The organism is Niabella soli DSM 19437 (genome assembly GCF_000243115.2).
GTDB lineage: Bacteria > Bacteroidota > Bacteroidia > Chitinophagales > Chitinophagaceae > Niabella > Niabella soli.
Map to the genome: position 1 here is coordinate 1,729,472 of NZ_CP007035.1, position 922,746 is coordinate 2,652,217.

The following is a 922,746-nucleotide window of genomic DNA, read 5'->3' on the forward strand; positions in this document are numbered from 1 at the left end:
AATTTGTACCGGAGCGTGCGCTTTCTAACGGCGTACGCCATCATTTCATCCCTGGGTTTTGCCTTTGCACTCCTCTCCTTTACTAATGACCGTCGCCTGTATGCCGATGAAATTACAGCAAAAAAAATCAACATAACCGGCGAGGACGGCAGTTTAAGATTAGTATTGAGCAATGAACACCGGCAACACCCGGGGCGCATGGATGGAAAAGATATTCCTGCAAGGCAACGACCTGCGGGAATCATTTTTTTTAACACCCAGGGAGATGAATGCGGCGGCCTGGTTTTTGGCGTAGACAAAGAAAAAGGGAGGATACAAAATGAAATGGTTTTTACTATGGACAATTATCGTGACGATCAGGTAGTAATGTTACTCAATAGTGAAACGTATAAAGAGGGCAGGCCTGTTATTACCCGCGGGCTGGCTTTTAACGAGTACCCGGAGGGAACTTCGCTGATGACCCGGCATGATAAATTCCAGCAGTTGGAACATATAAAAGACACCGCCGAGAAAAACCGGAAAATAAAAAGCCTGATTGAAAAAGAAGGAGGCAAAAGACGGGTGTTTATCGGCCGCAATGCGGATCAGGCAACAGGCCTTTTTTTATTCGACAAACAAGGGAAGCCAAAAATGAAAATTTATATCGATGATTCAGGAGCCCCCAAAATGGAAATATTGGATGAGAACGGAAAAACAAAAGAAATGCTGGGGCAATTCCCATAATACACAATCATCCTGATATTCATCACTGAAAGGGGATCGTTGACACAACTAGTTCCCATCGGGCTTTGTAGCATCTTTGCCGGGGCTTTGCGGCCAGTAAAAGCTGGAATAAGCATCGGGCCTTGCCGGATCAAAAACAGGCTCTCCCGGCTTTATAAACTGCGCCAAACCAGGCACGGATTTTCTGACCCCGCTCAGGATCAGCTTTGCAACTTCATAAGCGCCAAACGGGCGAAAATGGGTATTGTCGGCAATCGCTTCTTTTCTATTGGGAAATGCACCGGCAGGGAAATGCGCAAAAGCCAGCAGTGATCCCTGCTCCCCCATTGCCTCAAACATCGTTTTGCTTAGCGCATTCAGATCAATCAATGCCACTCCTTTTTCTTTAGCCGTTAAGCGCCCCGCTGCAGGATAATCACCCAGGGTTTCCACGATCCGGCCGCTACTGTCGAAACGCCGCCGTTGTACGGATGTAACCACCACCGGGATACCGCCTTTCTTTTTTACCGCATCAATAAAATATTCAAGATCTTTTTTATAGCTGGTAAAAGCACCAATGCCTTGTCCCTTCTGTTTTTGATCGTTATGACCAAATTCCACAAAAGCATAATCGCCCGGCTTCATCAGGCTCAGCAATTTTTCAAAGCGCCGTGCTCCAATAAAGCTGCTCAGGGTTTCACCCGACTCCGCTAGGTTTACGATAGCCACTTTGCCCGGCTGGAAAAAATAAGGGAACATCTGCCCCCAGGCAGAATAAGGCTCACTGGCGCCATCCACCACCGTTGAGTTCCCCGCCAGGAAAACAGACACTGCTTTTTTATTGGGCGTAATTTCAATGGCGTTCACTTTAGGGCTGGTGCTGTTAAACTCCAGTGTCAGTTTATCATCCCAGTGCAGATAGGCATATTCCCGCGGCTTAAGGCGTATTTTTTTGTTAGTCCCTGCAATCAGGCTGTCGCGGATATTTACGGTAAATTCAATAAGCTTGTGTTGTCCCTTTTTGGTTTGCAGCCGGTTCACAAACATCCGCCGGTTTTCCGCACGAACCGCTATATCTGCAGTACCCCGGTCATCTCCTGTCCAGACCTTTACATCATAGTTCCCTTCCGGTAGTTTTACTGAAAAATAAAAGGGTTGATCGCTGGTAAGGAAGCCGTCTGTTGGTGCAGCTTTCCCTACTGATGTATTACTCATTACTGTAGTGCCCAGGTCAATGCCATAGCCCGTTTGCGGGTTATAAACGGTTTCCGGCAACACTTTATTATATCCTTTTCCGGTTTTGCCTTTGCCAAAATCAAACTTATAGGTTTGTGCATATAATTGTGGTACCAGCAAATTGCCGTTAACACCAAACAGCAAAAAGAAATAGAATAATTTTTTCATTTTTATTGGTTTCCGTTTTATAAAAATATCTTTATTAATCAAGCGTTGAGCACCGGGCGTCCCTGCAGGCCGCAACTGCGTTCGTCACCTATTCATCAAAACATAGTTCTATTGCTCCGTCAGGAGCACCGTTTTTATAGCAGGTTGGATATAGAAGATCAGGGCTCCATCGGAGCCTCGTGTTTACGCGGCGCCTAACGGAGCCGCCGCCCTAAACGATACACATTCTACAAACACTGTGTTCCTGACGGAGCCAAATTGAAACAGAATGACAGAGCTCTTTAATAACATCACCCGATTGAACCCTATGCTATTTTCGCTACTATTCCTCATCTACCAAACCTTTACCTGATCTACTATAACCCCCTCATCCAACGCTTTAATGAGTACTGTATGTTTGCCCGCTTTTGTTAGCCTGTGGCGGGTGGTGCGCCGGGCCTGATTATTCAACACGTTCTCCTTCCATTCTTCACTGCGGCCCTGTGTGGCATAATCCACTGCCTGCGCCGGGCCATCGTCAACGCGGATCGAATAACGGATCGTTTTGCCCGCAACCGGATGATTGGGCGCCAGATCCGTTTCTATTCGAATTGAATCTGTAGCAGCCGCGGTAAAACTGTAAACTACAGCGCTTCCTTTTGACAGGTTTATGGCGCCGCGCTGATAGCCCAGGCCATAAGCTATGGGCTTCCCGCCCGTAAAACTTTCATACGTCTTTCCGTTAAATAAAAAACGGGGCGCTTTATTTTCGATCAGGGCGGTTTCGGATCTTATATGCGGCAACTTTTCATACTCAACTAATTTCCTGGGGTCAAAGCTCATAACCCCCTTCCACTTGCCATCTTCCAATGCATTGTATTGCTGTGTCAGCGCAATGATCGTTTCAAAGGCCTTGTCGCTCATAGCCCAGTCCACCACCGCATGTCGCGCGAGTTGGCCGTATAACAATTTTTTATTCATTTCCGCTGCACTGCGCACGGGGTATTCAATCAACTCAAACCAGCTATTCCTTTTTTCACGCGGTATCTTTTTAGCAAGCCGCATCACTTTGTCTTCAATAGCATCATACTCTTTTATCCGCAGATTAATTTCCGTTTCGCTCCATGGAAGATCAGCGATCAACTTATAGCCCGGGTTCGTTTCTTCGGTTCGGGTGCCGCCCATAAACTCAGGTTTATGAATATAGGCCAGGCGATAATATTCATTCATCACCGGCACTAATTCCTTCGCTGTGGCTTCGCCAAATCCGCGGTTCAGCCAGGTAGACAAATGCTGCTCCAGACCGGCTTCATTGTTTTCTATCGAACCGATATTCCAAGCCATGTCCATGTACAACTCAATCAGGTACTCACCAGGTTTAATATCACCCACATTCAGCATCCACAACCGCTTTGCGCCTTTATCATACGCCTGTTTCATTTGCGTATACAATTGTGCGGGGTGATTCGTAGCCAGCCAGAGGTAATCATGCGGGCGTCCCCAATAGGAAATATGATAATACACGCCGCTGCCTCCTTTTCTTGCGCGTTCCTGTTCATTGGGAAAGTGCGTCATATAACCATAATTATCATCGCACCAGATAAGTGTTACATCATCCGGCAGCTCTAAGCCATCGTTATACACCTCTAATACTTCTTTATAGGGAACAAACACCTGCGGTACTTTTGTTATGTCGGGATTTACATATTGCCTCAATAGTTCGCGTTCATCCTTCAGCACTTCGGTTAATACTTTTTTGTGCTCCGCCAGTGTTTTTACGCCCTGCATCATGCCATCGTGCTTACCGCGCAAACCTACGGTATAAATATTATCAGCGCCCTTCAACGCCTGCAGCCGCTCCGTCCAGTAGGTTAGCATGGCGTCTTTGTTGGTAACATAATTATAATCGCCTTTTCCATAAATATCCCATTCGGTAACGCTGTTACGCATCAGCGGCTCGCAGTGCGAAGTACCAACGATAATGCCATATTTATCTGCTGCTTCCTTGTTGCCCTTTGTTAAATAAAAAGGGACCGTTACCTCGTGCATCGCCGGCCAGATCAGGTTCGCTCTTAAGCGCAGCAATAATTCAAAAATCTTCGAATAGGTTTTGGGACCAATAGCGCCTTTTGTTTTTCCAACGGCAGGCAGGCCCGGTTCAAAATGCTGACTGGCCCAGGGCAACAAACCAAAATCTTCGTCGTTAAGAAATATGCCCCGGTAGGTAACGGAAGGGTATTCCATCCGGCTATACCCGTTTTTTAAACTAAAGGAAGTTTTCTTTTCAGGGTGCGCATCGGCCCACCATTCCCAGGGCGATACACCAATTAACCTGGACAGTTCCAGTATACCATAGGCCGTACCCCGTTTATCACTACCAAGAATATATAGCTTGCCGTTTTGCACTACCAGCACGAACCCTTCACTGTGCAGGCGTAATAACTCCAACTGCTTTTTTGCAATACCCCTTTCCGCTTCGCTATTATTTCCAATTGTTCCGATAAATACCTGCGCATTACCTCCTTTTACCATACGCCCGTCAAACACCTTCTTATAATCGCTTCCAAACAATTCAAGTGCTGTATATACTACTGCCGCCTCGTTCCGGTTGATGGATACGGTCAGATTTGTATGATTGTGAAAAACAATATCAGCACAAGCGACGAGCGGAAAGGCAAGCGCGGCCAGCATAACCGCGATTCGTTTTTTATACATGATTTATGCTCCCGGTTTTATTTTGTAATAAATTTCTTTTCTGCAGGCTTCAATCCATCTGCGGACACCTTGATGCTGACCTGCCCTGGCCGCTGACCAGACCGCAGGATCGCTAAGGCAAAACCGTTATACAATTGTCTGTGACCTCCATCAAACAATTCATTGCTGAACTGATCGCCATTATCCACAGCGATCAGCTTTGCAGCGCCCGCTACTTTGAAATGCACTTCCGCCGGGCTGGCGGTATACACACGGCGGCCTTTACTATCCACCGCATATACTTTTACATATTGCAGATCCATACCATCAGCCTTCCAATTCGTATGTTCCGCTTCAATTTTCAGCCCCACGGCCTTGCCGGCAGTTTCCAGTTCGTGGCGCGCCACTTCTCTCCCGTTTTTTCGGGCAACCGCTGTTATTTTCCCCGGGGAATAGGGTATATTCTGCCAGAGGATCATATTGTGCTTATCAACTGTGGTGTTATTTTTTTGCACGCCGAAAGACTTTCCATTTACGAATAACTCCACTTCGTCTGCATTGGTATAGGTAAAGACGTTATACTTTTTCCCGGCCTCCCAATTCCAATGGGAGAACGACGCTTTTTTACCTACTACAATCTCATTCCATGTTACGGTATCCGCATCGTTACTCATTACAGCGATACGGACCAGGGGGTTGTCGGAAAAAATACTTTTAATCAGGTAGGCTTGCGGGTTGGGTTGCAGCGTATGATCAAAATAGGAATAGTTCCATCCTTTCTTTGGCCACTTGTTCGATTCTCCCCAATATTCGATTGCGCCCCAATAAGCCAGTCCTACCATCCGTTCCCGGTCCATACCATAAAACGGGGCAACCAGTTCATTGGTGGTGGCTTCACTCTGGTAGATGATCATATTGGGTGCGTGTTTCAGGTAATCGGGGTAATTCAGCCACCGGTAATTAAAGCTCGAAACATCCGTAACGGTGGCCAGTTCCGGAGGAACAATTTTTGTATTAAAATCCGGGTCGTTCTTACCCACGCCGCCCGCCCGTGCGGGAAACATTGCGACTGTAGTTTTACGGGTGGAATCATAACGTTTGGCCAGCACATTCATTAGACGATAAGTAGTAACGCCCCAATCGCCTGTCGGGAGCCCGGCAAGGTCTTCGCGCATCTGCAGCTCGTTTCCAAAGGACCACAGGATCACCGACGGGTGGTTCCTGTCCCGCCTGATCCACTCCATTTCATTTTCAAACCATAATGCAGTCCAGGGCTTTCGTCCGGCCCAGTAATCTTTATTGCTCCATTTATCATAAAGCTCATCCACAATTAAAATACCTTTTTCATCAGCCAGCCGCAGGAAAGCTTCAGAATAAGGGTTGTGCGAGGTACGGATACTATTAAAGCCAAAGGCTTTCAGTTGATCCATCTGCCGGGCAATAGCCGTTTCATAGGCCGCAACGCCCACCGCACCCAGGTCGTGATGATTCGCGATCCCTTTAAGAAAAACTTTTTTACCATTTAACCTGAACCCAAATTCTTTAGAGAATTCGATGGTGCGGATGCCAAATTTTTGCTCAGCGGCATCGATGGGTTTTCCATCCAGCGTTAACGTCACAACCGCGGTATAGAGATCAGGCGTTTCGCAGGACCACAATTGCGGTGCAGGAATAGCGACGGCCGGCAACGGCACTTCAACTGTTTTAAGTTTATTGCGCTGCGGTGCTATGGCAGTAGTAACCGCCACCTGTTTCCCGTCGGGTGCCAGGATGGCCGCCCGGATAGCAAGGTTATAATTTTTATTCGTAATGCCATCCAATGCTACCTGTACGTTAACGGTTGCCTTTTGTGACGTGATGGCGGGCGTAGTAATGTAAACTCCATGACGGGCAACGGCTATTTCATTTTTAACAATAAGATGCACATCCCTGAAAAGCCCGCCGCCCGTGTACCAGCGGGAAGCGCCTTTATCGCCGGTGGACGCGCGCACTGCTACCACATTATCGCCGTCGTACCTAAGCAGCTTTGAAATATCCGTCTCAAAACCAAGGTACCCATAATCGGTACCGCCTATTTTTTCACCGTTCAGCCAGGCGTCGCCTGTAAGCATGATGCCTTCAAAATCGAGCAATACTTTTTTGCCTTTCCAGGCAGGATCGGCTTTAAATGTTTTGCGGTACCAGCCGGTGCTCATTTCTTTAAACCCACGGGCTCCACCGGCGGCCTCCACCCAGGGCTGGTTGATCTGGAAATCATGCGGCAGATCCAATGCTTTCCAGCCGGCATCATCATAGCCCGGTTTTTCGGCATCCTTAGCGTCACCAAAATGAAACCTCCATCCAAAATTGAACAACTGGTTGATACGCGTCTCCTGCTGGGCCGGAAGGTTTACCGCGGCCAGCAAAGCAATGATAAAAAATGCAACTGATCTTCTGAACATGCTATTCGTTGTTTATATTATTGCTAAAACGTTACAATTATCTTTTTCCCATGCGGATCAAAATCAAACAGTATTTTATTGGCCAAAACCCGGGGAATCAATTTCTCGTCTCCCTGGTAAATGATGGGGCTCTTTATATTTCTTTTTTCAATTACAGCGGTCAGGGGTTCGGTATAAAGGGATTGATCCAGCTTTAGTTCGGGCAGGATCGTAAGTCCGTTGGGTATTTTCCTAACCTCATAGGTTATGGCTTTTTGCTCCTGGCTATAGGCCGCCACCTCCCTAAACGTGCCTACCCATATTTTATCTTCCAACGCTTTTACTTTTTTTAAATGATCCCAAAAGATGGCCGTATCGCTGAAATGATCGTAGCCATAGGTCAGCCCATGCGTCATCGTTACGCCCCAGGCGCCGTTGGCAAGCAGTTCATTAATCTTTTTTTCAAGATTTTCCTTTGTACTTTTTCCGCCGACCGAAAATTGCAAAAGACGGGTAGCGATCCGGCCCCGGCCGGCCAGCGCAACACCTTCCGAAGTTTTTGTATTATTCGGATAAGCAAAAGTCCGCGGAGTGGCCCCAGTATTCAGGCCTATGACACTATCATTTTTAGCAATATCTGTCGCAATTTCTTTTAATAAAAATTTACCAAAATTACGATGCTCCCACCCATGATTGGATATTTCGTGGCCGTGCACCGACATTTGTTTAAGCTGCTCCCAGGATACGCGCGGCTTTCCGCCTGCCGCCGTCGTATCTTCAATGGATCTGCCATTTACAAAAAAAGTAGCTTTAAAACCCAGCCTGTCGAAAGCCGGAGCCGCAAGCGTAGCCTGCTCCAGCAACCCATCATCAAAAGTATAGCTGATTGCACAGGTTTTGTCATTGCGATATTTTGCAATATGAAAACCAGTCCCATCTAACCAGAGTATTTTAGCCAATAGTTTGTACATTTCTTCCCCCAGGTATTCGGCCGATTTTTCGGTAAAATGCGTGCGATCCTGCTGCAGGGCGCCTTCAGACATGTCCACAAAATAGGCGTTGGGATCTTCTTCAGCAATCCGTCTCATCGCCTCATCCACAAGGGGCTTAAAATGACGGTTAGCATAGGGTATAGAACCGAAAACAAAGGGCAGGTGCGAATAATCCTTACCCGTCCTTTCAGTCAGATGCTTTCTTACATATGCAATGATAGCACCCAGGTTCTCATAATATTTTCGATCGTAACGATCATCACTTTCGCCCTGGTGCCAAAGAAAAGCATCTACCTGGTAACCTCTTTTAAGTTTCGACAAAGTGCTGTCAATCGCTGCATCAATAGCCTCTGTAAACGAGAGCAGTAGCGACTTTCCTCCTTTTTCGCACGAAGTGGTCTTTGCAAGCCAGTCTGCATTAGCCGACCAGTATCTGCCTTTTGCCGTATCACTGGGGTATTGAATAGACGTACCGCCCACGGCATATTTCACAACATAAAAATCATGCTGTAAAGCCTGTTCGAGCCGGTAGTAGGTTACCGCATCATAGGTCCAGTACCCTTCAGAGATTCTTCCTTTGGGAAAATAAGGAATGAACCTGCCATCGTTCCGGTTCCGTGCAATTTTGCAATAGCGATAAGCTCCTCTGGCGAAGCTTATGGTATCGGTGGCTAAGGTTTTGATATAGGCGGGCAACAATTTATTAGGCACACGCCCGTCGGTGTTCGATTGACCGGCTGTGATGATAACATGCACCTGAGCGCCGGCAATAGAGCGCCAGCAATAGAATAATAACAGCCCTGCAAGAATCAAGTATCTGCGCATCTTCATGTATTACAGCATTGCTTTTGTCATGTGTTATTTCGCCAGTTGTTTATCATTCACCCTGATATTTTTCAAACTGAAATTTTTAATAAAATCCAATGCGATATTGGTTCCGCCAGAAGCCATAATATTCAGGTTTTCCAGACTAAAATCAGAAAGGGAATATTGTTTTGACGGTTTAATATTGAGAAAATCATTGCATTGCACCGTACAATTCCGAAAGGTAATATGCCTTGCTGAGGAGTGCGGCTCCGGCTGCCCTTTCAGATCAAAAAACTGTGTCCAGGGGCCTATCGAAAAAAAGCTGCGGGCAGTTCCTGTTATATTTTCCACCCACACATCTTCATGCTGCTGCGGCGTGTCGGGGCGCATCTTCAGCAACAGTACATGGGAAGTATTCTTTACAGTGCAATGCCGCATAATCACATTACGGGTAAAAACCGATTCGCTGCCCAATGTAAGGGAGGGACAATTCTCAATGGTATTATCTTCGATAATAATATTGCGGTTGGCCCCGTTATTGGGATCTTTATCTGCGGTAGGCCCTTTGCCTCCCTTCAGGCAAATTCCATCATCGTTTACGGATATGTAACAATCTTTTATTAACACGTTCTGACACACATCCAGATCAATCCCATCAGAACTGGGCGCGCGCACATCGCTTCCATTATTAGTGCCGGCGCGGATCTGCACGCCGATAATTTTCAGGTTTTCACATTTATAATAATGAGAGGTCCAGAAAGGCGAATTCAGCAACTGCACACCCGACACCTGTACGTTTTTACTATTAGAAACAAATAAGAGCCGCGGGCGCTGCTCATCCATATTGGTACATTTGGGATTCCATTGGCGGCGCAGCCAAAAAGCTTTCCAATAATTGAGCCCGTTACCATTGATGATGCCGCCACCTGAAATTGAAAATCCATCCAGCCCATCGGCATTCACCAGGGCAGCAAAATATTTCAAAGATTGCCCTTCTATCCGGGTGGTAACAATTTTAAAATCGGAGATACGATCGCTGCATTTCAGCGTTGCTCCTGTTTCCAGGTACAAATGCGTCCTGGGTTTAAAAAACAGCGAACCGCTGAGAAACACTCCTTTGGGAATGACAATCACTCCACCGCCGCTCCCGGCGGCTTTGTCGATCACGGCCTGGATCGTTTCGGTTTGAACGATGGTGCTGTCATTCCTTACACCATAATCAGTAATGTTATATTTTTTACCCAATGCATTAAACGATACAATCTTCGTATCTGAAAACCAGGCCGGAATGGCCGTTCCGTCGGGAAAGGTTTGTGCTGCAGTTTTGAGCGCGGTAAAAACGAACAACACCACTAAAACGAAAATGAACTTTTTTATATATTGCATATCTTCTTATTTTAAACTTTCAAAAAGTAGTAGGCTGAGATTCCTCCTCACCCTCCTTCGTCGTGTTCATCGGAATGACGAGTTTCACTGCCTGTTACTTGACCAATTCATAGAACTCCGCTTCAATAATGCTTAATACATCCCGGCCCTTTACATCAACCCGCGCCACCCCATCATTCAGTTTTTTTCCACCCACTTCAACATCTTTACTGGCTTTGCCGGAGGTGTCGCCTGCTAGTTGTATTCTTATTTTTTTGCCTTTTACCGGCTTGCATTGTATCGTGTAATAGCCTAGTGTTGGCTGTGTTCTTCCGTTAAAAACTTCCTGGCCATCCACCATAATAATAAGCGGGTAGGTTTTTGTGCGGAATTTGTTCAGTTTTAAAGAAATTTCATCAACAGTCGCGGCCTGCGCCAGCTCATATTCGATCCAGGCCGTAGTGCTATTTCCATCGTTCACCCAATCGGTTGTTTCATTATCATCATAGCTATAAAAAGCGCTGTCTGAGTTAACGCCCGCTGTTGCCGCTTTCACCCGCAGCGATCGTCGCACCACCTGGTAAGAAGGGGTTGCAGGCGTAGGCCCTCTGCCCAGCAGGGAGGGCAGCCCCGCGGCCGGCAACAGCTTCGACAGCCCCTGGTCTGTTTGCACCGGATGGGTAACCAAAGTAATCCTGGCGCTTTGCAGCCCGTCTGCACTGGCCGTAATCGTAATGGATCCCGGGTTTGTTGCAGAGCGGACCAGGAAGCGATTCACACCACCTTCCACGGGAAAGTCTTTTTTAAGAATATAATTACCCGGCCCCATCGCCATTCCTCCGCGCCATTCGCCCGGTCCATCTATTTTATAATGGACCATATTTAATGCTGTTGGGCAACGGTTGCCGCCGGCATCCACTACTTCCACTTCTATCAATGCCATATCATGCCCGTCTGCAAGAAACGGTGTTGGTCTTTTAATTTCCGTAAGACGTAATGCCATAGGCTCGCCAGCCGTTTTAATCACATCCGTGCAAACCACCTTATTCCGTTCATCATAACCAACCGCCGAAATAGTTCCCGGCTGCCATTCAATATTCTTAAACGTAAAAATAAAGCCATCGCTTCGTTCCCCATACCCCATAGATCTGCCATTGATCTTTAGCGCTACCCTGGGTGCGGACGCAATCACATAAATATCTTTTTTAACCCCGGGCTTATAATTCCAATGTCCAACAATGTGCATGCTATACTTTTCCGGCACTACCCAGCCATCCCACATAACCTGATTGGCATAGAAGTTTTGTTTTTTGATCCGCAGCGCATCCACTTCCCCGCTCCTGCGGTAGTTCTCTTCTCCACGGTGATGCGTATTTGTTTCGGACCAAACGATATTTACGCCGCCGCTGCTAACTCTTTTACCGGTTCCCGGCCGCTCCCGCCAAAATTCATACCAGCGCTTTACGTTCTCCAGCGCATGGCTTTCCATATTGCGGTTATAAATAGCAGCGCTCTGCCCGTTATATAACGGGCCATCGCCATCTTTATGATAGGGAGGCGTCCATTCATCCCAATATTTTCTTGAGCCCTCATCTCTTGAGTATTCCATTGCCCACAGCGGAATACGTGCACTTTTATTTGTATAGAGCATCTCCCCGCCATATTCGGCTATCTTACTATTCAGCATTTCCCGGCTGCCAATTGCCCGGCCTCCGTGCGGATCGTACTGATCACGGATGGCCTTCATTTCGCTCATATGCGCCTTACTGATTCCATGATTACCGCACTCATAAAAAATAATACTCGGGTTGTTCTTATTATAAACAATGGCGTCGCGCATGACCGCTTTACGCTGTTCCCAGCGCGTGCCCTGCACATCAGCCTCTGCGTCACCTGCCGGCATGGCTTGCATCAGCCCCACCCTGTCGCAGCTTTCCACATCCTGCTTTGCCGGTGTAATATGCATCCAGCGCACCAGGTTCCCGTTCCCTTCTACCATCAGCCCATTGCTGTAATCGCTCATCCATGCAGGCACAGACAACCCCGTGGCCGGCCATTCGTTGGAAGTGCGCTGTGCATAGCCATGCACCATTATTACCCGGTCGTTCAGATAGATCATCCCCTCTTTAAATTCCGTTTTCCGGAACCCTGTTTTGGTGACCACTTCATCTGCCGGCTGCTTATTCACCAGAAGCCGGGTATGCACTTCATATAAATATCCATAGCCCCAACTCCAGAAATTGAGGTTTTTCACCAATGAGGAAGCACGCATTATCTTTGTCTCCCCCGGTGCCACCGAAAGCATCTCGCTCCTGAATGTAGCCACAGGCTTGCCTTCCAGATCAATAAGCGCTACTTCATATTGTACTTGCTGCGATTGCTGTTTTTCATTTTTCACTTCAGATTCGGCATGAATAGTTGCCGTGCGCCCTTTAATATCATAGTTATCCGCATAAACATACACGCCCGTTGTTTTCAGGCTTGAATACAGAGGAAGCGTTTGGTATAACTTTGGCACCACCTGCAGGTAGGTGTTTTTAATAATCCCTCCATAGTTGGCATTGAAATTCCTATCCTCCCACTGAAACTTCGTATTGGTGGCCTTTTCCCGGTAGTCCCATGAGTTATCAATCCGTGCGGCGATACAATTCTCCTTTCCGTCGAATGTTACGAGATCAGTAATATCAAAACCAAAAGCAGTAATACCGTTCTCATGTGAGCCGATAGGTTTACCGTTAACATAAAAATCACCCGCCTGCCGGATCCCTTCAAATTCGATAAAGATCTTTTGGCCTTTAGCCGACGCCGGAAGTTTAAAATACTTGCGGTACCAGGCGATGCCGGTTGACAGATCCTTAATATCCTTTTTAAAAGCTTCGTCCTCATTCCAGGCCTGGGGTAGCGTTAAAGGCTTCCAATCCTTGTCATCAAAAGCGGGCGCCTCTGCACCTGAAACATCGCCCACATGCAGTTTCCAGCCGGAATTAAAATTATACTTTATTCTTGAAGAGGGCTGCGCTGCACCCGCAAAAGCGATCAGCAAAAAAATAAGCGTAAGGATTCTTTTGTTCACGTAAGTTTTTTTAAAATATTTCTTTGGGCCGGAAAGGCGGTAAAGCGGTAATTTAACAACCACTAAAAAAATAAACCTTTCCGTTTGTTCGTCTACCCGGCTGCATATGTTTATTAACGAGCAGCCTTTACGGCTTTAATAATTTTAATACCCGGTTTTGGTGGCGGCTTCATGCCCTCACCAAAAAAGAAACTGGTATGTGGCGGCTGGTTGTATGCTACATTTTGCCAGGCGATACTTAACCGGTATTGCGGGTCCTGCATTAGCGTACAAAAACGGTAATTTGTTGGAATAGCTGTTGAAAAGATCCGCAACTCTTTATTATCCGTAGTGCTGTAAATAACTTCTTCGCGCCAGTCGCCCAGGATATCGCCTACCAATACCGGTGTGGCTTTGGTGCCATTATTGCTTTTGCATTGATAGTTTGCGGTATTCAGCAAACGATTGGTCCCCTGCTTTAAATAATCCCATTTATCAATGGTGGTGCTATTTAGGATTTCCGTCAGCAAATCGCCGTCCCAAAGTATTCCCATGTTACAAGCCGGCGTTTTATCAGCAATTTTATTTCCTTTAGTATCAAACATGCCCGTTATACCTGCACCGGCCACCCAGCATTCGGCTCCGGCGTAACGCGGATCCACGTCCAGTGCCAGTCCGCGTCCCGGCCCTTCCCCATCTTCCCCCGCTTTCACTGAAGCTTTTTTCCAATAAACCTGTCCGGTAGCCGCGGAGCGAAAACTACAACCCGCATCATCAAACCGTTCCTGTATATCAAATACTTCAAGACCCGGTATGGAAGGATCCAGATCTGAGACGTGCAACGCATCCCCATGGCCCAGCCCAGTGGAATAAAGGCCTTTGCCATTATCATCCAAACACATAGCGCCGTAAATAATTTCGTCCCTGCCATCGCCGTCAACATCCGCAATGGTAAGATTATGGTTTCCCTGCCCCGCATATTTTTCATTCCCCCGCACATTGGTATCAAAGACCCAGCGTTTCTGCAATTGTTTTTTGTGCAGATCCCAGGCTGCGATCACCGTTCTTGTATAATACCCCCTTGTCATGATGAGGCTTGGATGCACCCCATCCAGGTAAGCGATAGCCGCCAGGAAACGGTCCATCCGGTTGCCATAGCCATCACCCCAGATCTTTTTTAATTCTTCAGAAGAAGGCATTAAAGATAAAGCGCGCGGCGGAATAAAATCAGTAATGCTAATGGCCGCACCGGTGGCGCCATCAAATACGGTAAGATATTCAGGCCCCGCCAGAATATACCCTTTATCATTGCGCCAGTCTTTAGTACTGTCGCCAATTACATTACCCTTACCATCAATACTGCCATCCGCCGTCTTCATGGCCACTTCCGCGTTGCCGTCGCCATCGAGGTCGTACACCATAAATTGCGTATAATGCGCTCCTTCCCTGATATTCTTTCCCAGGTTAATCGTCCATAATAAAGTACCATCCAGCTTATACGCCTGTATCAATGGCGGATCCGTAAATCCCGCATGACTGTTGTCATGTCCCTTGCCTGCCACATGTAATATGATCTCATAGGTTCCATCGCCATCCAGATCGCCGACAGAGCCATCGTTGGCTGCATACCCCTCCGGTAGCTGCAACGGCACCGACCAGTAAGGGTGGTCCTTCGATTGTATTGTAAAGGGTTGGGACCGCCCGGTTTCTTTGCCGTTAATAACAGCGGCAACGGAATAAGCGGCTGGCGCCGAAGTATTTTTTACCGCATCGCTGAACCAGGTAACTTTGGTAAGGGGTGATTGATTTAATCTTTCTGCAGCACCATTAATGGTACGATACACATTGAAGGCTACGGCATCCGGATCCGTAGCCAATAAGCGCCAACTGATAAAAACGTTGCCATTACCATCCGGGAGCGCAACAAGGCCGCGATCCAATGATTCCATCAGGCGCTGGGAAAACGCGGGCACCACTGCAACACATAACAAAAAGAAAAGGCAAATGCGATACATGAAAATCGTTTTATAAAATGAGCTCCGGGCGACGCTGCTTAAATTTCATTAAAAATAGCGGAACCCGGCAGTATAACCATCATGCTCCGTCCTGATATCCGTACTATGCAGCATTGACACAAAGCATTTATTTTCTGCAAAAGAAGCGCCACGAATCCTCCAGAGGCGGACACAGTTCCATCGTTCTGCGTTGTAGCATGATTTAACGATACAACGAAAATGATCCGCACAGATCAGCGGTCAAAAAGGTCTCCCGCATTCCGATTTATCGGAAGCAGACTTTCACAGAAGAAGGAAGTGTAATCCGCGCCGCGCCATCGGCTCCCGATTTATCGGGATGCGAGATCTGCGGGCTAAAAAAAAATTTTTACTCATCCCTAATCATGCGATTTTAAACGCTTTAATTCCTGCTAAATCTATGTGCGTATAACTAGTTTAAACGACTTTGTTGTACAGAATACACCAATGGAGTTTGAACATTCGTCCGCAGCACGCGTTCAGAACGCCTGTTACAGATCCAATCCGGAACAAAAAGTTTAACGGCATCTTGTTTTTTTGTCACTGATTTTCTCATCGTTTTATTTCCATTTAAAGGGCAAATAAAATTCACCGGCGGTAAGCTTTGCTTCTGCCGCGGCTGCGTTGCCAGCACCATCTTTTCTTAGCTTGGCGCCTACGCGGGCAGCGATATAAGTGGGATCGTGCCGGCGGATGGACACCCGTAATAGATCGGACCAGCGCTGCCCTTCATAGGCCAGCTCCAGCGCGCTTTCATCCGTAAGCATATCTTCCACGGCAATGGTGCTATCGCCCACTAATGGTCTTGATGGTAAACTGGCCCTGCCCCGCAAGCCCGCCATATCCCTGTAAATAGCCCTGAACTGCGGATTATCGCCACTCCGTGCATCAAAATCATAAGGCGCAGGCAAGAAGGTTTGCTGAATATTAGTCACGTTTGAAGAAGCATTAGGAGGGGTATAAGTTGTTTTTATTCCCTGGTTTACTATGGCGTATCCCAATTTAGGATAACCATCCCGGTTGGCGGCTTCTCCAAAATGCTGCCATACCGATGCAGCCCGGTATAACCACCATTCACCGGTACGCGTATTGGTATTTATGGTAGGAACAAAGGTTTTCCCATCCATATAATAATAGAGATATTTCATAATAACCGGCTGCCCGGCAATCGTCCGGTAGGTAAAATTACCGCGGGCGTCAAACGGAAATCCGTTGTATTGGGTTTGGCTGTTCCAGTTATCCATTGCCTGCTGCGATGGCTTTACCAGGTAGCTTCCATTGATATTGGAGAACAGGTCAATAAAAGGATTCTTTGGCTCAAAGCTGCTGCTGAACGACATGTGCCAGATCCATTCCCAATCGAATTGCTGATCGTAACTGATCTTACCCCGTGAGAACATGGAGCGCCAGCCTTCGGTGTTGCTATCGTACAGTGCATTGATATCACTTTCCCGGTACCGCACATATTGCACGGCAAGCTGGTTCCCGCTGGCCGGATCCGGGGCACCGATTAGCTTATAATAGTTCTTCTTGGTATTATCATTGCCCTTATCATCATAATAAGAAATGATCTGCCGGTAAGCCGTTGCGGCTTTGTTATAGGAAGACGGATCGTAAGCGGCGTTCCATAAATACAGATCGCCCAGCAGCACTTTTTTCATGATAAAGAATTTTTCCGTCCGGTACTGATCCACCGTAGTCATTAAAGAAGCCGCACTGTTGTACATTTCAAGGGTGGGCAGGCTTTCCATTGTTTTGATCAGCTCTGCTAATAATTGCTGAAAGGGTAACCATCGGTATTTTGTTTCATCTTTTACATCCTGTATGGTTGCCAGGGGGTCCGTTACATAAGGAATGCCGATGATTCCTTTAGTATCCTTGCTAAAATGGATACCCAGTTGTAAATACACCCATGTGCGCACCGAAGCCACATCAGCATAACGCTCATTATACTCATCCTGTTTCATTTTCTTTTCCGCCAGCATGATGTCAAAATTTTTCATCACGTCATTGCAGTTCAGAATCACCTCGTAAAAAGGCGCGGGGTCGATGTAAGGATTATCCACTGTAACATTCTGGTTGCTCAATTGCTGCAGGTAAAGATCCGCGTTTGCCGTGGGCGACATCAGGTCGGCCCGCAGCTCATTCAGCAACACGTACGGCCTGGCCAGTTTCAGTAATTTACCATACACCCCTAACACCGCGGCATCTGCATCGTATACATTGCGATAGGTTTGCTCCCCGGCGAGCGTGGACTCCGTTGTTACATCAAAAACTTTTTTGCAGGAGGGCAATAACAATGCACCCATCAATACCGGCACTAAGAAACTAAGTTTTATTATAATTGATTTCATGACTGACTCTTCGTTTTTAAAGATTATAAACCAAATCTTACACCTACCTGAACCGACCGGTACTGTGGCTCCAGCACCACATCCACGCCCTGTCCCAGCGGGCTAATAGTAGCGCTGGTTTCAGGATCATAGCCCAGGTATTTGGTCAACGTAAATAAATTATTTCCTGTCAGGTACAATATGGAATACCTTAAAAAATTAGTTTTTACCGGCAGGTTGTACGAAAGTGTTGCCGACCGCAACCTCAGATAAGAACCGTCTTCAATCCAGCGATCAGAAAAGCTGCTGTTCCCTACAGGATCCCCGTATAAAGCACGGGGCATAGTGGTTACCTGCCCGTCGGCCCGCCAGCGGTTCAGCACTGCTGTCGTTTGGTTGTTGAAATTTGATTCGGACTCCAACTGTCTCCGGGTATAGTTATAGATATCGTTTCCCCTGGTGAAAGTGAAGAAGGCATCCAGCGTTAAGCGCTGCCAGGTAACACTGGTGGAGATCGAACCGAAGAAATCGGGGTTGGGATCACCGATCACCTGCCGGTCTTTTTCATCAATGACCTTATCGCCATTTACATCAACAAAACGCACATCTCCCCCTTTAAAAGGAACAGCGGCCCCGGAGAATTGGATCACTTTTAACCCATCTGCCGCCGCTGCTGCATCAGAGCTGTACACGCCGTTTGTCTTATAACCGTAGAACAGGTTCGGTGTATTATTTACGCTGCTTAAAATATATCCGTCTGCATAAGGAGTCACAATATTCCAGGGATCCGGCAGCCGGGTTATGGTCGATTTGTAACGCGCAATGGTAAATCCCAAATCCCATTTTAAAGAGGATCGGTTTATAATTCTTCCGTTCACGGATGCTTCTGCGCCCAGGGTCTGCATCGATCCGCTGTTGGTATACGCATGGGTGATACCCGCTACGGTGGGAAGGGTTTCGTTCACGATCATTTTGTAGGTCCGGTTGCGATAGGCGTCCAAACTAATATTCAGGCGCTCCTTAAACAAAGCCGCATCGATGCCCAGGTTTGCTTTATATACGTTTTCCCATTGCAGGCCACTATTCTCGAAATTGCCGCGTACCAACCCTTCTGTGCCCAGAAAGTTTTGCGAAGAATAATATTGCCCTGAAGTATAGTTGGCCGCATAGTCACCGGTCAGTCCATATGAAATATAATATTGCCGTGCCCGATAATTCATAATATCATCATTGCCGGATAAGCTATAAGAACCTCTCAGCTTCAACAGATCAAACACCCGGTCGTTGGCCATAAAGGGTTCCGATGAAAGCAGCCAGGCGCCGGCGAGTGAAGGCATCACTGCAAAGCTATTCCCATTAATATGCAAGGCCCCGGGAACATTTTTACCAAAGCGGGAAGACCCGTCCACTGCCATATTGAAGGATGCAAAATATTTATCGCGTAACGAATAATCTGCGCCCAGGTAGGTGTTCAGCCACCGGTAGCGGGTAATATCACCCCCTACTCTTCTGAGGGCCGCAACGCCGTTGCCCACGCTCTTCAACTGGTCCGTAGCGGAGTTGGCGCCGAGGTCCCAATCCAGCTCTGTGCGGGGCGCCATAAAACGCATGCCCGCCCGTGCTGTTAGATGATGAATATTGTCGAACACCTTGTCATACGTAACGCGGGTATCATTGTACACGCTCAGTAAACGTTTGGTTTGCGCTCCCAGACGACTGTCGATGATCACATCGTTCCCGGTGGTATCATCCACAACTCCTTTGCGCGGAATGAATAAATTCTCCCGGATCTTATCCAACGTAACGGCCACGATGGTATTTACATTAATTGTTTTGGAAACAAGATAATTAAACCCAACCGACCCCAGGAAACGATAATTATTATTGCTGCCCGATGCTGAATGGATCAGGGCTGCCGGGCTGCTTACATTGAAAATATCTGTATCGGTAATATCCGGAGACTGTACTCCCGCTGCAGACATTTCATTAACCCCGATCAGCGGTGCTTTTATGAGCGCCGAAAAGATGGGGTTGGTCTTATAGGCAAGCCCCTGGTCCTTCAAATCCTGCTGGTTATAAGTAAAGCTAAGATTAGCAGTGGCGGTTAGTCGTTTGCTCAGATTCAAATCTGCATTAAAACGCGTATGATAGCGGGTAAGGCCGGTGCCTTTAAGGACACCCGCGTTAGACATATAGCCTAGCGAGAGCGCGTACTTTGCAATATTATCGCCGCCGGTCACCTTGATGGAATAGTTTTTAAATGCACTGTTCCTGAACACCTGTTTTTGCCAGTCGGTCTGGTGATGATAGCGGTAATAATCCGGGTTCGACGGATCATCATTCATATAAGGATAGCTGCCTGCCTGCGCTGCAGTGGCCCCTGATGATTGCAACAGATCGCCCAGGTAGGTCCGGTACTGACCGGCATCCATTACCGGGAGATTCCGTGGCGCAAAATTAACGCCACCATAAGCACCCACATCAATGCGGGTACCCAGTTCTTTGGCTCTTGCGGTTGTGATCAAAATAACCCCATTGGCGCCCTTGGTTCCATAGGTGGAAGCCCCGTCCTTGATCACTGTAATATTATCAATGTCCTTGATGTCGATATAAGCAAGTGGGTTGGTGTAACTATTGGAGTTCAGCGAGCCGCCGTAATCGGAATTATCATAGATCACACCGTCTACAAGGATCAATGGTTGATTCGTTGTGTACAAAGATGTAATGCCCCGCAGAAAAAGATTAGCGCCCACATTGGGCGTGCCGGAACGGCGGATGGCGTTCAGTCCGGCTACTTTACCCTGCAGGAAAGCATCCGGGGTTTCCGAGGTATGCGCCCAGTTGCCCTGGCTTTGCACGGAGGTAACAGCAAAAGGGATCCGGTTGGTAGCTTGCGTTCCGAAAGGGAGGTTTGCCCCATCATAAAAGGAAGCAAAAGCCTCTTCGTATAAAACCGTTGCAACTTTGTTGCGACCCTTCAACGCTACTTCTTTCGACTGGTAGCCATCCCCTTGCAGCACAACGGTAACCGTATAGTCCGGTACGCTCAGGATAAAATTTCCGGTACTATCGGTAATGGCGGCAGCATAATCCTGGTACATGACCCGGATGGCCGGTAAAGGCCGGTGGGTGGCGGCATCAGTTACCGTTCCTTTCAGCTCCACCCCTTTAGTTTTATCTGCCCTACCGGTCTGCGCGTAGGACGACACCATCGCGCACAGCAAAAATGCCCCCGTTAATCCCTGCTGAAACACCTTCATTGCTATTGATAATAATCGCATGTTAATATTGTATATAAGTTAATTTATCTTTTTACAGGTCCGGTACCAGTTTGATGTAATCCAGATTCAGACTATTGGTTCCGTTGCCTGTAGAAGCATTGGCGGTTAAAAACATTCTTAAGGTTCCGTAGGCCGGCATTATATAATCGCCCAGGTATACCTCTTTATAATTCAACGGCGTCATGTTATTGGTGAGGGGGGCTATTGTGGGCAACAGATTGGTGCCCCTTGCTCCCATGGCTAATTTTTGTGTAAACGTTACCGGTATGATATTCCCGTTCAGCCGGAGCGTATCGTTTACCGCCATCCAGTACACTTTATATTTTACCGAAGGCAGTCTGGAGGCGACATACAGGGCATTGAGGCTGCTGATACCATGCCCGTAGGCAAACATATCTGTAAACGCCTGCCCGGTAGTGGGATTGATCCTGTAGCGGGTAAACACCGCCGATACATTGTTCTGCCGTGGGGTAACCGCCAGCCCGTTGGCATCATAAAAACCAAGATAATTTTCACCCTGAACCGTTACCACCGGGATCTTTTCCTTTATATCAAAACTGATCGTATTGATGACATAGGCAATCCCGTTGCTCATGCGGATGGTCTTAACAATGGTGGATTTGTCGATGGGAATTTTCACGCCGAATTTTGAAGTCAGCACGGGCGGCAACTGATCGATCGTATAATACCCGTCAACGATCAGGTCTTTTACCACGTTGTAAGAAGCCAGGCTGGCCGTACTGTCGGTTGTGGAGGTCTGATAAAAAGGCGCCAGTTGCTGCGTGGCTGCAGCAAAACCGGCATCGTTCAAAATAAAGTAAGTGTATTGCTTGGTTTCATCCTGCAGATCGCTGACAGTGGTATTAAAAGTATTCTTCAACACGCTATCCGTTCCCGGATGATAAATGGGAAGCCCGGTAAGCGAGCTGATGCTGTCAACCACCGCACGGGTAGCATCAAAAACATTGCGCGTAAGCGAAAGAATAAAGGCACTTTGCTGATAATCGGTCTTGGTATGCTGCAGCAGTTCCCACCCGTTGGGGTAAGCGGCAACCGCTTTATTGATAATATGCAGTACGCCATTGCCCGCGAGCCCGTCCTTTGCCGTAAGAGCGGCATCGTCAAAATTGCTTCCGGAAAAGGTTACAAATTTGCCGTTGAGCATTTGTATGCGGACAGCCGGATTTGCGTTACTTGTAAAATAAGACTGCAGGGCGATGTGGTTGCCGATAAAAGCCCGCAACTGTGCGCTATCCGCCACCACAGCGGGATCCAGGCTTTGCAGGGCGCTGTTCACCGGTGCAAATACCGTATAGGTTTTTGAAGCAGCCAGTTCCTTGCTGAACCCTGTTTTCTGCAGGTACTCATAGAATTTACTAAGGTCCGGATTGGCGCTGATCTCCTCGAGTAAATTTTTCCCCAGGGCCAGATCAACGGGTTTGGTGCGGTCGTCCCATTTTTTGCATCCTGCCAAACAGGATACAAAAAGGAACGCATATACTATTGTGCTTTTGAAATTCATTTTTCTTTATTTATTAAACAAGCTATTCGTATCGGCTACTATTGACTATTCATTATTTACGGAATAATAGTTCCATCCCTTCCAAAGACCGGGCGTGTCTGATCATCATTCACCGGGATAAACTGTATGATATCCAGGTAATTCAATTCCTGCCCCGTGGAGCTTGCATGCAAAAACGTTAATGTGATCGTGTGACGGTCGGTAGTAGCCACATTAATGGTACCCACCAAACGGCCTACATTATTGCGGTCGGCGCTGCTGTTATTCGTAGGAGCTTCCGTATATTGTTTATAGCCCAGGGCCTCCAGCTCACTTGGTGTGCCCACCGGTTTTTGCTCGGAGAAATCGAAGGTCCGCTGCATCGGCTCTCCATCAAAGTCAACGCGATTAGGAAATGCGGGGTTATTGGTAGATGCCCGGCCCCTGTAGTAACAGACCCAAACCTTGTACCGGCCTTTTACCAGTAAGGGTGTCCGGAATTCGATCGTTTTATTTCTTGAGGTATTGCCTTCAGGTATTCTTAAGTAATCGCCGTGCCATCCGTAATAAGTAGTGCTGGTGGGCGGCATACAGTTGTAGGACACGGTACTGGTGGTGCTGGTAATAGCGTTCCAGGTTACGTCAGCAAAAAAGTCCTTATTAATCGTATAACCACCTCCTTTGCTGGTAATAGCGGTTTCCGTGGTTGCTTTGCGAAAAATAGTGGTCAGCCTTCTTAGTTCCGGCTGATCGCAGGGCTCAAAATCCACCCGTACCGGTACGCGTATCTTCACGGCAAAATGCGCTTCTGCCTCATGCACCACTCCGTTGATGGAAGTAAGATCACTTTTGGCACGATTCAATTCAATACCGCGTTCGTGGTTGCCGTTAAAGACCACATCATTTAACAATACGTCCTGTCCGTCCAGCGAGGGCGTGATCACTTCCAGCGGCGCCAGGGTTGGGATCGATGTGCTGGATATGATATCGGCAATATACCGGGCTTCTGTGGTGATGTGATAGGCCACAAACATATGCAGACTGTCGCTTACATTTTTGGGATCACCCGTATTACAATATTTCGCCTTCAGGGCTGCGTAACTGCTGAAACCAGAATCGGCGAGGGCCTTATTGGTTTCTGCTATAGCCGTAAGAAAGCGATAGGTGGTATCGGGATTATTAACAATATTCAGCGAGTCATAAAAGCCGGTTTCCTTTAATGCCTGGGTAAAGATGGAATAATCGGTATTGGCTTCGATGGTTTGCGCAACGGTTTTGGTGGCCGCTTTTAATACATGATCGATACCATGTATGATCCCGTTCGATAAGGCAATATTGGGCTGTACCACCTGCGCCTGTTTGTTGATGGTGTAAGCAGAGGTTCCGTTCTGGTTGGCAACACCGGTAACCAGGTATTGTCCCAGCATGGTTACCTGCGTCAACTTACCGTCGGTAAAGGAGCCGGTTTGAACGGTATCCTGCAACAGGTGCAGTTTTACAATATCCTGCAGCTCCTGTTCAGAGAACGCATCAATTGAAGCCTTGCCCTTTTCCTGTAAAAAGGCTTTTACCCCATCATTGGTAGGCGCAAAAACAGTGTAAGCGCCATAGGCATTTAAAAAATTGCTGTAGCCGGCTTTTTGCAGCATTTTGGCAAACTCCGAGTATTGATCACCGTTCTTCACCAGGTAATCATAGATATTTACATCGGTAGTGGTTGCCGTTACAATATCGATCTTCTTACAACTAACCATATAGCTGAGTGCGAAGACCCCTGCCACTAATACCCCTGTTAAAAAGTTCTTTGTTCTCATTGCTGCTTATTTATAAAAAGGATTCTGTACAAGATTTTTATCGGTTTGCAGTTCATATTGATAAATCGGAAAATAATGACTGTTGGGGTCTTTGAATTTGGCTATTGCCGATTGCTGCAAATTGCCGGGAACCGTTGACGAAACCATATTCAGTAAAATATCGAGCCGCTTGTAATTATTTCTTTTAGCATGGCGCAGCAGGTCGTACCAACGCTTTCCTTCAAAGGCAAACTCCCGCGCCCGCTCGGCCAGGATGTAATCGCACAGCCCCTCCGTATCTCCGGGATCAACGCTTTGCTCCGTTGAAGGCAGCGCATTGGCCCGCTGGCGTATTCTGTTGATCAGATCGAGCGCATCCTGTCCTTTTCCCGTTAATGCCAATGCTTCCGCCTTCATCAATAGAATGTCAGCATAGCGGTAAACGATCCAGTGCGCAAAGGAGGCTTCTGCTGTTCTTAAATTATCATTATCCACCCCAATGTATTTCCAGATCAGCCCATCGGCGAAGCGGGCTGCAGCGCCATCGCCCCGGATATCCTTATGGGTGGGGTCGATAATATCAGCCTGATAAATACCTACATCCGGATCGGTTACCAGGCCGGACGCCACAAAGCGCGGCCGGGAGCGAAACATCGTATAAAAGCTGTTCAGTTTCTGATCATCAAATTGCACTTCAAAAATCCCTTCATTGGAGTTACCGTTAACAAACAACCGGGCAAACCAGGAGGAGTTGCCTGCCAGCAGCCCATATTTTCCGGAATTAATCACCTTGTCACAAGCCGCAATCGCTTCAGGATATTTTTCCATCCACAAATAAACATCGGCTTGTATAGCATTCACCGTGTACCGCGTAATTCTTCCTTTATCGAAGTCGTTGTTATTAAAAGTGAGAGGTGTTGTAACTTCTGCTTCGGATAAATCCTTTACAATCTGGTTCAATACATCGGCGCCTGTGCTCTTGCTCAATTGTTGCAACTGATCGTCACTGGAAGTAGATTTTAGCACCAGCGGCACATCTCTGAAACTTCTTACCAGATAAAAATACAGGAGCGCCCGCAGTGCTTTTACTTCACCCAGGTAAGCATCTAAGGCCTGCCGGGTAAAGGTCTGGTCGTTCTTTAATACATCCGGCGCAAAGTCTAATACTGTGTTACAATAATTGATCGTGCGGTAGATCGACCGCCAGTTCGTAATACTATTGGTTTCTAGAATATTCGTATTAATAATGTCCAGCTCGTTACTCGCCACGCCAACGGACGGCGTAAGCATGTCGGCCCTTAGCTCGCCCCATAAAAAAAGATATTCGGGTATGGGCGCATCGGAGCCGCCGCCCAGCAGGGAGGCATAGCAACCATTGACAGCGGCCGCCACCTGCTCTTTTGTTTTCCAGAAATTCTGCCGGATGATGCCATCCTCCGGCTTCAGATCCAAAAACTTATTGCAGGATACTGCGGATACCAGCATCAACAGCAGCGATAAAAATTTTATTCGACTATTTTTAAAGAGTTGCATATTCTTTAATTTTTCATTTAGAAAGAACCGGTTAAACCGATGGTAAAGGTTTTTGAAGGCGGTGTTACGGATTGGTCGGTTGCCACACGGAAGGGATCGGAGCCGCGCAGTGAAACTTCCGGATCCTGGCCGGTATAGTTTGTCCAGGTGTACAGATTTTCCACGGTCAGATACGCGCTGAGGTTCCTGATCCGTAACCGTTGTATCAATGAAGGAGCAAAAGTGTACCGCAGGGTCATGGTTCTGAACCGGATGAACGATGCATCTTCCACATAGCGGTCGGAACCCAGCCAGTTGTAACCCGAGCCAAACAATGCCCTTGGAATATCCGTTTCATCTCCTTCCTTGCGCCATCTTCTCAATACCGCAGTGCTTTGATTATCGTAACCGTACATATTTGTGGTCAGCATTTTGGTCTGGTTGATCACATCATATCCATACCGGTAGTTAAAGAAGGCGGTAAGTTTTAACCGGCCTTTAAAGGTAGCGCTAGCGCCAAATCCGCCCGTGAATTTAGGGTTGCTGTTGCCCAGGTACACCGCATCCATATAGTTAATATTCCCATCGTGGTTCATATCTTCATACCGGGCATCGCCGGGTTGAAAAACATAGGCCGTTGCGGGATAATTGAACCGCATATAAACCGGCTGCCCTTTGGCATCCAGGATGGGCTTGCCATCTGCACCGGTGGCAATAGTGGCTGCAGCATCCTTATACACCCCCAGATACCTGAACCCATAAAACGAACCGAAAGGGTTATTGACCTGCATAAAGGTTTTATATTGCCCGTTGCCGGTGATATTCCCTTTTTCTGTTGGGTAAAAAGGCGATATCTCGCGGATAATATTCTGGTTCTTCGCAATATTAAAATTGAGGTCGATCTGAAGCTTTGATGAACGGTATGGTGTGGTGTTCAACCCTATCTCCATTCCCTGGTTATCCATGGTACCTACATTCATGCTCACACTATTGAAACCCGTGAATGAGGAGATCTGGAGACCGTCAAAGAACAGTTGTTTGGTACGGTTTTTATAAATCTCCACATCCAGGCTAACCCTGCCTTTGAACAGCATCAAATCGAAGCCCAGGTTCTGACCGGTAATAGTCTCCCAGCGCAGGTTCTTCAACTCCATATTAGAAGGATAGACGGCCGCCTGACCCAGATAGCCCCAGTCAAAGTCGGAATAAATATTATAAAAGGTATAATCCCTGCGGGGCGCGTTCCCGCTGATACCATAGCTTGCCCGGATGCTCAGGTCATCCAGCCAGTTTTGATATTTTTTCATAAAGGGCTCACCGGAAAGCCGGTAGCGCGCAGACACTGATGGAAAGTATCCATAGCGATAGGCGGGACCAAATCTTGAATTACCATCCATCCTGGCTCCCACATTTATGATGTACCGGTCGAGGTAACTGTATTGGTGACTAAACGTAGCACCGATGCTTCTTGTTTGTGCCGTTCCTGAAGCAATGGCCAGGTCCGCATTTTGTGTACGCGAGGGATCGGACGGATCGGTCAGCAGGGAGGAGGCCGTATTGGAAGTGCGCGCCTCCTGTTTCACACTCTTATTGTCATACGTAAATAAAATAAGCGATGACATATAATTGTGCTTCGGATTTTTAAAATGCGGCGTATAGATCAAACTGGTTTTGGTCTGTACATTAAACACATCCACATCCCCGTCATAAGCGCGATTAACGGAGGTCTCCGTCCACGGCCGTCCGGTGGCGGTTTGCGGAAGAAAGGATTTGGTTTTGGTGTTGTTGATATCGAATTGCACATCAAAAACTGCATTCAATACGTTTCTTAATATGGTATACTGAAGATTAAAGTGCGGCGTTACCCTTTCCGTAGTTACATTATATTTTGCATCGGTAGCCATCGCTACCGGGTTCACCGTTCCCTGGATATTATTCCTGGTATCGATGCCTAAAAATTGCCCCTGGATATTTGATGCCGGCGAAAAGAAGTTGGGCGTAAGGTTACCAAATTCATCATACTCGTAAATGCTCATATTGGGCATTTTTTTATACGCAATATCCCGGAGGTTATTGGCGTAGTTTTTATCATTATCCGTATGAGAAAAGGAAACATCACTCCGGAATTTAATCCGGGTTGAAACGTCGTAATTGAGGTTGATACGGGTGCTGATGCGTTTTAAACCGGTGCCGATGGTGGTACCTGTTTGGTCCAGATAGCCTACGGAAGCGTAATAGCGCGCCTTCTCTCCCCCGCCAGACATCGATAAATTGTGATCCTGGATCCACCCCGGCCGCGTAATAGCATCTACCCAGTTGGTATTGTTACTGTAGTTATGATACCAATACGGGTCGTTGGGATCATACTGAAACTCTTTAATCGTTTGTGTATTTAAAGGCGTACCGTTCCGGTTCATGTATTCTTCGGGAATTAAAGTAGAATACTGATCGCCAGATAACATGGGTATGGCATTGGGCTGCCGGGTAACAGAACCCTTGAACGTATAGGTGAGCACAGGCTTCCCAACGGTGCCGCGCTTGGTATTGATCACCAGAACGCCGTTGGCGCCCCGGGATCCCCAAACCGCTGTGGCTGCCGCGTCTTTCAAAATGGTAATATCTTTAATATCTGAAGGCGCTATATTTAACAGCGAGGCATAGCCCAGCTCATCCGCAGCGCCAAAGTTAAAATCAGCAGGGATCTGCGTTTCATACGGCATACCATCCACAACAATCAACGGGTCTGTAGAAGAGTTGATAGACGAAGTACCCCGGATACGGATCTGCATACCGGCTCCCGGATCACCGGAGGAAGCCGCGATATCCACTCCAGGCAAACGGCCCTGTAAGGCCTGGTCAATAGAAGCCGCCTGCATCTCTTCCATTTCTTTGGCATTGATCCGGGAAGCAGCGGTGGTGCGGTCCCGGTCGCTTATCGGCATCAGGCCATTGTCTGTTTTGGCCTGCGAAACCACCACTACTTCGTCCATTCCTTTTGCTTTGGTGTTCAGGGTAACATTAACCGTTGTGCGGTTACCGATGCCCTGGGTAATCGTTTCCGCACCGATATATGAAAACATCAGTGAGTCTGCCGTGTTTTCCACGCGTACCACATAATTACCATCGACGTCGGTTCTTGCCGCTTTTATGGTACGCTGGTCTGCATCTACTTCAGCCACTGTTACCCCGCGAACCGGTTTACGGTCCTCATCAAGCACCCGTCCCTGCACGGTCACCGTTTTCGGATTATTCTGTGCCGTTGCCATCCTGCCTGCAAGAAGAAGGATAACAAACAAGACCACTAATCGCAGTATACTTTTTTTCATATTGCAGTTTATATGCTTCACTATTTGGAATACTTTAAATAATTATCAATAAGGTGAATGATCGTTCTGTTGGAAAGATTATTGCTTTGCGGAACCACGACATTGGCTGCCCGGCCCGTAACATCATTCACAAGCATGCTCCCCGGCTGGCTGATCACCGTAACAGGTATTACTTCCCCCAAACCGTTCTTGAGCAGGGTTTCAAAAGAGCCGGATTCTTTTCCGTTAGGGATCAATGAGTATTTTGCAAGGATGTGGTACAATATAAAATTGGCAACCCGGTCTTTTTCTGCCGCCGTCCATGTGGATGCCGTCAGGTTGGGCACCCCGGTAGTAACATTACCCGGCAGTACGCCATCCATTACCGCTTTTTTTATAGCAGCATTAGAGGGAACAAACACCGTGTAAAGCGTGCCGGAAGTAGTGCCGGTAATTTCGCCGGTAGTGGCATTGTACAGGCCGGAGTTATTCAAAAACTGCGAAAAATAATAAAAATCAGACGCAACCGAAGTGCCGCCCAGGTTCATAATATGCTTTCCAAAAAGCCAGGAGCTATACGTGAGCAATCCATTAAGATAATACACTGTACCATTCTTCGTTGTTCTTGTGCTGTCTACATTTACAGCGACACTGGCATCCTGCGTACCTGCAGACATTACCTGCATATTATTCCACTTAATAAATTCGCCATTGTAGGTTTCAGTAATCCCCGCTCCCGCTAAGGATGTTAAATTTTCAGAAACAACACTGCTGTTTAAAATACGTAAAAGCGTTTGGCGCACCGATTCTCCTGAAACCGTTGTGGAGCCTGAAGTGTAGGTAAAAAGATTGCTGTTCACATCATAATTATACCCCGCGGCCCGCAGCACGGCATCCGGCATCATGAACAAGGTAAATTTTGCCTTGGGGTTGGTAATAATGTACCGCAGATCCGTATTCAGCAACCGGATCATGATGGAAAACTTGGGGTCGAGGTAGGCCCTGGAATATACTGTTGAAAAAACATTGGCATCCTGCACTTTGCTGGTTCCGTAAAACATGCCATTGCTCAGGATCCGGCGGTCAATAATATCCGCCCGGGGATCGAACCGTGCCTCTTCCCCCACAAAGTTTATGGCAGCTTTAAACTGGCTGGGCCACACCGGTGTTTGCCACATATGTGCGTTCAGGAAGTCCAGTATAATAGAAGTTGGCGTATTGTCGAAGGATTGATAATATTCCAGCAGTACATTTTTCTCATAGTCCAGGAGCACCTCGTTCTTGGGTACAAACATGGTCCAGGAGCTTTGCTGGGCGTCATTATCCTGAAGCTTAAGAAAATTTTCACTGTTGGGCGAAAAAGCAAGCGAAGTGTTGTATACTTTAACATATACCTGTTTGCTATCGCCCGTCAACAGTTTATACCGGTTCGTGGCCTCACTATTCAAAACGAAGCTTACCATGTATTTATCAAATAGTTTTCTAAACTCGCTGTATTCCGGTTTGCTTCTTAAATATTCCTCAATAGAAGGCAGCGGTGTCAACACCCGGTCAATCTCGTGTATCACCCCATTTTGGGCATTCAGGTCCTGGTTGATGACTTTCGCCTCTGCGATATTAAAGCCTGCATATGATGTATTGGGATAAAAATAATTATAGTCAGCAGCCGTAAGTCCCTTGCCTCCAAAATAAATGTCGGTGAAACAAGGAATATACTTATTATTATTATCGCCGGTTATATAGCCCGTGTTCCTGTTAGACTGAATCGTTTTCACCACAGTGCCGTTTTGCATCGTATCATCATAAAAGCCCGTGTAATAAGCCGTGCGGCGCCTGAAGGCCTGGTCGGGCACCCATCCCGTGCTCGACTGATAATCGTCGATCGTGTTTTTATTAAAAGCATTATACACCAACATGAATTGTATCAATGCGCGGGCTTTGCTGGAATCCATTTTTTCAACTGAAGTATTGTTGGCGGCGAAATAGGCTTTAAATGCTGAATCATTGGGCGCAAAAAAGGTCCAGTAACCGGCGCTGCTTAATGTATTTTTATACCCCGCTTTGTCTATGACACTCAATAGCTGGGTAAACGTTCCCTTTGCCTGCAGTTCTGCATAGATCGGTTTACTTAGATTATCGGGAACATTATAAAACTCATCCCATGTTTTTTTGCTACAGGCCGTTACCAGAAAAACAAGCAGCCCAGCAGCCACGCATTTAATAGTCCAGGTTTTCATCATTCGTTTATTTTTGCTTTTAGCGCTATATATAAGCTTTAAAGGTTCTCATTACATAGGATCCCTTTCATTTCCTGCTCCCGGAACGGCATCCTTTAGGTTGTTATTCCGGCGCAAACCTCCCACAGCTCCTTTTTAGCTGCTGCAAAAAGGAGTCGTGTTGTGCCGACACAACAACGCACGAACCCATGTGAGGGATATTCTATGTTGTTAATAATTTATTTGGAAAAGAAGCAACAAACAATCAGGTGGTTTAATAGAGTGTATTTTTTTCATGCAAACAGGTACGTTAAAAACCTTCCTCTCAACAAGTTGCTTTCCTGGCTTCCAAACTTTACATTTAGCTTAAACAGTTTTTAATAATCATTATCAAATGGCAAACGTTAAATCTTTCCAAAAGTAATATCCGCGCGGCGGCTAACTGTCCTGTGGCATCCTGCAAAAGCACCAAAATCTACGCAATCGATTGCGTAACATTTTGAATCAAACAGGTAGCAGGAAGATCCGGACGCTTAAACGTTAAAAAACTATACTCTTATATCATTTTCCTGTTTTCAAGTGTTGCAAGTCTATTGTGCTACTCTGCATCGTAGTCTAAAAAAAATGTCAAAATCAGGAAATCGGTTTGTAAGTGACCGGAAACAGCATTGCTCTACCTTATAAAAGATAAGGAGCCGGCCCCTGCGGACCAACTCCTTATTACACAACTAATTTTTATAAGTCAGGCGCTCATTAATACCCCGGGTTTTGCTGCGCCTGCTTTTGATCATTTGTTAAACTCTTACCGTTTTGCTGAATGCCGTCCAGGTAAGTTTGCGGAATGGCGCGTAGCAAATGATAGTCCTGTATAAAGGACGTTGCCTGAAAATTAAATGCCCGCACCCGCGGTACCAGGGTTTTTGTCCTGGAAAGATCTTCCCAACGTTTAAACTCGCCGGCAAGTTCCCGGGAACGCTCGTCTAATACAAGGGCCAGCATCCGGTTATAATCGCCGGTGAGCCCTAATTTAGAGATCACATACTCATCCCCCGCAGGCAGCGCGTTAATATTCGTGATGGCCAGGCTACCGGAGGCGGTCGTAGTAACAGCCATATTATTGGACTCATAGTAAGAGTTTTCCGGCATAAACGACCTGATGTTTTCGATGGCAGTCGGATCTGCTGCATAGGGAGTAGATACTTTGTATGCACCGCCTCCATCATAATAAGCCGCCCGGTCTTCGCCGGCTGTATATTGGGCGCGCATACGAACCGCATTGATATACGGCAACGCATCTGTATAAGCGCCTGTACCCAGTTTCGCCAGTCTTATTTTAGCTTCGGCCGCTATAAGATAGGTTTCCGCAGAACGGGCCAGGATGATGTCACGCAACCCCCTGGTATCATTTAATCCGGCTGCTCTTGAGCCATCCAGGTACTTGCTCAAAGAAGGGAACCGCACATCCCCATTTAATGCTCCGTCTGTTGTAGTGCCCGAAGGATAGGCGATATACGCGCTGGGGATCGTTTTACCGGTTTTGCTATACACCACGACATCATTCAGTTTGTATCCGGAAAAACGGGTATCGCCTGGCTGGTCGATAATATAGATGATCCCCAGATCGCCGTTTACATACTTGGTGCCGGAAAATTTGTTCAGACGGTGTTTGGTGCGGAAGGTTTTCCAAAAGCGGGAATCGTTCACCATATCGTAGATCCGGTACATATAATAATTGGGGCGCAACCGGCTGTAAGGGCGGTCTCCCGTAAGATCGCGCTGCATATAAGGAAGGTCGTCATACCGGGCGTCGAAATACAAATGCTGTGCATTGGAACCATTGGTGGAAACGTCTGCCGTGAACTGAGCAGAGAGGATGAGCTCGGACAATTGCTCGTTAGCCCCGTCCCAGCCGGTATAATTCCAGAGGCTGGCAAAATTAGCAGCCAGCGGCCGGGCGGCGATCACTTCATCGCACAGCGGAATAATTGCTGCCAGATCTGCAGCCTTCGTGGAAGTATTCCAGGAATCATTGATTTCACTGGCGCGGAATAAGTAAGCTTTTGCCAGGTAATGACCTGCTGCATATTTAGTGATCTTTGCAGGGGCGCCGGTCGTAGGCAAAAGGCTGTAGGCCTGTGTAAAATCAGCAATAATCTGTTTGCACACTTCTTCCGGTGTGGCCCTTGTAAATTCCAGTTCAACCGTGTTGCTTGAGTTTAACTTCAGGGGCACGCCGCCATATTGGGAAACAAGGCGCAGGTAACAATAGGCTCTGAAAAAATAACCTTCGCCCAGCGCCACTTTTTTGATCGCATCAGAAGTAGCAGTACTGGCGGTTGCATTCTCAATAATCAGGTTGGCATCTCCTATACCAATATACAAATTATCCCACTGGGCATTGGCGCTGGTGGTATTGGAGTTTACAACAGTAACAATGGATTTCAGGCTTCCGTCATAATTATTCCAGGCGCTATTGGAAGCATCCCCTCCAATCCCAAACTCATCGATACCATAGCTGGTAGTACAAAAAGGCTGCTCACCGCTAAACGGGGCATCGAACACCTGGTAATAGGTGCCGGTTGACAGCGACTGGATGCCGGCATCGGTTTTATAAAAGTCCATTCCCCTGTCGGTCTCCAGCGTTTCTTTAAGAAATGTTTTTTTACAGGAGGATGTAAGAACCAGGCCCGAAAAAAGAAAGATAACGGCAATATATTTTATCGTATTCATTTTACTTTAATTTTTGTGGTTACGCGTATGAGATCAGAATGTTGCATTGAGGCCAATGGTGATGCCTTTGTTATAGGGGGCGCTCAACAAATCCATATCGATCCACTTTATTTTTGAGAACAGCATACCGGGGTTAACCATTTGTGCGTATATTTTTAATCCCTTAACGGCATTTGTTTTCAGTATCCTGCTGTCCAGGTTATACGCCAGGGAAATATTCCGGATCTTAATAAAGGAGCCGCTTTTATAGCCCAGGGCCTGGTAAAATGGGTCCCCGGTTCCTTCGGTGTAGATCGGCTTCTGGTACTCCGCATTGGTATTCGTTTCTGTATAATAATTAATAACGCGCTGTGTACCCCGGGCCGTTTCTGATTCGCCACCGGTATCATACAGGTATTTCAAACGGCCATACAGGAAAATCGAAAGTTCAATACCCTTGTAGGCAAAGGTGTTGGTCATCCCCACGATCCACTGGGGACGGGTGCTGCCAATAACCACCCTGTCGTGCGTTGCATCAATTGCTGTATCGCCGTTCATATCAACGGGGCGTACATTTCCCGGAGAAAACGTATTTCCTTTAGCGTTATACAGTTTATAAGTGGCCGAATCTGCCGCCTGCCATAACCCTGAATTTTGATACCCGTAGATAACACTGGCGGGCTGACCTATAAACCAACCATTATTGATATCGTTACTTCCGGTGGCCAGTTTTACAATACGATCTTTTTGCCAGGAAACGCTGGCCGTTGTGGTCCAGTTAAAATCTTTCGTGGTAATGTTTACTGTGGTCAAACTCAGATCCACGCCTTTGTTGGCTGTTTCTCCCACATTGGCATAGGTGTCTGTATAGCCGGTAACGGTGGGGATAGACATTTTCAATAACAGGTCGGTTGTCCGGGAAGTATATACATCCACGCTTCCATTAACCCTTCTATTCAGCATAGAAAAATCGATCCCCCCATTGTATTGAGTGGTCTTTTCCCATCCAAGGTTTTGATTTGCCATAGTAGTGGATGGAACGGAGCCCGCGCCCAAAGTGCTTATATAGGGATAGAAGATAGAGGTAACCGCACCCTGGGTTGCATAGGCACTAATAGCGGAATTGCCTGTAACACCCACGCCCAGTCTTAGTTTCAGGTCATCGAGCCAGGAAACATTATTCATAAAATGTTCCTGTTTTATTCTCCAGGCAAGCGCGGCGGAAGGGAACCAGGAATATTTATGGCCTTCGGCAAGCTGGGAAGCGCCATCCCTACGTATAGATGCGGTAAGTAAATACCTGTCATTAAAACTATAGTTGATCCGGCCCATATAGGATTGCAACTCATTTTTTGTCCAACCCGAAGAATAGTCGGCCAACTGCGCCGCCGAGATATATTTTTTAGATAATGCATTCCATTTCTGACTGGCAAAAGCCACCCCGTTTGCAGCGATGTTGCTGGTTTCGTTTGTGTACTGCGTTTGGCTCCCCAACAGGGTCAGTCCAAAATCATGCCGGCCAATACTTTTGTTATAATAGATCAGGTGATCGAGCGTATACGAGATCGCCTGGTTTTTAGCAAGTGCGGCGTAGTTGGTACCTGCGCTCCGGACAGACAGGGCGTCAATATAGGTTCCGTCGCGGTAGTTAGAAAAATCAGGTCCGAAGTTCACCCGGTATTTCAGGTCTTTTAACACGGGGATGATCGCTCCAAAATCTACCTGCCCGTAAAGGCTTCCAAAAGCCCTGAGGGTGGTACGCTGGTCCTGGTTATACAACCATTCATTGGCAATATTCTTTATACCGATATCCCCACCGGGAGTCAGTATCCGGTTACCCGCGGAATCATAAGGTTGTGCATAAGGGAACTCCGTCCGGGCCTGCTCATAAAGCGAGCCCTGGCCGGAAAGCGGGTTGCCCCCGGCGGTAGACTGCCCGTACTCCTGTACGCTGTAAGAAACCTGCAGGTTACTTCCCATCGAAAACCACCGGGTTGCTTTTATATCCACATTTACATTAGCCGCGTATCTTTTGAACCCCTGTCCTTTCTGGGTTCCCTTGTTATCCAGGTATCCGAATGAAGCATAGGCTTTTACTTTGTCGCTACCTCCGCTGACGCTCAGGTTCAGGTTCTTTGTAAGACCCGGTTGGGTTACCATTCCATACCAATCGGTTGTTGCAACTTTGGAGCCATCCCAGGTTCCGGAGGCCCAGCCCTTTGCTATATTGGCCCAGGCGGTAGGATCGCCGGTGGCAAGAAAAATTGTTTTATCATTGGCGATCGTGGGCTTATCTCCCCGGGGATATTTTGTAGGATCTTTATAATAATAGGCCCAGCGACGGAAAGTAATATATTCAGATGCATTCATCATTTCCCGGTTATCTTTCAGGGTTTCAAAGGTAGTAGACAGATCCAGGTTAAGGCTGGTTCTGCCTGCCTTACCCTGCTTAGTGGTAACAATCACTACACCGTTGGCACCCCGCGAACCATAAATAGCCGTTGCAGACGCGTCTTTCAGTACATCTATTGCTTCTATATCACTGGGGTTGATGTATTCTATACCTCCACTCATCAACGGAATACCGTCCACCACAAACAGCGGGGAGTTCGACGCTGTTAAAGAACGTACCCCACGAATGTTGATGCTGGCTACGGTACCGGGTCGCTGTGTAGTGGAAATATCCACACCTGCCACTTTTCCCTGCATCGCATCCAGCGCGTTGGCTACGGGCCGGGATTTGATATCTTTTTCACTGATACCCGTCACCGCACCGGTGAGGTCTTTTTTCTTAACGGTACCATAACCTACTACCACTACCTGGTCCAGATCAGATGCTGTTTGCTTTAAGGTGATCTTCATACGCTCCTGCGTTACCGGTACTTCCTGTGAAGCATATCCCACATTTGATATAACAAGCACTGCGTTTGCAGGAACCCTGAAGCTAAAAGCCCCTGTTGCACTAGTCGCAACAGCATTGTTCGTTCCCTTCACCTGGACCGAGGCGCCCACGACGGGTTTGGAAGCTTCATCCACTACAGTACCGGCCACTTCGATGAGTTTGCTTTCCTGGGCCATTGCGTTGTCCGGCAGCCCTATAAAAACAGCCGAATAAACCAATAGCATCCAAAAAGCTAAAGTGCATTTTTTTTTCATACGACATTATAATTTAATTGAACTATTACTATTTTAATTTCTTATCCTTCTGCTATTGTCCCATTTGCACCGAACTATCATTTAATTTAAAGGGATGTAATTGCAACAACCGGTACATTTCGGCCCCTGCAAGCAGAACGGGCCCGTAACCATGCGCTGCATAATTATTTACCGGGCGGTAATAATAGAATGCGGGATCAAAACCCATCCCAGTGCCTACGCAAACGCCTTCCACCTGCCCGCGGGCTGTAACCTTTGTGGATACTGCATTCCAGGCCAGGAGGGTCATCGGCCCATAGGCTTTGGCATCGAGCCAGCCTTTGTTAATTGCCCGTGCAATACAATAGGCGTAGATGGCGGTAGCCGAGGTTTCCAGATAGGAATCATTTCGATCGATCAACTGATGCCAGAAACCCGTTTTATCCTGGTATTTTGCCAGGCCGGCCACATGTTTTTTCAATTGTTCTATAATAAAAGCCCTGCCGGGGTAATCTTCAGGCAATGCATCCAACAGTTCTATTTTGGTGAGTAAGGCCCATCCGTTGGCCCTTGCCCAATGAAATTGCGGATGCGGGTCCATACCCTGCACCCATCCATGCATGTACAGATTATTTTCAGGGTTAAACATTCTCTCCGCAAACTGCCGGTATTGTTTCAACGCTTCAACAAAATATCTTTTGTCGTGAGTCAGCTTGCCCATTTGCACCAGGGCGGGAAGGCTCATATAAAGATCATCCAGCCAAAGCGTGTTGGGCTGCGGCCGGTTGCGGGCGAAGGTTCCGTCCTTCAACCGGAATTCCTTGGTCATGATGTAGCGGATATAATTATCCACCATCGGACGCACTACCGCTGTATTAGCGCCGGCAGCCATCGCTTTTATCATTGCAGCAGCCATAGCCCCCGCATCGTCCAGGGCGTGTGGCTCCAACACGGAACGTACGGGCACCGTTGCATCAACGTTAGCTTTTTGAATCGCTTTATAGCCGCTAACAACATCGCCTATAAAATTGACCCGGTTCACCGTATATTGTTTGTAGCGCCTGTCCCCGGTAGCCGCTGCCACTTCCAGCATTCCCGTATAGGTAACGCCCCACTCGTAACTGATCAGCCTGAAATCTCCCGGCTTAAAAATGCAGACAGTGTTTATCTTAGAAAGATCAGCCACCGGCGCTTTGGTCTCCTTATTGATCAACTGCATGGGCGTAACGCTGTCCAGATAAGTGAACACCCGGTCCAGCACTGCTTTTACGCTTTTTCCCGTGGTTTCCCCATAGGGGGTAACATAATCAGGTTTCATCAGGTGCAGCGGGGTCGATGCATCATTGCCTCCTCCCTGCACATATTGCGCCTGTACACCCATTGGAAACATACAGAGCAGGATAAAAAAGTAATTGCCGCACTTTTTAATTTCTGGTTTATAATTCATTCTATGCTTTGTTGTTTGGTTTAAAAGAACAAAAAACGAAATGAGGTAAAAGAGCTGTACTAACGCCGCCCCGGGCTGCTACCTGTAATACCTGCCAGGCAAAATAAAGCAATGCCGCAAGCCAATCATTGACGGTAACTTGCCGCTAATGTAGAACGAACTTTTTTATCAGCCATCCTGACCCATCCTGCATCAGTAGTTATTAAACGAATATTTCTCCCGGCTTTCGCCCCGATGAAAATCGCATGCGCCTCAAGCTAAGCACAACATTCAATCTGCCAGAACTGCAACTACACCGATATTTGAGCCATTTCCGCTCCGTTCAGGAGCGTTGTGTTTATAGTAATCGCAATGGTATTTGTTCGGGCTGTTTACGCGGTCCCGCTGAGGCCTATCGTGTGGACACAAATCTTGAAGATGATTAAAATATCCTGCTACTTCCTCATTACCAGATATGCAACTACTTAATAGAGAATACTTATTGAAATTAGGCAGGCATAGCCCGGAGGGCGTAATGTGAATAACTCCGGGCTTTAGCCCGGGGTGTGAGACGTGTAGAACAGGCGGCCCCAAAGGGGTCGAATGTAATGAACGCGGGCTAAAATTTCTAAAATTAAATGTACCTTACAGCTGATAGAACAGTATTCTATAACCTATGGAATAACTATCATGAGCTACCATCAGATTTTCTACCAGATTATATTTGCTACTAAAAATCGCTGTAAAACCATTACTGAAGCGCATTGTGAGGAACTTTACAAATACATCTGGGGTATTATAAAGAATAAAAAATGTAAGCTCTATCGCATCAACGGCACAGAAGATCATATACATATTTTTTCAGACCTTCATCCCTCAATATCGCTTGCTGATTATATTTATTGTGAACCACTATTCGACCCTTTCGGGGCCGCGTCTTCTACGTATTTCTATTCCCACAGCTAACGCTGCGGGCTATGTACATTATGCCCTCCGGGCACTTTAGCACCAACTACGGAAAGATCAGTTGTGTCCACACGATAGGATGAGGCGGGAGAGCCGATGCGTTGCGTAGAGGATCATGAATACTATAAACACGCGGCGCTTACAGCGCCTGAATCGTGTTCCTTATCTTGACGCATATGCGACGAAAATCGGGATTCGTTCCGTCGAAACGACGACAACATTAATGATTGGTTTTCATAACTTAAAAACATATGTCATTGGCAGGGCTATCGGAACAGGGCAACAGAGGCCCTTTAGTGTCGGATTAGCATTACTTGCAATAAGCAAGTATAAACAGAGCGCTCCGTTCTTTGCCACCGAAACACAAAAAGCACTGAGGCCGTTCATCGGCTAATGATTCTTTTTTGCTTTTTCCAGCAGCGGGAAGTCTGGCGTCTCTACATGATCCTGCTTCATGAAGCGATCTATTTCCTTCACGATATCGGGATGCTGCGCCGCAACATTCACTGTTTCTGCGGGATCCTTTTCCAGATCATATAATTCAATAGGTGCGCTGCTGTTTGTGGAAACATTCAGCCGTATCCCTTTCCAGTTCTTGAAAAGAACTGCCTGTTTCCCGTTCTGTTCATGAAATTCCCAGTATAAATGATCGTGTTGCTGCTGTTTTCCCCTGGCTAGCAAGGTAGGCAGCATTGAAATACCATCGTTGTTTGCAGGCATGCCAATGCCCGCCAGCGCTGCGAAAGTTGGTAGTAAATCCCAGAAGGCCCCTACCTGGTTGGATTGGGTGCCGGCTTGAATCGTGCCCGGCCACCAGGCGATAAACGGTGAACGGATCCCGCCCTCATACAAATCTCTTTTTATTCCCCGCAGACCTCCGTTGCTGTTGAAAAAAGCCGGGTCGTTACCGCCTTCGCGGTGCGGACCGTTATCACTCGCAAACAAGATCATTGTATTCTTATCAAGTCCTAAAACTTTCAATTGCTGTTGAACCTCCCCCACATAAGCATCCAGTTTCCCCACCATTGCGGCATAGGCGGCATGCGGATAGGCCTGTGGTTCGTAGCCTTTACCATTCCAGTGCTCAGCAACGGGCACCGGTTTTTCATTAAATAGTTTCTTATAGTAATTATACAGTGTATCGTCTTTAGGCAATTGCAGCGCCGCATGGGGCAGTGTATACGCCAACAGTAAGAAAAAAGGCTGCCGTTGGTGCTGCCGGATAAATTGCATCGCCTGCTCATGAATAAGTTGTGCAGAATAGATTGTTTGCTTTTCATGGGTATTAGACAACTCCACCCGCTGTTCATTATTCCATAAATGATCCGGGAAATAATCATGAGCCAAGGTTTGACAATTGTATCCATAAAAACGGTCGAAGCCCTGCTTCAGCGGGTCTCCGCTGGTACCAATAAAACCAAGCCCCCATTTACCAAAACAACCGGTACTGTATCCTGCCGATTTTAAAAGCGTTGCTATCGTAACCGTGTTACCGGGCAGCGGCCACTGCCCTTCCGGTTTTACGCCAATATTGCCGCGTATGGGCGTATGCCCGGTATGCTGGCCCGTAAGCAATGACGATCGCGACGGCGCGCAAACTGCCGTACCACAATAAAACCGGGTAAACCGTAATCCTTCTTTTGCCAGCGCATCGATATGGGGTGTTTTAATTTTCTGCTGGCCGTATACCCCTACATCGCCATAACCCAGATCGTCGGCGAGAATCAAAACAATATTAGGTTTTGTTTGTGCGGCCAACCGGGTAGGGAGCCTAATGAGCAGGGTTAAAAACGAAGCGAAAAAAATAGCAAAAAATTTCATACGAATATGTTTGCAATGTATTAAGAACGATTACTGCGCTTTCAAAAGATACTTCTTCAGACCGCACCCGGAAAGATCCTTCACCCCTGCAGCGACTAAACGCGCATTGACCACCGCGCCTTCTTTATTCGTATGCGTATGGTCTTTGGGAAAGAATTTATTTACCTCTTCGTTTCCCATCTGGTCGTACACATCTGCTATCCGGTTGTTCAGGTCAATAAAAAAAGCGCCTGTTTGTTCGGCCACCTGCTTTGCCCACAAGCCGTAATCCTTATTGCCCCTTGCTACTTTACCCTCCTTAAAATTATCCCGGGGAACGGGAGAACAAATAACGGGGATCGCGCCTTTGGCTTTGGCATCATTCACGAACTGACGCATATAGTGTCCGTAGGTATACACGGTTTCATTTACCTTCCTGATCGGGTTATAAATATCCTTATGCTCATCACCAATGCCTTTGATCGTGCCCCTGGCCCGGGCGGTATCATCCAGCGGGCTGCTGTCGTTATGCCCAAATTGCATCAACACATAATCGCCTTTTTTCAGGTTTTTTAAAATTTCCTCCCAGCGGCCTTCCGTTATAAAAGTACGGCTGCTACGGCCACCAATAGCTTTATTTACAACGCTGATCCGGGAGGTGTCGAAAAAGGCATTGATCACACTCCCCCAGCCCCATAGCTGATCCGCCCCTTTGCCACTCCCATTCTTAACTGTTGAATCGCCGATAATATACAAGACCGGCTTTTGCGCTTTATAAACAGCAAAAGACGACAATACAACAATTACTATAAAGGCTGCCAGGCGTGCATTTGCTCTTTTCATTTTTTTGAACATATATTTTGTATTTTAAATTCAGATCATGATTCATAACAGAAAGATTTCTCCCTGCGGTCGAAATGACGTTTTTGTTTTAATAATTTATCGTTTGCCGTTTCTCGTTCTGCATCCATTAACCTGTTTCTATTGACACGCTTCAATCATTTAGGCATTAAGGCCATTAAGAGCTCAACTATTCTTGACTCCTTAATGGTTTATCGTTTGTCGTCCCTCGTTTATTGTTCCCCAAACCAGGCATCAAACTCTTTTTGGCTGATCGTAAACACCGTACCGTGCCGTATCCCGGCGGGCATTTCAAGTTGATCTGACACATCCTTCCAGTTTTTCAGATCCTCCGATACAACCGCTCCGTATTTGTGCGCTGTATACTTATCAAAATAAACGATCCATTGCTTCCCTTTTTTTAAAACGGTCGGCCCTTCTGCCCAATAATCGCCGGTAATGCGCGCAGAAGGAGCGCCGTAGCCTTTGTTGATAGATTTGCTTGTGGCTATTTTAATATTTTTTTCCGGCACTGGTAGCTTTGTTTCATCTTTCAGAAACAGAATATACTTTTTCCCATCCTGTTTGATCGTAGCGTCAATTACCGTAAATCCTTTATCATACAACAGCTCCGGCTTAGAAATATTTTTAAAGTCTTTTGTGAACGCATAATAGATACGATGATTATACTTCCCGTCTCCTGAAGAATCTGTTGCAGGAAATTTCCCCGGGATGGTCGTCGCCCAGTAGATCATGTATTGCCCGCTCTTTTCATCATAGGTAATTTCCGGAGCCCAGCAGTTGAGGGCATCTTCATTTTCCATAAGCGGAATATATTGCTGGGCGCTCCAATGTACCAGGTCTTTTGATGATGCATAACCGATCCCTTTTTCATTCCAGCTCACCGTCCACACCATATGAAACAAACCATCCGGGCCTTTGATCACACAGGGGTCGCGCATCAGTTTATCCTTTCCTGCGGCGGGTTTCAAAAAAGACTGATCATTGTTCAGCGCTTTCCAATGCCAAGCATCTTTACTATAGGCCAGGTGTAGCCCATCCTGACCATTGTTTTTAAAATAGCAAAACATATAGACCGGGTCGTTTTCCTGAGCGGCTACGTTAATTGTTAACAAGCTCAGCAACAAGAAAAGGCATCCCTGAACAAAACGGCAACAACGCTGCCTGCAGCCCCTAACATTTCTATAATCGTAAGATATATTCATAGCCTTAAAAAACATTATCGATCTTGGGCCGGCTGTATTGCTCCTTTGTATCTGAAATCTTCGGCAACCCGAAATAAAAATACAAGGATCGCTTGACCGGTTTGTCAATTTTTGTTAATTCACTTCCCGGGCCTAACACAGCGGTATTCGTACTTTGATTCAACGCCAGTTTAGTGCCCATCGGCGGAATGCAATCCAGGAACGAAATATCGCCCACAGGTAGTTCCGGAAAAGGCTTTACGCCCGTAAGCCCATAAAAATTAAACAGCCGCACGTACAGCCCGTCATCTTTACTTGCCACGTAAAATTTACCCTGAACGGTGTTCAACTCCATCCACGTAACCGCACCATAATATCCTTTAAACTCCGGGTACACTAATGGAGCATAACTTGTTTGTGTATTATTATAAAAATTCTTCCAGACATTTACCGGTATGCCCCAGGAGCGGTTCTTCCATTGGCGGTAGGGCCCTTTTCCCAACCATTTAGCACCTAAAACATAATTTTCCGGAAAGTTAAAACTAATGCCTGCAAAAGGATAGGAGCCATTCAGCGCGTATTCATAATCCAGGCGCACCCAGCCATTGGATTGCATCGTCCAGGTAAATGCTTTCATATTCCCGTCGCAGGAAAACACCACGGATGGGTCATCCCTTTCATTTTTAATGGCATAGCCTTTCACCCGGGAAGTACCCTGCACAAGGATGGGACCATTATTGAACAACAATTGATCCATTCCCAGTTCTTTATTCTGGATGGATTTTATTCTGCCGTTTGATTTATTTAAGGTCAACTCCAGCCCGTCTGATTTCAGTGTAATTAAAGAATCATTCTCAGCAACGCTGTTCTTTCTTTTCTCATGGCCCCAAACCGTATCCAGGAGCTGCGCATTTGTTTTTATCTTCCAGGTCCATTTATAAATTTCATCGCCATTCCCGTCTGTGGCCGTCAGCACCAGCGCATCATAGTTTTTAAAATCAGCCGGCAACCCCAACTGCAGCATTCCCTTCTGCAAAGGCTTGATCGGCGGGCATTGCGCGGTTCCCGAGTTTTCAACCGTATAGCCCGTAAACGCCGGATCAAAGGGGCCTTTAAAACGCACCAGCTCCCATTTATAGGTATTCGCATTCAGATCCGTAAAATGATAACGGTTTTCCATTTCGATGGCCCCTTTAAAGTTTTCGGGCAATTCGGTTAGCTCAATCCGGACGGGTGCGAACACCGCACGTAAGGCATAGAAACTACCTTCCTTCTGCCGGTGGGGCCCCAAAACACCGTCATTCGCATTCAGTCCATCCGCATCCACAATATTATTCATGTCCGTGCGTACCACGCCTTCATCCAGCATTGCCCATATAAAACCGCCGCCGCTTCTTTTTGCCTTCCAATGCAGGTTCCAGAAATCATACATGGCCGAACCTCCGCCGCCATCATCCTGCGAGTGCAGGTATTCGGTAGGCATATAGATCAAACTGTCCTCTAAATTTTTTTTAGTACTGTAATAATCCTCGTAGTGATTACAATCTATACCGTTAAAAGCGTTACCTGGCCTATGATGCGGATGAATCACCGGTCGGTTGGAAAAATCCCACCGGGAAAATTCTGCATCCAGATTCTTATTGGTTCCACCTTCATTACCATTATCCCAGAAAATAATCGACGGATGATTGAGATCTTTTACTACCATTTCCCTCACCAGTGGTTTGCCGGCCTCCGTTCCATAGGCTTTTTGCCAGCCGGCCAATTCATCCAGCACATACAAACCCATGGAATCACATAATTCCAGGAAGCGTTGATCCGGCGGGTAATGCGAGCAACGAACGGCATTCATGTTCATTTGTTTTATCAGCCGTGCGTCCAGTAACTGAACGCTATCATTCAGCGTTCTTCCCGTTTCCGGCCAAAAGCAATGCCGGTTGATCCCTTTCATTTTCACCTGCACGCCATTAATATAAATACCATCGCCATGCCGCACTTCAATAGTGCGAAAACCAAACCGTTCCTTCATTGTATAAACGGTTCTATTCTTCTCTTTCAAGGAAACGAGCACCCGGTACAAATTAGGCGTTTCGCTCGTCCATTGCAAAGGTTGCTTCACCTGGGTTTGCAGAGTGGTTACGGTATCACCAGCCGCAATCGCCTGGGATATTGTTTTAATAACAGCGCCTTTTGCATCAATAATCGATGCCGTTACTGTTTTAGGTTTACTAATATTTTTAGGGAACACCTGCATCCGGAATAGCCCGTCAGCCTTGGCGTCTACAGCCACATAATCAATAAACTCTTTGTTCACCACTTCCAGGTATACCGGCCGGAAAATACCGCCAAAGATCCAATAGTCGGCCAGGCGCTCCGCATTGTTTACAGATACATCGGATGACATCTTGCTCACTTCAGCCTCCAGCTTATTACTGACTCCATATTTTAATTTGCCGGTAATATTATATTTAAACCTGTAGAAAGCGCCGCGGTGTGTGGCTCCCGCGGGTTGGCCGTTAATCCTGACTTCCGTATCCGTCATGCTCCCTTCAAAAACAATATACACTTCTTTGCCCTTCCAGGAAGCGGGTACACTAAAAGCGTGCCGGTAGATCCCTTTTTCATCCGCAAAGCGAAAGTTTTTCCCATAGGTTTTATAATCACGCCCGTAATTATAACTTCCAAAGCCCTGTTGCTCCCAACAGGAAGGCACCGCAATCTGCGTCCAGTGGCCACTGTTACGCCCGCCGGTACAATAAAAATCCCATTGCACCGTATGGTCGCTGCCCGTGCCGGACAGGTATACGATCTCCTTTTGTTGCGCCGCCAGCGCGTTACAAATAAATCCAGCTAAGACAAGTAAATAAACTCTCATGAACTATTATTATTTTTTTTGGTCGGCTTCAGCACTACTATCAGCTTCCTTGTGTCACTCACTGCAGTGGTTGTGCAGATAGCAGCGGTTGAATCATTATCGTTTCCATTTTACCGCCAGCTCTTCATCTCTGTCGCAGGTAATCGTTCCATTTTCATAATGCAATTCAGCTAATTGCAGCACGCTTCGTTTGTCGTCAAACGATCCTTTCGCAGCCGGATGGTCTTTACTCCTGCCTGGATGTGTAAAATAAATAATATAAGCCTTACCATCATTCACTACCACATCACAGTGACCGCCGATCGCCTGATCATCCCGGCCTTTTCCCGGCAACTCCAGTATCCGCCCGGTCTGCCGTTCCCAATTTTTTAAATCATTGCTGGAAAAGACTTCCATTCCCTTCCACACATCCACGATCATAAAGTATTTGTTTTTCCAGTAAAACACTTTGGGCCCTTCTCCCCTTGTGGCAATAGCCTTTCCTTTATCCGTCCAGTGATACAGGTCGTTACTTTCAGCATAATAAATACTCTTGCCATCCTTTTCATTATTATACCACAGATACCAATGCCCATCGCCCGACTTAAAAACAGCGGGATCAATCACCTTTTCACTTGAGAGATCCAATGTAGTCTCATAATGCCAGTTCAGCAGGTCTTTACTGGTAAGATGGATGATCCGGCGGGGATGATTCCAGTCGGCAAAAGTGCCGGGAACATAGGTAACATACATATGATAGATACCGTTATATTCCGTAATATCCGGGGCCCAGAATGTATAGCCGGCATCCGGACGATAATTAATATTGGCCGTATCCAGATAGCGCCAGGTGGTTCCATCTGCGCTTTCGGCAATACCAATCCGGGTACCGTGCACCCACCGAACGGTTGAATCAGTGTCGGTTGCACGCCGGTTGGTATAAAACAGCCACCACTTTTTCTTTGCTTTATTATAAATAACCACCGGGTCTGCCGCTCCGTGATAAATGGGGTCATCATACAGGGGTTTCGGAACAGTGCCGGCCTGGGCATTTGCTGCAATACCGAAGTGCAAAACGAACAAAAGCAATAGCAGCCTTATGTTTGCCTTTAGTATTATATCTATCGTGTTATAATATTTAAAATCGGTAGCCACCAGCTTTAATTATTACTCTTTTGTAAGCGACACATCATCTACATAACAAAAAGCATCCGCCGCGCCATCTGCCTCAAAACCTATTTCAACCTGTCCCCCGGTAACAGCAATATGCCTGATATCAATCCGCTTCCACGTATCATTTTCGTTCTGAATATCCGACCGGCGGGCTTTCTTGCCTGTATCAGCATACATATTGAGCCGGGCAAATCCATTACTTCCCTTTGTCATGGCACTAAGCGTATAAAGCCCATCCGGTAATTTTGACCTGGAGCCAACGAGCTGGTATACTTTTCTTTTGAAGGGAATCTTGTCCGTTATATTCAGACTTTTTTCCCCCGTCACTATTTTTCGGTCAGCGGTCGTATTGAAATAGTTCAATACCGGAGAGGTGCTGCTATCAAGAGATACGATATTCCCCTCAGTGACTACTGTATGCCAGCCCAGCAATCCGGTCTGCACAGGCTTAACATGACTTGGAATATGATTGCGATCTGCTTCAAAACTGCCGTTCAGCACATAGTTATTATTGCTGCCGATGGTCCACTCGCCGGTTTTTGCATCCAGGTTCCAGGAGCTTAAAGAGTTAAAAACAGGGGTTTCCTTATTAAAAGAGAGAGGGAACCATTGATTATAACCCAAACCGTTACCGGCAAATTCAGCCCAACGATCGCCACAGTATACTACCGTTTCCTTTTTGCTCCCCTTAACAGTTACAAAGAAACCGGTCTGTGTAACATGGGCATAATCCTGTTCACAGCCCTCCATTACTGCCATATCATCAACCGGCTTATAGGGGCCGCGGATATTATCAGCAACCATATAGTAAGCATCCGAAGCATCCCAGCCATAAATATTAGAAGCGCACATATAATACTTACCGCTATACTTAAACATGCAGTTGCCTTCCCTGCTTGCACCCTTGAACACTTGTGTGCAGTCCAGCAGATCAATCAGGCCGTTCTTCACCCCTATTTCTGAAACATATATTTTGTTTCTTCCCCTGCCGTAAGAATATATAAGATAGGACTTACCAGTGTCTTCGTCTGTGAATACCGTCTGATCACCAGTATTAGTGGTCCCGATCATGGCCTGCATGTTGATCCGCCGGTACCAGGAAAAGGGGCCGTTTGGTGCATCAGCAACCGTGATCAATACCTGGTTGCCGTGCTGTACAAACAACGCATATTCCTTTAGTGCAGGAATATAAGCAACTCCCAGGCGCCCCACCCAGGTAGTGCGCATATTGCTGTCGAGCGTCGCTCTGGTAAGCACATCGCCTTCAAATGTCCAATTGACCAGATCTACAGAACTATAACAGGTCACCGAAAGAAATGTAGGCCCAGGCAGCGTTACAGAAGGATCCTGCCTGTATATTGCTGCCTCTTTATAATGCGCTCCGTACCAGTAATACTTTTTTTTACCTGTTACCGGATCAATAAATTTAAATATCCCTCCGCCCTGGCTATAAACGGGACGCCCGTCTGCCGTATTCCAAAATACATCATTCTTAATATTCAACGGCTGCGCTTTAGCGGCATTACACATATATATAACCAGGAAGCCCAACGACAGCATCTTGTAACTGATCACATAATAATTACGCGCTTTTTGCATAGTTCACCGGGTTTATTTCAAAGGCGTCAGGGTCACCGGCCCTAAAAGGCCCGATGGAAGCGGGCTCCAGCCCGATGCATCAAAAATGCCGTTCTTTACATTTTCCTTTTTCCGGGCCGCTATATTCACATTGTAAAATATTTTCCAGGGCATATTGTTTTTATCCATATAGGAAATGCGGTTGGCCATCAGGTTGGCTACCTTTATTTCCAGTGCATTCTCCGTTTTTAATAAGGCAGCGGGGAGCACGGTTGTAAACGAAGGACCGATCAGCGTGGCAATAGATTTGCCGTTGAGGACCACTTCCGCTGTAGCCGCTACTTTTCCCAGATCCAACAGGTAATTTCGGGCATTCTTCCCCGGCTTTTTAAATCGCGTGGTATAAGAGGCAATCCCTGAAAACGCCTGTACACCAGCTTCCTTCAGCTCCGTCCAGGGTTGTAGTGTTTTTAAATTAACGGCGCCGGGAAGAGACGGCCCCCCTTCAATAAAAGAAAGCTTCCAATCTTTGTTTAATGCTATTGCCGGCCCGCCGGCATTTTTGTAAGGGAATGCTGCTCCCGTTTTTAAAGCTGCAGCGGTCTGCACAATAACAGAGGCATAGGGTTGCAATTGCACCCGCAGCTCAAATCCGTTTGCGGCAGCTCTGATCATTCCCAATCCTTTTTCGCCGGTCATTGCATCAAACAGCACCGCAGCTTTTGGATGCCCATCGAAATGGATCCATTCTTCAACGGGGTGATCAGAACGGTTATTAATAAAATAGGTCTTACCGTCCGCCTGTTTCCTTCGTAATACAAAAATATCTTTGTCGCTACCGCTGGCTTCTCTGATATGCCCGGCTTTCATCAACGCATCCAGGTCATCACTTATATAAAATGCACCGGCTCCTATAACTGCTTTTTGCAAGGAGCCTTCTTTTATAAATTTCAGTTGCGCCGCGGCAGCCTGCAACCTTTTTCGCCGGGCGTCCAGTTGTGCCATCCCCGGAACGTCGGCAGGCAGTGCTTTATACGCCAGGATGGTTGCCCCGCTTTTTGCGAGGTTGATGAGCTTTGAAAAAGAGAGATCATCAATTAGCTTATTAGCGGGTAAAAGGATGGCCTTATACTGATTACCACCTGTGATGATGGCGCCGTTTTTATAATCAAACTGTGCCAACTGCCGGTCAGAAAAGAAATCAAACCCAACACCGCGCTCCGTCATTTTATTGGCGGCATATTCGAAACCGGTATGTTCAAAATTCCGCTCCATGCCATCAAAGTGTTGCAACAACGGACCGCCCGTTTCCGAATACCGATCAATGATCGGGTAGTACAAGAGCACATCGTTATCCGGTTGCCCTTTTTGTAAAAAAGATTGTACCCGTGTAATATATTCGTTAAGCGCATGAAAATGCTGCCACTGCGGGTTCACCGGCTGAAAATGCACCGCTGCATAAAACAACCATCCAGGCCAGGCTGCGTCTTTTGGCGAATAGGCCGTGCCATGATAAAAGATATGATTGACTCCGCCCAGGAAGTAAAGATCGATCGCCTTTTTCACATCTCCCAGGGAAGATAGGAAATGCTCATTCAGCCAGGTGGCCGATTCGGAAGAGACCAGCTTTTTACCGCTAACATGCGCTGCAGATGTGGCAAATTTGAACCGCAACAATTCGGTTCCTTCCGTTTCGGGAATATCTACCACACTATACAGGTCAAGCGTATTAGCGGGTGATCCGTGGCTCTGGTTGCGCAATAGTTTGCCGCGGCCATTGCCCCATTGTTTCCACACTTTTGTAAAATTATCCAGCAATAACTGATCAATTACCGAACGATAATCATACAACACCCTTTTGTTTTTATCCTCGCTGTCTTTACCAAACAGGGCCGGCAGTTGTGTACGCAGGTCGTACCCTTTTTTATTTTTGAATTCAGCAAAAAAATCATCTGTCCAGTTGGCTTGCCCGCGCGCATCATCTACTTCGTAAGAATCATTAAAGAATCCCCGCAGGTAACTGATATCGGCTCCTTTGAACGCCTTATCAAATTTTTTGAAATAGTCAGTAGCTGCTTTTTTTGAAAAATGATCGATCGCATAGCCTTCACCACCCGGCGCCGCCCGCTCTACCATTTTCCCATGCAATCCTTCAAACAACGCGTATAAGGTCCAGCTTTCGCCTTCCGCCGGCGCCACCCAGTTCAGCTTTCCGCCGGCAGATACTTTATCAGTAATATCAACAATGCGACCGTTATTGCTATAGGCCATCAAAGAGATCAAAGGGATCGGACCAGGGTACTGGATCTGATCCAAAGCCAGTTCCTGTAAATTGGTATTGGCCGAAACCGGTTTTTTAATAAGCGCCAGGTCTGCTTCTTTATTATTAGCGGTACGTACCAGCCCTTTCCGTATAAATTGTACCGGCTCCTTCAACTGCGCGCCCGCTTTTAAAGAATACGTTTTGTATTCCATTGTTTTGCTGGCATCGGCATCTATAACCCACGGACCGCCAAAGGGCCAGCCGGTTGCGTTGGCCAGGTCAACCCCCAGCCCGAGCCGTTTGCTTTCTTTTAATGTATACCGGAAAAGTTCCATCCACCGGGGAGACAAGAAACTTACAAAGTTTTTCTCCTGGCCTTCCACTCCGTAGATAGGCGTAAGTTCCACGCCGCCCAGGCCGGCTTGCTGGTATTGCTCCAGGTTCCAGGTAAGGTCCTTTTCATTAACGGCGCTTCCCTCCCACCACCAGCGCGTCCAGGGCTTATTTTCCCTGGTAGTTTTAGGCCACGCTATCTGCGCCTGCGCCGCATTGATCATCACAGCGCCGCCCGCTACTAAAAACGCGCCTTTCAAATATTTCAAACCGTTGTTCATTTAAAAAAATTTATTCCGGTACTTCCACAAGCTGTTGAACCGGCAACTGACAATCGTTTATATCAACCTGCTGCAATATAAAGTGCAAAAACAGATATACCGTCCTGCTCCGTCCTGAATGAGGAACGGGAAATTAAAAAGGTGTGTAGAAAATCACCGGAAGAAATCCGGGCTGAGGAGCTGCCCGCATTTAGAAGATCTTTCGATCTGCCACGACAGCAATAATTCTGAATAGTGCATTCGTTAAAGAATAAAAAGCGACTTTTAGTCGCTTTTTATTTACAAACCCGCTATAAAGATGCACTCCAAAATATTTTGTCTGTTGTGATGATATATTGCAAATACGCCGGTTAATACAAAGGAACGCCATATAAGTTATAAATCTCTCTCGTCCAGTTAGATTGAACTTCTGCCGCCTTTTGTTCCACCGGCTGAACCACATAATCATTAACCGTATTTACAACCGGGTCAACAACATATTCTCCCACAGTATGACCAATTGCTTTTCCTACGGAGCTGCCCGCAATACCAAATAATAATCCGCCAACAAAACCTCCTACCACACAAACTGCGTCGATAGGCCCCGTTGGCGAGCAAAACACGGCACCCGCCGCGGCGCCACCGAGCGCTGAACCCAGTATACCGCCCGTCCATGAGCCAGTTTCTTCTGATAGTACCACAGGTAAATCTTTAGCATCCGTATTTGCAATCCTGCTTCCGGTTTGATAGATGCCATATACCAGCATTATATAACCGCCGCCTCTGATGATAAACATACCGGCAGAAGCGCCAGGTGTTACGGTCAAATTTATTCGCGTGGCTCCAGCCGGCAGCGGGCCCTCTGCCATTGCATCTGTCATTAATCTTCCGCGTCCGGCATAATGCGGATCTATTACACCATCCGGTCCTGTGCCCGTCATTACATCCACACCAGTTTTTGTTACCGGGCGTCCGCCCATGGCCGCTTCAATTTCTGCCTGTGGTACGGTGATACAATTATTGGTGCACATAGGTGCTTTTCCTCTTGCCAGTAACTCAGTATTCAACCCCGCTTCTGTTGGTTTAACATCTCCTAAGATCGGGTCACCCACCGAACGCGGGGGACTGTAAGTATAATCGCCGCCATACTGTGTTTCGTTTAGCCGCTCTGCAAAATCAAATGACTGCTCTGCCGAACGCGGCACAAAAACAAAGTTCTTTTCGCCGGGAAATAATGGAAACCATGCGTCATTTGTAAAACTTCCGGGAACCCCTTCATGTAACTGTATGGTACATTGGCGGCCAATCCAGGGAAGCGATTCTCCAGCATAATAGCCCAAATTTCCCCGATACCCTTTTATAGTTGGAGCAAAAGCGCCCTCAGGATTTGCAAAAACGGAGGTGTGACCCTGCGTCCATAAAACTCCGGTAACATTTTTTGGAATAACGGACCAGGGTGTTGGAGAAAAATAACTGGCTCCAGCAGCAGCGGGGCCTGCGGCCGGTAATGATCTTCCTAAAAAGTTTGACAACGGGATCATTATCCCTTCGGGAATTGTATCTGCGGTATTTCCGGTTAATGCCAGGAAATCTGCGTCTGTTAATTTTTTTGCACTGAATCTTATATCATTTACACCACCTAAACCTGAGGTATTCGTGCAAGTAATATTTACGCTGTTTTGGCCTTTGAAAAAAGTGTTTGGGCTTGGTTGTCCGGGCGCTATTGAATAACTAAAATCGAATTGCGTGCCGGGCGGTACCGTACCAAGGTCGAAATCTACCTTTGCCGGCGATAGTTTAACGGTGGCATTATAAGTTCCATCTGTTATTTTACAATGATCCAGGGCATAAGAAGTAATGGTTCCATCATGCTGAAAACGAATCTGATTATCCGCACAATTAATCTCAACATTATCAACTTTACGCTGAAGCTGCGGTTGCGCTCCGGCCCCCTGTTGCAACGTATGCGTTAACTCATGCGCCAGCAACTGCTTGCCTTCGGAAGATTCCGGACGATATTTCCCTTCATTAAAATAAATATTATTACCTACGGTAAACGCTTGTGCATTCAGCTCTTTTGACAGAGCTGCGGCGTCGCCCCCTGTATGGATCCGCACACCGGAAAAGTTAGTACCAAAACGACTTTCCATGAAAGTTTTTGTATCGCCGGAGAGCCCGCTTCCGCCACCTTTTGTTGAAGCTATATTTGCACTAACGGCATTATTTGCCGTCCCGGCGCTGGATGCGGTTTTTCTTTGAATAAACGATACCAGTGGTTTTCGGCTGATCTTTTCTTCTTCCTCGCAATGGGCGCATTTTTTTTGAATAAATGATGCCGGTGGTTTTTTTCGTATTTTCTCTTCCGCTTCACAGTGTGCACATTTTCGCTGAATAAAATCGTGTTCCGGCATGCGCATGACCCTATCCGCCATGGCGTCCGCTTCGGCTTCCAGCGGATCATCCACGGCGCCAATGGTCAGTTTACATTGCACCGGCATGCAACCTGGTTGCTGCATTTTTTGCATTACCTGAAAGCCCGGATGCTCCGTTGCAGGACGCACCTGGCTTGTATTTATTGTGTTTGTATTTTCATGCATACCAGTTGTTAAAATTTATTTTATCGGAATAGTGAGTTGCCCGCCAACAAACCAGGCAGGCCTATCTGCCCTGTCTGAGCTTATCATAGCATTATCAATATTTAAAGGTGTCATCAGCCCGCCGCCCACCTGTATAAAACCGGTCGCGCCAAAAACCTTAACCGGCAGGGCCGCACCAAGAATGATCTTCATATTCGAATCCTTCGACGCCTCCAGGTTCCGGAGCGGACTAAACATGCATTGATTCACCGTTGCCGGAGTTTCATCCTGAGCTTTTTCCAACAACCGGTCTATAGCGCCATTATCCGCTGCGGTTAATTTTGTCCACCAGGGATCATGTACTGCGTCAGGGTATTTCAGGTACCGATCAATTTTTGAGAATACAATGGATTCCAGGAGCCGTCCCCGGTCTGCCTGCGGCGCCTGTACAATGTGCAGCAGCTCACTGCTCAGTTCCTGTACCACCAGGGCTGCCAGCCTTCTTGCCTGAATATGGTTGCGATCGCCCAAATGATCTTTGGCAATATTCGCATGGGATAAATTATCGGTTTTGTCTTTTGCTGCTTCACCCGCTGCTTTATAATAGGCGGCCGATTCCTTTGTACTCACATCTTCTGCCGTGTGCAACAGCGATACGGATGCAGTTCCGGGTACGCTCCCGGTGAGTAATTCTTTTCCAAAACGAAAATCGTTATTGATCAGGTCAATAAAATTAGAATGTGCAAAAAAGTCTTCCACAGCATGAAAGGCGATCCCCAGATCGTTCAACCCTTGCTTCACAAGCCCCAATCTTATAAAGGATCCAAGTTTATTTTTGATATGTGCAACGGGATCACTGCCTCTTACGGCAGCATCCACCAGGCCTGCTTTCTGATTAGCCAAAAGCGACCGGTCCCGCCACTCATTTTTTTCTTTATCCCATATATAGTTATCGAAATGTTCGGCCTGGCTGTACCCGCCGAATTTACCGGGGTTACATAATAAAATGGCATTACCTATTGCCGGCAACTGGCTATAATCCCGCAGTTTATTCCCTTCTTCAATATCTTTTATCTGCTCTTCTGTAAAGCCACCGCCGGTCAATCCTGCCTCATCAATAATATGGTGCGCATCATCCGTAAACCGCGCGATATGACCCAATTGTTGCACTACATGCGTCAGTTCATGCGCCAGTAACCGTTTTCCTCTCCCGGAGCCGAGTTGATATTCTCCTTCATTAAAATAGATATCGCTTCCAACGGTGAACGCCCGGGCATTTAACTGCGCCGACAATTGCGCAGCATCATTACCATTGTGTATTTTAACTGCAGAAAAATCTGCACCAAACCGGCTTTCCATAAATTTTTTTGTATCGCCTGAAAGCGGCAACCCGGCACCTCTTGTTGCGGCTATGCCGGCGTTAACGGTGTCGCCGGCGGTGTGCGCATCCCCCTGCGCTTTTCGCTGTATGAAAGAGGCAAGCGGTTTCCGGTTTACTTTTTCTTCCGCGGCACAGTGCACGCATTTTTTTTGAATGAATGTTTCTGCTGGTTTCTTCCGCAACTGCTCTTCTTCGCAGTGTGCACATTTCTTTCGCTGTACAAAATTTTGTCCGGGCATGCACATCACTTTATCGGCCATTGCATCTGCCTCCTGTTCTAAGGGGTCATCAACGGCCCCTACTGACAACTTGCACTGCACCGGCAATTGCTGCCAACTATTCTTATCCTTTGAAGCAGGTACGTTTATTTGTTTCAATGAACTGACAGGCATAAAAGCGGCGGTCACAGCATTGGGCGATATGGATTTACTTTGTTTCATTGCGAACAGCTATTGCAGGCAGCGCCCCTTTTCAAAATAGGGCTTCAACCCGGTTACCGTTGACAATTTTAGTTTATCTTTTAATGTATTAATGAGTTTCATATCATTCTTAAAGTAGGCATCTGCCACCATCTCCTCGCTGGTATCGGAAACTATTTTCTTTGCACAAGCCAGATTATCGCCATAATTATGATCCTTAAGCACATCATATTTACCCTCAGTCAAAAACCGATCGGTGAAATATTGTGTAATACCTTCGTTTATAAAAGTGCCCAGCATGTTTTTTACGGTAACTCCTGATAACTTGTGCATAAATTCATGAATCACATAACCCAGTTTAAGATATTGCACCACAAAAATATCTCCCGCTAAACCTTTGTCTTTTGCACTTGCAACTGTCCTGCAAAAGAAGCCACCGGCTATATCGGCGATATTTCCCTGATTACATTTGTCGCCATATTCTTTCAACTCGTAGTTCTGTATAACATGAAAATTTTCAGCATTAAGAAGGGCAGCCTTTATTTTGTCGCCCCCCACATATTTCGACAACAAGCTGCTTTTTATCACCGTTTCATTAATAAGTGCAGGGGTTTCTTCATTTGCCCTGCCGGTAGATTTAAATTCTTTTTTTTGAATAAAGGGTATTAAAGCGCTGTGTTGTATTCTTTCTTCTCTTTCATCCTGCGCGCATTTTCTCTGAACAAAGTTTTGTTCCGGCAAACGCATTACTTTATCAGCCATTTCGTCTGCCTCCTGTTCAAAGGGGTCATCAACCGCACCTATTGAAAGTTTACATTGAAGAAGTATTTTATGTGCCGGTTGTATGCCTGGGTCACTTCGCCTTTGCGCCGGTACGGGCATTATATCTTTAACCGCTGCCGGCTTATTGGCGGTTATTTGCGGCAATATGGAAGTATGATCTGACAAATAATTTTCAACTGTTTAATGATATAAAAGATTTATACGCATCCTCTTGTCTTACTTTCTTTTCTCCACATCCGCAAGCAGCGGTTTGCTTTTTCCAAGCTTGCGGTATCATGCGCCTGCTATTAGCCGCATATTTTTGCAATACTCGTCACTAACCGTATCAGAACTACACTCAGCGATCCCTCCATGCACTTTATCATGCCCTACGATGCCGCTGCTCACATGCCATAACTCGTGCGCAAGTGAATTGCAACTCGAATTGGTTTCATTTACAGCAATAGCTGCATAGGTTTTTCCGCTATATTTTTTGTCAAACCGTTTGTCTACCGTAATTCCACCTCCTGAATCCGGAACTTCATCTGCTATTATAATCGGGATGCCCTTTGCATCTTTAAATGTATTGCCAGTCCCCAGGTCCGAAGTTGACTTATTGTAATGCCATTCACCTGGCTTTGAGCTGTCTTGCCAATCAAACTTTCCTCCTCCGGCAATTAAAGAGGTATCCGATTTTGTTTTTAAATTAAGACAGCAATTTGCCAGTATTTTCGCAGCCGTCTTAGTTTGGTCCTCAACATATTTAAGGACCTTCTCACTGGCCTTGGTTCTGAAATAATACGTTACCCAAAAATCTTTTTTACCCCCATTACAGCTATCGCATTTTCCATCGCTGCAACTCCGTTGTATTGTATGTTTTTCTCCCTGCTGTAACGTGTGCGTCAACTCGTGGGCCAGCAAATGCTTTCCTTGATTTGATCCAGGTGCAAATTTGCCTTCATTAAAATAAATATCATTACCAACAGTAAATGCCTGAGCATTCAATTGACCTGACAGTTGCGCAGCATTGCTGCCTGTATGTATCTTGACGTTTGAGAAATCTGTCCCAAACCTGTTTTCCATAAAAGTCTTTGCATCTCCGGAAAGCGGGCTGCCGCCGCCTTTTGTTGCCGCAATAGTTGCACTAACTGCACTACTTGCCACACCACTACCGGATACGGTCTTTCTTTGGATAAAAGAGGGAAGCGGCTTCCGGTTTATTTTCTTCTCTTCTTCTTCGCAATGGGCGCATTTTCGCTGAATAAAATGTTGCCCTGGTAGGCGCATTGATCCCCCCGTACCACTATTTCTCCTTCCTGCGTTTGTTGATGCAGCTTGTTTATCTGAATTGGATACAGAAACAAAAGTCCTCATACGTTTTTTGTTTACAATGTTTTCCCATCCTTCTTTAATTCTTTCCTGATCCCTGTTAAGATGTCTTCTGTTGTAACCGTTTTATCATTGCGATTTAATGCCATTAACGATGCATACTGTACCACATTCATAATTGATCCGCCGGACAACTCATATTGCCGGGCAATGCGCTCCAGTTCTTCATTTCCCGGAGGCATACATTGGGAACTGAATGCATTCGTCCATATCCGCAGGCGTTCCCCTGCCTGTGGCTTTTGAAAGTGAATGATGGATTGCAACCTCCTTGTAAAAGCTTCGTCAACATTCTGTCGCATATTGGACGCCAGAATCACCAGTCCCGGGTAATCTTCCAGCCGGGTGAGCAAATAAGCTATTTCCTGGTTGGCATACCGATCATGCGCATCCGAGACATTGGTGCGTTTACCAAACAGTGCATCTGCTTCATCGAAAAACAAGATCCAGTTTTTATTTTCTGCTTTTTTAAAAATTTTCTCGAGGTTCTTTTCCGTTTCACCAATATATTTCGACACCACCATAGAAAGATCTATACGATACACATCCAGGTTAAACAGCTTGCCCAATAAGGAAGCTGTAAGGGTTTTCCCGGTACCGGGCGCTCCGTGAAAGAGCGCCTTGTAACCGGGCTTTAGTTTTTTTGCCATTCCCCAATCCTCAAAAAGTGTCTGGCCATGTTGCAGCCAGATGCGAAGCTCATCCAATTGGCGGGAAGTATAGTCATCTACAACCAGATCCTTCCACTCCAGGGCCGTCACTAATCGTTTGGCCGGGAAATCCGTTCCGAACTGGGGTTTGCGCAAGGTGCCGGTGGTAAAGAAATCGATGTATTCATCACTAATGGTCAGTTGACTATCATTAAACGACTCGGACTGACCGGAACCATCAATATGTAAAATATTATGTGCCGAGAAAAAATGATCCGGACCAAACAGCGTGTTGAGGCGGAAACGCCGGTCCAGATCGGATCCGGCCAAAAGGAACAAAGCCGTTTCTACCGTTGGCAGGAACCCGCTGTGGCGGTTCGCTTTTAATCCGCCAAATTCTGTATAACCCCTGGATGTATTTTTATTGACCGATAAAAATACATCCAGCACTGCAGGCTGTACATGGGGAATCAGCGCCAACATAAGTACCATGCGTTCATCGGGCGACAAACTGTAATACTTTACAAATTCACCATATACCGAATTATCATTGGTAAGATCTGGTGGCGTACCCTCCACAATAGCGGCTGCAGCCGTTTGTTCCGGCAGCAATAAGGGCGCATCCGGTTTGGAATGGAGCAGCCGGTTCCACCAGCCGGGAGTTTTTTCTTCCACCGGCAGTGTTGGTTTTTCTGTCACTGTCTCGTTTGGAAAATATTGCGTTAGCCGGTTATTTGCGCATTGCACAAACCAGTTAATTTCCCGGACCAGGCTTTCCGCATTCCGATTCAGCAGCGCTGCGGTTTCATCCGGCCGGGGTGTTATCGTTTGTTCAAACTCCATAACATTTGTTTACCATTCTACATAAATAATATATTCATTCCAGGGAAGCGCCACTATTGAATACCCCCACGGGATGCTGTCGGTTAACACATCTACCGTTTTACGTTCTACCTGCAGTAACCAACCCATTTCCTTTGGCTTTACGATGCCCTCCCGTTTTAAAAAGGACTCCTGCAATCCCTGCACTGAAGTATTTTTTAAAGCAGACCAATGACTGATCACCGACAAAAGCAGGTCTTCCGCCTCGCTGCATTCCGCAGCAGTCAAGGTTATCTCAAGCGGTACCGGTGCTTCAACCGCCAGTCCGCAGATAATTTTCTCCAAGACCAATTCATATTCAGGAGCCTGCTGCAGTCCTGTAGCCAGGTATCGCAATAAATGAACGGCATGATATTGCGCCTCTTTGTTTTTCCATTGACCCGCTTCGAGCAACTGCAGGTTATTAAAAAAAGTAGTCAGAAAAGGCGCCAGTAAAACGGTCCCCGCAGCATAAACCATATACTGCGGCACCACATCAACGGGAACTGCTATTGAAGGGAACGGGACATTTTCCAGGGTCGCAGACTGCCCGTCTTTCAGGATCCCGGCCGCCGGTATCCCTTCGTCGTATATTTTCAGATAAGCAGAACGATGGACAACTGTTGCATCTAACACCTGAACCGCTCTGGGGGAAAGCGTTTCAGCCAATGCGATTTCAAAACTATCCAGTAATGCCGCTCCATTGTTTTCCCGAAAAAAATTACCCGCGCATTTCAAAACCAGCAAATCGGTTGCAGCACCCAGATCACCTGGCAACATCACTGCGGGCAGCTTTAACAACAGCATCCATTTACTAAAAACCAGTCTGAGTTGTTGCAACGCTTCCACCAACTCCACTACCGTTGCTTTCGCTTCTGCATTTAACTGGAAAATAATCCGTTGCCAAAACTGTTGGTTACCGGCGCGACTATAAATCACCTGTCGCAGTTGATCCGGCCGCTGCAAGGCCAGCTCCTTTGTAATGCTGTTGATATCAGTACCGTTATTTTGTGCCCACCAGGGCAAGCTTCCTTTATTAAAAAAATAAGCCCACAGCTCCAACTGCGCCAGCAGTTCTGAATCCTTTTTTTGCTCAGCAGGAATAAGATCTATTTTTTCGCGCAGCTCTTTTTCAAATGCAGGCGTTAACACCGTTTCAAAATCTCTTTTAAAACTATCCCGGAAAAACGCGCCCAGGTTTAGTTCCAGCCGGTCTATGCGCAACCATTCATCGCCACCCGCCAGCCCGGTGCAGGCAGCTTCTAACGCATCCGCAACCAACTGCTGGTAAACAGCGCCGAAATGCTGCCGGAAGTCAAACGCCAACGCCTCATCGGCGCAGGTCAGTTCTAATTGAAGGCGGTTGATCAGGTGCATGTTTGATGAGCGTTTTTAGTGATACTGATATAAGAAACGTCAAACGTGAAAGGTCAAACGTGAGCAGCGCGTTTATGAAGCGCCGGTGCAATCTTCATCGCAGGTGCAGGGTTGTATCGCATTCAGTTTATCAACCAGGGGATTCACCATTTCGTAACGGGGCATTTCGTTTTGTGCCATTTCATCGAGCCAATTGCTATACAACGTTTCGAAAGCCCGCATTTCCTGCAACCCTACCCATTTTATACGTACCTGGATATGAGCCGGGAACTCTGTCTGTATCGTTTTTTCCACCAGGTTCCGGAAGGTCTGATTCCTTAAACGCCTGGGCCAGCAAGGCAATACCGCCGTAACCCTGAAGGAATAGGGATCCTCGTTATTATCACAGGGATCGGGCTCACAATACAGATCCAGTTCAAACCCAAACCAGGTCATTAATGCCTCAATAGCGATATCAATATCATCCGCAGCCGGAGGCACACCTTCTTCTACCTGTTTTTGAGTTCGTTTACTGTATATAAAATCGCTTTGCGCCAGCACTACGTTCTTATCTCCGTGAATGATAAAGCTGTATTTGGTTTTGGAAGGATCTTCCTGCTCCTCAAAATTGGAAACAATCTCATAATTGATCCGTTCCGATCCAAACTCCTGCAGGGCGCGGACCCGCTGCGCCAATAGTTCATACTTCCGGAATTTTAAAGGCAACGGCTCCGACCCGTCGGCAAAAGCCTGCTGGTAAAGGATTGATTTATCGCCGGGCTTTACAGGCAGTTTGAAATATTCCAGTATCCAGGGCATCTGATCATAACAAAGCGCTGCAGGAACACGGCTCACTTTTTTCTTAAACAAAGGCAACTGCACCCCTTCATTTAACCCGATGCCCACATCACAGCCATCCAGGCACACATTTAAAAAGCTAACCGGCTCGGGAATATTCTTTTCATCCAGCACTTCGTTCAGCTTAGGCCGTAGCAAAATATGTTCTACCAGGTGCATGCCCTCATTATCATTAATGCGTTGCAGCAACACTTGCAAGCGGTCGAATGCATGCTGCCGGTCGGCATCGGTCTGAAACTCGCCGCTCGTTGCCAATAAAACTGCAACGGTATCATCTGTACTATCATACAACTCAAACCAGAAAGGCACCATAGAATCTTCATACTTCCAGCGCCGTTGTTTAGCCCCGTTCAGCAATTTAAAATAGATTAGCTCTTCAGCGTGTTCCAGGATCTGGCTGATCAGCAATTCGGTGCAGCAGCCATCACTCACGGGTACGCTTGTGAGCAAGACCACCTCTTTATTATCCGGGTCAATAAATTTGATCGTGTTTTTTCCAGGAGTGTTGGGAATGGCTTCGGTAACAATAAAATCTGTTGCCAACTGCCGGCAGGTAATATCTTTAAACCCCAACAGTCGCGCCGTTCTCCGCTCTGCTCCCGAAACATTGGCAGTGCCCCAGGTATCATACCGGGTATAATCATACCCTGTTGCGCGCCTGCTGCTGATGTTGGTGTACTCACCGTCCTTCAGCATTCTTATTTTATCACCGATCAACCGCTCTTCCAGGTGAACCGGGGTCAGCCATTTGCTGATGGATGCATAGGCGCTCAAATCTTCACTAAACCGGGCCAGCAAATGATCTAAAAAGGTGTTTCGCCGCTGATTAAAGCGGGGCAACGGTTCTACAAGCTCTTGTATCACCGAAGCAAAATCATTTATGATCTGATCCCAATGGTCTGCGCCCCGGTTCTGATAATCGATCACCAGTTGTTTCAGGTCTCTTATTTCACTGATCTGGGTTTCTGTAAATTCCGTTGCCGTAAAAAACGACCGGACAAAAGCCGTGTGTTGTATGGTATCATCAAAAGAAAACAGCTCTTTCAGGTGATTCAACCGCACCAGGTAGTCAGAGAGCAACTGTTCAAAAAACAACATATATCCTTTCAATTGCAGCGCCTGCACTTTTCTTTTTTCATCGGCATTGGCGGGCAAGCTGTCCTGCTCGCCCACACCATAGCACATCGGCAACGAATAGGTCACCGGGAAATAATCTTCAAGGTCCATATATTCACCCACCGGCACGGGGAAGTCATCGGGAGCGCCGATAAGTTTGTACTTAGCTTCAAGCGTTTTCTGATCCCTGAAGAGTTTCAGCATCCTGTCCGGTCTGCGGTCTTCCTTTCGTCCCATATAATAGCTGATGGTTTCGCGTTCTTTGCAAAACAGTGCCTGCGATAGTGCCGGTTGGATGCGCGCCACTTTCCGTTCTTCCTTTAAATGATCCATCCACTGATTAAAAAAATTATTTAAAGCGGTAGCATCGCTGATCCCGGAGAACGGAAGGTGCAGATAAGTAATGGCCTTAATACCGCTGATATCTGCAATTTCATTGATCAGATCCGACAAACGAATATCCCGGAACAGATCGGTGTTTTCGAGGGCTATATCTTCTATAAAGCCGTGCTGTAAAGCGGGGCCTTCAAAGATCTCATCCACTTCATATCCCTTGTCCAGCAACTGTTGTATCGTATTGAAGGGAACAGATGGCGTAAAATATTTATAGATAGTGAAAAAAACCGTTGCCAATACTGTATCGGGGTCGGCGTCTTCTTCCAGCGCCGCAAACAAACCGATGCCAAAATTTTCATATTCCACTGCGTCCACCGTAATAAAATCTTCACAAAGATTCCGGTTGGCCGCCAGCGTTTCCACTACTTGCTGCCGGATGGTTTCCCGCTGGTCATTGTCTATAACCGCCTCTTCATATTCGATCATCACATTATATAATCCTTCCAGCTCCACTATTTTAGACGCAACCAACTGCGATGGGTCATCCGGTAGCTGCGTTAGCTGCCAGGTAATTTTATCGATGAGGGCCTGCGCCGCTTTTTTTTGTTGACCCGTGGCATTGGCGGGCAGGTTGTTATAGGCTGTTTGTGCATCCGCAAGCTTTGACTGAAAGCCGCTTTTGTAAGTAGCCGCGTCGATAGCGCTTAGGCCCAATGCCCCCAAACAGGTATGTTCCGCCGCATCGCCGCAACCGCAATCGTCGGCCCTCCTGTCAGGATAATTATAATCAATCCATACCGGCACTTCATAATCCTTGCTGGTTTCAATCCAGGCATTGCGCACTCCTTTGATATCAATCAGCAGCTTCCGGTAATCGTTAATAGTAAGCGCACTGTTATGTAAAATTTGTCGCGCCGTATAAAAGATCTGTTTCCAGGTATCCTCTGCTAATTGCGCCGGGGCCAGCAGGTCTTTTACTTCGAATCCGGTGCGGTAGGCCAGGTCCGTAATGGCGTAACAGACCGCATCCAGGATGGTAATGCCCGGATCTGAATTATTATAGTTGGTCCAGTGATCGCTACCCTCCTCTTCGATATTTTTAAAGCCCAGTTTCCGTAACGCTGTAAAATCTTCGGCAGGGAGCAGGGAATTGGCTTTATTCAAAAAAACAGATGCTGACATAATTAAATTATTTATTTGACTTTTTTGCTTTAGACGCAGCAGACTTCTTTACCGGAGCGCGTTTTGCTGTTGGAGTTTTGGTTGCTTTGGCAATGGGAGCTGCGATCGCTTTATCAACAGCCACAACAGCAACCGGCAATACCGTATTGGCAGCATTCGCGGCTATTTTTCTTTTTTCGCAAGGCGAAGGGCCCTCATCCTCTTCGTAGGGAATGATGATATGTTGTGGTACAGAAACCAAAATGGACCGGGCTGTACAGGGCTTTGCAACAATATCACCCTTAAAATTCGGGTCATTTTCCAGGAGCTGTTCAATATCGCTGCAACTGCAGAGCTTGCTAAAAAATAATGAGATCGCTTCCTGGCTGTAACCCGCCTGCGGACCACCTCTTATGATATCCGGCAGGGTAACCGCAACCGGTGGGTCTGCAACAGTGAATGATTGTGTTACCATATTAAACAGGGAGAAATAGATAACCAGTGTGTAACTCCCCGGGGGAATTCCACCAAATGAATACTGCCCGTTTGCATTGGTAACAACGGAAACACCCAATTCTTTTATTTTTACTGCGATGGCCTGTAGTGGTCTTTGCTTATTATCGTCATCAAAAAGCATCCCCAGAACAGATGCCCCACTTGCTGACCGGGTGTCCGGCGGGCAACATTCATTACAGCACACGCCCATTGCAAAATCTGTTATGAAATCCACATAGCTGCGCTCTTCAATAAAATTAATGATCGACGAGGCATAGACCTTCTGACCAAACTGCACATCGGCCGTTTCATCAAAAGCCCAGGGTGTAAGAAAATGGACCAGCTCGTCATTTAATTGTTTCATATAATAGCCTTTGTCCACACCGGAATAGAACTGTACTTTAAACGAAACAATGATCTGTTCGTATACCGGGTTCTTTGCATGTACCTGGACAAAGGGCGCCGTTTTGGTTTTTAAAAATTCCTGAATAGCGATCAAGACCCTGCGGCTGGTTTTGGGCTGCAGCGGGTTGACTGCATTCCGGTTCTTCAGATTCGCAATGGGAACCAGCAACACATGCCCCGGCGCCACCTGTGGACCGCAACATTCTTTTTTATCATCGGAAGGATAATCGCCCAGCCGTATGTCCATTGTCCAGTTCGTTCCGCTGCTGGCGACAGCAATGGTGATCCGGCTGGCAGCAACAGTACCATTGGCAGTGAGCTGGGCAATGATCTTTTCTTTTATGGCATCGTCAGAAGTGCCGTTATTATTCTCCGGATCAAAGATGGTAATCGTAGCCGTCAACTGCTGGTATTGCGTAAGATCATTGATGATGGCGTCGATCGCTTTTTGAGAGGGTTCATCAAAATTCTGATCGCTGTTAAAAGTCAACAGAAAATGTTTTTGAACCGGTGCGTTCACCGCAGTCCTGCACAAACAGTTCGGATCTGTATGAGTAATGCATTTCACTTTATAAACGGAAGGAAAACGATCCAGTACCAGGTGCTCATAATCCCAGGCAGTAACCGCCCGGCCCTTATGCCGCAGCCGCTCGCTTACCCGGGTATAAAATTCTTTTCCCACTTCCCGGTGCTTCCCATCAAAAGAGGCGAAGGGCTGTTGCACTTTGGCGATGGCTGCTACCGGCGCCGATAACTTTGCAATACTACCGGCGGGTAAGGCGTTATCAAAATGCGAAGGATCATTATCCCCGTCAACAAATGAAGCTTCCACCACCTGTGTTACAATATCTATCAACTGGGGAATGCGATCAGCGTGTTGGTCTACGCTTGCGCACAACCATATCAATCCGCCGGAAGCAAGGGTATTGTTCAGGGAAGCATCAGCGGGAATAGCTATTTTTATGATGCCCGTAGTCTGAAAGCCGTAGGTACCGTCCGATACAATACTTTCGGCCTTCATGGGGCGCCAGTTGTTATTAGAAAGATAGCTCCAGTTGATTGCAGGCGGGTCATTATCTTCGTCAGCCGCGCTTCCTTCTGCAAATTGAAAAAGCAAAGAAATATTTTGGAGTGGTTGCAGTTGCTCCAGCCCGATGTACAGCATTCCCTGCTGCATAGCTCCCGTGTACTGGTTGGTGCGTCTGTCACTATTATCCCGGGCATCCAGCATCAGGCGCACCGCATTGCCGCTTGCGCCAACAGCCCCCGGCAAACGATTCCCCGTATCGAAAATAGCGGCAAATTCTTTATGCCCCACTTCATTTACTGTTTGTGGCTTGTAATATTTTTCATAGGGACTCAGATAGCCAAACTGCGGAAAAAGCCGGTCGTCCGCTTGCACAAGAAGGTTATTCGTTGACGCGGCCCGCCCCGGAATATCCGTTTCCACGGCGCCAAACGGATATATATGAAAGAATTGATCGATACCGCTTTGTAAAACAACGGTGGAATCATAACTAACTGAGATCTCGCTAATTTCCAGGTGGGGCGCCAGGTTGCGGCTTCGCTGCATTATATCCGTATTCTCATTGTTTGTGAGTAGCGGATCATAAACAAGATCCAGTTTAACAAAATCCTTTTCAGTGTCTGGTTTCCATTCTTCAACAGTATCTATCGGGGTACGTTCGAATGAGAAGGCATCGGTGCCGATCAGCACATTGGTCGAAAGACGTTTGATCGTAAAATTGCGGCCCGCAAGTTGTTGCCATTGTCTGCGCTGTAAAATACTTACGTTGTAAGTATCCTCGTTATTTATAATAACACTCCGGAGCGTTACCGTTCCGGAATCATCAGCGGCGGCAGTCATTGTCTTTTGAATATTTACAGCCAACTTGTCGCCGCTAGTGAGTACAAAGGGTTTATCGAACACCTCGGCACTGCCGATATAAAGGGACCTTCCGGGCAACGGGTAGGCGGTAAATGGATCAAAAGGTTTGCCCGGCTGAATAACCCCATCTTTGTTTTGCAGCACCAGTTTCTTTAAGCCGTCCATATGAGGATCCGGGCTATTGCTTGTTTCAGTAGCGTCCCGCTTATTAATAGAACCCACTTTAGTGCGTATACTAAGACCGCCGGCCATCAGGTCCTGGTATTCGTTTTCATCCAACGGAGCATCAACATTAATAAGGATGCGCACTACCGGGAAACTGGTCTGAAAACCGGCACCCGTGTGCACCCCAGGATCAAATCCAATTACCGCCTGCGCTGAAACCGGCAAAAAGACAGTAATGGTTTTCCGCTCGTAATTACAATAATAAGCCGCCCCGGCAAACGTATAATCCTGCTCAAAAATATCTGTATCCCCATCCTGGAAGAGGGCGGTCTGTTCCTGAGCGCTGAGCACTTTACCCGCATTGATCCAGCCTTTGGCGCCCGAAAGCGACACATTAAAAAAGGCCTTCCCGGCGTATTTTGTTTCAAATTGTTTCGCTGCTGCAAATAAATTATCGTCTTTGGAAACGCTATTTATTTGTATTTCCACAAGACGGTTCCCACCGTTCAATACCAACTGGGGAGAGGCAAGGGCAAAGCCTACCTGGGTTGCTGCATTGCCGTTTTTATCCAGGGCGGCCGCAACACGATCACAGGGGTTACCAAACAAACTGCCGATCGTTCCATCCGTTCCCAATGCAGGCCATTTAGCATCCGCTACGGTAAACGCCTGCCCAAAGCCATCGGCAGATTTCGCAACCGGCCGCGCAAAAAAACCGGTGATCGTATTTTTTGAAGGGTCATTTGCCGAGGGCGTTTTCCCAATAAATACCGTTTTAATTTCTTTCACCTTCGCGGGGTTTACTACCAGGTCGGATTCGGTTTTATAAACCTGGTCTTTGCCCGATGCATCTTTGCCCGCCTTCAATGCCGTACCCGCCGCTACATCATAGGCCGCAATATCTTTCGCCAATTCAAATACAATATGCACTTTGTCTGGTATAGCGGGCTTGGTGGTGAGCTGCAATACCTCTTTATAATAAAAATCGAGCATCCGCCCGGTAAGGCCATTCATTTGCTGCTGTGCCAGTTGAAAAAGCTTCAGAAAGGAAATAAAAAGCGCCATATGCGGCTGGTGTGCCGGGTATTGCTCCAACGCCACCTCCATGTACCCTGTGGAATTGTATTGAAGCTGTTTCAAAAAATTATAAAAATTATTAAACACATCGTCTATGTACAATGCTGCGTTTCGTATTTTGTCTTCCGCTGTGGTGCCCTGGTAAATAGAAATATCGGCATTGACCACATCGTTCAATCCCCAGACCTCTTTATTTTTTATTAAGGAAAAATCCGGCACAAATGGATTTTGCGCATCCACATAGCTGAATCCTTTGGCGTATGCCAACAACTGCTGTGCCTGTAGTTTCAGATTGGATTGGATCGCAAGCCGGAGATCATTGTATAACGGATTTTCAGGAATCGCCAAACTATACCATCCGTCGATTTTAATAACAAGGGTGCAGATCGGATCGAAAAGCGCTTTATACTTATCAGCAACCGGCTGTGCATCGAGGTCTGCGCGCAAGCCATCGTATTGGTCCTTAACCGATGCATTATCGGTAAGCGCTACGGAAGCCGCAACAACGGCCATATCGCCCTGGAAGAATGCTTCCCAACTTATTTTAGACGGATCGGATGTATTGTCCGGATTACTTCCGGGAACATCATAAAAGCGTATTTGTTTTGCATAGCCTCTTATAAAGACCAGCAACTCTTCGATACTTCTGTCATCGACCGGTGCGTAGGACGGATCGAGCGCTTTTAAATACCGGCTTAACTGGCCCGAGCCATCCCGGATTATCTCGCTATTACAACTGCAGCAGCCTCCCATGAGAACTATTTTTTAATATTAGGTTAAAATGTCAGATACTTGATACTCGATACCCGATACCCGATGCTTGATACTCAATGCCCGGTATCCTAACGTGCCTTTAACTATTCACCATTCACTATTCTTCTTCATCATTTCGTTTCAATATTCGTCGCCTCTGCCATATAAAAAGGAAACACATAATTGTAGCGCGTATTAGTCGTTATAATTGTGTATTCGATATTGATCTGAAGCAGCCCCTGTTCCACATCAGGTGTCGAGGATACATTTTCAACAATGATACGCGGCTCATGATACACCAACGCATCGTGCGCGATTTTCTCGATCATTGTGATGGACGGAACATTCATCGGTTCAAAAATATAGGCCTGCAGGTTGCAGCCAAACGAGGGAAGCATTACCCGTTCTCCGGTTATTGTTTCCAGGATGATCTGCATACTGCTTTCCACATCTTCTTTGCCGGTCAGCATTTCAAGGCCATACCATTCCCTGCGGAAGGTTGGCGGGAAGCTCCATCCCGTTCCCAAAAACGATTGATCCATATTTTCTGTAGCCATTGTTGTTATAGTTTATATTATTAATCGCCGATCATAACGGTCGCACATCCTGAAGTTATCGCACCGCCATGCGCCGTTTGATCCCCTACCCGCGCCGCCGGTTTGCCGTCGATGAACACTGATGCCGAGCCCTTGCTGATCGTATCCGGTGGGCCGGCGCAGACGCATGAATCTCCTTGCTTCGCCGCTGCCATTCCTCCAATAAACACCGTCGCTTTCCCCGAGGGCAATATGGGCCCTCCGGTGTGCGGGCTGCCATTCGGGTTGGTCATCGGGCAGGTATGATTATCGGTTATCCTTGCTGCAAGTGCCATCTTATGAATATTTAAATGTTAAGGTCTTCGTGTTACCCTATTTGCAAAGTGGCCGTTGTACCGGTATCGGAAAACGCGAGACGATAAACGCAAACCCTTCACGTTTCACCTTTGACATTTCACGATTAACATAAACCAGTTAAGGAGTAGTAACAACATCAACTGTTAATAAGCACCTGCGCCCCTTTTATTACCACCCTGCCTCCGGATTGGATGGTAATACCCGTAGTATCCATCTTAATATGATTGTCGTACTCATCTTTTAATTCAAAGGAGCCGTTATCATTCATTATTATTGATTTTTCACCTGAGTTGGTTGTTGCCACGATCGTTATTTTCTTGTCGCTGTCGTCAAAAATCAATTTCATCTTTTCTTTGGTAATAATGCCGTACTGTTCTTTACCTGGGTCTGCCGGAAGCGGGGATTTTTTCTGATCATTACTATGCAGGCACCCCAGGAGGATCGCTTCGTTGGGGTCATCATTCAGAAACCCCACTACTACTTCATCGCCCACCTGAGGTCTGAAATAGATGCCTCTGTCGGCTCCGGCATCCAATGTTGCCACGCGGGCCCATATCCCTTCGTCGCCGGAAGTAATGACCGGCACATGCACTTTAACCCGGTACTGGTAGTCACTGCTTTGGTCGTCCTCTATCTCTTTTACCAGGCCGATCTGCAACCCGTTGATGCCCGGCAAGAGGCCGGATGCCGGCTTATTCATTACATCTTCTTTTTTGTAAAACCAATCTTCGCGCCAGCCAAATTGAATATCGGTTTGCCAGGCGCCCTCATAATATTGCAATACTCCGGTTACAAAAACATCGCCGTTGAAGCGGTCACCTACGCCCGCCAGCGTTATAAGATCTCCTGGTTTTACGGAAGCCTGGCCCTGTACCCGCACCCGGCCGGCAATTTTCAGCAGATGATTGCGTAAGGCATAAGCATCGGACCAGGCCTGCAACGCTGTTTCAGGAAGATTTCCTGTATGGCTCAACTCAACCGCAGCGTCCAATACCATTCCAAGGTCATCCGAAGAAATATTCCCGTTTTCTGAAAAAGCGGCACTTCCCGGATCGGAGGTTATCACTTCCTGTTTGGCAAAATCCCATGAATGGCTGGTAACCTGCTGCAACTGTTTACGCACATCCATTTCTGCATCAAAATCCCAGATATTATCGCCGTAAGTGGCCTTTAACACCGGCATTCCGATTGTGGTGGGCTTCTTAACCACCAGCTTGCCATTGTCAGTAAACACAAACATACCGTTGGCTTCGGCTCTTGTGAGCATAAAATCCCAGTCGGTGGCATCAAACTGCACCAGTTGATCATAGGAAACGGTCGTCGCATCCACTTCATTTTCATAATCCGCCGCCAGGTCGCTAATGATATCGCTATCTGTTTTATTAAGGTGGTAAGCGCTCTTCCGCGCCATTGTTAATTTTACGGCTTTATCTTTTGCCTCGATCAGCAGTGCCGAGGAAGCATGCTGCCGCACCCGGACTCCCTGTTTTATTATAATGCCTTCAAAAACGGTATCTGCTTCTCCATGATATCCTAGTTGGATCTTAATTGTATTACCCGGCTTAAACTGATCATCATCGCTGAGCGAAAAATCCCGCTCCGATGCAGCACCGTCCAGGAAAACCATTTTTGCGGTGCTGATCTTATTGAATGTTTTTGTAACGGTTATCTGCGTCAGCAATACTTCATTGCTCAACGGTATGCCATTGATAAAAACCTTACGGGTCACCACATCAGTGGAAGGCTGCGTTCCGGGCGGTATGGAAGCTAATACATCAGGCATATGCTGTTTTTAATGATCCGCAATCCTGGGGAACACCAGGGATGTTCCGGGTTGCAGTTTTCTGAAATTTTTTAACCGGTTCACTTTTGCCACCTGCAAATAATATTGTTGGTTCTGGTACACTTTATAGGTGAGTAAGGGCAGGATATCTCCCTTTTGCACTTCAACAATATGTGTCAGATCGGGAGAGGAAAGCATGCTCAGTAGCGCTCCCAGAGCGCCCGGGGTGCGTTCGTCAAAACTCGCCGTTACCTTGGCTCTTATAGGCAGACCCGTCATGTCGAACATCGTATAGCTAACATCCGATGAACTGAGATTGCAGGAACTGACGAACGAACCATATTGTACAATAAGATAGGGTGGCCGGTGCAGGGTGCCAACTGTTTTAGTGGTAGCCTCCCTGAAAAGCAATACCTGTGCGGTTACCGGGATCTTGACCCCATTGGTGTTAACACCCGTTCCATCTAAAATAAATTCCAGTGTAAAGGAACGCGCCCGGGTGGCCTTATAAACGGGGTTGGCGCCTGCTGTACCGGGTACACTGCGGTTCTCCCAGTCGACATACTCCTTTACGGAAAACGACTCAGGATTAAACTGGGCAAGAAAAGGAACCCCTGCCGGTATTCCCTGTTCCGTTACCGGGATAATTTTCAGATTGAAGGGCAACTTGGCCGCGCTGGTAGCATCCATTATCTTTCTTGTTTTTCTTTTAAAACGGTCATTATTTTTTCCATCAGTTCCCCGGGGATGTCGCCTTCCTGCTGCGGAGGGTGACCGGAGGCATCCGATACATTTCCCGGCCGGGGATTCGGATCCACAACCGCCCTGATAATAACTTCATTAATTTGTACCGGCATTGCTTATAATTTTCTTTCAAAATACTGATAGCCTAATTCAATGGTTTCCACCATTACCGCATTATCAGCAGCTCTCAAATCCGACACCGACCATTTTAACGGGTAGGCCTGAAACACATTCCACACGGCTACGGGCTGATCACTTTCATCCAGAAGGGTAATTAAAATATCCGAGGGCTTAAAATCGAAAGAAGGGTCAACAGCCAGGAAATACGCGCTGGTGGCGGCTTTGAACCATTTAAGCAAAACGGTATTGGTAAGCATCCCTCTTTTTAATACCAGGTTAGGATATTTTGCACGCTTGGGAAGTTTATACTCAAACCGGTTCTCCCCTCCTTCCCGGATCACTTCTGTTTCAATCTCAACCGACAACCCGCTTACTTCCTGGAAGCGCTGCTCTGCATCCGCGCTGCTTCCATCCACACCGGTAAATTCTACTTTAAAGTGAAAGGCAGCAGGCGGGTAATACGTAGGCATACTTATGCGGTTTTTGTTGAGATCCCTTCATGAACCAATTCAATAGATTCAATGGCGATGTCGTTCCCGCTCGCTTTCAGCCCCGGGCCTTCACATTTTACGGGAAATGCCTGCAACACGGACCAGATCATAACCGGCTCGCCTTCGTCGTTCAAAAGTGTAATGGTAATATCACGCCGTTCTACATTAGGCGCGCCATTATTATTAAACCAGTTGAACAAGTCGTTATTCTTTTCAACAATGCCTCTTTTCAAACTGATATTGGTAACCTTGCGCAATCCCGGGCGTTTCAATGACGGAGTGGATCCCGGCATTAGCCCGTCGCGGTATTCAATTGCCTGGATCTCCTGCGTTAGTCCTGAAACATCTGAAAAACCGATGTCCTGATTATTCCATGAAACTTTGTAGTGAAAGACGGTTAAGGGATAGTTTGCCATTTTATTTGATTTAAGTTTTTCAATTTAATAGATCAGGATTGCTGCACCATTTGAGTAAATTGTAATACAATGAACTCTGCAGGCCGCACAACCGCCATTCCGATCTCAACATTCATACGCCCTTCCAGCACATCAGTAGCGTTCATAGTGGAACCTAATCCTACGTGTACATAATAGGCCTGGTCGGGCTTGGCGCCTGCCAGTGCCCCCTCCCGCCATTTTGTGTACAAATAGTTTTCAATCATGGCGCTCACTTTCACCCAGGTACTGATGGCATTTGGCTCAAACACGGCCCACTGGATCGACTTTTTGATAGATTCTTCCACCATGATAAAAAACCGGCGCACACTGATATACCGCCATTCATTGTCGTTTCCGTTTAGTGTTCTGGCGCCCCATACCAGGGTACCAAAACCAGGAAACGAGCGAATGACATTGACCGATTTCCCACTCACAGGATCTACGTTTAAATCTTCCTGTTGCCGGCTGGATAAATTAATAACGGGGCTCACTACCGACAGCACGGCTTCATTCGCCGGGGCCTTCCACACGCCTTTTGTAGTATCCACTCTTGTATATACGCCCGCTACCGCGCCGGAAGGAGGCAGCACCACCCATTCGTTATTTAGCGCGTCCTTTACTTTGTTGTAAAAAACAGAACCCGAAAACTTGCTCATCTTATCTCCCGCTGCAATTGTCAGCGAAGCGGTAGCCCCGGTGGCAAGACTATACGAATCGATCGTTAAATTATCAAAGTCATACCTATGTGCATAAGCGCTCACAACAGAGGGATAATAGGCCGCAGCATAGCGATCAGATTCGGGACCCACCGTTGCATCCCTTATAAACTGGATATCGGTATCGAGGTCTCCATCGGTATACGTTTTGCTCAATGGGGTTACCTGGTAGGGGTCAATGATCGCAAAACGGTCCCGCAGGTCCGGGTCAGCCGCCTGGCTGATCATCGCCTGCACCACCTTTTTGTAATTGGCCGCCGATCCGGTTGCCGCCATTTCCGGAATAACCAGCAGTGTTATTTCGTCAACATCTTTTGCTTTTGTCAGCCCCGCGGTCAGATCATCTGAGCTGATGGTAACAGGTCCATCGGTAGTAGCGTAATTACCCGCCGCAACAATAAAACAGGTACCGCCCCCATTATCAAAAAAGCTTTGTAAGGAATAATACAACCTGAACGGGGAACGCTTGGTATCATCGTAATCAAACTTTATACTATACTGGCTGCCCCCTGCATCGGTAACGCCAATTTTAATACTATCGGCCGTTTCAGTGGGAGGTCCCCCGTATAATGTAATAAATTCCGCCATGCCACTGATCTTTGTGGGCACCAGGAGCAGATCTCCGGAAGCAATTTTATCTGCCTTTTCTGTATAGCCCACAAACGCGGGTATCGCGGTTGCCACTTCAGCAACAGAAGGCGGAAGGGAAGGTATTTCCTGTACATAAACGCCAGGTGTGGAAAGTTTTACTACTGCCATTTTATATGTTTTAAAGTATCATAAATACATCAGAATAAATTTTTGGAGGAGCTGTAGCATCCAGGTTACCGGTGGAAGGAAAAGGTAAATTGTCTTTTACCACTTTTGCAGGTGTGGATACATCGTTTACATTCTTTTTTAAAGAAAGTTGCAAAGGCACATTGGAAGCACCTGTATATTTTTCCTGTAGCGCCAGTTTATTTACCGATTCAAACACCCACTCGGTATCGGATGCCGTCGTCATATTGAACGTTATCATTGATGTGTCATTACTGACAATATTTACCTTGCTTATAAAGTCCGAGCGTTGAGCGGAAGTCATTGCCGCCATTTCCAGGTATACCGGGCTTGTTTGCTGTAGCAGGATCGTATAGCGCCAGAAGGTCTCCCTGTTTTTAAAGCGAAGCTGATAAAAAGGCCGGTCTGCAGTAAGGGAACGATCGGCTTCCACCGCGCGGTAATTGGTTGCCAGAGCGGAGTCCAGGGAAATTTCAACGATACCGAACACCCGCTGTCCGGCGGCAGCACCCAGGTAATAAAAGGTATCGACCGGGGTACCGCTTATCAGCAATGTATAGGTCCCCATTGGTGAACCACTCAGATCAAATACCAGGTCGCACTGACCACCGGCATTTATTACCGCCGATGGCTGGATCACTTGCCCGGTACGGCTTTCCTTTACCACTGCCGCTCCTGCCGTAACCGTTGTACTATGATGAAAACGATAATTGACATCCGATACTTTTATCGTATCATTTAACCCATCAACCCCTTCTGGCGCCTTTGAAAGATGAAGATCATCTCTTGGCGCAGCCGGGTCGCTCACATTATTCGTAAAATAAAGTGTGTTCTCCTGCTGCGTTTGCAGAGGCAGCTCATCAAAATTAGCCAGCTCCGGGTTGTTCAACAGCATCAGGAAGGTGAGCACCGTACCCGGTGTGGGCAGGAAACGTAAAAGCGCATCACCCGCAGCATTTGTTCCGGCAGCTCGCGCCAGCACTATTATTCCGCTATTTGCAGGATCATTCCTTACGAGAAGGTTTAGCCGGCGCAGCAGATCGACGGTATCCGGTGCCGTAAGCAGTTGTACATCCGGTTCCGTTCCGTTGCTCCGGTAAAACCCGTTGCGGTAAAACGGTTGTGCTATCGCCAATCGGAACAACTCTTTATATGTAATCTGAATGCGATTCATATTTTACTCATTTATCCAACACCCCCAGTTCAACAATTGCCGGCGTTGCCTCCCTGCTCCTGGTATCTAATACAGTAAGCAGCGACATTTTATAAATAACACTGGGAACATACTTGCTGCCAAACATTCCCCATAAATTATTCTGCTGTTCAAATGAAAGATTGTGCAGCCGGAAGCTTAACCGTTCGATCAGTTGCCAGGGCTTTTCATCAGGCGATAAAACGGTCGCATTCAGGTTCGGGAAATGTTGTTCATCAAAAACAGTATTTGCCTGAAAAAAGGCAGCTACATCCGAAAGATCGCGCAGTGCGGTACTGTAATCTGCACTATGCGCTATGAAAAGCAATAGCAGATTCAACTCAACAGGTGGGTTCAGTTTTAGCAATTTACGATCATTGGTGGCCACCATATACGGTCGCTTCCCTTCCCGCCGTTCTTCTTCCACACCAATAAGGGTTATGGTTATATGTTTCGTACTGTCGAAGCTGGTGTTGTTATTAAAAGGAGAAACCACGGAACCCACCTCTACAATACTTCCGGGCGAATAGTTTGCAGGATCATTTTCCCTATCCGAGATGTAAGCGTCCAGTTCCCCTTTTATAAATTCAAATGCGGTCCGAATCATCTTGATCGAGTTAGTCGTAAAAAAATTTCGTTTATCTATGCGATGCATTGCAGAATCATAAGCACAACTGTTTTTGCCCGGTCAACGGGTTGATGGAAATTTTCCATAACTCAAAATGTTCAATACGTCAGCAGATCGGGTTTGCGGTTATTTTTTATTCAATGCATCAAACTTTTTTTTGCAGAATGATTTAAAGGTATCTTTTTGCAAGCTCAAGATAAGTTCACAATGCAGGGTGTTCCAAATTATTCAACGCCCTTTTTCCAAAAGTAGCCTATATTGGTGATGGAGGGGTACAAGCCACGGGACCCGGAAGAGCGCAGTAAAAACAACGACACCGGCAGCAGGAAGTTAAGACATCAATAAGAAATGGAACGTCGGCTCCCCGGCGTATTTTTATAAAAAAAACCGCTTACATATGTAAGCGGTTTACATTATATATTCAGCATTCTATATCCCTTGTTGCTATATTATTCAACAACCAGCCGAACGCCTTTACCCGCATCCAGCCCCTCAGGTAGTGCAATCAAAAAAGAAGTTTCATTTTTATTGGGATCAAAAACGCCTTTTTGCGTATTGCTTTTCCGGTTACCGGGTAATATTACACGTGCCGTTTTTTGCTGATGAGTGGGGTCAGCTATTGACAGATCAATTTGACTGCCTTTTTTTGAGAGCAGTAATACCGCGGGAATATCGACACTCAGTTTGCCAAAAGTTTCAGAGGTAACGGCACCTTCTTTTACAAAAACAAATCCGCTGATCAAATGCTCCACATCTTCTGCCACCTGAATATTTTGATTATTCTGGATCTTAATGACGCGGGCACGGGAATCAATATGTTGCGGATCAGCCGCGGGAAACACATAATAGGCATAAGTAGCGTCCTGCGGGTTTTTCCCGTGATCAATCCACAAAGTGAAAACATCCTTTTTCACTTCCTTTGACCGCTGGCTGCGCATTAGCCGGTTCCAGTCGCCTGTTTGTGTTTGCGCGCTGAGCATAACATTATTCTGATCTGGGAAATAATAGCCCCAGTTGTCATGAACCACCCAGGAAACATGCTGTAAATTTTGCTTTCCTTTTCCTGCCTCGCTTATTTTATCGCCTTCCCTCACCATCACCTTTCCGTTGAGCAAAGACTGGTTAACAGCGGTGGTTACCGTACGCTCCGCTGAAGCATGAATACCGGCACCTAAACATACAATCGTGTTATTCAAAAAGAACCAGGATTTTTGAGCGAATACCCCGTCCCTGATATAATCCATTGTTGCCACGCCGTTCGTATTATCATCAACGCCACCCACAAAATTGCTTTTTATCGTATAACCGCTACAGGGCAAAACAGGCAGCGGCGCCTCATCATGATAGGTGGTGGTGCCGGGTATCAGCTTCCAGTCCCAGAGAGGAAAAATGTTGGTATACTCTTTCCCCGACTGGTAAAAATAAGTGGCCCCATCGCCCAGGTGGTAGCCCAATACATTTTCTTCATTACAGGATTCGCCGCCGCCCACACGTGCCGAGCACATTTTTACGGAAACATAAAAATCCTTCCGGTGGTGGATTGTCATATCCGACTTCCAGAAATGTTTATTTCCGTTAAAATCATTCATCGCAGCTAAGTATTCCTCTTTATATGCCGGGTCGATCTCCGGCATCCGGTCGAGGATACCCTTCACCATTGTGGCTTTTCTTACGGGAGCATTTTCTGTTATTTGTCGGCCGCAGGCGCTGATGTCCATACTTCCTTTCCATAATACCCAACGCATTCCCTTCAGCAGGTAATTGCGAAGTATCGCTATTTTTTTATCATCCATTTTAAAGGGCGTCCCCTGGAAGATGCCGGCCCACATTTCCATATCGTTCGCAAAGGACAAGCCATAATTCCCAAATTGCTGCTGCGGCCCATGCTGGTGAAAAGAATAATCCGGTTGCACGCCCTCATTTTCAGAAACAACGATCTCGCTTTCAATGGCCGACACCGCTGTCCTGATCGGTGCAATGTCACCTGTAAGCAAACTCTTATAAATAACATTTCCGGAAAGCCATACTTTGTTTTGTCCGGTCATCCCGATTTTTGCGCGGTCCAGTATCCGAACACCCTTTTCCTTCTGGGTTTTAGTCAGCTCCGGTTCCAGTAAAAGCATTAACTGTCCCAACAAACGGGGAACTCCTATCTGTGGATACCACCAGTTGGGGCATATAAAATCATGGTCCAGCCAAAAATCAAGTCCCTTTGAAAGCCCGGCTTTCAACGCCGTTCTTTCCTTCAATCCGGGGTTGGCTACATAAATCATCGCCATATTCAATAAACGCCCCAAGTGATCGGTCACCGGCCACCCACCTCTTATTTTACTGGAATAATCGATATCGGCCCAGGAACCATCTTTTTGCTGGTCCGATGCAAAAGAAAGCGCAGTTGCGGCATCCGGCTTGCCCGAAAGTATATTTTGAAGCACATGCTTCTTTAACACGCGCAATGAATCCGTTCCAGTGCGGGCGGAAGCCGTGAAACCTGCAAGCAAACAAAAAGGGAGCAGTAATACTGTAATGATAAAGCCAATTTTTTTTCTCATGAACTTGTTTATATTTTTTAAAATTAGTCATAACCCAGCCGTCTCCGGCGCAACAGGCAAAAAGTTTTATTGATCAGTTATATGAACCAAACAGCTTTCATGCACCTGCGGGCGGTAGCCTGCTTTAAATGCCTTGACGATCGAGCGGGGTGTCAACACGGTAACACGTTCCTGGCCGGGTATAAAGTCCGACTCTTTATATCCATAAGGCGACCATTCGAAGACGCTTCCGTCAGTTACCAAAAAGGGTTGTTCCCGAACTAAGATAAATGCCCCGTCTGGCAAATTTTTAAATTGTTCCTTATAAGTTTGTTTGACCCCATCCTTTGTGATGCGTTCTTCGTGCAGCACCTTATCGATCTCTTTTATCGAGGTTCTTTCATCAAACCCCTTGTCCGTATTGCCTTTCAGCCAAAACAGTTTAAACCGTTCGTAATCGTTCCTCCGGCATTCAAAACAGGGACGATGGCCCGCTGCAAAGGCCGTTGCCTCGTCAAGAAAAAACAATTCCGTGTACCGGTTGGGTGCCATCACTGCTCTCCGCCGTCCTTTGAATGCAAGCAAACAGGTGATCCAGGCCTTCAACCTGAAGGAACGAACGATCTCTTTTTTCTCATCATGGATCCGGCCGCGGTTGCCCATCCAGTGCCCTCTGGCGGGTGTAACGATCAATGTGCCACGGGGATCAACGCGATTCTGAAGCATTTTTTCTTCTAAATTAGTCATTAGACTGCATTTTGCCAGCTAAGTTGTCCGGACTTTTAAAATAAACTATTAGTTCCCTCCCGGGGGTGATAACAGGATAGTTTTTTGCATCGATCGAAAAATAAAAAGTTTTTTTAGAGTAAAACAGACCGCACCCCGTCTTCATTAGTAAGAACCTTTTTAAACATATAAAACAAAAAAAATGAAACAGAAATTTTTATTTATGCTCCCGCGGCTGGCGGTACTGGCGGCGTTGGTCGGATTAGCGTCCTTTGTACTTTTCCTTGTTTTCCGGCTATTGATACTCGTAATAGCGATAGGTGTTATCGTTTTTATCGCCGGTAAAATCATCTCAAAAGCCCGGACAAAATGGATGATGAATAATGGAATGCCATTAGACCAGCCGGCTTATTATCACTCATTGGATGGTGCTACAGCCCTGCAACCCGTGTTCGGCAAAGAGCAGCGCTCCGGCATAGCCATCATCCCAATCAATTAATACTATTTATTTCACACTAAAAACAAAGAATCATGTATACAAATCAACCGATCAACGAGTCAGCACAATCTCCATTCGGCAAACACTTCAAACAATGCGGCGGATTCTGGGGAAGAAAATTCAGCGAAGGCAATCCCTGGGGGCATAAACTGCATCAATTCATGAACAACCGGAAAGCGGTTAATATTGAAGAAACGGATGCTGCCTACATCGTAGCGTTATATGCCGCGGGATTGAAAAAAGAGCATTTTAAAATTTCAATCCATGACGAAGTACTTACCATCAGGTACGCGCTCAATGAGCCGGGTAATGATGCAAGGTATATTTACCAGGAACATCAGGCCGGTCCTTTTGAACGATCTTTTAAACTGAACAACAAAGTGCTTACCGATAATGTGAACGCCGTTTATGAAGAGGGCGTGCTAAAAGTAACACTTACTAAAAATCCGGAAACAACAAAGCCGGCACAGGAAGTAAACATTCTATAAAACACATCTGATCGATGAACGCCCGGGATTCCTCATTCCGGGTGTTTTTATTGCACATAAAAAAACCGCCCCGTACTGGAGCGGCATAGGTTAGCAACGACCTTTCCGGTTTAATCCATAGCATTCTTTTGCCCGCCCGAAAGCAATAGCAGTTCCTGAACCTGAACTTCGGTAATGTACTGTTTCTGACCATTCTTGTCTTCGTACTGGCGGTGGATCAATTTTCCTTCAATAGCCACTTCACGGCCTTTTTCAAGATATTTACCAACAATATCCGCAACCTTTCCCCAGGCAACCAGGTTATGCCATTGTGTTTCTGTTACCCGCTCCCCATTGGCGTTCTTATAGGTTTCACTGGTAGCGATAGAAAAACGGGCCATTTTTTTACCATTTACGGTGGCTTTAACTTCCGGGTTGTTTCCCAGGTTCCCGATCAACTGAACTTTGTTTTTTAATGCGTACATAACTTAGGTTTTGTGCCCACCCCGCCAAATCCGGTCATTCGGCAGGAATCTTTCAGACTGACGTGGCGGACGGCTAAAAAATTTGTTTATCCCAACTGAATCGTCCCTCCGATTCAACAATTCAAAATTGGGGTCGCAAAAAGGCCTTAGTCGGTTTTTAAACGTTTACTTACGGATGTAAGCGTTTGTAAACGTTTGTTGTCGGATAATTCGTATCTTGTATGCAGAAAACCAATTGAATATGCCAACACCTCCCTCATCCCCCAAAAAATGTCTTTTTTGTCATAAGCCGGTTAAGGGCCGGTCTGATAAGAAATTCTGTGATGATTATTGCCGCAACAATTATAACAATGCGCAGAAAGGAAATGCAACAAACCTCATCCGCAACGTCAACAATGCCCTGCGTAAAAACAGGCAGCTCCTTTCGGGGCATTTAAAGGAGGGCGATAAGAATATCAAAATACAGCGCAGTAAATTACAATCGGCAGGGTTCCAGTTTAAGTACAGCACCAATCAATACCGGACTAAGGACGGCCGGACCTATTTTTTTTGTTATGATTTTGGTTACCTGCTTTTAGAAAACGAGTGGGTATTGGTGGTAAGGAAATAACCACCGTAAGAAACCAAAAGTATTTTCGGACCGGAAAAGCGGGAAGACGGAAAATCAGTAGGAAGAAAAACGAGACTATCTTCTCATTCAGTTCTTCCCGGTATCATGAAAGTTGGGGAATTTAATTTCACCTTTGCCTGAATCATTTGAAATAATATTTATTTCTTGTTTTTCATCGTAATGCTTAATCATTTCAACAGGGATCTTTAATATTTCGGCAATCCGTTTCAATAAAGGCTCTTCAATAATTTCCTTTTGTTCAAGCAAAGATATTTCCGTGGGGGCCCATCCCGTACCGAGTTGATAAGCAAACGCTTCGGCCTTGAGGTTCAGCATTTCTCTGAACCTCGCTACGTTTTTCCCCTGGTGAATGGGCTTCTTCATATAATTTGATTGTTTACAAATGTATGCATGACACCCGATCTCAAAACTAACTTTTTCGCCTTTCTTTCGCCTTTGCCAATGTTGAGCGTAGCAGTGCGCACGGGAGAAACACCGACAGCACCATTTGTCGGTGTTTTTGCCGGGCTTCTAACCTACACGCAACACCAACAAGGGCTAAACCGTTTGTGCTGCCACCTACTTTACCTTAAACAACTCATCCTTTGGCACCACCCTCACCTTTGCATCATCTTTTAAGGTTTGGCTCACGGCGCTGTAGGGTCCGGTAACCACTTCATCTCCGGCTTTCAGCCCATCGGTAATTTCAATATAGTTAATATCCTGTATCCCGGTTTTTACAATCCGTTTCTTTACCACGCCATCTTTCATTACCAGGTACACCACTTCCTCCATATCCCCGGTTTTATTGTTTTCATCTGGTGCATTGGTATTTTTTCCTTGCTGCTCCTGCGCTTCTTTTTTTGAATCCGTTAAACTTTTATCGCTGCCTTTTACGCGGGCATTTACCGCAGCAATAGGCACGCTTACTACATTATCTTTTCGCTTGGTTTTTATATCTGCGCTGGCATTCATTCCCGGGCGAAACGGGAAGCGCCGCGGGTGAGCCGGATCAAGCAGATCCTGGTACGATTCTTTATCAATCCGGATACGCACTTCATAATTCGTTACATCATTGGTAGTACTGGTCGATGCCCCGGTGCCGCTGGCGGACTTCACACTGCTGGCGATCTTGGTGACCACTCCGGCAAATTTCCTTCCGGTATAAGCATCAACCTCTATATCGGCGTTATCGCCAATGCTCACTTTAACAATATCATTTTCGCCAACATTTACCCGAACCTCCATGGTGTTCATATCCGCCACCGTCATCATCTCCGTTCCGGCCATCTGCGCCGTGCCCACCACCCGTTCGCCTTTCTCTACTTTTAAGGAAGATATGGTGCCACTGATGGGCGAAACAATGGTAGCTCTTCCCAATACTTTATTGGCAGCAACCAAACCCGTTTGGGACGACCGCATCCCAGCCTGCAGGCTGCGTATGTTTTGCAGGCTCGCATTGTAATTCGCTTTGGCGGCTATATAATCAGATTCATATTGTTCAAATTCCGCTTTTGATATCACTCTGTCATCAAATAGTCTTTTATTGCGATCGAAGGCCTGCTGGGCTTTATCCAGCGCCGCTTTTTGCACCCCCAACGCCGCCTTACTGTTCTCCACATTTGCCTGCGACTGGCCCAAACGGGCAGACGCTTCATCGCGGTCCAGCGCGTAATTGTCTGCATACACCCTTGCCAACACCTGCCCTTTACGCACGCTATCGCCTTCCTGTACATTCAGATCGGTGATCTCACCGCTTACATCCGGACTAATCTTCACTGCATACTCAGGGTATACCTGTCCGCTGGCAGTAACGGTTTCCGTAATAGAACGCACGGCCGCTTTTTCTGCAGATACCTTTATAACACCGGCGTCTTTATTAGACAGCAAGGAAAACGCGATCAGCAGGCCTGCAACGCATCCCGCTATGATCAGTATCCTTTTCCATTTCTTACTCATAATGCAAATTTAAAGCTCCGGGCGGTTAATTATGGAGCTGAATGCCCATTCCTTTATAAAACTCCAGCAGCTTCATTTTAAAAACATAATCATATTGCGCAGCAAGGAGATTGATCTTGGTTTTAAACAGGTTGTTCTGATTGGTGATTAAATCAATAGGTTTCAACAAGCCCACCTCAAAACGCTTGCGGGCAAAATCATAAGCTTGCTGCGCGGACGCCAACGCAATTTTAGATGCGTTAAATTTTTCAATGGCCGCAACAGCATTGGTATGCGCCTGGTAAATATCCTGTTTCAGCGATTGAGCATCCTGCTCTTTTTGCAGCTCCTGCAAGGTTACATTCAGTTTTGATTTTTTCCAGTTGATCCGCGCCTGCCCCCCGTTAAAAATGGGAATATTTAATGCCAGTCCCAGGTTTTGACTAAAATTATTACTTAACTGGCGGAAATAGGTGTTTTTATTAAAGCCGGTGGGAATGTTTTCCTGGGTATTTACAACATAGTTCGTTCCATTAACGTTCACAAACCCTATGGGCACTGCGGCCGGCTGGAAGTTCGCCGGCAACAACTTTTGAGCATTCGAATACCTTGTATCCAGGCCGCCGAAAAAGCTCAGCGATGGGTATAAGACCGCTTTAGCCGCCAGCACATTTCGCTGCGCGGCTTTTACATTCAGCTCATTGATCCGTTGCTGGGGAAGATTCTGTAATGCTGAATTATAAACGACATCGGGTTCCAGCTCACTCAAAGGCAATACCGGAACGCTCTCCACCGGAGGCGCCGCAATAGTAAAGGGCACGGCCGCGTCCAGGTTTAACAGGGCCTGCAGTTGTAATAATTTTAGTTTAAAATCAGCCTTTGCGCCAATCAGCGTGGAACTGTCGTTTGCCAGTTGAGTTTCCATCTCGGCCAGGTTTAACTCGGGCAAAGCCCCGGCATCTACCTGCTTTTTGACATTGTCCCGCTGCTCGCGGGATTGCTGTACCTGCACCTCCGCCACATGAATTTGTTCGCCGGACAGCAGTGCCGCCAGGTAGCCATTGGCCACATTGAGGGAAATATCATTGCGGGCCTTTTCAAAGCGCGCCGCACTGGCCTGGTAGGTATAATCATTAGCGGCAACCGTGTTTTTTTTGCGGAACCAGTTGAACAGGTCGGCATTCAGGTTTAACGAATGATTCGCAAACAGGATCTCATTGGTGGTAAACTGGTTAGAAGTAGGATCGATGGAACGTCCGAACTGGTAGCCTCCGCTGTGCTGGGAATTGGCAGTGGGATATAACGCCAGCTTGCTTTGCTCCAGGGTTAGCCGGTCTATACGGGCCTGTATATCAGCCTGTTTTACAGATACATTATTTTTAATAGCATAGGTAACGCATTGTTCCAGGCTCCATTTTTCCTGGGCGAGACCTTGTATCGCCATCATAAACAGCAGCATGCCGGATGTTATCCATTTTTTCATATTTGCAAATGTACGGGTGATTGGAAATAAAAGCGATTAGTTAAAACGAAGCTGATCTTTTTCAAATTCCCCGGAGGTCGTATACAACAACCAATAGCAGTTTATTTTAAAACTATTGACAATAATACAGCCAAAACATTCCACCCTGCATGTAAGAGACAAGTTCCTGTAAACGGGTGATTGTTCTTCTTAGATAAGATTGTATAAAAAAAGCCTAATACAAGCCCAACAAAAAAAGCTCTAAACATACGGGTAAAGGAGTCATAATGCAGTAAGCCAAAGAAAACAGAGGAAATGAAGATGGCGTTTATATTATTTTTTTTAAAGTAGCTTTTTATTGAATGAATAATTAACTTTTGAAAAAGAAACGTTTCAATAATTGGAGCAAGAATTACAGCTAATACCCCCTGGAAAATGAGCGACTCATTTCGTTTGTTACCGGACGGCTGTACATAGCCGTTTTGTATCGCCCCTGCCTCGATAATTGCAAAAATTATATTAATAAAAAGGATTCCAATTAACAACAAAACACCCAGGTATAGCGGATTGATCTTAAGAGCAAATCTGTATACTTTTCTTATCATCAAAATTTTTTAGCTTCTTATTTAAAGTAAAAGGCAATAACAAAACAATTCTATTATCTCCGGGCTACCGGTTATTCATCTTCCTCAAACCCATCCAAAAAATCACGTGGATCAAAATCCTCCTCATCTTCTTTTAAAAAATCGTTTTCCATAATATTTTTCATCCATTATTACCGGGTGCTAACAATGCCTAAAAGATACATTCATTAATCCAGAAAACACCTTCATAACTAAAATATTCATGCTTGAGTCCATCACCTTCCCTACATTTGCAGCGAATTTGGTTTCCCGCCACTGGCGGGATGAAAAGGGAAGCCGGTGCAAGTCCGGCGCTATCCCCGTAGCTGTAACGTCCATAGAAATGTTTTGTTAGTGCACCACTCCGGCGCTTTTGTTGGGGGAAGGTAAACAAAACGGACGAAGCCAGAAGACCTGCCGGTTCAGTTAAAACAATATTCAGCTTTCGGGAGAAAAAGCAGTGTTCTTTAGGCGGCGCAATCCTTGCAGCGTTTAAAAAATCTTCTAGTATTCCACCGGAGGCAGTCACTTAAAATCATTTAAAATGAAAAAGATTTTGATCGTGGCTGCTGTTTTGTACAGTAGCCTGTTGCACGCCCAGGACGATTCCACTTTATTAAACAACGTAACGGTAACGGCCACCCGGTTTCCCAAAAAAATAAGCGAAACCGGAAAGGTCGTCACTATCATTTCAAAGGAAGACTTAGAAAAACAAGGCAGCAAAGATCTGGCGCAGATCTTAAATGAGCAGGCGGCTATTGTTGTTAACGGGGCCGGCAGCAATATGGGAAAAGATAAAAGCATTTATATACGCGGCGCTGCAAACGGGTATACGGTTATCCTGCTGAATGGTATCCCGGTAAATGATCCCACCGGCGTTTCCGGAGCCTTCGACCTTCGCATGCTGCCGGTTGAAAACATCGAGCGTATTGAAATTTTAAAAGGTGCTCAAAGTACGTTGTACGGATCCGACGCCATTGCCGGAGTGATCAACATCATCACCAAAAAAGGAAACGGCAAACCCGCAAATTTGTATGGCGGCCTGTCCTACGGTTCGCGGCATACGCTAAAAACCAATGCAGGACTGTATGGGAGCTTCGGCGCTTCTTCTTACAATGTTTCTTTTGTGCACAATGAAACCCGCGGAATAGCTGAAGCAAAAGACACTTTAGGTACCAAAAATTTCCCCAACAATGGGATGCTTTTAAATGCCATTAGTATGGATGTTGATGGGGCGGTTACCGATCAATTGCACATAAAACCCTTTTTCCGTTATTCCTACTTTAGTGGCAGCTTTGCCGGCGGCGCTTTTGTTCCGGCCACAAATAACTTCACCTCGGGACTGCTATCTGCCGGAACCCAGGGGGTGTATAACCTTACGCATGGAAGCATCACCGGCTTATTTTCTTATGATGAAGTAAACAGGAATTATGCGGGAAGTTTCGCTTCCGGTTACAAGGGCACTAAAAAAACAGCGGAATTGTTTGCACACCTGGACCTGCAACAATATGTTCAAACCTTGTTTGGCGTACGTTATGACGAATTTGAAATGAAAAACCCCAATCCTAACACTGCAGATACCTCCATCAGGGTGATCAGCCCCTATGTGATGGTTTTTCTGCGCAACCTGGGCGGTTTTAATTTTGAAGCCGGAGGCCGCTTGAACCATCACTCAAAGTACGGGAATACGGTTACCTATACATTAAACCCTTCCTACCTGATCAATAACCAGTTCAAAATATTCGCAAACTGGGGTACGGCATTCAGAGCGCCCTACCTTTCTGAATTGTATGGCGCTTATGGCGCGAATCCCGGGCTGAAACCCGAACAATCACAAACACTGGAAGGAGGCCTCCAATATACCAGCGCTGATAAAAAAGCCGATGCCCGGATCGTTGGCTTTTTAAGGAATACTAAAAACATTATTACCTATGATCAAAACTATGTGTATACGAATTATAACCGGCAAAAAGACCATGGCATTGAAGTAGAAGCAACCTTAAAACCCGTCGACCCCCTTACATTGAAATTATTCTACGCCTTTGTAGAAGGTAAAGTAACCACTGATAACGGCCAGGGAAAGGATACTACCTTTAATAATTTATTCAAACGCGCAAAAAACAGCTTTGGCGCTAATATAGGCTATCAGGTCACTCCACGCTTCAGCGTCAACACCAATCTGAATTTTTATGGTAAACGTAAAGACCTGTATTATAATTCAGCAACATTCGCCTCCGAAAACGTGGACCTTAAATCCTATGTTTTGTGGGACCTGTATGCAGAATACAAGTTGGCAAAGGATCATATAAAAGTATTTGCGCAAACAACTAATCTTTTAAATGCCCGATATTATGAAACCTACGGCTACGCTGTTTGGGGACGCGCATTTAATGCGGGCTTCCGGTTTCAGTTATAATTAAAGCTATCAGGACTTTTAGTTGTAAAATAGCATATGGTATCGGCAGAAGAGAAACGACAGACGTGAGATGCTCACGTCTGTCGTTTGACATTTCACGATTAGGACAGCACCAGTCATTTCTTAACTTCTAATGATTAAAACAATGGTCCTGCAAAAGGAAAAGATCCCCATACTGTTAAGCTGGAGCGGCGGCAAAGATGCTGCCTGCACCCTGCACCGGCTACGGCAGGGCGATATATATGAAGTACGCTACCTGCTGACCACTTTCAACAAAGACCACCGGTCGGCGATGCACGAAACGCCGGAGCACCTGATCGAAGCTCAATCTGAGGCAACGGGTATCCCGCTGTTGAAAATTTTTGTTCCCGAAAATGATACAAACGGTTACGAAAAAGAATTGTCAAAAGTATTGCTCCAGATGCGTCAGAAAGGAATTGAAACGGTAGCTTTTGGCGATATTCATCTCCAGGATTTAAGGGCATACCGGGAACAACAATTGGCGCAGATCGGATTTAAAGCATTGTTCCCTATTTGGGATATTGACAGCTATACCTATCTGATCGATTTTTTCAGAAGCGGTTTCCGGTCGGTCATCTGCTGCGTCAATGAATCCATGCTGCCTGCGGGTTTTTGCGGCCAGCAGCTTACCCCCGCCCTTATTGCTTCCTTTCCTGCTACTGCAGACCCCTGCGGCGAAAACGGCGAGTACCACAGTTTTTGCTTTGAAGGGCCTGTTTTCCGGCACCCCATTCCTTATAAAGCAACCGGTTTTTTTGAAAAATTCTTTCCTTCACCGGTAGCCCGCCGTACACAGGTTCGCTTTCATCATTTAGATTTGGACCGTTGTTAGCTGTTTTCTACGGCAACAATTAACTTTGCTCCAAAAAAAAATGGAACCACTCAATTACAAAGCGATCGTAACGGTGTCCTTCACCCTGTTTGCTATTATTGATGTTGTGGGCTCTATTCCTATTTTAATATCGATCAAAGACAAAGTGGGCGGCATCCGCGAAGGGAGGGTCACCCTGATTGCCGGCGCTTTGATGATCCTGTTTCTTTTTCTGGGGGAGCCCATTTTAAATATTTTGGGACTGGACGTAAAATCATTCGCCGTTGCGGGCTCCATCGTGATCTTTATTCTGGGACTGGAAATGGTGCTGGGCGTGGAATTTTTTAAATCGGACGATGATGTAAAAGCCGCCACCCTGGTGCCGCTGGCATTCCCCCTGATCGCCGGGTCCGGAACCCTCACCACTATTATGTCCTTAAAAGCGAATTATAAAGAAGCCACGATCCTGATCGCCATCCTCCTCAACCTCCTGGTGATCTACCTTGTATTAAAATCGCTTGCACAATTATCAAAAATGTTGGGCAAAAGCGGCCTGATCGCCATACGGAAATTTTTTGGCGTCATATTGTTGGCCATCGCCATAAAAATATTTGCTTCCAATGCTGCCGGGCTTTTCCAGCATATACAATAGTTTGTGTTTTATGATTGAAAACAGTTATCTTCGCGCTCCGGTTTTTTTGAGATAATTTGAAAATCAGGATGCATTAGCACATTTTCAAATTTCCACATTATCACATTAAATTGGCCTCGTAGTACAATGGATAGTATAAGAGTTTCCGAAGCTCCAGATACAGGTTCGATTCCTGTCGAGGCTACTAACTTCCCGATAAGCATACCACAAGCGTTCTTACTGCCTTCAAAAAGAGCTATTGCTTTTAGCCCGTGATTGACATTATTTTAAAACTTATCATTTTTTCCTCCCGCTTTTGTATCTTCGCCGCTATGCCCGTCCGCAGGACTGTTAATCACCTGCAGGGCACTGAAGCTTAATGAATTGTAGAATCTTTTCTGAAAAGAAAGCAAAAAAAATTAAATGGATCCATTAATAATTGTTTACATCGTGGTGGCCCTGGTTGCGGGCCTTATAGCGGGCAAACTGGTTTTTGCCAAAAATACACAACAAAAGATCGATGAGGCGGAAGGGAACGCAAAAAATATCCTTAAAGAGGCTGAACTGAAGGCGGAAACGATCCGCAAAGAGAAAGAGCTGGAAGCAAAAGAACGCTTTGTTTCTTTAAAAGCGGCGCATGAAAAAGAAGTGAACGAGCGCAATCGCAAAATATCAGATTCCGAAAACCGTATCAAGCAAAAGGAACAATCGCTAAGCCAGAAAGAGGCAAACGCCGATAAGCAGGTTAAAGAAAATGATGCCATTAAAGAGAACCTGAACCGGCAGATCGAGTTGGTAAATAAAAAGCGTACTGAGCTGGAAAAGCACCAGGAAGAGCATATCCGCCGGCTGGAAAAAATAGCGGGACTATCCGCTGAGGAAGCGAAGACACAACTGGTGGAAAGCCTGAAAAATGAGGCACAAACCCAGGCCATCGGGATCCAGCAGGAAATTATTGACGAAGCGAAGCAAAAAGCCAATAAAGAAGCGCGTAAAATCATCATTCAAACCATCCAGCGGACCGCCGCGGAACAAGCTATTGAAAACTCCATCACCGTTTTCAACCTGGAAAGCGATGAAGTAAAAGGCCAGATCATTGGTCGCGAGGGCCGTAATATCCGTGCTTTGGAAGCCGCAACCGGTGTGGATCTGATCGTTGATGATACGCCTGAGGCCATCCTCCTCTCCTGCTTTGACCCGCTGCGCCGGGAAATTGCCCGGTTAAGTTTGCAGCGACTGGTTACCGATGGCCGTATTCACCCTGCGCGTATTGAAGAAGTGGTGGAAAAAACCCGTAAGCAGATTGAAGAGCAGGTAATGGAAATTGGCGAGCGTACCGTTATTGACCTGGGTATTCACGGGCTGCATAAAGAACTGGTAAGAATGGTGGGCCGTATGCGCTACCGTTCTTCTTACGGACAGAACCTGCTGATGCACAGCCGGGAAACGGCAAACCTTTGTGCCATCATGGCGGCTGAATTGGGGCTGAATCCCAAACTGGCGAAACGTGCCGGCCTGCTGCACGATATTGGTAAAGTGCCCGATGAAGAATCAGAATTAAGCCACGCCTTACTGGGAGCTAAGCTGGCGGAAAAATATGGTGAAAATCCTGCCGTGGTTAACGCAATAGCAGCGCACCATGATGAGACAGAAATGCAGTACGTTATTTCCCCGATCGTTCAGGCCTGCGATGCCATCAGTGGTGCCAGGCCGGGTGCCCGCAGGGAGATCATGCAACAATATCTCCAGCGTATTAAGGACCTGGAAAACCTTGCTACCAGCTACCCCGGAGTGGAGAAGGCTTATGCCATCCAGGCGGGGCGCGAGTTGCGCGTAATTGTAGAATCTGATAAAGTGAGCGACCAGGATAGCGATAAACTGTCGTTTGAGATCGCCCAGAAAATACAAACAGAAATGACCTTCCCCGGCCAGATCAAAGTGACCGTGATCCGTGAAAAACGAGCGGTGAACGTAGCGAGATAGTTTATAGTTCGTAGTTCATGGTTCATAGATTTCCTGGCTATGAACCACGAACCATAAACTATGAACCAATTGCCTTCTGAACTCCGTACCTTTGCGCCTTCTTTATGAGAAAACAAAGGTTTATTCATTTATTGATATTGGGACTGCTTTCAGCAATTGGCCCTTTTTCTATTGATATGTATCTGCCGGGGTTCCCGGATATTGCAAAAGACCTCCACACCAATGTAAGCCGGGTTGCCTTAACCTTATCCGGGTTTTTTATAGGCATTGCCATCGGGCAACTCTTATACGGTCCGCTTTTAGATAAATACGGAAGAAAAAAACCGATGTACATAGGCATGGTGCTATATGTCCTCGCCTCTTTTAGCGCTCCTTTTGTTAAAACGGTGGAAATGCTGATCGCCCTGCGCTTTCTTCAGGCCATCGGAGGCTGCGTCGGAATGGTGGCTTCCAGGGCCATGGTCCGCGACCTGTTTGATGTAACCGAAAGCGCCAAGGTTTTTTCATTATTAATGCTGGTGGTAGGCGTTTCTCCGATTATTGCCCCTACGGTAGGCGGCTATCTTGCGGCTGCTTTTGGCTGGCCTTCCATTTTTATGGTATTGGGAAGCATCGGAGCAGTGATCCTCGTAATGGTGATCATATGGTTGCCCGAATCAAAAAAGCCAGACCCGCATTATTCCCTTTACCCCAAAGCGATCCTGGGCAAGTTCGGTGCTGTAATGAAGAACAGCACTTTTTTGGTGTACACTTTCACCGGCGCGTTTACCGCCGCCGGTTTGTATGCATATATTTCAGGATCTCCCCATGTGTTTATGGAAATATTTGGCGTAAGCGAAAGGGTATACGGCTGGATCTTTGCCATCATTGCCGCAGGCCTTATTATTGCCACCCAGATCAATGCACAGATCCTGAAAAGGGTTTCCAGTAACGATATCATCCCCAGGGCCGTGAGCTTTCAGGTACTGACCGGCATATTATTATTTGCCGGATTCGCCTTAAACTGGCTGGGTCTTTATGGCGGTATCGTTCTTTGCTGCTTATTCCTGGCCTGCCAGGGCTTTACCTTTCCTAATGCCTCGGCGCTGGCCATTGCACCCTTTAGAAATGATGCCGGCAGCGCTTCTGCCTTGCTGGGCTTTATTCAAATGGCGGTAGGTGCATCTGTAACGGCGGTGATGAGCCTGTTTCATTCTACCAGCGCTGTTCCCATGGCCGGCGTAATGGCCCTCTGTGCCATTACCGCTATAATTATTTTGCTGTTCGGTGGCAAGACCCTGAAGAAGCAATCTTTAGCAATTAATAATCAGCAGGTTGGCGACCCGGGCATTTAACAATCACCGGCCGGAAAGATAATAGCTCTTTTTTTTGGAAAATAGTTGGTTCCGCATTACCTTTGCATTCCTAAAATTTTGAGTTATGAGCAGCGCTATAGATTTTGTACATGAACAACTGACTCCGAAAAAGTCGTTCCCTGCCTTTAAAGCTGGCGATAATATTACCGTTAATTATAAAATTATCGAAGGTAATAAAGAAAGGATCCAGTCTTTTAAAGGAGATGTAATTAAAAAACAAGGAAACGGCAGCACTGCTACTTTCACTGTTCGTAAAATTTCTGACGGTATTGGTGTGGAAAGATTATTCCCCTTTACTTCTCCCAATATCGATTCTATTGTATTAAATAAAGTGGGACAAGTACGCCGCGCGAAACTGTTCTATCAGAGAGAGCGTTTTGGCAAAAGCGCCCGCATCCGTGAAAAACGCATGGCGGTTGCTACAGCAGCTTCTGCAAAAGAAAAAGCATAATTTTTATTAGAAGATTTTTATACCTGGTCCCGCCCCGCAATTACGGAGCGGGATTTTTTATTGCTATTGTCTTTCAATTGCTTTTGCCTTACCGCCCTACCGGCTTCCCGGCCGGGTAGTATTCCGGGAAAACCGCTGCATTTCAGACGCCTTAGGAAAAATGAAAAAAACCTGAAAAAAACAACACGTTTTAAAACAAAAACTCTTTTTAGCTGTATTATTTTTAGGAATTCTTTAATCTTTTATTTAACTGTTGTGATTGCTATACAATCACTATATTTGAACATTAATTTTTAATTATCATGGCAAATTTTCAACTGTTGGGTGCTTTGGGTACTAATGAGATCATTATCATTATGGTTATCGTGTTGTTGTTATTCGGAGGTAAAAAAATTCCTGAGCTGATGAAAGGTTTAGGAAAGGGAGTGCGCGAATTCAACGATGCAAAGGATAATGTAAAAAGAGAGATCGAAGAGAGCGCCAATCAGGTTACTTCTGAACCTAAAAGCGCGGCAACTTCTTCTTCTCACGAATAAGACCCATTGTTAAATATCACTATCTGACTACAAAAGCTTTTTTCTTTTGCAGGATTTCATTTCTATTTCCGAGTATCACGAACGGTTAAAAAAGGGCACGACCACCTGTAAGGCAACGGTGGAAGCCTGTTTGAAAAAAATTGAGGCCACCAAACACCTCAATGCTTTTATAGAAATTTACGAAGAAGAAGCTTTAAAAAGGGCGGAGGAATTAGATCTTCTTTCTGCTCCTGCTGGCAAATTGCACGGCGTGATACTTTCCGTAAAAGACGTCATCAGCCACAAAGGGCACGGGTTAACAGCCGCTTCAAAAATACTTTCCGGTTTCACGGCTATTTTTTCTGCAACGGTTGTGGAGCGGTTGCTCGCTGAAGGCGCAATTATCATTGGCCGCGTCAATTGCGATGAATTTGCCATGGGATCTTCCAACGAAAATTCCGTTTATGGTGCAGTACTGAATGCTGCAGATCCTTCCCGTATTCCGGGCGGATCATCCGGCGGATCGGCCGTTTCGGTACAGGCAGGCTTATGCATGGCTTCCCTGGGCAGTGATACCGGCGGCTCTGTACGGCAACCGGCAGATTTTTGTGGTATAGTGGGCCTGAAGCCTACTTATGGCAGGGTGTCCCGCTACGGATTGATCGCCTATGCTTCTTCTTTCGACCAGATCGGCATTTTTGCCACTACTATTCCTGACACAGCGTTAATCCTGGAAGTTATCTCCGGGGCCGATGCATTTGACAGCACCGTTTCGCAAGAACCGGTGCCCGCTTATGCCACACAACTAATATCCGGGAAAAAATATAAAATAGCTTATTTCCCGGAAGCCCTGGAACATGAAAGTCTGGACCCCGAAATAAGCGCCGCTATCCAACAGCAACTGGCTGACTGGACTGCCGAAGGGCACCAGGTTCAGCCGGTACAGTTTGATCTGTTGGATTATATTGTACCTACCTATTATGTTTTGACCACGGCTGAAGCCTCGTCGAATCTTTCCCGCTACGATGGCGTTAAATTCGGCTACCGATCCCCGGCTACCGGCCTGGAACTGGATGATTTTTATAAAAAGAACCGTTCCGAAGGCTTTGGAAAAGAGGTAAAACGCCGTATTCTCCTGGGAAACTTTGTGCTCAGTTCGGGTTATTATGACGCATATTTTACCCAGGCACAAAAGGTCCGGATGATTTTAACAAATCGTTTACACTTGATTTTCAAGGACTTTGATTTTATCTGCCTACCTACTGCCCCCTCCGTTGCCTTCAAAATAGGGGAAAAAACTACCGATCCTATAGCCATGTATATAGCTGATATATATACAGTTATGGCAAATCTGGCCGGCATTCCCGCTATTTCAATCCCTAAATTTGTCCACTCTGTTCAAAAGATGCCCTTTGGCGTTCAGCTAATGGCGGCTCCTTTTAATGAATTATCTTTGCTGTCTTTCTGTAACAATAATCTGGATAAATAATCGTTTTATTTAATCCATTGATCAGACTGCGTTTTTTACTGGAACCAGGTTTTGTTATCTAAAACACAACGGGAATAATGACAAAAAACAAGTTGACGTTATTTTTAAAAGGAGCGCTGGTTCTTGTGGTAACTCATGCGTGTGCAGGAGCGCAGGCGCAACTGAGCCCGATTACGGAAACCGCCGCCGCACCTGCTGCCACCGCTACCCCGGAATTGGTAAAAGCCGATCCTAAGGCAGGATTCAAAGACCTTTTTGACAATACCGATGCAAAGAGCGCTACTTTTAAAGGCATCAAAACAGAACATTTAAATCCCAGGGCCGTAAGCTTTGTGAAGGAATATGTTGAAAAAAATGCACGGGAGCTCAATAACCTGAAATCCTGGGGGCGGCCTTATTTTGATATGATGGACGATGTCCTTTCGCAGAATGGCATCCCCAAAGAACTGAAATACCTGGCGGTGATAGAATCGCATTTAAGAGCCAACCTGGTTTCCTGGGCAGGTGCCGTAGGCCCCTGGCAATTTATGCCCGAAACTGCCCGCACACTGGGCTTAACCGTTACCCGCGGACGCGACGAAAGAACCGATTACCTGAAAAGCACAAAAGCTGCAAGTAAATATCTCAACTACCTGTATAATATCTATAAGGATTGGCTACTGGTGGTAGCTGCTTATAACTGCGGACCCGGACGCGTTAATTCAGCAATTAACAAAGCAGGCAGCAATGATTTCTGGAACCTTCAGTATTATTTACCCGCAGAAAGCAGGAACCATGTAAAAAAATTCATTGCCACTCATTATATAATGGAGGGCCAGGGTGGCGTAACTACGGTTTCGCGGGATCAGGCCCTGGCAATGATGAAAACCGTTAAAGACGATGCTACACAACTCAATGTAAAAGTACAAACGATCAGCGGTCGTTATAATTCAAGAGCTATTGCCAAATACCTTGCAATGGACATTGAGGCGTTTAGCAAGCTCAATCCCAGTCTGGATAAGGTTCTGGCCTCCAACAGCACCTACCAGTTAAAATTGCCCGAAGATAAAATGCAGGAGTTCCTTTCCAAAAAGAATGAGATGCTGAATGAGTCCATTCAAATGCTCATCAACCCCGAATACCGGTAATTAAGAAAAACGATTCATATACACCCCGCTGCAAAGTGGGGTTTTTGTTTTATTACCCTCCCAAAACATTAACAAAATATAGCAGCAGAATTTTATATTTTACAGCCCCTTAATAACACTGCATGATTGCAATTTCGGGTCTGATAAAGAAGTATAACCAGCAGTTGATACTGGATATTCCTTCCTGCAATTTAGAAAAAGGCATCTATTGGATAAAAGGCGCAAATGGCTCTGGCAAAACTACTTTTTTAAAAATACTTGCTGGCATGATCCCTTTTGAGGGCGCCATTACGATAAATGCTATCCCTCAAAAACAAGACCCGGTCACCTATCGAAAACAATTAAGCTGGGCAGCCGCAGAGCCTCTATATCCTGATTTTTTAACAGGTACTGATCTCATCCGGTTATATCAACGGATCAAAGAGGTTGGCAATGACGCAACAGCTTCGTTGGTGCACCTTTTTAACAGCGCCGCATATATAAGCAATAAGACCGCAACCTATTCCGCCGGGATGCTGAAAAAACTATCACTTATATTAGCTTTTTCCGGCGCAACAAAAGTAATTTTACTGGATGAGCCTTTTATTACCCTGGACGCCGCAACCTGCAAGTTATTAGGGGCTTATATCAATGACCGCCACAGGAGCGCCGGAACCTCTTTTCTCCTGAGCTCCCACCAGGACCCGCACGAATTCCTGACGGGCTGTACAGAACTTTTAATTCAAGACCAAACTATACAGTGAACATGATTGCCCGGGTCCTTTATAAATCCTTTATCAAACCTTTTTATAAAGAAAATGCCGGCACCTTTGTATTTGTATTTACTATGTTCTTCTTTATTGTGGGCACTGTTGACGGCGCCGATCTTTTCCGGTATCATTATGGCTTAATTAAAGCAATATTGAGCATTCATCCATTTCTGTATGCGGCTCTTTTATTGTGGATCTTCTATTCAAGAAAATGCGCCGTATTTATCGTACAGCTATTGCGCCAACCCTCCTATGAATTTATTGCGATATTGAAAAGCCTTCCATCCCGCAAACAATACCGGCTTTTCTTTATCGTTGATTTTATACTATTGCTACCTATAACATTTTATATTACGCTCGTTATTGCAGAAGGTATTTACCTGCATGCCATCCTTTCTACAAGCATCGTCTTTATTTTTCAACTAGCCGCGCTCTTAATACTTCCCGCCCGGCATGTGTGGCTTTTAAATCACCCCGGACGGCAACAAGCCTGGCTGACAAATGGCTTTTTCCGGAAAGTGCGGCCTGCCTCGTTTTATCCATTTATGCTCGCAAGGGCCGTTTTCACAACACAGAAAATTGCCTGGGCAGGTATTAAAGTATATACCTGTGTTTTTTTATATTTCATAACGGTAAACAATAGTCTAACCCCCGACAGCCTGCACCTCACCTTTTTATTTTTCAGTTTTGGAGTACTGGCAAATGGGGTGTTCATAAACCGCATACGCAGTTATGAAGAACAGTATCTTTCTTTCTACAGAACATTACCTGTATCAATTGCCAGGCGGCTCATCCAGTATGCCTGTTTCAGCCTGGTTCTCATAGTTCCTGAAGTACTGCTACTCTGTATCCTGGCGCTTAAAGGGTTGGGGTATTTTAATGCGTTATCACTGGGGCTTTATGCCTTTACAACATTAGTATTGCTGACCTCGCTCAGCTTTTTAAAATTGATGCCGCTGAAACATTTTGTAAAAACGTTGCTGGTCCTTTTTTTCGCCGGGTACTTTATCATGATGCTCAGCAATATTATTTTTATCAGTCTCCTATTTCTGCTGGCGAGCTGCACTTTGTTCAAACTTGTCTATTATAAGTTTGAGGCAAACAATGCGTAACCGATTTTTATATTCCTTATTTCCTATTCATCTACCGCTATTTCACTCTATCCTGATAGCCATCGACGCGTTTCACGCAACGACGCAAAGAAGCAGCGGCGCGGCCAAAGATTCTTTAGCATCACGGGGTTTATTATCTGTGAAAATCTGCGGGATCTGTGAGAACAAAACTCCCGCAAAGTTTCACGCAACGACGCAAAGGAGCAGTGGCGCAAGGAATGTCATTGCTTCAAAGAGCCTGTGGGCATACATTTGCCCTCTCATTAAAAAACTGCTAGTAGTGCTGAAGCCGAAGGGAGTCCCGACAGCTATCGGAGCAAGGAAGCCGATAGAAGTACTGAAGCTGACAACATAACAGAAAAACTATCGACTTTTACATTTAATATTTCACATTCCTTATTTTCACCCCTTCAGCACTTCTTCAATCGCTTTAGCTTTTAACAGGCATTCTTCCCATTCTTTTGCCGCTTCGCTGTAAATCGTAATACCAGACCCTACCTTACAGGATAGATACTTTGTGGAGTGATTATACATCAGGCTCCGGATCACCACATTCAGGTCAAAATCCCCGTCAGGGCTTATATACCCGATCGACCCGGAAAAGATGCCGCGTTTGGCTTGTTCATGCTGATCGATCAGTTTCATTACGCTAACCTTAGGCGCTCCGGTCATCGAACCCATTGGGAAGGTTGCTTTCAACATATCCGGAAAAGCATAATTATCAGGAAGCACACCCGAAACAGTGGAGACCATCTGGTGCACCTGCGCAAAACTATAAATTCCAAAAAGTTCGTCAACACGCACCGATCCCTCCCGGCAGATCCTTGAAAGATCATTACGCACCAGGTCCACTACCATCACATTTTCTGCCCGGTCCTTTTGGCTGTTCAATAAATTCTCCCGCTCTCCGGCCAAAAGCACTCCATCCTGCGCATGGCGCGGCAGCGTTCCTTTAATGGGTTGACTAATAATATTGCTCCCCGTTTTTTTCAGAAACCGTTCAGGGCTGGCACAGACCAGCCATTTATCCTGTAACCGGTACAGGCCGGCAAACGGCGCCGGGGTTTTTTTTGTAAGTTGGCGGTAAATTGTAAACGGATCAATCACCGTGTCTTCGGCAAAAAACTCGATGCAATAGTTAATCTCATAACAGTCGCCGCGGTGAATATGCTTTTGCAGTGCTTCAATTGCCTGCAGATAGGCCGCTTTCTTTACCCTCGGTTGCAACACCACCGGGCTGCCAACTGCAGTTGTATCTGCTGGTATATTCAGGATGGCATCATATACCGCAGCAGGATCCGCTGCATCAATTTCCAATATACCCTCCTTTAACTGCAGCACTATTTCAGGTTCAAAAAAGCATATATCAGGGAATAAAAGCTGGTCTGTTTTATTAGAAAGGGCCTCCGGTCCGCTGGTATTTAGCTCATACCCTAAATGACCCAGCAGCCATTTCCCCTGTCTTTTTTTCTGGTATTCACCAAAAGCTTCTAATGCATCATTTTGCGAAGCCTCAAAAGCAGACACTGCGCCCGCCCCGGCAATGAAATCAAGGCTTTGCCCCGGAAGCGCGCAGGAGTCCAAAAAGCAAAAGGTGCTAAACCGATGTAACCAGTTTAGCACCTTCTCTTTAATTAAAGCAGGATCAGAAATCGTCCTCGTCATCAAAATCATCCTTTTCGTTGCCAAACAGGTCATCAAACTCTTCATCAGGCTTAAAATCATCCTCATCTTCATAAGAAGATTTCTTTCCTTTTCCGCCCGACTTCGATTTTGATTTGGGGATATCAAATTCATCAAAATCTTTATCCCAGTCTTCTCCTTCCTCTACCTTGTCCCAATCGTCTACGTCATCGTCAAGATCCTCCTCCTCCTCATCGTCATCTGTTATCGTTTTGCCTTTTTTGCCTGGCTTGGGGGCATCCGCATCTTCATAAAGATCGTCATCTTCCTCATCCATTTCTTCGTCATGTTTTTTCGACTTCGGCGACGCCTTTTCTGCGTTTGTCTTCTTATCTGTTCCGGTTGATTTATTTGATTTTGCCATACCTAATAAAATCTAATAATTGAAAGTGTAAATTTTAATCGAAGTTTTTAATTCTCCAAATTTTTAAACTGATTTTTTGTGAATCAAATTTTAATTAGCTGGTCTCTCTCGGGCCCGTTGGATATATACCTCACTCCTACCCCCAGATATTCGTTAATAAAATCAATATAGATCTTCATCTTTTCCGGCAGTTCCGCATAGGATTTTGTTTGAGTGATATCGGCGTGCCAGCCATCAAACGCTTTAAACTCAGGCTTGTAATCAGCCAGGTCCAAACGCAGCGGGATTTCGGTAATTGATTTTCCGTCCAGGGAATAAGCGGTGCACACTTCCAGTTTTTCAAAATGATCCAACACATCTGCCTTGGTCATAACCAGTTGGGTAACCCCGTTGATCATGCAGGCAAAGTTCAACGCCACCAGGTCGATCCATCCGCAACGTCGCGGGCGACCGGTAACGGCTCCGTATTCCCGCCCAATATCGCGCAAACGCTGACCATCTTCATTCTCCAGTTCTGACGGAAAGGGACCGCTGCCCACACGGGTGCAATAAGCTTTTGTAATACCAATAACTTCTTTAATGTATTGTGGCGCCACACCCAATCCGTTACATACACCTGCCGAAATGGTGTTGGAGGATGTTACAAACGGGAAGGTGCCAAAATCAACGTCCAGCATACTTCCCTGGGCGCCTTCTGCCAATACTTTTTTGCCTTCCTTCAACAATTTATTAATAAAGTATTCGCCGTTAACAATATTCAATGTTTTAAGGAATTCGATGGATTTAAAGAACTCCTGTTCGTCCTGGCTGATATCTTCATCAAAACCATAAGTATTCAGGATTACATAATGTTTTTCTTTTAATGCCTCGTACATGTTTTTGAAATCAGGATTCAGGATATCGCCCACCCGCAAAGCATTGCGGCCGGTTTTGTCCATATACGCAGGGCTGATCCCTTTTAGCGTTGAGCCTATTTTCCCTTTCCCCTTAGCTTGTTCAGAAGCTTTGTCCAGCGCCCGGTGCGTGGGGATGATCAGGTTGGTCCGTTCAGATACATACAGGTTCTTTTTCAGATCCCCCTCAAATTTGGTCAACTGCTGGCATTCCTGTTCTAAAGACACAGGGTCCAGCACGACGCCGTTCCCGATAAGATTAATTTTTCCTTGGTTGAAAATACCGGAAGGTATCTGGCGCAGCACCAGTTTTTCCCCGTTGCGGTACAGGGTGTGCCCGGCATTTGGTCCGCCCTGGAAACGGGCTACCACATCATAATCTTTTGCAAAGAAGTCCACAATTTTTCCTTTTCCTTCATCACCCCATTGCAGACCCAGAATTACATCTATCATTATTAAATTTTTATTACCTGATATGAATTAAGGGTACAAAAATAGAGGTTTGGCGGGAAAAGATTACAAGTTGCAGGTTTCTGGATGCTGGTTTCTGGTTTCTGGTTGCGGGATGCCCAATGCGGAATGCCGAACGCTAAATGCTGAACGCTGAATGCTGCATAAGAAACGCTGATCCGTAGCTAACAACGATACAAGCGTTAAGCGTTATGCCTTACGCGTTAAGCAGCAGTACTGACCGCAAAACGCTCAATGCTTTACGGATCTCCGATTGACCATTCACTATTCACTTCTATCTATTGCCTACTTCCCCGGAATATCTTCCGTATCATAGCGTTCCACGGATTCGATCCCATCCAGGTTTTTCAGGCGGTTGGCCAGTTCGTCCAGTTCTTCTTTATCGTGTACAAATACCTTTATATTTCCTTCAAAAAGCCCGTCAGAGGCTTCAATAGTCAGTGCGGCAATATTTATTTTTAGTTCTGCCGAGATCAGATTGGTAATTTTACTTACAACGCCCACATCATCCATCCCAATGATCTTAACCCCCGTAAGGAAAGAAATCTCCTTATTCTTCGCCCATTTCGTTTTTACGATGCGGTGCCCGTAATTGGCCAGCAGCTTGGGTGCGTTGGGGCAATTGGTGCGATGGATGGCCAGCCCCTTGCCGGTAGTAATAAACCCAAATACATCATCCCCCGGGATAGGCTTACAACAGTTAGCCAGGTGGTACATAATTTTGTCGCTGCTTTCCCCGAAAATGATCAGCTCCGTATCGGCCTTATTGCCTGACGAGGGCGAGGGCGTATGACTTTCGATCCGGTTTTCCTGAACGATCTTAACGGGTTTGGGATATTCAATACGATCACCGATCACTTTAAATTCTTTCAGCTCTTTCAGATCGATATTCTTTATCGCTACCTGGTAAAATAATTCAAGATTTGAATTCAATTTATAAAAATGGACCAGTTCATCGATATTTCCCTGGTGCATGGTTACACCCATCCCCTCCAGCTTCCGCTGAACGGTATACCGCCCCTCGTCCGCCACTTTCTTTTTTTCTTCCTTAAGCGCTTCCTTTACCTTGTTTTTGGCTTTAGCTGTAACAACAAATGAAAGCCAGTCTTCAGAGGGCGTTTGCTTATTACTGGTGATGATCTCGATCTGATCCCCGCTTTTTAATTTATAGCTGATGGGCACCAGCTTATGATTCACTTTTGCGCCGATGGTTTTTGACCCGATGGCCGTGTGAATAGAAAAAGCAAAGTCCAGCGCCGTACTGCCTACCGGCAGCATTTTTATATCACCTTTAGGCGTATAGATATAAATTTCTTCCGTGAGGAAGCTCATTTTGAAATCCTGCAGGAAATCCACACTATCCGCATCCGGGTTGGTCAGCGCTTCGCGGATCTGCTGAAACCATTTATCAAAGCGGTTTTCATCCCGGTGGCTATCGGGAGCGCCTTCCTTATATTTCCAATGCGCGGCCAATCCTTTTTCAGCGATCTCGTTCATGCGCCTGGTGCGGATCTGCACTTCCACCCATTTGCCCCGGGGGCCCATCACTGTTGTGTGCAACGCTTCATACCCGTTGGATTTAGGGTTGCTTACCCAATCCCGCAAGCGCTCGATGGAAGGTGTATATTCGTCAGTGATCAATGAATACACTTTCCAGCAATCTTCTTTTTCCCGATCGGGCGGCGAGTTTAAAATGATCCGGATGGCAAAAAGATCATACACTTCTTCAAACGTCACCCCCTTCTTTTTCATTTTATTCCAGATGGAATGGATGTTCTTAGGGCGACCATATATTTCGAAATCAAATTTATTTTTCTCCAGGTTCTCCTTAATGGGTTTGATAAATTCATTGATGTACCGGGTACGATCGCGCCTGGTTTCTGATAATTTTCTAGCGATCTCTTTGTAAGTATCCGGCTCCAGGTACTTCATCGCCAGGTCTTCCAGTTCCGTTTTTATGCTGTACAGCCCCATGCGGTGGGCCAGGGGCGCAAAAACATAAACGGTTTCAGAAGCGATCTTCAATTGCTTTTCCCGCTTCATGCTGTCCAGTGTACGCATGTTATTCAGCCGGTCTGCCAGTTTGATCAGGATCACCCTTGGGTCATCGGTAAGCGTAAGCAGGATCTTTTTAAAATTCTCTGCCTGTTGTGAAGCGGTGGCATCTATTACATTGGATATTTTGGTAAGCCCGTCTACAATGCGTGCGATCTCGGAACCAAACTCGCGTTCGATATCCTGCAATGTAATATCAGTATCTTCCACAGTATCATGTAACAGGGCACAAACAGTAGAGCGAACGCCCAGGCCGATCTCTTCCACGCAGATCCTGGCAACGGCTATCGGGTGCAGGATATAAGGTTCCCCGCTTTTACGCCGCATGCTGCTATGCGCCTCCGCCGCCATTTCAAAAGCATGCCGGATAATATCTTTGTCGCCCGGCTTTATTTTATCCTTTAAGGCCCGCAACAGCGACCGGTATTCTCTTAAAATGAGTTTTTTCTCCTGCTCTTCGTTAAGACTGTATTTAGGTTTTTGTTCTACCGTTTTCATGAAATTATGCTCCTGCGCTCTTTTTCTGTTTATACCCCAATGCCTGCCGGCATTCGTGTTAAAATTACACAATTTATGACTGCTACCAGCATCTGCTTTAGAATCAATGATTAAGAACTAACCCCTTAATAAAATGGGATTCAGCCGGCTCATTATACAGACGCTAAAAAATATTCGAATGTTGTCAAAAAACCCATTTTTTACTCAAAATATCCTACATTTGCAGCCCTCCCGAAAGCATATCGGGGTTATGTTCTTTTCCGGATGTGGTGGAATTGGTAGACACGTCAGACTTAGGATCTGATGCCGCAAGGTGTGGGGGTTCGAGTCCCTTCATCCGGACGATTTTCAATTTATGGTTTGTGGTTTATGGTTTATAAACAATAAACTATAAATTAATAAACTATAAATTTATTATGGCTACAGTAACACAAGAAAAAATTGGCCCGCTCCACGAAAAGATCAGTGTAACGCTTGATAAAGCAGACTACTTACCTGGTTTTGAAAAATCATTAAAAGAATATAGTAAAAAAGCCAATATTCCCGGCTTCCGCCCCGGGAAAGTTCCTTCCGGATTAATAAAGAAAATGTACGGTCCTTCTCTTTTTGTGGATGAAGTGCTCCGCTCTATTGATAAGGAAGTGGTACAGTACCTGGATACCAACAAGATCAACATTTTCGCCCAGCCCCTGCCGCTGGAGAATGATCTGACCAAACTGGATGTAAGCAATCCGCAGGCTTATGATTTTCATTTTGAAATTGGTCTGAAACCCGATTTTAAATTGCCTGACCTTGCCAAGGCCGCCCTTACCGGTTACAATATTGATATTACTGATGAGATGGTAAACGAAGAGCTCGAAAGGCTGCAGAACCGTTATGGCAACATGACCGATAAAGAAGCAGTGGAAGGCGATGATAACGTTTTAAACGTAACGTTTGAAGAAACAGGAGCCGACGGCGCTGTGATTGAAGACGGTATAAAAAAAGAAAATTCACTGCTGGCAAAATACTTCGCTCCTAAAACCCGGAAAGAATTAATGGGTAAAAAAGCCGGCGACACCATCACAATAAAACTGGGTGACGCTTTTGAAGAAAAGGAGCTTGATTTTATTGCACCGGACCTTGGCCTGAACAAAGACGAAGCGGCAACAAAAGATAAGACATTTAACCTGGTGATCACTAAAGTGGGGCTTTTGGAAAAGCGGGAATTGAATGAAGAATTCTTTACCCAGTTGTACCCTGGTAGCGATGTAAAAACAGCAGACGATCTGAAAGCAAAAATAAAAGAAGAAATTTTCAACTACTGGGCGGCTCAAAGCCGTAACCAGGTGCAGGATCAAATCTTCCATTACCTGGTGGACGACACAAAAATTGAGTTTCCTGAAGCTTTTTTGAAAAACTGGCTTATTACACAGAACAGCCAGCAGCAGGAGGGTGAAAATCCGCAGCCTGCAAAAACCGCCGAGCAGATCGAAGCGGAAATTCCTACCTTCCTTAACCAACTGAAGTGGACGCTTATCACCGAAAAAATTGTGGCTGAAAACGAGATCCAGGTGACTCCGGATGAGATCAGGGATTTTGCAAAACAGCAACTGTTTCAATATATGGGCAACAACATGGGCCCTGTTGAAGACCAGCCCTGGATTGTGGACTATATCAATAAAATGATGAAGGACCGCAAGTATGTTGAAGATGCTTATGGCCGCTTACAATCGCAAAAAATATTTGAATGGGCTGAAACAAAAGTACGCCCCAAGGGAAAATCGATCAATGCCGATGATTTTGCCAAATTAGTGAGTGAGCACCAGCATCACCACCATTAATTCAGTATAAACGAATTAAAACCGTCTCCAATTGAGGCGGTTTTTTTATTTTTAACATAAGATGATTGCTTTAACCAGTAAAGTGCAATATAAAAATTACGAACCGGGAGAGTTTGCCGAAATCCAACAACGCACTTATGAAGCAACCCTTCAGCTAATTAAAAATTATCCGTGGGAAAAGGAGCACGATCATCTTGTAGTAGATATGACTACCCCTTCGGTTACCCTGCAGGACGATAACGGAAGTTATTTAAAGCTGGGACTCTATTATAACCATAAGTTTGTGCTATACTATTATGACGCGGGCAATGATGATTTATACCTGAAAAGTGTTGTAACCCTGGAAGAAAGTTTTCCGTATGTAAGAGAATATTTTAATAACCCGGAACAGGTCCCGGACGGATTTAAATTTGAAAACACCTGGTTTAAGGAAAAGGCGCGGCATTTTGCCACCAATGATTTCTGCTATACCGTTGATGAAAGGAGGTTGCGGGCATTTTGCTTTTCCTTTTCTAATATCGTATACTTTGGATTTGGGTTGGTCCTGCTATTTTCTTTGGCAACGCATCCAATAAAAGGCCTGCATCCGCTTTTGGCAGTATTGCTATTGATCCTTCTCCTATCAGTGATGGGAGGCGGCATCCAGATTTTGCTGCTGATCAAATATTACGCTATCGACAAAAACAAAGTACTTATCTTTTCCAAAGGCAAAAAAACGTTTTACTACGGAACGGAAAACGAGCAAAAAGAATATCTGAAACAAGACATTGATGCCATCGAAATAAAGCAATCATCAAACAGTGGCAAAAATCCTATTTATGACTTTGCTGCTTATAAGATTTATATGAAAGATGGAACCCTTTTGACGTTTACAAGTCTTCTAATGCCTTATCTGGACTTTGAGCAGAAAGTTTCGGGCCTGCCGGTCAAAGAAAAAAAGCGTTTTCCCTGGCCGGCAGCCGGTACTATACCTGCAACGTAGCACTATTTATTTTTACATCCGGGTTCATAATATAGGTAAGCACATCGTTATTATCCAGCAATTCCACTATACGGAATCCTTTATAATCCGTTCCCCAGTTGCCGCCTACATGCGCATCAAAAATAAAGGGAATTCCATCACGCTTTAAAATACCGTCCTGATCATGATCGTGACCATTAAGGATAGCGCGTACATTCTTATGCTGTTTTACCAGCTCCAGGAACTCGGGGCAATCAACAGCATTAGCAGTGAGTTTGGCTGGGTTTATATGAATGATTATAAAGATGTTTTTCGCGTGCTGATGCTGCTCCAGTTGCTGCCGCATCCAGCCCAGGTTCGGGCAGATATATTTTCCTTTCTCGTCGGAAGTGGTTGCGGCCAGGAAAACCGTTTCCCTTGCCGTAAAGGTATAATTCACCGGGCTGTTCCATATCTGCATCCATTGTTCCGCCGTTACCTGATCATGATTCCCGGGCGTTACATACCATTTCATTTTCAATTGTTCGATCAGTGCTTTTGCAGCCGGGTAGTGTTTGGGATCATTATGCACAATATCACCGTTTAACATACAAAAATCAAAAGGTTGTACGACATGGGCTGCATTGATCTTGGTTATGACCGTTTTCAAAAAATTGTCATAGTCTGTTTTTTCCTGCCCGTAATGCAGGTCGGAAGCAATGGCAAACCGAAGGCGCTTCTTTTTCCCCAGGAAGGACTGTAGCTCGTTACCGGCTTTAACAATGTTTCCATTGGCCAGCAACAGGAATAAAGGGGAAGCCGCCTTTAAAAAATCTTTGCGTTTCATAACAATTCGTTTAGCTAAAGATATTCAATCCGGAGCAATTGGCGAGGGTATCAATGTAAAGAAATGATGAATACTTTATCGGAGATTCTTTGGGCCGGTAAAACGGGAAGGCCGATAAGTTATGCGCGGTACGCCACACGCCCTCAGCGGATCTGTGCTTCAATGGCTTTTTAATAACCATTAAGAAATTAAGGCCATTAAGAAAACGACTTAATGATTCTTAACTTCTAAATGCCCGACCGACCGGAACGGGCAGGGTTTATATTAATTGCGTAGCGTTCAGGATGCCAGCTCGCAAACAAATAATTCCGGGTTGTTTTTTTCAGCTTCTTCAATCGTTGCATAATTGGAAAGCACATCTGCTTTTCCCGGGCGCACGCAAACGTCATGTTCAAAATGAACAGAGGGCTTGCCGTCTTTGGTGCGTACCGTCCAGCCATCGCTTTCCGTGTACACATCTTTGGTACCCAGATTGATCATGGGCTCAATAGCCAATACCATTCCGCTGGCAAGCTTCATACCATTACCCCTTCTGCCATAATTGGGCACCTGTGGATCTTCGTGCATTTTTTGTCCGAGACCATGCCCCACCAATTCGCGTACCACGCCATAGCCCCGTTGTTTTTCAGTATAGTCCTGGATAGCAAAGCCTATATCCCCGATGCGATTGTTTGCTGTTGCTTTTTCAATGCCCTTGAACAGGGAGGCCTTGGTTACGGCAACCAATTGAGCCGCTTCCGGCGTTGGTTCGCCAATAACAAAAGTATAAGCATGATCGCCATGCCATTTCTCCAAAATAACGCCTACATCAATGGAGACAATATCCCCATTTTTCAGTTCTCTTTTATTAGGGAACCCGTGCACCACAACATCGTTTACCGATATACAGGAGTTAAACGGATAGCCGTTATAGTTTAAAAACGAAGGCACTGCATTATGATCTTTTATGAACTCGCCTATTTTTTTATCCAGACTTATCGAAGTAACTCCGGGTTTCAAAATTTTAGCGATCTCTGTTAGTGTTTTACTTACCAGCAATGCACTTTTACGCATGAGCTCCACCTGCTCTTCTGTTTTTATTTTAACCATACCATTTATTAAAAAAGTCCCGCAACGGCTGCTGCGGGACTGCAAATTTATTGAAAATTCTTAAGATTACTTAAATCTGAATTGCAGAGGAACTCTGACGTCCCTGTATGCGACCACTTTTCATTAAGCCATCATACTGGCGCATCATCAATTGTGTTTCTACCTGCTGTAAGGTATCCAGGATAACCCCTACCATGATCAGCAGTGAAGTACCTCCAAAGAACATTGCAAATCCCTGCGTCATACCGAATAACTTTTGAATAATACCGGGAAGAATACCCACCAGCGCCAGCAATACAGCGCCCGGGAAGGTGATCCGGTCCATGATCGTTCCGATATAATCAGTAGTAGGCTGTCCTGGTTTTACACCGGGGATAAACCCATTATTCTGCTTCAGGTTATCTGATATTTGTTTGGGGTTAAAAATCAACGCTGTATAGAGGAAGGTAAATCCGATAACTACTGCAGCATATACCAGCATGTACCAGCCATTTGTATGATCGGTAAACATCCGGCCCAGTGTGGCGTTTTTGCTACCCATGGTAAACAAGGTGGGTACAAAGATGATCGCCTGCGCAAAGATGATCGGCATTACACCAGCTGCGTTTACTTTCAATGGCAGAAACTGGCGGGCTCCGCCAAACTGCCGGTTGCCCACGATTTGCTTCGCATAATTTACCGGTACTTTCCGGGTTCCCTGTACCAGGATAATACAACCCATATTAATGGCAATGTATAACGCTATTTCGATAATGAAGATCAGGATATCACCGGTACGCACCGAACGAACGGCAAGTTCCTGTGTGAATGCCTGCGGCAGACGCGCCAGGATTCCCACCATGATGATCAATGAAGTACCATTTCCCAATCCTTTATCTGTGATCTTCTCACCCAGCCACATTACAAAAAGCGTTCCTGCGGTAAGCACCACTACGGTCGTTAATGTAAAGTTGAATGAGCCATATCCGGGCATAATAGCCGGGCCGGCTGTTTGGTGCAGGTAAGCGATATAGGCAAAAGCCTGTACCAGCGTTACCGCTACGGTAAGGTAACGGGTGATCTGGTTGATCTTATTGCGGCCGCTTTCTCCTTCCTTTTGCATTTTCTGGAAAGAAGGCACCAATACCGTCATCAACTGTATAAAGATGGACGCTGTAATATAAGGCATGATCCCCAATGCAAAGATGGAAGCCTGGTTAAAGGCCCCTCCCGCAAAAGTATTGATCAAATCCAGGATACCGCTTTGGTTGGCTTTGCTATACTGTTCCAGCGCAACAGGATTAATTCCCGGAAGCACTATATGCGCTCCTACACGATAAACAGCGGTAAGCACTAACGTAAAAAGGATCTTACTCCTAAGCTCATCAATGCTCCAAATATTTTTTAATGTTTTGATTAAATTTTTCACCTGATTCTTCTTAGTTTGTCAATGCTCCAAAATTAAAAGACGCACTGAGTGCGTCCAAATTTATTTCCGGAAAATTTTACTTCAAAATTTCAACCGTTCCGCCAGCAGCTTCAATAGCCGTTTTAGCTTTTTCGCTTATTGCGTGAACTTTGAAATTGAATTTTCCTTTAATCTCTCCATTGCCCAGGATCTTCACTTTATCTGTTTTCCCAATAAAGCCCATGGTATACAAATTCTCGGCGGAAAAATCAGTAATATTATGTGTTTCAGCCCATTGATCTACCTGGCCGATATTAATCACCTTGTAAACGATTTTATCGGGGTTCTTGAAGCCTCTTTTAGGGGTACGACGCTGAATAGGCATCTGACCACCTTCATGGCCCATTTTCCTTTTGTAGCCCGCACGGCTTTGTCCACCTTTATTACCTTTTGTAGAAGTACCACCGAAGCCGCTACCTTCACCGCGACCAATTCTTTTCTCTTTGTGTACCGCGCCTTTTGCAGGCTTTAATTCATGTAATTTCATTGTTTTTAAATTTTTACTTCCGGGGTTTATTCCCCTCGCTTGTTTAATTAATTGGTTATTCAGAAACTGTTAATCGCTAATAACTAAGCGTTAACTTCCTCCACGGTAACCATGTGCTCTACTTTGCGGATCATTCCAAGGATCTGTGGAGTAGCTTCTACTTCTTTGCTGCTGTTGGTTTTATTTAAACCCAGCGCCTTCAATGTAAGCTTTTGACGCTCCGGACGATCGATAGGACTTTTTACTAAAGTAACTTTTAATTTTTTCATTGCCTTAATTATGTTTAAGGTTCAAGGTTTAAGGTTCAAGGTTCAAGGTCTTTATCAACTTTAAACTTTAAACTTTAAACCTTAAACTTTTTTATCCGTTAAATACTTTCTTTAAACCTACGGTTCTTGTTTTAGCTACATGTACCGGCTCTCTCATCATTGCTAAAGCTTTAAAAGTAGCCTTAACCACGTTATGAGGATTTGCTGAACCTAAGTTTTTTGCCAATACATCGGTGATACCAGCAGCTTCCAGCACGGCGCGCATAGAGCCTCCGGCGATTACACCGGTACCGGCAGATGCAGGCTTTACCATTACTTTCGCCGCCCCTTCTTTAGCCCATTGATCATGAGGGATAGTGCCCTTCATGATGGGAACTTTAATAAGGTTTTTCTTTGCGTCTTCTATTCCTTTGGTAATAGCTTCCTGAACCTCTTTCGCCTTTCCCAAACCATGTCCTACAACACCGTTACCATCACCTACCACAACTAATGCAGAAAAGCTGAATGCACGACCACCTTTAGTTGTTTTTACCACACGATTGATCGCTACAACCTTATCTTTTAATTCAAGGTCGCCGGCTTTAACATTGTTCAAATTAACTGTTGACATTATTTCGTTTTAGAATTGAATAACTTTTTAAAATTGCAAACCACCTTCTCTTGCGCCTTCCGCCACTGCTTTCACCCGACCGTGGTACAGGTAACCTCCTCTGTCGAAAACTACATTTTTCACATTCAGATCAACAGCTTTGCGTGCAATAGCAGCACCTACTAATTTGCTCTTATCAGATTTAGTACCCGCCTGAGCTGCGATTTCTTTATCTTTTGTAGACGCCGCTGCAATAGTAACACCAGTAGTGTCATCAATCAACTGTGCGTAAATATCAGTGTTGCTGCGGAACACCGCCAATCTTGGTTTTTGTCCGGTTCCGCTGATCTTTACACGGATGCTGCGGCGAATGCTGGTTCTTCTTTTGACTTTTGCGTTTGACATTGTCTTTTCTATTTATTTTCCTGATACTGCCAGGAAGAATTTGAAAATTTGATGATTTGAGAATTTGAAAATGTTTAATGAATCAATTTTCAAATTAATCCATTTTCAAATCTTCAAATTAATTACTTACCTGCAGACTTACCTGCTTTTTTACGTACGATCTCACCAACGAAGCGAACCCCTTTTCCTTTATAAGGCTCAGGCTTACGCAGGCTGCGGATCTTAGCGCATACGGCGCCCACCAGTTGTTTGTCGCTTCCGCTGATGGTAATGGTAGGGTTCTGTCCTTTTACTGTTTCAGTAGCTACAGTAAGTTCTTTCGGAATATCAAAAACAATATTGTGAGAATATCCTAAAGCAAGATCCAGTACATTACCCTGGTTCGTAGCCTTAAAACCTACCCCAACCAATTCCATTTTCTTTTCGAATCCGTTAGTTACCCCTTCAACCAGGTTGGCAACCAATGCACGGGTTAAGCCATGCAGCGCGCGGTGGTGAATTTGATCAGAAGGACGGGTGATCGCGACCTCACCATCTTTTACTTCTACTTTAATATCCGCGTTAACGGGTTGTTTCAATTCGCCTTTTTTACCTTTAACGGTTACCACGTTGCTATTATCGACGGTAACAGTTACGCCGGCGGGAATTGTAATGAGTTGTTTACCTATACGAGACATAATTTTAATTTGAAAATTTGAGAATTTATATAATTTGAAAATGTAGGTCCAAATGGTTTCAGTTACCGTATAAAAAACTTAAATTCACATTGAGCCCTATTATTATTTGAAAACCATTTTCAAATTTTCAAATTTCCTAATTATCACATTCTAGTAGATGTGACAAAGAACTTCTCCACCAACGTTCTGAGCTTTTGCATCTTTATCGGTCATTACTCCTTTTGAAGTAGACAGGATAGCAATACCCAAACCGTTTTTAACCCGACGGATCTCAGCAGGTTTTGCATACTGACGCAAACCCGGGCGGCTAACTCTTTCCAGGCTTTGAATAGCCGGCTGTTTAGAGTTTGCATCGTATTTCAAAGCTATTTTAATAAGTCCTTGCTTATTATCTTCTTCAAATTTATACTTCAGGATATATCCCTGGTTGTATAAAATTTCAGTCAGGCGCTTTTTAAGGTTTGATGCAGGGATCTCCACGATACGGTGTCCCGCCATTTGAGCGTTACGTATTCTAGTTAAAAAATCTGCAATTGGATCTGTTACCATTGTTATATGAATTATTTCAGTTCTAAATTGAGTGGGTGGTTTATTTTAAAAGCCCATACCCTGTCTTACGGCTTTGTTAGGCTCCTCATCAGAGCTATGAAAAGATTTACCAGCTTGCTTTTTTCAATCCGGGAATTTTTCCGTTCAGGGCCATATCTCTTAAAGCAACCCTGGAAATTCCGAAATAGCGAACATATCCTTTTGGACGGCCAGAAAGCTGACAACGGTTTTTCAAACGCACTTTAGAAGAGTTTTTAGGCAGCTTGTCCAAAGCGGCGTAATCACCGGCTTTCTTCAGCTCTTCTCTTTTTGCGGCGTATTGCTCCACCATTTTCTCTCTTTTTTTCTGACGGGCTATAATTGAAGTTTTTGCCATTTTATATCAATTTCAATTTAATATTATTATTCAGCAGATTTCTTTGCGTTCTTAAAAGGCATTCCCAGTTCTTTCAACAGTTCATATGCTTCTGCATCTGTTGCTGCTGTAGTAACGAAGGTGATATCCATACCGGTAATTTTATTTACTTTATCGATATCAATTTCAGGGAAAATGATCTGCTCGGTAACACCCATGGTGTAGTTACCGCGACCATCGAAAGATTTTTCATTGATCCCTTTAAAGTCACGTACGCGGGGCAATGCCACTGCGATCAAACGATCCAGGAATTCGTACATTTTCTCACCACGCAGGGTAACACGCGCACCGATAGGCATGCTTTTACGCAGTTTGAAGTTTGAAATATCTTTCTTCGAGTTGGTAACCACTGCTTTCTGACCTGTAATGGTTGTCAGTTCCTCCACGGCAACGTCTACCAGCTTTTTATCGGTCACAGCGCCGTTTACACCGCGATTGATACAAATCTTTTCAAGCTTTGGAGCCTGCATTACTGATTTGTAAGAAAATTTCTTAACCAATGCAGGAACCACTTCATTTTTATATTTTGTGGCCAGCCTGGGGATATATGTTTTAGTACTCATGGTCTATTACTTTATTATGCGATACACAAAAGATTAGATTTTTTCTCCGGATTTTTTGAAGATGCGCAGCGTTTTACCTTCTTCGCGTACCCGCTTAATTTTAGAAGGAGCTTTAGCCTTTGCATCCCACAGCATAACGTTGCTGATATGGATCGGTGCTTCTGTTTTAACGATACCCCCCTTCGTATTCTGAGCCGAAGGTTTGGTATGTTTGGTTTTGATATTGATCCCTTCCACCAGCACTTTTCCATCTTCCACCAATACCTCTTTCACCAACCGGGGTTTGTATTCGTATTTACCGCTATCATCTTTCCGGGGTTTGCCGGCGCCGCTGATAACAATAACCAGATCACCTTTTTTAATATTGTACTTGGGTTTAAATCTTTTGCTCATTTTTTTATGCTTTCTTTATGCTTAATGCGCGAGGCGCGAGGCTTAACGCTATTTTTTATGGATAGAATGCCTGCCGCATTTTGCATTAGGCATTTAGCTTCTTACAGAACTTCAGGGGCCAATGAAACAATCCTCATATACCCTTTATCACGCAGCTCACGGGCCACGGGTCCGAAGATACGGGTACCTCTGGGCTCATCTGCTGCGTTTAAGATCACCACCGCGTTATCGTCAAAACGGATATAAGAACCATCTTTACGACGTAATTTGTTGGTGGTGCGAACAATAACGGCTTTAGCCACCGTACCCTTTTTAATACCACCTGCCGGTGTAGCGTCTTTAACCGTAACAACGATCTTATCACCGATTCTTGCATAACGCTGCCCACTGTTACCCAGCACACGGATGCAAAGAACTTCTTTAGCGCCACTGTTATCGGCAACGTTTAATCGGCTTTCTTGCTGTATCATTTTAATTTGTTTTTTAGTATTTAGTATTTAGTACTTAGTACTTAGATACAAAAATTATTGCTACATACTGAATACTCAGTACTAATATCTATTTAACTTTCTCAATTACCTCAACCAGTCTCCAGCGTTTCAGCTTGCTCAAAGGACGGGTTTCCATAATTTTAACGGTGTCCCCAATGCTGCACTCATTCTTTTCATCATGAGCGTGAAAGCTGGTAGTTTTTTTAAGGAACTTACCGTAAATAGGGTGTTTTACTTTTCTTTCAACCGCAACAGTAATGGTCTTTGTCATTTTGTTGCTGGTAACCACTCCTATTCTTGTTTTTCTTAAATTTCTTTCAGACATTTTATTTACCTTTTAGCTTGTACTAAATTGCTGTTAAGCTTTTACAGCTGCGCTGTTCTGTTTTAAAAACGTTTCAATTCTGGCGATATCTTTACGAAGCGCCCGGATAGACATCGGGTTTTCAAGCGGAGAAATAGCGTGAGCAAATTCCAGCTTTTTTAACCGCTGTTTGGATTGCTCCAGCTGTATCTTCAGGTCTTCAACGCTTACCCCTTTAATGCTGTCTACAAATTCTTTTTTCTTTGACATCTTTATTAATTTGAAAATGTGAGAATGTGTTAAATGTGAAAATTACTTGTTGCTATGCGACCGGACAATGTTTTAGGTTACTTCCCCCTACATTATCACATTTCCACATTACCACATTATTAATTCGTAACTAAATCCCTCCGCATGGTGAACTTTGTCTTGATCGGCAGTTTACCGGATGCCAGGGACAATGCCTGACGGGCCACTTCTTCACTAACGCCATCCACTTCAAATATGATACGGCCCGGCTGTACTACTGCTGCCCAGTATTCCAGGTTACCTTTACCTTTACCCATACGTACCTCTGCAGGCTTTTTGGTAATCGGCTTATCAGGGAAAATCCGGATCCAAACATTACCTTCCCGTTTCATGCTGCGGGTCAGCGCCTGACGGGCTGCTTCAATCTGACGGTCAGTAATCCAGTGAGAATCCAGGGCCTTTAAGGCGTAAGAACCAAAAGAAATGGTCGTTCCTCTTTTAGCATCGCCTTTCATGCGACCCTTCTGCATTTTCCTGTGCTTTGTTCTCTTCGGTTGTAACATCTTACTTAATTTGAAAATTTGAGAATGTGAGAATGTGAAAATGAACCCTCACAACCAAATAACTATTTTATTCGATGGATACCAGGAAACACAAATTTTCACATTCCCTGATTTCCACATCTCCACATTAATTAGTTTCTTTTATCTCTTCCTCCACCGCGACGATCCCGATCGCCTCTGCGGTCATCCCGGCGATGCTCTCTTCTTTCTCCGCCGCCTACATTTTTATCATTGCCGGAAATAAAGTTGGGGTTCAGATCGCGCTTAGCTAATACTTCACCTTTACAGATCCATACCTTGATACCGATCTTTCCGTAAACAGTCTGGGCAAATACGTTTGCATAATCAATATCCATACGGAACGTATGCAACGGTACCCGGCCTTGTTTGAACTCTTCGCTACGGGCAATTTCAGCACCACCCAAACGACCGCTCAGTTTTACTTTGATCCCTTCCGCACCCATACGCAGGGCAGAAGCAATCGCCATTTTAGTAGCCCGTTTAAAGTTGATGCGGTTCTCGATCTGACGGGCAATAGTGTCGCCTACGATCATCGCATCTGTTTCAGGACGACGGATCTCCAGGATATTGATCTGTACATCGTCGTTCTGCGTTAATTTTTTCAGCTCTTCTTTAATACGGTCTACTTCACCACCGCCTTTACCGATAATGATACCAGGCTTGGATGTATGAATCGTAATAATTAATTTACCTAAAGTTCTTTCGATAACAATTTTAGAGATCCCTCCTTTGTTGATACGCGCATTCAGGTAGGTTCTGATCTTATTGTCTTCGATTAACTTAGAAGCAAAGTCTTTTTTGCTTCCATACCAGTTAGATTCCCATCCGCGGATGATACCTAAACGGTTACCAATTGGATTTGCTTTTTGACCCATATTTATTGGTTATGCTTTTTTAGATTCTTTAGTTGACTTTTTCGCAGCAGCTTTCTTAGCCGGGGCTTCCTTCACTTCTTCTGCAGGAACCGCTTTAGCTTTCTTAGTTGCTTTTTTGCTTTCGCCGGCAACGTCCACAATAAGTGTAACGTGGTTGCTGCGTTTGCGAACACGGTACCCACGACCTTGGGGTGCGGGGCGCATACGCTTTAAGGTTCTGCCGCCATCTACAAAAATGGTCTTCACCACTAATCCGGCCTCATCGGCCCCTTCATTAGCCTGCTTCCAGTTTGTAATAGCGCTCAACACCAGCTTACGCAAAGGTACTGCAGGGTGTTTGGGATTGTGCTCTAATTCGGCCAATACCAAATCCACTCGCTGGCCGCGGATTAAATCAGCCAACAACCTCATTTTACGAGGGGATGTTGGATAATTTCTAAGTTTTGCTACTGCTTCCATTATTTTAGTTTCAAGTTTCCGGTTTCCGGTTCAATGTTTAGTACATTCCCCCTTCGCCATCAAACGATCTTTTTTTATAAAAAATTCTTTTTACTAATACGATTACTTCTTATCGCCCGCATGTCCTTTGAAGTTGCGGGTCGGTGCAAATTCACCCAGTTTATGTCCAACCATAAACTCTGTAACATATACAGGAATGAACTTATTTCCGTTATGTACTGCAAAAGTGTGGCCTACAAAATCAGGTGTAATTGTAGAGCGGCGGCTCCAGGTTTTAATTACAGCCTTTTTCCCTTTTCCTTCATTAATAGCCAGCACTTTGTTCTCTAAGTGAGTTGCTACATAAGGACCTTTTTTTATCGAACGAGCCATATTTGTTTATTTCTGATTTCTGAATTCTGATTAGTGATTACTATTTAGCCAGTTTACTTCCGTTTTTACGCTGGATAATTAACTTATCGCTTGACTTACCCACTGTTCTTGTTTTCTCTCCTTTAGCGTATTTACCAGTACGGCTGCGTGGATGACCACCGGAAGCTCTACCTTCACCACCACCCATCGGGTGATCTACAGGGTTCATCGCCACACCACGGTTTCTGGGGCGGATACCTTTCCAGCGGTTTCTACCGGCTTTACCCATGCTTTGCAGGCTGTGGTCGCTATTGCTTACCACCCCTACTGTAGCAAAACAGTTGATCAGTACTTTTCTCAACTCACCAGAAGGCATTTTCAATACAGCGTATTTTTCTTCCTTGTTGGTTAACTGAGCAGAAGCACCGGCGCTTCTGGAAATTTTACCACCCTGACCCGGATTCAGTTCAATATTGTGAACGTTAGTACCCAGTGGCATATTCTTCAATTGCAACGCATTACCAATTTCAGGAGCTACGGCATTACCGCTGATCACTTCAGTGCCGATCTTCAGCCCCTGAGGCGCCAGGATATAACGCTTTTCACCATCTGCATATTCCAACAATGCTATAAATGCAGTACGGTTCGGATCGTATTCGATGCTTACCACTTTCGCAATTACATCATGCTTATCTCTTTTGAAATCTACGATACGGTATTTCTTCTTATGTCCACCACCTCTGTAACGCATGGTTAAGTGACCAGAAGAGTTACGCCCACCTGTGCTTTTCTTAGTTTCAACTAAGCTTTTTTCAGGTTGGTTGGTAGTGATTTCGGAAAACGAATTTCCGATTCTCCAACGGGTTCCGGCTGTTACCGGTTTAAATTTCTTTACTGACATTGTATTTATTTCAGATTCTTATCTATTCAACACTTCGCGGCGGTTGATTGCCTTTCTGTTTTTGTTAATGGTTCATAGATCATAGTTCATGGTCTCTTTCTATGAACTATATGCCATATGCTATGAACTTAAATATTTGCGTACAGATCGATCTCCTCTCCGGCCGCTACAGTAACATAAGCTTTTTTATACCCTGCTTTACGTCCCTGGATAAAACCGGCCTTTGTATAACGGGTTTTATTTTTTGCAGGGGCTACAACTGTATTTACGCTGGTTACGGTAACACCATAAAAAGTTTCAATAGCTTTTTTGATTTCCAGCTTGTTCGATTTTTTTGCCACTTTGAAAGCATAGCGATGCAGCTTTTCCTGCTGAGCGTTTGCTTTTTCGGTTAAAATCGGCTTTATTAATATTTCAGAAGGTTTCATCTTTTACTAATTTGAAAGTTTGAAAATGTGGTAATGTGAAAATTTTAATCTCTATATTTTGTGCTGATCGCATTTCCACATTTCCACATCAGCACATTTACACATTTGTTTAAGCTTCTGCAGTTTCTAAATCTTCAGAAAATATTTTAGCAGCGCCTTCAGAAAGTACCAGTACTTCAGAGTTTACGATATCATAAGTATTAATATCGCTCAAGGGCAGTGCCAGTACGCTGGGTACATTGCGCAATGACAATTCAACATTATCATTCGGTTCTGCAGTGATGAACATTAACTTCTTATCGCCTACATTCCATTTGCTTAAAGCAGTGGTTAAAGTTTTTGTTTTAGGAACTTCCAGGTTGATGTCCTCAACAACAACGATAGCATTTGCTTTTGCTTTATAAGACAGCGCTGAAATCTTAGCCAGGTCTTTTACTTTCTTGTTCAGCTTAAAGCTGTAATCGCGGGGCTTGGGTCCGAAGATGGTACCACCACCTTTGTACAGCGGATTCCGGATATTACCTTTACGGCTGCCACCGGTTCCTTTTTGTTTGTGCAGCTTGCGGCTGGCACCCTGTACTTCCGCACGGGTCTTTACTTTATGGGTTCCCTGGCGCTGTGCAGCTAAATATTGCTTAACAGCCAGGTAGATCACGTGGTCATTGGGTTCTGCACCAAAGATATCATCAGGCAACTCTACGGAGCGGCCAGTGCTTTTACCTTCTATATTTAAAACTTCAATTTGCATTTTCAAAAATTTTATGTGTTACAGGATACCGGATCTTACTTTTGGATATAAACGATAGAACCGATATGGCCCGGTACGGAACCACTAACCAGAATGTAATTTTTTTCAGCGAAGATCTTCACCACTTTCAAACCTTTCAGTTTTACGCGGTCGCCACCCATACGGCCGGCCATACGCATACCTTTCATTACACGGCTGGCGTCGGAAGAGTTACCTAATGAACCCGGAGCACGCTGACGATCATGCTGACCGTGCGACTGCTCACCTACCCCGTGGAAACCATGACGTTTTACAACACCCTGGAAACCTTTACCTTTTGTAGTACCTACAACATCAACTTTATCACCTTCTTCGAAGATGTCTACAGTAATGGTATCACCAATATTTTTTTCGAGGGAATAATCTCTGAATTCTTTTGAGAATTTTTTAGCGGAGGTGTTAGCTTTAGCGAAGTGGTTTTTCTCTGGTTGTGTGATGCGACTTTCTTTTTTATCGCCGAAAGAGATCTGCAGTGCGTTGTAACCGTCTGAATCTGTTGTTTTTACCTGCGTTACGACACAAGGACCGGCTTCAATGATCGTACAGGCTGTTTGTTTACCTGAAGGATCATAGATACTGGTCATTCCCAATTTTTTCCCAATAATACCTTTCATTGTTATGTTGTTTTATGCCGAACAGGTTTATTGGGACTTTCACGCTGGTGGCGCGACTCGATCCCCGTTTGCTAGCGACCTTTTCCGTTGTTTCCTGCCTGATGCAGAATTAGGAAGTACCGATAGTAAACAAACCCTGAATGGCTTGTTTTTATGTTTTTACTTCGTTTGCTTAAGAAGCTGATTTTCAGAGCTCTTTTCTTCCCGCAGGGCGGAACTTGAGAGATGAAAGTATTTTAAAAAGAACTAGTTGCCACAGGCAGCGCCTCCCGATAGCTATCGGGATTAGGCTTTGATCTCCACTTCCACACCGCTGGGCAAATCCAGCTTAGACAAAGCGTCTACTGTGCGGGAAGAAGAAGTATAGATATCCAATAATCTTTTGTGTGTAGCCAGTTGAAACTGCTCGCGGCTCTTTTTGTTTACGTGCGGAGAACGCAAAACGGTAAAAATTTTACGATGCGTGGGCAAAGGAATAGGCCCTGTAACAACTGCACCAGTGCTGCGCACTGTTTTTACGATTTTTTCTGCTGATTTATCAACCAGGTTGTGATCGTAAGACTGTAATTTAATTCTGATTCTCTGTGACATTGGATAAACCCAATTTTATTTGGGAGTGCAAATGTACAGTCTCCTTTTGAAATAAACTAATTTTTATCCATTAATTTTAAAACATTGCACTTTATGTAACGCAGGAACCGCTTTGCAGATATCAATTTTTATCAATAAATTAGATGCGACGACCCTTGCAGTAAAAAAATAACCAATCAGTGGGCAACAACTGCTTTATGAAAAAAGACATCCTTTTATTATTAATTATTTGTTTTTCAATTAATTGCGAAGCTCAAAATTTAATTCCGGCAAAACGCAATACTATAGTTTACACCAGTATAGATTCCGCCGTCAAATACAAGGACTCGGTTCTCTATCTTGAATTAAAACATGATGCCATCCTCAAAACAGATCTGAGCCTTATAGCACAACTGCCCAACCTGACCCAACTTTCGCTTTATGGCGGAGGGCTCACGCAGATACCCGAAAGCATTTACAAACTCGGCAACCTGCGCCAGCTTACCATCAGTTATAACAAAATAAGCAGTATCCCGAAAAGCATATTAAAGCTGAAAAAGCTGGAATATCTGGCGTTAAATAATACCAGGGTAACAGAAATCCCCGGCTGGATAAAAAACATGTCGTCTCTAAAATCACTTGTTCTTGAACGCAATAATATTACCACCCTTAAAAACAGCCCCGGGCTTAATAGAACACTTAACTATTTGAGTATCAGCAATAATCAGCTAAAAGAACTACCTGCTTCGTTTAAAGCCTTCTCTAATTTAAAGAAGATATCTCCCATAATAAGTTTACCCATTTACCCGGCATTCTGTTATCGCTAACATCGCTTGAAGCACTAGATGTATCCGGTAATAATCTGCAAATGCTTCCCAGGGAAATTGCTGCCTTACAGGAACTGAAACAACTTAAATTGGATAGCAATCCCTTTACACAACTGCCTCCATTAGACAGTTTAAAAGCATTGGAAATGCTTTCTATAAGTAATGATACGGTACTGTCTGAAATACCGTCATTGCCCCCATCACTTAAACATTTGTATGCCTATAACGCCAATAATCTCAGGAGCATTCCTAAAGCGCTCCGGAACTGCGAACAGTTGAAAACATTGATTGTCACCAATGCACACATTGACTTTGCGCCGTCCTGGATATTTGAGTTAAAAAAATTGAATTGGCTGACACTCGATGGAAATCGCATCACTAGTATTCCCCCGGTTATAAATATACCGGAATTAGAGTATCTGAATTTAGATAATAATAAAATAGATTCAATCCCCTTTTCCCTTTTTACACTCCCTAAATTAAAGACCCTGTCTATAAACAATAACCCGGTAAAACATATCCCAAAAGCGATTTTACAAGCAGGGGCGCTAAAATATTTTAATATTGAAAAAACACGGATAGCCAGTGAAGAATACACCGGGATCAGGATAGAAACGGCAAACAAGTCCATTATAATAACTGCGGACGATAAACTAAAATTATTAGCCTACGACAGAAACAGGCCCTGCTATTCAGACGATGACAGCCTTTTGTTCAATTACGAAATATTTACAAAAACGGAAGTGCCCCCAAGATTTAACGAAAACACAAATGATAAAATTGATTTTTTTAACCGATCACTCCTTTTCCCGTACATTGATTCAACAGGATACAAAGACCAACCGTTCTCAGATACGGTAATTGTAAAGTTTGTTGTGCTACCCTACGGCGGCATCACCAAAGTAACTACTTTGGTTGCCAAACTGAAGCAAACCAAACAGGAGGCGCTGCGATTGTTAAAGCTCTCCTGCACCGGCTGGAAACCGGCTGTTACAGGCAGCAGAAGCGTGAAAGCATGGTGTTATACACGGTTTATATTTACCCAATTTTACAGTGGTGGTATTATTCAAAAGAAATTATCCGTGCAGGTTATTCCGCAGTACCCATAGGAGGTATTTATTGGTGCACGAATTCCGTCAGCTCCGCGATCTTATCAGTATTAATATACCCAACCCCTAATGCTTCAAAGGTTTTCCAGGCATTGGGCGTGTCCGGAGCCCCCCAGAAACGGACTGTTTTGCCGGCCCGGCGCGCTTTGGCGATCTCCCGCTCCAACACCAGTTTGGAAGCCGCATCTAAAGTACCGGTACCATCCCATTTGGAATAGTCCCTGAAATTAGCACTGAAAAGCGCAACCCTGGCAAGATTCTTCTTGGTATAGTTATAGGTAAGATCCCCATCAAACCAGATAAAAGAGGGATACGTAAACAAAGAGTCCTTGGAGGGCTGATTACCGGTTATTACGATCCGCACCCGCTTATTATTAATGATATCCGGGTACGCTTTCAGCTCCCTGATAATTTCAGCTACGGTGGCAACGCCGTCAATTTTGCAATCGATCAGGAGCACCAACTGTCTTTTGGGGTCGGGATATACGGCTCCTTTATTCTTAAGGATCATTGATTTCAAAGGATCCAGGTAAAGACTCCTCAGCGTCCGGTCTGGCCGGATCTCTTTTTCGTTATGCGCCACCAACAGCTCGTTGGGTCGCAAAAACACATCCGCTTCTATTGAACCGAACCGATGTTCATAAGCCAGCCAGAAAGGCCTTTTCTGTTCATAGTCATTGTGGGAATGTGCATTTTGAACGGTGTAGATCTTTGGTTGCGCAAAAGCATTAGCAGCAATACAAAGACAAAAAGCAAGCAACAGTTTTCTCATGTTAAAAGAATTTGTCGTTTTAGAAAATTATAATAATTCCCGCAGAATGCGCAGATTATCGCAGGCTAAATAATCATATATCAGCGTAAATCTGCGAAGTCAGCGGGAAATACTATTACATACAATAATGTCCCCGGACACGTCCTTAACTGAAAGACATTTTATAATCCACCCGTATCTTCCCGTTGGCAATATCGTTCAGCTTACTTTTTATCAGTTTCTTTTTTAAAGGCGGCAGGTAATCAATAAATAATTTCCCTTCGATATGATCATATTCATGGAGAATGACCCGCGCCGTAATACCACTAAAGGTTTGGGTATACTCCTGAAAATCTTCATCCTGGTAGGTTATTGTTACGGTTTCATTGCGGCGTACATCTTCCCGTATTTTAGGAATGCTCAGGCATCCCTCATTGTAACTCCAGAGCGCCCCCTCCATTTCTTCTACATAAGCATTAATAAACACCTGGCGGATACCTTCATCACCAGGATAGAGGTCCTTTTCATCATCCTCAAGATTTTCGATGATCTGCCGGCTATCCACTACAAAAAGACGGATGGACCGGTTAATTTGCGGGGCAGCAAGGCCTACGCCGTTGCTGGCGTACATGGTTTCCCACATCGATTCAATAAGTGATTGCAACTCAGGATAGCCAGCGTCAATATCTTCCGCCACTTTTCTTAAAACAGGATTGCCGTAGGCAACAATGGGTAAAATCATAGATGCAAAGGTAGTAAGAATTGGCATATCGGTTGCAGGTTGCAGGTTTCTGGTTTGTCGTTTGACGTCTGACGTTTTTGCATTTGCATTGCGCGTTTAGCATTCCGCATTAAGCGTTCAACTACTCCCCAGAAAATGTACACAAATCTTGTATTTTCGTAAAAAAACTGCTATGAGAAAAAACTTGCTTGCATTGTCCGTTCTGCTTTCGGTTATTTGTCTGTCCTGCCAAAAGGGAAACGACACCTTTGACACTTCAGGTTGGTATTTCAAAGTTAAAATAGATAATCAGTGGGAAACCCTTCCAGACGACCTGGGAGCCTATTTGCAAACGGAATGGTCGGGCAGTAATATGCCCTTTTTAGCGCTTAGCGCCAAAAACAACGCAACCGGGGAGTACCTGCTTTTAAATTTCAATGTGACCGTCGTCAAGTATAATGCAGACAGCACTGTTAAGAACCCGCCCAGCATGAAATATGACTTTCGCTATCTTGGCTACTCGGTAAATGATGAATGGGTTATGGAAACCAGGCAATCTATGGGCAGTCCTAACCCTGATTTGGGAAAGATCAACTTACAGGAGTTTAAAGTGATTGATACTGCCGGGAAAATGGCAGGGCTCTTTACAGGAAACTTATCCTATGTGAATAAGGCGGGCAAAACGGTAACCATTACAGAGGGCCGGTTTAATTTGCCCAGGAATGATCAGAAAAGGTTGAATTAAGGGTTTGCAGATTACTGGATACTTGATACTCGATGCTTGATACTCAATACTGGAATCGAGCATTAAGGATCCGGTATCAAGCATTGGCATTCCGCATTAAGCATCCTGCATTGAGCGTTCCGCATCAAGCATTCCGCCCCAGGTATTCCTGCAATATAATCGTAGCCGCAATTTCATCCACCAGCGCCTTATTCCTTCGCTGCATTTTCTTCAATCCCATTTCCAGCATGGCGTCCTTAGCCATTTTGGAGGTATAACGTTCATCCACCAATTCCAGGGGCATTGCAGGAAAATGTTTTTTTATCTCTTTAACTGCTTTTCTTACCAAAGGAGTGCCATGCGTATCAGAATCATCCCAGTTCTTGGGCTCGCCCATGATAATTTTTTCAACGGGCTCCTCCCCGGTATATTTTTTCAGAAAAGGGATCAGCTCTTTAGAATCGATCGTTGTGAGCCCTGTTGCTATAATTTGCAACGGATCGGTAACTGCGATGCCGGTGCGTTTTAAACCATAGTCGATTGCGAGAATTCTAGCCAAGATGAAATAATAAATAAGAAATGTAAAACTATGGGCCATGAACTATAAACCATGAACCAGAAACATGTCCGCGATGACCAATACCGCAAAAACTACCGAAGCAATGCCATTGGCCGTCATAAACGCCAGGTTCACCTTCCGGAGGTCGTTGGGTTTTACAATACTGTGCTGATAAATAAGCATGCCGATAAATACAGCCACCCCGCACCAATAGACCCAGCCAAAATGCCCGCTGATACCGGCAAAAACTACTGCAGCGGCACTAAGCAAATGCAAAACGGTTGAAACCTGCAGGGCTTTTTTACCGCCCAGTTTTGAGGGAATGGAATATAACTCATTTGTACGGTCAAAGGCTTCGTCCTGCAGGGCGTAAATAATATCAAAACCACTCACCCAAAACAACACAGCAAAAGAAAACAAGACCGGTAGCAGGGCAAATGTTCCGGTAACAGCCAAATAAGCGCCAATAGGCGCTAATGACAACCCCAGCCCCAGCACCAGGTGACATAAAGCGGTAAAACGCTTGGTGTAGCTATACCCCAGCACCACCAATAATGCTACAGGTGATAAAAAGAAACAAATAGTATTAATAAAATAGGTGGCCATAATAAACAATAAACTGTTTACAACCGTAAATCCCAATACTCTTTTGGCGGGCAAAACACCTGCGGGAATCTCGCGCACCGCGGTACGGGGATTTAAGGCATCAAACCGGCGATCCAGGTAACGGTTAAACGACATGGCCGCGTTTCGCGCCAGCACCATACATAATAGAACCAGCAAAAACAACCAGCCTTTTTCCCTGAAAAAATAAATGGATTTATTCCACATGGTGGGCATGATCCCCGTGGCATTGGGCGACTCATCACTTATATCCAGACTGCGAACCCCCAGGAAAAAACCTATAAACGCAAAAGGCATCGCAAAAATAGTATGCGAGAATTTTACCAGGCTCAGATAATTTTTTGCAACTGACATTGGGCAAAATTAACAGAGTTCATTCAATCGGCAAGCGGAAGGCGGAAGGCGGAAGGCGGAACGCGACGGCAGTTGACTATTGACTATTGGCCCCGATATACCCCCGCACCAATTCCCACAGCACCACTCCCGCTGCCGTGGCAATGTTCAAAGAATGTTTCATTCCCAATTGCGGAATTTCAATGCAATTATCGCATAAAGCGATAGTAGATTGCTCTACCCCGGTAACTTCATTGCCGAATACCAGGGCAATTTTGGATCGGCCATCCCAGTTCAGTTCGTTTAGTTTTTTGCTGTTGGCAACCTGTTCAATAGCGAATACTGCATATTCCAACTGGCGTAATTCATCAATGGCTTCTTTTGCACTGGGAAAGTGTTTCCAGGTTACGGACTCTTCCGCTCCCAGCGCTGTTTTTTTTATTTCCTTATGCGGCGGCTTTGCCGAATACCCGGTAACATAGATTCCTTCCACCAGGAACGCATCACTGGTACGAAAAACACTGCCCACATTATAAGCGCTGCGAATATTTTCCAGCACCACCACGATCGGCATTTTCTCTGACTCCCTGAATTCCGCTACCGATTTGCGCCCCAGCTCTTCCATACTTAATTTTCGCATGGCGCAAAAATAACATTTTTTGGTTCCCAATATATTTAACCGCGATAACACAAAGAACAACCTATAAGGCATTGCTCACGGATTCCGTAGATTATCACAGAAGGATTTCAAAATCTGTGTACATCTGTGCCATCTGTGAGAAAAAAAGGAGATAAAAACCTGGCGTCCTTGCGCCCTGGCGGTTAAAAAAACTGTATCATTGTGCATAAATGTAAATACGTAGTATTTCACTAATACCCTTATATGAATTTTACCGCGCATAATATCAAACTCAAAGACGGCTCCACCACTATGAACAACGGCACTCCCATTTTAGCCGAAAGCGCTATGTGGACCTCAATTGCCCAAACCGTTGATTTATTCTTTCCTCAAACCCATGCAGAGCGGGCCACCGTTAAAGTAGCCGACCTCGGATGCCTGGAAGGTGGCTATACTGCTGCATTTGCCCGGATGGGATTTGATGCGCTGGGTATTGAAGCCCGCGAAGACAATGTGAAGAACTGTAACCTGGTTAAAGAAAACCTGGGACTGCCCCACCTGAATTTTGTTAAGGATGATGTGCGCAATATGGCAAAATACGGTCCTTTTGATATTTCTCTTTGCTACGGTTTGCTGTATCATTTAAATGACCCCGTTAGTTTTTTACAAACACTTTCCGACAGTACAAAAAAACTATTGCTGCTGAATACCCATTTCGCACCGGAACACGACTTCCGGTATAGCCTCGGGCCTATAAACAATTACCTGCTGGCGCCCATTCAAAAAAGAACTCATTTTTTAGAACGGCAAAAAAACTACCGCCTTTCCCCCATCACCACTAACGAAGGATATAGAGGCCGGTGGTATAAAGAATGGAACCAGCGCACTGCAAAATCAGGCATTGAAAAAATGCTATGGGCTTCTTATAACAACGACCGGTCTTTTTGGCTGTGTAAGAAAGAACTGACACAGGTATTGCACAGCGTAGGGTTTACCCACGTATTTGAACAGTTTAACTTTACGGGCGACCTGGTGCCGGATCACTACACCAGTTCTTTTAACCGTACCATGTTTGTGGCGTTAAAAAGTTAAAGCCGCCCTTACGGAGCGGCTTAACCTTTTTGCTATAATCAAAATTACTTTTTCATATCGTCACGAATCGCTTTTAACTTAGACGATGGCAGGAAAATTTGAAATCCCAAACTCAATTCGGGAGCAAATGCCACACCATTATTACCGGCGCCTGTAATAATATTCGCCTTAGCAAGCGCTTCTAATGCAATATTCTGATTCACGAAAAATGCAACCCCCGGCCCAATTCCGGCACCAAATCCGTTTGTGGATTTACCGCCACCATTAGCACCACTAACCCCCGCATTAGCTTCTGCAAAAGCACGGGTCTGTTTAGGGGTATTAACTTCGTCATGCCCGAAATAATAACGCGCCAGCGGGCCTACAAAATAATTAAAACTGGGGCTCTGGGCTCTCCCGGCTTTTAAGCCCAAACTTACTTCACCACCTAGGGCCAGGTTATCCTGTATAAACCAGGCGGCTTTCGGAGTAATATTCATGCTAAAACTCCTTTCATTTGTATTTCCGCCAATGGTTGCCAAACTACCTCCTATTAAGTAATAGCCTTTCTGAGTTTGTGCCTGCGCACCTAACGCCATCGTAGTAAGCACTACGGCAAAGATCAATAGCTTTTTCATAAATTGAATATTTTATATAGGTACAAACCAACAATTATGCCATTCGAGCCAAAATAGTTAAAAATCAAGCCTTTTATTGACAAAAAAGCAACCGGCGTGTGTAAAATGATATGCTCTTCCCGCCTGCAAAAATGCGCTTTTGCCCTATTTTTGCCCTCCATGGCCAAAGTAAAAAATAACCCCCAGGATACCCCGCTGATGCAGCAGCATAAGGCGATTAAGCAGAAATACCCGGATGCAATACTCCTGTTTCGTGTGGGTGACTTCTATGAAACCTTTGGCCAGGACGCCGTCATAGCGTCCCAGGTGCTGGGCATTACGCTAACCAAACGCAATAACGGGGCCGCCGCCTCGCTGGACCTTGCCGGTTTTCCGCACCATTCGCTGGATACTTATTTACACAAACTGGTGAAAGCGGGCTACCGGGTGGCGATCTGCGATCAGTTGGAAGATCCTAAACAAGCCAAGGGCATCGTAAAACGGGGTGTTACCGAAATGCTTACACCGGGCACGGCAGTGAACGACAAACTGCTGGAGCATAAAAACAATAATTTTCTTGCAGGGATTCATTTTACCGATAACGATCAGTTCGGTCTTGCCTTTTTAGATCTTTCTACCGGCGCGTTTTTTATCGCCGAAGGCGACAAAGAATACGCGGATAAATTGCTGCAAAGCTTTAACCCGTCAGAAACAATCTTTCAACGGCATCAACAAAAAAGATATAAAGAATACTTTGGCGGTAAAACTTATATTTATACGTTAGACGAATGGATCTTTGACGTAACGTATGCACAGGATACCTTGCTAAAACATTTCCAGACACATTCATTAAAAGGCTTTGGGATTGAAGGGCTGGAACTGGGCATTACTGCCGCAGGCGCATTGATCCACTACCTGAGAGATACCGAGCATCCGAATCTTCAGCACATAACCGCCATTGAAAGCATCCGCAAAAATGATTTTCTGTGGATGGATAAGTTCACCATCCGTAATCTCGAACTGATGGGCGGCGGCCCTGATCAGCATACCCTCATCAGTGTTTTGGATAACACCACCTCCCCCATGGGAGCGCGCTTATTAAAACGATGGATGATCTTTCCACTGATCGACATTCAAAAAATAAACGAGCGGCTGGATGTTGTGGAACTGCTGATCAAAGAAACAGATCTTCGTCAATCTTTAATACAGGCGATCAAACAATGTGGAGATATAGAACGACTGGTAGCAAAGATCCCCACAAAAAAGATCAATCCCAGGGAAATATTACAACTCGCCAGGGGACTGCAACAGGTGGCTATTATCAAACAACTTTGCGAAGCCGAACAACAAGGCTATTTGCAACAGGTGGGTGCTGCATTGGATCCCTGTCCTATAATTGCGGCGAAAATAAGTGCACAGATTATTGAAAACCCTCCGGCCTCAATAGCCAAAGGAGGAATGATCCAAACCGGCGTGCTGCCCGGGCTGGATGAATTAAGAACGATCTCTCAAAACGGGAAAGCCTACCTGGCCCAATTGCAGACCAAAGAGGCAGAACAGACGGGCATCAGCTCGCTTAAGATCGGGTTCAACAATGTATTTGGTTATTATCTTGAAGTAACCAATATTCATAAGGCAAAGGTTCCCGACAGTTGGATTCGCAAGCAGACCCTTACCAATGCGGAGCGCTACATCACCCCTGAATTAAAAGAATACGAAGAGAAAATTACCGGCGCCGAAGAAAAAATACTGACGCTGGAACAACAGCTTTACGAGCAGTTGCTAAATGAATTGTTTACCTGGCTGGTCCCCATTCAAACGAACGGCAATCTTATCGCCGTGCTGGATTGCCTTTGCTGCTTCGCACATAATGCGCTGCAGTATCAATATAAACGGCCCGTTGTTCATGAAGGCGCAGATTGGAGTGTAAAAGAAGCAAGACATCCCGTGATTGAGCGCAATCTGCCGGTGGGTGAGGCCTACATCAGCAATGACCTGGAACTGAATAAAACCGATCAGCAGATCATCATTCTTACCGGTCCGAACATGAGCGGTAAATCAGCACTGTTAAGACAAACAGCGCTGATCACCCTGATGGCGCATATGGGAAGTTTTGTTCCGGCAACTGAAGCCCATATTGCATTGACCGATAAAATATTTACCCGTGTGGGCGCTTCCGACAATCTAAGTGGCGGCGAAAGTACCTTCATGGTGGAGATGAATGAAACAGCCTCCATTATTAATAGTATTACCGACAGAAGCCTGGTGTTACTTGATGAAATAGGTCGTGGTACTTCTACCTATGATGGCATTTCCATAGCCTGGAGCATTGCCGAATACCTGCATCAATCGCCGCACAAACCCAAAACACTATTTGCCACCCATTACCACGAGCTTAATGAACTGGAAGAAAAGTTCACGGGCATCAAAAACTATCATGTCACCAATAAAGAAATAGGCAATAAGATCATCTTCCTGCGCAAACTGGCGCGTGGTGGCAGTACCCATAGCTTTGGTATTCATGTAGCCAAGATGGCCGGTATGCCGCCAGCCCTGATCAACCGGGCTAACCAGATACTGGAACAACTGGAACATAAACATGTTGATGAAAAAAACGCCGGCACTTCCATCACAGAAAAAATAAAAGACATCACTAACCCGAAATTCCAGCTCTCGATATTTGACGTGCACAGCCAAACTTTTGATGAGATCCGGCAATTGCTCACGGATATCGACATTAACCGGCTCACTCCGGTAGAAGCGCTGCTGAAATTACAGGAGATAAAGGGAAAATTACAGTAGAAAGCATATCCATCGGTTAGGTGTAACTTAAAAAACTATAATGACAGAAAAAGAAAAGTGCAAACAGGGACTGCTCTATGCAGCGAATGATGAACAATTAACAGCGGAGCGGCGTATTTGCAAAAGTATATGCCAGCAATATAATCAAACGGAATATTCAAACATCGAAAAAAGAAATGAGCTCCTTGAAAAAATAATCAAAAAAACCAAACAGCATTTTGTAATTGAACAACCGTTTTGGTGCGACTATGGCTATAATATTGAGCTGGGTGAAAACTTCTATTCGAATCACAATCTTATCATATTAGATGGCGCCAAAGTAACGTTTGGAGATAACGTATTTATAGGGCCTAATTGCGGTTTCTATACGGCGGGGCATCCGGTAAATATTGAACAAAGAAATGAAGGGCTCGAATATGCCCAACCTATTACCATCGGCAATAACGTTTGGCTGGGTGGAAATGCAGTAGTTATGCCTGGTGTAACCATTGGTGATAATACAATTATAGGAGCCGGAAGCGTGGTAACTAAACCGATTCCGGGGAATGTGGTTGCAGTGGGCAATCCCTGCCGTATTTTAAAAGAATTAAAATAACAACGCCGCAAAGTAACATTTGGCCAGGGAGCCGGTGAAACGATAGGTCAAAGACAATTGACAACAATATCTTCCCGCATTTCCGTCTTCCCGGCACTGATTTGCGTCTGGCTTTTTACACGGCCACAAAGGGCTTCTCCGCTTTTCACATTTCTTTCGTTTCTTTGCACCTGCTGAACAATACAAACAAATGAAATTAGATATATTAGCTATCGGTGTGCACCCGGACGACGTAGAGTTATGCTGCGCGGGCACGCTGTTAAAAGAAATCCAATCCGGAAAAAAGGCCGGAATCATTGACCTTACCCAGGGGGAATTAGGTACCAGGGGCACAAAGGAAACCCGTTATAAGGAAGCTGCCGATGCGGCACGGATCATGGGCGTCTCCGTAAGAGAGAATTTAAAAATGCGGGACGGCTTTTTTAAAAATGATGAGGAGCACCAGCTACAATTGATAAAAGTGATCCGCAAATACCAGCCCGATATTATTTTGGGCAATGTATTGAACGACCGGCATCCCGACCATGGCCGCGCAGGGCATTTGATCAACGACGCCTGCTTCCTCTCGGGATTGGCTAAGATCGAAACGTTTGACGATGCCGGCGCCCCCCAGCAAAAGTGGCGCCCTGCCTATTTCTTTCAATACATGCAAGATTGGTTTCATGATCCCAACCTGGTTATTGACATTTCCGATGTTATTGACCTCAAAATGAAAGCAATAGAAGCATACGCCACCCAATTTTATACAGGTGCTGCCCCCTCGGGGGATGCGGAGCCCCAAACCTACATCTCTACGCCGGACTTCCGGGAAAGCATTTTAGCCAGAAGCCGCATGCTGGGCAAGCGGATCGGCGTAAAATATGCAGAAGGCTTATTGAGTACCAAGGTAATAGGAATGTCCAACCTATCAGGCGTTATCCTGAATGAGACCTGATAAACGTTAAAAAGCCGCCCTTTATTTTGTGAAATTTAATGCGGAAAGCTTATGGGTTTTGGTTACCTTTGCACACCGAAATATAAATATAAAAGTATTCTAACAATGGCTTTTCCAAAATTTGCAACTCCCCCGCCCCCTTCATTTCACACGGTTTTAAAAAACCGGGTTCATGATTATTTTGAAGAGAAAGGTGTGCAAAGTACCGGAAATTTTCGCCTGTACTCAAAAGCTCTGTTCCTGGTTGCGGGTTTTTTGGCGGTTTATATTCACCTCGTATTCTTTACGCCCGCCACTGCCTGGGCTATCATCGAATGTTTATTGCTGGGGCTGTTCACATCGGCCATCGGCTTCAACATTATGCATGATGGTGCGCACGGGAGTTTCAGCAGCAAGCCCTGGGTAAATACCCTGGCCGCATCTTCTTTAAATTTTCTTGGAGCCAATACTTTTATGTGGAAGATGAAGCATAATGTGATCCATCACGCTTATACCAATATTGACGGGATTGATGACGACCTTGATGCCAAGCCCTTTTTGAGACTCTGCGAATCGCAGAAGTTTTACAAAATGCACCGGTACCAGCATCTTTATTTCTGGTTCGCGTATTCATTGCTGTATCTTTTCTGGATCTTCTTTTCCGACTACAAAAAATATTTTACGGGCAAAGTGGGTGATATCCCTTTAAAGAAAATGAAGCCCAAAGACCATTTCGTATTTTGGGGATTTAAGTTATTGCATATTTTCCTTTTTGTGGCGTTCCCCATTTATATGCTGGGTTTTGAGGACTGGGCCATCGGCTTCCTGGTATACACGCTTTTTTCCGGTTTTGTACTTAGTATTGTTTTTCAGTTAGCGCATACGGTTGAAGACACTCATTTCCCTGTTGTGAACGAGCAAAACAATAAAGTAGACGATGAGTGGGCCATTCACCAGTTGAAGACCACAGCCAATTTTGCCACAAAAAACAGGTTAGCCTGTTGGTTTATGGGCGGATTAAATTTCCAGGTGGAGCATCATCTTTTCCCCAAGATATCGCATATACACTATCCAAGGATCAATAAGATCATCAAAAACACCTGTAAGGAGTTCAATGTAAGTTATATTGAATTCCCGAAAGTGTTCTCCGCTTTTGTTTCGCATGTTGCGTACCTGAAGGAACTCAGCAACCCGGGGCTGGCACATTAGCATTAACAATAAACCTGAAAGGTTAAACGATAAACGCGAGTGGGCCGCATTTATCGTTTCGCGTCTCACCATGCAATAAGCATAACACTGGTTAAATTTTTCTTAGCCGGTAGAATCATACAATTTTATCGATACATTTGATGTAATAAACGATGCCAGTAATGAAAAAAATTCATTTATTACTTCTTTTGATTTTATTGTCCGCCATGAAGCTGAACGCCCAGGAAAAAAATAATGCCGCGGTGCTTGCCAATCATCAGGCCATTTACGTTGTAGACCTGAAGAAGGCTGCCAACTTTTACGCCTCCATCATCGGTTTGCAGCAGGTAGAGGAGCCTTTCAAGATAGGAAAGCACGCCTGGTTCAAGACCGGTCCGCATACAACCCTCCATATCATTCTTGGTGCTGATAAACCGAAGGAATATTTTAAGAACAATCACATGTGCTTTAGCGTTCGCTCATTAGATGACTTTATTGCCAAGCTGGATAAGAATCACGTTAGCTATGAAGATGTAAAAGGACAAAAAAGCGCCGTTACTACCCGTGTGGATGGCGTAAAACAAATATGGCTGCAAGACCCCGATAATTACTGGATAGAGATCAATAACGATCCGTCGGTGTTTCAATAGAGCGCACGCTCTTTTCGCACAGGTGGCACCGATTCGGGTACATGACAGATTTATCTTTTCAGCTCCGGCAGGAGCGGCTGTGTTTATAGAAAATATACGAACGGGGATTATGCTCCCCTGGAGCCATAGCCACTCCGTTTGAATTCAACATTTTTTATCAAAAGCGAAGGTTCATTATCAAATGCAATACTAACAGGAGCTCGCCTTTATCGCCCTAACGAAACGATCAGCTCTCACCTTTCGCGATAATGCCCTTTTACATTCCTTATTCATATATTCCTTATTCTACATTCTCTGGAAGGCGCCGCTTAAGAAAATGGCATTGCTTTATAGGCTCTTTAGCGCTTTTTTAATGAGCTGCTCCAGCCCGATCCCCGGCTCCTGGGCCATCGTTTTCCGGATAGCGCCTTCTCCCATCGCGCGGTTGATCCCCAGCGCCATGAGGGCTCCCAGTGCATCCTGCATCAGGGAAGAGCCGGCGCTTTGTAAAGGTTCAATAGTAAGGTCGGTACCAGCCTTCCCCAGTTTATCTTTTAATTCCAACACCGCCCGCTCGGCCGTTTTTTTCCCGATCCCTTTAATGCGCTCCAAGGCTTTTGCATCTCCGTGGGTAATGGCTGTTATGATCTCCTCGGGCTTCATGTAGGAAAGCATCAGGCGGGCCGTCCCGGCGCCAATGCCGGAGACGCTGATCAGTCCCAAAAAAATTTCCTTTTCCTTTGCTTCAGCAAAACCATAAAGCAGTTGGGCATCTTCGCGCACCAAAAGGTGCACAAACAGCAAGCCGGCATCCGCATGTTCTATTTTTGAAAACGTATTCAAACTGATGTTCACTTCATACCCTACTCCATTAACATCAACAACTACCGTCGATGGTGTTTTATAAACAAAGTTCCCTTTTAAATAAGCATACATAGCGCGAAAGTAATACATTCTGACATCAGCCGAATACTATAAAACGGGGAATTAATATCCGTTTGATTTAACGAACCTGCTCATTTTGATGCAAACTATTCTTTTTTATCCCCTAACTTTGGCTCCAAAAAATTATTTATAATAATACGATGAGCAATAAAATTACCGCAGCCATCACAGCCGTTGGCGGATATGTTCCCGAAGATAAGTTAACAAACCAGGACCTGGAGAAAATGGTAGATACTACTGACGAGTGGATCCGTACAAGAACAGGAATTGAGGAGCGCAGAATATTACGTGGCGAAGGAAAGGGCATATCTGAAATGATTGTACCGGCGGTAAAACAGTTGCTCGAAAAACGCGGTATTGATGCATCTGAAATTGACTGTTTGATTGTGGGCACCGTTACCCCCGATATGGTGTTCCCTGCCACCGCAAATATTGTTTGCGATAAGATAGGGGCAAAAAATGCCTGGGGTTTTGACGTATCAGCAGCATGCTCGGGGTTTCTTTATACGCTGACCTTAGGTTCAAGTTTAATTGAAAGCGGCCGTTATAAAAAAGTAGTGGTGGTGGGAGCGGATAAGATGAGCGCCATTATTGATTATACAGACCGTGCCACCTGCATTATTTTTGGCGATGGGGCCGGCGCAGTCTTGCTGGAACCCGCTGAAAACGGCTTTGGCATAAAAGATAGTCTTCTGAGAAGTGATGGCAGCGGTGCACAATATCTGAAAATGAAAGCAGGCGGTTCTATGTATCCCGCCTCTGCGGAAACCGTTGCAGCAAAAGAACATTTTGCTTTCCAGGAAGGCAAAACCGTTTTTAAATTTGCAGTTACCGGCATGGCGAATATAAGCGCTGAATTATTGGAAAAAAATAATCTGACCGGCAACGATATCGCCTGGCTGGTTCCCCATCAGGCCAACCTGCGGATCATTGACGCAACAGCAGAACGCATGGGATTACCCAAGGAAAAGGTTATGATCAATATTCAACGGTTTGGGAACACTACCGCAGCAACGATCCCTTTATGCTTATGGGAGTGGGAGCCTCAATTAAAAAAAGGAGACAAATTGGTACTGGCTGCTTTTGGCGGAGGGTTTACCTGGGGCGCCACATTAGTAGAATGGGCCTACGATCCTAAATAGCAGCATATTTTTTCCCGTTGATTTATACAGATCTTTTTCGCTGATCTATGCAGATCGTTTCGTTTTCTCGTTAAGGCTGCAGGAAATTTGATGCTCCTTTCTCATATGGAGCTGGTTTTTGTCTTATATAAAGATGCCCATACACCAGCAACAGACCTAACAACAGCGGCATTATTTCTGAGAAAGGCATTTTCTGAATGCCGCAACTATGAACAATAATGGCTGCCATCAGCAATAGTATTCCAAAAAGAGCATACCCCCTTAAAAACCGGTATTGTTTTTTTATGAAAAAGGGCACGGCTATATTGAATGGTATTGCCCACAATACGTTCCAGTTATTTTTACAAGACTGATGATCGGTTACCAGCCACATAAACAACAACTGTAAGCCAAGCAAGCCGGTTGCGATCAGTACCAGGGAACAAAACAGCTTTTTTACTGTTTTTAAGCGGGGCGATAAAAAGCTTAAGCCCAATAAAAGAAAAAAAACAGAAAACACTATGAACGGTACATTGATCGCAGCCGCAACCTTCCTCGTTTTTCCGGGCAAAAGCTGCTGCGTGGTTGCGAAGGGTGCTCCCTTGTAACTGGCCCCCTGAAAGGCTTTACATAAATAATCCGGTAAAAAAAGCGCCGTGCGTTCTGTCATCTGTTTATCCACAGGACTTCCCAAAACAAGATCGATACCCAACCGCTCCCAATGTTTATTTTCAAGGTATTGATCAATAACGCTTCGGTACGAAACAGTTGTATTTCCTAATACCGGGCCGAACGAAAATGCAGGCCCCAGCACCTTTGGGAAAATATCGCGTACCCGCGTAGCACAATTATCAAAAAGAAAATCATACCGGTAAGATCTGTTTTCAGGCAAAAGGTTCGTTTCTAAAAACTGCCGGACCTTTTCTTTTTCGGTAAGCGTCAATTGCAACACCTGTTCTGCAACCCCACGCGATTCATAGCGGTAGCTTTGGATAAAGTCCTGAAAATCCTCTTTGTCCAGGAAATACAACAGTTTCCCTAACGTAAACCTGGTGTAAAAATCTGGATCATTAAAATCAAAAGTTCCGTAATTATAAACGATGTCGGTTCCGGCAGTTGAATCAATAATGCGCACGGCTGTGTGCCCAAACGAGGCATACAGTTCCTCCCCAACAGCACAGGTAAGAATACTGATACGCAGCCGGTTATTGGCAACGTTCCTTTGCTCCGGCTGCGGTTGAGCATGCGCCCGGAATAAAATACCAATCAGGAAAAGCAGAAATCCATGTCGTAACGCACTCACCATGAATTGAAGTTACCCGTTATTTTGCCACCACCGTCAACACAATATTCACTTTATCACTCAAGGTCATGCTGCTGCCCCCGATCTTATAATCCTGGCGGATCAGCGGGAAGCCCCCGGTCAGCCGGTATCCCCCGCTAACGGGCTTTGCAATAAAATCAAATTTTATTTCTTTTGAAATTCCATGCATGGTTAAAATAGCTTCCGCATAGTAAGTGTCGCCTGATTTAGGAAGGATCCGTTTGGATTGCAGCCGGATCTGCGGGTATTTTGCTGCATCAAAAAAATCGGAGGTTTTCAAATGCGCGTCCCGCTTATCGATCCCGGTTTTAATGGTGGCTACCTCCACCGTAACATCAAAATTACTTTTATCCGGAGTTGTTTTGTTTATTGTAATGGTTCCTTTCAACCCCGAAAAAGTACCATTCACATCCATTCCCATATTGCGCGCTATAAAAGCCACTTTGCTTTCGGCATCGGATGGTTTCAATACCTGCGCTTGTAAGGAAACGGTTGCCGTCAAGAATAGCACAGCCAACGCAAAACTCGTTTTCTTCATAATATAATTAAAATTGGTTTGTAGATAATAACACTAAAGTGCAGGCCTCCAAAGGTTGAATGCCCTGTTCCCGGGCCTTTGCAGCCAGTTGTTCGTTTTCTGCGCCAGGGTTGAAAATAATCCGCTTAGGATGCAGGTTCAGTATATAAGATTCATATTCTTTTTGGTTTTCACGATTAAGATAAACGGATATGGTGTCTACCTCTTTCTCATCCGTTTTTTTATTTTGAATGAACACATCGCCGACCTTCCCTTCTTTTTTTCCAATAGCGACTACTGCATGGTCGTGCGCCCGCAGCCGTTTCACCGCCATATTGCTATACCGTTCGGGATTCTCTGAAGCGCCTAATACGATCGTTTTTTTATTCATAACTATTTTTTTGACAGGAAAGCAGTGCGTCCAAAGCAACTGAAAAACAAACCTTCCCCCTTTTCCGCCTTCCCGGCTGACCAAACTACAGTATAATAGAACAGGCTGCCCCATGTAAAGGTTGCAGCCTGTAATTTTATTTGTGCTTTTTTTGTAGTTACACCAACATCCGCAGCGGTTCTTCCAACAATTCTTTCAACGTTTGCAGGAAGGCAGCTCCTTTAGCGCCGTCCACCACGCGGTGATCGCAGCTTAAAGTAACCTTCATAATATTTCCCGGAACAACTGCGCCATTTTTAACAACAGGCACTTGTGAGATGCCTCCTATTGCCAGGATACAGGCATCAGGAGGGTTAATAATGGCGGTAAATTCATCTACCCCAAACATTCCCAGGTTGGAGATCGTAAAAGTGCTTCCTTCCCAATCTGAAGGTTGCAGTTTCTTATCTTTTGCCTTTTTGGCGTAGTCTTTTACCTCTGTTGCAATCTGAGACAATGATTTTGCATCAGCGAAACGCACTACCGGCACCAGCAGGCCATCTTCTATTGCTACAGCCACACCGATATTCACATGGTGATTAACACGGATCTTATCTCCCAGCCAACTACTGTTAATAGCCGGATGTTTTCTCAATGCCACCGCACATGCCTTTAGAACAAAGTCATTAAAGGAAATTTTTACAGGGCTGGTTTCGTTGATCTTAGCGCGACTCGTCACGGCATTATCCATGTCGATCTGCATCGTTACATAAAAATGCGGCGCCGAATATTTACTTTCCGCCAGTCGTTTGGCGATCACCTTACGCATCTGGGAAACCGGAACTTCTTCAAAACTCACCTGTCCGGCAGGTGCTGCAACTACGGGCTGCGCAGCGCTTTGAGCGGCCGCCGGTGCTGGAGCGGTGCCCGGCTTATAGTTATCGATATCTGATTTTATGATGCGCCCGTTGTCGCCTGTTCCCTGCACCAGGCTCAGATCAATCCCTTTATCCGCCGCCATTTTTTTGGCCAGCGGAGAGGCTTTCACGCGGCCATCCCCCGACGTATCTGTCTGTACTGCCGCGGGCTCCGCCGCTACCGCAGGAGCTGCCTGTTGTGCAGCAGGCTGTTCTGCCGCCGCAGGTGCCGCTACAGCCCCGCCACCTTTTACAGCCGCAACAATGGCATTCACATCAACGTTGGCAGCATCGCCAATAATACAAAGCAGGTCGTTCACCTGGATCTTTTCGCCTTTTTGCGCCCCCTGGTACAATAAGGTACCATTCTTATAGCTTTCCAGCTCCATAGTGGCCTTATCGGTTTCGATCTCCGCCAACAGGTCGCCTTTTTTAACCGGATCACCAATATTTTTGGCCCAGCTTGCAATAACACCTTCTGTCATGGTATCGCTCAAACGGGGCATTAAAACCACTTCTTCCATCTTGGACACATCCACAGTTGGCGCTGCTTCTGTTTTTGAAGGAGCTACAGTTTGGGAAGCAGTAGCTTCCGGAGCCGCTTCGGTTTTTGTTTCAGTTTTGGCAGCGCCCCCGTTTCCGCCTACTAACCCGGAAACATCTTCCCCCGCTTCACCTACGATCGCCAAAAGGTCATCCACCTGGAGTTTGGAGCCTTTGGGGCCGCCCAGGTACAGGATAACGCCATCCTTATAGCTTTCCAGCTCCATGGTGGCTTTATCGGTTTCAATTTCCGCCAATAAATCGCCCTTTTTAACGGGATCACCCACTTTCTTATGCCAGTCTGCAATTACACCTTCTGTCATTGTATCGCTCAAACGGGGCATTAATATCTTCTCTGCCATTACCAGTATTATTTTCGCCGAAATTAAGGTAAAATGATGAAATATACTTTAAAAGATCGTCAGGATTTCATGAATAAAATGAGTTGAACCTATACGAATAATTGTATTTTTGGCTTTTATGATAAACCGGCGCGGATGATGGAGTTATGCCTTCATTTTGTGCTGTAACGCAACTATTCGCAGGGGGTGTTGCGTCTAAGCTCTGTAATTGACTGAAATGAAAAAGATAGGATTATCTATATTGATGGGGGTATTACTGCATACGCTGGTATGGGGTCAGAAGAAATTGACCGAGGGAACTGTTTATTATGATATTGTGATCAACACCAATAACAGTAAACCTTCAGTGCCTGCAATGATGGATGGTGCTACTACGGTTGTTTACCTGAAGGGAAGTTCCAGCCGCTCCGATTTTGTTTCCTCGCTGGGATCGCAGTCTACGATCATCGATGGCAAAACCGGCAATGTGACCATTTTAAAGGATTATGGCACGCAGAAATTCATGTCGAGCCTTTCCCAGACAGAATGGAAAAACATCAACAAGCGCTACGACAATCCAACCTATACTATTGAGAATGAATTTAAAACAATAGCTACCTATAATTGCCAGAAGGCGATCGGTAAGCTGAGCGACGGCACTACGTTCACCGTTTATTTTACCAAAGACCTGGTTCCGGTGAATACTGAATTCCAGAATATTGCCCGCAACCTTCCGGGCCTGGCGATGGAGTACGAAGCTGTACAGGGGAAAACAAAAATTACTTACACCGTATCCAATGTCGATTTCGGAGCAGTGCCGTTATCGAAATTTGATCTGCCCCAGTCTGGGTACCGGGTTATTCCTTACACCGAATTAATGAAAAGTAAAAAGTAGGTACGCTACTTTTGAAAGAAAGGGTTCCCGCAGATTTCTGCGGATAAATCAACATAACTTCCCGTCTTTGCAGCTTCCCGGCAACTATTGAGCTTCTCAGATCCCGCGAACTTTGCAGCAGCCGACTTAATTACCAAATGCTTCCAGCCAGGCCAGCACGCCTCCTTCTACGTTTACGGTATTTTTAAAACCCATTGATTCCAGCAACTGGCAGGCCATAGCGCTTCTTTTGCCGCTACGGCAATGAATAATGAGCTCTTCGTCTTTCAGCGGCTCCAGCTCCTCTACTTCCATATGCTGGATCTGCCCGAGCGGGATCAGTTTTGCGCCGATATTATATTCTTCATATTCAGCAGGTTCCCGTACGTCGATCAGGTTTATTTTTTCCCCACTGTCTATTCTTTTTTTAAGTTCTTCTACTGTGATTGTATTCATGGCTTTGGAATATTAGAAGTTTTTTTAGTTGAATCCTTATGTACCGTATGAGACGAATCGATCTTATTCCCATTTCCTGCACTGGTGGAATCTACCACCGGCCGTTCCAGGCTTAGCCAGATGTCAACGATTTGCCCGGGCCGGATTGTTCGGGGCGTACCATCAATATCAAACCGGTCGGGACTTTGCCGGTACACAAAAGCATTTAAAGTATCCGTAACACCACCGGAGGTTATAACAGATCCCAGGCCAAGCCCTTTACCTTCCAGCACGGCCTTTGCATCACCAAAGGTTAGCCCGATCAGATTGGGCACCGATACGGAAGTTCCCAAACCATTGCCTACAACCAGGTCTATTTTTGAGCCTTCACGGATTTTTGCACCCGGCTGAATATCCACTCCATTGTACAATTGCTGCAATACCGAATTTTTTGCAAAATCGGGTTTAAAGGTAGTATCACCCAGTTTTAGCCTCAGATTTTGCAAGGTAAGCTCCGCGCTTCTTAAACTATAGCCAATGATATTGGGCATCTCAACCAGCGGCGGCACCGCCCGGTTGATTGTTAAATAAACGGTCCGGGTAGATTTAACCACATCCAGCTCATCCGGTATTTGCCGTACCACCTGCAGCGGTTTCAGGCTGTCGATATAAACACTGTCCTGTACTTCGATAGAAAAGCCGGCATCGCTCAATATTTTTTCCGCCTGCGGCAATGTTTTTCCCAGCACGGACGGCACTGTTTTAGCGTCATTGTGATGCGTTAACCATCCTAAAGAAAGGATCACGGCCGAAAACAATGCCAATGCTAAAGTAACCCCGGCCACAATATTTACCCACAGCGGTCTGCTTGTAATAAATTTAAACATTCATCAAAAATATATGTGGTAAATATAGGACTTAAGCAAAACATTCATCCACTAATAAAGAATAAAAATCTGTGAGATTTCCCCCTGCGGCTGCTACCTGCTGAGGCACAATACTTGCGGCACTTTGCCCCGGGATCGTATTTACTTCCAACATAAAAGGCCTGCCGGCAACTTCATTATAAATAAAATCAATCCGGATCACCCCGCGGCAATTAAATACCTCGTACACTTTCTTTGCAGCAGCGCGTACTTTTTCTGCTATAGCTTCCTCCACCACTGCAGGCGTAATTTCGGATGACTTCCCTTCATACTTAGCTTCAAAGTCAAAAAAGGCTTTATCAGCATGGGCCTTTACCTCCGTCAGCGGCAAAACGGTTATCCGGCCCTTCGATTGGTACACCCCCACGGTAAATTCACGGCCGGTGATCATTTCTTCTACCAACACCTGCGCATCTTCTTTAAATGCTTTCGCTATGGCCGCTTCCAGTTCTTCTGCTTTTGCTACCTTGCTCATGCCAATGCTGGAACCGCCGTTATTGGGCTTCACAAATAAGGGAAGCTTTAATTGTTCCAGTACTGTTGCTGCCGTCACGGGCGTATGGGCAAACAAATGCAGGGAGTTGGCCACATCGATCCCCGCCATTTTTGCCACCGCAACCGTATAACGTTTATTAAAGGTAATTGCAGAAGTGGTGGCATCGCAACCCGTGTAGGGAATCTTCAGCATATCAAAATATCCCTGCAGTTTTCCATCCTCACCCGGGGTGCCATGCATCCCCAGGAGCACTGCATCAAATTGCACTTTCTGATCACTTTCCCAAATAGTAAAATCATCTTTACTTACCCTGGTTTTATTGCCCAGACTGTCGGTATAAAACCATCCGTCCGGGTTAATATCAATAATAAACACATTATACCGCTGCCGGTCCAGGTGCTTATCTATCGTGGCCGCACTCTTATACGAAATAACAGATTCTCCCGATAAGCCACCTGTTACCAATGCAATGTTCTTTTTTCGCTCCATAGTTTTACTTTTTGATGCTTGCTTCGCAGCTATAAAAAAAGGCTCGCTGCCGTTGGCAGAAAGCCTGAATGAAAAAATTTATTACCGGTTATAAATGTAATTTTTCTTTTTTTGCCAGTAATTCTTCAACGGTTTCCTGGTATTGCTCATCCGGAACGCAGCAATCCACGGGGCAAACGGAAGCACATTGCGGCTCCTCATGAAATCCCTGGCATTCGGTACATTTATCGGGAACAATATAATAAGTATCATCACTGATCGGCGGGTTCTTAAAATGCGCATCCACCACACTGCCGTTAAATAATTTATATTCGCCGGTTACCGCATTGCCATCTGAAATGGTCCACTCCACCCCGCCTTCGTAAATTGCATTATTCGGACACTCAGGTTCACAAGCCCCGCAGTTAATACATTCTTCTGTTATTTTTATTGCCATCTCTTCAAAATTATTATTTGGTTAAAAGTTGTGTTTTATCGTTTTATTTTGCACAAAATTAATCATTGAAGATGAGATTAGCGCAACGTATTGAATTATTAGTAAAATTGGGGCAGTATATGCTGGGAGCGGATGAAGATTGGCAGGAAGCGAAAACACTGGCCTTTAGAAAGAATGGATGGTTCCTTCCTGAATTTATCGATCTGGCGGTTAAAAATATCGCCACCAGTTTTTTGCAGGAAGCAACTTTGAAAAAATGGACCGCGGCCTACCCTGCCCTTGCTGCTGACACCAACCCATCGCAACTGGTTGGCCTGGTAATGGCGGGTAATATTCCGATGGTAGGATTTCATGATATGTTGTGCATTTTTATAAGCGGCAATAAAGCGCTGGTCAAAGCCTCCTCAAAAGATGAAACGCTGATACCCCACCTTGTAAAAAAAATGATCGGATGGGAACCGGAAGTGGAGCAACTCATCTCCTTTGCCGCTTTACTAAAAGGATGCGATGCCTATATTGCCACCGGAAGCGATAATACCGCGGGATATTTCGATTATTATTTTTCAAAATACCCAAGCCTCATCCGGCGCAACCGCACTTCGGCGGCCATATTAACGGGGAGGGAAACAACAGAAGAACTGGAAGGGCTGGCAGATGATGTACAATTGTATTTTGGACGGGGCTGCAGGAATGTAACCAAACTATTTGTGCCGGAACAATACGGGTTTGAGCCCCTGCTGCGGATATTTCAAAAATACGATTACCTTTCAGAGGTGCATAAGTACAAAAACAATTATGATTATAACCTGGCGCTCTACCTGCTGAACCACCGGTTTTACATGAGCACGCCGGCGTTGCTCCTGGTAGAGGACCCTTCTTTTTTCGCGCCTGTAAGTCAGCTTAATTACGGATACTATAGCAACAGATCAGATCTTGCCGGCGAATTGATCAATAATTCATCGGTGCAGTGCATTGTGGGGCACGGATATATCCCCTTCGGAATTGCACAAAAACCGGCCATTGATCAGTATGCCGACGGGGCGGATACCCTGCAGTTTTTATTGGACTTAAACGCCTAGTATAAAGCCCCTTCAAAGTACGAAGACTTTAGTAAAACTTTGTTAAACTGGCTTGCGGTTTTATCAAATATCCTTTGCAATTTGTTATTTTGTAGCGCGTAATTAATGAAAAATGAATATTAAATAAACAGAACAATGAAATTGAAACAACTTCTTTTAGTGATTGCAGTAAGTGTGGTATCTGCATTTGCAGGTGTTTTCCTTTACGGAAAATTTGCGCGGGGGGGAACGAGCGGCATCGGTGCGCCAACCGATGGAAAATTACCCGCGAACTATGCGGCTTTTTTCGACAGCAATGGCACAGCCGCAGAACCAACCGATTTTACCAAAGCGTCGCAATCGGCCATTCCGGCGGTAGTGCATATCAAAACAAAAATTCCGGCAAAAAAGCTTAGTAATAACCTGCCTAACCGCGGCAGAAGCGGTGATCCGTTTGACGATTTTTTTGGCGATATGTTTGGTGTAGGACCCCAGATACAGCCTGAGCAAAAAGCATCGGGCAGCGGTGTGATCATTAGTCAGGATGGCTATATTGTAACCAATAACCATGTGGTTTCAGACGGGGCAGACGGTGTGGCTCCTGAAATTAAAGTAACCCTGAATGAAGGCAGAAAAGTATATACCGCCAAAGTAGTGGGGCGTGATCCGAGCACGGACCTTGCCGTATTAAAGGTAGACGCTACCAACCTGCCTTATATGATCTATGGCAACTCAGACGATGCAAAGATCGGGCAATGGGTGCTGGCTGTAGGTTATCCTTTTAACCTGGAAGCAACGGTTACCGCCGGTATTATCAGCGCCAAAGGAAGAAATATCGGTATCAACGCGCAGCAAAGCGTGTCGCCGGTTGAATCCTTCCTGCAAACAGATGCTGCGGTAAACCCCGGCAACAGCGGCGGTCCGTTAATCAATACCAACGGACAATTGCTAGGCATCAACTCTGCTATCCTGGCGCCTACCGGAACGTATGCCGGTTATTCTTTTGCGATCCCGGTAAACATTGTAAAAAAAGTGGTAAATGACATTATCAAATATGGTGATGTAAAACGGGGCTATATCGGCATTACCTATTCGCCTACCGACCAGCAGAACGCGCAAAGTTTAAGAGCTAAAGGAATACAGACCGATGCGGGTGTATATGTTTCAGGCGTTTCCGACAACGGTGGGGCGGCAAAAGCAGGCATTAAGGCCGGCGATGTGATCACAAAAATAAACGGCACAGATATTACCTCTGTAAACCAGATGGGCGGTACTATTGCAAGCGCCCAGCCCGGCGATAAAGTAAAACTAAGCTACCTGAGGGGCGGCAAGGAATACACTTCGGATATTACCCTTACTGCAAAACCGAACGAGGTTAAGATCACCGCCAGCGGTGTTTTAAGTGATCAGTTGGGAGTGGACCTTGCAAACGTGGACAGTAAACGGGCAGCCCAGTTACATATACAGGGAGGCGTTGAGATCAAAAACATCCGGGCAAACGGATTATTGAGCAAGAGCCGTATCGACAAAGGATTTGTAATTACCTCTGTAAACGGGCAACCGGTTAAATCGGTTGACGACCTGGCGAAGGTATTGGCTGCCAGCAGAAGCGGTGCCGTACAATTTAATGGTATTTACCCCGGGTACAGCGGACAGTACTCTTACCAGATCAACCTGAACGGTGATGGCAATGATGATGATTCCAGTTATTAGTAATAGCTGACATTTTATAAGAAAAAAAACCGTCTCAAAAGAATTGAGGCGGTTTTTTTGTTGGAACCCCGTTGCAGGTCACCGGTTTCCGGATTCTTGTTTCCCTTTTCTCATTATAAAAAAAAGCGATACCTTGTATAGGGAAACGAGTGGCTTTTCAAAACGGTTTCCGTAGAAAACGCAGATCAAATGCAAAAAAGAGCCATCAGCGAAGTTCAGCAGGGTATTAATGATCAAGCTCTTTAAACGCTAAATAAACTTTATCATGAAAAAAATTCTAGCCCTGACCGATTTTTCCAGCAATGCCGACCAGGCGGCACGGTATGCATTAACCCTGGTGCAAAAATGGCAAAGCGGCGAACTCACATTGCTGCATACTTTTGAACCGCCGGTATTCATTAATGACGCCGCCGGCAACTTAACACCCGATGGCATCCCCAACCCGGTTAATTACTCACTGGTGATGGAGCAGGCCGACCTGATGCGCCAATCCGGCGAAGAGCGGATTACGGTTCTTAAAGAGGAGCTGGAAGCAACAACGACCCATAACCTTACTATAAAAACTATTGTTGAAGAGGGTTTCCTGGGCGACTCAGCCAATGAAATTATCCAAAAAGAATTGACAGACCTCGTAGTTATGGGAATAAAAGGCAAAACGGGGCTGGAAAAGATCATTATGGGGAGCAACGCTGTAAAAGCCATCGGTGCCATTGACGCTCCCCTGTTAATTGTTCCCGATAAGGTGTCTATAACTACCCCCACAAAAATTGGACTGGCTTCAGACCTTAGTTTGCTTTCTGCTGAGAACCTGCGCCAGTTGCACAATTTTTTAAATGCATTTAACGGCGCATCCCTGTCTGTAATAAATATAAATATGGACAAAACCAGCGCTACCAATGAAGAAAGAATCAGTGCGCTAAAAGCGCAGCTATCCGACCTGGACCCCGCATTTTATTTTATCGAAGCACCGCATATTGAAACCGGTCTGGAAACCTTTGTCCGGGAAAACGCCATTTCAATACTGATCTTCATTCATCATGAAAAGGGCTTCTTTGCCAGCCTGTTTCACAAAAGCATCAGCAAACAAATTGCCTGGCATACAACAGTGCCGGTATTGCGGTTGAAGAATTAAGCGCGACAGTTTAGACTTTTTAACCACATAGATACAATAGAAATCATAGCGTTTAAGGCGGCATAGATTTCCCCGCCGTGGCGGGAAACATAGCTACTATGTTTTCTGCTATCATATCTACGTGCCTGTCCAGCAGGGCAGGACAAGTTATAGTTAAAATAATTTAGTTATACAGAATGCACGAATAACTTGTTTACCGCAAATTGTGGTTATTGCTTCTCATACACCAGGAAACCATAAGGCGCAATTTCAAAATGTTTGCCGGTTGTAAAATCACTGGCAACGCCTGTAAAAACATTTTTGAACGAGCCGGCAAGATTGGAATCACTGATATCAAATTGCAGCCCTTTTGCATCAGAAAAATTCAACACCACCAGCACTTCTCTATTCCCGTTCTTTCTGAGGTAAGCAAGGATCTTATCGTCGGCAGTGGTAGCCAATTTATAAGTAATAACAGCAGGATCGCCTCCACGCAACGCAGGGTTATTGGTATGAAGATCCAATAGTGTCCTGTAAAAATCCATCAGCGTCAGGCCTTCTTTTGCACCCGCACTCTTTGACGGCCAAGGGATCGGGTCCTTATCAAAAAACTTAAGCCGCTTGTCTTTTAAAGGGAGCTCCTGCCCACTGTACAGCAGTGGAATACCGTTCCAGGTACAACTGAAAACCGCCAGCGGTTGTGCCAGGTTACCATATTTTTCATATTCGGTACCATTCCAACTGTTTTCATCATGATTGCTGGTAAACCAGGCCCGCATGCTGGAATCGCCGAGAGCGCTGTATTGCTTCAGCAGCTCAAACAAACCGGACAGCGGCTGCTGTTGCTTAAAAAAATCTTCTGTCTGGTGCATCCATTTCCAGGAATAGCTTGCATCAAATACTTTTCCGTACTCCGGGTTTTCCAGTTCGTCAAATTCGCCCAGCCAGAACAGGGGTTTCAGGGCATCCAACTGCGGGCGCGCTTCCTGCCAGAAATCCACTTCCACCCAGGAAGCCAGATCACAACGGAAACCATCGATGCCAGTGTGCTGCACCCAGAACTTCATGGCGTCGATCATTGCTTTTCTCAGTTCCGGATTTTTATAGTTCAATTCAATAATATCGTCCATACCACTGGCAGCATGAAAACTACCATCGCTGTCATGCAAATAATAATCAGGATGCGTCTTCGTCCATACATGATCCCATCCGGTATGATTCGCCACCCAATCGATGATCACTTTAAATCCCATTGTATGCGCCTGTTGTACCAACCGCTGAAAATCTTCCAGTGTACCAAATTCGGGGTTAACCGCCGTATAGTCGGAACAGGCATAATAACTGCCCAATGTGCCCTTGCGTTTTTCTTTTGCAATGGGCGTAACCGGCATAAACCAAAGCGTTTGCACGCCCATGTCTTTTAAACGCGGTAACGCAGCCGCAAAAGCGTTAAAAGTGCCTTCAGGTGTATATTGGCGAATATTTACTTCGTAGATATTGGTGGAATGGGCCCATTCCGGAGTTCTTTTTCCCACTGTTGTCATAACCGTTTGTTTTTCCTTTGAGTCCTTTTTCCCGCGTTCCTTTGGCATCAGTTTGCAGGATAATGCGCCAAAAGCCATCCCGATAGCTACCGGGACCAGCACTAGATACAGGACTCTCATGTCATTTGTTTTGCTGAAGATAGTTATTAAAGATTAATTTTGCGCCATGAAGCAGTTTGAGGTACCGTTTTTTTACAGAAGTCCGCTAATATCCAATATTAAAAGAAAAAGAAGAAGTACGGATAAGTTAAAGAAAGACTTTTCGCCCACCCTTTTGGATTTTGGAGCAGTACAAATTTACCTGGCCCGGCATTTTGGCTTTTGTTATGGTGTAGAGAATGCAATTGAAATTGCTTTTAAAACGGTGGATGAAAATCCCGGGAAGCGGATCTTTTTGCTAAGTGAAATGATCCATAACCCGCAGGTAAATGAAGACCTTTTAAGCCGCGGAGTACGGTTTTTACAGGACACGCACGGTAAACAGATCATCCCTTTTGAAGACCTTACCCGTGAAGATATTGTGCTGATCCCGGCGTTTGGCACCACCCTGGAGATCGAAAAAAAATTAAAGGAGATCGGCATTCGTACAGAGCAATATAATACCACCTGCCCTTTTGTTGAAAAGGTATGGAACCGCAGTGAAAGCATTGCAAAAAAAGCCTACGCTATTATCATTCATGGCAAGCCCAGCCATGAAGAAACCAGGGCCACTTTTTCGCATGCGGCTTCCAATGCTCCCTCTGTGGTGGTGCGGGATATGCAGCAAACCATTGAACTGGCAAAATACATTACCGGTGAAAAACCTGCAGCGGATTTTTACACCGAGTTTAAGGGACAATTCAGCGAGGGCTTTGACCTTGAAAAAGATTTGTCGCGCATCGGGGTGGTAAACCAAACAACCATGCTGGCGAGCGATACTCAGGCCATTGCTGATTATTTAAAACAGGTAATGATTGAAAAATATTCATTGACCAAAGAAACGCTTGCCGAGCGCTTTGCAGACACAAGAGATACCCTTTGCTACGCCACTAACGACAACCAGACCTCGGTAATGGAAATGCTGACGACCGCCGCTGATTTCGCGATTGTGGTGGGCGGGTACAATTCTTCCAATACCTCCCACCTGGTAGAACTTTGTGAAGAAAAGCTGCCTACTTATTTCATTAATAACGCCGGCAAGATCCTTAACCGTAATGAAATATTACATTACGATTTCCATAAAAAACAGGAACTGCTTACCAACGGTTTTCTTCCGGATCACGCACCGGTAAAGATACTGATGACCAGTGGCGCTTCCTGTCCGGATGCCCTGGTGGAAAAGGTGATTGAAAAAATAGCGGGCTTTTTTACGAGTGAGGAACAATTGAGTAAAATGACGGCGCAGTTTTCTGCATAGTTTAAAAAATGTGTGATGGAAAAGCCGCGTGCTAATTATTAGCCGGAAATGCGGAAAGACGGGAAAGTCATGCCGGCCGATAAATACTTTTTTGCTAGTGCTATGTCAAGCACATTTTATTAGGCCACAAAAGCACTAAGCCACTAAGTTATTATTCTTGGAGCCTTCGCGTCGTCGTGGCATCAGACATTATATACTTGACTTAACACTAGTTTTTGGCGCGCTGTAGCAAAACAAAAAATGTGCGACTGTGAAGCCGCACATTACTATTAAGTTTATCGGTGATCTATTGAACCGGCGCGTTATACATCAGTTCATAATATTCGTGCGCCATGCGGTTACTTTCAAACTGCCACCGTACGTCCTGCATACCATTCTTCATGATCTGGCGCCAGGTATTGTAGTCGTTGTAATACAATGGAATGATCTGGGAAGTAAGAATTTCATATAATTTATTCAAATCGTATTCGTCCTGCTCCTGCACGTGCATATTGGCATAATCTGCTTTAGGGATCACGAAACCGTTATGCCCGTTATTGATAAATTCAGGGATCCAGCCATCATCGGTAGAGAAATTAACCGCACCGTTCATAGCGGCGGTCATGCCACTGGTACCCGATGCTTCGCGCGGAACACGGGGGTTATTCAGCCATACGTCGGCAGCCTGTTTCAGGCGTTTGGACAGTCCCAACTCATAACCGATCATTACAGACACATTTTTATAGCTCTTACTTAAATGCACCAGTTCGTTAAATTCTCCTATTGCCGGAAAGTCCATCGGATAAGGTTTTCCGGCCCAAATGATCTGGATCGGATATTGGGTATTGGTCATCAGTTCATGAAACCGCTCTCTGTCCGAAGCAATCAGTCCCGCTCTTTTGTAGCCCGCAAACCTCCTGGCCCATACGATGGTGAGCACATCCGGGCTAAACAATTTGCCGGTTTGATCTGCCACTATCTCAAAAGCCCTTTTCTTCAGGAATTTCTTACGATCATCAAAACCGTAGTCGTCGCCCACATCTTTGAACTTATACATTTGCTTATCGGCCCAGTAGGTCCAGTTCTGTGCATTCGTAATGGATATGATGGGGCAGATACCATCATATTTGCCCCACATTTCACGCGACACTTCCCCATGCAACCGCGAAACCCCATTGGCAATATGCGCAAAACGCAGGGCCACCAGTGAATGATTAAACTGATCTTCCGGGTCATGCGTCAGCGCCTTTACTTCATCCACGCTCAAGCCACAGAAATAACTCATTTTATGGCAGAGGTAGATATCATGTTTTTCATTGCCGGCTTCTTCCGGAGTATGCGTGGTAAATACCAGGCGCTTTTTTACTTCGTTAAGATCACGATGATACTTCTGGTATAAATAAAAAGCAGCCGAAAGGCCATGCGCTTCGTTTAAATGATAAATTTCAGGGTTGAATCCCAGCAGGTCGATCAGCTTGGCGCCACCCACCCCCAGCAAAATGAACTGCGCTACTTTGGTTGCCACGTTGGCATCATACAGCTTATGCGAAATAGTTTGCGATACATAATCGTTTTCCGGCAGGTCGGTGCTCAGCAGGAACAGTGGCGCGGTTTTGAACGTTTCGGGGGCCAGGTAGTAGGCCTTTACCCAAACCGGGGCGTCATGTACCAGTATTTGAAATTTGATGCCGGTGTCTTCCAGAAAGCTGTACAATTTTTCATTCCAGGCCACATCCAGCGTCTGGTCCTGGTTGCGCTCCTGGTCGTAATACCCGTATTTCCATAAAATACCAATTCCGATCATATTTTGCTTCAACTCATAAGCACTCCGGAAATGCGAGCCGGATAAAAATCCCAATCCACCACTATAAATCTTCAACGGCTGATGAATGGCAAATTCCATCGAAAAATAAGCTGCTTTTTTCTCATAATTCTTATCTACTTCATAAGGCACTTTGAAATTCTCAAAACTCATATATACTGATTAAGGTTTGCAAAATAAGCGAAATATAGCGATAAACATGTATAAAATACACAGCCGTTAATAACAGTGTGGATAAAACACATTGAATCGTTGCACCGGTATATACCGACGACTTTTTTTATATAGTGATAAGGCGCTCGTTTATTTCAGTATCACTCCGGCCAGTGGCGGCAGGTTGAGGGTGATCTTATAGCGCTGGTTTTCTTTATCAATACATTCTGACCGGATGGTTTGGTTGAATACATCTCCGGTGCCATCATACTCTTTACTATCAGAATTAAACAATTCCTGCGTATACTTTTTTCCCGACACTTCAATCACCCAGTCATGCTGCACTTCCGGCGTCATGTTCAGCACCACCAACAACTCCTGTTCCGGTGCGTTGCCTTTTCGTTTGTATACGATCACACCTTGTTCCCGGTGGTTCAGGTCCACCCATTCAAATCCATCGGTATTAAACTGGTTCAGGTGCATGGCCGGTTCAGCCACCAGGACCTTGTTCAATGTGCGTAAACATTCCTGCGCGCCCTTATGACTGTTGTGCTGCAGTAAAGACCAATCCAGTTCCGATTTATAATTCCACTCTGAGGTTTGCCCAAACTCAGATCCCATAAATAATAATTTCGCTCCCGGGTGCGTCCACATATAAGTGAAGAATAACCGGAGGTTCGCAAATTTCTGCCAAAGGTCGCCGGGCATCTTAAAGATCAGCGGGCTCTTGCCGTGCACTACCTCGTCATGACTGATGGGCAGCATAAAATTCTCATCATAATAATACATCAGGCTAAAAGTGAAATCGTTCTGATGGTATTGCCGGTAAACCGGATCCAGTTTAAAATAATCCAGTGAATCGTGCATCCAGCCCATCATCCATTTCATGCCAAAGCCCAGTCCGCCTTCAAACGTAGGCTTCGAGACCCCCGGCCAGTCAGTAGCTTCTTCCGCAATCGTCTGTGTATCCGGAAAATCGCGGTACACTGTTTCATTCAGGTGCTTTATAAAACGGATCGCTTCCAGGTTGCCGTCGCCGCCGAACTCATTGGGCTCCCACTCTCCTTCCTTCCTGGAATAATTTAGTTTCAGCATGGAACTTACGGCATCCACCCGCAAACCGTCAATATGAAATACTTCCAGCCAGAAGCGGGCGCTGCTGATCAAAAACGATTTCACCTCTCCCCTTTTATAATTAAACACATAAGAGTTCCAGTCCGGGTGATAGCCTTTCCGCATATCAGCGTATTCATAAGTATGCTCTCCGTCAAACATAAAGAGGCCATGCGCATCATAGGGAAAATGAGACGGCACCCAATCAAGGATCACGCCGATGCCAGCTTTATGAAAAGCATCTACCAGGCGCATAAAGCCTTGTGGATCGCCAAAGCGGGAGGTAGGTGCGAAATACCCCGTTGTCTGGTAGCCCCAGCTCCCGTCGAAGGGATGTTCGGTTACCGGCATCAGCTCCACATGTGTAAAGCCCATTCCCTTTACATAGGGCACCAGGCGTTCCACCAACTGATCATAAGAATTATAAGAATGTTCGTCCGACGGATCCGGCCGCTGCCAGCTTGCGAGGTGCACTTCATAAACGCTCCAGGGAGCCTCTAATGCATTATGCTCTTTTCGCTGCGTTTCCATCCAGGATTGATCCTTCCATTCATAATGCAGGTCCCAGGTGATGGAAGCCGTCATGGGCCGCAGTTCCCAGTAATGTGCAAAGGGATCGCCTTTATCCACCGCATTATTGGCTCCCACAATATGATATTTATAAACCTCTCCCTGCTTAAATCCCGGAATAAAACCTTCCCAGATACCGCTGTTATCCCAGCGTGCCGTAAGCGGATGGGTAATTTTGTCCCAGTCGTTAAAATTCCCCGTAACAAAAACAAAACGGGCGTTAGGGGCCCACACACAAAAATACATCCCCCATTGGCCGTTGACCTGGATGGAATGTGATCCAAATTTCTCATACAGGGAATAATGCGTTCCGTTCTGAAAATTCTGAACATCTGTTGGCGTCAGTAATGAGTAAGTCCAGACAGGCTTAGAGGTATCGATAAAGTTCTCGGCTTCAAAAGCTTCCTGTAGTTTGTTGATATCGGTAGGCATATGATCAGTTGTTAAGCAATGTACGATATTTTTCAACGCAATGTTAGGGGAGACGAATTCTGGTTACAGGGTACAGGTTTCAGGTTACTGGTTTCAGGTTTCAGGAGGTTACTGGTTTCTGGATGCTGGTTTCTGGATATGCGTTCAGCATTGCGCATTCCGCGTTTAGCGTTCATTATCGTTACAGGATTCTCAATACCGGATGCTAGATACTCGGTTCTGGTTGCTGGAATCGATCGAGCATCATGTATTAAAATATCCCGCGTTCCGCATTGCGCATTAAGCGTTCTGCATTCAGCGTCATTCGCCCCTCAAAAACCGCTATTCACCCCATTTTTTGTATTCTTTAACGTATTTCGAACTTATTTACGCATTAAGTGTTATGGAAAACAGTCATTTTTGTGTCACCAACTTAATGCCATAAAGAAAAATAACCCAACCATTAAAACCGATGAGATTAAAAAAAGTAACCTTCCTGCTGCTCTTTGCCGTGCTGCACCAATTCGTCTACGCACAAAACGCTACCATAAAAGGACAATTAACCGATTCTTCCGAGCATAAAAGTTTAAAAAGTACCGTTGTTGCTTTTTTAAGATCGAAGGATTCCGTTTTGGCAGCCTATACCCGGGCTAACGAGGAGGGCAGGTTTTCGGTTTCGGGCTTAGATAGTGGAAAGTATATTGCCATGATCACCCACCCCTATTTTGCAGAGTATTTTGGCAACATTACTTTATCGCCGGGTCAGCACCTTGACATGGGTCTGGTAAACATGCTCTCCAAAATGAAATTGATGGAAGAAGTGATCGTAAAAGGCAACCGTGCCATGTTTATATCAGGCGATACCACGGTATTTACGGCAGACAGTTTTAAGGTGGCTGAAGGAGCTAATGTAGAAGAGCTTTTCAGAAAGTTGCCGGGGTTCCAGGTAGATGGGAAAGGGAACATCACGGCATTGGGTAAAAAAGTTGAGCGCCTGCTGGTGGACGGCGAAGAATTTTTTGGGGATGATCCCGGCATCGCCAGTAAAAACCTGCGGGCAGATAATGTAAAGGAAGTGCAGGTGTACGAGGGCAAAAGCGACCAGGCAGCCTTTACGGGTATCGATGACGGAAAATCGAAACAAACCATTAACCTGAAACTGAAGGATGATAAAAAGAAAGGCTATTTCGGAAAACTGGAAGCCGGCGGCGGGCTGAACGACAAAAAACTGGGGACCCAAAACACTTTTAGCAATGCCGCAATGATCAACGCCTTTAAAGGGAAACGAAAACTGGCTGCCTATGCAATCATGAGCAATACGGGCAAATTGAACCTGGATTGGCAGGACCAGCAGAAATACAGCCAGAGCGCGGTAGATGTAAGCATCAATGACGATGGAACCACTGATTACAACTGGAATGGCGATAATTACAATTTTTCCAATGGCGGAACGCCTACCAACTGGAACCTGGGATTGCAATATAACAATAAATTCAACCAGGATAAGCAGGGCGTAAACCTGGGCTACCGGTTGGTTAAAATGAACACCCCTTTTAGCCAGCAAACCTATGCCGCTAATTACCTGCCGGATTCCAGTTGGAAAACCAATGAGCAGCGCAACAATTACAGCACGGTCTTAAAGCAGTCGCTTAACGGAACGTTTGATTATAAAATTGATTCGATGAATTCATTGAAATTGCGCATCAATGGTAATACGAATCACACCAATTCCGATTTTGCCTCTTACAATGAATCGGTAACGATGGCAGACCGTATGATCAACTCCAATGCTTCCCATGGCAGCAGCAAAAGCGATAACCAGGCTTTAAACACCAATTTGCTTTGGATGCATAAGTTTAAAAAACTATACCGGACCTTATCATTGAATCTGGGCTATTCCTTCTACCAAACCAATACCGACGCACTCTGGTACTCCAACCTTACTTTTTACAGGAACGGCGATTCGTCTTCTTCCAGAATAACAGATCAGAACACTTTAATAAAAAACCATTCTAATACCGTCTCGGCCCGCGTGGCTTATACCGAACCATTGGCCAAAGATGTATATATGGAGTTCAGTTATAACTTTAGCAATGCCAACAATACCAATAACAGGGATGTTTATTCAAAAAACGACCAGTCGCAGGCCTATGACACATTCATCGACAGCCTCAGCAATAATTACAAATACAATATTATGAGTAATATGCCGGGGCTGAACTTCAGGATGGTCAAGAAAAAGATGAACCTGAGCATCGGAAGCACGGTTGGCATGAATCATTGGGAACAACTGGACCTTACCCAAAACAACACCCGGTTGTACAATTTTGTAAACTACAACCCCAATGCGCAATTCTCCTATAAGCTTACGCAATCATCGAGAATCAATTTCTATTACAATGGCCGCTCCACCGCACCTTCGCTGGATGACCTGCAGCCCATCATCAACAATACCGATCCTTTAAATATCAAAACGGGCAATCCCAATTTAAAACCATCCTTCTCACACAACTTTAATTTGTATTATAATTCGTTTAAGATGACTACCGAAAGAGGCCTGTTTGCCAGTGTCAACTACGGTATCACGCAAAACGCATTTACGCAGTTCAGCCAGTTTGTCGATTCCGTGCGACGTTACTACACGGTAAACACCAATGGCGTCTACTATTTCAATGGCAACTTTGACTATCGCTTTAAATTAAAAAAACCGGGGATCATATTGGGTGCAGGCCCCAACATCAACCTAAACAACCGGGTTGATTTTGTGATGGACGCTTCCAATAACGCGGTTAAAAATATAACCCGCTCCCGGAACTATGGCACCCGCCTGACCATCGGGAAAGAAAAGGCAGATAAATACTATATCTATATTAACCCGAACATCAATTACAACACCAGTGTGGGAACCGTAAGTACCAATGCCAACGCCAAATACTGGGCTTACGGGTATAACATCTGGGGGAACTTAAAACTTCCAAAGGATTTTGAATTGTCTACAGAAGTAGATGCCAACTTCCGCCAGAAAGATCCCCGCTTCCCCTCCAACAATAACTACACGATCTGGAATGGATTTTTCAGCAAAAAGTTTCATAAAAAGGAGTTTGAATTAAAGGGCAGTGTTTATGATATCCTGAACCAGAACCGTGGTTACAACCGCAATTTCAACAGCTATTCCTTCACCGAAACCTACAACAATACGTTCCGGCGCATGTGGCTGGTGTCGTTTATATGGAATTTCACAAAAAATCCCGGAGCGCCTGCGGCTCCGGCCAAATAATGAAGCTCATGATACTACGCAACACTCTTCTGATAACACTCCTGCTCCTTTCATTGGGCAGCAGTGCACAAAAATTCATCACCAGCGGTTCCATTACTTACGAAGCACGCACGAACGTCATTAAATCGATTCCCTGGCTGGATGAGAATGATGATTTTTTCCGGCAGATCAAGGACCAGGTTCCCCAGTTTTCGATGAACTACTATACCTTAAACTTCTCGGATAATAAAACCATTTATTCCTTTCTGAAAAATACGGATACAAAGAAAGTGCCCGAATGGTATAAATTCAGCGATGAGGACAATATCTGGTATAATGACTTCGGCACAGGAAAATCTGTAGATAAAAAAGCGGTCCGGTGGGACGATACCTACCTGATTGCCGGCGATATTCACCCTCAGCAATGGCGGGTATATCCCACCGACAACACCGTCATTGCAGGTTTCAACTGCAGAAAGGCAAGTACGGTTATTTTCGACAGCGTATATGTATTCGCTTATTATACCGATGAGATCGCCGTAAGCGGCGGGCCAATGGGGTTAAACGGGCTTCCGGGAATGATCCTGGGTGTAACCATTCCCCGGCTGGCCACCAGTTGGATTGCTACTTCTCTTTCGCTGGATGTGGCGGCCGCATCTATCACCCCGCCGGTAAAAGGAGGGAAAAAGAAAACGGTGGAGGAACTAAAAACAACTTTTAACGATTTCAAAAAAAACTGGGGCAAGGAAGAACTAAAGTATTTCAACCCCATTTACTGGAGAACATTTTTATAAAATTTTGCTTTTATTACTAACTTTACGTAGTTTTACGTAAAGTTAGTAAATGTAACATTCTAACAATTTGCCCGACTTAATAATAAGCACATCATCAAAACCTATCATGAGAATAAAAAAATACGTTCTGCTTGCCGCACTCCTGGGCTTTATTGCCGTATCAAAAGCACAAAACGGCGGCTCCATAAAGGGCCACCTGGCTGACACCGTGGAGCATAAGGACCTAACCAATACTTTAATAACCGTAATGAACGCCGGCGATTCATCACTGGCCGGATTCACCAGAACCGCAAAAGACGGGGCTTTTCAGGTTGCGAACCTGGATACCGGAAGGTACATTATTATGATCACGCATCCTTATTTTGCCGACATCTTCGAGAATGCTACGCTCGCCGCAGGCGCAACGTCTGATCTAAAAACGATCCATATGCTTTCCAAAATAAAACTGATGGAGGAAGTGGTCGTAAAGGGAAACCGTTCTATTTTCATGTCGGGCGATACAACAGTTTTCACAGCAGACAGTTTTAAAGTAGCCGAGGGCGCCAATGTAGAAGAACTATTAAAAAGATTGCCGGGCTTCCAGGTAGATAAAGACGGTAAGATCACTGCCCTGGGTAAAAAAGTGGAACGTGTATTGGTGGATGGGGAAGAATTTTTTGGCAGCGATCCGGGAATAGCCACCAAAAATCTTCGTGCTGACAATATCAAAGAAGTGCAGGTATATGACGGCAAAAGCGATCAGGCCGCTTTCACGGGCATTGATGACGGCAAGAGCAAGCAAACACTGAATCTTAAGTTGAAGGAGGATAAGAAAAAAGGATATTTCGGGAAAATTGAAGTAGGAGGAGGACTAAAAGACAAATCGGAAATTGGCGGAGATAATAAGTTCAACAATTCCATTATGCTAAATGCCTTTAAAGCAAAACGCAAAATTGCGGCCTACGGCATCATGAGCAACACCGGCATGCTAAACCTGAACTGGGAAGACCAGGAGAAATACGGTGGCGAAAATGAGAATATGCAGGTATCGGACGATGGAAGCGCTATAATGTATTTTGGTGGCGGCGGCAACCGAAGCGATGGCATCCCCACGAACTGGAATGCCGGCTTCCATTACAGTAATAAATTCGACGCAGACCAGTACAGTCTTAACGCCGGGTACAAATTTGTAAAGATCAATGCCCCGGCTTATATACGCACCAATTCGATCCAGTTTACCCCCGACTCCACCTGGAAAAACAACTCCGTCAACAATAATTTCAGTTCCGATATCCGTCACCGCATGAACCTGATGATAGAAGACAAGATCGACTCAATGAATACCGTCAGGATAAGAGCAACCGGAAACAAAGGATTATTAAAAACCGAAGGGGATTTGTATACGGAAAACCTGACGCAGGATGGACGATTTATTACCCGGAGCGACGCGCGCAATTCGAATGAAACCAACAATGGTGGCGTAGATGCAAATGTATTGTGGATGCATAAATTCAAAAAGCAATACCGTACATTTTCAGCCACGGCCGGCATTAATTACAGCAATTCAGATAATAAAGGGCACCAGTATTCCAAGGCGGAATTCTATAAAACACTTGGAGCAATACCGGATTCAATAGCTGTTATTGACCAGCAACGCACTAATAACAATGAATCAAAATCAGTGAATGCGCGGGTGGCTTACACGGAACCTATTGTAAAAGATTTTTATCTTGAGTTTAGTTACGCATTTTATAAGAATAACTCCATCCGAAAACGCTTCAGCTATGATAAGGGAGGCTCAGGGGATTACGATCAACTCAATCCGCTGTTCAGCAATGACTTTGAGTTTAACAATACCAGCAACGCGCCGGGGCTCAACTTCAGGGTCAATAAAAAGAAATACAACTATTCATTTGGTACAACCGTTAATTTTAACCAATACCAACGTATCAATCATACGGATGCCAGCAACAGTCTTTATAACTTCACTAACTACAACCCCCGGGCCAATTTCAATTATAAACTAAAGCCCTCAGAGAGCATCTATGGCGGCTATTCTGGCTATGCCAACGCGCCTTCCCTGGATATGCTGCAGCCCATTATTGACAATACGCAGCAACTCAACCAGCGCGTAGGAAACCCGGATTTAAAACCTTCATTCCAGCACTCTTTCAACCTGGGGTACAACTCCTGGAAAATGCTTACGGAACGAAATATGTATTTCTACTCTAACTATTCAATAACCCAGAATGCGTTTGTAAATTTCAATGATTATACCAACCTGGTACAGAAATATAAAACCGTAAATGCAAACGGCGTTTCTAATTTTTATCTCTACATGGGCTATGGTTTCAAACTAAAGAAACCCGGTATCCGTATCGATATCAACCCCGGCTATAATAGCGGCCACAGTATTGAGTTCATCAAAAACGCCGCCAACCCGGACGGTGTTAAAAATAGCACCAGCAGAAGCTCTTACAACTTTGGCCTCGGCATTCAAAAATCATTTTCAGATCAGAAATACAATATCTGGGTGCGGCCCAATACTTCTTATAACAACACCAAAGCCACTGTAAATACCAGTGTAAATCAAAAATACTGGTCTTACGGGCTCAATAGCGAACTCCGGGGAAAGATCACCAAAAACTTCGAATTAAGAACCGATGTAAATGGCACGTACCGGCAAAAGACCCCCGACTTTACGAACAATGTGAACTTCACCATCTGGAACGCCACAGCCATTCAGCGTTTCCATAAAAATGAATTTGAGTTTTGGTTTAGGGTAAACGATATCCTCAATCAGAATACGGGTTACAACCGGTACGGCTTTACCGAAACCTACCGCACCGTATTAAAAAGATTTTACCTGTTGTCCTTTATATGGAACATAAACAGTAATAAAAGCGCAGCCCCTGCAAAATAAAATACCAGTACCATGAAGCATTCTATTATTTTCCTTTTGTTCTTCTTCGTAATCGTTGCAACCAATCACGCACAAAAATTTATTACCAGCGGTACTGTTGAATATGAAGTAAAAACTAATATTAAAAAAGGCCTCGAAGGCGAGGATGATATGTGGAGCAGGGCCCTCATCGATAAGATACCGGCTTTCACCGTCAACTACTATTCCTATTCCTTTACCGATAACAAAGGGCTCTATAAATTCGACCGCACAGGCGATAAACAAAAAATCAGCAGTTGGCTTACCGGAGTGGAAGAGGATAACATCTGGTACAATGATTACCAGGCGCATAAATATTCCAACCTCATTACTATCGACAACTATAACATCGTTGAAGGCGACGAGAAAAAAATAAAATGGAAGCTAAGCCCTTCCGAAACCACCGTTATAGCCGGTTTCAACTGCCGCAAAGCCAGTGCTATTCTTTTTGATAGCGTATACGTATTCGCTTATTATACTGAAGAAATACCCATTAGTGGTGGCCCGATGAATATGCATGGGCTTCCGGGATTAATACTGGGATTAACCATTCCCCGCCTGTACTCCAGTTGGATTGCAACTTCATTGAAACTGGACGTTACAACGCCTGTTGCACCACCGGTAAAGGGTAAAAAGGTTACCGAAACCTTTGTTATCAATGCACTAAAAGAATACGGAAAAAGATGGACGGGTGGCGACAAGTTTACCAACAAGCTTATTTGGAGAACGTTTTTATAGTTGTCAGTAGTCAGTTGTTAGTTATCAGCTATTAGTTGGTTTTTGATAATGCAGCGGAAATTGATATCCTATTTCGTCAATTCCAATACCCGGTCCGACATCGGAGCCAATGTAAGAGAGTCTTTAAGTGGGGTAACCTGTCCGGTGACAACATCCCGGGCACTTTGAAATCCGTTCAGCCGTTCTGCAAAACGGTTTAAGGCAATAGCAGCGGGCATTTTGTTCGTATTCATTGCGCATAGAATCGTTTGCTGTCTGTCGTAACGAAAATAAATATACACCCCATCATACGGCGCAAACTGCATCAACTTTCCAGTTGTAAGGGCCGAAGACCTTTTCCTGAAATTAGCTAAGGTTCTGATATAATTAAACAGGATATTCTCTTTTCCCGTTCTTCCTGCAGCCGTAAATTTATTGACTTTATCTCCTGCCCAGCCGCCGGGAAAATCTTTACGTACCTGCCCGTCATTGGGACTGGTAGTACCTTCCATCAGCACCTCACTTCCATAATAAAGTTGTGGAATGCCCCGGCAGGTCAGCAGCCAGGCCAGGGCCAGTTTATATTTGGCCGTATCTTCATTAACAACAGAATAAAAGCGCGGGAGATCATGATTATCCAGGAAAATAACTTCACGCGTGGGGTCCTTATAAACAAAATCCTGGGCAAGCGTGGTGTAGACTTTATTTACACCCTCCGTCCAGCCAAAAGGTTCATTAACCGCAGGAATGATCCCGTAGAACAACAATTGAAAATCTGTTGTGGCCTGCAGGTTGCTTTTAAAAGGAATGGAATAATTGTTCTGACAGAAATAACTTTGGTTCGGCACGCCGTGCACCCAGGTTTCGCCAAAAATGCTGATCCGGGGGTATTCATCATATAAGGCCTGGTTACAGCGGTTCATAAAGTTGAGGTCGTTATAAGCGTACGTATCAATGCGCCATCCGTCGATACCAAATTCCTCCACACACCAGAGCGCATGCTGGATCAAAAAATTTTGTACAAAAGGGTTACTTTGATCCCAATCCGGCATTGAAGGCACGAACCAACCATCCTGCATTATTTTTTTATCGATCTGCGCGCCATGCGGATCAAAGATCGCCTGGTCTTTATAATTGGTTTGTGTAAATTTTGGCCAGCGGTGAAACCAGGTACTGTCCGGCTGATCCCGGAATAAAACATGTTCCAGGCCGGTATGATTATATACCGCGTCCTGTATTATTTTCATTCCTTTTAAATGAGCTGCATCAATCAAATCTTTATAGGCCGCGGCTCCGCCGATGCGCGGATCAATTTTATAATGATTGGTGAACGCATAGCCATGTTCGGTTCTATCGGGCATATCATTTTCTATAACCGGATTTAACCAGATAGCCGTAACACCCAAATCCTTTAAATAATCCAAATGATTTTGCACGCCTTTCAGGTCGCCCCCGTGGCGTTCAAAAACAGAGTCGCGGTTAAGCGACTGGTCCCGCATGCCCGGTACGCGATCATTGGAAGGATCGCCATTACTAAACCGGTCCGGCATGATCAGATATACCAGATCTGCCGAAGTAACACCGTTGGCAAACGTCCTCCCATTACCCGTTCTGCGGCTTTTCAATGGCCAGTCTGCTGTCGTTTCTCCTATTTTTATTTTAACCGTTCCGGGTTTTGCAACAGGGCTGATCATAAGTTCCAGCACCAGGTAATGCGGGTTCTTAAATTTTGATATTTTATTAAGCGTTACGCCGGGATATGCAAGGGTTACGTTTTGGGTTTTTATATCCTGCGCTGCCGCACGCACCAATACTTCCACCTTGTTCCACTTCATGTTTATCCACCAGTTGGTTGGGTATAGTTCAAATTGCGCGTTGGCCGTTGTTGCCAAAAACAGCAGTATTAAAAAATAACAGGCTCTTTTCATGATAAAAAAATTGAAGGATACTAGATACCAGTTTCTGGATACTGGATATTAGTTTCTGGATCGTATCAATCGAGCACCCAGAATCGAGGATCGAGCATCAAGCATCGCGTTTTTCCTTAACCAACACCAAACAGATCACCGCCGCCAGGATCATCAGCCCCCCGCCTACCTGTACGGCCAGCAGCCGGTCGTTATGCAGCACGTTCCGCATCAGCCATCCAAATCCCAGCGAAGCAATGATCTCGGGCAGTACAATAAAGAAATTAAAAATACCCATATACACGCCTACTTTATTCCGGGGCAGCACACCGCTCAGCATCGCATAAGGCATGCTCAGGATACTGGCCCATGCAATCCCAACGCCGGTCATACACCCGTACAGCATATATTTATTTTTCACCCAGGCTACGCTGATCAGGCCAATGGCACCAGCTATCAAACAGAGCGCATGGGTTGCCTTTCTTCCTAATTTATCGGCAATTGAAGGCAACACCAACGCAAACAAAAAAGTAACCACGCTGTAATAAGCAAGGGTCAGGCTTCCAAAATCAGCACCCGCGGCATACACGGGATCATTCCCGTCTTTCCCACCGAATACATTTATCGCCACCGCCGTAGTATAATAAAACCACATCAGGAACAAACCGGGCCAGGTAAAAAACTGAACAATTGATATAGCGCGCATTTTTGGCGGCATCTTCCGCAGGGCATCAATAATTTCAGCAAAACCATTCTCCTTTTCATTTTGTTTACCTGGCGCATCACCACCGGCCAATACTTCGGGGGGATATTCTTTTGATGTAAAAACAGTGTACAAAACCGCTCCTATAAAAAAGAAGGCTCCCAAGTAAAAAGACCATTTTACATTTTCGGGGATCGTTCCCTGTGCTGCCGTATTACTAAAATGAAAAACATTCCGCATCAGCCACGGCAACGCCGATGCGATACTGCCGCCCAGCCCGATCATAAAACTTTGCATGATAAACCCGCGGTTCACCTGGCTGTCCGGCAATTTATCCGTAACAAAAGCCCGGAAGGGCTCCATCGATACATTTCCAAAAACATCCAGCACCCATAACAATCCGGCGGCCATCCACAACGCGCTGCTATGCGGCATTACTATCAAAGCAATGGAGCTTATTATTGCCCCGATCATAAAATAAGGCCGGCGCCGGCCCCAGCGCGGGTGCCAGGTCCTGTCGCTCAGGTACCCGATAATGGGCTGTACCAGCAAGCCGGTGAGGGGCGCCGCAAGGAACAACAGTGGCACCTGGTCCGGATTGGCCCCCAGGTTTTCATAAATACGTCCCATGTTGGCCCGCTGCAGGTCCCACCCAAACTGGATCCCAAAGAACCCCACGCTCATGTTCACTATTGCTGCAAAAGATAACCGGGGCTTCGAATCGTTTCTTGTTACTGACATTGGCAATCGGTTTAAAATGTAAAATTAATATGTATTAAATACACATTAAAAAATATTTTGAAAAAAACTGGTCGCGAAAACCAGTTTCCCCATTTTAAGAACTTTAAATAACGAAACCGTCAGGTATAATGGCGCCCTTCTTAACTACGATGATCCCATCCTTTACCGTGTACAATTCATGATCAGCATTCTCCAGATGCGCCCCGCCATTCAGCCGTACATCATCCCCAATACGGCAATTTTTATCAATAATGCAATTGCGCAGGTAACAGCGCCGGCCGATGCCAATAGGCGGTACGCCTTTGTTCTGATCGCGACTGATATCTTCGATGGTCTCATAATAATCACTCCCCATCAGGTAACAGCTTACCACTGTAGACCCATACCCGATCCGCGAGCGGATCCCGATAACGCTATGCTCGATCCGGGAGGCGTTAATAATACATCCCTCGGCAATAACTGTTTTTTCCAAAGTAGTACCGCTGATCTTCGCCGGTGGCAACATCCGGGGACGGGTATAGATGGATTTGGTATTATCAAATAAATTAAATTCGGGTATATCGGAGGTCAGTTCCAGGTTGGCTTCAAAAAAAGAATAAATATTTCCGATATCCGTCCAGTAGCCTTCATACTGGAAGCTGGCCACCTGGTATTCATTTATGGAAGAAGGAATGATCTCTTTTCCAAAGTCAGTAGCATCGGGATGTTTTTTCAACAACAGGTCCAGGAGCAGTTTACGGTTAAATATATAAATCCCCATGGAAGCCAGGTAGTTTCTTCCCTTCTGTTGCATGGCGGGGCCGGTGTCACTTGTCCACTCACCCAATATATCCTTTGATGGTTTCTCAATGAAAGAACTGATCATGTTGTGCTCATCGGTTTTCAGAATACCGAACTCTGGAGCCTCCCGGTCGCCTACGGGTATCGTGGCAATGGATATCTGAGCGCCGCTTTCTTTATGATTTTTCAGCATTTCTGTAAAGTCCATCTGGTAGAGCTGGTCACCCGAAAGGATCAACACATATTCACTGGGGAAAGGGGCCAGGTGGCGTAAACTCTGTCGCACCGCATCTGCCGTTCCCTGGAACCAGGTCGGGTTATCCGGCGTTTGCTCCGCGGCAAGGATATCTACAAACGCATCGCTGAACGCGCTAAAGCGATATGTGTTTTTTATATGCCGGTTCAGGGAGGCGGAGTTAAACTGCGTCAGCACGAACATCCGGTGAATATCAGAGTTAATGCAGTTCGAAATAGGTATGTCTACCAGGCGGTATTTTCCGGCTATGGGTACAGCAGGCTTTGAGCGATTACTGGTTAAAGGGGCCAGCCGCGTACCGGCACCACCGCCCAGAATCATGGCAACGATTTCATTTGAAAAAGACATAGTTTATAGTATTATTTTTATCTATATATTAAATATAAGCTGGAAACGGTTAATCCTCTGATATTTTATTGGTTGGCAACAAAGATTCATAAAGTCCGAGATACTGTTTGGCCGACATATCCCATCCATGATCGATGGTCATCATTTTTTCGCGCATAGCGTTATACAGATCGTGTTTGTTATTATACAGATCAATAGCGCGGCCAACAGAATAAGCGATATCACCCACACTGGACTGTTCCATCTTTATTCCAAAGCCATCCTTATCGCCATAGTCCACTACGGTATCTTTCAACCCGCCTATATTACGCACCATAGGTACCGTTCCATAGCGCAACGCGTAAAGCTGGTTCAATCCACAGGGCTCCACGCGGCTGGGCATCAGCAAAAAATCGGAGCCTGCGTACATCAGATGGCTCAATCCTTCATTGTATCCGATATAACTATTAAAATACCCTTTAAACCGCTGATTCATGTGGCTCAGCTGTTCTTCGATCCAGGGGTCACCCGAGCCCAATATTAAAAAGTTGGCTTTACCCTGGTATTGGTAAACCGACTGACTAATGGCATCCGGTAAAAGATCTGCCGCCTTCTCCCCCACCAGCCGGCCAATAAAAGTGATCAGGGGCTTTTCAGGATCTAACCCGAACTGACCGGCAAGCTCCAGCTTGTTTTTATCTTTTCCTTTTTCAACCAGCTCCTTATTATAATTCTTAACAATGAACGAATCGGTCTCAGGATCCCACACCTCGTTATCGATACCATTTATAATACCAATACTTTTTCCTTTTTCATATTCAAAAAGATTGTGCAGCCCGTTAGCGGAATGTTTCAGCTCATCCATATAACTCGGGCTTACCGTTGTTACCTTCCAGGCGCATTTAACCGCCGACGCCATAGGGTTAATGGCATTATCCCAATCCAGCAAACCCCGGTTCCAGGAATCATATGCCGGTATATAATAATATTTATCCCATCCGAATTGCCCCTGGTATTCTCCGTTATGCACGGTAAAAACAGTAGGCACATTACCCAACTGGTAGCGAAATGCATAAGCATGCCGCATCATAAAAGGCACCAGCCCGGTTTGGTGGTCATGACAATGAACAATATCCGGTTTGTGCTGCCAGCGGCTCAGCCAATCGCAAACGGCCAGCTGAAATGCTACGAACCGCTCGGTATCATCATCATACCCGTAAATGCGTTCCCGGTCCAGCTTGCCATTAATATCAACGAGGTATAGATCAAACCCCAACTTGTTTGTTTTTTCCTTGATCACACTATACTTAAACCACTCGTTTCCCAAAGCCTGACCTCCCTCGTGCACCAGCTCCCATTCGTTCTGGTATAAGAATTTGGTACGATACATAGGCATCACTACTTTGGCTACATGGCCCAGTTCGTTTTGGTACTTAGGCAACGCACCCACAACATCACCCAGCCCGCCGGCCTTGGCCATCGGGTAACACTCCGCAGAAACATGAATTATTTCCATAAACATTTTTTCTTCCGTTACTAATGTAAGCATATTTTATGAATGCGCAGGGTTTGACCAAAAACAATTAAAAATTTTTATTTACCCGATTACTATTTACATTTACCCCTTGATAAAACATTAAACGATTGATATGAGTAATCAAACAACTAAGTGGTCCCAATTTGGTACGCTCATTACAGTTTTCTTTTTTTGGGGGTTTGTTGCTGCCAGTAATGACATTCTGATTCCCGTATTTAAACATGCTTTTAAATTGACGCAGGTAGAAAGCCAATGGGTAACCCTTGCTTTCTATTTACCCTATACCATTGGATCTATTATTTATTTTGCCGTTTCAAAATCAATAGGTGGCGACCTTTTAAATAAGATCGGTTATAAAAATGGCATCACTTACGGGCTGATCATTTCTACATTGGGTGCACTCATTTTTTATCCGGCGGCCAACAGCGCTTCTTACGCGTTAATGTTAACGGCATTATTTGTGGTAGGGCTTGGATTTTCATTACAACAGATCGCCGCCAATCCGCTGGCGATCGTAATGGGCGACCCCAAGTCTGGTTCCCAGCGATTGAGCATGGCCGGCGGTATCAATAATTTCGGAACAACGATCGGCCCGCTGCTGGTAAGCTTTGCTATTTTTGGGAGCGTTACGGGTGGCTCCGACAATGCCAATATCGACAGTGTAAAGATCCCCTATCTTATACTGGGCGCGGCATTCCTTTTAGTGGCCATTCTTTTTAAATTTTCGTCCGTCCCGAATAAGATCGACCTGGGAAAAACCGCCGGTGCTGAAAATGAATTTGAGTCCGAACAAGCCGGTGATCCTGCGAACGAAAGCGCCAAAGTTACCGCCGACAGGCCTTCTGTATTTAATTATCCTCAATTGGTATTGGGCATGATCGCCATATTCGTTTATGTAGGAGTGGAAGTAGCTACTGCCAGTAACCTGCCCAACTACCTGGAAAAAGATATGGGCATACTTACCAAGGACGTAGCCCCCTACGTGTCGCTTTACTGGGCAAGCCTTATGATGGGGCGCTGGACGGCTTCCATAGGTGCATTCAATGTAAAGGCCGGTGCTAAAAAAATATTAAGTTTCTTTATGCCTTATCTTGCCTTTGCGGTTTACATTATTGTAAATAAAATAGCGGGGCACGATGTAACGCCCTTTTATTATTATGCAATTGTAATTGTGGCGCTCATCCTGGGGAATATAGTAAGCGCCGATAGTCCTGCCCGCATGCTTTTGATCTACTCCTTAATGGGCATTACTGCACTCTGCATTGGAATGCTCACAACAGGAATGGTAAGTGTTTTTGCTTTTATAAGTGTGGGACTATTCTGCAGCACCCTGTGGCCCTGTATTTTCACCCTGAGCATTGCAGGCCTGGGCAAGCATACCAATGAAGGAAGCAGCCTGTTGGTGATGATGATCCTGGGCGGGGCGTTGCTGCCGGTAGTACAGGGAAAACTGGCAGATGGTGCCATTGGAATAAAATACAGCTACCTATTAGGCGCCCTTTGTTTTGCCTACCTGGCCTTTTACGCCATAAAAGCCAAAGCAACATTGAGAAACCAGGGGATTGACTATGACGTAAAAACAGCCGGAAGCGGACATTAATTTTTTTTGAAAATGGAAAATGATATGGGTGTAATAGATTTGTCAATGGAATTGGCAATTGGTATAGACATTGGTGGCACCAACACCAAATACGGAATAGTGAACCACCGCGGGGAGATCCTGGACAAAGGCGATATTAAAACAGATGCCTTTCCAACGATTGAAGAATTCATCAACGGGCTTCATGAGGCAGTATCCCCGATCATAGAAAAATATGCGTCTGTCGGAATAAAAGGAATTGGCCTCGGTGCACCTAATGGCAATTATTATACGGGCACCATTGAATATGCCCCTAACCTTCCCTGGCGCGGGGTTATTCCCATCGCAAAAATGATAACCGAAAGATTTAGCGTTCCCTGCACGCTTACCAATGATGCCAACGCGGCGGCAATGGGCGAAATGCTGTACGGCGCGGCGCGGGGCATGAAGGATTTTATAATGATCACCCTGGGCACCGGCGTGGGAAGTGGTATTGTATCCAACGGATTGATGATCTATGGGCACGATGGATTTGCCGGCGAGCTGGGACACATCATAGTACGCCCCGGCGGCCGTAAGCACTGGAGCACCGGAGCGCACGGTTCGCTGGAAGCCTATTGTTCCGCCACCGGGATTTCTATAACGGCCAAAAAACTAAGGGCCGAGAATATTCATTCTGCTTTAAATGAGATACCGGAAGACAAGATCGATTCCCGGGCCGTATTTGAAATGGCGGAGAAAGGCGATGAAACTGCTAAAGAAGTATTCCGGTATACCGGCCAAATATTAGGGGAAGCGTTGGCTAACTTTATCATGTTCTCTTCCCCCGAAGCCATCATACTTTTTGGCGGCGTTATAAAAGCAGGCGATTATATTATGAAGCCCACAAGAGAGCATATGGAAAAAAACCTGCTCCCCATTTTCCAGAATAAAGTAAAACTGGTGTTTAGCGAGCTGAAAGAAGCAGATGCTGCTATTTTGGGCGCCAGCGCACTGGCCTGGGAATCATAAACACATTTATTATTTTTGGTTTGAGGTTTATTGTTTGACGTCTAAAGTTTACGTCCTGAAACGAGCAACCGGCATCAAACTTGGCTGCCGCAATCGTCAAACGATAAACGTGAAATCGCGTCGATCAGCGGACCAGAAACCAGTAACCTGAAACTTGTAACTAAAAGGATCTCTGTTAAAAATAGTTAGACCTCCGTTGTAGCTACCAAATGGAATTATAAAACGGATCTATTGTTCCTGGTTTGACGTCTGACGTTTATCGTTTCACCTCCAGAAACCAGCAACCTGAAACTTGTAACTAAAAAAAGGGTCTCCGCTAAAAATAACGGGGACCCTGTTGTAACTACCAAACCAAACTACTATCTTCAGCACCTTTATCAGTGCATATTACCATAACGGTCATATCCTTTTCTGCTGCCACGATACGTGTTGTTATACCGGCTGGTTGATTCCCATTTCCGGAAAATGGCATCCACGATCCGGTCAATCTCCCTTCCGGAAATCCTCCGGCTGTCCACCTCGTCTGTCGCCCACCCCTGCATGACCGTTTCGTCTGTATAAGAATCCACCATGGTGATGGTAATGGTACCTTCTTTTGTTGGTACCGCATAATTATCATATCCCATAAACATGGAAGGATAATATACATTGTAGAAGCGGCCGCGATACGGGTTATAAAAAGTTCTGAAGCCGCCCCATCCGTACATCGGGTCCGAGACCACCCGGCTTCCTCTTTGCACCAGCACATCATAACTTAAGATCACATCCGGGTTACTGGTCACCTGCCGCAGACCTTTGGTTTGTTCCAAACGGGCGGTAACAGCCGATTTGATCTGATCTTCCATCATAGAGCTTCGTGCCCTGCGGTCCTTGGGTTGCGCCCAGGCAAAAGTTCTGTACTTACCAAAATTGGCATTCTGAGAAGTTTCAATATGGGCTGTTGGCCCGCAACTCGCCAACAACACCAATGCCAGAACAGGTAATGCAAAAGTTTTTAGAACATAGTTTTTCATTTTTACTGAATTTTCTACTTTTTAGACGCATAAACCCCTCAATAGATAACAGCAGGATTGTAAATTATTTGTGAAAAAATCACCCTTTACCTGGCTGATCCGGAAAAAGGAAAGCGCTGTATCAATCAGATAGAAAACTTAGCTACCTTTGGAAAAACTTTCGCTTTAACAGTCAACCAAATTTGTTACAATGAAAAACCTTTTATTGCTTGTTGCCCTGGCCTTTTCCGCCAATATTTTTGCGCAATCTAACCTGACCCTCAAACCTGAACGTCCAAAAGCCGGTGAAACAGTCCATTTTTCTTATCTGCCCGGTGGCGACCTGGAAGGAACAGATAAAACGCCAACCGCCTATGTTTTAAAAATAGGCTCCGGCGGCCCACAGATGGAAGACATTCCATTAAAAAAAGAAAAAGATCAGTTTGTAGGGTCCGTCAGTACCGACACATCGTTAAACCTGCTGGTTTTTGGATTTAACATTGATGATAAAATAGATAACAACGCCGATAGCGGTTACCTGGTGCCGGTATACCATGCTGATAGCTTACGGCCGGAAGCTTATTCGAATCTTGCATACTTTTATGATAACATCGGTGAACGGAAATTTGGTGTAAAGCGAAACGCCCAAAAAGTAATGTATTACTATAAAAAGGAAATGGAGCTTTATCCGGATAAAAGGAACGATGTAATCAGAAGCTACCTTTTTGCTTTGATGCGCAGCGATAAAGAAAAGGGAAACACAGCGATACAGTCAGAAATTGAAAAAGCACTATCATCAGGTTTAAAAACCGCGTCCGACTATTCGAAAGTAAGCTCGCTTTACTCAATGCTGCGCCTGCCCCAGCAAATGGCATTTTTCACAAATCTCAAAAAAGAAAAATTTCCTGATGAAAAATTAACTTCCCAGGATTATTATGAAAAATTCAACGCAGCCGCCAATTTAACAGATAGGGAAACAATTGTAAAGGATGTAATTAAAGCCACCAACCCACCTTCTTTCGACGGATTTTTAGCAATGATGCAAGGGCAGATACTTATAGGTTATGCGTATAAGAAAGACTGGGACAATTTTAAAAGATATGCTTCAGAGACAAAGGCTCCATCAGCAAAAATGAATGCTTACAACGAAGCTGCCTGGAAACTGCAGGGAGACAGTGCTGATTTGCCCTTTGCAGCGGAATTATCAAAACAAGCAGTCGCCTATGCAAAAGCTGAACTAAAAAATCCGAAAGAACCCAAGCCTAAAATGTCATTGAACAAAGAATGGCTGGAGCAGCGCCAGAACCGTTACTCTCAATTTGCAGATACCTATGCTATGGTGCTTTACAAATCAGGAAAGTATAAAGAAGGGTATTCGTATGCAAAAGACGCAGCGTTAACCAATGCAAAAGGTCAAAATAAAAACTACAACAACACCTATGCCCTCCTGGCTGAAAAAGCCCTTCCGGTAAAAAAATACCAGCCGGAGCTGGAACAGTTTGTAAAAGAAGGCAAAGCCAGCGATGCAATTAAAAAGATACTTAAACGGGCATATACAACGCAACATGCCTCAGCCGATGGCTACGATCAATACCTGGCCACCCTGGAACAGGGTGCCAAACTTAAAATGATTGAAAAACTAAAGAAAGAAAAACTAAATGACCCCGCACCAAAGTTTGCGCTCAACGACCTATCCGGCAACAAGGTGAATATAGAGGACCTCAAAGGGAAAACCGTGATCGTTGATTTTTGGGCTACCTGGTGCGGCCCCTGCAAGGCATCCTTTCCATCTATGAATAAAATGGTGGGCAAATATAAAGACAACCCCGACGTTAAATTTTTATTTGTAGATACCTGGGAAAATGTAGACGATAAACAAAAAAATGCTGCGGATTTTATTACAAAAATGAAATACGATTTTCATGTGCTGCTGGATAATGACAGCAAAGTCGTCACCCAGTTTAACGTACCAGGCATCCCCACAAAATTTGTCATTGGCAAGGACGGCAATATAAAATTTAAAGCAGTGGGGTTTGAAGGCGATCAGTTATTGGAGCAGGAACTGGAAGCAATGATTGGACTTGCCAATTAAAATGGATTTCCTATTTTTACAATAAATAAAACACTATGAACACAGAGAACACCAACCGCAATTTTTTAGGATTGATCATCCTTGGTATTTGCATTATTATCACAGGGTTGCTGGTAGCAGGCGCTTATAAATATAAGTTCAAATCAAGACAGGTGATCCGCGTTACCGGAAGCGCAGAAAAAGATTTTGGCAGCGACCTGATCGCCTGGAATGGCAGTTACAACAGGTCCAATTTTGATTTAAAAGCCGCTTATGCCCAGTTAAAACAAGATGAAATGAACGTGCGGAATTACCTTACCCGAAAAGGTATCACTCCCAACCAGATGATCTTTTCTTCTATAAAAATCGATAAGATCTTCAAATCAAATTATAACGAAGAAACAAAATCAACTTCCTCTGAGTTCCAGGGATACAATCTCACACAAAATGTAAAAGTGGAATCCAACGATATCGCGAAGGTGGAATCCTTGTCCCGGGAGATCACTGAACTTATAGAAACCGGCATTGAGCTAAATTCACCCGAGCCATTATATTTCTATACAAAGCTGGCAGATCTTAAACTGGACCTGTTGGCAAAGGCCGCAGCCGACGCAAGAAAGCGGGCGGAAACGATTGCAAAAAATACCGGCGGTTCTTTGGGGAGTGTAACCAAAGCCAATATGGGCATTTTCCAGATAACCGGGAAAAATAGCGATGAGGATTATAGCTACGGCGGTACATTTAATACTTCTGCAAAAAATAAGACGGCCAGCATTACCGTTAACCTGGAATGCGAGGTAAAATAGGTGATGATCCCTACCGGTCGTTTGCTCCTGCAGATAGTGTGAAGGATCTTCTTAGAAGGTCATCGGAAAACCAACTGAATAGTTCTGCTGACATTCCGTTGCACTTCATTTGGCGGGATCCGGTAGGAGTTATCGGATAAGGTCCCGTTTGTGAAAAACGCCCCATTCACTATTCACCTTTCACTTCTCACGTTTCACTACGTCCTACTCGCTATTCGCCCCATTTTACCTCCAAAAGCGCTCCCAAACAAGCCGGTCCGGCTCCCGTTAATTACATTTAAATCCCAAAAATGCAGTAATTTTGCACCCCTATGGAATTGACGAAAAATTTTGAACCCGCAGCAATTGAGATCCGGTGGACGGACCATTGGAAGGAAAAAGGTTATTTTAACAGTACCCCGGATGAACGCCCGGCTTTTACGGTGGTCATCCCGCCCCCCAATGTTACCGGTGTATTGCATATGGGTCATACGCTGAACGAAACCGTACAGGACATCCTGGTACGCCGGGCACGCATGAGCGGGTACAACGCCTGTTGGGTTCCGGGCAGCGACCATGCGTCAATTGCCACCGAAGCAAAAGTGGTGCAGATGCTGAAGGAGAAGGGCATCGATAAAAATACCCTGACCCGCGAAGAATTTTTGAAATACGCTTTTGAATGGAAGGAAAAATATGGCGGCATCATTTATAACCAGATCGAACGGCTGGGCTGTAGTGTAGACTGGAACCGGGTGAACTTCACCATGGACGATCATTATTACAAGGCTGTTATAAAGGTTTTTGTTGACCTATATAATAAAGGATTGATCTATCGCGGGGCGCGGATGATCAACTGGGACCCTGCTGCTAAAACGGCATTAAGCGATGAAGAAGTAGAATACCGCGAAGTACAGAGTAAGTTATATTATATACAATACAAGCTGGACAGCGAGAGCGTTGCAGAGAAAATGAAAGGGAAGACTGGTTTAGAATCTTCCCTTACAAACAGGCGAGCTGTGCCTTCCAACGAATTGGAATCCTTCTCTCACACGTCCGAAACGACTCCTGCGGATACAAAGGTACCAAAAATTATTGATTTTGATATTTTAGCTAATAATGTAACCGATAGTACTTCAGATCAATTCATTACCATTGCCACTACCCGCCCGGAAACAATTTTGGGTGATACCGCCATCTGCGTAAATCCTAATGATGAGCGCTACCAGCATTTAAAAGATGCTTACGCTTTTGTGCCTTTGATCAACCGTCGCATTCCTATCATTTTTGATGAATACGTGGATATGGAGTTTGGTACCGGTGCTTTAAAGATCACGCCGGCACATGACATCAACGACTATAACCTGGGGTTGAAACACAACCTGGAAGTAATTGATACCTTAAACGAGGACGGTACACTGAGCGAAGCCGCGCAGTTGTATGTTGGGGAAGATCGCTTTGAAGTGCGGAAGAAGATCGTGATTGACCTGGAGAAATCAGGCAATCTGGTTAAAACAGAGGACATCATTAACAAGAACGGTTTCTCCCAACGCAGCAATGCGGTAGTGGAACCCCGTATTTCCACGCAATGGTTTGTCAAAATGAAACCATTGGCCGAGCCTGCTTTGAAGGCCGTGGTTGATGGCGATATAAAAATCCATCCCGGCGACCGTTTCCTGGCTACTTATAAATATTGGCTGGAGAATGTAAAAGATTGGTGCATCAGCCGCCAGTTGTGGTGGGGCCAGCAAATACCGGCTTGGTATGCTCCCGATGGAACCTTTGTGGTGGCAGAGAACAAAGAGGAAGCTTTTAGTCAATGGTCAAAGGTGAATAGTGAATCGGCAAACAGCATTGGCCATTCACCATTCATTATTGACGACTTTAAGCAAGACAGCGACGTGTTGGATACTTGGTTCTCCTCCTGGCTCTGGCCCAGCGAAGTGTTTCATGGCATCACCAATCCCGGCAATCCCGACATCAACTACTACTACCCTACTTCCGTTTTAGTAACCGGTCAGGATATTATTTTCTTCTGGGTGGCACGCATGGTAATGGCCGGACTGGAATATGAAAAAGAGATTCCATTTAAGGATGTGTATTTTACCGGCATGGTACGCGATAAGCTGGGTCGCAAGATGAGCAAGTCGCTCGGCAACTCTCCTGATCTGCTGAACCTGATCGATACCTATGGCGCCGATGCGGTACGCTTTGGAATTATGATTGCCGCACCGGCTGGTAACGACCTGCTTTTTGATGAAAGCTCATTGGAACAGGGACGCAACTTCAACAACAAAATGTGGAACGCGTTAAAGCTGATCCGCATGTGGCAAAACAATCCGAATGGTATCAGCGCAGCAACAGGCAATGAACCGGATGCTGCAGCTGCATGGATGAAACATCGGATTGCAGCCGCTAAAGCAGAAATGGAAAGCCTGTTTAAAGAATTCCGTCTCAGCGAAGGATTAAAAACATTATACTCCCTGATATGGGACGACTTCTGTTCCTGGTATCTCGAATGGCAGAAACCCGCCTTTGGCGCACCTACCAGCCAGGCAAAGTTGCAGGCAACGATCGGTTTCTTTGAAGAACTGCTGCAACTGCTCCACCCCTACATGCCGTTTATTACGGAAGAAATTTATCATTTGCTGCGTGAACAAAAAGATGATTTGTCTGTAAAACAATACGCCACTACAGCACCCGCAGATGATGCGATCTTGGCGCAAGGCGAATTGTTGAAACAAACGATCACAGCCATCCGCGATGCGCGGGTGAAAAACAATATTAAACCGAAAGAAGCCGTTACACTATTTGTACAAACTGCACAACCGCAGATCTATAGTAACCTGGCCTCCATTTTACAACGGCAGGCAAATGTAGATGCGGTAAGCATTACAGAAGCAGCGGTTGATAAATGTATTAATGTAATGGTGGGTAAAGACAAACTGTTTATTCAGCCAGCTACCGAACTGGACACCAGTATCCAGAAAGAACAACTGGAAAAAGATCTGCAATACTTACAGGGCTTCCTGGTTTCCGTTGACAAGAAATTGAGCAATGAGCGCTTTGTGCAAAATGCAAAGCCGGAGGTAGTAGAGATCGAACGCCGGAAGAAAGCCGATGCGGAGGAAAAGATAAAAGCCATCGAAGAAAGTCTGAAAAATCTTTAACTATAAAAGCGATACAGCTTCATAGAAAGTTTTAACCGGCTTAAACAATTACCGCCAATGTATTTTAAAATACATTGGCGGTTTTATTTATGAGATACCTGGTTGCTGCTGCGCACGAAATTATTGAGGGATACTCAACGTATTACACAAGGCACCATAACTGAGGACATTAAGGTTTGTATTAGCCAGCGCTACTTTCACCGCTCCGGGAATGATCACATAACGAAACGTATGGGCAGGACTGATTGACCCCGAGGAAGTATAGGCATTCATGCTGCTAACAAGGTTGATCCGCAAATTTCCAACCGTCGCGTCCGCGGACCAGGTATCAATATTAGTGGCAGTGCCGATCTGGTAGTATATATGTATCGGCAGTACTGAAGTTTGGTCGGTAGGCCACAAGGTAGTATTATAGCCATTCAGCTTTCCATACACCAGCACTGTTCCGGTATTCAATATATCCTGGGTAATTCCCGGCGCTGCTTTATTATAATCTAAATTAATGATACCAAATCGGGTAGTTACCGTATAAGCAGCAGGAGTAAACCAATCCGAATATTGTACGTTGGCTGTTCCGGCAGGGCCTTGTGCGCCGGTGGGACCTTGAGCTCCTGCCGGTCCCTGCGAGCCGGCTGGCCCCTGCGTTCCGGCCGGACCCTGAGCGCCTCCGGGACCCTGCGTTCCCGCCGGTCCCTGTGCTCCGGTAGCTCCCTGAGGACCGGGGTCTCCTTTTTTACAGCTAAATAATAAAAGGGTCCCGGCAAATAACAATACACTTAATTGACAAAGTTTCATATGGGTTGTTTTGAGGTTAAAATAATTTTTCAAAAATAACCCGGGGCAAATCATCTGAAAATACCTGAATTAAGCTATCAGGCCTGATAATTGCTATCAGAAGAACATATTCAATTTTAAAACCCTCAGGCTATGAATAAATTTTTTCTATTAATTGTCGTTTTATTTTGCTTAAGTATCGCACAACGCGCCTCCGCACAATTGAAAGGCTTTAGCATCGGGCCCTATGGAGAACTTGCTTTTCCCACAGGCGATTTTCAGAAAGATTTTAAAACAGGCGTCGGTGTTGGCGCCCAGGCGGATATTCGGCTTATAAAAAGCTGGGCAGCCACCGGCTCTATCGGATATATGTATTTTAGAGGTAAGGATGTAATGGACCCAACAACCGGGAACGAATACAAAGTGCCCGACCTTAAAGCTGTGCCTATAAGGGTAGGTGTAAAATACCGCCCCATTCCGTTGCTTTATCTGAAACTGGAATCAGGAACGGCCGCCTTAAGCGGAAAAAATTACAGCGGTTCAGCTTTTATTTTATCACCGGGTGTGGGATTAAAAATCCTTGGGTTCGACTTTCAGGCCAAATATGAAGCCTGGATGAAAGACGGCACCAAAGGCTTCTGGGGATTAAAGGCAGGATGGAATTTTTAGATACTTACAGCAAATTTGTGCCAATCTGCGCACGATTTTTCCCGCTGATCTCCGCTGATCCTTTTCGCTGATATATCTCTTTGGCATTTGATCTGCGCTAATCTGCGGGCTTTTTCTCTTCAGATTTGATTGCCTATAAAAACAGTACCTTGCTTGTCGTTGCGCATTTCAAAAATAGCAGCGCTATATAAATGAAGTACCTGTTCTGTCTTTTTATTTTTGCCGGGCTGTATGGCTATGGACAAAATAATCTGCAAGTTGTAGATACATTACCGCTCAAACAATCTTTAACGGGTAAACATTCCCATCCGCGGTTGCTTCGTTATTTGAACGCAGCTCAATGGAATGATCTTTTCCCCAACCGGTACGGGCTAAAATTAAAAGATTCCTTAAACCATAACCCGGATTTTTATTCCTTCAAAGCTTTTGCGACCGCAGCAACCGCATTTCCCCGGTTTCTTTCCGAAGGTGATATAACGACGCAAAAAAGGGAGCTGGCGGCCTTCCTGGCCAACATGGCACAGGAAACAAGTGGCGGATGGACTGAGGCGCCGGGCGGTTATTTTAAGTGGGGGTTGTATTTTCTGCAGGAGCAATCGCAGCAGGGCATCCTGAATAATTATGCAGACACTTCCAAAAAGAATTATATGCCGGTACCGGGTAAGGCCTATTATGGCCGGGGGCCCAAACAACTAAGCTGGAATTATAACTATGGGCAATTTAGCGAAGCCTGGTTTGGCAACAAAGACACCTTACTGCAACACCCCGAATTATTAGCACAAGACCCAGTATTATCTTTTGCTTCTGCCCTTTGGTTCTGGATGACCCCACAACGGCCCAAACCTTCCTGCCACGACATCATAGTGGGCAAATGGCAACCTAATGCCATGGACAGCGCAAAAAATATACAGCCCGGCTTTGGCGCTACGGTTAATATTATTAACGGTGGGGTCGAGTGCGGCAAGGGAACAGCCTTGCAAAAGACCACCTACCGTTATGAATATTACAAATACTTCTGTAACTATTTTAAAGTATCACCTGGTGAAAATATCAGTTGCAGTGATCAAAAACCATTTGGGCAGTAGTACGAACAACTGTAATCCTTTCATTAGTAGCGTTTCTTTATTTTTGGCGGATGCGAAAGATCTTCTACCTAACCCTGTTGCTGTTATGGAATACACTATCCCAGGCTCAAATCTCCATTCACGGACAAGTGCAGGATGATGCCGGGGCACCTGTTCCCGCTGCCACCATAACCTGGTTGAGGTCCCGGGCGGATTCAAAATCGGTGACCACAGATTCATCCGGAAAATTCCTAATTCCATCGCTTCAGGTAGGAACAAAATATCACCTCGAAGTATCGGCCGTGAATCATGAGGAAGCCAAACTTACTCTTGAACTTAAGAACGACACCACGATCCGCATAGTATTACCACGTAATAACACAATGCTGAACAATGTTACGGTGAGCGGTCGCGCTAAATTGATACAAATGAAGCCCAACAAAACGATTGTGAATATTGCAGATAATCTCACCATCGTAGGTAGTAATATCGCAGAAGCATTGCAAAAAATTCCCGGCATTCGTATCAGTAACGATGAGGTTTCTATTCCAGGCAAAGGTGCTGTCCAGATAATGCAGGACGGACGACTGCTGCAGCTCTCACAAAAGGAGCTTTTAAGCTATTTAAAATCGATCCCGGCCGGAACCGTATCAAAAATCGAAATTATCACCAATCCTTCGGCAGCGTATGATGCCTCGGGAAATGCGGGTCTGATCAACATTATCACCAAACGTACTACCCAACAGGGGTACAGCGGCAGTATACAGGCGGGGTACAAACAATACCAACACTATCCGGGTATGGATGCAACCGGAAATATCAACTATAATTCGGGCAAATGGCAGCTTTACGCCAATGCAAATATTTTCCGCATCCGGCACAAATATGGTTTTCGCTGGGAAGAATATTACCCGGACCGTACCTGGATCATGAGCGATACCGGCGATTACAAACAGCAAAACCTGGCGATCAATGCCGGGGCCGATTACCAGCTTTCTTCCAAATCAACCATAGGATTTAACGTGGGCTTTTCGAGATATTTTGAGGGTGGCGCCGACTATGTGCGCAATTCTAATTATAATGGCAGCGGCCAGACAGACTCTGTGCTCACCACCTATGCCGATTATTTTCCTGTGGCCAGAACACAGTCTTATAATTTATATTACAAAACCAAACTGGATACCAGCGGTAAAACCTTTTCACTGGACGGGAGCTATCTTACATTCTATCGTACCGATACCTCCAACGTTACCGCCAGAAGCTTTTTACCGGATGGGCAGCCCATCCCTTCCTCAACCGCGCGTTATACCAACGCCACTACGCAAAACATAAATATCTATGCGGTAAAAGCAGATATGGAATTGCCGCTTTCCTTTGCCCGCCTGCAGTTTGGCGGCAAGATAAATTTTATAGATATGTATGATGATCTCCGGTATTATCGTGTCAGTAATCCAGGGTACACCTATGACAGAGACCTTAGCAATGAATATAAGTACACCGAAAATAGTCAGGCCCTCTATGTAAACGTTAACCGGGAATTGGGCAACTGGTCATGGGAAGCCGGGCTGCGCGGGGAACTGACGCAAACCAATGGCTATTCCTTTCTTTCAGGGCAACGGAACAACAACAATTATCTGAAGCTTTTTCCCAATGCGCTGATTAGTTATAAAATGAATGGAGCCAATTTGTTTTCTCTCACTTATAATAAAAGAGTGCGCCGCCCTACATTCTGGAACCTCAATCCCTATAAGTCGATATTAACAGCTTATAGTTACTATGAGGGTAATCCCTTCCTGCAACCGGAATACAACAGCAATTTCCAATTGCTGCATATTTATAAAAACAAGCTCACCAGCGCCCTGTTTGCAACGATCACCAATAATGGATTTGATGACATCACCATTGCGCATGCAGATACAAATTTTGTACTGCGTACCCCCAAAAACTTTGTGAACAGTCTTCGCATAGGTTTATCCGAAGCCTATACTTTTTCAACCTTCCGCTGGTGGGAAAGCACTACCCTGCTGAATATTTATTATACAGATGGACGATCCAAACTTTCCTATGTCGCAGACCGCAAGGGTTGGGGTGCTTATGTTTCCAACAGCAATACACTGTATTTTAATACTGCCAAAACGTTGGCGGCAGCAATAAATTTCTGGTACCAGTTCCCGGAAGTCAGTTTAGTGAACCGATCAGACCCCTACTGGAACCTGGACCTGGGTTTTAACGCCGTACTGGTCAAGGACAAACTAACCCTTAACGCCAACGTGCAGGATGTATTTGGAACCAGTGCCGCTTCCTACACCAATGTGGTGAACAATGTGCAACAGCGATACGCTACGCTGCAGCTCAACCGCAACTATTCCCTCACCCTTATCTTCAAATTTGGTAAAAAAGACCTGAAAGCCATCGAACATACCAATAGCGACCAGGAAGAACGGAAACGGATCTGATACGGGAGCTGAGAATCTCCTGGTTTCAGTATCATTGCTTGTCGTTTGTCAGAAGTGAATGGTCAATAGTCAATGGTGAATAGGAGAAGTTATATTAAAGAATAAAGTCTGCGCATCTGGCGTTTCACATTTAGCATTTAGCATTTTGCATTCAGCATTATGCATTCAGCGTTTAGCGTCAGCATTTAGCTATTCAATCTGTAGAAAAATAAAGGGCGCGTATACTGTTACGCCCCCTTTACGTGCTGAGTTGAATGTGCTGAACCTTATTGCGGCTGTTCTCCGCGATTCGCGAATTTTTGCAATAACCCGGGTAAGGCCGCTGAAATAGCGCCGGTAACGGCTGGTGGCAGACCAAATTTAGTGGTCAGGGAACCGATCAGGCCGCCTTCAATAGCGTTGGTAAGGGTGCCTCCGCCCCCAATCGCGTTTTTAAGGGTATCTAAGATACCACCACCGGACGACTGATCAGCAGTTGCGGTACCGCTGCTGATATGATTCGCAATTTCATTGTGAAGTGCATCTGCCTGTTCGGGAGTAAGGTTGGCTGCGATGTCGGGATGATCTGCAAGCTGGCTTTTTACAGCATTTAAGATTTCGTCAAACATAGTTAGGATTTTAAAAATTAGACATTTAAGGTACAGCTATTTCTTTATACCCAAAATTAAATTATCATAATATTAATAGTCCGGTGACGGCAGAAAATCAATTGCCGTGTTTTGGGTTCCCGCAGATCTCGGCAGAAAAATCGCACCTCCAACTAAAAGCTGTGCAAATCTGTGGAATCCGTGAGAAAAAAAGTCGTGCAATGCAGCTTCCCGTTGATCTTCGCGGAATAAACGAATCAGCGATTATCTGCGAATAAGATCCGCGGCATCTGCGGGCCAATAATAAGCCGGAAATGCGGTAAGCCCTTCCAACTAAACTTCTGTGCCAATCTGTGGCATCTGTGAGAAAAAAATCTGCAGGCAATGGCCGGGAAGCCGGAAATGCGGAAAGGTTTTATTCTTCAACTTCCAACTTACCGTCTCACCGGCCCTATTAACAAAAAAACCCCCGCTTCGCGGAGGTTTCTATAATTAAAAGGTAAAGATTAATTATTCTCAGGAGCGCCGCCTTCTTTCCTTTCCGGGCGGGGAATTAACGCCTTGCGGGACAATTTGAACTTGCCTGATTTAGGATCAGTGCCGATCAGTTTTACCTTCATAGCATCGCCTTCTTTCACCACACCTTCCAAAGTCTCCAGGCGCTTCCAGCTGATCTCGCTGATGTGCACCAGGCCTTGTTTACCCGGCAGGAATTCTACAAAAGCGCCAAACTCTTTGATCCCTTTTACTACGGCATCATAAACATCACCCACTACCGGAACGGCTACAATGCCTTTGATCCAGTTCTCAGCTTTTTCAACCGCAGCTTTTTCCACACCAAAAATGCTGATCTCGCCGCGATTGTTTACTTCCTCGATATTGATGGTCGTACCGGTTTCACGCTGCATTTCCTGGATCACTTTACCCCCTGGCCCGATCACAGCTCCGATAAATTCTTTTTCAATAAACATTTTCACTACCCGTGGTGCATGGGCTTTCACCTCAACACGCGCTTCCGGCATCGCCTGGTACATATGGTCCAGAATGTGCATCCGGCCGGCTTTCGCCTGCTCCAATGCCTGCTGCATCACTTCCATTGGCAACCCGTCTACTTTAATATCCATTTGTACGCCGCAAATACCATCGCGGGTACCGGTAACTTTAAAGTCCATATCACCCAGGTGATCTTCATCGCCTAATATATCGCTTAAGATAGCAAACTTATCTTCTTTGGTAATCAACCCCATAGCAATACCGGACACATGTTTTGGAACAGGTACACCTGCATCCATCAACGCCAGTGAACCGGCACAAACGGTTGCCATGGAAGAGGATCCGTTCGATTCCAGGATATCGCTCACTACGCGTACGGTGTAACCAAAATCATCATTACCCGTTGGCATCATTTGCTTCAGGGAACGCATCGCCAGGTTACCATGACCAACTTCTCTCCGGCCGGGACCACGCATGGGCTTCACCTCGCCGGTAGAAAAAGGAGGGAAATTATAATGTAAAATAAACTTGGTATAATCAGATTTTGCCGCAGATTCAATCAGCAACTCATCTAAAGCCGTACCCAATGTAACTGTTGTAAGTGATTGTGTTTCACCTCTGGTAAATAATGCAGATCCGTGGGGAGAAGGCAGTACATCAACTTCCATATCCAGCGGACGGATCTCCGTAAGCGCCCGGCCATCCAGTCGCACCCGCTCATCCAGGATCATATCCCGCACCACATCATATTGCAGATCGTGGTAATAGCCTTTGGCCATTTTCTTTTGGGCGTCGGTAAATGGCGCTTCTTCTGTTGCGGCCTCTTCCAGGCTCTTCAGCAGCTCGTCCTGGATCGCATCAAAGCGGTCGCTGCGCTCATGTTTGGCCAGCTTTCCTTTTGATACTTCATATACTTTATCTTTTGCAAAACTGTATACTTTCTCTCGAAGTGTTTCATCCTGAGCGGGCTTTGTGTAATCACGTTTTCCGGTTACGCCTTTCAGATCGCGCAGGGCTTCCTGTGCTTTGATCTGGATGCGGATGGCATCATGTGCTACGCTCAGGGCCTTCACCAGGTCGTCCTCGCTGCACTCCTGTGCTTCACCTTCCACCATCATCAGGTTTTTCTCGGTAGCGGCAATGATAAAGTCGATGTCGGACTCTTCCATTTCCGAACGGGTCGGGTTGATCTTGAACTGTCCGTTCACGCGTCCAACCCGTACTTCGCTGATAATTTCTTTAATAGGCACATCCGATACCGCCAGCGCCGCCGAAGCAGCCAGGCAGGCCATTGCATCGGGCAGGATCTCAGGATCACTGCTGATCAGGGTTACCAATACCTGCACTTCGCACAAATAATCGTCGGGGAACAGGGGGCGCAACGCACGGTCGATCAAGCGGGAGATCAGCACTTCTGAATCACTCAGGCGGCCTTCACGCTTGAAGAAGGAACCCGGGATACGACCGGCAGAAGCAAATTTTTCCTGGTAGTCTACCGTGAGCGGAAAAAAGCTCTGTCCTTCTTTGGGTTCTTTGTTAGCTACCACGGTAGCCAGTAAAATACTTTTTCCCATGGTTACGGTTACCGAACCATCGGCCTGGCGCGCCAGGCGGCCGGTTTCAATGGTCACTTCGCGACCATCGCCTATATCAAATACCTTTCTAAGAGGTTGTTGTAACATAAAATAAGATTGAAATTTTTTATTAATGGACCCGGCAGCAGTGCTTCTATGCCCGTGACGGGGTCCGGTTGCGTCGCACATTGGAGCGCCGGGAATTCTGTTCAGCAAAAAAACGGCAAGTATAAAAACAGCTATTCCCAATATCCGCCGGACATTGGGAATAGATTATTGTAGAAGTATTGATTGCGGCAATCAAAAACCGGATAAACATTCACCAACACCCATCGGGATAGGAGAACCTTATTTTCTAAGACCCAGTTTTTCAATTAAGGCACGGTAGCCCTGCAGGTTGTGCTTTTGCAGGTACGTCAGCAGGCTTTTACGCTTACCAACCATTTGCATCAGGCCACGGTGGGTGGAAAAATCTTTTTTATTGCTTTTTAAGTGCGTGCTGATCTGTGCAATACGCTCAGTCAGTTGCGCTACCTGTCCTTCAATAGAACCGGTATTAGTGGCGCTGCCACCATATTCTGCAAAAATTGCTTCGTTTCTTTCTTTTGTAATTGGCATCTTTGTTTTTTTAAATGGTCATCCGATTGTTTCTATTCAATAATTTCGGCTGCAAAGGTAACGCAATAGCAGGAATTTACAAATTAAATGTTTCACAGCGTTTTTACATTTCCTATACCATTATAACACATTAAATATCAACGAAATAATTCTATTTTTACAGGAAATTCAAAACTTTAAACGCAGAATGCAAATTGCTGAACGCTCAGCGCCAGCCAAACCGTGAACTATTGATTATTTACCTTCCGACAAACGTCAAACAATAAACGCAAAACGTCAGACATTAAACTTTGAACCTGGCCCCAGGGACCTGAAACCTGGAACCTGCAACTTGTAACCTTTCCATAAACTACCTTTATACCAAAAATGAACGGTTACACCACCAATTACATAAATACCTTCATACAAACCGCCGATGATAGTCCTGCGGTTTCCGGTGAAGTTCCCCCGTTAAAAGGCGATAAAAAAACAGCGGCAAACATCCAGTTTGAGCTGATCAGTAAACATCCCTATAAATACACATCAGACGACGTATTGTTTCAGGTGTACGCCAATAAGAATGATCTTACAAAAGCCGAATATAAATCAGAACGGGAGAAATTCTTTTCAAAAGGCCAGCCCTGTCTCAGGGCCTCCCCACTCACCAAGCGTTATGGCTGGGGCATACATAGCAATGCCGAAGGCAGGATCGCCCTTTATGGAGTTGAGACGGAAACGTACAAAAAATTATCCCGGGACGGCACTCTGAAAATCGTGAAAGCAATGAAGTCAGGCAGGTAAGCATCACGCGCAACGCTGAATGCTGAACGCCCAACCAAACCGTGAGCTGTTGACCATTCACTATTGTCTATTACTCCATCCACCTTCCGGCAAACGTCAAACGATAAACGCAAAACGTCAGACATAAATTACGAACCCCGAACCTGGAACTTGTAACCTGAAACCTGAAACTCCTGTCGTTGGCATAAAGTTTGCCCCCGTTTATTGATCCAAAATCCGTTTCATGACCCGTATCCCAGGTTTTCTCTTTACTATCGCATTTATACTTTTAATCAGTTCCTGCGCCGCCCCTTCCCGCGCCCAGGACAACGACAACGAACCCGGCTTTAGCAGCAACGCCTTGCTAGGGCAGATCAATGCTATTCGCGCAAAAGGATGCAATTGCGGGGGCGTGCGCTACCGCGCGGTTCCTCCGGTACGGTGGAATACGAAACTGGAAAATGCTGCGGTTGCGCAAAGTAATTATATGCAGCGAACCAATCAGCTAACCCATACGGGGCGCAACGGCACTACCCCCGGGAAAAGAATTACAGCCGCGGGCTACCGGTGGAGTTATATGGCCGAGAACGTTGCCATGGGACAGCAAAACACCACCCAGGTCATGCAAAGCTGGCTGCAAAGCCCGGCTCATTGCAAAAACATTATGAGCCCTTACGTTTCCGAAATTGGCGCAGCCCGTTCCGGGCGTTACTGGACGCTCGATCTGGCCAATCCCCAATAATATTCTTGGCCGGGGAGATGGCAAGGCGGTAAGTTACTAGCGCTCTTCGGAACTTGCAGTTCCGAAGTTCCCTTTTGTCGCTTCAAGCGACAAAATAAGGTTGCGAAACTACAAGTTTCGCAGAGTGTGGAAGCAATGGCTCACAGAACTGCACAGAAAAAAATATCAACCGAAAAAATCTGTGCAAATCCGGGTAATCTGTGAGCAAAAAAATACATTCGGCGGTGCAAGGCTGCAAGCCTAGCACCATTATGCTATCGCCTCCGGCGATCAGTTAATTTATATTAATTTCGCACCCTATGGACCTTTCTCAAGACACGAAAAATATCCTGGGACTGAAGCTGCCCACAGATCCCCGGTGGGTGAACCTGGCTGAAATCTCGCTGGAAGCGATCCTTACAGATCATGCCTATTGCGAACAAAAAGCAGCCACCACCTGCATCTCCATTATACAACGCTATAGCGATAAAGACAAGCTGGTAAAAGCATTGGCACCCATCGTTACGGAAGAATGGGGCCATTTTCGCCTGGTATTACAGGAGCTGGAAAAAAGAGGCTTAAAACTGGGGCGTCAAAGAAAGGACGAGTATGTAAACGCCTTATTACAATTCCAGGAAAAGGGCGGTCACCCGGATGACGTCTTCCTGGACAGGCTGCTTACCATGGCAATGATCGAAGCCCGGAGCTGCGAACGTTTTAAACGGCTGAGTGAAGGATTAAACGATCCTTACATGAGTAAATTCTACCGCCGCTTTATGGAAAGCGAGGCCGGGCATTACACCTTATTTATTGAATTAGCGGAAACCTACCTGCCGAAAGAAAAAGTGCGGGCGCGCTGGGAGACATGGCTGCAACATGAAAAAGCGTTGATGAAAGAGATGGAAGTGCGGGGCGACCGTATCCATTAAAGACCTGTGAGGTTTCCGCCACGGCGGACAGGTTTGAAACCTCACAGGTCTATTTTGCAAACCCTGCTATCAACCCCTGTTGCAGTGCCGTTTGCAGAAAATTCAGTACGGCTTCTTTGTCGGTTTCCGACAATTGCAAAGCATTTTCCCTTTCGAACAATGAAAATAATTCCGTGCCTGTATAAGGCGCTTCTTCCAGGTATTCAATCATACGTACCAGGGCCGCGGCCACATCTGTAAAGATCACTTCGCCATCGGAATTGCGATGGCCTACTACAAAGTAGTGTCCTTTGTCAGACGCCCTGATCGTTCCCGGATTTTTCTGATGAACCGGGTATTCAAAGGTCAGTAATAAATGTTCGGGGTTTATCATCAGCTTATCTGTTCGAAGATCGCCGCTTGCTGCTGCGGAAATAAGCTGATCTTCCATCATGAACAGTTCTACCTCTACCCACTCAAACCACAGTAATTCCTTTAAAAACGAATAAGTGTCTAAAATTGAATGTGTCGTTTCTGTAAGATATTGATAAAACTCTTTCGGCATGTACCATACCTGCGGCGACTGGCAGGGATGGTTGGTGAAAAAATCGTGAACAATTGCGTTCCATTCTGCCTCTTCCAAAAGGTCGTATGTAAGGGGGTATGCGTTTTGCAGCATGTCATCGATCACATTCAATACCAATCTTCGATACTGCGGCACATTTTCTTTTACTACTCCTGGAATATTTTCAAGCATACCGGTGCGGCAATAGTTGGCCAGCGCCGATTGGTATTGTTGTGTGGTGTTACGCAATTGCATAATTTTTGGTCTGCAAAGCAGCCTGTTTAATCCTGTTTAACCGCTCCATTTCCGCCTGCAGTTCGTTCAACTGCGGAAAATTAAAATCCCGTTCCAGCAGCACCGGAACATCCCGTTGCAATAATTGCATGGCAAAAGCATACAGATCGTATACCGGGTCAACAATAGCTTCCCCGTGTGTATCGATGATCAGGGTGTCGGATACCTGCTCATGACCGGCCATGTGGATATAGGCCACGCGATCCATCGGCAACTCTTTTAAAAAGGCTTTGGGATCATACTGATGATTAAATCCGTTTACATAAACATTATTCACGTCCAGCAGCAGATCACAATCTGCTTCTTCAAGAATAGCGTTTATAAAATCGATCTCTTTCATTTCCGGGGCTACCGGTGTGTAGTAGCTCACAATTTCAATAGCGATCCTTCGTTCCAGCAGCTCCTGGATGGTCCGGATCCTGGCAGCAACATGTTTCACTGCATCATTTGTAAAGGGTATGGGCAGCAGATCGTATAAATGCGCATTATCGCATTTCGCGTAACTCAGGTGTTCGGAATAGATCCGGGCATTGGTTTCTTTCAGAAATATTTTTACTTTCTTCAAAAATTCAAAATCCAGCTCGTCGGGGCTGCCAATAGACAACGACAGCCCATGGGTAAAAAGCGGGTAGCGCTCCAATACTTTATTGAATTGTTTTCGCCAGTAGCCCCCTACCCCGACCCAGTTCTCCGGAGCCACCTCCACAAATGCCGGTTTTAAGACATCACTGGTTAAGAATGCTTCGCCAAAATCTTTCCGATACCCTATCCCTACCATTAATGACAAATTTTAAAATAACGGCAGGTGCCTAAAAATCGACCGTTAAACACCCGCCGGTTAAAAATCTATTGCCCGTCTTTGGGTTTTGTTGTCGTATCTTTCTTCTTCATTGATTTCTTTCCTGTTTTTGAACCACATTTACCATCCCCGCACTTACCATCACCACACTTTCCTTCTTTTCCTTTTTTCATAGTGCTATCGCTCTTGGCTTTATCTCCGCCGCACTTCAGTTCAAAATTTTTTGCAGCTCCCTTTTTTTCCAGGAGGTTGGTACGCATCTCTGCCCCCGTACCCAGCGAACTGTAATTAAATAATCCATTAGCATTTGCAGAAAATCCGGCCGCAGCAATAATCGCTCCGGTAAGTAAGGAACCTTTTACGATACTTTTTTTCTTTTCCATTTTTTAAGTTTTATTGTGTTAGAAATGTTTACAGGTGAATAAACAAAGGGCCATAGGCATAACAATGCATTTCTATAAAATTAGAGAAATATCAGGCAAAAAATAAAAATCCTGTTTGTTAAATTATTTTTTCACAGGCATGGAGTTATCCCATTACACAATCAGCACATCGGAATATCAAAAGTAGCGCCAGGCCCCGGGGAGGGTGAGAAGATAACAAACCGCGCCCGAAAAACTAGACATCCCCGAATTTCCGGTTTCCCGGCTATCGATCCGGTCCGCTTTAATACGGCCGTCCGGTTATTTTTCCACTTCCCCCGCATGGATCGCGTCCATAGACCAGGCGCCATTACCGGCGATCAAAAAATAGATCAGCAGCAACAGTACCACAATTGCCAGTAAAAGATTGGAAAAGGGTTCCATTACGTTGCCGAAAAAAGGTGCGAAGAAGACCGCGCCGAGCAGCACCGGGAGTTGCATTATGCAGGCAGCCCGGGTCAACCACCCGAAAGTAAGCAAGATACCGCCCAGGATATGCGCTCCCACTACATAATGGCCCACCAGCAGCTCTGAAAAGGAGCCGAACGACATCCACCCTGGCATCAGGCTCATAAGGCTGGTATAATTCTGCGCAAACTGGACACCTTTGTAAATCAGGAATAATCCCAGACTGATCCGCACAAGATCCATCCATTTTGGATGGTGTGTTTCACCCCAGTACTCAATACGTTGTAGTGTTGTCATACTAAAATAATTTAGGTGAAAAAACGCAGTAAAGAACTGATATAAAGGTACATTCCAATTGATGTCGTCCCAAAATAATTGATAACAACAGGATGTTAAAATCTGCTTATTTCACACTTGTTTTCAACTGGAATTCCCAAAGGCATAGATAATATGCTTTAAATCAGCGTTATATACCTGTTTTGAAGCGATAATCACCTTTTAAGGCTGACGCTGGCGCTGAATGGATCGTGAAGCGCAAGCGATAAATGTCAGAGTTCACGTTTATCCTTTCCTGTCTTACAATATTACAAGCAGCCATACCGCCAAATAACGCTAATTTGCTATGCGATACACCGAAGACACCGGGTAATGATCCGAAGCACTATTAGAGGTATAATCAGGAACTACAGCCGTCACATCTGTGCGTATTTTAGCAGAATGGGGCATGTACCATCGTTTTAATGCTCCGGACACGATCTGCTGATCGATCACCGAGTTTGCATAATTAATTGTAGACTGGTTACCGGCGGTGTTTAAAGGTAATGTTACCGCTAAATAATGCCCGTTGTCGTCCAGGAAGTTTTGATAAGGCGAACGCTGCCGGGTGCTGATGCTGGTATCCAGGTTGTCGTTATAATCGCCCAGGATCATACAATTTTCGTTGTTAAAATAAGTATCCATACTATCTTTTAATTCAATGGCACCATTTAGCCGCTTGGCATACGCATTCAGATCTTTGTCTGCTTTTGCATGGACCAAAATAAAGAATATATTTTTCCGCGCATCATTAACCGTTGCTTCTGCCTTAAGCAGCAACGGAAATCTACCTGATGCAAAATTGGAGTAAGCGGTAGCGCTCAGCGCCATAAATGGCCTTACCTGTACCTTTCTGAAAATATTCCTATTATAAACAAAAGCAAGCTGCTGATCAATTGCCGGGTAAGCGCTGATCACATATTTAAAATCGGTTCCCAGATTTTGCCGGATCATTCTGCCAAACCGGGCCGTATCCACTACTTCGCAGATCCCGAAGAGGTCTGCATTCAGATACTTTAGGATCTTTCCGACATTCGTTTCCTGCTGATCAGGATTTCCTTTAAATTCAACAGCGCCGAACCATTCGATATTCCAGTTTACAATCGTAAGGTCTTTATGATAATGGATCAGTTGCGTGGTATCTTCTTCAGGAACCGGCGCGCCGGTTTTTTGCGGTATTTGTTTTTTGCAGGACCAGCAAATAAATAATACCAGGGCAGGTATCAGGTGTTTCATAGTGTTGTTTTTCAAGTCCCAATTTAATTCTTTTTTTCAAAAAAGGGAAACATTTTATTTGCTCGCAGGTACCACAAATTTGCACAAATTTATCATTGACTATGCGTAAAAGCTGCAGCGCAGCGCTATCCTATATAGTATCGGGAGTAAGAAAAGTTGAAGGTGCAGCGCACCGGAAATATAAAATATTACTGCCACGGCAAACCTCAGATTCGTGCACCAAACAGCAAGCTCCCCACCCGGATCATAGTGCTGCCATATTCCAGCGCCAGTTCATAATCGCTGCTCATGCCCATGGATAAGGTTTCAAGTTTCAAGTTTGAGGTTTCAGGTTTTGCTTGCTGTTGAAAAAGCGCTTTCATGACAGCAAATTCCTGTTTTAATTTTTCCATATCATCCGTAAAACTGGCCATAGCCATCAGTCCCTTTATCCATACATTTTTTAATTTTTCCAAAGCCTGATATTTTGGGAATGTCTCCAGGAATAATTTCAGTTCATTTTCGTCAAACCCAAATTTGGTTTCCTCCTGCGCAATATGCACCTGCAGCAGACAATCGATCGTACGGTTATTTTTTGCGCCCTGTTTGTCTATTTCAAAAAGCAGTTTTTCGCTATCCACACCATGAATAAGGTGCACAAAGGGCGCGATATATTTTACTTTGTTCGATTGTAAATGCCCGATAAAATGCCAGCGGATATCTTTAGGCAATACCGCTTCTTTTTCCACCAGCTCCTGCACATAATTTTCACCAAAATCGCGCTGTCCCAACTCATATAATGCCTGTATATCGCTGACAGGTTTTGTTTTGGAAACCGCTACCAGCGTGGCATGGGCCGCATTTGTTTTTTCCAGTACCTCTTTGTAGTTTTCTTCATTTACCGCCATGAGGTAAAAATACAGGAAAAAGACTCACAGAAAGCGCAGATTACCATAGAACCTTTATTGGATCGATGGCTCTTTCTGTAAAGTGCAATCCGAATCCCTGCTACCAACATTTAAAGAGAGCAGACTAGCGAACCGATAAAAAATTCAAAAAACTTCTGTACAAATCTGCCGAATCCCCGCTTGAATGACGCCGTCGGGCAGATGTGAGCAATAAAAATTTAAATTGCGCTCGTATTCGAAACCAACTACTATTTATATTGAAAAACATTATAAGGTAATGCCCTGCCTTTTATTTTTAACACCACCACCCCGTGACCGGGCACTTCAAACGACTGTGCGGATTTATCGGACCTTGAAAAATCTTTTTTATTCCACACATCATGCATCAGGTACCCCTTTTTTGAATCGATGCTCACCGAATCCAGATCAAAATGAATGGTTGTTTTATTTTTCGACCGGTTTAATAAGGCAACGGCTACCTCACCGCTCATCGTGTGATGCAGCGGCCGGGCCCATACTTCCTGGTCGCCATAATCCTTCAGCCTCCTGGCCTGGTACACGAGGGGGTCCTGGTTAATGGAGATCATTTCAGGGTTGGTCAGGATAGACAATGTTTCTTTGCTCATTTTGGTAAGGTCATTGCCTGCCAGCAGTGGCGAATTAAGCATACACCACATAGAAAAATGTGCTTTGTCCTCTTCATAACTCATCCCCCGCCCTACCTGCAGCATATCCATATCATTTACATGCCCCGGACCCGCATAAGGCCACAGGTCCGCATCTAGGTCAACTATTTTCATGATCGATTCAAAACTGGCCCTGATATCGCCGGAAATGCGCCAGGAATCCGCCACATTTACCACCCATTTGCCCGGAAATTTCCAGCGACACACGTTATAAAGGGCTGCCGGTTTTATTGAATGGATCAATCTTCCAATTTCGGTGTACCGTGTTTGTTCATCCAGTCCCAGCCATTCACCACCGCACCAGTCTACTTTTATAAAATCAAATCCCCAATCTATCAGCATTCTTTGGAGATCAGTTTGTTCATGGCCATACAAGCCCATGCCAATGCCAATGCTGTCTTTATCCCAGTAAGACCCGCAGGTATTAATTCCTGCATCGCTGTACGTGCCGGCCTTTAATCCTTTGGAGTGAATATAAGTCACCAGCGATCGCATGCCATTAGGAAACCGGGCGGGATGCGTCTTTATAGTACCATTAATATCCCTTCCACCGAAAAAACCGTCATCTATATTAATAAACTGATACCTGGCAGCTTTCATTCCGGTAGCAACCAGAGCATCTGCCTGGGCTTTTATTATTTTTTCATTGATATGTACATGATAATTGTTCCAGCTTGCCCAGCCCATCATGGGGGTTTGCTTTCCCTGAACAGGGGATGCTGTAATATTCTGGGCATGGATACTGTTTACCAAAAGCAACAAAATTGCAGGCAATAGCTTTTTCATAAAAACAATTGTAGGCTGCTAAGATAGACAGGAATGTTTTATGAAAATCAGAAACCAGGTTAGAAACCATTAAGGAGTTAAGATGCATTAAGTCCATAAGCTTCTTAATATCTAAATGGTTTTAAAAAATTAACAGCAGGTGCTTCAGGAGCGTCTGTATATCCAATAAACTACTCATTTCAACACCCCCCGGCTGATCACGATCCGTTGTACCTCACTGGTACCCTCATAGATCTGGGTGATCTTCGCATCGCGCATCAGGCGCTCCACATGATACTCCTTTACAAATCCATACCCCCCGTGTACCTGTACGGCTTCAACGGAGACCCACATGGCCGTTTCAGAGGCATATAATTTGGCCATAGAAGAACTGATGTCATAGTTCAGGTGCTGATCCTTTTCCCAGGCCGCTTTTAAACATAAAAGTCGTGCCACTTCTATCTTCAGCGCCATATCCGCCAGCTTAAAGGCAATAACCTGGTGATTCATAATTTCAGTGCCAAACGACTTCCTTGTTTTGGCGTAATCCCGCGCCCGCTCAAAAGCGCCGCCGGCAATGCCCAGCGCCTGTGATGCAATGCCTATGCGGCCTCCGGCCAATGTTTTCATCGCAAATTTAAATCCGAAGCCCTCTTCGCCGATCCGGTTTTCTTTAGGCACTTTTACATCTGTTAACAGGATCGTATGGGTATCGCTGCCACGGATGCCCAGTTTATTTTCCTTGGCAGCCACGGTTACGCCCGGCCAGTTTTTCTCCACTATAAATGCATTGATGCCTTTGGATCCCTTTAACCGGTCGGTTTGCGCAATCACCAAATACACAGAGGCGCTGCTGCCGTTAGTGATCCAGTTCTTGGTACCATTGATCAGGTAATGATCACCTTTATCTTCGGCGGTGGTATGTTGGGAAGTGGCGTCACTGCCGGCTTCCGGCTCACTCAATAAAAAGGCTCCAATGTATAACTCCCCGTTTTTTTTACCCTGCGCCAGGGGCACCAGGTATTGTTGTTTTTGCTCTTCGGAACCAAATTCCTGCAGCCCATAACATACCAGGCTATTGTTAACACTCATGCAAACGCTTACGCTGGCGTCCACTTTCGATATTTCTTCCATTGCCAGCACATAACTGATCGTATCCAGCCCGGCCCCTCCATATTCAGGTTTTACCATCATGCCCATAAATCCAAGATCCGCCAATTTTTCAATCTGTTCCTTCGGAAATTTTTGCTTTTCATCCCGTTCAATAACCCCCGGCAGGCATTCCTGAATGGCAAAATCCCGCGCCGCCTGCTGAATCATTTTTTGTTCATCGGACAATTGGAAATCCATAGTGAATCGTTTTATTTTTGCAAATATATAAGATACGAACAACTGTTCATATATTTGCCATCCGCCGGGAAAGAAATTGACGGGAAACAATTTTGACAAACAGCCTGTAGTTCATAGTCAATGGTTCATAGTCCGTTCAGGAAAAACTATGAACTATAAACTATGAGCCATGAACTAAGAAAAAATGAACGAAAAACAAATAGTCACCGACAGCGATATCACCGTTAAAAAATTATATACGCCCGAAGATGTTCCGGTACCGGATAACGAACAACCCGGCCAATTCCCCTACACGCGCGGTATACAGCCGGATATGTACCGCGGACGCTTATGGACCATGCGGCAATACGCGGGCTTTAGCACGGCAGAAGAAAGTAATAAGCGGTATCATTATTTGTTATCGCAGGGGGTAATGGGCTTAAGTGTGGCCTTTGATTTGCCCACACAGATTGGGTACGATAGTGATCATCCCCTGGCGCAGGGCGAAGTAGGAAAAGTGGGCGTGGCAATCGACAGCATTGAAGATATGACGGACCTGTTTAAAGGTATTCAGTTAGAAAACGTATCCACCAGTATGACCATCAACGCTACTGCTTTTATATTGCTGGCTTTATACGTGGCACAGGCCAAAACACAGGGCGCCGATCTTTCAAAAATTTCCGGCACCATCCAGAATGATATCTTAAAAGAATATGCCGCCCGGGGCACCTATCGCTATCCGCCCAAACCCAGTATGCGGATCATCACCGATATTTTTGAATGGTGCTCGAATGAATTGCCCAAGTGGAATACCATTTCCATTAGCGGTTATCATATCCGCGAAGCGGGCAGCACGGCTGCACAAGAAATTGCTTTCACTTTAAGTAATGGCAAAGCCTATGTGAAAGCCGCTCTGGAAAAGGGTTTGGACATAAATGTATTCGGCAGGCGCCTGTCTTTTTTCTTCAACGCCCATAATAATCTTTTTGAGGAAGTGGCCAAGTTCCGCGCCGCAAGAAAAATGTGGGCCTACATTATGAAAGATTTAGGTGCCACAGACCCGAAGGCCCTGATGCTGCGTTTTCATACACAAACCGGCGGCAGCACCTTAACCGCGCAACAACCACAGAACAATATTTCAAGAGTTACCGTTCAAACGCTGGCTGCGGTACTGGGGGGCACCCAATCCCTGCATACCAATGGTTTTGACGAAGCGCTGAGTTTGCCTACCGAAGAAGCGGCGCGCATCGCCCTGCGCACCCAACAGATCGTTGCCTTTGAAAGCGGTGTTCCGGACACGGTTGATCCCCTGGCGGGCTCTTATTTTGTAGAAGCACTGACCTATGAAATGCAACAAAAAGCACAGGATCTCATCAACCGGATCGATGCCATGGGCGGCAGCATCCCGGCTATTGAAGAAGGCTTTATCCAGGACGAGATTGCGCGGAGCGCCTACGACTATCAACGCAGGATAGAAACCCAGGAAAAGATAATTGTCGGTGTCAACAAATTCCAGGTCAACGAAACAGGCACTATTCCGATCCTTAAAGTAGATGACGTCATCGGCGAATTGCAAAAACAAAAATTGCAGGCATTGCGTAATAACCGCAACCAGAGCAATTGTGACCGCATCCTTTCAGACTTAAGATCCAGGGCTACCGGTACGGAGAATCTTATGCCCGTTGTAATTGAGGCGGTAGAAGCCAAATGTACCCTGGGTGAAATTGCCGGCACCCTTGCAGACGTGTTTGGAGAATACTAAAAATACCCATAAATAGCGATGGTTTTTTACTGTTGATCGTAATAGCTTTATTGGCAAATGAAGGAGATTAATCGCTGGCACAATATTGTCTTTGATTAATTACAAAGCAACGCGTTGTTGGTGAAGACGTGAAACGCCAGACGTATGTTTTCTCCACTTCACTCCCGATAGTTATCGGGATGACATTTCACTATTGACTTTATAATAGTATCTCTAAACAGATTTATTCAATAAGAATAATGAAAAACCGGTGGGCCATAGCATCGTTGCTTTTTATCTTCGCAATTCTAACTTCCTGCGGAAATAATCCTCATGACGCTAATCAAACCGGCACGGATTCAGCGGCGGCTGTAGTTCCCCAAACAGGAGCTACTGATAGCGCCAACAGCAAGACTGACACAGAGCACATCCGCGAAAAATATAAAGACCTTACACGGCCGCATCGACCGGGATTTGCACTGGATAGTGCCAAAATAGCCCCCGTACCATCTTCTAAAAATGATACAGTCGCCACAGGCCATGCCCTCGTGTATTGCCCATCCAAAATGATCAAGAGCACCGAAAACATCGTTACAGCAACCATCACAAGAGACGATATTCAAAAGGCCCTTGCCGATTTTACGGCAGACATCAGCAAACAAGAAAATAAAAAAAGCAGCGCTGTTCAGAGCGATATTTACCAAAAAGCTTTGCCGGTTTATAACAAAATGGAAGTGGTATTAAACTGCGATTCCGATATCTTTAAGGTCGCCTCCATCGACAACCAACCTATTAAAACCTTCGCCCCGGGCGAAAAACAACTGGAGTGGAACTGGGAGCTGAAACCTGGCACTACAACGAACCGCACGGTCATCACCTTTTTATTCAACGGCATTGATGCGCAAAACCAGCCTATCCGCCTGGGTGAAAAAATGATGTACATCACTGTAAAAGTAGATGCGCGCTCTTTTTTCGACAAATGGCTTGAATTTCTTTCCGATGATCCGAAGTACACGATAACGGCCATTGTAGTGCCGTTCCTTACTTTTTTGGGCGGGTATTTCCTAAAACGTAAACCCGCTAAATCCTGAATTTACCCTGGTTTCCGTACCGCCTGCACTTCAATTAAGAAAAACAATGTGGGAGCGTAGGGCTTTTAAGAAAAGAAAAAAATAAATTTGTTTTCTCCGTTGTTGGTGTTGTGCCTTGGCGCCGGCGTTTTTGCACCCCTCAAACCCCAGCGCAACACCGGCACCGGCGCAACGTTACCCAAAAAAAACTTCGCCACCGGTCCTAAAAAGGATGCTGATGAGCAATCATTGCAAGCTAAACAAGCTATCCACAAACTCATGTTTATCAAAAACCAGCAGGTCTTCCATTTTCTCCCCCACGCCAATAAATTTAACCGGGATCTTAAACTGATCAGCTATCGCCAACACTACGCCGCCCTTTGCCGTGCCGTCCAGCTTGGTGATAGCCAAAGCCGTTACGTCCGTTGCGGCGGTAAAATGTTTGGCCTGTTCCAGTGCATTTTGCCCGGTAGAGCCATCCAGCACCAGCAGCACTTCCTGCGGAGCAGAGGGAATAAATTTCTGGATCACCCGCTTGATCTTATTGAGCTCATCCATTAAATGCGCCTTATTGTGCAAACGTCCGGCTGTATCAATAATGACCACATCGCTTTGGCGGCTTACGGCGCTTTGTGCCGTATCAAAGGCCACGGCAGCCGGGTCGCTCCCCATTTCCTGTTTTACAATGGGCACCCCCACCCGGTCGCTCCAGATGGTAAGTTGGTCCACTGCCGCTGCGCGAAAGGTATCGGCAGCGCCCAACAATACGCTCTTACCGGCTTTTTTAAAATTATACGCCAGTTTACCGATGGTGGTGGTTTTACCCACGCCATTTACGCCCACCACTAAAATAATATAGGGTTTGGCGGGCATCGGGCTATCGAAAGTATAGCTGCCTACGGAGGGAGCGTCCACCAAAACATTTTCAATCTCTTCCTGCAGGATCCGGTTCAGCTCCCCGGTGCCCACATATTTATCTTTGGCTACTCTTTGTTCAATACGGTCAATGATGCGCACCGTTGTATCCACCCCAACGTCTGCACTTACCAGGGCCTCTTCCAGGTTGTCCAGCACTTCTTCATCCACGGTGCTTTTCCCTGCAATGGCCTTGCTTATTTTTGAGAGAAACCCTTCCTTTGTTTTCTGCAATCCCTCATCCAGGGATTCCTTTTCTTTCTTACCAAATAATTTTCCAAAAAAACTCATGGTCTGTGTTTATGGTTTGAAGCCCGCCCGGATAACCACCGGTCGGTCGGGTTTATTGTTTGAGGTTATTTTTCCGGCAAAGATGCAACATCAGGAAAGAAACATCAAACAAAAAAAGCCATCCGTTTAAAACGAACAGCTTACAATATTTTTAAATAAAGGCAGGATTATTTCTGGGCTAAAAAGTCCTTTACTTTCTCCTTGTGCACAATTTGCTCTTTGAAAGCATATGCACCTGTTTTAGGGCTACGTACCGCACGGATCACTTTCGTCCAGTTTTTAGATTCTGCCGCTGCCTTGGCATCTTTTACTTTCGCGTTCTTTGAAGCTGCTTTTGCCATCTTATATTAATTTGAAAATGTGGGAAATGTGAAAAATGTGAAAAATGTAGGAAATGCGAAAATCTAAAACATCAATTATTTACACATTTTCACATCTACACATTTGCACATTTAAATTATTTAATTTCTTTGTGAACGGTTACTTTCTTCAGAATAGGGTTGTATTTCTTCAACTCTAAACGTTCCGGGTTGTTCTTTTTGTTCTTGATGGTAATATACCGGCTGGTACCTGGCTGACCGCTGGTCTTATGCTCGGTGCACTCTAATATTACCTGAACCCTGTTTCCTTTTGCTTTCTTAGCCATTTTATAATGCTTTTAACTGCTTTAGTTATAATTTTTCGCCCTTAGCACGCAATTCCTTAACTACAGAATACAAGCCATTTTTATTGATGGTACGGATCGCATCAGTAGATAGCTTTAAGGTAATCCATTTATCTTCCTCGGCCAGGTAAAATCTCTTTTTTTGCAGATTCGGCAAAAAACGGCGCTTTGTCTTAATATTGGAGTGAGAAACCTTGTGGCCTCCAATGGGGGTTTTACCTGTAACCTGACATACTCTTGCCATAGTGAATAAAAATTTAGGAGTGCAAAGGTAGGGATTTAATACGGCATTTAGCAAAAAAGACTAAATATTTTTTCAAAAATCAAATCAACCCTAGCTAAAATTGTTTCCAACACAAAAATACAGCTCCGCAAAATTACGCTTTTGATCTTTGGTAACGGGAGCATCGGAATCATTTTTTTCTTACATACTAATTATCAACCATTTAAAATATAGCGTCGCTGCCTTTTTTCAAAACAAGCAGCACTATTCCCTCCGGGTGTTTCAAAAGTAATCCGGGCATCCGTCCAAACGGGGAAGGTTGCGGGAGCGTCTTAACCATTTGTATTTGTGCCGGTTGATGGCGCAAACCGCATTTTGCCTGTTGCCCTATTTCAACTAAATTCGCACAAATCTTTTAATTTTTAAATCGTACATTTTATGGCATATGACGTAATAGTTGTAGGAAGTGGCCCGGGCGGATATGTAGCCGCGATACGCGCATCACAATTGGGGTTAAAAACTGCAATTATTGAAAAAGAGAGCCTGGGAGGTATTTGCTTAAACTGGGGATGCATCCCCACAAAAGCTTTATTAAAAAGCGCACAGGTGTTTAATGACATCCAGCATTCGCAGGAATATGGTATTGAGGCCTCCGGCAAGCCCAACTTTGATGCCATCGTAAAGCGCAGCCGCGGGGCAGCCGACAAAATGAGCAAGGGCGTTCAGTTCCTGATGAAGAAAAACAAGATCGACGTGATCATGGGCTTCGGAACGTTGAAAGCCAAAGGCCAGGTAGAAGTAAAAGGTGCCGACGGAAAAACAACACTGGTAGAAGGAAAGCATATTATACTTGCCACCGGGGGAAGAAGCCGTGAGTTGCCGGCCCTGAAGCAGGATGGCAAAAAGATCATCGGCTATCGTGAAGCGATGGTACTGCCCCAACAGCCCAAAAGCATGATCATTGTGGGCAGTGGTGCCATAGGGGTGGAGTTCGGCTATTTTTATAATAGCCTCGGCACAAAAGTTACTATTGTGGAATTTTTACCCCGGATCGTACCGGTGGAAGACGAAGATATTTCGAAAGAACTGGAGAAAAACCTGAAGAAGCAAGGCATCGGGATAATGACCGGCAGCGAGGTTACAGCGGTTGACACCTCCGGAAGTGGCGTTAAAGCGAAAGTAAAAACCCAAAGCGGAGAAGCCGTGCTGGAAGCAGATATTTTGTTAAGTGCCGTAGGCGTTGCTGCAAATATTGAAGGCATCGGATTGGAAACAGTGGGCGTAAAGACCGAAAAAGGAAAAATTGCAGTAGATAAATTCTACAAAACCAATGTTGATGGTATTTATGCGATCGGCGATTGCGTTCCGGGCCAGGCTTTAGCGCATGTGGCATCCAAAGAAGCGATTACCTGTGTGGAACAAATCGCGTTTGGAGAAAAGAAATACAATCACCAACCGCAGCCATTAGACTACAATAATGTGCCGGGTTGTACCTATTGCTTCCCTGAAATTGCGAGCGTTGGCTTTACCGAAAAGCAAGCCAAAGACGCCGGCTATGAAGTAAAAGTTGGGAAGTTTCCATTAACTGCCAGCGGTAAGGCAACAGCCGTAGGACATACCGAAGGTTTTGTAAAAGTGATCTTTGATGCCAAATACGGTGAATGGCTGGGTACGCATATGATCGGTTATAACGTAACCGAAATGATCGCGGAAACCGTGGTGGGGCGTACTCTGGAGACCACTTATCATGAAGTGCTCAACAGTATTCACCCGCATCCCACCATCAGCGAAAGCGTGAAAGACGCGATAGAAGCCGCCTACGGCGAAGCGATTCATTTATAATATATTTAAGATGGGTTTTGCAATCCCGCCCGAAGGCGGGATTTTTTTATAGGCCCGGCGGCAGCATTGCTATCGGCGGGCTTGCCCCTGTCCGCTGTGGTGGATCGCGCTCTTGTGCTGTAGTGTAATACCCGGCAAACGCAATCAGCCGCTTCGCAGCTTCGGGGGGCAGGGAGGCTTGGGCGACTCTTTCCCAAAAGCACCTGTCCCTCAAGTCCCCATGTCCCACCAACGCCTCCAATAAAACAATAAAAAAGCAGGCGGAATAATCGCCTGCTTTTTCAAAATGAGTAGCAAATCAATTTATCTTCCCAAACCAATATTATAGGCTACTCCAATGCCTACGGAGCCCACATTATATTTCTGGGTAGCGGTGCCAACAGGAATAGCGCCTTCATCGCCCGAAGTAAATACTTTGGTATAATTCGCAAAGATGTTCCAGTTGCGGTTATGCCAGCCCAGCTCCGGTTTCAGATAAAAGCCGCCGTTTGGGCGATTTACATCAGTATTAGCAGCCACTTTCTGATCACCGGTTAAGAAACCGTATCCCAGATCAGTACCAACATAAATTCCCTTCGCCTGTGGATAATAATGGATAAGGGCAGCCACGGGTACCAGCCCTACATTATTATTTTCAAGGGTGGTGCCCTCAAGTGTATTCTTCTTGCCAAAGAATTGATTATATCCTGTGGCAATACCAATTCCCACATGCGGCGTTACCAGATTTTGATACGCTACATCTATGCCTGCATTTGCTGCAGTATTTTCACTGGGAACTGCCACACCGCCTAATACACCTACTTTCAGTGTATTCTTCATGCTTTGCGCCTGGATACAACCAACAGATAAAATACCTGCTGCCATTGCTAAAACTAACTTTTTCATAATTAAGAGGTTTAATATACTTTCAAATAACACCCACCGCATTAAAGGCGGTATTCCTTTTAACAGGGTTACGGATTTCCCTAGCAAATAAGAAAAAACAATACCAAACTTATCGTTCCCTGCATCGTATTTGTTAAAATGACAATATCTTATCCGGTTGCGCACCTTATCATGCCCGAACTTTATTTATAAAATCGTTTGTTTTTTTTAACTTGTATTTTTAAAATTATCAGAATGATTGTTGCCCATCCTTCCGGATCAGCGCCTGTGAAAAAGAAAAAGCTGTACCGGGTATTATACTTCCAGGTCATTATTGCAATAATCGTGGGCATCCTGCTGGGTCATTTTTTTCCTGAAATGGGAAAAAAAATGAAGCCCCTGGGCGATGCTTTTATCCTGCTTATAAAAATGATCATTGCCCCGGTTATCTTTCTTACGGTAAGCACCGGTATCGCCGCAATGAATGATCTCAAAAAAGTGGGGAAAGTTGCGGGGAAAGCATTTGTTTACTTTATCACCTTTTCCACGCTGGCGCTGATCATCGGCCTGATCGTTAGCAACACCGTAAGGCCCGGCGCCGGCATGAATATAAACCCCGATACGCTGGATACCGGAGCCATATCAAAATATGTTTCCCAGGCAAAAGAAAATACACTGGAACATTTTCTCTTTGATATACTCCCGCAAACGCTGGTAAGCCCGCTTTCAGGAAATAATATTTTGCAGGTACTGTTTACGGCCATTTTATTTGGCATCGGCCTCGCTTTAACATCCGAAAAAAGTAAAATAGTTATTGATTTTTTACAGGCACTCACCTACCCCGTTTTTAAAATAGTGGCCATCTTAATGAAAGCCGCTCCTATTGGCGCTTTTGGAGCAATGGCATTTACCATTGGGGCCTATGGAATTCAATCGGTGGTCAACCTGGGGATGCTGGTAGTCACTTTTTATGCCACTTCCTTTTTATTTATTGTGCTGGTGCTGGGAGCTGTTGCCCGCTATAATGGTTTCTCTATTTTCAAGTTCATCGCCTATATCAAAGACGAGCTGTTGCTGGTGCTGGGAACCAGCTCCTCGGAGGCAGCACTCCCCAGCCTGATGCAGAAAATGGAGCAGGCTGGCTGCGCGAAATCGGTTGTCGGACTTGTGGTGCCTACGGGCTACTCTTTTAATCTTGACGGAACCAATATTTATATGACACTGGCAGCTTTGTTTATTGCCCAGGCCTGTAATATTCATTTAACGTTCGAGCACCAGGTATTACTGCTGCTGGTTGCCATGCTTAGTTCAAAAGGAGCCGCGGGCGTATCCGGAGCCGGATTTATAACCCTTGCCGCCACACTTGCCATTGTACCGGAAGTGCCTATAGCCGGGATGACGCTGATATTGGGTGTTGACCGTTTTATGTCGGAGTGCAGGGCGCTGACCAACCTGGTAGGCAACGGCGTGGCCACCATAGTGGTTGCCAAATGGGAAAAACAACTGGATGGCGGGCAATTGCGCGCAGCGTTGAACGGTCCGGACCGGGAGCTGTAACTTCATCAAATTTTCATAATCTGTTATGATGTTTGCTACGGAAGCAACGCTGTTAGCATTTGAGAGAATAGTGTACAGCCGATCATAACAGCAAACAGTCCTTTTTTATTTTTAATCTGTACCTTTATCACGGAAGCCTTGATGAGGCATCCGGTTTTTTTGTATCATGAAAACCTTTTTTGTTTTGTTGTTGCTAAGCGCGCTGCCTACCGTTAACGTGGAGGCTAAAGGGTTTGGCACCTATAACAGGACAGAAGAAGTTCCTATAACAGATACTATTCCGCAGCAACAAAAAGTGGTTCAGGATGTGCGGGACAAAGTACAGGAGCAAACTGGTCAAAAGGTAAAAGCAATTAAAGAGGTGCCCAGGGCCAAGAACCTCGAAAAGCCAAAAGCCATTAAAATGCCTTCTGTTAAAATAAAGCCCGTAAAACTCATTAAACCAAAAATCAAAGGGATAGGATTGGGCAAGTAAACTAATAAGGGTATTGTGAAAAAAATAGTATTTATTTTTCTGCTTAGCATGAGCACAGGTTATGCATTTGCCCAAAACGAAACTGTTTCAAAAGACTCTGTAACTATTTCAGAAGACTCTGTAAAAGAAAAAACGACACTAACGCTTGCCACACTTTATGGATCAAATGTTGATTATTATGGGCAGATAAGCGAACAAAGACTACCCTATCTGGCATTAAACGCAACGGTTCGCACGCGGCCGGGTATTTATTTCTCTGCCACCGGTTTTCATTTATTCTCGGATAGCCTGTTTGTTTCCGCCACCTCGCTGGGAGTGGGCTACGAGTTTAAGATCACCCCTAAATTTACAGGCGATCTTAGTTTTAATCATACCTTTTTCCCATCCGGCTCTCCCTTCTTACAAGCCGGCCGGCCTAACCAGGCAGGTCTCGATCTTGCATACCAGCACCTGTTCAAGACAGAACTGGGCGGCGACCTTTCTTTTGGGACCGACCTGGATTATTTTACCACCCTTACCAACTCAAAAGCCTTCAATTTTTCCGTATCCAAAAACAAGGCCATCTTAAGCTTTACGCCCGAACTGGCCGTTATAGCGGGCACACAACAGTTTTACCAGGAATACCTGATCCGGGAAGAAAAAAATAACAAAGGGAAAGGGAAAGGAAGCACTGGAATACTTCCCGTTGAAATCCTGACTACCGTTAACTACAAACAATTCGGGCTGTTGTCCTACAACCTAAAATTGCCACTTGCTTACAACCGGGCCTCTTACCTGGTTGAAGCCGCGGTTAAGTTTGCATTGCTGGGCAACAATGCCGTTAACAAAGGAGATTTAAATACTTTCTTTACCTTGGGATTTTATTACCAGTTTTAACAGGAGTCTATGCGCGTATTGATCGTAGAAGATGAAAGTTCCCTGGCGGGCGAAATAGTTACTGCGCTGAATAAAAATTATTTTTATTCCGAGATAGCCGGATCGGCAAAGGAGGCATTAGAAAAAACGGATACCGGCAGTTTTGATTTTATTTTGCTGGACATCGGCCTGCCGGATAAGGACGGGTTTTGGCTGCTGCAGGAAATAAGAAAAGACCATCCGGATGTAGCCGTGATCATACTTACAGCCCGCGGACAGGTGGAAGACCGGATCAAAGGCTTGGATATGGGCGCAGACGATTACCTTGCAAAACCTTTTTCATTGTTAGAGCTGCAATCAAGAATGCAGGCGATCATCCGCAGAAAATTTAAACTGAACGACCCGATAGTGGAACTAGGCGGTTTTACCATCAATATTAAAAACAGGACCATATTGTATGACAACAGGGAAGTAGGCCTTTCCCGCAAGGAATTTGACCTGCTTAATTATTTGTTGCTCCATAAAAACCGTCCCTTATCAAGAATGCAGTTAAGCGACCACCTTTGGGGAGACAATGCCGATGACGAATACGATTCAAATTATATCGACGTTCATATTAAGAATATCCGGAAAAAGATGAATGCATTTGCTGCTACCGATTGGTTGGAAACCGTCCGGGGAATCGGATACAAGATAAAAATGAGCTAATGAGGCTGCAGACTAAATTGGGTTTATTTGCTGCCGCGGTTACCGTAGGAATATTAGCGCTATTCGTATGGCTGCTCCCCTACCTGATGCAGCAGATCGCTTTCAAAAACACCAATAAAACCTTGTTACAACAAAGAGGCAAAGTGCTGTCTGCCATAAAAAAAAACGGGATCGACTTTTATTTGGACGGGGATTCGGTATATGGCAGTTACTCTATGCTGAAGGACGAATATATATCGTTGGAACCCTACCGCCAGGAAGCTATTTCAGCCCGGTTGCAGACAGACCGGCGCGTCATTGAGAAAGACACCATCAGCTATAGGATCCTTTCAGACACTTTTACTGTTGGCCGGCAACCGTACCTGCTGGAAATTGGCAAGAAAGTAACCAGCATTACCGAAGAAGATATTGCACTTCAAAAAGCCACTTCCTATATATTAATCCTCCTGGCCATATTAATAATCTTTATTCAGCTTTTTTATACCCGTTATTTATTAAGCCCCCTGGATTATATAGTACGAACAAGGCTTACAAAAAATACGTTTCCCTTCAAAGCCCCTGAACATCCGCTGCAAACCTCCACCAATGACTTTAAATTTTTGGATGCCTCTATCAGCGCTTTAATGGAACAGGTGAATCATGCGTTTGAAAAAGAGAAAGAGTTTACATCGAATGCCTCGCACGAGTTGATGACACCCATCAGCATCATGCAAAGCAAGGTTGAAAATATGCTGACAACCGATGATCTGCCGGACCATGTAGTAACAAAACTGGAAGACACGATGCGGATCATGAAGCGGCTGAAAAAGATCGTCAATTCGCTTTTGTTGATCTCCCGTATTGAAAATGAGCAATATGAATTTAATGACAACATTCCCGTTAAAAGAATGGTGCGGGAAGTAATTGAAGAATTGCAGCACCGGGTGAATGAAAAAGAACTGATCATCAACGAAGGCCTGTCTAACACCCGTATATTGCAATATGTGAACAAGGATCTGCTCTTTCAGCTTTTTTACAATCTCATCCACAATGCGATAAAATTCAGTAAGCCGCGGGGCTCCATCACCATAAAGGACTACGTCGATGACGAAACCTATTATATCGCCATCACCGACACCGGTGTAGGCATGAATCCCGATCAGATAGAAAAGATCTTTGATCGTTTTAAAAAAGGCTTGTACCAGCGGGAAGGGTTTGGCCTCGGCCTTTCTATTGTAAAATCAATTGCGGGTTATCTTGGCATTACCATAACGGTTGTTTCATCGCCAAACAAGGGTGCCGTTTTTACCCTGCAATTTTCGCAAAAACACGTAAAAGAGTAAAATTTCATCCTTTCTTCATTTTCGGATGCTAGATTCGTCCTAACCTGACCATTACGCAGGCAAAAGCCCGATTTTTCATTCGTATCAAACCCCTGCCATCTCGTTTCCGCGGGATGGCTTTTTGTTTTTCTTTTGTATATTTACCGCCAACGATTGTTAAATCTTAATTTATCTGGTTTTAAAATGAATGTAAAAAGGCTGCTCCTCGGCGCAACGCTTGCGATCGCAACGGTTGCAAATGCTCAAACTCAAAGTATTTTAAAAGAAACGGCCGATCAAAAGGCAAAACGTATGGAGTGGTGGACTGATGCGCGTTTTGGCATGTTCATTCATTGGGGGCTATATGCAGAAGCTGCCCGGCACGAGTGGGTAAAACAGCGCGAGCGTATGACCACGGCGCAGTATCAGAAATATTTCGATCATTTTAATCCGGACGAGTTTGATCCAAAAAAATGGGCAAAAGAGGCTAAAGCTGCCGGTATGAAGTATGCGGTGCTCACCACCAAACACCATGAAGGCTTTTGCCTGTTCGATTCTAAATACACCGATTACAAAGCCACCAATACCCCCGCAAAACGGGACCTGGTAAAAGAATTTGTGGAAGCCTTTCGTGCAGAAGGAATAAAAATCGGTTTCTATTATTCGCTTATCGACTGGCATCATCCTGATTTTACTATTGACCGGGTGCACCCGCAACGCCTGGGGGAAAACGCCACCGAGGCCGATTATGCAGCCCTTAATAAAGGGAAGGATATGCGCCGCTACCGGGAATATTTGCACAACCAGGTAAAAGAATTGTTGACCAACTACGGAAAAATAGATATCCTTTGGCTCGACTTTTCTTATCCGGGTAAAAACGGTAAGGGGCATGAAGACTGGGGCGGCGTTGATCTTTTAAAGATGATCCGGAAATTACAACCCGGCATTATCATCGACAACCGGTTGGACCTGAACAATTATACAGACGGATATGATTTTGAAACGCCCGAACAGGTAAAGCCTTCAGCGCTCCAGAAATACAAAGGAAAATACTGGGAAACCTGTCAGACCTTTTCGGGAAGCTGGGGATATTACCGCGACGAGAATACCTGGAAAACCCACCGCCAGCTACTGGACCTGCTGATCACATCCGTGGCAAATGGTGGCAACCTGATTTTAAATGTAGGACCAACGGCACGGGGTGAATTTGACTATCGCGCCAACCATGCGCTGGACAGCCTCTCCTATTGGATGCACGCTAACAACAAATCCATTTATAATTGTACTTACCCGCCAGACAACTATAAACTGCCTGAAAGCGCGGATATCAGACAAACCTATAATCCGCATACGAAAAGGCTTTACCTGCACCTGTTTGCTTACCCGGCCGATGGGAAACTGGTATTGCCCGGCTTCGCCAATAAGATCAGCTATGCGCAATTTCTGAATGATGCGTCGGAGCTACTTTATAAAACGGAAGGCGGCAATATAATACTTCAATTACCTAAGCAGCAACCGCCCTATGCAGTCCCCGTTATAGAGCTGTTCCTACAATAAACAGCACCCTGGCCCCCGGACTATTTTTTTTTAGCCATTGAATAGCCTGCCAATACCAATATAACGATGACAATTAATAAAAACTCGAACATTTTATAAAAATAGGGCAAAAGCAGGAACCGGTAAAACAGGATTTCCAGCTCCGGCTCAACAATAAAAAAACTCTAACAATAACAGATGTACGAAGCTGTTATAAAAAACATACGCCGGCACATTGAACCAACCAGGGAGGAAGCAGAAATCTTTTTATCCCTTGCCGTTGCTAAAACCGTTAAAAGGAAAGCGTTTTTGCTGACGGAGGGCGAGCGGGCGAGGTATCAGTTTTTTGTGCTCGATGGCTGCCTGCGCACCTATACTATTGACTCAGATGGAAAAGAGCACGTTTTGATGTTTGCACCGGAAGATTGGTGGTGCAGCGGCGATTTGTACAGCTTTTTGTCAGGGCAAAAGAGTGTCAATATGCTGGAAGCATTAATGCCCTCCACCCTGTTACAAATCAACAAAGACAATCTGGATATTTTGTTCCGGCAAGCGCCAAAATTTGAACGATTTTTCAGGATATTATTTCAAAACGCTTTTGTTTTTCATCAAAACAGAATAAACGCTAATCTTTCGCAACCCGCGGAAGGAAGATATGAGCTGTTCATGAAAACATACCCGGGTCTTGACAACCGGATCCCGCAAAAATATATAGCCTCTTATATCGGCGTTACGCCAGAGTTTTTTAGCCAGGTGAAAACAAATATGTTCCGCAAAAAATCTTAAAGTACTTTATTTTCCGGAACACGATGCGGTCGTTGCTTTGTTGCATTAAATCATTAAAAATATGGAACGCAAAGCAAACACACAGACTCTTTTCAGCGAAAAACCTTTCGCCGAAAAAAAATTTATCGAAATAAAAGGCCACCGTATGGCTTATATTGATGAAGGGGAAGGTGACCCCATTGTATTTCAGCACGGTAATCCTACCTCCTCCTATCTCTGGAGAAATATAATGCCCTGCTGCCGTGGTCTTGGACGCCTTATTGCCTGCGATCTGATTGGTATGGGCGACTCGGAAAAACTATCCGGCTCCGGGCCGGAACGATATTCTTATTCGGAGCAGCGTAGTTTTCTTTTTGCGCTTTGGGAAGAATTGAAACTGGAGAGAAACGTAACACTTGTGCTTCATGACTGGGGTTCTGTATTGGGTTTTGATTGGGCCAATCAAAACCGTTCCCGCGTCCGGGGCATCGTTTACATGGAAGCATTGGCGATCCCTTTTAAATGGGATGAATTCGAACCTAAAGTACGCGACTTATTCAAGGCATTGCGCTCGCCCGCCGGCGAGGAGTTGATTTTAAAAAACAATGTATTTATTGAAAAAGTATTGCCAGGAGGAATTTTCAGGGAGCTCAGCGATGTGGAAATGGCGGAGTACCGGAGGCCCTATCTTAACGAAGGGGAGAGCCGCCGGCCAACATTATCCTTTTCACGTCAGATTGCTTTGGATGGAGCGCCAAAAGAAGTAGCTGAAATTGTGACCGGATATGGAAATTGGCTTCAACAAAGTCCGGTTCCTAAGCTTTGGATTCACGGTATTCCCGGCGCGGTGGAAAATGACAACATGCGGGAATTTTGCAGTACATGGCCCAATCAAACAGAACTATCCGTAAAAGGAAAACATTTTTTACAGGAAGACAGCCCGGGGGAAATAGGCACAGCCATTGCTGAATTTGTACAAAAATTGAGCGAACAGGACGCTTAAAATGCTGACTTTGCAATCAGGGTCGGGGTTGAATAATAAATACCATAAATAAAAAGCCTCTGAAAAACTCAGAGGCCTGTTTGTAGGTCGGGACGACTAGATTCGAACTAGCGACCCCTTGCACCCCATGCAAGTGCGCTACCGGGCTGCGCTACGTCCCGAACTGGAAATTGTTCTGATTACTCAAAACGGGGTAAAATATTTATTTCTAAAGAACTGTTTGCTTCACTAGCTTGGCGACCCTCCCGCCTTAACGGGATGCGCTACTCCCGCTCTGACGGGACGCTACGTCCCGAACGGGGAATTGTTCTGATTACTCAAAACGGAGTAAGAAATCTATTGTTGATAAGAACTTTAAATTTCGGGGGGCAAATATAGGATAATTCGCCCGCTTTTTCACTGTTTTGAAATTTTAAGTTCAGATTTTCCGAATACCATTATTATAATCCGGGCGCTTATCATTTGCAGCAAGCAATTCCCTCCAGGTTAAAAACGCCCCTTCATGAATGCCCGGGCCTTTCGCCAGTATGGCAGGAACCTTGCCCGCTGCGGCATTTATATTAATGAATGAGGTACCCGCCACGGAGTCCTTGTCCGCAATTACATCAATATTCATATCCGGCAGGTACACATGCACCCCGCTGATAGCCGCCGGGCTTTTACTGCGGAGAAATTTGATATACCCCGCTCCGCCATACCCCTCGATACTAAAACTATCAACCTTTTCCCGCACCAATGGCGCCGTTCCTTTGTCGCCACTGATGGTCAGTTTTCCTGACTCAATATAGACGGAGATCTTGCTGCCATCTTTCACCGTATATTTTCCGGTATAGATCGCATCGGAAGTATCTTTTTGGGCACAAACAGCAAGCGACAGAAAGGCAAAGCAAGCCAAACAGAAAATTTTCATTGACAGTAATTTATACGTTAGAAAAAAGGTTTCTTAAAGATACATAACCTCTTTGACACTATAGCATTACGATAGTATTAAAATTGCCATTATCTTTGCGCCTTAATGAATATCCTCATTAAGCAATCCAAGATCATCGACCCCAACTCGCCATTCAACGGGCGTACGGCAGACATCCTTATTGTAAACGGAGTTATTCAATCCATCAGCAAGCACATTACGTACAAAAATGCCAAAGTAGTGAGCGGTCGGGGATTGCACGTGAGCCCGGGCTGGGTGGATCTTTTCGCTGATTTTGCCGATCCGGGCTATGAATACAGGGAGACATTGGCCTCCGGCGCCAAAGCCGCCGCAGCCGGCGGTTTCACCGATGTTTGTATTGTGCCGAATACGAAACCGGCGCTCGATCAAAAATCCGTAGTAGAATATATCCTGGCAAAAGCTGCCGGTTTGCCGGTAACGATCCATCCCCTGGGCGCGGTTACTAAAAATACCGACGGGAAGGAACTGGCGGAGATCTACGACATGCGGCAGTCTGGCGCGGCCGCGTTTACGGATGGAAAAAATGCCATCCAGTCCGCTGATATTATGGTAAAGGCCCTGCTGTACATCAAACCCTTTAACGGGGTTTTGATCCAGGTGCCGGACAATAAGGATATGCAGCCCCATGGTTTGGCCAACGAAGGCATTACGGCCACCCGGCTGGGATTACAGGCCAAACCCGCTATTGCCGAGGAATTATTGGTGGCGCGCGATATAAAACTGGCCGAATATGCGGTATCCCGCCTGCATCTTACGGGCATCACCACGGCCGCCGCTTTAAAACTGGTGACAGCAGCCAAACAAAAGAAAACAGCAGTTACCGTTTCGGTAACGCCTGCGCATTTATTTTTTACGGAAGAGGATCTGGTAAGCTATGATACCAATTTAAAATTAAACCCGCCCCTGCGCACGGTTGCCGATCAAAAAGCGCTTCGCAAGGGCGTTACAGACGGTTCGGTGGATTGCATCGCCACCCATCACATTCCCTATGACGCCGATCATAAAGTAGTGGAATTTGAATATGCCAGGAACGGGATGATCGGTTTACAAACCGCCTATGCCATTTTAAATACGGTATTGCCCGAAGTGCCGCAGGAACGCTGGGTGGAGGTGTTGTCCGTTAATCCCCGGAAAATATTAGGACTGCCGGCGGCTGCAATAGTAGAAGGAGCTCCGGCATCCCTGACAGTGTTTAATCCGGGCGAAAAATGGCAATTGAATGCGGACGCGATCCTTTCGCAAAGCAAAAATTCTGCATTCATTGGAAAACCGTTAACCGGGAAGCCGTTGGGAATTATTCACAAGAACCAGACGAATCTTACATTTCAGCAATAACACATGATACTGAACGCAACAAGAAAAGGATTGATCACCGGGGTACTGATGGTAGCATTGGGATTATTATTGCTCCAATTGAAAGTATCGAATAACTCAGGATTACAATACCTGGTATTTCTCCTGTACGGCGCAGGCATTGTATGGGCAATCACTGGTGCGCGCAAAAATACACTGGTATTTAAAGAGCTGTTCGGACAAGGGTTTCGTTGCTTCGTCATTGTGACCCTGATCATGGCTGTTTATACTTTTGCTTTTTTTCAGTTTAATAAAGCAACGATCGATAAAGACATCGAAATAGCGAAACAGGAACGGCTAAAGACCGCCAAAGACCGCACGCCGACTGAAATTGAACAGGAAGCACAAACCACGCGGAAGTTTTACGTACCTATTATGATATCTCAAACCGTCTTCCAATATTTATTAATTGGAGTGGTGGTTACCACTGTCGCGGCCGGAACCTTATCTTTGTCGCGGAAAAATTAAAAATGGATATTTCTGTAGTCATACCCCTGTTGAACGAAGAAGAGTCGTTACCCGAGTTGACCGAATGGATCGAAAAGGTAATGCAGGAACACCAGTACAGTTATGAGATCATTTTTGTAGACGATGGAAGCACCGATAGTTCCTGGCAGGTGATCTGCGATTTGCGTGAAAAAAATGACAGCATCAAAGGCATTAAATTTCAGCGCAATTATGGAAAATCGGCTGCGCTCTACGAAGCCTTCCGGGCGGCACAGGGCAACGTGGTGATCACGATGGATGCCGATCTGCAGGACAGTCCGGATGAAATTCCCGAGCTGTACCGTATGATCATTGAAGATAAATACGACCTGGTAAGTGGCTGGAAAAAGAAACGTTACGATAATACGCTTACCAAAAATATCCCTTCCAAGATCTATAACGCGGCTACCCGCCGCATGAGTGGCATTCAACTGCACGATATGAACTGCGGGTTAAAATCGTACAACAGGAAAGTGATCAAAAGCATTGAAGTATATGGCGAAATGCACCGCTATATACCGGTACTGGCCAAATGGGCCGGGTTTAAAAAAGTGGGCGAAAAAGTAGTAGAGCACCGCAAACGCAAATACGGGGTAAGTAAATTTGGCTGGGATCGCTTTATCAAAGGCTTCCTGGATCTTTTATCCATCACTTTTGTGGGAAAGTTCTCCAAACGCCCGATGCACTTTTTTGGCGTATGGGGTATGATCTTTTTTTTGATCGGATTTATAACGTCGTTATACCTGGTGGTTTCAAAGATCATCCATCCGGATTTCTCCCTCACCAACCGTCCGGGTTTTTACATCGCATTAACGGCTGTGATCATTGGGGTACAGCTTTTTATGGCGGGTTTTGTAGGGGAACTCATTTCGCGTAATGCCCCCGGACGCAATGCGTATCTGGTTGAAGAAAAAAGGGGGATAAACTAACGCCGCGCTTATCTTTGCGGCTAAGCATGGCAAAAATCAGTATTATAGGACCGGCACACCCCCTTCGCGGAGGACTGGCAACATTTGATCACCGGCTGGCGAAAGCCTTCCAGGAAATGGGGCATACCTGTGCTATCTGGTCGTTTGCCCTGCAATACCCTTCGTTCCTCTTTCCTGGCAAATCGCAGTTCACGGATGAACCGGCGCCAGAAAATATTCTCATTCACACAAAGATCAATTCGGTTAACCCACTTAACTGGATCAGAACCGGCAATACCCTTGCAAAAGAAGCTCCGGATATTGTAGTAGTTCGTTACTGGTTGCCTTTTATGGGACCCGCATTGGGCACCATTCTCCGTCTTGTCCGCAAAAACAAAAAAACAAAGATCATTTGCATTGCAGACAATATACTCCCGCACGAAAAAAGACCCGGCGACAAGCCTTTTACCCGCTATTTCATAAAAGCCTGTGATGCTTTTATTACAATGAGCGAAAAGGTACTGACCGATCTGCGGATTTTCACGAGCAAGCCCGCGGTGCTGGTGCACCATCCGCTTTATGATACTTTTGGAACGCCGGTATCAAAAGAAGTGGCACGTGAGCATTTGAACCTGCCAACGGAGGAAAAGATCATTTTATTTTTTGGTTTCATCCGAAAATATAAAGGACTGGACCTATTACTAAAAGCATTTTCTGACCTAATGCAGGATGCACAACGCATAACGCATAACGCGGAACGCATAGAGCGTGAAACGGCAGACGGCAGCGATCAGAAATTAGAAATTAAATTGTTGATCGCCGGTGAATTTTATGAAGATGCTACAGCGTACCAGGAATTGATCGGCCAACTGAACATCCGCGACCAGGTGATCTTAAAAACGGATTTTATTCCGGACAGTGAAGTGCGTTATTATTTATGCGCGGCCGATCTGCTGGTGCAACCCTATAAAAATGCCACCCAGAGCGGCGTTACACCGCTGGCGTATTATTTTGAAAAGCCGATGGTGGTTACGAATGTGGGGGGCCTCCCCTCTTTAGTACCCCATGGCAAAAGCGGCCTGGTGGCGGAACCGGAGCCGGCGGCCATTGCAACCGCAATTAAAGAATTTTTCCAATTGGGGGCTGATCATTTCATTCCCCATCTTCGAACAGAAAAACAAAAATACAGTTGGGACCGCCTGGTAACTGCCATTACGGACCTGGCCGATAAAATACACAATAATGATCCACAGAAGTAAAGCGCCCTTGCGCATCGGTTTGGCGGGCGGCGGCACGGATGTTAGCCCTTATTGCGATGAATTTGGCGGCGCTATTTTAAACGCCACTATTTCTTTAAATGCAAGCGCTACTATTGAACAAACCAATGATGGTAAAATAACGCTGGAAGCGATGGACCGGAGCGAAGCTGAAACGCACGACTGGAGCGAATCCCTGCCGCTGAACCATCACCTGGACTTGCTAAAAGGCGTTTATAACCGGATACAAAAAGATTATCCCTTCAAAAACGAAGGCTTCAAACTGACCACTTATGTAGATGCGCCGGCAGGCTCCGGCCTGGGCACCTCTTCCACGCTGGTGGTGGCCATTGTTGGCGCTTTTGTAGAAATGCTGCAATTGCCTTTAGGCGAATATGATATTGCGCATTATGCATATGGCATCGAGCGCAGCGACCTGCAACTGGCGGGTGGCCGGCAGGATCAGTATGCTGCTACTTTTGGGGGGGTCAATTACATGGAGTTTTATGCAAATGACAAGGTGATCGTAAATCCATTGCGCATCCGTCAGCGTTACCTCGATGAGCTGGAGAATGACCTCCTGCTCTATTACACTTCTACCAGCAGGGAATCTGCAAAGATCATTGTGGAGCAGAGTAAGAATGTAACAGAAAAGAAAAGCCAGTCGATTGAAGCCATGCACCAGTTAAAACAGCAGGCGCTCCTGATGAAGGAAGCCCTGTTAAAAGGCCAACTGGATGAAATCGGCAGGATATTGGATATAGGTTTTGAACAGAAACGCCGTATGGCATCGGGCATCAATAACGAATTGATAGACGCGATCTATGACACGGCAAAAAAAAATGGAGCTTCGGGTGGAAAAATAAGCGGGGCCGGCGGCGGCGGTTTTATGATCTTTTATTGCCCCGGCACTACAAAATATAAAGTCCGGGAAAGCCTGGAACAATTTGGCGGCACCCACCGCAATTATCAGTTTGTAAAACACGGGTTAAAAACCTGGAGCGTATAAATTATAAAAGTGTTCAGATGACGGATCAGATAAAATCTTTAGTACAAGCATCCATTGACGTAAAAAAACAAGTATTCAATAATGACGCCTTGCTGCAAACGGTTGAACAGGTAGTAGCTGTTATTGTTGACGCTTTCAGAAACGGCAACAGCGTTTACTTCTGTGGCAACGGCGGCAGCGCTGCTGATGCGCAACACCTGGCAGCAGAATTCAGCGGCCGGTTTTATAAAGACCGTAAAGCCCTGCCCGCAGAAGCATTGCATTGCAACACTTCTTACCTCACGGCAGTAGCAAATGATTACAGTTTTGACGTTATTTATTCCCGCATCATCGAGGGCATTGGTAAAAAGGGGGATGTATTGATGGGACTGAGCACTTCCGGCAATTCCGCCAATATTGTAAAAGCCTTTGAAATGGCTCAGTCCAAAGGCCTGGTTACCGTTGGTTTTACCGGAGCAACGGGCGGCATTTTAAAAACAACCAGCGACTATCTGGTCAATATTCCCTCAGGGGATACGCCCCGCATACAGGAATGTCATATGTTGCTGGGCCATAGCATCTGCCAGTTGGTAGAAGAACAATATTTCGGTTAATTAAGCTTGACGTCAAACGTCAAACGATAAACGTCAAACGCGCTCATGCTTCAAAAACGTCTGGAAGGGAATTGGGAAAATGCACAGGAAGTGATCGTATTGGCAGGTGGGTTGGGTACGCGCCTGCGTGAGGCAGTTCCCGATCTGCCCAAATGTATGGCTCCTGTGGCAGGAAAGCCCTTTTTATATTACGTGATCAACCACCTGCGGAAGAACGGCATACAGCGTTTTGTTTTCAGTCTGGGCTACAAACACGAGTATATCGAATCCTGGCTTGAAAAAGAATTTGCTGCCTTGCAATACGAATGTTGTATCGAAGAAGAACCGCTGGGCACCGGGGGGGCGATCCGGCTGGCACTTGAAAAAGCAACCGGTTCAACCATTTTTGTGGTAAACGGCGATAGCTTTTTCTCATTCGACGTACCGCAACTCCTGTCGGTGCATAACCAACTCGATGCTGCTTGCACGCTTGCTTTAAAGCCGATGGAGCAATTCGACCGGTATGGAGTGGTCACTATTAATGAGGCGCACCAGGTGGAAAGCTTCAGGGAAAAACAGTTTTATGAAACCGGGCTCATCAATGCAGGTGTTTACCTGATCAATAAAACAAAGTTTTATCAGAAACAATTTCCGTTGAAATTTTCATTTGAAAAAGATTTCCTGGAGCGGTACGTTGGGGAAGGTACATTTGCAGGCATTCCCATGAATGGCTATTTTATTGATATCGGCATCCCCGAAGATTATGCACGGGCTCAAACTGATTTTTCCTCATCCCCATTTGATCTTGCCGGCCTGAATAAAGAATGGACGCTTTTCCTTGACCGGGACGGTGTGATCAATGAAGAACGCCCCGGCAACTATGTGCTGCATACCGGTGAATTTGAATTTTATGATGGGGTACCTGAAGCCATCAATAAATTTGCACGCTATTTCAAACATGTAATTATTGTAACCAACCAGCGCGGCATCGGCCGGGGGCTGATGGATGAAAAAGCGCTCCACAGCATTCATGACCTTTTAAGCAGTACGGTTAAAAATGCCGGCGGCCATATCCCGGCGATCTATTACGCTACTGCTGTTGATGCAAAAGATTTTTTCCGCAAGCCCAATCCGGGCATGGCTTTGCAGGCCATAAAAGATTTCCCGGATATTGATCTCCGCCGGTCCATTATGGTGGGTAATAATCTGTCGGATATGCGGTTTGGTAAAAACGCCGGCATGCGCACTATTTATCTTACTACTACCAATCAGCCGGAAACATTACCGCATACACTTATCGATTTGCAGTTGCCCGGCCTGAAAGCGTTGGCGGACAAGCTTCCGGAAGTTCGCCAATAAATCTAAAAGTTGCCACTAATTCACGAATGAATCATCTGGTGCTTTTTTAAAATAAAACACGAATGCAAATGTGCCGTTGGCGCACATTCGTGTATTCTGTACAACATAACCGTTCAAACTAATTTTATTGGCCCGCAGATTACGCATCCCGATAAATCGGGAGCCATCGGCGCGGCGCGGATTACACTTCATTTTTCTGCGAAAGTCTGCTTCCGATAAATCGGAATGCGGGAGATCTTTGGTCGCTGATCTGTGGGAATCATTTTCGTTGTATCCTTAAATCATGCTGCAACGCAGAACGACGGAACGGTGTCCGCCTCTGGAGGATTTGTAGCATTGAGCAATAGCCTTATATTAATTTAAAGATGCAGATAATACGGTCGCAGCAATTCAATGAATGCACCGGAATAGTTACCCCTTTCGCGAATGATAATTTCTTGTTTTTGTACTTCTTTTTTCGAGGCCCCCGCTTCTATCATAATGCGAAACGGGTGATGCTTTTCCGTTTGTTTTACATAACAAAGCGAATGGATGCAGTAGCCCGTTTGCGCTATTTCCTGCAACAATGCTGCTGCGCGCTTTGCGGGAAATAAAAGATAAAAACTACCCGCCAGGCTGAGTTGTTTTTTTATAAGGCCGAGCAAATCGGGCAATAACAGCCCTTCATCATGATGTGCAATATTTTTGCCACTGACGTTCCCCTTCAGGTCCGATTCATAAAAGGGAGGGTTGCTTACAATAACATTATACATCAGGTTAAAAGGATGCACGCGCACATCAGCATTGATCAGCCGGATCTGATGTTCCCATTTGCTACCCTTCACATTTTCGACCGCCTGACGATAGTCGGGCTCCTGTATTTCAATAGCGTCAATTGCGTCACACCCAGCCTGCGCCAGCATCAGGCTTAGCAAACCCGTACCCGCGCCAATATCCAGCACCGTTCCCTTTTTCATCCGCGCAGCCACCCAGGCGCCAAAAAGACAGGCATCGGTTGTCACCTTCATGGCACAATGCTCCTGGTGAACTACAAACTCTTTAAACCGGAAATAGGAATTAGACATAGACAAGAATCACAAATGTAAAATAAGAAATAATAAATAAGGAATCTAAAAGTGTCACTTAAACTATATTTGCGTTAGTATTGAAGCTTTCAATCCAAACAAAATGAATAAATCAGCAATCAATCCCATGCCGGCTTATTTTGACCGGTATATCAACCAGGTACCGGATGACCTGGACATTGTTCCCGCTATTCAGAAAAGCATACTGGACGTATACCAACTGGATAAAGACAAAATCAATGCGCTGGGCGACAGGGTTTATGAACCTGGGAAATGGACGATTAAAGAAATATTGCTGCACATTGCCGATTGCGAGCGCGTGTTTCTTTACCGGGCCCTTCGGTTTGCAAGAAAAGATGCCACCGTACTGCCGGGCTTTGACGAAAACCTCTTTACAGAAAACTCCGGCGCCAACGACCGGTCCCTGGAATCACTGCTGGAAGAGCTTGTTGCTGTGCGGCAGGGCACGCTGGCTTTTTACAAGAATCTCACAGACGGTCAATTATTATCAACAGGACATACGTTCAATACAGAACTATCCGTATTATCTGTTGGCTTTACAATAGTTGGACATCAGATCCATCACTTCAGGATTATTGAAGAACGTTATTTCCCTTTGCTGAGCGCATAATGATCTATGCTTCTTTCCGGCCCGGCTTCGATTGATGAACCGGCACATCAAAGATTTAAGACTATCACCGTTATGGGGCTGGATAACAGGTACCGCCGCTTTCATCCCCGGATCGACATCCTATGGGTAAAACGCTGTTGATCTCCCCGCATAGCTTTCAACCTTTCGGGATACCTGTGACGCAATTTATTTACTACAGCAGGGCAGCTCACTAAAAAAAGTATTGAAACAGGATTTTAAACTGCTGGAGCAGGAAAAGAAACAGGTATCGATCGGCAATAAAATAGAACAATTGGGATTTAAGTAGGATTTCTCTTTTTTGCCCGGCCCATTCTCTAACCCATGTTAATTTTTTCAATCGTTTTTTTTTGCAATCTTCGCATCATAATTTATAGCCTATCAAAAACAACCCGGGAGTGTTTCTACAAACACTCTTTTTGTTTTTATCAATTCCGGCGCACCCCAATCTCCATTAACCGGCTCTTAGTATTTATTTTTATAGATTCGTTTTTGTTGACAGGTTTACAGGGGCTTTCCCTTATCAACTTGTAAACTTTTAAACTTGTCAGCCTTTAGCAAGATTCGTATTGTATCCGCCACAAATTGTCTCCATCTTTGTGTTATAAAACGTAAGACAATGAACACACAGGCACAGATCAATTTTAATAAAATAGCTGCAGCAATCGAATACATTCACCGGAATTTTAAAGAACAGCCCGGTTTGGAGGAAATAGCAAAGGCCGTGCATACCAGTTCCTTTCATTTTCAACGCCTCTTTTCTGAGTGGGCCGGCACCAGTCCTAAAAAATTTTTACAATACATAAGCGTGGAACACGCAAAGGGGCTGCTTAAAAACAATAACGCGTCTGTTGCAGATGCAGCTTATGATACAGGACTTTCGGGCACCAGCCGCCTTCATGATCTTTTTACCACTATAGAAGGGATGACACCCGCCGAATACAAGAACGGGGGGAAAAACCTGCATATCAATTTCAGTTTTGCAGAAAGCCCTTTTGGCAACCTGATCGTAGCGGCTACAACAAAAGGCATTTGTTATATGGCTTTCTATGACGAGGAGAAAAAGGCGTTCGAAAACCTCCGGCAAAAATTTCCGGAAGCGCAGTTTCAGCAAAAACTGGATCTGCTGCAACAGAATGCTTTGTTCCTTTTTCAAAACCAATGGAAAGAACCTAAGGAAATAAAATTACATCTGAAGGGAACCGACTTCCAGCTAAAAGTATGGGAAGCCCTGTTAAAGATCCCCATGGGCCGGGTAACTTCCTACGGATCATTAGCGGCACAAATCGGGCAGCCCACGGCTTCGCGTGCAGTAGGAACAGCCATCGGCAGTAACCCCGTTGCGTATCTGATCCCGTGCCACCGGGTAATACAGGCCACCGGTGAAACCGGCGGTTATATGTGGGGACCTTCCCGCAAAAGGGCCATATTCGGCTGGGAACAGTCAAGGGCAGAAATGATGAGTAATAAATTAAAAATGTAAAATATAAAACTCTTTAATGCCTCATTTTTCATTTATTATTTAATATTCTACATTTTACATTACCTCATGCTTAATCTTTTACCTTACGACGGCACCGTAAATTATTACGGTAAACTGCTTGATCCCAGGGAGGCAGACCACTATTTTCAAAGGCTGTTGACAACTATCGATTGGCGCAACGACGAAGCGGTCATCTTTGGCAAACGGATCATTACCAAAAGAAAAGCGGCCTGGTATGGAGATATCCCCTTTGAATATACTTACTCCAATGCAACTAAAACCGCCCTACCCTGGACCCGTGAATTACTGGCATTAAAAAAAATATGCGAAGCACAAACGGGTGAAACATTCAACTCCTGCCTGCTCAATCTTTACCACGACGGAAATGAAGGGATGGCCTGGCATTGCGACGAAGAGCGGGAACTAAAAAAGAACGGCGCTATCGCCTCTTTAAGCTTCGGAGCGGAACGCCGGTTTTTATTTAAACATAAAACATCAGAGGAAAAAATTGAATGCCTGTTAGAAAACGGAAGCTTGCTGGTAATGAAGGGAACCACGCAAACCCACTGGCTGCACCGGCTGCCGCCATCCAAAAAAATTCATACCGCAAGAATTAATCTTACTTTTCGTACGATTAATAATTCAAATCAAGCATTGAATCCAACACCATTGAGGCATTAAGAAACATTATAATAAACCGTTATCAAAATTATTTTTCTTCTCGGTCAGTGATGACACTGACCGAGGCGCTGGCCATGGTTTGTGTCATCACAAACCACTTGAGATGCGACATTTTAATAAAAGTGCTGCCCGCTCATTATTAAGCTTATTCCTCAATGAACCTTAACTCTTAATGGTCGAAAACAAAAAAGGTTGCCCGGGTTTACTGCGGCAACCTTTTTAATAAATCACCTAGAAATTACCAGATCTTAGCCCTTTCATTTTCAGGCTTATACATTTTATCACCCGGCTGCACATTAAAAGCTTTGTACCAGGGTTCAAAGTTGGTTAACGGTCCGTTAGCTCTCCATTCATCCGGGGAGTGCGGGTCTATTTTTATCAGTTGCTTGGCGCGTTCCGGCGTGCGCTTGCCCCGCCATACCTGTGCCCAGCTCATGAAAAACCGCTGATCAGGCGTAAATCCATCAATTAATTCATGGCTTTGACCTTCTTTTGTTTTCTTAAAGGCATCATAGGCAATGGTCAAACCACCCAGGTCTGCTATATTCTCACCCAGCGTCAGCGATCCGTTCACATGAACAGAATCCAGGATGGTGTATTTATTAAACTGATCTTCTACCATTTTAGTTTTTGCTTTAAATTTTTTCTCATCTTCCGGGGTCCACCAGTTTTTCAAATTGCCGTCGGCTGCGTACTGCGAACCCTGATCATCGAAACCATGGGTCATTTCATGACCAATCACCGCGCCAATGCCGCCATAGTTCACCGCATCATCCGCCCCAAAGGCGAAGAAAGGGAACTGCAGGATCGCGGCGGGGAAAACGATCTCGTTAAAAGCAGGGTTATAATAGGCGTTTACCGTATTGGGGGTCATTCCCCATTCGGTACGGTCCACCGGTTTCCCTAATTTATTCAGATCATATTTGTAATTGAACGCCCCCGCATTCAATACATTTTGTGCATAATTATCGGATGTCAGCGTCAGGCCCGTATAATCTTTCCATTTATCAGGATAGGCTATTTTCTTCATAAAGGCACTGAGTTTCGCCTGTGCTTTTTCCTTGGTAGCCGCACTCATCCAATCCAGGTTTTTGATCCGGTTGCTAAAGGCATCCTGCAGGTTTTGCACCAGCTCTACCATCTTGGCCTTGGCTTCCGGTTTAAAGTATTTATCCACGTAAAGCTTACCCAGTTGTTGGCCGATCGCGCCATTAATAACCTGCATTACCCGCTCCCAACGGGGTTTTTGAATTTTCTGACCGGTTAAGGTTTTACTGTAAAATTCAAACCGGGCTTCTTCAAAATCTTTCCCCAGGTATGGCGCCATATCTGATAACGTATTATACGTAAGGTATTCTTTCCACACCTCAACAGGAACGGAAGTCAGCAGTCCTGATACTGCTTTATAATATTGCGGAACGGATACCAGCATACTGTCCTGCCCTGTTATGCCCATTTTGGCAAACACCTCCTTCCAGTTAATATTGGGAGTTTGTTTGGAGAAAGCTTCCAGGCTGAACTTATTGTACATCTTTTGCGGATCGCGCATTTCTTTAGGGTACAGTGAGGCTGCCGCCATCTTATTTTCCAGATCGAAAATGGCAAGTGCGTTTTTATGCGCATTGGCGGTATCTTCCCCACCCAATGTTAAAATTTTGGCAACGTAGGCTTTGTAAGCTTCCCTGTTTTTTTCAGCAGAAGAATCTTTATCGGTATAATAATCTTTTGAAGGAAGCCCCAGCCCGCCCTGTGAAAACTGAACAATATTCTGGGTTACATGCCGGTCATCAGGGCCTACATAGTTGGGCAGGATCGTTTGCAGCCCTTTTTTGCCGTTCTCGATAACTACGTCCAGCAATTGCTGGGGAGTGGTGATCGCTTTTATGGCGTCCAGTTCACTTTTGATAGCGTTGGTACCCGCCTTATCAATAGCCACAGTATCCATTCCGCTTTTATAAAAAGAAGCCACATTATACTGCGGGGTACCCGTTGCCGCATTTTCCCTGGCTACATCTTCCAGGAGCGTATGAACGGATTTATTGGTATTGTCGGCCAGTTCATAAAAACTGCCCCAGCCGGTTTTATCTCCCGGGATCGGCGTCTTTTTCAGCCAGGCCCCGTTCGCATAGAGAAAAAAATTATCTCCGGGCTTAACGGTAGTGTCCATATTGGCCCGGTCCAGGTAAGCGGTGCTGTCTTTCGGCGTTTCCCCGGGATGGTTCGTGGCCACACCGCAACCGGCTACTGCCGCGGTTGCTACAGCAGCTATACATAGCATGTTTTTGTTAATCATGTAATTAAATTTAAGGATCAAATATAATTTGCGCACGCCGTATTTATTACAAAATTCTATAAATGGTAACTATATAAAACAAGTAGGCCTTGCTCAAACGGCACAGATATTGCATCTTTTAAATACCTAAAAAATAAACTATGAACACAAACCGTCTTTCAAAAGCGCTGTTTTCCGCGCTAAATACGCAAATGACCCGGGAGGGCAATGCCGCCCAAATATATCTGGCGCTGGGTGTGTGGGCCGATGATCAGGGATACGGCGGCATCGCCAATTTCCTCTATCGCCACTCTAACGAAGAGCGCAATCATATGATCAAGTTTATGGAGTACATCCAGGAACGTGGCGCCAAACCAAAGATTGAGGCCCTGGCGGCCCCGCCTGCCGACCCAAAATCGTTGACGGATTGTTTTGACAGGGTATATAAACATGAAATTGACAATACCAACGGCATTTACGCTATTGCAGAACTTTCTATGAAGGAAAAGGACTGGGCTACCTGGAATTTTATGCAATGGTTTGTGCGGGAACAAAGAGAGGAAGAAAAACTGGCTACCGATTTAATTGATCAGTTAAAAATTGCCGGCGGCGACAGGGCCACGGATGAATCCCTATTTGAACTGGACAAATCGCTTCGTAAGGCACCCGATGATGCGAAACTGGCTACAGAAGCTACCGCAGCACGCCCCTGACTTTCCCATAAATGGTTAAAGCTATTGATTGATGGTTGAACATTAATTAATCCAAATTAACATTTGATGAAACTGTGGATTAAAATCTTCAGTTAATTCAGTATGGTATAAACTTTGCGACAAATGAAATGATTTCTATTATTTCCAAAAAATTGCTCTTTTTTGAAATAATAAGACAATAACCGGATGATTTTCAGAACAGCCTCTATAATTCAATAACAGTTAGACACTTTCCATAATCGACAAACACTTTTTATGGCACAACTCACGCAACCTGTATTTAGTATCAATGGCAAATCTTTAGCCCAATTTACCTCCTTCTCCTTACATCAAAGCATTTTCGATCATCATCAGTTCACCCTTGTTTGCCCCGCACAATCAGTGGATGGCAACAGCGGTATTTTCACTTCCTCAAAAGAGATGATCGGAGCAACTTTTGGCGCGCGGATCTCCGGTGTGGGCGCCGGGGGAACCGTTTTATTTAATGGGGTAGTCACCGGCGTTGAAACGGCCCGTTTTACCGGGCATCACGGAGATGTAATTATTACCGGTTACAGTCCTACTATTGTTTTGGACAGCGGGCCGCACTGCAAAAGCTGGGAAAAAAAAGCCGTGAAGAATATTGCGCAGGATGTGCTGAAATTCTTTCCCCAGAACCTGCTGGAGCCCAAAGTGCAGCCCCAATACGGCGAAACACTGGCTTACACCGTTCAGTATAAAGAAACGGCCTGGCAATTTTTACAGCGACTGACCTCCACTTACGGCGAGTGGTTGTTTTGGGACGGCAGGAACCTTATTGTGGGGCAGCCCGGCAATGGGAAAAGCACCCCGCTTGCGTATGGCAGCAATCTCAGCAAGTTCAATATTTCCTTGCAGGCGCGGCCTACGCAAATGCAGATGATGGCCTGGGATTATATGAACAGCCAACTGTACACGAGCCAGCCCAGCAACGTGGCCCAAAAAGCCGGCTTAAACCCCTGGGGAGAGCAGGTCTACAAAGCAGGTCAGGCCGTTTATGGAACACAACCCAAGATCTGGAACAACCAGTTCCTGACCAATAAAAAACAGCAGGATGACATTATCAATATGCGCAGCGCGATGGAAAGCAGCCGCATGGTAAATTTCAGTGGGCAAAGCGGGCACCCGGGTGTTGCTGTAGGCAGTAAAATAGAAGTAAAAGGAAATAATGTTTTCAGCAGCCAGAACGAGGGTTATGGCGATTATTTGGTTATAGCTGTCCATCATTTTGTTGATGCACAGGGGCAGTATGAAAATGAATTTTCGGCCGTCCCTGCCAGCATCAAAGTGCCACCGATTGCCCAATACAGAGAACCCAATTGCGAAACACAAAGCGCTATTGTTACGGACAATAACGATTTTAACGGCCTGGGCCGCGTCCGCGTTAAGTTCCATTGGATGAACGGAGCCGAAAAAAGCCCCTGGATCCGCGTTACCACTCCACATGCCGGCGGCGGCAAGGGTATGTTCCTGATACCCGAAGTAGGGGAAGAAGTGATCGTAGGTTTTGAGGGCGATAGCGCTACCAAGCCCTATGTAGTGGGTGCCGTATACCACAGCCAGGCAAAGAACAGTTTTGGGAATGCAGGTAACGATGTAAAAGCCTTGCAAAGCCGGAGCGGTAACAAAATGATCCTGAACGACCAGGACGGCAGTGTGTTGATGCAGGATAAAAACGGTACCAGCATGACGATGGACGGGGCCGGTAAAATGGCGCACCAAAGCAGCCAGGAAATTTCCCTTACCTGCGGGCAAAGTTCTATTGTATTAAAACAGGATGGCACGATACTTATTAATGGAAAAGACATTACTACTACTGCCACGAACAATATCGCCAGCACCGCCACAAATAATATCTCCCATGACGCCATCAATATCGGGCTCACCGCTACCAGCAATTTCAGCGGAACGGCGCAAACGGTTAATATGACCGGGGTGCAGATGATGCAGTTGCTGGCCGCAGCGCTTACAGCACATGGCGCCAGTGAAAGCAATTTTACCGGTGGAAAAGTAAATATGTCATCGGAAGCCGGGGATGTTAACGTTTCCAGCTCCAGCCTTCTTAAATTGAATGCCTAACGCTTTTATGAATATAGTTACGACCTCCATTGCGCAGGAGTTTTACAAACTGAGGGAAGAATGGGCCCGTGTTGACCGGCTGAAAAGCTGGAAGCTGGCCATTTGGGTAGCCCAATATGCCGACATTGAGATCATCAACCATTTCATGGAAACGGAGCGCCTGGCCGTCGGCGTTTTTGAAGACATTTTCTTTCGCTTTGATACGCCTTATACCGAAGACCGGGAATTATATGAGCGGGAATTATGGCTGGAATACCAGGAATGGTTCGCGCCCTGCCCCGACCCCACTTTTGATATCTACAACGCACTAAAGCAGGACGGCATCCTGCCCAAAGATTTTAAGCCGCAGATTCAGCCACTTTCAGGGTTTGAAAATCTTTTGAAAGAAATGCTGCGCTTCCGCTCCAGTTTAAAAGGGCACTCCACTAAAAACTTCCTGCTCTATTTCCCGTCGGCCGGCCCGGAAGCGCCTGGCAGAAAAAACTGGCTGATCGAAAAAATAAAAAAAGGAGTGCCCGAGGGCATTCGTCTGGCTACGATGGATTACGGGCCGGCACGAAAAATTCACATCCCCGATCCAGCCCTGCGTCCTTTTATTGTGGAATTGATCCCACAACTGGACATGCGCGCCGCCATCAATAACGATATGGATAAAGCGGATGGCTCCAGCGATACCGTTGGCATTGAAAACCGGCTGCGCAAGCAAATACGCAGGGTAATGGAAACCACCGCCGGGCATTCCGTTTCAGCAACCGGCCGGGAGGTAAAAAAAATGATCGCGCTGGCAAAAGAGTCAAACAACAACACCGCTTATATAACCTCCCTGCTTATTGCGGCACAGGCCCACTACGCTATAAAAGATACAGAAGTAAGCGAAGCCTATTCTGATGAAGCGATAACCAGGGCCCGCACTGCGATGGATGAAGAGGATCCGGCCGGCTATCCTGTATGGCGTTCCTGTATGATGTTAAAGGGGGGGCTGCTGGCCTCCAAAAGAAAATGGGAAGCCGCCATTGTTATTTATGATGAACTAGCCGAAGAAGCCACCAAACGGGGCGACGCCTTTTTTATAATGGAAGGCCACCGGATCAGCGGGCACCTGTACTTTATACGCGGGCGGCACCAGCAGGCTTTTGAAAAATCATTATTGGCATTGGTGGGCGGCAGTTACCTTGATAAAGCGGCCCTACGGCAATCCACTTTTGTGCACGCCGCATTCCTGGCGGTGCACCTCGGGAAAAAAATGAAAGCGCCCGACGAAATGGAAGTCCTGTATGCCTCTCTGAGCGAATGGCTGGGGGAAGATTGGCCGGAGCTGCTGGAAGGCATGAGCATTGATGATATCCTGGTAAAACCCAAAGGAAGGTTTTCCATTCCCATTGGCTAATCTAAAATAAATAATATGAGCAATGCAGTAAACAGTCTTGAAAAAGGTTTTGGAGAAGTCTCCAACGGCATTCAGCATATCCAGGGAGCCATGGCCAGCATCCTGCCCTCTTTCCCGGGAGTCTCTGCCGGAAAGATCCTGGACCTGGCCATCGGGCTGGATTTTGAGCCAACCATTATGCCCCCCTGCCCCGTATTCCCGGTACCGCATTGCGGATTGGTATTTGATCCCTTTGCCCTTATCATGGGGGCCATTGCATCCGCTATGCCAGCCAACCCTGATTCGCCTTTAGGAAAGGTAGCCGCCGCGATTGTTAATTTTTTGAAACCGTCCGTACAGGCAAATAGTTTCTGGATCTGCAATGCCGGCACTTCTGTTTATCATCTTCCCGCATTTTTAATTCACCTGATTCCATTAGCCAAACCCTTCTCCTCCTCAGAATTATGGATGGGGAGCAGTACCGTGCTGGCCAACGGGGGACCTTTTTCCACCCAGTTTCACCCTACCCTGTCCTGTAACCTGGTGGGCTTCCCCTCGCTGCCGCGGAAAAATAAAACACCCCGGCTGAAATACCCGTTAATGCTGCCCACCTCCATTCTGATCTGTATCTTTTCCGGGAATGGCAAAATATTAGCCGGCGGCCCGCCTACCATCGATCTGTTTGCCCTGGCTCTGAAGATGGGATTAAAAGGTGTGGGCAAACTCAGCCAAAAAGGCATTGATAAGATCCCCACAAAATATTCCAAACTGGCAGATAAATTACAGGCCGTTCAATGTAAAGTTTTTGGAGAGCCGGTAGATACCGTTACAGGGAGTGTGGTTGCAACCAACACCGATTTTGAACTACCCGGCCCCCTGCCCTTTCAATGGACCCGGCACTACTACAGCGATGCCGAAGTAGAAGGCCCGCTGGGTTGTAACTGGCATCATAGTTATAACATGGGGCTTTATGATATGAACAACGGCTATGTGACGTTGCGGATGGCCGATGGACGCGAAACGGCATTCCCTAAAGTGCATATGGGTGAAGTATTTTACAACCGCGAGGAGCAACTCTTTTTTGAGCAGGATGAAAAAGGGTTTTTTGTTACAGACGCCGCAAAGCGGGTCTTTCGTTTTGAAGGGCACAGGAATAAAGAAGGTTATGAAATGCTTTCTTCTATTACCAATACTTCGGGCTTTCAAATCCGGTTCCATTATAACCTGAAGGGGCAATTGCAACAGATCATCGACAGCCGCGGTCGGGTATTGCAGGTATCAACTGATCAGTTAGGGCGCATTATAAGGATCTTTACCTCGCTGGAAGACCGGGAGGTCACCTTCATCCAATACGATTATGATGCCGCGGGCAATATGGTAAAGACATTGGATGTTATGGGTGCGGAAAAACAGTTCCGCTACCAGGGGCATTTACTGGTACAACTGACCAACCAAAGCGGGATGAATTTTTACTGGGAGTATGAGGGCAAAGGCGATGATGCCCGCTGCATCCATACCTGGGGGGATGAAGGCATACTGGAATATTGGGCAGAATACAAAGAAGGGGTAACCGTAACAAGAAATAGTTTGGGCTACACCGCCGAATATCATTACGACGGCCGCCGCCTTATTTATAAAATAGTTGATGAGAACGGCGGCATTACCCGGCAGATCTGGAATAAATTTAAAGAACTGGAATTAAGCATAAATCCGGAAGGCGGCGTTGCCAAATATGATTATAACGCTTATGGGAAACTAACAGCCATTACCAATGAAAACCGGCAAAACAATAATTACCAGTACGACGACCAGCAGAACCTGAAATATGCAAGCAGTTTTGGCAATGATTCCGAACTTTATTTTTACGACCGGCAAAACCGGCTGACCAGCCGCAGAAAAACAGATGGCCGTGCGGTTCATTATGTTTACGAAGGAGCGTTGTTGAAACAGATAAAAGATCATCGCGGGCGCACCGTAGCGCTTACTTATAACGAACAGAACGACATCATTAAAACGGCTTATTTCAACGGGCTGGAAGAACATTGGAGTTATGATGCGCTGGGCTATGTAGCCCGCTATACCGATGTGCGGGGAAATACTATCGAATACAGGAATGACGATGCCGGCAATATCATTTACCTGAAAGAAGCTGACGGCAACGAGCATCATTTTAACTATGACACCAGCTACAACCTGCTGACTGCAAAGGACCGCCGGCATCGCGTGCAATTCGAATATGGTCCGCTGGGCATCTTAAGAAAACGAACGCAAAACAACCACAGCGTACAATTCAATTACGATACGGAACTGCAATTAAAAAGCATTGCTAACGAAGGCGGTGAATTATACAAATTTGGGTTAGACGGAACGGGCAACGTGGTGAACGAATGGGGCTTTGACGGACTGCACCGCCGTTATATGCGGGATGGCAATGGCCGGGTAACCAAAGTGCTGCGCCCCGGTGAACGGTGGACCCAGTACAGTTATGACGGTGTGGGCAATATTGTACAGGAAGCGCACAGCGATGGCACCATGGCTGCCTATAAATACAATGCAGACAGTTTGCTGGTTGAGGCTTTTAACAACGACAGTCATATTGAACTAACCAGAACCCGCGACGGGCGTATCATAAAAGAAACGCAGGGCGCTTATACGGTTACCCGGAAATATGATATTGATGGCAACTGTTTGCAGATAGAAAGTAATCTGGGGGCGGACATTCATCTGGAATACGACAAGAATGATCTTGTAAAAAAGATGGAGGCAACATCAAACGTTAAACGTCAAACCTCAAACGACAAATGGAATGCCGTTTTTCAACGCGATAATACCGGTCTGGAACTGCACCGGGAACTAACCGGCAATGTATCCGTAAAAACAGAGCTTGATCGCTTAGGCCGTGTAACCCGCCGCAGTATTGGCGCGCAGAACGCAGAGCAGAGCCGTACCCGGTACGATTGGGGCATGGGCCACAAGCTCAATCGTATGGTAAATGAACTCAGCAAGACCAGTACTTTATTTGACTACGATGCGTTTGACAACCTGATCAGCGCCACTTATGAAAGCAAAAGCGGTACTGCCGAAACCCTTTACCGGGTGCCGGACAAGATAGGCAACCTGTTTAAGACCCGCGACCGCAGCGACCGCAACTACAGCAAGGGCGGCCGTTTACAGGAAGATGATAAATACTGTTATCATTACGACGGCGAAGGCAATATCATTTTTAAGGAGTTTAAAAGAAATGAAAATGCCGCTGCAATCGTGCATACGGCCGCCGCCAAAGAATGGGGCATTGAGTTTAAACGCAGCGGTACCGGCTGGATCTATGAATGGTCCGGCAACGGCATGCTCAAAAAAGTGATCAATCCCGGCGGCCGGGAAATTGAATTTTATTACGACCCCCTGGGCCGGAGGATCGCAAAAATTGTAAGGGAACGCATCTCCTCCCCCTCTCCAGGAGGGGGCCGGGGGGAGGCCGTTACCCGATGGGTATGGGATGGGAATGTTCCATTGCATGAGTGGAAATATGAAGGCGCCTATCCACCCAAAAAATCAGTTGATGAAGAAGGGATAAAAGAAGAAAAAGAGCCGGTTGAAAATTTGATCACCTGGTTGTATGAATCCGATAGTTTTGTACCTTGCGCCAAGCTCATTGATAGTGAACAATACAGTATTATAACCGATTATCTCGGCACCCCCACACATGCTTATAACAATACAGGCGAAAAAGTATGGGAACGGGAACTGGATATTTATGGGGCTGTTAAAAAAGAAACAGGAATAAAAGGATTGATCCCTCAATTATACCAGGGGCAATATGTAGATGAGGATACGGGATTGGCCTATAACCGGTTCCGGTATTATGATAGTGAGAGCGGGAGATTTTTGAGCCAGGACCCTCTGACGTTATCTGGAGGGATACGCCTATATGGATATGTATTTGACCTAAACATTGCAACCGATCCTTTTGGGCTGCATACTGTAATAGGATCTCTTAATGGAACCCCAGTAAAAACCAATAGTGGAAGCCCCTATTGGAATAATGTCGAAGGTTCTGGATCTAACTCAATGGCGCAAAGCGGATTTGGCCGCCAGGGAGATAGTGAAAATTTACTAATGGAAGAGTTACAAGGAAGACACAATAGAGGAGAAATTGATTTAACCGGCGGGTTCCTTGAAATTGAATCAATTCCCTCAGCTAAAGGATCTTCTCTCCCCCCTTGCCCACATTGCCATGAAGGAATGCAAGCATTTGCAAACGAACATAAAATGACAATAGTTTATACCAGATCAAAAGGAAAGGGGGGGCGTCCTATTGTTGGAGATAGCAAAAGAAGTCCAGTTGGAGACCCGGAAGTTTTCAATGGTCATCACTAAATATTAGAAAATGGATTGGAGTACACAAACACATGCATATGGCGTTGCACAGGATGTGCCAATTTTACTTGATGAGATCAAGATCAGTCAAACAACTGCTTCTGAAAATGCAGCAAGAGAGCTTTTCGAGAAAATTAGTCATCAAGATAAAATTGAGCCCATTTCAATCTACCTAATTGACCCGTTATTAAATATATTAATTCAGCGAAAAGATGATAAATCAAAATGGGTTATTGTCAACGGGCTAATAAATTTGATCCGACTTACTTCAAGTTTCAAACTCAACACATTAGGGTTTTCACCAACAAGAAAACCTGCTAAGGATATATTTAACTTAAAGGAAAGTTCTTTAATAGATGCATATGCCAGGGATTTGTCTGAACTTCAATCAGGAATAATTCAAAAATCTAAAAAATGGGGAAAACAATTGCTACAGCAGTTAGAATGCACTAAGGATCTAAAATACCAGGCACAACTTACACAGTTTTTATGCATAATTGGTGCAGATATTGAATTAACTTTCCCTTCTCTGATTTCAGCGCCAAATTTAGATACCGAATGGTCGATTGCAAATAAAATGGTATCATGTTTATTCTTTAATTCTAATAAAGTAGTTCCCAAACCAATTGACTCAAATTCTTCTTTGCTGAATATTTTAATGCTATTAACTGAAAATAATGCGATCATCCCTGAACAAATAGAATTATTGTTTTCAAGTGCGACAATTCGCCGATTTGAGTTTGGCGTATTTCCATGGTGCGACGGGTCACTCGCTCAACTTGTGGCACAAGCTATCAGCTATAAATATCAAAATCGCTCCTTACCCCTTTTAAAAGGAATGCTTTCGAAGAGTCTTGAAAAATTCCCGCCAAACTCTAATTTATTTCTTACTGAATATGAAAAATATGAATCTGACAATGATGAATATATGGACTGGGGTTGGCTTGCACCAATGTTAATCGCTAATGAAATAATAAAACTCATTTCATCAAATATTCGGGCGCAAATTCATCAACAACATCAGAATATTGAAGGGGTCCTTACGACAGATGAACGACAGGCTCTTGACTATATCAAGGAAAATAAAATAGAAACACCAAATGCCATATATTACGGACTAGGCAGCTTTTTTTCTAACTGAAACCGGGACCATAAATATAGCTCAGGCATTTTGAAAAAATGACCGTTCCGAATGTTGTATTGGTGTTACAAAACCAATATAAAAGAAAAACATGGCAATGGTTTAGGAGGAAAAACGCGGGAGATAAAACCAGAAAGAACCAGTAATCGGAGAAGGCATTTCTGCTACTCTGGTAGCAGGGCATTCAATAAAGAATGCGAAAAGGCAAAGCCAGCACACATAATACACATCACTAAATTTTTTAAAATAAAAAAGTAAGGAATGAAAAGGTTGGTTGAATTGAAAGAGGGTGACATTTTGGCTATTCCTCTTTTTACATCGGATGCGCCGAGTAATACGTCTTTTAAAAAAAATGATTTAGAAAACAAGGGAAAAGAATTTGCATTTTGCCGGGTAGTTTCGGACGAACAAGGGGCGGGATACATTATTGAGATATTTGACCTGATTGGGTCAATCAATGAGCCCTTACCAAACATTATTGCAGCCCATCGCCTTTTTGAGCCAGTAGCAATTTCCGGACTTGGCGTTTATAAAAAGCGCTGGAGGAAAATACACCATCAGGAATCATACGATAAATCTAAAGACTCCGGCTTCGATGATGTAAAATTAGTTTTGGGAACGGAAGACGACTTAAGATTATGGCAAAATGGAAAGGAAACTCCAATAACGATGATCAAAGCACAGCAATTTGAATTCTGGTCTATTTGGCAACCTGCCAAATTAGAAAAACGAATCATTAAGGCTCTTTTTTGGATAGGTTCAAAAATATAATGGGAAGGCGCCAAAAATCTTATCCCCTATTTTTACCCAGGGCAGTATGTGGATGAGGATACCGCGTTAGCTTATAACCGCTTCAGGTATTATGATAATGAGAGCGGGAGTTATATAAACCAGGACCCGATTGGATTGTGGGGTGGGCGCCAGCTTTATAACTATGTATGGAACCCCAATAATTACATTGATGAATGGGGACTTGAAGGCCAGAGATGGCCGGGACAAGTGAATAGAGACGGATCACCCCGGCAAAAACCTGGCCCAAAAACAGATCCAAATGCCGGACAGAATCCGACAATAAGAGAATGGGGCGATGACGTCGAAAAAAACGGAGGGACCGTAATTGCAGGGGAGGTCGCGAGCCCGAAAGGGAGTTTATGACACCCGGAGGTGATAAATCAAGCCGAAGACCCGATATTATTTGGAGAGATGCTGATGGAAAGACTCATTGGGGCAACGTAGGCCAAAGTGGCGTAAAAGGAAAACCCGTCCCCAGGGAAATAAAAGCCATGCAAGACCTGAATAAAATAAGGAGCCAATATGGCGTTTCCGGAAGGGTTCAATTTAGATCTTATAATCATCCCGAACAAAACGCAAAATCGGGAGGAACACATCATTAAAAGCATATGCAGTTAAATATTGTTTTTGACAAAACATCCCTTATAAAATATCTAAATAAATTTTTAGAAGAAGAGACCCTAATATTTTTCTACGAGCTTAAAAGTAGAGAGCAAAGGGTTTTATGCCATAGAATGGAAAGCAAAATCATTGATATGGGGCGCGATACAATTATCCATATCGGCGATGAAGCCATCTTTAATGCTCATATACAAAATATAAATGGCAGATTAACAAAAGAAGATAAGGTCGATTTCATTTACATGCACCATGAAGCATATCCGAATGAAGAAAAAATAACCGATACTACTTTTATCTGGAACACTTCCAATCCTGTGGCAAAAAAAAACGGCGATAAATTAAAAAAATTCATCGCTAAACATTTCAAAAAGGGAATGAAAGTAATAGATGATAATTATATTTCTTTAAATAAATCCTTAGCAAACTTTTACTGGCCCGAAGAAATTTTGCATAACAAAAATAAGTTATTCAACACGGGCGGCGTTGTGCAGATAACAACACTTATCTCATAGTTGCCGATAGGAGTGCCAGCGCTGAAGAGTGCGACGCAACCAAAGCTGATAGCAGTGCAAAAGCCGGATTACAAAATATACTCACTTTAAGCGCTCCCCGCATATTCTTTCAGATAACTATAGAAAGGCGTCAATACACCCTTTTCCACAATGGTGGCGCGTTTCAGCGTGGCGCTTCCTTCCCCCAGCAAATCATCCAGCACGTATTTGATCAACTGTTCTCCAAAATAGCGGCTGGCATCCCGGGGCAATTCATTGGGAAGATTACCAACCGCCATTATATCAACGGAACCTTTTAAATACGGCGCTGTAATGGCAAGCGTATTCCGGTCTATACCGTACACGGGATCTTCGATGGTTTGTGTTCTTTGATTGATAGGCACCGAACCCATCTCATCATCCGACACATCGGCAATCGTTTCAATAATAAATTGTTCATCGCGTATTGCCTCCGGTTCAAACAGACGGGGCACACCGGGGTACCAGTACACGCCATTAAGTAAAATGTCCGTTTGACTGGTGTACAAAGGAAATTTATTTTGATACCGCTCCGGGTGGTGATGAAAATCGAGCCGTTCGTATCCGCCATTATCTTTACGTGCATACAACTGCGCGCTTTTTAACTGCGTGTAAACGGGATAATTGAACCGGCGCCCAAGGTATTCCTCCGGTTCTACTTCATGCACGCCCACCAGGTTCATCACTTCCGATAGCCCCTGCGCCACGCGGCCACTTCCAGTGACGGCAATTTTCAGATTGGGGAGCCTGAGCCCAAAATAAGTATGGATCAGCTCTTTAAAACTGCGCTGTTTATAAACCCGGTCCAGTGTAAATAGCCCGGTCCGGTTGCCATAAGCCATCAGGCCATTATGCGCCCCTACGATCCCGGCAAAAAAGCCAAAGCCTATGATCCGCTGTCCGTCTTCATGCTCCAGGCATTCGTAATCGATGAGCGTAATATTCTTTTGCAGGATTGCCCGGAGCAATTGCCGGTTATGCGGTTGTTGCTTTTTTGTATGCGAGAAGAATAAATAGGTTTTACCGTCCAAAAGATCGGCAACGGGAACTTCCTTTATGCCCAGCAGTATGGTGCAGCCCGTAAGATCTTCAGAGAGTGTTATTCCTGCCCGCTCATATTCCTCATCCTTATAGCAGCGCGTTGCAGATGGTTGCACTATAAACTGCACGCCGGGACGCCGCGCCTGGATCCATTTGCATTGATCCGGCGTAAGGGCCACCCTGCTATCCTGCGGAATTTTCCTTTCCCGGATCAATCCGATGTTAGTTACCCTCATACAAAGGCATTTTCAACAAAATAGCTATTTAATTGTAATTTTGTATATATAAGCAGTGAAAATATTACGTAAAATAGCCGCAATTCTTAAAGCGATTTTTATTCCCAAAAAAAATTGCTGTAAATAATTACGTAAATCCCATTTACCCTGTAGCTGGAAATCAGGACAAAAAAGCTGTGCGGAGCAGTAAGGCCTTCCCGTTTATTTAATCAGTTTTATTCTAAAGTAATAGCGCTGGCATTTGCCTTAGATATATCGATCAGTGCTGCAGGCGATAATTCAATTTCAACGGCAGCCTCTCCGGAGCCCACCAAAACAGTGGGAAATGCGGCCAGTGGCTTATCAATAAAAACCTGGATATCAGGAGATAATCCAATTGAGCACACCCCGTTAACGGGATACCCGATTTTATCTGCAAGCTCTTGTTTTTCCGCTACTTCTAATTTAGCCACGCCTGCCAGTGCGGCCAAACCTCCAAAATCCAGCTTTTTGCCCATTGAGCAAACCGCCATAACATATTTATCTTTTTGTTTGGAGCGCAAAAAAACCGACTTGGTAATTCTGCCCAGTTCGTAGTTTAAGGCTTTAGCGAAATCAACCGGGGAATGGATCGGGAAACTAAAAGAATCATGTCTTATCTCCTGATAGGGAATATTGTTGTCGTGTAAAACTTTATAAACGTTCGGATGCATAATTTTAATCCAGGGCTTCTTTTTTCTTGCCAAAATTAATGGATCCGAAGTTTTTGTAGTAGGCTTTCTCCAATACCGGGTCACCGGCAAGGAAGAGCCAGTCTGTTTCAACCATAAACCGGATGGCCAGCAGCGGCACGGGCGCCTGTAAGGGTCTGAAATGAACATTCCGGAGCCCGGGTTGCGCACAATTTTCGTGGAATTGCCCGATCATTAATCCAAGGTCTACAAACTCGGGTTTCAATTTTAGCTGAACCTCATCAATAATGTGCCTGATCTCTTCTCCCTGCAGGTTCGGAAAAAGGACGGTTATGGCCTTAAAACGCTTATCCTTATTATTGGTAGGGTGCATTTCATTAAACAACTCCTTCATTTCCCTCATAAGACCAATAATGTGTTCTTGTGAAGGATTCAGTTCTGTATAGATCCCTACTTTAAAGAATTTCTGCTCTTTTGAGTACTGGATATAGGGACAAACCGCGCCCGTCCGCCCTAAACCGGGATTAGGCTTAATTAAAAAATTGTTCACCCAACCCGAAAATCCCTCGAGTTGTTTCCCGTAGGGAGCATATACGGTGGGGATATTATTAAACATAATATCACCAATATCAAACAATGAAATCCCAGCAGTAGCGTTTTTGGCCAAAGTCAAAATGTTTTAAATACTTGTTAGTATAATCTGCAACAAATATAAAAAAATATTCCTGTATCAGTTAAACCGCTCGATAAGTTAAAAAAAATTATACATTTGAATGGTCTTAACCAACAAATTGCAACGTGTACAGTCCTGAATTTTATAACAGTATTCATGAGCTAATTACCAAACAATCACAAACCTTACCAAATGCTATTGCGATAAAGCACAAAAAAGAAAGCATCACTTATCAGGATCTTGAAATAAGCACCAATCAAATAAATGCCTTTCTGCACAACAAGCATATTACTAAAGGGGATGTTATTGCGGTTGTTATGGACCGGTCCATACCGATGGCGGTATGCCTGTTGGCCATACTAAAGGCCGGAGCCACCTATTTAGCTATTGATCCCAGTTTGCCGATCGATCGTATAAGGTATCTATTGGCAGATTCCTCTGCGAAATACGTGATCTCCTCAAAAAAATATGAAGCACTTTCTACCGGTTATACGGATAAGATCCTGTTTGAGGATGCATGGCTAAACAGGGGCAACTACCCGGAAGACTTCTTACCCGTGGCCAGGGGTTGCGACGACCTGATCTATATTATTTACACTTCCGGGTCAACCGGGCAGCCTAAAGGTGTTGGGGTATCCCATAAAGGATTGATCAATTTATTGTTGTACAGACTTAAAGCACCTGGCGTGTGTAAGGATGATAATATGCTGGGCCTTAGTTCTATGTCTTTCGACATTGCCCAGGAAGAGCTCTACCTTCCCCTTATCAGTGGCGCTTTATTAACCATAGTCGACCGCGAAATAACAAGAGACGGCAGTGCCTTACTGGAAATTGTCCGGGCAGAAGGCATTACCCTAATGCAGGCAACTCCATATATCTGGCAGATGATGCTTGAAGCTGGTTGGGATACTCCCCTACCCCTCACGATATTTTGCGGTGGCGAAGCGATGACTAATGAGCTGGCCGGAAAATTATCAGATCGTTGCAAAGAGGTTTGGAATATGTATGGCCCAACAGAAGCCACCATCTGTACTACTGTTAAAAAGATTACGGACAAAAATGAACCCATAACGATAGGCAAACCTATTGAAAATGCGCGGGTATATATTTTAGATGAGCATTTAACTGAAGTAGTACCAGGGGCAGAGGGTGAACTTTATATAGGTGGTGCAGGCGTAACAAAGGGTTATATTAATCGGCCGGAGTTAACTGCTGAGAAGTTTATTGATGATCAATTTTCAACTATTCCTGGCGAAAAGATGTACAGGACCGGAGATCTTGGCCGGAGGCTTAAAAATGGGGATATCCAGTTTTTAGGCCGGAAAGACAACCAGATAAAGCTTAGAGGGAATCGCATTGAAAAGGAGGAAATAGAGTACCAGCTAAAATTGCAGAAAAACATTAAGGATGCAATCGTTACGGTATACGAAGATGGGGTGAAAAATGCACGCCTTATGGCCTATCTCACGCTGAAAGAACCATTAAAGCATGATGGCATTGCAGCATTGACGAGCTATTGTAAAGGGGAATTAAAAAAGATCCTCCCGGAACATATGGTTCCGTCAAACTATGAGGTTATAGATGCAATACCGTTGCTTCCGAGTGGGAAGATTAATTTAAAAGCATTGCCCAGGCCTAATATACAAGATGCTGTAGCGGAATACGCGGCCCCTGATACTGAACTTGAAAAAATGCTTATAGCAATATGGATCAAACATATCGGCATCCATAACATTGGGATTCATGATAATTTTTTCGATTTGGGTGGCACTTCATTAATTGCGCTTAAAACCAAAATCCAGATAGAAAAACTTACGAACAGGAGATTATCTCCATCTGTTTTGTTTAAGTATCCAACCATTCAACAACTGGCGGCGGCCATTAATAGCGTTACGGAAGAGCCCTACAAATCTTTGGTACCTATTCAACCTGACGGAACAAGAATACCCCTGTATATTGTGCACGGTATTGGTTTGAATGTACTTAGATTCAGGAACCTTGCGCTGGACCTGGGAGCCGATCAGCCCATGTATGGGCTACAGGCGGTTACAGACCAAACGGAATCGCTGGATACCATTGAAGCAATAGCGTCGTTTTACGTTGAGGAGATAGTGCGTCAAAATCCAACGGGTCCCTATATTATCGGAGGGTATTCTATTGGCGGGGTAATTGCCTATGAAATGACCAGGCAATTAAAAAAGGCCGGCAAAGCGGTAAAAGGATTGGTAATTTTCGATGCGGCGATACAGATTCCTACGCATCAATATCCGCTGCTCAAAAAAATCCTTGTAAAAACATACAGACAGTTCCCAAAATTAAAATTCAGGGTAACCTCTTTCATTAATAAACCAAAAGAAAATATAGCCTATATCAAAGCGCTCTATAGTAAGAAATTCACAAAAGGTTTTTACGGTATACATGATACATATGGTTTGCCTGATTATATGCAGCACGTTATCATTAAATTTAAAAATGCCTTTAATAAATATGTGATAGTGCCTTATGATGTTACAATCGATCTGTTTTCCAGTGAAAAAGTATATTACCTGGATGATCCCAAATTTTTGGGCTGGAAAAAATATGCGCGGCATGGCGTAAACGTTTATCCCGTTTCCAGTAGTCATGATACTATGTTCGATACTCCTCATCACCTGGAAATAGCCAGGGTATTACAGCAGCGGCTTGATGAGCTCAATAATCAATAAATTTAAAAAGGCTATTTAATGAGTAACATTAATGTTTATTTTTTTAAATATCCTGTTGGTTACAAATGGATACCCGGCGACCGGCATATTATTCGTTTTTTTAAGCGGCTTTTAAATATAAAAAATGTAACGGGCGCCGAAAAAGTATTTCTAAATCTGTGTAAAGGGTTCGATCTGCTAAAGGTCAAATACACAAAGAACCCCTCCTTTAAAAGTATAAAGCCCAATGAACCCGTTATTATACTGGGCGATGAACTGTATAATAGTAAGTCTTTTTTGGCAGGTTACGATCAGCCCAACCCTATTATTGCGGGAATTGGTTTAATGACCCATCCTGCTGAATGGCCCAATTTGCTGCAGCAATATCCTGTTGTAAAATACCTCCAGCACTGCGCCTGGGCCAACGATCTTTTTTTACCCTACTATGGAAAAGCAGTGTGCGAAGAATGGCCGGCCGGAGTTGATACGCAAAAATGGTCCCCTAACAACAGAATCGAGAAGAAATTTGACATCCTGCTTTATAATAAAATCAGATGGCACAAAACTGAGCGATACCAGTCTTTAAGAGCTCCGGTCATTCAGAAATTAAATGAATTTGGCCTCTCCTACATCGAAATTGTTTATGGGAATTATCAGGAGAAAGATTATTTTAAACTGGTGCAGCAAAGCCGTGCCATGCTGTTTATGTGCGAGCATGAAACACAGGGCTTCGCCTTATGCGAGGCCTTATCTGCAGATGTTCCGGTTCTGGCATGGGATCCGGGCTACTGCCAGGATCCTGCCCGGTTTAAATGGAACGCCCCGGTTATTAAAACCACGACAATCCCTTTTTTTGATGAACGCTGCGGTATGTCATTTACCGACACTAATGCCTTTTTAAATACCATTGAGCATTTTTGGGAAAAAGTACAAAAGAGAAATTTTAATCCCAGGGAATATGTAGCAGAGAACCTGTCTTTAAAAGTAAGTGCCCAAAAAATGTTGGCGATAATAAACAAAGTGTACACAAGCAGTTGACAGATGAGGCGCTACCAGCCTGTTACTGCCGATATTGAATACAAACCGGTCATTCTCCGCAGCATCCGCGCGGTTTTTATATCTACCCCAAATGATTGCAAATAAGAAGGAGGAAAATCTTTTATATTATTTGTAACTATAACATTGGTATCCAAAACCGCAGTAAATCGCACACTATGAATCATACAATCCTGTTCCCTCGTCGAAGTTCATGATGTCTATAATATGTTTTTTCTGCGCTTCTTTTATTTGCTTTTTATAGTTTAAGACATCTTCATATCTAAGCCTTCTGTGCTTGCCAACTTTGGTGTAACTTATTTTACCTTCCTCTAGTAATTTTACCAGGTGAGGCCTGGAGCAGCCTAACAATTCGGCGGCGCTTTTGGTGGTTACTTCTGTTGCAACGGGGTACAAGAGAAATAAATTTTCCCTTACTCATCGCTTTTAGCATTTCTCCCAAAAACTTTAGGGCTTTGATAGGTATTTTTATTTTCTCTCCGGTTTCTTCTATTTCGATTTCAGAGTCGTTCGATTTTAATTGCTCAATCACTGAAGCTAAAGCATCATAGGATTCAATAGCTATTTTCTGTTCAGCCTTGCTGATTTTTTCTACTGCCTCCATGTGTATAATATATTTAAGTTTAATGCAAAAAAACGAAATAAACGAAACGAAGAAACTGCCCTCTCTTTAATTTTCTATCAAAATACGATTGCTGATAATCAAAGACTTAGAGTAATTCACCGGTCTGTATACTTAAAGTTGGCCTCCGCTTCGGCGAGGTTTTTTGTTTAAGGTTTCAATTCTTAAGGGCCCCCAAATTAAAGAGACAAATAATTACTAAAGCGGGATTTCCAGAGCCTAATTTTCTATCCGAAAAAGCGCTATTAGTCCCCATCTATAATGAAACAAAGGCGCTATTCTCACATTTGGTAGCAACAAAACTGGCGACGACCTGATTTTCTTTTCAAAACCGCTTTCTTTGTCGAGACAGATAATCTCTGCTAAATTTATCAAAAGCTATTTTTTCTTGTCGTTGTTTTACTATTTCTGCTGCTTATCTTTTTCTTTCTGTTCCTTAACAAATGCTGAAAAAACGTCTAAATCACCGCCATACTTTTTTATAAAATCTTCTTTTTTTATTTGTCGGCCTTTTCCGAACCCCGTTCCCATTCCGTCTTTCACCCAAAATAAATTTCCATCACCAAAATCAATAAAAACGTTTCGTTGAACATCATTCCATGAACTTCGTGGATATTCCCAAAAGAATCTATCATCTTTTTTTGGAAGGGACTTTTGATCTATTACTTCGCCAGTTGTTTTATCAACAAATCCATATTCAGTAGGGCTATAATTTTCGCCCGGAAAAGGCTCTGGATGAATTCTAAAGTTGTCTTTGAACCCCATTCCGTTAATAATCCAAATCATTTTTTCACCATAAAAATTTTCCCGCCTGCGAATGATTGGTTTTTGAAGAGGTGAGTTTTGAAGCTCAATAATAACATTATCTTTTGTCTGAATGTCTGCTCTGTGTTTAATTCCATCTTTGGTAATAGTAATTTCAGAATATTCTTTGCCGAAAATATATTTCCAGTTTTTATGCCACTCTGTTTCCGGTTCATACCAATTATCGCAATTTTCGCCTTTTTTATGCGCCCAATGCCAAAGCTTAATCTCACCACATTTTGAAAACACCTCCTTTTGACATAAAGGGCATTTGCCTTTTGTATTAGGTAGTGCCCCCATTTTCTCACTATTAATTATTGCGTATAACATTGTCTGGATATCCTCACTAAGTTAATTTATCCCCTTCATCCAAAGAAAAAATAAACCCACCGTCATTCAATATCTGCTCAGAGGCTGCCCCATCCTTCCAAGACAACTTTTTTAGAACCGAACTTTCGCCATTAGCGGGATCCGACCCCGATTATCATTCGTGCCTGTGCCGCAACCAATCGGTCATTCCAATGAAAGTTCCAATAAATGAATCTTTAATAACTTATTGATAATCAAGCACATAAAACATGGGTTTTATTCTATCTCAGTATCAATTTATCGTAAATAATGCGTATCGTTTGTGTATCAACAAACTACTTGGTGAACAAATTTTGTTCATTTCCCCTACTTCTTTTCACTATCAACATACAGGTACAAAATAGTTGAACCATTATTCCCAAAAACAAGCTGGCATTAAGCAATTGGTGTTATTCATCCTGCAATTTGTGCAACTCTTTAACATCGGAGAATTTTAATTTTGCGTATTAAAGTTCGGTTATGAAGGATCAAATTATCAATATAAATTCTGTTAGTGAGCTATGCCGGGTCTTTGGGTTCGACAAACCCAAGCATCCCCTGATTACATTAATAGATACTGAAAAAATAAATGTTCCCGCATCTTACATCGGTTCTAAAGTTGTGTTGAATCTTTATATGATTGCCTTAAAAGACAGAGACTGCGGGATCGAATACGGCAGGAATCATTTTGATTTTGCCGAAGGTGTAATGGCATTTGCCGCACCCAAACAAGTGAGCACTATTGAAAAGGAAATGAAGCCAGGCGAGATAAAAGGATGGATGCTTTATTTTCACCCGGACCTGCTACGGGGAACGCATTTAGGCAATATTATTTCGGAATATTCATTTTTTGATTACAAAGTTGTTGAAGCGCTGCACCTGTCGGAAGATGAAGAAACTCTTATTACAACTACAATTACAAATATTACCAACGAATTTTCTCAGCGAATAGACAGTCATAGCCAAAGGGTAATAGTCTCCAATATTGAACTACTGCTAAACTATTGTTTACGTTTTTATGACCGGCAGTTCTATACACGAACAACCCAAAACAAAGACATTCTTTCCCGGTTTGAAAAAGAATTAAAAGCGTATTTTGAAAGAGAAGAACAACTGGAAAATAATTTGCCTACGATTAATTACTTCGCAGAAAAATTTCACTTATCACCTCATTATTTTAGCGACTTATTGAAAAAGGAAACAGGGCGTGCCGCCAAAGACCATATCAATGACCATGTGATAGAGTTGGCTAAAAACTATCTGCTGGGGACAAACCAGTCAGTTAATGAAATTGCCTATTCATTGGGCTTTAATTATCCGCATTATTTTACAAGGCTGTTTAAATCTAAAACCGGCCTTACCCCTTTAGCGTATAAACAATTGAATTAGCCCGTCTCCGTAGCAGCCATAATAAAAAAGCGATCCGTATTATCTTGGATCGCTTTTTTATTTTCTCAGGCATCTGCAAAAAGTGTTTTACAATCATTGAAAAGTGTTAATCTGCCCAAAGCCGGCAGTTTAGCTTTGTGTTGTTAATGAAACAATCAATCAACATTAAAAACATAAAGTCATGACAGCACAAGAAGCCTTTAACTATTTAGACCCGCAAGCCTGGGCAGCTACCTCAGCAGTTGAAAAATTAACCTTGTTAGAGGAAGTTCAAAGAAATTTAGGTAAGTATGCCGACCAGCTTGCACTGGCAGATCTGAAAATGAAAAACGATTTTATTGGTGCAGACATCTACACCAAAGGTTTTGGCCTGGCAGGAACAGCAGGGCCTGTTGCAGGAATGCTGATGGGTAGCCATCATTTATATGAAAAATTGGTGAACGGAGAGCTGCTGGAACCCGTTAGCGTAGAAAAGCTTGATAACGGAAATACAGCCATTCAGACCTGGCCCATTTTTCCAAAAGACAAAATGGTGGCAGGAAAACAAAAAGGTTACCTGCACGTAAAGGGTGAACCGAAACAAATAAACCCATTAGACAAACCTGCCGGTATTATTGCTATTTCGGGAGCCGGGAACTATAGTTCTTCGGTAGAAATGGTGAAAGCGCTATTTTATGAAAACAAGGCCGTCATTCATAAACCACATCAAAACAATGTGGAAACGGATAAGATATGGGCAAAAATATTCCAACCACTTATAGATCGTAGGGCCCTGGCCTTTATTGAGCCGGAAGAATCGAGAGCCATGACTGGTTTAGATGGGTTATATGCCATTTATTTCACCGGCTCAACAAGCGTAGCCCATGCCATTCAAAAAAATGCCAAAGCGCCATTGATTTCAGAATGTGGCGGGAATAATCCGTTATTGATTGTGCCAGGCGACAGGCCCTGGACAGATAAGGAAATAAAGCACCAGGCCCTGCAGGTGGTTTCTGTTGGGAAAATGAACGGTGGCGCTGTTTGTGGCAGGGTCCAGACCATTGTTACTTCAAAAAACTGGCCCCAAAGAACGCAGTTTTTAGATGCGGTTCGTAAAGCCATTGCTGAAGACACTTATGCCGTTGGCACCTATTATCCGGGCGTTGAGGAGACTAAAAAAGCATTCCTGGAAAATCAACCTACAGCCGAGGCTTTGAAAGTAGAAAATGGGAAGCATCCCACCACCGATTTCGTTTTTATTCCGGGTATACAAGAAGACGATTTTGCTGTAAAGAACGAAGCTTTTTGCCAGATCCTTTCAGAAATAGCACTGGACACCGAGAACAATGTAGATGACTTCCTGACAAAAGCTACAGCATTTTGCAATGACAAGCTGTTGGGCACGTTAGGGTGCATGATATTAGTAGATAACGATACGATGAAAAATCATGAAACGCGCATCCACAAAGCCATAAATGAATTAAACTATGGAGGCATCGCAGTGAACACCATTCCGCCCAATGTTTTTATGAGCGCTTATCTAACCTGGGGTGGTTGTAATGAAAGCAAAGAAGATTTTGTTTCAGGTGTTGGGAATTTTGGCAATGCCCATAACTATAAAAATGTGATAAAATCAGTTTTAATTGATGATTTCAATGCCCAGGGAATGTTAATGACCAATAAAACGTTGATGGAGCATTTGTTTACTAACGCAACCTACTTCGCCATTGATAACAGTTGGACACATTTTGCTAAAATGGCGAGTCAAATGGTGGTCGACGGTTTTAAGAACAAAGATTTTTAATCATTTCAAACACAATATTCATTAATTAATTCTCTTAAAAACAAGTACAATGAATAAGACAATTTTAATCACAGGATGCAGCAGTGGTATTGGCCGTATGACCGCCAAATATTTTCAGGAAAAAGGATGGAATGTAGTGGCAACCGTTCGTAAATTTTCTGATAGCGATGCAGAACTAACCAACCTTGGTAATGTATTGGTTACTGAGTTGGATGTAACCAAAGAAGATACTATAAAAAGTACAGTAGAACAAGCCGTAACTAAATTTGGCAAAATAGATGTGCTGCTGAACAATGCAGGATATGGATCTTATGGAATTCTGGAAGCTACCCCGGAGCAAAAGATCCGCATGCAGTTTGAGGTAAATGTAATCGGGCTGTTATTGGTGACTAAAAACGTGATCCCCATCATGCGCAAACAAGGAAGCGGTATTATTATAAATATATCTTCAATGGGAGGTAAAATAACGTTCCCGATGGGGACATTATATCATGGTTCTAAATTTGCCGTGGAAGGAATGAGCGAAGCATTATCCTATGAACTTTCAGCAATCGGCATCCAGGTAAAGATGATAGAGCCCGGTGTTATCAATACCAATTTTGCCACCAGTTCCTTCGACCTGAATATTGACCCCGCATTAACCGAATACCAGGATTTCACGGACAGGGTGCTTAAAGCCTTTGAAGCAGGGGCAAATGGAAGTGAACCCGTTTTGGTAGCTGAAACCATTTATAAAGCGGCTACCGATGGTACCAACCAGCTACGCTATATTGCAGGCCCTGACGCGGAGCAGATCATTGCGGCCCGTAAGCAAATGGACGATCCGGAATATCTAGCACTCATTCGTTCACAATATGGTTTATAATATGGATTTTTTACAGCAATTAAATGTATGGGCAAAAGGTGATGCCCTGCAAGGCAAAATAATGGTGGGTACAGGGCTTCTCTTAGCCCTGGCCTTACCATTCTTATTCAAAAAAGAATACCCGCTTTTCAATGGAATGTTTATACCGATTTGTTTGTTAGTGCTTGTGAATCTGGGATATGGCGGTTTCCTTTTATACTCAAGGCCAAAGCATGTAGAAAGTATCTCCAAACTATATCAGCAAAATCCCAGGGAAACGGTTAAAAAGGAGCTTCAAAAAGCGCGAACCGATAACAAAAACTATACACTTTTAAAGCCAATTTGGGCGATGCTAATTATTATTTCAGCACTTGCTTTTTTCTTTATAAACAATGAATACTTCAAAGGGGCATCCCTTGGTATGATTTGTTTGTCGGTCGGATTTTTACTGATCGATACATTCTTGCATTATCGGTTGATACCTTATCTTGAACTAACGATGGATGCAGTCTTTAGCCTGAGCGGAGTTCAGATAATCTGCGATCGCTAACAAGAAACAATTCTTAGTGGTGGCTCAAATGAATTAATATAACTTCTCCGAAATGAGGTTGACTATAACCACGGCTAAAAAAGACTTAACTTAGCTACTAATTAGTTCTTTTATACCTCTGAAAAAATTTGCTGGCAAATTGTGTGCAAATAAAAAAGACCCACCAAGTGAGTCTTTTCTAACTGATTGATAATCAAGTGCCCAGAACAGGAATCGAACCTGCACTCCGTTGCCGAAACCAGATTTTGAGTCTAGCGCGTCTACCAATTCCGCCATCTGGGCGAATGGGGTGCAATATTACAACCTTTCAGTGGAATATCATCTTTCCCGCCGATATTTTTTCGATCCGGGACCATTTTGGTATTGACAGAGACTGCGCAATACAACAGCAGCTATACCAGGCTATCTTAGTGATCGCCGTCACAAGACAAATAAAAAGCAGCAACACGGCAATAACCTTCACCCTTCCCTGCTCATATAAATACCCGGAAACAGACCCAACTTCAGCAGCAAAATAATAAAAGACATTTTTATCCTTTATTTAAATAATAGCTATCTTTGCTTTACAAACCCAGCCAAATGTTTTCTAAAACATGTGAATATGCCATCCGGGCGATGATCTTTATCGCACAGCAAACCAGGAACGGGGAGCGCGTGAGTATTATCGAGATCGCCAATGGCATTGATTCTCCCGAGCACTTTATTGCAAAAATTTTGCAGGAATTAAGCAGAAAAAAAATAGTGCTTTCTTTAAAGGGACCTACTGGGGGCTTTTATCACGATGAGGCCACATTGGAGCATTCCCTCGCAGACATCGTAACCGCTGTGGATGGCAATGCTATTTTTACCGGGTGCGGACTTGGCTTGCGGGAGTGTTCGGAAACACAACCCTGCCCGCTGCATAATAAATTTAAAAAGATCAGGAAGGGAACACACCAAATGCTGACGCAGGCAAAGCTCAGCACATTTGTGGACCAACCCAAAACAGCCAGAACATTTTTAAAACGCTAACCTTTTTTTTAAAACATAAAAGACAAAAAGGTATTTATTTATTTTTTCTATATACTACAAAAAACAATATCATGAATATTACCCCACAAACCATTATTGGAGCATTGGTAGCACAAGACTACCGTACCGCCCCGGTTTTTAAAAATTACGGAATTGATTTTTGCTGCAAGGGCAATCGCACCATCGCGGAGGCTTGTGAAAAAAAACGTATTGCTTTAGACCCGTTAATTGACACACTGAACAATGCCGCACAAACCGTTAGTGCCTCCACACCAGATTTCAATGCGTGGCCACCGGATCTGCTGGCAGACTATATTGAAAAAAAACATCATCGCTATATTTCCTCCCGTACCCCGGAAATTATACCTTTTCTGAATAAGCTCGCCCGTGTACATGGAGACCTGCATCCGGAACTTATTGAACTGGACCAGTTATTCAACGAGTCTGCATGGGATCTTGCCGCGCACTTAAAAAACGAAGAACAGATCCTGTTCCCTTACATCCGGAAAATGGTGGAGAGCGGGCGCGCCACAGCTCCCTTCGGAACGGTTCAACACCCCATTGAAGTAATGCTTTACGAGCACAACAACGAAGGCGAGCGGTTCCGCAAAATGGCTGCACTTACAAATAATTATACGCCGCCTGAAGGCGCCTGTAATACTTATAAAGCAACTTTTTCCCTGTTAAAAGAATTCGAAGAGGACCTGCACCTCCATATTCATTTGGAAAATAATATCCTGTTCCCAAAAGCATTGTTGTTGGAACAAAGTCTTTGTAACTGATTTTAAAACTCATCCCCAATCATGCAAATAGCGTATTCGATCCTGGCTGGTTATGGAGCAATAACTCAAAAGATCAACAAAGGTGAATTTGTTTTTTTAGAAGGCGCCCAACCCTTTTTCTTTTACCAGGTACTGGAAGGAGAAATAAGATTATACAGCAGCAGTTCAGAAGACCGGGAGTTGACACAGGGGATCTTCCGTGACGGCGAGACATTCGGGGAACCGCCCCTGTTGCTGGGCAAACGGTACCCAAGCACAGCCGAAGCCAGTAAGAACAGCACGATCATAAAAATCAGGAAAGAAAATTTTTTAGCCCTTTTAAAGGATCACCCGGGTTTATATGAACGGATGTTGTACCATTTTGCAGGACGAATTTATAATAAGGCAACCACTGCGCAAATATGGGTGAACCAAAGACCGGAAGAAAAAATTCTTCGCCTGCTGAAAAAAATAAAAGGGAAGAGCTCCTGCCCACAACAATGGTGCGTTCCTTATACACGCCAACAAATAGCCGACCATACCGGCTTAGCCGTTGAAACGGTTATCCGAACACTGTCGCGCATGAATAAAGAAGGAAAGATCAAAATCTTTAAGCACAAACTTTATTATTGATTTTTTATGATTCCCTTTACCTTAAAAAGCTGGTTCAGGACTGGCCTGGTAAGCCTGAGCCTTGTGGCGCTCTATGGAGCCCTGATGCGCTGCAAAATAGCATTTGCCCTTCCGTTGCTGCAGCAAAAGAACCTGTTGCATGCACATTCGCATTTTGCCTTTACGGGATGGATAAGTCATTGCCTGTACTGCGGCCTGGCGCTGTTACTGGCCCCCTATTTGCCAGGCAATCAGCAAAAAAAATACCGCCTGCTTATTTCTCTCAATATGCTATTTGGCATGGGCATGCTGGTGGCGTTCACCCTTGAGGGCTATAAAGCCATATCCATAGTATTTTCAACGCTGACCATTTTTACAGCCATGGCATTTGCGGTTTGCTTTATAAAGGATGCCGGGAAATTGCCGCCGGAACATGCCGCAAAACCCTGGGCGATTACAGGGTTATTGCTGAATGTTCTTTCCTCAGCCGGACCTTTTTCGCTGGCATATATGATGGCCGGCAAAAATATCAATACCGATTTTTACCTGGGATCTATTTACTACTATCTCCATTTCCAATATAACGGGTGGTTTTTCTTTGGCACTATGGCGCTGGCAGCGCCCTGGTTAAAACAACGGATCCCTTCATTAAACTACTATTACAAAATCTTTTGCTTCACGATTATTCCCACCCTGTTCTTATCGCTTCTGTGGATAAAACTTCCTCTTTGGCTGTATGGTATTACGGTTGCGGCAGCAATAGCGCAACTCACTGCCTGGGTGCTGCTGCTGATAAAAGGGTGGCCCATCATCCGGCAACAATTCAGTAGAAGCTCCGGCACCTGGGTCACTATCTTTTTTTACACGGCAACCCTGGCAATCACCCTGAAAATCCTATTGCAGGCAGTGTCTGCTATCCCAAGCCTGAGCCAGTTGGTATTTGGTTTTCGTCCGGTCGTAATTGCCTACCTGCATTTGGTGCTCTTAGGTGCCTATAGTTTATTTTATATTGGGTTTCTATTTTCCAATGGTTTGCTGATCATAACAAAAACCGCCAGGTGCTGTGCGCTGCTTTTCCTATCCGGTGTTGTACTCAATGAACTTTGCTTAACCCTACAGGGAATTGCCGCGTTTATTTACAGGCCCGTTCCGTATATTAATGAACTTTTATTCGTGGCTGCCTTAGTTCTTTTGACTAGTATAGTGCTTCTTACCGGAACTCAACTAATCAAAAATAGTCCACGCAAAATGAGCAATCCAGTTCAAACAGGTTTTTGAAAAATACACAGGCAGCCTTTTTCAAATTATTGTGGGGATATAACGTATCGAGGTTTTACCGCTATCTGTTCAAACTCAAATTGCGTTGTATCAGATCCCCCCATATCGAATAAATGATCCCAGTACCAGCATCGCCAACGCAATTAGTGTTACCAAAACTACGTGAACGGCCATTTCATTGAGCCGGGCAGCGGATTGTTTCAATGTTGGGATCACGCGCAACTGAGCGCTGAGCGCTAATACCACTGTCAACAACAACAACAGCAATTTTACGGAAACAACCCGCTCCAACGGCGATGCAAAAGAAAACCATTGGCTCGGGTATACACCAAATTGCAGCGCCATCCAAATACCCGTACCTACCAGCAGCACTAAAGCAGGCATTCCCAGCGGCTCAAAACTTTTTTCAAACCGCAACAGCGGGCCGGCATCCTTACTTTTTAATACGCCGGGCAATACACAAAGGCAAACATATAAATGGCCGCCCACCCAGATGGTTGCCGCCACCAGATGTATAATTAACAATAAATGATGGTTCATATCAGCAAATTTTTACAGATCCTTTTTCTTAAACCTTCGTAACGAAAAATAAAAAGGCATCACGACCCAAAAGAGCAGCAACAAAAACGAAACGCCCAACCCTCCGCTACTTCCAAAAAAATTTTTAAACACGGCCCCGGTATAGCCCATCATAGCCGACACATCCAGGCGCAATAAAATCAGGATCCTGCACAGATCTATGGGACTTAAGGCACTTAATAATACAACCATTTTTTCTATCGGGTAATCGGCGAATTGAAAGAATAAGAACAATACCAGGCCATCAAATAACAATGCAAAATACAGCCACAACAATATAGATACACCAATACCTTTGGCCTTATCGCGGGCAATAACAGCACTCAAAAAGGCGATCGCCACAAAAATCACCGAAAGCAAGGAGCCCGACAATAACATAATCAATGCCGTACCAACATCGGCATACACCAGCAGCGGAATGCCCACCCCGGTCAAAAAGGCCATCACCATGCTTAGCGACAGCCCGGAAAACAGCGCCCGCCAGATAGCACTGCGCCGAACCGGCTGACTTACCAGCAGCTCAATAAACTCCCCGCTGTTGTATACGTAAATAGTAGCAAACAACACCGACATTAGCGGCACCGTTAACAACACCAGGTTCAAAACCGTAAGCACCCCCTTCGCCGCATTATCTTCCAGTCCAAATGCGCTCCAGGAAAACAGGGCCAGCATAAGCGTATAGGCGATGATGATCTTATTCTTTAAAATGTCGATCACCACATATTTCAATATTCGTATCATGTCGCTACATTTTTCAATAAATGAACGATAGACTGCGCGAGACTGTTGGCTCCTGTATCGCTTTTCAGAGCTGGCGCGCTCTTATGCAGTATTAGCTTCCCTTCCTGTAAAAACACCACATGACTTACGAGATCCTCCAACTCGCTTAAGATATGCGAGGTGATCAGGATTAAGCGCCCGGCATTCCGCTCCTTAATTATTTTTTCTTTTAACAGGTCAGCGGCAACCGGATCCAGTCCCGCTGTGGGTTCATCCAGGATCAACACCCGCGGGCGAAACAGAAAAGCCAGGAGGGCACTTACTTTTTGGGTAGTGCCCCCGCTCAGCGTCCGCATTTTCTTTTGCAAGATCCCTTCGATTTCAAATTGGTCATAAAGCTCCAGGTCCAACGCCGTTTCATCGCTACGGATCCCTTTGATCATATTGAGTACCTGACCAACAGTCATATGTTCAGGATAACGCCCTATTTGCGGCATATAGCCAATTTGCCTGCGGTAAGCATCTTCGTTACGCACATCTTTTCCTTTAAATAAAACAGTGCCCGCATCCGGTCGCACCATACCCAGTATGGTTTTTATCAATGTTGTTTTGCCACAACCATTCGGGCCAATGAGCGCTATACATTCACCCGCGCGCAGTTGCAGGTTCACCTTATCCAGGGCCTGCAGTTTTCCAAACCGTTTACTGATATCTTTTATGGTTATCATAATATATAAGGGCGCATCTTTGGCCTTTTATCAACAAAATTATCCGGCGTCAGGCTAGGTATTATTTTTTCCGTTTTGTCCAGCAGGCTGATCATAAAACTGCGGTATAATAACATTGCCGGCGGGTTCTTTTCAACAATAACCGAATACAGGCTAAGCGGATGACAGGGCACATCGCCCAGTCCATCCTTGTTTAGATCGTACCCTTCATATTTATCCCAGTAATTCCCCCAAAACTGATTCAGTACCAGGGAGCCGTTGGTAGCTACATCAAAAGTATTTCCCTGGAAATTATTGTGCCTGATAGTATTATCCGTACAGTTTGCCTGTAACCGCATTCCCCAGCCATTGTTCCTTAAATTGTTTTGTTCGATCATAATGCGGCTGCAGCCGTCAAAAAAAATGCCGGTGGTATTGCGCACAAAATTATTCCCCTGCAAATAGCAATCCGACAATTCCTTAAACAGTACCCCGTAAGCGGCATCGCCCCAGTTCGCCTCAAAAGTATTATTGATCATCACCACTTTTTTCGTAAACATTACTGCCACGCCAGCCCCGTTGTTTTTAAAGTAATTGGTGATATAGGCGTTCTCATGGGAAAACATAAAATGCAGTCCATAACGCAGGTTGTCCTGCGCTATATTCCGCCAGATGACCGAATGGGTCACAAATTCAAAATAAATACCATCCCGGTGCCCGGACACCTGGTTGCCGATGATCCGGAGACTATCACTCTTCCAGCAATGAATGCCGTTGCCCGATTGACTTTCCTGTACCTGCGAAGCCTGAATACGATTATTCCGGACCTCACAATTAGTTGCATATTGCAAGTAAATTCCAAAATAATTATCCAGCAACGTGTTATTTTCTATTAACACCTGCGCCGCATCATATACTTTAATGGCGCCCGGATCGCTCATAGCGGCGCGGCCAGACCGTTGAAGCGTGAGCCCCCGGATCACAACATGGCTACTCTTAACAGACAGGATCTCATACTTTAATTCGCCGTCCAGCACCGGCTGCCCTTCGCCTGTAAGGCATATGGCCTTATCAATTATAATATTTCCCTCTTTATAAATACCCTTATATACTTTTATAGTATCTCCATTATGGCTTGCTACAAGCGCCGGTTTTATCCCCGAATAAGGCTTGCCCGCACCCACTTCCAGTACCGTAGCCGCTATATTCGTGTATACCAGCATAGACAGCATGTACCAGCAAATGATCCGTAGATATTTATTAGTGTTCATGATTCTCTTTGGCACTTGCCATTTGTTTCAATTGCTCCCAATCCAACACGGCAGCCTGATAGCCTGCAGCTTCCTTTACCGCGTCGTCTTTCACCGGAAATGCCGCTATATTGCCTCCCATGGGGCTTTTCAGCGCCTCATTTTGAATAAACCAGGCGGTTGTTGCGTCTGCTAACACGTTATTCTTTTTAAAATCAGCCACATAAAATTTCCGGATATTTTCATCTCCTTTTTCCTTTACATAATGCAGCATGCAGCCCATATCATCAAACTTATACACCCTGCCATTCCTGGTAATAAGTTCTGCCACAAAGCGCCCGTCGGATATCGTCATTTTACAAAAATCGCAGGCATCTTTATTTAGGAGAACCGGCTGCGGAGTAGTATTCGTGCAGGAAGAAAACAAAACGGCTATTGCAAGAATGGACATCGCAGGCGTATAGAACTTTTTCTGTTTCCGTCCCCGGCCTTCTTTCAAAATGGCAATCAACAATAAAATACCCGCTCCCACAAACAGCCAGCCACCAATATCAGGAACGGAATAAGCGCCAAAATTGAGCAACTGTTTAAACCCAATCAACGGCGGCTGATAGGTCATGCCCGGCACTTTAATAGCTGCATTAGTATCCAGGTTATGCCCGTAATCGTATTCCCATTTCCAAAAATCAGCCATAGCAATCACGCCAAATAAAACAAAGGCGCCAAATACAATATTCAATACTTTTCTTTTACCGGTAACAGCCGCCCACGCAAACAGCAGGATATAAAAACAAATAATATAGGGCAACAGTGTAAACTCTATAAAGTCCTTGCTGTGCAATGTTTTCATGCCTATGTAGTGGTTCAGTCCATTGATAATATCGATATCCCCCGCGATCTTATTTGCCCATATCTGCAGCCGGAGCCCTTCCGGGTATTGCGGGGCATCCAGGTAAATGCTCCAGATTGGTACAAATAATGACAGCAGCAAAGCAACGGCCGCTGCAATGATTAACACTCTTGAAAGAAATGCGATTTTCATGATTTGTTTTTTGCTCTCACAGATTACCCAGATTTACACAGATTAAAAAACCTTCTGTAAGAATCCGTGGCATCTGTGAGCCATATATTAATGCGCTCCTATTGTTCCTCTCGTTTTTTTGCTCTCACAGATTTTTTTGCGCCAAGCACGGTAAATCATAAACGACTCACATATAATCTTTCCCGCCTTTCCGTTTTTCCGGCAAACATTCCATGAGCAAATAAAAGGCAACCAGTTTTCTCAAACGGCTGCCTTGATATATGGAAATTTGGCTGACGATGTTCTATTGGACAGCAGGCGCCGCGGGTTTATTCTTATTACCCAGGCTATAGGAAATGGGCACATTGCTTCCCTTGGGAGAAACGCGCACATACCCCGACATTTCCTGGTGCAGCGCCGAACAGAAATCAGTACAATAGATCGGGAAGATCCCGGTGCGATCAGGGGTCCATTTCAATGTTAATGTTTCGCCCGGCATGATCAATAATTCCCCGTTTGCAGCACCTTTCACTCCAAAACCATGCGGCACATCCCAATCCTGTTCCAGGTTGGTTACATGAAAAAATACTTCATCGCCCATTTGCACCCCTTCAATATTATCCGGGGCAAAATGCGAGCGCACCGCGGTCATATACACATGCACCTGGTTGCCCTGTCGCACCACCTTTGATTCCGCCTCGCCCTTAGTTACATAAGGATTTTTATTGGCGTTGATATCAAAGATCTTCAATTGCTTTTCCCTGATCAACGCTGCCGGCACCGCCTGTGCATAGTGCGGCTCGCCAATAGTCGGGTAGTCGAGGATCAACTGCATTTTATCGCCGCTGATATCAAACAACTGTGCACTTTGTGACAGCTCCGGCCCAGTTGGCAGGTAGCGGTCTTTTGTAATTTTATTATAGGCCACTAGGTACTTTCCAAAAGGTTTTTTACTGTCGCCGCCCGGTATCATCAGGTGCCCCACAGAATAATAAGTGGGCTGCCGGTCCAGCACTTTCAGGTCTTTAATATTCCATTTAACTACTTCGGAGGATACAAAGAAGGACGTATACGCATTTCCTTTGCCGTCAAACTCAGTATGCAAGGGCCCCAGGCCGGGTTTCTGTACTTCACCATATAATGCTGCCTCATATTTTATTACGGGTATCCCCGAATATTTTTCCGGCTCAAAGGCTTTATCCGCTATAGCTTTTTGAATTTTATCAAAGCTAAATACCGGCAGCAGGGCGGCCAGCTTGCCACTGCCCACAATATATTCACCGGAGGGATCCACATCGCAGCCATGCGGCGATTTTGGACAGGGAATAAAATAAACCAGGTCAGGGAACTCCGTAATATCCAACACGGTTACCTCATTTTCCATTTCGGATTTTGCGGTATGGGTGGTCTCATCATACTTGTTATGTGCATATTTCACTGATTGCTTTTTGCCCTTTCCTGCTTTTACATATTCCTCTGCTTTCTTCCAGTTCACCGCCATGATGAAATCTTTATCCCGCTGCGAGGCGTTTACTTCCAACAGGGTGTTGGCCTGTTCTGTATTATAAGTACTGAAGAAAAACCAGTCGTGCGACTTTCCCTTACCCGCATGGGAAAGGTCAAAGTTCACCCCCGGTGTTTTTAGCTGAAACGCAATTTTCATCTCGCCATTTGTTTTGTCGACGCTCACAAAGCTGATATGGCCTTTAAAATTTTCTTTATAGGAGCTGATCGGCACATCCCCATTGACATCATCCGGCGGTACGCTGAAACGGGTGCCTGCTACTATGTACTCGGAGTTTTCGGTACTAAAAGGTGAACTGTGATTGCCGGCGCTGTTGGGCAGTTCCAGAATTTCCGCAGTGCGAAAGGTCTTCAGGTCCACACGCGCCAGGCGGGGAGTGTTGTTACCGTTTACAAACACCCATTTCCCATCCGCTGTACCATCCGTCATCGACATTTCCACATGGTGCAGATCATCCCAGGGCACAAAGCCGTGCGACGTATTGAGCATGGGTTTCGTTTCTTCACTATACCCCCACCCTTTTTCCGGGTCAACAGAAAATACGGGGATCACCCGCAGTAAACGACCGCTGGGTAAGCCATATACACTTAGTTGTCCGCTGAACCCTCCCGATACAAAATTGTAAAACTCATCGTATTTGCCGGGCGCCACATAAACTTTTGATGCTGCATCGGCACTTACTGCATTGCCTACTCCTCTGGGTTTACAGGACGCGGCAAGCAATACGGCCACAGTCAATACGCCGGCCATTAATTTTTTAGTAATCATAAATAATCAGTTATGATGTGCATTGAAATTGATTTACCAACGGCCCTTTATTTGGCACCATCGTTCTGCCGCATAAATTCTACGATATTGCGGGCATCCTCATCTGTAAGATTCTGATTGGGCATTCGCACCAGGCATATTTCCAGTTGCGCCTGCACTTTAGGATCTTTATCGATCATCGGATCCGGATTGGTAATAAAGTTCATGATCCAATAAGGCTTATGTCTTTCGGTAACGCCTTTCCAGCCGGGCCCTACTAATTTTTCCCCTGTTGTTTTATGACAGGAAAAACATTTTGTCTCCGCAATGGCTTTTCCTTTGCCGGCCATTGCCGCATCTAGTGCACCAATGGTAACATTGCTTTCACTGAATTTTCCTTCCCCGCGGTTCGGATCATAAGAACCCGTCGCCGGTGCTGCAGGTGTTTCCGTTTGCGGAGCGGCGGAAGTAGCTGATTTAGTATCGGGGCTTTCTCCACCGCCACAGGCAGTTATCAATAAAGCTCCTACAATGCTCATGGCTGCGATGATTTTTTTATTCATATTCGTTCAGTTTGATTTGACCAAAGGTAGTGTGGTACACAAGTCCGGTTTTATGACTGAGATCATAAGGAATCATGATCTTTACTGTAATAAACATCAAATGGCCTTGCTAAATAATTCATTATTATCTGAAAGAGTACGCCGCTGCAGATAGAGGTCGAAGGCGCTACAGATCGTACGGATAAAATAATGTCCCATTGGCGTTACCTTAACTCCTTTCCGGTCATAAATAATCAGCCCATCGTTCTGCAATTGAGAGAGCAACGGAAAAGAAGACTGTTCCAGTATTTCAAGATCTTTTACATCAAAGAGCGTACCTGCCTTACAGGAAATGTCTTTAATATAGCGCCTGAAGGACAAATCTTCCTCACTAAGAAAATAACCTTTTTTTACGGCTGGTTGATTCGTGTTGATAGCATTATAATAATCATGCAGGTTCTTTTCATTCTGCGCAAAGGCATTCCCTATATCGCTTATAGCTGATACGCCCAAACCAAGAAGGAAGGAACTGTTCTGAATAGTATACCCCATAAAATTACGATGAAGCGTGCCTGCTTCCCGCGCCAGGAATAATTCATCATGCGGCAACGCGAAGTGATCCATACCAATATCCTGGTAACCGCCTTCCAGCAACAATTTTTTGCCTTCCAGGTAAAGCTGCATTTTCTCCTCCGGCGCAGGCAATTGTGTTTCGTCAAACAGCCGTTGCATGCGGCTGGTCCAGGGCACATGTGCATAGCTGTAAAAAGCAACCCTGTCTGGTTGCAACGCCAGCACCTGTTCAAAAGTGGTTTGTATCCCTGCCAGCCGCTGCAGGGGTAATCCATAGATAAGATCAAAATTAACAGAAGTAAAGCCCTTTTTTCTTGCTTCGTCTGTTGCCCGCTGCACATTAGTTAAAGGCTGTATGCGGTTGATCACCCGTTGTACTTCGGGATCCATATCCTGCACACCATAACTGATACGCCGGAACCCCAGGGATGCCAATACCTCCAGGTGTGCCGGCGTGGTGTTATTGGGATGCCCTTCAATACTAAATTCATAGTCCGGGTGCGGGGTGCAGTCTCCAAGTATTGTTCTCACCAGCCGTTCAAGGTTTTGCGGGGAGAAGAACGTAGGAGTGCCGCCCCCTAAATGGAGTTCCCGGATTACCGGTGTTTGCTGCATCAGGCTCCGGTATTGTTTCCATTCTTTGGCGATAGCCAGTAAATACGGTTCTTCTACGGTATGATTGGTTGTAATTTTTTTGTTGCACCCACAATAAGTACACAAAGATTCGCAAAAAGGAAGGTGAATATAAAGGCTGATGCCGTTATGGTTATTTTCAGCAGCAAATTGTTCTCTAAATTGCTCCATCCATTGGCCCGGCGAAATATGGTCCTGCCAAAACGGAACGGTGGGGTAACTCGTATAACGGGGTACGGGCTGATCATATTTTTTTATTAAAGAGGGGTCTATTATTATTTGGTTCATGATGACCCAAAGCTACCACTTGCATAGCGCGAGAGCCATGATTGCGATTAGTGGCGATGGAGACCTTCATCAGGCAACCAATGATATTTACTTAAATAGAGGTGTAAACATCATAGGGATCAACCTGAATGGATTACAAACACGCCGCTCCGGCCGGAGTCAAAAAGATAAATAGCACCTAGTATTAAGAATCAGGGATGGCACATAATTTTCTCAGCAAGCGGACGCCCCGAAAAAGCAGGACTTACATAAGGGATCCCGAGATTCAATCCCCGCAGGATCATCAGGCAGGCAATAAAGGCTGTAAACCAGGGCAGCCCCCTTTTCAATTTGTTTCGGAGCGGGAAGGATAGCTTATGCCCGGCGAGCATTAACAAGCCCATCAGCGGAACCGTTCCCAAACCAAAAGCCGCCATTAATAAACCGGATTGCAAAGGGTTTCCAATGACCAATGCTGTGGCTATTGCCATATAAACCATTCCACAAGGCAAGAGACCATTCAACATCCCAATTACAAAAAAAGTAACCGGGCGTTTTTCGCCCAAAAGAAAATAAGACAATGCCCTTTTTATCCGTTGCTGAAAAAAAGCCCCCGGGCCGGTAGGAGGCATATACTTTGCTCCCAGTAACAGTAACAACATTATTGTACCAACGGCGATTGAAAGCCATTGCTGATAGCCGGTTATGCTGATACCCCGCCCCAGCAACCCCAGCAATACACCCAGACTGACATAGGTAGTTACCCTTCCTGTGTTATACAGCAATGCACCCTTAACGCGTGCGAACCTGCCCGGGCCATTTATTGGCAGGGAAAGCGCCAGCGGGCCGCACATGCCAATGCAATGCAAACCGGCAGCCATGCCCATTCCTAACCCTATAATGATTGCGGCTATCATTCATCTAATGAACCAAAAAACTTTCTTCCTGATAATACGTTAGCCCTTTATTCACCCATTGTACCCGTACTTTGTACCACCCTTTTTGCATGCCTTTAACCGGCAAGGCATGAACAGCAACTTTGGTATGATCCAGGCTAATGTTCCGGTCGCTTTTGCTATCCGATAATTTTAAGAACGAAATGGTTCCCTTGTTAATATCGCCGGACAGGGCTGGAGGGAAAAGGACCCGCAGGCTATCAGCCGTTTCCACAATAGTAACGCTGCTACCGATAGCATGGAGGCGTTGCTTTGCATCGATGATGCTTTGATACGCCAGTTCTTTTTCGTAGTAATTCGTGTCAATCATTTCATTGGTTTGCAGTATTGCTATATAGACCATAGTGGTCATACCTGCTAAAAAGATCCCCATTACTATTATTATCCTGTATCCCCAGCTCATGGTACGAAAGTTTTTAGTTATTAGTGTTATGTTAATTGCAAAATGGCATGTAATATCGGAAAACGATAAATGTGCGCTATTCACTATTCAATGTTGTTTTCTTAAGCGCTTGATTCCGGAGAATGTAGAATAAGGAATATTAAATACAAAATGTAAACGGGCATTCTTTTAGTAACATTCAATGTTCGTGTTTTTTGATATTTTTTTTATCGTGGTAAAAACACCTGAACCTACAGCCCTTGGATATTTTATATTACTTCACTATTCACCTCTCACTTTTCACCTTTCACTATTGACTTAACACTAGTTATTCGCTATCAGTTCTTCGTAATAACGAAGCTTCTCATCAACTGATTTCATTCTTACTTATATAAACGGCCCCAGAAATGTCGATTGCACTTTCGTCATTTTTGCTCCATTAATATATACCCCAACATTGATATTGGAAGACCTTGACCGGATGGCTGTTTTTGGAATAATGATAAAGAACGTAACCGTATTGATGCTTTCCGGTTTTAAACGGTCATGGCCGGTATCTACCATCTTAATCGTTCCCGGAATGGCGCCTTCTACTTTTAACTGATACTGTACTTCTTTTTTTGTTTTGTTGATCATTTTTGCCTGGAACAGGTTTGATAACGAATCGGCGCCTACCTCCTGGTACAACTGACCTTTCACCCGGGAAACAGTAGTATCTATACTTTTACGTGAAAAAACAAGGGTACTGATAATCCCCATTAAAAGCACCAGTACAACAGAATAAAATTTCATTTTACCGTTGAAATGGAAGGGCAATTTTTTGGAGATCTGGTTTTCTGATGCCATGCGGATCAGCCCCAGGGGGCGATTAATTTTCAGCATTACAGAATTGCAGGCATCAATACAGGCCGTGCATCCCACACATTCCATCTGCACTCCGTCGCGAATATCAATACCCGTAGGGCATACGCTTACACAAAGTTTACAATCCACACAATCGCCTAAATCCTGCTGGCTGTTTTTCTTCAGTTTACCCCTCGGCTCCCCCCGGTTATAGTCGTAGGACACCTGCATGGTATCCTTATCGAATAAAACGCCCTGCAGTCTGCCATAAGGACAAATAGTGGTGCATACAATATCCCTTACAAATGCAAAAACAAAATAGAACAGCAGCGTAAAGAACAGCAGCCCGGCTAAAATGCTCCAGCTTTCGGCAATGGGTCCGCGGATCAGGCGCCACACTTCCTGTACGCCCAATATATAAGAAAGAAAAGCATGCGCTACCAGAAACGATACCAACAGGAACACCGCATGTTTTAACGCCTTCCTGGCAAATTTATTTGCATTCATTGGCGCTGCGTTCAGCTTTTTCTGCTGGGCCGGCGTTCCTTCGATCCACCATTCAATTTTACGGAAAACGAATTCCATAAAGATAGTTTGCGGGCATATCCAGCCGCAAAAAACACGACCATAGATAACGGTGAAGAAAGCGATGAAGACGATCAGCACGATCATCGCCACAGCGAAAATGATAAAATCATCCGGCCAGAAGATCTGGCCCAATAAAACAAACTTCGCTTCGGGAAAATTTAACTGCACTGCGGGAAGCCCGCTGATGGTAATAAAAGGAAGTGCAAAGAATAACCCCAGGTACACAAAAGCCAGCCATTGCCGGTATTGATACAATTTCCCCCCGGGTTTTAAAGCATACACCCATTTACGTTTGCCCGTTTCAGTAGTATTACTGTGCCGGTCGCGAAAACTATCTCCTGCTTTAGCAGGACCAATAGGCTCTGTTTCCATCATTTTACTTTTTGTGCTGTGCTGTCTTTATTCCCGGCTGCCGCTACAGGGGCATCCTTGTATAGCTCACCCTGTGGCGCCTTAGCTCCTGCCGGGTTGGTACCGTGAATAGATTTGATATAGCTGGCGATCTGGGCGATCTGTTCTGCTGAGAAAATATCTTTCCAGCTCATCATTCCTTTTTCCACCACACCGAACTTGACGGTATGAAAAACATTCCCGATAGAGCCCCCATGCAGCCAGTAATCATCTGTCAGGTTAGGCCCCACACCCCCCTGCCCCGCATTGCCATGACAGGCCGTACAGTTGTTCATAAAAAATTTCTTACCCGCCTCAATTCCCGCTGCGTCAAGCATGGTAACCGTGTTTTCATTAACAGCATCTCCTTTGGTCTTCATATAGGCTGCCACCTGGAGGTTGCCTTTGGTTACCGCAGCTTCATATTCTTCATATTGGTTCAGTCCGGAATGGACTACCTCATAGCGCCAGAGATAGGCAAGCCCAAACAGGATGGAAGCAATAAAAGCGATGGAAAACCAGGCTGGTACGGGGTTATCCAGCTCCCGGATGCCGTCATAACTATGGCCCACATCCAGTGTATGCTCCTCCTCTATCGGCTTAAATTTATTAACACGGCCCCACCACGATGAAGCGCCTTTAAACAGTTTTTTCTTTGCCTCGGCTTTTTCCTGCTGCAGTTCCTCGATACCGGTAAAAAAACGGATCCAGTAAATGAGCACAAACATTACAATAAACTCCAGCGTTACTACTCCTATCAGAAAATAACGCAATAAGCTTGCATCCGAAAAAGGATTCGCGGCCGGCGGCGCCGCCTCTTGTCCAAATACCTGTAAGGCCCCGGCTGAAGCCATGATCAGCAGCAGGGATTTCAGTATTCTTTCACCGGGCTTTTTCAGCCCTTTACGTTTCCGGTAAACATCAGTGGAAGCTATCAGAATATATCCAAGTATCCCTATTACCAGTAACAGCAGCACAGCAATAATAATCAGCAAGGTGTTTACATCCAGGGTAAACGATGCAGCACCCGGAGGCTGACCTTGCGCCAGAAGCGGAATAGTGGTCATTAGCAGCGATTGATTTTTTAAGTCAGGTCGTTTCATTTAAATTTCTTTAGTTGTGATCAGATAGCATTCAGATCATTCATCGTCCAGCGGCAATTGTTCCATCCGGGAGATCGTTTCCCTGCTTACTTTTAGTGCATAGACCACTACAGACGTGAACAGCACGGTAAACAACACTAGGGATATCATTGGGTAAACCCCAACGCCGCTTATTTTTTCCAAGTAATTAACAAATTTCATAATCGGGGTATTTATTTATCAGGGTTGTTGCTGCGCACTGCCTTCCGCCTTGATATCAGTGCCGAGGCGCTGCAGGTAGGCAATAAGTGCAATGATCTCCTTATTACCGGGGATGCTTATTTTCTCCTTTTTTAGCCGGCCGCTTATTTCATTGGCCTGGCGTTTCAGATCCTCCACAGCTACTGCTTCATAGCCCTCTTTGTAGGGAACTCCCAATTTGCGCATGGCATATATCTTTGAATTGGTAGAAGCCTCGTCTAGCGCGTCATCGAACAACCAGGGATAAGAAGGCATTACAGAACCGGGCGCCATCGATCGGGGGTCCAGCATATGATTAAAATGCCAGCTATCAGGATATTTTCCGCCGATACGGGCCAGGTCTGGCCCGGTGCGCTTACTGCCCCATAAGTGCGGATGATCATATACATATTCTCCCGCTTTGGAATATTCGCCATAACGCGCCACTTCATAACGGAAAGGGCGGATCATCTGGGTATGACAATTATTACACCCCTCTCTTACATAAATATCGCGCCCCTGTAATTCAAGCGGTGTGTAGGGCTTTACGCTTGCAATAGTGGGAACATTTTCTTTCACCAGGAACGTAGGTACCATTTCAACAAATCCGCCAATAGCCACCACAACAAGGCTTAAGCTCAGCAATAACAACGGCCGGCGCTCGATCCGAGCATGCCAGTGCGATTGCGCCGGGGCCCTGTAGCTCTTTTCCAACGGTGCGGCACTGGCTTCCTCACTTGCAACGAATGTACCTTGCCTTGCGGTCTTGACCAGGTTATACACCATCAGCACAACGCCGGTAAGATAAAGCGAGCCTCCGATCGCCCGGAGTATATAAAAAGGCACTATGGATTGTACCACATCTATAAACTGGTATTGCAACTGCCCTTCCGGTGTAAAGGCAGACATCATAAAATAACTTCTAAAGGCTGCCCAGTACATGGGCACGGCGTACAGGATCATACCAAAAGTGCCGATCAGGAAATGCGTGCCCGCCAGTTTGGTAGAATGCAGTTTGGTGTTGAATAATCTTGGGAAAAGCCAGTATAACATACCGAAGGTAAGAAAGCCGTTCCAGCCCAATGCGCCGATATGCACATGCGCAATGGTCCAGTCGCTGTAATGCGAGATGGCATTTACATTTTTCAGCGAAAGCATAGGGCCTTCAAAAGTGGCCATTCCATAGCAGATAACGGCCACCACAAAAAATTTCAGCACGGGGTCCTCCCGAACCTTATCCCAGGCGCCCCTTAACGTAAAGAGCCCGTTCAGCATACCTCCCCAGCTCGGCAACAGCAGCATCAGGGAAAGGGCCGTGCCCAGTGACTGAGCCCATTCGGGCAATGCAGTATTTAAAAGGTGGTGCGGGCCAGCCCATATATAAATAAAGATCAGGCTCCAGAAATGGATGATGCTTAACCGATAGGAATAAATAGGCCGGTTAGCGGCTTTGGGAAGAAAATAATACATGATCCCTAAAAATGGGGTGGTTAAAAAGAAGGCCACCGCATTATGTCCGTACCACCACTGTACCAGCGCATCCTGGACCCCTGCGTACCAGGAGTAGCTTTTCATAAATGAAACAGGCAGCTCCAAAGAATTTACAATATGCAGCATGGCTATCGTAACCCAGGAGCCGATAAAGAACCATATGGCTACATACAGGTGCCGCTCCCGCCGGGTAAGGATGGTGCCCATCATATTAATACCGAACAGTACCCACACGATGGTTATAGCCACATCTATTGGCCATTCCAGTTCTGCATATTCTTTTGAAGAAGTATAGCCCAACAATAATGTGATGGCGCCGGATACAATGATGAGCTGCCAACCCCAAAAGTGTATCTTGCTGAGCAGGTTGCTCCACATAGGTGTTTTTAACAGGCGGGGCATCGAATAATACACGGCGGTGAAAATCGCATTTCCCACAAAGGCAAAAACCACCGCGTTGGTATGCACCGGCCGGATCCGGCCAAACGTGGTATAGGGCAAGCCCATATTCAATGCCGGAAAGGCCAGTTGAAATGCAGCAAAAACACCCGCCATCATACCTATAACGCCCCAGGTGATCGTGGCAATGGCAAACAGTTTTGGAATCCGGTTATCGTAACTAAATTGCTGTAGTTCCATACATTCTGGTTATTTATTTTTTTGTTTTTTCTCGTCAAATAAAATACGGTGGGGCGGTGAGTACTCATCTTCATACTGTCCATCTTTTATGCTCCACAGCAATCCTGCCAGGAACAGAAGGGCAATCAACAAGCTGCCAATGGCGGTTATGATAATAATGCTCATTATAAAAACAAAGGTCCGCGGAAGCCACCGCCTGTAGGATGACAACCGGCAGTGGCCCTACTGATATCGATCATGCGTTAACAGGCTTTAATTTTCTCCCATACCATTCGGAAAGAAAAAGGGTAAGCAGTATAATACTTACCGAGCTCAGCGGCATCAGCAGCGCTGCAACAACCGGCGAAAGCTGCCCCTGCAGCGCAAAATATAAACCCACGATATTATACACTATAGATACCAGGAAGGCGACACGCACCACGTTCCCGGATTTTTTTGCCAGGTACAATATCTGGTCCAATTGCGTTACAGCAGCGCCGTCCAGGATAGCATCTGAGGCGGGGGTAAAGGTTTTAGCGCTTTCCGAAACGGCGATCCCCACATCGCTCTGTTGCAATGCACCGGCATCGTTCAGGCCATCGCCCACCATTAATACTTTTTTCTGGTTACGTTGTTGCAAGAAACAAACGGCTTCATATTTATCGTCTGGCGACTGGTAAAAACGGATGTCGGCATCAGCGCCCAGCAGCTCCTGCAGCCGGGTCAGCTCCGCATTATTATCCCCCGAAAGTATAGATACGGTGCCCTTTTGCTGCAATCGTTTCAAAAAGGAAGCCATATCCCCCCGGTAGCTGTTCTGCAACTCAAAAAACCCGATCGTAGCGCCATCAATTTTAAGAAAGACCCGCGTGGCATTCATCGCTTCCGTGTCTGGCTTGCCTAAAACAAAAGAGCGACTGCCGATCTTCAAATGCCGTTCTGCAATCCAGCCTTCAATCCCTTTGCCCGGCTGGTTCTTAAAATGCTTTACGGGAGTGCTATTCCGGGTGCCCAGATAAGCAGCCACTGCCCTGCTTAGCGGATGGGTGGCATGTTTAAGCAACGAAGCCGCCCAGCAGCATTCTTCGTCTGTTAGCGGGCGGCCCTGGTACATTACAGTAAACCCATTACTATTGGTAATAGTTCCTGTTTTATCCAGGATAATGTGGTTAATATCCGCCAGCGAGCGGATAACACTGGCATTTTTTAAATAGAGGCCTGCTTTTTTATACATCCGCAGCACATGGCCATTCGTAAAAGTAGCGGCGAGCAACAGGGCACAGGGGCAGGCAACAATGAGGGTTGTGGTAAGCACGCGCCATCCGGCGCCGGCATTACCATTTAAAAACCAGTAAAGCGCGCTGCCGGCCGTCAGCAGCAATACCGCCAGGGTAAAATAGTTGCTGGTTTTATGCAACCGCTCGTGCTGCTTTTTTTCTTTATCCGGAGCCTCTTTATTCCAGAGGTTTGCAAGGTATCCCTGGTTGGAGGGCTTTAAGACCATTAATTCGAGACGCTCCCCTATTTGCCTGCCTCCTGCATACAAAACAGCGCCCTGTTCTACAGGTTTGGCAAGGGTTTCACCGGTTACAAAACTATAATCAACCATTGCCTTCCCCTGCAACAACAGGCTGTCGGCAGGAATGATCTCCTGATCGTACACCTCGATAATATCGTTCTTTTTCAGCGCACTGATCGGTGTCGGCATTATCCTTTCCCCTTTTATCAGGTTTACAGATATCGGAAAAAAGGAACTATAGTCCCTGTTGAACACCAAGGATCGCTGTGTTTTTTCCTGGGCCCAGCGCCCGATCAGCATAAAAAAAACAATGCCGCTTAAACTGTCAAAATAGGTGGCCCCATCCAGAAAAAACAAATTATAGCAACTCCTGGAAAAAGTAAGCAGCAAGGCCAGGGCGATCGAAAAGTCGATATTCAAGCGGGCTGTCCTGAGACCGGCCCAGGCATTTATAAAGAATTCCCGCGCCGAATAAAAAAACACCGGCAGTACCAGCAACAAACTAATATACCGGAAAACATGTCCTATTCTTTCTTCCAGGTAGCCACCCAGGGAAAAATATTCGGGCAGGCTTAACATCATGAGGTTGGCAAAACAAAAACCGGCGACGCTGATGGCCAGCGTGCGCTTGTTTTTTATTGGCCGGGGTTTGTCTTTTGGGTGGGTATTCAGATCCAGGCAGGGCTCATAACCAATCATCGTCAGCGTTTCCACTACGTTCCGGAGTGAACATTTTTTATTATCAAAAATGATAAAAACCGTTTTTTCAGAAAAATTCACCCGGGAAGTAAGAATACCGGGCTGCATTTTCCCTATATTCTCCAACAGCCACAAACAACTGCTGCAATGCATATACGGGATACTGAAAGTGGCGTGTGTTTGCTGTTCGTCGGAGAAAGACACCAGGCTATTTATTATTTCCTCCTTTTCAAGAAAAGCAAACCGGTCTTTCCGCGGCAGCCGGCCCTGCGGTTTTCCCGGATATTGGTTCAGATCGTAATAAGCGCAAAGATCTTTTTCGCTTAAAACCTCAAATACCATCCGGCAGCCGTTGCAGCAAAAAAAATTGCCCTCGGCCTGTATCCCTTCATCGGGACAAAGGTCTCCGCAATGATGACAGTATATTTTAGTATGGACTTCTTTTTCAATCAAAAGTTACCTTGCTTTATAGAATGCCCAAAACTCGGGCTGTTTGCATTTTTACAAAAGGGATTCAATCATATGGCAACATGATTGACATCAGGACCGGGGGGGAACATAATACCAGATACTCGATTAGAGGTACCCGATCCTGATATTTAATATCCGGGATCCTCTGTTGCGCCAAACGACAAACGGCACCCGCGGAACCAGTAACCTGTAACTTGCAGCCAGCATCCGTATCCTGCAAACATTTGCTCGTAATTTCCATTTGTTCTATATTTAAAACCTATTAGACATGTATGAGTACTGCAGCACAAAAAGGCCAGGACAGTTATCGCTATGAAGCGTTTTTTAATCAGGCTTCCGTTGGCATTATTATAGTAAACAGTAAGGCAGCCATTCAATCGGCCAACCCGTTTGCCTTAAACCTGTTCGGGTATACCTTGAATGAACTGCTGCAACAGTCGATCGAAGTTTTGATCCCGATGCGGTACCATACCAAACATGTTACCCACCGTACTACCTATGCGCATCACCCCAAAAGCAGGCCCATGGGTGTAGGCATGGATCTGTATGCCATAAAAAAAGATGGCAGCGAATTCCCGGTGGAGGTTAGCTTAAGCAACTACAATGACGCCGGGGAAGAGTTTGTGATCGCGTTTGTCAACGATATATCCATACGAAAGAAAGCCGAGGAAGAGATCGAAGAATTGAATAACAAACTGGAATTTACGGTAGAGCAGCGTACGAAGGAACTGAAGGTGGCTATGGACGAATTGAAAGAATCAAAAGATGAGCTTTCGGGCTTGCTGGAACGGGAAAAAGAATTGGGGGAACTGAAATCGAAGTTCGTATCCATCGCCTCACATGAATTCAGAACCCCGTTGAGTACTATTTTATCCTCGGCCTACCTTATAGAAAAGTATACAGGCGCCGGCGCAGATGACCTTTCCAAGCGGGAACGCCATCTGCAACGGATTGTATCTTCCGTACAATTGCTTACCGATATTCTGAACGATTTCTTAAGCGTTGGCAAAATAGAAGAAGGAAAAATACAGGTCCGGCTTTCTGATTTCAATATCCGGGAGGTGATCCTGGGCGTTGCCCGCGAGATGGAGATCAATTTAAAAAAAGAGCAACGGTTTGTTTACAACCATGAAGGACGGGAGGAAGTGCACCTCGACCCTTCCCTGTTAAAACATATCCTTATAAACCTGCTGTCCAATGCCAGTAAATTTTCTCCGGACAATGGGTTGATCACGATACGAAGTACTGTGGATGACAGTTCCGTATTGCTCTCCATTGCTGATAAGGGTATTGGCATTTCACGCGAAGACCAGCGGCATTTAACAGAGCGCTTTTTCCGCGCCGCCAATGCAGGAAACATCCAGGGCACCGGGTTAGGTCTGCATATTATTTCAAAGTACACAGAGCTCATGAACGGTTCTATACAATGTATAAGTGAACTGGATATGGGCACGGAGTTTATCATCAGGTTTCCCAACAATACCACAGTATAAAAGCATAAATAATGAAAACGATTTTATTGATTGAAGACAATGACGACATCCGGAATAATACGGCTGAAATTCTCGAGTTATCCAATTACAACGTCATTGCTGCGGAAAATGGGAAAACAGGCGTGGAAAAAGCCATCGAGCACACCCCGGATCTGATCATCTGTGATATTATGATGCCCGTTCTCGATGGCTATGGGGTGTTGCATGCACTGCATAGAAATGAGACCACCAAGAATATTCCTTTTATTTTTCTAACAGCAAAAACAGAGCGCAGTGACTTACGGAAGGGAATGGAACTGGGCGCAGATGATTATATCACCAAACCTTTTACCGGAACGGAACTACTGAATGCCGTGGACGGCAGGTTAAAAAAAATGGACCTGCTCAAACAGGACTTTGCTGCCGGGCTGGAGGGGTTGCAGCAATTGCTGAAAGCATCTGACAGCAAAGCGGCTTTAATTTCTTTAACCGAAGATCGCAATATTAATAGATACCGGAAAAAACAGGTTATCTATTCCGAGGGCAACCATCCCAGCCGGTTGTATTATGTTTTAAAAGGAAAAGTAAAAGCCTATCGGACCAACGACGATGGCAAAGAATTGATAACCGAACTATTTAATACAGGCGATTTTTTAGGATATGTAGCGTTACTTGAAGGAACTGCCTATAAGGATACAACGGAAACACTGGAGGATACAGAATTAGCCGTTGTGCCTAAAGAAGATTTTGCGGAATTAATTAGCAACAACAGTGCTGTGGCACAAAAATTTATCCAGATGCTTGCGAAAAATGTATCGGCGAAAGAAGAGCAACTGCTGCGACTGGCCTATAATTCTCTCCGTAAAAAAGTAGCAGATGCGCTGCTGCTGCTTGAAAAAAAGTATCGACAAAACAATGAAGAGCATTTTGTTATTATCATCAGCCGGGAAGGCCTTGCTTCTATTGCCGGAACGGCGACCGAATCCCTGATACGTACACTGAGTGATTTCCGCAGCGAGAAACTGATCGACATTAAATCCGGGGGCATTGAAATTCTCAATCATAAAAAACTGGAAAACCTGCTCAACTAACACTGACCCTTGGTTCGCGCAACCGGGCGGTATTGCAACTAATTGTCCTGATTACTGCGGTTCATTTTCCGCACCCATAAATAAAGCGTCCATATAACAGAAATAACAAATAGTACAAAGAGCGGAATATAATAATGCTGTACAAAATTGCTGAAATAAGCGCCTGCTATAAGATAGATGCTTGCAATACAAAGCTTGAATGGTATAAATTCAGCATTGGTCCAGGTCATTTTTTTATTAAGAAAGCTCATAAAAAATATTTTTAAATTATCAGCCCACGCAAACCCCGATGTGCAATTCAAATTTTCGCTATCGTCATGTTGACCGCAAGGGAGACATCTCATCAAAACGGCGGAGACTTCTCGTTTGCCTTCGAAGTGACGTGCGAAAACGATCACCGCTTCCGGCGAAAAGTTGAATCGTACCCCCATCTATTCCGCAACAATCCGGAAAAATCCGCCGCAAGAGGCAATCAGTTCCGTATCGTATGCCCCATATTACTCCTAAGGTAATTATTAAATTCCGATTTTAATTTACTGAAGTGTTTTTCCAGGTATAACAGGTTATGTTGCAGGCGATCAATTTTGATATCAAACTCCTTTTCCAATTGTGCCGGTATTGCCGCTTCGGTTTGAATAAAACTGTTAATATCGGTAAGGTCATCCCGAAAAACCCCTATCAGCTCATCATTCCTTATCAACTTATTTTGCAGCCGTTCAACGCCCTCTACCAGTTGTTCATTCAGACTAAGCTTCAAAATCTCCGAAAGCCGGATCTTCATAATGACCGATTCTTCCATTATGAAATTCACGCCTCTTTTCCATGCGTTGCATTCGTATCGTATTTGATCTAATTTCAGTTTCTTCATAATCGATAGTAACAACTGTGCCAAGCGTTTTCCTGATGTATCGTTTAGCTCTTTTATACGGCCATAAGCCATAAAATACTACAGGCAACAGATAGTGATAACAACGGAAACGCGGACTTAATTTTATTTTTTCATTAATGAGCAATAAATACCCGTGCAGCCTGTTCACGAATAACCTGCGCGGCAAAGCTTTTCTGCAGCAGGTTTGACAAGGCAGACCGGCCAAACGCGCCGGTAACTACCAGTGCATTTTTATAACAGCCCAACCAGGTAGTAAAAAGTTTTTGATGATCCCAATGCAATTTCAGGATCTCTGCTTCTTTAAAGTGTAAACTCACATACTCCTTCAATAATCTTCGATCCGGTATTTTTTTATTGTGTTCGTTTTTAACATATACAAACTTTGCAGGAAGCGCACTGTATTGGGGAAACATTTTGCAAAATTGCGTCAGCGCATGCATACTTTCTGCAGAACCATCAGTGGCCCCTATAATATGTTCCGGGGGCAGCGCTGTTTCAGGAACAGTTAGCACCGGGCAATCGGCCCAGCGCAACAGTTCCAGCATGTGGGTGTTGGGCTGAAGGGAATTTAGATTGGCGCCTAAAAGCTCCTGGCTGATAACCATCAGATCGGCATACCGCGTCTCTTTTTCCCAAAAATCCTTATTCCAGGATGCCGCATCTTTTTTCACCTCAAGGCATTGTATATTGTGAGTCTTGCACTGGTTGATAAATTGCTCAATGCCCTTTCGCTCTGCTTCCTGCCTGCTCTCCAGCAACTCGTCATAAACACCCGGAGCATAACTATCATAAGATAGAGAGGCCTTTTTCATTGTTGGGAAAAAAAGTCCTTTTACGTATACCGGTTCGTGCAGGTGTATCAATTTAATAAACTCGAATGAGCCGTAAGAATAGTTCTCCCCATCACAAACAAAAAGAATTTTTTTCATACATTTACTATTTATTGATTGCCCGATGACCCATTGGAGTTTGCCTAGCATTTCCCTCTAACTGGTTTGCAGTAACCCATTGCCTTCTTATCTACTGTATTTGGGGGCTAAGCTACTCTACAGGCAGCACATATAGCAATGACAGTGATCAGTGCCATTTGTGACCCACATCAACAATGCCTGATTATCAATCAACATCAGCAGGTAATATGACGCCTGTCATTGCTGTTGCTTTATCCTGGAGAATAAATTTGACGCCTTTAACAGGAAAAAGAAATAAATAAAATAAGACCATTATGAAACCAGAAAAATTATGGACCTGGCTGACAGTCGTTATCATTGCGTCTTTTGCGGTGCTCTTATACTTTGGAGTAGATATTTACCGTAAGATCCCCCCGATCCCGGATAAGGTAATGACCACTGATGGCGAAGTGCTGAGCACCGGACAGGATATAAAAGACGGGCAGAATGTGTGGCAGTCCATCGGAGGACAAACCGTTGGAAGTATATGGGGGCATGGGGCTTATATTGCGCCGGACTGGACAGCAGACTATCTGCATCGGGAAGCATCCTTATTACTGGAAGAACTGGCAAAAAAAGATGGCAAAACCTATAGCGAACTACCCGACGAAGAACAGGCCCGGTATGAGATCTTATTAAAAAAAGAACTGCGCACCAATACTTTTGATGAAAAAGCCAATGCTATTATCATTTCACCTGAACGGGCCAAGGTGCATAAGCAATTGAGGGAATATTACGCCAAACTCTTTATGGGCGATCCTTCAATGGCAAAATTACGGGACGCATATGCCATTCCCGTTAATACTATTAAGGATAGTAGTCGCATGAATCAAATGACGGCTTTCTTTTCATGGAGTACCTGGGTTTGTGTTACCGATCGCCCCGGCAGTGACATATCGTACACAAATAACTGGCCGCATGAGCCACTGGTAGGCAATACCCCCTCGGGTTCGTTGTTCCTGTGGTCCGGGTTCAGCGTGTTGATGCTTTTAACCTGTTTAGGGATCCTGGTACTATACCATGCCCGGAACAAGGACGAAGAAATGAGCGAAAAGCTTCCATTGGAGGACCCCCTGCGCGATATGAAGCCCACCCCTTCTATGAAAGCCACTCTTAAATATATCTGGATCGTTGCGCTGTTAATCCTGGTGCAAATGTTATCAGGAGTTATTACGGCGCATTACGGTGTGGAAGGAAGCGCTTTTTATGGTATACCGCTGGATCGTTTTCTGCCGCAATCTGTATCGCGAAGCTGGCATGTGCAGTTGGCTATTTTCTGGATCGCTACTTCCTGGCTTGCCACCGGCTTGTACATTGCGCCTGCCGTTTCCGGCTATGAGCCCAAATATCAAAAATTAGGGGTAAACATATTATTCGGGGCCTTATTGGTTGTTGTACTGGGATCGCTTGCCGGAGAATGGCTGGGTATTATGCAAAAGCTGGGCCTTGTGGATAATTTCCTCTGGGGTCATCAGGGATACGAATATATTGAACTGGGAAGGATCTGGCAGATTTTGCTGTTGATCGGGTTAGTGCTTTGGCTGGTGCTGATGTTGCGGGCCCTGCTTCCGGCATTAAGAAGAAAAGATGAAAGCCGGCACCTGCTGACCCTCTTTGTTGTGGCTTCAGTAGCCATCGCATTATTTTATGGAGCCGGGCTCATGTACGGTCGGCAAACACATTTGGCTATTGCTGAATACTGGAGATGGTGGGTCGTGCATCTTTGGGTAGAAGGGTTCTTCGAGGTCTTTGCTACTGTAGTGGCCGGTTTCCTGTTTACACGATTGGGGCTGCTGCGACTAAAATCAGCTACCAGCGCCGTGTTGTTCTCAACCATCATATTTCTTGCGGGTGGTATCCTGGGCACCTTTCACCACCTGTATTTCTCCGCAACACCAACAGCCGTTCTGGCATTGGGCGCTACGTTCAGTGCATTGGAAATTGTTCCATTGGTGCTGATTGGCTATGAGGCGTATCACAACTATCAGCTCAGCAAATCAACCAAATGGATCAAAGCCTACAAATGGCCTATCTACTGTTTTATTGCGATGTGTTTCTGGAACTTCCTGGGAGCGGGGATTTTTGGTTTTGCCATTAACCCGCCGATTGCATTGTATTATATCCAGGGATTGAACACCACTGCAGTGCACGGTCATGCTGCATTATTTGGTGTATACGGCATCCTGGGAATAGGATTAATGTTGTTCGTATTAAGAGGTCTATACCCCGAACGACAATGGAACGACAAGTTGATAGGATGGGCGTTCTGGCTCACCAACATTGGATTGCTGGTTATGGTAACCATCAGTCTTTTGCCCATTGGTATTATGCAATCGGCGGCATCGATTAAAAACGGGTATTGGTATGCCCGCTCGGCGGAATTTATGCAGACGGACATTATGCATTTTCTGCGCTGGATGCGGGTACCGGGCGATATCCTGCTGGCAATAGGAGAACTATTACTCGTGATATTCATCATCGGGCTAAAGTTCGGCTGGTCGCTAAAAGAAAAGCGGTAAGGCTTTCTGCTTCAACGGTGATTATTGAAAATTCATTTTCAATCAGACCACTGTGCTTACAAATGCCGCAGCCATTTTTAAGAAGGAGGCGGTATCCAAATTCGTTTTACAACGGAATGTCGTTCTGAACTTGTCTCAGAATCTATTAATAACCATACGTTATTTTTAGATACCGGATCATCCCGATGACTATCGGGGTATGACAATGGAGACTTTTGATACAGCCTCAATTTGTTTTTATCCCGGCAATATAAAGGCTCTTGTATGTCACCTGCCATCTGCTTGCTTTTATCTTTATGATTAATGTACGAAACAATTGATTTTTTCGCCCTAATCAACTAGCTTTATTGGATGGAACACGACGCCGGACGATTAATAGGTTGCGATGCTTTAAAAGCGATCCGTTATTAAAACCCGGTAACAATAAAATATCTGATATGCGAAAATTACTTACGTTGCTGCTGACTATTGCTTGTTGTTACCCAGTGGCTGCCCAAAAGTTTCAACCCAACTGGGCATCGTTAAATACCCGTAAAATGCCGGAATGGTTTCACCAGGACAAGTTTGGTATTTTTATTCATTGGGGTGTATACGCTGTTCCTTCCTACGCACCGGTGATCCCTAACAGCGGCTACAGTTATGCAGAATGGTACTGGCGGCGCATAGTCCCCGGTACCGGTAAAGAAGAAAATGAAGCCTACCGGCAAAAATTTGTAGATTTTCATAATAAGAACTATGGGGCCAATTTTAAATATGAACAATTTGAACCGCTGTTTAAGGCCGAAATGTTTAACCCCGACCAATGGGCCGATGTATTGAAAAAATCGGGCGCAAAATATGTGGTGCTTACTTCCAAACATCATGAGGGATATGCCTTGTGGAACAGCGCCGAGGCCGACCGCGACTGGGGCCATCCCTGGAATGCCGTAACAGGAACTCCCAAGCGCGATCTGCTGGGTGATCTTACCCAATCCGTCCGCAATGCGGGTTTGAAGATGGGCTATTACTATTCGTTGTACGAGTGGTTTAACCCGCTTTGGCTAAGCAACAAAGAACGCTATGTGAAAGAACACATGATCCCTCAATTAAAAGACCTGGTCAATAAATATAAACCTTCGCTCATCTTTGCCGATGGCGAATGGGATCTGCCGGACACCGGCTGGCATAGTCCCGAAATTCTTGCCTGGCTGTTTAATGAATCTCCCGTTAAGGATGAGGTGGTGGTCGACGACCGCTGGGGCAGCAATACGCGCAATCAGAATAAGGGTGCGCTGTACGTAACATCCGAATACGGCAGCGGTATGGATAAAAACGTGGTTTGGGAAGAATGCCAGGGCGTAGGGCATTCATTCGGCTATAACCGCAATGAACAATTAAATGATTATAAAACAAGTAACGATCTTATTTTAATGCTGGTGGATATTGTATCGCGCGGGGGCAACCTGCTGCTGGATATTGGCCCCACGGCTGACGGGCGTATCCCCATCATCATGCAACAGCGCCTCGCAGACATCGGCATCTGGCTCAACAAAAACGGGGAAGCCATTTACGGAACGGAAGCATACACCCATTCCTACCAATGGAGCGCAGGCATGGTACCCTCCAAAACCGGGAAAAATGCCTTTGCTAATTACAGTGTAACCGAACTGATAAAACCCCGGAAAGATACGGCGCATATTGAAGCCTTTTTTACCACAAAGGGCAAGGACCTCTATTGCATATTGCCTGCTTACAAACAGGAAATACGCATTAAGGATCTTAAGGTGCCCGCCGGCTCCACAGCAACGCTGCTGGGCAGTAACAAGCGCCTGAGCCTGAAGAATACCGGTAAGGATTGCCTGATCAATCTTGCATCTTTAAAGCCGGGCGAAGCCTCCGAAGTGATGCTGGTATTAAAATTAAAAAACGCATTATAAGCCGGGGCCGTCATCCATCCATTGAAATTCATTAACAACTGCAACAAAAAAACTATGACGCCACAACGATACTATCGCCCCGAGTTGGACGTATTGCGCCTGTGCGCCTTTCTTTTTGTCTTCTTTGTACACCGGATGGACCTGGCACCCGTTGATGCGAAACACTATTATTGGGGATACCACCTGAGTTTGGTAGGCAACTATGGGGTTCCCTTATTCTTTTTTCTGAGCGCTTTTTTAATTACAGAATTGCTTATAAGAGAACAGGACAGTTTTGGGAAGATCAACGTCAGATCTTTTTATATCAGGAGGATCCTGCGCATCTGGCCCTTATACCTCACTTTCTTTTTTTTAATTGTTTTGTTAACCTCCGTCACCTCTCATTTTGGCGGAAACATACCGCCAAAAGCACAACTGGCGTTCACGCTATTTTCGGGCAACTGGTACATAACATTTAATGAATGGCAGTCCTATTGCATAAACCCGTTATGGAGCGTATCAGTAGAAGAGCAGCTTTATATTTTATTACCGCTGGTCTTGTTCTTCACCGGAAAAAAAGGATTAAAGATCTTTTCCTTTTTTGCAATTGTACTTTCCTACCTGGTCATCCTTTATTATGCCCAAAGGCCCACTGAAGGATTCAGTGGCCAGTGGACAAACAGCTTTGTACATTTTCAGTTTTTTGCAGCCGGTATTCTGGTATCCGTTTTTTTGAAAGGCCGGCAACCGCATTTGAATTTCCTAACGCGGATGGTATTGTTTGCGACGGGATACGCCTGCTGGTTAGCGGCTTCCATAATTTGCGAAGTGAATGCAGATGCGCCGCACCTCGCCACCATTGCACAGTCTGTCAGCGGCTGGTTCCTGATACTTGCCGGTGTGCTCTCTTTCTTTTTTTCGTTCTTCGGATCATCCGAAAAACGCATGCCCGCCGCGCTGGCTTATCTCGGGCGCATATCGTATGGAATGTATGTCTTTCATATCACCATATACTGGATCATCTATCATATTTTTAAAGCGGAGCTGGCAACGTTCAGTAATAAAATGGGCCTGGGTGAATGGAAAAACGAAATAGGTTTTGTTATCGTATTTCTTATAACGGTAACGATTGCAATGTTATCGTACAATTATTTTGAAAAACCATTTTTACGGTTAAAAACGCGCTTTACATTCATTCCTTCGAGAGACTAACGACGCCACCATAACAAAGCGCCGGCCCTTTTTGGATGGTCGTTACGCAACAATTTCTTTTATCCGTAAATAATGAGGAATGGTGTCGGAAAGCAAATGAATTTCGAGCAAAGAACCCGCTTTCAGTTGCACAAACGCAACCTCGTTCTTTAAAATGGTATCCAGCATGGAGTTAATCACCAGCGATTCGGTTACGACACGGTATACCTTTTTTTTCTCAAGAATGCTTACGGTAATATGTAATACCCGCGCGTGTATGATGGTCTTTTTGCGTACAAAAAGATAGCGCAATACCATGCGGTGCTGCAAATATAAAAGCCTCCAGATACAGCCCAATGCTGCCAACAACAACAGCAATAAAAGATAAACAAGCATTTTTGACTGCCCGTCAATCTCGGCAATTGTTTCCAGCAAAAAAAACAATACGAGCAGGGGTAAGCATACGGAAAGAAAAAAGCCGGGGAATATCCTTTTAACAAACGTCTTCCAAAGCAGCCATTTGTCGTTAGCGGACAACAAATGACTGGACTCCTGCTTGTTATTCTTCACACCGGCATTACTCATACCATCAGCACTTAAAAGGTTCAAACTTATCTGCAATGAACTGCAAAACAGCACCTGCAGTTTAAAACTCAGTTTAGCAACGGCCCTTACGAATAGATCATTTAACGACTCTCTTGTTAAACGCTGAACTTTCACAGGAGGTTGGTTAAATTGTAACACAAAACTAATGCACAGTAATAGTTTAAAATATACCGGTTTTCCGGCATTTTTTAATGTAAATTTGAAAAAGACCTTGCTTATTCTTAAATGGAAACCTACGGTAAAATATTATTGATCGCCATTCCTGCATTTTTGCTGCTGGTCCTCTTTGAAATGGGTTATTCCTGGCGGAAAGAAAAAAAGACCATGCGAACGAATGACACCATTAGCAGCCTGCTGAGCGGGGTAACCAATATTACCAAAGATGTGCTGGGGCTCAGTATTATTATTTATTCCTATTCCTGGATGGTGCAACATTGGGCGCTTCTGCATATTAAGGCCTCATGGCTTACGTATGCGATCGCTTTTATCGTATTAGACTTTTCGGGGTATTGCGTGCACCGCATCCAGCACCAATTTAATTTTTTCTGGAACGGCCACCTGGTGCACCACAGCAGCGAAGAATTTAACCTGGCCTGCGCCTTGCGGCAAAGCATTTCCGGTTTTGCCAATATTTTCGTCATCTTCCTCCTCCCCGCAGCATTGCTGGGCGTACCCGAAAAAGTGATTGCCGTGGTTACTCCGCTTCATTTATTTGCACAGTTCTGGTATCATACCACTTTCATAAGAAAAATGGGCTGGCTGGAGGCCGTTATTGTAACGCCCTCCCTGCACCGCGTGCATCATGCGATCAACCCTGAGTATCTCGACAAAAACTATTCGCAGATATTCATCTTCTGGGATAAATGGCTCGGCACCTACCAGGCGGAAATACCCGAAAAGCCGCCGGTATACGGTATTACAAGACCCGTTCAAACCTGGAACCCGGTAAAAATAAACTTCCAACACGTAGGGTTGCTGATAAAAGATGCCTGGCGTACCCGCAGTTGGAAGGACAGGTGCCGCATCTGGCTGATGCCCACCGGCTGGCGCCCGGCTGATGTAAGGGAAAAATTCCCTGTTCGTAAAATTGAGAACGTTTACCAATTTGAAAAATATAATCCGCTCCTTAGCACCCCGGCAAAAGTTTGGCTGTGGATCCAGTTAACCATCCTGCTCTTTTTTATTTGCTTTCTTTTTGGGAATATAGCGGCGATAGGGTCGCCGGGCATTTTTTATTACGGACTTTTCATCTTTCTTTTTGTTTATGCATTAGCCGAATTAATGGATGGCAACCGGTTTACCTGGATATGGGAGGGCCTGAAAGCGCTTTGCGGGGGATGGATTATATACGCCGGGGGCGATTGGTTCACGCTAAAAACTTTTACGCCCTTTGGATGGGCAATCGTGCTGGGGTATTTGATCATTTCACTTATCGTCACCAGCATTTTTTCTGCAAATACGAAAGCAGCCTTGTAAATATGCCGATAAGATCTGGACAGTTTTAAAAACATTCAAAAGGATTTCCGTGTAAAGCTGTGAGCAAATAAAACAGAATCCGATCTCATCCACCGTGGTACTAAATAAATTAGCAGTATCTTTAGGGATTCAAACAATAGTAGACTATGACCCCATTAGCTGAACGCTTAAGGCCCATGACTTTAGATGAGCTGGCCGGGCAGGAGCACCTTACCGGGAAAGGCAGTATCCTCCGGAAATCTATTGAAACCGGCACGGTACCCAGCATGATCCTCTGGGGGCCGCCCGGTGTTGGTAAAACTACTATTGCAACCATTATTGCCAATACCGTCAACCGCCCGTTCATCGCGTTAAGCGCTATATCATCCGGGGTAAAAGATATAAGAGATGCCATTGCAACGGCCACTGCAAGCAGGGGGGCTATTTTATTTATTGATGAGATCCATCGTTTTAATAAAAGTCAGCAGGACGCCTTGCTGGGCGCCGTGGAAAAAGGGATCATCACCTTAATTGGCGCTACCACCGAAAATCCTTCTTTTGAAGTGAACAGTGCCTTGCTGAGCCGGTGCCAGGTTTATGTGCTGAAAGCCCTGGAAGAAAAAGACCTCATCCGGGTGTTGCATACGGCAATGGAGCAGGATGAGAAAATAAAAGCGAAACAGGTTACCTTAAAGGAAACAGATGCGCTGATCACCATTTCCGGCGGTGATGCCCGTAAGTTGTTAAACCTCTTTGAAATTGTTTGTGAGGCGCAGAAAGCGCCTGTAGTCATTACGGACGAACGCGTAATGGAAATTGCGCAAAAAAAAATAGCCTTATACGATAAGTCGGGTGAGCAGCATTATGATATTATTTCTGCCTTCATCAAATCCATCCGCGGCAGCGATCCTAATGCCGCGGTATATTGGCTGGCCCGGATGATCGAAGGGGGTGAAGACCTAAAGTTCATTGCCCGCCGCATGGTCATTTCCGCAAGTGAAGATATTGGCATGGCCAACGCCAATGCACTGCTTTTAGCCAATGCCACTTTTGATGCCGTAACAAAGATCGGTTATCCCGAAGCCAACCTGATCTTGTCACAATGCGCCATCTACCTGGCCACCTCTCCTAAAAGTAATGCCGCCTGTATGGCTATTGGCAAGGCATTGTCAACAGTAAACAATACAGGCGACCTGCCGGTGCCTCTGCACATCCGCAATGCGCCCACCCGGCTGATGAAAGACCTGAATTACGGCAAAGGCTATCAGTATTCACACAACTTTGAAAACAATTTCAGCGAACAGGAATACCTTCCCGAGAAAATTGCGGGCACTTCTTTTTACGAACCAGGAGTCAACGCGCGTGAACAGGAACTGCGCAATTATTTAAAAAAACTGTGGAAAGAAAAATATAACTACTGATGCAAGAACCCAATATCGAGTGGACCTGCAAGGCTTTTGCAGACTTGTCAACAATCGAATTATACCAGATCCTGCAATTACGGGCGGCCGTTTTTGTAGTGGAGCAGCACTGCGTTTACCAGGATCTTGATGGAAAGGATCTGAAGGGGTATCATTTAATCGGTTGGCATAATGGCGCTGCTGTTGCTTATACGCGGTTACTACCCAAAGACGTTTCTTATCGGGAGCAATCGATCGGACGTGTGGTAACGGCGCAAACCTATAGGGCCTTAGGTCTTGGGCGGGTATTAATGGAACAGAGCATTGAAGCCAGCTACCGTTTGTTTGGCAAAAATCCCATCCGCATTGGCGCCCAGCAACACCTTAAACGCTTTTATGAATCCCTGGGCTTTCAACAAGCAAGCGACGTATATGAAGAGGATGGGATTCCGCATATTGAAATGGTGAAAAGCTAACCGCGCCACCTTCGTTGGTGTTGAGTCCGGCCATGAGCACAGAAAAAACACCAACGGCTTTCCGCCGCCGGTGTTATCGCCGCTGTAGGTGTTGCGTACAGCAGCGAGCGAGGGCAAAACACCCACAGCACTATTAGTTGGTGTTCTGCCATCGCCCCAGGCTCCACTCAACACCAACTAAGGAATAATTTTTCGTATCTTTCAGTATGCTATCCTTAATCACTGAATACCCGGCTTTTTTCACCGCTACCAACCTGGAATGGAAGGCGCTCCTGAAACCCGACAAATACAAGGACATTATCATCAACAGTCTGCGGTTTTTAGTAACTGCTAAACGCGTTAAGATTTTTGCTTTCGTAATCATGCGCAACCATATACATTTGATATGGCAGATGATGCCCGATCATTCACCTGATGCAGTGCAACGCGACTTTTTGAAATACACGGCACAGCGGATAAAGAAAGATCTGGAGCGTTTGCATCCAGACACATTGCAGCACTTTAGGGTTGACGCAAAAGACAGAGCATATCAGTTTTGGGAGCGAAACGCATTAAGCATAGAATTACGTTCACACCCGGTTTTTATGCAAAAACTCAATTACATCCATCAAAACCCAGTAAAAGCGAGAATTTGTAAATTTCCTGAAGCATACAAATATTCATCAGCCGGGTTTTATGAAACGGGGAAAGACTATTGGGGATTTTTAACACATTACCACGATTGAATGCAACCGTCGCTGTGGGTGTTGAGTGGGGCAGTGAGCAAGGGCAAAACACCCACAGCACTATTCGTCTCCGTTGGTGTTGCGCGCGGCCATGAACGTAGGAAAACACCAACGGCTTCGCCTTGTTTGTTGGTGTTTTATCCGGCTTCTCTCCCACGCGCAACACCAGCAAAGGCTACCTGCTCCTGAACACAATTGTATCAGTAACGGCTACTTTCGCCGGTTTCAATGTTGCCGTATAAGCTAAATTGAACTTATAAATTTTGGCAGGTTTCAAATTAAGGGCAGCCGGTTTATCGCTTTTTATTGTAGAAGGCGACGCTTTATCGTCCTCCGCCTCCTTTTTATACCCTTTTACTTCAACAGGGATTAATTTTAAGGTTTGCCCTTCACGGGCAGGTGCAGCCTTCGTTTGTCTGGTTCCATAACCTGTTACTATTACTTCTTGCAGGGGCCTTTTTACACCATAACCCACAACCACTACCTCGTCTGGTTTTTTGGCCGGTTGCGGGGCCTTATCGCTCTTCTCATCATTTGTGTGTATTTCTATCACCCCATTTTTCGCTTTTTCGCCATATTCCATTTCCCTTGCCTTATCATTCTTAAACACATTTATCGATTTGATCTTCTCGGAATTTATATTTTTAAGAGCAGCCTTGTCCATCATCTTTCCGTCAAGCAGATACACGCCGTCGAACCTTTCAAAAGCTACCCCGGCAGATTCTGTATGCACCACACCATTGCCATCTGGACTAACCGTTCCATTGGCATTCTTTGCTGTAATACGCACCCCGGCAACTGCGCCATGTAACCGTAATTCTGGGGTTAGTAAAGTATCATCCGTGTTCTTTAGCCGCAATTGAATATTGCCTCGGTTACTAGAATCGACTACCATAACTCCTTCTTTTTTGGTTGTTATAATTACCACACCATTCCTTCCTTTTTCTCCATACAATTTCTCTGCGGTATTGTCTTTCAAAACTGATATCGATTGGATCGTATTGGCATCAATTTCACTAAGACCTTTTTTGCTGTCAAGCTCCTTTCCATCTACAATGTACAATGGAGGATTTACAGATACTGCGGTACGTGGCGACCGGCGCATCACATATACGGAATCAAACCCAAAGTCCCTTTCTCCATCCTGGCTCAAATGCATTTTTGCCGCGGGTGCGTGTCCATATTCCCGTTCGTATTTTTCCTTATTGGCATCCCATTCAGACCTGCGCATCCTTGTAACAATATCGGCAGGATCTTTTATATTCTTACTGAAGCCTGCATTCGCTACAACTACGTAATATTTCTTTTGACCCGGTTTGGACGGAGTGGTGTCCTTTGGGATCAATGCCAATTGCAGTTCTTTTTGGATAGTTTCGCTTAAGCTGCCGGTTGCCTTAGCGGGCAATTCTGTGGTAGCGCTCCCGGCTTCTTTTTTTACTTCGCGCAGTACTTCTTTTCTAAAAGCCAATAGCAGCACCGCCACTACGGGCAAGAGGAATAAGAATTTTGCCAGGTGCACCCTCGCCGACCTAAGAGTATTCATCATAGCAATCCTGTTTTTTAAAGAAGAAAAATTAAAATGATTGGTAAACGCAAATTGTTTATTGCCCATTACCTTCAGCAACAGGTACTGATATTCCTTCTTATCCATCCCGTTTTGGAGCACCTGTTTGTCTGCCAGAAACTCCAGGTTCTGCTTGATGCTTTTTCGCAACAGCCAAACAAAAGGGTTAAACCAAAGCAGGATGCAAAGCAATTCGCTCCAGATAATATCCAGCGTATGCTTTTGTTTTACATGCACAAATTCGTGCCGGATAATCTCTTCCAATTCTTCGCCGCTGTGCAATTCAGTATTAATGAAAATAGCGTTACCAAAGGAAAAAGGCCGCATATCTTCATCCAACTGGTAAATACGCGTACGATCGTCAGATATCAGTTGTGCCTTTCTTTTAATGCGTAGAAAAGAGCAGAACATGATCAGGAAACGGGCCAGTAAGATCAATGACCCCAGGGCAGCGATAAGCAGCACCCAGTCCCAGGTAGTTAAGGATTCAAAAAAAGAGGGATCGGTGGCTGCAGAAGAAAAACCAAATACGGGAATCAGTTGCACCAGGGCATTTCGATCCAGTTCTTTTTTTTGCAACTCAGGCATAATATCAATCAACGGAATGATAAAGCTCAGCATGCTATACCCCAACAGGTACCAACGGTTCCAGCCATAAAAGGTAAGCCTCCTTAACAGTAGCTGGTAAAACAAATGTACCACCGCAAGACAAATACTCAATTTCAGAATATAATCAATAATGACAGGCATGGGAGGAAATTGAAAATTTAAAATTAAGAATGTAAAATTTAGAACGCAGCGTTTAGCATTGAGCGTTTCCGGTGATCAGTTTTTTAGCCATCAGTTTTCAGTAGTTTACAAAACGAGCTGACTGCTGACCGCTGATAACTGAAAACTATTTCTTCTTACCCGATTCAATCAGCTTTACAATATCTTTCAGTTCCTGGGCCGATAATTTTTTCTGATCTACAAAAAAGTTCACCAGCTCCTTGTACGAATTGCTGAAATAGTCTTTTACAACATTGCCCATAAATTTCCGTTTATACTCTTCTTCAGAAATAGCCGGCTTGTATACATATACATTGCCAAAAAGGCGCGCCGACACATATCCCTTTTTCTCCAGGTTCTTAATAGTAGAAGCCACTGTAGTATAAGGCAGTTGTTCAGACATCAGATCCATAAAAGCTTTTACATTCCCTTCGCCTACCTGCCATATGGCTAACATTAACTGTTCTTCCTGTGCTGATAAATTTTTCATTCTATTACGATTTGAAAATAAAACTACGAAATATTCGTAATTAAAAAAATATTTTTTCCCTTTTTTAAGACAACCCATCCCGTGGATTCTCCATCCTATTATTATCTTTGACGTACATTTTTTATAAAACAAACAAAATGAAGTATTTAGTTTTTCTTTTTATTGCAATAATAAGTTTTTTGCCCGGTTACAGCCAGGGGCTGCCCCCCTATAAACAATACCGCACCATTCCCGCGGTAAAATTATTGAACCCTGACAGCACCGGCTATGAGTTAAAAGCAAAACTCCAGAAAAATAAACCGGTACTGATCATGATATTCAGCCCGGAATGTGACCACTGCAAACATGAAACGGAGGAAATGCTGAAAAATATCGACAAGTACAAAGATATCCAGATCGTAATGGCCACCCCCCTGCCCCTTAAAGAAATGGCCGGTTTTATTACCCATTACCAACTGCAAAAATATCCCAATATTCTTGTAGGCCGTGATTATTCTTATACCTTCCCCGTATACTACAATATCAAGAACCTCCCCTTCCACGCTTTTTATAATGCCAACAAACAACTCATTACTGCGTTTGAAGGAAGTATGTCCAGCCAGGCCGTATTAAAAATATTCGGTAAATAATTATTCTTTTTTTGAAACGGCAGCCTGGTAGAAAAGCGGAAACTCTTTTCTCCAGGCTGCTTCATTATGATGCCCCCCGCTTCGTATTACAACAGTGACACGGGATTTTGAAACCGCCGTAAGCCCTTGCGCAGCCTTTAACAGATCATTGGGCATCGTATCTCCTTCCTGCATACCCACATAAAAATAAACGAACGCATTCAGAGCCGGCCCGAGCTTTTTTATATCACCATAGATCTTATCATCCGTTACCCAGAAAGACGGAGAAAAAACACCAACATTGCCGAACAGCTTTGGATATTTTAATGCGGTATAAAAAGAGATCAGTCCGCCCATAGAACTGCCGGCTATAAAAGTATTTGTTTTGCTTTTTAACGTGCGATAATGTTTATCAATATAAGGTTTTAGGGTTTCCCCCAGGAAAGAAGCATACAAGTCTCCTTCCGCGCCGGGAATCTTTTTTACACCATAAGGGCAATACTCATTCAGCCGCTTATCGCCGCCATTATCAATGGCTACAACAATAGCGCGCGGAAGAGCGGTCTGGTCCATAAACCCATCCACATCCCATTCCCCTGCAAACGAGGTATAAGCGTCAAAAATATTTTGCCCATCCTGAAGGTATACCACCGGGTACCGCTTTTGATTCTTGTTATAGCCCGGAGGCAGGTAAATTCTTAAAGTACGGTAGCGCTTTAACTGCGGTAGATAAAACCGGTCCAGTATCGTTACATTTTTACTTGCCGTATGCATTTTTTCACTTTTTGTAAAATGATCCTGCCATCCTTTAACAACAATATGAATAACGGTATCGGAGTTTAATTGCAGGCTTCGATTACCGGCGCGCTCCCCGCCGGGACCCGCTTCACCCTGCTCCCAGCTTCCCCCGGTAAGTTTAAACTCAATAGCGCCCTTCTTTACCGGAACAGAAAGCGCATAGCTGCCTGCTTGTTTTTGAAACTGGTAATTACTGGCATTTGGATTCCATCCGTTCATAGTGCCTGCAAGAAAAATCGTTGCATTTGCAGGGGTATAAGATGGGAAAGAATCCAGGACAACAGAAAGTTGGTACGATTGCGCCGTAGCTACCGTATAACTCAGCAGCATCATGCTTGCCAGGAAAAAATGTGTTTTCACCTGCTGAAATTACGACTGTTTGTTTTAAAAAAGATTCTTTACCCAAACGGAAACCATAATCGGATGGCTTTCATTATTTTTGACCAAATTGATCCTAATGATAAAAAAGCTTCCCCTGCTGCTGCTTGTCCTTTTGACCTCCTTTTCAGGCAGTGCACAGCATGTTGTAAAACGTCCAAAATTAGTAGTAGGCATTGTAGTAGACCAAATGCGCTGGGATTACCTGTATCGTTATGCCGACCGATACGGCAAAGGCGGTTTTAACCGGCTGCTGAATGATGGGTTTTCCTGCGAAAATACCTTTATCAGTCACTTGCCTTCGTTTACGGCTGTAGGGCACACCACCATTTTTACCGGGTCCGTTCCCGCAATACATGGCATTGCCGGTAACGACTGGATCGATGAGGCCACCGGAAAATCGGTTTACTGTACCGATGATTCCACCGTACAGGGAGTAGGAAGCACTTCAAAAGCGGGAAAAATGTCTCCCAGAAATAACCTGGCTAGCACCATTACAGATGAATTGAAACTGGCGACCAACTTCCGCTCAAAAGTGGTGGGTGTTTCCCTGAAAGACAGGGCTTCGATTTTGCCCGCCGGGCATACCGCCGATGGCGCTTTCTGGTTCGACGATGAAAGCCGCCGGTTTATTTCCAGCACCTGGTATATGAAAGAACTGCCGCAATGGACAAACGAATTTAACGGCAAAAAAGAACCGGAAGCCCTGGCGGCAAAACCCTGGACCACTTTATATCCTATTAATACCTACACACAAAGCACTGCTGACGATGTTCCCTGGGAAGGAAAATTCAAAGGGGAAAAAACGACTGCCTTTCCGCATGATATAAGCGAACCTTTCAAAACGGATCCGGATGTGATCCGGAGCTCCCCTTACGGTAATACCCTGACGCTGGACTTTGCAAAAGCCGCCTTAGACGGTTACAAATTAGGAACAGGTTCTTTTACTGATTTTCTTACGATCAATTGCGCTTCCACTGATTATGTGGGCCACAAGTACGGACCTAACTCGATTGAAGTAGAAGACGTTTATTTACGGCTGGATAAAGATCTGGAAGCTTTTTTTAATTACCTCGATCAAAAAATAGGCAAAGGCAAATACCTCGTTTTCCTGACAGCAGATCACGGCGCGGCACATTCGATCGGCTTTATGCAAAACCACAAAATACCTGCAGATTTTTTGCAGGATGGAAAAATGGTAACGGCATTGAACGAGCTATTGAAAAAGCAATTCGGGGCAGATAAGCTGATACTGTCCGGCGCAAACTACCAGATCCATTTTGACAATAAACAGATAGCTGAAAAAAAATTAGATTACGCCGCCATTAAAAAAACAGCAGTGTCTTTTTTGCAAAAACAGCATGGCGTGCAATTTGTGGCCGACCTGGGTAATATTGGAAGCGAATCCATTCCGGAACCCATTAAAACGATGATCATAAACGGGTATAATTATAAACGTTCCGGCCCAATCGAGATCATTCCCGACCCTGCCTGGTTTAGCGGAAAACCCGGAGGCACCGGAACCACACATGGTACCTGGAGCCCGCATGATACGCATATTCCATTACTCTGGTACGGCTGGGGCATTCAGCCTGGTAAATTAACCCGGGAAGTGCATATGACCGATATTGCGCCTACGCTTGCGGCCCTGTTACATATTCAGCGGCCCAACGGATGCGTGGGTGCGGTGATACCTGAAGTAGCAAAATAAAAACTTTTGGAAGCGGAAAGTCCAAAACAATGTCTTTCCGGCAATGTCCATAGCGATTCGGGGCGTCCTTCGCCTCAAACTTTTATTTTATACGAAACTGAGTCATATTTCAGACCAGTTCTTTCCCATGTTAGTCACTGCTTTTCTCTATTTCTTTCGTCTTACCGTTATTTGATTTTCAAAGATTTCTAAAACACCTTCTACTTCTTGATTTTTAAATAAAACAACCATTTGTCCGTTATTTTTCAAAAAAACTTCTGGATTGTATGTCCAAATGCTTTTGTCAGAAACAGTATCAATGGTTAGGAATCTATTATTTTCAATCTTGGTTAGGAATGTTTTTTTAAAGTCAGTAACAATATGATACAATTGTCCATTGTATGGAAATGAAGCAAGTATCAATACGCCAATGCTGTCAACTAACTGTTTCGTCCCATTTGTTGATGTTGACTCGTCATCACCAACATACTTAACAATTGCTTTTCTGTTTCTTGGCTTAGGCAGTTCAAAAACGACCATTAACTCAGGATTGCTAATTTCAAGAATTTCCGAAAATCCTCTCATATGAGCCAATGTGTTTGTTATGTAATATTTTCCGTTCAGTTTGTTAACTACTACAGCACAAGTTGAAGCAGCAGAATATTCAATGCCCGTCTTTTTGTTTTTGAATTTTATTGTCCCGCCCCATTCACCGTTACAAGTCTTTGATACAATATATAAACTGTCTTCAAAAATATTATTTGAATTTATTCTGAAGTCGTTTTTGCTAAACCCGTCTTGTCCTACAATATCCTTGATGACAAACTTGTCTTGTCCGAAACAGTTCATTGTCAAAAAAAGTGTCAATAATATGATTGGTCTATTCATCTTGCGGTTGCGTTAAAATAGTCGAAATGTGTCAACCAATTTTTCTTTTAGATAGATCTGTCTAACCAATGCAATTGCAAGTCCCAATGGACAGTTGCTTTTTGCTCATCGCCCACCGCCAAGTTCTTTAATTTTTGCTTCTATTTGTTTGTTGTAATCTTCTATTTGTGCTTCGTATTGGTTTGTTTCCTCTGAAACCCCTTTGTAAAGCAATTCGTAACTCTTAATTCTAAGTTCGCAATACTCCTTTAAAAGTTTGTTCCTGGTTCTGATTTCAAGAGGCAATTCTAAATCATCAAAACTTTCAATAAGGTTTATGTTTTGGTTCCAGTAATAAATTCCTCTATCCTTAATTCCGTAAAGTATTTTGCCCCTCGGCGTATTTTGTGGCATGTTGTAAACTTCTAACGCCTTTGATTCTATTGAAACGAATTCTTTCATTTTCGCATCGTATGTTCCAATGTTGTTAGGCATTTTCTTGTAAACAACAAAAGAAGAAACAAGTATTAAAATTGTCAACAACCCAATTGTTCCAAATTTCAACTTGTCTTCGCCAGGCTTTTTCAGGCTTGGAATAAAAGCATAACCAATAATGAGCCCGCCAAGCAAACCACCAATGTGCGCTGCGTTGTCAATACCACCCTTAAGTCCATAGATTAAATTATAACCAACAAAAACAGCAATACTTGTAAGTAATGGTTTCCTCGCCGTTTTCTCAATCAAATTTGTTGTCAGCATTGCAAGAAAAACGCCATACATACCAAATATTGCGCCCGAAGCACCTGCGCTAATTGTCAGGTCGTGCCACCATAAACTTGTAATACTTGCCGTAATTCCTGTAAGCAGGTAAGCAGAAATAAATCTTGTTCTGCCTAAAAGTGGTTCTAACAAAACACCGATGTAAAGCAACGCATACATATTCAGTAAAAGGTGGAAAATGCCAACATGCAAAAAACAATTTGTCAACAGTCGCCACCATTGCCCTTCCAATGTTATTGGCCGGAAGTTCGCTCCCCAATTCAATAAACTTTCATTGTCTGGCATCAATATGTTTACACCGCTAATTGTCATTAAAATGAAAACTAGAATGTTCAGGTCTATTAGAATTGGCGTAATGAAAAATCCTTGTGTTGGTTTGAAAATTGAAAAGAAATTTTTGATTTGTTCTGCCGTTGTTGCTGGTGGCAACTTTAATATATCTTCTTCTTGTGAAACAAGCTGTTCTTTTAGTTCTTGATATTTTGAATCAAGTTGTTCTTTCGTTAAGGTCGGTTTTAGTTCTTCAAAACAGGAAATGAATTTAGCAATGTTTTTTTTATTTTTTCCCCAATCCATCATTTCGTTTCCCGTTGATGTACTTTGAATATTCGAAATTCCGTCTTCGATTTTGATTTTAATTTCTGCGTTCCAGGAAAGCATTCCATTGTCGGTGTATGCGATAAGTCCATCGTCGCTGATGTAACCAACTTTCCAACTTAATTTTGCTGCCGTTTCATTTGCAAGAGCAAGAAATTGCTGTTGTGTCAAATCGTTTAGAGGAAAATCCTCAACATGTTTTGGTGTAAATCCTACTGCCATAATCTTTGTTTGTCTGTTAGTTGCTGTGTCGGGCTACAATTGCCCATAACTAATTTACTACCGAATATAATTACTTTTCTTTATTTGCCGAACAGTCGTTTAATTATCTTATTTATCAATAAACTGGAGTGATAAAATCTTTTAATCCCTGCCACCCCACATCAATGCGAGTCGCACAGGTCCCACAAATAAACAACCTACACATCCCGCTTTTCGGCGTTTCGTAATTCTATTTCACTATCATTCAACAAAAATTTGGTTCAAAATAGCTATAATACATACCGGGCAAGCATTACAGCCGGACAACATATTGTTTCAAATTGAAGAGCATCTCTTCTTTATTTCAGCTTCTCCCGCTTCCCGGCAGATTCACTGCTGTTCGATCCTAACTTTTATTTTATCGTCCATCTTTGCCGGGCAGGCATCCGGCGATTTTTATAATCCGATCATCGCCCGCTCTTGATCACAAACAAGAAAACTACAGGATGCTTCCCGAAGCCGTATTTTAGCGTCTACAATCAAAAACAATGGAATTAATGAACCAATTTGAGCAGGCGGTAGCCGACAGCAAGGGCTTATCCGAAAAGCCTTCCAACGAAACGCTGCTGCAACTGTACTCCTTATACAAACAGGCAACAGAAGGAGATATAAATACAGACCCGCCGGCCAACCCCTTTGATTTTGTAGCTAAGGCCAAATACAATGCGTGGGAGGATCAAAAGGGAAAAACCAGGGAAGCGGCCATGGCAGCATATATTGCATTGGTATCAAAGCTGAAAGATAACTAGTGCCGTGTAACCGTTCGGGTTTGATAGTTCATTGGCACTGTCTCATTTCCCGCCAAATTGTTTCTCCTTAAGTATGGTATGCAATGCATCCCGGTAGGTATCCCCGATCGGAATGACCTGTGCCCCTATAAAGATCCGGTTTCTTTCAATAACATCAATCTTTTCAAGCGCCACTACAAAAGATTTATGCACCCGTACAAATTGATTTTTGGATAACGCCTCCCCTATCGTTTTAAGATTATCCAGGGCAACCAGTTTTTCACCGGCAGTATGTACCGCTATATAATCTTTTAATCCTTCTACAAATAAAATATCCTTTACAAATACCTTTACAAAACGGCTGTCTGTTTTGATAAAAATAAATGGTTCAGAAGCAACTATTCCGGGAGTCTGTATGGAGCCTGGCGTGCTTATTTCCGGTTTAAGTTGCAGTAATGTTCTGGCCTTTAAGGCCGCCGTATAAAAACGTTCAAAGGAAATCGGCTTTAGCAGGTAATCTGCCACATTATATTCATAACTATCCAGTGCATATTCGCCGTATGCAGTCGTTAAAATAACCTGCGCAGCATTGCCCATGATCTTCATAAACTGGATGCCCGTCAGTTCCGGCATCTGGATATCCAGAAAAACCAGGCCCACGGGGTGATCCTTCAGGTATTGCAAGGCTTCCAGGGGATTCGTAAATTCACCAGCCAATGAAAGAAAAGGTGTTTTCTCTATATAATCCTTTACCAGCGCCGCCGCCCAGGGCTCATCATCTACTACAATACATGAAATCATCTGCTATACTAATTTTAAGGTCATCTCGCAATTAAAACAGTCCCCGGTACTGGTGATCGTTAATATATGTTTGGCCGGGAACAAAAGCTCCAGGCGTTTTTTCAGGTTATGCAGGCCGATGCCGCTGACTGCATCCTTCTGATGCCTGTTGATTTTGTTATGGGTACGAAAGTACAGTATTGTTCCGTTTAAGGAAACTTCAATGGTGAAAGGCTGTTCCGGCAGGGTAACCACCCCATGTTTGAACCCGTTTTCAACAAACGGGATCAGCAAAAGTGGTGGTATTTCAGGATCGTAAGGCAATACCCCAGCAACCAGTACCACATGGGAAGTGCCGGAAACCCGCAACGAATGCAATGCTATATAATCCCGGATATACTGTAATTCCTGGCTTAACAGCACATGATCGGCTTTTGCACCCTTTGTAAGATAACGCATCATTTCGCTTAGCCGTTGAATAGCCGGCAGGGCTTTATCCGAACCATGATAAACCAATGAATAAATATTATTTAGGTTGTTAAACAAAAAATGAGGGCTCACCTGCGATTTTAGAAAATTTATTTCCGCTTTTGCTTTCTCCGTTTTAAGATCGGCATTCTCTTTTACACTTTTTATAAAACTGATCAGCAACCAGATCATAATGCTGGAGATAATGACAACACCTGCATAATTCAGATTATCTTTTATATAAAACTGCAACGTAACCCCCCGGTAGTAGTTATGAATGCCCAACCAGGCAGGATAGATTATTTCCTCAATAAGATACCTGGAAAAAATAAAGAAAAACAGCAATACTACCCAGGCAACAGCGGCCCACCCATATTTTTTCTTTTGAAAAAACCAGGGCATAATAAAAAGATAATTGATGTAAAAGGTAACGGCAGCCACTGCATTAAACGATACGCTTAGCAGGGGACTGGAACGCCCTCCCGGGAAATAAGGAGCCAGGCGTATCAGCCAGAATGCAATATGGATCAGTATAATATTTCCTTTCTTCATAATTGCTGTAAAGTAAACAATATACTGTAAGAGCGCTTTACCCATCTGCAAACAGCCTTGCCAGATCTGCAAACAAGCCTTTTTAATCTGCAAACGCAATTTGTCTTTACCGACTCGTTTGTCGGATCCATAACGGTGTTTGCAGAAATACAAAAAATAAGTTGTAACAGTTTCTCATTTTGCGCGTGTAAAAATAAAGACCGCATACCAGTAACAAACACACAGCTCATATGAAACTATTTTTCACTTTCCTTTTAAGCACGCTTGCAACCGCATTAACCGCACAAAATAACACGATCCTGAAAGGGAGGATCGTCAATTCAGAAAAACAGGCCCTGCCTTTGGCTACAGTGCAACTGCTGAATATTGACGGAGCGTTGATCAATACGGTCGTTTCGGATAGTACCGGAGCCTATCATTTTTCAGCTAAAGCCGGTAGCAGCTACTATTTACAAGCTTCATTTACGGGTTATAAAACGCAAAAATCGGCAATAGTAAAGTTACAGCATGAGGAAGTATATCTTACCCCGGACCTGGTGCTGCCACCTCTTGCAAAAAATCTGACCGCTGTAACGGTTTCCACAACAAAAAAGCTATATGAAATAAGAGCCGATAAACTGGTAATGAATATTGAAAACAACCCCGTTGCTGCAGGCAATTCGGTTTTCGAGGTGGTGAAGCTGGCGCCTGCGGTTACTGTAGACAAAGACGATAACCTCCTGCTTAAGGGAGCCGGTACCCAAATTTATATCGATGGCAGGCCAGCCTATCTCTCCGGCCAGCAATTGACAGAATATCTAAAGAGTCTTCCTGCAGACATTGTTGCCACCATTGAGATCATCACCAACCCTTCCAGCAAGTACGATGCGGCCGGCAGTTCAGGTATCATCAATATCAATCTAAAGAAAAATAAATTATACGGCATAAATGGCATGGCCACGCTTGGAGGCGGTATAGGCAGCTACTCAAAGGCCAATGGTGGGTTAGGCCTCAATTACCGGAAGGGAAAGATCAATATTTACGGGAACAGCTATCTTGGTTATAGTGAAACGTATAATGAGCTAAACCTGAATAGTATTATGCGAGGCACTACCGATACCATTTATCAAAACAGGAACAATTACTGGCATCCCAGGGGAAAGTGGTGGAACTATACCCTGGGTATGGATTATGCAATTAACAATAAAACCACGTTCGGTATTTTATTTAATGGCAGCCTTTATAATGCACCAACAAGAACAGACAACACCACCAACTTCCTGAACGCAATGCAACAGCGATACCAGTCCATTCAAAGTGTAAAAAAGGAGCATTCCAACACCAACAATAATGCGCTGAACCTCTATTTCAAAAAAACACTGGACAGCCTGGGAAGTGAAGTGGTGGTGAATGCGGACTACGGCAACTATGCACGCAATGAAACGGATATAAATAATAACAACTTTTACAATGAACAGGATCAGGTATTTCAGGATCCGTATATTTTTCGCAACAACCAGCCTGCTGCGGTGCAATTATTTTCCGCTAAACTGGATTACACCAAATACTTTTCACCAAAAACAAGGTTGGAAGCAGGCGCTAAATACAGCCTGGTAACCAATGATAATAATTTGATCGCAGACTCGCTTGAAAGCCAACAATGGGTAAATGATAATTCCCGCTCGAATCATTTTATTTATAGGGAACAGATTGCCGCCGCCTATACCAGCTTTATGAAAGACTGGGGAGCAATCTCCGCGCAAGTCGGATTAAGGGCAGAGCAGACCATCGGAAGCGGTGAATCGAAAACCCTGAACCAGACAGATGAACGGAATTATCTAAATCTTTTTCCAACTGTTTTTCTTTCACAAAAATTAGATTCGGTAAATACCCTGCAACTCAATTATGCGCGTCGTATCAGCCGCCCTTCCTACCAGAGTCTGAATCCCTTTGTAATGTATGTAGACCCTTATACTGTATTTAAGGGAAATCCTTACCTAAGGCCTTCTTACTCCAATTCTTTTGAATTAAAGCATATTTATAAACAATTACTGTTTACGACCCTTTCTTACAGGTTCTCCAACAAAAATCAGGTACAAACCATTCAGCAAGATGCAGGTACCGGGCGCGTAACAACCATTAATGAAAACGCGGGAAGGACCGATTATGTGCGCCTGGATGTTTCCATCCAGTTACAACCGGTCAAATGGTGGTCTGCTCAAAATAATATCGGCATTAACTGGTCAAGAAGCTTGTCGGATATACCGGGCTTCAGCTATGATACAAAAGCCTTTTCAGGCGATTTAAGCTCCAATCATAGCTTTACTCTGAATAAAAACCTGAAACTGACGACCAATTTTTATTATTCGGCCCCCGGAAAGTCGGGCATTGCAAAACTGTTAAGCAGTTATGCCTGGTCAGTGGGCGCGCAGCAGCAATTATGGAACCAGAAAGCCAGTATCCGCTTTAATATCTATAACCTGCTCTCCACACATACCTACCGTGCGCACTACCTGGGCGAGGGCATTGATATTGTATGGCGGAATGAATGGGAAGGGCGCCGGTTTAACCTGAGCTTTGTATATAAATTCGGCAACCAGAAAATAAAGGCCGCCAGGGAGCGCAATACTTCCTCAGAAGAAAAGAACAGGATCAGCTTATAACTCCGGCAGCATTGTATATAGGGCAGGAACAACGGCTATGCCTGATCATGCCTGGTTCGCAGCACTTTAACCGTTACCAGCAATTGCCCCAGGTGCCGCATGGTATGCTCGGCCGCATGAAAACAAAGTCCAAAAACAGTGGCTGGCAACCCCGCACGCCCCACCTTCCTTTCTTCGGTTAAAGTGCCCGCTTCAAATTTTTTATAGCGGTCGATCGCTGTATCAATAGCATTTTCCAGCACTTCCAGCAACTCTTTAATAGTGCTGTTGTCAACAACTGTTTCACTTTTCAAATATATAAATTGTGCTTCCGAAAGCATCGCTCCTTCCGCATAGGTCAGCAGCCGGTCCAGCACGCCCGCAATATGTTTTAAGTGAAACCCCACAGCGGCTAAGCCCGCCGGACGCTCCCAAAGCAGCGCTTCCGGAAACCCCTCCAATATACTTCTGATCTCTTCTTTTGTCTGTAATAATGCATCTGCTGCGGGCTGCAACTGTGGCGCCAGGCCCGGTGTTTTACTCCCGCGCAGCCATACTTCCGTTTTTGTTTCCATGCACTAAAAGTTTCGGCTAAAGGTATAACAAAAGCGTAACGAAAGCCACTGAAACACTGAAGGAGCAGTTATTCCAGCGCCGTGAACACTCAAACCGAAGCCTTATTAACCATACAGCTATTACAGTCCACGTGTTCTTGCCTCATTGCGTCGTTGTGCGAATAAACGCCACTGAATACACGGAAAGAATAATCACTGCGAAGCCGTGAAGCTAAGACCCCTCGCGCCTTCGCCCCTTTGCCATCGCGTGAAATAACCGCTGCATCTTTGCTCCATTGCGCCGCCGTGTGAAACCTCCCGCACCAAAACAAAAAACCCCGCCATCCGGCAGGGTTCCTATAATCAATAAGTTCAGGTTATACTCTGAAGTGTGCAAACGCCTTGTTTGCTTCAGCCATACGGTGGGTATCTTCTTTCTTTTTGAAAGCGGCACCTTCACCCTTGCTGGCAGCAACAATTTCGTTAGCCAGTTTATCAGCCATGCTGCGGCCGTTACGGTCGCGGCTGTAGCGGATCAGCCATTTGATGCTCAATGAAATTTTACGATCGGGGCGTACTTCAGAAGGAATCTGGAAAGTTGCACCACCAATACGACGGCTGCGTACTTCTACAGCAGGCGTTACATTAGCCAACGCTTTTTTCCAAACCTCGTACCCGTCATCATTGGTTTGTTTTGCCACCTTATCCAGCGCATCGTAAAAAATAGTGAACGCGCCACTTTTTTTACCTTCCCACATCAGGTTGTTTACAAAACGGGTAACCAGTTTATCGTTGAACTTAGGATCCGGTGCTAACGGAAGTTTCTTGGCTTGTGCTTTACGCATCTCTTATAGTTTATTTCTAATATCTAAAATCTAATGTCTGATCGCTGAGAATTACTTCTTAGCTTTTTTCGTTCCGTATTTGGAGCGGCTCTGCTTACGGTCTTTTACACCGGCAGTATCCAGGCTACCCCGTACAATGTGGTAACGTACACCCGGTAAATCCTTCACACGACCTCCTCTGATCAAAACGATCGAGTGCTCCTGCAGGTTATGCCCCTCACCCGGAATGTAGGCGATCACCTCTACCTTATTTGTCAAACGCACTTTCGCAACTTTGCGCAGCGCAGAGTTTGGCTTTTTAGGAGTAGTAGTGTACACACGGGTACAAACGCCACGGCGCTGCGGACATTGGTCCAAAGCCCTGGATTTGCTTTTTGCTTTTATAATTTCTCTTCCTTTACGAACTAACTGATTAATAGTAGGCATTCTTTAATGCTTTAATTTTAGGACGGCAAAGGTAACATTTGTACCTGAACTTTCAAAAATAATTCTCACTTTTTCTGCACGGCCCCATTTTTTTGAACCGGCTGCAGTAATCCTGCTCAACTTTCTTGTGTTACTCACTTGTGCTGCAGAATATATAATCATCTGTTTTTCATATAATTACAAAAACAGACCGGGCTTTTATACCAGATCTGTTTCATTATGAGCTGCTTAATCAAATTACTGCGTGGAACGGGAACGTCAAACTATAAATCTGAAATGCCGAAGGCCGAACGCCCCATGTCAAACGGGAAACGAGAAACATCAAACATCAAACCCCGAACCTGAAACGCTAAACCTTCTCCAGCCATCCGTGCGGATCGCCATGCAGATTTTCTTTATAATCCAGCAAATATTTTTTCATATCTGCAGATACCTTCATGCTATCCACATCAAATTCCATTACGAGATCTTTGTATTTCAGTTCCTTAACATGGGAAATAGTAGCTGCCGTACCGCAACCGAACACTTCCTTCAACTGGCCGGTTCTGTAGGCTTCCACCAGTTCATCAATAGAAACCTTACGTTCTTCCACCTTATAGCCCTTCTCCTCAAAAGCTTCTATCAAACTCATGCGGGTAATACCATTTAAAATAGTGCCATCGGTCAGGTCGGGCGTAACAATAGTATCACCAATCATAAACATAATGTTCATGGCGCCCACTTCCTGTACATATTTATGTTCCAGCGCGTCCATCCACAATACCTGGTCGTATCCTTGTTTTTTTGCTTCTGCAGAAGACAATAAAGAAGCGGCATAGTTACCGCCGGTCTTGGCAGCGCCGGTACCGCCGGGAGCCGCACGGGTATATTTTTCTTCCACATAGATGCGGGCCGGCGCAGAAAAATAGGAGCCAACCGGTCCGGTAATGATCAGGAATTTATAAGAAGAAGACTCTTTAACCCCCAGGGTTTCTTCTGTTGCAAAAAGAAAGGGCCGGATGTACAGGGATTCATCATAGCCGGAAGGGATAAAATCCTTGTCGAGTTCGATGAGTTGCTTCATCCCGTCAATAAAGATCTCCTCGGGCACCTGTGGCATCGCCAGGCGCTCAGCCGAGCGGTTCATCCGCTTCCAGTTTTCATGCGGACGAAAAATATGGATATTGCCCTTTTCATCCTTATGGGCCTTCTGTCCTTCAAAAATAGTTTGGGAGTAATGCAGCACAGACAGCGCCGGGAGAAAACCGAGCGCCTGGTATGGGCGGATATTGACATTGGTCCATTCACCATTGACATAATCCGCTTCCAGCATATGATCCGAAAAATACTTGCCAAAACCCAGGTGCTTAAAATCCACCTTGTCCAGATTACTGTGACCGGTTTTTGTTACCGGTATACTCATCGCTTCCACCATAAAATATTATTTTTGATCCCGATACCCTTCGGGATTCTTGTAGCGAAGATACGAAAACCCGGAAAGTATTTGAACCACATAGGCACATAGAATTATTTAAATGATAACAAAAACATATCTTAAAGAACGCTCCTATGAAGTAGTAGGATGTGCTATTGGGTTCAACAAAAAATGAATGATAACATGAGTTTAAATAAAATTGACCTATCTGCGTCATTAGTGGCCCGGCTCTACCCCAGGTCTCTGTCCCTTAGTACGGACGGGATTGAAACGGCAGCGCCGCAGGTATCACAACCGCTGATGGAGGACACAGGGGTCATTGAAGAAAGCAGTGCTCCTCTTCTACAAAAGACCTCCCCCGACTGGAAATCATTAGGCGGCAATAATAAAAACATTACCGTGGTAGTGGATTATGCCACCGACCTCCATTTGCCCGATGTGGCTTTTGAGTTTTTATCGCAAATGCTGAATGCCTGCAAATTGGGACCCAACGATGTTGCTATTATTAACCGGAGTAATTACCGGGAAACGGGATACCAGGAATTGTTGGAACATTTTGAAAGCAAAACCGTGCTCTTATTTGGTGTAACGGCTTCCGGCTTTGGGTTTCCTTTTGAAACGCCTTTTTACCAGGTGCAAAATTTTTCCGGATATACGGTTATGCACGCTCCCACCCTTGATGCGCTAAAAGACGACAAGCCGGCTAAAATGCAGCTTTGGACCGCCTTTAAAAAAATATTCAATTTATGATCACACTCATTTTTGCCACCAATAACGAAAATAAGGTCCGGGAGATCCGCCAGGCATTACCGGAAGCGTTTGAAATCATTAGTCTTAAAGAAGCCGGGATTTTGAAAGACATCCCGGAGCCTTTTGATACCCTGGAAGAAAATGCGACGGAAAAATCCACGGTCATTCATAAAATGACCGGGAAAAATTGCTTCAGCGAAGACAGTGGTTTGATGGTAACGGCATTAGATGGCGCGCCGGGGGTAAAAAGCGCGCGTTTTGCGGATGGCGAGCCGGAGTATGCTTCCAATACAGATAAATTGCTGCACCTGCTCAAAGACACCCAGCAGCGAACGGCTCATTTCAAAACCGTTATATCGCTCATTATCAATGCAAAAGAACTGCAATTTGAAGGCATTTGCACCGGCCGGATCGCCACAGAAGCACAGGGAACCAATGGATTTGGTTACGACCCGGTATTTATTCCCGATGGCAGCGATAAAACTTTCGGACAAATGTCTTTAGAAGAAAAACAGGAATTTAGCCACCGGAAGAAAGCCGTTAAAAAACTGGTGGTATATTTGAAAGAAAGTATGCAGGTTGATAGGTTGACAAGTTAACAAGGACGTCCTTATCAACCTTTAAATTTGTAAACCTGTTAACGTTAAAACCCCGACTTAATAAAAAATTTAAAAACTTTGAGCACTGAAAGCAACCATAATATATCAGACAGCGACTTAATTAAAGGGTGCATTGATGGCGACCGGAGAATGCAGGAAGAGTTGTACCGTCGTTTTTCCCCAAAGATGTATGCCGTATGCTTGCGTTACGCTTCAAATACTGATGAAGCTCAGGATATTTTGCAGGACGCATTCATAAAGGTTTACAAAAAGCTGGACAGTTTCAGGGGTGACGGGTCCTTTGAAGGATGGGTACGCCGCATTTTTGTAAATACGGCTATTGAACATTTCCGGAGAAAGAAATACCTGCAGCCGGTTACAGAAAGGGAAGAAAATACAATTGAAGGAAAATATATTTCCGTACTGGATGAATTAGCTGAAAAGGATATATTACAACTGATCACCCAATTGTCGCCCGGCTACCGCACGGTATTTAATATGTATGTAGTAGAGGGCTACTCCCACAAGGAGATCGGTGATATGCTGGGCATTAGTGAAGGCACAAGCAAATCGCAGCTATCCCGGGCAAAAGCCATTTTACAGGATCTGGTTAAAAAATATATTGAGAACAAGGATAAAACAGAAACATTAAACAATGAACAGGCAACATAAACTATATGACTACCAGGTAACGCCGCCGGCTGACGCCTGGGAACGCATTGCCGGTTCGTTGGAAGAACAGCAACAGTTTTCCGCCGTTGCCCGGAAGCTGCAGGAAGCTGCAGTTACTCCGCCGGCTACAGCCTGGAAGGATATAGCCGGCGAACTGGATGACTTGCAGCAACTGGCACCTGTGGCCCGGAAGCTGGAAAGCATTGATGTGCCACCGCCCCCCGCTGTGTGGAATGCCATCCTTGATGAGCTTGACGCACATAATGATTTTGACCAGCTTTCAGAAAAATTAAACCAAATGGCCGTAGTGCCGCCGGCGGCTGTTTGGTCAAAAATTGAACCGGCGTTGCCCGGTAAAGTAGCTGCCGCCAAACCGGCTCCTGTAAAAACGGGTTCTTTTAAATGGGCACGTTATGCCGTAGCAGCCAGCGTTGTAGGCCTGCTTTGTTTTGCCACCATTCATCTGCTGGAAAAATCAGCAAAAAACAGGACAGCCGGCCTGGCCATTTTGAACAGCGGCAAAAAAGATAGCGGACCGGCAGCCATTACTCCTAAAGGCACCAGCACAACACCGCAAAATGAAGCCGGAACAGATTCGTCTGAGGAAGATGCCCCGTTATTTGCTCAACGTGAAAAAACACCTGGCCAGCCCACGCAGATCATGACGGCTACCGGGCACACCTATCATACTACCATCGAAAAAAACAAAGCCATCCAGGGACGGTATATCATGCTGATGACGGAGGACGGAAATGTGGTCCGGATGTCGAAAAATTTGGGAAATATAGCCGATTGTGTTTCCGGGGAAACTGCCGGTTCAGAATGTACCACCCAAATACAGGAATGGCAAAAGGAAGTGGCCAATGCGCCGGTAACGGTAACCCCCGATACCTTTCTTGACCTGCTGGATCTGGCAAATGCCGATTAGAAAAAGGTTATAGCAACATTGAACTCATTTTCGGAAAGGAACCAAAAAGCCAGGCTTTATTGTGCTGCTGAAGCGTGCGACGCAAGGCTGCTGATAGTACCGCAACAGCCGACCTCATAAAAATATGGCAAGAATAAAAGTAGCGTTACCGCAAATCTTTTCTTTTGTCTGCACCATTCCGGTGCGGGTTACCGATATTAATTATGGCGGACATGCCGGTAACGACAGTTTGCTGGGCATGATCCATGAAGCACGGGTGCAGTTCCTGGATCAGTTGGGTTATACTGAATTTGCTATTGAAGGTGCTGGGTTGATTATGACCGATGTGGCCATCGAATTTAAAAACGAAGTGTTCAGGGGCGATACGATTTTTGCGTCGGTAGCCGCGGGTGATTTTCACCGCGCAGGGTTTGACCTGTACTATTTGCTTGAAAAGGAAGCGGACGGGAAAAGAATTCCCGTCGTTTATGCGAAAACGGGGATGATCTGTTTTGATTATACACTTCGAAAAGTGATGGCCGTGCCCCAAGCTGCGGTGAAACGATTGCAGGAATAAACGTCAAATCGGGTAGCGATAATAATGAGCCGGAATCAATTTTATTAAGATGCGTAATCGTAAGTGGTTTGTGAGGACACAAACCATTGCCACCCCGCGGGCAGTGTCTTCACTGACCGGCAAGAGGAATATTTTTGATGCCGGTTCATTATAAGATGAAATTTCCGCGGATGGCGCAGATTAATGGCAGAAAAGAGAAACATTGCGAAGAAGCTCCGCGAATCAGCATGTTTGCATTTATTGAGTTGATTCCTGATTATGCAACTGCTTCTTCCTCTGCCTGATCGATTTCCACCACCAGGTTATCAATGATAAACTCCTGCCGGTCCATAGTGTTTTTCCCCATATAATATTCCAGCAATTGCTGAATATGGTCGCCCTGCTCTACCCGCATCAATTGTTTGCGCATATCGCCGGCAATAAACTGCGAAAACTCATCGGGACTGATTTCACCCAACCCTTTAAAACGGGTCACTTCCGGCTTGCCGGATAATTTTTTTATCGCCGCCTTTTTTTCGGCCTCACTGTAACAATAGATCGTTTCTTTTTTATCCCGCACCCGGAACAAAGGCGTTTCCAGCACATATACTTTTTCCTGTTTTACCAGCTCCGGAAAGAACTGCAGAAAGAAGGTCATAATCAGCAACCGGATGTGCATGCCGTCCACATCGGCATCGGTGGCAATAACAATATTATTAAAACGCAGCCCTTCCATTCCCTCCTCAATATTCAGGGCGTGCTGCAGCAAATTAAACTCTTCATTTTCGTATACTACTTTTTTGGTCAGGCCAAAACTATTCAACGGCTTCCCCCGCAGGCTAAACACCGCCTGGGTTTCCACGTTCCGTGCCTTGGTAATGGAACCACTGGCGCTATCCCCCTCCGTAATAAAAATGGTGGTTTCATTTTGTTTGGCAATAAACTCCTCTTTATTTTTTGCAGGCGGTTCCTCATTTAAATGAAACCGGCAATCCCGCAATTTGCGGTTGTGCAGGTTGGCTTTTTTAGCCCGTTCATTCGCCAGTTTTTTAATGCCCGCCAGGTCTTTCCGTTCCCGCTCACTTTGTTCAATTCTTTTCTTCAGGGCATCAGCGGTAGACGGGTTTTTATGTAAAAAATCATCCAGCGCTTTTGACAGGAAATCACCCACAAATTGTTTCATGCTTGGGCCGTTGATATCCACATTTTGTGAGCCCAGCTTGGTTTTGGTCTGGCTTTCAAAAACCGGCTCTACTACACGCACCGCTACAGCCGCCACGATGGCGCCACGGATATCAGAGGCTTCATAATCTTTCTTGTAAAAATCACGGACGGTTTTTACAAACGCCTCGCGGAAGGCCTGCTGATGCGTGCCCCCCTGGGTGGTATGCTGACCGTTAACAAAGCTGTAGAGTTCCTCGCCATAATCATTGCCATGGGTAATGGCCACTTCAATATCTTCTCCTTTCAGGTGAATGATCGGGTAGCGTATTTCATCCTCATTGGTCTTGCGCTGCAGCAGGTCCAGCAGGCCGTTACGGCTTACATAGCTTTTCCCGTTAAAGATAATTTTAAGTCCTGCGTTCAGGAAGCAATAGTTCCAGATCAGGTTTTCCAGGAACTCCGGGTAAAATTTAAAATTCTTAAAAATGGTATTATCGGGTGTAAAGGTGACCAGCGTGCCGTTGTCGCCTGTGGTCTTTAATTCTTTGCTTTCGTTGGTGAGCACGCCTCTTTCAAACTCCGCTCCTTTTTCCTTACCGTCGCGGAAAGCCGTTACTTTAAAATAAGTGCTCAAGGCGTTTACCGCCTTGGTACCCACCCCATTCAAACCTACCGATTTTTGAAAAGCGCGGCTATCGTATTTAGCCCCGGTATTGATCTTGCTCACCACATCCACCACTTTTCCCAATGGAATGCCCCGGCCATAATCCCGAACGGTAACCGTATGATCTTTTATAGAAAGCTCAACGGTTTTCCCATAGCCCATCATATATTCATCAATACAGTTATCCATTACTTCTTTCACCAGCACATAAATACCATCATCCGGGCTGTTGCCATCGCCTAATTTTCCAATATACATCCCCGGACGCAGGCGAATATGCTCTTTCCAGTCGAGGCTTTTAATACTGTCTTCATTATATTCAGCTCCTGTCTTCGGTGCTAGTGTTTCTTTTGCCATTGATCAAATCCTTTTATATAAAGCCGCTCAGCCGATAGTGAGCGAACCGATCAAATGTAAAAAGATTTCAGGAGATGGAAAAGATGAGTTATCCAGAGGTGGATAACATTTCAGTACTGACAGATTTCGCGGACCTGTTTTACCGGGGCCGAAAATGACTACCAGCGAAAAACGTACAGACCTTGCCAGTCAAGTCATCCATTTATACAACAAAAGCGCGAAAGGAACTCCCGCGCTTTAGCTTTACATTCAGCAACCAGACTATTCTATCCTTCCGTCATCGTCACCTGGTCCTTATCGTTGTTCTCTTTCCATCGCACCAGTACTTTTTGGGTTTCAAAGGAGTCGATGTATTTACCCACATAATCGGCCTGAATGGGGAATTCGCGGGTGAACCTGCGGTCGATCAGTACGCATAACTCTACTTTTTTGGGGCGGCCATAATCCAGCAACGCGTCAAAAGCCGCACGCGTGGTACGGCCGGTATACAACACGTCATCAATCAGGATCACCTCTTTCCCTTCTATTGAAAAAAGAATATCGGTCTTATTGGCCGTATGCAACTCGTTGCGTACATCATCCCGGTAAAAGGTAATATCCAGCCGGCCATAATCAATTTTTCCTTTTACCAGTTTGCAAACCTCATTATAAATACGGTCCGACAAATAAACACCCCGGGGCTGCAGCCCGATAAGCGCCACCTTTGAAAAATCAGCATGATTTTCCGTGATCTGCTGCGCCAGCCGCTTGATGGTGATGGCTATTTCTTCGGGTTTTAGAATCTGTTTCAATTAGAAAGATTTAACGTTCAAAGTTCAAAGTTTAAGGTTTAACGTGCATTGAACTTTGAACATTAAACCTTGAACAAAATTACTCTTCCGACATAAACGGATACCGGTAATCCACCGGCGGATTATACGTTTCCTTGATGGTCCGCACACTCAACCAGCGATACAGGTTCAGAATAGAGCCCGCTTTATCATTGGTTCCCGACGCACGGGCGCCGCCAAAGGGTTGCTGGCCCACTACCGCACCGGTCGGCTTATCATTAATATAAAAATTGCCCGCCGCATTGGAAAGACGTTTGGTAGCTAATTCAATCGCCGCACGATCGGTAGCAATAATTGATCCCGTAAGTGCATAAGGAGATGTACTATCCACCAGTTCCAATGTTTTTTCAAACTGGTTAGCGGGGTACACATACACCGTAAGTACCGGCCCAAAGATCTCCTCACACATCGTCACATACTTCGGGTCTTTTGTTTCAATAACCGTGGGCTGAATAAAATAACCTTCTTTTTTATTACAAACACCACCCGCTACAATCGATGCTTTGGGGTCTTTCTTTGCTTTCTCGATATAAGCCCTGATCTTGTCAAAGCTTTTTTCATCGATCACGGCATTGATGAAATTGCTAAAATCCTCTACCGTTCCCATTTTGAAAGAATTAATTCCTTCCACTAATTTTTGCTTCACTTCTTTCCAAAGGTTAGAAGGGATATACGCCCTTGAGGCAGCGGAACATTTTTGCCCCTGGAACTCAAAAGCCCCTCTTAACAACGCAGTGGCCACTACATCGGCATCGGCACTTTTATGAGCAATTACAAAATCCTTGCCTCCTGTTTCTCCTACAATGCGCGGATAAGATCTGTACTTAGGGATATTTTTACCGATGGTTTCCCACATATGATTGAACACGCCTGTAGAGCCGGTGAAATGTACGCCGGCAAAGTCTCTGTGATTGAAACAAACATCTCCTACTATGGGACCGTCTACATAAATAAGATTGATCACCCCGTCCGGCAAGCCTGCTTCTTTTAAAATGCGCATGAAAAACTGAGCAGAATAGATCTGCGTATGCGCCGGTTTCCAAACCACTACATTACCGCACATAGCGGCCGAAGTAGGAAGATTGCCTCCGATAGCAGTAAAGTTAAAGGGGGTAATGGCCAGCACAAACCCTTCCAGCGGCCGGTATTCCGCACGGTTGTGCATACCCGGACTGCTTACCGGCTGTTGTTTATAAATCTCGCTCAGGAAATGCACATTGAAACGCAAAAAATCGATCAGCTCGCAAGCGCTGTCAATCTCTGCCTGGTACGCATTTTTACTTTGCCCCAGCATAGTAGCGGCGTTCATGTGCCCGCGGTATTTGGTAGCAATCAGATCTGCAGCTTTTAAAAAGATAGCAGCGCGGCTTTCCCAGGTCATTTGCTCCCACCCTTTTTTTGCCGTCAAAGCCGCATCCACGGCTTGTTGCACATGTTTTTTCTCACCAATGGAAAAATGGCCCAGTACAAATTTATGTTCGTGTGGTGGGCGCAAAGCTTCTTTTTTTGAAGTGCGCACTTCTTCACTGCCGATATACATGGGTACATCCGTTTTTTCGCTTTTTAGCAAAGCAATCGCGGCTTTTAAATTTTCCCGCTCTTTACTTCCGGTTGCATAATTCAGTACCGGTTCGTTAGCAGGTAAAGGATAAGAAAATGATCCCTGGTGCATGTTATTTTAATTTGAAGATTTGAAATTTTTTTAATTTGAAAATGTGGCGCCTTGACACTTTAGATTATTAAACGGTTTCTTTACTCTGCATCAGATACGCCTTTATAAAACCATCCAGCTCCCCGTCCATCACCGGCTGCACATTGCCTACTTCATAATCCGTACGGTGGTCCTTGATCATTTTATACGGATGAAACACATAACTGCGGATCTGGCTGCCCCACTCGATCTTTTTCTTATTGGCATTGGCGGCGTTCTTCAGCTCTTCCCGTTTACGCAGCTCCTCTTCATACAGGCGGCTTTTCAGCATCTGCATGGCTTTTTCGCGGTTGCCCATCTGAGTGCGTTCGGTTTGGCAAACTACCACGATGCCGGTAGGAATATGCGTCAGGAATACTTTCGTTTCCACCTTGTTCACGTTCTGTCCGCCGGCGCCGCCGCTACGGGCTGTTTCCATTCTTACCTCGGAATCTTTTATTTCGATGTCGATGGTATCATCCACCAGCGGATATACAAATACAGACGCAAAAGAAGTGTGCCTGCGGGCGTTACTATCGAAGGGCGAAATGCGCACCAGGCGATGCACGCCGCTTTCCGCTTTTAAAAATCCATAGGCAAAGGGCCCCTCAAACTGAAGGGTGGCCGTTTTAATACCAGCTCCATCTCCCCACTGCCAGTCCAGCTCGGTTATTTTCCAGCCTTGCTTCTCACCGTACATCCGGTACATCCGGGCAATCATTTCGGCCCAGTCCTGGCTTTCGGTTCCACCGGCACCTGAATTGATCTGCAACACCGCCGGCAATTCATCTTCCGGTTCGTTCAATGTGCTCTTAAATTCCACATCGTCCAAAATACCCAACGCTGCGTCGTATGCCTCCTGGGTTTCTTCTTCGGTAGCATCGCCCGCCTTCCAGAAATCAAATAACACAGCAAAATCTTCTACCGCTGCATCTGCTTTATGAAACAGATCCATCCAATATTCATTCGTCTTAAGTGTTTTTAAAATTTCTGTGGCACGCTGATTATCGTCCCAGAAACCGGGACTTAGAGAAAGCTGTTTATCTTCATTTATTTTCTGCTGACGATTCTCGACGTCAAAGAAACCTCCTTACCCCGAGAACGCGGGACCGCATATCCTGTAATTTTTCCTGTGTCATAGTTTGCAAAGATACGGCGTATTTCTGATTTATGATCTATTATTGGCCCAACTCCGGTACTTCTATTAAGCTCTCTTGCGTCGCTCCGTTCAACTGCTGTGCTTCTATTTTCCAACGGGACATGGGGGACCTGTGCGACCAGAAAACATTCCCCCAATTTGTCCGATTGGTTTCATGACATGGTTGAACTATCTTTGCAAGTACCGTTGACCTACGGTTCATTTTTAAACCAATCCATATATTATGGATGACTTTATTGCAGCACGGTCCCAGATGGCACTTTCGCTGGGTTTCCACATAATTTTTTCCTGCATCGGCATGATCATGCCGTTCTTTATGGCGGTTTCGCATTACAAATGGCTGAAAAACGGCGATCCGGTTTACCGGAATGTAACCCGCGCCTGGAGCCGGGGCGTCGCCATTTTTTTTGCAACGGGAGCCGTTTCCGGCACCGTGCTTTCGTTTGAACTGGGGCTATTGTGGCCGGAATTTATGAAGCACGCCGGTCCTATTTTCGGCATGCCTTTTTCCCTCGAAGGCACCGCCTTTTTTATTGAAGCTATCGCACTGGGATTTTATTTGTATGGATGGAACCGTTTTAATAAATGGTTTCACTGGTGGACAGGTGTCGTGGTGGGCGTCAGTGGATTGCTATCCGGGATCCTGGTGGTAGCCGCCAACGCCTGGATGAATAGCCCGGCAGGATTTGATTATGTAAACGGGCAGTATATTAATATCGACCCCATTGCAGCTATGTTCAACAAAGCCTGGTTCTCTCAGGCGCTACATATGATCCTGGCGGCGCTTACGGCTACCGGTTTTGCTGTTGCGGGGGTGCATGCTTTCATGATCCTAAAAAGAAAAAATATCCGTTTTCACAGAAAGGCCTTCCGCATTGCTGCTGTTTTTGCATGCGTAGGTGCTGTGCTGCAACCGCTAAGCGGGGATATTTCCGCCAAAAATGTGGGCGCACGGCAACCTGAAAAGCTGGCGGCCATGGAAGCCCATTTCAAAACAGAAGCAAAAGCCGGTTTAATTATTGGCGGCATCCCGGATGTAAAAAATGAAACGGTGCGTTACGCGATAAAAATTCCCGGCGCGCTCAGCTTTCTGGCGCATGGTGACTTTAGCACGCCGGTTACCGGACTGGATGCATTTCCAAAAGACTCCCGGCCGCCCGTAGCCATCACCCACTATGCCTTTCAGACCATGGTGGCCATTGGCATGCTGATGCTCCTGATCGCTGTGTTTTATTTTTTCACCTTGTGGAAACGGAAAAAATGGCTGGAGAAACGGTGGCTGCTGAAATTATTTGCGCTGGCCACACCCGCGGGTTTTTTGGCGGTTGAAGCGGGATGGACGGTAACAGAAGTAGGCCGGCAACCCTGGATCATTTACGGCATTATGCGTACCCGTGATGCGGTTACTCCGATGCCGGGAATCGTTTATTCTTTTTACATCTTTACGGCGGTTTATTTTTCATTAAGTATAATAGTCGTGTTTTTATTATACCGGCAGGTAAAGATGGTGGGGCAATTGTATGATGTATCATAAAAATTTGATGTTTGACGTCCGAAGTCAGCAACAAACCAAAAACAATAAACAATAAATAATGAAATGCTCTATATCGTAATGGCCTATTTGTGGGCAGCGGTGCTGCTGTATGTTTTGATGGGCGGCGCTGATTTTGGTGCCGGGATCCTCGAATTTTTTTCCACGCAAAAAAGCAAGGATAAAACACGGACGGTCATGTACCGCGCCATCGGTCCGATCTGGGAAGCGAACCATATGTGGCTGATCATTGCCATAGTGGTATTGTTTGTAGGCTTCCCGGTTATTTATTCAACCCTATCTGTTTATCTCCATATTCCTTTAGCCATCATGCTGCTGGGTATCGTTGCCCGTGGCACGGCTTTCAGCTTCCGGAATTATGATGCGGTAAAAGACCGTATGCAGGGCATCTATTCAAAAACATTTATGTATTCCAGCGTGATAACGCCTTTGTTCCTGGGCATTATTGCAGGCAGTGCCGTTTCCGGAAAGATCAACTTGCAGGCAACTAGCTTTGTAGAGGCCTATATCTTCAGTTGGCTGGGATTTTTCCAGGTGGCTGTTGGCGTATTCACGGTAACCATATGCGGCTTCCTTGCCGCGATCTTTATTATCGGAGAAACAAAAACCGAGGCGGACCGGCTGCGTTTTATAACCAAAGCCAAACACATGAGCATTGCAGCATTAACTGCCGCTGCGCTGGTACTGCTGGCAGCATTCAAAGATGGAGTTCCCCTGACACACTGGCTTTTCGGCAACCCGGTAAGTTTTACCTGTGTGCTCCTCGCCGTGGTTTCGCTTGCATGGATGTGGGTTTCGCTGTTTCGTCAGTCTACAAAATGGCTGCGTATTATTGCCGGCGCACAAATCACCCTATTGCTCGTTGCCATCACTTATGAACACTACCCGGTATTGATCAATCTAAAAGACTCGGAAGGGTTATCATTACTGATCCATCATGGCTCCGATAAAAGCATCCGGGCCCTTGCCATTGCCTTATTAGCCGGAAGTGTTTTTATCCTGCCCGCATTGTTTTATCTGCTATACAGTTTTACCCGGCAGGAAGAGCCTGTTGCATAGAGAAAGGAAACTTCCTACAGAGCGGGTTCTTTTCGTTTATTATCAGACCAGGGAATAAAAGCGCCCAGGGTGCCGCGGATACGCCTGAAAAAACCTTCCCGCTCCTGTATGGCTTTAAAATTCTCCGCCCGCGCCGGCGCCGGGTCAATATCCGGTTCGACCTGATTATATTTTTTTAATGAATCGATCACAAAAGGAATATGAACAATTCTCGTCCCGAACCGTCTTCTGGTAAATCCTTTCAATAATGAAGATTGAAAGGGATCTGTAACCAGGGCAATGCTCCTGAATTCCTGTTTGCGGGCGGCCTGGTATCCATAAAAGACGTTCTCCGTGCTATGCTCCGCTTTCAGATCATAAAAAATATGCGCTTCGGGTATGCCCAGTTTTTGTGCATACAGACCCATGATCTTTGCTTCATAGTAAGGAGAGTAAACAGCACTACCCGAAAAAATAAGATTACGGACGATGCCCTGCCTGTAAAGCAGCGCTGCCCATATCACCCGGCCTTTCATTACCGTATCCCATTTACCATCCTTAAACGGCACACCCGGTACAATACCGGCATCAAAAGTTTTGTTTGCTTGCAGCACTTCATTATATAAACGGGCGGGTCGTTTGCGGTAAGAAACACAACCAGACAATATTGTCAGCAATAAAATAATCCCGGCGGCGGCCAAAAATTTATTCTCCATTTCTGTAAAAATACGGCATCTGCAAAGACCATTTATTATTCAACCGGCCGGCTCAAAAAAAATCACGACCGGTTATTGTCGTGATTCTTAAAAAACAAACTATACGAACCTGTTAACTATTCACTAATCACTATTCACTACTAGTGCATCATCTCGCCCATATCCATTTTTTCGGTTGCCCCTTTACGTTTCCGGATAAAGAGAATAAAAGGAATACATACAAGGAACATCAACCCCAGGTATAAAAATACATCCATGTAAGAAAGTACGGTAGCCTGCTTGGTAACAGTAAAGTCGAGCAATTTATGCGCAGACTGCAGCGCCACATCGGGCGTCATGCCCTTTGCCATAAAGCTATGCTGCAGTGCATTGACCCGTTGTTGTACATTCAGATCATTTACATTCAGTTTGGAAACGAGATCGTTCCGGTACAACATATTCCTGTTCGCAATAAAGGTAGTGATCGCTGCCACTCCAAAGGAACCGCCCAGTTGGCGCATCATCCCCGTAAAAGCCGCACCCTGCCCTATCTCCTGCCCCCGCAATGTGGAAAGCGCAAGCGTGGTAATGGGGATGAACAGCAATCCAAGCCCCACCCCCCGAACGATCAGCATCCAGAAGAAAGCATCTTTGCCCGTATCCGGTGTAATAATTTTATATCCCCAAAAACTGTATATAAAGAAGAGGAAGAGGCCTGTTGCCACCATGTATTGCTGCGGCACGCCCTTGGCGATCATTCTGCCGATCACCGGCATCATAAAGGCAGTTGCCACCGTAGCCGGTATCATCAAAAGCCCCGCCTGGAAGGCCGTCCAGCCCAGTATGCTTTGAGTATAGAGTGGCACTATAAACGTAGAGCCATACAACCCGAAGCCCAATATAAAGGACATGATCGTTCCGATCCGGAGGTTCCCGTTCTTCAACACTCTTAGTTCCACGATCGGGTTCTTATAGGTCAGCTCCCGCCAGATGAAAAAGAACAATCCTAAAATAGCTGAAATGGTAAGCGTCACTATTATTTTACTTGAAAACCAGTCATCCTCATGTCCCCGCTCCAGTATGTATTGCAGGGAGCCCACTGTAACTGCCAAAAGGAAGATCCCCAGCCAGTCAATTTCGTGTGCTGCTTTTTTAGCCGCGTACCGGGGGCTGCGCACAAACTGTAAGGTAAGCAGCGTGGCAATGATCCCCAATGGGATATTGATATAGAATATGTACGGCCAGCTAAAATTATCTACAATATATCCGCCCAAAGGAGGTCCCAGCGTGGGGCCTGCAATAACGCCCAGGCCATAAATGGCCTGGGCCATGCCTCTTTTTTCAATCGGATAAGACTCGGTTATAATAGTTTGTGAAGTAACCAGCAATGCACCACCGCCCAGCCCCTGTAAAAAACGAAAGGCAACCAGTTCCCAGATACTGGTGGCGTTTCCACACAGGAAAGAACAAATGGTGAAAATAACGATTGAAACGGCAAAATAATTCCGGCGTCCGAATTGCTGGGAAAGCCAACTGGTCATAGGAACAATGATCACGTTGCCAATCGCATAGGCGGTAATAACCCAGCCCACCTCAGACAACGTAGCACCCAGGTTGCCCTTCATATCATTCAGCGCCACGTTAACAATAGTGCTGTCAACAATTTCCAGTAAGGCACAAATAATGGCGGTGATGGTAATAATCGCACGCCGTGCACCATATTCTACAAGAGAATCCTGTTGTTCCATAAATTGATACTTTGAAAAGATGAAAAAGAAAACAATCGCCCGAAGGCTATTGCTCCTTCACAATTAACTATTCACTTCTCATTAATTAAGCGTAACATCAACCACTACGTTCATTCCTGCCCGCAACTTTTTAACAAGAGAATCATTTTTATTGGCAAACTCAATCTTTACCGGAAGGCGCTGCACTACTTTTACAAAGTTGCCGCTGGCATTATCTGCCGGAAGCAAAGCCGACACAGACCCCGTTGCGGGGGAAAAGGACGTTACGGTGCCTTCAAATTTATGTTTTGGAAAGGCATCTACGCTGATTTCCGCTTTTTGCCCGGTTACCATTCTTGACAATTGCGTTTCTTTAAAGTTAGCAACGACCCATTTTTCGTCATTTAATACAATGCTGAATAATTGTGCCCCTGCCTGTATGTACTGCCCCACCTGAACCGGAACTTTTGAAACAATCCCGTCGGCATTGGCGACGATCACGGTATAGCTCAGGTTGAGTTTTGCATTGTCCACATCCACCGCGCGCTGGCGCTCCATTGCATCCGAAACACTGATCTGTTTTGATGTCGCTTTTGATTGAGAGCTCACGGCTCCCGTTTGCGCAGCCGCCTGGTTTCTTTGCTGCTGCAATACCTGCAACTGGCGGTCTGCCGTTTGCTTGGCCGCCAGCGCCTGCTCATATTGCTGTTGTGTTATAGAGTGATCCTTGATCAGGTTTTCATAACGCTTTAGATCTTCTGAAGTACGCCAAACATTTACTTTTGCGGCTTCAATCTGTGCGTCTGCGGTAGCAACGGCTGCATTTGCTGTGTTAATATTTCTGCGGGAAGCTTCAGTTCCGGCCTCGGCGGACGCCACATTGCTCTTTGCCGTTACCAATGCCGCTTCCGCCTGCTCCAGCGCTATTTTCAGATCCCTTGTATCCAGCACCACCAGGGTATCTCCTTTATGTACAAATTGGTTATCATTTACTTTTACCTCAGCGATATAACCAGATATTTTAGAGATCACCGGGCTCACATTTGCTGTGATCTGGGCATCATCTGTATCTTCATGATGCTGCCCGTGAACATAGGCCTTAATTCCAAAATAACCGCCCACAACTACCAGTAAAGCCAGTATTACAAAGAAAATAGGGCTTCTTTTTTTTCTTTGAGTCGATTCATTGGATTGTTCCTGAACCGTGGTTGCTTGTTCGTTTGCCATTGTATTTGTATTAATAGTCTTAAAAGTTTTATTTAATCAGGGTACCGGAAGCTTCCAGTAATTTTTGGGAAGCCAGCGCTGCATCGGCCTTTGCATTGAGTAATTTGATCCGGGAAGACAATAAGGAGGCATTAGCGTCCAGCAGATCCGTTATCGTAACCAGGCTGTTGTCGTATTTATTTTTGGTGATCCTGTAATTTTCTTCCGCCTGTATCAATGATTGTGCGTTTACGTCAATTTTCTTTTTTGCCAGCAACGCATTCTGATAATCCCTGTTGATCTCCAGCCGGATGTTATCTGTCAGTAAATCCCTCGAGGCCGTTAGTTCCTGCGCCTGGGCTTTTGCTTTGCGGATGGTGGCGCCCGTTTTCCATAAACTGGACAGGCTGTATTGCACCCCTATACCGCCATTGATCGCGTTGGTGATGGTAAGCACTTTGGGAATATCAGCAGCTATATAACCCCCGGTTAACGCCAGGCTGGGAAAATAATCAGCCCGGGCGGCTTTAATACCTGTTTGCGCGGCCTTTTCCTGGTAATCCAGGGCCTGCATATCTTTCCTGTTTTGAATGGCCTGTGCTTCATAATAGGTTACCGGCTGCGCTTCTGTAATCCCATTAACAAAAGAGGAATCCACTTCTATAACCGTGTTTTCCGGTAGTCCCAATAACAGATCCATATTCACGTTTGCTATGGCATTATTATTCTGTGCTTCCAGTAATTGCAATTCAATATCTGATGTTTGCAACTGCGCTTTTAAACGGTCATTGCGCGCCATCAGGCCGTTATTTTCCAATTGCAGGAAATTGGAATCCCTGTGCTGGGAAGCGACCAGGTTCTCCTGAATTACCCCGATCAACTGTGCCGACTTAAACAGATTTGCATACGCCTCTGTAAGATTATAGGCTATAGCGTTCTTATCGTTCCCTTCGTTCAGGCGTACCGCTTCCAGCAGGTATTTTGCTGATTGGATTCCGTACCGGATCTTCCCTCCGGCATACAGCGGTAATGAAACGTTCGCAATGCCATACATAGCCTGCGAAATCGTTGGAACCGAGCTGCCTCCTGAAGAACCCGAAGAACTTCCGCCGCCGGATTTAGCCGCCTTCAGGTCAACATTCGCATTGGTAAGACGCATATAACTGCCGGTAACCTTAACATCGGGCAATTGGTGATTTTTGGCCTCATCCACCGCCGCAGTTGCTTCCTGTATTTTGGCCTGGTCGATCTTTAAATGCTTGCTGTTTTGTAAGCCCAGCTCCACCGCTTCTTTTAAAGAAAGTTTTTTAATGTCCTGCGCGGAAAGAGGATTATTGAAGACCATTATTACCGATAAAAAAACGGCAATGGTTGTTATTCTTGTATTCATATATTGAACTATTATCTTTTTATTTATCTGACTCTTTTACCAGGAGATAACTTTTAACGATCGCTTTTAAATGTGTCTTCAGCCGGGGAATGATCAGTTTAAAAAACTCTTCTTCATTATCCTGGGCCACGCGGTATTGCTCGCACAAAAACCTCCGGGTATTAAATGCATGGTTGATCGTGCCAAACACGGTTATGGACAACATAGGCATATCCACATTCTTCCTGAAAATACCAGCATTGGCTCCTGCTTTGATAGCGCTCTTCAACAGTGTATTATTTTGAAGCTTCATGCTTCGTACACTTTCGTACATCACGGGATTTTTCATTATACCCTGCTCCCGTACCATTAATAAATGAAAATTCCGGTTTGCTGCAATGGTGTCAATATAGGTGTCGATGATATGACCAATCTTATCTTCCGGAGCCACGTCACTGGCAAAAACTATTGCTTCCAGTTTGGTCCGGATGGTCGTTATATGCTTCATAAAAAGAGCTTCCAGCAGCTTCTCCTTTGAACCAAAATAGTAAGAGATCATGGCCACATTTACATCTGCAGCTTTTGCTATATCGCGGACCGAAGTCGTCTCGAAGCCGTTCTCGGCAAAAAGCTTCACCGCGGCTGCCATAATTTCCAATTGCTTTTGTGTAAATTCTATAGACACTTTTAACTGATTTCCACCACAAAGGTATTAAACATCCGTTTAATTAATCAAACATTTGTTTAATATTCATAAAAAACTTAACCTGCGTCAAGACATGACACTCAGCCACTTACAGAAAAGCATCGATTGGACATAAAAGAAGAATCAGCCCTAATTCATTGTGAATTAATAAAAAAAGAGGCCCCTAAGGCCTCTGAAGATCATGAATATGCAAGGAACGGCATTACCATTTTTTATTGCAATTTGTACTTCTCCTTATACCGCTCATACAACTGGGTTTGCTTATTAGCCAGGTTGATCTTTCTTCCCTGGATAAACGCGTCCGTAACAATGCTTTTGTCCATATCCAGGATATCACCGGATGCTATAATAATATTGGCATCTTTGCCGGCTTCAATAGAGCCGGTACGCTCCTCTATTCCAAGAATGCGGGCGGCATCGGCTGTAATGGCCTGCAGCGCTTCTTCCTTAGAAAGTCCATATGAACTGGCCGTGCCCGCCAGGAAGGCGAGATTACGATAACGTGCCTCTGCAAAATCATCATTCAAGGCAAATAAAACGCCGGCCTTTTTGAGAATGGCAGGTGTTTTAAAAGGTTGATCGATGGCGTCGTCTTCCAGGGTAGGCAGCGCATGTAATGCATTTAATATAACCGGGATATTATTCTGTTTCAACAGATCGGCTAACAGGTAACTGTCACTGCCGCCCACAATCACCACATTGATATCAAATCTTTTAGCCAGGTCAATCGCCATCAGGATCTGGCGGGAGATATCGGCGGTTACAAAGAGTTTTTGTTTCTTTTCAAACAGGGGTCTTAAAGCTTCAAACTTAAGATTGGTTTCCTGTTTTGAAGGGGCATTCGCATAGGCCTTTGCTTCTGCAAAAAATGATTTCAATGCTTCAATCTTTTTCATTCCTTCTTTTACAGGATCTGTGGCGGGGGCTGGTCCATAACTGCGCAGCGGCTTTATCAACTCGGGCAGGTTCAAAACCATTCCATTATCCGCTTTATACAAAGCATCCTCCCAGGTCCAGGCATCTAACTGCACTACCGATGACGAACCCGCCAGGAACCGTCCATTGGGCATAACGTTTGCAAGCAGGATCCCGTTAGCCCGAAGCGTATTGATAATCCTTGAATCGGTATTATACGCCACAATGGCGCGCACATCGGTATTATATTCTCCCAATTCATAATAATCATTGCTGCCCCGTACGCCGCTGCCGATCTCGCGCAGACCGAGATCAGTGCTGGGTAAAATCAAACCGGGATAAACATTTTTCCCCGATGCGTCAATAACCGTCGCGCCGCTGATCGTCTCGGGCTGTTCACTTACTTTCTGAATTTTCCCATCCCGGATCACAATGGTACCCTTTTGTATTACAGCTCCTTTACCGGTGTGGATGGTCCCATTGTTAATAACAATAACCCCCTCCTGTTTTTTTGCAGGATAAATATCATCCTGTGCAACAGCCGTCAAAGAGGAAAGGAAAAACAAAGTATATAATACTAATTTCATTGGAATAGAATTTAATAATTAAAGATCAAAGCCATCAACAGTTAAAACACCACCTGCATGCTCATAATCCTCACAGTGCAGTATCACCTGTGGCGTGGGCTTTGCGGCAACCGTGGGGGCCCCTCCTTTTGCAGCAGCCAGCATTTTCTGGATCAGGCGATTGCGCTCCGTTGCAATGTAGGCCTGCTTTTGCTGGTCTTTCTCCCGATCAAAATAAATAGTACCGTCCACCATTGTATAAAGTGCCTGCGCATAAATGCTCAGCGGATTAGCGCTCCACAAAACCAGGTCGGCATCCTTGCCGGTTCTAATACTACCTACCCTGTCCTGGATGTGCAATGCTTTTGCAGGATTTAAGGTAACCATCTTAAATGCCTCGTCCTCCGTTACGCCACCGTATTTGATCGTTTTGGCCGCTTCCTGGTTCAGGCGACGCGCCATTTCAGCATCATCACTGTTGATACATACATTCAGCCCCATTTTTTGCATAATGGCCGCATTATAAGGAATTGCATCCCGCACCTCATTCTTATAGGCCCACCAGTCGGAGAAAGTAGACACATTCGATCCGTGTTGTTTGATCCGGTCGGCCACTTTATACCCTTCGAGTATATGAGTAAACGTATTCACCCTGAAATTATATTTTTCGGCAACGTTGATCAGTCCCAATATTTCGCTTTGCACATAGCTGTGACAGGTAATAAACCGTTTCTTGTTCAATATTTCAACCAGCGCATCCAGCTCCAGGTCCCTGCGTACATCCTTTCGCCCCGATTGCAGCGCTTTTTCATAATCCCTGGCGCGTTGAAATGCATCATTCAATACTTCGTATACGCCCATACGGGTATCAGGATAACGTGTATTTCCCATAGGCTGTGCCGTACGTTTTACATTCTCACCGAGGGCGAATTTTATAAACGGATCAGCACCCTTAAATTTCAGTCCTTCATCATCCGCACCCCAGCGCAGTTTTATCAGTTGTGTTTGCCCGCCGATCGTATTGGCAGAGCCATGCAGAATATGAGAAGTAGTAACGCCGCCGCTTAGCTGGCGATAGATATTGATATCCTCCGGGTTCAGGTTATCACCAATGCGCACTTCTGAAGTAACGGATTGTGCGCCTTCATTAATAGAGAAAGCGGCAATATGTGAGTGCTCATCAATAATGCCGGGCGTCAGGTATCTGCCGCTGCCATCGATCACTCTTGCATCAGAAACGGAAAGCCCCTTTCCTATTTGTGCAATCTTACCGGCCCGCACCAATACATCGGTATGCTCCAGGCGGCCTTCAGCTTCATTGGTCCAAACTGTTGCATCTTTTATAAGAATGGTTTCCTGCTGCGGCAGTTGCTCATTGCCGTACCCATCAAAGGGATACACAACCTTCCCCAATGGCGGATTGTTTTTTGCCAGCGTTGAATCTTTGCCCGTAATGCCATTTTTTATGAGGGTAGCTACCCAGCTAACGGTTGCCCCATTTTCATCCGTTCCTACTCCCTGCCAGGTGGCGCCATAATCAACACCGCTCAGTCGTACCAGGTATCCGGCCTGCGTCTTTTCAAAAACTGAATCCTTTTGGCCGGCGGGGGTCTTGGCTGCTGGTTTTAAAGAAAAGCTGATGGCTACCAGGCTGCCATCGGAATTAAATTTGGTAGTTAAGGCCTCCTGGTCTTTTACGGTCGCCTGTCCATTATTTTTCACTTCCAGCGTATATTGCCGGGTGCTGCCGGAACCGGTAACGGCCAATTGGTACTGACCGCTTTTTTCGTTGTTTGTTTTTGCGTTGATCTCATACCGGTCTCCCTGGATCCAGTTTTCCAGGAGCACGGTTTTTTCTGAGAAAAGATTGCCGCTGGTAATGATAAAATTGGCGAACTTACCCGGCGCCAGACTGCCCACTTTATCTGAAACTTTAAGCAAGGCTGCGGGAGTAGCCGTGAGTGCCTCTAAAGCGGCTTTTTCGGAAAGCCCGTATTGTATTGCCTTTCGCAGGTTGGGCCAAAAAGATTTGGGGTCCTTAAGATCTGCAGCCGTAATAACAAACGGGATCTTTGCCTTTTCAAAGGCCGCCGGGTTGCCCGGTGCCAGTTCCCAATGTTCCAGGTCGCTTAAGGCCACAAAACGCGCATCGGCAGGGTCCTCTACTTTTTGGGCATCGGGAAAATTTAAAGAAAGGATATACGGTGCTTTGGTAGCAGCAATTTCTTTGATCCGCTGGTACTCGTTGCCGCCCCCTTTGATAATATATTGCACCCCAAATTCATCTCCAATACGGTCTGCCCGCAGGTCGCTCCATTTGTCATTGGCTTCAAAAATTTGCGGCAATTGCTGGTCCTCATTCCATGCTTCCAGCGACCGGTTCACGCCTTCTTTCGCCGGTTTGTTTTTATACCATTGCCCATCAAGGTAGGTCTGACGGAGCAATGCAACGGCGCCCATCATACTGCCGGGATAACTTTGCGTGGAGCTTCCTTTGCTAAACGAATAAAATGCGGCAGCCTTATCTTTTATGATGGTCAGATTTTCTTTTTTCTTTGCCAGGGTGGCCACCACTCCCGTGCCCCGGGCAATCCCATCTTTCTGGTGCGACAGCACGGTTCCGAAACCGAGCTCCCGCAGGGGCTGCGCTTTTGCATCATCGGCGCTAAAAAGATCAACGGCATTTATTTCACTCCGGATCGCCTGGTTCCAGTTGAAGGGGCCCTTTGCATTACTGGCAAACTGCTGCGGTCCAAAAAAAGAAGCCCCCCCTGCAGGTTTTTGCAAAGCGGGTATACCGTAATCGCTGTATATATCTATCAGGGAGGGATAGATATAACTCCCTTTACAATCCACTACCACGGCATCTTTGGGAACATTTTCCGTTCCGATGCTTACAATTTTCCCTTCTTTAATGACCATAGTAGCATTCCGCACTATTGTGGCAGCATCCTTTACAATTGTCGCATTCGTAAATGCATACACCCCTGTGCGGGGATCTCCCACGCCATTAACCGGGAACGAAACCTGTGCAGACACGATAAAGCACAGCAGCCAGCTTAGTGGTAGCAATATCAATTTCTTCATCAGCAAAAAATTTTGGAGAAAAATAGGAAAATTAATCGGAATAACAGCGATGCTAATACTGATTGAGGTTTAACTTTTGGCGTTTGACGTTTGGGGGTTAATGTCTGAGATTTGACGTTTGACGTCTCACATTTATCCCTAAAATAGTTGTAGGAGACCCACCGGCGGTCTCCTACGGCACGTACAGCCCTCCGGCAGTACGCGTAATATTGTATTTTACTTTATAAACTTTCTCCGTGCTGCGAACGGTCCAACCCTTCTTTTTCTTCTTCTTCCGTTACCCGCAGTGGCGTGATCAGGTCGGTTACTTTTAACAGGATAAAAGACATCGTCAACACAAACACCACTACACCAATCAGCACCAGTACATGGGTTGTAAATAGTTTTGTTTCTCCAAAAAACAATCCGTTTGCCCCCGCAGGGTTGATCGCTTTATTGGCAAAAACACCAGTAAGCAACATGCCCACCATACCACCCACACCGTGGCAGGGAAATACGTCCAGGGTATCATCAATAGATGTTTTTGTGCGCCACTCCACCATCAGGTTACTGATGATCGCTGCCACAATTCCGATAACCATTGCATGCGGAATGCTCACAAATCCTGCGGCGGGCGTAATGGCCACCAAGCCCACAACCGCGCCGATCGAAGTGCCCATCGCTGAAGGCTTCTTACCCTTCAACGCATCAAAGATGATCCAGCAAAAAGCAGCGGCTCCGGAAGCAACGGCAGTGGTAGCCAAAGCAGAGGCTGCCAGCGTGTTGGCTCCCATTGCAGAGCCCCCGTTAAACCCAAACCAGCCAAACCAAAGTAAACCGGTACCGATCAACACATAGGTGATCCGCGCCGGCTTATTTTCGCTGGTATCCGTGCGCTTTTTCAAATAGATTGCTCCTGCCAATGCGGCCAGACCCGCGCTCATATGCACCACGGTCCCGCCTGCAAAATCCAGTACACCCAGCTTAAATAAAAAGCCATCCGGATGCCAGGTGGCATGCGCCAGCGGACAATAAATAAATACAATAAAAAGACATATAAAAAGGATCAGGGATGTAAACCGGATCCGTTCTGAAAAGGCACCGGTAACCAGCGCTGGTGTAATAATGGCAAACTTTAATTGAAAAAAAGCAAATACTGCCAGAGGTACGGTAGCCGCCAACGGCCAGGGCTTTCCTTCCAACACTCCGTTCATCAGAAAAAAGGTTTTGGGATTGCCGATAATACCGCCAATGGAATCGCCAAAAGCCAGACTAAACCCAAAAATCACCCATATCATCGTTACAATGGCCATGCAAATAAAGCTCTGTAACATGGTAGAGATCACGTTTTTCTTTTTAACCATCCCACCATAGAAAAAGGCCAGGCCGGGGGTCATGATCAGTACGAGGGCGGCTGATGTCAGCATCCAGGCCGTATCGCCGGAATTGATTTCCGCATGTTGCTCAATCTTAACGGGATTGTGGCCGCAAAACAAACAAAGAATACCAACAAGAATAACCAGGGTAAATGGAATGATCGCTAATCTTCGGGTCATTGACATATTAAATATTTTTATATGTAATTAAAAAACTATTACAGATTGCGAATTTAAATAAAACAAACAATATTTTTCAAATAATAAAATATTTAATATGATAGTATTTTAATAATAATGATCTTACAGCAGGTATTATTTGACTAGCACAAATGCAATAAATTGAATATCAGCATGCAATTAGTTTATTCCGGAATTGGGGAAAGCCATAGGATGCTTATTGACTTTGGAAGGGTCATAGAGTGCTACACCGTGCGTGGTTTTATTATTTGCTGCAAAATTTTCCGGCTTAAATTAATTATTTTCAATAATTTGCTTTTTTATTTAAAATTTTCAATTCTGTTTATGAAGAGCAAAAAAACATCACCGGGAATGTTACTATTATTCCTGTTATTATCCGTTACCGGATTCTCCCAAAACCAGTTAAAAGTTCCTGTAGAATATTATACATTGCCCAATGGACTGAAAGTGGTACTCTCGCAGGATAAAACCGCTCCCACCGTAGTTGTAGGTGTTTACTACAATATTGGTTTTCGCATTGAGCCTAAAGATCGTACCGGCTTTGCCCACCTGTTTGAGCACCTGATGTTCCAGGGTTCAAAAAACCTGGGTAAAATGGAATTTATTAAACTGGTTCAGCAAAACGGAGGAATTTTGAACGGCTCTACCCGTTTCGACTTTACAAATTACTTCGAGATTATGCCTGCCCACACGCTCGAAACGGCGCTTTGGGCGGAGGCAGACCGCATGAAAGGACTGGACATTACGCAGGAAAATCTTACGAATCAGCAGGGCGTTGTAAAGAACGAGGTAAAAGTAAATGTATTAAACCAACCCTATGGCGGATTCCCCTGGCTGGATATGCCACAATACGCCAATAAGAACTGGTACAATGCCCATAATTTTTACGGGGACCTAAAGGACATTGACGCTGCTAACCTTAATGATGTTGCTGCATTTTTTAAAACCTATTACGCGCCTAACAATGCCGCCCTGGTGGTGGTAGGCGATTTTGAGATCCCAACTGCCAAAGAGTGGGTAAAGAAATACTTTTCAGCAATCCCGGCTTCAAAGCTTCCTGCAAAACCCGACCTCAGCGAACCCCGGCAGGAACAGGAACAGCGCTTTACCAAAACCGATAGCCTCGCTAAAAAACCAGCGATCGCTTTTGCGTATAAAATGCCGGAGAAAAACACACCGGAATATTATGCCATGGGGCTTATTGATCAATTGCTGGTACAAGGCAAAGACAGCCGGCTATATAAATATATGGTACAGGATAATGGATTTACTTCCGGCGTAAACGGTGGTATCAACTACCTGGGCAATATGTTCAACTATAACGGGCCGATGGTTTGGATGGCGGATCTCAAGTACGACACCCTGTCAAAAACGGATGCGATCATTGCTACTTTTGATAAAGCGATCGCCAGCCTGAACAACGTCAGCAAAGAAGACCTGGAACGTGCTAAAATTAAGATGCTTTCGGGCTTATACGATATTCTTGGCGGACAATTTGGTGTAGGCAAAGTAGACCTGCTGGCCTCTTTTGCTTTATTTGATAATAATCCCAATAAAATAAACCAGTTGGAAAATGAATTTAAAAAAGTAACGCCCGCTCTTTTTGAAAAGACAGTGAAGGAATACCTGCGCCCGCAAAACAGAACGATCCTGATCGCCGCACCCAAAGGGAAATGATCATTCTTCCTTAAAAATATTTCGTAAACATTACAAACAATACTAATGAAAAAAATACTTCGCCCTATAGCTGCAATAGCCCTGCTACTCATTGCAGCATCCAATAGCCAGGCGCAAAAGGAAACACCACCCAAAGGAGCAACGCCAAAAGATTTTGTATTGCCAGGAAAAAAAACAGCAACACTGCCCAATGGCATGCGCAGCACCCTTATTCAATACGGGCAGATCCCCAAGGTAACTATACAACTGATCATAAAAGCCGGGAATGTAAACGAGGCGCCCAATGAAATTTGGCTTTCCGATTTAATGGGCGATCTTATGGAAGAAGGCACTACCACGCTGCCGGCACAGGAAATTGCCCGGAAAGCAGCTGCTATGGGAGGCGAAATCAGTATTGCAGTAACTGCTGATCAATTACTGGTCCGCGGCACCGCCTTATCGCAATATGCACCGGCACTGATCGGACTGATGGCAGACATCATTCAACATCCGGCTTTCCCTGAAAAAGAACTTCCCCGTTTAAAGGCAAATATGAAACGGCGCCTCGTGCTGTCAAAGGGCGTTCCCCAATCCATTGCCGGGGAGAAATTTGCCCAAATGATGTATGGTAACAGTCCATACGGAAGAATATACCCTACGGAAGCCATGGTCGAAGGCTATACGCTGGAGCAGATTAAAAAATTCTACGATGACAATATAGGAGCTAAACGTTCGGTGTTATATGTGGCGGGGAAATTTGACGAGGGCGTTGTGGGTAAAGAAATCAGTACCTTATTTTCCTCCTGGAAACCGGGTCCGGCAATCAGCTATCCTTCCATCAGCGATGCCTATACACCGGCTACCGCCATCATCGATCGTAAGGGCGCGCCACAAACCACCATCATCATGGGGCTGCCGGCCATAACGCCTAAGAACCCCGATTTTCTGCCCTTATCTATCACCAATGCTTTACTGGGCGGTTCCTTTGCTTCCCGCATTACCGCTAACATCCGGGAAAATAAGGGATACACCTACTCTCCGTCAAGCAGCTTTAATGTTCATCCGGGCGGAGCCTACTGGGCAGAAAATGCTGATGTAACCAGCGAGCACACGATAGATGCGATCAATGAAATTAAAAAAGAGATCGTTCGGCTGGCCGGCGAACCCCCTGCAGCGGCAGAACTGGATGGCATTAAAAAATATAACGCAGGCATTTTTGTACTGCAAAACTCCACTCCTGCCGGAATTATTTCCCAACTGAACACACTGGACCTTTATGGCCTGGACGAAAGCTACCTAACCAATCGCGTAAAAAATATTTATGCGGTAACCCCCGATCAGGTTTCTGCATTGACTAAAAAATATCTCCTACCGGAAAAAATGTCTCTCGTTATGGTAGGCGATGAACAGGCTATTAAGGAGCAACAAGCTAAAGCCAAATAGCAACGGCTTTATTAAAAAGAAAGGACGGTCCAAAAAAGACCGTCCTTTTTTCTTGCTATAAAATTTTTTATGCCGTTTGTCCCGGATAGACTTTCAATGCCTGCTCCAGGCAATCCATAGCAGCGGCAATCGCCTCCCGGTTCAATACATAGGCAAAGCGTACTTCATTTTTTCCCAGCCCGGGAGTGGCGTAAAAGCCGGTTGCCGGCGCCAGCATCACTGTCTGCTTTTTATATTCAAAGGACTCCAGCAGCCACTGACAGAACCGGTCACAATCATCTATCGGCAATTTGGCTATGGCATAAAAAGCGCCACCAGGGTTGGGGCAAAAAACACCTTCCATGGCATTCAGCCGCTGCACCAGCAGGTTCCTGCGGCTTTCATATTCCTCTTTTGTTGCTGCGAAATAATCCGGAGGCAAATCCACCGCCGCCTCGCCCATGATCTGGGCCAGTCCGGGGGGGCTTAACCGCGCCTGCCCGAATTTTAATGCCGCCGCATATACCTCTTTATTTTTTGTCACCAATGCACCTATACGGGCGCCACAGGCGCTGTACCGCTTACTGATCGTATCCAGCAACACCACATTGTCATCTACGCCCGATAGCTGCAGGGCGCTTATATAATCATCTTCGGTGTAGCGGAACTCCCTGTAAGCCTCATCGGAAAAAAGATACAGTTGATGCTTTTTACAAATAACGCCCAACGCCTCGATCTCTTCCCTGCTATAAACATACCCTGTTGGATTATTCGGATTACAGATCAGGATCGCCCGGGTGCGGTCCGTTATTACCCTTTCAAAATCTTCAATAGCCGGCAAGGCAAAACCCGTTTCAATAGTGGAGGGAATCGGAACTACGGTAACACCCGCTTCACAGGCAAACCCGTTATAGTTGGCATAAAAAGGTTCGGGGATAATTACCTCATCTCCCGCATCCAGGCAGGCAAAAAACGCAAACAGGATCGCTTCGCTGCCGCCGGTAGTGATCATAACCTGTTCATGTGTTACCGCCACCCCGACACGCTTATAATATTGCACCAGTTTTTTCCGGTAACTTTCGTTACCCGCACTGTGCGAATATTCCAGTATGGGCATATCCATGTCTTTCACCGCCTGCATAATGGCTGGGGGTGTTTCAATATCCGGTTGCCCGATATTAAGGTGATATACGGTAATACCCCTTTGTTTTGCCGCCTCAGCATAGGGTACCAGCTTGCGGATCGGAGAAGCAGGCATCTGCACGCCTCTTTGAGAAATTCTAATCATACTGAAAAATAAAGGGCAAAAATAAAAAAATTCCACCTTTACAGATGGAATAAGTTGAAACTGTTCAATAATACTAAAAAACTAAACTCTTAAATAATCTCACCCGTAAAATATACCGTTTTTGGTTGCGCCCCTTTTATTTTAATGGTAACATCTTTCTTAAAAGTACTTCCAACGGCAGCCGTAGCATCATACCCTACTTTGATCTTTCCAACTTTACCCGGCATGATTGGTGCAGAAGGTTTTTCAGCCACCGTGCAGCCACATCCAACCATCACATTTTGTACAATAACGGGCTTTTTGCTGATATTGGTAAACTCCATATAGAAAGTGGTCCCTTTCTTAAACTTCAATTTACCCAGATCATACTCGTCCTTTACCATCTTTATCACCTGGTCTGCCGGAACCCCTTCCTGTGCATAGCCGGTAACCGCAAATCCAAAAAATAACAAAACTGCCAAAAGGTAAAACTTCTTCATAATCATTAATTATTTTTGATAACATAAAATAAAGATAACAAAGGTACACCATAGATGTTTGGTGTTTTAAAAAAGTTGCATCAGTTAATACTAACTAACAAGAGTTAGCATTCAAATCCCTATTTTTGCCGATATGGAGCATAATACTTCCGACCTTATTACTTCTACGAATATGTTGTCATTTGATAAATTCAAAGATGGTGTGCTGCACGACTATTATGTAGCTTCCCTTAGCCGGGAAACCAGTCTTTTAGGCCGCAGGGAAGTGCTTACCGGAAAAGCCAAGTTTGGGATATTCGGAGATGGCAAGGAAGTAGCGCAGGTGGCTATGTCGAAATTCTTTCAGCCAGGCGACTGGCGCAGCGGGTATTACAGGGATCAGACCCTGATGTTTGCTATTGGCGTTGGCACACCACAACAATATTTTGCACAGCTTTATGCAGACCCCGATCCTCAAAATGAGCCTTTTAGTGTTGGCCGCCAGATGAATAGCCACTATACTTCAAGAAATGCAGATGCAGAAGGTAACTGGCTCGACCTGGTGCATATAAAAAATACGGCAACGGATATGGCGCCCACGGCGGCACAGATGCCCCGCTCCTACGGATTGGCGTATGCCTCAAAATGTTTCCGGGAAATTCCGGAATTACAACAGTTTACCAATCTCTCCAATAACGGCAACGAGGTATGTTTTTGTACCATTGGTGACGCCTCAACCAGCGAAGGTCATTTTTGGGAAATTGTAAATGCGGCGGGAGTAGCCCAGATACCGTTGGTGATATTTGTTTGGGACGATGGCTATGGCATTTCAGTGCCAAGGGAACTGCAAACGACTAAGGGCTCTATTTCAGAGGCGTTGAAAGGTTTTGAAAAAGAAGAAGGCACGAATGGATTTTATATTCAGAAAGTGAAAGGCTGGGATTATATGGGCATGATTGAAGCCTTTGAAGAAGGCATCAGCCTGGCCCGCGAAACCCATACACCGGTGATCTTTCATGTAGACGAATTAACCCAACCCCAGGGGCATAGTACGTCCGGCAGCCATGAGCGTTATAAAAGTCCGGAACGGCTGGAATGGGAACGCGAAAGAGACTGTCTGAAAAAGTTAAAAGAGTGGATTTTAAAGAACGGACTAAGCGACGAGGCCACCCTTGAAAAAATTGAACAGGATGCCCGCGCAAATGTAAAAGACGCGCGGGATAAAGCGTGGAAGGACTATATAAAGCCCATAAAGGCGCAGGTTGAAACAACCCGTAATATACTTAACGAGCTGGCAGAACAGCTCCCTGAAAAAGCCGGGGACATAAAAAAATTGCTCCCCGATCTGGTAACCAACCGGGAGCCGCTCCGGAAAAATGTTTTACAAACATTATATAAAGCCATTTTAATTGGCGGCAACCAGGCCGTAACCGCACAACAGTATTATGATACTTTGTGCGCGGAAAATGCGGTCATTTATAACTCGAATTTGTATGATGAGGGTCCTAAAAGTGCGTTGAAGGTAAAGCCGGTTGCACCGGTGGTTACCGCTGATTCTCCGGTACTTAACGGATATGAGATCCTGAATCATTATTTTGATCAGTTATTCAGCAACAATCCCAAAGTGATTGCCTTTGGAGAAGACCTGGGGAAGATAGGCGATGTCAACCAGGGGTTCGCCGGTCTGCAAAAAAAACATGGCCCGGAACGCATCGCCGATACCGGTATCCGTGAATTATCGATCATGGGACGCGGCATTGGCCTTGCTTTGCGCGGTTTGCGGCCCATTGCGGAGATCCAGTACCTGGACTACCTGGTATATGGTTTACAACCGTTGACCGATGATGTGGCGTCCCTGCAATACCGTACGGGCGGACAGCAATTTTGCCCGTTGATTGTACGCAGCCGGGGGCATCGCCTGGAAGGCATTTGGCACAGTGGCTCTCCAATGGGAATGATCATCAATTCGCTCAGGGGCATCCATATTTGTGTGCCCCGGAATATGGTGCAGGCAGCCGCTATGTACAATACGTTGTTACAAAGCAATGACCCCGGTCTAGTTATTGAAAGCCTGAATGGTTACCGCTTAAAAGAAAAGCTCCCTGAAAACCTGGATACAATGACCCTAGCCTTTGGTGTTCCGGAAATTTTACACCCGGGAACCGATATTACAATTGTCAGTTACGGGTCAACCCTTCGTGTGATCCAGGAAGCCATCAAAATAGTAGAGCCGCTGGGGGTTAGCTGCGAGCTGATCGATGTGCAGACCTTACTTCCCTTTGATATTCATCACAGCATTTTGCACTCGCTGAAGAAAACAAACCGGATCGTTTTTATAGATGAAGATGTACCGGGAGGCGCTACGGCTTTTATGCTTACGAAAGTAATAGAGGAACAGGGCGGATACCGGCACCTTGATGTAGCCCCCAGAACTATTACGGCTAAAGAACACCGTCCGGGTTATGGCAGTGATGGTGATTATTTCAGCAAGCCGAATGCAGAAGAAGTTGCGGCAACACTGCTTGATATGATGAAGGAATAGTCAGGAATTTCTGATTTGAGATTTCCGATTTGGCAATCACAGTAACGCTCCAATAACAAATAACTAATAACTCATGCCTGCCCTAAAAAGATATTGCCTGGCGCTGGATCTTAAAAACGATCCGGAGCTGATCGCCGAATATGAAGCTCATCACAACGCCGTTTGGCCCGAGATAAAAAAAAGCATTCTTGAATCAGGGATCCGCCATATGGAAATTTTCCGGATCGAAAACCGGTTGTTTATGATCATGGAAGCAGCGGAAGATTTTTCTTTTGAGAAAAAAGCGGCCGCAGATGAAAACAATCCCAAAGTTCAGGAATGGGAAGACCTGATGTGGCGCTACCAGCAGGCGTTGCCGACCGCAAAGCCCGGAGAAAAATGGCTGTTGATGAAATCCATCTTTCGATTATAAGGCTCTCCTGCTTTCAGCAACCTGCGGCCCCTTCTTAACTTTTTAACAACTGCCATCAAACCAATTGCACCAATACTTCGTCTAATCTTCAACTTTGGCATTTCAATTGCATAAAGCTTAAAAACAGCATGATTATGAAACATATTTTACAATTTGCTTTTATCCTGGTAACCATTGGCGCAATAGGAACGGGTTGCTCAAACACTAAACAAAGCACCTCTTCCGTTGTGCCCCGCACCGACTTCAAAGGAACCTGGCGGGTAACGAATACAAGTATTGAAGGAACCGATACAAAAAACCTGAAAATACAGGCTTTTGACGACGTAAGTCTTGATTGCTTTATGAACAGCGAATGGACCTTACCCAATAACGGATATGGCAGCTACACTATTACCAGCGGCAATTGCAGCAGTGGCCCGCGCCAGATCTTATGGTCGACAAGAAACGTAAATGGCGGCACCAATTTTAATTTTAAAAGAGTAGACGGTTTGAAAAAGAACCAGTCGAAGGGCGTAGAACAAGGCTATTCCCTGCAGGTCATTTCGTCAGATAAAGATCATTTTGTAGCACAATCGCCGGTATCCTTCGAAGGTAAAACGATCTATATTGTATATAATTTTGAAAGAAAATAAACCATTAACCTATACTATAAAAAACCGTTTCGTTTTGAAACGGTTTTTTATAGACCTGTGAGGTTTTAGAAATCTCACAGGTCTTTCGCTTTACAAATAACCCGCCATTTCCTGTTGATATCCGGCCGCAACTTTTCCTGCCGCCTCGTCAAAGTCAGCAGCTCCTGAAGCATAGATCACCGCGCGGCTGGCGTTTACCAGCAACCCGCAATCTTTGTTCATTGCTTTTTCCGAAATATCTTTCAGGCTGCCACCCTGTGCGCCTACGCCGGGCACCAGCAAAAAATGATCGGGGATCAATTCACGAACGCGGGTAAATTCATCTGCCTGCGTAGCGCCTACTACGAACATCAGGTTTTCAGCCGTTCCCCATTCTGAAACTGTTCTCAGCACTTTTTCATACAGCAGTTCTGAACCCGACTGTTGCAGTTCAAAATCGCCGGCGCCCTTATTAGACGTCAATCCGAGCACAATAGCCCACTTTCCTTCATATTGCAAAAAGGGCTTTACACTGTCTTCCCCCATATAAGGTGCAACAGTAACAGCATCAAAAGGCATCGTTTCAAAAAAAGCCTTTGCATATTGATCACTGGTATTGCCAATATCGCCCCTTTTTGCGTCGGCAATTTTAAAATGATCATCACCAATATAATGTACCGTTTTTTCCATAGCTTCCCAGCCTTTCACGCCCCACGCTTCATAAAAAGCGGTATTGATCTTATACGAAACACAAGTGGCCCGGGTGGCATCGATAATGGCCCTGTTGAAATTAAAGATCGCATCGGCATCCGTTTTTAAATGTGCCGGGATCTTATTCATATCCGTGTCCAATCCCACACACAGGTAGGATTTCTTTTCTTTTATCAGTGCTACTAATTTTTCTCTATTCATATTCATTGATCTTTGCTTTGCCCTGCCGGTACCGTTGCACGGAACAGCAAGGCCCCTTCTTTTGCATGTATTTTTATTTCGGTTCCTGAAAATGCTATTGCCGCTATATTCCCGGGCTTTAATTCAACTGCAGTATCCCCATTATGCAATGCCGCCCGACCGTTTATCAACAACAGTATCTCGGCTGTTGAAGGATGGATCATTATTTCGTCACCGGGTTCCAGTTCATACCCATTTAGCTGAAAATCGGCAACCGGCGCCGGGTAGTGCTTTTCTTTTTGTCCGTTTTGATTTTTTATTATTTGCGGGTGTGTCGCGGCACATTTTGTATGTTTCAACAACTCCACCGTATCAATATGTTTTGAAGTAAGGCCTCCGCGCAATACGTTGTCAGAGCTCGCCATTATTTCTACATTATATCCTTCCAGGTAAGCATGAGGCACGCCGGCATCCTGAAAAATCGCTTCTCCTTTTTTTAAATGCACCAGGTTAAAAAAATAGATCGAAAAGATACCCCTGTCTATGGTATCGGGCTGCACAAAAGTCTGTGCCGCCCGTGCCGCCCAGAAATCTTCAGCATCTTTCTTTAATTTATCCTGTTGATACAACGGAATGATGCGGCTGATCAGGGGTTGCAGCAACTCATTCACTTCTTCCTGCGGTAACTCCATCGCCATTTTATACAACCCCTTGTATCCATCTTTTTTGAACACCGGAATGAAAACATGCAACTCCTCTACTGCCTGCAGGGTGGCCAAAAGCTTTTCTTCCGGTTTAAAGCCATGTAAAAGGTAAAAAGGGCTCAGCGCCACCATTAACTCCGGCTTGTGATTTTTATCCTTATAGTTCCGGTCCGGGGCATTCAGGGCGATCCCCCTGGCCGTTTCGTTTTCAAAATCAACGGCCGCCTGTTCTTTGGACGGGTGCACCTGTATCGACAGCATATCCTTCACATCCAATACCTTCAGCAGATAGGGCATTTCTTTAAACGATTGCAGCACCACTTTTCCCAGCAATGCTTCCCGGTGTTCATCAATAAAATCCCGCAGCAATACTTCGCCCCCATTACTGAGCTGCATCAGGCACCGTGCCCCCGGATGCACACCCATCCAGTACTCCGCAAAGGGTTTCATTTGCGGATTCTCAATCTGAAGCAAGGAGGGAATAAAGGAAACACCGCCCCAGTCGTAATGTTTCACCTCCCCTTTTAATAGTGCCAGTTTTTGCATATAAAAAAAAGAATTAACTTGGGGGTAAAGATAACCTAATGGCAACACATAATCAATTGGGGCAGGACGGGGAAGATATTGCGACCGCTTACTTTGTGCAAAGGAGTTACACCATCTTATTCAGAAACTGGCGGCATTCGCATTACGAGATCGACATCATCGCCGTTAAAAAAGACAAACTCCATTTTATTGAAGTAAAAACCAGAAGCAGCAGCCAATTTGGCTATCCTGAAGAAAGCGTAACCAAAAGAAAATTCAAATTTTTACAGCAGGCGGCTGATGCATTTTTGTACCAATACCCGCAATACCGGTGGATCCAATACGATATACTGGCGATCATTCATTCCAAAAACAAAACGCCGGAGTTTTTTTTACTGGAAGATGTATTTTTATAAATACTAAAGCTATTGCGCAAATTTGTAAATTAGCAATCTAAATTTTTATTAAAAAAACAGACCAATGAAGCTACAATCAATCGCTTTTGGAACAATTGTTCTTGCCACACTATTGGCTTCCTGCAAAGGAGGCAACAACACCGATGCCGCAGCATCCGGGTCCTTTTGTAAAGACTCTGCCTGTATGACGGAGCCGCTCCGGTTTGGAAGCCCTACGCCCGACAAACCTTTTGTGACGGTTTCGTTTAAGGACTGCAAAATCGATACCATCCATTGGGAGCGGGGAAAGAAAGAAGGCGTAACGGATATTATCTTCAAGGATTTTATACCTAATGATGTGCGGCCGAGTAAGTCCCTTTTCACCTGCGATATCGTTGCGGATAAATATGCCTGGCTAAAGTTCAATGATTGCCCTACCGGGAGAGGCTATCTGATCAAGCTTCCGTTCGATAAAAAGGGAACAACGGAAAAATACAGGAGCGCCATCAATAATTTTGATCCTAAATTTAAGGTGGCAGACGGGTTGGTAGCCTATTATGACAATACGTTTATCTATGTGGTAGATATCAATACCGGCCAAACAGCCCAGACCTTACTGACCGATACTGGCATTACCGGAATAGACTATGATAATGTACATTCTGTTATCGATTCAGTAAACATCACTAAAAGTAATATATATGCGAAAATCCTTTTTAAAGAAAAGGAAATTGTGCATAATGAACCTTTGGCGTTTAAATAATTTATACCCCTGCCTTGTTGCGGCAAGGCAGGATTTTTTTTATGTGGGAATCTTATAAAAAAAGTTTTCAATCGTATTTAAAACTGGAAAAATCGCTTTCCCCCAATTCTACAGAAGCGTACCTGCGGGATATTGACAAGCTGACTCAATACCTGGAAGCCGAGTCACCCAACAAAACTCCGGCGACCGTTATTTTAAATGATCTTCAGGCCTTTCTTGCCTGGATCGCCGAACTCGGCATGCAACCTACCTCACAGGCAAGGGTTATATCCGGCATAAAAGCATTTTATAAATTTTGCCTGCTTGAAAACATAGTACAACAGGATCCGGCATTGTTGCTGGAAGCACCCAAAACCAAAAGGGCCCTCCCGGATGTTTTGAGCATCGCAGAAATAGAACGGCTGATTTCCTGTATTGATTTGAGCAAACCCGAAGGCACCCGCAACAAAGCGATCATTGAAACCCTGTACGGATGCGGCTTACGGGTGAGCGAACTGGTAAACCTGCGCATTTCTCAATTGTATCTGGATGTAGGATATATCCGCGTAATCGGTAAAGGCAACAAAGAACGGTTGACGCCGATCGGTGATTCGGCGGCAAAGTATATCAAGATCTACATAAAGGAGATCCGCAATCATATTGCAGTAAAGCCCGGTAATGAGGACATCGTTTTCCTGAACAAAAGAGGTACCTTATTAAGCCGGGTAATGATCTTTTTAATTATCAAGGAGCTGGCCGCACAAGCACAGATAACAAAGACCATTTCCCCGCACACGTTCCGGCACTCGTTCGCCACACATTTGATCGAAGGGGGCGCCCACCTCCGTGCCGTACAGGAAATGCTGGGACATGAAAGCATTACGACCACCGAGATCTATACGCATCTTGACCGGGAATTTCTCAGAAAAACGCTTGATACGTACCATCCTTTATCACAAGGGTTTCATTCCAAATAGGACGCCCTATTTAACACCACCCATACGAAATTTCATTTGCAGGACAGGAGCAATTATTTTTTTAACAAGCTATGGGCGCATCCCGGATATTCCCTGTTGTGTTTCTTGACCGCTATCAAAAAACTGACGGCCATTTCCAATCGATCCACCGGGTGAAGAATAATACACTATTTTCGTAAGCACAACAACAAACACATTTACTATGAAACGTATTCTGACATTATTCTTTTTTACGGGGACCCTGCTGACGGCTAAAGCCCAGGTTAAAGTTCCTGCAGCAAGCCCCGTGCAAACAGTGAAACAGGATTTCGGACTCGGCACACTGGAATGGAGTTACAGTCGCCCCGGGTTGAAAGGAAGATCTGTATACACTGATGTTGCCCCCGCCGGAAAACTCTGGCGTACCGGCGCCAACAGCGCCACCACACTTACCGTGAGTGATGAAATAATAATCGGAGGAAAAACCATCGGAGCAGGAAAATATGGTTTGCTTACCATTCCGGCACCCAACACATGGGTGGTCATTATAACGAAACAAACCGACGTCACATCGGATCCGACGGTATATAAAGAAGGAGACGATGTGGTTCGCCTAAATATAAAACCGGTCGTTACCGCCACTTCCACGGAAACCTTCACTATTGAACTGGCGAATATAACCCCTGCCAGCGCAGAACTGCAATTGAAATGGGGGAAAGTGCTGATTGCTGTTCCGGTTAAAACCGCCATTGATGCACGCATTATGGCTTCCATAGACGCATCAATGCGATCAGACAAACCGGCTTATTTAGCTGCAGCCAACTATTATTACGACAACAATAAAGACATTACCAAAGCGGTGGAATGGTACAGCAAGGCAGTAGCAGCGCAACCCGAAGCCTATTGGGCTCAGTATTATTATGCAAGGGCGCTGGCAAAGGCCGGAAGGAAAAAAGAAGCAAAAGCCGCTGCTGAAAAATCAAAGCAACAGGCTACAGACAAGCATAACCCGGATTATATTACCCTGAATGAAAAGTTGCTTTCTACCTTATAAATCCCCAAAAACAAAATAATGAAAAAAACACTTTTAACTATCGGTGCGCTATTTACAATAAGCAGCACGGTCCTTTTTGCGCAAACCATCACGCTAAAATTTAATCCGGCAAACGGAAGTAGTTACCTGAATACAACCCGGGCGGTTATGAAAATAAACCAGACGGTTATGGGACAAACCATGGAGATCAACAGTACCAGTAATACAGATTTAACTTATAAAATTGCCGATGCCGCTCCGGATAAAAATCTTGATATTACTTATAACAAGATCAATATGACCATGGAAGCAATGGGTCAGCAAATGAATTTTGACAGTGAGAGTGCGGACACCACTAACCAGGGCAGCAAAGCCTTCAGAGCCGTTAAAGGATCAAAAGTCACGGTTTTAGTCGGAAGCGATGGAACAGTGAAAAGTGTAAAGGGGGCTGATAAAATTGCCGCTAAAGCGAGCGCCGGCAACCGGCAAACACAAGAGCTTCTTAACCGGTTATTTTCTGAAAGCGCGTTAAAAAGCTCTTTTGAACAGCTTTTTAAATTTTATCCTCATGAGCCGGTAAAACAAGGCAGCACCTGGACATCGACCACAAAGATCGCAAGCCCTTATGCAATGACACTTCAAAACAACTATACCCTGGTTAAGATTGACGGCGATAAAAGTACCCTTAAAATTGACGGAAAAGCCGGCACTGACGGAAGTGTTAAATTCGAACAACAGGGAATGACCATGGATATTACGCTTAACGGAACCAGCGCAGGCACGATGGAGATTGACAATAAAACCGGGATGCCTGAAAATACAGATATCACACAGCACCTCAAAGGTACCGTCAACGCCATGGGCCAGGAAGTCCCGGTCGAGATCCATATAGAATCAAAAAGCAGCGTACAAAAACAATAGCAAAAGTTATCCTCCCCGGAGTGTTGCTATAAGCGACAAAACAGGCCGGGGCCGGCAAAAAAAGCCCTCATTGTCATGCCTCCCGATAGCCATCGGGATGGTCCGACATCTAAATTTACGAGTGATGCTCAATAGATTCTGAAACAGTTTAGAACGACAACGGGTTCTCAACGGGCTTTTTAGTCAGCCCCACACCGGAGCAATAAAAAAGCGGCGGGATTGAAGAACCCCGTCGCTTTTACTTGGCATCCCATTTTATTTTACTTCACTTCTATTTTATAATCTTTTGGAGGCACCGCACCCTGCAGGTTTTCAACAAAATAATCCCAGCGCCGGCGCATCATGTAATAAGAATCCTCTCCGTAACCGTGGCGGGCATTGGGTATTACCAACAGGTCAAACGACTTATTGGCCTTAATTAAGGCATCCACAACCAGGTAGGTATTGTAAGGCGGCACATTGTCGTCCATGCCCCCGGTAACCAATAATAACTTTCCCTGCAGGTTCTTTGCATACAATTCATTCGCCTGTTTTGCATAATTATCGCCTGCTTCAAGGCCAATATACCGCTCGCCCCAATCGTCTTCATAATTGCGGTTGTCGTGGTTGCCGGATTCTGCAATGCCCACTTTAAAAAACTCGGGGAATTTAAATAGTGCCGAAGCGGTTGCAAATCCGCCACCTGAGTGCCCCCAGATGCCCACGCGGTTTAAATCCATAAACCCGTTCTTTGCCGCCAGTTGCTTCACCCCTGCAATCTGGTCGTGCAAGGTATTCTCGGCCATATTGCCGTAGCAGACGTCATGAAACGCTTTGGAACGATTGGGATTACAGCTTCCCTCCAAACGTACCACAATGAATCCCAGTTCAGCCAATGCCTGGAAATCGCCGCCCGCCACGTTAAAGGACCAGTTACCCACACTTCCGCCCTGGGGGCCGGGATAAATATAAACGACAACGGGATATTTTTTTGAAACATCCAGGCGGCTGGGTTTATAAAGCAACCCATAAAGATCAAACTGGTTATTGGCCGATTTTACAGAAAACAGTTCCGGCGCCACCCAGCCCGCAGCTTTCAGTGTCTCCGGCTTTATACTTCCCAGCTCACCGAGGGTATTGCCCGCTGTATTTTTAAGTTTGATCACCGGTGGAACCGTTGGTGTAGAATAATTATCTACAAAATAATTGCCATCCGGAGAAAAACTTGCCCGGTGGTTGCCGGGTTCAGGCGTAAGGTTCTGCAACCCTTTTCCATCGAAACTAATTTTATAGAAGTGGCTGTAATAGGGATTCTCCCCTGGTTCTTTGCCCTTCGCCTCAAAGATTATTTTGCGAGTTTTACCATCGGCGCGTAGCATTTGGGTTACCACAAAATCGCCTTTTGTTATTTGATTTTTTAATTTCCCTGAGGTAAGGTCATATAAATACAAATGCCCCCAGCCATCGCGCTCAGAATACCAGATCAGTTCATTTGTTTCGGGCATAAACTGCCAGTTGATCTTCCCCTGCCCGGATTCATATTGGGTGGCTACTTTTTCTTCCATTACTGTTCTTACTTCCCCGGATGCCGCATCGGCGACCCGGAACGTTGCTACTTTATGATCCCGGCTAACAGAAACAAAAGCGAGCTGTTTACTGTTGCCGCCCCACTGGTTATCCCCCAGACTTCCATCCACTGCGATGTCGTCGCTCAGCGTGCCGCGGTGCTCATCCGCCGCCATTTTTAAACGAACGGTGGCAGCCGTTTCCACATCAATTATTACCCGATGAATTTTCGCAATACTGCTATCTCCCGGCAGCGGATATTTCCATTTTTCCAGTTCGGGCGCCCCTACTTTGGTGCGCACCAGGTACATATCATGCAGGTGCCGGTCATCCTGCTGATACGTGGCAACCTTCTTACTATCCGGCGACCAAAGCACGATGGGGCTTTCAGAATGTTTCCACCCGGCATTATCCGTTGCATAACCAAAGTTTTCCATGCCATCGCGAGTCAGTTGTTTTTCCGTGCCGGTGGTAATGTCCTTTACCCAAAGATTCCAATCTTTTATGTAAACCGCTTTTCTTCCGTCGGGCGACACCGCAAACGCAGCCGCGGCCCTTCTTCTGCCCAAATTCTTTTCCTCCGAAGGTGCTTTGTCCGTTGTGGTCCTGCTTCCGCCCTTTACGGCCGGATCCATAACAATATACTTTCCGCTTTCTGGTTCTTTAAACCATAATTTACCATCGGGCAGCCACTGGGGCATAATGTTTTGTTTGGCGTAGGCTTTTGCTGCGGGACCGCCGGACATCATGCTGACCGCACGGTCATAATCGCTGGCGGTAAACAGTTTTTTCTCCTGTGCCCGCACGGTAATCCCCAAAAACAGGAGGGTTCCGGCAATAAGGTATTGCTTCATATTGACTTAATATTATTGTAAAAAATAATTCGCCAAAATAGCAGATTTTTTCGGAAATTTGATAGAGACGGGGTTTCTATTTGATGAGCGGGTGTTACATTCCAGCATTTTGTTTAAAAAGCGCAAATGAAGAATGACAATGTGGCCATACCGTTTTTATTTGTATTCCTGGCATTATGGGTGTGTACCGGCTGTCAGAAGAATAAAGATGCGGCGCCCGGCTCCTACCAATTGATCACCATTTATGAAAACCCGCTTCCCGACCCGGTAACCATCCAGTTTATAAACGGCAGTATTACTCCAAAGGGAGATACACTTATTCGTTATGAGTTTGACAAGATCATGATCGATCCCAATTCGAGTACGCAGATCATGCAGGATGTTTGTTTAAAAGACTGCCCCGATAAAAAAACAATGGTAGAACCGAATATGGCAAAAATAACCATTGGCAACCGGCAAAGAACAGATGTCGATTATAATGTGGTTCCCCTAAACAATGCAGCAGCCCACACAGACAGCATTAATATCTTCAATAAACTTCATTGGTCTGTTTCCCGAATGAACACCGGTCAGGTTATTAAAATTTATAAGATCATCCAGGGCGAATATTTTAATACAAAATAGCATCCGACAGCTTTAACAAAAGATTGGATCAGTCACTGACGGTATAATAAAAAGCCTTTTTATTTTTAATCCAGATGTTACGTGCTTTAACCATATTTATTTTATTGCTGTCTGCTGCAACTGCTTTTTCCCAAACAAAAACTTATTTAAAAGGAAATATATTTTTGTACAGCAATGATACGCCCGTGCCCGGCGCCACCATAACCAACCTGAATACCCGGCAATCTTCGGTTTCCACTTCTGCCGGCACCTATCAAATTCCGGCCTCCAATAAGGATATAATCGTATTCTCATCCAGCGGATTAAAAAGTGATACGGTAAAAGTTGAAGAACAGTTGTTAAAAACGGGCTATGACGTTGGGCTTACAGTTGATGGCAAGCTGCTGAAGAACGTAACCGTAACCTCCAGTTACCAGTTGGATTCATTGCGCCGCAGGGGCGATTATGCTAAAATTTATGAAAAACAGCCCGGCCTTACCGGCGGCAATACCCCGGAAGCAGGCTTTGGCCTCGTCTTAAGTCCGATCAGTTATTTTTCAAAAAGGGCCAAAAAGACCCGGCAGTTTAGAAAGCGATTGAAGAAGGAAGAAGAAGATGCCTATATCGACTATGTTTTTTCGCCGATGTGGGTAAGCAAGCTCACCGGATTAAAAGGCGATTCGCTGCATTTATTCCTTTACCAATACCGCCCCACCTATGATATGGCCCGTATGCTTGACCGCCCCAGTATGATTGCCTATATTAACGACCGGTATAAAGAGTTTATCCGGAAGAAAGATTAAACGCGTCCTATACTATTCTATTTAATGATCTTAGAATACGAGGAGAGGATTCCTGCTACCGCAATTATCATACTTTTAATGTCTTGGCATATTCGCATCCGTCTTATAATGAGCCGGAATCAAAATTATTCTTAAAGGGTACCTATGGCACACCAAACGATCTGTGGTTGTAACCAGTCTACCAATAGGTTGTTCCTCCCGAACAAAACAAACGAAATGGTCTCGCCTCACGACTTTTTGCATCAGCACCCCGTTGAATAATGCCTTCGGCATTACCCGTTTTCAGCACCATATATTATAATGATTGAACGTGCCGCGTAGTGGCTACCCATAGAAGGACAATAATGTTAATTTTGATGGCGGTTCAGTATTAATGATTCATTCCCGTCCGACTGGCGTCCGCCGCGTGGGCTGACGGGCTAGGCACAATAAAAATGCCGGTCGCGCTTTCCGGTATTCTTCTTATTTTTAAGCAAAGAAAATTGCTTTTATGAAAAAAAATCAACTCCTGCTTATTTGCCTTATCACTATTATAAGCACCCTTCATGCCCAGGTAAAACCCAAAACTAATACAGGGAATCAGCCCACATTTGTAACGGCTGTGGAAGGTGTGAACGAATACCGTCTGCCGAACGGCCTTCAAATATTATTAGTGCCGGATGCAGCGCAAACAAATGTTATCGTAAATATCGTATACCATGTCGGTTCCCGCAACGAAGGATACGGTGAAACCGGAATGGCGCATTTACTGGAGCACATGCTTTTTAAAGGCTCTAAAAAATTCTCCAGCATCAAACAAACTATTGCCGACAAAGGAGCCTCGGCAAACGGGACCACCTGGTACGACCGGACCAATTACTTCGAGATCCTTCCGGCTACAGACAGTAACCTGCTTTGGGCACTGGATATGGAATCCGACCGCATGGTGCACTCGCTGATGCGAAACGAAGATCTGCAGAAAGAATTTTCTGTGGTCCGTAATGAATTTGAAGCGGGGGAAAACGATCCTGGCTCCGTTTTGATGGAGCGCGTACTTTCCACCATGTACTTGTGGCATAATTACGGCAAATCCACCATCGGAAGTAAAGAAGATATTGAACAGGTACCCATCGGCAACCTGAAAGAATTTTATCAAAAATATTACCAGCCGGACAATGCCACTTTAATAATAGGAGGAAAATTTGATGAGAAAAAAACGCTCTCCTGGATCGGAAATTATTTTGGTGCTATTCCCAAACCACAGCGGGTATTACGCGCGCCGTACACCGTAGAACCACCACAGGACGGAGAACGTTTTGTGGAGCTGCGCCGCAACGGAGATATGCAATATGTAGGTCTTGGGTATCACACGCCCGCGTATTCCGATAAAGATTATGTAGCCAATGATGCCGCCATTGAAATTTTGACCAATAATCCTTCCGGTGTTTTTTACAAGGCATTGGTCGACACAAAACTCGCTACCAAGGTTTCCGGCTGGAGCCAGCAACTCTATGATCCCGGTTTTACTTATTTCAGTTGCGATGTGCCGCTGGGCCAAAATCTCGACAGCGCTAAAAAGGCGTTCCTGGCCAGCGCCGATGGCATTTCCGCCCTTGCTATTACAGAAGCGGACCTGGAGCGGGCGAAAAACGCGTTGTCCAAACAGCTTTTCAATACACAAAATAATACGATCAGCTTCTGTGTTGCGCTGACGGAAATCATTGGCGCAGGCGACTGGCGGCTATTTTATATATATCGCGACCGGCTGGAAAAATTAACATTAGCGGATGTGCAAAGTGTTCTAAAAAAATATTATCTCCCCAGCAATCGCACATATGGTGTATTTATTCCCGACAAAGAAGCGGAGAAAAACCGGGTTGCGGTTAACAACCGCCCGGACATTGCAGCTCTCGTAAAAGGTTATAAGGGAAAAGCGGTTACTGCGCAAACAGAAAGCTTTGATGCCAGCATTGACAACATTAAAAAGAGCACTCAATATGGCACCTTGTCCAATGGCCTGAAATATGCGCTGCTGAAAAAGCCGGCAAAAGGCGATAAGATCAGCGCACGGATCACGCTGAAGCTAGGCGACGAGCAAAGTCTAATGAACAAGGGACTGGTACCCGAGTTAACTGCCCGCATGCTTAAAAATGGTACGACGAGCAAAAACAAAAAAGAGATCAATGACCTGCTGGATAAGTTAAAGACCAGCCTGCGCATTTCGGGCAATGCGCAAACCGTTTCCATAAACATAAGCACGGACAAGGAGAACATGAATCCTGCCCTGGAACTGCTGGCCGACATTTTGCTACATCCTTCATTTGATAAAAATGAATTTGACAAAATGGTGCTGGATCTTAAAGGAGAGTACGAATCTAACCAAAGCGATCCGCAATACCTTGCATCCAACGCGGTAAGCAAAAAAACGTCGCTCTACCCCAAGGGGCATCCTTTTTATCCAAACAGCATCAGCGAAGCGTTGACTGATCTTCAAAAAGTAACCGTAGATGACCTCCGGAATTTCTACCAGGCATTTTATGGCGCTAACCATGCTATTGCAGCTTTTACGGGCGCTATCGATAACCAGGCGGTCGTGTCATTCCTGGAAAAAAACCTGGCGGCATTTAACAGCAAACAAGCCTATAAAGAAATTACAGATCAATATTTTGATGTAAAAGGCAGCCTCGAAGCCATCAATGTTACGGATAAGAAAAATGCGGTTTGCATGGGAGCATTGAACCTGCCGGTTAAGGAATCTGATGCCGATTTTCCGGCGCTTGAAATGGCCAATGAGCTGTTGGGCGGCGGCGCCTTCCTTTCGTCCCGTATCCCGCAACGCCTCCGGGAAACGGACGGCATGAGTTATGGCGCGGGCTCCTACCTGTCTGGCAATTATAAATACGCGGCTTCTACCTGGGGCGTGTATGCCATCTTTAATCCTATGTATAAAAATAAGCTGGACAGCGCCCTGCATGAAGAGATCAATAAGGCGCTCAGCGCGGGCTTTAAAGAAGAGGAACTAAAAAAATCGAGGGAAAGCTGGTTGCAGCAACGGAAGACCAACCTGGGTTTTGATAATTATCTTTCTTACCTGCTTTCTTCTTACATGCAGGATGAAAAGGACCTGACGTATTTTACAGAATATGAGAACAAGGTAAAAAAGTTAACCCTTAAAGATGTAAACGCTGCGTTGAAAAAATATATCGATCCGGCGAAAGCCACGCTGATTTACGCAGGTGATTTTAATAAAAAATAGCGTTATACTTTTTCAAGCGTCATCCGGATCTGATAGTGCAGGTGCTCATGGATCCGCTCATCAAAGCAGAGCTTTGCGGCAGTAATGCTGCCATCGTATTTTTTAAAAATATATTTAACAGAAAGATTAAAATCAAAATTATCGATGGAGTTATGCCGGGTTTTGGAATAAACCTGTTCCAGTTTTTGCCGGGCCACTTCATCGAAATTGAGGAGGGTCGCATTTAGTTTTATGTGAAACTCCGATGCTTCGTCATTCAATATATCAGTGTGCCAGGCATATTCATAAAGCTGCTCTTCCAGTAGCCGTGAGTGCTGTATATAAGGTCGGGTGCAGTTTCCCGGCGTTTTAACCTCATTAAAACCCAAAAATTCCGGCAGCAGCAGGGAGTACTGAAAATTATTCCGGAGTACCTGCTCCAGGTTGTTGAGATCATACTGATATGCCTGGACAAACTTTTGTTGTTCGCGGGTGGACGTAAAGGTTTTGGCCAACTCATGCTGCACCCAATAATGCCAGTCCGCCAGCACTTCTTCCCTGTTAGCCATTTCGAGCACTTCTCCATTCCGGTTTCTTTTAAACACCAGTCGCCGGTTAATCGCAGCCAGGGACAGCATCTGCTGCAATTGCTGTTCCATTGCCGGTTGGTCTGTCTCACCTTTTATATCACTCCACCCGATGGCCGTATAAACAGCATCCGCTGCAAGCTGCTGTTCATACTCCACGTTGCCGGAAACCTTTATCATTACCGGGTTTCGTCCTTTTTCATAACAAAACCGGTTCACTGTTTCTATCCGGTACTTTTTCGAATGGGGTTTCAGGTACCGGCTGAGTGTTGAATTGTTTAAAGGGATTGTTTCCATATGGAGGTTTTAGAAGGTTAACCGAAAATAAAAAAATTTCCGGATCAGCGGTGCTTACAGGATTACAAAATTTTTGTTTTTACTTCCCCCGGGCTTGCCGTTGCCGGCACCTTTATTCATTCGTTCCTTTAGGATATCGTATATTTCTCTTTTTTCTTTCCTGGATAATACATTTAAAGTAACCAGTTTTTTTCGTCCGGCCAGTGTTTCAATTTCCAAAGCGTCGCCTTTCCAAAAACTTTCTGTATAGGCAATATTGGTGATCGCGGAATACGGTACAAATACGAATGGATTCAAATCGAAAGCCACTCGTTCCATTTTGCTGCTTCCGGTAATTTCTTTGTAATAAAAACCCTTGTCGTCAAGCTTAGCGCGTAGCACCTTTCCCCTATATTTCAAAGAGAAATAACCCATAATAATAAATCCTACTTTAAAGATCAACATCAATAAGGAAACCAAAAAAAATGCTGGACTTCTGAAATCAATAACCATGGCTTGAAAGTTATCCCAAAAAGAACCGCCCGGATCAAACCCTATAAACGACATAGAAATGCCCATAGCAATCAATAGCATCCCAACGACTATCGACCTAAACCCAGATAAGTAATATGTTTTTACTCCCATACTAATCAGGCCTTATGAATTCCATGGCCGCAAAATTATACGTTACAAAAAAACCCCACACCTTTTATTGGCATGGGGTATCAACAATTTTGAACGCCGGTCTGCTTTACAGCTTATACCAGCTCTGCTCTTCTTTTACCTTTAACGGAAGTACCTGCGGTACGCTCATTTTCGCAACACTTCTCAAACCGGGTGGCCGTCCACACATGATCCAGCTCCACACTATCCTTTCCCGAATATCCATGGTCCGTAAGTTGGCACCAGCTACGCTCCCTGTTTAAATCAGTAACGATCTTTGAGGTCGATTTGGGATGTGCCACCCAAAACTTGGTGTTCTCTTTCAAAGAAGGCATCACATCATTCAGAATACCATTCAATTGGTTTTCGTTCACTGCAAACACCAATGCAAAGTCCAGCTTCCTTGAACGAAGCAAGGGAGTCATGTTTTTTGCAAATGATAATTTACTGAACTGTTTTTCGATTGAAGACGGAAGTCCTTGGATTAAGAGATTTTTTTCTTCTGCGTACTGTAGTTTTTCGAACACTGTTTGAATCATAAGAACTCTGAAGGGGTTTATTAAAAAATCTGACAATAATCTTTTTTGGCAAACACCTGCACAATCAGAGTGCAAAAGTACAAAAAAAAAGTGTTTCGGACAAATCTTTAACAAAAAGCCCCTGTTGCGTACAACGGGGGCCATAATAGCTTTATAAATAATTACTTGTTTACCGGGCGATAATATTTCATTGCTTCCGGCATAAATTTCTGTAATTGCTCTATCCTATGCTCTGGCCCGGGGTGAGTGCTCAAAAATTCCGGCGTTGATCCGCTGCCGGCTTTGGCCTGCATTCTTTGCCATAATCCAATGGCTTCCTGTGGATTATAGCCCGCCATGGCGGCCCATATTATGCCATAATGATCGGCCTCCAGCTCCTGCTTGCGGGAAAAGGCCAGCAAGCCTACCTGGGAGCCTACGCCTACCGCCGCGCCAAATAACTGCCTTACCCCCGGCGATGTTTTGTTAGCGGCAAAAGCATCCAGTATATTGGTACCAAACTGCGCTGCCATCCCCTGGCTCATACGCTCATTGGTATGACCAAACAGCGCATGGCTTACTTCATGCCCCAGCACATTGGCCAGGGCCGCTTCATTTTGGGTAATGGGCAGCAAGCCTGTATACACCACAATTTTGCCGCCGGGCATGCACCAGGCATTGGCCTCATTACTTTGCACCAGCCGGGTTTCCCATTGATACCCGCTTAAATCATTACTAAGATTATTCTGACGGTAATAGGCATTCACAGCATTGATGATCCGCTGCCCCACCCGGTTCACCATTTCCGCATCCCTGTTATTGGAAGAAGCAGTAACTACCTTGTTGCTTGACAGGAAGGACTGATATTCGGTAACGGCCATTTGCTGCAACTGAGATTCGGGCAATAACTTCATCTGACTTCTGCCGGTGACCGCATTTGTGGCGCATCCATAAAATAAAGTAGCGCCGGCTAATACAAAAAGCGCATTTTTAAGCATAGCTATACACATTTAATTTTGATTTAAAAACTTATAGGGTACCAAAATCAGGCCAGTATTGGTATTGGAACAAACTTAAAAAAAGAAAGGCTTAAAGACTTCGGCTGTTGCGTTGCTGCCGGCGGCGGTCCCTGTTTTTAAAAATAGGAACTTTATTTTCGCCACCCCGGATGATGCGCCCGATATTCTTTTGATGGGTAAGAATCACCAGTAAGGCTACTGCAACGGCAAAGACCCTGTAAAAGTGATTGTCTACATTAAAGATGACCAAAATAAATAACGGGAAGGCCAGGCTGGCCAGAATAGAACTTAAAGATACAAAACGGGTCAGGTACAGCACTAATAAAAACACACCAGAGCATGCCAGCGCTGTCCAGGGGCTTATCCCAATGATAATCCCGAACAGGGTGGCCACGCCTTTTCCACCACGAAAATTAGCCCATATAGGAAATATATGACCCAATACCGCGGCCATACCAAATATCAACTGAATATTTAAATAGATGATTTCATTATTGGCATATTCCGGCAGAAAGGTGGCCAGCTTTACGGCAAGAAACCCCTTTAGCGAATCGCAGATCATCACGAAGGATCCCCAGCGGGGGCCCAGCACCCGAAAGGTATTGGTGGCGCCTGCATTACCACTTCCATACTCTCTTATATCAATCCCAAAAAAACCTTTACTTACCCAAACTGATGTAGGAATACTACCAAGGCAATACGCTAATAAAAAGAGTAGTACATAGTTCATGTATATCCGGCTAAGTGAGGGGCAAAGGTAATGATAAAAAACAATAGCGCCTTAATAATTCATTAACACTCAATGCTATTTTTGTGCGTAGCACCTGATACACAACCAGTTATTTTTTACTATAGTATTTGTTAAAATTAGTCCCGCTGCTTTTACAAATGTCGTCATTTCTACCTCATCGCTTGCCAAAAGACCGCTCAGCAGCAACGTTCCGCCCGGCGTCAATTGCGCTTTTAATTGGGGAATAGTGGCCAGTAAAATATTTTTATTGATGTTGGCCAAAATAACATCAAATGTTCTTTGCTGATTGGCGCTGTCAGAAAGTATCAGTTCAATACCGGCGGCATCGTTTATTTCAAAATTTTCCTTTGCATTGGCGATGCTCCATTCGTCCAGATCGGTAGCCCGTATGGATGCCGCTCCCAGTTTTTTTGCAAGTATGGCAAGAATGCCGGTACCGGTGCCAAAGTCGAATACCGATTTATTTTTAAAATCGATGGTCTGCATTTGCTGCATCATTAACCAGGTAGTGGCATGATGCCCTGTGCCAAAGCTCATTTTAGGATTGATAAGAACCTCATGTTGTGCTGCGGGAAAGGGCGGATGGAACGAGGCGCGCACGGCAACAAAATCGTCCACCAGCACCGGTTCAAAATTTGATTCCCATAACGCATTCCAGTTTTGGGCTGCCAGTTCTTTTACCTCATAACGCAACTCCAGTTCTTTTGCCAAATGATCCAGCGTTTCGTTATCAATTTTATTACTGCTGAAGAAAGCAGTTACGGTAAGTTCGCCTTCTTCAAAGCCGTCTGCTTTTTCCGCAAGTGCCGCTATTAGTAAATCTGCCCTTGCTGCGGTAACGTTCGTAAACACTACTTCTGTATATTTTTCGTTCAATTCCATTTTAAATCAGTTTGCTGATTGCATAAATAAGCAATCCCACCAGTCCGCCAACCAATGTTCCGTTGATGCGAATAAACTGCAGATCCTTGCCCACTTCCAGCTCCAGTTTACTGCTCAACTCCTTTCCTTCCCAATTGCCAACGGTATTGCTGATGAGCGCACCCGCCTGCTTCGTATTTCTTAAAATATACGTGTAGGCATTGTAGCGGATCCACCCGTCAATACGGTTTCTCAACACTTCATCCTGTTGCAAATTACGGGCAAGATCCTGAACCGACCTTGTAAAATAATTTTTAAGCGCTGAATGTTCTGCGGAAAGATCATTGATAATACTCATTTGCACGCTTTTCCAGATCGCCGCAGCGTACTCTTTTAATTTGTCTGGCGGCAGCAATTGTTCTTTCAACGCTTTTAATTCCGTTTCCCATTTAGGATTCGTTTTTAATGCTGAGGCAAAGAGCTCTAATTGTTTATTTACGTCATTACGGATCTTGTGCGTTGGATCCTTTTCAATTTCATCCAGATACTTGGCGATACCCGCTGTAAGTTTTTCTGCAATATAATTATCAACAAAGCCAGGAATTAAAAAATGACTTTCCTGCTTTACTTTCTGTTTTATCAGGTCTTCATTATTGAGCACATATTGCCGCACCTTATTTACCACAAAATTCAATACCCGCTCGTGGTCACCCCGCGCTATTACGAGCTGCAGCCCATTGGCAACCACTTCATTCAATTTAATATCGTTTACCAGCCCTCCTGCCTTTTTTGCAATAAAATCAGTAACGATTGTATCGTCTGCGGTTGTCGCCATTTGTTTGATCAGCCGTGTTGCTTCCGATACCAATAATGCCACATTAGACTCCTTCCCCAGCCAACCGGCAATAAAAGCGCTCACCTGCAGTTTATCGATATAAGGGCGGAGCGTAGTTGCGTTTAAAAAATTATCCACCACAAAATTGCCCAGGTTCGCGCCGATACTTTTTTTCCGGCTTTCGATCAGGTTCGTATGCGGAATGGGAAGCCCGAGGGGATGATGAAACAAGGCCGTAACGGCAAACCAATCGGCCAAAGCGCCCACCATTGCCGCTTCTGCAAAGGCTTTCACATACCCGATCCAGGGCGCTGTACTGGTTTTTAAAAGATATACGCACCCAATAAAAACAAGCATCATCAATAAAAACAAACCTGTTGCCAGTGTTTTATGCCTGCGTAACTGTACTGCTTTTATGTCGTTATTCATTATTATTAGTTAAACGGATGCTGGTTATTATATGCGTAATGCTTAACGCGCAACGCCTAATGCCTTAGCGCTCCTGCATTCTGCATTAAGCATTCAGCATTCTGCGTTCTGCATCCCCTAAAAGTATAAAAATTATGCCGATTCAACCTCGGGAACCAGGGCGAACGCAAAAATCCAAAAGCTGCCACAAATCCTCCAGAGGCGGACACAGTTCCATCGTTCTGCGTTGCGCCATAATTTAAGGATACAACGAAATTTTTTAAACCACATAGATAACAGGGGACATAAAACACATTAGCTATGTTCCCCGCCGTGGCGGGGATTCTATGCCGCCTTAAACGCTATGATTTCTATTGCGGCTATGTGTCCGCCCGGATGAACTCCGTTCGGACGGGGTTTAAAATCAGTCTAAACGATTTCGTTGTACAGAATACACAAATAGGGCATCTATTATCCTAATAAAGACGAATTCCCCGTGCACTCCTGGCGCAAAGCCTCGGAGCGGAATTGCCACTGAAACGCAGAAACACTGAAAACCCTCTGTGCCTCAGTGGCTTTCTGCACCATTAGAAAAATTTATCGGTCAACCCTGCCCCGGGAGCGTTAATTTTGCCGCGCATGAATTACCAGACCGAATCGAAAAGAACCCTGCATCTCGCTTTTCCTATTATCCTGGGAGAGCTGGCCCAGATATCTTTGCATCTTGTTGATACCGCCATGATCGGGGCATTGGGATATAAAGAGCTGGCGGCTGCGGCATTGGTTTTGAACGTGATCAATATTCCTTTTGTATTAGGCATTGGTATTACCATTTCTGTAGCGCAGATGGTTTCGCTGGCAAAAGGGCGGTTCGACCGGCAGCTCATCTCCCATTATCTTTACAACGGTTTTATTCTTTGCACGATTGCCGCTTTTGTTATTTCAGGAATTTTAATCGCCGGCACCCCGGTGCTGAATCATCTCGACCAGAAGGATCCGCAGGTAGTAGCCTACGCCGTACCGCTGATGCGGATCATGGGATTATCGATTATCCCGATGATCCTTTTTATGACCTTAAAACAATTTGCAGACGGGCTGCAATACACTAAAACAGCCATGACGCTTTCCGTAGTGGCCGTTCCGTTAAATGCGCTGCTGAACTGGGTGTTCATTTACGGGCACTTCGGTATTCCGGCTTTTGGGCTGATCGGCGCAGGGTATGCCACGCTGATTACGCGTACCCTCATCTTTATTATTTTGGCCGTTGTCATTTTAAGGCACCGTATTTTTCAGCCCTATATGGCGGTTGCCAGGAATCAATGGCGGTTACAATGGGGCACCATAAAACAATTATTGAAAATAGGCGTTCCCAGCAGCTTGCAGATCGGGATGGAAGCCGGTGCTTTTGCGCTCTCAGGCATCATCATGGGTACGATCAGTGCCACCACCCAGGCGGCCCATCAGATTGCATTGAGTTGCGCTTCGTTCACTTTTATGGTGTCGATGGGCCTGTCGCAGGCAGGGTCTATCCGGGTAAGTACCGCTTTTGGCTCCCGCGATCTGAAACGCATTTCGGTGATCGGCAAAAGCACGATCCTGCTGGCGCTGATCTATGGATCGTGCTGCTGCCTGCTGTTCATCCTGTTGCGGTATCAGCTACCTCATCTTTTTAATACTAATACCGAAGTACTTTCTATGGCAGCCACCCTCCTGTTAATGGCGGCTGTGTTCCAGATCTCCGATTCCATACAAGCCATCAGCGCCGGGCTGTTACGCGGGATTAAGGACGTAAACGTTCCCACATTTTTTATTGCGATCGCCTACTGGGTACTGGGAATTCCTGTGGGTTGCTTACTGGCCTTTCACTTTGATATGGGCGGTGTGGGCATCTGGCTGGGATTGATCGCCGGCCTCAGCTTTTCTGCATTGTTTTTGACACTACGGTTTTTGAAGAAAGCAAAGGCAAATGTGGAAATATGAAAATGTGAGTAATGAGGCTTAGGAAACTACAAACTAGCGCATTTTATTAGGCCACAAAGGCACTAAGCCACTAATTTATTATTCTTGGAGCCTTCGTGTCTTCGTGGCATCAGACATTATATACTAGACTTAACACTAGCACACTTTCACATTCATCACATTTTCACATTATTAGTCATCATCCTTCCTCGCATCTTTCTTCTTTTCTTTAAATTGCAGGAAAGCTGCGCGTACCGGGGAAGGCGCCGGAGTGCCTTTGAGGCCCATCCACAAAATATCATTAAATACCAGGTCGGGCACGGCATCTTCCTCGGACCAGTTGAATTTTTCACTCATTAGCGCCAGTTTGCCTTTTGAGGGATTTCGATCGCTCAGATTAACATTTGCCGGCAGGTGATCAAACCCTGTATAATCCGCTTTACTTGTAAAGCTGCGCCAGAGCGGTGTTGCAGCGGCATCATATTGTGTCATTGGCGGCATTCCCAGGATCAGTTCCATGGTCCGTAATACTCCAGTGGTCGAATACATCGTATGATCCACATAATTTCTTTTTACATAGGGACTGATCACATAAGCGGTACTGCGATGCGCATCCACATGATCGGGACCGTTCTGCGCATCATCTTCCAGGATAAAAATCGCACACTCCTTCCATATCGGGCTCTTGCTGATATAGTCGATAAACATACCCACGGCCAGATCATTATCTGCTACATGGGCATAAGGCGTATGTCTTCCCGCGCGCATGCCTTCCGTATGATCATTCCCGAAACGTACAGTTGACAATTGCGGCAGTGCATGGATCGCCAACAGCGAATCAAAATCCTTTTTCCATTGCTGAAAACGCGTGGTATCCGCTACCGACAAATTAAATCCCGTATAGGTAGCAAAATGCCCTTTCAACACCTCCAGGTTTGCTTTTCCATTGTCAGCAAACTCACCATACGTGCGAAAAGATACTTTATTCCGTTTGGCATGATCCCAGATAAATCCATCCCTGTTGTTGGCGATCTTGCGCTCGCCCTCTCCGCCATAGGTACCGCCGCGACCGCCATAGCTGGAAGGCCATGTTTTTTCAAGGTAGTCGGTTGCATAAGCGCCCATGCTCCAGTTATGCCCGTCCGCGCTCACTTCAGCATTTACATAAAAATTATCCAGCAGCACAAAATCGTTTACAATTTTATGCAGGTTGGGGGTGATCCGTTTGCCAAAGATGCAAAGACTGGTATCACCATTGCCTTTTTCCACATCGCCCAAAACCTGGTCGAACGTGCGGTTCTCTTTGATCACATAAAAAACATATTTGATCGGGGAAGCCCCGCCCACTTTCATCGGAATGGGATTACCTGCCTCGCCCGATGCGATCAGTTCCTTATCTTTTGAGTACGGCGTATTTTTATAAACGGCCTGCGAATACACGGCGAGCTGCTGTGCCGTGGGCGTGGGAATAAAACTTAATGTGCCGGTAAATAACCCGGCAATGTATTGCACTTTTGCAGGCTGGTTGTTATCTCCCTTATGCCTTGCCACTGACTCCTTTGTATGGGTTGGATTGGGCCCGTAAGGATTGGGCAACGAAGACAGCCCCTTACCATTGGTTACCAGCAACTGGTTCCCAACCACCCTTACATTGGTGGGGTACCAACCTACCGGGATAAATCCCTTCGATACGGAGTTGCCGGTATTGCTTATGTCAAAAACCGCCAGGCAATTATTATCGGCATTAGCTACATATAACGTTTTGTTATCTTCAGAAAGCGCCACCCCGTTACTGGTAGAGCCGCTGGGCGCATTAGGATATAATGCGGCATTCAGCGTTTCTACAACCGCACGGGTTTCGGTATTTATAACCGATACGCTATTGTCGTTGGCGTTGGCAACAAACAATAATTTCCCGTTCTTGCTTAATGTCATTTCGTTCGGATGGCTGCCCACATGGATCTGGGCGGCTATTTTCTGCGCCGTTACATCCCATATCAACACTTTAGCATCCCCCCAAACACTAATATACAGGAGCTTCCTGTCCGGAGATAATTTACAGGCATACGCTTCTGCCCCCAACCCGATCTTATTCTTTATTTTCTTGGTGTTCAGATCAAACACATAAAGACTGCTGTCTTCCCGGGTAACCACATACAACTGGTTGGTTGTTTTATCATCCACATCCAGCCCGGCAGTACCAATTCTATTGGGCCATTTTTTCCCCAATACAAAAGAGTCCTTTAAGGCCAGCCTGTTCTTTTTTATCTCGTAACGATCCACCTGGTTATTATGCCCGCCCGAAGCGTAAATAAACTGATCGTTACCACTAAAAGCCAGTCCGTACCAGGATCTGGCGATAATGATACTGTCCAGCCGTTTTTGACTTTTGATATCGATCAGGTCTATCGTTTGTGTGCTTTGCCCGTTATTGGTTACTGCCGCTAATTTGCGGCTATTGCTTATCACCAGGTTTAACGGAAGGTCCCCCAACGTAATATTAGTGCCTGCCGGCGTTAGCGACCACTCATTAGGCAGTTGTATTTTTTTCGCTTCCAACTGCTGCAGGGTTTGAGCAGTTGTTATAAACGGCAGGCCCAGCATCAAGCCGCCGATAAAGGCTTTACCAATTGATTTCATCCCACAAATTACTTCGTTTTCTATAAATAAAAATAGGTTTAGAAAGATAAATAAAGAAAAGTTAATACAGATAACATACATATTGAAACAGAATCCGGACTATTTTAGACTTACAAGCGGTATAATTTTTATCTTCATTGCATGAATTTATTTAACCCGATACGGTTGCTCATTGGGCTGATTTGCCTCACCCCTGTTTTAGTAACGGCGCAAAATGCGGCAACCATTCATAGCAAAGCCATCCTGGTAGATGGACATAATGATGTCATCTATTCATCAATCTGGAATGGAAAGGACATTTCCCGGCCGGTACCCGAGGGGCAGACCGATTTTCCCCGCTGGAAAAAAGGCGGGCTGGATGTTCAGTTCTTTTCCGTGTTTACCGACCCCGAGCCCCGCAGTAAACTGGGTTTATTTACCGATGCCAATGACCAGATCGATTCGCTGGATGCATTGATCCAAAGGAACCCCCAATCCATAGTGCTGGCGCGATCTTATAAGGACATCATGAAAGGCATCCGTGAAAAAAAGATCGTTGCGCTTATTGGTGTGGAAGGAGGGCATATGATCGAAAACGATATGAACAAGCTGATAGCGTTACAGAAAAGAGGGATGCGCTATCTTACCCTTACCTGGAACAACAGTACTCCCTGGGCTACCAGCGCTATGGACGAAACCTTACATGCCGATACCCTGAAACACAAGGGGCTGACGGATTTCGGCAAGACGATAGTACGCAAGCTGAATGAACTGGGCGTACTGGTAGACCTTTCCCATACTGGTGAGCAAACCTTTTATGACGCCATCGCCACCAGCACCAGGCCCGTTATTTTATCGCATAGTTCGGTGTATAACATCTGTCCCGTATTCCGCAATGTGAAAGACGACCAGATAAAAGCTGTGGCAAAAAATGGCGGGGTCATCTGCATTAATTTCTTCTCGGGTTTCATCAGTAAAAAATATGCAGCTAAATCAGAGCAACTGTTGCAATATGATAAACAGTTCACAGACTCTGTGTATGCCCTTACGCATGATTCTGTTGAAACAAAAAAACAATGGGCGCATTACTACAAGGAACAGACGGAGCCCCTGCGGCCAACCCTGTCTGATGTGGTCGATCATATCGACTATATCGTAAAACTGGTGGGTGACGACTACGTCGGGATCGGCTCGGATTTTGACGGCATCACTTCCGTTCCCATAGGGCTCGAAGACGTAAGCTGCTATCCGGCGATCACGGCGGAACTGTTACGCCGGGGTTATTCTGAAAAATCCATTGACAAGATCCTCGGCGGAAATGTATTGCGGGTAATAAAAGCAAATTTTTGATTAATACTTCATTCAGTATGAAAATGCGCAATGGAATTATCGAAAAGCCGGGTTATAGCTTGACGGCATTTTTTTGGGAATCGTAGTATAATATCGTTTCTTTAAGCGTTGAATGCTCTCTTTTTTCCACTTTTTTCCCGAAAGCATTCGGGACCAAAAAGTAGAGCAAAAAGGGCAGGATCAAACGAATGCCTCCGGCCGTTTGACCGCCCACGCACACGAAAACACAAATCGAAAAGTGACCTCAAGGTTTTATTGAAGGGAAAAGTTGAAGTTGCTGTTTCCTCCACGCCGTAGGTCCCTTACCGCGCTGTCCCGATGGCTATCGCATGTGCGTCAAGCTAAGCGCGACATTCAATCTGCTGAAACTGCAACTACACCAGCATTTGAGCCATTTTCGCTCCGTTAGGAGCGTTGTGTTTATAGCAATCGCAATGGTATTTGCTCGGGCTCCGTAGGACGCCCCGTGTTTACGCGGCACCTGACGGAGCCGATGCGTTGCGTAGATGATCATGACTACTATAAACACGCGGCGCTTACAGCGCCTGAGTCGCCTTCCTTAGCTTGACGCACATGCGATGGCTATTGGGATTCCGGGAATGATCAATTGAAAAGAAGCTGTCGCTGCGTAAAAAATAGGCGCCCCCGAACCGTCTGTCTATTGTAGATTCCATTGCGTTATGGAATCGCCCGGATAAAGAGCTCTCCGATGAAAATGAAAAGATAAACCACAAGAAATCTTTCTTAGAAGGTCGTTCGCAAGACAGCAAAAGGGAAAATCAAGCGGAATAGCGATTTTGACGCCGCAAGGCGATTCCCGAAGCACAAAAACTGTGGGAAGGCGTCATAATCAAGCCTGTAGCGCAGAGTTTTCCGTTCCTGCCGGACTCGTATAAGCCTGATCCGATTTGCGGTAATTAGGCAGGATTTGCTTTTTTGAGAACAAGTCCCGAAAGCTTTCGGGATTGCTCACTTTTTTATTCCCGATTTATCGGGAAAAAAAGTGAGAGAAAAAACAAACGCATTTTACGGCAAGTAGTGTTCCTCGAAATTGCTTGCTTCCTTTGTATTTATTGCACATTTTTAGCCTTGATAGAGCATAACGCATCAGCCTTTATCTTTACACAAGAAAATCCTGAAACGTATGCTAAAAAAAATACTGTTTATGATCCTGCTCCTTCAGGCTTTTGGAGCAAACGCCCAGTTAAACCTCGATAACAATGAAGTGTATAAGATTACGTACAGTTCCAGTTTTAACGGAAAAACCCGGGAGCATCAAAATAAAACATGGGTGTTCGCAGGCGCTACCCAAACCCTGATAACCAACGAAAAAGATTTCACAAAAAAATCACCGTACCCTTTTGAGGTATCCGTTGCAGATCATAAAAAAAACGAGCTGGAACTACTGGCATTCCTGGGTGCGCAAAACGTTATTTCAACAACAGACACTTCCTTGCGCAACCAGCAATTTGAGTTCAGCAATGAAACAAAAACGATCCTGGGGTATACCTGTAAAAAAGCCAAAGCCATTGTAAGATCCAACACGATGGAATTGTGGTATACGGATCAGCTCCCGGTGAAGGGAGCCCCCTCCGCCCTGGGACAAAACCTCGGCCTGGTGCTGGAAATGACCCGGAACGGGAACAGCAGCATTACTGCAGAAAAAATAGAAAAGCAAAAACTGCAATTGCCGTCCTTTGTGAAGACCCCGGCGCACCAAACAGACTTGTTGAGCTATCGCGATGCAATTTGGAAAAGCCGGTTTACCACCATCCCTTTGTTTACCCATCAGGTCATCAACTTTTCGGACACCACTAAATCCACTGGCGACATTATGCGCTTTGCCAGCGGAACGATTGTGGTAAAAAAAATAAAAATGCCGGTGATCGACAGCGGCAGCAGCGCCTTTCTTGATGTTACAGAACAATCCAACGGCGATGCTTACGATCGTACGGGAACAGTATTTTTGATCCCTGTAGATAAAAAGCAATCTTTTTTAGATGGACTGAAAAACGGCGTTAATACCTTACCTATTTACACCAATGGAAATGGGAAAAAATATCAGGGAGTGATTGCAACCCCCGATTATAATCCGCTTATTGAGTTGATGCGTTTCTTCACGCCCTTTGGCATCAAGCAATTCAATCAAAATGCAATAAAAGGAAAACAATGGCAGGAGGCCGCTCCCTACCGGCAGGATATTACTGATTTTATTCCGCTACTCAGCAATAAGGAGGTGTACATCGGTGTTTTCATCGGTAATTATGATAAAGGCGGGCATAAGATCACGGCAAATATAACGGTGCATCATGACGGCCCCGCACAATTGCGACCGCACATTGTTCCGCTGTTCAACACCTTAAATGCAATGGAAATGGCCGGACAGGAATATGCAACGATGTTTGATACGGATAAAGGCATTACGGTTCAATTTACTTTAGCCAATCCTTTAAAGAACGTACACCTGCGCTATGTTACCACTGGTCATGGAGGCTGGGGAGGTGGCGATGAATTTGTCCCCAGGCTTAATACCATTTTAATGGACGGGAAGATTGTTTTCAGTATGATCCCCTGGCGCCAGGATTGTGGCACCTACCGGTTATACAATCCCGCATCGGGCAATTTCAATAACGGGCTTTCCTCCTCTGACCTCAGCCGTTCCAACTGGTGCCCCGGCACGGTTACCAACCCGTTCTTAATTGAACTGGGCGATCTCGCCGCAGGCGAGCACACCCTACAGGTAAAGATCCCGCAGGGGAAGCCGGAGGGTACCAGTTTTAGTTCCTGGAATGTGTCGGGTGTGTTGCTTGCAGATTAATTACACTTGAATCCCCAAGCCAAAACCTGTGAGGCTTTATAATAAACCGGTATCCATTTTATTAAAATACTTGTGATGCTGATTGACTAATGGAGTATCGCTGCAGGATCAACTTATAGGCCGAGCCGATGGCTCTCTATTTTTAGTTGCGCGCTTTTAACAAGAAACTAAAGTTCCTTGTTAACCCATTAAACCGAGGCTACGCCTCTTCAACGTTCACTGTCTGGAGGTTTCAACTAGTTTAATCATATGCTCAATGTGACAGAAAGCCAGAGGCTTGCGTTCTTCAGGTAACTTCGGAATTTATTCCGAAGTAATGAGCCAAATATAGGAGATTGAGTGCCATCGGCACGATCCATTTCGAAAGCAACGCCAGGCCTGCTATTGCTCTTAGCTAACGAGCGCTCCGCCTGCTTTGATCACAATGAAGGAGAATCCATAAGTCCATTATGATAATTTTGATACCGGTTCATTATTATAAACCTCACAGGTCAGTTTCAAGCAGCGCATCAAACAGGATAGCCGCAGCAAGCTTTGCTGTCCGATCGTCCTGATCATACAACGGGTTTAGTTCAGCAATATCAAGAGATACTAGTTTACCCGATCGGCAGATTCTGCGCAGCATTGTGAAAAAAGGAGGACCGATTGCAACCCCGTTAAAGGCGGGAGCGCTTACACCCGGCGCTGCGGCGGCGGTAAATACATCCAGGTCTATGGTGAGATAAACCTGATCTACGGAGTCTAAAAATCGCTGCAGTTCGGATAAGACAGAAGGCAGATTCGCTTCAGTCAGGGAAAAGGCTTCAATATAATTAACGTTGAAAGCATCGGCTGTATCAAATAATTTTTGGGCATTGCTGATCCGCTGAATACCAATAGGCAGGTAGCGCAATGATTGCTCCTTCTTTTTCAGATCCATTGCTATCTGGTAAAACCCGGTACCTGAATTACCTTGGTTATTACCGGGTTCCCTGAGATCAAAATGTGCATCAAAATTGACTACTCCAATTTGTGTAGTTGCAGCACTACTATTTTGTATCCCTTTAAAATGACCATAGGTTACTTCATGCCCACCACCGAGTACAACAGGAAAGCCACCGTTCCTGATTACAGATCCAACGGCCGCTGCCAATTGATCTTGTGCGGCTTCAAGATTGCCTTCCAGACAAAGCACGTCGCCAGCATCAAAGATTTTTATACCGGTGGCATGATGAACAGGCAGATTCTTTAATACAGCACGGAGCTGCTGCGGTCCCCCGGCCGCCCCTATTCGCCCGTTATTCCGCCGGACGCCTTCATCGCAGGGAAACCCGATCAGCACAAATGTTTTTTTCAAATCCGGCAATTTCTCCTTCAGGTCCAGGAATTGCACCACTTCTCCCCAGCGCTGATGCGAAGTTGCTGTTCCGTCCTTTTTTCCTTCCCATACCGCGGGAGCTATGGGCTGATATTCATTTTTCGATAGCATTTTCAGACTATTAAATGTGATCTAATAAATCTCCTAAACCCGTTGCCACAAATGCACGAATAATTTTTCGCATTTATTCTATTTCTGTTATTATAGCATCATCCACGAGATGCGCTTGAGTTACTCTTAACCCAGGCGTACGTTGCAATTCCCGGTTAAGTGCCTGCAGGGCCTCTTTGTTCCGCGCCCATGCCCGGCGTGCGATCCCATTATTCACATCATAAAATAACATATTGGCCAGTTTCTGTTCTGCATCGGTGCTGCCATCCAGCACCAGTCCAAAACCACCATTGATCACTTCGCCCCAGCCCACACCACCACCGTTATGAATAGAGACCCAGGTGGCGCCCCGGAAGCTGTCGCCGATAACATTATGCACCGCCATATCTGCAGTGAACCGGCTGCCGTCGTAAATATTGCTTGTCTCCCGCCAGGGCGAATCCGTACCGCTGACATCATGATGATCACGGCCAATCACTACCGGGCTCGTCAGCCGGCCTTCCCGCACCGCATCATTAAATTGCTTGGCGATCCTTATCCGTCCTTCCGCGTCTGCATAAAGAATACGGGCCATGGAACCCACTACCAGCTTGTTTTTCGCCGCTTCCCTTATCCAATGAATATTGTCGCTTAGTTGTTGCTGAATTTCATCAGGTGCAGTGCGCCTCATTTCACTCAACACTTCCAGCGCCATCGCATCGGTCCGGTAAAGGTCCGCTTCCAACCCGGAAGTGCATACCCATCGGAACGGGCCAAATCCATAGTCGAAGCAGATCGGGCCTAAAATATCCTGTACGTAGGAGGGATAAATAAAATCGGTTTTATTTGCTGCAAACACAGCGGCCCCGGCGCGCCCGGCCTCCAATAAAAACGCATTTCCATAATCAAAGAAATAAGTACCCAAAGCCGTATGCCGGTTGATGGCATTCACGTGTCGCACCAATGATTCTTTTACTTTTTGTTTAAATTGTTCCGGATCGGCAGCAAGCATTTTGTTGGCTGTATCAAATGAGATGCCCGCCGGGTAATACCCGCCTGACCAGGGATTATGCAGAGAGGTTTGGTCGCTTCCTACCGTTACAAATATCTTTTCCTCGTAAAAACGCTCCCATACATCCACTACATTTCCTATATAAGCAAGCGATACTATTTCTTTTTGTTCTATAGCTTTTTTTGTACGCGCGCATAACTGGTCCAACTCCGCAATTAATTCATCCACCCATCCCTGCTGTTGTCTTTTTTTTGCAGCCAGCGGGTTTATTTCTGCACAAACCGTTATACATTTTGTAATAGTGCCCGCCTTAGGCTGGGCGCCGCTCATACCGCCCAACCCCGAGGTTAAAAACACTTTCGCTTCGGGCGTTTCGCCGGTTTTTAACTTTTTCCGGAAGGCGTTCATCAAGGTAATAGTGGTTCCATGCACAATACCCTGGGGCCCTATATACATATAAGAGCCCGCGGTCATTTGCCCGTACTGCGTTACGCCTAACGCATTATAACGCTCCCAATCATCGGGTCTGGAATAATTAGGAATCATCATGCCATTGGTGACTACCACCCGCGGCGCAGCAGTTGATGAAGGGAACAATCCCATTGGGTGACCACTATACATATGCAATGTTTGTTCTTCCGTCATCGTTGCCAGGTATTGCATTGTTAAGCGGTACTGCGCCCAGTTTTGAAACACGGCACCATTGCCACCATAGGTGATCAATTCCTGCGGATGCTGTGCTATAGCGGCATCCAGATTGTTCTGGATCATCAACATAATAGCAGCCGCCTGCCGGGTCTTTGCCGGGTAGGCGTCAACCGGCCTTGCATAAATTTTATGATCCGGCATAAAACGGTACATGTAGATCCGGCCGTAGGTATGCAACTCCTCCATAAATTCCTGTGCCAATACCTTATGCCAGGTTTCGGGAAAATAACGCAGGGCATTGCGGACCGCCAACTGCCGCTCTTCTTTGTTTAATACCGCTTTTCGTACAGGAGCATGACTAAGACCGGAATCCGGTGCTTTTTTTGCAGGCAATACATCCGGTATGCCCTGTAGTATTTCTTCCTGGAATGTCATATTGATCGAATTAATCATTAAAGTTGTTTAAACGTTTTACGGAAGCAAAGCTGTGTCTGGGTTTCCCGCCGATTTTAGACAGATTCAATACCTCGCAGATATCCGTAGATTGATTTTCTGCGCAAATCAGCGCAAAAAAATCGGCGCAGATTTGCGGGAAATACCACTGCTTTATTTTTGGCCCGGCTTAATGCTACTATGAACGCCTGTTGCGTCGCACTCTTCGGCGTTCTGTCCGTTACTCAGCAATATTCGTTCGCAAATCAAATACCGTGTTCTTATGAATCTATATTCGTTCCCCGTTTTTCCATACTTCTGAGGGTTGCAAACGTCCCTGCTGATAAGTAATTTCTTTATAACAATCCGTTTCATACACGGCAAAATCAGCCCGGTAACCCGGCGCCAGCAGCCCTCTGTCGTTGAGCTTTAAGCCTGCCGCCGCCCGAAAGGTGATGGCCGCCAGCACTTCCGCATTCGTCAATTTTTCAATCGATGCCAGAACAGCCGCCTGCAACACCAGGCTTCCCATGGGTGCAGAACCGGGATTCCAGTCGGTAGCAATAGCAAGCGCACAACCGGCATCTAATAGTTTACGTGCCGGTGCAAAGGCGCAACCAAGTCCCATTGATGCGCCGGGCAATGCCGTTGCAATTACATTCGATTTTGCCAACCGGTCAATTTCCCGTTGCGTTGCCGCCTCCAGGTGGTCGGCGCTCAGCGCATTTAATCTCACTGCAACCTCACTTCCCGAAGGCGTAAACTGATCGGCATGCACGGTAATATCAAATCCCATCTTCCGCGCCTGTTGCAAATAAGGGATTGCCAGCTCCGCAGAAAAAGCGCCTTGCTCAATAAACACATCTACACGTGTTGTCAATTGTTCTTGTTGTATAACAGGGAACAAATCTGTTACGACCTGCTCCAGATAGGTTTCAGGACTACCATCAAAATCGTTCGGTACCACATGTGCCGCCAGGCAGGTAGCCACCAGGTCTGCCTTTGTCAGCAGCGCCGCGTCCTGTATTGCCTGCAAGAGCTTCAGCTCATCGGCAACCGTTAGCCCATAACCGCTCTTGACCTCAATGGTTGTAATACCTTGCTCCAACAGGTGTTGTGCATGTTCCGCTGTTATTGCCGCCAGTTGCAGACGCGATAAGGCTCTTGTATCTTTAACAGTGCTCCAGATGCCACCGCCCTTTCGGGCGATCTCCTGGTAAGAGCTTCCCGCATTTCGTAAGGCAAAATCATTCGCCCGGGATCCACCAAACGCAATATGCGTATGCATATCAACAAAACCGGGCAACACTACACCGGGTACCGCCGGTTGCTGTACCAGAACTTCTTTTTTTTTTGCCAGTGATTCAAAAGCGCCAACCGCTTCAATATGACCGCCGTTTAAAAGAATGCCGCCATTGGCTATAATGGGTAACTGCTCGTCTTTTAAAGGACCTTTTAATGGCAGCCCTTCCATAGTAACGATCTCTTTAAAAGGACCCAGCAGCGTGTATGGTTGTTTTCTTTTCATTTAAAAAGAATCAAAAAGGGTCGCCAGATCGGTAACATAGGGAATGGCCTCCTTAGCCGCCACTTCTTTAGCAGCATCAATTAATGCGCCGGAGCGCACCAGGTCCAGAGCTTCTTCAATATAGCCGGTCATTACCTGGTCTGTTTCAATATGGGGGACCTTCGTGCGCATCCTCTCATGCACTTTTTCGATAATGCGGGTGGGTTTCAGGGGTGCATGAAAATCTAATGCCTGCGCCGCACAGATCAGCTCAATGCTCTGAATCCTTTCTATATTCCCCAGCACCTGTAACAGTTTTCTTCCGCTGATGGAGCCCATGCTCACATGATCTTCCTGGCCCAAAGAGGTAGGTATACTGTCGGCGCTGGCCGGAAAACACAGGGACTTATTCTCGCTTACCAGGGCCGCGGTGGTATATTGCAACATCATAAATCCCGAATTAAGTCCCACCGATTTGAGCAATAATTTGGGAACGCCCGGCGTATCTCCTTCTAAAGAAAGATACACACGGCGGTCTGCTATATTGCCTATTTCAGCAGCAGCCAGGCATGCATAGTCCAGCGCCATGGCCAGCGGTTGTCCGTGAAAATTTCCACCGCTGATCGTTAGCGATTCATCGATCAGTAAAGGGTTATCTGTAACCGAATTGATCTCTGTTTCCACCAGCTCTTTTAAATGCAGCCAGGCGGTTCGGGAAGCACCATGCACCTGCGGCACACAGCGTAATGAATAGGGGTCCTGCACACGGGAGCAATTGGCATGAGAGGCCACAATTGCCGACCCGTTTAACAGGTTGTAAATAACCGATGCTACAAACCGGTTGCCCTTAAAAGGCCGCAGCGCATGAAGTTCCGGGTAAAAGGGTTTACTGGAAGCGCTCAATCCTTCCAGCATCAGCACGGCATTCAGATCTGCCTGCATCAATATTTTATAAAACCGGGCTACACCCATCACTGCATGGGCTGCAATAAACTGCGTTCCGTTGATCAGCGCCAATCCTTCTTTAGCCCCCAACTGCAACGGAGATACCTTTAACTCCCGCAGTACCTCGGCCGCCGGCTGAATGGTATCCTTATAGTGTACATACCCAAAACCAATAAGGGGAAGGAATAAATGAGCCAAAGGGGCAAGATCGCCCGAAGCGCCTACCGATCCCTGCTCCGGCACAACGGGAATAACATCCGCCTCGATATGCCAGATGATGCGATCGATCGTTTCCTCCCGGATCCCTGAAAATCCTTTTGCCAGCGCATGTACCTTCAGCACCAGCATCAGCCTGGACAATGCTTTACTGATGGGGCCGCCTACGCCAACGGCATGACTCTTTAAAATATTTTCCTGTAATGACCGGGTATCTTCTTTATTGATCAGCGTAGTGCATAAAGGGCCAAAACCCGTGTTTATTCCGTAAACGACGGTGCCCGATGCCACGATAGCCTCTACAAGCCGCGCACCGTTGCGCACTTGTTGCCGCCCCGCTGCTGATAAAACACCCTTCACTGTTCCTTTTGTTATATCCAATGCAAGGGACGCTTTCAGATGATCTTCTCCGTATTTAAAAATGGGTTCACTCATAATATTGTAAGCACGCGGCCCTACTCTTTTATTTGTCAAAATTAACGCAGCCGGTTAATAATTAATAATACTAATTTTATCAATAATTAATAACTATGAGTTATCAAATAGAATTAAGGCATTTACATTATTTCAGCGTATTGGCCGAAGAGCTGCATTATCGCAAAGCAGCCGAGCGTCTTTATATTTCGCAACCCGGACTAACCCGGCAGATAAAGCAAATGGAAGCGCTATACGGAACTGATTTATTTGTGCGCGGAAAACGATTCGTACAACTGACCGCCGCGGGAAAATTCCTGCAAACGGAGGTCCTCATCTTATTGAATCAATTAGATAATATACAACTGCAGTTAAAACAGATCGGCGAAGGAAAAAGGGCCGAGTTAAAGATCGGGTTTATCGGCTCTGCCGCACAAACGGTGATTCCTGATGTCCTGTTTCAATTAAATAAGCGATACCCCGATATTGCCATTAGTTTGAACGAGCTCCCCAATGAAACCCAGCTTGAATACCTGCAGGAAAATAAGCTCGATTTTGGGTTGGTGCGCTCACATATTGCTCCTGCGGGGCTTACATTAAAGAAAATTACAGAAGAGCCTTTTTCGCTGGTAGTGCCCAAAAATCATCGCATCCAGTTGCGCAATTTCAAATCAATAAAACAATTTGAACAGGAGCACTTCATTCTATTTGCCCGGGACTACAGCACGGAATATTACCAGTTGGTAATGAGTATTTTCAGCGACAGTGGTTTTACACCGCAGGTGCATCATAAAACGGTAAATGCGCTTACTATTTTCAAGCTGGTAGAAAAAGGGATGGGCATTGCTATTGTTCCTTCCTCACTGTGCCAGGGCTATTCCATTCCCGTGAATTTTATACCACTGACCCGGATCCCGCAACGCAGCCAGTTATCTTTGGTATGGAACGCAAAGAACCGGAACCCCGGTGTAAAAGCACTATTGGAAACCCTATTTCGGAATAAGGCTTACCGGCAAAATAAACTCATAAAATAATCGGGGACCATCAGGCACCACCAGGTCCTGCGTCAGACGCTCCCCTATACGGAATCCAAAAGTTAGCGGGTATTGGTTCCACCATTGCGTGTCCACATATATTTCCGCCCCGGCGCTTTGCAAGTTTTTATATGGGGCCGATCGATTTTCTTTGATCACCGAATAATCGAAGAATGCAGCGCCCCGCACCCGCTGCAGGTACAGGATGTTCCCAAATCCCCAATCGGGATATAACAAGGGCAGGTGATAGTTGAAAGTAGCCGTACCAGCCCGTACCGCGCTCACTGCATTAAAGCCGCGTGCAAAATTGAGCTGGTTGCTAAACAGTTGGTATTTTGCTGAAGACTCCTGTTCGGTAACGGACAGAACAAAACTATGTGTGGGCAATAATCCAGGCAGGTAACCTGTGGCTTTTGCCAACAGTTGCCGGCTGATCCATTGGTTCAACGCATACCGGTATTGTCCCTTAATACCCAAACCCCATTTGGGGAAAATATCCATCCGGGATTGCTGCACCTGCGCTCCAAAACCCAGGCTGTGCGTCAGGTAGCCGAAATGAATACCAGGTTGCGTTGTGATCTGATCAAAATCATGCTGATAACCAAGATTGGTTCCGGCATTCAGATATTTGTACAAACGCCCGTCTATCCAGCTTAGCGGAACAGAAAACGACAGGTAATTATCCCATTGGTTCCATCTCCGAAGCCTTTGGCTGATCATCACTTCCCTGTTGAAACTATACTGAGAGCCTATTCCTATATAAGGATATAATCCGCCGTAGGTAATGCTGCCGCCTACCGTGCTGCTTTTGTCATTTTGGTTATAGATATAATACAGGTTGGTTTGAGTGGTGTTCAATATGTTATTTCCATAAACAGTAAAACTGTATTCAGGATCGATATAATTGGGGCGCCAGCTATGCAAATTTACCGGCCGGGTTAACTGTGCATATTTTTTTGAGGGCCTGGGTGCTACAGCAATATTTAAAGGGCTTTCCGCATGAGGTAAAGAATCACTCACAAATCCTGAAGCAGCCTGCACAAAAGCGTTCGGGTCCTGGTTGGTCCAGCGGCTGTCGTTTTCATTTTGCTGCCGCAACCGGTAGCCTTCGTCTGTAAAGCTGCTCCAATGAAGCCGTTCCCTGGAAGCATTGATAAAATAAGCGCCCAACTCCTTGTTCTCCAACTTTTTTATTTGATGCGACTGAAGATCGACTGAAAAGATAGCGTCCTGTAACCCCATGGAGCCGATGAAATACACTTTATGATCAAACAGGCTGATTTGCCCTACCGGGCGATGGGTTGGCGGGGTAAGCGGGGTTATTTTTTTTGTACGGAAATGGATCAGCCCAATATACGAATCGCCATTCTGTTGCCGGACGGCTGCAATTACCTCATACCGGCTTTTGATTTTAGGGTTGGCAAAATAATCGATACCCGCCATGGCAAATTTATCAAGGATGTTACCCGTAGCTGCATCCAGCAGTACTAAAGAAGAGTGGCCTTTTAAATCAACGCTGTTCGCCGCCAGCAATTTTCCGTCAACTGAAATATCGGGAGAAAAATAACGGGTACGGGTAGTGACCTTCCGCTGTGTTCCCGACCGTAAATCTATCAGCCTTAATGAGCTATAGGTTTTCCAGGACCAGCGGGGGTCTGCTTCCAGCGCAGCATACACAATCTTTCCATTCGAGTAACTGAATTGCGTTTCATTACTTATGTCCCGGTAGCGCACCAGGTGCTCGCCCATGCGGTCCCGGATGTAAAATGCCGGTCTTTGTTTTACGGTAGCTTTTAAATACAACAGCGCCCCGTCATCCATTTGCTGGGGATAATAATAGTTCGCAAGCCCCTCTTCACCGTTCGTGGGTTTAGCCGCGGGGGGGACGGGCCTTGTTTCAATGCCATAGATCTTTTTATAATAATCAAACGCATCGTCAATAAACCGGCGGTAGCTTAAGCCGGTATGATGCAGGATGGCTTTTTGCATAGGATAAAACAATCCCTTAAAAGCGGCAGCTTCAGCGGTTACCTTTCCCCAGAAACCGGCCCCATACTTTGCGTAGCCGTAGTTTACAAGCAAATAACCCAGGTAGTAGTGGTTCGGCACATAATCCTTAAAGGAGCCATTGCGCAATTTCATCCATTTGTAATTTTTGCCCGCTGCCCAAAGCGTGGGGTAACTATTTACAAAAGACGGAAGCCGGCCCCTGCCCTGCGCAGACAGAAAGGTTTCCTGGAAAACGGCATCGCCTTCAAAAAACCAGTTCGGCACAGCAGCATTTACAGCCAGGGAGTAGCCGTCCTGCCCAAAAACTTCGTGCAGCAGCCTGCTTGCCCCCCGGTTAAAATTATTATACTGCTCTACATGCCGGTATTCATGCAGCGCCAACTGATCTGCCCAATGCAGGGTTCCCTGGTCAAAATTATCAGCCGGCGGCGTCAGGTAAAACTCGCTGCGGAACGGACCTAAACCCACATAACCATTAGAGCCGACCGGCTGATTTTGCAGCACTATATTAATTTTTTTAACGCTGCTGCCCAGCGGATGGTAATTTTTGCCGGCAATTGTACTTACGATAGCCGCCACCCGGTTTGCAGTGGTATCCAATCCCTTTGGGTAAATAACACGCACGGTGTCAGAATCTATTTGCCGCCAGTGCAAAGAAGGCGGATTCCCCCCAAACTGCTGGGCGTTTGCCAATTGTGCCATTAATAACAATGCCATCCAATACAAAAGCTTCCTCATGGTCCTGTTTTTCGTACCGATTGCATTTCGGCGCTGATACGCAACTGTTGCAACACTTCTATAGGGTCGTTTTTATTAAAAGTATAAAATTCCGGCCAGATGCCGTGCAAATTTGCCTGTCCCCTGTTAATAAATTACTTTTACCAATAAAAAACTTCTCTATCACCTGAAGAAATTACGGAAGATATTATTGAGCACATTGGGGGCAATCCTGGGCCTTATCATTTTGCTTTGGATGGCAATACAGCTTCCGGGCGTACAAAACTGGCTGATAGGCAAGGTCACCAGCCGGTTATCAAAAGAGCTTCAAACCAAAATAGCGATCCGTCATGTGGATTTTTCGCTGTTTAATAAAATGCACCTGGAAGAGGTATTGGTGCTCGACCGGCAGCAGGATACCATATTAAGCGCGGGCGCCATAACGGTGAATATTACTGACTGGTTCTTTGTACGAAAAAACATCGAGCTGAAATATATTGGCATGAAAGACGCCTATATTCAGTTGCAGCGATCCGATTCCGTTTGGCGCTACCAGTTCCTCCTGGATTACTTCAGTACTCCGGCCAGTAAGAAGCCCAAACAGCAAAACAGCGTCAATATCGCGTTCCGTAAGGTGGACCTGCAAAATATCCTGTTCAGGCAGAAGGATGGCTGGAAGGGGCAGGATATGACGATTTCGCTGGCTTCACTGAGGGTGGATCCCCGGAATATCGATTTTGCTAAAAAGCTGATCAGCATCAATACGCTTACGGTTAACCAGCCTTACTTTGCGCTTCGTGATTACAACGGCAACCGGCCTGAACCCAGCGACAGCGCTAAAACCGCGACCGCACCGGCATCGGCTAAACACCCGGGAGAACTAGAGTGGAACAGCGGCAAATGGGAAATTACCGCCACCCATGTGGTACTGAATAATGGCACTTTTAAAACGGATAATGCAACGCCCGTTGATACCGCCGACACGCATACGTTTGACGGAAGACATATCGAATTTGCAAAGATTAATGCTGATTTCAAAAATGTACGCTGGTGGATGGACACGATCACCACCCATCTTACCTTAAGCACCCGGGAGAAAAGCGGTTTTGAAGTCAAAAGCCTGTCGGCCAAAGCCAAGGTAACACCCAAGGAAATGACTTTTAATGAGCTGGACCTGCGCACCAATGACAGCCACCTGACCGACTACTACAGTATGAAGTTTGCCAGCTTCTCCAGTATGAACGATTATATCACCAATGTAAAAATGGAGGCCCATTTTGTAAAAGCCGATATCAATAGCGACGACATTGCCTATTTTGCACCGGCCATGCGCAGTTGGAAGAAAAAGATCGTTTTAAGCGGCAATGTAAAAGGGCCCGTGGCGTCGCTGTTGGCAAAGAACCTGGAGATCCAGGCTGGAAATAATACTTCTTTTTCGGGTGATGCTTCTTTAACAGGATTACCTGATATCAATGAAACGTTTATCGATATTAAAGCCACCAGCTTTAAGACGACCTATGCAGATGCGTTGGCTTTTGCCCCGGCGCTGAAACAGGTTGATGTTCCCAATCTCTCGAAACTTCAATACCTCTCATTCGTAGGCAACTATGCCGGGTTTATCAGGGATTTTGTAACCTTCGGCACCCTTACCACTGCACTGGGAACGCTTAAAACGGATGTGAACATGAAGATCCCCCGCGGGGGCAATCCCATCTACTCCGGGACCGTTTCCACTAATGACTTTAACCTGGCTCCTTTTTTAAACGAGAATAACCTGGGACATGTCAGTTTTAAAGCCACGCTTAAAGGAGCAGGCTTTGATCCTTCAAGCGGCGCTATTGCCCTTAATGCGAACATCCGATACATCGACTACAACCAATATCGTTATAACAACATAGATGCTGATGGCGAGCTGAATAAAAGAGTATTTGACGGCAAGTTAAAAATTAAGGACCCGAATGCGGACCTGGACCTGAACGGGTTGATTGACTTCAGCAGGGCTGATCCTTTATTTAATTTTATTTCCGATATCCGGAAGATCGATTTTAAAGCGCTGCATTTGTTGCAGGACGAGTTGTTGTTAGCCGGCAAGATCAATGCCCATTTTACGGGTAAAACGATCGATAATTTTTTAGGGAGCGCTACTATAACCGACGCCAGCCTGGTACGGAATCATTCGCCGCTTTCATTTGACTCCCTGGCTATTAATTCGACCCTGGAAGGCGACAAAAAAAGATTAACGCTGGCCTCCAATGAATTTTCTGCATCTCTTTTTGGCCGGTTCAATATCAGGGACCTGCCCAATTCCGTCATTAGTTTTTTAAACAGGTATTACCCCGCTTATATCAAGCCGCCTACAAAACAGGTAAAAGAACAGGAGTTTTCTTTCGAGATCAAAACTCAGAATTTCGACAGTTTTACCCCGATCATTGACAGCAGCTTAAACGGATTCAACAATGCGACCATCACCGGGAGCATTAATACCTATACGAACAGTTTAAGTCTGGATGCAGAAGTGCCATTCTTTAGTTATGACCGCTTCAAATTCAATGATGTTACTATTTCCGGAAGGGGAAATTATGACAGCATTGCGCTTTCTGGCCGCACCACCAATATTGGCGTTGGGGATAGCCTGGATATTCCGCTCGCTTTATTTAATATCACTGCGCGGAATGATGTATCAAGAGTAATGATCTATTCCGGCGGAACCGGTGCGGTTGATCAGGCCCGGTTAAATGCCATAGTAAGCACTTATAGCAACGGTGTAAAAATAGACTTTGCCCCTTCCTCCTTCGTGTTGAATGGCAAAACGTGGAATATTGAAAAGAACGGTGAACTGGAGTTCAGGAAGAACGTGCCCGCGCACGGGCAATTGGTGTTGCAGGAAGGCAACCAGGAGATACGCATCCGGACGCTGCCCTCCGATATCGGCAGTTGGAATGATGTTGCCATAACACTGAAAGACATTAACCTGGGTGATATTTCCAAATACATTCTTCCCCACAACCGCCTGGAGGGCCTGGCTTCCGGAGACTTTCTTTTAGAAAATCCCGGGAAGAATATGAAGATCACCTCTGATAATTTTACCGGCAGGACTATTCAGTTTGACGAGGATTCGGTGGGAGATCTTTCCGCAAAAGTGCTTTTTGATCTTCCGTCAAAAGAACTGCAGATTAATGGCAGCACGCTGAACCCACAAAAAAAGGACCTAGCCTTTGACGTTCATTTATTTTTAAAAGATGAAGCCAGCCAGGCAAATAATATTATTTCCCTGGGTGCCGATAATTTCAATTTAAAATACCTCGACCGCTTCCTGGGCTCCCTGTTTACGGATATTACGGGCGAAGTAACCGGGAAGTTTGAGCTGAAGGGCCCCCTGGATCAATTGTATGTTGTGGGAAAAGGCCGCTTGCATCATGCCGGGCTGAGGGTAAACTTCAGCCAGTGCTTTTATGCGATTGAAGACAACGATATCGAATTAAAACAAAACGAGATCAACCTGGACGGGATCGTACTCACGGACACGATCACCAAAAACCCGGTGTATCTTATGGGCACCATAACGCATAATGCCTTTAAAAATATGTTTTTTGACCTGAACGTTTCTACCCGTAAACCCGGCACCACCGGCGCAAGGAACAACAAACCCGTGCAGGTGCTGAACACGACGTATAGCGACAATAAGGTTTTCTATGGGAATGTGAAAGCCACCGGCTCCTTTGCACTGGTGGGCCCTGAAAACAACCTGTATATGAAGATAGATGCCATCGCCTCCCGCCAGGACGAGAGCGCCTTTACAATCGCCTCATCCAGCAGCAAGGCCGACCAGATGCCGGATTGGCTTGTAGAACGCAAATACGGGGAGGCCATGACAGACAGTATTTACAATAAAAAGCAGAATAATATCATTTATGATCTTGATGTGACCGCGAATCCCAAAGTGCAAATGAAATTTGTGATGGACAACCTTACCGGTGATGAAATAAAAGGCAGAGGTTCGGGCAAACTGAATATTCATTCCGGCACCTCAGAGCCGCTGGCCATCAGGGGGCGCTTTGATATTGACGAAGGAAGCTATAACTACACCTTTCAGTCCTTCTTTAAAAAGCCCTTTGAAATAAAGAAAGGCGGAGAAAACTATATCGCCTGGAACGGGGACCCTTTAGATGCGAATATCAATATCGAGGCACAATATAAAGCGGAGCGCGTAAGCTTCTCCCCGCTGGCCAAATTCCAATCGGACTTAACCTATGCTAATACCCGTGAGAATGTGTACGTAATTGCACAACTGAGCAACAAATTGTTCAAACCCAATTTTAAATTCCAACTGGAGCTGGATCCCAACAGTAAATACAAAAATGATTTCAATGTAGTAAATGCGCTGCAACAAATTGAAAGCAGTGAAACAGAAGTAACCCGCCAGGTAACCTATCTTATTGTATTCAACAGTTTCGCTCCGCCGGAAACAGGCTCCAATTTTGGCAGCACGGTTAATGAGTTTACGTACAATACCATTTCCAGTTTATCCGGTTTATTCTTCAACGAGATCAATAAAAAACTCAACAACGAGCTCACCAAGATCCTGGGCGCCAATGTAAGCGTGGTGTTCAGCGGATCGGTGTACAACCGGAACATCCTCAACGCCCCCACCAGCAATTTCGACATTAACCAGGCCAATGTGAACGGGGCTATTTTGGTGCCGATATTTAAAGACCGGTTTGTAATTTCCGTCGGAAGTTCGATGGAAGTGCCCCTGGCTTCCACCATTCAGCAGTCGGTTCAATTTCTGCCGGATGTAACCGGCGAATGGTTATTGAACGCCAGCGGAAGTATCCGTCTTAATTTATTTTACAGGGAGAACCTCGATTACCTGACCGCCTCCAACTCCGGCGCCGGGAAATTAAAACGTTCAGGGGTGGGCATTTCATTCAGAAAGGAATTTGACAATCTTAGCGAGGCCTTCCGGAGTGCCAGAAAACGTGGCGCCCGCGAAACACCGCTGCAAAAACAGGACAGCATAGCGCCTAAAAGGGATCTCCCGGCGCCCGACAGTTTGCAAAAACGTATAGAACCGGTTACTCCCGACGATAAAAAGAAACCGTTGTCCGCTTCGCCGAGAGAAAAGGTGGATTAATACACGTTCGGCGAAACTAAGCGCACAACCTTCGCATCTGGGTTTAAACAGTCAGGTGCTATCTCCGTTTGAAATCTGATGTATGACAGCACAGGAAACGTTTTTATAATAAACCGGTATCCATTTTATTAAAATACTTGTGATGCTGATTGACGGATGGGGTATTGCTGCAGGATCAACTTATAGGCCGGGCCGATGGCTCTCTGCTTTTAGTTGCGCGCTTTTAACAAGAAACTAAAGTTCCTTGTTAACCCATTAAACCGAGGCTACGCCTCTTCAACGTTCACTGACTGGAGGTTTCAACTAGTTTAATCATGTGCTCAATGTGACAGAAAGCCAGAGGCTTGCGTTCCGCAGGTAACTTCGAAATAAATTCCGAAGTAATGAGCCAAATATAGGAGATTGAGTGCCATCGGCACGATCCATTTCGAAAGCAATGCCAGGCCTGCTATTGCTCTTAGCTAACGAGCACCGGCCTGCTTTGATCACAATGAAGGAGAATCCATAAGTCCATTATGATAATTTTGATACCGGTTCACTATTATACTATTTATTATAGGGCAAAAGCAAACGAGCCTGCCGACCTGAATCAAAGACCTGTTTTTATTGTAAAGGAAGATATTGCTAATTTAGCATAGATTAATATACCCCAAAACGCAGGCTATACAAACCAAAGAATCATGAAAATAGTTTTTTATTTTATTGCGTCATTGCTATTGACTGTTCCGCTTTTTGCACAAAAATTCAAACCCTGTGGAGTGGCGGCAATTGAAACAAAATTTGATGGTAAAAATACCATCCGGGTTATTGCCGATACCAGTATCAAAACCTTTGATGAACCGACATTTGCAAAGTTAGCCGGCAGCAATTTTCATAACGGAACAATAGAAGTAAATGTATTAAGTAAGTTCATTCCTGGTGCCCCGGACTGGGCCCGTGGTTTTATTGGGATAGCATTTAGAATCAACAACGATAATTCAAAATTTGAATGTATTTATGTCAGACCGGACAACGGGCGGGCAAACGACCAGATAAGACGCAATCATTCAACCCAATACTTTTCATATCCCGATCATAAGTTTTCAGATTTCAGAAAAACAGACCCTGAAAAATATGAATCCTACGCAGATATGGGGATGAACGAATGGATAAAAATAAAAATAGTTGTAAAGGGCGGGCATGCCCGACTATATATAAACGAGAGCAAACAACCCTGCCTTATTGTAAATGATTTAAAATATGGAGCTGACAGCTCCGGCGCGATCGGTTTGTGGGTTGGCAATTGGACAGAAGGATATTTTTCAAACCTGAAAATTTCAAACGGAGGCGCAACCAACAATTATAAAAAATAACACGAGGCTCCTATGGAGCCCATATCTTCTACATCCAATAGGCTATAAACACGGCGCTCCTGACGGAGCAATACAAATCCATAATTTAACGTCATGAATTTTGTCACGGCCCCATCCGGGGTTCGCTGTTTCAGGATCCGTTTGTCTACCTCAAAATTTCTCCCCGTTTCCTTCCTATCGTGTGTACACATCTTTTGAAAATGATTAAAATAATTTGATACATCCTCAGGATTTAGGTCGTGACGAATCGGCCGTCCAGTATCCATCCTGAGGGTGCCCGAAGGGCATAATGTGCATAGCCCCTGGCTGCGCCAGGGGTAACAGATGCGCAGAGGGCGCGGCCCAGAGAGGGTCGAACGTGTTTGTTGAACGCAAAAGCCTGTTGAAGCATTAAACATTCGACCCCTGGCCGTTCGCTACCTATCTGTTGACCTCCAGCTAACGCTGGAGGCCATGCACATTGCGCCCTTCGGGCCCAGATAGCTCAATAGAAAGTTCCGATTGAATGAGATTGGCCTGGAAGAGTATTGCTTTGCGATGCACTCGAAGATGTGTCCACACGATAGGTTTCCCTTGGGACCCTTCGTCAAGATGACGACCTTGTTAAACAAAAAAATCCGGGAACAGCTCCCGGATTCATTTATGCTAATAAATAGTCCTGATGAAGTATTCAGACAGACAGGCGTCCTTCTTTAACCACGATCTTTTCATTCATCATTTCATGAACGGTTTGCAAAATACCTTCTACGTCAAACCCGCATTCGCGTTGCAATTCACCGGGGGTGCCATGTTCGATGATGCGATCCGGGATCCCCATTATACGCACTTCATTTTTATAGCCATGCTTTGCCATAAACTCCAGCACAGCAGACCCAAAACCTCCCGTTACGGCGCCGTCTTCTATCGTAATCAGTTTGGGATATTGCCGGCAGGCTTCATGCAGCAATGCTTCATCCAGCGGCTTTGCAAAACGCATATCATAATGGCCGGGCATAATACCCTCCTGCTGCAAAGTGCGTAGGGCTGAGGCCGCAAAATTACCCGGATGCCCGAAACTTAAGAGCGCAATATCTTTTCCTTCTTTTAATTTCCTGCCCGTACCGATCGTAATTTCCTTCATAGGCGTTTTCCAATCCGCCAGTACTCCCTGTCCCCGTGGATAGCGGATCACAAAGGGCGCATCTGTTTTTTCCAACTGCGCGGTGTACATCAGGCTACGGAGTTCCGATTCGTTCATCGGGGCGCTCACAATCATATTGGGTATGCACCGGAAAAAAGCCACATCATAACAACCGTGATGCGTAGCCCCGTCATCGCCCACCAGGCCTGCACGGTCTAAACAAAAGATCACCGGCAGTTTTTGAATCGCCACATCATGCACGGCCTGATCGTAGGCCCGTTGCATGAAAGAGGAATAAATATTGCAAAATACTTTTAGCCCCTGTGTAGCCATCCCGGCGCTCAGCGTTACCGCATGTTGCTCGCAAATGCCCACATCCAGTGCGCGGTCCGGCATTACTTCCATCATATACTTTAAGGAGCTCCCCGAAGGCATCGCCGGGGTAACACCAAAGATCTTATCATTCTTTTCCGCCAATTCAATAATCGTTTTGCCAAATACATCCTGGTATTTAGGCGGCTGGGGCGTATCGTATGCTTTTTTAAAGATCTCACCGGTCACTTTATCAAACAAACCAGGCGCATGCCATTTGGTCTGGTCCTTTTCAGCCAGCGCATAGCCTTTCCCCTTGGTGGTAATAATATGCAGGATCTTAGGCCCCGGGATCTGTTTCAGATCTTTCAGGGTATCTACCAGCTTGGTGATATTATGTCCGTCGATGGGACCAAAGTACCGCAACTTCAACGATTCAAAGAAGTTGGCGTTACTGTTGATCATGCCTTTTAACCCATCCGCCAGTTTATGCGCAATACCTTTCGAAATTCTTTTCCCAATAGGCAATTTGTTCATTGCCTTCCACACATCATCCTTGAACTTATTGTATTTGGGAGATATGGTGATATCCGTAAGATATTCTTTCAGCGCACCCACATTTGGGTCGATGCCAATTCCGTTATCATTTAATATGATCAGCATATCGGCATCAGACACACCGGCATGATTCATTCCTTCAAAAGCCATCCCAGCAGTCATTGAACCATCCCCAATGATGGCCACCACCTTTCGTCCGGCCTCTCCCTTATATTTTGCAGCAAGGGCCATGCCCAGTGCGGCGGAAATGGAAGTGGAGGAGTGCCCCACCCCAAAAGTATCGTACTCACTTTCGGCTATTTTCGGGAACCCGCTCAGCCCTCCGTATTTCCTGTTGGTAGCAAAACGATCCCTGCGGCCGGTAATGATCTTATGGCCATAGGCCTGATGTCCCACATCCCACACCAGCAGATCATTGGGTGTATTGTACACATAGTGCAAGGCAGTGGTTAATTCCACCACGCCCAGGCTGGCCGCAAAATGGCCGCCGTGCACGCTTACCACGTCAATAATATACTGTCGTAATTCCTCGCAAAACTCATGTAATTTTTCTTCCGGGATTTTCTTTAGGTCTTCGGGAGAATTTACGGTTTGTAAGAGCGGACCAGGGATAATTGCCATTCAGATAAAATTATTCCTGCAAAAGTAATGAATTATCGGGGGTTATCGGTTGGCGAAAGGGTTTTTATCGGGAGGGCCCCAGACTACCACCAATGGCCGCCTGTGCCATTCCCGCAGGCACAAATAATTTGTTTCAAACAGGTACACTCAGGCATATTAATGATTTCCTGTTCTGTATAGAAGGTCTGTAATGATCCCTGCAGATCATTTTTCTGTGGAGATCAGCACGGATCTTTGAAAAATCTTGTGCCTAAACGTAGCTTATCGCCTCATTATTATTTAATAATCAATACCTTAAAGTCCAACAAATCATCATCAAACACAGAAAAAACCGCAGGATAGCCCGGCTGAATGCGCCCTATATTGTTTTCCATTTTAACAGCCCTGGCGGCCCGGATGGTAGCCATTTCCACGGCCTCCTGCAGGGGTATGTTCATGTGATCCACCGCGTTCTTTATCGCTTCGGGCATAGATATGGCAGCGCCCCCCAGGTTTCCGGCCGTATCCCGGTAGAACCGGTTTTCCAGTTTTATGGAGAGCCCGTCCCATTCCATATGTTGCTTCTGCCTGCCCAAAAAGGCGGCATCACTGATCAGGAACAGTTTATCGCCCTTCTGTTGATGTGCAATGCGTGCCGCTGCATAATGGCAATGCCCCCCGTCCAGGATCAGGGGCGCATACACCGAATCATTATCAAACACCGCCCCTACCGTTCCACATTCCCGGTGGCCCAGTTGGGTCATGGCATTATACAAATGAGTTACCAGGGTGATGCCCATAGAAAAATAACGTTGTGCCTGGTCATAGGTCATCATGGAATGCCCGGCGGATAATACAATATCCGTTTTTAGCAATTTTTGCAACTGTGCATCGGTGAAACATTCCGGCGCGATCGTCATTACCTTAATAATATCCCCTCCCAGGTCAATAATTTCATCCAGCTCCTTGTCTGTAGGGTTGCGAATAATAGCTTTGTTATGCGCTCCTCTTTTCTCCGGGTTCATAAAAGGCCCTTCCAAATGCATGCCCAGCATCGTCGGATGTTGTTCATGAAATTCCCGGGTGGCTTTAATAGCTTCAATGATCGTTTGTTGGGGCGATGAGATCAGCGTGGTAAGAAAATAAGGTGTTGCAAAGCTGCAACTGGCTTTATACAGGTCCATCAGCGTCTCCTGGTCCGGCTGCTGAGAGAAATACCGGTCGAACCCGCCGTTCAGTTGAATATCGATAAATCCCGCGGAAATATTTTTCCCTTCAAGATCAACCGTTTCAATATCCGCCGGCAGTTCCTGCACTATAGAAACGATTTTATTGCTATCTACCAGGATATGATGGTTTTGCAGCACAGCGTCTCCGGTATAAATAATTCCGTTGGTAATTGCTTTCATCAGATGTATCATTATGGGCTTATTGCTTTTTTTACTTTACCCTCACAAAATTGCTATAACAGCAAAAGGAAACACAATAACAGATTAGCAATGTTCCGCATTTGGCGGAATCCAGCCAACCTCAAACACTGTGATTGCTACGGGGTTTAAAATTAAATTAAACAAGTTCTATTAGTATTGCAAATATATCAGCCGTTTTTTAATATTCGGCACATCCTGTATATTTACGGGAAGGAGACACACTATGACAAAAAGAGCGGATTATATTTCCTGGGATGAGTATTTTATGGGAGTGGCCCTGCTTTCGGGCAAGCGCAGCAAAGACCCCTCTACCCAGGTGGGCGCCTGTATTGTGAACCAGCAAAACAAGATCGTGGGCGTGGGCTATAACGGGCTGCCCATCGGTATCAGTGATGATGAATTTCCGTGGGATAAGGAAGGAGATTTCCTGAATACGAAATACCCCTATGTATGCCATGCAGAACTGAATGCCATCCTGAACAATATCGGGATCAACCTGGAGGGTTGTAAAATATACACAGCGCTGTTCCCCTGCAATGAATGCAGCAAAGCCATCATCCAGTCGGGGATTAAAGAAGTGGTTTACTTATCAGACAAGCACGCGCACAAAGAAAGCGCCATTGCCTCTAAAAAAATGTTGCAGACTGCAGGCATCGCCTTAAGAAAAATCACACCACGTATTAGCGAAGTAGTGCTTTCTTTGGATGAAAAGGATGTGTAGCTTTATGCCTATAAAAACCATTAAGGAGTTAAGATGCATTAAGTATTTTCTTAACTGCCTTAATTTCTTAATGGTTAAAGAGATCGCCCGAGGCGATAAAATAGCACTGCGAAGCTATAAGCTTTCGCAGAGCGGGGCTTTCACAACCGGGCATTAAAATCCAGCACCAGTTTTATCCAGAAATCAAAACCTTTTTGTTTTTGGTAGCCGCCGGCATCTACCAAGCAATACCCTTTTAATACGCGCCCTCTCATGATCATCGGCTGATAGCCTGTTTTGGCTGCAATTTGTTTTTCTAATGCCGGATCAAAACGGCACATCAACCGGTCGTCGCTTATATTGATGCACATTTTTCCCCGCACCATAAACGCAAGCCCCCCAAACATTTTCTTCTCTTCAACGGCTTTTACGGGTGCTAAAGCAGCGCGCACCCTTTTTGCCAATGTTTCGTCATAAGCCATGCGGTATTATTTTGGCGCATTTACAAAAAAGGTATGGGTATCAAAAAAAATGGTCAGGCTATCCAACTTGCCTTTTTTTACTTTCCAAAACTCAGCCACATTACCGTTTACAGCCGTTCCGTTTGAAAATACAAGGTCATAATTGGCGATCACCGCCGCGTTATCGCCTTCTATGATCATTTCCTTCACCCGAACATTTTCAAAAACGCGTGAGAAACGGTTGAGCACTTCTATATAAGCAGGCTTGCCCGTTACCGGAGTTGCCTGCAACATATTTCCGCCAATAAATTTAAAATCATCGGACAGGACCGTTTCCCACCCGCCGTTTCCGGACAGCCCCTGGTAATAGGCTTCCAGGAGTTGTTTTGTAGTAACATCGTTCATTTTTGTTTATTTAAAAAGTTTCATTCAAATTTGTTCTTGCATTTTGCAAGTTGAAAATACAAAAGTTATTGCAAAACACAAGTGCTTTTTAAACTTATTTTATGCTCAAAAAGCGGTCCAATTGCCCCATAGGGTGCTCACTCGATGTTTTTGGAGACCGGTGGTCCCTGTTGATCATCCGGGATATTATGTTGCGGGGAAAATCTTCCTATAGCGAGTTCCTGGAATCAGAAGAAAAAATTGCGACCAATATTCTTGCGGACCGGTTGCAGCTTCTTGAAGCCGAGCAAATTCTTTCCAAGCAGGTGTCGCCGGGCAACAAATCAAAGTACATTTACCACCTGACGCAAAAGGGGATTGATCTGGTGCCCATTGTTGTTGAGATAATGGACTGGGGGACCAAATATTACAAGGACTGCCCGATAAGGGAACTGGGCGCTAAAATTAAAAAAGACAAAGCCGGAGCGGTTAAAGAATTGTACCGGGTGCTCAAAAAGAAACAAACGAATTAAAGCTCATCTGGGCATTAAGCATACGGGTACTTTATTTGGAAAGGAAAAGTGATTAAATATCCCGATAAAAACAGTGTTGCTACTTACTGATAATAAGCCGGTATCAATCTTATCAAAATATCCACGACCCTATTGATTAGAAAGGATACTATCATTGAGCCGGCATAGGCCGAGCCGAGGGTTCTCTGATTTCATTTCCACACAGGTTAACAAGAAACTAAAGTCCCTTGTCAACCTACTAAACAGAGGCTACGCCTCTTCAATATTCACCGGCAGGAACGATCTGCCGGCACAATACTATTCCATCAGGTTCACATCGGCCGCAACCAGTGTGAACGGGCTAAGGCTCTTTTTATGAAATTACCTGTTATTTATCTTTTATGGATTTCCACTGATCGAATTTATTGCGTAATGCTTCAACAGCATTTACTTTCTCGTTTGTGCCATATATCACCAGGTTCAGATAAGGATGATCTGCCGGATCCCCCGGCCGGGCCACTGTTAAAAAGGCACTGGCTGCTTTACGGGATCCGCATCGTTTATCGCCACCTAATTCAGCGCCTGCTTCCATAGCCAGCATTAATACCTCTTCAATTGGCAGGGCTCTTTTTTGCGCTTTAATAGCAGCTCGCAGAACAGCTTTCAGTTCCGCCTGGTCGGCCAAAGTGTTGCCCTGCACAGCAATACCTTTTGCCACGAAAGCTCCTTTATCTGACGTGGTTTTCATTCCGGTATATGTAACAGGATGCTCCAGGTAGTTTGCGCATATAACCGCATATTGCTGTGCTTCGGGATCAAATTCCGGATCCTTTATTGCGGCCAGAATCTCATCAGGAGATGCATCTGCCAGGATCATTTGCAAACCTTTAGCCCGGGCACTGTTATTACTCATTGCCTGTACTACAATGGCCCCTTTTCCAGGAGCTATCGCGCCAATACCATACACGCTATACGTACAGGAAGCCCCTGCAATACCAATAGCTTTTGTTTTAGGATCAATAATAATGATTGACCATGTGGCATGCGCGTACCCAACAAGTGTACACAATAATAAAACGGTTAGCAGACCGTGATTTACTCTTTTTTTGATGGTTGCCTTCTTCATTTTACCGGTTTAATACATTATATAAACAACTACCTTCTCCTATAAATTTATAAAAAAAAGGATAAATAGGTTGCAGGCGCCGGGCAATATACCTGCTTTAAAAAAGACCATATCCGTACCTCCGACAGGCAGACTTAAAAAAACGGGCAATCATTCACCTTCCGGACGGTTTTCTATTACTTAATACAGAGCAGCACCGCTGCTACAACACCTGCAGTTTCTGAACGCAGGCGGGTTTCACCAAGGGTTACGGCTTTATACCCATTTTCCAGTGCCGCGCCAATCTCATTAGTAGTAAAATCGCCTTCCGGGCCTATAAGCAGGATTGTATTGTTGTTGATGGATTGCTGCCGCAGCGAAGCTTTTTCATGCTCCAGGCAGTGGGCAATGAATTTCTGAGGGGTCGTTTGCCATTCCGGGCCGTTCATAAAATCAGTAAACTTTGCCGGCTCGGGCAGTTGCGGCAACCATACCTGCCGGCTTTGCAGTAAGGCGCTGACCAATATATTTTGCAGGCGTTCGGTTTTGGTCCTTATTTTTTCCGTACGGTCTGTTATCAAAGGAACGATGGCATGTACGCCAATCTCCGTCGCCTTTTCCAGGAACCATTCAAAACGGCTGGCGTTTTTCAGCAGGGCTATTGCAATGGTTATTTGAGGATGTGCCGGTGGAATAAATTCCGAATGCTCAATCGCTACTTCGCAATGTTTTTTATGTGGGTTGGTTACTATTGCCGTTAACAAATGGCCGCAGCCATCTGTTAAATGCAGCCGCTCGCCGGTTTCCATGCGCAAAACCTGTACAATATGCCGTGAATTATTTTCATCCAGCACCATGCTTTTTTGCCCGGGAGAATAATTGTTGATATAGAAAAAGGGAAGCTGCATAAGAAATGGATGATGTCAGATGTACGATGTCGGATATTCTGCTCATCGTATTGAAAATCGGGCAATGAATGTTGATGAGGCGCCATTCACTATTCACTATTCACTATTGACCTGCTCCTCTATATTCCGCAGTACAAGAGTGCGACGCAAGACCGATGCCATGTGTTCTTCAGCTTGCTTAATAAATAACCAGCAACCTGAAACCTGCAACCTAAAATGGCGCATCGCCCATATCATCAAATTCATCATCCTTCATCTTGTTCATCTTACTTTCTACCTGGAACAACTTGGCGCCGCCGCCTTCTTCTTCGTCGATACGCTTCCAACTGCTGCCGGGCGTGCTCATAATATTATACGGATCTTCCTCCCAACTGACAAATTTCTGGATATGCAGGAGCGCTTTGAGCTTGATCGTTTCCAGTGAACCGTTCCGGTGCTTGGCAATCTTCACCTCCGTAAGTCCCCGCTGGTCCTCGCCTTCAGCATTGGTGTTCATATCATAATAATCCGGCCGGTACAGGAACATTACCATATCGGCATCCTGCTCGATGGCTCCCGATTCCCGAAGATCGCTCAACTGGGGCACCCGGTTGCCATCCTTCGAGCCCCGTTGTTCCACGGCGCGGCTTAACTGCGACAGCGCAATAATGGGCACGCTTAGTTCCTTGGCCAGTCCTTTCAGGTTCCGGCTGATGGAGCTGATCTCCTGTTCCCGGTTACCTTTAGAATCGCCGCTGCCGCTCATCAACTGCAGGTAGTCGATGATGATCATTCCGATATTATGCTTGTTTTTAAGTTTACGACACTTGGCGCGCAACTCAAAAATGTTCAGTGCCGGTGTATCGTCTATAAATAAGGGGGCCTGTGAAAGTGTCTGGATCCCCTTGGTGTACAACTGCTTCATTTCATGATCTTCCATCTTACCACGGGCGATCTTTTCCAGCATGATCTCACTTTCTGCCGACAGCACCCGTTGCACCAACTGTGCGGCGCTCATTTCCAAAGAGAAAAATGCTACCGGAGTAGGGTGTTCTCTAACCTTACTCATGACGGCGTTCCGCGCCAGGTTTAGGGCAAATGCGGTTTTACCCACGGCAGGACGCGCGGCAAGGATGATCAGATCCGTATTCTGCCAGCCATAGGTTACCTTATCCAGCATTTTAAATCCACTGGGCACACCGGTTACATCCTCGTTCCGGTGCCGCAGGTCTTCAATGCGCTGAATGGTTTGTACCAGTACCGAGTCGATCGGCTGAATGGTACTGCGCAGGTGCGAGTTGGTGATCTCAAATAATTTTGATTCGGCATCATCCAGCAACTCAAATACGTCGGTGCTGTCCTCGAATGCATCATTGATGATCTCGCCGCTGATGCGGATCAGCTCCCGCTGAATAAATTTCTGTAAAACGATCCGCGCATGCGATTCGATATTGGCAGCCGAAACCACTGCATTGGTCATTTTGGTAACGTAATAGGGGCCGCCCACCATTTCCAGCTCTTCCCGGCTCCTCAGCTCCTCTACCACGGTAAGAATATCAATAGGCTGACTTTTGTTGGCCAGCGACTGCATGGCGCGAAATATGCGCTGATTGGCATCAACGTAAAAACATTCGGGTTTTAATATTTCGATAACAGCGTCGAAGGCGTTTTTCTCCAGCATTATAGCGCCCAAAATGGCGTCTTCCAGCTCCCGCGCCTGCGGGGGAACTTTCCCATAAACCATGGTTCCCAGGTCGACTGCCGTTCTGCGTTTTTGCTTCCTGTCTTTATTTATATTAGATAAATCCATTATATTAAATAAACTTATTTTCTGCCCGATAGAGCAAAAAAATAGACTACCATTAGTAATTTACCAATGACTCCGCGGGTAGTTTTCCAACCTTAAATGTACTTATTTTCAGCGAAGGCTTCGTCTTGTTCCCTTGAAATCAGACGGCGAATTTAGACCCTAAACCGGGTAGAAAAAAATCTTTATTTGTGGACTAATTATTAACAGGGTTATTCACAGGAGGGAATGTAAAAGGTAAAATATGGAATTAGGAATTTTAAATTAGAAAGGAGGATGCTTGATCCATGATACTTGATCCATGATGCTTGATCCATGATACTTGATACTCGATTCTGGATCCTGGATCCACTACCAGAATCGAGTAACGAGCAACCAGTATCCAAAAAACCTCTTTCTTTGCATCATGGATATCCTTTTGAAGTATTTTGACGATTTTACTCCCGCCCAACTGGAACAATTTAAGGCACTGGAAGACTTATATAAAGACTGGAATGAGAAAATAAATGTGATCAGCCGTAAGGATATCGGTAGCCTTTACGAGCGCCATGTACTGCACTCGCTGGGAATTGCCGCCCTTTTTAATTTTAAGCCGGGGATGCAAATTGTGGACCTGGGCGCGGGTGGCGGTTTCCCGGGCCTGCCCCTGGCCATCTTTTTTCCCGAAACGGAATTTTTACTGGTGGACAGTATCGGCAAAAAACTAAAAGTGGTGGACGGCATTGCAGAGGCCATTGGATTAAAAAACATTCAAACCCGCCATAGCCGCATTGAGGATATCAAAAACAAACAATTTGACTTTGTGGTTTCCCGGGCGGTAGCGCCTTTAAAAAGCCTGTGGCAATGGAGCAAGCCGCTGATTAAAAAGAATATCGAAAAATACGTGCCCGCCTTAATTGAAAAAGGCGATCATGCTCCAGGGCTTATTTGCTTAAAAGGCGGCGACCTGGCACAGGAGATCTCCGAAAGCGGCACACGCCCTCATGTGCTGCCCCTCACTGAGCTCTTTACCGAGCCATTTTTTGAGGAGAAATATTTGGTTTACGTGCCTAAATAATGTTACGGGTTTCAGGTTGCAGGTTCCGGGCGTTCTGCGTTTAGCGTTCCGCATTAAGCGTTTCACCATTGCCTGTTCACTTTTCATTTCCTCCGGTTTGTTTCCCGCAGGGCCCGGGCACGCACGCGTACTTTTTTATGCAAATTTTCATACTGGCCGATCAGATCGGTTAAACCCGTCATCGCATTGCAGTAATTATCGTAAAGATGGTCCAGCAGGGCTAATTCGCTTTTCAGCGATGCTGTTTCATTGTTCAATTCCGATCCGGCCACAAGTTCATCTACATACTCCCGCAATAATTTGTGTCTTGATCTGTTAATTCCTGTCATTTTTTCTAAATCCCATTTATTAATAAAAGGGGCTACAAGTGCTGCTTGTAGCCCCCTATCAACAACCAGTGTTGCGTTAAGTGTGAAAAGTTAAAAGAGCAACAGGAGGCGTTCACATTTATCGGCCCACTTTTCACGAAACCATACGCCGGTTATTATTTTAGAAACTATATTTTACACCTATCTGCCCCTGCCAGCGGCTGTTCAGCGGATCTACTGTATAGTAATGATCATCTAAACCGGTAGGCTTGTTAAAGTTGAAGGTAGGCTGATAACCAGCGCTGGGCTTACCCGGGGCATTGCCACTGGCATCTTTTGCAAAAGTGAACATGTTTACGGTGTAGTTGTTCACGTTGGTTACGAAGTAAACATGCCCCCAACTATTGCTTAACAGGTTCAACACATTGAATACATCAAAACTGATCTGTAAGGTATGAGATCTTGCTGCATTGAATTTGAACTCGTGCATCAGCTTCATATCCACTTCATGATTCCACGGAGTTCTGAGGCCGTTTCTTTCTGCATACTGTCCTCTTCTTGAGCTTAGATATTTGTCGCCTGAAATTAACTTATCCAGATCTGTCCACTGTTGGGCAGCAGTGTAGGTTTGGCCGTTAACCACATAATCAGCCAGCCGGATGTCGCTTTGATCTTTGGGAATATAAGGCAGGTTGGCGTTAGCCGCATTACCAAACGGATTACCCCCTGAGTTATATACCACAGAATAAGGACTGCCGGACTGACCTGCGTAGAAGAATGTAAGCGACGTGGTATTCGTGGGGTTCCAGTTATACGAGCCGCCTAACACCGCCACAATACGATGTCTCAGGTCAAAGTTAGAATAGGCCAACTGTGGGGCATTGGGCACAATAGCGGGGTTCACCTCAAAGTTAGACTGGAAGGAGTTCCGGATACCATTGCTCAGGTCTTTGCTCATTCCATAAGTGTACGCCAGGCTCCAGTTATATTTGAACGGGCTGGTGCTCATGCCGGGATTTTTGCTGAGCTGCGCCGTAAGGTTATACCGATACCCGGCAGTAGTATTGGTCAGCAGGTATACGTTGGAATACTGGCTGTTTAATTTACCGCCTGTATATACCGGTGACAATGTAGGTCCGGAAGTAAAATATTCTACCTGATCTTTAACATTGATCTGCTGAAATTGCACATCATATAATGTTTTTGTATACAAGGCATCCAGCGTCAGTTTATACCCGTTGCCGAATTTAAAGTCGGCTGCCAGGTTGGAGCGCCATACACGTGGCAGTTTAAAATTATTATCTACCACATCTACTTCTCTTGTGGCAGCAGCATTGGCGCTGGCCAGGGCATGCGCATTAATAGTATCTTTCAGGTAAAGCGGGTTAATGGCCAAGGGAATAGTAGTATTGCCCCCTACGGTATTGGTAGCCGATGGCCGGAAGTCGATATTATTATAAATACCGCCCGATAAGGTTTCTGCATAACCGATCCATGCAAAAGGCATACGGCCTACAAAGATGCCCGTACCGCCTCTTAATACCACGCTCTGGTCACTGTTGATATCCCAATTGAATCCCAGTCTTGGCGACAGGGAAGGTTTGCCCAGCCATTTGTTGTTTAACTGGTTGAACGGCGTATTGTTAAAAGTAGGATGATCGGTATTGTTTGTTGCTGTTGCAAAATCTTTATCGATAGCAATATCCTTTCCAAGGAACGGATAATCCAATCTTAAGCCTGGAATGATCTTGAAGTTGTGGGCAACTGCAATTTCATCCTGTGCATATAAACTGGTGAGATTTACTTTGTACGGATTGGGTGCATTATTAAATAAGGCATCTCTTGTATTAGGATAGTTGGGATCTGTTGAATACGCCCCGCGGATACGACTGGGCTTATCTGCCAGGAAGTTGGCCAGGTTCGAATATTCCCAACGACCATTCCAGGAGTTAATAAATCCATAACTCAAATTATAAAACTCGTTGTGCGTACCAAAAGTGAATTTATTGATCCCTTTTGTAAGCGTAAAGTTATCGCTTATCTCAAATGTTTTTTGTTTCATATTGTAGATCGATGCCTCCCGCCAGGTACCTACCCATGCTGCGCCACCGCCGATATCCATCAATGGCGACAGTGTTCCGGGAAAATCCCGGTACTCATGCACATTGATATAACTTACATTAAACTGGTTGTTCGCATTGGCGCCCACGCGGGTTTTTAATTCGGCCGTCAGGTTCAGATTCTTGGTGTATTGCGTAAAGTCGGTTGATCCAAACTGGAAGTTGGTAGAAGTACGCTCCAGGTTATTGCCCCAGCCATTGGTATAAATACCCCGCACCGTTAAGGCTCCGGCTTTGCCGAGGTTAAAGTCGGTCCTTACAAAAAGTTTGTCGCTGTTGGTAAAAATTTTGTACGGTCCCTGGTACGATCCGGCATCATAATTATATTTATTTTTCAGTTGATTAGCAATTGCTTTTGCATCATTCAGGCTGATGGCGGAACCCGGGTCCCCGGCGTTGTAAAAAGTAGGTTCCTGGCGGCGGGTCTGCTCAAAGTTTACAATAAAGAAAGCCTTATTCTTTACGATCGGGCCGCTCAAAGTAGCCCCATACTGGTATTCATGAAAATCAGATCCGATCTTTGTTTTCAGCCCGTCCGGGCTTTTGCCCACCAATGCCTGGCCGCGGCCGTATCCGTATAAGGATCCGTGAAAATCATTGCTGCCGCTTTTGGTAACCGCGTTAACAGACCCACCGGTAAAGTTCCCCAACTTCACGTCATAGGGAGACAACTGCACCTGTACTTCCTGGATCACATCCAGACTGTAAGGATTGGTACGCGTCCCGGAGCCTGCTGCGCCCGATTGGCCACCGCCGCTCACTCCGCCAAAAGAATTGCTAAAACCGATAGCATCATTGTTAATGGCGCCATCAATGGTAAGGTTATTATACCGGAAGTTGGTACCGGCAAATGAGTTGTTATTTGACTGTGGCGTTAACCGGGTAAAATCTGCCAGGCTTCTTCCGATGGTGGGCAAGGTGTTTAACTGCGCTTTACCAACGGTAAGCCCGCCCACAACCCTGCTGCGTGCATTCGTAGTTACCACTACTTCCTGCAGGTTGTTATCATTCGTTTGAAAAACGATATCTACCTGGGGGTTGTTCCCCAGGGAAAGGTTGACATTTTCATATTTCTGAGCCTTAAATCCAACGTGAGTGATCTCGATCGTATAAGGACCGCCGGGTTTAAGATTAGGGAAGCTGAACAACCCCTTTGAATTGGATTGTGCGGAGGTTTTAAAACCGGTTGGAACGTGCAATACGGAGATAGTCGCTCCGTCGATCTTGGTTCCCTTGGTATCCCGGACGGTTCCACTCAAAGTAGAAGTAGTTTCCTGTCCGAAGGACTGCTGAAAGGCTGTAAGACTACATAGGAAAAGCAGTAGTGGTAGGATACGTTTAGTAAATTGCATTTGTTAAAATTTTATGCAAAAGTTCCACTATAGGATTACCTAAACGTTACCGGCATGTTAAGTAATTGTAAACAGGAGGGAAAGTAATGCACAGGTAATGAGCATTAAAGGATTTGCAGCAGTTATAACCAGCTCCCAATTGTATTGATCCCCGAAACCGGTTGAAATAAAAAACAAATTATTTTCCGGTGGTTACACGATGAGGTTCTTTATCTGCTCAAACCAGATCTTATTGCAGCTTCCCCAGAAACTGCAATCTATAAAAAAGTACCAGACAGTTTCGTCGCTGGTGGTGATCCGCAATGGCTGGGTAAAAAGTCCCAGGTTTTTAACCAGGACCCTTGTGTAATATTCGTCAAAGCCAATATATAATTGAGTAATGATGCCAAGAGGTATAAGGTAAGCTTCATTATCTGCTAATTCAATATCGTTATCGGTTAGCATAACAGTGGCACGGTGCCGGTGAAAGGGCATCATACCGGTAACAGAAAAAACAATATCATTGTTCCTGTTCCGCCGGATCAGCTCGTCTCTGGAACACCATAAGGCGGTGCCTGTTAACAAAAGCTTTTTCATTGTTGAAAAATCACGCTCTATGCAAAATGCCTAATGCGTAACGCTATTCTTCTATTGACTATTCACTTCTCACTTTTCTATACACCGCATTACCATTAACTTAACATTTATTCCAATGATATAAAATTACATTCTTTTTGCCATGACCTTATCAATTATTAAATACTTTCGCTGCTAACAGTGAACAAAAAGAAAATTATTATCGTTGGCCAGGGTATCAGCGGCACTTTTCTTTCCTGGTTTTGTTATACTACCGGGATCGATTTCATCGTAATAGATGCGGAAAAAGAAAATACACCCTCCCGCGTGGCGGCCGGCATCATCAATCCCGTTACCGGACGGCGGGTAGTGAAGGTTTGGCTGGACGACATCCTGCTGCCCTTTGCTGAAAAGGCCTACGCGGCTATCGGCAGTTTCCTGGGGATCAATGCCATTACCCAAACTTCTATTGTTGAGTTTTTTCCCAATCCGTTTATGCGGGAAAGTTTTTTAAAAAGGCTTTCAGAAAAGGAAGACTATATCCGGCTGTTCGACGACGACCGGGCATTTACGCCCTATTTCAATTTTGAATTTGGCGCAGGCAGCGTCGAGCCGGCCTATATTGTAAATATGGCGGCCTTGCTACCGGCGTGGAGGAATTTTCTGAAGACGGAGCATAAACTCATTGAAAAGTCTTTTGATCATTCTTTATTAAAGACCACCGCTGCAAACGTACAATATGAATCCTTTCAGGCGGATACAGTTATTTTTTGCGACGGAGCGGCAGGGGCTGCCAATCCCTATTTCTCTTTATTGCCTTTCTCGCTGAACAAGGGAGAAGCAATAATTATAGAAGCGCCGGAATTGCCCGCCGACCATCTTTATAAGAAATCATTACTATTAGCTCCGTTACAGGAACCAGGCCTGTTTTGGACCGGCACCAATTATACCTGGGAATTTGACAATGAAAACCCTACCAAAGAATTTTATGCATCCATCACCGGCGCACTGAAACAATGGCTGAAAGTGCCTTTTAAAATTGTTGGCCACAAAGCTGCCATACGTCCGGCTACCATGGAGCGACGGCCGTTTGCGGGGTTTCACCCGGTTCATAAAAATGTGGGCATCCTGAACGGGATGGGCTCCAAGGGCTGCTCACTGGCGCCCTATTTCGCCTATCAATTGGTTGAAAATATTGCCCGGCAACAACCTTTGCTGAAAGAGGCCGATATTGCCCGCTTTCAGCGGATCTTAAGTCGCACCGTATAAGGGCACCATTCTTACCCGGAACAGCAAAAGTGACTAAAAAAAGGACTTAAATGATCCCTACTCCAATGGTTTACATTACATGCAATTGCCGGCATCTTTCTCGTCCGATCATTTCGCACCTTCGCAGCCCGGTAGTTAAAATCCCATAAATTCAGGATATTTGTTCTCTACAATAATAATTATGAACGCATCAATTATCACTATCGGAGATGAATTGCTGATCGGCCAAACCATTGATACCAACAGCGCCTTCATTGCACAGGAATTCAATAAGGTGGGCATCTGGGTAAAGCGGCGCGTTGCCGTAGGCGATGTTGCTGAAGATATTGCACAGGCGCTGGATGAAGAATCGGGGATCTCGCAGATCATTATCCTCACCGGCGGCCTGGGGCCTACCGCAGACGATATTACAAAGCCTTTGCTCAATAAATATTTTGGTGGCAAAATGACCACCGACGCTGCCGTGGCCAAACATGTAGAACACCTGTTCCATAACGTGTACCGCAGGCCCGGCCCCATTGATGAACGCAACAAAAAGCAGGCAGAAGTGCCCGACATAGCCAAAGTATTGCATAACGCACGCGGCTCGGCACCGGGTATGTGGTTCGAAAAGATCGTGAACAACCGGAACGTCGTATTCGTTTCTTTGCCCGGCGTGCCGCATGAAATGCAGGGGCTTCTTATTGACGAAGTGCTTCCCCGGCTGCGACAACATTTTAAATTCCCGCATATCGTGCACCGCACGGCGCTGACCGCAGGCATGGGCGAATCGATGGTAGCAGAACGCCTCCTGGATTTTGAAGCCCGGCTCCCGCAACACGTTAAACTGGCTTACCTGCCTTCTTATGGGATGGTAAAATTACGCCTGACCAGCCAGGGCACTCATGCAGAAAAATTAGATGCCGCAATAGATCTGTATTTTGATGAAATGACTGCATTGCTGCAGGACATCCTGATTGCAAAAACAGACCAGCCGGTTGAAGCCCTTATCGGGCACTTGTTGTTAAAAGAAAATAAAACGCTGGCCACCGCCGAAAGCTGCACCGGGGGAAATATTGCGCACCTCATTACCCGCGTACCCGGCGCCTCAAAATATTATAAAGGCAGCATCGTTTCCTATTCCAATGAAATAAAAGAGGCATTACTGAATGTAGAAGCAGGCGTCCTGGAAAGTGACGGCGCGGTAAGCAATGCCACGGTACAACAAATGGTTAAAGGCGCCTTAAAACAATTGGGAACCGATTATGCAGTGGCAACCTCGGGCATAATGGGTCCTGATGGCGGCACTGCGCAAAAGCCGGTGGGCACCGTTTGGTTGGCCGCGGGCAGTGAAGATAAGATCATTACCAAATTGATACAACTCCGTTTCAACCGGGAACAAAATATTGAAACCGCAACGCTACAGGCATTGCTGCTGTTACGCAAAGTGATCCTTAACGAAATTTAGTGCGGAAGCAACAGGTGCGCAACCTCGCGCCAATCCTTTACCCGGGTATGACTCCCCGGGTCCTTCAGCATATTATGCGGTTGGGAAAAGAGAATAGTCTTGCCTTTAAAATGATCCAGGTTCTTAAAATGATCGTCCAGCATAATATCCCCGGCAATAACCTGTTTAGAACCACAGAGCACTATTTGCTGCCAGGAAAGAAAAGGAAAATGTTGCTGCAGCCATTGGTATTTTTCATAAAGGCTTAAGGGGAATTCCATAGCAGATGAAACGATGAACAGCTCATAGTTCCTATTGAGTTGTTCCATTACGCCAACGCTTCCGGGCATTACAGGCGCATTCAAAAAAAAGCCCGGTGAATTTACATACACCCTTACGTTTTTATAAGCTTCTCTTTCAGTCTTTCCCAGCAGATCCCGGTCGGGCTGAACTGCGCCCAGCTCGTCAGTTTCGAACTTCCTGAACTGGCTGTACACATCCGCCAGCACGCCATCCATATCTACTATTAAACGCTGCATTGAGTCTGTTATTTTTCTGGGGCCAGCTTCAGAACCGCCATCAGCTTTACTTGTGTCACTCCCTTCAACTTCCTGTTCGCTGCGCAGCACTTCAAAAACGGGCCACGGCAAAGATAAAATAACGTATCTTCATAACCGCCACAAAACGGTCTATGTTATGTATAAAACGATTGCTGTTATAATAGCCTGTAGCTTTTTTTCATTGCAGACCATCGCACAGACGCCAACCTCCACGCCGGTACAGGTGCGGGTTCAAAACGGAACGCTGGAAGGATTTACAGACGTAAAAACCGGGTTAAATCTTTTCCTGGGCGTCCCCTTTGCGCAGCCGCCTACAGGGCCCCTTCGATGGAAAGCACCGCAACCCTTGCAGCACTGGAGCGGCGTGCGCTCCGCAAAAAAGTTCGGACCGAGGCCCGTTCAAACCAATGTATTTGGCGACATGATCTACCGCTCCGATAGTACGAGCGAAGACTGCCTGTACCTGAATATCTGGGCGCCCGCCAACAAAGGAAAAAAGCTTCCGGTACTGGTTTATTTTTACGGAGGAGGTTTTGTCGCAGGCGAATCATCGGAACCAAGATACGATGGCGCTGCCATGGCGCAAAAAGGCATCATCGCCATTACCGTTAATTATCGCCTGAATATCTTTGGCTTCTTTGCACACCCCGAGCTTAGTAAAGAAGCCCCGTACAAGGCATCTGGTAACTATGGTTTGCTGGATCAGCAGGCCGCATTAAAATGGGTGCATGATAATATTGCCGCCTTCGGCGGCGATCCTCAGAAGGTCACCATTGCCGGAGAGTCTGCCGGTTCCATTTCCGTAAGCACACAAATGGCATCGCCTTTATCAAAAGGACTGTTCGCCGGCGCCATCGGCGAAAGCGGCGCCGCTATCTATCCTACCCTGGCTCCCGTTCCACTGGATTCAGCAGAGCATATCGGGCAAACATTTGCAGCTAAAAATGGGTTACATTCTTTAAACGAATTGCGCAACCTTTCTACAGAAGCGCTTTTCAGCTTATACAATACTTCAAAACGGTTCGGCTTCCCGCTGGTACTGGATGGTTATTTCCTTCCCCAAACACTTCCTGAATTATTTGAACAGCACCGGCAATCGATGGTACCCTTGTTGGTAGGATGGAATTCAGCCGAATCCGGCGAGGCGGGGTTCCTCCGGGGACGGCAACCTACCGAAGAAAATTTTATGGCAGCAGTAAAGGAAAACTTTCCTGCCGATTATGAAAAAATACTCGCGGCGTATCCTCATAAAACGGAAACAGCAATCCGGCAGTCCGCAGCCAATATAGCTTCCGATCGCTTTATTGTTTTCAGTACCTGGAAATGGTTCGACCTGCATCGAAAAAACAGCAGTCAAAAAATATACCGGTACCTGTTCAGCAAAATAGCTCCTAATAATTTACCGCCCGACAAGCAACCCATCGGGGCTGCACATGCCAGCGAGATCCCCTATTGTATGGGCAACCTTTACCTGTTACCAAAAATCAAATGGACACCGGACGATTATAAAACATCCGAAACCCTGTTTAATTATTTTGCAAACTTTATAATAAAAGGAGATCCGAATGGCACGGGGTTGCCCCATTGGTCAGCTATAAAAGCCGGAGATGCAGCGCCGCCCGTAATGGATATTACTACCAGCAGTAAACAGATCCATCCTTCAGACCAACGTTTTCATTTCTGGGAGGCTTATTTAAAAAAGCAACGCAAAAAATAGTCTATACGGCTTCAAATTCTTTGGCATATACCACCATTCCCGAAACGTGTTTCAAACCGTTCTCCACCAGCTCCACGGCCATAAATGCTTCGTCGGGTACGTCAAACGGAGCGGTGATATGCCACTGCGATGCCGGAGTGAATCCAAAACGCGGATAATAGGTCTCATGCCCCACTACTATGACCGAAAGATAGCCGATTTCCCGGGCGCGGTTCAAACCTTCGTTTATTAAAGCAGCGCCAATCCCCTGGTTTTGATGCATCGTAGCCACAGCTATGGGAGCCAGTGCCAAACTTTGATGACAATGGTTTAAACTGTCAATGATCTTAATTTTTGTAAATAAAATATGGCCCAGTATTTCTAAATGGTTTTCAGCAACCAGGGACAGCTCTGGAATGAAGGCCTTGCTGTGTCTAAGCTGGTTAATAAGATTGGCTTCCTCCACCCTGCCAAAAGCAGCTTCATTGATAGTAGCAATGGCTTTAAGATCTTCTGCCCGCTCCGCCCGGATCAACACTTCCATGGAACTCAAATTTTCTCAAAATTAAAACTCAGAGTGTTTAAATAAAGTCAAAATAAAAATCTTTGCAAACTTTTAAACTTACGAAAGCTTTCTGAAAAAAATGGACTGCGATACTGAATGCTGGATATTTGTTTCCGGATACTTGATTGGGCGAGTATCCAGCATCGAGGATCAGGCATCAAGCATCCGGCAATTCAGATCGCCTCCCGCCCGTATTTCCGGTACCACCCGATCAGCCAGATCACTACCTCATCATAAGAACGGTTCCCCGAGGGTTGGTTATTAGCCCGCAGATAATTTCCATACAACCAGTGAATAACCGGTTCAATCCGGTTCTGGTATTTTTTATAAAAGCCGATATACGTCTTTATGTCTTTTTTTACCTGCGGATGAAGGGTGCTGTCGTATTGTTTCACTTTTACAGAGTCCAGGCGATATAACTCACTTGCCGCATACAGGTACATCACAAAATCCGTTGAATACTGAAAATGAATAGAAGGATGTTTCCGGCTGGTCAGGAAGCTCATAAAGTTCGCTTCGCTTTCTTTTGCGTAGCCCACCTGGTGCCCTATTTCATGCGTTACAACCGACGGTAATAAAAAAACCGGAATGGTGGTATTCACCTGTGCTTCTCCCGAAAACGGGTTATAGTAGCCCTGGATCCCAATATAATTCATGGCTTCACTAAATAAAGAAGGCTTCACTGAAACCGGGGTATTATTTAAAAAAGGATACTCCTTCTTTGCGACCCGGTACGCCACATTACTTTGCTTAAAAAGAAAACGCGTATTAAGTAAGGAATCTCTGTCCCTGACGGTCATTGCGGCGGCATCCCTGTTGATGCGTGCGTGTAATGTCTGTACCAGGGTATCCAGGTCTTTTACCGTAATATGCGCAACATTTAACCCAAACTGCTTTTCAATGCCCGGACGACTATAATTCAATCCCCAAAGGGCGTAGAAAATAATATACAAGCCGAGCATTGCAAGAAGCGTGTTGTTCAAATGTTTGCCCCATCGAATGCTGCGAAGCTTTCCTTTAAGCAATCTTTTTATAACGCGCGCCAACAAAACAATCACCAGGATTATTAGGCCGGTATACAAAACATCTCCAATGCTAAAGGGCAGCCAGCCAAACAAAAAACGCAGGCTTTTTGATACGCCGCTATAAAAGCCCTGCGTATAAAATTTTTCTATCTGGGCGGGAAAAAGGGATAGCACCTTAATAATAAGGGCGAGTACAACGAGTATGATCCATTTTTTTCCCCGGCTGCGGTTCATCAAAACAAATGTATTATGATTCTGGTAGTTTTGCAATATTAAGCATATCATAAATTTATGTATGAAAATTGAACCGGTTATTGTTACGCTAAAAAATAATATTACCGTTACCATAAGAGCCGCAGTGAAGGCAGATGCAGAAGCAGTGCTGGAAGCGGGTTGGCGGTACCTGGAGGAAAGCCCTTACCTGATCACCACTGTTAATGAATTTAACTTTACCAAACAACAGGAACAGGCCTGGATCCGCAGCCTGAATGAAAAAGAGAACAGCCTTTTGATCGTAGCCGTTTATAACACAAAAATCATCGGCAGTCTGAACCTCAGCGGGGAAGCCCGGAGCAAGGTTTACCATAATGCCACCCTGGGCATTGCCCTGCGGAAGGACTGGCAAAATATTGGCCTGGGAACCGCTTTGCTGCAAACGGCTCTTAACTGGGCACAACAAAAAGCCATTCTTAAGAACATCTGGCTCAACGTGCATGCCACCAATGAACGCGCCATAGCCTTATATAAAAAAATGGGATTTAAGGAAGCCGGCTTTCAGCAAAATTATATCAAAGAGGCGGATGGCAGTTTTACTGATAATAAATTAATGGGCTTGGCATTGCAATGAAACAGATATATTCGCTTGTTAATAGAAACGAGATGAACAATAAAGAACAGGTCATAAATAATACGGTGCTGTTTGTGCAACAGGAATTAAGCAATGCCGAAGGCGGCCACGACTGGTTTCATATTGAGCGCGTATGGAAAACCGCGAAACAGATTGCGGTATCGGAAAAAGCAGACCCCTTCATTGTTGAGCTGGGCGCCCTGCTGCATGATATTGCAGATGCTAAATTTCATAACGGCAATGAAAGCATCGGACCTGAAAAAGCAAGAGCTTTTCTTGAAACGCAAGAGGTGGATGCCGCCACCATTACGGCGGTGGAAAACATCATTAAATATATTTCCTTTAAAACAAGTTATGCGGCGAACAGCTATCAATCCCCCGAGCTCAACATCGTACAGGACGCAGACCGGCTGGACGCTATAGGAGCTATTGGCATTGCCCGGGCTTTTAACTATGGAGGCTTTAAGAACCGCAAACTTTACGACCCGGCAATTCCTCCCGCGGTGTACCAGACTCCGGAAGCATATAAAAAGAACGAAGCGCCGACCCTCAATCATTTCTATGAAAAATTATTTCACCTGAAAGCTAAAATGAACACAACGGCTGGAAGAAAAATGGCGGAAGCGCGCCATCAGTTTATGGAGGCCTTTATTGCCCGGTTTTATAAAGAGTGGAACGGGGAAGCATAAAAACAGATCCGATGGCATTACGCACCAAACATACAGCAGCTCCACTAAATATATTTACCATCATGTCGGCCCTGGCCAAAAAAGAACAGGCCTATAACTTATCACAGGGGTTACCCGACTACCCGGTGGCCCCGGAACTCGGCGAATTTTTAAAAGAAGCCGTTACCAACGGCTACAACCAATATGCTCCTATGCCGGGCCTGGTGGAATTACGGGAGCAGATCGCCGTTTATTTCAACCGTATTTATCATTCGGACTATTGCCATGCAAATAATATTACCATCACGCCAGGGGCTACCTATGGCCTTTTTACGGCGTTTGCAACGATCCTGGAGCAAGGCGACGAGGTCATTTACCTGGAACCCGCTTTTGATTGTTACCTCCCTGCCATAGAGATCAACGGCGGTATTCCCGTTTGCGTGCGGCTGGATGCGGCCCGTAATTTTGAGATCGACTGGCAAAAAATAAAAGACGCTGTCACTTCCAAAACGAAGGTCATCCTGATTAACACGCCTCACAATCCCACGGGAACTGTTTGGTCAAAAAACGACTGGGACACACTGGCGGATCTGATCAGCGATAAAAATATTTATGTCGTTTCCGACGAAGTGTATAACACCATCCTGTTCGATGGCCAGCAACATATTCCGGGTTATTTACAGGAGCGGTTACGCAACAGGGTCATCTCCGTTTATTCTTTTGGGAAAATGTATCATATCACCGGTTGGAAAGTTGGCTTCTGTATTGCAGCCGAGCACATCACCAATGCCTTCCGTTCTATTCACCAATACCTGACTTTTAGCGTGAATACACCGGCGCAATACGCATTGGCACGCTACCTGGAGCTGCACCGGCCAGATGATGAAGCATCCGTCTTTCTTCAGAAAAAGCGCGACTTGCTGATCAGGGGGCTGTCCGGTTCAAAATTCAAACTCAATGGTACCACAAAGGGTAGTTATTTTCAACTTTTTGATTACAGTGCGCTCAGCGACCTGCCCGACATCGCTTTCGCGCAATGGCTGGCCACCAGGCACAAGGTAGCCACGATCCCGTTAAGCGCCTTTTACAAGACGCCGCCAGGCATCTCACAGGTACGATTCAGTTTTGCAAAAGAGGATGCAGTCATAAAAGCCGCTACGGATATTCTTGCCGGATTATAAAAATAGTTTTCCTGGTGACACTTTTTTTGCAGCCCAACAGCAGCACTACTATCTCTCGATAGTTATCGCATCTGCGTCAAGCTAAGCGCGACATTCAATCTGCTGGAATGGCAACTACACCAGCATTTGAGCCATTTTCGCTCCGTTAAGAGCGTTGTGTTTATAGCAATCGTAATGGTATTTGCTCGGGCTGTTTACGTAGATGATCATGAATACTATAAACACGCGGTGCTTACAGCGCCTGAGTCGCCTTCCTTATCTTGACGCGAATACAATAGCTATCGGAACACACTTGAGCAGTGGTGCTGCCGGCGTTAATTTAATCGCGCAATGGCAAACGTGAGAGATAAGGAACTCACATTTATCGTTTCACGTCTCACAATAATTTACAATCAATGCACTGTCTGCAAATCAAAATAAATGTATCTGCTTTTGCAGCAGCACAATCGGATCAGCTCGTATGCACGCCAAACAAATAACCTACCAATGCCGATGCCCCCATGGCCACCGTGCCCCAAAAACACACCCGCAGCATTCCCTTTATAACACTGGAACCGCCGGCGCGGGCAGCGATGACTCCGGCAACGGCCAGAAATAATATAGAACATACGTACTCAAATAAAATCATGTTCTTAACGGGTGCAAACAGTGCCACCAGCAGCGGCAACAATCCTCCCGAAATAAACGAAGCACCTGAAGCCAGCGCCGCCTGGAAAGGTTTGGCCTGTGTTATTTCATTAATACCCAGTTCATCTTTTGCATGGGCTTCCAGGGCATTATGTTCTGTAAGGGCTTTGGCCACCTCCAGCGCCAGCCCGGGCTGCAATCCGCGCCCCTCGTATATCTTAGCCAGTTCCCCCAGTTCCGCTTCGGGCATCGTTTCCAGCTCCCGCCGTTCCCGCACCAGGTCTGCTGTTTCAATATCCGATTGAGAACTTACCGAAACATATTCTCCCGCAGCCATTGAAAAAGCGCCGGCTACAATGCCCGCAAGCGCCGCCAATACGATCGCGTTCCTTAAATCGGTGGCCGCTGCAATACCAATCACCAGGCTTGAGGTAGACAAAATGCCGTCATTGGCGCCCAGCACAGCCGCACGCAGCCAGCCGCTCCGGTTTACATAATGCTCTTCAAATTGCAGGTGTCTATGCATTGTCGTTTTATTTTAAAATGATATAACATTCACAGATTTTTCAGATTCATATAGAAACTTTGAACTGCGGCGCGGCGGAGCGTTTGACAAATTTATCTTTTAAGCTCCGGCAGGAGCAACGTGTTTATAGAAAATATACGAGGCGGGAATTGGGCTCTCCCGCCCGGCGGGATGCCCCATGTTTACGCGGCGTCCTACGGAGCCGATGCGCTTCATCACGATGATGCTACAAACACGAGGCTCCTCCGGAGCCATAGCCACTTCGCCTGAATTCAATGTTTCCTTATTAAAGGTAATTTTGTCAACCACCCCGCGCGGCCGGTACCTGTAAAATTAATAGTATCTTAGTCAACATCCTGAATAAAATTCAACGCATGTACATACCTGCTTTTAATAAAATGACAGACCCTGATGCAATTATCAGTTTTATAAAACGGTTTTCATTTGGCACCATTATAACCACTGAGGCAACCGGAAGGCCCGTGGCAACACATCTTCCTTTTTTAATTGAAAAAACAGCAACGGGCCTGTTCCTGTTATCCCATTTTGCAAAGGCTAACCCGCAATGGCAACAGATCGCAGCTAATAAAAACATCCTGGTTATTTTCAGTGAACCTCATGCGTATATTTCCCCTACGCATTATGAGCAGGCCCTCAGCGTGCCTACCTGGAATTATATTACCGTTCATCTTTACGGACAGGGAGAAGTGATCACCGATCCACAGCAAGTAACGGAGCTCCTGGATCGTACCGTTGAAAATTACGAGCCGGCGTATAAACCTACTCATGATGCATTGCCCAAAGATTTTATCCAGAAGATGAGCAAGGGAATTGTTGCCTTCAAAATTCAGGTAACCGATATACAGGCCAAGGAAAAATTAAGTCAGAATAAAACAAAAAGAGAGCAGGAAAAAATCATTCGAACCCTTTCTGCCAGCCCGTTGACTACGGAACAGGATATTGCAAAATATATGCGGGAAAGACTTTGACTGCCATTTTTCAAAATTTCGCTCTAGCAACAATTTTATAACTCATTAACAATAACATGTTTATAAAATAATTATCTTATTTCATAAACATGTTAGCTAAAAATATTAGTTTTGTAAATCAACTATGATAGACTTTCCCTTTAACAGAGAAAAGGCAATTAACGCCATGTTGCATATCTGCAATTCGTTAGGTGGAACCTGGGATAAATATTCTTTATTAAAAATCTTATATTTTGCTGAACAAAAGCATTTGGCAAAATATGGCCGACCGATTACCGGCGACAACATTGTTGCAATGGAATACGGGCCTGTTCCTTCAATATCCTACGATGAGGTCAAATATTCAAAAGTCAATCCTCATTTTTTTTCAATTACTGATAATATTGTGACGGCAAAATCAATCGCAGATCTGGATTTATTATCCGCATCAGACTTAGAATGCCTGAATGAATCTATTGAAGAAAATAAACATCTTTCATTCGGCGATTTAAAAGCAAAATCGCATGACAAGGCTTATAACTGGACCATTCAAAATCTTGGAGAAAATCAAACTATTCCCTACATAGAAATTGCTAAAGCAATTGGCGCAACTAATGAAATGATCGAATTTATCAGGCTAACCTCAGAAAATTTTAATTTCACCTTTAATGAAAAACACGATTGGTGATGCGCTTCCCTATCCTCAAAGAAAAATTCTGGCAGATTTAAATTTTAAGGTCGGATCCATATTTAAGTTTTATGATGCCGTAGCAAAAAAAGAAAAAAGACTTATTCTTATTGGAATAAGATATGATAAAATTATTGTAGCTTTTTTGCGGATCAATACGAAGATAAATACAACTATTTTTCCTAGCGAGGAATTACGAAACGAACACCTGGAGCTGGAATTCGACCGAGAATTGAGGCCATTTTTGACGCATACCTCTTACGTAAATTGCTCAATTTTTCTTGAACAGCACGCTAAAGCAATTTATAACTTGCTAATAGATAAACCCAGTATACATATTGGTACTCTTTGCGAGGCCGACCTCTTAAAAATAAAACATAAAATTTCAACTTCAAAATTGCTATCACCAAGCCAAAAGAAAAATTTCGGTCTATTCTATACCCCCTTGAAATAAGGCTATCATTAATTGTTACTGCATCTTATACTTTAAATAAATATCCAGCGCGTTTTGCTGCCGGTTGCCGCCATACTGAATAAGCCGCTGCCTGGAGACAGGATCCTTTATTTTCTTTTCCAGTTTTTTTATGCGCCAAAGCAGCAAACGGCCGGCGGCCTTAAACCGGGGTCTTGGTATTTGTAACAAACCGCAGGAATAGTCCCCTAAAAAATAATAGTTGAAAAACAAATGCAGTTGCTGCATGAGGTTGCGCAGCAATTTATTCCGGGGATAACCTGATACCACCGTCTCATTTACCAGCGCCCTGGCCAGTGCAACAGAATCCTTATCTCCTGCACTTTGCGTCATTGTCCAATAGTACAAGGCTTCTATAGCCTGTTTTTCGTTATCGGGTAGCAGCTCTAACGGAATGCCCAGCAGGTAGCCAATGTATTTCCAGAAATGGAATAGCCCCTCCTTTTCTTCCTCCGTTGGCTGAAAGCCCATACGTTCCACGCCTGTAAGAAATACGATCGAAAAGCCCAGTTGGGTCGCCAGCATATCCCAGGTATTTAGCGGAACACCCCAGCGCGCATTGTCCCAATCGGTTTTATCCAAAATACTGATGCGGGAAAAGGCATGTATCATACGGGTGCTTAACACATGCCAAAGGCCGTTACCGCCCTCTTCAAATGCCTCATCGCGTGTAATGCCCACCCAGAAAATGGTGGTTTCGGTAATCCGTTTGGCGGCGCCCTTTTTTAGTGCCCCGGTATAAATAAGCGGCTTATTTATGGCAGCAGACTCGTAACCGCCCATCAAACAATAATTCCGCAGTACCATGAGGCCGGGAATGCCCGAACGCTGGCTCAGCTCCACCCCTTTTTTCAGTTTCTCCCTGTTGAGCCAGGAAGGATGTATTTCAAAAGTCTGAAAAAAAAGGTCCAGCAACTTCTGGTGCTCCGGAGCAACCGTCTGTTGATCTATATAGGCTTTTACCATAGCATGCGCCTTTCCAAAGCCGATCTTATTATACAATTGCCGGACCACCGCATCAGCCGGCCCGTCTGCTTCAAATAAATAATGTTTGTATTGCTCGGCATTGCGGATATCGGGGGTAAACCCCAATCGTTCCAGCAGGGATGCACCCACCCCTTTCTTCCAGTAATAATCAAAAGAAGTGGTATTGATCCTGTACCGTTCCGGCGTGTCTATCCTCATTTTCAACCCTTCATTTTAAACGGGGGCAAAGTTAGGACGAATTTCTGGACGACTTAGCAATAAGATAGATCCCGCCAATCACCAATACCGTGCCCATCCCTATGAGAAAGGACCTAATCTCACTTTCGCTAACCCCATTTTGATTACCCGCTGCTATTTCAGTGTTCTCATTATGAGTGGCAGTACGTTCGTTTTTGTATTTAAGGTAATAACTCGTTAACAATGCAACCACCCCTGCTACCAGCAGGATCTTTGCTTTACCTTTTGCGTTTGTTTGCATAGTATTAAATTTATGAGGGCATTTAAATTCATCAAGGTCTTAGAGAAGCTTATCTCTTAATGGTTATTTTTAAAGCTAATGACAGCAGCCTTAAACCGTTTATCGACCAGAAACCTAACAGTTTCCATTCCTACTCCGGGTCAGCCAGTTGATAAATAGCGCCGTGATTCCGACCCAGGCCGTCATAGTCCAGCCCATAGCCCACCACAAATTTATTGGGGATCACAAAACCCGTGTAATCAATCGGCACTTCATATTGGGTCATTTCCGCTTTATGCAGCAGGGCTACAATCTTTAATGAATGCGGTTGCTGGTGTTGTAATTGCGGCAAAAAATAATGTAATGTTTTCCCGGTATCAATGATGTCTTCAAGGATCACCACATCCTTCCCGTGCAAATCATCTTCCAGCCCGATGGCCGTGGTTACATTTCCGGTTGATTTCGTGCCTTTATAGGATACCAGCTTTATAAAACAGATCTCGCTATCGACAGTAAGGTATTTAAAAAAATCGGCGGCAAACATAAACGAGCCGTTCAGTATGGCAATAAAGTACACCTTTTTGCCGGCATAATCTTTATTGATGGCATCTGCCAACTCTTTAATTCTTTTCTGCAACACTTCTTCCGAAAGGTATATAGAAAACCGTTTATCATGTACAGTGATATCTGGCATGGGCTTGGCTTGCTTAATTAACGGTCACACCAGGTTGCGCCGCACGTCCGGGGGTTTGAGGGGCGTCGGTATTATCCAGCGCGGCTAAAATGGGTTTCATATCGGCAGGCATTTCTTTTTTACCCAGGCCGATCAGGGTATAGTCTTCAAGATTGTACCGCTCGATCAGCCCGATGATCAGTTGCGGGTATTTGGGATTGGTGGCATAACCGGCCTTTTTTAATCCGTTGGCCCAGCCTTTATAATCGGCGGGATCCAGTTTAAACAGGAAGGCATACCGGTCACGGCTTTTTAAAAAATCCGAATGATCGCGAAAGGAGGACTCGGCGCGCTCATATTTTATAAACCGCTCCTGCGGATGGTCGTCATCATGTAATACATAAGGGCCTGTATAACCGGTCTTACATTTGATGCCAAAATGATTGTTTGATCTTTTTACCAGATCGCCTTCGCCGGCGCTGGATTCCAGTATACCCTGTGCCAGTTTGATCGCCGCCGGCACACCGGTGCGATGCATTTCTTCAATGGCAATGCCCCTGTATTGCCGGATATAGGCCATAACTGTGGCCGATTGCTGGGCTGCAGCAGTAAGGGCCGTAAACAGGGCGATAGTCAATAATATTTTTCGCATCCTCTAATGATTACAATTTGCGCATTAAATAAAGTCCGTCTCTAATGGTCAACACCAGTTTATCAATATCGTTTCTCTGGCGGATGAAATCGTTAAATTCCTTGATGGCTTTGGCACTTTTTTTCTTCGGATTTTCCTCAAAAACCTGACCGTGAAAAAAAATATTGTCGGCTAAGATAAAACCATTTTTCCGAACCTGGCCGATAATTGTTTCAAAATAGGCAATATAACCCGGCTTATCCGCATCAATAAACACCAGATCCCAGGTTTCGTTCAGTTGTGGTAATATCTCTAAAGCATTGCCAATGTGCAGTTTAATCTTATTTTTCAAGGGAGATCTGTCGAAATATCCCTGGGCGATTTTGCCGGTTTCTTCCCTTAGTTCCAGGGTATGTATTTCGCCGTCCTCCGTAAGACCCTCTGCCAGGCTTAAAGCGCTGTACCCGGTAAAAGTGCCCACTTCAAGAATGCGCCGGGGGCGGATCATGTGGCTGATCATTTCCAGTAATTTCCCCTGTACCGGCCCGCTCAACATATGGGGCTCCGGATGATTTTTTTGAGTAAAAGCATCAATTTCCTGTTGTAACGCATCAGGAGGAGAAGAAAAAGAAGCCGTAAATTGCTCCAATTCAACGGGTAGTAAATCCATCATCCAGTTTTGAATGTTTTAGTGCACCGAATCCTGTTCCAACTCCGAATGATCTGTAACAGGCTTGGAGATAGCCAACAACCCTATAAACGTCAGAGCAGCATTAATTATTATGAGCTCCAGCCCTATTTTAAAATCGCCAAAAATTGCAGATTGGTATTTATCGATAAAGAAGCATATGATCGGTGCAATAAAACAAACATAAGGCACCCGTCCATCTGCCGGGCGGCGTTTGGTAAAGATGCCAAAAGCAAACAGCCCTAACAGCGGACCATAGGTATAACCGGCCAGCTTCAGGATGATGCCGATCATGCTGTTATCATTGATCCAGTAAAACAGCAATACCATCAATAAAAACGAAAAAGCTACGATGAGGTGCACTTTCTGGCGGAATTGCTTCTTTTGCTTCTCAGCCATATCGGTCCGCCGCTGCAGCCCCATAATGTCAATACAAAAAGAAGAGGTCAGCGCCGTCATTGCCCCGTCGGCGCTGGGGAATAAAGCCGAAATAAGGGCTACAATAAATATTATGGAAATATAAGAGGGCATATGATTTAGCGCCACATCAGGAAATAAAGCGTCTCCTTTTGCCGTTAGCCCTTCCTGCGCTGCAAACAGATGCAATAACCCGCCCAGGTAAAGGAATAACCCGATCACCACCAGCATAATAAAGGCAAGGGAAACCATATTCTTTTTCGAATCTTTCAGGTTGGTAACCGAAATGCTTTTTTGCATCATTTCCTGGTCGATGCCCGTCATGCTTAGCGTTATAAACATTCCGGCGAGGATCTGTTTAATAAAGTAGCCGCTGGACATAGGATCTGTATTAAAGACCTTTGACAATCCCGCGGAGCGCATGGCATTCAAACTATCGCCAACACTTATATTCATATGTTTCAAAAGAAAAACCGTGCAGATGACCAGGCCCGCCAGCATGCAGGTAGTTTGCAGCGTATCCGTCCATACAATCGTTTTTACCCCTCCCTCAAAAGTATAAAGGATGATCATCACCAGGATGATGACGGTGGATACCCAAAAGGGAATGCCAAAGCTGTCCAGGATCGTGATCTGTAAAATATGCACCACCAGGTATAACCGGGCGGTGGCGCCTACCAGCCGGGATATAATAAAGAACCACGCACCGGTTTTATAGGACAATAGTCCCATCCGCGTTTTCAGATAACCGTAAATAGACGTAAGCTGTAACCGGTAATACAACGGCAACAGCACATAGGCGATCAGTATATACCCGATCATATAACCGAGCACCACCTGCATATAACCAAAAGCATCTTTACCTACCGCGCCGGGAACACTTACAAACGTAACACCGCTTAAAGACGTGCCGATCATCCCAAAGGCTACCAGCATCCAGTTGCTGTTCCGGTTGCCAATAAAAAAAGATTCATTATTACTGTTCTTGCCCGTTTTCCAGGCAACGGCTAATAATAAAACGAAATAGATTATAACAATTGAAAACAGGAATGCTGCCGACATATTACTTAAACATTAAACTTTGGTTTCGAATTAAAATAAGTTTTGAAGATAGGAAAATTTGAATTCCTTTTGTAAAAAACTATTCTCTTATGCCGATACAAGCACTTGCTGTTTTTTGTGGATCAAAAGACGGAAACGACCCATTATTTACGCAACATACGGAAGCACTGGGCACGCTGATGGCCCGGCATAATGTTACGCTGATCTATGGCGGCGGCAATGTAGGTCTGATGGGCACGATTGCCAATGCAGTGCTTAACGGCGGCGGAAAAGTTACGGGCGTGATCCCCCAATTGCTGGCAGACCGGGAGCGATCACACGAGGGATTAACCGAACTATTAATAGTGCCGGACATGCACACAAGAAAACGGAAACTATATGAATGGTGCGATGCCGCGATCATACTGCCGGGCGGTTACGGGACCCTGGATGAATTTTTTGAGATGGTCACCTGGAATAACCTGGCCATTCATGACAAGCTCATTTTCATTTTAAACACCAATGATTTTTACACGCACCTGTTAGCGCATATTGAAAAAATGTACGCGGAAGGTTTTTTGTATGAATGGCCCTGGGAGAAAATTAGAGTGCTGAGCGAACCGGGAGCGTTGTTGCCTTATATCATGTCAGTTTGATAAAACTTATATAGCAAGACAGGTATTCTGCTGATTTTCTGCCAAAACCTCATCTGCGCTTCTTCATGAGCAAATATTTGCGTATTCAGCAGGCTTTTAACACTACATCGACGCACTTTGTGTGCCTTTATTTCCTCAAATACGGGTTTTTTCAGAAAACTTTTGCATTTTTGCAGGAAACCTTCCCTTTCCTGATGAAGATAGACATTTACGGTGGTTTAGTTGAAAAGAAAAAAAATGCCCAAAAATCATTTGCGGTATTAATTGATCCTGATTCAGTTACACCATCCACCCTCGACAAACTGGTTACACTGGCCACAACGGCCCGGGTTGACTATTTTTTTGTGGGAGGAAGCCTGGTATTGTCTACCCATCTGGATGAAGTGATCCAGCAATTGAAAGCTGTTACAACCATCCCGGTTGTTTTGTTTCCCGGCAGCCCTTCACAGGTAAGCAAATATGCGGATGCCCTTTTATACCTGTCGCTGATTTCAGGCAGAAACCCTGAGTTATTGATTGGCCAGCATGTACTTTCTGCACCTTTTGTAAAAAAGAGCGGGTTGGAGATCATCCCTACCGGCTATATCGTTGTGGACGGTGGCGCGCCTACCACGGTTTCGTATATCAGCAATGCAGCGCCGGTACCTTCTGATAAAAATGATATTGCATTGTGTACCGCAATGGCGGGAGAAATGTTGGGCATGAAGCTCATTTATATGGATGCCGGCAGCGGCGCCCAAAAACCGATCACCGAATCCATGATTGGCGCGGTAGCAAAAAATGTGGATATTCCAATAATTGTCGGCGGAGGCATTACCGATCCTGAAAAAGCGTATCTGAACTGCAAAGCCGGCGCTGATGTAATTGTTGTGGGCAACGCCATTGAAAAAGATCCATCGCTGATTACCGAGATCAGCCATGCGGTGCATTCTGCTAAAGCTGCGAAGGTTTAGTTAGTAGGAAATTGCTAGTGGCTGGTAGCGGCCTACTACCTATTTACTACTCATTACTAGCTCCCGTTAAAAGCTCATCATCTCCTTAAACCGTACTGCTTGGCGACGGCTTACTTCAATTTTTTCCCCGTCTTTTAATTCGATCAGCAGCCCGTTATTAAAATAAGGTTCAATTTTGTCGATCATCCGCAGGTTGATAATATGTTTGCGGTTGGCGCGAAAAAAACTTTTAGGGTCCAGCCGTTCTTCCAGGGCATTAAGTGATTTTAAGATCAATGGTTTATTCGTACCAAAAAATACTTTTGCATAATTGCCTACGCTTTCAAAAAGACGTATCTCGCTTAACCGTACAAACCAGCAGCGGTCTCCGTCCTTTACAAAAACCTGGCTGTTTTCCGTTAACAGATCATGATTCACAAAAGAAACGCCTTCGGTTTCTTCATAATCGGGAATATTCAGTTTTTTGATGGCGTCTTCCAGCCGTTTACTGTCAATCGGTTTTAACAGATAATCCAATGCATTTACCTCAAAGGCCTTTAATGCATATTCATCATAAGCGGTGGTAAAAATGACCAGCGGTGTATATTCCAGTTGCTGCAGCAACTCAAAGCCCGATTTACCGGGCATTTGAATATCCAGGAAGATAAGATCCGGCTGATGATGATTGATCTTTTTTATACCGTCCTCCGCATTATTAGCCTCATCCACGATCTCTATTTCAGGAAATTCCAGTAAAAGTTTTTTTAGCTCAGTGCGAGCCAGCCGTTCGTCATCAATTATAATGGTACGCATACTTTTTAGTTCTATTTTATTCAGGCAGGTAATGCTATTTTCGCTTCAACCGTCTCCGGTGTTAATTGTTTTATTTCAAAACCACTACGTCCGGGGTATAATAATTTTAACCGGTCGCGGATACTGTTCAACCCAAATCCGGTGTCTTCGTTTCCGTATACCAGCTTGCCGGTGTTGCGTACACAAAGTTCAATAAAATTATTTTTAATGGTGGCTGCAATGGAAACCACGCCCCCCTTTACTTCCCGCCCGATACCGTGCTTGATAGCATTTTCGACCAGGGTTTGTAAGATCATCGGCGGAATTTGTTTATCCAGCAACTGCTCATCAATATGATAGTCGACCAACAACCGGTCCTCAAAGCGCACCTGCTCCAGCGCCAGGTAATCTTCCACAATTCCCAATTCCTTACGCAACATAACCGTTTCTGTTTTGTGCATGGTGATGCTGCTGCGGAGGATATTGCTTAATTCCGTGATCGCATCGCGGGCACGCTCCGGGTTTTCATCCACCAGCGCCCGGATACTATTTAACGCATTAAAAATAAAATGGGGGTTGATATTTGATTTAATGGTTTTAAGCTCCAACTCCCGCACCACCGATTTTAAACGAAGCGTATCGATCTGTTGTTGCTGATAGTCCCTCTCATAATGATAAATGATATAGACGGCATTCCACAAAAAAATATAAATGCACCAGGAAATAGTACCGTCGATCGACATCAGCCAGATGCCCCTGCGTTTCAGCAGTTCCAATTCCCTGGGCATGAACAAAGAAAAACGGGAAAGGAGCTGGTGTTCAACCAGCCCGCAAAGCAACGCAGTTATAAAGGTCAGCAAAATAAAATTAAGCACCTGGATGCCTATCTTATGATTAAGCAATCCCAGCCCGCGGATAAAAATGCGCATGATATGCGTCATCACCAGCCCTATCAGCACAAAACAGCAGGCCCGTTTAAAAAAAAGACACTGATCCTTTGGGGTATCCAATTTCCCGTAAAGCCAGGCAAAAAACAGGTGCATCAGGAAAAATGCGCCCCACCCCAATAGCTGAAACCACCAGTATTTTGTTTTGCCGGTAAACATGCAACAAAGCTAACCAATTCCCATCCGTCCGCAGACAAAAATCAGTAAGTGGCAAAAATCATTTATAAAAGGTGCGATCAATAGTCAACATACAAATTCCAGGGTTTTCACGAGCACCCCTTTCTCCGTGAATTTATAGTGTACAACCGGTTGCGCGAAAAAGAAACCGTACTGGTTGTGCATTTTTTTTAGATTTGTTTGTTTAAATGCACGAAAATGAAATACCTGTTTTTATTAATAGCGATTGCAAGTCTTAACCAACTCCGGGCCCAGGACATAAAATACACCAACGGACATAACGAATGGAATGCCGATTCACTGGGCAACCACCGGGTGGTGGTAGCGTTTACCGGCACCGGAAAATTTGCAAAAACAACGATAGAATGGCGCCGCCGGGATAAAAACCCCGACCAAAAAAGAATCATTGTGCAGGACGCAAAAACCGGTAAAAAAATATTGAACGTAAAAACAGAAAGTATCAGCAATAAAAACGGGACGTTCATTTTTGAACCCCTGTCCGGACAAGGTACTTACTATATCTATTATCTTGCTTCAAAAAATTCCGGTTCGCCCAATTATCCAACCGTACATTATTTGCAGCCGGAGCAAACTGCATCAAACGAATGGCTGGGTGCCATCCCGGAAGCCTTAAAGATCAATACTACGGTAAAAGAAATTGAATCCATCAACGCCTTCAACAGTTTCTACCCGATGGAGGTAATTGCCACCGGCGCAGAATCTGCGGCGCTCATCAGAAAATACAAAAGAACCGATTATGTTGTATTTCCTGAAGACCGGCAATACCCGGTAAAAATGTTCGACCGTATTCCGTACCGATGGGTACAAAGAGGCGCCGTTACGCAATTCACCGGCAGTGCGTTGCGGGGCGAAAATTATGCGTTGCAACTGAACGTATATGCCTTGCAAAACCTGGAGCAACTGTCCGTCAGTTTTGCGGATCTGAAAGACGCCAAAGGCAATGTAATTGCCGCAAAAAATTTAAGCTGCATCAATACCGGTGGTACCGACTACAAAGGCAATCCGTTTACAAAAATCGTAAATGTCACCAAAGACAGCATACAACCCTTATGGTGCTTACTGGATGTACCGGCCACTGCAAAACCGGGTATTTATAAAGGAGCAGCAACCGTTAAAGCCGCTAATGCAGCGGTTACCGTTGTGCCCATACAACTGACGGTAGGCAACGCACTCGCAAAAAACGGCAATATCGCCGAGCCCTGGAAACAAACCCGGTTAAAATGGCTGAACTCTACAATGGCACAGGAGAACACCGTCATCGCCCCTTATACGCCGCTGGTGTTAAAAGACAATACTATTGACCTGCTTGGCAGGAAAGTGGCGATTGCACCTTCGGGCTTTCCGGCGCAGATCAGCACCTTCTTTAACGAAGAAATGACCGGGCTGCAGAGCGCGCCCAACCTCCTTTTGACAGAACCGATCCATTTTCATTTTTTTGGTGCCGATGGAAAAGAGCTGAAACTAACCGATGGGCCGCTCACTTATACCAGACAAACACCGGGAACGATTGAATGGAACAACGTAAATAAAAATGATAAGATCCAGATGGACCTGCATGCTTCACTGGAATTCGATGGGTTCCTCTCCTACACTGTAAAGATCACGGCCTTGCAGGATATCGATTTTAAAAACATAACCCTGCATATCCCCTTTACAAAAGAATCATCCAAATACCTGATGGGACTGGGCGAAAAAGGGGAACTGCGCCCGGATAGCCTGGCCTGGAAATGGAACGTAGCGCAAAAAAACCAGGACGCCGTTTGGGTGGGCGCCGTAAACGCAGGCTTGCAATACACCTTACGTGATGAAAAATACATCCGGCCGCTGAACACCAATTTCTATTTACAGAAACCGTTATTGTTGCCCACCTCATGGGGTAACGGCGATAAAGGCGGTATCACCATCGCCCAAAAAGGAAAATCGATCCTCGCCGATAATTATTCGGGTGAACGGCATATGAAAAAGGGCGACACCCTGTATTATAATTTCAACCTACTGATAACGCCGTTCCATACCATCAATACCGATTTCCAGTGGGCGACACGGTTTTATCATAAATACGACAGCATCCAGAAAATAAAAAATATCGGGGCCACTATTATCAATATCCATCACGGAACAGCGATCAACCCCTGGATCAATTATCCGTTCATTGAATGGCAAAAAATGAAAAGCTATATCGACCAGGCACATCAGAACGGACTGAAAGTAAAAATTTATAATACCGTAAGAGAATTATCCGATCATGCCTATGAATTGTTTCCTTTAAGAAGTCTGGGCCATGAAGTATATTCCACCGGTAAGGGTGGCGGCTTCAGTTGGCTGCAGGAGCATGTGGATACAGATTATATTGCCGCCTGGTTTGTGCCCGAAGTAAAAGATGCTGCTATCATTAACAGTGGTATGAGCCGCTGGCATAATTATTATGTAGAAGGCATGAATTGGCTGACCCAAAATGTGGGCATTGACGGCATTTACCTGGATGATGTTGCCTTTGACCGCATTACCATGAAACGGATCAAGAGAGTATTAACGGCGGATGGTCATCCGGGTATTATTGATCTGCATTCCGCCAATCAGTTTAATAAACGTGATGGTTTTATTAATAGCGCTAATCTGTATATGGAGCACTTTCCCTACCTGAATCGTTTATGGTTTGGCGAATATTTCGATTACGAAAATAATAGTCCGGCTTTCTTTTTAACGGAGGTAAGCGGCATCCCCTTTGGGCTGATGGGCGAAATGCTGCAGGACGGCGGTAACGCCTGGCGGGGCATGGTCTACGGCATGACCTGCAGGATCCCCTGGACCGAAAATGCAGATCCCACGGGCATCTGGAAACTCTGGGATCAATTTGGCATGCAGGGCACAAAAATGGTGGGCTACTGGGTAAGCAATCCGCCGGTAAAAACAGACAATGAAAAAATAAAAGCCACTACTTATAAAAAAGAAGGAAAAGCGTTGGTATCCATCGGAAGCTGGAATGAAACCGACACCGATGTTTCACTGCTCATCGACTGGAAACAACTGGGCATTGACCCGGCTAAGGCCACCATCACCGCTCCTGCTGTAAAGAACTTCCAGGAGGCACGAAACTTTAAAGTAGGGGAAAAGATTCCGGTGCAAAAGAATAAGGGTTGGTTGCTGGTGATACAATAATAGAAATCGTCTAAACTTTCAGATCCCTTTGCATTTCCCGCAGATCACCGCAGATTTTCGCAGAAAATCAACCTGCGGATATCAACGGCGTATTAAATCTGCCTAAAATCAGCGGGAAAACCAGGTTCATATTGTTTCTATAAAAATTTAAACAATTTTATATAATAAACCATTAAGTTTTTTTCTTAATAGCTTTGGGCTACATTGAAAAATTTAAGATCGCCATCGCTATCTCGCCCTGTTTTTTTCATCAAATTGTATTTCCTTGTCGTAAGATCTTACTTTTTTTCTGCCAAAATTATAGGAGACACTTAAACGCACTCCCCGACTGTCATAGTAATTATTTGCAGTTTGAATATACCGGTCATAATATAATATTGACCGGGTCACCAATGTTTTAAAAATATCTTCGGCTACCGCATTTACAAATAAAGTGTTGTTCAGCAGGCTCCACTTCACGCCTGCCGTAAGATTCGCAAGACCATGAGAAGAAATATTAAATTTTTTAGCGGGAAGAATATGACTAAAGTTGACCAATAGCGAAAAGCTCCTGTTTTTATTTAAGACCAGCGTATTATTTATGTTATAGGAAGAAACAATACCATTTACCGGTCTTACTTCCGGCGCTGATGAAGCCGTTGCAACATAGGAACCCGAACCAGCAATATAAGACTCCCACCATCTACGCAACATAAGGTTCAGACTAAGATTAATTCCCACATTATACTGTGTGTAAAAATTAGCCCAAATCACTTCGCGCACTCCTTTATTCACCAGCGTTATGCGGCTAAACCCATTACTTGTTTTTTGTCCGTAGAGCCTGGCAGAGAACCTGTTTTTAAACAGATAGGCCAATTCAAGGTTCTCGTTATAAGAAGGCCTCAGAAATGGATTCCCCGTATAATAAGAATATAAATTTGAATACCATCTAAAAGGATTCAGCGAAGTAAACCCAGGCCTGTTAATTCGTCGGGCGTAACTAATATTATAAACATGATTTTTCAACTTATACTGGATATAAATTGTCGGGAAAAAATTCCCGTAGTTATATTTATTTCGTTGATTTAATGTACGAGAATAAGCATCTATTGAAGAGTACTCATACCGAAGACCGGCCTTTGCGGACCATTTAGGGTTTATTTGCTTATCAAAACTGGCATATAAAGCCCAATTACCTTCATTATACAAAAAAATATTGCTTCGGCTTTGATCAATTGAATAAACTGAATCAGCGTAATTTAAATATTGCAGATCTGATTGATTCCTGAACCATGTATAGGATGCTCCTAATTCAGTATTGATCCATTTAGAGGGCAATTCCAGGTCGGCTTTTCCGGACCACACCTGGTATCTTGGAGCAGCAGTATTGCGGACTGTATCAGCGGCCGGCCTTACGTTGAATGCCGTTTGAAAATCAGTTGTTCTATCCGGATCGTTATAGAAATAATTGACTCCAATATTTAATTTTTTACCAAGAGTATCCAATCCCACGTCATAATAGAGGTTAGCCGTCTGGCTGAGCGTAATACTATTTTGTTGAGAAGGCGTCGTTAAAATAGAATCTGTATTGTTATTAACCACATAAACAGAACTGTTCTTTTCGGATATAGTACCATAATTTTTGTTTGCATCATATATAAATCCAATATTTGACTTAGACGCAAGCTTATAATTGAGCGAGACACCGCCGCTTAAACCATAATCTCTATCCTTTCTATTTGAAGTACTAAAAATGGAGCTATCCCCAATAATATTAATTATTTCCCGGGCCATCCGCTTCCTGTCGTATTCTGAAGCATGATAAGACATGTTGAGCTTTTTTGATTGATAATTTAGGCGAATGCTATTTGAGTATCCGGGGTAGGTCACTTGCTGATAAGAAGAGGACAAATTTCCGCTCCAGCCCAAAGCCTGATTCTTTTTGAGTACTATATTCAACAAACCACTATTGCCTTCCGCCTCATACTTTGATGGCGGCATTGTGATAACCTCTACTTTTTCAACATCCTCTGACCGGAAGGACTTTAAATAATTCGCTAATTCATTTCCACTTAAATAAACGGGCCGTTCGTTAATCATAACCCTCACACCACCTTTCCCTTGCAAATTAATCGATGATTCGTCGGGACTTACTTGCACCAACGGAACGTTTTTAAGCATTTCCAGCATATTCATTCCCTGAGACGCTATAGATTGACCAACATTGAATATCGTCCTATCTAGCTTACGTTCAATCAAAGGCTTCCTGGCGTTCACCGTTACCGCTTGTAATGTGCGGCTTAAATTTACAAGGGTCGTACCTAAAATAATGTCTTCAGCCTGAACCTGTACGGATGTATCAAGAATACCCCTTCCAAAATATTCTATCAACAATCGATAGTCACCTTCCGAAACAGAAAATCCATACCAGCCATTTTCGTCTGTGCGTACCTGATCAATTATCAAGCTGTCCTTAGGTTCCCGATTAATTGCCTTTAAAACAATAGTTACATACGGCACTCCCTTATGATCGCTGCTATCAACAACCTTTCCAGCAATTTTAAACTGTGCAAAGAGCCCGGTCAAAGGGAAAAAACTAAATATAAAAATCAGCAAAAGGATAACTATTTCCTGTCGCGGGACGGAGGGTTTGACAGCATTCGTCATAAAATTTTCAATAGCGTTTAGTAGTTAGACAGATTCGCTTTTCATTATTATATGTAAATGCTGAAAATGGTAAAATGTTACATTCAGGCAGGGAGTTTTTTTATATTATGCCTCCTTTCTCCTGCTCCATAGGAGCTGCGGATGGGCAACTTATAATAAACCGGTATCCATTTTATTAAAATACTTGTAATGCTGATTGACTGATGGGGTATTGTTGCAGGATCAACTTATAGGCCGGACCGATGGCTCTCTGCTTTTAGTTGCACGCTTTTAACAAGAAACTAAAGTTCCTTGTTAACCCATTAAACCGAGGCTACGCCTCTTCAATCTTCACCGGCTGGAAGGATCTGCCGGCACAATACTATTTTTATATTATAGAAAGCCAGCGGTCCGCCCGGATGAACCGTTCGGACGGGCTTGCGTTCCTCAGGTAACTTCGGAATTTATTCCGAAGTAATGAGCCAAATATAGGAGATTGAGTGCCATCGGCACGATCCATTTCGAAAGCAACGCCAGGCCTGCTATTGCTCTTAGCTAACGAGCACCCCGCCTGCTCTGATCACAATGAAGGAGAATCCATAAGTCCATTATGATAATTTTGATACCGGTTCATTATTATAAACGGATGTTTTGAGGTTGACCCAAAAGCCCCCATTGTCATGCCTCCCGATAGCCATCGCATGTGCGTCAAGATAAAGAACACAATTCAGGCGCTGTAAGCGTCGCGTGTTTATAGTATTCATGATCATCTACGCAACGCATCGGCTCTCCCGCCTCAGCGGGACCGCGTAAACAGCCCGAACAAATACCATTGCGATTGCTATAAACACAACGTGCTCGCAACGGGCTTTTTGGTCAGCCCACGGGTGATAATATTGCCGGCAAACAGTGCCAGGTCGTTTTTATCAGCTCGCATAGTTGTAAGTCAAAAAGCGCTATAAGATTCTAATCTTACAGCGCTTTCATATTTTCATTGGTTCAGCCTACCCCTTTACTGGTATGCCCTCTTCAATTTCATCATTCGCATGGGCAATTACTTTTTCTCCGGGCTGCAATTTTCCAAATACTTCAATATTGCCGTTTCCTTCATTACCGGTGCTTACATCCACCTTTACTGTTTTCCCGTTTCTTATTGCCAGCACATATTTCCGTTCGGTGGAAGTAACCACGGCTGCCCTGGGCACCTGCATACTATTAGCGCTACCCGGCGCATCCACCGCCACATCCGCATACATGCCCGGCGACAACAGGTGCTCTTTATTGGGAACATCTATTTCAATGCGTTCGCTCCGCAATCTTGGATCTACGTTCATCGATTTACGGCTGATCCTGCCCGTTAATTTTTTGCCCGGCAGGGAGCTTACAGAAAAGCTGATGGTGTCTTTATTATCCAGTGCGGGCGCAATGGTTTCCGGCACGTCGATCTGTAATCGCAGGTGATCCACCTCCTTAAGTTCCAACATCGGGATGTCCTTTACCGATGCGCTTACAAGGGCTCCCACGCTCACGCTTCTTTGCGTAATAACGCCTGAAAAAGGCGCGCGCACTCTTAAATACGAAAGCATGGTCTGCTGCATCTGCCAGTTGTTTTTTCTGGCTTTGCTCAGGGCAAGCGCTGAAGTTACTTTTGTTTTTGAAGTGGAAAGGTCCATCGGGGAAACAGCCCCTTCCGTTTGCGCCGCCTCCTGCAGGCGGTTGTACCGCTCCTGGTCGATACTGAAGGAAGCTTTTGATTGTTCGAATTCTTCTTTTGCCTGCAAAGAGGCCTGCTCCAGCTCCGGTGCATCCAGCGTCATCAACAGATCACCCGTGTGCACTTTTGAGCCAATATCTACCAACACCGTTTTTACATACCCATTTACTTTGGGAAAAATACTTACTTCCTGGTAGGCGGCCAACTGTGCGGGCAATTTTAGCCGGGTAGCAATGCCACCTGTGGTTACCGTGCCTACTGCATATTGTTCCATTGTTTGTTTTATCACTTTTTTTTGTTTTTTTTCTGCATTGGCCGAGCAAGACACCAACGCCAGTACGACGGCCGCATATAGTAAAGAATATTTCATGTAGCTGTTTTTATTTGATTTTACGTATATCATTTATAAACTTTTTTAAACTTCAGATTGGCCAAAAACCACCTCGTCCTCCGGTAATAATGAAGGAGTCTGATAGGATACTTTTTCCTGCAACCAGGCATATACCAAAGGCACTATATACAAGGCTGCGATGGTTGAGGCAATGATACCGCCGATCACTGCCCGGCCCAGCGGAGCCGACTGATCGCCTGCCTCCCCCAATCCGCTTGCCATGGGGATCATCCCTGCAATCATGGCAAAACTCGTCATCAATATGGGGCGCATCCGGATGCTTGCCGCCATGGTAGCCGCTTTGTATGGATCATGGTATTCGTGTCTTAACGATTCCGCGTTGGTTACGATCAGGATCGCATTGGCTACCGAAACACCCACCGACATAATGATACCCATATAAGACTGCAGGTTGAGCGTGGCCCCGGTGGCCAGTAATAACAACATTGCGCCCATCAATACCGAGGGCACGGTAGACAGGGTTGCCACCGCCAGCCGGAACGACTGAAAGTTGGCGGTCAGCAACAGCAGGATCACCACAATGGCCACCAGCAGCCCGTTCTGCAGCGAGCTAAGGGTTTCCGTAAGCAGGGACGACATCCCTTTAATTTCCGCTACCAACCCTTTGGGCGGCGTGCCCATTTCCTTTATTGCTTTATTAACCGCATCCGCCGCGGAACCCAGATCCTTTTTGTAGATATTAGCGCTTACCGTTAGAAACCTCCTGGGGCCGGAACGATCGTACTCTCCCGGAAGCGGCACTACAGAAAAAGTAGCTATATCCGAAAGCACCGGCCGTGATTGCCCATGTATCAGCGGTATGGATTTGAGTTGTTCCAGGGAATTCATCAGGTATTCCGGCACTTCTACCTGCACCTGGTAGGTGTAGGCCACTTTGGGATCCAGCCACTGGATCTTTTCGGTAAACCGGCTGGAGGAAGTGGCATCGGTTATACTGCGGGAAACATCATTAATGCTCAATCCCATCTGCGCCAGTGTTAGCCGGTCGATATTGATCTGCACCGTTGGAAAGTGCAGCGGCTGCACGATCGCAACATCCCGCAGGAAGGATACCTGTTTTAGTTTATCCACCAACTGCTCAGAATACTTTTTGATATTATCAAAATTTTTCCCTGCCACACGTACTTCAATCGGTGTAGAAGCACCCTGCGCCATGATCTTCTCCGTCAGTTCTATCGGTTCAAAAGAGATATGCACTTCGGGATAATCCTTTTCTATAACCTTGCGTAATTTATCTTTCAGATCGTCAAGATCCGTTTTATAATCTTCATTTAAATTCAACTGCAGCACCGCTTCGTGCGTGCCGCTGTTAAATACATAAAGATTGCTGGTTCCATAACTGCTGGGGATCAGTCCCACATAGGCAGAGCTGATCGCTACATTTCCCCCGGTTGTAGAATCAATAAGCGCCAGTATCGCTTTAACCGTACGCTCTGTTTTTTCCAGCCGGGTACCATCCGGTTCTTTTATGCGCACCTGCAATTCACCGTTATTGGTCTTGGGCAACAGGTCTTTTCCAATCACGCTAAAGCAAAGTCCTACTACCAGCAGCGTTCCCGCAAGGTATATCCATACAATCTTTTTCCTTTTGGGCATTGCTTTACCAATGCGTTTCTGGAATTTTATTTTGATCCGCTCAAAGAAACTGTTCTCTTCGGGGTGGGCTTCATCCTCCTGCTCATGCAGGGTCACCTGCCTGTTTTCCGCTGCATCCAGCGCCAGGCCTGCATGTGCATGTTCTTTATTATGGTGATATTGAAATTTTTCCGCTTTTAACAACCAGTTGGAAATAACCGGCACCAATGTTTGCGCTGCCACGTAGGACACAATCATCGCAAATCCTATTGATAAGGAAAGCGGTAGGAACATCGCCTTTGGCACCCCACTCATCACAAAAGAAGGAGCAAATACCGCCAGGATACAAAGCAGGATCAGTAGCAGCGGAAACGATATTTCCACACAGGCATCCAGGATGGCCTGTCGTTTCGGTTTGCCCATCTCCAGGTGCTGGTGAATATTTTCGATCGTAACCGTTGCCTGGTCCACCAGTATCCCTATGGCCAATGCCAGTCCGCTCAAAGTCATAATATTCACGGTTTGCCCCATCATATTTAAAAACAGCACGGCTCCCAATACCGAAACGGGGATCGTAATGATCACCACCAGGCTGCTGCGCCAGTCCCGCAGAAATAACAATACCATCAGCCCCGTCAACAGCGCACCCAACGCACCCTCTGTCATCAGGCTTTTGACGGAGTTCATTACAAACACCGACTGATCAAAAGCATAACTGATATCCATGTCATCCGGCAACAGGCTCTTCATTTCAGGGATTGTCTTTTTCAGTGTTTGTACCACCGACCAGGTAGAGGCATCCGCTGTTTTTACCACGGGTATATACACCGAACGCTTGCCGTTGATCAGCGCATAATCCACCGTTACATCAGCCGCATCCGATACCGTCGCCACCTGGTTCATAAACACCGTATTGGTGCCATTGGTAATAACCGGTATCTTTTGAAATGCTTCCACATTATTTTCCAGCGTATTTACTGTTGTTACATACATCAGGCTATCCACGCGCAGGTTGCCCGAAGGGCTCATGGCATTATTTTTTGTGATAGCGGCAACGATCTGATCGGGAGAGACATTGTACTGGCGCAGTTTCCCGGGGTCTACGTTTACGACGATGGAACGCGAATTGGCGCCAAAGGGTGGCGGCGCCGATAATCCTGGGATCGTAGCAAACATAGGCCGCACCCGGGTTACGGCCAGGTCGTAAATTTCCTTCAGCGATTTTGTTTTACTGCTGAATACCAGTTCCCCTACCGGCAGCGAAGAGGCATCAAAGCGGATCACCTGCGGCGGCAAAGCCCCCGGGGGGAAGAATTTTGAGGCGCGGTTCACCTGGAGGGCCACCTGGGCAGAGGCCTCCGCCATATTCGTTCCTTCATAAAAGGATAGTTTAATAAGGGTAAGCCCCTGGATATTTTTACTTTCTATATTTTTAATCCCGTTTACATATAAAAACTGATCCTGCATACGGGTGGCAAAAAAACCTTCCATCTGCTGGGGGCTCATACCTCCATAGGATTCGATAACATAGATGGTGGGCAAATTCAGTTTGGGAAAAATATCAATGGGTATGGATCGTATGGCCATTATTGAAAACAGCAACAGCCCTGCAAACAGGACGATCACCGTTACAGGTCTTTTTAGTGCAGCCTTTATCATTAGTATTCCAGGTTTAAGGATTGAATAAATTGATCGAGCGTACCGGTTGCCACGGCCTTGTTCAGCAATGCCAGGTACCAATCGGTATTGGACTCTATATAATCGATCTGTGAACGGTACAATACAAATGAAGCATTGGTGAGATCGATAAGCGAGATCAATCCTGCTTTATATTGTGCCATTTTCTGACGGTAGACCACTTGCGCAGAGCCGAGTTGTACCGGTATTTGCTTTAAATTGGCCCGCGCTGTTTGCAGCTCATTATCGGCCTGCAGGGTTTGCGATTGCAATGCCTGGCGCTCCTGCTCCCATTCCTGGTTGCTGGCTTCCGTTGCGTACCGGTTTTCCGACAGGCGGTCTTTTTTATAGATCCCGTTCAGGAAATTATACGTCAGCGCAATACCGGCCAGGTAATTGTAGCGCTGATAACCCAGCCCTGTTGCCAGCGGCTGATAATCGTTACTGTATTGAATGGACGATCCGCGCGCCCAGGCGCTTGCCATCAGGTGCAGCCGTGGTAAAAAGCTTTTGCGGATCAGGGCCTCATTTACCCGGAAGCTGTTGGTGCGCATCTGGTAATATTCCAGCACTGGGTTATGAATAGAGTCGATGGGAAAATTCATCACCGGTGGCACCGGATGCAGGTGCCCGTAAAAAGAAGTATCAACGTTGATCTGCTGTGCCGGGAGCCCGGTTAAAAAAGCCAACTGCTCCTTATACTGATTGATGATGCCCAGCGTTTGATTGTAACCAATGTTTGCTTTTGACAACTCCGCATTGGCCATTGAGGAATCGGCGCCGGCGATCAGCCCGCTACCACTCAATGCATATATTACTTTATAAATACTGGTATACCGGTCTATATTCTGCTGATCGGTGGTTAGCTTAATTTCATATTTCAACAGGTTCAGGTAAAGCAGCACCAGCTTTGCTTTCACGGTATAAAGGTCTTTGGAAAGATCGGCCTGGTTCAACTGAATATCCGACTGCGCCGCATTTATTTTCGCCTGGTTCAGTCCAAAGTTCACCAGACTGTAATCACCTGAAACCACCGCAATATTGCCGGTGGCGGCCTGCATATTATTAGCCGCTGTAATACCGCCGGATGCAGAAGGAATTAATCCCATACTAAACAATGCACCTGAAAGGGAATTGTCTGTACCAATATTTACTTCATCGGCCCCGGCAATAACCGGGAGAAAAGAATGTTTAGTGGCTGTAAACCTTGCCTGTGCTGCATTTACCAGGGCCTGTTTTTGTTTCAACAGGGGAAGATTGGTTTTAGAAGCAGCGATCAGGTCCAGTAAAGTAAGGTGTGTTTGCGCCGATGCGGAACCGCCCCCCCATAAAAGAAGCAGGCCCATACCCATTAGCGCAAAGCACCTTCTTTGTAAGAAAGTACTCATGTAAAAATCTTTAGTTAAAAGAAAAAATTAGACTTGAAAAAAGGGCGCCATTGCAGGAGGGCCCCGTAGCGCGGAGCAATAATAGGTAGTGGTATAAAGCGCGATCGCAGAGCGATCATATTGCTTCCTGACAACAAAAAAAGTAATAGCAATTAGAAATATAAACGCCGCAATGATCAATGCCGGCTGTAGCTCAAAGCGCTTATTTAATTGCTTGGTAGTATGGGAATGACTATGAGCAGTGGTAACCGTTTTGGCTTTTGTGTTGGAAGTAACCTGGTGCGCAGACGGCCACTGGTATTCCCGGGCGCTGATGCTTCGGGCGTGAAACTGAACAAAAAAGAAACAGGCATAGAGCATTAGTAATAATGCCCTGAAAAGAATATCTGCAGTCCTGTTCGCTCTTATTCTCATCTATAATGAAAATTCCGGGCAAAGTTAAAGGATTATAAAGCGCGTTTTTTCTTTATTCGATACCGCTCCTCCTTTTTTAGAATAATTTTAAAGGATTATGACAAAAGCTAAAAATGATTTAATAACAATTGTTCGTTTATCCTCTTTAAGATGTCGGGTCGGTTTCTATTATTTTTTTGTGTGTATCTTTTCCAAAACCGCTTTTAAAACAACGGCCTGGTTGTGTACCTCATCCTTTGCACCATACAAAAGCGTGATTAGCTTATTTGCCTTGTGTTCCTGCACAAAGGCGTCCACAGCGCTGTTAGCCTGCAATTCCTCCCGGTATTTTTTCTGAAACGCCGCCCATTTTTGCGGATCATGATCAAACCATTTCCGCAATGCACCGGATGGCGCGAGTTCTTTTGCCCACTCATCGATGTCCGCGGTAGCCTTCTTTACCCCGCGCGGCCATAACCGGTCTACCAACACCCGGTACCCGTCTGAAGGATCCGCTGGCTCGTAAATGCGTTTCAATTGGATTTTGGGCATGAGGTTACTTTATTCCCCTAAAGTTACTAAAAAAATGGCAAGGCTTCTATTGTGCACTTATAGGGGCCGGCTTCAGTACTACTATCGGCTTTACTTGTTCCGATAGCAATCGGAACACTCTTCAACTTCAGTGCAGCTATCAGCATTATTGCGTGCAACAAAAAAAGATTATCTCAAAAAGACAAGCACAATTGTCTTTTCTTGTAAAATGATTTAGATGTATCCGGCCTGTGGTTTCAAAACTTTCTTTGTAAATATCGCCCGAGCGATAGAATAATGCTGCGAGGCGAAGGACGCCTCGCAGAGCGGTTCAACAGGTGGCAGCATAAAAAGAATATTATAAAATTAATTCTGCGCCGCCGCCAGGCTTCTGAAGTCCACACTTACCAGTTTACTTACGCCGGGTTCCTGCATGGTTACCCCATAAATAACATCCACCGTGCTCATAGTGGTTTTGTTGTGGGTAACGATGATGAACTGCGAGTTGTCACTGAACTGGCGGATCATGTTGGTGAACTTGCCCACATTGGCATCATCCAGTGGCGCGTCAACCTCATCCAGGATACAGAAGGGTGCCGGTTTAATCAGATAGATCGCAAATAATAAGGCGGTGGCGGTCAGGGTCCGCTCTCCCCCGCTCAACTGCGTTAACGATGTGGGCCGTTTTCCTTTAGGCTTGGCAACAACGTCAATGCCGGTCTCAGCAAGGTTTTCAGGGTTTTCCAACACCAGGTCGCACTGATCATCCTCGGTAAACAGGGATTTAAATACCTGCATAAAATTCTCCCGCACCTGGTTGAAGGTGTCCAGGAATTTTTGGTTGGCGGTGGCTTCTACTTCTTCAATGGTTTTCAGCAGACTTTCCTTCGCTGTTACCAGGTCACTTTTTTGCTCCACGATAAACTCATACCGTTTCTTCATTTCGGTAAATGCTTCTATCGCGGTTGGATTTACCTCGCCCAGGTTCTCCAGGCGTTTCTTCATACGGTCTGCTTTTTCCTGTAGTTCTTCCGTTGCTGTTTCCGTGTTACGCGGATCATCCAGAATATCTTCGATCTGGATCTTAAACTCCACATTCAAACGCTCCCGCGTTCCTGCCAGTTGCAGTTTAAGATCATTTAGTTTGTCTTTAATGGCCGCCAGCAAATGCTCTACCTGTTCTTTTTCCCTGATCTTATGGCGCAGTTCACTTTCCTTTTCGTTCAGCAGGTTGCGCATATTATAGTAGGTCTGGTCTGCCTCGTTCAATATTTGCTGATCCCGTTCCCGGTTGTGGATCAGTTCCAGCAGGGCCTGTTCTATTTCTTTTAGCGCGTTGCCGGAATTCACGATATCGCTGCCGGTATCGGAAAGTTGAACGGTACTTTGTTCAATCTGGCGCTTCAGTTCTTCCAGTTGGTTGGATTTGAATGCTAATTCCTGCTTCAACGCCGTTACCTTACTTTGCTGGCGGGTAACATTCAGGTTAAACTCATTAAATTCGGCAGAGGCCTGCTGATACTGGCTTTCCGCTTGCTTAAAGGCAGCTTCCGCCTCCGCCAGCTTATTGGCGTTCAACTGCAATAGTTCATTAAATTCGGCCAACGACTGGCGTACCCCCGCTACGGAGCTTTGCGTATGCTGCAATTGGACCAACAATTCTTCCATCCGGTTCCGGGCGGTGCTTTGCTGGCTCTGAATATTTTCGGATCGGTTTTGCAGCGCAAAAACCATATTCGTCAGTTCCTGTATTTCTTTCTGCGTTTCTTTAATGGCATTTTCGCGCAGGTCTTCATTAAATGCGATCACTTCGTTATGCCTTGTCTGGATCTGTGCACGTAATTCATGCACCACTTCGTCCTGCTTTGCAATATCTCCCTGCAATTTTTCCAGGTTCTTTACCCTCCCGATCTTCTTACCCTCAATGAGTCCCACGCTGCCTCCGGTAAGCGTAAATTTACCCTTTACAAACTTACCTTGCTTTTCAATCACCACCGATCCGTTGCTGTTTTCCAGGGCTTCTTCTCCTTCCGCAATAAATACATTGCCCAGCAGATGCTCCGCCAGTTTGCGGTACTTTCCTTCTACCTCGATCACTTCCAATGCAGGAGTAGCGCCCTGTAAGCTGTGTCCATTCCCATTTCCGGCAGCTTCCTCAATTTTATTCAAAAGGAAAAAGTTAGCCTTCCCTTTTTTCTGATCGCTTAACAAATGAACCGCCTGTAATCCCTGTTGCAGGTTGTCGATGACATAATAGTTCAGGTAAGGTTCCAATACATTTTCCAGCGCCGTACGGTATTCTTCCTTTACATAAAGGATATCAGAAAGGATCGGCGCCTGGGTATTCCATTCTTTATTATTGTGTAAGAACTTAACACTCTCCGGGTAGCCTTCCATCGAGTCGATCATACTTTTTAGCAGGTCGTGCTCATTACGTTTGGCATCCAGTATACGGGTTTCATCCGCCAGTTGATTGCGCAATTCTTCTACGATACCCTGGGTTTGTAAGATCTGTTCTTTTGTATGATCATGATGCGCCTGCAGTTGTTCCAGCGACTCCTTCTTTTCTTCCAGTTCCTGCTCTTTTTGCCGGCGGTCCGTTTCTATTTTTTGCAGTTGCTCTTCCCGCTGTGCTGAATCATCCTCTATCTGCGTAAGGGTACGTTGCAGGTTTTGAATAGAAGTATCGGCTACCGCTACTTTCTTCTCGGCTTCAAATTGTTCGCGCTGTACCTGCTGGTATTCCACACGCAACCCGTCCATACTTCCGCGTTGCTCATCCAGCACATTGCGTTTCACCGTTACTTCGTCGCGAAAGTTTTCCAGTTGCTCTGTCAGCCCTTCATAAGCGCCTTCTTCTTCAGCCACCTGCGACTGGGTAAAGGCGATGCTTTCCTCGATGCCTTTTAACTGCGCATCGGATTTTGCGAGGAACTCCTGCAAACCGGTTTCTTTTTCTTTCAAATATTGCAAACGCTGCACTGCCAGGTTCTTGTCGCCTTCTTTCGTACGCACCTGTTGCACCAATTCATTATAAGCCGCCTGCATACTTTGCAGGGCGCGCTCTTTTTCAATAAACACCAGCTTTTCCTGCTCAATATTGGATTCGCCTGTAGCAATCGCTGCTTCCAGTTGCACTACTTTATCGGTTTCCGTCTGCTGCTGTTCGTTTAATTCTTTGTAGGTAAGATTAAATCCCTCCAGGGCGGCTTTAGCCAGTTCAATACTTACCTCGCGGTATTCTTTTTTTATCTCGTGGTATTTCTCTGCCTTTTTCGCCTGGCTCTCCAGCGCTTTTAACTGGTTATTGATCTCAAACAGGAGATCCTCAATACGGTTTAAGTCTTGTTCGGTAGCGTCCAGTTTCTGGCGGGCTTCTTTTTTACGCGTTTTATAGATGGAAATACCCGCAGCCTGCTCCAACATCCGCCGGCGGCTATTATCCTTGTCTTTGATGAGGTCGTCCACCATATCCAATGCAATGATGGCATAAGAATCGGTGCTTACCCCTGTATCCATGAAAAGATTCTGGATATCTTTCAGGCGGCATTGCACGTCATTCAGGCGGTATTCACTCTCCCCGCTTTTGTAAAATTTGCGGGTGATCCGTACGGTACTAAATTCAGTAGGCAACAGGTTTTTGGTATTTTCAAACGTAAGGCTTACTTCTGCCAGGCCGCTGGCCGACCGGGTTTTCGAACCATTAAACACCAGAGAATCAAGGTTTTCGCTTCTTAAATTGCTGATCTTTTGCTCACCGATCACCCAGCGGATGCTATCCACAATATTGGATTTTCCGCAGCCGTTCGGTCCCACAATGCCGGTAATATTATCATCAAAATTGACGATCGTTTTATCGGCGAAACTTTTAAATCCTTTTATTTCCAGACTTTTTAAACGCACAATGTTCCTAATTTAATGTACTGGCGAAAATAACGGTTCCCGATACAAAACAGAAGCCTGTTTATGCACACCAAGCGTGGAAAAGAGTCGCAAAATGTGGAAAAGAGGTGGATAACCCAAAGGAGCTGTTTCGGGTTATGGGTTAAAGATTCAAAGCTTAACGCGAAACGCATAATGCTAAACGCCAGGTACCTGATCCTAGTTTCCCGTTTCTCGTTTGACATTTAACGAAAGACCTTAAGTTTTCAGAATAATACATCTCATTTGAAAATATATGATGGCTGATTTCTGATCTGCGATTTGAATGGCAGATCAACAACCAAACCCAGGCTGCAATATTCGTCAGACGTGAGACGACAAACAACAGCCCGTATCCCGCATTAAGCCTTAAGCGTTCTGCATTAAGCGACAAGCGTCAGATAAGAAACATCAAACCCAAAATGCTCTGTTGTTCTAGTACCCCCACTTATGCATCGCCTGCAGGTCCTGTTTAGCCGCCTCCAGCGGAGTGAGGTCCTGGTAAGATTCCTGCTCAATGATAAAATATTTAGTGCCGCCTTTTGCCGCAGCAACCCGGAGCACTTCCTGTATGCCTACAATACCTTTACCCAAAACAGTGCTATCGTACCCATCGTTCATCTCGCCTTTGCCGGGACTTTTTATTTCATCCTTTACGTGTAATAATTCGAAACGACCGGGATATTTGTTCAGTATATTCAACGCACGACCACCGACCCCATACATATTGCCGGTGTCTAACTGTTGCGCCACCAGAGAAGGATCTGTGTGTTTCAAAATAAGATCGTAAACGGTTGACCCGTTCAACACCGCCGTAAACTCAAAATTGTGATTATGGTATCCGAATTTCATGCCGGACTTTTTACACAGGGCGCCGCAGCGGTTAAATACGTCCAGCCATTTTAGTAACCCATCATAATCCTTGCGCAGGTTCTCATCCAGCCAGGGGCTGATCACAAAACGTTGTTCCATGACAGCGGCGTCTGCTATTGTTTGTTTCCAGGCATCCGTAAAATCTTTTTTAGCCTCATCCCAATGCTTCCCGTTCAGCACTGTGTGGCCGCTGGGCATTTTTAACCCCAGGTCATCCAATATTTTTTTAAACTCCTTTGCAGGATAGCCATAAAATTTCCCATCGCTATACCCGGCATGCTCCACATACTTATAACCAAATCCTGCTAATTTTTTCAAGGTTTCCAACGGCGCACTGCGCATATCTGCACGAACCGAATACAATTGCAACCCGGTGATCTTTTCTTTTGCTGCGGCTGCGAAAACCCCTTTTGAAAGCAGTGCTGTACCTGCCACCGCTAAAGTACTTTTCTTAATAAAATTTCTTCTGGATGTTTGCATATGACAAAATTGTTCCGGCAATTTAACGATTTTGAGTGAGGTAGGAGAACAATTAGAGCGAATACGTAAAATAAACACCGCCACGAATGCACGAATGAATCTTTCAGGCAGTTATGGCGCTGACTTAACAACAAAACCACAGTGGGCCCGGACGGAGGTTTAGCAAAGAGTTAATCAAAGCATCTTCTCCGTTTTCTCTATGGTTTAAAATGGCTCTTGAGACAACTAACAATATTGTTCATACTCTTAACAGGCCGCGAAATCCTCTTGCTGCGTAATAAGATTCTGCGCCGTTATGATACAGGAAAACCGTGTCGTAGCGGCGATCACAAAAAAGCGCGCCGCCCAACTTTCTGATACCTGGAGGTGTTTGCACCCAGCTTGATGTTTTCATATCAAATTTCCCCAATTGCTGCAGCTTCCGGTATTGTTCTTCGGTTAAAAGTTCAATGCCCATTTCGGCTGCCAGCTCTCTGGCGCTATTGGCGGGCTTATGTTCTTTTCTTGATGCCAGGGCCTCCAGATCATAACAAAGACTTCTGCGCTCTTTGGGACTTTCGGCGGAGCAATCATAAAAAATACAGGCGCCTGTTTTCTTGTCGAAGTCCACCACGTCGGGTTCTCCCCCGGTGCGCTCCATTTCGTTCAACGACCATAATTTTGCAGGATGCGCTTCCAACCGTGTCTGCACATCGGCCCATTTCACGCCCTTATGACGGGTGCTGTTTTTATTAAACCGATCTTTCAGCAAGCTCAATAAGGCTGACTGTTGCTGCGCTGATATGCTTTTTTTATTGTTCATGTGCTTCTATTCGTTTTAAATAATTTTCCGGTTTTTTCATATTCCCCGGAGGCCCTTAGTCGTCCAATCCTTTCCCGTCAAGGATTTGCTGAACAGACTTCTCAACTCGCGCCACTCTCGTTTTTAACAATTTAGCTTGCCCGAAATAAAAAAGATAGGCCCGCTGGCGTCCGGGGGTCAGTGCATTAAAGGCAGTCTTCAGCCCCGGCGTTTCTTTTAGTTTCATCTGAAACTCTTCCGGGATCTTATAATCGACGGTTTTTTTTAACCGCACTTTCAGTCCTGCTTTTTCCACTTCAATGGCTTCATAAATATAGGCCTTCAGCGCAGCTACATGATCCGTTATTTCCTTTAGACCAGTAAAGCGTATCTGCCGTGCCGATTGTACATTCTCCGTTTGCCGGATCAGAAGGCCTTCCGTATCCTGCAGCAATGCCCCTTTAAAAAATAAAAAGGCACAGTATTCTTTAAACACATGAACTAATACAACGTTGGCCCCTTCAAAAGTATAACAGGGGCAGCCCCATTTCAATGCTTCTGTAAGCCCGCAATCCAGGGCAATCTTCCGCAGTTTTATTATTTCTTTCTGCCATTTTCCTTTATTAAAATAGAAGTCAACTTTTGGGTCCATGGGTTTATAATTTTATGTTCATGCCTTAACCAATACTACACGCTGCTAAAGTTATGCCGTTATTGATTTATGCAGCTAATTTCCTGCCGGCGGGCCGAAAATACCAGGACGTTGCTGTGAGTACCAGCAGCAGCACCGGGCCAAAAAGATCTTTAGCGGCATCTCCGACGATCAGATGTGAAATAATGGCGCCGGACATGGCAAAGAAAAAACCGGCATAGGCCCATTCCTTCAGCAAAGGAAATTTTGGGACCAGCACTGCTACAACACCCAGTATTTTCCAGACGCCCAGCAGGTATAATAAATAGTCTGGATAGCCCAGATGGCTCATCAGCGCTGTTTCCTCTTTTGTTTTTATTAATTGCACTATTCCGGTAGACAACATGCCCAACGCCAGCCAGGCCGTCGCGATCCAATAAATAATTCTGTTTCGTTTTGACATAGCGGTTATTTCAATTTGTTTACGATTTCCTGCAAACGGTCATGCGCCCAATTTATACCTTGAACAAAGGGTAATTGCAGTATCTGGTCCCTGCCCGCAACCGACCGGTATATTACGTGCATTTGCAGGCGGCTGGTATCATCCGTCAGGGGTTCAAATTCCAGGAATTCCAGTTGCACCTCAAAAGGCGTGTTTTCCATTTTGAATGTCCGAATAATTTTTTGATCCGGAACAAATTCATGTATGGTTCCGTTAGCCCGGAATACCACGTTCCCCTTCGCATCGGTTGTTTCATACTGATAGCCGCCGTGCTGTTTATTTTCCTGTTTCAATACATTTGTTCCCATCCATTGTTCAACAATTTCAGGGTCGGCAAATGCTTTGAACAATAAGGCTACGGGTAGTTCAAATTCCCTCGTGATATGAATTTCCTGTTTGCCGTCTTCGGCATTCACTTTTGTTTTCCGTTCCATGATTGATCATTTTTTAGGTTTATATTTTTTCATGATACTTTCCAGTTTATTAAACCGGTCGTCCCACATATTGCGGAAGGGCTCGATAAAATCGGCTATTGCTTTCATCTTTCTTGGATTGAAGTGATAATAGATTTCCCGGCCGTTTTGTTCGGGTTGCAGCAGTTCACATTCAGTAAGTATTTGCAGGTGTTTGGAAACCGTAGGCCGTGCCGTATCAAAATTGGCCGCTATAGCACCCGCCGTCATGGACTGGGTAGCCACCAGCAGCAGTATCGCCCGTCGGGTGGGGTCGGCTATCGCCTGAAAAACATCTCGTCTCAGATTCATTATGTAGCTATTTGACTACAAAAATACATGTAGTCATTTAACTACACAAATTTTTTTTATCGGTTCCTGCCGGCAGATAACATTTATATTTTCTCACAGATAGCACAGCGTCACACAGATTTTTGAAGTCCTTCTGTGAAAATCCGCGGAATCTGTGCCCCTCATTATCCTTCTTATAGCTTCCAATACTTTTTTCTCACGGATTTCTCAGATTTACACAGATTAATAATCCCTTCTGTGAGAATCCGTGCCATCTGTGAGCTTCCTTATTCATCACACCAACAAACGGTATATAAAAAGGTGCGCTTTCGTCCACATCCCCACCAGGAAACCTCTTCCCAGTCAAAAAAACATTATTTTCGCAGCCCATTTAAAACAGACGGAACGCAATGAGTGTAAGTGACGAAGCATTTTCTACCGGCAGTAATTGTATTGAAGTAGCATATTTTTTTGAAGAAAAGACGCATTTAATGGATGCAATGATCCTGAATAAATGCGAGTATGAACTGCTGGCGCTCATCCGGGAGATTGCCACGCGTTTAAAGCTTCGGATCATTATTGAAACCACGCCCCTGACTGAAAAGGATTTCCGGAGACGTTTTAAAGTAGCCCTGAAAAAAGCAACGCCCACAGGTGCAGCAGCGGTCACGATCATTACGGCAGCGCTGGTGCGTATTATTACTACTCCGCTTTCCGCTACAGCCAGTGAAGCAACCCAACAACTGGTGCAACAATTGTTTGACGGACCTTTAGCGTCCGACGCTGCTGACAAAGAAAAACTGCAGTGGCAAATGGAGCAGTTAAAACAACGGTTGCTAACGGGTTGCGCCAGCCTCGATGATAGCAAGGTTATTAAAAAGCGGCGGTCTAACTTTTTTGAACTATTAAGCCGTTATCCCAGGATCAGCCGGGTACAGTTCCTCGCACCAGATGAGGATAGAACATTGATCGCCTACGAAAAAAATGTACCCCGGCAGGAATTCGAATCTTTTATACTTACAGCCAATCCAGTTGAGCCGGAAACAATTGATGAGGCCGACATTGAAATCATTTCGCCGGTATTAAAAAAGAGCAGCAGTAAATGGACGGGCTTATATAAAGGAAGCACCCGCAGTTTTACCATGCAATCGAAAGAATTCAACAAACTCGTACAATCCGGGAAAGTCCAGTTTAAAAACGGAACGGTGATCAACTGCCAGCTTAGCATTCATAAAAAAATCAACAATGAAGGGGTGGAACGGGTTACCGGCATGGTAATAACCGGGGTCAATCGTTATTTTGAAAACGACCTACCCGTTGAAACGGTCGCGGCCCGGAAACCGAAAAAGCAGGTGGAAACCGAAATAACGCAATTAGCGTTGTTTCTGTAGGACCAGGTGGGCTGCAAAAGCGGTACTCAGACCGGAAGGCGGTGAAACGGTAAATTAAAGGCATTTGAAAAAACACCTTCCTGTATTTCCCCCTTCCCAGCTAAAGCTTTTTTATAATTTTCCCTCTTTGATCTCATCTACGATTGCAGGATCCAACAGCGTTGTAGTATCACCCAAATTATTTAACTCCCCTTCTGCCACTTTACGTAAAATACGACGCATGATCTTCCCGCTGCGCGTCTTGGGCAACCCGCTTACAAACTGGATCTTATCGGGTTTCGCAATAGGCCCGATGATCCGGCTTACCGTTGCCAGGATATCTTTTTTCGTCAACTCATCATCTTCTTTACGACGCTTTCCGTCCAGCACCACATAAGCATAAACCCCCTGCCCTTTTACCTCGTGCGGATAACCTACCACGGCGCTTTCGATCACGCTGGCGTGCATATTGATCGCATTCTCCACTTCTGCAGTACCCAACCGATGACCGCTTACATTCAGCACATCATCTACCCGGCCGGTTATTTTGAAATTGCCTGCTTCGTCCCTCCAGGCGCCGTCTCCCGTAAAATACAAATCCTTATAGGTACTGAAATAGGTTTGGCGGCAGCGCTCATGATCGCCCCACGTCGTTCTTAAAATCCCCGGCCAGGGCGCCCGCATACATAAATTACCGCTCATTACATCATCTGTAAATTCCGTGATCTCTTCGCCTTTTTCATCTACCAGCAGGGGTTGCACACCCGGCAGCGGCAATGTAGCCCAACTGGGCCTTGACGGCGTTACGCCTGCAAGGTTCGATATTAAGATGCCCCCGGTTTCCGTTTGCCACCAGGTGTCCACTACAGGGCATTTCTTTTTACCAATATGTTCGTCATACCAATGCCAGGCTTCCTCATTGATCGGTTCCCCTACGGTGCCCAGCACTTTTAAAGAGGAAAGGTCTTTGTCTTTTAAAGGATCGAGTCCATAGCTCATCAGCGAGCGGATGGCCGTAGGCGCAGTATATAAAATATTCACCTGGTGCTTGTCCACAATATTCCAGAAGCGACCGGCATCCGGCCAGGTAGGAATACCCTCAAACATCAGCCCGGTGGCACCTGCCAGCAACGGACCGTAAACAATATAACTATGACCGGTGATCCAACCGATATCTGCCGTACAGAAAAAAACATCCCCCGGCTGGTACTGGAATACATTCACAAAAGTATAGGTCGTCCATAACATATACCCCGCAACGGTATGCACAACGCCTTTGGGTTTCCCGGTACTACCCGAAGTATACAAAATAAACAAAGGATCTTCGGCATCCATTACTTCGGCCGGAACATCCAGGACTTCGTCGTGCATATTTTCAATAACCGCATCCACCTCATCCCGCCACCAAACATCGCGTCCTTTGAGCATACTAACGGGTGTACGCGTGCGGGTATGAACAATGACCCTTTTCACGGTTTTATTTCCGATCAGGGCATCATCAATAATCGACTTCAAGGGTATATCCTTAGCACCACGGTAGGCGCCATCGCAGGTAATAATATACTCAGCGCCGGCATCTTCCAGCCGGTCTGCAATACTTTGTGCAGAGAATCCGCCAAAGATCACCGAGTGGATCGCCCCAATGCGTGCACAGGACAGCACCGCAATAGCCAGCTCCGGCACCATACCAATATAAATACAAACCCGGTCGCCTTTTTTAACGCCGTTATTCCTTAATACCTGGGCAAATTCGCAAACCTTACGGTGCAAGACCTTATAGCTAAGTGTTCTTGTTTTTTCATTGGGATCATTGGGCTCCCAGATAATGGCGGGCGTATCGCCATTGGTCTTTAAATGACGATCCAACGCATTCTCCGTAATATTCAGCTTCGCGCCTTCAAACCATTTTACTTTCGGTTCTGTAAAATTCCATTCCAGCACACGGCTGCTGAACGGTTGTTTTTTCTTCCATTCAAAAGTATCGGCCACATCCGACCAAAATCCTTCCGGATCTTCCACACTTCTTTTATAATCTTCATGGTATTGCTCAATCGTTGTAATCTGAAAGGGATATGACATAACATTATTTTTTCGAGGCCTAAAAGTAGTAAATAAAAATTATTTTATTTCATTGATGTTTTATTAAAAGAAGTATTATCTTGAACGCTATTAACATTGTTTTGCATAACGATTGCGGCGGTTTTCTCGTATTTGACGAATAGCAGAAATGAAACGGGTTCAGACTTCGGCTTGGATGCATAACATTTTTGATCTCCCGATGATTGCCGCGTCCCGATAGCGGTCAGGACGTGGGAAATCAAAATGCCATTAATAAAAAATAAAACAGATGAAACAAACGACCGGATCCGGCACGCTTCGTAAGGTGATCGGGGCCTCCTCTCTTGGTACGCTGATTGAATGGTACGATTTTTACATTTTCGGCATGCTGGCAAAGACCATTTCCACGGAGTTCTTTCCCGAAGGGAATAGCACCGCTGCTCTTTTAAGTACGCTGGCCATATTTGCCGCCGGCTTTATCGTACGGCCCTTTGGTGCGATCTTCTTCGGAAGGCTGGGCGACCTCCTGGGAAGAAAATCCACCTTCCTCCTCACGCTGGTATTAATGGGCGGGTCTACCTTTTTGATCGGTCTGGTTCCGGGCTATCATTCTATAGGCATGGCGGCGCCGCTGATCGTTTTACTGCTCCGGTTATTGCAGGGGCTGGCGCTGGGCGGTGAATACGGGGGCGCTGCTACTTATGTAGCCGAACATGCGCCGCCGGGCAAAAGGGGCTTTTATACCAGTTGGATACAAACCACGGCTACACTGGGTTTGTTTCTGGCCCTGGGGGTGATCATGCTGGTAAAAATGAATATAAGCGATGAAAAATTTAATGCAGAATGGGGTGGCTGGCGGTACCCGTTCTGGTTTTCCATTATCCTGGTGATCGTATCGGTCTATATACGATTAAAAATGCAGGAATCGCCCTTGTTTGCCCAACTGAAAAGTGAGGGAAAGATTGCGAAAAATCCGCTGAAAGAAAGTTTTCGCAAAAAAGGAAATTTCAAAATGGTGTTACTGGCGTTGTTTGGCGCCACCATGGGACAAGGGGTGGTGTGGTACACCGGGCAGTTTTATGCACAAAGTTTTTTGGAAACAAAAGTGGCCCTGAGCTTTGAGCAAAGTCGCCTTATCTTACTTTGGGCGATCGTACTGGCTACGCCCTTCTTTATTTTCTTCGGATGGCTGAGCGACAAGATCGGCCGTAAATGGGTGATGCTGGCCGGCATGCTGTTGGCGATCGTTACCTATCGCCCCATTTTTAACCAGTTACTGGAAGATGCTGACGTGCAGCAATGGTCTGCTGAAAACAGCACCACTACAGTAAAACAACAAACAAAACTTTTAGCGCATAGCACCGATTCCCTGATACTAACCACTACACTTTATAAGCTTTCGAACGGGGCGCAATATGCCAAAGAACAAACAGACACTTTACAAAGTGCCTCCGGAAAAATACTCGAAGGAAAACCCGTTATTAAAAATAAGGTGCTGCCCCATACAGGGAAATATGTTTTACTGGTATTTCTTTTGATTTTTTATGTAACGATGGTCTATGGTCCCATTGCGGCTTTCCTGGTAGAACTGTTCCCGGTGCACATTCGTTATACGTCCATGTCGCTGCCCTATCATATCGGCAACGGTGTGTTTGGCGGGTTAGTACCTTTTATCGGCGTGTTGCTGCAAACCACGTTTACCACCGACCCGCTCATAGGGCTCTGGTACCCGATTGGGATAGCAGCACTTTGTTTTGTCATCGGGCTCGTGTATCTTAATAATAAAGTTACGGATCACTAATTCCTTATTTTTTAATTTCTTATCTGACGGCTATGAATACGATAAAAAAATTTCTGGGTATTGTATGGCTGCTGGCGGGTCCGGCGATCATCTATTTTTTATTAACGGGAGCCATTCATAATATAGAGGCACAGGGCAAAAAAGATATTAATAACCCTGTGATCTGGGTAATCATTATCGCCATCTTTTTACCGATTGCCATCGGGCTAATGATCTTTGGCTGGTATGCGGTGAAGGGGGAGTACAATAGTGAAAAGTGAATAGTCAATGGGATACTGGATCTTTGATGCTGGATTCGAAATATCGAATATCAAGTATCAAGAATCCAGCATCGAGAATCTCTTTCGTTAAAGAATTGTAATTTCTATCCATTTTCTTGCTGCACTGAATGATACGGGCTACCTTTGCAACCAGTGCAAACTAATTTTACATACAAAAGAACAACGCTTCAATTACTGGCTGTACTGTTGGTATTGACACTTGCATGGCTTTCCGTAAGCCTGCCTTTTGTGTATGAGGCCAGGCAACAGCTAACCCAACAAACGGATTCAAAGGAAAAAGATCGGTCAAACCCGTTGTCGGGCACTACCGATGAAAAAGTTCCTTCCAACCCAAATGTGAATATTAACGAGGAATATTTACACGCCGGCAATTACGACCTTTCCATCGCTTCCACGTTGCAAAACACCAATTACATACATACACATGAAAGTATTTATATAGCCTTTCATCCCGAACTGCACGCACCACCACCCAATTCATTAGCTTAACAGCACGTACCTGCACGTCTTTGTGCGGCGGCATAGTCCCTTACGAAAAGTTCTCCCACAAATTATTCAGAGGCACACAGAAAAAATCGCAGATACTCCTGCGCTACATAGGCATAAATGTGTACAAAAGTTGAAGTGTCTGTAAAATCTTCTGCGTATATGTGGGAACCATGCGCAATAAGTTGACGGAAGAATGCTCTCACAGATTACTCAGATTTACACAGAAGGAATACCATATTTCTGTGAACATCCGCGGAACCTGTGAGCAATAAAGTGAGCATTTTTTATAAATGAATTGCGACCAACGAGAGTAGCGTCTTTCGCAAGCAATGTGCTGTTCGCTTTCACCAATTTCCTAGTGTTTTACAATAGTTGCCCTACACAGGTCGTTGACCCGTGTTAAGGGCGCTGTATAAAATTTTATACTTCAGTTATGAATGCACAATACAAATCAAAAAGCATTTTTTCCAATCTGGCCGCAGACCTTCCCTCTTCCATTGTGGTATTCTTAGTGGCGCTGCCCCTGTGTTTGGGCGTAGCGCTGGCATCCAATGCCCCCTTGTTCAGCGGCATCATTGCAGGCGTTTGCGGCGGTATTATTGTAGGTATTGTCAGCGGCTCGCAATTAAGTGTCAGCGGTCCTGCAGCAGGGCTTACTGCTATCGTGGCCTCTGCCATTCTTACCTTACAATCATTTGAAGCCTTTCTGGTAGTAGTAGTGCTGGCAGGCCTTATTCAATTGATCCTGGGTTTTGCCAAACTGGGCATCATCGGCGATTATATACCCACCAGCGTCATCAAAGGCATGCTGGCAGCCATTGGGTTGATCCTTATCATTAACCAAATGCCGCAGTTGCTGGGCGACCGGTCGGCCTTGCCTGCCAATGATGAGGAATCCATTGTTCCCGCCGGAAATATCTTTGTCAATTTTTTTAAAGCATTTGCACACATTACACCCGGCGCCCTGGCAATAGGCATTATTTGCCTGGTCTTTCATTTCATCTGGGAAAAGATCGTTGTCCGTAAAAAAGGATTTATCAAACTGATTCCCGCGCCGTTGCTGATCGTTTTCCTGGGGATCGGTTTGAATGTCCTGTTTGCAAGCACCGGGTTGCTCCCCGCCTTATCCGGCGGGTACCTGGTCAGCATTCCACAAGCCGGTTCTGCTAAAGAATTTGTTTCATTCTTTACAAGTCCAGACTGGAGCGTGATCGGGAACACCCAGGTGTGGGCGCTGGCACTAACCGTTGCTTTAGTGGCCAGCCTGGAAAGCTTGCTAAGCCTGGAGGCGGTGGATGATATGGACCCTTTCCAGCGGGTAAGCCCGGCTAACAGGGAACTAAAGGCACAGGGATTGGGCAATATTGTTTCGGGATTATTGGGAGGCATACCGGTTACCAGCGTTATCGTGCGGTCATCGGCCAACGTAAATGCGGGCGCCAAAACAAAGGTATCGGCCATCTTGCATGGCTTATTGTTGTTAAGTTCCGTAGCTTTCATTCCGTTTTTGCTGAACCTGATCCCCAAAACCGCGCTGGCCGCTATCCTTATTTTTACGGGGTATAAACTGGCAAAGCCCGCTTTATTCAAATTGTATTACCAAAAAGGATGGGACCAGTTCTTACCCTTCATTATAACCATTGTGGCCATCCTGGCTACCGATCTTTTAAAGGGCGTGATCATTGGTATTGCCGTGGGCCTTTTCTTTGCCTTCCGTTCCAACTTCCGGAAAGCGGTATTTGTGGTGACAGGCAATAAAAAATATCTTTTCCGGCTGCGTAAAGATGTATCCTTCCTTAATAAGGCCCTCATCAAACAGCACCTGGAAAAAGTGCCGGAGGGCGCGCAGGTGATCATTGATGCGTTGCGGGCCGATTATATCGATAAGGATATTGTGGAAGTAATTGAAGACTTCATCATTCACGCTCCGTTAAAAAATATAACCGTGCAATTGGAAACAAGCGGGTTTATTGATCACGGATTCTCCGATAAAATACTGGCCAACGACAACCGGGACGGGCATTTAAGAAGGACTTACACGAGGGTGATCATCAGTACCCGGCAAAAGAAAGAATCAAAAGCAACCCCTGAATTTGCGTAACTTAGCAGTACGCCCATAAAAAAACAATAGTAAATAAAAGTCATTTTAAAAAAATATTATGAACGCATACGAACAATTATTACAGAATAACAAAGAGTGGGCCGCGGGCAAATTAAGTATTGATCCGCATTTTTTTGATAACCTGGCCGATTCACAGCAACCGGAGTTTTTGTGGATCGGATGCAGCGATAGCCGCGTACCCGCAAATGAAGTGACCGGTACTACCTCCGGCGAAATATTTGTGCACCGCAATATCGCCAACCTGGTAGTGCACACGGATATTAACCTCATCAGCGTTTTAGAATATGCTGTGGCGCATTTAAAAGTAAAACACGTTATTGTTTGCGGCCACTATGGATGCGGAGGTATTAAAGCTGCGTTAAGCAATGATGATTTTCACCAGGTGCTGAATATGTGGCTGCGTGTGGTTAAAGATGTTTACTATAAATATAAGGATGAAGTGGATGCCCTCCCCGATGACAAACAAAAGGTAAACCGGCTGGTAGAGCTTAATGTAAAAGAACAGGTGGAAAAACTGGCCAAGACCTCCATCATTCAAAAAGCATGGCAGGAGCGCCAGGCCCCGATCCTGCACGGGTGGGTATATGGTCTTGCCGACGGGCAATTGCATTCCCTGCTGAAGATCACACCAGACAGCAACCCTGTTGATCCCATTTATATTTATAAAGACCTTAAATAAACGTTAAGCAGCCCCGCAGTAATGTGGGGCTTTTATTTTAGATTTAACTTTAATAACAAGAAATAGATCCTGGATATAAAACCGGGCAACTTCATGATATCAATTAAAACTGGATGAACGAAAAAGAACGGTTACGGGATGTTAACTGGAGAGCCTGGGGGCCTTATGTCAGCAACCGGGAATGGGGCAATGTGCGCGAAGATTACAGCGCTAATGGCGATGCCTGGAATTATACCACGCATGATATGGCGCGCAGCAAAACCTATCGTTGGGGCGAGGAAGCCATTGGCGGCATCTGTGATGCGAAGCAACTGCTTTGTTTTGCGCCCGCTTTCTGGAACAAAAAAGACCCGATCGTAAAAGAGATCTTCTTTGGGCTTTCCAACAGTGAAGGCAATCATGGGGAAGACGTAAAAGAATTGTTTTATTACCTTGACGGCACGCCGTCGCACAGCTATATGAAAATGCTGTACAAATACCCGCAGCAGGCATTTCCATACAACCAGTTACTGCAGGAAAACAAGCGACGGGGCAAAATGGATCCGGAGTTCGAACTGATTGACACCGGCATTTTTGACAGCAAGGAATACTTCGACATTTTTATTGAATATGCCAAGGCGGATGTGAACGACCTGTTTATAAAAATCACACTACACAATCGTGGCCTGCAACCCGCACCCATCGTGGTATTGCCCACTATCTGGTTTCGCAACACCTGGGCCTGGGGATATGATGATTACAAGCCGGTATTACAACAGGAAAGCGATCAACAGATTGCCATCGATCATAAAGATCTGTTGGTAAAAAAACTGTACAGCCGGGTAAAAGGCGCACTTTTATTTTGCGATAATGAGACCAATAACCAGCGGTTGTACCAGTCGGCCAACGAGCATGCTTATTGTAAGGATGGTATCAATGATTTTATAACCGGCAAAAACAAGCAGGCCACTAATCCGGCTAATAGCGGCACGAAGGCTGCCTTTCAGCAGGATCTTATGGTGGATGCCGGTGGTTCCCTTACCTTGTATTATCGTTTAACAGATAAAACTACCAACGATCCTTTTGCAGACGTTGATCATTTATTTGCCACCCGCATCAGTGAAGCAAATGATTTTTATGCCACCGTACAGGTAGGGCTAAAAACCGATGATGCGCGGTTGGTGCACCGCCAGGCATTGGCCGGATTACTGTGGAACAAGCAATTTTATCATTACAATGTATACAAATGGCTGAATGGAGATCCGGCACAAGTGAAACCGCCGGAAAGCCGTAAAAGCCTCCGCAATGGTGAATGGAAAACGCTGGACAATTCAGAGGTCATTTCCATGCCCGACAAATGGGAATATCCCTGGTATGCCAGTTGGGACCTGGCCTTTCAGTGCGTCAGCTTTAGTTTGATCGATAGTGCGTTTGCGAAAGAGCAACTAAAACTACTTACCAAAGAATGGTATATGCACCCGTGTGGCAAGCTGCCGGCTTATGAATGGAACTTTAGCAGCGTAAACCCGCCGGTACATGCCTGGGCCGCGTTCCGGGTATTTAAGATCGATGAAAAACTGAATGGTATACCCGACCTGCCTTTTTTGGAGACTGTTTTTCAGAAGCTGCTGCTGACCTTTTCCTGGTGGGTAAACCAAAAAGATGCTAACGACAATAATATTTTCGAAGGCGGTTTTTTAGGGTTGGATAATATCGGCATTTTTGATCGGAACGCTACGCTGCCCAACGGCGCGGTGCTGGAACAGGCAGATGGCACCAGTTGGATGGCCATGTACGCGCTCAACATGATGCGCATCGCTTTAGAATTGGCACTTTATAATCCCGTGTATGAAAGTATGGCCAGTAAATTTTTTGAACATTTTCTGGCCATTGCTTATGCGATCAATTCCGCCAGTGAAGATGGTTTGGGCTTATGGGATGAGGAAGACCAGTTTTATTACGACATGCTGCAATTCCCCAATGGCACCAGTTCTTCCCTGCGGCTGAGAAGCGCCGTGGGATTGATTCCCCTGTTTGCAGTGGAAGTGATCGACCAGGATATACTGAACAAATTACCCACTTTCAGCAAACACCTGGAATGGGTATTAAGCCATAAACCGGAACTGGCCAACCTGGTATCCCGCTGGAATGAGCCCGGCAAAGGCAACACCAGTTTGCTCAGCTTACTGCGAGGGCACCGGCTAAAGAAAATTATTGAGCGCATGGCCGATCCCAATGAATTTCTAGGCGAGTTTGGCGTACGGGCGCTTTCCAAAGTATACCAGCAAAACCCTTATGTGCTGAATGCCGCGGGGCTTGAATTCGTAGTGCGTTATACCCCTGCCGACAGCGACAGCGACCTGTTTGGCGGCAACAGCAACTGGCGCGGCCCCATCTGGATGCCGCTCAATTTTCTGATCATTGAAAGTCTGCAGCGCTTTCATTTTTATTTTGGGGATGATTTTAAAATACACTACCCCACGGGTTCCGATCAACGGTTAACACTGGATGAAATAGCAGCAGACCTTACCCAAAGGCTCTGCAGTATTTTCCTAAAAAACGAAAAGGGAAGGCGGGCAGTGAACGGCGACAATCAAAAAGCACAAACGGATCCGGATTTTAAAGATTCCATTTTATTTTACGAATATTTTGATGGCGACAATGGCCGCGGCCTGGGCGCCAGCCACCAAACCGGGTGGACCAGCATTATAGCAAAACTCTTACAGCCGCGGCTTCGGCATTGACGGGGTGTTAGACCTGTCAGGTTTAGGTGCCGCATGTCGCACCGGTCCCATTTGTCCCACGAATGGGTGGGATAATGGGGACCCGGGGACGCAGCCGCCACCTGCACCACAGCACAAGAGTGCGACGCAACACAGACGCCACTGACACCACAGCCCGGCCCATAAAACCGCTGATACTACCGGCTATATAAATTCACAAAAATAAAACTAACATTTGTTAGTAATTTAATCTTTTTTCCTTTACTTCGTATAACTTTAATAGGATCAAAATTTAAACCCTTGTACCAGATACAATCAAAGGTAGACACGTCGGCTGCCATTTTTAAGGAAAGTAAAAAAACATACGAGGCATTGATGGAAACCTATCGCCGGCACCTGCAAAGCGTGGTGCACGATGAGGATCGCCCTGCCGTATTGAAACATAAAAAAAGAGGTAAACTGCTGGCGCGGGAGCGCATCAACAACCTGCTGGACCCCAACACGCCCTTCCTGGAACTGAGCCCCCTGGCGGCTTTTGATATGTACGACAACCAGTTTCCCGGTGCGGGTATTGTTACGGGCATCGGCATTGTGCACGGCCGCCCGGTGCTGATCATTGCCAACGACGCTACAGTAAAAGGCGGCACGTATATGGAGCTGACCATTAAAAAGCATGTACGTGCGCAGGAGATCGCCCTGGAAAACGGATTGCCCTGTATTTATATGGTAGACTCCGGCGGAGCTTTTTTACCGGAGCAGGATAAAGTGTTTCCGGATCGTCATGATTTTGGTCGTTTTTTTTACAACCAGGCACGGATGTCGGCCGCGGGCATTCCCCAGATCGCCATCGTGATGGGCTCCTGTACCGCAGGCGGGGCCTACGTTCCGGCCATGAGCGATGAAACGATCATCGTACGCAACCAGGGTACTATTTTCATCGGCGGCCCGCCACTGGTAAAAGCCGCTACGGGCGAAATCGTATCGGCAGAAGAGCTGGGCGGCGCGGTGGTGCACACCTCCATTTCCGGCGTGGCGGATCATATTGCGGAGAACGATGCGCACGCCCTGGTTATTTGCCGGAACATCATTAAAACATTTGCACCAGCGGAGCAGCAATCATTGGAAACGCTGCCACCGGAAGAACCGTTGTTCGATGCACAGGAACTATACGGCATTGTGCAACCCGACTTAAAAAAACAGGTTGATCCTAAAGAGATCATTGCCCGCATAGTGGATGGCAGTCGCTTTCATGAATTCAAAGCCAACTATGCCCCTACACTGGTAACGGGTTTTGCGCATATTATGGGCTACCCGGTGGGCATCATTGCCAATAACGGCGTGCTGTTTGGCGAATCGGCATTAAAGGGTGCGCACTTTGTAGAACTGTGCACGGCGCGCAACACGCCGATTTTGTTTTTACAAAACATCACGGGCTTTATCGTGGGCAAGGAGTATGAGCACAAGGGCATTGCGCGCGATGGCGCCAAGATGGTGCATGCCGTAGCAAATGCCAATGTACCCAAGTTTACCGTAGTGTTTGGCGGCTCCTTTGGGGCGGGCAACTATGCCATGTGCGGTCGCGCTTATGATCCGCGGTTGTTGTTTATGTGGCCACACTCGAAGATATCAGTAATGGGCGGCGAGCAGGCAGCGGGCGTACTGACGACGGTGAAGGAGGAGCAACTGAAGGCCGCCGGCAAGGAGTTTCCGGCGGCGGAGCGGGATGCGCTGCGGCAATCTATTTTGGATAAATATGAAAAAGAAGGATCGGCGTATTACAGCACCGCCCGGCTTTGGGACGACGGCATCATTGACCCGGTGGACACCCGCAAGATCATTGCCATGGGCATTGCGGTGTCTTTAAATAAAAAGTGGGCGGAGACGAAGAACGGGGTATTCCGGATGTAGATTTTTACCGCGAGGGCGCCAGGGCACGAAGATTTATGTAGCCGGCTATGGTGCAAATAGCAACAAACTTGCGTCGCACTCGTCAGCGGCAGAATATGGATCAGCCCGCAGATGACGCGGATTGAACGCAGATCAATTCTAATTATTTCTGCGTAGATCAGCAAAAAAAATCGCCGGGATCTGCGGGAAAATAAATACTAAACTTTAAACATTGAACTATACAACAATCGAAATAGACCAGCAGCCTCTCATCGCCACCATCTGGCTGAACCGGCCGGAAGTGCGGAACGCATTTAACGAAACGATGATCGCGGAACTGACGGGTGCCTTTACCACTCTTAGCGCGTTAGAGGGCGTGCGGGTGATCCTATTACGCGGACGCGGCACAATCTTCTGCGCCGGTGCCGACCTGAACTGGATGAAGCAAGCCGCACAATATAGTTACGAACAAAATCTGAAGGAAAGCGGGCAGTTGGCACAATGTTTTAAAACGATTTACGATTCGCCCAAACCCACTATCGCCGTGGTGCAGGGCGCGGCAATGGGTGGCGCCAACGGCCTGCTGGCGGCTTGTGATTTCGCGTATGCAACGGATGAAACGGTACTGGCTTTTTCGGAAGTAAAGATCGGATTGATCCCCGCCACCATCGCCCCGTATATTTTAAAACGCATCGGCGAATCCAAAACAAGAGAGCTGATGCTGACCGGCAAAAAAATAAAAGGCGTGGAAGCCGCTCGGTTAGGGCTGGTCAATCAATCAGCCCCGGAAGCAGAACTGGGAGCCCTGGTGGAGGCAACGATCAGCGAACTGCTGACTGCCGGACCGGCGTCTGTAGCACAGTGTAAGACCTTGCTGGCGGAACTTTCAGCAAAGCCACTAGATACAGCGATCTCTTACACTACAGAACTGATCGCACAGGCAAGAGTGTCGCCGGAAGGACAGGAAGGCATGAAGGCATTTTTGGAAAAAAGAAAACCCGATTGGATTAAATGAACAAAATTCTTATCGCAAACAGGGGCGAAATAGCCGCCCGTATTATCCGCACTGCAAAAAAAATGCGGATCAAAACCGTGCTGGTCTGTGCACCACAGGATGCGGGTGCTGCTTATTTAAAAGAAGCAGACGAGACCGTTTTATTACCGGGCGTGGGTCTATCTGACACTTATCTGAATATAGACGCAATCATTGCCACAGCCAAAGCTACTAATGCCAATGCGGTGCATCCCGGGTATGGATTCCTTTCTGAAAACGCATTATTCGCCAAGGCTTGTCGGGATAACGGGATCACTTTTATTGGTCCAACGCCAGAGGCAATAGAAGCCATGGGCAATAAGATAGCAGCGCGCGCTGTTGCAACAAAAGCCGGCGTGCCGGTTACACAAGGCATTACCGGTACAGTGGAAGAACTGTTGCAGCAGTATCACAGGATTCCTTTTCCGATTCTTATAAAAGCGGCCGCAGGCGGTGGTGGTAAAGGAATGCGCGTGGTACAAAATGATTCCGGAATAAAAGAGGCACTGGAAGCAACCGCCCGCGAAGCGAAAAATTATTTTGGCGATGATACCGTGTACATCGAAAAGTATATCGAAAATCCAAGGCATATAGAAGTACAGATACTGGGCGACTCTTTTGGAAATATGATCCACCTGTATGAACGTGAATGCACCTTACAAAGACGGCATCAAAAGATCGTTGAAGAAGCAGGCTCTCCTACGCTGACGCCTGAAGTAAGGGAACAGATCTGCGCAGCCGCGGTGCAACTGGCGGCATCTATCGGCTATCAGAATGCAGGCACGCTGGAATTTTTAGTGACCGCAGACCTGAGTTTTTATTTCCTGGAGATGAATACCCGCATCCAGGTAGAGCACCCGGTTACGGAACTAACCACGGGTATTGATATTGTGGAGCAACAGATCCGCATTGCACGGGGCGAACAATTGGCGATACAACAAAAGGACATCCGGCAAAAGGGTCATGCCATCGAGTGCCGTATCTATGCGGAAGATCCGGAGCAACAGTTTTTGCCTTCGCCAGGTAGAATGTCCTTTTATAAAGAGCCTTACGGAGAAAACATCCGTATAGATGGCATGCTGTTACAAAGCGGGGATATTATTTCCGGTGATTTTGATCCGATGATCTGTAAGTTGATCACTTATGGTGCCGACCGTGAAGCGGCACGCAAAAAAATGATCGAGGCACTGAGCCACTATTTCATTTATGGCATCAGGAACAATAGCAATTTTTTGCGAAGATTGGTGCAACATCCGGATTTTATCGAAAACAACATATCTACAAAATATATTGATACCCACCTGAATGATCTGCTCAGCCATTTTAAAAAAGAGCAGGAAAAGGAAAACAGCCTGATCCCTTTGTCTGCCGCACTGGTATTCAGTTTCAAAACCAAACACCCGGATGCAAAAGATATCTGGCAACAGATCGGCTACTGGAGAAATGTGCCCCTGTTGGAACTGAACCTATCGAACCAAGCTGTTAGCCTGGGTATTAAAACCAACGCCTACCCTTTTGTACAATTTGAGCACGCAGGCATCCTTTACAATGCTCAACTGGAAAACCAGGACGGTCGTCAATACACCATCCGGCTGAACGATTCCATTTACCCCGTCACCATTTTTGAAGACCAGCCGGGGAACTATATCGTCCGGTATAGTGGGTTTGATTTTACGATCCGGCGGAATGACATCCTGCATAGCGCTGCCGACACTATTGCACCAGCAGCCGCGGTTACATCAAAAACAGGAGCCATCACAGCCCCCATGCCGGGCAAAGTGATCAAAGTGGCAGTGAAAGAAGGCGCCAGTGTTAAAAAAGGCGATTTGTTACTGATCGTTGAAGCGATGAAGATGGAGAATAATATTCTAAGTCCGCAGGATGGAAGGGTAAAAAAAATGAATGTAAAAGAAAATGATAAGGTGACTACTAATATGGGGTTGGTGGAGCTGGATTTCTCAAAAGAGTGATCAAGAAGTCGCGCACTAATGATTGGCCGGGAAACCGAAAAGGCGGAAAGATTTTGGTTTTCGATTAGGTTCCCGTCATAACGACTTCCCGGCCCAAAAAACTTTTTTTAGTCGCCCTTGGTAATAAAAATTTAAGCTAATGGATTTCAACTTAGGTCAGGAACATGAAATGCTCCGGCACATGGTCCGCGAATTTGCAGAAAAAATAATAAAGCCCATTGCACCGGAGCTGGATGAAAAGGAGACCTTTTCTGAGGAGCTTACGCATAAAATGGGTGAACTGGGCCTGCTGGGCATTTACCTTCCTCAAAAATATGGCGGAGCCGGTATGGACTACCTTGCCTATATTATTGCCGTAGAAGAAATAGCCCGTGTGGATGGTTCGCAGGCGGCAACACTGGCCGCACATAACTCACTGGGCATCGGGCCCATTTATAATTATGGAACGGAAGAACAAAAATTAAAATACCTGCCGCCGCTTTGCACCGGAGCTGCGCTTTGGTCTTTTGGTCTGACTGAACCCGGAGCGGGCAGTGATTCGCGCGCTTCAAAAACGACCGCAAAAACGGTGGGCGACCAATGGGTCATTAACGGCAGTAAAATATTCATCACCAACGGCTCCGTAGCCCTTAACCGGGGCACTACGGTGCAAGCCGTAACCAATGAGGTCAACGGCAGAAAGGAGTTCACCACAATTATTGTTGAAAAAGACACACCGGGCTTTACCCAACAGGCGATGCATGGCAAAATGATGTGGCGGGCCAGTGATACCGCTCAACTATTTTTCGATGATTGCCGGGTACCCAAAAACAATACACTGGGACCGGTAGGGGAAGGCTCAAAAATCATGCTGCGCACATTGGATGCAGGCCGGTTAAGTATTGCCGCCATGGGCTTGGGTTGCGCGCAGGGCGCTTTTGAAATGGCTATGACCTATGCGCAGGAGCGGCAGCAGTTTGGAAGCCCTATCTCAAAATTTCAAAACACGCAATTTAAACTGGCGGATATGGCAATGAAAATTGAGCTGGCACGTACGTTCCTGTACAAAGCCTGCTGGTTAAAAGACACCAGTCAATCCTTTACCAAGGAAGCAGCGATGGCCAAACTGTATTGTTCGGAGATAGCGAAAGAAGTAGCCGATACTGCCGTTCAGATACACGGGGGCTATGGACTGATGAAAGAATACAATATCGAGCGGTTTTACAGGGACCAGCGTTTATTACAGATTGGTGAAGGCACATCGGAGGTACAGCACATGGTGATTGCGAAGCATATTGGATTATAGTTCATAGCCAATGGGGCATAGTTCATAGCAAAATCGACGTGTTTAACTATTCACTGTAATCATATAAAAATGGAATGAAAAAGCTAACCTTAAATTTGATTAATATGTCGTTTCGTTTTGAAGATCTAAATGTCTGGCACAGAGCGGTTGATTTATCTAATGAAATCAATACGCTTGTAAAATCTTTCCCTGAAGATGAAAGGTACAGCTTATGCAAACAGATGATGCGTTCGGCTGATTCTGTTGTATTAAACATTGCTGAAGGATCAACCGGGCAATCAATCCCTGAGTATAAACGGTTTCTTAATATTGCATTGCGATCTGCAATTGAAATTGTAGCCGCGCTTTTTCTTGCAAGAAAAAGAGTCTATATAAAAGAAGTAATTTTTAAAAAGTATTATGAAGAATACGAGGTTCTTTGTAAAATGATTACAAAGCTTCGTAATACACTATAACCACGTATAAACCATGAACTATTAGCCATGAACTATGAACTAAAAATAACCGAATGTCCGCGCGATGCGCAACAGGGGCTTCCCTATAGCATTCCGCCCCAACAACGGGCTGCATATATTAACCGGCTGCTACAGGCGGGGTTTGATGTGATCGATTTCGGGAGCTTTGTATCGCCAAAGGCAGTACCGCAAATGGCGGAACCGGATAAAGTATTGACATTGATCGACAAAGAAAACACGAATACAAAATTACTGGCGATCGTGGGCAATGCCCGGGGCGCAGCGGAAGCGGCCAACCAGGATAAAGTAGACATTATCGGTTTCCCCTATTCGATCTCCAATACCTTTTTGCAAAAAAATATTCATTCGGATGCTTCGGCTGTTTTGCATACACTGAATGAAATTACCGATATTGCTTCCCGCTCCGGCAAAGCGCTCCGGGTATACATCAGCATGGCGTTTGGTAATCCTTATGGCGATGAATGGTCGGAGTTTATTTTGCAGGATGCGGCGTACCTTCTCGCCAATAAAGGCGTGCAAACGATCACCTTATCGGATACAACCGGGTTGGGCAGCCCGGAATCCATTTATAAAATATTTACCACCCTGCTGCCGCGTTTTCCAAAAGTAGAATTGGGCTTACACCTTCATACCCTGCCGCAGGAAGCCTATGCAAAAATTGATGCGGCATGGAAAGCCGGCTGCCGCAGCTTCGACGGGGTGATCAATGGTTTTGGTGGCTGTCCGCTCACAGGCTACGAATTATTGGGTAATGTAAACACATTGGAATTGTTGCGGTATTGCCGGGAGCAAAACATACCCACCGGATTGGATGTTAAGCGCGTTCAACAGATCGCGACCGACTATCCCGATTTTGCTTTATTGAGATCGTAGAATGCAGTAACTTACAGACAAACCGGCCGTCATGAAATTTTTTCTTATTGTTTTCCTGATCTTTTGTTCCTGTGGCTCTCAGGCGCAGCAAAGGGATACACTGAATATTGAGGGGTTACATCAGCAAAGAATTGAAACGAACCGAAAAGGCATGTGGGTGTTAACAGGTTGGGGCGCATTGAATATGGGCAGCGGCATTATCGGTGCCTTAAGTACAAAAAATGCAGAGGTCAAAGCATTCCATACCATGAATGCGTTGTGGGGTGTGGTCAATACAGGCATTGGTGTTTTAGGATTACTACGCGCTCAAAAGGAAAAAAGATTATACTTTTCTGATGCTGATAAATACAAGGCCTATAAAAATTCAAAAAAATTATACCTCGTCAACGGCGGGCTGGATGTGTTGTATGTAGGAACCGGTTTGCTCTTAAGAGCAAAAGCTGGTCAGGCAAATAATCCTGCAAGGAACCGTGGTTTTGGTAATTCACTGATCGTTCAGGGCGCCGGACTGTTATTGTTTGATGCCACCATGTATCTCAGTCATCAAAAGCAGCACCGTTACTGGAAAAAAGCAGCACCGGAATTTGCTGTTACAGAAAATGGTTTAGGACTCGTTTATCATTTATAAAAAGCAGAAGCATTAAAAAAACTTTTGGGCCGGGAAAGCGGTAAGACGGTCAATCAGGGGTAAAGGAAAAATAAAAATCTTCCCGTTTTCCCGGCTTCCCGGCTAGCATAAAAACAGACCATCAATATGAATAAAGTAGTAGCCAATGCAACAGAAGCTATTGAAGGCATCAAAGACGGTATGACACTGATGCTGGGCGGCTTTGGATTGTGCGGCATCCCGGAAAACTGTATCAGAGCATTAACTCAAACGGCTGTAAAAGATCTTACCTGCATTTCCAACAATGCGGGGGTGGATGATTTTGGTCTGGGGCTTTTACTCCGAAACAAACAAATCAGGAAAATGATCTCCTCCTATGTAGGAGAAAACGCAGAGTTTGAGCGACAGTTATTACATGGAGAACTGGAAGTGGAGTTGAATCCCCAGGGCACGCTGGCCGAACGCTGCCGGGCGGGTGGCGCGGGCATTCCCGCCTTTTACGTTCCTGCGGGTTATGGTACGGAAGTAGCCAATGGAAAAGAAGTCAGGGAATTTAACGGAAAGCCCCATCTGCTGGAATATGCGCTGATAGCTGATTTCGCCATTGTAAAAGCCTGGAAAGGCGATACGCACGGCAATCTTATCTATAAAGAAACGGCGGCCAATTTTAATCACCCGATGGCAACCGCGGGCAATATCACCATTGCCGAGGTAGAAGAACTGGTTCCCGCAGGACAATTAAATCCCATGCAGATCCATACTCCGGGCATCTTCGTGAACCGGATCTTCCAGGGAGTGGATTATGAGAAACGGATAGAGCAGCTAACCGAGCGATAATTTGAAAGTGTGAAAATGTGGCAATTTGAAAATGCTGCATATTTCATTTTCAAATTTTCAAATTAGCTAATTTTCAAATTAATAACAATGGCCTTAACAAAAGAACAAATAGCACAACGCATTGCGCAGGAATTGCAGGACGGGTACTATGTAAATCTGGGCATTGGTATTCCCACCCTGGTGGCTAATTATATCCCGGAGGGGATGGAAGTAATATTACAATCCGAGAATGGTTTACTGGGCATGGGACCTTTTCCAAAAAAGGGAACAGCGGACCCGGATCTGATCAATGCAGGAAAACAAACGGTAACCATACTACCGGGTGGCGTATTCTTTGATTCGGCTACCAGCTTTGCCATGATCCGTGGCGGACACGTGGACCTTACCGTATTGGGCGCCTTTGAAGTCAGCGATACCGGCGACATCGCCAGTTGGAAAATCCCCGGCAAAATGGTCAAGGGTATGGGCGGCGCTATGGACCTGGTGGCCGCTGCAAAAAACATTATCGTAGCCATGCAGCACACCAGCAAGGACGGCAAATCAAAGCTGCTAAAAGCATGCACCCTGCCCCTCACCGGTGTAAACTGCATTAAAAAAATAGTGACCGACCTGGCGGTGCTGGAAATTACTAATGAGGGGTTTGTGTTACTGGAACGCGCGCCCGGCGTTTCTGTAGATCAGATAAAAAATGCGACAGAAGGGAGACTAGTAATAAAAGGAGCAATCCCCGAAATCACGTTTACAACATAATGAAGTACTCTTTCAACTAGATCAATCGGCCTACCCCAGCAGCCCCGGCTTTTCTTTGAACGTTTTCCAAAGCAATTCTCCAAACAGGGTATTAGACCAGGCAAACCATTTGCGGGTGAACTTTGTGGGATCGTCCTTATGAAAGGATTCATGCATAAAACCGGTGCCGCCATGGGTTTTTTGTAAGGTATCAATACACCACCTGATCTCTTTATCATCAGTCGACGTCAACGCTCGCATGGTGATGCTCATAGGCCAGATCATATCTTTTCCAATATGCGGTCCGCCGATACCTTCGGCCGCTGTTCCTTTAAAGAAAAACGGGTTCTCCGTTGACCATACATAATTGCGCGTCGTTTTATAAACAGGATCATCCCTACGGATCGCGCCCAGGTAAGGTAATCCCAGCAAGCTGGGCACATTTGCATCATCCATCAATACGTGGCTACCATAGGCATTGATCTCATAGGCATATAACTTTCCAAATTGCGGGTGACTGGTAACGGCATATTGTTTCAATGCCGCATCTACTTCATTGGCAAGTTTTAACAGCTCGGCAGCAAGCGCTGTATCCTTTGAAATGACTTTCACTATTTCAGAAGCCTGTTTCAAACTCACTACTGCAAACAGATTGGAGGGGATCAGGTAAGGAAAGATCGTGGCATCATCACTGGGGCGAAACATAGAGCAGATCAACCCAACAGGCTTTGCCGGATAACCGTATCCACCCATCGGCACCCCATCAGTAGCCCAGGAAGTCTTACGTTCAAATTTATACGGCCCGGCATTGTTCTTACGCTGCTGCTCCTTAAAGGTTTTTAAGGTACGGGCAATGCCTTCTTTCCAGCCGGTATCAAATGGAGCGGCATCTCCTGTTGTTTTCCAGAAATGATAGGCCAGTCGAATAGGATAACACAACGAATCGATCTCCCATTTCCGCTCATGAATACCGGGCTTCATATCGGTACTATCCGTCGCCTTCCACTCGCTCACTTTATTATCATCATTATAAAAAGCATTGGCATAAGGGTCTTTCAAAACAAAATGGGTTTGCTTCCGTATTACACCAGCAATCAATTTATGTAAGGCCGGATCCTGTTTTGAAAATTGCAGATAAGGAAACACCTGTGCAGAGCTATCCCTCAGCCACATGGCATCAATATCTCCCGTAATAACATAGGTATCCGGAACGCCGTTTTTCTCCTCATAAAAAACAGTTGTATCCAGCGTATTGGGAAAACAGTTGTTAAACAACCACCCCAGCTCTTTATTTTTTACATGTGACTGAAATTGTTTTATTGCGCTTTCAATCGCTTCACTTTTAAAATGCCGTTGATTGGCCGCAACACGTACTTCCGGAAAGTCAGTTGCCATCCGTCCAAAAGAAGCAGGCGCTGCTATAAGCCCTGCGCCCACTATTCCTGTATGCTGTAAAAAGGTCTTCCGGTTCATAGTTATTGCCTGTTGTATTAATGCTGTTTAAAATCGATTGTAAATCTAATTTTTTTCAGCAATATCCATATAAATTTTATATACCCGGCTGAGGAACATTTCCCAACATCCTTGCATCGCACTCTTGTACTGCATTACTTCTATTATCAGGGCGGACACATAAAATGAAATAATTGTCCATATGTTAATTTTTCAATACTTGTAATACTACTGTCGAATGCCATCCCGATAGAATTATCGGGACATGAATGTGCGCCAAAAGTGCACGATATTCACATCTGTTTTCTTTGAAAAAAGCACAACAGGCAAACCCTTCGTGTATTCGTGGCAGCCCTTTTTGATTTATGTCTCCTCTCTGACCTATCATCGGTGATCGGACCATTTATTGTAACTTTAATAAAACAATAGCCATGACGCATTTCAATCAGGAAGGAACCGTTGTTGTAAAAACCTATAATAATATGGCAGAAGCGCTGGCCGCAAAAGAGCTGCTGGAAGAAAACGGCATCCAGGCGATCGTCGAAGACCTGGATGTGATGGGCCTTTCGCCCCTGGCGGGCATAAAAATAAAAGTATTTTCCGGCGACGAGGAACAGGCCCGGCAACTTTTACAGCCTTCTTAAAAAAATAAAAGACCACCGGTCGTCTTTACCTTTTCATATATAGAGGAATGCAGGGGCATTGTATGCTGGCTTTAAAAAAATTCTGTTTTTACTCAACCTTTTTTAAAGAAAAGTGTCTTGTTGTGCAGCAACAGGTATTGTTTATGAGTTTTAAATAGTAACAGGACAACATTAAGAGTTTATTTAACATTTATTTTTTTTAGTTTTGCAACCATTCCGGCAGGATGGCTGTCAACTATACGGAACGGGTAAAACAGTAATGAGAAAAATAGCGCACATACTTGCTTTATTGATTCTATTTATCAGCAGCAGTGCTGATACTGTGCAAGCCCTGGTTCCCGCCGGGAATAATGCATACGTTTCCACTGTAAATGACCGGCAGCATCATAAGAATAATAACACCCAGGACCTGGGCAATGATCACATTATTACTAACCGGTTCTGCAGTCATTTTATTAACAAAACAGACTTATTTTCCCAAAGGAAATTTTATTCAATCCTTTCGCTGCCTGTTTTTGAACTCGTAGCGTTCCCATCCTGGAGCCATCTAAGCCCTGTATCCAAACAGTTACCCGGCTATGGCCACCTCTTCCTTTACTATCTCTTTTAACCTCCGGGCTATCGCCGTATCCCTCATCCGTTGCCTGTTGCCATAGCAGCCGGGCGGCATGCGTGTGTAGTTATACTACTACACCCTACATACTTTTCAAGTAGTCAAACCCTAATGCTTTTTAATTAAATTGAACATGATAAAAAATGCTGTTTTTTATGCGCTGGCTATTGCAGTCATTGTCAGCGCCTGCCAGGGCAATTCCCAGGAAAATCACACAATCGGTAAAAAAGAGTACCCCATCCTGACGGTTCATCCACGGGATACGACGCTTGCCATTCCTTATGTGGCCAATATACAGGCCGGTCGTAATATAGAACTGCGCCCCCGTATGGACGGGCTGCTGGATAAAATATATATACGGGAAGGGCAATACGTACACAAAGGACAACTGCTGTTCAAAATGAATGATAATGAACTGAGGATAGCGCTCAATAAAGCGGTGGCGGCATATAAAAGTGCCGTAGCCGATGCTAAAGTCGCCCAACTGGAAGTAGACCGGGTGCAAACACTGGTTAATAAAGAAGTGATCACAAAGCCGGAACTGGAACTGGCTATGGCCAAATATAAAGCCCTGCTGGCGAAGGCCGACATTGCCCTGGCAGATAAAAATGCCGTACAACAGCAGATTTCCTATACCCATATTACAGCTCCTTTTGATGGCATTGTAGACCGGATTCCGCTAAAAGAAGGCAGCCTTATTACCACCGGCTCATTGCTGACCACTATTTCTGACATCAGTACCGTGTATGCTTATTTTAATATTTCAGAAAATGAATATTTCCAAACACAACACAAAGGGAATCATGCGCTGCCTGCTGCCGCAATAAACCTGTTATTGCCGGACGGCTCCCGGTACCCCTATGAGGGAGCGCTGGAAGCCGCTGAAAGCGAAATCGACGAGAATACGGGAAATATCGCTTATAAAGCCCGGTTCATCAATCCGAAAAAAACATTGCGCCACGGGGCTTCCGGTAAACTGCTCATCACCCGTCCCCTGCAACATGTTATCCTGCTTCCGCAGAAAACCGTATTTGAGATACAGGATAAAAATTATGTTTTTGTGCTTGACAAAGACAATGTCGCACGCATGAAGAGCATCCAGGTAAATCAGCGGCTGGCCAATTATTATGTGGTTACAGGAGGATTGCATGCAAATGACCGCATCGTTTACGAAGGCATACAAACCATCCGTGAAGGAGAAAAAATCATTCCAAAAACGGATGCTAAAAACACAGCGCAGGACCAAACGCAGCGTATCTGATGCCCGCTACCAAAATCCTATTACTGATTTGCACAAACAGAAAAAATAATGGTTGAAACATTTATAAGAAGACCCGTGCTTTCACTGGTACTTTCGATTTTTATTACCCTGATCGGCGTATTGGCGCTCTTTAGTTTACCGATCACACAATTCCCGGACATCGTTCCTCCTTCTGTTGCAGTAACCGCCCGTTATACCGGCGCCAATGCAGAAGTATCTGTTGATGCCGTGGCCGTACCCCTGGAACGTGCCATCAACGGAGTGCCCGGGATGACTTATATGTCCACGGTGTCCGGCAATGACGGCGTTACCATGATCACTGTATATTTTAAGGTGGGCACCGATCCTGATGTGGCGGCCGTAAATGTACAGAACCGCGTAACTACCGTGCTTGATGAGTTGCCGGAAGAAGTGATCAAAGCGGGTGTAACCACCGAAAAAGAGGTAAACAGCATGCTGATGTACCTCAATGTTACCAGCACAGACACCACAGCCGATGAAGATTTCATTTACAATTTTACCGACATCAATATTCTTAAGGAATTAAAACGGATCGATGGCGTGGGCCGTGCTGAAATTATGGGATCAAAGGATTATGCCATGCGTGTTTGGCTGGATCCCGAAAAACTATTCGCCTACAATGTATCTACTGATGAGGTTATTGCTGCCCTGCGCAACCAGAACGTTTCTGCCGCACCCGGTAAGACCGGGGAAAGTTCCGGAAAAACCAGGAATGCCCTGCAATATGTGCTGCGGTATACAGGAAAATTTTCCGAACCCCGGCAATATGAAAACATTGCCATCCGCTCCAATAGTGATGGTTCCATCCTTAAGCTAAAGGATCTGGCAACCGTAGAATTCGGCGCAATGAGCTATAGTATGGCTTCTAAAAGTGATGGCAAGCCCGCGGCCTCTATTATGATCAAACAACGGCCCGGCTCCAATGCCAGCGAGGTTATTGAAAACATTAAACTAAAAATGGCGGAATTAAAGACCACTACCTTTCCGCCGGGTATGGATTACAGCATGGCCTATGATGTTTCCCGGTTCCTGGATGCTTCGATCAGCGCAGTGCTGCACACCCTTATAGAAGCCTTTATACTGGTAGCGCTTGTTGTTTTTATTTTCCTGCAGGACTGGCGTTCTACACTGATCCCCGTACTGGCCGTTCCCGTAGCCCTCGTGGGCACTCTTGCCTTTATGCTGCTCCTGGGCTTTTCCATTAACCTGCTTACGTTATTTGCCCTGGTGCTGGCTATCGGGATCGTGGTCGATAATGCCATTGTAGTGGTGGAAGCCGTACACGTAAAAATGACGGAAGACCATCTGCCCCCATTGGAAGCTACCATCGCCGCCATGAAAGAAATTACCGGTGCTATTATAGCCATCACGCTGGTAATGGCTGCTGTGTTTGTGCCTGTTGCTTTTCTAACGGGCCCGGTTGGTGTCTTTTACCGGCAGTTCTCACTAACACTCGCATTTGCCATCGTCATCTCCGGCATCAACGCCTTAACCCTTACGCCGGCGCTTTGTGCCCTGATGCTCAAACATACGGAGCCGCGGAAAAAAGGATGGATGGGCCGGTTCTTCAATTCCTTTAATAAGAGATTTGACAAAACCACCGGACAATACCGCGGCCTGCTCCGGAAAATAGCCGGCAGGCGCCTGGTTACGCTAGGTATGCTGGTGCTCTTTTTCCTGGCTACCTGGGGTACCGGCGCTGTATTACCGGGCGGATTTATACCTACGGAAGACCAGGGTATGATCTATGTAAATGTAACCACGCCGCAGGGAGCTACTGTAGAACGTACCGAGCAGGTGCTGGATAAACTCAATAACCTTACCCGTAACATTGAAGGGGTGGAAAGCGTTACCACGCTGGCAGGATACAGTCTTACCAATGAAATAGCCGGCGCTTCTTACGGAATGGCGATGATCAACCTGAAAGCCTGGGATCAACGCAGTAAAAGTGTAAACACGGTGATCAGGGAGATTGAGCAGCGCACGGCACAGCTCACGGATGCCAAAATAGAGGTTTTTGCCCCTCCTACCGTACCGGGATTCGGTAATACCAGCGGATTTGAATTGCGACTGCTGAACAGGGGAAGCGACAACATAACCGGAACCTCGGAGATCACCAAGGCCTTTGTAAAAGCTATTGACAGCACAAAAGAAGTAAACAACGTTTTTACCAGTTTTGACGCTTCTTTTCCCCAGTATCTTATTCATGTGGATTATGATATGGCAGCAAAGAAAAACGTGACCGTGGAAAATGCGATGAATACGTTGCAAACCCTGCTGGGCAGTTATTACGCTACCAACTTTATCCGGTTTAATCAGATGTACAAGGTAATGGTGCAGGCCGGGCCGCAGTTCCGCGCCGAACCGGCAGATGTACTGAACCAGTATGTGAAGAACAGCAAGGGGGAAATGGTTCCTTACTCTTCCTTTATACGTATGGAGCGGGTATATGGACCGGAACAACTGACGCGGTATAATATGTATACCTCGGCGATGATCAATGGGGAACCGGCACCGGGGTATAGCAGCAGCGATGCGATCAAAGCCGTGGAAAAAGTAGCGGCAGCAACCTTACCCCGCGGCTACGACTTTGACTGGAGCGGCATGACCCGCGAAGAAATTCTTTCCGGTAACCAGGCGGTATACATTTTTGCCCTTTGTTTATTGTTTGTATACCTGCTGCTTGCGGCGCAATATGAAAGTTTTCTACTCCCCTTACCCGTTATCCTGAGTTTGCCTGCAGGTATCTTCGGTTCTTTCCTGTTCCTGAAGCTGGCAGGCCTTGATAATAACATTTATGCCCAGGTAGCATTGGTAATGCTGATCGGTTTATTAGGTAAGAATGCAATATTGATTATTGAGTTTGCCATTCAGAGGAGGAAAGAAGGCTATTCTATACGGGCCGCTGCCATTGAAGGCGCCACACAGCGGCTACGGCCTATACTGATGACCTCTTTTGCCTTTGTGGCCGGACTGATACCGCTATGTATGGCAAGCGGGGCAGGTGCGGTCGGCAACCGTTCCATTGGTATTGCGGCGGCCGGAGGCATGCTGACCGGTACGGTGTTCGGACTGCTTATTATTCCCGGACTGTATGTACTTTTTGCCGCCCTTTCCGAAGGCCGTAAAAAGAAAGTAGTTGCCGTTCCCTTGCAGGTTTCTGAAATAAAAATTATTGAAAATGAAAATTAGATCCAATCCTATATACTTTTCCTTATTGGCTTTATCCGGCTTTACTATCGGCTGCAGTGTGCCCAGAACTACTGCTGTTAAACAGGCAACGGCGCTTCCGCAACAGTACACAGCGGCAATGACCGATAGCCTCACGGCAGCGCATTTAACTTTTAAAGATTTCTTTGGCGATCCTTATCTGACGGCATTGATCAAAAAAGTACTGGAGCATAATATAGAAAACCGGATTGCCGGTGAGCAGATAAAAATAGCGGCAGCCTACCTGGAAGCAAGAAAAGCGGCCCTGCTGCCTTCCGTTACAGCCGGCCTGCGCGGTTCCGGAACCCATTATGGTAAATACACCATGGAGGGAGTAGGCAATTTTGATACGAATCTTTCTTCAAATATTGACAGGGATCAGCAGATCCCCACCGCCGTTACGCCCGATTACTGGCTGGGACTGAGCACCTCCTGGGAAATCGATCTCTGGGGAAAACTGGGCAGCCTGCAAACAGCCGCGCGGGAGCGTTTCCTGGCCACCCGGCAGGGAAAAGACCTGTTATCGGCCACCCTGATCACCCATACAGCCACGCTTTACTATGAACTGGTAATGCTGGATAAAGAAACAGCCATCCTGGATAAGAACATCGAATTGCAGAAAAAGGCGCTTGAAATTATAAAGATCCATAAAGAAGTAGGAAGGGCAACGGAACTGGCCGTACAACAGTTTGCCGCCCAACTGGCCAATACCCGGGCAACGCGTTATGCCGTGCAACAGGACATTACTGCCACAGAAAATAAACTCCTGGAGCTTACCGGCGCTTACACCGGTACGGTGCCCCGCAGCACATCAATGGACATCCGCTCTATGTACTATCTGGCCCGCCAGGGGCATCCCCGGCAGTTATTGCAGTACCGGCCGGACATCAAAGCCGCCTACCACGAACTACAGGCCAGCCATGCAGATGCCCGTGCAGCCCGTGCAGCCTTTTTTCCTTCGGTCAACCTGTCGGCCACGGCAGGATTGCAATCTTTTAACATTACCAGGATCCTGGAACCGGCTTCTATTGCATCCGGTTTGATCGCAGGCCTGACAGCGCCTGTTTTCCAGAAAAGACAGTTAACGGCACAATTCAAAATTGCCAGCACCGGGCAGGAAATCGCTTTTCTGAGCTATCAGCAAACCGTAAACAAGGCCTTTCAGGAGGTAAAAACCTTATTGAGTTATATCGATAACAATGAAAAAATAATAACCGAAAAAAATAAAGAGGTAAAGGCCCTTAACAAGGGGGTTGAGGTGTCCAACGATCTGTACTTGACGGCCTATGCCTCCTACCTGGAGATCATTGCTGCCCAAAAGAGTAAGATCAGTGCAGACATGGACCTGCTTAAAGCAGAGCGCGACCAGGCACATGCCTTGATACAGCTCTATAAAGCCCTGGGAGGCGGTGCCGGTTAGGTCGACCTGATTGCGGGTCTCAGGCGAAGCTTACCAGGCTAACCGGCCCCAACAATCCTGAAGGGAGTAACGGATCGTTCTTTTTAAAAGGAATATTGGTATGCGTTCTTCTTTGCTCCACAGGTAATGCGGCATCACCGATCAACCTATTGGGCCAGAGGTTGATCACTTCAATGCGAACATCATTACTACCACGCTTTAGCGCAGAAGTTATTTCCACGCGCCAGGGTGCCGTCCATACAATGCCGAAATCTTTTTCGTTTAGCCATACGCGGCAGATATTCTTGACAACGCCCAACTCAAGAAATAAAGGGTTTGTCGGCAATGCATCGTTAAAAGAGAACTGTTTACGATAAACCGCTTTACCCGAATAATGGCGAATGCCTACGTCCGGATGATGGCTCCAGTCCTGCAGGTCTTCAAAAACAATAGTTGCAGGACCGCCCCATTGGGGATCGAAGCTTACCTTCCAGGAACCGGTAAGCTCCTGCAGTTTACGCCGTCCGCCGGCTTGTTGCCATGGATCCGGTGCACTTGGAAGACCTTTTGTTTTTACTTTAGGGAATACCACGAATACAGATTGAAACACATCCAGGTTCAATGTTATTTTAATACGGCCGGCCTCTTCTTTATATAGCGGAAGCCACCGTTTTCCCGAAACAGCATCCCAAAGCTCCGGCTGACGGCCGGTTGCGCGAAACAGACAGTCGCTCTGTACCGCCTCTTTTTTCCGGTTGGTGAGGAAATAGATCTCAGCATTCCCTGTAGTACGGTGAATAAAATCGATCCAGGCATTGCGGTTGGTAGCTTCAAAATCAGGTTGATAGTGCATCCTTTGCAATATTGCCCGTATGGACCCGGGATAAAACAGGCGCCCTTTACCAACTGGTATCCCGTTGGATGCAACGGCATCCTTCCACAATGATTTTGCTATCTGCTGAATCGCTGCATCGCATTGCGGGTAATTGGTCAGGCCGGAGTCTGTTTGCGGCGGAGCACCCATTACCAGCGCACCTGCCTCCAAAAGCGCTTTTATCTTTTTCAGTACGGCAACCGGCATGCGGCTGCTTTCGGGCAACACAAGCATCCGGTATTGCATACCATCCGGCAACACCAGTTTCCCATCGCGTACATTAATCCGCTCTAACAATACTTCTGCATTACATACATCATAATCATATCCTTTACCTAATGTAGCTGGAATGTGTTTTTGCGCTACCAGGTTGGGCGCTATATCTCCATTATAAAATAACACATCGGCTACAAAATGCCCGGTCCGCAGCAACTGCTGACTGCGCGCCACATAGGAAAAGAAGGGCGCAGCAAATTCCCACCAGGTAACATTAGGATTAAAATGGGTGCCTGCACCATATTCATAGCCCGGCAATCCGTCTTTGGGTCTTGTTGCGGTAGATGTATGGATCACAATGCGGTTGATCCCTTCACAAAAAGCACGATCCAGCGCCTGTTTCAGCGAGCCCGGGTAATCCAGCCAGTGCCGGAAACTGGTAAAAGCCTCTGCCGACGCCAGTTTACGACCATAGATATGCGCTGCCGATGCTACCATCTTTGTTACTTTATTCTGCCCGAAATCCAACCGGGAGACCCCATAGGATTTATCATCTGTTAAATTTTCGGGGTCTTCATGTTTGGGCGCCAGCCAGAATTCACCAGCAGGCAGATCACTACGCCCAAGGTTTTTTAACCCATCGATACAGATCGTTCCGGAGCGGCTGGGACCGGCAGCTTCGTTCTGCACCAACATACCGTGCTGGTGACAAAGCTTTGCAAAGTGCCCGTAGTGATCATCCGCCATGCAATCAGCAATGGTCCGGCGGTAATCATTCAAAAAGCGATCGGATATTTCCGCATTGCCCATTATATATCCCGATAACACCGGCAGGTAGGGTGTTGCATCATACCCGCGGTACTGCCGGAATTTTTCAAGGACCTGTTCCGTCCAGTTAGGAAAACCGTCTTCAAAACTATCATCGCAGAAATAAGCCGGCTTCGCTCCTACTTTTGCCGCCTCTTCTATGAATACTTTTCCCAGGTGCTCAAACTGGAGCTCCACTCCTTTTTTATCAAACCAGTCGATAGATAACCCGTCCGCTTCGGGTTGGGCGATCATCAGTTTTGATCCGGTCATCCTGTGCCCCGTACGCACAACCGTCCACGTGCCGGGGGGTACTTCCCACCGCAGTTGCCCGGTTGCATCCATCTTACCGGAGAGATCGATCACATCCGTTAAAGGGATCGCCGCATCGCCGGCTGCATTCGGCCAGGGCGTCTGAACAGGGTCCGTGATCTCAAATGATTTTGCAAAATTACTGGCATCTTTCCGGTTGGTTTTTGCTTCCAGCAACGCGGCACGGCTGCCGGTTAATTTATGTTCTTTCCCTGAAGTCCGGATAGCCACAACAGCCGTATCCCGGTAATCCAGTTGTGCCAGGGGAAGGTCAATATATTCTTTATATCCTGGCGGGTTAAAAACCTTATCATACCCCACGCGATTGCCCGGCAGCGGTAAGACTCCGGCAAATGACTGCGGGCCTTTTAACTCCACGGTGGATTGCAGGTACCACCGGCCGGCGTTTTCCGGTTTGATCCAGGGGCCGCCCATACACCAGCCAGAGCTCAGATTGATACCTACCTCAATATTCAGGCGTTTCGCCTCTTTCATGGCAAAGCGATACAACGCCTTCCATTCTTCTGACAGCAATTTCGCTCCCTGCGGAATGCGGGCGCCGCCCAATCCGTCTGCTGAGTTTACCAGCAATACACCACCCATTCCTTTTGCCTTAAAGGCCTCCAGATCTCTACGGATACCTTCTTCGTCTACCAGCCCATTAAACCACCACCAATAGCAGGAAGAACGCGCGGTTTCAGGTGGCGTAACAAAATTCCTGAATAACGAATCACTGGTATCAAAAGCGGCCAGGGCCCTAACCGGCAACTGCTGCACCAGCACGGAATGAAAACCCGCCAACCCGCTGATCTTTAGAAAACTTCTTCTTTTTAGATGCATAGCTGTTTTATATATTGAAGTTTAAACGTTGTGCACAGCTATCCGATGCTGGTTGCTGGATCCTGGATACTTGATCCCGGGTGCCAGATACTCGATACTTTATATATTTTGGGCGGCCAGTTGGGATCGGATAAAACAATCGTCATTTTACTTCTTCAAACGGACCAGCGGGCAGCCCCGTCCAACGATACAGCCGGAGGTTGCAATATTGTTTTTTATTTTTAGTAACCCCGTTTTGAGAAATATAAAAATAGCCATTACCTAACGCAAACAAACCGGTAGACCCCCATGGAAAATACCAGCCATATACACCGCTTTTTTTATCATGACTGCCGGCTGCCGCCAGTTGCAGTACTTCCCCTTTTTCACCATTATCAAATCCTTTCAACGCCTGCTGTACCGGGCTTTTGGAGCCGTCTATTGCAAACAGGCTGTAATTGGGGAACGATGCTTTTTTCCCTGCATAAACAGCAGCCAGCCAATACCCGGTGCCCGGGTCGTATTCTAAATTCTGAATGCCATAGCTGGTATTCCCGGTATAAAGAAAGTATTTATTCAGCGGCCTATCCGGCCCGGTTTTATTAAAGCCCGTTTGCGACAGCGGTCGCTCATACTGCCGGAGGTTGTCCGGATCATATTGCAGCAGCACCTGGTAATCATTATCCGTTCGGGATGTATCGCCGTATACGCCATAGGCCAGATTCAAAAAATTCTTTCCTCTTTTTTGCCCGAACTGAGGACCAAAAGCAATACCATCAATACCGCTGCATCCATAACGGTGTTCGACCTGTTTGCCTTTATTCCTGACGGTGGCCTTATAATCATCAGCCACTTCTTTCAAATAAACCGTATGAATGATGTTATCTTTTTCAGCGCTCATACCCGGCCGGGTTATTTTATCCCCATCAAAAATGGCGATGTAAAAAGAGCTTTCCTTGTTTTGCTCTTTCGTTTCATCTCCCAGCCCCTTTAAAATTCCTTTACCGATCTGATCGTTTTTATATTCCAATGAGGCATAAATGCGACCGTCCTCCGGGTTTATATCCAGGCACCCCAGGTGCCCGATAAAACCATCCACACTTCCGATGAGCTCACCTTTTAAGTTGGTCTTTACCAGGCTTGTTGTAAACGAAAAATAAGCATAGCCGCGTTTGGTGTCCACAACCACGCCCTGCACATGAAAATTACCTTCTTCTCTGTAAATGCTGCGCGGAAGATTGCTTAAAGAAAACTGTTCCTTTTTGTTATGAGGGTATTGGCCTTGCTGAGCTGTTTTGCAGCTCCATAAGATCAAAATGAGAAGGCATAACACCCCATGGATGCGGATATTCATTTGATGCGTATTATAATGCGGTTGTGTTTAGTTTTTTGAGCGTCAGCACATTTTCATCATCCAGTTCAAAATAGGACACCGCGGAGTTTTCCATATCGAAACGCCGGTAATTAGATAACGGCATGCCCATTTTTGCTGCGAGGTACAACCGGTTGATACCATTATGCGCTACTACCATTACCAATTGTCCATTATGCTTTCGGTGCAACTCTTCAAAAAAGTCATTCACCCGTTTTACAATCTCGCCACCGGTTTCGCCGGTACCCCCTGCCCTTGCTACCCCCGGATCCTTCATCCATGCCGCCCAAAGCGAAGGATCTTCGGCATTAAATTCTTCTTTTGTTTTTCCTTCCCACAAACCAAAATCGGCTTCTATAAGGCGTTCATCGGTTATGACGCTATGGTCACCCGATGCGATCGCAGCCGTTCTGCGGGCACGTTGCAGAGGGGATGAATAAACGGCATCCACGGGTATATTTTTCAACGCTTCAAACACTTTTCCCGCCTGTGCTATTCCTTTTTCCGTAAGCCCGATATCGGTTCTGCCGCAATACCGGTTCCCATCTGCATTATACGCCGTTTCGCCGTGTCGCAATAAAATCACTTTTAACATCCTGGTTATTATTTATACAAAAATAAAGCTCATTTTTTTCTTCGTATCGGTCCGTAATGAACCATTAAGATTAAAGTTCATTAAGTGATTAACTAAACTTAATACACATTAATTTATAAATCCCCGTTCCTTCATTATTTCCAGGAACAGCCTGTACTGATCATCGTACTGCTGTTTCAAAACAGTTCGCGGCTGTACCCATTTTTCTGCCTGGGTCAGCGCTATCGTGGCTTCGGTTATATCTTTGAAGCAGGTAGTTGATGCTGCTACAATGGCCGCTCCCACCGCACCGGAAACGTATTTCATTTTGTAAACTGGTTTTTGCAAAACATCACTACGGATCTGCAACCAACTATCACTGTTGCTGGCGCCTCCGGCGGTATAAATGGCTTCCACTTTTTCCCCGGAAAGCAATTCAATCAACTCGTAGGCATACCGTTCTGCAAACGCCACCCCTTCCATGTTGGCGGTGTACAACATTTCCTTCGACACGTCTTCAGGACCAAAACCCTTTGCCTCCGGCGCCACAAAAGGAAACCGTTCTCCTTTTTGGATCAGGGGATAGGCGACCCGGCCGGTTGGCGTTAAAGAAACTGCCGACTGGTTATAATGCTCCAGCTCTTCTTTAAAGCCTGCTGAAACCCAGTCTGCACCAATATTCCCCGCACCCCCGGGCATCCAGTAACCAGCAGGGTGGCGGTGGTTGTATAAACGATTCAACGGGTCAATAATTTCTTTTTCTGTCACCCCCTTTATTACCATTGTGGTGCCGATGGTCGTATTCCACTGCCCGGGCTTTATGGCACCCGACGCCACCTGAGAGGCACAGCCATCGGTGATACCGGTGGTAACGGCCACATCGGCCGGCAGCCCCAGTTCGTTTGCCAGGTCCGCCGTCAGCTTTCCTATTACCGTTCCGGAAGGCTGCACTTCCTGCAACCATTCTTTTTTTATTCCCAATGTTTCGCTGATGTAATCCGGCCACTTCAACGCCGACAAATCATATCCTGACTTCAGGACATTAGTATAATCCGTAACATTCCATACGCCACATAATTTTCCTGTAATAAAATCCGCGGCATGGATCCATTTAAAAATATGTGCCGCTTTTTCGGGAAAAGTTTCAGCGAACCATACCATCTTGGACAGTCCTGTTGAAGTGCTGAAGCCGGTAAACCCATGTGACTGGAACTGCTGCGCTGCAGCCGTACATTTTTTTGCCTGGGCGCCGGAACGCTGATCGCTATACATAATTGCCGGATGCAGCGGGCGGTATTGCTGATCCATGGGGATCACGGTGCCCGATGTTGAATCTACTGCAACGGCCCGGATCCTGTTCCGTTGTTCCGGCTGCAGTTGCGCCGCTGCCTTACTTAAACAGGATCGGCAAATAGTCCACCATTCACCGGGATCCTGTTCCATACGCATGGCAGGCGACAATATAAAGCCTTGTTCCGCGTTGGCAATGATCGTTCCTTTTTCGTCCAGTATCACTACCCGTAATCCCTGGGTTCCCAGGTCAACCCCAATAAAATATGTATCACTCATTTAGAAAATCTTCTTTAATAATTCCCGGTGCGTTTTCCAACGGTCGTAAAAATGTTGATGTTCCGTACCAGCGGACGGCTGCACCCGGTCATATGCCTTTGTTTGCTCCGCTTCAATCCCCAATGTGTTATTACAGATCATCATGCCGCCTGCCACCGAAGCATGGCGGTAATGGTCGCGGATGCGGACTTCTTTGCCCGTTAGATCAGCAATAAACTGTCGCAGCATTTTACTTTCCATACCGCCGCCACAGGTCCAGATATACGGTTGTTCATTGGGCGTGACGGAAACCAGCGTTTTATAATTTTCAAAAATGCTGCAGGCAATATCCCACAAAGTGGCCCAAACCAAACCCGCCCGGGACAACTCATGGTTAACGGGCGTATTGAAAATAAACCCGCCTTTGATCAACGGCTCTTTTTCATCGGCCAGCAATGATCCCAATGAGGCCACGCATTGAAAATCTGTTAGTGATCGTAATTCGTTTTCAATTACTTCATATCCTTCATTTGGATAGAATATTTTTTTCAGGCGTTGATAATTCAGCCCGGTTACACCGGCATTGGCTTCTACCATATAACTGTTGTCATCAATATATCTGCCCGTCCAGGTGCGTTGTGCATTATCAAGGTCATAAGAAGCGGATAATTTAATGATCGGCGTGGTGGTTCCGGAAACGATCACCAGGTCCCCCGCCTGTGCGCAGGTACTCAATACCGCCAGTTGTGTATCGGCTCCCCCAACGATCACTTTTGCATCCCGGCTTATCGACAGCGCTTCAGCAAGCGGCTGCCGGATCTGCCCTAGCACGGTACCAGAGCTGGTTAGCGGCGGTAATAGTGATAACGGGAACGAAAATAATTCACACAATGATTCCGACCAGGCCCGCCGCTCTACATCATATAAAAGGGTTTCAGAAGCCTGCGAGTGTTCATAGTGTTCCACGCCGCAGAACATATATTCCACCCAATCGCTGATGCTCAGAAACGTATCCAGTTGTTGCCACCATTCTTCTCTTCCTTCCCGCAACCCGACCAACTTAAATGCTGAAAAAAGTGAGGTGGGATAACGTCCTGTTAAGCCGTACACCTGCTCTTTATTATCGAGTATCTCCTCCCATTCTCTTCCCCGGTGATCGATATTGGGCATCCCTACCACCGGCATACCGGCCTTGTCCAATACTACAATCCCTTCCCGCTGACTGGTGGCAGTAATGGCAAGGATCTTTACCAGGCCTGCCTGTTTTAATGCCACCGCTGTAAGCTCCAGTACCTGGTTCCATAATAACTGCGGATCGAAATAAATGGAATCGCCATAGCGGTCGTCCCTTATATAGGCAATATCTTCCCGGGCCACTCCTAAAATAGCACCATCGGTTGCAATAACCGCCGCGCGCAGGTTGCCGGTGCCAAAGTCGATAATAATGTATGCGTTTTTTAAAGTCATAATTATTGATTGAATCTATTGTAATAAACCGACCGGTTGCGTTTGAGCCCAGTTCAATAATTTTTCATTGAGGATGGTAACATGATGGTCTTCCACTTCATCCGTTGCGCCGGCAGTATGCGGAGTGGCTAATACATTCGGATGGTCGATCAGCCGGTAATCAATAGCATCCGGAGGTTCATGATCAAATACATCAAGAATGGCACCGCGGATCCTGTTATTCTCGATAGCTTCCAGCAACGCATTGCGATCTACCACACTGGCCCTTGCCGTATTGATAAAAAGGGCGCCCGGTTTCATCTTATCGATAAGCTTTTTATCAATCATACCAATGGTAGAAGCGTTTACCGGCAGGTGTATGGAAACGATATCACTTGTTTCAAACACTTCATCTAAACCCACCTGCTCATAACCGTTGAAAGAACCATCGATAAAAGGATCATAAAATTTTACGGGGCAGGGAAAAGCTTTTACCATACCTGCAATACGCTGCCCAACGGCACCAAAGCCCACCATTCCGATCGTTTTACCCGCCAGCTCATTTCCTTTAAACTGAAGATAAGAGGCATGCGCTCCTTTTTGCCAGTTGCGCCCTTTCAGCCATTCCATTGCCGGCAGTGTTTTGCGCAAAAAGGTGATCACGTTCGCAATAAATAATTCCGCCACCGCCTGTGCATTTCTTGCCGGGGTATGAAACACTTCAATACCCAGTTCCGTTGCAGTTTTTACTGCCACATTAGACGGGGTTCCGCGGCATACCCCAATGAACTGCAAACGGGGGTGCTTGCGGATCACCTCATCCGTAACGTCATCATGTTCGGTAATAAGCGCATCCGCCTGTGTTTCGTCCAGCAACCGGTTCAGTTCTGCTGCGTTAAAAGCACGTCCATTCTCTTTCCATACTTTGTAGATCACTTTTCCAAAACGGGATTCCAGTTCCCGGCGTCCCGCTTCATTATAGGGCGCTGTAATTAAAATAGTCATATAATGATTGAATTCTTATTAAATAGTTGATGTTGTTAATTCCGCGTCGGCATTTTGTACCTCCTCTTTTTTGGGCAGGGAGATAAACTTTGTAAGCAGCGCGCTAACAAAATACAGGATCGCCAGGATCCAGATCACGCCTGCATTTCCGGCAGAGCCGATAAAAAGCCGAACGATCAGCGGGCCAGCAAACACCGACAAACCGGCGCCCAGGTTCAGAAATGCCATGGCAGCACCTTTCCCTTTAGGTACCAGGGAGGGAACGAGCGCAGACAATGGCACATAACCCGCCAGCAACGCCCCCCACAGCACACCGCTTAGCAACACCATGAAAAAATTGCCGTCAAACAACTGGGGCGAGTAATAAAATAACAAAGTAGTTAAACCGCAACCGACGCCGCCAAACAGGGAAATAGTCCTGCGCCATCCAAGCCGGTCGCCTACAAAACCGAATATGAGGTTAAAAATGATATTTGCAGTAAAAATAGTTCCCCAGATCTTCAGCCAGTCGCTGGTGGTAAAGCCATATTTTTCAAAATAAAGGGGCATAAACACGGGAAAGGCAAACTGCGCCGTGGTATTGATGGTACGCACAATACCTCCTAAAAAAACCTTGGGTTCCTTTACGGCTATTTTGATGCTATCCACCAGTTCCCGGAGTTTGTCCTGTGTGCCCGTTTTTTTGATCCGGTCACGATTGATCAACAGTGCGAACAAGGTTCCCAGGGTTACCCAAAAAAGCGAGGTCCATAAGGTGTTAATATGGCCCATCTTTTCGATAGCCCAACTCGCATAATAAGCGCCGAAAACATTCAGTCCCCCGGTAAATACAAACCAGAACCATCCTACCGCGGTGCCCAGCTTGCTTTGCGGTGTCCGGTACGTGATCCATACCAGGAAGGTATAGGCAAACAAGGGGTAGCCAAATCCGCGGATAGCGTAGGTAAGCAACATCACGCTGAAGTCCAGGTTTTTAAGTCCCAGCCCTACAAATCCGAAGGTTCCTGCTACAAAAAGCAAAAACCCCGCCCACATCGCTTTCCGTACGCCCAGACCTTCAGCAAGGATCCCGGACAGAAAGGAAGATAAGGCCACTGTAAGACCATAGACACTAAAGAGGGTTGCCGATTGTTCGATGGTCAGCCCACGATCGTGGATGAGATAAGGACTTAGCCAGCCCTGCTCTACGCCGTCGCCCATCATAAAGATCAGGATACCTAAGTAGCCCCAGGCCAGGTTTTGAGGTAATCCTATTTTGGCAAAAAAGCCTGTGAGTTTTACATTATTATTCATATTATGCAAGTAAATTTAAACAAAAATAAATATATTTAAATATTTTTAAAAATAAAATTTAAATTAAAAATCAGCGAACTTTATATTTGTTTTAAATATTAAAAAATGGCAGTAAGAACAATCACTGAGCGGCATGAGCATATCTTAAACAAAATCAGCAAAAAAGGCAAACTGAATATTGATGATCTGGCTGCCGAAATGAAAGTATCCGGGGTAACCATTCGAAAGGACCTTAAAATGCTAGAGGAAAAAAACCTGTTATTCAGAACAAAGGGGGGCGCCTCGCTCAATAATCCCTATGCCGGGGACAAGCCCATCAACGAAAAAGAATTCATTAATATTGATGAAAAGAAAAAAATAGCAAAAGCGGCTTTACCCCTGATAAAAAATGCCGACTCTATTATGATCGGTTCGGGCACCACCGCATTTTCCTTAGCAGCAGCGCTTCACCCTCAGCATAAATTAACGGTTATCACGCCTGCGCTTAAAGTGGGGCTGGAGCTCAGCAACCGGAACAATGTGGAAGTGTTGCAACTGGGCGGTGTGATCCGGCCTAATTCCTCTTCCGTAGCCGGCGGATACGCGTTCCAGGTATTAGAGGACATCTCCTGCGAAATTCTTTTCCTGGGGATTGATGGGATCGACCTGGATCATGGTGCCACGATTTCGAACCTGGCAGAAGCCACCTTAAACAGAAAGATGATTGACACGGCCCAGACGCTGGTATTGCTGGCAGACAGTTCAAAATTTAACCGCCGGGGCGTGGCTAAAATATGCACGATTGAACAGGTTAGCTATATTGTTACGGATGATAAAATACCGGCCCACCTGGTAAACCAATTTGAAGATAAGGGCATTAAAATGATTATCAGTTAATACCCACACTGATCATCAATCAAACCTGAACGTAAATTCATTTCGTACATCTTTTTTCCATGCTAAGGACTGCGTGGCGGGCGAAATTCCGAAGAGCGGTGAAAACGTTTTTACTTTCACCGTTTTTCCGTCCGGGAAAAATTCAAGAATACGCAGCCATCCATCGCCCCCGTTTCCATAACGGTGCCCGCCGCCCATTGACTGCGCATCAAACAGCAACTGATGAACCGTTTTACCAGCGGCATTTTTGTCTTTCCGGTATCCTTCGCCCGAAATATGGCCACACAACACCAGCTCAATATTGGAAGCAGGCTGCACTGCTTTTTCCCAGACCTGCTGCCCATTATTAGCATCTGGCAATTTGATCCGTGGCGACTTCCGGATCATATTATTAACATTATACGGTTCCCACCAGATCCAGTTCACTTCACCCGTGGTACGTTTATCCTTTGTATTTAAAAATTCATGTGTGGACAGGATCACCCGGTGCTTCTGGTATTGCTGAAGGGCCGCTACGTTTTTTGCCCATGTGAGCACCGTATCCCTTGGGCCATCCTCCACGGTCATAAACAAATAATCTTTCCCGTTCAATCCTTTTATTTCATATGCCGCATTTTCCAGCGTGGGCTGCCCCTGCCCGTTCCGGGTATTCTGAACCAGTAGTTTTTGGTTCAGATAATTTTTTTCAGGAACAAAGAACTGGCTGTATTGGGAGGTGCGGTTCCCCTGCCGGTCTATACTATAATCATGATTGCCCGTTGCTGCGATATACGGCACTTTCCCATCCAGTTTGCCAAAAGCCCTGGAAACATATTCCCATTGGCTTTTTGAAGTTTGATCGCCATCATAATCATTGGTGATCTTTCCATCATTTTCCACCAGATCCCCCACCCCCATTACCATCTTTATATTGAGCGTATCAATATTGTCCACAATCCATGCCATCATAAGATCGATCAATGGCTGATTCCGCTGCCACTTTACATAATTCTGCAGGTCGGGCACCATGATCAATGACCAGGATCCATTCTGCTCCAGCGCAGGCTTTTTATAATTTCCCTGACAAAAGGCAACCGTTGAAATCAATAAACATGAAAGTATACATCCTGATATTCTTTTTTTCATTCCAGTTATTTTTATTCAATAACAAAATCGGTCTGCATAAAAAAATGATCACTGGGGTATTTCCCATTCAAACGATCTTTAAGGATAAGGGCATTTACCGGTGCTGCCTTTCCCCGGTACCAGATATAATCAATCCTTCCTTTAGAAGGGCCTTTTTCATAATCAATGCCCTGGAACTCATGACCGGTAAATCCTGCCTCCTTTCTTCCATGAATCGTCTCATAGCTTTCTTTCCAACCCCCGTTCCGCACCGGATCAAGCACCTTACTGTCAAACCTGCTATTAAAATCGCCGGTGAGTATCTGGGTATATTCCGGCAGGTACTGCGCGCTTTCCTCCACCACCATCTTTGCCTGCCGGATCTTTGCTTCAGCGGAGATATGATCCAGATGCAGGTTGATCATTCTTATCTCTTTCCCGGTTTTTCTTTCCCTGAGCCTCACCCAGTTCGCATGCCGGGCCCTGGCGGTTTCCCAGGACTTACTTCCTGCTACCAACGGTGTTTCTGAAAGCCAGTACGTGCCACCCGTAAGTAATTCGTACCGGTCTCTGGAAAAGAGTATCGGGTTCTTGGCGATGCCGTAATAGCCGGTCGGGTGCAGGTCCATCTCCGGGCCGTCAAAACCGAATAACTGGTAGGAAGGAAAATACTTCCGGAGATCATCTGCCTGTACATTGAACACTTCCTGCAGACCGACAATATCCGGTTGTTTGTCTTTGATCATCTTCAGGCAAACCGCTTTCCGTACAGACCAGCCCACTCCTTTTGTTTCATCCTCATCAAGCGGCACACGGATGTTGCAGCTCAACACACGATGTGTGCGGGCTTTACCGGGTGAAATTCCTGCATCCTTACTGAAAACAGGTAATACCGGCAATAATGCAGCAGCGCCCATACCTTTCAAAAAACGTCTTCTACCAAATGACATCATTTCTGAATTATTTTAATTTATGATACCGGTTCTTCCGGAAAAGGACGCAGGTAGGCCCCCTTATTGAGGAGCTCCTCCTGCAATTTCTTTACATCAATAGCTGCCGGTTGTACCCCTGCCCTTACAGCCATTTTTGCCGCACGCCCGGCGGCTTCGCCCATCGCCATACAGGGCGCCATTACGCGGATGGCAGACATGGCTTCATGGGTTGCGGAAATGCAGCGCCCGGCCACAATAAGGTTTTTAATTTTTTGAGGGATCAATGAACGAAAAGGAATATCATAGCAATCACCGCACCATTCCAGCGTACAACCACCTCCCTGCGGATGGTGAATATCCAGCGGGTAGCTGGCCACCGCTATTGCATCTTCAAAATGGCGGCAGCTCATAATGTCTTCCCGGGTCATGGTATAATGCCCCTGTATCCGCCTTGTTTCCCTGATGCCGATGAAAGGGGCCGTTTTCAGAAAGTAGGCTTGCTCAAAGCCCGGTACATATTGGATGAGGTATTGCTGAATATCCTGTATCTGGTGGCGGCCCTCAATTTCCCCATACGTAAGGCTGCCGGGATCCGTGCCGTTTACACCGTTCACACGCGTCATATTTACCCACACTTCTCCTTTGCGCAACCCGGTGATAAGAATAGTACGCTCTGTTGTCAATGTCAGTCCCGCCTCCTGCGCTTTTTTTACCAGGTTGCGCATCCCTACCAATACGAACTGGTTGTTCTGACCGAAGTATTCAGCCGGTATAAAATCGGTCAGATAGGTCCTGGGCTCTTCGGCAATGCTTGTACGCAATTTCTCTGTATCTACCCCGCCCAGGCAAAACATCAGTGTCGGGGGCTGCACGCCTCCCTGTTCATTCCCGTATTCGCAGGGAACGCCTGCACGATAAGCCACATCGGCGTCGCCACTGCAATCTATGACTGTTTTAGCCAATATTGCTTCACGCCCCGCTTTGCTTTCGATGATCACGCCTTTCAATTCATCACCCTCCATTATTACTCCCACACAAAAGGCATAGAACAATACGTCCACGTTGTTTTCCACCAGCATTTGCAGCGCCACTGTTTTTACGGCTTCCGGTTCCACCAACGTAAGGCTCATATGCAACGGGCAGGGCCGGTGCTCGCTGGAGGCCCGGACTGCTTTTAACCGGTCAATGAATTGTTGCGGGAGGCCTTTGATAATCTGGTTCCCTTTCTGTCCAAGAAATCCAAGTATGGGCAAACCAATAGTCATATTGCCTCCAACAAAACTGCGGCTTTCTATCAGCATTACATTTAATCCGTCCTCCGCCGCTGCCAGCGCAGCCATAATTCCCGAAGGCCCCCCGCCAATCACCAGTACATCAGTTTCTTTTCTCACTGCAATTTCCCTGGCCGGCTCTACGATTGTTTTTGACATATTATTTTTTATTTATTGTTTGCTGCCCGGCCTGGCGGTTTTTCAGGCCGCACCATCGTCCACAGGATCAATACCGCCAACGGATGCAGAAAGGCCATGGCAATGAATATTTTTCCGGCACCCAATGTGCCGATGAACTGCCCAACAAAATAATTAAACAGCACTGCGCCCAGCGCACCAAACCCTCCTGCAATGCCCAACACGCTTGCCACATTTTTTACCGGAAAAGCTTCTGCCACCACTACACTGATCGTAAACAACCAGCTCAGGCACGCAATTGCCACAATACTGAATACAATTAATGTAGACCATGCCCCGTTCAGGTAAGGCGTCAGCGCGCACAACGGACTCAGAAAAGCCACGCGGGTAAGCATCCGTTTTCTTGCCCTTAAGGGAGCGCAACCTTTTCTTACCATTTTATCTGACCATGCAGAAGTGCCAATAGCACCCAGGTCTGCAAACAAAAACGGTATCCAGCCAACCATACCTACCTGTGCCAATGTAAGCCCTGAGGATTCCTGCAAATAACCCGGCAGCCAGAAAAGACAGAAATACCATACGGGATCGCTGACAAAACGTATTAATAAAATGCCCCACAAGCTACGGGTACTCCATAACTGCTTCCATTGAAAGGATTCTGCTGTTGTCGTTGCCCCCGCAGAAGAAGCAGTGGCCTCCTGCAGGATATGTGCCGGAGGATCTCTATAGATCAGTTTCCAGGATATGGCAATAAATACCCCGATGGTTCCCATTGTAATAAAAGCAATCTTCCAGCTATACGTGAGAGACAGCCATGCAATGACGGGTGGTGCAATAATGGCTCCTATGGAACTTCCTGCTACACAAAGGCTATTGGCCGTAGCACGCAATTTACCAGGGAACCACATCGCAATGACCTTTAACTGCGCGGGAAAATTAGTAGGCTCTGCCGTTCCCAGTAATCCGCGAAAAAAACCGAACTGGCCAATTGTCCTGGACAAACCGCCACCAATGCAGGCCAATGCCCAGGTAATAATTCCATAAAACATTACCATACAGGCGCCAAACCGGTCAACCAGCCAACCTGTAACAGGGTACATTATTGCATAACAAATAGTAAAAATATTCAGGAGCATTGCATAGCCGCTGTCATTCAGACTAAATTCCGATTTCAGCACCGGTTTGAGTATGGAAACGATCTGCCGGTCTACATAGTTAAACACTATGGCCAGAAAAATAATGGCGATAATAAACCAGCGTCTTCTTTCAGGGCTAAGGGATCTTTTCATCCGATACAATTATTATTAGCGCTACAGCATACTTTTATGTTGTAAGGCAGTAGTTTTTTCATAATGATCCGAGTTTTCCCCTTTCGATTTTTATTTGGCAAATGGGTTATCAGCCCTATACATTAAAGCAAACATTTGAAAAAAATTGATCAAAACATCTTTTACGATCCGTTCAAGGCTTAAAATCAACCAAAACTAAACCAAATATAATGTAATTAAACTTATTTAAACATTGAAAATTAAAAAGAGAAATTGCTGATCATTTTTAAATACGCCACGCCATTCTCCCACACAGGTGAGGGATACTAAGCAAGCTTAAAAAGCAAAGTAGATATCGGCGGTCTGGAAGAAGCCAATCCATGTCCCGGGTTCAGCGGGCAGAGCGGGTCTTAAAATGTTGCAGAAGGAGATCTTGCAACCCCTTTATCGTAGTGGCAAACAGTGTCCAGTTCAATAAATACCGGATTAAAAAAACGCAGTCCTTATCCTGTATGGTACATTGGAATCCATAAGGAAATTGCTGCGGGAATACATGCTGCAGAAAAAGGGCGCCGGCACTAATGCCACCTGAAGTTTTACCGCCGAATGTAGCGTCATCGTTATTTTTGGCGCGGCTGATGCATCATTCCATTTTCGATAACCACTGCCAGCTCTTTCCAGGGCATACGCTGTGTAACATACACCGCATTCCCCGCCGGATCTTCTATCCATCCATTAGCGCCATTCCGTTCAACGGTGATCGTTCCCCTTTTGGCATCAAAATAGGGATGAATCCCTTTAACGGCGATCAATACAGCAGTTTGGTCCCAGCTCATCCGGCCTTCTTTATCTTCTGGTGCTTGCGGAATAGCAATACGGAATACATCTTTAACAGGGCTGTTTTTGATTGCAGGGTTGTTGATTAAACGGATGCCCGTTTTTATTTTAGCGCCAATTTCCCACCCGGTAAATATGAGCGGGATTTTTAATTTCGGCAATAAGGCGTAGGCCGCGGTGGAGTCTTTGTATACATTAAACTCTTTTCCGTGCGGGTACCTGCCGGCCATGCTCACCATCTGTTTTACTTTGCGGTTAATTAATTCCGCCCCCGTAAGCGGGGAATACCGGTCTGGCCCGGATTGATACAGGTTATTGATATTCGTAAAGAACCCTACGGTTACCAATGTTACACTTTTATCCGGCTGCTTGGCCAATAGCTGCCGGTATACCTGCACCGCATCAGCCGCTTCACTGTTCTTTTTAATCTTGTGCGGATAGTTGGCCAGCAGGGAATCCGTCCAGTGCTGCGCGTCTTTTCCCGGATAGGCCCAACCTTTTGGCACTCCCAACGGGATCCCCGGTCTTCCAAAATACGTATTCAATACATTCAGCACGCCCGCCACACCTTCATATTTTGTAGACGCTATGGTAGCCAGTATGTTCACATAACCACTATCTGCATAACTGTGCAATAAAGCAATGGCGCCCACGTCATCATAATCGGGTCCCATATCTGTATCAAAGATCAGCCGCACCGGTGCGGTCTTTTTTTGCGCCCAACCATTTCCGGTGATGCAAAAAAGCAACAATACCAGGGCAAAAAATCGCGTTTTCATTTCATTTTAGTTTAACAGCCACCCGCCTTTCTTATTCAAAATTCTTCCTATTTTACCAACCAGGATTTTGAGTAAGGTTTTTATTTTTAACGATAGCGGAATTAGGAATAGGGTACAAGTATTGCCTTCCGTCAGCGTACCATGTCCTGGTCTGAGATTTAAACCATTCCAGATGATTATCCGCTGTAAGCGTTTGATAATTGGTGGCCTTCCCCCCTATAGGTACTTTAGCACAGCCTTTTGGAACGGTAATCGTTGGCCCGCTCTGGGCTCCGTCATAAAAAACAACATCGGGCGTACCATCCTGATCTAAATCCATCAATGTGTTTAATGCCGGCACGTAGATACCACTCCATTCCAACGTAGCCATCAAATCTCCTCTCTTCCAGCGCAGCAGGTCGTTAAAACGAAATCCCTCCAGCGCCAGTTCTACCTGACGTTCTCTGCGAATTTCCAATAGTACCGGGTCACTGATATCAGGGAAAAAAGTTTTTTGCAGGTAGGTGTCCGCAACAGTAGGCTTTTGATCCAAACCACCGGTAATACCGGCACGCTTTCTTAACACGCCTATAGATTTGCTCCAGTCATCATCTGTAAACGTTCCCAGCTCTGCTTTTGCCTCCGCAAAATTTAACAGCACTTCAGCATACCGCATCAATGGAAGGTTATTGGTATTGTACCCGCCATTATCATAATAACTGTCATCCAGTGTATATTTTATGGGCTGATAACCGGTATAGGAATAGCTTGCAAAATTGGGTGGCGCAGCGGCGCCATTCCTGGTGTAGCCGGGTGTGCGAATAAGCTGGTTTAAACGAAAGTCCCGGTTCTGGCATTCCTGGTAAAAGGTTTCTGTTTTATAATTGGCCCGGCTGGTGTAAGGGGTTCCGTCTCTGTTTAATATGGTATTAATAAAAGGGCGTACCAGGCTATACCGCGGGCCATAAGTAGCCGAAGTCCACCACCAGTTTGCATCTCCCAAAACAGCCAGATCTTTGCTGAGCACTACCGCCAGCATTACTTCCGATGTGACGGGTTTATCGGAAATAAAAAGCTGCCGTTGGGAGGCCTGCGGGCCGCTTCCGGTATAGATAGTATATGGCCCTTTTTTCATCAGCTCCGTTGCTGCATCCACTACATACTGATAATATTTATCAGCAGTATTCGCAAGCGACAATTCCGGATGATATTTGCGAAAGGAAGCCTCAAACAATGCAGCCCTTGTTTTCAATCCCAATGCCGTCCACTTTGTGATCAATGATCCATCAGAAGTAGCAACGCTCATATTTAGATATGCTGAATCAAGATCTTCAATGATGTGATCGATGATCGTAGTGCGCGAGTCTCGCTTCCCATATAGCAGCTCATCGTCTGTTACCTGGAGCGGACGATCAATCCAGGGCACTTCTCCAAAACGGATTAACTTATCGAGGTAAAAATAAGCCCTGAAAAAACGGGCAATACCAATATAATTCTTCTTTACCGCATCCGTTACCTTGGCATTCTTCGAGTTCTCAATAAAATAATTGACGTTCCGGAGGTTTGACCAATCCCAGCCGGTGCTATTCTCCGCGCCATAAGCCCCGTCCCGGATAAAGGCATTCAGATTATTTACGCCTCCATAATCAGCCATGGCGTCCATTTCATAGGCATTCGTTCCTGACGGAAGCATGTTATAGAAGGAGTAGGTGTAGGTTTTCATACCGTTCTCGCTCCCAAAAACGTCTTTTACAGATGCAGTTGCTTCCGGCAGTTCTTTCATCTCGCAGGAAGATAAAATGATTGTAAATAATGAAAATATATAGAATAACTTTTTCATCTTTTCTTTTTTATAGTGTAATCAAAACATTGAAGCTGTAACTTTTCATAGTGGGGTAGTTGAATCCATCTCCATAACCACTGCTTACATCCGGATCAGAATTTCCAATATTCGTTACATCAATATCTTTTGTTTTCTTGTACAACGGCGACCAGGTGAACAGGTTTTCGCCAGAAAGACCCACCCGAACGGCCTGAAGCCCCATCCGTTTTACCATTGCCCCGGGCAAGCTATATCCTATCTGAATATTTTTTAACCGGGTATAAGAAACATCCTGCAGATACCGGGTTTGGGCATTCAATTTTAACGACTCATTGTAACCGGCATACCGGGGGAAATAGCCATTAGGATTGTCTGTGGTCCAGTAATTATTCAAATGCCAGGCGGGCAGATTATTATAAGGCCGGTTGTACTGTCCCCAAAAAATGGATTCATTACTGGGATACCAATTCTGTTTGCCTACCCCCTGGATAAATGCAGAAAAGTAGATATTGTTCCAATCAAGGTTCACTGTAAAGCTATACAGGTAGCGGGGCGTTTTATTCCCGATGATTTTTTTATCGCCATGGCTGGACAGAGTATTGTTTCCATAATCAATCACGCCGCTATTATCCAAATCGGCAAACCGGATATCGCCGGGATAAATTTTTCCGGAGCTGGACGATTTAATAAGCGGTTGTTTAGGCGCTTTATCTATTTCGTCCTGGTTTTGAAAAAGCCCTTGTGTTACATAGCCCCATATTTCGCCCAACTGCTGTCCCACATAATAATCGCTTAAGCTGCCGGTTGCATTGTTATACCGGTCAATACGCGAATGATTATCGGCCAATGTAGCCTTAAGGCTATAGTTGAAAGGCTTATCTGCCACCGGGAAAAAATCAGCGTATCCAAGCGAAATTTCAAAACCCTTTGTGGTCAGATCCGCATAGTTCCCTTTGGGAGAACTTGCGCCAAATACATCCGGTAAGGTTTGACCAACGGTATACATATTTAGTGTTTTCCGGATGTAATAATCTCCCGTAAAAGTAAGCCGGTTCTTAAGAAATGCAATGTCCAGTCCGTAGTTGGCGGTTTGTGCCGTTTCCCAGGTTAAATTATCCGGAATGACTCCTGGGGCGCTGGTTTGGGGATTCTTAGCTCCATTCAAAATCCGGCCGGAAGTAGAGATGGAAAAATTTTCCAAATAGGAATAAGGATCTATATTTCCATTTCCCAGTGCGCCATAAGATGCTCTCAGCTTCAAATCGGAAATAGCTGAAGGGCTTATATTCCAAAAATGCTCCCTTGAAACACGCCAGCCGGCAGATACCGATGGAAAGAAGCCCCACTGTTCATTAGTGGGAAATTTAGAGGATCCATCATAGCGGCCATTCACCTCAAACAGATAGCGTTCATCAAAAATATAATTAAACCGGTAGAAGAGCCCCGAAGTGCGGTACTTGTTATACCCGCCGGTAGCAGTAACTGAATTTCCCAGCGCAAGATTAATATTTTGCGTTTCGGGAGATAATAAGCCGTTCTTAGTAATGTATTTCGAATCGTACACCCTTTGATCATAGTTGTAACCCAACAGTCCTTTTATGTAATGCTTTGCAAAACGTTTTTCATAATCGGCATACAGGTTAGCGGTCAGATAATTCCAGCGCTGATCGGCAGTATAAATATTATCATTCGACGATGTTTCTAAAAACAAAACCTGACCTTGTTTTACACTATAAGGCACCGGCACTCTTACGCGGGTAAGCTCATATTTTTGGGAGCGATAGGTAAAATCGCCTTTAACATGGAAACTATTATTAAAGAACTTCGTTTCAAAACTGGTAGTGTTACGAATATTTGACTGTGCATTGTTCCGCACATTTTTCCCATAAATAAAATCCCCGACTGTATAAGCAGCAGAATAGCTAAAGGTGCCGTCCGGATTAAAAATAGGCGATGTGGGGTGGCCCTCATCAGCAATATTCCTCCAGATAACACCGCCCTCTCCAGCAGTAATGGGATCGCGGTAGGAGTAATAAGAATAATCCATGTTGTTGGAGATCTTCAACCAATCCGTTACCTGTAGCCCCTGTTTTGCACGCATGCTGTAATTTTTGTACAGATCAGGACTGTAATTATAGATACCATCACTGCCGAAATAACGGCCCGACAAATAGTAATCGAACTTATCTGACCTGCCACTTACAGAAAGATTATGCTGTTGCGTGAAAGTAGATTTTTTAAGCAGCGCGCCATAGTAATCTTCATTGCCATAATAAACATAAGTACCATTCGCATCTACCGTAACCTCATCGGTGATTCCCTGCTCCTTTCTTTTTTTAAACTCCTCCAGCCAGTCTAATGTAAAAATCTGGGTCTTGTTCAATTTTGCGGGAACTGATGAATAGTTGTTCCAGGCGTTATAGGCTTCATAAAAATGAGAAGCATATACATAGCCATCCGTAACAAAGTTGGGCCGGGTGTCTTGTTTTTGAATAGAAGCGCTTCCTGAATAGGTAACCGCTACTTTCCCTTTTTTAGCGCTTTTGGTTGTAATGAGCACCACGCCAAACGTTCCTTTAGAGCCGTACACAGCCGCTGAAGCTGCATCTTTCAATACGGTAACAGACTCCACATCATTGGGATTTAATGTAGCAGGATCACCCTCCACTCCATCAATTAAGATAAGCGCGCTTCCTCCCTGCCCGATTGAAGTGGTACCCCGGATATTATACTCAACAGACCGGTTGGGTTTTGCATCCAGGATATTTACATTCAGATTAGGTATAGCCCCCTGAAGCATCTGCGAAATGGAAGGCTGTACACGTCCCTCCAATGCGGCGCCGCTCAACTGATCCACTGCCCCGGTAAGATTGATCTTCTTTTGTGTCCCATACCCCACAACCACAACATCGCTCAACTGGTTGGCAAGCGGCTGCAAGGCATGCGACAGTTGCAATAAATGCGTACCGTCATATTGCACATTCTTCACAGAAAGCGCCTCATAACCAACGGAAGATAGTTGTAGCTCATACGCTCCACGCTTTAGTCCATAAAAAGCATAATGGCCCTGTTCATCCGCCAGCACCTGTCTTGAAAAAGCGCCGTCATTGCTTTTTAATTTAACCGTGGCATTAGGCACGGCCGCGCCCGTTTTGTCTTTGATAATGCCATCAATGGATTTGCCCTTATCCTGGGAAAAAACACCTAGTGCCATGCACAATAAGGCACATAAAAGATAAAAGGGCTTCATACGGTTTTTAAAACTTATTTCCCTGAGCATCTTATTTTTTTTGGTTATTAAAAAATGAACTATTCATTGAGATCTGCAGAAAATACGCTGTGCTGTTATAATTATGATTTCATTTTAGCGGTCGCAAAAATACTATTCGCGCCATGAGACCAAATAAATACAGCGTTAACAAATTATGTTGTTTTTACCCACCCGTAATTGGTCTACATCCTGTGGTAACCCCTATTTCCTGCCATTATTATGCTGTTTCTTCCGGAGCTGGTACCTGTTCCGCTGTTATAATCCTATTCATCTTTGAATTTTCCTGCAACCGCAATTTTTATGGCAGACATATTTTATTCAATCGTTTTTAAAACTAATCTAAAGATGAAATTAAAGTTTTAAAACATTATTTAAAGCAACAATTAATTGAATTCAATAATTATAAATGGTTAATCGAGGTCTATTATGTTAACAATAAACTATGTATCAATATATTAAATCATAAACAAACTTAAACTAAAATAATTATGAAACTTTAACATCGGTAGTTAAACGGGGAAATACGCCATCTGTAGCGGGCGCGCAACGTGTTCACCTATGGGCATAAAAAAACCCTCCAGTAAAAAACTGAAGGGTTCAATAAGAATGGCAGCTACCTACTCTCCCGCATTGTGGTGCAGTACCATCGGCCATAAGGGGCTTAACTTCTCTGTTCGGTATGGGAAGAGGTGAACACCCTTGGAAAAACCACCATAAAATCTTTCTCGCTTTATCCCTCTCCTTTAGGAGAGGTTAGGTGAGGTAATAATATAACATATTGGAAAAACTGTCAGGAGTTTATACATAACACAATTTAAAAAAATTAAAGCGTACGGGCAATTAGTACTACTCGGCTTTGATGTTACCACCTTTACACCTGTAGCCTATCAACGTCATAGTCTCTGACGGCCCTTAAAAGTAAACTCATCTTGAGGCAGGTTTCACGCTTAGATGCTTTCAGCGTTTATCCTGTCCGTACTTAGCTACTCAGCATTGCACCTGGCGGCACAACTGATACACCAGCGGTACGTACGACCCGGTCCTCTCGTACTAAGGTCATGTCCTCTCAATTTACTAACGCCCACCACAGATAGGGACCGAACTGTCTTGCGACGTTCTGAACCCAGTTCACGTGCCACTTTAATCGGCGAACAGCCGAACCCTTGGGACCTTCTCCAGCCCCAGGATGTGACGAACCGACATCGAGGTGCCAAACCTCCCCGTCGATATGAGCTCTTGGGGGAGATCAGCCTGTTATCCCCGGAGTACCTTTTATCCTTTGAGCGACGGCCCTTCCATACAGAACCGCCGGATCACTTTAGCCGACTTTCGTCCCTGCTCGACCTGTTTGTCTCACAGTCAAGCTCCCTTATACTAATGCGCTCTGCGTACGATTACCAACCGTACTGAGGGAACCTTTGCAAGCCTCCGTTACTCTTTAGGAGGCGACCACCCCAGTCAAACTACCCACCATGCACTGTGTGACTCGCGTCATTAGATTCTAAATCAAAGAAGGTTGGTATTTCAACGACCGCTCCACAATGGCTAGCGCCACTGCTTCATAGCGTCCCAACTATGCTACACATCCGTAATTCAAAATCAATGCAAAGTTGTAGTGAAGGTTCACGGGGTCTTTCCGTCCCGTGGCGGGTAACCGGCATCTTCACCGATACTACAATTTCACCGGGCTCGTGGAGGAGACAGCGTTCAACTCATTAGACCATTCGTGCAGGTCGGAACTTACCCGACAAGGAATTTCGCTACCTTAGGACCGTTATAGTTACGGCCGCCGTTTACTGGGGCTTCAGTCAGGAGCTTTGACTTGCGTCGAACACCCTTCCTTAACCTTCCAGCACCGGGCAGGTATCAGGCTCTATACGTCATCTTTCGATTTTGCAGGGCCCTATGTTTTTGTTAAACAGTTGGTTGAACCATTTTACTGAGACCACATCGCTGTGGTATGCTTTATCCCGAAGTTACAGCATCAATTTGCCTAGTTCCTTCTCCACGGCTCACCCGAGCGCCTTAGAATACTCATCCCGTCTACCTGTGTCGGTTTGCGGTACCGGCTGCTATGCTCGCTTTTCTTGGAAGCACTCTCACTGCTGCGTTTCACCCGAAGGTTCCACTCGTCTAATCCGTCAGACTAGGCAGCTAACATGCTCCGTCACTTTTAATGCATAGCAGGCGCAGGAATATTAACCTGCTTTCCATCGTCTACCCCTTTCGGGTTTGACTAAGGACCGGGCTAACCCTGATCCGATTAACGTTGATCAGGAACCCTTAGACTTTCGGCGATAAGGTTTTTCACCTTATTTATCGTTACTTATGCCTACATTTTCTTTTGAAACCGCTCCAGCATGCGTCGCCACACACCTTCGTCGCCGTTTCAATGCTCCCCTACCGATGTATCCGCCGAGGCGGACAATCATAGAGCTTCGGTTCATGGTTTAATACCCGATTATTTTCCGCGCAGAATCTCTCGACCAGTGAGCTGTTACGCACTCTTTAAATGAATTGCTGCTTCCAAGCAAACATCCTGGCTGTTATAGAAATTTCACATCGTTTGTCTAACTTAACCATGTATTGGGGACCTTAGCTGCTATTCTGGGTTATTTCCCTCTCGGCCATGGACCTTAGCGCCCACAGCCTCACTCCCGGAGATATGTACTAGCATTCGGAGTTTGTCAGGGTTTGGTAGGCGGTGAAGCCCCCTAGCCCAATCAGTAGCTCTACCTCTAGTACACTTCTAAAATCCGAGGCTGTTCCTAAAAACATTTCGGGGAGAACGAGCTATCTCTCAGTTTGATTGGCCTTTCACCCCTATCCACAGTTCATCCCAAGACTTTTCAACGTCAACGGGTTCGGTCCTCCAGTGTGTGTTACCACACCTTCAACCTGACCATGGATAGATCACAAAGTTTCGCGTCTACCCCCACTGACTAAGCGCCCTATTTGGACTCGCTTTCGCTACGGCTCCGTTTTATCAAAACTTAACCTCGCCAGTGAGGAGTAACTCGTAGGCTCATTATGCAAAAGGCACGCCGTCATCCGCCAAAGGCGGACTCCGACCGCTTGTAGGCGTACGGTTTCAGGTACTATTTCACTCCCTTATTCAGGGTGCTTTTCACCTTTCCCTTACGGTACTGGTTCACTATCGGTGTCTGAGGAGTATTTAGCCTTACCAGATGGTGCTGGCAGATTCAAGCAGGATTCCTCCGGTCCCGCCCTACTCAGGATACTACACGTCCTCGTTAATTTCCGCTTACGGGGCTATCACCCGCTTTGGCTCAATTTTCCAAAAGATTCTGCTTGATAACGATTTCTAAAAGTAGTCCTACAACCCCAGCTCCGCACGCGAAGCTGGTTTAGGCTCTTCCCTGTTCGCTCGCCACTACTTAGGGAATCATTCGTTTATTTTCTTTTCCTCCGGGTACTTAGATGTTTCAGTTCTCCGGGTTGGCTCTCATTGCTGAGTGCTATACCTTCAGTATAGCAGGTTGTCCCATTCGGAAATCTCGGGATATAATACTTGTGTGCAGTTCCCCCGAGCTTATCGCAGCTTACCACGTCCTTCATCGCCTCTCAGACCCTAGGCATCCACCATACGCCCTTAATTGCTTTAAAAAAGTTGTTAAACTTAATTAATATGAGGCCAGCATCTCTGCTGGACTTGATTTTTAGTTTAATTGTAGATTGTTACCCGACCACATTTCTTCAGACCAACCATAATAAATTATAGTGTGATGATCAAATTTGCGATCGAATTTGTTAGGTACTCTCCTAACAGTTTTTGTTTTCCAATATGTCAAAGAACTCTATTCAATTTAAAATATAAAATAATAAATTGAAAATGTAGATGTTCAGATTACGAACCTGTACGCTTTCGATACTACCGAAACGGACATCTATTATTTAAAGAACTAATTTTAAATCCTAAATTTTACATTTAGCTTTCAAAATTTCTTGTGGAGGATATCGGAGTCGAACCGATGACCCTCTGCGTGCAAGGCAGATGCTCTAGCCAACTGAGCTAACCCCCCATTCTGGGCAGAAAGCTCAACGCTTAATGCTTAACGCTTTCTGGCGTTTGGCGTTCAGCTTTTAGCCTTCAGCATTTTTGGTAGACCCGACCAGATTTGAACTGGTGACCCCTACATTATCAGTGTAGTGCTCTAACCAGGCTGAGCTACGGATCTATCTAACTAATGGGCCAATGTGATAATTAGCTAATGTGCTAATTGCCGTTGGCTTTAGATGCCGTTCTCAAATTGGCCATCAGGTCTTATGTAAAGAACTTTTTTTGTAGTCCATGGTCCATTGACCATAGTCCATCGATAAATAAGTTTGAAAGATCAGGAAGCAATAGCAACAGGTAAGTGTTGCTCTAAAAAGGAGGTATTCCAGCCGCACCTTCCGATACGGCTACCTTGTTACGACTTAGCCCCAATTACCAGTTTTACCCTAGGCAGCTCCTTACGGTTACCGACTTCAGGTACACCCGGCTTTCATGGCTTGACGGGCGGTGTGTGCAAGGTCCGGGAACGTATTCACCGTATCATTGCTGATATACGATTACTAGCGATTCCAGCTTCACGCAGTCGAGTTGCAGACTGCGATCCGAACTGAGAGAAGGTTTTTGGGATTAGCTCCCTGTCACCAGGTGGCAACCCTTTGTCCTTCCCATTGTAGCACGTGTGTAGCCCTGGGCATAAAGGCCATGATGACTTGACATCATCCCCTCCTTCCTCGCGTCTTACGACGGCAGTTTCACTAGAGTTCCCAGCGTTACCTGATGGCAACTAGTGATGGGGGTTGCGCTCGTTGCGGGACTTAACCCAACACCTCACGGCACGAGCTGACGACAGCCATGCAGCACCTTGCTTTGTGTCTATTGCTAGAAATACCGCTTTCACGGTACGGCACTCGCATTCTAGCCCAGGTAAGGTTCCTCGCGTATCATCGAATTAAACCACATGCTCCACCGCTTGTGCGGACCCCCGCCAATTCCTTTGAGTTTCAATCTTGCGATCGTACTTCCCAGGTGGGATACTTAATGCTTTCGCTCAGACACTTATTGTGTATCACAAATGTCGAGTATCCATAGTTTAGGGCGTGGACTACCAGGGTATCTAATCCTGTTTGATCCCCACGCTTTCGAGCCTCAGTGTCAATATATGTGTAGCCAGCTGCCTTCGCAATTGGTGTTCTATGTCATATCTATGCATTTCACCGCTACATGACATATTCCGCTAACCTCCACAATATTCAAGACTGATAGTATCAATGGCAGTTTCCGAGTTAAGCCCGGAGATTTCACCACTGACTTACCAACCCACCTACGCTCCCTTTAAACCCAGTGAATCCGGATAACGCTTGCACCCTCCGTATTACCGCGGCTGCTGGCACGGAGTTAGCCGGTGCTTATTCATCTGGTACCGTCAGTTGAGCTAGAAAGCCCCTTTTTCGCCCCAGATAAAAGAAGTTTACAATCCAGAGGACCTTCATCCTCCACGCGGCATGGCTGGTTCAGAGTTCCCTCCATTGACCAATATTCCTTACTGCTGCCTCCCGTAGGAGTCGGGCCCGTGTCTCAGTGCCCGTGTGACTGGTCGTGCTCTCACACCAGTTAATGATCGTTGACTTGGTGCGCCGTTACCACACCAACTATCTAATCATACGCACACCCGTCTCTAAGCGTGTTGCCACTATAATATTATTGAGATGCCTCAACAACATGTTACGAAGTATTAATCCAAGTTTCCCTGGGCTATCCTCCACTTAAAGGAAGGTTGTGTACGTGTTCCTCACCCGTTTGCCGGTCGCCGCCAGGTATTGCTACCCGCGCTGCCCCTCGACTTGCATGTATTAAGCCTGCCGCTAGCGTTCATCCTGAGCCAGGATCAAACTCTCCGTTGTAAATGAGTTTTGATACTGACCGTTTAACTTCAAAGTAACGCTCGACTCGCGTCGATCGTTCTTAAATTAACGTGTCAAATCGAATTTTAATTTTCGCTTGACTTACCTTTCTGTTCTCTCCGCATCACTGCGGAGATGTAGATTGTGCTATTGCTTCCATACTTTCAAAGAACTTTGACCAATGTGATAATGTGCAAATATGAAAATTTGAAAATTATTCACCCGATCTCTGTTGATAACCCGGTCTCGAACCAGTACGACCCCTATCGATCATTATCAGCTATTTTTAAGAACTAAACCCGTTATTTTGGGGTTGCAAAGATACGCATTTGTTTTCAAATCAGCAAAATTATTTTGAAAATAATTTTGCAAGATCAAGAAACCAACTATCTGTATTTGAAGAACTTACCAACTATATTTCCAGAAAAGGAACCCAAGAAAATGCGCTGCTTTTTAAAAAAGCGGACTGCAAAGATAGAATATTTATTTCTAATTTTTACAAAAAAACAGGATAAATTTTCAACTATTTTTTTGAATGGGAGTGGTATGTATAAGCGGAATTGCCAACGAGGAAACCTCTATAGAATTCATTATGTATAAACGCTTTCAATCATAAGCCCTATGGGCGTTTCAGCGTTTTTGTAACCTTTATTTCTTCTCAGAGAACTACCCCGTTTCACAAACGGAGTGCAAATATAGAACAGTTTTTGAAACTACAAAACTTATTTCACGCTTTTTTTTAAAATATTAGATATTGTTGCTAAAAAGCCCGTCCATTCAGGGTTTTGTCTGGCGCCACTAATTAAAACCTTGCTTCTCTATAATGAATCAATGCCGTTTCCGTGAGCATTCAGAAACACAGAAAAGGCGGAACTCCTGGATAGACGCATTAAGCCTCTAAGTATACATCGTTCCTACAATCATTGGTTGCTTTATTTTTCTACTTTTTTCCCGAAAGCATTCGGGATTGCTCACTCTTTTATTCCCGATCAATCGGGGAAAAAAGTGAGAGAAAAAACAGAACAGAATGAATCACTTAATAAAAATTAGAGCCCTATATTAATAAACAACTCTTTGTGCGGGCTATTATTGACAATGCATTATTCCAAGGATAATGAACAGCAGCTTAAAAGTGTCAGAAACCGACATTCAATAATATATCATCAGGGTAATTAACCTTCATGAGCGTGAGCCCGTGCGCTGGCGCGTCAAAAAAAGCGGCTCCAAAACGGGGGGTCTCCAGCAACTGCCGGAACCCATCCATCGATAGGCGCCCCCGCCCTACCTTAAGCATGGTAGCTACCAGGGCACGCACCATCCCCCGTAAAAAACGGTTGGCGGTAACCTGGTAATACAATCCGTATTCCGTTGTACCCCATTGGCTTTCGATAATAGTGCACTGGCAGGTTTTGACCTGTGTATTTTTTTTTGAGAAACTGGTAAAATCAGTGTATTCCTTAATCAGTGTAGCGGCTGTTTGCAGTTCCTCCTCATCTAACTTATAGGGGAAATAATAGGCGGTATCCGCCAAAAACGGGTTTTTAAACCGGTACAGATTATATTGATAACTCCTGCTGCCGGCGTCAAACCGGCTATGCGCATCGGGTGGTACTTCAAAAATGTTTTTTATGACGATGTCCGCGGGGAGTATCGCGTTCAGGTTATAGATCCAATTGGGGTCGAACGACTGCACGCAGTCGAAATGAAAAAAATTCTGTTGGGCATGCACGCCGCTGTCTGTTCTGGAAGAGCCGGTCAGCACAAGCGGCTGCTTTAAAAAAATAGAAAGCGCTTTCTGGATCGCTCCCTGAATGGTGCTGCCGGTTTGCTGGATCTGGAATCCGCTGTAACGGGTTCCCTTATAGCTTACTTCCAAAAAATAACGCATGGCCTATTTCAGCGCATTAAATTTATCGGCATAATACGAATCTTTCAGTTCTGATTGCAGGGAGGAAAAATTCTCAGGGTCTACCAGATGCGTTTTTGCGGCTTCAAACAAATTATACTTGCCGGCATTGGACAAAAACATACTGCTGATATATTTTACCTGGCTTACCGAGTAACATTTATTCCGGAAGGCTCTTTTTGCCTCTTCAATCATTTTGTCGTCATTATCTTTAGCTGCCATATCCCTGCGCAGTGCCAGGAAATCATCCTCTGTAGCAACCGATTTACAATTTCCGGAGGGCGCTCCTTTTTCGGCAACCGGCTCACTTTTATTTTTTCTTTTCCCGGAAGTTCCCGACCCATCTGCATTTTGGCGGATAGCCGGTTTTTCTTCCACTACAAATTTACCGGTGGTATTTTCCGGGGCTGCTGTTGCGGGTGCGGCCTCTACCACCGGTGCTGCTGCTCCGGCGCCACTATTTTCTGTAGCCGGAATGGTTATTTCGATCTGCTCCGGACCGGAACCTGTACTTCTGTCTTCATATACTGCAACGATACCTGTACCTGAAGAATGCTGGGATATTTTCACCACTGCATCTTTGCCGGGCTTAACAGAAGGCGCCGGACTTTCCTTTTGGGGCGCTGCAGCCTGTTTTTCCGCAACCACAGGCGCCGTTTTTGCCGCTTCATTCACCACTTCTTTAGGGGGTTCGGGGTTGGGCGCCGCTTTTACAACGGGCTTTTCTTCTTCTTTGGGTTGTTCCAGTATACTGGGATCATTGGTGGCTTTTGAAAGAGTTTGTGTAAAGCTGCTTGCGTTACTGTTTACGGGAGTTGTTGCAGGTTTGGGCGCAGCAGCAGGCGTTTGAGCAACCGCAGCCGGGGCAGCAGCTTGCTGCTGAGGTGCCTGCTGTTGCGGGGCTTGTTGCTGTTGTTCCTGCTTCTGTTCGCGCCGGCGCTGTGGCTTGGGCAGGGGTGCTTCCGCTTTGGCAAGAGCTGCCGCATCTGCAGCGCTCAGGGGTTTTTGAACCGCCATAGTCTGCAAATCAAATAAAGACCATCCTTCTGCCCCAAAATTTTTGATCAGATATCCTTTATCTTTCGAGTCAACATTGAATTTAAAATTCATTTCGGGCGTTTTGTTATCCGGGAATCCCACTGTAAGCCGGTAATCGCCATCTTTTAACTGGGGAAGGATCAGGTAACCCGAGGAATTGGCGTCAATTTTTTGCCCGTTTATCCTGATATAAAACGGCTGCGCCGGTTCCGTTTGCAGGTAAACAAAATATTTGGATTGAACGGTGTATTGAGCAAAAGACAGGTAGCCGGTTAAAAGGAAAAGGATCGCCAGTAAAAAACGCTTGTTCATAAAGTATGTATTAGTCTATCAGACAAAAATAAAAGAAAAATCAGCTTACAAATAAATCCGGCACTAAGGTAAACATTTGTTCCCGGAAAACGCTCAAATTATACTTTTGAGCAAACAATACAGCCTTGTCGATAACATTAAATTTCCCGCAGATTTTCGCGGATTTTTTTCGCCGATCAGCGCAGACCCATATCGGGATCCCAGAAAAAGGAAGTTCGGTCCCCGCTTCGTCTTTGACAAAGCCTTGTGAGATCCCCGGGCCTGACACAAAAAAGACCGATAATCCTATCAGTCTTAATCAATTATCTTATTAAAAACATTACTACCAACTGCCACCGGCACCGCCACCTCCGAAGCTTCCCCCTCCAAAACCGCCGAAGCCACCGCCCCCGCCACCGCCGCCGGACCAGCCACCGCCTCCACCCCCACCAGACCATCCCCCGGGGAAGATCCACGGGCCACCCTGGAATCCCCTGCGTGATACATAACCACCATTATTACCACCTCCACGGCTCATAAAAATCACAAAGACGATAACAACAATAACGACCAAGAGGATCATTCCGGCACCTACACCTCCCTTACCCTGATGGTAGTCATCCGGCGCTTTGAACTTACCGGCGGCCGCCTGGATGATGGCATCCGTGCCCTCCTGTAGTCCACGGTAATTCTGCCCGCTTTTAAATTCCGGGATAATGATCTGATCTACGATCTGTGACGCCACCAGGTCCGTAATGGCGCTTTCCAGTCCATAACCCGGTGCAATAAAGAGCCCGCGGTTGCTCTGCCCGTCTTTTTCGCCGGTGTTTATTAAAATAACAACGCCGTTGCCGGCCTTTTTCTGCCCGCCAACACCCCATTTCCTGCCAAGGGCGATGGCATAATCGTCTCTGGAATGCCCTTTCAGGTCGTCTACAATAACAACGGCTATCTGGTTAGACGTGCTGTCATCATAGGCCACCAGTTTCCGTTCCAGCTCCTGGTTTTGTTCAGGTGTAAGAAAATGACCGGTAAAATCATTCACCAGCCGGGGCGGGTTGGGTGGTGCCGGAATATCTTTTTCAATTTGTCCGAACGACAATAGTGAAACCAATAGAAAAGAAAGGAGAAAAAGTTTTTTCATAAATTACCTAAAAACCTTTTTAAAAATCTATTTGTAAGTTTTAAATGCTGATCTTTTCCCGCAGATAGCGCAGATCCCGATAGCCATCGGGACGCAGAGATACTCCTGCCGGACCGGCGATAATCTGCAGAGACTTTAGTCATGCAATATCGTTTTTAAATGAACCTAGCTGCCAAAAACAATATCATCCGGCAATTCGTTATGATCGGTTTCCCGGTCGTAGGGGAAAAAATTATGCAGGCCCTCACCGATCTGCTGCACATATTCACTGATACCCGCTGCAAAATCCTTTTTATTAAAATGCCCCAGGATGTGGCGCACCAGCCCGCTCCAATACTCCCGGCCGGTTTTATTGTAAATGCCTTCATCGCCAAAAATGGCTAGCTGCCGGTCCTTCAATGCCACATATAATAATACGCCATTACGTTCCCGGGTGGCGTCCATCTTCAGTTTGAAAAACACTTCAGCCGCACGGTCTACCGGATCCACATATTTGTTGCGATTTTCGATATACACCCGTATTTCACCACTGGTGCGGCTTTCAGCGGTGCGGATCGCATTTACGATCTGCTCCTTCTCGCTATCGCTGATTACGCTTTCCGGTTTTTTATTAAAGAGAGGAAACGACATGTGCTCAGAATTTTATTTCAACATTTTTGTCGGCGCCGGGATCTGCTTTAAATCCGTCCATTGCTTTAAACCCCAACATGCCGGCGCTCAGGTTTGTGGGAAAACTGCGCACCGTTTTATTATAATCGGCAACGGCTGCATTAAAATCTTCCCGCGCCACTTTTATCCGCCGTTCGTTGCCTTCCAACTGCGTTTGCAGGCCGCGGTAGGCTTCCGTTCCGTGCAGTTCGGGATATTTTTCGATAGAAATGATCATCCGGTTGGATGCCGCTGCCAATGAATCCTGCAAAGCCGATTGTTTGTTATAATTGGCAGCGTTCAAGTCGCTTCCCGTTCCCTGCATGGCCTTATTGCGTGCGTCGGCAACCGCCACAAACGTATTATGCTCAAAATTGCTCAGGCCTTTGACCACATTTACCAGGTTGGGCGTCAGATCCAGCCGGCGCTGGTAAGTACTTTGCACTTCACTCCATTTCTGTTGCACATTTTCCTGCTTTTTCACCAATTTATTGTAGGAGATAATTCCATACAATAATACAATTACTGCCGCAGCAATACCGTATAGATAAGATCGTTTCAAAACCGGGTCCTATATAAATTAAAACTGAACAGTTGGTGCTTTGTCTGCTCCGGGATCCGCCTTAAATCCTTCCTTGGCGTGGAAGCCAAACATTCCGCCCAGTATATTCATCGGGAAAGAACGAACTTTTGTATTATAAGACTGAACAGTCTGGTTGAAACTCTGGCGTTTGGCGCGGATATCATTTTCAATGCTTTCCAGTTGTCCCTGTAATTGTTTGAAGTTATCGGTCGCTTTTAACTGCGGATAGTTTTCCACTACCGCCAACAAGCGGCTTAAAGCGCTGCTCATTTCTCCTTGTGCCGCCTGAAACTTGGCCATATTTTCAGGAGTCAGATCATCAGCCTTGATATTTACGGATGTTGCTTTTGCACGCGCATTGATCACATCGGTTAATGTTTTTTGCTCAAAATTAGCCGCGCCTTTTACGGTGTTTACCAGGTTGCCTACCAGGTCATTCCGGCGCTGGTACTCTGCCTGAACGTTATTCCAGGCATTATTTACGTTTTCCTGTTCTTTCACCAGACCATTATACCCGTTACATCCCATAAAGCCTACAATAACCAGGAGAACGACTATTACCAGTGTAATTCCTTTCATACTTTTTTGTTTTAGTGTTTTTTATTTAACCAAATTTATAGTAAAACAACTGTAAGTTATTCAATTCAGCATTCTATTCTTAATAATAAGGCATAATATCGGCAAACGAATCTCAAATGCCGGCGAACTGACCTGCATTTACTCACGGCTGTACCTTCAGCAATACTTTTTTATCCAGGAACCATAACCTTCCTTTTCCGCTGGTGCCCAGAAAAATATCCGGGTTGCCGGTATAGTCGGGCTTACTTAACTGTAGTTCGGCATGTTGTGCGCTGTCCAGCCAGGGAAAATCAAATTGTTCTTTAGTATAATTTCCTTTGGGAAAGCTGGCATTCATATAGGCGGTCAGGATCGCGCCATAAATCTTTTCATCATAAAATAAAACCGCTTCCAGGCCATTGGTATTGGCTCCATTCCATTTAAAAGTTGCCATTTCCGGCGGATAGGTATGCAGGTCAATCAACTTTGCCAGCTTTGCTGTATCCTCTGAAATAGCCATACCCGCTTTTGTGAGGGTTACTTCAGAAGGTTTATTTTCTGGCTGTTTACCCGGATTGGTGCATGCAGCAACTATAATTATGAAACCTATATAAAAAAACATTTTTGTCATACAAGGAAATTTATAATCGTGCTATGATTTTGGGGAGTACAATAAACATCCCGATCAGCAGCGCTCCAATAGCAGCAATGAGCACGGCTGCCGCCGAAAGGTCTTTTATGATCTTAATAGCGGGGCGCTTTTCTGGAGATACAAAATCGCATAATTTTTCTATGGCGGTGTTTATCAGCTCCAACGCCATTACAGTGCTGATGCAGATAATAACCAGCAGCCATTCTATTTTGGAGACTCCCAGGAACCTGCATACAAGTATTATTAAAACAGCGGCAAACAGGTGAATGCGAAAATTCAGTTCCGAACGAACTGCTTCCCGCAGCCCGTTAAAGGCGTACCCGAAGCTGCGAAGGATCTTTTTTAATACGGACGACATGGGTGTAAATGTTGCCGCAAAGCTATACTAAATGCTCCTGGCTACGAAAATTAGCCACAGAGGCGCTGAAACACAGAAGTATGCACACGAAAAATTCTATTTTACAGACTCACAAAGATTTAATCAGTTGCCTATTTCTTCTTTGACGACGTAACAGGCCTTTTGATGGGTTTCTTTTTATTGGGAGCTTCCAATTTCTGAGTTTCTTTTTCCAATTCCATCGAAAACAGCGCCAGGGCGCATTTTTTACAACCCAGGGAATTGCCCTGTTCATAAATATCCTTCGCCCTATCCAAATCTCCCAGCAAGGCATGATAGGATCCTAAAACAGCATAGCCATTTGCGTCTCCGGTCCGAATTGCATCCTGAAGGATTTTCATAATTGTGGGATCAGGTTGCTGTTTTTTAGCCACCGGCGCCCCTTTTAAAAGCGCCGCCACCCCGCCCAGTTGCTCCGTGATCTTCAACCCGGCAAGGTCCAGGCAGGCCTTTGACAGGCCGCTGTCGCAAAGCGTTTTTAATGCTGTGGAATACCCTCCCGTACTATCATCCAAAAAGGCCCACGGGCTTTTCGCGGTCAGCTCGTAATATTGAGACAACAGGTTCGCTGTACGATCCGCTTGAATGGGGTTGGTTCTTTTTCCCGCGACTATCGTATCCGGATTGAAATCCCAAACCCCGTTTGCCACCCAATCGGACACCCCATACAACTTGTGATCCTTTAGCAGGAATTTAAAAATGCTTTTATCCGGGTATACAATGACCGTATCTCCTTTTTGAAAATACAGGCCTTCATCATAACCGCTGATATTTACCTTTCCGTTTCCGTCGAATACAAAAAAATGATATAGGGAGCTATCCGTTTTTTCATAATAATAGCCCTGGAGCTCGTTGGTAATTTTCTGCGCTTGACTACAGATAGACAGATTGACAAATAAACAGACTAGAAGCATGCGTTTTATCCGGATAGCAGGGGCCTGGCGGCAGCAGGTTTGTTTGGAGCAGTATTTCATGATTGTTATAAAAGAAGGCAAATGTATAACAAAGATGCGGGACCCGAAAGCCCCGCACTTCTAAAACAATTAAAATAAAGATATAGCTTTTATGCTTCTTCGATTGCCGCGATACCGGGCAACACTTTTCCTTCGAAAAATTCCAGCATGGCGCCGCCACCTGTTGAAACATAGCTTACCTTATCGGCAAAGCCGAATTTGTTTACAGCCGCCACACTATCGCCACCGCCTACTAAGGAGAAGGCGCCGTTCTGTGTTGCTTCCACTACTGCTTCCGCAATAGCCTTGGTACCGCCCTGGAATTTTGCCATTTCAAAAACGCCCATGGGTCCGTTCCACAAAATAGTTTTTGCTTTTTTTATCACGTTGCTGAACTGGGCTCTTGCCTCACCGGCAATATCCAATCCCATCCAACCATCAGGGATCGTGTTGCTTAAGGCTTCGGACACATCTGCATCTTCAGCGAATTTATTGGCAATGATGCTGTCGCCCGGCAGGTGAATGCATACATTTTTTTCTTTAGCCTTTTCCAGGATCTCCTTTGCGGTACCCAGGCGGTCTTCCTCACAAAGCGAGGCTCCGATCTTTCCTCCCATTGCTTTATAGAAAGTATAGGCCATACCGCCGCCGATGATAATATCGGTGGCTTTTTCCATCAGGTTCTCAATGATGAGTATTTTGTCGGAAACCTTTGCTCCGCCCAGGATGGCAACAAAGGGCTTGTTGCTCTGGTTCAATACTTTCTGTGCGCTGCTGACTTCATTTTCCATCAGCAGTCCGAACATTTTTTTGTCGGCCGGGAAAAATTTCGCGATGATCGCCGTGGAAGCATGGGCCCGGTGCGCGGTACCGAAAGCGTCGTTCACATATACGTCCCCCAGTTTGCTCAATTTTTCCGCAAAGGCTTCGTCACCTTTTTCTTCTTCCTTATAAAAACGCAGGTTTTCCAGCAACAATACTTCACCCGGGCGCATCATATCGGCGGTTAAATAGGCCTGCTCGCCAATACAATCATTCGCAAACAGAACGGTGGTTCCGCCCAGTAATGCGCTGAGGTGATTTACCAGGTGGCGGAGCGAAAATTTATCTTCCGGTCCGTTTTTGGGGCGACCGAGGTGACTCATTAAAATCACTTTACCGCCGTCCGCCAGGATCTTTTTTATGGTAGGCACTGCCGCCTTCATACGCGCATCGGAAGTAATCTCCATTTTATCATTCAGCGGCACGTTGAAATCAACGCGCACCAGCGCTTTCTGATCTTTAAAATTGTAATCTGAAAATTTTGACATACGAAAAGTTTAAAGTTTGGAAGAGACCAGTGAGGTTTTAAAAAACCTCACTGGTCTTAAAAAAACAAAAGCGGAACGAAGTGTTCCGCCTTAGCCTTTTATTGTTGAATTACTTGCTGATCAGTTTAGCAAAATAATCAACGGTACGTACCAGTTGCGATACATAGCTCATTTCATTATCATACCAGGATACAGTACGTACAATGTGCTTGTCTCCTACGGTCATTACTTTTGTTAAAGTAGCGTCGAATAAAGATCCGTAGTGCGTTCCGATAACATCGCTGCTTACGATCTCGTCTTCGTTGTAACCAAAGCTTTCATTAGCCGCTGCTTTCATAGCTGCGTTAATTTCTTCAGTTGTAGCCGCTTTTTTCAGGATCACATTCAACTCAGTGATAGAGCCGGTGATGGTTGGAACACGCTGTGCGCTGCCATCCAGTTTTCCTTTCAGGTTAGGCAATACCAAACCAATAGCTTTTGCAGCACCGGTGCTGTTGGGAACGATGTTCGCTGCAGCCGCCCGCGCTCTTCTCAGGTCACCTTTTGGATGCGGTGCATCTAAGGTATTCTGATCATTGGTATACGCGTGAATGGTGGTCATGATACCCAGCTCGATGCCATAAGTATCATCCAGCACTTTCGCCATTGGCGCCAGACAGTTGGTAGTGCAAGAAGCGCAACTGATAACGGTTTCGCTACCGTCCAGGATATCATGGTTTACATTAAATACTACGGTTTTCAGATCGCCGGTTGCGGGAGCTGAGATCACTACGCGTTTTGCGCCGGCAGCGATATGTGCTTCTGCTTTTGCTTTATCTGTAAAGAATCCTGTACACTCCAGTACTACATCCACATCATGATCTCCCCAGGGAATTTGTGAAGGATCTTTTTGTGCGTATATTTTTACTTCATGACCATCAACGATGATTGAATTTTCAGTAGCTTTTACGTCTTGTTTAAAGCCACCCTGAGCAGAGTCGTATTTTAACAGGTGTGCTAATACTTTAGGGCTGGTCAGATCATTGATCGCAACAACGTCGATACCTTGTTGGTTGTAGATCTGACGATACGCCAAACGGCCGATTCTTCCGAAGCCGTTGATGGCAACTTTTACTGTACTCATAGTTGTGTAAATAAATTTAGTTAAGTAAGAACTTTTTTTGGAGGCGTAAAGTTACAGTATTTTGTATGGAATACATATTAAAGAATTTCGATTTTTCCCTGACATTTATTAAAAACCGATTATTTTTTAATTTTTTTTTGGCGGTAATGTGCCGGACCATTATCTTTGCACTCCCAAAAAACGGGTATGCCGCGTTGGTCAAGGGGTTAAGACGCATCCCTTTCACGGATGAATCACGGGTTCGATTCCCGTACGCGGTACTAAAAGGGGATTTTCAGAGGAATTTTGAAGGTCCCCTTTTTCTTTTCCCCTACCTTTTTGAAAGATTAGGGATCCAGTGAAAAATAAAGCCCATGCGAAATTTAGTATAAAAATGATTAAGCTTATTTAATGATCGCAAGGATCCGGTTTATATACCCATCCATAAAATTTCTTGAATCGCAAGGGTGCGGAACTATTAAGAATATCCTGTTTCCGAATTTGTTATCGTTCACCCCTATTTGAAACGCATTAGCTGTTGCGAACAATTTCTTAAGCGTCAAACTTTTTCCTTTCCAGCAAGTAAAATTGTCTGAATACTCCGCTAATGCCAAACGGACTTCATGGCCAAGGCATAAAATAAATTTTGGGTTAACGAGTTTTATCTGCTTTACTAAAAACTCAAAACAAAATTGTTTATACTTATCTGTTAAGGGGGTTGCTCGCTTTGTGTTTGTTCCATCTTTGCGTACACCCAAATGCAAATTGGTGAAGAAGGTTTCCGACAAATCCAAACCTAACTTTTCCTTAAGGTTTCTTATTGTTGGATTCTTATCCGATTCTCGCCTTCCTTTTTCAATACAGCCTACCAGATACTTTTTGGTTCCAAAATCGTTTCCAACAACCATAACCTTGCACTTTTTCAATTTTGCATTCTGAAAATCTGTTGGATTCTCAAACACGCCGGACCCCAATGGGAAAAATCCAAAATCCAGTTTTTTATATTTGTTTTCTATTCCCGAGTTCTCAAATATTTTTCCTAAATCATTGGTTTCCTTACAAAAATTCTCATACTGCTCAATAAGCTCAATTGGTTTCATCATTTGTTATTTTAAAGTTTAAAAATGCTAATTTAAAAAGTATATCGTCCGATAAGCCACTTTTTTTCCTCGAACGCTTTTCAGATAAACCTATCGAACAAAATTCCCTGTAAAGTGCATACTGGTTACTTAAAAGAATCATATAATCGGCCATCAAATCCTTATAATAGTTATGTTCCTTGCCGTCACTACCAAAATACAATCCAGACTCAAGACTCTCAATTAAATAAAAACTATCATTGTCGTCTTCCATCCATTTGCCATCTGCATTCAACTCTTTTGGCTTGTATACTTTCAAATTTATAAAGTCAATTTTTAGCGGCGCTATAGCAATTTCCTCCAAATCAATAACAATCGGATCCTCAATACCAGGGGCGTTCAGTTTTGTGGCGATAGCATCTATAATTGGCTCAGCGCTTTCTCCTGCTATTGCTAGCAAATCGTTTAGCAAACTAAAATCACAACAGTAATCAGCAGGGTTGTACACTTCGGGATCAATATTGTCTTTTATATACCCAAAGATGGTAACATCCGATTCCAGAGGGCCTGGTTCGAAAATGATTTTATCAATGTAAATTTCATTAAGGTATTTATAGTTTGGCTTGTACATTTTTATTTTTTATGAAAAAGATGGTTTCCCCCTGTTGATTTCTAAAATAGAGCGTGTACCCGGGCTGAAGTTTGTTTCTCAATTGCGCAAACTGTTTCATTATTGGCTTGAGAAGATCCCATAGGTGATAACCGGTGGTATCTGCTATTGACCAGAAAAGTGTATTCAAGTTTGTTTGGGAATTTACAAAATCATTACAGTAATAGTAATTAAATTGTCCTACTGGGGTTTTTATATCATATCTTACAAACAGATGCAGATCAAGACAAAAATCTTCTGAAGAAGAAACAGTTATGATTGACTGCACAACATCTGTAATATTGGTTTCTCTAAAATGATTCAGTTGGTCGCTTGTCAGATACCTGGGTGCAGCTCGCAGTATTTCTTCATCCAAATGACAATTATATATCCCTTTTTCGAGTTTTACCAGGTTATCAAATCCTAAGGGGAGCGCCCTTTTAAGCATGCTTTTTTTATGAACCATAAAGAATAGCTTCTTCGTGTTTTTCGCACTGTTTAAATGTGTTTGAAGGCGTGGGGCCCAGGGCTTACCCATTTTATAAGAATAAGGCCTAAAAAATAGGTCATAGACCCGGGATTCCCGATCGAGCGAATCTTTTTTACCATTCGGCGCTAAATCAAGATACTTGCTTTTGGGAGTTCTATCCTTCCAACAAGGAACCATTTTAGCTACATTAGCAATAATATTGGCAAGATGCTTATCGTTATCTAATCCAATAGAATCTTCCTGATAACGGAATTCACGAATGTTTGATATTAGTGCAAATAAATTTCCAACAACAAACCCACCAAAACCGTTTTCTTTAGCGTATGCCTCATGTTTTTGCAATATTGCCCGCTCTCTTGGGAACGGATGATCTCCTAAAAACGCCACAAGAGGGCGGGTTTCATCAAAAATCCTGACAAGCTGATATCGATACTTTCTATCGGGTGAAAAAACAGTAATTTCTTTCATTTTTATAGGCAGATAGTTATTTCATCTGCACATAAAATTATGGAATCGCTGTGTCAAATTCTGTCAAACGAATCACCTGGCGTTTTCTTTCCAAAACAACGTGCGGTGTTTGAGCGAAGGGTTATGATTATTGAAATCAATGCATTCCTGATGAATTTTGTTCACAAGAGTGAGTAAAGCTTTGGGCTTCACCACACGAACATTATTCATCCATTGAATGACCCAGCCAACCAGTTCCCCATTTAAAGCACAAGAAAAGGTCATCCTGAATTTCTTATTTTTCCTGAGCTCAAATCTTTGATCATAATGCCAAAAGAAGAGGCTGATATAATGCCCTGTTACCTGGTCAATTTCCAATTCGATTTGATAAACTTTTTCATCAATATTTTGTGATACGCCAAAATGCGTTTTGGTAAATTGATTATACATTTCAATGTACCTGTTCGGCTTAAAGATGTCATTTGTTAAACTCAGTTGTAAAAAAGCATCAAAGCCGACTACAACAATTTTTTTGTCTGTTTCATTATAGGCACATAGATGTAACAGTCCTCTATGGTTTAATAATGAAAGCGGATAGAGTATATCTTTTTCAAAAACCCTGTCTGTTTCTGAGTCGAAGTAATCATTGAGTTTTTCTACGACAATTTTTCTTTTGTTTTAAATAGCCCAAATTACTTGTTCTATAATCTCCAACTGCTCTTTTGAATATTGCATTTCGTAAAATCCGCTACTGTCTAATCCCATACTGAAAGCATCAACAGAGTATTCAAGTCTTGATTTACTGTTTCGCTCATGAAACTGGTTTTCAAATTTGATGAAGGATGATTTTTTGATCTTCAAAATATCTTTGGGAACAAAGACCTTTGACAAAAAATGAGCGTTGATGTCCGAAATGTTCAACTCCTTTGCACCTTGAGCATGCACGATCTTCCAGGTCTTTTTGTTGAATTCCCCAGTGTACACTTCAATTTCCTGTCCCTGAATTTTCAAACTCTCGGACAACTCATTCAAATACCGATAAAGTGTCCTGTCTGAGAAATCATATCCTTGTTTTCTTTTCCAATCTCTGAAGATCGCCATCGTACAAGGCGATTGTTGAAGCCTTGAGTAAAGATGCAGGAGTATCTCCGATTTCCTGGGATGAGCTGTCATGTCAAATCAATTGGGTTGAGTTCAAGAGGGATGCCCCTTCGCAATCATTTTAAACGCAATTTAAAGCATCAAATTTTGTAAATCAAAGGAATTTAGGAACAGTTTGCAGACAATATACAAGTGCTAAGTCAGGCCATTTATGTATAGATATACTGGTAACAGCCCCCTTCAGCGTTAAAATATCCGGTTCGCTGGTTATTCCTATTTTCGCCTGAGCCGCCCCCTCGTAATTATCCCTATAAAATCCCCACTTTATCCCAAATTGTTCCGATCTTTATTCGTTTTGCAAGGTGTACAATATGGACGATCAAAAAAGACTTACGGTTTTTAACAAGTGGATGGGAACACCGGGCCCGCTGAATACCCTTGTCACTAACAATTATGCCAGGCTCAGCAGCATCCTGTTTTTATTCCCCCTTATTTTATTGACTGCCATTATCTTATTTCTTTACAGCCAGGGGGCTTTATCTGTTGACGGATACACACATATTCAAAAGGATTGCTTCCTTCTTATTAATCACCGTTTGGGACAATATCCAACCCTCCAGTTTAATCTCACCCAAATAGGAGATGCACTGATCTCTTTATCGCTTTTAAGTATTTTCATTATATATGCTCCAAGAATCTGGGAGGCTTTATTACCTGGCTTGCTGGTTTCTCTTTTATTTTCAAGTTTGCTAAAACCGCTGTTTGCCGTACCAAGACCTGCGGCGGTATTTGATACTACCAGTTTTATTATCGTTGGGAAAAAATTGTCCGGATTCAACAGTACGCCTTCCGGGCACTCCATCACCATTTTTACCGTACTTGCGGTATTGCTGTTTGCATTGGCTCCTCAAAAGCTGAACAATAAAATCATCTGGTTTTTTTTAGCGGGCAGCATCGGGCTGCTGGTGGCGTTTTCAAGAGTCGGCGTGGGCGCCCATTATCCGCTTGATGTTATTACGGGTGGTATTGCAGGATATATTTCGGGGCTTATAGGTATTTTTACCAGTCGGAACTACAAAATTTTCACCTGGGTTGGCAATAAAAAATGCTACCCGGTATTTATTTTAGCATTTCTGATTGGTGGTGCTGTATTAATTGGCAAAATAATTAACGAAAACCTGATAATATTCTACCTGGCATTGGCCTGCCTGCTTGTTTCACTCTATAAAACGATCACTATTTATGCTAAAAAATAAATTGAAATTAGCGCGGTTTAATAACCTGAAGTTAATGCAGTTCGCTTTGTTAATGAGTGTGCTGAATTTCCTGTTCTTCCACCTCCCCTTTTACACCTATGTCGTAAATAATGTTGACTATAAAAGATTGAACGGCATTATCATAATTATAAGTCTAATAATTTTAATGCTGGTGGCTAATGCTTTTGTTTTTTATTTATTCCTGTTCCTCTCGCGTGTGGTAGGAAAATTTTTATTGGTTGTCATTTTTATTCTCAATGCCATTGCCCTTTACTTTGTTAATACTTACCATGTCATTATAGATGGAATTATGATGGGCAATGTGCTCAATACCGATTACGGCGAAGCGAGCAGTTTTTTTTCTATTAAGTTGATTGTATACATAATTGTATTGGGCATCCTCCCCAGTATTTACATCATTAAAGCAAAAATAATCACTGTAACCCTGAAGCGTTTTTTGACCACGTCCTCGCTTGCTTTATTGTTTATGATCATTATTGCATTTTTGAATGCAAGCAATTGGTTGTGGATCGATAAAAATTCAAAACAACTGGGCGGGCTTGCGATGCCCTGGTGCTATTTTGTAAATACGGGTATTCATTATGTCCGTCAGCACGATAAAAATAAAAAAGAAATCTTATTGCCAACCGCTACGATAAAAGATACCGAAAAAGCGGTTGTAGTGCTGGTTATAGGAGAATCGGCAAGAAGAGAAAATTTCTCTTTGTACGGCTATTCGAGAAATACGAACCCATTGCTTTCCCAAACCCCCAACTTATTTCACTTTGACGCCACCTCCTGTGCTACCTACACCACCGCAGGCGTAAAGTGTATTTTAGAGCACACGCATACCGACGAGCTCTATGAAATCCTCCCCAATTATTTATACCGGAATAATGTAGAAGTTATTTGGCGGACCACCAACTGGGGAGAACCTCCTGTACATATTCAAAACTATCAAAACAAAGATGCTTTAATGCGCGATTGCAAAGGCGATAGTTGCAATTACGATGGCGTTCTTTTAAACGGTCTGAAGGAACAAATAGCCGCCAGCAAAAAAAATAAAATTTTGGTTGTACTGCACACCAGTACCAGCCATGGCCCTACCTACAGCAAGAAATACCCCGCGCAATTTGAAACTTTTAAACCCGTTTGCAACAGTGTGGAACTGGGAAATTGTTCTAAAGAAGAGCTCATTAACGCCTATGACAATACGATTGTTTATACAGATTACCTCTTACACGATATAATTGAAGATCTGAAACAATTAAGCGGGTATAAAAGCACGATGATCTTTGTTTCGGATCATGGCGAATCTTTGGGAGAAAAAAATCTGTATATGCATGGAGTGCCTTTGAGTATTGCGCCAAAGGAACAGTACGAGATCCCTTTTATTGTTTGGGTATCCGATAGTTCCAGGCAACTCAAGCCCAATAAGGACCTGACCCAAAATTATGTATTTCACAGTGTGTTGAATTTCCTGAGCATACAAAGCCCTATTTATGATGAGAAGATGAACATTTTCAAAAATTAGAACGAAAAGGATTGACAGGAGCTGACCCAAAAAAAGTGCAAACAAATGATTAGCGGGAATTCGGGAAAACAGGGAGATTTGCTTTTCAATCTTTTTAAATTTACCGTCTTGCCGCCTTACCGGCAAAAAATGCTTTTTAGTCACCTTTCATAATTCCGGCTTTTCCCGCGGGCTTCTTTTTTTGCTGCCAACAACCAACGCTCTTAGGCGGCGTCATCCCTGTTTGTTTGCAAACTATTTAAAACAAAAGAAAAGGTGGACCCCGCCCCAAAATCACTTTTTACAGCGATCTGGCCGCCCTGTACCTCAATAAACTCTTTACTGATACTTAGCCCTAAACCGGTACCTTCTTTTTTGGTTCCGGGTATTCTGAAATACCTTTCGAATACTTTATCGACGTATTGAGGGGGAATGCCCTGACCGGTATCAGTAACGGCGAATCTTATTTTATTGTCCCCGGCCGTCACACCAATGCTTATCCTGGAATTATCATAGGAATAGCGGATCGCGTTGGACAATAAATTGGTCAGCACCCAGGCCGTTTTTTCTTTATCTGCCAGCACCTGGGGCAGGTTGTCCGCAATTTTTATAGCTACCTGCACCTGCTTTTGCTCGGCAGCCGCCCTGGTAGCGCTTACCGCATACGCTACAATTTCTTCCACGTTAGCGGGCATTACGTTGATCTGGATGGTGCCACTATCCACCTGGGTCATATTCAGCAATTCGCCGGTAATCTTCAGCAAACGCCCGGCATCCTCTTTAATGCTCTCAACAAGCCCCCGCTGCTCTTCATTTAATGCGCCCACCTGTTTGTTTTCCAATAACTGCAGGCTCATTTTAATAGCTGCGATCGGCGTTTTCAGTTCGTGTGATACCGTTGCAATAAAATTAGTTTTTGCAAAGTCCAGTTCTTTGTACGGTGTAATATTTTGTAAAAGAATTACATCGCCAATATGCACCTCTTCCTCTTCTCCTGTTGGAACGATCCGGATGGGTATAATTTCTTTCTCAAAATAGCTTTCCTTGTTGTCGGCATATATTTTTACCGGTAATGACTTTATCGCACCCGTTTCGGCTGCAAGATTTTCTGCCAGCGATTTTACCAGGTCGTTCTGCAGGGCAACCTCCCGGATATTCTTTCCTACTATAAGCTCTTCGGGCATACCGGTTATTTTCAGCGCCGTATTATTCGCAAATAATATGGTTTGATTACTATCCAAACCAATAACAGGGTCGCTCATATTATTAATGAGCGTTTCAATCCGCTTCTTTTCCATCATCAGTTTATCAACATCACTCGCTTTATATTCCTCTAATTTTTCTGCCATGGTATTAAACGATGCGGCCAACATTCCAAATTCATTGTCCTTTTCAAAATGGACGCGTTGCGAATAATTTTGGGCCGCAATTTGTTTAATACTGGCCGTTAGTTCTTTAATAGGGTTGGCAATATTTGATGGCAGGTTTACGAGCAGTGTAAATGCGATCAGAAAGCACAGCGTTCCGGTCAGATCCACCCAAAAGATCGAGTTCAATGCTGTTTTTCCGGCAATTTCACTTTTTCGCTGTATCGCCTGCATGTTTAACAGCATGATATTCGATATGTCTTTTCTCACCGCTCTTATGAGGAAACTGTCTGAGCCTGTTTGCTTCAGACCGGAAAAGTTCCGGGCAAGATTGTCCGTCAACTCCCGCTCCCCAACTTCTGTAATATTCTTTTGTTGCAATTTCAAATTACTTTCAAACAAATTTAAATTCTTCGGGTCGCCAATGCCGTCATCCAGCGCTATATGCATTTCTCGGGAGTAGTTCAGGGTGTTATAATTTGCAACAAGGATATTTTGCGTATCCGCACTTAACCGGTTAATAAATATGGTGCTCATGGCTGTGAGCAACACGATCATCAGGAACAAAAGCCCCACCCCCAATATCAATTTTGCTTTTATTTTCATTGGTTGAAATCTTTAACTCAAAATAACAAGATCCACTTCATTGGCAGAGAGTTTCTTTAACAGCTCATTGAAAACATTGGTGGCCAAAATGATCCGCGTCAAATTCAAATGCGGTTTCCCGATACAGATCGTTGTTATCCGTCTTTCTTCGCACTGTTCGATAATGGCTTTAGCCACATTTTCATTCTCGATCTTAATAATCTCCGCACCCAGCTCCATTGCCAGCTTAAAGTTATTGATCAAATGCCTTTGTTTATCCAATGCAATTTTATCAGCATTTTCCCTGGATGTTTGCACATATAAAAGATACCACTTGCTGTTATAATAATTAGCCAGACGGGCTGTTTTACGAATTACCGTTTTTGCCGTTTTTTCATTGGAGCTGATGCATGCCAGGAATTTTTCCCTTTTTATGGCACCCGGGAGCGTGAGCTCCGTTTCCACCTTACGCTCCACCTGTGAAGCCGCCTCTTTTAAGGCCAGCTCCCGCAATTGCAGTATATGATCGTTCTTAAAGAAATTATTTAATGCGGTTTCAATCTTTGCCGGTTCATAGATCTTCCCTTCTTTCAGGCGCGTAATTAATTCGTCGGCCGTAAGGTCAATATTGACCACCTCGTCCGCCTGCGCCAGCACACTATCCGGGATACGCTCCTTTACTTCAACACCCGTGATCTCCTTCACCTCCTGGTTCAGGCTTTCTATATGCTGAATATTGACCGCACTGATCACATTAATGCCGGCATCGAGTATTTCGACCACATCCTGCCAGCGTTTTTCATTTTTGCTCCCTTCAATATTGGTATGCGCCAGTTCATCAACAATTACTACTTCCGGACGCAAGTTAATAACCGCCTGCACATCCAGCTCCTCTAATTCTTTTCCTTTGTAAAATAGCCGTCTCCGGGGCACCAGGGGCAGCCCTTCCAGTAGGGCATGCGTTTCGGCCCGGTTATGCGTTTCTATATAGCCAATCTTAACATCAATGCCGCCCCGGAGCAGCGAATGCGCTTCCTGCAGCATGCGGTATGTTTTGCCCACCCCGGCGCTCATGCCCAGGTACACTTTAAACTTTCCCCGTCTTGATTTCTTAATCAGATCCAAAAAATGCTGTGCGGTATGGTCTTTGTCAGGCATCAGAACGAAACGGCTAATGAGCTTGTTAAAAAGAAATCATCTTTGGCTTTGCTATTTCCTTTTGCAAAGATCTTATCTTTTGAAGAAAATTTCCTTGCTTCAATACGCCATAATATATTATTGCCAAACAAATGATCATAATTAAGTGAATAACCTGCTGTTTTAAAGCCATGGGGTGTTCCTGTAGTAATGATCACCCCGTTTTTATCATTATAATATTCCACTCTTGCCGCAACATTGTTTTTTGCATCGGGGCTTAGCTTCAATAGCAGCACCGGGGCATACCAGGTATTGTATTGATTGCTTCCTTTACTTTTTTGCTCGGCACCCACATCGAAGCCTGCTGTTAAAGCCAGTTTATCACTCAACTGAAAAATGCCGTAAAAATCATGAAAATAACGCATTCTTTTTACGCTGTCCGGTTTATCATTCCCGATAAAAGAGCTGCTGTTAAGCGTAATTTTTGAAGAGGGCTTAAAAGTGAGCTGATGTCCAAACGCGGGCGTATTGTTTCCGTTGACCCGCTGTATCCGTTGCCAGCCGTTCAACACCAGGCCGCTGATAAACCATTTACCATTATCCGAAGTGTAGGAAATCTTCGCCCCGGTTTCATAGTAAGGGGAATTATCCGCCAGTATGCTCCTGGTAAGCGTCCAGCAATCTTTACCCACTGCACTTTCAGAGCCAATATGTGAAGCAAAGATACCGGCGTCGACCCAAAGGTTTTTATTTTTCGAGAGTTTCACTCCTGCATTTGCTTCGTAAATATTTTTCAATACTCCCGGTTCTGCAGCCAGGTTAGCATTCATATAGGTGCCTGCTCCCAAGGCAAGGTTTGCTCTCAGGCTTTCCGTTTGCCAGGCAGCCTTAATATAGCCCAGGTTCAGATTTACTTCGTTGACCCTGTTATAGGCATACATAAATGCCGGATGTTCATGGTTTCCCGGTTTATTAAGATCGCATGAATAGTATGCTTCAATGTAGCCGCTCAAAGTAAATGACGATTGGGTACTGTCCGTTTGTGCATTGCCTCTTACTGCCAGCAAAGACAATAAGACCACTATAGTTTTTTTCACTTTTTTATTTCAGGTTATCTAATGCAATATTCAATTTGAGCACATTTATTTTTTCTGTCCCGAACCATCCCAACAAGGGCTTTTCAGTGTTGGCAAGAATCAACTGTTCCAGGTTACCCTCGCCAATACCGCGGATTGCCGCAATGCGTTTTAGCTGCACCCGGGCGGCGGGTACTGAGATATCCGGATCCAGCCCGCTGCCGCTCGCCGTCACCAGGTCTGAAGGGATCGCTTCTTTTTTTATGCCGGGATTGTGCACCAAAAAAGTATCTATTCGTGCTTGCACTGTTTTTAAGTACTCCCGATTCGATGGCCCCTTATTGCTGCCCCCCGCAGCCGCCGCATTATAATCAACTGCAGAAGGCCGCGAATAAAAATATTTGTCATCGGTAAATTTTTGCCCCACATTGGCATAATAGGTTTTGCCGTGGTATACGACCACATCACCCTTCCCCTTATTGGCCGTAAGCCGGGCCGCGCCCAATACGATTAACGTATAAATACCCGAGAAGAATAAAAAACAAACGAGGGTAAGGCGTATGGCGGGAATAATATTTTTTTTCATAATTATATTTTTAAAAAATTGGTTCGGATAAATCAATGAGATCATGACAGCCAACCGGTCCGTCATTGCAAGCTTGCAGCGCCATCTCCTTTATATTGAAGAGATGGTTCGACTCCGCTGCGCTTCGCTCACCATGACGGTGGTAATTGTTATTAGTTCTCATAATCTTGTACCCTGTCATTGACAGCATACCGAAGAGTGGTTTATTAAACAAACAACGCAACAACAATATCTATCAATTTAATCCCGATAAACGGAACGACCACTCCGCCCAGGCCATATACCAGCAGGTTCCTCCGGAGCAATGCACTGGCGCCTATCGGCCGGTAGGCCACACCCTTCAGGGCCAATGGGATCAGCAACGGAATAATAATAGCATTAAAGATCACTGCAGACAGGATGGCGCTTGCCGGGGAATGCAGCCGCATGATGTTCAGTCCCTGCAGGGCCGGAATGGAAGCAATGAATAATGCCGGAACAATGGCGAAATATTTTGCCACATCATTCGCGATGCTGAAGGTGGTCAGTGTTCCCCTTGTCATTAAAAGTTGCTTGCCTATTTCCACCACCTCGATCAATTTTGTGGGGTCATTATCCAGGTCCACCATATTGCCCGCTTCTTTTGCTGCCTGGGTGCCGCTGTTCATCGCTACGCCCACATCCGCCTGGGCCAATGCCGGTGCATCATTGGTGCCATCCCCCATCATGGCCACCAATCTTCCTTCTGCCTGCTCTTTGCGGATATAATTCATTTTATCTTCCGGCTTTGCTTCGGCAATAAAGTCATCCACCCCTGCCTTTCCGGCAATGTATTTTGCGGTCAAAGGATTGTCGCCGGTGACCATTACGGTTTTTATACCCATCTTGCGCAGGCGCTCAAACCGTTCCCGGATACCGGGTTTAATGATATCCTGCAACTCAATAACCCCCAATACTTTTTCATTTTCAGCCAATACCAGCGGTGTTCCTCCATTCCTTGAAATGACTTTTACTTTTTCGTTTGTTTCTTCCGGGAAAATATTCCCGGCTTTTTCCACTGCCTTCCGGATAGCATCGGCAGCTCCCTTCCTGATCCGGATCGCATCGTAATCAATACCAGAGCTTCTTGTTTCAGCAGTAAATTTTATATAATGCGGATGCGCTACCTGGTAGCTCAGGGGATTGACACCGGCCAGTTCTATTATAGATTTTCCTTCGGGGGTTTCATCTGCCATCGACCCCAACACTACGGCTTTTATAAAATGTTTTTCATCCACACCATTAGCCGGGTAGAAACCGGTCGCCTTCCGGTTACCGATCGTGATCGTACCTGTTTTATCCAGCAGCAACACATCAATATCGCCGGCCGTCTCAACCGCCTTTCCGCTTTTGGTGATCACATTCGCCCGCAAGGCCCGGTTCATACCAGCTATACCAATGGCAGACAATAAACCGCCGATCGTGGTGGGGATCAGGCATACAAACAGGGATATAAAGGCGGCAATCGTAATAGGCGTCTGTGCATAGTCGCCAAAGGGTTTTAGGGTTACTGTTACGATGATGAACACTAACGTAAAACCCGCCAGCAAAATGGTAAGCGCAATCTCATTGGGAGTTTTTTGTCTTGAGGCGCCCTCCACCAGCGCGATCATCTTATCCAAAAAACTTTCGCCGGCTTCGGTGGTTACTTTCACTATTATTTTGTCTGAAAGTACTTTTGTGCCGCCGGTTACGCTGCTTTTATCTCCTCCCGCTTCGCGTATAACAGGAGCGCTTTCCCCGGTAATAGCGCTTTCATCGATAGTGGCCAGGCCTTTGATGATTTCGCCGTCTGATGGAATGATATCGCCTGCTTCGCATAAAAACACATCCCCTTTTTTTAGTTGCGACGATGGAACAATCTTAATTTCGTCCACATACATTTCTCCTACCGGTTGCATCCACTTAGCAGGCGTTTCCTCCCTTGTCTTACGCAAGCTATCCGCCTGGGCCTTTCCCCTGGCCTCGGCAATGGCTTCGGCAAAATTGGCAAACAGCAGGGTTATGAACAGCACACCCGTTACTACTCCGTTATAAGCCAGGCTGCCCTGGTTTTGTTCACCCGCAGCGGTCCATATACATACGCCCGCCATAACGAGGGTGCCCACCCATACCGTAAACATTACGGGATTGCGGAACATTTTTACGGGGCTGAGTTTGATGAAGGATTGTTTCAACGCCTCTTTTACCAATGCCCGTTGAAACAGTTTATTATTTTTATTGCTTTTCATGTCTGTGTCTGATTAATAAAGTGAAAAATATTCTGCAATAGGGCCCAGGGTTAATGCAGGGAAGAAAGACAATGCTGCAACAATGGCGATAACCGCAAAGACCATCAGGCCAAAAGTGGCGGTGTCTGTTTTTAAGGTACCCGCGCTTTCGGGAACATATTTTTTTGCGGCAAGGCTTCCGGCAATAGCTACCGGGCCAATGATCGGCAGGTACCTCGCCAATAACATCACCGTACCGCAGGCGATATTCCAGAAGGGCGTATTATCACCCAATCCTTCAAATCCACTGCCATTATTAGCACCCGATGAAGTGAACTCGTACAGCATTTCGCTGAAACCGTGATAGCCGGGGTTATTGAGCCACCCCGCGTAAGTTCCCGGGTGATGCGCATATAAGTAGCTGGAAATGGCGGTACCCGTAAGGATCAGCAACGGATGCAGAAGAGCTATGATCATGGCGATCTTCATTTCTCTTGCTTCTATTTTCTTGCCTAAAAACTCTGGTGTTCTTCCCACCATCAGCCCGCTGATAAATACCGCCAGGATAATAAAGACAAAAAAATTAAGGAACCCTACACCCACACCGCCATAAAAACAGTTCACCATCATACCCAGCATTTGGTTCATCCCGCTTAGCGGTAGAAAGCTATCGTGCATGGCGTTTACACTTCCGGTGGAGATGACGGTGGTGGCGATACTCCAGTAGGCCGAAGCCGCCGAGCCGAACCTGACTTCTTTCCCCTCCATATTACCAATTGCCTGCCCGATGCCCATTTTTGCAAGGGCGGGATTCCCCTTTAGTTCCCCCACAACCGTTGGCACCAGCAACAACATAAAGCCTATGGTCATTACCCCCAGGATCACCAGGGCCAATTTTCTTCTTCTCAGGATGTAGCCCAGGGCAAAAATCATGGCAATGGGTATCAGCATCTGAGTTACCATTTCAATAATATTTGTAAAATAGTTTGGATTTTCAAAGGGGTGGGCCGAATTAGGGCCAAAGAAACCACCGCCATTAGTACCCAGGTGTTTTATGGCCACAAAGACAGCCGCCGGCCCCCGGCTTACCTGCACCGTATCACCTTGCAGCGTGGTGATCGTATCTTTCCCCGCAAAGGTCATAGGAGTTCCGTTAAACAATAAAAGCAACGCCACGATCAATGCGATGGGAAATAAGATCCGCGTACAGGAACGAACAAAAAGGAAATAGAAATTCCCCAGTTTAACTGATGTCCGCTCCCGTAGTGCAAAGAACACCGTTGCAGCAATTGCCATACCGCAACCGGCGCTAACGAATTGAAACAACATAAGGGTTAGTTGCCCGAAGTAAGATATGCCTGTTTCGCCGGAGTAATGTTGCAGGTTGGTGTTACAGATAAAGCTGATGGCCGTATTAAAAGCAAGGTCAGCGCTCATTGATGGATTCTTATCGGGGTTGAGGGGCAGCCAGCTCATGTTCATTAATACAAACATGCAGCCCAAAAACCAGAAAAGGTTAATCGTGAGGAGTGCTATCAGGTGCTGCTTCCAGTTCATTTCTTTTGACGGATCAATTCCGCCCAGGCGGTAAAAAATGGTATCTACCGGCTTGAATATCCGGTCTGACCAGGTTTTGTCGTTGCTATACACTTTACCGATGTAGCGGCCCAGGGGTATTGCAAGCAGTACCGCCAGCCCGTACATTAGTATAATTCCAGGAATCTCTGCGTTCATTGTTTTAAAATTTTTCCGGTTTTACCAATACATAACACATATACACAAATACGGCGATGGCTACGATGAATAATGCTGTCATATCTTTTCAAAATATTTTATTGATAAAAAAAAGAGGGCAAATCCTAAAAGCCCCGCGAGAATTAAAATGAATGTGAGCATAACGAATTATAATTTGATATGCCAACAGGGATGCAATCCCCGTTCCAACAAAATCCGGATCTGCCGGAACGCGCTGCTGTACTGAGTTGTAATTTCTTTTGCCACAGCCGTGGCAATAAAAACCCTTTCAAAATGAAAGGGTGCCCACTATCGTTTTGAAAGGGTTACTTTATATAATATTCTTCTATCTTCCGATAAAGCGTGGTTAAAGCTATATTCAGCAATTTTGCCGTTTCGGTTTTATTGCCGTTGGTGTAATTCAAAACTTTCTGGATGTGGATCTTTTCAGCGCTGGCCAGATCAAAAGCAGACAGCACTTTTCCCCCGGCAACCGGAAGTTGTTGCAATTCAACGGGCAGGCTCTCAAGGCTTAGCACTTCCCCATTTGTAAGAATAACGCTTCGTTCAATTACGTTTTTTAATTCGCGGATGTTTCCCTTCCAGGTATGTTGCTGCAATGCCTCAAGATAGGGTTTGGAGATAGATGAAATTTTTTTTCCGGTCTTATTTGCAAACTGGTGCAGAAAACCGGTTGCTAATAATTCGATATCAGCAATCCGCTCTCTTAGCGGAGGCAAGGCGATCTGAAAAACGGCTATACGGTAAAACAGGTCTTCACGGATGTTGCCGGCTTCTCCTTCTTTTTGCAGGTCCCTGTTAGTGGCCGCGATAATGCGCACATTCACTTTCGTGGGTTTGCTATCGCCTACCTTCAGAAACTCGCCTGTTTCGAGCACGCGCAGCAACTTGGCCTGCAGCTCTAATGGCATTTCGCCGATCTCATCCAGGAAAACGGTACCATTATTGGCCTCTTCAAATATTCCTTTGCTATCTTTCAATGCACCGGTGAAGGCTCCGGCTTTATGCCCGAACAATTCATTCTCCAGCAATTCCCTGCTGAACGCCGAACAGTTTATCGCAACAAAATGCTGCCGGCTCCGGCTGCCGGCATTGTGAATGGCTTGTGCAAAAACTTCCTTACCAGTACCGGTTTCCCCGGTAAGCAACACCGTTGCGTCAGTAGCCGCCACCATTTTCGCCACTGTAACGGCCGCCGTAAGTTGCTTCGATTTACCCAGTACATTATCAAACGAATACTTTTTGTCTAATCGCTGCTCCAATTGTCTTACCCGCTTTGCCAGGGATACTTTTTCAACAGCTTTATATAACAGGGGGATAATCTTATTATTGTCATCACCCTTGGTAATATAATCAAATGCCCCATTCTTTATAGCCTGCACACTATCGGGGATATTACCATACGCGGTAAGTAATATGATTTCCACGGCCGGGTATTTTTCTTTTATTTTTCCAGACAACTCAACCCCGCTGCCGTCAGGCAATTTTACATCACAGATAACCACATCGAAATCGGAGGTCTCCAATTTTTTCAGACCGTTTTTGGCGTCTGCAGCCGCTGCTACTTCAAAGCCTTCCAGGCTGATTATTTTAGAAAGAAGCGTTCTGATTTTATCTTCGTCATCAATGATCAATACCTTATTCATTTACAAACTTTAATCAGCAAAGTTATCATTTCTGCGCAGACGAATTACACCTGCGGCAATATCGGTCTTGTGTTATTCCAATAGCTTCCGGTTATGGATGTGCTTCAATTTTAAACAGCCGTTAATTTTCAGCAGGCAAATTCTGATCGGTATCTTGCTGCTCTTTTTTATTCAATTCCAGTTTTCCAAACTTATAATTAACCGTAACGCCAAAAGAGCGGAAGGGTAAGGAGCGCAGGGAATAAGATGTATAGGCGATGGTATTGATCGTGGTTACCTGGTTCACATACTTGTCAAAAAAGTTGGTGGCCGTTAAGCCAACACTTGCTTTTTTATTCCAGAACTGTTTGCGCAGGGCAAATGTATAGGTAAACAGACTGGGCACTTTTCCCTGGATGTTCGTAAATCCGCCCCGGTAATTGCCAAAGAGTTCCGCCACAACAGCGGCAGGGAAATTATAATTCAGATTCAGGTTAAAGCGCGGCGAAAAAGCGTTGGTAACGGCTGCGGCACCCGGCAACTGGTTTACGATGTGCCGGTGCAGGAGCATAATATTAGCGCGCAAGCCAAAATTATTCAGCGGAACGCCACCCGTAATAATAAGCCCCGAGTTGTACTCATGCCCGATATTGCGCCGGGTGCTTACCGAAACATTGGCATAGGAAGAATCGCCTACCTGGTACTCCGGATAAAAGGTGGTAAAAGGCTTGATGTCGTTGCTGTTGATCCGTTCCGATAACGCCACATAAAAGTTAACCCCATTGACAAAAGTTCGTCCATAGCCCAGTTCGAAGTTATTTCCTATTTCGGGTTTCAGGTAAGGGTTGCCCGTGGTAATGTTATACGGATCGCTGATATTGAGGAAGGGGTTCAGCTCTTCATAATCGGGCCGCTCCAGCCGCCGGCTGTACATCACCTTAACCAGTTGCCGGTTATCAAATTCGTGTGAAAGAATCAAAGAAGGCACCCAGGTAGTATACGAAGGCACGTGAGTATTGTTATAGTCTAATAAAATATGGGTGTATTCGGTACGCAAACCGGCCTTTACGTTCAGCCAGTTCCAGGCTTTCATTGTAGCAGATACATATCCCGCGTATACTGACTGATCATAGGTGAGGTTGTAAGACAGGCCTGGCGCAAATAAATAAGTTTGTGTGCCGGGATCAAAAATATATTGTTCATTATTACTTCCAATTTTCTGGAAACTGCCTTTGACACCAGCTTCCAGCTTGAACGCGTCTGAAACCGGGTGGGTATAATCAAGAGAAAGATAATGCTGCTGATCTTTACCAGGGTTATAAACCGTATTGCCATTAAACGGAACAGCGTTACCCGGGTAAGTTTGCGATTGGTTCGATTCCATCCGGGGACTGGAGACGCTGCCCGTGTACAGAAACTCCAGTACACGATCCTTTTCTCCAAAGTCCTTTTTATAACCAAGGCTCCAGTCCAAGGCAGGGTTATTCAGCCGGCTGGAAGAGCTCCTTACAGAATTAACATCCGAAAGTTGCTGACCGTTTGCAAGCACCTCTTTTGTTTCCTGCTGTGCAAGGCCTTTCCTGTTATTATAAAAATCGCTGTACTGTATCGTAGCACTCAGTGATTGACCATGTGCGAAGCTAAGATCCGCGCCCAGACCCGCTTGCACGCCTCTGCGGATCATATCGGTATAGCCGTCCTGGTTCAGGTAATTCAAGGTATCGCTTCCAATGCCCGATTGACGCTGCTGTTGATTCAGCGATCTGGAATTGAGCTGTGCGTTCCCGTTTACGAAAGCATTCAGGCCAAACCGGTTGTGACGATAGTTAATATTAAAGGCGCCGTTCTCCAAACGGGTACCTCCGGAAAGGTTTACGCTGCCACTGATCCCTTTCATTTTTGTATCCTTCAGAATGATATTGATAATGCCTCCGGTGCCCTGGGCATCATACTTGGCACCCGGGCTGGTAACGGCTTCAATACTTTTTATTTCACTGGAGGGGATCGAAGATAATGCGTCCGTCAGGCTGCTGCCAAAGATGGAAGAAGGTTTGCCGTTGATGAGAAAACGGATATTGGAGTTGCCCTGCAGTTCCACATTGCCATCTGCATCTACCGATACCTGGGGCACTTTCTTTAACACATCCAGCACTACCCCGCCCTGTGCCGTTACATCATTGGCCGCATTATAAACGATTTTGTCGATCTTATTTTCTACGATGGGTAGCCGCGCTACAACGGTCACTGCATCCAGGTCTTTAGCCTCCCGCACCAACAGGAGATCCGGGAGTTTTATTTTTGTTGCTCCTGCCGCAATGTGAACCGTATCTGAGTGGGATTGCCGGTATCCCAGGAATGCAGCTTTCAATACATAGATTCCCGGATGTACCATTGCAAGCGTATACTGGCCGGAGGTTTTGGTTACGGTACCATCAACGGGTTTTTCATTTGTTATATTGTACAAAGAAACGGTAGCATAATCCAAACCCTTTTTTGTTTCACTATCCTTTACTTTTCCTGAAATAACTGTTTGCGCAGAACCCTTAAGCACACACAAAAACACGCCGCCCATAAAAAGCAGCCGGTAAATCACTCCCATGCGACAAACCTAGCTATACATTTTGAATATATTCTGAATAATAAAGACCCGGCTTTCAGCAAACCGGGTCTTTTGCACAACACCACTTACACACATTAGTTAAGATGAGTCACGAACCGGGCCCTGTCTGCTCTTACTTTTTTCAAATTTGCGAAACGGTCATTATCTGCATCACGATAACCCAAAGCCAGGATAACAGCGCTGCGTAAACCTCTTTCCCTCAGTCCCAGCAACGCATCCATACCTGCAGTATCGAATCCTTCCATCGGAGAGCCATCTACATCTTCCGTTGCGGCGGCTACAATAGTAACCCCCAAGCCGATATAGGCCTGCTTGGCAGCATGAATAAAATTGATTTCGGATTTTGCTGGATCAAAACTATTGAGTAAGGCCTGGCGATAGCTAGCCAGACTTTCAACGGTAACGTTTCTTTCTTTGGCAACATGCTCAATAAATGCTTCAATGCGCTCCGGCGTATAATTGTCCCATGCAGCAAAGACCAACAAATGCGAACAGCCTTTGACCTGATTTTGATTATACGCTACCGGAAGCAATTGCGCCAGCAGGTCGGGGTTGCTTACCGAAATAATCTCAAAAGGTTGTAACCCGAAGGCAGAAGGCGCCAGGCGCGCTGCTTCCAGGATACGATCTATTTTTTCCGCGGGAACTTTCTTCCCGTTCATTGCTTTGGCGGCATAGCGCCATTCCAGTTTCTCTATAATTTCCATAATTATTTTATGCTTTCTTTTTGGGTTGTAATTCCAGGTAAATTTTTACATCTGCCTCTTTGGCTACCGCCTTGCCTGTTGGATCATAGCTGATATGATAATCGAACCGGTTCAGCTTCATCTCTGTCTGGAAACCGATCACCTCATTGCCCATCTGGTTTTTGGTTTTACCGCCGTAGGTAACGGCCAGTACCACGGGTTTGGTTACATCTTTAATAGTAAGCTTGCCGGTTAACGTGTATTGGTTCCCCGCTTTCTTTTTGAAGCTGGTACTGACAAATTTCATTTCAGGATATTTTTCAGCATCAAAGAAATCGGCTGTTTTTAAGTGGTTGTTACGCATGTCCACCCCGGTGTTGATGCTGGATGTTTGTACGGTAAAATTAATTTTTGCATCGCTGAAATCTTCTTTAGCGGCAACCAGCTCACCGCTGAACTGATCAAATTTTCCCGTAACAAAGCTGATGCCCATATGTTTGATGGTGAAGGTTACAAAGGAGTGCATTGGATCGGGCGCCCAGTTTTTTTGAGCGAATAACTGGAAACTCATCGCCGTTAAGGCCAGGAAAAGGAAAATTTTCTTCATGTATATCTTTTAAAATTGAACTGCAAAGCAACAGCATCTGTTTCCCGTAAAAAATAATGTAGGTTAAGTTTAGGGGTTGAAGTTGCACGCAAAGACGCAAGGGTGCTAGGACGCAAAGAATTGATATAGCAGCCTCCGCGGTTTAAGTTTCTCGCGGCGAACGCAAAGGAGCAGCGGCGCAGCGAAAGATTTGTTGGAATATTACAGAGCTCACAGATTACACGGATTGGCACAGAAGCTTTTTGAAATCTGTGCAAATCTGCAGAATCTGTGAGAGAAAAAAATATCAAGAGGTTTGTGAGAACGATTATTTAGTTCACAGATTTTCACCCACATCCACAGTAGTTAAAGTTTCTTGCGGCGACACGACGGAGCTGTGGCGCAGGGCCAGCTAGTTGTGGTAATATATTGTAGCCTGTTAACTGCTGATAGTAGTACTGAAGCCGCAGTGAGTGACACAAGAGAGATGATAGCAGTGCGAAAGCCGACAAAATAACTACAATGCGGCTTCCCTTTATACTTTTTATTTTTTATTCCTTATTTTACATTTACCAACTTACTCTCCTCCCACTGGATCCTTCCCAGCCCGGGATGCACATGCCGGTCGCTGTGATACGAGGAACGCACCAGCGGGCCGCTTTCTACGTAGTCCAGCCCCATTTCGTAGCCAGCATCCTTATAAAAAGCAAATTCATCCGGGTGCACAAAACGTTGCACCGGCAGGTGTTTGGGTGTGGGTTGCAGGTATTGCCCGATCGTCACCACATCACAGCCATTGTCTTTCAGGTTGCGCAGGGTTTGCAACACTTCCTCGCGGGTTTCGCCCAGGCCCAGCATGATGCCGCTCTTGGTGCGGGCGCCGCCATCTTTTAATATACGGATCACCTCCATGCTGCGCCAGTATTTCGCCTGGATGCGCACCTGGCGGGTCAGTCGCTCTACGGTTTCAATATTGTGAGAGATCACTTCAGGTGCGGCATCTATCACCGTCTGAATATCTTCCTTTTTGCCCTTAAAATCGGGGATCAGCGTTTCCAGCGTGGTTTCGGGGTTTAATGCTTTTACCGCACGAATGGTGCTGTGCCAGATGGACGCACCGCCGTCTTTCAGCTCATCGCGGTCCACAGATGTGATCACCGCATGCTTCACCTTCATCAGGTAAATAGCCTCTGCAACGCGTTGGGGTTCATCATAATCCACGGGCAGCGGCTTCCCGGTGGCCACGGCGCAAAAGCCGCAACTGCGGGTACAAATATTGCCCAGGATCATAAAGGTAGCCGTACCGTCGCCCCAGCATTCGCCCATATTAGGGCAATTGCCACTTTCGCAGATGGTATGCAGTTTATGTTGGTCTACCAAACCGCGCACATGCTTATAATTTTCGCCAATAGGCAATTTTACACGCAGCCAGTCCGGCTTCTTCACTTTACTCGTCACAGGTAACTCGATCATAACGCGAAAATAATACTTTTATGCTGAATGCTTTTGGGGGCTGTCAGCGGTGGTGCAAATCTCAACTTCAGTCCCTGCTGCTGCGGGCTGCGGTTCCGCTTCAAGCGGAACTAAACCCTCCGCATCAGGCAGCCTTTGAACTAACAATAAGGGGCATCGGATTGTTCGCGGGATTTTGGCCGGTAAGGATAAAAATCCTCCCTGCCGAATTCGTCGTTGCTTGTTTTCTGATTAGCCCGGCAATAGGCAGCAGTTTCCTTCTGTGTATCCGTGTAATCTCCTATGAAAAATTGGCTCACAGATTTCTCAGATATCCACAGATCAAAATTTTATACTAATGATTGGCCGGGAATCCGGAAAGACGGGAAGATATTTTTTTTCAATCGCCTAAAACTTACCGTCTCACCGCCTTACCGGCTGAAAGTTGCTTTCACCGATCCCAGGCTGTTCGAGGCTTGCAGCCTCGAACCTTTATTTTATCGCTTTCAGCGATCTCAAAAAAACTATCTTTACGCTACTAAATTAATCTACAATGACTTCAGAAGTACTCTATAACGGCGATCTCCGCACTACCTGCACGCATTTGAAAAGCGGCTCTTCTTTTGAAACCGATGCACCAGTTGATAATAACGGAAAAGGTGAACGGTTCTCGCCAACCGACCTGCTGGCCACCAGCCTGGCTACCTGCATGATCACTGTAATGGGTATCAAAGCCTGCACGATGAATTTCGATTTAAACGATGTGCGTATTGAAGTTTTAAAGAAAATGGCCGCCGACCCCAGACGAGTGAGCGGGATCGACCTGAAGGTCCATATTCCCCAAAACCTGGAGGCACTTGATCCCAAAACCATTGCCATCTTAAAAAATACCGGCAATACCTGCCCGGTAGCCAAAAGCCTGCATCCGGATATTGTTGTAACCACCGACTGGGGCGCCTGGAGCTAGAACAGGTGCTTCGATAACAAGGCAATGGCGGCAACAAACGGCGCAAATAATAATAGCAACGAAAACGACAGCGAAAAATATTTCAGCGCTGGTTTGTAACTGCTCCTGAACAACAAGGGCAGCAGATAGGCGGCAATAAACACGACAGAGGCGATCATAAAATTAATGATCAATGATATGCCGGTATACAATACAGAGAATACTGCAGGCTGCAATAAGATTCCGGATAACAAACCATATAATAGTCCCGACAGGAAAACGCCGACCAGCAGGAACGCGCCGTATTTTATTCCTCTCTTAAAATAAAAAGCAAAATAAGGACCCGGGGCCAGCGCCTTTATAGCCTGTAATAGTGTTTCATCTTTAGATGGGCGCGGTGGCACAGCCCTGTTCTTTCCTTTTTGTTTTTTAAAACGCGGCCACCATACAATAAAGCCGGTTATAAACAACGCCAGGGGGATCAACCCGCCCAGTAAAGCCAGAATACGTGTAGGCATTCCTCCGAAACTGCCCAGGTGCAGGGGCACGATCCAGGTGAGATAGCTATTGGCAATATTGGAAAAATCTGTTTCACTATTTAAGAGCACCTTGCCGCTATACTGGTCAACCCCCACCATAATGCGGTTTCCTTCTTTTGAAACACCAGCGGAGGACATATCAAAACGATAGGCCCCGTCTTTATCAACAGGGTACGCAACACCCCTGAGCACCGCCTCCGGGAATTTATTTTTAGCTACCGCAGCGGCGGTAACGGGTGATAACTTTTGAGCGCCCGCCACCCATTCCGATTTCAGGTTAAAGACCTCTTGTACTGATTGAGGAGACTTGCCCGTGAGCATAAATAAAAAAGCAATGAACACGGGCCCGAAGGACATTGCAAAACCTGTTAACGACAATACCACGACCACCGGGGCAGAATAAATACCGAGCACATTATGCCAATCGTAATTCTGTCTTTTAAAGCCCGATTTAAAATTTATGGTAAGCACCGATTTCCACTGTTTCCATTTTTTATATTGCTGCGGCACCCATAACCGCAGCCCGCTTACGGTAAGGATCAGCAAACATAAAGTGGCCAGACCTACAACATATTGTCCCCAACCGGAGATGAGCAAATTAGTATGTAGTTCCGTTACAAACCCTATAAAGGAACTATGATATAATCGCTTGCCTGCCAGTTCCGCCGTATAAGGGTTAATAAAAAATTGTTCCTCGTTTGCAAAGTTATAACATACATAAGTAATGTTAGGGTTTCCCTGTTGGGGCAGGTATACATAGTCGATCTTCTTATCGGGATATTTTTGTGGTACGATCGCCGCAATCTCTTCAATACTATAGCGCTTTTGCTGCTCCAGGGCATGAAAAAGTTCCTTGTTCAATGCCCGGTCAATTTCATCTCCAAAAACAAGAATGCTGCCGGTAAGCCCCACAAGGCTCAAAACAGCGCCGGCAATAATACCCAGGTACAGGTGCCATTTACCAAACCACCGCTGCTGGTGAGTGGCCCAGCCCCGCTTTTTTATTTTACCTGTTTCCATGGTTTAAAATTTATACGCAATGCTTCCTATAAATTGGCGCGGTTGCTGGGGAATAAAATTGGACCAGCCTTTCCAATAACGTTGATTGGTAATGTTATTTACTTTCATTGCGATCCGGAAATGCCTGAGGTCGTAGGTCAAATGCCCGCCCAATATCGTAGCGGCAGGCAGCCACAACTGGCCGTCATCGTTGCTATTGATCGCGAAAGACTCCCCGGAATAATTCGCCCCCACTCCTATGCCCAGTCCTTTTAAAGCGGTTTTTGTAAACGAATAATTCGTCCAGAAGTTTAAAGTGTTATAAGGACCGGCGGACACGGGGCGCAGGCCATTCACGTCCGCGCCGGCATTTTGCATTCTGCTATCATTATATCCATAGCCCAACAAAACCGTCCAGCCGCTTACAGGATTCGCCAGCACTTCTACTTCCACACCCTTGCTTTTTTGTTCGCCATCCTGTATGCTGAAATTAGCATCCGAAGGATCGGGGCGCACTATATTTTTTACAAGGATATTGTAGTAGCTGATGCTCCCGGTAAGTTTATTACCCAACAACGCATACTTTACTCCCACCTCTTTTTGATTGGCTTCTTCCGGATCAAATGCTTTATTGTTTTTGTCTGTCCCAAACTGGTTGGTAAACCCATTTTGATAATTGGCAAAAAGCGACACTTGATCTTTCACCGGCATAAAGATCAACCCAAACTTGGGTGAAAGCTTTGTTTGTATTTTATCTGATTGCAGGTTCTCAAAACGATCCACCCGCAGGCCTGCCGATACAATAAGATAATCGGTCAGATTGGTAATATTATTGGCATACCCGCTGAAAACAGAAGAATGCTGGTTATAAACAGATGATGAAACCCCGCCGGTCCTTGTTGCATAAGCATTGTCAACGTTCGGTTTATTAAAAACACTATTGGATGCAGGCTGCCCGTTGGCCTCTACTACATCAAACAGGTAAGGATAGGGTACCATCCCGTGCAGCAATCCGTTAAAATAGTAATAGGTAACATCGGACCGATAGGATAAATAATCGAGGCCGATAACCGCCCGGTTGCGGATGGAGCCAAAACTGTAGTCTGAAACAAAATTCTGCTGCAGATCCAGCGTTTTGGTGGTTCCCACAGGGCGCCACACCATACGCGACACACTATCAGCTCCGGGGGTTCCAAAATCAGCGTTGCCGGTTGTGGTAAACGATTTCAGGAAGCTGGCCAGGTAATTCGGCAACAGGTATTGAAACGGCATGTACCCATTGTTATGACTCAGGCTATACGTAAGCGCCGTTTGTGAGGTCCAGTGCGGTGAAATTTTGTAGCTGGCATCGGCAAAAAAGGAGTTCGTATTAGTTTTGGAATACAGATCATTTGAAATAAAGGACCGGTTATAATCCACTTTAATATCCTTTACGTTATCGGTTCCAAAGGCCTCTTTTATGGTTTTGGGCGCATTTGCCATAATGGCACTTACCGTCCCGGGGTCATTGGGATAACGCTGCGATAGCATTGCTGCCAGCGATCCATTGATCATCGAAGGCGTAAGAATGAACATAAAATTGCCACCGTTGCTGTTACCTGCCGAACCCACGATCTCCGCATCTGCATTCAATGTAAAACGGTCATTGGGTTTGTATAAAAAAGCAGGGGCGATGATATAGCTTTTTTGGAAACCAGCGTCCTGCCAGCTATCCTGGTTTTGGCCGGCCACATTGATGCGGGCCGCCATTTTATCTTGCTGCAATACAAAATTAGCATCAGCAGAAGCCCGCATAAAATTATAGGACCCATACGCTACATCTGCATAACCGCCGTTATAAAAATAAGGCCGTTTGGTAATGCGATTGATCAACCCTCCATAAGAATTAATGATGCTGCCATACAAGGTACCGGATGGCCCTTTGATGACTTCAATTTTGTCGAGATTGGCCATATCCACGTTGGTGTTTACAATATTCGGCAATCCATTGCGGGCCTTTGTAGTGGTCATGAACCCCCGGCTCACAAACAGCGATCCGCCATCGGGCCGGCTGGTAGCATCCCAAAGCTTGGTGACCCCGGTAGCATTTTTCATGGCATCCTCCAGGCTCATGGCAATTTGTTTGCGCAAGATCACATCCGGAATGGAAGTAACTACCTGGGCATTCTCCAGGTTGGCCAGCGGTAATTTATTCGAATAAAAACTGGCGCGGTTCATGATCTTATTGGTTTCCACCACTACTTCATCCAACTGTTTAGTGGTTTCGCCAATCGAAAAATTCAGCTCCAAATTGGTGCCGGGGTTTAAAGAAACTGTTCTCCGCTCCTTCACATCACCGGTTAAGGACACTTCCACTACATAATCCCCGGGCTTAATATTTTTAATATGGTATTTACCATCATCATCCGACACTGCTCCCCATTTAGTGTCTTTCAGCACGATACTTATACGACCCACGGGCTGCCGGTCGACTGTTGTTACACGCCCCTGTATTCCACAATTTTGAGCCGTTGCTACAAAGGCGCTGCAGAGCAGTAAAAGCGCCAACATATATTTGTTCATCATTCGCATTTTATTTTTGCGGCACAAAACTATTCAGCAGCAACACCATGTTGTTTCCGATATGCGGAAAATGAACGCACAAAAAAAATTCCGGATTTAGCAAATGACAAATGGGTATTAGTCAGTGCCGCTAATCCGATCGCATTATATTAAGGCATAATTAAAAAAAACAACGGAATTATTTTAACCACATAGACACATAGAATATAATAGATAGCAGGAAACATAAAGACACACTAGCTATCTTCCGCCTTTGGCGGAATCTATGCCGCTTCAAGCGCTATGATTGCTACTATTCCTATGTGGTTTAAAAGACTTCGTTGTATATAGCGCGCGAATGAAGTTGTGCTTATCATGTAGTCAGCAATGGAAGAAGAAAGGTTTTTCCGATCTTACTTACGTTCGATTTAAGTTTCCCGCTGATCTCGCAGATGTACGCAGAAAAAATCCGCGCAGATCTGCAAAAACCTGCTGGGAAATAATTGAGCCTGCACGGGAACCTTCAGGTGGGGTTTTGGTTTTAATCGCTTATTCTCATCGCCTTCACGTCTTGCCCGCCAAAAAAACATAACTTGCAATCTATGTTAGCAGCATTAAAAACCGGCGTGCTTTGTGTTATATGGATTGCAACAGCCTGTACATTATCCGCGCAGGTTTCTTTTAAAGTAATTGCTTTTTACACCGCCCAAAACGACCTGGCGCATATTAGTTTTGTGCACGAGGCCAACCGCTGGTTTCCGGCCATGGCCCGGCAATACCATTTTCAATATAATTCAACTAATAATTGGGGCAATCTCAACGACTCATTCCTTGCCCATTATGACGTGGTGTTATTTCTGGATACCCGCCCGGAAAAAACAGAACAGCGGGCGGCATTTGAACGCTACATGAAAAAAGACGGCGCATGGATGGGATTTCATTTTTCAGCGTTTGCCTTGCCGAACTCCACTTACCCCGACAACTGGTCCTGGTACAATAATGATTTTCTTGGATGCGGCAATTATGTAAGCAATACCTGGCGGCCAACCGCGGCGATACTCCGGGTGGCAGACAAAAAGCATCCCGTTACAAAAGGATTACCTTCCACGTTTCGTTCAGCGCCGAATGAATGGTACCGCTGGCAACACGACCTCAGGAACAATCCGGATATCGACATCCTGGCGGCTATCGACAGCAGCAGTTTTCCTTTAGGCACCGGGCCAAAGCCACAGGAGATCTGGCATAGCGGCTATTACCCCGTTGCATGGAGTAATAAAAAATACAGGATGGTTTATGTAAATATGGGGCATAACGACATGGACTATGAAAACAAAACCAATAAAGAGCTCTCTTCCACTTTCAGCAGCCCCATGCAAAATAAATTAATCATTAATGCGCTGCTTTGGCTGGGCCGGAAAAAAACGGCCGGGAAAAAGTAATCCTATTAATTGTTGTGGAAAAAGCAATTGCCTGCGTCAGTATAATATGAAAAAACGATTGCTTACAATAGTTCTTTTATTCTTTGCAGTTGCTCTAACTTGCTATTCCGGCTACTCGCAAAATGAAAAGGAGATTAAACTAACCAGTTTAAAAATAATTTCCGGAGATACACTAATTCAACAACCGGAAACAGCGCCTCTTGAAGCCTGGCTGATCACTGATCCCAAACAATCCGCTTCCACTAAAGGAGTGCGATTCTCAATAAAATTAGTCAATCACTCCGCTAGTGATATAATGGCAAATAATGTTTTGGAAAGATTGAGTTTAACGATTTATCCAGATGATCCCGAGGCATTAATACCACTGGATGTTTCCAGAAACCCAAGAGACTTCAGGCCCGGACAAAAATGGTTTCTGGGCAAAGTGCCCTTTGAAATAGGCGATGTGCTTGTTAACGGAAAAAAACAAAATATAGATTTGACTGAAACACAAATAATAACCATACCCGCTGCCGGAGCTTATACCATAAACCTTTATGCTCCTACTGTGTGTGATAAAAAACTCACGAAAAAGGAAGCTTTTAAAAGAGGGCGTTACCGATTTGCTTTAACAATGGGGCTATTCTCCCGGGCATGCAATAATAATCAAGCATGGTCTTCTATCCTATTAGAAACGCCCAAAATGGTTATAGCCTATGGCCGGTAATCATTACGACACTGGCCATCTTTTTTGAGCAGCCGGACTATTCAGAACATTAAAACCCTTCAAATGAGAAAAACAATAGGTTGCACGGCTACATTATTTCTATACCTGTTTTTTGGCAATGGAGCAGGTATGGCACAATCAGGTGGTGAGATTCAATTTAATCGAATGGAAAGCCCCCTGACTACCAATAAAAACATCGTAACTGTTAGCACTGCTATTAATGCCAAACAAACAGTTTCCAGCAATGGCATTCATTTTATACTGATCGTAAAAAACAATTCCGGCAAAGCAATTGCCATTAAAAATATTGCGGACCAATTATCAGTTGCTTTATACAATGAACGGGGTCTTAATATTGCAATACCAAATGATGCTTTATTAGAAATTCACCGAGCAGATCGAAAATGGAAATTCCGATCAGAATCTGTTTACCCCGATGCTCTTTATATAAACGGGAAAGAAGAAAAAACCGATCTTAAAATGCTGGAATATATCGCAATACCGGTAAATAGCATTTGTAAAATGCACCTGATAATAAAACGGGTAAAACACGTTGAAACACCTTACAATGTAGACAATTGGTATCTGAAAAAACCCACAATAAATTTAGCGTCCGGGAAATATAAACTAAGAATGTGGTTACCGATTATTTCAAATGAACAAAATAAATCACGAGGATTCGTTGCAAGTTTTGAATCGCCGATGATCGATATCGGCTATGGCAAGTAAGCGTCCATTCATCAGCCTGCTAAAAAATCATTGACCATCGCTGCAAAATATGAAAGCACGTAGCCCTTGTCGGGCGGGCTTTCCGCGGCCCCCATGTAACTGCCATGCACCGACGGCAGTATCAGGAGCCTGGAACCTTTTACCAGTTGCTGCATCTGGACCGAATGCGCCGTGGTGATGACATCCTGATCCCCGTTCACGATCAAGGTTGGCATAGTGATGGATGTCAATATCGAATTCTCCCAATCTTCAAAATGCAGCATACGGCTCCTGTCTTTTTCAAACATCGTTTGCAGTTTCTGCTCATCGGGCGTCCATTTCAGAAAACCATCTTTTAAGGCCTGCGGCATTACTTCAATGGTAGCCTGCGCCATCCCATCGAAGAAGCCCTGCGGCAAACCCTCCCGCTTGTAAAAAGTAGAAGCCAGTATCAGCTTATCGATCAGCGCCGGTTGCTTATGGGCCATTTGCATAGCGGTGTTGCCCCCATTACTAAATCCCAGCACAGCAGTCTTTGCGATCCCTATCTGCTGCAGCAGTGCGATACAATCTTCCGCATCCTGCTCAAAACTTTCGGGGCCCTCCCGGTCATTGGTGCGCCCATGTCCCTGAAGCTCCACGGCAATGATTTTCAGATGATCCGCCAGCAAAGGGATCAGTCTTCCAAAAGTGGTTTCAATCGTAGATCCACCGCCATGGACCAGCAGCAAATTCACACCCCCCTTTCCATAAATTTCATAATACATATTGATCCCGTTCACTGCAGCATATCCTGACGCAGCCGGCTGGCGTTCATTCATCTTTCTTATTTTATTTTAATAATTAATACTTTCATCCACCTCATATTTCATCCCCGGGTAGTCAAGGATACGGCGCATCAGACCGATCTGTCCGAAAAGATACGATTCCCTGTCAATACTCATACCCACCATATTCAGCTTATTCTGCTGCACGAAGGAGGGCATCATCGGAAAGTTAAAGCCGGACAACAGGTCCTCATCGGTGGCATTCTTCAACCGCTCAAATAATTTCGGAGAAATGATATGCCATTGCTGCTTCAGCGCATCCAGGGTGGGATAAACAGCCGTTGCATCAAGCGCCTTTGCTTCCTTAAACAACTGTTCATTGGGGTCTGCATCTGCAATTCCCAGGATATTTGCCAGCCAATAACGGCAATTCACCAGGTTGCCTGCCATCCATGCGATGTGATTGGTTCTTCCTTCTATGCGCTTTAAAGCATCCGCTTCCGTAATGCCATCGAACGCGTTATTGAAATTTTGTGTGTGCATCCGGAAGGCAGGTATTACAATGTGCACTAATTTGCTTTTTGCGTCCATGATAATTATTTTAATAAAAAACGTTGTAAATTATTAATGACTTTGCGCCGAGTAATTGATCATCCAGCCCACGCCATATTTATCCGTAAAGCTTCCGAAATAATCGCCCCAAAACTGGTCCTGCATCGGCATCTCAATAGTTCCTCCTGCTGAAAGACCATTAAATAGGCGATCGGCTTCCTCCCTGCTTTCCGGAAAAATGCTGACATAATTATTATTACCCACCGTTAGTTTATGCCCCATAGACGGCACGATATCCGATGCCATCAGCATGTCGGTTCCAATAGGAAGCGCAATATGCATGACCCGGCTTTTTTCATCTGCAGAAAGATTTTCACAGCCGGGCGCGTCACCCATACGCATGACACCGCCCCGGAACTCCCCGCCAAAAACCGATTTGTAAAAATTGAACGCTGCTTCCGCCGTTCCATCAAAATTCAGATAGGGATTTAATTTTGCCATTGTGATTATTTTAATAGTTTAAAAAAGACTGATTCCAATATTTAGTTTTCTGTTAATTGTAAAGTAGCGTATGTTATCGTAAGAAGTGAAGCGTCAAACGTGAGTTTGTGCTTTTTCACCATTCTCTTTTCACCAATAATCATTTGCCGTTATAAGCAGCTTCCAACGCCGCAATATCCAGCTTGTCCATTTGCATTAATGCATTCATCATCCGCTGGCTCTTTTCGGGTTCGCCTTTGCCCATCAGTTGCCCCAGTTGTACCGGGACGATCTGCCAGCTCAGTCCAAATTTATCTTTCAGCCAGCCGCACCGGCTTTCTGCACCACCGTCTGCCGTTAGGGTATTCCAATATTTATCGATCTCCTGCTGCGTACTGCACTCCACCACTATCGATATCCCTTCATCAAAATTAAATTGATGTGCCAGGGAACTATCCATACAGGCCATTGTATAATTGTTAATACTGAACTGCGCATGTTGTACATTACCGGCCGTATCTTCCCCACCCTGCGGGTATTCCATGATACCTTCCGTTTTTGAATTGGGGAACAAGGAAGTATAAAAAGCGATGGCCTCTTTCGCCCTTCCGTTCTGTTGGTTAACAAACATTAAAGTGGGCGTAAAATACTGATCTGTATTCCCCTTTTCGCCGGTGTATAATTGCCAGGTAATACCAAAACGGTCTTTTACCCATCCGTATTTTTTACTGAAGGGATAACTGTCCAGTGGCATCAGCGCAATGCCTCCCTCTGCAAGCGCCGTGTACAAGCGTTCTGTTTCTGCTTCTGATTCATTGGCGATCAGAAAAGATACGGAAGGGTTGGGTTGAAACTGCGGCCCCGCATTCAGCAGCATCATTTTCTGACCACTGCATTCGATGGTTGTTACAATGCCTGCATCAGCCGTTATTTTAGTAGCTGGAAAAATACCGGAATAAAATCCGGCAGCTTCCCGGGCAGTACCATCCATCCAGATACAGGGATAAATAAGATTGTTCATTATTATTTGGTTTTAAAAATTTATTTCTTTGAACCCGCCTTCTTTTTTGAAGGTAAAATAGCGCTATCCTCTTTTATCCGGTAAGCTACTATTTCTTTAATAAGCTCTGCAGGTAATGGTTCTTCTAATGAAAATTGTATGGTCCCTTTTGAGGTTTTGTAATTCTTCAGCGCTGCTGCAAATACTTTGACCGGGCTGCCGGTAGGGTAAAAACCAATATGCTTCGGGTAGGCCGCATAGTACACCAGCACTTTGTTCCCCTTCAACGCGGGCATATTATAGCTGATCACCTCGGTTGCTTTTGCAGGCGCTGCCTGTTTTACAATCCTGCGCAATTCCTGAAGCCTCTTTTTCTGTATCCCCGAAAAAGTACCGATATACTCATTTACCGTCGAAAATTTTACAGGCCCCATAATTACCTATTTATAAAAAGTGAAGAAATTATCCTTTCTTTTCAACATATTCTTTAAACCGGTTCAGCACCGATTGGCAAAAGCTTTTCTGCATTGCTGCAGATAGCTCCCGTTCGGGCTCAAAGGATTCAATCACGGTTGTAAATCCCTCCCCCGGAATAAATTTATTTACGGTCCTCCTGCCATCACTTAAGATGGCTTCGATCAATTGTTTTTCGACCACCTTATTGTAGACCCCCCTATAATCAAAACCCTCCGTACCGTCTTTTGCCTCCATCCTAAAGCAAAAACTTCCCCCTCCTGTTATATTGTTCTCTACTTTGGGACAATGCCAATGCTCCATGGGCAGGTTCCATTGCATAATTGCCTCCGAAGTGGTCCATTTCCTCCAAACTTCTGCTATTGGTCTGTTTACAATTACTTCTACCGTTATTGGATCTTGCAAATCATCCATACAACTCTTTTTTGTTTTTAAAATCCAACTGTTGCTCTTTTAATGCCCGTTGCAACACCGGCAGGCTGGACGGGCCAATTCCATGCAGGCTTAATATTTCCTTTTCGGTATAGGCGGCTAACCTTTTTACACTGGTAATCCCCTCCCGCTCCAATGCGCGCCGCGCCGGTGCTCCCAGTTTTGAAAGAAACCCTTCTTTGGGTTTTTTCTCCGCTTCACAAACCGGGCATACGGGACAATCACTGCTTTTATGATATTGATGCCCGTTGGGGCAGGTTCGTAACGTTGCTTTTGCCATTGTGCCACTTTTATTTTATATAATAGGGCTGCATATTCTCCAGTTGGTAGGTGTGCCGCGCCAGGTGGTAAATGCCAAAGTAGACCCATTCTAATCCTGTCATTTCCCCAATGGTAGGAAAGGGCGCCCCGGTGCAGATCCGGGAAAGATCTTTTTCTTTTATATCTTTTTCAATATTTGCAGCCTTATCTTTTATGCTCCCGATTAACTGTCCTTTATCAAAAGGACCACCGGAAGGTTTTACATTCTGTGGTGCCGCATATCTTTTTTCGAAATTTAAAAAAATATCCTTTAGCAGGGACCGGTATTGGTCAATGGGACGCGCTACATCCGATCCCGGCAATTGCAGTACGCTTTCTATGCCCGACAAAAATAACAGTACGTGCTCGCCCACCTGTCCGGGCGTCCAACTGCCTTCAAAAGGAGTGCTGTTAAAATAATTGTCAGGCGCTTTTCCCAGCAGGTCAACAAACTTATCCGTTGCTGTTGCCAACTCCTGTTGCAAATTATCAGCATCAATAATTATGGCTTCCATACATATTTGGTTTATACATTAAAAATTATTTGATCAATCCAGCACACTGGCCTTATACCCATTCAGTCGCAGGGAAGCGGTAATATAAGCGGTATTGACAGGCCTCACTGATTCTACGCGCAATATCTTGTCACAATCCTCCAGATCAAAATTGATCTTGGTACCGGGCAACAATTTTTTCAGACAGCCTACGATCCGTTTTGCCGCAAGCTCATCTATTACATCCGTTTTAAAAATGGTTACCCGCTTCATAAGAAATAGGTTTAAAAAAACAATTTTATTTAACCACCCTATAATTTAAACGCACGATACCGGAGGGGAATGACTTTGATTCAAGTAGCCGAAGGCGTCCTGCGGGCATGTCGCTAAAAAACCGTTTCCCTTTGCCCAATAGCTGGGGATCTAAAAACAACGTATATTCATCCAGCAACCCCATCCGATGCAATTCCCTGCTTATCATTCCGCTTCCTAAAATTACAATATCATTTTCCGCTTTTTCTTTAATAGAGCTTATGGTTTCTTTATTTAATTGTTTATGAAAATGACTATGTTGCCAGGTACTTCCGTTCACTGTGGTCGAAAAGGTATGTTTCTGTGCAGCATTCATATACTGCTGCACTTCAGGATAAGCCATCGCCTGCGCTGTTGGCCAAAAAGCTTCCATCATCTTAAACGTAACCCGCCCAAATAAGATTGTATTGGCGTTATGCAAATTTTCCAGATTCTCTTTTTGTAATTCCGTATCGGGTGTAAACCAGTTGGTTTCACCAGACGGGCCGGAAAATATGCCGTCAACGGTTATCCAGTTCGCAACAAAAATCTTGCTCATTCCCCTGAATTTTGATTTATGAAAAGCTAACTATACAAACCTACAACCAATAGCAGCGAAAACAAATACGTAAATACGACATTATCTGGGGTTGATTGCGACAAGCGACCTGTTTATATTTGCACCAGAAAAACAGCACACATGAAAAAGATAATCATCCTGTTATTAAAAGGCTCCAACCTTTCTTCTATTGAAAATCCAAGGCAGGGATTCGAAGAAGCGAACCGGTACCTGGCACAGAAAAGCCAGGGTCCTTTATTTTCTGTTCAGTTGGCTGCCCCTGAGTCGAAGATTCAGTTAAATAACGGCCTTTATGAAGTGCAGGCGCAATTGCTGGTTAACGAAATACAGCGGGCGGACCTTATCATTATTCCCGCATTACAGGAGCCCCTGCAGCAACACCTTGAAGAGAACAAAACGATCATACCCTGGCTGCAACAACAATATAATAAGGGAGCGGAAATTGCCAGCCTTTGCATGGGCGCTTTTCTTTTGGCAGGAACCGGCCTGCTGGACAATAAAAAATGTGTTACACATTGGAAAGCCAGCAACCTGTTTTGCCAGTTATTCCCGCGGGTGCACCTGATCAACGACAAAATACTTACCGATGAAAACGGCGTGTACACCAGCAGCGGCGCCTATTCTGCATCCAACCTTATCTTATACCTTATTGAAAAATATGCCGGGCGCGAAGTGGCGATCTATTGCTCCAAATTTTTCCAAATAGATATTCAGCGCAGCAGCCAGTCGCCCTTTATTATTTTTTCGGGCATGAAAGATCATAACGATGTTACCATAAAAGAAGCGCAGCATTTTATTGAACAGAATTTCGAAGACCGGTTGCCGGTGGATACGCTATGCGAACGGTTTGCCATTGGCCGCCGGACCTTTGAACGGCGCTTTAAAAAAGCCACCACTAATACAGTTGTGGAATATATTCAAAAAGTAAAAATTGAAGCGGCAAAAAAAATACTGGAACAAGGCTATAAAACGATCAGCGAAACGATGTACCATGTAGGCTATAACGATGTAAAAGCGTTCCGTGATGTATTTAAAAAGATCACAGGGATGACGCCGGTTGATTATAAATTGAAGTACGAGAAGATACTGGTGTAACAATCCTCCGACGCATAAACAGGTTGAGCCGGGAATCCGGGAAGACGGAAACTTCTTATCTCTCGATTGTTTAAGACTTACCGGGTTACCGCCTTACCGGCTCAAAAAATACTTTTTAGTTAGCCTGGTATTAAAAAAACATACTCCCATTGGATATATCTTAAAGATTCATGCAAAAAATGAGCTTTTGCGCCTGCAGCTTTCGTCACAGATCCGGGTCATCATCAGCCAACCTTTCCTTTCTTTTTCTGTGATACGGCTCTTTAAAAAAATCATCCACTTTTTTATTAAAATCCGTGCTGTGCTCTTTTAACGTGGCATGCCCCGAATTGGGCACGATCCAAAGGCGCCCGTTGGGAATATTTTCTGCAATCTGAGTGGTATGTTTTACCGGAATCAGGTCGTTATCACCGCCAATGATCAGCGCAGGACAATGAATTTTTTTCAGGTCACTCAGCGGAATATTGGGTTGCATATAATCCAGCATAAAAATTTTATAATCGTTCTTATCGGTTGCATCTGTCAGGGGCATCCGTGTTTGCCACGATTTATAATCTCTTACACCATCCAGCCATACATCAGGCCGCAGCCCAAGTGAATCCGGCCACAGGTTGGCCCCTGTGCTGGCCAGTTTTATTACCCGGTTAGGATGACGCATGGCCAGCTCCAACGCATTAATGCCTCCGTCGCTCCATCCCAGCACGTAGGCCGCTTTAATATGCATGGCTTTTAACAGCGCATCAAAATCGTCCGCCATCATTTCAAAACTCAGCGAATCGCCGTTATCAACCGTTCTTCCCTGTGCCCGGCTATCCACCAATATAACTTTATACTCTTTTTCAAAATAGGGTACGGTCATAGAAAAAGCGTTCATATTGCCGCCGTTACCATGAATCATCAGCAGTGGTTTTCCTTTACCATATACTTCCGTATACATTTCTATGCCGCGCACCAAATAATAGCGGCCCACTTTTTCATTGTAGCCATATTGCCCGCGCAGCAGCCCGCAGCCTGTAATTCCGGTGAAAAACAAGGCACTCAACAAAAGAAAAATACGACCGGGGTTCATCAAGTATAGTTTATACTTTCTAAAGTTAATGGCTAAACGCGATATTTTTATGGAGATAGCGAAAAACCATTAATTTAGAGGCGTTCCAAAGCTTGTTAAAAAAAAATCATACATTTTTCTATGAGGAAATTTAGTAGCCTGATCATTTTTTCCCTGATCATTTTTATTAATAAAACGATAGCCCAAAAACTACAATGGTCGCCCGACGGAAACAGTTTTTACACCTTTTCTGAAAAAGGCATTTCCAGCACCGATCCTGTAAATGCAGCCAATAATAAAATGTTCATGACGGTGCAGGACCTGACGCCCGGCGGCGCTTCCAAACCCCTCACGGTGCAAAGTTTTACGGTGGCGCCTAATGGAAAACTCCTGTTATTATTTGCCAATACCAGGCGGGTATGGCGGCAGAACACCCGCGGCGATTACTGGATCTATAATACGGAAACAAAAAAACTGGTGCAGTTGGGTAAGGGCTTGCCTGAATCGTCGCTGCTATTTGCAAAATTCTCTCCCGACGGGAAAAAAGTAGCCTATGTATCCAAACATAATATTTTCATCGAGAACCTGGCAGACAATCACCGCACCCAGGTTACTAAAGATGGCACCGATCGTATGATCAACGGCACGTTCGATTGGGTGTATGAGGAAGAGTTTGGCTGCCAGGACGGTTTCCGCTGGTCGCCGGACGGTACCAGGATCGCCTATTGGAAATTAGATGCCTCCCATATCCGTAATTTCCTGATGATCGACAACACCGACTCCCTGTATTCATTTACCATCCCGGTTGAATACCCCAAAGTGGGGCAAAACCCCAGTTCCTGTACGATCTGGCTATATGATCTTGCAAGCGGAAAATCGCGCCGGGCAGAAGTTAGCGGCGATCCGGTTCAGCATTATATTCCCCGTATGGAATGGGCACCCACCGGAAAAGCGATTGTGCTGCAGCAGCTCAATCGCGCGCAAAATGAGACCCGCTTATTTTCAGTAGATGCAACAACCGCAAAAGGAAAGGAATTTTATAAAGAAACCGATCCGGCATGGATCGATATCAAAAGCCGCTGGAACGACAATGACCCCACCGGATGGGATTGGATAAATGATAAAGGGGATTTTCTTTGGGTTTCGGAAAAAGGCGGCTGGCGCCAGATCTATAAATTAAATTTGGAAGGGAAGGAATCGCTGATCACCAGAGGGAATTACGATGTTATTCAATTCGACTTTTATGATGCGCCAACCGGCACCATTTATTACACAGCCTCCCCCGAAAACGCCACACAAACTTATTTATACAAGATAAACCTTTCCGGCGGAAAGGGCGAGCGCGTTACGCCTGCAGCGCTAAGCGGTGTGAATGATTACACTATTTCCACCAACGGAAAGATCGCCCTGCTGAATCACAGCAGCGCGGCTGAAATAGCCTACGGATCGGTAATCAGCCTGCCGGAGCACAAAGAATTAGTGGCGGCAAAAAGAATAAAAAAAGCAGGTCCCCAGGACTCCAAAACAGAATTTTTTAAAGTAAAGACAACGGATGGTATCGAACTGGACGGGTGGATGGTAAAACCTGCCCACTTCGACCCCAATAAAAAATACCCCGTAGTATTTTATGTGTATGGCGAACCGGCAACGCAAACGGTCATGGATAATTATTCCGCCGGAAAAAACTTTTTATACAAGGGCAGCATGGCAGATGACTGTTATATATACATTTCACTGGAGAACCGCGGCGCCCCGGCCCCCAGGGGAAGGGAGTGGCGCAAATCCATTTACCGGAAAATAGGGCAGCTCAATATCCGCGACCAGGCAATGGGCGCCAAAGAAGTATTAAAATGGAATTTTATCGATACCAGTCGTGTGGCCGTTTGGGGCTGGAGCGGCGGCGGCTCTTCCACGCTGAATCTTATGTTCCAGTACCCCGGCATTTATAAAACAGGCATCGCTATTGCGGCCGTTACCAACCAACTCCTGTACGACAATGTATACCAGGAACGCTATATGGGCGTACCCACTACGTCTAATGAGGATTTCGTGAAAGGCTCCCCCATCACCTACGCCAAAAACCTGCGGGGCAACCTGCTATACATACACGGAACAGGTGATGATAATGTGCACTATCAAAATGCAGAAATGCTCATCAATGAGCTGATAAAGGATGGCAAACAGTTTCAACTAATGTCTTACCCCAACCGTACGCATTCCATCTCCGAAGGCGAGGGCACGCGCGAGCATCTTTCCACACTGTATACCAATTATCTTAGAATGTACTGTCCTCCGGGCGGAAGATGAGGGGAAAAATATAGAATGAGAAATAAGGAATGAGAAACGTAGAGATGCGTTGGGTTATTGGGCTCCCGGCTGTTGTGCTGCTATGGACTTTTCTTGCATCGCACTCTTGTACTGCGGTGCAGGAATGGGCTTTTAAAGATTAAAGACCAGTGCCGTTTTAGAAACTATTGAAGCCTCGTGTTTACGCGGTACCTAACGGAGCTAAATTGAAAGCCCCCGAAAGGTGATGATCTATATACAAACCGCTAAAAAGGGAGGAACACCCCGGCACCGGCGAGTATTTGTTCCGTAGGAACAACCTGTTGGTAGCCTCGTTACGATCGCATATTATTTGGTGTGCCATAGGTACACCCCAATAAATTGCCCAAAACAAGAATGTCCGCAGTGTACCTGCGGACATTCTTGTAAAATGGAATACAAATAATTCTCCTAATAATCATCATTCAGTGCAAAGGTCGATTTCCGGTACATCCAGTCGCCGCTGGTAAAATCGGGGAATTCAACGGTCTGATGCCCCAGGGCAATAGACTGCTCACTTAAAGGAGTGATCGCGCTCCAGGCCGCGGAATCATACACATCTATAGGTGTAGGCTCTTTTCTTTTTGCAGCTTCAATAAAAGCATTTACTACAAAAAAGTCCATACCACCGTGACCGGCGCCGGCCGCATCTTTACCATATTTTTTCCAAAGCGGGTGATCGTATTTATCCAGCCATGCTTTCGCATCATCCCAGGTGTGTGGTTTAGAAACTCCTTCCACATACATTCCATTGTTCACATCCATCCACAGGCCCTTGGTTCCCTGCACCCGGAAGCCCAGCGAATACGGGCGGGGCAGGTTGGTATCATGCTGCAGAATGATCGTCTCTCCGTTTACACAACTGATCTGGGTGGTCACAATATCGCCCAGTTTAAAATTCACTTTTGCATTTTTGTGAGTAGGGCCGCCTACTTCTACAATGTAATTATGCAACCCTCTTGATTTTGTTGAAAAAGAGTTCAGCGATACAAACCGGTTGCCCCTGTTGATATTGATATAATGCGCCAATGGCCCGATTCCGTGAGTGGGGTACAGATCGCCGTTGCGCCATACAGAATGGTCTGTACGCCACCTGGCTTCTGAGTATCCATCCACATGCCCGAACTCGGCACCGATACCATAAGGCGTTTTACCATCGTTAAATTTTACGCCGCGCAGGTCGTGCTGATAGCCGCCCTGCAGGTGAATCATTTCTCCAAGAATGTTCTGGCGCACCATATTCAAGACCGCCAGCACGTCCCTGCGATAGCAAACATTTTCCAGCATCATCACATGCCCGTTGTATTGCTCTGCAGCTTTTACCACATCCCAGTGGTCCTGCAGCGTAATACCGATGATCACTTCCGACCCTACGTATTTGATACCCGATTCCAGCGCCCCGATGATCATGGGCTTATGCAACTCCCAGGGCGTGGCAAGGATCACGGCATCGATGCCCTTTTTTGCATACATTTTTTTCCAGTCGTCCGGGCCGGCGGAATAATAAACCGGCGCTCTTTTATTTGCTTTCGCTATTGCTTCCTTTGCTGCAGTTATTCGTTTGGGGTCAATATCGCAAACACCCACTACTTCCACATCATTTCTTTTCAATAACAAGTTCAGGTGCCAGATACCCCGCGCACCCACGCCAATGATGGCCACTTTTAATTTTGAAACCGATGGTTTCAATACCGTCTCGGAAGGAAGTATAGCAACCGATGCCACTCCCAGGCCAGCAGTTTTTACAAAATCTTTTCTGTTCATGTTTTCTTTTGTTTGAAGCCCGCTCCTTTCCAGGATAAGAGCATTAAAGAATTGTTTTATCGTTTGAGGCGCTCCGTAAGCAATCAAGCGCATTATTTACTCCCGGTGCCCTGTATTCAACAGCCGAAGTGATTGCGATGCAACAAAGAGGCTCCCGGTAACCATCCGGGACACCAAAGCTCGAATTAAAGGAATCACGCAAGCCTTTCAAAGATACCGTGAATCTTGCTTACCAGCAAGCCCTTTTGCCGTTCAACCGTTTGCGCACCAGCGCTAACGCAGGACCGGGCGTATCCAGTAACTGTATTGGTAGGTGCCCGGGGTGATCCAGTATTTTTTTAATGGCATAGAGCCCCAGCTATCCATTCCCTGCACACCCATCTGTCGTAAATCAACGTGCATATAGATCTTATCCGCTTTTTCCAGTTCACCGGAATGAAACTGTTTTTTAACCGGTGCCGGATCCAGTTGCTCCACACTGTAAGGCAGGGCTGCAACAGACAGCAGGCTGTCAGCCATTTCAAAGCGCAGACCAACGCCTTTGTTATTGGTCAGACTGATCCACCGCACGTCCGTCTTATTACCGCTTTCCTGCGGGCGGGCATAAGGAAAATACTGCTCCTCAATAGTCTGGCTGTACCGGCCCACATTACTCGCAGTATGCCGGTCCCAGTAGTTCTCCCAGGGACCGCGGCCATACCATTGGATCTTTGAGAACTCCTTATCTAACTCCATGTCATTCCCAACGCGCATCAACGACCGGTAATTACCCGCAGCTAGAGTATAATTATTTTTCACCCGGATGGCGCCGTCGCCATATACGGTAAATTCCTGTTCTGTTTTAGCAGTGCCGTTTAACAGCGCGGTGGTAAAAGAAACCTTGTATTCATAGGCATTCACCCGCTCCGTTTTTGCCTGCACAGCAGTAGCTGTTTCATAAACGTTTCTCCAATTCCTTAAAGACTGGTTCAGCCGGGCGCCGATATCATTATCCGTTGGTGCGCGATAGAAACCAGGCTGCGGGCCTTTGGCAATAATGGTGGTGCCTTTTAACTCGTAGCTGGTAAGCAGGCCCTTGTTCAGATCAAAGGCAACAGCAAAGCCGCTACCCTTTAAAACAAGCGTATTACCGGTTTTTGCTTCGGCAACCGCAGTCTTTACTTCAGGATGCGCATAGACAGCACGAGTTCCGGTCCAGGCAAATTGTTCTTCTGCTATTGTGTAATCTTTTTCCAGAAAGGGCTCTTTATTTTTCAGCCGGTAATAAACCGCCAGGAAATATTCCTTTCCGGCCTTGGGTTTGTATTTTACAGGAAGTTCCAGCTCCGCTGCGGCCTGCGGTTCAATATTCAGACTGGGCTGTGTTCCTTTTGCAACAACGGTTCCATCTTCCGTAAGCTCCCAATCCAGTTTTACACCGGAAAGATTTTTGAAGAAATAACCATTTGCTACCTCAACAACATTATTGCCTTTATAGTTTGTTTTTATATGTTGATACACTTTCTTTACTTCAACGGCCATGGGGGTTAGCTGGCGATAAGCGGTTACCACGCCTTTCACACAAAAATCATTATCGCTGAAGTTTTCATCCACCGGTCCGCTCAAAGGGAAATCGCCTCCATAAGCCAGGATGCGTTTGCCGTTTTTAACCGTATCAATTCCCTGGTCGATCCATTCCCATATATAGCCGCCCTGCGCGCCTTCGGTATGTTCAATAGCGTCCCAGTATTCTTTAAAATTGCCCAGGCTATTGCCCATAATATGAGCATATTCGCTCATAATAAGCGGCCGGCGTTCTTTCGATTTTCCCCAGCCAGCTACCCAGTCGGGGGAAGGGTATTGCGGACAGATAACATCGGTATTATAATCACGCTCTGCGCGTTCATACTGCACCGGGCGGATATCATTTTTCTTCAGCCAGTCGTACCCCTCATACATATTGATCCCATTGCCCGCTTCATTGCCCAGCGACCAGGTAATAATGGAAGGGTGATTTTTATCCCGCTCATACATGCGCTGTATCCGTTCCAGGTGCGGAATGCGCCATTGAGGATCGTTGGCAAAAGTATATTCGAGGTCGTAGTATCTTCCGTGCGATTCAATATTGGCCTCATCAATCACGTACAGTCCGTATTCATCGCAAAGCTCCAGCCAGTAAGGATCCGGCGGATAATGGGAATGGCGCACCGCGTTTATATTCAGCTTTTTCATCATTTCCATATCCTTCAGCATATCTGCTTTTGTAAGGGTATGACCGGTGCGGGCATTATGTTCGTGCCGATTGACCCCTTTAAAGAAAACACGTTTCCCGTTTACCAAAAAATCGCGTCCTTTTATTTCAATGCTGCGGAAACCCACACGGGCCGGAACCACTTCCAGCACTTCGCCTTTATTGTTTTTAAGCGTAATGTATAGGGTGTATAGATGGGGCGTTTCGGCAGACCAGGCTTTTATGTCCGGAATATGCTTCTTCAACGAAACTGAAGTCTTATACCGGCCTAATACAGAAAAGGCGGGCAGCGTTTCTTTAAACACTTGTTTTCCCTCCTGATCGATCAGTTCCAGTTCTGCTGTTGCGGTGTCCGCTTTGGAATGCAGGGTATGCTTATCTGTTTTATAACTGGTTACCGTTCCGTCAAATTCAAAAACTCCGTCCTTATAATTATTATTTAATGTGGAAGTGATCTTAAAATCGCGCAGATCCAGCAACGGCGTGGCATACAGGTATACTTCCCGTTCTATGCCTGACATACGCCACATATCCTGGCATTCCAGATAACTGCCGTCGCTCCAGCGATACACCTGCAAAGCGATCAGGTTTTCACCGGGCTTCACGTATTTTGTAATATCGAACTCCGCCGCCATTTTGCTGTCTTCGCTATAGCCCACTTTTTGTCCGTTCACCCAGATAAAGAACGCCGACTTCACAGCGCCCAAATGAATGAAGATCTGCCGGCCGTCCCAGTTGGCAGGAAGTTGCACTTTTTTCCGGTAAGATCCCACGGGATTATTATCATCAGGAATATCAAAAGGAGGATTCATTTTGCTCCCCGTTTTTGCACGTCCCGCAAATTCATAGGGCTGGTTTACATAAATGGGCAACCCATACCCGTTTACTTCCCAGTTAGCAGGTACTGGAAAATTTACCCACTTGCTGTCATTAAAATCGGTCTTGTAAAAATCCCGCGGGCGGTTGTTGGGATTCTGCACCCAGTTGAAACGCCAGTTGCCATTCAGCGAAATAAACCAGGCCGATTGTTCTTTTTTTCTTGTTGTAGCAAGTTGCCTTGATTCAAAAGCAAAAGCATTTGCCCGCATCGGCATCCGGTTCCATCCAACCACTTCAGGGGTTTGCAATTCAGTTGGGAGGGTTTGTGCCGATGCCATTCCGGCTATACCCGCCAACGCAATCAACGATAGTATCTTTTTCATAATAACTTCAGGTAATGGTAATCTGAAGCCGCTAATTTAAAAGATTTTATGGCTTAGCGAACAGTTTATATGCCATCCGGCAAAATTGAAAAAGACGAAGCCGCTGGAACCAATACGCTGTATCCCGGCACAGACAAGCCTTACAGAGACATCATCCGGTAAAAAAGAATTAAGTGCAATCGGTTGAACAAGTGTCCCGGGAGAAAAAGCAATCTATCACACGGGCCCAGCCGCCGGGTTTGAGAGGCGACGTCTCATTCGTAAAATAAGTTCCGCAAGCATCAGCAAAGTGCCCGTCATAACGGAAACATCCGCCATATTAAAGATACCGGTCTGGAACAGGTGAAAATCCATATGTACAAAATCAGTCACCCTCCCATACAACACACGGTCGTATAAATTTCCGGTGCCGCCGCCAATAATAAAGCCCAATGCAATGATCGTTAACAGGGAAAGCGTTTGCTTTCGCAACATATGCACGGCCACGGCAAAAATGGTAGCAACCGGCAGTATAATAAGCAGGATGAGTTTCAATACGTAGGGCCATGTTTGCCCCAGGCTCAGGAAGGCCCCGGTGTTTTCCACACGGGTAAGGGTTATAAAATGCCCTGCAACCGGTACCTGCTCCAGGTAGGAGATCTTTTCCCTGACAACCGATTTTGACAACTGATCGCAGGACAGGTTCCCTGCAACTATGAGCAATAAAATCAGCAGGCGCACTATTTTATTTTTCATGATTTAAGCTTTAAAAGATCAGGACAAACGTATTTAAATGCTAAAATAAATCATTTTACTATCGTATAACGATCTGTTTCGGTGTTTCTGAGTTTCCCTGACTGGTTCTCATTACTGAAGCAGTGAGAAAATTTTACAATAACGTAAATGCCAATCAATAAACTGCCTGAGCGCGCCGTGAGGCGCCGCGTGTTTATAGGAAAAGTGTTATTTTAAGATATCGGCTCCTCTGGAGCCGCGTAAATTTTGCAGATATGGCTAACACCTTTTCCCAGATCTATCTTCAATTTGTATTCGCAGTACAGGGCAGATGCAATCTGATCGTCCCGCAGCATAAAGAAGAGCTACATAAATATATGACGGCGCTAGCGCAAGCCCGGAAAGCGAAAATGCTCGCTGTTCATTGTATGCCAGATCATATTCATTTGTTTGTTGGATTTAAGCCTTTTGTTTTAATATCCGATTTTGTAAAGGAAATTAAAGTACAAAGCAACGAATTTATCCGGGCTAAGAAATGGATACCTAGCGCCTTTAACTGGCAAGAAGGGTATTCTCCTACGGACACTCTCAGATTGACATTGTTTGCAAATACGTGCTGAATCAGGAACAGCATCATCAACGAAAAACTTCCAGAGAAGAGTATCTTGAGTTTTTAGATAAGTTTGCTATTCCATTTGAGGAACGCTATCTGTTTAACTGGAATGAATAAATACGTGGCTCCGATGGAGCCCATTGCACATGCAAAATTGTGCTATAAACACTGCGCTCCTGACGGAGCGCGGAATCTGCGTTAAAACTATTGGCGCTACTCCGACTTATCGAAGACTATTAAATTCATTAACAAAAAACGAAAGGCAATCAACCCTTTTGCTTAAAGCCCCTCCTATTTGGCCAGCAACGCGTCCTTTGCATACAAAAAGCATTTCTTCACTTCCTGCACCGCGTCCGAACCGGCAGGTATATTATATTCCAGTTCAATGGTAGCCGGTATAGCATATTTTTTTGCTTTCAAAAGATCCAGTATCTCTTTTATCGGCGTATCCCCTTGCCCCCAGGGCAGGTTGGCCCCGCCATTCGCTTTTGTTTTCCGGTCTTTCATATGCATGGAGGTGATCCGGTTATGCTTAGCCTGTATCAATGCCAGCAAGGTTTCTTTGGTATTGTTACCCCCCGCTGCAATATAGTGGCCGCAATCAAGGTTCATAGAATTATAGGGTGATTGGCTCAAAGCCGTATCCCACGCAGTATCCGTGGCCTGTGTATGTGCATGGTACCCTACATATACTTTGTGTTTTGCGGCCAATTGACCCAATCGTCCGGACTGTGCCGGATCTTTTGGCAGCTCAACAGTCACGGACTTAGCTCCCAAGGTTTTGGCCACGCGCAGCGCATATTCTATTTCTGCATCGGTATTATTGGAACCGAGTGCATTCGGTTTAAACGCGTAAATCTTCACCCCCGCTTTATCAAATAGCTTTTTTACTGCGGCAAATTTCGTCATGGGCACTGTAGCGCGCCATTCCGCAATTTTTGATTTATCGGAAGGAATACCCGCAAAAGCTTCTACCGGCTCACCCATAAGTTCGGTAGCACTAATGCCGCTGTTGACAATATATTGCAATACCTGTTCCAACGATTGCGGCATACTGCGATAAGAGTAAGTGATCACTCCTATTTGCACACCGGCAATTCTGGAGTTGGGTTTATCAAAAAAGAAGGATTCACGGGCCAGTAAAGACCCACCCATCAGCAATCCGGCTGATGCCAAAGAACTTTTAAGCAGAAAAGAACGCCGGGATAGATTATTTGAACTTTTTTCTGGAAGCATCATGAAGTTTTTAGTCCGTTAAGTTAATGATAATAGTTGAAACGTTTTAGCAGAATATTTTGGACGGTCATAAGCAGAGAGGTTTCTCGCGTTCTCGCCCCTTGCGTCTTTGCGTGAAACCCTGGGTAGATTTTAAATCCTTCTATGATAATCCGTGCAATCTGTGAGCAAATATTTATTTCTCATCCCGGCTCATGGAATAAGGAACATCCGCGTCGCCGGTACCGCGGGTCTTGTTGGGTTGTGCGCCCATTACATAATTGATCACCGTGCCCTTTTGCAGCCCGCTATGGCTCAACCAGTTTTTCGTATACGGCTGCCCATTGACTGTTGCAGATTGAATATACCGGTTGGCATCGCTATTCGCAGGGGCAGTGATCACTACTTTCTTACCGTTCTCTAACCAGATCGTCGCTTTTTTAAATAACGGCGCACCTATTACATACTGATCCACCGCGGGCGTTACAGAATAAAAACCCAGGGCGGAAAACACATACCAGGCACTGGTTTGCCCGTTATCTTCATCGCCGCAATACCCATCCGGCGTAGCCCGGTACATCCGATTCATGGTTTCTCGCACCCAATATTGAGCCTTCCAGGGCGCCCCCGCATAGTTGTACAGATAGATCATATGCTGAATCGGCTGGTTGCCGTGGGCGTATTGCCCCATGTTAGCGATCTGCATCTCCCGGATCTCATGGATCACCCCGTGATAATAGCTATCATCAAAAACCGGTGGCATTGCAAACACGCTGTCCAGTTGCTGCACAAATGTTTTTTTGCCCCCCATCAGATCAATCAGCCCCTGCACGTCATGAAAAACCGACCAGGAGTAATGCCAACTGTTTCCCTCGGTGAAAGCATCGCCCCATTTAAAGGGATTAAAGGGACTTTGAAAGCTACCATCCTTATTTTTCCCGCGCATTAAATTATGCCCGGGATCAAACAGATTTTTATAATTATGCGCATGTTTAAAATACTGCTCCAGTTCTGCTTTCGGGCGCCCCAACGCTTTCCCTAACTGGTAAATGGTGAAATCATCATAGGCATATTCCAGGGTGCGCGCAGCATTTTCATTAATACCCACATCATAGGGTACATAGCCCAGACTATTATAAAATGCAACGCCCCGGCGGCCGGTGGCCCTGGGCCCCTCATTATTGGCCCCATGCAACAAGGCTTCGTACAGTGTATTAATATTGTAGCCCCGCACCCCTTTGATGTACGCATCTGCTACTATCGAAGCGGAATTATTCCCCACCATCACTGCTGCATAACCCGGGCTGCTCCATTCCGGCAACCACCCGCCTTCCTTATAATCATTGATCAGCCCCTCCTGCATTTCTTTATTAATGGACGGATATACCAGGTTCAGAAATGGATACAAGGCACGGAACGTGTCCCAGAAGCCGGTTCCCGCAAACATATAGCCTGGCAGTGTTTTTCCTGTATAAGGACTGTAATGTACCGGTTTACCCGAAGCATCCAGCTCATATAATTTATTGGGGAAAAACAGCATACGGTAGAGCGCTGAATAGAACGTACGCGTCTGGTCGATCGTCCCCCCCTCAACTGTTACTTTACCCAAGCGTTCGTTCCATAGCTTTTTTGCTTTCACCATTGTCTGATCAAACCCGTCCTTCGCCAGTTCTCTTTTAAGATTCAATTCAGCCTGTTCAAAACTGATAAAAGAAGTAGCCATGCGCATATGCACTTTTTCTCCTTTAGCCGTCTTAAAACCAACAATAGCGCCGCTATGATCGGAAGTGATTTCCAATTCAGATGCATTTAGTTTTGCTCCTTCCCAGGTATGCGCGTTCGTAAAAGGTTTGTCAAAATAAATAACAAAGAAATTTTTAAATTCCGGCAATGGGTTTATCGCATGTTTGGTAGAATACCCGATAATCTTTCTTTCGCGGGGAATGATTTTTATATACGACCCCTTATCAAAGGCATCGATAACTACAAAGGCGCTGTCTGTCTTCGGGAACGTAAACCGGAACTGTGCTGCGCGTTCTGTCGGCGTCAGCTCTGCTGTAACATTATGGTCTGCCAGGTATACACTATAATAATACGGCTTTGCAATCTCCGCCTTATGTGAAAACCAACTGGCGCGGGCATCCTGGTCAAAAACCATTTTGCCGGTTACAGGCATAATGGATACCTGGCCGTAATCATTCATCCAGGGGGAAGGCTGATGGGTTTGTTTAATGCCCCGGATCTTATCTGCGTCATAGGTGTACATCCAGCCGTCACCCATTTTGCCGGTTTGCGCGCTCCATAAATTCATGCCCCAGGGAACTCCTACTGCCGGGTAGGTGTTCCCGGTAGACAAACTGGGTTTCGATTGAGTGCCCATTAACGGGTTTACCAGCTCCACCGGGTCGTTGGACTGGCTGTAAACAAGGGTTGTTAAAAAAAGACCAAACAAGAGGAGGGCTGTGGCAGTCGCTTTCATGATTTATAAACTTTTAGCGAATATAAATCAGTATTTGCAGACCTGCACCTCAATGAATGTTGAATAAGGAATATTAAACTTAGAATGTAAAAGTAGATTGAGTTTCAGGAATGAGAATTTCTAATCTAATGGGCCCTTTCTCATTTCTTATTCCTTATTTTACATCCGGGACACTCTCTACAAATCCACCATTACCTGGTTCCTTGTCAGATCGTCTAAAGTATCCCGCTTGCGGATCAACTGCGCGGTTCCTTTGTAAACGATCACTTCGGCGGGGCGAAAACGGGAATTAAACGTAGAAGCCATCTCATAGCCATAGGCTCCGGCATTGAAAAATACCAGCAGGTCTCCTTCCCTTACTTCCGGCAGCGGCCGATCCCATGCGAACGTGTCCGTTTCACAAATATTACCCACAACCGAATATTCTTTTATAGCCCCTTCGGGGTTTGTGCTATTCGTTATGCGATGATACGCATCATAGAACATAGGACGGATGAGGTGGTTAAACCCGCTGTTGATGCTGACAAATGTAGTAGCGGCCGTTTCTTTGATCAGATTCACCGATGTAATTAAATACCCTGATTCGCTTACCAGGAACTTCCCCGGTTCAAACCATATTTCCAGATTTTTGGCAGGGGCATGGGCATCAAAAGCACCCAGCACTTTTTCAGACAATTCCTGTATATCAATAACCGGATCTCCTTCTTTATAGGCTATTTTAAAGCCGCCACCCAGATCAACCGATTTTAATTCCGGAAAATGAGGGATCAAATCAAAAAGCACTTCAATTCCTTTTACAAAAACAGAAGCATCTTTGATGTCGCTGCCGGTATGAATATGCAAATTCTGTATCTTGATCTCATATTTTTTTACCATTTCAAGAAGCTGATCTATCTGCTCCACCGGGATGCCAAACTTACTTTTATCATGCCCGGTTGAGATCTTTAAATTGCCTCCTGCCATAATATTGGGCCGCAACCGTACACCCACCGGGTATTTACCACCGTATTTTTCTCCCAGTTTCTGCAGATTGTACAGGCTGTCTATATTTACAAATACACCCAGCAACAGGGCATCTTCAATTTCCGTAAAATGGATCCCGTTGCTCGTGTACAATACCCGCGAGGGCTCAAAACCCGCCTGGAGAGCCAGTTTTACCTCATTGATGGAGCTGCAATCTACATTAGCACCCAGCTTCTTTACAAAACGCAATACGCTTAAATTAGTCAATGCCTTTGCGGCATAAAAGATCTTAACCCGCTTTGGGTCAAAAGCCGTTGTTAAGGTTTTGTACTGCTCTTCAATCTTGTCTGCGTTATACACGTATACAGGAGTTCCAAAATCTTTCGCGATCTGTACCAGTTCTTCGTTTGTTAATTGTGCGCTCATGTTCTGTTCATAAAAAAAAGCAGTATCCTCAATACCGCTTTATATAAAAAATACTTTTAAACAAGCAGTTTATTATACTTCATCAGGTTTTTGCCCATTCTTATTTTCTTCACCATCTTCCGGTGCATCTTCTCCCGTTGCTCCGGGCGCTTCGTGTTCCTCCATTGCAGCAGCAGGCGCTTCGTCCGCGGTTGCATCAGATAGTTCTTCGGTCGCCTGTGCCGGCGCATCCGGTGCCTCGTTTTCTGTTTCCGATGCCTCAGTTTTATTTGCTGCTTCGATCAATTCTCCGTTTTCTGCAACGGCCAATGGCAGCTCTTCCGGAGCTATTACTGCCGGCAGAGGAGCGTCGCCTTCCTCGTTTACGGGCGTTGGCACAATCTCCTGCTCGGCAAGCACTTCCTTTATTTTAGGAAGCTCTTCCGCAGAGTTAATGCCAAAATAATCCATAAAATTTTTGGAAGTGGAATAAACCAGCGGATGCCCGGGTAATTTTTCATTACGGCCGCTGATGATCACCAATTCTTTTTCGAGTAATTTTTGAATAGCATAGTCCGCACTTACGCCCCGGATGGCCTCCACCTCGCCTTTGGTTACCGGTTGTTTGTACGCAATAATGGAAAGTGTTTCCAAAGCCGCCGGCGACAACCGTTTCATAAACTTGTCGCCATTAATCTGCGCTACTGTTTTATGATAATCTTTTTTTGTAAGAAACTGCCAGCCACCGCCGCTTTCCCGCACTTCAAAGGGATAAAACTCTGATTGATATTTTTCAACAACCCCACTCACCGCCGCCTCTACCTGGTCTAGCGTGATCTTATCCTCCATGAAACCAAAGGCATTATTCAGCAGATCCGTTAACTCCAATGGAGTAAGCGGCTTATCGCTGGCAAAAATCAGGGCTTCAATATGCGGGATCAGTCCGGTGATATCCATGATGAAAGTTCAAAGTTTAAACGTTCAGGATTTAAAGTTAAGGGCAAAACAACATTGAACCTTAAACCTGAAACATTGAACAAATATGTTACCCTTGCAACGCTGCTGCACCACTCACAATCTCGGTCAATTCTGTGGTAATAGCTGCCTGGCGTGCACGGTTATAAGAAAGCTTCAGGTTGCGCAACATTTCATTGGCATTTTCAGAAGCCTTATCCATAGAGGTCATACGGGCACCATGCTCAGAAGCATGAGAGTCCAGTACCGCCTTAAATAGCTGGGTATTTAATATCTTGGGCATCAATTCGGCAATCAACTCTTCTTTATTCGGATCAAAAATAAAATCTGCTTTCATTGATACGCCGGGCTTATTTTCTACCTTGGGTATCGGCAAAAACTGCTCGGCTGTAAATAATTGCGTAGCCGCGTTCTTAAACTGGCTGTACACAATTTCAACCGCATCAAATTGTTTCTCTTCAAAAGCGGTCATTGCTTCAGTTGCAATTTTTTGAACGTTTTCAAAAGAAAGATGCAGGAAAATATCTTTATGCGCATCATTGGTTTTGTAACCTGCCTTTGTTAAAGCCTCATACCCTTTTTTCCCCAGGTTCCAGATGGTTACATTTCCTTTATCTGCCTGCGCCTGGTATTTTTCGCGGATCACTGATTTAGCCAGTTTTACCACGTTCGTGTTAAAGGCGCCGGCTAGCCCGCGATCACTTGTAATAACGATCAGCAATACGTTTTCAACAGGTCTTTCTGCAGCCAAAGCGATGGCGCTTTCCCCCTCACTATTGCTGACAATATTGCTCAGCATTTCCTGCAATTTTTGTGCATAGGGCCTCATTTGAACAATAGCTTCCTGTGCACGACGAAACTTTGCAGCACTTACCATTTTCATTGCTTTGGTGATCTGCTGCATACTTTGCACGGAACTGATGCGATTGCGAACCTCTTTTAACTGACCTGCCATAGTAGTATTTAGAATTTAGAACCGGGTATTCAGTATTGCGAATAAAAACAGCCCACTACTTACACCCGTTTTTCAAGGCGCAAAAGTAAGTTCTAATTACCAGATTTCCATATCCCCGGCCTGTAATTTGGCCGCATTGTGGAAAAAGGCGGTATAACGGCTTCCAAAACCAGGCTATTTCTTATAATACAATATATTAGCAACTTTTCGTTGCCCTCCATGATCCCATTTTTTGTTATCGGATGGGTGGTTAACGACTCCTTTGTTTTTGAGCCAGAGCGTGGACGATCCGCCGCCGTCAAAATTGACGGCATCCACGCATCCTAACCAACGCATTATTTTTGCCAGCTCTTCAAGATTCAGCCCTGCGGCATTTGTATTTCGCCCGTCCGCCACCAATAATATTATTTTGCCTTTTGCCGTGCTGCCAACCGCAGTTCTGGGGTGCCGGTTCAGGGAAAAAGCAATATTTGCCAACGCTTCTTTTTTGCCATTTATAAGCAGCAAGGGACCGCTGGCCAATACAGAGCCTGCACGGCAGCTATCGGGCCAGCCGGGGGCCGTACCCCCTTTTTGGATCTGAAGCCGCCCCTTGTTAATGAGCACGCCCGCTGTTTGATGAAAGAGCATCCTGCCATTTTCCGGCGTCGTATTTTTACTGATAACCGTTCCGTTTACTTTTACGTAATCCTCTGATCCTCCTTTGTCTACATAAAAAAAATTGCCATTGACCGCCGCAGTGGCGCCGGCTGCCCTAGCAAAGGCCTCCGTCGTTTTTAGTTCTTTTGCCTCCGCTGCTATATTGAACCCGTTCTTCCTTTTTTTATTTTTTATGATCACGTAGGAGATATATTGATTGGAACCAAAGAGCGATTTATTAAAAAACTGCCGGTTTACTAAAAACACTCCCTTCGCTACCTTTTCTTTCTTCCAGGCAGGCTTTACAAAATATAGGGAATCTGTATCCTGACCGGATGCGGCAGGGCTGCTGCACACCATGACCCAAAGCAATAGTGCGGTTCCCTTTACCAACCAGCCCGTTCTGTTCTTACTCATGTCTTATTTTAATAGTACAAAAATGCGCACTTTTACCAAATCTATTTTGAATCCACCTGCTATTCATGTAATTTTAATGGGCACATCCTATAAATCAATGCTTATGCCATTCAAATCGATGCGATCTGCGCTGCTGCTGCTCTCCTTATTAAACGTGTGTACCGTTTTCGCGCAATTCCGGACTAAACAGGAAAAAGGGTATTTCAATATTACTAACCCGGTTGAAATACAAATAATGAGCTCGTTAGATTCGGCGGTAATGAAAAATGGGATGGCTCGTATAAAAGGCGGATTTGAGGTGAACACGATCAACGGGTATTTCATAAACCCCTCTTTCTCAGTAGGATTGGGTATTGGTTTGCAATTCTCCAATTATAATTATTACCCGAACCCCGGTTCCGGGGGTAGCTATGTGAAAAAAAGCGGGCCCGGCATCGTGCTGCTTCCCCTGTTTGCTGATTTTCGCTATTATCCCAAGAATGCAATAAGCGCCCCAATGTTTATACTGGATGCCGGCTATGCCCCGGTCTTAAAGATGGCAAACAAGGACGATCAGCAATATTTAAATGGCGGTGCGCTTTTTAAAATAGGCGCCGGTTATAAGTTTTATCTGGGCGATTTTCTTTCTTTTGTGCCTTCGCTCAATTTTAAAGCGCAACTATTTGGCAATCATACTGCTGTAGGCGGCGTACTGGGACTGGGATTATTGTTTTAGCAGTTCATGGCTCATAGTCGATAGTTCATAGTTTGGATTCTATTGACTCAATCATTTCCACTCCCGATAGCTATCGGGACTCAAATTTTCACACTTCCAATTATGATTTAGTGCTACGTCAGGCACATTTTATTAAGCCACAAAGGCACTAAGCCACTAAGTTATTATTCTTGAAGCCTTCGTGTCTTCGTGGCACCAGACATCATATAACTAACTTAACATTAGTAATCATTTTCCCGCTGATTAGCGCTGATTTTTTTCGCAGATAAACGCTGAATACCTGACTTTCTTTGATAAACTGAACACTGCTCTACTGGTAAATAATGTCACCTAAAGCCCCATTTTCAAATTTTCAAATTATTCCATAAATTTCTTCCGCATTTGCTCGGCCTTGCGGCCAATAAGCCAAAAAGAAAGCGCCAGTACAGCAAAAAAGATCCCTTTATTGGTACGGTCCCAGAAATACTCAAAATAACGGGTATAAATATTTAATAGAAAAAACAATAAAACCAGGTCTCTGAAAAACTCATCTTTCCGTTTATAGGCATACCCTACCAGCCCGCAAAGCAGCAGGCTATAGACCAGGGCCCATACCCAAAGCCTTCCCTGCCGGATATTGCTCCATACCTCATAGCTTAAATTTCCTGAGACAGAAACAAGCAAACCGGAAAGCAAAAACAGCACCCACATCAACTGGCTGCTGATCTCATAATCAGGGATTTCAGTTCCTGATTTTTTTATCCCATAAAGCAACAGCAGCAACATTCCGCAAAACACCGTTATCCGCAAGGGATAGTTCATCCCCAAAAAATAATCATGCTGCGGACCGGACCAGCTCCAGCTTTGTACGGCAAAACTAATTACCAGGGTCAACAACGCGCATACCCACAGGAGCTTCGATTGAAGGTATCGAGACACCAACCCATAGGTTACGGACAACAGGAAGATCACCAATCCATATAATGGATAACCGCCGCCGGTGGCACGCGCCAGGTAGGTAAGCGCAACGCCGAGACTTAATACGATGAGCACGGTAAAACTTTCATTACTGAGGACCGCCTCCGGGTATTTTTGTTTTCTTTTTTTTGCGATCCAGGTAAAGGCTACAGACAATGCAAGAAATAACACGCCGATCAGCAATTCTGAAAAGGAAAAAAAGTTCCGCAGCCGCTCAATCCATTTTTCATCCAGTACAATGGCCCCAAAAGCGAGGATAGTGCAGGATATGGCCGCCACAAAGGCGTAAAAAGTTAGTGAGCCCAGATCATCTTTGTGCTCTGTAACAGCTTTTCTGAGTTCAGCCGCCTTCACCGGATCGATCACCTGCTCTTTTTCCCATTCATCAATGGCGCTGTTGAGTATAGCCGCTTCCTTTTTATTTACGCGCATTTTTACAAGATAGGAATTTTGCAGGAATGCTGCATGCTGAAAGCATGACGCTGAACACACAACGCTTAATGCATAACGCGAGTGCCGTTGACCATTGGCTATTCACTTTTGACCTAAATGTTTGAGGTCTGAGGTTGGTTCTCGTTCCGGGTTTGAAATTTACCGTTTGTCGTCTCTCGTTTGACGTTTGAGATTGGGTATTCTTTTTCGATAACAGAATGCTGCATGCTAAACGCATAACGCTGGATGCATAATGCGGGCGCCATTGACTACTTAATGTTGTTTGCACCCTCATTTTCAAATTCTCACATTTCCACATTTTTCATATTTCCACATTGTCCTCAACCTTTTCCCCCTTTCGCTCGTCCATTTATAAACGTACAAAAAAATGAAGCGGCTCCTATTACTTATACCTCTTACAATTTCACTATCAGCTCTTTATGCCCAGAAAACAGAGGGAATTTATGCGCATCTTTATACAGATAGTTTAAAAAAAGGAACGTACAATTATATCAACATCGATGGCAAAATGAGCGATGGCAGTTGGAAGCCCCTGACCGATAAGGAACTGCTGTTTAAAACCAGCTATGGCCGGTTTGAGGGAAATAACCTGGTGTTACCGGATAACCCGGCAACAAAAAAGGTTACGGTTACTGCTACGCTCAGAGAAAATACGAAACTCACTAAAACATTCGACATTTGGATCAAACAACTGCCTGATCCGCCGCTGGTGAAAGATGAAGGCGGCGCCATTCGCAGTCGCCGGAGAAGATAAGCTTGCTGAATGCAGAACGCGCAATGCGGAACGCAAACCAACCTTGAACCTGAAACTTTGAACCCTGTAACCTGAATCCGGCGTTTACGCCTGAGCCGTCGGGCCGCCGAAATTCACAGGTAGCTGCACTTCGTCCAGGTCTTTAATTTCGCCCTGGGCCGCCTCAAATTTTTCAACATTATCGATCAGCGCTTTCATAAAACGTTTAGCGTGCTGGGGGGTAAATACGATCCTTGATTTTACTTTGCTTTTGGGTGTTCCCGGCATAATATTTACAAAATCTATCACAAACTCAGCCATTGAATGGGTGATGATGGCCAGGTTGGCATAAGTGCCCTCTGCAATTTCTTCTGAAATTTCTATATTGATCTGATTAGGTTGTTCCTGCATTATAAATAGTATTTGAAGTGAAGATAGACAATATTCCCATTTACCCGTTGTGCCGCTTTATAATATTATAAATAAAAGGCCGCTTATTTAAAGCGGCCTAAAAAGTTGTGAATAAATGTGTTGGCTATTGTACACCCGTCCGGGTATCCCACCACATTTGCTGCCCCCAGTAATTATCTTTTGCTTTTGCTACATAAGGAGCGCTATTTTTTTCATTAAGCCTTGTTTCACTATCCGGGTAAGGATAACGGAACGGAGGCCTGTTATGTCCTGTATAAGGAGATCCGGCAGCCGGAGGCAAAAGAGGAACGTCTGTACGGCGCGATTCTGCCCAGGCTTCGTGGCCGTTTTTATATAAGGCGATCCATTTCTGAAGGTAGATCCTTTTTATATCTCCGTTCCAAACTACATTTGCCGTTGTCTTGTAATTTCCCACATCCACTCCGTTCTCGGCAAAAGAAAGATCGATCCCTTTATTGTAAGCAACCGCAGCGGTAGTGCCGGCGTTCCATCCTTTTGCTGCTGCTTCGGCCAAAATAAACTGCACTTCAGCCGCTCCTAAAAATGGTGTAAACCCGGTTGGATCTCCGCTAAATCTTTCTCCTATTCTTGAATAATTATTTATCCCTCCCGGAGCCACAGACCCTGTTGGTCCGATAGGTGTTCCCCGGTATATTGAATTGGTGGCATCATTGGGCGGGTGGGTTGCAAAAACAGTGATCCTGTTGTCGTTATACTGCAAAAGTATATTTATCAACGGGGCGCCAACGGCATAGTTATCCGCCCTGCTTCCCAGGAATAAAGCGGTATACCAGGGCTCGCTTGTTAAAATAGTACCGGTTCCTGCCCCGGGCCACATTAAATAAGCATTGTCTGTATTATCCGTAATGATCGGGTTTGCGGTAGCATTGCCGGTTATTTCCTCGATGGTAGCTTTAGCCACCGTAGGGGCTACATTAGATATTCTTATAGCCATCCGAAGGCGTAAAGAATTGCAAAACTTTTGCCATTTTGTAGCATCATTACCGAAAAGCAAATCACCGTCCCCAATAGAACCGTTATTTTGCGCCAATAATGTATTCGCATCTTTGAGCTGACTTAACAAAGCGGGGTATATGGTTTCCTGTGTTGTATAAGCAGGGGCGATCTTTCCTGAATCTGCGGCCAGCGCCTCTGTATAGGGAATGTCCCGCCACCGGTCTGTTGCTATTTGCCATATATACGCCTGCATAACCATTGCGGCGCCTTGTAAATTTGTATTATTCTGGTCCTTTGCTTGGTTAATTGCCACCTGGAGGCTTTTCAATTCCCGGTAACAATACGTCCACATATTTTCAACGGTACCCGGACGAAACTGGTACCTGGATTCATCAATGTACTGGATCTTCCCAATGTGACCGGAATAACTTTCCGGCTCATCAATATCGCCCCAGCTATCCCATAAATGCGCTCCAAAATCCTGTATACTGAAGGCAAGCAGGTTGGAGGGAGGTACTGAGGACGGATTGTTCGGATCCGTATTAATCTTGTCGAATTTTTTTGTACAAGAATAAAACAACAGCACCGCAACCAGGAAAATCGATATATATTTTAATTTGCTCATTGTAATATTTTTATTTTTTAGAATGATACATTCAGCTTTAACCCTACGCTTCTGTTTGAGGGGATCTGGTATTGCTCGAGCCCCAATCCACTGTTGCCAACGCCGAAGCCTGTTTCCGGATCAATATGCGCCCTGTTGCTTTTAGAAGTGGCCAATAATGCTACATTATAGGAGAATAATGAAATGGTAACTCCTTTTACCACATTTGAATTGGCAAGTAACCGATGCGGAAGGGTATAACCTAGTTGAATCTGTCTTAACTTAATAAAACTGGCATCAATGATATTGAACTCCGTACCGCCGGTTGTAGAATAGGACATCCGGCCAAAGGCTGTTTCCGGGTCAACGGCAATATCATTTGGCGTACCATCCGCCTTTACAAATTTTGTATCCTGGTAGGCATTCTTTCCAAGGATCACCCCGGTTTCCCTCACATTGTTGGCAGCAGTGTAATCGAGCACACCGGTGTACGCCCCCCACATATCGGTGAAGCTGAAAATATCACCGCCTTTTCTAAAGTCAATCAGGAAGGAAAGATTAAAGTTCTTATACCGGAACGTATTGTTGATGCCCCCGGTAAAATCGGGTGATACATTCCCAATTTCCTGAACTCCTTTAAAAGTAGGCAACCCGTTTGCCCCCACAATAACATTCCCCAGTGAATCCCGGTCTGCCTTTCCGCCCCGGATCACACCAAATGGTTTCCCGGGAATCGCATCAACTGTAATGCCCCAGGCTCCCGCCAGGTTGAATGATTGCAAGGGCTGCCCTGTTGTAGGGTCTACATATAATTTATTAACCTTATTGCTGTTTTTTGCAAAATTGATATCCATATCCCAGTTCAACCCTGCGTCGGAGGCCGGGCGAAGAATACCCAGATGCAATTGTAATTCCACCCCTTTATTTTCAATTTCGCCGGAGTTAACCACTTTTGAAGAACTACCTCCTGCATTTGATATATTCACCTGCATGATCTGGTTAGAGGTTATTTTATCATAGTAGGTAGCGTCCAACCCCAATCTGTTTTTAAAAAACTGCAACTCCAACCCTACCTCATTACTCTTAGCCATTTCCGGCTTCAGGTTTATTCCCGCAGGCAGTGCTGCAGGATACCTGTACATGTTTACCCCATTGAAAGAATAGGTAACCGGTGTGTAAACCGGGAATACCTGGTACGGGCCTGTGCCATTACCTACTTTAGCCCAACTGGCCCGCAGCTTTCCATAACTGAATACATCCGATTTAAGATTTAAGGCATCGGAAAAGATCCAACTGGCGCTTACGGACGGATAGAAGTAGGAGCGGTTATTGGCGGGAAGCGATGAGCTCCAGTCATTTCTTGCTGTTACATCTACAGAAAGCCAGTTTCTGAAACCAAAGCTGGCCTGCCCGAAAATACTGTTGGAACGAAGATGATAGTCATACATTGTTTGGGTAGTATTTCCTTTTGCATTTGAGATGGTATAAAAATTGGGAATGGCCAGGTTCCCGGCTCCAATGGAGGAGTTCTTTTGAGTGTAGTCTCTGTAATTGGCGCCAGCCGTATAGTTTATTGTTACATCGCTAGTCCCAATCTTACCTCCCCCCGTTGCAATCGCATCCAGGTTCAACTCATTCAGATGATATTCCCATTGGGTAAACTGCCCGCCTTGACCGGCAAGAACATTACCATAATCCCTGTTTGAAGTGGTTTCTTTACGAAACTCAGTAGACCAGTCATCCCCTGCTCTCAGTTTCAGATTGAACCACTTGTCAAACGCGTAAGCCATACTCACATAGCCAAACATCCGGTCTTTTGTCCGGGAGTTCTGATAAATGTCGTATACTTCGGCAAAGGGGTTATTGTGGTAATTGCTATTCCAGTTATATGGAAATCCATTCGGATAGTCTTTGGAAATGGAACCAGCTAATGTGTCAGCATAATGTGCCTTCAGGTCTTTGAGATCCACCTGACGCCCGAACCAACTGCCGATACTTTCCATCGGGTTGTAGGCGTTGTACCCCTGGCCAACCAGGTTGTTATTTTTAATATGCAGGTAATTCACATTACCTTCAACGGTGAATTTCTTGGTCAGGTTTTGTACTGTATTCAAATTTAACGAGTACTTGGTTTGGTCTGTATTCGGAATACTTCCCTGCTGTTGCTGATACCCCAGACCCATGCGGGTACTTCCTTTTTCGGTATTGGAGGTAAGGGCAACATTATGGTCCATTGTGTAACCGGTTTGGAAAAAATCCTTTACGTTGCTAGAGTGAGAAATCCAGGGTGTCGGGATCCTGTTCCCATTTGCATCCAGCGGGCTGTTATATTGTGGTAAATTTAACCCGGCATCCAGTCTGGGGCCCCAGCTTTCATCATAACTATCGTTCACACCATCGCCCCGCCCATTAACATAGGCGAATCCGTTTTGAATGGCGTAATCCTGGTAGCTCATATTAGGATCACTCTTTTTCCAGTTGTACTCATCACCTGTAGATCCCTGGCCGTACAGATTTTGATACCTGGGCATTATATAAGGCTTTTCAAAAGATATGCCTCCGGAATAGGTAACGCCAATGCCTTTTGCACCTTTCCCTGTTTTTGTTGTAATCAGGATAACGCCATTACCCGCTCTATATCCATATAAGGCGGCGGCGTTGGCGCCCTTAAGTATGTTTACCGATTCGATGTTATCTGGGTCAATCTCCTGAAGCCCTGATCCATAGTCCACCGACCCATACCCGCCGATATTGGTGGCAGAATTACTTATAGGCACACCATCCACAACAATCAGGGGCTGGTTATCATTAAATGAATTATTCCCTCTTAAAACAAGGCGGGAGCTTGCACCCACTGCCCCACTTGCGGCTGTAATCTGAACCCCTGCAACCCGTCCCTGCAGTGAGTTGATCACGTTAGGTTGGGTCGTTTGCGTCAGATCACTTCCTTTAACCTCCTGGGTTGCGTAACCCAGGTCCCTTTTCTGCCGCCTGATGCCCAAGGCAGTTACAACCACTTCCTCAATGGTTTGTCCTTTTCCTGCTTTTAATACAGCATTGAGTGGCTCTGTTGCTTTAAAAACCTGTGTTTCAAAACCTGTTGCGGAGATCTCAAGATCAGCTCCTGTCTTCGCTTTAATACTAAAATTTCCCTGCGCATCGGCGGAAACTGCATTTTTCGTGCCCTTTTCCATGACAGTTGCAAAAGGAATCGGATTACCGGAGTCATCCTTAACGGTGCCGGTTGCTGTTTTTGTTTGAGAAAATCCATACATCCCGATAGACATAAAGATCGTTAGAAACAATACAATTTTTCCCATGAATTTTTTTTTGATAATAGAATAAAATCAAAAGCCTTAAAGAGGTACATGTGCACATCTTTAAGGCAATCGCTAGTCCAAATTACAAGTTTTTTAACGATAATTTTATATTTCGTTAACGTAGCATAAAAAAACTACCAGATGTTAGTTGCTAAAACAACTATTAATTACTGACAATCAATAACCTATCAAACAATAAAAAATTTAGATAAAATTCAAAATATTGATTAAAATCAAGCAACTACTTGAAGAATTTCAAATCAAAAATCGCCGGGAAAAAACTTACAAATGTTAAAGCCCGGCAATCGTAAGGTGTACGATTACGAATAGTTCATGGATCCCTGCGGCATCCACAAAACAAAGAAGAGCCCCAAACCGGGGCCCTTCTTTTATCTGCAACTAAGCAGGTATCTGTTATTTAGCTTTTGCCAAAGACCGGACGTATTTCAGCAACTCAATTGCCTCATTTTGATTAGCAAAATCGTTTACATTTTTTTTAACATATTCATCAAGATCAGATTTACTTACTCCGTAAGCTTTACTCAGATCTTTTGTAGAACGTATTTCCAATAGTTTGTTACCTTTTAAAGCCCAAATATTCTTTACAAATTCTAAGCCGTCCTGATTTTTGTAGTTCCTGCCCATGTAGATACCGGAAACATCGTTGCTAACTTCTCCACTTGTAGTTTCTTTAATTCCGGATTTATCTGTTCCGGATTTTTTCACCACAGGCCGGTTACTATAGCTTATAAAAACATCAGGGTCTGGGGTGGTTTGGTAGACCTTTCCCCGGATAGGTACAAAAACCGTTTTATCAATAGAGATCGTTTGAATCTTATCAAGATTGTCCAGGGTCATAAAAACGCCCTCCTGAACAAAGATTACAGACTGGTTGTTCGTATTATAATTCAAACTTACCTGAGCAGTTTCCCCGGATTTCATAAGGACCGAGGATGGAATAAAGTTTTTAAAGAGCAACGGGCGCAGGTCCAGTTTTGCATTTACAGACTGTGCAGCGCAACAAACGCTAATTAAAATGATTCCGGAAAAGAGCATAAGAAACTTTTTCATAGACTGATCTTTTATTAAAGTTAACAAAAAAAGAAATCATATAATAATAGTATTATATGATTTCTTAAAGAGTAATTTCAGACACTATTTACCGGGGTCCGATATATTTTAAAGTATCAAAAAATGCACGTTGCGGGTTACCGCCATACATCCATGAAACGTAGATAGTTTTGGTAGACTGGTCCTGAAGATTAGACAATGCACCTGCACCGGTATACAGTGATATTACCGTTGCACCACCTATATTGTAAGCGCTGGTTATTTTATCTGTTGCCGGATCAAAAACAATAACAGGAGAAATAGCGCTGCCATACCAGCTCAGATCGTTGTCCGGGCCTACGCCAATAGGATGCCCATAACTTTCTGCGTCTGGCCAGTAAAAAGCAACAGAGCTTGCTCCCGTCGTCATTAAGTGTATTTCAGTCTCATATGGGAAATCATAGGGCGCGCGATTGTGATGCCCGGTCAACGTATATCTTCCATCGTATTTATTCCGTACAAGGAAAGAGTATAAAGCCGATCCAAAGTTCTGGCTTATTGTTTTAGCCGGACTTGTCGATTTTATTTTTAAAGGAATCGCGTAAGTTTTATTATAATCAAAATCAGCGCTAATGGTTATTGCCAATTGAACTGTAGCCTGATTGCTCCCTTTCTTAATTACAGCGGTCGCGGGAAAAGCATATACACTGGTGGGTGGTACTTCAAACTCAGCACCATTCTGGTCATTATACAATTGCAATGCGGCCTGATCCAGCTCTAAATTCACAGTTATATCTTCGGGCGCAGCGGCTTCGGTGCCTGAATAACCAACGTTGATGTTCATTGCAAACTTATCACCCACCTTCGCAACCCCCAGATCCTTATTATAACTTGGGTATTTTGAAGAGGGCTGTGCCATATTGTTACCCGTATTCTTGAACTCGACCAGGTTGGTTGTGTTGCCATTTCCTGTATCGATATTTCCAATTCTCTCCTTCAAACAAGACGTTAGTAAGAGGGAAAAGACCGAAACTATTAATGAATAATTAAATATTGTTTTCATACTTATGTTTGTTTAAGACTTTTTTTATTGCGCCCAAAAGATCAACGAAGTAAAAGGGCTTATTCCTTTGGGAACATTTGTTGAATTGTATGCCCCCTCTGTTCCCGGATACAAAATACGTGTTGGTAAGTGATCGGCTCTGGTTGATTTGGATTGAGAAGATGCAAATGTTTGTGTTCCCGTTGCACCATTAGCATTATTCAAAGTAGGGTAATGCGTCCTCCTGTAGTCATTCCAGGCTTCCTCTGAATTTATCATGTTTAATGCTATAAATTTTTGAGTGATGATCGCCTCCAATTTTTGGGCGGGGCTGGTTGCCAGACTAAAATTAACGAGCGGGCTGGTACTATTATCATCGAGATATTTTGCAACAAGCGTGCTGATGCTATCAGAGGAGATAGCGCTGGTTCCATCCGGTAACTGATACAGATATTTGAATGAAGCATTGATACCGGCACTAAAAGCATCGGAAGAGGAACCGGTAATAATTCCCTTTTCTATTGCTTCAGCCTGGATGAAATCACTTTCGGCTGCTGTAAGAATGGGCATCGACGCTTCGGGGCCTTTTAACACCCCTGTGGCACTTCCTGCAGTTTTGCCATCCCTGTTATCGCTTGGCAGCCAAAAACTTCCACTGGGGCTGGATTCGATACTGGAACCTTCAAGACCCAGGCGGTTCGTTGGCGTATTGGGGTATTTGTAGTAAATAGCCCGTCCTCTTCCCGCATCTTTTAATTTGGCGCCGGTGTAAAAAGCAAGAATAAAAGTACTGGGCATCCAGGCTTTGTTACCGTCTGATCCGGTAGAGCTAAATCCCCAGGTTTGCCATTTCGGATTTTGTTTATTCACATCTCTTACATAACCTGGATTAACCAACGCATCCGTAGTCAAAAAACCGGCCGGGTCAAAGTTCTTATTGCTGAAAGTTGCCTTTCCATTGCCTGTAACCATAATCCGCAGTTTGAGCGTATTGGCAAACTTTTTCCACAGATTCATATCACCGCCAAACATAGGGTCCTGGGTTGGCTTTACAGCAACCGGCTTAACGGTAGCCGCCTGCGCGGCATTTATATCTGCAATAGCTTTATCCAGTTCCTTTGCAAGATCTGCATAGATGACAGCAGGGTCGTCATATTTGGGTTGCAACTTCTTTTGTCCCTGGAGCGCTTCTGAATAAGGGATAGAGTTATATGCATCAACAAGTTTCTGAAAAGCATGGGCCTTCATAATTCGGGCGATTGCATTAAAAAACTTAAGACTTTCATCAGTGGCTGATCCATCAATTACGGTTTGTAAATCTTCCAATACATCATACATACCCGGCCATCTTCCGGAATTGTATCCGCTGGAAAATTCATAGGTCACCGTTTCTCCAAATGCACCATAGCCTCCGGCATTAGCCATATAAAGACCAAATTGTGCCCCCATGCTATTATATCCGTTCAACTGGCTTGCTGTACCAGTAATTGCCTGAGGCAATATCAGTTGCGGAGTGGAACTGGTGGCATCATTGGGGTTTTGATTTATATCCAGAAACTTTTTACAGGATGTTCCCCAAATAACAAGTCCCGACAAAAGCAAAATATTTATTTTTTTCATTATTATCTTTTTTATAAACTAGAATTTGAAGGTTACTGTAGCTCCGTAAAATCTTGAGGGAGGCGTTTGACCAATACCTGTTAAACCAATACCGTTGCTATCATTGCCGGCATCGCTATATTCAGGATCTGTATAAAGGTTGTCCTTGGGTAACCAAACAAATAAATTCCTTGCCTGCGCGCTTATCCGAACCCCTTTGATAACTTTTCTGCTTCCGAGGAACGAATCCGGAAAATCGTAGGCTAATGAAATTTCTCTTAACTTCCAGAAATCCGCAGAAGTAATATAGTTAGAGGTAACGTCACGATTGGTTCCATCTGTCCAGAAGCCTGCATTACCACCACCGTCTTTTAATGTTACGTTGGTATTTTTTACATACACCGGATTATCAGCAGTTCCTGTATTAATTACAGAATTAGGAAAAACGAATCGCTCCCTGTTGTAGATAGCTGTTCTGTAACCGGTACCAGACCAATCCATTTCAGGCCCCATATTGTTATACATAACAGCACCGCCGCGGTAATCGAATAATACACCCAATGTAAAATTCTTGTAAGTAACTGATGCATCTAAACTTAACTTATTAGGGTATACAGCGCTACCTAGATAACTAATGGTATCTGCTTTTTTAGGCCATCCTGTAATACCATCTACAATTACATGTCCCTGGGGATCTCTTTGATAATCATATCCCATAATAACAGGGAAGGGTCTTCCCGGCACGGCATAAGAACCGGGGCCATCGGTACCATAGGTTGCAATAGAAAGCCGCGTTAAATCGGTAGACAAGGCTAATACATTGTTGTTCAGATAGGTGTAGTTTCCACCCACGGTAACGGACCAATCACTGTTCCTGATCGGAGTTACATGCGCTGTAACCTCAAGCCCCTTACTTTCAGTTGCTCCAACGTTAGTTAACAAGTTGGTGAAGCCGGACGCGGTGGATACTTTAGTACTAATGGTCTGATTATCCGTTTTAGTATGATAGTAGGTAACGGAAGAAGTAAAGCGGTCTTTGAACAAATTCAGGTCAAAACCAAATTCAGGCCCGGTTGTAATTTCTGGTTTCAGATTATTTGACACCAATACATCTCCTACTGTAAAGCCGGGTGATGATCCATAGGGGTATCCATAAGCCTGGTAATAGGTTGGCAGTAATTGGTACGCGCCATAGAATCCATTTCTTAAGTTCACCTGACCTACTTTAGCCCAGCCTCCTCTTAATTTTAAGTAGCTGATAACTTTGCTGTTCTTTAAAAGAGGAATGGCATCTGAAGCTACAAAAGATACGTCAACAGAAGGATAGAAGAACGTGTTATTTCCCGGCGCAAGAATTGAAACCCTGTCCTGGCGACCCGTTCCGTGTAAGAATAAATAATTCTTGTACCCGATACGGGCTTCTGCATAAATGCCGACCTGGCGGGCTTTAGCATTAAATTCGTTCGCATCAGGAGTTCCTATCCTGTTACTAACGTTAAACAATCCCGGAATTACAAGCCCTTGCGCTCCTACACCTATGGTCTTTGTTTCATCCTGACGTACCTGCAAACCTCCTAAAGCATGTAAGCTATAGTCGCCAAATTTTTTATTATACTGTGCAAAAATATCCGATAACAATTCAGTCAAGTACCCACTTCCGTCAGATACTGTACCTGGTATATCTGATTTAGAACTTGCATCAGTATGTTTTGAATATTCAGAGTACAAAAACTCTCCCTGAGTATATTTAAAGGAATAGTTTCTGGAAGCAATCCCCTGACGTGCAACCAGGTCCAATCCGGTAATCGGCGTAAATTTAAGCTCCACATTACCTGTCAGATAATCATTGCGTGATTTATTACGATAGTTATCGGCACTGAAATAGGGGTTCAGGTACCAGGGGTTATAGTAACCAATCGGGTTGGCAAAAGGATCGGTCCTCCAGTTCTTATATCTTGTAACGTCCACATTCTGGGGCATATTCAACATATTAGTGTACATGGATCCGGTTTGCGTGGTAATGTCATACCTGTTTTGCGTGTAGCCGGTGTTATAGGTTATTAATACTTTGTTACCAATCTTCCGGGTACCATTCACACGCATAGCCGTACGGTTGTACTTGTCGCCCGGTGTGGTACCTGTAACATTAGCATATTGACCTGAAACATACAGTGTGGATTTGTCATCACCTGTTGTCAGTGAAACGTCTTCCTGATTGGTAATCCCTTTTTGCCAGAATTTAGAGTGGCTGTCGTTATAAGAATAAAGTGCGGAATCCTGGCTGCCATCCTCCAAAGGGGCGCCCAATGGCCGCATTGATCCGTCAAATGCAGGTCCGTAAGATTGATTCTCTATATAGGACCAGGTTACTTTACCGAACTCATCGTAACCGTAAGATGCCCCACCTGCCCCGAACTTCTTCTGAAATTTCGGAAAGTAAGCAACACTTTCAGCAGTTGTGGTATGTGACAATGTAATTGCAGTTTGACCATTTCTTCCTTTTTTTGTGGTCACAATGATCGCACCATTGGATGCCTGGGAACCATACAAGGCTGCGGCGCCGGCTCCATTCAGAACCGTTACATCTTCAACATCATTAGGATTTAAATTACCCAGCACTTCATTGGGCACTATCACGTTATCGAGAACGATCAAAGCCTGGTTATTACCGGTCAGGGATCGCTGACCTCTAAGAATAATCCGGAAGTTAGGGTTTACACCGCTTCCTGTTCCGTTGATCATTAAGCCTGCAACCTTTCCCTGCAAACCAGCAGCAACGTTAACGGCTCTCCCTTTAACAAGGTTTTGTCCTGTAACCAAAGTGGCGGCGGTACCTACGTCTTTTTTCTTTGTTTTTATACCCCCTGCAGTTACGATCACTTCTTCAATAGTGTTTCCGATTGCTTTAAGGTTAACGGTAATGGTGCTGGCATTCGAAGCAACTTCCTGTTCGGTATAACCGGTTGCTGAAATTACCAACGGTGCATTCCCGCTGATATTGATTTTAAAATCACCGCTTGCGTCTGCCGAAACACCAATATTGGTCCCTTTTTGGGTAACAGATGCAAAGGGGATGGCAACACCCGTTTCATCATACACGTGACCTGTTATGGTCCGGGTCTGGGAGAATGCCACAATCGAAAATGCCATTAGCATTGTAAATAGCAATACAATTTTTCTCATGTAAATTTTTTTGTTAATAAGAATTATTAGTCAATTTTGAAATAAGACATGCAATCTTCTTTCTCATAATATCCGCGCAAAATACATTTTTTTAACAAAAATTTGATACTCCTTTAACATTAACAATTGCCTCCATACCCAATACTGGTTGCAGATGCAATCATTTTATTTGATTACCAAACGGTTATATACTGAAGTTTTTTTAGACAAAAAGCAAAAAATTGATTCAAATCAACAAGATAATTAGAAATTTTTCAATTATCAGCCTGATAATACGCTACGGAAACATTCTGCAGGGGGATGAAAAAAAGCTGCCCCGTTATGTACGGAGCAGCCTTTTTGAAGCAATAATAGCTTAAATTAAAATTTATCCCAGAACAGCTTGGTCTCTACTTTGTCGCCTCCGATTTTCGCAGCGGCTTTTGTATAATTTTCCTTGTTCACGAGTTGCTCGGAACTTGGATATAAGTACCGGTTGGGGAATCCTGAAATAGCGGATACCGGAGGAGTAAGTACCGGCTGGTCTAATCTCCGCATCTCAACCCAGCCATCAAAAGGCCGGTTGTAAAGCCCGATCCATTTCTGAAATCCTATCTTTTGTTTCCAGCTACCGCTTGCGGTAAGATAGGCTACCTGCGGTTGCAACATATAGGCTGTTGCGTTGGCGTCGGACCCGCCCCAGAATGCTATAGAAGCCCTGATCCCGTTTTCATAGTGGGTAGCTGCGGTCCCGGCAACGTTGAACCCACGTTCAATAGCTTCTGCTCTTAAAAATTCCAGCTCAGTATAATCAAGGAAAACCAAAGGAGCTGTTGCCGCAGACAAACGCTCGCTTGGCGTTGACATATCGGCCAGGGTATTCTGGGAACCTACAATACCACCCGCATATTGTCCGCCATTATTGGGTTTAAAGTATAATGATTTCCGAGGATCATTCAAAGTTATAAGCTGGTCCATAAAGTCTTTTGCAGCAACATAATCGCCCCGCTTTCCCAAAATAATATCGGCATATAACGGGTTGGTATTAGGCGATGCAGACAGATAAACAAATAAGCCATTATCTACACTAGAGGTAAACGCTTTGGCATCTGCAGCTTCAACATTTGTTTTTGCAACAGCGGCATTCACATCTGCCAGCAGCATGCCCATTTTAAATTGAAGCGTATTGGCAAATTTCACCCATTTTCCGACCGCCTTCTTCATTTCGACCGGATCTTTTGATCCATAAACCACATCTTCAGTCTGGGAAAATGCAGCAGCGGAAGGATCCAGGTTCCCAATATCCGCAACCAATCTTTTTAACAGATCGGTATAAATGGTGGTTGCATCATCGTAGGATGGAACTAAATGTTTTTCTAAATCCAATGCCTCGCTGTAAGGAACATCTCCGAAGGTATTCACAAGAACATACCAGGTATAAACCTGCATAATATCTAAAATAGCAAGTTGATTTTTTTTAATCGGACTTGCAAGTAGCATATCAGCGGTCACGATTTTAGTCGCATCATTATAATCAGCCAAAACATCTTTGTACAAAGCATTCCACCAGGTTCTGTTTATATTTCTGGTTACAAAATCATACCGTGGTTCATCCTGGTAAGTGGTGGCAGCCCAGTGCTTTACCGTAAAACGCAACGGGTTGGTATTAACGGAGGCACTGGCAAGATTATCGGCCAGGTTTCTGGTTGCATTTGAAAAAAGCGTTCCTGCCGGAACAGCAGCAGCTCTTTTTGTTTCCTTATTCAAATCCGTTAAATCCTTTGTACAGGAAATCAAACAGACTAAAAAAAGTATAAAAGTTATTGAAAAAAATTTATTCATTTTGTTTAGTATTAAAAGTTAACTTTTAGATTCACACCAACCGTGCGGGCCGTAGGGTATGCGCCGCTCTGGATTCCCTGAATGTTTCCGGCCGATAAATTTTCTTCCGGGTCTGCATAGGGAAGGTTTTTATGAATCAACCACAGGTTTCTTCCAATAAGGGAAAGATCAGCGCCTTTAATGAAACGGGTTCTGGCAACCAGCATTTTTGGAAAAGAATAGGTCAGGTTTACTTCGCGCAATTTTACATAACTGGCATCATAGGCAAAATTTGCCGCCGGCCATAATGCTTTATTTGCATCTACTACGACCCTTGTTGTATTGGCTTTACCATCGGCAGTTACGCCCGGCAAAACAATTCCGCCTCCGTTGGCAAGCGTATTACGAACAGGATTTCCCAGGTCATTCAAGCCCGCAGTTTCGGGGTAAAGGCCTGAATACATGGTGCCATAGTACATGTCTAAGGACCAAACCGTTCCGCCCTGGCGCACATCTACCAGGAAGCCCAGGGACACATTTTTATATTTGAATGTATTGTAAATACCACCATACCAGTTGGGGTTTACATTTCCGAAAACATTTGTGGTAGTAGTGCTCATTACGTAGTATCCCTTTGCATCAACCAGTTTTTGGCCCCTGCCATCCCAAGGAATGGTTTTTACCGGATCATTAGGGTCAGGATTATTCATCATCCAGGTTTTACCCTGAATCGTTCCCATCGGCTGACCTAAGGTAGCATTGACGCTCACACCACCCTGAAATGAGCCAAGTATCAGGTTTTTGATGTCCTTATATAATTGAGTAACCTCATTCCGGTTGCGGGTCCAGTTTACATTCATCGTCCATGAAAAGTCATTGGTCCGTACCGGCGTTGCATTAAGCGTTAGCTCAACACCTTTATTTCGAACGCTTGCTGCATTTACATAAGTGCTGGCATAACCGGTGGAATTCGAAACCTCCAGCGGCATTAGCTGATTCTTGGTGTTGGTAATATAATAAGTAACATCAAACCCTAAACGATTTTTGAGAAATGCCATTTCCAAACCCAATTCTTTGCTATCCGTAATCGATGGCTGCAATTCGATATTATTCTTTTGGTTTGGCAGCGAAAACAATATGGTAGATCCAAACGGGTTTGGTTGATCATAAACATCATATATTGATCCGAACTCAGCGTCGGTACCAACGGTTGCCAAATTTGCCCGCAATTTTCCATAGGATAACCATTTAACATCCGGCAGTAATTTACTAAAGGTAAAACCACCGGAAACACCATAATAGTTATAGCCATTATTCCCTTTTGGCAATGTTGAAGTAACATCCCTTCGGAAGGTACCATCCAATGTCAGCAGTTCTTTGTAACTCAGAGTAGCTCCCCCAAAATAACCGTTCATCCCCGTTGGCTGGTAAACCTCTACCGGGTTGGCAGGTGTGCCCAGGGAATTTGCAATCGAATACAGGCCTGGTACGATCAGGCCGCCGCTGGTTGCTAATGCAACGGAACTGATGGTTCTTCTTCGAACATTTGTTCCCAATACACCTCTCAGGTTTAAATCGGGCGTAAGGTCTTTGTTGATGTCTGCCCTCAGGTCATAGTTCATTTCCAGGAAATTCCGGTTTCTTCTAAAGTAAGAAGGTACGGCCTGGCTCCCTACAGCAATCCTTTCATCCTGGAATTCACTATAATTATCCATAGTAACCCTGCCCAGGAAATCCAGCCAGGGCAATGCTTTATAGGTAAGCGCTACATTGCCAAAGGTCCGGGAACGGGTATCTGTTTCATAATTTTCATACACGGACCAATAATAGTTGTTAGTGTATTTTGCCGTGGTCCCTTCAGGGGTGGAGGGGTCTGCCCAGTTCCAGGTTATATTTTGATGATTCCTGAAATAGGCTTCTTTTTGTTCTAAAATATCCACATTTGTCTGGTACCACTGGCGAAAATTCTGGTTTACATTCAGCCCGCTGTAACCAGTGCCAAAGCGTCCTTTACCATCGTTTTTAGATACATTTGCTTCGGCGCTGACAGCTAACTTGTCGGTTATATTATAACTGCCGCTCAGGGTTACATTATTCTTCAACACCCGGCTATTAGGCAGGATCCCCTTTTCGTCATTCCGGGTATAGCCCACTTTAAAGCTTCCTTTATCCGAAGCTCCTGTAATAAATAAACTATTATTAGTTGTAATGCCAGTTTGGTAGAAATAAGAAGGATCATGTTGTGCCGCCACCCATGGCTTTTTCTTATGATAATAAGGAGAAGCCGGGTCAAATGCATCCCAATGATACACCATTAAATTTGGGTCAAACTTGGCTCCGAAGGAAGCGTCTTCTGAAGTGGGCACCACCAAATCTTTCACGCCGTCCCCGTCCACATCAAAATAAAGGAATCCATCCTTCTGGTAGTTACTTGAATAGCCCGCGCCATATTCTTTTTGGTACTTCGGAAAAGTGCTTTTGTCAATTTTGCCAACAATAACACCTGTATTCAACGTAATGCCCAATCCTCTCTTTGCCTTTTTTGTGGTGATCATGATTACGCCGTTACCCGCGCGGGATCCATACAGTGCGGTGGCAGCAGCACCCTTCAGAACACTGATCGACTCAATATCATCCGGATTTATATCTGCCGCAGCATTTCCATAATCATATCCTCCCCTGCCCGTTATCTGATTGGTTGTATTGATAACCGAATTGTCTACCGGAACACCATCCACAACAAATAAGGCCTGGTTGCTTTGATAAATATTTTTAAACCCGCGGATCACAACATTGGTAGAGCCACCAATGCTATTGCCCTGCTGTATCTGAAGACCCGAAATCTTTCCGGATAACGCAGCGGCTGCATTCCCCGTTCTTGTATTGGCTACCTCTGCGCCACTGATCTGCTGTACACCGTAGGTCAGCGTATTCCGGGCTCTTTTAATACCCAACGCCGTTACCACCACCTCATCAATTGTTGAAGCACTGCTGCGAATAAGGGTGATCGTTAAAGTGCTGCCGGTTACGGATACTTCTTTTGAATCATATCCCGTTGCCGACACAACCAACATGCTTCCGCTTTTTACTTTAAAAATAAAAGCGCCCTGGTCATTTGCAGAAACGGCATTCCTGGTGCCTTTTTCTGTAATCGTTGCAAATGGCACAGGATCCCCTCCTTCGTTCACCACTTTTCCTGAAATCGATTCTGATTGGGAAAAGCCAGATAACGACAATGCAAATAGCATTGCCACAAGCAATACAATCTTTCTCATTTAATAATTTTAGTTTAATAAATATGTTTTCTCTTAAGTCCAGTAAAGCTCCTGGTTTATGGAGCGATCCCGACATCCGTGCAAGATAAGGCTTTTTAACAGTCCGTTAGGCTTCATTACCACTAATCCAACAAATTAACCGCTCATACAGGTCCTAGTGATAAATCATTAATTGATTGCTAAATACTTAGGGCAGGCCCGTTTTTAAATAAATTGATCTAAATCAATTAAATAAAAAAATACAATGCCTGAAAACCCGCAGTCCTGCCGGTTTTCGGACCGAAATAATTTCTTTAAAAACACCCTGCCTGCTTAACTTTAGCTACCTTTGCCGGCCTATGCAACTACTGAACGGAAAAGAAACAGCCAAAGCGATCCTTGATTCTCTTGAAATTGATGTGGCGCAGCGTGCTGCGTCCGGAAAAAAAGTTCCTCATCTTGCGGCAATCCTTGTTGGAAACAATGGAGCCAGTGAAACCTATGTGGCTTCCAAGGTAAAAACCTGCAGCGAAATCGGGTTCATTTCCACCCTGATCCAGTTTGAGGAAGATGTAACAGAGATCAAACTCCTGGAAAAAATTGAAGCATTAAATGAAGATATGGATGTAGACGGGATACTGGTGCAACTACCCCTGCCCGCGCACATTTCAGAAAAAAAGGTGATCGAGTCCATTGACCCTGCGAAAGATGTGGATGGCTTTCATCCCATAAATATCGGCAAAATGACCCTGGGAGAAAAGGACGCATTTATCTCCGCTACCCCTTATGGTATTATGTTGCTGCTGGAACATTACAAGATAGAAACCAAGGGAAAGCATGCCGTTGTAATAGGCAGAAGCCATATCGTTGGCCGTCCTATGAGCATCTTGTTGAGCAATAATAGCAACCCCGGCAACTGCACCGTAACCCTTTGCCACTCCAAAACCACCAATCTTAAGGAAATTTGTTTACAGGCCGATATTATTGTTGCCGCTATAGGCATTCCGGAATTTGTAAAAGCAGATATGGTTAAAGAAGGAGCTGTCGTAATTGATGTGGGCATTACGCGGATCAAAGACGCCTCAAAAAAATCGGGGCACCGCCTGGTGGGTGATGTGGATTTTACCAATGTAGCTCCCAAAACAAGCTATATCACCCCGGTTCCCGGCGGCGTAGGCCCCATGACCATCGCAGCATTGATGAAGAATACGTTTAAGGCTTGTGATAACAGGAATTAATAAATGTGAGAATGTGGAAATTTGAAAATTTGAAAATGGCTTCCTGCGCGGGAACCACAATACCTTTTCAATCCCGATAGCCAGCAGGACAAATTCGCAAATTAACTAATATTGGTGCGGATCCAGAAACCAGTATTCAGTATCAAACATCAGACATCGAACATCAGACATCAAATAAGGCTTATCCGGTAATGGAACATTTCTATACCATCCAGGGTGAAGGGTTTCACCAGGGACGGGCTGCCTATTTTGTGAGACTGGGCGGCTGCGATGTGGGATGTACCTGGTGCGATGTTAAAGATAGCTGGTCGTTTGATGCCCATCCCCTGCTGGCAACCGAAGCCATTGTTGCTGCCGTAAAAAATGCAAAGGCTACAATGGCGGTCATTACCGGGGGCGAACCGCTATTACATGATCTGAACCCATTAACAGCCGCGTTGCGGGAAAACGGTATTGAAACGAATATCGAAACTTCAGGATCTGCTCCGCTCACGGGAACCTGGGACTGGATATGCCTCTCCCCAAAAAAATTTAAACAGCCGCGTGCTGAAATACTGCCAAAGGCCAACGAGCTAAAAGTTATTGTTTATAATAAAACAGATTTTGCCTGGGGCGAACAGTTTGCTGCCCAGGTTGCACCGCATTGCAAATTATACCTGCAGCCGGAGTGGAGCAAAGCCGATGCCATGACCCCGCTTATTGTAGACTATATCAAGCAAAACCCCCAATGGGAACTGAGCCTGCAGTTACATAAGTATATTAATGTTCCTTAAGGAACGCGCAATGCTGAATGCGTAACGCACAATGCTGAACGCCTAATGCTTAATGCACGGGGAACAGCATTCGATTGAACCAGCAACCTGTAACCTGTGACCTGTAACCCGCATCAAAAAAATTCAGTACGTTTGAGGTCATTAAATTATCATTATGGCCAAATCAGATACAAAAGCAAAAAGCAAAAAAGCAAAAGCTCACAAAAGCATCCTGAACGATACTTCACTTAATTTTCTGAGAACCTATATCAACAACCCTTCACCAGTGGGCTTTGAAAGCTCGGGTCAGCGCCTGTGGCTGGATTACCTGAAGCCTTATATAGATACCCATTTTATGGATCCTTATGGCACTGCGGTGGGGGTTATTAACCCCGAAGCGCCGTTCAAAGTAGTTATTGAAGCGCATGCAGATGAGATCAGTTGGTTTGTAAATTATATTACAGACAAAGGACTGATCTATGTAAAACGCAACGGCGGGGCGGACCACCAGATCGCACCGGCGCAGCGGGTATTCATTCACGGGAAAAAAGGTGCGGTGAAAGCGGTATTTGGCTGGCCGGCCATTCATACCCGGATCGGCAAGGAAAGCGAAACGCAGCCCAAAACAGAAAACATCTGGCTGGATTGCGGCGCCCGCAGCAAAAAGGAAATTGAGGCATTGGGCATTCATGTAGGGGCCGTGGTAACTTACCAGGACGGTTTTGATGAATTAGCAAACGATCATTTCGTGGGAAGGGCTTTTGATAACCGCATCGGCGGCTTTATGATTGCTGAAGTAGCGCGGCTGCTGAAGGAAAACAAGAAATCGGTACCGTATGGGTTATATATTGTAAACGCGGTACAGGAAGAAATCGGGCTGCGTGGCGCGGAGATGATCGCACGCCGGATTAAACCTGATATAGCTATCGTAACCGACGTAACGCATGATACCAACACCCCTATGATCAATAAAAATATTGAAGGCGATGTTTTATGTGGCAACGGCCCTTCGCTGGCCTATGCACCAGCCGTGCACAACAAGCTTTTGTCTTTTGTTGAAAACATTGCTGAAAAAAACAAGATACCGGTTCAATGGCGGGCGCTGAGCCGCAGTACCGGAACGGATACAGACTCTTTTGCTTATGCTAATGACGGTTGCCCGTCTGTTCTTATTTCCATGCCGTTACGTTATATGCATACCACTGTGGAAATGATCCACAGGAATGATATCGAGAATACCATCCGGTTGATGTATGAAACCTTATTGGCACTAACGCCAAAAACGGATCTGAGTTATTTATAATACCAATTAGTCTTTTAAATTACATCAAAAGAAAGATATGTCAGGCTGAGCTTGACGAAGCCTATTCATCCTTCGCCAGGCTGTTAATGACATACGTTTTAAAGTTATGAAAACCAATCATTATTTTTCTCGTCATTGTAAGACCGGCGTAAGGAGGGGGAGAAATCTCGCTCTTTAATAATGAAATTTACCTTCGGTGATAAAAGTTCTCTTCGTCCGCTTTTGGCGGGCTCATCGTGACGATACCTGAATGTGTCAACGTCTCAATGATTTTGCCCGCCTGAATGATTGCAGATCGGGCAGGCAGTACGAATAAATAACTCCGGGTGACAGTGTTCTTTTAATGTCTAATTATAAACAATAAAGGCCGCTCTTTTTGCGGCCTTTATTGTTTCGTTAGTATATTGCTTTAGAACCCGGTGTTATTGGGCAGCAGGTTAGGATTTACATCGGTTTCCTGTTTCGGCAGAGGGAACAACAATTGCTTCTCTGCATAAGTTGATCCAAACACGGTTGTATGTCCAACAAAATTATCCCAGTTACCGGTTACGTCGTTGTGGATCTTGCGCGTACGCACCATATCGAACCAGGTCTTGTTTTCAAAGCACAGTTCAAAATAACGTTCCAGCCACACCTCTTTCTCAAACGCATCCTGGTTGGTATTGCTGAACGGAGTTAATTGCGCCCGGCCACGAATGTCATTTACACATTTTTGTGCCAGCGTATTGGGCGCCCCGTCTGCCCGGTTTTGCGCCTCCGCATACAGCAGCATCACATCGGCCAGGCGGTACAGCGTATAATTAAGATCTGATTTTAACGTATTGGTAACTGCATTAACATCAAACCATTTATAAATATAAGGATGACCAAAATTAACCGTTGCCCCCGTTTTTGCATTGGGGTAACTGCTGTAAACAAACTGGCGCTCCTGCACCCGTTTATCACCCGCCGGGAAGGAAGCAATAAACTGTGTGGTGGGGAATACCGAACCATATTCATCCGAATAAAGCGAAATACCGCTGTAGTTGGGGATTGTAAGCGGGGTCAACGGGTTATTATTATTGGCGGCCGCTGCATATTGAACCTGGAAAATAAACTCTTTGGTGTTTTTATTAGCCGGATTGATCATATCCGTATATTCGGTAAACAGCGAATATCCGCCTTTATTAATAACATCAAGCGAGCGCTTGGCCGACTCTGCATAATATTGGTTGCCTCCATTGATGGCGGCACCTGCATACGTAAGATACACATCTGCCAAAATTGATTTCACGGCTCCCATCGAAATTAAACCGGTAGCATCCTTCCACGGTAAAGTAGATTGCTCTGCCAACAAAAGATCCGGTATGATGATGCTGTCGTAAATATTCTTTGCCGGGGTTCTTGACGGTTTTAATGAATTTAAATCTTTTGGCACTTCAGTGATCTTTGGTACGGCGCCATACAGGCGTACCAGATAGAAATAATACAAGGCGCGCATCGTATGTGCTTCGGCCAGCATATTTGTTTTTTGCTCCGCAGTCATATCAGCGGCATTGATACCGGGTATGGAGGCAATTGCCTGGTTGCAGGCGCCCACGCCCTTATACAAATTCTGCCACCAGGTATCTACATAAAAGGCTTCGTTGGTGTACGTAAGCTTTTGAAAAGTGGTGTATCCTGTTTGCCCCAGATCACTGCCGGACTTACCGGTCATGAATTCCATCAGGTTCCAGGTGCGGCCGCCATAGGAAGAAGGCTGGCCACCCAATACGGCATCCCGTAAACTTTGATAACAACCATTGGCAAAGGCCCGTGCCACTTTATAGCTCGATAGCTGTGCGTCGGGCGTAATAAAACCCGTCGGCTTTTCTTCCAGGAATTTAGTGCACGATGCCGCCATCAATGCTATAAATGCCCCAATAATATATATATGCTTTTTCATATTCTGAAACTTTGATTTTTAAAATACAAGACTAACACCCAGGTTCCAAACCCGCGGGCGTGGATAGGAGAAGAAGTCCAGGTTTTGAGAAAAGTTTGAATTATTACCAAACGAACTATTATAGGTATCCACTTCAGGATCATAGCCGGTGTACTTTGTGCTGATGAATAAATTCTGAACACTGGCGTAGATCCTTAATTTCTGGATCCTCCAACGGTCAATAGTTGCTTTTGGAATGGAGTAGCCCAGGATAAAGTTCTGGCCGCGGATGTAGGATCCGTCCTCCACCCACCAGGTATCAAATTTGGAATCCTGTGCCCATTTGTAGGGGCGTACCTGAGAGATCATTGTATTTTGATGATCAGGGGTCCAGGCATTCAACACTGTTGCCAGGCTGTTGGCGATAGTTTGGCGGTCTTCTGTTGAATGTTTAAAGGTGGCCGCGGTATTAACGCCTTGTACAAAACGGATATCAAAAGAAAAATCAAAATTCTTATAATTTAAGGTACTGGAAAAAGTGCCGGTCCATTTGGGCACCGAACGGCCGATAATGCTGTACACTTCTTTACCATTTGCATCCAGCAGGTATTTACGGTCACCCGGCAAAAGCCCCTGGGTAGCGGCCAAAGCGGCTTCATCCGTGCTATAGGTTCCTAAACGGGTTCTTCCCCAAAAGGATCCGATAGCTTCGCCCACGCGTAAAATATTGGTCTGACCCAAAAAGTTGGGGCCCGGGAATATGTCTGCATTGCCATCATTTAATTTCAGGATCCGGTTCTTATTAGTCGCGAAAACAAAATTGGTGGTCCATTTGAGGTCTTCCGTTCTAATATTTTCTGTGGTCAGGCCAATTTCAAGACCGGTATTTCTTACAGAGCCTACATTTCTCATTACATAACTTTGCTGAAGCCCGTTGCTCCAGGCAATGGGCGCCTGTAACAGCAGGTCTTTGGTGGTTCTGTTATACACATCAGCGGTAAGATACACGCGGTTATTCCACAGTCCCAATTCCAAACCGGCATCCCCCTGCCAACTCACTTCCCATTTCAGATCAGGGTTTCCCAAATAAGCGGGCAACAGGGTAGATTGGTTTGCTCCCGCTAATATCGTCGTTGAGGATGAAATCTGGGGAATGGACATATAGCTGCCTATTTCCTGGTTACCGGAAGCACCATAGCTTGCCCTTATTTTTAAATCGCTGATCAGGGAATTATCCTTCATAAAGTCTTCTTTTGAAACTCTCCATGCAGCGCCTAAGGACGGAAAAAAGGCATATTTATTATTCTTACCAAATCTTGAAGATCCATCTGCACGGCCGGTGGCGGTGAACATATATTTATCAGCGATATTGTACATCACCCGTCCATAAAAAGAATTCATGGCATTGTCACCCGTTCCGGAAGTTATATTGTTTCTGACCGAGCCTGCCTCCAGTTTATACCATTGAAAATAGTTATCTATGAAGTTCTGTGTTTCAGCAAATACGGTTTCTGTATTTGTTTTTTGCCAGGAGGCCCCCAGCATGGAAGTCATCCGGTGCCCGTTATCAAATTGTTTATTCCAGGTCAGGTAATTTTCAGACTGCCAGTAAACATATTGAGAGGACCGGATATTGGCTATACCGCCCTGGTCCTGCGACAGGTTATGAAGATCATTCGATGAGAAAAAGTTATTCTTCTGGGTGTTTACATTATATCCGAAGTCGGATTTAAAGTCTAAATCTTTTGTGATCTTAAACTGCAAATACGTATTCCCCTGAACCTGGAGATTATTATTTAACGTATAGCGGCTATTGGCAATGTGCACCGGATTCGCTCCCCCTTCCATACCGGCCACATCGCTGTTGCCGCCCCATGCGCCATTGGGATATTTAATGGGGATTATCGGCAATTCTTCCGTTACCATCCTGGGCACGTTCAGGCCACCATTGTTGTCGGATACCATTCGCTGCAAGCCCTTGGAAAAGGCAAGACTACCGCCCACTTTCAGCCATTTATTAACCTCATTATCCAATGTAAAACGGGCAGAGTAGCGCTTAAACCAGGAGTTGGCCATAATACCATTCTGATCCAGATATCCCATTGCCAGGCTAAAGAGGGTTTTATCGGTACCGCCCCGGAAATTTAACTGGTGACTGGTGGAGAGGGCCGGTTTATACACTTCCTTTTCCCAATTGGTATTGTACAGCGGTTTATCGTTTGCATCAAACAACAGCGGATAGTTCTGATGATTTAATGCTTTGGGGGGAGCAACCGCTACACCGCCGTTCCATTTAGCCGAATTCGCGTAAGCCTGATTATACATATTAACAAACTCCGTGGAATTTAATGCGGGGAGGTGCCTGGAAAGTTCGCCTACATTTACATTACCCTCATAAGATACCTGAGTGGGTCCCCTCCGGCCCCGCTTGGTAGTGATCATAATAACACCATTGGCGCCCTTGGAGCCGTAAATTGCAGTAGCCGACGCGTCTTTCAGTACTTCCATCGAAGCAATGTCATTGGGGTTGATACTGTTCGGATCCACACCTATTACACCATCTACCACATAGGTCGGATCTAATGATGAATTGATGGATCCCAATCCGCGTATACGAACTTTAGCGCCGGCGCCCGGAGCATTACTATTGATGCTAACATCCACACCCGGTACTTTCCCCTGCAGCGCCTGCGTCAGATTGGGCGCGGGAGCATCCATCAGTTTATCCGATTTTAAGACGGTGATCGCTCCTGCCAAATCAGATTTCCGGGCCGTACCATACCCGATCACCACCACCTCATCCAACCCTGCCCCTCCTGTATTCTTTAGAACAATCGTTCCCAGGTCTGCCCGTCCGCCTACCCGTTCTTCCAGTGTGGCATATCCTACAGAACTGAATACCAACGTGGCGTTTGCGTTATTCAAATTGATCGTAAAGGCGCCGGAATCGTCCGTTACTGCAGCCGCCTGTGCGCCTTTCACCTGAACGGTAACACCGGGCAGCGGCTCTCCTTTTTCATTCGTGACCTTACCTTTTACAGTAACTTGCTTTTGCTGAAATAAAATCCCGGGAGCTGCATGTGCTTTTATACCCGGAATAAGGCAAAGTTCGATGGCCGCGGCCATGAAGCAATACTTCAATGGCGACCAAATCCCTTTCCCAGACTTTGGAAGATGGATTGTACTTCTCATATTGTTCAAAGTTGATTTTACGCTTTAGAAGGCGTTGGAATATAGCGCAAGGGATCAGGTTACCTCATGTATGTAAACATTATGACTACAGCCTATACTTTTGTAAACGACAAACGAATCCCGGCCTCGTTTGAGTCAACACTTGTATCACAATATGAACGGCGCTACACAAAAAAGCACAGCACTTACCGTTAGATTTTTTTACGCTGTAGCTGACTGTTGTTCACTACTTCAATAAACAAGCCGCTATATACAAACCCCGTGTATATTTTTAGTTTAATGAGCACTTTATCCCAAGTACAACTCTTAATAGTTATCGGGCGGTCATCGAGGCCAGAGCGCATATCCCAGGGATAAAGCATATCAAAAACGTTTTTTTTACAAAAGCAACACAATCAGGAAATATCATTTTTTTCATTCAACAGCGCCTTTGCAAAATCGTTATTGCTTAACAATGTTACCATCATTTTTTAAACTAAAAAAATAAATTTCTGCGGGCAGTTGTCCCCCAACCTATGTTTTATTCGATAAAGCAGCCGTAGCGAACGGAGGATCAGCTAAAAGAAAGATCTCCCTTTTTTAATGCGTTCTGAAAATACTGGCAGGCCTGCTGCAGTCCGCACTCCGGGCATTTGGGCGCCCTTGCCGTGCACACATATCTTCCATGAAGAATTAACCAGTGATGAGCTTTATGAATGAGCTCCGGCTTAATATTTTTTATCAATTCTTTTTCTACTGCAAGCGGGGTCGTTAATTGCCGGGATACAAGGCCAATACGCTTGCTGACTCTGAAAACATGCGTGTCAACCGCCATATTCGGTTGCTGATCAATAACCGAAGTGATCACGTTTGCTGTTTTCCTGCCCACACCTGGTAAGGTTATCAGTTCCGGCACCGTCATAGGTATCTGGCCATTGAAACCGGTGAGTACTTTTTGGGCCATTCCGATCAGGTGACGGGTTTTATTGTTCGGATAGGAAATACTTTTTATTAATGGAAACAAGTCATCAAAAGAGGCCTTGCTCAAAGCAGGAATATCCGGGTATTTTTCAAAAATAAAGGGCGTAGTCATATTTACCCGTTTATCCGTGCATTGTGCGGAGAGAATCACGGCAACCAATAACTGGTAAGGATTATCATACACCAGCTCCGTTTCCGCATCCGGCATATGCCCCTGAAAATACCGTATCACAAAATCATATCGCTCTTTCTTTGTCATAAAACAAACCTACGTATTTTTGGGTTACAAGATACTAGATACTGGATATAGGATACCGGATGTTTTGTACGCTTCAAGCATCTAGTATCCAGTATCTCACATCAAGCACTTGTAGCAATAATATTGTTAACCTAAAACAAATCACCATGAGTTATCGTAATTTGGAAATTTGGCAACTGGCAAAAGAATCGGCTATTGAAATACATAAGATGTCGCTCCAATTGCCCAAATTTGAATTATTTGAGGAAGGACAGCAAATACGTCGCTCGAGTAAATCTGTGCGATCAACAATTGTTGAGGGATATGGGAGACGACGATATAAAAATGAATTTATTCGGTTTCTGGTTTATGCGCAGGCTTCCAATGACGAAACAATAGATCATCTTGAAATATTATTTGAAACCGACTCTTTGACGAACGAAATATGGTTTAAAGAACTTAGAGAAAAGCTGGATATTCTTGGCCGGAAAATCAATAGATTTATTCAGGCTGTAGAATCAGGGCATATAAGCGCCAAATGAAACGATGAGATATTAGATACTTGATCGAGTATCCAACATCCAGGATCCAGCATCAAGTACCAAGCCTGATAATTATTAACATTAATCACATATATGGGAACGATCGAAATAAACAACAACCAGCTCCTCATCGCCTCGCATATCATCACCTATGGTACCGCAGCAACAGAAGCGCTTACCGAACAGATGCGGGACGAGATTGAAACAATGTGGAATGAACCGAATGGTACGGTATTTATAAAAAATACAGCATATGGAGTCCGTTTTAAAATAACCGCCGGTTTTGCGCCGGCAATTGACCCGGTAGAGATATTATCCAACGATAATCCGCTGAATAATTATTTCCGGATCGAAGAATACGTGAAGGGCAACATCTCTTTTGTGGATGGCCTTGGCTGTAATACCGGCTATTTTAAGCTGGAGAATTTATATAAAGGCTCTACAACCGCAGCCCATGAATATGGCCATACCCTAGGCCTGGAACATCCGTCAGACCTCGATTACAGGGGAAAGGGAGTGCCCGGCATCATGTACCCCCGCGGTACACTGGTGGATCCGGAATACCAGTATGAACCCGACAAACCCGCGGGCGCCAAAGGAGGCGCCCTGCATCCCATGTACCGGAAAGTGAGGAAGGAAGATATCGGGTTATTAAAAATAGAGCATCTTGATTTTAAAAATGCTGTGGCGGTGCTTGGCGATTTCAGCAGTGTGTGGCATCCGGAGCATCAGCAGCCGGCAAGTAGTCAATAAGTGAATAGTCAATAGTCAATGGATCAGTAGTAAACGTGAGGCATGATGCAGTTGGGGTAATGTGAATGCTAAACGCTCAACCTACAAGGCTTCAACAATGATGCAATGAGCACTTATTGACTATTGACCTTTCACCATTCACTATTCCTCCCCCGACATATCCAGGGGGAACTCCAGAATAAACGTGCTCCCTTTGCCCAGGGTGCTTTCCACTTTAATAGTGCCGCTATGTGATTGCGTTACTGATTTTACATAATTCAATCCCAGTCCAAACCCTTTTACATTGTGCAAATTACCGGTATGCGCCCGGTAAAATTTTTCAAAGACCCTTTTCTGGGTCTCTTTACTCATCCCGATGCCGTTATCCTCGAAACGTAACACCAGTTTACCGGGGGCGTTCTGTGAGGATATCTTTAACAGGATGGGTACATTGTCCTTTGAATATTTCACCGCGTTATCCACCAGATTATTTACCAGGTTCGTAAAATGCACGTCGTCTGCTTTTATCAGGTCATTTGAAGCATGCAGGTTCAATTCTGCTTTCCCGCTTTTCTCCTGCAATTGCAGTAAAAATTTATCTGCAATCAACTGGATCACTTCATGCACATGCAGGGGTTCTTTATCCAGTTCTACTTCCTGTTTTTCAAATTGGGACGCTTTCAGGATCGCTTCCACCTGCTTATTCATCCGCTGGTTCTCTTCCTTTATAATACCGCTGAAATAGGACATTTTTGTTTTGTCGGACAATACTTTTTCATTCTTCAGGGCATCAACAGCAAGCGAAATGGTAGCAATAGGTGTTTTAAACTCATGCGTCATATTATTGATAAAATCATTCTTTATTTCACCCAGCTTTTTTTGGCGCAGCATTGTGTATACTGTAACAAAGAAAGCGGCAATAATTACCAGCGTAAACAAAATAGCCAGCATAATACTCCCGGTCAGGGATTTCATTACGATTTTCTTGTAATCAAGCGCTATGATATACAAAAATTCATCAGGGGGGCTCTCAAAGGAAGACCCGTTATTGGCGATAATAGCAGCCATTGGCGGCCGGTAATTACTAACCGTATCCTGGCTTGCTTTTTCAAAATTGAACGACTGCTTTTCCACCTGATCAAACGGGCCTGGTGTTTTAGCCAGCAGCGCAAATTCATATTTTAAATCACTCAGTCCAACACGATTCAGTGCTTTCTGAATCCGGTCGTTCAATTCCGTTTGATTCAGCCGTGCGTGTATGGTATTCCGTTTCGATAGTTCATTTGCCATCCTCAAGGGCGGTATAATTCCAAGTGCGTCATTCGCCGGGGGCAGGAACTGCATCTTGTATTGCGTTAACTCATCACGCAAAATATTTGATACATTATCAATCTTCTGACGCACCTGGTCTTCCCGCAAAATAACATTATTCTTTAGCCAGGAAACCTGTAGCAAGATAATTCCCAGGAGGGACAAACTGATTAAAACGATGATAAGTACAAATAGTTTTCTCACAAAATTTTAGCTAAACACGGCAAATATAATCATAGCAGGCCAACTGCAACGGGATCGCGCCTCCCCGCAGTAATATTTAACGTGTTTTTGTAGGAAGGGATGTGCAATGCCGAACACGTAATGCGCAACACCCAAGGCTTCAGCACGATACACAACGCTAAATTAATGCCGGGAAGTAGGAAATGCGGGATGCTTTTGACTTACCGATGCGTTGACTTACCTTCCAAATACCGGCTTTGGAACAATCTCTTCGCAGTACTTGGGTAAACGACATTCAATGCTCAATGCCGAGCGCTTGTTATTGTAGTTAACTAGCGTTCGGCCTTGTGCGTTAAGCGTTCGGCATTCATTTTATCCTATATTTGAAAAATGGAACCCGCGAACGGAACTTTTTTAATCGCCAACCCGCACCTGAACGACCCGAACTTTGTGCGCACCGTTGTTTTTTTGTGTGAACATGGCACGGAAGGCAGTGTTGGTTTTGTAATGAACAGAAAAACAGACCAAACCATCGGCGACCTGATACCAGAGCTGGAAGGGCAGCTTTTTCCTATATACGAAGGAGGCCCCGTTGGTATGGATAGCATTCATTTTTTGCATCAATACCCCAACGAGCTGCCGGGCGGCAAAGAGATTACAGATGGTATTTATTGGGGAGGAAACTTTGAAACCCTGATGGCGCTGATGAGCGCGGGACAGATCGATGCAAATAAGGTTCGCTTTTTCCTGGGCTATAGTGGTTGGGGCGAAGCCCAGTTGGATATGGAGATGGAAGAGAAGACCTGGATCGTAGCCAAAGCAAGAAGAGATTTCGTTTTTTGTAGCAATGAGCGGGAGCTGTGGAAAGACATTTTAAAACATCTCGGCGGCGATTACGAGCTGATCATTAACGCGCCCATCGACCCAAGACTGAATTAGGTTTAAGGTTCCAAATTCTCACATTTACACATTTTCACATTTTCAAATTTTCAAATTTATCATGAAGCGCTTACTTTTTTCGGCAGCCGTGGCGCTGTCCCTGATCTTCTCCGGCTGTGATTCATTACAATCCGTAGGCGGAGGTTTATCGCAATTACAAATGGCCGCGGGGTTGCGGGAAGCATTGACGCAGGGCCTTTTCAGCGGTTTTGAGGCTTTTGCCAACCCCAACCAGGGCAACCCATTGGTGCGTTTTGCTTTTCCGGGAGATGCCGCAAAAATAGAAAATACACTGCGTAACCTGGGCTTATCATCCGTCGTAAACTCCATGACTGCAAAATTTACGAATGCCATGGGGCAGGCCGTTGTGGAAGCCAAACCGGTGTTCCTCAGCGCAGTAAAAAATATGAGCATCACCGATGCCGCCTCCCTCCTGCTCACCACCAACCGGCATGCGGCAACCGAATACTTCAAAGCACAGATGAGCCCTGAATTGATGAACCGATTCCGCCCGATTGTGGCCAATACCGTGCGCACAAACGGCGCTGATGCGGATTACCAAAAACTGGTCAGGGCCTATAACGCCATTCCCTTCCTGAGTAAAAAACTGGAACCAAATCTGAACGAGTTTATTGCCGGGCGGGCAATTGACGCCCTGTTCTTATCTGTAGCCAACGAAGAAGAAAAGATACGGACCAATCTTGCCTTCAGAAAAACGGCTCTATTGCAAACGGTCTTTGGTTATGCTGATCAGCAAATGAGAGCTGGCAACGGTGGGTTCCGGCCGCGGTAAAGAGGTCATGCGTTCACGGTTAAGTCTCACGCGGCGACACAAAGGAGCAGCGGTGCAGCGGAAGGTTTTATTAAATCTGCGAAGGCTGTTAGCACCCTGAAATGTTATGGTCGCCCCCATTTCGGCAAACGGTGCCGTTATTTTTATACCTTTAAGCAGGAACCCCGTTTTAATCTCTAAAATAGTAAACTTATGACTGATCCAAATTACGGGCCTCAGGGTCCGGCAGAACCAAACCCGTTTAACAATTTATTGCCCGTACAATACGGCAATTTCTGGGAGCGATTCGCGGCCGCGCTCATTGATGGCCTCGTTATTGGCGTTGCCTGGTCCATTATCGCTTCGCTTTTGGGTATTAATTTTTTAGACAGACACATTATAGAATCTGATTCGGGGAGCGGTGTATTCAACTACTGGTCGTTTGGTCCCCGGCAGGGAGTGCCCATCCTGATTTATTGGTTGTATTTTGCCTTTATGGAATCGGGCCCCAAACAAGCCACACTGGGTAAAATGGCGCTCGGTTTAAAAGTGACCAATACCCATGGGCAGCCCATAAGCTTTCTGAATGCGACCGGCCGTTTTTTTGGTAAATACGTTTCTGCGATCATTCTGTTTATCGGGTTCCTGATGGTGCTTTGGGACGACAAATGCCAGGCGCTGCACGATAAACTGGCCGGAACGCTGGTCGTAAAGAAATAAATATTGAAGTCGTTTACACTTTCAGAGTCCTTTGCATTTCCCGCAGATAACGCCGATTTTTTACGCTGATATCCGCAGAAAATCGATCTGCGGATATCAGCGGTGTATTAGATCTGCTTAAAATCAGCGGGAAAGCCAGATGCAACATTGCTTCTATAAAAAGTTTAAACAACTTTAGTAAAAAATTAAAGCCGGCTGAAAAATCAACCGGCTTTTAATAAACTATTTTTTAGGAGACTTATAGAGCTTCTGCCCCCTCAATCAAAACCATTACTTTATTATGCAGCACCTCTACAAATCCGCTCTGGATCTGGAAGAAACCGGGCGCTTCTTTTTGATTAAGGATCTTCAGCTTCCCTTCCTTCAATGCTGCGATCATTGGCGCATGCTTATCCAATACTTCAAAAGAACCGGAAATACCAGGCAACTGTACCCCGCTCACTTCGCCAGTGAAAATCTTTTTTTCGGGGGTTAATATTTCTAATGTCATATAATTTAATGTGGAAATGTGGAAATGTGGAAATGTGGAAATGTGGAGTTAGTAATTTAATCAGCCTATTTCCACATTCTCATATTTTTCACATTCTCACATTATTTTATTAGTTCTGCGCCAATAATTTCTTCCCTTTCTCGATCGCGTCGTCAATATTTCCAACCAGGTTGAAGGCAGCTTCAGGATATTCATCTACTTCCCCGTCCATGATCATGTTAAAGCCGCGGATGGTTTCGTCGATGGGCACCAATACCCCTTTCAAACCGGTAAAGGCTTCTGCCACGTGGAAGGGCTGCGACAGGAAACGCTGTACCTTACGGGCACGGGATACGGTCATTTTATCCTCATCGCTTAATTCATCCATACCCAGGATGGCGATGATATCCTGCAATTCTTTATAGCGCTGTAAAATTCTTTTAACCTTGTTGGCACATTCGTAATGCGCATCGCCCACTACCTGAGGCATCAAAATACGGGAAGTAGAATCCAGAGGATCCACCGCAGGGTAAATACCCAGGTCGGCAATCTTACGGCTTAATACGGTAGTGGCATCCAGGTGGGCAAAAGTTGTTGCCGGCGCCGGATCGGTTAAGTCATCCGCAGGTACGTAAACCGCCTGTACAGAAGTAATAGACCCGCTTTTTGTAGAGGTGATCCGCTCCTGCATCAGTCCCATTTCAGTAGCCAGTGTAGGCTGGTAACCCACGGCAGAAGGCATACGCCCCAGCAGGGCCGATACCTCAGAACCCGCCTGGGTAAAACGGAAGATATTGTCCACGAAGAAAAGGATATCCTTTCCTTTGCCTTCACCATCTCCGTCACGGAAATATTCAGCAATGGTCAACCCGCTCAAAGCCACGCGCGCACGGGCGCCGGGAGGTTCGTTCATTTGTCCGAATACGAAAGTAGCTTTGGACTCAGCCAGTTCTTCCTGGTTCACCTTGCTCAGGTCCCAGCCACCTTCTTCCATGCTGTGTTTAAAGGCATCGCCATATTTCATAATGCCCGCCTCGATCATCTCACGCATCAGGTCATTTCCCTCACGGGTACGCTCGCCCACTCCTGCAAATACGGATAATCCACCGTGGCCTTTCGCAATATTGTTGATCAGCTCCTGGATCAGTACGGTTTTACCCACACCGGCCCCCCCAAACAATCCGATCTTACCACCCTTTGCATAGGGTTCGATCAGGTCAATAACCTTAATCCCGGTAAATAAAACCTCGGTAGCCGTGCTCAGGTTTTCAAAAGCCGGCGGCATCGCGTGTATCGGACGGCCATTTGCTTTGGAAACAGCAGGCAGACCATCGATGGCGTCCCCTGTTACATTAAACAGACGGCCCTTGATCCCCTCGCCAACGGGCATAGTAATTGCTTTCCCGGTATCGCGTACTTCGGTGCCCCGCACCAGCCCTTCGGTACCGTCCATCGCAATGGTACGAACACTGTCCTCGCCCAGATGCTGCTGCACTTCCAACACCAGTGTTTCACCATTTTCTTTGGTGAGTTCCAATGCGTTATAAATTTCAGGAAGCGTGCCATCAAACTGTACGTCGATAACCGCACCAATTACCTGTTTTACTTTACCTGCGTTTGCCATATAAAATATTGAAATAAGGTTTTGTTTGAGGCTGCAAAAGTAAGGTTTAATGCTATATTATTCGCTTTAACCCTGAATAATTATTCAGAACCAATTAATAATTATTAATAAGCTGTGGAAAAAACGTTAAATATCTGTTCCGCTCTCTTATTTTTGTATAAATATTCTGCTAACCAATTAAAAATAATCTCATTATCCTATGGTTGTTCAACGCGCGCTGATCGCAATTTTTATTATATCCCTTTTTACGATTGTTTCCTGTAAACACGAAGAAAAAAAAGTAAGAGAGAAAGTGATCCGGGTGGAAAAACCGGTCACCAAGGTGGATATCACCATTGATACCGCCAATGCCTTTAATCAACTATTTATAGATAGTTCACTGGTAAACAAATTTTTATCATCCGGAGACCTGAGCGACACTCTTATCAACCGGATTAAAAGTTTCTACAACAGCCGCAACTACCAATATGCGTGGTTTTCCCCTGAGGGATTGCCGGAACACACGGTTTCCTTCTGGAACATGCTTAAGAATTACCTCAATTATTCAAAAGACTCCACCGTCTATAATAAGGCGCTGGCTGCCAAAATGGAATCAATCATTAACGCCGATAGCTTACGGATCCGGAACGACTCCACTTACCAGCGCCTGGAACTTTCACTCACCAAATATTTTTATTTGTTTGCCGATCACGCCTATGCCTATGATCCCGGTTTCGACATGAAAACGCTGGAATGGTATATTCCCAAGAAGAAATTAACGCTCGAAGGCATGCTCGATTCCGCTATTGCGGGAAAAGGACAGTTTTCCGAAGCTTACGCCCCTACCAATCCGCAGTATAAAAAACTGCGCCAGCAACTGCAAAAATACAAGGCCATAAAAGACGCCGGGGGCTGGCCAAAAGTGAATAGCCCGGTAGAAGTTATGAAGCGCGGGTTTAAGGACCCTTCCGTTAAGACGCTAAAAAAACGCCTGAAAATAGAAGGATTCCTGGAAGGAGAAGACAGCACATTTACTAATACTTATGATTCTGCGCTTGCAGATGCGGTAAACGCCATTAAAAAAGTTTACGGTTATAAGGAAGACGGCACCGCAGGAAAAACATTTTTAAAAGATGTGAACGTTTCCATTGACGAGCGGATACAACAGATCCTTATCAATATGGAGCGCATGCGCTGGATACCTACGGAAACCAGGGATTCCGGTCGCGCCATTATGGTAAACATACCCGAGTATAAAATGCATGTTTATGAAAACGGGCGACCGGCCTGGGATATGAATGTAGTGGTGGGCAAAGAAAGCAATAACACTACCGTGTTTACCGGTGTTTTAAAGACGGTGGTATTCAGCCCGTACTGGAATGTTCCTACCAGCATCGTAAAAAAAGAGATGCACGGGCACCCCAGCACCGGCTATCTTGAAAAAAACCATATGGAAATTGTGAATGGCCAGGTTCGACAGAAACCCGGCCCCTGGAACTCTCTGGGGTTGGTGAAGTTCCTGTTCCCGAACAGTTATAATATCTATTTTCATGATTCGCCGGCAAAAAGCCTGTTCAATAAGGACAAACGCAGTTTCAGCCACGGATGCATCCGCTTGCAGGAGCCGTCAAAATTTGCTGCTTATGTGCTGGACGATTCCGCCCATTGGGATGCATACAAAATAGATTCCGCCATGCACAGCTATAAAGAAAAATATGTGCGCGTAAAGCACCCCATACCGGTGCTGATCACTTATTTCACTTCCTGGGTAGATGATGAGGACGCATTGAACTTCAGGGAGGATATTTACGGGCACGATGCGATAATAGCCAAGAAGATGTTCCTCAACAGCGTGGGCACCACCTACTCCCGCCAAAAGGCCATCAGGGATAGTTTACAGCAGGTAAAGGATTCCATCAAGGCTAAGGAACTGGAATTAAAACAGAAAAGAAAAGCCGATAGTTTGCGGCGGGTGGCCCGAGGGATACGCTGAATGCAGAATGCTAAACGCTAAATGGCAATCGACAGACGTAAAACGTCAAACGTTAGCCATCAAACCTCAAACATCCGACATTTGTAACATGAACATTATTGAGGTAACCACGCCGGAGCTGGCAAAATCATTTTTACTGGTAAACGTTATCATCAACCGGGGAGATCCGAATTATATCCGCCCGCTGGATAAAGACGTGGAAGAAGTATTTGATCCTGCAAAAAATAAGGCCTTCCGTTCCGGAGAAGCGATCCGCTGGATCCTGAAAGATGCCGATGGTAAGCTAATAGGCCGTATCGCGGCGTTTGTTAATAAAAAATATAAAACCAAGGGCGATGACGGCCCCGTGGGCGGAATAGGATTTTTTGATTGTATTAACGACCAACCCGCCGCCAGCCTGCTATTGGATGCGGCTAAGGCCTGGCTGCAGGAAAGAGGAATGACGGCGATGGACGGTCCTATTAATTTCGGGGAGCGCGATAAATGGTGGGGATTGGTGGTGGAAGGTTTTGATCCGCCGTTGTATTGCATGAACTATAACGCACCTTATTATAAAGACCTGCTGGAGCACTATGGCTTTAAGCCCTTTTTCTACCAGGCCTGTTTTAGCCTTGACGTAAAGAATCTTTTACAGGAGAAATTTTACGCACGGCATGCTGCGTTGGCAAGGGATCCCAATTTTTCAGCCGTCACCATTCAAAAGAATAACCTGAAAAAATACGCCAAAGATTTTACGCTCGTTTATAATAAGGCCTGGGCGGGGCATGGCGGTTTAAAACAAATGGAAGAACGGGCGGTTTTAAAACTGTTCCAAAGCATGAAGGCGGTGATGGACGAGCGGATCTGCTGGTTCCTCTACTATAAAGAAGAGCCGATCGGGATCTGGCTCAACCTGCCCGACCTCAACCAATGGTTCAAATACCTCAATGGAAAGTTCGGGTTGATCGGCAAACTAAAATTCCTCTGGTACAAAAGAACCCGGCCCAATAAAAAATTTGTGGGCCTGGTTTTCGGTATTGTGCCGGAGTATCAGTCCCGGGGCGTTGATGCTTACTTCATTGTAGAGGGCGGCAAAGTGATCCAGGATTGCCAGGTTGGCCCGGACGGGTATAAAGTGGGCAACACCATTTATGATCAAAATGAACTGCAATGGATCGGAGAGTTTAATCCTAAAATGATCAATGTGGCAAAATCGCTGGGCACTTATCTCAGCCGCAGGCTGTGCACCTATCGCTATAATTTCGACCGGGAAAAAGAATTTAAAATGCACCCGGTATTGCATTGAACTAAATATCTTATAATGTATAATGAATAAAGGCGGCCGTTAATGGCCGCCTTTATTTGTTGGTACTACCAAAATGATTTAACGGCTGCAATTAGCCCCCCAGGCGTTGCCATCTTTGGTTAGTGCAATACTAAGCTTATTGGCATTGATGGACAGACCACCAGAGTAACCGTTCACGGTGCCAATATACCCCTGGTCACCTTTTGCCATCTGTACATTTGAAATGGTAGGGATATTGTCTGAAAAGTGAAAATCATAACGATCGCCTACTTTTACAACCTCAACCGAACCATTCGAATTGCTGATATTCGCAGACCCCGTGTAGGAAACACTTCCCGTGTATTTTCCCACAAACAAATTATTATCGGCCGGGTTATCGCTTTTACTACATGATGCAACGAGAACAATTACCGCAATCAGCATAAGGTTTAAAAACTTAGAAACTGCTTTCATAGAAGTTTGATTTTTGATTAAAAAATAAATATTGATTCTATATAAACAAGCCCAATGCCAAAGCATAGGATTATTGTCCTAAAAATTTATTTTTCTAAAAAGAAATGTTAACATTAACAGGAAGTGATCTTGTAAACAGGCTAATTCCCTCACGAGCAAACACTTTTACGGTCATTTTATTTTGTTAGTTTTGTGCTAAATAATGCATAATGAAATTTACTTTTTACGGACAATCCTGTTTTTTGATCGAATTAAATGGTAAGAAATTCTTATTTGATCCGTTCATTACGGGAAATGAACTGGCAAAAAACATAGACGTCAACGGCATTGTTGCAGATTACATCCTGGTAAGCCACGGCCATGGCGATCATGCAGGCGACCTGGTTTCCATCGCGAAGAGAACCGGCGCCCTGGTTATCAGCAATTTTGAGATCATTACCTGGCTGCAACTACAGGGTGTTACCAACGTGCACCCGATGAACTTTGGCTCCTACGATTTTGACTTTGGCACGCTTACCCTAATGCAGGCACAGCACAGCAGCAGCTTTATGGACGGCAGTTATGCGGGCGCCGCAGGCGGATTTATCCTTAATGCTCCCAAAGGCTGCTTTTATTACAGCGGCGATACCAGTTTAATGCTGGACATGCAATTAGTTCCCCACTATGCAAAACCAGATGTGGCCATTCTTCCCATCGGAGGCAATTTTACCATGAATGCCCGGGACGCGGTAAAAGCCAGCGATTTCATCCAATGCGATCACATTATAGGCGTTCATTTCGACACCTTTGGCTATATCAGGATCGATCATGAAAAAGCCCGGAAACTATTTGAAGACGCAGGAAAGCAACTATTAATTCCTGATATAGGGGCCACTTACGATCTGTAATCGCTGGTTGTTTTTTGTTGCCGGGAAGCCGGAAAAAACGGGAAGGATTTGTTTTTCACTGGTTTCGCGAATTATAGCTTTTCTATCGCCTCCGGCGATCTAGTTTATAACCGGCTATGCGGGGCTTGCAGCCGCGCATCCTTATTCTATCGCCTCCGGCGATCTAGTTTATAACCACTTAGAAATTAAGCCCATTAAGAAAAGAACTTAATCCCACTTAACTCCTTACTATTTTTAATTTTGAGCCCCTTAATTTTTGACAGAACACTGATCCAAGCTGCCTTTTACCGATAGTTTTTGCCTACAGACAGTTTTTTGCTCTTTAACCGTCATATATATGTCGAAATTCACCTTGCTACAAAAATTAAATTACCTATTAAACAGTATGAAAGGTATTCGTATCGTCATTTTCGCCAGTGCACTATTCGCCTCCTGCACCTCAGGTAAAAATAAAGACAACAAAAAAGATGATGCACCCAAGCCTTACCAGGTGCTGACCCTGGCGCCCCGGCCGGCCACTACCTATCACGATTATCCCGCTACCATACAGGGGCAACAGGTGGTGGAGATCCGCCCGATGGTAGATGGTTATTTAGAAAAAATTTATGTGCCGGAGGGGGCAGCCGTAAAAAAAGGACAATTACTCTTTCAGATCAGCAATCCCCAATATGAACAACAGGTGATTACAGCTAAAGCCGCTATCAAAAGTGCCGAAGCCGATGTAAGCGCCGCACAAATGAACGTGGAGAAAACAAAACCGCTGGTACAGCAGGATATTATCAGCAAGTACGAATTAGAATCGGCACAATACACTTTAAAAGCAAAAGAGGCGGCCTTAGCCCAGGCAAAAGCAACACTCGCCAATGCTCTTACCAATATCGGCTACACCACCATCCGCAGCCCGCAATCAGGTATTATTGGCCTGATCCCTTATAAGATCGGCGCCCTTGTAAGCAGCACCACTTCCAACCCCCTCACCACCTTATCAAACAATTCCAATATATACGCCTATTTTTCATTAAATGAAAAACAACTGTTGGGCTTTACCAGCCGGCACGCAGGCAATACCATGCAGGAAAAACTCATGAGCCTTCCGCCGGTGAACCTCGTTCTTGCCGACGGAACGCTGTACAGTGAAACAGGCAAAATTGAGACCGCCAGCGGCTCTATTACCACCGCCACCGGAACCATCACGTTTAAAGGTACATTTCCCAACCCCGGCGGCGTCATACAAAATGGTGCCAGCGCCACCGTGCGCATCCCGCGCAGCGAAACAGCAGCACTGTTGATCCCGCAAAGTGCCACCTTCGAATTGCAGGACAAGCGCCTCGTGTACAGGCTCACTTCCGACAACAAGGTGATCAGCACGGCCATTACGTCCACTGCCACTCCGGACGGTCGATTCCTGATCATTCAAAATGGGTTAAACAAGGGCGACCGCATCGTGTTGAATGGCTTCAACCTGAAAGACGGCACCGTGGTTATTCCCAGGCCTGTAAATACGGATAGTCTTTATAATTTAAAAGACACCCTGCAAAATAATCTCTGATGTTAAAGCGATTTATAGAACGACCCGTATTGAGTACCGTGATATCAGTGCTCATTGTATTGTTGGGTGTGCTGGGCGTATTAAAGCTTCCCATAGAGCAATATCCCTACATTTCCCCGCCTACGGTTCAAGTAAACGCCACTTATAGCGGCGCCAATACCGACGCGGTTTTAAAAAGCGTTATCATCCCGCTGGAGCAGCAGATAAACGGAGTAGAGGGCATGACCTACATGACGTCCACCGCTACTAATGAAGGCACCGCCAACATCAGCATTTTTTTTGATGTGGGCCGCGACCCCGACCAGGCCGCAGTAGATGTACAAAACCGGATCTCCGCCGCCACCGGTAAATTGCCGCAGTCCGTTATACAAAACGGGATCACGGTGCGCAAACAACAAACCAGTAACGTATTGATCATTTCGGTTTACTCCGATAAAAAAGATTATGATCAAACCTTTTTGCAGAACTACGCTGCCATCAATCTTATCCCGCAATTGCAGCGGGTAAACGGCGTGGGAGGCGCCAACGTTTTTGGAAACGTAATGACCTATGCCATGCGCATCTGGCTAAAACCGGATGTGATGTCCGTGTACGGCGTTACCCCTGCTGATGTTTCTACGGCGCTTGCAGAACAAAATGTAAATGCAGCCCCCGGCGTGTTCGGGCAAAATTCGAACCAACCTTTTCAATATGTAATAACTTATACCGGCACCCTGGTTACCACGGATGATTTCGGCAATATCATTATTAAATCGATGGGCAACGGGCAGTACCTCCGCCTGAAAGATATTGCCCGCGTGGAACTGGGCGCGCAAACCTATACCGGATCTACCGCCACTAATGGAAAACCCTCGTTGGGCATCGCTATCAGTCAAACGCCGGGATCTAATGCACGGGATGTGATCATCAATTGTAAAACCGTTGTGGAGCAGGCGGCCAAAGCCTTTCCGGATGGCGTTAAATTTATTTACCTGGTAGATATCAATACTTTCCTCAGCGCCTCCATCACCAAAGTAGTGCATACGCTGGTAGAATGTTTCCTGCTGGTATTTTTGGTGATCCTTATTTTCCTGCAGGACGTCCGTTCTACCATCATCCACGGCATCTCCGTTCCGGTTTCCATCATTGGCACCTTCTTTTTTCTTTATCTGTTCGGGTTCAGTGTAAACCTGCTGACCCTTTTTGCACTGGTACTGGCCATCGGCATCGTGGTGGATGATGCCATTGTAGTGGTAGAGGCCGTGCACGCCAAACTGGAACATGGCTACACGTCGCCACGAAAAGCAGCCATTGATGCCATGCACGAAATAGCACCGGCTATTATTTCCATCACTCTGGTAATGGCATCGGTGTTTTTACCGGTTACTTTTGTTACGGGATCGGCGGGCGTTTTTTATCGGCAGTTTGGTATTACGCTGGCCATCGCCATTATGATCTCCGCGTTAAATGCATTGACCCTTTGTCCGGCTCTCGCCGCCATGTTCTTAAAGCCTCCCGCCCATATACAGGATACCCCCGAAGGAGAAAAGAGGAGCTGGGGCAAACGCTTTGGAACCGCTTTTAACGCCGGCTATGGCGTGCTGGTAACCAAGTACACTAAAGGCGTGCACTACCTGGCCAAAAGAGCCGGACTTGTTTTTGTAATTATTTTGATTTTTGCAGCGGCATTCCTCCTGCTGATGAAAACCACGCCTACCAGTTTTGTGCCGAGTGAGGATATGGGGACTATTTTCGTAAATGTAACATTGCCACCGGGCTCTACCATGGAACGCGTGCGGGAAGTGGATGCACAGGTAGACAGCGTGGTGCACAAACTGCCCCAGGTAGCCGCCACCATGCGTATGATGGGTCGTAACTTTATTGCAGGCAGCGGTTCCTCTTATGGAATGGTGATCATCCGGCTAAAGCCCTGGGATGAGCGACCGGGCGTTTCGGATAAGGATCTGATCAAAAAACTAATTAAGTCTACTGCATTTATCACGGGCGCCAAGATCACTTTTATGCAGCAGCCTACCATTTCAGGCTTCGGAACCAGCGGGGGCTTTACCTTTCAGCTACAGGACCGGGCCGCACATTCCACGGCTGATTTTTATAAGGTAGGGCAAAATTTCTTAAACGAATTGAGCAAACGGCCGGAGATACAATATGCCGCTACCTCATTCAATCCCAATTTTCCGCAATATCTTTTATCCGTAAATGTTGCCAAATGTAAAGATGCCGGCATTCCTGCTACCACCATATTAAGCACCATGGGTGTCTTTTATGGCAGCGCTTACGTCAGCAACTTTAATGAATTTGGCCAGCAATACCAGGTGATCCTGCAAGCCGCCCCCAGTTATACCGCCAGCACCCAGGGGCTTAACAATATTATGGTGCGCGCCAGTGATGGGTCTATGAACCCGATTTCGGAATATATCACTTTAAAAAGAATTTACGGACCCGAATCCGTAACCCGTTTCAACATGTATAATTCCATGTCGGTAAACGGCTCGCCCAACAGCGGCTACAGTACCGGGCAATCCTTAAAGGCTATTTCAGAAGAAGCCGCAAAAACGCTGCCGCCGGGTTATAGTTTTGAATATTCCGGCATCAGCCGTGAAGAACAAAACAGCGGATCGCAAACCATTTATGTATTTATATTAAGTCTGGTTTTTGTGTACCTGCTCCTAAGTGCTTTATATGAAAGTTACCTGTTGCCCTTTGCTGTGTTGCTTTCATTACCGGTAGGGTTAACAGGCGTTTTTGTATTTGCAAAATTGTTCGGGCTCGATAACAATATTTACATGCAGATCTCCATGATCATGCTGATCGGCCTGTTGGCAAAAAACGCCATCCTTATTGTAGAGTTTGCGCTGGAACGCCGCCAGAACGGGATGGGCCTGCTGGAATCTGCACTTGAAGGCGCAAAAGCAAGACTGCGCCCCATTTTAATGACCTCCTTTGCGTTTATCCTGGGTCTAATGCCTTTAATTTTTGCGTCCGGTGTAGGCGCTTATGGCAACCGTTCCATCGGCACGGGCGCCATCGGCGGTATGCTATTCGGAACGGTATTGGGCGTATTTGTAATACCTGCCTTATACATCGTGTTCCAGGGACTACAGGAAAGAATAAAAACAAATAAATACGATGAGCACGGGGAACTCATTACCGATCCTGAAAATAACAGTAAATAATATTTTTTAGCCGGCAGTAATGCTACTATCAGCTTCCTTGTGTCACTCACTTCAGCTTCAGTGCACAACCGAGCAATACAAAACAAATCAAGGAATGAAACCTGCAACCGCACTATATAAATTAACAGGAATTGTTTTGGCAATCGCCTTGCTTCCCGCCTGTAAGGTTACGCAGCCTTACAACTCCTCAAAAAATATAAGCGATCAGTTATACCGCGGTCCGGCAACCAACGACACCACCACTATTGCAACCCTGCCCTGGAAAGAATTATTCACCGACACCAAACTTCAGGCGCTGATTGAAGAAGGCTTACATAATAACCTGGACCTAAAGGTGGCTTTGGCAAGAATGGAGGCCGCACGGGCCAATTTAAACCAGGCCAACCTGGCCTATCTGCCTTCCCTGCAGGCCAATGCCAGTGCAGGGTTCTATAAACCTTCGGGCGTTCAAAATATTGCAAAACAGGTAGATCAGCTTTACCTCAGCTCTAGCTGGCAGGTAGATGTCTGGGGAAAATTAAAAAGCCTGAAACGTGCAGCCCTCGCTGCTTTTCTGCAAAGCGATGCTTACAAAAGGGCCGTACAAACACAACTGGTGGCTAACATCGCCTCCGGATACTACGCGTTAATGGCCTATGATGCAGAACTGAGCCTGACGCTGGCTACCCTTCAGAACCGGAAAGAAGATGTAAAGACCATGCAGCTTCTAAAAGACGGGGATGTGGTTACCGGCGCAGCAGTGGTCCAAAGCGCCGCCAATCAATATTCTGTTGAAGTGACCATCCCTGACATTAAACAAAACATCCGGCAAACGGAGAACCTCATCTGCAATCTTATCGGTCGCAACCCCGGACCAGTGGATCGGGACAGTTTAGCTAATGATCCCATACCCACCAACCTGTCCACCGGCCTGCCCGCGCAATTACTCGCCAACCGCCCGGATGTGCAGCAGGCAGAGTACCAGTTACGCAATGCTTTTGAAATAGTAAACGTAGCACGCACCTATTTTTATCCCTCCCTTACCATCACCGGGCAGGCAGGGCTGTACAATACCGGTATTAAAAATTTCTTCAACGGCTCTTCGTTTCTTGCTAATATTATCGGGGGCCTTACGCAACCCATCTTCAATAATGGGCTGAATAAACAACGCCTTGCCGTTGCCAAAGCACAACAAAAGGAATATGCCGCCGATTTTCAAAAAGCATTATTGAATGCGGGCATGGAAGTATCCAATGCGCTCTATCAATACCAGGCAGCAGCCGATAAGAAAGCTGCCCGTACGCAGCAACTGGAGAATCTTGAAAAAGCCGTTTCCTTTACCAAGCAATTATTAAAATACTCCAACAAGGCGAACTATACCGATGTGCTCACTTCCGAGCAAAGCCTGCTGGCGGCGCAGTTAAGCAGCATCAATGATAAGCTGGAACAGTTGCAGGCTATCGTGGCACTCTATTCAAGCCTCGGTGGCGGGTGGAAATGATGGCTGGCCGGGAAGCCGGAAATACGGGAAGATGTTGTTTCTAACTTGCCGCTTTTGCGCCTTCCCGGCAGCATTACTTTAACGGCTCTTACGAATAGCTATAGACCATAATAGCCAACTACTAAGCTATTTTATCTCTCCGCTAGAAAATATGCCTATTTTTTTCGAATATTATATTCTGAAAAAAATCATTTATGCGTACCCTGTTTTTTACCGCTACCGTACTGGCCCTGGCCGTTACCATTGTTGCTTTTATTCATACCAAACAATGGCAGTCGAAATTTGTGCAGGTCAATCCAGACGGCAGTCTGCATTACACTCCTGATGGGCGCGGCAACATCCTGCCCGACTTCAGCCGGGTTGGTTATAAAACCGGGAATGTGCCCATCCCGGATGTGCCCATGGTTCAAACCATCGCGCCCGGACCCGATGCAGCAGCGGCGATACAAAAAGCAATTGATGATCTTTCAAAAAGACCACTGGCGGCCAACGGTTTTCGCGGCGCCATTTTATTAAAAAAAGGAACCTACTCCATCCCGGGCAATATTAAGATCAGCGCCAGCGGTATTGTATTACGTGGCGAAGGAGCGGAAACGATATTAGTGGCCCAAGGAAATAATAGAAGAGCCCTGATCAACGTTTCCGGAACGGGCGATATAAAAGAAGTAAAAGACACCCGCACGGCCCTTACAGACAACTATGTGCCGGTAGGGGCAAAATCCTTTACCGTGGCCAATGCCGCGGCATTTAAACCGGGTGACGCCATCATTGTTCACTGGGCAGCCAAACAGCAATGGATCGAAGACCTGAAGATGAACCAGATCGAGGCACGGCCGGGCACCAAACAATGGCAGGCATCAGAATATGATTTTAAATTTCAGCGGACCGTTACAAAAGTCTCCGGCAATACGGTGTTCACAGACAATCCGGTGGTAATGGCAATGGAATCAAAATATAATACCGCCGAAATCTATAAATATACTTTTGATGGCCGGATAACAAATGTAGGCGTGGAAAACCTGTACTGTGCCTCCGCTTATACTTCGGACACATCAGAAGAACATTCCTGGGATGCCGTATTGTTTAATAAAATAGAGAACGGATGGGTCCGGAACGTAACGGCCCGGTATTTTGCTTATTCCTGCGTGAACCTGGGCGGACTGGCCAAAAATATAACCGTGACGGATTGTTATTGCTTTGACCACAAATCGATCATTACCGGGGGCCGGCGTTATTCTTTTAACAATGGTGGCCAGCAGAACCTTTTCATGAACTGCAAAGCAAAAGATGGCCGGCATGATTATGTAACCGGTGCAAAAGTTTGCGGGCCGAATGTTTTTTATAATTGCACGGCATCTGTTACCCATGCAGATATTGGCCCTCACCATCGCTGGGCGATGGGGACTTTATATGACAATATTGTTACAGATGGTGAAATCAATATCCAGGACCGCGGCAATTGGGGCAGCGGGCACGGATGGTCGGGCGTTAACCAGATCCTTTGGAATTGCACCGCAAAAAAAGCCACTGTACAAAATCCCTGGGTATCCGGTAAAAATTATTGTATCGGGCTTAAAGGGCAAAAAGCAGCCGGAAGACTGGCGGGCAGACCTGAGGGTGTGTGGGAAGGTCAAAACCAGGTTGGGTTGGAACTAAAGTCCTTATACGCAGCGCAGCTCAAAGCAAGAAAAGACCTATAAGGTTTTAAAAACCTTATAGGTCTTTACGCCTAGCGCAGCAATGCTGTCGCGCACCACAACAACGGCGCCTGTCCGTGCAAATCACCGGTATTACGTTTACGGTCCAGATAATATTGATGATCATTTTTCTTGTTGGTACCTTCGCACACATCCGTAATATCATTATCGGAATTGATATATCTGATCAAAGAAAGCCATGCTTTACGTGCTGCGGGTGCATACACTTTCTTGTCCAGCCAGCCCTCTTTTACACCCGTTATAAACGCACAGGTAAACATTCCCGTAGCTGAAGTTTCCTTCCATGAAGCCGGGTCATCAATGAGCTGACGCCACATCCCATCTTCCGCCTGGTATTTCAATAAGGTGGCCATCATTTTTTTATAGCCCGTCATGATCCGTTCCCGGTTCGGGTTGTTCTTTGGCAATGAACGTAGCAATTCGCTCATCCCTACTGCCATCCAACCATCGCCCCTGCCCCAGAAGTAGGGCACATCCGGCGCATGATAAAACAAACCGTTGGGCTGCTGCAGCGAATCGAGATAAAAAACCATTTCTTTAGCGGCTCGGTTAATATATTTCTGATCGCCGGTTGCACGGTAGGCCTGCGCCTGAACCGCCGTGATCATGAACATATCATCAATCCACAAACGCGTTTGCCAGGTAAGCCCTTTGTCATAAAAGCGATGCGATTCAGCCGTTACACGCTTTCCTTCGGGCGGACCCCATTGTTTATCAGCCATTGTTTTCCCTATTTTCAGGTAACGCGGGTCTTTTGTTTGCATATATAATTCTAAAGGCACCGCGCCAAATACGGTATAGTCCACGTGATCCGGTACGGGGATTAGCGTGTCCTGGCTGCCCAATAACGGTTCAAAACGTTCGGCTAATTGTTTCGTCAGCATTTTGTTTCCCGTCTGTTTTGCAAAGATCAAGGCGCCATACCAGGCGCAGGTTTCAGGGTAAATGATCACTTTCGGCGGCCGCGCGGTGTTAAACCCAGCATGCGGCGAGGCCACAAACCGGGCGGCGATCCGGTCACCGATCTCTTTTGGAGAGGTGCCCTGTGGCCAGCTTTTAAATTCATCAATTTTTGAAGATTGTGCATAAACCGTTGCGCTTCCAGATAGAACAGAAACAGCGGTTGCGAGCAAGAGGTGAACTGTTTTCATATATTTATTTTAGAACTGTTTTTATTTTTTGTTAAGGGTTGCACCCGGCCAGTTGTCCGTGCGGAAGGGAGAAGCCGGCAACCCGGCCTTATTATACAAACCGGGATGAGGGAAATTGGCCCAGCCAAAACGCACGGCCACAGGCGTTTTCACGCCATCGTTCCATACTACCACGGTATTCCCTTCGATACGCGCTTCTGCGGGAACAAATTGCTGATCGTTACCGGCAATAGCGAAGCGCGTAAGTCCTTCTTTTCCCGTTTCCAATCCATCACTTGCAAATGAAAAGTAAATTTTGACCTTATTTCCTTCGCGCTTCATCGATTGATACAACGGGCCCGAATACGCTACCTGTTTCCCGTAATCCTTTGCCAGCGCCCATAAGGCCAATCGTTGCCCAACTATTTCTTTATTGCGCGGGTGAATATTCAGCGAATCCCCGGCATCGGTAATTACAGCCATGCCTGTTTTGGGAACCTTTTGACAGGTGAACAACTGCGCTTCCCGTATCTCGGGATTTTGTTTATACTGTGGGGCGATCTGTACAAAATAAAAAGGAAAGTCGGATCCCCATTCTTTACGCCAGCTTTTAATTAATGCAGGAAATAATTTGCGGTACTGATAAGCCCTGTCGGCATTAGATTCCCCCTGGTACCAGATCACGCCTTTAATTGAAAAAGGGATCAGCGGATGGATCATTGCATTATACAATTTCGTCGGCGACTTGGAGTTCTTCAATGGATCTACAGGTTTTACAGGCTTCTTGTGTCCTGCAGAATCCTGCTTCCACTGTTCCAGTGCTGTTTCGTATTGCTTTATATCATTGGGATACTTTTTAATAGCCGATTCATACCGGTCCAGGATCGGCGATAAATCCTTATCGGCTGAAAGCACTTCCTTCCTCACCCAGGATTCCGCCGGTGTGCCGCCCCAGGATGAATGAATCAAGCCTACGGGGAAACCGGTCGCCTTTCGTATGTCACGCCCGAAATAATACGCCACTGCTGAAAAGCCGGCCGCACTTTGTGGTGTGCAGGCCTGCCAGGTTCCGCTTACATCCTGCACCGGTGCTCCGGCCACTTCCTGCTTTACGGTAAACAGGCGCAGCAACGGGTCGGTAACTTTTACAACTTCCTGTTCGTAATTGAAAACCCCCGTCCGCCAGCCGGCTCCTTTTGCTAAAGGAAATTCCATATTCGATTGCCCTGAGCAGAACCATACTTCTCCCAATAATACATTTTGAACCGATAGCTGATTTTGTCCTTTAAAGGTGATGGTGTAAGGGCCACCCGCTGCGATGGTTTTAACCGAAACCTTCCAGCTACCCTGCCTGTCGGCGGTAACACTTACCGGTTGCCGGTTCCAGCTACAGGTAATCATTACTTTTTCACCAGCATCCGCCCAACCCCAAAGCGTAACCGTGCTGCGCTGTTCCAGCACCATATTATCGGCAATCAACGCAGGCAATTTAATTTCGGCTTTGACAATGGCACTCAAACAAAATTGAGCGAATAACAACATACACAACCTTCGCATAGTTTTATTTTATCGGTTCGGCAATAATTGATTTCAGCTTGAACAATTCTTTCCCCTGTTTATAAGGTTTTACAACAATACGATAGATCCCCGGTTTTACAACTGTAAAAATGGCCACAGGATGTTTTATAAATAGAAGCGGCGCTTTGCGGTCATATGCTGATGTGCGCAGGGTGCGGTACAAAAAAGTCTTGCCATCTATTTCCAGGCTGCCCTCCTGGTTGGCACTTTCCTGCGGGCAGGCATATTCCAGTATCAGTTTGTAATCCCCGGGGTCGGTGATTCGTACGGTAAATGCGGCTGCATCGCCGGGGCTCAGCATGTCCGTTACGCAAGTGGTGTGTTTCCAGTCGCCATAATAATGACTATAGGTGAGCGACTGTACTTTTGCATTACCACTGGTTTTTGCAAAGATGGCCCCCACAGGATTATTGTCAAAAGCAGCCGAAACCGTTACAGGGGCCGAAGCATTATATGCCGGGGCCGTTCCTTTGTATTCCACTACCAGCACAGCGTTGGGGCTGTGAATATTTTTAACAGTAGTCATATTCACATAAAGATCCGTACTCTTTTGTGTAAACGGGAGATTCATTTTTCCATCGAGGGCATACACTTTTGAAGCAGTATTTGTAAACCCCGGCACCAACACTGTATCATTCCCCGGGCGGTTCAGGATATGCAAAAACAACCTGCCCGGCTTTGCCGTGGTAACGCCCCAGGGCTGCGCCGGAATAAATCCGGCGGTAGAAGCATAAATACTCTCCCCGTTTTTTTGCAGCCATGCGCCTGTAGCTTTCAGATACTTTACTGAATAATAAGGTATAGTACCCAGGCCATCGGGGCCCACATTTAACATCAGGTTTCCGCCTTTGGAAGCTACATTGGCGAGCAGTTCAATAATCTCGTCCGACGATTTAAAATTCATATCGTGCGCGATATAACCCCAGGAATCATTATGGGTATAGATCGACTCCCAGGCGCCGGCAATCGGAACGGGAGGTACTTCCGAATCGCCGAAATCCTTGTAATCGCCCAGGCCCTGTCCTACCCGGCTGCTGAATAAACTTTTGGGCTGCAGCTTGCGCAATTCATTTATAAAGCGCTGCGTTTGCTCTTTGGTCATACCCCCGGGTGTATCAAACCATACAATGCCCAAAGGTCCGTAATTCGTCAGCAGCTCTTTCAGTTGCGGAATAGCTTTATCGCGATAGTATTGCTGGTAATCCTTTTTTGATTCATCAAAATCCCAGGTGTTTCTTCCCCCATTGGGTTCATGCCAATCCTGGAACTGGGAGTAATAAAACCCGAATTGTATGCCCCTCATTCGCGTAGCTTCAGACAAGGCTTTCATCGGGTCCTTTTTATATGGAGTGGCGTCCACGATATCAAAATTGGTTACTTTGGAATCAAACATCGAAAAGCCTTCGTGATGTTTGGCGGTTATGACCATATATTTCACACCGGCATCTTTTGCCAGTTGCGCCCACTCATCCGCATTAAAATTTACGGGATCGAAGGTCGCCGCAACCTTATCGTATTTACGAACGGGTATCCTGGCCTGGTTCATGATCCATTCGCCACTGCCATAATAATTCTTACCCTTCCAGGTTCCGGCCAATTTTGAATAAAGCCCCCAATGAATAAACAAACCAAACTTCGCATCTTTAAACCATTGAATATTGGGATGTTCCTTTTTTGACGCGGTGCTATCCCACATTTCTTCCATACCCTGCGCCCCGGCTGCCAAACCAGCCACAACAAAACATCCTATAAATAAAATTCGTTTCATATATTTTTTTAATTGCCGCCAAAGGCGACAGAATATTCATTCGAGGCAAGATGCCTCGAATGGCCGCGATCGTCCCAAACTTACCGCCAGGCCACCTTACCGGTTTACAAGAAAATGAACGATCCGAACCGCATTCCCCTTTGAACCTACGTTCTTTTCATCAGCAATGACTATGCTTAACCGGTGCGTTCCTTTTGATAATCCGTCGCCCAATAACACATACCAGGGCAGGTGCAGGCCATTGCTCCATTGTGTATACAGCTCAATTTTTTTCCATTCCTTTCCGTCAATAGAATAGCGGATCATACCGGCATCGGGGCCCGAGAGCACGGCAATGCCGATAGCCGTCCCGCTGAAGGGCAGCTCCAGCGTTGCCCCCGGAGCTATCCCTTCCAACACCGGCAGGTTCACAAACCCGGGACGCGTGTGTACCCCATCTTTGGGCCTCCAGGAAGGATCCAATATAAAGCCTTTTTTTAAAGCCGCTTTTTCCACGGAGATATAGGCCCCAGTCCTATAACTTTTGGTATCCAGTATTTTGGGCAAGACCGTTTTTACCGGACCCGAAGTTTCGTTTTTGTCAAAGGCCTTATCTAATAAGGTTTCAATCGCCTGCGCGTATAATGCCTGCCCGAAAGGCGACGGGTGCAGGTTTTTAAAATCGCCTTCCCAGGTAAATTCTTTATTTTGGATGCGTTCATACACTTCCTTTGCCAGATTGATAAAGGGAAGCTGGTAATAACGCGCCAGCCGTTCATGTAACTGAATCTCCCCCGGTATTTTTCCTGCTGCATAATCCGCCAGTTTAAACTCGTCTGCAAACCCCATCAGCACCATATTCATATAAGGGTTCGCTGCCAACGCATGCCGGATAATCCCTTCCAACGCCCGTTGCTGCGTAACCGCCGGAGTTCCGTTCACATAATCATTTACGGCCGACTCAATAAATAACAGATCCACCCGCCCTTTATCCAACACATCCTGTTGCAACCGGAATACATGCGGCAGGCTGCCCAAAGAAGGGATGCCTGCATTGATAAAAGTAAAATGAACATCAGGGTAGCGCTGTGCCAACCAGGTACATACCCGGTCACGCCAGCCCGTCATATTGGTAATAGAGCCTCCTAAAAACGCCACAGTAACCGCTTGTTTTTTCCGGATCCGCTCCAGCACATTATTCAAATTTCCGAACCGTTGTATAAACCGCTCTTCCGGCAGTGGATCTTTCACCGGGATGCAGTTAGCATACATAAAAGCGGCTAATTTTTCCGGTTGTTCAATGGTGAAATGATGCCCGCTCAATTCCTGTGGCCCTCTTGTCATGGGAACCACCCTGGCCGGACCTCCATTACTGATATAATTTTGAACAAGGAGGCCCGTATTTTCAGTGTAAGGAACAATGCTGTCTTTTAAGCCGATCACATGCAGGATGGGCACCTTGTATGCCGCTAACGTTTCCAGGTTATCCTTTGGCTGATCTTTATACTCCCAAGCCTGCGCTTCTGTAATGCCGAAAACTTTTAATAGTTTTTCCCAGTCGGCCTTTGATCCTTTGCCTTTTCCCTTACCGGCCGGCCAACTGGTAAAATCACAAACAGGCGCTTCTGCATAGATACAGCTTACTTTGGAGGGGTTTCTTTTGGCCCAGGCATAGGCATACAGTCCGCCCCTGCTAACCGCTTCCAATGCAGGTTTTGGGGCAAATTGTTTCTTCGTGGTAAGGTATTTATAAAGATCGTCCCATACATTTACGGCGGTGTAATGACCAAACAGATCCGGCGCTTTTACATACGCAATATAAAAGCCGCGCTCCAGCAATATACTGTCCATATCCGTATGCCAGTCGGGAAAATAGGCCCGCCATACCCAGGGGTTACCTGCGGCAGGTTTTGCAGGCGCTACATACCAGGCATTATGGCCGTTTATTGCAAAACTGTGTTTGTTGAATTTTTTCCAACGGGTATCTTTTTCATTTGTGATTGTTTGCGCGCTGCAACGGAAGGCAGTTGCCAACACCAACGAAAACAAAAATCCTATTGCTATTTTTATTTGCTTCTTCACTTTATGATTCTGTTCAATTAAACACTAAAATAATTTTGGCGACAACCGGGCTCCCGCTATTCCTTTCGGCACCAGCATAAAATGATCGTTCTGTGCAGTATTAAATACAAGCACTGTTTCCTTTGATTCCTGCAGCAGCGCTCCATTTTTATAAATACGCACCAGCCTCCCGCTCCATGGGTTACGTACCCGGCACGCTGCTCCTGCATTTGATCTTATGGCAACAAATTCAACTTCCCGGTTTTTGAGTGAAGCCGTTGTCAAAAAATTACCGCGGCACAATAGCGTAAACTGAGCATTCCATTCTTTGGGCCACGCGGCAAACACCTCAATAACCGGGTCCGCCCCCGGACCCGGAGGAGCGCTCTGGCAAAGACTTTGCTGCAAGGCATCGGCCATCCTTCCAATGCGCTGAATATTGGTGGTAAAAAAGCCTTCGCTCAGATCCATCCGGTTTTCCATTACATGGATGCGCCCATTTCCCTTTAACATATTTGGCAGCAGGTATTTGATCGCATCTGCGCGGCCCAGCACCGCTGCGGCTGCGGGTATTTTGGACAATATATGCGGGAACGTAGCTGCGGCATTACGCTCCTTAAAATAGGCATCAAATGTATTATTGGCAATACGTACCAGATCCCGGTTTCCGCCTTTATTACACAGGTCAAAAAACCACACCGGCATGGTATTCCCGTCCGGTAAACGTTGCCCAAAGCCTCTTACCTGACTTATGGATCTTTTGGCACCCACCCAAACCTCCGGCTGTTGCCGCATACCCGGGTAATCTTTTGAAGAAGGCAATGGCGACAAATGGTTGAACACCTCCTTCCAGATGGAACGCAGATCTGCATCGACATTTAATAGTTCTGATGCTTTTATAGCGGCGGGGAATATTCCCATCATGGCCGAAATTTCTTCCACAGGGTTTTCCGCATCCCAGATAGACTCATTATCATTTACATGCTGAATAAAGTAGTTACCATCTTTTCCTTTCCTGAAATTGGGAAAATTGCGATAAAATTCGGCAATACCTTTTAAAAGCGGATAGGCCAGATCGCGCAGCCATTCCCGGTCCTGCGTATATTCATAGCGCTGCCAGTACTGGTAAGCGATCTTTGCACCTCTTGAAAAAATATGATTGACCGGACCAAAAGGCCCATCGCCCCTGTCAATATACTCCCAGCGCCCATTTTTCCACTGACCGGTAAACTTCCAGTTCCAGCGGGATAAAAAAGGTTGTTTGGTAAAGGCGTAATTCATAAAGGATGCAGAACGATTGGCCCAGGGCTTTTTCAACAAATACAATTCACGCATCTCCGATGCAATGGAATCGGGCAGTGCGGGTACCCCATCAAAACCGACGGTTTCCGGTATATATACCCCTTTGGATCCCCATTGTTGTTCTGCTGCTTTTTGAAACGAAGGGATCGCGGCGGTATACATATGAAACATTGGATCCATTAATTCCAGGTGATTTGTTGGGAATAATGCCTCATAATAACAACTTTGATTAGCACCCCAGAAAGCGCCACCCCACTGGCGCGCATCTCCACCGGTAGTCCAGAGCATCCCGTTGAACTTAACAGGATACGCGCCCCTTGAACTGGACGCCATTACGTATAAAAAATAAGTATAGTTCTTTTCTATTTCGCCGGCAACGCCGTCTGCACCGGATAACTGTATAAAGGACTGTGCCCAGAACGCCGCCCACCATTTTTTATTAGACTTGTATAGCGGCTCAAACCCCTTCTGCATCGCTGCTTCCAGTTTGAGAATAGCCGCTGCCGCTATATCTTCTGTAGCATCAAAAGAAGCAGCGCTGGCAATAAAAACAGCAGATGTGTTTGTTCCATTTGTTTTTTTCAGTTGCACGGTAAGATCGTTAGTGATCTCGGCGAAGGTGTTGCCCGATAGCCCGATAGCAACCGCTGAGCTACAATAATATTCTTTTTCTTTAAACACCTGGGTTAGGACAATGTAGCGGCCTTTTATTTCCACTTTTGACCGGGCAGCATGATCTCCCCGCAGGGTCACCGGCATCCGCAGCATCCGCAGCTTCACTGCCAGTGCCGCATTTGTTTTTCTTTGATCATTGACCTGCACCGCCATAACATCCTGCTCGTTCCAGGCAATAATTTTTGCCGTTACCAACTGACCCTGCACGGCGGAAACGGCATCATAACAGGAGAGCTCTTGTTTAAAGCTAGCGCCGTTGAATACCGGCTGTTCAAAATCAAGATCCACAAAACCCGCGCCACCGCAATAATCCGTATTGCGCTGGTAAAAATTATCTGTTGCGGAATTGTTCCCAAAAATATCCACCCGGTTGATCTGCATTCTTATCTGAGAAGGCGTGGTCCATACAAGACTTCCCATACGCCCGTTGCCAATGGGTTGCCCCGCCTCACTACGGGAGGCTGGTTTGTTGTATATAAGATCGGCACGGCTAACCAACTGTTTATAGTCTGGTGTACGAAGTACCGGAACAGGTTGCCCTTTTACCGGTTGTTCGACCAGTAGAAAATAAATACTTAATATTAGCAGGCCCTTTATCTTTCCCATGATCCACTGCTCAATTTTCCATTTTATCTGATGAAGGGTACAAAGAAGATTATTTTTCAGTATACCCAATATGCTGCAACGCTGTATTACCGAGGCGCTCCTTCAACTGCTCCAGGTAAAGGCTTTTTGGGGTAACCGGATGACCATGAGCATCGTAAACACCTTCTGCCAAAAGCGGCGCTTTATTAAAGGGCATGGCATTTTTTCTGCGCGTTCCAACCGAACCAATCACCCAGTTAAAAGCGCCTGGCGGCTGCTGGTTCAAATAGGAATGTGCTTTACAATTCCAGGCAACGGCCCAGCCAATAGCCCACCCGTGTCCGGAGCCCATTTCTCCGCGGTTCATAAAATCAATACCTCCATCCGGCACCGTGCAACCATCTATTAAAAGCCCCGTTGCCCAACGCTGGTGAGGTTGAATCCATCCATTGCCTTTAAAGGTACAATTCAAAAGCACAATTGGTCCGCTTACTTTTGCGCCCGTTGCCAGGAAAAACACATTATCGCCCTGGATGGTGCACCGGTTAAAGAACAACTGGGCGCCATCCGCTGCCAGGTCCGCAGGTTTGGCGGCCCCGATCGTTGGTACTGTATGCAGTATCTGCACCGCATCAACTGTAATTCTTTTTCCTGAAATCCCGATACTGTTAACAGTATTCCGGATCTGCACATTCCGGATCCAGCCGTCGGTAAGCCCGCGCGTGCGGATGGCCGAATGATGCCCCTGGCTGATCGTCACCGATTGTTCCGGCGCTTCAATCTGCAGGTCTTCGATCCCAGCATTTTGCAGTCCTCCGCTTTTTATTATTTTCTGAAGGATGGCTCCTGGTTTTATAAAAGCCGCATCATAATTATCTGTAAAAGGGACATCGACGGTTATGGTATTCCCGTTTATTGCCTTTATGGTTCGTTCTACGGAAAGCTCGCCGGTGATCCAGGTTTGCTTTTTCTTATTACGCACCAGTGTGTCCATGCCCATAAAATGCACCCATTCCTGCGTTATGGGTTTCGAGATCATCACTATATCCCCTGCTTTAAAACCCCGGGCATCCGAAACGGTTAAAACATTCGCTCCCGACGGGATATAGGTATCTGTAACTGCTATCCCGGCGCCTTCCGGTTTAGTCTGGACAGGAGCTTCCAACCTGATGCCCACATGCGGCGGACCCGTCATCAAAATTTTTGAGCCGGCGCCGCTGCCTCTTAGCACCACCCCGCTGTTTTTAATAATAACCGGCTGTGCACAGGGAAACGAACCGGGAGCTAAAACCACCGCTCCCCGGAAACCATTTTTTAGGGGCAAATTGCCTATTGAATCAATGGCATGTTGGATCATTGCTGCATTATCGCCTTCAACAGGATAGAGCGTAGTTACCGCCTCCACGTGGGGTATTGCAACACCACCGCCACCATAGCCTGCATAAGAGAAATCCATGATCCGGTCGCCACGTGGTGTTTGCTTATATTGCAATCGCCCCTTTTTCAGTTGTACCCATGCGCTTTGCGCCAATTGGGCCTTTTGGGCTTGCAATTGAAATGCCGTTAAAAATACAAAAGTGGCGAGCAGGGATGATCTTCTCTGAATGATAAACATGATTCCTGGCATCTATAGAAATATTGAATTGCGTTTGTTTAACCTTTCATTTGAATAGTGTTTCCCACAGATAAGCGCTGATCTTTTTCGCAGATAAATCTGAAAATCAATCAGCGAATAGCTGCGTTGCATTTTGATCTGCTCAGACCAGCGGAACATTAAAGTTCGTTTAATTGAATAAAAACCATTAGAAAGTTAAGATTCATTAAGTCCTGAAAATTTAATTCATTGTCCGCACCTGCAAATCAGCACTACCTCTTTTTCATTCCCGGGGGGAGTTGATTTTCTTTTGAATTAATTTCTCCTTTACTAATACCATCTGCTTTTATAAAAACTTCAGGGCCGGCTCCCACCTTCGATCTTTCAATAACGACATCACGCGACGTTTTTATTTCAAATACGGATACGGCACCCTTTGTTGCGGGGAGCACACTCCCCTGCATCCGCAGTTGCTGCGCATCCTGCAGCAATACCGCGGGGCGCCCGTCGCTCCTGCGCAACCGGAAAGAAACATTTTTTATGTTAATATTACTGACATGCCGCGCCCAGATACCATAGGCAGGAATCACCGGGCCAAAGGTTTTTACTTCCGGGTACTTATCAATGGCTTCCGGAACATCTGCGCCCGCCTCATCAGCAGTACCGCCGCCGGGCAATTCGATCCGGATATTCTCTAATGTAACCCCGGATAATTTGTGTTCCGGTATACCCGTAATAAGAATACCCGACGCAGCTTTCAATTGGGTACTGTCCGCAGATACGGCTTCTATATTTTTCAATACTACCTTTTCAAACAATCCGGTTTTTTGCTGCACATCCTGCCCTTTACGGAAAACGCTCAACCGGACGCCCAGGCGCAATAAGATGGGGGTGCGGATATTCATCATCTTAATATCAGAAATAATAACATTACGTATCTGCGCACCATCCACCGATAATAATTTAATACCCCCGTTCTTTGTATCATAAATAACGCAGTTCCTTATGCTGATGTTTTCAAACCCCGCCATGGATTCCGTTCCCATCTTTATACCTGCCTGGTTACTTTTCAGCTTCATATCGCTAACGATGATATTATTGCATTTCATTTTACTGGAGGTCGTTTTAAAACACAAGGCATCATCGCCACTCACAATATCGCAATTACTGATCCGTACTTCCTGGCAACCATCAATATCGATCCCATCATTGTGTGCCACGCCGGTGCTCCGTATTTTCAACTGTTCCAGTTGCAGGTTCCTGCTTTGAAAATAATGGGAGGTCCAGGCTGCTGAATAGTTCAATGAAACGCCTTTTACCAGCACGCCATCGCATCGCACCACCCGCAGCAGAAAAGGACGGCGCCCCCAACGCTGACTTTCCGGACGCGTATCGGTAAGGATCTGGCGTTCTTTTAATTTTGATCCCTGCCCGTCGACACCGCCTGCTCCCACGATACCGACATTTTTTACATCAACGGCTGCAATCAGCGCCCAGCCTACATCCACACCCAATCCGTCTTTGAAAGGATCAGGATTGGTATAATCATTCACATCCGTACTCCCGATGATCCAGGCGTCCTTCTCTAACTGAAGCGTCACATTATTTTTTAACAAGACGGTGCCAGACACATAACGGCCCGCAGGGAATATAACATGCCCGCCTCCTTTTGCATTGCATGCGTCAATGGCCTTCTGGATCGCGACGGTATTTAAAGTAGTGCCATCCCCTTTTGCACCATAATCGGTCACTTTTATATCGGCTGCCTGTGCCGCAAAGCCAAGGAACAACAACAGTAAGAGCAAACAATTTTTTTTCATATCAACAGGAACCCGGCCTAATCCAATGCCCCGGTCTTCATTTTTTGTGAGTGTTTACTATTTACATTCGCCACCGGGCCTGCTACAACCAACTGCACCACCGAAGCAATTTTATCAGGCGCTGCGGCGGGCAGCTCAACCGTAATTGTTCCATTTTCATTTTTTGCTTTTAGCGCTTTCCCGTTCACCAGCAGGTTGGCACTGATCACCTTATTTTGTAATGCCGGCACTACCAGTTTACCATCTGATGGCCAATCAAAAACGAATAAATTCAGCGCAGTATTGGCTCCCGCTGCTTTCATCGTACACCGGCCCCAGGATAAATCGGGCAAAGGGCTGGCATGTGTGGCATAGATCGCTTTGCTGTTCACCTGCATCCATTTGCCAATGGCCGCCAGGCGCTCTACGCTTTCTTCGGGCACCGAGCCATCATCTTTCGGCCCGATGTTCAGCAAATAGTTGCCGCCTTTAGAGGCTATATCAACCAAATTATGAATAAGCGTTTCAGTAGATTTCCAGTTATGATCCCAGCTCTTATAGCCCCAACTGCCATTCATCGTCATGCAGGTTTCCCAATCTGTTCCATCCAATTCTGCCTGTGTAGGAATTTTTTGTTCGGGCGTTTTGGTATCGCCAGGGAAATTGGGCCGCTTCAACCGGTCATTAGTAATGATATTGGGTTGCAGTTGCAATACATCTTTTAATTTTTGCGCCGCTGCATCCGTCATGTTGGTGGGGGTATCCCACCACAACACAGCAATATCACCATAGTTGCTTAAAATTTCCTTCACCTGGGGAACCGAAACATCGTTTATATACTGATCAAATGTTTTTGTTTCCTGTGCCGGATCCCAGTGGCCGTTATGCGCTTTGGTGTACGCATCAATCTTTGCCGAGTCCGGGTTGGGCCAGCCTTCGCGCATTTCCTTACGCGCAACCGCCCCGCCAGGGTTATTCCAATCCTGCGCCTGTGAATAATAAAAGCCCAGTTTCATCCCGTATTTCTTGCAGGCTGCTGCCAATGGCTTCAGCAGGTCTTTGCCATAGGCGGTGGCATCTGCAATATTCCATTTGCTGGCATTCGATTTAAACAAAGCGAATCCATCATGGTGCTTGGCCGTAATGATGATGTATTTCATCCCGGCGTCTTTCGCCATTTTTACAATCGCATCCGGGTTATAATTAACCGGGTTAAAAGATTTAGCGCGTTCCTGGTATTCTGCAACAGGTATCTTACAGCGGTTCATGATCCATTCCGCGCCACCACGAGCCTGCTGATGCCCGTGATAAACCCCGGCCCATTGCGAATAAACGCCCCAATGGATAAACATGCCAAAACGCGCTTCCCGCCACCATTTCATGCGGGCGTCCTTATCGGCTGTCTGGCTTTTTGCTGTTCCCGCCAACAGGCATACCAGCATAAATAATGCGATCCTTTTCATTTGTATATTTTTTGTTATAGATATTGCGCTCCTCACGGAGCTGCTCTGCGAAGCTTCCAGCTTCGCAGCCTGGTTTTTTCAAAACCTTATTTAACCGTCGCTCCTACTTCCGCTGCACTTAAGACATGCGCTACCATTTTTTCATCACTATACTGATCGGCGCCGATATCCCATTTCCCCTTCCGCAATTGGCCATCCATGTCGACAGCTACTACCGGATAAGCGGCATCGCCCTTACCAATAGCCGGACTTCCTTTTGCCAAGCGGTAAATGCCCGCGGCTCCTTTAACCAACATCGGGTCTTTTTGCTGGTAACCCGAGGCAGGAATGTCGCCTGCCTGTTTTACTTCAAAGAACAGGTTATTTTTCCATACGGGATCTTTTAAATCACCCATAAGGGAGACCGCCTTTAGCCCGCCCTGAACAATATTATCTGCGACCGTAATGGCGGTAGCGCCCATTCCGTTTTTCCGGGCCTGTAATATGATATTCTCTCCGTTATTCACGAGTGTATTAAAAGCGATCAATACCCGATCGGGCCGGTCATGCGCCGTTAGTTGTGCACCGTCGGCTACTTCCCCGTCGCCATTGCCAATGGTAATGGCCGGTTTGCAATTTTCAAAATAATTACTAAAGATAGCATGATCATCGCCATAAATCCGCAGTCCCGGAGTATTAAAGAAATAGTTACTATAGACCTGGCATTTGTTGCCATGGCGGAGGGTAAACTGTGCCGGGCAATCGCGGATCGTATTATAGCGCAATACCACTCCCGACGCTTTTACAGAGATGAGCTCATTTTCTCCCGCGCACTTTTCAAAAAGATTATATTCCACCACACTATTGCTGGTAGAAAGGCTGAAGCCGCTTAATCCGAATTGCAGGGTCTCAGCACCATTTGCCCCGCCCTGATCCGGAAAATTATAGAAATAGTTATGATGAATATGGAGGCGTTCTGCTATCTGTTTTCCTTCTCCCCGTATAGCCAATATGCGCCCCATGGAGTTTTTGTTCTGAAAGGTATTATAATCAATTTCATGATCATTACCGGCAATGGTCAGGTATTCTCCTTTGCCCGGCATTTCAAAAATATTATGGGTCCAACGGCAAAAGGAAGTACCCGGGGCGCTACGCGCTTTGGAAGCGGCATGGGTAAATTTAAATCCGCTGATGATCACGTAGGTTGCGGGTTTTATCAGCTCAAAACCGCCCACTCCCGCAATTTCAGCCTTCCCAATGCTTTCTGCTTTTATAATGATCGGCTTTTCTTTTGTGCCGGTGCAGGCAATGGTAATATTCGCGCCGGCAGCGTACACGCCATTTTTGAGTACGATCTCTTCTCCGGGTTTCGCCCTGTTAATGGCTTGTTGTAGTTCATCGATAGAAGTAACAGTAACCGGGCCGGCAAACAACCGGGCCGAAAATTGCAGGAGTAAAATAACTGCTATATATTTTTTCATCCGAATGGGTTTAATACAATTAGTTCGTGATAATTAATCATGCACTGCCGTTGGATTGGGGTTCGGGTTCTTTTCATACACCCTGAAATCCGTCAGCCACAGGGATTCATTTTTCAACAGCGGGCTTTGTCCAACGGGATTCTGATTCAGCTTCCCGCCGGCAAGGCTCCGGTAGATGCCGTATTTATTACGGATATAGGAACTGCCTTTTCTCCACATATCGATATTATCATCTTTAAAATCAAGTAATACTTTACCGTCACGTACCCGCACTATTTTACAGGAATACGAACCGTTATGCGTGTAGTGCACTTCTTCTTTTACCTGTACCCATTCGCCTTCAAAATCAGACAAAGGGATGTTATCTACAATCGTTCCTTTGCCGGTGCTGGCGCCATCAACGGAATGAATGATCTGGATCCGTTTATTGGAACCATTGCTGTTTGCGCGGGGGGTAATAGTGATTAACGGACTACCATTATAAGGACCATCCTGCGCCTTTAGCTGGTGAATATGACAGAAGCTGGTAGTAGGCTGAAAACCCGGTGCTAACCTGAATTTCCATTCCAGTATTTGCCACTCATCCCAGTTCCCCTGCACTTTTGCCCAGGTGGTATTATTGGTGGCAGACTTCATTTCATTGCGCTGCCGGTCAACCGTACCGGAGCTGCAACGGTCCCCGTCTATAACCGGGTCAATATGTATATTAAACCGGAAAACATATTTATTAAAATAAGGATCCAATTCTGCGGCGCAATGCACGCCATTCGGGTCACCGCCATAACCGCCGGTGCAATGGGGATTTTCCGTATAATCAAATCCAAATTTTTTCATGTAGGTATTGATGTCATTGTACGGTTTATCCTGCAAGGCAGCATCTGATTCCATTGCGGAACTCAACTGGTAGCCGCGGTAACCCGGCCCATCCATAACCTGCTGCGCGCAGGAAGCGCCGGACTTGATCCAGCCGGTTGTTTTCACGCGCGAATAAATGGTGTCCAACTTTAATTCAATCACATACTGATCTGCCGCACCCAGCCCATCCACTTTGACAAAATTTGCGGAGGGAATATCGCAGGCAGTGTTCCCGCTGGTGTTGGTGATTTTTCCCGTCCAATCCGCCCCGTTCACTTTTGCCGACACGATATTGGCAAAAGTGGGCCCTTCGGCTCCCCGGTTTCCAAGATCCAGGATAAAGTAGCTGGCATCCTTAGCCTGGTCATTTTTTGTAATGGTATAGGTCCATACTGTATTATCATTATCCGATGGCGCTGCCAGGCTAATATTGTAGGCGCCGGTATTCACAGCACCCGACTGGGCAGCCGGGCTAAGGCCTGTTAGTTCCTTGCTGAGCGGACTTTTGGTGCCACAGGCAAAGACAAGCATTGTAAGAGCAACAACCGTAGTGCCTGTTTTTCTTAAACTTTTCATATGCAACTCTTTATTTTATTTTATGAATACGGTAACGAGGGCGTTCCGCTATTTACACTACAAATAACCTATTTATTCCGGGTGAACGGCTGTCAAAAATTTGCTTTGTGTTCAACCATTTTAACCTGGCGCCCGTTCCATTACGCCTTTTGCCTGTGCCTGAATGGTTTCCCAAAGACCGCTCCGCTGTGGTTGAGGTGACGACCGGTTAGAACAACTTCTTTCCGTCTTTCAACTTTTCCAGCCTCAGCAATGCTTCAAGATAATAGTAATCTGCGTAACTCAACGGCACATCCACTTCACTATTCGATGGTTTGGAACCCGTGCTATGTAATAAAATAAATCCAAAATCTTTTCCAATGGGAGCCCGGTACTTATTGGTAATGTTTGTCAGGATCTTTTGCGCAAGCCCCCTGTAATAACTTCCCTTTTTACTATAGGTGCTCAGTTCCAGCAATCCTGACGCTATTACTGTAGCAGCCGAAACATCACGCGGTTCATCGGGGATCCGCGGCGCGTTAAAATCCCAGAACGGAACCAGATCCTTTGGCAGGTTGGGATGGTTAAAAATAAATGCGGCGATGTGCTCCGCCTGCTGCAGGTACTTTGGATCCTTTGTTTCCCGGTAACACATCGTATAGCCATACAAACCCCAGGCCTGACCCCGGGCCCAGGCAGAAGCATCTGAATAGCCCTGGTGGGTGGTTCTTTTAATTACTTTACCCGTTGTGGAGTCGTAGTCCACCACATGATAAGAACTATAATCGGGGCGAAAATGGTTCTGCATTGTCTTATTGGCATGGCTTACCGCAATGTTGTAATAAGTTTTATCGCCGGTAAGCTTTGAGGCTTCAAACAACAATTCCAGATTAAGCATATTATCAATGATCACCGGATACTCCCATTTTTGTTTGTTATGATCCCAGGAGCGGATGACGCCGGCGGTTTTATTAAAACGTGTACTCAATGTTTTGGCTGCCTGCATCAACACTTCTTTATAATGCTGATCTTTTGTAAGCCGGTAACCATTGCCCACACTGCAATACACTTTAAAGCCCATATCGTGTGTGCCGCCATTCCATTGCTCTTTTTCGATGTTTGCCGTAAAGCTTTCCGCCCGTTTTTTCCATTCCGTGTTTTTGGAATACTCATATAAATACCACAACTCTCCCGGAAAAAACCCTGATGTCCAGTCCCCGGATTTCACCAATCGCAACTGATCTTTTTCAATGGTCCGGGGAGACACCAGCTCCTTCGAGCCATTTTTGGCTTTATCAATTTCGGCCAGCATCACTTTGGTCTGCTGCTCTGCCTCTTGAAATGTTGCCGGAATATTGAGTTGCTGCGCTTGTGCTGCACCGGTAAATAAAAAGACGGCTGCTATTGCAAATATCTTGTTTTTCATTTTTTATTTTTTTATCAATCTTAGTTCCAGCGGGCGCATCAATTCCTGCTTTGTAATAGCGGCGGGTTGCATTAATATCCGGTGCAAACCGGGTTTCAATTTTATACTACCCAATTCCTGGTCTTCAATCGCCTCTCCCTTCGCCGTTGGTTCGATTGCGTCTTTGGCCAGCAGTTTTCCATCCACCAGGATATTGCAGGCACCGCCGGTATTCGTGCCCCGGATCCTTTTGAGCACTACGCGGTATTCCGATTCCTGCTCATTTCTAAAATTCCAGCTAATGGTCTGCGCCGCCGACTTCCAGCCATCTACATAATAACGATCGGTTTTCCCATCTCCAAAACCAAACCCTTTGCCCATTAGCGTAGCATCAAAAGCCAGCATCCGCGTCAGCGGAATATTTGGCGCCAGGTAGCGCACCGAGTCAAATTTTTCCGGTGATGACAGTTCTAACACCACTACCGTGTTGACAGTATCCGGCGCTGTTTTGGGAAGTTCCATAACTACATCTTTTTTATTGAGCCGGCTTATTTTTAAAGTCTTCGATGGATCGGTTAACAGGTAAGCTTTTTTATAAGCAGACAATAATCCGCCCACATACAATTTCCCATCCGCGGGATAATTAAATACATGCAGGTATAACCTTCCAGGTTTTGCTGTACTAACGCCCCAGCTCTGCATGGGCAAAGGAGTAGCATGGGTCCCATAAATACTTTCACCGTTTTTTTGCATCCAGTTGCCAATGCCCTTTAAGATCGCCTGGTCTTCCGGGGCGATTGCGCCGTCGCCCATCGGGCCAATGTTCATCAGCAAATTGCCGCCTTTAGCCGCCGCACTTGCCAGCAACCGGATAAAATGGCCAACAGGCTTATGCGAATGATCAAACTTGCTATACCCATAGCTTTCATTGGTGGTGGGAATCGCTTCCCAATCACCGGTCACGGGATAAAATTCTGCCGGCCGGTCGGCGGTGTTCTTATAATCACCAAAATTATTTTCGGAGTTTCGTACCAGGCGCCCATTCACTACTACGTTGGGGTCGGCTTTACGAATAGCTTCCAGAATGCGGATATTTTCAGACAGCGGCAATTTGTGCGGCGTGTCGAACCACAAAATATCCGGGTGATATTTTTGGATCAGTTCCAGTATCTGGGGAATGGCCTTTTCATTCACATATTTTTGGGCCTTTTTTAATAAGTCCGGATGCAGGTTATACCAGTTCGTGCCCCCTTCCAATTGCAGATCACCGCCGGGGTTTTTATACTCCCAATCATTCCCCGGTGCATCAGGATGCTCCCAGTCGAACGCATGCGAATAATAAAATCCGAATTTCAATCCCTGCTTTTTACAGGCTGCGCGCAAAGCCGCCATCGGATCGGTTTTGAAAGCTGTTTGCGCCGCTATGTTAAAATCGGAAACCTTCGAGGGATACATCGCAAAACCATCGTGATGTTTGGCTGTAATAATGAAGTAGCGCATGCCGGCATTTTTGGCATCGGCGATCCATTCATCGGCATTAAATTTTACCGGGTTAAATTTATGCGCCAGCTCCAGGTATTCCCTGCGTGTAATTTTTTCCTTGCGCATCAGGTGCTCGGCATAGCCACCCACTTTTTTACCTTTCCATTCGCCACCGGCGAGCGAATAAATACCCCAATGTACAAACATCCCAAATTTAGCCTCACGCCACCATTGGATGCGCTGGTCATGATTTTTCATGGATGCGGTCCACCAGCCATTTATGGCGTCATGCACGGCCCTGGCATCGCGCGCATTGCCTTCCTTATTAAACATATCCTTGTCCTCATCACCTTTCACCTGCGCAACGGCGGAAAGGAATGAAGACACACATAAAATAAAAATCGCTATTTTTTTCATTGCCTTTATCTTATTGAGATTCCTCCGCTCATTCCGCTACGCTTCATTCGGTCGGAATGACGATCCTTTTGTAAATTCACTTACTACTATTCTTGTCACCGCTCCATCCATATCAGCGGGTTTCTTACCGGCAGGTTACGGATCACTTCTTCCACTTTGGGAAAATGATTCAATCTTGCCCAGGTGGCCATCCATTGCTGATCATCAAATGCCGCGGCTCCAAACACCAATGCCGGCTGGGCCACGGGCCAATCATTCCAGTACATTACATCCTGTTTGAAAGGCCATTTTGTTTTATCGTTGATATAAGGATACAAATAGGCGATCCCTTTTTTTATGGAACGGCCATCTGCGGTCTGATAATGCCAGAGATCATCCTGCTTTGAAGAAAGGATCTGGCAGAGTGTGACCATCGCATCCAGGTTAAAGAGGGAATAGCCATAAGGCTTGGTCCTAGCCAGTTCTTTTGGAAAGCTGCCATTTTCCGCCATCTGATTAGGAAGCAACACCGTTTTATAGCGGTTGCTGCAAAACGTCATCAGCTTTTTGTCCCCGGTAAACTTTGCAAAGCAGGCTACCTGCATCGTCCAGCAGGTGCCATGGTTATTGGCAGCATTCATTTCATCGATACCATATTTATGTGTTGTTACCCATTGCAGGTATTGTGTAAACCAGTCTTTTATTTTTTGCAATGCGGACCGGTCCATACCCGGTGCATCCTGCATGATATATAAACCCTGCGCCACCTCCATTAGCTGAATGGCATCAATAATACCAATGCCCCGGCCGGTAGCACGACCTTTGATGGCCTGCGCATAGAGCAGGTTTGGGTTCATCAACGTGGCTGTATCTACAAACCACGCCCTGCAATGCTCCATTGCCTTTTTTAAATATTGTTCTTTATGTGTGATGCACCATGCCGAAGCCAACGTACCAACAATGCGACTGAAGCGGATCATCGCCAGGCGATGCGCTACAAAATTATCCGGATTGGACCTACCGTCTTTTTGAATATACGGGCTGTCCGCACTCACCGGGTTAGGCCACCAATAATCTCCTTCGCTAAAAAAATCATGCCGGCCACCCGCACTGCGCGCGCTGGTTTGGGCCGTTACCGTTATGGGTTGTTCCTTCAATGCCTGATCGGCGGCGGCCAACACTTTACTACGCAATACGCTTGTGGTCTGATCGTAAAAGCGTTTCCCTTGGGTCCTTTCCGTTTGCGCTAACGTGGGCAAAACCAACAACGTAAATAGGATCGTCAAAATTTGTTTCATGTTCCAGAGATATTTCGCTCCTACGGAGTTATAGATATTGGGCTCCTACGAAGCTGCCGATATTACGCTCCTATGGAGCGGTCATAAAACGGAATGTTATTTTGTTATAAGACTGAATGGCTTTGTTATGGGCTGCATCCACTGCACCTTTTAATTTCCCCTGTGCATCTTTGCTGATGGTAATAGTGCGCCAGTCGAATGCGCCTTTTTCATAATCCATCGTAACGCCATCATCATCGTACAATTTGTAGGCTCCCGGTTTGCTTCCATATACCCTTATCTCCAGATCCACTTTTTGTCCTTTTTCGGGAGCATGCAGCAGGGGCGGCATCAGGGGTATAATACCGCCATCTTTTACATACACGGGGATCTTATCCAGGCCAGGCGCAACGGTGATGATCTCTCCATCCCCGGCATAAGCGCCCGTATAGAAATCGTACCATTTTCCTTTGGGCAAGATCACTTTTCTTGATTGCTGCCCGGTAAACAAAGGCGCTACCAGCAAATATTCCCCTGCCATATACTGATCCTTTACTTCTTTGGAAACGGCTTCCAGGTAGGGATTATCTTCCAGGTTCTTTTTTACCGTTGTGTTCGTTTTATTTTCAAACCCCGGCTCCAGACTCATGCCGCGAAAAACGGGCGTTCCTTCGTAATGATATTTTGCAAACTCCGAATACCAGTAGGGCATCATACGCATCCGCAACAGGGCGAGTTCTTTTATGGGTGCCGCAACATCTGCATAAGACCAGGGTTTGGTGCCACTGGACCAGGCGTTGATCATGGCCATGGGCGAAAAGATCACGGTCTGAAAACGACGGATCCATTCTTCAGATGTTTTGGAGGCACGGGCTTCGGGCGTCCATAGTACGCCAATATACCCACTATTGATCAGCGCTGTGATAAAATCTTCATGATTATAATAATCATTATAAATAACATAAGGATAGGTATTGGCGCCCGCATTGGAAGCACGTACCAGTCCATAGGTGCGTTCATTTTTTTCTTTGAACATATCTAAACTATACCGCATGGCCAATACCCCATAGGTTTGCCGCATTTGCTCACCGGTGAGCCCACCGGGAAAACGCGCCACATCCGGCCACAGATAATAATCATACCCATCCACCTCATCAATCTTATAACCGCTTACGCCAATGTCCACCTGGTCTTTCTTTAACTGACCAAAGAAGATCTTCCGTGCTTCCGGAATCGTAAAATCCGGCACTTCGCCGGTCCATACCGTATGTGATCCGGTATAAGGAGCAATCTGTTTATAGAAAGAAGCCTGTTTGGAAACATAGGGATTGATCCAGAGATTGAGACGAATATCCTTCTTCAGCATGTCTTTTACAAAACCCGCGGGATCCGGATAGCGCTTTTTATCCCATTCAAATGTTCCAGGGTAAGCGCGGCTTTGCCAGCCGGGCTCCAATCCCACAAAGTCCAGCGGATACCCTTTCAAACGGAACGAATCCACTTCCGCTTTTACTTCATCGGAAGTGAACAGTGATTTAACACGTTGCGTAAAACCCAGCCCCCACCGGGGTGGCAGCGCACCGCCACCGTTAAACAGGTTGTACCGCCGCACCGCATCCAAAGCGGTTGGGCCGGCAAATACGTATATTTCGGTACCGGCAGCAGGCACCAGTATTTCAACGGCATCCGAGTACGGACGCGAGCTCCAGCTTTTATCCTCATTGCGGTTTTTCTCCACCGGCGGATGTTTGCTGTCTTTTCTTACTGCAGTGCCGGCATATACAGTAATATATCGCGCTGTATTAATAAATACGCCGTAACCCGCGCTGGACACATAAAAAGGAACCGGCGCGTGTGTTCTGCCATTATCTTTTCCGCCATAATGGTCCATATGCAATTGCAGGATCTTTCCCCGCTGGTACACGGTCTGAAAATTTAAGCCCAGGCCAAACAATTGCTCCTTTTCCGCCAAAGGAAACCGCAAATACGTTTTTCCATCAGTAAGGGTAGCCTGTATCTCTTCCTGTTTTAACGGAAAAGATGCTTCCCCCATTTTTTGCAAAGCAGCAAGGGAAGGAGTGGATCCGGAGGCCTTTACTAAATCATACTTTTCCGGCTGTCCGGCCACTCCTTTCCACACACCCGGCGCCACCTGCTGCCAGGTAAGTTGCTGGGCGTCTGCCTTACTTAACACAACGAGTAGAAAAAACGTTAGAATTTTTTTATAGATCATAACTAAATTTCAATCGATAATACAATTTCATTGTTTGAAGGTGAATAGTGAATCAATGTCGTTTCCTTAAGCTTTTGGAACGGATCTTTTTCAAAATTGGATTGCTACTATTGTCTTTTCATTTTTATTGATGCCTTCATTTTATTTTGTTTCTTCTCTTACTTTTTTCAGTCGATAAAAAAGTAAGCAAAAAATCTTTTTTCCGCCGGGAGGTGAATTCCACCCCCTGTTTCGCAGCCCGGCTGGGGTGGAATCGGTTAACTCTGCGCTACAGGCCTGGTTTTGGCGCCTTTCTGCTGTTCTGTTTTTAAAAAGCTGCCTGGCGGCGTCAAAACCGCCGTTTCGCTTGATTTGCCCTTTCACTGCCCGGCGTAAATCCTTCTAAGTAACATCCGTATTAAAAAATATCAAAAAAGAACGAACTCTGAATGCTAATAAATATAATGCCCTTCTACATTCCTTATTCAATATTTCTTATTCTACATTCTCCGAAACCCGCCGCTTAAGGAAACGGTATTGAATAGTGAATGGGCAATGGTGAATGCCGCCTGACGATTGACCATTGCCTATTCATTTCTACAAGGGCACGATCGTATATCGTTTTCCTTTTTCCGTTTTAAAGTCGATCGTATACCCCTTTGTCTGATTCACTTCTACCAATCCCTTCCGGGTATTATTATCATAGAAGGTTTTGCCATAATGGGTCAGCAGTGCATTGTCTACAGCACCCGATGCCTCTACTGATTTTATCTCCAGTACTTTTACGGGTTGTAGTGTATGCAGCCTGCAAATGCCTCCTTTTTCAGCATAAATAATCGCTTTGCTTAGCCGGCTGTTGCTCCAATCGATTGATACGTTGAAATCACCCCGGGCTCTGATACCACTGATACTTCCCTTTTTCCATACGGAAGGCAGGGCCGGCAACAGGAACAAATACCCTTCATGACTTTGCAATAATAGTTCCGTCATGCCTGCCGTAGCGCCAAAGTTTCCATCGATCTGAAACGGAGGATGGGCATCAAATAAGTTAGGATAGGCGCCGCCGCCGCCCATTACTGCCCGTTTTTCGCGCGGGTCGATATAATGAAATGCATCACTCAGAATTTTATAGGCATGCTCCCCGTCGTGTAAACGCGCCCACCAGTTTATTTTCCAGGCCATCGACCAACCGGTACTTACATCGCCCCGAAAGATCAATGATTGTTTGGCAGCAGCAGCCAGTTCCGGCGTTTCACTTAGGGTTATCTGGCTCCCCGGATAGAGCCCGAATAAATGCGACAAATGCCGGTGCTGGTCTTTGGGATCGTCCCAGTCCTTAAACCACTCCTGCAACTGGCCATACTGACCAATATGAAAGGGATATAATTTTTCTTTTATCGTAGAAAGCGTTGCCGCAAAAGCGGCGTCGGTTTTTAAAACAGCGGCCGCTTTGATCACATCCGTAAATAATTCCCGGATAATAGACATATCCATCGTACTGGCCATTGCCACTTCATATTCTTTCCCGTTTACCTTCATGGTATTTTCAGGCGACGTGGATGGGTTGGTTACCCAGTAACCAGTAACCGGGTCCTTTACCAGCCAGTGCTGTAAAAACTGTGCTGCGCCTTTCATTAAAGGATAGGCCGTATTCCTGAGGAATGCTTCGTCCCCGGTATATAAATAATGCTCCCACAAATGCGTACTGAACCAGCCGCCGGCCATGGGCCAGCAGGACCAGCGCGTTTTGGCCGAGGGATCCACCCATCCCTGCCCCCCCGGGGGTGATGTCTTTGCCCATATATCAGAATTATGATGCACCGTCCAGCCTTCCTTAATTCCATAATTAACTTTTGCCGTAACCGCACCGTTCACCGCTAACTCCTTCATGAAATCAAACAACGGCTGATGACATTCAGAAAGATTAGTGTTTTCGGCCGGCCAGTAATTCATTTCCGTGTTGATATTAACGGTATAATTACTGCCCCAGGGCGGTTGTACCTGGTCGTTCCAGATGCCCTGTAAATTGGTAGGCTGCGATCCCGGGCGGGAGGCAGCGATCATTAAATAGCGTCCAAACTGGTAATACAGCGTTTGCAAACCAAAATCATCGGGAGCTTTTGTAAATACTTTCAGCCGCTCATTAGTAGGCAGTTTCGCGTTTGCTGACCTGTTCTCAATTGCAAAGGATACCCTGTTGAACAAACGCCGGTAATCGGTTGTATGATTTTGCAAAAGCCGTTCAAACGGCATCACCTGCACCCGCTGCATTGTTGCGGTTGCTTCCACATGCGGATCTTTTCCCTCTTTACCCGGCGATTTATCAAAACCATTAAAACTGGTGGCATTGGTAAGGTAAATGGTAACAGCGTTCGCGTTCGAAACAGTGAGCTGCTCATCGGCCCCGTTTACCGTTCCCTCCTGTGCTATTACTTTAACCTGTACTTCAAAATTCGTTCCTTCCCCATTCCAATCGTCATATACCACCTGCTCTTTTTCGTACGCCCGGTTGGCCACAAATTTTGGTGCCTTGCCTTTCAACAGCAACCCGTTTTTCCCGTTCAAAGCCACTTTATATTTGAGTTTGCTGGAAAGCGCCGCAGTAAAACTGACCGCATTTTTTTTATCGGCTGTAATGCGGATCACCATTGCCTTATCCGGATAACTGATAAACGTTTGACGGGTGTACCGGACCCCGTGCAAGGTATAATTTACAGTAGCTGTGGCGGTATGCAAATCAAGATCGCGATAATAAGCCGAAGCAATTGTATCTGCTCCCTTAAGCTTCAGCCACAGATCGGCCATAGGAAGGTATCGCGCTGAATAAGGACCATGCATTTGTTTCCATACGACAGCGGCACTGTCGTATTGCCCGGCAAAAACCAGTTTACGTACTGCTGCCAGTATCGCAGGACCACCAGGCGTGTTGCCCGGATTAGGTGCGCCCGACCAAAGCGTATTATCATTTAGTTGGAAGCGCTCTGTACCCACGCCTCCAAACACCATTGCCCCGGTTTTGCCATTACCAAGGGGCAGCGCTTCTTCCCATATTGAAGCAGGTTTTGTATACCACAACTTCAATTCCTGTGACGACTGCGACCGCTGCGCTGCTACCACAACACTCATGGAAGACAGTACTACCAGTAATATACTTTTGATCATCATTTTATAAATTTAGAAACACCACCGGGAGCTCTTCTACTTTAGCGCTGGCAACCGATCTGCCCCCATTAGCTTTAATACGGATAATGGCGCGCCCGTTGTATAACTGCACCAGCCTTGATCCGGAGGAAGTACCTAAATCGTCCAGCAAAGTACCCTCTCCTGTTAAACCAAACCGGATCCAGTTGGCTGCATCCAGGCATTGAATATCCTGAGCATCATACAACTTCGCTTCCAGGGTAATTATTCCGCTTTCTTCTTTAACCTTTTCCAACTTTACTTTTGCGGGCCTCCCCCATTGTTGTGTTTGATACGCAAAACTAATAGTATCTTTTACAACCAGGCGCCCCTTCCTGGCAATTACATAAGCGGTATTGGCGCCTTTTTGCAATACTACATTCCAACGCAAGCCGGCCGCCGGAAAGTCCTGGCTGTTGCGTTTTTTAGCTCCCGCCGATTTTCCGTTTATAAACAATTCTGCCTCATCACAATTGGAGTACACTTTGATCATTTTTTCTTCCCCTTCCTTCCCCCATCGTACCGGCCAGCTATGCCCATAAATGTGCGCCATCGGCTTTTGCGCCCAGTAAGACTGAAACACATAGTAAGCTTCTTTCTTTGTGAGATCCCGTTCCACCACGCCTTTCTGATTCATGTAAGGGACGGGGTTATCGGGCCGTATAGGTGTGGAAAAATCTTTAAATACCCATTGCGCGGTACCGGTAAGCCAGGGCATGGTTTCCTGTTCTTTTAAATGCCAGTCCATCAGGTTACAGATATAGGTCTCACTCCAATCGCCGTCCTTTGAAGCCCGCGCCGCCCCTCCGTATAAAGAAGCATCGCCCGAGCGCTCGTCCGCTGCACCCGTAGCCTTGATATTCTGCAATGCTTTATCCGGGTTTTCTGAATGCCGTCCGGCATGGCTGTCGCCACCCCACTCCACATGCAGAAAATGATCTACCGCGTCAAATTCTTTTTTTGTTACCTCTTTATATTCAGTATAAATACCGCGATACCAGCCCGCCCAAATAGAAGGGGAATAGACATCTACAATATCTTTACAAAAATCACAACGGCGTATCGCTGTTTTACGGGAAGCATCCAGAGAATGCGCCAGGGCATTCAGCTCCTTCATATAAGTACGGATCTTTTCTTTGTCAAACTCCGGAAAATCGCCCGGCCAGTCGTTCTCATTCCCCAGCCCCCAGATGATCACAGCGGGATGATTATAATGCTGTTGGATCATATTCATCAGCATCCGTTTTCCCTGTGCCTGGTATACAGCGCCCCCCAGTCCGCCGCGGCACCAGGGAATCTCTTCCCATACCAATATACCCAGGCTGTCGCATAAGTTTAAAATGATGCGGGATTGCTGGTAATGTCCCAGGCGGATAAAGTTCACGCCCATCTCCTTCATTTCGATCATTTCCTGTCGCATCAGGTCTTCTGTCATAGCAGCGGCTACTCCCGCATGGTCTTCATGGCGGTGGGTTCCCCGCAACAATAATCGTTTTCCGTTCAATAAAAACGGACCATGTTTTTGAAACTCAAAACTGCGGAACCCAACGGGTGTAAGGGTTGTATGCGTACCGGCGCTAGTAGTAAGTGTTACTTCCAGTTTATACAAAGAAGGCGTTTCCGGCCCCCATAGTTGAGGGTTCTTCACCGGGAGATCCCCGATGGTGAGCGTGCCGTCAAAAGCCCCCAGTTCTTTTTCTGTTTTTTGAAGCGCTTTACCCTGTGGATCGAACAGCCTCAATTGTATTGTTCCCTTCTTTAACTGACCGGGGTTTGCGATGTTTAGTTTTACATTCAGGTTGCCATTTTTAATACCGGTAACAGTAGGCAAGGCAAAAACCTTATCTACATACGCGGCCGGTTCATATACCAGGTTTACATAACGATACAACCCTCCGTACACATTAAAATCAGAAAGATCGGAGGGCATCATTTCCAGGTCGCGCGAATTATCGCAGCGAATAGAAATGGGAACCTTCCCTTTAAATTGTTTTACCAGGCTATCCTGTTTTTTAAAAGCATTCACCGCGTCGGTAATATCCACCGTCCACTCATCATACCCCCCCACATGCGCGCCTACTTTTGTAGTGTACACATATACTTCCGTTTTTTGCCCGGCGCCTTCAAAATGCAATAGCGTTCTTCCCTTGGCGTAAGGATTCTGAACCCTTAGCTCCGTTTTATACCACATCGGCCCCTGGTAATAATTTACGTCAGGATCCACCGCATCCCGCTCATTCGCGCAATGCGGGAGGGATACTTTTGTCCACAGGGGCAGGGCCTCGGGGTTGCCTTCTTTTACCGGCCGCACGGCTTCCCAAATGCCGCCGAGATCTTCTTTTAGAAATAACCAGCCGGAATTAAGCCTTACTGATTGTTGTCCAAACACCTGAGCACACAAAAAGCATACTATTATGCCCAGTCTGAATTTCATAAATATTTTTTAATTATTATTTATATAATCCACCACGCGGTCCACCACATGTACCGGACCGTTGGTGGAAATGATCCCGGCGGTGCGTGCCTGAACCACTTTTCCGCTTCCGATAAAATCGTTGATGCTGAATTTCATATTCTGGTCATTTACCAGGCTGAAGAACATGACACTCTTGGGATTCTTAGAGTCCGCTCCTTCTGGCAGCATCGTTTTTACCTCTATGGGCGTTGGTCCAACCGTACCGAAGGTATAATCACCATCGACAATTAAATACAGCAACCAGTTCTTTACGGAGTCTTTGGGATAATCTTCCCATTTTTTTGCCGTTACCGCAGGAGCGCCGATGAAATGATAGCCAAAATAACAGTCATTGGTGATCACATTTTTATTTAGCCGCAATATCGCATCATTATGCAGGAAGATAAACGTTTTATTTTTTTGAAGATAAAGACTGGTATCAATTCCTGAATATAAGATCCCCTGGTACATTCTTTTAAAGATCGTATCGGCGGGAGTGGTTCCCAAAGCCCGGTCTTTCAGGAATTGCCAGGCCGATTTATTAATATGCGGATCCAGCACTACCGGTTCAAAGTGCCAGTCGGTCTGGCGTTCCAGCCCAAATAGTTTTTTACAGCCAGTTCCAGCAACCAACAGACATGCAATGCTAAAAATGAATAGTATTTTATAATTTGTTTTCATAATTTTTCTTTTATTATTGTCCACAGGTAATTCTTAATAAGGAGGATTTTGGACCAGCTTGTTATTTGCATCCAGTACATTCCTGTTGATGGGCCATAGAATTGTTCTGGGATCGCCAAATCCTACAGCCGGTGACCCCATTCGTGTCTGTCTATACTTCAGAATAGGGTCCATCACTTCTATTACCTTGTCTGTCCGTTCTAAATCGAACCAGCGTTTTGCCTCCATGTAGAGTTCCAGTTTCCGCTCTGCCAGGATCGCGTTCTCCATTATCGGCTGGTTGTTCAAAGAGTCAGCCCTATACGCTGCCACTCCGGCCCTTGCGCGCACCTGGTTCAACAATTTTAGCGCCGTGGGACGGTCCTCTAACTTGTTGGCAGCTTCGGCTCGGAGTAATAATATATCTGCCCAGCGATAAATGGGAAACAATATGTTTGCCTCCGCCCCGTTTGGATAGAGTTGATTCCCTTTTGCATCTAAATTGGGCGCATAGAATTTTAAAAATTTATCATGGCTCGAATTTTTAAAATCAATTGTCTGCGGCCCCCTGATATCGGCCGGTGTTTTGGTCCAGTAAGTCCAAACAGAGTCCTCTACCTCAAAATCGCTGTTGGTATTGCCGGCTCCTATCAAAGTAGAAACATCTGCACCTCCGTCTAAGGTCCAATCCCAATATACGCTCCATATAGATTCTTTGGTAGCGGTGGGATTAATAAAAAGATTCTTCCAGGTGGCTGTCGGCTCCAGGCTATATTTTTTCAGCGCTACCAGATCATCATACCAGGTTATTGCTGAGGCATAGTCTTTTTTCCACATAGCCACATCCATCAGTAATGAATAAGTAGCTCCGATATTTGCCTCGTACACGTTATTGAGGGAGGGGTTGGACAGGGACGCTGCCAGTTTCAGATCGCGCAAAATAACAGTGTCTATAATAATATCCTTTGAGGTTCTGGCACGATTTGGCTCAATACTAATATCATCGTAAGGCTCTGTCCAAACAGGTACATCCCCCCAAAGACGTATCAGCCAAAAATAGCATAACGCCCTGGTAGTGTAGCATTGCGCCAGGTAATGATTGATTGCTTTTTGATCAATACCTGTTTGATATTTCGCTTTTACAATGGGAATATTCTTTATCCCGAGATTGGCCCGAAGGATCGTTACATAAAAATTTGTCCAGTCAGAACCTGTAATTCCCGCGGCAAGACCATTCATGGCGTAGGAAATATTTCCATATTGCCCTACTCTTACTTCATCAGTACGGGCATCGCCGTAGAGGGTATAGTTATTATCAAAGATAGACTGTATCCCATCGTACATGGCGGCTACTCCTCCCTTAATATCATCTTCCGACTTCCAAAAAACGTCCGCTGCAATTTCCGTCTGGGGTTTTTGATCCAAAAATTTTTTACATCCGGTTAAAGAACAGGCCAGCGCCACAAAAAACAAACCGTAAAATATATTTTTCATATTCATTGCTTTAAAAGTTAAGATTAACACCCAGCCCTATTTCGCGCCTCCGGGGGTAACGGCCATTGTCCTGTCCCATTTGCAGAGGATCGTTCGACGGGAATTCGGGATCAAACCAGCTATAATTGGTCCAGGTAAGTATGTTGGAACCATAGGCATAAACGCTGGCGCCTTTTGTAAATATTTTCTTCGCCCACTGGGGTTTTATGCTATAGGTCAGCCGGGCGTAGGACAGCCTGATAAAGGATCCATCTTCAAGGAACCGGTCGCTCATCCGCATGTTGCCGGTGGTTTGCCTCCTGCTCACTTCCGGAACATTGGTTATATCACCCGGCTTGAACCAGGCGTCATAAATTGTTTGGGGTCGGGGAATAATATGTGTGGTGCCGTAATTGTCGAGTGTCTGAGCTGCATTATTATAAATCTTATTTCCCCAGGTGGTATTAAATGTGAACGAAAGAGAAAATTGTTTGTAAGTAAACGTATTAATAATTGCTGCAAAAAATTTAGGCTGGGCATTCCCTAATATCTGGCGGTCGTTATCATCAATAACACTGTCTTTGGTAATATTATCGAAGATCACATCGCCTCCTCTCAGTTTACTTCCTCTTCCGTACACACTGTGCACTACACCAGTGTAAGGTTGTCCTTTATAAGTATACCCAGTAAATTGGCCTGACCCATCAAATACAGGAGTCAGTTGTTCCCAGTTGTCATTATAAGCATTGGATTGATCGTAAGCATATACGCCAAGTGATTTCCATCCGTAAAAGTCACCCAACTGTCCTCCTTCTCTTATCAGCCATCCGGCGTTACCGCCATCCGAGGCATTTCCTGAAACGAAAGACTCATGATTGTATAATGATTTAACCACTCCCTTATAAGTTGAATAGTTGGCGATCACATTCCAGTTGAAATCTTTTTTGGATATTACGGTTCCGTTTATCTGGAATTCAAATCCTTTTGTCTGGATGCTTCCCAGGTTCACCCGTACACTATTAAACCCTGTTTCTCTTGGCAGCGGCCGGTTATACAACAAGTCTTTGGTAGTTTTATCGTAATAATCAATGGCTACTGTGATCCTGTTCTTAAGGAAACTCAGGTCCAATCCCGCGTTTGCCTGGATCAGGCTCTCCCAGGCCAGCCGGGGGTTACCAAATGAATTTCCGAAGGCAACGCCGGAAACGCCATTATAATAATCGCCGAATCCATAGCGGAGCAACGCGTCGTAATTACCGATACGCTCATTACCCACTTTACCATAGCTAAACCGGAAACGGCCATCTGATAAAATAGATTTTGTTGACTGCATAAATGCTTCGTCAGAAAAACGCCAGCCCACACCGACCGTTGGAAACAGCCCCCAACTGTTGTCCTTTCCAAACCTCGATGATCCGTCATAACGTACCGAACCATTTACGGTGTAACGGCCTTTATAGCTGTATCCCAAACGGCCAAAAACAGAGGCCAGTGAGTTGCCGCTTGCCGTGAACTCTGCAGGTAGAATGATTTGTGCCGAGTTAATAGAAATAATACTTTCTGTAGCATAGTTCCGGGCATCGGTAGAAGTTGCGTTTCTTTGTGATTTTTCCGCGCTAAATCCTGCTGTTGCATTAACGCTATGATCTTTGCCCATCCGGGCGTCGTAGTTTAGGTATGCCTGGTACTGCCATTCGGTAGAACGGTCAAACTCTTCAGAACCATTATTGGTCAAAGGATTGTTAGAGCTTAATATTTTAGGTGAAAAATAAAGGTCGTGCCCCTGGTCAAATAAGAAGGTGAAATTTGTTGTAAAGCGAAGATTCTTTAAGATCGAATATTGTATTTCGTTAAACAACTGCCCATTATACTGGTCTTCAAGATTCACTTCATACAAGGCTACAGACAAGGGATTCCGTCTTCCGCTGACATATCCGGTAAGGCTTCCGTCCGGATAATAGAGCGTAAAGTTAGTAGGTCGCTGAAAGGTCTGATTAATTGTATTGCCTTCATTAATATTGTTCCGTTTACGATACCCGAATTGATACCGGGTAATAAATTTAAATTTCTCAGATGGTGAAAAATCCAGGTTGGTACGGGCCTGTATTTGCTTTCCCCAACTGTTCAGGATCAGCCCCTGATCATTAACATAACGCACATTGGCATAGTAGTTCATGTTTTTGCTGCCCCCGCTGATCCCCAGATCTGCCTGGTCTTTTTTTGCCATGCGGGTCAACGCGTCCTGGTAGTCATTATCTGCATTAAACCCCGGGTTCAGAGAGTCGGCGCTTGTGCCGGCAGTGGAACTGTTAGGGCTTTGTTTTTGTCTGAATAACCGCACTTCGCTGGCGTTCGCCTGCCGCAGTTTATGTGCCAGGAAACCGTAGTTGCGCAAATAACGGAAATCGATCCTGGGCTTTCCTTCGACGCCTTTTTTTGTTGTTATGATGATAACGCCATTTGCAGCGCGGGAACCATAAATAGCAGAAGAGGCGGCATCTTTCAAAATTTCTATTGATTGGATATCATTAGGATTTATATTATTTCCATTAGCGCCCACCACGCCATCAATCACATACAGCGGCTCATTGCCCGCACTGGAAAAAGTGGAGCCTCCGCGAATAGTAACCGAACTTTCGGCACCCGGCTCTCCGGAGTTGTTAATTACCAAAAGGCCGGCAGCCTGCCCCTGAAGCGCATCGGCTATGTTTACGGCCTGCCGTTCTTCAATTTGTTTGGCACTGATGGAAGTAATGGCCCCGGTTACATCTCGTTTCTTTTGTGTACCATAACCAATTACGATCACATCATTAAGATCTGTAGTGGCCTCAAAAAGAACAACATCCACCGTTTTTTTTGTTCCTACCGTCTCTTCCTTCTGTACATATCCTACCGAAGAAAACTCCAGTACGGCATTATTACCCGATACGCGTATAGTGTAGCGTCCCTCTGCATTGGTGTTAGCACCTGTACTGGTGCCTTTAACGATAACGGAAACGCCACTAACAGGGTTACCTTTCGAGTCGGTAACCTTACCTGTCACATTGATATCCTGCGCATACAAAATTCCCGAGCAACAAAACAGGAAAAAACAAAAAGCAATAATTCTGGTTAGGGTCTCCCCTGATTTTTTACAATAATCTTTCATAAAAGCAATTTAAAGTTCAATCGTTTTCACAAGCTGCAATAATAGTACGATCTAAAGTGCGAATATGCCCGCATTTTGGCTCATAATTAAGTAATTTTAGCATCTTACGATAACGTTTTCCCAACAGCGGTTTTTTAGCCGGTTAATCTCTATAAAAAAAGCGTTTCCTTTTCCAAACAGGGAAAATCGTCTTTGAATGTGCTATACCTGTCCTTTATGGTAATATTGTTAACCAGAACGCCAAAAGAACTGCTGACGGATATGCTACTTTACATTACTTTGAAGTTTTAAAATTTAAAGTGATGAAAGCCCTGGCAATAGTATTTATTCTTTTCTGCCTTCCGGCCGGCTTATATGCGCAAACTGCCGCCCTCACCAATAACCGGTATGTGGCTGCGATCAGCCATGATACGGTTTACGTGGTTTCAGGAAACACATTTTCTTTTACAGTTGACACTCCTGAAAACGAGGGGCTGGTCAATACGACGCCAACCGCTGCTGTTTTTCTTTCAGCAGCAAACGCCCAGGAATCTGTTTACACCATAACTGACAAAAATGGGAAAACAAAGCAGAACGAAGTATTGGCCTCCGGCGATAAATTAACCATACAAGACAAAAAAGGAACCGTACGCCCGTTTCAGCTCCTGCTTAAAACAGCAGCCCTGGGCGGGCGCCTGGAGGTACTACAAAAAAGTTATACAAAAAATACCAGGAGCGACCTTCGTTTTGAATATACCGCGGGGCAAAGAAGCCCGGATGCGACGGTGCGTTTATGGCTGCCCGCAGGCGTAAACGTTACTCCTGAAAACACGACCGTAAATATTATCGGACGCGGCGAGGTATTATTAAAAGCGCTGAGCAAACAATCTGTAGGAAGAACCGGAACAAATTATCCTTATAAAAAAACAGGCAGCTTTACAATCTCCGATAACGGCCGTTTACTGATCCTGAAAAACCTGGACCTGCGCCCGGCGAATGGCCCTGACCTGAGTATTGTCATCCATAATGTTACTTTTTCAAACACAGGTGTCTTTTCTATAAAAGCCAATTACACCACTACGGCCCCGGCGGTGCTAACGAGCAGCGACCAGACTAATGCTTTTGTGGTGACCCCTACCCTCTCCGATCTGAAGCGGGTACCGTCCCCGACCTCCCGGTACAGCGAAACGGCAACCCTTTACACCACCACTACACTTACCTGGAGCACTATAGGAACGCCGGGCTTAAAAGTACAGTCATCTGTTGACGACGGAAAGAGCTGGCAGGGTGCCACGGCATCAGTTGATGGATCAAGGGGACGGGCCTTTATATCCGGCTTACAGCCAAATAAAAAATACCTGTTCCGGTTATCGGTTCAAACAGGGCCACAGGCGGGCTTTTCCAATACCGTTTCTTTCTACTCAGGAAAAATAGATATCAAAGATTTTGGCGTTACGGGTAACGGATCCGATGATACCCGGCAAATAAACGAGGCCATCGCTACCATTCATAAAATGGGAGGCGGCACCCTGTTCTTCAGCAAAGGCGTTTATAATGCCCGGACCATTCATTTAATGAGCAATGTTTGGCTTTATATAGATAAAGACGCTACGATACAGGCACTGAAGCGCGGGGATGCGCCGGAGGCCACGTGGTTCAGCGACCGCAAATACCGGTCCGGATTATCACCAACGGATATGGGGCCTTACGAAGATCCAGAAAACTGGACGACCAAACAGGATGTGGGTCATACGTTTTTTCGCAACGCGTTGTTCACTGCCGAAAGAGCCGATAATATAAAAATCATTGGGAATGGTACCCTTACAGGAAAGGGCAACCTGGTAACCAGCGACAAGGTTATGAATAATGCGCCGGATAACCGCAGCGATAAACTATTCTCCTTAAAACTGTGCACCAATATTGAAATAGGAGGCATTTACCGGAAAGAGGATCTTTGGTACGACAGCGCAGCAAACGCTCCCTATTATATAGTAAAAAATAAGGTCCGGGATTTCAATACAGACAATATGCTTCAAATCGATCGCGCCGGTCACTTTGTATTGCTGGCTACGGGAACGGACAACATAAATGTGCACGATACCTATTTTGCAAAACACGAAACATCCAATGCCCGGGACATCTATGATTTTATGAGTTGCAATAACGTAACCGTTACAAATATTTATTCCCGGGTGAGCTCAGACGATATTGTAAAGCCGGGATCCGACTGTTCACTGGGTTTTACACGCCCGGCGAAAAATTATAAGATCAGGAATATAATCGGTGATACGAACTGCAATCTTTTCCAGGTAGGATCGGAAACCGCGGACGACATAACGGATATCTGTGTAGACAATATTTATGTGCTGGGGGCTAATAAGGCGGGCTTCTCCATATCTACCAATGACGGCGGGCATGTTAAGAATATCCATCTTAATTGCGGGGAAACCGGCCCGGTACACCATCGTTCAAAAATGTTCCGCACCTATACGCCGTTCTTTATTTCTATCTCTAACCGGGGACGGGTGTTAGGCGCTACTGCAAAGCGTTTCCGTTTTACTGAAAACGGTCTGGCCCGGGATGAACTGCTGGTTACTAATGTTTCCATTGGCCAGGTAGAAAATATTTTACTGAATGGCGTTGATATTGCCGAAGTATATGCAGGTAGCGCTTTTAGCAGCAAGGACAAGCAATGGCACCCGTTTGACGGAACCCAGGGCACGGCCACCCCGATCGTGGCCGGGTATCAGCTCCCCGAAAATAAGAACGTAAGTGGCGGGCTTGACTTCCGGCTGCCGGATGGCCGGTCGACCGGTTATATTACCAATATTGTTTTTAACGATCTGCGGGTGTTGGTTAAAGGCGGGCACCCCGCTTCAGACAGCACGGCGATCCCGCCGGAACTGGGCGTAGGGCAATACAATGCTTCCAACCTGAAAGTGCAACCTTCCTGGGGCTTCTGGGGGCGTCATATTAAGAACATCGCTATCAAAAATTCCAGCTTTGCTTTTGAAAAGCCGGATGGCCGGTATGCGCTTCTCCTGGATGATGTTCAGAATGCCCGGCTGGAGGGGATTAAGATCCAGGGAAAAACCACCATGCCGCTCATTAATAAAAATACCCGGACCATTACATTAAAATAAGCTATGCCGTCTTTGGTATTGATAATAAACCGAGGCCACGCCTCTTGTATGTTCATGGGAGGGGTGAGTTCTGATCCGGTACGATGACATTCCTTATGCGACAGAAAGTCAGAGACTTATTCATCAGGTAAATCCGGAATTTATTCCGGGTTGAAGAGCTCAGCAGAGAATTAAGTGCCATCGGCACGACCCATTATTTTTTCGCCGTCCGGTATTGGGTCACTTCCTGTTTTAAAACAGATGTGGCTTTATTACCAAAGCTTTTGCGGATATAGGTTAAAACGTCCGCCACCTGCTGATCGGTAAGCATTTTAAAGGGCGGCATGTTATTGGAATAGTATTCCCCGTCGATTTCCACAGGATCCTGGAACCCGTTTCGTACGATCTTAATGAGTTTAGTTTTACTGCCTGATACTCCGGGAGCCCCGGCTAATGGCGGGTTCAGGTTAGGAACGCCGCCTCCATCGGGCTGATGGCAGGATAAGCAGAACTTACGGTAGATCAACTTTCCCCGTGTGAGGGATGTGGTGGGTGTGGTGGCATGATGCGCAGCGACCGGCTTCTTTACTGCCCCTTTTTTTGAGGTTTGAGCAAATCCATTCAGTGAAATCAATACCCAGCCTAAGATAAAGAAACGCCGCATATTATTTTTTATATTCAATTTTATAAATAGTTCCCTTCACATCATCCGTAACATATAAGGCACCATCAGGACCCTGGGCCAATCCACAGGGGCGGTGTTGTGCCTGTCGTGGGGATACTACTTCCGGCACTCCGGAAAAGCCATCAGCAAAAACCTCCCAATCGCCGGAAGGCTTACCGTCTTTGAAAGGCACAAACACTACATAATAGCCCTCCTGCTTTTCGGGCGTCCGGTTCCAGGAACCGTGAAAAGCCACGAATGCGCCATTCTTATATTTTTCCGGAAATTGGTTGCCGGTGTAAAACAACAACCCGTTTGGAGCCAAGTGGCCCGGGAAGGCTACAACGGGGTCAATATACTTCGCGTCGCCTTCCTTTTTACCATCGCCGCCGTATTCGGGCGCCAGTATTTTCTTCTTTTGCAACTGGTCGTAATAAATAAACGGGAACCCCGCATCATCGCCTTTCTTGATCATATACATACATTCAGCCGGGAGCTCCGCCGATTGTTTTTCGGTATAAAGCGCGGGAAATATATCATGCAATTGATCCCGGCCATGCTGCATTACAAAAAGCGTATTGTTTTGGGTATTCCAGTCGAGCCCCACCACATTGCGCAAGCCCGTTGCATAACGCGTTCCCTGCGGGTAAGACTGATCCGGCTTATCGCTGCGGAACTGCCAGATACCGCCGGCGGAATCCAGCAAAGGACATCCCGGTATTCCCATTGATCCCCGTTGCCGGTCTTTTTCCTGGCAGGAATTTAAAGGTGACCCGATATTCACATAAACGTTTCCGTCGTTATCCAGTACAATCGATTTTGTTTCATGCTGCCGTCCCATTTTTAAACCGGTGATGATGCGCTCGGGTTTATCCGGATTGATCACTTCGTTTTTGTCGTTCAACTGGTAACGAAATACTTCCTGGTTAGAGGAGGCATATAAATAACCATTTTTTACATAAATGCCGGTTCCGCCATAATCGCCAAAGCCCCCCGTCACGGTTGCTTTTCCATCGGCATTTTCTTTCAGCTCCACAATACCTTTACCTTTCCAGGGTCGCGCCATTTTTACATAGATCACTCCTCCGGGCAATACCACCAGGTGACGGGCTTTACCGGAGCTATCTATTATCTTTTTTGCCGAAAAGCCGGGAGCCAGCTTCAGACCGGCATTTGCCCCATTTCCACTTTGGGCCGCTGCTGTCAGGCACATCGCGCTAAGCAAAAAAATTAAAACAACCGACCCCATACTATTTTTCATCATAGTTGCTATTGTTAATTAAATAATTATTGTTTGGTCCGGAAAACAGCCGCTACAAATTTGAGTAGTTCTGTTCTCCGGTAAATACTGTTGATCAGCAAACTACTAATCAATGTTGGCAATGCCAGTAGGTAAAGTAACAATAATCAGGCTAAAAACTCCCGTTGGTACATCAATGGGCTTCGCCCTGTAATGACCTTGAAATATTTATGGAAGCTTGTAAAGTTATTAAATCCGCTTTCAAAGCATAGGCGCTTCAGGCAGGTATTGGTCTCGATCAGTAATTTGCAGGCATGGCCCACGCGGAGTTCAATCAGAAACTGAGAGTAGGTCTTCCCGGTGCGTGATTTAAAATAACGGCAAAAGGAATTGGGGCTGATATTGGCCACATCGGCAATTTCCTCCAGGCGTATCTTTCGTTTAAAATTTTTAATAGAATAGTCATAGATAGCCTGGATCCGCTCATTCTCGTCGGAATAATCATCCGGCTTAAACCCGACGGAAGACAATTGCCGGCACTCCGTTTCTCCTGAAATAATGGCCAATGCTTCAAACATCAATAAAATGCGCAGGCTCCCTTCCGCTCCCGAAAGGCGCTCCAGTATTTTTGCCACTTTAAGCCGGGCCTTGCCTTCTATTTGCAGGCCCCGTTTGGCGCGCTCCAGCACATCCTTTATTCCGCGGTTCTCGGGCAGGTTCAGGAATCCGTTGCCCAGGAAGTTCTCCGAAAAATGCGCTACGCGCACGTCTGTCTTTTTCAGAGGGTCCTCCTCAAAAAAAGTATCTTCAAATTTCCAGTAATGCGGCAGGTTGGGCCCTACCAATACCACATTGCCGCTTTCAAACTTCGAAATGCTGTCTCCGATAAATTGAGTTCCCTCCCCGCATTTAAAATAAATTAATTCCAGCTCGGCATGTAAATGCCAATGATTGTTTACGTGTGGCTCAGAATCTTTTCTCAAGCTAAATGATCGCAGCGGCTCTGTAGCAACTTTAAGTATTTGAGGTTTCATGGAATTATCTTTTCAAGCAATTATCTAATAACACAAGCGTCAATGTAAAAATATTGTTAACAGAATCTCAATGAAAAAAAAGTTACGCAAACGTTTGCACAAACAGGCCTTTTTGGCCTGAAATCGCCTTTTTCATAATTTAATTAAATATATTCTGTATATGTAAATAATTAATATAAATACAAATAGAAAACTTAGGAGTTTAAGAAAACCTTTTCGTAGATTTTTTTTCGGAAAAGCAGTATTTATCCCGCAAAAACGGCCTTTTTTTCATAGAAAATGTCGTTAAAATTAATGTAATTTTGACAATTATACGCGGTTTTATTCAGATGTATAACATGCCCGTTTTCTCACAAAAAGCCCCGGTGGTTAGCTAACTATTTTATCTTCCGGCGGTACTATTTGCCAATGTCTTCTTCAGGCCCGACATTGCCCTTTTTTTTTGGTACAAGTCTGATGGAGTTATAGCGTATTCAAAAAATTCAAACAGTGGCAATACAAACATGCAGTTTCTTATTCTTTAAGTAGCACCGCCCCGGCGGGAACGTCGGCGCCCTGCTGCAGTTTGGATTTCGCTTTTGACAAATCACCTCCCTCCACTTTTATATTCCGGGTATTGCGCCCTTCCACTGCTGCAAATGCTGTTACGGTATCCAAAACCCTGGGTGTGGCCACCAGTACATCCGCACTGTTTCTAAAACGCAGCACCTTGCTCCCCTGCCTTCCCTGGGTGCTCAACAGGGCAATAACGGCATGCTCCACATTGTCCAGCATCACTGCGGGCCGTGCATCCGCTGCTGCGAGTTTTAACCGCAGGTTATTTACCGAAAGTCCTTTTACGTTCCTGGCAAAAAGCGCATAAGCGGGCGGTGTTCCGATTTCAAAATATTCACCCGCCACCTTTGGCACTTCAGCAACCGCCTCGGCCGCTGTTCCGCCGCCGGGGAAGGTGATATGAATATCCTGAAAAGAAATATCCTCCATGTAATTATTATCAAAAGCGTTTAAAACAATGCAGGAGCGCAGTTCACCTGAACGGTAGGCGCTTTGAAAAGCTGAGTCGGGCAGCGGCTGCGGCGTTACAACCGTTGCCTGGATATTATTGAATGCCACCCGCTTTAAAACGCCCGCCGGAAGATTGTCGCCGGTAACGCTGGATGATTTCCGTTCACTGATACCAATATGAATGGGCCCTGTAACATTCTTCATAATAAGATTAGAAAAAGTCAGGTCTTCAAACCGGGAACCACGGCTGCAATAGATCTTTATAGGACAGCCATAGGTTTCATAAATCGTGCAATTGGTTATAGTAACATTTTGCACAAACCCGCCGCCAAAGCGGAATACAGACCAACGAGTACTAAAAGTACTATCGCTGACGGTCACGTACTGGCAACTGCCGAACAAGGCGCAGGCATCATCCTGGGTACGTACGTCACAGGCATGAACGTGCACATATCTGCAACTGATAAAATGAAACCCGTCATTGTTATGAATGACGCGCCCTTTAATGCGGAGCCCGGAAAATTTCAGGTATTCGCTTTGTATCATCCTTATGGAATGATACGCACTATCCTTCAAAAAAATATCGTTTACCTGAACATTCGTGCATTTGTAAAATAAGATATGATAAGGGCGTTGCGCCCCCGATATTCCGGCAGGTGATGGTGCTCCTTTTGAAGGGCTGCGGAACTGAGCGCCGTTTCCGTCAATGGTGCCCATGCCTTCTATGCCGATATTTTCTGCGTTCACAGCATACAGGAGCCCTACATTGCCATCCACCAGTGTTGAATCTCCGTGTAACGGAATTTCAGCAGCGGCAAAATATTGTTTACCGTCTGTTGTCCCCAGCAGCGTTGCCTGTGCGCTCAGGTAAAGCGTTACATTACTCTTTAATTGCAGGGTTCCGGATACAAATATTCCCGGAGGAAAAAAAACGGTTCCCCCTTTATTTCTATTGCAGGTATCAATAGCGGTCTGGATGGCTTTTGTATCCAGTGTTTTTCCATCGCCTTTTGCTCCAAAGGCTTTCACATTATAAATACCAACTGCATTTTCCGGATCGGCCGGGGCTGGTTCGGCGGCGCCGGCGGATGCTGTTTTAAACAGGCCGGTACCTGCGGCTAAAGCCGCTGCTTTTGTGAGCCAGTTTCTTCTTGAAAGCATATACTATTTTAAATTTATTAGCAGAAGCATGTACCCCAAGTGCCCATCAGTTTTTTACTTCCGTTATTTCGACAACAGTACTGGTGAGCGATTGCAATTTTCCCGGAGCCAGGTTCAGACCCACTTCCATAAGATAGGCCCCTGAAAATATATTTCCATTTTCAGCCAGCAAAGATTTAGTTCCCGGGAATAAATTAATTTCTTTGATCCGATATTGCTTACCCGCATCCAGTCCCTGCAACAATACTTTTGAAAAGCTATCCTTCTTTCTAAGATTCAGGAAATAATTAAACAGAACCGACCGGGTTTTATCTTCATTCACGTACATAACAACGGCACGGTTTTCATCATAGGGTGAGATCAGCCGGTAGAGATCGCCTTTCCAGATAACATTGCTGATATCCTTATATGTTTTTACCGCTGCCTTACTAAACTCCAGTTCCTGCGGAGTAAAATTATTTATGCGGATATCATAACCCATTTTTCCCATCATGGCCACATCTGTTTTAAATTTCAGCGACTGTTTGCCCATGCCGGTAACATGCGCTGCAATTGTATTTGCCGGAAAAAAATAAGAATATCCCCACTGGATGAAGATCCGTTCCAACGCATCGGTATTATCGCTGGGCCAAAATTCAGTAAAATATTCCAGCGCCTTATAATCCGTGCGTCCACCGCCACCCGCACATAACATGATCGGAAGGTGCGGATATTTTTCGCGAATGCGTTTCATAACCGCATAAAATCCCTTTGTATAGTTGATATACAAATGCGACTGCCGTTCTTTTAAATAAACAGAATACGCATTCGTCATGCTCCTGTTGCAATCCCATTTTATAAAAGCGATGCCGGGTGCCGTCTTCATTAATTGATCCACCGTATTAAACACGAAGTCCTGCACTTTCGGATTGGTGAGATCCAATACTAACTGGTTCCTTCCATAGCTCTCCGGCCGGTTGGGCAATTTCAAAATCCAGTCCGGATGTTTTTCATAAAGCTCGCTTTTAGGGTTTACCATTTCCGGTTCCAGCCAGATACCGAATTTTATATTACGGGCATCCGCTTCCTTTACCAGCTTTGCCAATCCGTTGGGCAGTTTTGAGCGGTCGGGCTGCCAATCGCCCAGACCCGCCTTGTCATTGTTCCTTGGATATTTATTCCCGAACCAACCATCGTCCAGCAAAAACAGGTCTACCCCTAAACCCTTCGCTTCATCAAACAATTCCACCAATCGCTGTTCGTTAAAGTTGGTATGTGTGGCTTCCCAATTATTTAAGAGTGTCATGCGGGGCGCATTACCATCGAGCAAGGCCTCCTTCCGCACCCATTTGTGCAGGTTGCGGCTGGCCTGCCCCTTTCCTTTATCCGAATAGGTAAACACAAATCCGGGCGTTTCAAAAATTTCATTCGGGTTGAGATAATATTCCGATGCAAAGGGGTTGATCCCTGCCAGGATGCGCAACCCGTTTTTCTGATCCACTTCAAAAGTATATTTAAAATTACCCGTCCACCCCAGGGTACCGGCAATTAATTTTCCTTCTGTTTCAGTAGAAGGCTTATCTAATGAAACAAAGAAGGTCTGTGTCTGGTAGAAGTTCGTACGGGTGCCCAGTTTGCTTTCAATGCTCTTGATCCCGTTCTGGAGTTGCTCTTCTTTCATTTGCACCTCGCGCGCCCAGTCGCCGTGAAATTGGGTAAGCCAGTATTCATTAGCATTAAAATGCAGCAGGGAGGAGGCATATTGCGTCAGCAGCACCGGCTTCTTTTCCTGGTGCCGGATCTCCGTCCAGGTTTTGATCACATCTTCATCAATATAGGCGTTAAAATGAAGGATAACATAAAACGGATAAACAGGATCTTTCAAACGAATTTGCGTGTGTACGCTATTTGCCTCCTTCGTTTGCTTATAATCTTCAAACTGCAGGTCCAGCGAGGGATTGCCATCATTATGCACCGCCCGTATCGCTGGTTCAAACTGATTTTCCATACCCGCCGTCAGGTAAATCTCCCGGCCGCTGTTCAATGTTGCATAATCTGCTTTTACAAGTTTCTCTCCGATATATACCTGGATCACTTTTTTATCCTTGCCCACCTTGTAGACAAGAGCTGTGTTCTTTGTTTCAATAAATATTTTATCCGGCTGGGATTTCCCCGCAAAGGATACAAACAGAAAAATAAGAATATAAAAAAAGGATTTCATTTTATTTGTAATGGTCTTCATATAAGAAAAAGAGTATCGTTGTAATGATTGTTTGGCAAGAGGGAAGTGGCGAGTAGTCAATAGGGGCAACCGGTTCCTTCCCACTAGCTACTCGCTACTTTCTACTCCCTTATAACTGAATAGCTATCGTTTTACCTTCCTTAACTGCGTAAGTTTTATCTTTCCCATCGCCGGAAACCTTCACCGTCAGGTAGCTGCCCTTTTTTCTTACCACTTCTATATTGAACACCGTTCCAAATGCATGAATATTTTTCAACCGCATATAATTCCATGCTGCCGGCAGGTTGGGCGTAAAATTAAAGGACCGGAAACCTGTAGGACGCATCCCTAATACTCCTTCGGTAAAAATGCGGCAATACAGTCCGCTTTCTGCCGACAGGTGCCGCTGGTTCCCCTCGGGGTAAGCTTCTACTGCATAAGGTACATGCTCGCCCAGCAAACGCCTTTCTGAATAATATTTCAGAAAATCATAAGCCTTGGTTGTTTCACCTGCTGCAAATGCCCCGCGCAACCCATACAGTGTGGCTCTGTCCCAAAACGTTTTATTTCCGGCAAGGGAAGCCAGCCCGTCGGCAGTCCACAGGCGTTCCGAAAACAGGGCATCGATCGTTCCCTGCTTCCTGTCAAAGAGATCCATTACCAATGGTGTGGCAATCCAGGCGCGCAGGGTATCATTTCCTTTATAGTAACGATAGGTTTTAAATCCTTCCACCGTAGCACCAAAATATTTTTCAATATTGATACGCATCTGTGCGGCCTGATCGGTATAGCCTTTTACCTGCGCAGCGGGCTTCCCCAGGGCCTTTGCCAGCATTGCGGCAGACACCAATCCATCATAATATAAACAACTCGTATTCAAATTTGCATTGCCCGAAGGAAACCGTCCCTCCAGTTCATCCCTGTTGCTCCACACCACGCCTTCATCATTAATTTTTCGCTTGCAATACTCCAGGCACCATTCGATCAGCGGCCATAATACTCTTGCAGAATCAGCGCTACCGTTGGCTAGTGCAAAGCGACCGGCGCCATAGGCGATCATAGCCATATCGCCACGGTCTCCGGCTCCGTGCCAGGTGCCCCGGCCCTCGTCAATAATGGAGCTGGGTATGGGCTTATACTCAGGGTTCATATAACCGGCAAACAAACGGTAGGCGTTCATGGCAGACTTTGTTCCGATCTTATCGCCCAGGAATGCAAAAAAAGGATTGACATATTCCGCCTGGTCATTAGCCCATATGGCGGCGTAGTACCGCAGGCCGCCAGGACTGTGCATGAATCCGCCTTTTGTATTATAGATACTTTCGGTGCCTCTTATCTTGGCAAAATAAAACATAGTGTTCAATACACGGTCCGGTGTTTCCAGTTGCAGCAGCGAGGTAATTTCCTTTACTCTTTCCTGCCTCGCCGCTTCTTCCTTATTTATATTTACATCCATCAGCGGCGTAGCAGCCCCGGCAATGGCCTGGTAGCTGATACCAAATACCACAGAATCTCCGGGGGCAACGGTTTTCAGCCCGTCACCAACGGTGGCAACAATAAAGCGCAGCGGTCCTTCGCTAGCCCGTTCGGGAGCAGGCCGCACCTCCCGCCGCATATATTCCATTTCTATTTTTGCCGCCTGGCTTCCCTTATTAATAAAGACTAATTTTTCAACAGCAAGCGCTTTATCTACCGAGGGGAAAAACGATCTTTTTAAGATAATGGACCCATCCTTGCCGATCGAGCTCTCTGCGGTAAGCATACCATCAAACCGGATCGTTGCTGTTTTTTCCGGCTGATCTTCCATAACGGTGGCATTATACACACCCTTTTTCATCAGTTTATCATTCAGCAAAATCCGGGGCAGGTTTTCATCATCCACACTATACATCATGGAAGATATGGTTCTGGCCGGCAACAGGCGAAAAGTGGGATAAACAAAAGTCCGTACATAGGAAGGTTTCTTTGATTCATCCACTCCGTATTGCAACCAAAGGGAAACTTTCTGTCCGCTCATTTCAATATGATCTTCGTGTGGAAGACGGTCTTTTACCTGCCAAAGGATACTTCCGTCCTGTTGTATAGCCCAACGGTCCTGCACCGGGGTTGCTTGCTGCGCATTGGCATTTGTAAAAAATGCCAATGCTGTACTAATAGCCAAATAATATTTCTTCATTATAGATGCGTTCAATAAATAACATTTACACAACTCAAACATATGATATCACCGTAAAAAATACAATTATAAATCCTTAGGCTACCACCCCGGGTTCTGCGGATAAGGGTCGCCGGTAATAGTCGCATCAATCTGTGCCTGTGGAATGGGCCGCAGGATGTGTTTGTCGATAATATTGGGCGCCGCTTCAGGATTATGAAGCCGTACCCGTTCCAAAAGTTTACCAGTCCGCACCAGGTCCCACCAACGCACCATTTCACCACATAATTCGCGGGAGCGCTCATCCAGGATAAAATTTAGTGAAATATCTGCTGCCGTTATATCCATCAGTTGTGGATTAGCACCGGTAGCCGCTGCGCGTTCCCGCAAGAGGTTCAGATACTTTACGGCATTGGGAACATCGCCATCCATAAATGCCGCCTCTGCTGCAACGAGGTAGGTTTCCGCCAGTCTGAAAACAATCACCGGTCGTACCGAGGGATCATTTAAGTTGGCCCGCTTGGTATCAAAATATTTTTTCATTGCAGGCGAAAGATTATTCGCGTATTTACGTGGAGGCATCAGCAAATATTTCGCGGCTTTTATCTGGGCATCTGAAGCATCCACACCCGGCATGTAAATAGCCGTATCGCCAAAAGCAAATTTGGGCTGCCCCGAAACTGCGCCCGCCGGCGCTCCTGCCGGAAGCGGGTTGGGCCAAACGGGATACCCTTTGGGATCGGGATTATTGGCATACCAAACTGTTTGAAATGTTTTACTATAGCGGCTGTCAATAACTTTTTCTTTATAAACAGTATCTGTAAGCCATCTTGTGGGTATGCACCGGATATATGGTCTGCCGTAATCCATACTGCGCACCATTCCGGGTTGCTTTTCATACTGAGGCACCCACATATGATTTAAAACATTATCTGCGCTGAAGTTGGATATACCGCTGTTGTTGGGCCCGTTATAAGCCAGGTTGGACGTATGCTGCACGGACCAGAGCACTTCCGCATTGTCTTCATTTCCCTCGGCAAACACTTTTCCAAAATCCGGCAGCAGCCCTAACCCAATAGACGCACTTCCGCTGATCAGATCTGTTGCGGTAAGGTAGGCGTTGTGGTAGTCATCAGGCTTTTTCGCAGCCGATCCTGCGCGCGCCAGGTATACTTTTGCCAGTACATGTTTGGCTGCAGCCGCGGTAGCCTTCCCCGGCAACACCCCGGTACTTTTGGGGCTCGCGGGCAGTATGGCAATCGCCGCCTTCAGGTCCTCAATGATAAAATCATACATATCTGCCAAACTACTCCTTGTTGCGGATGTTGTGGGCGTTGCCTGAAAATCCTTATTGAGCGTTACCCCGCCGTAGAATTGCACCAGTATGAAATAATAATTGGCGCGCAGGAATTTCACCTCACCAATAAGTTTATCTTTTGCAGCCTGCGGCAGGTCTACTTTAGCTGCATTATCAATAAGTCCGTTACAGGTATTTATAAAAGTGTATGCAGCCTTCCAGATATTGGCAACCGATCCATTGGTGGAGGTGTAATTGCTGCTGTACAGGTTAATATCGCTGTTGCCATCGATCCCCCGCATAAACTCATCCGTTCCGATACAGGTCATGGTAAACAGATCCTGTGCGCCCCAGAAATTACGCATACCCGCATAAGCCGCGTCCACACCCTGCTGGAAGCCCTGTGTGGTGGAGAAAAAATCAGGCACCAGGGTGGCCTTCGGGTCCTCTACTAAAAATTTGCTGCATCCGGACAGCGCCATTATTATCGTAAAGAAAAATATAATTCGTTTCATGTGTCTATTTTTAAAAGGTAACATTTACTCCAAGGATCATTGATCGTACAGGTGGCGTGTCAATGCCTACTGTTCCCGCGCCTTCAGGATCCAACCCTCCCGCTTTCCGGTAGGGTGCATAGAGTATAAATGGATCCGAGGCTGTAACATAAGCGCGGAACGCCTTTAATCCTAACTGGCTTACCCATCGCGCGGGAAGCGTATATCCAAGGCTTAGTGTACGGATCTTGATAAAGCTTCCGTCAAAATAGCCCAGCAGGGACCGGTAGGCCGGGTTGGTGGTGGCAGCATTGGGTTTGGGAAATTGATTCTGGTGATTATCGGGCGTCCAGTAATCTACCTGCATATTATTGTAAGTGCCCTGGTAAGTGTTCACAAAATTTCCCCCGTACAGACTGCTGTTCATCATAAAGCCCATTCTCGCAAAAGCCACAACAGTAAAATCAAAGCCTTTAAAAGCGATGCGTTGCGTAGTACCTCCCTGCCATTTAGGCTGGCTGGTGCCTACGATGATCCGGTCGTAGGTTGCGTCAATTTTTCCGTCGGGCACGCCCTGGGGCCCACTCACATCCGCAACTTTAATAGTACCGATCACAGAAGACGTTCCCGTAAGGGTTAACCCTAATGATTTGGCCAGCGCAGAATCTGCTGAGGTATTCTGCCAGATCCCTAATCGCTTATAATCATAAAATACATCAATGGGACTGCCAACAAACCATCCATTGCCTACATCGCTCAACACGCCATTGGCCAGTTGTTTAATAACACCTCGGTTGATTGAAAAATTAAAATCGCTGGACCAGGAAAAACCCTGTTCCCGCTTCGCCTGGATATTTTCTGTATGCAGGGTGATCTCCATCCCTTTATTTTCTGTTTTGCCAATATTGGTTACTATTTTATTAGGGATACCGGAGGTTGGAGGCAGTGTTTGCGGTAACAACAAGGAATTGGTGTATTGATGATACAATTCAATGGAGCCGCTGACCCTGTCCTTAAGTACGCTAAAGTCTATCCCGATATTAGCCGTTGCCGTATTCTCCCAGGTCAGCTTTGGATTGGGCGCGTTGGAAGGATACACACCGGTGGTAGTAGTACTTCCGTAATTGTACACTAGCGGAGACAAAGACCCCAGCGTCTGGTAGGGATCAATAGCGGTATTACCCACCATTCCATATCCGGCCCTCAGTTTCAGGCTTGAGAATATTTCGGATCCTTTTAAGAATTTTTCATTCCCTAAGTTCCATGCCGCAGAAGCAGATGGAAAAACGTGATACTTATTACCCGGAGCCAGGCGGGAAGAGCCGTCCGACCGCATAGTAAGCGTAAGCAGGTAACGGTTATCAAAGCCATAGTTCAATCTTCCCATATAGGATAAAATATCCCATTTTGAATAAGCGCCCTTACCCGTCAGATTAGAGCCATACACGGGATTATAGAAGGCCAGGTAGTCCGCAGAAATATCTGTATTGTCAAATTGATTCGACTGGCTTTGCGATTGCTGCAAACTGTAAAGGCCTGTGAAATTTATATGATGTTTTGCTGCAAACGTTTTTTCATATACCAGTAAATTTTCTATCGTGTAGTCGGTGCTCAATGCCGTTCTGTTAGAGGAGGTGGAGGGCTTACCCAGGTTATAAGTCGTTTTGCTGGCATAGAAATTACCATACACATCACTGCGTATCTCGGCTCCTGCATTCAGACGATACTTCAGTCCGTCCAGCAGATTGATCTCACCATAAAACGTAGTAAAAGTCCCCAACCGTTTCCGGGTTTCCACCACTGCATTCTTTTCAAAATCCGCCAAAGGGTTCCACACCTGGCTGGCGCTGCCCGGAACAAAATTGTTGAGCACGGCTCCTGTTGAATCAAAAGGCGATACCAGGGGACTTGCCCGTAACGCCTGCGCCATCGGGTTGGCGCTTTCTCCTTTTCGGGTTGAAAAATTATTTAATGAGCTCAACCCGATTTTAATGCGTTTGCCTAATTTTTGGTCCACACTAATTTTGACAGAATAGCGCTCAAACGATTGTCCCGGATAAATCCCGGTTTGATTAAAGTACCCTCCTGAAACAGCATACTGGGTTTTATCTGTCCCCGCTGATACGCCTACCTGGTGATCCGTAATGATCCCCGTTTTGTAGATGTATTGTTGCCAGTTAGTGCTTCTTCCGGTTTTAACCCCTTCTACTTCTGCCGGGTCAAATACGCCGTTTGTAAGAAAAAGCGGATCATCCAACCCTGTATATTTACCGGGGTTGGCATTAATATTCGCCCATTTTTTTAATGTGGCAAATTCCTGTCCATTCATAACAGGAAATTCATCGGTTATTTTAGAAGTGCCTATATAACCGCTATAGGTAACCACAGGCGTTGATCCTGCTTTACCTCGTTTTGTGGTGATCAATAATACGCCATTTGCTCCGCGCGATCCGTAAATAGACGTGGCGGAGGCATCTTTTAATATTTCAACAGATACCACATCATCCTGGTTCAGATCTGCTATACTACCATTAAACGGGACGCCATCTACTACGATCAACGGGCTGTTAGAAGCACCCAGTGAGCGGGAGCCCCGGATCAGTATACTGGGCGTTGCACCGGGCTTGCTGTTGGCGCCGCTTCGCTGAATATCCACTCCCGCTGCCTGTCCCTGCAAAGCATTGCTAAGGTTGGAGGCAGGAACATTTTTAATGGCCTGCTCGCTTACGGAGGCAATGGCGCCGGTGATATCCCTTTTTCGCTGGGTTCCGTAGCCCACCACAATCACTTCATCTCCAGTTTTAATATTTGTTTGCAGAACGATACTAAGGGGCTCCGGCCCGGTTACGCTTACTTCCTGTTGCAAAAAGCCCACGCCGGAAAAGACCAGCACCGCTTTACTGTTCGCAACCTCAATGCTAAATCTTCCATTGGCATCCGTCGTTGTTCCACGCGTGGTGCCTTTCTCTATAATGTTGATCCCTGTTAACGGCTTGCCGCTTTCATCCGTAACCGTCCCTTCTACGTGAATTGCCGCCGGTATCGCATTGCCATTAAGGTTTATAACAGCCATCCCGGCCTGCAGGTCCTTTGCCCAAACCAACGCCGGGCATAGCAGGATGACCAAAGCAATTGTCCATAATCGTTTATTCATGTGTATTCGTTTTAGGAGAGACTAAAAGCTAAACAGGCTTAGAAGCCGGAACGTCGTTGAGGCGGTACGTTTGAGGCAAGTGAAAAATAAGCCTTTCATGTCTTCCCGCTCTTCCGGGTAGCCATTGGCTCACGACGTTCTGGACAAACGTTTAAAATAAAAGCATTATCTGTTCATTTCAGCAGGGCCGTAGCACACCAGAGTAAAGGCGCCTGGCCATGCAAATCACCGGTAATACGCTTCCGGTTGAGATAATATTGATGGTCATTTTTCATATTAGTGCCTTCACACACTTCCGTAATGTCATTATCTGCATTGATGTATTTGATCAATGAGAGCCAGGCTTTACGTGCCGCGGGAGCGTACGTGGCTTTGTTAAGCCAGCCTTCTTTTACGCCGGTAATAAATGCGAAAGTGAACATACCGGTACAAGAGGTTTCTTTCCAGGAAGTGGGGTCGTCAATGAGTTGCCGCCACATACCATCTTCGGCCTGGTGCTTTAATAAGGTAGCCATCATTTTTTTATAGCCTTCCATAATGCGGGACCGGTTGGGATTATCCTTCGGCAGCGAGCGCAATAATTCGCTCATCCCCGCAGCCATCCAGCCATCGCCCCTGCCCCAGAAATAGGGTACACCCGGCGCATGATAAAATAAACCATTGGGTTGTTGCAGGGAATCCAGATAGAAAACCATCTCTTTAGCTGCTTTATCAATATACATACGGTCCCCGGTTGCCCTGTATGCCTGCGACTGAACAGCGGTGATCATGAACATGTCATCAATCCACAACCGCGTTTGCCAGCTCAATCCTTTATCATAAAAACGATGCGAATCGGGGGTTACCATTTTCCCTTCTGGTGGGCCCCACTGCTTATCCGCCATCCGTTTGCCAATAGCCAGGTAACGGGGGTCTTTCGTTTGTATATACAATTCAAAAGGAACTGCACCAAACACGGTGCGATCCACATGATCCGGCGTTGGGATCAACGTATCCCTGCTGCCCAGCAGTGGATCAAAACGCGCTACCAGTTGTTTGGTAAACGCGGTATTACCCGTTACTTTGGCAAAGGTTAACGCTCCGTACCAGGTGCAGGTTTCGGGGTAGGTGATCATTTTTGGCGGGCCCGGCCGGTTAAAATTCGTATGCGGTGTTGCAATAAATCTTGACGTGATCCTATCGCCTATCTCTTTTGGTGATGCGCCCTCCGGCCAGTTTTTGAATTGGGGAACAGTTGTCTGTGCAGGAGCCGCTACCACTTCAAATAACACAGCTCCGATCATCAATGCTTTTACTATTCGCATATAACCGCGTTTAAAATTTCAATCTTCATTATTTACTCAGGACCACACTCCCGGTCCACATTCCCTTCAATACAAGTTGCCAAGCAAATGGCCTGCCGGTGATCAAATACAATACTAATGATTAAAAACAGCGGCGCAATTTGGCATATTATCCGTTTATTAAACAATTCCGGCAGAAAGCTGCGGATGGATCCCGAAAGTGTTCCATTACGATAAGGAGTTTATAACGCCAAACAGCGGGATATACCCGCTGTCTGACATATGAACAAGAGTTCTGTTATTTATTTTACGGCGTTACGGTTTTATAATCGGTATAAAACGTGTCGATTGCTGTTTTTGTTGGTGCAAATCCGGTGCGGAACTTAAAAGAGGTTCCGGGTTTATAACCGGTGATCGTATCTGCCGTTGCAAAACCGATAGGATTCCCTCTTTCCGAGAGCAGCCCCTTGAGATACAGGGTTACCAGTTGATCGGTACTGTTGGTGTACTGTAGTTCCACTACCACGGCCTGCTGGCCGGCGCCAAACCAACTCAGATAAACCGTTTTCCCGTCTTTTGATTTCGTAACCCCTTTAAGCGAGCGATTGAATATCGACTGGGCATAAGTATCCCCATAAGACGCTGCTGTTACTTCGGATTTTACAGAAGAATGTCCAACGCCATCATAGGCGAAGACCTGAAAGGCATACAAACCTTCGGGCAATTTATTAACCATTGCATTGATCGTATCCACGCCGGCACTTCTTGTTACGGGGATGACCAAAGAATCGGTTTTATTATTCCAGAAAACCTTGCACTGCACAATCTTGGGATCCGACACAAGCATCCATCGGAGCAATACCCGGTTATCTCCTGAAAAAGCCGTCAGCGAATCGGGTCTGCCGGAATAAACGATCTCCCCGTTCTTTACAAAATCCGCATAGTTGCTATTCATCTTCCCACAGGAAAAAAGCATTGTAAGGAATAGCGCGCCTCCCAGCAAGCAGGGAGCACAATAGTTCGATAAATTATATTTCATCCTCATTGTTACGGTTATTTTTATTTAAGCTGTCCCCAAATAGACAATTCAAAAACGTGAAAGAATCCTGTTCGGCCGGTAATAGCGCTCCAGCAGTCAACATTTTTCCAGGCAATGTAACGAACAGCAGGTGCATTTTCAGGAAAGTCATACTCCTGGCCACTCTTAGCCAGATCAACGTCTTCGTTTGAGTTCTGGCCTTCCGGTAAACCGGAGGGTTTTACCATGATCTGGTGATCCAGCAACACCCAACTGTTCACATCATTAGGCGTATTCGTGCCCCATATTTCCCATTCATGCGGGTTTCCATGCCCCCACTCAAATCCTCCGGTCCGTTGCCAGATCTTGTAGCGGCTGAACCGGGCTTTCACCCCCAGGTCAATGGGGATCCAAATGGGCTGATCTACGTTCTGTTTGGTATGGAACATCGACGAAGTATTGCCATCATACAGATTTTTCATGGGATAGCTGCTCGAATAATCAACCGCTTCGATCATTGCGGCGCCGGACTGCGGAAGGGGCTCCCGCTGCGGGATCGGGTATTTCTTTCTAATGTCTTTAAATAAGGACTTGTCCAGGAGCACCTCATAAATGGGCTTTAGCTGAAACGCCATAGTATCGGAAAGGTTATTCCAGCGGTCTCTTACCACCAAAGCAAAATCCTGCAACGTAGAGTCCTGGCCCCTAACTTTAAACAGGCCCGCGGGCAATGCGGTATAGGCTGCATCGATCTGGCGCCATTCCTTTTGCTCGGCATTCCATTTCAGTGCCATGATAACCATATTCGCTTTGTCTTCATTTGCAAACGATGCAAGGAAGCCACCAAACGAGGGCGTAACAGACAACGACTGGCGAACTTTTAAAACAGGGGGGGTAAGCGGTTTGATTTTAACAGTTACCGGGGCTGATAGTTTTTCTGCCCTGCTTACCGTGTACAATTTCACTTCATGTTCATCAGTATCTCCAAACCCCTCTACGATAAGATTGTTTGAGAAAAAAGAGGCTTTCACATCTTTTACTTCTCCTTTAAACAGGTATTCTGCTTTTACATAAAGCAGGTTGGAGCTGGCCGGCAACGTATAAGATATTTGCGCGCCACCGGAAATATTTTTTACCGTCGCATTGACCACGGGATCCGGCGTTGATGGATCTGTATCTATCGGGGTATTTTCTGTTTTTTTACAGCCTATAAAGATTATGGAGCATAATCCAATAAAAAAAGCGGTTTTCATTTTCATATATGTTTTTATTGAATTGATCTGATTTACCATCCCGTATTCTGTACCAGGTTTGTATTGATCCGTAGTTCACTGGTTTGTATGGGCCACAAATAATTGCGCAATGCAAATCGCTGATTAAACAATAACATCGGGTTGTAATAAGGGATGGCATCTTTTTGCGTGATGTCCCAGCCTCTGATGGGTTCATTTAATTCTACATGGGCGATCTTCCATCGCAACAAATCCCAGAAACGCTGGCCTTCGAACATCAGTTCAATACCCCGCTCCTGCTGGATGATAGCCCTCAACCCCTGTTTATCTTTAAACTTCAGCGGGTCCCTGGAATGTTGCGTCCAGGAATCTTCAACAGATTGTAACCCGGCCCTGGCTCTTACCTGGTTGATCCAATAATACACCTCCGCACCGGGACCGTTCAATTCATTGAGCGCTTCCGCGTATAACAAATACAGATCCGACATCCGGAGCTCGGGCCAGGGATATTGTACGGTATTGCTGGTGATATTTCCATCGGCGGCAACCGTTGTTTCAATATTCACTAATTTCTTCGGATAGTACCCTGTAATAGAATAGTTACTGATCCCCTGTCTGGCGGCTGTTTCGCCGGCTCTTCCTTTTACATACAGCAAACCTGCAGCAGCATATACATTGTAATTATTGACCCAGTTGCCGAACCAGATACCCCTGTCAAAGCCCAGGGAGGCATAAAAGCGTGGTTCCCTGTCAAAATTAAGCTTCACCGTTTCCTGGCCTTTGGCAATATAGAACTGATCTGCAGCCGCTGCCGTTTTTAATGCAAAGCGATCATTAAAATTCCAGTCCGGATCTTCAGTAATGGGCACTCCGTTCTTCGAATAAAATAACTCTGCCATTTTTATGGTAGGCGCTATAATGCTCTTTGCGTTTGAAGTGCTGGTAAAGGGTGCAATATTTGCCATCGAATAACGCTGCATATCGCCGGCACGGCTATCCGTATTAGGCCAGATCACTTCAGGGTTATTCACTTTATTGGTTATAGCCGTACGAATGTCCAATTCCTGCCGGATCGTATCATTAAGGATATAGCCTGTATTCCCGGCAAAGGTGGACAATGAATAGCCGTTAGTCTTGCAAAATTCAATTGCATCTTTACAGGCTTCTGCGGCCTTCGCCCATTTTTGAGGATCCACCGTTTGTGAAAACAACTGCCGCCCTTTATTATCGATTAAAGAGGCGTAAGCGGTATTCCCGTTGAATAAAGGGCTTGCAGCGGTAACCAGCACTTTTGCTTTTATCGCTTTTACAATGCATTTGGTTATTCTTCCCAGGTCTGCATTTTCTGTTCCTGAGATACGATCCGGCAGTTGGTCGCTTGCAGCCGCCTGGTCCAGCAACGATACAATATAATTAACACAGGAATCCACCGGCTCCCGGTACACTTTTACTTCTTCCGGGGAAGCCGAAATAGGGAGATTGGTTTTTTCCAGCGGGATGGGGCCGTACATTCTGAATAAATAAAAATGATAATAGGCTTTCAGGAAAACAACTTCTGCTTTCCAGCGCTCCCGCTCATACTCGTTCAGATCCGGCACTTTATCTACATTTTCCAAAAAAGTATTGCACTTCCTGATGGCCTGGAACAAGGCAGTTCCGCGGGTTGACCCAGCCCAGAAATTGCCCAGCGGGTTATCCGCATTCTGCAGCCCCCGGGCAATATTGTTATAGGTAGCATCCACATCCCGGATCGGGTCCATGTACCATACTTCGTCTCCACTGTTAAACGCGGGATTATCATTAAAGGATGCGTCATTAGGAAGATAAGAGAAGCAGGAAAATAAATAACGTTCTGCTGATGTTCGTAACGTAAAGGCGCTTTCAATGGTTGCTATACTGTCCGGCACCACATTCAGAAATTTTTTACAGCCAGGCAATATACCTATAGCGATAATTGCCAGTATTCCTATTTTTTGAATTGTTCTCATACATTAATTTTAAAAGGATGCATCAATACCAACTGTAAATGTTTTTTGTAAAGGATATTTTAAACCATCGCCACCCATTTCAACATCCCATAATTTAAATTTGCTGATGGTAAAAAGATTGCCCCCGGTGAAGTAGATCCTCAGCTTGGTCATTTTTATTTTATTAGACAAACGGGGCGGAACGGTGTACGCGGCCTGCACCTGTTTGAGTCTTAAAAAGGAGCCATCCCGCATAAACCAGGTGCTGGGTTGGTTATTATTTGCATTAGTAGTATAACTCAGCCTGGGCCATAAGGCATAGAGGTTCCGGTTATCTTCTGACCAATGGTCGTCAGCATACGCTTTTAACAACTGGTTTTTCAGCAGCACATTATCGGGGGCCGGATCATTGGAAGAATAGCGGTAGGAAATGAACGGAGCTGTCGACTGCGGGTTGATCCAGAATGATTCCCGTGCGGAACCCTGGGCAAAAAAAGAAAATTCAAAATTCTTATAGTTTCCGGAAAGTCCGAAACCATAAACGATTTCAGGATTGGTAGGAAAACCGATGGGCACCATATCATTCTGGTTGATGACTCCATCCCCGGTCACATCGCGGAATTTTATATCACCGCCACGGGTGGGGGTACTTCCGAAAACCTGAGCGGGAGAATTTTGCACCTCTTCATCATCAACAAAAAGGCGTTCTGCTATATAGCCCCATTGCTGGTTCACCGGCTGCCCTTTTTTGTACGACCATGGATACGCATATTCAGGTTCTTCGTAAGCATCAAACCTATTCTTCGCATAGGTAAAGTTGCCGATAAACTGCACGCCAACATCCTTTCCGAAGCGCTGGTTATAGGTGGCGTTAATGTCAATAGAACGGGAACGCGCCTTTCCCACATTTGCTTTAGGCGTGGCTCCTTCCAAACCCATGGTCAGCGGTATGGAAGCCCGGTCCATCAGGATGTTGTAACGGTGCTCCAGGAAATATTCGGCAGTAATATCCAGTTTTCTGAACAAAGTGGCCTCTACTCCGAAGGTTGAGTTACGGGCCGTTTCCCAAGATATTTGGCTGTTGCCATAACGGGCCACCGATATACCGTTTCTTGTATAACCCCCATCCGTTCCGAAACTGAATTTATAGTCCGGATCGTTCATATCAATATTAGACAGGTAAAAGAAGCGGTCGCTGGCGCTGCCTATCGCATCATTTCCCACAAGCCCCAGGTTTCCTCTGATCCGGAGTTTTGAAAACACATCTTTGAGCGGCTCAAAAAATTTCTCGTTAGAAACAGACCAGGCCAGGCCAAAGGACGGGAAGAATCCAAACCGGTGACTTCTGTCAAAACGCTCTGATCCGTTATAAGCAAAATTAACTTCTGCAAAATAGCGGTTATCATATGCATAAGTACCACGGCCACCCAGGGTAATATTACGGGAAGGAAGCGAACGCTGTAACGTAAGCTCATTACCGCTTGCGTCGTTTTGCAGCATAAAAATGGCCATACCCGTCAGGTTGCTTTTTCCAATGGAGCGGTTGTAATTCGAAGCCAGCTCGGCATGAAACGTAGAAAGCACACTTTTATCTCCGGGTACAAAATCAATATAATCCGAACCCGTATCCGGATTTAAATCGAGTAAGGTGAAAGTATTGGTATACTTATCGTAATTGGTTGGCGCTACATAAAAAGGTTTGTATGCCCGGGTAACCGTAAAATTAGCCCGGCGGTTCGTCGTCATCATCCCGCGCAGTGATAACCCGGGAGTAATGATAGTAGACAGGTCCTGGTTCAGTTCGATCTGAGCGCCCATCAGCGAATTGGAATATTGTTTATACCCCCGCGTCATATCCGCATAGGGATTAAAGTAATTCCCTGTCTCCGCATTACCAAACAGGATGTGATTTACAAAGCGGTGTGCAGAATCGGGCTTATAGTAAGGCCGGAACAAAACAGGACTGGTGCGCATAATATTCATATACATGGCCGCGCCCGAGGTAATAGGCCCTGTGTACGTATCAAAGGTTCCGAAAAGCCGCACCATCGCCGATGTGGTTTTAGTTACTTTAAGATTTACGTTCGATCGGATCGTATAGGTTTTAAGGTCAATATTCGTATTAAAATTATTACGGTGATCCACCTTTAAATTCCCATGATCCTGGTTCATGGAGCCTGCAATATAATAAGTAGCTATACCACCGCCGCCGCTCAGGTTCATATTCAATCGTTGGTTATTAGTAGTGGGGGTTAGCATCTCTTTTTGCCAGTCTACCGTGGGGAACATCTCGGGATTTATCCCGGAAATAGTATTATCAATTTTGCTTTGCGAATAGGGCAAAATCCCCAGCGGATTCCGGGTTAGCACCGCTTCATTCTCCAGGTTCATATACGTAATAGGGTCGGCGATCTGCACCATTCTTGTTGGCTGCGAAACGGAGTTTTCAAACCGCACATTGATCTTGGCCCTTCCCTCTTTACCTTCTTTGGTGGTAATCAGGATCACCCCGTTAGCACCCCGCGCGCCGTACAAGGCATTCGCTGTGGCGTCCTTCATAATTGAGAAACTGGCGATATCATCTACGTTTAAACGCGCTAATTCCGTTGTGGTATATTCCATCCCATCTATTAAAATCAAAGGATCCTTCTTATATCCGAAAGTAGTGGCGCCTCTGATAAAGAATTCGGCATTATCGGCTCCCGGCTCACCAGAGCGCTGGTAACCTATAATACCCGCAACCCTCCCCGCAAGGGCCTGTGTAAGGTTACTCGACGGAATTTTAAGATCTTCGGGTTTTACTGTTGTTACCGATCCTATTACAGATCCCTTTTTCTGAGTTCCGTAAGCTACCACAACCACTTCATCCATTTTGCTGTGCGAGATCGTCATTCTTACATCAATGACAGACTTTCCTTTCACAGGCATCTCCACCGGCGCATATCCGGTCATTTCAAATACAAGAATGGAATTCTCGTCAGGCACGTCCAGAATATATTTTCCGTTGGCATCCGTTGTAGTTCCGATTGATGTTTGATTTTTAACATAAACAGTTACTCCAAATAAGACCCCCGCAGAGTCAGTAACAGTTCCCCGCACTTCCTTTTTGATTAGCGAAGGCGGTCGCTTAATAAATTCATTGCCCGAAAAAGCTTTTGACGTTACGACAAAAAGCAACACAATAAGCAGGAGGGTTCCTCTTTTAATTTTTAACCAATTCATAATTATTTCAATAATGATGAAGCAATCATCGATTAATACCGAAGCTGTTATTACAAGTATTCAATAGCAGGAAACGCGCGGCTGGCAAGCATTTGCGTTACTATACTCCCGTTAAACTATAAGTTCCCGTAAGCACTCATATGGCCTGTACAATCGATACTGCAATATTAAAATGCAAAAACCACCCCATCACTCAACGAATTAGCTGTTTATTAAACAATTTTATCAACCACGATCAGCACGCAAAAAAAGGATCATCCCAACCTATCCTAACGTGTGGACGTGAGGTTAATTTTAAGAATTTATAAAGCAGGGCAAAGCAGTAGTGTACGTTTGCTCTTACCATCAACAAATACTAAGAATAAATGGAAGTGCGCGCCCGGATGAACCGTTCGGACGGCAGTGCACCTGCAATATAAGCCCTCTCCCAAAAGAGTACCGCCGCGCTGGGCGGGAGTGGTGCCAACAGGCCAGGGCTTTTTCCAGTTTTCCACATCGCAACAAAACCTTCCTCTTTTATGTTACATTTGTTACTCAAAGCAGGAGATTTTTAATGGATAAATTTATCGTTTCAGCCAGAAAATACAGACCCCAGACTTTTGATACAGTAGTGGGGCAGCAGCACATCACTACAACCCTTAAAAATGCGATCAAACAGAGCCAGTTAGCACACGCTTTTCTTTTTTGCGGACCGCGGGGGGTGGGCAAAACGACCTGTGCGCGCATTCTGGCCAAAACCATCAATTGTGAGCATGCCACACCCGAAGGGGAGGCCTGTAATGAATGTAACTCCTGCATTTCCTTTAACCTGGGCACTTCGCTGAACATTCATGAGCTGGATGCCGCCAGTAATAACTCCGTTGACGATATCCGGACGCTGGTAGATCAGGTGCGTTTTGCTCCGCAGGCGGGAAAATACAAGGTGTATATTATTGATGAGGTACATATGCTGAGCTCTTCTGCGTTTAACGCTTTTCTGAAAACCCTTGAAGAGCCGCCCTCCTATGCAATTTTCATCCTGGCCACTACCGAAAAGCATAAAATTTTACCCACCATCCTCAGCCGCTGCCAGATCTTCGATTTTAAACGGATCACTACCAATGACACCGTAGAGCACCTGGAAGCGATCTGTGAAAAAGAGGGCGTAGTGGCAGATAAAGCGGCACTGCAAACCATTGCCCAGAAAAGCGAAGGCTGTATGCGCGATGCCCTGAGCATCATGGATAAGATCGTAAGCTTCACCAACGGAGAATTGAATTATAATAATACTCTTGAGCACCTGAATATACTGGATGAAGATTATTATTTCCGCCTGATCGATCTCATGATGCAACAGGACCTCTCCGGCGCCATGCTGTTATATGATGACATCAACCGGAAAGGATTTGAGGGCGACCTCGTATTAAACGGATTTGCCTCATTTATACGCAACCTGCTGGTAAGCAAAGACGAAAAAGTGGTGGCGCTCCTGGATACCGTGGAAAGCTTTAAACAGCGCTATATTAATACGGCCAAAAACATACCTCCCCCCGTTTTGATCAGCGCGCTGAATATTTTAAACGAAGCAGAGATCGGCTACCGCGCCGCCCGCAATAAACGGTTACATGTAGAACTGACACTGATAAAATTATGTTATCTGCAACAGGCGATCGAACTGGCTGCCGGCGATGCAACGCTGCATAAAAAAAAAATAGTTGAGCAAGCAACAGCAGTTCCCTTCCGGAAGATCCGGCCCATCCTTGCGCCATCAAAAGACGATAAGAAAGCGGGAGCACCCGGCGCCTCACCGGTGAAAACAACCGGCGCCCGGCTGATCATTGAAGAGCCCAAACCCAGACCTGAAGCAGTTCCCGCGCCAGCGGAAGCCAAACCTCCGGCAAGAAAAATTGCCAGCCTCGAAAAATTAAGAAAACAATTCAAGGAAAACAATGTTGAGCAGATTGATATTCCGCTCACACAGGAAGCACTTAATGCTGCCTGGAAGGATTTTATTGTTCAATTAAAAGAAAATAAAAATTCAGCGGCCCAAAGCTTCGACCTGGCACAACTCAAAGTGCTGGATGAAAATTCTTTTTATGTTTATACCGCCAATGCCATAGAATACCGTTTTGTGGAAAGCTGTAAAACAGAAACCTCCGAGTTCCTGCAACAAAAACTTTCCAACAGCCAGTTGCAATTCTATATTATAAAAAGAGAGAACAAGGAAGTACATGAAAGCAATGAGCCCAAACGGTTAACAGCGGTGCAGCAATACCAGAAAATGATTGAAAAATACCCCCTGGTAAAAGAATTGAAAGAAAAACTGAAAATGGAACTGGACCGGTGATCGGTACCGGTTTTTATACACTGATCTGCATAAGCCGTGTATCCCCGGCTACATCCACTTACCATTTGCAAATGCTGTGGGTAAAACAAACAGGCTGTTCTGTATGTTATAAGTTATACTCCCGGAAGGGTTGTTAAAAAACTAAAAAAATATACGCATGAACACAGCAAAAATGCAGGTAGAGATATGGAGCGATATTGCATGTCCTTTTTGTTATATCGGGAAAAGAAATTTTGAGTCAGGAATTGAAAAATTTGCTGACGCGGCCAATATCAACGTTACCTGGAAAAGCTTTCAACTGGACCCCACCCTTCCTGAAAAAACAACAGTAGACCACGAACAATACCTGGTCAAATACAAAGGGCTGCCGGCCGACCGGGTGAATCAAATGCTGCAACAAGTGGCACAATCTGCAAAGGCTGCAGGGCTCGATTTTCACTTTGAGAAAATTGCCACGGTAAATTCTTTTAACGCCCATCGCCTGATACAACTGGCGAAAACAAAAGGGCTGGGCGATGCGGCAGAAGAACGTTTATTTAAAGCTTATTTCACCGAAGGAAAAAACATTGCAGACCGTATTACCTTAACCGAACTGGGAAAAGAAATCGGGCTTACTGAAAATGAAGTTACGGATGCATTAACCAGCGAAACGTATGCTGCTAAGGCGAATGAGGACATAGACGAAGCCCGGCAGTTGGGCATAAGAGGTGTTCCATTTTTTGTACTGGATCGTAAATATGCCGTTTCAGGTGCGCAACCCGCTGAAGTATTTACCCAGACGCTGGAAAAGGCTTTTTCAGAATGGCGGGCAAAAAATCCCGAGACAGCTTTTGAAGTTACGGAGGGTCCTTCCTGTACTGCAGACGGCAACTGCGGATAATCTTTTGATGCGGCAAATAAGCCGCTGAGCCACTGAATCTCTGAAAACATTTAGCCGGCTACCGCCAACTATTAAAAAGGCGCCCCCATTACATTTAGCGGTCGTTTAAAAATTATACTAATAATAAACCGGAATCAAAATTATTTTTAAGGGGTGTACCTACGGCACACGAAATGATCTGTGGCCGTAACCAGCTACCAACAGGTTGTTCCGATGGAACAAAACAAACGAAGCTGTTCTCTCAACACTTTGCACCAGAAAATTGTTGAATAATGCCTGCAGCATTACCCATTTTTAGAACTGCATATTATAATGATTGATCGTGCCGCGTAGCGGCTACCCATTGAAAGCAATCGTTTTAAGTTTAATGGCGGCTTAGTATAAGATTTCCAAGGATCATGTGTTTCAGTGTCTCTGTGGCAAAATGCTTTCGCTGATTATAAAAAAAGCTACCAAATGGTAGCTTGTAACTTTTTGCTTTGTTTGTTTAATACTCGTCTTCGTTAAAAAGAAAATCTTCCTGGGTGGGATAGTCGGGCCAGATGTCTTCAATTGTTTCATAAACATCTCCCTCATCCTCCAGTTCCTGTAAATTCTCTACCACTTCAATTGGAGCTCCGCTTCTGATCGCATAGTCAATCAGTTCATCTTTGGTAGCTGGCCAAGGGGCATCTTCTAAATAGGATGCTAATTCAAGTGTCCAAAACATATTACATTCGGTTTTTTATATTAAACAGTGTTCCTGAAGCAAGGTTCAGGTGGATTCAAAATTTTCGCAAAAGTAACTGTATTCCCTAACTTGTCAAACACTTATTTTCACATACTAAAAAAACGGCGGGGGCCAACGGCAAAAACGGCATTTTTATCTGTTTGTCAACTAATTATAGGTAAATTAACTCAGACCACTTCTCGCCGGCTTTTGCAGGAGATATATTTATTGCCCCGGTAAATCGCTATATTTACGCCTCAATGATTTCGGGAAGACAAATACACAAATCCTATGGTACGGTGCCGGTACTCAAAGGCGTGGATATCGATATAAATAAAGGCGAGGTCGTTTCTATCGTAGGGCCCTCGGGCAGTGGCAAAAGCACGCTGCTGCACATTCTGGGCACTTTGGATAAACCCGATTCCGGAACGGTGGTTATGAATGAAACACCCATCAGCTCACTGACCGGCAAACAACTGGCGGCCTTCCGGAATAAAAATATCGGATTTGTCTTTCAATTTCACCACCTGCTGCCGGAGTTTTCTGCCATAGAAAATGTTTGCATCCCGGGCTGGCTCGCGGGCCGTAAAAAGAAAGAGGTCCTGGAAAAAGCCAAAGAACTTTTAGCGGTGCTTGGGGTAGACCACCGGCTGGAAAATAAACCTGGTGAATTAAGCGGCGGAGAGCAACAACGCGTTGCTGTGGCAAGAGCGCTGATCAATCAGCCCCAGATCGTTTTTGCAGACGAACCAACCGGCAACCTGGACACTGCCAATGCACGGGAATTGCACGACTTGTTTTTTAGTTTACGAAAACGGTTTCAGCAAACATTCTTAATCGTAACCCATAACGAAGAACTGGCTACATTGAGCGACCGTACCCTGCATATGAAGGATGGGTTGATTGCATAAAAAAAATCCGGTTGCCCGGACTCTTTATAAATACTTTGGGTATTGCACGCTTATCTTGAAAAAGCCTGCGTGGTGGTTACACCCGCACTGGCATTAACCAACGTTAAGGTTTTAAAACTACCCGCAAAATTTTCTTGTATCTTATAAGTAACATTATCAAATACCATTGTTTTTGTATCAATAATAGAATAATTATGCTGCACTCCTATCTGTTGGCCGCTGCCATCATAAGCCCATGCCGTACCGTTTTTATTAAAACTTACATATCCGCCCGCCGGCAAATTATCCATTGTGGCACCAGGGCTGGTTGTGGTGGTCCAGGCTACCCACCTCCCTGTCGACAGGGAATTATACATGGTGTCTAAACCCAGGGCATCCTTTGTACGCTGACAGGAAGCAAAACCTATGGAAGCCACAATTGCTGCTGCGAAAAATAATCTTGATATTGTTTTCATATTGATTCTTTTAAATTTTGGATTATACCTCTTACGAACCAATATTTGTGCCAACCCTCATAAAAGGTTTTTATTTAACTTTTAACTTTCCTCACAATCAACAGCTTTATAAAAGCCGTTTCTTGTAAAGTCCTGTTAAAAGCAAACAGCCCATAAAATAACAACACGCTGGGAATCAGGAAACACGCGGTTTCCAGGGAATATCAGCAATCCCGGATACAAATCCGGTATAGCGGGCCAATACAAAAAGATAGTCGCTGAGGCGGTTCAGGTATTTGGGTACAACAGGCTCAACTGGCGACGTTTCTGATAAGCCAACGACCAGCCGCTCTGCTCTTCTGCATATGCAACGGGCGATGTGCAATTGTGCTACCGGTACACTCCCTCCCGGCAGAATGAATGATTTCATTTCAGGCAACTGGCCCGTCATCACATCGATTTCTTTTTCAAGCAATACAATATCTTCTTCATGCAGATCGGGCAAAGTCATTTTTGTTTTTTTATCCGGATCCTGCGCCAGCACAGCGCCAATCGTAAACAACCGGTCCTGTACTTCCTGCAATATTTCCTTTGAACGGACATCGGATAGCAGCTCCTTGCATAAGCCTGTATAAGAGTTCAGTTCATCCACGGTGCCATAAGCTTCTATGCGCAGATCGGCCTTGGAAACCTTGGTGCCACCGATCAGCGCCGTAGTTCCCTTATCTCCGGTTTTTGTATAAATACGAAAAGTCATTCGTTGATAATTTGTGGTTGGATGTTCGATGTTGGATGCTGGATACTTGACACTGGATGCAAAACGCTGAATGCTCAATCCCCTCACTCGCTACTACCTATTTACTATTTGACCATTATCTCTTCACTATTGCCTATTCACTGCCGCTTCCCGCTCCACCGCAAGATCGCTTTCGATCACCCCATCGCGCAGCCGCACAATACGATGGGCATAGCGGGCAATATCTTCTTCATGGGTTACCAGTACCACGGTATTGCCATTACTGTGAATGCGGGTAAAAATATCCATGATCTCATAAGAGGTTTTCGAATCGAGGTTTCCCGTGGGTTCATCGGCCAGTATCAGTGACGGGTCGTTCACCAGTGCACGCGCAATTGCCACCCGCTGGCATTGCCCCCCACTCAGTTCATTAGGCTTGTGATGCGAACGGTCTGTAAGATTTACCAGGTCCAGCATCTGCAGGGCTTTTTCATTACGTTCACTTTTCCGGATGCCCGCATAAATAAGCGGTAAGGCCACATTTTCCAAAGCGGTAAGCCGCGGCAACAGGTTAAATTGCTGGAAGACAAATCCTATTTCTTTATTACGCACCTCGGCAAGGGAATTGTCATCCATTTTACTTACATCCTTTGCATTAAGGACATAAGTGCCTGAGGTAGGCGTGTCCAAACACCCCAGAATATTCATTAAGGTACTCTTTCCGCTACCGGAAGGACCCATTAAAGCCACATATTCGTTCTTATTAATATTAAGGGTGATGCCTTTTAACACGGGCAGTTCCTGCTGGCCCATAAAGTAGCTTTTTCCCAGGTTGCTGATATGGATAATGGAAGTGGCCATTTATTTCTTGATCACCTTTGGCACTTTAAAAAAAACGCCATCTGTTTCAGGGGCATTCAACAATGCTTCCTCACGCGAAACTGACCCTTTAACTGCATCGTTCCGCAACACGTTGGTCACATCGCTCATGTGCATCAATGGCTCCACATCCTTCAGATCCAACTCATTCAGCTTTTCAACAAAACCGATCATCTTTTCCAGGTCGCCCATGAATTCGGTCTTTTCTTCAACAGAAAAAGTCAGTTTCGACAAATGTGCCAGTTTATCAATTAACGCTTCATTCACTTCCATAGGCCAAAGGTATTGATAATATCAAAAAAGATATTATCTAAAGAAAAAATTAGTCTGTTGAACTGCAAAGACGCAGTAGCGCAGGGTTATGGAACATCCAATGCTGGTTTCAAGGTTTAAGGTTCAAAGTTGTTCGAACATTGGACCTTGAACTTTAAACTTTTCAGTCCAGTGCTCCCAGCCACATGGCCCCGCCGGCGCTGTCCCGTTTGGCCCCGGTAACCGAACTAAGCACCGTATTCTCCTCGCGCCAGCGCAATACGGCAATCAGCGCCATGATCATCGCCTCTTTAAACTGCACCAGGTCTTTTTCCGGCACCACTACCTTCGCATGTAGCTGATTTTCCATCCGTTCTATTAAAAAGCGGTTCAGCGCACCCCCGCCGGTTACCAATAGCTGATGCGTTTCCCGGAGGTAAGCAGGATCTGTGCTCAGTGCCTTATCCACCTGCTGCACCACGTGTTCCACATAGGTCCTTAACTGATCTTCCACACTACCCTCATATTTTTTAATAAGGGGATACACCGTTGCTATTCCAAAATCATTCGCGAGGGATTTGGGCGCCGGTTGGTTGTAATAACTCAATCCATTAAGCTCCTGCAACAACGCATTGTTGATATTCCCGCTCCGGGCCAGATCGCCATCGGCGTCATATTCCTTTCCCAGTTCGCCCGCCAGCACATTCAGTACGCGGTTGGCAGCACAGATATCAAACGCTTTATAATCAGTTTCTTTTATGGATAGGTTAGCAATGCCGCCCAGGTTTAAAAAATACCGGTAATCGCTAAACAATAATTTTTCTCCGATGGGTACAATGGGCGCTCCCTGGCCGCCCAATGCCACATCCATCGCCCTCAGGTCCGAAACCACCGGCAGATCCGTCTCGGCTGCAATGGCCGCCCCATCGCCTATCTGTCCGGTCAGGCCGCGTTCCGGAAGATGAAAAGTGGTATGGCCGTGGGAACCGATCACTGCTATTTTATACTGCAGCGCATTTTGCTCAATAAAGGCATTCACCTGGCGACCAATATAATGCCCATAGTCTGCATGTAATAACTGATATTCGAGTGCAGACAATGTGATAGCATTTTCCAGTTTTGCTTTCCATTCCGGCGCATAGGGTTGGCAATCGGTATGCTGAATTTCAAACTGCCACTTTCCCCCGTTTTCATGAAATTCAACAAAAGCGATATCCAGCCCGTCCAGCGAACTGCCGCTCATAACGCCAATAGCCCTGTAAATCATAATACAATTTTAGAGGCACCAAAAATAACGGATTAAGGGCAGATGGCGGGCCCGGGGTTTGAAACCCAAAACAATTCGTTATTTTTAAACTTCAATACCTGCAGTATGATTATTAATTTAAGCGAACAACATAGTCTGGTCAGCAACTGGGTAAGCGAACTACGGAATATTGCGGTACAAAACGACCGGATGCGTTTCAGGAGGAACCTGGAGCGCATTGGCGAAGTGATCGCTTACGAGATCAGCAAGGAAATGGACTGGGAAACAGTGGATATTGAAACGCCGCTGGGCATTGCTCCCACCAAACTAATGCAGGAACAGCCCGTACTGGCCACGATCTTGCGGGCGGGGTTACCCATGCATCAGGGCTTGCTGAATTACTTCGACAAGGCCGATAATGCATTCGTTTCTGCCTATCGCAAACATCATAAAGACGGCAGCTTTACGATCAATGTAGAATACCTCAGCAGTCCGCCATTAGATAACCGGTTCCTCATCATCTCTGACCCCATGCTGGCAACAGGCGCATCGCTGGTGAAAACCATCCAGTATTTAAAAGATGTGGGCAATCCCAGGGTGATCCATATTGCCGCAGCCATTGCCTGTACGGAAGGAATAGAATACGTTACAAGAGAACACCCCGACCTGAAAATATGGTGCGGCGCTATCGATGATGAAATCACCGCCAAGGGCTATATCGTTCCAGGACTGGGAGACGCCGGCGATCTGGCCTACGGAGGAAAAGCACAGTATTAGCTACCTGCTGTCCCATCCAGACTTAAAAAATATTTAAAAAAGCACCCGGGCCTAACTATTTCGATTGGCCAGGATACCTGTTTGATATTCAATTTTCAACGCTTCTTTTCATTTATTGAAAAACTAATGACTGTTAAAAAAATATTTATGTATTTTCCTCGCGGAAATTCCCCATTCTATTTATAAAAATATGAACGAAGCAATCAGGCATTTTATCCAAAAAGTAAACGAGAGAAATATCGGAGAACCGGAATTTTTGCAGGCAGTCAGCGAAGTTGCAGAATCACTTATTCCCTATATTGAATCGCAGTCGCAATACAAAAAAAGTAAAATTTTAGAACGCCTTGTTGAGCCGGAGCGCGTGGTGATTTTCCGGGTTCCCTGGCTCGATGATAAGGGAGAGGTTCAGGTAAACCGGGGGTTCCGGGTTCAGATGAACAGTTCCATAGGGCCTTTTAAAGGAGGCCTGCGGTTTCATCCGTCCGTAAACCTGAGTGTTTTGAAGTTTTTGGCCTTTGAACAAGCTTTTAAAAACAGTTTGACCGGCCTGCCTATCGGCGCCGGAAAAGGCGGTTCTGATTTTGATCCAAAGGGCAAATCAGAAAACGAAGTGATGAAATTCTGCCAAAGTTTTATGACAGAGCTGTACCGGCATGTTGGAGATGATATCGACATCCCCGCGGGGGACATTGGCGTGGGCAAGCGCGAGATCGGATATCTCTTCGGGCAGTACAAAAGGATTACCGGCACTTTTAACGGGGTGCTGACCGGAAAGGGCTATGAATGGGGCGGCAGCCTGATTCGCCCGGAAGCGACGGGTTATGGCCTTGTTTATTTTGTTGAAGAGATGCTGAAAATGAAAGATGATACATTAGTAGGTAAGAAAGTAACCATTTCAGGCTCGGGAAACGTGGCCCAGTTTGCTGCTGAAAAATGTATTGAAAAAGGCGCCAAGGTATTGACTATGTCTGATTCCGAAGGTTTTATTTATGATCCGGCAGGCATCGACCAGGCGAAGCTGGAATACATAAAAGACCTGAAAGATAATTTACGCGGCCGCATAAAAAAATATGCCACTAAGTACAAATGCGAATACTTCCCGGGAGAACGCCCCTGGAAGATCAAATGCGATATAGCGTTGCCCAATGCCACACAAAACGAGCTGGATCTGCACGACGCCAAAACACTTATCAAGAACGGATGCTTCTGTGTTGCGGAAGGCGCCAATATGCCCTGCACACCGGAAGCCATCGCCGTTTTTAACAAAGCCAATATATTTTATGCCCCCGGAAAGGCGGCAAATGCAGGCGGTGTGGCGGTTTCAGGACTGGAAATGTCGCAGAATTCCCAACGTTATTCGTGGTCGAGAGAAGAAGTCGACAATAAACTCAAAGGTATTATGCAGGACATCCATCAGCTTTGCCTTAAATATGGCAAGGATCCTCATGGACATATTAATTATGAAAAAGGCGCCAACATTGGTGGCTTTGTAAAAATAGCCGAAGCCATGCTGGCACAGGGTGTGGTGTAATATTTGCATTTTTCAATGTATATCGAACTGCGAAGTCTCCCGGCTTCGCAGTTTTATTTTGTCGCTTTTAGTGATATAACTGCACGAAAAACAGCAACATTATCTGATTCGCCGCCCATTAATACTCACTTATAACATCATATCCTTATTTTTACAAAAAATAGCTACACCAATGAAAAAAGTTTTTATTGCACTCCTTTCCGTAACACTGGTCCTTTCCTGTTCAAAATCTGATGTAAAAAACGATGAAAAGCCTGCACACCAGCCCATCTCAGGAATGGGAGAAACTACCGGTGCACTGCAAGGCACAGCTTTCACACTGCCGCAGGGCGTAACACTTGTGAACAATGAAATCAACGGGTATTTGTCAGGTGATGTATGCAAAGAATTGAGTTCAGGTTACTATGTAGCCGTATACTTTGTTCTTAAGAATACGACCGGCGCAGCTATCAGCGTTACCTTTCCTGCCGGGCTTACGATAAAAGCACTGGATGCCAGTTATCAAAACGGTTTTGTACTCCAGGAAGAAACGATCTCCATCAACGCAGGGGCAAGTTGTCTGGTTTTACTAAACGGCTACTGCCTGAACGCCAGCAGGCATGCTTCATCCGATGGGGCACAATATACCTGGGGACCCGTAACGAATGCTCCTGAAATGGTTTACCTTATCAATCTTTGTAAGAGCAAAAAAATTGATCAGGACACCGACCTGCAGGGCGCGATATGGTCCATCACGGATGGTGATGGGTTGAATGACTATGACATCCAGAATATTAAAAGCCTACCCAATAAATAAAACGGCTCGTCGAAACTTTGGGTTTCGCAGTCTTATGCTATCGTTTGCAGCGATCTGTACGAATACTATTTTTATTCGTAACATTGTCCCATGGCAGCAACGGTTTATTTAATTCCCACTTATTTGCATGAACAGAACCTGGAAGTATTGCCTTCCTATATCCTGGAAACCATTGAAAAATGTGCTGTTCTTTTTGTTGAGAACGAACGCACCGCCCGCCGGTATCTCAAGCAATTAAAAAAAGAAATCGTCATCGATCACTTTGAGTGGTTTGGCATCCAGAAGGCAGAAGAACAGGTTTTGCAGCAATTCCGGCAGCAGTTACAACAGCAAAAGACCATTGGCATCATTAGCGAAGCCGGTTGCCCTGGTGTTGCCGACCCGGGCCAGTTGTTGGTTGCTGCCGCACAGGATGCAGGAGTTACTGTAGTTCCGCTAGTAGGGCCCAGTTCCATTCTGCTGGCGCTTATGGCCAGCGGACTAAACGGTCAGCAGTTTAGTTTTTTGGGGTACCTGCCTATTGATAACGGGCAACGCATTAAAGCGATAAAGGAATTGGAAAATGAATCGCAGCGAAAAAACAGCACCCAGATCTTTATTGAAACGCCGTATCGCAACAACCAGCTACTGGAAACTTTATTGAAACACTGTCATCCGCAAACCCGGTTGTGTATTGCCGTAAACATCACGGCACCCGATGAGGCCATCAAAACCAAAACGATTCTTCAATGGCAAAAGGAGGTTCCGGAACTGCATAAAAAACCGGCCATTTTTCTCTTAATACGCTGAGGCGCCTGCATCCGTCATAGAAAGAATACTATCCACAACGTACACGGTATTACCCCGCCAGGGCAGCGCGCCGCGGTATTCTTTATAATGCAGGTCGAAACGCTTACCGCTATGCATCGCCAGCGAATCATATATACGTTTGCTTTCGATGGAGAACACAAAATTATTCGACTGGGCACCACCGCCTACGGCGCCTTTGATGCCGGCCTGGATCAGCTCGCCCTCAAAGGTTTTAAAGACCTGTCCTTTACGCACCACATTTTTCAAAATGCCTGATTTTACGCCATCGCCGAAAACATTATAATAATGCCAGTACATATAAGCACCTCCCAGCACAATAACAGCCAGCAGCACCCGCAACAGGTAGCGGCCGCACCCTGAACGATTGTTTGTTTTCTTTTGGTTTTCAACTGGTAAGGTTTCCATAAAAATTCGTTTTGTTATAAAAAATTAACGTACAATATTCAAGATTGCATTATTTTTGTGCTTCGAAAGTACAATTTGTTTTTAAATGAATAACTTTTTAAAACATACAAAACACGTTGCATTTCATGCAAATATCACTACCGGGATCTATGCGGTAGGGTTTGACGTGATAGTATGTTTTCCCCGACCGATGCGTAGTCCTGAATGCTGACAGGACGTACCCCTGACCTGGGCCCTGTCAGTGAAACATCTCCGCTAAAATTTTTATCAGGACTGGTCGCCCCCGCAATTCATTCAATTACACATCGTGGACAATCTCAATCAGGAAATTATCGTTAGGGTAGCCGAAGCTGCCGATAAACGGTTTGCAAAAATCATCACGGACGAAATGGAGTCTTCTGCCAAAGCCCGCGGAACGGGCATTGCCAAAAGAAGCCCTGCATATATTGAAAAAAAAATCGACGAAGGCAAGGCCGTTATTGCCCTTACCAAAAAAGGGGAATGGGTAGGCTTTTGTTATATCGAAACCTGGAGCCATGGAGAATACGTTGCCAACTCCGGTTTAATTGTTGCCCCTCCTTTTAGAAAAAGCGGTGTGGCCAAACAAATTAAACAGACCATCTTCAAACTCAGCCGCAAGATGTACCCCGAAGCAAAAATTTTCGGGCTAACCACCGGGCTGGCCGTTATGAAGATCAACAGCGACCTCGGATATGAGCCGGTTACTTATTCCGAATTAACACAGGACGAACAATTTTGGGCGGGATGTAAGAGCTGCGTGAACTATGAAATTCTTATGAGCAAAGACCGTAAGAATTGCATGTGCACCGCCATGCTTTATGATCCTAAAGACCATTATGAACCTGAAGAAACAAAAGCGTTTTTTGAGGAAAATAAAACCGGGCTGGAACGCCTGCAGCGTTTTAAACAATGGAAATTCTTAAAAGCTTTCCGGAAAAAAGATAAAACCGGGGGTGGCGCAGGAGGCGGAACATTGAAATCGTTTTTTAAAGGGATGTTTCATTTATAAATCAAATCATAAGTCAATAATATTATGGCAAAAAAAGTTGTATTAGGGTTTAGCGGCGGTTTAGACACTTCCTTTTGTGTAAAATATCTTACTGATGAAAAAGGGTATGAAGTACACAGCATTATTGTGAACACCGGCGGCTTCAGCGAAGAGGAGTTGAAAAAGATTGAGGAGCATGCTAAAAAGCTGGGTGTAAAATCGCATAAAGCAGTAAATGCCGTAAAAAACTATTACGACTCCATTATCCGCTACCTGGTTTTCGGAAATGTGCTCAAGAATAACACATACCCCTTAAGCGTATCTGCAGAGCGCTTAAGCCAGGCGCTGCATATTGCAAAATACGCCCGGGAAATCAATGCCGATGCTATCGCACACGGAAGTACCGGTGCGGGCAACGACCAGGTGCGTTTTGATATGATCTTCCAGATCATGGCCCCGGAAATAGAGATCATCACTCCTATCCGTGATATGAATCTCAGCCGCGCTTCCGAGGTAGAATATCTGCAAAGTAAAGGTGTGGATATGAACTTCGAAAAGTCAGTCTACTCAATAAACAAAGGCCTTTGGGGTACCAGCGTTGGGGGAAAAGAAACACTTTCCTCGAACGGCTACCTGCCGGATGAGGCCTGGCCTACTCCGGTTACCCAAACAGGTACCGAACCCGTTAAACTTTCGTTTGAGCAAGGGGAGCTTAAAAAAGTAAATGATGAAACTTTTGACCACCCTACTCAGGCCATTCAACACTTACAGCAAATTGCAGGTCCTTACGGCATCGGGCGTGATATACATGTAGGCGATACGATCATTGGTATAAAGGGCCGCGTGGGCTTTGAAGCGGCTGCACCCATCCTGATCATTAAAGCGCACCATGCACTGGAAAAACATGTATTGAGCAAATGGCAGTTACAGTGGAAAGACCAGCTTTCTTCGTTCTATGGCACCTGGCTGCATGAAGGCCAGATCCTGGACCCGGTAATGCGGGATATCGAAGCCTACCTGGAAAGCAGCCAGCGCAATGTAACCGGCGATGTGTTCCTGCAATTGCATCCCTACCGCTACCAGGTATTGGGCATAGAAAGCCCTTATGATTTAATGAACAATGCTTTTGGAAGCTATGGCGAAACCAACAGGAGTTTTACCGGTGATGATGTAAAAGGGTTTACCAAAATATTTGGCAACCAAACTTCCATCTACCACCAGATAAAAGAACATGCCAACAAGGGATAATAAAATAGTAAGCGGCGCACAACCGCTTCATTCCTATATCTGGGGAAGAGATTGCACTGCGGCTGTTTTGACCGATAATGCATCGCTGTCCATAAAGCAGGAAACCATCCCCACCGGCAACGGTGAGCAATTGCACTTTCATCATACCGCTGTTCAGTTTTTTTTTATATTGAAAGGCAGGGCTGGCTTTGAGATTGATGCAGTTTTTTATACAGTAAACGCCAACGAGGGGATCCTGATTTATCCCGGCCAAAAGCACCGGGTTTTCAATGAAGGCATGGAGGAGCTGGAATTTATTGTGTATTCACAGCCTTCAACCAACAATGACCGTGTAAATTTGTAATAATAATAAGCTTTTCGTCAGAAAAGAGTTGTAGATCATAAAAGCAGCGGGGCTATGATTTATATAACGCAGTTGATCTATATAAAAGGCGGACAGGAAGAGGTATTCAATCAGTTTGAAGCCATTGCGATTCCGTTAATAACGAAATATAATGGCCGGCTTTTGTTGCGCATAAGACCCACAGAAGATTCTTTTATAGAAGAGCATATCGAAAAGCCCTTTGAAATTCATTTTGTTGAATTTGATACGGAATATGATTTTCAGAATTTTATGAAAGATGAAGAACGAAAGAAAATAGTACACTTAAAAGAGCAATCAATAAAAGCTGTTTTATTAGTAAAAGGTGAAAAGGTATAATCAAACAAAATTATTAAATTAAAAATCATGATAAAGGCCGGAATTATTGGGGGCGCAGGGTATACAGGGGGTGAATTAATTCGTTTATTAATCAACCATCCGCAGGTGGATATTGTCTTTATTCATAGCCGCAGCAACGCGGGCAAGTTGGTTACTGATGTACATACCGACCTGATCGGCGATACCGACCTTATATTTGCTGATACGATTTCACAAGATATTGATGTGCTGTTTCTTTGTCTGGGGCATGGGGAGTCAACGCGTTTCCTGCAGGAAACCCCAATCGATCTTTCTGTAAAGATCATTGACCTGGCAAATGACTTTCGTTTGGTAAAAGACCGCAACCAGCCTTCGCTGAACCGCACATTTATTTACGGGCTTCCGGAATTAAACCGGGAGGCTATTAAAACAGCTCAAAATATTGCCAATCCCGGCTGTTTCGCTACAACCATTCAAATGGGTTTATTACCCTTAGCAAGCACCGGCATTTTAAAAGAAATTTATACAACGGGGATCACCGGTTCAACAGGGGCAGGACAAAAACTGGCGGCCACTTCTCATTTCAGTTGGCGCGCCAATAATATACAAGCCTACAAAACGCTTACCCATCAGCATCTGGGTGAGATCGGCGAGTCGTTGGATCAACTACAACCCGGCACGGAGATCAATCTTAGTTTTGTACCCTGGCGGGGCGATTTCACACGCGGTATCTTTGTAAGCTCTACCATTACAACAGATCTTTCCCTGGAAGAACTTTACCGGATTTTTGAAGACTTTTATAAAGGGCATCCGTTCACTTCTGTTAGTCGCGCCCCGATCTTTTTAAAGCAGGTCGTTAATACGAATAAGGCGGTAGTACAACTGGAAAAAGTAGGCACGAAGCTCGTAGTGCATTCCGCTGCGGATAACTTATTAAAAGGCGCCTGCGGGCAGGCAGTCCAGAATATGAACCTGATGTTCGGATTAGATGAGCGCACCGGACTGAACCTGAAACCTATTGCGTTTTAAAGTAAAGACCTGTGAGGTTTTAAAAACCTCACAGGTTTGTTCCTCACTTCAGGATTTTTTCAATAGCGTTCAGCTCTTCTTTTGAAAACTTTTCATTTTGGAGGCATTTTAACGAATCCAGTAATTGTTCGCTGCTGCTGGCGCCCACCAAAACCGAGGTAATCCGTTTATCTTGCAGCAGCCACGCAAGCGCCATTTGCGCGAGCGATTGACCGCGTTTTTTTGCTACTTCGTTTAATGCGGTTACCTGTTGCAGTCTTGCCGGTGTTATTTCCGCCTTTTGCAAAAAGCCATGCTTTTTAGCTGCCCTTGAATTTTTGGGGATCCCTTTTAAATATTTATTGGTCAGTAACCCTTGTGCAAGGGGAGAAAACGGAATACAGCCCACCCCTTCTTTCTCCAAAAGATCCAGCAAGCCATCCTCTACCCACCGCTCAAACATTGAATACTTGGGTTGGTGGATCAAGCACGGAGTTCCCAGCTCTTTCAGTATTTTAAATGCTTTGGCTGCTTCTTCCTTCCGGTAGTTGGAGATACCTACATAGAGCGCCTTTCCCTGGCGTACGATAAGATCCAATGCGGTCATTGTCTCTTCCAGTGGCGTTTCGGGATCAGGCCGGTGGTGATAAAAAATATCAACATAATCCAGTTGCATCCGTTTAAGACTCTGATCCAGGCTGGACACCAGGTATTTTTTAGAACCCCAGTCACCATAAGGCCCATCCCACATGGTGTATCCCGCTTTGGATGAAATGATCAGCTCATCCCTGTGATTTTTGAAATCGGTATGCAGGATCTTTCCAAAATTGGTTTCAGCCGATCCGGGCGCCGGTCCGTAATTATTTGCCAGATCAAAATGGGTGATTCCCGCGTCAAAGGCCGTATGCAACGTTTTGCGGTAAACCTTCGGATCATCCACATCGCCGAAATTATGCCACAAGCCTAACGAGAGGGCCGGTAATTTCAGACCTGACTTTCCGCATCGGCGGTATTCCATTTCCGTATATCTTGATGGATTAAATTTCATATTCAATTTTTGTATGATTAAATTTAAAGAGAACAATAAATCGCTGAAAAGAGGTCCTTTGGGTTACAGGTTCCTGGTTACAAGTTACAGGTAGAACCCTTGGAACCTGAAACCTGTAACCTGCAACTACTTCAATTCATCCAGCACCCTGTACATCTTCCGGACCAATGAAAGCTGGCTGCCACTATAATTATTTACCAGCATGGAAAAGATATAATTCTTCCCGTCTTTGGATTTTTGATACCCCGAAAACCCTTTTACCCGGTTGATCGTACCGCTCTTCATCTTCATATCGTTATATAAAGGAAACGCTTCATAATAATCCGCAAACCAGGGCTGCTGCTGCGCATATCTTAATACGGTCACCTGCGCTTTTGTGGTGATCCGGTTTTGAGGGGAAAGTCCGGAACCATCATATAAATGCAATGCTTCCGGGTCGATGCCCTTATCTTTCCAATAGGCTGTTTCGGCTTCAATGCCGCTTGCTGTTGTACCCAACCCTTTTTGTTTGAGCCCGATTGTTTTCAGTAATGCTTCGCCATACAGGTTCACACTTTTTCTTAAAAACCAGTAAATAATTTTTGAGAGATCAGGGGAAGTATTGGTGAAAATCCAGTTTATGTTTTTCTCTTCTTTATCGGTAGTAATAACTTTATCAGTAGTAAAACGCACCACTCCTTTAAGGTTCGATATAATTGTTTTTACAAATTGATTGGCCGGATCATACAGGGAACCGGAAACAACAAATTCATTTTTTCCTGAAGGGATCGATCCGGTAAGGATCCCGGTTTTGGCACCCATAGAGGGATAATAGAGGTTACTGTTATCCCCTGAAGTGGGGCTTCCCGCCTCCGCCCTTGAGGCAATAGTATAATCATAGAGATGCGGCTCTGTTTTTACGACGGTAACCGGACTGCCCTGTGCGCCTGATTTTAACACCAGGTCAAACTGGTTTTCCCGCCAGTTAACGGCCTGTGCGCCGGCTCCGTAGTAATTGCCCAGGTCTTCCCAGATCCATCCCCCCGGAATAGTCTGCTGGCCCCAGGGGCCGGTATAAAGTATAACGGAATTCAGCTCTTTGACGCCGGCTTGCTGTACTGCTGCTTTTAGCTTTGCCAGGAATACGGCATCCTTTGTTTCTTCCCACCGCCAACTGGCCAGCGTAGGGTCGCCGGAAGGAACTACATACAGGCTTTTCCCTTTGGGTGTGTTAACAATGCCAAACTTTGTTTCGTAAGTGAAATCTTTTCCCAGCACATCAAAGGCCGTTGCCGCTGTTATAATTTTTTCTGTGGATGCCGTAGCCATTCCAACGCTGCTGTTCTGATCAAAAACCACTTCCCCGGATCCTGCATCAATCACATACAGGGAGACCAGTGCGTGTTTTAGCTGCTCATCAGTAGTAAAGGCTTCCATAGCCGTATTTAATTTGGTAGCGGGCTGCCCTTGTCCCCAATACCAACTCAAACCAAAAAACAAAAGAAATCCCCATTTCATAGACGTACTATTAAAAAGGGAAAATACAAATTTATTACCTGAAATTAAATAAAGTAGCCGTGAACATTCCCCGCTCCCGCTTTTTAAAGATGATATCCCAGTTCCCGCTGTACCGCAATACGCTCGGGACGAGCAACCGGCCTACATGCGTAAGCTCTACTTCCATATGTACATCAAAATCATAGGCACCGGTATTATAGCTGAGATCGTAGGTTCTCCCCAATATTTCGAAGTTGCGATCGTTAAACCAGGTAGTCATGTTATCATATACAATGCTGTTACGCTGGGAGCTGGTCAGCCCTGGTTTTGCCTTGATCTCAAATTTATAAGCACGCTGGCCATTGTACATCACATAATCTATATTATAATCATAAAGATCCGCAATGCGCGGATCAAAAACATTGCTCTTTTCCCCCATAAAAGGAATACCTGGAATTCTTTTCCCCGGATTAAAGAAAAGCATCTTTAATTGTTCCTTTCTTTTCTCAATACCCGATTTATCTTTTGGGTTCAGGCCGGCGTTCCCTACAATATTATTTTCTCCGCAAACCTTTCCAACCGTGAAAAAGAGCCCGGCATATAACTCAGCAGTGTAATAATTATAGCCGCCGCCACGGTCCACCATATCGCCCGTGGTTTTTTCATATTCTTTGGTCATGGTTCTGCAACCGCCACTGTACGTCTGATGCGTTTTGCTGTCGAGCGAAGCTATTTGCCGCCCCTGCTTGTCTTTCATCACAATATTATTCAGCGAGGAAAAATTAAGGACCCGCAGGTTCTTAAAAGCCTTATAAAAAGTAGTGTCTTTTTTTACCCGGTCGATAAAACTGGGCACATTCAATTTATTATTGATGACCACGTCCGAAAGGGTAATCATTTGGGCCAGCCGCTCATTCTCCAGCGAATCCTGGGTTTCCAGACTAACCTGCGCGTTAACGATCGCGCCCATCCCCATAAAAAATAAAAGAAATAAAAACCGTTTCTTCATCGTGCAAAGAAAAACAAAGGGTTGTTAACAGCAACAAAAGATTTTATCATAGGGCTAAAAGGCTGCAGCCGCGAACGTCCGCATGATCCATCCGGCCCAATACCTCAAAAGAACTATTTTCATATACCTGCCCGAGATCATCGGTGGCTATAAATGCACAAGAGTAGATATTAGCCAGATCAATAATATTTAAAACCCCTTTCCCGGGTTTTGTTGAAACAGCAAGCGGGTCGTCTTCCTCCCTGGTTACCGCCCGCATCCACGGCGGGGTCCGAAAAATACCATCCCCCTTTGAGTAGGCCTGGGAGAGCAGTTCCGTCATTCCGTATTCCGAATGTACTTTAGGCACGCCGAATCCCTGTCGCAACAGATCGTGCACTTCGGCGCGGATCAGCTCCCGTCGCCTTCCCTTCATTCCCCCGGTTTCCATAACGATCGTATGTTCCAGCTTTTGCGGGAACAGCCGGGCAAAATCAAGCAATGCATAGGTTACTCCTATCAGCAGGGTTTTTTGTCCCTGCGCTTCAAGACCGGCCAGGGTTGCAGCAAGCGCTTCCCAGTCATCCAGGTAAAATCCGCTTTGCGGATGCCGGCTCGCCCGGACCAGGTGGTCTACCATAAATACCAGTGAAGAATTTCCCCTTTCCAGGTAGGAAGGCAATAATCCTATTACACAATATTGCTCCACAGGGCCATAAAAGCGGGTAAAGGTTTGCATAAAGCTTTGGGTGTACAATCCGGTGTCTTTAACCCAGTGCCTGCTATTGACGGTTGTGGTGGTGCCACTGCTTTCAAAAAACACTTCGGGCTCAAAATCAGTTGTGGTAACCGCATGCGTCTTAAAAAACCGGATCGGTAAAAAAGGAATAGCTGCTATTGTTTTAATACGCCCGGTATCGCACCCGATGGCTTGCACATATTCCCGGTAAATACTGTTATTCTCATATTGATAAAAGAACAGTTCCGTTGCTACTGCCTCGAAACTGCCTTCATCAACTGAAAATATTTTATCTTTTAGCTGCATTAAAATTGTCGCTGCAAAAATACAACTCTGTGATCTTTAAAGAAGTTAAGTTTGCAGAAGAAACGGGCTAAAATGGTTACAAAAGGACGCAATGTTTTCGACTTTATTGTTTTCAGCAATTTGTTTATCACTTTTTGCGCGGTAGCCATGTGCATCTGCACCATCGCCTCTTTTAACCTGGGCAAATTACCTGCAAATTTTGTGGCATTTGTTTCATTTTCCACGCTGGCCAGTTATAGCATTCACTGGTACCTTACCAATGCAGACATAGAGATTACTGCCAGTCGCACCGACTGGCTGAAACAACATAAACAAATACACGCGTTGTTCTTTATTGTCAGTGCGGTAGGAACAGGGGTTTATCTCCTGCGGCTGGTGGAATATTGGCTGTACCTGTTGCCGGCTGTTGGATTAACCGTCCTGTATAGCGCGCCAAAGTTCCCGCATCCTTTTTTTAAAAAGCTGGGAAAATATATTTTGGGAAAAACATTTTTGCTGGCTGCGATGTGGACCTATGTAACGGCGGTACTGCCTTTTTTTATAGTACACGCCTCCTGGGAAGCGTCTTTTTATATTTATGTTATCAACCGGTTTGCATTGTTGTTTGCTATCTGCATTTTGTTTGATATACGGGATCGCCAATTTGATAAACAAACAGGGGTAAAAAGCCTGATAACGATCCTCCCGATGAAAAAAATAAAAATTCTTTTCACCGTATTTATCTTGTTAAACTTTGCCAGTTCATTCATACTATATATTTATTCTCAGGAAATTATAACTATTATCTTCCTGGCGCTGCCCGCGGTGTTCACCTATTTTTTATACCCCTTCGCAATAAAATCTAAGAATGATTACCTTTTTTATTTTATTTTAGACGGCCTAATGGCGCTTACTGCGGTGTTATATTTTATAAAAAATGTTTTTGAAATGTATATACAGTAGGAGGAGTTAGCACAGAAATTGATAGAAATTGAATTATGCATACTTCATTTAATAAAATAGTCCACTTTACCCGCCTTATTAAAATTAACGGCCGATTGAGAGAGTTTAACTACCGGAAAAATAATAATGCCGGCGCTTATGTTTTTGACGTTGATACGGCTGACGAGCGGGGTAATCGCCTGTTTTTCAGACTTATAAAAGAAGAAAATACCTGGCAACTGACCTCAAAACTTCCGATGCCTGAATGGATCACCGACAACCGGGAACTATTAATTACAGAACTGGAAGAAGGCGTGTTGAATAATTAACACCTTAAAAAATAACACAGGAATGTGGATGGCCAATCTTAATGTGCAACCGCTTCATTCCTGCGAAATCGCGCTGCAACAGCTTTTAATTCGTCCTCGCTCATCCGGGAAGTTTTTCTCAATACAGAGATAAAATAATCAACTTCCGGCTTACTCGCAGGACAGCCGGTATTATTTCCATCTGGCAGCATAGAGGTAGCTAACGGCTTGCCTGTGCTGTCATATACGACCCAGAGCGGGATACCGGAATGCTCATTTTTATAAAGTGCGTATACAGAATCGGCTCCCGGATTTTCCAGGCGTTTATTAGCAGCAGACTCCAGAACGGTCAGGTGCTTTATTACATAATTTTTCTCAAATGCTGCTTTACAGGATGGGTCATTGAGCGAAGTATCCATTTTATGACACCACCCGCACCAGGATGCGTGAAAGATCAAAAGCACTTTTTTATTGTCCTTTTTTGCTTCGGCATAGCCTTGTTGCAACACATTTGCGGCAGAAAGCGGCGCCGGCGGTTCCTGGGCGCCCGTTTTTGTATTTAGAATGGTTAAAACCAGCAATAGGATAAGGGTCAGTTTACTCATGCGGTATGCGTTTGCTCCGATATAAAAGTACAAAAAAGTGTACATTGCAGCATGACAAAACTATCCGTGAATATAAATAAAATAGCCACCCTGCGTAATGCGCGCGGGGGCAATAACCCGGACCTGGTGAAAATGGCGCTCGATGCAGAAACTTTTGGCGCTGATGGTATTACGGTGCACCCCCGCCCTGATGAACGCCATATCCGGTACCAGGATGTTCGCGATCTGAAGCCATTGCTGACCACAGAATTTAATATTGAAGGCAATTGTAAGGAGCAAAAATTTATTGACCTGGTGCTGGAAGTAAAGCCGGATCAGGTTACCCTGGTGCCAGATGCTACCGGTCAGTTGACCTCCGATCACGGCTGGGATACGATTAGTAATAAAGACTATCTAACGGGGATCATCGGAACCTTTAAAAAAGCGGGTATAAGGGTATCGATTTTCGTAGATCCGGATGAGAAAATGGTAGCCGGCGCTGCGGCAACAGGAACGGATCGTATAGAATTGTATACCGAAGGATATGCCCGGAATTTTCCCGTAAATAAAGAACAGGCAATCGCCCCTTACATAAAAGCCGCGGAACAGGCCCGCAGCCTGGGTTTGGGGCTAAACGCCGGTCATGACCTGGACCTCAAAAACCTGAACTACTTCAGTCGCCAGATCCCCTGGCTCAATGAAGTGAGTATTGGTCATGCCCTGATATGCGACACCCTTTATTTGGGTTTTGAAAATACCATCCAATTATACAAAAGACAACTGCAGCACAACCTGTAATATATTACCCACACAATTGCTTCCTGATATGATGCGAAAACCTTTTATTGCCCTGGTCCTTATTGTTCTTGGCCTGAATGCAACAGCCCAAAAAATGACCACCCTTTTTGAAACAAGCGGCGGCAAACAAACTCCCGAATACAAAGACATTATTAGCTGGTGGCAGCGATTAGACCAGGCCTCTCCGCTGGTGACCATGAAAACCATGGGAATGACGGATGCCGGCTACCCGTTGCACCTGGTTATTGTGAGCAACGGGTCTTTTACAGGTTTTAAAGAGGCCCACAACCAAAAGAAAACGGTATTGCTGATCAATAATGGCATCCACCCGGGGGAGCCGGATGGTATTGATGCCTCTATGTTGCTGGTGAGGGACATTGTTGAAAAAAAGACAGCATTGCCCAACAATATCATATTGGCCATAATCCCGGTGTATAATATTGGCGGCTGCCTGAACCGCAGTGCTTATTACCGGATCGACCAGGACGGCCCGGAGGCTTTTGGATCAAGGGGCAACTCCCAGGGGCTGGATCTGAACAGGGATTTTATTAAATGTGATTCAAAAGAAGCCTTCGCGTTTGCAGAGATCTTTCACCAGGCAGATCCGGATATCTTTATCGATAACCATGTGAGCAATGGAGCAGACTACCAGCACATTATGACGCTCCTGGCTTCCCAGCACAATAAATTGGGGGGCAAGATGGGCGAATATATGAATAAGCAATTTGAGCCGGCCCTGTATTCCCTTATGAAAAAGGAAGGCTATGACCTGATCCCTTACGTAAACGATTTTGGTGAAAATGTAACCGATGGATGGAACGAGTTCTGGGACAGCCCCCGGTATTCCAGCGGCTATGCTTCGTTATTTCAAACCTTCGCTTTTGTGCCCGAAACACATATGTTAAAGCCCTATTCATTGCGCGTGAAGGCAACCTATGCCCTTATGAAAAGTTTTATAAGTTTTGCCAGGGACAATGGGTTACAATTACAGGAGTTAAGAAAAGAGGCCCGCAAGGAAGTCATCAGCGCCACCCGGTTTGCTTCCTCCTACAAAGTAGATTCATCTGCTGCCACCACCATTACTTTTAAGGGATTCGAAGCCGTAAGAAAGAAGAGCGCAGTTTCAGGCTTACCAAGATTATTTTATGATCGTACCAAACCATTCACCAAACAGATACCTTTTTACAACCAATATACTATTCAAAGCTATGCCACTAAACCGCGTGCTTATATTATCCCCCAGGGATGGTGGAAGGTTATTGATCGGTTAAATGCCAACAAAATAATTATGCGGCCGCTGGGCAGGGACTCCACAATAAAAGTAGAAGCCTATTATATAACAAAATTCAGATCAGCCGCTACTCCCTACCAGGCGCACCACGCCAATACAAATGTTGAAGTGGAGCGAAAAGAACAAACGCTTACTTTCAGAAAAGGCGACTGGCTGATACCCATGAACCAGGAGGGAAACCGGTTCCTGATGGAAACACTGGAACCTTATTTTGAGGACAGTTATTTTTCCTGGAATTTCTTTGATGGCATTCTAAATAATATGGAAGGCTACTCCGCCTATCATTACGAAGACATCGCTGCCGCTGATGTTGAAAAGGACCCGGAACTGAAAAGACTCCTGGAGCAAAAGCGGGCAGCGGATACCAGCTTTGCCCATAGTGCATCGGCGCAGCTTAGTTTTATTTTTAATCACTCTCTTTTTAAAGACCCCAACTATATGCGTTATCCTGTGTTCAGGATCAATGAGTAGCTGGAGCTGTTGAATCTGCGCCGCTTGCGGGCTGATCCGGTTCTGCAAACATGAAACCGTTCATTGCCGCAAAACGGGTCTGGCTGGCTTTCATGCGTTCTTCAACATCAGGCTGCGCCGACAATTTTTGATACATATCATTGGTAAGTTTCAATCTTGCGGCCTGGTCGGGCGCATTACCGATCTGCTTATAGGTGCTGTACACATCCTTCAGGTATTCAAAATACCGGATCACAACGATTTTAAAATCATCACCACCAGTAAAAGAGGACGTCTTTATGTTGTTTAAGGTATCGATCTTTCCTTGCAGCAGCGACTCCATTTTACCACCAACGCCGGCGAGCCCGGCATAATTGGAGTTATCACCAAAATTTTTAATTTCATTTTCAGCAGTGCGTATCGGCTCGGCCAGACTCTGCTGCATTGTCACCACCTCATCGCTGTACTGCTTTGCTGTCATGGTGGCTTTACTTTTACAGGCAACCACGGCAACCAGCACCAGGGAAAAAAACAAAATGCTTCGTTTCATACTACTTGTTAAGTTAATCGGGAAATGTTAAACGTGGTACCTGGCCGGTAAAGCGGTAAATCAGGGAGCATTTAAAGACAGCAGCTTCCCGCTTTTCCGGTATCCCGGCTATTGATACACATCTCCTTTATGATTCATCCATTTGTCGATTCACGTTTCAAGACACTATCCATTACATTTCAATTAACAGAACATTACTCCGCAACTTCCTGTGGAGGGAGCGGGTTATTTTTCATTTTATTAGCATAATAGTAATAAATAGGCACTCCGATAATAACAATAATCAGGCCGAACAGTGAGGTTTTTGTTTTTGCATATAGTAACCCCACGCCCAATGTTCCCGCCATCAGCAGGTAAATGATGGGGATCAAGGGATAACCAAATGCTTTATACGGGCGTTCCGCATCCGGACGTTTCTTTCTAAGGATAAATACGCCTACAATGGTTAGTATGTAAAACACTACAGTAATAAATACCACATAGTCAAGCAATAAACCATACTGTCCGCTTAAGCATAAAATACTGGCCCATATACATTGTGCCCATAATGCCCATTGGGGAACCGCATTTTTATTTAAGGTACCGGCCTGCGGCAAAAACAGCTTGTCCTTGGCCATGGTATAATAAACCCGGGCCCCCGATAAAATAAGCCCGTTATTGCAACCAAAGGTGGAGATCATGATCATAATGGCTATAATTGCGGCGCTATACCCCCCGAAAATAGTGGAGGCCGCCGCTGTTGCCACGCGATCCTGCACGGCAAACGCAATATTGGGCGTTGTCACTTCAGGAGCATAGGCCGCTGCGCCATTGCCTGCTGACGGGATCATTGGCAGCACTGCGATGTACATGACATTTACCAGGATATAAACAACGGTAACGATCAGTGTTCCCAAAAACAAGCTCAGGCCCACATTGCGTTTAGGGTTCTTGATTTCACCGGCAATAAAGGTCACGTTTTCCCAGGCAACACTGCTGAAAACGGATCCCACCATTGCACCGCTGATAAGGCCCAATGCGACCATCATGGTAGCTGGTTCCCTGAAGGCGGCCCATCCCAGTTTGGCTCCGGAACTATCGGTTACGGCTTCCGTGAATTTCATTGAAAATCCGGTGGCCCAGTTGGCATTCCAGATATCGGCTTTAGCCGCCAATAAAATACCGAACACGATGAGCCCGAACAGAGAAAACAATTTGACCACGGTAAAAATAGTCTGAATCAATTTTCCTTCCTTGACGCCGCGCGTGTTAATGAACGTGAGAAAAATAATTAATAAAATAGAAACCAACTGAGCCGGGAATAATTTTACCGGCCCCAGTTGAAACAACAGATTTTTTTCATCCATGGTAAGCGCAGGAATAAAATAGCCGGCAAACTTGCTGAACGCCACGCCTACAGCGGCTATTGTGCCCGTTTGAATAACGGAAAAGAAACTCCAGCCATATAAAAAACCCAATAACGGGTTGTAGGCTTCTTTCAGGTATACATACTGACCGCCCGCTTTGGGAAACATGGACGAAAGTTCTCCATAAGTAACCGCAGCAAAAACAGTCATTAAGCCGGTAATTACCCACAACGCGATCAACCATCCGGCGGACCCTACCTGCCGGGTCATATCCGCGGCAACAATAAAAATTCCCGAGCCGATCATAGAGCCGGCTACGATCATCGTGCCATCAAATAAGTTGAGCGATTGCTTAAACGTAACTTTTTCAGCCATTTTTTTATTTTAACAGACAAAATAAGATTTAATTATAAAAAAACGGCAAAAAAAAACCTTGCAGTAAGCAAGGTGTTGGCCGGCGCTTCTTTAAAGACTACTTTTTATCCTTCTCATATTGATCATTGAGGCCTTTCAATACTTCGTTGGTAATATCGTATGCGGTATCCTTGTAATAAAAAAGGCCGGGCTCATAAGAAAAAATAAAAGAAAAGGTTTTATCAGCATTAAACACTTTCAGATAATCCACTATTTTCTTTTGAACGCTGGATACTTTGGTATTAACAAAATTGTTATACTCTTCCGTCAGATTCCGCTGCTTTTCAGCAATCTGTTGCTGGCTGGCGTCCACATCCTGTTTCGCCTCCATGTATTGTTGTTCCGTCATACTGCTGCCTTTCTGCTGATAGTCGTTCACTTTAGCCCGGAACGCTTTCTGCATGGTTTCCAGCACCGCATTCATTTCATTTTGCTTTTTCTTTATTTCGTCCTGTGCATTTTTGGCTACCGCGTATTTGTCCTGTATGGTATCCATATCGATGTAGGCAAACAACACTTTTTTACTCAGCATGGAGTCTTTGTCTTTAGACAATACATCTCGGGCCCGGGGGCCTTTGCTTTCAGGGCCTCCGCTAAATTGTTTATACAGCAAAAAAGCCACAGCAATTATCAATAGTCCATTAACAGCCAGAAGCGCATTCTTCATTTCTCAATTTTTACAGTACCGATTATTACAATCTGCAATATAAGAACGAACATAAAATATTACAACAAAAAAGTTTATCTTAGGATAGCGTTAACAGGAAAAAACCGCTCCAACGTGGCGAAGGAGCGGCTTTAATAACTATTGCAGCAGGTTTAAACAATTTTTTCTACCTGCATATAATTCAGCTCAACCGGGGTAGAGCGGCCAAAGATCTTAACCGTAACTTTCAGTTTCTTCTTTTCATCATTCACTTCTTCAATAACTCCGTTAAAGTCGTTGAACGGTCCTTCAACGATCTTAATGGTTTCCCCTACAATAAAGGGCTCAACCATACTTACGCCACCGGCTTCCGCCATTTCGTCCATACGGCCCAGCATTTTATTCACTTCAGCCTTCCGGAGTGCGATGGGATTGTCTTTTCCAAGAAAATGAATAACGCTGTTGGTATTCACCACCAGGTCGCGCAAATCATCCGACATCTTTCCATCCAGCACCTCAACCATCACATAACCCGGATAATAGTTCCGCTCGCGCATTACTTTTTTCCCGTTCTGCACTTTATAAACCTTCTCAACAGGTAAAAATACCTGCTTCACCACTTTATCAAAATCACTTCTTGATATTTCTTTATCCAGATACTCCTTTACCTTTTTCTCTTTTCCGCTAACCACGCGCAATACATACCATTTGGTATCTTGCTGGGGTGCTTCAGGAGCGATATTATCTGTTATGATTGTTCCTTCCATTATATATTACTTATAAAGGATTTTGTATAAAAAGTTCAGCCCGCCGCCGGCCAGGAAGTCCATCAGCCAGATCACCAGCGTGATTATGATAGTAGCGCCCAGCACAATCATGGTAGACTGCTGTAATTCAGCCCATGTTGGCCAGGTCACCTTCTCGGTAAGCTCTTTGTAGCTGTTTTTTACGTAATTGCCAAATTTGTTCATTTGCTTAAGTTGATACGTTGGCTGGTTAAAAAGTTAACAAGGAACAACCCTGTAAACTAATAACTTTTCAACTTTTAAACTATCATTAGCACGGGCACAAGGATTCGAACCCTGATCAAAGGTTTTGGAGACCTCTATTCTACCATTGAACTATGCCCGTGTATTGCCGGGATAAACCCGGCAGAAGAACTTTTAACAGACAAATAAATAAGATATGCATCTTCTCTATTCTTCCTCCCGATAGCTATTGGGAGAACTATGCCTGTTTAAAGACAATAGTCATTAGTCAATAGTCCATAGAAACACAGACCGTTGACCAATGACTCTTGACTATGTTATTTATAGCCATGGACCATTGACCATGAACTATAGACTTTACTTAAGAATCTCAGTAACCTGACCCGCACCTACTGTACGTCCACCTTCACGAATCGCAAACTTCAAACCTTTTTCCATCGCGATCGGAGTGATCAGTTTAACGGTGATGGTTGTGTTATCACCCGGCATAACCATTTCAGTTCCTTCAGCTAAAGAAACCTCTCCGGTTACGTCTGTTGTACGGAAATAGAACTGAGGACGGTATTTGTTAAAGAACGGAGTGTGACGTCCACCTTCATCTTTGCTCAGTACATACACTTCAGCTTTGAATTCAGTGTGCGGAGTGATAGAACCTGGCTTACAGATTACCATACCACGACGGATCTGAGTTTTTTCAATACCGCGTAACAGCAGACCTGCGTTATCACCAGCTTCACCTTCATCAAGGATCTTACGGAACATTTCAACACCTGTTACAGTAGAAGTCAATGGTTTTTCCATCAGACCTACGATTTCTACAGCTTCACCGGTTTTAACTTTACCTCTTTCGATACGACCAGTAGCAACGGTACCACGACCAGTGATAGAGAATACGTCCTCAACACTCATCAGGAACGGAAGATCGATCGGACGGGGAGGCAGGGGAATATAGCTGTCAACAGCATCCATCAGTTCAGTGATCGCACCAATCCATTTTTCGTCACCAGCTAAAGCACCGGTAGCAGAACCTTTGATGATTGGAGTGTTGTCGCCATCGAAACCACGTTTTGTTAACTCATCACGTACTTCCATTTCAACCAGATCCAACAGTTCAGGATCATCCACCAGGTCAACTTTATTTAAGAAAACCACCATTTTAGGTACACCAACCTGTGCAGCCAAAAGGATGTGTTCTTTTGTTTGAGGCATTGGACCATCTGTAGCAGCTACTACCAGGATAGCACCATCCATCTGAGCAGCACCAGTGATCATATTTTTAACGTAGTCGGCGTGACCGGGACAGTCTACGTGTGCATAGTGACGGGTAGCTGTTTCATATTCCACGTGTGCGGTATTAATGGTAATACCTCTTTCTTTTTCTTCAGGTGCTCCATCAATATCGTCATATTTTTTTGCCTGCGCCAAACCTTTTTTTGCAAGAACTTCGGTAATAGCGGCAGTCAAAGTGGTTTTACCATGGTCAACGTGACCAATGGTACCAATGTTTACGTGGGGTTTCTCCCTCTTAAAGGTCTCTTTTGACATTGTTATCTTTTTTTAATTGTTTTTATAATTGTTTATGCTATGAACGCGTCCAACCGGGGTCAGATGCTCATTCGTTTTAAATCGTTTGTTTGTGTTACAGCATCTAATATAAAAAAAGAAGAGCCGTTGATGAGAGTTGAACTCACGACCTCTTCCTTACCAAGGAAGTGCTCTACCCCTGAGCTACAACGGCGATCTCAGTTGATAGCCCTGGACCTGGCCTTACACAAATCCCCGCCCTTCGCGGGACAGGCTCAACTACAAACGAAACAGAGCGGGAGACGAGGCTTCCCGCACGGCGGGACCACCTATAAGCCTGGACTCGACCAAACGGCTACCAAATCTTCCGCAAAAAATTCTTATAAAGAACTATTTACTTCGTGAGCGGGAGACGAGGCTTCCCGCTTCGCGGGACCACCTATAGGCTTGAACGCGACCAAACGGCTACCAAATCTTCCACAAAAATTCTTATAAAGAATTGTTTACTCCGTGAGCGGGAGACGAGGCTCGAACTCGCCACCTATAGCTTGGAAGGCTATCGCTCTACCAAATGAGCTACTCCCGCTTAATCAATGTGAAAAATATGGAAATATGAAGATGTGGAAATGGACCTCATATCACAAAACAAATTTCACAATTTTAAAGAACTACAAATATGCGTGCCGTTTTTCACACTTACACATCAGCACATTTACACATTTATTCTGTGGGCAGTGAAGGATTCGAACCTCCGTACTCCGAAGAGAACAGATTTACAGTCTGTCGCCTTTAACCACTCGGCCAACTACCCTTTTCTAGTTAGCCGGTTTACAGGTTTAAATGCTGACAAGGAGTACCTTGTTAACTTATAAACCCATCAACTTTTCAACTAAAATGAGCCGAAGAAGGGAGTCGAACCCGCGACCTGCTGATTACAAATCAGCTGCTCTACCAACTGAGCTACTTCGGCTTATTTAAAGAACTTTTTTCTTCTTGAGTGTGCTTAAATTGACCAAGCAAAACAAACCACCTCTCAAAATTTGGAAAGCAAAAGTAAGGGAATTTCTTCATCTAATTAAATTTTGCTGCTTACTTTTTTTTATACTTTTTTTTACCCGGCCTTTTTAAAACCAGCAATACATCCCAAACAGCAAAAAAGCCTGGTTTTTAACCAGTTTGCCCCCGGCAAGGCCCTTTCCGGGCGCCTTTGCAGGTAGTAACTTTGCAAGGCCGTATATTAAAAAAAAGGAGCGGCTTTGAAAGCCGCTCCTGGTATAAACCTATAAGGTTTCCAAAACCTCATAGGTTTGTTATTCTTCTTCATCGAAGGACATTGCTTCACGCGCTGTCTGCAACAATTCATATTCTTCCTTGCTGCCTACGATCATGTTCTCAAACTCGCGCAAGCCCGTACCCGCAGGGATATGGTGCCCGGTGATCACATTCTCTTTTAGCCCCATCATATCATCCGCTTTACCGTGGATGGCCGCCGACGAAAGTACTTTCGTAGTTTCCTGGAACGAAGCGGCAGAGATCCAGCTTTGTACCCCAAGAGAAGCCTTGGTAATACCTAACAACGTTGGAGCTGATGTAGCCGGCTGTGCATCACGGAATTCAACCGTTTTCTTGTCGTTACGACGCAATACGGAGTTCTCTTCGCGCAGTTCCCGCAGGCTGATGATCTGACCTGCACGGAGTTTTCCTGAATCACCCGGATCGGTGATCACCTTCTTCTCGTATACAAAGTCGTTCTCATCCACAAATTCAAATTTATCTACCAGGTCATCTTCAAGGAAGCGGGTATCACCCGGATCCACGATGCTTACTTTGCGCATCATCTGGCGCACGATCACCTCGATGTGTTTGTCGTTGATACGCACCCCTTGTAAACGATACACTTCCTGGATCTCATTTACTACGTACTGCTGTACAGCAAATGGTCCCTGGATGGAAAGGATATCCTGCGGAGAAATTTGTCCGTCAGACATTGCAGTACCTGCTTTCACAAAGTCGCCATCCTGTGCCAGGATCTGTCTTGTTAAAGGAACCAGGTATTTGCGGGTTACGCCATCTTTTGCTTCGATGATGATCTCGCGGTTACCGCGCTTCACAGCACCCATAGTAACCACACCATCGATCTCAGAAACCACAGCAGGATTGCTTGGGTTCCGTGCTTCGAACAATTCGGTTACACGAGGCAGACCCCCGGTGATATCCTTCAGCTTACCTAAGATACGCGGTATTTTTACCAGCACCTTTCCGGCTTTTACCTCATCGCCGTCATCCAGCATCAGGTGGCTACCGGTAGGTAAGTTGTACGATTTATTTTCTTTACCTTCTACTACAATAGAAGGGATCTTTGTTTTATCGCGGGTTTCAATAACCACTTTCTCACGGTGACCGGTTTGTTCATCTGCTTCTTCACGGTAAGTTACCCCTTCGATCACATTCTCAAACTTCAGTACCCCGTCAACTTCAGCAACAATTACGTTGTTGTAAGGATCCCATGAACAGATCGCTTCCCCTTTGGTAACCTTATGTCCGTCTTTCACCAATAATGTAGAACCATAAGGAATATTATTAGTAATTAATAAACGGTCATTTTTGGTATCAATGATCCGCGCTTCACCAGTACGGCCGATTACCACACGCACTTCATCGCCTTCGGCATTGGTTGTGATAACAGAGCGCACCCCGTCAAACTGGATCGTACCATCAAACTTAGCAGCCAGTGTAGATTCTACTGAAGCAGAACCGGCCACACCACCCACGTGGAAGGTACGCAGGGTTAACTGGGTACCGGGCTCACCGATGGACTGTGCGGCAATGATACCAACCGCATCGCCTTTTTGTGCCAGGATACCTGAAGCCAGGTTCTTACCATAGCACTTCACACAACAGCCGCGCTTGCTTTCGCAGGTCAGTACAGAACGGATCTCGATCGATTCAATTCCCGCCGCTTCAATCGCACGGGCTTTCTCAGCGGAGATCTCGGTACCAGCTTCCAGCAGTAATGTGTCTGATTGCGGATCATAAATATCGTGCAAGGACGTACGGCCTTCGATCCGGTCTGCCAGGTGCTCGATAATATCTTCGTTATCTTTTAAGGCTGAAATAGAAATACCACGCAACGTACCGCAATCTTCTTCAGTGATCACCACATCCTGGGCCACATCCACCAGACGACGGGTCAGGTAACCCGCATCCGCTGTTTTCAACGCCGTATCGGCCAAACCTTTACGCGCACCGTGGGTAGAGATGAAGTAATCCAATACATTCAGTCCGCCTTTAAAGTTAGACAGGATCGGGTTCTCAATAATCTCAGAACCGGTAGAGCCTGATTTCCGTGGCTTGGCCATCAATCCCCTGATACCCGCCAACTGCTTGATCTGCTGCTTGCTACCACGGGCTCCGGAATCCAGCATCATATAAACAGAGTTGAACCCTTGTTTATCGGTGCTTAGTTCGCGGATCAGCGTTTCTGTTAACCGGGTATCCACACGGCTCCAGATATCCACGATCTGGTTATAACGCTCGTTGTTGGTGATCAATCCCATGTTATAGTTCTCCCACACTTCATCCACCTCTCCTTTCGCATTATCCAGCAATTCCTGTTTAATATCCGGAATGATCAGGTCATTGATACTAAAGGATAAACCACCCTGGAAGGCTGTACGGAATCCTAATTGTTTAATATCATCCAGGAATTTAGCGGTTTTAGGTACATCGGTAATCTCGATGATATCGCCGATGATCTCCCGCAAATTCTTTTTAGTCAGTAAGGCATTTACAAAACCTACTTCCTCTGGTACATTCTGGTTGAAAATAACCCGGCCAACCGTTGTTTCCAGTAATTTATTTTCAAGCTCACCGGTCTTTTCATTACGCACCCGGGTCTTCACTTTGATCCATGCATGCAGATCCACGCGCTTTTCATTTAAAGCGATGATCACTTCTTCTGCAGAATAAAAGGCTTTCCCTTCCCCGTTCACTTTTTCAGTTTCGGTAGATTTTTTACCCTTGGTGATATAGTACAGTCCCAACACCATGTCCTGAGAAGGCAGCGTAATAGGCGTACCATTCTGTGGGTTCAGGATGTTGTGCGAAGCCAGCATTAACAACTGTGCTTCCAGGATTGCTGCATTGCTCAAAGGCACGTGCACCGCCATCTGGTCACCATCGAAATCCGCGTTGAACGCTGCGGTTACCAATGGGTGTAGCTGGATCGCTTTACCTTCGATCAGCTTGGGCTGGAACGCCTGGATCGATAAACGGTGCAGTGTTGGGGCACGGTTTAACATTACCGGGTGTCCTTTTAAAATATTTTCCAGGATATCCCAAACCACCGCTTCTTTTTTATCCACCAGCTTACGGGCAGATTTCACGGTTTTTACGATACCTCTTTCAATTAATTTGCGAATGATAAATGGCTTGAACAACTCTGCCGCCATATCTTTTGGCAGGCCGCACTCATGCATTTTCATTTCAGGGCCTACCACGATTACAGAACGACCGGAGTAGTCTACACGTTTACCCAACAGGTTCTGACGGAAACGGCCTTGCTTTCCTTTCAGTACATCGCTCAATGATTTCAATGCACGACCGCCTTCGGCTTTAACGGCATTGGATTTTCTTGAGTTATCAAATAAAGAATCGATCGCTTCCTGGAGCATACGCTTTTCGTTACGCAGGATCACTTCAGGCGCTTTGATCTCCATCAAACGTTTTAAACGGTTGTTACGGATGATCACCCGGCGATACAGGTCATTCAGATCAGAAGAAGCAAAACGACCACCATCCAAAGGAACTAACGGACGCAGTTCCGGCGGAATAACGGGGATGTATTGCATCACCATCCACTCCGGACGGTTAGTGATTCTTGTATTGGCATCACGGAACGCTTCTACTACGCTCAAACGCTTTAAGGCGTCTGCTTTACGTTGCTGGGAAGTTTCAGTAGCCGCAGAGTTTCTTAAGTCAAAAGATAACTGATCCAGGTCGATGCGCTGCAACAGGTCATGCACCGCTTCCGCACCCATTTTTGCAATGAATTTTTGAGGATCGTCATCCGGCAGGTACTGGTTGTCTTTGGGAAGCGTATCCAGGATGTCCAGATATTCTTCTTCTGTTAACAGATCGCCATAATTCTGACCTTTATCAGCACGTACCCCCGCTTGGATCACCACATATCTTTCGTAGTAAATGATGGTCTCTAATTTTTTAGAGCTCATCCCCAGCAGGTAACCGATTTTGTTAGGCAAGGATTTAAAATACCAGATATGCACTACAGGTACCACCAGTTTAATATGGCCCATGCGCTCGCGACGTACTTTCTTTTCAGTAACCTCTACACCGCAACGGTCGCACACAATACCTTTATAACGAATACGTTTATACTTTCCACAAGCACATTCATAATCCTTAACGGGTCCGAATATTCTTTCACAAAACAAACCGTCCCGCTCCGGTTTGTAAGTACGATAGTTAATAGTTTCAGGCTTTAATACCTCACCATGACTTTTCTCCAGGATCGTATCCGGAGAAGCCAAACCGATGGTGATTTTTGAAAACGCTGCCTTTGGGCGATTGTCTTTTTTAGTAGCCATTAGATTATTTCTAATTTAGAATTTTTTTAAGTTGAAAATGTACCTTCCATAAATTAAGTCCATGGACCATTGTCTATGGTCCATGGACTTAAAAACTATTCAAATGTCAGATCAAGACCTAAGCCTCTCAATTCATGGATCAATACATTGAAGGATTCCGGCACCCCTGCTCTTGGAATATTATCCCCCTTCACGATGCTTTCGTAGGTTTTTGCACGGCCTATGATATCATCGGATTTGATGGTTAATAATTCCTGCAGGATGTTGGATGCGCCGTATGCTTCCAGTGCCCATACCTCCATCTCACCAAAACGCTGACCACCAAACTGGGCTTTACCACCCAAAGGTTGTTGTGTGATCAGGCTGTATGGCCCGATAGAACGTGCGTGCATCTTATCATCCACCATGTGGTGCAGTTTGATCATGTAGATGACGCCCACGGTTGCTTTCTGGTGGAAGCGCTCGCCGGTTTCACCATCGTACAGGTACGTGTGACCGAATTTAGGAATTTCCGCATCTGCACAATATTTCTCAATTTCTTCCGGCTCTGCACCGTCAAAGATCGGGGTGGCAAATTTCACACCCAACTCTTTACCGGCCCATCCTAATACGGTTTCGTAGATCTGTCCCAGGTTCATACGGGAAGGTACCCCCAGCGGGTTCAATACGATGTCCACAGGAGACCCATCTTCTAAGAACGGCATATCTTCCTGGCGAACGATCTTGGCAACAATACCTTTGTTACCATGGCGACCCGCCATTTTATCACCCACTTTCAGTTTACGTTTTACTGCCAGGTACACTTTAGCCAGTTTCAATACACCGGCAGGTAATTCATCCCCGATGGAGATATTGAATTTCTCTCTTTTGTAGCGCCCCAGTTCTTCATTAAACTTAATGTTGTAGTTGTGCAACAGGGTATTGATCTGGTTGTTGATCTTATCATCATTGGTCCAGCCCAAAGGATTGATGTTGGCATAATCCAGTGAAGCCAGGTTTTTAGCGTTAAACTTAGAACCTTTACCAATAATAATCTCATCAAAGCTGTTCATTACACCGGTAGATACCTGGTTTTCCAGGATGGTGCCCAGTTTTTCCAGCAATACGGTCAGCAGATCCTGCTCATTTTTCTCGTGTGCTTTATCCAGCTTTTCGATGGCAGCTTTTTCACGAACTTTTGCATTCTTGTCTTTTTTCGCGCGCTGGAACAGTTTCTTACCGATCACCACCCCTTCTACTCCGTTCGGCGCTTTTAAAGAAGCATCTTTCGCATCACCGGCTTTATCGCCAAAGATGGCACGTAACAGCTTCTCTTCAGGAGTAGGATCACTTTCCCCTTTCGGAGTGATCTTACCAATTAAGATATCGCCTTCTTTTACCTGCGCCCCGATGCGGATAATACCATTCTCATCCAGGTCTTTGGTAGCTTCTTCAGAAACGTTAGGAATATCAGAAGTTAATTCTTCTTCTCCCAATTTAGTATCGCGTACTTCCAGTTCATATTCAGAAATATGGATAGAAGTGAACATATCTTCTTTTACCACGCGCTCGCTGATCACGATCGCATCTTCGAAGTTGTAACCTTTCCAGGGCATAAAGGCCACTTTCAGGTTCTTACCCAGTGCCAGCTCCCCGTTGCGGGTAGCATAACCATTGGTAAGGAAATCACCTTCTTTTACCTTTTGTCCTTTTTTAACGGAAGGATTCAGGTTAATACAGGTTTCGTGGTTGGTTTTGATGAACTTGGTTAATTTATAAACCTTCAGGTCCTCTTCAAAGCTCACCAGTTTCTCATTCACGTTACGGTCATAACGCACATGAATTTCGTTAGCATCTACAAACTCAACTACACCGTTTCCTTCTGCGTGGATCTGGATCCTTGAATCGCGGGCTGCTTTTCCTTCCAGACCAGTACCTACGATGGGCTCATCCGGACGCAACAGCGGAACCGCCTGGCGTTGCATATTCGATCCCATCAACGCTCGGTTGGCATCATCATGCTCCAGGAACGGGATCAGTGAGGCGCTCAATCCCACGATCTGGTTCGGGGCAACGTCCATATATTCTACTTCGTGCTTGTCAAGGATCGGGAAATCACCGGTTTCTCTTGCTTCCACACGCTCTTCAACAAAGTTGCCATCAGCATCCAGCTTGGTGTTTGCCTGCGCAATTTTTGCTGAATCTTCCTCTTCTGCGCTTAGCAATTCCAGCTCTTTCATATTCACTTTACCGTCAATTACTTTGCGGTAAGGCGTTTCAATAAAGCCCATTTCATTGATCTTGGCATGCACACAAAGTGTGGAGATCAGACCAATGTTCGGACCTTCCGGCGTTTCAATAGTACAAAGGCGTCCGTAGTGGCTGTAGTGCACGTCACGCACCTCGAAACCGGCACGCTCACGACTCAGACCGCCTGGCCCGAGCGCTGAAATACGACGCTTGTGCGTGATCTCAGAAAGCGGGTTAGTCTGGTCGAGGAACTGTGATAATTGGGACGTTCCGAAGAACGAGTTGATCACGGAAGACAGGGTACGCGCGTTGATCAGGTCAACCGGCGTGAACACCTCGTTATCCCTTACGTTCATCCGCTCGCGGATGGTGCGCGCCATACGGGCTAAACCAACGCCAAACTGTGCATATAATTGCTCACCCACAGTACGTACCCGGCGGTTGCTCAGGTGATCGATATCATCGATCTCTGCCTTACCGTTGGTTAAGCGTACCAGGTATTTGATGATCTCAATAATATCTTCTTTGGTCAGCGTTTTCTGGGTAACCGGTGCATCAATGTTCAGCTTGCGGTTGATCTTATAACGACCCACTTCTCCCAGGTCATAACGTTTGTCGCTGAAGAATAATTTATCAATGATACCACGGGCTGTTTCGTTATCCGGTGCATCGGCGCCTCTTAACTGGCGGTAGATGAACTGAACCGCTTCCAGCTCGCTGTTTGAAGTATCTTTATTTAAGGTGTTATAGATGATCGCATAATCTCCGCCCACATCTTCGCGCTGTACAAAAACGCTCTTCACGTCCATGTCCGCAATGATGTCGATGGCTTCCTCGTCCAGCACCACATCCCGCTCCATCACAATCTCATTCCGCTCGATGGATACTACCTCACCGGTATCCTCATCCACAAAATCTTCTACCCAGGTGCGCAGTACGCGGGCAGCCAGGCGTTTGCCCAGTTGCTTTTCAAGCGATTTGCGATCGCCGGGAACCTCATCGGCCATGCCGAACAATTCCAGGATATCCTTATCGGTTTCATACCCGATAGAACGCAACAGGGTTGTTACGGGGAATTTTTTCTTGCGATCGATATAAGCGTACATCACGTTGTTGATGTCCGTAGCAAATTCCATCCAGGATCCTTTGAAGGGGATCACACGGGCAGAATAAATTTTGGTACCGTTCGGGTGTACAGACTGACCGAAGAACACACCCGGAGAACGATGCAACTGGGAAACCACTACGCGCTCCGCACCATTGATCACAAAAGTACCGCGGGGGGTCATATAGGGAATATTGCCCAGGAACACGTCCTGAACAATGGTCTGGAAATCTACGTGCTCTTCATCGTTACAGCTTAATTTCAGTTTTGCCTTTAAAGGAACGGCATAGGTAAGACCCCTTTCCATACATTCATCGATGGAATAACGGGGCGGATCAATAAAATAATCCAGAAATTCCAGCACAAAAATATTGCGGGTATCGGTGATAGGAAAATTATCCTTAAACACCCGGAAAAGGCCCTCAATATTACGTTTGTCTGGCGTGGTCTCTAATTGGAAAAACTCCTTAAAGGATTGGATCTGAACTTCCAGAAGATCAGGTGTTTCAGCTAAATGCTTGATCTTCCCAAAGTTTACTCTTGAATTCACTTTTGTAGATGACATATATATAAACCCGGTTTTTTTAATGATCGATTAGGGACAAAACAAAATCAGGATCACTTTTACTGCTAAAAGAAATCCATTGAAATTCAATTACTTGAACAGGTTTTGTTTAATCAAATTTTTATTGGCCAAAATAAAAGGAAGGCAAAGTTACGAAAAACTTTGGAAAGAAGGAAACTTCTCACAATAATATTGCCAGAGTTATTCACAAACAATTTTTAAGATTATAAACTATTGATTGTAAATATCTTAAAAATACAAACTTTATAACAAAATCTGGTTATCAACAAGTTGGCCGGTACAGCTAAATTTCAGTGTCGCGGCGCTTCAGTGCGCTATTTTTTTGAACTGGAAATGCAGCGAATGATAAACCCCGTCCGTACCGGCACGGGCGGGCATTAAGAACTAAGATGCTCATTAAACCGTTTCCTTAACGAGCTTAATATCTTAATGGTTTAAAAAAATTTCGTTGTGTGGCCTTCAGTCTGTCTCATAATAAAGTATTACCTTCCTTTACAGATAACCCTCTTTTGTTAACCACCCTAAACCTCGCACCATGAAAAAGACACTGATCAAAGAGTACCTCCAATTTACAAAAAAGGAGCAGTTGGGCCTATTGGCATTGCTGACGATCATCCTTGTTTTCACGATCCTCCCCTTTATCAATCCCAGGTCAAAAACGATCGAAAAAGATCCGTTAGTTGAAAATGCTGTTGCAGAACTAAAGAATAAAACATCAAAGAACAATGATAACACAGGTAATTCTTACACCCGGGATGACCGTTACAATCGCTCTTTTTCCATTGCCGCGTCCAAAGGAAGGCTGTTTAATTTTGACCCGAATACCATTGACGAAGCTGGCTGGAAAGAATTGGGGTTAAGAGAACGCACCATTCGTACCATACTAAATTATCGCAGTAAAGGCGGGCGCTTTCGTAAACCCGATGATCTTCAGAAAATTTATGGGCTGCATACCGATGAATTTGAGCGGCTGAGGCCTTACATAGTTATCCGTGGTCAGCAGTTCAGTAGTCAGTCGCGACCGTTCCAAAAGCCGGATGCGCCCTCCTATCTGCCGCGTAAGGCTATCACTCCGATTGACATCAATACCGCTGATACCTCCGCCTATATTGCGTTGCCGGGCATCGGTAGCAAACTGGCCGCAAGGATTGTTAATTTCCGGAACAAACTGGGCGGCTTTTACAGCATTGAACAGGTGGGCGAAACCTATGGGGTGCCTCCTGAAACTTTTGAAAGTATAAAACCCTATTTGCAGACCGGTGCCGGGGATATAAAAAAACTGGATATCAATGCGGCTACTTATGCGGAACTAAACGCCCATCCCTACATCAGCGGTAAGCTGGCGTATCTGATCGTTAAACAGCGCAAAACAACGCCCCTTGCATCTGCCGAAGCATTGAAAGAGCTGGTTGCCCAAACCAATGATTCGTTCGAAAAAGTGGCTCCGTATATCAGCTTTTAATTCTATGTCGTTTACTCAAGCTTTCTCACTTAAAGGACGAAGTGTTTACAATTGTGATTGATTACCTGCAGAGAAGATAAAGTGAATGGTAAGTAGTGAATGGTGAATGGATTGTTCACGTTTAAAAAGACTGGGATTTTTTCGATTTAACCCCCATTCAATTTAAAATCTGTGCAGATCTGTGCTTTCTGTGAGAAAAAATCAGGATCAGCAAAATCAGCGGGCTAATAATCCACAAAAAGACCACATCGTTTTTTACTGATTTCCTTTTATAAACAGAATCCTGTATTTTGCGCGCCCCCTTTTTAAGGGTTGCTTATAATGACGAAAGAGAATATTGGCACACTGATACAACTCTCCCCTGCCCTGCAAATGCTCCGGCTGCGGAATGCAGGCTGGGTATTGCCTTTTTTATTTGAAGCCTTTAAAGAAAGCCGGAAAATGGTGCTCCGCGAAGACGAATTGATCACAAAACTTTCGGAAACGCTGAGTCTGATTGCAGACGGCACGGAGGACCTGGAAGAAGCCCGCATCGAATTTGGAGAAGATGAGGAAAGCCGCAGCCGCAAATACCTGGTTAACTGGGTACAAAAACGGATCCTTCAGGACTTCCCCGATACGGAAGGACATACCAACTACCAACTGAGCGCTTACACCGAAAAAGTATTTCAATGGATGCAAAACCTCCAGGCCGGTCAGCACCATGTAGGTACGGAAAGCCGGTTTAAAATGCTGTTTAGTTCGCTGCGCGATATGGTGGAAAATACCGAAGATGATCGTGAAAAGAAATTACAGCAGCTTAAAGACCGCAAAGCCGAACTGGATAAAGAAATTAAAGCGCTGGAAATGGGCGTGGCGCCACAGCGCTACAACAATGCCCAGGTACAGGAACGGCTCGACTTATTTATCAAACTCTGTTATGAGCTGATCGGTGATTTTCGGGAGGTGGAAGACAATTTTAAACAGATCCACCGCAATATTGTAGAACAGCACACAAAGGCGGAACAAAACAAAGGCGCCATCCTGGGCTTTGCCTTTGAATCCTATGATGCCCTGCGGGGCAGCAACCAGGGGAAAAGTTTTTATGCGTTCTGGGATTTCCTCATCTCACGCAGCGGGCAGGAAAACTGGCGCCAGCTTACCGAGCAATTATTACAACTTTTACAAGACCGCGAACTGGAAGCCGACACTGATTTCCTGCGCAATATCAAATCCTTTTTGCTGGAACAGGGAAAAGCCGTGTACGAAGCCAATGATAAGATGGCGGAAAAGCTCAGTCGCATTATCAGTGAAAAAGAAATCGCCCGGCATCGCAGGCTGCGGCAACAGATCAGCAATATCAAAGAATTGATCTTTGACCTCATGGAGGACGAAACAGTTACCGCCGGCATCCCGGTAACGGACCCCGTTGAGATAAAAATTGCAATGGACCGCAAGCTGGTGCTGGAGCAAAAGACAATCGCGGGCACGCTGAAACAACCAATTGCAGGCATTGAAAAAATTGAGGATGTGGACCGCTTCAACCGGCTACTCAACACCAGCTTTATTGACAAAAAGATACTGTGGAGGAAAGTAGAAGAAGTATTGCAAAAAAAACAAACCGCTACGCTGAAGGAAATTATCGAGACCACCTCTCTGGACAATGGCCTGGCAGAGGTGATCAGCTATTACAGCTTCCTTCGCGAAAAAGCGAAACACGTGCAGGTGCTGGCTGATACCACAGAACTGATTCCTATTGACAAAGCAGCCACCAAATTCGTGGAAGTGCCTTACTTGTTATTCAGTAAATAAAGAAAAAATGTCAGAAAAAATATATGCTTTCACCCCGGTGTTTGTGAAGCTTTTAAAAGGTCCTGTGGAGTATCTTGAAAAAAGCAACTGGGAAAAGCTGTTACAATATAAAACAGAATTAACCGCCTTTTTGCAGCAATTAGGGTTAGCACTGGTACTGGATGAGCAGGACGGTTATGCCTATATTAAACACAATACTGCGGAAGAAGATACCACCAGTGTAAGTTGGGTGCAGCGCCGGTCTTTAACCTACGATGAAAGTGTGCTCCTGGTATTGCTGCGCGATATGATGGCAGAATTTGAAGTGGGTGAAGCCACACACCGCGAGCTGGTAAAAAAGCGCCGGGAAATAAAAGAATATGCCGAACTGTTCTTTCGTGAAAATGCCAGCCGGGTAAAAATGCTGAAAGATATCGACCGGCTGATCGACCGTGCCGAAGAAAACGGGTTCCTGGAACAGGCCGAAAATCATGACGTGGCCGATGAACAAAAATTCCGCATCCGGAAAATCATCAAGGCAAGAGTGGACAGTGAAATTTTAGAGGATTTTAAAAACCAACTAACAGCACATGCAGCTAAGCGTATTCAGCACGGATAATGAAAAAAGCGGATTCCGGTTACAATACATGGAAGTATTTAACTGGGGAACTTTCGACGATAAAATTCATACCATTCACCCTGACGGGGAAACCAGTTTATTAACCGGCGCTAACGGAAGTGGCAAAACCACTTTTGTGGATGCGCTGCTGACCCTCATCGTTCCCGAAAAAAGATACCGCTTTTACAACCAAAGCAGTGGCAGCGAAAAAAAAGGCGACCGCACAGAAGAGACCTATGTCCTGGGCGGATACGGTACCATCAATAGTGAAACCGGTGTAACCCGGAGCCTGTACCTGCGCGAAAAGAAAGAAGAAGCTTATAGCATCCTCCTCGTGAACTTCACGAACGAAGACCTGCAGGAAGTAACCCTTTTCCAGGTAAGGTATTTCAACAATGGTGAGTTAAAACGCCAATTTGGTGTGGCGCGTAAGAGCCTGCACATCGAATCCGATTTTAAACCCTTTGATCTGGGCAATGCCTGGAAAAAGCGCATTGACAAACAGTACAACCAGGGCAGTCGTAAACAAGTAGACTGGTTTGATTCAGCCAGCAAATATGCACAGCGCCTGGTAGAAGTACTGGGCATGCAAAGCTTACAGGCCTTAACACTATTTAACCAAACCGTGGGCATTAAAGTGCTCGGCAATCTGGATGATTTTATCCGCACCCATATGCTGGAGCCCCGGGATATGGAAACAAAATTCCAGGAACTGAAAAAACACCTGGGAACCCTGCTGGATGCGCAACGGAATATTGAAAAGGCAGAAGAACAGATCCGGTTGCTGCAACCGATCCAGGAACATTATGCCGCATTTGAAAATCTTAAAACCGAACAGGAACAACTCCGCCAATCCATTCATACAGCAACCATTTGGAAAAGTTTTACACAGGCCGCACTGCTGCAAAACGCGCTGGAGCAGGATAACGCAGCTATTAAAGAAACAGAAAAACAGGTGGCATTCGTAAAACTGGAAATTGACCGGTTACATGAATCCGAACGTGTAACCCGCAATCAGATCGATCAAAACAAAGCCGGCCAACGCCTTAAACAATTAGAGCAGGAGCTGCAAAACTTGCACGCGCGTAAAAAAACGACCGAAAGCAATTTGGTGCTTTTTACAAACTGGTGCGCCACTTTACATTTTGAAGAAAAAACAGCACCGGATGAAGAGGCTTACAAACGCATTTTAAAAGAAATAAGTCGCGCCGGAATGCGGCTAAGCCGGGAACAGCGGCTCAACGAAGATGATGAATTTGATGCAAAGACACAGCTACAAAAATCGAACGAAGAAAAAACAAAAATTGAAACAGAGCTAAATATATTATTGCACAGCAAAAGCAATATTCCCGCGCACCTCATTCGGTTACGTCAGGACCTCTGCCAGGCGCTAAAGCTGGACGCAGACGATTTGCCCTTTGCAGGCGAATTAGTGCAGGTTAAAGCCGGAGAACAAATGTGGCAGCCGGCATTGGAAAAGCTGCTGCATTCATTTTCCCTGCGCCTGTTGGTGCCGGATAAATACTACAAAAAAGTTACCCGCTATATTAACCAAACCTCTTTGGGTACGCGGCTTGTTTACTACCATGTAAAAGAGAGCATGGCTGTTTTGGCCGAAGACCAAACTGTTTTTTATAAATTAGATTTCCACCCGGATCATCCATTGTCAAACTGGTTGCAGCAGCAGATCATTCAGCAGTTTGCACACGTTTGCCTGGAAGATGAAAAAACAATTGAACGCTATCAAAAAGCAATTACCCTAAATGGGTTGATCAAAAACAGGGACCGCCATGAAAAAGATGACCGGCCCGGCGGCAGCGATGCGAGCCGCTACGTAATGGGCTGGAATAACGAGCACAAAAAAGAAGCGCTAATTACACGTAGACATGCGCTGACAACCATTATAAACCAATCTGCTGAAATCATTGAGCGCGCCCAAAAAAAAGCAGATCGTTTACAAAAACAATTCAACGCGTTAAGCCGCCTGCAGGAACATGAAGGCTTTGAAACCATTGATGTGGAGCAGCTTCAACGGCAAATACACCAAACCGAAAGCCAGGTTAAACAATTGAGTGAAAGTAACGACCAGCTAAAAGAACTTACACGGCAGTTGGAACAGTTGCTGCAGGAAAAAACTGCAATGGATGTTAAACGGGAAAAGCTAACCATTGAAAAAACCACGCTGCAAAATCAGGTAGATGCCATGTTGCAGCGCCAGGCGGCGCTTGAGCCTCTTTTAGAACTTATTACACCTAATGATAAAGACCAGTTACTTCAGTTTCAGCAACAGCATCATGCAACATTGAGCGCTGTAACCCTGCATAACATTGAAGGTGTTTATTTCAATTTTAAAGAACAACTGGAGGCAGCAGCGACTGCCGCCCAAACACGGCTTTTCAAAGAAGAAAATAAGCTAAACAAAGCCATCACCCAGATCAGGAACCCCGCCCCCGCTATATTACAACGGTTTCCGGGCTGGAATGGGGATGTGCAGCATTTACCGGAAGACGCGGCGTATGCCGGTGAGTTTTTGGAATGGTTAAAAAAATTAGAAATAGAAAATCTTCCCAAATACCGGAAAGATTTTGAAAACTTCATCAATGATACCATTACCTACAAAATTGGCGGATTAAATGAAGAAATGGAAAAATGGGAACGGGAGATCAATAACAGCGTTGATAAGCTGAACCAGTCGCTGGGCCACATCAATTTCAACCGGCTGCCCGACACTTATATTCAGTTGGGCAAACGAAAAGTACAGGACAGCAATGTACATGCTTTTCGCAATGCGTTGTTAGAAGCTTTACCCCAGGCGGCCAACTGGCAGCAAAGCAGCTTTGAAGAAAAGGCCATTCATTTTCGCGAAAAAGTGCAGCCCCTGATCGACAACCTGGACGAAAGCGAAACCTATCGCGCCCGCGTAATGGATGTGCGTAATTGGTTCGAGTTCTGGGCCGATGAAAAATACCGCAATACCAATGAGCTCAAAAAGACCTACCGGCAGATGGGACAGCTTTCCGGGGGAGAAAAGGCGCAACTTACCTACACTATCTTGTGCAGCGCTATTGCTTACCAGTTTGGCATCACCCGGGAGGGGAAGAACAGCCGCAGCCTGCGTTTCATTGCTGTGGATGAAAGCTTCAGCAACCAGGACGAGGATAAAGCTACTTACCTGATGGAGCTTTGCAAACAGTTACATTTGCAGTTGCTGGTAGTAACACCTAGCGATAAAATACAAATTGTACAGGATTACATCGCCCATGTGCACCTGGCACAGCGGGTAAACAACCGGCATAGTATCATGTACAATATGACCATTAAAGAATTGCAGCAACAAATGAAAAAAGAATGATACCCGCATTTGCAAAACAGTTGAACGGCCACTACCGTTCTTATTTAAAGAACCTCGTTGCGGTAGCTCCATTTTCCCCGATTGTATTAAGAGGGGAAAAAATGAAACCCCAAACAACTGTTGAGCTGCACCAGGCGATCAGCGCCTTTCAGCAATTTGAGAAAAAGCCAGGCGTCCCGGGCTGGGAAATAGAATGGGAATCCTGGTTCAGCAGGAAACTGGGCGCCCAGCAATGGCCATCCCGCATATTGATCAATAGCGAAGAAGATTATCTGTTCCTTCTGAAGAAAGAAACCGAAGTTGCTGCTTTTAAAACCCAATTACAACGGCTGCTGCATTGGCAACCCGCCATTCAACAGCTATTGCTCTCGCATCCCGAAATGGTGTTACAGTTTTCTCTGGTATGGGAACAATTGATGGCAACAACAGATTATTTGTTAAACCATGAGGTGCGCGGACTGTACCTCCGCAGCATTGCAGTTCCGGCCCACACGAAATTTATCGGAGAAAATAAGAGCACGATCATCCGGCTGCTCAACTGTATCGCTCCCGATCGTTTTCCGGCCGGTGATGCTATCGAAGCAACGCTGCAATTAAAAACAAAGCCTGCTCTGTACCTGATGCGCTGGCTCGACCCTGATCTGGCAAGCCAATACACACCCAATATGGAATTTTTCGCCATTCCCATTGATGTTCTTTCAAAAAACAATTGGAATGTAGCGGAAATATGGCTGGTGGAGAATGAAACCAATCTTTACCTGCTGCCCCGTCGCAAAGAGGCGCTTGCCGTTTTCAGCCGGGGATACGCGATGGAAGGGTTAAAAGAAATTCCGCTTTTTCGCCAAACGAGATTATTTTATTGGGGCGATCTGGATGAGGATGGCTTTATAATGCTGAATCGTATGCGCTGGCACTATCCCAAACTGAAAAGTGTATTCATGGGCGAGAGCACCCTGATCAATCATGCCGCTGAATTTGACCGGCAGCCGGCAAATTACAAGACCGCTGCTAATAGCCTGGACCTTTTAACACCTACAGAAAAAGCGGCCTTTAATATTCTTAAGCACCACAATGGCCGCCTGGAACAGGAAAGAATCCGGCAGGATTATATTTGGAAGAAATTGAGCAGATCTGAACTTGGATGATAATATTCCTGTGTCAATGTTATAAAACCGAAGAAGAGAAGATTATATCGCACTCCATACAACGGGTAGCCACTACGTGGCACGTTCAACCACCGCGTTCACTTTCTAAAAATGGGTAATGCCCACGGCATTCACGGGCGAAATTGCCAATCTCCCCCCGGTGAGCAATGTCTTTAAATCAGGGCGTTGTCCGCTCCATTTGGAGCAACGTGTTTATAGCACTGTTAAAAATGAGGGTTTGGCTCCATAGGAGCCCCGTATCTACGCGGCGTCCTAACGGAGCCGGTTTCTCAGGTCGCACCATTCTACAAACACATGGCTCCTTTGGAGCCAAATCGCTGCCGCATTGAGGCAATACCAACTAAACTCAAAAGAAGATGCCAGTGTTCTTTTAATGCCTAATTAGTATAAAATCTAAAAGGTCAGCCCCCTTTTCCAATCTTGTTCCAGAGGAACGAACCCTTTGTAGCCGCATAGCGGCGCATTTGATCCGGTGTGCCGTAGGTACACCCCTTTATGCAGGCATAAGAATAATTTTGCCGGCACTTCACAAAAAGATTTCCACAATAAAAAAAGCAATCCTTTCGGATTGCCTTTTTATTTTCTTATTAAAGTAAGAATTAAGCTACCTCAACTTCAGCGCCTGCTTCTTTCAGTTTAGCAGCGATGTCTTCAGCTTCAGCTTTAGATACACCTTCTTTAACTGGTTTCGGAGCACCGTCAACTAATTCTTTAGCTTCTTTCAGACCTAAGCCAGTTAAGTCTTTAACGATCTTAACAACGTTCAGTTTAGAAGCACCTGCACTTTTCAGGATTACATCAAATGCAGTTTTTTCTTCAGCTGCGGCTGCACCACCGTCGCCACCACCAGCTACTACTACTGCTGCTGCAGCAGGCTCAATACCATATTCAGATTTTAAGAAATCTGCTAATTCCTGTACTTCTTTTACAGTTAAACCTACCAGGTTTTCTGCTAATGCTTTAATATCTGCCATTTTGTTTGAATTTTTACCGTCTTCATTTCCTCCTGATCATTATCGGGATCGGATCCGACGGCGGTTTTAAAAAAATTGTTTTAAAATATATGTTTGTTACAATATATACCAATTACTCTGCTGCGGGTGTTGCATCAGCGGCAGGAGCATCTGCTGCAGGTGCTGCTGCTTCGGGAGCTGCAGGCGCTGCTTCAGCAACGGCGTCTGCGGCTTCGGGCCGGTTTTGCAACGCACCGATAACGCGCTGAATGGGTGACAACAACAGTCCGATAACATCGCCAATCAATTCGTTCTTGGTCTTGATCTTAACCAGACTTGCCAATTGATTATCGCCAACGTATACATCACCGTTAATGAACGCCAGCTTTAATTCGGGCTTTTCTGCTTTTGCTTCGCTTCTGAAAGAGCTCAGGATCACAGCGGGTTCTTTGGGGTTCTCAGAGAACATCAAAGCGGTTACCTTGTGCAGGGAATCATAAACGCCTGAATATTTTTCAGCGTCCAAAGATTCCAGCGCTTTTTTGATCAATGTATTTTTCGCAACTTTCATTTCAACATTCTTGTTGAAACAAGCGCGACGCAGCTTACCTACCTGATCTACACTTAAAGATTCAGTATCGGTAATGTAAAAATTTTCATATTGAGAGAATTTGCTCTTCAGCAATTCGATCACTTCTGTTTTTTGTTCTTTAGTCATTTTATTTAAAGTTTGACTGTTCTAAAATGTGGATTCCGGCAACTTATTGCACAAAAGATTTTGTGTCCAAAGGAATACCAGGGCTCATAGTGCTGGCCAGGCTGATTCCTTTTAAATAAGTTCCTTTCGCCGTGGTCGGTTTCGCCTTGATCAGCGCGTTCAGCAGCTCCTGGCCGTTTTCAGCGATCTTATCAGCGCTGAAGCTTACGCGACCAATAGAAGCGTGCACGATACCCGCTTTATCAACCTTAAAGGCAATTTTACCACCTTTTACTTCGTTAACTGCAGCAGCCACGTCATTGGTAACAGTACCTGTTTTAGGGTTCGGCATCAGGTTACGGGGACCTAAGATTTTACCCAGTTTACCAATTTTAGGCATCACAGCGGGTGTAGCAATAACTACATCCACATCTGTCCAGCCACCTTCAATTTTTTGAACAAACTCATCCAAGCCAACAAAATCAGCGCCTGCACCAATTGCATCCGCTTCTTTATCGGGTGTACAAAGTACCAGTACTTTTTTTACTTTACCGGTTCCGTGCGGCAACGTTACGGTGCCACGGATCGCCTGATCAGCTTTTTTAGGGTCAACGCCCAAACGAACGTGCAGATCAACAGAAGCGTCGAACTTTGCAACATTTATATCTTTTACCAATGCAGAAGCTTCTTTCAGCGAATAGGTCTTGTTCGCGTCCAGCTTTGCATTTGCAACTTTTCTTTTTTTACTAATGAATGCCATTTTAAATTCTTTTTAGTTCTTTGCCTTCCCCTTCAGGGGAATCAAAAGGGGTGAGTTAATTTTCCCATGGGGCTTTACCTTCAACATTCAGTCCCATGCTGCGTGCAGTACCAGCTACCATTTTCATAGCAGACTCAACGGTAAAGCAGTTCAGGTCAGGCATTTTGTCTTTTGCAATAGCCTCAACCTGTTCCCAGCTTACCTTGCCCACTTTAGCACGATTGCTTTCTTTAGAACCTTTTTGAATTTTAGCGGCTTCCATCAGTTGAATGGATGCGGGAGGAGTTTTGATTACAAATTCAAAACTTTTGTCGCTATAAACTGTGATTAACACGGGAAGTACTTTTCCCATTTTGTCCTGGGTACGGGCGTTAAACTGTTTGCAGAATTCCATGATGTTTACACCTTTGGAACCTAACGCCGGCCCAACCGGAGGTGCGGGGTTGGCCTGGCCACCCTTTACCTGTAGCTTTACAAAGCCAGAGATTTCTTTTGCCATTTTATTCGATTTATTGGTTCAAACGTGACGCATCGGGCGCCACTCCCAAATTCCTCCATCCCGCCAAGGGCGAGACTATAAAAGAACTAATTGGGGTTGCAAAGGTAGGTGAAAGAATGGAAAACTTAGAATTTAGAATTCAAAATTTACAATGATGTTGTAAATAATTAATAATGAATGTATTAGGAAAGTCCCGTAAGGGCGAAAAATTTTTCGCCCTTACGTATTCCTTATTTTATATTCCCGTCCTGCAAATGCACCAATTTTCTATAAATCCCCGATTCGATCTGTAGCAATTGGTCATGCGTGCCTCTTTCGGCAATTTCGCCTTTATTCAAAACGATTATTTCATCAGCATGCCTTACCGTGCTCAGTCGGTGGGCAATCACCAGGGAGGTCCGGTTTTGCATCATATTATTGATAGCATCCTGCACTAATCGCTCGCTTTCGGTATCCAGGGAAGAGGTTGCTTCATCCAGAATAAGGATCGGCGGGTTTTTTAAAACCGCCCGGGCAATAGTTAGCCGCTGTTTTTCGCCGCCGCTCAATTTAGCGCCGCGGTCGCCAATATTGGTATCCAGTTGTTGCGGTTTATTTTCAATAAAACGCCAGGCATTGGCTATTTTGGCGGCATTTTCAATTTCATACAACGGGGCATCCGGATCAGCCAGCGTAATATTATTGCCAATGGTATCGTTAAACAGGATCGGCTCCTGGCTTACGATACCTATCTGTTTTCTTATCGATTCTATACTGTAGTCTCTAATATTAACACCATCAAAGAGGATCTCCCCGGAAGTTACCTCATGAAAACGCGGCACCAGGTCGGCCAGAGTGCTTTTTCCCGCCCCGCTGCTGCCCACCAGCGCTATGGTTTTCCCCTTGGGGATAAACAGGTTGATGTTTTTAAGGATGGGCGTCTCATTATAGGCAAATGATACATTCCTGAATTCAATACCTTCATTGAAGATTGCCAGTTTTTGAGTACCGCGGTCTTCAATTTTTTCCGGAACAGACAGCAGCGCCTCGATCCGTTCAATAGCAGCAGCGCCCTCCTGCACTTTGAAGAAAGAGGCCGCTAACGATTTAGCCGGGTTGATCATCATGGCGAATATGGCGATAAACGAAATAAGATCGCCAGGACCTAAGGTATTTCCGTTGAGAATAAGATTCGCCCCAAAATAAATGATCACACATAATACGATCACCCCCAGCAATTCTGTTAAGGGCGAAGCCAGGTCCCTGCGGGCTGCCATCTTTTTGTTGATGCCCAGCAGGGTATTGTTCAGATTGACAAACCGGTTGTTTAAAATTTTTTCAGCAGTAAATGCCTTAATAATGCGAATACCGGTTAAGGTTTCATCTAATATAGATAATGTATCGCCCACCCGGAGTGATGCAGCATTGCTTTGCTTTTTAAGGGTTCTGCTGATGCGCCCGATAATAAAGGCTGTCGCTGGCAACAGGATCAGCAAAAACGCTGAAAGGCCGGGGCTGATGGCGATCATTGCCACCAGGTAGCAGATCACCATCACGGGATCTTTTATCAACCCTTCAAGGGTATTGACCACAGAACTTTCGACAAGACCCGCATCATTGGTCATCCGGCTCATGATATCCCCTTTTTTCTGATCGGAAAAATAGCCCACCGGCAAACTGAGCACTTTGGCGTACAGATCATTTTTTAAATGAATAATGATGGAACTCCTCACCGGCACTGAAATAAGCGAGGAAACATACAACAACAGGTTCTTTAGAAAAATAGAAAAGATCACCAGCGCACAACAAAGGAATACGGCGTGCATTTGATGCCCTTCATTGACTTGTTCTGCTAATATTGCACCGATATAGCGCCCTCCCGGAATTTTGTTTAATATACTTTGACCGCCAATACCCTCTACTTTAAAAATAAGCGACATTAGCGGCGCCAGCATCCCCAAAGAAACCACCGAAAGTAAAGAAGCGATGATCGTAATGGAAATATACAGGATGATCTTTCCTTTATAATAGCCGATATACTTAAAGAGCCGTCTGAATTTTTTTAGTTTCATTAATATAATTAAAAGCGAACAAAGGTACTTTTAAAAAATGGGGCGTCGATGTAATTCTGACTATATTACTTAATGGCACCCAAACAGTCCTTGATCACATTAAGATAAGCATATCCATTCACCGCATCCGGTTCTACATAGTTTCCTTCTGCCCATTCATTCCATGATTTAATAACCAGGAACTGTTCACTACTTTGTTTTTCTTTTAAGAAGTCAATCGCCTTCAATAACTGTAATCGAAAGAGTTCAGGTGTCGTGTTTGTAATAACCACTCCATTTTTACCACTTCGGGGAGTATTATCCCAATTGGGTAGCACCATTGGAAAAACAGTTCCTTTATTATTTTCAAACAATATTCTGTCAACTATCTCCCGCTGGTCAATGCGAACAACTTTTTGGTACTGTTTCCCAAAAAGGCTTGAAGACATTGTACGTAACACTTTATAGAAAAGCCTTTTTCTTTCTTTTCGGATAAGGTCGTATTTAACTTTGTTGTATGCAAAAGAAATTCTCCCATCAAAGCCTGTTGCTATACTATCCCAACCATCGGGATTAATATTTGAGGCAACAATATACAAACCTTTCAACCCTCTCTTCAACGCTTCATTGCGTAAGCTCGTAAGGTAGGCCTTCGGATCAGGCAATCCCACACCATCATAGATAATAAAAAGCGGACAATCATTTACCCTTATATAACGCGGATCTTCAAATAATTTTATCAGGTAATCAAAATGCTGTTGTATATCGCCTTCCGGATATTCCTGTTTAATCAAGACCTTGTCTGGGCTCCCGTGCCAAATGCCGCTCCAACTTTCATTTGCCCAGCATACACAGAAAGGGAAGTCTGGCTTTTTAGATTCTATTACTTCAGTCAAAGGTCGTTGCAGCAATTGGCGTCCATTACCAAACCAATAATGATAATAAATAAATCCATGCACCCCATACTCTCTGGCCATTTTTGCCTGAGCTTCTCTTACCTCCGGAATTCTTAAGTCATAATAACCCAAATCTGCCGGCACTACAGGTTGTTGATGCCCTTTGAACAAGGGTTTCGCTTTGCCAACATTGGTCCACTCCGTAAATCCCTTACCCCACCACTCATCATTTTCTGGAATAGGATGAAACTGCGGCAGGTAAAAAGCGAGACACTTAATATCTGTACTTACCTCATTCATAACCTTTTATATCAGTAAATTTCCGCGAAAGAATCTTTAAAAAATGTTGCCGGCTGTGATTTTTCTGAAAAAACCGAGCGCCGTCTTCCTTCATCTCATCATAATAGACACTGTCTGACAATAATTTATTTATCGCATTCCCAAACGCTGTTCCCGAATTTGCCACCACACAACCATTCCCCGTCTTATTCAGCAACCCATCCACACCCTTTGGTGTGCAAACCACAGGCAGTCCGTAAGACAAAGCTTCTATTACTTTTATTTTTACCCCCGTACCCGTTAACATAGGGCAGATAGCCACGCGTGCCTGTAAATAATAGGGGGTTAAATCATCCGCGTAGGGAATCTTTTCAATAGCCGGATGATCCTGAACATGTTTATGAATGCCCCCTATTACGCATATACGAAGTGATGGATCCAACCTGGGATATACTTCTTTAAAGAACCATTCGGCAGCCTTTATATTATGCCGGTTATCGCTTGCCACATATAAAAGGTCGTATTTTTTATCGGGTTGATCTTCCACCGTATGATCTGTAGTGGCATACGGAATATGCACTACTTCTTTTTCTGTAAATTGTCTGAACAGATATTGCTCCTCAACAGATATAGTCCATATTTCATCGAAAAAGTTCACCCTTTTCATTTCATCTGCAAAAGCATGACCTATATTGAAATGTTTCCAGACCGTTTCCTGGGCTGTCATAAAATCATGCGTATCGATAATTAATTTTGCATTACCCGTATAACGATTATCCCTGATAAAATTGGCCCAATGCACATAACTGATCACGATATAATCATAGGTGTTTTTCTTAAGGATTTTGTTAAACGTCTCTTGATTGTAAACAGTTACGAAATTCCCCAGGGAGCGCTTCGGCGAAAGATCACGTACCAGCCTTTGTGCCCGGTAGCGTAGCCAACTGTCCAGCTCCCCTGGCCCTTTTGGTTTCCGGCTTAAGCTAAAAACAGACCGCACCAGCCCTGTATTCTTTATTTGCCTTACTTCTTCTGTGCTCATCGGCGCGCCCCAGGTATCTGTACTATGCGCATAATCAACTGTAAGTCCGCAAGCCCGGAAGCCCTCCAGCAATGCCCAGGCTCTTGTAATAGCACCGGCATTATTTTTAGCGATATTAAACGGAATAAAATAAAGAAGTTTTTTACTATTCGTCGTATCCAAAACAATCTTTTAAAAAATGGTATAACTATTTCAGGCCTCCAGGTACCCGTTGGGCCGGTAACTATATTTATAATTTACGGTTTCCCGGTAAATGCTTTCATTCTGATCCAGGTTACCGCGGGAATTAAAGGTGTGGAAGATATGATAGGTAACGGCGGCCAGCTTTAACTTTTTCATCTTTACGCCAAGGTTCATCAGGCGCTCGCCCAACTCCGAATCTTCCCGGCCCCAGCCCTTGAAGCCGCTGTAGTAACCGTTTACCTTTACGTAATCTTTTTTCCAGAATGCCAGGTTACATCCCTTTACTTTATGCGAATGACAGGGGTTTACCTTAAAGCACCACGAAAAAATAGGAACGCGCAACGAATTGAACCGGTTCCGCAAGCCCCGCATAAAAGAATGCAAACTTTCGATGTTCCTTGTCTGAAGCAGCTCCAGGCTACGCCATTTGGAGATCAGCGCCCGGCTTCCCTGTACAAAAAAACCGCTCCGGGCGCCTTTGATATGATCGGCAATAAATTCCCGGTGCATTACGATATCGCCGTCAATCTCTATAATATAATCTGCCCTGATTTCCTTTATCGCTTTGTTCATGATCAGGCTTTTCCTAAAGCCCCTGTCATCATGCGATATGTGCTTTATCGCAATACCATACTTTTCCTGAAACGCTGTTATACACTGTGCCGTATACGGATCATCTCCGTCTTCTGCAATAATAATTTCGTCGGGCTTCCGGCTTTGATATAATACACTTTTTAATACCAGTTGTAATGCCTCGGGCCACTTGTAAGTAGCAATTAATAATGCTACGGTAAAGGGTGATTTTGTCGTCATTGTTTTCCAACGTGTTTTTGAATGGAGAAAGCGCGGTATTGAATAGTTTCAACTCCTTAACAATAACGCAAAGAATAGCTAAACGCAACAATTTTGACTACAAAAACCGAATGAAGTTGCGCTTTTTATCATTTTTTTTACAAAATCTTTGCAAAAAACTGGCTTTACCCGCAAACATTCCTCCCCGGAAGACTTACTACATTTATAAAAACTATCATTAAATTTGCCGTTTATTTTGATTTATGCAGCTACAGGAATTAGACAAGTTGGAATCCATCAGTCCGGAAGATTTTAAAAAGAAGTATTATCAGCAATGCAAACCGGTTGTAATAAAAGACCTTGCCCGGCAATGGCCGGCGTTTACCAAATGGAACTGGGACTATTTTATTAATATAGTGGGTGAAAAGGAAGTAGGCGTTTACAACAATGTAAAAAGCGACTCGTACACACCCATAAATACCGCGGATGCCTACATGAAATTTGGCGAATACCTGGAGCGGGTAAAAAAAGGGCCGGTGGACCTTCGCATCTTTTTGTTTAATATCTTTCAGCATGCTCCCCAGATCGTGGGCGACTTTTCCTGGCCGGATGCCTATATGACAGGGTTTGTTAAAAAATTCCCGATGTTATTTGTAGGGGGCGAAGGCGCCATCACCCATATGCACTTCGATATTGATATGAGCCATATCCTGCACACCCAGTTTATCGGCAAAAAAAGGGTATTACTCTTCCCTTTCGAAGAACAACATAAACTGTATAGAAAACCCTGGGAAGTATTAAGCTTAGCTAATTATGCGCATTACCACGAAAAATTCGATTACGACAATTTCCCCGCAGTTAAAAATGCACAGGGCTATGAAGTAATCCTGGAACACGGCGATACTTTATTTATGCCCGCAGGCTATTGGCATCATATGGAATATATTGATGCAGGTTTTGCCATGAGTTTAAGGGCCCTTCAAAGCAGCCTTTCCGGCAAGTTAAAAGGCGCCTGGAACCTCTTTGGCATGCGTAATATTGATACCCTTATGAAGAAAACGGCGCCAAAATGGTGGTACGACCGTAAAATAAAACAACTGCATGCGGCAGCGGAACAAACATTATAATAATTTGAAAATTTGAGAATGTGCAAATGTGGAAATGGCTTTTTACCCGGTAACAACCGGTTCCATTTTCAAATCTTCAAATTCCCAAATTATAGAATTACTTTTATAGGGATCATTTCATAATAAAAGTTTTTTGTCATGAAAATAGCCCTGGCTGCTCCCCCATTTCCCCAATCTATTGACGACGGTTTATTTTGGCTTGGTCAACTTGTAAAAGAAGCTGCTAGCCAGCAAGCTGAAATCGTTTGTTTCCCTGAATCATTTATTCCCGGCTATCCGGGTATGGGATATCCTGAAAAAGATCGTAGTGCAGACAAATTGCAAGACGCATTGGATAAGGCTTGTGTTATTGCTGCAAAAAATACCATTTGCATCATCCTGCCAATGGACTGGCCATGCCAATCCGGCTTTTTGAATGTGGCGTTCGTTATTTCGGCTGAGGGCATTGTATTGGGCTACCAGGCAAAAAATCAATTGGATCCTTCCGAAGATACTTTTTGGACACCCGGCACCCAAAGAACTATTTTTGAAGTAAAGGGTGTAAAGTTTGGCATTACAATCTGTCATGAAGGATTCCGCTATCCTGAATCGGTCCGTTGGGCTGCCCGCAACGGAGCTGCAATTGTTTTTCATCCCCATTTTAATGGCAGCAATACCCACGGTATTTCGCTTACCGAATGGGGTCATAAAAACAATCCTTATTATGAAAAAGCCGCTATATTAAGAGCGATGGAGAATACCATCTATTTTGCCAGTTGTAATTATGCCTCCTTGTATCCGGAATCTGCCAGCAGCCTCATTGACCCAACAGGCAATTGTACAATACATGCCGAATATGGTAACCCGGGGGTAATAACGGCAAACATTGATCCGGCTTTGGCAACCGGCCTTTTGGCAAAAAGGTTCAAACCTGAAAATTATTCTCTTTAATTTGAAAACAGCTTCCTGCTAAGAAACGGGTTGATTTTCACATTTACACATTCTCACATTTACTCATTTTCAAATCTTCAAATCTTCAAATTCTCAAATTGAGCAATTACCCCTTTTACATTTCTTATTGATTATTTTTCATTCCATATCCTCCAGCTCTCTTCCGCCTGCCCCACCAGCATATCATATCCATTTTTAACAAGGGCGCCTCTTTGCTGCCCTTCGTTTAAGAATGCGGTCAGCGGCGGGTTATAGACCAGGTCATACAGGTAATGCCTGGGAGTGAGCAAATCATAAGGGATAGCGGGCTTACCTTCTGTTTTGGGGAAACTGCCCAACGGCGTTGAGTTGATAATGAGTGTGTACGTATTCATTACTTCGGGTGTAAGGTCGTTGTACGTCAGCACTCCTTCTTTTGGCGACCGGGATACATATTTGTAAGTAATACCCAATTTATTTAATACATATTTTACGGCCCTGGCAGCGCCGCCGGTTCCCAGGATCAACGCATGCGTATGATGTGCTTGTAATTGTTGCAACAAGGTGGTTTCAAAGGCCGCTGCATCGGTATTATAGCCTTTTAACCGGCCCGCTGTTATTTTTATGCAGTTGCAGGCGCCTATAGCCGCAGCTTCACTATCCACTTCATCCAAAAAGCGAAGCACTTCCTGCTTATAGGGAATGGTAACATTAAACCCCTGCAGCTCCGGATAGGCGGATAAAATATCCGCCAGGTGTCCGATGGCAGGAATTTCAAACAGTTCGTATCGGCAATCAGCAATGCCTTCTCTTTCAAATTTATCTGTAAAGAATTTTTTTGAAAAAGACTGGCTTAAGGGAAATCCGATTAAACCATACAGTTGCATCAGAACGCTGTTTTATTGTCGAGGTATAACTCGAACGTATCTCCTCTCAGCCCGATGCGCATAGCTTCCAGGGCAATTACTTCGTTTGGCGGTATATTGCCCAAATTGGCATTACAGCCCACCAGTTCCAGAAAATACAGTTGTTGTGCTTTTTGCGGCGCCTCCCAAATAATCTTTTCAGAAGGGATCTGCGTTAAGATCTCCTGCACCAGCCCCTCGCGCACTTCCCCTGTTCCGCGGTAGATCCCCACATTCCCCGCCTCGCGCGCTTCCGCTATTACATAAGAAGAACCGGCTTCCAGCTCTGCTTTCATCAGCTCAATCCATTTATAGGGGGGAATAATATGCGTGGCGTCTTTACTGCCCACCTCGCTTAAAACCGTTCCATGTTGGGTCAGTTTTTCAATATAACCGCATTTCTCCGCGTGCGGAACCGTAATGGAACCATCGCTTACTTCCATATAGCTGATCCCGAAGTGCTTACAGATAGCGATATAGTCATCAACCTGGTTGCGCACCAAATAAGCCTCAAACAAGGTTCCTCCAAAATAAACCGGAATATCATAAGACCGGTACACTGCAATTTTTTCTTCCAGGTTGGGGGTCACTACGGCCGTACCAAATCCCAGTTTTACTATGTCAACATGAGGGTAAGAAACACTCATAAAGCTTTTGGCTTCATCAACACTTAACCCCTTATCCATTACCATTGTAATGCCATTGGTACGCGGGCGCACGAGCCGTTCCGGCATTTGTGTTAGATTAAACTTCATCTGGTATCACATTATAAATGGGCACAAAAGTAATTATTTTACACTAGTTTAGCTCACCGGGATGGAATATATGTATGGAAAACCCGGCAAACAGGCTCTGTTAATTGATAAATCCTACTTAATTTATTACCCATATTTGTGTATCTAGGACCTCATTTACTTATTTTTGGTTCCTGATTATTTTATAAACATTATATCATTCACTATATGAAGCGTTCGGTTCGCATCTTCTGGCGATGTTTTTTTATTTTGTTCGGCCTGGGAGTTTTAACAATCCTTCTGGCCAATTGGGGTGTATTTGGTAAAATGCCTTCGATTGAGGAACTGGAGAACCCTACCATTACACAGGCTTCGGAAGTATTTGCTGCGGATGGTACGCCTATGGGTAAATATTACCTGCCAAACGGCAACCGTACTTTAGTAAAATACCGCGACATCTCTCCCAATGTGATCAATGCCCTTATTGCCACAGAAGACAAGCGCTTTTATGACCATGCGGGCATCGATCTGAAAGGAACCCTTCGCGCTATATTTTTACTGGGACGGGAAGGCGGCGGCAGCACCATCACCCAACAGTTATCGCTGGCCCTGTTTGCCCAAAGAGCCAGCAACAGAGCCGTTCGTGTTATTCAGAAACTGAAAGAATGGATCATTTCCGTGAAACTGGAACGTAACTTTACAAAAGAAGAGATCATCGCTTTATACCTCAACGCCATTCCGTTTAGTGATAACGTATATGGGATCCGCAATGCCGCAAAGACCTGGTTTCAGAAAGAACCGGACCGTTTAAGTGTTGAAGAAGCGGCTTTGCTGGTAGGTATGATCAATGGGCCGGGCATTTATAATCCCCGAAGAAATCCCAAGCTGGCGCTGGACAGGAGAAACCTGGTAATTACCCGTATGGTGGAGAATGGCAACCTTTCTTCGGCCCAGGGGCAGCAACTCCAGGCAACCCCTATCCGCTTAAACTATAAAAAGATAGATGAAAATACAGGCTATGCCCCTTACTTCAGGGACGTGCTAAGGGATGAGCTGAAAACTATTTTAAAAGGCCTGAAAAAGCCGGACGGTTCTTCCTACAGCCTCTATGAGGACGGGTTGAAGATCTACACCACTATTAATCCGTTGATGCAACAATACGCCGAAGAAGCAGTATACATGCAGGCCCCCAACCTTCAACGGGCGCTGGTCCGACAGTCGTTTATCAAAGACGGGTCGGTCTGGAAGGGTCATGAAAATATTTTGGAGCGCGCGATGAAAGAAAGCGATCGCTGGAAAAATATGGCCGATGATGGTTTTAGCGATAAAGAGATCAAGGCTACTTTTTTCAAACCAGTACCCATGAAGGTATTTGCCTGGAACGCCAACAAAAGCAAAGACACCGTAATGACGCCTTATGATTCGATCAAATACCACAGAACAATGGTACAATCGGCCTTTATGGTGATGGACCCCGTTACGGGGGAAGTAAAGGCCTGGGTAGGGGGTATCGATTTCAAAACCTATAAATACGACCATGCGAACCTGAGAACCAAAAGGCAGGTAGGATCTACGATCAAGCCTTTTTTATATGCCGATGCGGTGGAAGAAAGAAACATGACCCCGGAAACAATGGTAGAAGATGTGCAGCAGGATTTTGGGAACGGACAGTTGGTTCCGGCAACCAGCAAATCATGCTCTGGGCGTACCATGACGATGGCCTCTGCCTTAGCCTGGTCAAAAAACTGTGCAACAGCCTATATTATGAAACAGGTGGGCACTGCCCAGTTTGTCAATTTCCTGCAGCGGATCAACATCCCCACTAAGGTCCCCAGTTTCCCTTCCATTGCGCTAGGCGCCTGCGAGCTCTCCCTCTTTGAAATGATGTGGGGCTATTCCATTTTTGGCGGGCGTGGCTTTTCCACAAAACCTTATTTTATCAGTCGCATTGAAGACCGGAACGGTAATGTTATTAAACGGTTTGATTATAGTGTAAACCGGAAGGAGGCGATTAGTGAAGCCACGGCCTATACCATGACCCGGATGATGCAGGGTGTGGTAGACAAAGGTACCGCTGCCGGGCTGCGGGCACGATTGGGCGCGGCTGAAATGGCCGGGAAAACCGGTACCACCAATGATAATGCCGATGCCTGGTTCATGGGTTTCACCCCGCAGTTATTAGGCGGTGTTTGGGTGGGTTGCGACGACCGCTTCATCCGTAATGACAGTAAAGGCGGGTTCGGAGGCGAAGCGGCACGGCCTATCTGGGAAGCCTTCTTTAGAAAAGTATATGCAGATAAATCATTGGGTATTAACCGGGATGAAAAATTTCCGGAACCGCCCACCATGGATAATGAAACCCTGAGCGCGGACCCGTCGATCTATGTAACTTCTGATAGTACGTCGCCCACCGCGGAAGGAGCAGATGCCGGCGTGGGTTCCGCGCAGGATTATATGCAAAATAACCAGGAATATATAGGGCCTGAATCCAAACCCATACAGGATGACAGCAAACCGCAAAGGGACTCTGTAAAGAAAGACGCTACCAAACCGGCAAAAGAAAAGCCCATCGGTGCACCGGACGAGCCCAGGAAAAAGAAGGGCCTGTTTAACCGGATCTTTGGCAAAAAAGAAAAGAATTAATCCAGGAAATAGTTTTTTTAAGCAACTGTATCAATAATATTTCTCTTTTGGGTCAGTGAAGACATTGACCGTGGCGTGGCAATGGTTTGTGTCTTCACAAATCTATTATGATCAGCCATTGATTCCGGTTTCATTATTATACCGGAAACACAGGAAAAAGGAGCATTTGACACCCTCCTTTAAAAGCAACATCCGGCCTCACACATTATTGAGAACTAATATTTCCTGCATCGTCTTTATATTTGCACATTATTTTACCAAAAATCAATCAGTATATGGCAGATATTTTTGAGCGGTTGATAAAAAATTATGGACCGATCGGGCAGCACCGTGAAAGAGCGCATGGATATTTCGCATTCCCAAAACTGGAGGGCGAAATAGGAAGCACTATGAAATTCAGAGGGAAAGATGTTATTGTATGGAGTTTGAATAATTACCTTGGTTTAGCTAATCATCCTGAAGTCAGAAAAGCGGATGCAGAAGGCGCCGCACAATATGGGCTGGCTTTGCCTATGGGAGCAAGAATGATGAGTGGCAACTCTAACCTCCACGAGCAACTGGAAACAGAACTGGCCGCCTTTGTACATAAAGACGACGCCATCCTCGTAAACTTTGGTTACCAGGGTATGGTAAGCCTTATTGATGTTTTGTGCAGCCGCCACGATGTAATTGTTTACGATGCGGAAAGCCACGCCTGTATCATTGACGGCCTGCGTTTGCACGCCGGGCACCGTTTCGTATTTAAGCATAATAATATTGAGGATTTCGAAAAGCAAATGGATCGCGCCACTGCGCTGATTGAAAAACAAAAATCAGGCGGCATCCTTGTTATTACCGAAGGCGTATTTGGCATGGCCGGCGACCAGGGTAAATTGAAAGAAATCGTTGCCTTAAAAAGCAAATACAACTTCCGTTTATTAGTGGATGATGCGCATGGATTCGGAACCCTGGGAAAAACAGGCGCCGGCGCAGGTGAAGAACAGGGCGTTCAGGATCAGATCGATGTTTACTTTTCTACATTTGCCAAATCGATGGCATCTATCGGGGCCTTTATTGCCGGCGACCGTCAGATCATCGACTACATCCGCTATAACATCAGAAGCCAGATCTTCGCCAAAAGTTTACCAATGCCCCTGGTGGTGGGTAACCTCAAGCGGCTGGATTTATTACGCACCCAACCGGCACTGAAGGAAAAACTGTGGGACAACGCGTTGAAATTGCAAAAGGGCTTAAAGGAACGCGGCTTCGACATCGGAACCACTGATTCTGTGGTAACACCTGTTTACATGAAAGGAGGCGTTGAAGAAGCTACCGCGATGGTTATGGACCTTCGGGAGCATCATAAGATCTTTTGTTCAATTGTAGTATATCCTGTTATTCCAAAAGGACATATCATTTACCGGCTGATCCCGACTGCTACGCATACAGATGCAGATATCGAAGCTACTTTAAATGCATTCTCAGACGTAAAAGCAAAACTGGACGCGGGGGCTTATAAAACCAATGCGATCCCGGATATGGCGGAACATTAATTAGCCGAAGTTTTTTAGGTATTGAAAGGCAATGGGCCGAGAAGCCGGAAAAGCGGGAAGATTTTGGATCTTCTCCTAGTAACTTACTGTATTCACCGCATGCTCGGCAAAAAATACTTTTCGCCCCAATAACAAAGCGGTCCGCCGGATTCAAAACCCGGCGGACCGCTTTGCTTTAAAAAACTATGTCGTGAGAATTATTTCACCTCGTTTACAACAACGTCTTCAACAACGGTAGCAGTTTTGCTTACGTTGTAAACTTTAGAAGTGTTGTTGGTTAAGTCGTTCACTTCAAAAGTTAATTTAGCGCCTTCTGGTAATACGCTGTCAAACTGGTAGTTACGAACAACTTTAGTACCGGCTACTGTTTCGTTGTATAATACCACACCGCTCTCGTCTTTGATAGCAATGGCGTAAGAACCTTTTGTAAGGTTATTCAAACGCAGTTGATATACGGGTAATTGTGTTTTAGAGCTGATGTACTTCAGTTCAACAGGGTTGCCCACATTGTCGTCTGCTTTTACAGTTGTAGCTACTGAAGTTGCTAAAATTGCAGCCAGTGCAATAGATAATACGCTTGTTTTAATTACATTCTTTTTCATGATCATTTTCTTTTTAATGCCGTTTCAAAACGGCGAGTTATATTAATATTGTTTATTCCTTGTTCTTTATTTAATGTAAACATCTTTATACTTGATGTTGGTGTCGGTAGTCGTAAGGGTATTTGAAAAAATAACGCCTAAACGATACGCAACGTCTGCTACTTTGCTTAATATAGTTTTCATTTTATGTCTCCTTTGTTTTAATTCAAAAAAACGTTATCATCATGGTCAGTATCGCCGGGCGGCAAAACAAAACGAGACAAGCAAGTCGAATTGGTGAGCTCAGATTCGGTGACTATGTAGGGCACCTTTTTCTTGATTGACAACACAAAGCTACGCCCCTCAAAACGCCGGCGCAAACCAATGTTTCAATCTCAATAGGGTGTTTAGCAAAATAGAAAATATTACAAACAATTAATTATTAGCACATTACAAATGAAAGGAACATGATACCCAACCTGCAAAACCGCGCTGTAAAACACGCATTATACCGCAGGAATACGCAACTAATTTCCAGTCCGGGGATTTCAATGGTCTTCTTTTTCCGGGAACTTGCCAACGCTCCATTCAATAAAATCAAAGTAACTCAGGAGGTCAGCTTCTGCAGTTGTTTTACCAGCGGCATCCCGGAGCGGTTGCAGTTGTTGCCATAGTTGCCGGTTTTTATACTTCGGGTTCAGAAAAGGGCGCAATGCTACAATTTTGAACAAATATTTTTCAAGGGGCAGTAAACCATTTTTACCGCTAAAGAACCGCTTGTAAGATCTTATTTCATAGTCAAGGTATTCAAGATCTTTCATTTCATATTGCAATACAATATTGAACAGCCGGCACACCCGGTAACAGGGCAATGAATAGTTGATCGTCTTTTTTAGCAATACTTCATTCAAGAAACGAATAGCCTTTTTAAAATTCTTTGTATGATAAAAACACAGCGCTGTATAAAAAAGAAGCTCCGCCTGCTTTTTATCATGTACCATAGGAAAATCTTTATAACTGGATCTGGGTGTTGCGTCGATCTTATCAATTGCCGTTTTCCAGTCTTTTTGAAAAGCATACAGGTTGAGTTCATATAGCAACCCGGTTTTTTTAACCAGGGAGCGAAAATAATCCGGATAAGCCGGCCGGTCCAGTTGGTACAGCTTTTCAATAAAATAAGGCATTTCTGAGTCATGACGGATCATTCTCAGGCTTTCCAAAATGCCATCCAGGGTAGCATAATAATCCATAGGCGGGTGCGGAAGCCGGACCAGGTGTTTTTCAAAAAGATTGTTCAGCACATAAAAGGTTTTTAATGCCGATTGATAGTCCCCAATGCGGGTAAAATAAAAAGACTGGAACAACAGGTGCAATTGCTGGGATTCCAGGTGATGCCTGGTTTTGTTATTTACAATGGCCAGTTCACTAAGCACCAGATCATCCAGTATCACTTTTTTTGCAGTGGTATTCGCGGACGTGGTATGGGTTAACCGGTGCTTTAATATTTCATAAAGGGCATGATGCTCCTGGGCGTTTCGTAAATCCCGCAGCAGCTCTCTTGCTGCCTGCTGTTCGGCAATGAGCGTTTTTTCGCTGATGCCCTCAAAATTCGTTTCCGAAAAAATATTCAACTGCTCTCTTTTTAAAATATATTTCAAAGAAAGTTGTTGAATATTGTCTGCCGCCGGTAGCAGATTGTTGATTTCCGCGATGGCCTGTTCCGCCAGGTTGCGTTGCCGGAACAGATCTATTTTCATAAGACCATACATCAGTTTAAAAGAGAGATCATTTTTTATTTTATTTTGTATCAATACATCCGTGATCGACTGAAACAAATAATCGGCGCTGCTTTCCATGGAAGAGTTAGGGAATTTTTTTTTGAACGCCGTTTTTAATTGCTTCCAGTCTGCCTGCTCGGATTGGTCAATAAGATCAAAAAGAAATACATAGGCCTTGCTTTGCTGCTGCTTTTTGGTGGCCATTTTGAATTGCCGCTTTTCCGATGACGAAAGCGATTTTACTAATCGAAGCATAACCGGTCCTTTCATAAATATTATTTATTCAATTTTAATGCTAATATAAAAATTTAATAATCAAATAAATACATTAATTACAGCATAGTAATTGCCAGCATGATTATTTATTTTTAAAATATTGGCTTTAGGAACAATTGGTTCCGGTCTTATTTTCGATAGCGAAATGCAATGGTGCTATTTCACCTAAAAGTTAACGATGCGTGTTCCAAAAATTGCTGTAGTGGGCAGTACCAATATGGATATGGTGGTAAATGCTGAACGGATTCCCGTGCCGGGGGAAACGATCCTGGCATCCAATTTTTTCATGAACCCTGGAGGCAAAGGGGCTAACCAGGCAGTGGCAGTGGCCCGCATGGGCGGCGATGCGCTGTTTGTTTCAAAAGTGGGCAATGATGTATTCGGACGGCAATCTTCCCAATTGTTCAATGAGGAAGGCATCGACACCCGTTTTATGCTGTCTGATGAAGTGCTCCCATCCGGCGTGGCGCTGATCACTGTGGATCAAAAAGGTGAAAACAGCATCGTGGTAAGCCAGGGGGCCAACAATTCGTTGCTTCCGGCGGATTTCACGAGCGAGGTATTAAACGAACTCGAACAATGCAATATGCTGTTAATGCAGTTCGAGATCCCGATGGAAACCATTCTTTTCATTGCCAAATACGCGGCATCCCGGAATATAAAAGTGGTGGTAAACCCCGCTCCTGTACAGGATATCCCTGCCGAATTATTACAGTATGTACACATTATAACACCTAATGAAACCGAGGCCGGGCTGCTTACCGGAACCAAAGTCAGGAGTCTTGCCAGTGCGCAGCAAGCGGCTAAAATGATCATGGAAAAGGGTGTTCCAATCGTGATCATTACCTTGGGTGCCCAGGGCGCTTTGGTATGCGAGAACGGACGCATGTCGGTAGTGCCCGCAGCACCCGTAACAGCAATAGACACAACCGCTGCCGGTGATGTGTTTAACGGCGCATTGGTAGTAGCGCTTTCAAACGGGATGCCGATCCCGGAAGCTACAAAATTTGCGTGCAGGGCAGCAGCGCTTTCCGTAACCAAAGAGGGCGCGCAATCTTCTATCCCCTACTACAACGAAGTAATTGCTGGTTTTATTAAACAGGGATAGGTTATAAAACTATTGTTCAGACTATAAAAAGGCGATCATGCTTCTTCAAAAGATCTTTTCAACATTGCTCATTACGGGCACCCTGCTTGCGGCAGCCCAGGCGCAGGAAACAAAGCGACCGGTTCAAAAAGTCAACTTTTTAGTACCCTCCGCGTACGCTATCCAATTGCCCGAAACAGATCAATTGACGGGCTACCTGGGTATGCGTTATACGTATAATCTCCGGAACCGGTTATTAAAAATTGATGAAAAAGGGATCCTGGAAGGCTTTCAGTCCCGACCGGGAAAACAACGCTGGATAGGCGAACATGTTGGAAAGTACCTTGAAGCGGCGGCCAATACCTGGATCATCACAAAGAATGCTGCGCTAAAAACCCAAATGGACCGCATCTTCAATGAACTGATCAAAACACAGTTACCGGACGGCTACCTGGGCACGTATTTGCCCGACAGTTACTGGACCTCCTGGGATGTATGGGTACATAAATATGACCTGGTGGGATTGCTGGCTTATTACCGGGTAACCGGCGACCGGCGGGCTTTAACGGCTGCTGTTAAAGTGGGCGACCTGCTGCTGAAAAATATTGGCGACCTGCCCGGGCAGAAAGATATTATAAAAACCGGCTCCCATGTAGGAATGGCCGCAACTTCTGTTATTGATCCGATGACAGATCTGTATCAATGGACAGGCGACCGCCGTTATCTTGACTTTTGTAAGTATATCATTAAGGCTTATGATCATCCCGCTGGTCCGTCTATTGTAACCACGCTGCTAAAAGAAAAACAGGTAGATAAAGTGGCCAACGGCAAAGCCTATGAAATGCTGTCGAACCTGGTGGGAATTATTAAATTGTATCGTCTTACCGGGGATGAAAAATACCTGCAGGCCTGCCGTAATGCTTTTGATGACATCGCCGCTAAACGCCTGTTTGTTACTGGCACGACCAGCGACCATGAACGTTTTATGCCCGACAATATATTGCAGGCAGATACAGCGGCCCATATGGGCGAAGGTTGTGTAACCACTACGTGGATCCAGTTTAATGTGCAGTTATTTGCCATAACCGGCGATCTGAAGTATTACAATGAAATTGAAAAATCCGTTTACAATCATTTGCTGGGTGCGGAAAACCCGGAAACAGGCTGCGTTAGTTATTATACGCCCTTAATCGGAATAAAACCGTACCGGTGCAATATTACCTGTTGTTTATCCAGCGTGCCCAGAGGCATTGCGCTGATCCCCTACCTCAACTACGGAAAGCTGAATAATCGCCCTACAGTGTTGCTATACGAAGCCGCCGATATTAAGGACCGCGTAGTAACCGCCGGCGGTAGGGAAACCCCGGTAGCGCTGCAGATCAATACAACCTTCCCCAAAGAGGGAAAAGCCACGATAAAAGTAGCGCTTCCTTCAGCAGCCCGGTTTGCCTTGCAATTACGTGTTCCCGCCTGGGCAAATGGATTTAAAGCTGTAATAGCGGGTAAAACCTATACAGCGCAGGCAAATGAACTGGTGGTGATCGACCGGAACTGGGCGCGTGAAAACATCATAGCCATTTCATTTGAAATACCCGTTACTGTTTTGCAGGGGGGAGCCAGCTATCCCAATTATATCGCAATAAAAAGAGGGCCACAGGTGCTGTCGGCAGATCAATCGCTCAACCCGTCTTTTGATATTACAAAAACAGCCTTCAGGACCCCGGTTGCGGTTCAGTTAACCAGTACGCCTGCTAAATTGCCTGCGCAATGGATCGGGAAGCAGGCCTATTCAGTTACTTTTAAAACCGGGACTAATAAAGAACAGCCGGTTTTGCTGGTGCCTTATGCAGAAGCCAGCCAAACGGGCGGTGATGCAAGTGTGTGGATCCCTGCCGGAAATTAAAAATCGTTAATCTTTTAATCACTATGTATGTTTATAGTAGCTAATTATTCGCTGGCGGTATTCTTTTGCGTAATCACCATGCTGTGCTGGGGCTCCTGGGCCAATACACAAAAACTGGCAGCCAAAACCTGGAGGTATGAATTTTTTTATTGGGATTATGTGATCGGGGTATTGTTTTTCGCCCTGATAGCCGCTTTTACATTGGGTAGCCATGGTGAGCAGGGGCGCAGCTTTCTGAACGATCTGGCACAGGCCGACACTAAAAATATAGGAAGCGCTTTCCTGGGTGGCGTGATCTTTAATGCCGCCAATATTTTGCTATCGGCAGCCATTGCATTATGCGGTATGTCGGTGGCCTTTCCCGTAGGCATTGGAATTGCTCTTGTATTAGGCGTTGTGGTCAATTATTTTGGCGCCGAAAAAGGCGATCCCCTGCTGATCCTTTTGGGGATTGTGTTGATCACCATTGCTATTATATGCAATGCCCTTGCGTATAAGAAAGCACAGGTAGGTGCACAGAAGGCTTCTGCAAAAGGGATCGCCCTTTCCATCGTTGCGGGACTGATCATGGCCTTCTTTTACCGTTTTGTTGCGGCCTCGATGGATCTTTCCAATTTTGAAAGCCCGGCGGCCGGAAAAATGACGCCCTATACCGCCGTCGTTATTTTTGCAACAGGTATTTTTATCAGTAATTTTTTATTTAACACAATCGCCATGAAAAAACCGGTTCAGGGAACACCGCTATCTATTTCGGGCTATTTTAAAGGGAATTTTAAAACCCACCTGGTGGGTGTATTAGGCGGAATGATCTGGTGTGTAGGGCAATCGTTCAGTCTTATCGCATCCGGTAAAGCCGGCGCGGCCATCTCTTATGGGCTGGGCCAGGGAGCAACCCTGGTGTCTGCGCTCTGGGGAATATTCATCTGGAAAGAATTTAAGCAGGCACCTCCGGCAGCCAACCGTTTAAACCTGGGCATGTTTGTGCTGTTCGTAGCCGGGCTTATTGCGCTGATCTGCGCAGGCTCCTAAGCAACAACAGTTGTTATTTGTCCCTGGCGATGTTGCCATTGCAAGGGCAGCCGGAGAATGACGGCATCGAAACCTGTCCATATAAACCCGTTACGGGCGTAATTACATGCGCTCCGTCTGTTTTCAAAAATTTTCCGCTTTTTATGCAACCGCAATTGTGCATTATTCGTCATTATCAGCATAATGGGTAAAAAAAATCCCCAACATTGTACTTGTTGGGGACCTTCATCAAAAACCATTAACCATTAAACCTTATCCTATGAAAATTCAATACCAAAATTAGACACTAATTATTATTTTTCAAAGTCAATATCCGGATAAAAAATAATTTTCACATTTTATTATGACTTTTTGTGCCTATAATTCCCTAATGAGTTAACAATCAGATGAAAAGAAAAATATCTCCCGCTCCGGCATTTTTATTCCGGAAGGGCCGCCAAAAACAGTTCTGCTTTTAAACAATATAATTAAACAACAGTACCGAATGTAACCAATAAAGCAGCGACTTTTGAGACAGCCGCTTTTTTATATTCGTTTTAGCCCAAAGGAATAGTAAAAGGCACTTTCTTAGGGGGTAAACATTTTTTATCATCGCAGGTCTGGTATTCAACTGTTCCTGCCAAAGAGGTCTTTGCGTTTGCTTTTAATGTTACCTTTTGCACAAAAGTGACGGTTTTGCCATATTGATAGGCTGTGGAATTGGTGGTAGCATCATGCGCCTTTTCTAATTTCCCCACTTCCTTTACCCCACCGGTACGCACCACCAGCGGGTTTCCGGTAAAATCAATTTTTGTAGGATACGCAATAGCGCCTTTGGGCTGCTGCTGCGCGTACAGGTGCCAACCGCTTTGCAGGGTGGCCACTAATTGCACTTCATATACTTTATCGGCTACTTTTTTTGCAGAAAACTTCCAACTCGCAGGGTCCGTTTGAGCTTTTGTTGCTCCAAATGCACCAATAGCTAAAATTCCCAAAATAATATGCTTCATTAATTACACGGTTTTATATTAAAAATACCTGTTACAGATAGCAGACGTCAGGATCAGGGAACAAGTTGTTTGGCCATTAACAATGATGTCAGGATTTTTTTACCGTCCTCGTTTCCCAAAACAGCGCTGCAGGCACGTTCGGGGTGCGGCATCATTCCAAATACATTTCTTCCTTCATTGGTGATCCCTGCAATATTGTCAATCGCTCCATTGGGATTACTTGCGGAGGTTTCCTTGCCATTTTCATCGCAATAGCGGAAGATGATCTGGCCATTGGCTTTTAACTGATCCAGCGTAGCTGCATCCGCATAATAGCGGCCTTCACCATGCGCCACCGGAATTTTATACACTTCCTGAAATACATCAGCATCGCCGGCAATCGCATCTTTATAAAAACCATCCGCCTTAAGAAATATATTCTTACATATATATTGCTGACGCTCATTGCGCAACAATGCGCCGGGCAATAATCCGGATTCGCATAGGATCTGGAAACCGTTGCAAACGCCGTATACTTTGCCTCCCCTGTTAGCAAAGGCAATTACCTGTTGCATAATGGGGCTGAAACGGGCAATGGCTCCGCAACGCAGGTAATCTCCATAGGAAAACCCGCCCGGCAGTATAATGCAATCTTCAGTAGAAAAGGCGCTCAGGTCTTCACTTTTATGCCATAGAGCCACAACTTCCTGATTCAGATCATATTGCAGCGCATCCAGCATATCTCTGTCGCAATTAGAACCAGGGAAAACAACTACTCCAAATTTCATTCGTATAATTTTATCGGTTTTACCGTGCAAAGATAGCCAATACCGCCCTTTTTATTACATCCAATTTCGCCCCGGAATGCGCTCCTAAGTTTCCCGCTGATCTCGCAGACTACCGCAGAACGAGAGCCGAGCTCATTTGCGGAGCTCACTAAAAAGTATTTTTTGAGCCGGTAAGGCGGTGAAGCGGTAAGTCTTAATAGATTGAAAAACAACACCCTCCCGTCTTTCCGGGTTCCCGGCTAATCGTTGGCTCTCGGCTTTTGATCAGCCCCGCGTATTTGCAGGAAAATAATCGCCTTTAGGTTTAGCCAAAAAATATTTCTTACAGGAATGTATGGGTCATTTCGATAGCGACAATATAAACTACTGTAAGCCAGAAGGCAATAATGGGGTAAATTTTCAACTCGCTGTTCAAATATCCAAAAGCGTGCACGGCGGCGCAGGGCACCAGTATCAACACCCAGTTTGTAAAATCATTACCGGGGTTTATCAATGCGATGATAACGGCTGTGGCCAAATACAGCAGGCAAAGGATCCATCCTTTTCTGACCTGCATCAGCATTTTTGAGGCAAGGCGGTTGATATAATAAATACCCGCTAAAAGCGGCAGGATGATCAAAAATAAAGCCCCGGCAAACCAGGGAGTCTGCTCCCCGGGATGAAACCCGATACTAAAGGGCTCTATCATAGTAGCGACCATGCCCCATTGATCAGACAAAAACAAATAGGTAAGATAAAAATAGTAGGGCGTGGTAAACCCGATTAACAGCAGCAACCATTCGTTCAAACGAAAAGGCCTTAAAAAGGCTAATGCGGCCAGGCTCCAAAAAAGAAAAAGGACAGCCGGCTGAAAAAACATGCTTGCCAAGGCACAGGCCAGCCCGCAATTAAAGATGGCTCCTTTTGCATTGGAATTGCTTTGTGCCCGAAAAATAAAAATGAATGCGGCCAGAAAGAAAAGGGAGCAGAACAGGGGGCCGGATAAATAGTTGAACTCAGGAATAAACGACGATACCAGCATCAGCGTCATCCCCGGCAGGTAATTGGGTTTGTTTACCAGGCGCTGATTATTGACAAAAATAGTAACCAGGTAGGCCTGCCAGAAAATAAGCAGCAGGGCCAGCGTACCATATATTGAGGGGAAGACCGCAGCAACGGGGTTAATGAACTTTACAAACCGATCGTACAAAAACCCATCCTGTGACCGGAGGACGACGGCCGGGTGGCCCAATATCCAGGGCAATTTGAGCAAAATACCCAATATGAAAATCATTATAAGATTTCCCGGGTTCTTCTGTTTGAAAACTCCAATCACAGCTACAGTCAGTTATATTAAATCGAGTCTTTTGCTCCTTTTAGCAGGAACACATTTCAACGATCTCAGAAGGTTACTTTGGCAAAGGAAATATTCCTTTTATACAGGTACGGAATGATCATTGTTGTGGCGCCTACCTGTTTGCCATAACGGGGCATGAAGTTAATAAATTTATCTTTCGCTTCCATGGGTTCGTTTTCGGTCAATTGCCCCTCTTCCGTAATCACCACATCATCCAGATCTGCAATTTTGCCCTGTTCATTCATTACAAAGTGCATCTGATCGTCCTTTAACAATACCTGGTAGGAAATGGTGCCATCGGTACCCGACTCCGATTGGTTTTTATAAATAATATTTTCAGTTACCCTGTTCCCTTCCCTGTCAAAAGAAAATACCGCCAGGTTGCCTGCATTATACCGGACATAGTCGTACCCGCTTCCTAAACCGCCCCACCAATAACTTCTGTAAAAGAATGGGGAGTAATAGTAATAGGGCGACCAGTACCCTCCCCAGCCCCAACCCCAGCCACCACCGTAAAAGCCATAAGGGCTGCCATAAAATCCGTAAGGGCCGCCCCAGTATCCCCAGCGATCCCATCCCCCGCCGGTGGTATACAACGCTTCGGCAGCAACGGAAAAACCGCCATTCTGGTGAATAATAATACTGTTGATAAAAAGATCGTTAAAGGCCGTTTTACTATTGGCCCTTCCGCTCATTTTTTTCTTCAACTCCTCATTAAAAGGAGTCGTCTTTTCAAATACTGTCCGGAGATTATCGATACCGATCGCATTCGCGTACAACCCTGCAATATTGCCTCTTTTCTTTTCGGCATAAAAAGAAGTAAGCAGATAACGATTGTTTGCATCATCGGCTTTTAGTTTTATGTCGTCCAGGAAAAGATTATTGATCGAAAGCGGGCGTTCCTGGCATTCGCGGCTATCCGGCCGTTTTACCAGCAAAGCGGCGTCCTGAATGTCCCCGCTGGAAAGGCGGTTATATTTTACAAAGGCAAAGTCGCCGTTATCGGTCAGGCTATACCCGGTAAGATAATTGCCGCTTTTTTTCATCGGCACCCCAAACCGGTTTTCCTGAAGCGGCGCCAACGCCGCATCGAATAACTTTTCTGTAAACAGGTGCAGTGCCCGGTCTTTTTTATTTATTTTAAACACCGCAAGCTTTGAACGATCGCTGTTTTGAATGATTGTATAGATCTTCCGGTCCGCTTTGTAGGCGATCATGGTTGTATCCAGTACCACCGGGGCCTGTAAAATGCTGCCGTTAGCTTCAACACGGGCAGCGTTGCAAAAAACAATATTCCCCTGTTGGAACTGGTACACCAGGTATGCAAAGTTGGAAAAAGTAAAGAAGCTCACATCCAGCAGCTCATTTTTTTTAGGCAGCAGCGTAATGGGCACTGTTTGTAACTGCTGCATATTTTCATTGAAAACAGCTATCTGGTGACTTCCCTTTACTTCTTTATAAATAAGATAATTACTGGCCAGTTTTCCGATGATCTCAAAATTCATTTTTGGGACATCCGTGTTATTTACATCTGCGTACACAATACTTTGCGCCCCTGCAACGTTTATAAGGCTAAAACAGAGTAACAGATTAAAAATCAACTTTTTCATAAAACGTTTAATATTCGTTCCATAAAGGTACAGTTTTACTTTATATGAAAAATGAGCTTTTACTACGGCCCGTTGCAAAGGGGAAATATAATGATTAGCAAAAAAAATAAGTTTTTTTCTTTACTGATCTTTTATATAATCTTTGCCGGTTATTTTTGGTATTTAGATAAATTTGAATTTCAAAAGTGAAACTTTCAACCAATAAAGCAACAGCCGCAGGGTTGTTGATCGCTTTAGGGATTATTTACGGGGATATAGGCACTTCTCCTTTATACGTCTTAAATGAGCTTATAAACGGGAAGACCATTACAACTGAGCTGATCGTTGGAGCGCTATCCCTGATCATATGGACGCTAACCCTGCAAACCACCGTTAAATATGTGTGGCTGACGCTAAAAGCCGACAACAGGGGTGAAGGCGGCATTTTCAGCCTGTATACACTGGTACGCCGACGACGAAAGTGGCTCGTGTTACCCGCAATGATCGGGGGAGCTTCCCTGCTTGCTGACGGTATGATCACCCCGCCCATTTCCATCACTTCTGCTGTTGAAGGCTTGCGCAATATTCCCGCACTCAGTTTTTTGGGAGAAAGAGAAAATGTTCATATTATTATGTACATAGTTATCGGCATCCTTATCGTGCTGTTCTTTGTACAACAGTTCGGGACCCTTTCTATAGGAAAAGCTTTCGGGCCGGTAATGTTTATCTGGTTCAGCATGCTGGCGGTTTTAGGCATCATGCACCTGAGCGACGACTGGAGCATTTTGCGTGCTTTCAGTCCCCATTATGGTATTGAGCTGCTGACCAAATATCCCAAAGGATTTTGGCTGCTGGGCGCCGTTTTTCTTTGTACTACGGGGGCGGAAGCCTTGTATAGCGACCTGGGCCATTGTGGCCGGGGCAACATACGCGTAAGCTGGATCTTTGTAAAATCCTGTTTGATACTCAACTATTTGGGGCAGGGCGCTTTTTTACTGTCCCATTATGAAGGCATTCAGTTCCCAACGGCTACCAGCAACCCGTTTTTTGCTTTAATGCCGGATCATTTCCTGGCGATCGGCGTTGTTGTGGCAACTATTGCGGCCATCATTGCCAGCCAGGCGTTAATTTCAGGGTCTTTTACGCTTATTGGCGAAGCCATTCGTTTAAACCTTTGGCCGCGGTTAAAAATCAACTACCCTTCCAATGAACGGGGGCAGTTATACATTCCCGGTATCAACCTCATCCTTTTAATCGGGTGTTTGGGCATTGTAATGTATTTTAAAGAGTCCAGCAAAATGGGCGCCGCCTATGGTTTAGCGATTACGCTTTGTATGATCGCCACCAGTATTCTGTTTGCTAATTTTTTGGTCAGCAAAAGAACAATGCCGGTATTGGTATACCTGTATCTCCTTGTATTTCTGTCAATTGAGATCAGTTTCTTAATCGCCAACCTTGAAAAATTTCCGCATGGCGGGTTCGTTACCTTATTTGTAGGGGGCTTATTATTTATGGTCATGTATGTTTGGTACCGGGCGCGGAAGATCAAGAACCGTTATGTGGAGTTTGTGCGGATGGAACATTATATTCCGAAGATGCAGGAGCTGAGCGCCGACCGGTCGATCGCGAAATACGCCACACACCTTATTTATCTTACCAGCGCGGATAATCCCAAAGAGATCGAACATAAGATCATTTATTCCATTCTGAATAAAAAACCCAAGCGGGCGGATATTTACTGGTTCCTGCATGTGGATACACTTGATGATCCGTATACTGCAGAATACAAAGTAGACCATATCATCCCCAATGATATTATACGCATCGATTTCCGGCTGGGATTCCGGGTGCAGCCCAAGATCAACATCATGTTTAAAAAAGTGGTGGAAGACCTGGTGGTGAACAACGAGGTAAATATCATCAGCCGGTACGAAAGCTTAGCCAGCAGCAATACCGTGGGTGATTTTCAGTTTGTAGTGCTGGAGAAATACCTGAGTGCCGATAACGACCTTCCTTTTGCTGAAAAAATGATCATGCGGCTGCATTTTATGATCAAGCAAATGAGCCTTTCCGAAGAAAAAGGTTTTGGGCTGGATCTTTCCAATGTTACGGTAGAAAAATTCCCGTTGATTGTAGCGCCGGTGACCAGTGTTAAGTTAAAGCGGATTGAGGATAATATTAGTTGATAGCGCAATGCTAAACGCTGAATGCTGAACGCTTACTGGATCGGGATAATATTTTGTGAGGGCGGCTTTTTCAGTTTATCGGGCACCGCCTCCAGTATTTCTGTTTGCAGGGCTTTTATCAGTTTTTCTTTAAGAAAATCCCGGTGCACCACAAGGCTTATTTCCCGCACCGGCACCGGTCGTTTAAAATGCCGGATCAATTGCAATTGACTTTTGGGCATCTGCATAGTAACCAGCTCCGGAACGATCGTTACCCCATCGCTTATTTCCACCATCCGCTTCAGTGTTTCAATACTGCCCGCTTCATATTCCAGGCCCGAATGTTCCCGGCTTTGCTTTTGCAATTCGCAGATGGATAAGATCTGGGAGCGAAAACAATGCCCCTCTTCCAGCAACCACAGCTTACTGGTATCAATATCTTTTGGCAGGATGTATTGTTTTTCGTAGGCCTTATTCCGTTTGGAGGTAAATACCATCAGCTCCTCGTAAAACAAAGTATGTTCTTTTATTCCCGGTTCCTCAATAGGCGTTACTAAAATGCCGGCGTCAATTTTTTCTTCTTTCAGGTTTCGTACAATATTTTCTGTGATCAGTTCATGAATGATCAGTTTGATTTCAGGATATTTTTTTATAAACGCGGGAACAAAGATCGGAAGCAGGTAGGGCGCCAGTGTGGGAATAATCCCGATCCGCAACTGGCCGGAGAGTTTGCCTTTCTGATCTTCAACATACCGGTTCAACTCATTGCGGGCATACAACAGTCTGCGCGCATGCTCCAGAATGCCTTCGCCCACCGGCGTGGGCACCACCGGCAGTTTGCTTCTGTCAAAAATTTTTACGCCCAGTTCTTCTTCCAGCTTTTGGATCTGCATGCTTAAAGTGGGCTGGGTTATAAAACAGGCTTCCGCCGCTTTAATGAAATTGCGGTGCACATCTACCGCGTTGATATATTCGATCTGCTGTATAGTCATATTTCATCAATTAAATCTATAGGAATACAAATTTAATTGATTTGTGCAATAGGGATATTCGTTCTTTATTTTAAATATTGTACCCACCCTGCCGGGCGACTGGTGGGACATGGGCGACGAACAAAATATTTAGTCCGCCGATAAAGCCTTTGTGTTTTTCCGTGCTAATTATTTCGTCAAAGCGATTACTAAGCCGTTGGTTCTTTTGATTACAAGACAATCACAGATATTACATTGCACGAGGTGATCCCTTAAGAAGAGTGCCTGGGGTGGTTCATTTTATACAACCGAACCCCAAAGTAAATGAGGAAAATAAGAGGTACAATAATCATAATAAATGGAACGGAATCTTTCACCCCTTTTATTTCCAAGAATGGCGTATACCACAAGCTAACGCCCTCGAATCTTTTTTTAAACTCACTTTTCGGCATTACATAAGTAAGGTACATTGATACATTATACTCATACTGATCGGGAGATGTATCCACATTGATTTTAACTGCGCCCCCAGTTTCTTTTGATGCTCTTACAGCGGTTAACGGGGTATCTGCCCCGCGAGCACTAAAAGCTAATAGTGGATGTTCTTTAGTGCCATAAAATGGGTTTATCAAATCGTCCTTATTTATTTTTACTAAAAAACTATTATCATACAGGCTCCCCCAAAAACCACCATTCACATTAATCATTGTGATTTGAATATATTTCTTAAGGCTGTCATGAAAGAATATTTTATAATTCATCCGGGATCGTTGAGTGCCATCACGGCCCATATACTTCGATGCTATTTTGGTGTCGATCATTTTGGAGACACCGCTATAACTTTCGTTGGCCAGCAGATCGGGTTTTGGCAGTTTTAAGGACAATACTTCTGTACTGTTTTCTATATAAGAGGTTACATATTTTTTTGCATCATTTTTATTTATAAAAAGAAAGTTATACACCACCAGTAATAAAGGCAGTATTACAACAGCACCAATAATATAACCGATAATACCCATATTCTTTAAAAACGCCATTTTATCTTTATTTTGTTGACACAATATTTACTCCTTGCGGTCCCGATTCATTTTCCTTCATAATATCTCCAAATGTGTTGAATACATTATTAAACTTCCCATCTTCATACTTATTAGAGCCATATTCAATTGCGAAGTTAACTACTGCGCCGGCGAGGCCCACTCCTATGCCGGCAGCCAATTTGGCGCCAGGACTGGTTCCAAACCGGCTTACTGTTTGCGGATACACAGGCTAACCCATCATTTTAAGGGGTATCACCTTTAATCCTTTCCAGCCACTTGGATTCCGTGGCATCCGGCAAAAACGTTGGTTATGTCGGCCGTGAATTCGGTATGAGCGGCTCTGTCTTCAACGATAGAAATCTGTTCGACACTTCATCAGATTGCGCACAAAAGCTACTTACTTCCGAAACATTTTTTTAAACTCCTCCTTAGGCATAAACGGACAACCAATACTTTATTACTCCTACAAAACTTTAGCAGGCTATCTCTTTCAAATATTTTTGGCATACATGCCAATTTTTAATTTTGCATTAGATTCGGGAATTACAGCTGCATCCATTAGTCTCCGCTGCTCATTGGCAACTTTAGTATCGCTTATGGTTTCAAAGAGCGTGAAATGCCAAGAAATCTGCCAGGTCGTGTTTTGATATTTTTTAGCTGTTCGTTCTTATACGCCTTTTCTCCCAACTGCCGGTTATAGGCGGCTTTTTTCGGGAAATAGCTTCCAACTTTTCAGGCTTTTCTATGTATAAAACAGAGCTAAAAAAACAATGATCGCAAAAACAATACCTGCTAATAACACCAGCCTTTCGTAATTGAAAAACGCTCCCTTTTCTACACCCGATTGTTGTAAGTATTTTTCGAGTCGTAGTACCTGCTCTGTATTTTGAGCCGTTTCTTGCTTTCGCAATTGCCTGTTGCCCTGAATGCCTGCCGTTTCCGGCGAGGTAATTGGCGATAAAACAGCGATACCCTTATCGGTTTTCAAATAGATGATCTGAACCGTTTTTTTAAAATACCATTTGATGGTATAGGCCTTTATTATTGCAGCCTTATCATTCAAATAGTACGAATTGCTTTCCCGCTTTAACCAGGCAGGCCAGGCATATTGCACAACCAATGCTATCACAAAAAGAAAAGGAAGGGATATTATTAATTGGCCCGGAAACCCAGGCATATAGGCAACCAATATTATTCCTATAGCCATAATAACAAAGAACAGCGACAATAATATGCAGAGGCGCTTCATATTAAGGCAACGCAAAAGGCTCGTCGCAGGATCTGCTGCAACGGGTTCCATAAACCGACTTGCCTCAGCAAGCTTTGCTTTATTTCGCAATTGCCTTAAAAGAATAGGTATAAGGACAACCGCCACCAGGAAAATAAAGAGTAAATACCACATCGTCGTTCTTTTAGGATTGGGTGATTTTTAAAAACGGCGGGACATCCTATTTATTTCTTATACTCATAAGTTAAATACTCTGAGACGCCATACTTGTAATCTTCTTCGGTCATAATCGCCGTACCTTGGGGTTTTATATATAATACGAGGTACGGATTTTCTTCAGTACCATATTTAGGATTGGAAAGCAGTTCTTTGTTCACTTTAATAGTTAAATTTTCAGAAGTTAGTGTTCGATCATATAAAAAAATATTCGAATGAAAAACTTCTATTTTATAATATTTATTAGTTGCGCCATCCTTAATAACAGCAATATTTTTGTACTTTCCCTCTGCATTGCTATTCTTAGCATTAAAGAAGTCGGAAAGCCAACTATATGAGACATGGTCTTTCGTTGAAATTATTTGGGGAGTCTTTACAATTATTGCAGAAGAGTTTTTAATATATTGTTCAGTTTCCTTTTCCGAGGGTTTGTTCTTTGTTATCCACTTGGCTCCCAAATACATTAAAAATGCAAATAACAAATATCCTATTATTTGAAATGTTTTACCTTTCATGTTATTCCTTGATTGCTACAATAGTTTTGGCCGCTTTATTAATTTTATCGAGCATTTTAATATCGGCTTCATTATAAGATGCAATTTTGTTTTCAGCCCTTTCTCCAGCATATTCTATCGCCCAGGTAACGGCGCCAATACCAACACCCTTCCCTACTCCTTTAGCTGCAGATAAAAGTCCTGGTTTTATCAGGCCAAAACTTAATCTGGGAGCAACACGGGCAACCCTAATGAAACTTGCAACGTCAGCAGTTGTTCCTTTTACCGCATCAGCAATTAATCTTCCTGAAAGTAATGGAGCTTCTGACATGGCTTTATAAGCCGAATTACTCAAACCCGGCGTTTTTAGCAGGTTTAAATTATTTGCCGCCGTAAGTGATTTATTATCAACCTTATCTACCACATAATCTTTTCCAAGATCCAATCCAAGATCAATTGTTCCCGCAGCAGGGCCAAGCGTAGTACAGGTAATAAAAGAGCTAAACGCCTTTACAGCAAACTTTGTAGCATTTTGCCCCCAATTACGTAGGGCCATTTTATTTGACAGTGCATTTGCCGCTTCAAAAGACTCAGAAGCTACCAGCGTGCCTTTATTGGCGCAAATAATGGTGGAATGCAAATAAAAAACACCTTCCCCTCCATTATACTTTACATTCTCTTTATAATTCAACCAAAGCTTTCCTTCAAGACCTGAATTGCACATGTGCGAAGCTACATATACAGTTGCTGCCAATACCGCCACAGCAATGGCGCCAACTATTAACCAACCAACGGGTCCTGACACAACAAATGCCGCTACAACCAGCGCTTTTGCTAAAGCTCCAAAAAACGTCTTCATCGGAGAATTACAAGTAAACTGTTGTATTACAGCTGTATCTTGCTTCACCAACATGAGGTTAGTAGTAGATTTATGATACACATTTCCCGGAACTCTTTTTTGAAGCTGCCGGGGAGTACCAAAACTATCTAAGGTGCATGAGACCCATGCTTTTTCCTCTAAATACCCTTTCATAAGTCAATTCTTTTCAATTCAAAGTTAACATTGCAGGACAGATTATTTTTTACCCGTTCGGATAACAAAATACTCATATTCTGGATCAGATTATCGTCTTTATTAATTGTTCCGGTAACTCTATAATCATAGGCAAATTCTGTAAACCCATACCCCAACTGCTCTTTATATAATTCGTTATATTCTTTAATAAGTTGATATTCATCCAGCCTGCTGTTATCAATAATATTTACTTTCTTAAAGGTTATAAAATTCTCATCTTCTCTTACTTTCGCATGCCTTAATGTGTTATAAATAGTAACATCCCTAAAAAAGTTAGAAACCGTATCCATTGATTCATCCTGAAAATCTTCTACATTCTTTACAAGATATTGTCCAAAAATCTCTTTGTAAAAAAGGCCGCTGCTAATTCCTTTTAAAAAACTATCCGGATTGCTGTATTCTAAATCACCTGCCTGTAAAACTTTATCCTGTTCTTCAATAGGTGCCATTTTAATAAAATTATGCTTTAGTAAATCTTTCTGCTTAGCAATCTTCCAATTCTGTTGTAAGGAATCAAAATTTAAAATATTTACTGGCATGCCATTAGAAGACGCTATTTGGAATTCGATTTGCTTTTTTATCGTGTCATTATAAGACAAAAAATCATCGAAATTTGGCACATGTGGATAAAAAGAATAAAAGCTATCCTCACAAATCAAAGTTATCTTTTGTCCTTCCTTTTTTAAATAATACTGTGCCTTAATTGACGAATTGCTAACGGGAACATCTTCTAGTTTCACCACATTAGACTGGGTAAATCTATATCGTGCCTCTTTGGAAATCACTACGGATTTGTTCATTCTGGTGTCGGTAAATGAATTGTTCTTGAGATCAAAATGAATTCTTCTATTGCAGTGTTTACAATTTATTTCAATATCAGGGAGGTTGTTCATTTTCGCCCTATCTATTATAAATTTATCCGTTTCGTTCAGCAAAACAGCAGTATTGCAATAGGGGCATTTAACTTCCATCATTAATTAATATTTACATTACCGCCGCCGGCATTTAACGTAATATCCGGCCCGCCGGTTTTAATATCCGTGGTGGAGTCGCTGATGATGCTGATCACTCCTGCAACCGATGAAAGTTTTATAGCCGCGCCGGTAGCATAATTTTCAATGCCCTTGTCATTAATGACAATTTTGTGATCACCCACTTTCAGCGTGATCGAAGTTTTACTTTCGATAGTAATATTACCGGAACTGTCCATAGACAAACTGCTTTGCCCCTCGGGCGCTTCTTTTGTACCACCCACCACCACGTTTGTTTTTGTACCCGTATTTAAGGTATAAACGGTATGGGCATTCGTAATAATATTCCCTGCCCCGTCAAACTTCATATCGGCCCCGCTTTCTGCCCCCCCCTTATCACTGAGGTAATAACTGCCGTCTGCATCATTGTATGTCTGTTTAATGCCGCTGCGGGTTTGGGTGGTTTTTATATCATTATTGGCATTACTGAACGTATTATTCGCCTTACCATGATATACCGTACCTATTACATAAGGTTTGGTAGCGCTATCTCCTTCAAAACCGGTGATAATCTCTTCCCCGATCTCCGGGATAAAAAAATGGCCTTTACCGCCTCCGCCATGTGGACTGGTCACCCGTATCCAAGGAGTCTTTTCGGCCCCGTTCATCCAGTGCATTTTTACCCGCACGCGGCCCAGGCCCTGCGGATCGTGGTTGTCGGTTACAATGGCGCTCTGCGTTTCGCATACCGGATCATTGGGGATCGTTACCGGCGGCACATTAATGCTGGCCGGCACAGCGGTAAAATCGTTCTCATAGTTGCCGGTTGCATCTACATAATGATTCACCGTTGTAACCAGGTACTCTCCATACCCTTCCGCGCCTGCGCTGAACACATTATTTCCGCTGACTTCGATCCGGCCGCCCAACGCCACGCCCGGGTGACCGCTCTGCCCGGTAAACCGGACCATCTTGCTGCTTTCCACCGCACTCCGCATTGTAGCCAGGTCATCCTGCTGCTTCTTATTATTCGTATGCCGGTAATTCCATTGTTTGGGTTGGGTTCCGTAAACGGCCTGCGCCTTTTTAAATACTTTCTCGCCCCATGGATTCAGCCCCGCTTTTTGTTCCACCCCCTGGGGCTGACTGGTGTACACCTGGCTGTTCTGATAATCCCAGCTCATATATTGCATTGCCGTAGGCCTTGCTTCCAGCGCCACATTAAAGCGGCTTAACGTATTGCCGTACTGTAAGGATATTTTTGCGTCGTTAGGCGAAGGGCCTATCACAAGGCTCCGCCCATCCCAGAACAACCATTCCCCATAGGTACCGGTTATCCGCTGCAGGAATTTCCACGCGGATTCCCTGTACTGTACGGTATAGCCCAGCGCTTCACTGTAAAGCGGCTGCACTTTGGCTTCCAGCAGGTTCTGAGGAAAAAATTTCAGTACGTCCCCGGAAATGTCTTTAATGGTTTTCTTTTCCCAGCTTTTACAATGCGGGCCGCTGTCCAGCACAATTGTTGGGCTATAGCCCGTAATAATAACATCACCGTGATGCCCGGTAAACCGGGCCGTTTCCACGCCGGTAACAATGCCATTAAATAAAAGGTGCGAAGTGAGGCCCACACCAGAAATACGGGCCCCGAAAGTACCCCCGATCATATCCTGCGAAGCAGTAAAAATGCCGCCGCTGCCATCGATGGCCTGTGCCGGGCATACTAAAGTAAACCGGTGATGATCGAAAATATTCTGATTGAGTGAAAAAGAGGTGAACTGGGTTACAGGGTTCCCGTTGATACTGAACATAGGTTCGGTGAGTTGCGCCATATAAAAGGTTTTGTCTTTGACGAAAAATAGGTTAATAATATATTTTAGAATATAAACGGCGCTGAACACAGGGCAGATCGTTCCTGGCGCATTTAGTTTTTCAAAAAATTATTATAGTGGCAAAAATAGGTAATAAAGTAAATAACCCCAATGCTTTTTTGTTCTCACGGATTCCGCAGCTTTTCAAAAGCCTTCTGTGGTAATCCGTGTGATCTGTACACAATACAATAACGGCTATTACTTTAGTCCGATCTGTTTTAGTCTCACAGATGCCGCAAATTTACACAGATTTTTAGCGGCCTTCTGTGATAATCCGTGCCATCTGTGAGCTATATAATAAATGTTGCCCGTTTATCTCATTTTCTTTACTCTCATAGGTTTCGCAGCCTTGCACAGATTTAATATATTACATGTCAATACTTTATACTCCATCTTGTTCCGCATTGCAACCCTGACCGATGGCTTTTTGATTTATGTTTTTGTGGCATTGGCAGCGGCACAAAATCAACTACCTTTGCAGGCCGTTTTAAAAATATACCCTTGCATCCCAAAGAACTGAACATATCCGATTTTACCTATCAGCTCCCGGAAGAAAAGATCGCTTTTTTCCCCTTGCAGCAGCGGGATCAATCAAAATTGCTCGTTTACAATAACGGCATTATAAGTACAGACATTTATCAACATATTGATAAACAATTACCTGCAGGCACATTGGCTGTTTTTAACGACACAAAAGTGGTGGAGGCCCGTTTACTTTTTAAAAAGCCAACGGGCGGACAAATCGAACTTTTTTGCCTGGAGCCGCATGAGTCTTACGCAGACATAACGACTGCCATGTTGCAACAGGGCAAAGTGCGTTGGCTTTGCTTGATCGGCGGTGCTTCCAAATGGAAAAACGGCCAGGTACTGCAACTTGGTTTTCCCGAGCATGATCCCAAAATGATGCTGGAAGCCCGTTTTCTTGAAAAACGAAGCGATTGTTTTGCAATTGAGTTCAGTTGGATGCCTGCAGTGCTGACTTTCGCAGAAATATTACACCAAACCGGACATATCCCCTTGCCTCCCTATATAAAAAGAGCAGCGGATGCAACCGATGAAGAACGTTATCAAACGGTTTATGCTGAGCATGATGGTTCCGTAGCGGCTCCAACGGCCGGGTTGCATTTTACCAAAACAGTTCTGGAAAAGCTGGTGCAAAAACGGGTTCAAACCGACTTTGTAACGCTGCACGTGGGTGCCGGTACGTTTAAACCCGTGAAAGCCACCGTGATGCAGGAGCACGAGATGCATGCCGAATTTATTTCGGTAAATGCGGAGCTGATAAAAAAAATAATAGCCCAGGAAGGCCGTCCTGTGGTTGCCATCGGAACTACTTCCTTACGTACGCTGGAATCCCTGTACTGGCTGGGCACGAAACTATTGCAAAACAAGGATTGCTTTGACGACGGGCTCCCTTTTTTAAGCCAGTGGGAGGTTTATGAGTTACCGCCGGCACCTCTGACAGCCGCGTTGAACGCGCTGCTGGAATATATGGAACAAAAACAGTCTGCTGCATTTGTGGCAAAAACGCAGATCATTATTGCACCGGGTTATGCCTTTAAAGTAGTGGACGGATTGGTCACTAATTTCCATCAGCCTTCTTCCACCCTGCTTTTACTGGTTGCAGCTTTTATAGGCGAAGACTGGCGGCGGGTTTACAATTATGCGCTGGAAAACGACTTCCGCTTTTTGAGCTATGGCGACGGGAGCCTGCTATGGAGGCGAAGAGATGCTTGATGCTTGATACTCGATTCTGGATACTCGATACTTGATATTCGATGTTAGTTATCTGATACAGAATACTGTTTATAATGATCCAGGAGCCAGGAACAAGAAACCAGCACTATCTCAGCCGGTCCAGATCCTTTATCAGTTTCTGATCTCTCCGGATGCCGCGCTGGGCCAAGAAAAAGCCAACAACGATCCCCAATGTTAATAATGCGGTAAGCGATATCCGCCCTCCGGGTTCAAAGTTTTCCATATAGCGCACATATAATGCGATCAACCCCAGGGAAGCCAGTAACCCGATAAAGGTTAGACGGAGCTGGAGTTTCCGGTTTTTATACAGAAAGATGGCCGCGGCCCCCAGCAATATGATACCGCTGGTCAACAGCAGCAGCCAGATATTATCCAAAGCGGTAATTTCTGCGCCGGTCACCCCCTCCGTACCATTAATAACCGTACCGTTATAAAAAGGAAATTCAAAGGTTAGCACTGCGCAGATCAGCGACAGCAATAACCACAGGGTTTGTTTTCTCTGGATCATGTTTAATAGTTTGATGTTTGATGTTTAAGGTTTGAAGTTGTACGTCAAACATCAAACCTCAAACATTCAATTAGCTCAGCTCCGGATATAGAGGAAATTGCTGCATAAATGCGTTTACCTCTTCTTTCACAGAAGCGATCACCGATGCATCGTCCGCATTCATCAGCACTTTATCAATCAGCTCCACTACATGGGTTACATCGGCTTCTTTCATACCGCGGGTTGTAACTGCCGGCACCCCAACGCGGATCCCGGACGTAACAAATGGCGATTTATCATCAAAAGGCACTGCGTTTTTATTAAGCGTAATATGTGCCTTATCCAATGTTTCCTGTGCTTTTTTGCCTGTAAGATTTTTATTACGCAGATCAATCAACATCAGGTGGTTATCTGTTCCGTCGCTGATCAGCTTATAGCCTTTATCAACAAAAGACTTTGCCATGGCCTGTGCGTTGGCGATAATCTGCTTTCCGTAAACTTTCCAGTCCTCCGACAAAATTTCGCCAAAGGAAACGGCTTTTGCTGCAATGATATGTTCCAGCGGCCCGCCCTGCATGCCGGGGAATACCGCCAGGTCCAACAATTGGCTCATGGTACGGGTATTGCCTTTTGGATCTTTATGTCCCCAGGGATTTTCAAAATCATTCCGCGACATGATAATACCGCCACGTGGGCCACGCAATGTTTTATGGGTGGTACTGGTAACAATATGACAATGCTCAAACGGGTCGTTTAACAAGCCGGCAGCAATCAATCCCGCAGGATGTGCGATGTCTGCCATAACAATAGCGCCCACTTTATCGGCAACGGCGCGGATGCGGGCATAATCCCAATCCCGGCTGTAAGCCGAAGCACCGCAAATGATCATTTTGGGCTTTTCGGCCAATGCTTTTGCTTCAAGATCTTCATAATCCACCAAACCGGTTTCTTTTACCACTCCGTAAGAGATCACCTGGTAATGTTTCCCGCTGAAATTTACGGGGCTACCATGTGTCAGGTGCCCGCCCATGCTCAGGTTCAGTCCCATTATTTTATCGCCCGGGTTCAGTGCTGCAAAGAAAACGGCCGCATTCGCCTGCGCCCCGCTATGAGGCTGCACATTGGCCCAGCTAAGGTTAAAGATCTTTTTTAAGCGGTCAATAGCCAGGGATTCGATCTCATCCACCACCTCACATCCGCCATAATAACGCTTTCCGGGGTATCCTTCTGCATACTTATTGGTTAACACGGTTCCCATGGCTTTTATTACCGGGAGGGAAGCAAAATTTTCGGAGGCGATCAGTTCAATGCCATTACGCTGGCGGTCCAGTTCCTTATTAATAAGGTCAAATACAATATTATCCTGTTGCATGGCGCAAAGTTAAGGGTGCAGTGGTAAGTTTAAAAGTTTAAGGGCCGAAAAGAAGAATAAGTTTTCGGCATTTATAATTCTGTTTATCTTTAAGGCCATTTTTATCCGATAAAGGGAAGCCTGTTAAAAGAGGCTTCTCATCAAAATTAAGAGCATTCACTGCGATGCAAGGTTTCGCCTGTGTCCCAGAAATTTTAAAAGAAAGCAGTTTAAATGAAAGCAGTTATACCGGTTGCAGGGGCTGGAACAAAGCTACGACCGCAGAGTTACACACAGCCAAAGGCGTTGATTCCCCTGGCAGGCAAAACCGTACTGAGTTTTATTATTGATCAGCTAAAAGCTGCAGGAATTGAAGAATTTATATTCATCGTTGGTTTTTTGGGAGAAAAGATCGCTGATTATGTAAAAGAACATCACCCTGATATTAAGGCGCATTATGTGAGTCAGCAGGAACGCCGCGGTATCGGCCATGCCATTAACCTGGCGAAAAATATTATTGAAAATGATGAAGTGTTCATTTCATTAGGAGATACCATCTGTGAATATGATGTTCAAATGGTACTTAATAATCCTCATTCCATGATCGGCATCCGGAAAGTGGATAATCCAAGAGATTTTGGCGTTGCGGAGATCGACGCCAATGGTTTTATTGAAACAGTTGTTGAAAAGCCATACATCCCAAAATCCAATATGGCAATGGTGGGCATTTATAAAATAAAGGAAACGGGCTTATTGTTCGACTGCCTGGCTACTAACATTCACAAGGGATTGCTGACACACGGCGAGTTCACCATTACCGATGCACTGGATTGTATGATACAAAAGGGCGTGCAATTTGAAGCCTTTAAGGTAGACAATTGGTTTGATGCCGGCAATAAAGAAACGCTGTTACGATCCAATGCTACCTTGTTAAGAAAATACCGCTCTTCTGCTGACCCCTTGCAATATGAAAATTCAGTGATCATTCCACCGGTAAGCATTGCCGGCGGATGCGTAATAAAGAATTCTATTGTAGGACCTAATGTAACCCTGGGGGAAAATACGCTGGTTGATCAGTCGATCGTCCGCAATTCCATAGTGGGCGCCTATTCCAACCTTTTTGATATTGTACTGGAAGATTCATTAATTGGGTCCGACAGCAGCCTGAAAGGAGAAACCCGCAGCCTGAATATCGGCGATAATACGAGCATTGATCTGGGGTAGAGATGCTGGACGCCGAACGCTGAACGCGGAATACTTATTGCGTTGTGCCTTGAGCTTTGTGTATTAAACGTCAAACGATAGACGTCAAACATCAAACGTCAAACATTAAAATATCATGAAAGTTGCCGTTAAAGATGCGTTGCTGCAATTGAAGGATTCAAAAAACCTCTTTCTTCCCTTGTTTAATCATGGAAGCCTGCAAATTGAAATCTATAAGCCTGACAAGATTGACCATCAGCGCCCGCATACACAGGATGAAGTATACATTGTTATTTCAGGGAAAGGTGAATTTTTGAACAACGGGATCATTACAAACTTTGCCGCCGGAGATTTCTTATTTGTACCTGCCGGCATTGAACACCGGTTCCTGAATTTCTCAAGCGACTTTGTTACCTGGGCGATTTTCTACGGGCCCCAGGGCGGAGAGCAGCCGTAAATTCAGTATCTTCAGGGATTTGAGAAACGCAAAACGCAAAACGCAAAACGATAAACAGTCTTGCATCCGAACCGCATTATACAATTATTTCAAATAGATTATCCGATCATCCAGGCGGGTATGGTGTGGACGAGCGGATGGCGCCTGGCCTGTGCGGTAAGTAACGCGGGCGGGTTGGGCATCATCGGGGCGGGATCTATGTATCCTGAAGTTTTAAAAGAGCATATACAAAAATATAAGGCCGCATCGCAAAAACCTTTTGCAGTGAACCTTCCGCTTTTATACCCTCATATTGAGGCGCACATAAATACCGTCATCGAAGCACAGGTCCCTATTGTTTTTACCAGCGCAGGAAATCCGAAAACATGGACGGCGGTATTAAAAAGCAACGGCATCAAAGTGGTGCAGGTGGTGAGCAGCACCCGGTTTGCGATCAAAGCCGAGGAGGCCGGATGTGATGCCGTGGTAGCCGAAGGTTTTGAAGCCGGCGGGCATAACGGGCGGGAAGAAACCAGCTCTATGGTATTGATCCCGCTTGTTGCCGAAGCCGTAAAGATCCCGGTTATAGCTGCTGGCGGCATTGCTACGGGCCGGCAAATGCTTGCGGCGATGGTGCTGGGCGCCGAAGCCGTGCAGATCGGCAGCCGTTTTGTTGCCAGCGAGGAAGCGTCCGGTCATAGCAACTTCAAGCATCTTGTAATTAACGCAAAAGAAGGCGACACGGTACTTTCCTTAAAACAGCTAACCCCGGTGCGATTGCTAAAAAACAATTTCTATGAACAGGTAAAGGCGGCGGAGCTGCGCGGCGCCTCTGTTGCGGAACTAAATGAACTGTTGGGCCGCGGCCGTGCTAAAAAAGGCATGTTTGAAGGGGAACTGGAGCAAGGGGAACTGGAAATAGGTCAGGTATCCGCTGCCATAAGATCCATACTCCCTGCTGCTGCAATAATAAAAGAGATCTGGGAAGAATTTCAGGCAGTGAAGAAAACACTATAAGCAATTCTTCATTATTTTTATACAATACATTATTGATGAAAAAATGGTGCACCGTTTTGTTCCTCCTCGGCCTGCTCAATTCCTTGCAGAGCCACGCCCAATTTACAAAATTGATCAGCAGGCTGGAGCAAAATACCACTACTAACCTTAATACTCCCCGGGAAAAATTATTTATTCATTACGACAGGCCTTTCTATAAAGTAAAAGATACGATGTGGATGAAGGGATATCTTTTATCGGCCAGTGAAAACAGCATTACCGATAGTACCGGCATCGCCTATATAGAAATCATTAATGCCGCTAATGAAGTAGTGAAGCGAACGGCTGCACCCTGCTACTGGGGCCGTTTTCAGAGCTCCATCGTTTTAAAAGAGGACGACTTTCCTCAGGGAAGTTATCTGTTGCGCGCCTACACCAACTGGATGCGTAACTTTGGCGATTCTACTTTTTTTGAAAGCCGCTTTACCATCATCAACCCTGTATCGGGCGATTGGAACGCCCGCATAGAACAGCTCAGTCTTACGGGAAACCGTATCATAATCGACGCCAGTTTAACGGCCAATAATTTGCAACCCATCGCCCGAAAAAAAATAGGGATCCGGGTGCGCTCTAAAAGCCATGCCCTGCTGAAGTTACAAGCAATAACGGATGCTGAGGGCAACCTGTTTATTGACACCCTGTTAAAAAATTACGCTTCAGGAAAATCGCTCAGTGTCGAAATTTCAGACAAAGAGGATCTTAAGCTGCAGGTACCGGTCAGCGCCGCCGGCCAGTCTGCAATCGACCTGCAATTCTTGCCGGAGGGCGGAAGCTTTATTGCAGGTAAACAACGGCTGCTCGGCTTTAAAGCGCTAAATAGCTACGGAAAAGGAATCGATATAAAAGGAGTTATTAAAAACGGGCAGGGGCAGGAAGTAGCCCGGTTTGCATCTGTTCATAAAGGCATGGGGGCGGTAGCATTTATTCCGCAGGCGGGGGAAACATATACCGCCTACCCAGACAAAGGGCAGCCCGTAAAATTACCCGAGGCAACAACATCAGGAACCGCCTTGCACGTTGTAAATGATGAAAGCGATGATAGCGTGCGGATCAGTATTGACGGCACTCCTGATCTTTCAGGAAAGCGATTTTTCTTTGCCGCCGCTTCAAAAGGAATCATTTTTGCCGAAGGCCCCGTCCGTATCGCCGTAAAAGAACACAACCTGGGCATTGCTAAGAAAGTGCTGCCTTCCGGTATTGCCACCTTTACGCTTTACGACAGCCTGATGCGGCCGGTGAATGAGCGCTCCGTTTTTATATGGCATAAAGACCCGCTTCAGCTATCATTGGTATCCAATAAAGAAACTTATCGCAAAAAGGACAGCGTATCCCTGCGGCTTACCGTAAAAGATATTCATAATAAAAATAATGGAGGAAGCTTTTCGATAGCGGTTATCGATACCAGCCAGGTTTCCGTAAATAAACTTTCAGAGAACCTGCTTACTTATATGCTGCTCAGCGCAGACCTTAAGGGCGTTGTTGAGGACCCCTATTATTATTTCCAGGATCCGGCCCCTGGCGCCGCCGATGCCCTGCTGCTAACACAGGGATGGGTGCACTATGAATGGCAGCCGGCAAACTTTAAATACAGCCGGGAGGCAGCTTACACAATAACAGGCAAGGCCACTAACATTTTTAATAAACCTTTCAGCAATACAAAGGTTACTTTATTTGGCAAAGTTGGTAAAGAAGGGCTGCTTGCTATGGATACCACCACTGATAAAAACGGCATATTCACTTTCACCCACTTCCCTTATTTTGCCAACGACAGTGTAAGCCTGGCCATTGCAGCCGTTAATAAAAAAGGAAAAGCCTTTAATGTAGGGGTGGAATTAAATGAGCCGAAATTTCCGCCCTACACCGGCGGTGGCACCCTTTTTGATCGTCAGAATATTTTATTAGATACCGCAACAGCACAGTTTGTAAATAAACAAACGGCCATGCGGAAGCTGATCAAAAAAAATGGCGAATACCTGGATGAAGTAGTGGTAAAAACAAATGCCCTGATCCCGGGGTCAAAAAACCTGAATAAAAACGGCGGAGCCGACCAGGTGATCAATGAAAAGATATTGCAGCAAACACCTAAAGCCACCTTGCTGGACGTGCTCAACAAACAGGTAAAAGGCTTTCGCATAGGGTCTCCTCCAAAAAGGACTGCATTAATGTACATGGTTTACACCAATATTGCCCGTTTTATTATTGATGGGGTGGACCTGCACTTTTTCTATCATTCCTCAGGCATGGGTCCCAATGACTATATATTATTTCTTGACACTTATCTCAAGTATTTTTCCGCTGAAGATATCAAAGGGATCGAAATAATGAATAACCCCAGGTTCAATTCCAGCTACAGATCCCATTTTCTAAGTATTCAAGAACAAATGAATAGCGGGCCTGTTCAAACAGATTACTCATTTATTGAAATAACCACCCAAAGCGGCTCTGGTCCTTTTATACGCAAAACACCAGGCATGTACTTGTACCGGCCGGTGGTACCTGTATTGGCAAAACAATTTTATAGCCCGAGGTATGCATCACCGGATGTAAAAACAGCATTCCCCGATCTGCGCACTACGGTTTACTGGAACCCCGAGGTCATCGTTAGCCGGAATGGAGCAACACCTATTTCCTTCCACACATCAGAAAGCAACAGCAATTATATGATCCTGGTGCAGGGCATCAACCTGGTAGGAGGAATGGGGGTGTTATACCAGCCGTTGATTATAAATGAAAAATAATGTATGTAAAAGTGGGTGACCCAACGCTCTTCGGAACTTCCAGTTCCGAAGCCCTATTTTGTCGCTTGAAGCGACAGAAAAAAGCTGAGAAACTACAAGTTTCGCAGAACTAAGTCCTCACTGCGTTCGGGATGACGGTAACGAAGCGCGTTTCTTATTCTTTATTTATTATTTTACGTTCCTTATTCCAAATACTTCCCCGTATAGCTGGCTTTCACTTTTTTTATTCCGGCGGGGATGCCTTCATAAACCAGCTCACCGCCGCCGTCGCCGGCTTCCGGGCCCAGTTCTATCAGCCAGTCGGCACTTTTGATTACATCAATATTATGTTCAATCACCAGCACGGAATGGCCCTGTTCGATCAGCGCATTAAAAGAAGCCAGTAATTTTTTTATATCATGAAAATGCAATCCGGTGGTGGGCTCATCAAAAATAAATAAGACCTTATTACTGTTTTTCCCCTTCCCCAGGAACGAGGCCAGTTTTACCCGTTGCGCCTCGCCGCCCGACAAGGTATCAGACGATTGCCCCAGCTTTACATAACCCAACCCTACATCGCTTAGGGGTTGTATCGCTTCCGCTATTTTCTTTTCTCCTTTAAAAAATTCAATAGCCTCATCCACGCTGAGTTCCAGCACATCATGAATGCTTTTCTCATGATATTTTACTTCCAGTACTTCTTCCTTAAAACGCTTGCCGCCACAGCTTTCACAAACGAGGTGCACATCAGCAAGGAACTGCATTTCCACCACCTGTTCGCCTTCGCCCTTGCAGGTATCGCAGCGGCCACCGTCCACATTAAAAGAAAAATGCTTGGGCTGAAATCCGCGCATTTTACTCAACGGTTGCTTTGCAAAAAGATCGCGTATTTCATCATAGGCTTTTATATAGGTTACAGGGTTGCTACGGGAAGATTTTCCTATCGGGTTCTGATCTACCATTTCAATCTGCTGGATACTTTCCACATCACCCGTAATGGCTTTATGAAAACCTACTTTATCGCCACTGAACTCTCCTTTTATTTTTTGCAACGCCGGGTACAGGATCTGTTTCACCAACGTCGTTTTCCCGCTGCCGCTAACCCCGCTTACCACCGTAAATACATTTAAAGGAAAGGTTACGGTAATATCGCGGAGATTATTATGCCGCGCACCTTCCACTTTTATGAAGCGGTTCCATTTGCGAACGGTTTTGGGAGGTTCAATAGAAAACTGGCCACTTAAATATTTCCCCGTCAGGCTGTTCTTATCCTTTATCAGATCTTTATACGCTCCCGCCGCCACTACTTCACCGCCCAGGTGTGATGCCAGCGGCCCCATATCAATGATATGATCCGCATGTTTCATCACCATTTCATCATGCTCTACCACCACCACCGTATTATTCAGATCGCGCAATTCTTTTAGTACTTTGATCAGGTTATCCGTATCCCGTGAATGCAACCCGATGGAAGGCTCATCCAAAATGTACAAAGAGTTTGTCAGGTTACTTCCCAGGCTTCTCGTTAACTGTATCCGCTGGCTCTCACCACCGCTCAATGTGTTGGCTACCCGGCTCATGGTTAAATAGCCCAGGCCCACTTTTACCAGGGTATCCAGCCGGTTGTTGATCTCGATCAGGATCCGTTTGGCAATGGCGGCTTTATGCTCCGGCAGTTGCAGCTTCTGAAACCATTCCTTCAGATCCTTTGCAGCCATGGCACAGAGCTCGCCAATATTATGGCCGCCTACTTTTACATACAATGCTTCTTTGCGTAACCGGTACCCGTTACAATCGGGACAGGTGGTACGTCCCCTGTAACGGCTCAGCAATACGCGGTACTGTACTTTGTACAGGTTTTGCTCTACTTCTTTAAAGAAATCATTAATACCATACACACTGCCGTTCCCCTGCCACAATAGCTGGTATTGTTCTTTCGTAAGATCCGCTACCGGCTTATGTATTGGAAAATCATAGCGGGCCGCGGCTTTAATAAAACGGTCTTTCCATTTGCCCAGTTTCTCTCCTTTCCACGGCGCTACGGCTCCTTCAAAAACACTCAGTCGTTTGTCTGGCAGCACCAGGTCGGCATCAATACCCAGCACCAGGCTAAAACCCTCGCAGGTTGGGCAAGCGCCTAATGGATTATTAAATGAAAAAAGATTCGGTTGCGGTTCTTCAAATACAATCCCGTCCAGTTCAAACCGGTTATTGAAACCCAACAATTTTGTTTTTCCTTCAGCAGTTACCGTTTCCAGAAACAATTCGCCTTCGCCTTCAAAAAAAGCGGTACCAATAGAATCACCCAGCCGGTGCAAATCATCTTCATCCAATGCCCGCGATACAATACGGTCAATTAAAATATAAACAGTTTTAGAAGCTTTTGTTTTCGTGATGCCCAATGTTTTCCCAATGGCCGCGTCATCCTGCTCCAGCAGTTCTTCGATATCTAAGATCTCCACGCCTGCTTTATCATTTGTTCCGCCAACGGCAACTCTTGTAAAACCCTTTTGCAGCAATATATTCAGCTCCTCGCGCACATTCCGGTTAGCATGCAGTTTAAAATGCACCAGTATAAATACCCTGGTACCCTCCGGCAGTTTTTCGATGACATGGATCACATCGGCCACATCATCTTTCTTTACTTCTTTTCCGGACACAGGCGAAATAGTAGTACCCACCCGTGCAAATAACAACCGCAAGTAATCATAGATCTCCGTCATAGTACCCACCGTGCTCCGGGGCGTACGGGTAATTACTTTTTGTTCGATAGCAATGGCCGGACAAAGATTTTTAATGTAATCCACATCGGGCTTATTCATCCGGTTTAAAAACTGGCGGGCATAGGCGCTCAGGCTCTCCGCGTAGCGGCGCTGCCCTTCAGCATAAAGCGTATCTATTGTAAGCGAAGATTTACCCGAACCTGAAACGCCTGTTACCACAATAAGCTTTTTTCTTGGGAACCCAACGGTTACATTTTTAAGATTGTGTACCCTCGCTCCCTTTATCAGTATCTCATCCGTTTGCTGCACCGTTTTTGTTTTTGCCATTCCCGATTTTTTTTAAAGGACACAAATTTAATCCTTATCACGCGATCTCTGACGTCTGACGTCTGATGTCTGCCCTCTTGCATCAGGCGTTCCGCATTATGCGTTATGCGTTCAGCAAATTTCTCCCGGACCGATTTACGAAAACGTTTTTTATTATGACAGGGCTGAAAAAGTTGTTTAAGCTGACTAACGACCTAACAATCTGATAACAAGTAAAATACAGGTTTTCTAAGAATATTTTAACATTTTATTGATGCGAATGTGCGGATTTTTTGCACCAATATGACCGCCAATAAACGTTGAAACGACTATTTTCGCACCACTCGTTTACCCTGGGATAGGAAAAAAGTGTGCAGAGAGGGTAAATTCGGAGGTTATTGAAATAAGTTTTTGTCTTAAAAATGCAGATCCAAAAGATCGGGGAACAATTTTGAAAGAATGTTAACTTACTTAAAGAAGACTGATAACGAGCTCATAAATCTATTCACAAAAGGACATACGCCGGCACTGGATTCATTATTGAACCGGTACCAGGAGAAACTCTTCAATGCGATCCTTTTCTTAGTAAAGGATAAATACCATGCCGAGGATATTTGCCAGGACGTTTTTATAAAGATCATAGAAACGCTGAAAAGCGGCAAGTATAAGGATGAAGGCAAGTTTTTGCCCTGGGCGATGCGTATTGCCCATAATTTGTGTGTGGATTATTTCAGAAAATTAAAGCGCATCCCTTTTACCAAAAGCAGTGTGGATCATGAAGTGCTGGATACGATCAATTGTACCGAACAGAATGTAGAAGAGAAGATCATTGCGGTTCAAAACATTGGTAAAGCCCAGGACATGCTGAAGCAGTTGCCCGAAGAACAAAGAGAAGTGATCATTCTGCGTCATTTTGCCAATCTTAGTTTTAAAGAAATTGCTGAAATTACCGGGTGCAGCATTAATACAGCACTCGGCAGAATGCGTTACGGCTTGCTCAATCTCCGGAAAATGATGACCGGCAAATAAAGAGAATGTCATCTTGTAACTCCAGATGGAACAAAGGAATTCGATCTATTACCATTCTTCGAATTTATTTTGCCGAATACCAACCGGTTGTTACAAGATGACGCCTAATTCAACCGCTCCAAAAATTGGAGCGGTTTTTATTGAATATCAATCAATTATAGCTAAAAAACGCTCCTGAGAGCGCCGGCACGATCGCCTACAACGTTTTCGCAAATCACCAATATTTTTGCGGGCACTTTATCAACGCAATGCTTACATTTGTTTTGCTTGCGCATGCGAAATGTAATCTTTAATGACGATTGTATTTCCCGAGAAATGTTTTTTGTTTCCCAAGTAAACAGGTTTCCCTGTTTGCCACAAAAACAGAGCATAGCGCTATATCGAATATTTAATTTTTAAACCAAACAAATCAGACTATGTACCACTGTAGAAACTGGATTATTGTATTTCTGACAATTATCGGGTTGTGCTCCACAGCCCTGGGTCAGAACGGCAACTGGACTGTTACCGGCATTGTTACTAACCAGGCGGGCACCGCACTGCCGGGTGTCACTGTTCAGGTTAAAGGCTCCACAATAGGAACTTCAACGAACCAGGACGGGGCCTTTACCATTCACGTGCCGCACTCCAAACAGACTAAGGCAACGCTTCTATTCACCGCTACCGGGCATCAATCGCAGGAAAAGGATATTAGTGGCAATGCCAATATTAAGATAAGCCTTACTGCCGAAACCCTTGGAATGGATGAAGTAGTAGTAATTGGTTATGGCACGGCGAAGCGGAAAGATGTTACCGGTGCGGTAGCTTCCGTACAGGCCACCAAGCTGGAAAAAGAAGCGCCCCGGTCCGTACAGGATCTTTTAAGGGGAAATGCTGCTGGCCTTATTATTGGCCAGGGCAACAGCGCTAAGGCAGATGCTTCTTTACTGGTAAGAGGTTCTGGTACGCTAAAAGCAAGCAGCAGCCCGCTGAATGTAGTAGACGGGGTAATTTTTGACGGCTCTTTTGCAGACCTGAACCCCAATGACATCCAATCAATCGATATCCTGAAAGACGCCAGCGCCACGGCCGTATACGGGGCCAGGGCTGCTAACGGTGTGGTATTGATCACTACCAAAAAAGGTATTGCGGGCAAACCCCGGATCACCTTTAATTCCAATGTGGGCTTTGTGGAAAATGCCAATATGCCCCGGATCATGAACGCACCGGAATTCCTGCAATGGCGTTATGATTATGAAGTAGGAAGAAAGACCACCGCTTATCTTGAGAAATATCCTGAGATGTTTGTAGACCCACGTAAACTGGCCAATGTGAAACCTTTAGACTGGTACAATTACGACCAGAAAACCCCGGTAACTTCCGTAACGGATGAACAATTGCTCCGCAGCTGGTTAGGCCGCCTGGAATTGAAAAGTCCGGAAATAGACAACTACCTGAATAACAGAGTTACCAACTGGGAGGATCTTGTTTTTCAGCGGGGCTTTCAGCAGGATTATACTGCAGCCATTTCCAACAGGAACGAAAATTCCAGCTATTATTTCTCGTTGAACCATGTAGACCGCAAAGGGATTATTACCGGCGACCGTTTTAAAGATTTTCGTACAAGACTGAATCTCGAATCAAAAGTAGCGTCCTTCCTGAAGGTGGGCGCCAATACCAATTTTTCTGTCCGGAACGAAGGTTTCCTGAAAGCAGACTGGGAGCAGATGACCAGAATCTCTCCCTACGGTTCTAATAATATCGGCGACACCAGCAGCGTTTACCAACGTCTGCCCACCGGCGATGCCACGCCGGTAAACCCGTTTTACGATAATATGTACCGCGATCGTAAGGATATTACCACTTCCATCAACTCAAGCCTTTATGGTATCATTACTCTTCCTTATGGATTTGAGTTTCAGACCAATTACACCCCTACCCTGGTATGGCATGAGTATTATAATCATGAATCTTCTCTAAACGAAGCATGGGCGGCAGCCGGCGGCAGTAGCGAACGTGAGTTTGAAAAAACCTTTAACTGGCAGATCGATAATGTGCTGCGATGGAAAAAACGTTATGGCATCCATAATTTCGAAGTCACCCTGCTGCAAAACGCAGAAAAAGGACAATACTGGGAGACCGATGCCACGGGAACTGCTTATAGCCCCAGTGATATCCTGGGCTACCATCGTTTACAAGCAGCAACTGTTCCGCATGCTTCCAGTAATGATACGTACAAAACCGGGGACGCCCTGATGGGTCGTCTCTTCTACTCTTTAAAAGACCGGTATATGTTGACCGCTTCTATAAGAAGAGATGGCTATTCTGCCTTTGGCGCCCGGAACCCCCGGGCAACCTTCCCGGCCCTGGCCTTTGCCTGGGATCTGTCGGAAGAAAAATTTATGAAAAATACATCCTCATGGCTGGACTATGCCAAACTGCGGCTTTCCTGGGGAAAGAACGGGAACCGGGATATTTCCGATCAGTATTCGGCCCTGGCGAATATGACCTCTGCGCTGCATCCTTATATCAATCAAAGTGGCGTGGTATACCTTGCATCGCAGTTGTATGTAAGCCGTATGGCCAACCTGGATCTGAAATGGGAAGCCAAAGAATCCTATAACGTCGGGATTGATTTCTCAGTGCTCCATCACAGGCTGAGTGGTTCTATTGACGCGTATACAGCCACTACCAAAAACCTGCTGGTAGACCGCTCCTTATCTTCGGTTGTGGCCTTTGCAAGTGTGGCAGCCAACCTGGGCCAGATGAATAATAAAGGGTTTGAAGCAAGCCTGAACGGGATCATTATTCAGAAAAAAGACTTTGACTGGAGCAGCGGTTTTATTTTTATGTTCAACCGCAGAAGGGTTCTCCATCTATACGGCAACACGATGACTATAAGAGATGCCAGTGGGAATGTGATCGGGCAAAGGGAGGCAGACGATCTTACCAAAGGCTGGTTCATTGGCCAGGACCCGGACCGTTACTGGAACTATGAGCGCGTTGGCGTATGGCAGGTAAGCGAAGCGGGAGCAGCTGCCCGGTACGGCAATCAGCCCGGCGACTTTAAATATAAAGATCAGAACGGAGACAGCGTACTGACCAATGCGGATAAGATCTTTCAGGGATATAAAACCCCAAGGTACCGCTGGAGCTGGAGAAACGACATCAACTACAAACGGTTAACTCTGTCGCTTTTTGTTTATGCCAACTGGGGTGAATACGGCACTTTTAACAGGGCGGCTAACAGTAATAGTTTCCCGGACCGGACCACCGACTATATGCAGCCGAGATGGACGGTTGATAATCCTATTAATGATTATGCGCGCATTGGTTCCAAAAACCTCGGTGATAATTATATAAACCAGTCCTTTATCCGGCTTGATAATGTTGCGCTCTCGTATGCTGTTCCCCAGTCCTGGTTAACGGCCATCAAAGCACAGAGTCTGCGCATTTCGGCTTCCGTTCGTAATGCCCTGTATTGGTCGCCCTACTGGAAATTTGGGGACACCGAATCCGGCGGAGCCCCTACCCCCCGCACCTATAATTTAAGCTTTAATCTGACACTCTAATATTTAGTACTATGAATCGATCTATTATATATAAAAGATTATTGCCCGTTTCACTGATGGCAATTTCGCTGGTAGCCTGTAATAAAGAATGGCTGCAACCCAAACCGCTTTCTCTGTACGAGCCAGGCGTTACCCTTAAAGACCCTGGCGCTTTTTATTCAACGCTTACCGCCTGTGAGCGGAATATGCGGCATGAATATTTTGGCGATGCGGCGCCTATACTTACCGAAATTATGCAGTCTGAAGTGGCTGTTGAAGGCACCACCGATAAGGCCGGCCCGCAAATGGATATGGACGTGTCATTATTGCCCGATGCAGACCTCAACAATACCAATACTACAAAAGTAGGCTGGTATTTTAACGAAGGCTATAATGGTATCAAATATGCCAATACCGTGATCGACAATATCGACAATGCAAAGTTCAAAAGCGAGGCCGAAAAAAATGCCATCCTGGGCGCCGCTTATTTTCAAAGAGCATACCGCTATTTTAAATTAGTACACCAGTTTGGGGACGTACCCTTTGTGGAACACGTATTAGACCATCCCAAGGATGATTTCTATTCCAATGACCGCTGGAGCATTCTGGCACGTCTTAAAAAAGACCTGGAATTTGCCTACCAGTGGGTGCCGGATAATGTTGACCGCGGCCGCACTTCAAAAGGCGCCTGCGGCGTGTTATTGATGAAAGTATGCATGGCCCTGACTGATTTTGACCGCGCCATTGCCGTGGGTAAGGAAATTGTAGTCGCCCACCCGTTAATGAGAAACCGGTTCACCTCCAATCAAAGCAAGCCCCATACGAATTTAATGTTTGACCTGCACAGCGTGGAAGCCAAACTGGATATGACCAATACGGAAGGCCTCATGTATGTAGTGGCGTATCCCAATGCAGAACCAACAGACGGATCACCCAATGACCGCATCCAGATCATGCGCAATGCCGTACCCTACTGGAATGCAGGGGGTATTAAAACCCCGGACGGTTTAACCGGCACCATTTCTCCTTCGCCAGCCGGTACACCGGACAGCCTGGACCTGAACAAAACCTACGGGCGTGGTATCGGACGCCTGCGTCCCACCTGGTACTCCACCAATGAAATATGGAGAGCCGATAAGGAAGGAAATGACCTCCGTGGGCCTTATAACCACGATAGCTGGCGGCGGATGGAGGATCTCTTGTACAATAATCCCAGTTTAAAAGGCAAAAGTCCCTGGTATGCCAAGCACTTTGTAAAGCCCGCCGCCATGAGCGTGGAAGATACCATCCGCCTCTGGTACCCCTGGCCGCATTATAAAACATTTGTTCCCGATCCATTACAAACCTCCTGGGCCGGTGGGCAAACCCCCTGGTATATCTACCGTTCAGCAGAAGTATACCTGATGCTGGCTGAATGCTATTACTGGAAGAATGACCTGGGGTCGGCCGCTACTGCTATGAATGAAGTACGTACCCGGGCAGGCGCCACCCCGCTCACAGCGGCCGATATAAACATCGGAGAAATACTGGACGAAAGAGCGCGTGAGTTGTATTATGAAGAAAACCGGCATATTGAGCTGGTACGTATCGCCTATACCTACGCTAAAACCGGTAAGCCCTGCGAGATCTTTGGCGGACGCGTATATAAACTGGATAATATAAGCGGCCCCGGAGGTACCGGCGCCAATGTAAAACAGATGGGTATCAATTTCTGGTACGACCGGGTAGTAAGCCGGAGCAATTTTTATAATCACGGCGTAAAACATAAATGGGCCGAGTACAAAGTAAGCGTACATCATATTTTGTGGCCCATACCTACAGCAGCTATCACCTTAAATGTAAACGGCGTCATCAATCAGAATATCGGTTACCCCGGTGCAGAGCTTAATGTAAAAGCTGTTCCGGTACCATAATTAATAAATTACACGATTATCGTTTAATAAGGATTCATTTCAATTATAAAGGGCTGCTCCAACAGGAGTGGCCCTTTTTTATAGCACTCAAACGTTATAGTAAAAATCGGGCCGTCCTCTCAACTAAATTGCTTATTTTAGACAGACTGTAACGCTCCGTCACAGAACCAAAGACATTTCAGTGCTTCTTTGGGCCTAACGATTAACTTGTAAATTCAGGAATATGTCCAGATTAAAAAGCCGAAGATCCTTTTTAAAGAACTCCGCTAAACTAACCGCCGGCGCCTTTTTGCTCCCGCAAGCCCCCATGATCGTTCCATCGTCTTTCTTCACCAAGGACGCCCCCAGCAATAAGGTTAACGTCGGGCAGATCGGCTGTGGCCGTATCGCCATGACGCATGACCAGGTAGAAACCTTTAAGCATGAGGCGGTACGTATTGTAGCTATGGCTGATCCTGACCGGTATAGACTGGAAGCGGGAAAAAAACGGATCGAAGGCTGGTACGAAAAGAAAACCGGGAAGGCCAATTACATTGATATAAAAATGTACGACAACTACCAGGAGTTATTGTTAAATAAAGATATCGATGCCGTTATCATCAGCACACCGGATCACTGGCACGCGCAACCCGCCATGGAAGCGGCTTTGGCGGGCAAGCACATCTACCTGCAAAAGCCTACTTCGCTTACGATTGAAGAAGGCCGCTCCATGAGCAACGTGGTGCGCCAGTCGGGCGTAACCTTTCAATTGGGTAGTCAGCAGCGTTCCGTTAGTCCCTGGCCCCAATTTAAAAAAGCCTGCGAACTGGTGCGCAATGGCCGCATCGGCAAATTACACTCCGTGCAGGTGGGCCTGCCGGCCGATCCACCGGGGGGCAACACCACGGAAATGCCCATCCCCGAAGGGTTTAACTATGACCTGTGGCTGGGGTCCACTCCTTATATTTATTATACGCAAGACCGGGTGCATAATCAAAAAGATATTGAATCCCGCGGGGGCTGGCTGCGCATGGAACAATTCGGCGCGGGCATGATCACCGGCTGGGGCGTGCATCATATCGATATTGCGCATTGGGGCATGGATACGGAACTGACCGGTCCCATAGAGATTGAAGGCACGGCGCAATTCCCCAAAACAGGTTTATGGAATGTACATGGCGATTATGAAGTGACCGCCAAGTATGCCAACGGTGTAACCATGCACATCAACAGCAAAAACCCCAACGGCGTTAAATTTGAGGGATCCGAGGGCTGGATCTTCGTTTCGCGCGGTAACGTGGGCGTTACCGCCAGCGACCCGGGCTCCGGCGGGCAAAACAAAGCCTTCAATGCCAGTAATCCGAATATACTTACTTCTGTGATCAAACCCAATGAGATCCATTTGTATGAAAGTCGCGAGCAACACCTGAGCTGGATCGATTGTATCCTCAATAAAAAACCAACGATCAGTCCGGCAGAAGTGGCCCATCGCTCCTGCAGCGCCTGTTTGATCGCGCATGCGGCCATGAAAATGGGCACCAAATTATATTGGGATCCGGAAAAGGAAGTATTCAAAAATAATATTGAAGCAAACAAATTACTATCCAGACCGCAGCGTTATCCTTACGGAACAAATTATGTATTAAATAAATTAAAGAAATAGATGAAGAAAATTGTACTCCCTGTTGCCTTGCTGGCGATGTTGGCCGCTTGTAAAAGTAACGACACCAAAAAAGAAAATGAGCAAGGCGACAAGAAACTGCTATCCATTATAACCCTCGACCCCGGCCACTTTCACGCCGCACTGGTACAAAAAGAAATGTACCCGGATGTGGATAGCAATGTTTATGTATATGCCCCTGCAGGTGAAGACCTGGACCTGCATTTAAAACGCATCGAAGCCTTTAATACACGGGCAGCGAATCCCACTCATTGGAAAGAAAATGTATATACCGGCGCCGATTTTTTTCAAAAAATGATCCAGGAAAAAAAGGGAAATCTGGTGGTGATGAGTGGCAACAACCAGAAGAAGGCAGAATACGTTTTGAACACAATAGATGCGGGTATGAACGTGCTGGCTGATAAACCCATGGCGATCGACCAGCCGGGATTTGAACTGATAAAAAATGCTTTTGCAAAAGCCGCGGAAAAAAAGGTGTTGCTCTATGATATCATGACAGAGCGTTTTGAGATCAACTCCACCCTGCAACGTGAGCTGGCACAGATGCAGAAGGTATTTGGCACCCAGGAAAAAGGTACGCCCGACAACCCGGGGGTTACCAAATCGAGCGTTCACTTTTTATACAAATCCGTGTCCGGCGCGGTATTGCAGCGTCCGGCCTGGTTTTTTGATGTAACCCAGCAGGGCGAAGGCATTGCCGATGTATCCACGCACCTGGTAGACCTGGCACAGATCGAATGTTTCCCCGGCCAGGCGCTGGATTACCAGAAAGATGTGGAACTGGTTTCGGCAAAACACTGGACCACTCCCCTTACTTTAAGCCAGTTTACTGAAATAACCAAGCAACCGGCGTTCCCTGATTATCTGAAGCAAAACGTAACAAAGGACACTATTTTAAATACCTATTTCAATGGCTCCTTCCAGTATAAGCTGCGCGGCATCAATATTAAGATCACGGCTACCTGGGATTATAAAGCACCGGCAGGTTCGGGAGATACGTATTACTCAGCGCTGCGCGGCACGCGGGCTAATTTAACCATCCGTCAGGGCCTGGAAGAAAATTACAAACCTACACTGTACATCGAACCGGTTAAAAGCAATGATGCCAGCTTCGAAAAAGATCTTACTGACGCTATGGCAACACTGCAGGCTAAGTATCCTGGTGTTTCCATAAAGAAAACGGCAAAAGGATGGCAGGCCGTAGTTCCGGAGAAATATAACACAGGGCACGAAGCGCATTTCGGGCAGGTGATGCAGCACTATCTGCAGTTCCTGAAAGAAAAGAAATTACCCGCCTGGGAAGTGCCTAATATGATCACCAAATATTTCACGACCACTGCTGCATTGGAGCTGGCAAAAAAATCAGCAACAAAAAAATAACATGATCCGAAAAATATTTTTAGCAGGGTTCTTTGTAGGGATGATAAATTTGTCATCCCTACAGGCGCAGCGCATCAGTAGTTGGCAGGTACATACCACCGGAAAAGGAAACTTCTCCATTCCGATGAGCATTAACCTGGATGCGGTTTCTTTTGTACCCGACAGCAGCCTGCAGCTTTTTGAAACGACCGGCGGAAAAAAAACAGCGGTTCCATTTCAGATCGAAACAGAAGAAGGGCGCCGGTTATGCTGGCTGATAGAGCCCGCCCGCGTGGCTACGCGCTCTTATGAATTGGTAAAGGGAAAAAGAGAAAATTTCGCTCCATCGCTGCAAACACCTCTTGAAGGCGGTGCATTGACCATCATGAGCGGCGATAAAAAATTACTGCGTTATCATTCCGAAACGGTTTATCCGCCCAAGGGTATTGATACTGCTTATAAGCGCAGCGGCTTTATTCATCCCCTCTGGACGCCCAATGGCGAAGAGCTGACGCGCATTAATGCGCCGGATCATTATCACCACTGGGGGCTGTGGAATCCCTGGACACATGTGCTGTTTGAAAAAGATACCGTTGATTTCTGGAACCTGAAAGATCGTAAAGGCACGGTACGCTTCGCGGGATTTGCATCTATTGCCGATGGCCCTGTGTATGCCGGTTACCAAACCTTGCATCAGCACATCGCCTTTAAAAAAGACGGATCAGAAAAAAATGCGATCAACGAATTACAAACCGTAAAGATCTATCGCCAGCAAAAAGATAATGACGCCTATTATATAATGGATATTACCGTTCAGTTGAGCTGTGCCAGTGCCAGTCCGGTAAAACTGCTGGAATACCGTTATGGCGGTCTGGGCATCCGTGCCACCGAGGCCTGGAACAAGGATAACAGCACTATATTCACCTCAGAAGGAAAGAACCGTAAAGAAGCCGATGGCAGTACCGCCCGCTGGTGTGTTGCGGAAGGACAATTAAACAAACAGTATGGCGGGTTGGAAATGATGAGCTATCCGGCAAATTACAACTATCCCGAACCGCTGCGCATCTGGCCGGAAAACATGAACAACCGGGGCGATGTATTTCTTAATTTCTCGCCTACCAAGAATAAAGATTGGTTGCTGGAACCGGGCAAACAATATATTTTAAAATATCGTTTCCTGGTGTTCAATAATCAACTGGCGAAAGAAAAAGCGGAAGAAGCCTGGCAGTCGTTCGCACATCCGCCAACGGTTAGTTTTAAATGAACGTATGTCCGATCAATAATTTTAGGTATCCCGCTGATTCCAGCAGATTTTTTTCGCTGATGTTCGCTGATCTTGTTTTTTCTGCGGCACATCTGCGCTATCTGCGGGAGCTTTAATCTCTTACTCTGGTTAATTTAAAATATGAAAAGAATTTTAGCAATACTCTTTACGATCACGGCCCTTGCAACAGGACCTCTATCCAACGCCCAAACCGTAAACTGGAAAAAGGTAAAAGTGCTGGTCTATACAAAAAATGGAACGGGCTATGTGCATGATAATATTCCGTCTGCAGTAAAAGCCATTCAAAAACTGGGCACACAATATGGTTTCAAAGTCGATACCAGCGCCGATCCGGCAGTAATGACAGAAGCCAACCTGCAACAGTACACCTTGCTGATCTTCCCCAGTACCAATAATGACGTTTTCAATACCGATGCACAGCGCGTCGCCTTCCGGCGCTATATTGAAGCCGGCGGCGGTTTTGTGGGCCTGCATTCCGTAACCGGCACTGAACGCAACTGGCGCTGGTTCAAAATGATGCTGGGCGGCACTTTTGCCTGGCATGCCCGGTTCCAGAAATTTACGGTCAGGGTTATTGATAGCCGGCATCCTTCTATGCAAGGTACGCCCGCAGTATGGGAAAAAGGAGATGAATGTTATTTTGCCAAAGAGCTGTATCCCGGCCCCAGGGTTTTAATGGTGCATGATCTGCGCACCATCGATACTACCAATGCCCAACAAAAAGCAGCGTTGGAAAAGAACCGCGGCACTTTCGGCGATTTTTACCCGAACACCTGGGAATACGCGTTCGACGGCGGTCACACCTGGGTTACCACCCTGGGGCATGATAAAAAAGATTACAGTGATCCCACTTATTTAAATCATATTCTGGGCGGCATCCGCTTTATAGCCAGCCAGGTAAAAGCCATTGATTTCAAAAAATCCTATGCCGCACAGCGGGATGAGGAGGTAAGGTTTTGATGATATTTAGCCGGTTACATGCAACCTTAAACTAAAGGCTCAAACGATTTAATACCGCGGATAGCAACCCAAAAGTTATCGATATCAGAAGTGAAGACTTTATTAGCCGATTGGGAAAAGGCGTTTGAAATTGCTAACACCAGGATGGCGATTAATGTTTTTTTCAGTTAACGGGTTCAAATTATTATTCACTCAAATATATGCGAAACAATTCGTATTAAATAACGCAAAAAGATTACCTGTTGCTGTACGGAGTCTTCGATTTCGAATCGTTTGTATTCTTCTTAGGTTTACATCAATTTTCGGGCGGCCCGGAGGACCTGTGGGACTAGTACAGGTACAGTAATAGCACGGGTCGCCCCTGTCGTACAAGCCCCTCATTGCACTGTTTCTTTAAGCAGATCTTTCATTGTCGTATATTTTTCGGCAAGATGCCCTTTTGGTGTATACCCCCATTTTTTTCCCGATCTCGTAAACGGTTTTTCCGCATTTAGAAAATGCGGCAACTATTTTTAGCCTTCCTTCGCGGCCGAAATCAGAAAGAAATGAGAAAAGTTTTAGTGCTTATTGTGTTATGGATCGGAGTTGTGGCTGTAAATGCTCAAACAACCAATACCGGGAATATTGAAGGAGTGATCACCACCCCCGAGGGGCACCCGGTTCCCAATGTAAATGTAACGATCAAAGGATCAAAAAAACATGCCGTGACCAATGAAACCGGCTACTTTGAATTTACGAATATGCCTTTTGGCAATTACCTGCTTATTTATTCCTTTGAGGGCGCTACCAGCCAGGAAGTGCCCGTAACTGTGCCTCCGGTTAACAGCGAAGGCACCCGTTACAATCTGCCTTTAAAAACAAGGGAACTTAACGAAGTTATAGTGCGTATTGGCGGCAGCATCAATAAGGGCACCGCCACTGTTGGCAAAGCAGGCATTCCCATTATGGATCTGCCCCAGGCGGTAACTGTCATCGGACAGCAAACCATTGAAAATCAGCAGGCACAACGCTTAAGTGATGTTATCAAGAACGTAAACGGTATGTACCTGGGCACCACGCGCGGTAATACCCAGGAGGCCTTTTACGCACGTGGCTACAGCCTGGGCAGCACCAATACGTTCAAAAATGGTTTCCGGCTTAATAGCGGAGCAATGCCGGAAATGAGCTCGTTGGAAAGTGTAGAGGTGTTGAAGGGAAGCGCGGCTATTCTTTACGGAAACGTGGCCCCCGGCGCTGTTGTAAATATGATCACCAAAAAACCTAAATTTTATTACGGCGGCGAGGTGAGCATGCGCGCAGGAAGTTACGATCTGTACAAACCCGCTATTGATGTTTTTGGCCCGATCAGCAAATCTGTGGCTTTTCGTTTGAATGGCACCTATGAAAAAGCCAACAGCTACCGGAATAATGTTCATTCGGAGCGCTATTATTTCAATCCCTCTTTCTTATTCAAACTAGGAAAAAAGACGGAGTTATTAGTTCAGGGCGATTACCTGCACCATGATTTTACACCTGATTTCGGCATCGGTACGCTGAGCGCCTCCCCTTCCACCTACGGGGGTAAACTAATTGCTGATGTAGGCCGTTCTGCATTTTTCGGCACCCCCTGGCAATATTCCAAAACCCGGCAGGCAACCGCCTCTGCCGAGCTCAAACACAGTTTTAACGAGCATTGGCAGTTAAATACCAGCGTAAACTATCAAAATTACCAGCGCGACTACTATGCAATTGAGCGGGTGCAGTTGAACTCGGAAGGAAAATTCCGTCGCCCCCTGGGCAAAAACAATAATAATGAAGACTATTATGCTGCACAAGCAAATCTGAACGGCAATTTTGCTACCGGCAACCTGGAACATAAACTGCTGATCGGCGCTGATGCGGAAAAATATATTCAAAACAATTATATCGCAGATATCAACGGCAAGATCTACGACTCCATTAATGTATTTGACCCGGGTATGTATACCCGGAGAACCGATATCCCCGCCGCGCAATGGGCCACCAAAGCTCATGTTCCCACAGAACGTTTCGGCGCCTACGTTCAGGATCTGGTGAAACTATCCGACAAATTCAAATTACTGGCCGGCGTGCGCTGGTCGTTCCAGCAGGCCGATGCTACAAAAACGGATTCGTTGCTGAGCAATAAAACGGTAATGGGGAAAATACAGATCAACAAAGCCTTTTCTCCACGGGTGGGGTTATTATATCAGCCCACGACCACCACTACGGTTTTCGCAAGTTATGCCAACTCTTTTAGCCCCAATACCGGAACCGATATTTATAATAATGCAATAAAACCATCCATCATCGACCAGTTTGAACTGGGCGTTAAAAATGATCTGCTGGAAGGTCGTTTAAGTGCAAACCTGACGCTGTACCGGATCGTTAATAACAACCTGGCACAAATGGCGCCGACCGATGCGAACGGCAACCCCAATTCCAATTCAAATATTAAGGAGCTTTCGGGGCAAACGACCAGCGATGGCATTGAAGTGGATGTGCGTACACAACCGGTAACGGGTCTGGATATTATGACAGGCTATAGTTACAATAATATGCGCTACACGAAAACATCCGGTAAATCCGGGAGTTATGTAGAAGGACAACGCCTCGTCAACAGTCCGGCCCACACAGCCAATATGACCGCTTTTTACACCGTTCAGCGCGGTGCGGTGCAGGGGCTCAAATTCGGAGCCGGTATATATTACATTGGCGACCGGAATGCCGGTTGGAACAATACTTATACAGACAACAACGGCACCGCAAATGATCGCTTGTTTTCTGTAAAAGGGTTCGTAACTGCCGACGTTACCGCCGGGTACACGTATAAAAAATGGTCGTTGCTGGCCAAGTTGGCAAACCTGACCAACACTTATAATTATTACGTCCACGAAAACTACAGCATCAATCCCATTCCCCCGCGGAATTTTGTAGTAACTGCTGCATTTAAGTTCTGATGAGCTTTTTCAAAACAAGCCAGCCCTGCAATGAATGTTGCGGGGCTTTTTTATAACGGATGCTCGTTATTGGTTACTTGATACTGATCACTGGTCACTTGATACTGGATTCTGGTTTCATTTTGCTGGTTTCAAAAGAAACCTAAGCCAGAATCGAGAATCAAGGATCGAGGATCGATAAACAATGCCAAACGCTAACCCAACCTTGAACCTTAAACTTTGAACTCTGTAACCTGTAACCCAACCATGAACCACGAACTATTGACTATTTCCTATTCACCTCCCCTCCCCGTTCCACAAACGCCTCCTTCAGTTGCTGAAAGCGCACCGCATCAATCGGCAAGGTAGCCTTTTCAATAATGGTACTTTTCATCCCAAGTTCCAAAGCATCCAGCGCGGTAAAATAAACACAAAAATCGGCCGCCAGGCCGCACACATCCACTGCGTTTATATTCAAACCTTTTAAATAAGCTCCCAACCCCGTGCTTTTTAAATGGCCGTTGTCAAAAAAGCCGCTGTAGCTATCTATTCCGGGATCCATGCCTTTACGAAAAATAGCCGCAATTTTATGCTGATCGATATCCTTGTGCAACTCCGCCCCCCGCGTTCCCTGCAGGCAGTGATCGGGCCAAAGCGTCTGGCTACCGCCTTTCCATTCAATAATAGCAAAAACCTTTTTCCCCGGATGTTGCGAAGCAAAACTTTTATGACCCGCCGGGTGCCAGTCCTGCGTAGCCACAACCAGGTCATACTCCCTTTGCAGGTTGTTGATTACCGGTATGAGCGTATTTCCCCCGGGCACCGCCAGGGCACCCCCCGGCAAAAAATCATACTGCATATCCACAATGATCAGGCATTTCATGGTATTTCGTTTGAAACGGAAAGATAGTTATTTCAGATTTTAGTATTCAGTATTTAGACCTCTGTGTAGCCGTCTTGCATTCACAACCCCTACTTGCTACTTCCCATTCACTCCTATGGACCATTGACCATTGACTTTTCACCCCTCCAAAAACTAACAATCGTTACCAATTATCCTTTCCCCCACGATACCCCAACAGGACCGCATTCCTTCTACATTTCTCATTTCTTATTTATTATTTTACATTTTCCCCCTCCACAGTGTTCCCGTTACGCAAAGGATTAGTTAACTTGCAGCCACTAAATCAAATTTTTAAAAATGAGCTACATTTCAGAGGTATTTGCAAGACAAATTTTAGACAGCCGCGGTAACCCAACTATCGAGGTGGATATCCTAACAGACGAAGGAGCTTTAGGCCGCGCCGCCGTTCCCAGTGGCGCCAGCACAGGCATTCACGAAGCAGTAGAACTGCGGGATGGCGATAAGAAAAAATACCTGGGAAAAGGAACCCTGAAAGCAGTTAAAAACGTAAATACGATCATCGCTCCGGCATTGCTGGGTTATGATGTAGCGGATCAAACCGGTATCGACCAGTTAATGATCGAACTGGACGGCACCCCTAACAAAGGAAAATTAGGCGCTAATGCCCTGCTGGCCGTAAGTATGGCGGCAGCCAAAGCGGCAGCGGAAGAAGCAGGATTGCCTTTATACCGTTATGTGGGCGGTACGAATGCCAAAACATTACCCATCCCCATGATGAATATTTTAAATGGTGGTGCGCACGCAGATAATAAGATCGATTTCCAGGAATTTATGATCATGCCCGTAGGCGCTTCTTCTTTCAGCGAGGGACTGCGCTGGGGTGTGGAAATTTTCCACGCGTTAAAAACCGTATTGAAGAAAAAAGGCTTCAGCACCAACGTAGGGGATGAAGGGGGTTTTGCGCCCAATATCCAAAGCAATGAAGAAGCGATCGAAACCGTACTGGCCGCTATCAATGCAGCGGGTTACAAAGCTGGGTCACAGATCGCCATCGCCATGGATGCTGCTAACAGCGAGCTCTGGGATGCTAAAAAGAAAAAATACGTTTTCCATAAAAGTAGCGGCAAGGCCCTCAGCAGCGATGAGCTGGTACAGTTCTGGGCTAGCTGGGTAAAACAATATCCGATCATCAGCATCGAAGATGGTATGGCCGAAGACGACTGGAAAGGCTGGGCAGCATTAACCGAAGCTGTGGGCAGCAAATGCCAGCTGGTAGGTGATGATCTGTTTGTAACCAACGTAACCCGTTTACAACAAGGTATCGACAAAGATATCGCCAACGCGTTGCTGGTAAAAGTAAACCAGATCGGTACCCTTACTGAAACCATTAATGCCGTAACACTGGCGCAGCACAATGGTTATAATACCATCATGAGCCACAGGAGCGGTGAAACCGAGGATACCACCATCGCAGACTTAGCGGTAGCGTTAAATTGCGGACAGATTAAAACCGGTTCAGCAAGCCGTACTGATCGTATCGCAAAATACAACCAGCTGATCCGCATCGAGGAACAATTGGGCGAAAGCGCGGTTTATCCAAAAGGAAAGATTAAATTTGGTAAGAAATAATTATTAGGTCGGCTTTAGTGCTGCTATCAGCTTCGTTGTGTCACTCACTTGTACATCAGTGCTGATGGCAGCATTTTCAAATTGCCGCATTTTCAAATTTTCAAATTAATTCCTGTATGGAAGAATTTGTAGACTTTGTCCCTGAAAAAGAACCCGCCCGGGTAGTTCACAAAAGGCCCCGGAAAGCATTAAGTAAAATTTCGCGGTTCTTAACCAACCGGTTTTTCCTGGCAACGGTCGGGTTTGCAGCAATCATGTTGTTCCTGGATAAAAACGATTTATTCACCACTATTGAGCGGCATAGAGAGTTAAATGGATTGGAACTAAGCAAAGAGCATTACAACAAAGAGCTGGTTGACCTGCATAAGATCAAAACTGATCTGGAAACCAATCCGGCCACCATTGAAAAACTGGCCCGCGAAAAATACAAGATGAAACGGGATAATGAGGACATTTTCCTTACCGAAGACAACAATACCAAATTAAAACAGGCCGAATAGCCTGTTCATAAGGTACAGAAACCAACCAAAAGAACGTCATTTCGAGCGAAACGTAGTGGAGCCGAGAAATCTCAACTGATAATTATTTAAATAGAAGATTTCTCTGCTTCGTTACAACCGAAATGACGTTCTTTTTTTATTTGCCGTTAACACAGAATAACAAGAATTATGCGTTTGAATTATCTCCTGCTATTGATCCTGCTGCTGAACGCCTGCCATGGGGTACCCACATCAGTTAACGGGCATAATTTTATTCAAAAAACAGGGCGCACCGCGGAAAAAAAATGGACACTGGTATGGCAAGATAATTTCGACAAACAACACCTGGACACAACAAAATGGACGATGATCCCACCCGGTAAAGCCGATTGGGGAAAGCATATGAGCAATAACCCGTCCTGCTTTCGTTTCGATAACGGATATATCTATTTACGCGGGATCAATAACCCGGATACCACAACAGATCACCGCCCTTTTTTAACCGGCGGCATTTATACAAAAGGAAAGTTCGCTTTTCAATACGGCAAAATTGAAATAAGGGCTAAACTGGAGGGTGCTCGCGGTGCATGGCCGGCCATGTGGATGCTCGCTGAAAAAAACAAATACGGCGAATATCCCAAAAACGGAGAAATTGATATTATGGAGCACCTGAATTTTGATTCCATTGTTTATCAAACAACGCACTCCTATTACACGCTTAACCTGAAACAGGAAAATAATCCGCCGCACTCCGGAAGGGCAGCCATCAACAAAAACGACTTTAATATTTTTGGACTGAAATGGTTCCCCGATAAACTGGTGTTTACTGTAAATGGAACTGAAACCTTTACTTACCCGCGCGTAGCCGGCGTGGATCCCAGCCAGTGGCCTTACGATCAGCCTTTCTACATTATGATCGACCAGCAGCTCGGCGGCAATTGGGTGGGTAAAGTGGCGCCGGATCAGTTGCCCGTGCAAATGATAGTAGATTGGGTAAGGGTGTACCAGTAATGCAGAACGCATAACGCATAATGCAAAATGCTAAGGATTCCTTTGTTAGTGTTGCGTGTTGGCCATAGTGCGTAGCAGAAACACCAACAAACGAACCGCAGGTGTTTTCCCCACGCGTTACTACCGCGCTCAACACCTGCAGCGGCATAAAAAAAGAGCGCCGGTATTTTAGCTTTCAATAACAGTTCTTTATTTTTGACCAACAAGTTGAAATGCCTCAGCCGTATGTCCATTCATAGTCATTACTTGTATTGGATTTTCAAGCAGGATTTTAAACTCTTTCGTCAATTCTGAAATCCATTCTCTTGTATGATGTCTGAATGTTACGCCTTCTGACAGCTTAAAAACACCAAAATTGTCTTCATCATCATTAAAATATTGATACCTCTTAACTTCAGGAGAATTATTTTGCAGGTAGTAATCGCTTATGTAAATAATGCCCTCAGGTTTTAGCTTGGACCTAAGCAGTTTTAAAAGTTCCTTTTGCCCATTGTTAGAGGGGATGCAAGTCAATACTGCAAATAATAATATGCAGTCCACTGAATTGTTCCGAACAGGCAGATCCAGTGGGCTGGTAATATGAAAAAGAGACAGATTATTTTGCTGCCTGCCGCGACCCACTAATTCTTTTGAAGTATCATAACCAACTACATTTGTAAATCCAACATCTGAGAGTTCTTTTACTATTCGTCCGTAGCCGCACCCGAAATCAAGTATTTTGCTATCGGCGGATAAACGGGTGGTAAGAACTTCCTTGTTAAGTGGATGAGTAAATGTTTTCGCATAAGCAACTTTGTCCCAATATTCACTTTGATTGTCTATACTCATTTTCTAACAGATTGTATTTGGGCCGCCTTTGTTGGTGTTGCGCGCTGACCACAGCGCATAGCTAAAACACCAACAAACCGGCCGCCGGTTTTATCTATACGCCACTACTGCACTTTACACTGGCGGTGGCGCTAAACATTAACTAATTGCATTTATTTCTTGTATAAATACTTTTTAGGAATTTTCACTTTATTCGTTTCCAGCGTCCAAAGCAAATTTGCAATCCACCACCTGTTCTTAAAATAAACTAACTGATAGCTGTTAATACCTCTTGCTTCCTCATTTTTTGAATCCTTGCCATAAAAGCTTTGAAAAACATTTGCGATTCCATTAAACTCATCAACAACTTTTCCCGTTTCATACTCGACATAACCCTCCGTATAATAATCGTCATGCATCAATTCTATAAAATCATCAAGGCTAACTGTTTCGGTGGGCCGGTTCAGAGAATCTTTGCTATTTAAAATTGTAAATGTTGCAGTAGGTAAAAACAAATTTCGCAATGCTTTCCAGTTTCTTGTTTTTCCTCTTTCGCTCGATTGAAGTCGTAATACTTCCCCTACAATACCGTCAATAGATTTGACAGCATTTGTGTCCGCCAACATCACTTTCTGCGCTTTTAAACTTATTGACGAGCTGATAAGATAAAGAAGTATAAAAAACAATTTCATTACCTATATATTCAGCCTTTGTTGGTGTTGCGCGCTGACCACAGCGCGTAGCTAAAACACCAACAAACGGACCGCCGGTTTGTTATCCACCCAACACTACTACGCTCAACACCGGCAGTGGCGCGAACAACCCATTCACTACTCACCTTTCACCATTGCCTAATTCCTCACCGGCTTCCCGGTCTTGATCACGCTTTGCAACCGCTCCAGGGTTTTGCGTTCGCCGCATAATGATAAAAAATTCTGCCGTTCCAGGTCCAATAGATATTGTTCCGATACCAATGTAGCTTCACTCAAATCGCCGCCGCACATAACATAAGCTAATTTCCTTGCCACCAGCGCATCATGATCCGTTGCATAATTCCCTTTTTGCATACCATTAATACCTGCTAACAATGCACCCAGCGCACTGCGCCCAAGCACTTTAATATCCGTTCTGGGAACCGGCGCCACGTAACCATTATCATACAGGTCAATAATACTGCGCTTTGCTTCGGCTACCCGGTAATCGGGGTTCATCACTACTTCATCCACTCCTTTGCGGTAATACCCCAAGTCAAAAGCCTCAAATGCCGAAGTAGCTACTTTAGCCGTTGCCACCGTCAGGAAGCGGTTTTGTAACGGTATATTTTCAGGCTCGCCATGCTGCACATCATCCGCCGCCCGCAATGCAAATTCTTTGGTGCCGCCACCGCCGGGTATCAGGCCTACGCCCAATTCTACCAATCCCGTGTAGGTTTCAGCAGCCGCAAACACTTTGTCGGCGTGCATACTCAGCTCGCAGCCCCCGCCCAATGCCAGTCCATGCGGCGCTACCACAACCGGCACAGAAGCGTACCGGGCACGCATAGTGGTATTCTGGAACAGACGCACGGCCATATCCAGTTCATCGTATTCCTGTTCTATAGCCAGCATAAAGATCATACCTACATTAGCCCCGGCCGAAAAATTAGCCCCTTCATTAGCGATCACCAGCCCTTTAAATCCTTTTTCCGCCTTCTCAATAGCCGTTTGTATGCCGCCCAATACGTCGCCGCCAATAGTGCCCATTTTGGTATTCCATTGCAGGCCCAGCACTTCATCACCGATATCATATAGTTTGCAGCTATTATTCTTCCATACGATTTTGTCGGAATAATTACTTAAAATAATAAAAGCATCGCTTCCCGGTAGCAGTTTATAGGTTTTGCTTGCCGGATCATACGCCTTCCGTTTCCCGTTCTCAGTAATATAAAACGTTTTGTTTCCTGCAGCCAGCATTGCATCTACCCAGGGCGCAACGGAGTATCCGGCCGCTTTCATCGCCTCCACTGTTTTGGCTACGCCCACTGCATCCCAGCTTTCAAAAGCGCCGATCTCCCAGCCAAAGCCGGCTTTCATCGCATCATCAATGCGGTACAATTCATCGCTGATCTCCGGAATACGATGACTTACATAAGAAAATAATCCATAATGAAATTTCCGGTAAAACTCCCCTGCTTTATCGCCACCGGCCAATAAGGCTTTTAATTTCGAAGGCAGGTCTTCAATCAATTTGGCGGGCTCCAGGCTTGCGAATTTTGCCTTAACTCTTGGGCCATATTCAAAGGTCTTTAAATTGAGCGTTAAGATCTCTGAAGCGCCTTTATCCGTTTTTACTTTTTTGAAAAAGCCCTGACCGGTTTTGTCGCCCAACCATTTATTCTCCACCATTTTTTCCAGCCATGCCGGAATAGCAAACAACTCTTTGGCTTCATCCTGCGGGCAATTATCATATACACCCTTAGCTACCTTCACCAATGTGTCGATCCCCACCACATCGGCCGTGCGAAATGTCGCGGATTTCGGTCGTCCTATAACCGGACCCGTCAGCGCTTCAATTTCATCAATGGTTAAACCTAGTTTATCCATTAATGAAAAAATGGACATAATACTGAAGACGCCCACCCTGTTAGCAATAAAGGCTGGCGTATCCTTGCACAATACGGTTGTTTTGCCAAGAATGCGCCCGCCGAACTGCAGCAGGAAATCTATCACCGATCCATCGGTATCTGGCGTGGGAATAATCTCCAGCAGGCGCAGGTAGCGGGGCGGATTAAAAAAATGCGTACCGCAAAAATGCTTTTTAAAATCGTCAGACCTTCCTTCGGTCATCAGGTGAATAGGGATACCGGAAGTGTTCGACGTGATCAATGTTCCGGGGCGGCGATATTGCTCCACCTTTTCAAATAGCTGTTGCTTGATATCGAGCCGCTCTACCACCACTTCTATGACCCAGTCGCAACCGGCAATATCTTTCAGGTTGTCATCAAAATTACCTGTGGTGATCTTCTGCACTACCGCTTTTGTAAATACCGGCGAAGGGTTGCTTTTGATAGCGGCGGCGAGCGCGTCTTTCACGGTCTTGTTTTTATCAATCGTTTTTCCGCCTGCCTCCTGTGGTGTTGCAATATCCAGCAACAATACCGGGATTCCGGCTCCCGCAAAATGACAGGCAATACGGCTGCCCATAACCCCGCTTCCCAAAACAGCAACCCTCTTTATCGTTCTTTTCATGCAATACAATTTTGAAAATAGTTAGTTAAACAACTATCTACTGTGAAGTTAAGCATAAAAAGACCATTCCCCGTTCGCGGTGAAAAAATGCGGCTTCGCCGATTTTATTTCTTGCGCACAATCAATAAATAATACATTTGAATTCAGTAAACCCTGGATACTTTATGAGTATATTAACTACCAGTGAACTTTCTAAAAGATACAAAACCGTTCAGGCACTCAACCTGGTGAATATTACCATTCCCAAAGGCTGCGTGTATGGCATTCTGGGGCCTAACGGGAGCGGTAAAACCACCTTGTTGGGTATTGTGATGGATGTGCTGAAAGCTACCTCCGGAGCCTATCTGTGGAACGGACAGCCCGGCAGCGATGCTCAGCGTAAGCGAATAGGAACCCTGCTGGAAACGCCTAACTTCTACCCTTATCTCAGTGCGGAACGCAACCTGGAAATTGCTGCCGCTATCAAGGGGTATAATAAAAGTGATATTCCGCGCGTTTTAAAGATCGTTAATCTTTTTGAACGCAAAGATTCTGCGTTCAGTACCTATTCATTGGGAATGAAACAACGCCTCGCAATTGCCGCTGCGCTGCTGGGCGATCCGGAAGTATTGGTATTTGATGAGCCAACAAACGGGCTGGATCCTGCGGGAATTGCCGAAATACGCCAACTGATCCTGGCGTTACATACTTCAGGTAAGACCATCATCATGGCCAGCCATATCCTGGATGAGGTAGAAAAAGTATGTACTCATGTCACTATTATTCAAAAAGGAACCATTAAGGCCAGCGGTACGGTTGCAGAAGTGCTGCATGCAGGAGAACAACAAAACGAAACACTTATTGAGATTGCAGCCGGCGACCTGGCACAATTACAAACAGTGGCACCGGGGTTGCCCGGACTAAAAACGGCAGTCTTAAAACAGGATTTCTTATTATTACACTGCACTGCAACCATAACGCCGGAGGCGATCAATAAATTCTTTTTCGAAAAAGGAATTATTCTCAGCTATCTGTCTATAAAAAAGAAAAACCTTGAAGCCCGCTTTTTGGAGATCACCGGTACTACAAGCGATCGCTAACAATAATACAATAACTATGGTACAGCTTTTTAAAATAGAGTGGTTGAAGATAAAAACCTATCGCACGTTCTGGGTGCTGTTCTGTTCCTTTTTTATTTTTCTTCCGTCGATGTTTCTTTTAGCCGGCGACCGGTTTATGCACCAGTTCCAGGGAAAAACCATGGAAGCAGAGGCCATTAAGCGTTTTATGAACTCGCCTTTTGTTTTTCCTAATGTATGGAGGGGCGCCGCCTGGTTTGGGGGATTGTTCTTTATTATCATCGGTATGTTGTTCATTATGTTGATCACTAATGAGGTGCAGTACCGGACCCACCGGCAGAATATTATCGATGGCTGGAGCCGGATGAATTTTATTGCGGCCAAAGCCTCGCTGTTGCTTTTTTTTGTATTAACCACTACGGTAATGGTGTTCCTTACCGGGCTGGTTTGTGGCTTTTTGTATACGCCCGACCTGGGTTCCGTAAGCGTCTTTGAGAACTTCTATTATGTGGGATATTATGCGCTGATGGCAACCATGTATCTGACCGTAGCCTTTCTTATAGCCATCCTCATCCGGAGAACGGGCCTCGCCGTTATCGTCTATTTCGCTTATGTTTTCATTATCGACAATCTCCTTTGGCTGGCGCTTACCTTTCGCAAAGGGCAGGCCGGCTACTTCCTGCCTTTGGAAAGCTCCGACTCATTAATACCCAACCCGTTTAAACCGGCATTATTAGAAACGCGCACCGTTTCTGATTTAAGTTTGATCTTCACAGCCCTGTGCTACGGAGCAGCAATGGTTTACCTTATTATCCGGTATTATAAAAATGCCGATCTGAAGAGTTAACCTAGCGCCGACCCCACAGGTTTTATTGCCACCTTAAATACCTCTATGAAATAAAAGGCCGGCCCCATTAAATGGGGCCGGCCTGAATGAACGATTTTAAATTTTATTTTTTTCGCGATCCGCCGCGTGGCTTTTTGGGTGTAGGTATATTCATGTGCTGCCCTGCGGCAGGGTCGGTGTGCCCGTGAAAAGGATCATGTGGCTGTTCTTTAAATGCATCCGGGACCGGATCATTCTTTTCCTCAGGGAACGTAATAGTGCCTTCTATAACGGTAATTTCATCGAGCCCTTCCACCACTATATTTTCGTCGGCATTCATGAAATCCGCCACTACGTCCTCATCAATAATGGCTACTTCCGACAATTCCGACGGCTCCATTACCGGCGCTGCAATAATGGGTTCGTCTAAGGGCGGAATGACTTTTTTAGGTGTTGCCTTTTGTGGCGCTTTCTTCTTCTTAACCGGGGTGAGTTTTTTAGGGGCAGGTTGCTGCACTACTGGCTTCCTGGTCACTGCCTCTTTGGGGGCTGTTTTGCGAGCAACGGCTTTCTTTTTGGGTGCTGCCTTTTTTGATGGCGTTGCTTTTGCAGGGGCTGGCTTTTTTGCAGCCGTCTTCTTCGCGGGTGCAGCTTTTGCGGTTCCCTTTTTAGGCACCGCCATTTTTACTACGGGTTTTACCGCAGCTTTCCCGTTGTTTGCTTTATGTGTTTTGGATTTCCCGACCTTTTTTAATTTATCCTTTTTCTTTTCATCCTGCTTTTTCTTGCTGGCTTTAAGAATCAACTTTTGCGCTTTTTTCAGCTCACTTTTTTTTGAGCCCGATTTTTTTGATTTGGCTTTTTTGCCTGTTCCTTTTTTATCAGGCAGCTTTTCTTTTTTTGAAGCCGATTTTTTTTGCTTAGCCATTATTGCAGATTTTAAAATGAATACTAAATTTCTTTATATTGATCGTCACTGATCCAATCCATTTCGTATCAAATCCGATAAACTACAGCCGAAACAACGATACCTTAAAACTAAAAAAAGATCTCCATTAAATGAAGATCTTTTTCAATTTTTGTATTTTTTTGGAAATTAATTATTCCTGAACCTGGAAGGTAATTGGTTGTTTCCGGTATGCCTTCACCTGCCGTCCGTTTTGAACAGCCGGCACCCATTTCCCAGATTTTTTAATGGCGCGCATTGCTTCTTCGCCCATTCCAAAACCAGGATCTTTAATCACCTTTACATCACTTACATTACCCTGAACATCCACCACAAACTGTACAATTACCTGATAACTACCTGCAGAGGCGCCGTTTTCTACGGGCACATCACCGCGCAGGTTTGTACTCAGGAACCTGGACCAGTCACCATTATAGCGTGCTTCCTGCTCCACTTTAGTAAAGATCTCGGGTTCTTTTTCAACCGGTTTGGCTTCCACGATGCCTTTACCACCGTCTACACCTGCCGGGGGAACCACTACACCCAGATCTTTTACACCGGCCTGGTTAATAGTACCAATTTTGGTATCTTTTAACTCTTCCTGAACGGGAGGGGGTTGTTTTACTTCCTCATCTTTTACGATCTTAGGAGGTGTAAATGCCTTTGTTTCAATTTTTGGAGGCTCCACTTTTGGCGGTGGTGGGGGCGGCGGCGGAGGGGGTTCTTTCTTCTCCTCCGGCTGTTCTATTTTCTGGATGGTTACTTCTTCCATTTTGACCTTCTGCGGCTTATTGGCCTCCATCTTGCTCTGCAAAACCACCAAACCGGCAATTACCAGGGCGGCAACTACGGTTATGACCAGCGCTTTCACGATACGCTTATTGTAGGTACGCCGGAGCTCGTAGGCTCCATAATCCTTATTGCGCCCCTCAAAAACAATATCCAGAAGATCTGATGATAAAATTTTATTGGCTTCCATTATTAAATTACTTTTTTATAAGATGCATAAATCTAAAAATTCCACAAGAATTTTTATTTGGCTGGGGTTGCGGGTGCTGCGGCGGCAGGTGATCCACCGATCGTTAAACGAATGGCATCCAGTTCACCAGGAAATGGTTTTACCAATGCATAACGGGCAACTTTATTAATGGTCATTTCATCCAGCATATCCACCACATTTTTATACGTGGCATCATCGGTCGGCTTAATAATTACGAAAAAGTCCTTCTGTTTACAATCATCAATGGATTTCCCTTTTGCCCTGGCTTCCTGTTCGCAGGCAGGGTCCTGTACATAATGAGAAACTACTTCTTTCTTTTTATTAATTATTTCATTGCGAATGCCTTTATAGGTGTCCGACTTGAAATTAGCGCCCGTAGGATCCATTTCCCCCTCGTAATAGAAAACCTTGTTATCTTTTGCAAGCAACACCGTCAATGAGCCCGATTGTTTGATCTTGGTTTCCTGGTCCTTCTTATCCGAATCTTTAGGCATATTTAAATCCATGGTTGTAGGATTGCTCATCGTTGCCGTAAAAATAAAGAAAGTGATCAGCAGGAAGCCCAGGTCCACCATTGGGGTCATATCCACCCGGGTGCTTTGCTTTTTGGCTTTCTTGACCCCGGGGCCTTTCTTATGTCCGTCATCGCCGCCAGTATCTAAACTTGCCATATTCTTATTTTTTACAAATTAGGTGATTAAAAATTATTTCTGCTTCAAACGATCCAGATACAACTCGGACCCTGTAGGGGCCTCTGTAGGCATGGTTACCAGGTTGTATTTCTGCTCGTCGTTACGCTTCATAGCTTCTATAAGCGCGTTGAAGGCCGGGTATTTGGAGGAGTTATCTCCTTTTACCAGGTATTTCAACGTTTCGCCTGCAAAAACGTATTTAGCGGCACCGATCCAGTTCACCAGCTCATTTGTAGCAGAGTCCATTACCGGAATGCCATCCTGTTTCACCTTCGCCTGGTCTGCCGGAGACAATGCCAGGAAGCTCTTCAGCTTATTAAAAGGCATCCCCATCATCATTCCATCAGAATAGTGGGTAAGGTCTCCGTCCGAAATAGTCACCCCTGCACGTTTGGCGGCTTCTTTAATTATGTCCTTTCCTTTTTGAACATCGGATTTCGACATAATGCTGAAATACACCTTGTTGTCTTTATCAATGCTCATCATCACCGCATTGTTATCAGGCATAGTCTGTGAAGCAACGGAATTAGGAGTCTCAATGGGAACTGGCTCAACCGGTTTGAATTTTGTGGCCATGATAAAGAAGGACAGGATCAGGAACGCTACGTCCACAAAGGGCGTCATATCCGTATCCGTCGACTTCTTTTGTATTTTTGCTTTTGCCATTATTGACTATATTTTGATATAAGACTAAAAATCTGTTTTATTCCATAAAAAATCCTGTGCACTTTATACTTATTTGTATAAAGAAGCAAAAGATTGTGTCAGGGTGAAACCAGATTCGTCAATACCATAAGTAATGCTGTCAATACGGGTAGTAAGCATGTTGTAGAAAATCAGGGCTAAAGCTGAAGTACCGATACCCAATGCAGTGTTATACAGGGCTTCAGAGATACCTACCGCCAGTTCTGAAGAGTTACCGCCGCCGCTTTCACCCAGGTTGGCAAATGAACGGATCATACCCATTACCGTTCCTAATAACGCTACCAGGGTACCGGTAGAAACGATTGTAGATAAGAACACTAAGTTCTTCTGTAACATCGGCAGTTCCAGCGCAGTTGCTTCTTCTACCTCTTTTTGAATAGCTGCAATTTTTTGCTCTGTGTCCAAACCTGGTTCATTGATCATTTCTTTGTAACGGCGCAGACCTGCTTTCATTACATTCCCTACAGAACCTTTTTGTTTGTCGCACTCAGCAATAGCTGCTTCTACATTTTTGTTGGCAAGATGATATTGTACTTTACGTACGAAATTGTTGATGTTACCTGTGCCTAATGCTTTGGCAATAGTCAGGAACCTTTCAATTGCAAATACGATAACCATTAACAACATACCAATAAGTAAGGGTACGATGATCCCTCCTTCATAAATACGGTGGAACGCTCCTTTGGGGCCTTTATGGTTCGGCCAAAAGCCACCGGCGGGGTCTGGCTGTGCAAATCCACTATCAGCGCCAATTACATAACGCCAAATACAATAGCCAGCAATAATACACAGAATGGGCGCCACCCACGAAATCAGATTGCTGCTTTTTTTAGGTTGAACAGAAGTAGTAGCCGTTACGGGCTTCGCTTGATTTGTCTCAGCCATGATCTTAGTTTTTTAGTTTTTTAAATATTGAACAAGTTTACTTTGAGTGTACAATTCTAACAAAAAAAACGAAACGACAAAGTTTTTCGTCATTATTTTTTTTTGACCGTTTGAAGATAATTGATTTTTTATAAATCATCAAAACATCTCTCCAAACACTTGCATAAATCTATCCGGAAGCCTTTATCGTTTTACAATTTTCAACAAAATAGCCTATCTGTTATTCATATCGCAACGCATCTATAGGATTCAAACGGCCTGCTTTTAAAGCGGGGTATATACCGGCAGCCAGCCCTACAATTGTACAAATAACAATTCCATACAATACCCAATCCCAGGGAACAACAAAGCCCGTACTTAAAACCAGCGAGAACATATTGCCAACAATAATTCCCAGGATGATCCCCAACAAGGCTCCTAAGATACTAATAATGATGGCTTCCAGTAAAAATTGTATTTTAACCGACTGCTTCTTCCCCCCCAACGCCTTTACCAGGCCCACTTCTTTGGTTCGTTCCGAAACAGCCACCAGCATAATATTCATCAAACCAATTGCAGCGCCCAGCAACGTGATAATGCCGATCACAATGGCTGCCCAGCGGATATAGCGCAGCACATTCATAAGTGTTTGAACCGTACTATCGCTTTTATCCAGGATAAAGTTACTCTCTTCGGTGCTATTATTTTTTCGCACTGAGCGAAACAGGCTTTCGGCCTCCCCCATCGCGGCATCTAGTTGCTTAATATCATTTACCTTAACGGCCAACATATAAGAGGCGTTCGGTTTGCTGAAATTCCGGTTCCAGTTTTCGTACCCGATGATGGCTATATTATCGCGGCTAAAGCCGAATGTGGATCCCTTACCTTCCAGGATACCCAAAACTTTGTAAGGAATATTATTAATCCGGATGGTGGTGTTCACCCCTTTTTCAAGGGCCTCTCCAAAAAAAAGTTTTGCCACATCCAGCCCCAGCAGACAGGTATTTTGTCCGCCGGTAATTTCACCCGAAGTAAAATTCCGGCCGTAGGCCAGCTTAAACGAATTCAGGTACAGGTATTTTTCATCGCCTACCAATAACGTTACGTTGGGGTTTGTTTTTTTGGCGTTGAAGGAAAAAACATTGCCCCCTCCGCCAAATACCGAGATACCGGCTACCGCTCCGGGGAAATGATAATGGCTGATAAAATACTGCGCCTCTTCTTTTGTAATGACCTTATTTAGATTGGATTGTTTTTCTTTCTTCCCTTTTTTTGATACGGTAAGCCCATCCGCCCGGTTAGAACCAAAATTCGTGTTCCGCTCTTTGAAGCGTATGGTAAATCCGTTTGCCCCCATTGATGAAAAGCTTTCCGTAAACTTCTGATTCATTGCTTTAATGGCTGTTATAATCCCAACAAGTGCCATTATACCAAAGGCGATGATCGTTACCGTTAAGCCCGTACGTAGCTTGTTGCTTCTGACCGTACGGAACGCCAATAGGAGAATATCGTTGAATTTCACCTTGCTAAGGTAACGGATTCTGGTTACTAGTTTCTGGTTCCTGGATGCTGGTTTCTGGATATCCAGCATCAAGTATCAAGTATCTAAAAATAAAGCCAGTTAAAAATAACATTGGGGAATACGCCCACAAAAACGATCATGACACATATGGCGACCAATGTGTATTTTTCAATAGCAGCTATCCGGGTAAAATTATTGGGGCCTTCCTTAAAATACATGGCCTGGATCAGCCTGAAATAATAATACGCACTAACAGCAGCCATTACCACACCAAAGATCACGAGCCATAAATAGCCCCCTGCTTCTATAACTGCTTTCAACATATAGAATTTGGCCAGGAAGCCCGCAGACAGCGGAATACCGGCCAGCGAAAGCATGCAGATCGTAACGCACAATGCCACCAGGGGCTGGTGTTTCGCCAAACCGTTAAAGCCTTCAAAAGAATAATCAGTCATTTTGCTGATGACCCCAAATACACCGATAGTTGCCAGGCAGTAAGCCAGCGAATAAATAATTAATCCTTCATAGGAAGTTGGATTCATCGCCACCAGGGCAAACAGCATAAACCCTGCCTGGGAAATACTGGAATAGGCCAGCATCCGTTTTACACTTTGCTGAAACACAGCGGTAATATTCCCAATGAATAAAGTAAGGGCTGCCAGCACCGCCATCCATACTTTCCACTGGATAGTTAACTTATCAAAAGCAGTATTGAAGAGATGAATAAACCCGATAAATATGCCCACTTTTACAATAGTGGCCATAAAAGAAGTAAATACAGTAGGGGCGCCGTCATAAACGTCTGGTGTCCAGAAATGAAACGGAGCAATGGACACTTTGAAGCACATCGAAAACAGCAGCATGAATAGCCCCGCGGTGAGCAGATTCGATTTTCCCAATGCTGCAAGGTTCATTTTACCAATGTCAAAAGTGCCGGTAGCGCCGTAAATCAGGGTGATCCCCATTAGCATAACGCCCGTGGAAAATGATCCCATTAAAAAGTACTTGAGCGCCGCCTCGTTACTTTTCAGGTCTTTTTTCGCTGCGCCGGTTAAAATGTATAACGGTATGGAGATGATCTCAATACCAATAAAAAGCATCAGCAGGTTGGTAAACGAGGTAACCAGGAAGATCCCCGTAAGAATGAAAAAAAGGAGCGCGAAATACTCTGCATAATGATTACCCACTTTTTGCATGTCCTTAGAGGAGAGTAAAAAGAAAACCAGTGTGGCAAAAATGGCAATCGAATTAAAGAACAAGGAATAATAACCAAAGCTCAAAAAACCGGCCGTGTTAATTGAAAAGAAATGGATCCCTTTTGACTCCAGCACATTGGCTATAAGCAATAACAGCGTTCCAACAATGGCGGTTATCCGCACCGGTTCTTTTGTCTGAAACAAAAAGCTGGCAAACAGCATCACAACACCTAATAGACCTGATAAAATAACTGCGTTCATATTGTTTCTCTTAATGCGTCTTTAATAAGTAAAGCACATCTGAATGTTTTAAAATGGATTGACTGATCTCTTCTACAGAATTCAATATCGGTTGAGGGTAGATGCCCACGGCCAGGATCGCTACAATAATAATGGTCAGTATGGCTTTCTCATGAAAGGCAATATCTGTGCCCTTTTCAGTAAGCGCATTGGTAGTGCCAAAGAATACCCGACGTCCCATCTTTAACGTGTAAACCGCCCCCAAAATAATTCCCAGCCCTGCAATAGCCATTAAAGGAATGCCATATTGCGTCACTTTTGATCCCAGTATACCGTTGAACATCATAAATTCCCCAATAAAGGCATTTGTAAGCGGCAGCCCAATATTTGCAAAGGCGATTATAATAAAAAAGAACGTGAGTGCCGGCGCCTTTTGCGCGATCCCGCCAAGGGCGGAAATTTTGGTAGTGCCAAATTTGCGTTCGATGATCTCCACTACAATCCACATGCCCAGGATGTTGATGCCGTGCGAGAACATCTGGATCATCACTCCCTCAATGCTGCTCTTGTCTTCGGCAAATACCGCCACGCACATCAGGCCAATATGTGCAATTGATGAATAGGCCACCAGGCGCTTCATATCATCCTGTTGCATTGCGATAAGGGACGCATAAACAATTCCGATGACCGCCATGGTAGAAACGGTATCGCCCCAACTGTAAGAAGCAACAGGCAATACGGGCAGCAGCCAGCGTAATAGCCCCAACACCCCCATCTTTACCATTAAGGCGCTCAGGACCATTGTGCCGGCGGTAGGCGCCTGCTGGTAGGTATCCGGCTGCCAGGTATGGAAGGGGAATACCGGCATTTTAACGGCAAAGGCTACAAAAAACAGCCAGAACAACCATGCCTGGTCCTTCGGCGAAAGCTCTGCCGTATAAAAAGCGGCAATATCAAAAGAATTACCTGTAGTTTTTGAGTACACATATAAGATGCCGATCAGCATCAGCAATGATCCCAGAAATGTATAAACAAAAAATTTAAATGTAACAGCGATCCGTTTTTCTCCGCCCCATTGGGAACAGACAAAATAAATGGGGATCAGCGCCAGCTCCCAAAAGAAATAAAACAACAGGGCATCCATCGCCAGGAAAACGCCCATCATTCCGGCCTGCGTCAACAACATTAGTCCAAAAAAGCTGTTCACCTTTTTATAAGCAGTAGTCCAGGTGGCCAGGAAGATGATCGGGTACGATAATGCCGTCAGCATACACAGCAGGATGCCCATGCCATCTCCTTTAAGCGAAAAACTGCTGTTGAGTAAACCCATCCAGGGGGCTTTAAACGTCCAGCAAGCGGGACTATTGTAAACGGCAACTCCCAAAATAGCAATTATAAAAGTTATAATAGCCGCCAGCAGCGACCAGGTTCTTACCTGCTCCTCCTTCTTTAGTAAAAAAGTTGCTAACCCGCTCAGTAAAGGCACCAATATCAACAACAATGCGATCATATATCAGTATTCAGATTTTTAGTATTCAGTTCTCAGGTTTTCTAATGGCGGTACTATTTTCTTAAGAAAAGTTGTACAACAAAGATCAATACCATCCCCAGCACCATCATCAAAATATAAGCCCCGGTTTGCCCGCTTTGCAGCCAGCGCAACTGGCGGCTTCCATAGCTTACCAGGCGTCCCGCACCATTCACAATGCCGTCTACAATCTTTTTATCAAATATGTTATTTAAGAAAGTACCCAGGGCATTAAGCGGTTTTACAATGATGGTTTCATACAACTCATCCACATACCATTTGTTTTCCAATACCTTTCCCAATCCGGTAGTTGCTTCCATATCCGGCTTTTTTGAGAATTTATTCCAGGCGAAGATCACTACCCCGATCACCAATACGGATGATACACCCGCCAGCATCCATTCCGTGCTATGTGATGCTTCGTGTATGGGCAGCAATGCATACGAATCTTTAAAAACCGGCTCCAGGAAATCGGCAAGGGAATGTGCCCCCTGTGCCATAAATTCAGGAATACCCACAAACCCGCCTACTACAGAAAGCACAGCGAGAAGAATTAGCGGAATGGTAATAGCCGAAGGGCTTTCATGCAAATGATGCTCCTGCTCATGGGTGCCGCGGAAGCTTCCTTTAAAAGTAGTAGCATACAAGCGGAACATGTAGAAAGCCGTCATCAGCGCGCCGATCAGCCCCAGTGCGTATAGTAAAGGGGATTTGGCAAAAGCGGCCGCCAGGATCTCATCCTTAGAAAAGAAACCCGAAAAACCGGGAATGCCGGCAATGGCCAGGCAGCCCAGCAGGAAAGTGATATTGGTGATCTTCATATATTTGGACAGACCGCCCATTTTTCTCATATCCTGTTCGCCGCCCATTGCATGAATAACACTACCACTGCCTAAAAACAGCAAGGCTTTAAAAAACGCGTGGGTCATTACATGGAATACCGCAGCCACATAAGCGCCGCTGCCGATGGCCAGGAACATATACCCCAACTGGCTTACGGTGGAGTAGGCCAATACCTTTTTAATATCATTTTGCTTTAAAGCAATCGATGCCGCCAGCAATGCCGTTGCGATGCCGATAATAGCAATAACGTTCAACGTTTGTGGCGCCATTGAAAACATAAGGTTACAACGGGCGATCATGTAAATACCGGCCGTAACCATGGTAGCCGCGTGGATCAATGCCGATACAGGGGTAGGACCCGCCATGGCATCCGGCAACCAGGTATACAGGGGGATCTGTGCACTTTTCCCCGTTGCGCCAACAAATAGTAACAAGGTAATTGTAGTAAGTTCTTTAGTGGAAAACTTCGCCAACGTTCCGCTGGTAAAAACATCGCTGAAGGTTGTGGTTCCCGCTTTACTAATGATCATAAACAGGGCGATCAAAAAGGCCAGGTCGCCAATACGGTTCATAATAAATGCTTTGTTCGCCGCACGTGCATATTCATCTCTTTTAAACCAGAAACCGATCAGCAAATACGAACAAAGACCCACCCCTTCCCAGCCGATAAACATAATTACGAAGTTGGCGCCCATTACCAGCAGCAGCATGGAAAATACAAACAGGTTCAGGTAGGCAAAATATTTGCCATACTGTCCGGATTCCTCATCATGCATATATGCGGTTGAATACACGTGTATCAAAAAGCCCACACCGGTAATGATCAGCAGCCAGATAGCAGAAAGCTGATCGATCCGGAATGCAAAGGGGATCTTTAAATTGCCTACATTAATAAAAGGGAAATATTCGGTCGTGTGCGTATTGCCTGCATGTACCTGGAAAAAGGCCCAGAGACTTATAACAAATGAAACCAGGATCACACCACTGCCGATAAACCCAACAGCACTCTTCGACAAACTTTTTCTTCCCAGCCCGTTTATGAGACAGCCTATTAATGGCAGCAAGGGAATTAAATAAACGATATCTAACACATTCTTCATAATAAAACGGGATCCGGTTAATGTTTCAGCCTGTTTAAGAAATTAATATTTATCGAATGTACATTCCGGTACATCATTACAATTATCGCCAGCCCCACACTTACCTCGGCCGCGGCCACCACCATAATGAAAAAAACAAATAGCTGTCCGTCTGTTCCGGTAACCGCTGTTGCCCCTTTTGCTATATGATGCATCTTTGAAAACGCCACCAGCAGCAGGTTTACGGCATTCAGCATCAGTTCTATGCACATAAAAACAATGATCGCGTTGCGGCGGGTTAAAACGCCCACCACCCCAATCGAGAACAAGCAAAGTGCAAGTGTTATATAATAATTAATCGGCATTTCAGTTGTGAGTTATCAGTTATTAGTTATCAGTATTTCTGATTTATTATTCCTTATTTCTAATTTCTTATTCCTTTTTCCCGATCACCACCGCGCCCACCATGGCGCTTAAAAACAGAATACTGGCAATTTCAAAAGGGATCACAAAAGTGGTGAACAATTCACGTCCGAGCTCTTTTACTAATCCGATATTTCCGGTGCCCATTTCCACCAGATCTTTCTTTACCTCTGTATTTTTTAATGCCGCCACCAACACCAGGAACAGACAGCCCCCGGCAATGGCGCCCACGATCTGCAGCCATTTGTTCTTTAAGGCTTCGGTCGATTTGCTCAGGTTCATCAGCATGATCACAAAAAGGAACAGCACCATAATGGCTCCCGCATAAACAATAATGTTCACGATCGCCAAAAACTGGGCGTTCATTAAAATATAGTGCCCCGAAATAGCAAAGAAGGTCACAATCAGCCCCAGCACGCTATACACGGGGTTCCTGGCGGTAACAACCATTAATGCACTGCCAATGGCGATGACCGTAAGTACCCAAAACAAAACCTGCGTTATATTCATTTTTAAATCGTTTCTTTTGCCTGTTGAATTTCACCCTGTGCTTTTTTAAACCCTTCCGGATCGGTAAGCGGATTCGGGATCAGCAGATCTTCTTTCTTATAAATAAAACCTTTTCGTGTATAATTGGATGGGGTAAAAGTTTGCGAAAGATAGATCGCATCTTTCGGACAAGCCTCTTCGCAATAGCCGCAGAAAATACAACGCAGCATATTGATCTCATATTTGGCCGCATATTTTTCTTCCCGGTACAAATTTTCCTCGCCTTCCTGCCGCTCTGCCGCTTCCATGGTAATGGCCTCCGCCGGGCAGGCCACCGCGCATAATCCGCAGGCAGTGCAGCGTTCACGCCCTTCCTCATCCCGGTTTAAAATATGCAGCCCGCGAAACACCTTACTGAACGGTCGGGTCTCCTCCGGATATTGAACCGTCGGTTTCTTTTTAAAGAAATGCTTTAAGGTGATCGCCATTCCTTTAAAAATATTTACCAGGTACATACGCTCCACCCAGTTCATCGGCCTGCGATCAACGGGTTTGCTTCTGTTTGTTAATTGTACACTCATTACTCCTTAGCACTTTAATTTTTTTACTTTTTGTTACCAGCTTTAGTGCAAAGCTCAGCTTTGTTGCGTCGCACTCTTTTGCATCAGTACTACTATCGTCAATTCACTATTCACCATTGCCCCGGCATTTCCACATTCCCAAATTTTCAAATTAGCCCTTCTCCTCTCACCGGTACGAGCTCCCTCGCCAGCTTCGCAGGTATCGGGATGACGCCGGTTTCATCCATTTAATATTCTCACATTCCCACACTTTCACATTTCCACATTCTCAAATTTTCAAATTAAATCTACTTCTTCAGCCAAAGCACCACCAGCGCCGTTATGATCATATTCAATAAGGCCAGCGGGATCAGCCGTTTCCAGCCCAGGTTCATCAGTTGATCAAAACGGAAACGCGGAACGGTCCAGCGGATCCACATAAATATGAATACAAAAATGAGCGCTTTAATAAATAAACACAGGAAAGTAAGAATGGCTACCCAGTTCTGGCCAATATGCCCCGCCAGCGCGGTTTCATTTACAAAAGGGATATCATACCCGCCAAAATACAGTGTCGACATGATCACCCCGCTGATAAACATATTGATATATTCCGCAAACAGGTAAAAGCCCAGTTTCATACTGGAATATTCCTGGTGGTATCCAAAGTTCAGTTCATTTTCTGCTTCAGCCAGGTCAAAAGGGGTACGGTTGCATTCCGCCAGGGCGCAAACAAAAAAGATCAGGAACCCCAGGATCTGGCCGCCGCCAAATATATTCCAACTGGCCAATCCGCCCAAAGCGCCGCCCCGCTGGCTTTCCACGATGGTGCTCATTTGTAAAGAGCCCGTCAGCATCAGCACCGCGATCAGCGCCATGCCCATCGCCAGCTCATAAGAAACCATCTGCGAAGCGCCGCGGATAGCCGCCAGCAATGAAAATTTATTGTTGGAAGCCCAGCCCCCCAGCATAATGCCGTAAACGCCCAGGCTCACTACTCCAAAAACATATAAGATCCCGATATTTACATCAGCCACCTGTAAAGGCACTATACGTTCCCCTACTTTCAAGGCAGTTCCCCAGGGAACCACCGCACTGGTCAGCAAAGCCGTAACCATCGCCAGCATAGGCCCGAGGATGAATAAAAATTTTGAAGATGCCAGGGGAATAATTTCTTCCTTAAAAAACAGCTTACCGCCGTCTGCTAGCGGTTGTAATAAGCCAAAAGGGCCGGCCCGGTTCGGTCCGATACGATCCTGGATAAAGGCCGCTACCTTCCGTTCGCCATACGTGGCGTACATCGCCACTACCATTGATAGCGTAACAATAGCCGCAATCAGCACCAACTTCTCAATAATAAAAAACCAATCAATAGCCAGTAAAAACATAGTTTTAATCCTTTTTTTCGCCGATCATTTTTTTGTGGTTGAACACAGCTCCTGTTGCCGGGCCGTCAATCTTGCTCAGATCCACGTTAGGGTCATTTACTTCGCTCACACTGTGAATATCCATCAGTAATTTAGGCGCACGCCCCATTACTTCATCAATGGTCTCTTTGGGTGTATCCAGCACTTCATAGTGATTGGCGCCGATCACTGAATGCCGCGCTACTTTCATCGGTCCGTCAATGATCCAATCCTTCACATCCTTTTTCTCGAACCGGCATTCGTTACAGATCCAGCCCGTTTTACCATCATCATCGGGAAGGATCTCGCCCCACTGATCTTTGCGTGCAGTAACCCGCAGCACTTCAGGGCCACGCGCCCATAGCGTTACTTTACCACAACAAGTGGGGCAATCGCGATGGGCGTCCACCGGCTTGGTGAACCATACCCTGTTCTTAAAACGGAAGGTTTTATCCGTTAAGGCCCCCACGGGGCATACATCAATTACGTTTCCGATAAATTCATTATCCAGCGATTTTTCAATATAAGTGGCTATCTCCGCATGATCGCCCCGATCCAGAATACCGTGCTGACGTTTATTGGTCAGTTGATCCGCCGTAAACACACAACGGTAACACAAAATGCAACGCGTCATGTGCAACTGGATATACTTGCCCAGGTTGTGTTTTTTGAATACGCGTTTCTTAAATTCATAACGGGAACCCTCTTTACCATGTTCATAACTAAGATCCTGCAGATCACACTCACCTGCCTGGTCGCAAATAGGGCAATCCAGCGGATGGTTAATTAATAAGAACTCCACCACACTATTGCGTGCTGCAATAACCCGCTCACTGGTAATACTTTTTACCTCCATACCGTCCATCACGGTGGTACGGCAACTGGCCACCAGCTTGGGCATGGGGCGCGGGTCCTTTTCGGAGCCCTTGCTCACTTCCACCAGGCAGGTACGGCATTTACCACCACTGCCTTTGAGGGGGGTATAAAAACACATCGCAGGTGGGGTTACATCCCCACCCACCAGTCTGGCCGCCTGCAAAATAGTAGTACCGGGTGGCACTTCTAACGTAACATTGTCAATTGTTACCTTAAAATTTGCAGGTGGTTGTTGTTTAATTTCGTCTGCCATATTTATTTCTCGCGGCGCTCACAGCGAAGCAGCTACGCAATTTTTATAATTTGTTCACAACTCTTTTTATTCCGTCCTTCAACATGCCTAAACAAATTCACGCAAGGACGCAAAGGAGCAAAGGCGCTATAACTTATTCACTATCCTGTGAAATCCTTCTTTTAATAAATCAACATTAAAATTGATCAAAAGCCCTAACCTACAATCAGTTAATTTCAAATAAGTAATTACCTGCTTATAATGAACTCTTGCCAACTCTTCTACCGATTTTATTTCGACAATTACTTTCTTCTCTACCATTAAATCTGACCTAAAACCAATTTCCATTTTTATTTCCTTATGAAAAACAGGAATCGGTTTTTGTCGTTCCACAGAAATCCCTCTCTGTACTAACTCGTAAAAAAGAATTTCTTCGTATACACTTTCAAACAACCCGGCCCGTAATTTCTATGCATTTCCAGTGAAATATCAAAAACAACTTTTGCGATTTCATTTTCGGTCATAAAATTTGCTTTGCGTCCTGGCCCTTTGCGTCCTTGCGTGAAATACCCACTTATACCGCCGCGGGCTCCGGCACCTGTAACGGATCCGCATAATGCGCCAATCCATAATTCCGGGTTTGCGCTTCCGCAGCGTGGGTTACGTGCCATTCAAACTCATCCCGGAAATGCCGGATCGCCGCCGCCACCGGCCATGCCGCTGCATCACCGAGCGGACAGATCGTATTACCCTCTATCTTGCTCTGTATATCCCACAACAAATCTATATCGCTTGTTTTACCCTGCCCCTTTTCCAGCCGCAATAATAATTTTTCCATCCAGCCGGTTCCTTCCCGGCAGGGAGAACATTGCCCACAACTTTCATGACGGTAGAACCGCGCTAATGTATAGGTATTTTTAACCACACATTGGTCTTCATCAAACACAATGAAACCGCCGCTTCCCATCATAGTTCCGGTGGCAAATCCGCCATCAGCAAGGCTTTCATAGTTCATCATGCGCGGCTCACCCTTGGCTGTTTTCAGCAACAGGTTGGCGGGCAGGATGGGCACGGAAGATCCGCCGGGAATGCAGGCTTTTAACCGCTTGCCATTTTTGATACCGCCGCACCATTCCTCGCTGAAAATAAATTCCTCAACGGAGATGGTCATATCTATTTCATAAACCCCCGGCTTGTTAATATTGCCGCAGGCAGAGATCAGCTTTGTTCCGGTAGAACGGCCTACGCCGATCTTGGCATATTCCTCACCACCCATATTGATGATGGGCACCACTGCCGCCAGGGTTTCCACATTGTTCACCACGGTAGGGCGGTCCCAGGCACCTTTCACTGCCGGGAAGGGAGGTTTAATACGTGGATTGCCGCGCTTCCCTTCCAGCGATTCGATCAATGCCGTTTCTTCACCACAGATATACGCACCGGCACCCCGCTGTACATAGATCTCACAGTCGAAGCCCGTATTTAAAATATTCTTGCCCAGGAACCCATTCGCTTTTGCTTCTGCAATTGCCTGTTCTAAAATATCAGGGATCCAGGCATATTCGCCACGAATATATATGTATGTAGTGTTGGAACCCAGCGCGTAACTGGAAACGATCAATCCTTCAATTAACAGGTGCGGAAGGAACTCCATCAGGTAGCGATCCTTGAAAGTCCCCGGTTCGCTTTCATCTGCATTACAAACCAGGTGACGCGGAACGCCTTCCGGCTTGGCAATAAAGCTCCATTTCATCCCGGTAGGGAAACCGGCCCCGCCCCGCCCCCGGAGGCCACTCTTCTTTACCTCTTCCACCACTTCCTCTGGCGTCATTTTTAAGGCCTTCTCTACACTACGATAGCCACCGTTCTTCCGGTACACATCGTAATACCGGATGCCTTCAATATGCGCGTTCTCTAAAAGTAATTTTCTGCTCATTGTTTTTATCCTTTTCCAAAACCGGTTGTCATTAGCTTTTGGGCTTATCGTAATTGAACATCCAGTTGAAACCAAATTTATCCGTAAGCATTCCAAACCTGGCGCCCCAGAAAGTATCTTGTAAAGGCATGGTAACCGTTCCGCCTTCACCAAGGGCATTAAAGGCATTTGCAATGCTGGTTTCGTCTGTAAAATTCAACGCCAGGCTTATCGCATTGCCGCTGGTCACGCTAACGCCCGGAGGGCAGTCGCTCACCATAAAGCTCAGTTCACCGGCATTAAACAGCGCATGCATTAGTTTGTCTTTATGGGATTCCGCCACCGGGTAATCGCCCTGGGTATCACCAAAAGTTTGTTTATGTACGATCTGACCGCCGAGCGCTTTGGCGTAAAAATCCAGGGCCTCGGCAGCATTGCCATTAAAGTTCAAATACGGTGTAATTGCCTGCATCGCTTTATTTTTAATTGTTTACAGATATATCGCTTCTGCACTCCGCAATGATCGCATCCACTTTCTCTTTGGTCAGGTGTTCTTTATAATATTTACCCATCTGCATCATAGGCGCATAACCACAAGCCCCCAGGCACTCAGCCGCTTTCAGGGTAAACATTCCGTCTGCGGTTGTTTCCCCGGGTTTAATGCTCAGCTTTTCTTCAATATAGGCAATGATATCATCGCTTCCCTGGATCATGCAAGGCCCGGTCTGGCACACTTCAAAAACATATTTGCCTACTGGTTTCAGGTTGTACATGGTATAAAAAGTAGCTACCTCATATACTTCAATTGGCTCTATTTTCAACAAAGAGGCCACGTAATCCATGGTTTCGGTGCTCAGCCAACCAAATACATCCTGTGCCAGGTGCAACACGGGTAGCAACGCGCTTTTTTGCTTGCCTTCCGGATAACGAGCTATGATCTCGCTCACCTTGTTTAATTGCTCTTCTGAAAACTGAATCATCCAATTTGAAAATTTAAAAATTTGAAAATTTGAAAATTGTTCGCTTTACTACTTCATTCTCCAATTTTCAAATTGACTCATTACCTAATTATTTTACGCATCCATTTCCCCCGCAATCAGGTTCATGGACGACATTACAATGATGGCATCGCTCAGCATCTGCCCCTTTACCATTTCGGCGTAAGCCTGGTAATAAATAAAACAGGGGCGCCGGAAATGCAGGCGATAGGGAGAACGCCCCCCATCGCTGATAAAATAAAATCCCAGTTCCCCGTTAGCCCCTTCCACCGCATTATATACCTCGCCGGCGGGCATATTGATCTCACCCATAATGATCTTAAAATGCCAGATCAGGGCTTCCATTTTTGTATAAACATCTTCTTTGGGAGGCAGATAATATTCGGGCACATCAGCATGGTATTCGGTGGCTTCTCCCCCCTTCAAATTGTTCAGCTTCTGCATGGCCTGTTCAATAATGCGCAGGCTCTGCCACATTTCAGCGTTACGCACCTGGAAACGATCATAAGAATCCCCGGTACTACCCACGGGTATTTCAAAATCAAACTCATCGTAACGGCTATAAGGCGCCGCCACACGTACATCATAATCCACACCCGCTGCTCTCAGGTTAGGGCCAGTAAACCCATAGTTTAAGGCACGTTCGGCAGAGATCGGCCCCGTTCCCATCGTACGCTCCATAAAAATGCGGTTGCGGGTAAACAAGTCCTCAAACTCTTTTAGTACAGCGGGGTATTCTCTTAAAAATTTATCAATCTTTTCAAAGGCTGTATTATTAAAATCGCGCTCAAAGCCACCAATGCGGCCAATATTCGTCGTCAGGCGGGAACCACAAATCTCCTCGTAAATTTCGTAAACCAGTTCCCGGTATTGCATAACATAGAGGAACCCGGTATAGGCGCCGGCATCCACGCCCATGATAGAACTACAAATTAAATGATCCGTGATGCGCGCCAGCTCCATGATAATCACCCGCAGGTAATCCACCCTCTTGGGCGTTTTTACGCCCAGCAGTTTTTCGCAGGTCAGGTGCCAGCCCATATTGTTAATAGGCGCCGAGCAATAGTTTAAACGATCAGTAAGCGGGGTGATCTGGTATAAGGGGCGGCGTTCGGCAATTTTTTCAAATGCCCGGTGAATATAGCCCACAGTTGAATCAGCCGCCACAATTTTCTCCCCGTCCAGCTCAATAATGTTCTGGAACACCCCATGCGTAGCCGGGTGCGTAGGCCCCAGGTTCAGTGTGGTGGTTTGCTTTTCTATACTGCCACTTGGTAATAAAACATGATCGCTCATAACCTATATTCAAAAAAATTAACCTCTGGTTTTTATGATGCCGGCTGCAGCACTACTATCAGCCCCGGTTGTGTCACTCTCTTCAACGTCCGGTAATTCTGTTCAGCATTACAGCGAACCTCTGCCAAACATTTCATCATCCTTATCCACCCTGCTCTGGTCTTCCAGCGGATATTCCTTTCTCAGCGGAAAGTAATCCATCTCATCAACATTCAGGATGCGCTTTAAATTGGGATGCCCGATAAAATTAACTCCGTAAAAATCATACGTTTCCCGTTCCATCCAGTTTGCCGCTGCAAAAACACCGGTAGCCGTATACACATCCGGGTGCTGTACATCGGTAAATACCTTATAACGTACCCGTACATTTTCCCGCAGATTATGCAGGTGGTACACCACCGCCAATTCTTTCCCTTTGTTATCCGGATAGTGCACGCCGCACAAATCCGTCAGGAAAGTAAATTGCAGGGATGCCTCCTCTACCAAGAAATTCAGTACTTTCAGGTTGAGTTCCTTATCCGAGGTGAAACTCAATAAGTCATACTCCTCTTTAAAATCAAAAACCTGATCGCCAAATTTTTCAGCCAGTTTTTCTTTTATATGTTCGTTGGTCAATGCCATGTTAATTTGAAAATATGAAAATATGAAAATGTGAAAATGCGAATCATCGAACTTTCAAATTATCAATATTAATTATAACCATTTCTCCTTTTTTAAACCACACAAAAAACCACCTCCAAACTTATATGCACCATCAACAGAACGATCAATTATTCATTCACACATCTCCACATTCACACATTTTCACATTGAATTATTCTATTCCGTAACTCTCCAATAACGCCTTGTATTGTTCGCCATTCCTGCGTCTCAAACTTTCCTTTCCCACCAGGTCCTGGATCCGCATCACGCCGTCCAATATTGCTTCCGGCCGGGGCGGGCATCCCGGCACGTACACATCTACCGGCACCACCTGGTCGATCCCCTGCAATACACTATAAGTGTCAAAAATACCACCACTGCTGGCACAGGCGCCCACGGCTATTACCCAGCGCGGCTCGGCCATTTGAAGATATACCTGCTTTACTATGGGTCCCATTTTTTTGGCGATGGTGCCCATCACCATCAACAGGTCGCACTGGCGGGGCGAAAAGCCCACGCGCTCGCTGCCAAAACGGGCCAGGTCGTAAGTAGAGGCCATCGTGGCCATAAATTCAATACCACAGCAGGAAGTGGCAAATGGCAGCGGCCATAAAGAGTTTTTACGTGCCAGCCCAATTACACTGTCCAGTGAGGTGGCAAAGAACCCCTCTCCCTGATGCCCTTCCGGCATTTCGGCCATCATCAGACTGTCTTTCAAGTCTGCCTTTTTTGGCTTAATATTATATGATACAGGACGCATTTTTTAAATTTTAAATTCTGAATATTAAATGTAAAATGTAAAACCGCTTTTCACAACAAGACCTTCCGGGCCCAACGCACTTTTACATTTACTATTCTACATTCAATATTTTATATTCTCTAATCCTCCCATTTCAGCGCTCCACGCTTAATAATGTAAACAAACCCGCACAGGAAAAAACCTACAAAGAGCAGCACGGCCCAGAAGCCTGCCCATCCCAGCTCTTTAAAATTAACAGCGTAAGGATAGAAAAAGATGACTTCCACATCAAAAAGAACGAATAAAATTGCTGTTAAAAAATACTTGATGGCCATGGGTTGACGCGCCTGCCCGTGCGATTCAATACCACTGGAAAAGTTCTGCAATTTATCATCCGTCTTTCTTTTTGGCCCTAATAAATGGGTTACGCCCATTAAAGTGGCAATCAGGCCAGCGGCAAAAATAATTTGCAATCCAATTGGTAGATAGGAACTTGTAGTATCCAGATCGGTTTGTATAGCTAAATTAATCATCTCAATTATGCAATACGCAAAAATAAGGTAACCTGTTAACAAAACCTTTTTTTAACCGGTAAAAAGCAAACAGCCCCGAAAAATTTCGAGGCTGTTTAAAAAAACATTTATTAACCTGTTTATTTCGGCGATTTTGGCTTTACGCTTGCCGAGTCTTTTTTAGCCGCACTCTGACCTGAAGTTGGCGCTGCACTTGATTGGGCCTTAGATCCTGCAGGTTTCATTTTACTTACCTGATCAATAAAGCCTTGTAACTGTTGTTTTGTGGCATCGTCTGGAGCATTGTCTCTTCCAAGAGTAAGGTATTTTAAGCCATTGTCCTTATCGCCGGCAACATTCACAAAATAAGTTGCCAAAGCCGTTGCCGTACTAAAAAGATTTGTTTTTGCATTTTTAGAAGTGTCAGTTTTCGAAAACTCAATCAATTTTTCTCCGTCCGGCACCATCACATTCTTGGCATTTGTTGAGTCAAAAATAGAACTGGTTCTAAAACTCATTAAATATCCATAAGGGTGATTATATTTTGTTCTCATTATATCGAAATCCTTCCATGCTTTTTCATATTGTTTTCCGGTTAAAAAAGCATTCCCTGCCAACCAATAGTCATTTACGCTGCGCTGTGCTTCCGGTTTAATTTCAGCAAGTTTTTCCAACATTGCTCCTTGCAGATCGTATTGTTTTTTATCGCCAAAAGATTTAGCCGCATCTTGAAGTAATTTTACCCTGCCTGCAACTGTGGTATCCGCCTTTAACCCTTCATCATAGGCTTGTGCCACTTCATTTTCCTTGCCAGGTGTTGCCGCATATACCGTTGCTTTCAGTCCGTAATCCTGCGCATCTATATCATCCTTGTTAACAGTAGCAAAATATTTTTCCATGAAAGGCAACGCCGACTTCGCATCTCCCTTATCCACATAACTCCAGGCCAGTAATTTATACAGTTTGGGTTTTACTTTATCCCCCATTTTTTGTAAAATGCCATTGGCAGATGCTATCGCCTGATCATATTGCTTGTTGAAGTAAAAAGTTTGCGCTTTGTAGTATTCATTCCAGGGGCTGGGATCTGAATTGGCGATAATCTTATCCGCCACGGCATTTGCACCGTTAAAATCAGCTGTACCAATTTTATAGAGATATAACGCATCATACGCCGGAACATAGGCCGGATCAGCCGCCGTAGCCTTGTCTAAATTCTGTAAAAACAGCTCATAGTTCCGCTGCGATTTAAAGATCATCGCTGTCTTCAGAAAAGCTTTCGCAAAACTGGGGTCAACCGTAGTAGCATCGCTGTAAGCGCCATAAGCCTTGGTACCGTCGCCAGGGAATGCCTTGCGATAAGCGTCTCCGAGGTTTGTCAGCACATCGGCTTTCATCCAGTTATCCTTGCTTTTTTCTGTCAGCGATTTGGCTTCTTCCAGTTTCTGAACGGCGTATTGAATATCGCCTATCTTATCAATATTGTTATACTCGGTGGCAATCGCCCCGCCTACTGCGTTCAGGATATCGGGATCGTTCCCTCTGCGACCCTTGCTCGCCGTAAGGGCTGACTCAAAACTCTGCTTGGCTTCGTTTGCTTTACCATTGGTTAATTGCAAATACCCCTTTGCTGCCAATAGCCATGCTTCACTTGGTTTTGCAGCCAATGCCTTGTCCAGCGTTGCTTGCGCACCTTTTTTGTCCTGGTTTTCAACATCCGCACGCACTAACCAATATGTAGCTTCGGGTTTGTCTGCCTGTTTTTCAAAAATCGATTTTGCTCCTAATACCTTGCCTTCGTACAACGCCTTAACACCATCCTGTACGGATTGCGCGTTGGCCGCTGCACCCAGGATCACTGTTAATGCAAGGAGATGGATTTTTTTGTTGATCATTTTTCTAATTTTATAGTTTTACCAGTAAATAATAGTTCGTGTAAATATATAAGTTTTTTATCCTACTGTTTCGTTTCCGCAGGGCGGATGATAAAATTTCTCCGCCCAGGCATCAGATAGGCTCTTTTAAAAATCAGTTGCCCGATCTCGCCGCTCATGAAATTAGCAAACCCTGAGCCCAGGCCCCTATGTCCTTCTTTCAATATATATACCAAATCCCTTGTCATCGGGTATCTTTTGGTATAAATATTAGCCTGTACGGGTAAGACATATTTTCCCGGCTTATCGCTGCTTTCTATCTGAACAATTTTAACTTTTTTTAAAAAACTTAACTGTTGCGCATCATCCTGGTTGCCAATCCAGCTTACGCCAATAAACCCGATGGCGTTGGGATTCTTTGAAACATAGTTAATTACAGAATCGCTGGTACTGGCACCCATCGCCTTAGCCGTAAGTTGCCGCCCCTGCAGTACGCTGTCCATCAAAAAGCGTATAGTACTGGTAGCCTGCAATCCATCCACCACCGGAACCAGCGGCTGCGTATAAGTGCCCGTCAGGATCATTTTTATTTCCGCCATCGTCAGCAAAGTGTCCTTTGATGCGGGATTGGCAATTACTGCCACAGCGTCTCTAGCTATAGGTAACTGATTTACAACTACATGCATAGAATCAATAACTGATTGCATCTGTGAGTCACTAAGCTTTATCGTTGAAATGACCATCCGGATGCTATCATTCCAAAGATCTTTAATACATTCCGATTCAGGTTTGTACTCCACATTAATTTTTGTGCTGTCATTATTGGATTCATACACCTGTATAAGCGCGTCCACAATAGGTTTGAATGATTCATCTACGCTGATGGTGATCTTTCCCTTGACCGGCGTGTCGGAATAATCGTACTGCTTCCCGCCACCTCCACAGGAAAGCGTGACTGCAACCATCACAAAGGCTACTATTTTTAACGCGGTTCTCATCCCCTATTGCTATTTAAAATAATTCTTTTTATACCCTCGGTAGATCCTCCAAATGCCGTATATCACAAAAAGACTACCTAAAAACCAATCAATTGCGTCGGGCGGAAACCGTTTATTTAACGCTATATCCAGCTTATTGCGAACAATCAAAAAAATACCCACAAAAATGATCAGTATCCCCATTGCATAATCCAAAACTGATCGCATGCCCGCAACCCGTTTGTTCCGCTGTCGTTCATAATCTTCATTTGATTTAATCGTCATATCGCTAATGAGGGTTGGCAATTTATAGATTTTTCTAATTAGATGCAAAATTTTAAAATTCCATAACCTTGGGAGCTGGGTAAAACTGATCTTTAACTTAACCATAAAGACGCTGGGGGTATTTATAAAATAGTTTCTGCGCTGCCATTTCTCTACGGCAAATGTTATGGTTATATTTACAGGGAATATGTATTTTATAAAAACTCCATCGTGGCTGAAAAAAGTGTATGGCGGTTATATATGGGATATCCCGGTCCGTGAAAAAAAAATCTTTTTAACCTTTGATGACGGACCCCATCCGGTAGCGACCCCTTTTGTACTGGAGCAATTAAAACATTATAATGCCAGGGCAACGTTCTTTTGTATTGGTAAGAACGTGCAGGCCGAACCGGCATTGTACCAGCAATTGTTCGAAGAAGGACATCGTGTTGGTAATCATACACATAACCACCTCAATGGATGGCGTACGGACACGCATATTTACCTTGACAATATTTTGCAGGCTTCAAATGTTATCAATACCGATCTGTTTCGCCCTCCTTACGGGCGCATTACCCGGAAACAGGGGTATTTATTGCGTCAAAAGCACTTTCGCATTATAATGTGGGATGTACTGAGCGGAGATTTCGATCAATCGCTCGCGCCTGAAAAATGCCTGGCCAATGTTGTAAGAAAAACAACTCCCGGCTCGATCATTGTTTTTCACGACAGCCAAAAGGCATTCAACAACCTGCAATATGTATTGCCTAAGGCCCTGGAACAGCTTTCCGCGGCGGGCTTTACGTTTGAGGCCATTGCCTGAAATCTTTTTTTAAACAAGAGGGCCTGAGTGAATACCCAAGCCCGATTTTTAATCCGTACCCTATGAAAACTTAAGGGTGAAGTTAGCCCGTTTTACAGAGATTGTCAAAAAAAAAGTTGTTAATATTGTTGTTATGTTGATAGATACCCATGCACATATTTACGCCACTGAATTTGATAATGACCGGGAGGAAATGCTGCAGCGGGCCTTTACCGCAGGGATTAGTCCTGTTTTGATGCCGGCTATCGATAGCGAAACGCACCCGTCCATGCTACAACTGGAGGCTGGTTATCCGGGACAATGTATTGCCATGATAGGGCTGCATCCTGTGTCCGTAAAAGAAGATTTCGCTAATGAACTTGCAATTATCGAAACAATGCTGCAACAGCGGGCTTTTGTTGCTATTGGCGAAACGGGGCTCGATTATTATTGGGACATCACTCATAAACAACAGCAGATAGAGGCCTTTGAACAGCAGTTGCAATGGGCTGTCCAATATGATATACCGGTAGTGATCCATAGCCGGGAATCGACCGATGATTGTATTGCGCTGATAAAAAAGTACACACCAGAGGGACTGCGCGGCGTTTTTCATTGTTTTGGCGGCACATTGGAGCAGGCAGAAGCGATCATTGCTCAAGGATTTTACTTAGGAATTGGCGGAGTACTCACCTTTAAAAAGTCTGGCCTGGATGTGGTATTAGAGCAGTTACCGCTGGATCAGATCCTTTTGGAAACTGATGCGCCCTACCTGGCGCCGGTCCCCTATCGCGGCAAACGGAATGAACCTGCTTATTTGTTGCAGGTGGCGCAAAAACTGGCGGATATAAAAGAAATGCATGTAAACGAGTTGGCAGCTATCACAACGGCGAATGCTAAAAAATTATTCGCTTTATAGCGCCAGAAACCGTATTTTTGCAGCCCATTTCAATATTGGAGACGCGTCTCCCGCAGGAATGCGAGATTGAAGGAGTCCCGTCGCAACGGGAGAAAGTGTATATACGGGAAACTGTATCATCGTGTGAGGTAGAGATGTAAGTTCGAAAGTTTGATCTTTGGCTGAAAGAAAGGGAAATTAATATAATGGAGACGTGTCCGAGTGGTTGAAGGAGCACGCCTGGAAAGTGTGTATACGGGAAACTGTATCGCGAGTTCGAATCTCGCCGTCTCCGCAAAATGAAAAACAACACCTGTTTTGTATACATTTTACAAAGCAAGAAGGACAGGTCGTTCTATGTTGGGCAGTGTAATGATCTGGACAGACGGATGTCTAAACATTTTGACGGCTTTAGTAAATACACCGCATCTAAAAGACCGCTTTCTCTTGTTTACTTCGAAGTTTTCCTCTCCCGTTCCGAAGCCATTAAAAGAGAACGGCAAATCAAAAAAACAAAAAGCAGAAAATATATTCTCCAATTAATTGAGAATTGGAGAAAGGACTGGCAATAGATTTTCGCCAAACTCAAGTTGAGTAGTTGAAGGAGTCCCGTCGTAACGGGAGAAAGTGTGTATACGGGAAACAGTATCGTCCCGATGCTCGGGAAATCTCGCCGTCTCCGCAAAATGCATTGATGATCAACGCTATTTTTGTTTACCGGTTTTCAATTGGGTAGCACCAAGGGAAATTTGTTGATGTTTTTGCCGATCTTCTTACTTCCTGCGCAACACCAACAAGGGCTAAAAAAAGAAAAATATTTTCGTAATTTTTGTGTCGCTGGTTTTCCTTTAAAATAGTAGTTGCGCCTCCAATTTTTTGTAACCATATATACAGCCTATACTTTTCGCAGGTAAAAAATTACCCGGAGTTCTTTTGCTCTATTTTAAGAAACCATTTAATTCTCGCCCGGCCAGTTATTTTTGTAGGCGGAATCATTCAGCTTCAATTCTTTTGCACTTAGCTGCAATGTGATCTGCATAGGAAATTCACTATTGTGATTGAATTCTTCCATATAATCAATACAATGAGCATCTGTAAAGTTAAGCGTAATGAGTTTGCTCATGCTGTCTCTTCTGAAAAAGGTTATCTTGCCATTTTTCGTCTGGGTAGAACTAATCATCCAGTCAAACAGATCCACACTACCGTTGCTTTCCAATGTAAGAACAATACTTCCCCCCCTGGGTATGGAAGTCGGCCGGCCTGTGTCATCCGTCACTTGTGTTAACCGATAACTACAATTGAGTACATTTCTTTCGACACCGTCAATAGAAAATTTTGCTATAAATGACATGATTATTTGTTTAAAAATTTAAAAATTATTTTAAGGGAGCTTTGTATACGGCTAGTATATGAAGTCCCGGGAAAAAATGAGCTTCGTAAAGCGATACTCTTTTCTTAATCAGCATAAAATTCGGAATATTATATTCGTTGTATGGATGAACCTGAAACACATTTCCTTTTTTCAGGTATTCCATTGTTATCATTTCATCGATATCCTTTGGCTTAACATGTACACAGCCGTGTGATTCAAAAAGCGCTACATTTTTCTTTTGTCTGGTTTCAAATTCATTAATCGGCGTGGTGTGTATAAAATCCGACATGACCCGTTCTGATTTATTGTCGAGCATTCCGTTGTTATTTAAGTCTCGAAAATATTTAATGGTTACATGCCCAAAGTCATTCAGCACCCATTTATCCGGAACAATTCTTCCCAAACCGTTTCCGCTTGCGATACTACGCACTACTTCCACAGCGCCCCTGTTGTCCATATTTGACCAGGCAGCATTGATCGTTGTAATAGGCTTCCACCTATCGTTTAGCTGAACCTCCAGGATCTCTTTATTAAATCTTAAGGGTGTTCCCCATGGCAAACCGGACGACAATGGATAAAGACCACCGCCGCTGCTTACATGTTTGCCAATTGATGAAACAATGAACCGCCCTTCCCTGGTGGGAGATGCCTCATTTCCACCTGCCACATTATGTGCACTTCTGGGACCGCCAACAGCCATGTATGCCTTTATACGTACTAGTTCAACCCCCATACTTGCTTAAATTTTCCTTTTGCAGTAAATAATTATACTTCTCACCGGGTCTGCAGCGTCCTTATAGCCTGCGCTATGGACTTCCATGACAACGGGATTTTGTGTTGGAGCAATATCTTTACTTAAATTAAAGGTTGTAATAACGAAATTTTCCTTTACGCGCAGCTTTTTATCAAAGGCCAGTCGGGAAGTACCCTCTCCAAAGCTCGTTTTTATTTTCTGCAACAAGCGGGATTCCTGCACCCCTTCTATCGGCGGGTTTATTTCAACTGCCACCGAATCGAATCCATTTTTTGGCTGGGCAGCAAAATAGTGAACATAGGTCATCTTTGTGCCTGCAACAGGATCATTTACAGTGGTATCAGAAATAAAGTACCGGGCGGACCTGCCAGAAAATGCCTTAAATAATTGGGACGGATCCTGATTAACCAGTGCAATTTTTGCACTTGTTTCTTTTATACACTGGATCAAAGTGTCTGAAGGTAAGATACTCTTTTCCTGTACCGGGCTCCTGGTGTTCCCATAGGTATCTTCAACTTCGGTATTGTTATGTTTACCTGACACGCTGTTACAACTTTGAAGAAACAGGGTCCCTAAAGCTACTATTACCAGACAGATGTGCTTGAAACTCATGAGCTATTACTTTACGCCATACCCATTTATTAAATGACCCGACCCTTACGGACCGGGTCATCAACTAATCAAGTTTAAATCCTTACTTCAAAGTAAATTAAACAGCCCACTGGTTTACGTGAGAAGCGTTGCCCATAGAGATCTCTTTTGCAGAGATGGTAAACGTTTCAGTAATGGGGTTATCGCTGGTAGAACTGAAGTTCTCGCGGTAATCTACCAGGTAGCCTTCTTTGAAATTCAACTCTTTCATAGTAGCATCAGAGTCTCTTTTGGTGAAGGTGATTTTACCATCTTTTCTTTCGAAGTTGTTGCACATCCACTCGAAAAATTTAGTGTCTCCGGTAGATTCAACGGTGATGTAGATTTTACCGCCGCGGGTAATGGTAGAAGGACGACCGGTAGCATCGGTCTCTTGTTTCAAAGCGTAGCTGATGTCAATGACATTGTTTTTGTGTCCAGCCACATCTAATTGTGCTTTAAACGACATAATGGTACATTTTAGGTTAAAAAATAAAAAGTATAAAAACTATAAATAAAAAACATAGTTGCGGCACACTCAATACCATCCTGTTCCAGGACATACTGCTGCATACCGGTTTTGCTCCTTATACGTTAGCCCCTCAAAAAATCACGTGCTACTTACCTTCCTGCTCGTACTTCGACATCCAGTCTACTCCGTCCGGGTCATCACCTTTCTGACCTTCCAGCTTTATAAGGAACGTTTTAGCCGGGAAGTAGGGCTTTAAATGTATATCCAAATGGATCCGGTCTTTTTGCACCGGGTCCTGTTCAAATCTTTTTATCGTAAAGTTCTCGATCAGTTTGCTCGGTCCGGTGATTCCATCTAAAAACTTTACAATCTGCGAATTCAGTTCTTTTCTTGTGTTGGCGTTAAAATTCTCAAAAGCCCTTCTGTTCAGAAAGTCCATCATCACTTTTGCCACATAGTCGAACACCCTTACTACAGAATAGGTCTGCAAGCCGATATTATCGCCATTAAACAGGGTTTTGGCCGAAAACGCCATTACCTTGCCGTACTCTTTCGCCATCGGGATCAACCCCAGTTTTTCCAGCCCGGCTATTTCACTTTTCTTTAAATCAAATTTCACGCCATCTACCTCATTCATGGTGCCGTATTTTTTACCGGCAGTAACCTGAGACATCAGCGTATAATAAACTTTACCCGCTAAAGAACTTGAGGGAGGAATGTACAGATGGTCTTCTTCTCCCACTGCGTCTACCTTTCCGCGCCCTACCAGCCAGTTGCAGGCCATCATTACATTGGAGCGGTAGGGATCGCCGCCGGTAAGATTGGCGGCTTCAAACAATTCCATTACATCATCCGGCGTATCCAGGTTTTCGAAATCGGTTACCAGCATCACTTTATTATCGTGTGCGATTTTGGCCCATTTCTCCACCACTTTATTGGAGCCTAGGTAGCCCGGCAATACCAGTATACTGTAGTTATTACGCAGATCAAGACGATCGTAGTTATTTACCAGTTCGGCCTGTATATGATCGATGAAACGGGTATTGTCCAGATCTTTTAGCTGATCCAGTTCCGCGTTCATCACGGAAATATTTTTAACCTTCTGGCTTTCTGTATTTTTAAAGAAAGACGCCACCGAACGATAGGAACGTTCCAGCTCCCGGGTACGGTCCAGGGCTTTTTTGAGATTAGACTTTAGCGTGTTATCTGCAATTGCGGCCTGATGCTCGCAATCCTGCACCATTTCACCCAGCTCATCGGTTTTACCCAACACGTCGATCCACCAGCTTAAGGTCTTTTTTAACTCGTTGCGTTCTTCTTTTTTAGCCGCTTCATCTAAAAAGATCTTTTTTCGCGCCTTGCGCTCAGGGTTCAGGTTCTGCACATTATCTATGGCCGATTCCAGCAGATCAAATCCGCCCAAACGGGCGAGCGCATCCAAATGAGCATCGAGCGATCGTAATTCTTTTACCGCAGGTTGCTTAAACTCTTTATGCGTATTTTGGTCTTCAGCCGCGGGGTTATTTTGAGCAGTTGCCATATATTGTTGGAATAGATTAAAATAAATTATTTGGAATTTTCCAGCTCCTGCACCAATACTTTTAATGCTGCCAGCAGATTTTCCTTGGTTTCTTTTTCCGCCAAAGCCTGTTTTAAAAGCTTATTGGTCTTCAGTTGCTTTACAATTTTTTGATATTGCTTGCGTTTCATATCCAGCTCGCTCAGGTAAGTACTTTGATGGGTAATGCCATTAGCCCCAAAATCCTGCAGGCCGTTGAAATGCAGTTCTTCCCTTTTTGAAGCGCCTTCTTCCGTTTCAAAATCCATGGATACAGAAGGTGAAAAATGGGCAAAAACGGATTCTACATTGGTGAGCCCCTGTACAATCTCAGGTTTTACGGGGGGGAGGTCTGTCAGTTTCTCAGCTAACAATACCCGGTTCTGGGGAATATCGGCAAAGGCTTCAAACGCATCAGTTTTTACTTCCGTACCACCAATACCATAAGGTTCTAAAGGCATAGCTTATAAATTTTTTAATAGGTCCAAATAAATATACTTCCGAGAGCTATCAGAAATATGGTTCACCATACAGGTGTATTTTCTGAGTTAGCTTATTTCAAAAATAGGAATTAATTTCAAACAAATTTAAAAATAAAAACCAAATCAATAATAATTTACTATTAAAATACCGGGAAACAAGTACTACGGGCCTCTTTCTGCTGCCCGCCGTTATTTTCCCCAGATAAGCTCGTCATTTTCAACTTTTAACAATGCTTTGGATCCGGGAAGCAACTCGCCGGAAATGATCTTTTTTGACAGCGGCCTCCTGATCTGGGAGCGAATCACCCCATGTAGTGGCCGGGCGCCATATTCCGGCGTAAAGCCCATGCCTGCCAGTTTTTTCTTTGCTTCAGGCGTTATTTCTATGCTGACCTGTTGTTTTTCAAGGGCTGCATACAATCCTTTCAGGTTGATGTCCAGAATGCGCTCCACCATCTGTTCTTTCATTGGGGCAAACGGAACAATCTCCGTTAGGCGTCCCAGGAACTCGGGCCGGAAATGATTGCTCATAATATTGAGCAGACTAACGGCATCGGGTGGGGCGTCGTTTTTATTGAACGAATCCACCACATGTTTACTGCCGATATTGGAAGTAAAAATGACCAGGGCATTGGAAAAATCGCCTTCCTTGCCCAGTTTGTCGTGTATTTTCCCCTCATCCATCAGTTGCAAAAAAATATCAAACACCGATTGATGCGCTTTTTCGATCTCATCAAAAAGCACTACAGAGTAAGGCTGCTGACGGATCTTATTTACCAGCAAACCGCCTTCTTCGTACCCCACGTATCCCGGAGGCGCTCCGTACAACAGGGCGGCGGAATGCTCTTCCTTAAATTCTGACATATCAAAGCGGATGATATTAGTTTCGTCCTGGAACAGGAAATCGGCCAATGCCTTGGCCAATTCTGTTTTACCGGTACCTGTAGGCCCCAGGAAAAAGAAGGATCCGATCGGTTGGCCCGGCTTGCCCAGCCCGGAACGGGATTCGAGTATCGACTCACTAATGATCTTTATGGCCTGGTCCTGACCTACCACCCGCTGTTTCAGGATCTCTTCAATATTTAATAACCGTTCTTTCTCCTGCGCCTGGATCTTTCCAAGCGGGATGCCGGTTTTATCGGCCACCACGGCGATCACATCGTGTTTTTCTAATGTAGTACGATCTTCCGCTACCAGAGGTTTCAATATTTCATATACCTTGTCGAGATAAGCTAATATTTCTTCGGTCGTCTTCATTTCCAGCGGGTTTTCACCGGTTGGAACGGCGCTCCATACTACCGGGCTCATGCCGCTTTTCAATTGCTGGTAATGCCATTGATATTCTTCCAATGGCACAGAAGCTTCTGTATTATTCTTAAATATTTCATATTCAGCTTTCCGGGCGTCAAGCAGCGCCGACCCGGTATCTTTTACCAGGCGCAAAGCCGCCATGGACCGGTCTGCCAGGTCAATAGCAGCGTCCGGCAAACGGCGATCCTTTATATAACGTTTCGCGAGACGGATCGCTTCATGCATTGTATCGTCCGGACTTTTTATTTTATGGTGGGCTTCGTAAAGCGGCATCACTACTTTCATCATACGGAAAGCAGTACCCGGCGTGGGTTCTTCCACAGTAAGTGTTTCAAACCGACGTGCAAAAGCTTCGTCCCGCTCAAAATTCTTCCGGTATTCGTCAATAGTGGTGGCCCCGATGATGGTAATCGCACCTTTGGCCAGTTCCGGCTTTAGCAAATTAGCCGCTCCTGCAAAGGGGCCGTTCTTGTCCAGCAATGCATGGATCTCATCAATAAAAAGAATCCCTTTTTCGAATTGCTTTATTTCATTGAGCACGGATTTCAGCCGCTCTTCTGTTTCGCCTTTATAGGATGCTCCCGCGGCCATGGCGCCATTGTTGAGTTCAAAAACTTTTGCATTCTTTAAAAAGGCCGGCACCTGCCCACTTTGAATAGCCAGGGCAAATCCATCTACCAATGCTGTTTTTCCAACGCCAGGTTCCCCGATCAGCAACACATTGGGCTTGGTACGGCGACTGAGGATTTCTGCCATCATACGGATCTCCTGCTCCCTGCCGATGATCGGATCCAATTTGTCTTCCGATGCCATCAGCGTCTTATCGATACAATATTTCTGCAACACCTGCTTGTTTGCTGTAGTTTTTGCAGTTCCGCTCGCAGTATTTTTTTCCAGCTCATTTAAAAGATTCACGCCCGCGATGGAAACGGAAGCCAGGTCGATTAGCTGCTGCCGTTGAACGGGAAAGGTTTTCAACTGATCAAAAGAAAAAGCGATACCCGGCGTACTTATAGAAGCCAATACGTGGAGGGGTTCTATTGCGTCATCATTGGTTTTTATACGGATGGTGTCTGCATCATCCAACAGCGTAGCAATATCGTCTGCCGGGAGGAGGTCTTCTTTCATAGCCGCCGCTTTAGGGCAGGCTTCAATGCGTACCTCTGCCCAGTCTGCCAGGTAATAGACATCCACATCTGCCTGAACCAACACGGGATCCAGCTCCACATCCTTATGCAGCAAGGCTTTCAACAGATGCGGGGCTGCGTATTTATTATGCCTGTTTTCTTTAGCAATAGCTTTGGCAATGGTGATTGCTTTTTCAAGTGTTTCTGAGAATTGCATGATGCTTTTTATTTTTATGCCCTTACAGATCCCGCCAGCTCATATTAAACATTCCGGCTTTCACTTTGCCGATAATTTCGAGCTTACTGATACAATTGCTTGGCTTGTTTTTAAATATGGTTGTGGTAAAAGCGAGTTTATCGCCTCTTTTTACTGCGGCTACTTTATTATAAAACTGCTGAAACGGTACCGATTTGCCGTTCAGGATGACGGTAGTGTTCAGGTTGCCATCACAGAAATATTTTGCAAAATCGGAAATGGGCCTTCCGCCCCCTGCCACGTTACGAAACATCTGGTTCAGATCAGCCGCCGATACATCGGGGTACGAGGGCGCCGGAGGTGGCGGTGCTTCCTGTTGCTGTTGTTGCGGCTGCGGATTTATTTGTTGTGTTAACGGGTCGGTATTGGGACGTTCGTTTACCCGTGGACGGGGCGCTGCTACCGCAACGGGTATATTCCGCTCTTCTTTTGGGCTCACATATATTTTTCTTACCAGTGGTGTTTTGTAATTTCCATTAATGACTACAGATATTGTTTTCATTCCTGGTGTTGTAAACGTGTATACCTGGTTACGAAGCGCCCCGTCCACAACCGCGGTTTCGCCAAAACGCCACTCCCAGGTAGTTGCTTTTGAAGACGTGTCTTTGAACAAAACAGGCGTGCCCACCACCGCGGTAGCCGGCATTATTACTTTTGCGACCAACGAGGAATCGATCACCTCTGGTGCCGCAATTACCGTAATAGTCTTATACTCAACACATTTTCCATCAGCCAGCAACGAAATAGTGTAATTGCCCGGATCATCAAAAGCATGCAACGCCGAAGCCACTTCTGTTTCGCTTTTTTGATTATCGCCAAAATCCCAGCTCAGCCGTTTAAAGTCTTTTGCATCCGTTTCGAAGCGCACGATATGTCCAGCAGTTAGTGTTGTTCCAACAGTATTGATTGAGAAATCTTTACATGGCTTATAGCTTCTGTACCGCAAAACAAACGCCAGGGACGCCAGTATGCATACCGCCAGCAGCGTTATGATCACATTATCGTCCAGACGAAAAACCATGAATTGTTTCTTTTGCATTTTATATATTTTTTACCAGCCGATTTATTTTAAGACTTAATTTTGTGCCATGTTACTTAAGAAAATACTCGCCATCCTATTAATCATCACAGGCCTCACCAGTTGTTTTTTTTCGAAGAAAGCTACTAAACCGGATTATAGTACTTCCATTTACACGAATACGCCATCGGCAGACTCTTCCGCTTTAAAAACCCGTGCAGCAGCTCATAAAAAGACGGTCATTGCGGATTCTTTGTTGAAAGCCCGGTATGCCACCTACCTGAAATTACCGGCAGACAGCATTAAAAACCTCCGTTTGTATCGCTTTATTGATCAGTGGCTGTATACTCCCTATTTATGGGGCGGTACCACCAAAAGAGGAATTGATTGTTCGGCTTTTATGCAACGACTGCTTGCGGATGTTTACCAACTGCACATTCCCCGTACGTCGATCCAGCAATTCTATACAGACAATGTAGAACCGTTTAACGGCCAACAATATCTTTCGGAAGGTGACCTTGTTTTTTTTAAAACGATTCCCGGCAACCCCATAACCCATGTGGGCATGTATTTGGGCAATAATATTTTCATCAACGCCTCCTCATCAAAAGGGGTAAGCTTTGGCAACCTGAGGGACTATTACTGGGCTACCAAATATGTTGCTGCCGGAAGGCTGATCGTACGCAAATCCAGGCATATTGCAACAACCAACGGGGTCACAAAAAATTAGTCAAAGAACTTTAATCGGTCTGCTTTCGTACTTATCTTGGAGTATTCAAACAATTGGTCAGGGCGGTTCTTGTTTCAATCAGATCCCTGTTTAGCTGCGCGTTTTCCTGTTTTAAGCGTTCCAGGTCTGTCGGCATATCACCCATATCGATCGCCTTATTAGTTGCATCCTGGTAACGCTGGAATACATCGATAACACTTGTATTCAACCGGGAATACATGCTGCTGTCTTTATATTGCAAATTATTCAGGATGCGAAATTTCTCCGTAATCTGCTGATTCAGATAGGCTTTCTGCGCCCCGGGTTTCCGGAGGGAATCAATCAGCCCCTTGGCTTCTTCCATCGTTTGAACAAAGCGGTCCTGCGCCGCTTCCTGCAGCTTAAATGTATTTAACTGCTGGCGCATCATCCGGTTATCTTTTGTGGGAACCAGGGTATCAAAAAAGAAAGCCACCAGAACAAAAGCCATCGCTAAAATAAATAACAATAAAAACTTCCAGAATGCCTGCTGGCGCTCTTTCGCATTGATTACAATTTGTGCCATCTTTAGTATTTAATTCGTCAAATAAGATTAATCTGCCAGGAAAAATCCGCGTTTTCTTGCCTGCACTTCTTCTTCCGGAACCACCAGTTTTTCTTTTACGAAAATGCCGGTTTCTTTTTTCTTGCCAATATAATCCAGCGCGGCGAGGTTCGTAAACAACTGCAGGATCAACGCGCAGAATTTTACATTCTTGTCTATTCCCTGTCGGATGTTGAGGTGATCATACCGGTAATTCGTAATGGCGGTGATCTCCTCTTCCAGTTCGCCCTGGTTTACATTACACCATTCCGTAAAATAATTGATCATTTCTTCTTTGGCGGAGCCGATATAGATGTCGATGGCATTTTTAATGGTACGCGCCAGTCCGGACACCACCGTGATCAGTTCCACCGGCGTTCCAAACAAAGCACTATGACGGTAACTGCCATATGCCTGGGAAATGTAAAACAGCACCTGCTCGCTTAACTTTTTTACCGGGTCGATGAGATCGTTCTGCTGATTTTTCTGAAGGATCTTCTGCAGGATCTGCAGTGCGTTCAACTCCATTCTTCCAAAGAACTGTTCCGTTTCTGCATGATGCTGCACCAGGCTTTCATAACTGTTAACCGCAGTGCAGGGCGGTATATAATCCTCTTCCAACGCAACCATCTGGTCCCTAATAACCACCTTGCCCACCGGTAATTGAAAGGCGCCTAATGTATTTAATGAAGTTTCCGCAACCGGTAGCAGCGACACCGCATAGGCCGGTTCCGTGAAGGGCAGCCGGATCGGTTGTTCTTCAGGATTGGCAACGCCGGAGGGAACAGGGTTATAAGGATCCACTGAAATGATCACATAATACTCATCTGCTTTCCCTTTCAGCTCTTTGAACGGAACACTCAGTCCTGGAATGCGGGCGCTTAGCTGATTGGAGTTATCGGTAGAATCCGAATTAAACCGGATAATATACCCACCTCTTGTTATTGCCGTGCAGGACAATATGCGTACGCTTACCTGCTGCATATTATCGACAGTGACCCAAATTTTGGGCGGATCAATAGCTGTACCGATCGGCAATAAGCCGTAATTGTGGTCGTTCAGAAAAACAGTGTTGCTCAAAGCCTGCTGCGACTGTGATGCGTATTGCTGGGCGATGAAATGATTTTTATTGATCTTCATCCCGTTTACCCAGTTCACTGGTTTATATTCAGGTGTGCGGTTCATACTAGTTTTTTAAGATATGCGTGAACAAATGATAATGTCGTTCTCCCGTACCTTATTTATAAATATGGTTTTTTCGGGGTCGATATATTTTGTAAACAAAGTGTACCATTTAGGCTTTTTAAAAAAGATCCATCCGGAGGATTCTCCTTTTTCATTCAAATAGGTGATCGTGGCATTGGGATGCCTGTCGTTATAATCATTGATGAAATAATAGAACAATTCGCCAAAATCCATATCCATCGGCGCTTTTGCTCGAAAATTGGTGAAATGTTTATCATTATTCTTTTTATAAAATTCAAAGCTGATTACCAGGAGGTTCCTTAATTTTTTTTCATCAATCTCCGCCAGTTCCATCTGTGCCGGATATTGCCATTGTTTTAGAATTTTAAAAGGGATGGCGATGGCGCTGCGATAGGTATAGTAAACGATCAGCGGCACAAAAAAGATCACAGCGGCCGTGGCTATGGTTATATCCATTGTATTTTTCCGGAACAGCCGATAGGTCATTATAAAACACAACCCGCCCAGGAACAGGATGGCAAGGGTAAGAAAGACCTCGGCCCAGTAAGTTTTTTCATTGACCCACTTCAATTTGGTGGTAAGGGTGTAAACATGTAAAATGCCCAGCCCCAGGAAAAATAACTGGAACATAAGGAATAGCTGGGTATTGCTTTCCAAAAATGTAAACCCCGACAGGAGGCCTACAATAGCAAACCCCACGGCGTATAAAAGAATATAATAAACAGTAGGTTTTGTAAAGGGTTTAAAACTGCCCCTGATCTTTGAAACAATCAGCCCCATAATCATGGACATGCTTATAAAACTCACCCCCAGGTAGGGTAAAGCCGATTTTAAAGAGGGTGAAAACCAGTTTTCCATTTATTAAAAATTCAATTTTATAATACCGAAGAATAACCCAGGATCACTTCACTGTCTTTGTCAAAGGTCATCTCTGTTGTTTTCTGATCTACCAGTATTTCTATTTCAATATCCGCCTCAACGGGTGCAAAATAATTGTTGAAGGTTTGAATGAGTATATCTTTTTCTTTGTCGTTAATGAAATCACTTACGTTCCCTTTTTTTAAAGGGCCTATCCGGTATTGAAGCACCGGATAATCTTCCATGAACTCGGCGCCGCACACCATATAATCGCCCAAAGGCTGCTCTCCTAATCCGCCATCGTTGCCCAGTCCCCCGGCGTGCGCCACATCAATGATCTCCGGCTCTTTCCGCACAATTTTTACGGGTTCATTCAGCAGTGCCCTGAGACAGGATTCCATAACCGGAAGGTTTCCGCTGATAACATGTGCATAGGGCAATAACAACAAAAAAGATGCAGCCTCATACGTCTTAAAGGTAGCCGGCAGCCCCCAGAAATTCAGAAAATACCGGGTCAGCAACTTACTCTTTAAGATGTCCAGCAGATTGATCTCTTCTTTCTCCAGCATTAGCTGCTGGTAAAAAAATTCGTTTTCAAAAGGCTGAAAAAACTTCCGGACCTCCGCTTCCTTTGTTAGATTTTTTTTGTACCGGTCGATCATCTCCAGCACCCCTGCCCGCTGCCGGAACTCATTGGTCTCCGGTTGATGAAACAACGCCTCCGGAAGCATGTCATAAAAGCCGGGGCGGGAAAGGTGCAGTTCAATAAACGTGCGATACCAATCGTCTTCTACTACCGTTGTATCAAAAATATCCTTTACAAACTCCCGGTAAAAAAAACCATTGTTGCGCACCACATGCCCCTGCTCCGGGAACCCGTTCTCCAGGGCATGATTGAGCAATACCTCTGCTTTAATGTCGGTATCCCGTTCCTGTAACAAATTTGACAGGTGCGCTATTTTTTCCTCTCTGGTCATTTTTAAAAGCCGGGGGCTTCTTTTATAAATACCCGGTAGGGAATAAAAGCCATCGACCGCTCCGTTAATTGGGCTGCCAGCTCTTTCTCCCACTGCACTATTTCTTCTTTTTCCTGCGCTTCAATAAATTCTTTTCTCCTTATAAAAACCGTAACATCGATCGTTTTCATAAACCCTTTGGTCGTTTCAGCCGACACCATAAACCCTTTATCCACTTTTACCTCCTGCACACTGTTTCCCAGAAATAATTTGCAGTAAAGTGCGATATCGTTACGGCTCATAACACGGTCTTTCGACAGCAGCGCGTACTTATAGGCAACGACGCTATCCGTTTGACTTAACCTGTTTTTACCATTTTGGGTATTGGTAAGTAAAAAGACGGACGAGTGATTTACGGAACCGGTTTTATACGGCTGCAGCCGTGTGCCCGGCCGCAGGCCATTTGCGGCATAACCATTGGTACTCCAATATTCAATGTAGAGGAACCTGGAGCTACCCTGCTTCTGATTTCTTATCATCAGGTATGGCGTGTAGGCCGATTGATTGCCCGTATTTTCGCCCACCAGGTGCTCTATTTTAGTAATAGATTGCTGCAGCGATTTTATTTCCTGTGAAATAAGGTCCTTGCCCAATTTTGAAAAGGCAGCGCTTTCATCTCTCAGCAACTGGATAAGGTTCTCTATTACAACGGTAGCATCCCGTTCGTCAAAACGCCCGGCGCCACCATTGCGCAGCAAGATGCTCATACTGTTATTTTCTTCTTCCGTATGCTGGCGAATATGCAGCAACCGGCCGTTCTCATCGGTGATCTCACCCAGATCATAAAACTGGTCATCACCGGTAAGCAGAGGCACTACATTGATCATTTCCTGTACCCGGTGCGTAACCTCATGCAACTTTCTGTTTACAACAGGAAAGCAGTTGGAAAATACGCTGACATCCTCCAGCATGGTACTGGTAATGTTTTCAGGAAAGGTGATTTTGACCCAGGATAGCGGTTCCTGCAACTGCTGTGTTATTTTATCGCCAAAAACAGCCTTTATTTCATGCGGAAGCACCTTGTCATCAGCAATATACCGCAGCAATTGCGGGTCTTTAATACTTACAAAAGCTTCTTCATATAATTCTTTTACCAGCTTGATATAACGGGAAGTAGCGCTGGCTTCCTGCTGTATCAGTTGTGCCGCGTACCAGTCGGGGTTATTACCCCTGGCTACGTTATACCCTTTCTGCACCTGCACTGCGTGACCCGCCACCTGCCAACCAGCGTGTTTCAACTGGTTATAAAAGATGGCGCGGTTTACCTCGCTCCTGTATTGAAAATAAAACTGGGTGTTATTAAGATCTATTTCTTTATGATCAACAGCAATCCATAAAACAGAAGGCTGCAGCCATTGCTGCTCTTCCGTTACCCCCATTAATTCTTTGGTTACGCCGCCGGGATACCGGTAAATTTTATTACCCGTTGCAGCAAACCGGACCTTGCATTTATTAATGATAAAATTATCGGTAGGCGTAAAAAACAGGTCGGTGGTCCTGGGCGCTTCTTCCGAATGATTTCGCACATTCTGGGTCATGAAGAATTGCTCTTTTGTGGACAGAGAGGCAACATCCTCCAGGCTGTTAGCATTTAAAATTGCGGAAGCCAGCCTCGGGCCCGTTAAGACATCAGGAGCCAGCAATTGTACAATGCGATCCATCACCCGGTTGCGGGAGTGATAAATTTCATTGGAGAGACGCTCCAGTTCAGCCGCGTTCACCGATAGCAATAATCCCACAAGCGGGTCAAAATTCGCCGCCTCCTCTGTTTCTGGATAGCCCCATATTTTAGCTGCATTTTGCAGCATCCTGTTCCTGATATGTTCCCTGCTTTCGTTCATCTTCTGTTTAGTTATACGCTAAGGGACTGATAAAAAATCCGTCTCTGTAGGTAATCGGTTCATTGGTAGCACTAATGACAGCAGTAATAACAAATTCGAGTTTTCGCTTCATCCGGGGGTCTGCCGTCCCGGAGGGCGACTCTTCCTGGTGCACATACATTTCTATTTTTACTTTTTCCAGTCGCTTCTCAAATTTGGCTATTGTTCTGCCAACAGATAATATTATTTTTTCTTTTTGCCTGCTTCTATAAGAAACATTGTCAAAATCCTCCTCCCATAGTTTATTCCCAAATTGTTCATCACTCATAAGCTCTCCGAAGGACGTGGTCAACATCAGGTGCAAATGATGCGCAATAGAATCTTTTAATGAGCATTTTTTTATTTCCTTTTTGCCCAGGATATTTCCCAGCTCCAGGGGTAATTTATAGTATTGATGCAGCATGCCGGACACGAGGGATTGATGATTTAGATATTGCGATTTGCCAGGCTCAAAAGATATTTTCTTGATAGGTAAAAACGCGGCAGATTGGTGAATCTCCTCTGGCAAATATGATTTTTTTTTTTAAGTTTTCCCAGTTTTTATACCCTATTTTGAAAAAATACCGTTTTACGGGTATCTGGCATTTATACGCGCTATTGCTGCAGATCTTCCTCTTTTATCCACCCGGTCAATTTATAACTTGAATTGGCAGCGCTTTGAAAAACACCGTAATAGAAATTCTGATACTGTCTTGATACGTTTACTTTCATCCCCCGGGTAAGGTATTCATTGGTCCGTACCTGGTTTTGCGGATCTTTATAAAAATAGGCCCGTTCAGCCGCCACGATAAACGTACGGGCAGGCATCTCCGACACCCTTCCTTCGGGTATCGCCTCCACCCGCTCTTTCCATGGATTTTTGACGATCCATATGATGGAACCCGCTATCAGCAATACACATAATGCTATCACCGGCCAAAATGCAGCCTTGCTCGTTACAGTGGGTTGCTGCCGCTGCGCTGCTTTAAAATCTTTGGCCGCCCGCAAATAGTCCTGTCGCGCGGTGATATAGTTCAGAGCCTGTGCCTCCATATTTTCCATTCCGGAGTCATCATCTATTGTAGATTCTTCACCCTTATGAGAGCCTTTATCAGTAGTACCATATTGATAATCAACATCCTCACTACTGTCAGCATCATATGCTGCCGTAAACACCGGCGCTTCAGCAGCTTCTGTTGCCGCAGCTTCCGGCTCATGTGCCGGCGCTGTTTGTTCCTCCTGAAAGGCTTTTTTTGCCGCCTGTCTATGTTCGTCATAAACCTGGTCATATTCGGCGCGCAACTGCGGGTTACTTAACACTTCGAAGGCTTCAATTATCTTTTTTGACCAATCTTCGAAATAGGTGTCCCCAACATTTTTATCCGGATGAAATTTCAAAATAAGCTTGCGGTAGGCCGTTTTGATCTGCTCATCTGTTGCAGAACGCGGCACGCCAAGCATTTCATAAAAGTTTTTTAAGGTTCCTGCCATTTTAGATGTCTTTCCAACTGTCCACTTTATTATTTAAGATCGTTACTTCCGTATTATTTTTCTTACCCCGGGGGTCCTCCTGCCTGTAAATCCACTTTTCACCGGCGCCGTTGTACACCTTCAGACTATTTCTTTCCTCCGGTTTACCCCAGGCCATCAGCAAAAATGCCGAAGGCATACCAACAGAAATCATTCCATCCTTGATATCTGTTATATATTTATTATCGTATTTCTCCCGAATGCTGCTAAAAAGCTCCTGTTCCAGTTGTTCAAATGCTGATTTTTTTTGGGCTAAATCGCCCGAAGCGCTCTTCAGTTGTGTGTTTTCGTTATGGTGCCTGTTGTTGGTTTGATTTAATATCATAAAAACCAGCATGCCTGCGGACAGGGCAATAACAATAATTGGTATTAGAAGCATATTTTATGTTTAGTCAAACGGGTTAGTGTTTTATCAAAGATAACCGCAATGATCAAAATAAAAAATACTTCATGGGGATCCGGGGAGGGAAAAAAAAATTTGCTTTTGTTAAATTATTTAGTATTTTGCACTAAAATAATTAGCCATGTCAGTTGCCAACAAAAATCTAAAGTACTTAAGAAAGCTTAGAGGCTGGACACAGGATGAATTTGCCGTTAAGCTAAATATCAAACGCTCCCTGCTTGGAGCCTATGAAGAAGAACGGGCGGAACCCCGCCTTGACGTGCTGGAAGTGGTTTGTGATATTTTTAAGCTGACGCTGGACGAGATCCTGAGAAAAGATCTGAACGAGCATACTGGTAATTACATGGCTAAGCGGCGGGCATTAAAGCTTTCTGATACGGCCACTAAGATCCCGTTTGTACCGGTAAAAGCTGCAGCCGGTTATTTGAATGGCTATGCGGATCATGAATTTATTGATGAACTGAACACCTTTACCTTACCGATGGTTAGCGGCGGCAATTACCGTGCATTTGAGATCATTGGCGATTCTATGCTGCCAACGCCCAGCGGCTCTATTATTGTTGGTGAAAAAGTAGAAGGGCTTGAGAGTGTGAAAAACAATACGGCCTGTATTGTGGTTTCAAAAAATGACGGTATCGTTTATAAACGTATTCAAAAAAACGGGAAGACAAAAAATAAATTAATGTTACTGAGCGACAATCCTACGTTTCAGCCCTATTCGATCTTTTCGGAGGATGTGTTGGAAATGTGGGAAGCGCAGTTCATTATTTCAAAAACCAATACCACCCAAAGCTGGAATGTGGGGCAATTGGTGAATATCGTTGCCGACCTTCAGCAGGAAGTTGCCGGCATGAAAAAGAAAATGAATTAATAATCGCCCCTGTTTATTTTTTTACGATTGTCTTTTAGCAGCGCCTGCCTTTTCTTGATATTCAACCGGTTCTCTATCGCTCCTTTTGAAATTTTTGTAGCGATGCGGGCCTTCTTTTTATGAAAGGCTCCAGCTATAAGCGCTTCAATCTTGCGGCCGGCATCTGCTTTATTTTCCATCTGGGTGCGAAACACCTGGGATCTTACCTGCAAATATCCGTCTGAAGTTATTTTTTTACCCAGCTTTTCTTTTATTACCGATTTCTGTTCCTCGTTCAGCAGCAAAGAATTATTGATGTGGAAGGAAGCGATCACCGCTGTTTCCACTTTGTTAACGTTTTGCCCGCCTTTGCCGCCACTCCGGGTGGTTTTAAATTCTATCTCCCTGGAAAGATCCATAATCTTTATTTGGAAATAAAACTACTCAATATTCTCATATCGCTAAATTTGAACAATAGTTTTTGTTTATGAAAGCGGTGGTACAAAGAGTTCTGGAAGCAAGCGTTACTATAAATGGCACTGTTTTTTCGTCTGTTAGCAGCGGTTTGCTCGTGTTACTGGGTATTGAAGATGCCGACACAGAAGCGGATATTCAATGGCTGAGTCAGAAAATTACGCAACTCCGCATTTTTGATGATGAAAGCGGAGTGATGAATCTTTCCCTGAAAGATGTAGCGGGAGAGTTGTTGCTGGTCAGCCAGTTTACCCTGCATGCTTCCACAAAAAAGGGCAACAGGCCGTCTTATATAAAAGCCAGTAAGCCCGAGATCGCCATTCCGCTGTACGAAAAAATGATCCTGCAATTGCAGGATGATCTCGACAGGGAAATAAAAACCGGTGTATTTGGGGCGGATATGAAAGTACAACTGATCAACAACGGGCCGGTGACCATTATTATCGATACAAAAAATAAAGAATAAGCACATGACATTACAAGCCGCACAGGAAGCTGTAGATCAATGGATCAAAACCGTTGGGGTCCGGTATTTTTCGGAATTGACCAATATGGCTATTTTAACCGAAGAAATGGGAGAACTTTCCCGGCATATGGCCCGCATATACGGCGATCAATCTTACCGCAAAGCGGAGGATGAAAATAATGCAAAAACACTGATGGCTGATGAAATGGCCGATGTGCTTTGGGTGTTGCTTTGCCTGGCCAACCAAACAGGCGTTGACCTGACTGCAGCACTGGAAAAGAATTTTGAAAAGAAAGATATAAGGGACGCCAGCCGGCATTTGAACAATAAAAAACTGTAGCCTATGGCTTTGAAAAACATATGGAGCGTCATAACGCAAACTGTTGAAGAAACATTTACCAACCGTGTTTTTAAATTGAGCGCGGCATTGGCCTATTACACTATTTTTTCATTACCAGGATTATTGATTGTTATTATCTGGATCGGTGATAGTTTTTTGGCTGATGCATTTTTAAACCATGGTGCACATGCTGATATAAAAAACAGTTTATACCAGCAGATACAGGAGTTTGTGGGACAGCAATCGGCCGACCAGATACGAGTCACCATTGAAAATGCCTCTCATTTTCCCGATAAAAATATTTCAAAAATAATCGGTATCCTGACGCTGGTGTTTGGAGCAACCGGTGTGTTCGCGGAAATACAGGATTCCATCAATATGATCTGGCGTTTAAAAGCGCGTCCTAAAAAAGGCAAGGGTTGGCTAAAATTGCTTTTAGACCGGCTGATGTCCTTTTCCATTGTTATTACCCTTGGTTTTTTATTGCTGGTATCCCTGATGGTAAATGGCGTGATGGATATGCTTATTACGCAGCTCACCCGGATCATTCCCGATTCCCAGGTGATCATTGCCTATGTTTCCAACCTGGCACTCACTTTTATAATCACCTCTATTTTATTCGGTTTGATCTTTAAAGTGCTGCCCGATGCAAAAATTAAATGGAAAGCGGTTAGGGCCGGCGCCTTCGTTACCGCCCTGCTTTTTATGGCAGGAAAGTTCCTGATCGGGTATTACCTGGGGCATAACAAGATGTCTTCTGCCTATGGAGCGGCAGGTTCTGTGATCATTATCCTGTTATGGGTATACTATTCAGCTATCATTCTTTATATAGGCGCAGTGTTTACGCGGATATATGCTATTCATCATAACATGAACATCTATCCCAGTCAGTATGCCGTTTGGGTGGAGCATGTTGAAGTGGAAAATAAAGATTCGATCCAGACCCTGCAGAATGATCCGGTGGTGGCAAAAACCAATGAGTTGAACCAGGCCGAGGAGCATGTAAAATGAAAAATTAGAAATGTAGGATAAGGAATCAGAAAGGGCATCACGTTAGGTTAGAAACTTTCATTCCTGAAACCTGCGTTTAAGAAAACGACATTGAATTATCAATGAAGTTGTTTAGACTTTCTAACCCCTTTACGTTTTCCGCCGATCATCGCAGATTTTTTGCACAGATCTCGGATCGCTATCGGAATCGTAGAAAATCAATCTGCGGATATCAGCGGTGTATTAGATCTGCCTAAAATCAGTGGGAAAGTTGGATTCAGTATTATTTCTATAAAAAAATTAAACAACTTCCCAATCAGAAAACTTCAAAAAGAACGAACACTGAGTGCTATTGAAATAACTCCCTTTTACATTTCTCATTCAATATTTGTTATTCTACATTCCTATCCGGGTAAGAATGCAGCTCAGTCATCACTTTCCCAACAGCGATCTTATTTGCTGATAGAGGAGCGCTCCGTCGCTGGGACGCAGCATTTTATTGCTCAAAACAGTTCCTTCTTTGCTAAGGAGTATATACCGGGGTATACTAAACCCTCCATTCTGTTTCCAGATGATCCGTGACAGGTCGTACTGCAGCGCTGTATTGGCACGCATGTGCATTCCGCCCATTTTTAAAAATTTCAACAAATCCTTCCACTGCGTCTCATGGGCCTCGTCGTCCATCGAAAGATAGAGCATCTTTACGCCCTGATCTTTCAGAAATGCATCGAGAGAATCTTTATAATAAAACTCTCTCCGGCAGGGTCCGCACCAACTGGCCCACAGATCAATGAAAACCGGGGAGCCCTTTAATTTTTCCCGTAGCTGTTTCAGTGAGTTGATCTTGCTATAGTCAGTAAAAAATTCCAGATCGGGCGCGTAGCTGTTTTTATCAATAACGGCAGTGTCTTTAATCAAGGATGGATTATTCTGCGCGGGCACAGGATTATTTACCACTGTAAAAAAGAAGAAAAAAGCAAGAAAATATTTCATCCTTGTAAAAGACATATTGAATTGAATTGAATTAGCCGGCCGTGGACAGAACCCTGATCCAGATAGCTATCGGAAGTGCGACCCCGCTTTCTGCGGGATAATAATACCAGCTATACTGCAGCCGGGCGCAATAAAACCGATAGTCTTAATACCGGCCGTAGCGGTTCTGGAAGAGGCCAACATTAATTCCTGCGCGTACTATTGGAAGAATGCGGATCCGCTCTTCTCCATTAGGACCGTAGGTAACATCAACATAAGGACTATTGCGGTTTTTAAGCACATCAGCCATTATAGAAACATAGAAAAAAGTGGAACTGCCATTGGCCCGACCGGTACTATATCCTCCGCCTAACAAAAGCGAGGGTGCGTTGGCATTATATTTACCGGGGTTCACGTTATTATTGGTAGCGGGTGTATACCGGACGCTGGTGAAGTTTTCTTCAAATTGCGCCTGTACAAAAAGGAAATCAATGGGGAAGGCTCTCGCAAATACGCCCGGGCCATACACGTGTTGCCTCAATTTATCATTGTATTCGTATACATCCCTTGTTCCGGTATACACGTAATTTAAAACTATGCCTCCATCGAAATACCTGTTAAATGTGTACCCCAACACCGGGCTGACACCCAAAACAGTACCACCTGAATAAAAAGAGGCGGTCACTCCTCCCCCGGTAAACAGTCTTTCTTTTTTGAAGCCTTTTTCCTGGTACGGGTTTATTTCATTTCCATTTCTTACCGTGATGGAATCGTCCTGGGCCCGGGATGGCAGCCCTGCCAGAAGCATGCAACTTAAAAGGCTGGCCACACAAAAGAGTTTTTTCATATAATCAGATTTATTTAAACAAGGTCGAATATTTTGCCCGCATTGAGAATATTATTGGGATCAAAGGCTTTTTTTATTTCGCGCATCAGTTGGATCTGCCTTTGTTCAAAAACAATATCCATATAGGTTTTCTGGATAAGGCCGATGCCATGTTCGCCGCTTATAGTACCTCCTAAACTTTTTACCAGTTTGAATAATTCCCGGAGCACGGCATTCATTTCCGGATCATTCAGGCTGTTTTTGTTTCCTTCTTTTTTTATGCGCACATGCAGGTTACCATCCCCGGCATGCCCATAACAAACTGCGTGAAAGTTATGTTTTTTTCCCAATTCCTTTACACCCTTTATCAATTTGGGCAATTCGGCACGCGGCACTACTGTGTCTTCTTCAATTGTATACCCCGAAGATTTCACGGCTTCCGCTGTTCTTCTGCGCAACTTCCACAATTCTTCTTTCTGCTGGGCATCATCGGCAAAAAACAACTCCCCGGCTTCATATTGTTCCAGTAATGCGGCAATCTGCTCCATTTCCTGCATCAGTACTTCCTGGTTGTTACCATCTACTTCGACAATAAGGTGGGCGGCGATATCATCATTCACCGGCACCACATAACTATCCACCATGCTGCTTACGATCTTCAGCGCATCAATTTCCACCAGCTCCAGGGCGCTGGGGTTAAAACCCGCTCTGAATATGGCACTTACCGCTTCGCTCGCTTTTTCCAGTGAAGCAAAAGGCGCCAGCATCAGCAGATCATATTTAGGAAGCGGTATTAACCGCAATACGATTTTGGTGACCAGGGCTAATGTGCCTTCGCTGCCCACGATCAGTTGCGTGAGGTTATAGCCCGTAACATTCTTTAACACATTGGCGCCTGTCCAGATGATCTCACCCGTTGGCAATACCACTTCCAGGTTCAATACATAATCCTTCACCACCCCATATTTCACCGCCTTGGGCCCACCGCTGTTTTCCGCGATATTTCCACCGATGAAACAGGTACCGCGGCTGCTGGGGTCAGGGGGATAAAACAATCCTTTTTCCTTTACGGCATTTTGCAATACCTCCGTAATAACACCCGGTTCGGTGGTTACCTGCAGGTTACGCTCATCAATATCTATGATGCTGTTCAGACGTTCGGTGGAAAGTACCACGCCGCCCAACTGAGGTAATGCCCCACCACTTAAGCCGGTACCACCGCCCCTGGGAGTAACGGGGATCAGGTCCCGGTTGCAGATCTTAAACAATTCTGAAATTTCTTCCGCAGTACGGGGTTTTACCACCACATCGGGAGTAAAATGCAGCGTTTCCGTTTCGTCGTGTGAATAATTTTCGAGGGAATCGGCATCTGCCAATACGTTTGCATCGCCTACTATTTTCTTAAATGCTTCAATATGAGCTGTTGTGATCTTCTTTTCTGCCATTATTTTGTAAATAGTCTATAAATTAAGGAGGCCAAATTTCGGTGAAAAAGAGGAAAGGAAAAAATTGGTGCTGTTTTATCGCTAAAAGCGATAGAATAGGACTTCGGAACTCAAAGTTCCGAAGAGCCCGCTAAGAAATCTTGCTCCAGGCTGTTTTGCCTTTTTGGGAGCGAAGAAAGGCTTTCAACACTTCGTGCTCGGACTTTGACAGATCAGGGTCGTCTTTTAAAATTTGCTCGCAGCGTTCTTTTGCAGCCGTTACCATCGCCCGGTCATTGACAATATCTGCCAATTTAAAGCTCAGCACCCCACTTTGCCGGGTGCCCTCGATATCACCCGGGCCGCGCAGTTCCAGGTCCTTTTCAGCAATCACAAACCCATTATTGGTGCTGGTCATTATTTTCATGCGTTCCCGCGCTTCATTGCCCAATTTCTTACCGCTGAGCAAAATGCAATAACTTTTTTCTGCGCCGCGCCCCACCCTGCCGCGCAACTGGTGCAACTGCGACAAACCAAATTTTTCAGCGCTTTCAATCAGCATTACCGATGCATTGGGCACATTCACCCCAACCTCTATTACTGTTGTGGACACCATGATCTGAGTATCGTGCACTACAAAGCGCCGCATATTTTCCTCTTTCTGATGTGCCGGCATTTTACCGTGCACCATACTGATCCAATATTGCGGTTCGGGAAAATAGGTCTTCACCACATCATAGCCCTGCATCAGGTTTTCATAATCGAGTTTTTCACTTTCTTCAATTAATGGGAAGATGATATAGATCTGCCGGCCCAACGCAATCTCCGCTTTTAAAAAATCCATCACCAGGCTACGGTCATTTTCAAGACGGTGCACCGTTTGTATTGGCTTCCGGCCCGGCGGCAATTCATCAATAACGCTGTAATCCAGATCGCCGTAGGCCGTCATGGCCAACGTACGCGGAATCGGCGTGGCTGTCATCACCAGTACATGGGGAGGAATTATAGCTTTTTCCCAAAGCCGCGCGCGCTGTGCCACACCAAAACGGTGCTGCTCATCGATGATCACCAGGCCCAGATTTTGAAATACGACCGGATCCTCGATGACCGCATGCGTGCCTATCAGAATGTTTATTTCGCCATTAGCCAATTGCTCCAAAAGCAATCTGCGCTCCTTTCCTTTTGTGGTGCCTGTTAAGATAGCCACCGTTACCGGCAACGGTTCCAACAATTCTTTAATACCCTGAAAGTGTTGCCGGGCAAGGATCTCCGTAGGCGCCATTAACACCGACTGATAGCCGTTGTCTGCTGCAAGCAACATACACAATAATGCCACAACGGTTTTTCCACTACCTACATCTCCCTGTAGCAACCGGTTCATTTGTTTGCCCCGTCCGGTGTCTATCCGGATTTCTTTCAGCACTCTTTTTTGCGCATTGGTGAGTTCAAAAGGCAGGCATTCGCTATAAAACCGGTTGAATAAATCTCCCACTTTTTCAAAAACAACCCCTTTTGAAAAACGATGCCGCTCCGAACGCAGCAGATTCATGCGTAGCTGCGCGAAGAAGATCTCTTCAAATTTTAACCGCCGGACGGCCGCTTCATAAGCCTCTTTATTTTTGGGGAAATGGATCTGCTGATAAGCCGGGAACCGGGGTATCAGCTTCAACTCCTCCCGCAGGGGCTGCGGCAGGTTTTCGGGAATGTCTCTTTCGGAAAGATGTTGCAAAAGGGTAGCCGTCAGCTTCCCGACCTGCCGCCCACCCAGGTTTTTTGTCTTTAGTTTTTCGGTAGAAGGATAAACCGGCTCTAAAAAATCTTTCCCCTTTAATTTTTCCGGATCCCAGGGCTCCATTTCCGGATGCACCATTTGCGGTTTACCCATGAAAAAGCTCACCTTGCCATACACAAGATAGGGTTGCCCGGGATGAACAATTTTCTTTATCAAATTGATACTTTGGAACCACACCAGATCCAAAGAACCCGTTTTATCCTGCAGGTACGAAGTTAAACGACGCCCTCTTTTTTCCCCCATTTGTTCTAAAGGCGCCAGGATGCCCGCTACCTGAACATATTCATCATTGAGATTGATCTCCCCAATGGGCGTCAGCTTTGTTTTGTCCACATGCCGGAAGGGAAAATAATGCAACAGGTCATTAAATGTAAAAATATTCAGCTCCTTTTGGAGCAACTCGGCACGTTGCGGGCCCACTCCTTTCAAATAGGCAATAGGATTCGATAATATGTTTTGATGATCGGCGATAAGATGCTTTTAAACAAAAATAAGCGCTTGAATCGTAATTATTCCCGTTGGTCCCGCTGATTGGCACAGCCGGCGCTTCCGGTTATATTATATAGTTATTGGGCCGGGGTTAGCCTATGAATCTTCCTATTACGGGGAGGCTTTTCAGCTCCTTTCTTTCAACCCGGCCTACCAGGTATAAGAATATGCACATAAATACCGTTGCGCACCCGGTTTTTAACCAGAAATTATGCGTGAAGGAAACCAGGGTTTTGTTGACCAGGAACAGTAACACGGTAATTACCATATAAGCCACCAGCTTTTTCCAGGCATAAGGGATTGGGTAGTACTTTTGCCCTAACAGATAAGCCAATACCACCATTGAACCATAGCAAACCATTGTTACAGTAGCGCCAGCATACATTTCGAATTTTGGAATGAACAGATAGTTGCCGACAAGTGTAATAGTGGCACCTATTGCGGTGATGATAATACCCCAATACATTTTATCGGTAAGTTTATACCAGGCAGACAGGTTATAATACACACCCAGAAACACGTTGGCCATCAACAAAATGGGAACGATCCCCAGTCCTGAGCGATAGCCTCTTCCAATGATACCCTGCCAGATATGTAAATAAAGACCGGTAAAAAGATAGGCGATACATAAAGTGATAACGAACCATTTCATCACGCGGGCATAGGTCTGCTTTGCGTTGCTTGCATTTTTCTGCTTGAAAAAGAACGGCTCGGCCGCCATGCGGAATGCCGTTATAAACATGGTTATAAAAATAGAAATTCTATAGTTCGCCGAATAAATTGCCACGATCCGCATATTTTCATCCATTGAATATGGTAAAAAACTTTTCAACATTTGACGGTCCATTACTTCATTGATCATGCCTGCAAGACCAATAATGATCATGGGAGTGCTGTAGCGCATCACGGTTCTCCAGAGCGTTTTATTGATCCTGAAACGAAAGCGTTTCCACTCCGGATATAAAAACAAAAAGACAAAAAGCGACTGGATCGTATTGGCCAACACCAGCAACACCACCCGGTTTTGATGCATGACCCAACGGGTAAGTGCGTTACCCGAATCAGAAAAATGTTTGGGTATAAAGTAAATGAATAATACAACAAGCCCAATGTTTACCACTACTCCAAATATCTTTATGAAAGCATAGCGGCGGGGCCTGTTTTCATTTCTCAGCTTCGCGAAGGGAATTGTGGAAAGCGTGTCAAACACCATTACTAAAACCGTAAGCACAATTGCCTGCGGCAACTTGCCGATGCCGAGGAATTCACTGATCGGCTGACTATAATAAAGCAGTATACCGCTTAATAACAGGGTTGTAATTACATAAGAGCCAAACGTTGTATTGAATAATTGTTTTTGAGAAACGTTGGCGTCACTGCTAAACCGGAAGTATCCGGTTTCCAATCCATAGGTGTAAACAATATTTGCCACGCCGATCCAGGCGTACAGCAAGCTAAAATCACCATATTCCTGCACTCCTTTCTGATCCGTCATCAGGTAGGTCAGAATAGGCGTTAACAAAAAACCTATTAACTTGGTCAATACGTTACTAAGCCCATACCAAATCGTTTGTCCTGCCAGTTGTTTAATGCCGCTCAATTGATTCTTAGATTATTTTGACAAAAATACTGTTCTTATTACTAATGCGGGTATTCCATTAAAATAGAAGAGACCAGTACTTTAACCGCGAGGGCGTCAAGACGCAAGGAAAATATGTTTTCCATAACAACGCTGCTCAACCTTGCGCCTCCGCGTCCTGGAGGTTAAACTAAAATGTTGGCCGTCTAAAAATTTGGGCTTCGGCAGGCAACTGATTAACTTCGCAGCACATCCATTATAAAAATACTGATTCGATGAAGAAAATTTTGACTATTCTGACGCTTGCTATTACCACCGGAAGTGTTTTTGCTCAAAAAGCACAGGAAGGAAGGATCCAATATAAAAAAACCGATCAGCCTGCTATTCTTATTACCTATAATTATCCCCCAGAAGTAGTTGATAATGCATTAAAAGCGAAAATGGCCGATTTACGGCTAACGGGTCAGAGCAACCGGGGTTTCCTGGTGTATAAAAACAGTGTCATCCCCTCAATTACGAGCTCCAAACTGGATTATTCTTTTAAAACTGAACAGCAGGGATCAAAAGGAAATGAAAAGACCACGTTGTACCTGCTAATGGAAGGCAGCGGTAATATCTCCGGTGATGCCGTGGTGCTTGCCTCCCGGGCCAAAGCATTCCTGGAGGACCTGAGCAGTAATGTTACCCGCAGCAATACCATTTTCCAGATCAAAAAACAGGAAGCGATAATGGTGGACGAGGAAAAAAAGCTAAAAACATTGCAGGACGCCTATAGCGCGCTCGACCAAAAAGTAAAAGCCCAGGAAAAGATCGTAGCCTCCCAAAAAAGTGTCCTGGACGATCTGAAGGCAAAATAACTTTAATGCCCGAACAAATGTGAGGCAAAACTCAGCAAATGCCGCACATCATTAAATAGGCTGGCGATCTGGTAGGTAATGAAGAAAAAAACAGGGTAAAACAACGCGGGTTTTGTTTCGCTGAATTTATAGATCCTTTGGGCCTGCGCCTGCATCCATTTACTCTTAAAAGTGAGCACGGCAACAGTAATTCCTATAAATGCACCGGTTAAAATATCGGTTGGATAGTGAAAACAAAAGTATATTCTTGGAAGGATCACCAATAAAAAGGCATAGAGAAACGCGATCACCCCTATTTTCCTGGAAATAAAAACAAGACTGGTGGCCATTGCACAAAGCAAAATAGTGTGATCACTGGGAAAAGAACTGTAGCCGTCCAGCGTTTCTAACTGTACACCATACGGTAACGTAAGATGAAATGCTTCGCTTCTCAAAGGCCGTATTCGAAAAGGCATTCCAATTACTAATAACCGCCCTATAAGTAATGCAATAAAAGTACCCATGAGCGCCAAAATAACTGAAACTCTTTGCTTATAGGCTTTGAGGCCTTTATCCGAAAACCAAAGCCACCAAAAAACAATCGAAAATATGCCGCATTTTAGCAGGTCGTTGCCGGAAATAAATCCAAGAAATTCATCAAAAGGACGGGATTTTCGTGAAAACTGTTGAAAGAAATAGATAATGGAACTATCAAAAACATTATCGTCTTTCCAAAAACTATATTGCGTGAGCCCTTTTTCTACCTGTGAGTGCCTGCTGAGCGAATGGGATTTTAAATAAACCATTGCTCCCAATGCGATTATTACACCTACTATTATTAATACCTTTTTTTTACCAACTGTTTTGGCAAGTATCATACTCAATCAATTTTGGAATTTACAAGAGAAATGTACATAATTAATTTATTATAAAGACAAATATTTAATATTATTTGGCAGGTACTTTATTAGTATCGAAACAAAAACGGCGTCCAGTAGAACTTGGACGCCGTTTTTTAATAATCCCTTTTTCTATTTTATACTTTTCAAACTCCCGTTGAGGTAAGTAAGAAAGTATAGTTTTTTATTTTCGTAATAGTCGATCTTATTTTCCCTGCTTACCGGCTGAATATCATAATTATAAAACACACTGAACTGTTTACTTTGCATAATAGCAGGAATATTAGCTCCAAAGAGGTTCAGCAAACGCCCAAAACGATACATCAGGCCAAATCCCCGGAACACTAAATCCGACGGCCGGGCAAACATTTTGGCACTGTAATAGGAATTGATATTCCGGCTGGCGGCGTCAGTTCTGGCATTATAAAAAGGAGTGCTATAAATAAGCTCTACTCCCTTATACTTAGAAAAAGTGAGATTATCCCAGGTAGGCATTCCCATAACGGTTATCGATGAATAGGTTTTCTGAAGCTGTGACAACTGCGTTAAGAGCTTATCTGCATAGACATTATCCAGGGAGCCAATGACGAATAACGCAGCTTTTCCCTTAACCAGGTTTGCTGCAACCTGCGCGGGAGACAATGTGTCTTTTACCTCAACAAATTTTATATGCATTGCTGTGCTCCTGTCGGCTTTATTCAAGGTCTCGAAAACAGATTTCAGGTAATTTTCCGATGCCCCGGGACGGGTGAGATATATGATCTGCTGATTAGGGTAATTCTTTTTAAGATACGCATAAATCTGCTCGCCCTGTGTGGGTAAGGTAGGATTCAATACCACAAAGTAGGGATTGTTCCTTGCATTGACATCATTGGGAACAGCCGCATTAAGTAAGGTGATTTTTTTTGATACCGCCAGCTTTGCCAGCTTTTCAATATCCGCCAGCGAACAGTTGGCTATTATCAATTCCACCCCATCTGCTGCTGCCTTATTAAACTGGCTCTCAATTGATTGGGTTGCCGACTTGGAATCATAAATATAAAGATCCAGCGGAATATTCAGGGCATTTAGAGAATCAACAGCCATAGAAACGCCATGATAAAATTCTAACCCGGGGATAGCGGCTTTCGGAAAGGATTTGGGGTCATACTTATAAACGCCATTGGCGCTAAACGCATCATCAAGATACAAAGGGGTAAAAACAGCAATTTTATGACGGGTTGCAACAGTGGTGTTTACCTGGGCTATTATAGGTGCCAGGCAGCTTATCATAAGGAGTACGCATAAAAAAATCTTCTTCATCGCTTACAAGAATGTTTAAATAAATTACTTCTCGCGGATGTCTCAAAAAAGAAATCCGGTCCGAAGTACCTTTTTCAAGCAAATATTATTCCCATTCTATCGTAGCCGGTGGTTTGCTGCTGATATCATATACTACCCGGTTAATTCCCCGTACATTATTACAAATCTCGTTAGACACTGTTGCCAAAAATTCGTAAGGCAAATGCGCCCAATCGGCAGTCATACCATCCACACTTGTTACAGCCCGGAGCGCTACTGTATATTCATAAGTGCGCTCATCTCCCATTACCCCTACACTTTTCACCGGTAATAAGATCGTTCCCGCCTGCCAAACCGTTGCATACAGGTCATGCTCCCGAAGTGCTTTTATATAAATATCATCCGCTTCCTGCAGCAGAGCTACCTTTTCCTCCGTCACTTCTCCCAAAATACGGATGGCCAGTCCGGGCCCGGGGAACGGGTGCCGGTCGATCAGGTTTGCAGGAATGCCGAGTTCCCTTCCCACTTTCCGCACTTCATCTTTAAAGAGGAAACGCAGCGGTTCCACCAGCTCCATATGCATCTTTTCCGGTAGTCCGCCTACATTATGGTGCGATTTAATGGTGGCTGAAGGCCCATGTACGGAAACACTTTCGATAACATCCGGATAAATCGTTCCCTGTCCCAAAAACTTTATATCGGTGAGTTTATGGGCTTCTTCCTGGAAAACCTCAATAAACAAGCGGCCGATGATCTTGCGCTTGGTTTCGGGGTCTGGATTATCTTTCAGTTCTTTATAGAAAAGCGCCTTGGCATCTATTCCTTTTATATTCAGGCCCAGTAGTTTATAGGTTTCCAATACCTGCTCAAATTCGCCCTTGCGCAATACGCCGTTATCCACAAAAATACCGTACAGCCGGTCGCCGATGGCCTTGTGGATCAGTGTTGCCGCCACGGTACTGTCGACCCCGCCGCTCAACGCCATAATTACCTTACGGTCGCCGATCTGCGCTTTCAGTTGCGCCACGGTATCGGTAATAAAATGCGCGGGTGTCCAATCCTGACTGCAATTACAAATAGTTACCAGGAAGTTATGAATAATATTCTTTCCCTCTGTACTATGATGCACTTCGGGGTGAAACTGCAGTCCGTACAGGGGATGCGGCGCTTTAATGTATTTGAAAGCCGCCACCGGTATGCTTTCCGTAGTGGCCAGCACCTCAAAAGCTGCGGGCAGTTCCAGGATACTATCGCCGTGGCTCATCCACACCTGGCTTTTCTCTGAAACGCCTTTAAGCAGCGCGTCGTTCGACCTTTTTGCCTCCATCTGGGCACGGCCATATTCCCGTTTACTGCTTTTTTCCACCCGGCCCCCATAAATTTTGGTAGACAACTGAGCGCCATAGCAGATTCCCAACACCGGTACTTTTTCCAACATCCCTTTCAGGTTAATAACCGGGGCATTAGGGTCATTTACCGAAAAAGGAGAGCCGGATAGTATGATTCCTTTTAAATTGCCCTCGAATTCAAAAGATTTAGAATATGGGATTATTTCGCAATAAACATTGGCTTCTCTTACACTGCGCGCAATTAACTGTGTATATTGAGATCCAAAATCAAGAATAAGGATTTTTTCGGTCATGATGCGGCGAAGTTAATAAAATTGCCGTTCGGATGATCGGTGCGCTTAAATAACCCGTGTAAATATTTTAGTATCAACAATTGAAAACTCTTTAACAATGAAGAAATTATTTTTTGCCGCTTTTGCTTTAATTATCGGGATCAGTTCCTGCAATATCGACGACGGGCAGCGGGTGCGGGGCAACGGGCAGGTCCATTCCAAAACGTTTGATCTGAGCGGGTTTGACCGGCTGGATATTAACCTTCCTGCCGCTGTAATAGTAAAGCAGGACTCTTCCTTTGGGATAAAGATAGAAACAGACGACAACCTGCTTTCGCATCTTATGGTCAACACCGAGAATCACACACTGAAGATAGAAGAAAAGGTCAATTTTAACCTGAGAGCCAGCAGGGGTATTAAGATCTATATTTCGATGCCGGTTGTAAAACAAATCACACTTTCCAGTGCTGCGTCGCTAAAAACTGAAAATAAAATCGAACAAAATGAACCGGTTGGGTTAGATATAAATGAAGCGTCCAGTGCAACCATTGCTCTTAAAACACCGGAAGTGAATATAAAGGTAAGCGAGGCCTCTACCCTGGTGGTTTCCGGGGAAACACGCGATGTTAAGGGGCAGGTTAACGAGGCCAGCACCCTTAGAGCATATGATCTTAAAGCAGAAAACACCAATATAGAAGCTAATGAAGCCAGCACGGCCAATGTATTTGCGAGCGTGCAGCTCACCGCACAGGCCAATGAAGCTTCCAGTATCAGTTATATGGGCAATCCACAGGTAAATTCAAATTCCAGTTCTGCGGGGAGTGTGAAGAAAGCGGACTAGGGTAGCAGGTTTTTTGATTCTGATCCCATTCTGTATAATTTTCCCGCAGATTTTCGCCGATCTTTTTCGCTGATTTGCACAGATTTTTTTGCAGCATGCATTGCGCGTTTAGCATTCCGCATAATAGCTATCTTTGCCGGCTATGAATAAGAAAAGTGATATTGTTTTAAGTGGTGTACGGCCAACCGGGACCCTGCATCTCGGTAATTATTTTGGAGCACTGAGGAATTATGTAAAAATGCAGGAAGAATACAATTGTTACTTTTTTATTGCCGACCTGCATTCGCTTACCACGCATCCTGATACCAAAGAATTAAAAGAACATGTGCTTTCCGTTACAGCTTATTACCTGGCTGCAGGGCTGGATCCGGATAAAAGCGTGCTATATTGCCAGAGCGATCTGCCGCAGACCACCGAACTATATTTATATCTGAATATGCTGGCCTACAAAGGTGAGCTGGAAAAAACCACTACGTTTAAAGATAAAGTAAAGCTGCAACCGGAAAATGTAAATGCGGGTTTGCTTACCTACCCGGTGCTGATGGCTGCGGATATCCTGATTCACCGGGCTAAATATGTTCCCGTAGGCAAGGATCAGGAACAGCACCTGGAAATGACGCGTACTTTCGGAAACCGGTTCAACCACCGTTACGGCGAAGTATTCCCTGAGCCCAAAGCCTTTAATTATGGCAATGAACTGCTTAAAGTGCCCAGCCTGGACGGCGCTGGTAAAATGAGCAAAAGTGAGAACCAATATGCGACGATTTATTTGTCGGACGACGACGATAGCATCCGTAAAAAAATAATGAAGGCCAAAACCGACTCCGGCCCCACTGAACCGAATTCGGTAAAACCTGACTATATCGTAAATATTTTTGACCTGATGCGCCTGGTAAGCGCGCCGGCGGTTATTGAAAAATACGAGGCAGCTTTTAATGCCTGCACGATCCGCTACGGCGACCTGAAAAAGCAACTGGCAGAAGATATGGTAAATTTCATCAGCCCCATCCGTCAAAAAGCCAAAGATATACGAGACAACGAAAGCGCATTGAATATTATTTTAAAAGTAGGCGCCCAGAAGGCTGCAGAAAATGCTCAAAAAACCATGCAGTTGGTAAGAAGCGCGATGGGCCTGAAATACTTTTAAAAAGCTGCTTAGAAAAGTGTTCCACTAAACTGCAACACTATTTAAACCATTAAGAATTAAGATTTATTAAGAAATACTGACGATTATGCCAGGTTTTAATTCTGAATTGTTTTGCAAGTTTAGAGAAAAATAAAAAGCCATTTAAAAAAGAATAATTATTTTCAACTTCAAAAGTCTCTTATCCGCTTCATATGGCCAAGTCAAAGTCCAAACCCAAGCATATTGCCATTGCCGGTAACATTGGCGCCGGTAAAACAACGCTGACCGAGATGCTGAGCAAGCATTATAAATGGATCCCCAATTTTGAAGATGTGGACCATAATCCTTACCTGATGGACTTTTACGAGGATATGCCCCGCTGGAGCTTTAACCTGCAGATCTACTTTTTAAACAGCCGGCTAAAACAACTGATCGAAATACAAACCGGTACAGAAACCGTCATCCAGGACCGCACCATTTATGAGGATGCCAATATTTTTGCTCCCAACCTGCATGAAATGGGATTAATGAGCAAGAGAGACTTTGACAATTATTACCAGTTTTTTACTACGCTGAAATCGATGGTAAATCCACCCGATCTTATGATCTATTTGAATGCATCGGTACCAACGCTGGTGGGACAAATTCAGAAACGGGGCCGTGAGTACGAGGAAAATATCCGCCTGGATTACTTGAAGCGCCTGAACGAATATTACAACAAATGGATCGCCGGTTATAAAGAAGGCAAGCTGCTTATTATTGATGTAGATAAAAATAACTTCGCCGACAACAGCGAGGATTTCGGTAAAATCATTTCCAAAATCGATTCCCAGTTGTACGGATTATTTTGAGCCCTTACCAGTACTAAATATGTTATGAAAAAAAATTTACTCCTTTTTGTATCCTGTCTGCTGGTTCACATAGCCGGCCAGGCACAACAGTTGAAAGTAGCCAGCTACAATCTCCGGTATGACAATTCCGGAGACGTGGGAAATTTATGGAAAGACCGGTCGGCTGCGGTAATTAGTTTAATACGCTACCACAACTTTGATATCTTCGGCACACAGGAGGGTTTAAAAAATCAACTGGATGATATCAGCAGCCACCTGCCTGAATATTCCCGCTATGGCAAAGGCCGTGACGATGGAGCCGATGCAGGAGAACACTCTGCTATCTTTTACAAAAAAGACAAATATACATTGCTCCGGTCTGGAGATTTCTGGTTATCGGAAACTCCTGACCAACCCGGCAAAGGATGGGATGCCAAATGTTGTAACCGCATCTGCTCCTGGGTGCAGCTCAAAGAAAATAAAACCGGAAAAAAGTTTTATTTCTTTAATGTTCACTTCGATCATGAAGGGAAAGTGGCCCGGGAAGAAAGCGCCAAGCTGATCCTGAAAAAGATCAACAGCATCGCAGCGGGAAGCAATACCATCCTCACCGGAGATTTTAATGGCAACCGCAGTTCTGTTCCTTACAAGACATTGGCGAGCGGAACGCTGCTAAAAGACAGTTATACAGATGTAAAATATCCTTATGAAAATAACGGATCATTTAATGCTTTTGGCAAAGCAGTTGACCGTAACGATGTCATTGACCATATTTTCATAACTAAAAACGGAAAAGCTTTGCAATGGGGGATCTTAACGGATACTTATCGGGGGAAATTCCCGTCGGATCACTTTCCGGTGGAGGCTGTTCTCTATTTTTAAAACAGTTCCCGCAGCAACACACCGTATTCATTTCGTTGAAATAAAAGACCGGGCAATTTTTATTGCCCGGTCTTTTTAACTATTGATCAGCTCCCATTACCATCCCGGCGTTTGTTTATAGGCCCCGTTACTATTGGAAAGTACATTGGCTGCAATAGGCCATGCCGCTTTTGCAGCGGTATAATTGCGTGCCGCCCATACCTGCTGAATAGTAAACGAAGAAGCGGGATCCGTTTTATTTGCATAATTCCTGCCATGCAATGGCGCATTGATCTTCGCAACATCATTCCAGCGTTTCAGATCCATGCAACGATCGGTCCATTCACAGGCTAATTCGCAACGGCGCTCGTGTTTCAGATCATCCATTGTAGGGCTTGTTTTGGGAGCCAGCCCCACCCGTGCACGCACTTCATTCAAGGGAGCGGCGGCATCCGCATTCCTGCCCAGTTGTATCAGCGCTTCGGCCTTAAACAGCAGGATCTCTGCATAACGCATTAAAGGCAAATTGAGCGAAGTAGTGGGATAGTCACCATTCTGATTGATGTAAAGATTTGTTTTAGAATCCCCATTTGTACCGTAACTGTAGGGCTCCATATATTTATTGATCTGAAAGCCTGAAAGGCTATTGGTAGAATAGTATTTTTTACTGAGCCCAAAATACGTAAACGAATCGCCAAACTTTAAAATAGTGGCCTCACGGCGGGGATCATTTGCTTCATATTCGTCGTACAATTCTTCGGTGGGTTGAAAATATCCCCAGCCATTATACAGGCCCCATCCCTTATTCTCCAATACCACACCCATAAACTCCGAGCCACCCTGGGTGCCGGAATTTACAGACCAGATGTATTCGCTGCTCCAGTTATTGGCAATTTTAAAAACAGATTTGTAATTATCAGCAGGTGTTGCCTGTCCTGTGATTAACGACCGGCCGCAGTCGTTTTTGATCTTATCGCATAAATCGGGGATCAGCGCCCATTTGCTATTATCGTATTGTGCCCAATAGGCGTAGGTTTTCACCAGGTATCCGAGGGCGGCAGCCTTATGGGCACGGCCTTTATCGGCATCGCTATATGTGCTGAATAAGGGAAGCATGTCTGCGGCCTTCTGAAAATCGCTGGCAATAATGGCGTAATTGTCGGTCACCGAAGGAAGCTGCGGAGGCACCCGGGTACCAAACTCTTTGTTTTCCACGCCATCATAGGGCACGCCCTGCGTTTTACTTCCCCATAGATAAGCGATCCAGAAGTGCGCGAATCCCCTGATGAAATAAGCTTCACCAAGGCTACGCTTTCTTAAATCCTCGGAAATATTAGTTGCTGCAGGCAAGCCGGCTATCGCCTGGTTGGCCTTATTGAGCATAAAATACAGATCATTCCAGCCCTGAGCCAAATACCCTTCGTCACCGGTGCAGATGAAATTTTTTATATTCTCTGCACTCGCCTTTGCTCTACCCACAATTAAATCATCGCTGGCATTTTGCATATAGAAAAGGTCCCTGCCCCAGGTGCTTTCATAAGAAAAAGGAATATACAATGCGGCCACGGACTTTGTAACCATATCCACCCCATCCCATTGATAGGCCGCGCTGGGAGTGCCATTCGGCTTTGTGTCTACCCAGTTTTTTGAACAGGAGTTCAACAACACCCCGGCTGATAAAACAAGACAAATAATTATTAAACGCTTCATTTCAGTATTTTTTTTTATTATAAGGAAAGTTTTACACCTGCAGCAAATACCCGGGCCACGGGAAACTGCCCGCCATCAAAGCCCATACCGCCCACTTCAGGATCCATACCGGTGTACTTGGTAATGGTGATCAGGTTATCGCCACTCAGGTACACCCGAAGACTGCTGTTCTTTAAGAACCTGGGGAAATTATACCCGATGACCAGGCTTTTTAACCGGACATAATTCCCATTTTCCAGGTACCAATCGGAAGCCGTTCCAAAGTTTTTATTGGGGTCGCTGGCTGAAATAATCGGAATGTTAGAGCCGGTGTTGGTAGGCGACCAGGCGTCCAGAATTTTATTCCAGCGGTTGTATCCCTGTTCGGAGGCGTTTAAAGTAGATTCTTTAAGTGCATGGAATAATTTTACCCCGCCTACTCCCTGCCAGAACATACTGAAATCAAAGCTCTTCCAGGCAAGGTTCAGGGTAAACCCATAGCTCAGCTTAGGCAATGCATTTCCCATGTACACGCGGTCTTTATCATCAATCTTGCCATCGCTATTTTCATCAACAAATTTGAGATCGCCGGCTTTTGCGTTGGGCTGGATCCGGTTGCCGTTCTTATCCTTATAAGCTGCGGCATCAGCATCGCTTTGGAAAATGCCGGCAGTTTTGATAAGATAATACGAGAGATAAGGTTGCCCTACGGTAGAACGATAAGGCGCCAGGGTGCCCCTCCAAACGCTGCCGTCCGTCCACTCAGATCCAGGGTTTCCATCAATATACTCCACCCGGTTTTTTAAAGTAGCCAGATTTCCACTGATCTCATACCCCAGTTGTCCGGTCCGGTCCTTCCAGGTTGCCGCAAACTCCAAACCGGTATTTCTTATCTTTCCCTGATTGATCAGCGGCGCGCCAAATCCAAAAGTATTGGGCCAGTTCAGGGTTTGAGTAGTAATCAGATTAAAAGTTTGTTTATCAAAATAATCGAATGTGAAGGTCAGCTTATCATTTAAAACACCCAGGTCAAGTCCCAGGTCTTTTTGTTCGGCTGTTTCCCAGGTAAGCGTAGGATTGTTGAAGGAGCTTACATAAAATGCCGTTGTCTGCGGAGCCCCTACTCCCACCTGGTTGGTCGCATCCCCTTTTAATTGGGGGTACCCATAGTTAACGCTTACAGAGCTCAGGTTGCCGATGCGCCCCCAACTTCCACGTATTTTTAGCAGATCTATACTTTCTGCCAAACCCTGAAAAAACGGTTCTGAGCTTATTTTCCAGGCAGCAGTAACACCTGGTGAGCCCAGGGTGCGATGCCCGATGGCCAGTCTTCCGGCATTGTCGTAACGATAACTGCCTGTAACAAAATACCGGTCGGCCCAACTATATATCACTCTTCCGACATAAGAAAGATTCCGGTCGGCCCAATCCCAGCTATCCGGTTTCATATACAGATCAGCAACATTACCCGGTGTTATATCGGCCATGTTTGCAAAAAACTGTGCCCAGTTAGCCTCCAGTGCAAATGATTTTGCGGAAGCGCTAAACCCTTTTCCCGATTCCTCTTCGGCAGTAGTTGAAACCATCGCGCCCAGATTATGCCGGCCAAACCTGCGTTCATAATTCAAGGTATTTTCCCAAAACCATTTATAAGTTTTATCGGTCAAATAAGACAGGGAGTTCATTTTATCGGGTTTCCCAGGCTCCGTGCGGGCAGGAACAAAGTTTTTATACAAGGATTGCCCCTGGCGATAGGAGAAGCGGGAGGTAAAGGACAGCCCTTTTACATAATTAAACACTTTCAATTCTGAAACAGATTGTACATCAGTGGATTTATCATAGGGCTTGTTGCGAAGCAGTGTTGCCACAGGGTTTATTACGTCGCCATGAATCCCCAGGTATAAGGAATCTGCGCGCGGCCCTACTCCTCCAAAACTACCGTCCGGATAGTAAACCGTAGCAGACCGGGGCATATAAATCGCGGAGAGGATAGTGCCACTATACCCGCTCTCGGTAGCAGTTCCCCGTTTATCATGATTATTATAGAAGAGCTCCTGCCGGAAGCTTATGTGGTTATTAAATTTATAATTGGCGTTAAAGCGCAGCGACATATTTTTAGCATAGGTATTAATAAGGGTACCCTGGTTTTCTTCATAACGACCTTCAAATAAGGTGCTGAATTTATCGGTACCTGCGTTCACCGTAACGGTTTGCCGCTGGATGAGCCCGGTTCTGAAAATGGAATTGATCCAATCCGTACGGGTCACTTGTGCATAAGGATATACCGAAGCATCCCAGCCTGGAAGCGGATTCTGTCCCGCATTCTTTGCCGCAAGGTTGGCCACCTGGGCTTCCTGCTGCGCGTTTAAAGATTGCGGCAGTCTCCATGCGTTTTTGGTACCTACAAAACCGTTATATTCTACCCGAGGCTTTCCTTGTGCTGCCTGACGCGTGGTAATCAATACCACACCGGCGGCTCCGGAAAAAGCTCCATAAATAGCTGCTGAGGCGGCATCTTTGAGCACAGTGATCGATTCTACATCAGCCGGGTTATAGGGTGCATCGGGCACCCCGTCTACCACATACAGGACTTTATCGCCATTGCGTGACCCTACTCCACGGATCATTACATTGGGCGCTTGATCAGGATGCCCGCCATTATTTACAATCATAACGCCCGGCACCTTACCCTGAATCATACTCATAGCATCCACCACCGGCCGTTCTTTTATCTGGGCCATATCCGGCACTGTTGACACTGAGGCGGAAAGATCCTTTTTGCGCATCGATCCGTAACCAATGACTACTACCTTATCCAATGTATTACCCGCGGGCTGCAACACAACGCTTAGCGAAATACGGCTGCCTTCCTTTATTTCATAGCCTTGCAGCGTATCCGCTTTATACCCTACATAACTAAAAATAAAGCGATAACCAGACCCTGGGGGCAGGTTGGTGATCGTGAACAAACCATTTGAGTTGGTCATTGTTCTGCTGTCCGAATTGGAGTTGCCTGCATCCGGCGTTTTCTGCGCTACTACAGAAACGCCCGCGAGCGCCTCGCCGTTTTCATTTTTTACCACCCCCGTTACCGAGTTAGATACAGCTCGCTGCCCGTGCACCTGAGCATACCGGGCACTAATGAGCAATAGCAACATAATAAGTAATTGCTTCATAAGAGATTTCGATTTAAATGTGAAACTTTGATAGAAAAAATGAGGTCCGCCTCATCACAAGGGCGTGGGACTACTCATCGGGTTGAATTAAAAAGCCGGTTTTTGTTTTGTTAATTTTTAAATGATTCAATAATGCCAGGGTATTCAGGAACTGTTCAACAGTTTCTTTTGAAGATTTATAGGCGCCGGTAAAACGCATCTCTTTTAATGTAGTTTCGTTTACAACTATTTTCACATGGCATGCATCTTCCATTTTTTTCAACACAGCCGTCATTGTTTCGTTATCAAATTTGAGTACAATATCATTTGCCGGCGCCTGAGTGGTGGCAGTTGTTTTTATTTTCCCTGGTTCTTTTTTTATAAATGATCGTACCCTGTCTGAAAAACGAACATTGTCGAATTGTAGTTCCTGACCGGGCATTAAAAATACAGGCACCCTATTTTTCAGCGCCTTTGACTCTTTTTGCACTACCACCTTACCTTCATGCAAGCGAACCTTTGTTATCTTATTTCTGTCATCTACAGTAAAGACTGTTCCCAGCGCTGTTACATTTATGTTTTTAGCATGCACACAGAAGGGGCGCGTATGATCTTTAGCTACTGAAAAAGAAGCGCAACCTACCAAATCAACATCTCTCCGGTTGCCGAAAACTGAATCAAAACACACACTACTGCCCGGCAGTAAGGAAACGATTGATCCGTCTGGAAGTTTTATTGTTTTCGTTACAAAAGATGTGTCCTGTATCAGTTTACGCGGAGGGATCGCTACAGCAACACGCTTCTCAGCGGGCAACACCGGCTTCTTTTTTATTAAAAGACCTGCAATGGAAAACAGGAACAGGACACTCGCCGCTGCCATCATCCAGCGTCGGTAGGGAACAACCGGTCTTATTTTTTTCGAAATACGCCTGCGCATGCGATCCGAGATGGCCGCAGCAATGGGTTCGTGCTCAAAGGAGTTCCAGTTTTCCTCCGTCAGGTATTGCTCCACTATTTCCGGATGCTGCAACAGCCATTGCCGGATCTCCTGCTCCTGCGGGGCAGTGCATTCGCCATTAAAAAACTGTTGTAATAGTTCCGGAGTTACATCCATACTCTATTATTCGTACGAACGAAAAAAATCCCCTACATGGGTACGTTTTTTTTTGAAAAAATATTACAGGAATACAGATAGTGTTTTCTTCAGCCGCCGCATGGCCCTTGTTATATGTGTTTCCACCGTTTTGGTTGAAATGGATAAAAGGGCTGCTGTTTCTTTATGAGAAAGGTCATCAATCCGGGCGTGGGTGAATACCTGTTGCTGCATCACCGGCATTTTTTTTATCACCTCCATCGCCTGTTTCAGATCATCCTTTTTTTCAATACTATCCAGTAAGGACCTGCCGGTTTCCATTGCTTCAGAATGGGGTAGATCAACCACCTTCCGGACCGCCTCTTTGCGTAACAGGTCCACCAGGGTGCTTTTGGCTATGCGGAACAACTGGGTGGAAAGACTATATTCCAGCGAGAGGGTTTCCCGGCGCTCCCAGATCTTGATAAAACTCATTTGCACAGTTTCTTCGGCCAGCCATTCGGACCGGGTATATTTGAATATGTACTGGTACAACCGGACATGATACGCATTATAAAAAGCGTAAAACGACTGTTGATCACCTCTTTTAATTTCCTCAAGCATCGCAAACATAGCGCTCCGAAATATTTTTCAAAAATAACGGAACGGGAAAATTATCAATAATAATAAACTGTTACCATATGGACCAAACAAGCAGAATAGTGTAACCCCATAATGCTTCTACATCAAATAAAAGGTTCACACTCCCTCAGATACTACATTTAACAAGCGACTTGAATTCAAATTTAGTGCAAAATCGTTTTTGTATGCAAAAAAAAGGCATTATTTCTTTTGCCCTATCTTTGAACCATTCAAATTTAAATTTGTGTTTTGATGAAATATTTACCGCTGAATCCCGCAATTTTTGTGAAAAACCGCAAGCGTTTTATCGATAAAATGGAAAAAAATTCCATCGCCATTTTTTTATCGAATGACGAAATGCCCGAAAACGGCGATGCCCTTTACAAATACAAACCCAACAGTACGTTGTTTTGGTTATCCGGTATCCGCCAGGAAGATTCAATGGTAATTTTGTTCCCGGACAATCCTGATCCCAAATACCGCGAAGTGCTGGTATTGGTCCGGCCGAACGAATTAAAGGAAAAATGGGACGGCAGGCGTTTGCGTGCTCCGGAAGCCACAGCCATCAGCGGCATCCAAACCGTGGTTTGGCTGGATTCCCTGGACGCTTTGCTACAGGGCTGGATCCATTCAGCGCATAATATTTACCTGGACACTAATGAAAACGACCGGAAAAGCGCTTTGATTGAAACACGTCAGTACCGGTATATAAAAGAACTACAGACAAAATATCCGTTGCATCATTATTTAAGAGCTGCGCCATTAGTAAAAGAGTTGCGGGCTATCAAATCACCTGAAGAGGTGGAAGTGATCAAAAAAGCGATCGCTATTACCGAAACAACCTTCCGGCGGCTGTTGCAGTTTATTAAACCCGGGGTATGGGAATTTGAGATCGAAGCAGAAATTGTTCACTCCTTTTTAAGCAACCGTGCCACCCGTGAAGGATACAGCAGTATTATTGCCTCCGGCGACAATGCCCGCGTGCTGCACTATATTGAAAACAACCAGCAATGTAAAGACGGCGACCTGATCCTGATGGATTTTGGCGCAGAATACGGCGGCTATAACGCAGACCTTACCCGCACCGTCCCGGTGAACGGCCGGTTTACCAAACGCCAACGGGCGGTATATGACGCCTGCCTCCGGCTTCACCGCTATTGCGCATCTATATTAAAACCGGGCATTACCATTGCCGCCTATCATGAAAAAGTAGGAGACCAGGCTACTAAAGAATTTATCAGCCTGGGGCTACTGACCAAGAACGATGTAAAGAACGAAGATCCGGCCAACCGGGCCTACCGCAAATACCTGTATCATGGTATCAGCCATCACCTGGGTGTTGACGTACACGACCTGGCCCCCAACTTCCATGTACCGCTGAAAGCGGGGATGGTATTGACTATTGAACCAGGCATCTATATTGAAGAAGAGCAGATGGGCATTCGCATCGAAAACAATTTTCAACTAACGCGCAGCGGGAATATTGATCTGATGAAAACCATGCCCATTGAAGCCGGCGACATTGAAAAACTGATGAATAGTTGAGCCAAGTACCGGATACTAGATGCATGATACTGGAATCGGGATATCAAGGATCAAGGATCTTGCATCTAGCATCAAACATCCATGCTATATGTCATTTTTTTGTCAGCAATTAATCGTTAAGCGTTACCTTTGTGGACAATTTAATCACCTTCTATAAGAAAATATGAACTGGTCTCAATTTTTTACTTCCGCAGTTGGTAAAAAAATTACCATGGCCCTGTCCGGAATCTTTTTAATTCTTTTTTTGATCGTTCATGCCGGACTGAACGCTTGTATTTGGGCCAATGATGGTGGCGTGATGTTTAACAAAGCGGCCCATTTTATGGGAGCCAATGTGGTTCCCCGCGTATTGGAAATCGGGCTTTTTGTGTTCTTCTTAATTCACATAATCCAGGGTCTTGTATTGGAGATCCAAAACCGCAGTAAACGCGGGAAAGGCTATGCCGTAAAAATGGGTAACCGCGGCAGCGCCTGGAACAGCCGCGCCATGGGCATCCTGGGTGCGTTGGTGCTGATCTTTTTAGCAGTGCACCTGAGTGACTTCTGGTACCCCAGCCGTTTTGGCGGGTTAACCAATATGTATATTGATACAGCCACCAACCAGATCGTACCTGCCGGAACCCTGGGCGGAAAAGAATATCATGATCTGTATGGAGAAATGCTGCACCAGTTTACCTCCTACCCCTGGATCATTATTCTTTATGAAGTGGGAGTAATTGCGCTGTTCTGGCACCTGGTACACGGGTTTCAAAGTTCCTTCAGGACGCTGGGCCTTACCAATCATAAATATATAGGCCTGATAAAAGGTACCGGTATTGTTTATTCAGTAATCATTTGCCTGGCCTTTATGCTGATGCCCTTAAGCTTTTACTTTGGTTGGATCCAATAGACACCAGCCATCAGACATCAGATCTCAGACATCAACTATTAAATATCAAATCAGATATGCTTGATTCAAAAATACCCGCCGGAAAATTAGAAGAGAAATGGGCCGATTTCAAAGGACATTGCAAATTGGTGAACCCGGCGAATAAGAGAAAATTAGAAATCATCGTTGTGGGTACCGGGTTGGCAGGCGCCTCAGCCGCCGCGGCTTTAGGCGAACAGGGCTATCAGGTTAAGGCCTTTTGTTTCCAGGATTCGCCACGCCGTGCGCACTCCATTGCGGCACAGGGCGGGATCAACGCAGCAAAAAATTATCAGAATGACGGAGATTCTATTTTCCGTTTATTCTACGATACCATCAAAGGGGGCGATTATCGTTCCCGCGAAGCAAATGTGCACCGCCTGTCGGAAGTAAGCGGTAACATCATCGACCAGTGCGTGGCGCAGGGGGTTCCGTTTGCCCGCGAATATGGCGGGTTGCTGAATAACCGTTCTTTTGGCGGCGTGCAGGTAAAAAGAACCTTTTATGCTGCCGGCCAAACCGGACAGCAATTATTGATCGGCGCTTACCAGGCACTGGAACGCCAGGTAGCTTTGGGTAATGTAAAAATGTACAGCCGCCATGAAATGCAGGACATTGTGGTTATCGATGGCAAAGCAAGAGGCATCATTACCCGCAACCTGATCAACGGTCAGTTGGAGCGCTTTTTCGGGCATGCCGTAGTGCTGGCTTCCGGCGGATATGGCAATGTTTTCTATCTTTCTACCAACGCCATGGGCAGCAACGTTACCGCTGCATGGCGGGCGCATAAAAAAGGAGCGCATTTTGCCAACCCTTGCTTTACACAGATCCACCCCACTTGTATTCCTGTATCCGGCGATCACCAAAGCAAGCTGACGCTGATGTCGGAATCATTAAGGAACGACGGTCGTATCTGGGTGCCTAAAAAACAGAACGATACCCGTAAACCCAATGATATTCCGGAAGAAGAAAGAGATTATTACCTGGAAAGAAGATATCCCGCTTTCGGGAATCTGGTACCGCGCGACGTGGCCTCCCGTGCCGCAAAAGAGCGTTGTGATGCAGGTTACGGCGTAGGCACCACCCGGCAGGCGGTATACCTGGATTTCCGGTATAACCTGATCAATAAATATGGCAGAGCTGAAGCTAATAAGCACGGCATACAGAACCCCGATACAGAAACCCTGGTGCGCCTGGGTAAAGAAGTGGTGAAAGAAGAGTATGGTAACCTGTTTGATATGTATGAAAAGATCACCGGGGAAAACCCTTACGAAGTGCCGATGCGCATTTATCCTGCGGTGCACTACACCATGGGTGGTCTTTGGGTAGATTATGAACTGATGACCAGCGTAACAGGACTGTTTTGCCTGGGTGAAGCCAACTTCAGCGACCACGGCGCCAATCGTTTGGGCGCATCGGCGCTGATGCAGGGCCTGGCCGATGGCTATTTTGTAATTCCTTATACGATGGGTAATTATCTGGCAGGGGAGATTGGGGTAAAACCCATTCCCACTTCCGACAGGACTTTTGTTGAAGCAGAAGCGCAGGTTAATGACCGCATCAACCGGCTGATGACCATACAGGGCACCCAAACCGTAGAAAGTTTTCACAAACGCCTGGGCAAGATCATGTGGGAAAAATGTGGTATGGCCCGCAATGAGCAGGGATTGAAAGAAGCCATCCAGGAAATAAGAGACCTCCGGGCAGATTTTTGGAAAAATGTGCGCATACCAGGTGGTATTTATGAAATGAATCCGGAACTGGATAAGGCCGGTCGCGTAGCCGATTTTCTTGAACTGGGAGAGCTGATGTGCATAGACGCTCTGGATCGCAAAGAGAGCTGCGGCGGCCACTTCCGTGAAGAAAGCCAGACCTCTGAGGGCGAAGCATTGCGTAATGATGAAGGCTTCATGCACGTTTCTGCCTGGAAACAAACCGGCGAGAACACATGGCAACTGGACAAAGAGCCGCTGGAGTATGAGGTGATTAAGCCAACGCAACGGAACTATAAGTAATGTGAAAATGTGAGAATGTGAAGATTTGAGAATGTGAGAATTAGGGAGAATGGGTACATTTGATGTATTGTTCACCTATAAATTTCACATTATGGAAACGAAAAACATCATTGTAGAAAAATCCTTAACCTTTGGCGTAGCAATAGTAAGGTTTTCGGAGTTGTTAGAAGGAGCAAAAAAATATGTAGTGGCAAAACAAATATTGCGTTGCGGAACATCAATCGGCGCAAATATTTTTGAGGCACAACATGCAGAAAGCAGATCGGATTTTGTTCACAAAATGAAAATAGCCGTAAAAGAGGCAAACGAAACATTGTATTGGCTGTTTATTTGTGAGCGAAGTGAAAATTATCCGGTTAGTAGTTCTTTAAAAGAGATGTGCGAAGAATTGATACGGATTGTATCAAAAATTATTATATCAAGCAAAGGCAGTATAAGAGGAAGATTAATGCTAAGTTTAATTGCTCTCTCAACTGTATTTTTTAAAATAAGAATGGTTTAGACAGGGGCGTGATTTCAATTTTCACATTTTCACACCTGTCACATTTACACATTATAATTTGTTTATGGAGCATTATTCAATGAATTTGACCCTGAAGGTGTGGAAACAAAAAAATGCTGATACCAGCGGTAAGTTTGAGTCCTACAAAGTATCCAATATTTCATCAGAAATGTCCTTTCTGGAAATGTTTGATGTATTGAATGAACAACTGGTTCGTGAAGGGAAAGAACCCGTAGCGTTTGACCACGATTGCCGGGAAGGTATTTGCGGCATGTGCTCCATGTACATTAACGGGCGTCCGCACGGGCCCTGGCACGGCACCACTACCTGCCAGCTACATATGCGCGCCTTTAAAGATGGCGATACCATTGTGGTAGAACCCTGGCGGGCTAAGGCGTTCCCCGTGGTGAAAGACCTTATTGTGGATCGCGGTGCCTTCGACCGGATCATCCAGGCCGGGGGATATATTTCTGTAAATACCGGTAATGCGCAGGACGGTAATAACATCCCGATTCCAAAGGACGATGCCGACAAATCATTTGCTGCTGCAGCCTGTATCGGTTGCGGTGCCTGTGTGGCGGCTTGTAAAAACTCATCGGCACTGTTGTTTCTCTCTGCAAAAGTTTCTCACCTGGCTTTATTGCCCCAGGGAGATACCGAAAGAAAACAAAGAGCCCTGGATATGGTGGCCCAGATGGACAAAGAAGGCTTTGGCTCCTGCACCAATACCGGCGCTTGCGAGGCGGTTTGTCCAAAAGAAATTGAGATCACCAATATCGCGCGATTAAACAGGGAGTACCTTTCTGCGGGTTTGGCTACTGATACTAAAGGCCACTAATAGTCTTCAATTTTGATATTTTTAAAGCCCTGGTAGTCGCCGGGGCTTTTTGTGTCTTCACGGCAAAAGACTTTACCAATCTATGCGTTCGCCTTGAAGTTTCGAAGAACAGACGTATATATTCATCGCCCCGCCATATTGCCAATGCACTGTTAGCGGCTGGGCTTTTCCACTATTGCCTTAATGTCGCTCAAATTATTTATTATGCCTCTTTCTCTATATGCGGATGCTTGTTTAATTTGAATACAGTGTATGCTTTTTTTCCATTGCACTTCTAAACTCATAGATATTGCCATATATATAGATTTACGCAAGTCCTTTCCATTTGAGTTCTCTGCAAATTCTTCTCTTAAATCGGGAGAAAGATTTAAATCGACGACTGTTGTATATAAATTATATTCGTCAATAGTTTTGACTAACGAGTACTTTTCAATCTCTTCGGACTTTGGTTCTTTATAATTTAATTTGGGTAGGTCTTTTAGTTTTAGCACAAACAAGGAGTCTCCGACTAAATGATAATTTCTGTGATTGAAATTTATTATTTTAAAGTCTTTTAATGAGTCATTATTAGCATTTTTTATTAACTCTTGAATATTAATTCCAAAAGATACTATCGCATAGTCATTAGAGACAATGCCAAGACGGCTAATTCCCGGAACAATATCTTGTGAGTTAAGCAAATAACTTGCAGAAGAAGCAAGTACAAATATTGCTGATATCGCATCTTTATATTTGTTTGAAAAACTTTCTGGCAAAAAAGAATCAAAGTTTGAGTGCTCTGCATCTTGATTCTCGGCAAAACCGCTTTTATCGATTATATTCGACCGACCGTTTACATACCATTTATTTAAATCTCCATTAAGTTCAAATTCATTATCAATTATTTGATATTCTTCGAAAATTGGTTTTAATATCGAGGCGGTAGTATTCCTAAACCTTTGAACTTTTGTAGGCGAAACTGGTTGTTCAATCTCTGTTCCTTCAAAAGAATCAATTACATTTTGTTTGACCTTTTCTATAAACTCAATTGGCTTAGGCTGATTATATTTTTCACACCATTCATCTGCCACAAAATCTAATCCTGTAGTGATTAATAATTCTTTGTTATTTAGGACTTCTTCAACTAGCTTCTTGAAATAATCTAGATTGTCTATCCATTGTCTTTTTTCTCCTTGAGTAGTGGGTATTCTGGGATAGTTTAAAGGCTTCATTGTAATTAAATGAGGCACTATAGAATATTGTCTTATAAATAATAGAGCGATGTATTTGCAAATCCACTGCTTTATAATTCCGTCTGAATTTAATCCTCCTAAATCTGGGAACCCGTATCTAGAAGATATCCAAGGGTGTTTCATTTCATAGGGGTCTCTAAAATTGAAGTATAAGCCAAAGACTTCATCCATTGTGTCAGGTAAAAGCTCATATTGTGGAGGAATACTTTGAGTGTAACTGAAAGCTCTTTGCAGACAGTTATAGTGCTTTTTGTATAAAAGCAATCCTCCTAAAGCATAGTGAAATTCAAGAAATCTTTTTCTATCTGATAATCTTATGTCTATTTCGCCTTGATTGGTTATTTCAAAAGTTTCATTGGAATAATTTGGATAAATGTAATCTAAGGATTGGCGGATATATTGATAAGCCGTTTCCCAATGATATATTATATAATCTTCTCTTTCGTATTTTATTGCAAGCAGAATATTTCTCCAAATCCAAACATAAGTTTCTTCGGAAACTTTTGTATTCCCGAATTCTCCAAGAAGCCAAACACTTCCTGCTGTTCGATGCTCCAGAAAAGTCAATCGTTTATTTTTTTGAAACGCTAGGTCCTCAATTGTTTTATATACTAGGTCATAATAAGTTGAAGGATAAACTACCTCCTTATTCTGAATATTGTCACGAACCTTTTTGAACGCTCCATACATAAAATCAGAAACCGTTTGTGAAATTTTTTCGTTCTGATTCTTTATTGAAAAGTATAAGACATCAGCTATTGCGCGAAAAAACTCAAATTCATTGTCTTCAGATTTTTTATTATGCTTTTCAATTATTTTATTTGTATGCAGCAGTAAATGTCTTTCAATTATATATGGCAAATACTTTGTCGGGGTATAATAAACTAACACCTTTTTTACAAAGTAAAAGAAACTTACAATTAATAAAATAGTCGAAATAATAAGAATGTACTCTGATGATTTTCCAATCAAAATATTTAACCCATCAATTTTAATATGGGGTGGAAGTTTAAGCATCCAAACTAACAAGGAGACCAGTGAAACCCTTAATGAAAAAGTAAAAAACTTGTTTTCCCTTTCTTTACTAAATAGGTCAACAATTATTTGTGAAGAGTACTTTTCGTCGAGTCGTGAAATCACCTCTAATAAAATTGGATAAGCAATGCCTAAAATTGCCGCAATAAAGGAAACGCAAACTGAAATATTGTCCATTGCTTTATAAGGTCAGTTAATTTCTTTAGTAGGGTGTGTCAAATAGCCTTGTTGCTTACTCTCAAATATACGCAACCTACCCCTAATTAATCGTTTGTAAACGCTTAATCCCGGCTATCTTTATTTGCTAATCAATTTCTCCAACCTTGCCATCATTTCATCCTTTTCCTTCATCATGCGCTCGTACAAGGCAATTTTTTCTTCGTGCAGTTGAACGATTTTATCAATTGGGTTTATTGTGGGATTATTGTAAACTACAGCAGCATTGTCATTAAAAGTGCTGGATATAACAGTAATAGCCTGTTCTTCATCAAAATTTTCTATAGCCGCTGCCGGTATTTTTAAAATAGCGGCTACCTGTTGCAGCAGGGATGCGTCAATGCTTTCTTTCTGCTCCAGCAGGGATACTTTTTGCTGGTTCCAGTCATCCCCCAGATCTGCCGCCAGTGCATCCTGCTTAATACCCAGCATTTCGCGGAAGCGTTTTATGTTTCGGCCTTCGTGTATTTTGTGTGTTGGCATAGCATTATATTTTGTTATTGCAAATGTAGGTTATTAGCAGAATATGCTTCTGCTGTAAAATACGTGTTTTTATTTGTACGCTACATACGGGCTATGTAGGTTACAGCACCGGCACGGCCTTGCTTTGTATTTTAAATAACACACCGCAAAACCTTAAAAACATGAATGCAAAAACACAACTGATGCTAAAAGACTGGCTGAAAAAACGCCCCGCCATTTACATAAACGCGCAACTGCGCATTATGCTATCCAGCTATATTGACCGCTGCCCCGGCGATACTGTAAATAGCAACCTGGTGAAGGATATTTTAGCCGTAGGTGAGCTATTGGATATGTTGGAAAACTATGTTAAAAAGAGGCACCCGGCAAAACTTAAAGCTTCAAAAAGCAAATAAATATCGGTATATTCGCTACATAACTTATTTTGTTAAACCCCTAAACAATGTACCATGCCTATCACAAACCTCCTCAGTGTGCACCTGCCTGCTGAAAACATCCAAACCGCCCGGGAAGCCATCAGCCAGTTAGAAACCGCTATTGCCAGCCTTGCCGTAAATCTTACCCCAACGGACCGCCGCAAGTATGGCAGCATTAACGAGCAAAACAAGCTGTTTGTAAACAAAGTGGCCGATTATGCCGGCACGCAGCCCGCCCTTCGATCCGCTGAAGTAGATTGGGACGAATTTACCAAAGACCATCAAAGCCGTGTAGAACTTGAAACCCTGATTGCTAAATTAAACAACCTGGTAAACCGGCTTGATGATGCTAAAACCCTGTATGATTACGACAATTATCAGGCGGCGCTTATTGATTATGCCTACACCAGTTATAAAGCCGGCTCATCTGCTCCTGGCTTTGAGGTAAAGCTGAACGACCTGAAACAATTTTTTGCAAAACCTCGTGCGGACAAAGAACCGCCTGTGGCAGAAAAAGTGCCTGCTTAAATAAAAGGTGGCATTATCAACATCGCAAGAGGCCTTCTCAAACATCGTCATTTCGATGAGCCCGACGGAGGAGGGTGAAGAGAAATCTCATTATTAAAGAACCAGATTTCTCCGTTCACTCCACTGCGTTACGTTCCGTCGAAATGACGGATGTTGACTTTGAGGCAGCTTCTTGCCTTTTATGCCAAAATTATACGTTCAGAAGCTGTCCGAAGTGGTCTGCCAATCATATCAACCTGTATTGAAATCATTTGTACAGGTATTCTTACCCAAACGGAGCATTGGGGAACCAGTATTTTGCCGTAGAGAACAGCTTTCATCGGGTTAAACAACCGCTTTGGAACGATGCAGCACCTTGTGACACAAGTTGCTTGCGCCTTAATTTGATTTGCTGATAGATCTATATGATTCCGGAACGGGTAAAAGTGGGTTGTGAACCTGTATGATGCCGTTCGCAACCTAAAGTGTCGAAGAATTTTGACATTATTAGGGCTTTATTTTTACTACTTTATCGTTACGGATTACGACAAACTCACTATTCCTGGCTTTTTTAAATTCAATTAGCTTTTCGTAGACCTTTTCAAGCCCTTTCAGGGTTTTATTTTTTTCCTCTATTTGGATTTCAGTCGTTGTCATAGTATTTTTTTAAACGGTTAAATTTTTCCTGGTTCAAAACGTTTAAAATCGTTTGTCAGCGGTTCGTTGTTTTGCCCGGATTAAATAACTTCCACTGTCCTTCAGAGACGACTTCGACAGTATTACCATCAACTTTAATGGCAGTATCCTCATCAATAGCGTAAACAGGCACGGGCACCCTGGATGCCCACTTTTCTGCGTTGGTCGCAGATGCGTCGAAGTGGTCCTTATTCTCAAAGTGAGGGATAATAGCAAACTCGGTAAATCCCATCCCGTTTGCAACAAGGAGAGTCCGGCTGGTTTCCCCGTTGACCGATGAAAGAACAATTTCCTCAGATCTTAAAGGAATGCCGGCGCAGGAGCGGTCTGCAGCGTATGTCTCAGCAAAGGTGGAGGCAGTGGTTATGCTACCGGCACTGGTACCTACGTACACCAAATTTGGTAAGGTGGGCAGGAGGTCGGTAAGCCCCGATTCCTTCATCCAATAGTTAATAAAAATGGGGTCGCCGCCCCACACGAGCAAGGCGTCTGCTTCCTTAAGGGCTGGCAGCCAGTTGTTCTTATCAATGCTGGGAAGTATACTCGGCTCAAGTATTCCTATGGACTTCCAGCCCAGTTGGCACATGCGTGATGCAGCCTCTCCACCGATGGGATTCCAGGCGTAACGCTGACCGTATTGAAACGGATATACACCTGTCGGAACAAAAAGGGCGTTTGCTTCGGCAACCGGCTTGCCCATAAGTTCAACCAATGCATTGTGAATGGTTTTATTAGTAATACCTGAAGAAGTTAAAAGAAGCTTCATTTTTCCGATTTATAAAATCATTTTCAATTTGTTCTTTGATATAATACGTAATTACTCTAAATTGTTTTTATACGAGTACAACGCAAACTGCTGAAACACGGCTTTCGTCCGCCCAATTTGTAACAATCATGTATTAGCGGTTCGTTGTTTAATATTTCTCTTTTTTATTTACCCGTTAATCAGTCCTTTGTTCCGCTCGTTTGGCTCAATCAGATCCCACAGGTTTCCATATAAATCTTCAAAAACAGCAACCGTACCATATTCAGATTCCTGCGGTGGCCTGACAAATTTTATTTCCCTGCTTTTCAGTTTTTCGTAATCCCGCCAAAAGTCATCAGTGAAAAGAAATAAGAAAACTCTTCCTCCGGTTTGATTACCAACAAATGTCGTTTGTCGTTCATCCGCAGCTTTCGCTAATAATAAGCAACATTCTTTCGCTCCTTGTGGAGCTACCATTACCCACCGCTTTTCATCGCTCAGCTTCGTGTCTTCTAATAACTGAAAGTCAAGTTTTTGGGTATAGAACCCAATAGCGTCATCATAGTTATCAACCACTAAGGCAATATGTGCTATTCTTTGATGCATTCTTATTTCGCGTTTTTGCCGCCTAACAATTAATACCCCCTGGTTTTAAGGCTGTAATGGTTGGGAGTTTTCAAAACAACCTCTTTCATTAATAATTGATCCTTGGAAAGGACAATTTATGCTGCACCACAATAATCCGGGTAACAAAAATGAGCGCGATCACAATAAACTTGCTTACATCTGTATTGACCTGGAAATGTAATAACAGCAAATAAACGGCTCCCCCTAAAATGCAAACCGTAGCGTAGATTTCCTTTTGAAAAATAAGCGGTATGGTATTCAATAAGGTGTCCCGGGTAATACCCCCAAAGCAGCCGGTAATGGTCCCCAACGCAATGCAGATGCCGGGATTCAGACCAAAATTGAGCCCTTTTTGCAGCCCTACTACCGTAAACAAACCCAGCCCCAGACTGTCGAACAGGAACAGCGTTACTTTTAATTTTTTTATATGGGTTTTAAAAAAAATGGTAAGTACTGATGTTGCCAGGATCACCAGGCATACCTGCACATCCCGCATCCAGGCCACCGGCAGGTCGCCGATCAGCAGATCACGAATAGTACCGCCGCCCACTGATGTTACAAATGCGATGATCAGCACACCAAACGCATCCAAACGCCGTTGCATGGCAGAAAAAGTGCCCGATATGGCAAAGGAAATAGTACCCAGTAATTCTATAATGGCCGATGTGCTGGAAAACATAAAATGTAAAATACGAAATTCTGAACGACTAATTTTAAAAATAGCCGGGAAGACGGGAGGGAAAACGGTAAGTTCAACTACATATAGTGGTTATTATTTTGTTCTCACGGATTACTCAGATTTGCACAGATTTCCTTTGAATTTTCTGCTAAACCGCCAGGCCTTCTGTGCAAATCTGTGGCTTCTGTGAGCTATAATGTTATCCATGCTGTCGCTTTTAGCGACAAACGAAGCAATAAAAAACAGAAACTACCGCCGGATACTTTACCAGTTATTCCCCTGCTCGTCGTTCATCCGTTCCGAAACATCCTCCGGCTTTGTATCTCTCCAATAGGGGTCGTAAGATACAAACCACGACAGCCAAAGGCTGCGGGCAAAACGCATCAGCCAGGGCTGCAGGCATACCAATGCCACCGAATTAAAAATAAGCCAGTAAATAAAGCGGTTGTCATCCGTTGAAAACCCAATGACCAGCCACCACAGCAAAGCGCTGATCACCGTCAACAGTACAGCAATAAAATAGCTTACATAGCCCGTTCCATAGTAAAACCCCACCTCTATCTCCGTGGGTTGCCCGCAAACAGGGCAGTATTTGTTCATCTTCAAAACACTTTTTAAACGAAAGGCAAATTTTTTCTCAAACAGCTTTCCTTCCCTGCAGCGCGGACAATAACAACCCAGCACCGTAGCCGCATACCCCCTGCTGCTTTTCTCCGCTTCCATAACACATCGATTTTAACTACCAAAGGTACAAACTAAAAAAAGCGAAGGCAAGTATTTTTGGCCCGGCTGTAGTACCAATGGCAGCATCCTTGCTACGCTCAGTTTAACTGCAGTACATAATCTCAACAGAGAATGTTACAAGTTACCGGATATGCAGTAACTTTATAGGTTTGCGAAACCAGAAACCAGAAACCAGAAACCAGAAACCAGAAACCAGAAACCAGAAACCAGAAACCAGAAACCAGAAACCAGAAACCAGAAACCAGAAACCAGAAACCAGAAACCAGCATCAAGCATCAAGCATCCAACGCCTCCAAGATCCGTTCCATCTGCGTGCTCCGGCTTCCTTTTATCAGCAACAATGTATTTTCCGGTTGGTGATCTTTGATCCAGGCTGCTGCCTTTGCAGAATCGTCAAAATAGTGGAATTCGCCGGCATAAGGTTCAAAAGGTTTTCCCACAAGCACCACGTTATCCCAATCGTAGCTCCGTATCAACTGTATAATGCTTGCATGTTCCGCTGCTGTTTCAGGCCCCATTTCCGCCATGGCGCCCAATAGCAACATTTTTTTATCGCCGGCCATGCCAACCAGGTTCTCAATCGCCAGCCGCATGCTGCTGGGGTTGGCATTATAAGCGTCCAGTATAATTTTATTCGTTCCTTTTTCAAGCAATTGGCTGCGACTGTTGGAAGGTGCATAATTTTCAAGAGCAGCTTTTATCTGCTCCATCGGAATATTAAAATGCAGCCCTATCGCGATTGCAGCCAATACATTCGGCAGGTTATAGTCACCTACTAACTGCGTAGGTATCGCTACTGCAATTGGTCGTTCCATTGCCACCTCCAAAAAACCAGTTCCACCCCTGGCCGTTCCCACAATATCGGCATCGGCAGTTCCATACCGGATAATGGTTGAAATGCCGGCGCTCATCGTGCGCAGGTAATCATAATCCCACATAACAAAAGCAGCACCATCGCCCCGCTCCCTCAAAAAATCAAATAATTCCCCCTTGCCTTTTTTTACGCCCTCCAGGCTGCCAAAGCCTTCCAGGTGGGCTTTTCCTGCATTGGTAATTAGTCCGTGGGTCGGCCGGGCTATTTTACAATACCCCTCTATCTCCAGTAAATGGTTCGCCCCCATTTCAATTACGGCCATTTGCGCATCGCTCCTTATTTTAAGTAAGGTCAGCGGTACGCCTATATGGTTATTCAGGTTTCCCGCAGTAGTATAGGTTTTATAGGCAGTGCTCAATACGGCATGGATCAGTTCTTTTGTAGTGGTTTTGCCGTTGCTTCCGGTTACGGCAATCACAGGAAACCGAAATTGTTCCCGGTGGTAAGCTGCCAGTTGCTGCAGGGTGGTAAGCACATCCTCCACCAGGATGGTTTTACCCGGAATTTCATAGTCAGCTTCATCAATAATAACTTTTGCAGCACCGGCGTCAATTGCCTGTTGCGCAAAACTGTTCCCGTTAAAATTGGGGCCCTTTAACGCAAAAAAAAGCTCACCCTCTTTTATTTTCCGCGTATCCGTCTGCACGTTGGGGTACTGCTTGTATACTTCGTATAATGCTGCTGTAGTCATCAAACAAAAATAAATAAAAACTGCTGCATGCATAATGCAGAACGCATAATGCTTTATACAATTAATAATCACTGATCATATTCGATGTCATTCATTAAGCATTCCGCGTTGAGCGTTACGCGTTAAGCATTATTTTAACTATCTTGACCCCCTAAAATTAAAACCATGTCTTACCGGATAGGATCAGGGATCGACTTTCACCAATTCGCCGAAGGGCGGGAACTTTGGATCGGCGGCATTAAAATCCCGCACCATAAAGGTGCCCTGGGCCATAGCGATGCAGATGTATTATTACATGCTGTTTGTGATGCGCTGCTGGGCGCCTTGAGCCTGGGTGATATCGGCGTTCACTTTCCCAACACAGACGAGCGCTATAAAAACATAGACAGCAAGATCCTGCTGAAGGAATCAATGGACCTTGTTTCGGGTAAGGGCTATAAAGTAGTCAATATAGACAGCACCCTCTGTTTGCAAGAGCCTAAAATAAAAAAATATGTTCCCGCGATGCAGGAGGTAATTGCCAAAGTGCTCAACATAACAACGGAAGACGTTTCCATTAAAGCCACTACCACCGAGGAAATGGGCGCCATCGGCCGCGAAGAAGGGTTGATGGCAATGGCTACCGTTCTGCTGCAGAAAATATAAAAAACATTATGAAGTTAAGTAGCATTAAGCGATTCCTTAATCCGCTTAATTCCTAAATGGTTATAATTAATTGTTCTGAATGCGGTTGTTTCAAACCTCACATATCGCAATTGTAAAACAAAATTTTCCCGCGTTTCCCACTTCCCGGCGGGTCATGCGCACCACTTCTTTCCAAATGTTAAAGTAGTGTGATATTCGTACTAAGCCGTTATCTTTGTTGCAATGGCAGCTATTGAAATAAAAATCATTAACAAGTCCGCCAATCCGTTACCGGAATACGCCACATCAGGTGCATCCGGGATGGACATTCGCGCGGCGCTGGAAGCCCCAATCGCCTTACAGTCGTTAGAACGGGTATTAGTGCCCACCGGCATTTATATGGAAATACCCGAAGGTTATGAAGTACAGGTGCGTCCACGCAGCGGGTTGGCTATAAAACACGGGTTAACCTGCCTGAATACCCCTGGAACCATTGACGCCGATTATCGCGGTGAGGTAAAAGTGATCCTGATAAACCTTTCCAACGAGGAACAGGTCATACATGATGGAGATCGTGTTGCACAACTGGTGGTGCAAAAAGTGGAACAGGCCCAATGGCTGGAAACCGCATCCCTGGGAGAAACCGCTCGTGCAGGGGGTGGGTTTGGTCATACAGGGAAGCAATAGCCCTGCTTTTCATAAACAAACTTTTATTGATTAAAAAATTTAACTAATGAAATACATTTCAGGTATTTTATCAGTGCTTGTTGTTTTAGTTTCCTGCCATACGGCAAAAAAAGTACAGCGCATGCCCCCTCCCGTTACGGCCGACTCATCGGTAAAAGTAGAGACGTCTTCTACTAACGAAACGGATAAATTAAAACACAAGGATACCGCCCTTATCACCGAATCGATCCATTCCGTTCTGGAAAAGATGAATCATATCAATTACACTACTTTTTCAGGAAAGGCAGAAGCCTCTTATTCCGCCAAAGGCGATACTAAAAGTTTTGACGTTAAAGTGGAAATGAAAAAAGACAGCCTGATATGGGCTTCCGTTACCGGGCCTTTAGGTATTGAAGGCGCAAGAGCCCTGATCACCAAAGACTCCGTACGTATAATAAACAGGCTCAATAAACAATATATTTCATCAAGTTACGTTTATTTACAGGAAAGGCTGGGACTACCTGCTGATTTATCAACGCTTCAGGATCTGCTGGTGGGTAATCCTGTTTTTATTGATAGCAATAACAGCAGTTATACCAAAAAAGACAATAATATTCAAATAACAAGTACAACAAGATTTTTCAGGAACCTGTTAACGGTACTGCTTCCCGATTATCTGCCCTCCGACAGTAAGCTGGAGGATGTAGACGCGGGGAGGAACCGGTCTGCGCTGCTGCATTACGAAAATTATGAAAAAGTAAACAACTTTCAGTTCCCGAAAGCGCGTCAGATAAAAGTGACATATAAAACAGACATCCAGATAACATTAAATTATAAATCGTTTAATTTCAACGAAGCAATAAGCACGCCCTTTTCCGTTCCGAAAGGCTATAAAAAGATAGACCGGTAGCAACGCAGCTTAAAACTTTGAATGCTTTATGACTAAAACAAAAAATGGACTTTTGGCAATCCTTTTGGTACTGACCGGAAACGTATTTGCGCAAAATGATGCGAAAATAACATTGAAAAAGGACCGCGCCATGATGATCAATGAAATGAACCAGATTGAGCGCACGTTCAAAACCACCAAAAAAATTTCCCGTGAGGCTATGATGGAATTGACCGACCTGAACCGGAAGATCGAGGGCCAGGAACGTTATGTAACAAGCATGTCGCGACAGGAGCCTCCTGTTTTCACAACCGAAGAAATGCAGGATGCCACAAGGGAAATAACCCGTATTAAACGAACTGTTGAAACGCTCAGAAACTATTATTATCATCCGGAAAGCATCCCCAAAGACAAGAATACTGCCGCAGCCCGGCCGGCTGCTCCAGCCCCCGCCTACACTCCCCCGGCCAGAACCTATCCCGTTCTGCCTCCACAACAGCATGCCACTTTCCCGGTAAGCAATGCTGCATTAACCGGCGACTTTGGCCTGTACCGCGGACAGATCCCTTATCCGCTCGAAAAAGGAACTGTGATCCAGGGTTTTGGCCGTTTTAAAATAGAAGGATCGGGTCCGGAGATCATGGGCGATAACCCCGGCTGCACTTTTTCCGCCCCTGTAAATTCTGCAGTGAAAGCCGTTTTCGAGGGCGATGTGATCAGCATTTCAAAAATGGGCAGCACTTTTTACATCGTAGTACGCCACGGCCGTTATTTTACAGCCTATAGTAATCTGGCCAGTTCCACGGTAACAAAAGGATCCAGGGTAAAAGCCGGTCAGGTTATTGGCACCGTAGGGCGCGACGACGAAACCGGTTATGGCAAGCTGGACTTTATTTTAATGTTTGATGATAAGAACCTGGACCCCCAGGCATGGTTTGTACATTAAGAGAGAATCAAAATATTCACGCTATAAAAAAGGGCGTCTCTTAATCGGAGACGCCCTTTTCAGTACTGCGTTCTTATCAAATAATCAGCAACGCATCTCCATAACTGAAGAAACGATACTTATCCTTAATAGCTTTTTTATAGGCCTCCGTGGTTAATTCATAGCCCGCAAAGGCGCTCGTCATGATCATGAGGCTTGTTTTAGGCAAATGGAAATTGGTCACCAGGGCATTGGCAATATGGAAATCATACGGGGGATGAATAAACATATTCGTCCAGCCCTCCGATGGTTTCAATAATTTTTGCGCGGTAAACGAGGACTCCATCGCCCGCATGGTAGTAGTGCCAATAGAACAAATGCGATGGTTGGTTTCCTTGGCTTTATTTACAACCCGGCAGGCTGCTTCATCAATATGATAATATTCCGCATCCATTTTATGCTTGCTCAGATCTTCTACTTCAATAGGGCGGAACGTTCCCAAACCGGTATGTAATGTTACTTCCGCAAAACGGATCCCCTGTATTTCCAAACGCTTGATCAGTTCGCGGCTGAAGTGCAAACCGGCAGTTGGCGCAGCCACAGCTCCTTCATGTTTGGCGTAAACCGTCTGGTAACGCTCTTTATCGTCCTCATCCGGCTTCCGCTTAATATATTTAGGCAATGGTGTTTCGCCCAGCGCCTCCAGTTGCGCTTTAAATTCTTCCTCGCTTCCTTCCCACAAAAAGCGGATGGTACGACCGCGACTGGTCGTATTATCGATCACCTCGGCCACCAACTCTTCATTATCGCCAAAATATAACTTGTTGCCCACGCGTATTTTGCGGGCAGGATCCACAATAACGTCCCAAAGACGGTTCTGTTTATTTAATTCCCTTAAAAGAAAAACTTCAATTTTAGCTCCTGTTTTCTCCTTGCGGCCATACATGCGCGCCGGGAATACCTTCGTATTATTTACAACAAATACATCCTTATCATCAAAATAGTCCAGAATGTCGCGAAAATGCTTGTTCTCCATTTGCCCGGTCTGGCGGTGAACCACCATCATACGGGCGTCTTCTCTTTTTTTGGCTGGATGTTGTGCAATAAGGTTTAAGGGAAGGTCGAATTGAAATTGTGAAAGCTTCATTATACGTATTAATAGTTTTAAATGCCCTTATCTAAAACAAGTGAAGCGGGGAAGAAGTTTTGAATAGGCTGATTATCAGCATATTTTAGCTTTCGATCCCCGGTCTTACGGCACCGGTTTTCGATTTGTGGGTGCAAAGGTACTAAATTTACAGGAATTTCCGGTTTATTTTTATATAACCAGCTATAGTGCCCGTAGCGGCGGTCTTGCTACGCTCAGTTCAACGTAGTGCAAAGCGCAGCAATATTTCGTTGAAATGCCCGGTGTAAGCTGTTAGTTTTTTTTAGACCTCGGCCCCTGCCGAATAACAAAAAAAACTTATGTTACTAGTGTTGCGGTTTTACAAAAACCACCGTTTCTTATTTTGTACCAAAAACATTGCCATATGCCTGCAATAAAATCGTTGGCCCTATGCCTGCTCGCGTTAACAACCATGTTTCAACTAAAAGCTCAAACAAAAATCTGGATTACCGGAGGTATCAATTTTTCCGGTGCCAAAATAAAGAATATGTACTACCCAGAGACCGCATCTCAGCCGGCAAAAACCGGTTTCCATGCCGGAACAGTTGTGGCAATTCCTGTTGGCACGCTCTTTAGTTTTGAACCTGGATTGGAGTATATTACAAAAGGCTATCATTATAATACCCGGGTACCTCTTACCGGCACAGCCAATACCGCGCCCATAGAATATATCAGGGAACAGGATATAAGGCCCTCTTTTCTTCAGTTGCCGCTCCATTTCGTGTATAAGCCTCGTATAGGGCAAAATGCATTGCTTATCGGAGCAGGACCTTATTTTGCATATGGGATAGGAGGCACAGGGAAAAATTATTCCTATTATACTGACGGCACGCAGGTGGACAATAGTTCGGCCAAATTAAAATTTAAACACGACCTGGGTCAACCTATGGAAAATTATTTATATAGTGCTGCCGCAACCTATTCTTACAACGCGTCGGATATTATTTACAGCCAACCCCTGGACGTTGGTATCAGCACTTTGTTAGGATTTGAGTTACATCGCAATTACAGGATCCAGCTAAACAGCCAGATAGGCTTAAAAAATGTTGCCGCGCCCTATAAGGGCCAGGAAAAACAAAGCGTTTTAAAAAACAGGAGTTTTGGAGTATCATTGGGGTACAGATTTTAAGCTCCGTTCATTGGTGTAAACCTGTTAGGAGCTCTTAAAGAGCTGACAGGGTGGGCCTCCCTTTGGGTATTGAGGCGATCAATTTTTGCGTATAAGCGCTTTGCGGATGCTCATAAATAACATCTGCAGGTCCGCTTTCTTCAATTTTACCCTTATTCATCACCAGGATACGGTCGCTGAAATAACGCACCACCGCCAGGTCGTGACTGATAAAAATGATGGTAAAGCCCAACTCCTTCTTAAGATCATTCAGCAGGTTCAGCACCTGCGCCTGTACGCTCACATCCAGCGCGGAAACGGATTCATCGCAAATAATAAAAGAAGGCTTCACCGCTAGTGCCCGCGCAATCACGATCCGCTGGCGCTGCCCCCCGCTAAATTCATGCGGATAGCGTTCATAATGCTCCGGCAGCAGTCCCACTTTCAACAACAGTTCTTCCACCCGTTTTCTTCGTTGCGCCCCATTCTTTTCAATTCCATAAACTTTTAGGGGCTCTTCTATAGCATCTCCAATCTTTTCTCTTGGGTTTAATGATGAATAGGGATCCTGGAAAACGATCTGTAATTGTTTCCGTAATTCGCGCAGTTCTTCTTTTTTGAACAGCAGCATATTGTTGCCCTGGTATACGATACTACCAGCCGTTGCCGGTATTAAGCGCAGCAAAGCCCTTCCCAACGATGTTTTTCCGCAACCGCTTTCTCCCACCAGGCCCAGGGTTTCATTTTCATACACTTCAAAGCTAACATCGTTCACTGCCTTTGTATAGCTAACCGGTTTGCCCAACCAGGTTTTTTCCTTAGGGAACCACACTTCCAGGTTTTCAACTTTTAATAAAACAGCGTCTGCATCAATTTTTAGCAACTTTTCTTTTTCCTGACGGATCATTTTTCCCTGCGGCTGCTTTTCGTCCATAAAATCGCTGACCACAGGCAGCCGGTCTCCCCGCCTATGATTTACCGGCCGGCAAGCCAACAAGGCTTTTGTATAGGGATGCTGCGGGTGCTGAAAAATTGTTGCCACGGGGCCTTCTTCCATTATTGCCCCTTTATATAATACCACGGCACGGTCAGCTATTTCAGCCACCACCCCCAGGTCATGAGTAATAAAAATGACCCCCATTCCCGTTTCTTTTTGCAATGTTTTAATCAGTTGCAATACCGTTTTCTGCACTGTTACATCCAGGGCTGTTGTGGGCTCATCGCAGATCAGCAATTCCGGTTTGCAACACATCGCCATGGCGATCATCACCCGCTGCTTTTGCCCGCCGCTCAACTGATGGGGGTATCGTTGATAAATCCCCTCCGGATCCGGTAGCTGCACCCGTTCAAACCATTGGATGGCCTGCGTTTTAGCAGTTTCTTTGGACACCTGGTGATGCGCGCGGATGGCTTCTGCCACCTGGTTGCCACAGGTATAAACCGGGTTTAGCGAAGTCATGGGCTCCTGGAAGATCATGGAAATGGCATTCCCCCTTATTTCCTGCAACTGTTCCGACGTTGCTTTTAAAAGATCAATGGGTGAACCATTTTCCCTGTGGTAGAGAATTGAACCACTTACGTATTTGGCCGGAGGCGTGGGAATCAATCGCAGGATGGAAAGGGAAGTAACCGATTTCCCGGAACCCGATTCCCCCACTAATGCTACGATCTCTCCTTTTTTTATTTCGACAGAGATGTCTTTTAATGCATGATTGGTGCGTTCATCCGATACAAAGTCTACCGAAAGATGCTGAATATCCAGTAAAACCCGCTGCATTATTGAATAACTTTAATCGTTAACCGTTTTTCGGGGGTTGGATAATAGGCCATACACACCGCACAGTTTTGCCCTTTTTCTTCCGGGATTATTTCAAAATAAAAAGTATCGCCCTGTTTCAGGGTCGATGGGAAATTACAGGGGTTGGTGATCGCAAATGCTTTCTTATAAGTTTTTTTGGTTTGTGGGTTGGTCCAGGTGGCGGCTACCAGTGCCGGATCAATGGCCCCTTCAATAACAGAAAAAGTATAATTGGAGCAAAGACCTGCTACTTCAAAACGCGCTTTGTAGCGATGGCCGGCACCGCCAGACATTTTTGGCGAGCAAGAGCTATATGCTGCAATGGCAATTACTAAAGCAATAAAAATCCCTGGTTTCTTTTTCATTTGTTTGATTTTTGGTTAAAAGTAGGTGCTATTATCTTCACCCTCGTCCCGAACGAATCCCGCGAAGCGGGAAGCAGAGGGGATCTTGTCCCAGAATAATTAGATTTTCCCTCATTCCGCTTTGCGGAATTCGTCAAAATGACGGAGCCTTTGAATGTTTCTTTATCATTGAGCGCTGCATGACTTCAATTATTTATGTTTGCTTAAAACCGCAAATGCCGTACGGTTTGCCCGTTATTGATCAGTTGCTTTAAAGAATCAATCCCGATCTTAAGATGATTTTCCACATATTTGGCCGTCACTTTTTTATCGCTTTCCGCTGTTTTTACCCCGTCGGGGATCATGGGTTGATCGCTCACCAGCAATAATGCTCCTGTAGGGATCTTATTATAAAATCCTACAGTAAATATAGTCGCCGTTTCCATATCAACCGCGTAGGCTCTTATTTTTTGCAGGTAGGCTTTAAATTCCTCATCATGCTCCCAAACCCGTCGGTTGGTGGTATAAACCGTGCCCGTCCAATAATCCGTTTTTGCTTCGCGAATAGTGGTACTCACGGCCTTCTGTAACGCAAAGGCCGGCAACGCAGGCACTTCCCCCGGGAAATAATCATCGGAGGTCCCTTCTCCCCGTATCGCCGCTATGGGTAAAATAAGATCGCCCACATTATTGCGTTTCTTCAGGCCGCCGCATTTCCCCAGGAACAAAACTGCCTTGGGCGCTATCGCCGTAAGGAGGTCCATGATCGTAGCCGCCGTGGGGCTGCCCATCCCAAAATTAATAATGGTGATATCGCCGGCTGTAGCGCATTGCATGGGCTTGTCTTTTCCTATTACTTCTACTTTATTCCACTCTGCAAACAGGTTTACATAGTTGCTGAAATTGGTCAGCAGAATATACTCCCCAAAATTTTTCAGATTCTCTCCGGTATAACGGGGCAGCCAGTTCTTTACAATTTCCTCTTTTGTTTTCATCCGCACTTCACAATTAAATATTCAATATTTTACATTTCAGAGCTAAATTAACCTTTATTTTTGGTTCTATGATTCCTGTCCGATATCCCCCACCTGATTTTCGTATTGAGACGCGGAACGGACAGCCCTGTATTTTTGACCCGCTCAGAAAAAAATGGCTGGTACTGCAGGAAGAGGAATGGATCCGACAGAATTTTATCCAATACCTGTTAAAGGAAATGCATTATCCCCGGGATCTTATTGCTCTTGAAAAAGAAATAAAACTGGGACCGCTCAGGAAACGTTTCGATATTTTGGTGTTTGACCCGCAACATCAACCCTGGATGCTCATCGAATGCAAGGCGCCCCAGGTGCCTTTAAGCGACGCTGTGTTTAGCCAGGTGCTACGTTATCACATCACCCTGCCGGCCCGGTATCTCATCATTACGAATGGCAACGCAACGATGGGCTGGGAAAAGGAAAACAACCAACTCAGGGAAATTGAACTTTTACCTGAATTTTTCGCTGACCACTAATTCTTTCGTTCCATGGGAGTAAGAATAAAAGCCTTCTCCCGATTTAACACCCCGCTTTCCCGAAGCCACCATATTTACCAATAAGGGGCAGGGCGCATATTTCGGATTGCCAAACCCGTTATGCAATACCGTAAGGATCGACAGGCATACATCCAATCCAATAAAATCTGCCAGTTGCAAAGGGCCCATTGGATGTGCCATACCCAGCTTCATAATAGTATCGATAGCATCCACCTTTGCCACACCTTCATACAAACTATAGATCGCCTCGTTGATCATAGGCATCAGGATCCGGTTGGCTACAAAACCAGGGTAGTCGTTGGCGAGCGCCGGTATCTTGCCCAGCTTCTTACTAAGCGCCACGATCGTTTCTGAAACGGCGTCACTGGTAGCATAGCCGTTAATAACCTCTACCAGTTGCATCACCGGTACGGGGTTCATAAAATGCATTCCTATTACCCTTTCCTGCCGTTGGGTCACCGATGCAATTTTTGTAATGGATATGGACGAAGTGTTGGTTGCCAGGATGCATCCCTGCGGGGCTACAGCATCTATTTTTTTAAAGAGCTCCAGTTTCACAGACTCGTTTTCGGTAGCGGCTTCCACAACCAGGTTGGCGGCAGCAACGCCTGTTTCAACAGATGTTGCCGTTGTAATATTCCGTAAGGCCTCTTCCTTTTGCTGTGGGGTTATGATGGCTTTTGCCAACTGGCGGTCCAGGTTTTTTTCAATTGTTTGTACTGCCCGCTCCAGTTGTGCCGCAGCAACATCAACCAACACCACGGTATACCCGTTTTGGGCAAATACATGGGCAATACCATTACCCATCGTTCCGGCACCGATTACAGCAACATTTTTGATCATAAAAAAGATTTCAAAAAAAGCAAACCTACATGATTTTCCTTACCCCACATACATTCGTTAGGATCAATTTATGTAGGTTTGTGGATGTAATTCAGATAATGGAATCGTTCGGACTTTTTAATTCCCGCTGATAGGCGCAAATTGAAATATTGCGCGGCTATTCTCAGATTGGGGTTCAGCGACTGTCTGCGAATAAACTCAGCGCTTATCTGCGGGAAATCCAATAAAATGAAAGTTTAAACAAATTCGATAAAAAAACAATATGCAAAAGCTAAACAGGTTACTCTCGCTAATACTACTTCTGGCCATTGCAGTTCTTGTTTATTATTGGTATGCTGGTAAAAACACGGGCAATAGCAGGCCACAACCTGTAGTCCCGCAAAGGGTGAACGAAAGTCCGCCGGCCGTTACTCCGGCGCATACAGATCAGGGGGCTCAATCTATTGAGGCCCTTACAAAAGAAGCGGTAGTGGTACCTTATGTAAAACAAACAGGGCATTTGCCCGATTACTACATTACAAAAAGAGAAGCGCGTAATCAGGGCTGGGAACCGTCGTCCGGGAACTTGTGCAACGTGTTGCCAGGGAGGGCTATTGGCGGCGATCGCTTTTCCAACCGGGAGCGTGCGCTTCCGGAAAAAGAAGGAAGGAAATGGTTTGAAGCGGATATCAATTTCAGTTGTGGCAGACGCAACGCGGACCGGCTGCTATTCTCCAATGACCGCCTGGTGTTTGTAACAAAAGATCATTACCAAACCTTCCAGCAAAAATAAAATTATATGAAAGAAGTATCGTTCGACTTTGACCGGATCGGCACCGAAGCGGATTTCTACAAAACGGCGGCCCACTCACTAGGCCTCCCAGACCATTTTGGCGATAACCTGGATGCATTGTGGGATGTATTGACCGGCGCTATCCAACTACCGGTAGCAGTCCGGTTTATAAATTTGACCCTTGGACAACTGGATAAATTTGGTGCTCTTATCCAGGTCTTTGAAGATGCGCAGGATGAATTGGGCGATGATTTCAGTTTCGAATATTATCTGAAGAAGCCGTAAAGCAAGGACGCTTCACGTTTCACTAATTGTTATTCTTAAAATCTCCGCGTTTCCATGCCTTAATAAATTCGGACCAGGCCGCCGGGTTAAAGATATTCATCGGTGGCAACTGCCCCTGGTACCGCGCTTTTTGGGAGATCATATTCAACTGCTGGTTGCTTGCTTCACGTCCATCAAACGGGGTCCTTCGCACCAGTTTCCGTTGCATTTCCTTTGTATTATTTTTCCGGAGAATCTCCATTTCATCCTCCGCCACTTTTACATTTACAAAGTCGCGCGCAAACTGCTCTGGCGTTGGCCGGGGCCTTATTATTACAGCGGGCAGGTAGCTGGTATCCCCTGTCAACAAAACCACCATATTATATTGGTCCCCCTTAAGATCTTTGGGGATCTGCTTTACAAGCGGTTTATAACTCACATGAGAGAACTCGATCACATCTCCCTTTAGAGCAGCTATTGAAAAAACACCATCACCATTGCTTATGGTGCCCCTGTTGGTGCCTTTTACCGTTACACTTACGGAAGGAACACCATACAGACTGTCGGAGGTCATGATAATACCAAATAACTGGATCACGGAATCGCGGGCTTTCTCAAACTGGGCGTGTGCAGTTGATGGCAGTAGGAAGACAGCTATAATAAAAACGACTACAAGTTTTTTCACCATTCAAAAATAAGCAGCTGAATGTTAATAAAGACAACAAAATGCCCCCCAGTATGTTTAACTTTGGGGATTAAATTGAATTTAACATAAGCTTTAGCAAATAAATGACAAAAGAATTAGTTTTAAAGGCCTTGGCCAGCGTATTTATTCCAGGATCAAACAAGGACATCGTATCGTTGGATATGATCCGGGATTTGATAATTGAAAAATATTATATCTCGTTTAATATACAGTTGCCTTCAGATAATCCGCAGCTCAGGGATAAAGTAAAAGAAGATTGTTTGCATGCCATCAAATCGCAGGTGAATGAAAAAGCCATTGTAAAAGTAGGATTTGGCGCTGCAACAATAAAAGCGCAAGCCCAGGCAGCACCGCCCCCCAGGGCCTTGCCGGGCGTTAAACATGTAATTGCAGTAGTGAGTGGGAAAGGGGGTGTTGGGAAAAGTACCGTGGCCGCCAACCTGGCGCTGGCGCTGGCCCAAACGGGCGCGGCTGTTGGACTGATGGATGCCGACATCTACGGTCCCAGTGTGCCTATCATGTTTGGAGTAAGAGGCGAACGGCCCATGATGCGCGATGTAAATGGAAAAGGCATGATCGTTCCGCTGGAACGTTTCGGTATAAAATTATTAAGCATCGGTTTGCTGGTGGACGAAAGCAAGGCGGTGGTATGGCGGGGACCGATGGCCAGCAGTGCCATCAAACAATTTGTTACCGATGTAGACTGGGGCAATCTGGATTACCTGATTGTGGACATGCCCCCCGGCACCGGGGACATTCATTTAACACTGATGCAGATCGCCAATGTTAGCGGTGTTGTTATTGTAAGCACCCCGCAGGACGTGGCGCTGGCTGATGCAAAAAAGGGAATCGCCATGTTTGGCCAGGCACAACTCAATGCACCGATCATTGGCCTGGTGGAGAATATGAGCTATTTTACTCCTACAGAATTACCCGAAAATAAATATTACATTTTTGGAAAAGAAGGTGGTAGGCGACTGGCAAGCGAATACGACCTTCCCTTCCTGGGAGAGATCCCGTTAGTACAAGGCATCCGCGAAGGCGGCGACCAGGGCATTCCGGTAATGATGAGCGACGATGAAGTTACCAAAGCGGCATTTAAAGCCTTTGCCAGACAGGTGGTGCATTTTTCGGAAAAGAACGCTTCAAAAAGATAAACTATTCAGGTGATCTGTTTCTTGTTTAATTTCAGGATATCCATTTATGAATATTGCATTGCTTCTTAAAAAATATGCAGCACTGATCGTAGGTGCCGGATTCCTGTTATTGGGACTACTGACACTCGCAAAACTATTTAACGATCTGTCCCGAAATGCGGGCGTTGCCATGATTGTGATAGGAATAGCAACTATTATTTACTATTTATTCAGGAAAAATTAGCGCGCACACAATGAAGGCTCGTAGTCCTATTCATTGTGTGCATTTATGCAGATGGCACCCGAAAGTTTTGTTATTATGAATTTCGATCTTTTTGATTCCATCTTATTCTGTATGCAATTACGTTAATACAGATTACAAGTACCACCAGGAAGACTTGAAAGCTATAGGTAACGTTTTCCTGATAAATAACCGGTATAAGATGCCTGGTAATAAAATCTTCTTTATAAGTTGACAATCCCGCGTGTTGCCCAAAATAATTTTCAAGCGTTGTAAGAGGGCATACCACACCAGGCGACAGTTCCGCATATATAGCCCAAGCAAGTGCTCCAAAATGTACTATTGCAACCCAGCGATTTTTATGCGCAAAAAAACCACCTATAATAACAAATAAAATAAATAACAGATGAAAAACTACGGTGAGCTGCGTTAAGAACAGGTACATGTATTTACTCATCCGAAAAGTTTTTGCCTATTCTAAAAACAATCCGTTTCGCTCCGTTGGGCGGGAAAGGGTCGATCTCTCTAAAATGCTTTTACGCTCAAAGACCCAGCACATCCTTCATCGTAAACACACCCTTTTTATCTTTTATGTATTCAGCAGCCAGCGCGGCTCCCAGGGCAAATCCTTTGCGGTTATGCGCCGTATGGGTTATGGATATGTCGTCGATCTCGGAGGAATAGGTGGTAGTATGGGTTCCCGGTACGGTGCCGATCCGTTTACTAACGATCAATAATTCATCTGCCGCAGGCAGCACATCATTTACCCATTTTTTCTTTTCAGGATACACTTCCTGCACTTGTTCTGCTAAGGTAATAGCGGTACCGCTGGGTGCATCCCGCTTTTCTGTATGGTGAATTTCTTCAAGGCTCACTTTATAATCGGAGTGCGGATGCATTAACGCCGCCAGTTTTTTATTGAGCTCAAAAAACAGGTTCACGCCGATACTGAAATTACTGGCATATAAAAAACTCCCGTTATGCGCTTTGATCTCCTGCTGCAGTTCCGGCATACGCTCCAGCCATCCGGTGGAACCGCTTACAACGGGCACGCCAAACCGGATCAGCTTGATTAAATTATCAAACGCAGTGTGCGGACCGGTAAACTCGATCGCCACATCCGCTTTCTTTAAATTGTCGGCCGTAAGCTCGTCTGTGTTGTGCGCGTCAATCTTTAGCACTATTTCATGCTGGCGCTCCAAAGCGATCGCTTCAATTGCTTTGCCCATTTTTCCGTATCCGATCAATGCGATCTTCATAATCTTATTATTTACGATGTATATAAATAAAAACCATATAGCCGGGAAGTCGGAAAGACGGGAGGCATATACATTCAAGTACTTTTGATTTACCGTCTTACCGCCTTACCGGCAAAAAACACCATTAAACCTTCAAGAACTAAATTGCTCACTTAAACTGCAGCGCCACCGCGAAACCCATCCGGGTATTAATATCCGGCGGTGGCGGGCTCAGTTTTAATGCCAGCTTGGGCGAAATATCAAAAGTGCTCAAATGCGCATCCACCGTTGCATCCACCACATTTAACGCCCAGGCTATAACAAAAAATACCGCAGAATAATCCACGTTGCGCCGGTATTGATCCCGGTTATTGCGCATTACGTTTATACTTTGATTCACATCTGTGCCCTGAAAAAATACTCTTTGTATCTGGCTGTTGAGGTTATGGTACCCCGTGCTGTCATTTTTTTGTATGATATTATACCCAACGATCACCCCATTGCGGAAACGTTTATACCACACAAGATTATCAATAAAAAAACCAGCGGTTATGCCCAGCCCTGCGTAAACAATCGGTACCTTCCATACCCTGCGGTTATATATCTGGCCCCACCCCGGTAAAACCGCTGAACGAAAAGCAGCTTTTCCCGGGTTCCGGTACCGCGGGTCTTTTCTGGCAACCGTATCCACATAAGTATCCTTTGGGGGTTTTACCCTGGCTTTTTTTTGAGGGATGCTATCTTTTACCTCCGGGGTTTTATGCAATACGGCAATGGAGTCTGTTGTTTGGGCAGCAAGGCCTAAACCCAGACCAGCAAAGAAAAACAGCAGTAGTACTATCTTGTTCAGCAATTGCATCCTGCAAATAAAACGTTATTTAATCTACCGATACGTTAAAGTTGTGCAGCAGCTTATTTAATTCCTCAACCGAATAATAATCAAAAGTAACCTGCCCGCTGCCGTTATTACTGTGTTTGAGCTTTACACGGGTTTCAAACTGCGAGGCCAGCTTATCCTCGATCCGCTGAAAAGAAGCCGAAAGACCTCCCCTGCTGACAGGCTTTTTGGCCGTTCCGGCCTGTTTGTACAGGTTGCGCACCAGGGCTTCAGTCTGACGAACGGAGAGCCCTTTATCTTTTATTTCACGGAAAATGAATAATTGTTTTTCAACCGTATCCACGTTAATAATGGCACGGGCATGTCCCATGGATAATTCGCCACTGCGCACGGCAAGCTGAATATCCGGCGGCAACTTTAATAAACGGATAAAATTGGCCACGGTGCTGCGGTCCTTGCCCATACGTTCTGCAACCTGGTCCTGGGAATAATCCAGCTCATCCATCATGCGTTTATAGCTCAACGCCACCTCCACTGCATTCAGGTCTTCCCGCTGCAGGTTTTCCAGCAACGCCAGTTCCAGCAACTGCGCATCATTGGCCTGCCGCACATATGCCGGCACATCCACCAGTCCGGCCATTTTAGATGCCCGCAAACGGCGTTCCCCGGCAATCAACCGGTATTTGCCCGTTGCCATTTTGGAAACCGTCAATGGCTGAATAATGTCGTGGAGCTTTATGGATTCAGACAGTTCTTTCAGCGCCTGCACATCAAAATCGCGTCGGGGCTGTTTGGGGTTTACCTCAATATCAGTTACCGGGATCCTTAAAATATTCGTTGCGGTTTCCACAACAGTTTTCTTCAACTGTTCCCCTGCAGGTGTACTGCTTTTTAGTTCTGCGTCAATACTTCCCAGCAGGGAGCGGATCCCCTTCCCTAGTGCATCTTTATTGGGTTTAACTGTTGCCATGGTTTGTTTAAGGTTCAACGTTTAAAGTTCAAGGTTTAAGGTTCAATGTTGCTGTTTTAACCTTGAACATTGAACTTTAAACAATCTTCTATTCAATTATTTTGTCTTCGTTCGCGATCTTGGTCATATCATTTTTCTGCAAAATTTCTTTTGCCAGGTTCAGATAATTCAATGCGCCTTTACTGGCAGCATCATAAAGGATCGCCGGTTTGCCAAAGCTGGGGGCCTCACTCAGTTTGGAATTGCGATGAATGATCGTGTCAAACACTTTATCTTCAAAATGACGGCGCACTTCGCTCACCACCTGGTTACAAAGACGCAGGCGACTGTCGTACATCGTCATCAAAATACCTTCAATTACCAATTCTGTATTTAACCGGCTTTGCACGATCTTGATGGTGTTCAACAATTTACCCAGTCCCTCCAGGGCAAAAAATTCGCATTGCACAGGCACTACAACCGAATCGGCCGCGGTAAGGGCATTTACCGTAATCAAACCCAAAGAGGGCGAACAGTCGATCACAATAAAGTCATATTCATCTCTGACAGCCTCCAAAATACCTTTTAATACTGCTTCCCGGTTAGGGTAATTGATCATTTCGATCTCCGCCCCTACCAGGTCAATGTGCGAAGGGATCAGGTCCAGGTTGGGAATCTCGCTTTTTAGCGTCACCTCCTTTGCAGGCGCCTGGTTGGCCATACAGTCGTAAAGGCTATGGGTAATATTCTGCAATTCAAATCCTACGCCAGTGGTGCTGTTCGCCTGCGGGTCTGCATCCACCAACAGGGTTTTATATTCCAGCACCGCAAAACTTGCTGCCAGGTTAATAGCTGTTGTTGTTTTACCCACACCGCCTTTCTGATTTGCTACGCCGATTACTTTTGCCATAGTTCTATTGATTCTGTATCCAAATGAGTGCTGAATATTCCAATTAAGCAAATGTAAAGTATTTGCATTCTTAAATTCCATAAAAAGCCATTTCAATCATTTTATCCACATTTATTTAGCTTTGGTTTATTAAAAAATTGCTTTTATGCGCAATGCTTCAATGTGGTGGGTCATGATCTTGATAATGCTTTTGATTGACCTGTATATATTTATAGCGGTACGTTCCTCTTTGTTTGGCTATTCCACGCATCGCAACCGGGTCATTTTTGCCGGCATTTATTGGCTGGTGACGGCGTTATCCTTTAGCGTTATCCTGGTTGTTCCCCGTTTACCGGCCTCCGGCGCCGGCCAATTGGGCCGAAGCGTGCTTTTTACCATTGTTTTCGCCCTGTTCCTGGCTAAACTACTGGCCGCGGTGTTTTTTCTGGTAGATGACCTGCGCAGGGTTGCACAATGGGCGGCAGGCAAATTATTTTCTGCCAATAACGAAGTGAGCGAGGTTTCGGGTGCCGACAGCGACACCATTTCCCGCTCGGGCTTTCTGACCTGGCTGGGCATAGCGGCCGGTGGCACGCTGTTCTCTAGTCTTATTTATGGATTCAGTAATAAATACAATTATAAAATAAAAAAGGTGGCGCTTTCCTTTCCCAATCTGCCGGAGGCCTTTAAGGGATTTAAAATGATCCAGCTCTCGGATATTCACAGCGGAAGTTTTACCAATAAGGCGGCCGTTAACCGGGGCATTGATATGATCCTGAAGGAAAATGCCGATCTGATCCTCTTTACCGGCGACCTGGTGAACAATATGGCTGTTGAGATGAAGGAGTACATCGATACCTTTAGCAGGCTGAAAGCCCCAATGGGTGTGTATTCCACGTTAGGGAATCATGACTATGGCGACTATCATTCCTGGAGCAGCGCCGAAGAAAAAAAGGCCAACCTGGACCATCTGAAAGCCGTTCACGGGCAAATGGGCTGGCGCTTATTGCTGGATGAGCACCTGCCCCTGGAAAAAAACGGGGCGCAGATAGGGTTGATCGGGGTGCAGAATATCAGCGGGAAAGCCCGGTTTCATTCTTATGGAAATATGGCGGAAGCCATGAAGGGGGCGGAGAATTATCCTTTTAAGATCCTGATGAGCCACGATCCGTCACACTGGGATAGTGAGGTCAATAAAAAATATCCCGATGTAGACCTGATGCTGAGCGGCCATACCCATGGTATGCAGTTTGGAGTAGAAATACCCGGCTTACGCTGGAGCCCCGTACAATACGTTTATAAACAATGGGCCGGTTTATATGAAAAAGGGCATCAAAAACTATATGTAAACCGGGGTTATGGCTTTATTGGATACCCGGGCAGGGTGGGTATCCTGCCGGAGATCACGGTATTTGAGCTTACATAACGTAAAGTTCCGGCAGATTTTCGCAGATCAGCATACACCGCAGATTAGTTTTTCTGCGCCAATCAGCGAAAAAAGCTGCGATTATCTGCGGGAGTATGTCAAAAATTAATCCCCCTTATAAAAAATTTCATACTACTTTTAGTCTCAAAATTTACTTAAAGAATTGATAATGAACCATTCAAAAAAGATCCTCTTCGTCTTCGCCCTCCTGGCCTGCTATTGTATCAGTAACGCCCAGTTTCACCTCGGTGTAAAAGTGGGAACCAATCTTACCAAGATAGACGGTAAGTCATTTAATGAAGAATTTAAGTTTAATTACCTGGCAGGCGCTTTTGCTGAAATTGGCGCAGGCAAAAAATTCAGTGTTAATCCGGAGTTGCTTTTTAGTCAGACCACAGCCACTGTATCTGATAATTATAATGACCCGCTGCACCCGTTCAGCACCAGCCAGACCAAGGCCAAGCTGAATTATTTATCGATCCCCATCCTGCTGGATTACAAATTAGCCGGCCCCCTGCACCTCCAGGCCGGGCCGCAGTTCAGCATCGCCACCAGCAAGGATAAAACCCTGTTGCAGGAAGGCGGGGACGCTTTTACAAGCGGCGATTTTTCCTTTGTAGCCGGGATTCAGCTAAAAGTAATGAAGTTCCGCGTCTCCGGGCGGTATGTAGCGGGCATGAGCAATATCAATGATATTAACAAGTCGGAAAAATGGAAAAGCCAGGCCATACAGGTAGCAGTGGGCTTCGCGATCTTTTAAACGGATCTCCTCATTTCCTATTTTCAATTTGAAATTTCTGATTTGCGGCTAACGTTGCTGCAACAGGTACATATTCTGTTTGATGTTTCGCGTTTGACGTTAGCCCGTTTCAGTGTTCAGTTTGCATTTTCTGGTTGGATGTCCTTGTATTGAGCATTACGCGTTATGCGTTACACATTGAGCCTTTAGCATTTGACATTTTTCTCAAATAAATCCGGCCGGGGAAGCACAGTATCTTCCCCGGTTTTTTTATTTTCGCCGGTGAAAATTGACAATCTTGCACCCATTTACATTGTGGCACCACTATTGTCCTATTCTGTCATTCGAAAATAAATCACTGGCGTTGCCCGCGGGCAGTGTCAGTTTGTCCTGTTATATACAATTATGAAATTTGAAATAAACCTGAAGCCGGAAGACGAAATGGATTTCATGCCAATTATTCCGCTGAACGAAAGTGAGGGAGATGAGCACCTGGATGAGTTGCCGGACGAGATAGCATTATTACCCTTAAGAAATACTGTTTTATTCCCCGGCGTTGTTTTACCCATTACCGTGGGAAGAGATAAAAGCATTCTGGCCGTAAATGAGGCTTATAAAGGCAATAAATTCATTGGCGTAGTGGCCCAAAAAGACAGCAACCAGGAAAATCCGGAGCCCGCCGATCTGGAGCCGGTAGGGACCGTTGCAAAAGTGATCAAATTAATCAAAATGCCGGACGGCGGCACCACCGTTATTATACAAGGCCGCAGCAAATTCGCGATTGAAAGTATTACCACCAGCGACCCCTATTTCAAGGCAACCATCAAACGCATCGTTGACGCGGAAGCGCCGGTTGATGCAGATTTTGAAGCCCATATCGCCAATATTAAAGACCTGGCCACCAATATCATTCAGCAATCGCCCAATATCCCTTCTGAAGCATCGATCATCCTGAAAAATATTGAAAAGCCTTCTTTCCTGATCCATTTTGTAAGCAGTAACCTGAATACCACAATGGAGGAAAAACAGCGTTTGCTGGAGATCACGGATATACGGGAGCGCGCCGCCAACCTGATGCAGTTATTGCAAAAGGAACTACAGTTTGTAGAGCTCAAAAACAAAGTAACCAACAAAACCCGTACGGAGCTGGATAAACAGCAGCGGGAATACTTTTTACAACAACAACTAAAAAGTATTAAAGAAGAGCTGGGTGGTGATACCAACAGCCAGGAAATAAAGGAAATGCAAAAAAAGGCCGAAACAAAAAAATGGCCGGAAACTGCCAAAGAAGCCTTCAAAAAAGATATTGAAAAACTGGAGCGGATGCACCCCAGCACGCCGGATTATTCAGTGATCTACAACCATGTGGATTTTTTGCTGGACCTGCCCTGGGAGGAATATACCGAAGATCATTACGATCTGAAAAATGCGAAACAGACACTGGATCACGATCATTACGGCATGGCCAGGATCAAAGAGCGCATCCTGGAATACCTGGCCGTATTGAAATTAAAGGGAGATATGAAAAGCCCGATACTTTGTTTCCTGGGCCCTCCGGGGATCGGAAAAACTTCATTGGGCAAAAGTATTGCCGGCGCGTTGGGACGTAAGTATATCCGTTTAAGCCTGGGTGGGCTGCACGATGAAAGTGAGATCCGCGGTCATCGTAAAACTTATATCGGTGCCATGCCCGGCCGCATCCTGCAATCGCTCAGAAAAGTAAAAAGCAGTAATCCTGTAATTGTGCTGGACGAGATCGATAAAGTAGGCAATGATATGCGTGGCGATCCCAGCAGCGCCCTGCTGGAAGTATTGGACCCGGAACAAAACAACACTTTTTACGATAATTACCTGGAGCTGGAATATGACCTCAGCAAGGTGCTGTTCATCGCTACGGCCAATAATATCCAAACTATACAACCCGCGCTGCGCGACCGTTTGGAGATCATTGACCTGAGCGGATATGCTATTGAAGAAAAAATTGAAATTGCCAAGCGGCATTTAATCCCCAAGCAAAAGGAATTGCACGGGCTTGCGAAAAACAATATCCGTTTTTCCGACAAAGTGCTGGCGCAGCTTATCGCCGATTATACCCGCGAAAGCGGCGTGCGGGAGCTGGATCGTGTGCTGGCAAGCGTGATGCGCAACCAGGCGAAAAAAGTAGCGATGGAAGAACCCTTAAAATCGCCTTTGACCGCCGAAGCCCTCGAGGAAATATTGGGCAAAGCCAAATACAACAATGATCTGTATAAAACGGTAAACCTGCCGGGCGTGGCCGTGGGTTTGGCCTGGACGTATGTTGGGGGAGATATTCTTTTTATTGAGTCCAGTCTCAGCGATGGAAAAGGCGAATTACACCTTACCGGCAACCTGGGCAATGTAATGAAGGAAAGCGCCACCACTGCATTAACCTACCTGAAATCAAACGCAGAAAAATATAAGATAGATCCTTCTTTATTTCAAAAGAAAAACCTGCACATACATGTTCCCGAAGGCGCTACGCCCAAAGACGGGCCCAGCGCGGGTATCACCATGATGACGTCTATAGCCTCGGCTTTATTGGGAAGAAAAGTAAAACCTTACCTGGCTATGACGGGCGAGATCACGTTGCGCGGACAGGTATTGCCGGTGGGCGGTATCAAAGAAAAAATTCTTGCCGCAAAAAGAGCCGGCTTAAAAGAAATTATTGTTTGCGCTCAAAACAGCAAGGATGTTTCCGAAGTGGAAGCCGGTTTTATTAAAGGACTTAAATTCCATTACGTAAACAAAATGGAAGAGGTGCTGCAAATCGCCCTGGGGCTTTAGCCTGGGTGCTTAAGCGCTGCAGCAAACGTATCATCATTCCGATGATACGTTTTTTTATTGATGAAACACCAGCACAAGCCTACCGTGCTCTATTTCCAGGTGTGCTATATTTGTTGCAGCATTGAACATTGGTTTTGTAAAAACAACTAATGAATAAGGATAGTTTAATTCAGTTCATACAACAGGTATTGCCAATGAGCCCGGTAAAAGTGGAGCAGTTGGTGGAAAATTTCAGGCCTATGCAAATTGAAAGAAACGGGCATATTCTGAAAGCGGGCAAAGTTTGCAATACCTCTCATTTCATTGAAAAGGGTATTATCCGATCTTACACTTATGACTTTGAGGGTAATGAAGTAACAACTGCATTTTATTTGAAAAACGATTTTGCGAGCGACCAGCTTTCCTTTTTTAAAAGAAGTCCGGCAAAAGAATACCTTCAGGCAATTACCGATTGTGAAACCTGGTATATTACTTATGAAAATATGCAGGCAGCCTTTCATGCCCTCCCTGAATTTCGTGAATTTGGACGATTGAATATTATTAGCTACTACGGTGATTTAAAGAACAGAATGTTGTCGATGTTGCAGGAAACGGCAGAGCAGCGCTACAGCAATTTGCTCCATTCGAGTCCGGAGCTCTTTCAAAACGTCCCTTTAAAATATATTGCCTCCTACTTGGGCATCACAGACACTTCGTTAAGCAGAATAAGAAAAGAATTTGCAAAGAAATAGTCCGCTGCTGATTTCTTGCCATTTGCTAAGTGCAAATGCTGTCATTTGAGCGTCCTTTGTTTTTTTATTAAAACAACCTATCAAATGACAAATCATGTATCAGACATGCCTTCCTGGGGCATCGTATTATTAATTGTAAGTTTTCTTTATTCCATTGTGTTTATCACCAAACCGGTAAGGCGGGCTGCGCTGCACGCAGGTATGACGCAGCAGCGGGCGGGAACTATTCAGGCGGGCATATTTGTCTTCTACCTGGTGTACCTGGCTTACGTTTCAGTGCTTTCGTTAAAAGGTATATTTGACGTTAATTCCATGCCTCCTAAAGTTATGATCTGGGCCGGTATGCCGTTAATGATTATCTTATTCGGGTTTATCGGAAATACCCCGTTATTTAAGCAATTACTCGGGGCAATTACATTAGAATCGCTGATCGCCGTTCATTTGTTCCGGCTCCTTGGTGTATTTTTTATTATACTTTATTGCTATCATCTTCTTCCTGCGGAATTTGCTTTCTCTGCCGGTCTGGGAGACATCATTACTGCAGTGCTGGCATTGCCGGTAGCAAGGATGGTTTCCAACGGTAAGTCATGGAAGTGGGCCGTTTATGCCTGGAGTATTTTTGGCATACTGGATATTATTGACCTGATGGTGATTGCAGCTATTACCGGCGCAAATGGAAATCTCCGGGAAATGACGGTATTTCCGTTTGTGTGGTTTCCTGCTTTTGCCCCGGCAACTATTTTATTTTTACACACTGCAGTTTTCAGGAAACTACATCAATTGAAAAAACAACAACAGGTTGATAAGGGCTAAAAACTGGTCATTTTGGGTTTCGTTTCGCCCAATATTAAAATTTAATTTATGGCCCATAAAAAGGGTAAGACAGTATCAGGCGTTTTTAAGCTTATGTATGGCGGCAACCGGGTCTTTCGCGCCAAACACGGTACTCCCCGCCACTAATGCATCGGCTCCGGCGGCTACAATCTCAGCGGCGTTTTCCAGTGTAACGCCCCCATCAATATTGATGAGCGCATGCGCGTCTTTTTCCACGATCAATTGTTTAATCTCTTTTATTTTATCGATCGTATGTGGAATAAAGCGCTGCCCGCCAAACCCCGGATTTACGCTCATCACTAAAACAATATCCACGTCGCGGATAATATCACTCAGTAACCATGCCGGGCTATGCGGATTAATAGCTACACCGGCTTTTAAACCCATTGCTTTTATCTGTTGAATATCCTGGTGCAGCCGTGGGCAGGTCTCAATATGAATATTAATATGGTCGGCCCCCGTTTTTTTAAATTGTTCAAAATACCGCGAAGGTTCTTCAATCATCAGGTGCACATCGCAAACCTTAGTGGTTACTTTTTTTACAAACTCAATCACCATCGGCCCAAAGCTGATATTGGGTACGAACTGGCCATCCATCACGTCCAGGTGCAGCCATTCCGCTTCGCTGCTGTTGACCATTTCCACTGCTTCCTGTAACTTAAGAAAATTTGCCGCCAGCAGTGAGGGTGCAATAATCGCCATAAAAAATATTTTGCCGCAAAATACGATTATTTTCTACAGCAAATCAGCGCCAGCGGTTATTGAAAAGATCCCAGGTAGTAAGCCCCACCTTAAACTGAACCGGATGCCTGAACTGGTTGGATAGAGAACCAACCGTATAAATCCCCAGCTTTACTTTCCCAATATTCAGCAGCGGCACTTTTATAACACGTTCTATACCCGCGTAGGCTTCTCCGTACCGCAGGTTTTTCTCCGGCGCCACCAGGAATCCGCCGCCGATCACTTCCCGCAAACCGATCTTTTTTAATAAAGGAATCTTATTCAGAATAGCCCCGTTAAACTCATGCAGGTAATGCGCTTCGTAAAAGCGCTTAAAAACCGGGAACGTTGAATCCAGCGACTGGAAGGCATTTGAAGGGTTCATGAACAGTATGGGGTCGCCCCGGCGTTGGTATTTATAGTCCACCACACTCAACTCTTTTGCATTCAGAAAAGAGCCCGTTTTAATGGTATACGAAGAAACGCCCGCCAGGCCCAGCTTCAGCGTTTGATCGAACCCAAATTCGAGGTAATCAAAGTGCACTTTACTGTTGAACAGACCGGGAACCCCCTTACGCCAGTTTATAAATGCGGTGGGCCACTTTGAATTCAGGATGATCTTTTCATTTGGCTCCCGGATATAGGGCTGAAACGGAGTGTATCGCAGCGAAAGATCGCTGTAAAAAGCATTATAAGGATCAAAGTTTTTGACCTTATTATCCCCTTCTCCCACATCTTTGGAAAGACTGTCGATAAAGCTGTAGGTTTTATACCCTGCAAGGCTTCTTCGTAAAGATATTCCCATTTTCGCATTCAGGTGCAGCCCGTTCACCAGTTCCCTTCCCCAGCCTATATTGATCGAATTATCCAGGTAATAATTAACTCTTTTCAATTGATTGATCCATGCATCGCCTTCAAAAAAACTGGCAAAATCGCGTACCAGTGAAACGGTATAATTTGCCTGCGTAAAAGGATTGTATTTGTGGCTCAGTTGCAAACGTCCGTTTACATCCTTATTCAGGAAGCCATAGTTGACATCACCATAAATATTCCATGTTTTTCGTGTAACCGGATCCACCTTATTATAGCGTACGGGCAGCATCAACCGCAGGCCACCAACTGCAAAAGGGTTGATCATCATACTAAGTGCGGGGAAGCTAACTATTGTTCCTTTCTCATGATCACTTAATGGCTGCCCTTTATAGAGGAGCTTTCCCAGGGTGACCTTATTCAATGCCCTGTCAACGGAATCCAGGTAGGCCTTGCTATGGGTAACCGTATAAATACTGTCCCTGTATTTTATAAACTCCAGCTCCTTTGAGGTCAGGGGCTCCGTTCTTGCCTGCTTCCAGAAATTACTGTCGCGCCGGTAAGCTTCAACAGTGGCTGCACTGAGCTCCGTCCCGAAATAATTCCTTTCAAATTTTTTTCGCAACTGGTAATCTTTATAAGCAACCGTTGTAGTGCCGGATATGGTTCCCTTGTTGCGTTTTGAATAATAAGTAAATGTTTCCCGCTGCAACATCCAGGCGCTATCAGTAAAGCCATAACGTTGATCAACCTCAAAATAATCATAGTCCGCCAGGTGATACTTTGGCAATGTAAAATGCGCTTCATGAATAACCCATAAACTGTCATCGATCACAATTTTACCGGAAATAGTAGCATTGCTGAGTTTGCCGGGTATAACGGCTATTGTATATTTGCGGTGATTCCCATAGGCCTCTGTTTTTAAGGTTTTAAACCGATACGCGATCATCCCGCTGTAGCTTACCGGCGACAGAAAAGGTGTTACCGCAACCGATGGCACTTTCATAAGGTTATCATACAGGTTAAATGTACCATCCGTTATGGTCAGCCGAAACAACCGCCCCACATTCCCACGCTTTGCCACGCCCAATCGCTCTTCTTTGAAACGATTCATAGATTCATAGTCCAGCTTTACCGAAAGCTCGGCCATGGCCATTTGCTTCAGCAATGGATCGATAGTATTACGCACCGTATCCTTGTCTGGTTTATTTTTCTTTGCCCGCTGTCGCAACGAATCTATCTGTACCGCTTTAATGTAAAGCATCACCGAATAAGCGCCATGCGCCGCCTCAATAGCGTCTTTCCGGCGGATCACCTCCCGGATATAATCTGCGGCATGGTCTTTAAATCGTGAAGACACCGTTACATCATCCAGCAACTTTACGGCGTCTGTTAAAATAATATGCCGTTGTACATTGTCTTTATCCACTACAATTTTTACCACCTGGGCCTGGTAGCCCAGCATGGTTACCACCAGTTCATAAATCCCCTTAGGCAAGGAAAGCGCATAACTTCCATCCTCTTTTGTAAACTGTCCTGTTGGTTGCCCCTTTAACCGTACTGTGGCAAAAGCTACAGGCTGCAGTTTTGCGTCCAGTACCTTACCGGACACCATATATTCCTGTGCACACAATGAAAATCCTCCGGTATTTATAATTATCAGCAGTGGAAATAGCAGGTTTCTCATAAACTTTTTTATACAGCGTAAATGCAAAAATGCCTTTTACCCTTATTAAAAAAATCTTAAAATATCCTATTAAAAAAGCTTTAACAAAATGCACATATTGTTAATAAAATAATTTCGTGTTTTTGACAGGTGTTCTATAAATTTGAGAAGAGCTTAAAGCGGATGGCCACTAAATCTTATTTTTTTAATTAAAACGAGAAAGCTTTGACAGAAACAATTATTAACCTGGAAACCGTAAACCCCATCGACTTTTTCGGGGTCAACAACAACAAACTGGACCTACTAAAGAAAAAATTTCCGCTACTTAAAATTTTGTCGAGAGGCACTCAATTAAAACTGAGCGGCGCGCCCGAGCAAATTGCAGAAGCAACAGAAAAAATAAATCTCCTTGTTTCTTATATTGAGCGGAATGGTCCGTTGAGTGAAAATTATTTTGACCAAATACTGGGTGGAGACGATGCAGAGACCATCGACCATTTCCAGGAGCGGAACCCTAATGAAGTTTTAGTATTCGGCCCCAACGGGAAATCAGTAAGGGCACGCACCGCCAATCAAAAGCGGCTGGTTCAGGAAGCGGAGAAAAATGATATTCTTTTTGCCATCGGGCCAGCGGGCACCGGTAAAACCTATACCGCGGTAGCCCTGGCAGTACGGGCATTAAAGAATAAACAGGTAAAAAAGATCATCCTTACCCGCCCTGCGGTGGAAGCGGGCGAAAGCCTGGGTTTTTTGCCCGGCGATTTAAAGGAAAAAATTGACCCTTACCTGCGACCCTTGTATGATGCGCTGGATGATATGATCCCGGCAGACAAACTGGGTTATTATATGACAACGCGCACCATCGAGATTGCTCCTTTGGCCTATATGCGGGGACGGACCTTAGATAATGCCTTTATTATCCTGGATGAGGCACAGAACGCTACCGATCTGCAGCTCAAAATGTTTTTAACGCGTATCGGCGCTAATGCTAAAGCGATTATTACGGGGGATATGACGCAGGTAGACCTGCCGCGTAACCAAACCAGCGGCTTACAGACCGCCGTGCGTATCTTACAGAACATTCCCGGCATCAGTCATATTGAGCTGGATGAGGAAGACGTGGTACGGCACCGGCTGGTGAAAGCAATCATAAAAGCATATCATAAAGAACACGAACAGGGCCAGGAACGCCGGGATCAAAAAGAATTTACAAAGAGCCACAGGTAAAACTACCATTTTACCTTAAAAGGGAGGTCCGCGGACCCCCTTTTTTATTTTTAAGACCGCTGCATTTCCCCAGCTAAAGTTCTTTATCTTGCAGGAATGAAAAGGATTTATTTATACGCTTTGTTCCTGTTGTTTTCAGCAGCCTCCTGCGGACCCCGCAACAGCGACAAAGAAAGCACCAGTGATTCCGATATTGATGCTGCACGTAATTTTATACAGGCCGCATTAAAAGGCAATTTCAATGATGCGAAAAAATTCATGCTGAATGATACGGAAAATGTGGAAAAGCTGGATGCCGCATCCCGCATACAGCGCACGCCTGACGAAAAACAAGGGCTCTGGGATGCCAGTATAAATATTCATGAACGCAAACTGCTCAACGACTCTACCAGCATTATCGTTTATTCAAATTCCTATTATAAAAACAACAGGGATACTTTAAAAGTTATAAAACACGACGGCAACTGGCTGGTAGATTTTAAATATCTTTTTAAACATGACGACCCCGTAGCTGCCCCCGCCAAATAGATTGCGAACTTGCTACTTTTTGATACAACCTAACACAGTTCTGAATTAAAACAAAAACAAATGGCTACTATTACCCACCCCTGGCATGGCGTTAGCTATGGAGCCGGAGCACCTGAAGTGGTGAACACAATCATCGAGATCCCTGAAGGTTCACGCGCAAAATATGAAATTGACAAAGAAACGGGCTTGCTAAAACTGGACCGCGTTATTTATTCATCGTTCCATTACCCGGTCAACTATGGCTTTATTCCGCAAACACTGGGGCAGGACCATGACCCATTGGATATATTGGTACTTTGTTCCCAAACCATCCGCTCGTTTTGCCTGGTAAGGGCAAAGGTAATTGGCAACATGCAGATGATTGACAGTGGTGAGCGCGATGATAAAATTATTGCAGTTGCCATTGATGATCCTTCGGTAAATCACTATGAAAATATTGACGAGCTGCCGCATCATTTTCTACTGGAAATGCGCAATTTCTTTGAACAATATAAAGTACTGGAAAGTAAAAAAGTGGAAATAGATACTTTCCAGGATAAAGAAACCGCCCTTTCAATTATTTCGGAGGCCATTCAATATTATAAAGAAAAATTGAGCACCCTGGTCAAATAGTCTCGTCATTGTAATGAAGCGCCTGGTATTAATCTTATGCTCACTGCTAACACTGACCCAAGTGCACGGGCAGTACCGATTCTTTAAAATAGTAAAAGACTATTTTAGGGTAGACCCGTTTACCGGGCGGTTTTCAGATTTTGTAGATGCAGTAAAAACTGATCCGGAGCTTAAAGAAACAGAAAGCTCACCTAAAACCGACACCAGCCTGTTTTCTATAGAAGCAGACTATAAGACTTTCAACCCCTTCACCCTGAAGGCCCGCAGAGTGACAATGGCGCTTGCTGAAAAAAAATTCCCGGTAAATACTACGCCGGAAACCTTTGACACGCTCATGCTTTACATGGTTACCGGCTTCTTTGACAGTACCAGGGAAACGCTGCAAATGGTTCAAAAAGAGTACAAAAAAATTAATGCAAAAATCAAAAAGGACTTACCTGTAAACCGCACATCCGGTTTGGGCCAGTTAAAAGATTTAAAAGACGGGCAGATCACCAACCATGCAGTAAACAACTCTTTAGCTGCACCCATTTCGGTTGCATGGTATCTCACAAAGAAAAACGAGCTTGCCCTGTTAGTTGTATTAAGAATGAAATACGCTAATAACAGGGCCTATCCCGGCGGCAGGCTGATGGATTATTTTTACCTTAAGCAGTCTTATTGAGGCAGTACTCTTTTTATTAATTGTAACTGATGCGTACGCCTTCCCGTGTCACTGTTTGTAATTCCTTTTTTGTCGATCGGATCAATACGCACCCGGCCGGAAGAATGGATAATTTTATCAGGCCCCAGTAATAATCCCACATGAACGATCTCTTCCTTATCGTTAAAGAATGCCAGGTCACCGGCTTGCGCATCCTGTAACCGTTGAATCTCGACACCTTGTTCCGCTTGTTGCCAGGCATCCCGTTGCAGGGGAACGCCTACGCGTTTAAAAATTGTTTGTACAAAACCGCTGCAATCCACACCCAATATGGTTTTTCCACCCCATAAATAGGGCGCGTTAATCCATTGTCTGGCATATTTCTCTACCGCGGCCTGCAGTTCTTTAAAACTTCCCGGGGGCGGGGTTTGCCCCCCTTTATAAGTATAGTTCAGATTTCCAACAGTTCCCTTCCCCTTTTCGAGGTTCCATAAAAATGAGCCCATGGGTATATGCATCCGGGTGCCGTTGATCACGATCTCATTTAATAGATCTTCTGCTACAAAAGGCGGCATGACTGCACCCACAGCTTGTTCCCCGATCTCCTGCAGCATATGCCAGGTAATCCATCCTTTATAGCCATCATAGAGGCTTTTTACTTTAAACCATTCCTTATGTTTAACATCCAGAATGGCCACCTGTTCACCAAAAAGCAGTTGATTAACCATCTCCTTTCTGTGATTTGCCCTTTTGCGCACCGGTGCAGCCGGAACGGTAATGATCCCATACTTCATAAAACTGATCTTTTAAACACTTTCGTAAAGATAAAACTCTTGCGGTATCAAAAAGGGAAAGGGCTCCGTTATATAAATATTTCGCCAGCAATGGACGAATAAATGTCTGAGGTACCGGCCCATTCTGTGGAAAATCGCAGCTACCGCGTCTTATCTTTAGTTTTAAATATCTTTATACGAGTGAACCGAGAGGAACTAAACCATATGAGCGACCAGCAACTATTGCAGCAGTACCGGCGGGAGCAGGATCGTTTCTGGTTGGGTATTTTGCTGCAACGCTATACCCTGCTGCTGTTTGGCGTTTGCATGAAATATTTAAAAGATGAAACGGAAGCTCAGGATGCGGTACAACAAATCTTTTTAAAGGTGATCCAGGAGGTGCATAAATACAAGATCGACTATTTTAAATCCTGGCTCTACACCGTTGCTAAAAATCACTGCCTGTCCGTTTTAAGAGACCGGAAAGGCAAGATCCCAGTGGAGCTCAATGAAAATGATTTAGAGGATCAGGTAGAACCGGCGCCGGAAGAAACCGCTGAGGTTACCCCCGAGATTTTACAAAATGCATTAAATGCTTTGAGCCCTGAGCAGCGTCAATCAGTAACTTTGTTCTATCTTGAAAAAAAAAGCTATCAGGATATAAGTGAATCGCAGGGATACAGTTTAATGCAGGTAAAAAGTTTTATCCAGAATGGAAAAAGAAATTTAAAGCTGCTGATACAAAAAATCGCAAGGGAGTCAAAAAAAGAAAATGACTGACAATTTAAAAAACATATTGTCCCATTTAAATAAAAACATCGACCAGGATACCTTGTTGAAATACCTGAACGAGCAACTGACTAAGGAAGAACAGCACGAGGTGGAAAAGCAGTTACTGGAAGATGCGTTTAATAATGATGCGGTAGAAGGTTTGCAGCGCATCGACAACCCCATGCGCCTTACACTTATTGCCGAAGCCCTTAACCGCGACCTGAAAAAGCGTACCCAAAAGAAAAGAACGGCCATTACCAAAAGACAACTGAAGCCGCAATGGGGGCTTTACTTCTCTATTATTATTTTATTGATCCTGATAGTGTTGGTATACCTGGTAATCCACAAACACGCAATAACCTGATAATCAATAAATAAAAAAACACCTCCTGAACGTCCTGTGCATTTTATGTGCAAAAAATACTTTATTATTAAGTTTATATTAATTTTAGGTTAACAGCAGCAGGACCGGGGGTTATAAACTACCTTTAACCAATAAAACAAAATTTATTGTTATGCAATGGAAGACTATTACCTCCGGCATCGGTAACACTGCATTCGGTTTGTGGAATAATGGTCAGAAAATGCTAACCCTGGCTTATAAGCCTACATCAAACGCCTTATACCTGGAAGCTGCGGACGGGGAAAAAAGACAATTTCACTATAAAAGAAAGGGGCTTTTTAAAAACAAACTGATACTGCAAAACGAATATGGCGCGGAGTTAGGGAAGATCATAAAAGAAGGTAAAGAAAAATACATCGAAATAGACGACAAGAAATTCTATCTGAGCCTTAAAAATAATGGTACCAACGAAATTGAGATCATCGATTCCCTAAAGCATCAACCCGTTGCGGTTTGTTCTGTGGAGGCTGCAAACTCTAATGATCTTACCAATTACAGTTTGCTAATGGTCATGTGCTTTTATTTGTTTCGCGCGCATGCGGGCAAGCTTAACCTGGCCTGATCTGTTTTTCTAATTTATCCAGGCTTCACACTTACCGTAATTTCAAAGCTGGTTGTAGATATCTTTTGAAAATTGTTCCAGCGATGGGTCCCGGGCTCCCATAAGCAACAACGCGGTGCCGGGTTGTAAATGACTTTTTATTTTCCCCAGCAACTGATTACGGTCTTCAACAAACCAGGCATTCTTCCCCAGGGACCGTATCTCGTCGATCAGCTCGGCGGCAGAAATATCTTTTGTAGTAGTGCCTCCTGCGTAAAATATTTCACTCATCCATATTTCATCCTGCGGCCGCAGGGCGCCGGCTATTTCCGCAACAAATTCTTTCCGGAGGAATTTCGTGGGTGTGTACCCATGCGGCTGAAACCAGGCCACGACTTTATCCGCCACCGGTTGGCAGGACCGGATGGCGGCGGCACATTTTACCGGGTTATGTGCAAAATCATCAATCACCCAAACACCGTTCTTTTCTCCCAAAATCTGGGCACGCCGGTAAATGCCTTCATAATGTTTTAAAGCACCGGCCGCGGTTGCGGGCGATACGCCGGCCAATGCAGCCGCAGCCGTTGCAGCAACCGCATTCTCCATATTATGCCGCCCGAGTATATTCATTTGAAACGGTTGCCCGTTGATGCTAAAAGAAATAACAAATCCGTCCTGCTTAAATCCCGTAGCCTGGATCCCGGCAGCGGCGCAGGCCCCGTTTGTACAAAAATCATTCACCGCATTTGCGGACAGTTGTCGTGCATGTTCGTTTGACTGGTTCACCGTAAACAGTTTGCTGTTCTGCTTAAAAATGGCAAATACTTTCAACAGCTCCTCCATTTCCTTATGGTCTTTTTCTATATTCAGCAGCAGTCCGATCTCCGGATGATACTGAACAATGGATCCATCGCTTTCATCTGCCTCAATGATCAGCCAGTCCCCTACGCCAACAAAGGCATTGCCGATCCTGCCCTTTTTTATCAGGCTTACCAGGCCCGCGCCACTAATCACCGAAGGTTGCAGTCCTGCCTGGTAAAGGATATCAAACAACATCCCTGTTGTGGTACTTTTGCCACTGGTGCCGCCCACCGCTATCGTTTTTTTACTTGCCGCAATTAACGCCAGCAGTTCTGATCTCCGGATAATGGGAACATTGAGCTCTTTGGCTTTTTTTACTTCAACAACGGTATCTTCAATGGCTGTGGATACCACTACCAAATCTGTATCAGCAGTAATGCCGGATCCGTCCTGCAAAAAACAGTGAATACCTTCCGCTTCCAGCTTTGTTTTTATATCGCCCGCTTTCCCCTCGTTAAAAAAACGATCGCTCCCCGAAACCTGCATACCGGTTCCCTGTAAATACTGCGCAATAGCGCTCATTCCCGCTCCGGCCACGCCTATAAAGAAAGGGCGCCTTATTGTTTCCAAGCTAGTTATCATAGGATCAAAATAAAGACAATCGGGGCAGCAATCAAAGAAAATATTTATACCTTCCCCTTATAAAACCGGATCATCTGGCCATAATCCCATTTACGCTGTAACCCGTAAATACAACGGGCAATACGAGTGGCTTTTGTTTCGTCCGTCTTTGCGGCATCTACCCATTTGCTGAAATAGTTCTGACGGGAGGGAGGCAGGGATTTGAAAAAGTGCAGGGCCTCGGGCTCTTCTGCCAGACAATCCATCAACTCCTCATTCAATTTATATTTATGGGTGTCCAGTGCCAATTGCACTGCCACCATCGCTCCGGTCCTCTTATGGATCGCTTTTCGCATCGGCGCATTCACGGGTAAAATAAAATCGCCCCCGCCCATCGGTAACAACCACGCTCCGGCTATCTTATGATCATCTATCTGCCCTTTTACCTGGAACATTTTTTTATTACCGGGTAGTAATTCCTGAGCAAGCGCCGCAGGCACTTCAACATAAGTCCAGCCCGATTTTTCTCCGTGCTCAGCAAATTGGAGCAATGTGGTTGAAAAAGATATTGCTGCTTGCTTCTTCATAAAGACCTGATTTAAACTTTTTTAAAGATAAAGTTCCTGCTTCTGCCCTGAATTTTTCATTTCTTTGCATAAAATTTTCCGGATAAAAATCGGACATATGCAGCAAACCCTTACCCTTCGTATAAAACCAGAGGAGGCAGAAAACGGCTCCGTTATTCAACAGCATATTGCTGCTTATTTTAATATTGGTCCCGGTTCAATTAAGGGCTATACGATCTTGAAAAGTTCCATTGATGCGCGGGGAAAGCAGCCGCTTATTCAACTTTCATTATTGGCTTATATCAACGAGCCGGCGCAGGAACGAATCATTCCCGACATTAATTATAAGGACGTGCACCACCCGGCGCAAAAGGTGCTCATTGTGGGAGCCGGTCCTGCAGGGCTTTTTGCAGCATTGGAACTATTGGAGCAGGGAATAAAACCCGTGATCCTGGAGCGGGGAAAAAATGTGCGGGAGCGCAGGCGCGATCTGGCTGCCATCAATAAACAGGGCGTGATGAACCCAGAAAGCAATTATTGTTTTGGTGAAGGCGGCGCCGGAACCTACAGCGATGGAAAATTATATACCCGCAGCAATAAACGTGGCGATATTAATAAAATACTAAACACATTTGTTCGCTTTGGAGCAGATGAAAAGATCCTGTACCAGGCACATCCGCATATCGGCACCAATAAATTGCCCCAGATAATTTCGGCTATGCGCGAACAGATCATCGCCCGTGGCGGCGAAGTGCATTTTAATAAAAAAGTAACCGACTTCATCATAAAAAATGGGGCATTAAAAGCACTGAGGACCAGTGACAATGACGAATTTACTGCTGATGCGGTCATATTGGCCACCGGCCATTCTGCCCGCGATATTTTCCATTTATTGCATAACAAAAATATCTTAATAGAAGCAAAACCCTTTGCATTGGGCGTTCGCGCGGAGCATCCGCAATCCCTTATCGATCAATCCCAATATAAATGCGCCGCCCGCGGGGAATGGCTGCCACCGGCGGCTTACAGCCTGGTGCAACAGGTAAATAACCGCGGCGTATTTTCGTTTTGCATGTGCCCCGGCGGCATTATTGCACCCGCCGCTACGGGCGTAAATGAAATAGTGGTGAATGGCTGGTCGCCCTCCAAACGAAACAACCCCCATGCCAATTCCGGTATCGTGGTACAGGTAGAAGAAAAAGACGTACGGGCGCTGCCGGAACTAAAAAAGGTCTATGGCCAACAGTTGAACAGTCCGCTGTTTATGCTTTATTTTCAACAGTGGGTGGAAACACTTGCCTTTAAAGCCGGTGGTGGCAAACTGGTGGCGCCGGCCATGCGCATGGTTGATTTTTGTACGAATAGGCTTTCGCAGTCGCTACCCGCCTGTTCTTATTTACCCGGCATTCATGCCGCTCCCCTTTGGGAAGTATTGCCGCCGTTTGTAACAACAGCCTTGCAAAAAGGATTTCAATTATTTGGCAATAAAATAAAAGGATATTATTCCAACGAGGCGGTGATTGTAGCCACGGAATCCAGAACCTCCTCTCCCGTACGCATTCCCAGGAACAATGACGATTTGCAGCATCCCCAACTAAAGAACCTGTACCCTTGTGGAGAAGGCGCGGGCTATGCCGGTGGTATTGTTAGCGCGGCCATGGACGGCGCGCGGGTTGCGACTGCAATTTGTTTAAAAATGGGTAATCGCGGAGCAGGTTTATGATAGTCCGGAATAACCGGCACTCCTTATTAGTTACAGGTTACAGGTTGCAAGTCGTTCTCTAAAATGCCAAACGCGCTCAATGCTGAACGCAACACCTTAAACCAGGAACCTGTAACTTGAAACCCTTTCTAATCCCTCGTTCTGAAATTATTACTGATCAGCAGCCCCTTTTGAATGAGCTGCCCTTTACGATAGGCTTTACGTTCGTTTTTGAAATCTTTTTTTCTGTAGGGTTTTGCTATTAAACTGTTCAGATCAGGTTTGCCGGCGTCAACCCACGCGGTGTACCAGAAATCGGCCAGGGCGTTTGCCGAAAGGATCATCTGGGCATTAATAGAGCCCTTCAATGCTTTATTAAAAGCAATGGCAAATTCCTTTGAATAAAAGCGGCGGTTCTTCCCCCAGCGAAACTCCCAGCGGTATTTTCTTGCGGTGTCCGTAAAACTCCTGGAGACCTCGGTTTCCGCAGCGAACATAGCAGGCAATAAAGAATGGGTATGTTTTAAAATATCCCAGATGGCATCTTCCGGTGATTTCAAATATTTTGCTTTATGCCGGCTCCTGATAGTAAAATTGGTCAGCTCTGCCTCCGGTACGGATGTTTCCCAAAGATCATGTATCCCTCGTTGCCCCGTTAACTGCCCGTCATAATTCATAGAGGTATGCAGCGGCACATGCGCATCGCCAATATAATGCCCCAGGTCAGTTGCATAAAAAATGATACTATCCCGGTCCTTCCTGCGCATTGCGTCGGTCAGTTTCCGCTGGGTTTCCAGCACTACATAAGGCAGGGTGCCATATTTTCTCAGTGTGTCGGCGTTGTATTTCGCAATGGCAGCATTCCAGCTATGAGGGAGGGCGGTGGTTGCGTCGGCGCCATAATACTCAAAATCAAGAAAATGTTTATTACCTTCTGTTGGATCAACATTCCGGCGTTGGTCGGGTCTGGGCGCGTTGTAAACCAGACTGTCTTTATTGGTAAAGAAAAAGCCCTGCATTTTTTTTGGCAATGCATAAATGGCCAACTGATTTACAGTACGATGGATTAAAAATCCCCAACCGGCTGTTCCCAGTAACAAAACAGCCAAAACAACAATTAGTCTTCCTCTTTTCTTCATAATGCTGCAAAGGTGCGGTAAATTCTTTGAAATAAGGGCTTGTTCATTATTTGCAAATCAATACCGTTTCCTTAACCGTGGGATTCGGGGGAATGTAACGATGGATTTGGTTTCAGGAACGAAGGTTTCTAAACCACAACGAAATCATTTCTTATTTTTCATTTGAGAGGCGCCACTTCTTTAAATATTTCGGAAGCATACAGCCGGGTTTATTATATTTACTACAAATTATAACTATGAACCTGCTGGAGGTTGCTCATCTGAAAAAATACTTTGCTACCCAGAAGGCTGTTGATGACATCAGTCTTACTATTGAGAAAGGACAGATCTTCGGTTTGCTGGGCCCTAACGGCGCAGGAAAGACCACCCTGATCCGGATGATCACCGGTATTTTTTACCCTGACGCCGGCACCATTTTCCTGGACGGAAAAGTCTTTGACCCGGTAAGTGATATTGGGAAAATCGGCTATATGCCCGAAGAGCGGGGCCTGTATAAAAAGATGAAGATCGGGGAACAAGCCTTATACCTGGCCCGGCTGAAAGGATTGAGTAAACACGAGGCCGTTGAAAGCTTAAAAAACTGGTTTGAAAAATTTGAAATGGATTCCTGGTGGAACAAAAAAGTAGAAGACCTCTCAAAAGGAATGCAGCAAAAATTACAGTTCGTTATTACCGTTTTGCATAAACCCAAGCTCATTATCCTGGACGAACCCTTTAGCGGCCTGGACCCGGTGAACGCCAATTTGATCAAAGACGAAATTTTCAATCTGGCGCAAAACGGCTCCACCATTATTTTCAGCACGCACCGCATGGAGCAGGTTGAGGAAATTTGCGATCATATTGTCTTAGTAAATAAAGGGCAGAAAATTCTTGATGGAACGGTACAGGGTATAAAACAGGAGTTTAAAGAACAGCTATATAGAATAACCTTTACCGTACCAGGTGCGGTTGTGGAGGAAAACAATTTATTCTCCGTTGAGCAGGCAGATAGCACCGGCCTCATTATCCAGAAACAACCGGAGGTAAGCAACAACCAGGTCTTATCTTTTCTTTTAAGCAAGGGCTACCCAATCGATTCCTTTAATGAAATACTACCCAGCCTGAATGATATTTTTATACGCAAAGTGGAAGGAACGCCGCTGGCACGCAGGTTTCAGGCGATTCAAAATTAAAACGGCACCAACTACAGCAATGATCCATTGAGACGATCGTTCTGCTTCATTTATAAAGACTCCAACAACAATGAACAAGATCTTATTAATCATACAACGGGAATATTTAAGCAGGGTACGTAAAAAAAGTTTTATAATAACTACTTTGCTCCTGCCCCTGGCTTACTTAGGATTGATCTTTGGCACTTCCTATATTTCTGAAAAAGCGGGTGCCAATCTGAAAATTGCTATTATTGATTCCTCCGGAAGCTTTACCCAGCAGCGTATTGATAAGGCCAACAAAGATTATCCCGGCAGTACCCTAACGCTGGTAAAAGATGCCCCGGCTGATCTTGGAAAAGATTTTGACACCAAAGGATACGACGGCTATGTGGTGATCCCCGCCAACACTATGGTCTCCAATGCCCCGGACAATCTTATCATTAAGTCTAAAAAAACACTGGGAACCGTTGCTGAGGTACAGGCAAAATTAAATACCATCTGGAATGGCATCAAATATGAGCGCCTTGGCATCGATACCCTGAAACAAAATGTGCTCAATGAAAGTAAATTAAACGTAAAGGCGGAGAACACCGTTAATAAAACAACAGATGCATCGCTGGCCTACGGCATCGGGTTTGCCTGCGGTTTGCTGATCTATTTTATTGTGCTGTTATATGGAACACAGGTAATGATGGGCGTTATGGAAGAAAAAACCAATCGCATTGCTGAAATTATGGTATCCTCCGTAAAACCATTCCAGATGATGATCGGTAAAATCATAGGCATCGCGTTGGTGGCGCTGACGCAATTCGTTTTATGGATCCTGTTTATTACCCTTATTTACAATGTATCAAAAGCAGGCATGGGCGATAAAAATGCTGTGGCCGGCGTTATCGGCGACATTCAGAAAATATTTACCAGTGTGGACGTGCCTTTGATCCTTTTCCTTTTTGTCTTTTATTTTTTGGGAGGCTTTTTCTTTTACGCATCCATCTATGCCGCGGTGGGCAGTACGGTAAATGAGGACATGCGCGAAGCACAGTCGCTCAGCTTTCCCATAACTATGATCATCGTATTTTCCTTTTTCCTTATGACCACTGCCGCAAAGGATCCCGCCAGCCCTGTTGCCGTTTGGGGCAGCATTATTCCTTTTTCTTCCCCGCTGGTGATGATGGCGCGCATCCCCTATGGTATGCCCGGAACAGTGCCTTATTGGCAACTGGCGCTCAGCATGGCCCTTTTGGTGGCCTCCTTTCTTTTCCTGTCCTGGTTTGCAGGCAAGATCTACCGTACCGGAATTTTAATGTACGGCAAAAAACCAACCTGGAAGGAAATGATCCGGTGGGCTTTTAGGAAGTAAGTTTACAAGCTGAAAAGGTAACAAGGGGTGATTGAAAGAAGCTCCCTTTCAACTGGCAAACCTGTCAACCATTCAACTTATCCCCTGCTTTTTCTGACAGCTCGCCGTTGCCCAATATCCTTTTACCGACTTCCTGTTTATTTTTGGCTGCTTTAATGATTAGATTTGTTCTATGAAAGTGAAAGCATTCTTTAAAAACTACAACGAGGCGCTCCTCTGGACGGGGGCGCTGGTTGCGCTGTTTTTTATGAATGTTGACCATAACGCGGTATCGCTATGTCCTTTGAAAGCGCTGGGTGTACACTGGTGCCCCGGCTGCGGCATCGGTCATTCGATCCATTACACCCTGCACTTGAATTTTGCAGCCGCCTGGAAGGCGCATATCCTGGGGATACCCGCCACCATCGTGCTGATATACCAGATAATAAAATCTTTACATTTTACCAATAAAAACTATAACAATGGATCAGCAACACGTATTGCGTATTATACCGGATATTGAATATGACGAACTGGTAACGGTACTGCATATTACAAAAGACATGAATGAACAACAGCAGCAACAATTCCTGATTACTTACCAGCGCAAAAGAAAAAGCCGCAATGAAATGCTGCTTTTGACCCTGATCGGATTTGTGGGCGTTGCCGGCATCCAGCGACTGGTGATCGGCGATATCGCCCTGGGCATCGTTTATTTACTCACCGGCGGCCTTTGCCTGGTAGGAACCATTATTGATCTTATAAAGGTTAATTCGCTTACACAGGAGTACAACCAGAAGCAGGCTTTGGAAACTGCCGGGCTGATCGCTGCTATTTACAATATGCCCAACCAGCGCTCTTAGTGCTTATCTCCATTCAAATGCAGCACCGGTAAAGAAATTTCTTTTTGGCGCTGCGTTATAATACCGGCCCGCCGCGGCATTAATATCATTACCCAGACTATAGGTTTCATTTAGCAGGTTATCCGCACCGGCATAAAGGGTAACATTTATTTTATTCCATTTTTTCCGGTACCCGATCTTTGCGCCCAACAGGTGATAGGCATTTGCCTGCGCTGCGTTGGCATCAGTCAAAAAAACCGGTGAGGCGCCATAATAGTTCGCGTCAATATAAAGCCCCATTCGCGCAGCCACGGCTACCCGAGCATTTAGTGTGCTGGCCGGCACGCCGGGTATACGGTTGCCCGAATAAGTGATCGTATCTTTTATAAAATTGCCATACCTGAAATGATTATAGGTGTAGTTGACGCTTGCATTCAGATAGTCAAAAAAACTATTAAAACGAAAGGCCCGGAAATAATTGCCGTAACCCTCAACACCGCGCTCCTTAACCGCACCTGCATTCGTAAAATAATCAGCTCCCGAAGCATCACGCCGTTGGGTGATTGCGTCCGTAAGATCAAAATAAAAACCCGTCAGTTCAAAATGCAGGCTCGAGCTATTAAAATTAAAATGCTTTCTTCCCGTCAACTCATAATTCCAGCCGTGCTCCGCTTTCAGGTCCTTGTTAAGGATCGTTGTAGAAGGAAGAATTTCCGCAACAGCGGGCGGTGAAAACCCCCTGGATACCGTAGCTAATACATCGGTAGACCCAAGCTTACGCAGCACCGTGAAGCGCGGCGCCAGTTCATTATTATAATGAAATACCTGTTCCGTAACGGGGTAGGCATTCATTCGCGTAAAGGCCAGTTTGCTCTTATTATAACTCACACCAGCAGTATACACCCAATGATCCCGCAGGGAAACCGATGCCTGAGTAAATATACTATAGGTCCCGATATTGACGTCATCATCCGTTTGCAGGGTGTCCGGCCGGCCCTGGTTATTGCCAGAAACGCGGATCGTGGAATAGCCTTGTTGCGCCTCAATACCCGTATTCCACTGCAACGTATTATTACCGCTCCATTTTTTATTATATACAAAAACGCTACGGCCCCCGAATTGCGGTTCATTACGGTTCTCGTAATTTCTTATCGCGCTGTTCTTAACCTGCGCAAAAGAAGAGTAGAGCGTTGTAGCGTTGCTCCAGGCTTCGCCAAAATGCTGTGTGTGTGTAATACCGGCAGTAATTGTCTTTTGCCAGATGGCAGCATTAACCGCTGCGGCAGAAGGAAAGGCTCCCGCTGCCGGGCGCGCCGCCGCCGGGTTCGCATTGAATTCCTTCAGCGTAAGTGCCCCCGGAGTTTGGTAGTAAAGATCAGAGAAAAGAAGCAGCGCGGAAAGCTCCTGATCCTTCCATTTAATATTGGTATGCCAGCTCAGGTTGTTACGTTGCATAGCCGATTGCGCCCGGTAACCATCTGACTGGTTATGCGCATAAGTGATCGTATTAGTAAGATTCTCTTTTTGCCAGGTAGCCTCTGCAAAAATACTTTGGGTATGATAAGAACCCGCAGCATATTCTACATTAATACCGCTCTTGCTGTTGCGGGGCGGTTCCAGCAAAATCAATCCTCCCGTTCCGGCCCCGTACATACTTGAAGCAGGTCCTTTAAAAACAGTGATCGATTTAAAATTATTATAGGCCAGTTGGTTAAAATAAGTATTGCCCCCCGGGTCGGTAAGCGGGATGTCGCCCCAATACACTTTCACATTGCGTACTCCAAAAGGAGCGCGGAGGGAACTGCCCCTTATATTAATACGATAACTGCCGGGCGAACGCTCCTCCATCCGCACCCCGGAAATGGTATTTAAAGCCGTTACCAGCGAGAGTTTATTGGCCGGAACATCCGAAGCCAGGTTGCGAACAATAGCGGTGGCTCTGTTCTCGTTCTGGCCAAAAGCATGAACCGTTATGGCTTCAATTGTTTTT

General features: G+C 45.2%; 752 protein-coding genes, 13 tRNA genes, 3 rRNA genes, 2 pseudogenes and 1 riboswitch (2 of these 771 only partly in view). Of the genes and pseudogenes, 288 read left to right on the forward strand and 482 right to left on the reverse strand.

Annotation, left to right across the window (positions count from 1 at the left end; all coding sequences use genetic code 11):
- Positions 1 to 723 carry the 3' portion of a hypothetical protein gene (locus NIASO_RS07400; RefSeq protein WP_008584751.1) on the forward strand. It extends 9 nt beyond the left edge of the window, so 723 of the gene's 732 nt are visible here — the last part of the coding sequence; its start codon lies off the left edge, out of view; its stop codon occupies positions 721 to 723.
- A gap of 48 nt (positions 724 to 771) precedes the next feature.
- Here the strand turns inward: NIASO_RS07400 and NIASO_RS07405 are convergent, their stop codons facing one another.
- The 17 genes from NIASO_RS07405 to NIASO_RS07485 all read right to left on the reverse strand — a co-directional run bounded on the left by NIASO_RS07405 (position 772) and on the right by NIASO_RS07485 (position 38,680).
- A complete protein-coding gene (locus tag NIASO_RS07405; protein ID WP_008584749.1) occupies positions 772 to 2,106 on the reverse strand; it encodes a rhamnogalacturonan acetylesterase in 1,335 nt (444 codons plus the stop codon).
- A 333-nt stretch (positions 2,107 to 2,439) separates the two neighbouring features.
- On the reverse strand, positions 2,440 to 4,800 hold the full coding sequence (locus NIASO_RS07410) for a glycosyl hydrolase 115 family protein (RefSeq protein ID WP_008584747.1): 2,361 nt from the start codon (positions 4,798 to 4,800) through the stop codon (positions 2,440 to 2,442).
- 17 nt (positions 4,801 to 4,817) lie between these two features.
- Positions 4,818 to 7,220 (reverse strand): glycoside hydrolase family 2 TIM barrel-domain containing protein, encoded by a 2,403-nt coding sequence (locus NIASO_RS07415; protein WP_008584745.1) that lies wholly within the window; start codon positions 7,218 to 7,220, stop codon positions 4,818 to 4,820.
- Positions 7,221 to 7,243: 23 nt separating this feature from the next.
- A complete protein-coding gene (locus NIASO_RS19905) occupies positions 7,244 to 9,016 on the reverse strand; it encodes a polysaccharide deacetylase family protein (protein WP_025298786.1) in 1,773 nt (590 codons plus the stop codon).
- A gap of 33 nt (positions 9,017 to 9,049) precedes the next feature.
- Complete coding sequence (locus tag NIASO_RS07425; protein WP_008584741.1) at positions 9,050 to 10,384, reverse strand: rhamnogalacturonidase; 1,335 nt, start codon at positions 10,382 to 10,384, stop codon at positions 9,050 to 9,052.
- A 94-nt stretch (positions 10,385 to 10,478) separates the two neighbouring features.
- Positions 10,479 to 13,436 (reverse strand): sugar-binding domain-containing protein, encoded by a 2,958-nt coding sequence (locus tag NIASO_RS07430; protein ID WP_008584739.1) that lies wholly within the window; start codon positions 13,434 to 13,436, stop codon positions 10,479 to 10,481.
- 113 nt (positions 13,437 to 13,549) lie between these two features.
- Complete coding sequence (locus NIASO_RS07435; RefSeq protein ID WP_008584737.1) at positions 13,550 to 15,430, reverse strand: rhamnogalacturonan lyase; 1,881 nt, start codon at positions 15,428 to 15,430, stop codon at positions 13,550 to 13,552.
- Positions 15,431 to 16,008: 578 nt separating this feature from the next.
- Positions 16,009 to 17,802: a RagB/SusD family nutrient uptake outer membrane protein gene (locus tag NIASO_RS07440; protein WP_008584735.1), complete on the reverse strand. Its 1,794-nt coding sequence runs from the start codon at positions 17,800 to 17,802 to the stop codon at positions 16,009 to 16,011.
- A 23-nt stretch (positions 17,803 to 17,825) separates the two neighbouring features.
- Positions 17,826 to 21,062 (reverse strand): SusC/RagA family TonB-linked outer membrane protein, encoded by a 3,237-nt coding sequence (locus NIASO_RS07445; RefSeq protein WP_008584733.1) that lies wholly within the window; start codon positions 21,060 to 21,062, stop codon positions 17,826 to 17,828.
- Positions 21,063 to 21,093: 31 nt separating this feature from the next.
- A complete protein-coding gene (locus tag NIASO_RS07450; protein ID WP_008584731.1) occupies positions 21,094 to 22,584 on the reverse strand; it encodes a fasciclin domain-containing protein in 1,491 nt (496 codons plus the stop codon).
- 56 nt (positions 22,585 to 22,640) lie between these two features.
- The gene (locus tag NIASO_RS07455; protein ID WP_008584729.1) at positions 22,641 to 24,377 is read right to left on the reverse strand and encodes a fasciclin domain-containing protein; all 1,737 of its coding nucleotides are present in this window, start codon (positions 24,375 to 24,377) and stop codon (positions 22,641 to 22,643) included.
- Positions 24,378 to 24,383: 6 nt separating this feature from the next.
- Positions 24,384 to 25,889 carry a RagB/SusD family nutrient uptake outer membrane protein gene (locus tag NIASO_RS07460; RefSeq protein ID WP_008584728.1) on the reverse strand — a complete coding sequence of 502 codons (1,506 nt, stop codon included), beginning with the start codon at positions 25,887 to 25,889 and terminating at the stop codon, positions 24,384 to 24,386.
- Between the two features lie 17 nt (positions 25,890 to 25,906).
- Positions 25,907 to 29,194, reverse strand: coding sequence for a SusC/RagA family TonB-linked outer membrane protein (locus NIASO_RS07465; protein WP_008584726.1), 3,288 nt, complete (start codon positions 29,192 to 29,194; stop codon positions 25,907 to 25,909).
- A gap of 20 nt (positions 29,195 to 29,214) precedes the next feature.
- Positions 29,215 to 31,413, reverse strand: coding sequence for a fasciclin domain-containing protein (locus NIASO_RS07470; protein WP_008584724.1), 2,199 nt, complete (start codon positions 31,411 to 31,413; stop codon positions 29,215 to 29,217).
- Between the two features lie 729 nt (positions 31,414 to 32,142).
- Positions 32,143 to 34,119: a RagB/SusD family nutrient uptake outer membrane protein gene (locus NIASO_RS07475; protein ID WP_008584722.1), complete on the reverse strand. Its 1,977-nt coding sequence runs from the start codon at positions 34,117 to 34,119 to the stop codon at positions 32,143 to 32,145.
- Positions 34,120 to 34,152: 33 nt separating this feature from the next.
- Positions 34,153 to 37,254, reverse strand: coding sequence for a SusC/RagA family TonB-linked outer membrane protein (locus NIASO_RS07480; RefSeq protein WP_008584720.1), 3,102 nt, complete (start codon positions 37,252 to 37,254; stop codon positions 34,153 to 34,155).
- A gap of 52 nt (positions 37,255 to 37,306) precedes the next feature.
- Positions 37,307 to 38,680 carry a glycoside hydrolase family 88/105 protein gene (locus NIASO_RS07485; RefSeq protein WP_008584719.1) on the reverse strand — a complete coding sequence of 458 codons (1,374 nt, stop codon included), beginning with the start codon at positions 38,678 to 38,680 and terminating at the stop codon, positions 37,307 to 37,309.
- Positions 38,681 to 39,349: 669 nt separating this feature from the next.
- Between NIASO_RS07485 and NIASO_RS19910 the strand changes: the two genes are divergently transcribed.
- A complete protein-coding gene (locus NIASO_RS19910; protein WP_245605243.1) occupies positions 39,350 to 39,625 on the forward strand; it encodes a transposase in 276 nt (91 codons plus the stop codon).
- A gap of 390 nt (positions 39,626 to 40,015) precedes the next feature.
- Here the strand turns inward: NIASO_RS19910 and NIASO_RS07495 are convergent, their stop codons facing one another.
- The 27 genes from NIASO_RS07495 to NIASO_RS07620 all read right to left on the reverse strand — a co-directional run bounded on the left by NIASO_RS07495 (position 40,016) and on the right by NIASO_RS07620 (position 80,635).
- Complete coding sequence (locus NIASO_RS07495) at positions 40,016 to 41,446, reverse strand: arylsulfatase (protein WP_008584715.1); 1,431 nt, start codon at positions 41,444 to 41,446, stop codon at positions 40,016 to 40,018.
- Between the two features lie 30 nt (positions 41,447 to 41,476).
- On the reverse strand, positions 41,477 to 42,268 hold the full coding sequence (locus NIASO_RS07500) for a rhamnogalacturonan acetylesterase (RefSeq protein WP_044046523.1): 792 nt from the start codon (positions 42,266 to 42,268) through the stop codon (positions 41,477 to 41,479).
- 230 nt (positions 42,269 to 42,498) lie between these two features.
- Positions 42,499 to 43,356 carry a glycoside hydrolase family 43 protein gene (locus NIASO_RS07505; RefSeq protein WP_245605244.1) on the reverse strand — a complete coding sequence of 286 codons (858 nt, stop codon included), beginning with the start codon at positions 43,354 to 43,356 and terminating at the stop codon, positions 42,499 to 42,501.
- 139 nt (positions 43,357 to 43,495) lie between these two features.
- Positions 43,496 to 46,345: a glycoside hydrolase family 2 protein gene (locus NIASO_RS07510; protein WP_008584710.1), complete on the reverse strand. Its 2,850-nt coding sequence runs from the start codon at positions 46,343 to 46,345 to the stop codon at positions 43,496 to 43,498.
- 96 nt (positions 46,346 to 46,441) lie between these two features.
- The gene (locus tag NIASO_RS07515) at positions 46,442 to 47,479 is read right to left on the reverse strand and encodes a family 43 glycosylhydrolase (protein ID WP_008584709.1); all 1,038 of its coding nucleotides are present in this window, start codon (positions 47,477 to 47,479) and stop codon (positions 46,442 to 46,444) included.
- A gap of 12 nt (positions 47,480 to 47,491) precedes the next feature.
- Positions 47,492 to 49,096, reverse strand: coding sequence for a family 43 glycosylhydrolase (locus NIASO_RS07520; protein ID WP_008584707.1), 1,605 nt, complete (start codon positions 49,094 to 49,096; stop codon positions 47,492 to 47,494).
- Between the two features lie 12 nt (positions 49,097 to 49,108).
- Positions 49,109 to 51,952 carry a glycosyl hydrolase gene (locus NIASO_RS07525; RefSeq protein WP_008584705.1) on the reverse strand — a complete coding sequence of 948 codons (2,844 nt, stop codon included), beginning with the start codon at positions 51,950 to 51,952 and terminating at the stop codon, positions 49,109 to 49,111.
- Between the two features lie 350 nt (positions 51,953 to 52,302).
- Positions 52,303 to 54,528 (reverse strand): eCIS core domain-containing protein, encoded by a 2,226-nt coding sequence (locus NIASO_RS20415; protein WP_008584704.1) that lies wholly within the window; start codon positions 54,526 to 54,528, stop codon positions 52,303 to 52,305.
- Positions 54,529 to 54,543: 15 nt separating this feature from the next.
- The gene (locus NIASO_RS07535; RefSeq protein ID WP_008584702.1) at positions 54,544 to 56,328 is read right to left on the reverse strand and encodes an eCIS core domain-containing protein; all 1,785 of its coding nucleotides are present in this window, start codon (positions 56,326 to 56,328) and stop codon (positions 54,544 to 54,546) included.
- Positions 56,329 to 56,337: 9 nt separating this feature from the next.
- Complete coding sequence (locus tag NIASO_RS07540) at positions 56,338 to 57,255, reverse strand: hypothetical protein (protein WP_008584700.1); 918 nt, start codon at positions 57,253 to 57,255, stop codon at positions 56,338 to 56,340.
- 108 nt (positions 57,256 to 57,363) lie between these two features.
- Positions 57,364 to 58,443 (reverse strand): eCIS core domain-containing protein, encoded by a 1,080-nt coding sequence (locus NIASO_RS19620; RefSeq protein WP_008584698.1) that lies wholly within the window; start codon positions 58,441 to 58,443, stop codon positions 57,364 to 57,366.
- An 11-nt stretch (positions 58,444 to 58,454) separates the two neighbouring features.
- The gene (locus NIASO_RS07550) at positions 58,455 to 59,948 is read right to left on the reverse strand and encodes an ATP-binding protein (protein ID WP_008584696.1); all 1,494 of its coding nucleotides are present in this window, start codon (positions 59,946 to 59,948) and stop codon (positions 58,455 to 58,457) included.
- A 9-nt stretch (positions 59,949 to 59,957) separates the two neighbouring features.
- Positions 59,958 to 61,343: a contractile injection system tape measure protein gene (locus tag NIASO_RS19625; RefSeq protein ID WP_008584694.1), complete on the reverse strand. Its 1,386-nt coding sequence runs from the start codon at positions 61,341 to 61,343 to the stop codon at positions 59,958 to 59,960.
- Between the two features lie 72 nt (positions 61,344 to 61,415).
- On the reverse strand, positions 61,416 to 64,814 hold the full coding sequence (locus NIASO_RS07560; RefSeq protein ID WP_008584692.1) for a hypothetical protein: 3,399 nt from the start codon (positions 64,812 to 64,814) through the stop codon (positions 61,416 to 61,418).
- Positions 64,815 to 64,821: 7 nt separating this feature from the next.
- Positions 64,822 to 69,576, reverse strand: a complete 4,755-nt coding sequence (locus tag NIASO_RS07565) for a carboxypeptidase regulatory-like domain-containing protein (protein ID WP_008584691.1) — start codon at positions 69,574 to 69,576, stop codon at positions 64,822 to 64,824.
- Positions 69,577 to 69,707: 131 nt separating this feature from the next.
- A complete protein-coding gene (locus tag NIASO_RS07570) occupies positions 69,708 to 70,133 on the reverse strand; it encodes a GPW/gp25 family protein (RefSeq protein ID WP_008584690.1) in 426 nt (141 codons plus the stop codon).
- Positions 70,134 to 70,153: 20 nt separating this feature from the next.
- Positions 70,154 to 70,447, reverse strand: coding sequence for a PAAR domain-containing protein (locus tag NIASO_RS07575; protein ID WP_008584688.1), 294 nt, complete (start codon positions 70,445 to 70,447; stop codon positions 70,154 to 70,156).
- 158 nt (positions 70,448 to 70,605) lie between these two features.
- On the reverse strand, positions 70,606 to 72,252 hold the full coding sequence (gene vgrG / locus NIASO_RS07580; protein ID WP_008584686.1) for a type VI secretion system tip protein VgrG: 1,647 nt from the start codon (positions 72,250 to 72,252) through the stop codon (positions 70,606 to 70,608).
- 9 nt (positions 72,253 to 72,261) lie between these two features.
- The gene (locus NIASO_RS07585; RefSeq protein WP_008584684.1) at positions 72,262 to 72,942 is read right to left on the reverse strand and encodes a CIS tube protein; all 681 of its coding nucleotides are present in this window, start codon (positions 72,940 to 72,942) and stop codon (positions 72,262 to 72,264) included.
- Positions 72,942 to 73,109 carry a DUF5908 family protein gene (locus tag NIASO_RS20185; RefSeq protein ID WP_008584682.1) on the reverse strand — a complete coding sequence of 56 codons (168 nt, stop codon included), beginning with the start codon at positions 73,107 to 73,109 and terminating at the stop codon, positions 72,942 to 72,944. The genes NIASO_RS07585 and NIASO_RS20185 overlap by 1 nt, the downstream gene beginning before the upstream one ends.
- 3 nt (positions 73,110 to 73,112) lie before the next feature.
- The gene (locus tag NIASO_RS07590) at positions 73,113 to 73,586 is read right to left on the reverse strand and encodes a phage tail protein (protein ID WP_008584680.1); all 474 of its coding nucleotides are present in this window, start codon (positions 73,584 to 73,586) and stop codon (positions 73,113 to 73,115) included.
- A 2-nt stretch (positions 73,587 to 73,588) separates the two neighbouring features.
- Positions 73,589 to 74,023, reverse strand: coding sequence for a phage tail protein (locus NIASO_RS07595; protein ID WP_008584678.1), 435 nt, complete (start codon positions 74,021 to 74,023; stop codon positions 73,589 to 73,591).
- Between the two features lie 32 nt (positions 74,024 to 74,055).
- Positions 74,056 to 75,519 carry a phage tail sheath family protein gene (locus NIASO_RS07600; RefSeq protein ID WP_008584676.1) on the reverse strand — a complete coding sequence of 488 codons (1,464 nt, stop codon included), beginning with the start codon at positions 75,517 to 75,519 and terminating at the stop codon, positions 74,056 to 74,058.
- Between the two features lie 10 nt (positions 75,520 to 75,529).
- Positions 75,530 to 76,711, reverse strand: coding sequence for a hypothetical protein (locus NIASO_RS07605; protein ID WP_008584674.1), 1,182 nt, complete (start codon positions 76,709 to 76,711; stop codon positions 75,530 to 75,532).
- A gap of 7 nt (positions 76,712 to 76,718) precedes the next feature.
- The gene (locus NIASO_RS19630) at positions 76,719 to 77,336 is read right to left on the reverse strand and encodes a DUF4255 domain-containing protein (protein ID WP_008584672.1); all 618 of its coding nucleotides are present in this window, start codon (positions 77,334 to 77,336) and stop codon (positions 76,719 to 76,721) included.
- Between the two features lie 470 nt (positions 77,337 to 77,806).
- Complete coding sequence (locus tag NIASO_RS07615; protein ID WP_008584670.1) at positions 77,807 to 79,909, reverse strand: polysaccharide lyase 8 family protein; 2,103 nt, start codon at positions 79,907 to 79,909, stop codon at positions 77,807 to 77,809.
- A gap of 66 nt (positions 79,910 to 79,975) precedes the next feature.
- Positions 79,976 to 80,635 carry a hypothetical protein gene (locus NIASO_RS07620; protein WP_008584668.1) on the reverse strand — a complete coding sequence of 220 codons (660 nt, stop codon included), beginning with the start codon at positions 80,633 to 80,635 and terminating at the stop codon, positions 79,976 to 79,978.
- Between the two features lie 181 nt (positions 80,636 to 80,816).
- Between NIASO_RS07620 and NIASO_RS07625 the strand changes: the two genes are divergently transcribed.
- Entirely contained in the window at positions 80,817 to 81,113 is a 297-nt protein-coding gene (locus NIASO_RS07625; protein WP_008584664.1) for a hypothetical protein, read from the forward strand.
- A gap of 32 nt (positions 81,114 to 81,145) precedes the next feature.
- A complete protein-coding gene (locus NIASO_RS07630) occupies positions 81,146 to 81,601 on the forward strand; it encodes an Hsp20/alpha crystallin family protein (protein WP_008584662.1) in 456 nt (151 codons plus the stop codon).
- A gap of 110 nt (positions 81,602 to 81,711) precedes the next feature.
- Here the strand turns inward: NIASO_RS07630 and NIASO_RS07635 are convergent, their stop codons facing one another.
- A complete protein-coding gene (locus NIASO_RS07635) occupies positions 81,712 to 82,065 on the reverse strand; it encodes a single-stranded DNA-binding protein (protein WP_008584661.1) in 354 nt (117 codons plus the stop codon).
- A gap of 241 nt (positions 82,066 to 82,306) precedes the next feature.
- Here NIASO_RS07635 and NIASO_RS07640 point away from each other — a divergent pair, with 241 nt between their 5' ends.
- Complete coding sequence (locus tag NIASO_RS07640; protein WP_008584659.1) at positions 82,307 to 82,675, forward strand: hypothetical protein; 369 nt, start codon at positions 82,307 to 82,309, stop codon at positions 82,673 to 82,675.
- An 87-nt stretch (positions 82,676 to 82,762) separates the two neighbouring features.
- On the opposite strand, the gene NIASO_RS07645 is transcribed toward NIASO_RS07640, so the two are convergent.
- The 4 genes from NIASO_RS07645 to NIASO_RS19635 all read right to left on the reverse strand — a co-directional run bounded on the left by NIASO_RS07645 (position 82,763) and on the right by NIASO_RS19635 (position 86,680).
- A complete protein-coding gene (locus tag NIASO_RS07645; RefSeq protein WP_008584658.1) occupies positions 82,763 to 83,059 on the reverse strand; it encodes a helix-turn-helix domain-containing protein in 297 nt (98 codons plus the stop codon).
- A gap of 195 nt (positions 83,060 to 83,254) precedes the next feature.
- A complete protein-coding gene (locus tag NIASO_RS07650) occupies positions 83,255 to 84,634 on the reverse strand; it encodes an efflux RND transporter periplasmic adaptor subunit (RefSeq protein WP_008584656.1) in 1,380 nt (459 codons plus the stop codon).
- Positions 84,635 to 84,659: 25 nt separating this feature from the next.
- On the reverse strand, positions 84,660 to 86,096 hold the full coding sequence (locus tag NIASO_RS07655; protein ID WP_025298795.1) for a TolC family protein: 1,437 nt from the start codon (positions 86,094 to 86,096) through the stop codon (positions 84,660 to 84,662).
- Positions 86,097 to 86,197: 101 nt separating this feature from the next.
- Positions 86,198 to 86,680: a CPBP family intramembrane glutamic endopeptidase gene (locus tag NIASO_RS19635; protein ID WP_008584652.1), complete on the reverse strand. Its 483-nt coding sequence runs from the start codon at positions 86,678 to 86,680 to the stop codon at positions 86,198 to 86,200.
- A 264-nt stretch (positions 86,681 to 86,944) separates the two neighbouring features.
- Positions 86,945 to 87,134, forward strand: a riboswitch (cobalamin riboswitch).
- A gap of 108 nt (positions 87,135 to 87,242) precedes the next feature.
- Here NIASO_RS19635 and NIASO_RS07670 point away from each other — a divergent pair.
- The 12 genes from NIASO_RS07670 (at position 87,243) to NIASO_RS07725 (ending at position 99,358) form a co-directional block, all read left to right on the forward strand.
- Positions 87,243 to 89,114: a TonB-dependent receptor plug domain-containing protein gene (locus tag NIASO_RS07670; RefSeq protein WP_008584647.1), complete on the forward strand. Its 1,872-nt coding sequence runs from the start codon at positions 87,243 to 87,245 to the stop codon at positions 89,112 to 89,114.
- Between the two features lie 133 nt (positions 89,115 to 89,247).
- On the forward strand, positions 89,248 to 89,967 hold the full coding sequence (locus NIASO_RS07675) for a Dph6-related ATP pyrophosphatase (RefSeq protein ID WP_245605245.1): 720 nt from the start codon (positions 89,248 to 89,250) through the stop codon (positions 89,965 to 89,967).
- A gap of 40 nt (positions 89,968 to 90,007) precedes the next feature.
- On the forward strand, positions 90,008 to 90,598 hold the full coding sequence (locus NIASO_RS07680) for a MarC family protein (RefSeq protein ID WP_008584644.1): 591 nt from the start codon (positions 90,008 to 90,010) through the stop codon (positions 90,596 to 90,598).
- Between the two features lie 112 nt (positions 90,599 to 90,710).
- A tRNA-Arg gene (locus NIASO_RS07685) sits at positions 90,711 to 90,782 on the forward strand.
- A gap of 218 nt (positions 90,783 to 91,000) precedes the next feature.
- Positions 91,001 to 92,560 (forward strand): ribonuclease Y, encoded by a 1,560-nt coding sequence (gene rny, locus NIASO_RS07690; protein ID WP_008584642.1) that lies wholly within the window; start codon positions 91,001 to 91,003, stop codon positions 92,558 to 92,560.
- A gap of 104 nt (positions 92,561 to 92,664) precedes the next feature.
- Positions 92,665 to 93,894, forward strand: coding sequence for a multidrug effflux MFS transporter (locus NIASO_RS07695; protein WP_008584640.1), 1,230 nt, complete (start codon positions 92,665 to 92,667; stop codon positions 93,892 to 93,894).
- 85 nt (positions 93,895 to 93,979) lie between these two features.
- Positions 93,980 to 94,366, forward strand: a complete 387-nt coding sequence (gene rplS, locus NIASO_RS07700) for a 50S ribosomal protein L19 (RefSeq protein WP_008584638.1) — start codon at positions 93,980 to 93,982, stop codon at positions 94,364 to 94,366.
- Positions 94,367 to 94,668: 302 nt separating this feature from the next.
- Complete coding sequence (locus NIASO_RS07705; RefSeq protein WP_008584636.1) at positions 94,669 to 94,902, forward strand: Sec-independent protein translocase subunit TatA/TatB; 234 nt, start codon at positions 94,669 to 94,671, stop codon at positions 94,900 to 94,902.
- Between the two features lie 46 nt (positions 94,903 to 94,948).
- Positions 94,949 to 96,370 (forward strand): Asp-tRNA(Asn)/Glu-tRNA(Gln) amidotransferase subunit GatA, encoded by a 1,422-nt coding sequence (gene gatA / locus NIASO_RS07710; protein WP_008584635.1) that lies wholly within the window; start codon positions 94,949 to 94,951, stop codon positions 96,368 to 96,370.
- Positions 96,371 to 96,447: 77 nt separating this feature from the next.
- Entirely contained in the window at positions 96,448 to 97,497 is a 1,050-nt protein-coding gene (locus NIASO_RS07715; protein WP_008584633.1) for a lytic transglycosylase domain-containing protein, read from the forward strand.
- Positions 97,498 to 97,619: 122 nt separating this feature from the next.
- Entirely contained in the window at positions 97,620 to 98,240 is a 621-nt protein-coding gene (locus tag NIASO_RS07720; RefSeq protein ID WP_008584631.1) for an ABC transporter ATP-binding protein, read from the forward strand.
- Between the two features lie 2 nt (positions 98,241 to 98,242).
- A complete protein-coding gene (locus tag NIASO_RS07725) occupies positions 98,243 to 99,358 on the forward strand; it encodes a hypothetical protein (protein ID WP_008584629.1) in 1,116 nt (371 codons plus the stop codon).
- Positions 99,359 to 99,760: 402 nt separating this feature from the next.
- On the opposite strand, the gene NIASO_RS07735 is transcribed toward NIASO_RS07725, so the two are convergent.
- The 4 genes from NIASO_RS07735 to NIASO_RS07750 all read right to left on the reverse strand — a co-directional run bounded on the left by NIASO_RS07735 (position 99,761) and on the right by NIASO_RS07750 (position 105,322).
- The gene (locus NIASO_RS07735; protein ID WP_008584625.1) at positions 99,761 to 101,023 is read right to left on the reverse strand and encodes an anthranilate synthase component I family protein; all 1,263 of its coding nucleotides are present in this window, start codon (positions 101,021 to 101,023) and stop codon (positions 99,761 to 99,763) included.
- Positions 101,004 to 101,405 (reverse strand): hypothetical protein, encoded by a 402-nt coding sequence (locus tag NIASO_RS07740; RefSeq protein WP_008584624.1) that lies wholly within the window; start codon positions 101,403 to 101,405, stop codon positions 101,004 to 101,006. Before NIASO_RS07740 ends, NIASO_RS07735 begins: the two co-directional genes overlap by 20 nt.
- Before the next feature lie 83 nt (positions 101,406 to 101,488).
- Positions 101,489 to 102,751, reverse strand: coding sequence for an adenylosuccinate synthase (locus tag NIASO_RS07745; protein ID WP_008584623.1), 1,263 nt, complete (start codon positions 102,749 to 102,751; stop codon positions 101,489 to 101,491).
- Between the two features lie 303 nt (positions 102,752 to 103,054).
- On the reverse strand, positions 103,055 to 105,322 hold the full coding sequence (locus NIASO_RS07750; RefSeq protein WP_008584621.1) for a RelA/SpoT family protein: 2,268 nt from the start codon (positions 105,320 to 105,322) through the stop codon (positions 103,055 to 103,057).
- 260 nt (positions 105,323 to 105,582) lie between these two features.
- On the opposite strand from NIASO_RS07750, the gene NIASO_RS07755 reads away from it, so the two are divergent.
- The 3 genes from NIASO_RS07755 (at position 105,583) to NIASO_RS07765 (ending at position 108,127) form a co-directional block, all read left to right on the forward strand.
- Positions 105,583 to 105,664 (forward strand) — tRNA-Leu (locus NIASO_RS07755).
- 74 nt (positions 105,665 to 105,738) lie between these two features.
- Positions 105,739 to 107,145: a trigger factor gene (gene tig, locus NIASO_RS07760; RefSeq protein WP_008584620.1), complete on the forward strand. Its 1,407-nt coding sequence runs from the start codon at positions 105,739 to 105,741 to the stop codon at positions 107,143 to 107,145.
- Between the two features lie 61 nt (positions 107,146 to 107,206).
- Complete coding sequence (locus NIASO_RS07765) at positions 107,207 to 108,127, forward strand: hypothetical protein (RefSeq protein WP_008584619.1); 921 nt, start codon at positions 107,207 to 107,209, stop codon at positions 108,125 to 108,127.
- On the opposite strand, the gene NIASO_RS07770 is transcribed toward NIASO_RS07765, so the two are convergent.
- The 24 genes from NIASO_RS07770 to rpsJ form a co-directional block, all read right to left on the reverse strand.
- On the reverse strand, positions 108,111 to 108,932 hold the full coding sequence (locus tag NIASO_RS07770) for a metallophosphoesterase family protein (RefSeq protein WP_008584618.1): 822 nt from the start codon (positions 108,930 to 108,932) through the stop codon (positions 108,111 to 108,113). The genes NIASO_RS07765 and NIASO_RS07770 overlap by 17 nt on opposite strands.
- Before the next feature lie 279 nt (positions 108,933 to 109,211).
- A complete protein-coding gene (gene map / locus NIASO_RS07775; RefSeq protein ID WP_008584617.1) occupies positions 109,212 to 110,021 on the reverse strand; it encodes a type I methionyl aminopeptidase in 810 nt (269 codons plus the stop codon).
- A gap of 70 nt (positions 110,022 to 110,091) precedes the next feature.
- Positions 110,092 to 111,429, reverse strand: a complete 1,338-nt coding sequence (secY, locus tag NIASO_RS07780; protein ID WP_008584616.1) for a preprotein translocase subunit SecY — start codon at positions 111,427 to 111,429, stop codon at positions 110,092 to 110,094.
- Positions 111,430 to 111,505: 76 nt separating this feature from the next.
- Positions 111,506 to 111,955 (reverse strand): 50S ribosomal protein L15, encoded by a 450-nt coding sequence (gene rplO / locus NIASO_RS07785; protein WP_008584615.1) that lies wholly within the window; start codon positions 111,953 to 111,955, stop codon positions 111,506 to 111,508.
- An 83-nt stretch (positions 111,956 to 112,038) separates the two neighbouring features.
- Positions 112,039 to 112,224 carry a 50S ribosomal protein L30 gene (gene rpmD / locus NIASO_RS07790; protein WP_008584614.1) on the reverse strand — a complete coding sequence of 62 codons (186 nt, stop codon included), beginning with the start codon at positions 112,222 to 112,224 and terminating at the stop codon, positions 112,039 to 112,041.
- A gap of 91 nt (positions 112,225 to 112,315) precedes the next feature.
- On the reverse strand, positions 112,316 to 112,834 hold the full coding sequence (gene rpsE, locus NIASO_RS07795) for a 30S ribosomal protein S5 (RefSeq protein WP_008584613.1): 519 nt from the start codon (positions 112,832 to 112,834) through the stop codon (positions 112,316 to 112,318).
- A 27-nt stretch (positions 112,835 to 112,861) separates the two neighbouring features.
- Positions 112,862 to 113,218: a 50S ribosomal protein L18 gene (gene rplR / locus NIASO_RS07800; RefSeq protein WP_008584612.1), complete on the reverse strand. Its 357-nt coding sequence runs from the start codon at positions 113,216 to 113,218 to the stop codon at positions 112,862 to 112,864.
- Positions 113,219 to 113,340: 122 nt separating this feature from the next.
- Positions 113,341 to 113,895 (reverse strand): 50S ribosomal protein L6, encoded by a 555-nt coding sequence (rplF, locus tag NIASO_RS07805; RefSeq protein ID WP_008584611.1) that lies wholly within the window; start codon positions 113,893 to 113,895, stop codon positions 113,341 to 113,343.
- A 150-nt stretch (positions 113,896 to 114,045) separates the two neighbouring features.
- Positions 114,046 to 114,444, reverse strand: a complete 399-nt coding sequence (gene rpsH / locus NIASO_RS07810; protein ID WP_008584610.1) for a 30S ribosomal protein S8 — start codon at positions 114,442 to 114,444, stop codon at positions 114,046 to 114,048.
- 106 nt (positions 114,445 to 114,550) lie between these two features.
- Positions 114,551 to 114,820 (reverse strand): 30S ribosomal protein S14, encoded by a 270-nt coding sequence (gene rpsN / locus NIASO_RS07815; protein WP_008584609.1) that lies wholly within the window; start codon positions 114,818 to 114,820, stop codon positions 114,551 to 114,553.
- A 26-nt stretch (positions 114,821 to 114,846) separates the two neighbouring features.
- Positions 114,847 to 115,422 (reverse strand): 50S ribosomal protein L5, encoded by a 576-nt coding sequence (rplE, locus tag NIASO_RS07820; protein ID WP_008584608.1) that lies wholly within the window; start codon positions 115,420 to 115,422, stop codon positions 114,847 to 114,849.
- Positions 115,423 to 115,455: 33 nt separating this feature from the next.
- Positions 115,456 to 115,815: a 50S ribosomal protein L24 gene (gene rplX, locus NIASO_RS07825; RefSeq protein WP_008584607.1), complete on the reverse strand. Its 360-nt coding sequence runs from the start codon at positions 115,813 to 115,815 to the stop codon at positions 115,456 to 115,458.
- Between the two features lie 101 nt (positions 115,816 to 115,916).
- The gene (gene rplN / locus NIASO_RS07830; RefSeq protein ID WP_008584606.1) at positions 115,917 to 116,285 is read right to left on the reverse strand and encodes a 50S ribosomal protein L14; all 369 of its coding nucleotides are present in this window, start codon (positions 116,283 to 116,285) and stop codon (positions 115,917 to 115,919) included.
- An 88-nt stretch (positions 116,286 to 116,373) separates the two neighbouring features.
- Positions 116,374 to 116,631 carry a 30S ribosomal protein S17 gene (rpsQ, locus tag NIASO_RS07835; RefSeq protein ID WP_008584604.1) on the reverse strand — a complete coding sequence of 86 codons (258 nt, stop codon included), beginning with the start codon at positions 116,629 to 116,631 and terminating at the stop codon, positions 116,374 to 116,376.
- 33 nt (positions 116,632 to 116,664) lie between these two features.
- Positions 116,665 to 116,880 carry a 50S ribosomal protein L29 gene (gene rpmC / locus NIASO_RS07840; RefSeq protein WP_008584602.1) on the reverse strand — a complete coding sequence of 72 codons (216 nt, stop codon included), beginning with the start codon at positions 116,878 to 116,880 and terminating at the stop codon, positions 116,665 to 116,667.
- A 119-nt stretch (positions 116,881 to 116,999) separates the two neighbouring features.
- On the reverse strand, positions 117,000 to 117,422 hold the full coding sequence (rplP, locus tag NIASO_RS07845) for a 50S ribosomal protein L16 (protein WP_025298798.1): 423 nt from the start codon (positions 117,420 to 117,422) through the stop codon (positions 117,000 to 117,002).
- Positions 117,423 to 117,553: 131 nt separating this feature from the next.
- Positions 117,554 to 118,318, reverse strand: coding sequence for a 30S ribosomal protein S3 (gene rpsC, locus NIASO_RS07850; protein ID WP_008584599.1), 765 nt, complete (start codon positions 118,316 to 118,318; stop codon positions 117,554 to 117,556).
- Between the two features lie 9 nt (positions 118,319 to 118,327).
- Entirely contained in the window at positions 118,328 to 118,777 is a 450-nt protein-coding gene (rplV, locus tag NIASO_RS07855) for a 50S ribosomal protein L22 (protein ID WP_008584598.1), read from the reverse strand.
- 102 nt (positions 118,778 to 118,879) lie between these two features.
- Complete coding sequence (rpsS, locus tag NIASO_RS07860) at positions 118,880 to 119,149, reverse strand: 30S ribosomal protein S19 (RefSeq protein WP_008584596.1); 270 nt, start codon at positions 119,147 to 119,149, stop codon at positions 118,880 to 118,882.
- Between the two features lie 40 nt (positions 119,150 to 119,189).
- Complete coding sequence (rplB, locus tag NIASO_RS07865; RefSeq protein ID WP_008584594.1) at positions 119,190 to 120,029, reverse strand: 50S ribosomal protein L2; 840 nt, start codon at positions 120,027 to 120,029, stop codon at positions 119,190 to 119,192.
- 128 nt (positions 120,030 to 120,157) lie between these two features.
- The gene (rplW, locus tag NIASO_RS07870) at positions 120,158 to 120,457 is read right to left on the reverse strand and encodes a 50S ribosomal protein L23 (protein WP_008584592.1); all 300 of its coding nucleotides are present in this window, start codon (positions 120,455 to 120,457) and stop codon (positions 120,158 to 120,160) included.
- A 109-nt stretch (positions 120,458 to 120,566) separates the two neighbouring features.
- On the reverse strand, positions 120,567 to 121,205 hold the full coding sequence (rplD, locus tag NIASO_RS07875; protein WP_008584590.1) for a 50S ribosomal protein L4: 639 nt from the start codon (positions 121,203 to 121,205) through the stop codon (positions 120,567 to 120,569).
- Between the two features lie 35 nt (positions 121,206 to 121,240).
- On the reverse strand, positions 121,241 to 121,858 hold the full coding sequence (gene rplC / locus NIASO_RS07880) for a 50S ribosomal protein L3 (RefSeq protein ID WP_008584589.1): 618 nt from the start codon (positions 121,856 to 121,858) through the stop codon (positions 121,241 to 121,243).
- 285 nt (positions 121,859 to 122,143) lie between these two features.
- Positions 122,144 to 122,449, reverse strand: coding sequence for a 30S ribosomal protein S10 (gene rpsJ / locus NIASO_RS07885; RefSeq protein ID WP_008584585.1), 306 nt, complete (start codon positions 122,447 to 122,449; stop codon positions 122,144 to 122,146).
- Between the two features lie 197 nt (positions 122,450 to 122,646).
- Here rpsJ and NIASO_RS19640 point away from each other — a divergent pair, with 197 nt between their 5' ends.
- Positions 122,647 to 123,255 carry a leucine-rich repeat domain-containing protein gene (locus NIASO_RS19640; RefSeq protein ID WP_008584583.1) on the forward strand — a complete coding sequence of 203 codons (609 nt, stop codon included), beginning with the start codon at positions 122,647 to 122,649 and terminating at the stop codon, positions 123,253 to 123,255.
- Entirely contained in the window at positions 123,243 to 124,364 is a 1,122-nt protein-coding gene (locus NIASO_RS07895; RefSeq protein WP_245605255.1) for a leucine-rich repeat domain-containing protein, read from the forward strand. Before NIASO_RS19640 ends, NIASO_RS07895 begins: the two co-directional genes overlap by 13 nt.
- 7 nt (positions 124,365 to 124,371) lie before the next feature.
- Here NIASO_RS07895 and NIASO_RS07900 read toward each other — a convergent pair whose 3' ends face one another.
- Positions 124,372 to 125,136: a phosphatidylinositol-specific phospholipase C/glycerophosphodiester phosphodiesterase family protein gene (locus tag NIASO_RS07900; protein WP_008584579.1), complete on the reverse strand. Its 765-nt coding sequence runs from the start codon at positions 125,134 to 125,136 to the stop codon at positions 124,372 to 124,374.
- Between the two features lie 145 nt (positions 125,137 to 125,281).
- Entirely contained in the window at positions 125,282 to 125,884 is a 603-nt protein-coding gene (def, locus tag NIASO_RS07905) for a peptide deformylase (RefSeq protein ID WP_084568274.1), read from the reverse strand.
- Between the two features lie 145 nt (positions 125,885 to 126,029).
- Here def and NIASO_RS07910 point away from each other — a divergent pair, with 145 nt between their 5' ends.
- Positions 126,030 to 126,581 (forward strand): hypothetical protein, encoded by a 552-nt coding sequence (locus NIASO_RS07910; protein WP_008584576.1) that lies wholly within the window; start codon positions 126,030 to 126,032, stop codon positions 126,579 to 126,581.
- A gap of 124 nt (positions 126,582 to 126,705) precedes the next feature.
- Here NIASO_RS07910 and ruvX read toward each other — a convergent pair whose 3' ends face one another.
- The 3 genes from ruvX to NIASO_RS07925 all read right to left on the reverse strand — a co-directional run bounded on the left by ruvX (position 126,706) and on the right by NIASO_RS07925 (position 128,716).
- The gene (ruvX, locus tag NIASO_RS07915) at positions 126,706 to 127,119 is read right to left on the reverse strand and encodes a Holliday junction resolvase RuvX (protein ID WP_025298800.1); all 414 of its coding nucleotides are present in this window, start codon (positions 127,117 to 127,119) and stop codon (positions 126,706 to 126,708) included.
- A gap of 42 nt (positions 127,120 to 127,161) precedes the next feature.
- Complete coding sequence (locus NIASO_RS07920) at positions 127,162 to 128,097, reverse strand: UbiA-like polyprenyltransferase (protein ID WP_008584572.1); 936 nt, start codon at positions 128,095 to 128,097, stop codon at positions 127,162 to 127,164.
- Positions 128,098 to 128,173: 76 nt separating this feature from the next.
- Positions 128,174 to 128,716, reverse strand: coding sequence for an RNA methyltransferase (locus NIASO_RS07925; RefSeq protein WP_025298801.1), 543 nt, complete (start codon positions 128,714 to 128,716; stop codon positions 128,174 to 128,176).
- A 243-nt stretch (positions 128,717 to 128,959) separates the two neighbouring features.
- Between NIASO_RS07925 and NIASO_RS07930 the strand changes: the two genes are divergently transcribed.
- A complete protein-coding gene (locus NIASO_RS07930; RefSeq protein ID WP_008584570.1) occupies positions 128,960 to 129,787 on the forward strand; it encodes a class I SAM-dependent methyltransferase in 828 nt (275 codons plus the stop codon).
- Positions 129,788 to 129,831: 44 nt separating this feature from the next.
- Here the strand turns inward: NIASO_RS07930 and NIASO_RS07935 are convergent, their stop codons facing one another.
- The gene (locus NIASO_RS07935) at positions 129,832 to 130,404 is read right to left on the reverse strand and encodes an outer membrane beta-barrel protein (RefSeq protein WP_008584568.1); all 573 of its coding nucleotides are present in this window, start codon (positions 130,402 to 130,404) and stop codon (positions 129,832 to 129,834) included.
- A 159-nt stretch (positions 130,405 to 130,563) separates the two neighbouring features.
- On the opposite strand from NIASO_RS07935, the gene mutS reads away from it, so the two are divergent.
- The 5 genes from mutS (at position 130,564) to NIASO_RS07960 (ending at position 136,531) form a co-directional block, all read left to right on the forward strand.
- Positions 130,564 to 133,185, forward strand: coding sequence for a DNA mismatch repair protein MutS (gene mutS / locus NIASO_RS07940; RefSeq protein ID WP_025298802.1), 2,622 nt, complete (start codon positions 130,564 to 130,566; stop codon positions 133,183 to 133,185).
- 40 nt (positions 133,186 to 133,225) lie between these two features.
- A complete protein-coding gene (locus NIASO_RS07945) occupies positions 133,226 to 133,780 on the forward strand; it encodes a sugar O-acetyltransferase (RefSeq protein WP_008584564.1) in 555 nt (184 codons plus the stop codon).
- 190 nt (positions 133,781 to 133,970) lie between these two features.
- A complete protein-coding gene (gene bshB1, locus NIASO_RS07950) occupies positions 133,971 to 134,714 on the forward strand; it encodes a bacillithiol biosynthesis deacetylase BshB1 (RefSeq protein WP_008584562.1) in 744 nt (247 codons plus the stop codon).
- Positions 134,715 to 134,819: 105 nt separating this feature from the next.
- Positions 134,820 to 135,902 (forward strand): fatty acid desaturase family protein, encoded by a 1,083-nt coding sequence (locus NIASO_RS07955; protein ID WP_008584560.1) that lies wholly within the window; start codon positions 134,820 to 134,822, stop codon positions 135,900 to 135,902.
- A 161-nt stretch (positions 135,903 to 136,063) separates the two neighbouring features.
- On the forward strand, positions 136,064 to 136,531 hold the full coding sequence (locus NIASO_RS07960) for a VOC family protein (protein ID WP_008584559.1): 468 nt from the start codon (positions 136,064 to 136,066) through the stop codon (positions 136,529 to 136,531).
- A gap of 327 nt (positions 136,532 to 136,858) precedes the next feature.
- On the opposite strand, the gene ruvA is transcribed toward NIASO_RS07960, so the two are convergent.
- The gene (ruvA, locus tag NIASO_RS07965; RefSeq protein WP_025298803.1) at positions 136,859 to 137,446 is read right to left on the reverse strand and encodes a Holliday junction branch migration protein RuvA; all 588 of its coding nucleotides are present in this window, start codon (positions 137,444 to 137,446) and stop codon (positions 136,859 to 136,861) included.
- Positions 137,447 to 137,595: 149 nt separating this feature from the next.
- On the opposite strand from ruvA, the gene NIASO_RS07970 reads away from it, so the two are divergent.
- A complete protein-coding gene (locus NIASO_RS07970) occupies positions 137,596 to 138,597 on the forward strand; it encodes a beta-ketoacyl-ACP synthase III (protein ID WP_008584555.1) in 1,002 nt (333 codons plus the stop codon).
- 70 nt (positions 138,598 to 138,667) lie between these two features.
- On the opposite strand, the gene NIASO_RS07975 is transcribed toward NIASO_RS07970, so the two are convergent.
- From NIASO_RS07975 to NIASO_RS07990, 4 genes are all read right to left on the reverse strand, one after another.
- Positions 138,668 to 139,882 (reverse strand): Lnb N-terminal periplasmic domain-containing protein, encoded by a 1,215-nt coding sequence (locus NIASO_RS07975; RefSeq protein ID WP_008584553.1) that lies wholly within the window; start codon positions 139,880 to 139,882, stop codon positions 138,668 to 138,670.
- 16 nt (positions 139,883 to 139,898) lie between these two features.
- A complete protein-coding gene (locus tag NIASO_RS07980) occupies positions 139,899 to 140,438 on the reverse strand; it encodes a YceI family protein (RefSeq protein WP_008584551.1) in 540 nt (179 codons plus the stop codon).
- Positions 140,439 to 140,445: 7 nt separating this feature from the next.
- Positions 140,446 to 140,808, reverse strand: coding sequence for a CoA-binding protein (locus tag NIASO_RS07985; protein ID WP_008584549.1), 363 nt, complete (start codon positions 140,806 to 140,808; stop codon positions 140,446 to 140,448).
- Positions 140,809 to 140,965: 157 nt separating this feature from the next.
- Positions 140,966 to 142,609 carry a pyruvate dehydrogenase complex dihydrolipoamide acetyltransferase gene (locus NIASO_RS07990; RefSeq protein ID WP_008584547.1) on the reverse strand — a complete coding sequence of 548 codons (1,644 nt, stop codon included), beginning with the start codon at positions 142,607 to 142,609 and terminating at the stop codon, positions 140,966 to 140,968.
- Between the two features lie 217 nt (positions 142,610 to 142,826).
- Between NIASO_RS07990 and NIASO_RS07995 the strand changes: the two genes are divergently transcribed.
- Complete coding sequence (locus NIASO_RS07995) at positions 142,827 to 143,483, forward strand: hypothetical protein (protein WP_008584545.1); 657 nt, start codon at positions 142,827 to 142,829, stop codon at positions 143,481 to 143,483.
- A gap of 126 nt (positions 143,484 to 143,609) precedes the next feature.
- Here the strand turns inward: NIASO_RS07995 and NIASO_RS08000 are convergent, their stop codons facing one another.
- From NIASO_RS08000 to NIASO_RS08015, 4 genes are all read right to left on the reverse strand, one after another.
- Entirely contained in the window at positions 143,610 to 143,918 is a 309-nt protein-coding gene (locus NIASO_RS08000) for a rhodanese-like domain-containing protein (RefSeq protein WP_008584543.1), read from the reverse strand.
- Positions 143,915 to 144,784, reverse strand: coding sequence for a PASTA domain-containing protein (locus NIASO_RS08005; protein WP_008584541.1), 870 nt, complete (start codon positions 144,782 to 144,784; stop codon positions 143,915 to 143,917). Before NIASO_RS08005 ends, NIASO_RS08000 begins: the two co-directional genes overlap by 4 nt.
- A gap of 31 nt (positions 144,785 to 144,815) precedes the next feature.
- Positions 144,816 to 145,808, reverse strand: a complete 993-nt coding sequence (locus tag NIASO_RS08010; protein WP_008584540.1) for a D-alanine--D-alanine ligase — start codon at positions 145,806 to 145,808, stop codon at positions 144,816 to 144,818.
- Positions 145,809 to 145,896: 88 nt separating this feature from the next.
- Positions 145,897 to 146,244: a 4Fe-4S dicluster domain-containing protein gene (locus NIASO_RS08015; RefSeq protein ID WP_008584538.1), complete on the reverse strand. Its 348-nt coding sequence runs from the start codon at positions 146,242 to 146,244 to the stop codon at positions 145,897 to 145,899.
- A 71-nt stretch (positions 146,245 to 146,315) separates the two neighbouring features.
- On the opposite strand from NIASO_RS08015, the gene NIASO_RS08020 reads away from it, so the two are divergent.
- From NIASO_RS08020 to NIASO_RS08030, 3 genes are all read left to right on the forward strand, one after another.
- Positions 146,316 to 147,323, forward strand: coding sequence for an acyl-CoA reductase (locus NIASO_RS08020; protein WP_008584536.1), 1,008 nt, complete (start codon positions 146,316 to 146,318; stop codon positions 147,321 to 147,323).
- 135 nt (positions 147,324 to 147,458) lie between these two features.
- A complete protein-coding gene (locus NIASO_RS08025; protein ID WP_008584534.1) occupies positions 147,459 to 149,015 on the forward strand; it encodes a trypsin-like peptidase domain-containing protein in 1,557 nt (518 codons plus the stop codon).
- A 265-nt stretch (positions 149,016 to 149,280) separates the two neighbouring features.
- On the forward strand, positions 149,281 to 150,147 hold the full coding sequence (locus NIASO_RS08030) for a universal stress protein (protein ID WP_008584532.1): 867 nt from the start codon (positions 149,281 to 149,283) through the stop codon (positions 150,145 to 150,147).
- A gap of 209 nt (positions 150,148 to 150,356) precedes the next feature.
- Here NIASO_RS08030 and NIASO_RS08035 read toward each other — a convergent pair whose 3' ends face one another.
- Positions 150,357 to 151,790, reverse strand: coding sequence for an alpha-amylase family glycosyl hydrolase (locus tag NIASO_RS08035; RefSeq protein WP_008584530.1), 1,434 nt, complete (start codon positions 151,788 to 151,790; stop codon positions 150,357 to 150,359).
- A gap of 46 nt (positions 151,791 to 151,836) precedes the next feature.
- Between NIASO_RS08035 and NIASO_RS08040 the strand changes: the two genes are divergently transcribed.
- Positions 151,837 to 153,066: a 4-hydroxy-3-methylbut-2-enyl diphosphate reductase gene (locus tag NIASO_RS08040; protein ID WP_008584528.1), complete on the forward strand. Its 1,230-nt coding sequence runs from the start codon at positions 151,837 to 151,839 to the stop codon at positions 153,064 to 153,066.
- Between the two features lie 286 nt (positions 153,067 to 153,352).
- Here the strand turns inward: NIASO_RS08040 and glgP are convergent, their stop codons facing one another.
- Both glgP and glgB read right to left on the reverse strand, forming a co-directional pair.
- Positions 153,353 to 155,020, reverse strand: a complete 1,668-nt coding sequence (gene glgP, locus NIASO_RS08045; protein WP_008584526.1) for an alpha-glucan family phosphorylase — start codon at positions 155,018 to 155,020, stop codon at positions 153,353 to 153,355.
- Between the two features lie 150 nt (positions 155,021 to 155,170).
- Complete coding sequence (gene glgB / locus NIASO_RS08050) at positions 155,171 to 157,135, reverse strand: 1,4-alpha-glucan branching protein GlgB (protein WP_008584524.1); 1,965 nt, start codon at positions 157,133 to 157,135, stop codon at positions 155,171 to 155,173.
- Between the two features lie 451 nt (positions 157,136 to 157,586).
- On the opposite strand from glgB, the gene NIASO_RS08055 reads away from it, so the two are divergent.
- From NIASO_RS08055 to NIASO_RS08070, 4 genes are all read left to right on the forward strand, one after another.
- Positions 157,587 to 160,391, forward strand: coding sequence for an outer membrane beta-barrel family protein (locus NIASO_RS08055; RefSeq protein WP_008584522.1), 2,805 nt, complete (start codon positions 157,587 to 157,589; stop codon positions 160,389 to 160,391).
- An 8-nt stretch (positions 160,392 to 160,399) separates the two neighbouring features.
- Positions 160,400 to 161,164, forward strand: a complete 765-nt coding sequence (locus NIASO_RS08060) for a GLPGLI family protein (RefSeq protein ID WP_044046541.1) — start codon at positions 160,400 to 160,402, stop codon at positions 161,162 to 161,164.
- Positions 161,165 to 161,270: 106 nt separating this feature from the next.
- On the forward strand, positions 161,271 to 164,066 hold the full coding sequence (locus tag NIASO_RS08065; RefSeq protein ID WP_008584518.1) for a TonB-dependent receptor: 2,796 nt from the start codon (positions 161,271 to 161,273) through the stop codon (positions 164,064 to 164,066).
- Between the two features lie 12 nt (positions 164,067 to 164,078).
- Positions 164,079 to 164,822 (forward strand): GLPGLI family protein, encoded by a 744-nt coding sequence (locus NIASO_RS08070; RefSeq protein WP_008584516.1) that lies wholly within the window; start codon positions 164,079 to 164,081, stop codon positions 164,820 to 164,822.
- 68 nt (positions 164,823 to 164,890) lie between these two features.
- Here NIASO_RS08070 and NIASO_RS08075 read toward each other — a convergent pair whose 3' ends face one another.
- From NIASO_RS08075 to NIASO_RS08090, 4 genes are all read right to left on the reverse strand, one after another.
- Entirely contained in the window at positions 164,891 to 166,729 is a 1,839-nt protein-coding gene (locus tag NIASO_RS08075) for a glycoside hydrolase family 13 protein (protein WP_008584514.1), read from the reverse strand.
- 97 nt (positions 166,730 to 166,826) lie between these two features.
- Entirely contained in the window at positions 166,827 to 168,152 is a 1,326-nt protein-coding gene (locus NIASO_RS08080) for an MFS transporter (RefSeq protein ID WP_008584512.1), read from the reverse strand.
- A gap of 103 nt (positions 168,153 to 168,255) precedes the next feature.
- Positions 168,256 to 169,536 (reverse strand): glucose-1-phosphate adenylyltransferase, encoded by a 1,281-nt coding sequence (locus NIASO_RS08085; RefSeq protein ID WP_008584510.1) that lies wholly within the window; start codon positions 169,534 to 169,536, stop codon positions 168,256 to 168,258.
- 49 nt (positions 169,537 to 169,585) lie between these two features.
- Positions 169,586 to 171,064, reverse strand: a complete 1,479-nt coding sequence (locus NIASO_RS08090; protein ID WP_008584509.1) for a glycogen synthase — start codon at positions 171,062 to 171,064, stop codon at positions 169,586 to 169,588.
- A gap of 100 nt (positions 171,065 to 171,164) precedes the next feature.
- Between NIASO_RS08090 and NIASO_RS08095 the strand changes: the two genes are divergently transcribed.
- Together NIASO_RS08095 and NIASO_RS08100 are read left to right on the forward strand one after the other, a co-directional pair.
- The gene (locus tag NIASO_RS08095; protein ID WP_008584507.1) at positions 171,165 to 172,652 is read left to right on the forward strand and encodes an MFS transporter; all 1,488 of its coding nucleotides are present in this window, start codon (positions 171,165 to 171,167) and stop codon (positions 172,650 to 172,652) included.
- 24 nt (positions 172,653 to 172,676) lie between these two features.
- On the forward strand, positions 172,677 to 173,642 hold the full coding sequence (locus tag NIASO_RS08100) for an ROK family protein (protein ID WP_008584506.1): 966 nt from the start codon (positions 172,677 to 172,679) through the stop codon (positions 173,640 to 173,642).
- 377 nt (positions 173,643 to 174,019) lie between these two features.
- On the opposite strand, the gene NIASO_RS08105 is transcribed toward NIASO_RS08100, so the two are convergent.
- Positions 174,020 to 174,655: a DUF4136 domain-containing protein gene (locus NIASO_RS08105; protein WP_008584504.1), complete on the reverse strand. Its 636-nt coding sequence runs from the start codon at positions 174,653 to 174,655 to the stop codon at positions 174,020 to 174,022.
- 190 nt (positions 174,656 to 174,845) lie between these two features.
- On the opposite strand from NIASO_RS08105, the gene NIASO_RS19645 reads away from it, so the two are divergent.
- The 3 genes from NIASO_RS19645 to NIASO_RS08120 all read left to right on the forward strand — a co-directional run bounded on the left by NIASO_RS19645 (position 174,846) and on the right by NIASO_RS08120 (position 180,657).
- Entirely contained in the window at positions 174,846 to 176,726 is a 1,881-nt protein-coding gene (locus NIASO_RS19645) for a TlpA disulfide reductase family protein (RefSeq protein ID WP_008584502.1), read from the forward strand.
- 35 nt (positions 176,727 to 176,761) lie between these two features.
- Positions 176,762 to 177,511, forward strand: a complete 750-nt coding sequence (locus NIASO_RS08115) for an SIMPL domain-containing protein (RefSeq protein ID WP_008584500.1) — start codon at positions 176,762 to 176,764, stop codon at positions 177,509 to 177,511.
- 311 nt (positions 177,512 to 177,822) lie between these two features.
- Entirely contained in the window at positions 177,823 to 180,657 is a 2,835-nt protein-coding gene (locus NIASO_RS08120) for a valine--tRNA ligase (protein WP_008584499.1), read from the forward strand.
- Between the two features lie 120 nt (positions 180,658 to 180,777).
- On the opposite strand, the gene NIASO_RS20330 is transcribed toward NIASO_RS08120, so the two are convergent.
- Positions 180,778 to 181,452 (reverse strand): Collagen triple helix repeat-containing protein, encoded by a 675-nt coding sequence (locus tag NIASO_RS20330; protein WP_008584497.1) that lies wholly within the window; start codon positions 181,450 to 181,452, stop codon positions 180,778 to 180,780.
- A 132-nt stretch (positions 181,453 to 181,584) separates the two neighbouring features.
- On the opposite strand from NIASO_RS20330, the gene NIASO_RS08130 reads away from it, so the two are divergent.
- The 3 genes from NIASO_RS08130 (at position 181,585) to NIASO_RS08140 (ending at position 185,620) form a co-directional block, all read left to right on the forward strand.
- Positions 181,585 to 182,100: an outer membrane beta-barrel protein gene (locus NIASO_RS08130; protein ID WP_008584495.1), complete on the forward strand. Its 516-nt coding sequence runs from the start codon at positions 181,585 to 181,587 to the stop codon at positions 182,098 to 182,100.
- A 191-nt stretch (positions 182,101 to 182,291) separates the two neighbouring features.
- Positions 182,292 to 183,185, forward strand: coding sequence for a chitinase (locus tag NIASO_RS08135; RefSeq protein ID WP_008584493.1), 894 nt, complete (start codon positions 182,292 to 182,294; stop codon positions 183,183 to 183,185).
- A 50-nt stretch (positions 183,186 to 183,235) separates the two neighbouring features.
- The gene (locus NIASO_RS08140) at positions 183,236 to 185,620 is read left to right on the forward strand and encodes an outer membrane beta-barrel protein (RefSeq protein ID WP_008584492.1); all 2,385 of its coding nucleotides are present in this window, start codon (positions 183,236 to 183,238) and stop codon (positions 185,618 to 185,620) included.
- 266 nt (positions 185,621 to 185,886) lie between these two features.
- On the opposite strand, the gene NIASO_RS08145 is transcribed toward NIASO_RS08140, so the two are convergent.
- The 3 genes from NIASO_RS08145 to rpsO all read right to left on the reverse strand — a co-directional run bounded on the left by NIASO_RS08145 (position 185,887) and on the right by rpsO (position 189,392).
- Positions 185,887 to 186,228 carry a hypothetical protein gene (locus NIASO_RS08145; protein WP_008584491.1) on the reverse strand — a complete coding sequence of 114 codons (342 nt, stop codon included), beginning with the start codon at positions 186,226 to 186,228 and terminating at the stop codon, positions 185,887 to 185,889.
- Positions 186,229 to 186,713: 485 nt separating this feature from the next.
- Positions 186,714 to 188,882, reverse strand: coding sequence for a polyribonucleotide nucleotidyltransferase (pnp, locus tag NIASO_RS08150; protein WP_008584490.1), 2,169 nt, complete (start codon positions 188,880 to 188,882; stop codon positions 186,714 to 186,716).
- Positions 188,883 to 189,122: 240 nt separating this feature from the next.
- Entirely contained in the window at positions 189,123 to 189,392 is a 270-nt protein-coding gene (rpsO, locus tag NIASO_RS08155; protein WP_008584489.1) for a 30S ribosomal protein S15, read from the reverse strand.
- Between the two features lie 366 nt (positions 189,393 to 189,758).
- On the opposite strand from rpsO, the gene NIASO_RS08160 reads away from it, so the two are divergent.
- The 3 genes from NIASO_RS08160 (at position 189,759) to miaE (ending at position 191,801) form a co-directional block, all read left to right on the forward strand.
- Positions 189,759 to 190,172 (forward strand): DUF6157 family protein, encoded by a 414-nt coding sequence (locus tag NIASO_RS08160; protein WP_008584488.1) that lies wholly within the window; start codon positions 189,759 to 189,761, stop codon positions 190,170 to 190,172.
- A gap of 223 nt (positions 190,173 to 190,395) precedes the next feature.
- On the forward strand, positions 190,396 to 190,893 hold the full coding sequence (locus tag NIASO_RS08165) for a CAP domain-containing protein (RefSeq protein ID WP_008584487.1): 498 nt from the start codon (positions 190,396 to 190,398) through the stop codon (positions 190,891 to 190,893).
- 299 nt (positions 190,894 to 191,192) lie between these two features.
- Positions 191,193 to 191,801 carry a tRNA-(ms[2]io[6]A)-hydroxylase gene (gene miaE, locus NIASO_RS08170; RefSeq protein ID WP_008584486.1) on the forward strand — a complete coding sequence of 203 codons (609 nt, stop codon included), beginning with the start codon at positions 191,193 to 191,195 and terminating at the stop codon, positions 191,799 to 191,801.
- 49 nt (positions 191,802 to 191,850) lie between these two features.
- Here the strand turns inward: miaE and NIASO_RS08175 are convergent, their stop codons facing one another.
- From NIASO_RS08175 to NIASO_RS08210, 8 genes are all read right to left on the reverse strand, one after another.
- Entirely contained in the window at positions 191,851 to 192,600 is a 750-nt protein-coding gene (locus tag NIASO_RS08175) for an HvfC family RiPP maturation protein (protein ID WP_008584485.1), read from the reverse strand.
- Positions 192,587 to 193,417: an HvfB family MNIO-type RiPP peptide maturase gene (locus NIASO_RS08180; RefSeq protein ID WP_008584484.1), complete on the reverse strand. Its 831-nt coding sequence runs from the start codon at positions 193,415 to 193,417 to the stop codon at positions 192,587 to 192,589. The genes NIASO_RS08175 and NIASO_RS08180 overlap by 14 nt, the downstream gene beginning before the upstream one ends.
- Before the next feature lie 68 nt (positions 193,418 to 193,485).
- Positions 193,486 to 193,821, reverse strand: a complete 336-nt coding sequence (locus NIASO_RS08185) for a hypothetical protein (RefSeq protein WP_008584482.1) — start codon at positions 193,819 to 193,821, stop codon at positions 193,486 to 193,488.
- Between the two features lie 300 nt (positions 193,822 to 194,121).
- Positions 194,122 to 194,565, reverse strand: a complete 444-nt coding sequence (locus NIASO_RS08190; RefSeq protein ID WP_008584481.1) for a DoxX family protein — start codon at positions 194,563 to 194,565, stop codon at positions 194,122 to 194,124.
- A gap of 315 nt (positions 194,566 to 194,880) precedes the next feature.
- The gene (locus tag NIASO_RS08195; protein WP_008584479.1) at positions 194,881 to 195,819 is read right to left on the reverse strand and encodes an exonuclease/endonuclease/phosphatase family protein; all 939 of its coding nucleotides are present in this window, start codon (positions 195,817 to 195,819) and stop codon (positions 194,881 to 194,883) included.
- 206 nt (positions 195,820 to 196,025) lie between these two features.
- On the reverse strand, positions 196,026 to 196,706 hold the full coding sequence (locus tag NIASO_RS08200; RefSeq protein ID WP_008584478.1) for a YggS family pyridoxal phosphate-dependent enzyme: 681 nt from the start codon (positions 196,704 to 196,706) through the stop codon (positions 196,026 to 196,028).
- A gap of 248 nt (positions 196,707 to 196,954) precedes the next feature.
- Entirely contained in the window at positions 196,955 to 198,178 is a 1,224-nt protein-coding gene (locus tag NIASO_RS08205; protein WP_008584476.1) for a glycoside hydrolase family 27 protein, read from the reverse strand.
- Positions 198,179 to 198,352: 174 nt separating this feature from the next.
- The gene (locus NIASO_RS08210; RefSeq protein WP_008584473.1) at positions 198,353 to 199,507 is read right to left on the reverse strand and encodes an acyl-CoA dehydrogenase family protein; all 1,155 of its coding nucleotides are present in this window, start codon (positions 199,505 to 199,507) and stop codon (positions 198,353 to 198,355) included.
- Positions 199,508 to 199,691: 184 nt separating this feature from the next.
- On the opposite strand from NIASO_RS08210, the gene NIASO_RS08215 reads away from it, so the two are divergent.
- A complete protein-coding gene (locus NIASO_RS08215) occupies positions 199,692 to 201,248 on the forward strand; it encodes an acyl-CoA mutase large subunit family protein (protein ID WP_008584471.1) in 1,557 nt (518 codons plus the stop codon).
- 239 nt (positions 201,249 to 201,487) lie between these two features.
- Positions 201,488 to 202,318, forward strand: a complete 831-nt coding sequence (locus tag NIASO_RS08220; protein ID WP_008584470.1) for a hypothetical protein — start codon at positions 201,488 to 201,490, stop codon at positions 202,316 to 202,318.
- Positions 202,319 to 202,543: 225 nt separating this feature from the next.
- Here NIASO_RS08220 and ftsY read toward each other — a convergent pair whose 3' ends face one another.
- The 4 genes from ftsY to rpmB form a co-directional block, all read right to left on the reverse strand.
- A complete protein-coding gene (gene ftsY / locus NIASO_RS08225) occupies positions 202,544 to 203,503 on the reverse strand; it encodes a signal recognition particle-docking protein FtsY (RefSeq protein WP_008584468.1) in 960 nt (319 codons plus the stop codon).
- 167 nt (positions 203,504 to 203,670) lie between these two features.
- Positions 203,671 to 203,844 carry a DUF4295 domain-containing protein gene (locus NIASO_RS19920; RefSeq protein ID WP_008584466.1) on the reverse strand — a complete coding sequence of 58 codons (174 nt, stop codon included), beginning with the start codon at positions 203,842 to 203,844 and terminating at the stop codon, positions 203,671 to 203,673.
- Positions 203,845 to 203,960: 116 nt separating this feature from the next.
- A complete protein-coding gene (gene rpmG / locus NIASO_RS08230) occupies positions 203,961 to 204,149 on the reverse strand; it encodes a 50S ribosomal protein L33 (protein ID WP_008584464.1) in 189 nt (62 codons plus the stop codon).
- Between the two features lie 25 nt (positions 204,150 to 204,174).
- Positions 204,175 to 204,411 (reverse strand): 50S ribosomal protein L28, encoded by a 237-nt coding sequence (rpmB, locus tag NIASO_RS08235; protein ID WP_008584462.1) that lies wholly within the window; start codon positions 204,409 to 204,411, stop codon positions 204,175 to 204,177.
- Positions 204,412 to 204,828: 417 nt separating this feature from the next.
- On the opposite strand from rpmB, the gene lpdA reads away from it, so the two are divergent.
- A complete protein-coding gene (lpdA, locus tag NIASO_RS08240; protein ID WP_008584460.1) occupies positions 204,829 to 206,232 on the forward strand; it encodes a dihydrolipoyl dehydrogenase in 1,404 nt (467 codons plus the stop codon).
- A gap of 303 nt (positions 206,233 to 206,535) precedes the next feature.
- On the opposite strand, the gene NIASO_RS08245 is transcribed toward lpdA, so the two are convergent.
- Positions 206,536 to 207,117, reverse strand: a complete 582-nt coding sequence (locus NIASO_RS08245; RefSeq protein WP_008584459.1) for a hypothetical protein — start codon at positions 207,115 to 207,117, stop codon at positions 206,536 to 206,538.
- 234 nt (positions 207,118 to 207,351) lie between these two features.
- On the opposite strand from NIASO_RS08245, the gene NIASO_RS08250 reads away from it, so the two are divergent.
- From NIASO_RS08250 to NIASO_RS08285, 8 genes are all read left to right on the forward strand, one after another.
- A complete protein-coding gene (locus NIASO_RS08250) occupies positions 207,352 to 208,653 on the forward strand; it encodes a dicarboxylate/amino acid:cation symporter (protein WP_008584458.1) in 1,302 nt (433 codons plus the stop codon).
- Positions 208,654 to 208,819: 166 nt separating this feature from the next.
- Complete coding sequence (locus tag NIASO_RS08255) at positions 208,820 to 209,128, forward strand: hypothetical protein (protein WP_008584457.1); 309 nt, start codon at positions 208,820 to 208,822, stop codon at positions 209,126 to 209,128.
- 15 nt (positions 209,129 to 209,143) lie between these two features.
- Positions 209,144 to 210,004, forward strand: a complete 861-nt coding sequence (locus NIASO_RS08260; protein ID WP_008584456.1) for a hypothetical protein — start codon at positions 209,144 to 209,146, stop codon at positions 210,002 to 210,004.
- A gap of 9 nt (positions 210,005 to 210,013) precedes the next feature.
- Complete coding sequence (locus tag NIASO_RS08265) at positions 210,014 to 210,691, forward strand: response regulator transcription factor (protein WP_008584455.1); 678 nt, start codon at positions 210,014 to 210,016, stop codon at positions 210,689 to 210,691.
- Positions 210,691 to 212,013, forward strand: a complete 1,323-nt coding sequence (locus NIASO_RS08270; protein WP_008584454.1) for a sensor histidine kinase — start codon at positions 210,691 to 210,693, stop codon at positions 212,011 to 212,013. Before NIASO_RS08265 ends, NIASO_RS08270 begins: the two co-directional genes overlap by 1 nt.
- 183 nt (positions 212,014 to 212,196) lie before the next feature.
- Positions 212,197 to 213,549 (forward strand): alpha-L-fucosidase, encoded by a 1,353-nt coding sequence (locus tag NIASO_RS08275; RefSeq protein ID WP_008584453.1) that lies wholly within the window; start codon positions 212,197 to 212,199, stop codon positions 213,547 to 213,549.
- A gap of 177 nt (positions 213,550 to 213,726) precedes the next feature.
- Entirely contained in the window at positions 213,727 to 214,314 is a 588-nt protein-coding gene (locus tag NIASO_RS08280; protein WP_008584452.1) for a Crp/Fnr family transcriptional regulator, read from the forward strand.
- A gap of 61 nt (positions 214,315 to 214,375) precedes the next feature.
- A complete protein-coding gene (locus NIASO_RS08285) occupies positions 214,376 to 215,296 on the forward strand; it encodes a haloalkane dehalogenase (protein ID WP_008584448.1) in 921 nt (306 codons plus the stop codon).
- 87 nt (positions 215,297 to 215,383) lie between these two features.
- Here NIASO_RS08285 and NIASO_RS08290 read toward each other — a convergent pair.
- Positions 215,384 to 215,457 (reverse strand) — tRNA-Pro (locus NIASO_RS08290).
- Positions 215,458 to 215,714: 257 nt separating this feature from the next.
- Positions 215,715 to 216,206 carry a hypothetical protein gene (locus tag NIASO_RS08295; protein ID WP_008584446.1) on the reverse strand — a complete coding sequence of 164 codons (492 nt, stop codon included), beginning with the start codon at positions 216,204 to 216,206 and terminating at the stop codon, positions 215,715 to 215,717.
- 105 nt (positions 216,207 to 216,311) lie between these two features.
- Here NIASO_RS08295 and NIASO_RS08300 point away from each other — a divergent pair, with 105 nt between their 5' ends.
- From NIASO_RS08300 to NIASO_RS19655, 7 genes are read left to right on the forward strand one after another with little or no spacing between them, the layout of a single operon-like run.
- Positions 216,312 to 217,583 carry a dihydroorotase gene (locus tag NIASO_RS08300; protein WP_008584441.1) on the forward strand — a complete coding sequence of 424 codons (1,272 nt, stop codon included), beginning with the start codon at positions 216,312 to 216,314 and terminating at the stop codon, positions 217,581 to 217,583.
- 3 nt (positions 217,584 to 217,586) lie between these two features.
- Positions 217,587 to 218,069 carry a DUF4199 domain-containing protein gene (locus NIASO_RS08305; protein WP_008584439.1) on the forward strand — a complete coding sequence of 161 codons (483 nt, stop codon included), beginning with the start codon at positions 217,587 to 217,589 and terminating at the stop codon, positions 218,067 to 218,069.
- A gap of 2 nt (positions 218,070 to 218,071) precedes the next feature.
- Positions 218,072 to 219,016: a glycosyltransferase family 2 protein gene (locus tag NIASO_RS08310; RefSeq protein WP_008584438.1), complete on the forward strand. Its 945-nt coding sequence runs from the start codon at positions 218,072 to 218,074 to the stop codon at positions 219,014 to 219,016.
- A gap of 26 nt (positions 219,017 to 219,042) precedes the next feature.
- Positions 219,043 to 220,254 (forward strand): glycosyltransferase, encoded by a 1,212-nt coding sequence (locus tag NIASO_RS08315; protein WP_008584437.1) that lies wholly within the window; start codon positions 219,043 to 219,045, stop codon positions 220,252 to 220,254.
- Positions 220,238 to 221,260 (forward strand): GHMP family kinase ATP-binding protein, encoded by a 1,023-nt coding sequence (locus tag NIASO_RS08320; protein ID WP_008584435.1) that lies wholly within the window; start codon positions 220,238 to 220,240, stop codon positions 221,258 to 221,260. Before NIASO_RS08315 ends, NIASO_RS08320 begins: the two co-directional genes overlap by 17 nt.
- A gap of 17 nt (positions 221,261 to 221,277) precedes the next feature.
- Positions 221,278 to 221,853 (forward strand): D-sedoheptulose-7-phosphate isomerase, encoded by a 576-nt coding sequence (locus tag NIASO_RS08325; protein WP_008584433.1) that lies wholly within the window; start codon positions 221,278 to 221,280, stop codon positions 221,851 to 221,853.
- A gap of 45 nt (positions 221,854 to 221,898) precedes the next feature.
- Positions 221,899 to 223,191 (forward strand): HAD-IIIA family hydrolase, encoded by a 1,293-nt coding sequence (locus NIASO_RS19655; protein WP_008584431.1) that lies wholly within the window; start codon positions 221,899 to 221,901, stop codon positions 223,189 to 223,191.
- A 359-nt stretch (positions 223,192 to 223,550) separates the two neighbouring features.
- On the opposite strand, the gene NIASO_RS08335 is transcribed toward NIASO_RS19655, so the two are convergent.
- A complete protein-coding gene (locus tag NIASO_RS08335) occupies positions 223,551 to 224,255 on the reverse strand; it encodes a tRNA1(Val) (adenine(37)-N6)-methyltransferase (protein WP_008584429.1) in 705 nt (234 codons plus the stop codon).
- A 103-nt stretch (positions 224,256 to 224,358) separates the two neighbouring features.
- On the opposite strand from NIASO_RS08335, the gene NIASO_RS08340 reads away from it, so the two are divergent.
- The 3 genes from NIASO_RS08340 (at position 224,359) to NIASO_RS08350 (ending at position 227,068) form a co-directional block, all read left to right on the forward strand.
- Positions 224,359 to 224,886 carry a DinB family protein gene (locus NIASO_RS08340; protein ID WP_025298808.1) on the forward strand — a complete coding sequence of 176 codons (528 nt, stop codon included), beginning with the start codon at positions 224,359 to 224,361 and terminating at the stop codon, positions 224,884 to 224,886.
- A gap of 637 nt (positions 224,887 to 225,523) precedes the next feature.
- On the forward strand, positions 225,524 to 226,387 hold the full coding sequence (locus tag NIASO_RS08345) for a bifunctional helix-turn-helix domain-containing protein/methylated-DNA--[protein]-cysteine S-methyltransferase (protein ID WP_008584425.1): 864 nt from the start codon (positions 225,524 to 225,526) through the stop codon (positions 226,385 to 226,387).
- 66 nt (positions 226,388 to 226,453) lie between these two features.
- A complete protein-coding gene (locus tag NIASO_RS08350) occupies positions 226,454 to 227,068 on the forward strand; it encodes an alpha-ketoglutarate-dependent dioxygenase AlkB family protein (protein WP_008584423.1) in 615 nt (204 codons plus the stop codon).
- Positions 227,069 to 227,306: 238 nt separating this feature from the next.
- On the opposite strand, the gene NIASO_RS08355 is transcribed toward NIASO_RS08350, so the two are convergent.
- The gene (locus NIASO_RS08355) at positions 227,307 to 229,361 is read right to left on the reverse strand and encodes a M13 family metallopeptidase (protein ID WP_008584422.1); all 2,055 of its coding nucleotides are present in this window, start codon (positions 229,359 to 229,361) and stop codon (positions 227,307 to 227,309) included.
- A gap of 140 nt (positions 229,362 to 229,501) precedes the next feature.
- On the opposite strand from NIASO_RS08355, the gene NIASO_RS08360 reads away from it, so the two are divergent.
- The 8 genes from NIASO_RS08360 to NIASO_RS08400 all read left to right on the forward strand — a co-directional run bounded on the left by NIASO_RS08360 (position 229,502) and on the right by NIASO_RS08400 (position 240,959).
- A complete protein-coding gene (locus NIASO_RS08360; protein WP_008584420.1) occupies positions 229,502 to 230,053 on the forward strand; it encodes a ferritin in 552 nt (183 codons plus the stop codon).
- Positions 230,054 to 230,308: 255 nt separating this feature from the next.
- Positions 230,309 to 232,150 carry a type VI secretion system Vgr family protein gene (locus NIASO_RS08365; protein WP_008584419.1) on the forward strand — a complete coding sequence of 614 codons (1,842 nt, stop codon included), beginning with the start codon at positions 230,309 to 230,311 and terminating at the stop codon, positions 232,148 to 232,150.
- A gap of 7 nt (positions 232,151 to 232,157) precedes the next feature.
- On the forward strand, positions 232,158 to 233,537 hold the full coding sequence (locus tag NIASO_RS08370; protein ID WP_025298809.1) for a hypothetical protein: 1,380 nt from the start codon (positions 232,158 to 232,160) through the stop codon (positions 233,535 to 233,537).
- A gap of 15 nt (positions 233,538 to 233,552) precedes the next feature.
- Positions 233,553 to 237,893: a DUF6531 domain-containing protein gene (locus NIASO_RS08375; protein ID WP_008584416.1), complete on the forward strand. Its 4,341-nt coding sequence runs from the start codon at positions 233,553 to 233,555 to the stop codon at positions 237,891 to 237,893.
- Between the two features lie 10 nt (positions 237,894 to 237,903).
- Positions 237,904 to 239,034, forward strand: coding sequence for a hypothetical protein (locus NIASO_RS08380; protein ID WP_008584414.1), 1,131 nt, complete (start codon positions 237,904 to 237,906; stop codon positions 239,032 to 239,034).
- A gap of 261 nt (positions 239,035 to 239,295) precedes the next feature.
- Positions 239,296 to 239,805 (forward strand): immunity 26/phosphotriesterase HocA family protein, encoded by a 510-nt coding sequence (locus NIASO_RS08385; protein WP_008584412.1) that lies wholly within the window; start codon positions 239,296 to 239,298, stop codon positions 239,803 to 239,805.
- Between the two features lie 48 nt (positions 239,806 to 239,853).
- Positions 239,854 to 240,189 carry an RHS repeat-associated core domain-containing protein gene (locus tag NIASO_RS20625; RefSeq protein ID WP_008584410.1) on the forward strand — a complete coding sequence of 112 codons (336 nt, stop codon included), beginning with the start codon at positions 239,854 to 239,856 and terminating at the stop codon, positions 240,187 to 240,189.
- 245 nt (positions 240,190 to 240,434) lie between these two features.
- On the forward strand, positions 240,435 to 240,959 hold the full coding sequence (locus NIASO_RS08400) for a hypothetical protein (protein WP_008584406.1): 525 nt from the start codon (positions 240,435 to 240,437) through the stop codon (positions 240,957 to 240,959).
- Between the two features lie 86 nt (positions 240,960 to 241,045).
- On the opposite strand, the gene NIASO_RS08405 is transcribed toward NIASO_RS08400, so the two are convergent.
- From NIASO_RS08405 to NIASO_RS20335, 3 genes are all read right to left on the reverse strand, one after another.
- Positions 241,046 to 242,254 (reverse strand): NAD(P)-dependent oxidoreductase, encoded by a 1,209-nt coding sequence (locus tag NIASO_RS08405; protein WP_008584404.1) that lies wholly within the window; start codon positions 242,252 to 242,254, stop codon positions 241,046 to 241,048.
- A 215-nt stretch (positions 242,255 to 242,469) separates the two neighbouring features.
- Positions 242,470 to 242,946, reverse strand: a complete 477-nt coding sequence (locus NIASO_RS08410) for an aminoacyl-tRNA deacylase (protein WP_008584403.1) — start codon at positions 242,944 to 242,946, stop codon at positions 242,470 to 242,472.
- A 4-nt stretch (positions 242,947 to 242,950) separates the two neighbouring features.
- Positions 242,951 to 243,592 carry a DUF6875 domain-containing protein gene (locus tag NIASO_RS20335; RefSeq protein WP_008584402.1) on the reverse strand — a complete coding sequence of 214 codons (642 nt, stop codon included), beginning with the start codon at positions 243,590 to 243,592 and terminating at the stop codon, positions 242,951 to 242,953.
- Positions 243,593 to 243,723: 131 nt separating this feature from the next.
- Between NIASO_RS20335 and NIASO_RS08420 the strand changes: the two genes are divergently transcribed.
- Positions 243,724 to 246,303: a non-ribosomal peptide synthetase gene (locus tag NIASO_RS08420; protein WP_008584401.1), complete on the forward strand. Its 2,580-nt coding sequence runs from the start codon at positions 243,724 to 243,726 to the stop codon at positions 246,301 to 246,303.
- Between the two features lie 18 nt (positions 246,304 to 246,321).
- Positions 246,322 to 247,320, forward strand: coding sequence for a glycosyltransferase (locus tag NIASO_RS08425; RefSeq protein ID WP_008584400.1), 999 nt, complete (start codon positions 246,322 to 246,324; stop codon positions 247,318 to 247,320).
- A gap of 174 nt (positions 247,321 to 247,494) precedes the next feature.
- Here NIASO_RS08425 and NIASO_RS20630 read toward each other — a convergent pair whose 3' ends face one another.
- The 3 genes from NIASO_RS20630 to NIASO_RS08435 form a co-directional block, all read right to left on the reverse strand.
- Positions 247,495 to 247,734 carry a helix-turn-helix domain-containing protein gene (locus NIASO_RS20630; protein ID WP_211139895.1) on the reverse strand — a complete coding sequence of 80 codons (240 nt, stop codon included), beginning with the start codon at positions 247,732 to 247,734 and terminating at the stop codon, positions 247,495 to 247,497.
- The gene (locus NIASO_RS08430) at positions 247,640 to 247,942 is read right to left on the reverse strand and encodes a hypothetical protein (protein ID WP_008584399.1); all 303 of its coding nucleotides are present in this window, start codon (positions 247,940 to 247,942) and stop codon (positions 247,640 to 247,642) included. Before NIASO_RS08430 ends, NIASO_RS20630 begins: the two co-directional genes overlap by 95 nt.
- Positions 247,943 to 248,362: 420 nt before the next feature.
- Complete coding sequence (locus tag NIASO_RS08435; RefSeq protein ID WP_084568277.1) at positions 248,363 to 249,094, reverse strand: competence protein CoiA; 732 nt, start codon at positions 249,092 to 249,094, stop codon at positions 248,363 to 248,365.
- Positions 249,095 to 249,592: 498 nt separating this feature from the next.
- On the opposite strand from NIASO_RS08435, the gene NIASO_RS08440 reads away from it, so the two are divergent.
- The 4 genes from NIASO_RS08440 (at position 249,593) to NIASO_RS08455 (ending at position 253,678) form a co-directional block, all read left to right on the forward strand.
- Entirely contained in the window at positions 249,593 to 250,501 is a 909-nt protein-coding gene (locus NIASO_RS08440; RefSeq protein WP_008584397.1) for a helix-turn-helix domain-containing protein, read from the forward strand.
- A gap of 181 nt (positions 250,502 to 250,682) precedes the next feature.
- Positions 250,683 to 252,284, forward strand: a complete 1,602-nt coding sequence (locus NIASO_RS08445; RefSeq protein ID WP_008584396.1) for an aldehyde dehydrogenase family protein — start codon at positions 250,683 to 250,685, stop codon at positions 252,282 to 252,284.
- A 49-nt stretch (positions 252,285 to 252,333) separates the two neighbouring features.
- The gene (locus NIASO_RS08450; RefSeq protein ID WP_008584394.1) at positions 252,334 to 253,149 is read left to right on the forward strand and encodes an SDR family oxidoreductase; all 816 of its coding nucleotides are present in this window, start codon (positions 252,334 to 252,336) and stop codon (positions 253,147 to 253,149) included.
- Between the two features lies 1 nt (position 253,150).
- Positions 253,151 to 253,678 carry a hypothetical protein gene (locus NIASO_RS08455; RefSeq protein ID WP_025298812.1) on the forward strand — a complete coding sequence of 176 codons (528 nt, stop codon included), beginning with the start codon at positions 253,151 to 253,153 and terminating at the stop codon, positions 253,676 to 253,678.
- Positions 253,679 to 253,876: 198 nt separating this feature from the next.
- Here NIASO_RS08455 and NIASO_RS08460 read toward each other — a convergent pair.
- Positions 253,877 to 253,960: transfer RNA gene (locus NIASO_RS08460), tRNA-Leu, on the reverse strand.
- 297 nt (positions 253,961 to 254,257) lie between these two features.
- Here NIASO_RS08460 and NIASO_RS08465 point away from each other — a divergent pair.
- The 4 genes from NIASO_RS08465 (at position 254,258) to NIASO_RS08480 (ending at position 257,340) form a co-directional block, all read left to right on the forward strand.
- The gene (locus NIASO_RS08465; protein ID WP_025298813.1) at positions 254,258 to 254,689 is read left to right on the forward strand and encodes an RrF2 family transcriptional regulator; all 432 of its coding nucleotides are present in this window, start codon (positions 254,258 to 254,260) and stop codon (positions 254,687 to 254,689) included.
- Positions 254,690 to 254,760: 71 nt separating this feature from the next.
- Positions 254,761 to 255,471: an iron-sulfur cluster repair di-iron protein gene (ric, locus tag NIASO_RS08470; RefSeq protein WP_008584387.1), complete on the forward strand. Its 711-nt coding sequence runs from the start codon at positions 254,761 to 254,763 to the stop codon at positions 255,469 to 255,471.
- 21 nt (positions 255,472 to 255,492) lie between these two features.
- The gene (locus NIASO_RS08475; RefSeq protein ID WP_008584386.1) at positions 255,493 to 256,083 is read left to right on the forward strand and encodes a Crp/Fnr family transcriptional regulator; all 591 of its coding nucleotides are present in this window, start codon (positions 255,493 to 255,495) and stop codon (positions 256,081 to 256,083) included.
- 6 nt (positions 256,084 to 256,089) lie between these two features.
- On the forward strand, positions 256,090 to 257,340 hold the full coding sequence (locus NIASO_RS08480) for a hypothetical protein (protein ID WP_008584384.1): 1,251 nt from the start codon (positions 256,090 to 256,092) through the stop codon (positions 257,338 to 257,340).
- Positions 257,341 to 257,430: 90 nt separating this feature from the next.
- Here the strand turns inward: NIASO_RS08480 and NIASO_RS08485 are convergent, their stop codons facing one another.
- From NIASO_RS08485 to NIASO_RS08560, 16 genes are all read right to left on the reverse strand, one after another.
- Positions 257,431 to 257,880 carry a CopD family protein gene (locus tag NIASO_RS08485; protein ID WP_008584382.1) on the reverse strand — a complete coding sequence of 150 codons (450 nt, stop codon included), beginning with the start codon at positions 257,878 to 257,880 and terminating at the stop codon, positions 257,431 to 257,433.
- Between the two features lie 12 nt (positions 257,881 to 257,892).
- Complete coding sequence (locus NIASO_RS08490) at positions 257,893 to 258,660, reverse strand: ABC transporter permease subunit (RefSeq protein WP_008584380.1); 768 nt, start codon at positions 258,658 to 258,660, stop codon at positions 257,893 to 257,895.
- Positions 258,657 to 259,367, reverse strand: coding sequence for an ABC transporter ATP-binding protein (locus NIASO_RS08495; RefSeq protein WP_008584378.1), 711 nt, complete (start codon positions 259,365 to 259,367; stop codon positions 258,657 to 258,659). The genes NIASO_RS08490 and NIASO_RS08495 overlap by 4 nt, the downstream gene beginning before the upstream one ends.
- Positions 259,364 to 260,617, reverse strand: a complete 1,254-nt coding sequence (locus NIASO_RS08500) for a nitrous oxide reductase family maturation protein NosD (RefSeq protein ID WP_008584376.1) — start codon at positions 260,615 to 260,617, stop codon at positions 259,364 to 259,366. Before NIASO_RS08500 ends, NIASO_RS08495 begins: the two co-directional genes overlap by 4 nt.
- Positions 260,607 to 261,638 (reverse strand): nitrous oxide reductase accessory protein NosL, encoded by a 1,032-nt coding sequence (locus NIASO_RS19930; RefSeq protein WP_008584375.1) that lies wholly within the window; start codon positions 261,636 to 261,638, stop codon positions 260,607 to 260,609. Before NIASO_RS19930 ends, NIASO_RS08500 begins: the two co-directional genes overlap by 11 nt.
- 283 nt (positions 261,639 to 261,921) lie before the next feature.
- A complete protein-coding gene (gene nosZ / locus NIASO_RS08510) occupies positions 261,922 to 263,910 on the reverse strand; it encodes a Sec-dependent nitrous-oxide reductase (protein ID WP_025298814.1) in 1,989 nt (662 codons plus the stop codon).
- Positions 263,911 to 263,957: 47 nt separating this feature from the next.
- The gene (locus NIASO_RS08515) at positions 263,958 to 264,452 is read right to left on the reverse strand and encodes a c-type cytochrome (RefSeq protein ID WP_025298815.1); all 495 of its coding nucleotides are present in this window, start codon (positions 264,450 to 264,452) and stop codon (positions 263,958 to 263,960) included.
- A 96-nt stretch (positions 264,453 to 264,548) separates the two neighbouring features.
- Positions 264,549 to 265,925, reverse strand: a complete 1,377-nt coding sequence (gene hemN / locus NIASO_RS08520) for an oxygen-independent coproporphyrinogen III oxidase (RefSeq protein WP_008584367.1) — start codon at positions 265,923 to 265,925, stop codon at positions 264,549 to 264,551.
- Between the two features lie 191 nt (positions 265,926 to 266,116).
- Positions 266,117 to 266,821, reverse strand: coding sequence for a sulfite exporter TauE/SafE family protein (locus NIASO_RS08525; RefSeq protein WP_008584364.1), 705 nt, complete (start codon positions 266,819 to 266,821; stop codon positions 266,117 to 266,119).
- Positions 266,822 to 266,825: 4 nt separating this feature from the next.
- Complete coding sequence (locus tag NIASO_RS08530; protein ID WP_008584362.1) at positions 266,826 to 267,263, reverse strand: FixH family protein; 438 nt, start codon at positions 267,261 to 267,263, stop codon at positions 266,826 to 266,828.
- Positions 267,264 to 267,629: 366 nt separating this feature from the next.
- Positions 267,630 to 269,048, reverse strand: a complete 1,419-nt coding sequence (ccoG, locus tag NIASO_RS08535) for a cytochrome c oxidase accessory protein CcoG (RefSeq protein ID WP_008584361.1) — start codon at positions 269,046 to 269,048, stop codon at positions 267,630 to 267,632.
- Positions 269,045 to 270,166, reverse strand: coding sequence for a cbb3-type cytochrome c oxidase N-terminal domain-containing protein (locus tag NIASO_RS19665; RefSeq protein ID WP_008584360.1), 1,122 nt, complete (start codon positions 270,164 to 270,166; stop codon positions 269,045 to 269,047). Before NIASO_RS19665 ends, ccoG begins: the two co-directional genes overlap by 4 nt.
- Before the next feature lie 36 nt (positions 270,167 to 270,202).
- On the reverse strand, positions 270,203 to 270,367 hold the full coding sequence (locus tag NIASO_RS08545; protein WP_008584359.1) for a hypothetical protein: 165 nt from the start codon (positions 270,365 to 270,367) through the stop codon (positions 270,203 to 270,205).
- Between the two features lie 18 nt (positions 270,368 to 270,385).
- Positions 270,386 to 272,515: a cytochrome-c oxidase, cbb3-type subunit I gene (gene ccoN / locus NIASO_RS08550; RefSeq protein WP_008584358.1), complete on the reverse strand. Its 2,130-nt coding sequence runs from the start codon at positions 272,513 to 272,515 to the stop codon at positions 270,386 to 270,388.
- Between the two features lie 9 nt (positions 272,516 to 272,524).
- On the reverse strand, positions 272,525 to 272,680 hold the full coding sequence (gene ccoS / locus NIASO_RS08555; RefSeq protein WP_025298820.1) for a cbb3-type cytochrome oxidase assembly protein CcoS: 156 nt from the start codon (positions 272,678 to 272,680) through the stop codon (positions 272,525 to 272,527).
- Between the two features lie 70 nt (positions 272,681 to 272,750).
- Positions 272,751 to 275,165: a heavy metal translocating P-type ATPase gene (locus tag NIASO_RS08560; protein WP_008584357.1), complete on the reverse strand. Its 2,415-nt coding sequence runs from the start codon at positions 275,163 to 275,165 to the stop codon at positions 272,751 to 272,753.
- A gap of 290 nt (positions 275,166 to 275,455) precedes the next feature.
- On the opposite strand from NIASO_RS08560, the gene NIASO_RS08570 reads away from it, so the two are divergent.
- Positions 275,456 to 276,676, forward strand: a complete 1,221-nt coding sequence (locus NIASO_RS08570; RefSeq protein WP_008584355.1) for a PAS domain-containing sensor histidine kinase — start codon at positions 275,456 to 275,458, stop codon at positions 276,674 to 276,676.
- Between the two features lie 11 nt (positions 276,677 to 276,687).
- Positions 276,688 to 277,746 (forward strand): response regulator, encoded by a 1,059-nt coding sequence (locus NIASO_RS08575; RefSeq protein ID WP_008584354.1) that lies wholly within the window; start codon positions 276,688 to 276,690, stop codon positions 277,744 to 277,746.
- Between the two features lie 38 nt (positions 277,747 to 277,784).
- On the opposite strand, the gene NIASO_RS08580 is transcribed toward NIASO_RS08575, so the two are convergent.
- The 3 genes from NIASO_RS08580 to NIASO_RS08590 form a co-directional block, all read right to left on the reverse strand.
- Positions 277,785 to 277,997 (reverse strand): hypothetical protein, encoded by a 213-nt coding sequence (locus NIASO_RS08580; RefSeq protein ID WP_008584353.1) that lies wholly within the window; start codon positions 277,995 to 277,997, stop codon positions 277,785 to 277,787.
- 221 nt (positions 277,998 to 278,218) lie between these two features.
- Entirely contained in the window at positions 278,219 to 278,614 is a 396-nt protein-coding gene (locus NIASO_RS08585; protein WP_157547215.1) for a hypothetical protein, read from the reverse strand.
- Positions 278,615 to 278,748: 134 nt separating this feature from the next.
- Positions 278,749 to 279,564, reverse strand: a complete 816-nt coding sequence (locus NIASO_RS08590; protein ID WP_008584351.1) for a hypothetical protein — start codon at positions 279,562 to 279,564, stop codon at positions 278,749 to 278,751.
- A 296-nt stretch (positions 279,565 to 279,860) separates the two neighbouring features.
- Between NIASO_RS08590 and NIASO_RS08595 the strand changes: the two genes are divergently transcribed.
- The 3 genes from NIASO_RS08595 (at position 279,861) to NIASO_RS08605 (ending at position 285,211) form a co-directional block, all read left to right on the forward strand.
- Positions 279,861 to 282,104: a nitric-oxide reductase large subunit gene (locus NIASO_RS08595; RefSeq protein WP_008584350.1), complete on the forward strand. Its 2,244-nt coding sequence runs from the start codon at positions 279,861 to 279,863 to the stop codon at positions 282,102 to 282,104.
- A gap of 437 nt (positions 282,105 to 282,541) precedes the next feature.
- Positions 282,542 to 284,020: an alpha-L-fucosidase gene (locus NIASO_RS08600; protein ID WP_008584348.1), complete on the forward strand. Its 1,479-nt coding sequence runs from the start codon at positions 282,542 to 282,544 to the stop codon at positions 284,018 to 284,020.
- A 54-nt stretch (positions 284,021 to 284,074) separates the two neighbouring features.
- Positions 284,075 to 285,211 carry an acyltransferase family protein gene (locus tag NIASO_RS08605; RefSeq protein ID WP_008584346.1) on the forward strand — a complete coding sequence of 379 codons (1,137 nt, stop codon included), beginning with the start codon at positions 284,075 to 284,077 and terminating at the stop codon, positions 285,209 to 285,211.
- Between the two features lie 42 nt (positions 285,212 to 285,253).
- Here the strand turns inward: NIASO_RS08605 and NIASO_RS08610 are convergent, their stop codons facing one another.
- Entirely contained in the window at positions 285,254 to 285,910 is a 657-nt protein-coding gene (locus NIASO_RS08610; RefSeq protein WP_008584344.1) for a hypothetical protein, read from the reverse strand.
- Between the two features lie 111 nt (positions 285,911 to 286,021).
- On the opposite strand from NIASO_RS08610, the gene NIASO_RS08615 reads away from it, so the two are divergent.
- From NIASO_RS08615 to NIASO_RS08630, 4 genes are all read left to right on the forward strand, one after another.
- Positions 286,022 to 287,272 (forward strand): sterol desaturase family protein, encoded by a 1,251-nt coding sequence (locus NIASO_RS08615; RefSeq protein WP_008584341.1) that lies wholly within the window; start codon positions 286,022 to 286,024, stop codon positions 287,270 to 287,272.
- A 146-nt stretch (positions 287,273 to 287,418) separates the two neighbouring features.
- Entirely contained in the window at positions 287,419 to 288,672 is a 1,254-nt protein-coding gene (locus tag NIASO_RS08620; RefSeq protein ID WP_008584339.1) for a replication-associated recombination protein A, read from the forward strand.
- Positions 288,672 to 289,127, forward strand: coding sequence for a GNAT family N-acetyltransferase (locus tag NIASO_RS08625; protein ID WP_008584337.1), 456 nt, complete (start codon positions 288,672 to 288,674; stop codon positions 289,125 to 289,127). The genes NIASO_RS08620 and NIASO_RS08625 overlap by 1 nt, the downstream gene beginning before the upstream one ends.
- A 206-nt stretch (positions 289,128 to 289,333) precedes the next feature.
- On the forward strand, positions 289,334 to 289,852 hold the full coding sequence (locus NIASO_RS08630; protein WP_008584333.1) for a transposase: 519 nt from the start codon (positions 289,334 to 289,336) through the stop codon (positions 289,850 to 289,852).
- A 175-nt stretch (positions 289,853 to 290,027) separates the two neighbouring features.
- Here the strand turns inward: NIASO_RS08630 and NIASO_RS19670 are convergent, their stop codons facing one another.
- Entirely contained in the window at positions 290,028 to 292,166 is a 2,139-nt protein-coding gene (locus NIASO_RS19670) for a M56 family metallopeptidase (protein WP_008584331.1), read from the reverse strand.
- Between the two features lie 145 nt (positions 292,167 to 292,311).
- Positions 292,312 to 292,674, reverse strand: a complete 363-nt coding sequence (locus NIASO_RS08640; protein WP_008584330.1) for a BlaI/MecI/CopY family transcriptional regulator — start codon at positions 292,672 to 292,674, stop codon at positions 292,312 to 292,314.
- A gap of 137 nt (positions 292,675 to 292,811) precedes the next feature.
- Here NIASO_RS08640 and NIASO_RS08645 point away from each other — a divergent pair, with 137 nt between their 5' ends.
- Positions 292,812 to 293,303 carry a TlpA family protein disulfide reductase gene (locus NIASO_RS08645; RefSeq protein WP_008584329.1) on the forward strand — a complete coding sequence of 164 codons (492 nt, stop codon included), beginning with the start codon at positions 292,812 to 292,814 and terminating at the stop codon, positions 293,301 to 293,303.
- Here the strand turns inward: NIASO_RS08645 and NIASO_RS08650 are convergent, their stop codons facing one another.
- Entirely contained in the window at positions 293,304 to 294,440 is a 1,137-nt protein-coding gene (locus NIASO_RS08650) for an alpha/beta hydrolase (RefSeq protein ID WP_008584327.1), read from the reverse strand.
- Positions 294,441 to 294,537: 97 nt separating this feature from the next.
- Between NIASO_RS08650 and pafA the strand changes: the two genes are divergently transcribed.
- On the forward strand, positions 294,538 to 296,169 hold the full coding sequence (gene pafA, locus NIASO_RS08655; protein ID WP_008584325.1) for an alkaline phosphatase PafA: 1,632 nt from the start codon (positions 294,538 to 294,540) through the stop codon (positions 296,167 to 296,169).
- A gap of 147 nt (positions 296,170 to 296,316) precedes the next feature.
- On the opposite strand, the gene NIASO_RS08660 is transcribed toward pafA, so the two are convergent.
- Complete coding sequence (locus NIASO_RS08660; RefSeq protein ID WP_008584323.1) at positions 296,317 to 297,036, reverse strand: hypothetical protein; 720 nt, start codon at positions 297,034 to 297,036, stop codon at positions 296,317 to 296,319.
- A 105-nt stretch (positions 297,037 to 297,141) separates the two neighbouring features.
- Positions 297,142 to 298,614, reverse strand: coding sequence for a rhomboid family intramembrane serine protease (locus tag NIASO_RS08665; RefSeq protein WP_008584322.1), 1,473 nt, complete (start codon positions 298,612 to 298,614; stop codon positions 297,142 to 297,144).
- A 536-nt stretch (positions 298,615 to 299,150) separates the two neighbouring features.
- On the opposite strand from NIASO_RS08665, the gene NIASO_RS08670 reads away from it, so the two are divergent.
- Positions 299,151 to 299,402 carry an acyl-CoA-binding protein gene (locus tag NIASO_RS08670; protein ID WP_008584321.1) on the forward strand — a complete coding sequence of 84 codons (252 nt, stop codon included), beginning with the start codon at positions 299,151 to 299,153 and terminating at the stop codon, positions 299,400 to 299,402.
- A gap of 42 nt (positions 299,403 to 299,444) precedes the next feature.
- On the opposite strand, the gene NIASO_RS08675 is transcribed toward NIASO_RS08670, so the two are convergent.
- Complete coding sequence (locus NIASO_RS08675) at positions 299,445 to 300,182, reverse strand: LytR/AlgR family response regulator transcription factor (protein ID WP_008584320.1); 738 nt, start codon at positions 300,180 to 300,182, stop codon at positions 299,445 to 299,447.
- Between the two features lie 3 nt (positions 300,183 to 300,185).
- The gene (locus NIASO_RS08680) at positions 300,186 to 301,253 is read right to left on the reverse strand and encodes a sensor histidine kinase (RefSeq protein ID WP_008584319.1); all 1,068 of its coding nucleotides are present in this window, start codon (positions 301,251 to 301,253) and stop codon (positions 300,186 to 300,188) included.
- A 158-nt stretch (positions 301,254 to 301,411) separates the two neighbouring features.
- Here NIASO_RS08680 and NIASO_RS08685 point away from each other — a divergent pair, with 158 nt between their 5' ends.
- A complete protein-coding gene (locus NIASO_RS08685; RefSeq protein WP_008584318.1) occupies positions 301,412 to 303,823 on the forward strand; it encodes an outer membrane beta-barrel family protein in 2,412 nt (803 codons plus the stop codon).
- Between the two features lie 35 nt (positions 303,824 to 303,858).
- On the opposite strand, the gene NIASO_RS08690 is transcribed toward NIASO_RS08685, so the two are convergent.
- The 4 genes from NIASO_RS08690 to NIASO_RS08705 all read right to left on the reverse strand — a co-directional run bounded on the left by NIASO_RS08690 (position 303,859) and on the right by NIASO_RS08705 (position 307,041).
- Positions 303,859 to 304,377 carry a DinB family protein gene (locus tag NIASO_RS08690; RefSeq protein WP_008584317.1) on the reverse strand — a complete coding sequence of 173 codons (519 nt, stop codon included), beginning with the start codon at positions 304,375 to 304,377 and terminating at the stop codon, positions 303,859 to 303,861.
- A gap of 356 nt (positions 304,378 to 304,733) precedes the next feature.
- Entirely contained in the window at positions 304,734 to 305,201 is a 468-nt protein-coding gene (gene rpsG / locus NIASO_RS08695; protein ID WP_008584316.1) for a 30S ribosomal protein S7, read from the reverse strand.
- A 51-nt stretch (positions 305,202 to 305,252) separates the two neighbouring features.
- A complete protein-coding gene (gene rpsL, locus NIASO_RS08700) occupies positions 305,253 to 305,627 on the reverse strand; it encodes a 30S ribosomal protein S12 (protein WP_008584315.1) in 375 nt (124 codons plus the stop codon).
- Between the two features lie 349 nt (positions 305,628 to 305,976).
- Entirely contained in the window at positions 305,977 to 307,041 is a 1,065-nt protein-coding gene (locus tag NIASO_RS08705; RefSeq protein WP_008584314.1) for a branched-chain amino acid aminotransferase, read from the reverse strand.
- Between the two features lie 183 nt (positions 307,042 to 307,224).
- On the opposite strand from NIASO_RS08705, the gene NIASO_RS08710 reads away from it, so the two are divergent.
- The 5 genes from NIASO_RS08710 (at position 307,225) to NIASO_RS08730 (ending at position 310,546) form a co-directional block, all read left to right on the forward strand.
- Entirely contained in the window at positions 307,225 to 307,791 is a 567-nt protein-coding gene (locus NIASO_RS08710) for a hypothetical protein (protein WP_008584313.1), read from the forward strand.
- Positions 307,788 to 308,390 carry an RdgB/HAM1 family non-canonical purine NTP pyrophosphatase gene (gene rdgB, locus NIASO_RS08715; RefSeq protein WP_008584312.1) on the forward strand — a complete coding sequence of 201 codons (603 nt, stop codon included), beginning with the start codon at positions 307,788 to 307,790 and terminating at the stop codon, positions 308,388 to 308,390. Before NIASO_RS08710 ends, rdgB begins: the two co-directional genes overlap by 4 nt.
- A 78-nt stretch (positions 308,391 to 308,468) precedes the next feature.
- Complete coding sequence (locus NIASO_RS08720; RefSeq protein ID WP_008584311.1) at positions 308,469 to 309,062, forward strand: RNA polymerase sigma factor; 594 nt, start codon at positions 308,469 to 308,471, stop codon at positions 309,060 to 309,062.
- On the forward strand, positions 309,046 to 309,990 hold the full coding sequence (locus NIASO_RS08725) for a hypothetical protein (RefSeq protein ID WP_008584309.1): 945 nt from the start codon (positions 309,046 to 309,048) through the stop codon (positions 309,988 to 309,990). Before NIASO_RS08720 ends, NIASO_RS08725 begins: the two co-directional genes overlap by 17 nt.
- Positions 309,991 to 310,114: 124 nt before the next feature.
- Positions 310,115 to 310,546 carry an acyl-CoA thioesterase gene (locus NIASO_RS08730; RefSeq protein ID WP_008584307.1) on the forward strand — a complete coding sequence of 144 codons (432 nt, stop codon included), beginning with the start codon at positions 310,115 to 310,117 and terminating at the stop codon, positions 310,544 to 310,546.
- A gap of 256 nt (positions 310,547 to 310,802) precedes the next feature.
- On the opposite strand, the gene NIASO_RS08735 is transcribed toward NIASO_RS08730, so the two are convergent.
- From NIASO_RS08735 to prfB, 4 genes are all read right to left on the reverse strand, one after another.
- A complete protein-coding gene (locus tag NIASO_RS08735; RefSeq protein WP_008584302.1) occupies positions 310,803 to 312,710 on the reverse strand; it encodes a DNA topoisomerase IV subunit B in 1,908 nt (635 codons plus the stop codon).
- Between the two features lie 266 nt (positions 312,711 to 312,976).
- On the reverse strand, positions 312,977 to 313,501 hold the full coding sequence (gene pyrR / locus NIASO_RS08740) for a bifunctional pyr operon transcriptional regulator/uracil phosphoribosyltransferase PyrR (RefSeq protein WP_008584300.1): 525 nt from the start codon (positions 313,499 to 313,501) through the stop codon (positions 312,977 to 312,979).
- Positions 313,502 to 313,580: 79 nt separating this feature from the next.
- Positions 313,581 to 315,212, reverse strand: a complete 1,632-nt coding sequence (pruA, locus tag NIASO_RS08745; RefSeq protein ID WP_008584297.1) for an L-glutamate gamma-semialdehyde dehydrogenase — start codon at positions 315,210 to 315,212, stop codon at positions 313,581 to 313,583.
- A gap of 67 nt (positions 315,213 to 315,279) precedes the next feature.
- Positions 315,280 to 316,369, reverse strand: a protein-coding gene (gene prfB / locus NIASO_RS08750) for a peptide chain release factor 2 (protein WP_157547217.1) whose coding sequence is annotated in 2 segments (ribosomal slippage) — positions 315,280 to 316,308 and positions 316,310 to 316,369 — 1,089 coding nt in all. Because the reading frame shifts where the segments join, the coding sequence is not laid out codon by codon here.
- A 243-nt stretch (positions 316,370 to 316,612) separates the two neighbouring features.
- Between prfB and NIASO_RS08755 the strand changes: the two genes are divergently transcribed.
- Both NIASO_RS08755 and NIASO_RS08760 read left to right on the forward strand, forming a co-directional pair.
- Positions 316,613 to 317,923: a cytochrome ubiquinol oxidase subunit I gene (locus NIASO_RS08755; RefSeq protein ID WP_008584292.1), complete on the forward strand. Its 1,311-nt coding sequence runs from the start codon at positions 316,613 to 316,615 to the stop codon at positions 317,921 to 317,923.
- A gap of 63 nt (positions 317,924 to 317,986) precedes the next feature.
- A complete protein-coding gene (locus NIASO_RS08760) occupies positions 317,987 to 319,000 on the forward strand; it encodes a cytochrome d ubiquinol oxidase subunit II (RefSeq protein ID WP_008584290.1) in 1,014 nt (337 codons plus the stop codon).
- Between the two features lie 14 nt (positions 319,001 to 319,014).
- On the opposite strand, the gene NIASO_RS08765 is transcribed toward NIASO_RS08760, so the two are convergent.
- The 8 genes from NIASO_RS08765 to NIASO_RS08800 all read right to left on the reverse strand — a co-directional run bounded on the left by NIASO_RS08765 (position 319,015) and on the right by NIASO_RS08800 (position 330,785).
- Entirely contained in the window at positions 319,015 to 319,695 is a 681-nt protein-coding gene (locus tag NIASO_RS08765; RefSeq protein WP_008584288.1) for a YdcF family protein, read from the reverse strand.
- Positions 319,696 to 319,835: 140 nt separating this feature from the next.
- A complete protein-coding gene (locus tag NIASO_RS08770; protein ID WP_008584286.1) occupies positions 319,836 to 321,422 on the reverse strand; it encodes a DHA2 family efflux MFS transporter permease subunit in 1,587 nt (528 codons plus the stop codon).
- A gap of 81 nt (positions 321,423 to 321,503) precedes the next feature.
- Positions 321,504 to 322,628, reverse strand: coding sequence for an HlyD family secretion protein (locus NIASO_RS08775; RefSeq protein ID WP_008584284.1), 1,125 nt, complete (start codon positions 322,626 to 322,628; stop codon positions 321,504 to 321,506).
- A gap of 28 nt (positions 322,629 to 322,656) precedes the next feature.
- Positions 322,657 to 323,997, reverse strand: a complete 1,341-nt coding sequence (locus NIASO_RS08780) for a TolC family protein (RefSeq protein ID WP_008584283.1) — start codon at positions 323,995 to 323,997, stop codon at positions 322,657 to 322,659.
- A gap of 19 nt (positions 323,998 to 324,016) precedes the next feature.
- On the reverse strand, positions 324,017 to 324,661 hold the full coding sequence (locus NIASO_RS08785) for a TetR/AcrR family transcriptional regulator (RefSeq protein WP_245605246.1): 645 nt from the start codon (positions 324,659 to 324,661) through the stop codon (positions 324,017 to 324,019).
- 233 nt (positions 324,662 to 324,894) lie between these two features.
- Positions 324,895 to 326,184 (reverse strand): amidohydrolase family protein, encoded by a 1,290-nt coding sequence (locus NIASO_RS08790; RefSeq protein ID WP_008584279.1) that lies wholly within the window; start codon positions 326,182 to 326,184, stop codon positions 324,895 to 324,897.
- Between the two features lie 18 nt (positions 326,185 to 326,202).
- The gene (locus tag NIASO_RS08795) at positions 326,203 to 329,250 is read right to left on the reverse strand and encodes an amidohydrolase family protein (protein ID WP_008584277.1); all 3,048 of its coding nucleotides are present in this window, start codon (positions 329,248 to 329,250) and stop codon (positions 326,203 to 326,205) included.
- A gap of 221 nt (positions 329,251 to 329,471) precedes the next feature.
- Positions 329,472 to 330,785: an ammonium transporter gene (locus tag NIASO_RS08800; protein WP_025298827.1), complete on the reverse strand. Its 1,314-nt coding sequence runs from the start codon at positions 330,783 to 330,785 to the stop codon at positions 329,472 to 329,474.
- A 345-nt stretch (positions 330,786 to 331,130) separates the two neighbouring features.
- Here NIASO_RS08800 and NIASO_RS08805 point away from each other — a divergent pair, with 345 nt between their 5' ends.
- Both NIASO_RS08805 and NIASO_RS08810 read left to right on the forward strand, forming a co-directional pair.
- The gene (locus NIASO_RS08805) at positions 331,131 to 332,483 is read left to right on the forward strand and encodes a M16 family metallopeptidase (protein WP_008584274.1); all 1,353 of its coding nucleotides are present in this window, start codon (positions 331,131 to 331,133) and stop codon (positions 332,481 to 332,483) included.
- Positions 332,484 to 332,528: 45 nt separating this feature from the next.
- Complete coding sequence (locus NIASO_RS08810) at positions 332,529 to 333,905, forward strand: M16 family metallopeptidase (RefSeq protein WP_008584272.1); 1,377 nt, start codon at positions 332,529 to 332,531, stop codon at positions 333,903 to 333,905.
- Between the two features lie 67 nt (positions 333,906 to 333,972).
- Here NIASO_RS08810 and NIASO_RS08815 read toward each other — a convergent pair whose 3' ends face one another.
- Complete coding sequence (locus tag NIASO_RS08815; RefSeq protein WP_025298829.1) at positions 333,973 to 335,172, reverse strand: pyridoxal phosphate-dependent aminotransferase; 1,200 nt, start codon at positions 335,170 to 335,172, stop codon at positions 333,973 to 333,975.
- 89 nt (positions 335,173 to 335,261) lie between these two features.
- Positions 335,262 to 335,651, reverse strand: a complete 390-nt coding sequence (locus NIASO_RS08820) for a DUF1573 domain-containing protein (protein ID WP_044046565.1) — start codon at positions 335,649 to 335,651, stop codon at positions 335,262 to 335,264.
- A gap of 133 nt (positions 335,652 to 335,784) precedes the next feature.
- On the opposite strand from NIASO_RS08820, the gene NIASO_RS08825 reads away from it, so the two are divergent.
- The 3 genes from NIASO_RS08825 to NIASO_RS08835 all read left to right on the forward strand — a co-directional run bounded on the left by NIASO_RS08825 (position 335,785) and on the right by NIASO_RS08835 (position 339,216).
- Positions 335,785 to 338,172, forward strand: coding sequence for an alpha-ketoacid dehydrogenase subunit alpha/beta (locus tag NIASO_RS08825; RefSeq protein WP_008584265.1), 2,388 nt, complete (start codon positions 335,785 to 335,787; stop codon positions 338,170 to 338,172).
- 73 nt (positions 338,173 to 338,245) lie between these two features.
- Positions 338,246 to 338,584: an L-rhamnose mutarotase gene (locus NIASO_RS08830; protein WP_008584263.1), complete on the forward strand. Its 339-nt coding sequence runs from the start codon at positions 338,246 to 338,248 to the stop codon at positions 338,582 to 338,584.
- Positions 338,585 to 338,718: 134 nt separating this feature from the next.
- Entirely contained in the window at positions 338,719 to 339,216 is a 498-nt protein-coding gene (locus NIASO_RS08835) for a lipocalin family protein (protein ID WP_008584261.1), read from the forward strand.
- A gap of 90 nt (positions 339,217 to 339,306) precedes the next feature.
- Here NIASO_RS08835 and pyrF read toward each other — a convergent pair whose 3' ends face one another.
- Positions 339,307 to 340,107, reverse strand: a complete 801-nt coding sequence (pyrF, locus tag NIASO_RS08840; RefSeq protein ID WP_025298830.1) for an orotidine-5'-phosphate decarboxylase — start codon at positions 340,105 to 340,107, stop codon at positions 339,307 to 339,309.
- 2 nt (positions 340,108 to 340,109) lie between these two features.
- Positions 340,110 to 341,336, reverse strand: coding sequence for a mannose-6-phosphate isomerase, class I (gene manA, locus NIASO_RS08845; RefSeq protein WP_008584257.1), 1,227 nt, complete (start codon positions 341,334 to 341,336; stop codon positions 340,110 to 340,112).
- Between the two features lie 38 nt (positions 341,337 to 341,374).
- Here manA and NIASO_RS08850 point away from each other — a divergent pair, with 38 nt between their 5' ends.
- The 5 genes from NIASO_RS08850 to NIASO_RS08870 all read left to right on the forward strand — a co-directional run bounded on the left by NIASO_RS08850 (position 341,375) and on the right by NIASO_RS08870 (position 345,362).
- Entirely contained in the window at positions 341,375 to 341,731 is a 357-nt protein-coding gene (locus tag NIASO_RS08850; RefSeq protein ID WP_008584255.1) for a YraN family protein, read from the forward strand.
- Positions 341,732 to 341,795: 64 nt separating this feature from the next.
- Positions 341,796 to 342,473 carry a hypothetical protein gene (locus NIASO_RS08855; protein WP_008584254.1) on the forward strand — a complete coding sequence of 226 codons (678 nt, stop codon included), beginning with the start codon at positions 341,796 to 341,798 and terminating at the stop codon, positions 342,471 to 342,473.
- Between the two features lie 41 nt (positions 342,474 to 342,514).
- Positions 342,515 to 343,429 carry a site-specific tyrosine recombinase XerD gene (xerD, locus tag NIASO_RS08860; protein WP_008584252.1) on the forward strand — a complete coding sequence of 305 codons (915 nt, stop codon included), beginning with the start codon at positions 342,515 to 342,517 and terminating at the stop codon, positions 343,427 to 343,429.
- A gap of 202 nt (positions 343,430 to 343,631) precedes the next feature.
- Complete coding sequence (locus NIASO_RS08865; protein ID WP_008584250.1) at positions 343,632 to 344,462, forward strand: DUF2911 domain-containing protein; 831 nt, start codon at positions 343,632 to 343,634, stop codon at positions 344,460 to 344,462.
- An 18-nt stretch (positions 344,463 to 344,480) separates the two neighbouring features.
- The gene (locus NIASO_RS08870) at positions 344,481 to 345,362 is read left to right on the forward strand and encodes a DUF6263 family protein (protein WP_008584248.1); all 882 of its coding nucleotides are present in this window, start codon (positions 344,481 to 344,483) and stop codon (positions 345,360 to 345,362) included.
- A gap of 260 nt (positions 345,363 to 345,622) precedes the next feature.
- On the opposite strand, the gene NIASO_RS08875 is transcribed toward NIASO_RS08870, so the two are convergent.
- Positions 345,623 to 347,761, reverse strand: a complete 2,139-nt coding sequence (locus tag NIASO_RS08875) for a S9 family peptidase (RefSeq protein ID WP_008584246.1) — start codon at positions 347,759 to 347,761, stop codon at positions 345,623 to 345,625.
- 126 nt (positions 347,762 to 347,887) lie between these two features.
- Between NIASO_RS08875 and NIASO_RS08880 the strand changes: the two genes are divergently transcribed.
- From NIASO_RS08880 to NIASO_RS08890, 3 genes are all read left to right on the forward strand, one after another.
- Positions 347,888 to 348,385, forward strand: a complete 498-nt coding sequence (locus NIASO_RS08880) for a hypothetical protein (RefSeq protein ID WP_008584244.1) — start codon at positions 347,888 to 347,890, stop codon at positions 348,383 to 348,385.
- 74 nt (positions 348,386 to 348,459) lie between these two features.
- Entirely contained in the window at positions 348,460 to 349,167 is a 708-nt protein-coding gene (locus NIASO_RS08885; RefSeq protein ID WP_008584242.1) for a peptidase associated/transthyretin-like domain-containing protein, read from the forward strand.
- Between the two features lie 490 nt (positions 349,168 to 349,657).
- Positions 349,658 to 352,402 (forward strand): M16 family metallopeptidase, encoded by a 2,745-nt coding sequence (locus NIASO_RS08890; RefSeq protein ID WP_008584240.1) that lies wholly within the window; start codon positions 349,658 to 349,660, stop codon positions 352,400 to 352,402.
- A gap of 2 nt (positions 352,403 to 352,404) precedes the next feature.
- On the opposite strand, the gene NIASO_RS08895 is transcribed toward NIASO_RS08890, so the two are convergent.
- The 7 genes from NIASO_RS08895 to NIASO_RS08925 all read right to left on the reverse strand — a co-directional run bounded on the left by NIASO_RS08895 (position 352,405) and on the right by NIASO_RS08925 (position 358,320).
- Positions 352,405 to 353,265 carry a hypothetical protein gene (locus NIASO_RS08895; RefSeq protein ID WP_008584239.1) on the reverse strand — a complete coding sequence of 287 codons (861 nt, stop codon included), beginning with the start codon at positions 353,263 to 353,265 and terminating at the stop codon, positions 352,405 to 352,407.
- A 54-nt stretch (positions 353,266 to 353,319) separates the two neighbouring features.
- On the reverse strand, positions 353,320 to 353,838 hold the full coding sequence (locus tag NIASO_RS08900; RefSeq protein WP_071842258.1) for a YdbT family protein: 519 nt from the start codon (positions 353,836 to 353,838) through the stop codon (positions 353,320 to 353,322).
- A 164-nt stretch (positions 353,839 to 354,002) separates the two neighbouring features.
- Positions 354,003 to 354,332, reverse strand: coding sequence for a hypothetical protein (locus NIASO_RS08905; protein ID WP_245605247.1), 330 nt, complete (start codon positions 354,330 to 354,332; stop codon positions 354,003 to 354,005).
- A 275-nt stretch (positions 354,333 to 354,607) separates the two neighbouring features.
- Positions 354,608 to 355,423, reverse strand: coding sequence for a M48 family metallopeptidase (locus NIASO_RS08910; protein WP_008584234.1), 816 nt, complete (start codon positions 355,421 to 355,423; stop codon positions 354,608 to 354,610).
- Positions 355,424 to 355,514: 91 nt separating this feature from the next.
- Positions 355,515 to 356,174: a glycerol-3-phosphate 1-O-acyltransferase PlsY gene (gene plsY, locus NIASO_RS08915; protein ID WP_008584232.1), complete on the reverse strand. Its 660-nt coding sequence runs from the start codon at positions 356,172 to 356,174 to the stop codon at positions 355,515 to 355,517.
- Positions 356,175 to 356,249: 75 nt separating this feature from the next.
- Entirely contained in the window at positions 356,250 to 357,077 is an 828-nt protein-coding gene (prmA, locus tag NIASO_RS08920) for a 50S ribosomal protein L11 methyltransferase (protein WP_008584230.1), read from the reverse strand.
- Position 357,078: 1 nt separating this feature from the next.
- Entirely contained in the window at positions 357,079 to 358,320 is a 1,242-nt protein-coding gene (locus NIASO_RS08925; protein ID WP_008584228.1) for a DUF445 domain-containing protein, read from the reverse strand.
- Between the two features lie 618 nt (positions 358,321 to 358,938).
- Between NIASO_RS08925 and NIASO_RS08930 the strand changes: the two genes are divergently transcribed.
- Positions 358,939 to 360,279, forward strand: a complete 1,341-nt coding sequence (locus NIASO_RS08930) for an MATE family efflux transporter (RefSeq protein ID WP_008584224.1) — start codon at positions 358,939 to 358,941, stop codon at positions 360,277 to 360,279.
- Positions 360,280 to 360,450: 171 nt separating this feature from the next.
- Here NIASO_RS08930 and NIASO_RS08935 read toward each other — a convergent pair whose 3' ends face one another.
- On the reverse strand, positions 360,451 to 362,898 hold the full coding sequence (locus tag NIASO_RS08935) for a bifunctional YncE family protein/alkaline phosphatase family protein (RefSeq protein WP_008584222.1): 2,448 nt from the start codon (positions 362,896 to 362,898) through the stop codon (positions 360,451 to 360,453).
- Positions 362,899 to 363,039: 141 nt separating this feature from the next.
- Here NIASO_RS08935 and NIASO_RS08940 point away from each other — a divergent pair, with 141 nt between their 5' ends.
- Positions 363,040 to 364,227: a dipeptidase gene (locus NIASO_RS08940; RefSeq protein WP_008584219.1), complete on the forward strand. Its 1,188-nt coding sequence runs from the start codon at positions 363,040 to 363,042 to the stop codon at positions 364,225 to 364,227.
- Positions 364,228 to 365,392: 1,165 nt separating this feature from the next.
- A complete protein-coding gene (locus tag NIASO_RS08945) occupies positions 365,393 to 367,045 on the forward strand; it encodes a GLPGLI family protein (protein WP_245605248.1) in 1,653 nt (550 codons plus the stop codon).
- A gap of 484 nt (positions 367,046 to 367,529) precedes the next feature.
- Here the strand turns inward: NIASO_RS08945 and hutG are convergent, their stop codons facing one another.
- From hutG to hutH, 4 genes are all read right to left on the reverse strand, one after another.
- A complete protein-coding gene (gene hutG, locus NIASO_RS08950) occupies positions 367,530 to 368,513 on the reverse strand; it encodes a formimidoylglutamase (protein ID WP_008584215.1) in 984 nt (327 codons plus the stop codon).
- 73 nt (positions 368,514 to 368,586) lie between these two features.
- On the reverse strand, positions 368,587 to 370,605 hold the full coding sequence (locus NIASO_RS08955; protein ID WP_008584214.1) for a urocanate hydratase: 2,019 nt from the start codon (positions 370,603 to 370,605) through the stop codon (positions 368,587 to 368,589).
- A gap of 268 nt (positions 370,606 to 370,873) precedes the next feature.
- Positions 370,874 to 372,112: an imidazolonepropionase gene (gene hutI / locus NIASO_RS08960; RefSeq protein ID WP_025298834.1), complete on the reverse strand. Its 1,239-nt coding sequence runs from the start codon at positions 372,110 to 372,112 to the stop codon at positions 370,874 to 370,876.
- Positions 372,113 to 373,687, reverse strand: coding sequence for a histidine ammonia-lyase (gene hutH, locus NIASO_RS08965; RefSeq protein ID WP_025298835.1), 1,575 nt, complete (start codon positions 373,685 to 373,687; stop codon positions 372,113 to 372,115). It abuts the gene before it with no gap.
- 95 nt (positions 373,688 to 373,782) lie between these two features.
- Between hutH and NIASO_RS08970 the strand changes: the two genes are divergently transcribed.
- A complete protein-coding gene (locus NIASO_RS08970; RefSeq protein WP_008584209.1) occupies positions 373,783 to 374,700 on the forward strand; it encodes a LysR substrate-binding domain-containing protein in 918 nt (305 codons plus the stop codon).
- Here the strand turns inward: NIASO_RS08970 and NIASO_RS08975 are convergent.
- Positions 374,656 to 377,448 (reverse strand): TolB family protein, encoded by a 2,793-nt coding sequence (locus NIASO_RS08975; protein WP_008584208.1) that lies wholly within the window; start codon positions 377,446 to 377,448, stop codon positions 374,656 to 374,658. The genes NIASO_RS08970 and NIASO_RS08975 overlap by 45 nt on opposite strands.
- Before the next feature lie 235 nt (positions 377,449 to 377,683).
- Here NIASO_RS08975 and NIASO_RS08980 point away from each other — a divergent pair, with 235 nt between their 5' ends.
- Positions 377,684 to 382,561 (forward strand): translocation/assembly module TamB domain-containing protein, encoded by a 4,878-nt coding sequence (locus NIASO_RS08980; RefSeq protein WP_052356655.1) that lies wholly within the window; start codon positions 377,684 to 377,686, stop codon positions 382,559 to 382,561.
- A 680-nt stretch (positions 382,562 to 383,241) separates the two neighbouring features.
- Positions 383,242 to 383,913 carry a hypothetical protein gene (locus tag NIASO_RS08985; RefSeq protein WP_008584205.1) on the forward strand — a complete coding sequence of 224 codons (672 nt, stop codon included), beginning with the start codon at positions 383,242 to 383,244 and terminating at the stop codon, positions 383,911 to 383,913.
- 670 nt (positions 383,914 to 384,583) lie between these two features.
- Here NIASO_RS08985 and dxs read toward each other — a convergent pair.
- Complete coding sequence (gene dxs, locus NIASO_RS08995) at positions 384,584 to 386,524, reverse strand: 1-deoxy-D-xylulose-5-phosphate synthase (protein WP_008584201.1); 1,941 nt, start codon at positions 386,522 to 386,524, stop codon at positions 384,584 to 384,586.
- A gap of 275 nt (positions 386,525 to 386,799) precedes the next feature.
- Positions 386,800 to 387,912 carry an N-acetylglucosamine-6-phosphate deacetylase gene (gene nagA / locus NIASO_RS09000; protein WP_008584200.1) on the reverse strand — a complete coding sequence of 371 codons (1,113 nt, stop codon included), beginning with the start codon at positions 387,910 to 387,912 and terminating at the stop codon, positions 386,800 to 386,802.
- Positions 387,913 to 388,156: 244 nt separating this feature from the next.
- On the opposite strand from nagA, the gene NIASO_RS09005 reads away from it, so the two are divergent.
- Positions 388,157 to 388,654 (forward strand): deoxycytidylate deaminase, encoded by a 498-nt coding sequence (locus NIASO_RS09005; protein WP_008584198.1) that lies wholly within the window; start codon positions 388,157 to 388,159, stop codon positions 388,652 to 388,654.
- A 140-nt stretch (positions 388,655 to 388,794) separates the two neighbouring features.
- On the opposite strand, the gene NIASO_RS09010 is transcribed toward NIASO_RS09005, so the two are convergent.
- Positions 388,795 to 389,115, reverse strand: coding sequence for a TfoX/Sxy family protein (locus NIASO_RS09010; protein ID WP_008584197.1), 321 nt, complete (start codon positions 389,113 to 389,115; stop codon positions 388,795 to 388,797).
- A gap of 6 nt (positions 389,116 to 389,121) precedes the next feature.
- Positions 389,122 to 389,499 carry a nuclear transport factor 2 family protein gene (locus NIASO_RS09015; protein WP_008584195.1) on the reverse strand — a complete coding sequence of 126 codons (378 nt, stop codon included), beginning with the start codon at positions 389,497 to 389,499 and terminating at the stop codon, positions 389,122 to 389,124.
- A 101-nt stretch (positions 389,500 to 389,600) separates the two neighbouring features.
- Here NIASO_RS09015 and NIASO_RS09020 point away from each other — a divergent pair, with 101 nt between their 5' ends.
- Positions 389,601 to 390,011: a winged helix-turn-helix transcriptional regulator gene (locus NIASO_RS09020; RefSeq protein ID WP_008584194.1), complete on the forward strand. Its 411-nt coding sequence runs from the start codon at positions 389,601 to 389,603 to the stop codon at positions 390,009 to 390,011.
- A 367-nt stretch (positions 390,012 to 390,378) separates the two neighbouring features.
- Here NIASO_RS09020 and NIASO_RS09025 read toward each other — a convergent pair whose 3' ends face one another.
- The 3 genes from NIASO_RS09025 to dnaB all read right to left on the reverse strand — a co-directional run bounded on the left by NIASO_RS09025 (position 390,379) and on the right by dnaB (position 393,792).
- Entirely contained in the window at positions 390,379 to 391,116 is a 738-nt protein-coding gene (locus tag NIASO_RS09025) for a DUF1028 domain-containing protein (RefSeq protein ID WP_008584193.1), read from the reverse strand.
- 176 nt (positions 391,117 to 391,292) lie between these two features.
- Complete coding sequence (locus NIASO_RS09030) at positions 391,293 to 392,003, reverse strand: RsmE family RNA methyltransferase (RefSeq protein WP_008584192.1); 711 nt, start codon at positions 392,001 to 392,003, stop codon at positions 391,293 to 391,295.
- A 211-nt stretch (positions 392,004 to 392,214) separates the two neighbouring features.
- Complete coding sequence (gene dnaB, locus NIASO_RS09035; protein ID WP_008584191.1) at positions 392,215 to 393,792, reverse strand: replicative DNA helicase; 1,578 nt, start codon at positions 393,790 to 393,792, stop codon at positions 392,215 to 392,217.
- 403 nt (positions 393,793 to 394,195) lie between these two features.
- Here dnaB and rsmG point away from each other — a divergent pair, with 403 nt between their 5' ends.
- The gene (gene rsmG / locus NIASO_RS09040; protein WP_008584190.1) at positions 394,196 to 394,846 is read left to right on the forward strand and encodes a 16S rRNA (guanine(527)-N(7))-methyltransferase RsmG; all 651 of its coding nucleotides are present in this window, start codon (positions 394,196 to 394,198) and stop codon (positions 394,844 to 394,846) included.
- 83 nt (positions 394,847 to 394,929) lie between these two features.
- Here the strand turns inward: rsmG and NIASO_RS09045 are convergent, their stop codons facing one another.
- From NIASO_RS09045 to NIASO_RS09055, 3 genes are all read right to left on the reverse strand, one after another.
- Positions 394,930 to 395,175, reverse strand: coding sequence for a hypothetical protein (locus tag NIASO_RS09045; protein ID WP_008584189.1), 246 nt, complete (start codon positions 395,173 to 395,175; stop codon positions 394,930 to 394,932).
- A 160-nt stretch (positions 395,176 to 395,335) separates the two neighbouring features.
- Positions 395,336 to 398,626 carry a TonB-dependent receptor gene (locus NIASO_RS09050; RefSeq protein ID WP_008584188.1) on the reverse strand — a complete coding sequence of 1,097 codons (3,291 nt, stop codon included), beginning with the start codon at positions 398,624 to 398,626 and terminating at the stop codon, positions 395,336 to 395,338.
- Between the two features lie 192 nt (positions 398,627 to 398,818).
- The gene (locus tag NIASO_RS09055; protein WP_008584187.1) at positions 398,819 to 399,202 is read right to left on the reverse strand and encodes a hypothetical protein; all 384 of its coding nucleotides are present in this window, start codon (positions 399,200 to 399,202) and stop codon (positions 398,819 to 398,821) included.
- A gap of 180 nt (positions 399,203 to 399,382) precedes the next feature.
- Here NIASO_RS09055 and NIASO_RS09060 point away from each other — a divergent pair, with 180 nt between their 5' ends.
- Positions 399,383 to 400,450 (forward strand): NAD(P)/FAD-dependent oxidoreductase, encoded by a 1,068-nt coding sequence (locus NIASO_RS09060; RefSeq protein ID WP_008584186.1) that lies wholly within the window; start codon positions 399,383 to 399,385, stop codon positions 400,448 to 400,450.
- 181 nt (positions 400,451 to 400,631) lie between these two features.
- The gene (locus tag NIASO_RS09065) at positions 400,632 to 401,897 is read left to right on the forward strand and encodes a CinA family nicotinamide mononucleotide deamidase-related protein (protein WP_008584185.1); all 1,266 of its coding nucleotides are present in this window, start codon (positions 400,632 to 400,634) and stop codon (positions 401,895 to 401,897) included.
- Here the strand turns inward: NIASO_RS09065 and NIASO_RS09070 are convergent.
- Entirely contained in the window at positions 401,894 to 402,415 is a 522-nt protein-coding gene (locus NIASO_RS09070; protein WP_008584184.1) for a 5' nucleotidase, NT5C type, read from the reverse strand. The two genes, NIASO_RS09065 and NIASO_RS09070, sit on opposite strands and share 4 nt — an antisense overlap.
- A gap of 157 nt (positions 402,416 to 402,572) precedes the next feature.
- Here NIASO_RS09070 and NIASO_RS09075 point away from each other — a divergent pair, with 157 nt between their 5' ends.
- Positions 402,573 to 404,153: a carboxylesterase/lipase family protein gene (locus NIASO_RS09075; RefSeq protein WP_008584183.1), complete on the forward strand. Its 1,581-nt coding sequence runs from the start codon at positions 402,573 to 402,575 to the stop codon at positions 404,151 to 404,153.
- A gap of 1 nt (position 404,154) precedes the next feature.
- Here NIASO_RS09075 and NIASO_RS09080 read toward each other — a convergent pair whose 3' ends face one another.
- Positions 404,155 to 404,676: a GNAT family N-acetyltransferase gene (locus NIASO_RS09080; protein WP_008584182.1), complete on the reverse strand. Its 522-nt coding sequence runs from the start codon at positions 404,674 to 404,676 to the stop codon at positions 404,155 to 404,157.
- Positions 404,677 to 404,870: 194 nt separating this feature from the next.
- Positions 404,871 to 406,007 carry a DUF3810 domain-containing protein gene (locus NIASO_RS09085; RefSeq protein WP_008584181.1) on the reverse strand — a complete coding sequence of 379 codons (1,137 nt, stop codon included), beginning with the start codon at positions 406,005 to 406,007 and terminating at the stop codon, positions 404,871 to 404,873.
- A gap of 10 nt (positions 406,008 to 406,017) precedes the next feature.
- Between NIASO_RS09085 and NIASO_RS09090 the strand changes: the two genes are divergently transcribed.
- The 3 genes from NIASO_RS09090 to NIASO_RS09100 are packed head-to-tail and all read left to right on the forward strand — an operon-like array spanning position 406,018 to position 408,418.
- Positions 406,018 to 406,569 carry a GNAT family N-acetyltransferase gene (locus NIASO_RS09090; RefSeq protein ID WP_008584180.1) on the forward strand — a complete coding sequence of 184 codons (552 nt, stop codon included), beginning with the start codon at positions 406,018 to 406,020 and terminating at the stop codon, positions 406,567 to 406,569.
- Positions 406,566 to 407,258, forward strand: a complete 693-nt coding sequence (locus NIASO_RS09095; protein ID WP_008584179.1) for an HD domain-containing protein — start codon at positions 406,566 to 406,568, stop codon at positions 407,256 to 407,258. Before NIASO_RS09090 ends, NIASO_RS09095 begins: the two co-directional genes overlap by 4 nt.
- Positions 407,259 to 407,269: 11 nt before the next feature.
- Positions 407,270 to 408,418 carry a methionine aminotransferase gene (locus NIASO_RS09100; RefSeq protein ID WP_008584177.1) on the forward strand — a complete coding sequence of 383 codons (1,149 nt, stop codon included), beginning with the start codon at positions 407,270 to 407,272 and terminating at the stop codon, positions 408,416 to 408,418.
- A 451-nt stretch (positions 408,419 to 408,869) separates the two neighbouring features.
- Here NIASO_RS09100 and NIASO_RS09105 read toward each other — a convergent pair whose 3' ends face one another.
- The gene (locus tag NIASO_RS09105; RefSeq protein WP_008584175.1) at positions 408,870 to 409,571 is read right to left on the reverse strand and encodes a VIT1/CCC1 transporter family protein; all 702 of its coding nucleotides are present in this window, start codon (positions 409,569 to 409,571) and stop codon (positions 408,870 to 408,872) included.
- 374 nt (positions 409,572 to 409,945) lie between these two features.
- Here NIASO_RS09105 and NIASO_RS09110 point away from each other — a divergent pair, with 374 nt between their 5' ends.
- The 3 genes from NIASO_RS09110 (at position 409,946) to NIASO_RS09120 (ending at position 411,681) form a co-directional block, all read left to right on the forward strand.
- On the forward strand, positions 409,946 to 410,560 hold the full coding sequence (locus NIASO_RS09110; RefSeq protein WP_008584173.1) for an FMN-binding negative transcriptional regulator: 615 nt from the start codon (positions 409,946 to 409,948) through the stop codon (positions 410,558 to 410,560).
- A 124-nt stretch (positions 410,561 to 410,684) separates the two neighbouring features.
- A complete protein-coding gene (locus NIASO_RS09115; protein WP_008584170.1) occupies positions 410,685 to 411,227 on the forward strand; it encodes a Panacea domain-containing protein in 543 nt (180 codons plus the stop codon).
- Entirely contained in the window at positions 411,208 to 411,681 is a 474-nt protein-coding gene (locus NIASO_RS09120; protein ID WP_008584169.1) for a hypothetical protein, read from the forward strand. Before NIASO_RS09115 ends, NIASO_RS09120 begins: the two co-directional genes overlap by 20 nt.
- A 15-nt stretch (positions 411,682 to 411,696) precedes the next feature.
- Here the strand turns inward: NIASO_RS09120 and NIASO_RS09125 are convergent, their stop codons facing one another.
- The 6 genes from NIASO_RS09125 to NIASO_RS09150 all read right to left on the reverse strand — a co-directional run bounded on the left by NIASO_RS09125 (position 411,697) and on the right by NIASO_RS09150 (position 416,614).
- Positions 411,697 to 412,884, reverse strand: a complete 1,188-nt coding sequence (locus tag NIASO_RS09125) for an oxygenase MpaB family protein (protein WP_008584167.1) — start codon at positions 412,882 to 412,884, stop codon at positions 411,697 to 411,699.
- Positions 412,885 to 412,915: 31 nt separating this feature from the next.
- Positions 412,916 to 413,164 (reverse strand): hypothetical protein, encoded by a 249-nt coding sequence (locus tag NIASO_RS09130; RefSeq protein ID WP_008584165.1) that lies wholly within the window; start codon positions 413,162 to 413,164, stop codon positions 412,916 to 412,918.
- Positions 413,165 to 413,294: 130 nt separating this feature from the next.
- Positions 413,295 to 413,837, reverse strand: a complete 543-nt coding sequence (hpt, locus tag NIASO_RS09135) for a hypoxanthine phosphoribosyltransferase (protein WP_008584163.1) — start codon at positions 413,835 to 413,837, stop codon at positions 413,295 to 413,297.
- A 13-nt stretch (positions 413,838 to 413,850) separates the two neighbouring features.
- On the reverse strand, positions 413,851 to 414,468 hold the full coding sequence (locus tag NIASO_RS09140; protein WP_008584161.1) for a glycoside hydrolase family 73 protein: 618 nt from the start codon (positions 414,466 to 414,468) through the stop codon (positions 413,851 to 413,853).
- A gap of 10 nt (positions 414,469 to 414,478) precedes the next feature.
- Positions 414,479 to 415,120: an O-methyltransferase gene (locus NIASO_RS09145; protein WP_008584159.1), complete on the reverse strand. Its 642-nt coding sequence runs from the start codon at positions 415,118 to 415,120 to the stop codon at positions 414,479 to 414,481.
- 15 nt (positions 415,121 to 415,135) lie between these two features.
- Positions 415,136 to 416,614: a sodium:solute symporter gene (locus NIASO_RS09150; RefSeq protein WP_008584157.1), complete on the reverse strand. Its 1,479-nt coding sequence runs from the start codon at positions 416,612 to 416,614 to the stop codon at positions 415,136 to 415,138.
- Between the two features lie 89 nt (positions 416,615 to 416,703).
- Here NIASO_RS09150 and NIASO_RS09155 point away from each other — a divergent pair, with 89 nt between their 5' ends.
- A complete protein-coding gene (locus NIASO_RS09155) occupies positions 416,704 to 417,249 on the forward strand; it encodes an LOG family protein (RefSeq protein ID WP_008584156.1) in 546 nt (181 codons plus the stop codon).
- 194 nt (positions 417,250 to 417,443) lie between these two features.
- Complete coding sequence (locus NIASO_RS09160) at positions 417,444 to 418,202, forward strand: geranylgeranylglyceryl/heptaprenylglyceryl phosphate synthase (RefSeq protein WP_025298841.1); 759 nt, start codon at positions 417,444 to 417,446, stop codon at positions 418,200 to 418,202.
- 66 nt (positions 418,203 to 418,268) lie between these two features.
- On the opposite strand, the gene NIASO_RS09165 is transcribed toward NIASO_RS09160, so the two are convergent.
- Positions 418,269 to 418,994: a LytR/AlgR family response regulator transcription factor gene (locus NIASO_RS09165; protein ID WP_008584151.1), complete on the reverse strand. Its 726-nt coding sequence runs from the start codon at positions 418,992 to 418,994 to the stop codon at positions 418,269 to 418,271.
- Between the two features lie 20 nt (positions 418,995 to 419,014).
- Positions 419,015 to 420,079: a sensor histidine kinase gene (locus NIASO_RS09170; RefSeq protein WP_008584149.1), complete on the reverse strand. Its 1,065-nt coding sequence runs from the start codon at positions 420,077 to 420,079 to the stop codon at positions 419,015 to 419,017.
- A 216-nt stretch (positions 420,080 to 420,295) separates the two neighbouring features.
- Between NIASO_RS09170 and NIASO_RS09175 the strand changes: the two genes are divergently transcribed.
- Positions 420,296 to 423,277: a glycoside hydrolase domain-containing protein gene (locus NIASO_RS09175; protein ID WP_008584145.1), complete on the forward strand. Its 2,982-nt coding sequence runs from the start codon at positions 420,296 to 420,298 to the stop codon at positions 423,275 to 423,277.
- Positions 423,278 to 423,505: 228 nt separating this feature from the next.
- On the opposite strand, the gene NIASO_RS09180 is transcribed toward NIASO_RS09175, so the two are convergent.
- The 13 genes from NIASO_RS09180 to NIASO_RS09235 form a co-directional block, all read right to left on the reverse strand.
- Positions 423,506 to 425,923 carry an outer membrane beta-barrel family protein gene (locus NIASO_RS09180; protein ID WP_008584143.1) on the reverse strand — a complete coding sequence of 806 codons (2,418 nt, stop codon included), beginning with the start codon at positions 425,921 to 425,923 and terminating at the stop codon, positions 423,506 to 423,508.
- Positions 425,924 to 426,906: 983 nt separating this feature from the next.
- Entirely contained in the window at positions 426,907 to 427,986 is a 1,080-nt protein-coding gene (locus NIASO_RS09185; RefSeq protein ID WP_008584141.1) for an efflux RND transporter periplasmic adaptor subunit, read from the reverse strand.
- Between the two features lie 45 nt (positions 427,987 to 428,031).
- Entirely contained in the window at positions 428,032 to 431,262 is a 3,231-nt protein-coding gene (locus NIASO_RS09190) for an efflux RND transporter permease subunit (protein WP_008584140.1), read from the reverse strand.
- Complete coding sequence (locus NIASO_RS09195) at positions 431,262 to 432,668, reverse strand: TolC family protein (protein WP_008584138.1); 1,407 nt, start codon at positions 432,666 to 432,668, stop codon at positions 431,262 to 431,264. Before NIASO_RS09195 ends, NIASO_RS09190 begins: the two co-directional genes overlap by 1 nt.
- 27 nt (positions 432,669 to 432,695) lie before the next feature.
- Positions 432,696 to 433,082 (reverse strand): hypothetical protein, encoded by a 387-nt coding sequence (locus NIASO_RS20195; RefSeq protein WP_157547221.1) that lies wholly within the window; start codon positions 433,080 to 433,082, stop codon positions 432,696 to 432,698.
- 168 nt (positions 433,083 to 433,250) lie between these two features.
- Entirely contained in the window at positions 433,251 to 433,613 is a 363-nt protein-coding gene (locus tag NIASO_RS09200) for a DUF488 domain-containing protein (RefSeq protein ID WP_008584134.1), read from the reverse strand.
- A 345-nt stretch (positions 433,614 to 433,958) separates the two neighbouring features.
- Positions 433,959 to 437,495, reverse strand: a complete 3,537-nt coding sequence (gene smc / locus NIASO_RS09205; RefSeq protein ID WP_008584133.1) for a chromosome segregation protein SMC — start codon at positions 437,493 to 437,495, stop codon at positions 433,959 to 433,961.
- Positions 437,496 to 437,948: 453 nt separating this feature from the next.
- Positions 437,949 to 438,866: a TIM barrel protein gene (locus NIASO_RS09210; RefSeq protein WP_025298846.1), complete on the reverse strand. Its 918-nt coding sequence runs from the start codon at positions 438,864 to 438,866 to the stop codon at positions 437,949 to 437,951.
- 238 nt (positions 438,867 to 439,104) lie between these two features.
- Entirely contained in the window at positions 439,105 to 439,668 is a 564-nt protein-coding gene (locus NIASO_RS09215) for a DUF4256 domain-containing protein (RefSeq protein ID WP_008584129.1), read from the reverse strand.
- Between the two features lie 55 nt (positions 439,669 to 439,723).
- Positions 439,724 to 440,299 (reverse strand): YdeI/OmpD-associated family protein, encoded by a 576-nt coding sequence (locus NIASO_RS09220; protein ID WP_008584127.1) that lies wholly within the window; start codon positions 440,297 to 440,299, stop codon positions 439,724 to 439,726.
- Between the two features lie 67 nt (positions 440,300 to 440,366).
- Complete coding sequence (locus NIASO_RS09225) at positions 440,367 to 440,741, reverse strand: DoxX family protein (protein ID WP_008584126.1); 375 nt, start codon at positions 440,739 to 440,741, stop codon at positions 440,367 to 440,369.
- 5 nt (positions 440,742 to 440,746) lie between these two features.
- Entirely contained in the window at positions 440,747 to 441,214 is a 468-nt protein-coding gene (locus tag NIASO_RS09230) for an SRPBCC family protein (RefSeq protein ID WP_008584124.1), read from the reverse strand.
- Between the two features lie 6 nt (positions 441,215 to 441,220).
- Entirely contained in the window at positions 441,221 to 441,544 is a 324-nt protein-coding gene (locus NIASO_RS09235) for an ArsR/SmtB family transcription factor (protein ID WP_008584122.1), read from the reverse strand.
- A gap of 389 nt (positions 441,545 to 441,933) precedes the next feature.
- On the opposite strand from NIASO_RS09235, the gene NIASO_RS09240 reads away from it, so the two are divergent.
- Positions 441,934 to 442,914, forward strand: coding sequence for a hypothetical protein (locus NIASO_RS09240; protein ID WP_008584120.1), 981 nt, complete (start codon positions 441,934 to 441,936; stop codon positions 442,912 to 442,914).
- Between the two features lie 111 nt (positions 442,915 to 443,025).
- On the opposite strand, the gene acs is transcribed toward NIASO_RS09240, so the two are convergent.
- Complete coding sequence (acs, locus tag NIASO_RS09245) at positions 443,026 to 444,972, reverse strand: acetate--CoA ligase (RefSeq protein ID WP_008584119.1); 1,947 nt, start codon at positions 444,970 to 444,972, stop codon at positions 443,026 to 443,028.
- Positions 444,973 to 445,240: 268 nt separating this feature from the next.
- Between acs and NIASO_RS09250 the strand changes: the two genes are divergently transcribed.
- The 15 genes from NIASO_RS09250 to NIASO_RS09320 all read left to right on the forward strand — a co-directional run bounded on the left by NIASO_RS09250 (position 445,241) and on the right by NIASO_RS09320 (position 462,743).
- On the forward strand, positions 445,241 to 446,752 hold the full coding sequence (locus tag NIASO_RS09250) for an MFS transporter (RefSeq protein ID WP_008584117.1): 1,512 nt from the start codon (positions 445,241 to 445,243) through the stop codon (positions 446,750 to 446,752).
- 32 nt (positions 446,753 to 446,784) lie between these two features.
- Entirely contained in the window at positions 446,785 to 447,012 is a 228-nt protein-coding gene (locus tag NIASO_RS09255; RefSeq protein ID WP_008584115.1) for a DUF6814 family protein, read from the forward strand.
- A 153-nt stretch (positions 447,013 to 447,165) separates the two neighbouring features.
- On the forward strand, positions 447,166 to 447,522 hold the full coding sequence (locus tag NIASO_RS09260; RefSeq protein WP_025298847.1) for a hypothetical protein: 357 nt from the start codon (positions 447,166 to 447,168) through the stop codon (positions 447,520 to 447,522).
- A 433-nt stretch (positions 447,523 to 447,955) separates the two neighbouring features.
- On the forward strand, positions 447,956 to 449,623 hold the full coding sequence (locus NIASO_RS09265) for a SulP family inorganic anion transporter (protein WP_008584110.1): 1,668 nt from the start codon (positions 447,956 to 447,958) through the stop codon (positions 449,621 to 449,623).
- A 58-nt stretch (positions 449,624 to 449,681) separates the two neighbouring features.
- On the forward strand, positions 449,682 to 450,323 hold the full coding sequence (locus NIASO_RS09270) for a carbonic anhydrase (protein WP_008584108.1): 642 nt from the start codon (positions 449,682 to 449,684) through the stop codon (positions 450,321 to 450,323).
- Between the two features lie 113 nt (positions 450,324 to 450,436).
- Positions 450,437 to 453,046, forward strand: coding sequence for an MGH1-like glycoside hydrolase domain-containing protein (locus tag NIASO_RS09275; protein ID WP_008584106.1), 2,610 nt, complete (start codon positions 450,437 to 450,439; stop codon positions 453,044 to 453,046).
- 279 nt (positions 453,047 to 453,325) lie between these two features.
- A complete protein-coding gene (locus tag NIASO_RS09280) occupies positions 453,326 to 454,933 on the forward strand; it encodes a carboxyl transferase domain-containing protein (RefSeq protein WP_008584104.1) in 1,608 nt (535 codons plus the stop codon).
- A gap of 211 nt (positions 454,934 to 455,144) precedes the next feature.
- Positions 455,145 to 455,927, forward strand: a complete 783-nt coding sequence (locus NIASO_RS09285) for an enoyl-CoA hydratase/isomerase family protein (RefSeq protein ID WP_008584103.1) — start codon at positions 455,145 to 455,147, stop codon at positions 455,925 to 455,927.
- The gene (locus NIASO_RS09290) at positions 455,924 to 457,915 is read left to right on the forward strand and encodes an acetyl/propionyl/methylcrotonyl-CoA carboxylase subunit alpha (RefSeq protein WP_008584101.1); all 1,992 of its coding nucleotides are present in this window, start codon (positions 455,924 to 455,926) and stop codon (positions 457,913 to 457,915) included. Before NIASO_RS09285 ends, NIASO_RS09290 begins: the two co-directional genes overlap by 4 nt.
- A gap of 139 nt (positions 457,916 to 458,054) precedes the next feature.
- Positions 458,055 to 459,200 (forward strand): acyl-CoA dehydrogenase family protein, encoded by a 1,146-nt coding sequence (locus NIASO_RS09295; RefSeq protein ID WP_008584098.1) that lies wholly within the window; start codon positions 458,055 to 458,057, stop codon positions 459,198 to 459,200.
- A gap of 74 nt (positions 459,201 to 459,274) precedes the next feature.
- On the forward strand, positions 459,275 to 459,655 hold the full coding sequence (locus NIASO_RS09300; RefSeq protein ID WP_008584097.1) for a four helix bundle protein: 381 nt from the start codon (positions 459,275 to 459,277) through the stop codon (positions 459,653 to 459,655).
- A 27-nt stretch (positions 459,656 to 459,682) separates the two neighbouring features.
- On the forward strand, positions 459,683 to 460,549 hold the full coding sequence (locus NIASO_RS09305) for a beta/alpha barrel domain-containing protein (protein ID WP_008584095.1): 867 nt from the start codon (positions 459,683 to 459,685) through the stop codon (positions 460,547 to 460,549).
- A 31-nt stretch (positions 460,550 to 460,580) separates the two neighbouring features.
- The gene (locus NIASO_RS09310) at positions 460,581 to 461,177 is read left to right on the forward strand and encodes a DUF6992 family protein (RefSeq protein WP_008584093.1); all 597 of its coding nucleotides are present in this window, start codon (positions 460,581 to 460,583) and stop codon (positions 461,175 to 461,177) included.
- Positions 461,178 to 461,303: 126 nt separating this feature from the next.
- Positions 461,304 to 461,993, forward strand: a complete 690-nt coding sequence (locus NIASO_RS09315; protein WP_008584091.1) for a CoA transferase subunit A — start codon at positions 461,304 to 461,306, stop codon at positions 461,991 to 461,993.
- An 87-nt stretch (positions 461,994 to 462,080) separates the two neighbouring features.
- Positions 462,081 to 462,743, forward strand: a complete 663-nt coding sequence (locus NIASO_RS09320; protein ID WP_008584089.1) for a CoA transferase subunit B — start codon at positions 462,081 to 462,083, stop codon at positions 462,741 to 462,743.
- 30 nt (positions 462,744 to 462,773) lie between these two features.
- Here the strand turns inward: NIASO_RS09320 and NIASO_RS09325 are convergent, their stop codons facing one another.
- Positions 462,774 to 464,195, reverse strand: a complete 1,422-nt coding sequence (locus NIASO_RS09325; RefSeq protein WP_008584087.1) for a glycoside hydrolase family 125 protein — start codon at positions 464,193 to 464,195, stop codon at positions 462,774 to 462,776.
- 410 nt (positions 464,196 to 464,605) lie between these two features.
- On the opposite strand from NIASO_RS09325, the gene NIASO_RS09330 reads away from it, so the two are divergent.
- The gene (locus tag NIASO_RS09330; RefSeq protein ID WP_008584085.1) at positions 464,606 to 464,818 is read left to right on the forward strand and encodes a putative signal transducing protein; all 213 of its coding nucleotides are present in this window, start codon (positions 464,606 to 464,608) and stop codon (positions 464,816 to 464,818) included.
- Between the two features lie 295 nt (positions 464,819 to 465,113).
- Here NIASO_RS09330 and NIASO_RS20200 read toward each other — a convergent pair whose 3' ends face one another.
- Positions 465,114 to 465,269, reverse strand: a complete 156-nt coding sequence (locus tag NIASO_RS20200; protein ID WP_157547223.1) for a hypothetical protein — start codon at positions 465,267 to 465,269, stop codon at positions 465,114 to 465,116.
- A gap of 295 nt (positions 465,270 to 465,564) precedes the next feature.
- Between NIASO_RS20200 and NIASO_RS09340 the strand changes: the two genes are divergently transcribed.
- The 3 genes from NIASO_RS09340 to NIASO_RS09350 are packed head-to-tail and all read left to right on the forward strand — an operon-like array spanning position 465,565 to position 471,343.
- Positions 465,565 to 466,692, forward strand: coding sequence for an efflux RND transporter periplasmic adaptor subunit (locus NIASO_RS09340; protein WP_008584081.1), 1,128 nt, complete (start codon positions 465,565 to 465,567; stop codon positions 466,690 to 466,692).
- 48 nt (positions 466,693 to 466,740) lie between these two features.
- Complete coding sequence (locus NIASO_RS09345; RefSeq protein WP_008584080.1) at positions 466,741 to 469,905, forward strand: efflux RND transporter permease subunit; 3,165 nt, start codon at positions 466,741 to 466,743, stop codon at positions 469,903 to 469,905.
- Complete coding sequence (locus NIASO_RS09350) at positions 469,895 to 471,343, forward strand: TolC family protein (protein ID WP_008584077.1); 1,449 nt, start codon at positions 469,895 to 469,897, stop codon at positions 471,341 to 471,343. The genes NIASO_RS09345 and NIASO_RS09350 overlap by 11 nt, the downstream gene beginning before the upstream one ends.
- Before the next feature lie 19 nt (positions 471,344 to 471,362).
- Here NIASO_RS09350 and NIASO_RS09355 read toward each other — a convergent pair whose 3' ends face one another.
- The 7 genes from NIASO_RS09355 to NIASO_RS09385 all read right to left on the reverse strand — a co-directional run bounded on the left by NIASO_RS09355 (position 471,363) and on the right by NIASO_RS09385 (position 481,588).
- Positions 471,363 to 474,371 carry a glycosyl hydrolase gene (locus NIASO_RS09355; RefSeq protein WP_008584075.1) on the reverse strand — a complete coding sequence of 1,003 codons (3,009 nt, stop codon included), beginning with the start codon at positions 474,369 to 474,371 and terminating at the stop codon, positions 471,363 to 471,365.
- A 142-nt stretch (positions 474,372 to 474,513) separates the two neighbouring features.
- Positions 474,514 to 475,704 carry a hypothetical protein gene (locus NIASO_RS09360; RefSeq protein WP_008584074.1) on the reverse strand — a complete coding sequence of 397 codons (1,191 nt, stop codon included), beginning with the start codon at positions 475,702 to 475,704 and terminating at the stop codon, positions 474,514 to 474,516.
- A 10-nt stretch (positions 475,705 to 475,714) separates the two neighbouring features.
- On the reverse strand, positions 475,715 to 476,317 hold the full coding sequence (locus NIASO_RS09365; RefSeq protein ID WP_008584072.1) for a histidine phosphatase family protein: 603 nt from the start codon (positions 476,315 to 476,317) through the stop codon (positions 475,715 to 475,717).
- A 108-nt stretch (positions 476,318 to 476,425) separates the two neighbouring features.
- The gene (locus NIASO_RS09370; protein WP_008584070.1) at positions 476,426 to 477,865 is read right to left on the reverse strand and encodes an FGGY-family carbohydrate kinase; all 1,440 of its coding nucleotides are present in this window, start codon (positions 477,863 to 477,865) and stop codon (positions 476,426 to 476,428) included.
- Positions 477,866 to 479,311, reverse strand: coding sequence for an FGGY-family carbohydrate kinase (locus NIASO_RS09375; RefSeq protein WP_008584068.1), 1,446 nt, complete (start codon positions 479,309 to 479,311; stop codon positions 477,866 to 477,868).
- A 15-nt stretch (positions 479,312 to 479,326) separates the two neighbouring features.
- Entirely contained in the window at positions 479,327 to 480,295 is a 969-nt protein-coding gene (locus NIASO_RS09380; RefSeq protein WP_008584066.1) for a 2-hydroxyacid dehydrogenase, read from the reverse strand.
- A gap of 18 nt (positions 480,296 to 480,313) precedes the next feature.
- Positions 480,314 to 481,588, reverse strand: coding sequence for an MFS transporter (locus NIASO_RS09385; protein ID WP_008584065.1), 1,275 nt, complete (start codon positions 481,586 to 481,588; stop codon positions 480,314 to 480,316).
- A 105-nt stretch (positions 481,589 to 481,693) separates the two neighbouring features.
- Here NIASO_RS09385 and NIASO_RS09390 point away from each other — a divergent pair, with 105 nt between their 5' ends.
- Positions 481,694 to 482,464: a DeoR/GlpR family DNA-binding transcription regulator gene (locus tag NIASO_RS09390; RefSeq protein WP_008584064.1), complete on the forward strand. Its 771-nt coding sequence runs from the start codon at positions 481,694 to 481,696 to the stop codon at positions 482,462 to 482,464.
- A gap of 15 nt (positions 482,465 to 482,479) precedes the next feature.
- Here the strand turns inward: NIASO_RS09390 and NIASO_RS09395 are convergent, their stop codons facing one another.
- From NIASO_RS09395 to gap, 23 genes are all read right to left on the reverse strand, one after another.
- A complete protein-coding gene (locus NIASO_RS09395) occupies positions 482,480 to 483,589 on the reverse strand; it encodes a metallophosphoesterase (RefSeq protein ID WP_008584062.1) in 1,110 nt (369 codons plus the stop codon).
- An 11-nt stretch (positions 483,590 to 483,600) separates the two neighbouring features.
- Positions 483,601 to 484,521: an endonuclease/exonuclease/phosphatase family protein gene (locus NIASO_RS09400; RefSeq protein WP_008584060.1), complete on the reverse strand. Its 921-nt coding sequence runs from the start codon at positions 484,519 to 484,521 to the stop codon at positions 483,601 to 483,603.
- A 17-nt stretch (positions 484,522 to 484,538) separates the two neighbouring features.
- Complete coding sequence (locus NIASO_RS09405; RefSeq protein WP_008584058.1) at positions 484,539 to 485,930, reverse strand: FAD-dependent oxidoreductase; 1,392 nt, start codon at positions 485,928 to 485,930, stop codon at positions 484,539 to 484,541.
- A gap of 8 nt (positions 485,931 to 485,938) precedes the next feature.
- Positions 485,939 to 487,198, reverse strand: a complete 1,260-nt coding sequence (locus NIASO_RS09410; protein WP_008584057.1) for an MFS transporter — start codon at positions 487,196 to 487,198, stop codon at positions 485,939 to 485,941.
- Positions 487,199 to 487,797: 599 nt separating this feature from the next.
- Positions 487,798 to 488,793, reverse strand: coding sequence for a nucleoside hydrolase (locus NIASO_RS09415; protein ID WP_008584055.1), 996 nt, complete (start codon positions 488,791 to 488,793; stop codon positions 487,798 to 487,800).
- 52 nt (positions 488,794 to 488,845) lie between these two features.
- The gene (locus tag NIASO_RS09420) at positions 488,846 to 490,612 is read right to left on the reverse strand and encodes a RagB/SusD family nutrient uptake outer membrane protein (protein WP_008584053.1); all 1,767 of its coding nucleotides are present in this window, start codon (positions 490,610 to 490,612) and stop codon (positions 488,846 to 488,848) included.
- Positions 490,613 to 490,622: 10 nt separating this feature from the next.
- Positions 490,623 to 493,844 carry a SusC/RagA family TonB-linked outer membrane protein gene (locus tag NIASO_RS09425; RefSeq protein WP_245605249.1) on the reverse strand — a complete coding sequence of 1,074 codons (3,222 nt, stop codon included), beginning with the start codon at positions 493,842 to 493,844 and terminating at the stop codon, positions 490,623 to 490,625.
- Positions 493,845 to 494,469: 625 nt separating this feature from the next.
- Positions 494,470 to 494,581, reverse strand: a 5S ribosomal RNA gene (gene rrf / locus NIASO_RS09430).
- A 104-nt stretch (positions 494,582 to 494,685) separates the two neighbouring features.
- A 23S ribosomal RNA gene (locus tag NIASO_RS09435) occupies positions 494,686 to 497,492 on the reverse strand.
- A gap of 342 nt (positions 497,493 to 497,834) precedes the next feature.
- A tRNA-Ala gene (locus NIASO_RS09440) sits at positions 497,835 to 497,908 on the reverse strand.
- A gap of 78 nt (positions 497,909 to 497,986) precedes the next feature.
- Positions 497,987 to 498,064 (reverse strand) — tRNA-Ile (locus NIASO_RS09445).
- A gap of 192 nt (positions 498,065 to 498,256) precedes the next feature.
- Positions 498,257 to 499,784 (reverse strand): 16S ribosomal RNA (locus tag NIASO_RS09450).
- The 16S, 23S and 5S rRNA genes sit together here with 2 tRNA genes alongside, the layout of an rRNA operon.
- Positions 499,785 to 500,919: 1,135 nt before the next feature.
- Positions 500,920 to 501,672 (reverse strand): tRNA pseudouridine(38-40) synthase TruA, encoded by a 753-nt coding sequence (gene truA, locus NIASO_RS09460; protein ID WP_008585321.1) that lies wholly within the window; start codon positions 501,670 to 501,672, stop codon positions 500,920 to 500,922.
- A gap of 3 nt (positions 501,673 to 501,675) precedes the next feature.
- The gene (locus tag NIASO_RS09465) at positions 501,676 to 503,040 is read right to left on the reverse strand and encodes a DUF4476 domain-containing protein (protein WP_008585323.1); all 1,365 of its coding nucleotides are present in this window, start codon (positions 503,038 to 503,040) and stop codon (positions 501,676 to 501,678) included.
- 322 nt (positions 503,041 to 503,362) lie between these two features.
- Positions 503,363 to 504,163 carry a TPM domain-containing protein gene (locus NIASO_RS09475; RefSeq protein ID WP_008585324.1) on the reverse strand — a complete coding sequence of 267 codons (801 nt, stop codon included), beginning with the start codon at positions 504,161 to 504,163 and terminating at the stop codon, positions 503,363 to 503,365.
- A 165-nt stretch (positions 504,164 to 504,328) separates the two neighbouring features.
- The gene (locus tag NIASO_RS09480; protein WP_008585326.1) at positions 504,329 to 504,793 is read right to left on the reverse strand and encodes a TPM domain-containing protein; all 465 of its coding nucleotides are present in this window, start codon (positions 504,791 to 504,793) and stop codon (positions 504,329 to 504,331) included.
- A gap of 4 nt (positions 504,794 to 504,797) precedes the next feature.
- Positions 504,798 to 505,373: a LemA family protein gene (locus NIASO_RS09485; protein ID WP_008585328.1), complete on the reverse strand. Its 576-nt coding sequence runs from the start codon at positions 505,371 to 505,373 to the stop codon at positions 504,798 to 504,800.
- Between the two features lie 18 nt (positions 505,374 to 505,391).
- Positions 505,392 to 505,973 (reverse strand): LemA family protein, encoded by a 582-nt coding sequence (locus NIASO_RS09490; protein WP_008585329.1) that lies wholly within the window; start codon positions 505,971 to 505,973, stop codon positions 505,392 to 505,394.
- A gap of 142 nt (positions 505,974 to 506,115) precedes the next feature.
- Positions 506,116 to 506,583 carry a hypothetical protein gene (locus tag NIASO_RS09495; RefSeq protein ID WP_008585331.1) on the reverse strand — a complete coding sequence of 156 codons (468 nt, stop codon included), beginning with the start codon at positions 506,581 to 506,583 and terminating at the stop codon, positions 506,116 to 506,118.
- Between the two features lie 10 nt (positions 506,584 to 506,593).
- Positions 506,594 to 506,962 carry a diacylglycerol kinase family protein gene (locus NIASO_RS09500; protein WP_008585333.1) on the reverse strand — a complete coding sequence of 123 codons (369 nt, stop codon included), beginning with the start codon at positions 506,960 to 506,962 and terminating at the stop codon, positions 506,594 to 506,596.
- A 131-nt stretch (positions 506,963 to 507,093) separates the two neighbouring features.
- Positions 507,094 to 507,915 carry a hypothetical protein gene (locus NIASO_RS09505; protein ID WP_052356505.1) on the reverse strand — a complete coding sequence of 274 codons (822 nt, stop codon included), beginning with the start codon at positions 507,913 to 507,915 and terminating at the stop codon, positions 507,094 to 507,096.
- Between the two features lie 149 nt (positions 507,916 to 508,064).
- Positions 508,065 to 509,264, reverse strand: a complete 1,200-nt coding sequence (locus NIASO_RS09510; RefSeq protein ID WP_008585337.1) for a phosphoglycerate kinase — start codon at positions 509,262 to 509,264, stop codon at positions 508,065 to 508,067.
- 109 nt (positions 509,265 to 509,373) lie between these two features.
- Complete coding sequence (gap, locus tag NIASO_RS09515; protein WP_008585339.1) at positions 509,374 to 510,387, reverse strand: type I glyceraldehyde-3-phosphate dehydrogenase; 1,014 nt, start codon at positions 510,385 to 510,387, stop codon at positions 509,374 to 509,376.
- A gap of 188 nt (positions 510,388 to 510,575) precedes the next feature.
- Between gap and NIASO_RS09520 the strand changes: the two genes are divergently transcribed.
- Positions 510,576 to 510,647 (forward strand) — tRNA-Glu (locus tag NIASO_RS09520).
- 123 nt (positions 510,648 to 510,770) lie between these two features.
- Here the strand turns inward: NIASO_RS09520 and NIASO_RS09525 are convergent.
- The 5 genes from NIASO_RS09525 to NIASO_RS09545 all read right to left on the reverse strand — a co-directional run bounded on the left by NIASO_RS09525 (position 510,771) and on the right by NIASO_RS09545 (position 514,204).
- Complete coding sequence (locus NIASO_RS09525; RefSeq protein ID WP_008585341.1) at positions 510,771 to 511,469, reverse strand: uracil-DNA glycosylase family protein; 699 nt, start codon at positions 511,467 to 511,469, stop codon at positions 510,771 to 510,773.
- Positions 511,453 to 512,076 carry a hypothetical protein gene (locus NIASO_RS09530; protein ID WP_008585342.1) on the reverse strand — a complete coding sequence of 208 codons (624 nt, stop codon included), beginning with the start codon at positions 512,074 to 512,076 and terminating at the stop codon, positions 511,453 to 511,455. The genes NIASO_RS09525 and NIASO_RS09530 overlap by 17 nt, the downstream gene beginning before the upstream one ends.
- Positions 512,057 to 513,052, reverse strand: a complete 996-nt coding sequence (locus NIASO_RS09535) for a DUF1643 domain-containing protein (RefSeq protein ID WP_008585344.1) — start codon at positions 513,050 to 513,052, stop codon at positions 512,057 to 512,059. Before NIASO_RS09535 ends, NIASO_RS09530 begins: the two co-directional genes overlap by 20 nt.
- A gap of 72 nt (positions 513,053 to 513,124) precedes the next feature.
- Complete coding sequence (locus tag NIASO_RS20675; protein WP_008585346.1) at positions 513,125 to 513,481, reverse strand: WYL domain-containing protein; 357 nt, start codon at positions 513,479 to 513,481, stop codon at positions 513,125 to 513,127.
- 228 nt (positions 513,482 to 513,709) lie between these two features.
- Positions 513,710 to 514,204: a hypothetical protein gene (locus NIASO_RS09545; protein ID WP_157547225.1), complete on the reverse strand. Its 495-nt coding sequence runs from the start codon at positions 514,202 to 514,204 to the stop codon at positions 513,710 to 513,712.
- A gap of 299 nt (positions 514,205 to 514,503) precedes the next feature.
- On the opposite strand from NIASO_RS09545, the gene NIASO_RS09550 reads away from it, so the two are divergent.
- Positions 514,504 to 515,388, forward strand: a complete 885-nt coding sequence (locus NIASO_RS09550; protein WP_008585350.1) for a phosphatase PAP2 family protein — start codon at positions 514,504 to 514,506, stop codon at positions 515,386 to 515,388.
- Positions 515,375 to 516,922 (forward strand): phosphoethanolamine--lipid A transferase EptA, encoded by a 1,548-nt coding sequence (eptA, locus tag NIASO_RS09555; RefSeq protein ID WP_008585352.1) that lies wholly within the window; start codon positions 515,375 to 515,377, stop codon positions 516,920 to 516,922. The genes NIASO_RS09550 and eptA overlap by 14 nt, the downstream gene beginning before the upstream one ends.
- Positions 516,923 to 517,125: 203 nt before the next feature.
- Here the strand turns inward: eptA and NIASO_RS09560 are convergent, their stop codons facing one another.
- The 12 genes from NIASO_RS09560 to lipA all read right to left on the reverse strand — a co-directional run bounded on the left by NIASO_RS09560 (position 517,126) and on the right by lipA (position 532,625).
- Positions 517,126 to 518,874 carry an ATP-binding protein gene (locus NIASO_RS09560; protein ID WP_008585354.1) on the reverse strand — a complete coding sequence of 583 codons (1,749 nt, stop codon included), beginning with the start codon at positions 518,872 to 518,874 and terminating at the stop codon, positions 517,126 to 517,128.
- A gap of 12 nt (positions 518,875 to 518,886) precedes the next feature.
- Complete coding sequence (locus tag NIASO_RS09565; RefSeq protein WP_008585356.1) at positions 518,887 to 520,011, reverse strand: Osmosensitive K channel His kinase sensor; 1,125 nt, start codon at positions 520,009 to 520,011, stop codon at positions 518,887 to 518,889.
- On the reverse strand, positions 520,011 to 521,087 hold the full coding sequence (locus NIASO_RS09570; RefSeq protein ID WP_008585358.1) for a porin: 1,077 nt from the start codon (positions 521,085 to 521,087) through the stop codon (positions 520,011 to 520,013). The genes NIASO_RS09565 and NIASO_RS09570 overlap by 1 nt, the downstream gene beginning before the upstream one ends.
- 4 nt (positions 521,088 to 521,091) lie before the next feature.
- Positions 521,092 to 521,652: a K(+)-transporting ATPase subunit C gene (locus NIASO_RS09575; RefSeq protein ID WP_008585359.1), complete on the reverse strand. Its 561-nt coding sequence runs from the start codon at positions 521,650 to 521,652 to the stop codon at positions 521,092 to 521,094.
- Positions 521,653 to 521,858: 206 nt separating this feature from the next.
- Positions 521,859 to 523,901: a potassium-transporting ATPase subunit KdpB gene (kdpB, locus tag NIASO_RS09580; RefSeq protein ID WP_008585362.1), complete on the reverse strand. Its 2,043-nt coding sequence runs from the start codon at positions 523,899 to 523,901 to the stop codon at positions 521,859 to 521,861.
- Positions 523,902 to 523,913: 12 nt separating this feature from the next.
- Complete coding sequence (gene kdpA, locus NIASO_RS09585; RefSeq protein ID WP_008585364.1) at positions 523,914 to 525,614, reverse strand: potassium-transporting ATPase subunit KdpA; 1,701 nt, start codon at positions 525,612 to 525,614, stop codon at positions 523,914 to 523,916.
- Between the two features lie 4 nt (positions 525,615 to 525,618).
- Positions 525,619 to 525,696, reverse strand: a complete 78-nt coding sequence (locus tag NIASO_RS20635) for a potassium-transporting ATPase subunit F (RefSeq protein ID WP_071842282.1) — start codon at positions 525,694 to 525,696, stop codon at positions 525,619 to 525,621.
- A gap of 244 nt (positions 525,697 to 525,940) precedes the next feature.
- On the reverse strand, positions 525,941 to 527,281 hold the full coding sequence (locus NIASO_RS09590; RefSeq protein ID WP_008585366.1) for a sigma-54-dependent transcriptional regulator: 1,341 nt from the start codon (positions 527,279 to 527,281) through the stop codon (positions 525,941 to 525,943).
- Positions 527,282 to 527,402: 121 nt separating this feature from the next.
- The gene (locus NIASO_RS09595; protein ID WP_008585368.1) at positions 527,403 to 529,859 is read right to left on the reverse strand and encodes a TonB-dependent receptor domain-containing protein; all 2,457 of its coding nucleotides are present in this window, start codon (positions 529,857 to 529,859) and stop codon (positions 527,403 to 527,405) included.
- A gap of 95 nt (positions 529,860 to 529,954) precedes the next feature.
- Positions 529,955 to 530,587, reverse strand: a complete 633-nt coding sequence (locus NIASO_RS09600) for a nitroreductase family protein (protein ID WP_008585370.1) — start codon at positions 530,585 to 530,587, stop codon at positions 529,955 to 529,957.
- Positions 530,588 to 530,594: 7 nt separating this feature from the next.
- Complete coding sequence (locus tag NIASO_RS09605) at positions 530,595 to 531,173, reverse strand: YceI family protein (RefSeq protein WP_008585372.1); 579 nt, start codon at positions 531,171 to 531,173, stop codon at positions 530,595 to 530,597.
- A 537-nt stretch (positions 531,174 to 531,710) separates the two neighbouring features.
- Positions 531,711 to 532,625: a lipoyl synthase gene (gene lipA, locus NIASO_RS09610; protein WP_008585373.1), complete on the reverse strand. Its 915-nt coding sequence runs from the start codon at positions 532,623 to 532,625 to the stop codon at positions 531,711 to 531,713.
- Positions 532,626 to 533,157: 532 nt separating this feature from the next.
- Here lipA and NIASO_RS09620 point away from each other — a divergent pair.
- Positions 533,158 to 533,571, forward strand: a complete 414-nt coding sequence (locus NIASO_RS09620) for an OsmC family protein (RefSeq protein ID WP_008585374.1) — start codon at positions 533,158 to 533,160, stop codon at positions 533,569 to 533,571.
- Here NIASO_RS09620 and NIASO_RS09625 read toward each other — a convergent pair.
- Complete coding sequence (locus NIASO_RS09625; RefSeq protein ID WP_008585375.1) at positions 533,568 to 535,109, reverse strand: PepSY-associated TM helix domain-containing protein; 1,542 nt, start codon at positions 535,107 to 535,109, stop codon at positions 533,568 to 533,570. The two genes, NIASO_RS09620 and NIASO_RS09625, sit on opposite strands and share 4 nt — an antisense overlap.
- A 3-nt stretch (positions 535,110 to 535,112) precedes the next feature.
- Positions 535,113 to 537,653, reverse strand: a complete 2,541-nt coding sequence (locus tag NIASO_RS09630) for a TonB-dependent receptor (RefSeq protein WP_044046302.1) — start codon at positions 537,651 to 537,653, stop codon at positions 535,113 to 535,115.
- Between the two features lie 578 nt (positions 537,654 to 538,231).
- On the opposite strand from NIASO_RS09630, the gene NIASO_RS09635 reads away from it, so the two are divergent.
- From NIASO_RS09635 to NIASO_RS09645, 3 genes are all read left to right on the forward strand, one after another.
- Positions 538,232 to 539,068, forward strand: coding sequence for a ThuA domain-containing protein (locus tag NIASO_RS09635; RefSeq protein WP_008585377.1), 837 nt, complete (start codon positions 538,232 to 538,234; stop codon positions 539,066 to 539,068).
- A gap of 46 nt (positions 539,069 to 539,114) precedes the next feature.
- Positions 539,115 to 539,774: a hypothetical protein gene (locus NIASO_RS09640; protein WP_025298854.1), complete on the forward strand. Its 660-nt coding sequence runs from the start codon at positions 539,115 to 539,117 to the stop codon at positions 539,772 to 539,774.
- Positions 539,775 to 539,903: 129 nt separating this feature from the next.
- Positions 539,904 to 540,503 (forward strand): hypothetical protein, encoded by a 600-nt coding sequence (locus NIASO_RS09645; protein WP_157547227.1) that lies wholly within the window; start codon positions 539,904 to 539,906, stop codon positions 540,501 to 540,503.
- 11 nt (positions 540,504 to 540,514) lie between these two features.
- Here NIASO_RS09645 and NIASO_RS09650 read toward each other — a convergent pair whose 3' ends face one another.
- From NIASO_RS09650 to NIASO_RS09695, 10 genes are all read right to left on the reverse strand, one after another.
- Entirely contained in the window at positions 540,515 to 541,303 is a 789-nt protein-coding gene (locus NIASO_RS09650; RefSeq protein WP_008585380.1) for an alpha/beta fold hydrolase, read from the reverse strand.
- 15 nt (positions 541,304 to 541,318) lie between these two features.
- Positions 541,319 to 541,840 carry a DinB family protein gene (locus NIASO_RS09655; protein WP_008585381.1) on the reverse strand — a complete coding sequence of 174 codons (522 nt, stop codon included), beginning with the start codon at positions 541,838 to 541,840 and terminating at the stop codon, positions 541,319 to 541,321.
- Between the two features lie 33 nt (positions 541,841 to 541,873).
- Positions 541,874 to 542,302 carry a VOC family protein gene (locus tag NIASO_RS09660; protein ID WP_008585382.1) on the reverse strand — a complete coding sequence of 143 codons (429 nt, stop codon included), beginning with the start codon at positions 542,300 to 542,302 and terminating at the stop codon, positions 541,874 to 541,876.
- 139 nt (positions 542,303 to 542,441) lie between these two features.
- Complete coding sequence (locus NIASO_RS09665; RefSeq protein ID WP_008585383.1) at positions 542,442 to 543,302, reverse strand: VOC family protein; 861 nt, start codon at positions 543,300 to 543,302, stop codon at positions 542,442 to 542,444.
- A gap of 20 nt (positions 543,303 to 543,322) precedes the next feature.
- Positions 543,323 to 543,715, reverse strand: a complete 393-nt coding sequence (locus NIASO_RS09670; protein WP_008585384.1) for an iron chaperone — start codon at positions 543,713 to 543,715, stop codon at positions 543,323 to 543,325.
- A gap of 28 nt (positions 543,716 to 543,743) precedes the next feature.
- Complete coding sequence (locus NIASO_RS09675; protein WP_008585385.1) at positions 543,744 to 544,169, reverse strand: SRPBCC domain-containing protein; 426 nt, start codon at positions 544,167 to 544,169, stop codon at positions 543,744 to 543,746.
- A complete protein-coding gene (locus tag NIASO_RS09680) occupies positions 544,162 to 544,467 on the reverse strand; it encodes an RNA polymerase alpha subunit C-terminal domain-containing protein (protein WP_008585386.1) in 306 nt (101 codons plus the stop codon). Before NIASO_RS09680 ends, NIASO_RS09675 begins: the two co-directional genes overlap by 8 nt.
- Before the next feature lie 10 nt (positions 544,468 to 544,477).
- Positions 544,478 to 545,002 (reverse strand): DinB family protein, encoded by a 525-nt coding sequence (locus NIASO_RS09685; protein ID WP_008585387.1) that lies wholly within the window; start codon positions 545,000 to 545,002, stop codon positions 544,478 to 544,480.
- 33 nt (positions 545,003 to 545,035) lie between these two features.
- A complete protein-coding gene (locus NIASO_RS09690) occupies positions 545,036 to 545,254 on the reverse strand; it encodes a hypothetical protein (RefSeq protein WP_008585388.1) in 219 nt (72 codons plus the stop codon).
- Positions 545,255 to 545,279: 25 nt separating this feature from the next.
- Positions 545,280 to 545,831: a dihydrofolate reductase family protein gene (locus NIASO_RS09695; RefSeq protein WP_008585390.1), complete on the reverse strand. Its 552-nt coding sequence runs from the start codon at positions 545,829 to 545,831 to the stop codon at positions 545,280 to 545,282.
- A gap of 141 nt (positions 545,832 to 545,972) precedes the next feature.
- Between NIASO_RS09695 and NIASO_RS09700 the strand changes: the two genes are divergently transcribed.
- Complete coding sequence (locus NIASO_RS09700; RefSeq protein WP_008585393.1) at positions 545,973 to 546,947, forward strand: GlxA family transcriptional regulator; 975 nt, start codon at positions 545,973 to 545,975, stop codon at positions 546,945 to 546,947.
- Positions 546,948 to 547,152: 205 nt separating this feature from the next.
- Here NIASO_RS09700 and NIASO_RS09705 read toward each other — a convergent pair whose 3' ends face one another.
- Entirely contained in the window at positions 547,153 to 548,016 is an 864-nt protein-coding gene (locus NIASO_RS09705; RefSeq protein ID WP_008585395.1) for an alpha/beta fold hydrolase, read from the reverse strand.
- Between the two features lie 285 nt (positions 548,017 to 548,301).
- Between NIASO_RS09705 and NIASO_RS20640 the strand changes: the two are divergent.
- Both NIASO_RS20640 and NIASO_RS20645 read left to right on the forward strand, forming a co-directional pair.
- Positions 548,302 to 549,360: pseudogene (locus NIASO_RS20640) on the forward strand (DPP IV N-terminal domain-containing protein); the annotation flags it as partial.
- Positions 549,361 to 549,699: 339 nt separating this feature from the next.
- The gene (locus tag NIASO_RS20645) at positions 549,700 to 550,302 is read left to right on the forward strand and encodes a prolyl oligopeptidase family serine peptidase (RefSeq protein ID WP_394332358.1); all 603 of its coding nucleotides are present in this window, start codon (positions 549,700 to 549,702) and stop codon (positions 550,300 to 550,302) included.
- A 429-nt stretch (positions 550,303 to 550,731) separates the two neighbouring features.
- Here NIASO_RS20645 and NIASO_RS09715 read toward each other — a convergent pair whose 3' ends face one another.
- The 3 genes from NIASO_RS09715 to lspA all read right to left on the reverse strand — a co-directional run bounded on the left by NIASO_RS09715 (position 550,732) and on the right by lspA (position 556,251).
- On the reverse strand, positions 550,732 to 552,177 hold the full coding sequence (locus NIASO_RS09715) for a Gfo/Idh/MocA family protein (RefSeq protein WP_008585398.1): 1,446 nt from the start codon (positions 552,175 to 552,177) through the stop codon (positions 550,732 to 550,734).
- Between the two features lie 180 nt (positions 552,178 to 552,357).
- Positions 552,358 to 555,516, reverse strand: coding sequence for a glycoside hydrolase family 2 TIM barrel-domain containing protein (locus tag NIASO_RS09720; protein WP_008585401.1), 3,159 nt, complete (start codon positions 555,514 to 555,516; stop codon positions 552,358 to 552,360).
- A gap of 216 nt (positions 555,517 to 555,732) precedes the next feature.
- The gene (lspA, locus tag NIASO_RS09725) at positions 555,733 to 556,251 is read right to left on the reverse strand and encodes a signal peptidase II (protein ID WP_008585402.1); all 519 of its coding nucleotides are present in this window, start codon (positions 556,249 to 556,251) and stop codon (positions 555,733 to 555,735) included.
- A gap of 254 nt (positions 556,252 to 556,505) precedes the next feature.
- On the opposite strand from lspA, the gene tnpA reads away from it, so the two are divergent.
- On the forward strand, positions 556,506 to 556,850 hold the full coding sequence (tnpA, locus tag NIASO_RS09730) for an IS200/IS605 family transposase (RefSeq protein WP_008585404.1): 345 nt from the start codon (positions 556,506 to 556,508) through the stop codon (positions 556,848 to 556,850).
- Between the two features lie 284 nt (positions 556,851 to 557,134).
- Here tnpA and NIASO_RS09735 read toward each other — a convergent pair whose 3' ends face one another.
- The 6 genes from NIASO_RS09735 to NIASO_RS09760 all read right to left on the reverse strand — a co-directional run bounded on the left by NIASO_RS09735 (position 557,135) and on the right by NIASO_RS09760 (position 564,891).
- Complete coding sequence (locus NIASO_RS09735) at positions 557,135 to 558,019, reverse strand: sugar phosphate isomerase/epimerase family protein (RefSeq protein ID WP_211139897.1); 885 nt, start codon at positions 558,017 to 558,019, stop codon at positions 557,135 to 557,137.
- A gap of 235 nt (positions 558,020 to 558,254) precedes the next feature.
- A complete protein-coding gene (locus tag NIASO_RS09740; RefSeq protein ID WP_008585408.1) occupies positions 558,255 to 560,537 on the reverse strand; it encodes a GH92 family glycosyl hydrolase in 2,283 nt (760 codons plus the stop codon).
- A gap of 177 nt (positions 560,538 to 560,714) precedes the next feature.
- Complete coding sequence (gene lysA / locus NIASO_RS09745; RefSeq protein ID WP_008585410.1) at positions 560,715 to 561,926, reverse strand: diaminopimelate decarboxylase; 1,212 nt, start codon at positions 561,924 to 561,926, stop codon at positions 560,715 to 560,717.
- A gap of 72 nt (positions 561,927 to 561,998) precedes the next feature.
- The gene (gene scpB / locus NIASO_RS20055; RefSeq protein ID WP_008585412.1) at positions 561,999 to 562,862 is read right to left on the reverse strand and encodes an SMC-Scp complex subunit ScpB; all 864 of its coding nucleotides are present in this window, start codon (positions 562,860 to 562,862) and stop codon (positions 561,999 to 562,001) included.
- Positions 562,863 to 562,950: 88 nt separating this feature from the next.
- Positions 562,951 to 563,835 (reverse strand): ATP synthase F1 subunit gamma, encoded by an 885-nt coding sequence (gene atpG, locus NIASO_RS09755; protein ID WP_008585413.1) that lies wholly within the window; start codon positions 563,833 to 563,835, stop codon positions 562,951 to 562,953.
- Between the two features lie 174 nt (positions 563,836 to 564,009).
- Positions 564,010 to 564,891: a phosphodiester glycosidase family protein gene (locus tag NIASO_RS09760; RefSeq protein WP_008585415.1), complete on the reverse strand. Its 882-nt coding sequence runs from the start codon at positions 564,889 to 564,891 to the stop codon at positions 564,010 to 564,012.
- Between the two features lie 103 nt (positions 564,892 to 564,994).
- Here NIASO_RS09760 and NIASO_RS09765 point away from each other — a divergent pair, with 103 nt between their 5' ends.
- Positions 564,995 to 565,606 carry a hypothetical protein gene (locus NIASO_RS09765; protein ID WP_008585418.1) on the forward strand — a complete coding sequence of 204 codons (612 nt, stop codon included), beginning with the start codon at positions 564,995 to 564,997 and terminating at the stop codon, positions 565,604 to 565,606.
- 357 nt (positions 565,607 to 565,963) lie between these two features.
- On the opposite strand, the gene NIASO_RS09770 is transcribed toward NIASO_RS09765, so the two are convergent.
- Entirely contained in the window at positions 565,964 to 566,995 is a 1,032-nt protein-coding gene (locus NIASO_RS09770) for a hypothetical protein (protein ID WP_008585420.1), read from the reverse strand.
- 388 nt (positions 566,996 to 567,383) lie between these two features.
- On the opposite strand from NIASO_RS09770, the gene NIASO_RS09775 reads away from it, so the two are divergent.
- A complete protein-coding gene (locus NIASO_RS09775) occupies positions 567,384 to 567,770 on the forward strand; it encodes a hypothetical protein (protein WP_008585422.1) in 387 nt (128 codons plus the stop codon).
- Positions 567,771 to 567,854: 84 nt separating this feature from the next.
- On the opposite strand, the gene NIASO_RS09780 is transcribed toward NIASO_RS09775, so the two are convergent.
- The 9 genes from NIASO_RS09780 to NIASO_RS09820 form a co-directional block, all read right to left on the reverse strand.
- Positions 567,855 to 568,160, reverse strand: a complete 306-nt coding sequence (locus NIASO_RS09780; protein WP_008585424.1) for a DUF3467 domain-containing protein — start codon at positions 568,158 to 568,160, stop codon at positions 567,855 to 567,857.
- 124 nt (positions 568,161 to 568,284) lie between these two features.
- Complete coding sequence (locus tag NIASO_RS09785) at positions 568,285 to 569,763, reverse strand: SusD/RagB family nutrient-binding outer membrane lipoprotein (RefSeq protein WP_008585426.1); 1,479 nt, start codon at positions 569,761 to 569,763, stop codon at positions 568,285 to 568,287.
- Positions 569,764 to 569,780: 17 nt separating this feature from the next.
- On the reverse strand, positions 569,781 to 573,062 hold the full coding sequence (locus NIASO_RS09790; protein ID WP_008585427.1) for a SusC/RagA family TonB-linked outer membrane protein: 3,282 nt from the start codon (positions 573,060 to 573,062) through the stop codon (positions 569,781 to 569,783).
- 414 nt (positions 573,063 to 573,476) lie between these two features.
- The gene (locus NIASO_RS09795) at positions 573,477 to 574,133 is read right to left on the reverse strand and encodes a hypothetical protein (protein WP_008585429.1); all 657 of its coding nucleotides are present in this window, start codon (positions 574,131 to 574,133) and stop codon (positions 573,477 to 573,479) included.
- 88 nt (positions 574,134 to 574,221) lie between these two features.
- Complete coding sequence (locus NIASO_RS09800; RefSeq protein WP_025298857.1) at positions 574,222 to 575,112, reverse strand: DUF1735 domain-containing protein; 891 nt, start codon at positions 575,110 to 575,112, stop codon at positions 574,222 to 574,224.
- Positions 575,113 to 575,199: 87 nt separating this feature from the next.
- Complete coding sequence (locus NIASO_RS09805) at positions 575,200 to 576,774, reverse strand: SusD/RagB family nutrient-binding outer membrane lipoprotein (RefSeq protein WP_008585432.1); 1,575 nt, start codon at positions 576,772 to 576,774, stop codon at positions 575,200 to 575,202.
- An 18-nt stretch (positions 576,775 to 576,792) separates the two neighbouring features.
- Complete coding sequence (locus NIASO_RS09810) at positions 576,793 to 579,936, reverse strand: SusC/RagA family TonB-linked outer membrane protein (RefSeq protein WP_008585434.1); 3,144 nt, start codon at positions 579,934 to 579,936, stop codon at positions 576,793 to 576,795.
- Between the two features lie 360 nt (positions 579,937 to 580,296).
- Complete coding sequence (locus NIASO_RS09815; protein WP_245605250.1) at positions 580,297 to 581,682, reverse strand: SusD/RagB family nutrient-binding outer membrane lipoprotein; 1,386 nt, start codon at positions 581,680 to 581,682, stop codon at positions 580,297 to 580,299.
- Positions 581,683 to 581,768: 86 nt separating this feature from the next.
- Positions 581,769 to 585,011, reverse strand: coding sequence for a SusC/RagA family TonB-linked outer membrane protein (locus tag NIASO_RS09820; RefSeq protein ID WP_008585437.1), 3,243 nt, complete (start codon positions 585,009 to 585,011; stop codon positions 581,769 to 581,771).
- 338 nt (positions 585,012 to 585,349) lie between these two features.
- Here NIASO_RS09820 and NIASO_RS09825 point away from each other — a divergent pair, with 338 nt between their 5' ends.
- The 3 genes from NIASO_RS09825 to NIASO_RS09835 all read left to right on the forward strand — a co-directional run bounded on the left by NIASO_RS09825 (position 585,350) and on the right by NIASO_RS09835 (position 588,283).
- The gene (locus NIASO_RS09825; protein ID WP_008585439.1) at positions 585,350 to 586,228 is read left to right on the forward strand and encodes a bifunctional 5,10-methylenetetrahydrofolate dehydrogenase/5,10-methenyltetrahydrofolate cyclohydrolase; all 879 of its coding nucleotides are present in this window, start codon (positions 585,350 to 585,352) and stop codon (positions 586,226 to 586,228) included.
- Positions 586,229 to 586,419: 191 nt separating this feature from the next.
- On the forward strand, positions 586,420 to 587,001 hold the full coding sequence (locus NIASO_RS09830; RefSeq protein WP_008585440.1) for a 7-carboxy-7-deazaguanine synthase QueE: 582 nt from the start codon (positions 586,420 to 586,422) through the stop codon (positions 586,999 to 587,001).
- 154 nt (positions 587,002 to 587,155) lie between these two features.
- Positions 587,156 to 588,283, forward strand: a complete 1,128-nt coding sequence (locus NIASO_RS09835; RefSeq protein WP_008585442.1) for a M42 family metallopeptidase — start codon at positions 587,156 to 587,158, stop codon at positions 588,281 to 588,283.
- Positions 588,284 to 588,692: 409 nt separating this feature from the next.
- On the opposite strand, the gene NIASO_RS09840 is transcribed toward NIASO_RS09835, so the two are convergent.
- The 4 genes from NIASO_RS09840 to nth all read right to left on the reverse strand — a co-directional run bounded on the left by NIASO_RS09840 (position 588,693) and on the right by nth (position 594,597).
- Positions 588,693 to 590,207 (reverse strand): RagB/SusD family nutrient uptake outer membrane protein, encoded by a 1,515-nt coding sequence (locus tag NIASO_RS09840; RefSeq protein ID WP_008585444.1) that lies wholly within the window; start codon positions 590,205 to 590,207, stop codon positions 588,693 to 588,695.
- A gap of 18 nt (positions 590,208 to 590,225) precedes the next feature.
- Entirely contained in the window at positions 590,226 to 593,378 is a 3,153-nt protein-coding gene (locus tag NIASO_RS09845) for a SusC/RagA family TonB-linked outer membrane protein (RefSeq protein ID WP_008585446.1), read from the reverse strand.
- A gap of 191 nt (positions 593,379 to 593,569) precedes the next feature.
- Positions 593,570 to 593,740: a hypothetical protein gene (locus NIASO_RS20340; protein ID WP_008585447.1), complete on the reverse strand. Its 171-nt coding sequence runs from the start codon at positions 593,738 to 593,740 to the stop codon at positions 593,570 to 593,572.
- A 191-nt stretch (positions 593,741 to 593,931) separates the two neighbouring features.
- The gene (gene nth / locus NIASO_RS09850; RefSeq protein ID WP_008585449.1) at positions 593,932 to 594,597 is read right to left on the reverse strand and encodes an endonuclease III; all 666 of its coding nucleotides are present in this window, start codon (positions 594,595 to 594,597) and stop codon (positions 593,932 to 593,934) included.
- A 146-nt stretch (positions 594,598 to 594,743) separates the two neighbouring features.
- Here nth and NIASO_RS09855 point away from each other — a divergent pair, with 146 nt between their 5' ends.
- Together NIASO_RS09855 and NIASO_RS09860 are read left to right on the forward strand one after the other, a co-directional pair.
- Positions 594,744 to 595,118 (forward strand): four helix bundle protein, encoded by a 375-nt coding sequence (locus NIASO_RS09855; RefSeq protein ID WP_008585451.1) that lies wholly within the window; start codon positions 594,744 to 594,746, stop codon positions 595,116 to 595,118.
- Positions 595,119 to 595,211: 93 nt separating this feature from the next.
- Positions 595,212 to 595,871, forward strand: a complete 660-nt coding sequence (locus NIASO_RS09860; RefSeq protein WP_008585453.1) for a peptidase M10 — start codon at positions 595,212 to 595,214, stop codon at positions 595,869 to 595,871.
- A 141-nt stretch (positions 595,872 to 596,012) separates the two neighbouring features.
- On the opposite strand, the gene NIASO_RS09865 is transcribed toward NIASO_RS09860, so the two are convergent.
- On the reverse strand, positions 596,013 to 597,365 hold the full coding sequence (locus NIASO_RS09865; RefSeq protein WP_008585455.1) for a sensor histidine kinase: 1,353 nt from the start codon (positions 597,363 to 597,365) through the stop codon (positions 596,013 to 596,015).
- 369 nt (positions 597,366 to 597,734) lie between these two features.
- On the opposite strand from NIASO_RS09865, the gene NIASO_RS09870 reads away from it, so the two are divergent.
- The 3 genes from NIASO_RS09870 (at position 597,735) to NIASO_RS09880 (ending at position 599,775) form a co-directional block, all read left to right on the forward strand.
- Positions 597,735 to 598,283 (forward strand): YqgE/AlgH family protein, encoded by a 549-nt coding sequence (locus tag NIASO_RS09870; RefSeq protein WP_008585457.1) that lies wholly within the window; start codon positions 597,735 to 597,737, stop codon positions 598,281 to 598,283.
- A gap of 61 nt (positions 598,284 to 598,344) precedes the next feature.
- Positions 598,345 to 599,076, forward strand: a complete 732-nt coding sequence (locus tag NIASO_RS09875; RefSeq protein ID WP_008585459.1) for a DUF4197 domain-containing protein — start codon at positions 598,345 to 598,347, stop codon at positions 599,074 to 599,076.
- Positions 599,077 to 599,268: 192 nt separating this feature from the next.
- Complete coding sequence (locus NIASO_RS09880; RefSeq protein WP_008585460.1) at positions 599,269 to 599,775, forward strand: RDD family protein; 507 nt, start codon at positions 599,269 to 599,271, stop codon at positions 599,773 to 599,775.
- 238 nt (positions 599,776 to 600,013) lie between these two features.
- Here NIASO_RS09880 and atpC read toward each other — a convergent pair whose 3' ends face one another.
- Together atpC and atpD are read right to left on the reverse strand one after the other, a co-directional pair.
- The gene (gene atpC / locus NIASO_RS09885; RefSeq protein WP_008585462.1) at positions 600,014 to 600,265 is read right to left on the reverse strand and encodes an ATP synthase F1 subunit epsilon; all 252 of its coding nucleotides are present in this window, start codon (positions 600,263 to 600,265) and stop codon (positions 600,014 to 600,016) included.
- A 109-nt stretch (positions 600,266 to 600,374) separates the two neighbouring features.
- Positions 600,375 to 601,868 carry a F0F1 ATP synthase subunit beta gene (gene atpD / locus NIASO_RS09890; RefSeq protein WP_008585464.1) on the reverse strand — a complete coding sequence of 498 codons (1,494 nt, stop codon included), beginning with the start codon at positions 601,866 to 601,868 and terminating at the stop codon, positions 600,375 to 600,377.
- A 199-nt stretch (positions 601,869 to 602,067) separates the two neighbouring features.
- Between atpD and NIASO_RS09895 the strand changes: the two genes are divergently transcribed.
- On the forward strand, positions 602,068 to 603,840 hold the full coding sequence (locus tag NIASO_RS09895) for a L,D-transpeptidase family protein (protein ID WP_008585465.1): 1,773 nt from the start codon (positions 602,068 to 602,070) through the stop codon (positions 603,838 to 603,840).
- 88 nt (positions 603,841 to 603,928) lie between these two features.
- Positions 603,929 to 605,125 (forward strand): hypothetical protein, encoded by a 1,197-nt coding sequence (locus tag NIASO_RS09900; protein ID WP_025298858.1) that lies wholly within the window; start codon positions 603,929 to 603,931, stop codon positions 605,123 to 605,125.
- A 78-nt stretch (positions 605,126 to 605,203) separates the two neighbouring features.
- Here NIASO_RS09900 and NIASO_RS09905 read toward each other — a convergent pair whose 3' ends face one another.
- Positions 605,204 to 605,578: a hypothetical protein gene (locus tag NIASO_RS09905; protein ID WP_008585469.1), complete on the reverse strand. Its 375-nt coding sequence runs from the start codon at positions 605,576 to 605,578 to the stop codon at positions 605,204 to 605,206.
- A 209-nt stretch (positions 605,579 to 605,787) separates the two neighbouring features.
- Here NIASO_RS09905 and NIASO_RS09910 point away from each other — a divergent pair, with 209 nt between their 5' ends.
- The 5 genes from NIASO_RS09910 (at position 605,788) to NIASO_RS09930 (ending at position 614,367) form a co-directional block, all read left to right on the forward strand.
- Positions 605,788 to 606,465 carry a metal-dependent hydrolase gene (locus NIASO_RS09910; RefSeq protein WP_008585470.1) on the forward strand — a complete coding sequence of 226 codons (678 nt, stop codon included), beginning with the start codon at positions 605,788 to 605,790 and terminating at the stop codon, positions 606,463 to 606,465.
- Between the two features lie 385 nt (positions 606,466 to 606,850).
- Positions 606,851 to 608,014 (forward strand): efflux RND transporter periplasmic adaptor subunit, encoded by a 1,164-nt coding sequence (locus tag NIASO_RS09915; RefSeq protein WP_044046305.1) that lies wholly within the window; start codon positions 606,851 to 606,853, stop codon positions 608,012 to 608,014.
- Positions 608,014 to 611,187: an efflux RND transporter permease subunit gene (locus NIASO_RS09920; protein ID WP_008585473.1), complete on the forward strand. Its 3,174-nt coding sequence runs from the start codon at positions 608,014 to 608,016 to the stop codon at positions 611,185 to 611,187. The genes NIASO_RS09915 and NIASO_RS09920 overlap by 1 nt, the downstream gene beginning before the upstream one ends.
- 94 nt (positions 611,188 to 611,281) lie before the next feature.
- The gene (locus NIASO_RS09925; RefSeq protein WP_008585475.1) at positions 611,282 to 612,667 is read left to right on the forward strand and encodes a TolC family protein; all 1,386 of its coding nucleotides are present in this window, start codon (positions 611,282 to 611,284) and stop codon (positions 612,665 to 612,667) included.
- Between the two features lie 194 nt (positions 612,668 to 612,861).
- The gene (locus tag NIASO_RS09930) at positions 612,862 to 614,367 is read left to right on the forward strand and encodes a pectate lyase family protein (RefSeq protein ID WP_008585477.1); all 1,506 of its coding nucleotides are present in this window, start codon (positions 612,862 to 612,864) and stop codon (positions 614,365 to 614,367) included.
- A gap of 29 nt (positions 614,368 to 614,396) precedes the next feature.
- Here NIASO_RS09930 and NIASO_RS09935 read toward each other — a convergent pair whose 3' ends face one another.
- The 19 genes from NIASO_RS09935 to NIASO_RS10035 form a co-directional block, all read right to left on the reverse strand.
- A complete protein-coding gene (locus NIASO_RS09935; RefSeq protein ID WP_008585479.1) occupies positions 614,397 to 615,536 on the reverse strand; it encodes a glycoside hydrolase family 88/105 protein in 1,140 nt (379 codons plus the stop codon).
- A gap of 21 nt (positions 615,537 to 615,557) precedes the next feature.
- Positions 615,558 to 617,072 carry a sialate O-acetylesterase gene (locus tag NIASO_RS09940; RefSeq protein WP_008585480.1) on the reverse strand — a complete coding sequence of 505 codons (1,515 nt, stop codon included), beginning with the start codon at positions 617,070 to 617,072 and terminating at the stop codon, positions 615,558 to 615,560.
- Positions 617,073 to 617,076: 4 nt separating this feature from the next.
- Complete coding sequence (locus tag NIASO_RS09945; RefSeq protein WP_008585482.1) at positions 617,077 to 618,861, reverse strand: alpha-L-fucosidase; 1,785 nt, start codon at positions 618,859 to 618,861, stop codon at positions 617,077 to 617,079.
- A gap of 96 nt (positions 618,862 to 618,957) precedes the next feature.
- Positions 618,958 to 620,922: an SGNH/GDSL hydrolase family protein gene (locus NIASO_RS09950; protein ID WP_245605251.1), complete on the reverse strand. Its 1,965-nt coding sequence runs from the start codon at positions 620,920 to 620,922 to the stop codon at positions 618,958 to 618,960.
- A gap of 24 nt (positions 620,923 to 620,946) precedes the next feature.
- Complete coding sequence (locus NIASO_RS09955) at positions 620,947 to 623,484, reverse strand: glycosyl hydrolase family 95 catalytic domain-containing protein (protein WP_008585487.1); 2,538 nt, start codon at positions 623,482 to 623,484, stop codon at positions 620,947 to 620,949.
- A gap of 49 nt (positions 623,485 to 623,533) precedes the next feature.
- On the reverse strand, positions 623,534 to 625,090 hold the full coding sequence (locus tag NIASO_RS09960) for a hypothetical protein (protein WP_008585489.1): 1,557 nt from the start codon (positions 625,088 to 625,090) through the stop codon (positions 623,534 to 623,536).
- A 239-nt stretch (positions 625,091 to 625,329) separates the two neighbouring features.
- The gene (locus NIASO_RS09965; protein ID WP_245605169.1) at positions 625,330 to 626,862 is read right to left on the reverse strand and encodes a glycoside hydrolase family 28 protein; all 1,533 of its coding nucleotides are present in this window, start codon (positions 626,860 to 626,862) and stop codon (positions 625,330 to 625,332) included.
- 32 nt (positions 626,863 to 626,894) lie between these two features.
- A complete protein-coding gene (locus NIASO_RS09970) occupies positions 626,895 to 628,319 on the reverse strand; it encodes an alpha-L-fucosidase (protein ID WP_008585492.1) in 1,425 nt (474 codons plus the stop codon).
- Positions 628,320 to 628,405: 86 nt separating this feature from the next.
- The gene (locus tag NIASO_RS09975; protein WP_008585494.1) at positions 628,406 to 629,779 is read right to left on the reverse strand and encodes a polysaccharide lyase 6 family protein; all 1,374 of its coding nucleotides are present in this window, start codon (positions 629,777 to 629,779) and stop codon (positions 628,406 to 628,408) included.
- 33 nt (positions 629,780 to 629,812) lie between these two features.
- Positions 629,813 to 631,210: a hypothetical protein gene (locus NIASO_RS20425; RefSeq protein ID WP_008585495.1), complete on the reverse strand. Its 1,398-nt coding sequence runs from the start codon at positions 631,208 to 631,210 to the stop codon at positions 629,813 to 629,815.
- 208 nt (positions 631,211 to 631,418) lie between these two features.
- Positions 631,419 to 632,615 carry a glycoside hydrolase family 88 protein gene (locus tag NIASO_RS09990; RefSeq protein WP_008585496.1) on the reverse strand — a complete coding sequence of 399 codons (1,197 nt, stop codon included), beginning with the start codon at positions 632,613 to 632,615 and terminating at the stop codon, positions 631,419 to 631,421.
- Between the two features lie 3 nt (positions 632,616 to 632,618).
- The gene (locus NIASO_RS09995) at positions 632,619 to 634,493 is read right to left on the reverse strand and encodes an alpha-L-fucosidase (protein ID WP_008585497.1); all 1,875 of its coding nucleotides are present in this window, start codon (positions 634,491 to 634,493) and stop codon (positions 632,619 to 632,621) included.
- 95 nt (positions 634,494 to 634,588) lie between these two features.
- Positions 634,589 to 635,770, reverse strand: a complete 1,182-nt coding sequence (locus tag NIASO_RS10000) for an alginate lyase family protein (RefSeq protein WP_008585498.1) — start codon at positions 635,768 to 635,770, stop codon at positions 634,589 to 634,591.
- 70 nt (positions 635,771 to 635,840) lie between these two features.
- Entirely contained in the window at positions 635,841 to 637,982 is a 2,142-nt protein-coding gene (locus NIASO_RS10005; RefSeq protein WP_008585499.1) for a glycoside hydrolase family 31 protein, read from the reverse strand.
- A gap of 576 nt (positions 637,983 to 638,558) precedes the next feature.
- The gene (locus NIASO_RS10015; protein ID WP_008585500.1) at positions 638,559 to 641,126 is read right to left on the reverse strand and encodes a glycoside hydrolase family 95 protein; all 2,568 of its coding nucleotides are present in this window, start codon (positions 641,124 to 641,126) and stop codon (positions 638,559 to 638,561) included.
- A gap of 1 nt (position 641,127) precedes the next feature.
- Entirely contained in the window at positions 641,128 to 643,575 is a 2,448-nt protein-coding gene (locus NIASO_RS10020; RefSeq protein ID WP_008585501.1) for a glycoside hydrolase family 2 protein, read from the reverse strand.
- Between the two features lie 9 nt (positions 643,576 to 643,584).
- Positions 643,585 to 644,277, reverse strand: coding sequence for a hypothetical protein (locus tag NIASO_RS10025; protein ID WP_008585502.1), 693 nt, complete (start codon positions 644,275 to 644,277; stop codon positions 643,585 to 643,587).
- Between the two features lie 33 nt (positions 644,278 to 644,310).
- Complete coding sequence (locus tag NIASO_RS10030) at positions 644,311 to 645,750, reverse strand: RagB/SusD family nutrient uptake outer membrane protein (protein ID WP_008585503.1); 1,440 nt, start codon at positions 645,748 to 645,750, stop codon at positions 644,311 to 644,313.
- Positions 645,751 to 645,760: 10 nt separating this feature from the next.
- Entirely contained in the window at positions 645,761 to 648,877 is a 3,117-nt protein-coding gene (locus tag NIASO_RS10035; protein ID WP_008585505.1) for a SusC/RagA family TonB-linked outer membrane protein, read from the reverse strand.
- Between the two features lie 302 nt (positions 648,878 to 649,179).
- On the opposite strand from NIASO_RS10035, the gene NIASO_RS10040 reads away from it, so the two are divergent.
- The gene (locus NIASO_RS10040) at positions 649,180 to 651,999 is read left to right on the forward strand and encodes an endopygalactorunase (protein WP_008585507.1); all 2,820 of its coding nucleotides are present in this window, start codon (positions 649,180 to 649,182) and stop codon (positions 651,997 to 651,999) included.
- Positions 652,000 to 652,192: 193 nt separating this feature from the next.
- Here NIASO_RS10040 and NIASO_RS10045 read toward each other — a convergent pair whose 3' ends face one another.
- The 13 genes from NIASO_RS10045 to NIASO_RS10105 form a co-directional block, all read right to left on the reverse strand.
- Complete coding sequence (locus NIASO_RS10045; RefSeq protein ID WP_008585509.1) at positions 652,193 to 652,642, reverse strand: c-type cytochrome; 450 nt, start codon at positions 652,640 to 652,642, stop codon at positions 652,193 to 652,195.
- A 1-nt stretch (position 652,643) separates the two neighbouring features.
- Positions 652,644 to 653,906 carry a PQQ-dependent sugar dehydrogenase gene (locus tag NIASO_RS10050; protein WP_044046307.1) on the reverse strand — a complete coding sequence of 421 codons (1,263 nt, stop codon included), beginning with the start codon at positions 653,904 to 653,906 and terminating at the stop codon, positions 652,644 to 652,646.
- 143 nt (positions 653,907 to 654,049) lie between these two features.
- Complete coding sequence (locus NIASO_RS10055; protein ID WP_008585513.1) at positions 654,050 to 654,916, reverse strand: AraC family transcriptional regulator; 867 nt, start codon at positions 654,914 to 654,916, stop codon at positions 654,050 to 654,052.
- A gap of 513 nt (positions 654,917 to 655,429) precedes the next feature.
- Complete coding sequence (locus NIASO_RS10060; protein ID WP_008585515.1) at positions 655,430 to 657,082, reverse strand: glycoside hydrolase family 28 protein; 1,653 nt, start codon at positions 657,080 to 657,082, stop codon at positions 655,430 to 655,432.
- A gap of 46 nt (positions 657,083 to 657,128) precedes the next feature.
- Complete coding sequence (locus tag NIASO_RS10065) at positions 657,129 to 659,282, reverse strand: alpha-galactosidase (protein WP_008585518.1); 2,154 nt, start codon at positions 659,280 to 659,282, stop codon at positions 657,129 to 657,131.
- Between the two features lie 130 nt (positions 659,283 to 659,412).
- Positions 659,413 to 661,458, reverse strand: coding sequence for a hypothetical protein (locus tag NIASO_RS10070; RefSeq protein WP_025298863.1), 2,046 nt, complete (start codon positions 661,456 to 661,458; stop codon positions 659,413 to 659,415).
- Positions 661,459 to 661,539: 81 nt separating this feature from the next.
- On the reverse strand, positions 661,540 to 663,249 hold the full coding sequence (locus NIASO_RS10075) for a RagB/SusD family nutrient uptake outer membrane protein (RefSeq protein WP_008585521.1): 1,710 nt from the start codon (positions 663,247 to 663,249) through the stop codon (positions 661,540 to 661,542).
- A 10-nt stretch (positions 663,250 to 663,259) separates the two neighbouring features.
- Positions 663,260 to 666,382, reverse strand: coding sequence for a SusC/RagA family TonB-linked outer membrane protein (locus NIASO_RS10080; RefSeq protein ID WP_008585523.1), 3,123 nt, complete (start codon positions 666,380 to 666,382; stop codon positions 663,260 to 663,262).
- Positions 666,383 to 666,555: 173 nt separating this feature from the next.
- Entirely contained in the window at positions 666,556 to 667,686 is a 1,131-nt protein-coding gene (locus tag NIASO_RS10085) for a glycoside hydrolase family 88/105 protein (RefSeq protein WP_008585524.1), read from the reverse strand.
- A 286-nt stretch (positions 667,687 to 667,972) separates the two neighbouring features.
- A complete protein-coding gene (locus tag NIASO_RS19675) occupies positions 667,973 to 668,704 on the reverse strand; it encodes a DUF4998 domain-containing protein (protein ID WP_008585526.1) in 732 nt (243 codons plus the stop codon).
- Between the two features lie 20 nt (positions 668,705 to 668,724).
- A complete protein-coding gene (locus NIASO_RS10095; protein WP_168128487.1) occupies positions 668,725 to 669,936 on the reverse strand; it encodes a DUF4959 domain-containing protein in 1,212 nt (403 codons plus the stop codon).
- 32 nt (positions 669,937 to 669,968) lie between these two features.
- Positions 669,969 to 671,903, reverse strand: a complete 1,935-nt coding sequence (locus NIASO_RS10100) for a RagB/SusD family nutrient uptake outer membrane protein (protein WP_008585529.1) — start codon at positions 671,901 to 671,903, stop codon at positions 669,969 to 669,971.
- A gap of 9 nt (positions 671,904 to 671,912) precedes the next feature.
- A complete protein-coding gene (locus NIASO_RS10105; RefSeq protein ID WP_008585531.1) occupies positions 671,913 to 675,104 on the reverse strand; it encodes a SusC/RagA family TonB-linked outer membrane protein in 3,192 nt (1,063 codons plus the stop codon).
- Between the two features lie 553 nt (positions 675,105 to 675,657).
- Between NIASO_RS10105 and dnaX the strand changes: the two genes are divergently transcribed.
- Together dnaX and NIASO_RS10120 are read left to right on the forward strand one after the other, a co-directional pair.
- Positions 675,658 to 677,430: a DNA polymerase III subunit gamma/tau gene (dnaX, locus tag NIASO_RS10115; RefSeq protein ID WP_008585532.1), complete on the forward strand. Its 1,773-nt coding sequence runs from the start codon at positions 675,658 to 675,660 to the stop codon at positions 677,428 to 677,430.
- A gap of 157 nt (positions 677,431 to 677,587) precedes the next feature.
- Positions 677,588 to 678,310 carry a DsbA family oxidoreductase gene (locus NIASO_RS10120; RefSeq protein WP_008585535.1) on the forward strand — a complete coding sequence of 241 codons (723 nt, stop codon included), beginning with the start codon at positions 677,588 to 677,590 and terminating at the stop codon, positions 678,308 to 678,310.
- A gap of 487 nt (positions 678,311 to 678,797) precedes the next feature.
- Here the strand turns inward: NIASO_RS10120 and NIASO_RS10125 are convergent, their stop codons facing one another.
- Positions 678,798 to 679,019, reverse strand: coding sequence for a DUF2795 domain-containing protein (locus tag NIASO_RS10125; protein WP_008585537.1), 222 nt, complete (start codon positions 679,017 to 679,019; stop codon positions 678,798 to 678,800).
- A 260-nt stretch (positions 679,020 to 679,279) separates the two neighbouring features.
- Between NIASO_RS10125 and NIASO_RS10130 the strand changes: the two genes are divergently transcribed.
- Positions 679,280 to 679,930, forward strand: a complete 651-nt coding sequence (locus NIASO_RS10130; RefSeq protein WP_008585539.1) for an ABC transporter ATP-binding protein — start codon at positions 679,280 to 679,282, stop codon at positions 679,928 to 679,930.
- A 50-nt stretch (positions 679,931 to 679,980) separates the two neighbouring features.
- Here NIASO_RS10130 and NIASO_RS10135 read toward each other — a convergent pair whose 3' ends face one another.
- From NIASO_RS10135 to NIASO_RS10155, 5 genes are all read right to left on the reverse strand, one after another.
- Positions 679,981 to 680,385 (reverse strand): hypothetical protein, encoded by a 405-nt coding sequence (locus tag NIASO_RS10135; RefSeq protein WP_008585541.1) that lies wholly within the window; start codon positions 680,383 to 680,385, stop codon positions 679,981 to 679,983.
- 175 nt (positions 680,386 to 680,560) lie between these two features.
- Positions 680,561 to 681,121: a cob(I)yrinic acid a,c-diamide adenosyltransferase gene (locus tag NIASO_RS10140; RefSeq protein WP_008585542.1), complete on the reverse strand. Its 561-nt coding sequence runs from the start codon at positions 681,119 to 681,121 to the stop codon at positions 680,561 to 680,563.
- Between the two features lie 126 nt (positions 681,122 to 681,247).
- Positions 681,248 to 681,961 (reverse strand): ABC transporter ATP-binding protein, encoded by a 714-nt coding sequence (locus tag NIASO_RS10145; protein ID WP_008585543.1) that lies wholly within the window; start codon positions 681,959 to 681,961, stop codon positions 681,248 to 681,250.
- Positions 681,962 to 682,252: an Asp-tRNA(Asn)/Glu-tRNA(Gln) amidotransferase subunit GatC gene (gatC, locus tag NIASO_RS10150; RefSeq protein WP_008585544.1), complete on the reverse strand. Its 291-nt coding sequence runs from the start codon at positions 682,250 to 682,252 to the stop codon at positions 681,962 to 681,964.
- Between the two features lie 163 nt (positions 682,253 to 682,415).
- A complete protein-coding gene (locus tag NIASO_RS10155; RefSeq protein WP_008585545.1) occupies positions 682,416 to 683,498 on the reverse strand; it encodes an anhydro-N-acetylmuramic acid kinase in 1,083 nt (360 codons plus the stop codon).
- A gap of 105 nt (positions 683,499 to 683,603) precedes the next feature.
- Here NIASO_RS10155 and upp point away from each other — a divergent pair, with 105 nt between their 5' ends.
- The 4 genes from upp (at position 683,604) to NIASO_RS10175 (ending at position 687,370) form a co-directional block, all read left to right on the forward strand.
- On the forward strand, positions 683,604 to 684,254 hold the full coding sequence (upp, locus tag NIASO_RS10160; protein ID WP_025298866.1) for a uracil phosphoribosyltransferase: 651 nt from the start codon (positions 683,604 to 683,606) through the stop codon (positions 684,252 to 684,254).
- A gap of 190 nt (positions 684,255 to 684,444) precedes the next feature.
- Positions 684,445 to 685,785 (forward strand): NADP-specific glutamate dehydrogenase, encoded by a 1,341-nt coding sequence (gene gdhA, locus NIASO_RS10165; RefSeq protein WP_008585547.1) that lies wholly within the window; start codon positions 684,445 to 684,447, stop codon positions 685,783 to 685,785.
- A 172-nt stretch (positions 685,786 to 685,957) separates the two neighbouring features.
- Entirely contained in the window at positions 685,958 to 686,581 is a 624-nt protein-coding gene (locus tag NIASO_RS10170; RefSeq protein WP_008585548.1) for a hypothetical protein, read from the forward strand.
- 90 nt (positions 686,582 to 686,671) lie between these two features.
- Positions 686,672 to 687,370 carry an SAM-dependent methyltransferase gene (locus tag NIASO_RS10175; RefSeq protein ID WP_008585549.1) on the forward strand — a complete coding sequence of 233 codons (699 nt, stop codon included), beginning with the start codon at positions 686,672 to 686,674 and terminating at the stop codon, positions 687,368 to 687,370.
- Here the strand turns inward: NIASO_RS10175 and NIASO_RS10180 are convergent.
- Entirely contained in the window at positions 687,359 to 687,796 is a 438-nt protein-coding gene (locus NIASO_RS10180; protein WP_008585550.1) for a hypothetical protein, read from the reverse strand. The genes NIASO_RS10175 and NIASO_RS10180 overlap by 12 nt on opposite strands.
- A gap of 307 nt (positions 687,797 to 688,103) precedes the next feature.
- Here NIASO_RS10180 and NIASO_RS10185 point away from each other — a divergent pair, with 307 nt between their 5' ends.
- The 5 genes from NIASO_RS10185 to argC are packed head-to-tail and all read left to right on the forward strand — an operon-like array spanning position 688,104 to position 691,761.
- Positions 688,104 to 688,826 carry a GNAT family N-acetyltransferase gene (locus NIASO_RS10185; protein ID WP_008585551.1) on the forward strand — a complete coding sequence of 241 codons (723 nt, stop codon included), beginning with the start codon at positions 688,104 to 688,106 and terminating at the stop codon, positions 688,824 to 688,826.
- Between the two features lie 24 nt (positions 688,827 to 688,850).
- Positions 688,851 to 690,053 carry an argininosuccinate synthase gene (argG, locus tag NIASO_RS10190; RefSeq protein WP_008585552.1) on the forward strand — a complete coding sequence of 401 codons (1,203 nt, stop codon included), beginning with the start codon at positions 688,851 to 688,853 and terminating at the stop codon, positions 690,051 to 690,053.
- Entirely contained in the window at positions 690,037 to 690,396 is a 360-nt protein-coding gene (locus NIASO_RS10195; protein ID WP_008585553.1) for a cupin domain-containing protein, read from the forward strand. Before argG ends, NIASO_RS10195 begins: the two co-directional genes overlap by 17 nt.
- A 54-nt stretch (positions 690,397 to 690,450) precedes the next feature.
- Positions 690,451 to 690,753, forward strand: a complete 303-nt coding sequence (locus tag NIASO_RS10200; protein WP_008585554.1) for a hypothetical protein — start codon at positions 690,451 to 690,453, stop codon at positions 690,751 to 690,753.
- Between the two features lie 27 nt (positions 690,754 to 690,780).
- A complete protein-coding gene (argC, locus tag NIASO_RS10205; RefSeq protein WP_008585555.1) occupies positions 690,781 to 691,761 on the forward strand; it encodes an N-acetyl-gamma-glutamyl-phosphate reductase in 981 nt (326 codons plus the stop codon).
- Positions 691,762 to 691,804: 43 nt separating this feature from the next.
- Here the strand turns inward: argC and mgrA are convergent, their stop codons facing one another.
- From mgrA to NIASO_RS10225, 4 genes are all read right to left on the reverse strand, one after another.
- Positions 691,805 to 692,788, reverse strand: a complete 984-nt coding sequence (mgrA, locus tag NIASO_RS10210; protein ID WP_008585556.1) for an L-glyceraldehyde 3-phosphate reductase — start codon at positions 692,786 to 692,788, stop codon at positions 691,805 to 691,807.
- Positions 692,789 to 692,914: 126 nt separating this feature from the next.
- Positions 692,915 to 694,285 (reverse strand): D-alanyl-D-alanine carboxypeptidase/D-alanyl-D-alanine endopeptidase, encoded by a 1,371-nt coding sequence (gene dacB / locus NIASO_RS10215; RefSeq protein WP_008585557.1) that lies wholly within the window; start codon positions 694,283 to 694,285, stop codon positions 692,915 to 692,917.
- 34 nt (positions 694,286 to 694,319) lie between these two features.
- Complete coding sequence (locus NIASO_RS10220) at positions 694,320 to 695,273, reverse strand: hypothetical protein (protein ID WP_025298868.1); 954 nt, start codon at positions 695,271 to 695,273, stop codon at positions 694,320 to 694,322.
- 46 nt (positions 695,274 to 695,319) lie between these two features.
- Positions 695,320 to 696,297, reverse strand: coding sequence for a LuxE/PaaK family acyltransferase (locus NIASO_RS10225; RefSeq protein ID WP_008585559.1), 978 nt, complete (start codon positions 696,295 to 696,297; stop codon positions 695,320 to 695,322).
- Between the two features lie 72 nt (positions 696,298 to 696,369).
- On the opposite strand from NIASO_RS10225, the gene NIASO_RS10230 reads away from it, so the two are divergent.
- Both NIASO_RS10230 and NIASO_RS10235 read left to right on the forward strand, forming a co-directional pair.
- Positions 696,370 to 697,239 (forward strand): UbiA prenyltransferase family protein, encoded by an 870-nt coding sequence (locus NIASO_RS10230; protein WP_008585560.1) that lies wholly within the window; start codon positions 696,370 to 696,372, stop codon positions 697,237 to 697,239.
- A 95-nt stretch (positions 697,240 to 697,334) separates the two neighbouring features.
- Positions 697,335 to 697,547, forward strand: coding sequence for a hypothetical protein (locus NIASO_RS10235; protein WP_008585561.1), 213 nt, complete (start codon positions 697,335 to 697,337; stop codon positions 697,545 to 697,547).
- A 38-nt stretch (positions 697,548 to 697,585) separates the two neighbouring features.
- Here the strand turns inward: NIASO_RS10235 and NIASO_RS10240 are convergent, their stop codons facing one another.
- Positions 697,586 to 698,131 (reverse strand): thioredoxin family protein, encoded by a 546-nt coding sequence (locus tag NIASO_RS10240; RefSeq protein ID WP_052356511.1) that lies wholly within the window; start codon positions 698,129 to 698,131, stop codon positions 697,586 to 697,588.
- Between the two features lie 51 nt (positions 698,132 to 698,182).
- Between NIASO_RS10240 and NIASO_RS10245 the strand changes: the two genes are divergently transcribed.
- On the forward strand, positions 698,183 to 698,908 hold the full coding sequence (locus NIASO_RS10245; RefSeq protein ID WP_008585563.1) for a pyridoxine 5'-phosphate synthase: 726 nt from the start codon (positions 698,183 to 698,185) through the stop codon (positions 698,906 to 698,908).
- Between the two features lie 28 nt (positions 698,909 to 698,936).
- Complete coding sequence (locus NIASO_RS10250; RefSeq protein ID WP_044046309.1) at positions 698,937 to 700,670, forward strand: M14 family metallopeptidase; 1,734 nt, start codon at positions 698,937 to 698,939, stop codon at positions 700,668 to 700,670.
- Here NIASO_RS10250 and NIASO_RS10255 read toward each other — a convergent pair.
- The 13 genes from NIASO_RS10255 to rpoB all read right to left on the reverse strand — a co-directional run bounded on the left by NIASO_RS10255 (position 700,660) and on the right by rpoB (position 715,623).
- A complete protein-coding gene (locus NIASO_RS10255) occupies positions 700,660 to 701,199 on the reverse strand; it encodes a hypothetical protein (RefSeq protein WP_008585565.1) in 540 nt (179 codons plus the stop codon). The genes NIASO_RS10250 and NIASO_RS10255 overlap by 11 nt on opposite strands.
- Positions 701,200 to 701,393: 194 nt before the next feature.
- Positions 701,394 to 702,920, reverse strand: a complete 1,527-nt coding sequence (locus tag NIASO_RS10260; RefSeq protein ID WP_008585566.1) for an APC family permease — start codon at positions 702,918 to 702,920, stop codon at positions 701,394 to 701,396.
- A 97-nt stretch (positions 702,921 to 703,017) separates the two neighbouring features.
- A complete protein-coding gene (locus NIASO_RS10265; protein WP_008585567.1) occupies positions 703,018 to 703,626 on the reverse strand; it encodes an OmpH family outer membrane protein in 609 nt (202 codons plus the stop codon).
- A 152-nt stretch (positions 703,627 to 703,778) separates the two neighbouring features.
- Positions 703,779 to 704,372 (reverse strand): transcription termination/antitermination protein NusG, encoded by a 594-nt coding sequence (nusG, locus tag NIASO_RS10270; protein ID WP_008585568.1) that lies wholly within the window; start codon positions 704,370 to 704,372, stop codon positions 703,779 to 703,781.
- A gap of 6 nt (positions 704,373 to 704,378) precedes the next feature.
- Positions 704,379 to 704,576, reverse strand: a complete 198-nt coding sequence (secE, locus tag NIASO_RS10275) for a preprotein translocase subunit SecE (protein ID WP_008585569.1) — start codon at positions 704,574 to 704,576, stop codon at positions 704,379 to 704,381.
- An 89-nt stretch (positions 704,577 to 704,665) separates the two neighbouring features.
- Positions 704,666 to 704,736 (reverse strand) — tRNA-Trp (locus NIASO_RS10280).
- Between the two features lie 215 nt (positions 704,737 to 704,951).
- A complete protein-coding gene (tuf, locus tag NIASO_RS10285; RefSeq protein WP_008585570.1) occupies positions 704,952 to 706,139 on the reverse strand; it encodes an elongation factor Tu in 1,188 nt (395 codons plus the stop codon).
- Between the two features lie 121 nt (positions 706,140 to 706,260).
- Positions 706,261 to 706,332, reverse strand: a tRNA-Thr gene (locus tag NIASO_RS10290).
- Positions 706,333 to 706,631: 299 nt separating this feature from the next.
- Positions 706,632 to 706,704, reverse strand: a tRNA-Gly gene (locus NIASO_RS10295).
- A gap of 142 nt (positions 706,705 to 706,846) precedes the next feature.
- Positions 706,847 to 706,929, reverse strand: a tRNA-Tyr gene (locus NIASO_RS10300).
- 86 nt (positions 706,930 to 707,015) lie between these two features.
- Positions 707,016 to 707,088: transfer RNA gene (locus NIASO_RS10305), tRNA-Thr, on the reverse strand.
- A gap of 340 nt (positions 707,089 to 707,428) precedes the next feature.
- The gene (gene rpoC, locus NIASO_RS10310) at positions 707,429 to 711,724 is read right to left on the reverse strand and encodes a DNA-directed RNA polymerase subunit beta' (RefSeq protein WP_008585571.1); all 4,296 of its coding nucleotides are present in this window, start codon (positions 711,722 to 711,724) and stop codon (positions 707,429 to 707,431) included.
- A 95-nt stretch (positions 711,725 to 711,819) separates the two neighbouring features.
- Positions 711,820 to 715,623, reverse strand: a complete 3,804-nt coding sequence (gene rpoB / locus NIASO_RS10315; RefSeq protein WP_008585572.1) for a DNA-directed RNA polymerase subunit beta — start codon at positions 715,621 to 715,623, stop codon at positions 711,820 to 711,822.
- Positions 715,624 to 716,179: 556 nt separating this feature from the next.
- Between rpoB and NIASO_RS10320 the strand changes: the two genes are divergently transcribed.
- From NIASO_RS10320 to NIASO_RS10340, 5 genes are all read left to right on the forward strand, one after another.
- Positions 716,180 to 717,106 carry a helix-hairpin-helix domain-containing protein gene (locus tag NIASO_RS10320; RefSeq protein WP_008585573.1) on the forward strand — a complete coding sequence of 309 codons (927 nt, stop codon included), beginning with the start codon at positions 716,180 to 716,182 and terminating at the stop codon, positions 717,104 to 717,106.
- Between the two features lie 321 nt (positions 717,107 to 717,427).
- Entirely contained in the window at positions 717,428 to 718,897 is a 1,470-nt protein-coding gene (locus NIASO_RS10325; protein ID WP_008585574.1) for a DUF3375 domain-containing protein, read from the forward strand.
- A gap of 7 nt (positions 718,898 to 718,904) precedes the next feature.
- Positions 718,905 to 719,495, forward strand: coding sequence for a DUF4194 domain-containing protein (locus tag NIASO_RS10330; protein WP_008585575.1), 591 nt, complete (start codon positions 718,905 to 718,907; stop codon positions 719,493 to 719,495).
- Positions 719,467 to 722,847: an ATP-binding protein gene (locus NIASO_RS10335; protein ID WP_008585576.1), complete on the forward strand. Its 3,381-nt coding sequence runs from the start codon at positions 719,467 to 719,469 to the stop codon at positions 722,845 to 722,847. Before NIASO_RS10330 ends, NIASO_RS10335 begins: the two co-directional genes overlap by 29 nt.
- Positions 722,844 to 723,992: a Wadjet anti-phage system protein JetD domain-containing protein gene (locus NIASO_RS10340; RefSeq protein ID WP_008585577.1), complete on the forward strand. Its 1,149-nt coding sequence runs from the start codon at positions 722,844 to 722,846 to the stop codon at positions 723,990 to 723,992. Before NIASO_RS10335 ends, NIASO_RS10340 begins: the two co-directional genes overlap by 4 nt.
- Before the next feature lie 620 nt (positions 723,993 to 724,612).
- Here the strand turns inward: NIASO_RS10340 and rplL are convergent.
- The 8 genes from rplL to NIASO_RS10380 all read right to left on the reverse strand — a co-directional run bounded on the left by rplL (position 724,613) and on the right by NIASO_RS10380 (position 732,165).
- Positions 724,613 to 724,987: a 50S ribosomal protein L7/L12 gene (rplL, locus tag NIASO_RS10345; protein ID WP_008585578.1), complete on the reverse strand. Its 375-nt coding sequence runs from the start codon at positions 724,985 to 724,987 to the stop codon at positions 724,613 to 724,615.
- A 112-nt stretch (positions 724,988 to 725,099) separates the two neighbouring features.
- Positions 725,100 to 725,684 carry a 50S ribosomal protein L10 gene (gene rplJ, locus NIASO_RS10350; RefSeq protein WP_008585579.1) on the reverse strand — a complete coding sequence of 195 codons (585 nt, stop codon included), beginning with the start codon at positions 725,682 to 725,684 and terminating at the stop codon, positions 725,100 to 725,102.
- Positions 725,685 to 725,727: 43 nt separating this feature from the next.
- Positions 725,728 to 726,423 carry a 50S ribosomal protein L1 gene (gene rplA / locus NIASO_RS10355; protein WP_008585580.1) on the reverse strand — a complete coding sequence of 232 codons (696 nt, stop codon included), beginning with the start codon at positions 726,421 to 726,423 and terminating at the stop codon, positions 725,728 to 725,730.
- A gap of 55 nt (positions 726,424 to 726,478) precedes the next feature.
- Complete coding sequence (gene rplK, locus NIASO_RS10360; protein ID WP_008585581.1) at positions 726,479 to 726,922, reverse strand: 50S ribosomal protein L11; 444 nt, start codon at positions 726,920 to 726,922, stop codon at positions 726,479 to 726,481.
- A gap of 230 nt (positions 726,923 to 727,152) precedes the next feature.
- Positions 727,153 to 728,973, reverse strand: coding sequence for an ABC transporter ATP-binding protein (locus NIASO_RS10365; RefSeq protein ID WP_008585583.1), 1,821 nt, complete (start codon positions 728,971 to 728,973; stop codon positions 727,153 to 727,155).
- A gap of 65 nt (positions 728,974 to 729,038) precedes the next feature.
- A complete protein-coding gene (locus NIASO_RS10370) occupies positions 729,039 to 730,148 on the reverse strand; it encodes a glycoside hydrolase family 99-like domain-containing protein (protein ID WP_008585586.1) in 1,110 nt (369 codons plus the stop codon).
- A complete protein-coding gene (locus NIASO_RS10375; RefSeq protein ID WP_008585588.1) occupies positions 730,141 to 731,331 on the reverse strand; it encodes a glycosyltransferase in 1,191 nt (396 codons plus the stop codon). The genes NIASO_RS10370 and NIASO_RS10375 overlap by 8 nt, the downstream gene beginning before the upstream one ends.
- 30 nt (positions 731,332 to 731,361) lie before the next feature.
- Positions 731,362 to 732,165 (reverse strand): glycosyltransferase family 2 protein, encoded by an 804-nt coding sequence (locus NIASO_RS10380; protein ID WP_008585589.1) that lies wholly within the window; start codon positions 732,163 to 732,165, stop codon positions 731,362 to 731,364.
- A gap of 242 nt (positions 732,166 to 732,407) precedes the next feature.
- Between NIASO_RS10380 and NIASO_RS10385 the strand changes: the two genes are divergently transcribed.
- Entirely contained in the window at positions 732,408 to 733,271 is an 864-nt protein-coding gene (locus NIASO_RS10385; protein ID WP_008585591.1) for a cupin-like domain-containing protein, read from the forward strand.
- Between the two features lie 138 nt (positions 733,272 to 733,409).
- On the forward strand, positions 733,410 to 734,201 hold the full coding sequence (locus tag NIASO_RS10390) for a carbon-nitrogen hydrolase family protein (RefSeq protein ID WP_008585593.1): 792 nt from the start codon (positions 733,410 to 733,412) through the stop codon (positions 734,199 to 734,201).
- A gap of 131 nt (positions 734,202 to 734,332) precedes the next feature.
- On the opposite strand, the gene NIASO_RS10395 is transcribed toward NIASO_RS10390, so the two are convergent.
- Positions 734,333 to 735,067 carry a shikimate dehydrogenase family protein gene (locus NIASO_RS10395; RefSeq protein WP_008585594.1) on the reverse strand — a complete coding sequence of 245 codons (735 nt, stop codon included), beginning with the start codon at positions 735,065 to 735,067 and terminating at the stop codon, positions 734,333 to 734,335.
- Positions 735,067 to 735,840, reverse strand: coding sequence for a phosphosulfolactate synthase (locus NIASO_RS10400; RefSeq protein WP_008585595.1), 774 nt, complete (start codon positions 735,838 to 735,840; stop codon positions 735,067 to 735,069). Before NIASO_RS10400 ends, NIASO_RS10395 begins: the two co-directional genes overlap by 1 nt.
- Before the next feature lie 306 nt (positions 735,841 to 736,146).
- Between NIASO_RS10400 and NIASO_RS10405 the strand changes: the two genes are divergently transcribed.
- Both NIASO_RS10405 and NIASO_RS10410 read left to right on the forward strand, forming a co-directional pair.
- Positions 736,147 to 738,462, forward strand: coding sequence for a penicillin-binding protein 1A (locus NIASO_RS10405; protein WP_245605170.1), 2,316 nt, complete (start codon positions 736,147 to 736,149; stop codon positions 738,460 to 738,462).
- Positions 738,463 to 738,737: 275 nt separating this feature from the next.
- Positions 738,738 to 739,994 (forward strand): aminotransferase class I/II-fold pyridoxal phosphate-dependent enzyme, encoded by a 1,257-nt coding sequence (locus tag NIASO_RS10410; RefSeq protein ID WP_008585598.1) that lies wholly within the window; start codon positions 738,738 to 738,740, stop codon positions 739,992 to 739,994.
- A 197-nt stretch (positions 739,995 to 740,191) separates the two neighbouring features.
- On the opposite strand, the gene NIASO_RS10415 is transcribed toward NIASO_RS10410, so the two are convergent.
- A complete protein-coding gene (locus tag NIASO_RS10415) occupies positions 740,192 to 740,602 on the reverse strand; it encodes a hypothetical protein (protein ID WP_025298870.1) in 411 nt (136 codons plus the stop codon).
- A gap of 521 nt (positions 740,603 to 741,123) precedes the next feature.
- On the reverse strand, positions 741,124 to 742,623 hold the full coding sequence (locus NIASO_RS10420; protein ID WP_008585603.1) for a hypothetical protein: 1,500 nt from the start codon (positions 742,621 to 742,623) through the stop codon (positions 741,124 to 741,126).
- Positions 742,624 to 742,807: 184 nt separating this feature from the next.
- Between NIASO_RS10420 and rbsK the strand changes: the two genes are divergently transcribed.
- The 3 genes from rbsK to NIASO_RS10435 are packed head-to-tail and all read left to right on the forward strand — an operon-like array spanning position 742,808 to position 746,648.
- Entirely contained in the window at positions 742,808 to 743,737 is a 930-nt protein-coding gene (gene rbsK, locus NIASO_RS10425) for a ribokinase (protein WP_008585606.1), read from the forward strand.
- A 37-nt stretch (positions 743,738 to 743,774) separates the two neighbouring features.
- Positions 743,775 to 745,619 (forward strand): beta-L-arabinofuranosidase domain-containing protein, encoded by a 1,845-nt coding sequence (locus NIASO_RS10430; protein ID WP_008585608.1) that lies wholly within the window; start codon positions 743,775 to 743,777, stop codon positions 745,617 to 745,619.
- Positions 745,620 to 745,646: 27 nt separating this feature from the next.
- Complete coding sequence (locus NIASO_RS10435) at positions 745,647 to 746,648, forward strand: GRP family sugar transporter (protein WP_008585609.1); 1,002 nt, start codon at positions 745,647 to 745,649, stop codon at positions 746,646 to 746,648.
- Positions 746,649 to 747,184: 536 nt separating this feature from the next.
- Here NIASO_RS10435 and NIASO_RS10445 read toward each other — a convergent pair.
- The 4 genes from NIASO_RS10445 to NIASO_RS10460 all read right to left on the reverse strand — a co-directional run bounded on the left by NIASO_RS10445 (position 747,185) and on the right by NIASO_RS10460 (position 751,350).
- Entirely contained in the window at positions 747,185 to 747,637 is a 453-nt protein-coding gene (locus NIASO_RS10445; protein ID WP_008585613.1) for a protein-disulfide reductase DsbD domain-containing protein, read from the reverse strand.
- Positions 747,638 to 747,690: 53 nt separating this feature from the next.
- Positions 747,691 to 748,404: a phosphoribosylformylglycinamidine synthase subunit PurQ gene (purQ, locus tag NIASO_RS10450; protein ID WP_008585615.1), complete on the reverse strand. Its 714-nt coding sequence runs from the start codon at positions 748,402 to 748,404 to the stop codon at positions 747,691 to 747,693.
- A 322-nt stretch (positions 748,405 to 748,726) separates the two neighbouring features.
- The gene (locus NIASO_RS10455; protein ID WP_245605171.1) at positions 748,727 to 749,677 is read right to left on the reverse strand and encodes a DUF6427 family protein; all 951 of its coding nucleotides are present in this window, start codon (positions 749,675 to 749,677) and stop codon (positions 748,727 to 748,729) included.
- A 107-nt stretch (positions 749,678 to 749,784) separates the two neighbouring features.
- Positions 749,785 to 751,350, reverse strand: coding sequence for a hypothetical protein (locus NIASO_RS10460; RefSeq protein WP_008585618.1), 1,566 nt, complete (start codon positions 751,348 to 751,350; stop codon positions 749,785 to 749,787).
- Between the two features lie 185 nt (positions 751,351 to 751,535).
- Between NIASO_RS10460 and NIASO_RS10465 the strand changes: the two genes are divergently transcribed.
- Positions 751,536 to 753,515 carry a KUP/HAK/KT family potassium transporter gene (locus NIASO_RS10465; protein ID WP_008585620.1) on the forward strand — a complete coding sequence of 660 codons (1,980 nt, stop codon included), beginning with the start codon at positions 751,536 to 751,538 and terminating at the stop codon, positions 753,513 to 753,515.
- A gap of 32 nt (positions 753,516 to 753,547) precedes the next feature.
- On the opposite strand, the gene NIASO_RS10470 is transcribed toward NIASO_RS10465, so the two are convergent.
- The 8 genes from NIASO_RS10470 to NIASO_RS10505 form a co-directional block, all read right to left on the reverse strand.
- On the reverse strand, positions 753,548 to 754,486 hold the full coding sequence (locus NIASO_RS10470; RefSeq protein ID WP_008585621.1) for a hydrogen peroxide-inducible genes activator: 939 nt from the start codon (positions 754,484 to 754,486) through the stop codon (positions 753,548 to 753,550).
- A 251-nt stretch (positions 754,487 to 754,737) separates the two neighbouring features.
- Positions 754,738 to 755,502, reverse strand: coding sequence for a hypothetical protein (locus NIASO_RS10475; protein ID WP_008585623.1), 765 nt, complete (start codon positions 755,500 to 755,502; stop codon positions 754,738 to 754,740).
- A 7-nt stretch (positions 755,503 to 755,509) separates the two neighbouring features.
- The gene (locus NIASO_RS10480; RefSeq protein WP_008585625.1) at positions 755,510 to 755,731 is read right to left on the reverse strand and encodes a hypothetical protein; all 222 of its coding nucleotides are present in this window, start codon (positions 755,729 to 755,731) and stop codon (positions 755,510 to 755,512) included.
- A 516-nt stretch (positions 755,732 to 756,247) separates the two neighbouring features.
- The gene (locus NIASO_RS10485; RefSeq protein ID WP_008585626.1) at positions 756,248 to 756,907 is read right to left on the reverse strand and encodes a hypothetical protein; all 660 of its coding nucleotides are present in this window, start codon (positions 756,905 to 756,907) and stop codon (positions 756,248 to 756,250) included.
- Between the two features lie 50 nt (positions 756,908 to 756,957).
- On the reverse strand, positions 756,958 to 757,464 hold the full coding sequence (locus NIASO_RS10490; protein ID WP_025298871.1) for a hypothetical protein: 507 nt from the start codon (positions 757,462 to 757,464) through the stop codon (positions 756,958 to 756,960).
- 1 nt (position 757,465) lies between these two features.
- Positions 757,466 to 758,476, reverse strand: coding sequence for a hypothetical protein (locus NIASO_RS10495; RefSeq protein ID WP_008585630.1), 1,011 nt, complete (start codon positions 758,474 to 758,476; stop codon positions 757,466 to 757,468).
- Positions 758,473 to 759,492: a hypothetical protein gene (locus NIASO_RS10500; protein WP_008585632.1), complete on the reverse strand. Its 1,020-nt coding sequence runs from the start codon at positions 759,490 to 759,492 to the stop codon at positions 758,473 to 758,475. The genes NIASO_RS10495 and NIASO_RS10500 overlap by 4 nt, the downstream gene beginning before the upstream one ends.
- Positions 759,492 to 761,318, reverse strand: coding sequence for a type VI secretion system Vgr family protein (locus tag NIASO_RS10505; RefSeq protein WP_008585633.1), 1,827 nt, complete (start codon positions 761,316 to 761,318; stop codon positions 759,492 to 759,494). The genes NIASO_RS10500 and NIASO_RS10505 overlap by 1 nt, the downstream gene beginning before the upstream one ends.
- 540 nt (positions 761,319 to 761,858) lie before the next feature.
- On the opposite strand from NIASO_RS10505, the gene NIASO_RS10510 reads away from it, so the two are divergent.
- Positions 761,859 to 763,094, forward strand: coding sequence for an S-adenosylmethionine:tRNA ribosyltransferase-isomerase (locus NIASO_RS10510; RefSeq protein ID WP_008585635.1), 1,236 nt, complete (start codon positions 761,859 to 761,861; stop codon positions 763,092 to 763,094).
- 106 nt (positions 763,095 to 763,200) lie between these two features.
- Here the strand turns inward: NIASO_RS10510 and NIASO_RS10515 are convergent, their stop codons facing one another.
- The gene (locus NIASO_RS10515; protein ID WP_008585636.1) at positions 763,201 to 763,623 is read right to left on the reverse strand and encodes a DUF4293 domain-containing protein; all 423 of its coding nucleotides are present in this window, start codon (positions 763,621 to 763,623) and stop codon (positions 763,201 to 763,203) included.
- A gap of 70 nt (positions 763,624 to 763,693) precedes the next feature.
- A complete protein-coding gene (locus NIASO_RS10520) occupies positions 763,694 to 764,974 on the reverse strand; it encodes a serine hydroxymethyltransferase (protein WP_008585638.1) in 1,281 nt (426 codons plus the stop codon).
- Positions 764,975 to 765,187: 213 nt separating this feature from the next.
- Between NIASO_RS10520 and NIASO_RS10525 the strand changes: the two genes are divergently transcribed.
- The 4 genes from NIASO_RS10525 (at position 765,188) to NIASO_RS10540 (ending at position 770,386) form a co-directional block, all read left to right on the forward strand.
- The gene (locus tag NIASO_RS10525) at positions 765,188 to 766,177 is read left to right on the forward strand and encodes a sugar phosphate nucleotidyltransferase (RefSeq protein ID WP_008585640.1); all 990 of its coding nucleotides are present in this window, start codon (positions 765,188 to 765,190) and stop codon (positions 766,175 to 766,177) included.
- Positions 766,178 to 766,292: 115 nt separating this feature from the next.
- A complete protein-coding gene (locus NIASO_RS10530) occupies positions 766,293 to 766,613 on the forward strand; it encodes a cupin domain-containing protein (RefSeq protein ID WP_008585642.1) in 321 nt (106 codons plus the stop codon).
- 60 nt (positions 766,614 to 766,673) lie between these two features.
- Positions 766,674 to 767,609, forward strand: coding sequence for an NAD(P)H-dependent flavin oxidoreductase (locus NIASO_RS10535; protein ID WP_008585644.1), 936 nt, complete (start codon positions 766,674 to 766,676; stop codon positions 767,607 to 767,609).
- Positions 767,610 to 767,644: 35 nt separating this feature from the next.
- Positions 767,645 to 770,386 (forward strand): hypothetical protein, encoded by a 2,742-nt coding sequence (locus tag NIASO_RS10540; RefSeq protein WP_008585646.1) that lies wholly within the window; start codon positions 767,645 to 767,647, stop codon positions 770,384 to 770,386.
- A 182-nt stretch (positions 770,387 to 770,568) separates the two neighbouring features.
- On the opposite strand, the gene uvrA is transcribed toward NIASO_RS10540, so the two are convergent.
- Positions 770,569 to 773,415: an excinuclease ABC subunit UvrA gene (uvrA, locus tag NIASO_RS10545; RefSeq protein ID WP_008585649.1), complete on the reverse strand. Its 2,847-nt coding sequence runs from the start codon at positions 773,413 to 773,415 to the stop codon at positions 770,569 to 770,571.
- A 438-nt stretch (positions 773,416 to 773,853) separates the two neighbouring features.
- Here uvrA and NIASO_RS10550 point away from each other — a divergent pair, with 438 nt between their 5' ends.
- The 8 genes from NIASO_RS10550 to NIASO_RS10590 all read left to right on the forward strand — a co-directional run bounded on the left by NIASO_RS10550 (position 773,854) and on the right by NIASO_RS10590 (position 788,087).
- Entirely contained in the window at positions 773,854 to 774,423 is a 570-nt protein-coding gene (locus tag NIASO_RS10550; protein WP_008585650.1) for an RNA polymerase sigma factor, read from the forward strand.
- Positions 774,424 to 774,839: 416 nt separating this feature from the next.
- Complete coding sequence (locus NIASO_RS10560) at positions 774,840 to 777,974, forward strand: SusC/RagA family TonB-linked outer membrane protein (RefSeq protein ID WP_008585652.1); 3,135 nt, start codon at positions 774,840 to 774,842, stop codon at positions 777,972 to 777,974.
- An 11-nt stretch (positions 777,975 to 777,985) separates the two neighbouring features.
- Entirely contained in the window at positions 777,986 to 779,866 is a 1,881-nt protein-coding gene (locus tag NIASO_RS10565; protein ID WP_025298873.1) for a RagB/SusD family nutrient uptake outer membrane protein, read from the forward strand.
- A gap of 223 nt (positions 779,867 to 780,089) precedes the next feature.
- Complete coding sequence (locus tag NIASO_RS10570; RefSeq protein ID WP_008585654.1) at positions 780,090 to 781,508, forward strand: Gfo/Idh/MocA family protein; 1,419 nt, start codon at positions 780,090 to 780,092, stop codon at positions 781,506 to 781,508.
- Positions 781,509 to 782,906, forward strand: a complete 1,398-nt coding sequence (locus NIASO_RS10575; RefSeq protein WP_008585655.1) for a putative oxidoreductase C-terminal domain-containing protein — start codon at positions 781,509 to 781,511, stop codon at positions 782,904 to 782,906. It abuts the gene before it with no gap.
- 1 nt (position 782,907) lies between these two features.
- Positions 782,908 to 784,149 (forward strand): DUF6807 domain-containing protein, encoded by a 1,242-nt coding sequence (locus tag NIASO_RS10580; RefSeq protein ID WP_008585656.1) that lies wholly within the window; start codon positions 782,908 to 782,910, stop codon positions 784,147 to 784,149.
- 141 nt (positions 784,150 to 784,290) lie between these two features.
- On the forward strand, positions 784,291 to 785,130 hold the full coding sequence (locus NIASO_RS10585; RefSeq protein WP_008585657.1) for a ThuA domain-containing protein: 840 nt from the start codon (positions 784,291 to 784,293) through the stop codon (positions 785,128 to 785,130).
- A gap of 545 nt (positions 785,131 to 785,675) precedes the next feature.
- Positions 785,676 to 788,087 (forward strand): TonB-dependent receptor, encoded by a 2,412-nt coding sequence (locus tag NIASO_RS10590; protein ID WP_008585658.1) that lies wholly within the window; start codon positions 785,676 to 785,678, stop codon positions 788,085 to 788,087.
- 265 nt (positions 788,088 to 788,352) lie between these two features.
- Here NIASO_RS10590 and pncA read toward each other — a convergent pair whose 3' ends face one another.
- Positions 788,353 to 788,949: a bifunctional nicotinamidase/pyrazinamidase gene (pncA, locus tag NIASO_RS10595; RefSeq protein ID WP_008585659.1), complete on the reverse strand. Its 597-nt coding sequence runs from the start codon at positions 788,947 to 788,949 to the stop codon at positions 788,353 to 788,355.
- Positions 788,950 to 789,267: 318 nt separating this feature from the next.
- On the opposite strand from pncA, the gene eno reads away from it, so the two are divergent.
- From eno to NIASO_RS10610, 3 genes are all read left to right on the forward strand, one after another.
- Entirely contained in the window at positions 789,268 to 790,560 is a 1,293-nt protein-coding gene (gene eno, locus NIASO_RS10600) for a phosphopyruvate hydratase (protein ID WP_008585660.1), read from the forward strand.
- A gap of 116 nt (positions 790,561 to 790,676) precedes the next feature.
- Complete coding sequence (locus NIASO_RS10605; RefSeq protein ID WP_008585662.1) at positions 790,677 to 791,060, forward strand: FtsB family cell division protein; 384 nt, start codon at positions 790,677 to 790,679, stop codon at positions 791,058 to 791,060.
- 168 nt (positions 791,061 to 791,228) lie between these two features.
- Positions 791,229 to 792,050 (forward strand): glycoside hydrolase family 16 protein, encoded by an 822-nt coding sequence (locus NIASO_RS10610; RefSeq protein ID WP_008585663.1) that lies wholly within the window; start codon positions 791,229 to 791,231, stop codon positions 792,048 to 792,050.
- Between the two features lie 189 nt (positions 792,051 to 792,239).
- Here the strand turns inward: NIASO_RS10610 and NIASO_RS10615 are convergent, their stop codons facing one another.
- The 3 genes from NIASO_RS10615 to NIASO_RS10625 form a co-directional block, all read right to left on the reverse strand.
- Positions 792,240 to 792,878, reverse strand: a complete 639-nt coding sequence (locus NIASO_RS10615) for a class I SAM-dependent methyltransferase (RefSeq protein ID WP_008585666.1) — start codon at positions 792,876 to 792,878, stop codon at positions 792,240 to 792,242.
- Between the two features lie 152 nt (positions 792,879 to 793,030).
- Positions 793,031 to 793,549, reverse strand: a complete 519-nt coding sequence (locus NIASO_RS10620) for a hypothetical protein (protein ID WP_025298874.1) — start codon at positions 793,547 to 793,549, stop codon at positions 793,031 to 793,033.
- A gap of 159 nt (positions 793,550 to 793,708) precedes the next feature.
- Positions 793,709 to 796,084: a 3-hydroxyacyl-CoA dehydrogenase/enoyl-CoA hydratase family protein gene (locus NIASO_RS10625; RefSeq protein ID WP_008585670.1), complete on the reverse strand. Its 2,376-nt coding sequence runs from the start codon at positions 796,082 to 796,084 to the stop codon at positions 793,709 to 793,711.
- 164 nt (positions 796,085 to 796,248) lie between these two features.
- Here NIASO_RS10625 and NIASO_RS10630 point away from each other — a divergent pair, with 164 nt between their 5' ends.
- Positions 796,249 to 797,163, forward strand: a complete 915-nt coding sequence (locus tag NIASO_RS10630) for an ABC transporter ATP-binding protein (RefSeq protein WP_008585671.1) — start codon at positions 796,249 to 796,251, stop codon at positions 797,161 to 797,163.
- A 16-nt stretch (positions 797,164 to 797,179) separates the two neighbouring features.
- A complete protein-coding gene (locus NIASO_RS10635) occupies positions 797,180 to 797,989 on the forward strand; it encodes an ABC transporter permease (protein WP_008585673.1) in 810 nt (269 codons plus the stop codon).
- A gap of 103 nt (positions 797,990 to 798,092) precedes the next feature.
- Here the strand turns inward: NIASO_RS10635 and NIASO_RS19680 are convergent, their stop codons facing one another.
- The 25 genes from NIASO_RS19680 to NIASO_RS10760 all read right to left on the reverse strand — a co-directional run bounded on the left by NIASO_RS19680 (position 798,093) and on the right by NIASO_RS10760 (position 821,825).
- Positions 798,093 to 798,896 (reverse strand): hypothetical protein, encoded by an 804-nt coding sequence (locus NIASO_RS19680; RefSeq protein WP_008585675.1) that lies wholly within the window; start codon positions 798,894 to 798,896, stop codon positions 798,093 to 798,095.
- A gap of 172 nt (positions 798,897 to 799,068) precedes the next feature.
- Positions 799,069 to 799,893 (reverse strand): energy transducer TonB, encoded by an 825-nt coding sequence (locus NIASO_RS10645; RefSeq protein WP_008585677.1) that lies wholly within the window; start codon positions 799,891 to 799,893, stop codon positions 799,069 to 799,071.
- 53 nt (positions 799,894 to 799,946) lie between these two features.
- Complete coding sequence (locus NIASO_RS10650) at positions 799,947 to 800,585, reverse strand: ExbD/TolR family protein (RefSeq protein WP_008585679.1); 639 nt, start codon at positions 800,583 to 800,585, stop codon at positions 799,947 to 799,949.
- A 33-nt stretch (positions 800,586 to 800,618) separates the two neighbouring features.
- A complete protein-coding gene (locus tag NIASO_RS10655) occupies positions 800,619 to 801,272 on the reverse strand; it encodes an ExbD/TolR family protein (RefSeq protein ID WP_008585681.1) in 654 nt (217 codons plus the stop codon).
- 69 nt (positions 801,273 to 801,341) lie between these two features.
- Complete coding sequence (locus tag NIASO_RS10660; protein WP_008585683.1) at positions 801,342 to 802,196, reverse strand: MotA/TolQ/ExbB proton channel family protein; 855 nt, start codon at positions 802,194 to 802,196, stop codon at positions 801,342 to 801,344.
- A gap of 220 nt (positions 802,197 to 802,416) precedes the next feature.
- Entirely contained in the window at positions 802,417 to 803,697 is a 1,281-nt protein-coding gene (locus NIASO_RS10665) for an ABC transporter permease (protein ID WP_025298875.1), read from the reverse strand.
- Positions 803,698 to 803,780: 83 nt separating this feature from the next.
- The gene (locus NIASO_RS10670) at positions 803,781 to 805,154 is read right to left on the reverse strand and encodes an NADH-quinone oxidoreductase subunit N (RefSeq protein ID WP_008585687.1); all 1,374 of its coding nucleotides are present in this window, start codon (positions 805,152 to 805,154) and stop codon (positions 803,781 to 803,783) included.
- Positions 805,155 to 805,164: 10 nt separating this feature from the next.
- Positions 805,165 to 806,643: a complex I subunit 4 family protein gene (locus NIASO_RS10675; protein ID WP_008585689.1), complete on the reverse strand. Its 1,479-nt coding sequence runs from the start codon at positions 806,641 to 806,643 to the stop codon at positions 805,165 to 805,167.
- Between the two features lie 53 nt (positions 806,644 to 806,696).
- Entirely contained in the window at positions 806,697 to 808,604 is a 1,908-nt protein-coding gene (gene nuoL / locus NIASO_RS10680; RefSeq protein ID WP_008585697.1) for an NADH-quinone oxidoreductase subunit L, read from the reverse strand.
- Positions 808,605 to 808,621: 17 nt separating this feature from the next.
- Positions 808,622 to 808,948 (reverse strand): NADH-quinone oxidoreductase subunit NuoK, encoded by a 327-nt coding sequence (gene nuoK, locus NIASO_RS10685; RefSeq protein WP_008585698.1) that lies wholly within the window; start codon positions 808,946 to 808,948, stop codon positions 808,622 to 808,624.
- A gap of 67 nt (positions 808,949 to 809,015) precedes the next feature.
- A complete protein-coding gene (locus NIASO_RS10690) occupies positions 809,016 to 809,516 on the reverse strand; it encodes an NADH-quinone oxidoreductase subunit J family protein (protein ID WP_008585699.1) in 501 nt (166 codons plus the stop codon).
- Between the two features lie 2 nt (positions 809,517 to 809,518).
- Positions 809,519 to 810,076 carry an NADH-quinone oxidoreductase subunit NuoI gene (gene nuoI / locus NIASO_RS10695; RefSeq protein ID WP_008585700.1) on the reverse strand — a complete coding sequence of 186 codons (558 nt, stop codon included), beginning with the start codon at positions 810,074 to 810,076 and terminating at the stop codon, positions 809,519 to 809,521.
- 287 nt (positions 810,077 to 810,363) lie between these two features.
- Complete coding sequence (gene nuoH / locus NIASO_RS10700) at positions 810,364 to 811,443, reverse strand: NADH-quinone oxidoreductase subunit NuoH (protein ID WP_008585701.1); 1,080 nt, start codon at positions 811,441 to 811,443, stop codon at positions 810,364 to 810,366.
- Positions 811,444 to 811,447: 4 nt separating this feature from the next.
- A complete protein-coding gene (locus NIASO_RS10705) occupies positions 811,448 to 812,590 on the reverse strand; it encodes a 2Fe-2S iron-sulfur cluster-binding protein (RefSeq protein WP_008585707.1) in 1,143 nt (380 codons plus the stop codon).
- Between the two features lie 126 nt (positions 812,591 to 812,716).
- A complete protein-coding gene (locus tag NIASO_RS20650; protein WP_008585708.1) occupies positions 812,717 to 813,022 on the reverse strand; it encodes a GxxExxY protein in 306 nt (101 codons plus the stop codon).
- Between the two features lie 121 nt (positions 813,023 to 813,143).
- Positions 813,144 to 814,505, reverse strand: a complete 1,362-nt coding sequence (nuoF, locus tag NIASO_RS10715; RefSeq protein ID WP_008585709.1) for an NADH-quinone oxidoreductase subunit NuoF — start codon at positions 814,503 to 814,505, stop codon at positions 813,144 to 813,146.
- 31 nt (positions 814,506 to 814,536) lie between these two features.
- Positions 814,537 to 814,956 carry a VOC family protein gene (locus NIASO_RS10720; protein WP_008585710.1) on the reverse strand — a complete coding sequence of 140 codons (420 nt, stop codon included), beginning with the start codon at positions 814,954 to 814,956 and terminating at the stop codon, positions 814,537 to 814,539.
- A gap of 10 nt (positions 814,957 to 814,966) precedes the next feature.
- Positions 814,967 to 815,464, reverse strand: a complete 498-nt coding sequence (locus NIASO_RS10725) for an NADH-quinone oxidoreductase subunit NuoE family protein (protein ID WP_008585711.1) — start codon at positions 815,462 to 815,464, stop codon at positions 814,967 to 814,969.
- Between the two features lie 93 nt (positions 815,465 to 815,557).
- Positions 815,558 to 816,778: an NADH-quinone oxidoreductase subunit D gene (locus NIASO_RS10730; RefSeq protein WP_008585713.1), complete on the reverse strand. Its 1,221-nt coding sequence runs from the start codon at positions 816,776 to 816,778 to the stop codon at positions 815,558 to 815,560.
- Between the two features lie 108 nt (positions 816,779 to 816,886).
- Positions 816,887 to 817,399 (reverse strand): NADH-quinone oxidoreductase subunit C, encoded by a 513-nt coding sequence (locus NIASO_RS10735; protein ID WP_008585714.1) that lies wholly within the window; start codon positions 817,397 to 817,399, stop codon positions 816,887 to 816,889.
- A 193-nt stretch (positions 817,400 to 817,592) separates the two neighbouring features.
- The gene (locus tag NIASO_RS10740) at positions 817,593 to 818,180 is read right to left on the reverse strand and encodes an NADH-quinone oxidoreductase subunit B (protein WP_008585716.1); all 588 of its coding nucleotides are present in this window, start codon (positions 818,178 to 818,180) and stop codon (positions 817,593 to 817,595) included.
- A 119-nt stretch (positions 818,181 to 818,299) separates the two neighbouring features.
- Positions 818,300 to 818,692, reverse strand: coding sequence for an NADH-quinone oxidoreductase subunit A (locus tag NIASO_RS10745; RefSeq protein ID WP_052356675.1), 393 nt, complete (start codon positions 818,690 to 818,692; stop codon positions 818,300 to 818,302).
- 119 nt (positions 818,693 to 818,811) lie between these two features.
- Entirely contained in the window at positions 818,812 to 820,563 is a 1,752-nt protein-coding gene (locus NIASO_RS10750) for a tetratricopeptide repeat protein (RefSeq protein WP_008585721.1), read from the reverse strand.
- A gap of 62 nt (positions 820,564 to 820,625) precedes the next feature.
- Positions 820,626 to 821,540: a PstS family phosphate ABC transporter substrate-binding protein gene (locus NIASO_RS10755; RefSeq protein ID WP_008585723.1), complete on the reverse strand. Its 915-nt coding sequence runs from the start codon at positions 821,538 to 821,540 to the stop codon at positions 820,626 to 820,628.
- 9 nt (positions 821,541 to 821,549) lie between these two features.
- A complete protein-coding gene (locus NIASO_RS10760; protein ID WP_044046615.1) occupies positions 821,550 to 821,825 on the reverse strand; it encodes a hypothetical protein in 276 nt (91 codons plus the stop codon).
- 166 nt (positions 821,826 to 821,991) lie between these two features.
- Between NIASO_RS10760 and NIASO_RS10765 the strand changes: the two genes are divergently transcribed.
- The 4 genes from NIASO_RS10765 (at position 821,992) to NIASO_RS20655 (ending at position 824,055) form a co-directional block, all read left to right on the forward strand.
- Positions 821,992 to 822,606 carry a polysaccharide deacetylase family protein gene (locus tag NIASO_RS10765; RefSeq protein WP_025298877.1) on the forward strand — a complete coding sequence of 205 codons (615 nt, stop codon included), beginning with the start codon at positions 821,992 to 821,994 and terminating at the stop codon, positions 822,604 to 822,606.
- A 133-nt stretch (positions 822,607 to 822,739) separates the two neighbouring features.
- Positions 822,740 to 823,504: a TatD family hydrolase gene (locus tag NIASO_RS10770; protein ID WP_008585729.1), complete on the forward strand. Its 765-nt coding sequence runs from the start codon at positions 822,740 to 822,742 to the stop codon at positions 823,502 to 823,504.
- A 187-nt stretch (positions 823,505 to 823,691) separates the two neighbouring features.
- Positions 823,692 to 823,778 (forward strand) — tRNA-Ser (locus NIASO_RS10775).
- 4 nt (positions 823,779 to 823,782) lie between these two features.
- Positions 823,783 to 824,055, forward strand: coding sequence for a GIY-YIG nuclease family protein (locus NIASO_RS20655; RefSeq protein ID WP_044046310.1), 273 nt, complete (start codon positions 823,783 to 823,785; stop codon positions 824,053 to 824,055).
- A gap of 383 nt (positions 824,056 to 824,438) precedes the next feature.
- On the opposite strand, the gene tssD (NIASO_RS10785) is transcribed toward NIASO_RS20655, so the two are convergent.
- The 8 genes from tssD (NIASO_RS10785) to NIASO_RS10820 all read right to left on the reverse strand — a co-directional run bounded on the left by tssD (NIASO_RS10785) (position 824,439) and on the right by NIASO_RS10820 (position 832,484).
- On the reverse strand, positions 824,439 to 824,834 hold the full coding sequence (tssD, locus tag NIASO_RS10785) for a type VI secretion system tube protein TssD (protein WP_008585731.1): 396 nt from the start codon (positions 824,832 to 824,834) through the stop codon (positions 824,439 to 824,441).
- Between the two features lie 25 nt (positions 824,835 to 824,859).
- Positions 824,860 to 825,588, reverse strand: a complete 729-nt coding sequence (locus NIASO_RS10790) for a hypothetical protein (protein WP_008585733.1) — start codon at positions 825,586 to 825,588, stop codon at positions 824,860 to 824,862.
- Between the two features lie 6 nt (positions 825,589 to 825,594).
- Positions 825,595 to 826,152 (reverse strand): hypothetical protein, encoded by a 558-nt coding sequence (locus NIASO_RS10795; RefSeq protein WP_044046312.1) that lies wholly within the window; start codon positions 826,150 to 826,152, stop codon positions 825,595 to 825,597.
- A 166-nt stretch (positions 826,153 to 826,318) separates the two neighbouring features.
- Entirely contained in the window at positions 826,319 to 826,708 is a 390-nt protein-coding gene (gene tssD / locus NIASO_RS10800) for a type VI secretion system tube protein TssD (protein WP_008585736.1), read from the reverse strand.
- A 148-nt stretch (positions 826,709 to 826,856) separates the two neighbouring features.
- On the reverse strand, positions 826,857 to 828,251 hold the full coding sequence (locus tag NIASO_RS10805) for a DUF5458 family protein (RefSeq protein WP_008585742.1): 1,395 nt from the start codon (positions 828,249 to 828,251) through the stop codon (positions 826,857 to 826,859).
- Positions 828,252 to 828,277: 26 nt separating this feature from the next.
- Positions 828,278 to 828,730: a hypothetical protein gene (locus NIASO_RS10810; RefSeq protein WP_008585743.1), complete on the reverse strand. Its 453-nt coding sequence runs from the start codon at positions 828,728 to 828,730 to the stop codon at positions 828,278 to 828,280.
- 210 nt (positions 828,731 to 828,940) lie between these two features.
- Entirely contained in the window at positions 828,941 to 831,406 is a 2,466-nt protein-coding gene (locus NIASO_RS10815) for an ATP-dependent Clp protease ATP-binding subunit (protein ID WP_008585744.1), read from the reverse strand.
- Between the two features lie 22 nt (positions 831,407 to 831,428).
- Positions 831,429 to 832,484, reverse strand: coding sequence for a PKD domain-containing protein (locus NIASO_RS10820; protein WP_008585745.1), 1,056 nt, complete (start codon positions 832,482 to 832,484; stop codon positions 831,429 to 831,431).
- A 49-nt stretch (positions 832,485 to 832,533) separates the two neighbouring features.
- Here NIASO_RS10820 and NIASO_RS10825 point away from each other — a divergent pair, with 49 nt between their 5' ends.
- The gene (locus NIASO_RS10825; protein WP_008585746.1) at positions 832,534 to 833,193 is read left to right on the forward strand and encodes a C40 family peptidase; all 660 of its coding nucleotides are present in this window, start codon (positions 832,534 to 832,536) and stop codon (positions 833,191 to 833,193) included.
- A gap of 31 nt (positions 833,194 to 833,224) precedes the next feature.
- Here the strand turns inward: NIASO_RS10825 and tssO are convergent, their stop codons facing one another.
- The 8 genes from tssO to NIASO_RS10865 form a co-directional block, all read right to left on the reverse strand.
- A complete protein-coding gene (gene tssO, locus NIASO_RS10830) occupies positions 833,225 to 833,737 on the reverse strand; it encodes a type VI secretion system TssO (RefSeq protein WP_008585747.1) in 513 nt (170 codons plus the stop codon).
- A gap of 27 nt (positions 833,738 to 833,764) precedes the next feature.
- The gene (locus NIASO_RS10835) at positions 833,765 to 834,940 is read right to left on the reverse strand and encodes a hypothetical protein (RefSeq protein WP_008585748.1); all 1,176 of its coding nucleotides are present in this window, start codon (positions 834,938 to 834,940) and stop codon (positions 833,765 to 833,767) included.
- 9 nt (positions 834,941 to 834,949) lie between these two features.
- Positions 834,950 to 835,819 (reverse strand): TssN family type VI secretion system protein, encoded by an 870-nt coding sequence (locus NIASO_RS10840; protein ID WP_008585749.1) that lies wholly within the window; start codon positions 835,817 to 835,819, stop codon positions 834,950 to 834,952.
- A gap of 17 nt (positions 835,820 to 835,836) precedes the next feature.
- Positions 835,837 to 836,796 carry a type VI secretion system baseplate subunit TssG gene (locus tag NIASO_RS10845; RefSeq protein WP_008585750.1) on the reverse strand — a complete coding sequence of 320 codons (960 nt, stop codon included), beginning with the start codon at positions 836,794 to 836,796 and terminating at the stop codon, positions 835,837 to 835,839.
- 2 nt (positions 836,797 to 836,798) lie between these two features.
- On the reverse strand, positions 836,799 to 838,676 hold the full coding sequence (locus NIASO_RS10850; protein WP_008585753.1) for a type VI secretion system baseplate subunit TssF: 1,878 nt from the start codon (positions 838,674 to 838,676) through the stop codon (positions 836,799 to 836,801).
- Positions 838,677 to 838,683: 7 nt separating this feature from the next.
- Complete coding sequence (locus NIASO_RS10855) at positions 838,684 to 839,223, reverse strand: GPW/gp25 family protein (RefSeq protein WP_008585754.1); 540 nt, start codon at positions 839,221 to 839,223, stop codon at positions 838,684 to 838,686.
- An 86-nt stretch (positions 839,224 to 839,309) separates the two neighbouring features.
- Complete coding sequence (locus NIASO_RS19685; protein ID WP_008585755.1) at positions 839,310 to 840,185, reverse strand: J domain-containing protein; 876 nt, start codon at positions 840,183 to 840,185, stop codon at positions 839,310 to 839,312.
- Between the two features lies 1 nt (position 840,186).
- Positions 840,187 to 840,603: a hypothetical protein gene (locus NIASO_RS10865; RefSeq protein WP_008585756.1), complete on the reverse strand. Its 417-nt coding sequence runs from the start codon at positions 840,601 to 840,603 to the stop codon at positions 840,187 to 840,189.
- A gap of 145 nt (positions 840,604 to 840,748) precedes the next feature.
- Between NIASO_RS10865 and NIASO_RS10870 the strand changes: the two genes are divergently transcribed.
- Positions 840,749 to 841,498, forward strand: a complete 750-nt coding sequence (locus NIASO_RS10870) for an XRE family transcriptional regulator (RefSeq protein ID WP_008585757.1) — start codon at positions 840,749 to 840,751, stop codon at positions 841,496 to 841,498.
- Here the strand turns inward: NIASO_RS10870 and arfB are convergent.
- Positions 841,495 to 841,881, reverse strand: a pseudogene (arfB, locus tag NIASO_RS10875) (alternative ribosome rescue aminoacyl-tRNA hydrolase ArfB); the annotation flags it as partial. The gene NIASO_RS10870 and the pseudogene arfB overlap by 4 nt on opposite strands.
- Before the next feature lie 83 nt (positions 841,882 to 841,964).
- Between arfB and dtd the strand changes: the two are divergent.
- Genes dtd through NIASO_RS10890 form a run of 3 tightly spaced genes read left to right on the forward strand, consistent with a single transcriptional unit; the run spans position 841,965 to position 843,768 of the window.
- Complete coding sequence (gene dtd, locus NIASO_RS10880; protein WP_008585759.1) at positions 841,965 to 842,417, forward strand: D-aminoacyl-tRNA deacylase; 453 nt, start codon at positions 841,965 to 841,967, stop codon at positions 842,415 to 842,417.
- 4 nt (positions 842,418 to 842,421) lie between these two features.
- A complete protein-coding gene (locus tag NIASO_RS10885; protein ID WP_008585760.1) occupies positions 842,422 to 842,757 on the forward strand; it encodes a nucleotide pyrophosphohydrolase in 336 nt (111 codons plus the stop codon).
- 3 nt (positions 842,758 to 842,760) lie between these two features.
- The gene (locus NIASO_RS10890) at positions 842,761 to 843,768 is read left to right on the forward strand and encodes a YihY/virulence factor BrkB family protein (RefSeq protein WP_008585762.1); all 1,008 of its coding nucleotides are present in this window, start codon (positions 842,761 to 842,763) and stop codon (positions 843,766 to 843,768) included.
- A gap of 411 nt (positions 843,769 to 844,179) precedes the next feature.
- On the opposite strand, the gene NIASO_RS10895 is transcribed toward NIASO_RS10890, so the two are convergent.
- The 5 genes from NIASO_RS10895 to NIASO_RS10915 all read right to left on the reverse strand — a co-directional run bounded on the left by NIASO_RS10895 (position 844,180) and on the right by NIASO_RS10915 (position 850,850).
- Positions 844,180 to 844,740, reverse strand: coding sequence for a TlpA family protein disulfide reductase (locus NIASO_RS10895; RefSeq protein WP_025298882.1), 561 nt, complete (start codon positions 844,738 to 844,740; stop codon positions 844,180 to 844,182).
- Between the two features lie 145 nt (positions 844,741 to 844,885).
- Complete coding sequence (locus tag NIASO_RS10900; RefSeq protein ID WP_008585765.1) at positions 844,886 to 845,566, reverse strand: hypothetical protein; 681 nt, start codon at positions 845,564 to 845,566, stop codon at positions 844,886 to 844,888.
- Positions 845,567 to 845,580: 14 nt separating this feature from the next.
- Positions 845,581 to 846,990 (reverse strand): FAD-binding oxidoreductase, encoded by a 1,410-nt coding sequence (locus tag NIASO_RS10905; RefSeq protein ID WP_008585766.1) that lies wholly within the window; start codon positions 846,988 to 846,990, stop codon positions 845,581 to 845,583.
- 130 nt (positions 846,991 to 847,120) lie between these two features.
- Positions 847,121 to 849,181: an ATP-dependent DNA helicase RecG gene (gene recG, locus NIASO_RS10910; protein ID WP_008585769.1), complete on the reverse strand. Its 2,061-nt coding sequence runs from the start codon at positions 849,179 to 849,181 to the stop codon at positions 847,121 to 847,123.
- A gap of 160 nt (positions 849,182 to 849,341) precedes the next feature.
- Positions 849,342 to 850,850, reverse strand: coding sequence for a lipopolysaccharide biosynthesis protein (locus NIASO_RS10915; protein WP_008585770.1), 1,509 nt, complete (start codon positions 850,848 to 850,850; stop codon positions 849,342 to 849,344).
- 254 nt (positions 850,851 to 851,104) lie between these two features.
- Between NIASO_RS10915 and NIASO_RS10920 the strand changes: the two genes are divergently transcribed.
- Entirely contained in the window at positions 851,105 to 851,686 is a 582-nt protein-coding gene (locus NIASO_RS10920; protein ID WP_008585773.1) for a hypothetical protein, read from the forward strand.
- Between the two features lie 2 nt (positions 851,687 to 851,688).
- Here NIASO_RS10920 and NIASO_RS10925 read toward each other — a convergent pair whose 3' ends face one another.
- The 3 genes from NIASO_RS10925 to guaA all read right to left on the reverse strand — a co-directional run bounded on the left by NIASO_RS10925 (position 851,689) and on the right by guaA (position 855,487).
- Positions 851,689 to 852,543: a phosphatase PAP2 family protein gene (locus NIASO_RS10925; protein WP_008585775.1), complete on the reverse strand. Its 855-nt coding sequence runs from the start codon at positions 852,541 to 852,543 to the stop codon at positions 851,689 to 851,691.
- A 153-nt stretch (positions 852,544 to 852,696) separates the two neighbouring features.
- Positions 852,697 to 853,866, reverse strand: a complete 1,170-nt coding sequence (locus NIASO_RS10930) for an ABC transporter substrate-binding protein (RefSeq protein ID WP_008585777.1) — start codon at positions 853,864 to 853,866, stop codon at positions 852,697 to 852,699.
- A gap of 85 nt (positions 853,867 to 853,951) precedes the next feature.
- Complete coding sequence (gene guaA / locus NIASO_RS10935; protein WP_008585780.1) at positions 853,952 to 855,487, reverse strand: glutamine-hydrolyzing GMP synthase; 1,536 nt, start codon at positions 855,485 to 855,487, stop codon at positions 853,952 to 853,954.
- 97 nt (positions 855,488 to 855,584) lie between these two features.
- Between guaA and NIASO_RS10940 the strand changes: the two genes are divergently transcribed.
- The 4 genes from NIASO_RS10940 (at position 855,585) to NIASO_RS10955 (ending at position 859,145) form a co-directional block, all read left to right on the forward strand.
- Positions 855,585 to 856,307, forward strand: coding sequence for a head GIN domain-containing protein (locus tag NIASO_RS10940; RefSeq protein ID WP_008585782.1), 723 nt, complete (start codon positions 855,585 to 855,587; stop codon positions 856,305 to 856,307).
- 142 nt (positions 856,308 to 856,449) lie between these two features.
- Positions 856,450 to 857,454, forward strand: a complete 1,005-nt coding sequence (gene trpS, locus NIASO_RS10945) for a tryptophan--tRNA ligase (protein WP_008585784.1) — start codon at positions 856,450 to 856,452, stop codon at positions 857,452 to 857,454.
- Positions 857,455 to 857,645: 191 nt separating this feature from the next.
- Positions 857,646 to 858,284, forward strand: a complete 639-nt coding sequence (locus NIASO_RS10950) for a deoxynucleoside kinase (RefSeq protein ID WP_008585786.1) — start codon at positions 857,646 to 857,648, stop codon at positions 858,282 to 858,284.
- A gap of 24 nt (positions 858,285 to 858,308) precedes the next feature.
- On the forward strand, positions 858,309 to 859,145 hold the full coding sequence (locus tag NIASO_RS10955; RefSeq protein ID WP_008585787.1) for an endonuclease/exonuclease/phosphatase family protein: 837 nt from the start codon (positions 858,309 to 858,311) through the stop codon (positions 859,143 to 859,145).
- Between the two features lie 96 nt (positions 859,146 to 859,241).
- Here NIASO_RS10955 and NIASO_RS10960 read toward each other — a convergent pair whose 3' ends face one another.
- From NIASO_RS10960 to NIASO_RS10975, 4 genes are all read right to left on the reverse strand, one after another.
- On the reverse strand, positions 859,242 to 860,834 hold the full coding sequence (locus tag NIASO_RS10960) for a RagB/SusD family nutrient uptake outer membrane protein (RefSeq protein WP_008585789.1): 1,593 nt from the start codon (positions 860,832 to 860,834) through the stop codon (positions 859,242 to 859,244).
- A gap of 17 nt (positions 860,835 to 860,851) precedes the next feature.
- The gene (locus NIASO_RS10965) at positions 860,852 to 863,989 is read right to left on the reverse strand and encodes a SusC/RagA family TonB-linked outer membrane protein (RefSeq protein WP_008585790.1); all 3,138 of its coding nucleotides are present in this window, start codon (positions 863,987 to 863,989) and stop codon (positions 860,852 to 860,854) included.
- Positions 863,990 to 864,059: 70 nt separating this feature from the next.
- Entirely contained in the window at positions 864,060 to 865,082 is a 1,023-nt protein-coding gene (locus NIASO_RS19690; protein WP_008585791.1) for a FecR family protein, read from the reverse strand.
- 63 nt (positions 865,083 to 865,145) lie between these two features.
- On the reverse strand, positions 865,146 to 865,673 hold the full coding sequence (locus tag NIASO_RS10975) for an RNA polymerase sigma factor (protein WP_008585792.1): 528 nt from the start codon (positions 865,671 to 865,673) through the stop codon (positions 865,146 to 865,148).
- A gap of 261 nt (positions 865,674 to 865,934) precedes the next feature.
- Here NIASO_RS10975 and NIASO_RS10980 point away from each other — a divergent pair, with 261 nt between their 5' ends.
- From NIASO_RS10980 to NIASO_RS11000, 5 genes are all read left to right on the forward strand, one after another.
- On the forward strand, positions 865,935 to 867,227 hold the full coding sequence (locus tag NIASO_RS10980) for an aminopeptidase P family protein (RefSeq protein ID WP_008585793.1): 1,293 nt from the start codon (positions 865,935 to 865,937) through the stop codon (positions 867,225 to 867,227).
- 163 nt (positions 867,228 to 867,390) lie between these two features.
- Positions 867,391 to 868,116 carry a succinate dehydrogenase cytochrome b subunit gene (locus tag NIASO_RS10985; protein WP_025298885.1) on the forward strand — a complete coding sequence of 242 codons (726 nt, stop codon included), beginning with the start codon at positions 867,391 to 867,393 and terminating at the stop codon, positions 868,114 to 868,116.
- 56 nt (positions 868,117 to 868,172) lie between these two features.
- A complete protein-coding gene (locus NIASO_RS10990; protein ID WP_008585795.1) occupies positions 868,173 to 870,149 on the forward strand; it encodes a fumarate reductase/succinate dehydrogenase flavoprotein subunit in 1,977 nt (658 codons plus the stop codon).
- A gap of 91 nt (positions 870,150 to 870,240) precedes the next feature.
- Positions 870,241 to 870,651, forward strand: a complete 411-nt coding sequence (locus NIASO_RS20505; protein WP_008585796.1) for a four helix bundle protein — start codon at positions 870,241 to 870,243, stop codon at positions 870,649 to 870,651.
- Positions 870,652 to 870,715: 64 nt separating this feature from the next.
- On the forward strand, positions 870,716 to 871,489 hold the full coding sequence (locus NIASO_RS11000) for a succinate dehydrogenase/fumarate reductase iron-sulfur subunit (protein ID WP_008585799.1): 774 nt from the start codon (positions 870,716 to 870,718) through the stop codon (positions 871,487 to 871,489).
- Between the two features lie 152 nt (positions 871,490 to 871,641).
- Here NIASO_RS11000 and NIASO_RS11005 read toward each other — a convergent pair whose 3' ends face one another.
- Positions 871,642 to 873,933, reverse strand: coding sequence for a hypothetical protein (locus tag NIASO_RS11005; protein ID WP_008585800.1), 2,292 nt, complete (start codon positions 873,931 to 873,933; stop codon positions 871,642 to 871,644).
- A gap of 120 nt (positions 873,934 to 874,053) precedes the next feature.
- The gene (locus NIASO_RS11010) at positions 874,054 to 874,455 is read right to left on the reverse strand and encodes a helix-turn-helix domain-containing protein (protein ID WP_008585802.1); all 402 of its coding nucleotides are present in this window, start codon (positions 874,453 to 874,455) and stop codon (positions 874,054 to 874,056) included.
- Between the two features lie 161 nt (positions 874,456 to 874,616).
- On the opposite strand from NIASO_RS11010, the gene NIASO_RS11015 reads away from it, so the two are divergent.
- Complete coding sequence (locus NIASO_RS11015; protein ID WP_008585804.1) at positions 874,617 to 874,850, forward strand: hypothetical protein; 234 nt, start codon at positions 874,617 to 874,619, stop codon at positions 874,848 to 874,850.
- Positions 874,851 to 874,904: 54 nt separating this feature from the next.
- Positions 874,905 to 875,399 (forward strand): hypothetical protein, encoded by a 495-nt coding sequence (locus tag NIASO_RS11020; protein ID WP_008585805.1) that lies wholly within the window; start codon positions 874,905 to 874,907, stop codon positions 875,397 to 875,399.
- A 486-nt stretch (positions 875,400 to 875,885) separates the two neighbouring features.
- On the opposite strand, the gene NIASO_RS20350 is transcribed toward NIASO_RS11020, so the two are convergent.
- From NIASO_RS20350 to NIASO_RS11045, 6 genes are all read right to left on the reverse strand, one after another.
- On the reverse strand, positions 875,886 to 876,035 hold the full coding sequence (locus tag NIASO_RS20350; RefSeq protein ID WP_008585806.1) for a hypothetical protein: 150 nt from the start codon (positions 876,033 to 876,035) through the stop codon (positions 875,886 to 875,888).
- A 55-nt stretch (positions 876,036 to 876,090) separates the two neighbouring features.
- Positions 876,091 to 876,840, reverse strand: a complete 750-nt coding sequence (locus tag NIASO_RS11025; RefSeq protein WP_008585807.1) for a Type 1 glutamine amidotransferase-like domain-containing protein — start codon at positions 876,838 to 876,840, stop codon at positions 876,091 to 876,093.
- A 168-nt stretch (positions 876,841 to 877,008) separates the two neighbouring features.
- On the reverse strand, positions 877,009 to 877,425 hold the full coding sequence (locus NIASO_RS11030; RefSeq protein ID WP_008585808.1) for a VOC family protein: 417 nt from the start codon (positions 877,423 to 877,425) through the stop codon (positions 877,009 to 877,011).
- 88 nt (positions 877,426 to 877,513) lie between these two features.
- Positions 877,514 to 878,125 carry a trimeric intracellular cation channel family protein gene (locus tag NIASO_RS11035; RefSeq protein WP_008585809.1) on the reverse strand — a complete coding sequence of 204 codons (612 nt, stop codon included), beginning with the start codon at positions 878,123 to 878,125 and terminating at the stop codon, positions 877,514 to 877,516.
- Positions 878,126 to 878,389: 264 nt separating this feature from the next.
- Complete coding sequence (locus NIASO_RS11040) at positions 878,390 to 878,848, reverse strand: DUF983 domain-containing protein (RefSeq protein ID WP_008585810.1); 459 nt, start codon at positions 878,846 to 878,848, stop codon at positions 878,390 to 878,392.
- Between the two features lie 296 nt (positions 878,849 to 879,144).
- Positions 879,145 to 880,434 carry a UDP-N-acetylmuramoyl-tripeptide--D-alanyl-D-alanine ligase gene (locus tag NIASO_RS11045; RefSeq protein ID WP_025298886.1) on the reverse strand — a complete coding sequence of 430 codons (1,290 nt, stop codon included), beginning with the start codon at positions 880,432 to 880,434 and terminating at the stop codon, positions 879,145 to 879,147.
- A 165-nt stretch (positions 880,435 to 880,599) separates the two neighbouring features.
- Between NIASO_RS11045 and ispF the strand changes: the two genes are divergently transcribed.
- The 4 genes from ispF to NIASO_RS11065 all read left to right on the forward strand — a co-directional run bounded on the left by ispF (position 880,600) and on the right by NIASO_RS11065 (position 883,559).
- On the forward strand, positions 880,600 to 881,079 hold the full coding sequence (ispF, locus tag NIASO_RS11050; RefSeq protein WP_008585812.1) for a 2-C-methyl-D-erythritol 2,4-cyclodiphosphate synthase: 480 nt from the start codon (positions 880,600 to 880,602) through the stop codon (positions 881,077 to 881,079).
- 222 nt (positions 881,080 to 881,301) lie between these two features.
- On the forward strand, positions 881,302 to 881,745 hold the full coding sequence (gene dut / locus NIASO_RS11055; protein WP_008585813.1) for a dUTP diphosphatase: 444 nt from the start codon (positions 881,302 to 881,304) through the stop codon (positions 881,743 to 881,745).
- Between the two features lie 46 nt (positions 881,746 to 881,791).
- Positions 881,792 to 882,634, forward strand: a complete 843-nt coding sequence (locus NIASO_RS11060; protein WP_008585814.1) for a DUF4292 domain-containing protein — start codon at positions 881,792 to 881,794, stop codon at positions 882,632 to 882,634.
- 28 nt (positions 882,635 to 882,662) lie between these two features.
- Positions 882,663 to 883,559: a murein hydrolase activator EnvC family protein gene (locus NIASO_RS11065; protein ID WP_008585815.1), complete on the forward strand. Its 897-nt coding sequence runs from the start codon at positions 882,663 to 882,665 to the stop codon at positions 883,557 to 883,559.
- Positions 883,560 to 883,635: 76 nt separating this feature from the next.
- On the opposite strand, the gene queA is transcribed toward NIASO_RS11065, so the two are convergent.
- The gene (gene queA / locus NIASO_RS11070; protein WP_008585816.1) at positions 883,636 to 884,685 is read right to left on the reverse strand and encodes a tRNA preQ1(34) S-adenosylmethionine ribosyltransferase-isomerase QueA; all 1,050 of its coding nucleotides are present in this window, start codon (positions 884,683 to 884,685) and stop codon (positions 883,636 to 883,638) included.
- Between the two features lie 385 nt (positions 884,686 to 885,070).
- Between queA and NIASO_RS19695 the strand changes: the two genes are divergently transcribed.
- Positions 885,071 to 885,835 carry an outer membrane beta-barrel protein gene (locus NIASO_RS19695; RefSeq protein WP_008585817.1) on the forward strand — a complete coding sequence of 255 codons (765 nt, stop codon included), beginning with the start codon at positions 885,071 to 885,073 and terminating at the stop codon, positions 885,833 to 885,835.
- A gap of 34 nt (positions 885,836 to 885,869) precedes the next feature.
- On the opposite strand, the gene NIASO_RS11080 is transcribed toward NIASO_RS19695, so the two are convergent.
- From NIASO_RS11080 to NIASO_RS11090, 3 genes are all read right to left on the reverse strand, one after another.
- Positions 885,870 to 887,591 (reverse strand): ABC transporter ATP-binding protein, encoded by a 1,722-nt coding sequence (locus tag NIASO_RS11080; RefSeq protein ID WP_008585823.1) that lies wholly within the window; start codon positions 887,589 to 887,591, stop codon positions 885,870 to 885,872.
- Positions 887,591 to 887,977 carry a hypothetical protein gene (locus NIASO_RS11085; protein ID WP_008585825.1) on the reverse strand — a complete coding sequence of 129 codons (387 nt, stop codon included), beginning with the start codon at positions 887,975 to 887,977 and terminating at the stop codon, positions 887,591 to 887,593. Before NIASO_RS11085 ends, NIASO_RS11080 begins: the two co-directional genes overlap by 1 nt.
- 203 nt (positions 887,978 to 888,180) lie before the next feature.
- Positions 888,181 to 888,951: an AMP nucleosidase gene (locus NIASO_RS11090; protein WP_008585827.1), complete on the reverse strand. Its 771-nt coding sequence runs from the start codon at positions 888,949 to 888,951 to the stop codon at positions 888,181 to 888,183.
- Between the two features lie 68 nt (positions 888,952 to 889,019).
- Between NIASO_RS11090 and NIASO_RS11095 the strand changes: the two genes are divergently transcribed.
- Positions 889,020 to 889,466 carry a type I restriction enzyme HsdR N-terminal domain-containing protein gene (locus NIASO_RS11095; protein WP_008585829.1) on the forward strand — a complete coding sequence of 149 codons (447 nt, stop codon included), beginning with the start codon at positions 889,020 to 889,022 and terminating at the stop codon, positions 889,464 to 889,466.
- Here the strand turns inward: NIASO_RS11095 and NIASO_RS11100 are convergent.
- Positions 889,440 to 890,330 carry a 3-hydroxyacyl-CoA dehydrogenase NAD-binding domain-containing protein gene (locus NIASO_RS11100; protein WP_008585831.1) on the reverse strand — a complete coding sequence of 297 codons (891 nt, stop codon included), beginning with the start codon at positions 890,328 to 890,330 and terminating at the stop codon, positions 889,440 to 889,442. The genes NIASO_RS11095 and NIASO_RS11100 overlap by 27 nt on opposite strands.
- A 262-nt stretch (positions 890,331 to 890,592) precedes the next feature.
- Here NIASO_RS11100 and NIASO_RS11105 point away from each other — a divergent pair, with 262 nt between their 5' ends.
- Together NIASO_RS11105 and NIASO_RS11110 are read left to right on the forward strand one after the other, a co-directional pair.
- Complete coding sequence (locus NIASO_RS11105) at positions 890,593 to 891,102, forward strand: ribonuclease domain-containing protein (RefSeq protein WP_008585833.1); 510 nt, start codon at positions 890,593 to 890,595, stop codon at positions 891,100 to 891,102.
- A gap of 6 nt (positions 891,103 to 891,108) precedes the next feature.
- Entirely contained in the window at positions 891,109 to 891,387 is a 279-nt protein-coding gene (locus NIASO_RS11110) for a barstar family protein (protein ID WP_008585834.1), read from the forward strand.
- 22 nt (positions 891,388 to 891,409) lie between these two features.
- Here NIASO_RS11110 and NIASO_RS11115 read toward each other — a convergent pair whose 3' ends face one another.
- A complete protein-coding gene (locus tag NIASO_RS11115) occupies positions 891,410 to 892,054 on the reverse strand; it encodes a carboxypeptidase-like regulatory domain-containing protein (RefSeq protein ID WP_008585835.1) in 645 nt (214 codons plus the stop codon).
- A gap of 101 nt (positions 892,055 to 892,155) precedes the next feature.
- Between NIASO_RS11115 and NIASO_RS11120 the strand changes: the two genes are divergently transcribed.
- On the forward strand, positions 892,156 to 893,229 hold the full coding sequence (locus tag NIASO_RS11120; protein WP_008585836.1) for an Mrp/NBP35 family ATP-binding protein: 1,074 nt from the start codon (positions 892,156 to 892,158) through the stop codon (positions 893,227 to 893,229).
- 46 nt (positions 893,230 to 893,275) lie between these two features.
- Positions 893,276 to 893,452 (forward strand): hypothetical protein, encoded by a 177-nt coding sequence (locus tag NIASO_RS20210; protein ID WP_008585837.1) that lies wholly within the window; start codon positions 893,276 to 893,278, stop codon positions 893,450 to 893,452.
- 73 nt (positions 893,453 to 893,525) lie between these two features.
- Here NIASO_RS20210 and NIASO_RS11125 read toward each other — a convergent pair whose 3' ends face one another.
- The 5 genes from NIASO_RS11125 to NIASO_RS11145 all read right to left on the reverse strand — a co-directional run bounded on the left by NIASO_RS11125 (position 893,526) and on the right by NIASO_RS11145 (position 897,384).
- Positions 893,526 to 893,906: a DUF2784 domain-containing protein gene (locus tag NIASO_RS11125; RefSeq protein ID WP_008585838.1), complete on the reverse strand. Its 381-nt coding sequence runs from the start codon at positions 893,904 to 893,906 to the stop codon at positions 893,526 to 893,528.
- A gap of 85 nt (positions 893,907 to 893,991) precedes the next feature.
- Positions 893,992 to 894,708 carry a 4-hydroxy-tetrahydrodipicolinate reductase gene (gene dapB, locus NIASO_RS11130; protein WP_008585845.1) on the reverse strand — a complete coding sequence of 239 codons (717 nt, stop codon included), beginning with the start codon at positions 894,706 to 894,708 and terminating at the stop codon, positions 893,992 to 893,994.
- Positions 894,709 to 894,856: 148 nt separating this feature from the next.
- Entirely contained in the window at positions 894,857 to 895,546 is a 690-nt protein-coding gene (locus tag NIASO_RS11135) for a DUF5683 domain-containing protein (RefSeq protein WP_008585847.1), read from the reverse strand.
- A 19-nt stretch (positions 895,547 to 895,565) separates the two neighbouring features.
- Positions 895,566 to 896,495 (reverse strand): ParB/RepB/Spo0J family partition protein, encoded by a 930-nt coding sequence (locus NIASO_RS11140; RefSeq protein WP_008585849.1) that lies wholly within the window; start codon positions 896,493 to 896,495, stop codon positions 895,566 to 895,568.
- 88 nt (positions 896,496 to 896,583) lie between these two features.
- Positions 896,584 to 897,384, reverse strand: coding sequence for a ParA family protein (locus tag NIASO_RS11145; protein ID WP_025298890.1), 801 nt, complete (start codon positions 897,382 to 897,384; stop codon positions 896,584 to 896,586).
- Between the two features lie 145 nt (positions 897,385 to 897,529).
- On the opposite strand from NIASO_RS11145, the gene NIASO_RS11150 reads away from it, so the two are divergent.
- From NIASO_RS11150 to NIASO_RS11170, 5 genes are all read left to right on the forward strand, one after another.
- Positions 897,530 to 898,789 (forward strand): metallophosphoesterase, encoded by a 1,260-nt coding sequence (locus tag NIASO_RS11150; RefSeq protein WP_008585853.1) that lies wholly within the window; start codon positions 897,530 to 897,532, stop codon positions 898,787 to 898,789.
- 169 nt (positions 898,790 to 898,958) lie between these two features.
- Positions 898,959 to 899,549: a porin family protein gene (locus tag NIASO_RS11155; protein WP_008585854.1), complete on the forward strand. Its 591-nt coding sequence runs from the start codon at positions 898,959 to 898,961 to the stop codon at positions 899,547 to 899,549.
- Positions 899,550 to 899,933: 384 nt separating this feature from the next.
- The gene (lon, locus tag NIASO_RS11160; protein WP_008585856.1) at positions 899,934 to 902,333 is read left to right on the forward strand and encodes an endopeptidase La; all 2,400 of its coding nucleotides are present in this window, start codon (positions 899,934 to 899,936) and stop codon (positions 902,331 to 902,333) included.
- 149 nt (positions 902,334 to 902,482) lie between these two features.
- Complete coding sequence (locus NIASO_RS11165; protein WP_008585857.1) at positions 902,483 to 903,064, forward strand: Crp/Fnr family transcriptional regulator; 582 nt, start codon at positions 902,483 to 902,485, stop codon at positions 903,062 to 903,064.
- 84 nt (positions 903,065 to 903,148) lie between these two features.
- On the forward strand, positions 903,149 to 903,877 hold the full coding sequence (locus NIASO_RS11170) for a hypothetical protein (protein ID WP_008585859.1): 729 nt from the start codon (positions 903,149 to 903,151) through the stop codon (positions 903,875 to 903,877).
- A 75-nt stretch (positions 903,878 to 903,952) separates the two neighbouring features.
- On the opposite strand, the gene rpe is transcribed toward NIASO_RS11170, so the two are convergent.
- Positions 903,953 to 904,600 (reverse strand): ribulose-phosphate 3-epimerase, encoded by a 648-nt coding sequence (rpe, locus tag NIASO_RS11175; RefSeq protein WP_008585861.1) that lies wholly within the window; start codon positions 904,598 to 904,600, stop codon positions 903,953 to 903,955.
- Between the two features lie 43 nt (positions 904,601 to 904,643).
- Complete coding sequence (locus tag NIASO_RS11180; RefSeq protein ID WP_008585863.1) at positions 904,644 to 907,115, reverse strand: DUF5686 and carboxypeptidase regulatory-like domain-containing protein; 2,472 nt, start codon at positions 907,113 to 907,115, stop codon at positions 904,644 to 904,646.
- 204 nt (positions 907,116 to 907,319) lie between these two features.
- Between NIASO_RS11180 and NIASO_RS11185 the strand changes: the two genes are divergently transcribed.
- The 4 genes from NIASO_RS11185 (at position 907,320) to NIASO_RS11200 (ending at position 910,125) form a co-directional block, all read left to right on the forward strand.
- Entirely contained in the window at positions 907,320 to 908,321 is a 1,002-nt protein-coding gene (locus NIASO_RS11185) for a PhoH family protein (RefSeq protein ID WP_008585864.1), read from the forward strand.
- 96 nt (positions 908,322 to 908,417) lie between these two features.
- Positions 908,418 to 908,849, forward strand: coding sequence for a nuclear transport factor 2 family protein (locus NIASO_RS11190; protein WP_008585866.1), 432 nt, complete (start codon positions 908,418 to 908,420; stop codon positions 908,847 to 908,849).
- Between the two features lie 60 nt (positions 908,850 to 908,909).
- Positions 908,910 to 909,461: an inorganic diphosphatase gene (locus NIASO_RS11195; protein WP_008585867.1), complete on the forward strand. Its 552-nt coding sequence runs from the start codon at positions 908,910 to 908,912 to the stop codon at positions 909,459 to 909,461.
- Positions 909,462 to 909,474: 13 nt separating this feature from the next.
- The gene (locus NIASO_RS11200) at positions 909,475 to 910,125 is read left to right on the forward strand and encodes a hypothetical protein (protein ID WP_008585869.1); all 651 of its coding nucleotides are present in this window, start codon (positions 909,475 to 909,477) and stop codon (positions 910,123 to 910,125) included.
- On the opposite strand, the gene NIASO_RS11205 is transcribed toward NIASO_RS11200, so the two are convergent.
- Complete coding sequence (locus tag NIASO_RS11205; RefSeq protein ID WP_008585871.1) at positions 910,119 to 910,898, reverse strand: C40 family peptidase; 780 nt, start codon at positions 910,896 to 910,898, stop codon at positions 910,119 to 910,121. The two genes, NIASO_RS11200 and NIASO_RS11205, sit on opposite strands and share 7 nt — an antisense overlap.
- Positions 910,899 to 911,078: 180 nt before the next feature.
- Between NIASO_RS11205 and NIASO_RS11210 the strand changes: the two genes are divergently transcribed.
- From NIASO_RS11210 to NIASO_RS11220, 3 genes are all read left to right on the forward strand, one after another.
- Positions 911,079 to 911,657 (forward strand): RNA polymerase sigma factor, encoded by a 579-nt coding sequence (locus NIASO_RS11210; protein WP_245605172.1) that lies wholly within the window; start codon positions 911,079 to 911,081, stop codon positions 911,655 to 911,657.
- Complete coding sequence (locus NIASO_RS11215) at positions 911,650 to 912,012, forward strand: hypothetical protein (RefSeq protein WP_008585873.1); 363 nt, start codon at positions 911,650 to 911,652, stop codon at positions 912,010 to 912,012. The genes NIASO_RS11210 and NIASO_RS11215 overlap by 8 nt, the downstream gene beginning before the upstream one ends.
- A 151-nt stretch (positions 912,013 to 912,163) precedes the next feature.
- Positions 912,164 to 912,613 (forward strand): hypothetical protein, encoded by a 450-nt coding sequence (locus NIASO_RS11220; protein WP_008585874.1) that lies wholly within the window; start codon positions 912,164 to 912,166, stop codon positions 912,611 to 912,613.
- 42 nt (positions 912,614 to 912,655) lie between these two features.
- Here the strand turns inward: NIASO_RS11220 and NIASO_RS11225 are convergent, their stop codons facing one another.
- Together NIASO_RS11225 and NIASO_RS11230 are read right to left on the reverse strand one after the other, a co-directional pair.
- Positions 912,656 to 914,035, reverse strand: a complete 1,380-nt coding sequence (locus NIASO_RS11225) for a UDP-N-acetylmuramate--L-alanine ligase (RefSeq protein WP_008585875.1) — start codon at positions 914,033 to 914,035, stop codon at positions 912,656 to 912,658.
- A gap of 44 nt (positions 914,036 to 914,079) precedes the next feature.
- A complete protein-coding gene (locus tag NIASO_RS11230; protein ID WP_008585876.1) occupies positions 914,080 to 914,601 on the reverse strand; it encodes a YdeI/OmpD-associated family protein in 522 nt (173 codons plus the stop codon).
- A gap of 97 nt (positions 914,602 to 914,698) precedes the next feature.
- Here NIASO_RS11230 and NIASO_RS11235 point away from each other — a divergent pair, with 97 nt between their 5' ends.
- On the forward strand, positions 914,699 to 916,303 hold the full coding sequence (locus NIASO_RS11235; RefSeq protein ID WP_008585877.1) for an NAD(P)/FAD-dependent oxidoreductase: 1,605 nt from the start codon (positions 914,699 to 914,701) through the stop codon (positions 916,301 to 916,303).
- 128 nt (positions 916,304 to 916,431) lie between these two features.
- Here NIASO_RS11235 and NIASO_RS11240 read toward each other — a convergent pair whose 3' ends face one another.
- On the reverse strand, positions 916,432 to 917,391 hold the full coding sequence (locus NIASO_RS11240) for a zinc dependent phospholipase C family protein (RefSeq protein WP_245605173.1): 960 nt from the start codon (positions 917,389 to 917,391) through the stop codon (positions 916,432 to 916,434).
- A gap of 266 nt (positions 917,392 to 917,657) precedes the next feature.
- On the opposite strand from NIASO_RS11240, the gene NIASO_RS11245 reads away from it, so the two are divergent.
- From NIASO_RS11245 to NIASO_RS11260, 4 genes are all read left to right on the forward strand, one after another.
- Positions 917,658 to 918,593: an ABC transporter ATP-binding protein gene (locus tag NIASO_RS11245; protein WP_008585880.1), complete on the forward strand. Its 936-nt coding sequence runs from the start codon at positions 917,658 to 917,660 to the stop codon at positions 918,591 to 918,593.
- A 70-nt stretch (positions 918,594 to 918,663) separates the two neighbouring features.
- Positions 918,664 to 919,935 carry an ABC transporter permease gene (locus NIASO_RS11250; protein WP_008585882.1) on the forward strand — a complete coding sequence of 424 codons (1,272 nt, stop codon included), beginning with the start codon at positions 918,664 to 918,666 and terminating at the stop codon, positions 919,933 to 919,935.
- 172 nt (positions 919,936 to 920,107) lie between these two features.
- Positions 920,108 to 920,437, forward strand: a complete 330-nt coding sequence (locus tag NIASO_RS11255; RefSeq protein ID WP_008585885.1) for a DUF2752 domain-containing protein — start codon at positions 920,108 to 920,110, stop codon at positions 920,435 to 920,437.
- Positions 920,397 to 920,777 carry a TM2 domain-containing protein gene (locus NIASO_RS11260; RefSeq protein ID WP_008585887.1) on the forward strand — a complete coding sequence of 127 codons (381 nt, stop codon included), beginning with the start codon at positions 920,397 to 920,399 and terminating at the stop codon, positions 920,775 to 920,777. Before NIASO_RS11255 ends, NIASO_RS11260 begins: the two co-directional genes overlap by 41 nt.
- Positions 920,778 to 920,780: 3 nt before the next feature.
- Here the strand turns inward: NIASO_RS11260 and NIASO_RS11265 are convergent, their stop codons facing one another.
- Positions 920,781 to 922,746, reverse strand: the 3' portion of a protein-coding gene (locus NIASO_RS11265; RefSeq protein ID WP_008585888.1) for a TonB-dependent receptor. 71 nt of this gene lie beyond the right edge of the window; the window shows 1,966 of its 2,037 coding nt (coding positions 72-2,037); its start codon lies off the right edge, out of view; it ends in the stop codon at positions 920,781 to 920,783.

What these genes read in the sequence shown, in the direction of transcription:
- NIASO_RS07460 (WP_008584728.1), bottom strand. Translation starts at nt 25,889, where the DNA reads ATGCAACTCTTTAAAAATAGTCGAATAAAATTTTTATCGCTGCTGTTG.
- rpsS (WP_008584596.1), bottom strand. Translation starts at nt 119,149, where the DNA reads ATGGCTCGTTCGATAAAAAAAGGTCCTTATGTAGCAACTCACTTAGAG.
- NIASO_RS09595 (WP_008585368.1), bottom strand. Translation starts at nt 529,859, where the DNA reads ATGGGAGTGATTTACCGGCTGCTTTTTATGGGCGGCGTGTTTTTGTGT.
- NIASO_RS10145 (WP_008585543.1), bottom strand. Translation starts at nt 681,961, where the DNA reads ATGGCCACTTCCATTATCCATATCAGCAACCTGGGAAAAAGCTACTTT.
- NIASO_RS09115 (WP_008584170.1), top strand. Translation starts at nt 410,685, where the DNA reads ATGATAGACTTTCCCTTTAACAGAGAAAAGGCAATTAACGCCATGTTG.
- NIASO_RS07945 (WP_008584564.1), top strand. Translation starts at nt 133,226, where the DNA reads ATGACAGAAAAAGAAAAGTGCAAACAGGGACTGCTCTATGCAGCGAAT.
- NIASO_RS08925 (WP_008584228.1), bottom strand. Translation starts at nt 358,320, where the DNA reads ATGAATAACGACATAAAAGCAGTACAGTTACGCAGGCATAAAACACTG.
- NIASO_RS11145 (WP_025298890.1), bottom strand. Translation starts at nt 897,384, where the DNA reads ATGGCAAAAGTAATCGGCGTAGCAAATCAGAAAGGCGGTGTGGGTAAA.
- gatC (WP_008585544.1), bottom strand. Translation starts at nt 682,252, where the DNA reads ATGGAAGTGAATGAAGCGTTAATTGATAAACTGGCACATTTGTCGAAA.
- NIASO_RS19655 (WP_008584431.1), top strand. Translation starts at nt 221,899, where the DNA reads ATGCTTCAAAAACGTCTGGAAGGGAATTGGGAAAATGCACAGGAAGTG.
- NIASO_RS10565 (WP_025298873.1), top strand. Translation starts at nt 777,986, where the DNA reads ATGAATCGATCTATTATATATAAAAGATTATTGCCCGTTTCACTGATG.
- NIASO_RS08310 (WP_008584438.1), top strand. Translation starts at nt 218,072, where the DNA reads ATGGATATTTCTGTAGTCATACCCCTGTTGAACGAAGAAGAGTCGTTA.
- NIASO_RS10070 (WP_025298863.1), bottom strand. Translation starts at nt 661,458, where the DNA reads ATGAAGAAATATTATTTGGCTATTAGTACAGCATTGGCATTTTTTACA.
- NIASO_RS10085 (WP_008585524.1), bottom strand. Translation starts at nt 667,686, where the DNA reads ATGCGAATAGTAAAAGCATTGATGATCGGAGCTGTGTTATTTGAAGTG.
- NIASO_RS10920 (WP_008585773.1), top strand. Translation starts at nt 851,105, where the DNA reads ATGAAGAAAATTTTGACTATTCTGACGCTTGCTATTACCACCGGAAGT.
- NIASO_RS09215 (WP_008584129.1), bottom strand. Translation starts at nt 439,668, where the DNA reads ATGAACAATAAAAAAAGCATATCAGCGCAGCAACAGTCAGCCTTATTG.
- rpmG (WP_008584464.1), bottom strand. Translation starts at nt 204,149, where the DNA reads ATGGCTAAGAAAGCAAAAGGAAACAGGGTTCAGGTAATATTAGAGTGC.
- NIASO_RS08055 (WP_008584522.1), top strand. Translation starts at nt 157,587, where the DNA reads ATGAGATTAAAAAAAGTAACCTTCCTGCTGCTCTTTGCCGTGCTGCAC.
- NIASO_RS08500 (WP_008584376.1), bottom strand. Translation starts at nt 260,617, where the DNA reads ATGAACACTAATAAATATCTACGGATCATTTGCTGGTACATGCTGTCT.
- NIASO_RS10660 (WP_008585683.1), bottom strand. Translation starts at nt 802,196, where the DNA reads ATGGCTGAGACAAATCAAGCGAAGCCCGTAACGGCTACTACTTCTGTT.
- NIASO_RS10500 (WP_008585632.1), bottom strand. Translation starts at nt 759,492, where the DNA reads ATGATGGAAGTTAAATGCCCCTATTGCAATACTGCTGTTTTGCTGAAC.
- NIASO_RS19930 (WP_008584375.1), bottom strand. Translation starts at nt 261,638, where the DNA reads ATGAAAATCGCATTTCTTTCAAGAGTGTTAATCATTGCAGCGGCCGTT.
- guaA (WP_008585780.1), bottom strand. Translation starts at nt 855,487, where the DNA reads ATGACCGAAAAAATCCTTATTCTTGATTTTGGATCTCAATATACACAG.
- NIASO_RS09490 (WP_008585329.1), bottom strand. Translation starts at nt 505,973, where the DNA reads ATGAAAGGAATTACACTGGTAATAGTCGTTCTCCTGGTTATTGTAGGC.
- NIASO_RS09230 (WP_008584124.1), bottom strand. Translation starts at nt 441,214, where the DNA reads ATGGAACGGAAAACAAAAGTGAATGCCGAAGACGGCAAACAGGAAATT.
- rplP (WP_025298798.1), bottom strand. Translation starts at nt 117,422, where the DNA reads ATGTTACAACCGAAGAGAACAAAGCACAGGAAAATGCAGAAGGGTCGC.
- NIASO_RS10415 (WP_025298870.1), bottom strand. Translation starts at nt 740,602, where the DNA reads ATGATCATGAAAAAGAATGTAATTAAAACAAGCGTATTATCTATTGCA.
- NIASO_RS10195 (WP_008585553.1), top strand. Translation starts at nt 690,037, where the DNA reads ATGCCAACAAGGGATAATAAAATAGTAAGCGGCGCACAACCGCTTCAT.
- NIASO_RS09110 (WP_008584173.1), top strand. Translation starts at nt 409,946, where the DNA reads ATGTACATACCTGCTTTTAATAAAATGACAGACCCTGATGCAATTATC.
- atpG (WP_008585413.1), bottom strand. Translation starts at nt 563,835, where the DNA reads ATGGCAGGTCAGTTAAAAGAGGTTCGCAATCGCATCAGTTCCGTGCAA.
- dut (WP_008585813.1), top strand. Translation starts at nt 881,302, where the DNA reads ATGGCAGCTATTGAAATAAAAATCATTAACAAGTCCGCCAATCCGTTA.
- NIASO_RS09410 (WP_008584057.1), bottom strand. Translation starts at nt 487,198, where the DNA reads ATGAAAAGATCCCTTAGCCCTGAAAGAAGACGCTGGTTTATTATCGCC.
- NIASO_RS11025 (WP_008585807.1), bottom strand. Translation starts at nt 876,840, where the DNA reads ATGAAGCTTCTTTTAACTTCTTCAGGTATTACTAATAAAACCATTCAC.
- NIASO_RS10050 (WP_044046307.1), bottom strand. Translation starts at nt 653,906, where the DNA reads ATGATGAAAAATAGTATGGGGTCGGTTGTTTTAATTTTTTTGCTTAGC.
- NIASO_RS09805 (WP_008585432.1), bottom strand. Translation starts at nt 576,774, where the DNA reads ATGAAAAAAATAAATATTTTGCTTTTGTCGGGACTTGTTATTTGGGGA.
- bshB1 (WP_008584562.1), top strand. Translation starts at nt 133,971, where the DNA reads ATGAAATTAGATATATTAGCTATCGGTGTGCACCCGGACGACGTAGAG.
- NIASO_RS09390 (WP_008584064.1), top strand. Translation starts at nt 481,694, where the DNA reads ATGGCAGTAAGAACAATCACTGAGCGGCATGAGCATATCTTAAACAAA.
- NIASO_RS07695 (WP_008584640.1), top strand. Translation starts at nt 92,665, where the DNA reads ATGAGAAAACAAAGGTTTATTCATTTATTGATATTGGGACTGCTTTCA.
- nosZ (WP_025298814.1), bottom strand. Translation starts at nt 263,910, where the DNA reads ATGATTACTAAAAAATTAATGGCCGGCGTATTGACTGTGGCCGTATTG.
- NIASO_RS09385 (WP_008584065.1), bottom strand. Translation starts at nt 481,588, where the DNA reads ATGAATAATAATGTAAAACTCACAGGCTTTTTTGCCAAAATAGGATTA.
- NIASO_RS11085 (WP_008585825.1), bottom strand. Translation starts at nt 887,977, where the DNA reads ATGAAAAAGAAACCAGGGATTTTTATTGCTTTAGTAATTGCCATTGCA.
- NIASO_RS09600 (WP_008585370.1), bottom strand. Translation starts at nt 530,587, where the DNA reads ATGGAAATTATAGAGAAACTGGAATGGCGCTATGCCGCCAAAGCAATG.
- NIASO_RS10365 (WP_008585583.1), bottom strand. Translation starts at nt 728,973, where the DNA reads ATGAAACTAAAAAAATTCAGACGGCTCTTTAAGTATATCGGCTATTAT.
- NIASO_RS07565 (WP_008584691.1), bottom strand. Translation starts at nt 69,576, where the DNA reads ATGGGAGGCTGCTGCAGTTGTAATAGCGAGATAATCCGGGATGGCTCG.
- NIASO_RS10155 (WP_008585545.1), bottom strand. Translation starts at nt 683,498, where the DNA reads ATGATTTACAGGGCTATTGGCGTTATGAGCGGCAGTTCGCTGGACGGG.
- NIASO_RS10455 (WP_245605171.1), bottom strand. Translation starts at nt 749,677, where the DNA reads ATGATTTTCATATTGGGTATTTTGCTCAAATTGCCCTGGATATTGGGC.
- ispF (WP_008585812.1), top strand. Translation starts at nt 880,600, where the DNA reads ATGTCTTACCGGATAGGATCAGGGATCGACTTTCACCAATTCGCCGAA.
- NIASO_RS09055 (WP_008584187.1), bottom strand. Translation starts at nt 399,202, where the DNA reads ATGAAAAAGCTTTTGTTAACAGGCACCGCCTTATGGTGTTCCAGAGAC.
- NIASO_RS09240 (WP_008584120.1), top strand. Translation starts at nt 441,934, where the DNA reads ATGAGTGTAAGTGACGAAGCATTTTCTACCGGCAGTAATTGTATTGAA.
- NIASO_RS09780 (WP_008585424.1), bottom strand. Translation starts at nt 568,160, where the DNA reads ATGCAGGAACAACCTAATCAGATCAATATAGAAATTTCAGAAGAAATT.
- NIASO_RS07740 (WP_008584624.1), bottom strand. Translation starts at nt 101,405, where the DNA reads ATGGCAAAATCAAATAAATCAACCGGAACAGATAAGAAGACAAACGCA.
- NIASO_RS10620 (WP_025298874.1), bottom strand. Translation starts at nt 793,549, where the DNA reads ATGAAATTGTTTTTTATACTTCTTTATCTTATCAGCTCGTCAATAAGT.
- NIASO_RS20185 (WP_008584682.1), bottom strand. Translation starts at nt 73,109, where the DNA reads ATGCCGGTACAAATTAATGAAGTTATTATCAGGGCGGTTGTGGATCCG.
- NIASO_RS08085 (WP_008584510.1), bottom strand. Translation starts at nt 169,536, where the DNA reads ATGTCTTTTTCAAATGAAATCGTTGCCATGATTCTGGGCGGTGGTGCC.
- NIASO_RS08440 (WP_008584397.1), top strand. Translation starts at nt 249,593, where the DNA reads ATGAAGGATCAAATTATCAATATAAATTCTGTTAGTGAGCTATGCCGG.
- NIASO_RS10000 (WP_008585498.1), bottom strand. Translation starts at nt 635,770, where the DNA reads ATGAAACAAATTTTGACGATCCTATTTACGTTGTTGGTTTTGCCCACG.
- NIASO_RS08210 (WP_008584473.1), bottom strand. Translation starts at nt 199,507, where the DNA reads ATGGATTTCCAATTGTCCGATGAACAAAAAATGATTCAGCAGGCGGCG.
- NIASO_RS08620 (WP_008584339.1), top strand. Translation starts at nt 287,419, where the DNA reads ATGACCCCATTAGCTGAACGCTTAAGGCCCATGACTTTAGATGAGCTG.
- NIASO_RS07750 (WP_008584621.1), bottom strand. Translation starts at nt 105,322, where the DNA reads ATGAAAACGGTAGAACAAAAACCTAAATACAGTCTTAACGAAGAGCAG.
- NIASO_RS09675 (WP_008585385.1), bottom strand. Translation starts at nt 544,169, where the DNA reads ATGGATGATTTGCAAGATCCAATAACGGTAGAAGTAATTGTAAACAGA.
- NIASO_RS07960 (WP_008584559.1), top strand. Translation starts at nt 136,064, where the DNA reads ATGAAAAAAATTCATTTATTACTTCTTTTGATTTTATTGTCCGCCATG.
- NIASO_RS20350 (WP_008585806.1), bottom strand. Translation starts at nt 876,035, where the DNA reads ATGACAACGACTGAAATCCAAATAGAGGAAAAAAATAAAACCCTGAAA.
- NIASO_RS10065 (WP_008585518.1), bottom strand. Translation starts at nt 659,282, where the DNA reads ATGAAATCCTTTTTTTATATTCTTATTTTTCTGTTTGTATCCTTTGCG.
- NIASO_RS10755 (WP_008585723.1), bottom strand. Translation starts at nt 821,540, where the DNA reads ATGAGAACCGCGTTAAAAATAGTAGCCTTTGTGATGGTTGCAGTCACG.
- NIASO_RS07675 (WP_245605245.1), top strand. Translation starts at nt 89,248, where the DNA reads ATGATTAAAACAATGGTCCTGCAAAAGGAAAAGATCCCCATACTGTTA.
- hutG (WP_008584215.1), bottom strand. Translation starts at nt 368,513, where the DNA reads ATGCTATCGAAAAATGAATATCAGCCCATAGCTCCCGCGGTATGGGAA.
- NIASO_RS09700 (WP_008585393.1), top strand. Translation starts at nt 545,973, where the DNA reads ATGAAAAAGATAATCATCCTGTTATTAAAAGGCTCCAACCTTTCTTCT.
- NIASO_RS08060 (WP_044046541.1), top strand. Translation starts at nt 160,400, where the DNA reads ATGATACTACGCAACACTCTTCTGATAACACTCCTGCTCCTTTCATTG.
- NIASO_RS08675 (WP_008584320.1), bottom strand. Translation starts at nt 300,182, where the DNA reads ATGATTTCATGTATTGTAGTAGATGATGAGCCCTGGGCGGCGGCGCTG.
- vgrG (WP_008584686.1), bottom strand. Translation starts at nt 72,252, where the DNA reads ATGCCTGATGTATTAGCTTCCATACCGCCCGGAACGCAGCCTTCCACT.
- NIASO_RS09020 (WP_008584194.1), top strand. Translation starts at nt 389,601, where the DNA reads ATGCTCAAAAAGCGGTCCAATTGCCCCATAGGGTGCTCACTCGATGTT.
- ccoN (WP_008584358.1), bottom strand. Translation starts at nt 272,515, where the DNA reads ATGGAACTACAGCAATTTAGTTACGATAACCGGATTCCAAAACTGTTT.
- NIASO_RS10765 (WP_025298877.1), top strand. Translation starts at nt 821,992, where the DNA reads ATGTATTTTATAAAAACTCCATCGTGGCTGAAAAAAGTGTATGGCGGT.
- NIASO_RS08570 (WP_008584355.1), top strand. Translation starts at nt 275,456, where the DNA reads ATGAGTACTGCAGCACAAAAAGGCCAGGACAGTTATCGCTATGAAGCG.
- NIASO_RS08615 (WP_008584341.1), top strand. Translation starts at nt 286,022, where the DNA reads ATGGAAACCTACGGTAAAATATTATTGATCGCCATTCCTGCATTTTTG.
- NIASO_RS07650 (WP_008584656.1), bottom strand. Translation starts at nt 84,634, where the DNA reads ATGAGTAAGAAATGGAAAAGGATACTGATCATAGCGGGATGCGTTGCA.
- pnp (WP_008584490.1), bottom strand. Translation starts at nt 188,882, where the DNA reads ATGTTACAACAACCTCTTAGAAAGGTATTTGATATAGGCGATGGTCGC.
- NIASO_RS09025 (WP_008584193.1), bottom strand. Translation starts at nt 391,116, where the DNA reads ATGAAGAAGGCAACCATCAAAAAAAGAGTAAATCACGGTCTGCTAACC.
- NIASO_RS19695 (WP_008585817.1), top strand. Translation starts at nt 885,071, where the DNA reads ATGCCTGCAATAAAATCGTTGGCCCTATGCCTGCTCGCGTTAACAACC.
- NIASO_RS08040 (WP_008584528.1), top strand. Translation starts at nt 151,837, where the DNA reads ATGAAGCAGTTTGAGGTACCGTTTTTTTACAGAAGTCCGCTAATATCC.
- argG (WP_008585552.1), top strand. Translation starts at nt 688,851, where the DNA reads ATGGCAAAAAAAGTTGTATTAGGGTTTAGCGGCGGTTTAGACACTTCC.
- nuoF (WP_008585709.1), bottom strand. Translation starts at nt 814,505, where the DNA reads ATGAGCAGAAAATTACTTTTAGAGAACGCGCATATTGAAGGCATCCGG.
- NIASO_RS11190 (WP_008585866.1), top strand. Translation starts at nt 908,418, where the DNA reads ATGAAAAGGATTTATTTATACGCTTTGTTCCTGTTGTTTTCAGCAGCC.
- pyrF (WP_025298830.1), bottom strand. Translation starts at nt 340,107, where the DNA reads ATGAATAGAGAAAAATTAGTAGCACTGATAAAAGAAAAGAAATCCTAC.
- NIASO_RS09100 (WP_008584177.1), top strand. Translation starts at nt 407,270, where the DNA reads ATGGCATTACGCACCAAACATACAGCAGCTCCACTAAATATATTTACC.
- nagA (WP_008584200.1), bottom strand. Translation starts at nt 387,912, where the DNA reads ATGAAAGCAATTACCAACGGAATTATTTATACCGGAGACGCTGTGCTG.
- NIASO_RS09620 (WP_008585374.1), top strand. Translation starts at nt 533,158, where the DNA reads ATGACTTCAGAAGTACTCTATAACGGCGATCTCCGCACTACCTGCACG.
- NIASO_RS08120 (WP_008584499.1), top strand. Translation starts at nt 177,823, where the DNA reads ATGGAATTGACGAAAAATTTTGAACCCGCAGCAATTGAGATCCGGTGG.
- NIASO_RS08865 (WP_008584250.1), top strand. Translation starts at nt 343,632, where the DNA reads ATGAAACGTATTCTGACATTATTCTTTTTTACGGGGACCCTGCTGACG.
- tssD (WP_008585731.1), bottom strand. Translation starts at nt 824,834, where the DNA reads ATGTCATTTATAGCAAAATTTTCTATTGACGGTGTCGAAAGAAATGTA.
- NIASO_RS10705 (WP_008585707.1), bottom strand. Translation starts at nt 812,590, where the DNA reads ATGGCAGACGAAATTAAACAACAACCACCTGCAAATTTTAAGGTAACA.
- hutI (WP_025298834.1), bottom strand. Translation starts at nt 372,112, where the DNA reads ATGAAAAGAAAACAACCATACACGCTGCTGGGTCCTTTTAAAGAGATC.
- rpsC (WP_008584599.1), bottom strand. Translation starts at nt 118,318, where the DNA reads ATGGGTCAAAAAGCAAATCCAATTGGTAACCGTTTAGGTATCATCCGC.
- miaE (WP_008584486.1), top strand. Translation starts at nt 191,193, where the DNA reads ATGGACCTTTCTCAAGACACGAAAAATATCCTGGGACTGAAGCTGCCC.
- NIASO_RS11105 (WP_008585833.1), top strand. Translation starts at nt 890,593, where the DNA reads ATGCAAAAGCTAAACAGGTTACTCTCGCTAATACTACTTCTGGCCATT.
- NIASO_RS09605 (WP_008585372.1), bottom strand. Translation starts at nt 531,173, where the DNA reads ATGAAGAAAATTTTCCTTTTCCTGGCCTTAACGGCGATGAGTTTCCAG.
- rplS (WP_008584638.1), top strand. Translation starts at nt 93,980, where the DNA reads ATGAGCAGCGCTATAGATTTTGTACATGAACAACTGACTCCGAAAAAG.
- nth (WP_008585449.1), bottom strand. Translation starts at nt 594,597, where the DNA reads ATGACAAAGAAAGAGCGATATGATTTTGTGATACGGTATTTTCAGGGG.
- NIASO_RS09660 (WP_008585382.1), bottom strand. Translation starts at nt 542,302, where the DNA reads ATGGCAAAATTAAATCCCTATCTGAATTTTGATGGAACGGCGGAAGCA.
- NIASO_RS10670 (WP_008585687.1), bottom strand. Translation starts at nt 805,154, where the DNA reads ATGAACGCAGTTATTTTATCAGGTCTATTAGGTGTTGTGATGCTGTTT.
- NIASO_RS08280 (WP_008584452.1), top strand. Translation starts at nt 213,727, where the DNA reads ATGTACGAAGCTGTTATAAAAAACATACGCCGGCACATTGAACCAACC.
- NIASO_RS10560 (WP_008585652.1), top strand. Translation starts at nt 774,840, where the DNA reads ATGTACCACTGTAGAAACTGGATTATTGTATTTCTGACAATTATCGGG.
- NIASO_RS08640 (WP_008584330.1), bottom strand. Translation starts at nt 292,674, where the DNA reads ATGAAAAATTTATCAGCACAGGAAGAACAGTTAATGTTAGCCATATGG.
- NIASO_RS09655 (WP_008585381.1), bottom strand. Translation starts at nt 541,840, where the DNA reads ATGGACGCAAAAAGCAAATTAGTGCACATTGTAATACCTGCCTTCCGG.
- pafA (WP_008584325.1), top strand. Translation starts at nt 294,538, where the DNA reads ATGATAAAAAAGCTTCCCCTGCTGCTGCTTGTCCTTTTGACCTCCTTT.
- tnpA (WP_008585404.1), top strand. Translation starts at nt 556,506, where the DNA reads ATGGCTAACACCTTTTCCCAGATCTATCTTCAATTTGTATTCGCAGTA.
- rpsJ (WP_008584585.1), bottom strand. Translation starts at nt 122,449, where the DNA reads ATGTCACAGAGAATCAGAATTAAATTACAGTCTTACGATCACAACCTG.
- NIASO_RS11225 (WP_008585875.1), bottom strand. Translation starts at nt 914,035, where the DNA reads ATGATAACTAGCTTGGAAACAATAAGGCGCCCTTTCTTTATAGGCGTG.
- NIASO_RS10845 (WP_008585750.1), bottom strand. Translation starts at nt 836,796, where the DNA reads ATGACCAGAGAGGAAAAAATAGCGCACCTGTCAAATTTGTTACAGGAA.
- NIASO_RS10025 (WP_008585502.1), bottom strand. Translation starts at nt 644,277, where the DNA reads ATGAAAACAAATTATAAAATACTATTCATTTTTAGCATTGCATGTCTG.
- NIASO_RS10590 (WP_008585658.1), top strand. Translation starts at nt 785,676, where the DNA reads ATGAGAAAAGTTTTAGTGCTTATTGTGTTATGGATCGGAGTTGTGGCT.
- NIASO_RS07935 (WP_008584568.1), bottom strand. Translation starts at nt 130,404, where the DNA reads ATGAAAAAGCTATTGATCTTTGCCGTAGTGCTTACTACGATGGCGTTA.
- NIASO_RS08980 (WP_052356655.1), top strand. Translation starts at nt 377,684, where the DNA reads ATGGCAATACAGCTTCCGGGCGTACAAAACTGGCTGATAGGCAAGGTC.
- NIASO_RS10335 (WP_008585576.1), top strand. Translation starts at nt 719,467, where the DNA reads ATGCAGCTAAGCGTATTCAGCACGGATAATGAAAAAAGCGGATTCCGG.
- NIASO_RS07770 (WP_008584618.1), bottom strand. Translation starts at nt 108,932, where the DNA reads ATGAAACGCAAAGATTTTTTAAAGGCGGCTTCCCCTTTATTCCTGTTG.
- rplW (WP_008584592.1), bottom strand. Translation starts at nt 120,457, where the DNA reads ATGAAACCTTCTGAAATATTAATAAAGCCGATTTTAACCGAAAAAGCA.
- NIASO_RS10580 (WP_008585656.1), top strand. Translation starts at nt 782,908, where the DNA reads ATGATCCGAAAAATATTTTTAGCAGGGTTCTTTGTAGGGATGATAAAT.
- NIASO_RS09525 (WP_008585341.1), bottom strand. Translation starts at nt 511,469, where the DNA reads ATGATGAAACCAATTGAGCTTATTGAGCAGTATGAGAATTTTTGTAAG.
- NIASO_RS09680 (WP_008585386.1), bottom strand. Translation starts at nt 544,467, where the DNA reads ATGGCAAAAGCAACGTTACGAACCTGCCCCAACGGGCATCAATATCAT.
- NIASO_RS10100 (WP_008585529.1), bottom strand. Translation starts at nt 671,903, where the DNA reads ATGAGAACAATTCAAAAAATAGGAATACTGGCAATTATCGCTATAGGT.
- NIASO_RS09125 (WP_008584167.1), bottom strand. Translation starts at nt 412,884, where the DNA reads ATGAGGATAGACACGCCGGAACGGTACAGGATCAATACCACTTCTTTT.
- NIASO_RS20675 (WP_008585346.1), bottom strand. Translation starts at nt 513,481, where the DNA reads ATGTATAATCAATTTACCAAAACGCATTTTGGCGTATCACAAAATATT.
- NIASO_RS09305 (WP_008584095.1), top strand. Translation starts at nt 459,683, where the DNA reads ATGAACTATGAACTAAAAATAACCGAATGTCCGCGCGATGCGCAACAG.
- NIASO_RS09330 (WP_008584085.1), top strand. Translation starts at nt 464,606, where the DNA reads ATGACGCATTTCAATCAGGAAGGAACCGTTGTTGTAAAAACCTATAAT.
- NIASO_RS10230 (WP_008585560.1), top strand. Translation starts at nt 696,370, where the DNA reads ATGGTTACAAAAGGACGCAATGTTTTCGACTTTATTGTTTTCAGCAAT.
- NIASO_RS08135 (WP_008584493.1), top strand. Translation starts at nt 182,292, where the DNA reads ATGAAGTACCTGTTCTGTCTTTTTATTTTTGCCGGGCTGTATGGCTAT.
- NIASO_RS08005 (WP_008584541.1), bottom strand. Translation starts at nt 144,784, where the DNA reads ATGTTTAAATTTATTACAAGCAGACCGCTGTGGGTAAATATTGTGGCC.
- NIASO_RS08270 (WP_008584454.1), top strand. Translation starts at nt 210,691, where the DNA reads ATGAGGCTGCAGACTAAATTGGGTTTATTTGCTGCCGCGGTTACCGTA.
- NIASO_RS08410 (WP_008584403.1), bottom strand. Translation starts at nt 242,946, where the DNA reads ATGCATCCGAACGTTTATAAAGTTTTACACGACAACAATATTCCCTAT.
- NIASO_RS09070 (WP_008584184.1), bottom strand. Translation starts at nt 402,415, where the DNA reads ATGCAGCGTTTAATAGTAGATATGGATGGCGTGCTGGCGGATGTGTAC.
- NIASO_RS19690 (WP_008585791.1), bottom strand. Translation starts at nt 865,082, where the DNA reads ATGGATGTAACTCCGGAACTATTACAACAGTTTTTTAATGGCGAATGC.
- NIASO_RS09530 (WP_008585342.1), bottom strand. Translation starts at nt 512,076, where the DNA reads ATGTACAAGCCAAACTATAAATACCTTAATGAAATTTACATTGATAAA.
- mgrA (WP_008585556.1), bottom strand. Translation starts at nt 692,788, where the DNA reads ATGAAATTTAATCCATCAAGATATACGGAAATGGAATACCGCCGATGC.
- dtd (WP_008585759.1), top strand. Translation starts at nt 841,965, where the DNA reads ATGAAAGCGGTGGTACAAAGAGTTCTGGAAGCAAGCGTTACTATAAAT.
- NIASO_RS08105 (WP_008584504.1), bottom strand. Translation starts at nt 174,655, where the DNA reads ATGAAAAACTATGTTCTAAAAACTTTTGCATTACCTGTTCTGGCATTG.
- NIASO_RS10035 (WP_008585505.1), bottom strand. Translation starts at nt 648,877, where the DNA reads ATGAAAGATTATTGTAAAAAATCAGGGGAGACCCTAACCAGAATTATT.
- NIASO_RS07550 (WP_008584696.1), bottom strand. Translation starts at nt 59,948, where the DNA reads ATGGAGTTTGAACAAACGATAACACCCCGGCCGGATGAAACCGCAGCG.
- NIASO_RS10805 (WP_008585742.1), bottom strand. Translation starts at nt 828,251, where the DNA reads ATGGCAACTGCTCAAAATAACCCCGCGGCTGAAGACCAAAATACGCAT.
- eno (WP_008585660.1), top strand. Translation starts at nt 789,268, where the DNA reads ATGAGCTACATTTCAGAGGTATTTGCAAGACAAATTTTAGACAGCCGC.
- NIASO_RS09065 (WP_008584185.1), top strand. Translation starts at nt 400,632, where the DNA reads ATGAACGCATCAATTATCACTATCGGAGATGAATTGCTGATCGGCCAA.
- rplK (WP_008585581.1), bottom strand. Translation starts at nt 726,922, where the DNA reads ATGGCAAAAGAAATCTCTGGCTTTGTAAAGCTACAGGTAAAGGGTGGC.
- NIASO_RS08530 (WP_008584362.1), bottom strand. Translation starts at nt 267,263, where the DNA reads ATGAGCTGGGGATACAGGATAATAATAGTAATGGGGATCTTTTTAGCA.
- NIASO_RS10835 (WP_008585748.1), bottom strand. Translation starts at nt 834,940, where the DNA reads ATGAACCGCACACCTGAATATAAACCAGTGAACTGGGTAAACGGGATG.
- NIASO_RS08775 (WP_008584284.1), bottom strand. Translation starts at nt 322,628, where the DNA reads ATGGCAAACGAACAAGCAACCACGGTTCAGGAACAATCCAATGAATCG.
- NIASO_RS10720 (WP_008585710.1), bottom strand. Translation starts at nt 814,956, where the DNA reads ATGCAGGCAATTACACCGTATTTGAACTTTAATGGCAATGCTGCCGAG.
- NIASO_RS09630 (WP_044046302.1), bottom strand. Translation starts at nt 537,653, where the DNA reads ATGATGAACAAATATATGTTGGCGCTTTTACTGCTCTGCAGCGCCTTT.
- NIASO_RS08815 (WP_025298829.1), bottom strand. Translation starts at nt 335,172, where the DNA reads ATGATTAGAATTTCTCAAAGAGGCGTGCAGATGCCTGCTTCTCCGATC.
- NIASO_RS09785 (WP_008585426.1), bottom strand. Translation starts at nt 569,763, where the DNA reads ATGAGCAAATTAAAATATATATCGATTTTCCTGGTTGCGGTGCTGTTG.
- NIASO_RS08895 (WP_008584239.1), bottom strand. Translation starts at nt 353,265, where the DNA reads ATGGAAACAATCCCTTTAAACAATTCAACACTCAGCCGGTACCTGAAA.
- uvrA (WP_008585649.1), bottom strand. Translation starts at nt 773,415, where the DNA reads ATGGCAAAAACAAAAACGGTGCAGCAAACGGATGAGATACTGATAAAG.
- NIASO_RS10570 (WP_008585654.1), top strand. Translation starts at nt 780,090, where the DNA reads ATGTCCAGATTAAAAAGCCGAAGATCCTTTTTAAAGAACTCCGCTAAA.
- NIASO_RS10080 (WP_008585523.1), bottom strand. Translation starts at nt 666,382, where the DNA reads ATGAATAAACGATTATGGACAATTGCTTTGGTCATCCTGCTATGCCCG.
- NIASO_RS09715 (WP_008585398.1), bottom strand. Translation starts at nt 552,177, where the DNA reads ATGCGCTTGATTGCTTACGGAGCGCCTCAAACGATAAAACAATTCTTT.
- NIASO_RS08020 (WP_008584536.1), top strand. Translation starts at nt 146,316, where the DNA reads ATGAGATTAGCGCAACGTATTGAATTATTAGTAAAATTGGGGCAGTAT.
- NIASO_RS11170 (WP_008585859.1), top strand. Translation starts at nt 903,149, where the DNA reads ATGACAAATCATGTATCAGACATGCCTTCCTGGGGCATCGTATTATTA.
- NIASO_RS11110 (WP_008585834.1), top strand. Translation starts at nt 891,109, where the DNA reads ATGAAAGAAGTATCGTTCGACTTTGACCGGATCGGCACCGAAGCGGAT.
- NIASO_RS09340 (WP_008584081.1), top strand. Translation starts at nt 465,565, where the DNA reads ATGATAAAAAATGCTGTTTTTTATGCGCTGGCTATTGCAGTCATTGTC.
- NIASO_RS09380 (WP_008584066.1), bottom strand. Translation starts at nt 480,295, where the DNA reads ATGACTATTTTAATTACAGCGCCCTATAATGAAGCGGGACGCCGGGAA.
- NIASO_RS08765 (WP_008584288.1), bottom strand. Translation starts at nt 319,695, where the DNA reads ATGGAGAATAAATTTTTGGCCGCCGCCGGGATTATTTTATTGCTGACA.
- NIASO_RS09930 (WP_008585477.1), top strand. Translation starts at nt 612,862, where the DNA reads ATGCGTACCCTGTTTTTTACCGCTACCGTACTGGCCCTGGCCGTTACC.
- NIASO_RS09875 (WP_008585459.1), top strand. Translation starts at nt 598,345, where the DNA reads ATGAAGCGCTTACTTTTTTCGGCAGCCGTGGCGCTGTCCCTGATCTTC.
- NIASO_RS08735 (WP_008584302.1), bottom strand. Translation starts at nt 312,710, where the DNA reads ATGGCAAAAGAAACACTAGCACCGAAGACAGGAGCTGAATATAATGAA.
- NIASO_RS10610 (WP_008585663.1), top strand. Translation starts at nt 791,229, where the DNA reads ATGCGTTTGAATTATCTCCTGCTATTGATCCTGCTGCTGAACGCCTGC.
- NIASO_RS11045 (WP_025298886.1), bottom strand. Translation starts at nt 880,434, where the DNA reads ATGACTACAGCAGCATTATACGAAGTATACAAGCAGTACCCCAACGTG.
- NIASO_RS10055 (WP_008585513.1), bottom strand. Translation starts at nt 654,916, where the DNA reads ATGAAACCTCAAATACTTAAAGTTGCTACAGAGCCGCTGCGATCATTT.
- NIASO_RS09855 (WP_008585451.1), top strand. Translation starts at nt 594,744, where the DNA reads ATGAGTTATCGTAATTTGGAAATTTGGCAACTGGCAAAAGAATCGGCT.
- NIASO_RS08820 (WP_044046565.1), bottom strand. Translation starts at nt 335,651, where the DNA reads ATGAAGAAGTTTTACCTTTTGGCAGTTTTGTTATTTTTTGGATTTGCG.
- NIASO_RS07480 (WP_008584720.1), bottom strand. Translation starts at nt 37,254, where the DNA reads ATGAAAAAAAAATGCACTTTAGCTTTTTGGATGCTATTGGTTTATTCG.
- NIASO_RS09050 (WP_008584188.1), bottom strand. Translation starts at nt 398,626, where the DNA reads ATGCAATTTACTAAACGTATCCTACCACTACTGCTTTTCCTATGTAGT.
- NIASO_RS08665 (WP_008584322.1), bottom strand. Translation starts at nt 298,614, where the DNA reads ATGGCAGTAGGATTTACACCAAAACATGTTGAGGATTTTCCTCTAAAC.
- NIASO_RS09860 (WP_008585453.1), top strand. Translation starts at nt 595,212, where the DNA reads ATGGGAACGATCGAAATAAACAACAACCAGCTCCTCATCGCCTCGCAT.
- argC (WP_008585555.1), top strand. Translation starts at nt 690,781, where the DNA reads ATGATAAAGGCCGGAATTATTGGGGGCGCAGGGTATACAGGGGGTGAA.
- NIASO_RS09300 (WP_008584097.1), top strand. Translation starts at nt 459,275, where the DNA reads ATGAAAAAGCTAACCTTAAATTTGATTAATATGTCGTTTCGTTTTGAA.
- NIASO_RS09030 (WP_008584192.1), bottom strand. Translation starts at nt 392,003, where the DNA reads ATGCAGCTTCCCTTTTTCTATATCAACAATTATTCTCCCGGGCAAAAA.
- NIASO_RS20655 (WP_044046310.1), top strand. Translation starts at nt 823,783, where the DNA reads ATGAAAAACAACACCTGTTTTGTATACATTTTACAAAGCAAGAAGGAC.
- NIASO_RS20425 (WP_008585495.1), bottom strand. Translation starts at nt 631,210, where the DNA reads ATGAAAAGTTTAAGAAAAACAGGCACTACGGTTGTTGCTCTTACAATG.
- NIASO_RS11040 (WP_008585810.1), bottom strand. Translation starts at nt 878,848, where the DNA reads ATGGAAGCGGAGAAAAGCAGCAGGGGGTATGCGGCTACGGTGCTGGGT.
- NIASO_RS09905 (WP_008585469.1), bottom strand. Translation starts at nt 605,578, where the DNA reads ATGAAAGCAGTTTCTAAGTTTTTAAACCTTATGCTGATTGCGGTAATT.
- kdpB (WP_008585362.1), bottom strand. Translation starts at nt 523,901, where the DNA reads ATGAAAAGCAATAAAAATAATAAACTGTTTCAACGGGCATTGGTAAAA.
- NIASO_RS10895 (WP_025298882.1), bottom strand. Translation starts at nt 844,740, where the DNA reads ATGAAATATTTTCTTGCTTTTTTCTTCTTTTTTACAGTGGTAAATAAT.
- NIASO_RS09465 (WP_008585323.1), bottom strand. Translation starts at nt 503,040, where the DNA reads ATGAACAAGCGTTTTTTACTGGCGATCCTTTTCCTTTTAACCGGCTAC.
- NIASO_RS09350 (WP_008584077.1), top strand. Translation starts at nt 469,895, where the DNA reads ATGAAAATTAGATCCAATCCTATATACTTTTCCTTATTGGCTTTATCC.
- NIASO_RS11140 (WP_008585849.1), bottom strand. Translation starts at nt 896,495, where the DNA reads ATGGCAACAGTTAAACCCAATAAAGATGCACTAGGGAAGGGGATCCGC.
- NIASO_RS08480 (WP_008584384.1), top strand. Translation starts at nt 256,090, where the DNA reads ATGATTCCCTTTACCTTAAAAAGCTGGTTCAGGACTGGCCTGGTAAGC.
- rplC (WP_008584589.1), bottom strand. Translation starts at nt 121,858, where the DNA reads ATGAAAGGTATTATTGGGAAAAAATTGGGAATGACCAGTATCTATGAT.
- NIASO_RS07605 (WP_008584674.1), bottom strand. Translation starts at nt 76,711, where the DNA reads ATGAATCGCATTCAGATTACATATAAAGAGTTGTTCCGATTGGCGATA.
- dnaX (WP_008585532.1), top strand. Translation starts at nt 675,658, where the DNA reads ATGGATAAATTTATCGTTTCAGCCAGAAAATACAGACCCCAGACTTTT.
- NIASO_RS10940 (WP_008585782.1), top strand. Translation starts at nt 855,585, where the DNA reads ATGAAGAAATTATTTTTTGCCGCTTTTGCTTTAATTATCGGGATCAGT.
- NIASO_RS11205 (WP_008585871.1), bottom strand. Translation starts at nt 910,898, where the DNA reads ATGAAGTATGGGATCATTACCGTTCCGGCTGCACCGGTGCGCAAAAGG.
- NIASO_RS08900 (WP_071842258.1), bottom strand. Translation starts at nt 353,838, where the DNA reads ATGCTATTGATTGCTATGGGCATTTCTATGTCGTTTATAGGGTTTGAT.
- queA (WP_008585816.1), bottom strand. Translation starts at nt 884,685, where the DNA reads ATGAAGCTTTCACAATTTCAATTCGACCTTCCCTTAAACCTTATTGCA.
- NIASO_RS08475 (WP_008584386.1), top strand. Translation starts at nt 255,493, where the DNA reads ATGCAAATAGCGTATTCGATCCTGGCTGGTTATGGAGCAATAACTCAA.
- hutH (WP_025298835.1), bottom strand. Translation starts at nt 373,687, where the DNA reads ATGAGTGAACCCATTTTTAAATACGGAGAAGATCATCTGAAAGCGTCC.
- NIASO_RS10505 (WP_008585633.1), bottom strand. Translation starts at nt 761,318, where the DNA reads ATGGCGCAACTCACCGAACCTATGTTCAGTATCAACGGGAACCCTGTA.
- NIASO_RS10385 (WP_008585591.1), top strand. Translation starts at nt 732,408, where the DNA reads ATGCAGCTACAGGAATTAGACAAGTTGGAATCCATCAGTCCGGAAGAT.
- NIASO_RS09990 (WP_008585496.1), bottom strand. Translation starts at nt 632,615, where the DNA reads ATGAAAAACAAGATATTTGCAATAGCAGCCGTCTTTTTATTTACCGGT.
- truA (WP_008585321.1), bottom strand. Translation starts at nt 501,672, where the DNA reads ATGCGTTATTTTTTGGAAGTAAGCTATAAGGGAACCCGTTACAGCGGA.
- NIASO_RS09080 (WP_008584182.1), bottom strand. Translation starts at nt 404,676, where the DNA reads ATGGAAGTGTTGATCCGGGCGGAGCGGGCAGAAGATCTTAAAGCCATT.
- rpsG (WP_008584316.1), bottom strand. Translation starts at nt 305,201, where the DNA reads ATGCGTAAAGCACAAGCCAAGAAACTTCCGTTAGCACCGGATCCTAAG.
- NIASO_RS09120 (WP_008584169.1), top strand. Translation starts at nt 411,208, where the DNA reads ATGAAAAACACGATTGGTGATGCGCTTCCCTATCCTCAAAGAAAAATT.
- upp (WP_025298866.1), top strand. Translation starts at nt 683,604, where the DNA reads ATGATTATTAATTTAAGCGAACAACATAGTCTGGTCAGCAACTGGGTA.
- NIASO_RS09925 (WP_008585475.1), top strand. Translation starts at nt 611,282, where the DNA reads ATGAAACCTGCAACCGCACTATATAAATTAACAGGAATTGTTTTGGCA.
- NIASO_RS19665 (WP_008584360.1), bottom strand. Translation starts at nt 270,166, where the DNA reads ATGAAACGACCTGACTTAAAAAATCAATCGCTGCTAATGACCACTATT.
- NIASO_RS07505 (WP_245605244.1), bottom strand. Translation starts at nt 43,356, where the DNA reads ATGTTTTGCTATTTTAAAAACAATGGTCAGGATGGGCTACACCTGGCC.
- NIASO_RS09415 (WP_008584055.1), bottom strand. Translation starts at nt 488,793, where the DNA reads ATGAAAACGCGATTTTTTGCCCTGGTATTGTTGCTTTTTTGCATCACC.
- gap (WP_008585339.1), bottom strand. Translation starts at nt 510,387, where the DNA reads ATGAGTACAGTAAAAGTTGCCATCAACGGCTTCGGAAGAATCGGCCGT.
- NIASO_RS09640 (WP_025298854.1), top strand. Translation starts at nt 539,115, where the DNA reads ATGAAAAAACGATTGCTTACAATAGTTCTTTTATTCTTTGCAGTTGCT.
- xerD (WP_008584252.1), top strand. Translation starts at nt 342,515, where the DNA reads ATGTGGGAATCTTATAAAAAAAGTTTTCAATCGTATTTAAAACTGGAA.
- NIASO_RS10245 (WP_008585563.1), top strand. Translation starts at nt 698,183, where the DNA reads ATGACAAAACTATCCGTGAATATAAATAAAATAGCCACCCTGCGTAAT.
- NIASO_RS10320 (WP_008585573.1), top strand. Translation starts at nt 716,180, where the DNA reads ATGAAAAAGACACTGATCAAAGAGTACCTCCAATTTACAAAAAAGGAG.
- NIASO_RS08095 (WP_008584507.1), top strand. Translation starts at nt 171,165, where the DNA reads ATGAGTAATCAAACAACTAAGTGGTCCCAATTTGGTACGCTCATTACA.
- NIASO_RS07595 (WP_008584678.1), bottom strand. Translation starts at nt 74,023, where the DNA reads ATGGCAAACTATCCCTTAACCGTCTTTCACTACAAAGTTTCATGGAAT.
- NIASO_RS08065 (WP_008584518.1), top strand. Translation starts at nt 161,271, where the DNA reads ATGAGAATAAAAAAATACGTTCTGCTTGCCGCACTCCTGGGCTTTATT.
- NIASO_RS08265 (WP_008584455.1), top strand. Translation starts at nt 210,014, where the DNA reads ATGCGCGTATTGATCGTAGAAGATGAAAGTTCCCTGGCGGGCGAAATA.
- NIASO_RS08585 (WP_157547215.1), bottom strand. Translation starts at nt 278,614, where the DNA reads ATGAAGAAACTGAAATTAGATCAAATACGATACGAATGCAACGCATGG.
- NIASO_RS09920 (WP_008585473.1), top strand. Translation starts at nt 608,014, where the DNA reads ATGTTAAAGCGATTTATAGAACGACCCGTATTGAGTACCGTGATATCA.
- rplF (WP_008584611.1), bottom strand. Translation starts at nt 113,895, where the DNA reads ATGTCTCGTATAGGTAAACAACTCATTACAATTCCCGCCGGCGTAACT.
- NIASO_RS10820 (WP_008585745.1), bottom strand. Translation starts at nt 832,484, where the DNA reads ATGCAAAAGAAACAATTCATGGTTTTTCGTCTGGACGATAATGTGATC.
- NIASO_RS07985 (WP_008584549.1), bottom strand. Translation starts at nt 140,808, where the DNA reads ATGAATAAAAAAACGATCGTATTAGGCGCTTCAGAGAATCCCGAACGG.
- NIASO_RS09475 (WP_008585324.1), bottom strand. Translation starts at nt 504,163, where the DNA reads ATGAAAAAACTTTTTCTCCTTTCTTTTCTATTGGTTTCACTATTGTCG.
- NIASO_RS09635 (WP_008585377.1), top strand. Translation starts at nt 538,232, where the DNA reads ATGTTAGCAGCATTAAAAACCGGCGTGCTTTGTGTTATATGGATTGCA.
- NIASO_RS08000 (WP_008584543.1), bottom strand. Translation starts at nt 143,918, where the DNA reads ATGAATACAATCACAGTAGAAGAACTTAAAAAAAGAATAGACAGTGGG.
- NIASO_RS10925 (WP_008585775.1), bottom strand. Translation starts at nt 852,543, where the DNA reads ATGATACTTGCCAAAACAGTTGGTAAAAAAAAGGTATTAATAATAGTA.
- NIASO_RS10850 (WP_008585753.1), bottom strand. Translation starts at nt 838,676, where the DNA reads ATGAACGAAAGCAGGGAACATATCAGGAACAGGATGCTGCAAAATGCA.
- NIASO_RS10950 (WP_008585786.1), top strand. Translation starts at nt 857,646, where the DNA reads ATGGCCAAGTCAAAGTCCAAACCCAAGCATATTGCCATTGCCGGTAAC.
- NIASO_RS08855 (WP_008584254.1), top strand. Translation starts at nt 341,796, where the DNA reads ATGAAGCTACAATCAATCGCTTTTGGAACAATTGTTCTTGCCACACTA.
- NIASO_RS08595 (WP_008584350.1), top strand. Translation starts at nt 279,861, where the DNA reads ATGAAACCAGAAAAATTATGGACCTGGCTGACAGTCGTTATCATTGCG.
- NIASO_RS10515 (WP_008585636.1), bottom strand. Translation starts at nt 763,623, where the DNA reads ATGATCCAGAGAAAACAAACCCTGTGGTTATTGCTGTCGCTGATCTGC.
- NIASO_RS08325 (WP_008584433.1), top strand. Translation starts at nt 221,278, where the DNA reads ATGACGGATCAGATAAAATCTTTAGTACAAGCATCCATTGACGTAAAA.
- NIASO_RS09625 (WP_008585375.1), bottom strand. Translation starts at nt 535,109, where the DNA reads ATGGAAACAGGTAAAATAAAAAAGCGGGGCTGGGCCACTCACCAGCAG.
- NIASO_RS08250 (WP_008584458.1), top strand. Translation starts at nt 207,352, where the DNA reads ATGATTGTTGCCCATCCTTCCGGATCAGCGCCTGTGAAAAAGAAAAAG.
- NIASO_RS09955 (WP_008585487.1), bottom strand. Translation starts at nt 623,484, where the DNA reads ATGGGAAAGATAAAGGGCCTGCTAATATTAAGTATTTATTTTCTACTG.
- nuoI (WP_008585700.1), bottom strand. Translation starts at nt 810,076, where the DNA reads ATGAGTGTACAATTAACAAACAGAAGCAAACCCGTTGATCGCAGGCCG.
- NIASO_RS09045 (WP_008584189.1), bottom strand. Translation starts at nt 395,175, where the DNA reads ATGACAGGAATTAACAGATCAAGACACAAATTATTGCGGGAGTATGTA.
- NIASO_RS09085 (WP_008584181.1), bottom strand. Translation starts at nt 406,007, where the DNA reads ATGATATGCTTAATATTGCAAAACTACCAGAATCATAATACATTTGTT.
- NIASO_RS09550 (WP_008585350.1), top strand. Translation starts at nt 514,504, where the DNA reads ATGGACGATCAAAAAAGACTTACGGTTTTTAACAAGTGGATGGGAACA.
- NIASO_RS09500 (WP_008585333.1), bottom strand. Translation starts at nt 506,962, where the DNA reads ATGTCGTCCGTATTAAAAAAGATCCTTCGCAGCTTCGGGTACGCCTTT.
- NIASO_RS08575 (WP_008584354.1), top strand. Translation starts at nt 276,688, where the DNA reads ATGAAAACGATTTTATTGATTGAAGACAATGACGACATCCGGAATAAT.
- NIASO_RS19640 (WP_008584583.1), top strand. Translation starts at nt 122,647, where the DNA reads ATGAAAAAAGACATCCTTTTATTATTAATTATTTGTTTTTCAATTAAT.
- NIASO_RS10105 (WP_008585531.1), bottom strand. Translation starts at nt 675,104, where the DNA reads ATGAATTGGTTAAAAATTAAAAGAGGAACCCTCCTGCTTATTGTGTTG.
- NIASO_RS09705 (WP_008585395.1), bottom strand. Translation starts at nt 548,016, where the DNA reads ATGAACCCCGGTCGTATTTTTCTTTTGTTGAGTGCCTTGTTTTTCACC.
- NIASO_RS09400 (WP_008584060.1), bottom strand. Translation starts at nt 484,521, where the DNA reads ATGATGTCATTTGGTAGAAGACGTTTTTTGAAAGGTATGGGCGCTGCT.
- NIASO_RS10045 (WP_008585509.1), bottom strand. Translation starts at nt 652,642, where the DNA reads ATGCGGCGTTTCTTTATCTTAGGCTGGGTATTGATTTCACTGAATGGA.
- NIASO_RS09835 (WP_008585442.1), top strand. Translation starts at nt 587,156, where the DNA reads ATGGCCAAATCAGATACAAAAGCAAAAAGCAAAAAAGCAAAAGCTCAC.
- dacB (WP_008585557.1), bottom strand. Translation starts at nt 694,285, where the DNA reads ATGAAATGGGGATTTCTTTTGTTTTTTGGTTTGAGTTGGTATTGGGGA.
- NIASO_RS07680 (WP_008584644.1), top strand. Translation starts at nt 90,008, where the DNA reads ATGGAACCACTCAATTACAAAGCGATCGTAACGGTGTCCTTCACCCTG.
- NIASO_RS08935 (WP_008584222.1), bottom strand. Translation starts at nt 362,898, where the DNA reads ATGAAATCAATTGGTAAAGCCTTTATCGGCGGCTTGATGCTGGGCCTG.
- NIASO_RS09765 (WP_008585418.1), top strand. Translation starts at nt 564,995, where the DNA reads ATGCCATTCAAATCGATGCGATCTGCGCTGCTGCTGCTCTCCTTATTA.
- NIASO_RS09090 (WP_008584180.1), top strand. Translation starts at nt 406,018, where the DNA reads ATGAAAATTGAACCGGTTATTGTTACGCTAAAAAATAATATTACCGTT.
- NIASO_RS08365 (WP_008584419.1), top strand. Translation starts at nt 230,309, where the DNA reads ATGGCACAACTCACGCAACCTGTATTTAGTATCAATGGCAAATCTTTA.
- NIASO_RS10445 (WP_008585613.1), bottom strand. Translation starts at nt 747,637, where the DNA reads ATGAAGCATATTATTTTGGGAATTTTAGCTATTGGTGCATTTGGAGCA.
- NIASO_RS09970 (WP_008585492.1), bottom strand. Translation starts at nt 628,319, where the DNA reads ATGAAAAGGATCGCATTATTTATGCTGGTATGCCTGTTGGCGGGAACA.
- NIASO_RS08625 (WP_008584337.1), top strand. Translation starts at nt 288,672, where the DNA reads ATGCAAGAACCCAATATCGAGTGGACCTGCAAGGCTTTTGCAGACTTG.
- NIASO_RS11090 (WP_008585827.1), bottom strand. Translation starts at nt 888,951, where the DNA reads ATGAAAACAAAAGAGGAAATTGTAAAGAACTGGCTGCCCCGTTATACC.
- NIASO_RS10955 (WP_008585787.1), top strand. Translation starts at nt 858,309, where the DNA reads ATGAAAAAAAATTTACTCCTTTTTGTATCCTGTCTGCTGGTTCACATA.
- NIASO_RS11020 (WP_008585805.1), top strand. Translation starts at nt 874,905, where the DNA reads ATGCCTATCACAAACCTCCTCAGTGTGCACCTGCCTGCTGAAAACATC.
- NIASO_RS09940 (WP_008585480.1), bottom strand. Translation starts at nt 617,072, where the DNA reads ATGCGAAGGTTGTGTATGTTGTTATTCGCTCAATTTTGTTTGAGTGCC.
- rpsQ (WP_008584604.1), bottom strand. Translation starts at nt 116,631, where the DNA reads ATGTCTGAAAGAAATTTAAGAAAAACAAGAATAGGAGTGGTTACCAGC.
- NIASO_RS07625 (WP_008584664.1), top strand. Translation starts at nt 80,817, where the DNA reads ATGAAACAGAAATTTTTATTTATGCTCCCGCGGCTGGCGGTACTGGCG.
- NIASO_RS08080 (WP_008584512.1), bottom strand. Translation starts at nt 168,152, where the DNA reads ATGTCAGTAACAAGAAACGATTCGAAGCCCCGGTTATCTTTTGCAGCA.
- rpmC (WP_008584602.1), bottom strand. Translation starts at nt 116,880, where the DNA reads ATGTCAAAGAAAAAAGAATTTGTAGACAGCATTAAAGGGGTAAGCGTT.
- NIASO_RS08825 (WP_008584265.1), top strand. Translation starts at nt 335,785, where the DNA reads ATGGAGCATAATACTTCCGACCTTATTACTTCTACGAATATGTTGTCA.
- NIASO_RS10865 (WP_008585756.1), bottom strand. Translation starts at nt 840,603, where the DNA reads ATGCTTCTAATACCAATTATTGTTATTGCCCTGTCCGCAGGCATGCTG.
- NIASO_RS08175 (WP_008584485.1), bottom strand. Translation starts at nt 192,600, where the DNA reads ATGCAATTGCGTAACACCACACAACAATACCAATCGGCGCTGGCCAAC.
- NIASO_RS09720 (WP_008585401.1), bottom strand. Translation starts at nt 555,516, where the DNA reads ATGAAAAAGATACTATCGTTGATTGCGTTGGCGGGTATAGCCGGAATG.
- NIASO_RS09105 (WP_008584175.1), bottom strand. Translation starts at nt 409,571, where the DNA reads ATGCATAGACACCTGCAATTTGAAGAGCATTATGTAAACCGGAGCGGC.
- atpD (WP_008585464.1), bottom strand. Translation starts at nt 601,868, where the DNA reads ATGGCAAACGCAGGTAAAGTAAAACAGGTAATTGGTGCGGTTATCGAC.
- NIASO_RS07485 (WP_008584719.1), bottom strand. Translation starts at nt 38,680, where the DNA reads ATGAATTATAAACCAGAAATTAAAAAGTGCGGCAATTACTTTTTTATC.
- NIASO_RS09740 (WP_008585408.1), bottom strand. Translation starts at nt 560,537, where the DNA reads ATGAAAGCGACTGCCACAGCCCTCCTCTTGTTTGGTCTTTTTTTAACA.
- NIASO_RS11215 (WP_008585873.1), top strand. Translation starts at nt 911,650, where the DNA reads ATGACTGACAATTTAAAAAACATATTGTCCCATTTAAATAAAAACATC.
- NIASO_RS09575 (WP_008585359.1), bottom strand. Translation starts at nt 521,652, where the DNA reads ATGAAAAAAAATATTATTCCCGCCATACGCCTTACCCTCGTTTGTTTT.
- NIASO_RS09200 (WP_008584134.1), bottom strand. Translation starts at nt 433,613, where the DNA reads ATGCCCAAAATCCAATTGAAACGCATTTACGAGCCAGCGGATCCTTCA.
- gdhA (WP_008585547.1), top strand. Translation starts at nt 684,445, where the DNA reads ATGAACGAAGCAATCAGGCATTTTATCCAAAAAGTAAACGAGAGAAAT.
- NIASO_RS10965 (WP_008585790.1), bottom strand. Translation starts at nt 863,989, where the DNA reads ATGAAGCAATTACTTATTATGTTGCTATTGCTCATTAGTGCCCGGTAT.
- NIASO_RS09315 (WP_008584091.1), top strand. Translation starts at nt 461,304, where the DNA reads ATGAATAAAGTAGTAGCCAATGCAACAGAAGCTATTGAAGGCATCAAA.
- NIASO_RS11015 (WP_008585804.1), top strand. Translation starts at nt 874,617, where the DNA reads ATGAATGCAAAAACACAACTGATGCTAAAAGACTGGCTGAAAAAACGC.
- NIASO_RS08870 (WP_008584248.1), top strand. Translation starts at nt 344,481, where the DNA reads ATGAAAAAAACACTTTTAACTATCGGTGCGCTATTTACAATAAGCAGC.
- NIASO_RS08430 (WP_008584399.1), bottom strand. Translation starts at nt 247,942, where the DNA reads ATGGAGGCAGTAGAAAAAATCAGCAAGGCTGAACAGAAAATAGCTATT.
- trpS (WP_008585784.1), top strand. Translation starts at nt 856,450, where the DNA reads ATGAATAAGAAAAGTGATATTGTTTTAAGTGGTGTACGGCCAACCGGG.
- NIASO_RS11080 (WP_008585823.1), bottom strand. Translation starts at nt 887,591, where the DNA reads ATGCAGCGGGTTTTACTGGATATTCAGCATCTTTCGGTAGACTTTGTA.
- NIASO_RS07620 (WP_008584668.1), bottom strand. Translation starts at nt 80,635, where the DNA reads ATGACTAATTTAGAAGAAAAAATGCTTCAGAATCGCGTTGATCCCCGT.
- NIASO_RS10130 (WP_008585539.1), top strand. Translation starts at nt 679,280, where the DNA reads ATGATTTCGGGAAGACAAATACACAAATCCTATGGTACGGTGCCGGTA.
- NIASO_RS07920 (WP_008584572.1), bottom strand. Translation starts at nt 128,097, where the DNA reads ATGTCAGTTGCAAAAAATTATCTGAGCCTGGTAAAATTCTCGCATACT.
- NIASO_RS08450 (WP_008584394.1), top strand. Translation starts at nt 252,334, where the DNA reads ATGAATAAGACAATTTTAATCACAGGATGCAGCAGTGGTATTGGCCGT.
- NIASO_RS08350 (WP_008584423.1), top strand. Translation starts at nt 226,454, where the DNA reads ATGCTTAATCTTTTACCTTACGACGGCACCGTAAATTATTACGGTAAA.
- NIASO_RS10930 (WP_008585777.1), bottom strand. Translation starts at nt 853,866, where the DNA reads ATGAAGAAGATTTTTTTATGCGTACTCCTTATGATAAGCTGCCTGGCA.
- NIASO_RS10550 (WP_008585650.1), top strand. Translation starts at nt 773,854, where the DNA reads ATGTTAACTTACTTAAAGAAGACTGATAACGAGCTCATAAATCTATTC.
- NIASO_RS08165 (WP_008584487.1), top strand. Translation starts at nt 190,396, where the DNA reads ATGACCCGTATCCCAGGTTTTCTCTTTACTATCGCATTTATACTTTTA.
- NIASO_RS11010 (WP_008585802.1), bottom strand. Translation starts at nt 874,455, where the DNA reads ATGCCAACACACAAAATACACGAAGGCCGAAACATAAAACGCTTCCGC.
- scpB (WP_008585412.1), bottom strand. Translation starts at nt 562,862, where the DNA reads ATGGATATCACCGGACTGATCCCGCATATTGAAGCCCTGATTTTTGCC.
- NIASO_RS20200 (WP_157547223.1), bottom strand. Translation starts at nt 465,269, where the DNA reads ATGACTGCAGAACCGGTTAGTAATAATGTGATCATTGCCCAGGTCCTG.
- NIASO_RS08830 (WP_008584263.1), top strand. Translation starts at nt 338,246, where the DNA reads ATGCCTGCCCTAAAAAGATATTGCCTGGCGCTGGATCTTAAAAACGAT.
- def (WP_084568274.1), bottom strand. Translation starts at nt 125,884, where the DNA reads ATGCCAATTCTTACTACCTTTGCATCTATGATTTTACCCATTGTTGCC.
- eptA (WP_008585352.1), top strand. Translation starts at nt 515,375, where the DNA reads ATGCTAAAAAATAAATTGAAATTAGCGCGGTTTAATAACCTGAAGTTA.
- NIASO_RS09995 (WP_008585497.1), bottom strand. Translation starts at nt 634,493, where the DNA reads ATGAAAAAAATAGCGATTTTTATTTTATGTGTGTCTTCATTCCTTTCC.
- NIASO_RS08930 (WP_008584224.1), top strand. Translation starts at nt 358,939, where the DNA reads ATGAATTACCAGACCGAATCGAAAAGAACCCTGCATCTCGCTTTTCCT.
- NIASO_RS07560 (WP_008584692.1), bottom strand. Translation starts at nt 64,814, where the DNA reads ATGTCAGCATCTGTTTTTTTGAATAAAGCCAATTCCCTGCTCCCTGCC.
- NIASO_RS10475 (WP_008585623.1), bottom strand. Translation starts at nt 755,502, where the DNA reads ATGGCGTTTTTAAAGAATATGGGTATTATCGGTTATATTATTGGTGCT.
- NIASO_RS10615 (WP_008585666.1), bottom strand. Translation starts at nt 792,878, where the DNA reads ATGAGTATAGACAATCAAAGTGAATATTGGGACAAAGTTGCTTATGCG.
- NIASO_RS08485 (WP_008584382.1), bottom strand. Translation starts at nt 257,880, where the DNA reads ATGAACCATCATTTATTGTTAATTATACATCTGGTGGCGGCAACCATC.
- NIASO_RS08340 (WP_025298808.1), top strand. Translation starts at nt 224,359, where the DNA reads ATGAATAAATCAGCAATCAATCCCATGCCGGCTTATTTTGACCGGTAT.
- rplA (WP_008585580.1), bottom strand. Translation starts at nt 726,423, where the DNA reads ATGGCATTCATTAGTAAAAAAAGAAAAGTTGCAAATGCAAAGCTGGAC.
- NIASO_RS09840 (WP_008585444.1), bottom strand. Translation starts at nt 590,207, where the DNA reads ATGAAAAAGCATATATATATTATTGGGGCATTTATAGCATTGATGGCG.
- NIASO_RS08385 (WP_008584412.1), top strand. Translation starts at nt 239,296, where the DNA reads ATGAAAAGGTTGGTTGAATTGAAAGAGGGTGACATTTTGGCTATTCCT.
- NIASO_RS10240 (WP_052356511.1), bottom strand. Translation starts at nt 698,131, where the DNA reads ATGAGTAAACTGACCCTTATCCTATTGCTGGTTTTAACCATTCTAAAT.
- NIASO_RS09795 (WP_008585429.1), bottom strand. Translation starts at nt 574,133, where the DNA reads ATGAAAAAGTTTCTTATGCTCTTTTCCGGAATCATTTTAATTAGCGTT.
- rplX (WP_008584607.1), bottom strand. Translation starts at nt 115,815, where the DNA reads ATGAGCAAAAGATTTAAACCCAAGTACAATATTAAAAAAGGTGATCTG.
- NIASO_RS11195 (WP_008585867.1), top strand. Translation starts at nt 908,910, where the DNA reads ATGGCTACTATTACCCACCCCTGGCATGGCGTTAGCTATGGAGCCGGA.
- NIASO_RS11260 (WP_008585887.1), top strand. Translation starts at nt 920,397, where the DNA reads ATGGATCAGCAACACGTATTGCGTATTATACCGGATATTGAATATGAC.
- NIASO_RS08140 (WP_008584492.1), top strand. Translation starts at nt 183,236, where the DNA reads ATGCGAAAGATCTTCTACCTAACCCTGTTGCTGTTATGGAATACACTA.
- NIASO_RS10255 (WP_008585565.1), bottom strand. Translation starts at nt 701,199, where the DNA reads ATGAAACGAAGCATTTTGTTTTTTTCCCTGGTGCTGGTTGCCGTGGTT.
- NIASO_RS07765 (WP_008584619.1), top strand. Translation starts at nt 107,207, where the DNA reads ATGATTGCTTTAACCAGTAAAGTGCAATATAAAAATTACGAACCGGGA.
- NIASO_RS08630 (WP_008584333.1), top strand. Translation starts at nt 289,334, where the DNA reads ATGCTATCCTTAATCACTGAATACCCGGCTTTTTTCACCGCTACCAAC.
- NIASO_RS08130 (WP_008584495.1), top strand. Translation starts at nt 181,585, where the DNA reads ATGAATAAATTTTTTCTATTAATTGTCGTTTTATTTTGCTTAAGTATC.
- NIASO_RS07405 (WP_008584749.1), bottom strand. Translation starts at nt 2,106, where the DNA reads ATGAAAAAATTATTCTATTTCTTTTTGCTGTTTGGTGTTAACGGCAAT.
- NIASO_RS10060 (WP_008585515.1), bottom strand. Translation starts at nt 657,082, where the DNA reads ATGCTTTCAAGAAGAAACTGGCTCACAAAAGCAGCGGCTTTAGCCGCA.
- NIASO_RS09160 (WP_025298841.1), top strand. Translation starts at nt 417,444, where the DNA reads ATGAAGATAGACATTTACGGTGGTTTAGTTGAAAAGAAAAAAAATGCC.
- NIASO_RS08755 (WP_008584292.1), top strand. Translation starts at nt 316,613, where the DNA reads ATGGATGACTTTATTGCAGCACGGTCCCAGATGGCACTTTCGCTGGGT.
- NIASO_RS07475 (WP_008584722.1), bottom strand. Translation starts at nt 34,119, where the DNA reads ATGAATACGATAAAATATATTGCCGTTATCTTTCTTTTTTCGGGCCTG.
- NIASO_RS08035 (WP_008584530.1), bottom strand. Translation starts at nt 151,790, where the DNA reads ATGAGAGTCCTGTATCTAGTGCTGGTCCCGGTAGCTATCGGGATGGCT.
- NIASO_RS11065 (WP_008585815.1), top strand. Translation starts at nt 882,663, where the DNA reads ATGACTAAAACAAAAAATGGACTTTTGGCAATCCTTTTGGTACTGACC.
- NIASO_RS09670 (WP_008585384.1), bottom strand. Translation starts at nt 543,715, where the DNA reads ATGGGGCCTGTAAAATTTTCGACGGTAAATGAGTATATCGGTACTTTT.
- NIASO_RS19645 (WP_008584502.1), top strand. Translation starts at nt 174,846, where the DNA reads ATGAAAAACCTTTTATTGCTTGTTGCCCTGGCCTTTTCCGCCAATATT.
- NIASO_RS08360 (WP_008584420.1), top strand. Translation starts at nt 229,502, where the DNA reads ATGAACACAAACCGTCTTTCAAAAGCGCTGTTTTCCGCGCTAAATACG.
- NIASO_RS09645 (WP_157547227.1), top strand. Translation starts at nt 539,904, where the DNA reads ATGGCACAATCAGGTGGTGAGATTCAATTTAATCGAATGGAAAGCCCC.
- NIASO_RS08285 (WP_008584448.1), top strand. Translation starts at nt 214,376, where the DNA reads ATGGAACGCAAAGCAAACACACAGACTCTTTTCAGCGAAAAACCTTTC.
- NIASO_RS08030 (WP_008584532.1), top strand. Translation starts at nt 149,281, where the DNA reads ATGAAAAAAATTCTAGCCCTGACCGATTTTTCCAGCAATGCCGACCAG.
- NIASO_RS19675 (WP_008585526.1), bottom strand. Translation starts at nt 668,704, where the DNA reads ATGAAATATAATTTATCGAACTATTGTGCTCCCTGCTTGCTGGGAGGC.
- NIASO_RS09480 (WP_008585326.1), bottom strand. Translation starts at nt 504,793, where the DNA reads ATGTCGTTTCCTCTCTTTAATAAAAAACCGGAAAGCGTAATCAGCGAT.
- NIASO_RS19670 (WP_008584331.1), bottom strand. Translation starts at nt 292,166, where the DNA reads ATGCCTGTCATTATTGATTATATTCTGAAATTGAGTATTTGTCTTGCG.
- rpsH (WP_008584610.1), bottom strand. Translation starts at nt 114,444, where the DNA reads ATGGTAACAGATCCAATTGCAGATTTTTTAACTAGAATACGTAACGCT.
- NIASO_RS10030 (WP_008585503.1), bottom strand. Translation starts at nt 645,750, where the DNA reads ATGAAAAATATATTTTACGGTTTGTTTTTTGTGGCGCTGGCCTGTTCT.
- NIASO_RS09145 (WP_008584159.1), bottom strand. Translation starts at nt 415,120, where the DNA reads ATGATGGATTTACTACCCGTTGAATTGGAGCAATTTACGGCTTCTTTT.
- NIASO_RS09405 (WP_008584058.1), bottom strand. Translation starts at nt 485,930, where the DNA reads ATGTCAAAAACAATCGTAGAGCCGGCCAGGGAAATTGCAGTGAGAAAA.
- NIASO_RS08010 (WP_008584540.1), bottom strand. Translation starts at nt 145,808, where the DNA reads ATGGAGCGAAAAAAGAACATTGCATTGGTAACAGGTGGCTTATCGGGA.
- NIASO_RS09250 (WP_008584117.1), top strand. Translation starts at nt 445,241, where the DNA reads ATGAAACAAACGACCGGATCCGGCACGCTTCGTAAGGTGATCGGGGCC.
- NIASO_RS07470 (WP_008584724.1), bottom strand. Translation starts at nt 31,413, where the DNA reads ATGATGAAAACCTGGACTATTAAATGCGTGGCTGCTGGGCTGCTTGTT.
- NIASO_RS08160 (WP_008584488.1), top strand. Translation starts at nt 189,759, where the DNA reads ATGAACGGTTACACCACCAATTACATAAATACCTTCATACAAACCGCC.
- NIASO_RS09220 (WP_008584127.1), bottom strand. Translation starts at nt 440,299, where the DNA reads ATGGACCCAAAAGTTGACTTCTATTTTAATAAAGGAAAATGGCAGAAA.
- NIASO_RS07525 (WP_008584705.1), bottom strand. Translation starts at nt 51,952, where the DNA reads ATGAACAACGGTTTGAAATATTTGAAAGGCGCGTTTTTAGTAGCGGGC.
- rpsE (WP_008584613.1), bottom strand. Translation starts at nt 112,834, where the DNA reads ATGTCAACAGTTAATTTGAACAATGTTAAAGCCGGCGACCTTGAATTA.
- NIASO_RS07425 (WP_008584741.1), bottom strand. Translation starts at nt 10,384, where the DNA reads ATGCAATATATAAAAAAGTTCATTTTCGTTTTAGTGGTGTTGTTCGTT.
- NIASO_RS20210 (WP_008585837.1), top strand. Translation starts at nt 893,276, where the DNA reads ATGAATATTGCATTGCTTCTTAAAAAATATGCAGCACTGATCGTAGGT.
- NIASO_RS09345 (WP_008584080.1), top strand. Translation starts at nt 466,741, where the DNA reads ATGGTTGAAACATTTATAAGAAGACCCGTGCTTTCACTGGTACTTTCG.
- NIASO_RS11095 (WP_008585829.1), top strand. Translation starts at nt 889,020, where the DNA reads ATGATTCCTGTCCGATATCCCCCACCTGATTTTCGTATTGAGACGCGG.
- NIASO_RS08725 (WP_008584309.1), top strand. Translation starts at nt 309,046, where the DNA reads ATGAACAGGCAACATAAACTATATGACTACCAGGTAACGCCGCCGGCT.
- NIASO_RS10410 (WP_008585598.1), top strand. Translation starts at nt 738,738, where the DNA reads ATGGCAGATATTTTTGAGCGGTTGATAAAAAATTATGGACCGATCGGG.
- NIASO_RS09915 (WP_044046305.1), top strand. Translation starts at nt 606,851, where the DNA reads ATGAAAGGTATTCGTATCGTCATTTTCGCCAGTGCACTATTCGCCTCC.
- NIASO_RS10840 (WP_008585749.1), bottom strand. Translation starts at nt 835,819, where the DNA reads ATGGAAAACTGGTTTTCACCCTCTTTAAAATCGGCTTTACCCTACCTG.
- NIASO_RS11150 (WP_008585853.1), top strand. Translation starts at nt 897,530, where the DNA reads ATGCGCAATGCTTCAATGTGGTGGGTCATGATCTTGATAATGCTTTTG.
- NIASO_RS10730 (WP_008585713.1), bottom strand. Translation starts at nt 816,778, where the DNA reads ATGAGCGATCATGTTTTATTACCAAGTGGCAGTATAGAAAAGCAAACC.
- NIASO_RS09130 (WP_008584165.1), bottom strand. Translation starts at nt 413,164, where the DNA reads ATGCAAACAAACGCAAAAGGTAAAGCAAAGATCCTGCTGGTAGCAGGG.
- NIASO_RS10885 (WP_008585760.1), top strand. Translation starts at nt 842,422, where the DNA reads ATGACATTACAAGCCGCACAGGAAGCTGTAGATCAATGGATCAAAACC.
- NIASO_RS08885 (WP_008584242.1), top strand. Translation starts at nt 348,460, where the DNA reads ATGTTACGTGCTTTAACCATATTTATTTTATTGCTGTCTGCTGCAACT.
- NIASO_RS08335 (WP_008584429.1), bottom strand. Translation starts at nt 224,255, where the DNA reads ATGTCTAATTCCTATTTCCGGTTTAAAGAGTTTGTAGTTCACCAGGAG.
- rpe (WP_008585861.1), bottom strand. Translation starts at nt 904,600, where the DNA reads ATGGCGATTATTGCACCCTCACTGCTGGCGGCAAATTTTCTTAAGTTA.
- glgB (WP_008584524.1), bottom strand. Translation starts at nt 157,135, where the DNA reads ATGCCTACCGATATCAACAAACTACAGGAAGCTTTTGAAGCCGAGAAC.
- NIASO_RS10675 (WP_008585689.1), bottom strand. Translation starts at nt 806,643, where the DNA reads ATGATCGCATTGTTGTTGATATTGGTGCCTTTACTGAGCGGGTTAGCA.
- NIASO_RS08875 (WP_008584246.1), bottom strand. Translation starts at nt 347,761, where the DNA reads ATGAAGCAATACCTTATTGCCGGAACCCTCCTGTTTTTGGGGATTACC.
- NIASO_RS10015 (WP_008585500.1), bottom strand. Translation starts at nt 641,126, where the DNA reads ATGATGATCAAAAGTATATTACTGGTAGTACTGTCTTCCATGAGTGTT.
- NIASO_RS08970 (WP_008584209.1), top strand. Translation starts at nt 373,783, where the DNA reads ATGAGTTATCAAATAGAATTAAGGCATTTACATTATTTCAGCGTATTG.
- NIASO_RS09775 (WP_008585422.1), top strand. Translation starts at nt 567,384, where the DNA reads ATGAAGCGGCTCCTATTACTTATACCTCTTACAATTTCACTATCAGCT.
- NIASO_RS09180 (WP_008584143.1), bottom strand. Translation starts at nt 425,923, where the DNA reads ATGACGAATGCTGTCAAACCCTCCGTCCCGCGACAGGAAATAGTTATC.
- NIASO_RS20340 (WP_008585447.1), bottom strand. Translation starts at nt 593,740, where the DNA reads ATGCTTTATCCCTGGGATATGCGCTCTGGCCTCGATGACCGCCCGATA.
- NIASO_RS10435 (WP_008585609.1), top strand. Translation starts at nt 745,647, where the DNA reads ATGTTTATAGTAGCTAATTATTCGCTGGCGGTATTCTTTTGCGTAATC.
- NIASO_RS11245 (WP_008585880.1), top strand. Translation starts at nt 917,658, where the DNA reads ATGAACCTGCTGGAGGTTGCTCATCTGAAAAAATACTTTGCTACCCAG.
- NIASO_RS10900 (WP_008585765.1), bottom strand. Translation starts at nt 845,566, where the DNA reads ATGAAAAAACTCTTTTGTGTGGCCAGCCTTTTAAGTTGCATGCTTCTG.
- NIASO_RS09760 (WP_008585415.1), bottom strand. Translation starts at nt 564,891, where the DNA reads ATGAGTAAGAACAGAACGGGCTGGTTGGTAAAGGGAACCGCACTATTG.
- NIASO_RS10370 (WP_008585586.1), bottom strand. Translation starts at nt 730,148, where the DNA reads ATGAATGAGGTAAGTACAGATATTAAGTGTCTCGCTTTTTACCTGCCG.
- NIASO_RS09210 (WP_025298846.1), bottom strand. Translation starts at nt 438,866, where the DNA reads ATGCAAACATCCAGAAGAAATTTTATTAAGAAAAGTACTTTAGCGGTG.
- NIASO_RS07955 (WP_008584560.1), top strand. Translation starts at nt 134,820, where the DNA reads ATGGCTTTTCCAAAATTTGCAACTCCCCCGCCCCCTTCATTTCACACG.
- NIASO_RS08770 (WP_008584286.1), bottom strand. Translation starts at nt 321,422, where the DNA reads ATGGAACAACAGGATTCTCTTGTAGAATATGGTGCACGGCGTGCGATT.
- NIASO_RS07745 (WP_008584623.1), bottom strand. Translation starts at nt 102,751, where the DNA reads ATGATAGATGTAATTCTGGGTCTGCAATGGGGTGATGAAGGAAAAGGA.
- NIASO_RS09170 (WP_008584149.1), bottom strand. Translation starts at nt 420,079, where the DNA reads ATGTTTACCGGCAAAACAAAATACTGGTGGTTTCAGCTATTGGGGTGG.
- rplJ (WP_008585579.1), bottom strand. Translation starts at nt 725,684, where the DNA reads ATGACTAAAGAACAAAAAACAGAAGTGATCGAATTGCTGAAGAGCAAA.
- NIASO_RS08115 (WP_008584500.1), top strand. Translation starts at nt 176,762, where the DNA reads ATGAACACAGAGAACACCAACCGCAATTTTTTAGGATTGATCATCCTT.
- NIASO_RS07630 (WP_008584662.1), top strand. Translation starts at nt 81,146, where the DNA reads ATGTATACAAATCAACCGATCAACGAGTCAGCACAATCTCCATTCGGC.
- NIASO_RS11200 (WP_008585869.1), top strand. Translation starts at nt 909,475, where the DNA reads ATGAAGCGCCTGGTATTAATCTTATGCTCACTGCTAACACTGACCCAA.
- NIASO_RS10525 (WP_008585640.1), top strand. Translation starts at nt 765,188, where the DNA reads ATGAAAGCAGTTATACCGGTTGCAGGGGCTGGAACAAAGCTACGACCG.
- NIASO_RS09255 (WP_008584115.1), top strand. Translation starts at nt 446,785, where the DNA reads ATGAATACGATAAAAAAATTTCTGGGTATTGTATGGCTGCTGGCGGGT.
- NIASO_RS08445 (WP_008584396.1), top strand. Translation starts at nt 250,683, where the DNA reads ATGACAGCACAAGAAGCCTTTAACTATTTAGACCCGCAAGCCTGGGCA.
- NIASO_RS20635 (WP_071842282.1), bottom strand. Translation starts at nt 525,696, where the DNA reads ATGACAGCATTATTCATCGTAGCCATCGCCGTATTTGTGTATATGTGT.
- NIASO_RS09770 (WP_008585420.1), bottom strand. Translation starts at nt 566,995, where the DNA reads ATGCGCGTAAATAAAAAGGAAGCGGCTATACTCAACAGCGCCATTGAT.
- rplV (WP_008584598.1), bottom strand. Translation starts at nt 118,777, where the DNA reads ATGGAAGCAGTAGCAAAACTTAGAAATTATCCAACATCCCCTCGTAAA.
- NIASO_RS09900 (WP_025298858.1), top strand. Translation starts at nt 603,929, where the DNA reads ATGAACATTATTGAGGTAACCACGCCGGAGCTGGCAAAATCATTTTTA.
- dxs (WP_008584201.1), bottom strand. Translation starts at nt 386,524, where the DNA reads ATGGCAATTATCCCTGGTCCGCTCTTACAAACCGTAAATTCTCCCGAA.
- NIASO_RS10975 (WP_008585792.1), bottom strand. Translation starts at nt 865,673, where the DNA reads ATGTTTGCGATGCTTGAGGAAATTAAAAGAGGTGATCAACAGTCGTTT.
- rbsK (WP_008585606.1), top strand. Translation starts at nt 742,808, where the DNA reads ATGCGTGTTCCAAAAATTGCTGTAGTGGGCAGTACCAATATGGATATG.
- NIASO_RS09375 (WP_008584068.1), bottom strand. Translation starts at nt 479,311, where the DNA reads ATGACTTTAAAAAACGCATACATTATTATCGACTTTGGCACCGGCAAC.
- NIASO_RS09560 (WP_008585354.1), bottom strand. Translation starts at nt 518,874, where the DNA reads ATGAAAATAAAAGCAAAATTGATATTGGGGGTGGGGCTTTTGTTCCTG.
- NIASO_RS08805 (WP_008584274.1), top strand. Translation starts at nt 331,131, where the DNA reads ATGAAGAGCAAAAAAACATCACCGGGAATGTTACTATTATTCCTGTTA.
- kdpA (WP_008585364.1), bottom strand. Translation starts at nt 525,614, where the DNA reads ATGAACGCAGAGATTCCTGGAATTATACTAATGTACGGGCTGGCGGTA.
- NIASO_RS09165 (WP_008584151.1), bottom strand. Translation starts at nt 418,994, where the DNA reads ATGCGTACCATTATAATTGATGACGAACGGCTGGCTCGCACTGAGCTA.
- NIASO_RS09195 (WP_008584138.1), bottom strand. Translation starts at nt 432,668, where the DNA reads ATGAGTACTTTCTTACAAAGAAGGTGCTTTGCGCTAATGGGTATGGGC.
- NIASO_RS10400 (WP_008585595.1), bottom strand. Translation starts at nt 735,840, where the DNA reads ATGAAGTTTAATCTAACACAAATGCCGGAACGGCTCGTGCGCCCGCGT.
- NIASO_RS10520 (WP_008585638.1), bottom strand. Translation starts at nt 764,974, where the DNA reads ATGCAACAGGATAATATTGTATTTGACCTTATTAATAAGGAACTGGAC.
- NIASO_RS08490 (WP_008584380.1), bottom strand. Translation starts at nt 258,660, where the DNA reads ATGATACGAATATTGAAATATGTGGTGATCGACATTTTAAAGAATAAG.
- lipA (WP_008585373.1), bottom strand. Translation starts at nt 532,625, where the DNA reads ATGATCGAGTTACCTGTGACGAGTAAAGTGAAGAAGCCGGACTGGCTG.
- NIASO_RS08590 (WP_008584351.1), bottom strand. Translation starts at nt 279,564, where the DNA reads ATGAAAAAAATTCTTTTTGTTTGTGATGGGGAGAACTATTCTTACGGC.
- NIASO_RS09360 (WP_008584074.1), bottom strand. Translation starts at nt 475,704, where the DNA reads ATGAATATCCGCATCCATGGGGTGTTATGCCTTCTCATTTTGATCTTA.
- NIASO_RS09075 (WP_008584183.1), top strand. Translation starts at nt 402,573, where the DNA reads ATGTATAAAACGATTGCTGTTATAATAGCCTGTAGCTTTTTTTCATTG.
- NIASO_RS10575 (WP_008585655.1), top strand. Translation starts at nt 781,509, where the DNA reads ATGAAGAAAATTGTACTCCCTGTTGCCTTGCTGGCGATGTTGGCCGCT.
- NIASO_RS08730 (WP_008584307.1), top strand. Translation starts at nt 310,115, where the DNA reads ATGGCAAGAATAAAAGTAGCGTTACCGCAAATCTTTTCTTTTGTCTGC.
- NIASO_RS11125 (WP_008585838.1), bottom strand. Translation starts at nt 893,906, where the DNA reads ATGAGTAAATACATGTACCTGTTCTTAACGCAGCTCACCGTAGTTTTT.
- NIASO_RS08515 (WP_025298815.1), bottom strand. Translation starts at nt 264,452, where the DNA reads ATGAATAAAAAAATCATCGCAGCCATGAGCATTGTAGGAGCTTTATTG.
- NIASO_RS07640 (WP_008584659.1), top strand. Translation starts at nt 82,307, where the DNA reads ATGCCAACACCTCCCTCATCCCCCAAAAAATGTCTTTTTTGTCATAAG.
- NIASO_RS10020 (WP_008585501.1), bottom strand. Translation starts at nt 643,575, where the DNA reads ATGAAATTCAGACTGGGCATAATAGTATGCTTTTTGTGTGCTCAGGTG.
- NIASO_RS10125 (WP_008585537.1), bottom strand. Translation starts at nt 679,019, where the DNA reads ATGTTTTGGACACTTGAATTAGCATCCTATTTAGAAGATGCCCCTTGG.
- NIASO_RS10330 (WP_008585575.1), top strand. Translation starts at nt 718,905, where the DNA reads ATGTCAGAAAAAATATATGCTTTCACCCCGGTGTTTGTGAAGCTTTTA.
- rpsO (WP_008584489.1), bottom strand. Translation starts at nt 189,392, where the DNA reads ATGCCAATTACAAAAGAAAGAAACGAAGCAATTTTTGCAGAATATGGT.
- NIASO_RS10655 (WP_008585681.1), bottom strand. Translation starts at nt 801,272, where the DNA reads ATGGCAAAAGCAAAAATACAAAAGAAGTCGACGGATACGGATATGACG.
- NIASO_RS08945 (WP_245605248.1), top strand. Translation starts at nt 365,393, where the DNA reads ATGATCCTGCTCCTTCAGGCTTTTGGAGCAAACGCCCAGTTAAACCTC.
- NIASO_RS09825 (WP_008585439.1), top strand. Translation starts at nt 585,350, where the DNA reads ATGCAACTACTGAACGGAAAAGAAACAGCCAAAGCGATCCTTGATTCT.
- NIASO_RS09265 (WP_008584110.1), top strand. Translation starts at nt 447,956, where the DNA reads ATGAATGCACAATACAAATCAAAAAGCATTTTTTCCAATCTGGCCGCA.
- NIASO_RS20505 (WP_008585796.1), top strand. Translation starts at nt 870,241, where the DNA reads ATGGAAACGAAAAACATCATTGTAGAAAAATCCTTAACCTTTGGCGTA.
- ftsY (WP_008584468.1), bottom strand. Translation starts at nt 203,503, where the DNA reads ATGAGTTTTTTTGGAAAATTATTTGGTAAGAAAGAAAAGGAATCCCTG.
- NIASO_RS08255 (WP_008584457.1), top strand. Translation starts at nt 208,820, where the DNA reads ATGAAAACCTTTTTTGTTTTGTTGTTGCTAAGCGCGCTGCCTACCGTT.
- NIASO_RS09565 (WP_008585356.1), bottom strand. Translation starts at nt 520,011, where the DNA reads ATGCCTGACAAAGACCATACCGCACAGCATTTTTTGGATCTGATTAAG.
- NIASO_RS10340 (WP_008585577.1), top strand. Translation starts at nt 722,844, where the DNA reads ATGATACCCGCATTTGCAAAACAGTTGAACGGCCACTACCGTTCTTAT.
- NIASO_RS07455 (WP_008584729.1), bottom strand. Translation starts at nt 24,377, where the DNA reads ATGAGAACAAAGAACTTTTTAACAGGGGTATTAGTGGCAGGGGTCTTC.
- NIASO_RS09590 (WP_008585366.1), bottom strand. Translation starts at nt 527,281, where the DNA reads ATGAATAAGGTATTGATCATTGATGACGAAGATAAAATCAGAACGCTT.
- NIASO_RS11250 (WP_008585882.1), top strand. Translation starts at nt 918,664, where the DNA reads ATGAACAAGATCTTATTAATCATACAACGGGAATATTTAAGCAGGGTA.
- NIASO_RS11100 (WP_008585831.1), bottom strand. Translation starts at nt 890,330, where the DNA reads ATGATCAAAAATGTTGCTGTAATCGGTGCCGGAACGATGGGTAATGGT.
- NIASO_RS08305 (WP_008584439.1), top strand. Translation starts at nt 217,587, where the DNA reads ATGATACTGAACGCAACAAGAAAAGGATTGATCACCGGGGTACTGATG.
- NIASO_RS07995 (WP_008584545.1), top strand. Translation starts at nt 142,827, where the DNA reads ATGAAAAAGATAGGATTATCTATATTGATGGGGGTATTACTGCATACG.
- ric (WP_008584387.1), top strand. Translation starts at nt 254,761, where the DNA reads ATGAATATTACCCCACAAACCATTATTGGAGCATTGGTAGCACAAGAC.
- tig (WP_008584620.1), top strand. Translation starts at nt 105,739, where the DNA reads ATGGCTACAGTAACACAAGAAAAAATTGGCCCGCTCCACGAAAAGATC.
- NIASO_RS08465 (WP_025298813.1), top strand. Translation starts at nt 254,258, where the DNA reads ATGTTTTCTAAAACATGTGAATATGCCATCCGGGCGATGATCTTTATC.
- NIASO_RS11115 (WP_008585835.1), bottom strand. Translation starts at nt 892,054, where the DNA reads ATGGTGAAAAAACTTGTAGTCGTTTTTATTATAGCTGTCTTCCTACTG.
- NIASO_RS08145 (WP_008584491.1), bottom strand. Translation starts at nt 186,228, where the DNA reads ATGTTTGACGAAATCTTAAATGCTGTAAAAAGCCAGCTTGCAGATCAT.
- NIASO_RS07440 (WP_008584735.1), bottom strand. Translation starts at nt 17,802, where the DNA reads ATGAAATCAATTATAATAAAACTTAGTTTCTTAGTGCCGGTATTGATG.
- NIASO_RS10470 (WP_008585621.1), bottom strand. Translation starts at nt 754,486, where the DNA reads ATGACTATACAGCAGATCGAATATATCAACGCGGTAGATGTGCACCGC.
- NIASO_RS20330 (WP_008584497.1), bottom strand. Translation starts at nt 181,452, where the DNA reads ATGAAACTTTGTCAATTAAGTGTATTGTTATTTGCCGGGACCCTTTTA.
- NIASO_RS08025 (WP_008584534.1), top strand. Translation starts at nt 147,459, where the DNA reads ATGAAATTGAAACAACTTCTTTTAGTGATTGCAGTAAGTGTGGTATCT.
- NIASO_RS07500 (WP_044046523.1), bottom strand. Translation starts at nt 42,268, where the DNA reads ATGAAAAGAGCAAATGCACGCCTGGCAGCCTTTATAGTAATTGTTGTA.
- NIASO_RS09295 (WP_008584098.1), top strand. Translation starts at nt 458,055, where the DNA reads ATGGATTTCAACTTAGGTCAGGAACATGAAATGCTCCGGCACATGGTC.
- NIASO_RS08345 (WP_008584425.1), top strand. Translation starts at nt 225,524, where the DNA reads ATGAACACACAGGCACAGATCAATTTTAATAAAATAGCTGCAGCAATC.
- lysA (WP_008585410.1), bottom strand. Translation starts at nt 561,926, where the DNA reads ATGAGCGCACAATTAACAAACGAAGAACTGGTACAGATCGCGAAAGAT.
- NIASO_RS07600 (WP_008584676.1), bottom strand. Translation starts at nt 75,519, where the DNA reads ATGGCAGTAGTAAAACTTTCCACACCTGGCGTTTATGTACAGGAAATA.
- NIASO_RS10380 (WP_008585589.1), bottom strand. Translation starts at nt 732,165, where the DNA reads ATGACGACAAAATCACCCTTTACCGTAGCATTATTAATTGCTACTTAC.
- NIASO_RS09870 (WP_008585457.1), top strand. Translation starts at nt 597,735, where the DNA reads ATGGAACCCGCGAACGGAACTTTTTTAATCGCCAACCCGCACCTGAAC.
- NIASO_RS09235 (WP_008584122.1), bottom strand. Translation starts at nt 441,544, where the DNA reads ATGAATCTGAGACGAGATGTTTTTCAGGCGATAGCCGACCCCACCCGA.
- rplR (WP_008584612.1), bottom strand. Translation starts at nt 113,218, where the DNA reads ATGTCAAACGCAAAAGTCAAAAGAAGAACCAGCATTCGCCGCAGCATC.
- NIASO_RS10740 (WP_008585716.1), bottom strand. Translation starts at nt 818,180, where the DNA reads ATGCGTCCTGTATCATATAATATTAAGCCAAAAAAGGCAGACTTGAAA.
- NIASO_RS10260 (WP_008585566.1), bottom strand. Translation starts at nt 702,920, where the DNA reads ATGGCTGAAAAAGTTACGTTTAAGCAATCGCTCAACTTATTTGATGGC.
- NIASO_RS08315 (WP_008584437.1), top strand. Translation starts at nt 219,043, where the DNA reads ATGGCAAAAATCAGTATTATAGGACCGGCACACCCCCTTCGCGGAGGA.
- NIASO_RS10325 (WP_008585574.1), top strand. Translation starts at nt 717,428, where the DNA reads ATGACGAAAGAGAATATTGGCACACTGATACAACTCTCCCCTGCCCTG.
- NIASO_RS11165 (WP_008585857.1), top strand. Translation starts at nt 902,483, where the DNA reads ATGAATAAGGATAGTTTAATTCAGTTCATACAACAGGTATTGCCAATG.
- nuoH (WP_008585701.1), bottom strand. Translation starts at nt 811,443, where the DNA reads ATGTTTTTACTGGCTATTGATTGGTTTTTTATTATTGAGAAGTTGGTG.
- NIASO_RS08660 (WP_008584323.1), bottom strand. Translation starts at nt 297,036, where the DNA reads ATGAATAGACCAATCATATTATTGACACTTTTTTTGACAATGAACTGT.
- ruvA (WP_025298803.1), bottom strand. Translation starts at nt 137,446, where the DNA reads ATGTATGCTTATTTAAAAGGGAACTTTGTTTATAAAACACCATCGACG.
- NIASO_RS09370 (WP_008584070.1), bottom strand. Translation starts at nt 477,865, where the DNA reads ATGAGTGATACATATTTTATTGGGGTTGACCTGGGAACCCAGGGATTA.
- NIASO_RS10870 (WP_008585757.1), top strand. Translation starts at nt 840,749, where the DNA reads ATGTCAGTTGCCAACAAAAATCTAAAGTACTTAAGAAAGCTTAGAGGC.
- NIASO_RS08195 (WP_008584479.1), bottom strand. Translation starts at nt 195,819, where the DNA reads ATGAAACACCTGATACCTGCCCTGGTATTATTTATTTGCTGGTCCTGC.
- NIASO_RS19620 (WP_008584698.1), bottom strand. Translation starts at nt 58,443, where the DNA reads ATGAGGACTTTTGTTTCTGTATCCAATTCAGATAAACAAGCTGCATCA.
- NIASO_RS07575 (WP_008584688.1), bottom strand. Translation starts at nt 70,447, where the DNA reads ATGGCACTTGCAGCAAGGATAACCGATAATCATACCTGCCCGATGACC.
- NIASO_RS09845 (WP_008585446.1), bottom strand. Translation starts at nt 593,378, where the DNA reads ATGAGAAGTACAATCCATCTTCCAAAGTCTGGGAAAGGGATTTGGTCG.
- NIASO_RS07520 (WP_008584707.1), bottom strand. Translation starts at nt 49,096, where the DNA reads ATGCAAAAAGCGCGTAATTATTATGTGATCAGTTACAAGATGCTGTCG.
- NIASO_RS08690 (WP_008584317.1), bottom strand. Translation starts at nt 304,377, where the DNA reads ATGGAAACAAAAACGGAAGTATGGCTGCGCGGGAGTAAAACACCGGGC.
- NIASO_RS08940 (WP_008584219.1), top strand. Translation starts at nt 363,040, where the DNA reads ATGAATTTATTTAACCCGATACGGTTGCTCATTGGGCTGATTTGCCTC.
- NIASO_RS10630 (WP_008585671.1), top strand. Translation starts at nt 796,249, where the DNA reads ATGAGTATATTAACTACCAGTGAACTTTCTAAAAGATACAAAACCGTT.
- NIASO_RS07510 (WP_008584710.1), bottom strand. Translation starts at nt 46,345, where the DNA reads ATGAGAGTTTATTTACTTGTCTTAGCTGGATTTATTTGTAACGCGCTG.
- NIASO_RS09155 (WP_008584156.1), top strand. Translation starts at nt 416,704, where the DNA reads ATGCCGATACAAGCACTTGCTGTTTTTTGTGGATCAAAAGACGGAAAC.
- plsY (WP_008584232.1), bottom strand. Translation starts at nt 356,174, where the DNA reads ATGAACTATGTACTACTCTTTTTATTAGCGTATTGCCTTGGTAGTATT.
- rpsL (WP_008584315.1), bottom strand. Translation starts at nt 305,627, where the DNA reads ATGCCTACTATTAATCAGTTAGTTCGTAAAGGAAGAGAAATTATAAAA.
- pncA (WP_008585659.1), bottom strand. Translation starts at nt 788,949, where the DNA reads ATGAAATGCCTGATCATTGTGGATATGCAGTATGATTTTTTGCCGGGG.
- NIASO_RS08975 (WP_008584208.1), bottom strand. Translation starts at nt 377,448, where the DNA reads ATGAGGAAGCTTTTGTATTGGATGGCATTGTTATTAATGGCACAATTG.
- NIASO_RS07655 (WP_025298795.1), bottom strand. Translation starts at nt 86,096, where the DNA reads ATGAAAAAATGGATAACATCCGGCATGCTGCTGTTTATGATGGCGATA.
- NIASO_RS10140 (WP_008585542.1), bottom strand. Translation starts at nt 681,121, where the DNA reads ATGACTTTTCGTATTTATACAAAAACCGGAGATAAGGGAACTACGGCG.
- NIASO_RS10005 (WP_008585499.1), bottom strand. Translation starts at nt 637,982, where the DNA reads ATGATCTATAAAAAAATTCTAACGTTTTTTCTACTCGTTGTGTTAAGT.
- NIASO_RS09185 (WP_008584141.1), bottom strand. Translation starts at nt 427,986, where the DNA reads ATGAAATATTCTTTACTATATGCGGCCGTCGTACTGGCGTTGGTGTCT.
- NIASO_RS07925 (WP_025298801.1), bottom strand. Translation starts at nt 128,716, where the DNA reads ATGCGAAAATTAAGTATGGAAGAGCTGGGGCGCAAATCGGTAGCGGAA.
- NIASO_RS08670 (WP_008584321.1), top strand. Translation starts at nt 299,151, where the DNA reads ATGAACCAATTTGAGCAGGCGGTAGCCGACAGCAAGGGCTTATCCGAA.
- NIASO_RS09505 (WP_052356505.1), bottom strand. Translation starts at nt 507,915, where the DNA reads ATGCTTCTAGTCTGTTTATTTGTCAATCTGTCTATCTGTAGTCAAGCG.
- NIASO_RS10120 (WP_008585535.1), top strand. Translation starts at nt 677,588, where the DNA reads ATGAACACAGCAAAAATGCAGGTAGAGATATGGAGCGATATTGCATGT.
- NIASO_RS19625 (WP_008584694.1), bottom strand. Translation starts at nt 61,343, where the DNA reads ATGCACCTGATCAACCGCCTTCAATTAGAACTGACCTGCGCCGATGAG.
- NIASO_RS10250 (WP_044046309.1), top strand. Translation starts at nt 698,937, where the DNA reads ATGATGCGAAAACCTTTTATTGCCCTGGTCCTTATTGTTCTTGGCCTG.
- NIASO_RS07585 (WP_008584684.1), bottom strand. Translation starts at nt 72,942, where the DNA reads ATGGATGCTACCAGCGCGGCCAAGTTGCCCTTCAATCTGAAAATTATC.
- NIASO_RS10135 (WP_008585541.1), bottom strand. Translation starts at nt 680,385, where the DNA reads ATGAAAACAATATCAAGATTATTTTTCGCAGCAGCAATTGTGGCTTCC.
- NIASO_RS10420 (WP_008585603.1), bottom strand. Translation starts at nt 742,623, where the DNA reads ATGAAAGGACCGGTTATGCTTCGATTAGTAAAATCGCTTTCGTCATCG.
- NIASO_RS10395 (WP_008585594.1), bottom strand. Translation starts at nt 735,067, where the DNA reads ATGCAACTGTATGGTTTAATCGGATTTCCCTTAAGCCAGTCTTTTTCA.
- rplD (WP_008584590.1), bottom strand. Translation starts at nt 121,205, where the DNA reads ATGCAAATTGAAGTTTTAAATATAGAAGGTAAAAGCACTGGCCGCTCC.
- NIASO_RS09325 (WP_008584087.1), bottom strand. Translation starts at nt 464,195, where the DNA reads ATGAACCGGAAGACCTTTTTACAGCATACAGGAATAGTGGGCGCAGGG.
- NIASO_RS08355 (WP_008584422.1), bottom strand. Translation starts at nt 229,361, where the DNA reads ATGATTAACAAAAACATGCTATGTATAGCTGCTGTAGCAACCGCGGCA.
- NIASO_RS07715 (WP_008584633.1), top strand. Translation starts at nt 96,448, where the DNA reads ATGACAAAAAACAAGTTGACGTTATTTTTAAAAGGAGCGCTGGTTCTT.
- NIASO_RS08645 (WP_008584329.1), top strand. Translation starts at nt 292,812, where the DNA reads ATGAAGTATTTAGTTTTTCTTTTTATTGCAATAATAAGTTTTTTGCCC.
- NIASO_RS11120 (WP_008585836.1), top strand. Translation starts at nt 892,156, where the DNA reads ATGACAAAAGAATTAGTTTTAAAGGCCTTGGCCAGCGTATTTATTCCA.
- NIASO_RS07450 (WP_008584731.1), bottom strand. Translation starts at nt 22,584, where the DNA reads ATGAATTTCAAAAGCACAATAGTATATGCGTTCCTTTTTGTATCCTGT.
- NIASO_RS07670 (WP_008584647.1), top strand. Translation starts at nt 87,243, where the DNA reads ATGAAAAAGATTTTGATCGTGGCTGCTGTTTTGTACAGTAGCCTGTTG.
- NIASO_RS09355 (WP_008584075.1), bottom strand. Translation starts at nt 474,371, where the DNA reads ATGCATCTAAAAAGAAGAAGTTTTCTAAAGATCAGCGGGTTGGCGGGT.
- NIASO_RS08810 (WP_008584272.1), top strand. Translation starts at nt 332,529, where the DNA reads ATGAAAAAAATACTTCGCCCTATAGCTGCAATAGCCCTGCTACTCATT.
- nuoL (WP_008585697.1), bottom strand. Translation starts at nt 808,604, where the DNA reads ATGAAGAATGTGTTAGATATCGTTTATTTAATTCCCTTGCTGCCATTA.
- NIASO_RS07410 (WP_008584747.1), bottom strand. Translation starts at nt 4,800, where the DNA reads ATGTATAAAAAACGAATCGCGGTTATGCTGGCCGCGCTTGCCTTTCCG.
- NIASO_RS10075 (WP_008585521.1), bottom strand. Translation starts at nt 663,249, where the DNA reads ATGAAACGAATTATATTTTTCTTTACGATAATAATGGCGCTGTCCGGA.
- NIASO_RS11220 (WP_008585874.1), top strand. Translation starts at nt 912,164, where the DNA reads ATGCAATGGAAGACTATTACCTCCGGCATCGGTAACACTGCATTCGGT.
- NIASO_RS09880 (WP_008585460.1), top strand. Translation starts at nt 599,269, where the DNA reads ATGACTGATCCAAATTACGGGCCTCAGGGTCCGGCAGAACCAAACCCG.
- NIASO_RS07645 (WP_008584658.1), bottom strand. Translation starts at nt 83,059, where the DNA reads ATGAAGAAGCCCATTCACCAGGGGAAAAACGTAGCGAGGTTCAGAGAA.
- rdgB (WP_008584312.1), top strand. Translation starts at nt 307,788, where the DNA reads ATGATCACACTCATTTTTGCCACCAATAACGAAAATAAGGTCCGGGAG.
- NIASO_RS08880 (WP_008584244.1), top strand. Translation starts at nt 347,888, where the DNA reads ATGAAGAATGACAATGTGGCCATACCGTTTTTATTTGTATTCCTGGCA.
- rplO (WP_008584615.1), bottom strand. Translation starts at nt 111,955, where the DNA reads ATGAAATTACATGAATTAAAGCCTGCAAAAGGCGCGGTACACAAAGAG.
- NIASO_RS09790 (WP_008585427.1), bottom strand. Translation starts at nt 573,062, where the DNA reads ATGGGAAAAATTGTATTGTTTCTAACGATCTTTATGTCTATCGGGATG.
- NIASO_RS11180 (WP_008585863.1), bottom strand. Translation starts at nt 907,115, where the DNA reads ATGAGAAACCTGCTATTTCCACTGCTGATAATTATAAATACCGGAGGA.
- ccoS (WP_025298820.1), bottom strand. Translation starts at nt 272,680, where the DNA reads ATGAGCATTATTATCATAACCGCCATTGGCAGCTTGTTGATTGCCCTT.
- NIASO_RS09270 (WP_008584108.1), top strand. Translation starts at nt 449,682, where the DNA reads ATGAACGCATACGAACAATTATTACAGAATAACAAAGAGTGGGCCGCG.
- NIASO_RS19635 (WP_008584652.1), bottom strand. Translation starts at nt 86,680, where the DNA reads ATGATAAGAAAAGTATACAGATTTGCTCTTAAGATCAATCCGCTATAC.
- NIASO_RS10040 (WP_008585507.1), top strand. Translation starts at nt 649,180, where the DNA reads ATGAAAGCCCTGGCAATAGTATTTATTCTTTTCTGCCTTCCGGCCGGC.
- hpt (WP_008584163.1), bottom strand. Translation starts at nt 413,837, where the DNA reads ATGCCAGATATCACTGTACATGATAAACGGTTTTCTATATACCTTTCG.
- nusG (WP_008585568.1), bottom strand. Translation starts at nt 704,372, where the DNA reads ATGGAAGGAACAATCATAACAGATAATATCGCTCCTGAAGCACCCCAG.
- NIASO_RS10265 (WP_008585567.1), bottom strand. Translation starts at nt 703,626, where the DNA reads ATGAAGAATGCGCTTCTGGCTGTTAATGGACTATTGATAATTGCTGTG.
- NIASO_RS08685 (WP_008584318.1), top strand. Translation starts at nt 301,412, where the DNA reads ATGAAACTATTTTTCACTTTCCTTTTAAGCACGCTTGCAACCGCATTA.
- NIASO_RS08835 (WP_008584261.1), top strand. Translation starts at nt 338,719, where the DNA reads ATGAAACATATTTTACAATTTGCTTTTATCCTGGTAACCATTGGCGCA.
- NIASO_RS07415 (WP_008584745.1), bottom strand. Translation starts at nt 7,220, where the DNA reads ATGTTCAGAAGATCAGTTGCATTTTTTATCATTGCTTTGCTGGCCGCG.
- NIASO_RS08220 (WP_008584470.1), top strand. Translation starts at nt 201,488, where the DNA reads ATGAAAAACCGGTGGGCCATAGCATCGTTGCTTTTTATCTTCGCAATT.
- NIASO_RS10735 (WP_008585714.1), bottom strand. Translation starts at nt 817,399, where the DNA reads ATGGCATTGACCAACGAACATATAAAAGAAAAACTGGCTGAAAAATTT.
- NIASO_RS08205 (WP_008584476.1), bottom strand. Translation starts at nt 198,178, where the DNA reads ATGAAAAAGCTATTGCCTGCAATTTTGTTGCTTTTGGTAAACAGTATC.
- NIASO_RS10825 (WP_008585746.1), top strand. Translation starts at nt 832,534, where the DNA reads ATGTTACTTAAGAAAATACTCGCCATCCTATTAATCATCACAGGCCTC.
- NIASO_RS08905 (WP_245605247.1), bottom strand. Translation starts at nt 354,332, where the DNA reads ATGACTCCCTTGCTTCGTTCAAGGAAGCTGGACTTTGCATTGGTGTTT.
- NIASO_RS19630 (WP_008584672.1), bottom strand. Translation starts at nt 77,336, where the DNA reads ATGATTCGGACCGCATTTGAATTTATAAAAGGGGAACTGGACGCTTAC.
- tuf (WP_008585570.1), bottom strand. Translation starts at nt 706,139, where the DNA reads ATGTCAAAAGAGACCTTTAAGAGGGAGAAACCCCACGTAAACATTGGT.
- NIASO_RS09830 (WP_008585440.1), top strand. Translation starts at nt 586,420, where the DNA reads ATGGAACATTTCTATACCATCCAGGGTGAAGGGTTTCACCAGGGACGG.
- NIASO_RS10650 (WP_008585679.1), bottom strand. Translation starts at nt 800,585, where the DNA reads ATGGCAAGTTTAGATACTGGCGGCGATGACGGACATAAGAAAGGCCCC.
- NIASO_RS08380 (WP_008584414.1), top strand. Translation starts at nt 237,904, where the DNA reads ATGGATTGGAGTACACAAACACATGCATATGGCGTTGCACAGGATGTG.
- pruA (WP_008584297.1), bottom strand. Translation starts at nt 315,212, where the DNA reads ATGCACCAGGGATCATTTTCTTATCCTTTACCTGCTAACGAACCGGTA.
- NIASO_RS09665 (WP_008585383.1), bottom strand. Translation starts at nt 543,302, where the DNA reads ATGAACAATCTTATTTATCCCTGTATCTGGATGGATGGTACTGCCCGG.
- NIASO_RS08375 (WP_008584416.1), top strand. Translation starts at nt 233,553, where the DNA reads ATGAGCAATGCAGTAAACAGTCTTGAAAAAGGTTTTGGAGAAGTCTCC.
- tssD (WP_008585736.1), bottom strand. Translation starts at nt 826,708, where the DNA reads ATGTCGTTTAAAGCACAATTAGATGTGGCTGGACACAAAAACAATGTC.
- NIASO_RS09690 (WP_008585388.1), bottom strand. Translation starts at nt 545,254, where the DNA reads ATGAAGCGGGTAACCATTTTTAAAACGGATGTAATAGATGAGCTTGCG.
- NIASO_RS08955 (WP_008584214.1), bottom strand. Translation starts at nt 370,605, where the DNA reads ATGATTAATTCGATCAATATGACATTCCAGGAAGAAATACTACAGGGC.
- NIASO_RS07980 (WP_008584551.1), bottom strand. Translation starts at nt 140,438, where the DNA reads ATGAAGAAAACGAGTTTTGCGTTGGCTGTGCTATTCTTGACGGCAACC.
- NIASO_RS10690 (WP_008585699.1), bottom strand. Translation starts at nt 809,516, where the DNA reads ATGAATATAACGCAGGTTTTGTTTTGGGTACTTACGGTCATCGCCATT.
- rplE (WP_008584608.1), bottom strand. Translation starts at nt 115,422, where the DNA reads ATGAGTACTAAAACATATATCCCCAGGCTGGCCACAAAATATAAAAAT.
- NIASO_RS07495 (WP_008584715.1), bottom strand. Translation starts at nt 41,446, where the DNA reads ATGAAATTTTTTGCTATTTTTTTCGCTTCGTTTTTAACCCTGCTCATT.
- NIASO_RS07570 (WP_008584690.1), bottom strand. Translation starts at nt 70,133, where the DNA reads ATGGCTACAGAAAATATGGATCAATCGTTTTTGGGAACGGGATGGAGC.
- NIASO_RS19905 (WP_025298786.1), bottom strand. Translation starts at nt 9,016, where the DNA reads ATGCGCAGATACTTGATTCTTGCAGGGCTGTTATTATTCTATTGCTGG.
- NIASO_RS10810 (WP_008585743.1), bottom strand. Translation starts at nt 828,730, where the DNA reads ATGCCTTTAGAACCTTATGGTATTGGTGGTACGGAAGTAAAAACTGAT.
- NIASO_RS08090 (WP_008584509.1), bottom strand. Translation starts at nt 171,064, where the DNA reads ATGCTTACATTAGTAACGGAAGAAAAAATGTTTATGGAAATAATTCAT.
- NIASO_RS10540 (WP_008585646.1), top strand. Translation starts at nt 767,645, where the DNA reads ATGAAAAAATGGTGCACCGTTTTGTTCCTCCTCGGCCTGCTCAATTCC.
- NIASO_RS09650 (WP_008585380.1), bottom strand. Translation starts at nt 541,303, where the DNA reads ATGAATGAACGCCAGCCGGCTGCGTCAGGATATGCTGCAGTGAACGGG.
- map (WP_008584617.1), bottom strand. Translation starts at nt 110,021, where the DNA reads ATGGTTAAAATAAAAACAGAAGAGCAGGTGGAGCTCATGCGTAAAAGT.
- NIASO_RS08600 (WP_008584348.1), top strand. Translation starts at nt 282,542, where the DNA reads ATGCGAAAATTACTTACGTTGCTGCTGACTATTGCTTGTTGTTACCCA.
- NIASO_RS09545 (WP_157547225.1), bottom strand. Translation starts at nt 514,204, where the DNA reads ATGACAGCTCATCCCAGGAAATCGGAGATACTCCTGCATCTTTACTCA.
- NIASO_RS08400 (WP_008584406.1), top strand. Translation starts at nt 240,435, where the DNA reads ATGCAGTTAAATATTGTTTTTGACAAAACATCCCTTATAAAATATCTA.
- NIASO_RS07975 (WP_008584553.1), bottom strand. Translation starts at nt 139,882, where the DNA reads ATGGTGAGTGCGTTACGACATGGATTTCTGCTTTTCCTGATTGGTATT.
- NIASO_RS08850 (WP_008584255.1), top strand. Translation starts at nt 341,375, where the DNA reads ATGGCAACACATAATCAATTGGGGCAGGACGGGGAAGATATTGCGACC.
- NIASO_RS10530 (WP_008585642.1), top strand. Translation starts at nt 766,293, where the DNA reads ATGAAAGTTGCCGTTAAAGATGCGTTGCTGCAATTGAAGGATTCAAAA.
- NIASO_RS10585 (WP_008585657.1), top strand. Translation starts at nt 784,291, where the DNA reads ATGAAAAGAATTTTAGCAATACTCTTTACGATCACGGCCCTTGCAACA.
- NIASO_RS19680 (WP_008585675.1), bottom strand. Translation starts at nt 798,896, where the DNA reads ATGGCTAAGCAAAAAAAATCGGCTTCAAAAAAAGAAAAGCTGCCTGAT.
- NIASO_RS08790 (WP_008584279.1), bottom strand. Translation starts at nt 326,184, where the DNA reads ATGAAATTAGTATTATATACTTTGTTTTTCCTTTCCTCTTTGACGGCT.
- NIASO_RS19910 (WP_245605243.1), top strand. Translation starts at nt 39,350, where the DNA reads ATGAGCTACCATCAGATTTTCTACCAGATTATATTTGCTACTAAAAAT.
- NIASO_RS08320 (WP_008584435.1), top strand. Translation starts at nt 220,238, where the DNA reads ATGATCCACAGAAGTAAAGCGCCCTTGCGCATCGGTTTGGCGGGCGGC.
- rpmD (WP_008584614.1), bottom strand. Translation starts at nt 112,224, where the DNA reads ATGAAAAAATTAAAAGTTACTTTAGTAAAAAGTCCTATCGATCGTCCG.
- NIASO_RS19685 (WP_008585755.1), bottom strand. Translation starts at nt 840,185, where the DNA reads ATGGCAGGAACCTTAAAAAACTTTTATGAAATGCTTGGCGTGCCGCGT.
- secE (WP_008585569.1), bottom strand. Translation starts at nt 704,576, where the DNA reads ATGAACAAATTTGGCAATTACGTAAAAAACAGCTACAAAGAGCTTACC.
- NIASO_RS10985 (WP_025298885.1), top strand. Translation starts at nt 867,391, where the DNA reads ATGAACTGGTCTCAATTTTTTACTTCCGCAGTTGGTAAAAAAATTACC.
- NIASO_RS09365 (WP_008584072.1), bottom strand. Translation starts at nt 476,317, where the DNA reads ATGTTAAAAGTGATTTTATTGCGACACGGCGAAACGGCGTATAATGCA.
- NIASO_RS10180 (WP_008585550.1), bottom strand. Translation starts at nt 687,796, where the DNA reads ATGGAAACCTTACCAGTTGAAAACCAAAAGAAAACAAACAATCGTTCA.
- rsmG (WP_008584190.1), top strand. Translation starts at nt 394,196, where the DNA reads ATGGATATCCTTTTGAAGTATTTTGACGATTTTACTCCCGCCCAACTG.
- NIASO_RS07720 (WP_008584631.1), top strand. Translation starts at nt 97,620, where the DNA reads ATGATTGCAATTTCGGGTCTGATAAAGAAGTATAACCAGCAGTTGATA.
- rpoC (WP_008585571.1), bottom strand. Translation starts at nt 711,724, where the DNA reads ATGGCTACTAAAAAAGACAATCGCCCAAAGGCAGCGTTTTCAAAAATC.
- NIASO_RS09810 (WP_008585434.1), bottom strand. Translation starts at nt 579,936, where the DNA reads ATGAGAAAAATTGTATTGCTATTTACAATGCTAATGGCATTTTCGATT.
- NIASO_RS10980 (WP_008585793.1), top strand. Translation starts at nt 865,935, where the DNA reads ATGAAATATTTACCGCTGAATCCCGCAATTTTTGTGAAAAACCGCAAG.
- NIASO_RS10460 (WP_008585618.1), bottom strand. Translation starts at nt 751,350, where the DNA reads ATGAAAAAGTTGATTTTTAATCTGTTACTCTGTTTTAGCCTTATAAAC.
- NIASO_RS07535 (WP_008584702.1), bottom strand. Translation starts at nt 56,328, where the DNA reads ATGAAACAAAGTAAATCCATATCGCCCAATGCTGTGACCGCCGCTTTT.
- NIASO_RS10890 (WP_008585762.1), top strand. Translation starts at nt 842,761, where the DNA reads ATGGCTTTGAAAAACATATGGAGCGTCATAACGCAAACTGTTGAAGAA.
- NIASO_RS07445 (WP_008584733.1), bottom strand. Translation starts at nt 21,062, where the DNA reads ATGCGATTATTATCAATAGCAATGAAGGTGTTTCAGCAGGGATTAACG.
- NIASO_RS09910 (WP_008585470.1), top strand. Translation starts at nt 605,788, where the DNA reads ATGAAATTTACTTTTTACGGACAATCCTGTTTTTTGATCGAATTAAAT.
- NIASO_RS07900 (WP_008584579.1), bottom strand. Translation starts at nt 125,136, where the DNA reads ATGAGAAAACTGTTGCTTGCTTTTTGTCTTTGTATTGCTGCTAATGCT.
- NIASO_RS09005 (WP_008584198.1), top strand. Translation starts at nt 388,157, where the DNA reads ATGACAAAAAGAGCGGATTATATTTCCTGGGATGAGTATTTTATGGGA.
- NIASO_RS08435 (WP_084568277.1), bottom strand. Translation starts at nt 249,094, where the DNA reads ATGTTATACGCAATAATTAATAGTGAGAAAATGGGGGCACTACCTAAT.
- NIASO_RS08710 (WP_008584313.1), top strand. Translation starts at nt 307,225, where the DNA reads ATGAGTTTAAATAAAATTGACCTATCTGCGTCATTAGTGGCCCGGCTC.
- NIASO_RS10905 (WP_008585766.1), bottom strand. Translation starts at nt 846,990, where the DNA reads ATGGCAGAAAAGAAGATCACAACAGCTCATATTGAAGCATTTAAGAAA.
- NIASO_RS09425 (WP_245605249.1), bottom strand. Translation starts at nt 493,844, where the DNA reads ATGAAGCCCTTTTATCTTTTATGTGCCTTATTGTGCATGGCACTAGGT.
- NIASO_RS09395 (WP_008584062.1), bottom strand. Translation starts at nt 483,589, where the DNA reads ATGAAAAAAAGAATATCAGGATGTATACTTTCATGTTTATTGATTTCA.
- NIASO_RS09960 (WP_008585489.1), bottom strand. Translation starts at nt 625,090, where the DNA reads ATGCCAGGAATCATGTTTATCATTCAGAGAAGATCATCCCTGCTCGCC.
- lon (WP_008585856.1), top strand. Translation starts at nt 899,934, where the DNA reads ATGAAATTTGAAATAAACCTGAAGCCGGAAGACGAAATGGATTTCATG.
- NIASO_RS08190 (WP_008584481.1), bottom strand. Translation starts at nt 194,565, where the DNA reads ATGACAACACTACAACGTATTGAGTACTGGGGTGAAACACACCATCCA.
- NIASO_RS09535 (WP_008585344.1), bottom strand. Translation starts at nt 513,052, where the DNA reads ATGAAAGAAATTACTGTTTTTTCACCCGATAGAAAGTATCGATATCAG.
- NIASO_RS20415 (WP_008584704.1), bottom strand. Translation starts at nt 54,528, where the DNA reads ATGCATGAAAATACAAACACAATAAATACAAGCCAGGTGCGTCCTGCA.
- NIASO_RS08295 (WP_008584446.1), bottom strand. Translation starts at nt 216,206, where the DNA reads ATGAAAATTTTCTGTTTGGCTTGCTTTGCCTTTCTGTCGCTTGCTGTT.
- NIASO_RS09685 (WP_008585387.1), bottom strand. Translation starts at nt 545,002, where the DNA reads ATGGAAGCCATAATTATTGATGCTGATAATTTGCAACAGGAGTTGGCA.
- NIASO_RS09095 (WP_008584179.1), top strand. Translation starts at nt 406,566, where the DNA reads ATGAAACAGATATATTCGCTTGTTAATAGAAACGAGATGAACAATAAA.
- NIASO_RS10430 (WP_008585608.1), top strand. Translation starts at nt 743,775, where the DNA reads ATGCTTCTTCAAAAGATCTTTTCAACATTGCTCATTACGGGCACCCTG.
- NIASO_RS09190 (WP_008584140.1), bottom strand. Translation starts at nt 431,262, where the DNA reads ATGATAAAGGCTGCACTAAAAAGACCTGTAACGGTGATCGTCCTGTTT.
- NIASO_RS19920 (WP_008584466.1), bottom strand. Translation starts at nt 203,844, where the DNA reads ATGGCAAAAGCAGCTTCAAAGAACGCGAAAGTAAAAGATGCCAAGGCA.
- ccoG (WP_008584361.1), bottom strand. Translation starts at nt 269,048, where the DNA reads ATGATGGAAACAGAGCCTATTGGTCCTGCTAAAGCAGGAGATAGTTTT.
- purQ (WP_008585615.1), bottom strand. Translation starts at nt 748,404, where the DNA reads ATGAAATTTGGAGTAGTTGTTTTCCCTGGTTCTAATTGCGACAGAGAT.
- NIASO_RS10220 (WP_025298868.1), bottom strand. Translation starts at nt 695,273, where the DNA reads ATGAAGAAACGGTTTTTATTTCTTTTATTTTTTATGGGGATGGGCGCG.
- rpsN (WP_008584609.1), bottom strand. Translation starts at nt 114,820, where the DNA reads ATGGCAAAAACTTCAATTATAGCCCGTCAGAAAAAAAGAGAGAAAATG.
- glgP (WP_008584526.1), bottom strand. Translation starts at nt 155,020, where the DNA reads ATGAGTTTTGAGAATTTCAAAGTGCCTTATGAAGTAGATAAGAATTAT.
- NIASO_RS10495 (WP_008585630.1), bottom strand. Translation starts at nt 758,476, where the DNA reads ATGAAAGGGTATTTAGAGGAAAAAGCATGGGTCTCATGCACCTTAGAT.
- NIASO_RS08890 (WP_008584240.1), top strand. Translation starts at nt 349,658, where the DNA reads ATGAAAAAAAATCAACTCCTGCTTATTTGCCTTATCACTATTATAAGC.
- lspA (WP_008585402.1), bottom strand. Translation starts at nt 556,251, where the DNA reads ATGAAAAATAAAATAGTGCGCCTGCTGATTTTATTGCTCATAGTTGCA.
- NIASO_RS07970 (WP_008584555.1), top strand. Translation starts at nt 137,596, where the DNA reads ATGAGCAATAAAATTACCGCAGCCATCACAGCCGTTGGCGGATATGTT.
- NIASO_RS10625 (WP_008585670.1), bottom strand. Translation starts at nt 796,084, where the DNA reads ATGAAAAGAACGATAAAGAGGGTTGCTGTTTTGGGAAGCGGGGTTATG.
- rplL (WP_008585578.1), bottom strand. Translation starts at nt 724,987, where the DNA reads ATGGCAGATATTAAAGCATTAGCAGAAAACCTGGTAGGTTTAACTGTA.
- NIASO_RS11030 (WP_008585808.1), bottom strand. Translation starts at nt 877,425, where the DNA reads ATGCATCAAAGAATAGCACATATTGCCTTAGTGGTTGATAACTATGAT.
- NIASO_RS07615 (WP_008584670.1), bottom strand. Translation starts at nt 79,909, where the DNA reads ATGAGAAAAAAAATTGGCTTTATCATTACAGTATTACTGCTCCCTTTT.
- NIASO_RS07990 (WP_008584547.1), bottom strand. Translation starts at nt 142,609, where the DNA reads ATGGCAGAGAAGATATTAATGCCCCGTTTGAGCGATACAATGACAGAA.
- NIASO_RS10095 (WP_168128487.1), bottom strand. Translation starts at nt 669,936, where the DNA reads ATGAAAACCGCTTTTTTTATTGGATTATGCTCCATAATCTTTATAGGC.
- NIASO_RS09320 (WP_008584089.1), top strand. Translation starts at nt 462,081, where the DNA reads ATGGCCTTAACAAAAGAACAAATAGCACAACGCATTGCGCAGGAATTG.
- NIASO_RS10390 (WP_008585593.1), top strand. Translation starts at nt 733,410, where the DNA reads ATGAAAATAGCCCTGGCTGCTCCCCCATTTCCCCAATCTATTGACGAC.
- rpoB (WP_008585572.1), bottom strand. Translation starts at nt 715,623, where the DNA reads ATGTCATCTACAAAAGTGAATTCAAGAGTAAACTTTGGGAAGATCAAG.
- NIASO_RS09935 (WP_008585479.1), bottom strand. Translation starts at nt 615,536, where the DNA reads ATGAAAACAGTTCACCTCTTGCTCGCAACCGCTGTTTCTGTTCTATCT.
- NIASO_RS08100 (WP_008584506.1), top strand. Translation starts at nt 172,677, where the DNA reads ATGGGTGTAATAGATTTGTCAATGGAATTGGCAATTGGTATAGACATT.
- NIASO_RS09310 (WP_008584093.1), top strand. Translation starts at nt 460,581, where the DNA reads ATGAAATTTTTTCTTATTGTTTTCCTGATCTTTTGTTCCTGTGGCTCT.
- NIASO_RS10225 (WP_008585559.1), bottom strand. Translation starts at nt 696,297, where the DNA reads ATGCAGCTAAAAGATAAAATATTTTCAGTTGATGAAGGCAGTTTCGAG.
- NIASO_RS08200 (WP_008584478.1), bottom strand. Translation starts at nt 196,706, where the DNA reads ATGGCGGTAAATGAAGAAAACTACAAAGAGGTACTGGAAAAAACAAAT.
- NIASO_RS08760 (WP_008584290.1), top strand. Translation starts at nt 317,987, where the DNA reads ATGCTCTATATCGTAATGGCCTATTTGTGGGCAGCGGTGCTGCTGTAT.
- NIASO_RS09420 (WP_008584053.1), bottom strand. Translation starts at nt 490,612, where the DNA reads ATGAAAAAGTTATTCTATATATTTTCATTATTTACAATCATTTTATCT.
- NIASO_RS10790 (WP_008585733.1), bottom strand. Translation starts at nt 825,588, where the DNA reads ATGGGGGTTGAACTAGTACGTATAAAGGCATACATGGCTGTTGGCGGT.
- NIASO_RS10405 (WP_245605170.1), top strand. Translation starts at nt 736,147, where the DNA reads ATGCCTTCGATTGAGGAACTGGAGAACCCTACCATTACACAGGCTTCG.
- NIASO_RS11235 (WP_008585877.1), top strand. Translation starts at nt 914,699, where the DNA reads ATGCAGCAAACCCTTACCCTTCGTATAAAACCAGAGGAGGCAGAAAAC.
- NIASO_RS08425 (WP_008584400.1), top strand. Translation starts at nt 246,322, where the DNA reads ATGAGTAACATTAATGTTTATTTTTTTAAATATCCTGTTGGTTACAAA.
- NIASO_RS10725 (WP_008585711.1), bottom strand. Translation starts at nt 815,464, where the DNA reads ATGATTCAGTTTTCAGAAGAGCAATTAAACAAGGTGAGCGAGATCATA.
- rpmB (WP_008584462.1), bottom strand. Translation starts at nt 204,411, where the DNA reads ATGGCAAGAGTATGTCAGGTTACAGGTAAAACCCCCATTGGAGGCCAC.
- dapB (WP_008585845.1), bottom strand. Translation starts at nt 894,708, where the DNA reads ATGAAGATCGCATTGATCGGATACGGAAAAATGGGCAAAGCAATTGAA.
- NIASO_RS08910 (WP_008584234.1), bottom strand. Translation starts at nt 355,423, where the DNA reads ATGCTTAAAAATGCGCTTTTTGTATTAGCCGGCGCTACTTTATTTTAT.
- NIASO_RS09150 (WP_008584157.1), bottom strand. Translation starts at nt 416,614, where the DNA reads ATGTCGGCAGCATTCCTGTTTTCAATTGTTATAATCTATTTCGTTTTA.
- NIASO_RS08075 (WP_008584514.1), bottom strand. Translation starts at nt 166,729, where the DNA reads ATGAAAAGAGCCTGTTATTTTTTAATACTGCTGTTTTTGGCAACAACG.
- NIASO_RS07635 (WP_008584661.1), bottom strand. Translation starts at nt 82,065, where the DNA reads ATGTACGCATTAAAAAACAAAGTTCAGTTGATCGGGAACCTGGGAAAC.
- NIASO_RS10750 (WP_008585721.1), bottom strand. Translation starts at nt 820,563, where the DNA reads ATGATCAACAAAAAAATCCATCTCCTTGCATTAACAGTGATCCTGGGT.
- NIASO_RS10990 (WP_008585795.1), top strand. Translation starts at nt 868,173, where the DNA reads ATGCTTGATTCAAAAATACCCGCCGGAAAATTAGAAGAGAAATGGGCC.
- dnaB (WP_008584191.1), bottom strand. Translation starts at nt 393,792, where the DNA reads ATGGATTTATCTAATATAAATAAAGACAGGAAGCAAAAACGCAGAACG.
- manA (WP_008584257.1), bottom strand. Translation starts at nt 341,336, where the DNA reads ATGCAAAAACTGGCACTATTAAAAGGGGAGGTGAAACATTACGACTGG.
- prmA (WP_008584230.1), bottom strand. Translation starts at nt 357,077, where the DNA reads ATGGAATTGAACGAAAAATATACAGAAGTAGTGTTTACGAACGTTACC.
- NIASO_RS09695 (WP_008585390.1), bottom strand. Translation starts at nt 545,831, where the DNA reads ATGAGCAAGATTTTTGTTGCGAACTGGATAACCGTTGACGGCATATTT.
- NIASO_RS08495 (WP_008584378.1), bottom strand. Translation starts at nt 259,367, where the DNA reads ATGATAACCATAAAAGATATCAGTAAACGGTTTGGAAAACTGCAGGCC.
- NIASO_RS08545 (WP_008584359.1), bottom strand. Translation starts at nt 270,367, where the DNA reads ATGAAATTTGTTAATTACTTGGAAAAAATAAGCGGCGTTGGGGTTTAC.
- NIASO_RS08405 (WP_008584404.1), bottom strand. Translation starts at nt 242,254, where the DNA reads ATGAGGGTAACTAACATCGGATTGATCCGGGAAAGGAAAATTCCGCAG.
- NIASO_RS09140 (WP_008584161.1), bottom strand. Translation starts at nt 414,468, where the DNA reads ATGCGAAAAATATTATTGACTATCGCCCTGTTTACGGCCCTTACTGCT.
- NIASO_RS09290 (WP_008584101.1), top strand. Translation starts at nt 455,924, where the DNA reads ATGAACAAAATTCTTATCGCAAACAGGGGCGAAATAGCCGCCCGTATT.
- NIASO_RS08780 (WP_008584283.1), bottom strand. Translation starts at nt 323,997, where the DNA reads ATGAATACAAGAATAACAACCATTGCCGTTTTTTTATCGGTAATAATG.
- NIASO_RS09495 (WP_008585331.1), bottom strand. Translation starts at nt 506,583, where the DNA reads ATGACAAAAATGTTTTTTTATATAGGTTTCATAATTATAGTTGCTGCA.
- rplN (WP_008584606.1), bottom strand. Translation starts at nt 116,285, where the DNA reads ATGATACAGCAAGAAAGCCGATTAAACGTTGCCGATAACAGTGGCGCT.
- NIASO_RS09175 (WP_008584145.1), top strand. Translation starts at nt 420,296, where the DNA reads ATGAAATACCTGTTTTTATTAATAGCGATTGCAAGTCTTAACCAACTC.
- NIASO_RS08985 (WP_008584205.1), top strand. Translation starts at nt 383,242, where the DNA reads ATGAAAATAGTTTTTTATTTTATTGCGTCATTGCTATTGACTGTTCCG.
- NIASO_RS11135 (WP_008585847.1), bottom strand. Translation starts at nt 895,546, where the DNA reads ATGCAATTGCTGAACAAGATAGTACTACTGCTGTTTTTCTTTGCTGGT.
- NIASO_RS08455 (WP_025298812.1), top strand. Translation starts at nt 253,151, where the DNA reads ATGGATTTTTTACAGCAATTAAATGTATGGGCAAAAGGTGATGCCCTG.
- NIASO_RS07590 (WP_008584680.1), bottom strand. Translation starts at nt 73,586, where the DNA reads ATGCCTACGTATTACCCGCCTGCTGCCTTTCACTTTAAAGTAGAATTT.
- NIASO_RS09975 (WP_008585494.1), bottom strand. Translation starts at nt 629,779, where the DNA reads ATGAAAAAATATATAGCAGTTATTTTACTCCTGCAATTTTCGGCCCGG.
- NIASO_RS09225 (WP_008584126.1), bottom strand. Translation starts at nt 440,741, where the DNA reads ATGTCAAAACGAAACAGAATTATTTATTGGATCGCGACGGCCTGGCTG.
- NIASO_RS08795 (WP_008584277.1), bottom strand. Translation starts at nt 329,250, where the DNA reads ATGAAGAAATTGATATTGCTACCACTAAGCTGGCTGCTGTGCTTTATC.
- NIASO_RS08800 (WP_025298827.1), bottom strand. Translation starts at nt 330,785, where the DNA reads ATGACCCGAAGATTAGCGATCATTCCATTTACCCTGGTTATTCTTGTT.
- mutS (WP_025298802.1), top strand. Translation starts at nt 130,564, where the DNA reads ATGGCCAAAGTAAAAAATAACCCCCAGGATACCCCGCTGATGCAGCAG.
- NIASO_RS10170 (WP_008585548.1), top strand. Translation starts at nt 685,958, where the DNA reads ATGAAAAAAGTTTTTATTGCACTCCTTTCCGTAACACTGGTCCTTTCC.
- NIASO_RS07435 (WP_008584737.1), bottom strand. Translation starts at nt 15,430, where the DNA reads ATGTATCGCATTTGCCTTTTCTTTTTGTTATGTGTTGCAGTGGTGCCC.
- NIASO_RS07910 (WP_008584576.1), top strand. Translation starts at nt 126,030, where the DNA reads ATGAGAAAAAACTTGCTTGCATTGTCCGTTCTGCTTTCGGTTATTTGT.
- NIASO_RS08180 (WP_008584484.1), bottom strand. Translation starts at nt 193,417, where the DNA reads ATGGTAGGGATAGGGTATCGGAAAGATTTTGGCGAAGCATTCTTAACC.
- NIASO_RS11000 (WP_008585799.1), top strand. Translation starts at nt 870,716, where the DNA reads ATGGAGCATTATTCAATGAATTTGACCCTGAAGGTGTGGAAACAAAAA.
- NIASO_RS09820 (WP_008585437.1), bottom strand. Translation starts at nt 585,011, where the DNA reads ATGAGAAAGATTGTATTGCTTGTGGCAATGCTATTTGCATTGTCGTTA.
- NIASO_RS08300 (WP_008584441.1), top strand. Translation starts at nt 216,312, where the DNA reads ATGAATATCCTCATTAAGCAATCCAAGATCATCGACCCCAACTCGCCA.
- NIASO_RS08245 (WP_008584459.1), bottom strand. Translation starts at nt 207,117, where the DNA reads ATGAAAAAGTTAGTTTTAGCAATGGCAGCAGGTATTTTATCTGTTGGT.
- NIASO_RS08275 (WP_008584453.1), top strand. Translation starts at nt 212,197, where the DNA reads ATGAATGTAAAAAGGCTGCTCCTCGGCGCAACGCTTGCGATCGCAACG.
- NIASO_RS09275 (WP_008584106.1), top strand. Translation starts at nt 450,437, where the DNA reads ATGAACGAAAAAGAACGGTTACGGGATGTTAACTGGAGAGCCTGGGGG.
- NIASO_RS08185 (WP_008584482.1), bottom strand. Translation starts at nt 193,821, where the DNA reads ATGGAAAAGAAAAAAAGTATCGTAAAAGGTTCCTTACTTACCGGAGCG.
- NIASO_RS11155 (WP_008585854.1), top strand. Translation starts at nt 898,959, where the DNA reads ATGAACCATTCAAAAAAGATCCTCTTCGTCTTCGCCCTCCTGGCCTGC.
- NIASO_RS11005 (WP_008585800.1), bottom strand. Translation starts at nt 873,933, where the DNA reads ATGGACAATATTTCAGTTTGCGTTTCCTTTATTGCGGCAATTTTAGGC.
- NIASO_RS08070 (WP_008584516.1), top strand. Translation starts at nt 164,079, where the DNA reads ATGAAGCATTCTATTATTTTCCTTTTGTTCTTCTTCGTAATCGTTGCA.
- NIASO_RS20195 (WP_157547221.1), bottom strand. Translation starts at nt 433,082, where the DNA reads ATGAGAATAAGAGCGAACAGGACTGCAGATATTCTTTTCAGGGCATTA.
- NIASO_RS08580 (WP_008584353.1), bottom strand. Translation starts at nt 277,997, where the DNA reads ATGAGCTTTCTTAATAAAAAAATGACCTGGACCAATGCTGAATTTATA.
- NIASO_RS09010 (WP_008584197.1), bottom strand. Translation starts at nt 389,115, where the DNA reads ATGGCTTATGACGAAACATTGGCAAAAAGGGTGCGCGCTGCTTTAGCA.
- lpdA (WP_008584460.1), top strand. Translation starts at nt 204,829, where the DNA reads ATGGCATATGACGTAATAGTTGTAGGAAGTGGCCCGGGCGGATATGTA.
- NIASO_RS08705 (WP_008584314.1), bottom strand. Translation starts at nt 307,041, where the DNA reads ATGGTGGAAGCGATGAGTATACCGGTAACAAAAACCGGTCACAGTAAT.
- NIASO_RS10175 (WP_008585549.1), top strand. Translation starts at nt 686,672, where the DNA reads ATGGCAGCAACGGTTTATTTAATTCCCACTTATTTGCATGAACAGAAC.
- rplB (WP_008584594.1), bottom strand. Translation starts at nt 120,029, where the DNA reads ATGTCAGTAAAGAAATTTAAACCGGTAACAGCCGGAACCCGTTGGAGA.
- NIASO_RS09510 (WP_008585337.1), bottom strand. Translation starts at nt 509,264, where the DNA reads ATGTCAAAATTTTCAGATTACAATTTTAAAGATCAGAAAGCGCTGGTG.
- NIASO_RS08370 (WP_025298809.1), top strand. Translation starts at nt 232,158, where the DNA reads ATGAATATAGTTACGACCTCCATTGCGCAGGAGTTTTACAAACTGAGG.
- NIASO_RS11035 (WP_008585809.1), bottom strand. Translation starts at nt 878,125, where the DNA reads ATGTTTTCCAGCACATCGGCCATTATAGAATTACTGGGTACTATTTCC.
- atpC (WP_008585462.1), bottom strand. Translation starts at nt 600,265, where the DNA reads ATGACATTAGAAATATTAACCCCCGAAAAAAAGATTTTCACTGGCGAA.
- NIASO_RS08525 (WP_008584364.1), bottom strand. Translation starts at nt 266,821, where the DNA reads ATGATAGCCGCAATCATTATAGGGTTAGGAATGGGCATGGCTGCCGGT.
- NIASO_RS09015 (WP_008584195.1), bottom strand. Translation starts at nt 389,499, where the DNA reads ATGAACGATGTTACTACAAAACAACTCCTGGAAGCCTATTACCAGGGG.
- NIASO_RS07705 (WP_008584636.1), top strand. Translation starts at nt 94,669, where the DNA reads ATGGCAAATTTTCAACTGTTGGGTGCTTTGGGTACTAATGAGATCATT.
- NIASO_RS09945 (WP_008585482.1), bottom strand. Translation starts at nt 618,861, where the DNA reads ATGAAACGAATTTTATTTATAGGATGTTTTGTTGTGGCTGGTTTGGCA.
- nuoK (WP_008585698.1), bottom strand. Translation starts at nt 808,948, where the DNA reads ATGCCGATTAATTATTATATAACACTTGCACTTTGCTTGTTCTCGATT.
- NIASO_RS08215 (WP_008584471.1), top strand. Translation starts at nt 199,692, where the DNA reads ATGAACGAAAAACAAATAGTCACCGACAGCGATATCACCGTTAAAAAA.
- acs (WP_008584119.1), bottom strand. Translation starts at nt 444,972, where the DNA reads ATGTCATATCCCTTTCAGATTACAACGATTGAGCAATACCATGAAGAT.
- NIASO_RS10815 (WP_008585744.1), bottom strand. Translation starts at nt 831,406, where the DNA reads ATGCAATTCTCAGAAACACTTGAAAAAGCAATCACCATTGCCAAAGCT.
- rny (WP_008584642.1), top strand. Translation starts at nt 91,001, where the DNA reads ATGGATCCATTAATAATTGTTTACATCGTGGTGGCCCTGGTTGCGGGC.
- NIASO_RS08015 (WP_008584538.1), bottom strand. Translation starts at nt 146,244, where the DNA reads ATGGCAATAAAAATAACAGAAGAATGTATTAACTGCGGGGCTTGTGAA.
- NIASO_RS11255 (WP_008585885.1), top strand. Translation starts at nt 920,108, where the DNA reads ATGAAAGTGAAAGCATTCTTTAAAAACTACAACGAGGCGCTCCTCTGG.
- NIASO_RS07725 (WP_008584629.1), top strand. Translation starts at nt 98,243, where the DNA reads ATGATTGCCCGGGTCCTTTATAAATCCTTTATCAAACCTTTTTATAAA.
- NIASO_RS10645 (WP_008585677.1), bottom strand. Translation starts at nt 799,893, where the DNA reads ATGGAAGCCAATAAAATTTTATCATCAGATCTTCTGGATATTGTTTTT.
- tssO (WP_008585747.1), bottom strand. Translation starts at nt 833,737, where the DNA reads ATGGCACAAATTGTAATCAATGCGAAAGAGCGCCAGCAGGCATTCTGG.
- NIASO_RS11230 (WP_008585876.1), bottom strand. Translation starts at nt 914,601, where the DNA reads ATGAAGAAGCAAGCAGCAATATCTTTTTCAACCACATTGCTCCAATTT.
- NIASO_RS08605 (WP_008584346.1), top strand. Translation starts at nt 284,075, where the DNA reads ATGACGCCACAACGATACTATCGCCCCGAGTTGGACGTATTGCGCCTG.
- NIASO_RS07735 (WP_008584625.1), bottom strand. Translation starts at nt 101,023, where the DNA reads ATGACGAGGACGATTTCTGATCCTGCTTTAATTAAAGAGAAGGTGCTA.
- NIASO_RS20645 (WP_394332358.1), top strand. Translation starts at nt 549,700, where the DNA reads ATGGCAGATGACTGTTATATATACATTTCACTGGAGAACCGCGGCGCC.
- NIASO_RS10605 (WP_008585662.1), top strand. Translation starts at nt 790,677, where the DNA reads ATGGAAGAATTTGTAGACTTTGTCCCTGAAAAAGAACCCGCCCGGGTA.
- NIASO_RS07465 (WP_008584726.1), bottom strand. Translation starts at nt 29,194, where the DNA reads ATGAAAAAAAGTATACTGCGATTAGTGGTCTTGTTTGTTATCCTTCTT.
- NIASO_RS11060 (WP_008585814.1), top strand. Translation starts at nt 881,792, where the DNA reads ATGAAATACATTTCAGGTATTTTATCAGTGCTTGTTGTTTTAGTTTCC.
- NIASO_RS10635 (WP_008585673.1), top strand. Translation starts at nt 797,180, where the DNA reads ATGGTACAGCTTTTTAAAATAGAGTGGTTGAAGATAAAAACCTATCGC.
- NIASO_RS10200 (WP_008585554.1), top strand. Translation starts at nt 690,451, where the DNA reads ATGATTTATATAACGCAGTTGATCTATATAAAAGGCGGACAGGAAGAG.
- NIASO_RS10485 (WP_008585626.1), bottom strand. Translation starts at nt 756,907, where the DNA reads ATGTGGTATTTACTCTTTATTTTCCTGGTGGCGGTTGTCCTTATACCT.
- NIASO_RS07930 (WP_008584570.1), top strand. Translation starts at nt 128,960, where the DNA reads ATGAATTTTACCGCGCATAATATCAAACTCAAAGACGGCTCCACCACT.
- NIASO_RS10960 (WP_008585789.1), bottom strand. Translation starts at nt 860,834, where the DNA reads ATGAAGCGTTTAATAATTATTTGTCTTGTTTTATCAGCCGGGGTGTTG.
- NIASO_RS10770 (WP_008585729.1), top strand. Translation starts at nt 822,740, where the DNA reads ATGTTGATAGATACCCATGCACATATTTACGCCACTGAATTTGATAAT.
- NIASO_RS09895 (WP_008585465.1), top strand. Translation starts at nt 602,068, where the DNA reads ATGGTTGTTCAACGCGCGCTGATCGCAATTTTTATTATATCCCTTTTT.
- NIASO_RS10745 (WP_052356675.1), bottom strand. Translation starts at nt 818,692, where the DNA reads ATGATTAATTTAGCTATACAAACCGATCTGGATACTACAAGTTCCTAT.
- NIASO_RS10490 (WP_025298871.1), bottom strand. Translation starts at nt 757,464, where the DNA reads ATGAAAGGTAAAACATTTCAAATAATAGGATATTTGTTATTTGCATTT.
- hemN (WP_008584367.1), bottom strand. Translation starts at nt 265,925, where the DNA reads ATGAACCAAATAATAATAGACCCCTCTTTAATAAAAAAATATGATCAG.